General features: G+C 66.2%; 831 protein-coding genes, 21 tRNA genes, 3 rRNA genes, 2 other RNA genes, 13 pseudogenes and 1 riboswitch. Of the genes and pseudogenes, 528 read left to right on the plus strand and 342 right to left on the minus strand.

Annotated features, from left to right (window positions below; translation table 11 throughout):
- The 6 genes from dnaA to CUTER_RS00030 all read left to right on the plus strand — a co-directional run bounded on the left by dnaA (position 1) and on the right by CUTER_RS00030 (position 8041).
- Positions 1–1656 (plus strand): chromosomal replication initiator protein DnaA, encoded by a 1656-nt coding sequence (gene dnaA / locus CUTER_RS00005; protein ID WP_047258706.1) that lies wholly within the window; start codon positions 1–3, stop codon positions 1654–1656.
- 765 nt (positions 1657–2421) lie between these two features.
- Positions 2422–3609, plus strand: a complete 1188-nt coding sequence (gene dnaN, locus CUTER_RS00010) for a DNA polymerase III subunit beta (RefSeq protein WP_047258707.1) — start codon at positions 2422–2424, stop codon at positions 3607–3609.
- Between the two features lie 17 nt (positions 3610–3626).
- Entirely contained in the window at positions 3627–4817 is a 1191-nt protein-coding gene (gene recF / locus CUTER_RS00015; protein ID WP_047258708.1) for a DNA replication/repair protein RecF, read from the plus strand.
- Between the two features lie 10 nt (positions 4818–4827).
- Positions 4828–5457 carry a DciA family protein gene (locus CUTER_RS11995; RefSeq protein ID WP_169747315.1) on the plus strand — a complete coding sequence of 210 codons (630 nt, stop codon included), beginning with the start codon at positions 4828–4830 and terminating at the stop codon, positions 5455–5457.
- 121 nt (positions 5458–5578) lie between these two features.
- Positions 5579–7678: a DNA topoisomerase (ATP-hydrolyzing) subunit B gene (gene gyrB, locus CUTER_RS00025; RefSeq protein ID WP_047258709.1), complete on the plus strand. Its 2100-nt coding sequence runs from the start codon at positions 5579–5581 to the stop codon at positions 7676–7678.
- Between the two features lie 39 nt (positions 7679–7717).
- Positions 7718–8041: a hypothetical protein gene (locus CUTER_RS00030; protein ID WP_236684726.1), complete on the plus strand. Its 324-nt coding sequence runs from the start codon at positions 7718–7720 to the stop codon at positions 8039–8041.
- A gap of 18 nt (positions 8042–8059) precedes the next feature.
- Here the strand turns inward: CUTER_RS00030 and CUTER_RS00035 are convergent, their stop codons facing one another.
- A complete protein-coding gene (locus CUTER_RS00035) occupies positions 8060–8518 on the minus strand; it encodes a DUF3021 domain-containing protein (protein WP_047258710.1) in 459 nt (152 codons plus the stop codon).
- Between the two features lie 2 nt (positions 8519–8520).
- Positions 8521–8988: a LytTR family DNA-binding domain-containing protein gene (locus CUTER_RS00040; RefSeq protein WP_052843947.1), complete on the minus strand. Its 468-nt coding sequence runs from the start codon at positions 8986–8988 to the stop codon at positions 8521–8523.
- A 185-nt stretch (positions 8989–9173) separates the two neighbouring features.
- Here CUTER_RS00040 and CUTER_RS00045 point away from each other — a divergent pair.
- Together CUTER_RS00045 and CUTER_RS11475 are read left to right on the plus strand one after the other, a co-directional pair.
- Positions 9174–9246, plus strand: a tRNA-Ala gene (locus CUTER_RS00045).
- A 405-nt stretch (positions 9247–9651) separates the two neighbouring features.
- A complete protein-coding gene (locus CUTER_RS11475; RefSeq protein ID WP_047258711.1) occupies positions 9652–13524 on the plus strand; it encodes an Ig-like domain-containing protein in 3873 nt (1290 codons plus the stop codon).
- A 149-nt stretch (positions 13525–13673) separates the two neighbouring features.
- On the opposite strand, the gene CUTER_RS00055 is transcribed toward CUTER_RS11475, so the two are convergent.
- From CUTER_RS00055 to CUTER_RS00065, 5 genes are all read right to left on the minus strand, one after another.
- A complete protein-coding gene (locus CUTER_RS00055) occupies positions 13674–15002 on the minus strand; it encodes an ISL3 family transposase (RefSeq protein ID WP_236684704.1) in 1329 nt (442 codons plus the stop codon).
- Positions 15003–15042: 40 nt separating this feature from the next.
- Complete coding sequence (locus CUTER_RS12000) at positions 15043–15369, minus strand: hypothetical protein (protein ID WP_330217684.1); 327 nt, start codon at positions 15367–15369, stop codon at positions 15043–15045.
- Positions 15370–15392: 23 nt separating this feature from the next.
- Positions 15393–15665: a hypothetical protein gene (locus CUTER_RS12005; protein WP_330217685.1), complete on the minus strand. Its 273-nt coding sequence runs from the start codon at positions 15663–15665 to the stop codon at positions 15393–15395.
- Positions 15666–15981: 316 nt separating this feature from the next.
- The gene (locus CUTER_RS12010) at positions 15982–16200 is read right to left on the minus strand and encodes a P-loop NTPase family protein (RefSeq protein ID WP_330217686.1); all 219 of its coding nucleotides are present in this window, start codon (positions 16198–16200) and stop codon (positions 15982–15984) included.
- Between the two features lie 125 nt (positions 16201–16325).
- Complete coding sequence (locus CUTER_RS00065; protein ID WP_047258712.1) at positions 16326–16766, minus strand: DUF6918 family protein; 441 nt, start codon at positions 16764–16766, stop codon at positions 16326–16328.
- A 243-nt stretch (positions 16767–17009) separates the two neighbouring features.
- On the opposite strand from CUTER_RS00065, the gene CUTER_RS00070 reads away from it, so the two are divergent.
- From CUTER_RS00070 to CUTER_RS00100, 7 genes are read left to right on the plus strand one after another with little or no spacing between them, the layout of a single operon-like run.
- Positions 17010–17792: a glycosyltransferase family 2 protein gene (locus CUTER_RS00070; protein WP_047258713.1), complete on the plus strand. Its 783-nt coding sequence runs from the start codon at positions 17010–17012 to the stop codon at positions 17790–17792.
- A gap of 6 nt (positions 17793–17798) precedes the next feature.
- Entirely contained in the window at positions 17799–18758 is a 960-nt protein-coding gene (locus CUTER_RS00075; protein WP_047258714.1) for a polyprenyl synthetase family protein, read from the plus strand.
- Positions 18745–19635: a phytoene/squalene synthase family protein gene (locus CUTER_RS00080; RefSeq protein WP_047258715.1), complete on the plus strand. Its 891-nt coding sequence runs from the start codon at positions 18745–18747 to the stop codon at positions 19633–19635. Before CUTER_RS00075 ends, CUTER_RS00080 begins: the two co-directional genes overlap by 14 nt.
- On the plus strand, positions 19628–21187 hold the full coding sequence (crtI, locus tag CUTER_RS00085; RefSeq protein ID WP_047258716.1) for a phytoene desaturase family protein: 1560 nt from the start codon (positions 19628–19630) through the stop codon (positions 21185–21187). Before CUTER_RS00080 ends, crtI begins: the two co-directional genes overlap by 8 nt.
- The gene (locus CUTER_RS00090; RefSeq protein WP_047258717.1) at positions 21180–21491 is read left to right on the plus strand and encodes a lycopene cyclase domain-containing protein; all 312 of its coding nucleotides are present in this window, start codon (positions 21180–21182) and stop codon (positions 21489–21491) included. Before crtI ends, CUTER_RS00090 begins: the two co-directional genes overlap by 8 nt.
- A complete protein-coding gene (locus CUTER_RS00095) occupies positions 21488–21784 on the plus strand; it encodes a lycopene cyclase domain-containing protein (protein WP_047258718.1) in 297 nt (98 codons plus the stop codon). Before CUTER_RS00090 ends, CUTER_RS00095 begins: the two co-directional genes overlap by 4 nt.
- Positions 21771–22622, plus strand: a complete 852-nt coding sequence (locus CUTER_RS00100) for a prenyltransferase (protein WP_047258719.1) — start codon at positions 21771–21773, stop codon at positions 22620–22622. The genes CUTER_RS00095 and CUTER_RS00100 overlap by 14 nt, the downstream gene beginning before the upstream one ends.
- Before the next feature lie 28 nt (positions 22623–22650).
- Here CUTER_RS00100 and CUTER_RS00105 read toward each other — a convergent pair whose 3' ends face one another.
- On the minus strand, positions 22651–22911 hold the full coding sequence (locus CUTER_RS00105; RefSeq protein ID WP_047258720.1) for a hypothetical protein: 261 nt from the start codon (positions 22909–22911) through the stop codon (positions 22651–22653).
- On the minus strand, positions 22908–23135 hold the full coding sequence (locus CUTER_RS00110; protein ID WP_047258721.1) for a hypothetical protein: 228 nt from the start codon (positions 23133–23135) through the stop codon (positions 22908–22910). Before CUTER_RS00110 ends, CUTER_RS00105 begins: the two co-directional genes overlap by 4 nt.
- Positions 23136–23236: 101 nt before the next feature.
- Between CUTER_RS00110 and gyrA the strand changes: the two genes are divergently transcribed.
- From gyrA to CUTER_RS00130, 4 genes are all read left to right on the plus strand, one after another.
- Positions 23237–25792, plus strand: coding sequence for a DNA gyrase subunit A (gene gyrA / locus CUTER_RS00115; protein ID WP_082121188.1), 2556 nt, complete (start codon positions 23237–23239; stop codon positions 25790–25792).
- A 2-nt stretch (positions 25793–25794) separates the two neighbouring features.
- Positions 25795–26151 carry a DUF3566 domain-containing protein gene (locus tag CUTER_RS00120; protein WP_047258722.1) on the plus strand — a complete coding sequence of 119 codons (357 nt, stop codon included), beginning with the start codon at positions 25795–25797 and terminating at the stop codon, positions 26149–26151.
- A gap of 168 nt (positions 26152–26319) precedes the next feature.
- Positions 26320–26393 (plus strand) — tRNA-Ile (locus CUTER_RS00125).
- A 13-nt stretch (positions 26394–26406) separates the two neighbouring features.
- Positions 26407–26479: transfer RNA gene (locus tag CUTER_RS00130), tRNA-Ala, on the plus strand.
- 110 nt (positions 26480–26589) lie between these two features.
- Here the strand turns inward: CUTER_RS00130 and CUTER_RS00135 are convergent.
- The 3 genes from CUTER_RS00135 to CUTER_RS00145 form a co-directional block, all read right to left on the minus strand.
- Positions 26590–28005, minus strand: coding sequence for an amino acid permease (locus tag CUTER_RS00135; protein WP_047258723.1), 1416 nt, complete (start codon positions 28003–28005; stop codon positions 26590–26592).
- Positions 28006–28085: 80 nt separating this feature from the next.
- Complete coding sequence (locus CUTER_RS00140) at positions 28086–28430, minus strand: ArsR/SmtB family transcription factor (protein ID WP_047258724.1); 345 nt, start codon at positions 28428–28430, stop codon at positions 28086–28088.
- Positions 28431–28499: 69 nt separating this feature from the next.
- Complete coding sequence (locus tag CUTER_RS00145) at positions 28500–29309, minus strand: hypothetical protein (protein WP_052843948.1); 810 nt, start codon at positions 29307–29309, stop codon at positions 28500–28502.
- 268 nt (positions 29310–29577) lie between these two features.
- Here CUTER_RS00145 and CUTER_RS00150 point away from each other — a divergent pair, with 268 nt between their 5' ends.
- From CUTER_RS00150 to CUTER_RS00175, 6 genes are all read left to right on the plus strand, one after another.
- The gene (locus tag CUTER_RS00150) at positions 29578–30591 is read left to right on the plus strand and encodes a methylenetetrahydrofolate reductase (protein ID WP_047258725.1); all 1014 of its coding nucleotides are present in this window, start codon (positions 29578–29580) and stop codon (positions 30589–30591) included.
- Between the two features lie 50 nt (positions 30592–30641).
- Complete coding sequence (gene metE, locus CUTER_RS00155) at positions 30642–32912, plus strand: 5-methyltetrahydropteroyltriglutamate--homocysteine S-methyltransferase (protein WP_047258726.1); 2271 nt, start codon at positions 30642–30644, stop codon at positions 32910–32912.
- A 76-nt stretch (positions 32913–32988) separates the two neighbouring features.
- Positions 32989–34374 (plus strand): glycosyltransferase family 87 protein, encoded by a 1386-nt coding sequence (locus tag CUTER_RS00160; RefSeq protein WP_144412210.1) that lies wholly within the window; start codon positions 32989–32991, stop codon positions 34372–34374.
- 10 nt (positions 34375–34384) lie between these two features.
- Positions 34385–34915: a peptidylprolyl isomerase gene (locus CUTER_RS00165; RefSeq protein WP_047260456.1), complete on the plus strand. Its 531-nt coding sequence runs from the start codon at positions 34385–34387 to the stop codon at positions 34913–34915.
- 170 nt (positions 34916–35085) lie between these two features.
- Entirely contained in the window at positions 35086–35733 is a 648-nt protein-coding gene (locus CUTER_RS00170) for a rhomboid family intramembrane serine protease (RefSeq protein ID WP_082121189.1), read from the plus strand.
- 383 nt (positions 35734–36116) lie between these two features.
- Positions 36117–37697: a hypothetical protein gene (locus CUTER_RS00175; RefSeq protein WP_144412211.1), complete on the plus strand. Its 1581-nt coding sequence runs from the start codon at positions 36117–36119 to the stop codon at positions 37695–37697.
- Between the two features lie 39 nt (positions 37698–37736).
- Here CUTER_RS00175 and crgA read toward each other — a convergent pair whose 3' ends face one another.
- The 8 genes from crgA to CUTER_RS00215 form a co-directional block, all read right to left on the minus strand.
- Positions 37737–38000 (minus strand): cell division protein CrgA, encoded by a 264-nt coding sequence (gene crgA, locus CUTER_RS00180; protein WP_047258730.1) that lies wholly within the window; start codon positions 37998–38000, stop codon positions 37737–37739.
- Positions 38001–38670: 670 nt separating this feature from the next.
- Complete coding sequence (gene pknB, locus CUTER_RS00185; protein ID WP_047258731.1) at positions 38671–40719, minus strand: Stk1 family PASTA domain-containing Ser/Thr kinase; 2049 nt, start codon at positions 40717–40719, stop codon at positions 38671–38673.
- A complete protein-coding gene (locus CUTER_RS00190) occupies positions 40720–42162 on the minus strand; it encodes a protein kinase domain-containing protein (RefSeq protein ID WP_047258732.1) in 1443 nt (480 codons plus the stop codon).
- Positions 42163–43596 carry a penicillin-binding transpeptidase domain-containing protein gene (locus CUTER_RS00195; RefSeq protein WP_047258733.1) on the minus strand — a complete coding sequence of 478 codons (1434 nt, stop codon included), beginning with the start codon at positions 43594–43596 and terminating at the stop codon, positions 42163–42165. It lies immediately after the preceding gene.
- Entirely contained in the window at positions 43597–44913 is a 1317-nt protein-coding gene (locus tag CUTER_RS00200) for an FtsW/RodA/SpoVE family cell cycle protein (protein ID WP_047260457.1), read from the minus strand.
- A 9-nt stretch (positions 44914–44922) separates the two neighbouring features.
- Complete coding sequence (locus CUTER_RS00205; protein ID WP_047258734.1) at positions 44923–46395, minus strand: PP2C family protein-serine/threonine phosphatase; 1473 nt, start codon at positions 46393–46395, stop codon at positions 44923–44925.
- Positions 46392–46856 carry an FHA domain-containing protein FhaB/FipA gene (locus CUTER_RS00210; protein ID WP_047258735.1) on the minus strand — a complete coding sequence of 155 codons (465 nt, stop codon included), beginning with the start codon at positions 46854–46856 and terminating at the stop codon, positions 46392–46394. The genes CUTER_RS00205 and CUTER_RS00210 overlap by 4 nt, the downstream gene beginning before the upstream one ends.
- Positions 46857–46869: 13 nt before the next feature.
- The gene (locus CUTER_RS00215) at positions 46870–47859 is read right to left on the minus strand and encodes a DUF3662 and FHA domain-containing protein (RefSeq protein ID WP_047258736.1); all 990 of its coding nucleotides are present in this window, start codon (positions 47857–47859) and stop codon (positions 46870–46872) included.
- Positions 47860–48050: 191 nt separating this feature from the next.
- Here CUTER_RS00215 and CUTER_RS00220 point away from each other — a divergent pair.
- Positions 48051–48134: transfer RNA gene (locus CUTER_RS00220), tRNA-Leu, on the plus strand.
- Between the two features lie 95 nt (positions 48135–48229).
- Positions 48230–48838, plus strand: a complete 609-nt coding sequence (locus tag CUTER_RS00225; protein WP_052843949.1) for a GNAT family N-acetyltransferase — start codon at positions 48230–48232, stop codon at positions 48836–48838.
- On the opposite strand, the gene CUTER_RS00230 is transcribed toward CUTER_RS00225, so the two are convergent.
- The 7 genes from CUTER_RS00230 to CUTER_RS00260 form a co-directional block, all read right to left on the minus strand.
- A complete protein-coding gene (locus tag CUTER_RS00230; protein ID WP_082121190.1) occupies positions 48835–49683 on the minus strand; it encodes an SDR family oxidoreductase in 849 nt (282 codons plus the stop codon). The two genes, CUTER_RS00225 and CUTER_RS00230, sit on opposite strands and share 4 nt — an antisense overlap.
- Positions 49684–49843: 160 nt before the next feature.
- Positions 49844–51277 (minus strand): ATP-binding protein, encoded by a 1434-nt coding sequence (locus CUTER_RS00235; RefSeq protein ID WP_047258737.1) that lies wholly within the window; start codon positions 51275–51277, stop codon positions 49844–49846.
- A gap of 146 nt (positions 51278–51423) precedes the next feature.
- Complete coding sequence (locus CUTER_RS00240) at positions 51424–53094, minus strand: ABC transporter family substrate-binding protein (RefSeq protein ID WP_047258738.1); 1671 nt, start codon at positions 53092–53094, stop codon at positions 51424–51426.
- A gap of 13 nt (positions 53095–53107) precedes the next feature.
- Positions 53108–55198 carry an ABC transporter ATP-binding protein gene (locus CUTER_RS00245; RefSeq protein ID WP_047258739.1) on the minus strand — a complete coding sequence of 697 codons (2091 nt, stop codon included), beginning with the start codon at positions 55196–55198 and terminating at the stop codon, positions 53108–53110.
- Complete coding sequence (locus CUTER_RS00250) at positions 55195–56088, minus strand: ABC transporter permease (RefSeq protein WP_047258740.1); 894 nt, start codon at positions 56086–56088, stop codon at positions 55195–55197. The genes CUTER_RS00245 and CUTER_RS00250 overlap by 4 nt, the downstream gene beginning before the upstream one ends.
- A 12-nt stretch (positions 56089–56100) precedes the next feature.
- Positions 56101–57084: an ABC transporter permease gene (locus tag CUTER_RS00255; protein WP_047258741.1), complete on the minus strand. Its 984-nt coding sequence runs from the start codon at positions 57082–57084 to the stop codon at positions 56101–56103.
- 119 nt (positions 57085–57203) lie between these two features.
- Entirely contained in the window at positions 57204–58550 is a 1347-nt protein-coding gene (locus CUTER_RS00260) for a M20/M25/M40 family metallo-hydrolase (RefSeq protein WP_144412212.1), read from the minus strand.
- A 109-nt stretch (positions 58551–58659) separates the two neighbouring features.
- On the opposite strand from CUTER_RS00260, the gene CUTER_RS00265 reads away from it, so the two are divergent.
- The 5 genes from CUTER_RS00265 to CUTER_RS00285 are packed head-to-tail and all read left to right on the plus strand — an operon-like array spanning position 58660 to position 66731.
- On the plus strand, positions 58660–61509 hold the full coding sequence (locus CUTER_RS00265; protein WP_052843950.1) for a glycoside hydrolase family 2 TIM barrel-domain containing protein: 2850 nt from the start codon (positions 58660–58662) through the stop codon (positions 61507–61509).
- 35 nt (positions 61510–61544) lie between these two features.
- Positions 61545–62930, plus strand: coding sequence for an MFS transporter (locus tag CUTER_RS00270; RefSeq protein WP_047258743.1), 1386 nt, complete (start codon positions 61545–61547; stop codon positions 62928–62930).
- Positions 62831–64345 (plus strand): succinic semialdehyde dehydrogenase, encoded by a 1515-nt coding sequence (locus tag CUTER_RS00275; protein WP_236684727.1) that lies wholly within the window; start codon positions 62831–62833, stop codon positions 64343–64345. The genes CUTER_RS00270 and CUTER_RS00275 overlap by 100 nt, the downstream gene beginning before the upstream one ends.
- Positions 64346–64371: 26 nt before the next feature.
- Positions 64372–65775, plus strand: coding sequence for an AMP nucleosidase (gene amn / locus CUTER_RS00280; protein ID WP_047258744.1), 1404 nt, complete (start codon positions 64372–64374; stop codon positions 65773–65775).
- A complete protein-coding gene (locus tag CUTER_RS00285) occupies positions 65772–66731 on the plus strand; it encodes a nucleoside hydrolase (RefSeq protein WP_047258745.1) in 960 nt (319 codons plus the stop codon). Before amn ends, CUTER_RS00285 begins: the two co-directional genes overlap by 4 nt.
- On the opposite strand, the gene CUTER_RS00290 is transcribed toward CUTER_RS00285, so the two are convergent.
- Both CUTER_RS00290 and CUTER_RS00295 read right to left on the minus strand, forming a co-directional pair.
- Positions 66728–67936: an alpha-hydroxy acid oxidase gene (locus tag CUTER_RS00290; RefSeq protein WP_052843951.1), complete on the minus strand. Its 1209-nt coding sequence runs from the start codon at positions 67934–67936 to the stop codon at positions 66728–66730. The genes CUTER_RS00285 and CUTER_RS00290 overlap by 4 nt on opposite strands.
- Before the next feature lie 11 nt (positions 67937–67947).
- Positions 67948–69225, minus strand: coding sequence for an MFS transporter (locus tag CUTER_RS00295; protein WP_158408102.1), 1278 nt, complete (start codon positions 69223–69225; stop codon positions 67948–67950).
- Positions 69226–69300: 75 nt separating this feature from the next.
- On the opposite strand from CUTER_RS00295, the gene CUTER_RS00300 reads away from it, so the two are divergent.
- Together CUTER_RS00300 and CUTER_RS00305 are read left to right on the plus strand one after the other, a co-directional pair.
- On the plus strand, positions 69301–69819 hold the full coding sequence (locus CUTER_RS00300) for a gamma carbonic anhydrase family protein (protein WP_047258748.1): 519 nt from the start codon (positions 69301–69303) through the stop codon (positions 69817–69819).
- 65 nt (positions 69820–69884) lie between these two features.
- Positions 69885–70529 (plus strand): hypothetical protein, encoded by a 645-nt coding sequence (locus tag CUTER_RS00305; protein WP_047258749.1) that lies wholly within the window; start codon positions 69885–69887, stop codon positions 70527–70529.
- On the opposite strand, the gene CUTER_RS00310 is transcribed toward CUTER_RS00305, so the two are convergent.
- From CUTER_RS00310 to CUTER_RS00330, 5 genes are all read right to left on the minus strand, one after another.
- Positions 70526–70789 (minus strand): hypothetical protein, encoded by a 264-nt coding sequence (locus tag CUTER_RS00310; RefSeq protein WP_047258750.1) that lies wholly within the window; start codon positions 70787–70789, stop codon positions 70526–70528. The genes CUTER_RS00305 and CUTER_RS00310 overlap by 4 nt on opposite strands.
- Positions 70790–70913: 124 nt before the next feature.
- Positions 70914–71963, minus strand: coding sequence for an App1 family protein (locus tag CUTER_RS00315; RefSeq protein WP_047258751.1), 1050 nt, complete (start codon positions 71961–71963; stop codon positions 70914–70916).
- Between the two features lie 4 nt (positions 71964–71967).
- The gene (locus CUTER_RS00320) at positions 71968–73056 is read right to left on the minus strand and encodes an ROK family protein (protein WP_047258752.1); all 1089 of its coding nucleotides are present in this window, start codon (positions 73054–73056) and stop codon (positions 71968–71970) included.
- A 35-nt stretch (positions 73057–73091) separates the two neighbouring features.
- A complete protein-coding gene (locus CUTER_RS00325; RefSeq protein ID WP_047260462.1) occupies positions 73092–74351 on the minus strand; it encodes an MFS transporter in 1260 nt (419 codons plus the stop codon).
- 11 nt (positions 74352–74362) lie between these two features.
- Positions 74363–75313, minus strand: a complete 951-nt coding sequence (locus tag CUTER_RS00330) for a MinD/ParA family ATP-binding protein (RefSeq protein WP_047258753.1) — start codon at positions 75311–75313, stop codon at positions 74363–74365.
- A gap of 106 nt (positions 75314–75419) precedes the next feature.
- On the opposite strand from CUTER_RS00330, the gene CUTER_RS00335 reads away from it, so the two are divergent.
- Positions 75420–77120 (plus strand): DUF885 domain-containing protein, encoded by a 1701-nt coding sequence (locus CUTER_RS00335; protein ID WP_082121193.1) that lies wholly within the window; start codon positions 75420–75422, stop codon positions 77118–77120.
- The gene (locus tag CUTER_RS00340) at positions 77120–77425 is read left to right on the plus strand and encodes a hypothetical protein (protein ID WP_047258754.1); all 306 of its coding nucleotides are present in this window, start codon (positions 77120–77122) and stop codon (positions 77423–77425) included. Before CUTER_RS00335 ends, CUTER_RS00340 begins: the two co-directional genes overlap by 1 nt.
- Here CUTER_RS00340 and CUTER_RS00345 read toward each other — a convergent pair.
- From CUTER_RS00345 to CUTER_RS00360, 4 genes are read right to left on the minus strand one after another with little or no spacing between them, the layout of a single operon-like run.
- Complete coding sequence (locus CUTER_RS00345; protein ID WP_236684728.1) at positions 77422–78441, minus strand: AbrB family transcriptional regulator; 1020 nt, start codon at positions 78439–78441, stop codon at positions 77422–77424. The two genes, CUTER_RS00340 and CUTER_RS00345, sit on opposite strands and share 4 nt — an antisense overlap.
- Positions 78438–80717 carry an ATP-dependent RNA helicase gene (locus tag CUTER_RS00350; RefSeq protein ID WP_047258756.1) on the minus strand — a complete coding sequence of 760 codons (2280 nt, stop codon included), beginning with the start codon at positions 80715–80717 and terminating at the stop codon, positions 78438–78440. The genes CUTER_RS00345 and CUTER_RS00350 overlap by 4 nt, the downstream gene beginning before the upstream one ends.
- Complete coding sequence (locus CUTER_RS00355; RefSeq protein WP_236684729.1) at positions 80710–81357, minus strand: sugar O-acetyltransferase; 648 nt, start codon at positions 81355–81357, stop codon at positions 80710–80712. The genes CUTER_RS00350 and CUTER_RS00355 overlap by 8 nt, the downstream gene beginning before the upstream one ends.
- Positions 81358–81376: 19 nt before the next feature.
- On the minus strand, positions 81377–82597 hold the full coding sequence (locus CUTER_RS00360) for an HNH endonuclease signature motif containing protein (RefSeq protein WP_047258757.1): 1221 nt from the start codon (positions 82595–82597) through the stop codon (positions 81377–81379).
- 314 nt (positions 82598–82911) lie between these two features.
- On the opposite strand from CUTER_RS00360, the gene CUTER_RS00365 reads away from it, so the two are divergent.
- Genes CUTER_RS00365 through CUTER_RS00385 form a run of 5 tightly spaced genes read left to right on the plus strand, consistent with a single transcriptional unit; the run spans position 82912 to position 85504 of the window.
- On the plus strand, positions 82912–83202 hold the full coding sequence (locus CUTER_RS00365; protein WP_047258758.1) for an RNA-binding S4 domain-containing protein: 291 nt from the start codon (positions 82912–82914) through the stop codon (positions 83200–83202).
- Positions 83202–83996, plus strand: a complete 795-nt coding sequence (locus CUTER_RS00370; protein WP_047258759.1) for a VOC family protein — start codon at positions 83202–83204, stop codon at positions 83994–83996. Before CUTER_RS00365 ends, CUTER_RS00370 begins: the two co-directional genes overlap by 1 nt.
- 16 nt (positions 83997–84012) lie before the next feature.
- On the plus strand, positions 84013–84357 hold the full coding sequence (locus CUTER_RS00375) for a DMT family transporter (RefSeq protein ID WP_236684730.1): 345 nt from the start codon (positions 84013–84015) through the stop codon (positions 84355–84357).
- Positions 84358–84684, plus strand: coding sequence for a DMT family transporter (locus CUTER_RS00380; RefSeq protein ID WP_047258760.1), 327 nt, complete (start codon positions 84358–84360; stop codon positions 84682–84684).
- 19 nt (positions 84685–84703) lie between these two features.
- Positions 84704–85504: a hypothetical protein gene (locus CUTER_RS00385; RefSeq protein ID WP_144412213.1), complete on the plus strand. Its 801-nt coding sequence runs from the start codon at positions 84704–84706 to the stop codon at positions 85502–85504.
- Here the strand turns inward: CUTER_RS00385 and CUTER_RS00390 are convergent.
- Positions 85397–86230, minus strand: coding sequence for an alpha/beta hydrolase (locus tag CUTER_RS00390; protein WP_052843952.1), 834 nt, complete (start codon positions 86228–86230; stop codon positions 85397–85399). The genes CUTER_RS00385 and CUTER_RS00390 overlap by 108 nt on opposite strands.
- A 48-nt stretch (positions 86231–86278) precedes the next feature.
- On the opposite strand from CUTER_RS00390, the gene CUTER_RS00395 reads away from it, so the two are divergent.
- The gene (locus CUTER_RS00395; RefSeq protein ID WP_144412214.1) at positions 86279–86764 is read left to right on the plus strand and encodes a hypothetical protein; all 486 of its coding nucleotides are present in this window, start codon (positions 86279–86281) and stop codon (positions 86762–86764) included.
- Positions 86765–86766: 2 nt separating this feature from the next.
- On the opposite strand, the gene CUTER_RS00400 is transcribed toward CUTER_RS00395, so the two are convergent.
- Positions 86767–88689 (minus strand): M13 family metallopeptidase, encoded by a 1923-nt coding sequence (locus CUTER_RS00400; RefSeq protein ID WP_047258762.1) that lies wholly within the window; start codon positions 88687–88689, stop codon positions 86767–86769.
- 39 nt (positions 88690–88728) lie between these two features.
- Between CUTER_RS00400 and CUTER_RS00405 the strand changes: the two genes are divergently transcribed.
- Positions 88729–89337 carry a hypothetical protein gene (locus tag CUTER_RS00405; protein WP_047258763.1) on the plus strand — a complete coding sequence of 203 codons (609 nt, stop codon included), beginning with the start codon at positions 88729–88731 and terminating at the stop codon, positions 89335–89337.
- Between the two features lie 3 nt (positions 89338–89340).
- Positions 89341–90201 carry a PrsW family intramembrane metalloprotease gene (locus CUTER_RS00410; protein WP_047258764.1) on the plus strand — a complete coding sequence of 287 codons (861 nt, stop codon included), beginning with the start codon at positions 89341–89343 and terminating at the stop codon, positions 90199–90201.
- On the opposite strand, the gene CUTER_RS00415 is transcribed toward CUTER_RS00410, so the two are convergent.
- From CUTER_RS00415 to CUTER_RS00435, 5 genes are read right to left on the minus strand one after another with little or no spacing between them, the layout of a single operon-like run.
- Entirely contained in the window at positions 90198–93527 is a 3330-nt protein-coding gene (locus CUTER_RS00415) for an arabinosyltransferase domain-containing protein (RefSeq protein ID WP_047258765.1), read from the minus strand. The genes CUTER_RS00410 and CUTER_RS00415 overlap by 4 nt on opposite strands.
- 39 nt (positions 93528–93566) lie before the next feature.
- Complete coding sequence (locus CUTER_RS00420; protein ID WP_082121378.1) at positions 93567–95387, minus strand: arabinofuranosyltransferase; 1821 nt, start codon at positions 95385–95387, stop codon at positions 93567–93569.
- 53 nt (positions 95388–95440) lie between these two features.
- On the minus strand, positions 95441–96202 hold the full coding sequence (locus CUTER_RS00425) for a decaprenylphospho-beta-D-erythro-pentofuranosid-2-ulose 2-reductase (RefSeq protein WP_047258767.1): 762 nt from the start codon (positions 96200–96202) through the stop codon (positions 95441–95443).
- 24 nt (positions 96203–96226) lie between these two features.
- Positions 96227–97642, minus strand: a complete 1416-nt coding sequence (locus CUTER_RS00430) for an FAD-binding oxidoreductase (protein ID WP_047258768.1) — start codon at positions 97640–97642, stop codon at positions 96227–96229.
- A gap of 20 nt (positions 97643–97662) precedes the next feature.
- Entirely contained in the window at positions 97663–97911 is a 249-nt protein-coding gene (locus CUTER_RS00435) for a hypothetical protein (protein ID WP_047258769.1), read from the minus strand.
- Between the two features lie 62 nt (positions 97912–97973).
- Here CUTER_RS00435 and CUTER_RS00440 point away from each other — a divergent pair, with 62 nt between their 5' ends.
- Both CUTER_RS00440 and CUTER_RS00445 read left to right on the plus strand, forming a co-directional pair.
- On the plus strand, positions 97974–98396 hold the full coding sequence (locus CUTER_RS00440) for a GtrA family protein (protein WP_201775042.1): 423 nt from the start codon (positions 97974–97976) through the stop codon (positions 98394–98396).
- Positions 98397–98431: 35 nt separating this feature from the next.
- Positions 98432–98875, plus strand: coding sequence for a GtrA family protein (locus tag CUTER_RS00445; RefSeq protein WP_236684731.1), 444 nt, complete (start codon positions 98432–98434; stop codon positions 98873–98875).
- On the opposite strand, the gene CUTER_RS00450 is transcribed toward CUTER_RS00445, so the two are convergent.
- The 5 genes from CUTER_RS00450 to CUTER_RS00470 are packed head-to-tail and all read right to left on the minus strand — an operon-like array spanning position 98850 to position 103853.
- Positions 98850–100691, minus strand: coding sequence for an acyltransferase family protein (locus CUTER_RS00450; protein ID WP_047258771.1), 1842 nt, complete (start codon positions 100689–100691; stop codon positions 98850–98852). The two genes, CUTER_RS00445 and CUTER_RS00450, sit on opposite strands and share 26 nt — an antisense overlap.
- A 39-nt stretch (positions 100692–100730) precedes the next feature.
- Positions 100731–101639, minus strand: coding sequence for a galactofuranosyltransferase GlfT1 (glfT1, locus tag CUTER_RS00455; protein ID WP_047258772.1), 909 nt, complete (start codon positions 101637–101639; stop codon positions 100731–100733).
- Between the two features lie 41 nt (positions 101640–101680).
- The gene (gene wzt / locus CUTER_RS00460; RefSeq protein WP_047258773.1) at positions 101681–102484 is read right to left on the minus strand and encodes a galactan export ABC transporter ATP-binding subunit Wzt/RfbE; all 804 of its coding nucleotides are present in this window, start codon (positions 102482–102484) and stop codon (positions 101681–101683) included.
- 44 nt (positions 102485–102528) lie between these two features.
- Positions 102529–103419 (minus strand): galactan export ABC transporter permease subunit Wzm/RfbD, encoded by an 891-nt coding sequence (wzm, locus tag CUTER_RS00465; RefSeq protein WP_047258774.1) that lies wholly within the window; start codon positions 103417–103419, stop codon positions 102529–102531.
- Between the two features lie 11 nt (positions 103420–103430).
- Positions 103431–103853 carry a hypothetical protein gene (locus CUTER_RS00470; protein WP_047258775.1) on the minus strand — a complete coding sequence of 141 codons (423 nt, stop codon included), beginning with the start codon at positions 103851–103853 and terminating at the stop codon, positions 103431–103433.
- A 101-nt stretch (positions 103854–103954) separates the two neighbouring features.
- Between CUTER_RS00470 and CUTER_RS00475 the strand changes: the two genes are divergently transcribed.
- Positions 103955–105172, plus strand: coding sequence for an aminotransferase class V-fold PLP-dependent enzyme (locus tag CUTER_RS00475; protein WP_047258776.1), 1218 nt, complete (start codon positions 103955–103957; stop codon positions 105170–105172).
- A gap of 7 nt (positions 105173–105179) precedes the next feature.
- Here the strand turns inward: CUTER_RS00475 and CUTER_RS00480 are convergent, their stop codons facing one another.
- The 3 genes from CUTER_RS00480 to CUTER_RS00490 are packed head-to-tail and all read right to left on the minus strand — an operon-like array spanning position 105180 to position 108182.
- Entirely contained in the window at positions 105180–106124 is a 945-nt protein-coding gene (locus CUTER_RS00480) for an NAD(P)H-quinone oxidoreductase (RefSeq protein WP_047258777.1), read from the minus strand.
- Positions 106125–106135: 11 nt separating this feature from the next.
- A complete protein-coding gene (locus CUTER_RS00485; protein ID WP_236684732.1) occupies positions 106136–106795 on the minus strand; it encodes a potassium channel family protein in 660 nt (219 codons plus the stop codon).
- Positions 106788–108182: a TrkH family potassium uptake protein gene (locus CUTER_RS00490; protein ID WP_236684733.1), complete on the minus strand. Its 1395-nt coding sequence runs from the start codon at positions 108180–108182 to the stop codon at positions 106788–106790. The genes CUTER_RS00485 and CUTER_RS00490 overlap by 8 nt, the downstream gene beginning before the upstream one ends.
- A gap of 75 nt (positions 108183–108257) precedes the next feature.
- Between CUTER_RS00490 and CUTER_RS00495 the strand changes: the two genes are divergently transcribed.
- Positions 108258–108342: transfer RNA gene (locus CUTER_RS00495), tRNA-Ser, on the plus strand.
- Positions 108343–108579: 237 nt separating this feature from the next.
- Here the strand turns inward: CUTER_RS00495 and CUTER_RS00500 are convergent.
- The 4 genes from CUTER_RS00500 to CUTER_RS00515 are packed head-to-tail and all read right to left on the minus strand — an operon-like array spanning position 108580 to position 111761.
- Complete coding sequence (locus CUTER_RS00500; RefSeq protein WP_047258780.1) at positions 108580–109599, minus strand: ThiF family adenylyltransferase; 1020 nt, start codon at positions 109597–109599, stop codon at positions 108580–108582.
- Positions 109596–110063, minus strand: a complete 468-nt coding sequence (locus CUTER_RS00505) for a molybdenum cofactor biosynthesis protein MoaE (RefSeq protein ID WP_047258781.1) — start codon at positions 110061–110063, stop codon at positions 109596–109598. The genes CUTER_RS00500 and CUTER_RS00505 overlap by 4 nt, the downstream gene beginning before the upstream one ends.
- On the minus strand, positions 110053–110565 hold the full coding sequence (locus CUTER_RS00510) for a MogA/MoaB family molybdenum cofactor biosynthesis protein (protein WP_047258782.1): 513 nt from the start codon (positions 110563–110565) through the stop codon (positions 110053–110055). Before CUTER_RS00510 ends, CUTER_RS00505 begins: the two co-directional genes overlap by 11 nt.
- Before the next feature lie 17 nt (positions 110566–110582).
- Positions 110583–111761 carry a molybdopterin molybdotransferase MoeA gene (locus CUTER_RS00515; RefSeq protein WP_047258783.1) on the minus strand — a complete coding sequence of 393 codons (1179 nt, stop codon included), beginning with the start codon at positions 111759–111761 and terminating at the stop codon, positions 110583–110585.
- An 84-nt stretch (positions 111762–111845) separates the two neighbouring features.
- On the opposite strand from CUTER_RS00515, the gene CUTER_RS00520 reads away from it, so the two are divergent.
- Positions 111846–112106 carry a MoaD/ThiS family protein gene (locus CUTER_RS00520; protein ID WP_236684734.1) on the plus strand — a complete coding sequence of 87 codons (261 nt, stop codon included), beginning with the start codon at positions 111846–111848 and terminating at the stop codon, positions 112104–112106.
- Here the strand turns inward: CUTER_RS00520 and CUTER_RS00525 are convergent.
- Positions 112103–112477, minus strand: coding sequence for a phage holin family protein (locus CUTER_RS00525; RefSeq protein WP_047258785.1), 375 nt, complete (start codon positions 112475–112477; stop codon positions 112103–112105). The two genes, CUTER_RS00520 and CUTER_RS00525, sit on opposite strands and share 4 nt — an antisense overlap.
- A gap of 3 nt (positions 112478–112480) precedes the next feature.
- The gene (locus CUTER_RS00530; protein ID WP_047258786.1) at positions 112481–113500 is read right to left on the minus strand and encodes a histidinol-phosphate transaminase; all 1020 of its coding nucleotides are present in this window, start codon (positions 113498–113500) and stop codon (positions 112481–112483) included.
- Positions 113501–113583: 83 nt separating this feature from the next.
- On the opposite strand from CUTER_RS00530, the gene CUTER_RS00535 reads away from it, so the two are divergent.
- From CUTER_RS00535 to CUTER_RS00555, 5 genes are all read left to right on the plus strand, one after another.
- Positions 113584–113670: transfer RNA gene (locus CUTER_RS00535), tRNA-Ser, on the plus strand.
- Between the two features lie 214 nt (positions 113671–113884).
- Positions 113885–113960: transfer RNA gene (locus CUTER_RS00540), tRNA-Arg, on the plus strand.
- A 183-nt stretch (positions 113961–114143) separates the two neighbouring features.
- Positions 114144–115727 carry an SLC13 family permease gene (locus CUTER_RS00545; protein ID WP_047258787.1) on the plus strand — a complete coding sequence of 528 codons (1584 nt, stop codon included), beginning with the start codon at positions 114144–114146 and terminating at the stop codon, positions 115725–115727.
- Between the two features lie 9 nt (positions 115728–115736).
- Entirely contained in the window at positions 115737–116462 is a 726-nt protein-coding gene (locus CUTER_RS00550) for a VOC family protein (RefSeq protein ID WP_047258788.1), read from the plus strand.
- A 95-nt stretch (positions 116463–116557) separates the two neighbouring features.
- Positions 116558–116630: transfer RNA gene (locus CUTER_RS00555), tRNA-Arg, on the plus strand.
- 65 nt (positions 116631–116695) lie between these two features.
- On the opposite strand, the gene CUTER_RS00560 is transcribed toward CUTER_RS00555, so the two are convergent.
- Positions 116696–117127: a hypothetical protein gene (locus CUTER_RS00560; RefSeq protein WP_047258789.1), complete on the minus strand. Its 432-nt coding sequence runs from the start codon at positions 117125–117127 to the stop codon at positions 116696–116698.
- A gap of 221 nt (positions 117128–117348) precedes the next feature.
- On the opposite strand from CUTER_RS00560, the gene CUTER_RS00565 reads away from it, so the two are divergent.
- The 4 genes from CUTER_RS00565 to CUTER_RS00580 are packed head-to-tail and all read left to right on the plus strand — an operon-like array spanning position 117349 to position 121212.
- Positions 117349–118191 (plus strand): sugar phosphate isomerase/epimerase family protein, encoded by an 843-nt coding sequence (locus tag CUTER_RS00565; RefSeq protein ID WP_047258790.1) that lies wholly within the window; start codon positions 117349–117351, stop codon positions 118189–118191.
- The gene (locus tag CUTER_RS00570; RefSeq protein WP_047258791.1) at positions 118191–119177 is read left to right on the plus strand and encodes a Gfo/Idh/MocA family protein; all 987 of its coding nucleotides are present in this window, start codon (positions 118191–118193) and stop codon (positions 119175–119177) included. Before CUTER_RS00565 ends, CUTER_RS00570 begins: the two co-directional genes overlap by 1 nt.
- Positions 119178–119197: 20 nt before the next feature.
- The gene (locus CUTER_RS00575) at positions 119198–120361 is read left to right on the plus strand and encodes a Gfo/Idh/MocA family protein (protein WP_047258792.1); all 1164 of its coding nucleotides are present in this window, start codon (positions 119198–119200) and stop codon (positions 120359–120361) included.
- Entirely contained in the window at positions 120361–121212 is an 852-nt protein-coding gene (locus tag CUTER_RS00580; protein WP_047258793.1) for a sugar phosphate isomerase/epimerase family protein, read from the plus strand. The genes CUTER_RS00575 and CUTER_RS00580 overlap by 1 nt, the downstream gene beginning before the upstream one ends.
- Before the next feature lie 66 nt (positions 121213–121278).
- Here the strand turns inward: CUTER_RS00580 and CUTER_RS00585 are convergent, their stop codons facing one another.
- From CUTER_RS00585 to CUTER_RS00595, 3 genes are all read right to left on the minus strand, one after another.
- The gene (locus CUTER_RS00585) at positions 121279–122445 is read right to left on the minus strand and encodes an HNH endonuclease signature motif containing protein (RefSeq protein ID WP_047258794.1); all 1167 of its coding nucleotides are present in this window, start codon (positions 122443–122445) and stop codon (positions 121279–121281) included.
- A 153-nt stretch (positions 122446–122598) separates the two neighbouring features.
- The gene (locus tag CUTER_RS00590; protein WP_236684735.1) at positions 122599–124032 is read right to left on the minus strand and encodes an MFS transporter; all 1434 of its coding nucleotides are present in this window, start codon (positions 124030–124032) and stop codon (positions 122599–122601) included.
- 264 nt (positions 124033–124296) lie between these two features.
- On the minus strand, positions 124297–125325 hold the full coding sequence (locus CUTER_RS00595) for a prephenate dehydrogenase (protein ID WP_047258796.1): 1029 nt from the start codon (positions 125323–125325) through the stop codon (positions 124297–124299).
- A gap of 39 nt (positions 125326–125364) precedes the next feature.
- On the opposite strand from CUTER_RS00595, the gene CUTER_RS00600 reads away from it, so the two are divergent.
- The 6 genes from CUTER_RS00600 (at position 125365) to tgt (ending at position 130870) form a co-directional block, all read left to right on the plus strand.
- Entirely contained in the window at positions 125365–125844 is a 480-nt protein-coding gene (locus CUTER_RS00600) for a tRNA adenosine deaminase-associated protein (RefSeq protein ID WP_047258797.1), read from the plus strand.
- Positions 125845–125894: 50 nt separating this feature from the next.
- Positions 125895–126329 (plus strand): nucleoside deaminase, encoded by a 435-nt coding sequence (locus CUTER_RS00605; protein WP_047260469.1) that lies wholly within the window; start codon positions 125895–125897, stop codon positions 126327–126329.
- A 203-nt stretch (positions 126330–126532) separates the two neighbouring features.
- Positions 126533–126736, plus strand: coding sequence for a CsbD family protein (locus CUTER_RS00610; RefSeq protein WP_047258798.1), 204 nt, complete (start codon positions 126533–126535; stop codon positions 126734–126736).
- Between the two features lie 65 nt (positions 126737–126801).
- Positions 126802–126889, plus strand: a tRNA-Ser gene (locus tag CUTER_RS00615).
- Positions 126890–127004: 115 nt separating this feature from the next.
- The gene (locus tag CUTER_RS00620) at positions 127005–129584 is read left to right on the plus strand and encodes an MMPL family transporter (RefSeq protein WP_082121198.1); all 2580 of its coding nucleotides are present in this window, start codon (positions 127005–127007) and stop codon (positions 129582–129584) included.
- Positions 129584–130870 (plus strand): tRNA guanosine(34) transglycosylase Tgt, encoded by a 1287-nt coding sequence (tgt, locus tag CUTER_RS00625; protein ID WP_047258799.1) that lies wholly within the window; start codon positions 129584–129586, stop codon positions 130868–130870. The genes CUTER_RS00620 and tgt overlap by 1 nt, the downstream gene beginning before the upstream one ends.
- Here the strand turns inward: tgt and CUTER_RS00630 are convergent.
- Entirely contained in the window at positions 130867–131541 is a 675-nt protein-coding gene (locus CUTER_RS00630; RefSeq protein ID WP_047258800.1) for a queuosine precursor transporter, read from the minus strand. The two genes, tgt and CUTER_RS00630, sit on opposite strands and share 4 nt — an antisense overlap.
- 24 nt (positions 131542–131565) lie before the next feature.
- On the opposite strand from CUTER_RS00630, the gene gluQRS reads away from it, so the two are divergent.
- Entirely contained in the window at positions 131566–132540 is a 975-nt protein-coding gene (gene gluQRS, locus CUTER_RS00635) for a tRNA glutamyl-Q(34) synthetase GluQRS (RefSeq protein ID WP_082121199.1), read from the plus strand.
- Here gluQRS and CUTER_RS00640 read toward each other — a convergent pair.
- The gene (locus CUTER_RS00640) at positions 132472–133218 is read right to left on the minus strand and encodes a methyltransferase domain-containing protein (protein WP_330217693.1); all 747 of its coding nucleotides are present in this window, start codon (positions 133216–133218) and stop codon (positions 132472–132474) included. The genes gluQRS and CUTER_RS00640 overlap by 69 nt on opposite strands.
- A 48-nt stretch (positions 133219–133266) precedes the next feature.
- Here CUTER_RS00640 and CUTER_RS00645 point away from each other — a divergent pair, with 48 nt between their 5' ends.
- From CUTER_RS00645 to CUTER_RS00655, 3 genes are read left to right on the plus strand one after another with little or no spacing between them, the layout of a single operon-like run.
- Positions 133267–134337, plus strand: a complete 1071-nt coding sequence (locus tag CUTER_RS00645) for a FecCD family ABC transporter permease (protein WP_047258802.1) — start codon at positions 133267–133269, stop codon at positions 134335–134337.
- A 9-nt stretch (positions 134338–134346) separates the two neighbouring features.
- Entirely contained in the window at positions 134347–135354 is a 1008-nt protein-coding gene (locus tag CUTER_RS00650) for an ABC transporter substrate-binding protein (RefSeq protein ID WP_047258803.1), read from the plus strand.
- Positions 135355–136134 (plus strand): ABC transporter ATP-binding protein, encoded by a 780-nt coding sequence (locus tag CUTER_RS00655; protein WP_047258804.1) that lies wholly within the window; start codon positions 135355–135357, stop codon positions 136132–136134.
- Between the two features lie 227 nt (positions 136135–136361).
- Here CUTER_RS00655 and CUTER_RS00660 read toward each other — a convergent pair.
- Positions 136362–136450: transfer RNA gene (locus tag CUTER_RS00660), tRNA-Ser, on the minus strand.
- A gap of 126 nt (positions 136451–136576) precedes the next feature.
- Between CUTER_RS00660 and ffs the strand changes: the two genes are divergently transcribed.
- From ffs to recR, 6 genes are all read left to right on the plus strand, one after another.
- An RNA gene (gene ffs / locus CUTER_RS11170) (signal recognition particle sRNA small type) lies at positions 136577–136673 on the plus strand.
- A gap of 133 nt (positions 136674–136806) precedes the next feature.
- On the plus strand, positions 136807–138078 hold the full coding sequence (locus CUTER_RS00665; protein WP_047258805.1) for an aminotransferase class I/II-fold pyridoxal phosphate-dependent enzyme: 1272 nt from the start codon (positions 136807–136809) through the stop codon (positions 138076–138078).
- Positions 138078–138638, plus strand: a complete 561-nt coding sequence (locus CUTER_RS11690) for a suppressor of fused domain protein (protein WP_052843953.1) — start codon at positions 138078–138080, stop codon at positions 138636–138638. Before CUTER_RS00665 ends, CUTER_RS11690 begins: the two co-directional genes overlap by 1 nt.
- Before the next feature lie 40 nt (positions 138639–138678).
- Positions 138679–140964: a DNA polymerase III subunits gamma/tau gene (locus tag CUTER_RS00675; RefSeq protein WP_047258806.1), complete on the plus strand. Its 2286-nt coding sequence runs from the start codon at positions 138679–138681 to the stop codon at positions 140962–140964.
- Between the two features lie 55 nt (positions 140965–141019).
- Positions 141020–141343 (plus strand): YbaB/EbfC family nucleoid-associated protein, encoded by a 324-nt coding sequence (locus CUTER_RS00680; RefSeq protein WP_047258807.1) that lies wholly within the window; start codon positions 141020–141022, stop codon positions 141341–141343.
- Between the two features lie 84 nt (positions 141344–141427).
- A complete protein-coding gene (recR, locus tag CUTER_RS00685) occupies positions 141428–142084 on the plus strand; it encodes a recombination mediator RecR (protein ID WP_047260473.1) in 657 nt (218 codons plus the stop codon).
- Between the two features lie 7 nt (positions 142085–142091).
- Here the strand turns inward: recR and CUTER_RS11485 are convergent, their stop codons facing one another.
- The 6 genes from CUTER_RS11485 to CUTER_RS00710 all read right to left on the minus strand — a co-directional run bounded on the left by CUTER_RS11485 (position 142092) and on the right by CUTER_RS00710 (position 148548).
- Positions 142092–142298 (minus strand): hypothetical protein, encoded by a 207-nt coding sequence (locus tag CUTER_RS11485; protein WP_144412216.1) that lies wholly within the window; start codon positions 142296–142298, stop codon positions 142092–142094.
- Between the two features lie 41 nt (positions 142299–142339).
- On the minus strand, positions 142340–143068 hold the full coding sequence (locus tag CUTER_RS00690; protein ID WP_047260474.1) for a type 1 glutamine amidotransferase: 729 nt from the start codon (positions 143066–143068) through the stop codon (positions 142340–142342).
- Positions 143069–143087: 19 nt separating this feature from the next.
- Positions 143088–144368 carry a Mur ligase family protein gene (locus CUTER_RS00695; RefSeq protein WP_047258808.1) on the minus strand — a complete coding sequence of 427 codons (1281 nt, stop codon included), beginning with the start codon at positions 144366–144368 and terminating at the stop codon, positions 143088–143090.
- Between the two features lie 37 nt (positions 144369–144405).
- A complete protein-coding gene (locus CUTER_RS11815) occupies positions 144406–145557 on the minus strand; it encodes a DNA polymerase III subunit epsilon (RefSeq protein WP_052843954.1) in 1152 nt (383 codons plus the stop codon).
- Between the two features lie 10 nt (positions 145558–145567).
- On the minus strand, positions 145568–147406 hold the full coding sequence (gene leuA / locus CUTER_RS00705) for a 2-isopropylmalate synthase (protein ID WP_047258809.1): 1839 nt from the start codon (positions 147404–147406) through the stop codon (positions 145568–145570).
- A gap of 290 nt (positions 147407–147696) precedes the next feature.
- Positions 147697–148548, minus strand: coding sequence for a DMT family transporter (locus CUTER_RS00710; protein WP_047260476.1), 852 nt, complete (start codon positions 148546–148548; stop codon positions 147697–147699).
- Positions 148549–148694: 146 nt separating this feature from the next.
- Between CUTER_RS00710 and CUTER_RS00715 the strand changes: the two genes are divergently transcribed.
- Together CUTER_RS00715 and CUTER_RS00720 are read left to right on the plus strand one after the other, a co-directional pair.
- Positions 148695–149960 carry an aspartate kinase gene (locus CUTER_RS00715; protein WP_047258810.1) on the plus strand — a complete coding sequence of 422 codons (1266 nt, stop codon included), beginning with the start codon at positions 148695–148697 and terminating at the stop codon, positions 149958–149960.
- A gap of 50 nt (positions 149961–150010) precedes the next feature.
- Positions 150011–151042 (plus strand): aspartate-semialdehyde dehydrogenase, encoded by a 1032-nt coding sequence (locus CUTER_RS00720; RefSeq protein ID WP_047258811.1) that lies wholly within the window; start codon positions 150011–150013, stop codon positions 151040–151042.
- A 75-nt stretch (positions 151043–151117) separates the two neighbouring features.
- On the opposite strand, the gene CUTER_RS00725 is transcribed toward CUTER_RS00720, so the two are convergent.
- From CUTER_RS00725 to CUTER_RS00735, 3 genes are all read right to left on the minus strand, one after another.
- Positions 151118–152443: a YkvI family membrane protein gene (locus CUTER_RS00725; RefSeq protein ID WP_047258812.1), complete on the minus strand. Its 1326-nt coding sequence runs from the start codon at positions 152441–152443 to the stop codon at positions 151118–151120.
- Positions 152444–152446: 3 nt separating this feature from the next.
- Complete coding sequence (locus CUTER_RS00730) at positions 152447–153829, minus strand: YkvI family membrane protein (protein WP_047258813.1); 1383 nt, start codon at positions 153827–153829, stop codon at positions 152447–152449.
- A gap of 199 nt (positions 153830–154028) precedes the next feature.
- Entirely contained in the window at positions 154029–154583 is a 555-nt protein-coding gene (locus CUTER_RS00735) for an RNA polymerase sigma factor (protein ID WP_047260477.1), read from the minus strand.
- Positions 154584–154763: 180 nt separating this feature from the next.
- On the opposite strand from CUTER_RS00735, the gene CUTER_RS00740 reads away from it, so the two are divergent.
- Positions 154764–156320 carry a catalase gene (locus CUTER_RS00740; RefSeq protein WP_047258814.1) on the plus strand — a complete coding sequence of 519 codons (1557 nt, stop codon included), beginning with the start codon at positions 154764–154766 and terminating at the stop codon, positions 156318–156320.
- 380 nt (positions 156321–156700) lie between these two features.
- Here the strand turns inward: CUTER_RS00740 and CUTER_RS00745 are convergent, their stop codons facing one another.
- Genes CUTER_RS00745 through CUTER_RS00770 form a run of 6 tightly spaced genes read right to left on the minus strand, consistent with a single transcriptional unit; the run spans position 156701 to position 162633 of the window.
- Positions 156701–157057: a Na+/H+ antiporter subunit G gene (locus tag CUTER_RS00745; RefSeq protein ID WP_047258815.1), complete on the minus strand. Its 357-nt coding sequence runs from the start codon at positions 157055–157057 to the stop codon at positions 156701–156703.
- Positions 157058–157062: 5 nt separating this feature from the next.
- Positions 157063–157335, minus strand: a complete 273-nt coding sequence (locus tag CUTER_RS00750; RefSeq protein ID WP_052843955.1) for a cation:proton antiporter — start codon at positions 157333–157335, stop codon at positions 157063–157065.
- Positions 157332–157748, minus strand: coding sequence for a monovalent cation/H+ antiporter subunit E (locus CUTER_RS00755; RefSeq protein WP_047258816.1), 417 nt, complete (start codon positions 157746–157748; stop codon positions 157332–157334). The genes CUTER_RS00750 and CUTER_RS00755 overlap by 4 nt, the downstream gene beginning before the upstream one ends.
- Before the next feature lie 3 nt (positions 157749–157751).
- Complete coding sequence (locus CUTER_RS00760; RefSeq protein WP_082121200.1) at positions 157752–159290, minus strand: monovalent cation/H+ antiporter subunit D family protein; 1539 nt, start codon at positions 159288–159290, stop codon at positions 157752–157754.
- Entirely contained in the window at positions 159271–159702 is a 432-nt protein-coding gene (locus tag CUTER_RS00765) for a cation:proton antiporter subunit C (protein ID WP_047258817.1), read from the minus strand. The genes CUTER_RS00760 and CUTER_RS00765 overlap by 20 nt, the downstream gene beginning before the upstream one ends.
- Complete coding sequence (locus CUTER_RS00770; RefSeq protein WP_047258818.1) at positions 159703–162633, minus strand: DUF4040 family protein; 2931 nt, start codon at positions 162631–162633, stop codon at positions 159703–159705.
- Between the two features lie 169 nt (positions 162634–162802).
- On the opposite strand from CUTER_RS00770, the gene CUTER_RS00775 reads away from it, so the two are divergent.
- Positions 162803–164257: a hypothetical protein gene (locus CUTER_RS00775; protein ID WP_047258819.1), complete on the plus strand. Its 1455-nt coding sequence runs from the start codon at positions 162803–162805 to the stop codon at positions 164255–164257.
- 50 nt (positions 164258–164307) lie between these two features.
- Here the strand turns inward: CUTER_RS00775 and CUTER_RS00780 are convergent.
- From CUTER_RS00780 to CUTER_RS00790, 3 genes are all read right to left on the minus strand, one after another.
- Positions 164308–164384 (minus strand) — tRNA-Pro (locus tag CUTER_RS00780).
- 93 nt (positions 164385–164477) lie between these two features.
- The gene (locus CUTER_RS00785; protein WP_082121201.1) at positions 164478–165383 is read right to left on the minus strand and encodes a metallophosphoesterase; all 906 of its coding nucleotides are present in this window, start codon (positions 165381–165383) and stop codon (positions 164478–164480) included.
- A gap of 70 nt (positions 165384–165453) precedes the next feature.
- On the minus strand, positions 165454–167859 hold the full coding sequence (locus CUTER_RS00790) for a penicillin-binding protein (RefSeq protein ID WP_052843956.1): 2406 nt from the start codon (positions 167857–167859) through the stop codon (positions 165454–165456).
- Positions 167860–168033: 174 nt separating this feature from the next.
- Between CUTER_RS00790 and CUTER_RS11175 the strand changes: the two genes are divergently transcribed.
- The 4 genes from CUTER_RS11175 (at position 168034) to CUTER_RS00805 (ending at position 169980) form a co-directional block, all read left to right on the plus strand.
- On the plus strand, positions 168034–168402 hold the full coding sequence (locus tag CUTER_RS11175) for a WhiB family transcriptional regulator (protein WP_047258822.1): 369 nt from the start codon (positions 168034–168036) through the stop codon (positions 168400–168402).
- 46 nt (positions 168403–168448) lie between these two features.
- Entirely contained in the window at positions 168449–168604 is a 156-nt protein-coding gene (locus tag CUTER_RS11180; protein ID WP_082121202.1) for a DUF4177 domain-containing protein, read from the plus strand.
- Between the two features lie 3 nt (positions 168605–168607).
- Positions 168608–169096 carry a RidA family protein gene (locus CUTER_RS00800; RefSeq protein ID WP_047258823.1) on the plus strand — a complete coding sequence of 163 codons (489 nt, stop codon included), beginning with the start codon at positions 168608–168610 and terminating at the stop codon, positions 169094–169096.
- A 71-nt stretch (positions 169097–169167) separates the two neighbouring features.
- Positions 169168–169980 carry an MBL fold metallo-hydrolase gene (locus CUTER_RS00805; protein WP_047258824.1) on the plus strand — a complete coding sequence of 271 codons (813 nt, stop codon included), beginning with the start codon at positions 169168–169170 and terminating at the stop codon, positions 169978–169980.
- 73 nt (positions 169981–170053) lie between these two features.
- Here the strand turns inward: CUTER_RS00805 and glxR are convergent, their stop codons facing one another.
- Positions 170054–170737, minus strand: a complete 684-nt coding sequence (gene glxR, locus CUTER_RS00810) for a CRP-like cAMP-activated global transcriptional regulator GlxR (RefSeq protein ID WP_047258825.1) — start codon at positions 170735–170737, stop codon at positions 170054–170056.
- A 233-nt stretch (positions 170738–170970) separates the two neighbouring features.
- Entirely contained in the window at positions 170971–171144 is a 174-nt protein-coding gene (locus CUTER_RS11695) for a hypothetical protein (protein ID WP_158408103.1), read from the minus strand.
- Positions 171145–171211: 67 nt separating this feature from the next.
- Between CUTER_RS11695 and nth the strand changes: the two genes are divergently transcribed.
- The 4 genes from nth to CUTER_RS00830 all read left to right on the plus strand — a co-directional run bounded on the left by nth (position 171212) and on the right by CUTER_RS00830 (position 174637).
- Positions 171212–172021, plus strand: coding sequence for an endonuclease III (gene nth / locus CUTER_RS00815; protein ID WP_047258826.1), 810 nt, complete (start codon positions 171212–171214; stop codon positions 172019–172021).
- A complete protein-coding gene (locus tag CUTER_RS00820; protein WP_047258827.1) occupies positions 172018–172647 on the plus strand; it encodes a TlpA family protein disulfide reductase in 630 nt (209 codons plus the stop codon). Before nth ends, CUTER_RS00820 begins: the two co-directional genes overlap by 4 nt.
- A complete protein-coding gene (locus CUTER_RS00825) occupies positions 172644–173372 on the plus strand; it encodes an NUDIX hydrolase (RefSeq protein WP_052843957.1) in 729 nt (242 codons plus the stop codon). The genes CUTER_RS00820 and CUTER_RS00825 overlap by 4 nt, the downstream gene beginning before the upstream one ends.
- Positions 173373–173449: 77 nt before the next feature.
- Positions 173450–174637 (plus strand): MarP family serine protease, encoded by a 1188-nt coding sequence (locus CUTER_RS00830; RefSeq protein ID WP_047258828.1) that lies wholly within the window; start codon positions 173450–173452, stop codon positions 174635–174637.
- 3 nt (positions 174638–174640) lie between these two features.
- Here CUTER_RS00830 and CUTER_RS00835 read toward each other — a convergent pair whose 3' ends face one another.
- Entirely contained in the window at positions 174641–175441 is an 801-nt protein-coding gene (locus CUTER_RS00835; protein WP_052843958.1) for an alpha/beta fold hydrolase, read from the minus strand.
- A gap of 21 nt (positions 175442–175462) precedes the next feature.
- Positions 175463–176002, minus strand: coding sequence for a phage holin family protein (locus tag CUTER_RS00840; RefSeq protein WP_047258829.1), 540 nt, complete (start codon positions 176000–176002; stop codon positions 175463–175465).
- A 172-nt stretch (positions 176003–176174) separates the two neighbouring features.
- On the opposite strand from CUTER_RS00840, the gene CUTER_RS00845 reads away from it, so the two are divergent.
- Positions 176175–176849, plus strand: a complete 675-nt coding sequence (locus tag CUTER_RS00845) for a hypothetical protein (RefSeq protein WP_047258830.1) — start codon at positions 176175–176177, stop codon at positions 176847–176849.
- Here CUTER_RS00845 and CUTER_RS00850 read toward each other — a convergent pair.
- The gene (locus tag CUTER_RS00850) at positions 176833–177648 is read right to left on the minus strand and encodes an HAD family hydrolase (RefSeq protein WP_047258831.1); all 816 of its coding nucleotides are present in this window, start codon (positions 177646–177648) and stop codon (positions 176833–176835) included. The genes CUTER_RS00845 and CUTER_RS00850 overlap by 17 nt on opposite strands.
- Before the next feature lie 265 nt (positions 177649–177913).
- Here CUTER_RS00850 and ssd point away from each other — a divergent pair, with 265 nt between their 5' ends.
- The 7 genes from ssd to CUTER_RS00885 are packed head-to-tail and all read left to right on the plus strand — an operon-like array spanning position 177914 to position 182501.
- On the plus strand, positions 177914–179113 hold the full coding sequence (ssd, locus tag CUTER_RS00855) for a septum site-determining protein Ssd (RefSeq protein ID WP_144412217.1): 1200 nt from the start codon (positions 177914–177916) through the stop codon (positions 179111–179113).
- Complete coding sequence (locus tag CUTER_RS00860; RefSeq protein ID WP_047258832.1) at positions 179110–180261, plus strand: TadA family conjugal transfer-associated ATPase; 1152 nt, start codon at positions 179110–179112, stop codon at positions 180259–180261. The genes ssd and CUTER_RS00860 overlap by 4 nt, the downstream gene beginning before the upstream one ends.
- Positions 180258–181061 (plus strand): hypothetical protein, encoded by an 804-nt coding sequence (locus CUTER_RS00865; RefSeq protein ID WP_052843960.1) that lies wholly within the window; start codon positions 180258–180260, stop codon positions 181059–181061. The genes CUTER_RS00860 and CUTER_RS00865 overlap by 4 nt, the downstream gene beginning before the upstream one ends.
- Complete coding sequence (locus CUTER_RS00870) at positions 181054–181623, plus strand: type II secretion system F family protein (RefSeq protein WP_052843961.1); 570 nt, start codon at positions 181054–181056, stop codon at positions 181621–181623. The genes CUTER_RS00865 and CUTER_RS00870 overlap by 8 nt, the downstream gene beginning before the upstream one ends.
- A gap of 35 nt (positions 181624–181658) precedes the next feature.
- Positions 181659–181868, plus strand: coding sequence for a DUF4244 domain-containing protein (locus CUTER_RS00875; protein WP_047258833.1), 210 nt, complete (start codon positions 181659–181661; stop codon positions 181866–181868).
- Positions 181843–182178, plus strand: a complete 336-nt coding sequence (locus CUTER_RS00880) for a hypothetical protein (protein WP_047258834.1) — start codon at positions 181843–181845, stop codon at positions 182176–182178. The genes CUTER_RS00875 and CUTER_RS00880 overlap by 26 nt, the downstream gene beginning before the upstream one ends.
- The gene (locus tag CUTER_RS00885) at positions 182175–182501 is read left to right on the plus strand and encodes an Rv3654c family TadE-like protein (protein ID WP_047258835.1); all 327 of its coding nucleotides are present in this window, start codon (positions 182175–182177) and stop codon (positions 182499–182501) included. Before CUTER_RS00880 ends, CUTER_RS00885 begins: the two co-directional genes overlap by 4 nt.
- On the opposite strand, the gene CUTER_RS00890 is transcribed toward CUTER_RS00885, so the two are convergent.
- Positions 182498–184828: a DEAD/DEAH box helicase gene (locus CUTER_RS00890; protein WP_047258836.1), complete on the minus strand. Its 2331-nt coding sequence runs from the start codon at positions 184826–184828 to the stop codon at positions 182498–182500. The genes CUTER_RS00885 and CUTER_RS00890 overlap by 4 nt on opposite strands.
- A 258-nt stretch (positions 184829–185086) precedes the next feature.
- Between CUTER_RS00890 and CUTER_RS00895 the strand changes: the two genes are divergently transcribed.
- A complete protein-coding gene (locus tag CUTER_RS00895; protein WP_047258837.1) occupies positions 185087–185290 on the plus strand; it encodes a cold-shock protein in 204 nt (67 codons plus the stop codon).
- A gap of 46 nt (positions 185291–185336) precedes the next feature.
- Here the strand turns inward: CUTER_RS00895 and CUTER_RS00900 are convergent, their stop codons facing one another.
- Entirely contained in the window at positions 185337–186041 is a 705-nt protein-coding gene (locus CUTER_RS00900) for a DedA family protein (protein ID WP_236684736.1), read from the minus strand.
- Positions 186042–186211: 170 nt separating this feature from the next.
- On the opposite strand from CUTER_RS00900, the gene topA reads away from it, so the two are divergent.
- From topA to CUTER_RS00965, 12 genes and pseudogenes are all read left to right on the plus strand, one after another.
- Complete coding sequence (gene topA / locus CUTER_RS00905) at positions 186212–189148, plus strand: type I DNA topoisomerase (protein WP_047258839.1); 2937 nt, start codon at positions 186212–186214, stop codon at positions 189146–189148.
- 5 nt (positions 189149–189153) lie between these two features.
- Entirely contained in the window at positions 189154–189891 is a 738-nt protein-coding gene (locus CUTER_RS00910; protein ID WP_047258840.1) for a hypothetical protein, read from the plus strand.
- Between the two features lie 71 nt (positions 189892–189962).
- Positions 189963–190718 carry a siderophore-interacting protein gene (locus tag CUTER_RS00915; RefSeq protein ID WP_047258841.1) on the plus strand — a complete coding sequence of 252 codons (756 nt, stop codon included), beginning with the start codon at positions 189963–189965 and terminating at the stop codon, positions 190716–190718.
- Between the two features lie 23 nt (positions 190719–190741).
- Positions 190742–194326, plus strand: a pseudogene (locus CUTER_RS00920) (restriction endonuclease); the annotation flags it as partial.
- 68 nt (positions 194327–194394) lie between these two features.
- A protein-coding gene (locus CUTER_RS00930) for an IS3 family transposase (RefSeq protein ID WP_144412218.1) occupies positions 194395–195620 on the plus strand; the annotation gives its coding sequence in 2 pieces (ribosomal slippage) (positions 194395–194662 and positions 194662–195620; 1227 coding nt in all).
- 903 nt (positions 195621–196523) lie between these two features.
- On the plus strand, positions 196524–199079 hold the full coding sequence (locus CUTER_RS00935; RefSeq protein ID WP_047258844.1) for a DMSO/selenate family reductase complex A subunit: 2556 nt from the start codon (positions 196524–196526) through the stop codon (positions 199077–199079).
- A gap of 5 nt (positions 199080–199084) precedes the next feature.
- Entirely contained in the window at positions 199085–199723 is a 639-nt protein-coding gene (locus CUTER_RS00940) for a DMSO/selenate family reductase complex B subunit (RefSeq protein WP_047258845.1), read from the plus strand.
- Complete coding sequence (locus CUTER_RS00945; protein ID WP_047258846.1) at positions 199723–200715, plus strand: dimethyl sulfoxide reductase anchor subunit family protein; 993 nt, start codon at positions 199723–199725, stop codon at positions 200713–200715. The genes CUTER_RS00940 and CUTER_RS00945 overlap by 1 nt, the downstream gene beginning before the upstream one ends.
- Positions 200716–200722: 7 nt before the next feature.
- The gene (locus CUTER_RS00950; protein WP_052843962.1) at positions 200723–201337 is read left to right on the plus strand and encodes a TorD/DmsD family molecular chaperone; all 615 of its coding nucleotides are present in this window, start codon (positions 200723–200725) and stop codon (positions 201335–201337) included.
- Positions 201330–202298 carry a DUF362 domain-containing protein gene (locus CUTER_RS00955; RefSeq protein WP_047258848.1) on the plus strand — a complete coding sequence of 323 codons (969 nt, stop codon included), beginning with the start codon at positions 201330–201332 and terminating at the stop codon, positions 202296–202298. Before CUTER_RS00950 ends, CUTER_RS00955 begins: the two co-directional genes overlap by 8 nt.
- A gap of 102 nt (positions 202299–202400) precedes the next feature.
- Positions 202401–202622, plus strand: a complete 222-nt coding sequence (locus CUTER_RS11495) for a hypothetical protein (protein WP_144412219.1) — start codon at positions 202401–202403, stop codon at positions 202620–202622.
- 76 nt (positions 202623–202698) lie between these two features.
- Positions 202699–203250, plus strand: coding sequence for a YagU family protein (locus tag CUTER_RS00965; protein ID WP_236684737.1), 552 nt, complete (start codon positions 202699–202701; stop codon positions 203248–203250).
- Positions 203251–203379: 129 nt separating this feature from the next.
- Here CUTER_RS00965 and CUTER_RS00970 read toward each other — a convergent pair whose 3' ends face one another.
- Complete coding sequence (locus tag CUTER_RS00970; RefSeq protein WP_047258851.1) at positions 203380–204906, minus strand: adenylate/guanylate cyclase domain-containing protein; 1527 nt, start codon at positions 204904–204906, stop codon at positions 203380–203382.
- A 48-nt stretch (positions 204907–204954) separates the two neighbouring features.
- Between CUTER_RS00970 and CUTER_RS00975 the strand changes: the two genes are divergently transcribed.
- The 3 genes from CUTER_RS00975 to CUTER_RS00985 all read left to right on the plus strand — a co-directional run bounded on the left by CUTER_RS00975 (position 204955) and on the right by CUTER_RS00985 (position 208052).
- The gene (locus CUTER_RS00975; protein ID WP_047258852.1) at positions 204955–206163 is read left to right on the plus strand and encodes a DNA polymerase III subunit delta'; all 1209 of its coding nucleotides are present in this window, start codon (positions 204955–204957) and stop codon (positions 206161–206163) included.
- Between the two features lie 72 nt (positions 206164–206235).
- Positions 206236–206311 (plus strand) — tRNA-Thr (locus CUTER_RS00980).
- Between the two features lie 31 nt (positions 206312–206342).
- Complete coding sequence (locus CUTER_RS00985; RefSeq protein ID WP_144412220.1) at positions 206343–208052, plus strand: hypothetical protein; 1710 nt, start codon at positions 206343–206345, stop codon at positions 208050–208052.
- On the opposite strand, the gene CUTER_RS00990 is transcribed toward CUTER_RS00985, so the two are convergent.
- Positions 208049–209701, minus strand: coding sequence for an AMP-binding protein (locus CUTER_RS00990; RefSeq protein ID WP_082121203.1), 1653 nt, complete (start codon positions 209699–209701; stop codon positions 208049–208051). The genes CUTER_RS00985 and CUTER_RS00990 overlap by 4 nt on opposite strands.
- 122 nt (positions 209702–209823) lie before the next feature.
- Here CUTER_RS00990 and CUTER_RS00995 point away from each other — a divergent pair, with 122 nt between their 5' ends.
- From CUTER_RS00995 to CUTER_RS01005, 3 genes are read left to right on the plus strand one after another with little or no spacing between them, the layout of a single operon-like run.
- Positions 209824–211857, plus strand: a complete 2034-nt coding sequence (locus CUTER_RS00995) for a glycoside hydrolase family 3 protein (RefSeq protein ID WP_082121204.1) — start codon at positions 209824–209826, stop codon at positions 211855–211857.
- 58 nt (positions 211858–211915) lie between these two features.
- Positions 211916–213010 carry an S-(hydroxymethyl)mycothiol dehydrogenase gene (locus CUTER_RS01000; RefSeq protein ID WP_047258855.1) on the plus strand — a complete coding sequence of 365 codons (1095 nt, stop codon included), beginning with the start codon at positions 211916–211918 and terminating at the stop codon, positions 213008–213010.
- The gene (locus CUTER_RS01005; RefSeq protein ID WP_047258856.1) at positions 213010–213639 is read left to right on the plus strand and encodes an MBL fold metallo-hydrolase; all 630 of its coding nucleotides are present in this window, start codon (positions 213010–213012) and stop codon (positions 213637–213639) included. Before CUTER_RS01000 ends, CUTER_RS01005 begins: the two co-directional genes overlap by 1 nt.
- A gap of 211 nt (positions 213640–213850) precedes the next feature.
- Here CUTER_RS01005 and CUTER_RS01015 read toward each other — a convergent pair whose 3' ends face one another.
- Positions 213851–214828, minus strand: a complete 978-nt coding sequence (locus CUTER_RS01015; RefSeq protein WP_052843963.1) for a serine hydrolase domain-containing protein — start codon at positions 214826–214828, stop codon at positions 213851–213853.
- Positions 214822–215322, minus strand: a complete 501-nt coding sequence (locus CUTER_RS01020; RefSeq protein WP_047258858.1) for a winged helix-turn-helix domain-containing protein — start codon at positions 215320–215322, stop codon at positions 214822–214824. The genes CUTER_RS01015 and CUTER_RS01020 overlap by 7 nt, the downstream gene beginning before the upstream one ends.
- 590 nt (positions 215323–215912) lie before the next feature.
- On the opposite strand from CUTER_RS01020, the gene CUTER_RS01025 reads away from it, so the two are divergent.
- The 3 genes from CUTER_RS01025 (at position 215913) to CUTER_RS01035 (ending at position 219134) form a co-directional block, all read left to right on the plus strand.
- Complete coding sequence (locus CUTER_RS01025) at positions 215913–217178, plus strand: HNH endonuclease signature motif containing protein (RefSeq protein ID WP_047258859.1); 1266 nt, start codon at positions 215913–215915, stop codon at positions 217176–217178.
- A 376-nt stretch (positions 217179–217554) separates the two neighbouring features.
- Positions 217555–218643 carry a type I restriction enzyme HsdR N-terminal domain-containing protein gene (locus tag CUTER_RS01030; protein WP_047258860.1) on the plus strand — a complete coding sequence of 363 codons (1089 nt, stop codon included), beginning with the start codon at positions 217555–217557 and terminating at the stop codon, positions 218641–218643.
- A gap of 143 nt (positions 218644–218786) precedes the next feature.
- Positions 218787–219134, plus strand: coding sequence for a hypothetical protein (locus tag CUTER_RS01035; protein ID WP_047258861.1), 348 nt, complete (start codon positions 218787–218789; stop codon positions 219132–219134).
- 3 nt (positions 219135–219137) lie between these two features.
- On the opposite strand, the gene rfbA is transcribed toward CUTER_RS01035, so the two are convergent.
- The 7 genes from rfbA to CUTER_RS01070 are packed head-to-tail and all read right to left on the minus strand — an operon-like array spanning position 219138 to position 228039.
- Positions 219138–219995, minus strand: a complete 858-nt coding sequence (gene rfbA / locus CUTER_RS01040; RefSeq protein WP_047258862.1) for a glucose-1-phosphate thymidylyltransferase RfbA — start codon at positions 219993–219995, stop codon at positions 219138–219140.
- Positions 219992–221311: a dTDP-4-dehydrorhamnose reductase gene (rfbD, locus tag CUTER_RS01045; RefSeq protein WP_047258863.1), complete on the minus strand. Its 1320-nt coding sequence runs from the start codon at positions 221309–221311 to the stop codon at positions 219992–219994. Before rfbD ends, rfbA begins: the two co-directional genes overlap by 4 nt.
- A 3-nt stretch (positions 221312–221314) precedes the next feature.
- Positions 221315–222304 (minus strand): dTDP-glucose 4,6-dehydratase, encoded by a 990-nt coding sequence (gene rfbB / locus CUTER_RS01050; protein WP_047258864.1) that lies wholly within the window; start codon positions 222302–222304, stop codon positions 221315–221317.
- A gap of 21 nt (positions 222305–222325) precedes the next feature.
- Entirely contained in the window at positions 222326–223537 is a 1212-nt protein-coding gene (locus tag CUTER_RS01055) for a hypothetical protein (protein WP_047258865.1), read from the minus strand.
- A complete protein-coding gene (locus tag CUTER_RS01060; protein WP_047258866.1) occupies positions 223534–224898 on the minus strand; it encodes a M1 family metallopeptidase in 1365 nt (454 codons plus the stop codon). Before CUTER_RS01060 ends, CUTER_RS01055 begins: the two co-directional genes overlap by 4 nt.
- A 12-nt stretch (positions 224899–224910) precedes the next feature.
- On the minus strand, positions 224911–226899 hold the full coding sequence (locus CUTER_RS01065; protein ID WP_047258867.1) for a prolyl oligopeptidase family serine peptidase: 1989 nt from the start codon (positions 226897–226899) through the stop codon (positions 224911–224913).
- A gap of 24 nt (positions 226900–226923) precedes the next feature.
- Complete coding sequence (locus CUTER_RS01070; protein ID WP_047258868.1) at positions 226924–228039, minus strand: alpha/beta hydrolase; 1116 nt, start codon at positions 228037–228039, stop codon at positions 226924–226926.
- A gap of 423 nt (positions 228040–228462) precedes the next feature.
- Between CUTER_RS01070 and lpdA the strand changes: the two genes are divergently transcribed.
- The 8 genes from lpdA to CUTER_RS01110 all read left to right on the plus strand — a co-directional run bounded on the left by lpdA (position 228463) and on the right by CUTER_RS01110 (position 236435).
- Positions 228463–229875 carry a dihydrolipoyl dehydrogenase gene (gene lpdA / locus CUTER_RS01075; protein WP_047258869.1) on the plus strand — a complete coding sequence of 471 codons (1413 nt, stop codon included), beginning with the start codon at positions 228463–228465 and terminating at the stop codon, positions 229873–229875.
- A 332-nt stretch (positions 229876–230207) separates the two neighbouring features.
- A complete protein-coding gene (locus tag CUTER_RS01080; protein WP_047258870.1) occupies positions 230208–230963 on the plus strand; it encodes a succinate dehydrogenase cytochrome b subunit in 756 nt (251 codons plus the stop codon).
- 17 nt (positions 230964–230980) lie between these two features.
- On the plus strand, positions 230981–232975 hold the full coding sequence (locus CUTER_RS01085; RefSeq protein ID WP_047258871.1) for a fumarate reductase/succinate dehydrogenase flavoprotein subunit: 1995 nt from the start codon (positions 230981–230983) through the stop codon (positions 232973–232975).
- Positions 232975–233724, plus strand: coding sequence for a succinate dehydrogenase/fumarate reductase iron-sulfur subunit (locus tag CUTER_RS01090; protein WP_047258872.1), 750 nt, complete (start codon positions 232975–232977; stop codon positions 233722–233724). The genes CUTER_RS01085 and CUTER_RS01090 overlap by 1 nt, the downstream gene beginning before the upstream one ends.
- Before the next feature lie 68 nt (positions 233725–233792).
- Positions 233793–234161, plus strand: coding sequence for a hypothetical protein (locus CUTER_RS01095; RefSeq protein ID WP_047258873.1), 369 nt, complete (start codon positions 233793–233795; stop codon positions 234159–234161).
- Positions 234162–234267: 106 nt separating this feature from the next.
- A complete protein-coding gene (locus tag CUTER_RS01100) occupies positions 234268–235569 on the plus strand; it encodes a DUF445 domain-containing protein (RefSeq protein ID WP_236684738.1) in 1302 nt (433 codons plus the stop codon).
- Between the two features lie 20 nt (positions 235570–235589).
- Positions 235590–236141, plus strand: a complete 552-nt coding sequence (locus CUTER_RS01105) for a CGLAU_01105 family protein (RefSeq protein WP_047258874.1) — start codon at positions 235590–235592, stop codon at positions 236139–236141.
- Complete coding sequence (locus CUTER_RS01110) at positions 236142–236435, plus strand: DUF2516 family protein (protein ID WP_047258875.1); 294 nt, start codon at positions 236142–236144, stop codon at positions 236433–236435.
- Positions 236436–236444: 9 nt separating this feature from the next.
- Here the strand turns inward: CUTER_RS01110 and CUTER_RS01115 are convergent, their stop codons facing one another.
- Genes CUTER_RS01115 through CUTER_RS01125 form a run of 3 tightly spaced genes read right to left on the minus strand, consistent with a single transcriptional unit; the run spans position 236445 to position 238544 of the window.
- A complete protein-coding gene (locus CUTER_RS01115; RefSeq protein WP_047258876.1) occupies positions 236445–237230 on the minus strand; it encodes an LmeA family phospholipid-binding protein in 786 nt (261 codons plus the stop codon).
- Between the two features lie 13 nt (positions 237231–237243).
- On the minus strand, positions 237244–238056 hold the full coding sequence (locus tag CUTER_RS01120) for a methylase (protein ID WP_047258877.1): 813 nt from the start codon (positions 238054–238056) through the stop codon (positions 237244–237246).
- 11 nt (positions 238057–238067) lie between these two features.
- On the minus strand, positions 238068–238544 hold the full coding sequence (locus CUTER_RS01125) for a DUF2505 domain-containing protein (protein ID WP_047258878.1): 477 nt from the start codon (positions 238542–238544) through the stop codon (positions 238068–238070).
- Between the two features lie 24 nt (positions 238545–238568).
- Between CUTER_RS01125 and CUTER_RS01130 the strand changes: the two genes are divergently transcribed.
- Positions 238569–239735 carry a UDP-N-acetylmuramate dehydrogenase gene (locus CUTER_RS01130; protein ID WP_082121205.1) on the plus strand — a complete coding sequence of 389 codons (1167 nt, stop codon included), beginning with the start codon at positions 238569–238571 and terminating at the stop codon, positions 239733–239735.
- Between the two features lie 4 nt (positions 239736–239739).
- Here CUTER_RS01130 and CUTER_RS01135 read toward each other — a convergent pair whose 3' ends face one another.
- Positions 239740–239943, minus strand: coding sequence for a hypothetical protein (locus tag CUTER_RS01135; RefSeq protein WP_047258880.1), 204 nt, complete (start codon positions 239941–239943; stop codon positions 239740–239742).
- Between the two features lie 96 nt (positions 239944–240039).
- Between CUTER_RS01135 and CUTER_RS01140 the strand changes: the two genes are divergently transcribed.
- The gene (locus CUTER_RS01140) at positions 240040–242778 is read left to right on the plus strand and encodes a hypothetical protein (protein WP_047258881.1); all 2739 of its coding nucleotides are present in this window, start codon (positions 240040–240042) and stop codon (positions 242776–242778) included.
- Positions 242779–242782: 4 nt separating this feature from the next.
- Here CUTER_RS01140 and CUTER_RS01145 read toward each other — a convergent pair whose 3' ends face one another.
- On the minus strand, positions 242783–244495 hold the full coding sequence (locus tag CUTER_RS01145) for a long-chain-fatty-acid--CoA ligase (RefSeq protein WP_047258882.1): 1713 nt from the start codon (positions 244493–244495) through the stop codon (positions 242783–242785).
- Between the two features lie 128 nt (positions 244496–244623).
- On the opposite strand from CUTER_RS01145, the gene mshA reads away from it, so the two are divergent.
- Genes mshA through CUTER_RS01165 form a run of 4 tightly spaced genes read left to right on the plus strand, consistent with a single transcriptional unit; the run spans position 244624 to position 248604 of the window.
- Positions 244624–245889 carry a D-inositol-3-phosphate glycosyltransferase gene (gene mshA / locus CUTER_RS01150; RefSeq protein WP_047260489.1) on the plus strand — a complete coding sequence of 422 codons (1266 nt, stop codon included), beginning with the start codon at positions 244624–244626 and terminating at the stop codon, positions 245887–245889.
- Between the two features lie 10 nt (positions 245890–245899).
- A complete protein-coding gene (locus CUTER_RS01155; protein ID WP_047258883.1) occupies positions 245900–246646 on the plus strand; it encodes a phosphoglyceromutase in 747 nt (248 codons plus the stop codon).
- A 27-nt stretch (positions 246647–246673) separates the two neighbouring features.
- On the plus strand, positions 246674–247915 hold the full coding sequence (locus tag CUTER_RS01160) for a sensor histidine kinase (protein ID WP_047258884.1): 1242 nt from the start codon (positions 246674–246676) through the stop codon (positions 247913–247915).
- Entirely contained in the window at positions 247912–248604 is a 693-nt protein-coding gene (locus CUTER_RS01165; protein WP_047258885.1) for a response regulator transcription factor, read from the plus strand. Before CUTER_RS01160 ends, CUTER_RS01165 begins: the two co-directional genes overlap by 4 nt.
- Here CUTER_RS01165 and CUTER_RS01170 read toward each other — a convergent pair.
- Complete coding sequence (locus CUTER_RS01170) at positions 248601–249473, minus strand: hypothetical protein (protein ID WP_236684739.1); 873 nt, start codon at positions 249471–249473, stop codon at positions 248601–248603. The genes CUTER_RS01165 and CUTER_RS01170 overlap by 4 nt on opposite strands.
- A 33-nt stretch (positions 249474–249506) precedes the next feature.
- Between CUTER_RS01170 and CUTER_RS01175 the strand changes: the two genes are divergently transcribed.
- The 5 genes from CUTER_RS01175 (at position 249507) to CUTER_RS11185 (ending at position 252871) form a co-directional block, all read left to right on the plus strand.
- On the plus strand, positions 249507–250439 hold the full coding sequence (locus CUTER_RS01175) for a Ppx/GppA phosphatase family protein (RefSeq protein ID WP_047258887.1): 933 nt from the start codon (positions 249507–249509) through the stop codon (positions 250437–250439).
- A gap of 21 nt (positions 250440–250460) precedes the next feature.
- On the plus strand, positions 250461–251255 hold the full coding sequence (locus tag CUTER_RS01180) for a hypothetical protein (RefSeq protein ID WP_047258888.1): 795 nt from the start codon (positions 250461–250463) through the stop codon (positions 251253–251255).
- Between the two features lie 63 nt (positions 251256–251318).
- The gene (gene proC / locus CUTER_RS01185; protein ID WP_047258889.1) at positions 251319–252125 is read left to right on the plus strand and encodes a pyrroline-5-carboxylate reductase; all 807 of its coding nucleotides are present in this window, start codon (positions 251319–251321) and stop codon (positions 252123–252125) included.
- Positions 252126–252316: 191 nt separating this feature from the next.
- Positions 252317–252508, plus strand: coding sequence for a helix-turn-helix domain-containing protein (locus CUTER_RS01190; RefSeq protein WP_047258890.1), 192 nt, complete (start codon positions 252317–252319; stop codon positions 252506–252508).
- Positions 252509–252769: 261 nt separating this feature from the next.
- The gene (locus CUTER_RS11185) at positions 252770–252871 is read left to right on the plus strand and encodes a 30S ribosomal protein bS22 (RefSeq protein ID WP_003855542.1); all 102 of its coding nucleotides are present in this window, start codon (positions 252770–252772) and stop codon (positions 252869–252871) included.
- 102 nt (positions 252872–252973) lie between these two features.
- Here the strand turns inward: CUTER_RS11185 and CUTER_RS01195 are convergent, their stop codons facing one another.
- Positions 252974–253999, minus strand: coding sequence for an HAD family hydrolase (locus CUTER_RS01195; protein WP_047260490.1), 1026 nt, complete (start codon positions 253997–253999; stop codon positions 252974–252976).
- A gap of 176 nt (positions 254000–254175) precedes the next feature.
- Between CUTER_RS01195 and CUTER_RS01200 the strand changes: the two genes are divergently transcribed.
- From CUTER_RS01200 to CUTER_RS01250, 11 genes are all read left to right on the plus strand, one after another.
- Entirely contained in the window at positions 254176–254466 is a 291-nt protein-coding gene (locus CUTER_RS01200; RefSeq protein WP_047260491.1) for a glutaredoxin family protein, read from the plus strand.
- A gap of 123 nt (positions 254467–254589) precedes the next feature.
- A complete protein-coding gene (locus CUTER_RS01205) occupies positions 254590–255942 on the plus strand; it encodes a glutamyl-tRNA reductase (protein ID WP_047258891.1) in 1353 nt (450 codons plus the stop codon).
- A 22-nt stretch (positions 255943–255964) separates the two neighbouring features.
- Entirely contained in the window at positions 255965–256861 is an 897-nt protein-coding gene (hemC, locus tag CUTER_RS01210) for a hydroxymethylbilane synthase (protein WP_201775043.1), read from the plus strand.
- A 5-nt stretch (positions 256862–256866) separates the two neighbouring features.
- The gene (locus CUTER_RS01215; protein ID WP_047258892.1) at positions 256867–257226 is read left to right on the plus strand and encodes a hypothetical protein; all 360 of its coding nucleotides are present in this window, start codon (positions 256867–256869) and stop codon (positions 257224–257226) included.
- A gap of 170 nt (positions 257227–257396) precedes the next feature.
- Complete coding sequence (locus CUTER_RS01220) at positions 257397–259151, plus strand: bifunctional uroporphyrinogen-III C-methyltransferase/uroporphyrinogen-III synthase (RefSeq protein ID WP_047258893.1); 1755 nt, start codon at positions 257397–257399, stop codon at positions 259149–259151.
- Positions 259152–259232: 81 nt separating this feature from the next.
- Positions 259233–260267: a porphobilinogen synthase gene (gene hemB / locus CUTER_RS01225; RefSeq protein ID WP_047258894.1), complete on the plus strand. Its 1035-nt coding sequence runs from the start codon at positions 259233–259235 to the stop codon at positions 260265–260267.
- On the plus strand, positions 260268–260861 hold the full coding sequence (locus tag CUTER_RS01230; RefSeq protein ID WP_144412221.1) for a hypothetical protein: 594 nt from the start codon (positions 260268–260270) through the stop codon (positions 260859–260861). It abuts the gene before it with no gap.
- Positions 260858–261361 carry a hypothetical protein gene (locus tag CUTER_RS01235; RefSeq protein WP_047258896.1) on the plus strand — a complete coding sequence of 168 codons (504 nt, stop codon included), beginning with the start codon at positions 260858–260860 and terminating at the stop codon, positions 261359–261361. The genes CUTER_RS01230 and CUTER_RS01235 overlap by 4 nt, the downstream gene beginning before the upstream one ends.
- 8 nt (positions 261362–261369) lie before the next feature.
- Positions 261370–263991: a heavy metal translocating P-type ATPase gene (locus CUTER_RS01240; protein ID WP_047258897.1), complete on the plus strand. Its 2622-nt coding sequence runs from the start codon at positions 261370–261372 to the stop codon at positions 263989–263991.
- 32 nt (positions 263992–264023) lie between these two features.
- On the plus strand, positions 264024–265082 hold the full coding sequence (gene hemE, locus CUTER_RS01245; protein ID WP_047258898.1) for a uroporphyrinogen decarboxylase: 1059 nt from the start codon (positions 264024–264026) through the stop codon (positions 265080–265082).
- Positions 265082–266545: a protoporphyrinogen oxidase gene (locus CUTER_RS01250; protein ID WP_047258899.1), complete on the plus strand. Its 1464-nt coding sequence runs from the start codon at positions 265082–265084 to the stop codon at positions 266543–266545. Before hemE ends, CUTER_RS01250 begins: the two co-directional genes overlap by 1 nt.
- Here the strand turns inward: CUTER_RS01250 and CUTER_RS01255 are convergent.
- A complete protein-coding gene (locus tag CUTER_RS01255; RefSeq protein ID WP_047258900.1) occupies positions 266542–267396 on the minus strand; it encodes an NAD(P)-dependent oxidoreductase in 855 nt (284 codons plus the stop codon). The genes CUTER_RS01250 and CUTER_RS01255 overlap by 4 nt on opposite strands.
- A 264-nt stretch (positions 267397–267660) precedes the next feature.
- Positions 267661–268173 carry an FGGY-family carbohydrate kinase gene (locus tag CUTER_RS11190; RefSeq protein ID WP_330217687.1) on the minus strand — a complete coding sequence of 171 codons (513 nt, stop codon included), beginning with the start codon at positions 268171–268173 and terminating at the stop codon, positions 267661–267663.
- A 53-nt stretch (positions 268174–268226) separates the two neighbouring features.
- On the opposite strand from CUTER_RS11190, the gene hemL reads away from it, so the two are divergent.
- The 8 genes from hemL (at position 268227) to CUTER_RS01295 (ending at position 275863) form a co-directional block, all read left to right on the plus strand.
- The gene (gene hemL / locus CUTER_RS01260) at positions 268227–269558 is read left to right on the plus strand and encodes a glutamate-1-semialdehyde 2,1-aminomutase (protein WP_047258901.1); all 1332 of its coding nucleotides are present in this window, start codon (positions 268227–268229) and stop codon (positions 269556–269558) included.
- Between the two features lie 9 nt (positions 269559–269567).
- Positions 269568–270176, plus strand: a complete 609-nt coding sequence (locus tag CUTER_RS01265) for a histidine phosphatase family protein (protein ID WP_047258902.1) — start codon at positions 269568–269570, stop codon at positions 270174–270176.
- Complete coding sequence (locus CUTER_RS01270) at positions 270177–270773, plus strand: TlpA disulfide reductase family protein (protein WP_047258903.1); 597 nt, start codon at positions 270177–270179, stop codon at positions 270771–270773. It abuts the gene before it with no gap.
- The gene (locus CUTER_RS01275) at positions 270773–271585 is read left to right on the plus strand and encodes a cytochrome c biogenesis CcdA family protein (RefSeq protein WP_047258904.1); all 813 of its coding nucleotides are present in this window, start codon (positions 270773–270775) and stop codon (positions 271583–271585) included. The genes CUTER_RS01270 and CUTER_RS01275 overlap by 1 nt, the downstream gene beginning before the upstream one ends.
- An 88-nt stretch (positions 271586–271673) precedes the next feature.
- Positions 271674–273293 (plus strand): cytochrome c biogenesis protein ResB, encoded by a 1620-nt coding sequence (locus CUTER_RS01280; protein ID WP_201775056.1) that lies wholly within the window; start codon positions 271674–271676, stop codon positions 273291–273293.
- 57 nt (positions 273294–273350) lie between these two features.
- A complete protein-coding gene (ccsB, locus tag CUTER_RS01285; RefSeq protein ID WP_047258906.1) occupies positions 273351–274289 on the plus strand; it encodes a c-type cytochrome biogenesis protein CcsB in 939 nt (312 codons plus the stop codon).
- 1 nt (position 274290) lies between these two features.
- Positions 274291–274563 (plus strand): helix-turn-helix domain-containing protein, encoded by a 273-nt coding sequence (locus CUTER_RS01290; RefSeq protein WP_047258907.1) that lies wholly within the window; start codon positions 274291–274293, stop codon positions 274561–274563.
- An 823-nt stretch (positions 274564–275386) separates the two neighbouring features.
- On the plus strand, positions 275387–275863 hold the full coding sequence (locus CUTER_RS01295) for a hypothetical protein (RefSeq protein ID WP_047258908.1): 477 nt from the start codon (positions 275387–275389) through the stop codon (positions 275861–275863).
- Between the two features lie 157 nt (positions 275864–276020).
- Here the strand turns inward: CUTER_RS01295 and CUTER_RS11830 are convergent.
- Positions 276021–276203 (minus strand): annotated as a pseudogene (locus CUTER_RS11830) (ISL3 family transposase); the annotation flags it as partial.
- A 184-nt stretch (positions 276204–276387) separates the two neighbouring features.
- The gene (locus CUTER_RS01300; RefSeq protein WP_047258909.1) at positions 276388–276675 is read right to left on the minus strand and encodes a hypothetical protein; all 288 of its coding nucleotides are present in this window, start codon (positions 276673–276675) and stop codon (positions 276388–276390) included.
- 204 nt (positions 276676–276879) lie between these two features.
- On the opposite strand from CUTER_RS01300, the gene CUTER_RS01305 reads away from it, so the two are divergent.
- Together CUTER_RS01305 and CUTER_RS01310 are read left to right on the plus strand one after the other, a co-directional pair.
- Positions 276880–277167: a DUF4229 domain-containing protein gene (locus CUTER_RS01305; RefSeq protein ID WP_047260493.1), complete on the plus strand. Its 288-nt coding sequence runs from the start codon at positions 276880–276882 to the stop codon at positions 277165–277167.
- 80 nt (positions 277168–277247) lie between these two features.
- Positions 277248–278564: a lactate racemase domain-containing protein gene (locus tag CUTER_RS01310; RefSeq protein WP_052843965.1), complete on the plus strand. Its 1317-nt coding sequence runs from the start codon at positions 277248–277250 to the stop codon at positions 278562–278564.
- A 915-nt stretch (positions 278565–279479) separates the two neighbouring features.
- Here CUTER_RS01310 and CUTER_RS11835 read toward each other — a convergent pair.
- The 3 genes and pseudogenes from CUTER_RS11835 to CUTER_RS01320 form a co-directional block, all read right to left on the minus strand.
- A pseudogene (locus CUTER_RS11835) lies at positions 279480–279643 on the minus strand (ISL3 family transposase); the annotation flags it as partial.
- Between the two features lie 122 nt (positions 279644–279765).
- Positions 279766–280707, minus strand: a complete 942-nt coding sequence (locus CUTER_RS01315; protein ID WP_047258911.1) for an AEC family transporter — start codon at positions 280705–280707, stop codon at positions 279766–279768.
- Between the two features lie 48 nt (positions 280708–280755).
- Entirely contained in the window at positions 280756–281652 is an 897-nt protein-coding gene (locus CUTER_RS01320) for a 1,4-dihydroxy-2-naphthoate polyprenyltransferase (protein ID WP_047258912.1), read from the minus strand.
- A 113-nt stretch (positions 281653–281765) separates the two neighbouring features.
- On the opposite strand from CUTER_RS01320, the gene CUTER_RS01325 reads away from it, so the two are divergent.
- Positions 281766–282644, plus strand: a complete 879-nt coding sequence (locus CUTER_RS01325) for a hypothetical protein (RefSeq protein ID WP_047258913.1) — start codon at positions 281766–281768, stop codon at positions 282642–282644.
- On the opposite strand, the gene menE is transcribed toward CUTER_RS01325, so the two are convergent.
- Positions 282637–283767 (minus strand): o-succinylbenzoate--CoA ligase, encoded by a 1131-nt coding sequence (menE, locus tag CUTER_RS01330; protein ID WP_047258914.1) that lies wholly within the window; start codon positions 283765–283767, stop codon positions 282637–282639. The two genes, CUTER_RS01325 and menE, sit on opposite strands and share 8 nt — an antisense overlap.
- A gap of 90 nt (positions 283768–283857) precedes the next feature.
- On the opposite strand from menE, the gene CUTER_RS01335 reads away from it, so the two are divergent.
- Positions 283858–285039, plus strand: a complete 1182-nt coding sequence (locus tag CUTER_RS01335; RefSeq protein ID WP_047258915.1) for a YkvI family membrane protein — start codon at positions 283858–283860, stop codon at positions 285037–285039.
- Between the two features lie 7 nt (positions 285040–285046).
- On the opposite strand, the gene CUTER_RS01340 is transcribed toward CUTER_RS01335, so the two are convergent.
- Both CUTER_RS01340 and CUTER_RS01345 read right to left on the minus strand, forming a co-directional pair.
- Positions 285047–286003, minus strand: coding sequence for a 1,4-dihydroxy-2-naphthoyl-CoA synthase (locus CUTER_RS01340; RefSeq protein WP_047258916.1), 957 nt, complete (start codon positions 286001–286003; stop codon positions 285047–285049).
- A gap of 179 nt (positions 286004–286182) precedes the next feature.
- Positions 286183–286380: a hypothetical protein gene (locus CUTER_RS01345; RefSeq protein WP_047258917.1), complete on the minus strand. Its 198-nt coding sequence runs from the start codon at positions 286378–286380 to the stop codon at positions 286183–286185.
- Between the two features lie 1380 nt (positions 286381–287760).
- On the opposite strand from CUTER_RS01345, the gene CUTER_RS01350 reads away from it, so the two are divergent.
- From CUTER_RS01350 to CUTER_RS01380, 7 genes are all read left to right on the plus strand, one after another.
- The gene (locus CUTER_RS01350) at positions 287761–289548 is read left to right on the plus strand and encodes a S8 family peptidase (protein WP_236684741.1); all 1788 of its coding nucleotides are present in this window, start codon (positions 287761–287763) and stop codon (positions 289546–289548) included.
- A gap of 156 nt (positions 289549–289704) precedes the next feature.
- The gene (locus tag CUTER_RS01355) at positions 289705–290718 is read left to right on the plus strand and encodes an o-succinylbenzoate synthase (RefSeq protein ID WP_082121209.1); all 1014 of its coding nucleotides are present in this window, start codon (positions 289705–289707) and stop codon (positions 290716–290718) included.
- A gap of 27 nt (positions 290719–290745) precedes the next feature.
- Complete coding sequence (locus CUTER_RS01360) at positions 290746–291318, plus strand: hypothetical protein (RefSeq protein ID WP_047258919.1); 573 nt, start codon at positions 290746–290748, stop codon at positions 291316–291318.
- Between the two features lie 10 nt (positions 291319–291328).
- Positions 291329–293008 (plus strand): 2-succinyl-5-enolpyruvyl-6-hydroxy-3-cyclohexene-1-carboxylic-acid synthase, encoded by a 1680-nt coding sequence (gene menD / locus CUTER_RS01365; protein WP_047258920.1) that lies wholly within the window; start codon positions 291329–291331, stop codon positions 293006–293008.
- A complete protein-coding gene (locus CUTER_RS01370) occupies positions 293005–293508 on the plus strand; it encodes a DUF3592 domain-containing protein (RefSeq protein WP_236684742.1) in 504 nt (167 codons plus the stop codon). Before menD ends, CUTER_RS01370 begins: the two co-directional genes overlap by 4 nt.
- Before the next feature lie 58 nt (positions 293509–293566).
- On the plus strand, positions 293567–294805 hold the full coding sequence (locus CUTER_RS01375; protein WP_047258921.1) for a glycosyltransferase family 4 protein: 1239 nt from the start codon (positions 293567–293569) through the stop codon (positions 294803–294805).
- Between the two features lie 31 nt (positions 294806–294836).
- Positions 294837–295523, plus strand: a complete 687-nt coding sequence (locus CUTER_RS01380; protein ID WP_047258922.1) for a demethylmenaquinone methyltransferase — start codon at positions 294837–294839, stop codon at positions 295521–295523.
- 43 nt (positions 295524–295566) lie between these two features.
- Here the strand turns inward: CUTER_RS01380 and CUTER_RS01385 are convergent, their stop codons facing one another.
- Both CUTER_RS01385 and CUTER_RS01390 read right to left on the minus strand, forming a co-directional pair.
- Positions 295567–295764 (minus strand): hypothetical protein, encoded by a 198-nt coding sequence (locus CUTER_RS01385; protein ID WP_047258923.1) that lies wholly within the window; start codon positions 295762–295764, stop codon positions 295567–295569.
- A 432-nt stretch (positions 295765–296196) separates the two neighbouring features.
- The gene (locus tag CUTER_RS01390; protein WP_407919168.1) at positions 296197–297435 is read right to left on the minus strand and encodes a geranylgeranyl reductase family protein; all 1239 of its coding nucleotides are present in this window, start codon (positions 297433–297435) and stop codon (positions 296197–296199) included.
- Positions 297436–297544: 109 nt separating this feature from the next.
- Between CUTER_RS01390 and CUTER_RS01395 the strand changes: the two genes are divergently transcribed.
- From CUTER_RS01395 to rplA, 9 genes are all read left to right on the plus strand, one after another.
- The gene (locus tag CUTER_RS01395) at positions 297545–298567 is read left to right on the plus strand and encodes a polyprenyl synthetase family protein (RefSeq protein WP_047258925.1); all 1023 of its coding nucleotides are present in this window, start codon (positions 297545–297547) and stop codon (positions 298565–298567) included.
- 113 nt (positions 298568–298680) lie between these two features.
- Positions 298681–298762: transfer RNA gene (locus tag CUTER_RS01400), tRNA-Tyr, on the plus strand.
- Positions 298763–300184: 1422 nt separating this feature from the next.
- A tRNA-Thr gene (locus CUTER_RS01410) sits at positions 300185–300257 on the plus strand.
- Between the two features lie 40 nt (positions 300258–300297).
- Positions 300298–300374 (plus strand) — tRNA-Met (locus tag CUTER_RS01415).
- Between the two features lie 92 nt (positions 300375–300466).
- A tRNA-Trp gene (locus CUTER_RS01420) sits at positions 300467–300539 on the plus strand.
- Between the two features lie 24 nt (positions 300540–300563).
- Entirely contained in the window at positions 300564–300905 is a 342-nt protein-coding gene (gene secE, locus CUTER_RS01425; RefSeq protein WP_047258927.1) for a preprotein translocase subunit SecE, read from the plus strand.
- A 160-nt stretch (positions 300906–301065) separates the two neighbouring features.
- On the plus strand, positions 301066–301896 hold the full coding sequence (gene nusG, locus CUTER_RS01430; RefSeq protein WP_082121211.1) for a transcription termination/antitermination protein NusG: 831 nt from the start codon (positions 301066–301068) through the stop codon (positions 301894–301896).
- A gap of 194 nt (positions 301897–302090) precedes the next feature.
- Positions 302091–302516 (plus strand): 50S ribosomal protein L11, encoded by a 426-nt coding sequence (gene rplK, locus CUTER_RS01435; protein WP_047258929.1) that lies wholly within the window; start codon positions 302091–302093, stop codon positions 302514–302516.
- A gap of 87 nt (positions 302517–302603) precedes the next feature.
- A complete protein-coding gene (gene rplA, locus CUTER_RS01440) occupies positions 302604–303314 on the plus strand; it encodes a 50S ribosomal protein L1 (protein WP_047258930.1) in 711 nt (236 codons plus the stop codon).
- Between the two features lie 104 nt (positions 303315–303418).
- Here rplA and CUTER_RS10955 read toward each other — a convergent pair whose 3' ends face one another.
- Positions 303419–308284, minus strand: a complete 4866-nt coding sequence (locus CUTER_RS10955; RefSeq protein WP_052843967.1) for a GDSL-type esterase/lipase family protein — start codon at positions 308282–308284, stop codon at positions 303419–303421.
- 408 nt (positions 308285–308692) lie between these two features.
- On the opposite strand from CUTER_RS10955, the gene CUTER_RS01450 reads away from it, so the two are divergent.
- The 18 genes from CUTER_RS01450 (at position 308693) to CUTER_RS01535 (ending at position 334243) form a co-directional block, all read left to right on the plus strand.
- On the plus strand, positions 308693–310132 hold the full coding sequence (locus CUTER_RS01450) for a phytoene desaturase family protein (protein WP_047258931.1): 1440 nt from the start codon (positions 308693–308695) through the stop codon (positions 310130–310132).
- Between the two features lie 336 nt (positions 310133–310468).
- On the plus strand, positions 310469–310987 hold the full coding sequence (gene rplJ, locus CUTER_RS01455) for a 50S ribosomal protein L10 (protein WP_047258932.1): 519 nt from the start codon (positions 310469–310471) through the stop codon (positions 310985–310987).
- 97 nt (positions 310988–311084) lie between these two features.
- Entirely contained in the window at positions 311085–311471 is a 387-nt protein-coding gene (gene rplL / locus CUTER_RS01460; protein WP_047258933.1) for a 50S ribosomal protein L7/L12, read from the plus strand.
- A 91-nt stretch (positions 311472–311562) separates the two neighbouring features.
- Complete coding sequence (locus CUTER_RS01465; RefSeq protein WP_052843968.1) at positions 311563–312663, plus strand: DUF3068 domain-containing protein; 1101 nt, start codon at positions 311563–311565, stop codon at positions 312661–312663.
- A gap of 281 nt (positions 312664–312944) precedes the next feature.
- Positions 312945–316448: a DNA-directed RNA polymerase subunit beta gene (rpoB, locus tag CUTER_RS01470; protein ID WP_047258934.1), complete on the plus strand. Its 3504-nt coding sequence runs from the start codon at positions 312945–312947 to the stop codon at positions 316446–316448.
- Positions 316449–316523: 75 nt separating this feature from the next.
- Complete coding sequence (locus tag CUTER_RS01475; RefSeq protein WP_047258935.1) at positions 316524–320564, plus strand: DNA-directed RNA polymerase subunit beta'; 4041 nt, start codon at positions 316524–316526, stop codon at positions 320562–320564.
- 181 nt (positions 320565–320745) lie between these two features.
- Complete coding sequence (locus CUTER_RS01480) at positions 320746–322179, plus strand: MFS transporter (RefSeq protein ID WP_158408106.1); 1434 nt, start codon at positions 320746–320748, stop codon at positions 322177–322179.
- A gap of 33 nt (positions 322180–322212) precedes the next feature.
- Positions 322213–322767 (plus strand): flagellar basal body-associated FliL family protein, encoded by a 555-nt coding sequence (locus CUTER_RS01485; protein ID WP_047258937.1) that lies wholly within the window; start codon positions 322213–322215, stop codon positions 322765–322767.
- A complete protein-coding gene (locus tag CUTER_RS01490) occupies positions 322767–323618 on the plus strand; it encodes a serine hydrolase (protein WP_236684743.1) in 852 nt (283 codons plus the stop codon). Before CUTER_RS01485 ends, CUTER_RS01490 begins: the two co-directional genes overlap by 1 nt.
- Positions 323619–323822: 204 nt before the next feature.
- On the plus strand, positions 323823–324194 hold the full coding sequence (gene rpsL / locus CUTER_RS01495) for a 30S ribosomal protein S12 (protein ID WP_047258939.1): 372 nt from the start codon (positions 323823–323825) through the stop codon (positions 324192–324194).
- A 3-nt stretch (positions 324195–324197) separates the two neighbouring features.
- Entirely contained in the window at positions 324198–324665 is a 468-nt protein-coding gene (rpsG, locus tag CUTER_RS01500) for a 30S ribosomal protein S7 (protein WP_047258940.1), read from the plus strand.
- Positions 324666–324892: 227 nt separating this feature from the next.
- Positions 324893–327022 carry an elongation factor G gene (gene fusA, locus CUTER_RS01505; protein ID WP_047258941.1) on the plus strand — a complete coding sequence of 710 codons (2130 nt, stop codon included), beginning with the start codon at positions 324893–324895 and terminating at the stop codon, positions 327020–327022.
- Between the two features lie 210 nt (positions 327023–327232).
- The gene (locus CUTER_RS01510) at positions 327233–328024 is read left to right on the plus strand and encodes a fumarylacetoacetate hydrolase family protein (protein ID WP_047258942.1); all 792 of its coding nucleotides are present in this window, start codon (positions 327233–327235) and stop codon (positions 328022–328024) included.
- Between the two features lie 134 nt (positions 328025–328158).
- Positions 328159–330417, plus strand: a complete 2259-nt coding sequence (locus tag CUTER_RS01515; RefSeq protein WP_047258943.1) for a sialidase family protein — start codon at positions 328159–328161, stop codon at positions 330415–330417.
- Between the two features lie 244 nt (positions 330418–330661).
- Positions 330662–331852, plus strand: a complete 1191-nt coding sequence (gene tuf / locus CUTER_RS01520; protein WP_047258944.1) for an elongation factor Tu — start codon at positions 330662–330664, stop codon at positions 331850–331852.
- 82 nt (positions 331853–331934) lie between these two features.
- Complete coding sequence (locus tag CUTER_RS10960; RefSeq protein WP_052843971.1) at positions 331935–332651, plus strand: hypothetical protein; 717 nt, start codon at positions 331935–331937, stop codon at positions 332649–332651.
- Between the two features lie 78 nt (positions 332652–332729).
- Entirely contained in the window at positions 332730–333419 is a 690-nt protein-coding gene (locus CUTER_RS01530; RefSeq protein ID WP_144412224.1) for a hypothetical protein, read from the plus strand.
- A complete protein-coding gene (locus CUTER_RS01535) occupies positions 333416–334243 on the plus strand; it encodes a PrsW family intramembrane metalloprotease (protein WP_047258946.1) in 828 nt (275 codons plus the stop codon). The genes CUTER_RS01530 and CUTER_RS01535 overlap by 4 nt, the downstream gene beginning before the upstream one ends.
- A gap of 109 nt (positions 334244–334352) precedes the next feature.
- On the opposite strand, the gene amaP is transcribed toward CUTER_RS01535, so the two are convergent.
- The 6 genes from amaP to CUTER_RS01565 all read right to left on the minus strand — a co-directional run bounded on the left by amaP (position 334353) and on the right by CUTER_RS01565 (position 337782).
- A complete protein-coding gene (gene amaP / locus CUTER_RS10965) occupies positions 334353–334913 on the minus strand; it encodes an alkaline shock response membrane anchor protein AmaP (RefSeq protein ID WP_052843972.1) in 561 nt (186 codons plus the stop codon).
- Positions 334910–335584, minus strand: a complete 675-nt coding sequence (locus CUTER_RS11505; protein WP_052843973.1) for a DUF6286 domain-containing protein — start codon at positions 335582–335584, stop codon at positions 334910–334912. The genes amaP and CUTER_RS11505 overlap by 4 nt, the downstream gene beginning before the upstream one ends.
- Positions 335574–336677 carry an Asp23/Gls24 family envelope stress response protein gene (locus tag CUTER_RS01550; RefSeq protein ID WP_047258947.1) on the minus strand — a complete coding sequence of 368 codons (1104 nt, stop codon included), beginning with the start codon at positions 336675–336677 and terminating at the stop codon, positions 335574–335576. Before CUTER_RS01550 ends, CUTER_RS11505 begins: the two co-directional genes overlap by 11 nt.
- Positions 336674–336871, minus strand: coding sequence for a hypothetical protein (locus CUTER_RS01555; protein ID WP_047258948.1), 198 nt, complete (start codon positions 336869–336871; stop codon positions 336674–336676). The genes CUTER_RS01550 and CUTER_RS01555 overlap by 4 nt, the downstream gene beginning before the upstream one ends.
- Before the next feature lie 41 nt (positions 336872–336912).
- Positions 336913–337212, minus strand: a complete 300-nt coding sequence (locus tag CUTER_RS01560) for a hypothetical protein (RefSeq protein ID WP_052843974.1) — start codon at positions 337210–337212, stop codon at positions 336913–336915.
- 84 nt (positions 337213–337296) lie between these two features.
- Positions 337297–337782 (minus strand): Asp23/Gls24 family envelope stress response protein, encoded by a 486-nt coding sequence (locus tag CUTER_RS01565; protein WP_047258949.1) that lies wholly within the window; start codon positions 337780–337782, stop codon positions 337297–337299.
- Between the two features lie 1912 nt (positions 337783–339694).
- On the opposite strand from CUTER_RS01565, the gene rpsJ reads away from it, so the two are divergent.
- The 12 genes from rpsJ (at position 339695) to CUTER_RS11515 (ending at position 345622) form a co-directional block, all read left to right on the plus strand.
- Positions 339695–340000: a 30S ribosomal protein S10 gene (rpsJ, locus tag CUTER_RS01570; protein WP_003848085.1), complete on the plus strand. Its 306-nt coding sequence runs from the start codon at positions 339695–339697 to the stop codon at positions 339998–340000.
- 41 nt (positions 340001–340041) lie between these two features.
- Positions 340042–340698 (plus strand): 50S ribosomal protein L3, encoded by a 657-nt coding sequence (gene rplC, locus CUTER_RS01575; RefSeq protein WP_047258950.1) that lies wholly within the window; start codon positions 340042–340044, stop codon positions 340696–340698.
- Positions 340698–341354, plus strand: coding sequence for a 50S ribosomal protein L4 (gene rplD, locus CUTER_RS01580; RefSeq protein ID WP_047258951.1), 657 nt, complete (start codon positions 340698–340700; stop codon positions 341352–341354). Before rplC ends, rplD begins: the two co-directional genes overlap by 1 nt.
- Positions 341354–341656: a 50S ribosomal protein L23 gene (rplW, locus tag CUTER_RS01585; protein ID WP_047258952.1), complete on the plus strand. Its 303-nt coding sequence runs from the start codon at positions 341354–341356 to the stop codon at positions 341654–341656. Before rplD ends, rplW begins: the two co-directional genes overlap by 1 nt.
- Before the next feature lie 26 nt (positions 341657–341682).
- Entirely contained in the window at positions 341683–342519 is an 837-nt protein-coding gene (gene rplB, locus CUTER_RS01590) for a 50S ribosomal protein L2 (RefSeq protein ID WP_047258953.1), read from the plus strand.
- Positions 342520–342532: 13 nt separating this feature from the next.
- Positions 342533–342811 carry a 30S ribosomal protein S19 gene (gene rpsS / locus CUTER_RS01595; protein WP_047258954.1) on the plus strand — a complete coding sequence of 93 codons (279 nt, stop codon included), beginning with the start codon at positions 342533–342535 and terminating at the stop codon, positions 342809–342811.
- Between the two features lie 3 nt (positions 342812–342814).
- Positions 342815–343174 carry a 50S ribosomal protein L22 gene (gene rplV / locus CUTER_RS01600; RefSeq protein ID WP_047258955.1) on the plus strand — a complete coding sequence of 120 codons (360 nt, stop codon included), beginning with the start codon at positions 342815–342817 and terminating at the stop codon, positions 343172–343174.
- Entirely contained in the window at positions 343174–343917 is a 744-nt protein-coding gene (rpsC, locus tag CUTER_RS01605) for a 30S ribosomal protein S3 (protein WP_047258956.1), read from the plus strand. The genes rplV and rpsC overlap by 1 nt, the downstream gene beginning before the upstream one ends.
- 5 nt (positions 343918–343922) lie before the next feature.
- The gene (gene rplP / locus CUTER_RS01610; protein ID WP_047258957.1) at positions 343923–344339 is read left to right on the plus strand and encodes a 50S ribosomal protein L16; all 417 of its coding nucleotides are present in this window, start codon (positions 343923–343925) and stop codon (positions 344337–344339) included.
- Complete coding sequence (gene rpmC, locus CUTER_RS01615; RefSeq protein WP_047258958.1) at positions 344339–344569, plus strand: 50S ribosomal protein L29; 231 nt, start codon at positions 344339–344341, stop codon at positions 344567–344569. The genes rplP and rpmC overlap by 1 nt, the downstream gene beginning before the upstream one ends.
- Positions 344569–344850, plus strand: coding sequence for a 30S ribosomal protein S17 (gene rpsQ, locus CUTER_RS01620; protein WP_047258959.1), 282 nt, complete (start codon positions 344569–344571; stop codon positions 344848–344850). Before rpmC ends, rpsQ begins: the two co-directional genes overlap by 1 nt.
- A 154-nt stretch (positions 344851–345004) precedes the next feature.
- The gene (locus tag CUTER_RS11515; protein ID WP_144412226.1) at positions 345005–345622 is read left to right on the plus strand and encodes a hypothetical protein; all 618 of its coding nucleotides are present in this window, start codon (positions 345005–345007) and stop codon (positions 345620–345622) included.
- A 73-nt stretch (positions 345623–345695) separates the two neighbouring features.
- Here the strand turns inward: CUTER_RS11515 and CUTER_RS01630 are convergent, their stop codons facing one another.
- From CUTER_RS01630 to CUTER_RS01645, 4 genes are all read right to left on the minus strand, one after another.
- Positions 345696–347135 (minus strand): ABC-2 family transporter permease, encoded by a 1440-nt coding sequence (locus CUTER_RS01630; RefSeq protein WP_047258961.1) that lies wholly within the window; start codon positions 347133–347135, stop codon positions 345696–345698.
- Positions 347132–347833, minus strand: a complete 702-nt coding sequence (locus CUTER_RS01635) for an ATP-binding cassette domain-containing protein (RefSeq protein ID WP_047258962.1) — start codon at positions 347831–347833, stop codon at positions 347132–347134. The genes CUTER_RS01630 and CUTER_RS01635 overlap by 4 nt, the downstream gene beginning before the upstream one ends.
- A gap of 98 nt (positions 347834–347931) precedes the next feature.
- Positions 347932–348657 (minus strand): LuxR C-terminal-related transcriptional regulator, encoded by a 726-nt coding sequence (locus CUTER_RS01640; protein WP_047258963.1) that lies wholly within the window; start codon positions 348655–348657, stop codon positions 347932–347934.
- Positions 348654–349817 (minus strand): sensor histidine kinase, encoded by a 1164-nt coding sequence (locus CUTER_RS01645; RefSeq protein ID WP_052843975.1) that lies wholly within the window; start codon positions 349815–349817, stop codon positions 348654–348656. The genes CUTER_RS01640 and CUTER_RS01645 overlap by 4 nt, the downstream gene beginning before the upstream one ends.
- 268 nt (positions 349818–350085) lie before the next feature.
- Here CUTER_RS01645 and nirB point away from each other — a divergent pair, with 268 nt between their 5' ends.
- From nirB to CUTER_RS01660, 3 genes are all read left to right on the plus strand, one after another.
- Positions 350086–352632, plus strand: a complete 2547-nt coding sequence (nirB, locus tag CUTER_RS01650; protein WP_047258964.1) for a nitrite reductase large subunit NirB — start codon at positions 350086–350088, stop codon at positions 352630–352632.
- 30 nt (positions 352633–352662) lie between these two features.
- Positions 352663–353025, plus strand: coding sequence for a nitrite reductase (NAD(P)H) small subunit (locus CUTER_RS01655; RefSeq protein WP_047258965.1), 363 nt, complete (start codon positions 352663–352665; stop codon positions 353023–353025).
- A gap of 88 nt (positions 353026–353113) precedes the next feature.
- Positions 353114–353827 (plus strand): LURP-one-related/scramblase family protein, encoded by a 714-nt coding sequence (locus tag CUTER_RS01660; RefSeq protein ID WP_052843976.1) that lies wholly within the window; start codon positions 353114–353116, stop codon positions 353825–353827.
- Here CUTER_RS01660 and CUTER_RS01665 read toward each other — a convergent pair.
- A complete protein-coding gene (locus CUTER_RS01665; RefSeq protein ID WP_052843977.1) occupies positions 353824–355116 on the minus strand; it encodes an amidase family protein in 1293 nt (430 codons plus the stop codon). The genes CUTER_RS01660 and CUTER_RS01665 overlap by 4 nt on opposite strands.
- Positions 355117–355211: 95 nt before the next feature.
- Here CUTER_RS01665 and CUTER_RS01670 point away from each other — a divergent pair, with 95 nt between their 5' ends.
- On the plus strand, positions 355212–356381 hold the full coding sequence (locus CUTER_RS01670) for an NAD(P)-dependent malic enzyme (protein WP_047258966.1): 1170 nt from the start codon (positions 355212–355214) through the stop codon (positions 356379–356381).
- On the opposite strand, the gene CUTER_RS01675 is transcribed toward CUTER_RS01670, so the two are convergent.
- Positions 356374–357108, minus strand: a complete 735-nt coding sequence (locus tag CUTER_RS01675) for a hypothetical protein (protein ID WP_047258967.1) — start codon at positions 357106–357108, stop codon at positions 356374–356376. The two genes, CUTER_RS01670 and CUTER_RS01675, sit on opposite strands and share 8 nt — an antisense overlap.
- Positions 357109–357312: 204 nt before the next feature.
- Between CUTER_RS01675 and CUTER_RS11520 the strand changes: the two are divergent.
- The 4 genes and pseudogenes from CUTER_RS11520 to rplE all read left to right on the plus strand — a co-directional run.
- A pseudogene (locus tag CUTER_RS11520) lies at positions 357313–357494 on the plus strand (transposase); the annotation flags it as partial.
- 482 nt (positions 357495–357976) lie between these two features.
- Positions 357977–358345, plus strand: coding sequence for a 50S ribosomal protein L14 (gene rplN / locus CUTER_RS01680; RefSeq protein WP_047258968.1), 369 nt, complete (start codon positions 357977–357979; stop codon positions 358343–358345).
- 4 nt (positions 358346–358349) lie between these two features.
- Positions 358350–358664, plus strand: coding sequence for a 50S ribosomal protein L24 (gene rplX, locus CUTER_RS01685; protein ID WP_047258969.1), 315 nt, complete (start codon positions 358350–358352; stop codon positions 358662–358664).
- A 2-nt stretch (positions 358665–358666) separates the two neighbouring features.
- Positions 358667–359221 (plus strand): 50S ribosomal protein L5, encoded by a 555-nt coding sequence (gene rplE, locus CUTER_RS01690; protein ID WP_047258970.1) that lies wholly within the window; start codon positions 358667–358669, stop codon positions 359219–359221.
- Positions 359222–359290: 69 nt separating this feature from the next.
- On the opposite strand, the gene CUTER_RS01695 is transcribed toward rplE, so the two are convergent.
- Entirely contained in the window at positions 359291–359953 is a 663-nt protein-coding gene (locus CUTER_RS01695) for a CPBP family glutamic-type intramembrane protease (RefSeq protein WP_082121217.1), read from the minus strand.
- A 107-nt stretch (positions 359954–360060) separates the two neighbouring features.
- Here CUTER_RS01695 and CUTER_RS01700 point away from each other — a divergent pair, with 107 nt between their 5' ends.
- On the plus strand, positions 360061–361500 hold the full coding sequence (locus tag CUTER_RS01700) for a tryptophan-rich sensory protein (protein WP_047258972.1): 1440 nt from the start codon (positions 360061–360063) through the stop codon (positions 361498–361500).
- A 20-nt stretch (positions 361501–361520) separates the two neighbouring features.
- On the opposite strand, the pseudogene CUTER_RS01705 reads toward CUTER_RS01700, so the two are convergent.
- The 5 genes and pseudogenes from CUTER_RS01705 to CUTER_RS01725 form a co-directional block, all read right to left on the minus strand.
- A pseudogene (locus tag CUTER_RS01705) lies at positions 361521–361907 on the minus strand (DUF4143 domain-containing protein); the annotation flags it as partial.
- 108 nt (positions 361908–362015) lie between these two features.
- Entirely contained in the window at positions 362016–363617 is a 1602-nt protein-coding gene (locus CUTER_RS01710) for a GTPase (protein WP_047258974.1), read from the minus strand.
- Positions 363610–365298, minus strand: coding sequence for a dynamin family protein (locus CUTER_RS01715; protein WP_330217688.1), 1689 nt, complete (start codon positions 365296–365298; stop codon positions 363610–363612). Before CUTER_RS01715 ends, CUTER_RS01710 begins: the two co-directional genes overlap by 8 nt.
- Positions 365299–365322: 24 nt before the next feature.
- Positions 365323–365973 carry a response regulator transcription factor gene (locus CUTER_RS01720; protein ID WP_047260505.1) on the minus strand — a complete coding sequence of 217 codons (651 nt, stop codon included), beginning with the start codon at positions 365971–365973 and terminating at the stop codon, positions 365323–365325.
- 3 nt (positions 365974–365976) lie between these two features.
- Entirely contained in the window at positions 365977–366717 is a 741-nt protein-coding gene (locus CUTER_RS01725) for a sensor histidine kinase (RefSeq protein WP_047258976.1), read from the minus strand.
- A gap of 118 nt (positions 366718–366835) precedes the next feature.
- Between CUTER_RS01725 and CUTER_RS01730 the strand changes: the two genes are divergently transcribed.
- From CUTER_RS01730 to CUTER_RS01740, 3 genes are all read left to right on the plus strand, one after another.
- Positions 366836–367537 carry an ABC transporter ATP-binding protein gene (locus CUTER_RS01730; protein ID WP_047258977.1) on the plus strand — a complete coding sequence of 234 codons (702 nt, stop codon included), beginning with the start codon at positions 366836–366838 and terminating at the stop codon, positions 367535–367537.
- Positions 367534–368904 carry an FtsX-like permease family protein gene (locus tag CUTER_RS01735; protein ID WP_047258978.1) on the plus strand — a complete coding sequence of 457 codons (1371 nt, stop codon included), beginning with the start codon at positions 367534–367536 and terminating at the stop codon, positions 368902–368904. The genes CUTER_RS01730 and CUTER_RS01735 overlap by 4 nt, the downstream gene beginning before the upstream one ends.
- A 114-nt stretch (positions 368905–369018) precedes the next feature.
- A complete protein-coding gene (locus CUTER_RS01740) occupies positions 369019–369819 on the plus strand; it encodes a formate/nitrite transporter family protein (protein ID WP_047258979.1) in 801 nt (266 codons plus the stop codon).
- On the opposite strand, the gene CUTER_RS01745 is transcribed toward CUTER_RS01740, so the two are convergent.
- From CUTER_RS01745 to CUTER_RS01755, 5 genes and pseudogenes are all read right to left on the minus strand, one after another.
- The gene (locus CUTER_RS01745; protein WP_047258980.1) at positions 369807–371795 is read right to left on the minus strand and encodes an ABC1 kinase family protein; all 1989 of its coding nucleotides are present in this window, start codon (positions 371793–371795) and stop codon (positions 369807–369809) included. The two genes, CUTER_RS01740 and CUTER_RS01745, sit on opposite strands and share 13 nt — an antisense overlap.
- Before the next feature lie 90 nt (positions 371796–371885).
- Positions 371886–372227, minus strand: coding sequence for a DUF2283 domain-containing protein (locus tag CUTER_RS11205; protein ID WP_082121219.1), 342 nt, complete (start codon positions 372225–372227; stop codon positions 371886–371888).
- A 627-nt stretch (positions 372228–372854) separates the two neighbouring features.
- Positions 372855–373029, minus strand: a pseudogene (locus CUTER_RS11840) (ISL3 family transposase); the annotation flags it as partial.
- A 203-nt stretch (positions 373030–373232) separates the two neighbouring features.
- Positions 373233–374858: an MFS transporter gene (locus CUTER_RS01750; protein ID WP_047258981.1), complete on the minus strand. Its 1626-nt coding sequence runs from the start codon at positions 374856–374858 to the stop codon at positions 373233–373235.
- Positions 374859–374877: 19 nt separating this feature from the next.
- A complete protein-coding gene (locus tag CUTER_RS01755; RefSeq protein WP_047258982.1) occupies positions 374878–376113 on the minus strand; it encodes an amidohydrolase in 1236 nt (411 codons plus the stop codon).
- A 420-nt stretch (positions 376114–376533) separates the two neighbouring features.
- Between CUTER_RS01755 and rpsH the strand changes: the two genes are divergently transcribed.
- Genes rpsH through rplO form a run of 6 tightly spaced genes read left to right on the plus strand, consistent with a single transcriptional unit; the run spans position 376534 to position 379202 of the window.
- Positions 376534–376932, plus strand: coding sequence for a 30S ribosomal protein S8 (rpsH, locus tag CUTER_RS01760; RefSeq protein ID WP_047258983.1), 399 nt, complete (start codon positions 376534–376536; stop codon positions 376930–376932).
- Between the two features lie 15 nt (positions 376933–376947).
- Positions 376948–377484: a 50S ribosomal protein L6 gene (rplF, locus tag CUTER_RS01765; RefSeq protein WP_047258984.1), complete on the plus strand. Its 537-nt coding sequence runs from the start codon at positions 376948–376950 to the stop codon at positions 377482–377484.
- Positions 377485–377486: 2 nt separating this feature from the next.
- Positions 377487–377888 carry a 50S ribosomal protein L18 gene (gene rplR / locus CUTER_RS01770; protein ID WP_047258985.1) on the plus strand — a complete coding sequence of 134 codons (402 nt, stop codon included), beginning with the start codon at positions 377487–377489 and terminating at the stop codon, positions 377886–377888.
- Between the two features lie 37 nt (positions 377889–377925).
- Positions 377926–378555 (plus strand): 30S ribosomal protein S5, encoded by a 630-nt coding sequence (gene rpsE / locus CUTER_RS01775; RefSeq protein ID WP_047258986.1) that lies wholly within the window; start codon positions 377926–377928, stop codon positions 378553–378555.
- Between the two features lie 3 nt (positions 378556–378558).
- Positions 378559–378744 carry a 50S ribosomal protein L30 gene (gene rpmD / locus CUTER_RS01780; protein WP_047258987.1) on the plus strand — a complete coding sequence of 62 codons (186 nt, stop codon included), beginning with the start codon at positions 378559–378561 and terminating at the stop codon, positions 378742–378744.
- Between the two features lie 8 nt (positions 378745–378752).
- A complete protein-coding gene (gene rplO, locus CUTER_RS01785) occupies positions 378753–379202 on the plus strand; it encodes a 50S ribosomal protein L15 (protein WP_047258988.1) in 450 nt (149 codons plus the stop codon).
- Between the two features lie 103 nt (positions 379203–379305).
- On the opposite strand, the gene CUTER_RS01790 is transcribed toward rplO, so the two are convergent.
- Positions 379306–380853, minus strand: coding sequence for an alpha-amylase family glycosyl hydrolase (locus CUTER_RS01790; RefSeq protein ID WP_047258989.1), 1548 nt, complete (start codon positions 380851–380853; stop codon positions 379306–379308).
- 233 nt (positions 380854–381086) lie between these two features.
- Between CUTER_RS01790 and CUTER_RS12015 the strand changes: the two are divergent.
- The 4 genes and pseudogenes from CUTER_RS12015 to CUTER_RS01810 all read left to right on the plus strand — a co-directional run bounded on the left by CUTER_RS12015 (position 381087) and on the right by CUTER_RS01810 (position 385450).
- Positions 381087–382333 (plus strand): annotated as a pseudogene (locus CUTER_RS12015) (extracellular solute-binding protein).
- 24 nt (positions 382334–382357) lie between these two features.
- Positions 382358–383770 carry a carbohydrate ABC transporter permease gene (locus CUTER_RS01800; RefSeq protein WP_082121220.1) on the plus strand — a complete coding sequence of 471 codons (1413 nt, stop codon included), beginning with the start codon at positions 382358–382360 and terminating at the stop codon, positions 383768–383770.
- Entirely contained in the window at positions 383770–384684 is a 915-nt protein-coding gene (locus CUTER_RS01805) for a sugar ABC transporter permease (RefSeq protein WP_082121221.1), read from the plus strand. The genes CUTER_RS01800 and CUTER_RS01805 overlap by 1 nt, the downstream gene beginning before the upstream one ends.
- A gap of 7 nt (positions 384685–384691) precedes the next feature.
- Complete coding sequence (locus CUTER_RS01810) at positions 384692–385450, plus strand: hypothetical protein (RefSeq protein WP_052843978.1); 759 nt, start codon at positions 384692–384694, stop codon at positions 385448–385450.
- Positions 385451–385468: 18 nt separating this feature from the next.
- On the opposite strand, the gene CUTER_RS01815 is transcribed toward CUTER_RS01810, so the two are convergent.
- Positions 385469–386185: an SDR family oxidoreductase gene (locus CUTER_RS01815; RefSeq protein ID WP_047258990.1), complete on the minus strand. Its 717-nt coding sequence runs from the start codon at positions 386183–386185 to the stop codon at positions 385469–385471.
- A 230-nt stretch (positions 386186–386415) separates the two neighbouring features.
- Positions 386416–387561, minus strand: a complete 1146-nt coding sequence (locus tag CUTER_RS01820; protein ID WP_047258991.1) for an ABC transporter ATP-binding protein — start codon at positions 387559–387561, stop codon at positions 386416–386418.
- Between the two features lie 356 nt (positions 387562–387917).
- Between CUTER_RS01820 and secY the strand changes: the two genes are divergently transcribed.
- Positions 387918–389249, plus strand: a complete 1332-nt coding sequence (gene secY / locus CUTER_RS01825; RefSeq protein WP_047258992.1) for a preprotein translocase subunit SecY — start codon at positions 387918–387920, stop codon at positions 389247–389249.
- On the plus strand, positions 389249–389794 hold the full coding sequence (locus CUTER_RS01830; protein ID WP_047258993.1) for an adenylate kinase: 546 nt from the start codon (positions 389249–389251) through the stop codon (positions 389792–389794). The genes secY and CUTER_RS01830 overlap by 1 nt, the downstream gene beginning before the upstream one ends.
- A gap of 82 nt (positions 389795–389876) precedes the next feature.
- Here the strand turns inward: CUTER_RS01830 and CUTER_RS01835 are convergent.
- Positions 389877–391169: pseudogene (locus tag CUTER_RS01835) on the minus strand (ISL3 family transposase).
- Between the two features lie 310 nt (positions 391170–391479).
- On the opposite strand from CUTER_RS01835, the gene CUTER_RS11210 reads away from it, so the two are divergent.
- The 11 genes from CUTER_RS11210 to eccB all read left to right on the plus strand — a co-directional run bounded on the left by CUTER_RS11210 (position 391480) and on the right by eccB (position 399057).
- A complete protein-coding gene (locus CUTER_RS11210) occupies positions 391480–391965 on the plus strand; it encodes a hypothetical protein (RefSeq protein WP_082121222.1) in 486 nt (161 codons plus the stop codon).
- A gap of 16 nt (positions 391966–391981) precedes the next feature.
- Positions 391982–392146: a hypothetical protein gene (locus CUTER_RS11705; RefSeq protein WP_158408107.1), complete on the plus strand. Its 165-nt coding sequence runs from the start codon at positions 391982–391984 to the stop codon at positions 392144–392146.
- Positions 392147–392305: 159 nt separating this feature from the next.
- The gene (map, locus tag CUTER_RS01840) at positions 392306–393103 is read left to right on the plus strand and encodes a type I methionyl aminopeptidase (RefSeq protein WP_047258994.1); all 798 of its coding nucleotides are present in this window, start codon (positions 392306–392308) and stop codon (positions 393101–393103) included.
- A 144-nt stretch (positions 393104–393247) separates the two neighbouring features.
- The gene (infA, locus tag CUTER_RS01845) at positions 393248–393466 is read left to right on the plus strand and encodes a translation initiation factor IF-1 (RefSeq protein WP_047258995.1); all 219 of its coding nucleotides are present in this window, start codon (positions 393248–393250) and stop codon (positions 393464–393466) included.
- A gap of 211 nt (positions 393467–393677) precedes the next feature.
- Positions 393678–394046, plus strand: coding sequence for a 30S ribosomal protein S13 (rpsM, locus tag CUTER_RS01850; RefSeq protein WP_047258996.1), 369 nt, complete (start codon positions 393678–393680; stop codon positions 394044–394046).
- Positions 394047–394050: 4 nt separating this feature from the next.
- The gene (gene rpsK / locus CUTER_RS01855; protein WP_047258997.1) at positions 394051–394452 is read left to right on the plus strand and encodes a 30S ribosomal protein S11; all 402 of its coding nucleotides are present in this window, start codon (positions 394051–394053) and stop codon (positions 394450–394452) included.
- A 22-nt stretch (positions 394453–394474) separates the two neighbouring features.
- The gene (gene rpsD, locus CUTER_RS01860) at positions 394475–395080 is read left to right on the plus strand and encodes a 30S ribosomal protein S4 (RefSeq protein WP_047258998.1); all 606 of its coding nucleotides are present in this window, start codon (positions 394475–394477) and stop codon (positions 395078–395080) included.
- Between the two features lie 121 nt (positions 395081–395201).
- A complete protein-coding gene (locus CUTER_RS01865) occupies positions 395202–396218 on the plus strand; it encodes a DNA-directed RNA polymerase subunit alpha (RefSeq protein ID WP_047258999.1) in 1017 nt (338 codons plus the stop codon).
- A 52-nt stretch (positions 396219–396270) separates the two neighbouring features.
- Entirely contained in the window at positions 396271–396753 is a 483-nt protein-coding gene (gene rplQ / locus CUTER_RS01870; RefSeq protein ID WP_047259000.1) for a 50S ribosomal protein L17, read from the plus strand.
- A 120-nt stretch (positions 396754–396873) separates the two neighbouring features.
- The gene (gene truA, locus CUTER_RS01875) at positions 396874–397737 is read left to right on the plus strand and encodes a tRNA pseudouridine(38-40) synthase TruA (RefSeq protein WP_082121223.1); all 864 of its coding nucleotides are present in this window, start codon (positions 396874–396876) and stop codon (positions 397735–397737) included.
- Between the two features lie 45 nt (positions 397738–397782).
- On the plus strand, positions 397783–399057 hold the full coding sequence (eccB, locus tag CUTER_RS01880; RefSeq protein WP_047259002.1) for a type VII secretion protein EccB: 1275 nt from the start codon (positions 397783–397785) through the stop codon (positions 399055–399057).
- On the opposite strand, the gene CUTER_RS01885 is transcribed toward eccB, so the two are convergent.
- The 3 genes from CUTER_RS01885 to CUTER_RS01895 form a co-directional block, all read right to left on the minus strand.
- Positions 398978–400219, minus strand: a complete 1242-nt coding sequence (locus CUTER_RS01885) for a S8 family serine peptidase (RefSeq protein ID WP_052843980.1) — start codon at positions 400217–400219, stop codon at positions 398978–398980. The two genes, eccB and CUTER_RS01885, sit on opposite strands and share 80 nt — an antisense overlap.
- The gene (eccD, locus tag CUTER_RS01890) at positions 400219–401568 is read right to left on the minus strand and encodes a type VII secretion integral membrane protein EccD (protein ID WP_082121224.1); all 1350 of its coding nucleotides are present in this window, start codon (positions 401566–401568) and stop codon (positions 400219–400221) included. The genes CUTER_RS01885 and eccD overlap by 1 nt, the downstream gene beginning before the upstream one ends.
- Before the next feature lie 1047 nt (positions 401569–402615).
- Positions 402616–403841, minus strand: a protein-coding gene (locus tag CUTER_RS01895) for an IS3 family transposase (protein WP_144412218.1) whose coding sequence is annotated in 2 segments (ribosomal slippage) — positions 402616–403574 and positions 403574–403841 — 1227 coding nt in all. Because the reading frame shifts where the segments join, the coding sequence is not laid out codon by codon here.
- 532 nt (positions 403842–404373) lie between these two features.
- On the opposite strand from CUTER_RS01895, the gene CUTER_RS01905 reads away from it, so the two are divergent.
- The 9 genes and pseudogenes from CUTER_RS01905 to CUTER_RS01940 all read left to right on the plus strand — a co-directional run bounded on the left by CUTER_RS01905 (position 404374) and on the right by CUTER_RS01940 (position 413753).
- Positions 404374–405639: an HNH endonuclease signature motif containing protein gene (locus CUTER_RS01905; RefSeq protein ID WP_047259004.1), complete on the plus strand. Its 1266-nt coding sequence runs from the start codon at positions 404374–404376 to the stop codon at positions 405637–405639.
- A 569-nt stretch (positions 405640–406208) separates the two neighbouring features.
- Positions 406209–409829 (plus strand): type VII secretion protein EccCa, encoded by a 3621-nt coding sequence (gene eccCa, locus CUTER_RS01910; RefSeq protein ID WP_047259005.1) that lies wholly within the window; start codon positions 406209–406211, stop codon positions 409827–409829.
- Between the two features lie 3 nt (positions 409830–409832).
- Entirely contained in the window at positions 409833–410801 is a 969-nt protein-coding gene (locus CUTER_RS01915; protein ID WP_047259006.1) for a type VII secretion-associated protein, read from the plus strand.
- Positions 410802–410904: 103 nt separating this feature from the next.
- On the plus strand, positions 410905–411219 hold the full coding sequence (locus CUTER_RS01920) for a WXG100 family type VII secretion target (RefSeq protein ID WP_047259007.1): 315 nt from the start codon (positions 410905–410907) through the stop codon (positions 411217–411219).
- 32 nt (positions 411220–411251) lie between these two features.
- Positions 411252–411539 carry a WXG100 family type VII secretion target gene (locus tag CUTER_RS01925; protein WP_047259008.1) on the plus strand — a complete coding sequence of 96 codons (288 nt, stop codon included), beginning with the start codon at positions 411252–411254 and terminating at the stop codon, positions 411537–411539.
- A gap of 295 nt (positions 411540–411834) precedes the next feature.
- On the plus strand, positions 411835–412278 hold the full coding sequence (gene rplM, locus CUTER_RS01930) for a 50S ribosomal protein L13 (RefSeq protein ID WP_047259009.1): 444 nt from the start codon (positions 411835–411837) through the stop codon (positions 412276–412278).
- Positions 412278–412823, plus strand: a complete 546-nt coding sequence (gene rpsI, locus CUTER_RS01935) for a 30S ribosomal protein S9 (protein WP_047259010.1) — start codon at positions 412278–412280, stop codon at positions 412821–412823. The genes rplM and rpsI overlap by 1 nt, the downstream gene beginning before the upstream one ends.
- A gap of 251 nt (positions 412824–413074) precedes the next feature.
- Positions 413075–413279: pseudogene (locus CUTER_RS11785) on the plus strand (ISL3 family transposase); the annotation flags it as partial.
- Positions 413280–413471: 192 nt separating this feature from the next.
- The gene (locus CUTER_RS01940) at positions 413472–413753 is read left to right on the plus strand and encodes a transposase (protein ID WP_047259011.1); all 282 of its coding nucleotides are present in this window, start codon (positions 413472–413474) and stop codon (positions 413751–413753) included.
- 36 nt (positions 413754–413789) lie between these two features.
- On the opposite strand, the gene CUTER_RS10975 is transcribed toward CUTER_RS01940, so the two are convergent.
- From CUTER_RS10975 to CUTER_RS11710, 4 genes are all read right to left on the minus strand, one after another.
- Positions 413790–414290, minus strand: a complete 501-nt coding sequence (locus CUTER_RS10975; protein WP_052843981.1) for a helix-turn-helix domain-containing protein — start codon at positions 414288–414290, stop codon at positions 413790–413792.
- 209 nt (positions 414291–414499) lie between these two features.
- A complete protein-coding gene (locus tag CUTER_RS11535) occupies positions 414500–414748 on the minus strand; it encodes a helix-turn-helix domain-containing protein (RefSeq protein ID WP_158408108.1) in 249 nt (82 codons plus the stop codon).
- 367 nt (positions 414749–415115) lie between these two features.
- Positions 415116–415622, minus strand: coding sequence for a helix-turn-helix domain-containing protein (locus tag CUTER_RS10980; protein WP_052843982.1), 507 nt, complete (start codon positions 415620–415622; stop codon positions 415116–415118).
- A 46-nt stretch (positions 415623–415668) separates the two neighbouring features.
- Positions 415669–415833 carry a hypothetical protein gene (locus tag CUTER_RS11710; protein WP_158408109.1) on the minus strand — a complete coding sequence of 55 codons (165 nt, stop codon included), beginning with the start codon at positions 415831–415833 and terminating at the stop codon, positions 415669–415671.
- Positions 415834–415878: 45 nt separating this feature from the next.
- Here CUTER_RS11710 and CUTER_RS01960 point away from each other — a divergent pair.
- Positions 415879–416124, plus strand: a pseudogene (locus tag CUTER_RS01960) (transposase); the annotation flags it as partial.
- A gap of 64 nt (positions 416125–416188) precedes the next feature.
- Here CUTER_RS01960 and CUTER_RS01965 read toward each other — a convergent pair.
- Positions 416189–417319 (minus strand): YeiH family protein, encoded by a 1131-nt coding sequence (locus CUTER_RS01965; protein ID WP_082121226.1) that lies wholly within the window; start codon positions 417317–417319, stop codon positions 416189–416191.
- Between the two features lie 76 nt (positions 417320–417395).
- Here CUTER_RS01965 and CUTER_RS11540 point away from each other — a divergent pair, with 76 nt between their 5' ends.
- The 7 genes from CUTER_RS11540 (at position 417396) to CUTER_RS02000 (ending at position 423966) form a co-directional block, all read left to right on the plus strand.
- Positions 417396–418328: a LysR substrate-binding domain-containing protein gene (locus CUTER_RS11540; protein WP_047259014.1), complete on the plus strand. Its 933-nt coding sequence runs from the start codon at positions 417396–417398 to the stop codon at positions 418326–418328.
- A gap of 35 nt (positions 418329–418363) precedes the next feature.
- Positions 418364–420541, plus strand: a complete 2178-nt coding sequence (locus tag CUTER_RS01975) for a beta-glucosidase family protein (RefSeq protein WP_047259015.1) — start codon at positions 418364–418366, stop codon at positions 420539–420541.
- A 28-nt stretch (positions 420542–420569) separates the two neighbouring features.
- Positions 420570–421088 (plus strand): DUF1707 SHOCT-like domain-containing protein, encoded by a 519-nt coding sequence (locus CUTER_RS01980; RefSeq protein ID WP_052843985.1) that lies wholly within the window; start codon positions 420570–420572, stop codon positions 421086–421088.
- Positions 421089–421127: 39 nt separating this feature from the next.
- A complete protein-coding gene (gene glmM, locus CUTER_RS01985; RefSeq protein WP_047259016.1) occupies positions 421128–422471 on the plus strand; it encodes a phosphoglucosamine mutase in 1344 nt (447 codons plus the stop codon).
- 102 nt (positions 422472–422573) lie between these two features.
- Positions 422574–422888: a hypothetical protein gene (locus CUTER_RS01990; RefSeq protein ID WP_047259017.1), complete on the plus strand. Its 315-nt coding sequence runs from the start codon at positions 422574–422576 to the stop codon at positions 422886–422888.
- Entirely contained in the window at positions 422885–423748 is an 864-nt protein-coding gene (locus CUTER_RS01995; RefSeq protein ID WP_047259018.1) for a hypothetical protein, read from the plus strand. The genes CUTER_RS01990 and CUTER_RS01995 overlap by 4 nt, the downstream gene beginning before the upstream one ends.
- Entirely contained in the window at positions 423745–423966 is a 222-nt protein-coding gene (locus CUTER_RS02000; protein ID WP_144412230.1) for a hypothetical protein, read from the plus strand. The genes CUTER_RS01995 and CUTER_RS02000 overlap by 4 nt, the downstream gene beginning before the upstream one ends.
- Here CUTER_RS02000 and CUTER_RS02005 read toward each other — a convergent pair.
- Positions 423963–424781 (minus strand): dienelactone hydrolase family protein, encoded by an 819-nt coding sequence (locus CUTER_RS02005; RefSeq protein ID WP_047260514.1) that lies wholly within the window; start codon positions 424779–424781, stop codon positions 423963–423965. The two genes, CUTER_RS02000 and CUTER_RS02005, sit on opposite strands and share 4 nt — an antisense overlap.
- Positions 424782–424852: 71 nt before the next feature.
- Between CUTER_RS02005 and glmS the strand changes: the two genes are divergently transcribed.
- From glmS to groL, 10 genes are all read left to right on the plus strand, one after another.
- Entirely contained in the window at positions 424853–426730 is a 1878-nt protein-coding gene (gene glmS, locus CUTER_RS02010; RefSeq protein WP_082121229.1) for a glutamine--fructose-6-phosphate transaminase (isomerizing), read from the plus strand.
- Between the two features lie 20 nt (positions 426731–426750).
- Positions 426751–427866: an alanine racemase gene (alr, locus tag CUTER_RS02015; RefSeq protein ID WP_047259021.1), complete on the plus strand. Its 1116-nt coding sequence runs from the start codon at positions 426751–426753 to the stop codon at positions 427864–427866.
- Positions 427859–428338, plus strand: a complete 480-nt coding sequence (gene tsaE / locus CUTER_RS02020) for a tRNA (adenosine(37)-N6)-threonylcarbamoyltransferase complex ATPase subunit type 1 TsaE (RefSeq protein ID WP_047259022.1) — start codon at positions 427859–427861, stop codon at positions 428336–428338. Before alr ends, tsaE begins: the two co-directional genes overlap by 8 nt.
- Positions 428339–428381: 43 nt before the next feature.
- Positions 428382–429989 carry an aspartate:alanine exchanger family transporter gene (locus tag CUTER_RS02025; protein WP_047259023.1) on the plus strand — a complete coding sequence of 536 codons (1608 nt, stop codon included), beginning with the start codon at positions 428382–428384 and terminating at the stop codon, positions 429987–429989.
- 30 nt (positions 429990–430019) lie between these two features.
- Positions 430020–430508, plus strand: a complete 489-nt coding sequence (locus CUTER_RS02030; RefSeq protein ID WP_047259024.1) for a hypothetical protein — start codon at positions 430020–430022, stop codon at positions 430506–430508.
- Positions 430509–430527: 19 nt separating this feature from the next.
- On the plus strand, positions 430528–431193 hold the full coding sequence (tsaB, locus tag CUTER_RS02035) for a tRNA (adenosine(37)-N6)-threonylcarbamoyltransferase complex dimerization subunit type 1 TsaB (RefSeq protein ID WP_047259025.1): 666 nt from the start codon (positions 430528–430530) through the stop codon (positions 431191–431193).
- Positions 431190–431663: a ribosomal protein S18-alanine N-acetyltransferase gene (gene rimI, locus CUTER_RS02040; RefSeq protein ID WP_082121230.1), complete on the plus strand. Its 474-nt coding sequence runs from the start codon at positions 431190–431192 to the stop codon at positions 431661–431663. Before tsaB ends, rimI begins: the two co-directional genes overlap by 4 nt.
- On the plus strand, positions 431660–432706 hold the full coding sequence (tsaD, locus tag CUTER_RS02045) for a tRNA (adenosine(37)-N6)-threonylcarbamoyltransferase complex transferase subunit TsaD (protein WP_047259026.1): 1047 nt from the start codon (positions 431660–431662) through the stop codon (positions 432704–432706). Before rimI ends, tsaD begins: the two co-directional genes overlap by 4 nt.
- Positions 432707–432817: 111 nt before the next feature.
- Positions 432818–433117: a co-chaperone GroES gene (gene groES, locus CUTER_RS02050; protein ID WP_047259027.1), complete on the plus strand. Its 300-nt coding sequence runs from the start codon at positions 432818–432820 to the stop codon at positions 433115–433117.
- Positions 433118–433156: 39 nt separating this feature from the next.
- A complete protein-coding gene (gene groL / locus CUTER_RS02055) occupies positions 433157–434773 on the plus strand; it encodes a chaperonin GroEL (protein ID WP_047259028.1) in 1617 nt (538 codons plus the stop codon).
- An 84-nt stretch (positions 434774–434857) separates the two neighbouring features.
- Here the strand turns inward: groL and CUTER_RS02060 are convergent, their stop codons facing one another.
- Positions 434858–435151, minus strand: a complete 294-nt coding sequence (locus CUTER_RS02060) for a WhiB family transcriptional regulator (protein ID WP_047259029.1) — start codon at positions 435149–435151, stop codon at positions 434858–434860.
- 300 nt (positions 435152–435451) lie between these two features.
- On the opposite strand from CUTER_RS02060, the gene shbA reads away from it, so the two are divergent.
- Together shbA and CUTER_RS10985 are read left to right on the plus strand one after the other, a co-directional pair.
- On the plus strand, positions 435452–436003 hold the full coding sequence (shbA, locus tag CUTER_RS02065; protein WP_047259030.1) for an RNA polymerase sigma factor ShbA: 552 nt from the start codon (positions 435452–435454) through the stop codon (positions 436001–436003).
- Positions 436004–436066: 63 nt separating this feature from the next.
- Positions 436067–436996 carry a hypothetical protein gene (locus CUTER_RS10985; RefSeq protein WP_052843986.1) on the plus strand — a complete coding sequence of 310 codons (930 nt, stop codon included), beginning with the start codon at positions 436067–436069 and terminating at the stop codon, positions 436994–436996.
- Between the two features lie 4 nt (positions 436997–437000).
- Here CUTER_RS10985 and CUTER_RS02075 read toward each other — a convergent pair whose 3' ends face one another.
- Positions 437001–437372 (minus strand): DUF5319 domain-containing protein, encoded by a 372-nt coding sequence (locus CUTER_RS02075; protein ID WP_047259031.1) that lies wholly within the window; start codon positions 437370–437372, stop codon positions 437001–437003.
- A gap of 108 nt (positions 437373–437480) precedes the next feature.
- Between CUTER_RS02075 and guaB the strand changes: the two genes are divergently transcribed.
- The 7 genes from guaB (at position 437481) to guaA (ending at position 446693) form a co-directional block, all read left to right on the plus strand.
- On the plus strand, positions 437481–439001 hold the full coding sequence (gene guaB, locus CUTER_RS02080) for an IMP dehydrogenase (protein ID WP_047259032.1): 1521 nt from the start codon (positions 437481–437483) through the stop codon (positions 438999–439001).
- Positions 439002–439037: 36 nt separating this feature from the next.
- Positions 439038–440150, plus strand: a complete 1113-nt coding sequence (locus CUTER_RS02085; protein ID WP_047259033.1) for a GuaB3 family IMP dehydrogenase-related protein — start codon at positions 439038–439040, stop codon at positions 440148–440150.
- A 45-nt stretch (positions 440151–440195) separates the two neighbouring features.
- Entirely contained in the window at positions 440196–441374 is a 1179-nt protein-coding gene (locus tag CUTER_RS02090; RefSeq protein ID WP_052843987.1) for a PAS domain-containing protein, read from the plus strand.
- Positions 441375–441643: 269 nt separating this feature from the next.
- Positions 441644–442813, plus strand: coding sequence for a PAS domain-containing protein (locus CUTER_RS02095; protein WP_052843988.1), 1170 nt, complete (start codon positions 441644–441646; stop codon positions 442811–442813).
- Positions 442814–442963: 150 nt separating this feature from the next.
- Positions 442964–444577 carry an N-acetylglucosamine-specific PTS transporter subunit IIBC gene (nagE, locus tag CUTER_RS02100; RefSeq protein WP_047259034.1) on the plus strand — a complete coding sequence of 538 codons (1614 nt, stop codon included), beginning with the start codon at positions 442964–442966 and terminating at the stop codon, positions 444575–444577.
- A 9-nt stretch (positions 444578–444586) separates the two neighbouring features.
- Entirely contained in the window at positions 444587–445066 is a 480-nt protein-coding gene (locus CUTER_RS02105; RefSeq protein ID WP_047259035.1) for a PTS sugar transporter subunit IIA, read from the plus strand.
- A 67-nt stretch (positions 445067–445133) separates the two neighbouring features.
- Positions 445134–446693: a glutamine-hydrolyzing GMP synthase gene (gene guaA, locus CUTER_RS02110; RefSeq protein ID WP_047259036.1), complete on the plus strand. Its 1560-nt coding sequence runs from the start codon at positions 445134–445136 to the stop codon at positions 446691–446693.
- Between the two features lie 16 nt (positions 446694–446709).
- On the opposite strand, the gene CUTER_RS02115 is transcribed toward guaA, so the two are convergent.
- Entirely contained in the window at positions 446710–447876 is a 1167-nt protein-coding gene (locus CUTER_RS02115; protein ID WP_082121231.1) for a PspC domain-containing protein, read from the minus strand.
- Between the two features lie 114 nt (positions 447877–447990).
- Here CUTER_RS02115 and CUTER_RS02120 point away from each other — a divergent pair, with 114 nt between their 5' ends.
- The 4 genes from CUTER_RS02120 to CUTER_RS02135 are packed head-to-tail and all read left to right on the plus strand — an operon-like array spanning position 447991 to position 452136.
- Positions 447991–449190 (plus strand): ATP-binding protein, encoded by a 1200-nt coding sequence (locus tag CUTER_RS02120; protein WP_047259038.1) that lies wholly within the window; start codon positions 447991–447993, stop codon positions 449188–449190.
- A 5-nt stretch (positions 449191–449195) separates the two neighbouring features.
- A complete protein-coding gene (locus CUTER_RS02125; RefSeq protein WP_047259039.1) occupies positions 449196–449855 on the plus strand; it encodes a response regulator in 660 nt (219 codons plus the stop codon).
- Between the two features lie 47 nt (positions 449856–449902).
- Entirely contained in the window at positions 449903–450592 is a 690-nt protein-coding gene (locus CUTER_RS02130) for a hypothetical protein (protein ID WP_047259040.1), read from the plus strand.
- The gene (locus tag CUTER_RS02135) at positions 450589–452136 is read left to right on the plus strand and encodes a Y-family DNA polymerase (protein WP_047259041.1); all 1548 of its coding nucleotides are present in this window, start codon (positions 450589–450591) and stop codon (positions 452134–452136) included. The genes CUTER_RS02130 and CUTER_RS02135 overlap by 4 nt, the downstream gene beginning before the upstream one ends.
- A 6-nt stretch (positions 452137–452142) precedes the next feature.
- Here the strand turns inward: CUTER_RS02135 and CUTER_RS02140 are convergent, their stop codons facing one another.
- From CUTER_RS02140 to CUTER_RS02155, 4 genes are all read right to left on the minus strand, one after another.
- Positions 452143–452754, minus strand: coding sequence for an AMIN-like domain-containing (lipo)protein (locus tag CUTER_RS02140; protein ID WP_047259042.1), 612 nt, complete (start codon positions 452752–452754; stop codon positions 452143–452145).
- A 313-nt stretch (positions 452755–453067) separates the two neighbouring features.
- Positions 453068–453748 (minus strand): methionine ABC transporter permease, encoded by a 681-nt coding sequence (locus CUTER_RS02145; protein WP_047259043.1) that lies wholly within the window; start codon positions 453746–453748, stop codon positions 453068–453070.
- The gene (locus CUTER_RS02150; RefSeq protein ID WP_047259044.1) at positions 453749–454747 is read right to left on the minus strand and encodes a methionine ABC transporter ATP-binding protein; all 999 of its coding nucleotides are present in this window, start codon (positions 454745–454747) and stop codon (positions 453749–453751) included.
- Positions 454744–455604: a MetQ/NlpA family ABC transporter substrate-binding protein gene (locus CUTER_RS02155; RefSeq protein WP_047259045.1), complete on the minus strand. Its 861-nt coding sequence runs from the start codon at positions 455602–455604 to the stop codon at positions 454744–454746. Before CUTER_RS02155 ends, CUTER_RS02150 begins: the two co-directional genes overlap by 4 nt.
- A gap of 163 nt (positions 455605–455767) precedes the next feature.
- Between CUTER_RS02155 and CUTER_RS02160 the strand changes: the two genes are divergently transcribed.
- Positions 455768–458902 carry an error-prone DNA polymerase gene (locus tag CUTER_RS02160; protein WP_047259046.1) on the plus strand — a complete coding sequence of 1045 codons (3135 nt, stop codon included), beginning with the start codon at positions 455768–455770 and terminating at the stop codon, positions 458900–458902.
- Between the two features lie 12 nt (positions 458903–458914).
- On the opposite strand, the gene CUTER_RS02165 is transcribed toward CUTER_RS02160, so the two are convergent.
- Genes CUTER_RS02165 through CUTER_RS02180 form a run of 4 tightly spaced genes read right to left on the minus strand, consistent with a single transcriptional unit; the run spans position 458915 to position 462338 of the window.
- The gene (locus tag CUTER_RS02165; protein WP_047259047.1) at positions 458915–459808 is read right to left on the minus strand and encodes a metal ABC transporter permease; all 894 of its coding nucleotides are present in this window, start codon (positions 459806–459808) and stop codon (positions 458915–458917) included.
- A 3-nt stretch (positions 459809–459811) separates the two neighbouring features.
- On the minus strand, positions 459812–460678 hold the full coding sequence (locus tag CUTER_RS02170) for a metal ABC transporter permease (RefSeq protein ID WP_047259048.1): 867 nt from the start codon (positions 460676–460678) through the stop codon (positions 459812–459814).
- Entirely contained in the window at positions 460678–461382 is a 705-nt protein-coding gene (locus CUTER_RS02175; RefSeq protein ID WP_047259049.1) for a metal ABC transporter ATP-binding protein, read from the minus strand. The genes CUTER_RS02170 and CUTER_RS02175 overlap by 1 nt, the downstream gene beginning before the upstream one ends.
- The gene (locus tag CUTER_RS02180; protein ID WP_201775044.1) at positions 461382–462338 is read right to left on the minus strand and encodes a metal ABC transporter substrate-binding protein; all 957 of its coding nucleotides are present in this window, start codon (positions 462336–462338) and stop codon (positions 461382–461384) included. The genes CUTER_RS02175 and CUTER_RS02180 overlap by 1 nt, the downstream gene beginning before the upstream one ends.
- Positions 462339–462451: 113 nt before the next feature.
- On the opposite strand from CUTER_RS02180, the gene CUTER_RS02185 reads away from it, so the two are divergent.
- The 3 genes from CUTER_RS02185 to CUTER_RS02195 are packed head-to-tail and all read left to right on the plus strand — an operon-like array spanning position 462452 to position 464993.
- Positions 462452–463108: a metal-dependent transcriptional regulator gene (locus CUTER_RS02185; RefSeq protein ID WP_047259050.1), complete on the plus strand. Its 657-nt coding sequence runs from the start codon at positions 462452–462454 to the stop codon at positions 463106–463108.
- Entirely contained in the window at positions 463105–463578 is a 474-nt protein-coding gene (locus tag CUTER_RS02190; protein ID WP_236684747.1) for a PH domain-containing protein, read from the plus strand. Before CUTER_RS02185 ends, CUTER_RS02190 begins: the two co-directional genes overlap by 4 nt.
- On the plus strand, positions 463575–464993 hold the full coding sequence (locus tag CUTER_RS02195; RefSeq protein ID WP_047259051.1) for a PH domain-containing protein: 1419 nt from the start codon (positions 463575–463577) through the stop codon (positions 464991–464993). The genes CUTER_RS02190 and CUTER_RS02195 overlap by 4 nt, the downstream gene beginning before the upstream one ends.
- On the opposite strand, the gene CUTER_RS02200 is transcribed toward CUTER_RS02195, so the two are convergent.
- Positions 464977–465444, minus strand: a complete 468-nt coding sequence (locus tag CUTER_RS02200) for a tRNA (cytidine(34)-2'-O)-methyltransferase (RefSeq protein WP_047259052.1) — start codon at positions 465442–465444, stop codon at positions 464977–464979. The genes CUTER_RS02195 and CUTER_RS02200 overlap by 17 nt on opposite strands.
- A 24-nt stretch (positions 465445–465468) precedes the next feature.
- Between CUTER_RS02200 and CUTER_RS02205 the strand changes: the two genes are divergently transcribed.
- The 3 genes from CUTER_RS02205 (at position 465469) to CUTER_RS02215 (ending at position 467064) form a co-directional block, all read left to right on the plus strand.
- Complete coding sequence (locus CUTER_RS02205) at positions 465469–466305, plus strand: bifunctional methylenetetrahydrofolate dehydrogenase/methenyltetrahydrofolate cyclohydrolase (protein ID WP_047259053.1); 837 nt, start codon at positions 465469–465471, stop codon at positions 466303–466305.
- Positions 466302–466658 (plus strand): DUF3017 domain-containing protein, encoded by a 357-nt coding sequence (locus CUTER_RS02210; protein ID WP_047259054.1) that lies wholly within the window; start codon positions 466302–466304, stop codon positions 466656–466658. The genes CUTER_RS02205 and CUTER_RS02210 overlap by 4 nt, the downstream gene beginning before the upstream one ends.
- Positions 466659–466770: 112 nt before the next feature.
- Positions 466771–467064 (plus strand): hypothetical protein, encoded by a 294-nt coding sequence (locus CUTER_RS02215; RefSeq protein WP_047259055.1) that lies wholly within the window; start codon positions 466771–466773, stop codon positions 467062–467064.
- A 145-nt stretch (positions 467065–467209) separates the two neighbouring features.
- Here CUTER_RS02215 and metX read toward each other — a convergent pair whose 3' ends face one another.
- Both metX and CUTER_RS02225 read right to left on the minus strand, forming a co-directional pair.
- The gene (gene metX / locus CUTER_RS02220) at positions 467210–468355 is read right to left on the minus strand and encodes a homoserine O-acetyltransferase MetX (RefSeq protein ID WP_047259056.1); all 1146 of its coding nucleotides are present in this window, start codon (positions 468353–468355) and stop codon (positions 467210–467212) included.
- Between the two features lie 32 nt (positions 468356–468387).
- The gene (locus CUTER_RS02225; RefSeq protein WP_047259057.1) at positions 468388–469710 is read right to left on the minus strand and encodes an O-acetylhomoserine/O-acetylserine sulfhydrylase; all 1323 of its coding nucleotides are present in this window, start codon (positions 469708–469710) and stop codon (positions 468388–468390) included.
- Positions 469711–469939: 229 nt separating this feature from the next.
- Between CUTER_RS02225 and ppc the strand changes: the two genes are divergently transcribed.
- Positions 469940–472579 carry a phosphoenolpyruvate carboxylase gene (gene ppc / locus CUTER_RS02230; RefSeq protein WP_047259058.1) on the plus strand — a complete coding sequence of 880 codons (2640 nt, stop codon included), beginning with the start codon at positions 469940–469942 and terminating at the stop codon, positions 472577–472579.
- Between the two features lie 39 nt (positions 472580–472618).
- Here ppc and CUTER_RS02235 read toward each other — a convergent pair whose 3' ends face one another.
- Positions 472619–474805, minus strand: a complete 2187-nt coding sequence (locus CUTER_RS02235; RefSeq protein ID WP_047259059.1) for an NADP-dependent isocitrate dehydrogenase — start codon at positions 474803–474805, stop codon at positions 472619–472621.
- 191 nt (positions 474806–474996) lie between these two features.
- Positions 474997–475548 (minus strand): MauE/DoxX family redox-associated membrane protein, encoded by a 552-nt coding sequence (locus tag CUTER_RS02240; protein WP_158408111.1) that lies wholly within the window; start codon positions 475546–475548, stop codon positions 474997–474999.
- A 191-nt stretch (positions 475549–475739) separates the two neighbouring features.
- Here CUTER_RS02240 and CUTER_RS02245 point away from each other — a divergent pair, with 191 nt between their 5' ends.
- The 5 genes from CUTER_RS02245 to CUTER_RS02265 all read left to right on the plus strand — a co-directional run bounded on the left by CUTER_RS02245 (position 475740) and on the right by CUTER_RS02265 (position 480341).
- A complete protein-coding gene (locus CUTER_RS02245) occupies positions 475740–476987 on the plus strand; it encodes an MFS transporter (protein WP_407919173.1) in 1248 nt (415 codons plus the stop codon).
- A gap of 10 nt (positions 476988–476997) precedes the next feature.
- Positions 476998–477888: an exodeoxyribonuclease III gene (locus CUTER_RS02250; protein WP_047259061.1), complete on the plus strand. Its 891-nt coding sequence runs from the start codon at positions 476998–477000 to the stop codon at positions 477886–477888.
- A gap of 51 nt (positions 477889–477939) precedes the next feature.
- On the plus strand, positions 477940–478128 hold the full coding sequence (locus CUTER_RS02255) for a hypothetical protein (RefSeq protein WP_047259062.1): 189 nt from the start codon (positions 477940–477942) through the stop codon (positions 478126–478128).
- Between the two features lie 31 nt (positions 478129–478159).
- On the plus strand, positions 478160–479185 hold the full coding sequence (trpS, locus tag CUTER_RS02260) for a tryptophan--tRNA ligase (RefSeq protein WP_047259063.1): 1026 nt from the start codon (positions 478160–478162) through the stop codon (positions 479183–479185).
- An 82-nt stretch (positions 479186–479267) separates the two neighbouring features.
- Positions 479268–480341: a YhjD/YihY/BrkB family envelope integrity protein gene (locus CUTER_RS02265; protein WP_047259064.1), complete on the plus strand. Its 1074-nt coding sequence runs from the start codon at positions 479268–479270 to the stop codon at positions 480339–480341.
- Positions 480342–480351: 10 nt separating this feature from the next.
- Here CUTER_RS02265 and CUTER_RS02270 read toward each other — a convergent pair whose 3' ends face one another.
- From CUTER_RS02270 to CUTER_RS02285, 4 genes are read right to left on the minus strand one after another with little or no spacing between them, the layout of a single operon-like run.
- Positions 480352–481512, minus strand: coding sequence for a D-alanyl-D-alanine carboxypeptidase family protein (locus CUTER_RS02270; RefSeq protein ID WP_047259065.1), 1161 nt, complete (start codon positions 481510–481512; stop codon positions 480352–480354).
- Between the two features lie 40 nt (positions 481513–481552).
- Positions 481553–482788 carry a hypothetical protein gene (locus CUTER_RS02275; RefSeq protein WP_047259066.1) on the minus strand — a complete coding sequence of 412 codons (1236 nt, stop codon included), beginning with the start codon at positions 482786–482788 and terminating at the stop codon, positions 481553–481555.
- 23 nt (positions 482789–482811) lie between these two features.
- Entirely contained in the window at positions 482812–483756 is a 945-nt protein-coding gene (locus CUTER_RS11235; RefSeq protein ID WP_236684748.1) for a C40 family peptidase, read from the minus strand.
- Complete coding sequence (locus CUTER_RS02285) at positions 483747–484046, minus strand: hypothetical protein (RefSeq protein WP_047259067.1); 300 nt, start codon at positions 484044–484046, stop codon at positions 483747–483749. Before CUTER_RS02285 ends, CUTER_RS11235 begins: the two co-directional genes overlap by 10 nt.
- A 57-nt stretch (positions 484047–484103) precedes the next feature.
- On the opposite strand from CUTER_RS02285, the gene upp reads away from it, so the two are divergent.
- The 4 genes from upp (at position 484104) to CUTER_RS02305 (ending at position 487850) form a co-directional block, all read left to right on the plus strand.
- On the plus strand, positions 484104–484739 hold the full coding sequence (gene upp, locus CUTER_RS02290; protein WP_047259068.1) for a uracil phosphoribosyltransferase: 636 nt from the start codon (positions 484104–484106) through the stop codon (positions 484737–484739).
- A gap of 35 nt (positions 484740–484774) precedes the next feature.
- Positions 484775–485134 carry a helix-turn-helix domain-containing protein gene (locus tag CUTER_RS02295; RefSeq protein ID WP_047259069.1) on the plus strand — a complete coding sequence of 120 codons (360 nt, stop codon included), beginning with the start codon at positions 484775–484777 and terminating at the stop codon, positions 485132–485134.
- 75 nt (positions 485135–485209) lie between these two features.
- On the plus strand, positions 485210–486388 hold the full coding sequence (locus tag CUTER_RS02300) for an amidohydrolase (protein WP_047259070.1): 1179 nt from the start codon (positions 485210–485212) through the stop codon (positions 486386–486388).
- 55 nt (positions 486389–486443) lie between these two features.
- Positions 486444–487850, plus strand: coding sequence for an NAD(P)H-quinone dehydrogenase (locus CUTER_RS02305; RefSeq protein WP_047259071.1), 1407 nt, complete (start codon positions 486444–486446; stop codon positions 487848–487850).
- Here CUTER_RS02305 and CUTER_RS02310 read toward each other — a convergent pair.
- On the minus strand, positions 487847–489160 hold the full coding sequence (locus CUTER_RS02310; protein ID WP_047259072.1) for a short-chain fatty acyl-CoA regulator family protein: 1314 nt from the start codon (positions 489158–489160) through the stop codon (positions 487847–487849). The genes CUTER_RS02305 and CUTER_RS02310 overlap by 4 nt on opposite strands.
- A 172-nt stretch (positions 489161–489332) precedes the next feature.
- On the opposite strand from CUTER_RS02310, the gene prpD reads away from it, so the two are divergent.
- From prpD to CUTER_RS02330, 4 genes are all read left to right on the plus strand, one after another.
- Entirely contained in the window at positions 489333–490835 is a 1503-nt protein-coding gene (gene prpD / locus CUTER_RS02315) for a 2-methylcitrate dehydratase PrpD (protein WP_047259073.1), read from the plus strand.
- Positions 490835–491767: a methylisocitrate lyase gene (prpB, locus tag CUTER_RS02320; protein WP_047259074.1), complete on the plus strand. Its 933-nt coding sequence runs from the start codon at positions 490835–490837 to the stop codon at positions 491765–491767. Before prpD ends, prpB begins: the two co-directional genes overlap by 1 nt.
- Positions 491768–491778: 11 nt before the next feature.
- Complete coding sequence (locus CUTER_RS02325) at positions 491779–492921, plus strand: bifunctional 2-methylcitrate synthase/citrate synthase (RefSeq protein ID WP_047259075.1); 1143 nt, start codon at positions 491779–491781, stop codon at positions 492919–492921.
- Between the two features lie 134 nt (positions 492922–493055).
- Positions 493056–496484, plus strand: a complete 3429-nt coding sequence (locus CUTER_RS02330; protein ID WP_047259076.1) for a pyruvate carboxylase — start codon at positions 493056–493058, stop codon at positions 496482–496484.
- Positions 496485–496487: 3 nt separating this feature from the next.
- Here the strand turns inward: CUTER_RS02330 and CUTER_RS02335 are convergent, their stop codons facing one another.
- From CUTER_RS02335 to CUTER_RS02355, 5 genes are all read right to left on the minus strand, one after another.
- Entirely contained in the window at positions 496488–497591 is a 1104-nt protein-coding gene (locus CUTER_RS02335; RefSeq protein WP_047259077.1) for an HNH endonuclease signature motif containing protein, read from the minus strand.
- Positions 497592–497684: 93 nt separating this feature from the next.
- Complete coding sequence (locus tag CUTER_RS02340) at positions 497685–498914, minus strand: amidohydrolase (RefSeq protein ID WP_047259078.1); 1230 nt, start codon at positions 498912–498914, stop codon at positions 497685–497687.
- Positions 498915–498932: 18 nt separating this feature from the next.
- Positions 498933–500330 carry an MFS transporter gene (locus tag CUTER_RS02345; RefSeq protein ID WP_047259079.1) on the minus strand — a complete coding sequence of 466 codons (1398 nt, stop codon included), beginning with the start codon at positions 500328–500330 and terminating at the stop codon, positions 498933–498935.
- Between the two features lie 55 nt (positions 500331–500385).
- Positions 500386–502143, minus strand: coding sequence for an acetyl/propionyl/methylcrotonyl-CoA carboxylase subunit alpha (locus CUTER_RS02350; protein ID WP_047259080.1), 1758 nt, complete (start codon positions 502141–502143; stop codon positions 500386–500388).
- Between the two features lie 41 nt (positions 502144–502184).
- Complete coding sequence (locus CUTER_RS02355; RefSeq protein ID WP_047259081.1) at positions 502185–503063, minus strand: sulfurtransferase; 879 nt, start codon at positions 503061–503063, stop codon at positions 502185–502187.
- A 196-nt stretch (positions 503064–503259) separates the two neighbouring features.
- Here CUTER_RS02355 and CUTER_RS02360 point away from each other — a divergent pair, with 196 nt between their 5' ends.
- Positions 503260–504315 carry a Cj0069 family protein gene (locus CUTER_RS02360; protein WP_047259082.1) on the plus strand — a complete coding sequence of 352 codons (1056 nt, stop codon included), beginning with the start codon at positions 503260–503262 and terminating at the stop codon, positions 504313–504315.
- Between the two features lie 12 nt (positions 504316–504327).
- Here the strand turns inward: CUTER_RS02360 and CUTER_RS02365 are convergent, their stop codons facing one another.
- Genes CUTER_RS02365 through CUTER_RS02380 form a run of 4 tightly spaced genes read right to left on the minus strand, consistent with a single transcriptional unit; the run spans position 504328 to position 506988 of the window.
- Complete coding sequence (locus CUTER_RS02365) at positions 504328–504744, minus strand: DUF3151 domain-containing protein (protein ID WP_047259083.1); 417 nt, start codon at positions 504742–504744, stop codon at positions 504328–504330.
- A gap of 11 nt (positions 504745–504755) precedes the next feature.
- Positions 504756–505361 carry a Maf family protein gene (locus CUTER_RS02370; protein WP_047259084.1) on the minus strand — a complete coding sequence of 202 codons (606 nt, stop codon included), beginning with the start codon at positions 505359–505361 and terminating at the stop codon, positions 504756–504758.
- Positions 505362–505367: 6 nt separating this feature from the next.
- Positions 505368–505562, minus strand: a complete 195-nt coding sequence (locus CUTER_RS02375) for an acyl-CoA carboxylase subunit epsilon (protein ID WP_047259085.1) — start codon at positions 505560–505562, stop codon at positions 505368–505370.
- Positions 505563–505581: 19 nt separating this feature from the next.
- Positions 505582–506988, minus strand: coding sequence for a carboxyl transferase domain-containing protein (locus tag CUTER_RS02380; RefSeq protein WP_047259086.1), 1407 nt, complete (start codon positions 506986–506988; stop codon positions 505582–505584).
- A 41-nt stretch (positions 506989–507029) separates the two neighbouring features.
- Here CUTER_RS02380 and CUTER_RS02385 point away from each other — a divergent pair, with 41 nt between their 5' ends.
- Genes CUTER_RS02385 through CUTER_RS02405 form a run of 5 tightly spaced genes read left to right on the plus strand, consistent with a single transcriptional unit; the run spans position 507030 to position 510462 of the window.
- On the plus strand, positions 507030–507782 hold the full coding sequence (locus CUTER_RS02385; protein WP_236684749.1) for a biotin--[acetyl-CoA-carboxylase] ligase: 753 nt from the start codon (positions 507030–507032) through the stop codon (positions 507780–507782).
- The gene (locus CUTER_RS02390; protein WP_047259087.1) at positions 507779–508231 is read left to right on the plus strand and encodes a hypothetical protein; all 453 of its coding nucleotides are present in this window, start codon (positions 507779–507781) and stop codon (positions 508229–508231) included. Before CUTER_RS02385 ends, CUTER_RS02390 begins: the two co-directional genes overlap by 4 nt.
- Before the next feature lie 9 nt (positions 508232–508240).
- Positions 508241–509470: a 5-(carboxyamino)imidazole ribonucleotide synthase gene (locus tag CUTER_RS02395; protein WP_269079417.1), complete on the plus strand. Its 1230-nt coding sequence runs from the start codon at positions 508241–508243 to the stop codon at positions 509468–509470.
- Positions 509467–509970: a 5-(carboxyamino)imidazole ribonucleotide mutase gene (gene purE / locus CUTER_RS02400; protein WP_047259089.1), complete on the plus strand. Its 504-nt coding sequence runs from the start codon at positions 509467–509469 to the stop codon at positions 509968–509970. The genes CUTER_RS02395 and purE overlap by 4 nt, the downstream gene beginning before the upstream one ends.
- Positions 509971–509985: 15 nt before the next feature.
- Positions 509986–510462, plus strand: a complete 477-nt coding sequence (locus CUTER_RS02405) for a YdcF family protein (protein ID WP_047259090.1) — start codon at positions 509986–509988, stop codon at positions 510460–510462.
- Here CUTER_RS02405 and CUTER_RS02410 read toward each other — a convergent pair.
- Together CUTER_RS02410 and CUTER_RS02415 are read right to left on the minus strand one after the other, a co-directional pair.
- Complete coding sequence (locus CUTER_RS02410; protein ID WP_047260524.1) at positions 510422–511090, minus strand: TIGR03089 family protein; 669 nt, start codon at positions 511088–511090, stop codon at positions 510422–510424. The two genes, CUTER_RS02405 and CUTER_RS02410, sit on opposite strands and share 41 nt — an antisense overlap.
- Before the next feature lie 31 nt (positions 511091–511121).
- Positions 511122–512651 carry an LCP family protein gene (locus CUTER_RS02415; RefSeq protein WP_052843990.1) on the minus strand — a complete coding sequence of 510 codons (1530 nt, stop codon included), beginning with the start codon at positions 512649–512651 and terminating at the stop codon, positions 511122–511124.
- A gap of 110 nt (positions 512652–512761) precedes the next feature.
- On the opposite strand from CUTER_RS02415, the gene CUTER_RS02420 reads away from it, so the two are divergent.
- From CUTER_RS02420 to CUTER_RS02430, 3 genes are all read left to right on the plus strand, one after another.
- Positions 512762–513628: a glycosyltransferase family 2 protein gene (locus CUTER_RS02420; RefSeq protein ID WP_047259091.1), complete on the plus strand. Its 867-nt coding sequence runs from the start codon at positions 512762–512764 to the stop codon at positions 513626–513628.
- A gap of 118 nt (positions 513629–513746) precedes the next feature.
- Entirely contained in the window at positions 513747–514826 is a 1080-nt protein-coding gene (manB, locus tag CUTER_RS02425) for a mannose-1-phosphate guanylyltransferase (RefSeq protein WP_407919174.1), read from the plus strand.
- Between the two features lie 330 nt (positions 514827–515156).
- Positions 515157–515456 carry a WhiB family transcriptional regulator gene (locus CUTER_RS02430; RefSeq protein ID WP_047259093.1) on the plus strand — a complete coding sequence of 100 codons (300 nt, stop codon included), beginning with the start codon at positions 515157–515159 and terminating at the stop codon, positions 515454–515456.
- A gap of 3 nt (positions 515457–515459) precedes the next feature.
- Here the strand turns inward: CUTER_RS02430 and CUTER_RS02435 are convergent, their stop codons facing one another.
- On the minus strand, positions 515460–515915 hold the full coding sequence (locus CUTER_RS02435; RefSeq protein WP_047259094.1) for a metallopeptidase family protein: 456 nt from the start codon (positions 515913–515915) through the stop codon (positions 515460–515462).
- A gap of 99 nt (positions 515916–516014) precedes the next feature.
- On the opposite strand from CUTER_RS02435, the gene CUTER_RS02440 reads away from it, so the two are divergent.
- The 4 genes from CUTER_RS02440 to manA all read left to right on the plus strand — a co-directional run bounded on the left by CUTER_RS02440 (position 516015) and on the right by manA (position 520184).
- On the plus strand, positions 516015–516479 hold the full coding sequence (locus CUTER_RS02440; protein WP_047259095.1) for a DUF3499 domain-containing protein: 465 nt from the start codon (positions 516015–516017) through the stop codon (positions 516477–516479).
- A gap of 89 nt (positions 516480–516568) precedes the next feature.
- Positions 516569–517945 carry a phosphomannomutase/phosphoglucomutase gene (locus tag CUTER_RS02445; RefSeq protein WP_047259096.1) on the plus strand — a complete coding sequence of 459 codons (1377 nt, stop codon included), beginning with the start codon at positions 516569–516571 and terminating at the stop codon, positions 517943–517945.
- Positions 517946–517952: 7 nt separating this feature from the next.
- Complete coding sequence (locus tag CUTER_RS02450; protein ID WP_047259097.1) at positions 517953–518978, plus strand: hypothetical protein; 1026 nt, start codon at positions 517953–517955, stop codon at positions 518976–518978.
- Positions 518979–518990: 12 nt separating this feature from the next.
- Positions 518991–520184 (plus strand): mannose-6-phosphate isomerase, class I, encoded by a 1194-nt coding sequence (gene manA / locus CUTER_RS02455; protein ID WP_047259098.1) that lies wholly within the window; start codon positions 518991–518993, stop codon positions 520182–520184.
- A gap of 10 nt (positions 520185–520194) precedes the next feature.
- Here the strand turns inward: manA and CUTER_RS02460 are convergent, their stop codons facing one another.
- Positions 520195–520794: a hypothetical protein gene (locus CUTER_RS02460; protein WP_047259099.1), complete on the minus strand. Its 600-nt coding sequence runs from the start codon at positions 520792–520794 to the stop codon at positions 520195–520197.
- 136 nt (positions 520795–520930) lie between these two features.
- On the opposite strand from CUTER_RS02460, the gene CUTER_RS02465 reads away from it, so the two are divergent.
- The 9 genes from CUTER_RS02465 to secA all read left to right on the plus strand — a co-directional run bounded on the left by CUTER_RS02465 (position 520931) and on the right by secA (position 531532).
- Positions 520931–521278, plus strand: coding sequence for a DUF4259 domain-containing protein (locus CUTER_RS02465; protein WP_047259100.1), 348 nt, complete (start codon positions 520931–520933; stop codon positions 521276–521278).
- 59 nt (positions 521279–521337) lie between these two features.
- On the plus strand, positions 521338–522780 hold the full coding sequence (gene ahcY, locus CUTER_RS02470; RefSeq protein ID WP_047259101.1) for an adenosylhomocysteinase: 1443 nt from the start codon (positions 521338–521340) through the stop codon (positions 522778–522780).
- Positions 522780–523397: a dTMP kinase gene (locus CUTER_RS02475; RefSeq protein WP_047259102.1), complete on the plus strand. Its 618-nt coding sequence runs from the start codon at positions 522780–522782 to the stop codon at positions 523395–523397. Before ahcY ends, CUTER_RS02475 begins: the two co-directional genes overlap by 1 nt.
- Before the next feature lie 11 nt (positions 523398–523408).
- Positions 523409–524095, plus strand: a complete 687-nt coding sequence (gene mtrA, locus CUTER_RS02480) for an MtrAB system response regulator MtrA (RefSeq protein WP_047259103.1) — start codon at positions 523409–523411, stop codon at positions 524093–524095.
- A complete protein-coding gene (gene mtrB, locus CUTER_RS02485) occupies positions 524088–525692 on the plus strand; it encodes an MtrAB system histidine kinase MtrB (RefSeq protein WP_236684750.1) in 1605 nt (534 codons plus the stop codon). The genes mtrA and mtrB overlap by 8 nt, the downstream gene beginning before the upstream one ends.
- The gene (locus tag CUTER_RS02490) at positions 525692–527419 is read left to right on the plus strand and encodes an LpqB family beta-propeller domain-containing protein (RefSeq protein ID WP_047259104.1); all 1728 of its coding nucleotides are present in this window, start codon (positions 525692–525694) and stop codon (positions 527417–527419) included. The genes mtrB and CUTER_RS02490 overlap by 1 nt, the downstream gene beginning before the upstream one ends.
- A 12-nt stretch (positions 527420–527431) precedes the next feature.
- Positions 527432–528055 (plus strand): hypothetical protein, encoded by a 624-nt coding sequence (locus tag CUTER_RS02495; protein WP_047259105.1) that lies wholly within the window; start codon positions 527432–527434, stop codon positions 528053–528055.
- A gap of 106 nt (positions 528056–528161) precedes the next feature.
- Complete coding sequence (gene hpf / locus CUTER_RS02500; protein ID WP_047259106.1) at positions 528162–528842, plus strand: ribosome hibernation-promoting factor, HPF/YfiA family; 681 nt, start codon at positions 528162–528164, stop codon at positions 528840–528842.
- Between the two features lie 113 nt (positions 528843–528955).
- Complete coding sequence (gene secA / locus CUTER_RS02505; protein ID WP_047259107.1) at positions 528956–531532, plus strand: preprotein translocase subunit SecA; 2577 nt, start codon at positions 528956–528958, stop codon at positions 531530–531532.
- Positions 531533–531541: 9 nt separating this feature from the next.
- On the opposite strand, the gene CUTER_RS02510 is transcribed toward secA, so the two are convergent.
- Complete coding sequence (locus CUTER_RS02510) at positions 531542–531919, minus strand: hypothetical protein (protein ID WP_047259108.1); 378 nt, start codon at positions 531917–531919, stop codon at positions 531542–531544.
- A 137-nt stretch (positions 531920–532056) separates the two neighbouring features.
- Between CUTER_RS02510 and CUTER_RS02515 the strand changes: the two genes are divergently transcribed.
- Positions 532057–532467, plus strand: coding sequence for an HAD family hydrolase (locus CUTER_RS02515; RefSeq protein ID WP_047259109.1), 411 nt, complete (start codon positions 532057–532059; stop codon positions 532465–532467).
- Positions 532468–532974, plus strand: coding sequence for a DUF6912 family protein (locus CUTER_RS02520; RefSeq protein ID WP_047259110.1), 507 nt, complete (start codon positions 532468–532470; stop codon positions 532972–532974).
- On the opposite strand, the gene rsgA is transcribed toward CUTER_RS02520, so the two are convergent.
- Entirely contained in the window at positions 532971–534002 is a 1032-nt protein-coding gene (rsgA, locus tag CUTER_RS02525; RefSeq protein WP_236684777.1) for a ribosome small subunit-dependent GTPase A, read from the minus strand. The genes CUTER_RS02520 and rsgA overlap by 4 nt on opposite strands.
- 1 nt (position 534003) lies before the next feature.
- Positions 534004–535266, minus strand: coding sequence for a 3-phosphoshikimate 1-carboxyvinyltransferase (gene aroA / locus CUTER_RS02530; RefSeq protein ID WP_047259112.1), 1263 nt, complete (start codon positions 535264–535266; stop codon positions 534004–534006).
- Between the two features lie 74 nt (positions 535267–535340).
- On the opposite strand from aroA, the gene CUTER_RS02535 reads away from it, so the two are divergent.
- The 3 genes from CUTER_RS02535 to CUTER_RS02545 all read left to right on the plus strand — a co-directional run bounded on the left by CUTER_RS02535 (position 535341) and on the right by CUTER_RS02545 (position 536955).
- The gene (locus CUTER_RS02535; RefSeq protein ID WP_047260527.1) at positions 535341–536012 is read left to right on the plus strand and encodes an SOS response-associated peptidase; all 672 of its coding nucleotides are present in this window, start codon (positions 535341–535343) and stop codon (positions 536010–536012) included.
- Positions 536013–536087: 75 nt separating this feature from the next.
- Positions 536088–536687, plus strand: a complete 600-nt coding sequence (locus tag CUTER_RS02540) for a sigma-70 family RNA polymerase sigma factor (protein ID WP_047259113.1) — start codon at positions 536088–536090, stop codon at positions 536685–536687.
- A 19-nt stretch (positions 536688–536706) separates the two neighbouring features.
- Positions 536707–536955, plus strand: a complete 249-nt coding sequence (locus tag CUTER_RS02545; protein ID WP_052843991.1) for a mycothiol system anti-sigma-R factor — start codon at positions 536707–536709, stop codon at positions 536953–536955.
- A gap of 78 nt (positions 536956–537033) precedes the next feature.
- On the opposite strand, the gene CUTER_RS12040 is transcribed toward CUTER_RS02545, so the two are convergent.
- Both CUTER_RS12040 and CUTER_RS02550 read right to left on the minus strand, forming a co-directional pair.
- Positions 537034–537108 carry a 50S ribosomal protein bL37 gene (locus CUTER_RS12040; RefSeq protein WP_407919175.1) on the minus strand — a complete coding sequence of 25 codons (75 nt, stop codon included), beginning with the start codon at positions 537106–537108 and terminating at the stop codon, positions 537034–537036.
- Between the two features lie 110 nt (positions 537109–537218).
- Positions 537219–537482 carry a WhiB family transcriptional regulator gene (locus CUTER_RS02550; protein ID WP_047259114.1) on the minus strand — a complete coding sequence of 88 codons (264 nt, stop codon included), beginning with the start codon at positions 537480–537482 and terminating at the stop codon, positions 537219–537221.
- A gap of 544 nt (positions 537483–538026) precedes the next feature.
- On the opposite strand from CUTER_RS02550, the gene CUTER_RS02555 reads away from it, so the two are divergent.
- Complete coding sequence (locus CUTER_RS02555; RefSeq protein ID WP_047259115.1) at positions 538027–538446, plus strand: hypothetical protein; 420 nt, start codon at positions 538027–538029, stop codon at positions 538444–538446.
- A gap of 18 nt (positions 538447–538464) precedes the next feature.
- Here the strand turns inward: CUTER_RS02555 and CUTER_RS02560 are convergent, their stop codons facing one another.
- Together CUTER_RS02560 and CUTER_RS02565 are read right to left on the minus strand one after the other, a co-directional pair.
- On the minus strand, positions 538465–539724 hold the full coding sequence (locus tag CUTER_RS02560; RefSeq protein WP_047259116.1) for an Rv3212 family protein: 1260 nt from the start codon (positions 539722–539724) through the stop codon (positions 538465–538467).
- Positions 539721–540986 carry a DEAD/DEAH box helicase gene (locus CUTER_RS02565; RefSeq protein WP_047259117.1) on the minus strand — a complete coding sequence of 422 codons (1266 nt, stop codon included), beginning with the start codon at positions 540984–540986 and terminating at the stop codon, positions 539721–539723. Before CUTER_RS02565 ends, CUTER_RS02560 begins: the two co-directional genes overlap by 4 nt.
- Before the next feature lie 79 nt (positions 540987–541065).
- Here CUTER_RS02565 and CUTER_RS02570 point away from each other — a divergent pair, with 79 nt between their 5' ends.
- From CUTER_RS02570 to CUTER_RS02605, 8 genes are read left to right on the plus strand one after another with little or no spacing between them, the layout of a single operon-like run.
- Positions 541066–541290, plus strand: a complete 225-nt coding sequence (locus CUTER_RS02570; protein ID WP_047259118.1) for a DUF3107 domain-containing protein — start codon at positions 541066–541068, stop codon at positions 541288–541290.
- A 10-nt stretch (positions 541291–541300) separates the two neighbouring features.
- Entirely contained in the window at positions 541301–542218 is a 918-nt protein-coding gene (locus tag CUTER_RS02575) for a DUF3152 domain-containing protein (protein ID WP_082121234.1), read from the plus strand.
- On the plus strand, positions 542215–542979 hold the full coding sequence (locus CUTER_RS02580) for a hypothetical protein (RefSeq protein ID WP_052843992.1): 765 nt from the start codon (positions 542215–542217) through the stop codon (positions 542977–542979). Before CUTER_RS02575 ends, CUTER_RS02580 begins: the two co-directional genes overlap by 4 nt.
- A 3-nt stretch (positions 542980–542982) precedes the next feature.
- Complete coding sequence (locus CUTER_RS02585) at positions 542983–546141, plus strand: ATP-dependent DNA helicase (protein WP_082121235.1); 3159 nt, start codon at positions 542983–542985, stop codon at positions 546139–546141.
- Complete coding sequence (locus tag CUTER_RS02590; protein ID WP_047259120.1) at positions 546134–549448, plus strand: ATP-dependent helicase; 3315 nt, start codon at positions 546134–546136, stop codon at positions 549446–549448. Before CUTER_RS02585 ends, CUTER_RS02590 begins: the two co-directional genes overlap by 8 nt.
- Before the next feature lie 50 nt (positions 549449–549498).
- Positions 549499–550572, plus strand: a complete 1074-nt coding sequence (locus CUTER_RS02595; protein ID WP_047259121.1) for a potassium channel family protein — start codon at positions 549499–549501, stop codon at positions 550570–550572.
- Positions 550569–551330, plus strand: coding sequence for an NAD(+) diphosphatase (locus CUTER_RS02600; protein ID WP_052843993.1), 762 nt, complete (start codon positions 550569–550571; stop codon positions 551328–551330). The genes CUTER_RS02595 and CUTER_RS02600 overlap by 4 nt, the downstream gene beginning before the upstream one ends.
- Positions 551327–553369: an ATP-dependent helicase gene (locus CUTER_RS02605; protein ID WP_047259122.1), complete on the plus strand. Its 2043-nt coding sequence runs from the start codon at positions 551327–551329 to the stop codon at positions 553367–553369. The genes CUTER_RS02600 and CUTER_RS02605 overlap by 4 nt, the downstream gene beginning before the upstream one ends.
- On the opposite strand, the gene CUTER_RS02610 is transcribed toward CUTER_RS02605, so the two are convergent.
- On the minus strand, positions 553366–554208 hold the full coding sequence (locus tag CUTER_RS02610) for a hypothetical protein (RefSeq protein ID WP_052843994.1): 843 nt from the start codon (positions 554206–554208) through the stop codon (positions 553366–553368). The genes CUTER_RS02605 and CUTER_RS02610 overlap by 4 nt on opposite strands.
- A gap of 49 nt (positions 554209–554257) precedes the next feature.
- Positions 554258–555670, minus strand: a complete 1413-nt coding sequence (locus CUTER_RS02615; protein ID WP_047259123.1) for a zinc-dependent metalloprotease — start codon at positions 555668–555670, stop codon at positions 554258–554260.
- 82 nt (positions 555671–555752) lie between these two features.
- Here CUTER_RS02615 and CUTER_RS02620 point away from each other — a divergent pair, with 82 nt between their 5' ends.
- On the plus strand, positions 555753–556856 hold the full coding sequence (locus CUTER_RS02620) for a YlbL family protein (RefSeq protein ID WP_047259124.1): 1104 nt from the start codon (positions 555753–555755) through the stop codon (positions 556854–556856).
- A gap of 3 nt (positions 556857–556859) precedes the next feature.
- Here the strand turns inward: CUTER_RS02620 and CUTER_RS11715 are convergent, their stop codons facing one another.
- Both CUTER_RS11715 and CUTER_RS02630 read right to left on the minus strand, forming a co-directional pair.
- A complete protein-coding gene (locus CUTER_RS11715; RefSeq protein WP_047259125.1) occupies positions 556860–557492 on the minus strand; it encodes a hypothetical protein in 633 nt (210 codons plus the stop codon).
- A gap of 10 nt (positions 557493–557502) precedes the next feature.
- Positions 557503–558033: a PPA1309 family protein gene (locus CUTER_RS02630; RefSeq protein ID WP_047259126.1), complete on the minus strand. Its 531-nt coding sequence runs from the start codon at positions 558031–558033 to the stop codon at positions 557503–557505.
- Positions 558034–558126: 93 nt separating this feature from the next.
- Here CUTER_RS02630 and CUTER_RS02635 point away from each other — a divergent pair, with 93 nt between their 5' ends.
- From CUTER_RS02635 to CUTER_RS02645, 3 genes are all read left to right on the plus strand, one after another.
- Positions 558127–561123, plus strand: a complete 2997-nt coding sequence (locus tag CUTER_RS02635) for a UPF0182 family protein (RefSeq protein WP_082121236.1) — start codon at positions 558127–558129, stop codon at positions 561121–561123.
- Between the two features lie 119 nt (positions 561124–561242).
- A tRNA-Met gene (locus CUTER_RS02640) sits at positions 561243–561319 on the plus strand.
- Positions 561320–561599: 280 nt separating this feature from the next.
- The gene (locus tag CUTER_RS02645; RefSeq protein ID WP_047260534.1) at positions 561600–562847 is read left to right on the plus strand and encodes an ATP-binding protein; all 1248 of its coding nucleotides are present in this window, start codon (positions 561600–561602) and stop codon (positions 562845–562847) included.
- Positions 562848–563016: 169 nt separating this feature from the next.
- Here CUTER_RS02645 and CUTER_RS02650 read toward each other — a convergent pair whose 3' ends face one another.
- The 3 genes from CUTER_RS02650 to CUTER_RS02660 all read right to left on the minus strand — a co-directional run bounded on the left by CUTER_RS02650 (position 563017) and on the right by CUTER_RS02660 (position 564938).
- Entirely contained in the window at positions 563017–563538 is a 522-nt protein-coding gene (locus tag CUTER_RS02650; protein ID WP_047259127.1) for a hypothetical protein, read from the minus strand.
- Positions 563539–563712: 174 nt separating this feature from the next.
- A complete protein-coding gene (locus tag CUTER_RS02655; protein WP_047259128.1) occupies positions 563713–563940 on the minus strand; it encodes a hypothetical protein in 228 nt (75 codons plus the stop codon).
- Positions 563941–564125: 185 nt separating this feature from the next.
- Positions 564126–564938, minus strand: coding sequence for a hypothetical protein (locus tag CUTER_RS02660; protein WP_047259129.1), 813 nt, complete (start codon positions 564936–564938; stop codon positions 564126–564128).
- Positions 564939–565672: 734 nt separating this feature from the next.
- Between CUTER_RS02660 and CUTER_RS02665 the strand changes: the two genes are divergently transcribed.
- The 5 genes and pseudogenes from CUTER_RS02665 to nrfD all read left to right on the plus strand — a co-directional run bounded on the left by CUTER_RS02665 (position 565673) and on the right by nrfD (position 573376).
- Positions 565673–567340 (plus strand): multicopper oxidase domain-containing protein, encoded by a 1668-nt coding sequence (locus CUTER_RS02665; RefSeq protein WP_082121237.1) that lies wholly within the window; start codon positions 565673–565675, stop codon positions 567338–567340.
- Between the two features lie 118 nt (positions 567341–567458).
- Positions 567459–567833 carry a DoxX family protein gene (locus tag CUTER_RS02670; protein WP_047259130.1) on the plus strand — a complete coding sequence of 125 codons (375 nt, stop codon included), beginning with the start codon at positions 567459–567461 and terminating at the stop codon, positions 567831–567833.
- Positions 567834–567894: 61 nt separating this feature from the next.
- Positions 567895–571173 (plus strand): annotated as a pseudogene (gene fdnG / locus CUTER_RS02680) (formate dehydrogenase-N subunit alpha).
- An 8-nt stretch (positions 571174–571181) separates the two neighbouring features.
- Positions 571182–572174, plus strand: a complete 993-nt coding sequence (locus tag CUTER_RS02685; RefSeq protein WP_047259132.1) for a 4Fe-4S dicluster domain-containing protein — start codon at positions 571182–571184, stop codon at positions 572172–572174.
- Positions 572171–573376, plus strand: a complete 1206-nt coding sequence (gene nrfD / locus CUTER_RS02690) for an NrfD/PsrC family molybdoenzyme membrane anchor subunit (protein ID WP_144412234.1) — start codon at positions 572171–572173, stop codon at positions 573374–573376. The genes CUTER_RS02685 and nrfD overlap by 4 nt, the downstream gene beginning before the upstream one ends.
- Before the next feature lie 308 nt (positions 573377–573684).
- Here the strand turns inward: nrfD and CUTER_RS02695 are convergent, their stop codons facing one another.
- Both CUTER_RS02695 and CUTER_RS02700 read right to left on the minus strand, forming a co-directional pair.
- The gene (locus CUTER_RS02695) at positions 573685–574410 is read right to left on the minus strand and encodes a response regulator (RefSeq protein WP_047259133.1); all 726 of its coding nucleotides are present in this window, start codon (positions 574408–574410) and stop codon (positions 573685–573687) included.
- Complete coding sequence (locus CUTER_RS02700; RefSeq protein WP_052843997.1) at positions 574407–575546, minus strand: sensor histidine kinase; 1140 nt, start codon at positions 575544–575546, stop codon at positions 574407–574409. The genes CUTER_RS02695 and CUTER_RS02700 overlap by 4 nt, the downstream gene beginning before the upstream one ends.
- Before the next feature lie 86 nt (positions 575547–575632).
- Here CUTER_RS02700 and CUTER_RS02705 point away from each other — a divergent pair, with 86 nt between their 5' ends.
- Both CUTER_RS02705 and CUTER_RS10995 read left to right on the plus strand, forming a co-directional pair.
- Entirely contained in the window at positions 575633–576568 is a 936-nt protein-coding gene (locus CUTER_RS02705; RefSeq protein ID WP_047260538.1) for an ABC transporter ATP-binding protein, read from the plus strand.
- The gene (locus CUTER_RS10995) at positions 576565–578154 is read left to right on the plus strand and encodes an ABC transporter permease (RefSeq protein ID WP_052843998.1); all 1590 of its coding nucleotides are present in this window, start codon (positions 576565–576567) and stop codon (positions 578152–578154) included. Before CUTER_RS02705 ends, CUTER_RS10995 begins: the two co-directional genes overlap by 4 nt.
- A gap of 100 nt (positions 578155–578254) precedes the next feature.
- Here the strand turns inward: CUTER_RS10995 and CUTER_RS02715 are convergent, their stop codons facing one another.
- From CUTER_RS02715 to selD, 5 genes are all read right to left on the minus strand, one after another.
- Positions 578255–579064, minus strand: a complete 810-nt coding sequence (locus CUTER_RS02715) for a carbohydrate ABC transporter permease (RefSeq protein WP_047259134.1) — start codon at positions 579062–579064, stop codon at positions 578255–578257.
- Between the two features lie 6 nt (positions 579065–579070).
- Positions 579071–579961 carry a carbohydrate ABC transporter permease gene (locus tag CUTER_RS02720; RefSeq protein WP_047259135.1) on the minus strand — a complete coding sequence of 297 codons (891 nt, stop codon included), beginning with the start codon at positions 579959–579961 and terminating at the stop codon, positions 579071–579073.
- Between the two features lie 15 nt (positions 579962–579976).
- A complete protein-coding gene (locus CUTER_RS02725) occupies positions 579977–581272 on the minus strand; it encodes an ABC transporter substrate-binding protein (RefSeq protein ID WP_047259136.1) in 1296 nt (431 codons plus the stop codon).
- 30 nt (positions 581273–581302) lie between these two features.
- Positions 581303–582382, minus strand: a complete 1080-nt coding sequence (locus tag CUTER_RS02730; protein WP_047259137.1) for an ABC transporter ATP-binding protein — start codon at positions 582380–582382, stop codon at positions 581303–581305.
- A gap of 150 nt (positions 582383–582532) precedes the next feature.
- Positions 582533–583519 carry a selenide, water dikinase SelD gene (gene selD / locus CUTER_RS02735; RefSeq protein WP_047259138.1) on the minus strand — a complete coding sequence of 329 codons (987 nt, stop codon included), beginning with the start codon at positions 583517–583519 and terminating at the stop codon, positions 582533–582535.
- Between the two features lie 36 nt (positions 583520–583555).
- On the opposite strand from selD, the gene CUTER_RS02740 reads away from it, so the two are divergent.
- The 3 genes from CUTER_RS02740 to selB all read left to right on the plus strand — a co-directional run bounded on the left by CUTER_RS02740 (position 583556) and on the right by selB (position 586774).
- A tRNA-Sec gene (locus tag CUTER_RS02740) sits at positions 583556–583652 on the plus strand.
- Positions 583653–583685: 33 nt separating this feature from the next.
- On the plus strand, positions 583686–584993 hold the full coding sequence (selA, locus tag CUTER_RS02745) for an L-seryl-tRNA(Sec) selenium transferase (RefSeq protein WP_047259139.1): 1308 nt from the start codon (positions 583686–583688) through the stop codon (positions 584991–584993).
- A gap of 5 nt (positions 584994–584998) precedes the next feature.
- A complete protein-coding gene (gene selB / locus CUTER_RS02750) occupies positions 584999–586774 on the plus strand; it encodes a selenocysteine-specific translation elongation factor (RefSeq protein WP_047259140.1) in 1776 nt (591 codons plus the stop codon).
- 60 nt (positions 586775–586834) lie between these two features.
- Here the strand turns inward: selB and fdhD are convergent, their stop codons facing one another.
- The 3 genes from fdhD to CUTER_RS11555 all read right to left on the minus strand — a co-directional run bounded on the left by fdhD (position 586835) and on the right by CUTER_RS11555 (position 588520).
- A complete protein-coding gene (gene fdhD / locus CUTER_RS02755) occupies positions 586835–587668 on the minus strand; it encodes a formate dehydrogenase accessory sulfurtransferase FdhD (RefSeq protein ID WP_047259141.1) in 834 nt (277 codons plus the stop codon).
- A 9-nt stretch (positions 587669–587677) separates the two neighbouring features.
- The gene (locus CUTER_RS02760) at positions 587678–587938 is read right to left on the minus strand and encodes a DUF6457 domain-containing protein (RefSeq protein ID WP_047259142.1); all 261 of its coding nucleotides are present in this window, start codon (positions 587936–587938) and stop codon (positions 587678–587680) included.
- Positions 587939–588277: 339 nt separating this feature from the next.
- Positions 588278–588520 (minus strand): hypothetical protein, encoded by a 243-nt coding sequence (locus tag CUTER_RS11555; RefSeq protein WP_144412235.1) that lies wholly within the window; start codon positions 588518–588520, stop codon positions 588278–588280.
- Positions 588521–588919: 399 nt separating this feature from the next.
- Here CUTER_RS11555 and CUTER_RS02770 point away from each other — a divergent pair, with 399 nt between their 5' ends.
- From CUTER_RS02770 to CUTER_RS02805, 8 genes are read left to right on the plus strand one after another with little or no spacing between them, the layout of a single operon-like run.
- Positions 588920–589222: an urease subunit gamma gene (locus CUTER_RS02770; protein ID WP_047259144.1), complete on the plus strand. Its 303-nt coding sequence runs from the start codon at positions 588920–588922 to the stop codon at positions 589220–589222.
- A gap of 43 nt (positions 589223–589265) precedes the next feature.
- Positions 589266–589676, plus strand: coding sequence for an urease subunit beta (locus tag CUTER_RS02775; protein ID WP_082121238.1), 411 nt, complete (start codon positions 589266–589268; stop codon positions 589674–589676).
- A 9-nt stretch (positions 589677–589685) separates the two neighbouring features.
- On the plus strand, positions 589686–591401 hold the full coding sequence (gene ureC / locus CUTER_RS02780) for an urease subunit alpha (RefSeq protein WP_047259145.1): 1716 nt from the start codon (positions 589686–589688) through the stop codon (positions 591399–591401).
- 10 nt (positions 591402–591411) lie between these two features.
- Positions 591412–591879: an urease accessory protein UreE gene (gene ureE / locus CUTER_RS02785; protein WP_047259146.1), complete on the plus strand. Its 468-nt coding sequence runs from the start codon at positions 591412–591414 to the stop codon at positions 591877–591879.
- The gene (locus tag CUTER_RS02790) at positions 591879–592553 is read left to right on the plus strand and encodes an urease accessory protein UreF (RefSeq protein ID WP_047259147.1); all 675 of its coding nucleotides are present in this window, start codon (positions 591879–591881) and stop codon (positions 592551–592553) included. Before ureE ends, CUTER_RS02790 begins: the two co-directional genes overlap by 1 nt.
- A 17-nt stretch (positions 592554–592570) precedes the next feature.
- Positions 592571–593194 (plus strand): urease accessory protein UreG, encoded by a 624-nt coding sequence (gene ureG, locus CUTER_RS02795; RefSeq protein ID WP_047259148.1) that lies wholly within the window; start codon positions 592571–592573, stop codon positions 593192–593194.
- A complete protein-coding gene (locus CUTER_RS02800) occupies positions 593191–594066 on the plus strand; it encodes an urease accessory protein UreD (protein ID WP_047259149.1) in 876 nt (291 codons plus the stop codon). Before ureG ends, CUTER_RS02800 begins: the two co-directional genes overlap by 4 nt.
- A gap of 40 nt (positions 594067–594106) precedes the next feature.
- Positions 594107–594976: an urea transporter gene (locus CUTER_RS02805; RefSeq protein ID WP_144412236.1), complete on the plus strand. Its 870-nt coding sequence runs from the start codon at positions 594107–594109 to the stop codon at positions 594974–594976.
- On the opposite strand, the gene CUTER_RS02810 is transcribed toward CUTER_RS02805, so the two are convergent.
- From CUTER_RS02810 to CUTER_RS02835, 6 genes are all read right to left on the minus strand, one after another.
- Entirely contained in the window at positions 594973–596757 is a 1785-nt protein-coding gene (locus CUTER_RS02810) for a hypothetical protein (RefSeq protein ID WP_047259151.1), read from the minus strand. The genes CUTER_RS02805 and CUTER_RS02810 overlap by 4 nt on opposite strands.
- Positions 596754–597389 carry a DUF3558 domain-containing protein gene (locus CUTER_RS02815; RefSeq protein ID WP_144412237.1) on the minus strand — a complete coding sequence of 212 codons (636 nt, stop codon included), beginning with the start codon at positions 597387–597389 and terminating at the stop codon, positions 596754–596756. Before CUTER_RS02815 ends, CUTER_RS02810 begins: the two co-directional genes overlap by 4 nt.
- A gap of 212 nt (positions 597390–597601) precedes the next feature.
- Positions 597602–599065: a Re/Si-specific NAD(P)(+) transhydrogenase subunit beta gene (gene pntB, locus CUTER_RS02820; RefSeq protein ID WP_047259153.1), complete on the minus strand. Its 1464-nt coding sequence runs from the start codon at positions 599063–599065 to the stop codon at positions 597602–597604.
- Positions 599066–599068: 3 nt separating this feature from the next.
- Positions 599069–600595 carry a Re/Si-specific NAD(P)(+) transhydrogenase subunit alpha gene (locus CUTER_RS02825; RefSeq protein ID WP_047259154.1) on the minus strand — a complete coding sequence of 509 codons (1527 nt, stop codon included), beginning with the start codon at positions 600593–600595 and terminating at the stop codon, positions 599069–599071.
- A gap of 229 nt (positions 600596–600824) precedes the next feature.
- Entirely contained in the window at positions 600825–601613 is a 789-nt protein-coding gene (gene hisN, locus CUTER_RS02830) for a histidinol-phosphatase (protein ID WP_047259155.1), read from the minus strand.
- 18 nt (positions 601614–601631) lie between these two features.
- Positions 601632–602465: an inositol monophosphatase family protein gene (locus CUTER_RS02835; protein ID WP_236684752.1), complete on the minus strand. Its 834-nt coding sequence runs from the start codon at positions 602463–602465 to the stop codon at positions 601632–601634.
- A gap of 50 nt (positions 602466–602515) precedes the next feature.
- Between CUTER_RS02835 and prfB the strand changes: the two genes are divergently transcribed.
- The 8 genes from prfB (at position 602516) to CUTER_RS02870 (ending at position 608716) form a co-directional block, all read left to right on the plus strand.
- Positions 602516–603616, plus strand: a complete 1101-nt coding sequence (prfB, locus tag CUTER_RS02840) for a peptide chain release factor 2 (protein ID WP_047259157.1) — start codon at positions 602516–602518, stop codon at positions 603614–603616.
- Between the two features lie 27 nt (positions 603617–603643).
- Positions 603644–604318, plus strand: coding sequence for a cell division ATP-binding protein FtsE (locus CUTER_RS02845; RefSeq protein ID WP_236684753.1), 675 nt, complete (start codon positions 603644–603646; stop codon positions 604316–604318).
- Between the two features lie 26 nt (positions 604319–604344).
- Positions 604345–605247: a permease-like cell division protein FtsX gene (ftsX, locus tag CUTER_RS02850; protein WP_047259159.1), complete on the plus strand. Its 903-nt coding sequence runs from the start codon at positions 604345–604347 to the stop codon at positions 605245–605247.
- A gap of 35 nt (positions 605248–605282) precedes the next feature.
- Positions 605283–605771: an SsrA-binding protein SmpB gene (gene smpB, locus CUTER_RS02855; RefSeq protein ID WP_047259160.1), complete on the plus strand. Its 489-nt coding sequence runs from the start codon at positions 605283–605285 to the stop codon at positions 605769–605771.
- Positions 605772–605845: 74 nt separating this feature from the next.
- Positions 605846–606553 (plus strand): SDR family oxidoreductase, encoded by a 708-nt coding sequence (locus tag CUTER_RS02860; protein WP_047259161.1) that lies wholly within the window; start codon positions 605846–605848, stop codon positions 606551–606553.
- Positions 606554–607068: 515 nt separating this feature from the next.
- Complete coding sequence (locus CUTER_RS12020; protein ID WP_330217691.1) at positions 607069–607311, plus strand: phospholipase A2; 243 nt, start codon at positions 607069–607071, stop codon at positions 607309–607311.
- A 16-nt stretch (positions 607312–607327) separates the two neighbouring features.
- On the plus strand, positions 607328–607750 hold the full coding sequence (locus CUTER_RS02865) for a hypothetical protein (RefSeq protein WP_047259162.1): 423 nt from the start codon (positions 607328–607330) through the stop codon (positions 607748–607750).
- A gap of 570 nt (positions 607751–608320) precedes the next feature.
- Positions 608321–608716, plus strand: a complete 396-nt coding sequence (locus CUTER_RS02870; RefSeq protein WP_047259163.1) for a hypothetical protein — start codon at positions 608321–608323, stop codon at positions 608714–608716.
- A 25-nt stretch (positions 608717–608741) separates the two neighbouring features.
- Here the strand turns inward: CUTER_RS02870 and CUTER_RS02875 are convergent, their stop codons facing one another.
- Entirely contained in the window at positions 608742–610070 is a 1329-nt protein-coding gene (locus CUTER_RS02875) for an ISL3 family transposase (protein WP_236684754.1), read from the minus strand.
- Positions 610071–610289: 219 nt separating this feature from the next.
- Between CUTER_RS02875 and CUTER_RS11950 the strand changes: the two genes are divergently transcribed.
- The gene (locus CUTER_RS11950) at positions 610290–610412 is read left to right on the plus strand and encodes a hypothetical protein (protein WP_269079418.1); all 123 of its coding nucleotides are present in this window, start codon (positions 610290–610292) and stop codon (positions 610410–610412) included.
- On the opposite strand, the gene CUTER_RS02880 is transcribed toward CUTER_RS11950, so the two are convergent.
- Together CUTER_RS02880 and CUTER_RS02885 are read right to left on the minus strand one after the other, a co-directional pair.
- A complete protein-coding gene (locus CUTER_RS02880) occupies positions 610409–612784 on the minus strand; it encodes a PfkB family carbohydrate kinase (RefSeq protein WP_082121239.1) in 2376 nt (791 codons plus the stop codon). The genes CUTER_RS11950 and CUTER_RS02880 overlap by 4 nt on opposite strands.
- An 11-nt stretch (positions 612785–612795) precedes the next feature.
- Positions 612796–613662, minus strand: a complete 867-nt coding sequence (locus tag CUTER_RS02885) for a hypothetical protein (protein WP_144412239.1) — start codon at positions 613660–613662, stop codon at positions 612796–612798.
- A 360-nt stretch (positions 613663–614022) separates the two neighbouring features.
- Here CUTER_RS02885 and ssrA point away from each other — a divergent pair.
- Positions 614023–614405: a transfer-messenger RNA gene (gene ssrA, locus CUTER_RS11240) on the plus strand.
- A 997-nt stretch (positions 614406–615402) separates the two neighbouring features.
- On the opposite strand, the gene CUTER_RS02895 is transcribed toward ssrA, so the two are convergent.
- The 4 genes from CUTER_RS02895 to CUTER_RS02910 are packed head-to-tail and all read right to left on the minus strand — an operon-like array spanning position 615403 to position 619390.
- On the minus strand, positions 615403–615690 hold the full coding sequence (locus CUTER_RS02895) for a hypothetical protein (RefSeq protein WP_047259164.1): 288 nt from the start codon (positions 615688–615690) through the stop codon (positions 615403–615405).
- Between the two features lies 1 nt (position 615691).
- Complete coding sequence (locus CUTER_RS11005) at positions 615692–616954, minus strand: VG15 protein (protein ID WP_052844001.1); 1263 nt, start codon at positions 616952–616954, stop codon at positions 615692–615694.
- Positions 616929–618299, minus strand: a complete 1371-nt coding sequence (locus tag CUTER_RS02905; RefSeq protein WP_236684779.1) for a phage portal protein — start codon at positions 618297–618299, stop codon at positions 616929–616931. Before CUTER_RS02905 ends, CUTER_RS11005 begins: the two co-directional genes overlap by 26 nt.
- A gap of 41 nt (positions 618300–618340) precedes the next feature.
- On the minus strand, positions 618341–619390 hold the full coding sequence (locus CUTER_RS02910; protein ID WP_201775045.1) for a hypothetical protein: 1050 nt from the start codon (positions 619388–619390) through the stop codon (positions 618341–618343).
- A gap of 205 nt (positions 619391–619595) precedes the next feature.
- On the opposite strand from CUTER_RS02910, the gene CUTER_RS02915 reads away from it, so the two are divergent.
- Positions 619596–621035: an alpha/beta hydrolase gene (locus CUTER_RS02915; RefSeq protein ID WP_047259166.1), complete on the plus strand. Its 1440-nt coding sequence runs from the start codon at positions 619596–619598 to the stop codon at positions 621033–621035.
- Between the two features lie 16 nt (positions 621036–621051).
- Here the strand turns inward: CUTER_RS02915 and CUTER_RS02920 are convergent, their stop codons facing one another.
- Positions 621052–622545, minus strand: coding sequence for an MFS transporter (locus CUTER_RS02920; RefSeq protein ID WP_047259167.1), 1494 nt, complete (start codon positions 622543–622545; stop codon positions 621052–621054).
- 172 nt (positions 622546–622717) lie between these two features.
- Between CUTER_RS02920 and CUTER_RS02925 the strand changes: the two genes are divergently transcribed.
- From CUTER_RS02925 to CUTER_RS02950, 6 genes are all read left to right on the plus strand, one after another.
- A complete protein-coding gene (locus tag CUTER_RS02925; protein ID WP_144412241.1) occupies positions 622718–623461 on the plus strand; it encodes a hypothetical protein in 744 nt (247 codons plus the stop codon).
- A gap of 77 nt (positions 623462–623538) precedes the next feature.
- Positions 623539–623955 carry a hypothetical protein gene (locus CUTER_RS02930; RefSeq protein WP_047259169.1) on the plus strand — a complete coding sequence of 139 codons (417 nt, stop codon included), beginning with the start codon at positions 623539–623541 and terminating at the stop codon, positions 623953–623955.
- Positions 623956–624132: 177 nt separating this feature from the next.
- Entirely contained in the window at positions 624133–625170 is a 1038-nt protein-coding gene (locus CUTER_RS02935) for a siderophore ABC transporter substrate-binding protein (RefSeq protein WP_047259170.1), read from the plus strand.
- A gap of 92 nt (positions 625171–625262) precedes the next feature.
- Positions 625263–626258, plus strand: coding sequence for an ABC transporter permease (locus tag CUTER_RS02940; protein ID WP_047259171.1), 996 nt, complete (start codon positions 625263–625265; stop codon positions 626256–626258).
- Positions 626251–627297, plus strand: coding sequence for an iron chelate uptake ABC transporter family permease subunit (locus CUTER_RS02945; RefSeq protein WP_047259172.1), 1047 nt, complete (start codon positions 626251–626253; stop codon positions 627295–627297). Before CUTER_RS02940 ends, CUTER_RS02945 begins: the two co-directional genes overlap by 8 nt.
- Complete coding sequence (locus CUTER_RS02950) at positions 627294–628049, plus strand: iron ABC transporter ATP-binding protein (RefSeq protein ID WP_047259173.1); 756 nt, start codon at positions 627294–627296, stop codon at positions 628047–628049. Before CUTER_RS02945 ends, CUTER_RS02950 begins: the two co-directional genes overlap by 4 nt.
- A gap of 49 nt (positions 628050–628098) precedes the next feature.
- Here the strand turns inward: CUTER_RS02950 and CUTER_RS02955 are convergent, their stop codons facing one another.
- Positions 628099–630051 (minus strand): choice-of-anchor I family protein, encoded by a 1953-nt coding sequence (locus CUTER_RS02955; RefSeq protein WP_052844002.1) that lies wholly within the window; start codon positions 630049–630051, stop codon positions 628099–628101.
- Between the two features lie 742 nt (positions 630052–630793).
- On the opposite strand from CUTER_RS02955, the gene CUTER_RS02960 reads away from it, so the two are divergent.
- The 21 genes from CUTER_RS02960 to CUTER_RS03055 all read left to right on the plus strand — a co-directional run bounded on the left by CUTER_RS02960 (position 630794) and on the right by CUTER_RS03055 (position 653365).
- A 16S ribosomal RNA gene (locus CUTER_RS02960) occupies positions 630794–632323 on the plus strand.
- Positions 632324–632754: 431 nt separating this feature from the next.
- Positions 632755–635818: ribosomal RNA gene (locus CUTER_RS02965) — 23S ribosomal RNA — on the plus strand.
- Positions 635819–635953: 135 nt separating this feature from the next.
- A 5S ribosomal RNA gene (gene rrf / locus CUTER_RS02970) occupies positions 635954–636072 on the plus strand.
- The 16S, 23S and 5S rRNA genes sit together here, the layout of an rRNA operon.
- Before the next feature lie 401 nt (positions 636073–636473).
- A complete protein-coding gene (locus CUTER_RS11010) occupies positions 636474–636698 on the plus strand; it encodes a P-loop NTPase family protein (protein WP_052844003.1) in 225 nt (74 codons plus the stop codon).
- Between the two features lie 42 nt (positions 636699–636740).
- A complete protein-coding gene (locus CUTER_RS11015) occupies positions 636741–636923 on the plus strand; it encodes a P-loop NTPase family protein (protein ID WP_144412242.1) in 183 nt (60 codons plus the stop codon).
- A gap of 364 nt (positions 636924–637287) precedes the next feature.
- On the plus strand, positions 637288–637707 hold the full coding sequence (locus CUTER_RS02980) for a hypothetical protein (RefSeq protein ID WP_047259174.1): 420 nt from the start codon (positions 637288–637290) through the stop codon (positions 637705–637707).
- Complete coding sequence (locus CUTER_RS02985; RefSeq protein ID WP_047259175.1) at positions 637707–638069, plus strand: NADH-quinone oxidoreductase subunit A; 363 nt, start codon at positions 637707–637709, stop codon at positions 638067–638069. The genes CUTER_RS02980 and CUTER_RS02985 overlap by 1 nt, the downstream gene beginning before the upstream one ends.
- Positions 638070–638087: 18 nt before the next feature.
- Positions 638088–638657: an NADH-quinone oxidoreductase subunit B gene (locus CUTER_RS02990; protein ID WP_047259176.1), complete on the plus strand. Its 570-nt coding sequence runs from the start codon at positions 638088–638090 to the stop codon at positions 638655–638657.
- Between the two features lie 21 nt (positions 638658–638678).
- Positions 638679–639323: an NADH-quinone oxidoreductase subunit C gene (locus CUTER_RS02995; RefSeq protein WP_047259177.1), complete on the plus strand. Its 645-nt coding sequence runs from the start codon at positions 638679–638681 to the stop codon at positions 639321–639323.
- Entirely contained in the window at positions 639323–640699 is a 1377-nt protein-coding gene (locus tag CUTER_RS03000) for an NADH-quinone oxidoreductase subunit D (protein WP_047259178.1), read from the plus strand. The genes CUTER_RS02995 and CUTER_RS03000 overlap by 1 nt, the downstream gene beginning before the upstream one ends.
- Positions 640696–641412, plus strand: a complete 717-nt coding sequence (locus tag CUTER_RS03005) for an NAD(P)H-dependent oxidoreductase subunit E (RefSeq protein WP_047259179.1) — start codon at positions 640696–640698, stop codon at positions 641410–641412. Before CUTER_RS03000 ends, CUTER_RS03005 begins: the two co-directional genes overlap by 4 nt.
- Positions 641413–641425: 13 nt before the next feature.
- On the plus strand, positions 641426–642730 hold the full coding sequence (nuoF, locus tag CUTER_RS03010; RefSeq protein WP_201775059.1) for an NADH-quinone oxidoreductase subunit NuoF: 1305 nt from the start codon (positions 641426–641428) through the stop codon (positions 642728–642730).
- The gene (locus CUTER_RS03015; protein WP_052844005.1) at positions 642731–644845 is read left to right on the plus strand and encodes a 2Fe-2S iron-sulfur cluster-binding protein; all 2115 of its coding nucleotides are present in this window, start codon (positions 642731–642733) and stop codon (positions 644843–644845) included.
- 4 nt (positions 644846–644849) lie between these two features.
- Positions 644850–646148 (plus strand): NADH-quinone oxidoreductase subunit NuoH, encoded by a 1299-nt coding sequence (gene nuoH / locus CUTER_RS03020; RefSeq protein ID WP_047260549.1) that lies wholly within the window; start codon positions 644850–644852, stop codon positions 646146–646148.
- Positions 646145–646669 (plus strand): NADH-quinone oxidoreductase subunit NuoI, encoded by a 525-nt coding sequence (gene nuoI / locus CUTER_RS03025; RefSeq protein ID WP_047259180.1) that lies wholly within the window; start codon positions 646145–646147, stop codon positions 646667–646669. Before nuoH ends, nuoI begins: the two co-directional genes overlap by 4 nt.
- On the plus strand, positions 646669–647487 hold the full coding sequence (locus tag CUTER_RS03030; protein ID WP_047259181.1) for an NADH-quinone oxidoreductase subunit J: 819 nt from the start codon (positions 646669–646671) through the stop codon (positions 647485–647487). Before nuoI ends, CUTER_RS03030 begins: the two co-directional genes overlap by 1 nt.
- Complete coding sequence (gene nuoK, locus CUTER_RS03035) at positions 647488–647787, plus strand: NADH-quinone oxidoreductase subunit NuoK (RefSeq protein WP_047259182.1); 300 nt, start codon at positions 647488–647490, stop codon at positions 647785–647787. It abuts the gene before it with no gap.
- A 14-nt stretch (positions 647788–647801) separates the two neighbouring features.
- Positions 647802–649679: an NADH-quinone oxidoreductase subunit L gene (gene nuoL, locus CUTER_RS03040; protein WP_047259183.1), complete on the plus strand. Its 1878-nt coding sequence runs from the start codon at positions 647802–647804 to the stop codon at positions 649677–649679.
- Between the two features lie 8 nt (positions 649680–649687).
- The gene (locus CUTER_RS03045) at positions 649688–651190 is read left to right on the plus strand and encodes a complex I subunit 4 family protein (protein ID WP_052844006.1); all 1503 of its coding nucleotides are present in this window, start codon (positions 649688–649690) and stop codon (positions 651188–651190) included.
- On the plus strand, positions 651190–652599 hold the full coding sequence (locus tag CUTER_RS03050) for an NADH-quinone oxidoreductase subunit N (RefSeq protein WP_047259184.1): 1410 nt from the start codon (positions 651190–651192) through the stop codon (positions 652597–652599). The genes CUTER_RS03045 and CUTER_RS03050 overlap by 1 nt, the downstream gene beginning before the upstream one ends.
- A gap of 148 nt (positions 652600–652747) precedes the next feature.
- Positions 652748–653365 carry a hypothetical protein gene (locus tag CUTER_RS03055; protein WP_047259185.1) on the plus strand — a complete coding sequence of 206 codons (618 nt, stop codon included), beginning with the start codon at positions 652748–652750 and terminating at the stop codon, positions 653363–653365.
- Here CUTER_RS03055 and CUTER_RS03060 read toward each other — a convergent pair.
- The 5 genes from CUTER_RS03060 to CUTER_RS03080 all read right to left on the minus strand — a co-directional run bounded on the left by CUTER_RS03060 (position 653351) and on the right by CUTER_RS03080 (position 660118).
- A complete protein-coding gene (locus CUTER_RS03060; RefSeq protein ID WP_047260551.1) occupies positions 653351–653998 on the minus strand; it encodes a DUF3239 domain-containing protein in 648 nt (215 codons plus the stop codon). The genes CUTER_RS03055 and CUTER_RS03060 overlap by 15 nt on opposite strands.
- A gap of 18 nt (positions 653999–654016) precedes the next feature.
- The gene (locus tag CUTER_RS03065; RefSeq protein ID WP_047259186.1) at positions 654017–655651 is read right to left on the minus strand and encodes a DNA repair helicase XPB; all 1635 of its coding nucleotides are present in this window, start codon (positions 655649–655651) and stop codon (positions 654017–654019) included.
- A gap of 45 nt (positions 655652–655696) precedes the next feature.
- On the minus strand, positions 655697–656902 hold the full coding sequence (locus CUTER_RS03070; RefSeq protein ID WP_047259187.1) for an ABC transporter permease: 1206 nt from the start codon (positions 656900–656902) through the stop codon (positions 655697–655699).
- Positions 656899–657780, minus strand: coding sequence for an ABC transporter ATP-binding protein (locus tag CUTER_RS03075; RefSeq protein WP_047259188.1), 882 nt, complete (start codon positions 657778–657780; stop codon positions 656899–656901). The genes CUTER_RS03070 and CUTER_RS03075 overlap by 4 nt, the downstream gene beginning before the upstream one ends.
- A gap of 118 nt (positions 657781–657898) precedes the next feature.
- Positions 657899–660118 carry a helicase-associated domain-containing protein gene (locus CUTER_RS03080; protein WP_047259189.1) on the minus strand — a complete coding sequence of 740 codons (2220 nt, stop codon included), beginning with the start codon at positions 660116–660118 and terminating at the stop codon, positions 657899–657901.
- A gap of 64 nt (positions 660119–660182) precedes the next feature.
- On the opposite strand from CUTER_RS03080, the gene CUTER_RS03085 reads away from it, so the two are divergent.
- Both CUTER_RS03085 and CUTER_RS11560 read left to right on the plus strand, forming a co-directional pair.
- Complete coding sequence (locus CUTER_RS03085; protein WP_047259190.1) at positions 660183–660377, plus strand: hypothetical protein; 195 nt, start codon at positions 660183–660185, stop codon at positions 660375–660377.
- Between the two features lie 370 nt (positions 660378–660747).
- Entirely contained in the window at positions 660748–661008 is a 261-nt protein-coding gene (locus tag CUTER_RS11560) for a hypothetical protein (protein ID WP_144412243.1), read from the plus strand.
- A gap of 979 nt (positions 661009–661987) precedes the next feature.
- On the opposite strand, the gene CUTER_RS03095 is transcribed toward CUTER_RS11560, so the two are convergent.
- Complete coding sequence (locus CUTER_RS03095) at positions 661988–662596, minus strand: transglycosylase family protein (RefSeq protein WP_047259192.1); 609 nt, start codon at positions 662594–662596, stop codon at positions 661988–661990.
- Between the two features lie 435 nt (positions 662597–663031).
- Here CUTER_RS03095 and CUTER_RS03100 point away from each other — a divergent pair, with 435 nt between their 5' ends.
- Positions 663032–663415 (plus strand): cold-shock protein, encoded by a 384-nt coding sequence (locus CUTER_RS03100; protein WP_047259193.1) that lies wholly within the window; start codon positions 663032–663034, stop codon positions 663413–663415.
- Here the strand turns inward: CUTER_RS03100 and CUTER_RS03105 are convergent.
- Positions 663412–663957, minus strand: a complete 546-nt coding sequence (locus tag CUTER_RS03105; RefSeq protein WP_047259194.1) for a DUF2771 domain-containing protein — start codon at positions 663955–663957, stop codon at positions 663412–663414. The two genes, CUTER_RS03100 and CUTER_RS03105, sit on opposite strands and share 4 nt — an antisense overlap.
- A 26-nt stretch (positions 663958–663983) precedes the next feature.
- Positions 663984–664832, minus strand: coding sequence for a glutaminyl-peptide cyclotransferase (locus CUTER_RS03110; protein WP_047259195.1), 849 nt, complete (start codon positions 664830–664832; stop codon positions 663984–663986).
- A 39-nt stretch (positions 664833–664871) separates the two neighbouring features.
- On the opposite strand from CUTER_RS03110, the gene CUTER_RS03115 reads away from it, so the two are divergent.
- Complete coding sequence (locus CUTER_RS03115; protein ID WP_047259196.1) at positions 664872–665600, plus strand: DUF3027 domain-containing protein; 729 nt, start codon at positions 664872–664874, stop codon at positions 665598–665600.
- 9 nt (positions 665601–665609) lie between these two features.
- Here the strand turns inward: CUTER_RS03115 and CUTER_RS03120 are convergent, their stop codons facing one another.
- Positions 665610–666335 carry a hypothetical protein gene (locus CUTER_RS03120; RefSeq protein WP_047259197.1) on the minus strand — a complete coding sequence of 242 codons (726 nt, stop codon included), beginning with the start codon at positions 666333–666335 and terminating at the stop codon, positions 665610–665612.
- Positions 666336–666505: 170 nt separating this feature from the next.
- On the opposite strand from CUTER_RS03120, the gene CUTER_RS03125 reads away from it, so the two are divergent.
- Both CUTER_RS03125 and CUTER_RS03130 read left to right on the plus strand, forming a co-directional pair.
- Positions 666506–667933, plus strand: coding sequence for an NCS2 family permease (locus tag CUTER_RS03125; protein ID WP_047259198.1), 1428 nt, complete (start codon positions 666506–666508; stop codon positions 667931–667933).
- Complete coding sequence (locus CUTER_RS03130; protein WP_047259199.1) at positions 667933–668781, plus strand: TrmH family RNA methyltransferase; 849 nt, start codon at positions 667933–667935, stop codon at positions 668779–668781. Before CUTER_RS03125 ends, CUTER_RS03130 begins: the two co-directional genes overlap by 1 nt.
- Here the strand turns inward: CUTER_RS03130 and CUTER_RS03135 are convergent.
- The 3 genes from CUTER_RS03135 to serC all read right to left on the minus strand — a co-directional run bounded on the left by CUTER_RS03135 (position 668750) and on the right by serC (position 671702).
- Positions 668750–669595 carry a DUF6928 family protein gene (locus CUTER_RS03135; RefSeq protein WP_407919169.1) on the minus strand — a complete coding sequence of 282 codons (846 nt, stop codon included), beginning with the start codon at positions 669593–669595 and terminating at the stop codon, positions 668750–668752. The genes CUTER_RS03130 and CUTER_RS03135 overlap by 32 nt on opposite strands.
- A 21-nt stretch (positions 669596–669616) precedes the next feature.
- Positions 669617–670477 (minus strand): septation protein SepH, encoded by an 861-nt coding sequence (gene sepH, locus CUTER_RS03140; protein WP_047259201.1) that lies wholly within the window; start codon positions 670475–670477, stop codon positions 669617–669619.
- Positions 670478–670571: 94 nt separating this feature from the next.
- Entirely contained in the window at positions 670572–671702 is a 1131-nt protein-coding gene (gene serC / locus CUTER_RS03145) for a phosphoserine transaminase (RefSeq protein WP_047259202.1), read from the minus strand.
- Positions 671703–671983: 281 nt separating this feature from the next.
- Here serC and CUTER_RS03150 point away from each other — a divergent pair, with 281 nt between their 5' ends.
- From CUTER_RS03150 to CUTER_RS03165, 4 genes are all read left to right on the plus strand, one after another.
- A complete protein-coding gene (locus tag CUTER_RS03150; RefSeq protein ID WP_047259203.1) occupies positions 671984–673270 on the plus strand; it encodes a citrate synthase in 1287 nt (428 codons plus the stop codon).
- 135 nt (positions 673271–673405) lie between these two features.
- Entirely contained in the window at positions 673406–673765 is a 360-nt protein-coding gene (locus CUTER_RS03155) for an FKBP-type peptidyl-prolyl cis-trans isomerase (protein ID WP_047259204.1), read from the plus strand.
- A gap of 38 nt (positions 673766–673803) precedes the next feature.
- Positions 673804–674667 carry an aldo/keto reductase gene (locus tag CUTER_RS03160; RefSeq protein WP_047259205.1) on the plus strand — a complete coding sequence of 288 codons (864 nt, stop codon included), beginning with the start codon at positions 673804–673806 and terminating at the stop codon, positions 674665–674667.
- A 20-nt stretch (positions 674668–674687) separates the two neighbouring features.
- Positions 674688–675569: a hypothetical protein gene (locus tag CUTER_RS03165; protein ID WP_201775046.1), complete on the plus strand. Its 882-nt coding sequence runs from the start codon at positions 674688–674690 to the stop codon at positions 675567–675569.
- A gap of 6 nt (positions 675570–675575) precedes the next feature.
- On the opposite strand, the gene CUTER_RS03170 is transcribed toward CUTER_RS03165, so the two are convergent.
- Positions 675576–676355 carry a DUF1906 domain-containing protein gene (locus CUTER_RS03170; protein WP_052844008.1) on the minus strand — a complete coding sequence of 260 codons (780 nt, stop codon included), beginning with the start codon at positions 676353–676355 and terminating at the stop codon, positions 675576–675578.
- Between the two features lie 1263 nt (positions 676356–677618).
- On the opposite strand from CUTER_RS03170, the gene CUTER_RS03175 reads away from it, so the two are divergent.
- Positions 677619–678365: an SDR family NAD(P)-dependent oxidoreductase gene (locus CUTER_RS03175; protein WP_047259206.1), complete on the plus strand. Its 747-nt coding sequence runs from the start codon at positions 677619–677621 to the stop codon at positions 678363–678365.
- A 3-nt stretch (positions 678366–678368) separates the two neighbouring features.
- Here the strand turns inward: CUTER_RS03175 and CUTER_RS03180 are convergent, their stop codons facing one another.
- The 6 genes from CUTER_RS03180 to CUTER_RS03205 form a co-directional block, all read right to left on the minus strand.
- Positions 678369–678644 carry a hypothetical protein gene (locus CUTER_RS03180; RefSeq protein ID WP_047259207.1) on the minus strand — a complete coding sequence of 92 codons (276 nt, stop codon included), beginning with the start codon at positions 678642–678644 and terminating at the stop codon, positions 678369–678371.
- 638 nt (positions 678645–679282) lie between these two features.
- A tRNA-Arg gene (locus CUTER_RS03185) sits at positions 679283–679355 on the minus strand.
- A 78-nt stretch (positions 679356–679433) separates the two neighbouring features.
- Positions 679434–679685: a mycoredoxin gene (locus CUTER_RS03190; RefSeq protein ID WP_047259208.1), complete on the minus strand. Its 252-nt coding sequence runs from the start codon at positions 679683–679685 to the stop codon at positions 679434–679436.
- On the minus strand, positions 679682–680200 hold the full coding sequence (locus tag CUTER_RS03195; RefSeq protein WP_047259209.1) for a dihydrofolate reductase: 519 nt from the start codon (positions 680198–680200) through the stop codon (positions 679682–679684). The genes CUTER_RS03190 and CUTER_RS03195 overlap by 4 nt, the downstream gene beginning before the upstream one ends.
- Complete coding sequence (locus tag CUTER_RS03200) at positions 680200–681003, minus strand: thymidylate synthase (protein WP_047259210.1); 804 nt, start codon at positions 681001–681003, stop codon at positions 680200–680202. The genes CUTER_RS03195 and CUTER_RS03200 overlap by 1 nt, the downstream gene beginning before the upstream one ends.
- A 26-nt stretch (positions 681004–681029) precedes the next feature.
- Positions 681030–681794, minus strand: a complete 765-nt coding sequence (locus CUTER_RS03205) for a 3'(2'),5'-bisphosphate nucleotidase CysQ (RefSeq protein ID WP_047259211.1) — start codon at positions 681792–681794, stop codon at positions 681030–681032.
- A gap of 37 nt (positions 681795–681831) precedes the next feature.
- Here CUTER_RS03205 and CUTER_RS03210 point away from each other — a divergent pair, with 37 nt between their 5' ends.
- A complete protein-coding gene (locus CUTER_RS03210) occupies positions 681832–686655 on the plus strand; it encodes an ATP-dependent helicase (RefSeq protein WP_047259212.1) in 4824 nt (1607 codons plus the stop codon).
- On the opposite strand, the gene CUTER_RS03215 is transcribed toward CUTER_RS03210, so the two are convergent.
- Positions 686652–687305: a LysE family translocator gene (locus tag CUTER_RS03215; protein ID WP_047259213.1), complete on the minus strand. Its 654-nt coding sequence runs from the start codon at positions 687303–687305 to the stop codon at positions 686652–686654. The genes CUTER_RS03210 and CUTER_RS03215 overlap by 4 nt on opposite strands.
- 246 nt (positions 687306–687551) lie before the next feature.
- On the opposite strand from CUTER_RS03215, the gene CUTER_RS03220 reads away from it, so the two are divergent.
- The 9 genes and pseudogenes from CUTER_RS03220 to CUTER_RS03260 all read left to right on the plus strand — a co-directional run bounded on the left by CUTER_RS03220 (position 687552) and on the right by CUTER_RS03260 (position 696013).
- On the plus strand, positions 687552–687791 hold the full coding sequence (locus tag CUTER_RS03220) for a helix-turn-helix transcriptional regulator (protein WP_082121242.1): 240 nt from the start codon (positions 687552–687554) through the stop codon (positions 687789–687791).
- Positions 687788–688966, plus strand: coding sequence for a type II toxin-antitoxin system HipA family toxin (locus CUTER_RS03225; RefSeq protein ID WP_047259214.1), 1179 nt, complete (start codon positions 687788–687790; stop codon positions 688964–688966). Before CUTER_RS03220 ends, CUTER_RS03225 begins: the two co-directional genes overlap by 4 nt.
- 282 nt (positions 688967–689248) lie before the next feature.
- Positions 689249–691336 carry a glucose PTS transporter subunit IIA gene (locus tag CUTER_RS03230; protein ID WP_047259215.1) on the plus strand — a complete coding sequence of 696 codons (2088 nt, stop codon included), beginning with the start codon at positions 689249–689251 and terminating at the stop codon, positions 691334–691336.
- A gap of 32 nt (positions 691337–691368) precedes the next feature.
- Positions 691369–692535, plus strand: a complete 1167-nt coding sequence (locus CUTER_RS03235) for an HPr family phosphocarrier protein (protein ID WP_407919170.1) — start codon at positions 691369–691371, stop codon at positions 692533–692535.
- A 9-nt stretch (positions 692536–692544) separates the two neighbouring features.
- Entirely contained in the window at positions 692545–694233 is a 1689-nt protein-coding gene (gene ptsP, locus CUTER_RS03240; RefSeq protein WP_047259216.1) for a phosphoenolpyruvate--protein phosphotransferase, read from the plus strand.
- A gap of 15 nt (positions 694234–694248) precedes the next feature.
- Positions 694249–695049 (plus strand): DNA-formamidopyrimidine glycosylase family protein, encoded by an 801-nt coding sequence (locus CUTER_RS03245; protein WP_047259217.1) that lies wholly within the window; start codon positions 694249–694251, stop codon positions 695047–695049.
- Positions 695050–695087: 38 nt separating this feature from the next.
- Positions 695088–695354: pseudogene (locus tag CUTER_RS03250) on the plus strand (substrate-binding domain-containing protein); the annotation flags it as partial.
- Positions 695355–695380: 26 nt separating this feature from the next.
- Positions 695381–695641: a sulfurtransferase TusA family protein gene (locus tag CUTER_RS03255; protein WP_047259219.1), complete on the plus strand. Its 261-nt coding sequence runs from the start codon at positions 695381–695383 to the stop codon at positions 695639–695641.
- A 3-nt stretch (positions 695642–695644) separates the two neighbouring features.
- Positions 695645–696013, plus strand: a complete 369-nt coding sequence (locus tag CUTER_RS03260; RefSeq protein ID WP_047259220.1) for a DsrE family protein — start codon at positions 695645–695647, stop codon at positions 696011–696013.
- Positions 696014–696020: 7 nt separating this feature from the next.
- Here the strand turns inward: CUTER_RS03260 and CUTER_RS03265 are convergent, their stop codons facing one another.
- Complete coding sequence (locus CUTER_RS03265) at positions 696021–696611, minus strand: cadmium resistance transporter (protein ID WP_047259221.1); 591 nt, start codon at positions 696609–696611, stop codon at positions 696021–696023.
- A gap of 30 nt (positions 696612–696641) precedes the next feature.
- Positions 696642–697340, minus strand: a complete 699-nt coding sequence (locus tag CUTER_RS03270; RefSeq protein ID WP_082121243.1) for a DedA family protein — start codon at positions 697338–697340, stop codon at positions 696642–696644.
- Between the two features lie 68 nt (positions 697341–697408).
- Here CUTER_RS03270 and CUTER_RS03275 point away from each other — a divergent pair, with 68 nt between their 5' ends.
- Positions 697409–697855, plus strand: a complete 447-nt coding sequence (locus CUTER_RS03275; protein WP_047259222.1) for a YccF domain-containing protein — start codon at positions 697409–697411, stop codon at positions 697853–697855.
- 46 nt (positions 697856–697901) lie between these two features.
- Here the strand turns inward: CUTER_RS03275 and pgi are convergent, their stop codons facing one another.
- Positions 697902–699539, minus strand: a complete 1638-nt coding sequence (pgi, locus tag CUTER_RS03280) for a glucose-6-phosphate isomerase (protein ID WP_047259223.1) — start codon at positions 699537–699539, stop codon at positions 697902–697904.
- A 163-nt stretch (positions 699540–699702) separates the two neighbouring features.
- On the opposite strand from pgi, the gene CUTER_RS03285 reads away from it, so the two are divergent.
- Positions 699703–701181 (plus strand): NAD-dependent succinate-semialdehyde dehydrogenase, encoded by a 1479-nt coding sequence (locus CUTER_RS03285; RefSeq protein WP_047260557.1) that lies wholly within the window; start codon positions 699703–699705, stop codon positions 701179–701181.
- A 17-nt stretch (positions 701182–701198) separates the two neighbouring features.
- Here the strand turns inward: CUTER_RS03285 and CUTER_RS03290 are convergent, their stop codons facing one another.
- Positions 701199–701498: a chorismate mutase gene (locus CUTER_RS03290; protein ID WP_047259224.1), complete on the minus strand. Its 300-nt coding sequence runs from the start codon at positions 701496–701498 to the stop codon at positions 701199–701201.
- A 67-nt stretch (positions 701499–701565) separates the two neighbouring features.
- Here CUTER_RS03290 and CUTER_RS03295 point away from each other — a divergent pair, with 67 nt between their 5' ends.
- Positions 701566–701898, plus strand: a complete 333-nt coding sequence (locus CUTER_RS03295) for an antibiotic biosynthesis monooxygenase family protein (RefSeq protein ID WP_047259225.1) — start codon at positions 701566–701568, stop codon at positions 701896–701898.
- Positions 701899–701965: 67 nt separating this feature from the next.
- A complete protein-coding gene (pcrA, locus tag CUTER_RS03300; protein WP_047259226.1) occupies positions 701966–704332 on the plus strand; it encodes a DNA helicase PcrA in 2367 nt (788 codons plus the stop codon).
- 21 nt (positions 704333–704353) lie between these two features.
- On the opposite strand, the gene CUTER_RS11245 is transcribed toward pcrA, so the two are convergent.
- Both CUTER_RS11245 and CUTER_RS03310 read right to left on the minus strand, forming a co-directional pair.
- Positions 704354–705238 (minus strand): M23 family metallopeptidase, encoded by an 885-nt coding sequence (locus CUTER_RS11245; protein ID WP_047259227.1) that lies wholly within the window; start codon positions 705236–705238, stop codon positions 704354–704356.
- A 239-nt stretch (positions 705239–705477) separates the two neighbouring features.
- Positions 705478–706227 carry a M23 family metallopeptidase gene (locus tag CUTER_RS03310; RefSeq protein ID WP_047259228.1) on the minus strand — a complete coding sequence of 250 codons (750 nt, stop codon included), beginning with the start codon at positions 706225–706227 and terminating at the stop codon, positions 705478–705480.
- Between the two features lie 242 nt (positions 706228–706469).
- Between CUTER_RS03310 and CUTER_RS03315 the strand changes: the two genes are divergently transcribed.
- From CUTER_RS03315 to purH, 3 genes are read left to right on the plus strand one after another with little or no spacing between them, the layout of a single operon-like run.
- On the plus strand, positions 706470–708047 hold the full coding sequence (locus CUTER_RS03315; RefSeq protein WP_047259229.1) for a cell division protein PerM: 1578 nt from the start codon (positions 706470–706472) through the stop codon (positions 708045–708047).
- Between the two features lie 10 nt (positions 708048–708057).
- Positions 708058–708702 carry a phosphoribosylglycinamide formyltransferase gene (gene purN, locus CUTER_RS03320; protein WP_169747317.1) on the plus strand — a complete coding sequence of 215 codons (645 nt, stop codon included), beginning with the start codon at positions 708058–708060 and terminating at the stop codon, positions 708700–708702.
- Positions 708695–710266 (plus strand): bifunctional phosphoribosylaminoimidazolecarboxamide formyltransferase/IMP cyclohydrolase, encoded by a 1572-nt coding sequence (purH, locus tag CUTER_RS03325; RefSeq protein ID WP_047259230.1) that lies wholly within the window; start codon positions 708695–708697, stop codon positions 710264–710266. Before purN ends, purH begins: the two co-directional genes overlap by 8 nt.
- Before the next feature lie 52 nt (positions 710267–710318).
- Here the strand turns inward: purH and CUTER_RS03330 are convergent, their stop codons facing one another.
- From CUTER_RS03330 to rpmB, 6 genes are all read right to left on the minus strand, one after another.
- The gene (locus tag CUTER_RS03330; protein ID WP_047259231.1) at positions 710319–710972 is read right to left on the minus strand and encodes a TetR/AcrR family transcriptional regulator; all 654 of its coding nucleotides are present in this window, start codon (positions 710970–710972) and stop codon (positions 710319–710321) included.
- The gene (locus tag CUTER_RS03335) at positions 710972–711802 is read right to left on the minus strand and encodes a putative nucleotidyltransferase substrate binding domain-containing protein (RefSeq protein WP_047259232.1); all 831 of its coding nucleotides are present in this window, start codon (positions 711800–711802) and stop codon (positions 710972–710974) included. Before CUTER_RS03335 ends, CUTER_RS03330 begins: the two co-directional genes overlap by 1 nt.
- A gap of 136 nt (positions 711803–711938) precedes the next feature.
- Positions 711939–712187 (minus strand): 30S ribosomal protein S18, encoded by a 249-nt coding sequence (gene rpsR / locus CUTER_RS03340; protein WP_047259233.1) that lies wholly within the window; start codon positions 712185–712187, stop codon positions 711939–711941.
- An 18-nt stretch (positions 712188–712205) separates the two neighbouring features.
- Positions 712206–712511 carry a 30S ribosomal protein S14 gene (gene rpsN, locus CUTER_RS03345; protein WP_047259234.1) on the minus strand — a complete coding sequence of 102 codons (306 nt, stop codon included), beginning with the start codon at positions 712509–712511 and terminating at the stop codon, positions 712206–712208.
- A gap of 3 nt (positions 712512–712514) precedes the next feature.
- On the minus strand, positions 712515–712679 hold the full coding sequence (gene rpmG, locus CUTER_RS03350; RefSeq protein ID WP_047259235.1) for a 50S ribosomal protein L33: 165 nt from the start codon (positions 712677–712679) through the stop codon (positions 712515–712517).
- A gap of 3 nt (positions 712680–712682) precedes the next feature.
- Positions 712683–712919, minus strand: coding sequence for a 50S ribosomal protein L28 (rpmB, locus tag CUTER_RS03355; RefSeq protein ID WP_047259236.1), 237 nt, complete (start codon positions 712917–712919; stop codon positions 712683–712685).
- 405 nt (positions 712920–713324) lie between these two features.
- On the opposite strand from rpmB, the gene CUTER_RS03360 reads away from it, so the two are divergent.
- The 7 genes from CUTER_RS03360 (at position 713325) to CUTER_RS03390 (ending at position 718156) form a co-directional block, all read left to right on the plus strand.
- Positions 713325–713597, plus strand: coding sequence for a type B 50S ribosomal protein L31 (locus CUTER_RS03360; protein WP_047259237.1), 273 nt, complete (start codon positions 713325–713327; stop codon positions 713595–713597).
- A gap of 16 nt (positions 713598–713613) precedes the next feature.
- Positions 713614–713787, plus strand: coding sequence for a 50S ribosomal protein L32 (gene rpmF / locus CUTER_RS03365; protein ID WP_047259238.1), 174 nt, complete (start codon positions 713614–713616; stop codon positions 713785–713787).
- 122 nt (positions 713788–713909) lie between these two features.
- A complete protein-coding gene (locus CUTER_RS03370; protein WP_047259239.1) occupies positions 713910–714611 on the plus strand; it encodes a response regulator transcription factor in 702 nt (233 codons plus the stop codon).
- Positions 714608–716053 (plus strand): sensor histidine kinase, encoded by a 1446-nt coding sequence (locus CUTER_RS03375; RefSeq protein WP_082121245.1) that lies wholly within the window; start codon positions 714608–714610, stop codon positions 716051–716053. The genes CUTER_RS03370 and CUTER_RS03375 overlap by 4 nt, the downstream gene beginning before the upstream one ends.
- A gap of 75 nt (positions 716054–716128) precedes the next feature.
- Complete coding sequence (locus CUTER_RS03380) at positions 716129–717301, plus strand: S1C family serine protease (protein WP_082121246.1); 1173 nt, start codon at positions 716129–716131, stop codon at positions 717299–717301.
- Positions 717302–717351: 50 nt separating this feature from the next.
- Entirely contained in the window at positions 717352–717939 is a 588-nt protein-coding gene (locus CUTER_RS03385) for a MogA/MoaB family molybdenum cofactor biosynthesis protein (protein WP_047259240.1), read from the plus strand.
- Positions 717932–718156 (plus strand): hypothetical protein, encoded by a 225-nt coding sequence (locus CUTER_RS03390; protein WP_052844009.1) that lies wholly within the window; start codon positions 717932–717934, stop codon positions 718154–718156. The genes CUTER_RS03385 and CUTER_RS03390 overlap by 8 nt, the downstream gene beginning before the upstream one ends.
- Here the strand turns inward: CUTER_RS03390 and CUTER_RS03395 are convergent.
- On the minus strand, positions 718153–718764 hold the full coding sequence (locus CUTER_RS03395) for an SAF domain-containing protein (RefSeq protein ID WP_047259241.1): 612 nt from the start codon (positions 718762–718764) through the stop codon (positions 718153–718155). The two genes, CUTER_RS03390 and CUTER_RS03395, sit on opposite strands and share 4 nt — an antisense overlap.
- 27 nt (positions 718765–718791) lie before the next feature.
- Entirely contained in the window at positions 718792–719424 is a 633-nt protein-coding gene (locus CUTER_RS03400; protein ID WP_052844010.1) for a 5-formyltetrahydrofolate cyclo-ligase, read from the minus strand.
- Positions 719425–719502: 78 nt separating this feature from the next.
- Here CUTER_RS03400 and CUTER_RS03405 point away from each other — a divergent pair, with 78 nt between their 5' ends.
- Genes CUTER_RS03405 through sepX form a run of 4 tightly spaced genes read left to right on the plus strand, consistent with a single transcriptional unit; the run spans position 719503 to position 723612 of the window.
- Positions 719503–720447 (plus strand): UTP--glucose-1-phosphate uridylyltransferase, encoded by a 945-nt coding sequence (locus CUTER_RS03405; RefSeq protein ID WP_047259242.1) that lies wholly within the window; start codon positions 719503–719505, stop codon positions 720445–720447.
- Between the two features lie 2 nt (positions 720448–720449).
- Positions 720450–721760 (plus strand): molybdotransferase-like divisome protein Glp, encoded by a 1311-nt coding sequence (glp, locus tag CUTER_RS03410; RefSeq protein WP_047259243.1) that lies wholly within the window; start codon positions 720450–720452, stop codon positions 721758–721760.
- 1 nt (position 721761) lies between these two features.
- Positions 721762–722499: a GNAT family N-acetyltransferase gene (locus tag CUTER_RS03415; RefSeq protein WP_047259244.1), complete on the plus strand. Its 738-nt coding sequence runs from the start codon at positions 721762–721764 to the stop codon at positions 722497–722499.
- A 30-nt stretch (positions 722500–722529) separates the two neighbouring features.
- Positions 722530–723612 (plus strand): divisome protein SepX/GlpR, encoded by a 1083-nt coding sequence (gene sepX, locus CUTER_RS03420; RefSeq protein ID WP_047259245.1) that lies wholly within the window; start codon positions 722530–722532, stop codon positions 723610–723612.
- Here the strand turns inward: sepX and CUTER_RS03425 are convergent.
- Positions 723609–724253 carry a DNA-3-methyladenine glycosylase I gene (locus CUTER_RS03425; RefSeq protein ID WP_047259246.1) on the minus strand — a complete coding sequence of 215 codons (645 nt, stop codon included), beginning with the start codon at positions 724251–724253 and terminating at the stop codon, positions 723609–723611. The two genes, sepX and CUTER_RS03425, sit on opposite strands and share 4 nt — an antisense overlap.
- Positions 724254–724255: 2 nt before the next feature.
- A complete protein-coding gene (locus tag CUTER_RS03430) occupies positions 724256–724783 on the minus strand; it encodes a methylated-DNA--[protein]-cysteine S-methyltransferase (RefSeq protein WP_047259247.1) in 528 nt (175 codons plus the stop codon).
- A gap of 55 nt (positions 724784–724838) precedes the next feature.
- Here CUTER_RS03430 and CUTER_RS03435 point away from each other — a divergent pair, with 55 nt between their 5' ends.
- Complete coding sequence (locus tag CUTER_RS03435) at positions 724839–725246, plus strand: DoxX family protein (protein ID WP_047259248.1); 408 nt, start codon at positions 724839–724841, stop codon at positions 725244–725246.
- On the plus strand, positions 725239–725940 hold the full coding sequence (locus CUTER_RS11565; RefSeq protein WP_047259249.1) for a zf-HC2 domain-containing protein: 702 nt from the start codon (positions 725239–725241) through the stop codon (positions 725938–725940). The genes CUTER_RS03435 and CUTER_RS11565 overlap by 8 nt, the downstream gene beginning before the upstream one ends.
- A gap of 39 nt (positions 725941–725979) precedes the next feature.
- Here the strand turns inward: CUTER_RS11565 and CUTER_RS03445 are convergent, their stop codons facing one another.
- A complete protein-coding gene (locus CUTER_RS03445) occupies positions 725980–727548 on the minus strand; it encodes a dolichyl-phosphate-mannose--protein mannosyltransferase (protein ID WP_236684755.1) in 1569 nt (522 codons plus the stop codon).
- Positions 727549–727581: 33 nt separating this feature from the next.
- On the opposite strand from CUTER_RS03445, the gene rsmI reads away from it, so the two are divergent.
- From rsmI to CUTER_RS03485, 8 genes are all read left to right on the plus strand, one after another.
- Positions 727582–728451 carry a 16S rRNA (cytidine(1402)-2'-O)-methyltransferase gene (gene rsmI / locus CUTER_RS11865; RefSeq protein WP_047260564.1) on the plus strand — a complete coding sequence of 290 codons (870 nt, stop codon included), beginning with the start codon at positions 727582–727584 and terminating at the stop codon, positions 728449–728451.
- 163 nt (positions 728452–728614) lie between these two features.
- On the plus strand, positions 728615–730453 hold the full coding sequence (locus CUTER_RS03455; RefSeq protein WP_082121249.1) for a BCCT family transporter: 1839 nt from the start codon (positions 728615–728617) through the stop codon (positions 730451–730453).
- Positions 730454–730557: 104 nt separating this feature from the next.
- Positions 730558–732414, plus strand: coding sequence for a methionine--tRNA ligase (gene metG / locus CUTER_RS03460; protein ID WP_047259250.1), 1857 nt, complete (start codon positions 730558–730560; stop codon positions 732412–732414).
- 31 nt (positions 732415–732445) lie between these two features.
- On the plus strand, positions 732446–733285 hold the full coding sequence (locus tag CUTER_RS03465) for a TatD family hydrolase (protein WP_047259251.1): 840 nt from the start codon (positions 732446–732448) through the stop codon (positions 733283–733285).
- A gap of 1395 nt (positions 733286–734680) precedes the next feature.
- Positions 734681–739249, plus strand: coding sequence for a hypothetical protein (locus CUTER_RS03470; protein ID WP_158408112.1), 4569 nt, complete (start codon positions 734681–734683; stop codon positions 739247–739249).
- Positions 739250–739604: 355 nt separating this feature from the next.
- On the plus strand, positions 739605–740735 hold the full coding sequence (locus CUTER_RS03475; protein ID WP_047259253.1) for a resuscitation-promoting factor: 1131 nt from the start codon (positions 739605–739607) through the stop codon (positions 740733–740735).
- Positions 740736–740757: 22 nt separating this feature from the next.
- Positions 740758–741651, plus strand: a complete 894-nt coding sequence (gene rsmA, locus CUTER_RS03480) for a 16S rRNA (adenine(1518)-N(6)/adenine(1519)-N(6))-dimethyltransferase RsmA (protein ID WP_047259254.1) — start codon at positions 740758–740760, stop codon at positions 741649–741651.
- Positions 741648–742622 carry a 4-(cytidine 5'-diphospho)-2-C-methyl-D-erythritol kinase gene (locus CUTER_RS03485; RefSeq protein WP_047259255.1) on the plus strand — a complete coding sequence of 325 codons (975 nt, stop codon included), beginning with the start codon at positions 741648–741650 and terminating at the stop codon, positions 742620–742622. The genes rsmA and CUTER_RS03485 overlap by 4 nt, the downstream gene beginning before the upstream one ends.
- Here CUTER_RS03485 and CUTER_RS03490 read toward each other — a convergent pair.
- On the minus strand, positions 742619–743896 hold the full coding sequence (locus CUTER_RS03490) for a hypothetical protein (protein WP_047259256.1): 1278 nt from the start codon (positions 743894–743896) through the stop codon (positions 742619–742621). The genes CUTER_RS03485 and CUTER_RS03490 overlap by 4 nt on opposite strands.
- 84 nt (positions 743897–743980) lie before the next feature.
- Between CUTER_RS03490 and CUTER_RS03495 the strand changes: the two genes are divergently transcribed.
- Positions 743981–745801, plus strand: coding sequence for an ABC-F family ATP-binding cassette domain-containing protein (locus CUTER_RS03495; RefSeq protein WP_047259257.1), 1821 nt, complete (start codon positions 743981–743983; stop codon positions 745799–745801).
- Here CUTER_RS03495 and CUTER_RS03500 read toward each other — a convergent pair.
- From CUTER_RS03500 to CUTER_RS03510, 4 genes are all read right to left on the minus strand, one after another.
- A complete protein-coding gene (locus CUTER_RS03500) occupies positions 745798–746481 on the minus strand; it encodes a response regulator (RefSeq protein ID WP_052844011.1) in 684 nt (227 codons plus the stop codon). The genes CUTER_RS03495 and CUTER_RS03500 overlap by 4 nt on opposite strands.
- A gap of 16 nt (positions 746482–746497) precedes the next feature.
- Positions 746498–746632: a hypothetical protein gene (locus tag CUTER_RS11955; protein ID WP_269079419.1), complete on the minus strand. Its 135-nt coding sequence runs from the start codon at positions 746630–746632 to the stop codon at positions 746498–746500.
- Positions 746633–746720: 88 nt separating this feature from the next.
- Positions 746721–747806: a sensor histidine kinase gene (locus tag CUTER_RS03505; RefSeq protein WP_144412247.1), complete on the minus strand. Its 1086-nt coding sequence runs from the start codon at positions 747804–747806 to the stop codon at positions 746721–746723.
- Positions 747807–747881: 75 nt separating this feature from the next.
- Positions 747882–748454, minus strand: a complete 573-nt coding sequence (locus tag CUTER_RS03510) for an Ltp family lipoprotein (RefSeq protein ID WP_144412248.1) — start codon at positions 748452–748454, stop codon at positions 747882–747884.
- Between the two features lie 143 nt (positions 748455–748597).
- On the opposite strand from CUTER_RS03510, the gene CUTER_RS03515 reads away from it, so the two are divergent.
- Together CUTER_RS03515 and ppk2 are read left to right on the plus strand one after the other, a co-directional pair.
- Entirely contained in the window at positions 748598–748921 is a 324-nt protein-coding gene (locus CUTER_RS03515) for a putative quinol monooxygenase (protein ID WP_047260568.1), read from the plus strand.
- Positions 748922–749002: 81 nt separating this feature from the next.
- Positions 749003–749860, plus strand: a complete 858-nt coding sequence (gene ppk2 / locus CUTER_RS03520; protein WP_047259259.1) for a polyphosphate kinase 2 — start codon at positions 749003–749005, stop codon at positions 749858–749860.
- Here the strand turns inward: ppk2 and CUTER_RS03525 are convergent.
- The 3 genes and pseudogenes from CUTER_RS03525 to CUTER_RS03530 form a co-directional block, all read right to left on the minus strand.
- Positions 749857–750657: an HAD family hydrolase gene (locus CUTER_RS03525; protein ID WP_047260569.1), complete on the minus strand. Its 801-nt coding sequence runs from the start codon at positions 750655–750657 to the stop codon at positions 749857–749859. The two genes, ppk2 and CUTER_RS03525, sit on opposite strands and share 4 nt — an antisense overlap.
- Positions 750658–750789: 132 nt before the next feature.
- Positions 750790–751761 (minus strand): annotated as a pseudogene (locus tag CUTER_RS12025) (DUF6882 domain-containing protein); the annotation flags it as partial.
- A gap of 23 nt (positions 751762–751784) precedes the next feature.
- Positions 751785–753029, minus strand: coding sequence for a YibE/F family protein (locus CUTER_RS03530; protein WP_082121250.1), 1245 nt, complete (start codon positions 753027–753029; stop codon positions 751785–751787).
- 53 nt (positions 753030–753082) lie between these two features.
- Between CUTER_RS03530 and CUTER_RS03535 the strand changes: the two genes are divergently transcribed.
- Together CUTER_RS03535 and pulA are read left to right on the plus strand one after the other, a co-directional pair.
- Positions 753083–753739 carry a hypothetical protein gene (locus CUTER_RS03535; protein ID WP_047259260.1) on the plus strand — a complete coding sequence of 219 codons (657 nt, stop codon included), beginning with the start codon at positions 753083–753085 and terminating at the stop codon, positions 753737–753739.
- Positions 753740–753762: 23 nt separating this feature from the next.
- Positions 753763–755499 carry a type I pullulanase gene (gene pulA, locus CUTER_RS03540; RefSeq protein WP_052844012.1) on the plus strand — a complete coding sequence of 579 codons (1737 nt, stop codon included), beginning with the start codon at positions 753763–753765 and terminating at the stop codon, positions 755497–755499.
- Here the strand turns inward: pulA and CUTER_RS03545 are convergent.
- From CUTER_RS03545 to CUTER_RS03555, 3 genes are all read right to left on the minus strand, one after another.
- Positions 755454–756602, minus strand: a complete 1149-nt coding sequence (locus tag CUTER_RS03545; protein ID WP_047259261.1) for a glycosyltransferase family 4 protein — start codon at positions 756600–756602, stop codon at positions 755454–755456. The two genes, pulA and CUTER_RS03545, sit on opposite strands and share 46 nt — an antisense overlap.
- A 13-nt stretch (positions 756603–756615) precedes the next feature.
- Positions 756616–757836 (minus strand): NAD-dependent epimerase/dehydratase family protein, encoded by a 1221-nt coding sequence (locus CUTER_RS03550; protein WP_047260572.1) that lies wholly within the window; start codon positions 757834–757836, stop codon positions 756616–756618.
- Positions 757837–757956: 120 nt separating this feature from the next.
- Positions 757957–758334 (minus strand): hypothetical protein, encoded by a 378-nt coding sequence (locus CUTER_RS03555; RefSeq protein ID WP_047259262.1) that lies wholly within the window; start codon positions 758332–758334, stop codon positions 757957–757959.
- Positions 758335–758505: 171 nt separating this feature from the next.
- On the opposite strand from CUTER_RS03555, the gene CUTER_RS03560 reads away from it, so the two are divergent.
- From CUTER_RS03560 to CUTER_RS11025, 6 genes are all read left to right on the plus strand, one after another.
- On the plus strand, positions 758506–759060 hold the full coding sequence (locus CUTER_RS03560; protein WP_052844013.1) for a hypothetical protein: 555 nt from the start codon (positions 758506–758508) through the stop codon (positions 759058–759060).
- Between the two features lie 3 nt (positions 759061–759063).
- Positions 759064–759744, plus strand: coding sequence for a hypothetical protein (locus CUTER_RS03565; RefSeq protein ID WP_236684757.1), 681 nt, complete (start codon positions 759064–759066; stop codon positions 759742–759744).
- Between the two features lie 33 nt (positions 759745–759777).
- A complete protein-coding gene (locus CUTER_RS03570; RefSeq protein ID WP_052844014.1) occupies positions 759778–760383 on the plus strand; it encodes a hypothetical protein in 606 nt (201 codons plus the stop codon).
- Between the two features lie 142 nt (positions 760384–760525).
- The gene (locus CUTER_RS03575) at positions 760526–761815 is read left to right on the plus strand and encodes an alpha/beta hydrolase (RefSeq protein WP_052844015.1); all 1290 of its coding nucleotides are present in this window, start codon (positions 760526–760528) and stop codon (positions 761813–761815) included.
- A 27-nt stretch (positions 761816–761842) separates the two neighbouring features.
- The gene (locus CUTER_RS03580; protein WP_407919171.1) at positions 761843–762766 is read left to right on the plus strand and encodes a Sir2 family NAD-dependent protein deacetylase; all 924 of its coding nucleotides are present in this window, start codon (positions 761843–761845) and stop codon (positions 762764–762766) included.
- A 111-nt stretch (positions 762767–762877) separates the two neighbouring features.
- Positions 762878–765595 (plus strand): sialidase family protein, encoded by a 2718-nt coding sequence (locus tag CUTER_RS11025; RefSeq protein WP_144412249.1) that lies wholly within the window; start codon positions 762878–762880, stop codon positions 765593–765595.
- A 1395-nt stretch (positions 765596–766990) separates the two neighbouring features.
- On the opposite strand, the gene CUTER_RS03595 is transcribed toward CUTER_RS11025, so the two are convergent.
- Together CUTER_RS03595 and CUTER_RS03600 are read right to left on the minus strand one after the other, a co-directional pair.
- Positions 766991–768622, minus strand: coding sequence for a peptide chain release factor 3 (locus CUTER_RS03595; protein WP_047259264.1), 1632 nt, complete (start codon positions 768620–768622; stop codon positions 766991–766993).
- A 50-nt stretch (positions 768623–768672) separates the two neighbouring features.
- The gene (locus tag CUTER_RS03600; protein ID WP_047259265.1) at positions 768673–769071 is read right to left on the minus strand and encodes a PepSY domain-containing protein; all 399 of its coding nucleotides are present in this window, start codon (positions 769069–769071) and stop codon (positions 768673–768675) included.
- 285 nt (positions 769072–769356) lie between these two features.
- On the opposite strand from CUTER_RS03600, the gene CUTER_RS03605 reads away from it, so the two are divergent.
- Positions 769357–769896 carry an NADPH-dependent FMN reductase gene (locus tag CUTER_RS03605; RefSeq protein ID WP_047259266.1) on the plus strand — a complete coding sequence of 180 codons (540 nt, stop codon included), beginning with the start codon at positions 769357–769359 and terminating at the stop codon, positions 769894–769896.
- Positions 769897–769916: 20 nt separating this feature from the next.
- On the opposite strand, the gene pth (CUTER_RS03610) is transcribed toward CUTER_RS03605, so the two are convergent.
- Complete coding sequence (gene pth, locus CUTER_RS03610) at positions 769917–770549, minus strand: aminoacyl-tRNA hydrolase (protein WP_047259267.1); 633 nt, start codon at positions 770547–770549, stop codon at positions 769917–769919.
- A gap of 137 nt (positions 770550–770686) precedes the next feature.
- Here pth (CUTER_RS03610) and nagB point away from each other — a divergent pair, with 137 nt between their 5' ends.
- Positions 770687–771475, plus strand: a complete 789-nt coding sequence (gene nagB / locus CUTER_RS03615) for a glucosamine-6-phosphate deaminase (RefSeq protein ID WP_047259268.1) — start codon at positions 770687–770689, stop codon at positions 771473–771475.
- Here the strand turns inward: nagB and CUTER_RS03620 are convergent.
- Complete coding sequence (locus tag CUTER_RS03620; protein ID WP_158408113.1) at positions 771472–772215, minus strand: alpha/beta fold hydrolase; 744 nt, start codon at positions 772213–772215, stop codon at positions 771472–771474. The two genes, nagB and CUTER_RS03620, sit on opposite strands and share 4 nt — an antisense overlap.
- A gap of 103 nt (positions 772216–772318) precedes the next feature.
- On the opposite strand from CUTER_RS03620, the gene CUTER_RS03625 reads away from it, so the two are divergent.
- On the plus strand, positions 772319–773245 hold the full coding sequence (locus tag CUTER_RS03625; protein ID WP_047259270.1) for a dihydrodipicolinate synthase family protein: 927 nt from the start codon (positions 772319–772321) through the stop codon (positions 773243–773245).
- Between the two features lie 100 nt (positions 773246–773345).
- On the opposite strand, the gene CUTER_RS03630 is transcribed toward CUTER_RS03625, so the two are convergent.
- The 5 genes from CUTER_RS03630 to glmU form a co-directional block, all read right to left on the minus strand.
- Positions 773346–774173, minus strand: coding sequence for a fumarylacetoacetate hydrolase family protein (locus tag CUTER_RS03630; RefSeq protein ID WP_047259271.1), 828 nt, complete (start codon positions 774171–774173; stop codon positions 773346–773348).
- Between the two features lie 41 nt (positions 774174–774214).
- Complete coding sequence (pth, locus tag CUTER_RS03635; RefSeq protein ID WP_047260579.1) at positions 774215–774778, minus strand: aminoacyl-tRNA hydrolase; 564 nt, start codon at positions 774776–774778, stop codon at positions 774215–774217.
- A 102-nt stretch (positions 774779–774880) separates the two neighbouring features.
- Positions 774881–775531 (minus strand): 50S ribosomal protein L25/general stress protein Ctc, encoded by a 651-nt coding sequence (locus CUTER_RS03640; RefSeq protein ID WP_047259272.1) that lies wholly within the window; start codon positions 775529–775531, stop codon positions 774881–774883.
- A 302-nt stretch (positions 775532–775833) separates the two neighbouring features.
- A complete protein-coding gene (locus CUTER_RS03645; protein WP_047259273.1) occupies positions 775834–776811 on the minus strand; it encodes a ribose-phosphate diphosphokinase in 978 nt (325 codons plus the stop codon).
- A 5-nt stretch (positions 776812–776816) separates the two neighbouring features.
- Positions 776817–778280 carry a bifunctional UDP-N-acetylglucosamine diphosphorylase/glucosamine-1-phosphate N-acetyltransferase GlmU gene (glmU, locus tag CUTER_RS03650; RefSeq protein ID WP_269079420.1) on the minus strand — a complete coding sequence of 488 codons (1464 nt, stop codon included), beginning with the start codon at positions 778278–778280 and terminating at the stop codon, positions 776817–776819.
- Positions 778281–778458: 178 nt separating this feature from the next.
- Between glmU and CUTER_RS03655 the strand changes: the two genes are divergently transcribed.
- The 4 genes from CUTER_RS03655 to CUTER_RS03675 all read left to right on the plus strand — a co-directional run bounded on the left by CUTER_RS03655 (position 778459) and on the right by CUTER_RS03675 (position 785610).
- On the plus strand, positions 778459–780009 hold the full coding sequence (locus CUTER_RS03655; protein WP_047259275.1) for a multicopper oxidase family protein: 1551 nt from the start codon (positions 778459–778461) through the stop codon (positions 780007–780009).
- A gap of 351 nt (positions 780010–780360) precedes the next feature.
- Positions 780361–784020 carry a transcription-repair coupling factor gene (gene mfd, locus CUTER_RS03665; RefSeq protein ID WP_082121252.1) on the plus strand — a complete coding sequence of 1220 codons (3660 nt, stop codon included), beginning with the start codon at positions 780361–780363 and terminating at the stop codon, positions 784018–784020.
- A 40-nt stretch (positions 784021–784060) separates the two neighbouring features.
- Positions 784061–784732, plus strand: coding sequence for a MazG nucleotide pyrophosphohydrolase domain-containing protein (locus CUTER_RS03670; RefSeq protein WP_047259276.1), 672 nt, complete (start codon positions 784061–784063; stop codon positions 784730–784732).
- 62 nt (positions 784733–784794) lie between these two features.
- On the plus strand, positions 784795–785610 hold the full coding sequence (locus tag CUTER_RS03675) for a lytic transglycosylase domain-containing protein (RefSeq protein ID WP_407919176.1): 816 nt from the start codon (positions 784795–784797) through the stop codon (positions 785608–785610).
- On the opposite strand, the gene CUTER_RS03680 is transcribed toward CUTER_RS03675, so the two are convergent.
- The gene (locus CUTER_RS03680) at positions 785607–787550 is read right to left on the minus strand and encodes a metallophosphoesterase family protein (RefSeq protein ID WP_052844017.1); all 1944 of its coding nucleotides are present in this window, start codon (positions 787548–787550) and stop codon (positions 785607–785609) included. The genes CUTER_RS03675 and CUTER_RS03680 overlap by 4 nt on opposite strands.
- A 249-nt stretch (positions 787551–787799) precedes the next feature.
- Here CUTER_RS03680 and eno point away from each other — a divergent pair, with 249 nt between their 5' ends.
- From eno to CUTER_RS03710, 6 genes are all read left to right on the plus strand, one after another.
- On the plus strand, positions 787800–789077 hold the full coding sequence (eno, locus tag CUTER_RS03685) for a phosphopyruvate hydratase (protein WP_047259277.1): 1278 nt from the start codon (positions 787800–787802) through the stop codon (positions 789075–789077).
- A 106-nt stretch (positions 789078–789183) separates the two neighbouring features.
- Positions 789184–789660, plus strand: coding sequence for a septum formation initiator family protein (locus CUTER_RS03690; protein ID WP_047259278.1), 477 nt, complete (start codon positions 789184–789186; stop codon positions 789658–789660).
- Between the two features lie 5 nt (positions 789661–789665).
- Positions 789666–790223 (plus strand): DUF501 domain-containing protein, encoded by a 558-nt coding sequence (locus CUTER_RS03695; RefSeq protein ID WP_047259279.1) that lies wholly within the window; start codon positions 789666–789668, stop codon positions 790221–790223.
- 3 nt (positions 790224–790226) lie between these two features.
- Entirely contained in the window at positions 790227–791150 is a 924-nt protein-coding gene (locus CUTER_RS03700) for a Ppx/GppA phosphatase family protein (RefSeq protein ID WP_047259280.1), read from the plus strand.
- Between the two features lie 10 nt (positions 791151–791160).
- Positions 791161–791234 (plus strand) — tRNA-Leu (locus CUTER_RS03705).
- A 293-nt stretch (positions 791235–791527) separates the two neighbouring features.
- Entirely contained in the window at positions 791528–792349 is an 822-nt protein-coding gene (locus CUTER_RS03710; RefSeq protein ID WP_047259281.1) for a Bax inhibitor-1/YccA family protein, read from the plus strand.
- Positions 792350–792419: 70 nt separating this feature from the next.
- Here CUTER_RS03710 and CUTER_RS03715 read toward each other — a convergent pair whose 3' ends face one another.
- Together CUTER_RS03715 and CUTER_RS11570 are read right to left on the minus strand one after the other, a co-directional pair.
- Entirely contained in the window at positions 792420–793088 is a 669-nt protein-coding gene (locus tag CUTER_RS03715; protein WP_052844018.1) for a DUF1707 SHOCT-like domain-containing protein, read from the minus strand.
- 51 nt (positions 793089–793139) lie between these two features.
- The gene (locus tag CUTER_RS11570; protein ID WP_144412250.1) at positions 793140–793382 is read right to left on the minus strand and encodes a hypothetical protein; all 243 of its coding nucleotides are present in this window, start codon (positions 793380–793382) and stop codon (positions 793140–793142) included.
- Between CUTER_RS11570 and CUTER_RS11720 the strand changes: the two genes are divergently transcribed.
- Positions 793372–793656, plus strand: coding sequence for a hypothetical protein (locus tag CUTER_RS11720; RefSeq protein ID WP_052844019.1), 285 nt, complete (start codon positions 793372–793374; stop codon positions 793654–793656). The genes CUTER_RS11570 and CUTER_RS11720 overlap by 11 nt on opposite strands.
- A gap of 36 nt (positions 793657–793692) precedes the next feature.
- Here the strand turns inward: CUTER_RS11720 and greA are convergent, their stop codons facing one another.
- Both greA and CUTER_RS03735 read right to left on the minus strand, forming a co-directional pair.
- Complete coding sequence (gene greA, locus CUTER_RS03730; protein WP_047259283.1) at positions 793693–794211, minus strand: transcription elongation factor GreA; 519 nt, start codon at positions 794209–794211, stop codon at positions 793693–793695.
- Between the two features lie 80 nt (positions 794212–794291).
- Positions 794292–794750 carry a DUF4307 domain-containing protein gene (locus CUTER_RS03735; protein WP_047259284.1) on the minus strand — a complete coding sequence of 153 codons (459 nt, stop codon included), beginning with the start codon at positions 794748–794750 and terminating at the stop codon, positions 794292–794294.
- Positions 794751–794869: 119 nt separating this feature from the next.
- On the opposite strand from CUTER_RS03735, the gene mca reads away from it, so the two are divergent.
- From mca to CUTER_RS03760, 5 genes are all read left to right on the plus strand, one after another.
- Positions 794870–795736, plus strand: coding sequence for a mycothiol conjugate amidase Mca (gene mca, locus CUTER_RS03740; protein ID WP_047260585.1), 867 nt, complete (start codon positions 794870–794872; stop codon positions 795734–795736).
- 84 nt (positions 795737–795820) lie between these two features.
- The gene (locus CUTER_RS03745; RefSeq protein ID WP_047260586.1) at positions 795821–796096 is read left to right on the plus strand and encodes a hypothetical protein; all 276 of its coding nucleotides are present in this window, start codon (positions 795821–795823) and stop codon (positions 796094–796096) included.
- A gap of 75 nt (positions 796097–796171) precedes the next feature.
- Entirely contained in the window at positions 796172–796951 is a 780-nt protein-coding gene (locus CUTER_RS03750) for an isoprenyl transferase (RefSeq protein WP_047259285.1), read from the plus strand.
- An 85-nt stretch (positions 796952–797036) separates the two neighbouring features.
- A complete protein-coding gene (locus tag CUTER_RS03755; protein ID WP_082121254.1) occupies positions 797037–799106 on the plus strand; it encodes a BCCT family transporter in 2070 nt (689 codons plus the stop codon).
- Positions 799107–799137: 31 nt separating this feature from the next.
- Entirely contained in the window at positions 799138–799656 is a 519-nt protein-coding gene (locus CUTER_RS03760; protein ID WP_047259286.1) for a flavodoxin domain-containing protein, read from the plus strand.
- A gap of 21 nt (positions 799657–799677) precedes the next feature.
- Here CUTER_RS03760 and coaA read toward each other — a convergent pair whose 3' ends face one another.
- Complete coding sequence (coaA, locus tag CUTER_RS03765; protein WP_047260588.1) at positions 799678–800604, minus strand: type I pantothenate kinase; 927 nt, start codon at positions 800602–800604, stop codon at positions 799678–799680.
- Between the two features lie 120 nt (positions 800605–800724).
- Here coaA and glyA point away from each other — a divergent pair, with 120 nt between their 5' ends.
- Positions 800725–802026, plus strand: a complete 1302-nt coding sequence (gene glyA, locus CUTER_RS03770) for a serine hydroxymethyltransferase (RefSeq protein ID WP_047259287.1) — start codon at positions 800725–800727, stop codon at positions 802024–802026.
- A 51-nt stretch (positions 802027–802077) separates the two neighbouring features.
- Positions 802078–803295, plus strand: a complete 1218-nt coding sequence (locus CUTER_RS03775) for an alpha-amylase family glycosyl hydrolase (RefSeq protein ID WP_047259288.1) — start codon at positions 802078–802080, stop codon at positions 803293–803295.
- Here CUTER_RS03775 and CUTER_RS03780 read toward each other — a convergent pair.
- Positions 803292–803912, minus strand: a complete 621-nt coding sequence (locus CUTER_RS03780; protein ID WP_047259289.1) for a GNAT family N-acetyltransferase — start codon at positions 803910–803912, stop codon at positions 803292–803294. The two genes, CUTER_RS03775 and CUTER_RS03780, sit on opposite strands and share 4 nt — an antisense overlap.
- Before the next feature lie 129 nt (positions 803913–804041).
- On the opposite strand from CUTER_RS03780, the gene CUTER_RS03785 reads away from it, so the two are divergent.
- Genes CUTER_RS03785 through rbsD form a run of 6 tightly spaced genes read left to right on the plus strand, consistent with a single transcriptional unit; the run spans position 804042 to position 809749 of the window.
- Positions 804042–805049, plus strand: a complete 1008-nt coding sequence (locus CUTER_RS03785) for a LacI family DNA-binding transcriptional regulator (protein WP_047259290.1) — start codon at positions 804042–804044, stop codon at positions 805047–805049.
- A 5-nt stretch (positions 805050–805054) separates the two neighbouring features.
- The gene (locus CUTER_RS03790) at positions 805055–806563 is read left to right on the plus strand and encodes a sugar ABC transporter ATP-binding protein (protein ID WP_047259291.1); all 1509 of its coding nucleotides are present in this window, start codon (positions 805055–805057) and stop codon (positions 806561–806563) included.
- Between the two features lies 1 nt (position 806564).
- Positions 806565–807524 carry an ABC transporter permease gene (locus tag CUTER_RS03795; RefSeq protein ID WP_047259292.1) on the plus strand — a complete coding sequence of 320 codons (960 nt, stop codon included), beginning with the start codon at positions 806565–806567 and terminating at the stop codon, positions 807522–807524.
- Between the two features lie 11 nt (positions 807525–807535).
- Positions 807536–808456: a substrate-binding domain-containing protein gene (locus CUTER_RS03800; protein ID WP_052844021.1), complete on the plus strand. Its 921-nt coding sequence runs from the start codon at positions 807536–807538 to the stop codon at positions 808454–808456.
- On the plus strand, positions 808453–809370 hold the full coding sequence (locus CUTER_RS03805; RefSeq protein ID WP_047259293.1) for a ribokinase: 918 nt from the start codon (positions 808453–808455) through the stop codon (positions 809368–809370). Before CUTER_RS03800 ends, CUTER_RS03805 begins: the two co-directional genes overlap by 4 nt.
- Positions 809363–809749: a D-ribose pyranase gene (gene rbsD, locus CUTER_RS03810; protein ID WP_047259294.1), complete on the plus strand. Its 387-nt coding sequence runs from the start codon at positions 809363–809365 to the stop codon at positions 809747–809749. The genes CUTER_RS03805 and rbsD overlap by 8 nt, the downstream gene beginning before the upstream one ends.
- Before the next feature lie 14 nt (positions 809750–809763).
- Here the strand turns inward: rbsD and CUTER_RS03815 are convergent, their stop codons facing one another.
- Positions 809764–810138, minus strand: coding sequence for a DUF5997 family protein (locus CUTER_RS03815; protein WP_236684782.1), 375 nt, complete (start codon positions 810136–810138; stop codon positions 809764–809766).
- 63 nt (positions 810139–810201) lie between these two features.
- Between CUTER_RS03815 and CUTER_RS03820 the strand changes: the two genes are divergently transcribed.
- The 4 genes from CUTER_RS03820 (at position 810202) to CUTER_RS03835 (ending at position 813626) form a co-directional block, all read left to right on the plus strand.
- A complete protein-coding gene (locus CUTER_RS03820; protein ID WP_047259296.1) occupies positions 810202–810909 on the plus strand; it encodes a LysR family transcriptional regulator substrate-binding protein in 708 nt (235 codons plus the stop codon).
- Between the two features lie 106 nt (positions 810910–811015).
- On the plus strand, positions 811016–811636 hold the full coding sequence (locus CUTER_RS03825) for an LGFP repeat-containing protein (RefSeq protein ID WP_047259297.1): 621 nt from the start codon (positions 811016–811018) through the stop codon (positions 811634–811636).
- An 88-nt stretch (positions 811637–811724) separates the two neighbouring features.
- The gene (locus CUTER_RS03830) at positions 811725–813032 is read left to right on the plus strand and encodes a PhoH family protein (RefSeq protein WP_047259298.1); all 1308 of its coding nucleotides are present in this window, start codon (positions 811725–811727) and stop codon (positions 813030–813032) included.
- Between the two features lie 54 nt (positions 813033–813086).
- A complete protein-coding gene (locus CUTER_RS03835) occupies positions 813087–813626 on the plus strand; it encodes a GNAT family N-acetyltransferase (protein ID WP_047259299.1) in 540 nt (179 codons plus the stop codon).
- Between the two features lie 25 nt (positions 813627–813651).
- On the opposite strand, the gene CUTER_RS03840 is transcribed toward CUTER_RS03835, so the two are convergent.
- From CUTER_RS03840 to glpX, 5 genes are all read right to left on the minus strand, one after another.
- A complete protein-coding gene (locus CUTER_RS03840) occupies positions 813652–815205 on the minus strand; it encodes an MDR family MFS transporter (RefSeq protein WP_407919172.1) in 1554 nt (517 codons plus the stop codon).
- Positions 815202–815861, minus strand: coding sequence for a TetR/AcrR family transcriptional regulator (locus CUTER_RS11030; RefSeq protein WP_052844023.1), 660 nt, complete (start codon positions 815859–815861; stop codon positions 815202–815204). Before CUTER_RS11030 ends, CUTER_RS03840 begins: the two co-directional genes overlap by 4 nt.
- Positions 815862–815910: 49 nt before the next feature.
- Positions 815911–817551, minus strand: coding sequence for an AMP-binding protein (locus tag CUTER_RS03850; protein WP_330217689.1), 1641 nt, complete (start codon positions 817549–817551; stop codon positions 815911–815913).
- A gap of 120 nt (positions 817552–817671) precedes the next feature.
- On the minus strand, positions 817672–819078 hold the full coding sequence (locus CUTER_RS03855; RefSeq protein WP_047259302.1) for a class II fumarate hydratase: 1407 nt from the start codon (positions 819076–819078) through the stop codon (positions 817672–817674).
- 45 nt (positions 819079–819123) lie between these two features.
- Entirely contained in the window at positions 819124–820143 is a 1020-nt protein-coding gene (gene glpX, locus CUTER_RS03860; protein WP_047259303.1) for a class II fructose-bisphosphatase, read from the minus strand.
- 177 nt (positions 820144–820320) lie between these two features.
- Between glpX and CUTER_RS03865 the strand changes: the two genes are divergently transcribed.
- Positions 820321–820887, plus strand: a complete 567-nt coding sequence (locus CUTER_RS03865) for a DUF4245 domain-containing protein (RefSeq protein ID WP_082121256.1) — start codon at positions 820321–820323, stop codon at positions 820885–820887.
- A 3-nt stretch (positions 820888–820890) separates the two neighbouring features.
- Here CUTER_RS03865 and CUTER_RS03870 read toward each other — a convergent pair whose 3' ends face one another.
- Together CUTER_RS03870 and xseA are read right to left on the minus strand one after the other, a co-directional pair.
- On the minus strand, positions 820891–821151 hold the full coding sequence (locus CUTER_RS03870) for an exodeoxyribonuclease VII small subunit (protein WP_047259305.1): 261 nt from the start codon (positions 821149–821151) through the stop codon (positions 820891–820893).
- A 27-nt stretch (positions 821152–821178) separates the two neighbouring features.
- Entirely contained in the window at positions 821179–822432 is a 1254-nt protein-coding gene (gene xseA / locus CUTER_RS03875) for an exodeoxyribonuclease VII large subunit (protein WP_236684759.1), read from the minus strand.
- A gap of 92 nt (positions 822433–822524) precedes the next feature.
- On the opposite strand from xseA, the gene CUTER_RS03880 reads away from it, so the two are divergent.
- Positions 822525–823481 carry a 4-hydroxy-3-methylbut-2-enyl diphosphate reductase gene (locus CUTER_RS03880; RefSeq protein WP_047259307.1) on the plus strand — a complete coding sequence of 319 codons (957 nt, stop codon included), beginning with the start codon at positions 822525–822527 and terminating at the stop codon, positions 823479–823481.
- On the opposite strand, the gene CUTER_RS03885 is transcribed toward CUTER_RS03880, so the two are convergent.
- The 3 genes from CUTER_RS03885 to CUTER_RS03895 are packed head-to-tail and all read right to left on the minus strand — an operon-like array spanning position 823478 to position 826692.
- A complete protein-coding gene (locus CUTER_RS03885) occupies positions 823478–824143 on the minus strand; it encodes a DUF6542 domain-containing protein (protein ID WP_144412252.1) in 666 nt (221 codons plus the stop codon). The genes CUTER_RS03880 and CUTER_RS03885 overlap by 4 nt on opposite strands.
- Positions 824144–824164: 21 nt before the next feature.
- A complete protein-coding gene (rmuC, locus tag CUTER_RS03890; RefSeq protein ID WP_047259309.1) occupies positions 824165–825274 on the minus strand; it encodes a DNA recombination protein RmuC in 1110 nt (369 codons plus the stop codon).
- 59 nt (positions 825275–825333) lie between these two features.
- A complete protein-coding gene (locus CUTER_RS03895) occupies positions 825334–826692 on the minus strand; it encodes an AI-2E family transporter (protein ID WP_236684760.1) in 1359 nt (452 codons plus the stop codon).
- An 89-nt stretch (positions 826693–826781) separates the two neighbouring features.
- Between CUTER_RS03895 and ychF the strand changes: the two genes are divergently transcribed.
- Positions 826782–827867, plus strand: coding sequence for a redox-regulated ATPase YchF (gene ychF / locus CUTER_RS03900; protein ID WP_047259310.1), 1086 nt, complete (start codon positions 826782–826784; stop codon positions 827865–827867).
- A gap of 81 nt (positions 827868–827948) precedes the next feature.
- Here ychF and CUTER_RS03905 read toward each other — a convergent pair whose 3' ends face one another.
- The 3 genes from CUTER_RS03905 to CUTER_RS03915 form a co-directional block, all read right to left on the minus strand.
- Positions 827949–828602 (minus strand): ASCH domain-containing protein, encoded by a 654-nt coding sequence (locus CUTER_RS03905; protein ID WP_047259311.1) that lies wholly within the window; start codon positions 828600–828602, stop codon positions 827949–827951.
- Positions 828603–828775: 173 nt separating this feature from the next.
- Positions 828776–829186, minus strand: a complete 411-nt coding sequence (locus CUTER_RS03910; protein WP_047259312.1) for a hypothetical protein — start codon at positions 829184–829186, stop codon at positions 828776–828778.
- A gap of 348 nt (positions 829187–829534) precedes the next feature.
- Positions 829535–830905, minus strand: coding sequence for a dicarboxylate/amino acid:cation symporter (locus tag CUTER_RS03915; RefSeq protein WP_047259313.1), 1371 nt, complete (start codon positions 830903–830905; stop codon positions 829535–829537).
- Positions 830906–831126: 221 nt separating this feature from the next.
- On the opposite strand from CUTER_RS03915, the gene CUTER_RS03920 reads away from it, so the two are divergent.
- Positions 831127–832257 carry an esterase-like activity of phytase family protein gene (locus CUTER_RS03920; protein WP_047259314.1) on the plus strand — a complete coding sequence of 377 codons (1131 nt, stop codon included), beginning with the start codon at positions 831127–831129 and terminating at the stop codon, positions 832255–832257.
- A 21-nt stretch (positions 832258–832278) separates the two neighbouring features.
- Here the strand turns inward: CUTER_RS03920 and CUTER_RS03925 are convergent, their stop codons facing one another.
- On the minus strand, positions 832279–833010 hold the full coding sequence (locus CUTER_RS03925) for a hypothetical protein (protein ID WP_047259315.1): 732 nt from the start codon (positions 833008–833010) through the stop codon (positions 832279–832281).
- 127 nt (positions 833011–833137) lie between these two features.
- On the opposite strand from CUTER_RS03925, the gene zupT reads away from it, so the two are divergent.
- On the plus strand, positions 833138–833968 hold the full coding sequence (gene zupT, locus CUTER_RS03930; protein ID WP_047260592.1) for a zinc transporter ZupT: 831 nt from the start codon (positions 833138–833140) through the stop codon (positions 833966–833968).
- 6 nt (positions 833969–833974) lie between these two features.
- On the opposite strand, the gene CUTER_RS03935 is transcribed toward zupT, so the two are convergent.
- Positions 833975–834949 (minus strand): DUF808 domain-containing protein, encoded by a 975-nt coding sequence (locus tag CUTER_RS03935; RefSeq protein WP_047259316.1) that lies wholly within the window; start codon positions 834947–834949, stop codon positions 833975–833977.
- A 123-nt stretch (positions 834950–835072) separates the two neighbouring features.
- Positions 835073–835189, plus strand: a riboswitch (TPP riboswitch).
- Here CUTER_RS03935 and CUTER_RS03940 point away from each other — a divergent pair.
- The 4 genes from CUTER_RS03940 (at position 835187) to CUTER_RS03955 (ending at position 838402) form a co-directional block, all read left to right on the plus strand.
- The gene (locus tag CUTER_RS03940) at positions 835187–835789 is read left to right on the plus strand and encodes an ECF transporter S component (RefSeq protein WP_236684761.1); all 603 of its coding nucleotides are present in this window, start codon (positions 835187–835189) and stop codon (positions 835787–835789) included. It overlaps the preceding riboswitch by 3 nt.
- Positions 835786–837090, plus strand: coding sequence for an ABC transporter ATP-binding protein (locus CUTER_RS03945; protein ID WP_047259317.1), 1305 nt, complete (start codon positions 835786–835788; stop codon positions 837088–837090). The genes CUTER_RS03940 and CUTER_RS03945 overlap by 4 nt, the downstream gene beginning before the upstream one ends.
- Positions 837091–837849, plus strand: coding sequence for an energy-coupling factor transporter transmembrane component T family protein (locus CUTER_RS03950; protein ID WP_047259318.1), 759 nt, complete (start codon positions 837091–837093; stop codon positions 837847–837849).
- 4 nt (positions 837850–837853) lie between these two features.
- Positions 837854–838402 (plus strand): nucleoside/nucleotide kinase family protein, encoded by a 549-nt coding sequence (locus CUTER_RS03955; protein ID WP_047259319.1) that lies wholly within the window; start codon positions 837854–837856, stop codon positions 838400–838402.
- Here the strand turns inward: CUTER_RS03955 and CUTER_RS03960 are convergent.
- Positions 838321–838896, minus strand: a complete 576-nt coding sequence (locus CUTER_RS03960; protein WP_047259320.1) for a DUF402 domain-containing protein — start codon at positions 838894–838896, stop codon at positions 838321–838323. The genes CUTER_RS03955 and CUTER_RS03960 overlap by 82 nt on opposite strands.
- A gap of 9 nt (positions 838897–838905) precedes the next feature.
- A complete protein-coding gene (locus CUTER_RS03965; protein WP_047259321.1) occupies positions 838906–839670 on the minus strand; it encodes an Rv1157c family protein in 765 nt (254 codons plus the stop codon).
- Between the two features lie 220 nt (positions 839671–839890).
- Here CUTER_RS03965 and typA point away from each other — a divergent pair, with 220 nt between their 5' ends.
- The 8 genes from typA (at position 839891) to CUTER_RS04005 (ending at position 848051) form a co-directional block, all read left to right on the plus strand.
- Positions 839891–841819, plus strand: coding sequence for a translational GTPase TypA (gene typA / locus CUTER_RS03970; RefSeq protein ID WP_047259322.1), 1929 nt, complete (start codon positions 839891–839893; stop codon positions 841817–841819).
- Between the two features lie 10 nt (positions 841820–841829).
- Entirely contained in the window at positions 841830–843650 is a 1821-nt protein-coding gene (locus CUTER_RS11035; RefSeq protein ID WP_052844025.1) for an ABC transporter family substrate-binding protein, read from the plus strand.
- On the plus strand, positions 843647–844528 hold the full coding sequence (gene mshB, locus CUTER_RS03980; protein WP_047259323.1) for an N-acetyl-1-D-myo-inositol-2-amino-2-deoxy-alpha-D-glucopyranoside deacetylase: 882 nt from the start codon (positions 843647–843649) through the stop codon (positions 844526–844528). The genes CUTER_RS11035 and mshB overlap by 4 nt, the downstream gene beginning before the upstream one ends.
- Complete coding sequence (locus CUTER_RS03985; protein WP_052844026.1) at positions 844528–844932, plus strand: hypothetical protein; 405 nt, start codon at positions 844528–844530, stop codon at positions 844930–844932. Before mshB ends, CUTER_RS03985 begins: the two co-directional genes overlap by 1 nt.
- Positions 844933–845025: 93 nt before the next feature.
- The gene (gene fdxA, locus CUTER_RS03990) at positions 845026–845349 is read left to right on the plus strand and encodes a ferredoxin (protein WP_047259324.1); all 324 of its coding nucleotides are present in this window, start codon (positions 845026–845028) and stop codon (positions 845347–845349) included.
- Positions 845350–845418: 69 nt separating this feature from the next.
- Complete coding sequence (dapC, locus tag CUTER_RS03995) at positions 845419–846546, plus strand: succinyldiaminopimelate transaminase (RefSeq protein WP_047259325.1); 1128 nt, start codon at positions 845419–845421, stop codon at positions 846544–846546.
- On the plus strand, positions 846547–847410 hold the full coding sequence (locus CUTER_RS04000) for a pseudouridine synthase (RefSeq protein WP_082121257.1): 864 nt from the start codon (positions 846547–846549) through the stop codon (positions 847408–847410).
- 116 nt (positions 847411–847526) lie between these two features.
- Entirely contained in the window at positions 847527–848051 is a 525-nt protein-coding gene (locus tag CUTER_RS04005; protein ID WP_082121396.1) for a GtrA family protein, read from the plus strand.
- A gap of 81 nt (positions 848052–848132) precedes the next feature.
- Here the strand turns inward: CUTER_RS04005 and dapD are convergent, their stop codons facing one another.
- The 3 genes from dapD to CUTER_RS04020 all read right to left on the minus strand — a co-directional run bounded on the left by dapD (position 848133) and on the right by CUTER_RS04020 (position 851614).
- Positions 848133–849104: a 2,3,4,5-tetrahydropyridine-2,6-dicarboxylate N-succinyltransferase gene (gene dapD / locus CUTER_RS04010; RefSeq protein ID WP_047259326.1), complete on the minus strand. Its 972-nt coding sequence runs from the start codon at positions 849102–849104 to the stop codon at positions 848133–848135.
- Positions 849105–849197: 93 nt separating this feature from the next.
- Positions 849198–850610: an amino acid permease gene (locus CUTER_RS04015; RefSeq protein WP_047259327.1), complete on the minus strand. Its 1413-nt coding sequence runs from the start codon at positions 850608–850610 to the stop codon at positions 849198–849200.
- Between the two features lie 80 nt (positions 850611–850690).
- Entirely contained in the window at positions 850691–851614 is a 924-nt protein-coding gene (locus tag CUTER_RS04020; protein WP_047259328.1) for a DapH/DapD/GlmU-related protein, read from the minus strand.
- Positions 851615–851697: 83 nt separating this feature from the next.
- On the opposite strand from CUTER_RS04020, the gene dapE reads away from it, so the two are divergent.
- From dapE to CUTER_RS04040, 5 genes are read left to right on the plus strand one after another with little or no spacing between them, the layout of a single operon-like run.
- The gene (gene dapE, locus CUTER_RS04025) at positions 851698–852783 is read left to right on the plus strand and encodes a succinyl-diaminopimelate desuccinylase (RefSeq protein ID WP_047259329.1); all 1086 of its coding nucleotides are present in this window, start codon (positions 851698–851700) and stop codon (positions 852781–852783) included.
- 44 nt (positions 852784–852827) lie between these two features.
- Positions 852828–853607 carry an LOG family protein gene (locus CUTER_RS04030; protein WP_047259330.1) on the plus strand — a complete coding sequence of 260 codons (780 nt, stop codon included), beginning with the start codon at positions 852828–852830 and terminating at the stop codon, positions 853605–853607.
- A gap of 11 nt (positions 853608–853618) precedes the next feature.
- Positions 853619–853906, plus strand: coding sequence for a DivIVA domain-containing protein (locus CUTER_RS04035; protein WP_047259331.1), 288 nt, complete (start codon positions 853619–853621; stop codon positions 853904–853906).
- Positions 853907–853959: 53 nt separating this feature from the next.
- Complete coding sequence (locus CUTER_RS11260) at positions 853960–854130, plus strand: DUF3117 domain-containing protein (protein ID WP_082121258.1); 171 nt, start codon at positions 853960–853962, stop codon at positions 854128–854130.
- A 28-nt stretch (positions 854131–854158) separates the two neighbouring features.
- Positions 854159–855019 (plus strand): methyltransferase domain-containing protein, encoded by an 861-nt coding sequence (locus CUTER_RS04040; protein ID WP_047259332.1) that lies wholly within the window; start codon positions 854159–854161, stop codon positions 855017–855019.
- A 4-nt stretch (positions 855020–855023) separates the two neighbouring features.
- Here CUTER_RS04040 and CUTER_RS04045 read toward each other — a convergent pair whose 3' ends face one another.
- Together CUTER_RS04045 and glgA are read right to left on the minus strand one after the other, a co-directional pair.
- Positions 855024–856442: a glycoside hydrolase family 32 protein gene (locus CUTER_RS04045; protein ID WP_047259333.1), complete on the minus strand. Its 1419-nt coding sequence runs from the start codon at positions 856440–856442 to the stop codon at positions 855024–855026.
- A gap of 33 nt (positions 856443–856475) precedes the next feature.
- On the minus strand, positions 856476–857654 hold the full coding sequence (glgA, locus tag CUTER_RS04050) for a glycogen synthase (RefSeq protein WP_047259334.1): 1179 nt from the start codon (positions 857652–857654) through the stop codon (positions 856476–856478).
- 148 nt (positions 857655–857802) lie between these two features.
- Between glgA and glgC the strand changes: the two genes are divergently transcribed.
- A complete protein-coding gene (glgC, locus tag CUTER_RS04055; protein WP_047259335.1) occupies positions 857803–859020 on the plus strand; it encodes a glucose-1-phosphate adenylyltransferase in 1218 nt (405 codons plus the stop codon).
- A 138-nt stretch (positions 859021–859158) separates the two neighbouring features.
- Here glgC and CUTER_RS04060 read toward each other — a convergent pair whose 3' ends face one another.
- Complete coding sequence (locus tag CUTER_RS04060; RefSeq protein WP_144412253.1) at positions 859159–859818, minus strand: O-methyltransferase; 660 nt, start codon at positions 859816–859818, stop codon at positions 859159–859161.
- Positions 859819–859918: 100 nt separating this feature from the next.
- Here CUTER_RS04060 and sigE point away from each other — a divergent pair, with 100 nt between their 5' ends.
- From sigE to CUTER_RS04075, 3 genes are read left to right on the plus strand one after another with little or no spacing between them, the layout of a single operon-like run.
- Positions 859919–860533, plus strand: coding sequence for an RNA polymerase sigma factor SigE (sigE, locus tag CUTER_RS04065; RefSeq protein WP_047259336.1), 615 nt, complete (start codon positions 859919–859921; stop codon positions 860531–860533).
- A gap of 22 nt (positions 860534–860555) precedes the next feature.
- Entirely contained in the window at positions 860556–860942 is a 387-nt protein-coding gene (locus CUTER_RS04070; protein ID WP_047260599.1) for an anti-sigma factor, read from the plus strand.
- 55 nt (positions 860943–860997) lie between these two features.
- Positions 860998–861528 (plus strand): Sec-independent protein translocase family protein, encoded by a 531-nt coding sequence (locus CUTER_RS04075; protein WP_047259337.1) that lies wholly within the window; start codon positions 860998–861000, stop codon positions 861526–861528.
- Here CUTER_RS04075 and CUTER_RS04080 read toward each other — a convergent pair.
- Genes CUTER_RS04080 through CUTER_RS04090 form a run of 3 tightly spaced genes read right to left on the minus strand, consistent with a single transcriptional unit; the run spans position 861525 to position 864550 of the window.
- Positions 861525–862661: an Mrp/NBP35 family ATP-binding protein gene (locus tag CUTER_RS04080; protein ID WP_047259338.1), complete on the minus strand. Its 1137-nt coding sequence runs from the start codon at positions 862659–862661 to the stop codon at positions 861525–861527. The genes CUTER_RS04075 and CUTER_RS04080 overlap by 4 nt on opposite strands.
- A gap of 7 nt (positions 862662–862668) precedes the next feature.
- Complete coding sequence (locus CUTER_RS04085; protein ID WP_047259339.1) at positions 862669–863253, minus strand: DUF1003 domain-containing protein; 585 nt, start codon at positions 863251–863253, stop codon at positions 862669–862671.
- Entirely contained in the window at positions 863246–864550 is a 1305-nt protein-coding gene (locus tag CUTER_RS04090) for a magnesium transporter MgtE N-terminal domain-containing protein (RefSeq protein WP_047259340.1), read from the minus strand. The genes CUTER_RS04085 and CUTER_RS04090 overlap by 8 nt, the downstream gene beginning before the upstream one ends.
- Before the next feature lie 111 nt (positions 864551–864661).
- Between CUTER_RS04090 and CUTER_RS04095 the strand changes: the two genes are divergently transcribed.
- Positions 864662–865180 carry a general stress protein gene (locus CUTER_RS04095; RefSeq protein ID WP_047259341.1) on the plus strand — a complete coding sequence of 173 codons (519 nt, stop codon included), beginning with the start codon at positions 864662–864664 and terminating at the stop codon, positions 865178–865180.
- Positions 865181–865220: 40 nt separating this feature from the next.
- Complete coding sequence (locus tag CUTER_RS04100) at positions 865221–865925, plus strand: type 2 periplasmic-binding domain-containing protein (protein ID WP_144412254.1); 705 nt, start codon at positions 865221–865223, stop codon at positions 865923–865925.
- A 68-nt stretch (positions 865926–865993) separates the two neighbouring features.
- Here CUTER_RS04100 and CUTER_RS04105 read toward each other — a convergent pair whose 3' ends face one another.
- From CUTER_RS04105 to CUTER_RS04115, 3 genes are all read right to left on the minus strand, one after another.
- Positions 865994–869734, minus strand: a complete 3741-nt coding sequence (locus CUTER_RS04105; RefSeq protein ID WP_047259343.1) for a multifunctional oxoglutarate decarboxylase/oxoglutarate dehydrogenase thiamine pyrophosphate-binding subunit/dihydrolipoyllysine-residue succinyltransferase subunit — start codon at positions 869732–869734, stop codon at positions 865994–865996.
- Positions 869735–869897: 163 nt separating this feature from the next.
- The gene (locus CUTER_RS04110; protein WP_047259344.1) at positions 869898–873578 is read right to left on the minus strand and encodes an ABC transporter ATP-binding protein; all 3681 of its coding nucleotides are present in this window, start codon (positions 873576–873578) and stop codon (positions 869898–869900) included.
- A 10-nt stretch (positions 873579–873588) separates the two neighbouring features.
- Positions 873589–874533, minus strand: a complete 945-nt coding sequence (locus CUTER_RS04115) for a hypothetical protein (RefSeq protein WP_047259345.1) — start codon at positions 874531–874533, stop codon at positions 873589–873591.
- Positions 874534–874681: 148 nt separating this feature from the next.
- Between CUTER_RS04115 and CUTER_RS04120 the strand changes: the two genes are divergently transcribed.
- The gene (locus CUTER_RS04120) at positions 874682–875515 is read left to right on the plus strand and encodes a hypothetical protein (RefSeq protein WP_047259346.1); all 834 of its coding nucleotides are present in this window, start codon (positions 874682–874684) and stop codon (positions 875513–875515) included.
- Between the two features lie 4 nt (positions 875516–875519).
- Here CUTER_RS04120 and CUTER_RS04125 read toward each other — a convergent pair whose 3' ends face one another.
- Entirely contained in the window at positions 875520–875975 is a 456-nt protein-coding gene (locus CUTER_RS04125) for a hypothetical protein (protein ID WP_047259347.1), read from the minus strand.
- A gap of 112 nt (positions 875976–876087) precedes the next feature.
- Between CUTER_RS04125 and CUTER_RS04130 the strand changes: the two genes are divergently transcribed.
- Positions 876088–877314 carry an MFS transporter gene (locus CUTER_RS04130; RefSeq protein ID WP_047259348.1) on the plus strand — a complete coding sequence of 409 codons (1227 nt, stop codon included), beginning with the start codon at positions 876088–876090 and terminating at the stop codon, positions 877312–877314.
- Positions 877315–877336: 22 nt separating this feature from the next.
- On the opposite strand, the gene CUTER_RS04135 is transcribed toward CUTER_RS04130, so the two are convergent.
- The 4 genes from CUTER_RS04135 to CUTER_RS04150 form a co-directional block, all read right to left on the minus strand.
- On the minus strand, positions 877337–877960 hold the full coding sequence (locus CUTER_RS04135) for a hypothetical protein (protein ID WP_047259349.1): 624 nt from the start codon (positions 877958–877960) through the stop codon (positions 877337–877339).
- 88 nt (positions 877961–878048) lie between these two features.
- On the minus strand, positions 878049–878576 hold the full coding sequence (locus CUTER_RS04140; protein WP_047259350.1) for a hypothetical protein: 528 nt from the start codon (positions 878574–878576) through the stop codon (positions 878049–878051).
- Positions 878577–878658: 82 nt separating this feature from the next.
- Entirely contained in the window at positions 878659–879723 is a 1065-nt protein-coding gene (locus tag CUTER_RS04145; RefSeq protein WP_047260600.1) for a ParA family protein, read from the minus strand.
- A 118-nt stretch (positions 879724–879841) separates the two neighbouring features.
- The gene (locus CUTER_RS04150) at positions 879842–881254 is read right to left on the minus strand and encodes an amino acid permease (protein WP_047259351.1); all 1413 of its coding nucleotides are present in this window, start codon (positions 881252–881254) and stop codon (positions 879842–879844) included.
- 188 nt (positions 881255–881442) lie between these two features.
- Between CUTER_RS04150 and CUTER_RS04155 the strand changes: the two genes are divergently transcribed.
- Positions 881443–883647 (plus strand): DEAD/DEAH box helicase, encoded by a 2205-nt coding sequence (locus tag CUTER_RS04155; RefSeq protein WP_047259352.1) that lies wholly within the window; start codon positions 881443–881445, stop codon positions 883645–883647.
- 103 nt (positions 883648–883750) lie between these two features.
- On the opposite strand, the gene CUTER_RS04160 is transcribed toward CUTER_RS04155, so the two are convergent.
- The 3 genes from CUTER_RS04160 to putP all read right to left on the minus strand — a co-directional run bounded on the left by CUTER_RS04160 (position 883751) and on the right by putP (position 886541).
- Positions 883751–884230 (minus strand): hypothetical protein, encoded by a 480-nt coding sequence (locus tag CUTER_RS04160; RefSeq protein WP_047259353.1) that lies wholly within the window; start codon positions 884228–884230, stop codon positions 883751–883753.
- A gap of 26 nt (positions 884231–884256) precedes the next feature.
- Positions 884257–884967 (minus strand): HNH endonuclease family protein, encoded by a 711-nt coding sequence (locus CUTER_RS04165; protein ID WP_082121397.1) that lies wholly within the window; start codon positions 884965–884967, stop codon positions 884257–884259.
- Positions 884968–885041: 74 nt separating this feature from the next.
- Entirely contained in the window at positions 885042–886541 is a 1500-nt protein-coding gene (putP, locus tag CUTER_RS04170; protein ID WP_047259354.1) for a sodium/proline symporter PutP, read from the minus strand.
- Positions 886542–886680: 139 nt separating this feature from the next.
- Here putP and CUTER_RS04175 point away from each other — a divergent pair, with 139 nt between their 5' ends.
- Genes CUTER_RS04175 through CUTER_RS04190 form a run of 4 tightly spaced genes read left to right on the plus strand, consistent with a single transcriptional unit; the run spans position 886681 to position 894405 of the window.
- Positions 886681–889764 (plus strand): DEAD/DEAH box helicase, encoded by a 3084-nt coding sequence (locus tag CUTER_RS04175; RefSeq protein ID WP_047259355.1) that lies wholly within the window; start codon positions 886681–886683, stop codon positions 889762–889764.
- A gap of 4 nt (positions 889765–889768) precedes the next feature.
- Positions 889769–890590: an SWIM zinc finger family protein gene (locus CUTER_RS04180; RefSeq protein WP_047259356.1), complete on the plus strand. Its 822-nt coding sequence runs from the start codon at positions 889769–889771 to the stop codon at positions 890588–890590.
- Positions 890591–890629: 39 nt separating this feature from the next.
- On the plus strand, positions 890630–891769 hold the full coding sequence (locus tag CUTER_RS04185) for a metallophosphoesterase family protein (RefSeq protein WP_047259357.1): 1140 nt from the start codon (positions 890630–890632) through the stop codon (positions 891767–891769).
- A complete protein-coding gene (locus CUTER_RS04190) occupies positions 891769–894405 on the plus strand; it encodes an AAA family ATPase (RefSeq protein WP_047259358.1) in 2637 nt (878 codons plus the stop codon). Before CUTER_RS04185 ends, CUTER_RS04190 begins: the two co-directional genes overlap by 1 nt.
- Before the next feature lie 103 nt (positions 894406–894508).
- On the opposite strand, the gene CUTER_RS04195 is transcribed toward CUTER_RS04190, so the two are convergent.
- Positions 894509–895027, minus strand: a complete 519-nt coding sequence (locus tag CUTER_RS04195) for a YceI family protein (RefSeq protein WP_047259359.1) — start codon at positions 895025–895027, stop codon at positions 894509–894511.
- A 229-nt stretch (positions 895028–895256) separates the two neighbouring features.
- Between CUTER_RS04195 and CUTER_RS04200 the strand changes: the two genes are divergently transcribed.
- Positions 895257–895766 (plus strand): MarR family winged helix-turn-helix transcriptional regulator, encoded by a 510-nt coding sequence (locus tag CUTER_RS04200; protein ID WP_330217690.1) that lies wholly within the window; start codon positions 895257–895259, stop codon positions 895764–895766.
- Between the two features lie 20 nt (positions 895767–895786).
- On the opposite strand, the gene CUTER_RS04205 is transcribed toward CUTER_RS04200, so the two are convergent.
- The 6 genes from CUTER_RS04205 to CUTER_RS04230 all read right to left on the minus strand — a co-directional run bounded on the left by CUTER_RS04205 (position 895787) and on the right by CUTER_RS04230 (position 900988).
- Positions 895787–896095, minus strand: coding sequence for an ArsR/SmtB family transcription factor (locus tag CUTER_RS04205; RefSeq protein WP_052844146.1), 309 nt, complete (start codon positions 896093–896095; stop codon positions 895787–895789).
- A 54-nt stretch (positions 896096–896149) separates the two neighbouring features.
- Positions 896150–896223 (minus strand) — tRNA-Arg (locus CUTER_RS04210).
- Between the two features lie 70 nt (positions 896224–896293).
- Entirely contained in the window at positions 896294–897877 is a 1584-nt protein-coding gene (locus tag CUTER_RS04215; RefSeq protein WP_052844028.1) for an alpha/beta fold hydrolase, read from the minus strand.
- Positions 897878–897999: 122 nt separating this feature from the next.
- A complete protein-coding gene (locus CUTER_RS04220) occupies positions 898000–898632 on the minus strand; it encodes a LutC/YkgG family protein (RefSeq protein ID WP_047259362.1) in 633 nt (210 codons plus the stop codon).
- Positions 898633–898637: 5 nt separating this feature from the next.
- A complete protein-coding gene (locus CUTER_RS04225) occupies positions 898638–900206 on the minus strand; it encodes a lactate utilization protein B (RefSeq protein ID WP_047259363.1) in 1569 nt (522 codons plus the stop codon).
- Positions 900203–900988: a (Fe-S)-binding protein gene (locus CUTER_RS04230; protein WP_047259364.1), complete on the minus strand. Its 786-nt coding sequence runs from the start codon at positions 900986–900988 to the stop codon at positions 900203–900205. The genes CUTER_RS04225 and CUTER_RS04230 overlap by 4 nt, the downstream gene beginning before the upstream one ends.
- A 271-nt stretch (positions 900989–901259) precedes the next feature.
- On the opposite strand from CUTER_RS04230, the gene CUTER_RS04235 reads away from it, so the two are divergent.
- From CUTER_RS04235 to thrB, 5 genes are all read left to right on the plus strand, one after another.
- Entirely contained in the window at positions 901260–902918 is a 1659-nt protein-coding gene (locus CUTER_RS04235; RefSeq protein WP_047259365.1) for an L-lactate permease, read from the plus strand.
- Between the two features lie 71 nt (positions 902919–902989).
- Entirely contained in the window at positions 902990–904642 is a 1653-nt protein-coding gene (gene argS / locus CUTER_RS04240) for an arginine--tRNA ligase (protein WP_047259366.1), read from the plus strand.
- Positions 904643–904646: 4 nt separating this feature from the next.
- Positions 904647–905975, plus strand: coding sequence for a diaminopimelate decarboxylase (lysA, locus tag CUTER_RS04245; protein ID WP_047259367.1), 1329 nt, complete (start codon positions 904647–904649; stop codon positions 905973–905975).
- A 153-nt stretch (positions 905976–906128) separates the two neighbouring features.
- Positions 906129–907457 carry a homoserine dehydrogenase gene (locus CUTER_RS04250; RefSeq protein ID WP_144412255.1) on the plus strand — a complete coding sequence of 443 codons (1329 nt, stop codon included), beginning with the start codon at positions 906129–906131 and terminating at the stop codon, positions 907455–907457.
- A gap of 13 nt (positions 907458–907470) precedes the next feature.
- Positions 907471–908388, plus strand: coding sequence for a homoserine kinase (thrB, locus tag CUTER_RS04255; RefSeq protein WP_047259369.1), 918 nt, complete (start codon positions 907471–907473; stop codon positions 908386–908388).
- On the opposite strand, the gene CUTER_RS04260 is transcribed toward thrB, so the two are convergent.
- Together CUTER_RS04260 and CUTER_RS04265 are read right to left on the minus strand one after the other, a co-directional pair.
- Positions 908385–909023: a helix-turn-helix transcriptional regulator gene (locus CUTER_RS04260; protein ID WP_047259370.1), complete on the minus strand. Its 639-nt coding sequence runs from the start codon at positions 909021–909023 to the stop codon at positions 908385–908387. The genes thrB and CUTER_RS04260 overlap by 4 nt on opposite strands.
- A gap of 11 nt (positions 909024–909034) precedes the next feature.
- Complete coding sequence (locus CUTER_RS04265; RefSeq protein WP_236684763.1) at positions 909035–910909, minus strand: ATP-binding cassette domain-containing protein; 1875 nt, start codon at positions 910907–910909, stop codon at positions 909035–909037.
- Between the last annotated feature and the right edge of the window lie 7 nt (positions 910910–910916).

Genomic DNA, 910916 nt, shown 5'->3' on the forward strand with positions numbered 1-910916 from the left:
GTGACTGACCACAGCATCGACTACACCACCACGTGGAATGAAGTCGTCGCCGAGATTTTGACACAGGCCAACCGTCCCGAATCCTCGATTCCCACCCTCAACTACGCCCAGCAGGTGTTCCTCAAGCTGGCGAGTCCGATGCTCATCGTCGATGGCTACATGGTGCTGTCCGTCCCCGATAACCACGCCAAGAGCGTCATCGAAAATGAGCTGTCCGCCCACATCACCTCGGTGATGGCACAACGCACCGGGCAGCCGTGCACGCTGGCGGTGACCACCTCGCGGGCGGATTCCACACCTGCCCCCGCCCAGCCAGCACAGACGGCGCATACCGTCCAGGCTCCGCATCCGGCACCGCCAGCGGCGCCAAACTCGCGCCCGGCCAGCCCGCGGCCGACGGATCCGTCGCCGCAGCCAGCGCCGCGTGGTCGAACGCCGCAACCTATCGAAGACCCGATCCCACCCCGGGGTCCCTACCAGCCGGGCGAGCAGCTTCCCATGAACTTGGAAGAGCTCGCTGAGCAGCACCGTAACCAGCAGGAACAGCGTCGTCGCACGGCGCATCCGACGGCCCCCGCGCCGCAGCGCATCCCCCGGGAGAAGCCGGCGCACGACCCGAACCGGGAGACCTCGCTTAACCCGAAGTACACCTTCGAATCCTTCGTCATCGGTTCGTCGAACCGCTTCGCCAACGGCGCCGCCGTCGCCGTCGCGGAGGCCCCCGCCCGGGCTTATAACCCGCTGTTCATCTGGGGTGGGTCCGGCCTGGGCAAGACGCACCTGCTCCACGCCGCCGGCAACTACGCCAAGGAGCTGCAGCCGGGCTTGCGGGTGAAGTACGTCTCCAGCGAGGAGTTCACCAACGACTACATCAACTCGGTGCGAGATGACCGGCAGGAGGCGTTCAAGCGGCGCTACCGCAACCTGGACATTCTCATGGTTGATGACATCCAGTTCCTCGAAGGTAAGGAAGGCACCCAGGAGGAGTTCTTCCATACCTTCAACGCGCTGCACCAGGCTGATAAGCAGATCATTCTCAGCTCGGACCGGCCGCCGAAGGAGCTGACCACGCTGGAGGATCGGCTGCGTACCCGCTTCGAAGGCGGTCTCATCACGGATATTCAGCCGCCGGACTTGGAGACCCGCATCGCCATCCTGGAGAAGAAGGCCGCCGCCGACGGCAACCAGGTCGATCGTCGGGTGCTGGAGATGATCGCCTCCCACTTCGACACCTCCGTGCGTGAGTTGGAGGGCAACCTGTTGCGGGTCACCGCGTATGCATCGCTGGCCAACCTCCCGGTCACCGTGGAGGTTGCGGAGGTGGCGCTGCGCGACCTGCTCTCGGGCGACGACAACGTGGAGATCACCCCGGCGCTCATTAAGGAAGCGGTGGCGGACTACTTCCATCTCGACATCGACACGCTCATTGGTAAGGGTCGCAAGCGCCAGGAGGTGCACCCGCGTCAGCTGGCGATGTACCTGTGCCGGGAGCTCACCGAGTTGTCCCTGCCCAAGATTGGCCAGGAGTTTGGTGGGCGTGACCACACGACGGTCATGTATTCGCACACCAAGATCACCCAGGAGATGACCGAGAACCACGAGACCTACGACGAGGTCCACCATCTCACGCAGATGATCAAAAACCACCGCCGCTAGGTGGTGAGTGCGGCGGGCGCCGGGGGAGCGGCCGCCAGGCGTCTTCGGGCGTCGCCAGGCGTCGAGGCGACCATATCTGACGGGTGGATCCTCCACAATCCTCTCCACATCTGTGTAATTACAGCCTTGTAATTGCGTGATTTTGGACACACTTTTCGCCCGCTCGCGGCCTTTCTACGGCCACTCGCCGCCCTGCCGCCGTGCCTCCGGGAAGCTCCCACCGCCCCGCGCGGCCCGCCTTTTCGCCGCCCGGCACACCGCGCTGACCTGCGACAATAGGCTGTGGATAACCCGGGGCGAACTGTGGATGGGCGGGGGATAAACCAGGAGGGGCTGTGGAGACCGCGACAGGGCCGAAATTTATCCACAGGAAGCGGGAGTTATCCACAAGCTTCCCACAGCCCCGGAACGAATAACATTTTTGGCGATGTCCTGCCCCAACGGCCGTTCTTCCACAAGTTCCACCCCACCTACTGCTATTACCAAATTTCTTGTCATTCACTCCTGATAAAAGACGGGGCGTGGGGACAACCGATCCGGCGCCCGCCGTCCGGGAAGCGGCCGAGCAACGCCACAAAGAGGGCCCGGCGGCCGGCCACGACGGGCCGTCGACGCGGCCAAGGGCCCTTCGCTTCCCGGCGACTAGTGAGGGATGGGCAGTCCGTCGTTGCCCCGGTCCTGCGGTAGGTTGGTTTTTGTAGTTACAAAAGATCGCGCCGCCGGAAGGCGTCTGCGCGGTGGCCGTCAGGGAGGAAGACAACCATCATGGAGTCGCAGTCGGTGTCATTCCGCGTCGCGTACGAAGAGTTTGAAAGTGCCGTGGCGTGGGTTGCCCGGAGCCTGCCGTCGAAGGCGGCGCAACCGGTCCTGCGGGCCATGGTCATCACAGCCGACGCTGCCGGCCTGGAACTCGCCGGCTTCGATTACGAGATTTCCACCCGCACCCGCGTCCCGGCGGAGGTCGATGACGAAGGCTGTTTCGCCGTCGCCGGCCGGCTCATCGCGGACATCGTGAAAAACCTGCCGAAGAAGCCGGTGGAACTCAAGGTCAAGGGATCGAAAGCGCTGCTTAAGTGCGGTTCCGCGCACTTCGAGCTGCCGACGATCCCGCTCGACGACTACCCGAAGCTCCCGGACATGCCTGAGGTGACGGGCACGGTGACGCCGTCGTTGCTGGCGGAGGCCATCGACCAGGTGTCCGCCGCCGCCGGGCGGGATGACACCCTGCCGATGCTCACCGGCATCAACATGAAGATCGACGGTGAGAAGATCCGGCTCGCGGCCACCGACCGTTTCCGGCTGGCGGTGCGCACCCTGGAGTGGGAGCCGTCCTCGCCTGGTGTGTCCGCGGATCTGCTCATCCCGGCGAAGTCCTTGCAGGAAAACGCCGGCGCGCTCAACCCGTCCTCGCCGGACCCCGTGAAGATTTCCGTCGGCACCGGCGAATCCATCGGCGCCGAGGGCCTGTTTGGCCTGCAGATGGACGATCGCCAGACCACCACCCGGATGCTGGACGCGGACTTCCCCAACATCACCCCGCTCATCCCGAAGTCCCACACGGCTATCGCCACGGTGGACATCGCCGAGCTCCAGGACGTCATCCGGCGCGTGTCGCTGGTCACGGATCGCAACGCCCAGATCCGGATGGAGTTCAGCGAGAAGGAGCTGGTGGTCTCTGCCGGTGGCACCGACTCCGCCCACGCCGAAGAGAGCATCCCGGCGGCTTTCGTCGGACGCGACACGTTCCTCACCGCGTTCAATCCGAGCTACCTCAAGGACGGGCTCAAGGCGCTGCGCAGCGATCGGGTGGTGTTCGGTTTCACCGAGCCGTCGCGCCCGGCCATCCTCATCCCGGAACCGGAAGAAATGCCCACGGCCGGCGCCGACGGTAGCTTCCCCAGCCCCGAGACCCACTTCACGTACCTGCTCATGCCGGTGCGCCTTCCCGGTTAGGCCGGCCGGCGAGCACCGTGTACCTCAGCGAGCTAGACCTTCGGGACTTCCGGTCCTGGCCAGAGTTGCACTTAGAGCTCACCCCCGGGGTGACGCTGTTCGTGGGCCGCAACGGTTTCGGCAAGACCAACATCGTTGAGGCCGTGGGTTACCTGGCCCACCTGGGTTCTCACCGGGTGTCCCACGACGCGCCGCTGGTGCGCGCCGGCGCTGCGAGCGCGCGGATCTCCGCGACGACGATCAACCGCGGCCGGGAGCTGAGCTCGCACCTGCTCATCAAACCGCACGCCGCGAACATCGCCCAGATCAACCGCACCCGCTTGAAGTCCCCACGGGAGCTGCTGGGGGTCACGCACTCGGTGCTCTTCGCCCCGGAGGACCTCGCCCTCGTGCGCGGCGAGCCAGTGGAGCGACGCCGCTACCTTGACGCGCTCATCGCTGCCCGCACCCCGCGCCTGGCCGGGGTGAAGGCGGACTACGACCGGGTGCTTAAGCAGCGCGGCGCGTTGCTGAAAACTGCCGGTCAGGCGCTGCGGCGGGGCTACGACGACGCCGACGGCGCCTCGGCTCTGACCACCCTCGACGTGTGGGATGGCCAGCTCGCGGCCCTCGGCGCGCAGGTGACGGCGGCCCGGCTGGCCGTCCTTGCCGAATTATCCGAGGCCCTAAGCGGCGCATACGCGGCGATTGCCCCGGAGTCGCGGGTGGCGTCGGTGCGCTACAAGTCCAGCGTGGAGCAGGCGGTGGTGGAACTGGTCGGCGAGAGTGACGCCATCACCACCGAGGTCATCGAGGCGGCGATGCTCACCGAGCTGGGGCGCAAGCGGGCGAAGGAGATTGATCGCGGGCTGTCGCTCGTCGGCCCGCACCGCGACGATCTGCTGCTCAACCTGGGCGAGCAGCCGGCGAAGGGATTCGCCAGCCACGGGGAGACGTGGTCGTTCGCCCTGGCGCTGCGGCTGGCCGAGTATGAGCTGCTCAAAGGTGCGGCCGGGTCGGATCCGGTGCTGGTGCTCGACGACGTGTTCGCCGAGCTCGACGCGCGTCGGCGCGAGAAGCTGGTGGCCGTCGCCGCCGAGGCCGAGCAGGTGCTCATCACGGCCGCCGTCGGCGATGATGTGCCCGGAAACCTCGGCGACACCGAGGTGACCCGATTCACCGTCGAAACCCGAGACGACGACGATGGTCGCGTCTCCTACCTGGCGTAGGAAGGCAGCAATGAGCGACGAGCCTGAGCCGGTGATCGATCTCGTTGACCTTGCCCGCCACAATCTGGAGACGGTCGCAAAAAAGCGCGGCGTGCGCCTGCCCCAGCAGCCCGGTGGGCGGGTCGTTGTTCCCCGGCGCTCGGTGCCGCGGCCCACGCTCGCCGGGACGACACCGACCGGGACGACACCTACGGTGCCAGGTCTTGACCTGCCAGAACGCGAGCCAGTAAAGAGCCGGCGGGAGTGGATGATGGCCGGCCCGGATGGTCGCCGGCGTCGCCGGCCGTTGGAGGTGCCGCGCTTCGGCACGGTGGTGGGTCGGGAGATCCGCAACCGCGGCTGGGAGAAGGAACTCGCCGAGGGGTGGGTGTCGAGCCGGTGGGAGGAGCTCGTCGGCCCGCAGATCGCGGCGCACACCCGGGTGGAGATGATTAAGGAGGGCACGGTGTTCGTGACGTGTTCGTCGACGTCGTGGGCAACGAACCTCAAGTACATGCAGGCGAAGATCCTGCGCACCATCGCGGAGAAGGTGGGCGACGGGCTCATCACTCAGCTGAAGTTCTACGGCCCGAAGGCGCCCAGCTGGCGCAAGGGGCCGCTGCACGTCAAGGGCCGTGGTCCGCGAGACACGTACGGTTAACGAGCGACCAGGGGAAACGCTGTCAGCCGCGCGGAAAGGCCTCTTACACGCACCGACGGCCACTGTGGGGTGAGAGGGCGGGCGGTGTAGAATGGAGCGGTCTATAACCTAATTTCACGTCATGACCCAAGGGAGTGCCCAGAGCGTGGCTACCACGGAATCACACTACGATGCCTCATCCATCACCATTCTCGAGGGACTGGAGGCCGTTCGTAAACGCCCCGGTATGTACATCGGGTCCACGGGTTCCCGTGGCCTACACCACCTGGTGTGGGAGGTCGTGGACAATTCCGTCGACGAAGCCATGGCCGGCTACGCGGATAAGGTGTCGGTGAGCATCCTGGAGGACGGCGGCATCGAGGTGGTCGATAACGGCCGCGGTATCCCCGTCGATATGCACGCCTCCGGCGCGCCAACCGTCCAGGTGGTCATGACCCAGCTGCACGCGGGCGGCAAGTTCGATTCCGAGTCTTACGCGGTCTCTGGCGGCCTGCACGGCGTGGGTATTTCGGTGGTCAACGCCTTGTCGACGCGCGTGGAAACCCACATTAAGCGCGACGGGAAGCACTGGTACCAGAACTTCAACAACGCGGTCCCCGAGGAGCTGGTGGAGGGCGGCAACGCCCGGGGTACCGGCACGTCCCAGCGGTTCTGGCCGGACCCCGAGATCTTCGAAACGACGGAGTTCGATTTCGACACGATCGCTAAGCGCCTGCAGGAGATGGCGTTTCTTAACAAGGGCCTGACCATTGAGCTGACCGATAAGCGGGTGACGCAGGAGCAGCTCGAACTCGACGCGCTCGCCGAGCAGGGCGACACCGCCGAAATCATCGACGGGGATTCTTTCGACGACACCGCCCTCGAAGGTAGCGCGCCGGCGGAGGCCGACGTCGTCGACCTCGCTGATCGCGCGCCGGCACCGAAGCGGGAAAAGAAGGTGGTGTACCACTACCCGGACGGTTTGGTCGATTACGTCAACCACATCAACAAGGGCAAGACCGTAGTCCACCCGTCGATCATCTCCCTGGAAGCCAAGGGCGAGGAACACGAGGTGGAGATCGCGTTGCAGTGGAACACGAGCTTCAAGGAGTCCGTCCACACCTTCGCGAACACCATTAACACCCACGAGGGCGGCACCCACGAGGAAGGCTTCCGCGCCGCGCTGACCTCCCTGATGAACCGCTACGCCCGGGACCACAAGCTCATCAAGGACAAGGACCCGAACCTCACCGGCGACGACTGCCGCGAGGGCCTGGCCGGCATCATCTCGGTGAAGGTGGCGGACCCGCAGTTCGAAGGCCAGACGAAGACGAAGCTCGGCAACACCGAGATCAAGTCCTTCGTCCAGCGCGCGGTCAACGAGCACCTGTCCTTCTGGTTCGACGCTAACCCGGCGGAGGCCAAGGCGGTCATCAACAAGGCGGTCGCGTCGTCCCAGGCCCGCATCGCGGCGCGCAAGGCCCGCGACCTGGTGCGGCGGAAGTCCGCCACGGACATCGGCGGCCTGCCCGGCAAGCTCGCCGACTGCCGCACGAAGGACCCCAAGCAGGCCGAACTGTTCATCGTGGAGGGTGACTCCGCCGGTGGTTCCGCCAAGCAGGGGCGGGACTCCATGTACCAGGCCATCTTGCCGATCCGCGGCAAGATCCTCAACGTGGAAAAAGCCCGCATGGACAAGGTGCTCAAGAACAACGAGGTCCAGGCGATCATCACCGCCCTGGGCACGGGCATCCACGACGAGTTCGACATCTCCAAGCTGCGCTACCACAAGTTCGTGCTCATGGCCGATGCCGACGTCGACGGCCAGCACATCGCCACCCTCTTGCTGACCCTGGTGTTCCGCTTCATGCCGGAGCTCATCGAGGACGGCCACGTCTACCTCGCCAACCCGCCGCTGTACAAGCTCAAGTGGGCCAAGGGCGAGCCGGGCTACGCCTACTCCGACGCCGAACGCGACCAGCTGCTGGAGGAAGGTCTCAACGCCGGGCGCAAGATCAACACCGACGACGGCATCCAGCGTTACAAGGGCCTCGGCGAGATGAACCCCAGCGAGCTGTGGGAGACCACCCTCAACCCGGAGACGCGTATCTTGCGTAAGGCGGAGCTCATCGACGCCCAGCGGGCCGATGAACTCTTCTCCATCCTCATGGGAGACGACGTCGCCGCCCGCCGATCCTTCATTACCCGCAAGGCCAAGGACGTCCGCTTCCTCGACGTCTAACGCTTCACCGCTGGCTGCGGGAAAGGGGAGGCACTGCTGGTGGGCCGCTACCGGATGGATTACGACTGGCTGTGGGGTAAATGCCGCGACACCGCCACGGTACGGCTGCGCGTGACTGGCGAGGCGGCCCGCGGCGCGGTCGACGCGTTTCTCGCCGCGTTGCCGGCGGACGACGCCGGCGTGCGCGGCCGCGGCGGGTGGGCAGTGCGACGGACGCTATCCGCTCCCGGCGTGGTGGAACTCGAGATCATCTCCGGCGGCCAGGACGTCGCCGACGGCATCTTCTACGGCACCGACGCCGCCTACGAGGCACTGAAGCCCTTCGAGGTTGCCTTGAGCTGGGAGAACCTCGAAGGGCGGTAGCTGCTGGTGCTGCCCGTCCTAGGCCGACGCCGGCGCTTGCCCCTTCTTTGCTAAGGCGTCATTGGCAGCGGCGACGCCCGCCCGGGTCCGCAGCCACATCGCGACCCAGATGACCACATAGATGGCGGCGACCATGAGGATGAGCCCTACGATGGCCCAGCCGCCGGGAATCCACCGCAGATACAGCGCCGGCACGATGACCGTTGACACGATGAGTGCGAAGTGCAGCGCCGTTGACGTGGCGAGCGAGAGCGGGCGCTGGAAGATAACGCCGGACAGCATGTGAACTGCGCCGATAGCGGCGTAAATGGCCCGCTCGATGGCGACGGCCACGTGGATGTTGTCGAATTGATTGAGGAAACTGGCTGTGCCGGGGAGGAATTCCCCACCGGCGAGGGCGGAAAAGACCAGCTCCAACAGCACACCCACGGTGATGCCGATGGTGGCGCCCACTAGGGCCTTGGTGAGAATCTTCATGGCTAATCATTCCTTTCAGTGGTGGTGAGGCCGAGGGCCTTCTTCACAGCGGACAGCGAGCGCCGCGAGACGTAGCACAGCGTCGAATCGCTTAACCGGAGCTGGATGGTGCCCGCCAAGGACAGGTCGAGGCGGGTGACGTGGCGAAGATTGACGATTTCGGATTGGTTGATCTGGACGAAGGGGTGGGCTTCTACCCAGTGGTGCACGTCCTTCAGCCGGGGCTTGATGCGCCACTGCCCGTCAGCGGTGTGGGCGTAGACGTGTTTACCGCGGGTGTGGAAGCGCAGGACGTCCGTAGGGTCAAGGATGGTGGCGTCAGTGCCACGGGTGCCGACCAAGACCGCAGCACCGGGGTGTTCGGCCGCCGCGACGGCCGCGTGGAGGCGTAACGCCTGGCGGGAATCAGGAGAGAAAATATCGACGACGGCCTCCGCAAGCGAGGAGTCGATGTGGGTCGTGATCTTCATGGTGGCCCTCCCGGGAAGCGATGATGTCCTGCTGGTTTTCAGTACACCGGGAGGGAAGCAGCCGAGCAAGCGTGCCGGGCTATGCGGTTCCGGCAGGCGGCTAAGTGGTTGTTTGGCTGGGCCTACGACGCGGCCGGGTGGCGATTTTTCTTTGCCAGCGGCAAGGAGTAGATTCACACATGCGCGGGGCATTAGCTCAGTTGGTAGAGCGTCGCGTTCGCAATGCGAAGGTCAGGGGTTCGATTCCCCTATGCTCCACACGTCGAAGCAGGCCAGCAGCCGTCAGGTTGCTGGCCTGCTTTGCTATGAGCCTTCGAGGCAGCAGGGACCATGGGGCAGGAGTGCGCCAGGGCCGAGAGCGCGACTGTGCGTGCGGAGGCGACCCAGGGTGGATGGGCCAGGAGGCAGCCGAAGGTTGGAACGCCTGGCCAAAGCAGCGAGGCCGGTACGTGACAGGTACCGAATCACTACCCCCGTGTACATTTAGGTTGTTTGAAATAAGTAAATGTTCTAGCAGGGGATTTAGTATGGATTTAATGTAGGGTTCATTTTTTCGGGGGGGGGCGATGTAGCTGAAAATAACCTGAAGATCAAGTGGAAACGGCTTGGAGCCGGGTGTACCGTGGCGCTTGAACTGTCGTTTCCTCGTCAAAGGACTTTCTTATGGCCAAGCACCAGAAGCCGTCTCGTCTCAACCGCAACGCCGCCGCCCTTGCCATGAGCGGCCTCAACGTGCCCCTCCTGTCCCGTCGCCAGATCGCCCTCGGGACCGCCGCCGCCCTCGCCGCCACCGGAACCCTGCAGCTCGTGGGTCCTGAAGGGATGGTGAGCGTGGCCTCGGCCGTGATCGCACCCAACGCGAACCCGGCAGCGCCGCACCTGGGAGAGTTGGGCCAGGTCGGTGGCATGGACAACTGGAATCGTCCCGGTTCCATGTCGACTAAATATCAGGCCGAATATGAAACCGCCTATACGTCGAGAAATAAAAAAGTCAGTTCGAACGTCTCGAATTTCTCGGAGCTTCCGCCTGGCACTCGGTTCTTCCTGGCGAGCGGCGCCCGCTTCTCCTCCCCTCAAGGACTCGCCAATGTGGAGAACAATGTATATGGCCTGAACTGGGAGCAAAACATCGACGGAAGCTGGATCGGCTGGTTTGGTGGCCCGGGCGGCGCCTCGGCGGGAAACGCTCCCCAGGTTGATAAAACTACCGGTGAAGTCGGTCCTATCGGTACGGGTCTGATTCATCCGAAGGACGGTAGTGTTCGAAACATTCCGGTCGTTGTAGTCTTTCCCGATAATTCCTGGAACGTAAGTATTTCCCGGTTCTATGTCGGAGATAAGCAGGATGATCCGAACAAGGGGCAGGTGGATGAAAATATCTCTGACGTTTTAAGTGATCCGGAGCCCGAAAAGCCTAAGGATACGGCTGAGGACCGGGTCAAGGACTTGGTGGTACTCGAAGGTCAACCGATCGAGGTCACCAACCTTGGGACTGGGGCCACTCTGATTGGAACTCCGCCTACCGGGATCTCTCTGGTGGATGAATCGCTGGAGGGGACTCCGCGAGTGGATAATTGGAGCGATACCGTACCACGGGAGACCAGCAAGGAATACGACGTAACCATCAAAACCCCTAACCCGGACGGTTCCTTCAACCACGATCCCGTCAAGATAACTGTTCTGCGGGACACCGATGGCGACAAGGATCCGGATCGCTCGGACAATGACATCGATGGAGATAAGGCTTCCAACGCCGATGAGGATGCGGCCAATACCGATCCTTATAATGACTCGTCCGTTCCTCCGGCACCTACTCTGAATCCGGTCGATGAGGGGGACGAAGTTGTGACCGGTACAGGTATACCCGGAACCACAGTCACAGTAGAGCTGCCCGGTCGTGGATCAGTAGAAGTTGAAGTAGGCGATGGTGGCGAATGGTCTACACCAATCGGCTCTGAGCATCCTGTCAAGGAGGGGGAACAAGTCTCTGTGAGTGTTCCCTATCATGATCCGCAGAGCGTCAATGTCGGAAAGAATGATGATCCTGCCTTGGATCCGGCGGTTCCGACGTCGGTGAATCCGGTGGATGATGGTGATGAGGTCATCACTGGTAAGGGTGAGCCTGGTGTTGAGTTGACGGTGGGCTTCCCGAATGGTGAGTCGGCGACTGTGGTGGTTGCTGATAATGGGACGTGGACGTTGCCGGTGCCGGAGGGGGCGTTGATTCCGGGTGAGTCGGTGACGGTGGAGAGTCCGTTCCGTGATCCGGTGGAGGTCAAGGTGGGGGAGAATGATGATCCTGCCTTGGATCCGGCGGTTCCGACGTCCGTGAATCCGGTGGATGATGGTGATGAGGTCATCACTGGTAAGGGTGAGCCTGGTGTTGAGTTGACGGTGGGCTTCCCGAATGGTGAGTCGGCGACTGTGGTGGTTGCTGATAATGGGACGTGGACGTTGCCGGTGCCGGAGGGGGCGTTGATTCCGGGTGAGTCGGTGACGGTGGAGAGTCCGTTCCGTGATCCGGTGGAGGTCAAGGTGGGGGAGAATGATGATCCTGCCTTGGATCCGGCGGTTCCGACGTCCGTGAATCCGGTGGATGATGGTGATGAGGTCATCACTGGTAAGGGTGAGCCTGGTGTTGAGTTGACGGTGGGCTTCCCGAATGGTGAGTCGGCGACTGTGGTGGTTGCTGATAATGGGACGTGGACGTTGCCGGTGCCGGAGGGGGCGTTGATTCCGGGTGAGTCGGTGACGGTGGAGAGTCCGTTCCGTGATCCGGTGGAGGTCAAGGTGGGGGAGAATGATGATCCTGCCTTGGATCCGGCGGTTCCGACGTCCGTGAATCCGGTGGATGATGGTGATGAGTTCATCACTGGTAAGGGTGAGCCTGGTGTTGAGTTGACGGTGGGCTTCCCGAATGGTGAGTCGGCGACTGTGGTGGTTGCTGATAATGGGACGTGGACGTTGCCGGTGCCGGAGGGGGCGTTGATTCCGGGTGAGTCGGTGACGGTGGAGAGTCCGTTCCGTGATCCGGTCAGCATGACAGTCATCCCGAATACAGCTCTCACTGGAGAACTCCCCGATGGGTTCGAGGCCGATGACATCCCGGACCCAGCGGCCACCGAAGATGCCAAGTACGAAGACTTCTTCGAAACCGGTGGTGAGGTCATTGAGTCCACGGATGAGTCCCTCGGTGGGGTGACGCACACCGATGCTGAGTTCGGTGATTTTGATCCGTTGGCTGGTGAGACTGTCACTGGTGGTGAGGTCATTGAGTCCACGGATGAGTCCCTCGGTGGGGTGACGCACACCGATGCTGAGTTCGGTGATTTTGATCCGCTTGCTGGTGAGACTGAGTCTGGCGGTCCGGTGGAGACTGGTCCGTTGCCTGATGGTTTCGTTGGCGAGGATCTTCCTGATCCGGCAGCTTCGGACGAGGCTGAGTTCGGTGACTTCGTCGAAGACGGCGGCACCGTCGAAACCGGCCCGCTGCCCGACGGATTTGGTGCCGAGCCGAATGACTACCCGAATAACACCGTGGACCTCACCCCGGATGAGCAGGGTGCGTCGTGGGTTGGTGATGAGCCGAACGGTGTTGAGGCCAAGTATCCGGATCTCAACCCGGAGCCGGCCCCGAAGCCCGAACCGAAGCCTGAGCCGAAGCCGGTGGCGGATGAGCAGGGTGCGTCGTGGGTTGGTGATGAGCCGAACGGTGTTGAGGCCAAGTATCCGGATCTCAACCCGGAGCCGGCCCCGAAGCCCGAACCGAAGCCTGAGCCGAAGCCGGTGGCGGATGAGCAGGGTGCGTCGTGGGTTGGTGATGAGCCGAACGGTGTTGAGGCCAAGTATCCGGATCTCAACCCGGAGCCGGCCCCGAAGCCCGAACCGAAGCCTGAACCCAAGCCCGAGCCGAAGCCCGAGCCGGTTGAGGATCCTATCTTCTCTGGGCTGCTGAGTTCCGGGCTGTTCAGTGGGGATACCCTGGCGACCATTGTCGCTGCTATTGGTAACCTCCTCGGCGGTGGTTCAGGTTCGGGTAGCTCGTCGCTTGCCGGTGATGATGCCGATCACACCGCTGGTGTGATCCCGGGTGGTTCGTCTGATGGCGAGCAGGGTGCATCGTCTGCCGGTGGTTCCTCGTTACCGGGGTTGACTCTGCCGGCGTGGGGTTCTAGCCTGCCGGGTGTTCCCGCACCTGCACCTGCACCTGCCCCGGCTGGTGGGAGCTCTTCTGCTGAGCAGTCCAGCGCCCCGGCGCAGGGTTCCAGCGTGCCGGTGGGGTCGTCTGACGCGGGGAATGGCTCGTCCGCTGCTGTGGTTCCGGCTGTGGGTAGCTCGGTGGGTGTGGGGTCGTTGCTGGCCTTGTTGGCTCAGCCGATTCTGCTCGGCACCCAGGCGATCCAGGGTGTGTTCGGTGTGATCTGTGGGTTCTTCGCCCAGTTTGTTGGTGGTTCCGGTAGCACTACCGGGTCTGGCAGCGAGGAGGGTGGTGTGGTTTTCGGTAGCTCCGCGTGGGGCTTCCTCGGCCGCTTCTAACTGCTACCCACCCGGCGGGACGCTAGCGTTTTTGCCGGGTGGGCCACCACGCTAAGAGTTGTGAGGTGCCGGGGCCTTACAACTGCTTACTTTCTTTACTATTTGCCGCGTTGTCCCTGCTTATGGGGCTCTTCGTGTTTGAGTGTGGGTCACAGGCGTAGCCCCCCGGCGATCAACAGCATCCGTAGACGGTAGTTGTCACGGTTGCGAAACCCTCTTGCCAGGCGGCGATGAAGCTCGATCAGCCCATTGATCGCTTCCGTGCCACCATTGTTACTGCGCGCGGTGTCCCAGTACGCCAAAAAGGCATCCTTCCACCTACGCAACGTTCTGCCTAACCGGGCCATCTCCGGTATCGGACATGACGGCAGACTCCGCAACGCTTCACACGCCGCCCGCCGGCCTGCAGCCATATCCGGTTCGTGATACGCCGCCCGCAGGGCATGCGCCGCCTGCCAGGCAATAAACAACTCCTCGTGACGCGGATCGGCGGCGATAGCCGCATCAAAGCGTTGCCACTGACGCTCAGTGAGCCGACGAGGATCACAACGCACAATGGTACGAATGCCGTACAACGGATCTCCGCTTCTGCCGCGATGGCCGGTGATATGTTGCCACAACCTGCGTCGGACATCATCGACAGCAGTGACCGCCAGCTTGACGACATGGAAAGCATCCAACACGGCGGTGGCGTCGTCGAGGGTGTCATCAATGGCTCGCTTGTACCCGGCGAACGGATCCAACGCGGCGATATCCACCCGGGAACGAAAACCCTCCCCTCGTTGCCGTAGCCAGCCAGCGAGCACGCTGGCTGAGCGTCCTGGGACCAGGTCAAGAAGCCTAGCTTTGACCTTGCCGTGGTCATCGCGGCTAAGATCCACCATCCCCGTAAATTCCTTCGGGCCGCGTTTGCTGCGGCATGTGTGGTGCCAGATGTGCTCATCTACTCCTAGTGCGCTGACCCCGTCGAAGCGTGTGGGGTCAGCAGCTAAGGCCTCAAGAGCAGCCTTGACCGGCTTCCATACGGTGGACCAGGCAGTTGATAACTGCCGGGCAAGGGAATTAATGGTGGCGTGCTCCCGGCGTAGTTGTTCTAACGCCCAGGCGACCACGCGCACCGTTATGCGCTGGCGTGGCAGCGCAACCGTGGGATTGTGCTCGACGAAGGTCGTGCGTGCACAGCCGGGTGCGGGGCAGGTATACCGGCGCTTGAGCCAGCAGATCCTCACCGGCCTACCGAAAGAGGGAATGTCTACCAGCGTTACGGGTACCCGCCCATGGGCGGCGCCTGGGCCGTGACAGTCGGGGCACGCCCGTGGTGTGGGATCGGATTCGACCGTGATTTCCCGGTACTCGTCGCGGTCGTGGACGCTAAGGACGTGCACCCCGTCTAGTCCGACGAGGTCGTCGCATCGCTTACAGTAACCGGCGGGGTCGAGGTTGATGGCCTGCTGGGGGTTGGTTGTAGGATCGGACATGGGTCGAGGCCTTCGTTTCAGGATTGGTGAGTGGTATCCCCTATCCTGCTAGGGCCTCGGCCCTTATTGTGTGCACGACACCCACCCCGGGGATGAGACACTCACCCACACTCAAACGCGAAGAGCCGCTTATGGCGTCGACTGTTATGTGGTCCTTCAGATAGTCCCGCAGGTACGGTAGCTCGAAGTCGACGTATCCGTGCCGAACCCCGGCAATAAGCTCGGCCTCTATCAGCCGGCGGCGGTAGGTGCCAGCGTACTGGGCGTCCACGCCCATTCGTCGGGCGATGTCAGCCATCGAGGGCGGCCCGTCGTCGACGGCCATTGCTGCCAAAAACGTGCGGTCGACGAAGGAGGCATCTTGCATCGCCGGCTCGTGGACGAGCTGGCCTAGCCGCCGTCGGGCTTTATCACGCGCTTCCCGGGCTGAAGCCAGGCATGAACCGCTTCGCCGAGTGCATTGAGGTCCCACGTGATGCCAGCGTCCTCGACGGGTTTGCGCAGCGCGTCGTAGACCTTGGTCTCTGAAATATGCCCGAGGTCGATTCGGTTAGCCCGGCGTAGGAAGGTGACCGGGTTGGTGCCCTCGTTGCTAGCTAGGACGGGCTTGATTGCCTGCGGGATACCGGCCATCGCGACGGCAATATTGAGGTTCTCCCGCACGAGGTGCTGGATGGTGGTGGCGAACTCGATGATCTCTTCTCGGCTCTGATGGTGCAGCTCGTCGAGGGTGATAAGCAGGCCCGTCGGTTCCTATCCGAGCTTGTCATTGAGTTGCGCCTGCCAGTGAAGGAAATCCGTCAAAGCGCTGCGTAGCGTCACTTCCGGCTGGTAGCGCTGGACGTTCGTGAAGTGGATTCCGCCGATGGTGGGTACGGTGAGACCGCTGAGGCGCTTCTCATGTGTTTTCAGCCTATCCGCTGCACCGTTTAAAGGCTGTCCAGGAGGCGCTTGGGAAATTCCTTCGTGGCCGTCTCAGCTATGACCCGCCAAGATTGCGCGCGGGCTCCTCCTCGAAGGCGTTGAGGAGGACGGTTTTTCCCACGCCGCGGAGTCCGGTGACAATTGATACGCGCTCGTGAGCCCCGGGTCCGTCGAGGAGGGCAGCTCGAAAATCGGCGATCTCTTCTGCTCGCCCCGCCAGGTAAGGCGGCGTTGCGCCCATGCTGGCGCGGAAGGGATTCGGGATGTAGCTCATGCCGTGGAGCCTGGCAGCTCCTTACTACTCTTTACTATTTGCCGCCTTCGGGCAGGTCAGCGGCCTTGCTAAGGGGTGCCGGTTGAGCCTGAACCGGCCCCCGGCACCCCCGTTGTGGCCGGGTGTTAGGCCAGGTGGCGCTGGATGACCCGGCCGAGTTCGGCGACGTAGGGGCTGACGGTCTTGACGCCCTTGCCGCGGACGGTGCCGTAGATCTTGTCTACGCCGGGGCGGCTGGACTTGGCGACGAGGCCGTCGGCGGTGCTGAGCAGGTCCTCGGCTACCTCTTCGGAGCGGGGTTCGAGGAAGGCGCCGAAGTCGGTTTCGCCGGTGGCCTCGAACTCGTCGAAGCGCGGCTGGAGGTCCGTGAGGAGGTTCGGCAGGGCCTTGTCGATGCCCTTGGAGACGATGTTGCTGTCGACCTTCTGCAGGGTCTTGAGGGCGGTCTTGATGGCCATGCCGGTCAGGCCGGACTGCTCGTCGACGGCCTTGGTTGCCACGGCGTCGAGGTCGGCGACGACGGCGTCGCGGGCAGGCTGGTTGAGAAGCTGAGAAAGATCAGTCATGTCGGCAAGCGTAAACGATAAACGACCACCGCGGTGGTCTCTCCAGCTCACAACTGTCTGGCTAGACGCTGGTACCGCGGTGATCGTTTAGCCGTGTTGCAGCTCTTCCACCACAACAGTCACAAAGGACTCTTGTAACCACAACAGTCACAAACGTAACACGGGGGGAGGGGGCAACGCTACCGTACGGCCGCAGCAACCCAGGCGATAACCACCGATGCGTGACATGCCATACTTATTGATATGGGATCTACCCGACGCCGTTCGATCAGTATCGTCATCCCCTGCTACAACGACGCCGCCCTGCTAGCCCGCGCGCTCGCATCGCTTCAGGCGCAGACCGTCGTGCCCGATGAGATCATCGTCGTCGATAACAATTCCACCGATGACTCCGCCGCCGTCGCCGCGTCCTACCCCGGCGTGCACGTGGTGGCCGAGCCGCGCCAGGGGATCACCCACGCCACGAGGTGCGGGTTCGACGCCGCCACCAGCGACATCCTCGCCCGCACCGACGCCGACATTGTCGCTCCGCCCGATTATGTGGAGCGTCTGCACCGCGCTTGGGACGCCGCCGACGCTGAGCACGCACCCGGGGCGCGCACAGTGGTGGCCGTGACGGGAAGCGCCCGCTTCGACATCGACGGCCCCGTCGGCCACCTGGCGTCGGCCGCCTACCTCGGGGCCTATCGCACGCTGGTGGGCTCGGCGCTGGGCCACACGCCGATGTTCGGCACCAACTACAGTGTGCGTCGAAGCTTCTGGCAGGGGGTGCGCGATCGGGTGGACTTCGACGACGTGGCCGTCCACGAGGACATGCAGCTGTCGTTCATGGTCGCGCCGTCGGAGACGGTGTGGTACCAGGAGGACCTCGTCGTCACGATGGATCCGCGCGCGCTGCGCGGCGCGGGCCAGCTAAGACGACGCTTCCAGCGCGGCTGGCACACGATGATGACGAACTTTCGCACCCAGCCGCCGCACCGGCGCCTCGCCGAACGCGGGCTGATTACCCTGCCAGGCACGAGGTGAGCTGACGTGACCGATCTGCGCCTTTTCGACGAACGCGTGGCGGACTCGATGTCCTTCCTGGAGAAGTGCTTCGACGACGCCGAAGCGTATTCCTTCTCCCCGTATCTCACGCGCGCGATCGCCGCGCTGCGTCGGGTGACGATGGGCGGCAAGCACCTCCGCGCCCGGCTGGTCCACATCGGGGCGGGCGATGTCAGCGGTGAGCAGCGCACCGCGGCGACGATTTTCGCCGGCGCCGTCGACGTCCTCCACGCCGCCTTCCTCATCCACGACGACATCATCGACGACGACCCCCTCCGGCGCGGGCTGCCCACAATCCACCACGAGATCGCGCAGGAGACCGGCTCACCGGCCGTCGGCAACGCCATGGGGATCCTCGCGGGGGACTTAGGGCTCATCGTCACGTTCCAGGCGTTGTGTTCGTCGCACATCGACGACGCCTTAGCTCGACGGGCGTGCACCCTGCTCGCGGGGTTCGCCGCCCAAACCGTCTCCGGCGAGATGCTCGACGTGGCTCACCTGCAGGACGACGACGTCGAAATCGACCGGGTGCGCCTGAGCAATCACCTCAAGACCAGCCTGTACTCCTTCACCGCCCCGCTGCACTTGGGGGCCGTGGCGGCCGGCCGCGATGACCCGGCCACCTTGGCGGCGTTGCGCGCGGTGGCTGACCCGCTGGGGGTGGCCTATCAGGCCGCCGACGACATCGCCGGCGCGGTAGGCACGAGCGAGGCGACGGGCAAGGTGGCCGGGGGCGACCTCGACGCGGGGCGAAAAACCCTGCTCACGATGCGCCTGGAGGACATGACCCTGCCGGAGGCGGTGAAGGAGGTCATCGCGGAAGGAGATCGCTTCCTCGCCGAAGCCCGGCGGGGCTTAAGCGCGCCGGAGCTGTCGCCGCTGACCGTCGCCGGCCTGTCGGACATCATCGACCGCGTGGAGGAGATCGTCCATGCCTACGCCTGATTACCTGCACCGCTACGACCGGATGGCCGACCGCGCGGCGGGAGAAGTCATCGCCGCGTACTCGACGTCGTTCGGGCTATCGACCGCGTTGCTCGCGCCGTCGGTGCGTCGTGACATCCGCAACCTCTACGCCATGGTGCGCATCGCCGACGAGATCGTCGACGGCACCGCCGCCCAGGCCGGCACCGACCCCGCCCGGGACCTCGACGCCTACGAGCGCGCCGTGCTCGGCGCCCCCCGGCGTCGCTTCCACACCGATCCGGTGCTGCACGCCTACGCCAACACCGCCCGTCGGTGCGACTTCGACCCGCACCATGTCCAGGCCTTCTTCGCCTCCATGCGCCGGGACCTCACCGACACCACCTACACAGCGACCACGCTCGATGATTACATCTACGGCTCCGCCGAGGTCATCGGGCTGCTCTGCCTCGCCGCCTTCTACGCCGAACGCCGCCCCGGCCCCGCCGAGTGGGCCCGGCTCGAACACGGCGCCCGCTGCCTGGGAGCGGCCTTTCAAAAGATCAACTTCCTGCGGGATTTCGCCGAGGATTCCCACCAGCTCGGCCGCGCCTATTTTCCCGGCACGGAGGACAAGCTCGATAACCCCGCCAAGGACGCCATCATCGCCGACATCCGCCGGGACCTCGACGCCGCCGACGCCATCATCCCGCTGCTGCCGCGCTCAGCCCGCGCCGGGGTGATGGCGGCCTCGGCGCTGTTTGCCGAGCTCACCACGCTCATCGACGGCGTCGACGCTGCCGAGCTTAGCCGCCGACGCGTGCGCGTGCCTGCCCACCGTAAAGCCCTGCTCATCTCTCGGGCGGTGGCCACCGCATCCGGTTTCCCACAACCACATAGAAGGAACGAACATGACTAAACACGCCGTCGTTATCGGCGCCGGAGTGGCCGGACTCGCCACCGCCGGCCTGCTGGCCCGCCGCGGCTACCGCGTCACCGTGGTGGAGAAGAACCCGGAGCCCGGTGGGCGGGCCGGGGAGCTGTCCGTGGACGGCTTCCGCTTCGAAACCGGACCCTCCTGGTACCTCATGCCCGAGGCCTTCGACCACTTCTTCGAGCTCATGGGCACCTCCACCGCCGCCGAGCTGGACCTGCAACTGCTCGACCCGGGCTACCGCGTCTACCCGCAAGGCGAGGAGCCCGTCGACGTTCCCTACGGCCTCGACGCCGCCTGCGCGCTCTTCGAATCCCTCGAACCCGGCGCCGGCGACGCGCTGCGCGACTACCTCGCCTCCGCCGACGAGGTCTACCAGCTCGCCCTGCGCCGCTTCCTCTACACCACCTTCGCCTCCCCAGCGCCCTTCGCCAACGCGGAGGTCATCTCCCGTGCCCGCCAGTTCGCCCGGTTGCTCACCGAGAGCCTGGATTCCTTCGTCAACCGCCGCTTCGCCGATAACCGGCTGCGCCAGATCCTGCAATACCCCGCGGTGTTCCTCTCCAGCAGGCCGGAACGCGCGCCCAGCATGTACCACCTCATGAGTCACACCGACCTCACCCTCGGCGTGCACTACCCGCAGGGCGGCTTCACCTCCATCGTCACCGCCCTGCACCGCCTCGCGGTGGAGCATGGGGTGAGCATCGAGCTCGGCGTCGAGGTCACCGCGATCACGGTCGATGGGTCACGGGCCACGGGCGTGCGCGTCCTGCGCGACGGTGAGATCGCCGAGATCCCGGCCGACGTCGTCGTCTCCGCCGCGGATCTGCACCACACCGAAACCTCCTTGCTGCCCAAGCACCTGCGTTCCTACCCGGAGAGCTACTTCGCCCGCCGTGACCCCGGCCTCGGCACCGTGCTCGCGCTGCTCGGCGTCGACGGCGAGTTGCCCCAACTGCGCCACCACACCCTGCTGTTCTCCCGCGAGTGGGAGGCCGACTTCGACGTCGTCTACGACGGCCCTCACCCCAGCCGGCCGACGGGCGCGTCGCAATCGCTCTACGTGTGCAAGCCCTCCGCCACCGACGACACCGTGGCCCCAGCCGGCTGCGAGAACCTCTTCGTGCTCATCCCCGTCGCCGCCGACGAATCCCTCGGCCACGGCGACGCCTACCACCCGCAGGCGTCGGCGGCAGTGACGGCGATCGTCGACGCCGCCGTCGAGCAGATCAGCCAGTGGGCGGGTATCCCGGACCTGACCGAGCGCATCGTGGTCAAGCGCAGCCTCGGACCGGCCGACTTCGCCGAACGCTATCACGCCTGGTCAGGCGGGGCTATCGGCCCGGCGCACACGCTGCGCCAATCCGCCTTCCTGCGCGGACGCAACGCTTCGAAGAAGGTCCGCGGCCTCTACTACGCCGGTGGCACCACCGTGCCGGGCGTCGGCGTGCCGATGTGCCTCATCTCCGCAGAGAACATCCTTAAGCGCCTCGACGGCGACGGCTCCGCCGGGCCCCTAGGCAGCGTTCATGGGTAGCCTCTACCTGCTCATTCTCTTGGTCACCCTCGGGTGCATGGTGGCGTGCGACGCCCGCTGGAAGCTCGCCTTCTTCCTCGACGCCCGCCGCGCCGGTCTGCTCAGCGCCGTCGTCGTGGCGCTGCTGCTCGCCTGGGACGTCGCCGGCATCGCCACCGGCACGTTTGCCCGTGGGGACGCGTCGTACATGACCGGGATCCTTCTTGCCCCGGAGATGCCCGTGGAGGAACCGGTCTTTTTGTTCTTCCTCAGCTACCTGCTGCTCAACCTCACCTCGGCGGCGCGGAGGCTGATGACGCGATGACCTACGTGCTTATGTCCCTGCCCTTCCTGGCGCTCGCGGCGGGGCTGTGGTGGCGGCGCCGACGGAGCTACGCGCGCCAATCCGCGGTGACTGCCGTCGTGCTGCTCGTGGTGACGGTGCTGACGATTGTCTTCGACAACCTCATGATCTACGCCGGCAACGTCGCCTACGGCTCAGCGCACAACCTCGGGCTGTACCTGGGGCTCATGCCGGTGGAGGACCTGTTCTATCCGCTGGTCGCCACGCTCATCATCACCGCCTTCTGGAAGGGAGATCGCCATGACAGTGCTTAAGGTCATCGTGGCCTCGTCGCGCCCGATTAGCTGGGTTAATACCGCCTTTCCCTTTGCTGCCGCGTACCTCTTCGCCGGCGGGGGCCTCACGTGGCAGCTCGTGGTGGGGACGGTGTTCTTTCTCATCACTTTTAACATGATCGTCTACGGGGTCAATGATGTTTACGATTATGAATCCGACATACACAACCCCCGTAAGGGCGGCGTAGAGGGCGCGGTCCTTGCGCCTCGTTACCACCGGCCGGTGCTCGTCGCTGCCGCCGCAGCGAACGCCCCCTTCATCGTGGCCCTGCTCCTCGGCGGTACGGCCGCCTCCGCGGGGTGGCTGGCCCTCGCCGTCGCCTCCGCGGTGGCCTACTCCGTGCCTGGCCTGCGCTTCAAGGAACGCCCGGTGCTCGACTCGGCGACCTCCTCGGCGCACTTCACGACGCCGGCGCTCGTCGGGTGGACCATGACCGGCACGCCCGCCACGCCCGGCTTCTGGCTGGCGATCCTCGCCTTCTTCCTGTGGGGCATGGCCTCCCACGCGCTGGGCGCCGTGCAGGACGTGCAGGCAGATCGCGCCGGGGGCTTAAGCTCCATCGCCACCGAACTCGGGGCGCGGACGACGACCCGCGCGGCTGCCGTCGCCTACGCGGTGTCCGCGCTGGTACTGCTGGGGCTGCCGCCGTCGGCGTGGGTCCTCTCGCTCGCCGCCGCCGGCTACGCCCTCAACGCGGGGCGGTTCTGGAACGTCACCGACGCCACCTGTGAGGTGACGCGCCGGGCGTGGGGAGTGTTTTTGTGGCTCAACTACGTTGTCGGGTTCGTGGTCACCATGCTTCTGCTCTTCGCCTAGGCGCAGGCCAGCGCAGGCCTGCGCAGACCTAGGCCCACCGCCGGTACACCCCGGCGCTGACGCGGGCGAAGTCTTCGTTGCGGGCGCTGAGCGGCTCCATTCTGCGGATCGCGTCGGCCAGCTCCCGGGCGGCGGCCGCGGGGGAGAGCTGGACCGCCACCCCGTCGACGCGCGCGCCGGGCACCGCAGCGCACGCCGCGAGCGCGGAGAAGGAGCGGACGTGGACCCCGGCGGTGGCGCAGAACTGATCCGCCACCAGGAGGAGTTGCTCGGTGCTCAGTCGCCTCATGCGTCGCCGCCCGAGGTTCGGGCTCGGCGGATGCGGGCTTCGTGGGCGGCGAAGCCGTCGAGTTCGGCGCGGGCGAGTTCGGTGATCTCGGCGTCGTCGAGCAGCCGGGCGGCGGCGGTGAGGATGGCGCGCACGGCGGCCTCGTGCTTGGACAAGCCTTGCGCGGAGGCGAGCAGGGTGAGGGCTTGTTCTTGATCGTGGCTGAGTCTGAGCGTGAAAGCCATAGTTCAATTGGTATCACAGTGATACCGCCGGATGGGGGTTACGCGGTCTTGGCGGGCTAGAATTGGGGAAATTAACTGTACGCAAGGAAAGGACCAGGCACGTGAGTGACGATAAGCCGGGCTCGGGCATTGGCGGCGGCGACGGCGGCGGGTACGACCGCATTTTCCCCATCGACATCAGCGAGGAGATGCAGACCAGCTACATCGATTACGCCATGAGCGTCATCGTGGGCCGCGCGCTGCCGGAGGTGCGCGACGGCATGAAGCCGGTGCACCGGCGCATCATCTACGCGATGTTCGACTCCGGCTACCGCCCCGAACGCTCCTACATTAAGTCCGCCCGCCCCGTGTCGGACACGATGGGCCAGTTCCACCCGCACGGCGACAGCGCCATCTACGACACCCTCGTGCGCCTGGCCCAGCCGTGGGTGATGCGCTACCCGCTCATCGACGGCCAGGGTAACTTCGGTTCCCGCGGCAACGACGGCCCCGCCGCCATGCGCTACACGGAGTGTCGCCTAACCCCCATCGCCATGGAGATGGTGCGCGATATTCGTCGTAACGCGGTGGACTTCTCCCCGAACTACGACGGCAAGACGCAGGAACCCGATGTGTTGCCGTCGAGGGTGCCGAACCTGCTCATGAACGGTTCCAGCGGCATCGCCGTGGGCATGGCCACCAACATTCCGCCGCACAACCTCACGGAGCTGGCCAACGCCATTTTCTGGATTCTGGACAACCCCGAATCCGGCGAGGAAGAACGCCTTGAGGCGTGCATGAAGTACGTGCTCGGCCCGGACTTCCCGACGGCGGCGCAGATCGTCGGCACCCAGGGCATCCGTGACGCCTACACCACCGGCCGCGGCTCCATCCGCATGCGCGGCGTGGCCACGATGGAGGAGATCGGCACCCGGCAGGCCATCGTTATTACCGAGCTGCCCTACACGGTCAACCCGGATAATTTCATTGCCAACGTCGCCGACCAGGTCACGCACGGCAAGATGGCGGGCATCGCCAAGATCGAGGACGAGTCCTCGGACCGGGTGGGCATGCGCATCGTCGTCACGCTCAAGCGGGACGCCGTCGCCCGCGTCGTGCTCAACAACCTCTACAAGCACTCGCAGCTGGAGACCAACTTCCCGGCGAACATGCTGTCCATCGTCGACGGCGTGCCGCGCACCCTGCGCCTGGACCAGATGCTGACGTTCTACGTCCGCCACCAGATCGAGGTCATCGTCCGGCGCACCCAGTTCCTCCTCGACGAGGCGGAGGAGCGCGCCCATATCCTCCGCGGCCTGGTCAAGGCCCTCGACATGCTCGACGAGGTCATCGCCCTGATTCGTCGTTCGCCCACGGCGGACGAAGCCCGCACCGGGCTCATGCAGCTGCTCGACGTCGACGAGGTCCAGGCCGACGCCATCCTCGCCATGCAGCTGCGTCGCCTCGCCGCCCTGGAGCGGCAGAAGATCATCGACGAACTGGCCAAGATCGAAGAGGAAATCGCCGACTACAAGGACATCCTGGCTCGCCCCGAACGCCAGCGCGCCATCGTCCGCGACGAGCTCGCCGAGATCGTCGACAAGTACGGCGACGAGCGCCTCACCCAGCTCGTGGCCGACACCGGCGAGGTCAACGCCGAAGACCTCATCGCCCGGGAAAACGTGGTGGTCACCATCACCCAGACCGGCTACGCCAAGCGCACCAAGGTCGACGCCTACAAGTCTCAAAAGCGCGGCGGCAAGGGTGTGCGCGGCGCGGAGCTCAAGCAGGACGACGTGGTCAAGAACTTCTTCATCTGCTCCACGCACGACTGGATCCTCTTCTTCACCAACTTCGGCCGCGTCTACCGCCTCAAGGCCTACGAACTCCCCGAGGCGGGCCGCGCCGCCCGCGGCCAGCACGTCGCCAACCTCCTGGAGCTGCAGCCGGAGGAACGCATCGCGCAGGTCATCCAGATCAGCGGTTACGACGACGCCCCCTACCTGGTCCTGGCCACCCGCGGCGGCCGGGTCAAGAAGTCCCGCCTGTCGGACTACGAATCCGCGCGCCACGCCGGCCTCATCGCGATCAACCTCAACGAGGGTGACTCGCTCATCGGCGCCGCTCTCGCCGGCGCGGGCGACGACATCCTGCTGGTCTCTGAGCGCGGCCAGGCCATCCGCTTCACGGCCGACGACGACCAGCTGCGCCCCATGGGACGCGCCACCGCTGGCGTTAAGGGCATGCGCTTCCGCGACGACGACCAGCTGCTGGCCATGACCGTGGTCCACGACGGCGAGTACCTCCTCGTCGCCACCTCTGGCGGCTACGGCAAGCGCACCGCGGTGGAGGAGTATGCCACCCAGGGCCGCGGCGGCATGGGCGTGATGACCTTCAAGTACTCGCCGAAGCGCGGCAAGCTCATCGCCGCGCTCACGGTGGAGGAGGACGACCAGATCTTCGCCATCACGGCGGCCGGCGGTGTGATCCGTACCGAGGTCAACCAAATTCGTCCGTCGTCTCGCGCAACGATGGGCGTTCGCCTGGTTAACTTGGAGGAAGGCAACGAGCTCATCGCCATCGACGTCAACGTTGAAGACGAGGGCGCAGACGAGGCCAAGGCCGTCGCCACCGGTGAAAAGACCCTGGACTCGCTCGATATCGAGAACAAGGAGTAAGGATGACCACTGAAACTGAGGCCAAGGCGCCGCTGCGCCGCTGGCTCATGGTGGCGGAAGTCTCGCCCATGTCCGTCCTCAAGGTCACGTTGGCACTGTCGCTGGTGGCGTTCGTCGCGTGGCTCATCGCGGTCGCCGTGCTGTACGTCGCCTGCGAGGTCGCCGGCGTGTGGGACTCCCTCAATGCGCTCATCGGCGGCATCGGCGGCGACGGGATTGGCTTCGGCTTGGTCATGTCCCTGGCGGTGCTCATGGGTGCGGTGATGGTGGTCATCAACACCCTCTTGGCCCCGGTGCTGGCGTTGGTGTACAACGCGGTGGTCCACTTCGTTGGCGGCGTGGAGTACTCGGCGGAATAGCCGGCGAGGTGTGGTCGGCGCCGCCGTCGCGTCGACTACATCCGCGTCGTGTCTCTGCACGACGCGCCTTTGCACGACGCGTCTTGGCACGACGCGTCTTGGCACGACGCGCTGACCAGCCAGTTTGGCGTGATTCGTCGCGCTCTGTATAGTTACATCTCGTTCCAAGGGCCTATAGCTCAGGCGGTTAGAGCGCTTCGCTGATAACGAAGAGGTCGCAGGTTCGAATCCTGCTAGGCCCACAACTTGGAGCCTGGGGCATTAGCTCAATTGGTAGAGCATCTGCTTTGCAAGCAGAAGGTCAGGAGTTCGATTCTCCTATGCTCCACAGGTTCGCACCGGCCAGTTCATCACGAACTGGCCGGTGTTTTTGTATCAACCGGGTCAGTGATGGCCCCGCGATCGTCGTCGCGGGGCCTGAGCGCTGGTAGGCGGGGATTAGGGCAGCGGGCGGCGGGCCCACGGGGACACCCCGCGCGCCCGAGCGTTGGCAAAGGCCGCCAGGGTGAGCACCACGAACAACGCCGCTGCGGAAAGCAGCTGTACGCGGGCGGCGTCGTCGCTGAGCATGAGCAACGCCAGGCCGGCCAGCACCACGAGTACCGCCCGGGTGAGCCACGGGAACGCCCACATCCGGATGGGCAGCTCATAGCGCTTCGCCAACGCCGGGCGAAGGCGCAGCTGTGAGATGGCGATGAACGTCCACACGATCACCAGGGAGGCGCCCGCCGCGTTGAGCAGGAAGGCCAGCAACCAGCCCGTATCGGCGTAGTTGAGGCCAACCATGACGATGGACAAGGCGATGGACAACCCGATGGCCGTCACCGGCACGCCGCGGCTGTTGACTCGGGTGAGGATACGGGGCGCATCGCCGCGCTCAGCCAAGGAGAAGACCATGCGCGACGACGCGTAAATCTGCGCGTTGAAAGCGGACAGCAGCGCCAACGTGATGACCAACTCCATGAAACCCACCACGCCGGGGACATTCGCCAACGCGAGGACCCGGCTGAAGGGGGAATCGGCGGCCGTCTTCGCCGCCCCCAGGGAGGAGTAGGGCAGCAGGAAGGTGATGACCAAGACCGAGCCCAGGTAGAAGATGGCCACGCGGGTGATCGTTGAGCGCACCGCGTTGACCAGGGAGCGCTGGGGGTCCTCCGACTCGGCTGAGGCGATGGCCACGACCTCGATACCGCCGAAGGCGAAGGCCACCGTGAGCAGACCCGCCGCCAGGCCGCCGAGGCCGTTGGGCAGGAAGCCGTCGGACAGGAAATACTCCGTGCCGACGAAGTGCGTGCCCGGCAGCAGGCCGAGGATGAGCAGGGCGCCGATGATGAGGAAGCCAACCAAGACGGCCACCTTAATGAACGCGAACCAGAACTCGACCTCGCCGAAGGTGCGGACCTTCAACAGGTTCACCGCGCCGAAGATGAGGACGAAGACCAGCGCGGGGATCCACGGCGCGATATTGAACCAGGAGCCGACGAAGCCGGCCGCGCCGGTGATCTCTGCGCCGAGGACGGCGACGGTAGCGACCCAGTAGATCCACCCCTGGACGAAACCCGCCCAGCGGCCGATGCCGTGTTCGGCGTATTCGGAGAAGGAACCGGACGCCGGGATGACCGTGCCCATCTCTCCGAGCATCTGCATAATCATGACGGCGATAGCGCCAGCAATGATGTAAGCCAGCAGGACCGCCGGGCCGGCTACCTGGATGCCGACCCCGGTGCCGAGGAAGAGCCCGGCCCCGATCGTCGAACCAAGGCCCATCATGGTGAGGTGCCGGACCTTGAGGCCGCTGCCTAGTTTGGTCGAAGCCGCTGGCTGGGTGGACGCCGGAGAGACTGTGTTGCTCATACCCGCCCCTTGTGTAGAGGAAAACTGATGTCTTAAAAAAGCTGCGCTATCAGTGTATCCGTCGAGGTGGGGAGCAGCTATTACTGCTGCGGCGAATAACTCAGCAACGCGCTGAGGCGCTCGAAGGTTTCCGGGACCAGGCTATGGGTGACCTCCCGGCCGCACCGGTGTCGGCTCACCACGCCGACGCTGGTGAGCTTCTTGAGGTGGTGGGACACCGTCGATTGGGCGAGGTTGAGCCGCTCGGTGAGTTGGGTGACCGTCGGCGGGGTAGCGCCAGCCTGCGCGATTTCGGAGATGATGAGCAGCCGTGCCGGATCCCCGATGATCTTGAATGTCTGTGCGAGGGCAAGGGCATCGTGGGTGGACAGGGGCTCGTCGACCAGGGAACGGCACGTGGCGTCCAGGACTTGAGATTCCGTCATAACCCCATAGCTTAACTTAGGTCAGGCTAAGTTGGGTAGTTGCCTGGGAAGATTCCTCCCCAGGCGTTCCTACGCTTCCTTGTTCTCCGCCTGGCTTTCCTCCTCGCGGTGCGCCTGCAGCTGCTCGTCGAGGGACTCCAGCAGCTCCTCGTCGCGCTCCGCCGGCTCCTCCGCCAGGTCACCGATCGGCTGCTCAGTGGTGGACGTGTAGACCAGCCGGGACTCCTGCTCCTCCACGCGCGGGGGAGTGGTGGCCGGCTCGTCGCGCCGGTTGCGCTGGACCACGAAGACCACCGCGCCGGCGATGGCGGCAAGCACGGCGAGGATTGCGCCCACGATGCCGAGGCGGCGGCCGGTGCTTCCGCCCTGGCGCTTGCGCTGGGCCTTGCGGGCCTTAGCGGCAGCCTTCTTCGTGGCCTTCTGGGTCGTCTTCTCCGCGGCGGCGGCAACCTTGCGGGAACGCTTCGCGGCGACGGCCGCCAGCGGGGAGAGCTTCTTCAGGCCCTTGGCAACGCCCTTCTCGGCCTCGTCGGAGGCTACGGCCAGGCGCTGCTTCGCTTTGGCGAAGTCGAAAATATCGGCGGATTCCCGCTCCTCGGCGAGGCGATCCTTGGCGCGCTGCAGGCGCACGTGGGCGGCGTGGGTGACCGGGCCGACTCCTTCGCGCAGGCGACGTCGACGGTCCGCCTCCTTGTCACCGAGGCGGTCGGCCTCGCGGCGGGCCAGGTCCTCAAGGTGGGAGCGCAGCTCGGAGATGCGCTCGGCGGACCCGAGCAGGTTATCGTAGTCGCCGCGTTCACGCTTCGACTTGTTGTCCTTGAGCGTGCTACGCAGCTGGTTGGCGAGGGATAGGCCTTGCTTGATGAGCAGCGGGTTCATGGGGGACCTCACGGTTTCGTTGGCGGCAGTTACTCTTCACCCCAGGTTACCGCCGAAAGCTTGCTCATGACCGGCCACCGTCAATCGGCCGTCGTGAGGGGATTTTTATTCACGCGTCTCACAGCCGTTATCCCAGCTAGTGGACAAATTAATGGGATTACTATTGTCAGTCCCTTCGCCGAGGTCACGCACTGTTTTACGTTAGGTCACCAAAGAACGCGGAGCCCCGCTACCTGCCCAAGCACAAGCTTTAAGGAATGGACCTGACATGAGCTTTCGCTCACAGGCCGCTCCGCGTTGGTCCGCCTCGGCACCGGTGGACTCAGGGGAGCCGGCTACACATCACGACACCGTGGACCGCATAGCGCTGTCCTTCGAAATCATCCCACCCCGGTGGGGCAACGAGACCGACGTTGCCGCCCTCGATCACCTCCTCGCCGAGCTGGCGGTCTACTACCCGGACTACGTCTGCGTGACCTCGTCGCAGCGCTCCGGCTGGCTGGACGGCACCGCGGCCCTCATCGAGCGGATCACGGCCACCACCCGGATGCGGCCTGTCGCCCACCTGGCGTGCACCACCGGGCCGGCCGAGGAACTGACCCGCGGCGTGAACCGACTTATCGACGCCGGTGTGCGCGGCATCCTCGCCCTGCGCGGGGACCTGCCGGCCGGGCAGGATCGCCTCCCGGCGGGCTACCTGCCTTATGCGACGGACCTCGTGCGCGTCATCCGCGCCGTCGAGGCCCGGCAGGCAGCGCGCTTCGCGGCCGGGTCCCTGGCGGTCGGCGTCGCCTGTTACCCGCTGGGACACGCGGAGTCCCCCACGCCGGAGCAGGACTTCGACGTGCTGCTCACCAAGCAGCGACTCGGCGCCACCTTCGCCATCACCCAGCTGTTCTTCGACGCCGGTGACTACCTGAGCTTCGTGAGGAAAGCCCGCCTGGCCGGCGTCACCATCCCGCTGATCCCCGGCATCATGCCGATGACCTCCGTCGCCCGCCTGGAACGGATGGGCCGGCTCGCCGGGATCGCCGTCCCCGAGCGGCTGCGTCGCACTCTGAGCGAGGCCGCAGAAATCAGCCCCGCCGCCGAGCACGAGGCCGGGCTTCGCGCCACCGTCGACCTGGCCCGGGCGTGCCTCGCCGGCGGCGCCGGTGGGCTCCACCTCTACACGCACAACGACGCGGAGCTCACCCACGAGCTGCTCGCCCGCATCGGCGTCATGCCGGGCGTGTCCCACTACGACGCTCTCGCTGGCGTCGCACTGCCCACCGCCTGCTAGGCGGGCGAAACACCAGCCATAAAACCACCCCGAGAAATTAAGGAACACCCATGTCTTTTCCTGCCGTCACCATCGAGGGCTACCCGCGCATCGGCGCCCACCGCGAACTGAAGAAGGCCCTGGAGGCCTACTGGTCCGGCGCTATAAATAAGGAGGACTTCGTCGCCGCCGCGCATAGCCTCCGGGTGGCGAACTACGCCCGCCTCGTCGACCTCGGGCTCACCGAGGATTACGCTATCCCCGCCGACGTCGCCTACTACGACCAGGTGCTCGAAACCGCCCTCACCGTGGGGCTTATCCCCGGCGACGTGGACCTCGACGAGGAGTTCGCCCTGTGCCGCGGCACCGCCGAGCGCAGCCCGCTGGAGATGACGAAGTGGTTTGACACCAACTACCACTACCTCGTGCCCGAGGTGGCCGACGCGGAGTTCACGCCCCGCCCGCAGCGCGTCGTCGCCATCGCCGACGAGGCTCGGGCCGCCGGCGTCGCCATCCGCCCCTACCTCGTTGGCCCCGTCACTTTGCTGGCGCTGTCCAAGGCCGCCGACGACGCGGAGCTTACCGACCCCCTCGATCGGCTCGACGACGCCGTCGACGCCTACGCCGCCGTCCTCGCGCAGCTCGCGCAAGCCGGCGTGGAATGGGTGCAGCTCACCGAACCGGCGCTCGTGGCGGACTTGGGCCCCGGCGACGCCGCGCTCGCCGACCACGCCCGCCGCGCCTACACCCGGCTGTTGGCCGCCCCGGTCGGGAAAGCCCGCCCGAACGTGCTGGTCAGCACGCCCTACGGAAGCCTGCGCGCGGGCCTCGATGCCCTCGCGGACGTCGCACCGGAGGCCGTGCACGTGGACCTCGCCCCGGCCACCCTCGCCGCCGATCCCGACTACGCCCGCCGCGTCGGGGCCACCCTATCGCCCGCCACCCGCCTCGTCGCCGGGCTCATCGACGGCCGTAACGTGTGGGCCGCCAACCTCGACGAACGCGCCCGCGTCCTCGACGAACTCGCAACCACCCGCGACGCGGTGAGCGTGTCCACGTCGGTGAGCCTCCAACACGTGCCGCACACCGTTGCCGACGAGCCGGAGCTGCCCGTCGACGTCGCCTGCTGGCTCGCTTTCGCCGACGAAAAGATCACCGAGGCCGTGGGACTGAGCCGGCGCGACGCGGACGCGTTCGCCCGCTCCGCCCGCGCCGTGCGGACCCGCTCCGAATCCCGCCGGACCCACGACGCCGCGGTGGCCGAACGCGTCGCCGCCCTGCCGGCCGGTGAGGTGGCCCGCACCCCGGACTTCGCCGGCCGCCAGGATGCCCAGCAGGCGCTGGGGCTGCCGCCGCTGCCGTCGACGACCATCGGCTCCTTCCCCCAAACCCCGGAGATTCGCGCCGCCCGCGCCGCGCACCGCGCCGGGACGCTGAGCGACGAGGACTACACCGCCGCCCTGCGCGCAGAGATCACGTCGGTGGTCGCCCTGCAGGAGGAGATCGGCCTCGACGTGCTGGTTCACGGCGAACCGGAGCGCAATGACATGGTGCAATACTTCGCGGAGCTGCTCGACGGCTTCGTCACCACCGTCAACGGCTGGGTGCAGTCCTACGGCTCCCGCTGCACCCGCCCGCCGATCGTCATCGGCGACGTCTCCCGCCCCAAGCCGATGACCGTCGAATGGTCCGCCTTCGCCCAGTCGCTCACCTCCCGCCCGGTGAAGGGGATGCTCACCGGCCCGGTCACCATCCTCGCGTGGTCCTTCAACCGCGACGACGTCCCCCTGTCGGTCTCCGCCGACCAGATCGCCCTGGCATTGGCCGATGAAGTCCGCGACCTAGAGGACGCAGGCATCTCCATCATTCAGATCGACGAGCCGGCCCTGCGCGAACTACTGCCCCTGCGAGCCGACGCCCGCCCGGCGTATCTCGACTGGTCCATCCGCGCCTTCCGGCTCGTCTCCCTCGACGCCCGCCCGGAGACCCAGATCCATACCCACCTGTGCTACTCGGAGTTCGGCCAGATCATCGACGCGGTCGCCGCCCTCGACGCCGACGTCACCTCCATCGAAGCGGCCCGGTCCCGGATGGAGCTGCTCGTTGACCTCAACGAAGGCTTCCACTCAGAGATCGGCCCCGGCATCTGGGACATTCATTCACCCCGGGTGCCGAGCGTTGACGAACTCACCGGGCTCATCGAGGCCGCGCTGCGCCACGTGCCTGCCGAGCGGCTGTGGATCAACCCGGACTGCGGGTTGAAGACGCGACGCTACGCGGAAACTATCGAGTCGTTGAAGAACATGATCGCGGCGCGCAGCAAGGTACTTAGTGCCAGCTAGGTAGTGTCACTCAAGGGTTTTCCGGGATTCTGTGCGACAATTGCCACACATTGTTCGGAGTCTGGAAGGTCAGCGAGTGAAACAGCTAGAGGCTAACGGGGTACGTTCCATTCCCGGAGTGATGCTCAGCCGGGCCATCATCCTCTGGGCGGTGCTGTTCGCTTTCTTCCAGCTCATGTTGTGGCCGCGCTACTCAGAGCCGAACGATTGGACGGCGCTGTGGGTGGCCGGTGAGTTCTTCGCCCAAGGGCGGATCGACCAGATCTACGCCTATTACCCGGGGGACTTCTCCCGCATCGCCGATGGGCCCTGGCGGGAGGCGCTCCACAACCTCCACCAGGGGTGGAACGGGCTTTACCTGGAGGGCCACCCCTTCGTCCACGCGCCCATCGTGGCGATCGTCATGGGCCTGGTGACGAAGGTGCTCACCTTCTCCCAGTCCGTCATGCTCCTGCTGTTCCTCAGCTCCTTCATGCTCGTCATCATGATCGCCGCCGCCTACTTCATGTGGATGCGCCGCTCCATCCCGCTGCTGTACCTCATCGTCGCCTCCCTGGTCTTTGTCACCACAGAGCCCGCCCAGTTCAGCCTGTACTACGGCCAGACGTCGCTGCTCATCTACGGCGGTCTCATCCTGGGCGTGGCGATTTCCAAGCGGCATCCCTGGGCGGCCGGCATCCTGCTGGGCCTGGTGAGCATCGTGAAGATCTCGCCGATCGCCATCATCGTCATGCTGTTCCTCTTCCAGGGCCGCCGGAAAGCCGGCGCCGTGGGGTTGGCGTCGACGGCGCTGGGCTTCGGCCTGTCCTACCTCCTCGGCGGGCGTGAGCTGTGGCAGGCCTGGCTGGACACGATGGGCCGGATCGGCAACGAGGCGATCATCTCCTTCACCAACGTCTCCTATACGTCGGTGCGGCTCATTGACCTCCACGATCCGCTCATGCGCGGCGCCACCGTCGTCACCGACCCGCCGATCGTGCTGTCCCTGCTGCCGATGGCCTTCTTCGCCACGCTCGCCGCACTGACCTACCTTGTGGTCGTCGTCCGCCAGGTGCAGGCCTTCCCCATGCTCATCTCCCAGGCCATCATCATCTCGATGATGACCCCGTCCATCGTCTGGTACCACTACTTCGTGGCCCTGCCCGTGGTGGTGCTGGGCATCCTCGTCACCCGCAGCCCCCAGTGGGTGAAGTACCCCCTGGTGTTCTTCGGGGTGTCCATGTTCTATAGCCCCTTCATCGGCTTCGATAACCCCTGGCTGAGCATCGACCGGCCGTACCAGACGGCGCCGCTCATCGTCGGCAGCGTCTTCGTCATCGCGCTGATCGCGCTGTACTACGTCGACGCCCGCTGGGGCATCCAGGAGGACCGTCAGATCGCCCGAATGCGGCCCGACGAGTCCGTAGCGATCGCCCACCGCCGCGCCCCGTTGCTGCATCGCATGTTCAACCTGCCTTCTTAAAAACGGTATGCTGGCCGGCATGAGTATCAAGACCTCGACCGCGACGATGCACACCAATCACGGTGACATCGTCATTGACCTCTACGGCAACCATGCCCCGGTCACCGTCGACAACTTCGTCGGCCTCGCCCAGGGCACCAAGGACTACGCCACGCAGAACGCGCAGGGTGGTACCTCCGGCCCGTTCTACGACGGTGCGATCTTCCACCGCATCATCGATGGCTTCATGATCCAGGGTGGCGACCCGACCGGCACCGGCCGAGGCGGCCCCGGCTACCAGTTCGCGGACGAGTTCCACCCGGAGCTTCGCTTCGACCGCCCCTACCTGCTGGCCATGGCGAATGCCGGCCCGGGCACCAACGGCTCGCAGTTCTTCATTACCGTGGCGCCGACGCCGCACCTCAACAACCACCACACCATCTTCGGTGAGGTCACGGATGAGGCGTCGAAGAAGGTCGTCGACGCTATCGCCGCCGTTCGCACCGGCCGCATGGACCGCCCGGTGGAGGACGTCGTCATCACCTCCATCGATATCGCCTAACCAGCGCTTGTCGACGTCACGTCGATAGCGCCCAGACCCCGCCCCTACCTCGCCCACCGGCAGGTAGGGGCGGGGTCGTCTCTCATACACACGCAGCCGGTGGTATCACGCAGCCGGTGGTATCACGCAGCCGGTAATGCCACCGGCTGCGGGGAAGGAATGGACGAAAAGTGAAGACCTGGTTGACCGCCTGGCGGCGGCGCTGCCCCGTGTCCGCGACCATGGTCGTCGTATGCACGGTCATCTACGCCCTCGCCGCGGTGCAAACGCGCAGCTTCGACGAGCTGTGGAGCGGCCAGCTAGCCGAATCCCTGGTGCTGTGGGCACCGCTGGTCCACGACACACAGTGGGGATGGCTACGGCCGCTGACGATGGCCTTCTTCCACCTCGATCTCACCCACCTGGTGGTCAACATGGTGGTGCTCATCCTGGTGGGTAGTGTTGTCGAGCCGGCTCTGGGCAGCGCCCGCTATGGGCTCGTGTCGCTGAGCGGCACGCTGGGAGCGTCGGCGGCTGTTATGGCGCAGGCGCCGATGACGCCCACCGCCGGCGCCTCCGGGACGCTGTTTTCGCTCATGGTGGTGGCCATTGCGGTCGCCCGTCGACGCCGCAATGGCACCGCCGCGCTCCTGGCACTGTTGGGCGTCAACCTGGGATACACCTTCCTGGACCCGGGAGTCAGCGTGTCCGGTCACCTCGGGGGGCTGCTGGCCGGTGCGATCATGGCGTGGCCGGCGACGTCGTCGAACCGCGCCGCGCGGTGGGGTGGCACCACGGTTCCGGCTTTGATTGCCGCGGCGGCCATCGCCGCGCTGTGAGTTTTTCCTAGGGGATCAGGCGGGGGCCAGCTCGGGGTCAGCGGGGTGCCAGGTTCTCGTCAGGTGCGGGGGAGGGGACTCATTGTGCAGAAGTTATCCACCACTGTGGGAATCGGCGAGATCTCCACAAGTGTTATCCACACTGTGGATAAGGACACGGGTGTAATTACCCGCACGGGCGTACGAATATCAGCCGAATCGAATGGTTCGACCTGGTGAGATAGCGACGGATCGAAACAATAGCCGTCCGGTGGACGATGTCCACAGAGTTTTCCACAGGCTGTGGAGGAGTGGTGCAGAGGTCTGATATCCGGGTGACCCAGCTCTCATCCACAGCGTATTCCACAGCCTGTGGAAAACTTTATGCGGAGGTTGTGGGCACAATGCGAGTGGCTCGCCAGGCCAACGAGACCGAACAGGTTAAAGTGGTTGAGATCACCGCAATAAATTGGGGAAGGACCACGAAGACCCTCATGCAGCACCGCTTCTCACGTCGTCGAACCCTCCTCGCGGCACTGAGCGCCACCGCCGTGTGCGCCACCTCCTGCATCAGCGATCCAACATTCCAGGTAGATGCCCCCATGCCGGGATCCGCAGACGGCCAGGACATGGCCGGGGACCCCAGCGAAATGTGGCACGAAAACCCCGACTCCCTCCGGGTAGAGCTGTGGAAGGACGCCAACACCTCCATCGGCTACCTCCAGCAACGAGGCGGCGGGTTTTTGTCCATCCCCAGCCGCAGCGCGCTGGAAAGCGGCATCGCCTACGACGGCATCACACCGCTGATGTACCAGCTCACCTACGCGCTGAGCATGTTCGACCCGGAGACCCGCGTCCTGGCGGCCCGCGACATCGTCCAGGCCCGCAAACTGGCCACCTCGCCGTCCGTGCGGCCCGCCGGCGACGACGCCCGCGCCACCGAGGAACTCAAAGACGCCTACTCAACCGTGCCTGAGGCACTTACCTACAAACTCCTCGGGTACCCGAGCCAGACCTTCACCGATGACGAGATCGTGGAGGTCGACTCCGACGTCGTCAAGCCCAACTCGGAATTCGACAGCATTGTCGCCAACAGCGGAATCTACTTCCCCACGGATGAGGAAACCAACGGCCGGACCGTCGACGTCTTCGGCCCGGGATCCCACTACGGTACCTTCGAAATCACGGAGGTCATCAGCGGAAACGAAATCGTCGGCCGGCCGCTCGACGAAGCCGAACTGCCCGCCCACCAGAAAGAAAAACTCGACAGCGTCCAGCGCCGCAACGACGACGAGGTCACCATCTTCCTCGGCGGCGTCCTTGCCCCGGACGACCTGCGCAACTTCCGCCGCCCCGAGTGCGGAGCGCAGCGCGCCCGCGACTTCATCTGGGACTTCCTCGAAGACAGCGACTACAAGGTGGAGGTCTACGCCTACCAGGACAACCCGGTCATCCTCGGCAACGGCGGCCTCTTCGGCTTCGTCTTCCACGATGGCACCCACGACATGCCGCTTGCCGAACCCAGCGCCACCACCGACGAGAAAGCGACCACGACCCGCAAAACCGGTGCCGCGAACTTCGACGCCACCCTCAACGGGGAAGAATCCGTAGGCATCAGCAGCGTCGACGTCGGCACAGACACCGATCGCTTCCTCAACATGGAAATCATCTCCGGCGGCTACGCCTACTCCTGGACGAGCAATCACGCCGCCCAGACACCCTTCCACGACATGGGCGCGATGTTGGAAAACGCCGCCGCCACCGCCGGAGACGGGATCTGGGGACACTGCGCGGACATCAACTACCTACGCAAGTCCGACGCCGGCTGGGCCTTCAATTCCTACCGCCACCTGCTCACCCTCGATGTCTTCGCCGAGGAAGCCAAACACAGCCGCGAGGTAGCCACCTCCACACCGGCTAATACCCGACAGGACATCCCCGAGCTCACCCTGCCACTTGCCGAGCTCCCCCAGCCCGGCGTCTAAGGACCAACGCTGCGGCGGCGGCTACGCGGGTTACGCGGGTTAGCGCCAGCCCATCGTCATAAGCAGACCGGCGAGGAACAGACCAAAGCCAATGGCGTAGTTCCAGGCGCCCAGCTCCACCATGGTGGGGATCATGCTTCCCGACAGGTAGAACACGATGATCCACGCCAGGCCCAGAAGCATGAGGCCGAACATGATGATCTTGTACCACATCGGGGTGCCGCCGGTATTGATCTTGACCGGGGTGCGGGACACGCGGCCCGCCGCGACCTGAGCATCCTTCGAAACCTGTGCCTTCGGCATGACCTAACCTCGCTGAACTCGCCGTGTGCAATGCTAGGGGACAACTCTAGCACCTGTCCCGGTCATGAAGCCCGAGACAGGGAAGGCAAGGTGAGCCCTGGACAGGCAGGGCAAGGTGAGCCCGAGACGGGAGGCTGGACGTTTCCTGTGAGCGACTATGCCGGGCATAGTTCGACCGGCGAGATGGGGATCAGTAAAGGTGTTGGCCGGCTACACGTGTAGCCACTATGAGCGCCTGCTTATTGGTGCGGCGGCTGCCCGCCGAACTGCACGTTTCCTGTGAGCGACTATGCCGGGCATAGTTCGACCGGTTTGAATGGGACAGGAATCGGAAGTTTGCCAAGTAGGCCTAGAGCCCAGGGTGAGTTCTCAAGCCGATTCCGAGGTGGGCCGGGCAGTGCTGCACGTTACCTGTGAGCCACTATGCCGTGCATAGTCCTACCGACGAGATGGGCAGCAACAGAGGCGGTGTGCCGGCTACACGTGTAGCCACTATGAGCGCCTGCTTATTGGTGCGGCGGCTGCCCGCCGAGCTGCACGCTACCTGTGAGCCACTATGCCGGGCATAGTGACTAACAAGCAACGAAGGCGCCACGCAGCACCCGCTAGGCCCCGTTTCGGCCCCCGCTGGCAGGCCGACAACGGGGACGAAACGGAAGCCCAGGACCGTCTAGGCGCCGCCCAACCCCTGCGAGTTCGGGTCGATGGCCACGCCGAGGTCGAACTCGCCCTCAGTCACAGAGATCGACGCATCCTTGCGCACCAACGATCCCGCCGCCGGGCGCGAAGCGACGATCATCCCGCTCTGGGTCAGGTCGCCCGTCTTGCGTTTCTCCGCCACGTAGAGCTGGCTCTGGGCGCCTTCCCATCCGGCGGCGCGCAACGTGTCCACGGCCGCGCTCGGCGTCATGCCCGTGATGTCCGGCATCTCCATGAGCATCCCGTTAGACACCCGCACCACGACGGTGGTGCCCACCGGCGCGTTGGTGCCGGCCCCGCCTACCTCGATGACCTCGTCGAAGGGCTCGCGGCCATCCACGGACTCCTTCTGCGGCACGAAGCCTAGGGAGGACAGAGTTTCCACCGCCTCGTCGTAGCTCATGCCCTTCAGCGACGGAACCCGCGTCGTCTCAGCGCCGGTGGACACGGTGATGGACACCTTCTCGCCCTTGGCGATGCGCGCGCCGGCCGGCGGGGACTGGGAGATAATCATCCCCTCCGCCACGGTGTCGGAGGACTCCTCTTCAACCTGCGAGTTGAGCTGCAGGCCGGCCTTGGTGAGCAGCGTCCGGGCCTCGCTCGGGGTGAGCCCCGCCAGGTCGGGAATGTGGGTTTCCTCGCGCCCGACGGATACCGTCAGCCGCACCGTCGCGCCGGGGCGCAGGGCGGAGCCGGCGGCCGGGTTGGAGGAAATGACATGATCCGCGGGGATGTCCGGGCTAGGCTGCTCCTCGAACTCGACGAGCAGCCCCAGTTCCTCTAGCTGATTCGCCGCGTCGTCGCGGTGCACGCCCACCAGGTCGGGGATACGGGTGGCCCCGCGCCCGTCGAGGCGGGAGAAGGGGGCGTCGATGACGCCGGTCATCGCCGCCCAGGTGTAGAGCCCGCCACCGGCCAACAGCACGGCGACGACCGCCGCCAGTACCACCAGCGGGGACCGGGAAGACTTGCGGCGTCGATGCGATCCACCCGCCGGCTCGGCGTACACCGGTTGCGCCGGTTGGCGTGGCGCGGGCGCCGGAGACGCCACCACTGTGGGGGCCGCCGCGGCGGCGATCTCGGCCTCCGTCGGGGCGAACGGCTCCTGCGGGGAGGCCGGCTCCATGGTGGGGGCGACGGTGCGCACGTGGGCGCGAGCCGCCCGGGTGACGGCGCCGCGACGCAGGCGTTCCAGCTCGTCGCGGAACTCGCTGGCGCTCTGGTAGCGATCAGCCGGGTGCTTCGCCATCGCGGTGAGCGTCACCGCGTCGATGTTGACGGACTCGGTGGGGGAGAGCCATTCCGCCGGGATCCGCGCCGACGGCGGGGCGGGATCTTCCTGCACGTGCTGGTAGGCGACGGCGAAGGGCGTCTCGCCCTCGAAGGGGGCGTTGCCGGTCACCGTCTCGTAGAGGACGCAGCCCAGGGCGTAAATGTCGGATCGGGTGTCCGCGGACTTGCCGCGGGCCTGCTCGGGGGACAGGTATTGGGCGGTGCCGATGACGGCCGAGGTCTGGGTCATCGCCGAGGTGGAGTCATCCAAGGCGCGGGCGATGCCGAAGTCCATCACCTTGACCTGCCCGGAGTTGGTCACCATGATGTTGGCGGGCTTGATGTCCCGGTGGACGATGCCGGCGTCGTGGCTGGCCTGCAGCGCGTCGCACACCGGGATGAGCAGCTCGGCAGCCTGCTCCGTCGTCAGCTGACCGGAGTCCCTAATGATCTGGCGCAGGGTGTGACCGTAGATGCGCTCCATGACCATGAAGGGCACGCCCACGCCGTCGATCGGGGTATCGCCGGTGTCGAACACCGCCACAATATTGGGGTGGTTGAGCCGCGCGGAGTTCTGGGCCTCGCGGCGGAAACGCTCGCGGAAGTTATCGTCGCGGGCCATGTCCACCTTGAGCATCTTCACGGCGACGTCCCGGCCGAGCAGCGTATCCTGCGCGCCGTACACGTTGGACATGCCGCCGTTGCCGATGACCTCGCCGAGCAGGTATCGATCAGCAATAAGCGTCATCTAGACACCCCCATCGGGGCCGGCACCTGCGGCTCCAGGCTGGTCGGGAGCGGGCGCGTCGAACCCGCCGCCTGGCGCCGGGGCGTTCGACGGTTCGACAGGCTGGGTGGGCTCCACTCGGGTGGTCAGCGGCGGCGGCCGCAGCGTCGACGGCTCCGTGGGCGTCGGCTCTTCGACTGTGGTCGATGTTTCTTCCTCGAAGGTCGGCTCCTCCTCCTCGACCACCGTGGGGGTGACCCACTCGGTCACGACGGGCTGCTCCGACGTCGTCGTCGAGCTCTGCCCCGAGCGCAGCTGGCCAAACACGCCGGACTGGGACAGCACAAACGCGCCGATGGCCAACGCCACGACGATGATGAGGGACACGAGCAGCCCCAACACGAAGCCGCCGCCCTTGCGCTTGCGGCGACGTGCCGGCGCGGGCGCCGGAGTCACCGGCGGCAAATGTGACATCTGCTGGGCACCGCGATGCGGCGGGATCGCGGCCGGGCGGATCGTCGTCGGCTGGGCAACCTGGCCCAGCATCTGGGTGGCCGCCGTGGGCGTCGGCTCCTGCGCCACCCGGTTCATGGCTGCCGACTTCGGCTGCGGGGGTCGCTCACCGAGGCGCACCGCGGAGATCGCCAAGGCGAACTCGTTGCCGTCGGCGAAGCGCAAGTGCGGTTCCTTGCGCAGGCCTAAGGCGATCAGTTCGCGGGTCTGGGCGCTAACGGTTGTCGGCAGCGCCGGCGGGGCGTTGTTGACGTGGGCGAGCGCCACGGACACCCCGGAATCGCCGCTGAAGGGCCGGTGACCGGCGATCATCTCGTAGCCCACCACGGCGAGGGAATACACGTCCGTCGCCGCGGTGACCTCGTGGCCCTGGGCCTGCTCCGGGGAGACGTACTGGGCCGTGCCAACGACCATTCCGGTGCGGGTCAACGGCACCGCGGCGGCCGCCTTGGCGATGCCGAAGTCCGTGATCTTGACCTGCCCGGTCTGGGTGATAAGCAGGTTGCCGGGCTTGATGTCGCGGTGCACCATGCCCATCCGGTGAATGATGGACAGCCCGTGAGCGGCCTGCTCTAGGACGTCGAGCGCTAAGTCTTCCTCCAACTGGCCCTCACGAGCCAGCAGGTCCGCCAGGGATTCGCCGCGGACGTATTCCATGGCGATGAAGCAGTTCGTGTGGCCGGCCGGGTCGGGGATCTCCCGGTAGTCGTACGTGGCCACCACGTTGTCGGAGGTGATCTTCTCCGCGGCGAGCGCCTCGTTGCGGAAACGCACCAGGAACTCTTCGTTGTGGGAGAACTCCGGGCGCAGGATCTTGATGGCGACCTCGCGGTCGTTGCGCATATCGTCGGCGAGCCACACGGTGGACATGCCACCATGCCCAATAATCCACTGCAGGCGGTAATCGTCGCCGATCAGCTGCTGGAGTTGGTCACGATCGGTCGTAGTCACTTAGGCACCTCCTGCTGGGGCAGCGTAGAGCATGGCGCGCCCGATCGGGGCGGCCACCTGGCCACCCGTCGCGGACGAGCCGTACCCGCCACCGTTTTTCACGACGACGCCCACGGCGACGTCCTTGCTCGGGTCATAGGCTACGTACCACACGTGCGGCGGCAGCCCGTCGCCGTGCTCGGCGGTACCCGTCTTCGACGCGAAGCCATTGCCGTCGTAGCCGGCGGTGCTCCGCTCGGAGGCGAACATGAGCTGCTCGATCGTGGCGGCCTCCTCCGGAGTGACCGCCTCGGCGAGCTCCTTCGGCTTCGTGGTGGACAGCACGCTGAGGTCCTTCTTGGTGATGCGATCCACCAGGTAGGGCTCCATGCGCACGCCGTCGTTGGCGACCGTGGCCGCCATGATCGCCGCCTGCAGCGAGGACATGGTGACGTCGAGCTGGCCGATGGCCGTCTGCCCCGCAGAGGCCAGGTCCGGGACGTCGCCAAGCCCACCGGCCGCCATCGGCAGGCCGAGGTCGTAGCTCTGCCCGACGCCAAAGGCGTCCGCCGCCTGGCGCAGCGGGTCCGCGCCGAGCTCGGTGGCCATTTGCACGAACGCCGTGTTGCACGAGTATTGGAACGCCGTGAGCAGCGTCACCGACTCCTGACCGTTACACGTCTGACCCCCGTAGTTGGTCAGCTGCGTGGTGGTGTTTGCCAGCGTGATCGCCGAGGCGCCGGTCAGCGTGGAATCCGGGGAATACCCATTGCGCAGGCCGGCTGCCGTGGTGATGATCTTGAAGATCGACCCCGGGGGCAGGACGTCCTGCGTCGCCTTGTTGAGCATCGGGTTGGCCGGATCGTTGGTCAGCTCCTGCCAGGCCGTGTCGGCGGTGGCGGAGTTGACGATGGGATTCGGGTCAAAGGAGGGGGTGGACACCATGGCCAGGATCTCGCCCGTCGACGGGCGCAGCGCGACCGCTGAGCCGACGTAGCCGTGGCTGGAGAACTGGTCGAAGGCGACGTGCTGAAGCTCGTTGTCCAGGGTTAGCTCGATGTTCGCGCCTTCCGGCTCGGTGGCCAGGATCGCCAGGGTGCGCCCGGCGGAGACCGAGTCGTCAGTGCCGGACAGCACGCCGTTGAAGCCGTACTCCAACCCACCAGCGCCGTACTGGTCCGACAGGTAGCCGACGATGGGCCCGTACACCACCGGGGAGTTGGGGTAGCCGCGCTGGAAGGTCTCATCACCGGCGGGGGAGGATTCGGCCAGAATGACCCCGTCGGTGGAGATGGTGCCGCGCGGAATCTGCTGGGCGGCGTAGAGCGAGCGGGCGTTCAGACCCGACATGGCGTACTCCTGCTCGCGGAACCCCTGAATGATGGTGACGTTGATGAGCAGAATGAACGTCAACAGCAGCGAGAAAACCGCGCCGTGGCGGATTGACTTATTCACCTAGCGCACCCCCTTGGCGTTGGTCGGCTCGGTAGCCGGGCGTCGGGCGTCGTGAGACATGCGAAGCAGCAAGCCCAGCAGGATGTAGTTCGCCATGAGCGAGGAACCGCCCGCGGACATGAACGGCGTGGTCAGGCCCGTCATCGGCATGATGGCCGTCACGCCGCCGGTGACCACAAACACCTGGATGGTGATGAGCAGCGCCATGCCGGTGGCCAGCAGCTTCCCGAAGGAATCGCGGGTGTCCAGCGCGGTGGCGAAGCCGCGGGTGGCGAACACGGCAAAGAGAATGAGCACCGCGGCCAGCCCGATCAGCCCCAGTTCCTCGCCGATCGCCGCGAGGATGAAGTCCGAGTGAACAACCGGAATGAGCTGCGGGTAGCCGTCGCCCAGACCCGTACCCGTGACGCCGCCCCACGACATACCGAACAGCGACTGCGCCAGCTGGTTACTGATGTCGATGTTGCCGATCGGGTCCATAAACAGATCCACGCGCTGCTGAATCTTGGAAGAAATCAGGTAGATGGCGGTACCACCCAGGGCGACGAGAATCACGCCAATGAGCAGCCACGACACTCGCCCGGTGGCGATGTAGAGCATGCCCAAGATGGTGGCGAAGAGCAGCAGCGCCGGGCCGAAGTCGTTGGAGATAGCCATAATCAAGATGGCCACCGCCCACACCCCCAGGATGGGCGCGAGGTCCCGCAAGCGGGGAAGGTTCAACCCCAGCACGCGGTAACCCGCCACGGTGAACAGGGCGCGCTTCTGCGCCAGTAGGTGGGCGAAGAAGATGATGAGCAAGATCTTGGCGAACTCACCCGGCTGCACCGAAAACGGCCCGATCCAGATCCAGATTCGGGCCTCCACGTTCGGCGGCTGCGGCCACACCAGCGGGATCGCCAGCGCGATGAGCCCCAACAGGCCCAGCAGGTAGGAGTAGCGCCCCAGCGCCTTGTGGTCGCGCACGATGATGAGGGTCAACACCATGAGCACCACGCCCACGAGCGCCCACAGCACCTGGCGTTCGGCCAGTGCTGTCTCTTTCGCCAGGTCAAGGCGGTAGATGATGACCAATCCGATGCCGTTGAGGGTGGCCGCCACGGGCAGCAACAACTGATCCGCGTGCGGGGCGAGGAAACGGATGGCGAGGTGGGCCACGGCGAACACGCCGATGAAGCCACCGATGAGGTAGCCCATTTCGGCGGTGATGTCATTGCCCTGGGTCAGCTCCAGACTGACCAGCATCGTGGCCAGCACGAGCGTGGCCAGCAGCAGGAAGAAGAACTCCGAAAAACGGCTGAAGACTTTAGAGACCAACGAACTCACCTACGCTTTCCGACAGTTGACGCCCGGCTGGGACAGGTCGCCACGGTTCACGGGGTGGGCCGCCGGGTCCGGCGTGGACCCCTCCGGCTTGTTCTCGTCGACGCCGCCGGGACGCTGCTGGCCCGGGTCGACCTCAAGGCACACCGGCAGAGCCGCGTCGGCAAGGCGACCCAGCTGAGCGGTGACGTCGGCGTAGCTACCGGAAGGCAGCGACGTGGCCGCCGCCCGGTCCGGCTGCGGAAGGTCCTCGGCGGTAAACGGTCGGCAATCCTTCTGATCCTTCCCGCCAGCCTCAACGAGGCCGAGGTCGCCCTCCGGCGTCAGGCACGCCTGCTGGACGGGACGGTGCAGGTCGCGACCGAACACGGTGTAGTTGACGCCCTGCTCGACGACGAACTGCCCCTGCTCGTCGGTCGCGACGAAGAAGGAATCGTCGATCTTGGAGTACGCCCACCAACCGGTGGCCGCAAAAGCGGTGAGGACCAGCGCCGCCACCACGGACCACAACCATCGACCGACCTTGGTGCCGCGGGTGGGTTCGTCACTCGCCACGTCGGCGTAGGACTCCACGATGCGCGGGCTCTGGTCGGGTACAGCCGGGGCGATGGCCTCCGGCGTGCGACGGGCGGCGTCGCGCAACGCGGCGGCCCGTCCCGCAGCGGTATCCGGGTGGGTCTTCTCCCCGTCCTCGCCGGTGATGGCACCGCCCATCATCGGGGCGGTGGGAAGGTTCCGGCGGGTGGCGTCGTCCAGGGCGTCGTCGTCCACGACCTCCGCTACCACGACGGTGACGTTGTCCGGGCCGCCGGAGCGCAGGGCCAACTCGACGAGCCGGGCGGCCGCCTGCTCGGGGCCGCCCTCGCCGAGGGCCGCCTCGATAGTGGAGGCGGTCACCGGGTCGGACAGGCCATCCGAACACAGCAGCAGCCGATCCCCGGGGCGCAGGTCCAGCATCGACAGCGTGGGCTCCACGGGAATACCGGTGTAGGCCTTGAGGATGAGGGACTTCTTGGGATGGGAGGAGACATCCGCGGGGTCGAGCTTGCCTTCGTCGACGAGCGATTGCACGAAGGTGTCGTCGATGGTCAGCTGCTCCAGTGAGCCGTCGCGCAGCCGGTAGCCGCGCGAATCGCCGACGTGAATGAGGCCGGCCTCAGCGCCGTTGTGCAGGATGGCCGTCAGCGTCGTCCCCATGCCCTCCGTGGCGGGGTCGCGCCGGACCTGCTCGGCGATGGTCTTGTTGGCGTCGTCAGCAAAGGACCCCAACAACGCGAGCATGTCGTTGTCCTCGGGGTCCCGGTCGAGTTTCTCCAGGTGGCCGACCATGAGCGAAGACGCCACCTCGCCCGCGGCGTGGCCGCCCATGCCGTCGGCGAGGATAAGCAAATGAGGGCCGGCGTAGGCGGAATCCTCGTTGTTTCCGCGCACCAGGCCCTTATCCGAGGCGACGGTGTAATGCAGTCTCAGGGTCACGGCACGAGCCTCACTGTGGTGCTGCCGACCTTGATGTCGGCCCCGACGGCGACGCTCTCCGGCTGGTCAATCCGATAACCATTGAGGTAGGTGCCGTTGCGGGATTCCAGGTCCTCGACGTACCACTCGCCGCCGCGGCGGAAGAGCCGGGCGTGGCGGGCCGAGGCGTAATCGTCGCCCAGGACGAAGTCCACGCTCTGGGCGCGCCCGAGCACGATCGAATCCAGCTGGGTGATGTCCATGTGCGAGCCCGTCAGCGGGCCCTCGACGATGGTGATTTCTCGCGCCTTCTCGTTTCGCCCGACCGGCGGGGCCGGGATCGCCGACGCGGTGTTCGTGCGGCTACGACCGGGGCGAGCCGCTTGGGAGTCGAGACGCATAGCCCACAGCGCCAGGAGGATAAACACCCACAGCAGGATGAGCAGGGCAATGCGTACCAGCGATAGAACCGCTGCGTCCATGAAAACTCCTCAGTTAGCGATTGCCGTGACGGCTGTTGATGCGGACTTCGATGTGCGAGTGCCCCATGGTAATGACATCGCCATCAGCGAGAAGCCAATTGTCGATGGGGGTGTCATTGACTTGGGTGCCATTGGTGGATTGCAGGTCCGCCAGGACGGCGTCCACTCCGTCCCAGGTGATCTCTGCGTGCTGGCGCGACACGCCCGTGTCCGGGAGCCGGAAGTCGGTTTCATTGCTCCGGCCGATGATGTTCGACCCTTCCTTGAGGTGGAAGGTGCGTGAGGAGCCGTCCTGAAGGAGCAGGCTGACGACGCGCTCCGGCTTCGCCGGTTCCTCCGGTTCGACAGCGTCAGCGGCCGTGAACCGGGTGGTGCGGGCGCTGTCAGCGGCCGGGTAGTGGTAGGCATCCCGCACGGTCGGTGCCGCAGGGGGTACGACGGGCGGTACGACGGGCTCGGGAATCGGCGGTACGACGGGCGGCACGACGGGGGCAGGCGGCGCGACCGGCTCAGGCGCGGGCGCGGGGGCCGGCGCGGGTTCGGGCGCCGGCGCCGGGTTCTCCGGCGCGGCCTTGGGGCTGCTGTCTCCGTGGTGGATGCTCTCGAAACCGCTGCGCATGGTGGGGTCCGACCACGTCTTCGAGGTCACCCGAAGCTGGCCCGTGCGCAGCCCGGATTCCTCTGCGATGCGCACGACCGGGTGGCCGGCGTATTCCCATCCTTTGTTACGGCCGAAGCGGTTGAGACGGTCCGCCATTCCGGCGGGCAGGTACTGGTCCTTGGCGAGGTTTTCCAGGTCCCGCGTGGAGACGCCGACGAGGTAGGTGGCCGGGGCGAAGGTGCGTCCGTCGTCCATCGTGACGAGGTTGTCCTCCGCCTCCTGCTTGAGTAGTTCCTCGATCTCGGCCGGGACTACCTTTCCGCCGAAGACGAGCGCGAAGCTGTTGTCCAGACCGCGCTGCAAGGAGCTATCGAGGCGAGCAAATCGATCCATGAATGACACCGCCGTCGCGCCTCCCTTCCTAGGTACCTAACTGTGGACGAGTTCCTTAACGTATCCAGTATAAAGGTTCAACCTGGCAACCTGATAGCTGTTGCTGGTTTTCCGGTGGCCGGCACATGCCGGAAAATGCCCTATGAACAGCGGATTTGCCTTCGATGCGCCGGCGCGTGCTATATTTATCGAGTCGCCCAGCCCGGGTGGCGGAATTGGCAGACGCGCTGGCTTCAGGTGCCAGTGTCCGTAAGGACGTGGGGGTTCAAGTCCCCCCCCGGGCACAAACGAAAGGCCCCGCTCCTCAGTAGAGGAGGGGGCCTTTTTCTTGCGTGTAAACTTATGAGGAGTTACGCCCGCTCGACGCCGAAGGTGGAGCATGTCGAACCCCCGTATCACCATCCGCACCTGCCAAGACGATGACGTAGCCCACGCCGCCTTTCTCCTCGGGCACGCCTTTAAGGACGTGCCGTCGATGAGCGGGGTGGTCGATACCGCCGACCGTCACCATCGGCAACGGGTGCTCGACGACGTGTTCGCGCTGTACATCAACTCCTACTACCGGCGCCGCGGCGTGGTGGACATCGCGGAGCTCGACGGGGTGGTCGTCGGCGCGGCGCTGTGGACCCCGCCGGGCCAGCATATGGGCATCGGTTCGCACCTGCGGCTGCTTCCGCAGTACCTCCGCATCTTCCGGTGGCAGCTGCCGGCGCTGGCGGCGCGCCAGCTTTCCGCGCACGACACCCACCCCAAGGATCCCCACTGGTACCTCTTCGCGATGGGTGTGGACCCGGACATGCAAGGCGCTGGCATCGGCAGCAGCCTGCTCGACCACGGCATCGCCCGCGCCGAGGGCCACGCCATCTACCTGGAGGCAGCCAGCGAACGCGTGCGCGGATTGTACGAGTCCCGGGGATTTCGGGCCTTTGACACCATCGACGCCGGCGTCGGCGAGGAAACCGAGACCGCCATGTGGCGCGACGCCTAGAACCGGACCTTGCCCTGGTAGGTGAGCAGTCCGTTGATGTATCGCGTCAGAAAACCCGGGGAGAAATGGGTGCTGCCAAACAACAGCGCCGCCTTGGCGCCGACGGGATGATGAACCTTCGCCGGGGTTCGACGGCCGCGGGCGACCACGGCGAAGATCTCATCGGCGACGTCCTGGGGAGTGGTGGTGGTCCCCAGCCGCTTCATCCCCACGGTTCGATGGTTCTCGATCAGGGCGGTGTTCGAGTACAGCGGCATGACGTCCGATACCTGGATGCCGTGGCCAGCCCACTCCACCTCCAGGGCCTCGGTGATGCCCCGGACGGCGTACTTGGTTGCCGAGTACACGGCCATGTCGGGAGTTCCGTAGAAGGCGGCGGCGCTGCACACGTTAATGAGGTGAGCGCCGTCGGCCGCCGCCAGGTAGGGGAAGGCGGCACGGCAGCCGAAGAGCACACCGGTGAGATTGACGTCTACCGTGCGGGAATCGGCCTCGTAGCTACCCTGCGTGATGAAGTCGCCGGCATAGAGGACGCCGGCGTTGTTCACGAGCACGTCGATGGATCCGTCGTGCGCGGCGGCGAAGTCGGCGAGGACGGTCTGCCACTGATCGGCGTCGGTGACGTCGAGCTGCCCGGTGGTGATGGTGGGGTAGGCCGGCGCCCACTCCGCGAACTTGTCAGTGCGGATGCCGAACGCGCCGACGTGCCAGCCGGCAGCGGCGAAGGTCTCGGCGATGGCACGACCGAAACCTCCGGCCGCACCGGTGACGACGATTGTCCCCGGTTGTGTCCCCGGGGCCGGTCGTGGGGCTGGGAGAGTGGGGAAGGAAAAGCGGCGGGTCATACCCGCTAACGATAAGACGGTTCGGAGTCGAAGGGAAGAGCTCGCGCCGGGAGGTAACTTCCCACTCAACATAACACCCAACTTCCCACTGTGTGATGTTAAGTGGGAAGCTGGGTGGGAAGCTGGTGCTGCGCCGACGTTGCGCAACGTCGGCGGGCGGCTATGTCGTGAGGCGATAGCGCTGCCGCGGGCTCCGCGACGGCTCCGTGCGCTCGACGACGCCGTCGGCTATCAACTCGTTGAGTGCCTTCTGCACGGCTGTTCGGCTGAGCCCGGTGGCGCCCACCACTTCGGTGGTCGAGACGGAGGCGGCCGTGCGCAGCAGGTTGAGGACGTGATCGCGGGCGGTGACATGCCTTTCGGACGTGGCCACCCGGCGCCGGTAGAACGTGACCGTGAAGCTATCGATGGTGTTACGGAAACTTGGCGGAGGCATGAGGGCGTCGGCGCTGGCCTTGAGCATTACGGCGATTCCCGTGCCCCGGTTCTCCGCCACCACTCCGCCGCCCGGGAGCGGAACATCCTCCAAAAACGTGGAAAGACGATGGTTGCGGCTGGACGTGTTACCGGGTTCGCCGAGGTTGCGCACGGTGACGCCGCCATACAAGCCACCCGGACTGGTGATCTCTAGGCGATCCACAAACATGTTCATCTGCACCGGGCTGCCCTGGGCCATGGGGGAATAGTCGCGGTGCATGAGTGCATTAGTGAGGGCCTCGCGGATGGCGACGGGAGGATAATCCGGCAGGTCGGTTCTGAAGGACTCGCCGATGAGCGCCCCGGTGCGCATGTTTTTCTTGGCGATGGCCACGCCCTGTTCCACGAGCTCCTGAACCGTGCCGGACAAGGTGGCACTATCGAGCAAGCGTTCGCCGGAGACGATGTCGCCTTTGGTGGTCCCCGGAAACAGGGCGAAGGTGACGCTTAGCCGTGGGAAAAACTGCTGCGGATACTCTCCCAGGGCGAGGAGGGCGGCGAGCGTGGGACGGCCGTCGGCGAGGATCTTCAGGCGTTTAAGCGCGGTGTCTGCGCCTTCGGAGAAGGTTTTTGGGCGGCGTTCCCGATGGATCTCCAGGAAGTCACGAAGCAGTTGGTCGTCGAGATCGTCGAGGGTCGCGTCCTCGACTGGTTGATCGTCCCACCGTGGTTGTGTCTTTTCTTCGAGGAGGCGATCGATTTCGTACGCGGTCAGCTGCACATCGCCGTCGCCCACCCGGATGAAGCTGCCGTTATAGCGACCTTTTTCGGTGACGTAACACGGCTTGTCGTGGCTGGCCATGGGTGGCACCTCGACGACGAGCACCTGCTGCTCCTCGAAGGAGTGGATCTCGACGAGGGGTCGAACGGCAGGCGTGAGTTGCGCGCAACGCTGCTCGATGGCGTCGCGGGCCTTCGCGGCGTCGAAGCCGGGCCTCGGGGTGAATCCGTGCTCTTCGTCTAACCCCACCAGGATCACCCCGCCGTCGGAGTTGGAAAAGGCGCTGAGGGTGTCGCGGATGCTCTTGCCAACGCCGCTTTTCACCTCAATGCGCTGCTGCTCGGCCCCGATGTGGCGCAGTGCGTCGATAGTGTCGGAGAGGGTAGCGGCATCCACAAAAGACCTCGAATCTTCGCCGGTGGAGGTAACTTCCCACCGAACATAACACCCAACTTCCCACTGTGTGATGTTAAGTGGGAAGCTGGGTGGGAAGACGCCGAGAGGGACTATGCCCGGCATAGTCCCTCACAGGAAACGGTCAGCTACTTCTTGTAGCCGATGTCCTCCAGCGGCACGATGCTAAAGCCCGGTGCGCCGTAGTTCACCAAGTCTTCCTTCACGGCGATGATCGAGGCGCCGTTAAAGGTCGGGATGAGGCCGTAGTGCTGGAACGCCTCATCCTCCAGCTCGTTGGCGCGCTTGATCTGCTCCTCGGCGGTGGGCAGCTTCTGCAGCTCCTCGATCTTCTTGTCAAACTCCGGGGTACCCGTGTGGGAGAGGTTGAGCTGGGAGTCGGACGCGTACATCTGGCCGAAGTAGGCCACGCCGAAGGGGTCGTTGGACATGAAGCCCATGGGGAAGATGTCGAAGTCACCGGAGGTGAACACCTTGGAGAAGTCGGAGCTCGGGTGGTTCTCGATGACCACGTCGACGCCGATGTTCTTGAGCATCGACTGTACGGCGATGCTCATGGCGTTGCTCACCGGGTCCTCACCGATGACGGTGTAGCGGACCTTGAGCGGCTCGCCGTCCTTGGTGCGGATCGTCTCGCCCTCGGCCAGGGTCCAGCCTGCCTCGTCGAGCAGGGCCTTAGCGGCCTCCGGGTCGAACTTCTCCACGGCGGTGGAGTAGTTGTCCTCGGCGCCCTCCTGGAAGCCGAAGAGAGTGAACGAACCCGGAGGAGTCTCGGTGTAGGGCACACCGTCAAAGACGATCTCCCCGATCTGGTTGCGGTCAATAGCGGTGGCGATGGCCTGGCGGACCTTGATATCGGCCAGGTTCGGGGCCTCCGCGTTGAGGGTGAGCAGGGAGTTGGCGGTACGGGTGGCCATGCGGATATCGATGCCGTCCATGTCACTCACCGCTGCGTAGCGGTCCTTGTTACCGGCGGACGCGGCGTCCAGTTCGCCGTTGCGGAAGGCGTTGAGCTCCGCCTGGTCCTCCATCTGGCGGAACACGCGCTTGTCCAGCTTCGGGGCATCGCCCCACCACTTGTCATTGGGCACGAAGCTGGCCTCGCCCTTGTTGAAGTCCACCTTCTCCACCGTGAACGGGCCGGCACCCCACTCGGGGTGGACCTCGTTGAGGTAGGAGTCGTAGTTCTTCTTCTCCTTGAGCGCGGGGTGGGCGAGCAGCATGAACAGGCCCTCCCACCACGGGTAGGCGCCGTCGAAGGTGACGATGGCCTGCTTGTCGCTGTCGCCGCGGGCGACGGAGGTGATGAGCTCGTAGCCGTCGGTGGAGTTCGGGTTGTAGTCCTCGGACTTACCGTTGTTAATGATCCACGTGGTCTCGAAGGCGGTCCAGTCGATGGGGGTGCCGTCGTTGAAGGTGGCCTTCTCGTTGATGTCGAAGGTGACCACGGTGTTGCCATCCACCTCTTCGGCGGAGTAGCCGGTCAGGTAGTCCGGGTTGGGCTCGTAGTTGCCCTCACCGTCGGAGACAACCGTGACGGGGTTGTACCAATTCCACAGGTAACGGGTGTACTGGGACGCATCCGCGTTGAAGGTGTTCTGCTGCTCGGGGACCTCGACCACGGCGGTGGTGAGCGTGCCGCCGTCCTTGATCTCGTCGCGGGAGGTGGGCTCGATGTCGGAGGCGGCGACATCTTCCGGGTTGACCGCTTCCACCTCGGAGCCGGCGCCACCGCAGGCGGTGAGCAGCAGGGACATGGAGGCGAGCGAGGCGATGAGCGCCTTCTTAGGATCGCGCATGGCAATCACTCCTTTAGTTAGTGGGGGCTGAGGGAAGTTCTGCGTGGTGGCAGGCGAGGCGGTGATCCACGCCGGTTGGTCCTGCGAGCACGGGTACGCGCTCGTTGCAGGCTGCCTGTTCGTCCGGGGACAAACGTTGGTACACCGCGCAGGAGCGCCGGTAAGCGCAGCCCACGGTGGTGTCGATCTCTGCTTGCTGGCCGGGCTCGGCAAGCAAGGCCGTGTTGTTTCGGGTCCGCTCCACGTGCGGGTCGGGCAGCGGGATCGCGGCCAGCAGCGCCTTGGTGTAGGGGTGCGTCGGCGCGTCGAAGAGGGCATCGGTGTCGCCGATCTCCACCAGCCGGCCGCGGTACATGACCGCCGCCCGGTCGGAGATGTGCCGGATGACGGAGAGGTCGTGGGCGACAAAGAGGAAGCTCACGCCCAGGGTGGCCTTGAGCTCGTCGAGCAGGTTGAGGATGCCGGCCTGGATAGAGACGTCGAGCGCCGAGACCGGCTCGTCGAGCACGATGAGCTTCGGCCCGGCCGCGAGCGCGCGGGCCAGGGAGATGCGCTGGCGCTGCCCGCCGGAGAACGCGCCGGGGAAGCGGTCGACGTGCGCCGGGTCCAGCCCCACGGTCTCCATGAGCTCGTGGATGCGGGCGGTGATCGCCGCATTGTCGAGGGAGGCGTCGGAGCCGTCGTAGGTGTTGTACCCCAGGGAGTCCAGCGGTTCTCGCAGGATTTCCGCCACGGTCAGGCGCGGGTTCAACGCGCCCATGGGGTCCTGGAACACGATCTGGATGTCGCGCCGGGCGTCGCGCCGCTGCCGCTTGGTCAGCTCGGCGACGTTGCGCCCACCGAGGATGACCGTGGAGCCCTCCGCTGGGTTGAGGTCCATGATCTGCAGCAGGGTGGTGGTCTTACCGGAACCGGACTCGCCGACGATGGCGAAGCACTCGCCCTCGCGGATGTCGAAGGAGACGTCGTTGACGGCGCGCAGTTCGCCGACCTTGCGCTTGACCAGCGCCCCCTTGGTAATGGGGAAGGTCTTGGTGAGGTGTGCCACCTCAAGCACCGGGGCGAGTTGCTCGCGCGGCAGGCGCTCGACCAACCCCTCCGGGGCCGGCTGCTGGGTGAACAGCGTCTGGCGGCTGACCTGTTCGGTCTTGATGCACGCGGCGGTGTGCCCGGGGCTGACGGTGACGGGCGAGGGCTCGGTCGCCAGGCACTCGTCGGAGGCGATGGGGCAGCGGGGCGCGAACGGGCAGGCGTCCGGCAGGTTGACCAGCAGCGGCGGGGCGCCTTCGATGGTGGTCAGCGGCCCGGCGGCGCGCTTCGCCGCCGACGGGATGGAGCCCAGCAAGCCGACGGTATAGGGCATGCGTGGGTTGTCGAAAAGGTCTATGACCGGGGCGGATTCGACGGGCCGGCCCGCGTACATGACCATCACGTCGTCGGCGGTGCCGGCGACGACGCCGATGTCGTGGGTAATCATGATCGTCGCGGTGCCGAGCTCGCGCTGGACGCGCTCGATGACGTCGAGGATCTGCGCCTGGATGGTGACGTCCAGGGCGGTGGTGGGCTCGTCGGCGATGAGCACGCTGGGATTGTTGGCGATGGCGATGGCGATGACCACACGCTGGCGCATGCCGCCGGAGAACTCGTGGGGGAAGGAACGCAGCCGCTCCTTCGCCCGCGGGATGCCGACGAGGTTAAGCAGGTCGATGGCGCGCTGCTCCGCCTCCTTCTTGCCGACGTTGCCGTGGGCGTTCAGCGCCTCCGTGATCTGGGTGCCGATGTCGAAGACCGGGGTGAGGGCGCTGAGCGGATCCTGGAAGATCATGCCGATGTCCTTGCCGCGGATGGCGGACATCTGTTTGTCGCTCAGCCCCAGCAGCTGCCGGCCGCCGAGCTCCACGGAGCCGGTGACATGGGCGTAGTCGGGCAGCAGGCCCATGACGGCGGTGGCGGTGACGGACTTGCCCGACCCGGATTCGCCGACGATGGCCAGGGATTTGCCCGGGTACAGGTCGAAGCTGACGCCGCGGACGGCGTTGACCGTTCCGGCCTCCGAAGGGAAGGAGACGTCGAGGTCGCGAACGGAAAGGATGGGCGAGGTCATGCGGTACCTCCAGCGCTGGAGTTCGGGTCGAGGGCGTCACGTAGGCCGTCGGAGATGAAAGCCATGGACACGGTCAGCAGGGTGAGGACGGCGGCGGGGGCGAAGAACAACCACGGGGAGGACTCCAGCCCGGAGGCGCCGGTGGACAGCAGGGTGCCCAGGGAGACGTCCGGGGTTTTCACGCCCAGGCCCAGGAAGGACAGGCCGGTCTCGCTCATCACGGCACTCACCACGCCGAGGGTGAGGTTGAGCACCAGCAGGGAGCCGATGTTCGGGATGAGGTGCCGGGTGATGATCTTCCACTGGCTCACGCCCATGTACCTGGCGGCCACGACGAATTCCCGTTCGCGCAGGGAGATGGCCATGGACCACACGATGCGGGCGTAGAACATCCAGCCGAAGGCGATGAGGACGACGGTGAGCACCTTCCAGTCGCCGCCAGAGCCGGCGACGAGCAGGGCGATGAGCAGGAAGGACGGCACGACGAGCAGGAAGTGGATGACCGCCAGGATGGCCTTCTCTGCGCGGCCGCCGAGCAGCGCTGCGCCCGTGCCGACGATCGCCGCGATGATGGTGGTGGCGCCGGAGACTAACACGGCGATGACCAGGGAGCGGCGCAGCCCCTGGATGATCTGGGCGTAGAGGTCATTGCCGGCGGTGTTGGTGCCCAGCCAGTGCTCCGCCGACGGCGGGTCGGACAGAGACATGAAGTCGGGCTCGTCGTAGGACCACGAGGTGGTGTACGGCCCGACGATGGCGGTGATGATGAGCAGCCCGAAGATGACCAGGCCGAGCATCGCCATCTTGTTGCGGCGGAAGCGACGCCAATAAAGGACGGACTTGCGCATCGGGGCGGCGACGGCGTCCTTGGTGAGCTCTTGAGTAGTCATGGCGATGTCTCCTTAGCTGACCTTGACGCGGGGGTCCAGGGCGACAACGAGCAGGTCCGAGAGGATGGCACCGACGGCGGTACACAGTGCGCCGAAGGCGGCGAAGCCGACCGCGCCGTGGATGTCATTCTTGCTGATCGTCTCAATGAAGTAGCGACCCATGCCGTTCCATCCGAAGATGGCCTCCGTCATGATGGCGCCGGTGAAGATGCCGGGGATGGAAAACGCCACCGAGGTAGCCACCGGGATGATGGAGGTGCGCAGCGCGTGACGGCGGATGGCTTCCGCCTTCGTCAGCCCCTTGGCGCGGGCGGTGCGCACGTAGTCCGCGTTGATGTTGTCCAGCAGCATGGAGCGCTGCAGGAAGTGGTAGCTGGCGTAGGAGATGATGACCAGGGAGATGGTGGGAAGCACGAGGTGCTGGCCCAGGTCTAGCAGCCGTGGGAAGAACCCTTCGACGCCGGTCGTTGAGGAGCCGGTGACGTAGAAGATACGCATCCCGGTGGCGCGGTTGATGGTGATGGCGATCCACACGAGCAAAAGCGACGCGACCACAACGTGGGTATTCATCGCCACGATGGAGACGAACTGCCAGGCCCGGTCGGCGCGCTTGTACTGCCGGGACGCGGTGTACACGCCGACGGCGATGCCGATGACCACCGTGAGGATCGTCGACAGGAGCAGCAGCTGCGCGGAGACGAAGATGCGGTAGGAGATTTCCTCGTTGACGCTAGCGCCGGTAGGCGATTGCCCCCAGTCCCAGTGGGTGAGGATGTTGGTGAGCCAGGTCCACCACCGTTCGACGATGGGTACCTTGTCGTTGAGGTTGAGCGGGGTGAGCAGCGCGTCGACGCGTTCCTCGGGGATGGGGGGGCGACGCCCGACGTAGTTGGCCCGGGGGTCGAGGAACGCGCAGGCGAGGAAGTAAGTGATGTTGACGGCGATGAAGATCATCGCCAGCCAGCTGGCCGTTCGGGTGACTAGGTACCTCATCATGGTGCTGCGGTGGCCTCCCAGATTGTAAGACGGCTCTCTACGTGATGGGACGTAGCTTAAGGGCAGATGTGACAATTGTGCTAATAAGTCCGCCCTTAGGGGTGCATATAAAATAAAGGTTATGCACGTGTGGGGAGCTGCAGGAATCGGTGCACCAGGTCCCGGTACGCCCGCACTGTCAGCGCCAAATCCTCCAAGTACAGGTGCTCGTCGTGCGCGTGCAGCTGCCCGTTTGCCCCGGCCAGGTCCCGCCCGCGCGCGTGCAGCGCGAAGCCGTACCCCACCCCGCCGAGCCGGCGTGCGAAACGCAGATCCGAGCCGCCGGTGGCGCACACCGGCACTACCTTCGCCGACGGGGCGAGCTCGGCGTACGTATCGACGATGGCCGCCCACAGCCTCCCCGACGCCGGGGACACCGACCCTGGCTCAGAGAGCAGCCGCTCGATGCGCACCTCCCCGGCCATATCTCCCAGCGCGGCGACGAGCAGCGCGTCCACCTCGTCCTGCGACGTCGACGGCGTCGGCCGGATGTCCATCTCCAGGTAGGCGCTCGACGGCAGTACGTTGATCGCCCCACCGGCGCGCAGCACCGTCTGCGCGATGGTGGTGTGGGAAAACGCGTGCGCGTAGGCGGCGAGGTCCCCGAATACCGCGTAGTCACCCGTGCCGTCGATGAGCGCGTGAGTGGTGTCCTCGTCGAAGGCACACGCCTCCACGAAGCTGCGCCACAGCTCATCGACGCTTGTCGGTACCTCGGCGGCGGCGATCCTTCTGGCCACCTCGCCGATCTTCGCCACCGCGGAGTCCTTGGCGAAGGGCGTAGATCCGTGGCCGGCGTCGCCGGTGACCCACAGGCGTCGCTGCGCCGCACCCTTTTCGCCCACGTTGACCACCACGGCGTCGCTGCCGTCGCGCACCGGCAGGTGAGACCCGCCCGTCTCCGAGAGGCAGTTGCGCCACGAGAACGCGTCCGGGGCGTGTTCGGCGACCCACTGCGCGCCCAGCCCGCCGCGCGCCTCCTCGTCCGCCAGGCCCACGAAGGTGAGCGTGCCGCGGGGGCGCTCGCCCGCCTGCGCCCGGCGGGCGACCTCGCGGGTCACCGCCGCCATCGTCGCCGTGATGAACAGCATGTCCACGCTGCCGCGGCCGTAGAGCTTGCCGTCGATGATCTCCGCGCCGAAGGGGTCGACGGTCCACTTCGTCTCATCGACCGGGACCACGTCGGTGTGCCCGAGCAGCGTGAGTGGTTCCGCGTCCGGGTCGGAACCTTCCACGGTGAACGCGATGGACACCCGGCCCGGGTGCGGCTCGAAGCGCTGCACCGTCGCGCCCGCGCCGTCGAAGAAGCGCTCAAGCGTATCCGCGTTGCGCACCTCATTGCCGGAGTCGGGGACGAACTCGTTGACGCAGGCGTTGCGGATGAGGTCTTGCAGGAGGGCGAGGGTGTCATCGTAGAGCGTTGGCATGGCCGCCATGGTAGGCGGCGACACAACAATTAAAAACGCTCTTATCGGTGCCGTGGGGGTGGTTTAATTGGTGAGGATATTTCCAAAATAAATCCCAGGAGAGTGGCCCATGTCCTCTAATACCCCTGCCATCCACCCCGTGACCTCGCTCGCGCCGGGCACCGGACACCGCGTACCGCCCCGGTCCTACCTGCGCACCGACGCCGACGTCCTGAGCCTCAACGGGCAGTGGAAATTCAAACTCGGCCCCACCGCCGCCGGCCCGGACGCCGACGCCCCGTGGGAGACCATCGAGGTGCCCTCCCACTGGGTGCTCGCCGCCGACGATCGCTACGGCCAGCCCTGGTACACCAACATCGAATACCCCTTCCCCGTGGACCCGCCCTTCGTCCCCGACGACAATCCCACCGCCGACTACCAGCGCAGCTTCCCCTTCTCCCCGCGTCCGGGGCACCGCTACTACCTGCGCACCCAGGGCATCGAGTCACTGGCCATCATCCGGCTCAACGACGCTGAGGTGGGCACCGTCGCCGGCTCTCGCCTCGCCCAGGAGCTCGACATCACCGAGCACCTGCGCGAAGGCGACAACATCCTCGACATTCGCGTTCACCAGTGGAGCGCCCACACCTACCTGGAGGACCAGGATCAGTGGTGGCTGCCGGGCATCTTCCGGGACGTGGAGATCCTCACCCGGCCCGACGGCGGCATCGAAGACGTGTGGGTGCGCGCGGACTTCGACCTCGTCACCGGCCACGGCATCCTCGACGTGGAGCTGCGCACCGAGAACTTCCCCGTCACGCTGAGCGTCCCGGAGCTCGGCGTCACCGAGGAGATAGACGCCCCCACCGCGCGCATCGAGGTCGGTAAGGTGCAGCCCTGGAGCGCCGACGTGCCCCGGCTTTACGACGTCACCCTCGCCAACTCGGCGGAAACGATCACCCTGCGCACCGGCTTCCGCCGCGTGGAGATCCGCGGCGCTCAGTGGCTGGTCAACGGTAAGAAACTGCGCCTGCGCGGGGTGAACCGGCACGAGTTCCACCCCGAGAAGGGCCGCGTGTTCGACGCCGCCGACGCCCGCGCCGGCCTGTGCCTGATGAAGCGCGCCAACATCAACGCCATCCGCTTCTCCCACTACCCGCCGCATCCCGAGCTCGTGGCCATGTGCGACGAGCTCGGCTTCTGGGTCATCGACGAGTGCGACCTGGAAACCCACGGCTTCTGGCTCTGCGACTGGCGCGACAACCCCTCGGACGACCCCCGCTGGCGCGACGCCTACCTGGACCGCGTGGAGCGCTTCGTCGAGCGGGATAAGAATCATCCCTGCATCATCGCCTGGTCGCTGGGCAACGAGTCCGGCACCGGGGCCAACCTCGCCGCGATGAGCGCGTGGATCCACGCCCGCGACCCGCACCGCCCCGTCCACTACGAAGGCGACCACGAAGGCTCCTACACGGACATCGTCTCGCGGATGTACCTGCCCATCGAGGGCATGGAGGACCTGAGCCAGGGCGTCGGGCCGCGCAGCCCCGAGCACCTGGAGTCCGCCGGGCGCTACGCCGCCCTCGCCCAGCGCCCCATGATCCAGTGCGAGTACGCCCACGCCATGGGTAACGGCCCCGGCGCGCTGCGCGAGTACGAGGCCGCCTTTTCGACCCTGCCGCAGTGGCACGGCGGTTTCGTGTGGGAGTGGCGCGACCACGGCCTCGCCCGCGGGGACTTCTACGCCTACGGGTCCGACTTTGACCAGGACTTCTCCGACGGCAGCTTCGTCTGCGACGGCTTGGTGCTCTCCGACGGCACCCCCTCGCCGGGCCTGCACGACCTCGCGGCCATCATCACGCCCATCCCGCTCGAGATCCACCAGCGCCAGCTGACCGTGACCAACCTCCGCCACGACGGGGACACCTCCGACCTGGTTTTCAACGCTGACGGCCTTCCGTTCGACGTCCCGGTCCTGCTCCCGGGCGAGTCGGCCGTCGTCGAGCTGCCTGGGGGCCGGTGGTCTCCCGTGGTTACCGTGGAACTCAAGGAAGACACCGCGTGGGCGCCAGCCGGGCACGTGCTCACCACCGCGCAGGAGCTGGCCGAGGAGCAACCCTCCCCGGTCCCCCGCGGCGCCGAACCCTTGAGTACTGCCACCGCCGCCCGCATCGACGCCGACGGCTTGCTCGCGAGCGCCACCCTCGCCGGCCCACGGCTCACCCTGTATCGAGCACCCACCGAGAACGATCGACTCTCCGGCTTCGGCACCTACCTGGAGGGCAGCGTCGAGGCCACCCGCGGCGCCGGGGTGCCCGGCCCGAGCAACGCCGAACGCTGGCACGCCCAGCGCCTGCATCTGCTGCGTCGCCGGGTCCTGTCCGTCACCCGCACGGACACCGAGATCCTGGCCGTGCACCGCTACGCCCCGCCGTCCAGCGACGCCTGGGTGGACGTCACCCTGCGCTGGCGCGAGGTAGACGGGCAGCTACTGCTCGACGCAGCGGCCGTGCCCAACAGCCGGTGGAAGGACATCTGGGCCCGGTTAGGCCTGGAGTTCACGTTGCCGAATACCGGCCCGCTTCCCGTGCGGTGGTACGGCACCGGGCCGGGGGAGAACTACCCGGACGCGTGCGCGGCGGCGTTCGTCGACGAGTTTGCGGGAGAAGCCAGCGGCCTCATCACCGACTACGCGGTGCCGCAGGAATCCGGCCACCGCGCGGACCTGCGCCGACTCACCCTGCCGGATGTGGAGCTCACCACCTACGGCCCGCGTCCCGGCTTTAGCCTCCGCGCCCACGACGAGCGGACAGTGGCCGCCGCCCGGCACTCCAGCGAGCTGCCCGAGTCCGACACGTGGCACCTCGTGCTCGACGTCGCCCAGCACGGCATCGGCACCCGCTCCTGCGGGCCCGACGTCCTGCCCGCCTACCACCTGCGGCCGCGCTCCGGCGAGTGGCACCTCGGACTGCGCCTCTAAGACCTTTTGTCCCTGATAATGATAAGGAGAATGCTGTGACCGCCCCCAGTCCTGAGCTGAGCAGTCGCGACCGGAAGTACCTCAGGTGGTACAACATCGTCGGCTACGGAACCGGTGACATCGCCGGCAACGTGGTCTACGCGCTGCTCGCCGCGTTCCTCATGATCTTCCTCACCGACGAGATGGGCATGAACCCCGGCATCGTCGGCACACTCATGCTGCTGAGCAAGATCTTCGACGGCGCCAGCGACATAGTCTTCGGCGCCCTCATGGACCGCACCCGTTCCCGCTGGGGCAAGGCCCGGCCGTGGATGCTTTTCGCCTTCTTCGGCTGCGGGCTGACGCTTATCGGCATCTTCGCCATCCCGCCGTCGTTGGGGGCGACCGCGCAGTACGCGTGGTTCTTCATCTGCTACACGCTGCTCAACGCGGTGTTCTACACGGCGAACAACATCGCCTACTCGGCGCTGACCGCCCTGGTCACCCGCAACGCCGACGAGCGCGTGCAGATGGGATCCGCCCGCTTCATCTTCGCCTTCGCCACCAACATGACCATCCAGTACGTGACGCTGAAGTTCGTCGCCGCCCTGGGTGGCGGCCCGGAGGCGTGGCGCAACGCGGCCATCGTCTACGTCATCATCGGCATCATCACCAACACGCTGGCCGTCTTCAGCGTCCGCGAGTTGCCCGAGGAGGAGCTGCCCGACGACGACGGCGCCACCGCCACCGACCCGGTTCCGCTGGGCGAGGGGATTGCGCTGCTGGTGCGTAACAAGTACTACCTGCTCATCCTTTTCCTGTACCTGACGAACCACTTCTACAACGCGTTCATCGGCACCGGCGTCTACTTCATGACGTACATCATGGGCGACGCGGACCTCTTGGCCCAGTTCGGCGTCATGCTTAACTTCCCGCCCATCGTCGCCTTGTTCCTCACCCCGATCCTGGTGACCAAGCTGGGCATGTACCGCCTCAACCTCGGTGCGTTCGCCATCGCCGTGCTCGGCCGAGGGATCGTTATCTACGGCGGCCTGCAGGCGGACCTTACTCTCATGCTCGTTGGCACGATCATCGGCTCCTTCGGCAGCAGCCCCATCAACGGCACGCTCAACGCGCTCATCGCCGAGGCGAGCGACCACACGTATCTCAAGAGCGGCAAGCGCATCGAGGGCCTCATGTACTCCTGCACCTCCTTGGGCGTGAAGCTCGGCGGCGGCCTCGGCACCGCCATGACGGGGTGGCTGCTGCAGTGGTCCGGCTACGACGGCACCGCGCAGACGCAAAAGGACGCCGCCTTGGCCATGATCTCTACGATGTACCTGTGGATTCCTTTCGTGCTCATGTGCATCATCACGATCCTCGTGTTCTTCCTGGACGTGGAGCGGGTCAACGAGAAGCTGCGCCACCAACGACTGATGTAACCCTGGCCACGGCCGACGACACCCGCGACGCCTTCGCCCGCGCCCGCACGGCGCAGGCGGCGTGGCGCGAGTGGCCCGTCGAGCAGCGACGGGCGGTGTTCCTGCGCTACCACGACCTGCTGCTTCGGCGTCAGGATGAGGTCATGGACCTCATCCAGGAGGAGTCCGGCAAGAACCGCCTCAGCGCCCACGAGGAGGTCCTCGATTCGGCGATGACCGCCCGGCACTACGCCAACCGGGCCCGCGCACTGCTTAAGCCGCGCCGGGTCACCGCCACCCTCCCCGGGATCACGCGGGTGTGGGTGCAGCGCGAGCCGGTCGGCGTGGTGGGCATCATCGCGCCGTGGAACTACCCGCTGACCATGGCCGGCTCCGACGCCTTCGCCGCGCTCATGGCCGGCAACGCCGTGGTACTCAAGCCTGCCAGCCACACCCCGCGCACGGCGCTGCTGCTCGCCGAGCTGCTCGGCGAGGCCGGCCTGCCGGAGGATGTGTTTAGTGTGCTGCCGGGCCGCGGCGACGAGGTGGGCGCGGTCATCGTCGAGCACTGCGACTACCTCATGTTCACCGGTTCCACCGCCACCGGCCGCGAGCTGGCAGCCCAGGCTGGGCGTCGGCTCATCGGCTTCTCCGCGGAGCTGGGCGGCAAGAACGCCATGATCGTCGCCGACGACGCCGACATCGCCAAGGCCGCCCGCGGCGCGCTCAATGCCTGTTTCTCCAACGCCGGCCAGCTGTGCATTTCCATCGAACGCATCTACGTCCACGAGTCGGTGGCCGAGGAGTTCACCGCCGAATTTGTGCGCCACGTCAACGCCATGACGGTCGGCCCCGGCCGCGGCTGGGAGGTGGACATGGGCTCGCTCATCTCCGAGGAGCACGCTCAGCGAGTATCCGAGCTGGTCGACGACGCCGTGCGCGAAGGTGCCACCGTGCTCACCGGGGCGACGAGCCTGGGCGGGCGCTTCTACGCGCCCACCGTCCTCGCCGACGTCCCACCGCAGGCGCGGCTGTACCGCGAGGAGGTGTTCGGGCCGGTGGTGTACGTGGAGACGGTCGCCAGCAACGACGACGCCGTCCGCCGCGCTAACGATACTGACTATGGCCTCAACGCCAGCGTGTGGGCCGCCCCCGCCACCGGTCGGGCGTTGGCGAGCCTGCTGCACGCCGGCACCGTCAACATCAACGAGGGCTACGCGGCGGCGTGGATTTCCTTGCACGCCCCGATGGGTGGGTGGAAGCAGTCCGGCGTCGGCCGGCGCCACGGGGACCAGGGGTTACTGAAGTTTACGGAGGCGCGCACCGTCGCCGAGCAGCGGTTCATGCCGGTCGCCGGGCCGTCGCAGCTGTCGCGCGCCCGCTACGCCGAGGTGCTGGCGAAGGCGCTCCGGCTGGGCAAGGGTCTGCTTCCTTAGGCGGGCCTAGCCGTTAGAGTGGGGGCATGAAGCTGTGCGCTGACCCCCGGGGGGCCGTCGACGCCCTCATCGAGCTCTACGACCAGGCCTGCGAGACGGCACGTCGCTGCATCGCCGCCGGCTCTTTCGACGACTACGCCGAGGTGGTGTACCCCAAGCTCACCGTCGATGTGTTGCAGTGGCGCCCCATCGACCGCACGGAACCCTTCGGCTACGTGGACAAGCCCGGGCGCTACGCCTCCGCGGTGTCGCGCCCGGGCATGATGCGCGCCTACCTTATGAACCAGCTGGCCCGGCTGGTGGAGAACTACCCCTGCGACATATATGTGGGGGCGTCGGATATCCCCATCCCGCCGGAGTACATTGCCGGGATCGGCGACGTGTCGGAGGCCCGGCGCGCCGCGGCCGGCGCGGACCTGCCTCGGCCCACACTCGACGACGTGCACGACGCCATCGTCGACGGCGACTGGGACGCCTTCCACGGCGACGAGGCCCCGCTGCTGCACTTCGGGCCGCAGCGTTTCGATATCGCCTGCGCGCGCGTCGCCCATTACACCGGCATCGATATGTCCAGCTGCCAGCGCTACATCCTGTTCACCAACTACGCCATGCACACCACCGAGTTCGTGAAGTTTGCCCTGGCGCAGCTGAAGGACCCCGCCTCGCGCTACACCGGGCTGCGGCTTCCCGTCGGCGAGGCGCTGACCTCGGAGAGCCAGGCGGACATCGAGGACCTCACCCTGGAGTCGCCCTATCAGATGCCCCGCTATGACCTGTGCACCCCCGAGGGCGACGGCATCACGATGATTAACATCGGCGTCGGCCCGTCGAACGCGAAGACCATCACCGATTCCCTGGCGGTGCTGCGCCCGGAGGCGTGGATCATGATCGGCCACTGCGCCGGGCTCGACGGCCGCATGCGCATCGGCGACCTCATCCTCGGCAACGCCTACCAGCGTTACGATCACATCCTCGACGAGCATGTGCCCTACAACATCCCCATCCCCGCGATCCCCGAGGTGCAGCGTGCCCTGGAGAAGGCGGTGGAGTCCATCCACGGCGACTCCAAAGAGATCATGCGCACCGGCACCGTCATTTCCACCGACGACCGGAACTGGGAGTGGCGCACCCCGAAGGACCTGTGGCACTGGCTGCGCGGCTCGACGGCCGTCGCCGTGGACATGGAGTCCTGCACCCTGGCCGCGAACGGCTATCGTTATCGAGTGCCTTATGGGACGCTGCTGTCGGTTTCTGACCTGCCGTTGCACGCGGTGCCGAAGCTTCCCGCCCAGGCGCAAGCCTTTTATCAGTCCAGTAAAGAGGCGCACATGATGTGCGCGGTTCGCGCCATGGAGCAGTTGGCCTCCAACCCGGCGAAGCTGCGCACCCGCAAGCTGCGCCACACGATCGCGGAGGTCCCGTTCAGGTGATTCCGGTCATTATTGACAACGACACGGCGCAGGATGATTGCGTCACCATCCTCGAAGGCCTGCTCGACCCGGCCTGTGACCTGCGGGCCATCACCATGGTGGCCGGTAACGTCGGCTTCGAGCGGCAGGTGGAGAACGCGGCGATGACCGTCGCCGTCGCCGGCAAGCTCGGCGAGGTACCCATCCACCTGGGGGCGTCGAAGCCGCTGACCCGCGAGTGGGAGGGCGCCGAGGACGTTCACGGCGACGGCTCCGGCGGGCTCCACATGGACATTCCGGAGGGCCTCGTCTCCGAGGTCGGGGCCGTCGACGCGCTGTGCGCCGCCGTCGCCGCCGAGCCCGGCGTCATCTCCATCGTGGCCATCGGGCCGCTGACCAACATCGCCCTGGCGGTGCAGCAGGACCCGGACTTCGCCGTCAACGTCAAGTCCCTCTACGTCATGGGTGGGTCCAACAATGGCCGCGGCAACATCACCCCCGCCGCCGAGTTCAACTTCTACGTGGACCCGGAGGCCGCCCAGATCGTGCTCGACGCCGGCTTCGCCGATCTGCGCATTCTCACCTGGGACCCGGTGACCCTGCGCGACGTCACCTTCCCGCGCCCGCGCTACGACGAGCTCTGCCAGCTCGGCACCCCGCTGTCGCGCTTCTTCAAGCACGTGTGCGACGCCACCATCGACTACGACGAGTCCGTCGGCGTCAACGGCTCCACCCACCCGGACTCCGCCACCCTGGCTTGCCTGCTGCACCCGGAGCTGGTGCTGGAACAGGCCCGCTACCGGGTGGACGTGGAATGCGCCTCGGATCTCACCCGCGGCTACTCCGTCATGGCGTGGGACAAGTTCGATTGCGCACCCAACGCCACCGTCTTCGAGCGCGTCGACGGCGAGGCGTACTATGCGCGGCTCAAGGCTCTGCTGGCCACCCCGACCACGCCCAGCGTCGAGCTGTTTTAACGCACCAGCAGCTGCGGTCCTTGCTCGCGCAGCTGCGCCACGGAGGTCACGCCCAGCAGCTGCATGGCGTTGAGGATTTCCTTGCCCAGGATCTCCAGGTAGCGAGCGACGCCCTGCTGCCCGCCGGCCATGAGCGCGTACATGTAGCCGCGGCCGACGAATGCCATATCGGCGCCGGCGGCGATGGCGGTGACGACGTCCGTGCCGGAACGCACCCCGGAATCGAGCAGCAGCGGGAACTCGTCGCCGACCGCGGCCCGCACGGCGCTCACGGTGTCGATGGGGGCCACGGCCCGGTCTAGCTGTCGCCCGCCGTGGTTGGACAACCACACGCCGTCGGCGCCGGCGTCGCGGAAGCGCACCGCGTCCTGCGGGGACACCACGCCTTTGATGACGATGGGCCCGTCGAAGTACTCGCGCAGCACCTCAAGGTCGGCGATGTCCAGCGCCGGGTCAAACATGGAGGCGACGATCTCGTGGATGGTGGCGTCCTGCTTGACGAAGTTCGCCATGGCCGGGGCGTCGGTGGAGATGAGGTCCAGCGCCCAGCGCGGGTGCAGCGCGGACTGCAGTGTCGAGGACGCGGTGAGCTTCGGTGGGATGGACAGCTTGTTGCGTTCGTCGCGGTAGCGCCGCCCGGACACGCGCGTGTCCACGGTGACCACGAGGACGTCGTAGCCGGCCTGGCGGGCGCGGCTGACGAGTTCAAAGGAGGCGTCGCGGTCCTTGCGCATGTACAGCTGGAACCACTTCGACGCCTCCGGGGCGGCCGACGCCACCGCCTCGATGGAGCGGGTTCCCATGGTGGACAGGCCGAAGGGCACGCCCGCGGCCGCGGCGGCGCGCACGCCGGCGTCCTCGCCTTCTTTGCGCATGAGGCTGGTCAACCCGATTGGGCTGATGCCCACCGGCAGCTCGTAGTCCCGGCCGAACACCGTCGTCGCAGCGGAGGCGCCCGCGGTGGAGCCGGTGGTCTGGTGCACCAGCCGGGTGCGGGCGAAGGCCTCCACGTTGCCGGCGACGGCGCGCTCCGTGCCGGCCCCGCCCTCGACGTAGTCGAAGACGAAGCGGGGGGTGCGTCGGCGGGCGAGGCGGTACAGGTCGTCAAAGTTCTGCGCAGCGGCTACCTGCCGGGATTCGGAGGGAAGCTGCGGGAGTTCGAACTCAAGCAGGTCAACGAAGGACTTAATGCGCTGGCGAATCATGGTTGTCAAGGCTACTCGCGGTGGTCTACGCGCGGTCCCCACAGCACGCCCGCCGTACTGAGCAGGCAGGTGCCCACCACGAACGCGACGACGTAGGTGGCGGCCCCGCCCGCGGCGGCGACCAGGGCCGTGGCGATGAGCGGGGTGGGCCCGGCAATGAGCGCGCCGTTGAGCTCGCGGGACAGGGCCACACCCGTGTAACGGTGGGCGGTGGGGAACAGCGACGGGATGAAGGTGGACGTGGCGGCGCTGGTCGACGCCAGGGGGATCGCCGCCAGCAGGACGAGGCCGGCGGTGGCCGCCGCCCAGCTGCCGGTGGAGAGCAGGGCGAAGATCGGCCAGGCCAGGACCGCGCCGGTGAGGGTGCCGACAAGCACCACCGGCCGGGCGCCGTACCGGTCCGTGGCCAGGCCCGCGACCCAGGGGCTGAAGACGGCGACGGCGCTGGCTATCGTCACGGCGGTCAATGCCTCGGTTCGGGTCAGGCCGACGGTGAGCGTCAGGTAGCTCAGCGCGAAGGCGGAGAGGACGTAGTTCGTGACATTGTGGCTGCTCACGGACAAAAATGCGGCCAGGACCTCGCGCGGGGAGCGGCGCAGCACCTCGCCGACGGGCACGCGGGCGGCCTGCTGACCGGCGCGTCGACGCGCCACCGCCTGGCGGTATTCGGGGGTTTCCTCCAGGCGGTTTCGGATGAACAGCGCGAGGAAGAACAAGGCGATGGAGACAAGGAACGGCACCCGCCACGCCCACGTGGTGAGCGCGTCGCCCGCCAGGCTGGAGGTGAGCGTGAAGGCGATCGTCGCGAGCAGCGCGCCGCCGGGCGCGCCGGAGGTGATGATGCTGATGAACAGGCCCCGGCGCTGCGGCGGGGCGTATTCAAACCCGAGGGTGAGGGCGCCGGCCAGTTCGGCCCCGGCGCCGAAGCCCTGCACGAAGCGCAGGAGGATGAGCAGCAGCGGAGCGGCCATGCCGATTGTTTCCGCGGTAGGCAGCACGCCGATGCCGACGGTGGCCACGCCCATGAGCAGCACGGAGAGCAGCATCGCCGGCTTGCGGCCGTAGCGGTCACCGATGTGGGAGATGACGAGCCCGCCGAAGGGGCGGACGACGAACCCGACCGCGAAGGTGGCGAAGGAGAGCAGCGCCGCGGAGGTGGGGATGGCATCGGGGAAGAACAGTGGGCCGATGACCAGGCCGGCGGCGGCGCCGTAGAGGGCGTAGTCGTACCACTCGATGAGGGTGCCTAGGTAGGCGGCCAGCAGGGCGCGGCGGGCGGCGGGGCGCATGGTACCTCCAATCGGGCAGGGTGTCCCACCCATTAAAACATGTGACCATCAAGTGAGACACGCTACCGTGGTGCTATGCGCATCATTTCCTTCAACGGCCACACTCCCACCATCGCGCCCAGCGCCTTCATCGCGCCGGGTGCGGTGCTCATCGGCGACGTCCACGTCGGCGAGAACGCCTCGGTGTTCTACAACTGCGTGCTGCGCGGCGACATCAACCGCATCGAGATCGGCGCCCGGAGCAACGTCCAGGACGGCACGGTCATGCACGTCGAGCGCGACGCCCCGTGCATCCTCGGCGAGGATGTCACCGTCGGCCACCAGGCACTCGTTCACGGGGCCACCGTTCACGACGGCGCCCTCATCGGCATGGGGTCTCGGGTGCTGTCCCGGGCCGTCGTGGGACGCGGGGCTCTCGTGGCTGCCGGCGCGGTGGTGCTGGAGGGCTTCGAGGTCCCGGAGAAAACACTGGTGGCCGGCGTGCCGGCGAAGGTTCGGCGGAACTTGAGCGACGAGGAGTCTTTGGCCTTCATCCCCCATGCGGCGCGCTACGTGGAGGTCGCGGCCGAGCATCGTCGGGTGGTGGGGGAGTAGACCCCTTGCGGACGCCTCCGCCAGTAGGTTAGGCTGCCCTTAATGTAACGACTCGCGGAGGATCCATGACCGTCCACACCTACGCCCACCACCTCGCTTCCCGCATGCTCGCCGGCGACGGCCTGCTGTCCGTCACGGCCTACCGGGTTGACCCGCTCAACACCATGACCTGCTTGTGGCACGGGATGGACAGGACGGGGTCGGTGATCGTTCACTTCGATACCGAGGACGTCTCCGATATTCTCCACGACGACGTTGAGGTCCGCGTCGACGTCGTCAAGAGCTCCCTGGAGGTCTCCGAAGACATCACCGTCGCCAGTCTGCACAGCCTGGGCCGGCTGGAGTGGTTGAGCGTCGACGAGTACACCGCCGTCGCCTGCATTCGCCTCGACAGTGCCCACGTGCACTGGCCGGGCGGCGTCGAGCAGCTCCTCCCGGCGGACATCGACCCGACGGTCACCCTCGTCGACGAGATCGCGGTGGCCGACGAGCTGTACCGCATCGGCCTGGCCAACCTCGTAGCGGTGAGTGAGCACATCGCCCACCAGCCGGGGGTACATAGCAACAACGCCGGGCCCGCACTGGTCTGGCTAGCAGACGCGTGCGAACTCGGCGCGTTGTTGGTGTTGGCGGACGGCCCGGACGTGACCACACTCTTCACGCCCACCGCCGCAATCCAGGACGTGGCCCGGACGTTGGCAAACGCTTAACGAGCAGCGTAGGTGACGCAGTCGCCGGCCTCGGACAGCTCGACGTTAGCGCTCTGGCACATGAGGTTGGTGTTGTGGGCGCAATCGACGCGGTGGCAAGCGCCCACGCGACCCTCGGCGTTCTCCAAGCCGGCCCGCAGGTCCAGGCCGGACTTGGTCTGACAGTTGGAGGCGGCGTCGACGGTGATAGCGCCGGCGGTGCAGCCGGAGTTGTTGAAGGCGCAGGAGGTAGAGGCGCAGGAAGAAATCAGGGTGAGCATGGCGGGTCTCCTAGGAAAGGACTGGGTTGATCTCGTTGGTCATACATGAGAATAAGACCGCCCAAAGAGCCCCGCAAGCAAGTTTGGCTTTACTTATCACCCCAGGTTATCGGCAACATTTCTGTTACGAAAAAGGGTTTTCGCGGTAAAGCTCACGCAGTGCCAACCCATCGGGACCGGAGATTGCCGGGATCCCATCGCGGCCTGAACTCAAGGGTCCGGTCAGCGAAGCCGCAGTACCGTGGGACAAAATGTGCTCCTTCGGCGTGAGCTCCCGGATGGCTACGCCGGCGACGGCGTCGGGGTGCTCGGTGATGAGATCCGAGTACGTCAGCGGGTCGTGCTGGCCGTTATCGCCCACGAGGACCCAGCGAATCTGCGGAAACTCGATGATGAGATTGCGCAGCTGCACCTTTTTGTGGGTGGTGCCGGAGCGGAATAACCCCGTCGGAGTGGGGCCCCAGTCGGTGAGCAGCAGCGGACCGCGGGGCAGTTTGTGCTCGTCGATAAAGCGCACGAGCGTGTCGTAGGTGTTCCACGCCCCCGTGGACAGGTAAAAAACCGGCGCCGTCGGGTGCTCGCGGAGGAGCTCGTCATAAAACTCCTTCATCCCCGTCACCGGTTGGCGGGCGCTGGTACGCCGCACCCACGAGTTGTACGCGGCGTGCGCGGCGCGCGGCAGGTTAGTGACCATAATCGTGTCGTCCACGTCGGAGACGATGCCGATGCTCTCCTCCGGGGACACGATGACCACCTCAGCCACCGCGTCGTCGGCGCCCTCCGCGCTCACGGTGACCTCGTGCCACCCCGGCTCTAGGCCGTGATCGGGCACCAAGATGTCGAAGTAGCCGTTCGAGTTAGTGTGGGTTTCCACGACCTGCTCGCCGACGCGCACCTGCACCGGGTGGTTGCCGACCTGGATGGTGAAGAACTGCCGGTAGCCGCGCTGCGCCTCGTAGGCCACCGTGCGTACCTGCCCGGTGGCGGTACGGGACTCATCGGGGTCGTGCTCGGGGTCGCCCATGAGGACCCGGCCAATGACGTGGAGGCGGTTCGGCGAACCGTAGCCGCAGTACGTATGGATTTCGGGAACCCATCCGGCGGCCTTCTTGCGGCGAACCCCCAAGCTGTTAATTGCGTGTTCTGTATGTCGGACGATGTCGGAAAAACCCATGCATTTAAGGATACGTGGGAATAAGGTGGAGCGGATCCTGTAAAACGCGCTCCAGGGCGACGGCGCGGGCGATGGCCAGCACGATCTCTCGGTGGGTGGGGATCAGGCGCAGTTCGACGTCGTCGTCGCCGCTGCCGAGCTGCGAGCGCACGGTACGCGCGAAGATCCCCGGGGCGTGCGGATCCTCCAGGAAGGCCGACCCGGCGACGACGACCGTCGAGGGCCGCTGCTCGGCGATGAACTCCGCGGCGAGCTCGCCCAGCGCCTGGGCGCGGCGGTCGAGCAGCGCCCGGGAGGCGTCGGTGTGCTGCGCAACAAGTTCCGCGAGGCTGCGCGCCGTGGTCCCGGTGAGCAGGCCGTACGTGGGCAGGATGGAGTCCTCGTCGAGGGTGACGTCGAGCTGGCGCACTCCCGATCCCGTGGACACTGCGGCGCCGATGGAATCGTCCGCGAAGAAGGCCATCGTCGTGGTGGGGGCGTCGGCGAAGGTGACGTTGGTGTTCTGTAGCTCCGAGCCTAAGATCGCGGGCACGGCGGCCGCCACCGTCACCGGTACAGAGAACTGATAACGCAGTCGGGAGGCGATGTCGACGTCGCGCCAGCCGAGCGACGGCGCGTTGATAACCCCGGAATCGGTGACGTGCCCAGGGAAGGTGAAGCCCACGGACGTAAGCTGCCGGGCCAGGCCGGTGGTGAGCCGGTGCAGCCCGGCGATGTAGTGCTCAATGCCGTCGTCGTCGGTCATCCGGGCGGCCGGCAGGTTGAGGTCCAGTTTGCGCAGCGTGCGGCCGAAGGAATCGAAGAGCGCGATGTAGGTGGAATGGGTGCCGACGGCGATACCCGCGTGCATCGACGACGTGTCGCAGATTTGCAGCGGGATGGTGGGCCGGCCCCGCCCCTGAGAGCGGGTGAGGTCGCTGCGTTGGCGGATGAGTCCGGCCTGAAGCAGTGCCGTGACCGCGCGGGTGACCGTCGGCTGGGACAGCCCGGAGAGCTCCATGAGCTCGGCGCGCGTCATGAGCGGCTGGTGGCGCATGAGGTACAGGCACTTAGCCGCGGGTGTGGTCGGCAGGGCGAACGCGGGACCATACATGAGCGTCAGTATAAACCATTCGTAGACAATGCGGTCTACAGGGGCCGGTGTGAGCTGTCTATGGGGCGGGTGTAGTGCCAGAACGACGGCAACCTACTCACCGCCCACACCGTGCCCACCACCGCCGCAACCCCGCCGACGATCGTCGTCCAACCAGCCCCACCCCACTGCGCCGCCCACCCGTGGCCCATGTCCGCCACCTGCGGCCCGCCCACGACGATGATGACGTACACGCCCTGCACCCGGCCCATCATCGACTCCGTCGCCGACTGCTGGACAATGCTGTGGCGCAGCGCCGCCGAGAACATATCGGCCGCCCCCGCAGCCACCAGCATCGCAATGACCACCACCGGCCACCCGGCGAGCACACCGACGCCGGCCAGCGCGATCGTCGCACCCCACGCCACAATCGCGTACACCACCGCCCGGCCCTGCGCCGCCACCCGGGACAACCAGCCCGAAAACAGCCCCCCGAGCACCGCCCCCACCGCGATGGCGGAATAGAGCAGGGAGAGCATCATCGACGACCCGCCGAAGTGCACGTCCGCCATCTCCGGGTACAACGCCCGCGGCATGCCGAACACCATCGCGATAAGGTCCAGGCCCATCGCCGCCAGCAGGATCGGCTGCGTCAGCAGGTAGCTCAGCCCGGAGGCGATGCTGCGCAACCCCGCCCGCTGCGCGTGCCCACCAACCGGCGGCAGCGACGGCAGCGCCACGACGGCCAGCAAGGTGGGCAGCAGCAGGGCCGCGTCGATGGCGTACAACCACTGAAACCCCGTCACCGGGATCAACGCCCCGGCCACGAGGGGGCCGATAATCGCCCCGCCCTGCATGAGGATCATGTTGAGGCTCGTCGCCGCCGGCAGCTGCTCGAAGGGAACGAGCTGCCGGACCACCGCCGTGCGCGTCGGCTGATTCACCGCGAAGAACGCCTGCTGCAGGGCGTAGATCCCCAGTAGCCACCACACCGACGCCGCCCCCGAGGCCGTCACCGTCCAGAAGGCCGCTGCCGCCGCGATCATCCCCACCGTCGTGACCATGAGCACGGACCGCTTGTCGAATGCGTCCGCGATGGACCCGCCGTAGAGCCCGAAGATCACCAGCGGGACCACCCCAAACATGCCGGTCAGGCCCACGTAGCCGGAGGACTGCGTCAGCGCGTAGATCTGCGCCGGCACCGCCACCACCGAGATCTGGGCCCCCAGCTGGGTGAGGATGTTCGCCGACCACAGGCGCCGAAACGCCGGGACCTTGAGCGGCCGAGTATCTGCCAGCGCGTCGCGAAACCCCATGCCCGTGAAGGCTACCCGCTGGCGTGGCGATGCCACGACCCGAAATCGTCCGCCACCAGCGCCGCCAGCTCCAGGTAGGCCTGGTACGTCGGGGCGGTCATGCGCTCAAGATCCACCACCGAGCCCTCCGAAAGGTGCTGGTCGAAGGGGATCGCCTGCTGCGCGCGGGTCCGCGACTGGAAGAAACTCATGAGCCACCCGACGTCGATGGGCGTCTGCCCGGGCCGCGCCGAAGACACCACCACTACCGCGTTGGACGCCAGCTCCTCGTAGCCGTGCAGCGACAACCAATCCAGCGTCGCCGAAGCAGACTGGGCGCCGTCGAGCGCCGGCGAGGTCACCAACACCAACGTGTTGGCCAACGCCAGCACCCCCGACATCGCCGAGTGCATCAGCCCCGTCCCGCAGTCCGTGAGGATGATGTTGTAGTGATGCTGCAGGATGTCGATGGTGCGGCGGTAGTCCCGCTCCGAGAATGCCTCGCTGGCGGCCGGGTCGCGTTCGGAACCAATGACCTCCAGCCGCGACGGCGCCTGCGTCGTGTACGCCCTCACCTGCGGGTAGCGGGAGGTATCCGTCGCCGCCAGCAGGTCCCGCACCGTCGCCTCGCTCGTGGCGCCCGCGCGCTGGGCGAGGGTGCCGAAGTCCGGGTTCGCGTCAACGGCGATGACCCGGTCCCCGCGGACGTGCGCGAACACGGCCCCCAGCGCCAGCGTGGTGGTGGTTTTTCCCACCCCGCCCTTGAGACTCATCACGGCGATGCGGTAGTCGCCCCGAAGCGGTTGCCGCACCCGCTCCAGCAGTGCCGAACGTGCCCTGACCTGTGGCGAGTCGCCCGGATTAAGCCGACCTCCCGTCGCCCGGTGCAGCGCCCGGCGCCACCCAGACTGCGGCGCTGGGCGCACCGGCCGGATGATGGTGGACTGGTCCAACGCCGATTGCTCGGCATACACGTGTGACATGAGATATTCCCCCTGAATAAACCTCTAAGACTCCAGCCTAATCTGACCGACTCCTCGCCGCGATTTAAGTGGAGGCGCCTGCCGTGGCCCGTTAAGATCGGTCGCTATGAGTTCTGAGTTTTCCGCCTCTGACGGCCCGGCGGTGCAGCCGGAGCCCACGGAGGGCGGCCGAGCGCCCTCCCTCATCGACGCCACCTGCGAGGGCTTCGTCTACGACCTGGCCGCGTTGACCCCCTCCAGCGCCACCGCGTGGGGCATCGAGGGGTACGACGATCAGCTTGAGGACTTCTCGCCCGCCTACTTCGACGCCGTCGCCGAACGCATCCGCGACATGATCGCCGACGTCGACGCCCTCAACGACGGCACGGACGACTCCGACGACGAAGACGACTTCGACGAGGTCGACCACGTCACCGCCGCAATCCTCCTCGACCGCCTGGGCGTCGAGGTGGACCTGCACCACCGAGGCGAGTTCCTCGGCCAGCTCAACAACCTGTCCTCCCCGGTGCAGACCATCCGGGACACCCTCGTGCAGATGCCGAAGGACACCCCCGAGCAGCGCGATAACCTGCGTCGACGCCTGTCCCTCGTCGCCACCTCCCTCGCCGGCTACCGGGAGTCCCTGCTTCAGGCGGCGTCGCACGGCAGGATCGCCGCCCACCGGCAGATCGACGTCGTCATCGACCAATGCGAGACGCTGGCCGCCGCCGGCTCCCTCCTGGAGGACCTCGGGCTGGACCCCGACTCCAACGAGGTGGAGTCCGCCAAGGCCGCCTTCGCGGAGTTCGCCGACTGGCTCTCCACCGAGCTGGCCGGCAACGCGCCGCACGACGACGCCGTCGGCCGCGAACGCTACGAGCTGTTCTCCCACTACTTCGTCGGCGACCAAGTGGACCTCGACGAGGCCTACGAGTGGGGGCTGGAGCACCTGAGGGACATCGTCGAGCAGCAGGAGCACATCGCCGCCGAGCTCTACGGCCCCGACTGCGGCGTGCGGGCCGCCTACCGCAAGCTCAACAGCGAAGAGCGCTACACCATCCACGGCACCGACGCCCTCGTCGAGTGGATGCAGGCCACCGCCGACAGCACCATCGAGGCGCTGGGCGCCACCGAATTCCACATCCCCGAACAGCTGCGCAGCTTGCGCGCCCGCATTGACCCGGCCGGCACCGGCGGTATCTTCTACACCCCGCCCACCGACGGCTTCACCCGCCCCGGCCAGATGTGGTGGTCCGTCCCCGCAGGTCAGGACGTGTTCCACACCTGGCAGGAACTGACGACGGTCTTCCACGAGGGCGTGCCCGGCCACCACCTCCAACTCGGCCAGGCCATGCTCGAACCCGACCTCAACCTGTGGCGTCGGCTCGCCTGCTGGAACTCCGGCCACGGCGAAGGCTGGGCGCTCTACGCCGAGTCCCTCATGGACGAACTCGGCTACTTCGACGACCCCGGCATGCGCATGGGCTACCTGGACTCCCAGCGGCTGCGGGCCGCCCGCGTCGTCCTTGATATCGGCGTCCACCTGGGCAAGAAGGTCCCGGAGGGCAACGGGGTGTGGGACGGCTCCTACGCCAAGAGCTTCCTGCGCGATAACTCCGCCATGGACGAGGCGAATCTCGCCTTCGAGATCGACCGCTACCTCGGCTGGCCGGGCCAGGCCCCCTCCTACGCGCTGGGCCAGCGACTGTGGCGCGAGACCCGCGACGCCGCCCTCGCCCAGGGTCAGACCGCCCGCGAGTTCCACGCCAAGGCGCTATCGCTGGGCAGCGTCCCCATGTCGATCCTGCGCTCGGAGGTACTCGGCTAGTGGCCCGCTACCTCCTCGCCGCCTTGGGCCGCCCCTCGCAGGCCGCGCAGCCGCCCGCCGCGTTCGACGCCGAGTTGGCCGCGTCGGGCCGGCTTATCGTCGCCGCCGGCCTGGCGTCGCCCGACGACGCGGTCACCGTCACCCCCGAGGGGCAGCTCGGTGACGGCCCGGCGCAGCCGGCGGGACCTCACGTCCGGCGGTTCGGCATCGTCGACGTCGACAACCGCTCCGCCGCCGAGGCTCTGGCCGTCCGCGCCGCCAGCGCGTGCGGTTGCTCCGTGGAGCTGCGGCTACTGAAGGACTAGCCAGGCCGGCGCAAGATCCGCGGCAGCCACGCGGCGATCATGAGCACCGCGATCAGCCTGATGAGCTGTATCACTACCACGCCCGGGCCAGCTCCGCCTTCCGCGCCGAGCGCCAACACGGTTTCCAACGCGCCGGGCGTGGTGGCCAGGTACGCCTCGAAGTAGCTCATGCCCAACCACGCCGTGAGCACCCCCGCCGTCGCGGCGCAGGCCGCCATGACCGCCGCGATAAACGCGACGATGGCGGGAAGGTGGCGGGCGAAGGAGCGAAGCGCCGAGACGGACAGCGCCCCGCCACACACCCACCCAATGGTGACGAAGGCGGCGGTGCGCAGCGGCGCCGGCGGGGCCAAGGAGACGTCGAAGGCGGCCGACGCCGCCACCGTCAGCAGCAGCGGCGCGAACACGCTCGGCACCGGGATCCGGAGGCACCGGCCCACCGGGTCGCCGAGGACGACAATGAGCGCCAGGATCACCAGGGCCCACCACGGCTGCGCCGCGGCCTCCGCCGTCGCGGCCGACGTCGGCGTCGCCAGCAGTGCCGCGGCCAACGGCAGCGTCACCGACACCACGAGCAGGCGCAGGTACTGTCCGAGGACCACGAATCGGACGTCGGCCTTGAGCTCCGTGGCGATGGCAGGCATGACGCTAGCGCCGCCGGCCAGCATGGACAGCACGGCGCTGGGCAGGGAGATATCCCGGTGCCAGCGGTGCAGCAGGTGCCCGCCCGCCAGGCCAATACCCACGGTCACCGCGGCGACGAACAGGCCCGCTGGCAGCAGCGGGAGAAACTGCGACGCCTCGACGCGCACGAGCGGCAACGCCGCGATGACGCCGATGACCGCCCGGCACAGCCGGTACACGTGCTCGTTGACCACCAGCTCCCGACCGGTGGCGGAGGCGACCACGCCGGCGCCGAGGATGCCTGCCAGGATCCACTCCGCCGGAACCGCCAGCGCGGTGAGGATCAACCCGGCGGCGACGGTGAGCACCCCGGCGAGCGCCCAGCGCGTCACGACACCACCTCCGGCCACGGGTGTTTCGGGTAGCGGCCCCGCATCTCCTTGCGTACCTGCTGGTACGGCCCCGCCCAGAAGCTGGCCAGGTCATCCGTCACGGCGAGCGGGCGGGCGGCAGGGGAGAGCAGGTGGAACTGCACCCGGATCCCGGCGACCAGCGGGGACTCGTCGAGCCCGAAGCAGTCCTGCAGCTTGACGCGCACGACCGGCCGCCCGTCGCCGTACTCGATCCGTGGCCGACGCCCACTGGGCAGCGCAAGCGTATCCGGGGCAAGCTCCTCAAGCCGCGCCGCCTCCGGCCAGGGCAGCAGCCGCTGGAAGATGGGGTAGGGATCAATCTTCGCGATGGGCGTGCCGCCGGCGAGCTGCTGGATCTCCGGCGAAAGATCGACCGGTGCTGATATGTCTGGCCAGGGGGCGCCGAGGGTGGCGTGGAGAAACGCCAACCGGTCTCGCAGCTGCTCGGCACGCTGGGAAAGCGGAAAATCAGCTAGGGTCACCGACCCGGCCAGCGCGTGTGCCGCCTCCTCTCGCGACAGCGCCACCGGCGTGGAGCTGAGCTCGATGGCACCGACGCGACGCACTCGGCGGCCGCGGACGGCACCGTCGCGTACCTCGGCGATCGTGTCCTCGGTCAACCCGACGGCCGCGATCGCCTGCTCCTCGGTCAGCCGGGCGGCCGCCCGGATGCTCGCCCCGGAACCCGAGCGCGAGACCTCGGCAACCGCCAGCCACGCCGCGCCGCCGAGCCCCAGCCCTTCCGGCAGCCGGGCTCGTGTCCCCGAGGCCAGCAGGTAATCCCGCTGGCCCATGTGGCGGGCGACCTGGTTCGGGAAGGCGGCCGCCACCACCTGCCCGGGGCTGACGTCACGGCCCGGCCCCACCAGCTGGGCCAGACGCCGCACCTGCCGCCGGTCTGGCACTGCCCGGGCGAGGTCCCCGCGAGGGGAGTCGCCCAACACCGCGACAATGTCCGCCGCCGGACGGCCGAAACGCAGCAGCGCGGAACCGAGGCGCGGGTCAACGGGCAGCTCGGCCAATCGTCGGCCGTGATCGGTGACACCGCCGTCGGCGTCGACGGCCCCGAGGCGGCGCAGGGTGGCCTCGGCGTCGGTGATTGCGGGCGCCGGCGGTGCGTCGAGCAGCGGGAGCCCCTCCCCGCGTGGGGTGCCCCAGGCCGCCAGCGTCAGCGCCGCATCGGTGAGGTCGGACGTGGCGATCTCGGGGGTGATGTGCGGGGCGAAGTGGTGGTAATCGGACTCGGAGTAGGCGCGGATAACGAGCCCGGGGCCCTCGCGCCCGGCTCGCCCGGCCCGCTGATCTGCCGTCGAGGCCGCCGACGACAGCGTCACCAGGCCCGTCATCGCCCGCGCGGCGTCACGCCGGGGAACCCGGGACAGTCCGGAGTCGACCACCACCCGCACTCCCGGAACCGTCAGCGCCGACTCAGCGACCGCGGTCGAAACCACAATGCGTGGCTGGTCCGACGGCTGCAGCGCCCGATCCTGCTCCCGGGAGGACAGCCGGCCGTGCAGCGGTAACGCCGCCGGCCCTGCCGCTGCGACGACCCGTTCGACCTCCCGCACCCCAGGAACGAAGACGAGCGCCGAGTGTCCCGTTTCGGCCACCGCTGCCCGCGCCGACGCGGCCAGGTGGTCGTAGAACTCCGGGCTTCGCTGCGCCCGGCCGGGATGAGGGCGATAGTCAAAGGTCAGAGGGTGCGTTACCGCCGGCGTGGTGAGGACGGGTGCGCCGCCCAGCACCTGCTGGTAGCGGGCGACGTCGAGCGTGGCGGACATCGCCACCACCACGAGGTCCTCGCGCAGCTGCACCAGTTCGGCAAGCATCGCCAACACCAGATCTGTTTCCAGTTGACGCTCGTGGACCTCGTCGACGATCACCCCGTTCACCCCGGCCAGCTCCGGGTCGCTGAGCAACCGGCGCAACAGCACGCCCGGGGTCATGAAATGAACCTGCGACCCTCGTCGATGTTCGCCTCGGATGCTGTAGCCCACACGGTCACCCAGCTCGCTGCCGTCGAGTTGCGCAAGTCGCCTGGCCGCTGCCCGCACCGCGACCCGCCGCGGGCCGGTGACGAGCACCGTACCGCCGACGGCATTAGCCAGCGCCGGCGGAAGCAGGGTGGTCTTGCCCGTTCCCGGCGGTGCCTCGACCACGAGCGTCGACCCCAGCAGCCCAGGCAGCCGGGCGATGGTGCCGGCGACGGGCAGGCCGGCACCGATGTGATCGAGGTCAAAGGCGCGGCTAGGCATCGAGTTCGTCGCGCTCCAACGGCGAGTCCGGGGTGTTGAGGCGGCGCAGCAACCGCGCCGGAACCCCACCCATCAGGCTGTCATCAGGCACGTCCGAGGTCACCACCGCTCCGGCGGCAATGACGCAGCGGTCGCCAATCGTGACCCCCGGCATGACCGACACCCGGGACCCTAACCAACAATCCTCGCCGATGACGATCGGTAAACCCCGCTCCCAGCCGGCGCGGCGCATCTCTAGATCGTTGACCGGGTGCGTGGCGGTGATGAGCTCGACGTTGGGGCCGATCATCGTGCGCGCCCCCACGGTGACCGGTGCGACGTCGACAATCGTGGCGCCAACGTTGACGTAGCAGCCCTCGCCGAAGGTGACATTGCAGCCGTATTCGAGGTACAGCGGCGCCCACATGTCGGGCACCGCGGAGCCCTCGCTCAGCAGCTCGGCGAGCAAGGCCTGGTGCCGCTGTCCGTCCATGTTGTTGAGCCGGTTGAGCTCGGCGATACGAGGGCGGGTGTAGGCGTGGGCGCGGTCGAATTCCTCGCCGTCAGCGATGTACCACTGCCCGGCGCTCATCCGCTCAAAGGTACGGAAGCCCGGGTCGCGGTAAAACTCGGAGTCCCTATCGATGCGTGGGTCACTCATGGCCATATTGTGCCTGACGCTAGGCGACGCTCACCCCATTACGGCCTAGGAGGTGCTCGGTGAGCACCGGGGCGCTGCGGTGGTGGCTGGTATACAGCGCGTCGCCAACAGCGAAGTAGGTGATGTCCGGGTCCTGCGGGTCCACCCAAATGGTCATCAAACCGTCCGAGACCATGGAATGGCACGCCGAACAGAGCATGATGAGGTTGAGCGTGTCCGTCGGCCCGCCGGCGCTGTGGTCGACGATGTGGTGGGCCTGTAACCAGCGGCGATGCGTGCACCCCGGGGCGGCGCACTGGCCGCCAGTGAGCGTGAGAAGGGCCTTAATCTGGCTGTCGGTGGCGAATCGGGACGGCGAACTCAGCGACGTCGGGTTGCCATGGCGGTCCATCAGGAGGGTGCGTACCTTCGAGTTGATCACGGTCTGGAGGAGAGCGTCGGCCGGGCCTGCGGCCAGGTCATTCTGGGTGCGCAGACGGCCATCGGCATCGGCGACGTACACCACCTCCGCGCCCGGGGCCCGCACCGCGGAGCTCCGCGCGGAACGCACGATGGAGAGCATGTTAAGGAAGGACCCCAGGAGCTTTGTGCCCGGCGGCGGGCCGAAGCGGCTGGCCACGGGCGTTACCGGCTCGTGAGCGGCGAGAGCTGCGTCTATTTCCTCGTCATCCGCGGGTGGGTCGGTGTAGCCGCTCAGCTCGCCGATCTTGAGCGCAGAGAGCAATTCCGCAGCATGGGTGGGGCGCAGCCGTGCGCTGAGCCGAACCCACCCGTCGGGTTCCTTGCTCACAGATACGGATTCCTTCTTCGGTGAGTCCTTGGGAGCGACGCCCGCCAGGGCGTCCTTCAGCTCCGCCGGAGTGAGCGTGACGGCGGCGGCGACGATGGCTTCCTCGTCCTCCTCAGACGTGTCTGCCCCGATATACGACATGAGATAGCGGACTATCGAATAGGTCACTTGTGCGGCATAGAAAGCTCGTGCGAGGATTGGATGACCTCGAAGAAAGGTAGCAATACGGACCTGTTCGTAGGCGGTGGATTCGGCGATGTGATAGGTCCTGACCAGCCATGTCGCCGTCGACGGTGCGCAGTACAAGCGGGATAGGTTCCGGGCATGGAACTCGCCGATTGCCCTGATAAACTGCGCCTTTGAGCGTGTGTGCCGGCGGTGGTGCGTGTCGATAAGAAAGGTGAGGTCGTGAGCGCTGAGGTGTGTGAGCTCGTCGTTGTCCGTGGCCACCGTGATTCCCCCTGGTGAACTGGTGATCGCTTTTGTGTTCGATGTCAGTATAGGTAGAAAAAATGTTCTAGGCAAGGGGTGGGGTGAAAAAACTCGCTGTACGTTTCCTGTGAGTGACTATGCCGTGCATAGTGAGCGCCAGCCGTCGGCGCCGCCGCGCGCCCGGGGAGAGCCGCCCGGCAGCCCGGCAGCGCTGTACGTTTCCTGTGAGTGACTATGCCGTGCATAGTGAGCGCCAGCCGTCGGCGCCGCTGCGCGCCCGGGACCTGCCCAGTAGCCCGGGACCCACCAGGGCGCTCGGTAGAGTAAAGGGCATGGCACAACGCATCGCAGTGTCGGGCGGATCCATCAAGCTCGGCCAATTCATCAAACTTGCCAACCTCGTCGAGACCGGCGGGCAGGCCAAGGAGCTCATCGCAAGCGGTGCGGTGACCGTAGACGGCGCCGTCGAAACCCGCCGCGGCCGAACCCTGCGCGGGGAAGAGGAGGTGTGCGTCGAGGGCCTGAGCGCCGTCGTCGACACCAGCGGCACCGCCGAGGCTGACTACTTCGACGAAGCCACCGCCAACGATGACTTCGACCCCGAGAAGTGGAGGAACCTCTAATGCCCGCCTTCCAAGCCCTCGACGGCATGCCTTACTGGGTGGAGCTGCACACCTCACAACTGGGCAAGGCCCGCTACTTCTACCAGCAGCTCCTGGGCTGGACGATCACCGCGGAACCGGGTGGAAACCTCATCGCCCGCAAAGAGGGGCTCCCGGTGGCCGGGATCGTTCCCGGGGCGGCCTCGAACACCTGGGTGACCTACTTCCTCGCCGACGACCTGGACCAATCGGTGCGCGACGTCGCCACCGCCGGCGGGCGCGTGCTCAGCGACCCGACGCCGACGAGCCTCGGGCGCATCGCCGTCGCCGCCGACGCCACCGGCGGGCTCTTCGGGCTCATCGAACCGGAGGGCGACGAGCGCTTCGTCGCCGCCGGGGAGCCCGGCACCGCCGTGTGGCATGACTACTCCTCGACGTCGAACTACACCGCCGCCGTCGCCTTCTACGAGGAACTCTTCGACTGGGCGACCGCCACCTTCACCGAGGGTGACTACTCCTACACCACCGCTCTCGCCGACGGCGCCGCCTTCGCGGGGCTGCGCGACGCCCACGCCCTGTTCCCCTCCGAGGTACCAAGCTTCTGGCAGTCCTTCCTGGGAGTAGCCGACGTCGCAGAGTGCTGCCGACGCGCCGTCGAACTCGGCGGGGACGTCATCCGAGCGCCCTTCGACGCCGAGTTCGGCCGGTTGGCCATCATCGCCGACCCCGCCGGCGCAACCTTCACCGTGTGCGAGGTGGCACCGCCCGTCGACGAGGCCGAGCTGCGGGAATCGGACGACCTTTTCTCGCTCTAGCGATAAACTATGCCGCGTGATTCTTCGACGCCCCGCCACGTGGCTCGCCGCGGCGATCGCCCTTGAGGTCGTAACCACCCTCACCCTCAAGGCGGCACTCATGCATCCCTGGCTGTACGTGGCCGTCGCGGCGGGCTACGTCGCGACGTTCTTCTGCCTGGACCGCACGCTACGGCTCGGCATGGCAGTGGGCCGCGCCTACGGCATCTGGGGAGCGATCGGCGTGGCGCTGACCGCGGTGCTCTCCGCCGTCTTCTTCGCCGAACCGCTGACCGGGCTCATGGGCGTCGGGATCGTGCTCATCATCGTCGGCGTGCTGCTCATTGAGCTCGGCGGCCCGAAGCCGCAGGAGGTCGCCTAAATGGATTGGCTGCTGCTCGCGCTGGCCATCGCCTCCGAAGTGACCGGCACGATGAGCCTGCGCGTCGCTGCCGGCGGTCGACGCCGACTCTACGCCGTGGTCGCTGTCGCCTACGTCGCGTCGTACGCCTTCCTCAGCGGCGCGCTCGCCTTGGGGATGCCGCTGGGCATGGCGTACGGCGTGTGGACCTCGGTGGGCGTGGTGCTCACGGCGTTGCTGGGCAAAGTTTTCTTCGGCGAAGCGTTGACCTGGGTCATGGGGCTAGGCATCGTGTGCGTCATCGCCGGAGTGATGCTCGTCGATCTGGGTGTGTCGAATCACGGTTAATGCAGTAGAGTGCCCCATCGTGAAAAAGTTGTGCGCTCTCCTCGTCGCCCTGGCCTGCCTCGTCGCGACGCCTGTGGCCCGGGCGGCCACCGCCGACGTTCCTGCCCGTACCCAAGCGGCCATCGTCTTCGAAGATGGACGTACCTCCCTGACCGCGAACGCCCACGAGTCCCGCTCTGGGCTGTCGCTGGTCAAGCTCTACCTCGGCTACTGGGTGCTGCAGCACGGCAGCCTGCACGACAAGGCGAGGGTCTCTGAGATGATCCGGGTCAGCCACGACGGCATCGCCACCGAGCTCGATCGCCGCTACCCGCAAGCCATCCCCAGCGTCATGCGGGATTTCCAGCTTCGGGACTCCTACTACTCCGGGTACTGGGGGTCCTCCACGACCTCGGCCTACGACGTCGCCCGGTTCGTCACTGCGATCCGCTACGAGCCGCTCGCGGCGCCCATCATCGACGGCATGGTCCGCGCCGCTCCCATCGCCGCGGACGGCTACGCGCAGAACTACGGAACGTCGACGATCCCTGGCGCGCAGGGCACCAAGTTCGGCTGGTCCGACGAGCGCACGACCAACGCCACCGTGTCCTTCGGGCCCGGCTGGGTCATCGCCACCCACACGTGGGGCTCGGCGGGGCTTAATACGGCCGACGCCCAGGTGGCGGCCTCCGAGCTCACGGCACCAGTGCCCGAGCCCGTGGCAGAACCGGCGCTAGACGCTGCGGAGGAACTCAGCAGTATCGCGGATACGCTGGCGGGCAACCTCGGGAGTGCTGATGCGGTGACTGGAGACGTACTCGAACTCCTCAGCGGCCGGTAGCTGCGGGCGGGCGGCGATCTCATCGTGGAGCGCCACCTGCAGCATCGTCCGCGGCAGCTCGACGGGCAGGGCGGCGTCGCCACGCACCGCGTCGGGGAGCCCGTCGAGCGAGGCAAGATCGGGGAACGTGAGCACGAGGGCGTCGGCGTGCGGGGCGAGCAGGGCGGCTAGCGCCCCGCCGGAGGAGTAGCCCCACACCGTCACCGAGCTGGCACCCTGCGTCCGGGCGTAGTCGACGGCGCGGACGACCGCGGCGCACATCTCGGGAACGGTGGCGGCCGGCGCGAGCGGGTGATCGACGTCGATGATCGTCGTGCCCGATAGTTCGGCCGCCGCCGCCACCTCAGGCCGCCACTGGAATTCCAGCGCCTCCCCGGAACCGCGCCACCAGCCGCCGGAGTGCAACGACACCGCCCACCGGCCAGTAGGCGAGGAAGGCCGGAAGACCACCGAGCTGAGCTCGGGAAGGTCCTCCACGGTCACGCCTGTGGTAAACGCCACTCCCGGCATCGAGTGGTCCACGGCCGAGCCGAGCAGGAGCATCGACGCGTGCGTGATGCGATCCGGTAGTTTGCCGACGTATCGGTCGGCCGGGTCCGGGTCCCCGTCCCCGCCCTTCCACGGAGGAGCGAAGGAGGGCAGCGGGTACGTGACGTCGAAGTAGTGCAGGAGCTGCTCAAGCTGGAGCTTGGGTGAGAGTTTCTTAGGTTCAGCCGACGAATCCATGCCGCCCAGACTAGCCTGAGAGGCACACTCTGGGAGAGGGAGACAACTATGATGAACCGAGAAGAATTTGCCCGCAAATTCGGCGGAATGACCCATATTATTGACGCCCTCGACATCGTGGGCGAGGACGGCTCGACCGCCATGACCTTCCTGCTTGGCCAGGACCAGGTAGAACGGCTCATCCAACTGCCGGTCAGTTTCCACGAGGAGCCGCCCGAGGAGGCGGCCCTGCTCGCCGAAACCACGTGCGGCTGGGCGGCGAGTGCCATGCACAACCCGGTGGCCGTCGCCGCGCTGATCCGCACCATTCTTGGCGACCGCGAGGTGGGGAAGGTCACCATTGAGGATGCGACGCGCCAGCGCTGCGTCGGCTATGCGCGCATCGACGGCGAGGAGACATCGTTCTTCCTGCGGGTTCCCAACCTGCCCTCCCGGGTGCGCAGCGCCGGCGTCGGCCACACCACGCCCAAGCTGCGCCTCATGCGGGGCGAGTCCGTGCTCGCGAACCTCACCCTGCACGACGCGCTCGGCTAGGGCTACCAGATGGTGACGCGCTCCTCGGGAGCCAGGGCGAAGCGAGAGTCGGCCAGCTGCGGCAAGGCGTCGTAGAACTCGTCGATGTTGGCGGCGATCTGGTTGCACCGGAACTCCGCCGGGGAGTGCGGGTCGATGGCCAGGTACTGCTGCTGCATCTCCGGGCGAATCGCCGTGCGCCACACGCGGGCCCAGGCGAGGAAGAGCCGCTGCATGCCGGTGAATTTAGCCCCGGCGAGCTCCTCGGAACCGCCGTCTACCTCGAAGGGGGCTTCGTCATCCGGCCCGTGGTCAGCCACCCACAACTGGTAGGCGATGACCGCGATCCCGAGACCGCCGAGGTCGCCGATGTTCTCACCGAGGGTGAACTCGCCGTTGACCCCCGGGGACTCGATGCCGGCGTCGACGAGCACCTGCGGCACCAGGCCGCTGAACTGGCCAACCAGGCGATCGGTCAGCTCCGTGAACGCGTCGCGGTCCTCGTCGGTCCACCAGTAGTTGAGGTTGCCGTGGCCGTCGTACTGCGAGCCTTGATCGTCGAAGGCGTGGCCAATCTCGTGGCCGATGACCGCACCGATGGCGCCGAAAAGCTCCGCGGCGTCGAAGGAAGGATCGTAGAACGGTGCCTGGAGGATAGCCGCGGGGAAGGTGATGTCATTGACCACCGGGTTGTAGAAGGCGTTGACGGTCTGCGGCGTGGTGACCCACTCGGTGCGGTCCGCCGGGGCACCGACTTTGCCCAGCTCGTAATTGTGGAGGAACTCGGCGCCGGCGCGGACGTTGGCCACCAAGTCGCTGCCGGCGGGGGAGAACTCCAGTCCCTCGTAGCTGCGCCACGTGTCCGGGTAGCCGATCTTCGGCGCCAGCAGGCTCAGCTTCTCCAGCGCCCGCCGCTTCGTGGTCTCGGTCATCCACGGCAGGGCGCTGATCCGGTGCTCGTAGGCGCGCAGCAGGTAGTCGACGAGCGTGAGCATCTCCTTCTTCGAACTCTCCGGGAAGTGCTCCGCCACGTAGGCCTTGCCCAGCTCTTGGCCCACGAAGGACTCCACCAGCGCCACGCCGCGCTTCCACCGGTCGCGTAGCTGCGTGGCCCCGGAGAGGCGGGTGCCGTAGAACTCGAAGTTCTTCTGGCCGATCTCCTCCGCGAGCACGCTGGCCCGGCTACGCAGGATGTGCCACGTCCCCCACAGCTGCCAATCGGCGAGGCGGTCGTCGGTGAGCAGGCCGGCCAGATGGTCGAGGTAGCTCGGCATCATCACCACGACGGTGCCGGACAGGCCCGCGTGCGCGAGGAGGGTGCGCACCGGCTCGGGCAGCTCCGACAACGCACCTGGGTTGTAGGTCTTGACCGCGTCGCGCGAGGACACCACGTCCCAGTGGCCTGCCGCAATGTCCGTTTCGAGCGCGACGATGCGTCGAGCCGCCACCTCCGGGCGCAGGCCGAACAGGCGCGCCGGGTCCAGGAAGTGCAGCATCTCACCGACGTGACGCTCGTAGGCGGCGAGGGTGTCGGCATGGGTGGCTTCCCGGTAGTAGGCCTCGTCAGGTAGACCCAGCCCAGATTGGACGACGTAGGCAATCGCGTCGACGGAGTTGGAGTCCTTTTCCACCCAGAACGTCACCGGCGCGGTGACCCCGATCCGCTCCAGGCGGCCAAGGTTCTTGACGAACTCCTTCGTGTTGCGCGCGGTGAGCAGCTCAAGGTCCTCGTCGAGGACGCCGATGCCGGCGGCCTCCACCCCGTCGGAGTCCATGAAGGACCTAAACAAGGTGCCCGCCCGGCCAGTGTCCGTGACCACCAGCTCGCGCACCTGCTCCTCCGCGCGATCGCGCAGGTTATGGAAGGTGCCGTCCACGCCGCGGTCGTCGGGGATGATGTGAGACTCAAGCCAGGGGCCGTTGACAAAGCGATAGAGGTCGTTCATACCTCCACACTAAACCCTGGAGACAGTATGGTGGCGGATATGACAACGGTTCTTGAGAGGTCCCACGGACTCACCTACCGGCTCACTCCACGGCGTTCCGGCGGCTACCTTTTGTTCGGCATCGTGGCGTTGATGCTTATTTTGGTCGTTCCCATCATCGTCAAGGCCGTGCTTCCCGGGGCGCCGCAGCCTCGGCCCGTCGTTATCTCCGGCGCCGGCGTCGAATGGGAATCCGCGCAGCTGCGCCTGGACGGCGAGCCTCTCGAATGCGTCACCTCGGAGCTGTCCATGATTAACTTCGGCTTCGACTGCGGCGCCGCGAGCGTCGACTCCATGGTCCTCACCGGGGTGAAGGACATCCAGAAGTCCGCGAAGCGAGCGATGCGCGCAGGCGGGGGCGGGATGATCGACCTCAGCGACGCCCGCACGGTGGAGCACGACGGATCCGTGCTCATCGTGGCGGAAGACGCGACGCTGGCCGGATTTGTCTACCCCGTGCCCGACGTCGGCCCGGACGCCTATTCCTACGCGCAGGTGGAGCTGCACTTCACCGACGAGGAGCTCGAACCCTGGCTGGAGTCCGTCTGGCAGGCCCTCGACGGCACCGACCTCCCCGCCCTCTTCCGCTCCGCGATTAACGAGGCATAGCGCATGAAACTCTTTGCCCGCATCCTCCTCGGCATATCGACCGCCGTCGGAGTGTTGATGATGCTCCTCAACATTGGCGTCAACATAGTCCTGTCCCCGATGGGGTTCGTCGTCGGCCTCGTCTGCGGCCTGCTGTACTCGCTCATCATCATCTTCGCGCTCACGCGCACCCCCCTGTGGCCTCGGATGAAGAGGGGATCGGCGTGGTACTTCGTCATCTCCGCCTTCGCCTGGGGCGGAGGCACCGGCATGATGATTATGCTGCCCACGGCCACCGCGTGGAACGACATGGTGCGGATCTTCGGCTGGGATAACGCCGCCGCCGCATTCAGCGGCGCCTACCCGGAGGAGCCCGCCAAGGCCTTCGGCGTCCTCATGATCCTGCTCGCCTTCCGGCAGCTCAACCGCCCGTGGCACGGAATGCTCGCCGGAATGCTGGTGGGCCTGGGCTTCGAGACGGTGGAGAACTTCGGCTACGGTGCCATGTTCGGCATCCTCGACGCCAATTCGGACCTTCACGGAGCGCTGGCCGGCTGGGGGCTGCGGCTCGTCGTCGGGCCGGCGCTGCACATCGTGTTCACCGGGGTGGTGGGCTGGGGCATCGGCCAGGCCCTCTACCGGGCGGACAAGTCCCTCGGCTGGCGGCTCGGCCAGGTCTTCGGCTGGTTGGCCTTCTCCGTGATGAACCACTTCCTGTGGAACTACGGCACGGAGGATATGGTTCTCGCCATCGTCACCATGATCATCGCCGCCGTGCTGCACTACCCGGTCTTCATCTGGCTGTTCATCACCGCCTGGCGGCAGGCCCGGGCCGACCACGGCTACGCGTACACGGATCGGCCGCTGGTGGCGCTGCCGGCCTAGTCCTCTTCCTCCTCCCAGACGAGCATGGTGCTGTCCTGCCACAGCCCGCCGCGGACCTCGTCGCGGTAATCGACGTGGGCCAGCGCCGGCGCCTGGCCGGTGGAGTCCACGCGCAGCTCGTAGCGGTGGAGAGCACCCCAGTCCTGGTGCCAGTCGTGGTTGAGGTAGCTGGGCACCTGGTACATCCGGTTCACCGCATCCGGGGTGATGAGCGCACCGCCGCCGGCGAAGTCCATGAAGGTGGTCAGCTCCGGCTCATTGACGTGATCCGGGGTGATGCGATACTCCGGGATCTCGGCCACGCCGGCGTAGTGCCGGAAGGAACGCTGGTGCGGGAACTGCAACGCCGTGACCCAGTCGAGCAGGCCCGGGGCGTCGGAGCCTATCACCTCCTCCAGTGGCGCAAGCGTCGGCACCCGCGGCGGGGTGAACGCCAGCCACTGATCCTTATCCGTCGACGTGTCCACCGCCCGCAGCCGCACCGCGTCCGCCTCGGCGGGCAGGGCGTCGAGCGGCAGCCGCAGGTTGCGCCACGCCGGCGCCGGGCCGATGTCGAGCATCTCCCGCTCGCCCAACAGCTCCACGCCGCCCGGCGTACTCCGGCCGTACTCCAGCAGGAAGGTCTGGCCGGGCTGCTCCACGCCGTTGGCGTCGTGGTGGTGGATCCGGCCCGCCACGGAGACGACGATGAGCGGGGCCTGCTCCGAGCGCGTCTCCGGCAGGCGATACCAGTGGCTCGTCGCCGCCGCGGCCGTCGCGGCCTCCGCGCGATAGGACCCGACGACGGGCACAATGCCGGGATCCAGGTTGAACGGCAAGCGGGCGTAGGAGCCGTTGACGCCGACCGTCGCCGCCTTCCGGGCGGTGTCCTGCGCGGGGTGCGCACTGGGGTGGGCGCTGGGGTGGGAGCCGCCGTCGGAGTCCGTCAGCGCCGCCATCTTCGCCTCCATCTTCATCGCCTCAGTGGCGTCCTCGGAGGAGAGATCCGCCGGGATGCCATTGGGAGTGAATCCCTGACTATCGGCGCCGGTGAGGGACTGTGCTAACTCGACGCCTCCCACCGGGGTGAGGAAGGAGGAGTCGGAATCGGTCTCCACCATCACGTCCTGGGCCAGGTAGGCGGTATTGCCGGTTAGGGCCCGGACGTTGCCCAGGCCCACCGAGTACGCCGGAAGTTGATCGACGAAGGCCTTGGCGAAAGACGCGGCGGAAAACCCGGACAGCAGCAGCGCGGCCACGAACACCTGCGCGCTGAGCAGGCCGTTGACGCGGTTCGACGCGGCGGCGGTGCTGTACGACGGGTCCTGGGATCGGCGGCTGTGATAGCGCAGGTGCTGGATGACCGCCACGGCCAGAATCACCAACCCCACCGCCAGGATGCCGTCGGCGAACTCGTAGCCCTTGAGCTGCGGTTTCTTATCCCACCACGGGATGCCGAAGTTGGAGATGTACCACCACGAGTTCCACCCGGTGAAGCTGGTCGCCAGCAGCAGCGTCGTCCCCGCCACCGCGTAGGTGCGCGCGTGAGCCGAGCGCAGCGCGAGCTGGCTGAGCACCACCCCGGCGAGGGCCCCGATGACCGGGGCGATGCCCGCATAAATGCCGAAGTGGTGCGTCCACTTCGTGGGGGTGAACATGAGGAAGAACACGCTCAGCGCGAAGATAACCATGAGGCGGATCGTCGGCCCCGCGGCCACCCCGGGGACCTTCCCGTGGCGGGCCAGGGAGTAGCACACCAGCACCACGCAGCACAGCAGCAGGAACATCGCGGCCCGGCGGGCGAGGGAGCCCTCGGAACCGGCGTAAAACAGGGTGGAATAGCGCAGCCACTCCATCGTCCAGTCCAGCGACGGACCCACCGCGGAACGCACCCTGGTCGATTCGAGCACGGTGCTCAGCGTCTGATCCGCAAACACCGGCACGAACACCGCCAGCCCGGCGGCGAGGAACGGGGACATGATCCCCAGCGTGACGAACCAGCGCGGCGACGTCGACGCGGCGAGCCGCTCGTGCAGCACCGCCACCAGCGACGGCAGTGACACGAGGAAGGCGCCGACGGCCATGAGACCCGTGGGCCCGCACGTCAAGGTCACCGCCGCGGCGACGACGCCCAGCGCGGCAGGCAATAGCCGCCGGGTGAGGATGCAGCGCTCGAAACACATCCAGGTCACTAGCGTGCCGAGCGCGATCACCGGTTCCGGGCGCAGGCCGTTGTTATAGGGGAACCAGAACACGAGGAAGACGAAGCCGGCCGTCCAATGCGCCAGCCGGCGAGACGCCATCCGCGAGCCGAGGTAGGGCAGCACCGAACGGGACAGGATCAGCCAGGTGCCGATGCCGGCCAGCAACGTCGGCAGCCGCATCCACAGCGAGTACGTGGCGACGTCGGCGAGCGCGCCGAGCAGAATGTAGTACGGGCTGCCGAAGGGCGCCTCGGGGGCGCCGTACCAGCGGTAATAGTTCGCCATGTAGCCGGCGTCGGAGGCGTTGCGGGCCATCGTGAGGATGAAGCCGTCGTCGGAGGTGTTCGCCCCGAAGACGTGCCAGAACAACAGCAACCCGACGATGACGGCGTCGAGGGCCGTCACCTGGCGCCACCGCGACGGCACCGCCACCCGCCGGGGGACGTCGATGCGGTCCTGGCGCCACAACGACCACAGGGAGACAAGCGCCAGCAGCGAGGCCACCCACATCGTGATCGTCTTCACCGCGGTGGGCCGGGAGGTGAAACGGGAATCCACGTCCACCTCGACGGCGAGGCCGGCGTCGACGAGCTCCGACGCGGCGTCGTCTTCGAGCTCCGAGTACACTCCCGTCACCTGGGGGCGCAAGTCCTCCTCGACGGTGGTGGTGCGCCCGGCCACCGACACCGTCACGGACGTGTGGGTGATGTCAAGGTCCAGCACGTCGTCTGGTTTAAGGTCGCGGACCTCGCGGGGGCTGAGCTCGGCGACCACCCGGCCCTGAGTGGACACGTTGAGGCCACCGCCGGCGGTGACCTGGACGAAGAGGCCACGGCTCGCCGCCTGCGGCCCGGAAGGCGGGATGGAACCGACGATGAGAGTCTCGTCCTCGCGCAGAGCGCCGACGGCGCCAAGCGGGATGCGCGCCCGCAACGCCTGGGGAGCGCCCGCGACGAGCGGCGCGTTCACCGAGCGGACCGAGGAATCCTGCGGCCAGGACACACTCGACTGCGTGTGCACCACCGGCAGCAGCGGGATCGCGAGGAAGAGGACGAAGGCCAGCAGGCCGGTGACGATCCCGAGGGTGCGCGCGGGGGACGCGGAGGTGTCGGCGGGCGGGCGCGGCGCAACTCGGGAATCCATAAGGCATCAGTGTAAAGGTGCCAGCGGGGGTGGTCGCGCTTAGGCGCGCGCGGTGACCACCACGAACTGATCTACCTCGGTGACGGTCCACAGCTCGGGATCATCGAACACTCGCGGGTTGAACGTGACCGGGTCGTGGCGAACATTGGGTTGATTGGGAAACAGGTTGCGGGCTAGGCCCAGCTGCCACTCGTCGCCGCCGCGCAGCAGGAACACCTGCGGTGGCCGCCACGGGCTCTTCGCCACCTCGGCGGCGAAGGCCGCGGGGGTCATTCCCGGCTCGTGGGAGCGGGCGGCCAGCTGCTCTATGAAGTCATTACGCTGAGAGAACTCGCCCAGCGGGTTCGCGTAATGGCTGGTCATCGCGTTGAAGCCGAGGTAGGGGTAGTAGGAGAGGAAGAGGTTTTCGTCGGTGAGCACCACCGTCTCGGTGGGGGAGTAGCCCGCGGCGCGGATGGCGTCGTCAATGCGCGGGTAGAACTGCACCCGGTTGGGCGCCTTGCGGTCACCGCGCTCACCGTAGCCGTCGGTATCCGAGTAGGCGAGGTCGATGAGGTGCTCCAGGCGCGCCGGGATGGTCTGGGCGTAGCTGAACCCCATGAGCACCAGCGCCACCGACACCGCCACGGCAGCGTTTCTCCCGTCGCCACGAGCCGATACCCACCGCAGCAGCGCCGCCAGCGCCCACACGCCACAGCACGCCACCGTGACCACGACGACGGTGCCGAGCCGGAAGCCGATGAGCGTGGTGCCCACCAGCGGAGCGAGCATGGAGCCCAACTCCCAGAGGTACAACACCGCCAACGCGATGAGGAAGGCGCGGGGTGTGGGCTCGCTGCGGCGCAGAACCAGGTAGCCGATGCCGGCCAGGCACAGCAACCCCACCAGTGTGGGCAGGAAGAACTGCACCGTGAACAGTGTGCCCTCCTCGGGCAAGTACTGCGCGGCGGTCGACTCTGCCACCTCGTCGCCGGTCAGGGTGCGCCACAGGTAGGGTGCCCAGGCGATGAGCGCCAGCAGCAGCGAGCCGAAACCCACCGCCAGCAGGTGTGTCAGCGACACCCGCCACGGCCGGGTGGCCACCGCCATTACGACTACGACGAGTGCCATCACCGCCGGGAAGAGGGTATAAAAGCAGGCCGCGACCCCGAGGAACACCGCCATCGCCGCCGTGGCGAACCACGATCCGCGCACCGCCCGGTCAGTGAGCACGATCGCCGGCGGGACCCCCATGGCGATGATCGCCGCGTAGGGTTCCGGGGCCGAGGCCACGAGGGTGAGCGCGGTCGTCGCCAGCGCCAGGGACGTAGCCAGCGGTAAGGAGCCGGTGAGCCGCTGCCACACCGGGACCAGCAGAGACGCGGCCGACGCCAACGACACGATGGCCCACGGCTGGTACACCGCCCAGCCCGGCATCCCCAGCGCCGCGGCCAGCCGGCCGCCCAGCCAGAACCACCCGATGGGGTAGTAGGAGGGCAGATCGGCGTAGTTCATGTCCTCGTTGTGCCAGGTCACCGCCATGCGGGTGAGGAACTGGGAACGAAACATCTGGTCGATCTGGATGCCGTCGAGGTAGAGCCTCGACGCAGCCAGCGGAATCGCCACCGCCGCAAAAACGAGCCCCGCCGGCGCCAGGTAAGCCACCGCGTAGGTCAGCCACCGCCGTATGCGCCCGGGGGAGGTAGCGCCGTAACGCCACCACAGCAGCAGCCCGGCGGTGACCATGATGAGCAGGAACATCGCCGCGCTGGCCAGCGCCCGCAGCACCATCGACGTGTTGAACGCCGGTAGGCTCACCGCCTTCAGCCCGACCCACCCGACAAACGCGAAGGCCGCAGCTCCTAGGCAGGCGGAGAGCATCCCGAGAAGGGTATGGGAGCGGGACAACGGATCCGGTCGGGTGGGCAACATGGCTAGATCGGCAACCGCTTCATGATCGGCGCGGGAATGTGCTGCAACACTAGGGTGACCAGCTCGAAGATGGGGTGCACGTAGAGGGTCTTCTTGCGGTGCAGGATCGCGTCCACCACGGCCTTACCGACGACGGGCACGTCGACGGTGAACGGGGCCTCCTCGACGTGTGCCGAGAGCTTCGTGCGCACCTGGCCGGGGCGGACGACGAGGACGTTGACGCCGTCGCCCTCCAGGGCCACGCCCAGCTGGGTGAAGAAGCCGTCGACGCCGGCCTTCGCGGAGCCATACGTGAAGTTGGAGCGGCGCACCTTCATGCCGGCCACGGAGCTCATGGCGACGATGGTGCCGTGGCCCTGGCGCTTAAAGTACTGGCCGAGCAGCACGCCAAAGGACACGTAGGCGGTGTAGTTGATGGCGGAGGACGCCACGGCCTTGGCCTGGTCCTGCCAGATTTCCTCCTGATCGCCCATGACGCCGAAGGCGACGATGGCGACGTCCACGTCACCGTGGGCGAAGGCCTGCTCGACGATCTCCGGGTGGGAGGCGGTATCCAGGGCGTCGAAGTCCAGCAGCTCGACGTCCGACGCGCCGGCGTTGATGACCTGCTCGGCGGCGGCTTCGAGGCCGTCCTCCTCGACGCGGCCCGCGAGGGTCACGCGGGCCGGGCCGCGGCTGAGGAACTCCTCAACGATGCCGAGGCCGATCTCCGAGGAGCCGCCCAGGAGCAGAATGTTCTGGGCCTGTCCTACTGCATTAAGCATGGTGATTCTCCTGTGTCGTTCTCGTTAGCGCAGCTCGAGGCGGCGGGACATGTCGGAGGCGAAGACGCCGTTCGGGTCGATCTCGTTGCGGGTGGCCAGCCAGCCGGCCATCTCCGGGTACATGGCGTGGAACTTCTCCGCCGACGTACGAGACTCCTTCGCCAGGTACAGGCGGCCACCGAACTGCATGACCTGTTCGTCGAGCTTGTCGAGGAAGGCGTGCAGGCCCTTGCGGATGGGGAAGTCCACGCACACGTTCCAGCCCGGCATCGGGTAGGACAGCGGGGCGCGGTTACCCTCGCCGAAGAGCTTGAACACGTTAAGCGCGGAGTAGTGGCCGGAGGCCTGGATGTCCTTGATGATCTGCTTGAACGGCTCCACCGCGTCCATCGGCACCACGAACTGGTACTGCAGGAAGCCGGCCGGGCCGTAGCCGCGGTTCCACTCGCCGATGAGGTCCAGCGGCTGGTAGAACTGCGTGAGGTTCTTCACCTTGTTCCGCGCCGGGGCGCCCATGAGGTAGTAGGCCTCGCCGATGGCCTGCAGCGTGAACTTGTTCATGGTGAAGGAGGGGAAGATGTCCGGCACCGTCATCAGCTGCGGGGCGTTGAACTTCAGCGGGTCCTTGGCCAGCTTCGGGGCCAGCTCCTCCAGCTGCGCCAGGGTGGCCAGCGAACCGCGGGAGATCGTGGCACGGCCCAGCTTCGGCTCCGGGGAGATTGCGTCGAACCACGCCGAAGAATAGGTGTAGTTCTTCTCGGAGCCGTCGGAGTGGAACTCGATGGTCTCATCGAGGGTGTCCGTGCGGTCCGTGTCCGCGATGAAGTAGGCCGTCTCCGTCTTCGTCATGCGGATCTTGGCCCGCAGGATAATGCCGGTCAGGCCCATGCCGCCGACGGTGGCCCAGAACAGCGTGCCCTCCGGGTCATCCGGGGAGCCCTCGGGGGTGAGGGTGAGCACGCGGCCGTCGGCCACGAGCAGCTGGATCTCGGTGACGTGGTCGCCGAAGGAGCCCGCCGAGTGGTGGTTCTTGCCGTGAATGTCGGGACCAATCGCACCACCGATGGTGACCTGGCGGGTGCCCGGCAGCACCGGAACCCACAGGCCGAAGGGAAGAGCGGCCTTCATGAGCTGGTCGAGGGTCACGCCGCCGTCGACGTCGACGATGGCGGTATCCGGGTCGATCGAGTGGATCCGGTTAAGCGGCTGCATATCGACGACGAGGCCGCCGCCGTTCTGCGCGGGGTCGCCGTAGGAGCGTCCCATGCCGCGGGCGATGATGCCGCGGCGGGCATGCTCGGGAAGCTCGGAATTACGATCGGCGACGTGCTTAACGGCGGCGATAATGGTCTCCGGGTCGGCGGTCGAGAGCACGTGGGCCGTCGACGGCGCGGTGCGCCCCCAGCCGTACAGGGACTTTTCGGTGGTGTGCAGTTCCATCCTTTCAGTCTACCGCGATGCTACAGATCCATGAGCTCCCGGATCTGCGCCGGCAGATCCTCCTGCGACTCGATAACCGGCCGGCCGGCCTCCTTATGCTGGCGCAACAGCTCATAGACTTCGCCCCGGGTGGCGCTGTCGAGAAAGGGCAGCTCCTGGGCCAGCAGCCGAACCATGAAGTCGCTCAACGGGGCGTCGACGCGGCGGGCGGCTTCGAAAGATCCGTGGCGGAGCTCATCGGGGTCAGGGGTGGGGTTCTTCATCCTCATGGGCCCCAAGGCTAGTCCCGCCGTCGCACGCGTTTACGGCTCACCAGGTAGGGTATAGCCCCATGGCAGGAAGCACCGCGGCACGCTCGTCGCTGAAATCCCAGCTCACCCGGTTTGTTGCCGTAGGTGTCCTCACCGCGGCGATTGATTATTCGCTGACGATGATCCTCATCGGCGTCGGCGCCAACCGGCAGCTGGCCAAGGCCTTCGGTTGGGTGTTCGGCACTATTGCCGCCTACCTGCTCAACTCCAAGTTCACCTTCGGCGCGGCGCTCTCCGGCAGCAAGGCCGCCGCGGTGCTCACCCTCTACGCTTCCACCTTCGCGGTGCAGAACTTCCTGTGGTGGGCCACCGACGTCCCCCTGCAGGCCCTCGGCTTCGACGGGGCCGTGAAGAACACCATCTCCTTCGTCATCGCGCAGGGCGTGGCGACGCTCACCAACTTCTTCATGCAACGCCTGCTCATCTTCCGGCCTAAGGGGTAGCCATCTCTTATTCACTGTCCTCGGCCATCAACGCGTTGGTCGACTCGCGGCGCACCTCGTCGCTGCGGGTTCAGGCCGCGCGCTTTACTATCGCCGGGGTGGGCTCGGCCTTCGTCGACGGGCTCGTGACCTGGCTGCTCCAGGTCGGCTTCGCGGTCGTCGATGGGGTCGCCGCCCGCACCGTCGGCTGGCTGGCGGGCACCCTCATGGCCTACGTCATCAACCGGCGCTGGACCTTCGGGGCGGACAGCTCCAAGCGGCGCTTCTCCGCCACGATGGTGGTCTACGCGCTGACCTACGTGGTCAACATCTCGCTCTACCGGTGGCTGTTTCCCACCTTCAACCACGACCTCGAGTGGGCACAGACGCCGGCGCTGCTCGCCGCCTTCGCGATTTCCCAGGCCGTGGCCACCGTCATCAACTTCGTCGTCCAGCGCCGGGTCATCTTCCGGGCTACACGCCGCAGACGTCGGGGATGACCTTGTCGTGGTTCGTCCACTGCTCGATGGCGTCGGCAATGGCTTCCGCGTAGGCCACCGCGCCGGGTGGAGTGGGGTGGATGTAATCGTCGCGAAGCAGGGAGTAGTCGTCCCGCGCCGCGTGGCACCAGTCGGCGATGTAGACGTTGTCGTGTTCCCGGGCCTCGGCGAGCAGTTCCGCTTCCGCCTCGGGCATGTACCAGCGGTCCCCGTAGGGCAGGACGTAGATGAGCAGCCGGTCGGGGCCGACGGTCTCGCGGATCCTGTCGAGCATGAGCTCGTCGCCCGCCCCGTAGGACGGCCCATTCGTGCCGAAGCCGAGGACCACCACGTCGCCCAGCGTGCCCGCGTCCGCCATGGCTTGCAGGATCGCCAGGCCGTCCTGGTAGTGCCGGCTCACGCCGCCGTCGACGGTGCTGCCCGGGAAGCGTGTGGTCAGCGCGTCGCTGGCGGCGAGCATGACGGAATCGCCGACGGCGGTGATCCGCGCGCCCTCCGGCGTGGGTCGCGGCGGCGTCGTCGGCGCGGCGGCGGTGTGCTGACGCTCCAACTCGGCGAGGTCGCGCTCCAGGGTGCTCGTCGACGGGGCGGTGACCAGCGCAAATCCGACGCCGGCGGCGGTCAGGGCCGCGACGACGGCGGTGGCGACGGGGTGGTGGGCGCGCAGCCAGCGGTACGACGCCCGGTAACCGTGACGCCGCACCGGGTTCTCCACGAGGCGGTACGACGCCTCGGAGAGCACTAGCGTGAGCGGCACCGCCAGCGCGCCGGGCAGCCACGACGGCTGCGGCGGCAGCAGGAAACCGGCTAGGACGACGATGGGCCAGTGCCACAGGTAGATAGAGAAGGAGCGCTGCCCCAGCCATCGCAGGGTGGACACCCGCAGCCACTCGTCGACGACGGTGTCCCCGCGCAGAACCCCCGCCATGGTGATGGCGGTGAGCACCACAGCGAGGAGGATACCGCCCTGGTAGGCGAAGGGGGACTGGTCCGACATCGTCGCCATGAGGACCACCACGCCGAGCAGCGCCAGCCCGGACACCCACTGCCCGGTCCGGCCGCCAGGCACGAAGGAGCGGTAGGTAGGGAAGCTGTCGGCGTCGTCCTCGCTGGCGGTACTTGTCACCCACACGGCCACAAAAGCCCCGATGAGCAGGCCAAAGGCGTGCGTGTCCGTGCCGTAGTACACCCGTGAGGGGTCCGCGCCCGGGGTGGGATCGAACAGGGCGGACATCCACCACGCCGACGCCCCCGCGGCCACCAGCGCCACGAAGCCCAACGCTCCCGAGCGGACCCGAGAGCGCCCGCCCAGGGCGAGCAACCCGATGACCAGCAGCGGCCACAGGACGTAGAACTGCTCCTCGATGGCCAGCGACCAGTAGTGGGCGGTGACCTGCACGCCCGAATCGGCGAAGTAGGACTGCCCCTGGGCGATCTGCACCCAGTTATTGACGAAGAGCGCGGTTCCGAGGAATTGGGTGCGCAGCTTCACCGCCGCGTCGCCGCCGATGAGCCCGGCCGCCACCGTCGTGACGAGCAGCACCGTCACCGCAAGCGGCACAATACGGCGCAGGCGCCGCGTCCAGAACCCCGCCAGGCTGATGGTGCCCGTCACCGCGCGTTCGCGCAGCAGCAGGGCGGTGATGAGGAAGCCGGAGAGGACGAAGAAGACGTCGACGCCCAGGAAGCCGCCCGGCAGCCAGTCGCCGAAGAAGTGGTAGAGCACTACCGCGGTGACGGCGACGCCGCGCAGCCCGTCGAGGCCCGGTACCTGGTTGATCCGGCCGCGGCGCCGGGCAGGGGAGGGGGTGGGCATGGGGCGTCAGTCCTTTACTAGTGGGTCGGTCCCCACGCGCTAGGGGCGACGGAAGTCCTGGTTCCGCCCGCGGCGCAGCAGCGACAACCAGCGGAAGAACTCCCGGGGGCTGCGCCGCTGCAGGAGGAAGAACCACCCGAAGCGCGCAATTTCTTGGAAGATCATAGTCCGATAGCCCGGTTGGCTGAGGACAAAACCACGGTTTCGGTAGGTGAAGAAACGTTTGAACTCGCCCTCGGGGTACTGGGCGTGGGCGCGCCCACCCATGATCGGGTGGAACTCCGAGACCCCCTCCGGGTGAAGGTAGCGGGCCTTGAGCGTGGTGCCGTAACGCAGCTTCGCCCGGGCCATGCGGTTGTGATAATCGACCTCGTCGCCGCGGATGAACAGGCGGTAGTCGGGCACGCCGATGACCTCCATCGCCTTCGTCGAGATCAGCGCCCCGTTGAACAGGGAGGCGTAGGACTCCACGAAGTCCCCCTCGAACTCGTCGACGCTGCGCAGCCAGGACACGCCCTGGCGCACGGGGAAGGCGGTGCGGGACGGGTCGTCGATGGAGCACACCAGCGGCGAAATCTCGTCGAGGCTGCGGGCGACCGCCTCGGCGAGCAGGACCTCCAGCGTGTCGAGGTCCCCGGGGCGGCCGTCGTCGTCGGCGCACCACACCGCGTCGGCCCCCAGCGCCAGCGCGTGCAGGAAACCGTAGGCGAAGCCGCCGGCCCCGCCCAGATTCGTGTGCGACGGCAGGTAGACCCCGCGGTCCCCGGCCAGCTCGTCAAGCAGCGCCGCCACGGCCGGGTCGGCGTCATTGTCGACGACGATGACCCACTGCACCGGCCTGGTCTGTCCCACAACCTGCGTCAGCGAGGCGCGCAGCAGCTCAACGCGCTGGTGAGTGACGATGACGGCGGCGACGGACGCGGTGGACTCAAGCGGCATGCGCCTCATTCTTGCACAGGCGCGCCGGCCGGAGAGCGACCAACGCCGCCCTACTCCTGGCGTGCGCGCTCTTCGGCGTAGCGGCGCACCAGCTCCCGGACGTGGTCGCCGGCCGGCTTGCCCTCGTAGGCCTCCACCACGTCGCCGACCTTCCCGGCGGCGGCGATCTCCCCGTGGTCGATCCACAGGCCCGTCGTGCACAGCTGGGCGAGGAACTCGTTGGAATGGGAGGCAAACACGAGGATGCCGGAGCGTTCCACCATGTCCTGCAGGCGTCGGCGTGCCTTGGCCATGAACGCCGCGTCGACGGCGCCGATACCCTCGTCGAGCAGCAGGATCTCCGGCTCGATAGAGGTCACCACCCCGAGGGCCAGGCGCACGCGCATACCGGTGGAGTACGTGCGCAGCGGCATCGCCAGGTAGTCGCCCAGCTCGGAGAACTCCGCGATGTCGTCGATCTTGCGCCGCATCTGCTTGCGGGACTGGCCGAGGAACAGCCCGCGGATAATGATGTTCTCGTAGCCCGAAATCTCCGGGTCCATGCCCACCCCGAGGTCAAAGACCGGGGCGACGCGGCCCCGCACGTCCGCCACCCCACGGGTGGGTTCGTAGATGCCCGACAGCAGGCGCAGCAGGGTGGACTTACCGGCGCCATTGTGCCCGACCAGACCCACCCGGTCGCCTTCGCGCAGGTGCAGGTTGATGTTGCGCAGCGCCTCCACAACGACGGTGTTCGACGCGTTCTTGCCGATCGCCCCACCAGCGGTGGTGAGCACCGTGTTCTTCAGCGAGCGGGACTTGGCGTCGAAGACGGGGAAGTCCACGCAGGCGTTGTACGTGTCGATGGAGACCATGCGGTGCGGGCCCTTCCTAGGTGCGGCGGACAGTGGTGAGAAGTCTATACCCAGTAACTGACGCGGTAGCGCCACTGGCGCATCACGAGCGCGGCGAGAAGCAGCCCCACCCCGCTGCAGCAGCCGACGACGATCCAGTGAATCGCCTCCGACTCGTGCCCAATCATCGGGGCGCGAACGATGTCGAGATAGTGGTACAGGGGATTGATCTGGGCCAGCTTCGCGCGCTCGGCGACCTGGCCGCCCTGCTCCTCCAGAGTGTAGGTGGTCCACACGATGGGCGTGATGTAGAACAGCAGCTGAATGAGGGATTCCAGCAGCGGGGCGACGTCGCGGAAACGGGTAGCGATGATGCCGAACAGCATCGCCACCCACACCCCGTTGACGATGAACAGAGCCAGCGCCGGGATGGCCAGAAGCAGGTCGACGCCCAGGTCCACCCGCAGCAGCAGCACCAGAAGCACCCAGATGACAAGGTTGTGGGCGAGGAACAGCGTGTGGCGCCACACCAGCCGATAGACGTGGACGCTCAAAGCGCTGGGCAGCTGCTTGATGAGCCCCTCGTTCTCCACGAACACCTTCGCGCCGTCCTGGATACAGCCGGCGATAAAGCCCCACAGGATCAGACCCACCGTGACGTGCGGGAGGAATTCGCGCAGGGAGAGCTGGAAGAGCATGGAGTAGAGCAGCCCCAGCGCCAGCGCCATGACACCGGTGGCGACGGTGATCCACAACGGCCCCAGCGTCGACCGCCGGTAGCGCTGCTTGATGTCCTGCCAGCCGAGCTGCAACCACAACTCGTGGGAGCGCGCGCCCCGGCCCAGATCCGCGAAGGCGGCGCGAAACGTCTGCGAGTTCGACGACGGCACCTCCGAGGCCACTGCGGTCAGGCGCGCCAGGGTGTCATCGAGGGAAGGGTTCTGGTCTTGGTGCACGCTACATCACCCTATCGGGTCGCGGTGGTCGTCGACGATACTCGGGGCGTCGGGCTCGGCTCCGGGCGGGTCGGGTGGAGAGTGAAGAACCAGGCCTGCTCTGAGCCTTCGCAGTCCCCGACGCGCCAGGGCGACTCCGTGCGGAGACGCTGCGACGCCAGCGTGGCGGCCGCCTCGCAGCCGTCGCGGGTCGTGTACGTGCCGATGCGCAGGTCTCCGCCGTCCCCCGGGTGCGCTTGGACAGTGGCCGGCTGCGCCCAGCTGGTGATCGTCGCGGTTTCGGTAGCCGTGACGCTGACCGTGGTCGTGACCTGCTGCGTGACGGTGGCCGTCGCGGGCGCCGACGGCGCCGATGGGATGGTGCAGCCGGTGAGGAGAACCGCGGGGACGACGATCATGGCGGCCAGGGCATGAGGCCGAAGGCGTCGAGGCACGATATGCTCTCCTAACTTGGGGCTCGAACTGAAGAGAACCTACTGGGGTATCCTAAAGAGCAACGTGACCCAGGGCTAGCATTATAGGAGGATGTGCACCGGTGAGCAGGTATGACGTTTTCAGCGTCCGCGGTCTTTACCCGTCATTGAGCGATGGGTGGACGTACCTGAACGCGCACTCCGTTCCACAGATCCCGGAGCGGGTCGCCTCAGGTGTCGCGTTGGCGTTCCGCCGCTCGACGACGATCGTGGAACCCATCGGGCAACGGCCGACGACGAAGGGCGACGGCGTCATCCGGGACGCCAAGGCCGCCGTCGCGGACCTCGTCGGGGTGGACCCCGACTGCGTCGTCCTCGGTCCCTCCCTGCCCGTGCTGCACCTCTACCTGGCGCAGTCCATGCGGCGGATGTGGCGGCATAATTCTTCGGTGGTTCTCAGCCGCATCGACGCGCCGGAGCTGGTCACCCCCTTCGCCTCAGCCACGTCCGACGTGCGCTGGGCCCGCCCCGACCTCGGCACCGGTGAGCTGCCCGAATGGCAGTTCAGCGACCTGGTCGACGGCTCCACCCGCCTCGTGTCCGCCGGCGTGGCTCACCCGGAGCTCGGCACGGTGGTCGACGTCGCCAACGTCGTCGAACGCGTGCGGGAGCGCTCCCGGGCGTGGGTGCTCGTCGACGCCTCCCACCTCGCCCCCTACTACTTCATCGACATCGAAAAGTGGGGCGCGGACATCGTGGGGCTGGACCTTGCGGCCATGGGCGGCCCGCAGATCGCGGCCTTGGCGTTCCGGGACTCCATGATGTTCCGCCGCCTGGAATCCGTCACCCCGCTCGATACGGTCACCGCCGGCACGGCCGACGTTCTCCATTCGACCGTGTCGGCCGGGCTGGCCGGTGGCGTGGTCCCGCTCGTGGACCACTACGCGTCCTTCGTTGACACCCCCGGCACCCGCCGTGAGCGGCTCGAAGTGTCCATGGGGGAGATGTCCGCCTACCTGCGCTCCCTGGGCCAATACCTGTACACGCTGCTGGAGACGCTGCCCACCGTGCACGTCCTCGGCATGACCGGCGAAGCCGCCGCCGGCGCGAACCGGCACCGGCTGCCGCGGCTGTCCTTCGCCATGCCGCGCGTGCCCGCCGAGACTATTCAGCGCCGGCTCGTCGATAACCAGATCATCACCACGCTGACCACCCGCTCCGAGCTGCTCATCGACATGGGCATCGACGAGGTCGACGGCGCGGTCACCGTCGGCCTCGGGCCCTTCAACCGGGCCACCGACCTGGAACACCTCGTGCGGGTGGTGGCCTCCCTGGCCTAGCGCCGGGCTACACGGTGAGCACGATCTTGCCCGTCACCTCGCCGGAATCGAGCAGGTCGTGGGCGCGAGCCGCCTCCGCCATGGGCACGGTGGCGTGCACCAGGGGCCGGACCCGGCCGTCGGCGAGCATGGGCCACACGTTCGCCACCGTCTCCGCGACGATGCGCGCCTTCTCCGCCCGCGGCCGGGAGCGCAGCGTTGTGGCGTGAATCGACTGCCGCCGCGGCATCATCCGCGCCAGGTTCACCGTCGCCTTCGGCCCGGACTGCACGGCGATGACCACCAGCCGGCCACCGACTCGCAGGCAGCGCATATTGTCGTCGAGGTAATCGGCCCCGACCACGTCCAGGATGAGGTCGCAGCTGTCGCGGAGCCGGTCGAGGAAATTCTCCGAGTGGTAGTTGATGAGGATGTCGGCCCCCAAGTCGCGGCAGGTCGCGAGCTTCTCGTCGCTGCCGGCGGTGACCGCCACCGTCGCCCCCAGCGCCTTGGCCACCTGAATAGCCATGGTCCCGATACCGCCCGCGCCGCCGTGGATGAGAACCGTCTCGCCGGCAGTGAGCCCACCCACCATGACTAGGTTGGACCACACCGTCACCGCCGCCTCCACCACGGCGGCCGTCGCCACCGCGTCGAAGCCCTCCGGAACGTCGGTGAGTTGGCCCTCGGGCACCGCCACGTATTCCGCGTAGCCCCCGCCGGCGAGCAGTGCTCCCACCGGCTGGCCGGCGCGCGGACCGTCGACGATGGTGCCGGCGATCTCCAAGCCGAGGGTCTCCGGTTCCCCCTTCGGCGCCGGGTAGCGGCCCTGGGCCTGGACGAGGTCGGCGCGGTTGACACCGGCTGCCGCCACCTTCACCAGGACCTCGCCCTCACCGGGCACGGGGGTCGGGGCGTCTCGCCACTGCAGGGAGCGGGGGTCATCGGGGTTGGTCTGCACGATAGCCTTCATGCCGACCTAACCTAGTTGAGCAGTGAGAACTTCTCCAGGTCCTTCGTAGCGCCGGCGATGGTGATGACGTCGGAGGCCTCGATCGACCCGGCGATGTCCACCGGCTGCCAGATCCCGCGGCGACGCACCGACACCACCTGAACGTGGTGCTGCTGCCACAGCTCCAGCGGATCCGCGATAGCGACGGCGATGTCCGGCGCGGGCATGGCCACGACCGAGTAATCGCGGGCGATCTCCGCAAACTCGTGGATCCGCTCGTTGAGCAGGTGCGCCACCCGTCGACCAGTGTCGTACTCTGGGCGGACGACGTGGTGCACGCCGATGCGCTGCAGGATCCGCTCGTGCTGCCGGTTATCGGCCCGAGCCCAGATGGACGTCACCTCCCGCTCGGCGAGGATGCTGGCGGTGAGGATGGAATCCTCCAGGTGCTGGCCGATCGCCACCACCACCGTCGGCAGCTCGAACACGCCCAACTCCTCGAGGACCGCCTCCGACGTGGAATCCCCGCACGCCACCTCCCGGACGGAGGAGGCGTGGGCCTGCACTACCTTCGGGTCGGAATCGACGCCCAGCACCTCCACTCCCGAGGAGGACAGCTCGTGGGCGAGGGCGGAACCGAAGCGGCCCAACCCAAGCACAGCGACCGGGGTCGATTTGTTTCTCTTAGCCAATGTACGGCCTCTCTTCAGGATAGGAGAAGTGACGATCGGATCGACGCAGCGCCAGCGCGGCGACGAGCGTGAACGGACCCAACCGGCCGACGAGCATCACCACACACAGCATGAGCAGTGAGGGGACGCTGAGGTCGGCGGTGATTCCCGCCGACAAGCCCACCGTGCCGAACGCGGAAATGACCTCGAACGTGACGGCGTCGGCATTCATCGACGGCTCCAACAGGCGAAGCACGATGATGCTCACCACCAGCAGCACCAGGCCCGAGGTGAGCACGGCCAGCGCCTGGCGGACCGCCGCGGCGGGGACGATACGCCGGCCGACGCACGTGTCCCGCCGACCGGCGAATTCCGCCGACACAGCCGCGAGCACCACCGCCAGGGTGGTCACTTTCAAACCGCCCGCGGTACCGGCCGAACCGCCGCCGAAGAACATGAGCACATCGGTGAGCAGCAGGGTAGCCGGGGACGCCTCCCCGTAGTCGATCGCGTTGAACCCTGCCGTGCGCGGGGTGACGGCGGCGAAGAAGGAGTTGAGCGCAAATGCGCCGGGGCCAAGGTCGGCGAAGGTCCAGTGGAACTCAGAGATCGCGAAACCGACCGTGCCCACCGCCAGCAGCAGCAGGGTCATTTGCACCGTGATACTGGTGGTCATCGACCACGGTCGGGATCCCCGGCGCAGAACCTTGCGGGTGATGTCGGCCAGCACCGGATACCCCAGGCCGCCGATGATGACCGATGCCGCAATGGGCAGCAGGATCCAGCCGTCGGAGTGATAGGAGATCAGGTTGTTCGGCGACAGCGAGAACCCGGCGTTGTTGAACGCGGAAATCGCGTGGAATAGGCCCTGCCACACCGCCTCGCCGGCGGACATGTCGTAGGCGACGGCGAAGCGCACCGCCATGACAACGGCCGCCGTTGCCTCGCAGGTCAAGGTGAGGATCACCGCCGCCAAGACGGTGGTGCGGAACCGGCCCGGGGCGAGCATCCGCCCCTCGGCCTCAGCCACCCGGCGCTGCGAGATCTGCAGCCGCCGGGACAGGGCAATGCCCAACAAGGTGGCCAGGGTCATCACACCTAAGCCGCTGGTCTGAATCAGGGTGATGATGACGGCCTCGCCGAAGGTGGAAAAGTGCGAGCCGGTGTCCACGATGGCCAAACCGGTCAGGGACACCGCGGACACGGCGGTGAACAGGGCCGTCACGACGTCGGTGGGGTGGCCGTCGGCGGACGCCAACGGGCAGGCCAACAACGCGGTACCGCCGGCGACAAGCCCGACGATGCCGGTCGCCGCCATCCGCGACGGGGTCAAGGTCCGGGCATCCGCCCGGTGAGCCCAGGAGACGCGGCGCTGAGCTGACGCCCCGGGACGATGCTGGGAAAGCATGGAGACATACTAGCGCCGAGATTTCATCTGTCCATCCTGCCGTGCGCTACAGTAGATGCGAGCTGCGCGCAGCGAGGAGACGTGGCAGAGCGGCCGAATGCACCGGTCTTGAAAACCGGCGAGGGTCACACCTCCGCGGGTTCAAATCCCGCCGTCTCCGCAAAACCGAAAACGCCTGGTCACTGTTGACCAGGCGCTTTCTTTGTTTTCATGGTGTTTTACCTGTTCAGAGCCTATGTCCAGGGTGGACATAGGCGGACGTGTAGGGGCGTAAAGCGAGTCCCGTAAGCGAAAGTTAAGGGAAATCTAACTCTCATCGATGCTCTTACTTCGAGGACGGAAAGCCGGCTATGCGGCGGGACGAAGATCACAGTCGAAAGCGGGTGGGAACTTCGGCTCAGTCTCTGAGGTAGCGCCCGTAGCCGCCGCGGAGGCTGAGCGCATCAATGCCTCGGGAACGCAACGCCGCAGCCGCCTGCACCGAGCGGACCCCGCTAGCGCAGTAAACGACGACCCTCGAATCGGCTGGTGTCCAGCCAGCCAGGACGTCGGCCAGCGGGACGAGCAACGCCCCCGGGATTATGCCCAGCGCGGTCTCCTCCGGCTCCCTAACATCGAGCAGCAGCGATCCGTCTAGGTGATCAATCTCGGGCACGTCGACGGGAGTCTGTCGCGGTGGGTCCTGCCGCAACACGTGCTCAGTGACTGCCGAAGAGGCCACGAGAGGCACATATTCCCACGTCCCGGAAAGGGAATCGAAATACCCCAGCCGGCCGACGAGCGGCGTGCCCACCCCGGACACGATCTTCAGCGCCTCCATCGCCATCGCCGAGCCGACGACCCCCACCACCGGGCCGAGCACCCCGGCCTGCGCGCAGCTGGGGACGGTGCCGGGCGCCGGCGGGGTAGGAAAGAGGTCCTCGTAGATGGGCCCGCGTCCGGCCCAGAACACCGACAACTGCGCCTCGAAGCCAAGGATCGAGGCCCAGACGTGGGGGATGCGCAGACGGGCACACGCGTGGGAGACCACATGGCGGGTATCGAAGTTATCGCTGCCGTCGAGGACGACGTCGCAGCCGTCGAGCAGTTCACGGGAATTGTCCCAGGTCACACGCTCATTGACGACGTCCACCCGAACCTCGGGGTTGAGTTCCCGCATGGTCGCGGCGGCGGAGTCCGCCTTGGACGTTCCCACCCGTGCCGTGGTGTGAATGACTTGGCGGTGCAGGTTGGACAGCTCGACGGCGTCGTCGTCGATGACCCGGATCCGGCCGACCCCGGCCGCCGCGAGGTAGAGCAGGGCCGGTGACCCGAGCCCGCCCGCGCCCACCACCGCCACGTGGGCGGCGGCCAGTGCCTCCTGACCCGCGTGGCCGAAACCGGGCAAGGTCACCTGCCGCACATACCGATTACTCATTCCAATCCCACCCACGTCGACGGCCCATCAAGCAGTTTCTGTTCCTTCCAGATCGGCACCTCCGCCTTGACCTGGTCGGCCAGGGCGGACGCGGCCGCGAAGGCGTCGCCGCGGTGCGCGGACGCAGCAAGCACCACAAACGCGACATCCCCAATCGCCAGCGCTCCCACGCGGTGCGCCGTCCACAGCCGAGTACGCGGATGGCGGCGGCAAACCTCGTCCGCCACCCGTGCGATCTCCACCGCGGCGCTCGGGTGGGCGCTGTACGTCAGCGACTCCACCCGTCGTCCCCCGTCGTGGTCGCGGACCACGCCCTCGAAAGCGACCAGGGCACCCATCGCCTCCGACAGGGTCGCCGCGCGGGCGTCGGCGAGCAGCGGTTCCAGCGGGGCATCGGTCAGGGTGGTCGCCACGACGATGCCCGTCTGCTCGGCGACGTAGCTCGGGTCCTCGTTAGTGCTCATAGGTTCCTTCCAACAGGTCGACGATGGGTACCAGCAGCTCGTCGAGGACCGCGCAGCCGTCCTTCACACCCCCGCGCGAGCCAGGCAGCGTCATGGCGAACGTGTGGCCGGCGACGCCCGCCACCGCCCGGGAGAGCACCGCCGTGGGCACGTGTGCTCGACCAACTTCCCAGAAGGCGTGCACCACCCCGGGAAGGTGGCGCTGAAGGTGCGCGTCGACAGCCTCCACCGTCCGGTCGTCCTCGGTGATCCCCGTACCACCGGAGGTGAGAATGACGCTCGGGCGCGGGTCGCGGGCGAAGGCCTCGTCCACCGCCGCGGCGATGTCCGCATCGGCGACGACGATCGGCTCCGGCGTCGCGAAGCCCTTGCGGCGCAGAAACTCCACCGCCAGCGGGCCGGAGGTGTCCTCGTACACCCCGTGGGCGGCGCGGGTCGACGCGACGATAACCACGCCGGTGCGCCCCGGGCGTGTCCGGTCGGATGCGTGATCGTGAACCATGGTGAATCCTCCTGTGCTCACAGCGGGTAGACGGTGACGACGTCGCCGGGAACCAGCGATGCTGCCGCCGGGATACGGATAAGGCACGTGGCTTCCGCCGATCGAGCCAGCAGGTGCGACGACGCCCCTCGCACCGGCGTGGCGACAACGGTGGCGTCCTCGACATGCAACCGCCCTCGCAGCAACTGCTCCCGGTGGTCCGGCAACCCCGTCACGGCTGTCGACAACCGTGCGGTGATCGGTTCGTCGACGGTACCGACCAGCGGGGCGACGTACAGCCGGAAACTCACCAGCGTGGACAGGGGATTGCCCGGCAGGCACACTACCGGCACGCCGTCGAAGCGCGCCAAGCCTTGAGGCCCGCCCGGTTGCTGGTCGACGTGCCCAAACCACCCCGTGGGCGACAACACTTGCCGGACCACCTCGAACGCCCCGGCCGAAATGCCGCCCGAGGTGACGATGAACGACGGCCGATGGGCGGCCACCGCCGCGCGCACGTCCGCGGCGAGTCGGGTGGGGTCGTCGTCGGTGCGCACGAACCCGGCGACGACGATGCCGTAGCGGGCCGCCAGCGCGGCCAGCATCGGGGCGTTGGAGTCCGGTATGGATGCGCTGCCGGATCCGCCTACCTCGGCGCCACCGGTGACGATGAGCATCGATGCGCGGGCGACGACTTTGACCGTGGCCACGCCCTGGGCCACGAGCACTGCCACCGCTGCCGGGGTGAGCGCACCACCGGCGTGGAGCAGCAGCTCTCCGCTTTGGATATCCGATCCGCGCCGCCGCACGAACTGACCGGTCTGGGTCGCCGGGACCGACACCACGGCACCCTCGGTGACAAAGTCTCCTGGCCGGCATTCTTCCACCGGCACCACAGCCGCCGTGCCTGCCGGCAGTTTCGCCCCTGTCATCACCGGGACGACGTCGCCCTCAATCCCCTCCGGGTACTGCGTCGACGGGTCCGTGCCCGCCGGAATCACCGGCCCCACCCGAAACCGGCCCGGGGTGGCGGCGCATTGCTGCGACGACAGGGCGTAGCCGTCCATCTGGGAATTATCGAAAGCAGGAAGGTCCGACGCGGCGTAGACGTCGTCGGCCAGCACCCGGCCCGCCGCCTCGGTGGTCTTCACTGCCTCCACTCCGAGGGGAAGTAGGAGCCGGCGAGTGGATTCGAGGTGCTCTTCGATCGTCGGCACAGCCCATCCTTTTCCTGTGAGGATCCGTCAACGTCCCTCATGATAGCGTCGAGCGCATATCCGAAAAGGAGGGAGTACACCGACGTGGAGATCCACTACTTCGCCGCTGCCCGCGCTGCCGCCGGCATCCCCGTCGAGCACATCGACACCGCTGCTGGCGCCACCGTCGGCGAGATTCTCGCCGCCCGCGCTGCCGCCCACGACGGCCGCACCCAGGCCGGAATGAGCTTCGGCGACGTGCTCGCCCGCTGCACCTTTCTGCTCGACGGCGCCCGCGTGGAGAGCGATGCCACCGTCGACGGCGCCCACCGCCTCGACGTCCTCCCGCCCTTCGCCGGCGGCTAGGGCTGCCGCGGCGCCGTCAGGGTGCCCGTCGCCGAGCGTGCCACCCCGAGGATCACCGCGCCGACGACCGCCCACCCGAAGCCGTCAATGACCAACCCCAGGCCCACCTGCTGCGCCAACCAACTCGTCGCCACCAGGATGAGACCGTTGATGACCAGCGAAAACAAACCCAGAGTCAGGCAGGTCAGCGGTAAGCCCACCGTGTGTAGAAACGGCCCGACCACGGCGTTGACCAGGCAAAACACCGCAGCAACGCCGAGGAACGTCCACTCGTCGCCCACCAGCGTGATCCCCGGCAGCAGCCACACCACCGCGTACAGCGCAACCGCCACGACGACGACGTCGAGCGCAACACTTACCAATCCTCGCATCGCTTACAGCCCCGCCTCCCGCCACGCGTCGAGCAGCCGCTTCGCTTCCGCCCGCGTGGTCACCGTGATCCGCACTCCCTCCGGGAAGGCGCGGACCAGCACCCCCTGCTGCGCCAACGCGTGAGCGACCGCCGCGGAGTCAACCCCCGGCAACCACACGAAGTTCGCCTGGCTGCGCAGCGCACCCACGGCGTCGGCGACCTCATCGCGCACCGCCACCGTCTCCTCCACCCGGGCCAGGAGCTCCTCGCGGGCCGCCAGAGACGCCAACGCCCCGGCCTGGGCCACGCTGGACACCCCGAAGGGGATGGCCACCTTGTCCAACGCCGCAATGACCTTTTCCGGGCCGAAGGCGTAGCCCACCCGCACCCCGGCCAGCCCATAGGCCTTGGAAAAGGTACGCAGTCCCACCACGTTGGGCCGGTCCATGTAGTCCGTAGCGACCGGGCTGTCCGCGGCCCGGTTGAATTCCACATAAGCTTCGTCCACGGCGACGAGCACATTCTCCGGAACCTGGTCGAGGAAGGCCTCGAACTGAGCCACCGTAATGGTCTGCCCGGAGGGGTTATTGGGGTTGCACACAAAGATCAGTGACGTGCGCTCGGTTATCGCGTCGAGCATCCCCTGAAGATCATGCCCGCCGTCGGCGAGCAGCGGGATCGGGCGGGCCGTCGCGCCGACCACCTGGACGAAAATCGGATACGCCTCGAAGCTGCGCCAGGGGAAGATGACCTCGCTGTCCGGCGTCGAGGTGATCTGTACCAACTGCTGGCACAGGGCAGAGGAGCCGACGCCCACCGCCACCCGAGACGCCGGGAGGCGCAGCTGGGCCGCCAACGCCTCCTTCAATGCTGTTGCCCCCATATCCGGGTAGCGGTTCGCCCCCGCCGCCGCCTCGGCCATCGCGGCCGCCGCCGATGGCAGCGGGGGCGTGGCGACCTCGTTCGACGACAACTTGAGCGCATCCGCGCGCCGCGCGCCGGGAACGTAGGAAGGAAGTGAGTCCAAGTCGTGGCGAATCATGGGGCCATCCTAGCCTGCCGGCCATTTTGGTCCGGGCGAATGAGCGCACTACGATGGGAGCACGGTGCATCCTCGCACCGGATGGAGATGTGCCAGAGTGGCCGATTGGGGCTCCCTGCTAAGGAGTTGACCTTTCACGAGGTCCGCAGGTTCAAATCCTGTCATCTCCGCAAAACCGAAAACGCCTGGTCGTCACTGGCCAGGCGTTTTTCTTTGTTTTCGTGGCGTTTTGGCTGGTCATGGCACTTATCCAAGGTGGACGTAGACGGACGTGCGAGGGCGCAGAGTGTGTCCCGTAAGACAGAGTTAAGCGAAAATGTCCGGCCAGGGCCGGGGCGGGGATTTGGCACTAGCTTCGGGGCGGGTCTAAGCTTCTTGCTCAGCGCGCCCGTAGCTCAACGGATAGAGCATCTGACTACGGATCAGAAGGTTGGGGGTTCGAATCCCTCCGGGCGCACCATTCGATCACCCCCACCTTAAGGTGGGGGTTTCGTCGTATCCTGGGGGTATTTGCGCTGGTCGCGCTGAAAAATCTCACGGGGAGGAGAGGTGGGGGTGGCCTCGACAGCGGAAAAATGTAATCCACGCAATACGATGTGCCAAAGGAGACCCATTCGTACACGCACGAGAAAGCGCGGCAATCATGAGTACCCCAGTGTCCGCTACCAACTTCATCACCGAGGAATACGAAGAGGACAACCTCGACCGCGCCACATGGCATAGGCAAGCGGTTGGCCTCGTCGGTGGCACCATCGTTGCCGCCCTCGCTTACTTCTTCTTCCCCGATAACGCCGCGGACCTCGTTACCCAATCTGCGGGTGCCGACCCCGAAGTTACCTACTCGCAGCACGCCCTGCGCGTCACCGCCGCCGCGACCCTACTCATGGCCGCCTGGTGGATGACCGAGGCCATCCCCCTAGCCGCCACCGCCCTCGTGCCCCTGGCCATCTTCCCGATCATGCAGGTCGCCTCCTTCGGCGAGGTCAGCGCCCCGTACGCATCTTCGACGATCTTCCTCTTCCTGGGCGGCTTCCTCCTGGCTCTGGGCTTACAGAAGTGGAACATCCACCGACGAATGGCACTCGCCGTCGTGCTCTTAGTCGGCACCAGCCCCAAGCGGCTCATCCTTGGCTTCATGCTCGCCACCGGCTTCCTCTCCATGTGGGTGTCCAACACCGCGACCGCCGTCGTCATGCTGCCGATCGGCACCTCCGTGCTCACCCTGACCGCCGAATCCGTCGGAGGATGGCGCAAGCAGAAGAACTTCGCCACCGCGCTCATGCTCGCCATCGCCTACTCGGCGTCGACCGGCTCCCTGGGCACGATCATCGGCACCCCGCCGAACACCCTGCTCGTCGCCTACCTCAAGGAAGCCCACGATCTCCAGGTTGGTTTCGGCCAGTGGATGCTGCTCGGCGTGCCCATCGCCCTGACGCTCACCCTCGCCGCCTGGGGCATCCTCATCACCGTGTTCAAACCCGAGATGAAGGACATCCCCGGCGGCCGGGCCCTCATCCGCGAGGAGATCGCCAAGCTCGGCGCCTGGACCCCGGCCCAGATCATCGTCACCGCAATCTTCGCCCTTGCCGCCCTCGCCTGGGTATTCGTTCCGCTGGCCATCGATTATTTCGGGCTTGAGTTTGAGTACCACGACGCCGTCGTTGGCATCGTCGCCGGCCTGCTCATGTTCGCTATCCCCGCCAATCCCTCCAGCGGTATCCGCATCCTCGACTGGGAAACCGCCAACGAGCTGCCCTGGGACGTTCTGCTGCTCTTCGGCGGTGGCCTGTCCCTGTCCGCGATGTTCTCCACCTCCGGGCTGTCGCTGTGGGTCGGCGAGATCTCCAAGGGCCTCGGTGGCCTGCCGGTGCTCATGCTGATCTTCGTGGTCACTATCCTCATCCTCGTTCTCACCGAGTTCACCTCGAACACGGCCACCGCCGCCACCTTCCTGCCCATCATGGGCGGCGTCGCCACCGGCATCGGCCTTACCGCCGGCGGAAACGAACAGAACGTGCTCCTGCTGACCATCCCCGTCGCCCTCGCCGCCACCTGTGCCTTCATGATGCCCGTCGCCACCCCGCCGAACGCCATCGCCTACGGCTCCGGCTACGTCAAGATCGGTGACATGATTAAGGGCGGCGCCTTCCTCAACATCGTCGCCATCTTCCTCATCACCGCCGCCGTCTACCTCGTCGCGATCCCGGTATTCGGTATCGTCCTCTAGCCTGGAGGCATGAAGCAGCACGCCGAACCGGTCTGGATTGACCTCGCCACCGACGACCCCGACGCCACCGCCGCCTTCTACGGTGGCGTCTTCGCTTGGACCATCGAGGAGCGTGACGGTTACCACCTCGCCTCCGTCGACGGCCTCCCGGTCGCCAGCATCCTCGATACCCGCGAAGACGGCACCGGCGAACCCCTGGCCGACACGGCGTGGGCCGTGGCCCTCAAGGTTGACAACATCGACGCCACGGCCCGACGCGTCACCGACGCCGGCGGCTCGGTGGAGTTCGAACCCATGGACATCCCCGGGTTGGGGCGGATGCTGCACTGCGTGGACACCTCCGGCGCCTACGTCGTTTTCTGGGAGGACACCGGCTTCTCTGGACTGCCGGAGGAGCCCATCGCGGGAGCACCGGCCTGGTTCGAGCTCCTCGCACGGGACTACCCGGCCGCCCGTGCGTTTTACGAGGCGGTGCTCGGGGTCACACTCGACGAGGAGACACCGGGTTACGCCCGCACCTCGGGTTTCGGGATTCGCAACGCCGGCCACCTACCTATCGACGAAGGTAGCGACTGGCGCTTCTATCTCGCCGTCGAGGACTGTGCTGCGGCCTGCGAACAAATCGTGGCGGCCGGCGGTCAGGTGCTCGACGGGCCGACGCTCTCCCCGCTGGGCAGCGTCGCCAGCATCGCGGATAACCGCGGCGCACTCCTGGGATTGCTGCAGCGCGAGTGAGTTCTTAAACCCCCTCTGAGCTAGGGTTTTGCTTACTTTGGTGGAGCCGGTGTAGAGTACCTTTTCGTTGCCAACGCGTACACGATGTTGGGACTGCGCCCGTAGCTCAACGGATAGAGCATCTGACTACGGATCAGAAGGTTGGGGGTTCGAATCCCTCCGGGCGCACAGTAGGAAGTGGCTCTACCTGTGAAGGTGGGGCCACTTTTGGTATGTCCGCGCCCGGTAGTGGCTTACTGCCGGCTGACCGACTCTGCCGCCGGAGCGGAGGCGTCCGCCGCCGTGTCGACCGTGGTTCCCACCGCAAAAAGAACCAGGGCGATGAGTGCGACGAGCGGCCATCTCCGCTGCCGTGGCCGGGGAGGGGTGGCTTCTCCCACCAGCCTGAGGTCTTCCTCCGTCAGGAACTGGTGGAACTTCACCGATTCCGCGAAGGTCGCCCTGGCTTTCCGGTCCTGGTGCTCGCACCACAGCCACCACAGCCCCGGAAGTAGCATCGCCGCTACCTCCAGACCCAGGCCGACCCACGAGCTCGGGTATGGCGGCTGAAAGCTCCCGATGAGGGCTAGCGTTGCGAACGTGATCGAGATCCATACGAGCAGTTTCTTCCACAGTGGGGCGGAGCCCTTGACCCACGCCTCATCATAGGTGTTGGTGCTTGTCATGCAGCTGATTCTATCGGCTGGCGTCTACACCACAGTGACCACCATTCGAACATCAGTTTCCCACACTCCTAGGGGAGGAAATATGGCAACTAGTGGCAATCTCCTACCCGATACCCCCGCCTTTTGGTTAGGCTGATTGGTAATCTTAAATAACGTTGCCGGTGTCTCAGAAAAGGACGCCGCCGGTTGCCTGACCCCTCCCGCAGAAAGGACACCGCTGTATGTGGACCATCACTGGATTCGCTGATGAAATTGCCAATGACCTCGATGAACAGATCTCCCTGCTCAACCAGTTGGGTATCAAGTTCGTAGAGTTCCGCAGCGCCTGGGGCACCAAGGTTTTGGATCTCAGCGACGAGCAGCTCCGCGAAGCCAAGGCCAAGCTCGACGCAGCCGGCATCAAGCTTTCCTCCGTCGGCAGTGACCTCGGCAAGATCTCGATCACCGACCCGTTCGAGGACCACCTTGAGCGCGCCCGCCACGGCGTCGAGGTCGCCAAGTTCTTCGGTGCTCCCTATATCCGGATGTTCTCCTTCTTCATCCCCGAAGGCGAGGATGCCGACAACTACCGCGACGAGGTCCTCTCGCGCACCCGCGCCATGGTCGAGCTCGCCGAAGCCGGCGGGATCACCCTCCTGCACGAAAATGAGAAAGACATCTACGGAGATATCCCGCGCCGCGTTGTCGACCTCATTACCAGCATCGATTCCCCGAACTACCGCGCCATCTTTGACCCGGCCAACTACGTCCAGTGCGGATACCAGCCCGCCGACGAGGCCTACCCGGAAGTCAAGGACTTCATCGACTACATTCACGTCAAGGACGCAACCACCCCCACCGAGGAGGAGCCGCTGGGCATCATCACCCCGGCGGGCGAAGGCGATGGCCAGTTTGTCGACCTCTTTACCAAGTTCAAGGCCGACGGCTACGAGGGCTTCGTCTCCCTGGAGCCGCACCTGGGTGACTTCGACGAGTTCGGCGGCCTGTGCGGCCCCGACCTGTGGACCAAGGCTTACAACGGCCTCGTGACGGTCCTCAACAAGGCGGGTGTGGAGTACAAGTAATGACCACCGCAGCACTCATCGGGTGTGGCGACGTCTCCACCGTTCACTTCGAGGCGCTCCGGGAGATCGACGACATCGAACTCATCGGTGTCTACGACCGCGACCCCGACGCCGCCATCCGCGCCGCCCGCACCTACGGCGGCAGGGTCTACAACTCCTCCGACGCGGTGTTAGCCGCCCAGCCAGACGTCCTCCACATCACCACCCCTCACGACCAGCACACCCACCTGGTCCTGAAGGCCATCGAAGCAGGGGTTCACGTTCTGCAGGAAAAACCCCTCGCCCATTCCATCGCCGAGGGCCAGAAAATCGTCGACGCCGCCGCCGACGCCAGCGTCAAGGTAGGCGTTTGCTTCCAGAACCGGTACAACGTTTCCTCCCAGCAGCTACGACGCCTGCTCGACGACGGCAGCCTCGGAAACATCTACGGCTCCTACTCCTCCGTGGTCTGGACCCGCAACGACGGCTATTACAGCGACAAGCCCTGGCGGGGGCAGAAGGAACGCTCCGGTGGCGGCCTCCTCATGAACCAAGCCATCCATACCCTGGACCTCGTCCAATGGTTCCTGGGCGAAGTGGTGGACGTCAGCGGCAAGGTCTCCACGGATAAGTACGGCGAGATCATCGACGTGGAAGACACCGCCCACGCCTACCTCACCCACGACACCGGCCTTCACACCTCGTTCTACGGCACTCTCACCGCCCCCCGGCATCGCCCCGTTGAGCTCGAGCTTGACTGCGAGAATGCCTACGTCATCCTCCGGGACGGCCTTGAAGTCCAATGGAACGACGGCACCGTAGACCGGTACGAGGAACGGCGCGCCCCCAGCGGCGGGCGGTCCTACTGGGGAGTCAGCCACGAGTTACTCATCAGGGACTTCTACAGCAAACTCGACGATGACGAACCCTTCTGGATCTCGCCAGAAGAAGCCCTCAAGTCCTTGAGCATCGCCCAGGCAATCTACGCATCATCCAACAGCAACTAGAACCCTAAGGAGTTCACACAGTGTCTAAGAAAATCCGGCTAGGAATCATCGGCCTCGGCGCTGAGGGCGGCATGTACGCCACCTTCCTCAACGAGGGGCGCATCGAGAACATGGAAATCGGCGCGATTTGCGACATCCTGCCCGAGAAGAAGGCCGATGCCGACAAGTACGGTGTGCCGTTCTACGAGGACTACAAGGAGATGGTGACCTCGGGCGACGTCGACGCCGTCGTTACCACCGTCCCCCACTACCTCCACCCGGAGATGGGCATCTTCGCCCTCGAGCACGGCATCCACGCCCTGGTCGAGAAGCCGGTCGGCGTCTACACCAAGCAGGCCCGTGAACTCATCGACTTCGCCGCCACCAAGCCGGAACTGAAGTTCGGTGTGTTCTTCAACCAGCGCACCAACCCCCTGTACAAGGACCTCAAGGAACTGCTGGCCTCCGGAGAGCTCGGCCAGCTGCGCCACACCTCCTGGATCATCACCACCTGGTGGCGTCCCCAGGGCTACTACAACCAGTCCGATTGGCGCGCCACCTGGGGCGGCGAGGGCGGCGGCGTCCTCGTTAACCAGGCACCGCACCAGCTCGACCTGTGGCAGTGGATCTGCGGCGCCCCGAAGTCCGTCTTCGCCAAGGCCCAGTACGGCTTCCGCCGTGACATCGCTGTCGAAGACGAGGTCAACGCCCTCGTCGAGTTCGACAACGGCGCTACCGGCACGTTCATCACCTGCACCCACGACATGGTGGGCACCGACCGACTTGAGATCCTGTGCGACAAGGGCAAGGTTGTGGTCGACAACTCCAACACCGTCACCGTGACCCGCCTCAAGGAGAACGAGGAAGTGCTCTCTCGCGGCATGGACATGGAGGCCGTCCGCAAGCTCTTTACCGGCCAGATGGACATGAACGAATACATGACCGTCGAAACCAAGACCTACGAATCGGTCTGGGGTGGCCAGCACTGCGAGGTTATGCGTAACTTCGCGGCGGCCATCAACGGTGAAGAGGAACTGCTCGCCCCGGGCGGCGACGGCATCTTCGGCGTCCGTCTTGCCAACGGCATCCACCTGTCCTCCTGGACCGGCAAGGACGTTGACCTCGAGAACTTCGACGAGGAGACCTACCTCGCTGAACTCAACAAGCGCATTCGCGAAGAAGGTAAGTGGGAGGAGCGTAACTAATGGCTGACATTGGCGTCCAAATGATGATGCTCAAGGACCAGGTGGCCGAACTTGGCATGTACCCGGTGCTTGAGAAGCTCAAGGAGCTCAACATCGCGTCCGTGGAGGTGTCTCAGATCCCCATGGATGAGGAAAACACCGCAGCCCTGGAGCGAGGCATCAAGGAGTTGGGTATCGCCGTCGGCGCGCTGTCGGTGGCCCTCAAGCCTGGCCCCACCGCCACCGGTGACAACCTCGAAGAGCACTACGACAAGATCGTGGCAGACTGTCAGCGCCTGGGCGTGAAGTTCCTGCGCATCGGCATGATGCCCTTCGACGCCATGGTGTCTCGTGAAGCCACCGAGGCATGGGCGGCAGAGGTCGCCCCGTGGGCGGACAAGCTCGCCGCCGATGGCATCATCCTGTGCTACCACAATCACCACGTGGACCTGCATAAGTTTGCCAATGGTGAGCGCATCTTCGACGTGGTTCGCCGCGTTGCCCCGAACCTGCACTTCGAGGTAGACCTCCACTGGGTGCAGCGCGGCGGCATGGCCCCGCTGGACATGCTCGAACAGTACTCGGGCGTGTGCAAGCTCATCCACGTTAAGGACTACCGCGTGACGTCGCTGCCCCAGGAGGCCATCGACCTCATGGTCTCCGGCAAGGTCATGGAGGGCTACGACAAGTTCGTGAACATCATCGAGTTCGCGGAGGTTGGCCAGGGCAATATGAATTGGCCGGATCTGCTCCCGGCCGCCCAGGAGGCAGGTGCGGAGTTCTTCTTCATCGAGCAGGACATGACCTATGGGCGTGATCCCTTCGATTGCATCAAGGACTCCCGCGAGTACTTGACGTCGATCGGCTGGTAGCTACTAGGCTTGACCGGCACGACTGCCAGGCCCCTACCTGAGGGGCCTGGCTTTTTCGTGGGCTTTTTAACGTTCGTGCCGTGCTGTTAGGTCATCGCGGTGCCGCTGAGCGGCTGCTCCTGAGCTGTATCTCGTCATGGGGTGGCGGTTGGGCTCGGGGGTTCGGTTGTGGGGAGAGTCAAACACCAGGTCGGCACCGCGTCGCTCGATGCGGCCGTTTCGTGGTGGAGCGTTGGGGTCGTCGTCGTTCTGCCCGTTGTGTTTGGCGCACAACATGGCGCAGTTGGCGGCGTTAGTATCGCCACCCTGGGCCCAGGCGGTGACATGGTGAGGGTGACATTCGGTGGCGGGCCGGTGGCATCCGGGTACGGCGCAGACCATGGTTTCGGTTTGAGCCATCCGTCGTTGTTTGAGGTTGAAGAACCTATCCGATCGGTAGAGGTTGACCGGTCCGCGTTCAGGGGCATAGAGCATGCTGAGGTGGTAGTCACTGACGCAGCTGTTGACGACTTCGGCACCAGTCATGGTGGTGCCGTCGGTGAGGCCGAAGATGGTGTCGTCGCCTTCGTGATTAAGTAGGTGTGCCCAGTCCGGCAAGGAGATGACGACGAGAGGCACGGCTTTCGCGGGGACGGCCCCACCACCGTGGTGAACGGCGTTGACGAGGGCGTCGGCCAGGGCCTGCTCGCTAGTAAGGGTTGGGTCAGCCTGCTGGAGTTTCTCGGCGTCTGCCCGGAGTACGGCGAGGAGGTCGGCCATGTCTCGTTCGGGCAGGGTGAAGGTGGCGGTGCGCATGCCGGCGGCGTCGGTGGTTTGGCCGCCGCGAAGGGCGCGTCGCTTGCGGGCCTTGTTTTCGGCGTCTTTGGCTTTCCGGTTTCTTTCCCTGACGACGGCGTTGGCTTGGGCGATGATGTCGTCGGTGGTGCCGCGAAGGAGGCACAGTTCTTCGAGGACGTCGAAGCGGGAGCCGTCGTGGAGTTTGCGGGCGGCTTTGTCAATGCCGATAAGGGCGCCGACGGCGAGTTTCCCGTCGGCTGCGGCGTCCCGCGCCCTGCTTTGTTTGGCGCGGTGCTTGGTTCGTCCCCAGAAGGTCTCGGCGGCCTGAGAAAGGAGAAATACCTGGCTGCGGGTAAAGCCTAGGTCGGTGAGGGACGCGCGGGACAATGGTCGCAGCACCTCCAGCAGGCCCATGCCGTGAGTCTGCAAGGTGGCGATCATGTCCAGGAGGTTCATGCCTCGGACTCTAGGGGCCGTCTGCGTTGCGATGGCGGTCGCTGCGAAAAATATCCCGTTTTCTGTGGATAGTGCGGTGTTGTCCACAGGACGGAGAAGACCCCGCTACCGTCGGCGCGGTGGCGGGGTATGATCTGCGCGGTTACCGTTCAGCTAGGCTTGCGTGGCTTCCGCGGCGCGGCGCTCGTTGAGGATGGCGGTGTTCGCCAGCACAACCTTGCGCTTGAGCGGGTAGAGGAAGAAGAGCGCCGCTGCGACGAGGAAAGCACCGATACCCGGGACGAGGTTGACGAGGGCATAGATGGCGTCCAGGGTTTCCTTCGACTGCTGTCCACCGGAGGCGGCGAGAGCAGAGTCGTAACCAACCCAGCCGAGGGAGGCTCCGATGAGGAAGCCAGCGCCGGCCTGGCCGAGCTTGCGGGCCCAAGAGTAGACGGCGTAGATGGTAGCGTCGTCTCGCTGTCCGGTCTTGACTTCCTGGAAGTCGATGATGTCGGTGATGAACGCCCAGATGAGGAAGTTGAAGATGTTGATGCCGAACATTGCGAAGCCGTAGGCGATCATCCACTGAATGGAGTTCAGCTTGAGGAAGTAGGCGGCGACGAGGATAGCGCCGGTGATGATCATCGTGACGATGCCGACCTCGGTCTTACCGAACTTCTTGCCAAGCCAGGGGGCGATAACGATGAGGCTCAGCGACGGCAGGAGAGCGAGGAGGTTCGCCGGGGACTGAAGGCGGCCGTTGTTGTAGTAGGCGAGGAAGAGGTAGCTGAGCATGCCACCGAGGAACATCATCGACAGCAGCAGGAGCAGGGCGGCAACGATGAGGCCAAGCAGGGCCTTGTTGGAAACGACGGAGCCGAGCATCTTGCCGATGCCGACGGGTTCTGCGGCCTTGGTTGCTTCGACGCGTTCCTGAACGTTGATGTAGAGCATCGAGTAGCACAGGACGGCAAGCACGGAGCAGACGATGGCCGAGATGGTCATGGCCTTGCCATTGAGGACGTTGACCCCGGCGGCGTTGGTCGTGTAGACGAACAGCGGCAGCGTGGAGGTGATGACGAGGTTCGCCATGGTGGCGCCGGTGGAACGCCAGGCGGAGAGCTGGGCGCGCTGGTCCGGGTCGGCAGTCATGACGGAGGCCATCGAGCCGTAAGGGATGTTGATAGCCGTGTAGCAGAGGGAGCCCCACAGGAAGTAGGTGGCGCACATCCAGGCGAGCTTGGCACCGTAGGAGTTGAAGTCCGCCACGAAGCTCATGTACATCAGCGCCGAGGCGACGGCGACGGGAATGGCGATCCACTTGATCCAGCGGCGGAACTTGTCGCCGTGCCCCTTGACCGGCAGGCGGTCGATGATGATGCCCATGCCGACGTCGGTGAAGCCGTCCACGATGCGGGCGACCAGGAGCAGGGTACCGACGTGGGCGGGGTTGATGCCGACCACGTTGGTGTAGAACAGCATGAAGAAGGTGGACTGAAGAATGAAGGTGAAGTCGTTACCGAAGTCACCGAACATGTAGCCGATGCGATCGCGCATGCCGAAGGGGCGCGTCACTCGTCCCCCGGCGCTGGTAGAAGCGGTCATGGTACTCCTCATAGAAGGGTTAGCCGCGGTGGGGTGCTACGCCCCTAGCGGCGAAACGTGATACCTAAGTACCTTATTGGTAATCCCAACGTCTGTTAAGGCTTTTCGCAGGCGGGGGGTAGGAAAGAATGTGCAACTGTCGTTATTCAAGGTCAGAGGTGACGCGGGACACGTTTGTGGTAGTGCGTCGAGGGGGTATATGGAGTGACCAATGGCCCCTCAACTACCTGTCGAGGGGCCATAGAGAGGCGTGAGCAGCGAGGACTAGAAAATCTCGATGCGGCCGCCGATGTCTTCAGTCTGGGCGAGCTGGCGGACCCAGTGCGGCCCACCGGGGTGCAGCCGCAGGACGGGGCGGGAGGAAATCTTGACCGGGGAGACGGATTCCTTGCGGGCGCCGGAGCGGGCTTCGAGGCGGGTGCGGGTGCGGTGCCCGAACTCGATGAGCTCAGCGATGTTGGGTTCATCGCTGTCGAGCGCATCCCTGGCCTGGTTGAGTTGGTGAATGAAGTCGTCGAGGGCGACGACGAGGGAGGCGGCGTTGGATTCGCACATGGCGCGCTGGAGCGCGGGGTCGGTCGCCGCGACGCGGGTGGCGTCCTTGAAGGAGCCGGCGGCGAGCGACTGGGCCATGATGCCACCGTGGTCGCCGACGACGGAGAGTGCGGAGGCGATGACGTGAGGCAGGTGGGAGACGCGGGCGACAGCCATGTCGTGGTTGGCGACGCGGGCGGGCACGGCCTCCGCCTTCACGCGTACGATCATGCGGGTGACGTCGCTAAAGAGGTCGATCCACTCCTGAGGGGTGCGTTCCCCGCGTTCCTCGCATTCGGCGGCGTAATCGTAGGTGATGACCCACGCTGCTCGGACGAAGAGGCCTTCCTTGGAGGCGCGCCATCCCGAGAACTGGGTTCCGGCCATGGGGTGGCCGCCGACGTAGCGTCGTTCCAGCCCGTGGCGTCGGATCTCGTCGTAGACGGGTCCCTTAACGGAGACTACGTCGGTAATACCGCAACGGGGTGCTAATTCGACGACTCGGTCGAGGATCCCGCTCACGGCGCCCATGGGGACGGCCAAGACAATGATGGCGGCGTCGTCGTTGGCCTTGCGGAGGGTATCGTCGAGGTCGTCGCTGACGTCGAAACCGGCCTTGCGGGCGCTGCGGGCGCCGGAAGTGGACCGGTTGTAGCCGTACACGGAGTACCCGGCGGCGGCGAGGTCGCGCAGCAGCGAGCCGCCGATGAGGCCGAGGCCGATGATGCAGACGGGGCGGGGAGCGTTAGGGGAAGTCACGCCCCCGATTATGCCTGAGGCGGACTACGCTTTCTTTCTATGCAGGACTACAGCTTTGCGGTGACTGTCACGAGTGTGGACGGTCGGTGGCTTGTTAAGTCGTTTCCGGATGATTTCACCAACCCGAGGACCGCGATCATGGCGGTGCGGTCCCTGCGCGCCGAAGCCGCGGCGTTCGCTTTGCTGTGCGTGGAGGATGAGTACTTCGTTATCGCCCGTCCGGGGCCCAACGGCACGGCGGTCTTCCTCTCGGATGTGACGATGGCCGTCGATGACGACTTTGCTGCTGGCTGGGCGGCGGAGGCCAACTTGGAGGTTCCGGATATCGCTCCGGAGGATCTCGACGACGTCGACCCGCTGCCCGACGGCGACTTCGCCATCCTGGGGGACTTGGGCGTTGGTGAGGAGCTGTTGAGTGTGTTCGTGGATGACCCGGATCTGGCTCCGTCGGAGGCGTTGGAGCGTATCGCCGAGGAGCTGGGCTGTCTCGACGAGCTGAACGACGCAATCGACGGCTAGTGGGGGTGGCGCTTCCCTCGCCGCAGGGCCTGCTTCGGGCTGAGGAGCGGATGCGGCGGGCCCTGGCGGTAGCGCGCACCACCCCGGTGGGTGACATTCCGGTGGGTGCGGTGATTTTCGCCCCGGACGGATCGGAGCTGGCTACGGGCACGAACCGTCGGGAGGCCGACGGGGACCCCACGGCGCATGCGGAGGTGGTGGCGATCCGTCGAGCGGCGCAGACCTACGGTGATGGCTGGCGCCTGACTGGTTGCGAGCTGGTGGTGACGCTGGAGCCGTGCGTCATGTGTGCGGGGGCGGCCGTCGGCGCGCGGGTGGACTCCATTGTTTTCGGAGCGTGGGAACCGCGTACGGGGGCGTGTGGGTCTCTGGTGGACGCCGTGCGGGCGCCGGGGGCCATGCACGTTCCCGAAGTGCGCGGGGGCGTGCTCGGAGCAGAGACTGCTGAGCTGCTGTCGGAGTTCTTTGAGACGTTGCGCTCCTAGCGAGGGAGGCAAGGTTACAGCTTGGTATCGGTTGGGCCAGGCGGTGGCGAGGCCGACGTCCGCGTGGCTACAGTGGGCTTCGCGACTGTTGACGTGACGCACATCAATAGGCGCGTTAAGGGCCAAGGCGCTGGGGTGCATCGTTCGCGGTGTCGCCGGGGTGTCGGGCAGACAACAGGATCGACTACTTCAAGGAGCACAGTATGGGTGACATTCAGAACAAGGTTGACGACTTCGCCGGCAAGGCTAAGGAAGCCGCTGGCGACGTTACGAACAACGAGAGCCTGGAGAACGAGGGCAAGGCCGATCAGACCAAGGCCGACTTCAAGGAGACCCTCTCCAACGCCGCCGACGCCGTGAAGGACAAGGCTAACGAGGTCCTGGGCAAGTTCCAGGACAAGAAGTAAGGCGTCCACCAACATTTAGCAGCGGATTTGGCTGCGGGTGCCGCCACCGCCTAGAGTTTCGAGACGGTGGCGTGTCCGAGCGGCCGAAGGTGCTCGCCTCGAAAGCGAGTGTGGGTAAAACCACCGCGGGTTCAAATCCCGCCGCCACCGCCACGAGAATCGCCGGCCCCTGAAGATCTTAGGGGTCGGCGATTTTTTGAGTCTCATTACTAAGGCTCACTACACTATCTCCGAAGCAGCCGGCACGCGTTAGGGGCGACAGGACACCGTGGCACACATTCTTTTCCACGTAGGGCGATGGTCTTTCCTCAATCGATGGAAGGTCATCGTGGCCTGGCTGATTCTGGTAATCGGCATGGTGACGGCCGCGATGAACCTCATGCGGCCGCTGACCACGGAGTTCGCCATCGCCGGCACGCCGTCCATCGAGGCGATCGACACGCTGGATAAGCACTTCCCTGGTATGGGGGAGTCGATCAATGCAGCGAGCGTCAACCTGGTGTTCCAGGCCCCGGAGGGCCAGACGCTGGACGAGCCGCATAACGCAAAGGCGATTGGCGACGTGGTCAGTTACGTCGACGAGAACCTGGCCGAAAAGCGAGACCTGCGCCGCTTCGGTAACCCATTGGAGGTGTCGCCGAAGCTGCAAGAGGGCGTGGTCGCGATGGAGACGGAGCAGGGGCTGCCGGAGGCGGCGGCCCGCGCCGACGCCGACAATCTGGCCATGGTGTCCGACGATAGGACCATCGCGTACACCACTTTCACGTTCGACGTGGAGTCTGCGCAGTCGGTGACTGAGCAGCACCGCGACGTCGTTTTGAAGGCGATGGAGATCGGCCGGGACCAGGGCCTGCGGGTGGAGGCTGGTGGTCCCGGGTTCGGTGATCCCATCGTCATCAATTCCACCAGTGAGGCCATCGGCCTGGCGGTGGCCTTCGTCATCCTCATGGTGACGTTCGGTTCCCTCGTGGCGGCGATCATGCCGGTGGTGACGGCGGTGGTCGGCGTGGGCCTGGGCATGATGTCCATCCTGGTCATTACACACTGGGTGGATCTCAACAACACGACCCCGGTGCTGTCGGTGATGATCGGCCTGGCGGTAGGTATCGACTACTCCCTGTTCGTGTTGTCGCGTTATCGCACGGAGCGGCAACGGCTCGACGGGCCGAACGCGGCAGGGCTCGCCGTCGGCACGGCCGGGTCTTCGGTGGTCTTCGCCGGAGTGACCGTGTTCGTGGCGCTGGCGGCGTTGGTCATTGCCCGTATCGAATTCCTCACGTGGATGGGTGCGGTGGCGGCCTTGACCGTCGGCCTGGCGGTGCTTGTGTCGCTGACGCTGACCCCGGCGCTGCTCGGTGTCTTCGGGGACCGGGCGTTCGCGGCCAAGGTGCCGGGAGTGGCCGGTAACCGTTCGCTGCGGACGAAGACGTGGCCCGCCCCGGATTCGTGGAAGCATATGCAGGGCGACACGCTGGGACGCAAGTGGGTCAAGCTGGTGCATAAGGCGCCGTCGCTGGTTATCGCCGTGGTCATCCTCGGTTTCGGGGCGTTGACGCTGCCGGTGAAGGACCTGGAGATGGCGTTGCCGTCGGACATGACGTCGAACTATGACACGACGCAGCGCAAGGCGGCGGAGCTCATGGAGGATGGTTTCGGCGCCGGTGTCAACGCGCCGCTGTTGCTCATCGTCGACGCCACGAATGCGGACCCGCAGGCGTCGGCTCTCCAGCCGCTCATTGAGGCCCAGGTGGCCGGGAACCCGGATATGCCGCGGGAGGACGCGGCTCGCTTCGCCACCTTCCTGTACACGGTGGGGCAGGCTAATTCCTTGGCGGATGTCACGCACGCGCAGTTCATCGCCATCAGCGAGGACCAGAATGCGGCGCAGGTGCTGGTGACCCCGGAGTCGGGGCCGGCGGATCAGGAAACGGTGGAGATCGCGAAAGCGCTGCGCACGCTCGCCGAGCAAGTCAGCTCCGCGACGGGTGCGGAGATTGGCCTGACGGGTCTCACGGCCGTGCAGATGGACATCACCGAAGGCCTGAGCGCAGCGATGGGCCCGTACCTGGCGGTGGTGGTCGGCCTGGCCATTATTCTGTTGCTGCTGGTGTTCCGCTCGATCATGGTGCCGGTGGTCGCCGGTCTGGGCTTCCTGCTGTCCGTGGGCGCGTCCTTCGGCATGACGGTGTTGGTGTGGCAGGAGGGCCTGTGGAACCTGGTGCCGACCCCGGCGCCGCTGCTGAGCTTCATGCCGATCTTCCTCATCGGCGTCACCTTCGGCCTGGCCATGGACTACCAGATCTTCCTGGCCACCCGGATGCGTGAGCACTTTATTCACAACGGTGGCCGGTCTATTCCCGGTTCTCCGTATAACGCGGTGGAGGAGTCCATCATCGTGGGCTTCGGCAACTCGGCCCGCGTGGTGACCGCGGCGGCAATCATCATGATCTCCGTGTTCGTGGCCTTTATTAACCAGCCTCTGCCGTTTATCCAGATCTTCGGTTTTTCGCTGGGGCTGTCTGTCCTCTTTGATGCCTTCTTTGTCCGCATGGGCCTGGTCCCGGCGACGATGTTCATCATGGGGCGCGCTACGTGGTGGATGCCGCGCTGGTTGGACCGGATCCTGCCGAACATTGACGTGGAGGGAACCGCCTTGGAGAAGAAGTTTGAGGACGTCGGGCCGGTGCCGCAGGATGGCCCGCCGACGCGGATCCTTCCCGCGGTCCCGGATGCCCCGGCTGCACCGGCGCACGCGGCGTATTCGTTCACGGAGACCGGTTTCACGTATCGCCCCTTCGGGGGGTCTGGTTCTACCCGGGCTCGCCACCGCCTGGAAGAGGAGGAATAATGCAGCACCATGCAGGCGCTGAGGACTTAAGCTTCGAGGTCGGTACGGCTCTGGAGGCCGGGCCGGGCCGGCACGGGCGAAGTGGCGTGATTCACACCCCGCATGGGGATATTGCGACCCCGGCGTTCATCCCGGTCGCCACGAAGGCCACGGTGAAGACGCTGACCCCGGAGCAGATTGCGGCGACGGGGGCGCAGGCGATTCTGTCCAACGCGTACCACTTGTACTTGCAGCCTGGCCACGACATCGTCGACGAGGCGGGCGGCGTGGCCGCTTTCGAGAATTGGGACGGCCCGACGTATACCGACTCCGGCGGATTCCAGGTGATGAGCCTGGGGGTGGGGTTCAAAAAGGTGCTGGCGATGGACACGACGGGTCTGAACGAATCGGATATTCGGGCCAAAGATCGGCAGCGACTGGCTACGGTCGACGAAGACGGGGTGGACTTCAAGTCCATTATCGACGGGTCGATGCACCGTTTTACCCCCGAGGTAAGCATGCAGATCCAGCACGGCCTGGGCGCGGACATTATGTTCGCCTTCGATGAGTTAACGACCCTCGTCGATTCCCGGGCCTATCAGGAGCAGTCGGTGGAGCGAACCCTGCGGTGGGCGCAGCGGTGCCTGGTGGAGCACGACCGCCTGACCCGCGCGCGCGAGGGCAAGGCGAAGCAGTCATTGTGGGGTGTGGTGCAGGGTGCGCAGTACGAGGACCTGCGTCGCCACGCCGCCCGGGAGCTGGTGGCGCTTTCCGACGCTGCGGAGGCTGAGGGGCGGCGCGGTTTTGGCGGCTTCGGCATCGGCGGGGCGATCGAGAAGGAGAACCTGGGGACCATCGTCGGCTGGGCGTGCGACGAGCTGCCGGCGTCGAAGCCGCGGCACCTGTTGGGGATTTCGGAACCCGACGACCTATTCACCGCGGTCGAAGCAGGTGCGGACACGTTCGATTGTGTGGCGCCGACTCGCCTGGCGCGCCGCGGTGGCGTGTACACCCTCGACGGGCGGATGAACCTCACCGCGGCGCGTTTCAAGCGGGACTTCCGGGGCGTCGACGAGGAGTTCGGCGGTTACGTGTCGGAGAACTTCTCCCGCGCCTACCTGCATCATCTGCTCAAGGCCAAGGAGTTCCTGGCGGGCACGCTGTGCACGATTCACAACGTGGCCTTCATGGTGCGGCTGGTGGATAACATCCGTAGCTCCATCGAGGGCGGATATTTCGACGCCTACCGTGAGGAATTCCTGGGCCGCTATTACGCTCACGGCGGCCGCGCTCCGGAGGGCCGCTAGTAGCGTTCGTGTTTCTTCACGGCGGCGACGACGCCGTAGGTGGCGGGCAGGAGCATCGCCTCCAGGAGGGTTTTCCACAGGAAGCCGACGATGACGTAGTTGGCGAAGTCCCCGGCGTTGGTGATACCGATGGCCGGGGCGGCGATGGTGCAAAAGACTAGAGTATCGCCGAATTGTCCGACGACGGTCGAACCGACGAGTCGTGCCCACAGGGAACGCTCGCCGGTGCGGGCTTTGATCTTCACCAGTGCCCAGGCGTTGAGCAGCTGGCCGAGCGCGTAGCCGGCGAGCGACGCGGCGACGATGCGGGGGACCAGCCCAAGGATGAGGGCGAACTCGGCGTTGTTGGGGTAAAAGTCCGCGGCGGGCAGCGCGATGCCGATGTAGAAGCAAATGACCGCGAACACCATGATGCCGAAACCGGTGAGGACGGTGCGTCGGGCGGCGCGAAACCCGTACACCTCGCTGATGAGATCGCCGATGATGTAGCTCACGGGGAAGAGGAAGAAGGCGGCGTCGAGCACCAACGGCCCGATCTGGACCCCCTTCGAGGCGAGGATGTTGGACAAGAGGAAGACGCTGGCGCTCATCGCGACGAGTACGGGGTAGAGCCCGGATCCGGTAGCGACGTGGCGCGGGGCGTCGATGATGGACGTCGTCGAGTCAGCCATGCCGACATCCTAAACTCGGTGGCTATGAATCTCCCAGCTGGGCGCTACGCCCCGTCCCCGAGCGGTGATCTCCACCTCGGCAACCTTCGCACCGCCGCATTGGCTTGGCTGTTCGCGGTGTATTCCGGGCGGCGCTTCGTCTTAAGGGTCGAGGACATTGACGCCGGGCGGTCGTCGTCGGCGGCCGCCGAACGGCAGATGGCGGATCTCAAGGCGATAGGGCTGACCTGGGAGGGGGAGGTGACGTACCAATCGCAGCGCCGGCCACGGTATGAGGGGGTTCTCGCTGAGCTGGCCGCGCGGGGATTAGTGTACGAGTGCTTTTGCAGCCGCCGAGATATCCAGGATGCGGCGCGGGCCCCGCACGCGGTGCCGGGGGTGTACCCGGGAACGTGTCGGGACTTAAGCGAGCCCGAACGGGACCGGCGCCGCCGGCACCTTGCCGACGCCGGCCGGGTGCCCAGCCTCCGGCTGCGTGCGGATGCGTCGAGTTTTAGCGTCCGTGATTTCTACGCCGGGGACTACGTCGGTGAGGTTGACGATTTTGTGCTGCGGCGCGGCGGCAACGTGGGGCAGGCGGGCGACTTCGCCTATAACTTCGCGGTGGTCATTGATGATGCCGACGCGGGCGTGGACCAGGTGGTGCGCGGCGATGACTTGTTGGCCTCCGCGCCTCGTCAGGCGTATCTGGCTTCGCTCCTGGGCGTGCCGGCGCCGGAGTACGTTCACGTTTCGTTGGTGCTCGGGCCCACGGGTGCCCGACTAGCCAAGCGCGACGGCGCCGTCACCCTGCGGGACCTGGGCGACCGGCAGGCGGTCGTGCGGTGGATCTGCGCGACGATTGGCTACCCGGAGGCGGCGACACTGGCCGAGGTGGCCGAGGTTTTTGACCCGCGCCGGGTGCCCCGGCATCCTGTTCAGTTTTGGGGTTTAACGCCGAGTGCCGGTGATGACGAAGGGCCGGATGGGCGCGTGCCCGGGCGCGACGCCCTCCGCTAGGTCAAGCGCGTAGAGGTTGTCGAGGTAGGTGACGGTGACGTCGGTCAGCCCGGCGGCGCGGAAGGATTCCACGTAGACCGCCGGATCGTCGACGAAGACGTTGGGCAGCCGCTGCTGAGTGTCCGCGTTGTAGGCGGTGAGGAAGGCTTCACCGAAGTCGTCGACGTCGGTGATGCCGTTGGGGAAGTGGGCGGCATCGATGGCGACGACGACGCCCCCGGGGCGCAGGAGCCGGGCCCAGGACGCGACGGCGGTGTCGCGCGCGGGTAAGGTCCAGAGGACGAATCGGCTGGTGACGGCGTCGAAGCTGGCATCGGCGAAGGCAGGGGCGGTGGCGTCTCCGAGGAGGTAGGTGGGTTGGTGCTCGGCGGGGCGGGTGGCGGCGACGCGCCGGGCCTCGTCGAGCATGCCGGCAGCGGTGTCGATGCCGGTGACGCGGTGGCCGGCGTCGGCGAGCAGTTGGGCGAGGTAACCGGTTCCGGTGCCGACGTCGAGTACCTGTGCGGACGCTGGCAGGAGAGGTTCGAGGGTGCGCTCGAAGATCTGGCGCCGTTGGGAAGCCGTGGGGTTGGTGACGGTGTAGCGCTGATAGGAGGCGGCACGGTCGGACCAGTAGGCGTCGAGCCGGGATTGGATTGCGGTCATTGAAAAGACTTTCCGAGAGATGGTTTGAGTGATATGATCTTTGCCATATTAATCAATTGATTGATCGAATGGCTGGAGGGTATGGCAGACTCGGCACCTCAACTAGGCCTCGGCGCCGCCCGGCGGCGTGCGTGGGCGCTCGGCGGCGTCCTCATCGTGACGATGATCGTCACCATGTTCGTTGGCATCCTCTTCGGTTCGGTGACCGTCGATCCGAGTGAGGTTATCGCCATCCTGCGCAACCAGCTCCTCCCCGGCGGCGCCGCGGATGCCGGTGGCACGAACACCGCCGTGATCTGGGAGATCCGCACCCCCCGAGTAGTCCTGGGCGCCTTCGCCGGCGCAGGCCTGGCCGTGGCAGGTCTTATCATGCAGGCCCTGGTGCGCAACATGCTTGCCGATCCTTATGTGGTCGGCATCAACTCGGGCGCAAGCTGCGGCGCCGCGGGCGCGATCCTCTTCGGTTTCGGCGCCATGTTTGGCGACTACGCCCTGCAGACGTCGGCGTTTCTCGGCGCGCTGGCTGCCAGTGTGCTCATCTTCGTCGTTGCCCGGGCCGGCGGCACCCTCACCTCGGTGCGCCTGCTCATGGCGGGCGTGGCCGTGGGCTACGCCCTGTCGGCGCTGACGAGCTTCCTTATCTTCGCCTCGGACTCGGCGGAAGGCTCCCGGTCGGTCATGTTCTGGCTGCTCGGATCCCTGGGCTTGGCCGCCTTCAACGGTCCGCTGCTGGTGGTGGCGGTGGTGGTCTGCATCGTCATCCTGTTGGCGGCACGGTGGGCGTCGAAGCTGGACGCGCTGGCGTTGGGTGACGACACCGCGTTGACGCTGGGCATGAACCCGGAGCGGTTCCGGGCGGTGGCGCTGGTGGTGACCTGCCTGCTCATCGGCGTCATCGTGGCCATGGTCGGCTCTATTGGCTTCGTCGGCCTCGTCGTGCCGCACCTGGCCCGGCGCCTGGTCGGCGGTGTTCACCGCTACAGCATCCCCATTTCGGCGCTGCTCGGCGCGGTGCTGCTGCTGTGGGCGGATCTCGGGGCGCGCACCCTCATGTCCCCGGAAGAGATCCCCATCGGCATCATCACCGCCCTGGTGGGCGCCCCATTCCTACTGATCCTCGTCCGGCGGATGTATTCCGGACACAACCACTAAGGAACAACCATGAAGACCCGTGCTCTTGCCATTGGCCTGTGCGCCGCCGTCGGCCTCGTGCTAGTCGGCTGCTCGCCGGACGAGCAGCCCTCGACCTCGACCACCGCCAGCAACGACGCCGCCACCACCGCGGCCGCCGCCCAGGAGGGATCCATCCAGGTCGAGAACTGCGGCCAGACGTTTACCCTCGATTCCCCGGCGCAGCAGGCAACGCTGCTGGCCCCGAACTCGGTGACCACTCTGTCTGCCCTCGGTGTGCTCGACCAGGTAGTGGCCAAGGCCGGCTTCTACCCGCCGGAGTACTTCGACGACGCCACCAATGCCAAGCTTGACGGCATCGAGACCCTCTCGGATCGGCTCGACCCCTCCGGGCACCTGCAGATCTCCCGGGAGCAGGTGATGGCCACTAACCCGGACCTCATCATCGGCTACACCGACCAGATCACCCCGGACACCATGAAGCCGCAGGGCATCCCGGTGGTGACCGAGGAGGCCTACTGCGACGGCATCGAGGGCGACGCCACCTGGGAGGACGTCTACCACCACGTCGAGCTGTACGCGGCGCTCTTCGGCAAGCCGGAGGAAGGTGCAGCCTACATCGAGGAGCTGAAGAAGACCGTCGCCAGCTTCGAGGGTGAGGACAGCGGCAAGACCGTGGCGGTGCTCTACCCGACCGTCGGCGGCGGCGTGACCTACGCCTACGGCACCGGCAGCATGTCCCACCCGGTGGTCACCGGTGCGGGCCTGGAGAATGTCTTCGCTGACACCTCGGAGCGCGTCTTTGAGGTCAGCGCCGAGCAGCTGGTGGACCGCGCCCCGGACGTCATCGTGGCCCTGTACCAGTCGGACAACCCGGACGAGATCATCGACGCCGTGCGCCAGCTGCCCGGCTCTGAGGCCATCCCGGCGGTCCGCGATAACCGCATCATCCCGCTGCTGTTCAACTACGCGGAGCCGCCGACCCCGCTGGCGGTCAAGGGTGTCGAGGTCCTCAAGAACGAGCTCGCGGAGAAGTAAGTGCTCGTCACGCGCGCGCTAGGATTCCGGCGTGGCCAGCATCCCGTGGTCTCCGGCGTGGACGTGGATGTCGCCGCCGGCGAGGTGGTCGGCATCGTCGGCCCGAATGGTTCCGGCAAGACCACCCTCATGCGGCTGCTCTATGGATCCCTCGCCCCGAGTGAAGGGGAGATCAGGATCAACGGCCGCCCGACCGACTCCTACCGTCGCTCCGAGCTCGCCCGGATGCTGTCGGTGGTGGTGCAAGAGCCAGGCACGGAGAACCCCATCAGCGTCGCCGACCTGGTCATGCTCGGGAGGTTGCCCTACCGAACTGGCCGGGAGGAGAACGAGGCCATCGTCGTCGATGCGCTGCGGCGCGTCGGGATGCTCAAGGCGGCGACGACGGACTTCACTCACCTCAGCGGCGGCGAGCGCCAGCGCGTGCTCATCGCTCGCGCCCTCGCCCAGCAGGCGCGGATCATGATCCTTGACGAACCCACTAACCACTTGGACATCCACTTCCAGCACGAGGCCATGCACTTGGTGCGGGCAGTGGTGGGCGACGACGGTGACGGCGTGGGAACGGGCCGGGACCGGGCCGCGATCGTGGTGCTGCACGATCTCAATCTGGCGGCCCGCTACTGTGACCGGGTCTATGTGCTTCACGACGGTGTCGTTGCCGCTCATGGTCGCCCGTCGGAGGTGCTGGTCCCTGAGGTGCTGGAGCCTGTCTACAACATCCGGGTACGCGTGGGCGAGGTCGACGGCGCCCCGAGCCTCGTGTTCTCTCGGCGCTAGGAGGGCGGCGCAGCGGTTGGTCTGCTGCGCTTCGCCCGGGGCGGCCCGTCGGCGCGGGGAGCTGGCCTGAGCAAAGGCTGAAATTTTCCCTTAACTTTCGCTTACGCGACGCACTTTACGCCCTCGCACGTCCGTCTACGTCCACCTTGGATAAGTGCCGTGACCAGCCAAAACACCACGGAAACAAAGAAAAACGCCTGGCCGCGATTGGCCAGGCGTTTTACCCTTGGCGGAGGATGTGGGATTTGAACCCACGAGGGGCGTGAACCCCGCACGCGTTCCAGGCGTGTGACATAGGCCGCTAGTCGAATCCTCCGAGGAAGTACTTTAGCTGATGCCCACAACCGCACCAAAACTGCAGGTAGTGACGGGAAAGTGGCTATCAGGTTGCGTCTTGGTGGCGACAGTTTGCTCTAACCCCCACCCCGTGGGCTACAGTTAGGACAGGATCCCACGCGGCGTCCATCTCGTGAACTCCCCCAGGGCAGGAATGCAGCAAGGGTCAGCGGGCTCTGACGGGTGCGTGGGGTCCCTTTATATGCATGGACTGCTCGCGCCCGGATGCCTGGCGGGACGAGATTCTGTAGGGGGACAGGGTAGGGTAGTGGCGGGTCGTGGCGTAGGCGCCCGGCCGCCCCCACATAGTTCGTCAGCAGAAGGAATGTGAGCACCATGTCGCTTCTCAACCTTGACTCCGACCAGCGTGCGGAACTCGCGGCGAAGGTTCGTCGCGATTACGCCGAGCTGAAGGCCAGCAACCTCGCGTTGGATCTCACTCGCGGTAAGCCGTCGTCCGAGCAGCTCGACATTGGTCGCTCCCTGCTCGCCCTGCCGGGTGAGGAGGATGTCCGCGACGCCGACGGCGTCGACGTGCGCAACTACGGCAACCTCAAGGGCATCCGGGACATCCGTGAGCTGTGGGCCGACCTGCTTGGCGTCTCTGCGGACACGCTTATCGCCGCGGACGCCTCCAGCCTCAACCTGGAGTACGACCTGGTGGCCTTGGCCCACAGCTTCGGCACCCAGGATTCCCCGCGGCCGTGGTCGCAGGAGGAGACCGTGAAGTGGATCTGCCTGGTCCCGGGCTATGACCGCCACTTCACCATCACCGAGGCCTTTGGCTACGAGATGCTCACCGTGCCGTGGCTCGACGAGGGCCCGGACCTCGACGCCATCCGCGAGGCTGTCAAGGACCCGCAGGTCAAGGGCCTGTGGATCGTCCCGATGTTCGCCAACCCCTCCGGCCACACCGTCTCTGCGGACGACGTGCGCGCGCTCGCCGAGATGGACACCGCCGCTGCGGACTTCCGTATCTTCTGGGACAACGCCTACGCGGTGCACACCCTGACCGACGAGTTCCCGGAGATCCTCGACGTGGTCGGCATCGCCGCCGAGGCCGGCAACCCGAACCGTTTCTACCAGTTCTCCTCCACGTCGAAGATCACCTTCGCCGGTGCCGGCGTCGCCTTCCTCAACACCTCTGAGGCGAACCTCGCCTGGTACCTCAAGCACGCCGGCGTGCGCGGCATCGGGCCGAACAAGGTCAACCAGCTCGCCCACGCCCGCTACTTCGGCGACGCGGAGGGCGTGCGGGCGGTCATGCGTAAGCACGCCGCTCTGCTGGCTCCGAAGTTCGCCCGCGTCCTGGACATCCTGGAGGCGAACCTCGGCGAGTACGACGTCGCCCGCTGGACGAAGCCCACGGGCGGGTACTTCATTTCCCTTGACGTCCTGGACGGCACCGCAGCCCGCGTCGTCGAGCTCGCCCGCGAGGCAGGCATCGCCCTGACCCCGGCCGGTTCGTCCTTCCCGCTGCACGACGACCCCAACGATCGCAACATCCGCCTGGCGCCGTCGCTGCCGCCGGTGGAGGAGCTGGAGGCGGCCATGGAGGGCGTGACCGTCTGCGTCCTGCTCGCCGCCCTGGAAAAGCTGGGCGCCTAGTGCGTCCCGACGCCACCGCTGACTGGCTCGGCGGCATCGTCCCCGCGCCCCTCGACGTCCGGGAGGTCGCCGGCATGACGGTCGCCGCAGCCCGGCTGGACGACGGCCGGTCGGTGGCGTCGACGCTCGACTTCGCCGCAATCGATACCGGGCTTCTGCTGGCCGACAACCCGTCGCAGGAGGTGCGCTGCGAGCTCCTGACGTGCGCCCGCGTCCCCGTCGGCGCGGCCGTCGGCGTCGTGCTGGCTACGGGATCGCTGCTGGCCGACGCCGCCGGCAGCCTACCGGCGCGCCCGGGCGTGCTAGTGCCGGGCGTCGGCGAACGCGCCGGTGTCGGTCACTTGGCTGGGGCTACGGTGCGCCACGGGTTGCTCACCGTGCCGCAACTGTGGGGTGGTGACACCCCGCAGGTCTCGGAGGAGGGCCGGCTCACTCTCATGCTTGAGGTGCTCATGATTACCGACGACGAGTACGAGGTCGCCTGCGACCGCGGGGCGGAGGCACTGCTGACCCGGTTGCGTCGCCGCGGGTCCGACCTGGCGAACTGGTACCGCGAGTAGCCCGCTCCGGGGCGCGGGGGCGTGGGTAGGCTAGGTCACCGTGGCACTCTATAGAAAGTACCGGCCGGCCCGCTTCGCGGACGTCGTCGGCCAAGACCAGGTCACCCAGCCGTTGACGAAGGCGCTCGACGCCGGGCGCATCAACCACGCTTACCTGTTCTCGGGACCGCGGGGCTGCGGCAAGACGTCGTCGGCGCGCATCCTCGCCCGGTCGCTCAACTGCGTGGAGGGGCCCACCTCCACCCCGTGTGGCCGGTGCGAGTCCTGCGTGTCCCTCGCGCCGGGCGGACCGGGCAACCTCGACGTCATGGAGCTCGACGCTGCCAGCCACAACGGCGTCGACGACATGCGTGAGTTGCGCGAACGCGCCATCTACGCCCCGGCGGAGTCCCGCTACCGCGTCTTCATCATCGACGAGGCGCACATGATCTCTAACGCGGGATCCAACGCCTTGCTCAAGGTGGTGGAGGAACCACCGGAGCACCTCATCTTCATCTTCGCGACCACCGAGCCGGAGAAGGTCATCGGCACGATCCGCTCGCGCACCCACCACTACCCGTTCAGGTTGGTCGCGCCGCCGGACATGCGGTCGCTCATCGAGCGCATCGTCACCGAGGAACAGGTGGTGGTGGACCCGGCCGTCTACCCCCTCGTCATCCAGGCCGGTGGGGGATCGCCGCGCGACACCCTCTCCATCCTCGACCAGCTACTCGCCGGGGCGGGGGAGGACGGCCTTGACTATGACTCCGCCCTGCCCCTGCTGGGAGTTACTGACCTGACGCTCATCGACGACGCGGTGGGCGCACTCGCCGCGGCCGACGCCGCCGCCCTTTTCGGCATCGTCGGCCGGGTGATCGATTCCGGCCACGAACCGCGCCGCTTTGCCGAGGATCTGCTCGACCGGCTCCGGGATCTCATGATCGTCGCGGCCGTGCCCGACGCTTTCTCGCAGGGCCTCGTCGACGCTCCCGACGACCGCCAGGCGATCCTCGCCGATCAGGCGAAGCGCTTCACCGGCGGGCGTTTGCCCCTGCTTGCGGAAAAGCTCAACGACAGCCTCAAGGACATGCGTGGGGCGACCTCGCAGCGGCTGCTGCTGGAGATCGCGTGCGCCCACATGCTCGTCGACGCCGCCCCGGCCCCCGCCCCGGCGGCGGCCTCCTCTAGGGACGCGGCAGCGGCAGCGGCGGCGGCCGCAGTCGCGGCAGGGTCTCAGGCCCGGACACAAAAGCAGGCGGCCAGCAGCCCCCAAGGCAAGCCCTGGGAGCGTCGGCCGGAGGCACCGAAGGCGGAGCCACAGCCGCAGCACAAGCCGGAGCCCGCGCCGCAGCCCGCGCCGTCACCGCAGCCAAAGCCCAAGGCGGAGCCGAAACTAGCACCCACGCCGAAACCAGCACCCACGCCGGAACCTGCACCCACGCCCGACGGGCCTACCGCCGCGGACGTCGTCGCGGCGTGGGCGGACATTCGACGCGACATCGCCGAGACCAACAAGGTGGCCGCCATCATGCTCGCCGAAGCCAAGGTGCTCGGGGTGAGGGAGGACACCTTGGTGTTGGGGCACAACACCGGGGCGCTGGCCCAGCGCATCAATGCCGAGAGCAACAACAAGGACATTGTCACGGCGGTGTCGAAGCGTTTCGACGTCTCCTGGCAGGTGCGGTGCGTCGTCGGCACCGATCCCGCCGCTGCGGGCTTTGATGGCTCGCCGGCGCCGTCGTCGCCGCGGCAGCCGAGGCGAGTGGGTAACACTGCCGCCGCGCGTGACAATGAAGGCAAGAACAGCGGCGACGCCTCCGACGCCACAACCACAGCACCATCGCCGGGCCAGGGCGCGTCGGCGGGTGACGGTTGGGGAGCGCCCGCGGCTGTGGGGGCAGGCGCCCCTGCTTCCGCGTCAGCTGAGCCTTCGACGGTGGCAGCATCGCCGGCGGCACCCGCGCCGCAGCAGTCGGCTCCAGCGGAACGGCCCACGGCGCCGGCGACGTCGCCTCGGCCCGCCGCGCCCGCCCCGGACGACTGGCGTTCCCGTATCCAACAGGCCAGTGCCCATGCGGCACAGGCTGAGAAGCAGCGCTCTGCATCCACTTTCTCTTCCGGCGCGCCGCTGCCGCCGGAGCCGTCCTTCCCGGAGGACGCGCCACCGGAGGAGATGGGAACCGACCGACCGTCGATGCCCACCCCGCCGGCGCCGTCGCTGTCCCGGGAACAGGAGGAACAGATGATGGCCTCCGAGGCGCAGGAACCCGGGCAGCGAGACCACCGCGACGGCATGCAGGTGGCGGTGGACCTCGTCGAGGCGGAGCTGGGAGCGCGGCGCGTGTAGCGGCCTGCTGGCTACACTGGGCTGGACAACTGACGACACCAACGAAAGGCTTAGCATGACCACTCCGCAGCAGCCGGATATGAATGAACTGCTCGCCCAGGCCGCCGAGATGCAGGCCCAGCTCCAAAAGGCCCAGGAAGAGATCCTGGCCACCACCGTGACCGGCACCGCCGGCGGCGGCCTCGTCGAGGTCACCATGACCGGTGGCGCGGAGCTGCGCGCCGTGCGGATCGACCCGAAGATCGTCGACCCGGAGGACGTCGAGACCCTGCAGGACCTCGTCATCGGCGCGTTCCGCGACGCCCACCAGCGCGCCGGGCAGATCGCGGAGGAGAAGCTCGGCCCCTTCGCCGCCGGCGGGGCGGGCTTCGGCATCTAGCCCGTCCGGGCCGGCGTCTATGATGGTTGGGTTAGTTGCCCAGCCATTAATGTCATCGGCTACGGAAGGTGCGTGGAAAGCGTCGTGTTTGAAGGCCCCCTGCAAGACCTCATAGATGAGTTCTCGCGGCTGCCGGGCATCGGCCCGAAGAGCGCCCAGCGCATCGCCTTCCACCTCATGCGGGTGGAGCCGGACGACATCGATCGGCTCCGCGCCGCGCTCGCCGCGGTCCGCGACGGCGTGACCTTCTGCCGCATTTGCGCCAACATCTCCCGCGAGGACGTGTGCCGCGTGTGCGCCGACTCCGGGCGCGACCGCTCCACCATCTGCGTGGTGGAAGAAGCCAAGGACATTCAGGTTATCGAGCGCACCGGGGAGTACTCGGGCCGCTACCACGTTCTGGGCGGGGCGCTGGACCCGTTGGCCAACGTCGGCCCCAAGGACCTCACCATCGCGCAGCTGTTGCAGCGCATCGGCGGGGTGCTGCCCGATCGGGAGCTAGCGGACTCGACGCCCACCGACCGCCGCTACGACGACGCCCCCGAAATCACCGAGGTCATCGTCGCCACGGACCCGAACACGGAAGGCGAGGCGACGGCGGCCTACCTAGGCAGGCTGCTGCGCGAGTTCCCGGGCCTGACGATCACCCGCTTGGCGTCCGGTATCCCGTTGGGCGGCGACCTAGAATTCGTCGACGAGCTCACCCTGTCCCGCGCGCTCGCGGGGCGTCGAGCGCTGTAGAGCGGCGCTATTGTCCGTCTGGCGCGGTGGGGGACAACAGCTTCGTCACACCCCAGTAGACGAAGGCGAAGGCGAGGGCAATGATGGCCCAAAAGATAAGAAAGTTGACCGCCCATTCCCGAGCCGCTACAGACCGGGAGACTGCATCCGTCGCCACCGCCGGGCATCGCTGTCGAAGCTGGGAACCGAGCGCGGCATCGGGTTGTGGGAGCACAACGGCGATTCCCTAGCCGTCGGCCCGCCGCGCGGTCGCCTTTAGGGCAGTCGCTCGAAGCGCAGCCGGGCGACGGCCGGCAGGTCCAGCGGTTCCAACTCGGCGAGCGCGATCCCCATGGCCTTGGCCAGGAGCAGGTCGGCTAGCTGGGGGTTGCGGGCCAGGACGGGGCCGTGCATGTAGGTGGCGATGACGCTGCCTTGCACGGCGCCTTCCGCGTAGCGCTGGCGTTCGCCGTCGGAGAGGTCGACGGTGGCGGCGTCGTCGGCGTTGCCCACGCCCTGGGTGACCGTGCCGAGCGGCTGCGCGCCGGGGCCGAGGATGGTGGCGCCCATGTGGTTTTCGAAGCCGGTCAACGGTTCGGTGAGCTCGGCGGTGATGCCTTCCCGGGTGGGGGTGGAGCCCAGCTCACCGATGGCCCGGATCTGCATGGAGGCGGTAGTGGCGTCGATGAGGCCGACGCCATCGACGACCCGGTCGGAGGCGCGGAAGGATTCGCCGAGGACCTGCAGGCCAGCGCAAATGGCGAGGACGGGCCGGCCAGCGTCGGCGGCGCGGGTGAGCCCACCGTCGTTGATGAGGTGCTCCGCCGCAAGGATCTGGGCGGTGTCTTCGCCGCCGCCGACGCAGTAGACGTCGAGGGTTTCGGGTACTGCTTCGCCGAGGTGGACGCGGTGGATCTCGGCGTCGATGCCGCGCAAGCGGGCGCGTTGGCGCAGGACGAGGGCGTTGCCGTCGTCGCCGTAGGTGCCTAGGACGTCGGGCAGCATCAGCCCGATGGTGAGACGATCAGCCACGGTAATCCTCCTGCTTGGTCAGGTCTTTCTTGAGGTCACGGAAGGCGGTGTAGTTGGCGAGCACCTCGATGCGCCCCGGGGGGCAGGAGCGGATGGCCTCGATGGTGTCGTGGATCAGCTCGTGGGAGATGTCGGCGTAGGTCAGGCGCACGGCGAGGTCGGTGCCGCGCTCGCCGGCGGCCTTGACCGCTAGGTCGTCGAAGTCCTCGAAGCGGACGTCCCACAGCCAGGACAGGTCCTCGCCGTCGGCGACCTGGCCGTTGACGGCGATGACGAGGCCGTCGGCGGTGCGGTCCACCATGGTCAGCGCCTCCTGCCAGCCGGCCGGGTTCTTGGCCAGCAGCAGGTGGACGCTGCGATCCCCAAGCTGCACGGTGGAGTAGCGCCCGGCGACGTTATCGACCGCCGACGCGGCGGCGATGGCGTCGTCGAGCGGGATGCCGAAGCTGCTCACCGCGGCGGCGATGGCCTGGGTGGCGTTGCCGCGGTTGGCGCGTCCGGGCAGGGTGAGCGTCAGCTCCCGCTCGCCGGCGGGGGTGAGCATGCCGTGGTCGTCGACGGACCAGGTGGGGGTGGGGCGGCGGAACTCGCGGCCGTCAGGCAGTTTCTTCACCGCGTACCAGTCGTCCTCAGTGCGCACGACGTGCCCGCCGGTGCGGGGGCAGGACACCGAGTCACCGAGCCACCCGGCGCCGGCGGACACCCACACCACGTTGGGGGCGTCGTAGGCCACGGAGGTCATGAGCACGTCGTCACAGTTGGCGACAACGAGCATGTCGGGGTGCGCGTCGACGGCGGAGCGCAGGGCGCGTTCCAGCTTGTTGATCTCGCCCACGCGGTCGAGCTGGTCCCTCGACAGGTTGAGAAGGACCAGGACCTGGGGGTTGAGCCGGTCGGCGACCGCGGGAACGTGCAGCTCGTCGACTTCGAGGACGATGGCGTCGGCGTCCTCGCCGGCGAGCAGCGCGGAGATGATGCCGGCGTCCATGTTGTCGCCGCCGTCGTTGGTGGCGACGCGGTACTGCCGGCCGACGGCCGCGGCGAGCATCCGCGTGGTGGTGGACTTGCCGTTCGTGCCCGTGACGAGGGCGGTGGGGCGGGAGCGCCCGAGAGATTCCATGATGGAGGGGTCAATCGCGCTGGCGATGAGGCCGCCGATCATGCCGCCGGCACCACGCCCGGTGGCTCGCGACGCGCGGGTCGCCAGTCCGGCAGCGGTGATCGCGGCGTGAGAACGCAGTCGGCGCAGGGGGCCGGGGAGTTGTCGACTCATAGCCCCTAGCGTAATACGCCGCCGGTGGCGAACGACGTTAAGCGCGCATCGTGGTGAGCGCGTCCAAGAATTCGCGGTCGCTGACCAGTGGGATGCCTTTACGCGCCGCGTGCATGGCCTTGCCGACGAGCTTCTCGCGGGCGTTGCACACCACCAGGGAGGACTCGCGGGTGAGTTTCTCGGAGTAGACGAGCTCGGCGCGCAGGGCCGCCTCGATGATTCGGTCCGGGTCCTCGGCGATCTCGGGGGCGACGACGACCTCCATGCCGGCCTTGAGCCCTTCGGCCGGGTCGTAGACCCCGGGATTGGGGAGGGGACGAGGCGCGTCGACGGCGTCGACCCGCACGCTGGAGCGCTGCAACCCGGCGCGGTCCGCCCGTAGGTCGCCCGGCTCGTACTGCACGAGGCTGTCCGCGTCGCGCGCTAGCTGCTCCAGGTAGAGCTCGATGAGCACGTCGGTGAGCTCGCGGGCGACCTCCGCGGCGTCGCGACGCGCGCGCTCCACGCTCGCCGTCGGGTCGGGGGCATCAAGCCCGTAGTGCCGGGCGACGGCGGCCACCCGAGTATCGGGCAGGGTGACGAGCTGGCGGCGGGCGGTGGCGAGGGTATCGACGATCAGCGCCGGCTCGGGCACATGCCCGACGCGGCGGCGCCGGCGGTGCCGTCCCCTCCCGCGGGAACGGTTGGCTCGGGCGGCGGTGTGCATGGCGATGCGCGCCTCGGAGACGATGAACCCCCACACGCTTGGCGCGTCGTGGGCGATGAGCACCCGCCCGTCGAGCAGCGCGTCGAGGGCCTTGAGGTGCTTGGAGAAGGCGACTGCCTCCGCGATCTCCTCGGCGGTGAGGCCGTGCATGTGCGTCGGGCCCGGGTCGGTGCGGTGCTGGCTGCGCTGCGGGTGCTTGCCCTTCGCCGCCGTCTTCCCGGCCTTGCCGTTCCTGCTACCCTTGCCGCCCTTGCCTCCCGCCGTCGCCTCCGCGGTGCTGTGGGCGGTGCTGTGGGGGGTGCCGGGGTTGAACACGAAGCGTTGGTGTTCGCCGATCTCCCCAGCGTCGGAGAATGTCACCGCGTCGAGGGTAATTAGCCGCGACGTCGCGGGGTGCAGGCCCGACGCGTGCCCGACGACGGCGACGTACGGATATTCCTGCACGCTGGGGTCAGCGGCTGGCTCGACGGCGGTGCTACTCATTACCCCGAGCCTAGTAGCCCTTCGGTTCGTAGCCGGCCGCGGCGCGGTTGACCGCCGAGGTGCACGCCTTGAGCGAGGCGAAGGTGGTGGAGCCGGCGATGCCGACACCCCACACCTTCGCGGTGCCCACCGTGGCGTTGATGTAGCAGGCGGCCTCCGCGTCGTCGCCGGCGGAGCGGGAGTGCTGGGAGTAGTCCTGCACTTCGAGCTCGATACCCAGCTGCTCCAGGGCGTTGGCGTAGGCGGCGATGGGGCCGTTGCCCTCCCCGGAGATGGTGTGGGTGTCACCGCGGTACTCGACGGTGGCGGTGACGCGGGCGTTCGCGCCGTCGGTGCGGGCGTTCTCCACGTCGATTTCCAGCTGCTTGAGGACGTCGTCGCGCTCCAGGTATTCGGCGGCGAAGAGGTCCCACATGGCCGTGGAGTCGACCTCGCCGCCTTCGGAGTCGGTCACGGCCTGGACGACGGAGGAGAACTCCTGCTGCATCGCCCGCGGCATGGCGATGCCATGGTCCGTCTTCATGATGTAGGCCACGCCGCCCTTGCCGGACTGGGAGTTGACGCGGATGACGGCCTCGTAGGTGCGGCCGACGTCCTTCGGGTCGATGGGCAGGTAGGGCACCTCCCACGTGGTTTCGCGCAGCTCTTCCCAGGTGACGTCGGTGCTCGACGCGCCGGGCTTGACGATGGCGGCCAGGGCGTCGAGGCCCTTGTTGACGGCGTCCTGGTGGGAGCCGGAGAAGGCGGTGAAGACCAGGTCGCCGCCGTAGGGGTGGCGCTCCGGGACGCGCAGCTGGTTGCAGTATTCGACGGTGGCGCGGATCTTGTTGATGTCCGAGAAGTCGATCTGCGGGTCCACGCCCTGGGTGAGCATGTTCAGCCCCAGGGTGATGAGGTCCACGTTGCCGGTGCGTTCACCGTTGCCGAACAGGCAGCCTTCGATGCGATCCGCGCCGGCCAGGTAGCCCAGCTCGGCGGCGGCGATGCCCTCGCCGCGGTCGTTGTGCGGGTGCAGGGAGAGGATGATGGAGTCCCGCTTGGCGAAGTTGCGGTGCATCCACTCGATCTGGTCGGCGTAGATGTTCGGGGTAATCATCTCCACCGTCGACGGCAGGTTGATAATCATCGGGTTGTCCGGGGTGGCGCCCATGATGTCGACGACGGCGTCGCACACCTCGAGGGCGAAGTCCCGCTCGGTGCCGGTGAAGGACTCCGGCGAGTACTCCCAGCGCCAGTTGGTATCCGGGTAGTCGGCGGCGATGGTCTTAATGAGCTCAGCAGCGTCGGTGGCCAGCTTCTTGATGGCCGGGCGGTCCTTGCGGAAGACGACGCGACGCTGCAGCTTCGACGTGGAGTTGTAGAAGTGCACGATGACGTTGCTGGCGCCCTCGCAGGCCTCGAAGGTACGGCGAATGAGATGCTCGCGGGCCTGGACGAGGACCTGGATGGTGACGTCCTCGGGAATCATGTTCTTCTCGATGATCTCCCGGACGAAGTCGAAGTCCGTCTGGGAGGCCGACGGGAAGCCGACCTCGATCTCCTTGTAGCCCATCTTCACCAGCAGCTCGAACATGCGGCGCTTGCGCTCGGGGCTCATCGGGTCGATGAGCGCCTGGTTGCCGTCGCGCAGGTCCACGGCGCACCACTGGGGGGCGCGGGTGATCTTCTTATCCGGCCAGGTGCGGTCAGGCAGCTGCACGTCCTCTACCTCTTCGGCGAAGGGCAGGTAGCGGTGGACCGGCATGGCGGAGCCGCGCTGCTTGTTCCAGGCGGGCTGATCCGCTGGTACGGGGCCGGAAGGGGTGGTGATGTCTTGCGGAGCGGAGATAAAGGAGTTGGAAGGGCTCATGGGGATGTCCTTAATGCGTCGGGTCGCGGGAGCCTTAGCCCCGCGGGATTCTCAGCTACAGTTCGCAGCGCCAGTCTATAAAACCTGGTAGCTGCGGCTTTCACGACCGGCAACAAAACCTCCGCGACGGGGTGCCGGTCGTGTTCTGCCAGGTCAGGCCCCGCCGCGGCACAGAAGGAGGCCGCTGTGGCGGCGTGCCGCAATACGCATGGTGCTCACTGTAGTGCGGTGGATCACGATTGTCGATACGAACGGCGAGAAAATGCGGAATACCCCGCCTACTGGTCCCGTTACTCCTGCCGGCGGCTGAGCTGGATAGTCCCGGCCGTCATGGCGCTGATCGCGACAGCCATGACCACCCAGCCGGCCACCGAGTCGATCTGGAAGTGCTCGCGGAGCACGATCATGCCCACCGTCAGCGCCACCAGCGGCGTCGACACGCTCATGGCCGGCAGGGAATGGCGAAGCTCCCCGGAATTAAAGGAGTACTGCTGGACGACGGTCCCTAGCACCGCGCCGGCGATCATCCCATAGGTCTCCCAGGCCACCAGCGCCGCGCCGGGCCCGTGGTGGACGACGACGTCGATGAACGCCTTGGACAGTACCGCCACGTACCCGAAGAGGGCGCCGCAGACGATGCCCAAAGCCAGGGCGCGGCGGGGTCCGTGCAGGTAGGTGGCGATCCAGGTGATTGTGCCAAGGGCCAGGCAGCCGACGATGAACGCCCCCATCCACCGGTCAGCGGGAGGGTCGACGTCGCCGGGAAGCGGCTTGCCCAGGGTGACCACCACCGCCACGCCGGCGGTAAGGATGATCGCCCAGACTGTCTCGTGCCGGGTCATGCGCCGCCGGCTCATTCGGGCGGAGAGGACGAGCGTGAAGAGCAGCGACAGCACCAGGGTTGGCTGCACCACGAGCAGGGTTCCGAAGGCCAGGGCGGTCGCCTCCAGGAGGTAACCCAGGATGGCGGTGGACATGCCCGCCCACCACAAGGGGCTGGTAAGGGCGGTGACGATGGGGGAGTCGCGCAGCGATCCGTTCTGGTTTCCGCGGCGGGAGATGCGGTGGCGCACGACGGTTCCCCACGCGATGACCAACGCCGAAGCGAGGGCGAAGGCGACTGCGAGGACATCATTGTGCACGTCGACCGAGCGTAGTCGGGCCGCGGACAGCCAATCCAATCCATCCCATATGGTGAGATCAATTCGGGTTGCCAGTGAGATATCTATTCCGGCTAAGATATCTACCAATCATCATCCCAACCTAACGCACAGGAAGGTGGCCCCTCGTGGCACTGGTCGTTCAGAAATACGGCGGTTCCTCACTGGAGTCGGCCGAACGAATTCGCGCCGTGGCGGAACGCATCGTCGCCACTAAGAAGGCCGGCAACGACGTCGTCGTCGTGTGCTCGGCCATGGGTGACACCACCGACGAGCTGTTGGACCTCGCCGCCCAGGTCAATCCCGTCCCGCCCGCCCGCGAGATGGACATGCTCCTTACCGCCGGCGAGCGCATCTCCAATGCCCTGGTCGCCATGGCCGTCGCATCCCTCGGCGGTGAGGCCCAGTCTTTCACCGGTTCGCAGGCCGGCGTGTTGACCACGGAGCGCCACGGTAACGCCCGCATCGTCGACGTCACCCCGGGCCGCGTCACCGACGCCCTCGCCCAGGGCAAGATCTGCATCGTCGCCGGTTTCCAGGGCGTCAACAAGGAAACTCGCGACGTCACCACCCTCGGCCGTGGTGGTTCCGACACCACCGCGGTGGCGCTGGCCGCCGCCCTCAAGGCCGACGTGTGCGAGATTTATTCAGACGTCGACGGTGTGTACACCGCGGATCCGCGCATCGTCCCCGATGCGCAGAAGCTCGACAAGCTCAGCTTCGAGGAGATGCTGGAGCTGGCGGCGTCGGGCAGCAAGATTCTGGTGCTGCGCAGCGTCGAATACGCCCGCGCCTGGGGCGTGCCGATGCGCGTCCGTTCGTCTTATAGCAACGACCCCGGCACTCTCGTGGCCGGTTCAATGGAGGATATTCCCGTGGAAGAAGCAGTCCTGACCGGTGTCGCCACCGACCAGTCCGAAGCCAAGATCACCATCCTCGGCGTCAAGGACGTCCCCGGCGAGGCAGCCAAGGTGTTCCGCGCCCTGGCCGACGCCGAGATCAACATCGACATGGTGTTGCAGAACGTCTCCGCCATCGCCGACAACACCACCGACATCACCTTCACCTGCCCCCGCGCCGCCGGCCCGGAGGCCCTGGAGCTGCTCAGCAAGCTCAAGGCCGAGGGCGGCTGGGAGAACGTGCTCTACGACGACCAGATCGGCAAGGTCTCCCTCGTCGGCGCCGGCATGAAGTCCCACCCGGGGGTCACCGCCGACTTCTCCGAGGCCCTGCGTGACAAGAACATCAACATTGAGATGTTCACCACCTCGGAGATCCGTCTCACCGCGGTCATCCGCGAGGCCGACCTCGCCGAGGCCGCCCGCGCCATCCACGACAAGTTCCAGCTCGGTGGCGACGAGGTCGCCACCGTCTACGCCGGCACCGGCCGCTAGCGAACGTAAAAGATCCCACCACCTTTTAGCTTTTAGGAGCCCACTTCACCATGACCACCGTTGCAGTCGTAGGCGCCACCGGCCAGGTCGGCCGCGTCATGCGCGACATCCTCATCGAGCGCAACTTCCCCGTGGACACCGTCCGCTTCTTCTCCTCGCCGCGTTCCGCCGGCACCGAGCTGGACTTCAAGGGCGAGGCAGTCGTCGTCGAGGATCTCACCCAGCAGACCGTTGAGTCCCTCAAGGGCATCGACATCGCCCTGTTCTCCGCCGGCGGTTCGACGTCGCAGCAGTGGGCCCCCGTCTTCGCCGAGGCCGGCGCCAAGGTCGTCGACAACTCCTCCGCCTGGCGCAAGGACCCGGTGGTCCCGCTCATCGTCTCCGAGGTCAACCCGGACGTGGCCGCTGACCTGCCCAAGGGCATCATCGCCAACCCGAACTGCACCACCATGTCCGCCATGCCGGTGATGAGCGTCCTGCACAACGCCGCCGGCCTCAACCAGATGCACGTCTCTTCCTACCAGGCGGTGTCCGGCTCCGGCCTGGCCGGCGTGGAGACCCTCGCCAAGCAGGTCGCCGAGGTGGGCGACCGTAACGTCGAGCTCACCCACGACGGCTCCGTGCTCAGCCCGGAGGACCTCGGCCCCTACGTTGCACCCATCGCGTTCAATGCGGTGCCGTGGGCCGGCAACCTCGTCGACGACGGCTCCTTCGAGACCGACGAGGAGCAGAAGCTGCGCAACGAATCCCGCAAGATCCTGCGCATCCCGGACCTGAAGGTCTCCGCCACCTGCGTGCGCATCCCGGTGTTCACCGGTCACACGATGGTCATCCACGCCCAGTTCGATAACCCGATCACCCCGGAGCAGGCGCAGCAGCTGCTCGCCGACGCCCCGGGCGTGAAGGTCGTCGACGTGCCGACGCCGCTGGCCGCCGCCGGTGTGGACGAGTCCCTGGTCGGGCGCATCCGCCAGGATCAGACCGTCGAGGACAACAAGGGCCTCGTCCTCGTCGTCTCCGGTGACAACCTGCGCAAGGGCGCGGCGCTCAACACCATCCAGATCGCCGAGCTGCTGGTGTAGTCACTAGCACCACCCGGCCCCTCTCCTAAAGACCCCGTGCGCACCGCGCCGGCGGGAGAGGGGCTTTCGTGCTTCTTAGCTTTCCCGGGCGGTGGGTTCGGTGTGCTCGACGTACGTGACCGGGTTGGATACGTCGGTGCGGTCGTAATCGGGGAGATCGTCGTCGGCCTCCAGCTGGTCGTGGATCTCCTCCTCAAGATGCTCCGCCAGCACGGCGTCCTCGATGTTGGAGTCCTTTGTCAGCTTCGCCAGTTCCCGCTCGTTGCGCTTGGAGAAGCGCAGCCGGGGGTCCAGCTTGCGCTGGGTCAAAGCCAGGGCACGGGCGCGACGGCGGCCCTCCGCGCGGAGCTTGGACCCGCCGCGCAGCCACGCCGTCGACAGCACGACGATCATGAGGATGCCCAGGTAGCCCAGGACCGGGTAGAGGTAGGCGACGAGCGACTGGAATCCGACGAAGGACAGCGCGAAGCCGATGAGGCAGGCGGTGATGAACACCGGCCGGTACAGGCTGCGACGCTTGCGGGTCAGCCGCTTGCCGAGGGCGAAGAACATCGCGATGGCGGTATTGAAGATCATGCCGAAGATGACGAAGGTCATCGCGACGCCGAGCGCCGGGTGGATCTCGTTAATGAGCGTGAGCACTGGCATCGCCGTGCCGTTGACGGTCTCCACCTGAAGGAAGAGTGCGATGACGAGCAGCAGGAGCATGAGCAGGTAGAAGAACCCGCCGAGCATACCGCCGTAGCCGGCGGCCTTCGTGTCGACGAAGTTGCCGCCGATGACAATCGCCATGGACACCGAGATCATGACGTTCATGCCGGTGTAGTTGATGGCGGCCAGCCACCAGTTCGGCAGCGCCGCGGAGCGTTCGATCTCCTGGGTGGCGACGTTGAGCTCCGCGATGCTCCACTGCGACGTCATAAGCGTGTACACCGTCACTCCCACGATGAACAGGATGACGAAGGGGGTGATGGCGCCGATGACCGCGGACACCTTATCGACGTCGAGCATGCCGGTGATGAGCACGAGGATAAGCAGGATAAGCGCGCCCGCCCACACGGGCAGCCCGAACTGCTGGTTGAGGTTGGATCCGCCGCCGGCGAACATGACAAAGCCGAAGGAGAACAACGAGACGATGGTCGCGATGTCCAGGATCCAGGCGAGTGCCTGGTTAGAGATGTTGCTCAGCACGTTCATGTGCTCGCGGGCCTGGTAGTAGCTTCCCAACTGCAGCAGTGACACGCCGACGACGATCATGAGCGTCGACGAGAGCAGAACGCCGAGGATGCCCTTCGTGCCGAAGGTGACGAAGTACTGGATGGCTTCTTGCCCCGAGGCGAAGCCGGCGCCGACGATGACGCCGGTGAAGGCCATGGAGATGGCCAAGGCACGTTTGAACATGATCTACCGTTTCTCGTTGCGTTCGGCGGCGTCGGAGGCGTCGTCGTCCACCTCGACGTAGTTCGTGTCGCCCTGCGCGACGGGCTCGGTGTGGGTGACGTAGGTGACGGTGTCGGACTCCTCCTCGCGGTCGTAATCCGGCAGGTCGTCGTCGGCCTCCAGCTTGTCGTAGATCTCCTCCTCGATGGACTCGGTGAACGCCGCATCCTCGATGTTGGAGTCCTTGGTCAGCTTCGCCAGCTCACGCTCGTTGCGCTTGGAAAAGCGCATCCGCGGGTCAAGCTTGCGCTCAGTCAGAGCCAACGCCCGGGCGCGTCGACGCCCCTCGGCGGTGAGCTTGGTGCGGCCACGCAGCCACGCGGCGGAGAGCACGACGATCATGAGGATGCCCATGTAGCCCAGCGCCGGGTACACGTAGGCGACGAGGGACTCGAAGCCGACGAAGGACAGCACGAAGCCGATGAGGCAGGCGACGATGTAGACCGGTCGGTAGAGGCTGCGACGCTTGCGGGTCAGCCGCTTGCCGAGAGCGTAGAACATACCGACAGCGGTGTTGAAGATCATGCCGAAGACCACGAAGGTCATGGCGATACCCAGCGACGGGTGGATGTTGTTGATGAGGGCGAGCACCGGCATGGCGGCGCCGGTGACGGTCTCCACCTGTGCGAACAGCGCCAGCACGAGCAGGAACAGCATGACCAGGAAGAACAACCCGCCAAGCACGCCACCGTAGCCGGCGGCCTTCGTGTCCATCATGTTGCCGCCGATGACGATGGCCATAGAGACCGCGGTCATGACGCACAGGCCGATGTAGTTCAGCGCGGAGATCCACCAGTTCGGCAGGGTGGTGGCGACGTTGTCCACGGCGTAGGCGTGGAGCCCGGCGAAGTCCCATTCCGAGGTGGAGATGGTCCAGATGGTGACAAAAAGGATGAAGATGATGACGAAGGGCGTAATGGCGCCGATGACGGCGGTGACCTTGTCCACGTCAAGCATGCCGGTGATGAGCACGAGGACGAGCATGATGAGGGCGCCCACCCACACGGGTAGCCCGAACTGCTGGTTGAGGTTGGATCCGCCGCCGGCGAACATGACGAAGCCGATGGCGAAGAGGGTCACGATCGTGGAAATATCGAGGATCCAGGCCACCACCTTGTTGGAGATGCGGCCGAGCACACTCATGTGTTCCTGGGCTTGGAAGTAGCTGCCGAGCTGCAGCAGGGCCACGCCGGTGACGATCATGAGGATGGATGCGACGGCCGCGCCGGCGACACCCCACAGGCCGAAGGCGACGAAGAACTGCAGCGCCTCCTGGCCGGAGGCGAAGCCGGCGCCGACGATGATGCCGGTGAAGGCCAGGGCTATTGACAAAGCGCGTTTAAACATATCGGCTAATTTTCCCTATCAGCGACGCTGCCCCGCCACGTACACGAAGAATCTTGGCGTGCGCGCCCTCGGTATGGCGCGGTGGCGACTCGATGGGGACTAGCTTAAGGAAGACAGGCATCGCGAGTATCGAGCACCGTCAAGGGTAATAGGTTGCTCAGGTGCGTTTCAGCTTGGACACCCTTGGCGTGGCATTTTTTCAGCTCTTGGTGGTGGCGATGAGGTCGCGCCGGGCGCGGGCCACGCGGGAGCGGATGGTGCCGATGCGCACGCCGGTGATGGTCGCGGCCTCCTCGTAAGAGTATCCGAGCACTTGGGTGAGGATGAGGGCTTCACGACGCTCAGCAGGCAGCTGGTCGATGAGCGAGCGGGCGTCGATCCACTCGCTCCACTGCGATTGATCGGCTCCGAGGTCGGGGGTCGCGGCGGTGGCGTCTTCGTAGGTGACAGTGCTCGCTCGCGGCCGGGAACGCTCCCGCCGGATGTTGTCCACCCAGGCGCGCCGGGCGAGGGAGAGCAGCCAGGTGCGCGCCGACGAACGCGCGGCGAAACGCGGCAGCGCGCCGAGGACGCGGAGATAGGTGTCCTGGGTGAGGTCGTCGGCGAGCTCGGGGCCGGCGAGGTGGGCGAGGAGACGCCAGACGTCATCGTGGGTGGCGCGGATGAATTCGTCGAGGGCGCGCTTGTCCCCTTTGCCGGCACGCAAGGCGAGTTCGGTGACCCGATCGTGCTGGTGAGGGGAGCTAGTGGACACTTTCGACAGAGTAGCAGTCGGGCTCGGTGAAAAGTAGGCCGTCACGATTGTCAGAAGCGACGTAGGCTTCTTGATGGGCTCACCCTTGCGGGATCCACCGAAGGAAACTACCCTATAAGTGGTACGCAACTAATAGACCAGAGCTATCTTCCAGTCCAGGACACGAGAGGAGAATGCGCGATGGCGAACGTCGACGACATTCTGAACCGCGGGCTCCAAAAGCCCGCCAACCCCAAGAACTCCCAGCGCCACTCCGGCGCCCCGGTGGCCAGCGAGAACCACTCCATCACCCAGGGCAGCCAGGGTGCCGTCATCCTCAATGACATCCACCTGATTGAGAAGCTGGCCCACTTCGACCGCGAGATGGTGCCGGACCGCATCCCGCACGCCAAGGGTCTCGGCGCCTTCGGCGAGCTGCACATCACCGAGGACGTCAGCAAGTACACCAAGGCGGACCTCTTCCAGCCCGGCCGGGTCACCCCGATGGCCGCCCGCTTCTCCACCGTCGCCGGCGAGTCTGGCTCCCCGGACACCTGGCGCGACGTTCACGGCTTCGCCCTGCGCTTCTACACCAACGAGGGCAACTACGACATCGTGGGTAACAACACCCCGGTGTTCTTCCTGCGCGACGCCATCAAGTTCCCCGACTTCATCCACTCCCAGAAGCGCCACCCCGCCACCGGCCTGCGCTCCGCCGAGATGCAGTGGGACTTCTGGACCCGCACCCCGGAAACCACCCACCAGGTCACCTACCTCATGGGCAGCCGCGGCACGCCGCGCTCCGCGCGTGAGATGAACGGCTATGGCTCCCACACCTTCCAGTGGATCAACGCCGAGGGCACCCCGGTGTGGGTCAAGTACCACTTCCTCTCTCAGCAGGGCGTGCACAACTTCACCGACGCCGAGGCCACCAAGGCCGCCGGCGAGACCCCGGACCTGCACCGCCAGGACCTCTACGAGTCCATCGAGGCCGGCGACTTCCCCCGCTGGGACGTCTACGTCCAGATCATGCCGGTTGACGAGGCGGAGAACTACCGCTTCAACCCCTTCGACCTGACCAAGACCTGGTCCAAGAAGGACTACCCGCGCATCAAGGTCGGCTACTTCGAGCTCAACCGCAACCCGGTGAACTTCTTCGCCCAGATCGAGCAGCTGGCGCTCGACCCGAGCAACCTCGTCCCGGGCATCGGCTTCTCCCCGGACAAGATGCTCCAGGGCCGCATCTTCGCCTACGCCGACCAGCAGCGCTACCGCATCGGGCCGAACTACCGCCAGCTGCCGGTCAACCGTCCGGTGTTTGATGTCAACACCTACTCGCAGAACGGCGCCATGAACTACGAGTTCCAGGCCGCCGACCACCCGGTCTCCACGCCGAACGCCACCCAGTACGGCGCCGGCTACCTGGACGACGGCGTCACCTCCAACCACGGTGACACCTTCGGAGCGGCGAACCAGTACGGTGAGGCTTCCGACGCCATGATCGGCGTTGACGCTCACGGCACCGATCTCACCCGTGGCGCCTACATCAAGCACGCGGAGGATGACGACTACATCCAGGCCACCATCCTCTACCGCGACGTCTACAACGACGACGAGAAGGAGGAGCTCGCCAACAACATCGCCGGCGCGATGGCTGGTGTCTCCGCCGAGCTGGAGAAGCGCGTCTACGCCTACTGGGCCAACGTGGACAAGAAGCTCGCCAAGCGCGTCGAGGAGATCTTCACCGCCGCTAAGTAGCGGGGCCTAAGCCCACGACGCCGCCGGCCCCGTTAGAAGCGAGCGAATAGGCGGCGTCGCAGTGGCCGATCACCCAGGGGTCGTGACTGACCACAATGACGCCGGCCCCGGCTGCCGCCGCCTGCCGGAAATCATCAAGGGCATCAGTAATCTAGGGCAGCAGAAAAACCAGCAGGCCCAGCAGACTTAGCAACGAGTGGCTTCCGTTTCCTAGCGTTTGTCGCAGATCATGAGCACGATGTTTCATTGCAGGGTTGCCCGGAGCAGGGTCTTTCGTCTCCTGATCATTAGCTAGAACATTCCCCGATGGTGGCTGCCTGCCCACGACGAAGGCCGAGCCCGCTACGCGGCGGGCCCGGCCTTCAGTCAATGTAGGGTTCTCAGGGGCGCTGGCGCTCGGGGTCGCCTTCGCGTTCGGCGCCTTCCGGGGTGGAATCGACGACGGTGACGCCGTAGACCGCGCGGCCCATGTAGAAAGAGCCGACGGACGCGATGACCCACAGTCCGGCGATAGCGATGATCGCCCGGACGAAGTCATTGGGGTCGAAGCCTCGGGTAGCCCAGTCGTAGATGAGCTTCGCCACGATGAGCACCGGGAGTCCCACACCCACCAGCGGGCCCATGAGATTGACCCGGGTTAGTGCGTCTGGGGCGCGCCACTGAGCGATGGCGGTTACCAGCGCCATAGCCGCCGCGAGCACGACGAGGGCTGCCACGATGATTTCGTACCACGTCATTGCCCTTACCTCCTTCCTCGGGTGACGATGCGGGACATGGACAGCGTCGGCATGACCCCGGCCACGATTGCCGCCAGGATAGCGACCTCGTAGCTGATGAACGTCTCGTTGATGATCGAATAGGTGAGGTAGAACGCCACCATGCCGTAGAACACGAGGTCGGCGACCACGGCGCGGCTGACGACGTCGGAGGTCTTGAGGATCAGCGCCACGCCGGCCACCATGCTCAGCGCCATGACGGCCATCGAGGCGGCGATTATCCAGGAGAAGATGCTCACTTCACTACCCTCCTCGGGCTGGTGTAGTCGTAGTACTCGATGGGCAGCTCCTCGGCGGATCCCTGACCCGGAACCCCGTGGTCGATGCCCGCCACATGCGGGGCGAGACGGACCTCCATGTCGGCCAGGCCCCGGGTGATCTCCGCCGGGTCGTCGCCAAAGGCATCCTGGACCAGGAGGATGCGCGGGTCGCCGGGGCGGGCGGGTTCGCGCAGGCCCAGGGAGAGCGTTGACGGGGTCGCGGTGATGGAGGTGGAGAACCAGAAGATCTCCCAATCGCTGGTCACCCGCAGCGGGTAGCGAACCACCATCGGCGTGAAACCGATGTCGGGGCGCAAGGCCCGGGCTGCCACGGCGAAACCGGCGGCGAAGATCTCCTTAATGAGCCACGCGATGTAGACGATGGCGTGCATGGTTTATCGACCTCCCTGCAGGTGGGTCATGTCGGGGATGCCCACGGCGTCGTCGCCGAGCACCGCCTGGGCGTAGTCATCAACGTTGAGCAGCGAGTCGGTGGCACCGTACACTGCGGCGGACAGCGGCCCAGCGCCGAGGAACATCATCAACGATAGCCCCATGAGCAGCGCCGACGGGGCCAGCAGGCGCCACCGAACGTGCAGATACTCCGGCATGTTCTGCATCGGGCGGCCCCAGAACACCTCACGCCACACGCGCAGCATACTGAGCAGGGCACCGAAGGAAGCCACGATGATGGCGGTGATGACCACGACGGAGCGAGCGTCGGCCGTCGACGCGGCGCCCAGAACCAGCATCACCTTGCCCCACAGGCCGGAGAACGGCGGGAAGCCGACCACGGAGAACGCACCCGCGGCGAAGATCGCGGCGGTCCAGCGGTCTCGTCGCATCAGCCCAGACAGCTGCCGGATTTGCCCGGTGCCGTAGGTCTCCTCGATCGCGCCGGAGTTGAGGACCAGCGCGCCGACGGTAATCATGTGGTGCAGCGTGTACATGAGCCCGGCGGCCAGGGCGGCGCGCGGGTGATCGTCGACGAAAGCCAGCATCACGAGGATGAAGGGCATACCCGTGACCATCTGGTAGGCGAGGACCTTGCGGATGGAGTGCTCGGCCAGGCCGGCGAAGGCGCCGATCATCATGGAGATCACCATGGCGACGACGATGAGCCACGCCCACCGGTCCTCCAGGTCGAAGATGACGGTGTAGATGCGGAAGAGCATGTAGACCGCCACTTTGGTGTGCAGCCCGGAGAACAGGCCCATGACCGCGGCGGAAGAGTTGGGGTACGTGCGCGGCAGCCAGGTGTGCACCGGGAACACCCCTGCCTTGGCCACTAGGGCGATGATGACGATGCCCATTGCTACCGTCGCCGGGCCGTTGCCGGCCGCCACGCCGCGCAGTGCGGCGATATTCACCGCGCCGGTCACGCCGTACACGTAGCCCACGCCGGTGACTAGCAGCGTCGACGCCGCCAGGTTGACCAGGATGAACACGCGGGCGGAGCGGAGACGGTCGCGCCCACCGGTCATGGCGATGAGGCCATAGGACGGCAGCAGCATGACCTCGATCATGACGAAGAAGTTGAAGAGGTCCGCGGTGAGCAATGCGCCGTTGACACCGGTGATGAGGATGAGCGTCAGCGTCGAGTAGAACCGCGACGTGGTCTCCCCGGAGGCGGTGGCGAACCAGTTGGCGGTGGCGGCGACGATCATCGTCGTGACGATCATGACCGCCGAGAAGCGATCACCCGCGAAGGAAATGCCCACCCCGGCGGGGTAGAGGCCGATCGTCTGAGAGATCGCGCCGTGGGTGCTCGTGTAGGCGAACAACCATCCGCCGCCGGCGGCGAGCGCCAGCGGGGTGGCGATGTGCAGCACGTCGCGCAGCCACTTGACCGGGCTGAGGACGGCGAAGGCGGCGAGGAATAGCGGGGCCGCGACGAACAGCGGCAGCATCACGCTAGCTGTTGAGGCTGTCATGGAGCACCTCCTGTCGGATCCGGTCCCGGCCGAGGGTGGAGAAGGGGTCTGCCCATTCGTGCACGTCGGGCGTGCCGTCGGCGATGTCGGGTCCCTCGGGGGAGACGAGCTTGTCATCGGTGTCATCGTCGACGCCGAGCGCCGACGTCGCCAGCAGCAACGTCGTCGTGGCCATCGAGATGACGACCGCGGTGAGGACGAAAGCCTGCGGCAGCGGGTCGCCGGCGACGGCCAGGTCGCGGGTGCCGAAGAAGGTTTCGCCACGCCACGCGCCCACGCCGGTGGCCAGCAGCATCAGGTTCGACGCGTGCCCCAACAGGGACATAGCGAAGATGATCCGCACCAGGCCCCGCTGGAACATGAGATACACCGCGCCCGCGGCGAGCACGGAGATTGTCAGTGCCATAACCATCTACTTCTCCTCCTTCGCGGCGAACATGAGCTTCGGGCTATCCGCCGGGTTGATGGGGCGCGGGAAGTCCTCGTCGGTGTCCTCCGGGAAGTCCTGGCCCATGCCGAGGGTGGAGTCCGGGTCGGGGTGTTCGGCGAGGTAGTTCAGCTCGTGTGCTTCGCCGACGCCCGCGCGCAGGTAGCCGCCCAGGGCGTTGATGGCCATGGTGAGCATGCCCAGCACGCAGAGGTAGATGCCGCCGTCGAAGATGAGCGAGGTGGTCAGGTGTTGCCCCAGCACGTGACCGTGGATGGCGTAGAGGAAACCGCCCTCCAGCAGGCCGAGGAAGCCGGCGCTGATGGCCACCGCGATGCCCACGCCGGTGAGGTAAATCGGGGTGCGCCGGGAGACGACCTTGCCGTCGGAGCCCTGGGACATGTAGGACATGCCGAAGGCCGTCGCCATGACCAGCGCCGCGACGAAGCCGCCGCCCGGGGCGGTGTGCCCGCGGAAGAAGATGAGCACGCTGAGTACGGCGAGCACCGGGGTGGCCAGCTTCAGCGCCTTCTTCAGGGGAAGAGAGTTGAGCTGGGACTGGCCGAAGGGGTTCGGGTGCGTGCCGCGCAGGAAGGGGTAGCGCGGCATGGTGGAGACGAACGCGGCCAGGACCACGGCGGCCATGCCGAGCACGGAGAGCTCGCCCAAGGTGTCGAAGCCACGGAACTCGACGATGATGACTGCGACGATGTTGTTGCCGCCGGCGATGTCGTAGGCGTTGTCGATGTACCACATCGCCAGCTCGGAGCGGTCATGCCGGCCCAGCAGGCCGTATACCGCGGCGAAGACGACGACGCCGGTGGCGACCGCCGCGACGGCGCCGATGATGCTGCGCCGGCGGGGTGCCTTGGGGAAGCTGCGCGGCTGGTGGCGCAGGGCCAGGAAGATGACGATGACGGTGAGCGATTCGACGAGGAACTGCGTCAACGCCACGTCGGGCGCACCCAGCAGCAGCATCTGCAGGCTGATGCCGACGCCCACGGTACCGACGAGCACCGCCGCCGTCAGCCGGGAGCGGGACACCACAAGTCCCGCCACGGAGGCAACGACGACGAGGAACGGCACCAGGTCGAGGTACCAGAAGGAATCCAAACCGTCGGCGCGCGGCGCCAGCGGGATGCCGTCGACGCCCTTCGTGCCGAACAGGGTGACGAACCCGAGCGCAAGGATGAGGCTGATGAGCATCGCCATGTGGCGGGTCGGGTTGAGCGAATCCGCCAGCGAGCCCAGCACCCGGCCTAGGGCGGTCAGCGCGCGCTGGAGGCCGGCGAGGACCCCGTTGCCGTCGAAGGGCAGGAAGGCGCGGCCCTCGAAGGCCGGCCAGTAACGCTTGCGCGCGATCGTCGCCACGACGCCGAGGATGAGCACAAGCACCGAGACGATGAGCGGGGCGGTGATCCCGTGCCACAGAGCGAGGTGGGAGTGGGAGCTGCCCGGGCCGGCCACACTGGCCACGGCGGCGTCGATCGGGGCGTTGAGGCGAGCCAGCAGCAGCGGCACGACCACGGACATCAGCCCCGGCAGGGCGGCGGGCAGCCACAGAGCGACGGGCGCCTCCTTGACGTCCGACATGTCACGCGGGCCGTCGACGAAGGCACCGAAGACGATCTTCGCGGAGTAGATGAAGGTCAGCAGAGCGGCGACACCGGCCGTGATCAGCAACGCCATGCCGGCCGCGCCCCCGAGCTCCTCGAAGGCGGTGAGCATCGACTCCTTGGAGACGAAGCCGAACAACGGCGGGACCGCAGCCATGGACGCGGCGGCGATGACCACCGAGCCGAAGGTGAACGGCATCTTGTCGTACAACTTGCCGAGGCGGCGGATGTCTCGCGAACCGGCCTGGTGATCGACCACGCCGATGAGCATGAACAACGAAGACTTAAACAGCGCGTGGGCGAGCGTGTGCACCAGAGCGGCAGCGATGGCGAAGGGTGTGCCGACGCCGATCGTCGCCACGATCCACCCCAGGTGAGACACCGTGGAATAGGCCGTGAGGTGCTTGAGGTCCGTCTTCTGCACGGCGAAGATCGCCGACATGATGGCCGTTGCCATGCCGACGCAGATGAGCGTCACCTGCCAGGCGGTCACGTCGCTAAACACCGTGGAGAAACGGATCAAGAGGTAGATGCCGGCCTTGACGACGGCCGCCGCATGGAGGAAGGCCGACACCGGGGTGGCGGCGGCCATGGCCTCAGGCAGCCAGAAGTGGAAGGGGAACTGCGCGGCCTTGGTGAAAGCACTCGTTGCTACCAGCAACGCGACCAGCGTGGTCAACCCCGGCCGCTGGCCCCACACGTCCGACGAGAGAATCTCCTGGATGTTGGTGGAGCCGACGCTCGTGGCGGCGATGGCCAACGCGGCCAGCAGCGTCAGGCCGCCGAAGAACGTCAGGATGAGGGTGCGCATCGAGCCTGCCTCGCCGCCGGATCCGGAACGGGCGATGAGCAGGAAGGACGCAATGGAGACGAGCTCCCAGGCGATGAAGAGCACCACCGCGTCATTGGCCAGGACCAGCAGGAGCACGGAGGCGGTAAACGCCGTCATGATCGTGTAGAAACTGGTGTTTCCTTCCTTCTTAGGAAGGTAAGCCGCCGAATAGATGAACACCACCGCGCCGATCACGAGCGCCAGCAGGGCGAAGAACACGCCCAGGCCATCGGCCCGCAAGCTGACCGTCACGTCCCCGCCGGCGCCGATGAGCCCGGAGACCCACACCGCGTCGTAGGTCAGGGGCGTTCCGGACACGATGCCCGGCAGCTCCCGGGCCAGCAGCCCGGCGGCGAGGAGAAGCAGGCCGGCAAGAGGCCAACCCGCAGTTCTGTCCATCATTCGGACGGCCACGGGTGCCAGCGCTACCGCTGCCACCGCGATGAGTACTACCACAAGTAGCGTCATCCGCACATCACATCCGAACTTCGTATTGAAAACGTACAAGATTTTGCAGTAGACCCAAGGTTACACGCCGTATCTCACCCGGAAGTTGGAGACTCACAACCGCCTTAGCGCCGCCTAAGTCAGTGGTGGGAAGGGCCTCGGCGCAACGTCGCTGGTTACTATCACTGCTATGACACGCCGTGCCTCGATCCTCGTCCTGCCGTTGCTGCTCCTCGTGCTGCTTCCAGCCCTCATCAGCGCCGCCGGCACGCACGGCGCCGCCCCGTCCGCTCAAGCCGCCGGCGTGACACCCGCGGCGTCGGCCTCGCTGGAGGAAGCCCGCCGGGCGGTTGGTGAAGCATCCTCGCAGGCCGGGTTCCTGCTCGATGGCACGCAGCAGCTCGTCGACGGCGTCGGCGCCGGCGACGGAAAGGACCTACTGGCCGGGGCCAAAGCGGCGGCGGACGGCTCCGCCGAACTCTCGGCCGGGCTCGTCGAGCTACAAGCAGCAACCGGGCAGCTAGGCTCCGGCGCCGCCGCTGTCGCCACCGGGGTGGAGCACGCCTCCGAGCCGCTCATCGCCATCGGCGTCGTCGTGGGCCAGGTCCGGGGCTCCGTCGACCGAGCCATCACCAACCTGGAAGGCAACCCGAACCCGGAGGCGGCCCGCGCCCGGGAGGAGCTCATCGCCGTGCGCAAACAGCTCGATAACGTGCCTGTGGACTCGGGCGCCGTCGCCGAGCTGGAGAAGCTGCGCACCGGTGCGCGCGACATCGCCAATCAACTCGGCACTCCCGGCTACGCTTATCACGACGGGGTCTACTCCGCCACCGCCGGAGCCCAGGAACTCGCCTCGGGGCTGGCGAAGATCAACGGCCAGCTCGGCGGATCCGAAGACGGGATCGGGGCGCTGTCCGACGGCGCCACGCGCCTGCATTCCCTCGCGCAGCAGACCGATTCCCGCATCGCCGCGGCCGACGAGCAGCTCACCGCCCTCGCCACCGGAGCCGGGGCGGACGCGCCGGCGTCGACGGGCGTAGCCGGCCTGGATACCCGCATCGCCATCCTCATCTCCGCGCTGGTGATGCTGGGTGGCTTCGCCACGGCGCTTACCTTGGTGTTCGGTACCCGCCTGCCGCGCCTGCTCGTGGCCGGCGGCGGGATCCTCGTCAGCGCCACGGCCGGCGAGGCGGCCCTGTTGACCATGGCGACCGGGATCGGTGGGGTGGCGGCCGTCGTCGCGTTCGCCCTCTTTGTGCTCACTGCCCTCGCTGCCGTCGGGCTGACCGGGGTGTTCCACAAGCTCTTCGGCGCGCTATGGGGAACGGCCGTCACCGGGGCGTTCGGCGTGGTGCAGCTCGCCGTCGTGGGCTGGGGGTGGGCCACCATGTCCGTGGGGTCCGGCGCCGCCCCGACGTGGGTGGCCGGGCTGCTCGGGGCGCTGCCGCTGCACTGGGCCACCAGCGCCCAGCTCCTGGCGGGGACGATGCTGGGCGACGGCGCTTTGGTCGCAGCACTGCCCGCCTTCGGTGCGGCGAGCGTCCAATTCGCGGTGGCTGTCGGGGTGCTCGCCACCTTGTCCATCTTCGGCGCGATCCTGGGGTGGCGGCGGGCGGGCCGGGCGCCGCGACCGGCCGCGGTCTAAGAGAATAGAAAAAAGACCCCCTGGCCGAAGCCAGGGGATCTCTCTCAGGGTGGTCGGGATAACAGGATTTGAACCTGCGACCTCCTCGTCCCGAACGAGGCGCGCTACCAAGCTGCGCCATATCCCGGCGACTGCAGCAACCGGCTAACCGGTTCCTTGCGGTACCCGCAATACTGTAGTCCACGCCCCGAGAAAAGGGCAAAACGCCAGCGTGGCGCGGCTAGGCTGCGGAAGAGCTGGCGCGTTCCGTGATGCGCAGCAACGTCGCCGACGGCCGGCAGAACAGGCGGAAGGGCACAAACTTCGACGTACCCAGGCCGTTCGATACGTGCATCCACATCGAGTCGAAGCGGTGTAACCCCTGCACCCGGGCGCGGTCGATGCCGCAGTTGGTCACGATCGCCCGGGAGCCGGGCAGGCAGAGCTGGCCGCCATGGGTATGCCCGGACAGGGACAGCTGGTAGCCGTCGCGCTCGAACAGCGTGAGCACCCGCGGTTCCGGGGAGTGGGTCAGGGCCAGCGACAGGTCGGCGGCGGCGTTGGGCGCGCCGGCGATCGTCGAGTAATCGTCGAGGTCGTGGTGCGGATCGTCGACCCCGGCGATGGCGAGGCGTAAGCCCCCGGCCTTGAACTCCACGCGCTGATGGGTGGCGTCGTGCCAGCCCCGCTCGACGAAGGCCGCCCGCATGTCCCGCCAGGGCAGGGGCTGCTTCGACGGCTTCCGCTTGCGGCCAAAAAGGTAAGGAATCGGGTTGGTCGGCCGCGGCGCCCAGTAGTCATTGGTGCCGAAGACGAAGGCGCCGGGGCGGCTCAGCAGCGGACCCAGCGCGGCGAGAACCGAGGGGACCGCACGGGCGTCGGAGAGATTATCGCCGGTGTTAATGACGAGGTCCGGCTCCAGCGCGTCGAGCGCCGACACCCACGCGATCTTGACGTCCTGGCCGGGGATCATATGCAGATCCGAGACGTGCAGCAGCCGAAACTCGCCGCCGCCGAGCACACCGGGTTCCAGGATGGGCAGCTCCACCTTCTTGAGCTCGAAGTGAGTGAGCTCTCGGTTGCCCCACCAGGCGGTTGCGGCGCCGGCGGCAATCCCGGCGGCGGTGGAGAACAGGGCGGCCCGCACGAGGGACCGGAGGAGACGAGGGGCGGCGAAAGAACTACTCACCCCGGCCAGCCTACCGGCTCGCCGTCGGCTAGCCTACGAGGTCGCCCAGGAGCCCGTTGACCTCGTCGGCGAAGTCCTGAAGCTGGCTCACCGTGTCATCCAGCGAGGCCCCCGGCTGGCCGTTCGGGGCGGTCGTCGGCGCCGTGGAGGTTCCCGAGGTCGGCGTCTCCTCGACGATGGGCGCGGCCGGCGAGCCGTCGGCCAGCTGCAGCTGGACCGCGCCGCCACCCAAGGCGATCGCGCTCACCACGACGCCGCGCGGCAGGCCGTTGCCGAACACGGTGGTGGTTTGGGTGACGGTCAGGCCGGCTTCCGCGAGGCGGGCTCGGGCGACGTCCTCGCTGAGGCCCGACACTCCCGCCAGGGCGGCATTGGTGGTGCCCATGAAGTAGGTGCTCGCGGCCTGCGGCATGTACCCCTGCATAGCCAGCGGGGACTGCATGTGCAGGGTGAAGTAGCTGCGGGCCGGCTCGTCGCCGCCGAACAGGGAGCCCCAGTCGCACTGGTAGACGGGGGAGGTGCACAGCGGGGTGGTGGTGGGGCCGTCGTTGAAGATGTACGGCGCGGCGGCAAAGGTGCTGTTGAAGCCGAGGAACGCCGCGGACATGTGAGACTCGGTGGTGCCGGTCTTGGCGGCGGCGCTGCCGGAGAAGCCCGTCATCTGGGCGGCCTCACGGGCGGTGCCTTGGGCGACGTCCAGCGTCATCGCCTGGCCGAGGGCGCGGGCGAGTTCGGCGTCGAGGACCTGCTCACAGTCGGGCCGTTCGAGCGCGAGTTCCTGGCCCTGGCGATTGGTCACCTTCCGGACCGGGTTGGGTTCGCACCAGCGGCCGTCAGCGCCGAGGGTGGCGCCGACGTTGGACAGCTCCAGCGGGTTGACCGCCGTCGGCCCGAGGGTGAAGGAGCCGAGGTTGTTGTCCTTGAAGTAGTCGGCAATGGACGTGTTTTCGTCGTAGGTCCCGGGCTCGGTGTAGGAGCGTAGGCCCAGCTTGACGGCCATGTCGACGATCGCCGGCACGCCCACCCGTTCCGTGAGGATGATGAAGGTGGTGTTGGGGGAGTGCGCCAACGCCTCGGTGAGGGTCATGCTGGGCTTGTAGACGCCGGCGTTTTCCACGCAGTACATCCCGGGCGGGCAGCCGGCCGCGCCACCGTTGCCGAGGCCCTGGGCGTTGTACCGCGCCGGCACCGGCAGGGTTTCGTTCAGCCCCATGCCGTCTTCTAGGGCGGCAGCGGCCGTAAACACCTTAAACACGGAACCGGCGCCGTTGCCGATGAGCGTGCTCGGTTGCGGCAGGTAGGTTTGCCCAGCCTCAACATCGAGGCCATAGTCCCGCGAGGACGTCATCGCGAGGATGCCCCGCTCATCCGTCGGTTCCACGACGTTGATGACCTCGGCCACCCCCGGCTGCGTCGACGCGACGTAGGTGGCGGCGGTGGAGTGGGCAGCGTCCTGCAGTGCCGGGTCGAGGGTCGTGGTGACGTCGAGGGCGTCGTCGTAGATCTGCTCCTCGGTGAGTCCCTTGGCCTCAAGGTAGTTAATGACATAGTCGCAGAAGAAGCCGCGATTGCCGGCAGTGATGCAGCCGTTGGGCAGCACCGGCGGGTCCTCGCGAACCCCCAGGGGTTCGGCGGCGAAGGCCGTGGCATCGGCCTGGGCCAGGACCCCGTTGTCGACCATGGACTGCAGCACCGTGTTGCGGCGCTCGATGACGGCCTCTTCGTTGGTATAGGGGTTGAGGTACTCCGACGACTGCACCATGCCGGCGAGCATGGCGGCCTGGGGGACGCTCAACTCGGCGGCGGGGATGTCGAAGTAGGTCTGCGCGGCCACCTCAATGCCGTAGGCGTGATTGCCGAAGGGCACCAGGTTGAGGTAGTTGGCGAGGATCTGATCCTTGCTCAGGCGCCGGTCCAGCTCTGAGGCCAAGCGCATCTCCCGCAGCTTGCGGGGAATGGACTGCTCCACGGCGGCCTGCTGCTCCTCTTCGGTGTCCGCGGCCACGTGCAAGAGGTAGTTCTTGACGTACTGCTGATTGAGTGTCGACGCGCCCTGGGAGACGCCGCCGGCGAGGACGTTGGTGACCAGCGCGCGGGCCGTGCCGCGCAGGTCCACGCCGGTGTGCTCGTAGAAGCGGTGGTCCTCAATGGCGACGATGGCGTCCTTCATGGCTTGGGAAATCTTGTCCGCCGGGACCACCTGCCGGTGCTGGCGGTAGAGGTAGACCATGGGCTCCCCGGTGGCGTCGCGAATGGTGGTGACGCCGGGTGCGCGGCCGGCGGTCATCCCCGCGAGCTCGTCCTCGATCGAGCGATTCGTCTGCTTGACCGCGGCGCCGGCGATCCCCGCGACGGGGGCCAGTAACAGGGCCAAGAGAATACCGGCGACGAGGGTGCCGATGAGCAGATGTGCCCAAGCCTTCGAAGAGTTCACCCTCGTTAGCATAGGTGCTCGGCCTGCTCAGTGGAACTAGGTTCTACCCCCTCAAAGTGTGACCTACTAGACACCGACTTGCGGACGTGAAACTATCTACGTAATTGCTTCGTAGGGCTACCGGCGACGGCCGCCCTTAGATGAGTCTGACGCTGCAGCTATGAGGAGTCATCAATGGTTGTTCGAACCCCAGCGCCGAGCAGGCCGGCAGCTTCCGTTCCCGAAGAATTCCGCCGAAACGCCTGGGTAACTCGCGCCAACTGCCGAGGGGGGGACCCGGATGTGCTCTTCGTTCGCGGAGCAGAGCAGCGTGGGGTGGCCGCAACGGTGTGCGCAAAATGCCCGGTCGCCCTTCAATGCCTCGCCGATGCCTTGGATAACCGTATCGAGTTCGGAGTGTGGGGAGGGCTCACTGAGCGCCAGCGACGGGCGTTGCTGCGCGCCAACCCCTCCATCGTTAGCTGGGCCACCTTCCTCGCGGAGGGCGGCCAACCCGTCGAACCGAAGCGGCGCAGCGCCGCCCGTCGTCCCGCAGTGAGCTAGCCGCGTTACTACCCCTGCTCATCCGCCCGTCGTTTAAGGTAGCGGCATGAAGAATTGGGAATACTCCACCGTACCGCTGCTCAGCCACGCCTCTACCCAGATCCTCAACTCCTGGGGTGAAGACGGCTGGGAGCTCGTCTCCGTCGTCCCGGGCCCGAACCCGGATAGCTCCATTGCCTTCCTCAAGCGGGAGTTGAGCTAAGCGATGGCAGCCACCGAAACCCTAGCCGAGCTGGGCATCAGCCTTCCCCCGGTGGCGGCGCCGGTCGCCGCCTACACCCCGGCGCTGCGCGTCGGCAACCAGGTGTGGACCTCCGGCCAGCTGCCCTTCGTTGATGGCCAGTTGCCCGCCACCGGCAAAGTGGGCGCGGATATCTCCGCGGCTAAGGCCGAGGAGTTCGCCCGCATCGCCGCGCTCAATGCCCTGGCAGCTATCGACGCCGTCGCCGGCCTGGACGCCGTGACCCGGGTCCTCAAGGTCGTCGTCTTCGTTGCCTCCGCCGAGGATTTCGTCGATCAACCGCTGGTCGCCAACGGGGCGTCGAACCTCATGACGGACGTCTTCGGCGAGGCCGGAACCCACGCCCGTTCCGCGGTGGGGGTGGCCGTGCTGCCGAAGGACTCCCCGGTGGAGGTGGAGGTCATCGTCGAAGTTGCCGGCGACGGCGCTACCGAGCCGGCGTCTGTGCGATAACCCCGGCTACCGGGGCGTACCAGGAACGATGCCGGTTACATAAAAGGAGGCTGGGCGGTAGGCTAGGGCGTATGCAGTTTCCTGCCTATGCCCAGCTGCGCCCGGTAACCGACTCCGCCAGCGTAGTTCTGTGTGACAACCCGAGCTACGGAGCGCTCGAAGGGACGAACTCCTGGATCATCCGCGCGCCGGAGGATGACGACGCCATCGTCGTCGATCCCGGCCCGGAGGACGAGGGCCACCTAAACGTCCTGTCCGCGCGCGGCCACCGCGTCGCCCTCATCCTGCTCACCCATCGCCATCACGATCACGCCGCGGGCGCGTTGCGCTTCCGGCAGCTCACCGGCGCCCCGGTGCGGGCGATCGACGAGCGTTATTGCATCGGCGGCGAGCCCCTCGTTGACGGCGAGATCATCTCGCTGGAGGACGTCACCCCGGAGCTGCGGGTGGCCCACACCCCGGGTCACACCCAGGATTCGGCGTGCTTCTTCGTCTACACGCGAGAGGCCGGTAACTCCCCGCTGGAGGGGATCATCACCGGTGACACCATCGCGGGGCGCCACACGACGATGATTTCCGAGACCGACGGCGACCTCGGTCGCTACCTGGACACCCTGAGCATGCTGGAGGCCGAGGGCCGCGACGTGCCGCTGCTGCCCGGGCACGGCGAGGAACTGCCGGACCTGTCCGTGATGGCGCGTAAGTACATCGACCGCCGCCACTATCGGCTCCAGCAGATCCAGGAGCAGTGGGAGAAGCACGGCCGGGACATTTCCGTCGACCGGCTGGTGGATGAGATGTACCAGGACGTGGACCCGGTGCTGCGCGACGCCGCGCTGCAATCCACCCGGGTAGCGCTTCGCTATCTCGCTACCCAGGGCTAGCTGTTATACCCCGGTAGGTCGCGATACCGACCTACCGGGCGTGACGGGCGACCTACCGGGTCGCGATACCGACCTACCGGGCCCGGCGGGCGAGGTGCTCCGGGTCGACGATGATGACGGACTTGCCCTCCAGCTTGATCCAATTGCGGTGAGCGAAGGTGGCCAGCGCCTTGTTCACCGTCTCGCGGGAGGCGCCCACCAGCTGGGCGATTTCCTCCTGGGTGAGGTCGTGGTTGACGCGCCACGCGGCACCCTCGCGCACGCCGAAGCGGTTGGCTAGCTGCAGCAGGGTCTTGGCCACGCGGCCGGGCACGTCGGTGAAGATGAGGTCCGCGAGGGCCTCGTTGGTGCGCCGCAGGCGACGGGCGAGGACGCGCAGCAGCTGCTGGGACACCTCGGGGTGGGCGGCGAGCCAGGAACCGAGGACCTCGGAGTCCATGGTGGCGGTATCGACGTCGGTGACGCACACCGCCGAGGAGGTGCGGGGGCCCGGGTCGAAGATGGAGAGTTCGCCGAACATGTCCGACGGGCCCATCACCGTGAGGAGATTCTCCCGGCCGTCCTTGGAGTGCCGGGCGAGCTTCACCTTGCCGGCGGTGATGATGAATAGCCGATCGCCGGGCTCGCCTTCGTCGAAGATCGTGGTCCCGCGGGGATAGCGCGTGGTTTCAAGGCTGTCGATGAGGTTGTTGACAGCGGCGGAATCGACTCCCTGGAAGATGCCTGCGCGGGACAGGATGTTCTGAACGTTATCCATGTACTTCTCCTAAAAACGCTTCGGCGGGCCGTGGTGAGGCCGTAAGGTCGCCGGTCGCGGGGCGACGAAACCTGGGTGTGTAGCGCCGTCCATGGCAGTGACTGAGAGCACACTATATCGCGTGGGCCTCCGGTATGTTGGGAAATGGTCACCCAAAAACAAGTCTGAGACCCGCGCCACAATTCGTGGTTGAACGCCCGTACGAATCCGGCGTGCGCAGCCTACGCCGCGGCTTACGCGGCAGCGTTCGGAGCGCCGGGAGTGCCGTCAGCGCCCGGCGCCTGGTCGGGGTTCGGACTGGGCGTGACCGGCAGCGGGGCGGAGAGCGCTTTGTCTTCCAAATAAGCCATGCCGATGGCGAACAGACCCAGGTACAACGGCACAAAAATCACCGAGAGCGTAGTCATGGCGCTCATCATACGCACCCCGGGGCGCACCCGGATCGCCGCTTAGCGGCCAATATACTGAGAAGACATGTCCTCCTCACGACAATCCGGGTCCTCGCTCACGCCGCAGAAGCGTCCCGTCGTCGGCGCGCACCGCGCCGCCCGAGGCGAAGAAACCGCCCTGGCCCGCACTCGCCGAGCCCGACGGATCAATCGGACCCTGGCGGTTGCCTACCCGGACGCCCACGCTGAGCTGGATTTCCGTACCCCGCTTGAACTACTCGTCGCCACGGTGCTGTCGGCCCAGACCACCGATGTCCGCGTCAACCAGGTCACGCCCCGGCTCTTTGCCACGTACCCGACCGCCGCGGCCTACGCCCGCGCGAACCGGGCGGAACTGGAGGAGATCATTCGCCCCACCGGGTTCTACCGGGCCAAGGCGGGGCACCTCATCGGCTTGGGCACGCAGCTGGAGCAGCGCTTCGACGGCGTCGTCCCGCGCGCCCTGGAGGACCTCATTAGCCTGCCGGGAGTGGGGCGCAAGACGGCCCACGTCGTGCGGGGCAACGCCTTTGACCTTCCGGGGTTGACCGTGGACACCCATTTCCAGCGGCTCGTACACCGGTGGCGGCTCACGGCGGAGAAGGACCCGGTGGCTATCGAGCGCGACCTCGCCGAGATCATCGAGAAGAAGGAGTGGACGCTGTTTTCCCACCGGGTGATCTGGCACGGACGACGGGTCTGCCACGCGAAATCCCCGGCCTGTGGGGTGTGCATGATCGCCGCCGACTGCCCGGCCTACGGCGAATCTGGGCCGACGGAACCGGCGGCGGCCGCGAAGCGGGTTACCAGCCCCGATAGGCGGCACCTGCTGGACATGGCAGGGTGGGAAGCATGACTCGACGCAGCCTCCTGCTCAGCATCGTCGTGGCCGTGATGGCCACCCTCGTGGTCCTGGCCGGCGCCCGGGTGTTGCTGCGCAGCGAGCCCGACGCCACCTCGTCCGCTGAGCCTTCTGCCTCCTCCGCGCTCGACGCACCCGACGTACCCGACGCCGCGCCCGACGCGGACGGGCTGGCGGAGCTAGAGCGCCGACCGGACTGCCGCTCCACCGGGGTGACCGGCATCGAGCTCGACTGCCTCGGCGGTTCCGCCGGCACCGGCGCACAGTCCAACGGGGTCCAATTGGTCAACGTGTGGGCCTGGTGGTGCGCGCCGTGCCGGGCGGAGCTGCCCCATCTCGAAGAATTTGCCCGCCGTCACCCGGAGATCGAGGTCGTCGCCCTCCATTCGGATCCGGACGCCGCGGGCGGCGCCCACCTGCTCAACGAGCTGGGTGTGGACCTGCCCAGCTATCAGGACTCGGAGAAGGCTTTCGTCGCCCAGCACGCGCTGCCGGGCGTGGTTCCGATTAGCGTGCTCGTCGTCGATGGGCAGGGGGTGCAGGTCTATCCCACCTACTTCGAGTCCGTGGAGCAGATCGAGGACACCGTGTCCGCCTCCCTGGAGGCGATCGGCCGATGACTGTCCGCGCACCCTTCGCCCCTTCGCGCGCGCCGGAGTGGCTTCGTCGCTTGAGCGACCGCGTCCCGGCCATGACCCCCGACCTGGCGGGCGTGCTGGGCTACGACGCCGCGCGTGCCGTCGACCCCGCGCTCCCCGCCGCGGCCGTGCTTGCCCTTTTTTCCGGCGACCGGGAGGCGCGCACCCTGCCGTCGGACGCCGGCATCCTGCTCACGCACCGCAACCCCACGATGCGCTCGCACGCCGGCCAAATGGCGTTTCCCGGTGGCCGGGCAGACCCCGACGACGACGATGTGCTGGCGACGGCGCTGCGGGAGGCGAACGAGGAGACCGGGGTGGACGCGTCGACTATCACCCCGCTGGCGGCGTGCGGTCCCGTGGGGGTTCGCCGTAGCCGGCACCGCATCTACCCGGTGGTGGGCTACTGGGAGCGGCCCCACGCGGTTCGCGCCAACTCCCCGGCGGAGGTCGACGACGTCTTCCTCGCCAACCTCCACGAGCTCATCGCCCCGGAGAATCGGCTTATGGTGCAGTGGCCGGCCGGCGCGTACCGGGGACCCGCGTTTCGCTGCGAAGGCTACCTGGTGTGGGGTTTTACCGCCGGGGTGCTCGACGTCCTTATTCGCACCGCCGGGTGGGAACGCCCGTGGGATAGGCACATGGCGCTCGATCTTCCCACGCAACTGGCCACGTCGCGCAACCGAGAGCGCATCCCCGGCAGGTAATGTAACCCCCAAAAGCACTGCCGCCCCTGGCCATCAGCACCGTCTGCGGTGGCGCCGATCGACTAAGGACTACACCCGTGAGCGCAACCCTCATTCTCGACATCGTGCTGGTGATCCTGGCGGTCGCCGCACTGGTTAGCGGTTGGCGTCAAGGGGCCGTGGCGTCGTTGCTGTCGACGGTGGGCATCGCCGCCGGGCTCGTCATCGGCCTGGCGTTGACTCCCCTGCTCGCCGGGCTCAGCGAGGACCCCACCTTCCGGTTGGTGCTGGCACTCGGCTCGGTGGTGGTCTTCGTGGCCATGGGAAACCTCGTCGGCGCGCTGCTCGGGGCGGGGCTACGCGACCGGATGCGGGCCCGGGCCAGCCAGTGGTGGGACTCCGTCATCGGCGCCGGTTTCCAACTCGTGACGACGATGGTCATCGCCTGGATGATCTCCGTGCCGCTGGCCACGGGGTTGGGAGCCCCGGCGGCAACGGTCATCGCCGGATCCACGGTCCTACGCGGCATCGACGCCGCCGTGCCGCACTCGTGGGCCGCCGCCCCGTCGCGGATCGGCGCGGTACTCAGCGAATCGGGCCTGCCGCCGTTCGTGTCGCCCTTCGACATGGCGAAGGCCAGGCAAATCCCGGCACCGGCGCTCGACGTGGGCCGGCCGGGCCTCGTTGAGGAGCTGCGGCCCTCTGTGGTGCAGGTGGTGGGCAACGCCCCGGCGTGCAGCCGCACCCTGCTCGGTTCCGGCTTCGTGACCGAACCGGATTATGTCATCACCAACGCGCACGTTGTCGCCGGGACGGACTCCGTGCAGCTGGATACCATGGTGGGCCGCAAGGACGCGACCGTCGTCTATTTCAACCCCGGCGTGGACATCGCCGTGTTGCACACCCCGGGTCTGGGACTGGCGCCGTTGAGCTGGTCGCCGGAGCAGGCGCAGCGCGGCGACGACGCCCTCGTCCTGGGGTACCCGGATTCGGGGCCGTTTAACGCCGCCCCGGCGCGGGTGGCGGATCTACTGCGCATCTCCGGGCCGGACATCTACGCGGAGAACCAGGTGGAGCGCCAGGCCTACTCGGTGCGAGGCAGCATCCGTGAGGGCAACTCCGGTGGGCCGCTGCTCAACGCCGACGGGCAGGTCATCGGACTGGTCTTCGGCGCGTCGCGGGAAAACACCGACGTCGGTTTCGCCCTCACCGCGCAGGAGGTTCGCGCCCAGGTGGCGGGCGCCACCGCGTTGACGCAGCCCGTCGACGCCCAGCGTTGCGTGTAGCGGCTAGCTAGCGTTGGTGAGCGCCGCCACCAGGGCGTCGACGCACTCGGCGGGACGCTGGATGTGGGGCAGCGCCCCGAGCCCGGTCACTGAGGTCAGGGGCGCCAGTGGGGCGCCGCCGGCGAGTTCGGCGCGGGTGGCGACCCACGCGGTGCGCACCATGTATCCGGCGGTCGTTCCCACCTGCGCGGCCTGCCCGCGTAACTCGCGGGCGCGGCGAAACCCCTCCGACGCCCGAAACTCCGGCGAGCAACGCCGACGCAAGTAACTCACGGCGAGCCGAGCAATGGCCCCGCGAGGCGCCCACCCGGTGAGCCGAATGGCCCCGGCGAGCATCTGGTCGCGTCGCAGCTCTCGTCCTCGCGCCGCCGGGGTGTCGTCGCCTAACCGGATGGCATGCTGCACTAACTCGGGATGGGCGGCGGCCAGCGCGGCGGCGACGACGGCGCCGGCCCCGGAGCCGACGACGCTGGCGCGCTCGTAACCCAGCGTGGGGATGAGCCCGGCGAGGTCGCTGACCAGGGTGTGGATGCCGAACGTGGGCCCGATGGGGGGCTTGTCGGATAGGCCGTATCCCCGCAGGTCTACGGCGAGGGCGTGGTAGCCGGCGTCGGCCAGCGGCGCCAGCACCTCTCGGTAGTCGAACCAGCCCCCGAAGGCGTCGTGGAGAAGCAGAACAAGCCCGTCCGGCTCGGTGGCTGGGCGGGCTTCGGCGACATGGAGCCGCAGCCCCCGGGTGTGGGCGTAGCGATGGCTAAAGGGGCCATCGAGCCGGAGCACCGAGGGGGAGAGCGGCGGAACCATGCAGGGTTGCGGTGGCTTTTGCTAGTTCGAGGCGGCAGGGGCGCTGGTGTACAGCCCCTCGTTCGCTGCGAGGGTGCTGTCCTTGCGGGCCTTGTTCGGCAGGATCTGCTTGGTGTCCTTGAGGGACTGGACGGTCTTCTCCGGCGCCTTGATCTTCTTGATGCGCTGGAAGCCAACCAGTGCCAGCAGGCCGGCGATCACCAGCATGAGGACGAAAACGATGAGGAACGCCGCCCACCGGGCCAGCCAGACGCTCAGCAGCTCGGCCAGGAAGAAGAAAAAGAAGAAAGAGCTGTACAAGGCGATGACGCCGGCGACTGCAAACAGGCCGCCGCCGATGGCACCCTTCTTAACCTCGCCGATGACCTCGGTCTTGGCGAGCTCGATCTCCGAGCGCACCAGCGAGGACATCTGGCTGGTGGCGTTGGACACCAGCTGACCGATGGAGGTCTCGCCGGGCTTGGTCGAATCCACGTCGGACAGCGGAATGGAGTTAACCTTCCCCGAAAAACGCTCCGGGCCGTCCGTGAATAGTCCGTTGTTGTCCTTAGGGGTGCTCAACGTTGGTACCTACCTCATAATTGTTCTTCGACTGTGGATGTAAGTCTACTGCGAGTCTACTGTGTGAGACCTCGGGGCGTCGATGCGGCCCGACGTGCACGCTGCACTAGCGTAGCGTGTCCCGCGCCAGCGTATTCAGGTGCCGGGGCTGGGCCGACCTAGAGTGGGGCCCATGATTTCGACGCCTGTGTTGGCGCAGTTGCGCCGCCGCGGACGGATCGGCGCCTGCGCCGACGCCGCCCACCGAGCGCTCGCCGAGGCGCATCGCAACCGCGCCGTCCTCCATAAAGGCGACGTCATCGCCGCGGAATCCGCCGTGCGGGGGGCGCGATTGTCGGCCCTCATCGACGGCCGGTTCGACGCGCCTGCCGACGCGGAGATCAGCGCCTACTCGCTGCTTGCGCCAGGTGTTGTGGAAGCTCAGGTGGCCGCCTTGCGCCGCGCGCCGGCCGGGGTGTTCGCGCAGCTGGACCTGCGTGCAGGGGGTCCGGGCATCCCGGTGGCCGACGCCGCACGGGTGCAGCGCCTGGCCGCGGTGGTGGCGGCCGAGCGCGTCGACGCCGCCCTCATGCCCGTCGTCCTGTACGCCGAGATCGCCGGGCATGGCGTGTTCGGCCCTCGAAGTGGGGTTGTCGCCCGAGTCGGTGCCCGCCTGGCGGCCGTGGCCACGGGATTCGATCCCAAGGGGATCGCTGTGCCGGAGGTGTACCTCCACCGGCATCGCCAGGAGGTCGACGACGCCCTCGCCGGCTACGCCCGCGGCGATATCGACGGCGCGCTGGAAGTCCTGCTTGCCGCGTGGGAGGCCGGGGCTCAGGCGGCGCAGAGCATCATTTCCGCTGCGTAAACCACACCGCGGCGGCGCCGACGGCGGCCAGGCCGACGGCCACCCCGGCGCCGAGGGTGACCTCCCGGGAGGGACGGCTCACCAGCGGCTTGGGGTGAGCGAACTGTCGGACGGCCCAACCGCGGCGGGCGGCCTCTGCGCGTAGCCCGGCCTCCGGGTTGACGGCCATCGGGTGCCCCACCAATTCGAGGAAGGGGATGTCCGTGGTGGAGTCGGAGTAGGCGTAGCAGGCGGTGAGGTCGTAGCCCCGGGACGTAGCGAGGGCACGGATAGCGTCGGCCTTGGCCGGGCCTTTGAGGTAGTTGATGACCGCCCCGGTGAAGTGGCCGTCGCGGACTTCTAGCTCCGAGGTGAGGAGATCGGCGATGCCTAGCTCGCGGGCGATGGGTTCGACGAGCTGTCGCACCGAGGCGGAGACGATGACGACGTCGTGGCCGGCGGCCCGGTGCTCGTCGATGAGCTCTAGGGCCTCGGCGTAGAGGGCGGGGGAGATGACCTGGTGGTAGGCGTCGTCGATGACGCGGGAGATCTCGCTGGCGTTCCAGCCGGTGACCATGGCGGTGAGGTGATCGAGCTCAGAGTCCATCTTGTCGCTGGACATGCCGCTGCGCATGAAGGCCTTTTTGGTCAGGTAGATCTGGAAGGCCTCGGCGGCGGAGATGTAGCCGTGGTCGAAGAGGACCTTGCCGTAGGCGAAGGCCGAATTCGTTGCGATGATCGTCTTGTCAAGGTCGAAGAACGCTGCGACATGTGAGGCGTCACGCGTGCTATCGCCTGGGTTCCCGGTGGTGGCAGTCATGATGTCTCACATCTTAGAGGAGCCCGTGACCTGCGGGTATGGGCTCGTTGTAGGAAATTTTAAAAAAATCGGCTAGAAGGCTTGCGCTGAGTGGACGGGTGTGTCATAATCGAGGTGCACGATCCCGGAGACGGTTGATCGGCCCCAGCCCATCCCCCCGAGGCTGGGTGACGCCCTGCGGATCCCCCCGAGTCGCGGGGCGTCTTTTATGCCTTCATCACGCCGGGCGCTGTCCACAGGTTCGTGAGGACACATCAGCGCTTCAGTGGGTTATCCACAGCCCGGCGGGCACGTCCTCGCGGAGCGGCTGACCGTGCGCCATGGTGAAGCCATGACCACCCGCCACACCGCGTACCTGCTGCTTATCACCGGTGACGACACCGTCGCCGGCGAAGCCCGCCGCCTCGCCGCCGCCGCGTCCCGGGAGGTAGTCGAGCTCGCCGCCTCGGCCACGTCCGCCGACGTCGCCCGCCACCTCACCCGCGCCGCCGCCGCCTTAATCGACGCCGAGGCGGCGACCCGCCACGCGGACGCCATCGCCGGCGCGCAGTGCCCCGCCTACCTCCTCGGCGTGGACTCCGCACCCCTCGACCTCACCGTGGCCCTCGACTGCCGCGCCCGGGAAGCCTTCGTCCTCCCGCAGGACGCTGAGACCCTGCTAGTGCGGCTAGGGGAGCTGCCCGACACCCCACCGAGTCCGGGTTCGCGCGCCGCACCGCCCCCAGTGCGGGCGGACGTCGTCGCCCTGTGCGGTAGCGCCGGCGGTGCCGGCACGTCGGTGCTGGCTGCGGCGGTGGCCCGACGAGCCGCACACCGGGCGCCGGGCCGGCCGATCACGCTCATCGACGCCGATGCCCGTTCGGGCGGAGTAGATCTGCTGTTGGGGTGCGAAGACGCCGCCGGCCCGCGCTGGCCCGACCTGGCGGGCAGCGCCGTGATCCCGGGGGCGGCAACCATCCGGGCCGAAGATCTCTGGCGCGCCTTGCCCCAGGACGCGTCGGGCGTTGCCCTGCTCACCTCGTCGCGCGGCTTCCTCGCCGACCCGTGGCAGCTCGACGCCGCTGCGGTCACCACCATCACCAGAACCCTGGCGCAGGGCGACGGCCTCGTGGTCGTCGACGGCGGCGAACCCGCGTGGGCGGAGGCGGACGTCACCATCGTCGTGGTCCCGGCCGAGGTCCGCGCCGCGTCGGCGGCTGCTGCAATGTGTGCGCAGTTGCGTGCGGACAAACTCGACCACGGGCTCATCGTGCGCCACCGTGGATGGTCCGGGCTGACCGCGAAGGAGGTTGCCGACGTCGCCCACGCTGAGGTGCTGGCCGAACTGCCGACGATCCCCGGGCTGGCGAAGAGCTGCGAGGTGTCCGGCCTGCCGAAGGTTCTTCCCCGCGCGCTGCGCCAGGCCGCCGACGCCGTCTACGCCGCCGTCGCGGGCAGCGGCGGCCGTCAGGGGTGGCGGTCATGATCTCCCCGGATCTCATGGACAAGCTGCATCGCCGCTACGTGGCCGAGCCCGCCCTGGCCGGCGCGGACGCCGCGACCCTCGCCCGGGTGGTCCGGGAGGAGGCTGGCGTCATCAGCGACGTCGACGTCCTCGATGTCCTCCGGCGCCTGCACGACGACACTCATGGCGCCGGCCCGCTTGAGCGGCTGCTCACCCTGGACGGGGTCACCGACGTCTGCGTCAATTCACCCACCGACGTATGGATCGACCGTGGTCGAGGAATGGAGCGGGCAGCACTGTCCTTCGACGACGACGCCGACGTGCGCCGCCTTGCCTGCCGCCTGGCCGGCCAGTGCGGGCAGCGGCTCGACGACGCCCGCCCCTTCGTTGACGGGCGCCTGCGCCGAGACGACGGCACCGCCATCCGCCTGCACGCCGTACTGAGCCCGCCCGCGCGCACACACACCGCGATCAGCCTGCGCGTGCTGCGGCAAAACCGGACCAGCCTGGCGGAGCTGGCGGAATCCGGCACCTTCCCCCTAGCCCTGGTGGACGCCCTTCGGGAGGTGATCGACGCCCACCGCAGCGTGCTCGTCACCGGCGGGACCGGCAGCGGGAAAACGACGCTGCTCTCCGCCTTGCTGGCCGAGGTTGACCCCAGCGAGCGCATCATCTGCATCGAAGACACCGCGGAGCTAGACCCGGCGCACCCCCACGTCCTGGGGCTGACCACGCGGCGGGCCAACACCGAAAACGCCGGGGCCATCACCATGTCCGAGCTGCTCATTCAGGCTCTGCGCATGCGTCCCGACCGGGTGGTTGTCGGCGAGATCCGCGGCGCCGAAGTGGTGGATCTGCTCGCCGCGCTGAACACGGGCCACCACGGCGGGGCGGGGACGGTCCACGCCAACAGCGCCGCCGAGGTCCCGGCCCGCCTGGAAGCCCTCGCGGCACTCGGCGGGCTGGGGCGAACGGCCTTGCACTCCCAGCTTGCGGCCGCCGTGGATGTCGTGCTCACCATGCGCAAGGACGCCCACGGGCACCGCCGCCGCTACCTCGCCGAGATCGCCACCCTGGCTGGCAACCCGGTCACCGTGCGCGTGGTGTGGCGCCCGGGGCAGGACATCACCGACGAGCTTCGGGCACGTCTGCGCGGTGAGCTGCCATGATGCCACTCATCAGCGTCGTCACCGCCCTGCTGCTACCCGAGCCCCGCCCGGGCCTGCGCCTGCCGCAATCCACCGCCGAGACCGCCGGGACTGCCCGTCGAACCGGGGTCGCCCGCCGCCTTCTGCCTGCCCTGCCGGCAGCCGTCGGGCTGGCGACGCTGGCCTTCCTCGTCATCGGGCGCGTCGGGATCCTCATCGCCGTCGCTCTGGCCGGGGCGACGGGAACCTATCTCCTTCACGCCCATCACCGGCGCCGCCACGCACGGGCGATCGAGGAGGCCACCGAGCGGCTGTTGACCGCAGTCATCGACGAGGCCGAGGCCGGCGCGCTCCTGCCCGCGGCAGTGGCCTCCGCCGCGAAGGAGGCCACTGCCAGCCCGTCGGCGGTGCGGGACGCCTTCGCCGCCGCCGCTGCCTACGCCCACCGGGGCGGGGCCGGATACGACATCCTCCGAGGAAGCGAGGAGGACGCGGTGCGCCAGGTCGGACACCTTTGGGCCCTGTCGGACAGCCTAGGGCTGCCCGCCGCGCAGCTCCTGCACACCGCCCGATCGCGTCTGCGAGCGTCCTTACGCCGGCAATCCCAGGTGCGCGCGGCCCTGCAAGGCCCCCAGTTCAGCGGCCTTGTCCTTGCCGCGCTCCCGGTCGGCGGGCTGGCGCTGGGCACGAGCATGGGCGCTGATTCCCTCAACGTGCTGCTGCGCGACGGCCCGTCGTCGGTGCTGCTCATCGTCGGAGTGGCGCTCGACTGTGCCGGGCTGCTCGCCTGCCACGCCCTCGTAAGAAGGGCAGGTGGTTAACGTGCTGGGACCAGCCATCCTCGCCGCCTTGGCCCTCCTGCTCGGGGCGACCACCCCGGCCACACGGATCACCGCGGAGAACTGCGCCACTCGGCCTAAGGCCCCGCGCGACGGCCCGGTCGCGGCGGATCGTTGCGAACTGGCCGATGACCTCGACCTGCTGGCGACGTGCGTGAGCGCGGGGTTGCCCCTGGCTGCGGCCACCGCGGCCGTCGCCGGGGCAGCCGGGGAGTCGACCGCGGCGGGGTGGAGCCACATCGCCACCCTGCTGTCGTTGGGTACCGACGCGGATCAGGCCTTCGACGTCGCCTCCCACCCCGGGTTTGAGGACGTGGCCCGCCACGTCCGACGGTCCTTACACTCCGGCACCGCCCTGGCGAGCGGCTGCCACGACCTCGCTAAGCGCCTTCGGGCGCAGGCCGAGGACGACGCCACGGCCCGCGCCGAACGCGTCGGAGTGCTCATCGCCCTTCCCCTGACCCTGTGCTTCCTGCCCGCTTTCCTGCTGCTCGGCCTGGCGCCGATGATCCTCAGCCTAGGAACCGACCTGTTCACACCCTAACCATTTCACCCCCGTCGATATAAGGAGGAGTCCTCATGACCATCTATTCCGCCCTCATCACCCACCTGCGCCGGCTTTCTGACCTGTACCGGGACGAACGAGGCATGTCCACCATCGAATACGCCATGGGATCGTTGGCCGCGGCCGCGCTCGCAGCGGTGCTGTTCGTGGTGGTCAACGGCGACGGTGTCACCACCGCCATGGAAGCGATCATCACCGATGCCCTGTCCAACACCCCGAACTAACCCTCGTCGCTGTGCCGGGGACACCGGAAGCGTGACGGTGGAGGCGGCGCTGTCGCTGAGCAGCCTGGTGCTGGTCGCGGCGGGCATCGTCGCCGGGCTCGCCACGGTATCCGCGCAGATCACGGCGGTCGACGCTGCCGGGGCGGCGGCCCGGGCTCACGCCATCGGCGTCGCCTACACCCCGCCGCGTGGTGTCGCCGAGGTCGCCGAGGCCGACGGTGTGGTCACCGCCGTCGTGCGGGTCCCGGCCCCGCTCGGCGAACGGCAGGCCAGCGCGCGCTTCCCCGTCGAGCGGGCGGCCACCCGGTGATTCGCGACGAGCGGGGCAGCGCCTCGGTGGCCACGGCTGGGATCATCGCCGCCCTGGTGTCCCTGGCGCTGGTGGCCGTCGAGCTGGGCGCGGCCCGGGTCGACAGTCACCGAAGTCAGGTGGCGGCAGACCTCGCGGCCGTCGCTGGCGCGACCGCTCACGCCCTCGGCGAGGACGGCTGTGCCGCAGCTCAGGTAACGGCCCAGCTCAACGACGCCGTCGTCGCCGAGTGTGCGGTGGACGGCGGGGACGTCACCGTCACCGCCGAGGTGCACCGCGCCCGCCGCGTCGCCCGGGCGGGGCCGCTGATGGCCGCCAGCTAGGCGGCCGACAGCGTGACCAGTGCGCCGAGCAGCCGCACCGCGGCGGCCTTGTCTAGCGGGCTGTTGCCGTTTCCGCACTTCGGCGACTGCACGCACGACGGGCATCCCGCCTCGCAGGCGCAGGCGCGAACCGCGTCGTAGGTGCTGGCGATCCACTCGGGGAAGCGGGCGAAGCCCTCGTCGGCGAAGCCGGCCCCGCCCGGGTGGCCGTCGTATACGAACACCGTGGGCAGGTTCGTGTCCTGGTGGAGGGCGGTGGACACGCCGCCGATGTCCCATCGGTCACACGTGGCGATGAGCGGCAGCAGGCCGATCGCCGCGTGCTCGGCGGCGTGCAACGCTCCGGGGACCTCCCCGGCGCTGATGCCGGCGGCGTCGAGGACTAGGGGATCGACGGTGTAGGCCACCGCGCGGGTGACCAGTCGGGTCGCTGGCACGTCCAGGGCCACCGTGTCGGCGACGGTGCCGTCGGCGAGTCGCACCTGGTAGCCGGTGGTCCTCGTCGTCACCTCGACGTCGACGTTGGCCACCCACAGCCCGGGTCCGTAGTTGACGAGGCGGTCCTCGGCGGCGGCGTCGGAGAGGATGCGGATGTCCGTGGTGGACAGCGCCCGCGTGCTGTACTCCGGCTGATCGGGGTGGACGAAGGCGACGTGTTCATCGAGGTCGAGCGCGTCGACGACGTAACTTGCGCCCTGATGCAGGTACACCGCCTGCTCGTGCACCTGGCTCAGCGCTCGGGCGGAATCGATGGTGCCGAGCAGCCGGCCATCGGTGACGTCGACGATGGCCACCTCCTCGCCGGACCCGCCGCGCAGGGTGACGGCGGCGTGAGCGTCGTCGCGGCCCGGGGCAGCGAACCAGCCGTGCGGGCGACGTCGCAGCAGGCCGTCGGCGACGAGGTCGTCGACGATGCTTTCAGCCCCCAGCGCGGCGACGTCCTCCGCGCTCAGCGGGGCTTCCACCGCGGCGCAGTACACGTGGCCGCGGGCGATGACGGGATTGTGGGGGTTGAACACCGACTTTTCCACCGGCCGGCCCACGAGCGCCTCGGGGTGGTGGACGAGGTAGGTATCCATGGGATCGTCGCGGGCCACCATGACCACCAGGCAGCCCTGGCCGCGGCGGCCGGCCCGGCCGGCCTGCTGCCAGAAGCTCGCCACGGTTCCGGGGAACCCAGCGGTGACCACGCAGTCGAGCCCGCCGACGTCGATGCCCATCTCCAGGGCGTTGGTGGTGGCTAGGCCCAGCAGGCGGCCGTCGTCGAGGGCGCGTTCCAGGGCGCGCCGGTCCTCAGCGAGGTAGCCGGCGCGGTAGGAGGCGACGCGGGCCCCGATGTCCGCTCGGCCGAGCAGCCCCAGCTCCTCCTGGGTGCGCAGGGCGGTGACCTCGGCGCCGGCCCGGGAGCGGACGAAGGTGAGCACGCGGGCTCCTTCGGCGAGGGCACACGCGGAGATGCCGGCGGCGTCGCTCAGCGCGGAACGGCGTACCGGGGCCCCGTTGTCGCCGGTGACCCCGTCAAGGAACCCGGGCTCCCACAGGGCGACGGTGCGCACCCCGGTGGGGGAGCCGTCGTCGGTGACGGCGGTGACGTCGCGGCCGGTGAGCCGACGGGCAGCGTCGGCCGGGTCGGCGCTGGTGGCCGACGCGAGGATGACGGTGGGGTGCGAGCCGTAGCGGGCGGCGATGCGCAACAGGCGGCGGACGACGAGGGCGACGTGGGCGCCGAAGACGCCGCGGTAGGAGTGGCATTCGTCGATGATGAGGTAGTCGAGGTGGCGCAGCAGCCGGGCCCAGCGTTGGTGGGAGGCGAGGATCGCGGCGTGGACCATGTCGGGGTTGCTGAAGACGAAGCGGGAGCGGTCGCGGATGGTCCGGCGGGCATCGACGGGCGTGTCGCCGTCGTAAGGGGCGGCGAAGACGCCGTCGAGGGCGTCGATTCCGCGGAGGAGATCCTGCACCGCGAGCAATTGATCCGAACCTAACGCTTTGGTCGGAGTGAGATATAGAGCACAGGCGGCAGGGGAGGCGGCCAGGCGGGTGAGGACCGGCAATTGGTAGCCCAGGGACTTACCTGAAGACGTCGATGTCGCCACCACCACGTCGCGCCCCGACCAGGCCAGTTCGGCGGTCTCGCTCTGATGAGTCCACAGCCTCGTGACCTCGCGTTTTTCGAGTTTTTCGCGCAGTTCGGGCAGCACCCACTGCGGCCAGGGTCCGAAGCGTGCGGGGGCGGCCGGGAGGTCGATTCGGTGGGTGAGCGACGCGTCGCCGAGGCGTCGCTGGGCGGCGCCCAGGAGCTCGTCGGCAAGCTGGTTGTCAGTCATCGAAAAAGTACCCCCGCGGGTGTAGTTGGCCGGGTTTCCAGGGTGCGTCGATGATCCTCGACGGGTCAAATCCACCGTCGTGTGAGACACTGGACGTGGTCACAGCATCTGTGCGCAGTTTTTCTTGGGTGCTCGCAAGAGTCATTGACGCGGGCATCAGGTTTCCTCTGGCGAGGGGGCTTGGTGGTTCGGCTGTGACCCGGCTTCCCGAAACTCGGGTTGACGACCAAACCCACAATCCAGAAGAAGGTAAACACAATGGCAACTGGCACCGTGAAGTGGTTCAACGCTGAAAAGGGCTTCGGCTTCATCGCTCCGGACGACGGCTCCTCCGACGTCTTCGTTCACTACTCCGAGATCCAGGGCAACGGCTTCCGCACCCTGGAGGAGAACCAGCCGGTCGAGTTCGAGATCGGCGAGGGCGCCAAGGGCCCGCAGGCCCAGCAGGTCCGCGCCCTCTAAGGACGCCGCCGTCGCACTGCCCTCGGGTTACCCCGGGGGCTTTTTGTTATGCCTGGGAGACGGCGCGGCGCTCGTCGAGCCAGTTGAGCACTACCGCCTGGGCCTTCTGGATGACCACGCCCACCAGCGTGCCGGCCACGATGCCCACGGCCACGCCGATGAGCGGCGAGCCCTGGAAGAGCAGCCCGCCGACGTAGCCGACGCCGATGACGGTTCCGGCCCAGACGAACACGCCGATCGTGTCGTAGATGACGAACACGATCCAGTTGTAGTTCAGGCTGCCGAGCATGAGCGTGAGGGTGAAGCGGGCGTAGGGCACGAAGCGGGCGATGATGATGGTCGCCCCGCCGTAGGCCGACATGGTGCGCTTGATCCAGGACACGGCCCTGCCGGTGCGACTGCCTGGCCTAATCCGGGCCATCCGGCGCTGGAATCGTTGGCCGACGATGTAGCAGGTGTTGTCCCCGATCATCGTGCCGAGGACGGCGGCGGTGAACAGCCACTGCAGGTCGGGGTGCCCGGTGGAGCCGGACCACGCCGCCCCGAGGCTCAAGACCGGCTCCGCGGGGATGGTGGGCATGACCGCGTCGATGAAGCAGACCAGGGACACCAGCGGGAGGAAGACCGGGAGGGTGACGATGGTTTCCACCCAGGCGATGAGCTGGTCGTTCATGTCGATGAGCGGGCTTTCTGGTCGGCGGCGCCGCCGGCCGGGGCAGGTCGCTGCCGTGTCCGCGGCCGGGGCAAACAATCGACCACAGTCTAGTGCTCCTGGCCCCCGATGTGCACGTACCGTGGCACCTCCGCTGGAGGGCAAAGTGATACTGCGTGACGCGGTAGTTGTATATGGTGCATTAGAGTCGCGATACATTGACTCGGTAACGTCCGGGTGCGTCGAAGGAAGGAAGCTGGTCACAACCAATGGCTGCGAACACGGCAGGTGGGAAGACCCTGGTTATTGTCGAGTCGGCGACGAAGGCCAAGAAGATCCAGAAGTACTTGGGCGCCGGTTACGTGGTGGAGGCCTCCGTGGGCCACATCCGCGACCTCCCGCGCGGCGCGGCCGACGTCCCGGCGAAGTACAAGAAGGAACCGTGGGCGCGCCTGGGCGTGGACACCGACGCGGGCTTCAAGCCGCTGTACGTGGTCAGCCCCGACAAGAAAAAGAAGGTCGCGGACCTCAAGGCCAAGCTCAAGCAGAGCGACCAGCTGTTCCTCGCCACCGACCCGGACCGCGAGGGCGAGGCGATCGCCTGGCACCTGCTGGAGGTGCTCAAGCCGAAGGTGCCGGTGCGACGGATGGTGTTCAACGAGATCACCGAGTCCGCCATCCGGGAGGCCGCCAACAACACCCGTGACATCGACACTCACCTCGTGGACGCCCAGGAGACCCGCCGGATCCTCGACCGCCTTTATGGCTACGAGGTCTCCCCGGTGTTGTGGAAGAAGGTCATGCCGCGGCTGTCTGCCGGTCGCGTGCAGTCCGTGGCTACCCGGGTCATCGTCGAGCGTGAACGTGAGCGCATGGCCTTCGTCTCCGCTGGTTATTGGGACGTTTCCGCCCGCTTGGATACGGGAAACAACCAGGCCGATGCGGAGAATCCCCGGGAGTTCGACGCTCGGCTCGTCACCGTCGACGGCCGCCGCGTGGCGCAGGGGCGGGATTTCAACGACCGTGGCGAGCTCATCGCCACCGGGGCGGTCACCGTGGTGGATCAGGCCCTCGCCGAGGCGCTGGCCGATGGCCTGACCGGGACGACGCTGCGCGTGTCCTCGGTGGAGGAGAAGCCGTACTCCCGCAAGCCGCAGGCGCCGTTTATGACGTCGACGCTGCAGCAGGAGGCGGGCCGTCGCCTGCACTACACCTCCGAGCGGACGATGCGCATCGCCCAGCGGCTGTACGAAAACGGCCACATTACCTATATGCGTACGGACTCCACCTCGCTGTCGCAGCAGGGCCTCACCGCGGCCCGCAACGCCGCGCGCGCCCTGTTCGGCGAGGAATACCTTGCCGATTCCCCGCGCCGCTACGACCGCAAGGTGAAGAACTCACAGGAGGCGCACGAGGCGATCCGCCCGGCGGGCGATTCCTTCGCGACCCCCGGCCAGCTCTCGGGGCAGCTCGACGCCGAGGAGTTCAAGCTCTACGAGCTCATCTGGGCCCGCACGGTGGCCTCGCAGATGTCCGACGCGCGTGGCACCTCCATGAAGGTGACGGTGGCTGGCTCCGCCAACCACGATGGGTCTTCGACCCCGGTCGAATTCAGTGCGACGGGCCGGACCATCACCTTCCCCGGCTTCCTGCGTGCCCTGCCGGGCGGCGAACGCTCCGATTCGCCGCGGCTGCCGAGGCTCAGCTCCGGCGACCCGCTTACCGCCGCGTCGTTGAGCGCCGACGGCCACGTCACCAACCCGCCGGCCCGCTACACCGAGGCCAGCCTGGTCAAGAAGATGGAGGACTTGGGCATCGGCAGGCCGTCGACGTACGCCTCGATCATCAAGACCATCCAGGACCGCGGCTACGTGTACTCCCGCGGCAACGCCCTCGTCCCCAGCTGGGTGGCGTTCGCCGTGGTGGGGCTCATGGAGCGCAACTTCACCCCGCTGGTCGATTACGACTTCACCTCCTCCATGGAGGACCAGCTCGACGCCATCGCGGCCGGCCACGAGGACCGCACCGAGTGGCTGACCGGCTTCTACTTCGGCGACGCCGACGCCTCCGACGAGATGGCCGAGGCCATCGCCAAGCACGGCGGGTTGAAGTCCCTCGTCGACGTCAACCTGGAAGCTATCGACGCCCGCCAGGTCAACTCGCGGGTTCTCTTCACCGACGATGAGGGTCGCGACGTCACGGTGCGCGTCGGCCGGTACGGCCCGTACATCGAGCGCATCGTCGGCCGCGGGGCGGACGGCGAGCCCGAGTATCAGCGCGCCAACCTGCCCGAGGCCACCACCCCCGACGAGCTCACCGCGGAGATGGCGGAGAAGCTCTTCGCCACCCCGCAGAGCGGCCGCGAGTTGGGCGTGAACCCGGCCAACGGTCGCGTCATCGTGGCCAGGGAGGGCCGCTTCGGGCCCTACGTCACCGAGATGGTGCGCGACGACGAGCGCGCCACCGCCGAGGCGGAGGCCCTCAAGATAGTGGCCGCCGAACGCGCCGAGGAGGACGCCCAGCGCGCCGCGGAGGGCAAGCGGAAGAAGAACTGGGAGACCAAGACCGCGGAGAAGCAGAAGGAAAAGCGGATCGCGGAGTACGTGGAGGACAAGCTCAAGCCCGGCACCGCGTCGCTGTTCTCGACCATGGATCCGGGGTCGGTCACCCTCGACGAGGCCCTCAAGCTGCTCAGCCTGCCCCGCGAAGTGGGGGTGGACCCGGCCGACGGCGAGGTCATCACCGCCCAGAACGGCCGCTACGGCCCGTACCTTAAGAAGGGCAACGACTCCCGCTCCTTGGGTAGCGAGGAGGAGATCTTCAGCGTCACCCTGGAGCAGGCTCGGCGCATCTACGCCGAACCGAAGCGCCGTGGCCGGGCGGCAGCGAAGCCGCCGCTGAAGCTGCTCGGTAACAACGACGTCTCCGGCAAGCCGATGAGCGTCAAGGATGGCCGCTTCGGCCCCTACGTCACCGACGGCGAAACCAACGCCAGCCTGCGCAAGGGCGACACTCCGGAGACCCTCACCGACGCCCGCGCCAACGAGCTGCTCTCAGAGCGGCGCGCGAAGGAGGCCGCCGACGGCGGCGGCGCGGCGAAGAAAACCACGAAGAAGACCGTGAAGAAGGCGCGGAAGAAGGCCGCGAAGAAGGCGGTCAAGAAGACGACGAAGCGCGTGGTCAAGGCCGGATCCAGGAGGTCGTAGTCGCCATGATGAGCGCCAGTGAGTTCGTCACTCGCTCTCGGGAGGGTGCTGCCGCCCTCACGGCGGCATTGACCCGCCCGGATGCGCGCGTCGAGCGGCTAGTCTTCGCCGCCGCGCACGACGCGGCCGTGACCGCCGAGGTCATCGGCTCGCCCAAGGCTGTCACGGCGGCGTCGGTGCTGCGCCCGGCGGCCTTCGCCGCACTGGCGGTTACCGCCGCCCGGGATATGCTCCGCGTCGGCCGCCGAGGCGGCGAGGCAGTCGCGTTGAGCGTGCTCATGGCCGCAGGAGAAGGCAGCGTCGCCGCGCGCACGGCGTCGTACGCCCTGCTCACCCCGGCGCTGACGGCCCAGGCCGCGCAGCCGAGCCGGTGGCCTGGGCTCCTGCCGAGCGGCGCATCGGCGGGGGTGTCCGCCGTCGTGCTTGCCGCCGGCTGGCGTCGGCACGAGCTGACCCCCACGGCCATCGCCGCCGAGGCCGCGGCCGGCCTGGCTCGGGCGTGGGCGCTCACCGCGGCGAACAACGACGCGCTGCGCGCCGGCGCCGTGCCCGCGAAGGGGATCAGCCACGGGGTGAACATGATCGCCGCCGCCGAGGCCGGCGAGGCCTGTCTCCGCGCGGCGGGAGGTAGCGCCTGGGTCACGCGAGTGGCGTCGGCGTGTTTGTTCAGCGCCCGCGCGTTGGGAGTGGTTCTCGTCACTGATGGGCTCACTAGGGGTGAAGCATCCGAGCAGGAGGTGTAACCTCAGACATCAGACGACGGCGCCTTCTGCTACGCCGCCTAAATAACAGTGTGTAGAGAAAGGCAACGGCGATGAGCCGCGGTATTACCGGCGCGATAGTGAAGGCACTGAGGATCAAGGACCTTACGTGCACCGTGACCGACATCGATGTGGAAGCCCCGGCGCTGCGCGCCATCCGGGTCAGCTGCCCCGAACTTATCGACCGGCATCGGCCTATGGCCGGCGAATTTCTCCACTGCTGGCTGCCCATGCCGGGCCACCCGCGCCGGCAGGTGCTGCGGCCGTATAGCATCACCGACATCGATTACACCGCCGGGGAGTTCACCATCCGCGTGCTGCTGCACCTCCCCGAAGGCCCGGGCACCGCGTGGGCCACTACCGTCGCGGCGGGCGACACCTTCGCCGCCGTCTACCACGGCTCCCGGCCGTTCATTATCCCCACGCCGCTGCCGGAAGAATACGTCCTCGTCGCCGACGCCTCCGGCATCCCCTACGTCAACGCCCTGGCCCCCTTCCTGGCCGAAACCACCCCGGTGAAAGTGTGGTTGCTGGACTTCCAGCCTAGCGACCACGCGATCCCCCTCGCGGACGACGACGACCGCATCACCGTCGAGTGGGTGGGACCCACCCGGGAGGCGCTGCGCACCAAGGCGCAGGCCGCCGACTGGGCCGGGCGCTACCCGGTCATCGTCAGCGAGTCCAAGCTCACCCGCGCCCTGCGCCGGTACCTGCTGCACAACGGGCTGGTGTCCAAGGAATACATCTACGTCCGGCCGTTCTGGGCGGTGGGCCACACCCCGCCGGTGCGACGCCTCGTCACCGTGTAGGCGGCTAGGCCATACTGAGACGTATGGCCACCATCACCGCAGTCATTGAGGAACTCAACCAGCTTCAGTCCCGCGCCCAGCGCGGCATCGCGTTTGAGAAGCTCATGGTGAACTACTTCCGGGTGGACCCCGTCCTCGCCCGGGAGTACACGGACGTGCAGCGCTTCAACGACTGGGCGTACAACGCCGGCCGCGCCGACACCGGCATCGACCTGGTGGCACGCCGGGCGGAGGACGGGCGGTGGGTGGCCATCCAGTGCAAGTTCTACCGGCCGTCGACGTCGCTGTCGAAGCGCCACCTGGACTCCTTCTTCGAGGCCTCCGGGCGCACCTTCACCACCGATACCGGGGTGGAGACCTTCGCGCACCGGATCATTATCTCCACCACGGACAAGTGGTCAAGCAATGCCGAGGCGATGCTGGACTCGCAGACCATCCCCGTGTCCAGGATCGGGCTGTCCGCCATCGCCGAGTCCCGCATCAACTGGGACATCGCCTTCCCCGGTTCGGAGATCTCGGTCGATCTCACGCTCAAAGAGACGTTCAGCCCCCGCCCGCACCAGCAGGCGGCCATCGACGCCGTCCTGCGCGGCTTCGGCTCCCACGACCGCGGAAAGCTGGTCATGGCCTGCGGCACCGGCAAGACGTTTACCGCCTTGCGCCTCGCCGAGCAGGTGGCGGAGGACAACGGCCGGAAGGCGCGGGTGCTGTTCCTCGTGCCGTCGATCAGCCTGCTGTCGCAAACGCTCCGCGAGTGGACCGCCCAGGCGAACGTGGACCTCAAGGCACTCGCCGTGTGCTCAGACAAAAAGGTATCCAAGGCGGCAGAAGACATAGCCGCCTACGACCTTGAAGTTCCGGTCACCACGAACGGCCGAGACCTCGCCGACCGGCTGGGCAAAGGCAAGCGTGCCGCCGGCCTGACCGTCGTGTTCTCCACGTACCAGTCCATCGCCGCCGTGCACGACGCCCAAACCCTCGGCGCGGACCCCTTCGACCTCATCATCTGCGACGAAGCGCACCGCACCACCGGCGTTACCTTAAGCGGGGAGGAACCCTCGGCGTTCGTCGCGGTGCACGACGCTGCCTACATCCGCGGCGCCAAGCGGCTGTACATGACGGCCACGCCCCGGCTGTACGACGAACAGACGAAGAACCAGGCCGCCAACTCCTTCGCCGAGGTAGCCTCCATGGACGACGAGGCCGTCTTCGGGCCCGAGTTTCACCGCCTGGGCTTCGGGGAAGCGGTGGACAAGGGGCTGCTCACGGACTACCGGGTGGTGGTTATGACGGTCGACGAAGCCACGGCCGCGAAGGCGCTGGCACACCTGCCCAAGGGTGGAGAGGCCGACATGACGCTGGATCTGGCCTCGGCCATGATCGGCGCCTGGAACGGCCTGGCCAAGCGGTCCGGGACGGTGCAAGACACCTCGGAAGGTTTCGCCACCACGGACCAGCCGATGCGTCGCACCGTCGCGTTCGCCAAGGACATCGCCACCTCTAAGAAGATTGCGGAGGGCTACCCGCGCCTCATTGAGGCGTTCACTGGTGGCCTTATCTCCCGTGCCGTTACCGACGACGCGATCTCCCTGCACCACGCCGACCTGGCGGTGGAGGCCGCCCACGTCGACGGCAGCATGAACGCCCTGACCCGCAGCAACCTCCTGACCTGGCTCAAAGCCCCTGTGGGGCAGGACACCACCCGAATCCTGAGCAACGCCCGCTGCCTGTCTGAGGGCGTGGACGTGCCCGCGCTCGACTCGATCATCTTCTTCAACCCGCGTAACTCCATGGTGGACGTGGTCCAGTCCGTCGGCCGCGTCATGCGCAAAGCCCCCGGCAAGGACTACGGCTACATCATCCTGCCCGTGGCCGTTCCGCCCAACACGGCGCCGTCGAAGGTGCTGGGGGATAACAAGCGCTTCAAGGTGGTCTGGCAGATCCTCAACTCCCTGCGCGCCCACGACGAGCGCTTCAACGCCATCGTCAATTCGATCGGGGTCAATTCCTCCCGCGGTGACGACGGCCTCTTCACCGCCGACCGCTCCCCGCTCACAGCGCTGAAGGAAAAACTCTCCGTGCACCACGTGGGCGAGGAACCCGACCCCGATCTCGCCGCCGAGCAGCTCCACCTGTTCGCCACGGACAACTGGCACGAGGCGCTCTACACGAAGCTGGTGGACAAGGTCGGCACCCGCACCTACTGGGAGGACTGGGCCGACGACGTCGCCGACATCGCCCAGGCACACATCACCCGCATCACCGCGCTCGTCGACGCGGCGTCGCCCACCCTGCGCCGCGAGTTCGACCGCTTCGTTACCGGCCTGCGCGCCAACCTCAACGACTCCATCACGGAAGCCGAAGCCATCAGCATGCTCTCCCAGCACCTCATCACGGCTCCCGTGTTCGACGCCCTGTTCAGCGAGCACGACTTCGCCACCCACAACCCGGTGGCGCAGGTCATGACCCGCATGGTCGACGCCCTGGCCGACAAGCGCTTAGAGACCGAAACCGAGCAGTTGGAGAAGTTCTACGATTCCGTCCGCGTGCGCGCCAGCGAAGTCACCAGTGCTTCGGGTAAGCAGCAGGTGATTAAGGAACTCTACGAACGCTTCTTCCGCAAAGCGTTTAAGAAACAATCCGAGGCCTTGGGCATTGTCTACACCCCGGTGGAGATCGTGGATTTCATCCTGCGTGCCGCCGACGACGCCGCCCGCGCCCACTTCGGCAAGGGGCTCACGGACGAAGGGGTGTGCATCCTGGACCCCTTCGCGGGAACCTCGACGTTCCTGGTGCGCCTGCTGCAATCCGGGCTCATCGACGCCAAGGATGTCGCGCGCAAGTACGCCCGTGAGCTCTTCGCCACAGAAATCATGCTGCTGGCGTACTACGTTTCTGCGGTCAACATTGAGACCACGTTCAACGCGCTGCGCCACGAAGCAGCCTTGCGTGATGGCGAGCCGGAGCCGGAGTACCAGACGTTCACCAACATCGCCCTGGCGGATACCTTCCAGGTCCACGAAAACGGCGACATCCCAGACCTGGACATCTTCCGGGAGAACAACGCGACCATCGAACGGCAGAAGACTGCGCCCATTAACGTCATCGTCGGCAACCCGCCGTACTCGGCGGGGCAGAAGAACGTCAACGACCTCAATGCGAACCTGAAGTACCCAAGTTTGGATGGGAGGATCGCCGACACCTACGCGGCACTCTCCACGGCGACGAACAAAAACAAGTTGTACGACTCTTACCTGCGTGCCTTCCGCTGGGCGACGGACCGCGTTGGGGAGAAGGGCATTGTGGCGTTCGTGTCCAACGGTGGGTGGATCGACGGCAACACCGGCGACGGGGTGCGGCTGAGCATGCAGGAGGATTTCACCGACCTGTATGTGTACAACCTGCGGGGTAACCAGCGAACAGCTGGTGAGCAATCACGTAAGGAGGGTGGGAAGGTCTTCGGTGCTGGGAGCCGTTCGACGATTGCTATCACCATCGGCATCAAAGACCCCACCACCGCCGGTGAAGAGTGCCGGATCCACTACTGCGACATCGGCGACTATCTCAGCGCTGAAGAGAAACTGTCCAAAGTCGCTTCGGCATCCTTGGGCCGGATTGGGGTTACCCTCGAGTAGTGGACACCTGATAAGGATGGGCCACAGGCCTGTCAGGAAGGATGTCTGTCACTATGGCAACGAGGAAGACCTACACCCCGGAATACCGGCGCGAAGCCGCCCGATTGGTTCTTGATACCGGCCGCCCGATCTCGGTGGTAGCCAAGGAACTCAACATCAACGCCTCCCTGTTGAGCCGGTGGGTGAAGAAAGAACGCCAGCCCAGCGACCCAGCCACACACCAGGCTGAGGTACTCGACGCCGACGAACGCGCAGAACTGCTACGCCTGCGTAAACAGGTCGCCGAGCTCAAGCTTGATAACGAGTTTTTGGGAAAAGCAGCAGCCTTCTTCGCGTCGAAGCAACAAAAGTAGAACGCTTCCAGCTGATGGCGCAGGAGAAGGCCAACTACAGCATCTGCCGCATGGCCAGGCTTTTGCAGGTCTCCCGCTCGGGCTACTACAAGTGGGCGAGCCAGCAAAGGCTCAAAGCTGCCGGTGATGACCCTCGTGACATGCAGCGCGCCGCGCTTGATGCCAGCGTGCTGAGGTCCTGGACCCAGTCCCACCAGACCTACGGAGCACCGCGGATCACCGCTGATCTACGTGGCATGGGCCTGGTGGTGGATAAGAAAACGGTAGCCAAGTCGATGCGCAGGCTGGGCATTGAAGGCATCTCACCGCGATCGTGGACTCCGGCTCGGCGAGTACCCGGTGTAGCACGGCACCAGATCCCAGATCGGGTGGAACGAGTCTTTGACACCGGGGAACTGAATAAGGTGTGGATCTCCGATATCACGTATCTGCGTACCGGGGAGGGTTGGCTGTATCTGTGTGCGGTCCGTGATGGGTGTTCTCGCCGGGTCTTAGGGTGGGCGATGGACGCGCACCAGAGCACTGACCTGGTGGAACGGGCCCTTCGGATGGCGCACACCTTGCGTGGCGAGGTGGCTGAGGGTGTGGTGTTTCACGCTGATCGTGGCACGCAGTTCACCAGTGATCAGCTGTACCGTGTGTGCCAGGAACTCGGGATCGCTCAGTCGGTGGGACGTACTGGGGTGTGTTTTGATAACGCGATGGCTGAATCGTTTTGGGCGACGCTAAAAACGGAGTTCTACCAGCGGCGACGGTGGCGTACCCGGGATCAAGCTCGTCGTGCGGTGGCGGGTTGGATCGAGGGGTTTTACAACCGGCAACGGCGTCATTCGTCGTTGGGTGGTCTCCCACCTGTCAGTTTCGAAAATAATTACCACTTGGAGAAGGAGTCGGCCTCAGGCCGCGCTGCTTAATCGAACTGTCCACGATTTGCGGGCAACCCCATTCGACGCCGGCGTGATTCGTGTGGCGCTCCAGGTTCGTAGAGGTCGCCGTCGATGGCGGGGGAGCCCCCAAGTGATGCACGTGCATCGCTTCTGACTCTGTCTTCGTGTCGGCTCGCTCTGCTCTGGGGCAAGTCCACCACTCCTTGGGGTACCGACGCCGGCACCGTCGCTAGCCGATGCACGTGCATCGTTTCGACCGCAGGCCGCCAGGTCGCCCGACGCTCGCGCGGTTCCCATGGCCCACCCCACCCCCGCCGGCGAATCGCTCTCTGAGGCGATGCACGTGCATCGCCTGCCTCGGGTCAAACTAGGATCAAGCCGATCAATCCCGGGGCCAAATCCCACCGTCGCTGACACTACTCCGGACTTCGCTTTGAAGGGCGTCCCGGCGTCATTGAAATCACATTCGGAATGCCGTCTCTTAAGGCGTCGAGTCGGCCCAGTGACAACCTTATTTCAGAAAACCTGGCCCGCCATCTGGAAAAAATCATCATCCTCCCTGCCAAGCCAATTGCGCCCACGTGTAAAAGGTGTCGAGGGCAACTCAGTGAAACTGTGAAGGCCACACTCCTCCGCCCGGGCTCAACCCCGGTGTTCCCCGGCATCCTTCAAGGTCACGGCCGCTCGTCGGCCGCCGCAAGAGCGCCATCCCCAAGAACACCCATAAGTGACACATCCACATTCCCGGCCGCCCCTAATCGGCCGTTCAATAAAACCAAAAATTAAGTGAGCCTTACCTTAAATCACTCACTATGGCGTAGGCCACCATTCAACGAACTAACCACTCGGGCACGGCTCTGTTTAAATGAAAGGTGATACATGAGATGCCGCCGGGGATGACTCAGCGGCCCGAGACGTGATGGGGTTTTTATGTCACAGACCGTTGACAGCTCACCAATTGTGGAAGGTGGCTCCGGCCTGAGCCGGCGATCATTTCTCAAATGGTCTGGTGTTGCCGCTGGCGCCGCCACGCTCGTGGGATGCGAAGCCCAGGGCCAGAATCCGGCTATGGACGTTCCGGCGGACGCGACGAAGCTGGTGTGGTCGGCGTGCACGGTGAACTGTGGCTCCCGGTGCCCGGTTCGCCTGGAGGTCGCCGACGGCACCATCGTCCGCGTGCTGCCCGATGACACCGGCACTAACGAGCTCGGCTCGCAGAGCGTGCGCGCCTGCGTGCGCGGTAGGTCGATTCGGCACCGCATCTACAACCCGGATCGTCTCAAAAGGCCCCTCAAGCGCAAGGAAGGCACCAAGCGCGGCGAGGGCCAGTGGGAGGAGATCTCCTGGGAGCAGGCGCTCAGCGAGATCGCGGAGAAGATGAAGTCCATCAAGTCCCGCTTTGGCAACGAGGCGTTCTACATCAATTACGGCACCGGGGTGCTGGGGACGACGGTGTCTGCGTCGTGGCCGCCGGACGCCTCGGCCTTCGCCCGCCTGCTCAATTGCTACGGCGGTTACCTGGACCATTACGCGGACTACTCCACGGCCCAGATCACGGCCGCCTACCCCTACTTTTATGGCGCGTGGACGGGATCGAACTCGTTGGACGACGCGAAGAACGCCAAGCTCCAGGTCATGTTCGGCAATAATCCGCTGGAGACGCGCATGTCCGGCGGCGGGTTGACGTTCACCACGCTGCAAACGAAGAAGCACTCCGGCGTGCGAACGATTGTCATTGACCCCCGGTACACAGAGACGGCCATTGATCTCGCCGACGAGTGGGTGGCGTTGCGCCCGGGCACCGACGCTGCGCTCGTCGCCGGCATGATTCACGTCATGGTCGCCGAAGGCCTGCATGACCAGGAATTCCTGGATAAGTATTGCATCGGTTTCGACGAGGATCACATGCCCGAGGGTGCGCCGAAGGACTCGTCGTACCGTTCCTACCTGGAGGGCAAGAAGGACGGGGTGGAAAAGACCCCGGAGTGGGCGGCGGCGATTACGGGCGTGCCGGCGGATAAGATCCGTCGGCTGGCGCGCGAGATCGCCTCGGCCAAGCCGTGCGCCATCACGCAGGGCTGGGGCCCGCAGCGCCACGCGACCGGAGAGAACAGCGCCCGCGCGATCTTCCTGCTCGCCTGCGCCACCGGCAACCCGGGGGTGCCCGGCGGCGGCAACGGTTCCCGCGAGTCCTCTCCGGGCCTGCCGCTGACGAACGTCATGGGCAGCACGACGACGAACCCGTCGATGAAGATCATCCCGGTGGTCAGCTGGGTGGATGCGGTGGACCACGGCGAGCAGATGGACACCTTCAACGCCGGGGTGATGGAGAAGCCGGAAGAGGGCGTGCGGGACTTCAAGGTGCCGGTCGCCGACGACGGCACCCCGACGAACACGAAGCTCGACGTCCCCATCAAGATGGTGTGGCAGTACGGCGGTAACTCCATCGTCAACCAGACCGGGGACAACAACCGCACCGTCGAGGTGCTGCAGGATGAAAGCAAGTGCGAGCTCATCGTCAACTGTGACATCCAGATGACGGTGTCCTGCCGGTACTCCGACTACGTGCTGCCGGGCACGTCGGCGGCGGAGGAGTTCGACATCCACCCGGGTGAAAACGGCGCGCCGATGGCCTATGGCATCGTCTCCAGCCAGGCCATCGAGCCGCTGTACGAGTGCAAGGACATCTACACCATCTGCACGGAGCTCGCCGAGCAGCTCGGTGTGAAGGACGAGTTCACCGACGGCAAGGACCGTGAAGCCTGGCTGCGGGAAACGGTGGAAGCCGCCCGCAAGGAGGACCCGGACCTGCCGGATTATGACACGTGGAAGGAGATGGGCATCTTCCGCAAGCTCGCCGGCCCGGTGGTGAGCATGAAGGAGTTCCGCGAGGACCCGGCGGCCAACCCGCTGCCCACCCCGTCCGGCAAGATCGAGATCTACTCGGATCGCATCGAGAAGATGTCGAAGAAGTGGGTGTTCGACGCCTTCCGTCCCCTGCACAAGGGCGACGAGCTCAAACCCCTGCCGGAGTACGTTGAGGCCCGCGAGATGGTGGAGGACGCCCGGGAGGGCAAGTTCCCCCTGCAGCTCATCGGCCACCACTACAAGGCGCGCACGCACTCCACCTACGGCAACGTGGACTGGTTGAAGGAGGCCCACCACCAGTCGGTGTGGCTCAATCCGGTCGACGCCCGCAAGCGTGGCATCGCCAGCGGCGACGAGGTGTTCATCTACAACGATCGGGGCACGGTGCGGATCCCGGCGAAGGTGACGCCGCGCATCGCGCCGGGCGTGGCGTCGCTGCCGCAGGGCGCGTGGTTCGACCCTCGCCCCGCTAGCGAGGTCACGCCGCCCGCAGGGGCGAATCCGGACCTGCCGGTGGACGTCGGCGGCAATACCAACACGTTGTCCACGTTGCACCCGTCGCCGCTGGGCCGCGGCAACGCGGTGCACACGATCACCGTCGAGATTGAGAAGGCTTAACAGGCATGGCTGAGAACTACATCCAAGAGGGAGCCAACTACGGCTTCTACTTCGACCAAACGGTGTGTAACGGCTGCAAGGCGTGCCAGATCGCGTGCAAGGACAAACACGACCTCCCCGTGGGCATCACGTGGCGCCGGGTGGTGGAGTACGACGGCGGTTCGTGGCAGCTCAGCGGCGACACTTTCGAGCCGAACGTGTTCGCCTACTACACGTCGGTGGCCTGTAACCATTGCGAAAACCCGGTGTGCGTTGAGGTGTGCCCGACGACGGCGATGAGCCGTCGACCGGACGGCACCGTCTACGTGGATCAGGACAAGTGCGTGGGTTGCCGCTACTGCCAGTGGGCGTGCCCCTACGGCGCCCCGCAGCTCAACTCCGAGACGGGGCACATGTCCAAGTGCGACCTGTGCTACGACTACCGCTCCGAGGGCAAGGAGCCGGCCTGCGTGTCGGCCTGCCCGTCGCGGGCCTTGGATTGGGGCCCGATTGAGGAGCTGCGGAAAAAGCACGGCTACGTCGACGCGGTGGCGCCGTTGCCGGACCCGTCGCTGACCCAGCCGCGCCTGGTGATTAACCCGCACCGGGACGCGCAGGGTTGGAACAACGCCACCGGTACGATTGCGAATCCGGAGGAAATCTAATGGTTGTTGCTGAACTTCCGATGATCATCTTCACGGTGGTCGCGCAGACGTCCGTCGGCGCATTCTTGGCCCTCGGCGCTATCCAGCTGGCCGGCGCCGTGAAGAAGATCGAGACTCCGGCGGTGGACCGGATCACCAATGTTGCCCTGTACGCGGTGGGCCCGCTGTTGGTCTTCGGCTTCATCGCTGCCTTCTTCCACCTTGCCGACCCCTTCCACGCGCTCAACACGATGCGGCACCTGCAGACGTCGTGGCTGGCGAGGGAGCTGCTCTTCGGCGTGTTCTTCGGCGGCTTCGGTGCCCTGTTTGCGCTGACCCAGTGGTTCGGGTGGCTGAGCCGGTCGCTGCGCAACGTCCTGGCGGTGCTCGCCGCGCTGAGCGGCGTCGGCCTCGTCTTCGCCATGTCCATGGTGTACTACTCGGTGGAGACCATCCCGGCGTGGCACCATATCTCGGTGCCGGTGTTCTTCTTCGCCACCGCGCTGCTGCTCGGCCCCCTGGCGGTGGCCGTGGTGCTGCTGGCGGTGTGGAACCTCAGCGTGGAGGGCCGCCGGGGTATCTTCGCCCGGATCGCGCGTCGCGGCCAGCAGGATGGCGTCGCCCCCCGCGAGGACCTGCTGCTGCTCACCCGCAAGTCGATCCAGTGGCTGACCGTGGTCGCGGCGGCCGCCGGCGTGGTCATTTTCGTGACCTACCCGCTGTACCTGCTGCACCTGTCCACCGCTGGCCCCACGGCCGCGGCGGTGGCGGACAAGCTCGACGGCTCCTTCCTCTTCTTCCGCCTCGCCCTGCTGGGCGTGGCCATCGTGCTGGCCGGCGGTTTCGCCTTCCTGCGCGCCGGGGTGTCCGAGCAGCCGAATAAGACGCTCACCGTGCTCATCGTGGCAGCATTCGTGCTCGCCTTCGCCGCCGAGATCATGGGCCGCAACCTGCACTACGTGGGCCTGTGGCACGTGGGCATCAACACCTGGCAGATGTATGGCGGGCACTAGGGGCGTGATGGGGCCGGACCTGCTCGACCGTTTCGCGGCGGCGTTCACCGTGTTGGCGCGGCTGCATATCGCGCCGGTGAGCGCCGAGGACCACCAGGCGATCGGCGCGATGATCGACGAGTGGCCGGTCGACGGCGCCGTCGACGAGGGCATTGCGCTCATGCGCGCCTCCGTCGCGGGAGGCGAGGACGTGGCCGCGATCCGCTGGGATCACGACACGCTCTACGGCATCTCCGCCGCGGCGAAGGTGGCGCCCTACGAGTCCGTGCACCGGGGCGAGGACGGCCTAGTCTTCGACGAGCACACCCTCGCCGTCCGGGCGGCTTTCGCCCGCCTCGACGTTCAGGCGCCTCGCCTGCACCTGGAGCCGGACGACCATGTGGGCCTGGAGCTGGACTTTCTCGCCAAGTGCTGCCTGGCGATGCTCGACGCCCTCGACGCCGGTGACACCTCCCGCGCCGAGCACCTCCAGGCCCTGGCACACGCCTTCACCGAGGAGCACCTCGCGGCGTGGGCCCCGCAGATGCTGCGCGACGCTCAGGACGCGGCGACGACGAAGTGGATGCGCGGCCTCATGGCTCTCACCCTCGGAACGGTCGCCGCCTGGCAAGCGCATGGTTGATCTGCCCCGGCTGCTGACCTGGATTCTCGCGCACGATCGCTACCGCGGGTTGGTTATCAGCTGCGGTGAGCCGCCGACGCTGCGCCGCGGGGAACTCGGAGTCGTGTGGGATGGCGACATCGACACCGGCACCCTCGCCCAGCTGCTCGCCTGCGGGATCCCGCGGGTGGAGTTCGCCGCCAATGCGGAGGTGCCAGACGAGCGGATCGAGGCCTGGCAGCGGCTGTTCGACGGCCGCGTGGCGCCCCGCCGACGTCGGCGGCTACCGTCGCTGCTCGGCGGGGGTGTCGTGCTCGACGGCCACGAGATCCCCCTGGCCCGGCGGGCGGTGCTGGGCCTGAGCCTGCATCCGCCCTTTGACCTGGCGGCGGATCACGACGCGCGCAGCGTCGCCGCCCTCGCCCTGCTTGGTGTTACCCCGGAGCAGCTCGCCGACGCCGAGCTCACCGACGCCGAGAACCGCGGCAACCTCCTCGTCGCCTCCGACTGCACCGCGTGCGGGGTGTGCGTGCTGTCCTGCCCGGAAGGTGCGCTGCTCCTGACCCACGAGCACGGCGCGTCGACGCTGCGCCACGACCAGGCGGCGTGCCGCGGCTGCGGGGAGTGTATTGCGCTGTGCCCGGTCTCGGCGCTGAGTTCGCCGGGGCTCCTCACGCTCGCCGACGCCCTCGCCGGCCAGCAGGTTCTCCTGGCTACGGTGGCAACGAGGGTGTGTTCTCGGTGCGGGCAGCGTCACGACGGCGACGGTGAGCTGTGCGAGCTCTGCGCTTTTCGCCGCCGCAACCCCTTCGCGGCGCTGTCACCGGAGCAGATTCGCCCCCGTTCGAACGAATCCGGTCGTGGGCGTCGCCCGGGCTTTCTAGACTCGCAACCAGTCGGGTTTAAGGAGGGCGAGGGATATGAGCCACCCAGCCAGCGCGGTCGTGGCCGTGACGACGACGGGCACCGGCACGAGGCTTGACCGGATCCTGGACGTAGCCGTCGTGCAGCTCGACGCCTTAACCGGCTGGGGGTTACGGCCGGCGACCGGGTGTGGATGCACTTCCCCCAGGGGCGGTTTAGGGTGTCACTGGCCGAAGCGGACCGGCCACAGGCCCAGGGCATTGACCGCGTATATGCCGCGATGGGTTTGGGCGCGCCGGGGCGGGGGAGCACCCATGAGCTGCTGCGCCGCGTCAACGAGCGGGTGGGCCTGCCGGAGGACGCCCCACGACGACGCCTCGTCGCCGTGTTCCGTCACCGCGGGGAGCATGACCTGGCCGATCTCATTCGATCATTGGGCTAGCCAGGGACTCCGCATAAAAGCGTGGTGATATGCGCGAATGGTGTGACGTCCTATGTGTGCATTATTGTTCACGGGCGTGAGTTTCAACACAACACCGCAGGACCGCCAGAACTACGCCGTGGCGGCCATCGTCGGCATCATCGCCGGTATCGTCTCCGCCATCGTCAAGTTTGGCTGGGAGGTGCCGCTGCCGCCGCGCTCCCCGGAGCGCAACGCCACCAACCCGCCCCAGGCCTTCCTGGAGTTCTTCGGCTTCTCGGACACCACCACCCACCTGAGCTACACCTTCAACGGCAACGAAGGCCTGCCGTGGGTATCCTTCCTCATCCACTTCGGCTTCTCTATCTTCTTCGCCGTCATGTACTGCGTCATCGCGGAGCGTTGGCCGAAGATCAAGCTGTGGCAGGGCGTGGCCTTCGGCGTGTTCCTGTGGGTCGCCTTCCACGTGGTGCTCATGCCCGCCATGGGCATCGTCCCGGCGCCGTGGAACCAGCCGTGGGAGGAGCACTTCTCGGAGATCCCGGGCCACGCCATCTGGATGTGGGTCATTGAAATCATCCGTCGTGACCTGCGCAACCGCATCACCGGCGAGCCGGACCCCGAGGTCGAACTCGGCGCACGCCGCTAGGGGCTCAGTGAAGTTAGGGCGCGAAGGGGGATCCGCCCTGGCTGAACACCCAAAACGCCAGGTTCAGTAGGACGACCGGGGCGGCAAGGGAGAGTAGAGCCGCGCACCCCAGCGCGAGTAGCTACCAGTCTATGACCTATCCGCCAACGTCGGCCGGATTGGCCGAGCCAGCTGAGTCATTTCCTGCCGGCCGCGCAGCTCGATGGAGTTGAGCATCACCCAGCGTCGTTGTTCCGCCTCGTTGGCCTGGCGGATGGTGGCGGCGTTGCTTAAGACCCGGTCGGGGGTCTGCTTCGCCCGGTCGGTCAACCTGGCCGCGAGGTTCACCGCGTCGCCAATGACTGTGTATTCGAACCGGTCCGCGCCGCCGATGTTGCCGGCGACGACATGCCCGGCGGCCACGCCGATGCCGGCGTCGAGCTTGAGGTCCTTAATCTCCTCACGCAGTTCGCGGGCGGCGGCCAGTGCCCACGACGTGGCGTCGTTGATGTTGATGGGCGCGCCGAAGATGGCCAGCGCGGCGTCGCCCTGGAATTTGTTGATGATGCCGTGATTGCGATGCACCACGGCCACGACGATCTCGAAGAAGCGGTTGAGTTCCGCCACCACCTCCTTCGGCGTGTGCGATACAGCGAAGGTGGTCGATCCGATGACGTCGACGAAGAGCACCGCGACCATGCGGTCCTCGCCGCCGAGTTCCGGGTTGTCCGCCAGCGCCCGCTCGGCGACCTCGGCGCCAACGTAGCGGCCGAAGATGTCGCGCACCCGTTGGCGTTCCTTGAGCCCGCGAATCATCTCGTTGAAGCCGGACTGGAGCACCCCAAGTTCGGAGCCGTCGTAGATGTCCACCTGAACGCTGGAGTCGCCGCGTCGTACGCGGTTGATGGCGTCCTGAAGCTCCCGGATGGGGTCGGTGACGCTCGACGTGGATAAAGAGGTGCCGACGAAGCCGGTGAGAAGCGTCGTGACGACGAGGGTGGCGATGGCCCCGGCGAGGTCTCCGGGGTCGTCGGTGAAGAACCCGGCGCGGTGGCCGAGGATGATGAACAAGATCCCCAACGCCGGCGCGGCGGAGGTCATGAGCCACGTCAGCCGCAGGCGCCACGCGATCGGCGGGGACATCATCGAGTCCTCGAAGCGCCGGGCGAGCGCCGCGGCGGCGACGGGGCGGACCATGCGTTCGGCCTGCAGATAGGTCAACAGGCAGATCGCCACCGCCGCTAGGGTGATGGAGACGCCGACGACGAGGGCCGTCTCCCACCCGGCCGTGGCCGTGACCGCCACGGCGATGGCGATACCGATGGCCCACACCACCGCGCAGACAATCGCCTGGTACACGGGCAGGCGCATGACGAGGTAACGCACCATGTTCGGATCGTGCTGGTCGGGGGCGCGCTGCCAGTCGAGGACCGGGCGGGACAGCGCCAGCGACGCCGCCACCGCCATGGCGAGGGCGAATCCCACGTAGACCATGCCGATGATGGACACCGCCGGCCAGCCGATGGTGATGTTGTCCAGCCCGGGCAGCGGCAGGATGAAGCGAATGAACACCATGATGAAGATCGCGCCGGTGAGGTTCGAGCTCATGACGAGGGCGGCGTACAGCGGCCACGACGTCCGCATGAGCCAGCGCACGGCCCGCCAGTATCTGTTCATGACGCTCAACTCTATCGCGCCCCACGAGGGCCCACTAGGGTGGAACAGGTGAACTTTCCCACCGTCGCCGAGCAGCTGGCGGACACCCCCACGGTCCGCGATGTCGTCCTGGCTGCGGCCGCCGCCGCCCGTGGCCACGCCGGTGCCGACCCGCACGCCATGACCCACTCCTGGGTGTTCACCGGCCCGCCAGGGTCGGGCCGCTCGGTGGCGGCTATGGCTTTCGCGCAGGCGCTGACGTGCACCACCGACGGCGCGCTGGGGTGCGGCCGGTGCGAGGCCTGCCGCGCCGTGCGCGCCGGAGCACACACCGACGTCACCCGCGTGGTCCCGGAAGGCAACGTCATCTCGGTGGACTACGTGCGCGAGGTCATCATCCCGGCGGCGAATTCCCTGCCGACGGTCGGGGGCTGGCGCATCATCGTCATCGAGGATGCGGACCGCCTCCGGGAAGAGGCGGCCAACGCCCTGCTGAAAACCATCGAGGAGCCCCCGGAGCGCACGGTCATTGTGCTGTGCGCCCCGTCGCGGGCTCCGGAGGATTTCATTCCGACGCTGCGTTCGCGATGCCGACACCTCTATATACCGAGCCCCTCCACACACCGGATTGTGCATTTGCTCGTCGATGAACTCGGCGTCGCCGAGGAGCACGCCCGACTGGCCGCGACGAGCTCCCTGCACCACATCGGCCGGGCCCGGAAACTGGTGACGATGCCGGTGATGCAAAACCGGCGCTCCCAGGCGATTAATCTCGCCGAGATGCTCTTCCACGGCGACCAGGCTTTCCAGGCAGTCAACGGCTTGCTGGCTGCGGCGAAGAAGGAAGTAGACGAGACCTACGCCGAGATCGACGAGCGCGAGCTCGCCAAGCTGGAGAACTCGCTCGGGGTGGGGGCTAAGGGCAAGGGCGCGCAGCGGGCGTCACGCCAGGGAGCGGGTGCGATCACGGACCTGCAGAAGCAGCAGAAGCGACGACGGACCCGCGCGCAGACGGACATCGTGGACCTAGCGCTCGTCGATTTCGCCGGGGTGTTTCGCGACGCGATGATGAAGTCCGCCGGCGCCGACGTGGAGCTCACCCACCCGGATTTTGAGCCGCTGGCCGCCGAATTGGCCGAGAAGGCCTCGTTTGACGCGCTGGTGGAAAGCCAGGAGGCGATCCGGGAATGCCGGGAGCGCATCAAGGGCTTCGTGTCCCCGCAGCTGGCGATGGATGGCATGCTGGGGCGAATCCGTTTGGCGTTGAAGGTCTCCTAGCGCGGTTAAGCTGCGGATTTCTGGCAGCCGGCGGTGGTGCACTAAAGTTACTACCCGGTATTTACGTACCGTGCCTCCTTAGCTCAGTCGGTAGAGCATCTCACTCGTAATGAGAAGGTCGCGAGTTCGATTCTCGCAGGTGGCTCCACTTCTTTTTCCGCGGGCTACAATGCGCCACTATGAGCCATTCCCTCCCCGCGCCTCATCCCCCCAGTCAGAGCATGTCTCCGCGGGGGCTGCTGACCACGGTTGTCGTGGTGGGGGTAGTCATCCGAACATGGGTGATCTCCCGTGGCTGGTTCTATTGGGACGATTTCATCCTCACCGCCGAGGTCCGCTCCCAACCACTGTCCGAGCTGCTGCTGAGCTCCCACGACGGCCATCTCATGCCCGGTTCGTGGCTGTTGCTGTGGGCCATCGACGCTCTTTCCGGGGGCGCGTACAGCTGGCCGGTGGCGGTCGCCGTCCTGGCGGCGCTTACCGCCGCCGCCGCGGCCGCGTTCGGCTACGCGGCCTGGACCATCGCGCCCCGGCACGCCTGGTGGATCACCGGCCTGTACCTCATTAACCCGCTGCTGCTTCCGACGTCGACGTGGCTCGCCGCAGCCGTCAATTCGCTGCCGCTGCAGGCCCTCGCCGCGGTGTGGTTGGCTCACGGGTGGCGCTTTCAGCGGCGTCGACGGGTGGTTGACCTGGTGGTCATCGTCGTCGCCGTGGTCGCCGCGTGCCTGTTCAGCGAGCGGGCGCTGCTGCTCGCCCCGGTGAGCGCGGTGATCGTGCTCCTGTGGGTGGGACCTGGCCGGCGCGGTGGGTGGGCCCCGGTGGTGATTGCTTTCATCGCCCCGGTGGTGGCGTGGCTGGCCATCTATCTGAGCACGGTGGGGGACCCGGTGGAGGTCACGCAGCGCTCCGCATCGCTGGGGGCGATCGTCACCAGCGGGTACTTCAATGGTTTCGCGGCGACGCTCGTCGGCGGCCCGTGGGGGTGGAGCCGGTGGCACCCGGGTCCGCCGTTCGCGGCCGCGTCGGTGCTCGGTGCCGCGCTCGGCGGGGCGGCGGTGGTGGCCCTGGCCGCGTGGGCGTACGCGAAGCGATCCCTGGCGCCCGTCGCGGTTGCCCTGGCCTATCCGTTGCTTCCGCTCGCGGCCCTGTACTGGGTGCGCTCCGGGCAGGGCACGGCGGTGGAGATCGCGTTGACGCTGCGGCACTTCTCCGAGGTGCTGGTCTTGGTGGGGTTGACGGTGGCGGCGGCCATGCGCCGGTCCGGACACCGTGCCGCCGGGCGGCTGCCAGCCTTCACCGGGCCGGCGGTGGCGCTGGCGGTGGCCGGTTCCTCGCTGGTGAGCGTGGTGACGTACACCCTGGTGTGGCAGGATCAGCCGGCGCGTTCCTACTTCGCCACGCTGACTAGCCAGCAGGCGCAGCAGGAGGTGACGCTGCTCGATCAACAGCTGCCGCCGGAGATTCTCACCCCGGTGGCGGAGCCGTACCACTGGCTCTCGTGGCACATTGACGGTGTCTCCGACTACACGCACACCCCGACCGTGATCGATGCGGCCGGTGCTATCGTGCCGGCGGAGCTCATGCCCATGCGGGCGACGGCGCTGGAGCCGGGATGCGTGGCGCCCCGGGTCACGCGCGTGCTCACTCTCGACGGGCCGCTGGTGGAGCGCGACTGGGTGCTGCGGCTCAACGTCCTGGCGGAGGCCGTGGATCAGGTTACCGTGGCGCTGGAGACCAGCGAGGAACCGGTGGTCGTCGACGTGCAGCCGGGCATGCAGCAGGTGCACGTTCGGCTCGTCGGTGGTGGGAACACGGTGCTGGTCGGAGCCGAAAACACCCCGCTGTGCCTGGGGCGCAGCGAGGTGGGGCAGTTGCTTCCGCGTTAGGCCTCGTCGACGAGCATGCGCGGCATCACCTTGCCGGTGGCGTTGCGCGGCAGTTCCTCGACGAAGTGGACGTCGCGGGGGATGGAGTGGTCGGCGAGCTTGTCGGACACCCATTGGCGCACGGCGTCCTCGGTGAGGGCGTTGCCCTCGGGGGAGTCCTCGCGGACGATCCACACGGCGATGCGCTTGAACGTGACCGCGTCGTCGACGCCCTTGGCGGTGAGGTCGGCCACGCCCGGCATGGGCTCGAGGATCTCCTCGACGCTGCGCGGGTAGACGTTCTCGCCGCCGACGATAATCATGTCGTCGATGCGGCCGAGGACGTGCAGGTAGCCATCGTCGTCGATGTATCCGAGGTCACCGATCTCGATGAGGCCCTGGCGCTGAACGATCTCAATCGCCGGGTTGGTGTACCCGGTCAGGGAGGTGGAATTGCGCAGGTGAATCCGGCCCACTTCGCCCTGGGGGAGCTCGTTGCCCTCGGCGTCGAGCACCTTGAGGATGGTGCCGGGGGATACTCGGCCGGCGACGGTCGGGTCGGCGGCGATGGCCTCCGCGGTGGCGGTGGCGGCCAGCGTGAGCTCGGTGGAGCCGTAAATGTTGGCCAAGATGGGGCCGAAGCGCTCGATGGTCTCCTGGACCAGGGCCGGGGTGAGCGCATTGCCGGAGGAAGCCAGGTAACGCAGGCTGCTCGTGTCGAACTTCTCCTGGCCCTCGAGCTGAAGCATCTGCTTGATGAAGATGGGGGAGGAGACCAGCGCGTCGGCGCGGTACTTCTCGATCTGTCGCCAGCAATTCTCCGCGTTGAATACACGCTGGGTGACGATGGTGCAGCGAGCACCGACGGCGACGTTCGTCGCCCCCCAGCCCCAGGTGTGGAACATCGACGCGGTCATCTGGATCGTGTCGCCGGCGCGCATCGGCAGCGTGGTGAGGTAGCCGGAGAGCACGACGGGCAGGCGCGGTTCGGGCCGCACGACGCCCTTCGGCACGCCGGAAGTGCCGGAGGACATGAGCACGATCTTGCCGTGACGGGGCATGAGCGGCAGCGAGATATCGGCGTAGCGCTCCGGGTGGCGCACGATCTGATCCATGGACTCGGTGTCCGCGGGAATCGGGTTATCGGCGTGCGCGATGACGACGGTGAGACCCGGGTAGTTCTCCGGCAGGCGGTCGGCGAACTCGTCGTCGACGAAGAGGACGTTAATGTTGTTTTCCTGTAGGCAGCCCAGGACCTGCTCGGGGGAGGAACCGACGTTGAGGAGGTACATCTCGGCGCCCGCGTAGCCCTTCGCCGCCATGGGCAGGAGGATGCCGCGGCCGTTGCGGGCCATGATGCCCAGCCGGATCGTGTCCAGCTGCAGGCTGAGGAGGTAGCGCGCGATGGTGCGGGACTGGTTGCGCATCTCCCGGTAGGTCAGGGTGCCGTCATCGTCGATGAGGGCGACGCGGTCGGGCGCGCCCTCGTAAGCGGCCTCGACTTCGCGGGCGAAGGAGAACCAGTAGCGGGCGAGGCCGGGGATGAGTCCCGCAGTCGCCTTCACGGGCCCTTTGGGGTCGACAATCCCTGACGTCACCAGGGACTTCGCCAGGGTGGGCAGAGTCGACAGCGTCTTAAGCGTCATCTGCAGCCGGGGTGATAGGGCCATAAGGGCGGGTTCTCCTCAAGTCGGTGAAACTTCTCTGGGTCCGTTATATTACAGACTGGTTACAAATGTTGCACTTCAAAACCATCCGCGCGTTTTGAAAGTGCCGGTTATCCTGGGGATACATGCTACTACCTCCCCGGAAGGATTCACACGTGCAACAGCAGCCACACCTATCAAGCAGGCTTGATAACTACCTCGAGATCGACGGCCTCCGCTTCCGAGACCTCGACCGCGACGGCCAGCTTAGCCCCTACGAAGACTGGCGCCTCAGCCCCGAGGAACGCGCCCGGGACCTCGCAGCCCGGATGACGCCGGAAGAGAAGGCGGGCCTCATGGTCATCGGCTCGCACTACCCCGGGTTCTCCGAGTTCCTGCCCCACAAGAGGAACGGCCAGCTGCTCAATGAGCAGGACCTGTGGCAGGACAAGAACCCCATGACCGGCCAGGACTACCCGGAGCCCTTCCTCCAGACCTCGGGCACCGAGGCCGCCATTCACGAGCGCCACCAGCGCTTCTTTATCGCCCGTGACAACCTCGACCCGCGCGAAATGGCCGAGTGGACCAACGCCGTCCAGGAGGTCGCGGAACGCTCCCGCCTGGGCATCCCCGCCGTCTTTGCGTCGAACCCGCGCAACCATTACGCCCTCGTCCCGGTGTTTGGCTCGTCAGACTCCGCCGGTATCTTCTCCGATTTCCCCAGCGAGCTCGGCCTGGCGGCCCTCGGCGACGCCGCCCGGGTGGAGGAGTTCTCCCGCATCGCGGCCAGCGAGTGGCGGGCCGTCGGCCTGCATAAGGTCTACGGCTATATGGCGGACATCGCCAGCGAGCCCCGGTGGTCGCGCTTCGCCAACACCTTCGGCGAGGACCCGCAGCTCGCGGCGGCGTGCGTGCGCGCGACCGTCGTCGGATTCCAGGAGGGTGGCGTGGCCTGCACCGTCAAGCACTTCCCGGGCGGCGGCGTGCGCGAGGACGGCCACGACCCCCACTTCTCCTGGGGCCAGTCCAACGAGTACCCCACCGAAGGCGCCCTGGCCACCTACCACCTGCCGCCCTTCGCCGCGGCGGTGGACGCCGGCGTGTCGGCCATCATGCCGTACTACGCCAAGCCGCTCAACACCTCCGCCGATCAGCTGGAGCCGCAGCGATGGGTCAGTGAGAACCAGCAGTTCGAGGAGGTGGCCTTCGCGTACAACAAGGCCATCATCACGGATCTGCTGCGGGGCGATCTGGGCCACACCGGCTACGTCAACTCCGATTCCGGGGTCATCGACGCGATGCCGTGGGGCGTGGAGGACCTGAGCAAGCCGGAGCGCTTCGCCCGCGCCATCGCCGCCGGCGTGGACATCTTCTCGGACATGGCCGACCCGAGCGAACTCGTCGCCGCCTACGAGCAGGGCCTGGTGACCGACGAGCAGCTGACGACGGCCTGCGAACGCCTGCTGCGTGAGCCCTTCGAGCTTGGCCTGTTCGACAGCCCCTACGTCGACGAGTCTGCCGCCGACGCTGCCCTGCGTGTCACCTCGCACCTGGCCGCGGCGGAGCGTGCCCAGCGTGACTCGGTCACCCTGCTGCGCAACTCCGACGGGGTGCTGCCCCTGGACCTCGACTCCAACATGAAGGTGTTCGTGTACACCACCGGCCGCACGAAGATCGAGCTCGCCGCGGAGCGCGTGCGCGAACAGGTCGAGGTTCTCTTGCCGTACGCCACAGTGGTGGACACCCCGGAGGAGGCGGACCTCGCGTTCGTCGTGGCCCGCCCGGAGATCAACCTCTTCGAGGATGACAAGGAAGGCGTGTCCCTGTCCGTGGACCCGCGGGACAACGGCGTGGACGTCGACCGCGTGGTGGAGATCGAGAAAGCGGTGCCGACGGTCCTGGCGCTCAACGTCACGAACCCGTGGCTGCTCGCGGAGCTGGAACCGCACGCGGCCGCCCTCGTCGCGACGTTCGAGATCTCCCCGGATCAGCTGCTGCGTTCGCTGGCCGGAGTCGACGGCGGCCCGAAGGGGAAGCTGCCGTTTGCGTTCCCGCGCTCGGCGGAGGTCTTCGAGAACTCCGGGCGCGACGTCCCCGGCGCATTCTGTGGCGAGGACTACCCCTACGTCGATCGCGACGGCGTGGCCTACGGCTTCGGGCACGGGTTGCGCCTGAGCTAGCTGCTTTTTCTCGGTAGGATGGGACGTGACAACAAACGTATCTACGTAAGGAGCTCCCATGCCACAGACCGTCAAGGGCGTCATTGCCCGCGCCAAGGGCGCCGAGGTTGAGCTGACCGACATCGTCATCCCCGACCCCGGCCCCCACGACGTTGTCGTGAAGGTCTTAACCTGCGGCGTGTGCCACACGGACCTGTCCTACCGCGACGGCCACATCGGCGACAACTTCCCCTACCTGCTCGGCCACGAATCCGCCGGCATCGTCGACACCGTCGGCGAGGCCGTCACCCACGTCGCACCCGGCGACCACGTCATCCTCAACTGGCGCGCCGTGTGCGGGCAGTGCCGCGCCTGCCGAAAGGGCGACAGCAAGAACTGCTTCAACACCCACAACGCCTCGACGCCCATGACGCTGCCCGACGGCACCGAGCTCGAAGCCGCCCTTGGCATCGGCTCCTTCGCCGAAAAGACTCTCGTCCACGAGGGCCAGTGCACCAAGGTCAACCCCGACGCCGACCCGGCGGCCGTCGGTCTGCTCGGCTGCGGCATCATGGCCGGCCTCGGCGCCGCCGTCAACACCGGCGACATCCAGATCGGCGACTCCGTGGCCGTCTTCGGCCTCGGTGGGGTCGGCACCGCCGCCGTCGCCGGCGCGCGGCTGGCCGGCGCGACGACGATCATCGCCGTCGACCTCGACGAACGCAAGACCGAGCAGGCCCGCGAATTCGGCGCCACCCACACCATCGTCTCCGACGGGCTATCGCAGGACGACGTCGTCGAACAGGTCCGCGAGCTCACCGGCGGCTTCGGCGCCGACGTCACCATCGACGCCGTCGGCATCCTGCCCACCTTCTACCAGGCCTTCTACTCCCGCGACCACGCCGGCCGCATGGTCATGGTCGGGGTACCCAACCTCACCGACCGCATCGAGCTGCCCGCCATCGACTTCTACTCCCGCGGCGGCTCCCTCAAGCCCGCCTGGTACGGCGACTGCCTGCCCGAACGGGACTTCCCCGCCTACACCCAACTCTTCGCCAACGGCCAGCTCCCGCTGGACAAGTTCGTCTCCGAGCGCATCGGCCTCGACGACGTCGACGCCGCCTTCGACACCATGAAGCGCGGCGACGTCCTGCGATCGGTGGTGGTCCTCTAATGGACTCCCTGCGCATTGACCACGTCGTCACCTCCGGGACCTTCGCCCTCGACGGCGGGCAGTGGGACGTCGATAACAACATCTGGCTCGTCGGCGACGACCACGACGTCATCATCATCGATGCCGCCCACGACGCCGCCCCCATCGTCGACGCCGTCGACGGCCGCAACGTCGCCGCCATCATCTGCACCCATGGCCACAACGACCACGTCACCGTCGCCCCGGAGCTGTCCCAGCGCCTCGACGCCCCGCTGTACCTCCACCCCGGCGACCAGCCCCTGTGGGAGATGACGCACCCCGGCGTCGGCTACGAACCGCTCAAGAACCTGGCGGAGTTCACCATCGGTGGCGCCACCATGCGGGTGCTCAACACCCCCGGGCACTCACCCGGCTCCTGCTGCCTCTACCTGCCCGAAGCCGGCGTGCTCTTCTCCGGCGACACCCTCTTCCAGGGCGGGCCCGGCGCCACGGGACGGTCCTACTCGTCCTTCGACACGATCATCGAATCCATCAAGACCTCCATCCTCACCCTGCCCGCCGAGACGACGGTGCGCACCGGCCATGGCGACCACACCAGCGTCGGCGCGGAGGCCCCGCACCTGGAGGAGTGGATCCGCCGCGGGCACTAGGCGCGCGCAGGAAACCCCAGGCGATGCGCGCGGCGAGCACGACGATGACTGCCCACCACACGGCGAAGTCGTCGTCGGGCTCCCACGGAAGAATCCACAGCACGGGCAGCCAGGTGAAGGATTGCACAGCGGCCGAGGCGGCCGATTCGTGCTTGAGCGCGCCCCACACCAGCCCGCTCATGGCCAGGACGAACACGGCTCCGATAATCATCTACTCCTCCTCCACGCTGGCCAGCCCGTAGGCGATGTCCTCGACGCCCCGGGTGGTGTCGCCGACGACGAACACCGCCTCGTCGTTGTTAGGGATGAGGATGAGCATCGCCGAGTAGCCGCCCGTGCCGCCGTTGTGCCAGAGATGATCAGCCTCCTTCACCCAGGTGTGCTCGTGCTGGCCGTGCCGGAGCAGGAACCGGGCGTACTTCGTCATGTCTCGGCCGGTGGATCGCACCGCGCCGGCGGGGGCGTAACCCGCCGTCTCCCAGGGCGCGGACTCGCGGCCGTCGCCGCTGAGACCCCGGGGTGCGTCGTCGGCGACGGAACCGAACGCCATCGAATAGGACTCGCTCATGCCGGCCGGCGCGAACACGTGGCGTTGGAGCAGCTCCTCCCAGGTCACGCCCTCCTGCTTCGCTAGGAGCTGGCCCAGCAGCGCGTGACCGTAGTTGGAATAGTGCTGCTTTCCGACCTTCTCCGGATCCGGAGCTGGATCCTGGGCGAGGACGTCGTCAGGCATGATGCCCTTATAGGGGTTACCCGGCCGAAGAATCTGCTCGGTGACCAGCTGCGTCCAGGGCACGCCGGCCAACCTTGGCAGCCCGGACGTGTGATTAGCCAGGTCCCCGAAGGTCGTCGCGCTGAGCTCAGGGCTGACGTCCACGAGCGAGCCCACCTCCGTTGCTGGGTTTCCGACCGCGGCCATGATCTGCGCATTCATCGTCTTGGTGACGGAACCGATCTCGAACTCGGTGGCGTCATCCATACCCAACCCGGCCCAAGTGGCGTCGTCGCCCTGGACGCGCACGGCGAAGAGGTGGTGATGGCCCTTGCCGGCGAGATCGTGCAGCTGGGACGCCAGGGCTTGGTCGCCGTGGCGGTCGTTCGAGAGGTGGACGGGGCGCGGGGCGATGACATACGCCGCCGCGAGAAAGAGGGCGATGGTGACGATGGCCAGGGCGATGCGCTTCAACATGGATGCTCCTCCGTCGCGGCGATGATGGCTAGAAGCGGCACGACGCGCGCGGGCTTCACCAAGTATTGGCCGTGGGCGTCCTTCTGCAGCCAGCCGCCGGACTGAAGCGCCCCGAGATGGTGGTAGGCCTGCCCCAGCGAGGTCGCGAGGCCGTCGGCGTGGATCTCGGCAGCCGTGGCCGGCGCGACGAGCAGGCGCTGCAGGATAGCCCCGCGCGCCGGGTGGGCGATGGCGATCAGCCGCTCGATGTGCGGCCGCCAGTCCGCGACGGCCAGGTACTCCGACGGGCGGATCCACTCATAGCTGATGCCGCGGTAGGCGCCGGAGAAGGCGGTGAGGTCGGTGGTTGTGGGGGTTGTTGTGTTTGGGGTTGCTGAGGTTGGGGTTTCGGTGGTTGTTGTGGGGGTGGCCGTGGCTCCGAGCGCTGATGTTTGTTCAAGCCGCTGGACGCGACGTTCCAGAGCTTCGAGGCGGGATTCAAGATCGGAATTCATGATTCCGATATTACGGAATCATGGAGAGTTGGGGGCGGAGGTCGGGGGTCAGGGTGTGGCTCGGGGCGGGCGGGGTGATGCACGTGCATCACTGGGGACGGGATATGCCGGAGGTCCGTATCGGGCGGGAGGGTGGATTGCGTAGGAGGCGTCAGCTTCGGCCGCGTCAGGCTGGAACCCTGGCCGCCGTCAATGGGCTGAAGCGATGCACGTGCATCGCTTGAGAAGCGTCGACGCCCGGGCCGACAGCAAAGAGAGGGCAGGCTCCGGCCATGATGAACACTGAAACGATGCACGTGCATCACTTGGGAAGCGTCGACGCCGCCGCGAACCCGGGCCGACAGCAAAGAAGGGGGGCAGCCCCCAGCCCATGATGAACACCGAAACGATGCACGTGCATCACCCACCACAACCACCACGTTCGAACCAAACGTTCCCACCCAGCAGTAAGGACTAGCCCGCCCAGCTGCACCAACCATGAAACTGTGACCAAAATCGCACCCCTGTACGATAGCAAACACGTTCTACCCGGCTATGATAGGGGCCATCATCACACCACGGGGAAACCACACACGGGGGACACGTAGCTCATGCCCACCACATCACTGATCGACCTCACCGACGCCCGCGACGACGACATCACCAGCATGCTCACCCACGCCCATCGCACCATCACCCGCTCGAAAGCCGCACTGATCGCCGCGATCGCACAGTTCCACGCCCGTGGGCTGGCCGAACACTTCGGCGCCCCGTCGACTGCGACGTGGCTTATCCGCCACTTCCAACTCGCCTCGTCCACCGCCCGGGAGTTAGTCCGTGTCGCGGTGTTCATCACCCAGCACCCTAGGGTTGCTGACGCGTTCTACCTCGGCCGATTGTCCTATTGCGCGGTGCGGTTGCTCATGGCGGTTGTCGATGAGTCCACCACCGAGGATGAAGAAGACGCCATTGTTGCCGCGGCGGAAGGACTAACGATCACTGAGCTACGCGCAGCACTTGCGCCGCTGAGGACACCGCGGGAAGACAAGGTGGAGAAGATCCGTATACGCACCCAGGATGATGGGTGGACGACAGTCAGTATCACGTTGAACCCGGATACGGCTGCGGAGTTTGCGGCGGCGTTGAAAACCGCGGAGTTAAGCAACTACGGCGATACCACCACCAAGGTGGAAGATTCGGACGATCAACCTGGGGATGTAGCCGATCAGATCGCTGGGTTGGATCCGCACGGCACGCACGGTGCGGGGGTGGTGGGTGTGAGTCGGTTTGGTGCTCCTGCCAGGGTGCGGTTGATGGGGGCGTTTAAGGCGGTGGTGCATATTGTGCGTTCCCAGCCGGTGTCGAGGGTGCGTGCCCCGGGCGCGGAGGTGATCTACGTGGTGAGGGAAGATGATGGTGGGGTGCCGCGGGTTGTTAGTGATCCGTCGGCGGTGGCTACGGGTCGGGCGGATAAGTTGTTTAATGCCCGGATGCGTACTTTGTTGGTGGATGGTGTGGGGAATGCGGTGTCGTTGAGTTCGTCGACGCGGTTGGCGACTAATCGGCAGGTCAAAGCGTTGGTGGCGCAGTGGTCGGGGGTGTGTGCTACTCCGGGGTGTGGTCATAGTCGGTGGTTGGAGATGCATCATATTGTGGATTGGGCTCAGGGTGGGCCGACGGATATGTGGAATTTGGTGGTGTTGTGTTCGGCGTGTCATACGTTGGTCACGAATGGGCAGATGCGGATCACGATTGATGATAAGGACCCTTCGCGGTTGCATTTTCGGGCGAGGGGGTCGCATTTTGTGAGTTGTCGGCGTGGTGCGCCGGTGACATTGGAGTCGTTGCTGGCCCGTAAGGCCCCGACCGCGGCGTAAGCCCCGCCTGGGGGTTAGGGCATGGTCTCGGTCGATGCCCGGACCCGGGAGGGTGTGGAAGCTGGATACCGCTTTGATGTCTGATTCGTAGGCCAGGATGAACCCCTACCTGGTGCCCCACAACACTTCGTGGCGGATGAACTTGTGCAGAAGCCGCTCGGTAGCCTTGCGCTTCTGCGCGACGCCGGCGTCATCGGTGGAGAGTGCCTTCTGAGCTGTGTCGCTGGCATGACACTTTGTGAAACCCAAAAGCGCCTCACGTAGCGGTCATGCTAGCTACACTGGGGAAGACATCTTGGCCTTCATCAGTGTCGATACTCGAGACAGTTCGATGAGAAGCCAAGAATCGTGAACCTAGGAGAAGTGAGGTCCCACAGTGAGCATCGATCAAGCGGTCCATGCGCTCGCTGCCAGAGTGCGCGAGTTGAAACCGATCATTGAAACCGAAGAGGCCACGAAGACTGCGTTCATCATCCCATTTATTAGCACAGTGCTTGGGTATGATGTGACGGACCCCCGTGAAGTCATTCCCGAATATACGGCTGATGTTGGGGTTAAGAAAGGAGAGAAGGTCGACTTTGCGATCAAGTCGGGAGATGACTTCAGATTTCTGATTGAGTGTAAAAAGATCGGTGAACCGCTACGGCTGGATCATGCAAATCAGCTCGTACGGTACTTTAATGTCACAGATACTGAGTTTGCAATATTGACGAACGGCGAGGTTTACGAATTCTACGCTCAGCTAGATGCGGTCAATAGGATGGACGAGAAGCCATTTATGACTGTTAATCTCTCCGATATTGACTCGAGGGTATTTCCGCACCTGGAGATGTGTACGAAGAACCGCTTTGATTCTGATACAATTGCCGCTAGTGCGGAACAGCTGAAGTACATATCAGAGATCAGGAAGGTGCTGGCCCAGCAATTCAAAGAGCCGGACCCTGACTGGGTGAAGCTCATTGCCTCACGTGTCACAACTCGGAGGATGACGTCGCAGAACATCGAAGCCTTCACTCAGTTGGTGACTACCGCGCAATCGCAATTCCTGAAGGATGAAGCTAACAGGAGGCTGCGATCTGCACAGGATCTCGACGATGGGGTATCTACGAGGATTTTGCCGCAGGAATCCATGGCGGAAGGTGAGGTTGAGCCTGAGGCTGATGAGGTTAGTTCGATTGTAACGACTGAGGAGGAGATGCAGGCGTTCGGAATAATTAGGGCGATATGCTGTAGTGAGATTCCGGTTGCAGACATTTCGATGAGAGATGCCAAAACGTATTGCGCGATCCTTTATCGAAATAATAATCGCACTCCGATCGCCCGGCTCTATTTCGACCGTCGGGTTCCGAGGATTGTAATATTTGACGCGGAGCGGGTGGAGCACCCAATCGACCTAGAAAGTGTCGACGGTATCTACGAGCATGCGCAGCTACTTCGAGACAGGTGTATCGCATTGCGAGGGTAGAGGTGGGAATTTCCTTCGGAAGGGGATGGCTAATGTTGTATGGTCTTCGATTTTCGTAAATGTAAGGTGTTTGTTGTTCTTTGACGCAAGTTGAGGGCTTCCCTCATCGTCCCAACGCCCAATCCCGCCAAGGAGCCGTTCCAATGCGCCAAACCTTTCCAACCCCCGAACTGCTCCTCGCCGCCGTGTCCGCACTTGTCGCCATCGTTGCGATCGCCACGCACGCCGAAATGGTGGCCTATTGGGCGCTCGTGGCCACAGCGCTCACGGTCGGCGTGCTGATGCTATCGCTGTGCCTCTGGTGCGCGCCACGCCGGGTGGCTACCGGAACAATTCTGCTCGGCGTCGTGCTGACGATAGCCGGCGCCATTTACGGCGCCGCATTCATGCAGCCTACCGAGATCTTCTCCCCGGTGTTGATGCTCCCGCTGGGCATAGTGCTGGTGGTTTCGGGTGGCTTGACGTTGCTGCGGCGGCGATCCGCCCGTTAACAGCTACAGCTCCGCCAGCAGGTACTGCCCATAACCGGACTTGAGCATGGGCTGGGCCAACTCAGCTAATCGACGCCCGTCGATAAAGCCGGCCTCGTAGGCGGCTACCTCGGGGGAGCCGATGACGCGCCCGGTGCGCTTTTGTAGGACCTCGACGTAGCTGGCGGCCTCGGACATGGAATCCACCGTGCCGGTGTCGAGCCATACGTCGCCGCGCTGCATTCGCTGCACGGTGAGCCGGCCTTGGCGCAGGTAGGCGTCGTTGACGGCGGTGATCTCCAGTTCGCCGCGGGCGCTGGGGGTGATGGATTGGGCGATGTCCACTACGGAGTTGTCGTAGAAGTACAGACCAACCACCGCGTAGTTGGACTTCGGACGGGCGGGTTTTTCCTCGATGGAGATGGCGCGGCCGGAGGCGTCGAACTCCACGACGCCGTAGCGCTGCGGGTCGGAGACTTCGTAGGCGAAAACGACGCCGCCGGCGGGGTCGTGGCAGTGCGTCAGGGCGGTGGTGAAGCCGTGGCCGTCGAAGATGTTGTCGCCGAGGACGAGCGCGACGGCGTCGTCGCCGATAAAGTCCTGGCCGATGAGAAATGCCTGCGCTAGGCCTTCGGGGCGGGGCTGCACGGCGTAGTCGAGCATGATGCCGAGCTGTTCACCATCGCCGAGCAGGCGTTGGAAGGCCGGCTGATCCTCGGGGGTGGTGATGATGAGGATGTCGCGGATGCCCGCCTGGATGAGGGTGGTGAGCGGGTAGTAGATCATCGGCTTGTCGTAGACAGGCATGAGCTGCTTCGAGATGCCGCGGGTGATGGGGTACAGCCGGGTGCCGGAGCCGCCGGCGAGGATGATGCCCTTCATCCCAAATACAGCGCCAGGCCGACGCGCCAGCTGGTGGGGGTGAAGCCGGTGGCCTCGATCTTCGCGGTGTCCAGCACCGTGCGCCGTGGTCGGGGAGCCAGCACGGTCCCGGCGGCCGCTTGGGCGGCTTCGTAGTCGGCGGTGGTGACGGGGTGGACTTCGGCCGGGTCGTGGCCGACGGCGATGAACGCGGCCATGGCTACGTCGTCTCGGCCGGCGGCGTCGCCGGTGCCGGTGACGTGGTAGATCCCGTAGTCCTGGCCGGTGTCGAGCAAGTGGATGATCGCCCGGGCGAGGTCGTCGGCGCTAGTGGGTCGCCCAACCTGGTCGTTGACCACGCGCGGGGTGACCCCGCGTTCTGCTAAGCCGGCCATGGCGGAAACGAAGTTCGCCCCGTCGCCGTAGACCCACTGCGTGCGGATGACGTAGTGCTTGGCTGCCACGCGGGCCGCTTCCTCGCCGGCTGCCTTGGCGGCGCCGTAGAAGTTGACCGGGGCGGGGGTGTCGTCCTCGGTGTAGGGGGAGTCCTGGCCGGGGAAGACGTAGTCGGTGGAGACGTGGACGAGGGTGAGGTCGTGGGCGTTGGCCAGCGACGCGAGCCGGGCCGGGGCGGCGGCGTTGACGGCCCAGCAGCGGGTGCGGTCGGACTCGGCGGCGTCGACGTTGTTGTACGCCGCGGCGTTGATGATGGCGCTGTACTGGGCGTAGGGGAAGTCCGCCGGGGGAGAGGCGATGTCGAACTCGGCGTGAGTGAGGTAGTGCCCGCGCTCGCCCAGGTGCTTCCGCAGAGCGCGCCCGAGCTGGCCGTCGGCGCCCGTGACGAGGATCTTCCTGCCCGGTATGGGGGCGCACGTCATCGGGTGGGCGAGGTCTTTGTCGGAGAGGTTGATCGGTTCGAGTGGCCAGTCGATGGTGCGGTAGGAGACGTTGGCGTAGGTGGCGTCGGCGGACCAGTGGTCGTTGACAAGGTAGAGGTATGTGGTGGCGTCGTCGAGAGCCTGGAAGCCGTTGGCGACGCCGCGGGGGACGAAGACAGCCACGTCGGGCGTGATCTCGTAGGTGGCAGTTTCACCGAAGGTGGTCGATCCTTCGCGGAGGTCTAACCAGGCGCCGAAGACGCGGCCGGTGCCGACGGAGACAAGCTTGTCCCAGGGCTCGGCGTGCAGCCCGCGGGTGGTGCCCCGGGTGAGGTTGTAGGAGACGTTCTGTTGGACCGGGGTGAATCCGGGTAGCCAGCCGCGGCGCCAGTTCTCTTTGAACCAGCCGCGGGCGTCGTGGTGCCGTTGCAGGTCAATAAATCGAAGGCCGTCGATCATGTGTTAGTGTCCCTTCTCCGCGTAGGCCTCTTCGGTGGCGGCCTTCGCCGGGCGCCACCACTCTTCGTTGCTCCGGTACCACTCGATCGTCGCGCTGAGTCCGTCGCGCAGATCGGAGCGTGCCGGCGCCCAGCCCAGCTCGGTGCGCAGCTTCGACGAGTCCATCGCGTATCGCTGGTCATGGCCGGGGCGGTCGGCGACGTGCTCGTAACCATCGGCGTCCATGAGCTCGCAGATGAGCTCCATGACCTGCTTATTGCTCACGTGGTCGTCGTCGCCGCCGATGTTGTAGGTGTCGCCAATCCGCCCGCGTTCGAGGATGGTGAGCACGGCCTCGTTGTGGTCGTCGACGTGGATCCAGTCCCGAACCTGGGCGCCGGTGCCGTAGAGCTTCGGCGTGCGGTGGTCGAGGATGTTGGTGATCTGCCGGGGGATGAACTTCTCCACATGCTGGTACGGGCCATAGTTGTTGGAGCAATTGGACAGCGTGACCGGCAGGCCGAAGGAGCGGGACCAGGCGCGCACGAGGTGATCCGCCCCGGCCTTCGACGCCGAGTAGGGGCTCGACGGTCGGTAGGCGGTGTCCTCGGTGAAGCGGGTGTCGCCGTCGATGGGCAGGTCCCCGAACACCTCGTCGGTGGAGACGTGGTGGAAGCGGGTGCCGTGGCGTCGCGCCGCCTCTAGGAGAGTGAAGGTGCCGACGAGGTTGGTCTCGATGAACGGCGACGGGTCACGCAGGGAGTTATCGTTGTGGCTTTCCGCGGCGAAGTGGACGATGGCGTCGGCGCGGCGGACGAGGGTATCGACCACGTCGGCGTCGCAGATATCACCGTGGTGAAACTCGAAGCCAGCCCCCAACCCGTCGAGGTTCGCCCGGTTGCCGGCATAGGTGAGCTTGTCCAGCACGATCACCCGGTAGCCGCGGCGCAGCGCAAGCCGGGTGAAGTTGGCGCCGATGAAACCGGCCCCGCCGGTAACCAGGAGCGTAGTCATGCCCTCGACTATACGGCGGGCTCACGGCCGCTGTACCGCCCGCGCCGCGCACCAGGAGTGCACCCCGGCGCCGAGCAGGGGCCCCAGCGACAACGCAACCGGAACCGACACCGTCACGGGCGCGACGGGGGCGGCCAGCACAATCGCCGCGGCCGCGGTGGCCACCACCCACCCCAGCGAGTAGGCGCGGTGCTGCTCCACCGCCAGGCACGCCGCGCCGGTGAGAAACAGCGTGCCCGTGCACGCCGACGCCACCGTCAGCCCCGCGAGCACCCAGCCGGAGAGCCGGTAGCCCTCACCCAGCAGCCACACCATGAGCTGCGGGCCGATCGCCCCGGCCAGGATCGCGCCGGCGGCACCGACGGCGGCGACGAGGCCCAAGGGGCGGGCCAGCGCGGCGGGGTCGCGCCGGCGGACGAACGCCACGATGAGGGCGGACTGGAAGCGTTGCAGCGGCACGAGGATCGGCGCCCTCGTCAGCGTCACGCCGAGCATGACGGCGCCGAGCACGGCGGGGTCGGTGCGCGACCCGGCCAGCACCGTCGCGAAGGCGGGGAAGCCGACGATGAGCACCGCCGATGCTCCCGAGGCCGTCATGGCATGGCCGCTGCGCCGCAGCAGCAGCCGCGCGTCGGCGTCGAGGGGGCTGCGCACCGCCCGTCGGGCGCGGGTAGACACCGCGAGCACCACCAGCCACGTCGCCGCGCCCATCACCGTTACCAGGTAGAACGCGGCCAGGCCGGCGCCCAGCCGCCACGCCACACACGCCACGAGCAGCCGGGCGGCGGAGTCGAGGGCGACGATGAGGGCGTAGGGGCGCCAGGAGCGTCGGCCGGCGAGCATCCCCAGCGTCAGCGCCTGGAAGGTGTACAGACTCGTGCCGGCCACCAGCAGCGACGACGCCCCCACGTCGAGGGTCACCCCGTTGGTGGCCCTGGACCACGCCGCCAGCGCCGCGCCCACCACGACGACGGCCGAGCCGGCGAGGAGTGCGGACACCCGCCAGGCCGTCGGGCCCGGAACCGTTCGGGCCGCCGGGCGTTCCCGGGCCGCCGCCACCGAGCGTGAGGTCTCGTGGGTGAGGCCGTCGAGCACGCCGGTGAGCGTGAAGAACAACCCCCAGTAGGCCATGAAACGCGCGACGACGGCGGGGTCGAAGGCGCGCCCGGCGACGAGGATGACGCCGAAGCCGGAGAGCGCGGCGATGATCGTCGCCGCCGAGAGCGATTTCACGAGGCCGCAGGGAAGTCCGGCAGGTCGGTGGCGTACACCCACCGCTGCAGCACGTCGTCCACCGCGGCCCGCCCGACCGCGTGATAGCCGGCGTCGGCCACCGCGTAGAGCTCGCGACGCAGGTCAATCGGTTCGACGATGCCGTGCCGGCCGGCGGCGACGTAGGAACGCAGAGCGTGGAAGAACGCGTCGTCGCCAAGCAGCACCCGCAGGGCGTGGACGGTGAGCGCGCCGCGTTTGTACACCCGGTCGTCGAACATGGCGTGCGGGCCCGGATCGGCGAGTAGCAGGTCAGCGGGTTGCGCACGTAGGCCGGCGTAGTGCTGGTAGGCGGAGGACGCGGCGGGGACACCGCGGTGTTCGAACCACAGCCACTCGCAGTAGCAGGCGAAACCCTCGTTGAGCCAGATGTCATTCCACTGGGCCAGGCCTAGCGAATTGCCGAACCATTGGTGAGCCAGCTCGTGGGCGATGAGGCGCTCCCACCGGCCGGCCTCGCGAATGTGGTTGGCGCCGAAGATGGACAGGCCTTGGGCCTCCAGGGGGATGTCGAGATCGTCCTCGGTCACCACCACCGTGTAGGCGGGGAAGGGGTAGCGCCCGAATAGTCCCTCGAAGTACTGAAGCATCTCGGCCTGGTCGCCGAGCTCACGGGCGGCAGCGGCGGCCAGGGACGGCGGGACCCACGCGGCGCAGCGGTCGCCGAGATCCAGGCGCGTGTACTCGCCGATCTGCACCGTCGCCAGGTAGGTGGCCATCCGGTGGCGGGTGCGGTAGTGCCACGTCGACGTCGAGCCGTGACGCTCCCGGGAGACGAGGTCCCCCGGGCACACGACGACGTAGGGGTTATCGGCGGTAACCCGCAGGTCGTAGGTGGCCTTCTCGTCGGGGGTGTCGTCGCACGGAAACCACGTCGGTGCCCCGTTGGGCTGGGAGGCGACGAGCAGGCCGTTGCGCAGCTCCTCCCAGCCGATCTCCCCCCAGGCGGTGCGCCGCGGCTGCGGCTGCCCGCCGTAGCGGATCTCCAGGGTGAACTCGGTGTCCACCGGGACCGCGTCGGCGAAGTGGATGCGCACCTTGCCGCCGCGTTGGGAAAACCGGGTGACGGTGACACGGCGGCCAGCGGAGCCGCGGGCGTCGACGCGCCGTACCGGCAGCGTGCTCACCAGGTCCAGGGTGAGGCTGGCCAGCTCCCGCCACGTGACAATGAGCAGGCGGGCGCGGGCGTCGAGCCGGTTGGGCGCCACGCGGTAGTTGAGGTCGAGGTCATAGTGGCGGACGTGAAACCCCAGGTTGAAGTCGACGCCCGTGTACTCGTCGCGGGTCCCGGGGACGTCGGTGGTGCGCAGCCTGGATGTCATAACGGGCCAATGTTACCCAAGCCGGTCGGCCAGCCATTGATAAATGAGCGACTCGACATGCGCGACCTGCCCATTATCCGCGGCCCCAGCGTGCCCGCCGACGGCGTTCTCGTAATAGTCCACTGGCTGGCCGGCGGCGGAGAGCCGGTGCGCAAACAGGCGCGCGTGGGCGGGGTGCACGCGGTCATCCCGGGTCGACGTCGTCACCAGCGCCGGCGGGTAAGGGCGCTCCGAGGCGTCGACGACGTTGTGCAGAGGTGACCACGTCTCGATGGCGGCGCGGTCGGCGGGGTCCTCAGGGTTGCCGTACTCCGCCATCCACGACGCCCCGGCCGACCACGTGTGGTAGCGCAGCATGTCCGTCAGCGGCACCTGGATCACCGCGGCAGCGAAGGCCTCCGGGTAGCGGGTGAGCGCGCCGGCGGTGAGCAGCCCGCCGTTCGAACCACCCCGAATGCCCAGGGTAGCGGGGGTGGCATAGCCGCGGGCGACGACGTCGCGCAGCACCGCCTCGTGGTCCTCCCACACCTTGTGCCGGTTGCGGCCGGTGACCTGGGAGTGCCAGGCCGGGCCGAACTCACCGCCGCCTCGCAGGTTCGGCTGGACGACAATGCCGCCGCGCTCCAGCCACGCCACGCCCCGCACGCCCGAATACCCGGGTAGGAGCGACACCTCGAAGCCGCCGTAGCCCACGACGAGCGTCGGGCGGGGGCCGTCGTCGAGGCGCCCGGTGACGAAGTACGGCACCCGGGTCCCGTCCGCGGAGACCGCCCAGTGCTGGCGGGTGGTCATGCCGCTGGCGTCGAAGCGCGCTGGGGCCTGCTTGACGAGGGCCGGGGTGGGGCCGGCGGCGAGGTCGAGGCGGTACAGCGCCGGCGGGGTGGTGAAGGAAGAGGCGCTGATCCACACCTCGTCGCCGTCGAGCTGGCTGGCCGACACCACGCTGGCAGTGACGAGCTCAGGCAGGGCCAGGGGCAGCGCCGGGCCGTCGAGCCGACGCAGCGGGTAGGCGAGCAGCCTGGTGGCCACCTCCTCCAGGACCGTGAGCACCAGGTAGTTCTTCGTCAGGGTAAGGCTTTGCAGGGAGGTGTGCGGCGTCGGGGCGAAGATGGTGCGCACGTCGCGGGACCCGGCGAGGAAATCCTCCAGTTCGATCGCCCCGAGCGAGCCGGCGGGCAGGCCGGCGTAGGCGCTGCGCGGGGCGAGCAGCAACCACGGGCCGGTGACGGTGACATCGCAATCCTCCGGCAGCTGAAGGACCACCTGGCCGTCGGCGGTGGATACCGAGGTGACGGTGTCGTAGAAGTTCACCGCGCGGGTGATGACGATCCGGCCGGTCAGCGGGTCGACGTGGCCGCCGATGGCGACGTCGTCGTGGGTGCCGGTGGCGAGGATCTCGGCGTCGTCGACGGCCTCGCCGCGTCGCCAGCGACGCACCTGCGCCGGGTACCCGGAAGCAGTGAGGGAGGATTCGCCCGTGTCAGTGCCGACGATGACGCTGTCCTCGTCGATCCACGAAATGTCCGTCTTGGCCTCAGGCAGGACGAAGCCAGCGTCGACGAACTCCTTGTCCTCGACGTCGAACTCGCGCATGACGGTGGCGTCCGCCCCGCCGCGGGACAGGCGCACGAGGGCGCGGCGCGGCACCGGGCACACGCTGGCGCCCTTGAACACCCAGTCCTCGTGCTCGGCGGCGGCCAGGGCGTCAATATCGAGCAGGACCTCCCACTCCGGTTCCGCGGTGAGATAAGACTCCAAGGTCGTGCGCCGCCACAGGCCGCGGGGGTGAGCCCCGTCGCGCCAGAAGTTGTAGAGCCGATCGCCGCGGCGGGTGACCTCGGGGATCCGATCGTCGGAGTCGAGGACGCGACGCAGCCCGGCCTGCAGATCCGCGCGGGCAACCGCGGCGTCGGTCGCCTGAGACCACGAAGACGCCCAGGCCAAGGCCTCGGGCGTCTGGGTGGACTCGAGTATCGACGGATCAATGGCGTGGCGCGACATGGCGCCAGCTTAACCTACCGGCGGTTAGCCAAACAGGCCCGCCTGGAGGATGGGCCAGGAATCGTACTGGTCCGCGCGCCACGACGGCCAGGAGTGGGTGCCGGTGTTGCGGAAGTTGAAGGTGGCCGGGATGCCCAGCGAGTTGAGCTTCGCCTCAAGCTGGTGGGTGGACGCGTTGGTGGCGAACTCGATGACGCCGCCCTCGATCTGGAGGGTGGAGGAACCCGCGACGGCCGCCTGCGGGCTAGCGCCGTGCTCCATCAGGTAGGACGGGGTGTCGGTGATGCTGGCCAGGCCAGAACCGTTGGAGAAGTACAGGTGCTTGGTCTCGCGCAGGCCCTCGGCGTTGAGCAGGGCGTCGTTGCGCTTGGCGAAGTCCCCGCCGACGGGGCCGAGCATCTGCTCCGGGGTCGCGTCCGCGCGGTCCAGGGTGAGGCCGTGGACCTTGTAGGACGCCGGGTCGGAGGTGCTGTAGAAGCCCGAGAAGCCGGCCACCGCGCTGTAGAAGCCCGGGTTGTGGGCGGCGAGCAGGGCGGCCGAGGTGGCGGACATCGAGAAGCCGACGATGGCGCGGCGATCGTTAGCGCCGATGGCCGGCTCGATGGAACCCGGAAGCTCCTTGGTGAGGAAGGTCTCCCACATCTGGGGGCCGTTGAGCAGGCCGCTGTTCGGCTTCGAGTACCAGTCCAGGTAGTAGGAGAAGGCGCCGTCCATCGGGATGACGACATTGACGCTCTTGCCGGAGTAGAAGTCGATGGTGCCCTTGTAGTCCTCGTCCGGGCGGGACTTGTTGAGGGCCAGCCAGTCATTGTTCTGCTCGGCGCCGCCGGCGCCGTTGAGCAGGTAGATGGTCGGGGCACCGGAGACGCGCTCGCCGGCCTCGTTGGTGGCGGCGACAACGGCGACGGGGATGTCGCGCTGCATCGACTCGGAGTACACGTAGTAGCCATCAACCCGGTCGTCCTGGCCGGCGATGGCGGTCCACTTACGGGTGGCGTCGAAGTCAGAGATGTTGTCAGCGGAGATGAGAACAGCTCCCTTGGCCGGGGCCTCGGGGGTGTCAGCCACGACGTTCGGGGCAAGGCCCACCGTCACGGCGACGGCGAGCGCCGGGATGAGCGAGCGCACGTACTTGTTCATATGTACCTAGGATCCTTCGAATACGGGAGTAGCGGGCCGGGGCCGGAAGCCCAGACCTGAGCTTCTTCTTAGAGCATGCTAGCTGGAAGATGGGTGGTGAGCAACCAAAAACTGTGTCATAATCTTGCGTGCCCGAGCCGGTGGCGTCGCCTACGTGAGGTGACGTTCCCGGCGCTTCTTGATTCCCGATCGAAGGATTATTGACATGGATCTTCTGTCCACCCTCCAGGTTGCCCTCAACGAGGTTCTCGGCGGCTTCGTCCACGAAGGCTCCTCCGTCACCGCCGCCCTGTCCTCCGAGGCGAACCTGTTCTAACAGTGCGGTGGACATCGGGGTGATCACCCCCGAGTGTGTCCCCCGACCAACACCACCCCCGCGCCGCAGTGCGACATGGGGGTGGTGTTTTCCGTATCCTGAGGGGCATGGCTCAAGATCACTTTGATGTAGTAGTACTCGGCGCCGGCCCCGGCGGTTACGTTGCCGCCATCCGCGCGGCCCAGCTTGGGAAGAAGGTGGCCGTCGTCGAAAAGCAGTACTGGGGCGGCGTGTGCCTCAACGTCGGCTGCATTCCCTCCAAGTCGCTGATCCGCAACGCCGAGGTGGCCTACACGTTCAACCACGAGGCCAAGACCTTCGGCATCAAGGGCGAGGTGGAGTTCGACTACGCGGATGCGCACAAGCGCTCCCGGAAGGTCTCCGAGAAGATCGTCGGCGGCATCCACTACCTCATGAAGAAGAACAAGATTACAGAGATCCACGGCCTGGGCTCCTTTAAGGACGCTAAGACCCTGGAAATCACCGAGGGGGACGATGCTGGGAAGGTTGTCACCTTCGATAACTGCATCATCGCCACCGGTTCCGTGGTCAACACCCTGCGGGGGGTGGAGTTCTCGGAGAACGTTGTGTCCTTCGAGGAGCAGATCCTCAACCCGGTGGCCCCGAAGTCGATGGCCATCGTCGGCGCCGGCGCCATCGGCATGGAGTTCGCCTACGTGCTCGCCAACTACGGCGTTAAGGTCACCATCATTGAGTACATGGACCGGGTGCTGCCGAACGAGGACCCGGAGGTCTCCAAGACCATCGCCCGGGCGTACAAGAAGCTCGGCGTGAAGCTGCTGCCGGGCCACGCCACGACGGCGGTGCGCGACAATGGCGACTCCGTGGAGCTTGATTACCAGAAGAAGGGCTCCGATAAGACGGAGACGATCACCGTCGATCGGGTCCTGGTGTCCGTGGGCTTCCGCCCGCGTACCGAAGGCTTTGGCCTGGAGAACACTGGTGTGAAGCTCACCGAGCGCGGCGCCATCGAGATTGATGACTTCATGCGCACCAACGTCGAGGGCATCTACGCCATCGGCGATGTCACCGCTAAGCTGCAGCTCGCCCACGTCGCGGAGGCGCAGGGCGTGGTGGCCGCCGAAACCATCGCCGGCGCCGAGACCGCTCCGCTGGGCGACTACTTGATGATGCCGCGCGCTACCTTCTGCAACCCGCAGGTGGCGTCCTTCGGCTACACCGAGGCGCAGGCGAAGGAGAAGTGGCCGGACCGCGAGATCAAGGTGGCGTCTTTCCCCTTCTCTGCCAACGGCAAGGCAGTCGGCGCCGCGGAGATCGACGGCTTCGTCAAGCTCGTGGCCGACGCCGAGCACGGCGAGCTGCTCGGTGGCCACATGGTCGGCCACGGCGTCGCGGACTTCACCCCGCAGCTCACCCTGGCGCAGAAGTATGACATCACCGCCGGGGAAATCGCCCGCAACGTGCACATCCACCCGACCATGTCGGAGGCGATGAAGGAGGCGGCCCACGGCATCGAGGGCCACATGATTAACCTCTAGCCTGCTCGGGCATCCGGGGGGAGAACCCGTCGAGGCGACGCCGGCTGCGGCCGGGACGCGTCGGCGGGTTGCGCCTTTCCCACCTTCGATTGACACCCCGGTGGGGCGGTGTGGTCTTTGTCACCAAAAAGTGTGAGCAACCTCATATTTTCGGAGGAATCGATGCTATCTGGGGGTAACAACCTATGCACCTGTCATTTCTCTGAGCGAGTTAATTTAGGCTAACCTAAAAGTTCCTGGTCTCGGGGGTGCTAGGCCCCGTCGAGGCCCGGCGTGAGCTGGCCTTAAGCTACAGCGGACCTCTAGAGTGAAAGACAGACACTGGAGGTGCCATGACTGTTAAAGACGTAGACCGTGAAGCAATCCGTCACGGGAAAATTACCGAACAGCCGCTACGTGAGCGGCCGGCCTACCCGACGTGGGCCATGAAACTTGTGATGGCCGTCACCGGCCTCATCTTCGCCTTGTTTGTGGTTTTCCACATGGTGGGCAACCTGAAGGTGTTCCTGCCGGATCACGACGGGGTCCCCGCCATCAACGTGTACGGCGAGTGGCTGCGCTCCCTCGGTGAGCCGCTGCTCCCGCACGAGGGCTTCCTGTGGATCTTCCGCGTGACCCTGCTCACGGCCCTGATCCTTCACGTTCACGGCGCGATCACCCTGCACGCCCGTTCGCGCAAGTCCCGCGGCAAGTTCTCCCGCACGAACCTCATGGGCGGCCTGGACTCCAGCGCCACCCGGTCCATGCTCATCACCGGCGTTCTCCTGCTGGCCTTCGTGATCTTCCACCTGCTGGACCTCACGATGGGCGTGGCGCCGGCGGCCCCGGAGAGCTTCGTTCATGGTGAGATCCAGAACAACATGGTCGCTACCTTCTCGCGCTGGCCGGTGACCATCTTCTATGTCGTCGCCATGCTGGGCCTGTTCATGCACCTGTACCACGGTATTCGCCTCATGGCCTCGGACCTGGGCATCACCGGCCACAAGGGAATGAAGATCTTCGCCTTCCTTGCCGCCGTGATCCCCGCGCTCACCGTGATCGCCAACATCATCATGCCCGTGTCCATCGCACTTGGCGTGCTGAGCTAGGAGACTTGGAAGAAGCAATGAGCAACAACGACAACTTCACCAACCCCCAGTCCTCCGTCGCCGGAGTGACTGTCGGTCGCATTCTTGACAACGCCGAGCCCAAGGGCGTCTCGACCAAGGACATGTGGGAGTACCACAAGGACCACATGAACCTGGTCTCCCCGCTCAACCGCCGCAAGTTCAGCATCCTCGTGGTCGGCACCGGCCTCGCCGCCGGCGCCGCCGCCGCGGCCCTCGGCGAGCTGGGCTACCAGGTGAAGGCCTTCACCTACCACGACGCGCCGCGCCGCGCCCACTCCATCGCCGCACAGGGCGGCGTCAACTCCGCCCGCGGCAAGAAGGTTGACAACGACGGCGCCTACCGCCACGTCAAGGACACCGTCAAGGGCGGCGACTACCGCGGCCGCGAGTCCGACTGCTGGCGCCTGGCCGTCGAGTCGGTCCGCGTCATCGACCACATGGCCGCCATCGGCGCCCCCTTCGCCCGCGAGTACGGCGGCACCCTGGCCACCCGCTCCTTCGGTGGTGTGCAGGTCTCCCGCACCTACTACACCCGCGGCCAGACCGGCCAGCAGCTGCAGCTGTCGACCACCTCGGCCCTGCTGCGTCAGATCCACCTCGGCAACGTGGAGATGTTCACGCATTCCGACATGCAGGAACTCATCGTCACCGAGAAGGACGGCGTGAAGCGGTGCGAGGGCATCGTCACCCGCAACCTCATCACGGGCGAGCTGGAGGCCCACACCGGCCACGCGGTCATCCTCGGCACGGGCGGGTACGGCAACGTCTACCAGATGTCCACGCTGGCGGTGAACTCCAACGCCTCGGCGATCATGCGCGCCTTCGAGCAGGGTGCCTTCTTCGCCTCCCCGGCGTTCGTGCAGTTCCACCCGACCGGCCTGCCGGTCAACTCCACGTGGCAGTCCAAGACCATCCTCATGTCCGAGTCGCTGCGTAACGACGGCCGCATCTGGACCCCGAAGGAAAAGGGCGACGACCGGGACCCGAACACCATCCCGGAGGAGGAGCGCGACTACTTCCTGGAGCGCCGCTACCCGGCCTTCGGCAACCTGGTCCCGCGTGACGTCGCCTCCCGCGCGATCTCCCAGCAGATCAACGCCGGCTTCGGCGTCGGCCCGCTGCACAACTCCGCCTACCTGGACTTCAAGGACGCCTTCCAGCGCCTGGGCGTGGACACGGTGGATTCCCGCTACTCCAACCTCTTCAAGATGTACGAAGAGGCGACCGGCGAGAACCCGCACGACACCCCGATGCGCATCGCCCCGACCTGCCACTTCACCATGGGTGGCCTGTGGACCGACTTCAACGAGATGACGTCCATTGACGGCCTCTTCGCCGCTGGCGAGTGCTCCTGGACCTACCACGGCGCGAACCGCCTGGGCGCGAACTCGCTGCTGTCTGCGTCCGTCGACGGCTGGTTCACCCTGCCGTTCACGGTGCCGAACTACCTGGCGAACCACCTCAACGAGCCGGTGCTCGCCACCGACTCGCCGGAGGCCCTCGCCGCACTGGAGCGCGCCGAGAACCGCGTCACCACGCTGCTGTCCGTTCAGACCGAGGACCCGAAGCCGGCGGAGGACTTCCACCGCGAGCTCGGCGAAATCCTCTACCGCGGCTGTGGCGTGTCCCGCACCGAGGCCGGCCTGACCGAGGCCCTCGACGCGGTGCGCGACCTGCGTCAGCGCTTCTGGAAGGACGTGCGCGTCCCCGGCGGCAATGACTACATGAACCAGGCGCTGGAGTACGCCCTGCGCGTCTCCGACTACATCGAGCTCGCCGAGCTCATGTGCATCGACGCCCTCGACCGCGACGAGTCCTGCGGTGCCCACTACCGCGAGGATCACCTCACCGACGATGGCGAGGCCGAGCGCGACGACGCCACCTGGTGCTTCGTCTCAGCCTGGGAGCGCACTGGCCAGAGCCAGTACACCCGCCACGCTGAGCCCCTTCGTTTCGAATCGATCCCGCTGCAGACAAGGAACTACAAGTAATGAAGCTCACTGTAGAGATCTGGCGCCAGGCCGGACCGAACAACGAGGGCGCCTTCGAAACCGTCTCGGTGGACGACGCCGTCCCGCAGATGTCCGTCCTGGAGCTGCTCGACCACATCAACGCCGGCATCGTGCGCCGCGGCGAGGAGCCGTACGCCTTCGCCTCCGACTGCCGCGAGGGCATCTGCGGCACCTGTGGCCTCATGGTCAACGGCCGTCCCCACGGCCCGCACCAGAACTCCCCGGCCTGCCAGCAGCGTCTCGTCGACTTCAACGACGGTGACACCATCAAGCTGGAGCCGCTGCGCTCCGCCGCCTTCCCGGTCATCAAGGACATGGTCGTCGACCGTTCCGCGCTGGACCGCGTGCTCTACCAGGGTGGCTATGTCTCCATCCAGGCCGGCACCGCCCCGGACGCCGACACCCTGCACCAGGGCCAGAACGAGGCCGAGTTCGCCCTCGACCACGCCGCGTGCATCGGCTGCGGCGCGTGCGTCGCCGCCTGCCCGAACGGTGCGGCCCACCTGTTTACCGGCGCCAAGCTGGTGCACCTGTCGCTCATGCCCCTGGGTAAGGAAGAGCGCGGCAAGCGTGCCCGCCAGATGGTGGACGAGCTGGAGACCAACTTCGGTCACTGCTCGCTGTACGGCGAGTGCGCCGACGTCTGCCCGGCCGGCGTTCCGCTGAGCGCCGTCGGTGCGGTGAACACCGAGCGTGCTCGTGCGGCATTCCGCGGCAAGGACGACTAACCACGGATTAGAATAAGGGGCCAACCGTTGTTGGCCCCTTCCTACATAGAAAGAGAGAACAAGGACCAATGGGCTCCCAGACTTCCACCCCGGCCGCTGAGGCCTCGTACCCCACCTACTCCCGCGGCCACGCGGAGGAAGCCTACATCCAGGGCTATGAACCGGTGTCGCTGCTGGCGTCGCACTCCTCGCTCAACACCACGTCCCTGTGGCTGGGCTTCGGTCTGATCCTGGCCTCGATGGCCGGCTTCTACATGCTCATCACCGGCCTGTCCGCCAACCTGCTGGTGGAGCGCTCCACCGCCTACAACCCGGACGTGCTCACCGTCGCCGGTGGCCTGCTGGCCCTGGCCTGCCTGGTCGGCGGTTTTGGCCTGGTGTACTTCGCTCGCCGGAACTACCGCGCTTACGTCAAGCGCACCGGGCGCCGCAACTAACCTGACCTTTTGCCCGGTGGGAGCCCGCCGCCACTAAGGCCATACATTCCTCGAACCGGGGTCGCGAATGAGTGTCGCGGCCCCGGTTCGCCGTACTCTATGGGGCATGGATGATTTTTCCACCATGCCCGGACCCGACCCGGAGCTCGACGCTCAACGTCGCCGCGCGCTGCGCAACTACAAGGCGTTCGTCACCGGCTTGTTGGGCCTCGCCGCGGTGATCTTCTTTGCCTGCTCCTACTGGCAGGCGCATCCCGGGTCGGCCCTGGGCGTCGCACCGTCGTGGGTGGGCTACGTCCGCGCCGCCGCGGAGGCCGGCATGGTTGGTGGCCTGGCGGATTGGTTCGCCGTCACGGCGCTGTTCCGCCACCCGCTGGGCGTGCCCATCCCGCATACGGCTCTCATCCCGAAGAAGAAGGACCAGCTAGGCGGGGCGCTGAGCGAGTTCGTGGGGGATAACTTCCTCAACCCCCAGCTCATCACGGAAAAGGTGGCCAACGCCGAGGTCCCGGAGAAGATCGGCTCCTGGCTGGTGCAGGACGATCACGCCCAGATCGTGTCCCGGGAGGTGGGGCGCTTCCTTGTGAAGGCGACCCGGGCCGTCGACCCGCTGGAGGCCCAGGCGCTCATCGATACCCACCTGGTGCAGCGCGTCGCCGAGCCGAAATGGGGCCCGCACATCGGGCGCTTCCTCGATAGTCTCATCGCCGACGGTAAGACCGAGCCGATGGTGGACGCCGTCATCGCCTGGTCCCGGCGGCGAATCCGGGGAGCGGAGTCCTCCATCGTGTCGATGATCGACGACCGGATGCCGTCGTGGGCCCCGCAATTCGCCAAGGACCTCGTAGGCGAGCGGGTGTTTAGGGAACTGGTGGCGTTCGTCGAGGAGATCGACCGCAACCCCGACCACGAGGCGCGGCGCACCATTCGGCGCTTCATCGCCCAGCTAGCCACGGACCTCAAGCACGACCCGATGATGATCGCCCGGGTGGAGTCCGTCAAGCGGGACCTCATGGGCTCGGCGGCGGTGAAGGCCGCGCCGGGGCGCATGTGGGAGGTGCTGTCGGCGGCGATCATCGACGCCGCGTCGGACGACAACTCGGCGCTGCGGGTGAAGATCGCTGAGACCTGCCTCGATTGGGGCGAGCGGGTCCACAACGACGCCGAACTGCGCGCGCGGCTGGATCAGCGGATCACCGCGGGCGCGCGCTTCCTCGCGGAGAACTACTCCGGGGAGGTCACCGCCATCATCTCGGAGACGATCGAGGGCTGGGACGCCGCGGAGGCCAGCGACAAGATCGAGGTCATGGTGGGCAAGGACCTGCAGTTTATCCGGCTCAACGGCACCATCGTCGGTGCGTTGGCGGGGCTGCTTATCTACACTGTGAACCAGCTACTGTTCGGATAAATGTGAGGACGTCTTCTGCCATGAGCGATAAGAACAATCTCTTCGACGACATAAAGAACGTCGGCGCCACCCTGGGTTCGGTGGCGTCCGAATTTGCCGGCCGGCTCCGTGAGGAGCGCTCGAATGCCGCCACTGCCGACGAGGCCACGCTGTTGCAGCGTCTGCGCACCGCGGCAGCCGGCGCCCGCGACCGCTTCAATGAGTCCAAGGGCACCGACGGCGTCAAGGCCGCCGCCACCGATTTTGCCACCGAGGCCGAGAGCATCGTCCGGGACCTCGTCGACGCGCTCGGCGCCGCCGCCGGCGGGACCAAGGACTCCGAGGCCTACGCCCAGGCCAGCACGCTGATCTCCGACACCCTGGACAACGCCCGCACTAAGGCGCAAAACCTGGGCCCGAAGAAGACGGGCGACGACGCCGCCGACGGCGAGAAGGACGGCGACGCCACCTCCCGCCTGGAGGACCTCATGACCCGGCTGCGCGGCGACGCCAAGGAGGACGTGAAGACCCAGCCGGACATCATCGACGGCGAGGTCATTTCGGTGGATCCGGACACGGGGGACAGCAAGTAGATGGCGGTAGAGATCTTCCGGGCCTTCGGGCTGCTGCAACTAGGACTTTTTGGGGCTATCGCCGCGGCCGGCGTCATCGGCGCCGCGCTCGCCGCGACGACCCGGCCGGACGCCTTCGAGGCCGCGGACCGGATGGCCAAGTTCCGGTGGGTGGCCATCCTGCTGGGGTCGGCCTTTGTGACGGTTACCCAGTTCCCATTCCTGTCGTGGATCGGGATGGTCGCCATCGGCGTCTACTGGTTCGACGTCCGCCCGCAGCTGCGGGACATTGTCTCCGGCAACTACGACTGGTAACGCCGCCGCTTAGGAATTCCCGGAGGACAGAACCGTCTGCAGGGGGACGTCGGTCCCGGAGGCGGTGACGCGCAGCCCGCCGTCGACGACGGTGAGGTCCTCCAGCAGCGTCAGCGCCGGCCCGGCCTGCTGCTTCGCCCCCTCCTGGAGGGCGCGGGTGATCTCCGTGGTCACCTCGGCCGGCAGATCGAAGCCGAGGATCTCCGCACCGGCGGCTTCGATGGTGGCCTGGTCGCCGACCTTCGCCGGGGTGAGGGACAGCCGCGCGGCGCCCGCGAGGAACTCCACTTCGATGACGTTGCGTTCCGGCTGGGACGTGACCTTGGTGACCATGTTCTCGGGCGTGAGCAGCGGCACGGTCGTGTCCACGTTCTCGGCCAGCGCCTGGCGGATGGCGGCGAGCATGACCTCATCGCTCATGCTGGTGACGACCTGGATATCGCGCGCCACATACGGGGCGGACAGTTCCATGCCGGAAATGTCGATGTCTGCGCCCGGCAGGCCGGTCACCGTCCCGTCGGGGGCGACGGTGAGGGAGTCTGGGGTGGTCATGGCGAAAGAGCGCACGGAGCCGAGGATCGGCGCGGCGATGAGCGGGGCGGAGCCGAAGGAGACCTCCGGTTCGGCGCCGGGCTCGGCGCCGGCGGCGCGGACTTCCTGCTGGTAGGCGCTGCGAACCTCGTTCGCCACATACGTGCGCGCCAGCACCTCACCGGCGACGAGCGCCACGACGAGCAGCACGAGAGTAATGACAAGGAACTTCGCGGCGCGGGCGCCGGCTTTCGTGGCAGACATGGGTGCCATTGTGTCATGGCCGCGGCGCGACATGCTCCCAGGCGATCGTCAGCACGGCGTCGCGGGAGCGGCGTCGGGCGGTGAGCAGGGGCACCCCGTCGGCCACCAGCAGCTCCCGGGTCTTTTCCCACCGCACGCGCGGACCGTACGGCGCCCACCCGGCGGCCTTGTCCCAGGCGGCGTCGGCGGCGCGGAGCAGGTCGTGGATCGCCTCACCGGGGACGTTGCGGTGGATAAGCACCTTGGGCAGGCGTTCGGCGACGTCTGACGGCGCGGCGACGTCGCGCGGGTCCCACGCCAGCGTCAAAGTCTGGGGACCGGCGGCGTCGAGCAGCACCCAGGAGCAGCGCCGCCCCTGTTCGTCGCACGTGCCCTCCACGAACACCCCGCCCGGGGCCAGGCGGGAGGTCACCGCCTCCCAGGCGTTGGGCACCTCCGAGGCATCGTACTGGCGCAGCACGTTGAAGGCGCGCACGAGGTGGGGCCGGTAGCCGGCTAGTTCGAAGCCGCCGAGCTCGAAGCGGACCCCGTCGCGGGGTGGAAGCACCCGCGCGGGGTCGATTTCGAGGCCGACGACGTCCACGTCGGCGCGCAGTGTGCGCAGCCAACGCGCCCATTCCACGGTGGTGGTGTGGGAGGCGCCGTAGCCGACGTCGACGGCCAGGGGGTGCGCGGCGCCGGCGAGCAGCTCCCGGATGCGGGGATGGTGAACGCTCCAGCGGTCGCAGCGGCGCAGGCGGTTGACGCCCGTCGTGCCGCGGGTGATGACACCAATCGGCCGCCCGCGCCCGCCGGAGGCCCGGAGGTTGTGGGCGTGATCGGCCATCGTCGGCGGGGTTAGAGGTTCTCGGAAATCCAGCGGGCGGTGAGGTCGCCTTCGGACTGGAAGAGCTCGGCGAGGGCGTCGGCAACCTTCGGCTCGATGGCCGGACCCATGAACGGGATCTTGACGTTGACCTCGTTGTCGTAGGCGAGGGTGGTGGCGGTGTCGTCCCCGGACAGGGTTGCCTCGCCCGAGAAGTCAACGGGGGTGCCCTTGACGTCGGCGGTGTAGGAGTACGACGTGCCGTCGACGGTGACGACGCGCTTGACCTTGAGCGACTGCGACACCATGGCGCGCACGGCCTCGGGGAGCAGATCGATGGGCAGGACCTCGTACAACGTGGCGGTGTCACCAGAGAACTCGTGGACCTCGCCGGGTTCGGGGGAGAGGTTGGCGACGATGAACTCCCAGTACTCGCGGGAAGCGTAAGCCTGCTGCACCTTGGCCAGGGGCTGCGCAATGGTGACGGTGTTTTCACTACGGGTCGACATAGCACACAGGGTACCGTTAGCGAGGTGGAGCATTCACCTAAGCCTGGACAGTGTGACCCGTCGGCGACGCCGCGCCCGCCGAAAGCCGACTACCAAGCCTCGCTCACCGCGTTTGCGGCGGCAACGCCCGGCGTGACCGTGGAGACGGACACGAGCCTGAGCGCGCTCACGACGCTGCGTATTGGCGGCAGCCCCCGCGCGGTGGTGCGGTGCTCGACGCCGGAGGCGATCGTCGCCGTGTGCCGAGAGCTCGACGCCCGGGGGGAGCCGCTGCTCGTCGTTGGCGGCGGGTCCAACCTCGTGGTCGCCGAGGGGGAGGTGGATCTCACCGTGGTCCTCGTCGCTAACGACGGCATCAGCATCGACGGCGCGCGCGTCGTCGCCGGCGCCGGGGCGGTGTGGGACGACGTGGTGGTCGCCAGCATCAACGCCGGCCTCGGCGGGGTGGAGTGCCTGTCCGGTATTCCCGGTTCCGCGGGGGCGACGCCGGTGCAAAACGTCGGCGCCTACGGGGCGGAGATCGCCGACGTGCTGCGGCGGGTGCAGCTCTATGAACGCGCCACGGGGGAGGTCCGGTGGGTGCCGGCGGCCGAGCTGGAGCTGGCGTACCGCTACTCCAACCTCAAGTTCACGCAGCGCGCGGTGGTGTTGGCGATCGAGCTGGAGCTGACCGAGGACGGCCTGTCCCGGCCGCTGCGCTTCGGCCAATTGGCGGGCGAACCAGGCCAGCGCCGCCTGGCGGCGGAAGTGCGCCGGGAAGTTCTCGCGCTGCGGGCTGCCAAAGGCATGGTCCTCGATGCCGACGACCCCGATACCTTCTCCGCCGGGTCCTTCTTCACGAATCCGGTGGTGCCGGTCGCGGTCGCAGATGCGGTGCAGGAGCGGGTTCGCGCCGAGCGCGGCGACGAGGACGCGGACCGCATGCCGCGGTGGCCGGTGGAGCAGGAGCGGGTGAAACTCTCCGCTGCGTGGCTCATCGAGCGGGCCGGGTTCCCGCGTGGATTCCCCGGAGAGTCGGCGCCCGCGCGGCTGTCCACCAAGCACACCCTGGCCCTGACGAACCGGGGAGCGGCGACGACGCAGGACATCGTCGACCTGGCGCACCGGGTGAGCGACGGGGTCCGGGAGGCCTTCGGTGTGGACCTGGCCCCGGAGCCGGTGTGGGTGGGGGTCGCCTTCGAACGCCCCTAAAGCGTTAGGCCGCCTGGGGCAGCTTCGCCGGCGATTCGCTCGCGCAGGCGGTGACGCACACGGCGGGCCGCTGCGTCAGGGGAAGATAGGCGGCCGCGCTGACGTCGGGCAGCAAGAGTACCTTGATGCCGATCAGGCCGATCGCGATAGCGACGATGGCCGCGGCGATCATCGCACACACCGATCGTGCGAACTCCACGTTGGTCACTACGATCCCGCTCCTTACAACCGTTGGCTTGCTGCCTTCTGATTTGAAAGTCGTTCGCGTCCCGGAGATCGTTACACAACGCTCTACACTGGACCTATGACCTCTGATCACACGCTCCCCACCCCCTTAGAGCTCGACCAACAGTGGTTCGAAGCCCGCAGCGATTTCCACCGCGGCGCGATCGACCTAGCGACCTTCGGATCCCGGATCGCGCAGCTGCGCGCGAAGCTCGCCCCGGTCGCGGAGGGGGACGCCCGAGCCGTCAAGGAGCTCGATTACCGCTTCCGGCTCTCCGCCGTCGTCCCCCTGCTATCGGAGGATCCTGCCGAGGCGCTCGACGAACTCCTCGCCCTGCTCGAGCTGCATCGCAGCGCCCCGAGGAGCTACCCCGCCCACGAGGACGCCGTCCCCGGAAGCGGCGAGCTGGTCGACGGCGACGGCATCCCACTGCCGAACCGCTTCGACGACATGATGACCGGGCTCGGCGCCGTCGTGGCCGCCGACCCCACGGTGAGCCTCACCCGGGTGATGGCCGTAGCCGAGGCGGAGGCGAGCTACTGCCGCGAGCGTGACATCGACGCAGCCACGGTGGCGAAAAACCGGGCCCAGATGTTCTTCGCGCTGGGCCGCTTCGACGAGGCCGACCAGGAACTTCACAGCCTCGCCAAGCTGGGGCTGGTCGATGGCGGCGGTATCGAATTCAACAGGCCCTGGCTCATGGAGCTCCAGCAGCGATTCGACGTGGCTCTGGCCCGCAACGACCTCGATTCGGTGAGGGAACTACTCGAGGCAGCCGACACTACCCCGCTCGCCACCCCTTTACATCCGGCGCTGATGTGGGCGACGGCGGCGATCGTCCTCGCCGAGGAGGACGGGCCGGACGCGACGATGCAGCGAGCGCGCCGCGTGCTTTCCAGCGCCGGGCATGATCAAGGCGCCGAAGCCTTTCTCACCGCGTTGCCCACCGCGTTCGCCGCCGGATGGGGGACGCAGGCGCTCGAGGTGCTCGTCGAGGCGGAGGCGCTCATCGCCTCACCGCGCGAGGTGCTGTGGCCGCTGACCGCCTGCTTCCAGGCGGCCGAGCGCGCCGGGCTGGGTGATTGTCGCATTCCGCGCTTCGACGCCCCGCGGTGGGCCGCCCAGGTGGGCCGGCCGTGCCGGAGCGTAGCCGAGGCGGCCGCGGCGTTCTACGAGACTGTTCGATCCGAGGCCGACGCCGCCGACGCGCGAAACCACAACACCGCTATCAGCGGACTGCTGGCGAAGCGGCTGCGTCCCCTGCCGTTCGCTCCGGCGGCGGAGACGCTTCTCGGCACGGTCGTCGAGGCGATTAGCGCGCGGACCTTCCCGACGCAGCCCGGTGAGGATCAGCTGAGCCGACTGCCCGAGGAGCACGTGCCCTCTCCCTGGACCTACCGGGGGTTCTATGAGCGCGCCGGACACCATAGCGCGGTGAACGCCCTGGAGAAGCAACTCGGCGAGCCCGACGGCGAGGCGCTGCGCCGGTTCTGTGAGGCGGTCGAGGGCGGCGACGACGAGTCCTCCGATCGGGACTTCATGGCGGTGGGGCAGCTGCTGGACCTTTACGACGACCTCAGCGCCGGCTCAGTTGACCTGGGCGGGGAGATCGAGGCGCCGGAGCTGCGCAGCATGATCGAGGTGGAATTGGCATGGCGCGCCGGGGCCTTGGACAGCCTTCGTGCCGCGGAGATCGCCGCCCGGGGCCTGCCGACCATCCTGCAGCTGGACCCGTCGTTCTGCGTTAATCGGGGCACCGCCTTGTACCTCATTATCCTCCGCCTGCTCAAGGATGACCCCGGCGAGCGGTCCGCCACCACGGATCTGCGGCGGTCCCTGCTGACGCTATTGTCCTCGGTGGCCGTCAACGAGCTGGCTAATCCCAACATGTGCTCGGAGCTGTTCGTCCTGTGCGAGGCGCTCATGAAGGAATCGGCGCTGCTGGAAACGGTGGGGCTCATTGAGCACACGAAGGAAAAAGTGGCCCTCCTCCACTTGCGCAAAGACAAGTACGACGAGCGCGGCGACGAAAACCTGGCGCACCTGTTCGTCATGAAGGCTGAAGTGCTGCGCGAGGCCGGCAACTATCTGTGGGCGGCGGTGGAGTACTTCCAGCTCGGAGAACAGATGGAGCAACACTTCGAGAGGTTGACGTCAGGGGAGCCGGTCGACGACCTGGATGCGCTCAGTGCCTTGACGTCGGCTCTGGCGGAGAACTGGGCGGAGATCCTTCGAACCTTCGTGGCGTGGGGCAACCTGGGATCCTTCGGCGAAGAATTGGACGCGATCCTCAAGCGCGTCAAGGAGGTGCACGAAAAGGGCCTCTACAAGGACATCAAACCCCGGGTGCGCGCCAAGCTGGCGGATGCGTGCCTTCGCGTGGCAGTCAGGTTCAGCGACGCGTATGCCGACGCGATACCCGAACGCGTGGCGGACTACCTCGAGGCCGCGCAGGGTTACGTCGACGCCGACCCGGATCCCGACGTGCTCCTGGCGACGGTGCGCACGGCGGCGGAGGTCGTCGACGTGCTGCTGGGCGCCAACCGGATTGAGCAGGCACAGCGCGTGGCGACCTGGGCGGCGTCGCACAGTCCCGCCTCCCGGGAACCGGAAGTCCACGTCACCGCGCTGGTGATGCTGGCGCGGGTGCATTACGCCGAAGGGGAGGCGCAGCGCGCTGGGTTCGTCCTGGAGACGGCGGCCGAGAAGGCCCAGGCCTACGGCCTGACCGGCTGCCTCAAGAGCATCGTCGAGGAGCTGCGGCGCGTCGGGCGCGACGACGAGCGGGCCGCGCAGCTGCTGCGGACGCTGCAGTAGCTAGCTACTTCTGGCCGATCTTCTCCAGCAGCTCTGCCTGCACCTCGCGGCGGGAGATCTTGCCCATGATGTTCGTGGGCAGCTCCTCGAAGTGGTAGAAGGTACGCGGAACCTTGTAGCGGGTGACCCGCTGGCGGGCGAACTCCTTGAGCCCCTCCGGGTCCAGGGCGGCGCCGTCGTTGAGGACGATGCAGGCCACCACGTCCTCGGAGCCGTCGGAGCGCGGGCGGCCGACGACGGCTACGTCCTTGACGTCCGGGTGATCGCGCATGACCGCCTCCACCTCGCCGGGGTAGACGTTGAAGCCGCCGGTAATGATGACTTCCTTGATGCGGGCGACGAGCTTGACGAAGCCATCAGAGTCCATGACGCCGACGTCGCCGGTGCGGAACCAGCCGTCGTGGAACGCCGCCTCGGTAGCTTCCTCGTTGCCGAGGTAGCCGGCGAACACCTGCGGGCCCTTGACGAGGATCTCGCCTTCCTGGCCGTAGGGGCGGGTCTCGTCGAGGTTGTCCGGGTTGGCGATGCGCACCTCGGTGTCCGGGAAGGGGATGCCGATGTAGCCGGCCTTGCGGTTGTTATTCATGGGGGTACCGATGACCACCGGGGAGGTTTCCGTCAGCCCGTAGCCTTCGACGAACATGCCGGAAGTGCTGCTTTCCCACTTGGCGATGATCTCCGGCGGCATGGTCGCCGCGCCGCAGAAGGCGCTGAGCACGGAGTCCAGGGAGATCTTCTTGTTGTTGGCGGTGGCCTCCAGGGTGCGCTCAAACAGCAGGGGCACGCCGGTGAACCACGTGGGGCGACGCGCCTTGAGGGCGGTGAGGATCAGCGGCAGCTTCGGCGACGGCACGATGACCATCTCCCCGCCGACGTAGAAGGAGAGCGTCAGCGCCATCGTCAACCCGTAGGCGTGGAAGAAGGGCAGCGCCGCGAGGATGCGTTCATCGCGCTTGCCGAGGTTTTCCACCCACGCCGCGCCCTGGTGGAGGTTGGCGTAGAGGTTGCCGTGGGTGAGGATGGCGCCCTTGGGGACACCGGTAGTGCCCGAGGTGTACATGATGACCGCGGGGGTATCCGGGGTGATGTCCTCGTAGGTGGTGAGGTCCTCGCCGGAGCCGCCGATGGGGTGGCTGACCAGCGTGGACCAGGGCACGGCCTTCGGCGCCGGGGCGTGCAGCTGGCTGCGGGAGTCCATGATCGACGGGATGGGCAGACGCAGCGCGAGCTGCTTGACCTTGGGCATCGCCTCGATGAGGTTGACGGCGATGATCGCCTCCAGGTCCGTGTCGCCTCGCAGCTTCTCCACCGTGGGGGCGGCCTTGTCCCAGACGATCGCGATCCGGGCGCCGTGGTTGATGAACGGGGCCTTGAGCTCGTGAGCGGTGTAGAGCGGGTTGTGCTCCACCACGGTGGCGCCCAGCTTGAGCACCGCGTAGAAGGCGATAACGTGCTGCGGGCAGTTGGGCATGAGTAGCGCGACCCGGTCGCCGGGGCGCACGCCGAAGGCGCGCAGCCCGGCGGCGGCGGAACGCACCTGGGCGTCGATCTCCGCGTAGGTCAGGGAGCGGCCGAAGAACCACGTGGCGGTGCGGTTGGGGTGGGCGGCGAGATTATCGTCGTACATGGAGGTAAGCGTTGCGTCCCCGTAGTCCAGGGTGTGGGGGGTCCAGTCGGAGTAGCTGGACAGCCAGGGCTTGTTGGCGGATGGGGACATGGGTTGCGCTCACCTTCGTCTTCCAATAGTTTTCTTAACGAACGCTAAAAAGCATAATCGCTCTACGCGCCGATGGTAGATCAACACAGGCGCGAAAGGGGCGCGCTTAGTCGTTTATGATGGCCGCCATGAAGGTCGCAATGATCTCGATGCATACCTCCCCGCTGGAACAGCCGGGGTCGGGCGACGCCGGCGGGATGAACGTCTACGTCCTTAACGTGGCCCGCCAGCTGGCTCGCTCAGGCACCGAAGTGGACGTTTTCACGCGGGCGACCAGGCCCAGCCAGGGCGAGATCGTGGCGGTGGAGCCGGGTTTGCGGGTCATCAACATCGTCGCCGGCCCCTACGAAGGGCTCGACAAGGAAGAATTGCCCACCCAGCTAGCCGCCTTCGCCGGCGGGATCATCGCCTTCGCCCGCTGCCACCACGAGAGCTACGACGTGCTCCACTCGCACTACTGGCTCTCCGGTCAGGTGGGGTGGCTGCTGCGAGACCTGTGGCGAGTGCCGTTAGTACACACCGCGCACACGCTCGCGGCGGTGAAAAACGCCCACCGCTCCCTGGAGGACACTGCTGAGTCGGAAGCCCGCCGGATCTGCGAGCAGCAGATCGTGGATAATGCCGATCTGCTCGTGGTCAACACCGCCGAAGAGACCAACGACCTGGTGGCGCACTACGACGCATCACGGGACCACGTGGCCGTCGTCGCGCCGGGTGCCGACACCGAGCTGTACACCCCGGGCACCGGCCGGACGACGGAGCGCGCCCGTCGCGAGCTAGGCCTGCCGCAGCACGTCAAGGTGGTGGCCTTCGTCGGCCGGATGCAGGAGTTCAAGGGCCCGCAGGTTCTCATCCGGGCCGCCGCGGAATTGTTCCAGCGGCGTCCCCACCGGGATGTGCGGGTGCTCATCTGCGGCGGGGCGTCGGGGGCGACGAGCAGCCGGGCGCACTACGTGGAACTGGCGGCGCAATTGGGGCTCGGCCGGCGCATCCGGTTCATCGACCCGCGCCCGCCAGAGGAGCTGGTGAGCGTCTACCGGGCGGCGGACATTGTGGCGGTGCCCAGCTATAACGAGTCCTTCGGATTGGTGGCCATGGAAGCCCAGGCCACCGGCACGCCGGTGGTGGCGGCGCGGGTGGGCGGCCTGCCTATCGCGGTGAAGGACGAGGTGACCGGGCTGCTCGTCGACGGTCACGATCCGCGGGCTTGGGCCGACGCTTTAGAGGAGCTGCTCGACGACGACGCCCGCCGCATCGCCATGGGTAAGGCTGGCGTCGCCCACGCTCATACCTTTAGTTGGGCCGCTGCCGCCCAGCGGCTCAACGAGGTTTACGCCCGGGCGTGCTCGACGCCACGGAGTGGTTGCCCGGACCGTAAAGCAACCGGCGGGTAGGCTAGTGGCCATGACTAACGGAAAGCTGATTCTGGTCCGTCATGGCCAGAGCGTCTGGAATGAATCCAACCAGTTCACCGGCTGGGTTGACGTCAACCTCACCGCCAAGGGTGAGCAGGAAGCCGTCAACGCCGGCAAGCTGCTCAAGGAAAAGAACGTCCTCCCGGACGTCGTCTACACCTCCCTGCTGCGTCGTGCCATCCGCACCGCCAACATCGCTCTCAACGCCGCTGATCGCCACTGGATCCCCGTCGTGCGCAACTGGCGCCTCAACGAGCGCCACTACGGCAAGCTCCAGGGCCTGAACAAGACCGAGATCCGCGACCAGTTCGGCGAAGAGCAGTTCATGACCTGGCGTCGTTCCTACGGCACCCCGCCGCCGGAGATCGACGCGGACAACGAGTACTCGCAGGTTGGCGACCCGCGCTACTTCAACCTCCCGCAGGTCCCGCTCACCGAGTGCCTGGAGGACGTCGTCAAGCGCTTCGTCCCCTACTTCACCGACAACATCCTGCCGCGCGCGCAGAAGGGCGAGAACGTCATGATCGCCGCGCACGGTAACTCCCTGCGCGCCCTGGTCAAGTACCTGGACAACATCTCGGACGAGGACATCGCCGGGCTCAACATCCCCACCGGCATGCCGCTGGTGTACGAGATCGAGCCCGACGGCACCGTCGTCAACCCGGGCGGCACCTACCTGGACCCGGAGGCCGCCGCTGCCGGCGCCGCCGCCGTCGCCAACCAGGGCCAGAAGTAGCCCCGGCTTAAGCCCGGTTACACATCCGTGGAGATTGTGCTCGGCCTCCTGGCGGGGGTGGTGCTGACGGTGGCAACGCTGCCTTTCGTGACGCGGGTCCGCGATCACATCAAGGCGGCGCGTTCCTCGGCGACGTACGAGGAAAACCAGGTCACCACCCCTGGCCAGATCCTGCACCTGGTGGTGCAGGGCGCGCCGACGGCCGTCGCCGTGCTGCGTCGCAACGGCGATGTGCTCATGTCCAACGCCCGGGCACATGAGATGGCGATCGTTAACGATCGGACCATCAACGCCGACGTGTGGGAGGCGGCTCAGGAGGTCTTCGAGGATCACGATCCCCGGACGATTGAGCTGACGTTTCCCAAACGTCGGACCGGAAACCGGGTGACGGATGTGCGGGCGCACATCAAGCCGCTCACCCTCGTCGATGACCGCTTCCTGGTGGTCTACGGCACCGACGAGTCCGAGTCGGCCCGCATGGAGGCCGCCCGCCGCGACTTCGTCGCCAACGTCTCCCACGAGCTGAAGACCCCGACCGGCGCCATGAGCCTGCTGGCCGAGGCGTTGTTGGACAGCCCGGACGACGTCGAACACGTGGAGTACTTCGGCTCGAAGCTGCTCGATGAGTCCCACCGGATGGGCGAGCTCATCTCGGAGCTCATCGCCCTGTCGAAGCTGCAGGGCGCGGAGCCCCTGCCCGATATGGCGCCGGTTCGGGTGGACGACCTCATCGATGAAGCCATGGCCCGCAACCAGTTCAACGCGGAGGCCGCCGGCATTGAGCTGACGTCCGCGCGGGCGACGGGAATATGGGTGGTCGGCAACAAGTCGTTGCTGGTCACCGCACTGTCAAATCTCATCTCAAACGCGATCAACTACTCGCCAAATTCGATGCCGGTAACTATTTCTCAGCGGGTTGTGGACAATACCATCCAGATCCGGGTGACCGACCGCGGCATTGGAATTTCGCCCGAGAATCAGGAGCGCGTTTTCGAGCGTTTCTACCGCGTGGACAAGGCCCGATCCCGGCAAACCGGAGGTACCGGATTGGGTCTAGCCATCGTCAAGCATGTGGTGGCCAATCACGGCGGTAATATTAGGTTGTGGTCCCGGCCGGACTCTGGATCGACGTTCACCATTGAACTGCCCATCTACGATCCTCGGCCCGTGGATCCACCGGAGACGGAGCAACGCACCGAGGGCGGGGAGACCGCGCTACGCAAGGCCGTAACCAAGGTGACGGCGCTCAGAAAGGATAAGACATCGTGACCACCGTTCTCATCGTTGAAGACGAAGAGTCCTTAGCGGACCCACTGGCATTCTTGCTGCGCAAGGAGGGCTTCGACGTTGTGATCGCCGGCGACGGCCCGAGTGCGCTGAGGGAGTTCGAGCGCGGGACGACGCACATCGTCCTGCTCGACCTCATGCTGCCGGGCATGTCGGGAACGGATGTGGCGAAGAAAATCCGCGCCACGTCGAATGTGCCGATCATCATGGTGACCGCCCGGGATTCGGAGATCGACAAGGTGGTGGGGCTCGAACTCGGCGCCGATGACTACGTCACCAAGCCCTATTCTTCGCGGGAGCTCATCGCCCGGATCCGTGCCGTGCTGCGCCGCGGTGCGAGCGGCGCAACGGAGCAGGCTGAGGACGATTCCCTCATCCTTTCCGGCGGACGCGTCCAACTCGACGTCGGCCGCCACACCGTCACCGTCGACGGCCAGCCGGTCCCCATGCCGCTGAAAGAATTTGACCTGCTGGAATACCTGCTGTCCAACTCCGGTCGGGTGCTCACCCGCGGGCAGTTGATCGACCGCATCTGGGGTTCGGACTACGTGGGCGACACGAAGACCCTCGACGTTCACGTCAAGCGCCTGCGCTCGAAGATCGAGGAGGAGCCCTCCCACCCGCGCCACCTGGTCACCGTGCGCGGGCTTGGCTACAAGTTCGAGGCCTAGCGGCGCGTCGACGCCGGGTGGGCGAGGCCGTGCCCGGCCCGGCGGGTGAGGTGCGCGGCGAGGTAGTCGTAGGCGGCCTCGCCCATGAGCGCGACGAGCTCCGTTTTGTGGCTCACCCACAGGGGCTGCTCGCCGACGTGGCAGGCCGGCGCGGTGGAGCACCACCAGAAGAAGTCCTCCCCGCCGTTGCCCCACGCGCGCCGGTCGTACTCCCCAATAACCGTGCGTAGGACCTCGACACCGTCGGTGCGGGTCTCGTAGGCCTCGTGCCGGCGGATGGGGACCTGCCAGCACACCTCCGGTTTGACGACCGTCAGCTCGCGGCCGTCGGCCACCGCCCACTGGTGTAGGGCGCACCCGATGCCGGTGACCCAACCCCGCCGGTTGGCGAAGATACAGCCGCCGTCGACGACCTTCGTTTTCAGCGCCGGTTCGGGTTCGCCGTCGTCGCCGTCGAGTTCGTCCCACTCCAGCCAGGGCTCGATGTCCATGACCTCGCCGGTGTCGAGGAACTCATCCGTCGACGCCGGTCGAAGCTGCCAGAACTCCGCGGGCATGTCGGCGACGGCGTCGTACAGCTGGTCCCGGTCGGTCTCATCCGTGAGGAAGGCGCCGTGCACGCAGCAGGCGACGTCGGTGAGCCCCTCGACGATGCCCCGGCAGGCCGGGGTGCCGAACTGGCACGCGTAGTAGGACTCCACCCAGGTCAGGTCGACGCTGAAGATGTGCTCCGGGTCCTCCGGGTTGGTGAACTCGAACCATTCCCGCGGGTAGTCCGCCGGCACCTCGTGGCCAGCCAGTATCGACTTACCCGCCGGGGAGGCGGCCGGAAACCCCAAATGTACTGGTTCGTGGTGCGCGTGCTTCACGCCTGTCACCATAGAGCGTCTACCCTGTCAGGTGTGCGTTTAGGTGTGTTGGATGTTGGCAGTAACACGGTCCACCTCGTGGCGGTAGATACCCGCGGTGGGGCGCGCCCGTCGCCGATGAGTGATTGGAAGACCGGACTGCGGCTGGTAGAACAGCTCGACGACGGTGGGGCCATCACCGACAAGGGAATCAAGAAGCTCATCGCCGCCGTGGGGGAGGCGGCCCAGCTGGCGGACCAACTGGGCTGTCAGGAACTCATCCCGTTTGCCACCTCGGCTATCCGCTCGGCGACAAACGGGCCGGAGGTGCTCGACGCCGTCGAGCGCGACACCGGCGTGCGCCTGACGGTGCTCTCCGGCGAAGAGGAGGCGCGGCTGACCTTCCTGGCGGTTCGTCGCTGGTATGGGTGGTCGGCCGGGCGGATCGTCAACATCGACATTGGCGGCGGCTCCCTGGAGTTGACCACCGGCACCGACGAAGAGCCGGACGTGGCCGTGTCCCTTGATCTGGGGGCGGGCCGGCTCACTCACTCGTGGTTCGATACCGACCCGCCGGCACGCAAGAAGATCAACCTCCTGCGCGATTACATCGACGCTGAACTCTACGAGCCGGCCAAGCGCTTCCAGCTCCTAGGCGAGGCCCGGGTGGCGGCGGGAACGTCGAAGACCCTGCGCACCCTGGCCCGGCTCACCGGCGCCGCACCGAGTTCGGCCGGCCCGTTTGTGCAGCGCACCCTCACGGCGGCTGGTCTTCGCCAGCTCATCGCTTTCATCTCCCGAATGACTTCGGCTGACCGGGCTGAGTTGGAGGGGGTAAGCTTGGATCGGTCCCACCAACTAGTGGCCGGCGCTTTAGTTGCCGAGGCAAGTATGCGAGCATTAGGAATAGAAAAACTAGACATTTGCCCGTGGGCATTGCGCGAAGGCGTGATCTTGCGTCGCATCGACAAAGAGTCGGACACTTAAGAGATAAGGACGAGAACCACCATGGCTGACAACAACCAGCTCACGGTCGCAGAAATCCTCGCCCGCGCTAAGCAGGCCAACCCGGATGACGCGCCGACGTCGCGGCGTCGGCGTCGCCGCAGCGTGGACAATGGCGGTGTCTCCGTTGCCGAACTCACCGGTGAGCTAGCCGCGGTGAAGAGCGACCCGGCGCAGGCCCGGCACTCCAACGTGCCGCTGGACTCCCAGGCGCAGGAGGCGGCCGACGACGCCGCGCCGGCCGAGCCGGTAGCGCCCGCCGCGCCGGTGGCCGCCCCGGACGCTGCCCGGCAGTCGCCCTCCAACGATGAGACGACGATTATCGAGAAGGTGCGCCCCGGCGCCCGGGTCGGTGGGTCCACGCCGGTGAGCGCGCAGCCGGTCGAGGAGACCACGCTGCTGCCCAAGGTGGATGACCCCGCCCCGGCCCCGGCCCCGGTCGCCCCGGAGCAGGTGCCCAACCAGGCCGCGGAGAAGGCCGCCGAGGATTCGCTGCCGCTGGCAAACTTCTCCGACCACGAGCGCGTCCTCGACGAGGAAGAAAGCTACAGCGCGGGTGCGGTGCTGGGGCTGATCCTGTTGTGCGTGGTCCTCGGCGCGCTGGTGTTCCTGGGCTTCCACCAGCTGTGGGGTCGGTTCCCCGTGTGGGCGTGCGCCGCTGCCGGCGTGGTGGTGACCCTGGTCATGATTATTGGTGTGAAGGTCATGCGCGCCGGCCGCGCGGGAGCGGCGATGGCGTTGGCCGGTCTGGCCGGTCTGGCCATCACCTTCGGCCCCGCGGTGCTCATCTTCACCTAGCCGTCACCGGGGGATAGCGCGACGGGGTCGATTTACCCGACGTCGTCTGGCACGATGTCTGCCATGAGCACTATCGCAATCATCGGTGCCGGCAGCATTGGGGAGGCCCTCATCGCCGGTTTGATCGGCGCCGGGCGGGACCCGCAGAGCATCATCGCCACGAACCGCACGGTGAGCCGGAACCGATACCTGGCGCAGACCTACGGGGTCCGCACGTCGAACGACAACGAGACGGTTGTCGACGGGGCGGACTTCCTCGTCATCGCCGTGAAACCGGCCCAGGTGGTGCCGCTGCTTGGTGAGCTGTCGGACACCATCGCCCACAACGATTCGACCATCGTTGTCTCTCTCGCCGCCGGGGTGAGCGTCGGCGCCATGGAGGAAGCACTGTCCGCCGGGACCCCGGTGGTGCGCGTCATGCCTAACACGCCCATGCTCGTGGGCAAGGGGGTCAGCGCCTGCGCCGCCGGCCGCTTCGTTACCGATGACCAGATGGATTCCGTCGCGGAGCTGCTGCGGACCGTCGGCGAGGTGGTTCGGGTCAAGGAGAGCGAGATGGATGCCGTGTGCGCCCTGTCTGGCTCCGCGCCGGCGTACTACTTCCTCATGGCGGAGGCCCTCGTGGACGCGGGCGTGAGCCTGGGGCTGAGCCGGGAACTGTCGACCACCCTGGCTAAGTGCGTGGCCAGCGGCGCGGGAGCGCTCGTCGAGCAACACGACGGGGAGCTGTCGGCCCTGCGCGCCGCGGTGTCCTCCCCGGCGGGCACGACGGTGGCGGCGGTGCGCGAACTGGAGGAGTCGGGCCTGCGTGGGGCGATCTACCGGGCGACGGAGGCCTGCGCGAAGCGTTCGGCCGAGCTCGGTAGCTAGGCGCGGCTCGTCCACCCGGGGGCGCGCCGTCTTTTGCGGGTTCTGCCAGGTATTTTCGAAGGCTCGTGAAGAATTGATCCCCGTGAGTCGCACGAGTCACATGGTTAACGCTACAGTTATAGGGGTACGTGCGTGTTGGTCCTGCAGGAGGGGAAGCCTGCAGCGCGCCACGTGGTGAAGGGTAGAGATACATGGCACATGAAGATAAGGGAACGTTCCTGACCGTCGCAGAGGTCGCCGAGATCATGCGCGTCTCCAAGATGACCGTGTACCGCCTCGTTCACGCAGGTGAGCTGCCGGCGGTGCGCGTCGGACGCTCCTTCCGCGTTCATGAAAAGGCCGTCAGCGAGTATCTCGACTCTTCCTACTACGAGGTCGGATAGCCGTCCCCTTATGTGACCTCGGGCAACGGTGATGATGCGGCGAGGTCATTGCCGTGTGTCCAGCTGGTTCGTGCGGACGGGCGGGCCGGTTTTGGTTCCGTGGCGTGGCCCCCGGTATGCTTTTAGCCATTCGTGCCGGCCAAGCCCCCACGCCTGCTCCCGCGCGCGCGGGCTTTGCACGACGCCACGAGTGCACCGTGGCGTTCGTGGGGCGAGACCGGCAGGTATTAGTACGTACTAGAAGCGAAGCGAGGAAACCATATGGGTTCTGTCATCAAGAAGCGTCGTAAGCGCATGTCGAAGAAGAAGCACCGCAAGATGCTTCGCCGTACGCGCGTTCAGCGTCGTAAGCTCGGCAAGTAAATCGAGCACGCTTTTTAAAAAAGGCCCTGTCTCCGCTTTCCCCGCGGCGGCAGGGCCTTAAGCGTCCGAACAACGTCGGCGTCGGCCGGCGTCGACCGGTAGCTAGGGGCGTCGGCGCAGGCGCTCACCGGCACGTGTCACCCGCATACTGGCGAGGGTGACCCCGGCGGCGGCCAGGGCGGGCACGCCGTAGGTCTTCACCGCCCGTCGCACGCTGCGATAGTCGCGGATGATCCAGCCCCGGTTCATCGCCTCGCCGCGGAGCCGCCGGTCCGGGTTGATCGCCACCGCGGTGCCCACCATGGACAGCAGGGGCAGGTCGTTAGCGGAGTCCGAATAGGCGGTGCAGCGGGACAGGTCAAAGCCTTCTAGGGCGGACAGCGCCGCCACCGCGTGGGCTTTGCCGGGGCCGTGGAGGATGTCGCCTACCAGCCGGCCGGTGAACACGCCGTCGACCTGCTCCGGGACGGTGCCGAGGGCGCCGGTGAAGCCGAGGCGCTCGGCGAGGATCTGCGCCAGATGCACCGGCGTGGCGGTGACCAGCCAGACCTGTTGGCCGGCGTCGAGGTGCATTTGGGCGAGCTCACGGGTGCCCGAGTACACCTTGGTAATCATCCGCGAGTCGACGATGTCCCGGCCGAGCTCGACGAGTTCGGCTACGCTGCGGCCCCGGATGAATTCCAACGCCTGGCGGCGGCCGCCCTCGACGTCGGCGGCGTTTTCGGAGCCGGTGAGGCGGTACTTGGCCTGCTTCCAGGTCATGGTGGCCACGTCGGTGGGAGTGAAGAACTTCTTGCGCGCCATGCCCATCCCCAGCTGGACCAGGGAAGAGCCCTGGATGAGCGTGTTGTCCACGTCGAAGAAGGCGGCGGCGCCGTCGTCGACGGGGATGTCCGGGTCCGGGGCGGTCAGCCGCGGCGCGCCGGCGGCGGCCCGGGCGCCATGGACGGTGTCCACGCCGGCGGTGTAGGAGTCGAGGTCCAGCCCGAAGACTTCCTCGACGGCTGCGGCGGCCGCCGCCTCGCCGGCCTCGCGCTGTGGTTGTTCGCCGAGCGGCGGGGCGGCGATGTTTTCGACGAAGTCGCGGACGTTACCCCGGGAGGCGGTCCAGACGGTGAGGAACTCCATGGCGGTGGAGGGCAGCGTCGAACTCAGGGCAGGATCGGGGGGCGATGCGGGGGTCACGGCGGTTTTCTTCAGCCTTTGTCGGGGACTAAGTGACGGGATACTGTCAGCGTAGACTGTCGGGCTTGGCCGTGGTGGCTGGGACCGGCCGGAAGATGCTCTCACGACCGGAGGCGGAGATGGAACAGGTAGGACACACCAGGGTGGTGGAGTTGATGGTGCGGCCGGGGTGCGGTTCCTGCCTGCGGGTCGAGCAGCAGATCCGCCCGATCGTCGCGGACGCCGGGGCGCAGCTGCGGGTGGTTGATGTGACGGCGTCGGCGGGCGGGGAGCTCGCGGTGGAGTTTGGCGACCGGGTGCCCGTCGTAGTCATCGACGGGGAGGAGTTTTCCTGCTGGGAGGTGGACAGCGAGGAGCTCGCCGAGGAGCTTGCGGCCGGCGGCGCGGAGGCGCAACGCAGGCTCACCTAAGAAGCGAAGTGCCGCGGCGGATGTATTAGCGTTGCGGGGGTAGCTTTTCGCTAGATGTACGCTTGCGCGTAGCCTGCTTCCGTTGGAAAAAGTCTTAGAGAGATCATCGCTGGGAGATACACCGTGAGTGTCCTTGTTGTCGGTATGTCACATCGATCGGCGCCCGTTTCGCTTCTGGAGCGCCTGAGCATGGCCGACGACGTCCGCGGCGGTGCCGTCGCCAAGCTAATGGAACGCTCCTCGCTGCAGGAGGCGATGATCGTGTCCACGTGCAACCGCCTTGAGGTGTACACGGTCACCAACGCCTTCCACGCCGGAGTGTCCGACGTGGTGGCGGTTCTCAACGAGATTTCCGGTATTGACCCAGACACGCTGCGTTCCTATCTTTATGTCCGCTATGCCGACGCCGCCGCGGAGCACATGATGGTTGTCACCTCGGGGCTGGACTCCATGGTGGTGGGGGAGCAGCAGATCATCGGCCAGGTGCGCAACGCCTACCGGGAGGCGTCCGGGGCGGGCACCGTCGGGCCGCACCTGCATTCTTTGTCCCAGACCGCGCTGCGCACGGGCAAGCGGGTGCACGCGGAGACCGGGATTGACGACGCCGGCGGGTCGATGGTGACCTTCGCCCTCGACGAGGCGCTGCGCCGCGCCGGGCGGGCGTCGTTCGCGGGCATGCGCGCGCTGGTGCTGGGCGCCGGGGCGATGGCGTCGCTGGCGGCCACCCAGTTGGGCAAGCACGGCGTGGCGGAGCTGGTGGTGGCCAACCGCACTGTGGAGCGGGCGGAGCGCCTGGCCAGCCACGCCCGCGAGGCCGGGGTGGCGGCGCGCGCTATTGCCTTCGCGGATCGCCGGGAGGCGCTCGACGGGGTGGACGTGGTGGTTTCGGCCACCGGGGCGGATGGGTTCACCATCGACGCCGCGGACGTCCCGGCGGAGCGCGGCGGCCGGGGTCTCATCCTGGTCGATCTGTCCCTGCCGCGCGACATCGACGACGCTCTCAGCGAGGTCCCCGGGGTGACTCTGGTCAACATCGAGTCCATGCATCACTCGGTGACCAGCCGAGATTCCACCTCTGAGGCGCACAAGCGGGCGCAGGCCATCGTGTCGGAGGAGCTGCAGGCCTACGCCTCGGAGCAGCGGGTGCGCGACGTCGCGCCGGCGGTGGCTGCGCTGCGGCAGGCGGCGAACAATGTCGCCGAGTCGGAGCTGGGCCGGCTGCGCCCGAAGCTGGACGACGACGCCTTCGCGGAAGTCTCCCGCACCGTTCATCGCGTGGTGGACAAGCTGCTGCACGTGCCCACCGTGCAGGCGAAGAAGCTCGCGGCGGAGTCCGCCACCATCACCTACGAGACGGCCCTGCAGCAGCTCTTCGGCCTGGAACCCACGCCGTCGCCGTCGGTGGCGGTGGCCGCCGATCAGCTTCCCAGCACCGACGCCGATCGCATCATTCCGCCCCACCGCGCACGCGCCTAGGGCTAATTTAAGGAGGATTCCCATGGCCACCTTGTTCATCGGCACCCGCGGCTCGAAGCTAGCGACCACCCAGTCCGGCCACGTCCGCGACGGCCTCGTCGCCGCCGGCTACCCGGCTTCGTTGACCATCGTGACCACCGCCGGGGACGTCAACATGGCACCGGTGGAGCGCATCGGGGTGGGGGTGTTCACCCAGGCGCTGCGCGACAGTCTCGCGACCGGCGGCTGCGACGTCGCCGTTCATTCGCTCAAGGACCTGCCGACGGCGCCCGACGCCCGCTTCCACCTCATCACCCCGGTGCGGGAGGATAACCGGGAGGCGCTCATCGCCCGCGACGGCCTCACCTTGGCGCAGCTGCCCGAGGGCGCGCGCGTGGGGACGTCGGCGCCGCGGCGGGTGTCGCAGCTGCGGGCGTTGCGCCCGGATCTCGACATTCGTCCCCTGCGGGGCAATATCGATACGCGCATGGGCAAGGTCACGAGCGGGGAGCTCGACGCGGTGGTTCTCGCCTACGCGGGGCTGAGCCGCGTCGGGCTGCAGGAGCGCGCCACGGAGGTCTTCGATCACGAGGTGCTGCTACCCGCCCCGGCGCAGGGTGCGCTGGCGGTGGAGTGCCGGGCGGACGACGACCGGGCGCGGGCCGCGATCGACGGGCTGGCCGATCCGGTGGCGGCGGCGCAGGTGCGCGCGGAACGCGCCGTGCTGCGTGAGTTGGAGGCCGGCTGCACCGCGCCGGTGGCGGCGTTCTCGCGCGTCGACGGGGACACGATCACCGTCACCGCGGGCGTGTTCTCCCTGGACGGGTCCCGCCGGCTGCGGGAGTCCGAGTCGGCTTGCGTCGCCGAGGCGGCGGACGCGGGCGTTCGGTTGGCGCGTCGCCTGCTGGCGGGTGGGGCCAACCGAATCATGGCAGGATAGGGCGCATGGCACGGCTCGACATCACTGAGGACCGGGTGCGCGTCCACCTCGATTGGTGGGAGAAGCTGCTCATGCATCGCTCGCACCTGACGATCCCGCTGCGCTCGGTGGCGGAGGTTCAGTTCCTGGCGGACACGGCCCGGGTGGTGGAGGGCATGGTGTTCGAGCAGTCCACCCGCATCCCCGGGGTGACGGTGTCCGGCGTGACGCGGGAGGCCGGTGGGCGGCGCAGTTTCGTGGTGAGTCACCGGGGGCAGCCCGGGATCGAGATCCAGCTGCGGTCGGTGACCTTTGATCGGATCATTGTGTCGTCGTCCGCGGCGGACGAGTATGTCCGCGAACTGGAACGCCGTATTACCACGTAGGATGCGCGAGCGTTTTTCCTTTAGCGGGTTCCTGATTTAAGGTAGTCAATACCATACGCCGGGGTGGCCGTGGTGATAAAGGTCCGTTGAGGAGCGCACGGTGTGTAGGACTTGTCTGGCCCCGGACTGGGTGACGTGTCCATATTTTGCCGAGACTAGAAAAGAACTCCATGACTGAGGCTTCCTCGACTCCCCAGCTGGGGACGATCGTGTTCGTCGGCGCCGGACCGGGAAACCCCGACCTGCTGACCGTGCGGGCGCGGGACGTGCTCGCTAACAACGCCCTCGCCGTCGTTGACGCGGAGGTGCCCGGCAGCATCCGCGAAATCGTCGCCGAGCGGCTTCCCGTTCCCCAGGCGAGCATCGACGCGGCCGAGAAGCTCTACGAGCACCTGTGCGCCACCGCCAAGGAGGCAGGTGCCCGGCGCAAGCCGCCGCGGCCCGAGGAGCCGACGGCCGCGGAGCTGCGCGAGGTAGCGAACGAGTCGACGGCCGCCGTCGTCGACCAGCTCATCGCCGCCAAGCAGTACGTGGAAGCCAACCTCACCAACGACGACGTCGAGGTGGGCGACGGACTCATCATCCGGCTCGTGTCCGGCAACCCCCTGACCCGAGACTCCATCAAGGAGGAGATCACCGCCGTGTCCGCGGCCGGCCTCGAGTTCCAGGTCGTGCCGGGCATGTCCCTGCCGTCGACGGTGCCCTCCTTCGCCGGCATCGCCCTAGGGTCCACGTACACCGAGGCGGAAATCTCCGGCGACGGCACCGACTGGACCCGCCTAGCCGCCGCCCCGCAGCCGCTGGTGTTGCAGGCGAAGGCCGAGGACCTCGCCGCCATCGCCGAGAAACTCCAGGCGGAGGGTATGGAGCCGCGCACCCCGGCGTCCGTGACCGTCAACGGCACCACCCGGCTGCAGCGCACCTACGACACCACGCTGGCGACCCTGCCGAAGATCAAGGCCGAGCTCGACGGGCAGCTCGTTGTCACCCTGGGCACGAGCGTCGACGAACGCAGCAAGTACTCGTGGTGGGAGAACCGCCCGCTGTACGGCTGGCGCGTGCTGGTGCCGCGCTCCAAGGAGCAGGCGGCGCCCATGTCCGCCCGGCTGGCCACCTACGGCGCCATCCCGCAGTCCGTGCCGACCATCTCCGTGGAGGCGCCGCGCAACCCGGCGCAGATGGACCGCGCCATCAAAGGCATCATCGAGGGCCGCTACCAGTGGATCGTCTTCACCTCGGTCAACGCGGTACGCGCCGTGTGGGAGAAGATCGACACCTTGGGCCTCGACGCCCGCTCCTTCGCCGGGGTGCACCTGGCCGCGGTGGGGACCAAGACGGCCGAGGCGATCCGGGAACGAGGACTGACCCCGGAGCTCATGCCGCCGCGCAACCGCCAGAACGCCGCCGGGCTCGTGGACGTGTTCCCCAACTACGTCGCGGAGATCGACCCGGTGTCCCGCGTGCTGCTACCACGGGCGGACATCGCCACCGACGTGCTCGTCGACGGCCTGCATGAGCTGGAGTGGGAGACCGAGGACGTGGTCGCCTACCGGACCGTGCGCGCCTCCCCGCCGCCGGCCGAGACCCGGGACATGATTAAGTCCGGCGGGTTCGACGCGGTGTGTTTCACCTCCGCGTCGACGGTGAAGAACCTCGTCGGCATCGCGGGCAAACCGCACCAGCGCACCATCATCGCGTGCATCGGCCCGATGACGGCGGCCGCCGCGGAGGAGGCCGGCCTGCGGGTCGACGTCGTCCCCGAGATCGCCGACGTCGAGCACCTCGTCGACGCCCTCGCCGACCACGTGGCCGCCCTGCGTGCCGCGGGCCAACTGCCGCCGGCGCGCAAGAAGCGTCGCGCCCGGCGCAAGCCCGCCACCGTCGAGGAGGCCCCGGGAGAAGCCAGCCAGGCCGCGGGAGAATAAGCGCCGGTGCGTGCGGGGTCCTAAGATGGGACGGCATATGCCGTTCCTAGTCTGAGGAAAGTTCGAGGAAAGGACCCCACCGTGGCTGACTCCCGTCAGAACCCCCGCACACCGCTCTCGCCGTACCGCCGCCCCCGCCGCCTGCGCACCACCCCGGCGCTGCGGGCGCTGACGGCCGAGACGCGCCTGCACCCGTCGGACTTCATCCTGCCGATGTTCTTCGCCGACGGGATCAGCGAGCCCCGGGAGATCTCATCGATGCCGGGGGTGTACCAGCACACCCTCGACTCGCTCAAGGCCGCCGTCGCCGAGGCGCGCGAGGCCGGCGTGCTCTGCGTTGACCTCTTCGGCGTTCCCCTCGCAGAAGACAAGGACGCCACCGGTTCCGTCGGCTGGGCCGAGGACGGCGTCCTCAACCGCGCTGTAGCCGCCCTGCGCGAGGAGTTCGGCGACGACGTCATCGTCATGGCCGATACCTGCCTGGACGAGTTCACCGACCACGGCCACTGCGGCGTTGTCGCCGAGGATCGCTTCGGGCGCCTCATGGTGGATAACGACGCGACCCTGGAGCTGTATCAGAAGATGGCCGTGTCCCAGGCCGCGGCCGGTGCCCACGTCGTCAGCCCCTCGGGCATGATGGACGGCCAGGTCCGCGCCATCCGGGAGGCGCTCGACGACGCCGGGTATGCTGACGTCGCCATCATGGCGTACTCGGCGAAGTACGCTTCGGCCTTCTTCGGGCCCTTCCGCGAGGCCGTCGGCTCCAGCCTGAAGGGGGATCGCCGCACGTACCAGCAGGACCCGGCGAACCTCAAGGAGTCGCTGCTGGAAACCCAGCTCGACATCGACGAGGGGGCGGACTTCGTCATGGTCAAGCCGGCCCTGCCGTACCTCGACGTGCTGGCCGCCGTGGCCGAGATGTCCCCGGTGCCCGTGGCTGCCTACCAAGTCTCGGGCGAGTACGCCATGATCGAGGCCGCCTCCCGCAACGGGTGGGTGGACCGGGACCGGGTGATGATGGAGTCCCTGACCTCCATCAAGCGCGCCGGCGCGGAGCAGATCCTTAGCTACTACGCCGTCTCAGCGGCACGGCTGCTGAACTCCGGGGAGTACTAGGTGAGCAGCCCGCACGCCCCAGCGCCCGCGCCGCCGCACGCCTCGGTCGCCGAGCCCGCGCGCCGGCGCCCGGACCACGCCCCGCGCCCTGAGGCCGCAACACTCATGCTGAGGCTGTGGGCGGCTGCGGTGGGTGCCGAACTCATCCACCAGATCATCAGCATCATCAGCGGGTTCCTCGACCCCTCTGAGCTCCTGGCGGCGTCGAAGGAGTCCCTCTCCGATAACCCCCAGTTCGCTGACATGCCGGACGCGATGCTGCGGCTAAGCGTGTACGTCTCCATCGGGCTGCTGGGGTTGCTCAACCTGGCGATCGTCGGCGGGCTCGGCGCCGCGGTCGTGCTCATCAGCCGGCGGGGACGCACCGCGCCGGGGGCGCAGCGTCTACTCATCGTCTTCTCCATCTTCTGGGCGGTGCGCGGCTTGGTGATTCTCACCGCGCAGGCCACCTACCCGGGGTTGCCGGACTGGCTGGTGTTGCTAGATGGCTCGCTGCAGATCATCATCGCCGTGGCCGGGGTACTGGGTATCATCTTCGCCCGGAAGCCGGAGACAGTGTCCTACTTCGACGTGGACCGAGGCGATGAGCGATGAGCATGTTCCCGACGCCGGTCACTGGCGGCGATGACCCTAACCGACGCTGGCGCGACACCACCCCCGACGGGGTGCGCCCGCAGTCGCTCGTGGCCGGCTACGTCCTGGCGCTGGCAGGCGCGGTGCTCATGGTCGTGTCGTCGTTGGTGATGTTCTCGGTCGGTTTCGTCGGCGGTGACGCACCGCTGGAGGTCATTGACAGCTTTGAGCGTAACCAGCGCATCGTTGCCGTCGGCAACCTGGTGCTGGCCGCCGTCGTCGTGTGGTCGGCGTCGGCCACCACCCGGGGGCGCAAGGCCGCGCGCCGGGTGTTGGGCGCCGCTATCTTTTCCGGCGTGTTCCTCAACTTGCTGGGATTCATCGTCACCGTGTCGGGCCTGGCAGCCATCGTCATCGTGGCGCTGCTGGCCTTCGCCGCGGTGGCCGTCACCCGACCGTCGGCTAATAAGTACATCCGCTACTGCGAGGACCAGCGCCTGCGCCGGTCCATGACGAACTAGGCGTCGCTATGAACACTCCCGCTGCCGGGGCCTCGTCCCCGTCCTCCGTCGACGAGACCATCGCCGCCGCCCGCCAGGCCGCCCGCGACGCCGGGCTGGACGTGTCCGACACCCGCAGCCTGCGGTCGGTGTCCAACCGGAACATCTCCTACGCTTTTGACCTGGTGGGGCTTAATTCCGCGCCGGACGTCGCCGACGTGGAGGACGCCCTGGAGGCGCTGCCCGGGGTGCGGGCCCGCATTATCTTCCCGGAGAAGCGGGCGTACATCACCGCGCCGGAGGACGTCGGGCCGTCGAAGCTCACCGGGGTGATGGACCGCTTCGGAATCGCGGCGACGCTCACGGATTCCTCGCTGCGCCGGCGTATCTCCGGTGGCTCGGCACTCGACGCTGAGGACGACGCCGAACGCCTGCGGCGGGTGCCGTGGCAATTGCGCCGGCACCTCGTGGAGGAGGCCCGCGCCGCGGAGGAGGCCCGCCGGGCCGGGTTCCTGCGCGAGTACGACGCCCGCCGCCGCGACACCGTCGAGGGCGCGGACGGCGACGTGCTCTACACGTCGCGGCGCCTGCTGGCCCCGTGGCGCCTTATCCTCGCGATCATCCTCACGGTGCCGGTGATCCTCGTCTCCTACACCACCCACCTGCAGTTCCCCGGCTGGCAGTGGATGGCGCTGGCATGCTCGACGCCGGTGGTGTCCGTGTGCGCGTGGCCGTTTCACCGGGCGTTGGCCGGCGGGGTGCGCCGCGGTATTACCGCGCTCGACGGCGCGAGCGCCCTGGCCATCATCGTGGCGTACCTGTGGTCCGCGGCGATGATGTTTTTCACCCCGGCAGGTGAGATCGGCTGGCAGTCCACCCCGACGTGGTTCGCCTTCAACCACTCCACGATCGACGACGGCGAGCTGTTCCTCGACGTCGCCTGCGTCATGACCGTCGTGCTGCTGGGCGGGCGCCTGCTGACGATGCGGACCCGCACGAGCCTCATCGACGAAATGATCGCCGACCACCCCAAACCCCAGGACGTGGTGACCATCGCCCGGCCCAAGCGCGCCGGGGGAGCCCACGGGCAGTCCACGCGGGTGCCGCTGCAGGAGGTCAACGTCGGCGACGACGTGGTGGTGACCACCGGGCAGGTCATCCCGGTGGATGGGGCGATCATCGGCGGGTCGTGCGCCATCGACCCGGGCCTGGTGGATTCCGGGGTGAAGTCTGGCACCACCGTCAAGGTGGGCGACTACGTCTACGCCGGCGAGCGCAACACCGGTGGGCGGATCAAGGTCCGTGTGGATAAGACGGGGCACCAGACCCGCATGGCGGCCATCCACCGCTGGGTGGAAGAGGCGAATTACCGCCAGAACACCGCGAGTATGCTCTCTACCCGCTCGGCGTCCTACCTCCTGCCCATCGCGCTGGCGGTGGCCGTCGTGGACTTCCTGTTGTGGTACTTGGTGAGCAACAACCTCAACGCCTCGGTGGCTACCGCGCTGGCGGTCCTCGCCGCCATTGCTCCCGTGGCCCTGGCGATCTCGCCGTCGCTGGCGATTCGCCACGGCATCGAGTCCGCGGCCCGCAAGGGCATCATGCTGCGCGACGGGCAGATCGTGCGCTCCTTAAGCAACGTGGACACGGTCATCATCAACCGCCTGGGCACGCTGACCACCAGCGAGATCACGGTGGAAAACGTCGTCGCCGAGCGCGGGGAGAACCCCGAGCTCATCCTCCGGGTGGCGGCGGCGCTGGCGATGGAGTCCGACCACCCGGCGTCGGCCGCCATCGTCAAGGCCGCGCGGGCGTCCCGGGACCGGGAGCTGAGCACCGCAGAGTCGGACATCCCGCACTGGATCAACGCCTCCCGGCTGGCCATCACCGAGGACGGCACCTTCACCGGGATGATCGAGCTGCCCGTCGTTGACGGCGACGGTGACGTCGTCACCCGCCAGGTGGACGCGAAACTGTGGCGCCCGCGTACGATGAGCGACCTCACCGGCCGGCTGGGGGTGGCCGTCGCCTCCGGCGGCACCCCGATGGTGGTCGGCTGGCTGGGCAAGGACCGCGGCGTCATCCTGCTGCACGACACGGTGCGCGAGGACGCCGAGGAGGGCATCGCCAAGGTCGAGAGTCAGGGCGTGGAGACCATCATGATCTCCCGGGACGCCTACCCGGTGTCGCGGTCATTCGCGGACCGCATCGGCATCGACCAGGTCCTCGCCGGCATCGCGCCGGGCGCGAAGCTCAAGGCGGTGCGCATGGCCAACGCGCACGGCGCCTCCGTGGCGATGGTGGGCGACATTTCCGTGCTGCCCACCATGAAGGCGGCGGACGTCGGCATCCTGCTCGGCCCCACCGAGGCGCTCGACCTGGTCAACCGCCGCCACGCCAGCGGTGTGGGCGTCATCATGCTGCCGGAGAGCGTCACCGCGCTGGCGGACCTGCTCGCGCACGTACGACGCATCTGCCGCATCGTCGACGGCAACATCATCATCAGCTGGGTGTACAACGGCCTCGCCGTGGCGGCCGCGATCTCCGGGCTGCTTAACCCGATGGTGGCGACGCTGCTCATGGTGGGGTCCTCGTGGCTCATCGAGCACCGCTCCAACCTGTTGCGCACCTTCGCCGGGTACCGCGGCTAGGCGCCCCGCACGGCGTCGGCCATAATGAGCACATGACTCGACGCCTGCTCACCGACGCCCCGCTGATCGACGCCGCCGCCGGCCGGACCCCGTCGCGCACGCCCGTGTGGTTCATGCGCCAGGCCGGTCGCTCCCTGCCGGAGTACCGCCGCGTCCGCGAAGGCGTGTCCATGCTGGACTCGTGCTTCATGCCGGAGCTGCTGGCCGAGATCACGCTCCAGCCGGTGCGCCGGCACGACGTCGACGCCGCCATCCTCTTCTCCGACATCGTGGTGCCGCTGCGCGCCGCCGGGGTGGCCGTAGAGATCGTCCCCGGCCGCGGCCCGGTGATGGATGCCCCGATCCGCAGCCGCGCGGACGTCGACGCCCTACCCATCCTCGACCACGAGGTGGCAGAGGTGGCCGAGGGCATCGCCGGCATCCTTGGCGAGCTCACCGACACCCAGGCGCTCATCGGCTTCGTGGGCGCGCCGTTCACGCTGGCCAGCTACCTCGTTGAGGGCGGGCCGAGCAAGAACCACGAGCGCACCAAAGCCATGATGCACGCCGAGCCGGACACGTGGCACGCCCTCATGCGCCGCCTGGTGCCCACCATCACCGCCTTCCTGCGTACCCAGGTCACGGCGGGCATCGACGCCATGCAGCTGTTCGACTCCTGGGCCGGCTACCTCACCGAGGCGGACTACCGCGAGCACGTCCTGCCGTACTCCACCGAGATCCTCGCCTCCGTTGCCGGGGAGATCCCCCGCATCCACTTCGGGGTGTCCACCGGGGAGTTGCTCGGCGCCATGAGCGAGGCCGGGCCTGAGGTGATGGGCGTGGACTGGCGGGTGCCGCTCGACGTCGCCGCCCGCCGGATCACTGAAGCCACCGGCCCCCGCGTCCTCCAGGGCAACCTAGACCCGGCGTTGCTCTTCGCCGGCGAGGCCGTGGTGCGCCGCGAGGTCGCCCGCATCAAGGCCGAGGCCGCCCGCGCCATCGCCGCCGGCGACGCCCGCGGCCACATCTTCAACCTCGGCCACGGGGTGCTGCCCACCACCGACGCCGAGGCCATCACCGAAGCCGTCGCCATCATCCACGAGGAGAACTAATGCGCATCGCCATCATCGGAGCCGGCCTGGCCGGGCTCACCACGGCCGTCGAGCTGCGCCGACGGGCGGCCGACGCCCACATCGACGTCTTCGAGGCCACCGACCGCCTCGGCGGGAAGCTGTTCACCGCCGCCTTCGCTTCCGGGCCGACGGACGTCGGCGCCGAGGCGTTCATCGCCCGCCGCGCCGACGCCCGCGAGTTCTTCGACTCCCTCGGCCTGGGTGACTCCGTGGTGTCCCCCTCGGGGCTGCGCTCGCTCATCTACAGCGGCGGGGAGACGAAGCCGCTTCCCGCCGGCGGCATGATGGGCATCCCCAGCACGTCCGCCCCGGTGGCGCACCTGGTGAGCGCTGAGACGTGTGCCCGGATTGACGCGGAAGGCTCGTCTGCGGGCATTGAGTGGCAGGTGGGCCAGGACGTGGCCGTCGGCGAGCTGGTTGCGCAGCGTTACGGCGCTGAGGTGGTGGATCGCTGCGTCTCCGCGCTGCTCGGCGGGGTGTACTCCTGCACCGCCTACGACCTGGGCCTGCGCGCGACCGTGCCGGCGCTCGCCGAATCCCTCGACGCGCTGGCCGAGGCCGGCGAACCAGTCACCCTGTCCGCGGCGGTGGCCCGGCTGGAGGCCGCGCGTGCGGAGCAGATGAAGGCGGCGGCCGCGGCGCGCGCTGCGGCGGAGGCCACGTCGGGGGCGGCGGAAGCGGCGGAAGCGCCGGCGAAGCCCGCGCCCATCTTTGGTGCCTTCCGTGGTGGCTACGCCGAGCTCTACGAGGCGCTGGCCGAGCACTCCGGCGCCGACATCTACGTCGATAGCTTCATTTCCGGCATCACCGGCCAGGCCGGGAAGTGGCAGGTCACCGGCGGTGGGGAGGCTGCGCAGCAGCCCTACGACCTGCTCGTGCTGGCCACCCCGGCACCGACCACCGCCATGCTGCTCAAGCAGGCGGCGCCCGCGGTGGCGGCCGCCTTGGCGCCGGTGAAGCTGGCGGACTCCGTGGTCGTCGCCATGAAGTTCGACTCCGACGCCGGCCTGCCCGACAACTCCGGCGTGCTCATCGCCACCGACGAACCCGGCGTGTACACCAAGGCGTTCACGTTCTCCTCGAAGAAGTGGCCGCACCTAGGCCAGCGCGGCGGGGCGCTCGTGCGCGCCAGCTTCGGGCGCTTCGGCGACACCACGGCGCTGCGCACCGACGAGGACACCCTCGTCGACTGGGCGCTCGACGATCTTAAGACCATCACCGGGTTCGATGGCCGGGCCGCCGGCCTGTCCGAGATCTACACCCAGCGCTGGTTCGGCGGACTGCCGCGCTACGGCGCCGACCACCTCGCCACGGTGGCGACGGTGCGACGCGAACTTGGCGCCGTCCCCGGCCTGGAACTGACCGGCGCGTGGGCCGGCGGGGTGGGCGTGCCGGCCGTCATCGCCGACGCGCGGGCGTGCGCCGCCCGGCTGCTGGGCTAGCTGCGGGTGTCGGCCCGGTAGACGACGACCGAGGAAAAGTCCTCATCGCCGCGGCCCAGCTCCTGCTGCTCACGCAGGGCGGCCAGCGACGCGGCCACGGCCGGGAGCTCGCGCGCGGACGTGTCGAGCATGAGCTGCGCGTCCTTGGCGATGGCGTCAACGGTGAAGTCGCCCGGGGCGGTCTCTCGCTCGCCGAGGATGAAGGGCGTCTTCATGTTCTTCATGAACTCCAGGCCCGTGTAGTTGAGCATGGTGAGCACCTCCTCGGCATCCAAGCCCTCGGACGCGCCGAGGAACAGCGCCTCCTTCACGCCCTGAATGGTCACGGCGAGGGCGAGGTTGGCCAGCAGCTTGCCGGTGGCGGCCTTCGCGGCGGAATCCACCGCCACGAGGCGGTCCAGGTTCGCCTGCGCCCACGGGGTGACCAGCTCCACAATGGCGGCACGACGGGCGTCGTCGGGCGTGCCGACGTAGACGCCGAGGCCGCCCTTGCGCGCCGGGCCGAGCGTGCCGATGACCGGCGTGTGCACGTAGGTGTCACACGCCGCGGCGAACTCGCGGGCGTCAGCAGGGGAGACCGTGGTGGAATCGACCCACGTCACACCGTCGGGGATGAGGCCCGGTTCGACGACCACCTCGCGGACCGTGTTGGGGCCGAAGAGGCTGGTGACGACGATCTCGGCACCGTCGACGGCCGCGGCGGGCGTATCGACCACGGTCGCTCCGGCCTCGGCGAGGCGGGCGGTCTTGTCCTTCGTGCGGTTCCACACCGTCAGCTCATGGCCGGTGTTGATGAGGTGGAGGGCAAGCTCGGTGCCCATGCGGCCGGTTCCTAGAAAAGCAATCTTCATGGGCTCCAGTCTGCCTGCCAGCGGCGGTTTTGGCAGAATCTCGCCTAGGACGGTGAAGGGGGTTGTCATGAGCGATACGTCGCGTCAGGTAGGACTGTCGTCATCAGGGCCACTGCTGGCGTTCACCTCTGCTGAAGCGGTCTGGGTTGGTGAGAGGGCATGATGCCGAGAAAGGGGCATCTTCCTAAGAAAGGCTCAGCATGATTACGACGCACTCGACGTGGCATATGCCTTATGGCGTCGAGTGCGTCGTGACAGTGGTGCTTACCCGCGGGCTTCCCGGTAGGCCTCTAGCACCTGGGGATGATGCTCACCGGAGTAGCAGGTAGTGGGACGTTTCTCCCACTGAGGGAGGTCAGCTCCCCCAGACAACGCCCACGCTGCCTGACGGGCAGCGCCTAATGCCACATACTCGCCGGGTTCAGGAACCTCAATGTCGCTGCCGAGAACGGAAGGTGCAAGGGTTCTCACAGCCAGGGACTTGGCCCCTCCGCCGATGAAGAGTAAGCGCTCGGCCCGGCTGCCGGAGACTTCTTCCAAGAAACTCACCGCATCAGCTAGTGAGCACAGTAAGCCCTCAACGCAGGCGCGGGCGATGTCTTCGCGTCCCACCTTTCTAGTAAGCCCTACTAAGCGGCCGGTTTCGTGAGGGCGATTGGGGGTTCTCTCGCCGTCAAGATAGGGGATAAACACCGCACCGTGCGCGCCCGGAGAAGAAGCAAGCGCGAGCCTCACCGCCGCATCGGCGGGTGCTCCCTGACAACAGGACCCCACCACCCCCTTTCCGCCCGGGGCTGGCGGCGTCGAAGCGTCGCCTAGAATGGCTGACTATGACCGAGCCTTCGAAGAACCTTGCCACCTCGCAGAACACGTCGCGCTCCGCGGAGCTGCTGGCCCGGGCCCAGGCCGTCACCCCCGGAGGGGTGAACTCGCCGGTGCGGGCCTTTGGGTCGGTGGGTGGGCAGACCCGCTTCATTGCGTCGGCTCGCGGCTCCCGGCTGGTGGACGTCGACGGCAATGAGTACGTGGACCTTGTTAATTCCTGGGGGCCCATGCTCATGGGTAACGCCCGGGAGGACGTCGTCGCCGCGGTGACCGCCGCCGCCTCGCAGGGGTTGTCCTTCGGCGCCCCGACGGAAGGCGAGATCGAGCTGGCGGAGGAGATCATCTCGCGGACGTCGGTGGAGCAGGTCCGCCTGGTCAACTCCGGCACGGAGGCCACCATGTCCGCCGTCCGGCTGGCCCGCGGTTTCACCGGTCGGGCGAAGGTGCTCAAGTTTGAGGGCTGCTACCACGGCCACGTTGACGCGTTGCTGGCCTCCGCCGGCTCCGGCGTGGCCACCTTCGCCCTGCCGGACTCGCCGGGGGTGACGGGCGCGCAGGCGGCGGATACGATCGTCGTTCCGTATAACAACCTCGACGCGGTGCGGCGCGCCTTCGCCGAGCACCCGGGTGAGATCGCGTGCATCATCGCTGAGGCGGCGGCCGGCAACATGGGCACCGTCGCCCCGGATGAGGGCTTCAACCAGGCGCTGAAGGACATTGCTCACGCCGACGGTGCCCTGCTCATCCTTGACGAGGTCATGACGGGTTTCCGTACCTCCTACTCCGGCTGGTTCGGGGTGGACGGCGTCGCCGCGGATCTCACCACCTTCGGCAAGGTGGTGTCCGGGGGCCTGCCGGCGGCGGCGTTCGGCGGCCAGCGCGAGATCATGGAGCACCTCGCCCCGCTGGGGCCGGTGTACCAGGCGGGCACCCTGTCCGGTAACCCGGTGGCGGTGGCGTCCGGCCTGGCGTCGCTGCGGGCGGCCAGCGAGGACATCTACCCGACGCTGCACGCCAACGCCGATCGCCTGGCTGGGCTGATCTCTGAGGCGCTGTCTCGGGAGTCGGTGGCGCACCACATCCAGCGGGCGTCGACGATGCTGTCGGTGCGTTTCGCCGAAGGGGCGGGGCACAATTTTGCCGATATGAAGGCGGCGGACACGTTCCGCTACCCGGCGTTCTTCCACGCCCTGCTCGATCACGGCGTGTACGCCGCCCCGAGCGTGTTCGAGACGTGGTTTGTCTCCACCGCGCTCACCGACGATGATTTTGACAAGATTGAGTCCGCTCTCGTCCCCGCAGCTCGCGCGGCTGCGGCGGCCACCCGCACGTCCTAAAGGCAGGCTATGACCACCACCATCGTTCACCTCGTGCGCCACGGCGAGGTCTATAACCCGGAGAACATTCTCTACGGCCGGATGCCGGGCTACCACCTGTCGTCGCGTGGGCGCAGCCAGGCGGCCCGCACGGCGAAGTCCTTTGCCGGCCACGACGTCGCGGCGCTGTTCGCCTCCCCGCTGCTGCGGACCCAGGAGACGGCAGAGCCCATCGCCGAGGTCACGGGTCTGACCCCGCAGCTGCGCGAGGAGGTCATCGAGGCCGGTAACCGCTTCGAGGGCCTGCGGACGAAGGGGTGGCGCTCCCAGTTGTGGAACCCGGTGCGGTGGCCGCTCATGGTGAACCCGACGCAGCCGTCGTGGGGGGAGCCGTACCAGGACATTCTCACCCGGATGAACGTGGCGATCGACGCCGCCCGGGATGCCGCCCGCGGTCATGAGGCCATCATCGTGTCCCACCAGCTGCCCATCGTCATGGTGCAGCGGGCCGCCGTCGGCAAGTCGCTGACCCATAACCCGGCGACGCGTCGCTGCGACCTGGCCAGTGTGACGTCGCTGGTGTTCGCCGACGATGAGCTCATCGACACCGTCTACTCCACCCCGGCGAAGGACATCTAAGTGCGGCGGCTGTTGGTAGCGGTATCCGCGGCCGTGGTGGCGGCGACGTCTGCGGCGTGCTCGTTTGATCCCGACGCGGCGCAGAACGCGGTCGCCACCGGCGGCACCTTCGAGTTCCACACCCCGGGCGGGCAGACCGAGATCTTCTACCCGGTGCAGGAGCGCAAGCCGCTCGCCGGCTTCAGCGGCGAAAGCCTCATGGAGCAGGGCTCGACGATTGACCTCGCGGACTTCGCCGGGCAGGTCGTTGTGCTCAACGCGTGGGGGCAGTGGTGTGCCCCGTGCCGGGCGGAGGTCGACGACCTCCAGCTCGCCCACGAGCAATTGCAGGCCGACGGCGTAGGCACCGTGCTGGGCATCAACGTCCGCGACTACCAGAGGCAGGCCGCGCAGGACTTCGTGGTCGATAACGGCGTGACCTATCCGTCCATCTACGACCCGCCGTTTAAGACCGCCCTTGCTCTCGGCGGCGTGCCCAGCTCCGTCATCCCCACCACCGTCATCCTGGATAAGCAGCACCGCCCGGCCGCGGTGTTCCTCCGGGAGGTCACGAGCGACGAGATCATATCGGCCGTGCAGGAGGTGGCGGGGGAGTAATGACGGATGTGCTGCTGCTGGCCAGCGTGGGCGCGAGCTTCGCCGACGCGGCCGCCTCCGGCCCGCTGCTGGTGGGGATGCTCGCCGCGGCGGCGGCCGGTCTGGTGTCCTTCGCCTCCCCGTGCGTGATTCCCCTCGTGCCGGGATACATGTCGTATCTCACCGGCCTAGTCGGCGGGGAGATGCGCTACGACGCCGAGCACGGCGCCGTCGTGGCGAAGAAGCGTCAAGCGGCGGTGGTGGGCGCCGCCGGGCTCTTCGTCGCCGGGTTCACGGCCGTGTTTGTCCTGGCCACCGTGAGCGTGTTCGGGATGATTAGCGCGCTGGCGCTCAACGCGGAGCTGCTCATGCGCGCCGGCGGGCTGGTCACCATCGTCATGGGGCTGGTCTTTATGGGGATGGTACCGGCGCTGCAGCGCGACACGAGGCTCAGCCCCCGCCGGGTGACCGGATGGGCCGGGGCCCCGCTGCTCGGTGGGGTGTTCGCCCTGGGGTGGACCCCGTGCTTGGGGCCCACCCTCGCCGCGATCATCTCCGTGTCCGCCGGAACAGAAGGCATGACCGCACTGCGCGGGGCGCTGCTCATCGTCGGCTACTGCCTGGGGTTGGGCCTGCCGTTCGTGCTCGTCGCCCTGGGCTCGGCGAAGGCGATGTCGGCGGTAGGGGTGCTGCGCCGGCACTCGCGGGCCATTCAGATCGCCGGGGGCGCGCTCATGGTCGCCGTCGGGGTGCTCCTGGCCACGGGGGTGTGGAACGTGTTCATCAGTTGGACCCGGCAGTGGACCGTCGAGTACGGCATGACCGTCATCTAATGCGGCCAGCGGCCGCGGCGAAAGGAAAAATAGCCTCGTGAAACCAGTCGTGACCTGGCTTAAGAAGCGGTGGCAGTGGCTGACCAGCATGCGCACGGCGCTGGTGCTGCTGTTCATCCTCGCGCTCGCGGCCATCCCCGGCGCACTGCTGCCACAGCGCAGCCTCAACGAGTCCAACGTCGCCGACTACCTGGCGGCCAACGGCCGGGTGGGCAAGGTCTACGACGCGCTGGGGCTGTTCGACGTCTTCTCCGCGCCCTGGTTCGTGGCCATCTACCTGCTGCTCATGGTCTCTCTCATCGGCTGCATCATCCCGCGGTCGGTGGATCACTGGCGGGCGTTTCGCCGCCCGCCCACGCGTGCTCCGAAGTACCTCACCCGGATGCCGCTGCACGCCGAGGGCCACATCGACGCCGGCGAGGAGGAGGTCCTCGCCCGCGCCCGCGCCCAACTCAAGCGGTGGCACGTCGCGGAGTTCTCCCCAGGCGAGGACCGCGCTGGGGCACGGTCGCTGTCCGCGGAGCGCGGCTACGGCCGCGAGCTGGCTAACTTGGTGTTCCACGTGGGCATCGTCGCCCTGCTGCTCACCATGGTGGGTGGGCGCATGGTCTACTACGAAGGCCAGGTCATCAAGGTGACGGACTCGGATTCGCCGACGGCGGTGCCGGTGGAGCAGTCGAAGGAGTTCTGCAACACGTCGACGTCGAACTTCGATTCCTTCCGCGCCGGGCCCACCTTCGACGGCACCGGGCTCACCCCGTTCTGTTTCATCGCCCACAACTTCCACGCGGACTACCTCCCCAGCGGCCAGGCGGAGATGTTCACCTCTGACATTTCTTACGCGGTGGGCGACGAGATCCTCACCGACCCCGACACCTGGCGGGACTACACCCTGCGCGTCAACCGGCCGCTGCGGGTGGCGGGCGACCGGGTCTACCTGCAAGGCCACGGCTTCGCCCCGCAGTTCACCGTGACCTGGCCCAATGGTGAGAGCCGTACCCAGATGATCCAGTGGCAGCCGTCGGACCCCACCTTCTTCCTGTCGTCGGGCATCATGCGCTTTGACCCGCCGGCGGGAATGTACCCGGACCTGCTGGAGCGGCGGAAGCAACAGATCGCCCTGCAGGGGCTGTTCGCCCCCACCGCCGAGTGGGGCGGGGACAACGGCGAGTTGCTCACCTCCGCGTTCCCGGAGATGCGCGACCCGGCGGTGGCCATCGACATCTACCGCGGCGACGCCGGGCTCGATACCGGCCGGGCACAGTCCATCTGGGAGCTCGACCCCTCCCTGCTGCACTCCGGGCAGCTCCAGCGCGTCGAGCGCGTCAACCTGGCCAAGGGGGAGTCCGTCACCCTCGACGACGGGACGACGATCACCTTCGACGGCGCCGCCGAGTTCGCCAACTACCAAATCGCCCGCGACCCCTTCCAGGGCTGGGTGCTGGGGTCGTCGGTGGTGCTGCTCGTGGCGCTGGTCGGCTCCTTAACCATCAAGCGCCGGCGCATCTGGGTGCGGGTGCGCCCCCTCGACGGCGGCGGGTGCGACGTCGAGTTCGGCGGCCTGGCCCGCACCGACCGCGCCGGGTGGGGCGAGGAGTTCCATGAGATCACCCGGGCGGTCATGCAGTGGGCGGACCCGGACGACACCGAACAAGAGTCCCTCGTGGACGCCGACGTCCTCGCGGTGGACCCAGCCCACCGAAAGTAGGTGCTCCGGGCGATCGAGCGTTGGACGCCCCCGACCGCCCGGGTAGTGTCTAGGAACATGCCTGTGGATCAGACCCTGTCCAATTACTCGATCATGGCCTTCCAGACCGCGTTCGTGGTCTACAGCGTCGCCTTGATCGTGTCCCTGTTCTTCTACGGCCGGATGCAGCAGGTCATCGACGCCCGCCGGGAGCAGGCGACGCCGGCGGACGCGTCCGCCGAGCGCCACGAACGCCGGGCACACCAGCTTGCCGGAATGACACAATCCCTGGTCTGGCTGGGCATCATCTTCCACCTGCTCGCTGTGGCGCTTCGCGGCCTGTCCGCCGGCCGCTTCCCCCTGGGCAACCTCTACGAGTACATGCTCATGCTCACGCTGTTCGTGTTCATCGGCGCGGCGACGGCGCTCACCACCCGCAAGTCGTGGCGCACCCTGTGGCCCTGGATGCTCACCCCCATGCTGGCGCTCATGTTCTACGGGGCGACCGTCTTCTACACCGCATCCGCGCCCGTCGTGCCGGCGCTGCAATCGAACTGGCTGCCCATCCACGTCACCACCGTCGTACTCGGCGCGTCGATCGGCATGCTCTCCGGCGTGTTGTCCCTGCTCTACTTGCTGCGGGTGTGGCAGCAGCCGGGGACGGAACGCGGCGTCATTGGCGCGATTATCAAGCCGCTTCCCGGGCCGAAGAACCTCGACGCCCTGGCCTACAAGTCCGCGATCATCACCGTGCCCGTCTTCGGCCTCGGCATCCTCCTCGGCGCGATCTGGGCGGAATCCGCCTGGGGCCGGTTCTGGGGGTGGGACCCGAAGGAAACCATCTCCCTGGTGACGTGGATCCTCTACTGCGCCTACCTGCATGCCCGCGCCACCGCCGGCTGGAAGGCGTGGGGCACGGCGATCATCAACATCGTCGCCCTGGCCACCATGATCTTCAACCTGTTCTTCATCAATATGGTCGTCTCCGGCCTGCACTCCTACGCGGGGCTGAACTAACGTGAGCACGCAGCAGAGCGGACCACGGGCCAAGAGCGGCAAGCCGGCGAGCGACAACCCGGTGCTGCGCGAACTCGGCGCGCAACTGGCCGAGCGCCGCCGCGCCGCCGGCCGGCTTCAGCAAGAGGTCGCCGACGCCGCGGGGGTGTCGCGCTCCACGCTGCACACCATCGAACACGGGGGCGCGGGCGTGCGGTGGGAAAAGGTCGCAGCCGTCGCCGACGCCCTCGGGCTGCGGCTTCGGCTGGAGCCGAAGGACGGCAGCGACGGATAGCTCTCGGCAGGGTTGATCCGCTCCGGCGGTGACGGTGGCTGCGTTCTCAAACGCCAAAAACCGACTCCTCTTACATGAAAGTGGGTGAGGGCACCGCTTAGAGTGCCTTCCCGCTTCATATCCAGGCTCTAGCCAGCTGAGGTGAGAGCGGAATCCTACCCGTCGGACACCCGGTAGGTGGGGCACTTGAACGCTAAATCACAAAACCAGCACAGCGCCGCTCTGTGTGGTCTGTGCTGGGCGTATGCAGAGTATACGATCTGTTTTCCTGAGACGAGTTCTTGTCGCCGGTTTGACAGTGGCTCTCGCGGTCGCGCACACCGGCACCACTCCCGTCGCAGTGGCTTCTGATGTTAATTTAGGCGCTTCAGGTCGATCCGGGATAGTTTCCATCTCGCCCAACATGCCCGATTCTGAACTCGATCGGCTAGTTCAGGCTCTGGAGGGTGTATCAGATGAGTTGAAGTATGCTGATCCGCAGACTACGCCAAACTATGAGGCTAGACTTTCTGAAGAACTCGGAGACTTGCGAGTTCGAATATCGCCCTCATTGGCGGGATCTACTGATCGGGGTTCATGGGTCGAATGTACTGTAGCGCTAGCGAGTATGGTGGCCCAGTATGGGTTCCCGGTAGCAAAAGTCATTAGTTGGGTTAAGCAAGCTCGGAAGCTATGGGGCGGATTTCGAGGAATCCTGAACGCTATTAGGACTGGTGATGCATACCGTGAAATAGGCGAGGATGGAGTCAAATTTTTGGAGATGTTACTTGGGGTTGATAGTATAGTGTCCGCTTGCTTCTAGTTGATTTAAGGAGGGGTGGACATGACTCGTTGGGTTCCCGTCCCCTTTCGGTATGTTTGGTTTGGTCACCTATTTGTTGGGTCCCTTTCGGGGGTTCTCGCATTTCCGGCTATCCTGATTGCTTTCTGGGTTTTTTCGTTGGAAATCCGTCTTGGTTCCCTACTTCTCCTGTGTGTGCTTGGGGTATTCCTTGGGTCAACCCTTACTTCGGTTTTCGATTACTTTTATGCCAGGAGAAAGCGCCACAGTTCGCCGGGTGGCTGGGTTCCTGTGTTGTTCAGCCTTTCGGTGATGACGGTCTCCTATTATCTGTGGTCACTTCTTCTTGTAGGTGAAACCGTTGGTAGGGTCTTGGTTGGTTTTTTGGCCTTTTCTGTAGAGCTTACTTTTGTGGTTTTGTTGAGGTCCTGGGAAGAAGGGATGACGCAGGAGGAGGTCCATCAAGCGTGGGTGAACACTAAGAAGATGACTGAAACATATTTCAGCGATGAAAAATGATGCAAGAAGGACCGGGATGTTATGTATCAGGACTTCAGTGACAGTTCTGCCTCAAGACATGTGTGACACAACCGGCTAGAGAGGGTGTGGCACGTCTATCCGGATCAATTTGGTGACCGGACCCGTACGGCGCGCTGGCCCAGTGGGCTCTTCGTATTTATGGGTGTAGCAGGGGTCCGAACCCTCCCGGCTCCAGCAAGGACCTGGCGATGTAGTAGGTGGGGTTTGAGCCCCCGACCCGATACCTCTCAGGTGCTCAAGCTTGCTGCTGATCGCCTCTGTTGATCGCCCCGGTCGGACCGTTCGAGGATCCCGGATGAGGGAAGTGTGCCAACGCGTCATCCCTGTGCCGGTTTTAGCCTTTGCTGATCGGTTATGCGGTAACTGCCATCATCGAAAGGTCCGACGCCTATCCGGTTGCCGATACGCCCCCTAGCCCGCTACCGCCGAAGGATGGCCCTATACCCTCAACTGGGAAGAGCCACTTTGTGGCTCACTGCCACACACAAGCCACTAAACACCCTCTAGGGTTTCGCGTCGCCTTCCTCCGCATCGTCGTGGTGCTCGCGGCGGCGTCGCTCCTCACGCTCTCGTTCGGCAGCGCGTTCCGCTTCCCGGCGGCGCTTGAATTGTTCCTTCTCCAAAGTCCAAAGGAACTCTTCGTCGTCATCGGGACCCTTGATCTCACGGGCGGGCGGAGCCTGCCGCTGGCCGAAGCTGGCTCGGTTGAGTGAGCCCGACGACGGACCAAACGCCTTCCACAACAGCCACACGGCCACGACGACGAGGATTACAAGCAACACGCGTCCCATAACGTAGGTTCAACCTCCAGAAACGAATACTGCCCCTCAGGATACGGGCGAGCGTGCCGTGGCAGGCAAGCGCTCCTGGCGAAGCACGCGGTGAGTCCGCCGCCGAAGGCAGTAGGGTAGGAGCTTGTGACTGTTTCCCGTGATGATGAGTCCGCACCTGTCGACGCCGCCGAGCCCCGTGCCGATGCTACCCAACGTCCCGAGGTGGACCCGCAGGTTCGACGCCGCGCCAACCGCGCTGTCGCCCTCTACGGCCTGGCCCGGCTGGGGCTATTCGTCGTGCTGACCGTGATCATTCAGGTGGCCTCGCTAGTTATCGGCGCGCCGGTGCCGTTGGTCATGTCGGCGCTGCTCGCGCTCATCGTGGCGTTTCCGCTATCGATGCTGGTCTTTTCCTCGATGCGAGTGGAGGCGACCGCGGCGGTGGCGTTGTGGTCGCAGCAACGTCGGGCGCGAAAGCAGTGGATCCGCCAGGAGCTGGCCCGGCGCTGACCCTCGGTGGGCGGGATGCGGGATGCCCACATCATCCCTAAAATCAAAAAAACAATTGAACGATGGCGTAACGTGTGGGTATGACTTGGTTCAGCATCGAACACCCGCACATCACCCCTGAAGAAATCGACCAAGCGCTCGAGCGCATGGTCGCTGAAAGCGTCGAACGCCTCGGCATCGACCAGCTCACCCGCGTCCTGCTCCTGCCGCCGGACATCACCCGCGCCCACGCCGACGTCGGCCGGATGACCAACGTGCTCTACCACCGCCTTACCGATCAAGGCGCGGAAGTCCACGTCATTCCCACCCTGGGCCAGCACGTCCCCCACACCGTCGAAGACAACCAGTGGATGTTCGGCGACATCCCGGAATCCCATATCCACGCCCACGACTGGAAGGCCGGCGTCGTCAACATTGGCGAGGTCCCCGCCGAGGTGGTCGCTGAGGCCACCGGCGGACTCGTGAACTGGCCCTTCCCGATCGACCTCAACAAGATGCTCATCGGCGAGCGCTGGGACCTCATCATCAACATCGGCCACGTGGTGCCGCACGAGGTGCTCGGCTTCGCCAACCACAACAAGAACTACTTCATCGGGCTAGGCGGCAAACGACTGCTCGGGGCGTCCCACATGGCGTCGGCCGTGTACGGCATCGAAAACAACCTCGGCAACCTGCTCACTCCCACCCGCGCCTGCTTCAACTACGCCGAGGAGCACTTCCTCCAGGACCTGCCGGACGTCTACTTCCAGGTGGTCATGGCCTACAACGACGACGGCGTGCTGGAACACACCGGCGTCTACGTCGGCGACGACCTGGAGACGTACTACGACGCGGCTCGCGCCTCTAAGGAACAAAACATCACTGTCTTCGAGGAGCCGGTGAAGAAGATCGTCGCCTACATGCAGCCCGACGAGTTCCGCGCCACCTGGGTGGCCAACAAGGCCGTGTACCGCACCCGCATGGCGGTGGCCGACGGCGGCGAACTGCTCGTCATCGCCCCCGGCGTCATCCGCTTCGGCGAACAGCCCGAGGTGGACGACCTCATCCGCAAGTACGGCTACCTCTCCCAGGCGGAGACGCTGCGGCTCTACCCGGACGCCGACGACATGCAGGACATTCCGCACGGAACCGCGCACCTGCCGCACGGCTCCTCGGAGGGGCGATTCACCATTCGCTACGCCCCGGGCGGACTGACTCGGGAGGAAGTGGAGTCCGTCGGCTACGAGTACATGGACCTTGAGGAGGCGCTGGCGCGTTATGACCCGGAGACCATGAAGGACGGCATCAACGTCCTCGACGACGGCGAGGAGATCTTCTTCATCTCCACCCCGTCCGCTGGCCTGTGGTCCACGCGGGCGAAGCTGGAGCAACGCGCCGAGCACGAGCAGCACGTATAGCTCTGCCCGGCGGTGGGCCTGCGCCTAGAGCAGGGCGAGAACCGCCAGGGCGCAGACCACCGCTCCGATCGCGGCGACAGTGAGCAACCGCTTGTTCGCCGCCTGAAGGCCGCTGTTGTGGGCTTCCCCGCTCTCGTATATTCAGCCGGGCAAGGCAGGCGCCGCTGAGTACTACCCACATAACCGGCTCTTCACAGTTGAGGGGGTGGCCGGGGAAGTTCGCCGTGGGAGATGGAGGTGATGCGCGTGCATCGCTTGGGGCGGAGGATCCCCGCCGCTGGGTGAGGGTGGGCTGGGTATGCCGTGCATAGTGCTCCACAGCAAACGTTTGGCCTGGTGGCTCGGGGCCAGCCATGGGAGACGGGGGCGATGCGCGTGCATCGCTTGGGGCGGAGGATCCCCGCCGCTGGGTGAGGGTGGGCTGGGTATGCCGTGCATCGTGGTTCACAGCAAACGTTTGGCCTGGTGGCTCGGGGCCAGCCACGGGAGGCGGGGGTGATGCACGTGCATCGCTTGGGGTGGAGGATCCCCGGCGCTGGGTGAGGGTGGGCATGCCGCGCATAGTGGTTTACAGGAAACGGTCCGGCTGGTGGCTCGAGGTGGGCACAGGCTCGGGGGTGATGCACGTGCATCGCTTGGGGCGGAGAATTCCCGGCGTTGGCAGACGTGTGTTGGGTCTGCCGCGCATAGTGGTTCACAGGAAACGTTCGGGCTGGTGGCTCCGGGGCCAGCCGTGAGAGACGGAGGTGATGCACGTGCATCGCTTGGGGCGGAGGATTCCCGGCGTTGGCAGCCGTGGTTGGGTATGCCGCGCATAGTGGCTTACAGCAAACGTTTGGCCTGGTGGCCCGGGGCCAGCCGCGGGAGACAGGGGTGATGCACGTGCATCGCTTGAGGTCGAGAATCCCCAACTCTTCACAGTTGAGGGCGTAGCCGAGGCCGAACCCACCAGCCTCGAACAAACTCCGGGCGAAAGTAGAGCGTGAGGTTAGAAACCCCAGAGCAGTACCACGAAGATGATCCAATCTGGCGGTGATCGCCTCAGTCGAGCCGTTACTCGGGCCTGGGTGATCGAAGAACGGCCAAGGTGTCCGGCTCTTCGTAATGCGTGATGCCGCAACACCCATCCCGCCAAGGCCCTCGACCCGACTCTGGCCACGGGGTTCAACTACCCGGCTACACCCCCAACTGCGAAGCGCCTCTAACGCCCGAAGATTGCGGCGATGATGAGCATCGCCGGCATGGACAGGAAGGTGGAAAGAAACACCGTGTCCCGGGCGATGATCTCGCCACGGCGGTAGGTGGCGGCGTAGTTGTAGATATTCTGCGCCGTCGGCAGAGCGGAGAGGATGACCGCTGCGTAGAGCAGGTCCCCGCCCACCCCGAACGCCAGGCACAGCAGCCACGCCACCACGGGCATGCCCGCCACCTTGAGCGCGGTGGCGGTGATGGCACCGGGTCGGTTATCCGCGTCGCGCAGGACCCCGCCGCCGCTTAAGGAGGCGCCGAAGCTCATGAGGATCATCGGAATGCTCGCCCCGCCGAGGATGGCCGCCGGCTCCATGATGACGTCCGGCACCGGGATGTCCCAGGCTGCCACGGCCAGCCCCAGGAAGGATGCGACCACCACCGGGGAGATAAGCGCGGTGCGTACCGACGCTAGGAAGCGTCGCCACGCCGGAGTGCCGGCGCTGCCGGCGTCGGCGGAGCCCAGAAACGCAAGGATGATGGGGGTGAACACCGCCATCTGCACGATGAGGGTGGGCACCACGTGCGTCGCCTCCCCGAGGGCATAGATGGACACCGGCAGGCCAATGTTCACGGAGTTGTAGTAGCTGGCGGCCGCCGCTCCCATGGACGTGGTGGGTAGATCCTGGCGGAACCCGATCCGTGAGATCACCACGTAGATGACTGAGGTGAGGATCGTCGCCAGGGTGACGATGAGCACTACCGGGGAGGTGAAGTGCCCGGGGTCCGAGGTGGCCACAGAGGAGAAGATGAGCGCGGGAGTGGCCGCGTAGAAGGCCACCTGGTTGAACATGAGCCGGGACTCGCCCTTGCCGATGATGCCGCGCTGGGACAGCAACCATCCGGTGGCAATGACGACGAAGATGATGGCGAACCCTGTAATGACCCCTTGCATAGGTGCTACCTTAGCGGCGCGCGCCGGGGATTGCGCCTCGCCGTCGAGCTAGCTCGCGGCCAGCCCTAGGGTGAAGGCAGTGATCAGCGCCCACAGCAGCATCGCCCGGCCATTGAGTCCGAGCACCGGGATGAGAGCAGGGCCAGTGGCCCCGGAGAGTACCGTGCGCACCGCGGCGGCGCTCAACGCCCCGGCGACGAGCGCGAGCAGCGCCCATGGCGTCACCGCTGCAAGGGCCAGTGAGGCGATAAACGGCACCGCGGTGAGGGCGGCGAACACCCGTCGAGCCCGCCGGTCCCCGAGGCGCACGGCGAGGGTGATCTTGCCGGTGGCGCGGTCAGAGGGGATGTCGCGGATATTGTTCGCGAGGTTCACCGACGCTGAGATGGCCCCGACGGCGACCGCGGCGGCCACGCCCACCCACGTGATCCTCCCGGCTTGGGTGTACTGGGTGCCGAGCACCGCGACGAGGCCGAAGAACACAAACACCGCCACCTCCCCGAGACCCCGGTAGCCGTAGGGGTTCGTGCCTCCGGTGTAGAACCAGGCGCCGAGGATGCACGCCAGGCCCACGAGGATGAACCACCACGCGCTGAGCAGGCTAAGCACAACGCCCGCGACGGCGGCCACCCCGAAGGAGGCGAACGCGGCGAGCTTGACATGCCTCGGCTTGGCCAGGCGGCCGCCGGTGAGCCGGGTGGGGCCGGTGCGGTCCTCGTCGGTGCCGCGGATGCCGTCGGAGTAATCGTTGGCGTAGTTCACCCCGATGATGAGCGCCCACGCCACGACTGCGGCGAGCACGGCGCGCACCGGGAGCCACTGGCCGGCGGCCGCTGCGGCGCCGGTGCCGGCGACGACGGGGGCGAAAGCATTCGCCCACGTGTGGGGGCGAGCCCCCTGAAGCCAGTCGCGGGCGGTTGCGGGATAGCGAGAAGAATCGGCCATGCCAGCTATTGTGGGACACTTCAGTAGTAGATGCCGCCTTGGGGTGGCTAAGCGGCTACAGTGTTGGTGTTTTTTATTCGGGTACGTGGGAAAGGCGGTGAGCCAGGCCGATCATGTGGATACGTTACGTGACCCACCAGGTTCTCACGGCGGTGCCGAACCTGTTGCGCGCCATCCCGCTGATGATCGCCAACCGCTGCTCGACGCGCCGGATTCCGGCCACGAGCCCTGACGCCGTCGTCGTGTCCCTGACCAGCCACGGCTCCCGACTGCGGCACCTATACATGACGGTAGAGTCCGTGGCCCGCGGTAATCAGCGGGCCCCCATCGTGCTGTGGCTGGACCGGAAGGACTTTGAGCGGCCGTGGCCGGCGTCGCTGCGCCGGCTGGTGCGCCGCGGGCTGCAGGTGCGCTGCTCCGACGGCGAGTACGGCCCGCACACGAAGTATTGGAACACCTTTCGCCAGGTCGACGGCACCGGCACCCGCGTGGTGACCGTCGACGATGACATGATCTACCCCGAGTGGTTCCTAGAACGCCTGCTGTTTTTGTCGCAGGTGCGCGGCGATAGCGTGCTCGCTTACCGGGCGCACCGCATCACGTTCTCCAGAGACGGCTTGGCCCCGTACCGGAAGTGGGAGCCGTGCACCTCCCAGGTCCCGTCCGTGTGCCACTTCGCGACCGGGGTGTCCGGGGTGCTCTACCCGGCGACGTTCGTCTCCTACGTGGTCGCCCAAGGCGAGCGCTTCATGGAGCTCACCCCGCGGGCCGACGACGTCTGGTTGCACGCCTGCGCCCTGCGCTCCGGGCACCGGGTACGCCAGGTTCACTCCCGGCCGCGCAACTTCGCGGTCAATCCGCCGGCCCAGCGTGAGGCCTTGGTTCGTTCCAACACGATGGGCGGCGGCAACGACGCCCAGATCGCGCAGGTCTACACCCGTGAGGACATCGCGGCGTTGCGCGCCAGCGCGACAGAGTCCGCGGCTAGCTAAACAGCGCGAGTACTGCCTGCCGGTCGATCTTGCCCGGTCCGGTGGTGGGCAGCGCGTCGACGGCGAGGAGCTCCTTCGGTAGTTGCCATCGGGGCAGGTGGGCAAGGCTGTCGAGAATGTCTTCCCGAGCGGCCGGCCCGGTGTAGGCGGCGACGACGGCCTGGCCGAAGCGGGGATGCGGCACGCCGACGACGCACGCCTGGTGCACCCCGTCGATCGTGAGCAGCTCGCGTTCGAGCACCTCGGGGTGGAGTTTGAGCCCACCGGTGTCGATGATCGCGTCGAGCCGGCCGGTGACGACGAGGCGGCCGTCGGCTAGCTCGCCGCCGTCGGAGGTGGCGAACCAGCCCGGCTCGGCGAAAGCGTCGTGGTCGGGTACGTTGCGGTACCCCGCGGCGATCATCGGCCCGCCGAGGTGGATCCGGCCCTGGCGAACCCGCACCCGCGCGCCGGGGATGGGGGAGCCGTCGTAGACGCAGCCACCGGCGGTTTCGGAAGAACCGTACGTGGTGACCACGGTGATGCCGAGCTGGCCGGCGGCGTCGAGCAGCCGCGGGTTGGTGGCCGCGCCGCCGACGAGGACGGCGTCGAAGACCCGCAGGGCGTCGATGCCGACGAGGGTGTCCATGGCCTTGGCGAGCTGCATCGGCGCCAGTGAGGTGTACGTGCGCTCGCCGGTGGCGCCGGCGCGCTCGGAGGCGCGGGCGAAGGCCGAAATATCGAAGCCGGTAGAAACATCGACGGTGATCGGGTCAATGCCGGCGATCAGCGACCGGACGAGGACCTGCACGCCCGCAATGTGGTGGGCGGGCATGGCCAACACCCACTGGCCCTCACCGCCGAGGCGCTGATGGGTGGCGTCGGCGCTGCTGACGAGGTTAGCCGGGGTGAGCATGGCGCCCTTGGGGGTGCCCGTGGACCCGGAGGTGGCGACGACGAGGGCGACGTCGGCGTCGATGGGCTCGCCGGCGCGTTGGGAGCGGCGCAGCAGCGCGGCGCGGGTCGGGTCGTTGGTGGGGACGGGCAGCCACGTCGCCTCGGCGCTGATGGCTTCTTCGAGGGCGGGCAGGATACCGGCGGGATGATGCGGATCGACGGGGAGGACGCCCAATGCACGGCTCATAAACACTCAGTCTAGTTCGCGGCACCCGCCTCGCCCGATACCTATAGAGCTATTTGTTTCTCTGTCCGGGCGAAACCTATGATCTGAAGAATGCTCAAGGACGTATTACGGGTCGCTTTCGCCTTCGTGGGGATCATCGTCGGCGCCGGCTTCGCCTCTGGCCAGGAGGTCATGCAATACTATGTCGGCTTCGGCGCGCCGGGACTGTTGGCCGTCGCGCTCTCGGCGGTGGTCATGAGCGTCATCGCCATGATTATCCTGCAGCTCGGCTCCTACTTCCGCGCCGCCGAGCACGGCGAGGTCTTCGACCACGTCAGTCACCCGGTGTTCTCCCGGGCGCTGGACATCGGCGTCATCATCACCTTGTTCGCCACCGGCTTCGTCATGTTCGCCGGCGCCGGGTCGAACCTCAACCAGCAGTGGGGGCTGCCCACGTGGGTGGGGGCGGTGGCCATGGTGGTCCTCGTGCTGTTGGCCGGCCTCGTCGACGTCACCGCCGTGACCACCATCATCGGCGCCATCACCCCGTTCATTATCGGCTTCATCATCCTGGCGTCGCTGTACGTCATCGCCTTCGTCGACCACGCGCCCTTCGCGGAGCTCGACGCCTCCGCCCGGGCGATCGGTTCCAGCTTGCCGCACCCTGGGGTTGCGGCCGTGAATTATGTGGGCTTCAACCTCATGGTGGCGGTATCGATGGCGATCGTCATCGGCGGCACGATGTTCAACCCCCGCGTGGCCGGGCGAGGCGGGTTCCTCGGCGGACTCATCTTCTCTGTGTTGCTGGGGATCAGTGCGGTGACGCTCTTTCTCGCCATCGACACCGTCGGTGGCGACGCGCTGCCCATGCTCACCCTCATCGATACGATCCACCCCCTGCTGGGCCAGATCATGGCGGTGGTGATCTTCGGCATGATCTTCAACACGGCCCTGGGCATGTTCTACGCGCTGGCCAAGCGGCTGTCTGCCCGCCGGCCGGCGGCGTTCTACCGTTACTACGCGGCCACGGTCGTCGTCGGGTTTGTCTTGTCCTTCGCCGGTTTCCAGAAGCTCGTCGGCTTCGTCTACCCGATCCTGGGCTACATGGGCCTGCTGCTCATCGCGGTGATGATCGTCGCCTGGGTGCGCCGCTACCGCAAGATCGCCGCCGAGGCGGACCGACGCCTGCGGCTCGTCGACCTGTGGCGAGCTGGGCGCAGCGACGAGTTCCAGGCGGAATCCAACGCGTCGAACCTCGACGACCGCCAGATCCGCGACGCCGTCGACCACTAACGCGGCCCTAGTAGTAGAAGGGGAACTCCTCCCACTGCGGCGCCCGCTTGCCGAGGAAGGCCTCCTTGCCCTCGACGGCTTCGTCCGTCATGTATGCCAGGCGGGTCGCCTCCCCGGCGAAGACCTGCTGGCCCATGAGGCCGTCGTCAGTGAGATTGAACGCGAACTTGAGCATGCGCTGCGCGGTGGGGGACTTGCCGTTGATCTCACGGGCGACGGCGATGGCCTCCGCCTCCAATTCCCCGTGGTCGGCGACGATATTCACCGCGCCCATCCGGTGCATATCCTCCGCCGTGTACGTCCGACCGAGGAAGAAGATCTCCCGGGCGAATTTCTGGCCCACCATCTTCGCCAGGTAGGCGGAACCGTAGCCGGCGTCGAAGGACCCGACGTCGGCGTCGGTCTGCTTGAACCGGGCCTCCTGACGAGAAGCGATGGTGAGATCACACACCACGTGCAGCGAATGCCCGCCCCCGGCCGCCCACCCGTTGACTACGGCGATAACCACCTTGGGCATGGTGCGGATGAGCCGTTGTACTTCCAGGATGTGCAGCCGGCCGCCTTCCACCTTGGCGCGGGCGGCGTCGACGCCGGTGGCGTCCGCGGTAGCGTCGTCGTGGGCGTGCTCGGTGGCGTACTGGTACCCGGAACGGCCGCGGATGCGCTGGTCACCGCCGGAGGAAAACGCCCACCCGCCGTCCTTCGTGCTGGGGCCGTTGCCGGTGATGAGCACCACGCCGACCGTGGGGTCACGACGTGCGTGGTCGAGGGCGGCGTACAACTCGTCGACGGTGTGGGGGCGAAACGCGTTACGCACCTCGGGGCGATCGAAAGCGACGCGGACGATGCCGTCTGCGTGAGAAGTACCCACGTGGCGGTGATAGGTGACGTCGGTGAAGTCCTCGAAGCCCTCCACGAGGCGCCACTGGGTGGGGTCGAAAGGTTGCTCGGTGCTGTAGGCCATAGTGTGAGAGTCTACGGCCGACTCCCGCGGCGGGGCTAGATCCCGCCGTGTGACCAACCCGACGGAAAAAGGCACGGCCTGGTTGAGCTTGGCCGTGCCTTCCGGGTAGTGGGGAGCCTCTACAGAGGCAGCGGTGATCTGACCGCTGTTCCTCTGGGGGCCAAGGCTGAAATGGCCTCCTAAACTGTGCTGGCGCGTGCCTGCTGTTTCTCCTGTTGGATTCGGGCGAAGGCCGCGACAGATGTCATCAGGGTGAGCATGGTGAAGATATGGAAGGAATTCGACTGGAACGCTGGCCGTAATCCGCCTTCGAGATACCAGTTTAAGAATATGCAGAGAATCCACGAAGTCCACGCGAGGATAAGTGCTTTCTTCATTGTATCTTCCTTTTTAGTAGTTGTTGGCAATGTCGATGTTTGTGCGGCGGGCTCGAAAAATGCTGACCCCGGTTGTCGCGTCTGCATCTGGGGGCCGTATTCTCCGTCCCGGCGCCCGTCCGTAGAGGCTGAGCATCTGCCGCTAGGGGTCATGGAAACGGCCTCGCTCGGAGGGGCATCGGTTTTTACCGGCACGGGAATGCTCTCACCGTTGGTTCATTGGGGGTTCAGCGAGGGGCGTGCCGCTCGTCAGCATCACGGCATCCCTGGCCGCGATCTCGATTGAGCGTTTGACCAATTCTGCGCCCTCCTTACCGTCGGGACCCTTTACTGACGTCTTCAGCCTAAGAGCCGTCGTGAGGAGGGGGCAAGGGTATCGGCTCATGTTGACCCGATCGGTTCATGTTTGGTTCTATATGGGGTGAATTTTAAAAAACCCTTGACATTGCCATGGTTGATATGCAACGCGGATTATCTGCACCGTTACGGTCCTGGGTATACGACCCGGCTGCCGGCTCGACGGTGGGGAGGGTCGGGCGCGAGTCGGTCGTAGGTCTCTAGTCATCAGGCCGGCGCCCCCGAGGCTGAAGTGCCGGGACACGGCGCGTAGCGGCCTCGACGTGGGCACCTTGTGTGGCGCCGTCTGCGTGAGGTGTCCAGCTCCGACGGTACGGAAACCGGTGGCGTTGCCCTTATCTCCCTGGATGCTGGCGGTGATGCGACTGCCTCGTCGGAGTGGACGGGATTGATGTCCGCGCCGGCAATGGTTCTGTTCGGTCTGCCACGGTATGGGGGTTGCGCACGGGCGCGTTGCAGTGAAGCTGGTAGATATACTGGCCGCCGGCTGGTGATGATCTGCTGGCTCCGATGTCGATACGCCAGCCCCACGAAGCGTCAGGGGCGGCAGTTTCCGAGGGGGCCTGCTCTCCCAAGCGGACGTCTTCCGGTGGACACGCACGCCGCTGTCGTCGATAGTTGTAGGCGTCAGTGAAGAGAGCCGATGCTGGCTCGTTAGCTCCGTTGGAAAGGCAGAGCTGCAGCCGTGGCCAGTCGATGCGCGCTGAGTCGTCACCTGTGGCCGCGCTAGCGACCATCGTCCCCGGAACATTCACCCCCAAAATAGTGGTTAGTAATACCTTTTGGGTACAAACATGCTCTCGTGTCAACATTAACGCCAGGTTAACGTTTTGGCTAGACAGGGGCGGTCGGATGCGGTTTGGGGGTCAAATATAGATAAGTGTCCGGCTATGTATGGGCGGGCGTGTGCCGGTACTGTTTGAGAGATTTTGAGCAGATGAAAACCGACGAATATATTTTCTCCATCCTGAGAGCCGTTCTCAGCTCTGAGGCAGCCAATCAACAACCTAGAAGGGGATGGTAGTGACGACTTCATACCTATCGAACACACGCAGGGGGCTGGGTGCCGCGCTCCTCGCCACAGCGCTGGCAGCCGGACTCCTGCCCGCGGTTAGCCCGGTGGCCAGCGCACAAGACGCAGCACCAGCAGCGCGACCGGCCCTCAACAGCGCGGTGGACTACACCAAAGATGCCGACCAGTTCCTGGTGACCTTCAACGAGATGGCCACCGTCGATGAAGAGCACAGGATGGGCGTCATCGATGCCATCGTCAAGGAATTTAGCTCCGACGCCTCCTACGTCAGGAAGATGTACGACGGCACCTACGTGGTCGAACTCAACCCGCCGGTACCAGCCAAGCGAGTTCCCGCTCTCAAGGGGGCCCTCGAAGCGAAGGCCGAGATTCACGAGGCGGAAATTGACTCCGTCCAGCAGATATTTGCCATGCCTAATGACCCCAGTTATCCCAACCAGTGGGCGCTTAACCACGAGCATGGCTCCCACGTGGAGCGGGCCTGGGAGCAAGATACCAGCGGCGACGGTACCATCATCGCCGTCGTGGATACCGGCATCACCCCTCACCCGGAACTCGACCACAAGATTCTGCCCGGGTATGACATGATCACCAGCGGCTTCCAGTCCCGCGACAACGACGGCGGCCGCGACGCGAACCCCAACGACGAAGGCGACTGGACCCGCGCCTTCCAATGCGCGGCGAATGACCGCCACGACCGGCCGTCGTCCTGGCACGGCACCCACGTCGCGGGCATCGCCGCGGCAGCGACCAACAACGGCCAAGGCGTGGCCGGCGTGGCCTCCGACGCGCAAATCCTTCCGATCCGCGCACTCGGCGCCTGCGGCGGCCGCCTCTCGGACATCGCGGACGCCATCGCCTGGGCTGCGGGCGCACAGATCGACGGCGCCCCCGTCAACCAAAACGTCGCCGACGTCATCAACCTCTCGCTGGGCGGAGACTCCTTCCGCTGCGCCGAGGGCTACCAAAACGCCATCGACTTCGCGAACAGCCAGGGCGCGACCGTGGTCGTGGCCGCCGGTAACGAAAACCAGGACACGAGGAACGTCCAGCCGGCTAACTGCAACGGCGTCATCGTCGTTGGCGCGACAGGCCCCGAAGGGCACCGCTCGAATTACTCGAACTACGGCCGCGAAGTGGACATCGCCGCACCGGGTGGAAACACGTACCCGCAAGGACGAGGCACGCTGCGACCCAACCGGGAAGCGGGCATCCTGTCCACGGTCAACACCGGCCGGGCTCAGCAGGCCGCTCCGGGGTACGCCTACATGGACGGAACGTCGATGGCCACGCCGCTCGTAGCGGGCATCGTGGCGCTTCTCAAGAGCGCGCAGCCGGGCATCACCAACGACCAGATCCTGCGGGCGCTCCAGCGCACTGCCGACGATTTCACCCGGGAACCGAACGATGAGTGGGGTAACTCGTCGCGCAAGACCCAGCTGCTAGGTGCGGGTGTTGCCAACGCGGAGGCCGCCGTCGCCATGGTGCGCGGTGTGGAGCTTGCGCCGGCACCGGAACCAGAGCCCGCTCCGGAGCCTGAACCGGAGCCCGCTCCGGAGCCTGAACCGGAACCCGAGCCTGAGCCCGAACCCGCACCGGAACCTGCACCCGCACCTGAACCCGCTCCCGAGCCTGCACCGGCTCCTGAGCCGGAGCCTGCTCCCGAACCCAAGCCGGAGCCGGAGAAGCGGAAGAGCTACGGACCGATCCTGGACTACCTGCTCGAACACGGTGGGCTCCGCAAGGACGCGCGACAGCTCATGATCGTGCGCCGCTAGGCGATCTACGCTGAGTGGGGTGGTAGTTGGTCCGAAACTTTAACAATGAGGCCCTAATTTGGGCCCTCACTTTCACAGTGTGGAAACACACACCTCCCCACCAGCGCTGGGGCGGCAACCAGCCCCAGGCAGCCCTCTCCGCCTACCCTGGGCGCGGTGAAGCCAACTATTGACGATGTCCTTGACCGCGCCCACGTCGTGAGCCTTCCTATGCGCACGCGCTTCCGGGGAATCACGCGGCGGGAGGCCATGCTTATCGACGGCCCTGCCGGGTGGGGTGAGTTCTCACCGTTCGTGGAATATCGCCCGCCCGAGGCCGTGCGGTGGCTGCACTCCGGGTTGGAGGCCGCGTACGTCGGCCTGCCTGCGCCAGTGCGCAGCACCGTGGAAATCAACGGAACGGTGCCCGCCGTTGCGCCTTCCGAGGTGGCCGAGGTGCTGGACCGCTTCCCTGGAGTGCGCACCTTCAAGGTCAAGGTCGCCGAGCCGGGTCAGAGCCTGAGCGACGACGTAGCGCGGGTAGCGGCGGTGCGGTCCCTGCGCCCCGACGCTCACATCCGGCTAGACGCCAACATGAACTACACCGTGGAGCAGGCCGTCGAGGTAGCCAAGGCGTGCGGCGACATTGAGTACTTGGAGCAGCCGGTGCCTACGGTGTCGGAGTTAGTCGAGCTGCGGCGTCGCCTGCGCGAAGAAAACATTTCGACCATGGTCGCTGCGGATGAGTCCATCCGCAAGGCCGACGACCCGCTCGTGGTGGCCAGGAGGCAGGCGGCGGATGTCGCCGTCGTGAAGGTTGCGCCCTTGGGAGGAGCGCGCCGGCTTCTCTCGCTGGCTGAACAGCTGCATGGCTACGGCATGTCGGTGACCGTGTCCTCGGAGTTGGGTACGGCGGTCGGCATTAATGCTGGTATCGCCGCGGTGGCGGCGCTGCCGTCGCATTACCGCATCAACGCCGCCGGGCTGGGGACACAGCGGCTGTTTGTCGAGGACGTCGCCGCCCCACGTCCGCTCGTCGACGGCGCCTATTCGGTCGCGGTGAGCGAGCCGGAGCCGGCTCGGCTCGCTTCGCTGCGGGCAGATCCGCAGCGGCGGCAATGGTGGATCGACCGTCTGCGCGCCTGTTGGGAGTTGCTCGACGGATTCCCGCGGGCGGAGCCGCGGGGCTAAGCCCGCGAAGCACTAGGGTGTGAAGGCATGAGTAATCGTTACAACGGTGAAGACGAAACCCAGTTCATAGGCCGCGTCCCCGATCCTCAGCCGCAACAGCCTGCTGCCCGGACGCAGCAGTACTTCCCGGAGGAGAATGCGACGCAGACCTACGGCTACCAGCAGTCCGCCTACGAGCAGCCGGCCTACCAGCCGCAGTACCAGCAGCCGGCTTATGAGCAGCCCGCTTACCAGCCGCAGTACCAGCCGGGCGCCTATTCCAGCGGTGACGACGAGCCCTCGCGTGGTCCTGGCGCGTTGGCGCTGGTGTTGGGCGTGCTGTTGCTCATCATGATTATCGCCGCCGGTGTTTTGTTCCTCATGTGGCGCGGGGCGGCCGCCGAGGCCAATAAGCCCCCGGAGACCACCACGGTGACGGCGCCGCCGTCGACGGTGACCGTCACGGAGACGCCAACGCGTTCGCTTCCTCTCCCCGGCGCGGATGTCATCCCCAGCGAGCTGCCTACCGCGCTGCCCAGCGAGATCCCGGGCGCGTCCGAGGTGGAGGGATTCCTTAATGACCTTTTCGGCGGCAATCAGGAGCCGACGCCCGCACAGTAAGCTAGGGCGCATGGTTGAACACGCACCCTCTTCTCAGTCTTCCGCCCGGCTGGCGCGCGCGGTGGCCACCGAGATCGCCCGCCAGGTCACGGACGTGGTGATCTGCCCGGGGTCGCGTAATTCGCCGTTGTCCATTGCGCTGCTGCGCCAGCCGGGGCTGCGGGTCCATACCCGCGTCGACGAGCGCTCGGCGGCGTTCCTCGCCCTGGGTATCGCGCGGGTGACCCGTCGGCACGTGGCGGTGGTGACGACGTCGGGTACGGCGGCGTCGAACTGCATTCCGGCGATGACCGAGGCCGCGCACTCGCACACCCCCCTGCTGTTGGTGACCGCGGACCGTCCTCGTCGCCTCGTGGGGCGCGGTGCGTCGCAGACGATTGACCAGGTGGGGCTGTGCGGCCCCGTGGCGCCCACCCTCCACGTGGATTCGACCATGGTCGATACTATTCCGGGGTTGCTTAACGAGTGGTGCGAGGGGCGCTACGCGGTTCATCTCAATGTCGCACTCGATAACCCGCTGCTTAGTGAGGAGCTGCTGGCCGAGGATGAGCCCGCGGCCGCTCACAACGAGGGCCCGGCGCGGGTGGCGCAGGTCGACCACGGCGAGGTAGAGCTCGATCTGAGCAAGGACACGCTGGTCATCGCCGGCGATGAGGCCTGGGAGGTGCCAGGCCTAGAAGATGTGCCCACGCTTGCCGAACCCACCGCGCCGGCGCCGTTCCGGCCGGTTCATCCGCTGGCCGCCGGGCTGTTCGCTAAGGGGGAGATCGCCACCGAGGGCTCCAGCGAGTACGCGGACTACGTTGCCCGGACGAAGCCGGAGCAGATCGTCGTCGTGGGTCATCCCACGTTGCATCGGCCGGTCGCTAAGCTCATGGCTGACGAATCGATCACGGTCGTATCGTTGAGTCGAACCGCGCAGGTCACCGACCCGACCGATAATGCCCGCTTCGTTGGCAGCCGCGTCAAGGTGACGGGCGCCCCGCGCAAGCAGTGGCTCAACCTCTGCGACGCGCTGAGTGCCGTCGCCGCCGAGACGGTCCGGGAGGTGCTAGCCGACTCCACTTTCGGGTTCACCGGGCTGCACGTCGCCGCCGGCATCGCGGACGGGCTCGGAGTGGGCGACACGGTGGTGCTGGGGGCGTCGAACCCGGTGCGCGACGCCGCCTACGTCGGGCTGCCCTTCGGCGGTGTCGATACCTACTCGCCGCGCGGCACCGCGGGGATTGATGGGACGGTGTCACAGGCCGTCGGCGTCGCCCTCGCGGTGCAATCCGCCCACCCTTGGGAGCTGCGCGCCCCGCGGACCGTGGCGCTCATGGGGGATGTGACCTTCCTGCACGACGTCGGCGGGCTGCTCATACCGCCGGGGCAGCCGCGGCCGGAGAATCTCACCATCGTGGTGGCCAACGACGACGGCTGTGGCATCTTCGAAACCCTGGAGACGGGGCGCACGGAGTACCGCGAGTACTTCGAGGACGCCTTCGGCACTCCGCACGGGGTGGACATCGCCGCGTTGTGTGCGGCCTACGGCGTCGAACACCGACGGGTCGAGACCCTGCCGGAGCTGCTCATCGCCCTGGAGGATGCTGCGGAACGCTCGCAGGGAGTGCTCGTCATCGAGGCGGTCACGACCCGCCGTACCCGGCGAGAACTCACCGACGCCCTGAGTCGCGGGGTGGGCTTGTGACCGGTGAGGCGGCGTCGCGTCGTCCCAGCCGGGCGACGGTGCGTCGACGGCTGCAGCAGCTCATCCTGGCGCTCACTGCCGCCTCGCTGCTCGGCTGCGGGGCCATGGTAGGCGGAGCGTTCCTCAACGACCGTGCCATCAATGCCCACCCGGGTAGGTCGATGGCCCATGTCACGGGCAGCACGTGGCTGCGCACCACCGTCGAATACGAAGACGACCAGGGCGTCTACCACGCGCCGCCGTCGGGGCTGCTGTATCCCACGGGCCTGTCCAAGGGGCAGAACATCTGGGTGACCTATTCCAAGGACAACCCGGAGCTGGTGAAGGTGGAGGGCCGCGGGTGGCGGCTGAGCATCATTCCAGCGCTGAGCGTGGTGGTCGTGGTACTCATCGTCGCCGGGCTACTATGGGCGGTTGTTGTGCGCGCCACCCGCCCGGTTAGCCGTACCGACGCCCCGTTAGCCGCCGACGGCAGCGGCGCGGAGGTCACCGAGGGTTAGTGCAAATACAACCGAGCCGTAACGCGGCGTTTCCTTCCCGCTGTCAAAGTAGGAGCCTATGCGAGTTGCCATTGTTGCCGAATCTTTTCTTCCCAATGTCAACGGAGTGACCAACTCCGTTCTGCGCGTGCTGGAGCACCTTCGCGAGGAGGGCCACGAGGCCATCGTCATCGCCCCCGGCGCCCGCGATCACCAGGAGGAAGTGCCGGACTACCTGGGATTTCCCATCGTCCGGGTGCCTACGGTCAAGGTGCCGCTCATCGACTCCCTGCCCATCGGCGTGCCCAACGCTACGGTCTATGACACGCTGTCGTCGTTTGAGCCGGACGTGGTGCACCTCGCCAGCCCCTTCGTGCTGGGCGCGTCGGGCGCCTTCGCCTCCCAGCAGCTGGACCTGCCCGCGGTGGCGCTGTACCAGGCCGACGTCGCCGGGTTTGCCACGAAGTACCACCTCGCGCCGCTGGCGGCCGCCGCGTGGGACTGGACCCGCACCATCCACAACCTGTGCCAGCTCACGCTCGCGCCGAGCTCGCTGACCATCGCCGAGCTGGAAGACCACGGCATCAACAACGTGCACCACTGGGGCCGCGGCGTGGACGCCGAGCGCTTCCACCCGTCGAAGCGCAGCGAAACGCTGCGGCGGACCTGGGACCCCACCGGCACCAAGAAGGTGGTGGGGTTCGTCGGCCGCCTCGCGCCGGAGAAGGGTGTACACCGGTTGGTCAGCCTCGCGCACCGGCCGGACATTCAGCTCGTCATCGTCGGCGACGGCCCGTCCATGTCGGATCTGCAGGCCGAGCTTCCCACCGCCATCTTCACCGGCGCCCTCGGCGGCGAGGACCTGGCCCGGGCGTATGCCAGCCTTGATCTCTTCGTCCACGCCGGCGAGTTCGAGACGTTCTGCCAGGCCATCCAGGAGGCCCAGGCCTCCGGGGTGCCCACCATCGGACCGCGCGCCGGCGGGCCCGTCGACCTCATCGAGGAAGGCGTCAACGGCCTGCTGCTCAACGTCTCCACCTTCAGCGCCGACCTGCCCAGCGCCGTCGATTACCTGCTCGACGACTGCCGCCACGACACGCTGCGGGCCAACGCCCGGGCCTCCATCGAGAACAAGACGTGGCGCGCGCTGTGCGAGCAGCTGCTCGGCTACTACGACCAGGCCATCGTCGCGGCGTCGACCGCGCCCCGTAGCCTGCTGTCGCGCGCCGTCGCCCTGCCGGTGCGCGCCGCCCGGAACTTCAACGCGAAGGTACGCGAACTGCCGCGGCGCCACCACCGCGGGGAGGGCGTGGCGTAGCGCAGGCTCGACGCTCGCTACACTCAACCAGGTGGGACGAGCAGACCTGGACAAGCAGCCCTTCGACGTGGCGAAGATGTTCGACGCCGTGGGGCGCAAGTACGACCTGACCAATACCGTCATCTCCTTCGGCCAAGACCGGTACTGGCGCCGACGCACCCGGGAACGCCTGGCGCTGCAGCCGGGGGAGCGGGTCCTCGACGTCGCCGCCGGGACTGCCGTGTCCACCGAGGAGCTGGCGAAGTCCGGCGCGTGGTGCGTGGCCTGCGACTTCTCTCCCGGGATGCTCGCCGCCGGGGCGCATCGTGACGTGCCCAAGGTGGTGGGCGATGGCATGACCCTGCCGTTTGCAGACGAGAGCTTCGACGCCGTCACCATCTCTTACGGATTGCGCAATATCCACGACTTCCGCGCAGCGCTACGCGAGTTCGCCCGGGTGACAAAGCCGGGCGGGAGGCTCACGGTCAACGAGTTCTCCACCCCCGTGGTGCCGGTGTTCGCCACCGCGTACAAGGAGTACCTCATGCGGCTGCTGCCAAAGGTAGCGCGCGTCGTGTCCTCGAACCCGGAGTCCTACGAGTACCTCGCCGAATCCATCCGCGCGTGGCCGGACCAGGAGCAACTGGCGGCGGAGATCAACGCTAACGGCTGGCGGGAAGTCGGCTGGCAGAACCTCACCTTCGGCATTGTCGCCATCCACTCCGCGGTAAAGGCGTAGCCCGTCGTAAGGCAGATAGTCTAAGGCCCGTTAGCAGGAGGGGTTAGGCCGTCGTGGGGTGGGTTGAGTTTAGTTGCTTTCGGTGTTTGACGACGAGTGCGATGGTGACGTAGAAGGCCAGAAGACCGAAGAGGTATACGGCTGTGTCCTTGAGCGCGAGCAGGAGATCGCCGTGAATGTACAGTGCGGTCAAGAGGCACAGCGCCCAGCCTGACCAGGCAAGGATAAGTGGTTTCTCCATGATGGTGGATACTCTCTAACAGTTGTCGGCAACGCCGATGAGTGTGCCACTTACTCCGGCGATGACACCGCCGGCAGGCGCCCGTAGCTTTTCCGGCCACTCCAGCAACGTACTTACCGAAGTAGGTTTTGCTGACAGTTTGAGCCTAAGGCCGAGGATCAAGGACTTCCAAGAGCTTGGGTTGAAGTTGATCCTTGAGTATCAACTTTTGACCCTAAAGGATCAACAATGTGGGAAATCGTTGACAGGAGCTGACGAAAGAGGTGGGAGGGGAAGGTCTTCGTCAGCATGCAAGATTGCTGTTGGCTTTCCATGGGTGCGGTGAGAGGACCCCTCAGCAACGACACCGACTCCCCTGTGACCTGCAAGAGTGGCCGCGCCGGGTGTTGCTGCGGTGAAGACCGCCCTGACGGGAGGGGATCTGCAGCCACGTCAGCCCCACAACGGGGTATCCCGCCGAATGCGTCGCGCCGACCAGCCGGCGGCTCGCCATAGCCGGGCCATGAGGTCCCGGTCCTCGTCTGTGATGAGGTTCGCCATAAGCCGCGCCGCGGCGGGCATGAGCGTTGCGCCTACGGGGCCACGCAGCGCCAGCGGGCCCACCGCGGGCAGGAAACGGGGGTAGGTCAACAGGCGCGCCGCCGAGCGTGCCAGCACGAAGGCCTCCCCGTAATGCTCGCGCAGCGTCTCCGGCCAGCGGCGGGTGAGGTCTTCGGAGTCCGAGATCAGCTCGACGACGAGCCCCGCCATCTCCATGCCGTAGTCGATGCCCTCGCCGTTGAGCGGGTTGACCCCGGCGGCGGCGTCGCCGATGAGTGCCCAGTTCGGTCCCGCGACGCCGGATACCGCCCCGCCCATCGGCAGCAGGGCCGAGGCCACCTGGCTGGGTTCGCCGAGCCCGAACGCGTCGCGCTGCTGCTGAACGTAGGTGCGCAGCACTTTCTTCGTGTTCAGCCGCGCGGGGCGATCAGTGGTGGACAACGCCCCTAGGCCGACGTTGACCCGGCCGTCGCCTAGCGGGAAGAGCCAGCCGTAGCCAGGCTGCAGCTCCCCGGCGTCGTCGCGCAGTTCGACGTGGGAATGCATCCACTCCTCGTCGGCGCGCGTCGACGGTGCGTAGGCGCGCGCGGCGATGCCGTACACCTCGCCGCGGTGCCAGCGCCGCCCTAGCTGCTTGCCGACGGGGGAGCGCACGCCGTCGGCAACGATGACCCAGCGCGCCGATACCTCCCGGTCGCCGACCATCAGCGACGTGATCCGCCCGTCGACGATCGTGGGGTTGTCCACGGGGGCGTCGTCGACGAGCTCGGCGCCACGCTCCGCGGCGGTGCGCGCCAACAGCGCGTCGAACTGCGTGCGCGGCATGGCCGACCCCACGGTTCCGAAAGGGCTGTTAGGCCACGGGGCGGTGACGCTGCCGCCATAACCGTGCAGCTTTAGGCCCCGGTTGCGGTAGCGGGAGGTCACCGTGTCCGCCAACCCGAGGCGGGCCAACTGGGTGATCGCCCGCGGGGTGAGCCCGTCGCCGCAGGTCTTGTCGCGGCCCACCGGGGCGGCGTCGGCGAGCAACACATCCCACCCGGCCGCCACGGCGTAGAGGGCGGCGGCGGAGCCGGCCGGCCCGGCGCCGACGACGACGACATCGTAGCTGCGCTTGAGTGGCGAGTTCATGGCCGCCATTGTCTCACGGGGTGACCCTGGGATGAACCTGGGCAGTGGTTTCGACTACGGTAAAGGGGACTTTAATCGATTTTCCGGTGATTTTTGAGGTGCGCCCACCATGACAGAAAGTCATACCCGCCCGAACGGCCGCGTTAGCGCCGTAGAGTTCGGGGACGCGGAGCTGAATGCGCGACTAACCGCCGGCATGGACGCCGTCGAGGCGCTACTGCGCGCCGAGCTCGGGCAGGGCGAAGACTTCATCGTCGACAAGGTGCTCCACCTCGCCGTCGCCGGGGGCAAACGCTTCCGCCCCCTCATGGCGCTGCTGTCCTCCGAGTTCGGCTCCCGCCCGGGCAGCCCGGAGGTAGTGAAGGCGGCCGTCGTCGTCGAAACCGTGCACCTGGCCACCTTGTACCACGACGACGTCATGGACGAGGCCGACCGTCGCCGGGGAGTGGAATCCGCCAACTCCCGGTGGGACAACTCGGTCGCCATCCTCGCTGGCGACATCCTGCTCGCCCACGCCTCACGGCTCATGAGCGAGCTCGATACCCGCACCGTGCGGCACTTCGCCGAAACGTTCCGCACGCTCGTGACCGGCCAGATGCGAGAGACCATCGGCGCCTCCGCGGGCGGTGACGCCGCCGTCGAGCACTACATGAAGGTCATCACGGAGAAGACGGGCGTGCTCATCGCCTCCGCCGGCTTCCTCGGCGCCCTGCACTCCGGCGCCTCTGAGGAGCACATGGACGCCCTCTACAAGCTCGGCGGGCTCATCGGGATCATCTTCCAGATCGTCGACGACATGATCGACATCTTCTCCGCCGAGGAAGACTCCGGCAAGACCCCCGGCACGGACCTGCGCGAAGGGGTGTTCACCCTGCCCGTGCTGCTCGCACTGGGCGACGACAGTGCTGTGGGCGACGAGTTGCGCGGCCTGCTGACGGGGCCGCTAGCCAACGACGCCGACGTCACCCGCGCTCTGGAGCTGCTGGAGGCCTCCGAGGGGCGTCGAAAGACCCGCGAGGTCATCGAGACCTACGTGGCCCAGGCCAACGAGCAGATCGCTCGCCTGCCGGAGTCGAGCGCCACGACTGCGCTTCGCCAGCTCATGGATTACACCGTGCAGCGGGTGGGATAGCACGTTATTTGTAGCACTTCGACGCCGTTGAGCTGGCGATTTGCGCACCGATAGGGCCAGCGTAGTAAAGTCTTTCACGCACTGAACAACACAAATGTTGCTCAATGTGGTTAGCCAGGTTGCCCGAGCGGCCAAAGGGAGCGGACTGTAAATCCGCCGGCGTTGCCTTCAGAAGTTCGAATCTTCTACCTGGCACAGATTCACCGCCTGCTTTGAGAAATCAAAGCAGGCGGTTTTTGTTGCGCACGGCCACCGAGGGTGAAGTTGGCGGCGGGGCGGTGCGGCTGATTGAGGCGGGGCGTCGTGCATCGCCCCAAGCCTGCGGCTGGCCCCGGGCCACCAGCCCGAACGTTTGCTGTGAACCACTTTGCGTGGCTTACCCACCGTCACCCAGCGCCGGGAATCCTCCGCCCCAAGCGATGCACGTGCATCACCTCCGTCTCTCACGGCTGGCCTCGAGTTGTCAGCCCGACCGTTTGCTGTGAACCACTATGCGCGGCATACCCAACCACGCCCGTCGGCGCCGGGAGTCCTCCGCCCCGAGCGATGCACGTGCATCGTCTCCGTCTCCCACGGTTGGCCCCGGGCCACCAGCCCGAACGTTTGCTGTGAACCACTATGCGCGGCATACCCAACCACGCCCGTCGGCGCCGGGAGTCCTCCACCCCAGGCGATGCACGTGCATCGCCCCTCACCTCCCACGGCTGACCTTAGGCCAACAGCCCGAACGCTTCTCGCGAACCACTATGCGCGGCATACCCGCCGTCATCCAGCGCTGGGAATCCTCCGCCCCGAGCGATGCACGTGCATCGCCTCCATCTCCCGCGGCTGGCCTCGAGTTGTCAGCCCGAACGTTTGCTGTGAACCACTATGCGCGGCATACCCAACCACCCTCACCCAGCGCCGGGGATCCTCCGCCCCGAGCGATGCACGTGCATCGCCCTCGTCTCCCGCAGTTAGCCCCGGGCCGCCAGGCCGACCGTTTGCTGTGAGCCACTATGCGCGGCATACCCGCCGTCATCCAGCGCCGGGAATCCTCAGCCTCAAGCGATGCACGTGCATCGCCTCCATCTCCCACGGCTGGCCCCGGGCCGCCAGGCCGACCGTTTGCTGTGAGCCACTATGCGCGGCATACCCAACGGCGCCTGTCAGCGCCGGGAGTCCTCCACCCCAAGCGATGCACGTGCATCGCCTCCATCTCCCACGGCTGGCCCCGGGTCGCCAGCCCGAACGCTTCTCGCGAACCACTATGCGCGGCATACCCAACCACGCCCGCCGGCGCCGGGAATCCTCCACCCCAAGCGATGCACGTGCATCGCCCCCACCTACCGTGGCTGACCTTAGGCCAACAGCCCGAACGCTTCTCGCGAACCACTATGCGCGGCATACCCAACCACGCCCGTCGACGCCGGGAATCCTCCACCCCGAGCGATGCACGTGCATCGCCCCTCACCTACCGTGGCGAACTTCCGCGGCTACACCCTCAACTGCGAAGGCCCGATCAAGGCGGTGAAAAAGGCCTACAAGCTGGCGATTTGTGCGCTTAAGAAGTCTCGGGTTAACCTGTTCAAGGCTTCAACGGAGCGGCTCGAAAGAAAAGCTTCACATTGAGGTCATGCCCCCTTAGCTCAGTCGGCAGAGCGTCTCCATGGTAAGGAGAAGGTCAACAGTTCGATTCTGTTAGGGGGCTCTGTTACTATCCAGGGTCTTTTCCTCGGTGGTAACGGTGTGGCGGTGTAGCTCAGCTGGTGAGAGCGCGCGACTCATAATCGCGAGGTCGAGAGTTCGAGTCTCTCCACCGCTACCACGGCCGCTGCACGGCGGCCAGACTGCATCGGAAGACCTTATGGTCATCTGGTATGGTTGCCCGTATCGTTCGCAATCGCGGAGGATGCACCAAGGGGCGTGGCGCAATTGGTAGCGCAACGGTCTCCAAAACCGTAGGTTGCAGGTTCGAGTCCTGTCGCCCCTGCAAAACTCTTCTCAAAGGAGTGCTGTGACTGATCAGACGCCGCAGACGAAGGCCACTGGCCGTCATTCGCGCGAGGAATCACGTCCGGCCGGTAAGCGCCAGCTTTCCGGCTCTAGCACCGTTTCCGCCTCCGATGTCAAGGCCAAGGCGGCAGCCTCTACGACCAACTCCGATAGCTACGGCGGGGGAGTGGGCGCCTTCGTTCCCGAGGTTGTTTCCGAGATGCGCAAGGTCATCTGGCCGACCGGCCGAGAAATGGTGACCTACACTCTCGTGGTCTTCTCCTTCCTCATCTTCATGACCGCCCTGGTGTGGGGCGTCGACCAGCTGGCGAACATGGGGATTACCGCCGTCCTCGCCCCCTAGGCTAGGGTGGAAGTCACATACAACATCATCCCGTCAGACCCTCTAGGGTCGGCGGGATAATTTATTGCCCTGCCCGGGGCTTAAGATGGCGACAGTCGGGGCCGAAAGCCTTCAGCGCCCCATCACGTGTCCCTGGGATCAATCGACATTGGGAGAGCATATGAGCGAGGAAAGCACGAACTTCGACGAGCAGGTCGACGCCGCCCACACCGAGGGCGCCATCGAGGTTGAGGAGCAGCCGGTACAGGAAGCCGACCTTGACATCGTGGCGGCCGCCGAAGACTCCGCCAACGAGTCCGACGCCGCGCCGGCGGGTGCCGACGCCGCCGAGGAGACCGACGGCGACGCCGACTACCGTCGCCGCCTGCGCGAGTTCACCCGCGAGCTGAAGAAGCAGTCCGGCCAGTGGTACATCATCCAGACCTATTCCTCCTATGAGAACAAGGTGAAGACCAACCTGGAGATGCGCGCCCAGACCCTTGAGGTGGAGGAGTACATCCACGAGGTCGTCGTCCCGGTCGAGCAGATCGTGGAGATGAAGGACGGCAAGAAGAAGATCGTCAAGCGCAAGCTGCTCCCCGGCTACGTGCTGGTGCGCATGGACATGAATGACCGGGCCTGGTCCGTCGTGCGCGACACCCCCGGTGTGACGAGCTTCGTCGGCAACGAGGGTAACGCCACCGTCGTCCGCCCGCGCGACGTCGCTAAGTTCCTCATGCCGAAGCAGGCGGCCACCGCCGACGGTAGCGCCGCCACCAACGCGGACGGCGAGATGGTCATTGCCATGCCGGAAGAGCAGTCGGCGCCGAAGTTCTCCCACGGCTACCAGGTGGGCGACGCCGTGACGATCCTGTCTGGCGCGTTTGCATCGGTGGCCGCCACGATTTCTGAGATCGACCCCGCCACCGGCAAGATCCAGGCGCTGGTCTCCATCTTCGGCCGCGACACCCCGGTGGAACTCACCCCGGACCAGATCAAGAAGATCGACTAGTTCCTTAAGGAATTTGGGACCGGCGCGAGCGCCGTTCTATGCTAGTTCCTCGTGTGTGCCTATTGTCAGGCGCACACGCTGACTACACGTCTCCCCGGTGGCCTGTGTAAGGCAGGCATCCGGACGGGCCGCGTCCACGGTGTATGAAGCCATGTGCGTGGCGCGACGCCCGGTACCAAGGAAAGAGGAACGCAATGGCAAAGAAGGCTACTGGCCTCATCAAGCTGCAGATCCAGGCCGGCATGGCCACCCCGGCCCCGCCGGTCGGCCCGGCCCTGGGTGCTCACGGCGTCAACATCGTCGAGTTCACCAAGGCCTACAACGCCGCCACCGAATCGATGCGCGGCAACGTCATCCCGGTCGAGATCACGGTCTACGAAGACCGCTCCTTCGACTTCAAGCTGAAGTCCCCGCCGGCCGCCAAGCTGCTGCTCAAGGCCGCTGGCCTGCAGAAGGGCTCCGGCGTTCCGCACACCAACAAGGTTGGTTCCGTGACTTGGGAGCAGTGCAAGGAGATCGCCGAGACCAAGAAGGCTGACCTCAACGCCCGCGACATCGAGGCTGGCGCCCGGATCATCGCCGGCACCGCCCGCTCCATGGGCATCACCGTCGAGAACTAACCCCTCGGCAGCTATCAAAGGTGGCAGGGCCAGCTCCGGCCCCCATGACCACCCCAACTCCACTTCTACGACAAGGAATTGGTCACTATGAGCAAGAAGTCCAAGGCTTACCGCGAAGCCCAGGCCAAGGTTGACAAGAACAACCTGTACCACCCGCTGGACGCCGTCCAGCTGGCGAAGGACACCTCCTCGAAGAACTACGACGCCACGATCGACGTCGCCCTGCGCCTCGGCGTTGACCCGCGCAAGGCTGACCAGCTGGTCCGCGGCACCGTCAACCTGCCGCACGGCACCGGTAAGACCGTGCGCGTCGCCGTGTTCGCCGAGGGCGAGAAGGCCACCGAGGCCGAGGCCGCCGGCGCGGACATCGTCGGCACCGCCGAGCTCGTCGAGCAGATCACTGCCGGCACCATCAACTTCGACGTTGCCATCGCCACCCCGGACCAGATGGCCAAGGTCGGCCGCGTCGCCCGCGTCCTGGGCCCGCGTGGTCTCATGCCGAACCCGAAGACCGGCACCGTCACCACCGACGTGGCGAAGGCTGTCCAGGAGTCCAAGGGCGGCAAGATTGCCTTCCGCGTGGACAAGGCTTCCAACCTGCACGCCATGATCGGCAAGGCGTCCTTCGATGCCGAGAAGCTCGCCGAGAACTACGGTGCGCTGCTCGACGAGGTCCTGCGCCTCAAGCCGTCCTCCTCCAAGGGCATCTACCTGAAGAAGGTCACCGTGGCCTCCACCTCGGGCCCGGGTGTCCCGGTGGACCCGTCGGTTCAGAAGAACTACGCCGTTAAGGCCTAAGCGCTTCTCCGCGTGGCGGCTCTGCTGCCACGCCCTTTCTGCAACGCGCCCCGCTAGCACCTGTTGGCGCCGGCGGGGCGCTGTGCGTGTCCGTGCTCTAGGGATTAGATCCCGAAGAGGCCGCGGATCGCGTCGATAATCATGGTGATCCAGCCGACCACGGTGCGCCCGATGGTCGACGCCACGGAGCTCAGCGACGCGGTCGCGCCGTCGTCATTGTCCGGCTGGGAGCCGGGCTCGTCGTTTGGCTGGTCACCCGGCTTGTTACCCGGCTGCGGGGTGTCCGGAGTGTCGGGCTGGGTGCCCGGCTCGGCGCCGTCGTCTTGCTGCTCACCGGCGCTCGGCGTGGCGAAGCCGGGGGCGTCGCCGGTGGCGGGCTGTCCGTTGCCGCTGTAGTTCAGCCCCCAGATCTCTGAGGCCTTGACGTTCTCCGGCATGAGGCCGATGGTGTCCATGATGAACTTCGCCAGTGCCAGCTGGCCCTTGGCGCGCATGTGCCCGGTGCCGTCGAACCATTCGGCGGTGACCTTCTCAGCACCGTTGATCTCTGCTGCTTCGGCGAGCCACGCGTAGGCGTCCACGAGCGAGGTGTTCTTCTCGGTGGCGAGCTCGCGCAGCGCCTCAGCGTAGGGCTTGGCATCCTCGCTCAGCTGCGGCGGGGTGAGCAGTAGGACCTGCGAGCCAGCAGCCGACGCCTCGTCGATGAGCCCCGCGATCTGCGCCTTGAACGCCGCCGGGTCCTTCTCCACGAGGGCGCCGCCAGCGAGGACATCCGGCGCGATGACGACGACGGCCGGCTTCTGCTCGGCGACGACCGACCGGTAGCGGTCCACCAGCGTGGCCGCGGTGGCGCCGTCGACGCCGGCGTTCTCCACGAACTTCATGCGCAGCATCGGGTCCTTGTTGCCCGACTCCCAGCGCAGCACTTCCTCGATGGCCTGGACGTAGTTCTTGGCGGTCATCTCCGCCATGGTGCCGCGGGTGGTGCCGCCGCCGAGGAACGCCCACATCTGCGGCGTCGTGTTGTGGAACAGGGCACGCAGCTGCGGGGTGACGGACTTGTTGGCCGCCTCGTTGCGGATGCCCGCAATCTCTTGGTCAGTCAGTTCCCGGGAGAAGAACTCGACGTAGTCGACGAACGCGGGGGCGTTCTTCGTGCCCGTCGGAGTGAGGTCCTTGAGCGACCCGCCGACGGAGACGGTGTCGATGCCGAAGAACTTCGGGTCGAAGCGGTAGCCGTTGAGGGACTTGGTGGCCACCTTGGTGCCGTCGACGAAGAGGTCGAAGTCGGCCTGGGAGAAGTTGATGGACACCGTGTGGAAGGCGCCATCGGTGACCTTGAGGTTCGGCACGGTGAAGTAGGCGTACTTGCTGCCGGTCTGGTCCAGGCCGACGCGAATGCCGTTGTTGTGAAGCCCCACAGTGAGCTTCTTCTTGCTGTCCTTATCGGCCATGTTGATGAGCACGTGCTCGGTGGCGGTGTTCAGGCCCGGCTCGGTGCGGAACCGGGTGGTGATGTTCGCCGTCGACGCGCCGGCGAAGGCAGAGATCTTGTCGGATTCCACCTTGGTGGCGGTGCCGTCGAACTTCTTGCCCTTGAGGTCCTGCGCCACGGCCGGCGTGGCCACGCCGCTGGTGCCGAACAGGGTGGTGGTGTCCACCTTGTCCTGCGGCAGGGCGAGGCGGGCGCCGCCGTAGGACGGGGCGGAGGCCGTCTCTCGCTGGGCGAGGCGGGAGCCGTCGTTCAGCAGACCGAGCTGGTAGAGGATGAGCTGGGCCCAGTCGAGGTGGCCCTGCTGGTTCGGGTGGAGCTGGTCGTTCATCATGGCGGGCATGACGAGTGCGCCGTCGGACTGCTCCTCCCACCAGCCGGCGAAGTCGACGATCATGACCTTGTTCTCCGCCGCCAGTTCGCGGCCGGTCTTCACGTACTCGATCAGGCGCTTGTTCTTCACCGGGTCGGTGGTGAAGTTCTGGGTCATGAGCACCGGGATTGCCCCGGAGGCGCGGACCTCGTCGATGGTGGCTTGCAGGTTGGCGCGGTACTTATCGACGGCGACGGCAGACTCGCGGCCGTCGTTCATGCCGAAGGTGATGAACACCACGTCCGCCTTGCGGTCTGCCACCCACGGGCCGGCGTACTTGCGCAGCCCGGGCGGGTTGGCCTGATCGGCGGTGTTCGCCGAGGAGACGCCGGTGTTGAGCACCACGTCGTGGCGACGATCCGCCCCGGCCAACGGGTCGGTGTGCAGGTAGTCCTCGAAGTACTCGGTGAAGCGCTTGAGCCCGTTGGTGTGCACCACGCCGTGGGTGATGGAGTCACCAGTGAACAGCCAGGTCAGCGGCTCGGGCTTTTGCAGCAGCGCGAGCAGGGCCTTGTGGTCGGCCAGCTCAAGGTTCGACGCCTGCACCGCCGCCGGCTGGGCGCCGTAGGTGGCACCCTCCGGGTTGAGCACTAGCTGGTAGGTGCCGGTGAAGGCGCGGGGGATGCCGGTGCCGTCGTCGCCCTCGCTGAACGTCACGGTGAGCGGGTAGGTCTTGCGGTCGGTGTTGCCCACCTTGGGCGTGCCGACGATGGTCATCGTCTTCTCGTCGAAGCGCAGCCCCTCGGGCAGGCCTTCCACCTTGATGGTGTCGGCCAGGGTGGGGTCGTTGCCGCGCAGGGGAAGCACGAGCTTCGCCTCGGCGCCGTCGATGAGGGTGCCGCGAGTGCTCTTCAGCCCCGGCTCGGACTCCAGCTGGTCAGTCACCCAGCTCAGAGTGAAGTTCTGATACCCGATCTGGTCCTTGCCGCCGGTCTGCGGCTCGTAGAGCACGCCGATGGAACCGTCGGGCTGGATCGCCATCGTCGTGTAGCCGGTGCGGGCGGCGCGGAACTGCTTGGACACCGGCCACGTGGCACCGTCGTCGAAGGACAGGGAGATGGTTCCAGGCTGGCGGTTGGCGAAGCCGACCGTGGAGTTGCGGGTGTTGGAGAACACGAGGACCTTGGAGCGCAGCGTGCCCGGGCGTGCCGTCGGGAAGGCGCGCATCACCTGGGCGTTGTTCTGCGGGTCCAGCAGGTCCTTTTGCACCCGGTAGTCTTTCCAGTTTTCGCCGCCGTCGTCGGAGATGGCCACGATGCGGTGCCCGGAGGCGGTGCCGCCGGAGGGGCGGGAGTTGAGCATGAGGCGGCCGTCGGACAGCTCGACGATCTTGTTTTCGTCGTAGGCCCAGTTCCCGCCCTCCGTGGTGGAGGCGAAGTTGCCGGAGTGCCAGGTCTTGCCGTGGTCATCGGAGTAGATGGTCACGGCCGCGTAGTTGTGCCCCTTCTCCTTAAAGGAGCACACGGCCTGCTGCAGGAGGCGGCCCTGGTGCGGGGCGTTGAGCTTCTGCGTGCCGGCGCCGGAGGTGGCGAAGCAGGCGACGAGGTCCTTCGCCTTGTCGCCGAGGGCCTCGGCGGTGATGTCGCGCTCGGTCCAGGTGTGTCCGTTGTCCTTGGATTCGGCCACGCCCAGGTTCATGGTGCTGCGGGCGTCTTCCTTCACCCGGCCGGACTCGTCGAGGTGGTAGGCGGGGGAGCCGTAGTTGAACCCGGCGTCGAAGGAGTGGACGTGGAAGTTGAAGATGGTGCCGGTTTCGTGGTCGACCACGTAGGAGGGGTCGGAGAAGCCCTCTCGGCCAGGGTTCATCTTGCCCTTGGCGATGACGGTCTGCGGCCCCCAGGTGCGGCCATTGTCGGTGGAGCGGCGCTGGACGATCCAGTTCTCGTTGGGGGAGTCACCGCCCTGACGGGCGCCATTCTTCGGCCGGAGGTCGTAGGAGGCGAGGATGTCGCCATTCGACGCCACCGCCAGGGCGGGGATGCGGAAGATATTCTTGCCGTCCGAGGTAGCGATGACGTTGAGGTCGGTGAGCGACGGCGCCAGCGTCGGGTTCGCGTTGCGCGGGGTGAAGCTTTCAGCGGGGTCGAAGTGACCGGTGACGGCGATGGTCACCTTCGCCTTGAGGCTCTGCCCGCCCGCGGTGGTGAGCACGAGCTCCGGGGTGGCCGAGCCGGTCTCGGCGTCCTCCTCGGTGATCGTGTACTTCAGATCCTTCAGCTCCGCTTCCTGCCCGGCCGCGATGGGGGCGAGGTCCTTATCGGCCTTGATGTCTGACGTCGGGTCCACGCTGAGCTTGAGCTCATCGGTGGCGTTGAGGTTGCGCACCTTCGCGGTGATGGCCACCTCGTCATTGGCCTTGTAGCCCTCGTCATCCTTGGGCTTCTCGGCGGTGACCTCGATGATCTGGGCGTCGACCTTCGTGACCTTCACCTGCTCGCCGCGGGTGACATCCAGCGTCTGGGTGGTGCCCTTGTATCCGGTCTCGGCGAACATCTTGTAGGTGATCTCCGGGGTGAAGAAGCCGGCGGCGGCGTCCTCCGCGGTGACGGTGTGGGTGGCGAAGTCGCACGTCTTCTTCTCACCGGGGCGGATGGACTCCCACTTGCAGCCGGCGAAGTTGTCGAGGTTGGACGACTCGGGCTGGAAGGCACGGGCGGTATCGGTGGAGTTCGTGACCTCGAAGTGGAAGCGGATGGTGTCACCGACATCGAAGGGTTTGCCGTCCGGCTTCGGCTTCGCCACCGTGATGGTGATCGGCACCGACGTGACGGCTGGCTCCTCCGGTGCTTCCGTGGTCGCCGGGGTGGAGGTCTCGGCCGGCGCCTCGGTGGTGGGAGTCGGGGGCTCCGGGGCGGGAGCCGGCGCCGGGGTGGGCGCGGGCGCGGGTTCGGGTGCGGGTTCGGGTGCGGGGGCTGGTGCCTCGGCTGCTGGGTTCGCCTCGCCGGCTGGGGCATCGACGGCGGCAGCGGGGGCGGGCTCGGCGGCGCCGGTGGCGTCTTGGGCGGTGGCCAAGGCGGGGGCAACGATCTGCCCGGATCCGGCTAGGAGGGTGACGGTGGCCAGGCTCGCTATCAGCCTGTTCTTCATAGTTTCGACATCAGACATAAGACGAATCCTAAATGTGAGAACGTTTCCACGAGGCGGGATTGTGTGATCCGCCCTCTTAAGGCCAAAGCAGTGAGCCAGATAACGGCCGCCGAGGCTCGACAATCGCGCGTCCGGTGGGGTGTTTCCGCACGTGAGGCGGCCGGAGGCGGCTGACAGGGTGCCATGCGGGGTGGTTCATGCACCCTGCCCGGGCACCGCGTTCGCTCGGGCCTGGTTCCCCCAATTCTGGGGGACAAACGGGTACGAGTGCCGCCGAGGTGTCGTGAAAAACCAGGCGCTCGAGCGTCAAAACCAGTGCCCTTAAGCTTATGAGAGCCCTCTCATTGGTGATTCATCCCCGGCTTACCCGCGCCACGGACACTGGAGGCAAGGAAAAAGAGACGACACCCTGGGAGGTGATGGGTCATGACGGCGTCAGTATCCATAGTCGGCGCAGGGCCCAATGGATTAACCGCCGCGGCACTGCTGGCGCGCCGCGGCATCGACGTCCGCGTGTACGAGCGCCGCTCCACCATCGGCGGAGCCGCCAGCACCGCCGACGTGTTCGGTTCCGGCAGCCGGGTAGACCTCGGCTCCGCGGCGCATCCCTTCGGCGTGGCAAGCCCGGTCTTCGAGGCCTTGAAGCTTGAGGAGTACGGGCTGCGGTGGCGCCACTCTGACGCCGTCATGGCGCACCCGCTCGACGACGGCCCGGCCGCCGTCCTCAGGCGCGGACTGGGCGATACCGCCGACGCTCTCGGGGTCGACGCCGCCGCCTGGAAACGCGTGCACGGGCACGTGCTCAACCACATCGACGACCACCTGGAGAACTTCCTGGGACCGCTGTTGCGGTGGCCCGCCCACCCGGTGAAGATGGCGCGTTTCGGCATCCCCGGGGTTGCCTCGGCGAACTTCCTCAGCCGGCGGCTCTTTCACACCGATGCCGCCCGAGCCCTGTTCGCCGGCTCGGCGGTGCACGCCATCACCCCGCCATCAAAGCCCCTCACCGCGGCCTTTGCCCTCCTCTTCGGCTCACTCGGGATGAGCCGAGGTTGGCCAGTGGCAGAGGGCGGATCCCAAGCCATTTCCGACGCGCTGGCTGCCGTCGCCACTGAGCACGGCGCGTGCATCTACACCGACGCCCCGGTGAATAATCTTGATGATCTCCCGCCGGCCGACGCCACGATCTTGAACCTCACGCCGGCGCGCGCCGTCGCGATCGCCGGCGAACACATGGCCCCTCAGACAGTTCGACGGCTGCGGCGGTGGACGTACGGGCCGGGCACGTTCAAGGTGGACTACCTGCTTAGCGAACCCGTCCCCTGGCGAGACCCCCGGGTGGGCGAGGCGACGACGGTGCACGTCGGCGGCACCGCCGAGGAGATCGACGCTGCTGAACACGCCGTGGTCGCCGGGCGGCTGCCCCGACGCCCGTTCGTCATGGTCTGCCAACAACAAGTAGCCGACCCCAGCCGCGCCGGGACGACGCAGGGCACCATCCTGTGGACCTACGCGCACGTCCCCCATGGCTATGAGCAGGCACATCCAGGTGAGGTGGCCGGGCTCATCGAGGACCAGATCGAGCGCTTCGCCCCCGGCTTCCGCGACCTCATCGTCGATAAGCACGAGACCAGCACCGCCGCGTTGGAACGCTGGAATCCCAACTTCGTCGGCGGCGATATCGCCGGTGGATCCATGAGTGGTCTCAGGGCGCTTCTGCGGCCTGGATTGACGATCAACCCTTACCGCGTGGGCCGCGGGCTCTACCTGGCCTCGGGGGCGACGCCTCCCGGCGCCGGCGTTCACGGAATGGCCGGCGCCTGGGCGGCCCGCACCGCGATGCGCGACCTTGAGAGAGGACGGTAGGGGAGAATTTGGTCCCCTCGGCGGGTATCGACTAGGGTGAGCCGGGAAGTTTGAACGGACGAGGACACGTGTTTCGTCCGAGATCAAGTTTCACCGAAGACCGTCGGTCATCCCAACTTTGGGATTGAAAGCGTTCACTGTCTACCAAACGGAAGACGGATGGGCCGACCCACGCAGGAGACACTTGCTGAATCGTCCGCGCGATTATGCGCGATGTGAAGCCCTGTGCCTGCTGCACGGGGCTTCGTTGCGTTGTTGGGGTCCGCCCCGGCGAGGCTGCGCGAAGTCCCGGCGGATCACCACGATACGACACAAGGGAAAGGAGGCGTTGGAAAGATGGCAAACCCGAAGAATGTTGCAGAGCTCGTTGCTCTGAAGGAGAAGTTCTCCGAGGCTGACTCGCTGTTCCTCACCGAGTACCGCGGCCTGACCGTCTCGCAGCTCCAGGAGCTGCGCGGCGAGCTGGGTTTCGACGTTGAGTACCACGTCGCCAAGAACACCCTCCTCAAGATCGCTGCCGCTGAGCAGGGTATTGAGGGTCTTGACGAGCACCTCACCGGCCCGACCGCCGTCGCCTTCATCAAGGGCGAGGCTGTTGACGCCGCCAAGGTGATGAAGAAGTTCGCCACTGCTAACGACAAGCTCGTTATCAAGGGCGGCTACATGGACGGCAAGGCGCTGTCCGCCGATCAGGTCAAGGCTATCGCCGAGCTGGACAACCGCGAGACCACTCTCGCCAAGCTGGCTGGCGCGATGAAGGGCAATCTGGCAAAGGCCGCCGCCGTGTTCAACGCACCGGCGACGAAGATGGCTCGCCTCGCTGTTGCTCTCCAGGAGAAGCAGGAACAAGCCTAAGGAATCGGCCCCTGCCTGGGGGCCGGCACTCCGCACAATCGAACAAGACAAACTTTGGCCGTCGGCTTCGGCGGCCACCAACTGAAAGGATGCCACCATGGCTAAGCTTTCCAAGGATGAGCTCATCGAGGCTTTCAAGGAAATGACCCTCATCGAGCTCTCTGAGTTCGTGAAGGAATTCGAAGAGGTCTTCGACGTCGAGGCTGCCGCCCCGGTCGCCGTCGCCGCCGCTGGTGCCCCGGGTGCTGACGCCCCGGCCGCCGAGGAGAAGACCGAGTTCGACGTCGTCCTGACCGACGTCGGCGCCAAGAAGATCGGCGTTATTAAGGCCGTCCGCGAGATCGTCTCCGGCCTGGGCCTGAAGGAAGCCAAGGAGCTCGTCGAGTCCGCTCCGAAGGCCATCCTCGAGGGTGCCAACAAGGACGACGCCGAGGCCGCCAAGGCCAAGCTGGAAGAGGCCGGCGCCTCCGTCGAGCTCAAGTAAGCTCGTCGCAGCCTAAAAGCTGCTCTACCGCCCGAACCCCTCGTGGGTCGGGCGGTTTTTGCGTTCCGGCACGGCCGGTAAACTCTCGACCATGCTTCCAAAGTCACGCATCCTCTCCGCGGTCCTGGTTGGGCTGGGCATCGCCTTGCTGGTGGGCGGGCTGGTGGCGCCCATGCTGCTCAAAGCGGATGGACGACTGCCGCTGGACCTGTCCGCCACCACCTGGTCCATCACTGACCAGGAGGCGGTGACATCCGCCAAGTTCGACCCCGCCGGAACCGAGCACACCGGCCCGGTCACCCAGCAGCTCCACATGGAGATCCAGGCGCCGTCGACCCAAGACACGGCGACGGTGCGCATCGGTTCCACGTGGGTGCGTGACGACGCCCCGTCGGCGAAGCAGGGCCTTCTGGAGGCACAGACGTGGAGCTATGTTCTCGACCGGGTGACGGGCGCGCCGGTAAGCGAGGCGACGCTGACCCACACCGTCGGCTTCCCACCGGTGACGGTGCCCATGGAAGGGCACTGGCTGAAGTTTCCTTCCAACGCCCAGCAGACGACGTACGATCTCTTCGACGAGACGCTGCAGCGCGCGTACCCGGCCGTTTTCGTGGACTCGGAGGTCCGCGGGGATAGGACGGTGTATCACTACCGGCAGGAGATTGCACCGACGAGCGTGCATGCGGTGGCGCCGGGGATGTTCACGTCCCGGGAGGTGCCGGTGGCGGATGCTGAAGACTCGGAAGAGGACGCAGAGAACGCCGAGGGCACAGAGGAGGAGACGACGGAAGAGGCCGAGCCGAAGACGGAAACCCTCGAGCTCTACCACGCCGCGACGCGGGACGTGTACGTTGACCAGCTCACGGGCATCGTCGTGGACGCGGACGTGTCCGTGCGGCAGTTCTACGGCCGCAGTCCCCGCGAGGCCGTGCAGACCGCCCTGGACTTTTCTGGTTCCTTGGACGACGCCCGCGCGGCCGAGTTGATGGGCGCGGTGTCGCAGGTGGCCAGCACCTCGGAGGCCCGGTACACACGGTGGGCCACGGTGGGTGTGGGCGCGATCATTCTCGCTTTTGGTCTGCTCGGTGCCTTTGGTCTCGGCGGCTCCCGGCGTCGCACGCTGGATAAAGTCAGCCCTCACACCCCGACGCAATACCTGCCTGAGGGCACGGTACGTACTCCCGAAGCGTAGGTGGTACAGTCTGTTGCCGAGGAACGCCGGACGAGCGCATCGGACGGCTTGAGGTTGCTGTGCCTTTACAGCGGGGCGGATGTGGTATAGGCTATGTCGTTGCGCTGGAGTTGGCCCCCGGTGCCTTGTGGAAGCCTTGTCCAGCTCTAGCGAAACGCGTGACTTGACAAGGTGACTTTTCGCTATCCGGGGGAGCTAGCTCCGTAGCAGACCGAATGCTAACTACCAGCGGCGTTGGTTCCTCGTTTAGCCAGAAGCGGGGATGCCCGGCGTCGCGTGAGGTGCTGGAAGGACCCATCTTGGCAGTCTCCCGCCAGACCAATTCTGTGGCCGAATTTCCCGGAGCTCCGACTCGCTATTCTTTCGCGAAGATTTCGGAGCCCGTTTCCGTACCGGGTCTTCTAGATCTACAGCTCGATTCCTTTGCGTGGCTCGTCGGCGCGCCCGAGTGGCGCGCGAAGCAGCAGCAGGAGCGCGGCCCCGAAGCCGTGATTACCAGCGGCCTTGAGGACATCCTCAAGGAATTGAGCCCGATCCAGGATTATTCCGGGAACATGTCCCTCTCCCTGTCCGAGCCGCGCTTCGAGCCGGTCAAGCACTCCGTGGACGAGTGCAAGGAAAAGGACATGAACTACTCCGCGCAGCTGTATGTGACCGCGGAGTTCATTAACAGCGATACGCAAGAGATCAAGTCCCAGACGGTGTTCATCGGCGACTTCCCGCTGATGACCGACAAGGGCACCTTTATCGTCAACGGCACCGAGCGTGTCGTCGTCTCTCAGCTTGTCCGCTCCCCGGGCGTGTACTTCGATCAGTCGATCGATAAGTCCACCGAGCGTCCTCTGCACGCCGTCAAGGTTATCCCGTCGCGCGGTGCGTGGCTGGAGTTCGACGTTGACAAGCGCGATACCGTCGGCGTGCGCATTGACCGTAAGCGCCGCCAGCCGGTGACGGTGCTGCTCAAGGCCCTCGGCTGGACCGAGGAGCACATCCGGGAGCGCTTCGGCTTCTCCGAGCTCATGATGTCCACCTTGGAGGCGGACGGCGTCGCCAACACGGACGAAGCGCTGCTGGAGATCTACCGCAAGCAGCGCCCGGGCGAGCAGCCGACGCGTGACCTCGCGCAGTCGCTCATCGAGAACTCCTTCTTCCGCGCCAAGCGGTATGACCTGGCCCGCGTCGGCCGCTACAAGGTCAACCGGAAGCTGGGCCTCGGCGGCGACCACGAGGGCGAAACCACCCTCACCGAAGAGGACATTGCCACCACCATCGAGTACCTGGTCCGCCTGCACGCGGGCGAGCGTGAGATGATGTCCCCGGCCGGCGAGACCATCCCGCTGAGCACGGATGACATCGACCACTTCGGTAACCGTCGTCTGCGTACCGTCGGCGAGCTCATCCAGAACCAGGTTCGCGTGGGCCTGTCTCGCATGGAGCGCGTCGTGCGTGAGCGCATGACCACCCAGGATGCGGAGTCGATCACCCCGACGTCGCTCATCAACGTCCGGCCCGTCTCGGCCGCGATCCGCGAGTTCTTCGGCACGTCGCAGCTCTCGCAGTTCATGGACCAGAACAACTCCCTGTCGGGGCTGACCCACAAGCGTCGTCTCTCCGCGCTGGGCCCGGGCGGTCTGTCGCGTGAGCGCGCCGGCATCGAGGTGCGCGACGTTCACCCGTCCCACTACGGCCGCATGTGTCCGATTGAGACCCCGGAAGGCCCGAACATTGGCCTGATCGGTTCGCTGGCGTCCTACGCCCGCGTCAACTCCTTCGGCTTCATCGAGACCCCGTACCGCAAGGTCGTCGACGGTGTCATCACCGATACCGTCGAGTACCTCACCGCCGATGAGGAAGATCGTTACGCGATCGCCCAGGCCTCCGTGGCCAAGGATGCCGACGGGCGCATCGTCGAAGAGCGCGTCGAGGTCCGGCTGAAGGACGGCGACATCGCCGTCACCGACGCCGCCGGCGTGGACTACGTGGACGTCTCCCCGCGGCAGATGGTGTCCGTCGGCACCGCCATGATTCCGTTCCTGGAGCACGACGACGCCAACCGTGCCCTCATGGGTGCGAACATGCAGAAGCAGGCGGTCCCCCTGGTCCGTGCCGAGTCGGCCTACGTCGGCACCGGCATGGAGCAGCGCGCCGCCTACGACGCCGGCGACGTGGTCATCACGCCGAAGGCCGGCGTGGTGGAGACCGTCTCCGCGGACGTCATCACCATCATGGACGACAACGGCCAGCGGGACTCCTACCTGCTGCGCAAGTTCCAGCGCACCAACCAGGGCACCTGCTACAACCAGAAGCCGCTGGTCACCCTGGGCCAGCGGGTCGAGGCCGGCCAGGTTATCGCCGATGGCCCCGGCACGAAGAACGGCGAGATGGCGCTCGGCCGCAACCTGCTCGTCGCGTTCATGCCGTGGGAGGGCCACAACTACGAGGACGCCATCATCCTCAACCAGCGCGTGGTGGAGGAGGACATCCTCACCTCGATTCACATCGAGGAGCACGAGATCGACGCCCGCGACACCAAGCTGGGTCCGGAGCGCATCACCCGTGAAGGCATTCCCAACACCTCCGACGACGTGCTCAAGGACCTCGACGACCGCGGCATCGTCCGCATCGGCGCCGACGTCCGCGACGGCGACATCCTCGTCGGCAAGGTCACCCCGAAGGGCGAGACCGAGCTGACCCCGGAGGAGCGCCTCCTGCGCGCCATCTTCGGCGAGAAGGACGGCGAGGTGCGCGACACCTCCCTGCGCGTGCCGCACGGTGAGACCGGCAAGGTCATCGGCGTGCAGTACTTCTCCCGCGAGGACGACGACGACCTGTCCCCGGGCGTCAACGAGATGGTCCGCGTCTACGTGGCCCAGAAGCGCAAGATCCAGGACGGCGACAAGATGGCCGGCCGCCACGGCAACAAGGGTGTTGTGGGCAAGATCCTCCCGCCAGAGGACATGCCGTTCATGGCCGACGGCACCCCCGTCGACATCATCCTCAACACCCACGGTGTGCCGCGTCGTATGAACATCGGCCAGGTGCTCGAAGTGCACCTCGGCTGGCTCGCCCACGCCGGCTGGACCGTCGACCCGGAGGACCCGAAGAACGCCGAGCTCATCAAGGTGCTCCCGGAGTCCCTCTACGACGTCCCGCCGGAGTCGCTGACCGCCACCCCGGTGTTCGACGGCGCCACCAACGGCGAGCTGTCCGGCCTGCTGGCGAACTCCAAGCCGAACCGCGACGGCGACGTCATGGTGGACGCCAACGGCAAGACCCAGCTGTTCGACGGCCGCTCCGGCGAGCCCTTCGCGTACCCGATCTCGGTCGGTTACATGTACATGCTCAAGCTGCACCACCTGGTGGACGAGAAGATTCACGCTCGCTCCACCGGCCCGTACTCCATGATTACCCAGCAGCCGCTGGGTGGTAAGGCGCAGTTCGGTGGCCAGCGCTTCGGCGAGATGGAGGTGTGGGCCATGCAGGCGTACGGCGCGGCCTACACCCTGCAGGAGCTGCTCACCATCAAGTCTGATGACGTGGTGGGCCGTGTCAAGGTCTACGAAGCCATCGTCAAGGGCGAGAACATCCCGGATCCGGGTATCCCGGAGTCCTTCAAGGTGCTGCTCAAGGAGCTGCAGTCGCTGTGCCTCAACGTGGAGGTTCTGGCCTCTGACGGCACCCCGATGGAGCTGTCCGGGTCCGATGAGGATGACGAGGCCGCGTCGACGCTGGGCATTAACCTGTCCCGCGACGAGCGCGCCGATGCCGACTCCGACATCGCCTAAGACCTACGAAGCAACGAGAAATCCGTATAAGACTGACAATCCCCTCCGCCAACTAGGAGGGGGAAAGGGAGTTACGTGTTCGACGTAAACCTCTTCGACGAGCTTCGCATTGGCCTGGCTACCGCCGACGACATCCGCCGTTGGTCCAAGGGTGAGGTCAAGAAGCCGGAGACGATTAACTACCGCACCCTCAAGCCGGAGAAGGACGGCCTGTTCTGTGAGCGCATCTTCGGCCCCACCCGGGACTGGGAGTGCCAGTGCGGTAAGTACAAGCGCGTGCGATACAAGGGCATCATCTGTGAGCGCTGTGGCGTCGAGGTGACCAAGTCCAAGGTTCGCCGTGAGCGCATGGGCCACATCGAGCTCGCCGCCCCGGTGACCCACATCTGGTACTTCAAGGGTGTTCCGTCCCGCCTGGGTTACCTGCTGGACCTCGCTCCGAAGGACCTGGAGCGCATCATCTACTTCGCCGCCAACATCATCACCAGCGTCGATGACGAGGCCCGCCACGCGGACCTGTCCACGCTGGAAGCGGAGATGCTGCTGGAGAAGAAGGACGTCCAGGAAGACGCGGAATCGGAGATCGCCGAGCGTCAGGTGAACCTGGAGCAGGACCTCGCCGAGCTGGAGGCCGAGGGCGCCAAGGCGGACGTGCGCCGCAAGGTGCAGAACGCCGCGACGAAGGAAATGCAGCACATCCGCGAGCGGGCCGAGCGGGAGATCGACCGCCTGGAGGAGATCTGGCAGACCTTCGTCAAGCTGGCCCCGAAGCAGATGATTATCGACGAGACCATCTACGAGGAGCTCGTCGACCGCTACGAGGATTACTTCACCGGCGGCATGGGCGCGGAGGCTATCCAGACCCTCATCCGCAACTTCGACATCGACGCCGAGGTCGAGGAGCTCACCGAGATCATCAACTCGGGCAAGGGCCAGAAGAAGATCCGTGCGCTCAAGCGCCTCAAGGTCGTCGCCGCGTTCCAGCGTTCCGGCAACGACCCGGCGGCGATGGTGCTCGACGCCATCCCGGTGATCCCGCCGGAGCTGCGCCCGATGGTGCAGCTCGACGGTGGCCGTTTCGCCACCTCCGACCTCAACGACCTGTACCGTCGCGTCATCAACCGCAACAACCGCCTCAAGCGGATGATTGAGCTGGGCGCGCCGGAGATCATCGTCAACAACGAAAAGCGCATGCTGCAGGAGTCTGTGGACGCGCTCTTCGACAACGGCCGCCGCGGCCGCCCGGTCTCCGGTCCGGGCAACCGCCCGCTGAAGTCCCTGTCCGACCTGCTCAAGGGCAAGCAGGGCCGCTTCCGCCAGAACCTGCTGGGTAAGCGCGTGGACTACTCGGGTCGTTCCGTTATTATCGTCGGCCCGCAGCTCAAGCTGCACGAGTGCGGCCTGCCGAAGCTCATGGCCCTGGAGCTGTTCAAGCCCTTCGTCATGAAGCGCCTGGTGGAAAACGACTACGCGCAGAACATCAAGTCCGCCAAGCGCATGGTGGAGCGCCAGCGCCCCGAGGTGTGGGACGTCCTCGAAGAGGCCATCTCCGAGCACCCGGTGCTGCTCAACCGCGCCCCGACGCTGCACCGCCTGGGCATTCAGGCCTTCGAGCCGAAGCTGGTCGAGGGCAAGGCCATCCAGCTGCACCCGCTGGCTTGTGAGGCGTTCAACGCGGACTTCGACGGCGACCAGATGGCCGTCCACCTGCCGCTGTCCGCCGAGGCCCAGGCCGAGGCCCGCATCCTCATGCTGTCCTCGAACAACATCCTGTCCCCGGCCTCCGGCAAGCCGCTGGCTATGCCGCGCCTGGACATGGTCACTGGCCTGTACTTCCTCACCATGGACAAGGCCGAGGATGAGATCGGTGGCCAGGGCGGTTACCGTCCGGAGAAGTGGTCCGTCGCCGAGGGCGAGGAGCACGAGGCCGGCTCGCAGCAGGGTGTGTTCTCCTCCTACGCGGAGGCGATCATGGCCCGCGACCGCGGCGTGCTGGGCCTGCAGGCCCCGATCAAGGTGCGCATCTCTCACCTGCGCCCGCCGGCCGACATCGAGGCGGAGCAGTTCCCCGACGGCTGGCAGCGCGGCCAGGCCTGGACGGCGCGCACCACGCTGGGCCGGATCATGTTCAACGACCTGCTGCCGTGGAACTTCCCGTACCTGGAAGGCGTCATGGTCCGTAAGGGCGGCGGCTCCAAGAAGGTGCTGCTCGGTGACGTCATCTCTGAGCTGACGAACAAGTACCCGATGATCGCGGTGGCGCAGACGCTGGACAAGCTCAAGGACGCCGGTTTCTACTGGGCGACCCGCTCCGGCGTGACCATCACGATGGACGACGTGCTCATCCTTCCGAACAAGATCGAAATCCTCGAATCTTACGAGAAGGAAGCGGAGAACATCGAGCGCAAGTACTGGGACATGGGTGCCCTGACGGAGCGCGAGCGCTACGACCGACTGGTGGAGCTGTGGCAGGACGCCACCAACACCGTGGGTCAGGCGGTGGAGAACCTCTACCCGGATGACAACCCGATTCCGATGATCGTGAAGTCGGGCGCGGCCGGTAACATGCGCCAGATCTGGACCCTGGCCGGCATGAAGGGCATGGTCGTGAACTCCAAGGGTGACTACATCACCCGCCCGATCAAGACCTCCTTCCGCGAGGGCCTGTCGGTTCTGGAGTACTTCAACAACTCGCACGGCTCCCGTAAGGGCCTGGCCGATACCGCGCTGCGTACCGCCGACTCCGGCTACCTCACGCGTCGTCTCGTCGACGTCGCCCAGGACGTCATCGTCCGCGAGGATGACTGCGGCACCCGCCAGGGCGTGCGCGTCCCGGTCTCGGAGCCGGTCCTCGACGCCGCCGGTGAGGTCACCGGCCACCGTCGCCACTCGCTCGTCGAGACGTCCCTGTCGGGCCGCGTCCTCGCCGGCGACCTCAAGGACGACGCGGGGGAGATCCTCCTCGCCGCCGGCACCGACCTCACCGAGGAGCGCATCGACACCCTCGTCGAGCGCGGCATCGCCGAGGTCAAGGTCCGCTCCGTGCTGACCTGCCAGACGTCCACCGGCGTGTGCGCCAAGTGCTACGGCAAGTCCATGGCCTCCGGGCACCTGGTGGACATCGGCGAGGCGGTCGGCATCGTCGCCGCCCAGTCGATTGGCGAGCCCGGTACCCAGCTGACCATGCGTACCTTCCACCAGGGCGGTGTCGGCGGCGACATCACCGGCGGTCTGCCGCGTGTTCAGGAGCTGTTCGAGGCCCGCGTGCCGAAGAACCGCGCCCCGATCGCCTCCGTGGCGGGCACCATCTCGCTCGAGGACGAAGGCAACTTCTGGACCCTGCGCATCACCCCGGACGACGGCGGCGACGATGTTATCTACGAGAAGCTGTCGAAGCGCCAGGGCCTGGCCCAGGTCCGCCGCCCGATGGAGTCCAACCCGCAGGCGATGATCGAGCGTTCGCTCACCGAGGGTGACCACGTGGAGGTGGGCGACCGCCTGCTGCGTGGCGCCGCCGACCCGCACGACGTGCTGGAGGTCCTCGGCCGCCGTGGCGTGGAGAAGCACCTCATCGACGAGGTGCAGGCCGTGTACCGCACCCAGGGTGTGGCCATTCACGACAAGCACATCGAGATCATCATCCGGCAGATGCTGCGCCGCGGCACGGTCATCGACTCCGGTTCCACGGCCTTCCTGCCGGGTACCCTCGTTGACCTGTCCGAGGCGAAGCAGGCGAACGCGTCGGCGCTGGCCGACGGTGGGCAGCCGGCCGAGCTGCGCAGCGAGATCATGGGTATCACCAAGGCCTCGCTGGCGACCGAGTCGTGGCTGTCCGCGGCCTCCTTCCAGGAGACCACGCGCGTGCTCACCGATGCGGCGATCAACAAGCGCTCCGACGCCCTCATGGGCCTGAAGGAGAACGTCATCATCGGTAAGCTCATCCCGGCCGGTACGGGCATTTCCCGCTACCGCAACATCACCGTGAACACGAAGGACTCCTCGACCTTCGATTACTCGCTCGGTGGGGCGTCGGCCATCTATGGCGACGAGGCTGCCGAGGCGGAGTACACGGGCAAGTCGGTGCCGCTGGATGAGGCGTACGACTTCGGCTACTAAGCCGACGCGTTCTGGCTAGCGTCGGTCTGCCCCCTTTAGGTGGCACTAGCGCAGGTATTTCCTGTGCTAGTGCCGCTTTTTTGCGTTCTCCCGGAATATAATTCGGAACATAACCAACTCCTGGTAGAAAGCTGTGTACGCCATGAACGCCACCCCATCCACGACCACTCAACCACCCATAGTGAACGACCGTCACCTGCTCGGAATCGTCCTATCGCTATCCACGTTCTGGCTCTGCGCGCAGACCCTGCTCAACATCGGACAATCAGTGGCCGGCGAGTTGTCCATCAACCCCGGCGTCATGAACATCATCATTTCGCTGGCGTCGCTGGTCTGCGGCATGTTCATCGTCGTGTGGGGCGCGCTGGCCGATCGTTACGGCCGCGTCAAAATCATCATGCTCGGCAACGTCATGGCGATCATCGGCTCCCTGCTCGTAGGCCTTGCCTTCGGGCCGCCGATCATGGCCACCGCCATGCTCATCGGCGGGCGAGTACTCCAGGGCATGTCCACCGCCGCGGTGATGCCGGCGGCCCTCGGCCTTATCAACACCTACTGGGAAGGCCCGGCCAGGGCTAGGGCGCTATCGGTGTTCTCCATGGGTACCTTCGGCGGCATGGCGCTGACCTCCTCGTTCGGCGGCGTGCTCGCCGGCTCGCCGCTGGGGTGGCGGTCCATCTTCATCCTCGCCGTGGCCTTCGCCGTCATTGCGATGCTGCTGCTGCGCGCCGTCCCGGAGTCGGCCCCGCAGGCGGGAACCACGGCGGCGCTGGACCTCGTCGGCACCGCTCTGCTGGCCGTCGCAATGGTGAGCTTCCAGCTGGTACTCACCCAGGGCAGCGCCTGGGGCTGGACGAGCGTTACCACCCTGGCGATGGCGACGGTATTCATCGCGTCGACGGTGGCCTTCGTGTTCCAGGAACGCCGGGCGGACAACCCGCTCATCGACTTCGCCGTGTTCAAGAAGCTCCAATTCACCGGCGCGGTCCTCGCTAACTTCCTGGTGACCTCCTCGGCCGGCATGATTACGGTGTCCCTGTGGGTCCTGCAAGGCGCCGGCAACATGTCCGTGACCACGTCCGGCTACCTCACGTTGGGGTATGCGGCGGTGCTGTTGTCCATGATCCGCGCGGGTGAGAAGATGCTCAACAAGTACGGTCCGCGCCTGCCGATGCTCGTGGGTACGACGTTGGTGGCGCTGTCGGTCATCATGCTCATGGCGACGAACACCATGCAGCTGACGTACGTGGTCATCACTTTCGTGGCATTCTGCATCTATGGTCTCGGGCTGGCGCTCTTTGCCACTCCGGCGACGGCATCCGCCCTCGGCGCCCTCGGGCCCAACGAGGTGGGCGTCGGTTCGGGCATGTTCAAGATGGCGTCGTCGATCGGTTCTGCCATCGGCATCGCGGTGGCGACGACGGTGTTCATGGCGGTGCAGACGTCCGGCTCGACGGTGATTGGTGCGGTCATCGCGTACACCGGCCGGCAGTCGAATCTGGCGGTGCGCCAGGCGGGCACGATGAGCCTCGGCGCGCTCGCAGTGTTTGCCCTGGTAGCTGTCGTGTGCGTCATGTTTACAATCAGGAGCCAAAAATCGCCAAATGTTAAATAAGAGCGCACACGCAGTGTGTTACCTTCAGGATCTATGAGCGAGCAATTGCCTCCCGAGCAGCATCCGCCGACAGGCCAGTGGGCGCCCGTCAACCAGTCCCCCTACTTCGCTCAGCCGGGCCCGGCGCCGTCCGGTGGTCGCTCCGGGGGAATGACGGCGGTCATCGTCCTGCTCGCGGTCCTCATCGCGCTGATCGTGGCAGGCGGTGGCATTGCCGCGGGGTTCCTGCTGGGCCGGCAGCCTAACGAGCAGGGGGAGCCGGTCGAGCTCACGACGGTCATGGAGACCGTCACGGCCGCCAAGCAACCTGCGGACGGAGCGGGCAGGGGACAGGCAAAGCCCGCCCAGCCGAGCAAGTCCTCGTTCAGCTTCTCCGGCCTGGATGTGGCCGGGCCCACCAGTTGGCAGTTCGCCTACCAGGTGAAAGCTGACGTCGAGAGCTACTACCGCAGGAACGGGATCTTTCCTTCCTCGGTGACGTCATACAGCACAGTCACGGGCAAAAACTACACCATGACCTGCGAAGACATTGGTGCTGGCCTGCATTGCTACGGCGGCCGGGACGCGCACGTCTATCTGTACGACTAGTGAGTGGCAGTTATCGAAGCGGCGCGGCGGTGCGCCGTCGAAGCGTGCGTGGGTGGACAGCGTGTGCGGGCGCGGCAGCGTCGCTCGCGATCCTGGCGGCGGGGTGCACGATCCCGTCGGGCGGGTCGGCAAGGACGTCGACGATTACGTCGACCGTCACCGTCGAACCGGCACCTGAGTTGCAGACTGGCGACTGGGCGCGCGCCGTTGACGCGGTGGAGCAGGACACCGGCGCGGTGGTTGCAGTGGCGTGGTCCGACGGGGGCGTCGCCGGGTCTTTGAGTGACGTCACCGCGTGGTCGACGATCAAGGTGCCGCTGTCCATCGCCGCGGCGCGGCTGCACCCGGGTACCCAGCCGAGCATCGACGCGGCCATCATGCGAAGCGATAACGACGCCGCCCGGCAGTTGTGGGAGCACCTCGGCGGCGGGGAGCAGGCGGCGCAGGCCGTCGAGGCTGTGCTGCGGGAGGCCGGCGATCCCACGGAGGTGCAGCCCTTCGTAACCCGGCCGGAGTTCAGCGCCTTCGGGCAAACCCAGTGGGGTTTCGTAGAGCAGGCGCAGTTCGCGTCGCACTTGCCGGAGTTGGAAGCGTCGGACGCGGTGCTGGCGCCGATGCAGGCCATCGACCCGTCGCAGGCCTACGGCCTAGGCCGGCTGCCGGGCGTTGCGTTCAAGGGCGGCTGGGGACCCGACACTCAGGGGCGCTATGTGGTGCGGCAATTCGGGGTGGTCGATGGCAGGGGAGTGGCGATCGCGGCGATGGCTCCGGACGGCACCTACGAGTCGGCGCAGGTGATCCTGGATCGGCTCGCGTCGGAGGTGGTTGCGCCGCAGGTGGGCGTTTGGTAATCGGCGAGTCGTCTGCTAGTCTCGCCGTTACGTCCCACATTCTTGGTGGGAGGCTTCAGCGCCCGGATCTCCGGGTGCTGGGAAACAACCGGACGGGCCCTGGGAAAGAGCCCCAATATTTTTGTGTCTACACCAGATGGTTCGGTTTGTCTTCCACCAACATGTGCCCGAAGTTCTCTTGGGGCTCAAGCGAGAAAGAGAAGTATGCCTACTATTCAGCAGCTGGTCCGCAAGGGCCGTCACGATAAGAAGTCTGCGGTCTCCACCGCGGCTCTGAAGGGTTCGCCGCAGCGTCGTGGCGTGTGCACCCGCGTTTACACCACTACCCCGAAGAAGCCGAACTCGGCTCTTCGTAAGGTCGCCCGTGTTCGCCTGACCTCCGGCATCGAGGTTTCCGCCTACATCCCGGGTGAGGGCCACAACCTGCAGGAGCACTCCATGGTGCTCGTGCGCGGTGGTCGTGTGAAGGACCTTCCGGGTGTCCGCTACAAGATCATCCGCGGCGCGCTCGACGCCCAGGGTGTCAAGGACCGCAAGCAGGCCCGTTCCCGCTACGGCGCCAAGAAGGAGAAGTAATCAATGCGTAAGAATGCAGCTCCGAAGCGCCCCGTCGTCAAGGATCCGGTCTACCAGTCCGAGGTCGTGACCCAGCTCGTCAACAAGGTTCTCCTGGACGGCAAGAAGTCCACCGCCGAGCGCATCGTCTACGGCGCGCTGGAGAAGTGCCGCGAGAAGACCGGCACCGACCCGGTGGGCACCCTGGAGAAGGCCCTGGGCAACATCCGTCCGGACCTGGAGGTCCGCTCCCGCCGCGTCGGTGGCGCCACCTACCAGGTGCCGGTCGAGGTTCGCCCGGCCCGCGCCAACACCCTCGCTCTGCGGTGGCTGGTGACCTTCACCCGCCAGCGTCGTGAGAACACCATGATGGAGCGTCTCGCCAACGAGATCCTCGACGCCTCTAACGGCCTTGGCGCTTCCGTCAAGCGTCGCGAGGACACTCACAAGATGGCTGAGGCCAACCGCGCCTTCGCCCACTACCGCTGGTAGTTGAGAGCGTGAAAACTCGTCAAGCCCGATTGCCAGAGACTTCGGCGATCGGGCTTGCCGAGTATTATCGCCACCTCGCCTGCGCGAAGGGGACGAGCCGGGGCTTCCCGATCGTCGTGCTGCTATGAGTGCGCAGACGTGGCAGAATTAAACAGAACTGTTCGCTTCCACGGCGTTCGCCTAATGACTTTCGGCGGCGTCGACGACCTTAAAGTTGGGGTAATACTGTGGCACAAGAAGTGCTTAAGGATCTGAACAAGGTCCGCAACATCGGCATCATGGCCCACATCGATGCTGGTAAGACCACCACGACCGAGCGCATCCTGTTCTACACGGGTATCAACCGCAAGGTGGGCGAGACCCACGACGGTGCCTCCACCACTGACTGGATGGAGCAGGAGAAGGAACGCGGCATCACCATTACCTCCGCCGCGGTCACCTGCTTCTGGAACGGCAACCAGATCAACATCATCGACACCCCCGGCCACGTCGACTTCACCGTCGAGGTTGAGCGCTCCCTGCGCGTCCTCGACGGCGCCGTCGCCGTGTTCGACGCCAAGGAAGGCGTCGAGCCGCAGTCGGAGCAGGTGTGGCGTCAGGCCACCAAGTACGACGTTCCGCGTATCTGCTTCGTCAACAAGATGGACAAGCTGGGCGCTGACTTCTACTACACCGTCCAGACCATCAAGGACCGCCTGGGTGCGAAGCCGTTGGTCATGCAGCTGCCGATCGGCGCTGAGGACACCTTCGACGGCGTCGTCGACCTGCTGGAGATGAAGGCCATCATGTGGCCGGGCCGCGTCGAGGTGGGTGCCGAGCCGCAGATCCAGGAGATCCCGGCCGAGCTGGCCGAGAAGGCTGAGGAGTACCGCGAGGCTCTCGTCGAGACCGTTGCCGAGTCCGACGAAGCCCTCATGGAGAAGTACTTCGGTGGCGAGGAGCTGACCATCGAGGAGCTCAAGGCCGGCATCCGCAAGATGACCGTTGCCTCTGAGGTCTACCCGGTCTTCTGTGGTACCGCTTACCACAACAAGGGCATCCAGCCGGTGCTGGACGCCGTGGTTGACTTCCTGCCGACCCCGCTGGACATCGGCGAGGTTCACGGCCACGCCGTGGGCGAGGATGGCGCTGAGCTGACCCGTAAGCCGTCCGTCGACGCTCCGTTCTCCGCTCTGGCCTTCAAGATCGCGGTTCACCCGTTCTTCGGCAAGCTGACCTTCGTGCGCGTCTACTCCGGTCGCGTCGAGCCGGGCCAGCAGGTCGCGAACTCCACCAAGGGCAAGCGTGAGCGCGTCGGCAAGCTGTTCCAGATGCACGCCAACAAGGAGAACCCGGTTGAGGAGGCGCTCGCTGGCAACATCTACGCCTTCATCGGCCTGAAGGAGACCACCACTGGTGACACCCTGTGTGACCAGAACGACCAGATCATCCTGGAGTCCATGGACTTCCCGGATCCGGTTATCCAGGTCGCCATCGAGCCGAAGACGAAGTCCGACCAGGAGAAGCTGGGCGTGGCCATCCAGAAGCTCGCCGAGGAGGACCCGACCTTCACCGTCCGCCTCGACGAGGAGTCCGGCCAGACCGTCATCGGCGGCATGGGCGAGCTGCACCTCGATGTGCTCGTTGACCGCATGCGCCGCGAGTTCAAGGTGGAAGCCAACATCGGTAACCCGCAGGTGGCCTACCGCGAGACGATCCGCAAGGCCGTCAAGGACGTGGAGTACACCCACAAGAAGCAGACCGGTGGTTCCGGCCAGTTCGCGAAGGTCATCGTCTCCATCGAGCCGTATGCTCCGGAGCCGGAGACCCTCGAAGAGGGCGAGTCCGCGATCTACAAGTTCGAGAACAACGTCACCGGTGGCCGCGTTCCGAAGGAGTACATCCCCTCCGTCGACGCTGGTATCCAGGACGCCATGCAGTACGGCTACCTCGCTGGCTACCCGCTGGTGAACATCAAGGCCTCCCTTGAGGACGGCGCCTACCACGACGTCGACTCTTCGGAAATGGCGTTCAAGCTCGCCGGTTCCCAGGCCCTCAAGGAGGCCCTGGCCAAGGCGAAGCCGGTGCTGCTGGAGCCGCTCATGGCCGTTGAGGTCATCACGCCGGAGGAGTACATGGGTGACGTCATCGGCGACATCAACTCCCGTCGTGGCCAGATCAACGCCATGGAGGACCGCGCTGGCGCCAAGATCGTCAAGTCCAAGGTTCCGCTGTCCGAGATGTTCGGCTACATCGGTGACCTGCGTTCCCGCACCGCCGGCCGCGCGAACTTCACGATGATCTTCGACTCCTACGCCGAGGTTCCGAAGTCCGTCGCCGACGAGATCATCGCCGAGCGTAACGGCAACGCCAAGTAAGGCTGAAGCTTAAACACATCGCCGGCTGAAGGCCCTCGCCCCTTAAGGGGTGGGGGCCTTTCGCATAATTTGCTGTGGGTCTGGTTGTTCCTGGCTGGGCGTCGCGGTGGTGGGCTACACTGAGGAAAGTGTAAACATCTGATGTCTGACAAGTCAGGCACGTTGGGGCGCGGGAAGCCGTCGCCCCGCCCGAGAAGAAGGGGTACAACCATGAAGATCGCCCGCCTCGCCGTTGACGGCCAGCCGCGCTTCGCCGTCGTCGACGGTGACCAGGCCCAGCTGCTCGCCGCCGACACCATCGATGCCATCGGTGCCGGCGAACTCACCACCACGGGGGAAACCGTGGACATCGCCACCGCCGACCTGCTCGCCCCCGTGGTCCCCACCAAGGTCATCGCCATGAGCGGCACCTACCTCCAAGACCCGGCGGCTGAGTTCCGTCCGGGCGTGGACCGCGAGCCGTTCTTCTTCCTCAAGCCGCCGTCATCGGTCATCGGACCGAAGGCCGCCATCGAGGTTCCTGAGGTGGCGCGCGGCGCTGCCTACGAGGTGGAACTCGGCATCGTCATCGGCACGCGTTGCAAGGGCGCGACCAAGGACAACGCCCTCGACTACGTCCTCGGCTACACCGTGGTCAACGACGCCTCCGCCGGCGCCCTCATGCAAAAGGACGGCCAGTGGGCCCGCGGCAAGGGCCTCGACACGTTCTGCCCCGTCGGCCCCGTGGTGGAGACCGAGATCGCCAACCCCGACGACGTGCTCATCACCGCTTCGGTGGTGCGCGGCGGAGAGACCATCGAGTGCGTCGAGCAGTCGACGTCCACGCTCGTGTGGTCGGTGGCGCAGATCATCGAGTACGTCAGCGAGTTCTACACCCTGGAGCCGGGCGACATCATCGCCACCGGGTGCCCTCCCGGGGTCATCGCCATGGAGGACGGCGACGAGATCCACCTCGCCCTCGACGGCGTCGGCGAGCTCGTCAACCCCGTGCGTTACCTTTAAAACCAGCAAGCCTTCACCCGCCTTAGCGGCAATCGCGACGCCTTCCGTAATGCTCCGGGCAACGCAAAGCAGGCCTGAGCGGGCGGCGGCACCGGCGGGTGGGGAAACCCACGATTCATCAAGGAAACCCGCCAATGTACCTCGATCACCGCGCCGGCGCAGGAGTATTCACTGTCCCCGAGGCTGCCGTTCAACGACACGGCTCCCTACACCTGGATTTCGCCGCGACCGCGGACGCCGAGCTGCTTCGTGCCTCCGGGGCCGATGGCTGGATTACGCTGAGCCTCACTGGTGGGCGGCTCGACGGTGAAATCCACTCGGCGAGCGAGCATCGCAGACTCGATGCCGAGGACGCGGTTGGCCTCAACGATGGAGCCATTCACTCTGTGACGCTCACCGTCAATGACAGTGGAACCCATCTCTTCGTTGACGGCTACGAGGCGTTCTCCGCCACGACGCAACTGTGGTTCCGTGACCTCGGCATCGAGGAATTTACGGTGGATCCCGCAGAGATCATCACGGTGTATCGCGTGGCAGTGCTTGAGCCGGGTTTGACCCCACGGGCAGCAGTGGCGCTGGCCGTCGCGGCGGAACCGTTCGTCGAATTCGCCGCTGCTGAGCTATCAACGCGGGACGTGCAACGATGCTCCACGCTGCGCAAGGGGGCCATCCGCGCCCGCTTCCGGACTCGTGGCCGCGGTCAGCACGGTGTCGCCGTCACGGTGGTCGGTGTGGATGGCGTTATCCGGATGGGAATCGACGACGGGGGAAACCTCTATTATCGCGTCTGGTTAAGCGATGAATTGGTGGTGGAAGCCCTAGCCGAAGGGCGATGGGACGACGGTAATGACCACGACGTCGTGGCCGTCGTCGGCCATGGGGCAGTCGATCTCTACGCGGATGGTTACCAGGTTGTCCACGAACCGGGAATGGCCTTCTTCGCCGACCTGGGGAGCATCTCACAGGTGCTGGCGGGAATGGACGCCGATGGCAGACGGTTGTTCGGCGAAGTTTCAGAAGCTCATATCTTTGATGCGGTGCTCAGCGACCACCAGGTTAAGCGCCTGGCGTCCGTCGAGCCGCTGGAGACCCGGGCGTTGTTCGACACCGGATTGTTGGACTCTGCCAGCTACCGCATCCCTTCGCTGGTGACCTTGGCCTCTGGTGTGGTGGTGGCGGGGGCGGACCAGCGCGTGAGTATCCCGAATGACGCGCCGAATGACATTAATTTCACCATCCGACGCTCCCTCGACGGCGGGCGGACCTGGTTGGACGTACAGACCGTCATCGAGCACCCGGGTAGCGGATTGCTCGGCGCGTCGGCAACGGATTCGGTGCTGGTGCAGGACCGGGACACCGGCCGGTTGTTCTGCGTCCTTGACTTCTTCCCTGGTGGCATCGGCCAGCCCAACGCCGCGCTCGGGAGAGGCTTTGACGATTGTGGACGCCGAATCCTCCACGACGAAGAAGGCATGATCTACCTGCTTAAAGACGACGGTGAGGTGCTCACCGCGGAGGGGAAACCTACCAGCTACCGGGTGGCCTCGGACGGCAATGTCAACCGCGGCGGCAACATCTACTTAGCCGACGGCGTGGACCCCAATCAGACGCTGCTTGCACACCCCACGAGCTACCTTCAGATCATTTACTCCGACGACGACGGCGAGACGTGGTCCGCCCCGCGTGACATCACCGCGGAAGTGAAAGAGGAGTGGATGAGTTTCTGCGGAACCTCACCCGGCAACGGCATACAGCTGTCCCGCGGCGAGCACGCCGGGCGCATCCTCATCCCGCTCTATCACAACAACGAGCACCGGTCCGCCTTCTCGTGTGCTGCTTTGTATACGGACGACGGGGGTCAGACGTGGCATAGGGGCGCATCGACCAACGACGGTCGAAACATCGACGGGCAGGTGGTGAGCTCCCGCGACCTCATCTACGAACCCGCCTTCAGCTACGAGTCGGTATTCGTGGAAGACTCCCAGGGTCGGGTGCACGTGTGGATGCGCAACAACAACGCTGCTGGACGAGTGGCCCACGCCGTATCCGACGACGGCGGGACCAGCTGGGGCCAGGTGGACTTCGTGGACGCCATCCCGGAGATCTTCTCCCAGCCCAACGCCATCGCCGTCGACGTCGACGGCCACCCCGGCATTGTTTTCGCCAACGCCTCCCAGCTGGTGCCCTACCGCGGGCGCGGCGTGCTGCGGCTGAGCCTCGACGACGGGGCCACGTGGCCCCATAACCGGGTGTTCAATCCGAAGCACTACGTCTACCAATGCATGACGCAGCTGCCGAATGGCGACATTGGCTTGTTGTGGGAGCGCGAGCGGCAAGGATTATTCCTCAGTATTGTCCCGCTGACGTGGCTAACGTCGTCGCTGCAGGGATAAATACGGCGTAGCCCAGGCGGCCCATTTAGCGGGGTTGGGTGGAAGTTGCTAGGATGGCCGGGAGCGAATTTTAGGTGAGCACCGTTCGTTTGCTAGCGGACGGATGAAAACCTAGGATCGTATGGCCGGTACAGTTCGTGGCGGGCGATGAGCCTCGGCAGTCGTCGCATTGCCTGTGCCGGTGACGATTTTCAATATGTGGCTACGAAAGTCGTGGCCATGACGAAGTCCAGGAGGATATCCAATGGCAAAGGCGAAGTTCGAGCGCAAGAAGCCGCACGTTAACATCGGCACCATCGGTCACGTCGACCACGGCAAGACCACCACGACGGCCGCCATCACCAAGGTTCTGGCCGACCAGTACCCGGATGAGAACGAGGCCTTTGCGTTCGACGCCATCGATAAGGCGCCGGAGGAGAAGGAGCGTGGCATCACGATCAACATCTCCCACGTCGAGTACAACACCCCGAAGCGCCACTACGCTCACGTCGACGCCCCGGGCCACGCTGACTACATCAAGAACATGATTACCGGTGCTGCCCAGATGGACGGCGCTATTCTCGTCGTCGCCGCCACCGACGGCCCGATGCCGCAGACCCGCGAGCACGTTCTGCTCGCCCGCCAGGTCGGCGTCCCCTACATCCTCGTCGCCCTGAACAAGTGCGACATGGTTGACGATGAGGAAATCATCGAGCTCGTCGAGATGGAGGTCCGCGAGCTGCTGGCCGAGCAGGAGTACGACGAGGACGCCCCGATCGTTCACATCTCTGCTCTGAAGGCTCTTGAGGGCGACGAGAAGTGGACCGAGTCCATCGTCGAGCTCATGCAGGCTTGCGACGACTCCATCCCGGATCCGGAGCGCGCCACCGACCAGCCGTTCCTCATGCCGATCGAGGACATCTTCACCATCACCGGCCGCGGCACCGTCGTCACCGGCCGTGTCGAGCGTGGTCAGCTGAAGGTCAACGAGGATGTCGAGATCATCGGCATCAAGGAAAAGGCCATGTCCACCACCGTCACCGGCATCGAGATGTTCCGCAAGCTGCTCGACTACACCGAGGCTGGCGACAACTGTGGCCTGCTGCTCCGCGGCACCAAGCGCGAAGATGTCGAGCGTGGCCAGGTCGTCATCAAGCCGGGCGCCTACACCCCGCACAAGAAGTTCGAGGGCTCCGTCTACGTCCTGTCCAAGGATGAGGGCGGCCGCCACACCCCGTTCTTCGACAACTACCGTCCGCAGTTCTACTTCCGCACCACCGACGTCACCGGCGTCGTCAAGCTGCCGGAAGGCACCGAGATGGTCATGCCGGGCGACAACGTTGAGATGTCCGTCGAGCTGATCCAGCCGGTCGCCATGGACGAGGGCCTGCGCTTCGCCATCCGCGAGGGCTCCCGCACCGTCGGCGCTGGCCGCGTCACCAAGATCCTGGACTAATTCCTAGCCTAGGTATCGCCGACTAACGCGACGACACCCACTACCACTAGTTGGTAGTGGGTTTTTCGTATGCTTGGTGGCTGTGAAGGACCCCACCCGCATTCCCGGCATCATGGCCGACCTCACCTCCCTCTGGGAGGCGCAACCAGACCTCACCCTGGCCCAGGTGTGGGGGCAGCTGGAGTCCCGGGGTCTTTCCGCGGCGTCCACGGATGAGGACGTCCGCGCCCTGCTGGCGCAGGCCCGGGCCGACTACCCGGTGAACACCGGCGCCGTGCCGACGCGTCCGCTGCACCTTCGCACCGTGGAGCCGCAACGCCAGGTGACACTCACGCCCACAGCCGCAGGCCAGGTTCGGGTCACCGTCCGCGATCCCCGGACGGCCGTCCTGCCCGCAACATGGTTGGCGGCGTCGGTGGTGCGGGGGCGGGTGTCGGGCCCACTTGTCATCGACGGTGGTGAGGGCACTCACCACCGGTTGGGGATCATCACCGGCATACGCGCACTGCCTGCCGTGGACGTTCCGCACGGCGCGTGGATTACCCCGGAGCGTTTTGGCCACGTCCTCGTCGGCGTCGAAGTGAAAGCGCAGGACTCGCACGACTCGGAGCTCGTGCTCATCAGGCGGCGCGAGGCCACCGTCTATCACAGCCACCGCCGCGAAACCGACGTCAGCACGCACCGCTGGCACCGGTTGGCCGCGCTGCGCCTCGGGGAGCCCCTCGTGCTTGAGCTTGCCGGTGGGCGCCGGCTCACACTCGACGGGTACGTGGCCGACTATTTCCTCGTCGACGCCTAGGTGTGAGGTCCCGGCGGCCCGGCAGCCCGGCGGCCCGGCGGCGCCCTGGCGGTGGCGGGCAAGCCTATGCTCAACCTCATGAACACAGGCCCGCTTGAGTGCGCTAACCCTCCCACCGACGAACCCGCCGAGGTCGATCTCCAGCTGTACCGCCACCGGTGGCGGACGGTGGTGAGCTCCTGCGTCGCCATCGCGGCCGTGCTGCTCATCACGCCGGCGCTTATCGACCTGGCCACGGGCCCGCTGCCGAGGACGAGCGCACCGGTGCTCGTCGGCGCCGGGACGCCCGCTGAACGCCCCGTAGAGGTGGACGGGCGCCCGCTGGAGTGTCAGCTCGCGCCGACGCAGGGAATGCACAAGGCATTCAACTGCGATGGCCAAAGGTTGACGCTGCGCGCCGACGCCGTCGAAGTGAGCACCGAGCACGCCCTGCGGCGGATGCATCGTGCTGTGGAGGGCGGTGGAACGATAGCCCAGGATGCACAGCTGCTTAGCGACGGTGAGGCCCGTGTGCTCGTCGACCTGGAGGCGCACCGCGTGTCCTACGCCGCCCCGGCCGACGTCGACGGCACCCGCTACATCCTCTTCGCCTCCTACCCGGTCACCGACGCCACCACCGACCACGAAGTGCTCCTGGACACGCTGTACCGGGAAGTCACCAGCCAGCCGGTGCCCTCTCAGTGGGAGTTCCCGGCACTGGGCGTTTCTCCGCTGGCCGTTTCTACCGGCGATAGCCCCGACGATGCGGACAAGGAGGCCGAGAAATGAAAACCAACAACCTGGTGTGGGCCGTCGTGATCCTAGGCACCATAGCGGTGGGCAGCTCCGTGTGGCTCTACGGACGAATGTCCCCGGTCGCCCTGCTCGTGTCCGTGGTGGTGTCGGCGGTGCTCGGCGGCGGTGTGTGCGGGTTACTCGCGGCGTCGTCGCTGTGGCCTCGCACCGGTGGTGACCGTGCGGCGTGGCTGTGGGCGTCGTTGGCCTGGGGCGGGGGAATCTGCGTAGTGGTGGTCCGTGCGGTGTTCCTCGGGCCCGGGACGCTGGCGGTCAAGGCCGGCTGGGAGCAGGCAGAGTATTCCTTCGGCGGAGCCTGGCCAGAGGAAATCATGAAGACGCTCGGCATCGTGGTGATTGCCTACACCTGCCGGTGCGTCACCCGCCCCTGGCATGTCTTCCTCACCGGTATTTTCATCGGCCTCGGCTTCGAGCTGGTGGAGAACGCCCAATACGCCGTGGGCATGGCGGTGGACAGCCCGGTGTCGGATCTCCGCGGGGCGTTGACCTCGTGGCTTATCCGGCTGCTGTTCGGGTTGTTCGCGCACAGCCTGTACTCGGGCATTATCGGCTGGATCCTCGGGCTGGCGCTCACCGGGGAGCACCGTTCGGCCGGGCGACGGATCGCCATCGCGCTCGCCGGCTTCGGCGCCGGTTTCGGCCTACACTTCGCCTGGAATTACCAGTTCAGCAGTGACGTGGTCAATGGCGTCTGGCTGTTGGGCTGCGCGGTGGTCATGTACGGCACCGTCGTGTGGATCTTCTTCAAGTCTCGACGCCTCGCACGGCGCGAACGGCCACGCCCTGCGCAGGCTTAAGGCGCACACTTAGCACCGCGCACGCACAAGGGCGCCGCCCGGCCCCCAGCGATGGGTGGCGGGCGGCGCCGTGGTGAGACGCGGATCCCCGGCGGGCGGCGTCGGCTACCTAGTGGGACTCGACGGGTGCGAGCTCGATGAGGTAGCGGGTATCGACGTCAATGCCGGGCAGCGCCTCGCGAATGTCGCGCTCCGCGGTGTCGATCTCTCGCGTCAGGCGGTTGAGGTCAACCTGCGGTTCGGCCTGGATGGTCCACACCGCGGTGGGGCGAGCGCGATCGTACTTCGTCGCGGTGCGCACCTTGTTAACACCGCGAGTCTGGCTCAGGCGGTCGGCGACGGCGCTGGCGACCTGCGACGTCGAAATCGTCACGTCGCCGGTGCCTGCGTTCTCCTGCGAGGTCACGCGGTTAAAGCCACGCGGACGGATGTTCGCCAGCAGCCACCACAGACCGAGGACGACGCCGGCCACCGCGAGGGCGATAAGAGCCGTGGGGAACCACGGTGACGCAAAGAAGCGTTCGAGCATCGGCTGGTCATACCAGCGGCCAATCTCGTGGGCGAGGGGGACGTTGAGGCTGAACGCCAACGCCCACACACCCACCGCGAGGACAATCACCCCGACGAGGAAGATGATGACACGGTCAAGGCCGGCAAGGAATCGGGTCATTTCTGGCCTCCCAAGGAATCGGTGGTGACCGGGGACTCGGCCGTCGTGGTGCCAGCGGTTGCCGGCGCGGTGAGTGCGGCGGTATCGGCCGGCTCATCCGGCTGTTCAACGGCGGCCAGGCTCGGCGGCTCTGCCGCCTCGATAGCCACCGCGACCTGGAAGTCCTCGCCGAAGGCGGAGGCGAGGCGATGCGAAATCGCGTCGCGGATGCGCTCCTGCTCGGCCGCGTCCACCGCGGACGACAGGGCCGTCACGGTCACCTTCTTCTTGGAGGCCTTCGAGCGGGCCGACGTGACGCCGGGCACCGCCTTCGCCCGCGCCGTGGCGTAGCGGGCGATGTCCACCGGCCGGACCCACACCGACGCGTCGGTGCCAGCCACCTGGCGGTGGCGCTTCCGGCGCGGGCTGAGGGCGGCAACGAGGAACCACAGCGCCACCGCGATGGCGACGGCCCCAGCGAAGCCGACGGCCGACGGCGACAAGCTCGTCAACCAGCCAGGCAGGTCCAGAACATAGGGGGCGTCCGGCCCCTGCCGGTAGAAGGCCAGGGCCTCGGTGGTGGCAAATACACCCAGGCCTACCAGCAGGAGGCTGAGCAGGATAGCGATCCACCGCACCTGCGGCGAGGCCACAGGTTGCTGGGTGGATGCGGAGGGGTTCTTATCGGACACGTCGAACCTCCTTTGCGGGGGCGACCGTCACGGGCCGCACGCGCAACGGTGTGGCGGTGACCGTCTTCGTCGGCGCGAGCTCGTTGACACTGATCGGGCGCAGCGGCCACTCGCGGGGCGGCTGCGGATGGTAAATCGGCAAGGGTTCCGGGGCGCGCACCGACAGGATGGTCTTGCGCGGTACGCGGATGCTCCGGGCTGTGAGAGCGCGCGGCTCCCGAATGGGCACGAGCGGGTGCTGCCTCGGTACGTCGACGCGCACCGGCGCCGGCGCCTTCGGGTCCCTGACCGGGGTGAGCGGGCGCTCGGGCACCTCGGCGGGGGACCACACCTGCGTCGGGGAGACGACGGGCGAGGTCGTGGTGACGTCCTCCGGGGCGACGATGCCCACCAGCGCGGCCGGCTCGGCGGTCTCGGGGGAGTAGACCTCGATGCCGTCGGCCGTCTCGGGGGAGTAGACCTCCACACCGTCGGCCGTCTCGGGGGAGTAGACCTCGATGCCGTCGGCCGTCTCGGGGGAGTAGACCTCGATGCCGTCGGCCGTCTCGGGGGAGTAGACCTCGATGCCGTCGGCCGTCTCGGGGGAGTAGACCTCGATGCCGTCGGCCGTCTCGGGGGAGTACACGTCGACGGTGTTCGTGGTCACCGGGGAGTAAACCTCCACCGTCGGGGTGATCGTGGCGGGGAGCACCTCCGCGACGAGCGGAGTGACGGCGATGGTGCCGAGCTCCGGGTCGTGCGGGTGCGTACGCACGTCGTCGAGGCTGACGCGACGCGAGGAGGGCACGGTCTGCTCGACGGTGACGTTGATCTGGGTAGCCGTGTAGCCCAGCATCTCCTCCAACCAGCGCTGAATCGTGCGCTGGGCCTGCGCCGCCACGTCGGTGACCGGGGCCGGCCACGACACTGCAAGGTAGGAGTCCACCTGCACGGTCTGCCCTTCCGGCTCTACCCGGAAGTCGCAGCGCGGGTAGCTACGTGTGCCGATGTCGGTCCACGTACTGGTAATCGTCTCGACTCCGGGGACCGCCGCCGCTGCGTTATTGATGACGGTGGTGAAGACCCGGTCCGAGAAGTCGTTGCGTCCGCTCACCCGCGACCACCGCGTCCAGAGAAAATATTGTCGACGATGCTCTTGAGGTCAATGCGGCCTTCAAAGTGGGCGCCGGCGACGCCGCCAATGAGCCCAAAGAGCAGGGCCCAGAGGAATCCGGCGAAGCCGCCGACGGACACTGCGACGGCGACGAGAAGGCCGGCCAAAAGGCCAATGATGGTCATGTTCTGCATGATGTCTCCTGTGAGAGGCTGGCTTAATTCGATATGAGTACTTAGACGGCGTCGGCGATGATGACGTCAACCGCGTAGTCGGTCAGCGGGGCAACCGCGGTGCGGATGCGTTCGCCGAGCTCATGAAGCGGGGCGCCGCCCAGGCTCGCCAGGTCGGCGACGACGTGTACCCGGAGGGTATCGTCGCCCAGGCGCAGGCCGCGGGCACGCTCGCCGGGGTACAGCAGGGAAACTTCGCCGAAGGTACCGGCATACATGTCATGCACGCCTGGCACAGCCAGGACGGACTTGACGATCGCATGGGCGGTGTCGTAGGCGATGGGATCGTTGATGAGACTCACGTCCGGTTCCTCCCGGTTCTACATAGAAAACGGGGCCATCGAAGGCCATTGCCTTAACTATCGATGGCCCCGTCGGGGTATGGGCTACTGGACGCGGGAGGTCAAAGCCTGCTGCTCGGTGGCGGTGAGCTCCTTCTGCTCCGGCTCATCGTTGGACTTGTCGTCCTGCGGCAGGTGAACGTCGGTGACGGACACGTTGACCTCGGTGACCTCAAGGCCGGTCATGCGCTCGATGGAGCGGGTAACGTTGCGACGGATCGCCTCGGCCAGCTCGTGGATGGCAACGCCGTACTGGGCGACGATGGAGATATCGGCGGCAGCCTGGGTCTCGCCAACCTCAACGTTGACGCCCTGCTGGACGTTCTCGGAGGCACCGAAGGTGTCGCGGATCTGGCCCATCATGCGGGCGGCGCCGCCACCGAGAGCGTGCACACCGGAGACCTCGCGAGCGGCGATGCCGGCGATCTTGCCGACGACGACGTTCTCGATGGTGGTGCGGCCGTTGCCCTTTTCGTTCTGCTCGGAGACGGTCGCGGCGGTGGACTCGTTCTTCGCGGTCTTCTCAGCCATGGGATTCCTTTCATTGGGCGCTATGTACGCGTTGTGAATAACGTATTGACGTGCTGAGCACGCACTAGTTCCCAGGTTAACGTGAGCTGACGGGGCTTTGGGTAACAGTTGGGCAACGTTACGGTGGCGATTCGGTGACATGTCTCCGAAATGGGACGCGCGTCCTTTTTGGCTCTTTGCAGTTGGGGGTATAGCCGGGTAGTTGACCCCCATGGCGGGAGTCGGGTCGAGGTCCTTGGCGGGATGGGTGTTGCGGCATCACGCATTACGAAGAGCCGGGCACCTTGGCCGTTCTTCGATCACCCAGGCTCGAGCAACAGCCCGACTGAGGCGATCACCGCCAGATTGGATCATCTTCGTTGTACTGCTCTGGGGTGTTCTAACCTCACGTACTACTTTCGCCCGGAGCTTGTTCGAGGCTGGTGGGTTCAGGCCCCGGCTGCACCTTCAACGGTGAAGAGCTGGGGATACTCCGCCCCAGGCGATGCACGTGCATCACCTCTCGAGCCTGCGCCCGCCCCGGGCCACCAGCCCGACCGTTTCCTGTGAACCACTATGCATGGCAGACCCAACCACGTTTGCCAGCGTCGGGAATTCTCCGCCCCAAACGATGCACGTGCATCGCTTCCGCCTCCCGCGGCTGACCCCGGGCCCCAGGCCAAACGTTTGCTGTGAACCACTATGCGCGGCATACCCACCCTCACCCAGAGACGGGAATCCTCGACCCCAAGCGATGCACGTGCATCGCCTCCGTCTCTCACGGCTGGCCTCGGGCTACTAGGCCCAACGTTTCCTGTGAGCCACTATGCGCGGCAGGCCCAACCACGTTTGCCAGCGCCGGGAATCCTCCGCCCCAAGCGATGCACGTGCATCACCTCCGTCTCTCACGGCTGGCCCCGGGCCACCAGCCCGACCGTTTGCTGCGAACCACTATGCGCGGCAGGCCCAACCGCGCCTGTCGGCGGCGCTTGAAAAGCAGCAGAGCCCCGTCGAATCGCCGGCCCCAAGCGATGCATGTGCATCGTCTCCGTCTCCCGCGGCTGACCTCGAGCCACCAACCCGAACTTTCCCTGCGAAAACCACTATGCACGGCATACTCACCCTCATCCCGCGCCGGGGGTCCTCTGCCCAAGCGATGCACGTGCATCGTCTCCGTCTCCCGCAGCTGCCCTAGGGCCACCAGTCCGAACGTTCGCTGTGAACCACTATGCGCGGCATACCCGCCGTCATCCAGCGCCGGGAATCCTCCACCCCAAGCGATGCACGTGCATCGCCTCCATCTCCCGCAGCGAACTTCCCCGGCTACGCCCTCAACTGTGAAGAGCCCCTTCTTGCGACGGCGTCCATGGGCGCGGTGGAGCGTCGGAGCAAAAGTTTGCCAAAGAGGGCCTCGTCATGGTTTAATACCGGGGTTGCCTCAACATGGCACGAGGTTTTACCAGCTCACCGCAGGTGAGGGACGTAAAGCGGGCGTATCGATGGTGAGGTGAACATGACACCTTCGTTCCGACGAGGTTGCCGTCGCCCTTGGCTTCAAGGGGGAGGGGACGTCGCTGGTGGAAGGCTTCGCAATCGGAGTAGGTCGGCCGACTAGCAGGCGCGGCATCCCGAGCGTGAAGACCGGAGAAGGGGCATGGCAAATAAACAGCGGCAGTATACGTAGGGCCACGCTTAGCACCAACTACTTGGTCCCTTCGCCGTGACGGCTTACGGGCCTTGTACCCCGTCGTCACTGGAGTGGACTGCGGTGACCGTTTATTTGTCGGCGGTGCCCAGCTCCAGGCGTCATGGCAGTGAAGACAACGACAACTGGCGTTGCGCCCGAAGCCCCAAGCTCCGGACAACGTTATAGAGACATGAGAAGCAATCCCCACCGCTCATCGATGTGGGGTAAGCGAGGAAGAGGATAAGCGTGGCGGGACAGAAGATCCGCATTCGGCTGAAGGCCTACGACCATGAGGCGATCGACGCATCCGCGAAGAAGATCGTCGAGACCGTCACCCGCACGGGTGCGCGCGTGGTCGGCCCGGTGCCGTTGCCCACCGAGAAGAACGTATACGCCGTTATTCGTTCTCCCCACAAGTACAAGGACTCTCGCGAGCACTTCGAGATGCGCACTCACAAGCGCCTCATCGACATCCTCGACCCGACGCCGAAGACCGTCGACGCGCTCATGCGCATCGACCTCCCGGCCAGTGTCGACGTGAACATTCAGTAATCACGAGTTTTCGAAAGACTTTGGTAGCGGAGAACTAACACATGAGTGAAAACGAGATCAAGGGCATTCTGGGCAAGAAGCTCGGCATGACCCAGGTCTTCGACGAGGACAACCGGGTTGTTCCGGTCACCGTCGTCGAGGCCGGGCCGTGCGTGGTCACCCAGATTCGTACCCCCGAGACCGATGGCTACAGCGCCATCCAGATCGCCTTCGGCGAGATCGACCCCCGCAAGGTCAAGAAGCCGCAGGCAGGCCACTACAAGAAGGCCGGTGTCACCCCGCGCCGCCACGTCACGGAGATCCGCATGGACGACGTCTCCGCGTACGAGGTTGGCCAGGAGATCAAGGCTGACATCTTCGAAGGCGAGACCTTCGTCGACGTCACCGGCATCACCAAGGGCCACGGCTTCGCCGGCGGCATGAAGCGCCACGGCTTCTCCGGCCAGGGTGCCGCTCACGGTAACCAGGCCTCCCACCGTCGCGTGGGTGGCATCGGTGCCGCCGCGACCCCGGGTCGCATCTTCAAGGGCAAGCGCATGGCTGGCCGCATGGGCGGCAACCGCGTCACCACGCAGAACCTGAAGATCCAGAAGATCGACGCCGAGTCGAACATCATCCTCATCAAGGGCGCCATCCCCGGCGCCAAGGGCGGTCTCGTCACCGTCAAGACCGCAGTGAAGGGCGGTGCACGCGCATAATGACTCTCAACATTGACGTCCTGACCGCTGAGGGCACCACCAACGGCTCCGTGGAGCTGCCGGCCGAGATCTTCGATCGTGAAGCCTCCGTCGCCCTCATGCACCAGGTGGTGAACGCCCAGCTTGCTGCCGCTCGCCAGGGCACCCACTCCACCAAGACCCGCGGCGAGGTCCGCGGTGGTGGCCGCAAGCCGTTCCGCCAGAAGGGCACCGGCCGCGCCCGCCAGGGTTCCATCCGTGCGCCCCACTTCACCGGCGGCGGCGTTGTCCACGGCCCGAAGCCGCGCGACTACTCCCAGCGGACCCCCAAGAAGATGATCAAGGCTGCCCTCTACGGCGCCCTGACCAACCGCGCCCAGAACGAGCGCATTCACGTCATCGAGGAACTGGTCCCCGGCCAGACCCCGTCGACCAAGTCCGCCCGTACTTTCATCGAGCGCATCACCGACCGCAAGAGCGTCCTGCTGGTCGTCGAGCGCGAGGACACCAACGGCCGTCTCAGCGCTAACAACCTGCCGAACGTCCACATCCTCGAGCCGGCTCAGCTCAACGCCTACGACGTCCTCAACGCTGACGACGTTGTCTTCTCGGTGGCCGCTCTGCATGCCTTCGTTAACCGCGCCACCGGTGCGGAGCAGAAGGAGGAGAACAACTAATGGTAGACACTTCTAACCCGCGCGACATCATCATCGCGCCGGTGGTCTCCGAGAAGTCCTACGGACTCATGGAGCAGAACGTGTACACGTTCTTTGTCTCCCCGGACGCCAACAAGACTCAGATCAAGATTGCCATCGAGCAGATCTTCGGCGTGAAGGTCGCCTCCGTGAACACCGTCAACCGTGCCGGCAAGCGCAAGCGCACCCGCACCGGTTACGGCCAGCGCAAGGCCACCAAGCGCGCGTACGTGACGCTTCGCGAGGGCAGCGACTCCATCGACATCTTCGGCGCCGGCGCCTAAGAAAGGTCGAAAGGTAAGGAATAACTATGGCTATTCGCAAGTACAAGCCGACAACTCCGGGTCGCCGTGCCAGCTCCGTCTCCATGTTCGACGAGATCACTCGCTCGACCCCGGAGAAGAGCCTGCTGCGTCCGCTTCCGAAGAAGGGCGGCCGCAACACCCACGGCCACATCACGACTCGCCACCGCGGCGGCGGCCACAAGCGTCGCTACCGCGTCATCGACTTCAAGCGCAACGATAAAGACGGCATCCTGGCCAAGGTCGCTCACATCGAGTACGACCCGAACCGTACCGCCAACATCGCTCTGCTGCACTACTACGACGGCGCGAAGCGTTACATCATCGCACCGAAGGGCCTCAAGCAGGGCATGGTGCTGGAGTCTGGCGCTGGCGCCGACATCAAGGTGGGCAACAACCTGCCGCTGAAGAACATCCCGACCGGTACGACGATCCACGCCGTGGAGCTCAAGCCGGGCGCGGGCGCCAAGCTGGCCCGTTCCGCTGGCACGTCCATCCAGCTGCTCGGTAAGGAGCACAACTACGCGGTTCTGCGTATGCCCTCCACCGAAATCCGCCGCGTGGACATCAACTGCCGCGCCACCATCGGTGAGGTCGGCAACGCCGACCAGATCAACATCCGCTGGGGCAAGGCCGGCCGTATGCGCTGGAAGGGCTGGCGCCCGACCGTCCGTGGTGTCGTCATGAACCCGGTTGACCACCCGCACGGTGGTGGTGAGGGTAAGACCTCCGGTGGTCGCCACCCGGTCAGCCCGTGGGGCCAGAAGGAAGGCCGCACCCGCAACCCGAACCGTTACTCGAACAACATGATCGTGCGCCGTCGTCGCCCGAACAAGAAGCGCTAAGAGGAGGTAAACAATGCCACGCAGCCTTAAGAAGGGCCCGTTCGTCGATGAGCACCTCCTCAACAAGGTGGATGCTCAGAACGAGGCCGGTACCAAGCAGGTCATCAAGACCTGGTCGCGTCGCTCGACCATTCTCCCCGATTTCATCGGTCACACCTTCGCCGTCCACGACGGCCGCAAGCACGTGCCGGTGTTCGTCGATGAGTCCATGGTCGGCCACAAGCTCGGTGAGTTCGCTCCCACCAAGACCTTCAAGGGTCACGTCAAGGATGATAAGAAGGGACGTCGATAAGCGATGAGTGACAACATCACCTCCGCGCACGCGACCGCTCGTTTCGTCCGCGTCACCCCCATGAAGGCGCGCCGCGTCATCGACCTGGTTCGCGGCAAGTCCGTGTCCGAGGCGCTCGCGATCCTGAAGTACGCCCCCCAGGGCGCTGCGAAGCCGGTGGCCAAGGTCGTCGCCTCCGCCGCCGCCAACGCCGAGAACAACTTCGGCCTGGACCCGCGCACCCTGGTCATCTCTGAGGCCTACGCCAACGAGGGGCCGACCATGCGTCGCTTCCAGCCGCGCGCTCAGGGCCGTGCTTTCCAGATCCGCAAGCGCACCAGCCACATCACCGTGGTTGTCGAAGCCAAGGAAGGGGCCAAGTAATGGGCCAGAAGATTCATCCTCACGGCCTCCGACTGGGCATTACCGCCGACTGGAAGACCCACTGGTTCGCCGAGAAGAACTACTCGGAGTACGTCGCTGAGGACATCAAGATCCGCGAGTACCTGTCCAAGGGCCTCGAGCGCGCCGGCATCGCCGACGTCGTCATCGAGCGCACCCGGGACCGCGTGCGGGTGGACATCCACACCGCCCGTCCGGGCATCGTCATCGGCCGCCGCGGCGCCGAGGCTGATCGCATCCGCCGTGGCCTGGAGAAGCTGACGGGCAAGATGGTTGCCCTCAACATCCTCGAGGTCAAGCAGATCGACGCCAACGCCACCCTCGTTGCTCAGTCCATCGCCGAGCAGCTGGTCAACCGCGTTGCCTTCCGTCGCGCTATGCGCAAGGCCATCCAGTCCGCCATGCGCCAGCCGCAGGTCAAGGGCATCAAGGTCGTCTGCTCCGGTCGTCTGGGCGGCGCCGACATGTCCCGCGTCGAGCGCTACCACGAGGGCCGCGTTCCGCTGCACACCCTGCGCGCCGAGATCGACTACGGCGTTGCCGAGGCGGCGACCACCTTCGGTCGCATCGGCATCAAGGTGTGGATCTACAAGGGCGACGTCGTCGGCGGCGTCCGTGAGTCCGAGCTGAACGCACCGTCCGAGCGCGGCGGCCGCGGTCGTAACGACCGTCGTCCGCGCCGCGGCGGCCAGCGTCGTCAGCGCGCTGAGAAGAAGGAGAGCTAACCACCATGCTTATCCCGAAGCGCGTCAAGTACCGTCGCCAGCACCGTCCTACCCGTAGCGGTGTCTCCAAGGGCGGTAACCGCGTGTCCTACGGTGACTACGGCATCCAGGCCCTCGAGCCGGCCTACGTCACCAACCGTCAGATCGAGGCCGCTCGTATTGCGATCAACCGCCACGTCAAGCGCGGCGGCAAGGTCTGGATCAACATCTTCCCGGACCGTCCGCTGACCCAGAAGCCGCTCGGCGTGCGTATGGGTTCCGGTAAGGGCCCGGTTGAGAAGTGGGTGGCTAACGTCAAGCCGGGCCGCATCCTCTTCGAGATGTCTTACCCGAACGAGGCCGTTGCTCTGGAGGCCCTGCGCCGCGCTGGCCAGAAGCTTCCCTGCAAGGTCCGCATCATCAAGAAGGAGGACCAGTTCTAATGGCTACCGGTACCCCCGCATCCGAGTTCCGCGAGCTCAGCAACGAGGACCTGACCGCCCGCCTGGCCGAGGCCAAGGAAGAGCTGTTCAACCTCCGTTTCCAGCTGGCCACCGGCCAGCTGACCAACAACCGTCGTATCGGCGCCGTCAAGCGTGACATCGCCCGCATCCTCACCATCCTGCGTGAGCGCGAGCTGGGCCTGTCCTCCGCCCCGGGAGCTGATCAGTAATGAGCGAGAACAACGTGACTGAAACCAAGCAGCAGGGCGCCCGCAAGGTCCGCATCGGCTACGTCGTTTCTGACAAGATGCAGAAGACGATCGTCGTCGAGCTCGAAGACCGCAAGCGTCACGCCCTCTACGGCAAGATCATGCGGACCAACAAGAAGGTCAAGGCGCACGACGAGAACGAGATCGCCGGCATCGGCGACCGCGTTCGCATCGAGGAGACTCGTCCGCTGTCCAAGGACAAGCACTTCCGCCTCGTCGAGATCATCGAGAAGGCTAAGTAACGCCTCCTAGCTGCTCCTAAGCAGCTATGACGCACAAGCGGCCCCCGCCTGAAGGTTGGGGGCCGCTTTCGTCGTTTCAGTCGCCGCGCATATGAGCAACCTAGGGTTTAGGCTTTAAGGAAAACCAATCGACGTCGCTAGCAGGAGGAAAATTGTGAAGCGTTTTCTTGGCAGTCTCGTCGCATTGTCCGTCCTAGCTGCTGGTTGTTCTGGCCCGGGTGATGCTGGTCTCGATTCAACGCAGCCTGAACCGGGCACCGCAGCGCCCATCAACACAACGACCAACACGCGAACCGTTGAGCCGGCCCCTAGTGATGAACCTCTGACCGCGGAGGAAGCATTTGCCCCAGTTTTCCACAACCCGGCTGCCTACGCCGCAGTGAGCCAGCACGAGTTGTTCGTGCCCGACGGCACGTACTCCTATGCTTTCGCTGATGTCACGGGCGACGGCGTCGCGGAGATGCTGTTGAAGACGGACGGCCATCCTTTCGCCCCCATCAAGGTGCTCGTCGCTGCCGATGGCGGTGTGGTTCCCATCGGTGGCTATGTCGTCGACGGAGCCGCCGAAGCCGGGGGTGGGCGTATGTCTGTCAGGGCATCGCAGACAGGGCGCGGCATCTACCAGATTTCCGGGAACTCGGCGCAGCCTGATTGGAAACATGAGCTGTTTGGCGTGGTCAACGGCAACCTGGAAACGCTGGAAACTCAACCCATCGGCTTTGATGAGGAACTTCCGGATTACGTTCAGATCGCTTGGCTAGATATCCACTAGCCCGGCATCCTCGGCGCGCGCTAGCGGGCCCCACTGGGCGCGCGCCAGGTCAACGCATCTCGCCCGCTCAAACTCAGGCGCGAAGCCGATAGCTTGGGGCGGTCGCCGCCATCGCTACTGCGGTGAGCAGGGTTGCGCATCCGCCGGCCAGCACCCAGAACTGCGGATAGTCGCCCATACGGAACACCCACGCCCACAGCCCACTCCACCCCAGCCAGCTACCTAGCGGGAAGCTGCAGCTCACCAGGCTCCACACCAGCACAATCAACGACACAGCTAGCGACGTACCCACCGATACGCTGGCCAATAGGAAGGTGACCGCCACGATCATGGCCGTGCCGGCGGGGGCGACGATGAGCTGGTACGGGCCGGCGCCTGCGCACACCCCACCAGCAACCACCGCTGCCGCGGTGAAACAGGCGGCGACGGCGGTGGTCACAGGGAGGAGCATCCTCCGGCTGCGGCGGTAGCTCAGTGCTGGCCAGGCCGCGCCGTGGGTGGTCCAGGCGGTGATCCCGGTGATGGTCGCAGCGATCGGGAGTGCGCCTAAAGCCCACATGGTAGAGGACACGGTCGGCCCCCACACCACGCGCACGAGTACGAGAAGCAGGCACATAATCACAGCAAGAAAGACCCACACGCGCCACGGCAGGGCGACGCTCATCGCACGCACAAAGCTGCGGCGAGTCTGCGTCGGCAACCGATCCCGGACCAGGTCCGAACTGTGATTCCGGGAGGGTGCCTGCCCCCCTAACAGGCGTGAGCCGGCGCTGCCCCGGGCTGGCGAGGTGGCCCACACCGACACCACAGCACAGCCCACACCAAGCGCCAAATAGAGCACCAACGGCGCGACGACGGGATAATCCAGCACCGCCTCCCCGGGCAGCGCCAACACGGAGTTCGCGTGGATGGCGAACGTCGGCAAGGTGGGGATAAGCGGCCACGTCCACGGTTGCCAGAACCAGGTGCCGGCGTCGACGGCCGGTTCTGTGGTCAGCGGGGCGGCTACGGACATCGCCAACCCGAGCACGAGCGATGCGATCAGACCCCAACTACCAGCGGGCAGTGACCGGCACAGGGCGACACCCAGCGCGTAACTCGCGACGAACACCACGGATTCGACCGCGGTGAAAACGAGCACTGGCATCGTGAAACCGACAACTGGCACGGCCGCTAGCACATGGCCCAGGACGGCGTAGCCGCTCACCACCAGCAGCCGGGCATATAACTCCAGGCCGGGTCGGCATCGTCGCCACCTAAGCCCGCCGCCTCGCAGCGTTCGTTCGCGTCGATCAGCCAGGGCTGCGCTGGCCAGGGCCAGCGGGACGATAATTCCCACCGGGTAGATATGCAGCGGGGCTAGGGAATCCGAGACCGTCGCCCCGGAAAGGTTAAGCACGCCGGCGAGTAGCCCGACGGCGAGGATGATGAGTGGAAGGTAGAAGGAGAAGCTGCGGTAGCTGCGCAGAAACTCCGCCCGAAGGTAAGCGCCCAGGCCGGGGGAGTGATTCATCGCCGCTCACCCGAAACGAGCCGGAAGAAGGCGGACTCAAGGCCGTCGACGGTGTCCGCGAGGCTGTCCAAGGGTCCCTCGAACACCAGCCGGCCGGAAGCGAGGACGCCGATGTCGTCGACCATGTGCGCGACCTCCCCGAGCTGGTGGGAGGAGATGAGCACAGTTTTGCCCTCGTTGGCCAGGCACCGAATAAGCTCGCGTAGTTCGACGATGCCCTGGGGGTCCAACCCATTTTGAGGTTCGTCCAAGATGAGCAGCGGCGGATCGGTGAGCAGGGCGATCGCGATAGCCAGGCGCACCTTCATACCGGTGGAGAAGGCGCCGGCGCGGGTGCGGCCGGCGTCGAGGCCGACGATGCCGAGAACCTCGTCGATACGTGCCGGATCGGTGCCGGTAATGAGCGCGTGGACGAGGAGGTTACGCCGCGCCGACAGCTGCGGATAGAGCGCGGGGCCGTTGACGGTGGCACCGACGTCACGCAGGTCGACCGGACGGCCGTCGAACTCGATTGTTCCCTGGTAGGGCACAAGGCCAAGGACGGCGTTGAAGAGGGTGGATTTGCCGGCGCCGTTGAGCCCCAGCAGGCCGTAGACGCGGCCCGCGCCCGCGGTGAGATAAAGGTGGTCAAGGACCCGGTGACGGCCATAGCTGCTGCTCACATCGCGAAGCGATAGGCCAAGAGAGGAGGTGTTCATGGTCTCGACGCTAAGGCCGGTGGATTGTGGGCACATCCTTCCCAGGAAGGGATTTCGGGAAAGATCCTCCCTAGGGAGGAGACCCAAAACGGGAAGACCTAGCGCACAAGCCCACGCCGGGCTGCCCAGATCACGAGTCCCACCCGGTCTCGGGTGCCGGTCTTGCCTAAAATGGCCTTGACGTGGGATTTCACTGTGGTTTCTGCGATGAACAGGCGGCGGGCGATGTCCTTGTTGCTCAGCCCCTCGCACACCAAACCCAGGACTTCAGCCTCCCGGGAGGTGAGGTTCGCGACTGGGAGGCCGGCGGCAGGAGGTGGGGCCGGGTGGCGGGGTCGGGCCTGGCGAGGTTGGCGGACCCGGCGCAGAATCATCGGCGTGACCGCCGGATCGAGGAAGCCCTCGCCGGCGGCGACGCGTCGCAGCGCCTGCAGCAACACGGCCGGCTCTGAGTCCTTGAGCAGGAAGCCAGCAGCACCGGCTTCCAGGGCGGTCACCACGAGCTCCTCCTCGCGAAAGGTGGTGAGAACGAGCACGCGAGACAACGCTGCGCTGGTGATCTGTTGCGTGGCGATGACCCCCGCGGCGCGGGAATCGGCGGCGCGAGGATCGACGCCGCGGAGGTTGGTGCCGTGAGGCCCGGCTCCGAGTGGCATGCGTAGGTCCATGATCGTCACGGTGGGACGGTGGGTTCGGACCGCTTCGACGGCCGCGGCGGCGTCGCCCGCTACGGCCAGGACCTCCATGTCCGGCTGGGACCCGATGAGAGCGGCGAAGGCGGCACGGATCATAGGCTGGTCCTCGGCGATGACGACGCTTATCATGGCGTGACCTCGATGCGTAGGCGAAACACCCCGTCGACGATCTCGGCAGTGAGGCTGCCGCCGAGGTCCTCGACGCGCTCAGTGAGACCGGCCAGGCCCCGGCCCCCAGACTGGCCCTCGGATTGGGTGGCACTCGCATCGCCAGCTAGGCCGGATCCGCCTACCGTATTGGTAGCCGTGACGGTGAAGGCGTCGCCCTGCACGGCGACGGTGACCCTGCCGTCGCCGTCGCCGTGCTTGCTGAGGTTGGTCACCGCTTCTTGAACACTGCGCACGAGTACGAGGCGGCGCGCTAAGGGCCAGTCGGCGGCGCGGTCGAGATCCTCCGTGGCAGGGGCGGTGGTGCTCACAGCCGCCGGCACGTGGCTGAGGATCTTCGGTATCTCTCGTGGGTCGGCAGCGGCCGCGTCGGAGTCGCTGGCCAAGGCGTCGATGAGCGCTCGGATGTCAGCCAAGGCGTCCGCAGCGGTTCGGGTTATATCGACGAGGGCCTCGCGGTGGCCAGTGGTTTGCTCGCCGAGGAAGAGCGCAGTTTGGGCCCGCACGGAGATGGCGGTGAGGCCGTGGCCGACGACGTCGTGCAGGTCGCGGGATAGCGCGAGGCGTTCGGCTTGGGCGCGATCCCTATATTCGGTTTCCCGCCGCTCGGCGGCGAGGCGCTGTTGGTTCGGGATGAGGTAGGCGAGCACGATGATGACCGCCGCGGGGGTGCCGAACACGACGATGCGCCACGGGGCGAAGCCAGCGGTGGAGGTAGCTACGAGGACGGCCGGGTTAAGCGTCGCTCCGATCACGCCGAGCAATACGCCGGCGACGGCCCACCGCCGCTGAGGTTCGCGGCGCGAAACCGCCCACAGGCTCAGCGGCGCGGCGAAAAGGACTAGGCTCAGCCCGAGGTTGACCGGGCTGGCGGCGACGAGCGCGGCGTAGGCGGCGAAGGTGGCATACACGGCGACGAACGACAACCGGACGCGGCGGGTGCGCAGCGCGATCGCGCCGGCGATAAGTACGTGGCAGGCGGTGTCAGCCACGTACCAGGGGAGGGGGCCGAACTCGGCGATGCGCAGCGCCGGCATGACACTGATGAGGGCGAAGACGGCTGCGTAGGCGGCGTCGATCCGCGGCGTCGGCGGCACAGCGGTGGTTTCCAGGCGCACCATGATCGACCAGCCTAATCGACGTCAATGGCAGCAGGGGCAGCGGCGGATGCCACCTCGGGGAAACATCAAGTAATACTTAGAGATTTTCCGGAGAAATACCTTAGGATTAAAGGAACAACAGCGTCTAAGGGGCGCGGCGGAGCTCACTCACCAGCCGCGTCCTCATCGTGGCGCACCCGAGATCAGCAGGAGACCAGACGGCGAGTAACACCCGGCGTGCCAGCACGCGGGGCGATCTCGCCTTGACGTGATAGGAAACGATAACCCTATGACAAGACACAGCACCGAGGTCCGCACGGCCGACGTCGTCGTCATCGGATTCGGCATGGTAGGCCACCGCTTCGCCGAGCTCTACGCCGCAGCGAAGCCCGAGGATTCGATCGTCATCATCGGCCGGGAAGACGACCCGGCCTACGACCGCGTCCACTTGTCCAGCTACGTGGGCGCGTGGGACCGCAGCGCCCTGTACCTCGGGCAGCTGCCCGACAACGTCACCTGGATCAAAGGCCGCGCCGACTCCGTCAAACCCGAGGTCAAGGAAGTGGTGCTGCGCGACGGCCGGGTCGTCAAGTACGACGAGCTCGTCTTCGCCACGGGATCACGGCCCTTCATCCCGCGCCTGCCGGGCAACGATAAGCCGCAGGTCCACCAGTACCGCACCCTCGACGACCTCGACGGCCTGCGTGCCGCCGTCGAGGGCGTGGTGGGAACCCACGGTGAGTGCACGGCGGTCGTCATCGGCGGCGGTCTGCTCGGACTAGAGGCGGCCAACGCGCTGCAGCACCTGGGGGCGAAAACGCACGTCGTCGAGATGGCCCCACGGCTCATGCCGCTGCAGGTCGACGACGCCGGCGGTGAGCTGCTCCACGACGCTATCCGCGAGCTCGGCGTGGAGGTGCACGTCGGCGCCGCCTCCCGGGAGATCGTCGACGACCCGGCTCGCGCCGGGGGAGTGATCCTCGACCTGGGTGACAAGGGTGCCATCAACTGCGACCTGGTGGTGTTCTCTGCCGGCATTCGCCCGCGGGACTCCCTCGGCCCCGACGCCGGCCTGGAACTCGGTCCCCGCGGCGGCTTCGCCACCGACCGGCAATGCCGCACGTCCATCGACCACATCTCCGCCATCGGCGAGTGCGCCGCCGTCGACGGCAACACCTACGGCCTCGTCGCCCCTGGCAACACGATGGCCGAGATCGTTGCCATGCGCCTGGCCGGCACCCCGCGGCCGGACTTCGAAGACCCGGATATGTCCACCAAGCTCAAGCTCATGGGCGTCGACGTCGCTTCCTTCGGCGATGCCTTCAACGCCGACGAGGGCCGCAAGGAGCTACACATCCAGGACCCCGTGTCCGGCGTGTATAAGAAGCTCATCCTCGACGCCTCCGGTAAGCGCCTGCTCGGCGGCATCCTCGTCGGCGAGGCGTCGTCGTACTCCATGCTGCGCCCCATGGTGGGCGCAGAGCTGCCCGGGGACCCGGTCTCTCTCATCGCGCCGGAGTCCGGGGCGGGAACGTCGGCCATCGGCGTCGACGCCCTACCCGACGGCGCCCAGATCTGCTCCTGCAACAATGTCTCCAAGGGCCAGGTGCGCGACGCCATTGGCCAGGGCTGTCACTCCGTCGAGACGCTCATGGCCGCCACCCGCGCCGGCACCTCGTGCGGATCCTGCGTGCCGCTGCTCAAGGGAATCCTCGAAGGTGAAGGCATCGAGCAGTCCAAGGCCGTGTGCCCGCACTTCTCGCAGTCCCGCGCCGAGCTCTTCGAGATCGCCCAGGCCACGGGTATCGCCGACTTCGGCGAGTTCATCGACCGCTTCGGCCGTGGCGGCGGCTGCGAGGTGTGCAAGCCGACGCTGGCGAGCATCTTCGCCTCCTTGCGCTCCAGCGATCACGTCCTCGACGGCGAACGCGCCGGGCTGCAGGACACCAACGACCGGATGCTCGGCAACATGCAGAAGAACGGCACCTACTCCGTTATTCCCCGGATGCCCGCCGGCAACGTCACCGCCGAGCAGCTCATCGAGATCGGCAGGATCGCCAACGACTACGGCCTTTACACCAAGATCACCGGCGCGCAACGCCTCGCCCTCTTCGGGGCCCGCACCGAGGACCTGCCGCACATTTGGCGCCGGCTCATCGACGTCGGCATGGAATCCGGCCAGGCCTACGGCAAGTCTCTGCGGGCGGTGAAGTCCTGCGTCGGCACCGACTGGTGCCGCTACGGCCAACAGGATTCCGTTGCTATGGCCGTGCGCCTGGAGATGCGCTATCGGGGCATGCGCTCCCCGCACAAGTTCAAGATGGGCGTGTCCGGCTGCGCCCGCGAGTGCGCCGAGGCCCGCGGCAAGGACATCGGCGTCATCGCCACGGAAAAGGGCTGGAACCTTTACGTCGGCGGCAACGGCGGCGCCACCCCACGCCACGCCGAGCTGCTGGCCGGAGACCTCGACGACGACACGCTGATCCGCTACATCGACCGCTACGTTGGGTTCTACATCCGCACCGCGGACCGCCTCCAGCGCACCGCGGCGTGGCAGACCTCCTTCGATGGCGGGCTCGACCACATCCGCGACGTCGTCGTCGACGACTCCTTGGGAATCGCCGCCGACCTGGAGCGTTTCATGGCAGACCACGTTGAGCATTACACCGACGAATGGGCTGCTACCCTGGCCGACCCCGACAAGGTGGCCCGATTTGTCAGCTTCATCAACGCCCCCGACACCCCGGACCCCACCGTGCAATTCGAGGAGCACCCGCAAGGCGGGCGCAAGGTCCCGCTGATGACCCCGACCGTATCCACCCAGCCGGGCAACTAGGCCTGCCCACCACAAAGAAACGAGGCCACCATGTCACGAACGCGAATCTGCACCACCGCGCAGCTGACTCCCGGGCTGGGGGCGGCGGCGCTGCTTGAGGGCAACCGCCAGGTCGCCCTCTTCCGGCTCCACGCCGCACTCGCGGGCGACGCCGGGACGCCGGGGCCGGACGGCACCCGATACGTCGCGGTGGACAACATCGATCCCTACACCGGCGCGGCGGTGATGTCACGGGGAATCGTCGGCGAGACCGACGGCCGGCCGACCATCGCCTCCCCGCTGCTCAAGCAGAAGTTCTTCCTCGATACCGGCGCTTCCCTCCAAGGCGACGATAAGGCTCTGGCCTGCTACGACGTGAGCATCGACGACGACGTCGTCTACGTCGAAGCCTAAGCGGGCTTCCCCCAATATGCGGGGAACGCTTGGCGCCATCCGGTGAGCCACACCTGCACCCGGTAGTAAGGGCCCTAAGGAGGAATCAATGCCTAACTCTTTCGATTGGGACAAGTACTACCGAGACACCGAGGCGAAGCTGGGAGGACAGCCGGCGCCCGAAGCGGGCCAGGATGACGCGCGTGCGGGGGATACGCGCGCGGGTGCCACGCGCGACGGCTCGCACCTACTCGACCACGACGTGGTCATACTCCAGCAGGTCCGTAGCTTCTTGAAAGACGACTTCGAGATCCACGGCCCCGACGGCGAGGTCATCGGCTACATCCTCACCGAAGGCAGCGCGCTGAGCCGGATGTTTCTCGGCAGCCGGCAGCTCAGCGTCGTCGATGCCCAGCACACGTCAGGCCAGGCGGCCCCCGGCGAGCTGGCTCTTCGGATCACCGATCCCGCCAACTGGGTGCGCGACACGTACGAGGTCTACCTTGCCGACTCCGATCAGCGCCTGGCGGAAATCACCCAGAAGATCGCCTTCCTCAAACGCAAGCTGGCCATCGGCATCGACGGCCACCCGGGCATTGAGTTCCGCGGCGACGTGTTCGGGTACAACGCCGAGGTCGTCGCCGGTGACCGGCAACTGGCCGTCATCCAGCGACAGTGGGCCGGGATGGCCAACCTGTTCTTCGAGAAGCAGAAGTACTGCCTGCGCTTCGCCCCGGGCCTGCCCCGCGAATTGCACGCCGCGATCCTCGGCGCCGCCATCGCTGCCGACCTCATCGCCGCCAAGGCGGACAGAAGGAACTAGGCCACCGAGGCGCGCTCTGCGGGGATCACCTGGTCCATGAGTTGCGCCGCGACGGCGAGGACAATGTCGTCGGCGCCGTGCGGCCCGACTACCTGCACCGATACGGGCAGGCCGTCCGCGGCAACACCCATCGGGACGGCCGCAGCCGGGTGGCCCGTGACGTTGAACAACGCGGTATAGGCCACCGACGGCACCGAGCCCGCCATGCTGCTCAACGCGCCGCGGTGCAGGAAACTGCCTGCCTGTGCTGGCCGCGTCGCCACTGTCGGCAGCATCAGGACGTCGGCGTCGTCGAAGATTCGGTCGATGCGTTCCTTAAGGTCCTTGCCGGTGCGGATCGCCCGCGTGAGGATCGACGCCGGTAGATGCGTGCCCAGGGCGGCGAGGCGACGTGTGCGTGGTTCCGCCAGCTCGGGCCGATCCACGCGGTGAACCTCGTCGCTGAGGCCGCGCAGGAACTGGGGAACAAAGGCGCTCGTGGGGTCCGGAAGTGAGCCGTCGTAGCGGTGGACGCTATGGCCGAGGGCCTGCATGGTGTTAACAGCACCGGCCACGGCGCGGCGGTGGTAGCGGTGAGCGCGCGCCGTCGGCGTGGTGGAGCGGGTCGTCCACGCGACGGTAAGCGCCGAGGCCGTTCGGGGCTGAAGGTCTTTGTCGGCCATGACCGAGAGCACTGACGCGAGGTCATCAACGCTGCGGGCCAGGGCCCCGCCGGTGCCCAGCGTGCACCACAAATCGGGGTAGGGGTCAGTGGGGATGAGGCCGCGACTGGGCTTGAGGGCGACGAGTCCGCAGTGCGCGGCCGGGATGCGCAGGGAGCCGCCGCCGTCGCTGCCGAGCGCCACCGGAACAGCTCCGGCGGCGACCAAGGCGGCCGACCCGCCCGAGGATCCTCCGGGTGTGCGGGACAGGTCGAGCGGGTTGCGGGTGATGCCGCCTGCGTGGGACTCGGTGGCGGGCCAGGCGCCGAACTCGGGCATGCGCGTCGTGCACACGACGACGGCGCCGGCGGCCCGCAGGCGGGTGATCACTTCGCAGTCCGCTGCTGCGGGCGTGGCGTGGGTGGCGGTGCCATACGTGGTGGGCACGCCAGCGATGTCGAATTCTTCTTTTACGGCGATAGGCAGGCCGTGGAGGCGGCCGCGCTGAGCAGCGGGCAGGTGGTCAAGCTCGTCGGCGCGGGCCTGGGCCTGCGCGTAGAGGTCGGTGCCCACGGCGTTGAGGGAGATGTTCGCGCCGCGGATCGTGTCGATGGTGGCGTCGATGGTCGCCCGAACTGAATGTTTCACAGAAGAAACATTAATGGAAAGGTAGGGGCATGGGGCACCAGCACGAGTAAGATGTGTGAGTTGATGCCAGAAAAATCGATGTGAGGTCACCTGTCATGTTCCGCCGCTCCGCCCCGAAATTCATGGTCCTTCCCATGGACGAGATTCTCTCCGCCCACGCCGGCGGTAAGCTCTCCGTCCAATCGGCCCGCCCCATTAACAACTTCCGAGACATGTCGCTCGCGTACACCCCCGGTGTGGCCCAGGTGTGTCGCGCCATCGTCGATACGCCCGAGCTGGCCCGCACCCACACGGGCAATGCCAACACGGTGGCGATCATCTCCGACGGCACCGCGGTGCTCGGCCTGGGCAACATCGGCGCGAAGGCCGCCTTGCCCGTGCTGGAAGGAAAGGCCCAGCTCTTCAACGCCTTCGGCGGGCTCAACGGCGTTCCCATCGCGTTGAACACGACGGACACCGAAGAAATCATCGCCACGATTAAGGCCATGGCCCCGTCCTTCGGTGCCATCAACCTGGAGGACATCTCCGCGCCCCGCTGCTTCGAGATCGAACGCCGCCTGGAAGATGAGCTGGACATCCCCGTCATGCACGATGACCAGCACGGCACCGCCATCGTCATCACCGCAGCGCTGCGCAACGCCGCCCGGGTGCTGAACCGCGAACTGTCCGACCTGCGCGTGGTGGTCTCCGGCGCCGGCGCTGCCGGCGTGGCCACGGTGAAGATGCTGCTCGACGCCGGCGTCACCGACATCGTGGTGCTGGACTCGCGCGGCGTGCTCTCGGAGTCCCGCCAGGGCCTCAACGAGATCAAGCGCAACCTGGTCAAGGTCACCAACCCGCGCGGCGTCGAGGGCCTGCCCATCGACGCTCTCAGCGGCGCCGACGTGTTCATCGGCCTGTCCCGCGGCAAGGTGTCCGAGAAGGAGCTGCAGGTGATGGCGGGTAAGCCGATCCTGTTCTCCCTGGCGAATCCGGATCCGGAAATCGACCAGGAGCTGGCACTGCGCTACGGCGGGGTGGTCGCCACCGGCCGGTCGGACTACCCGAACCAGATCAACAACGTGCTCGCCTTCCCCGGCATCTTCAAGGGTGCGCTCATGGTGGGGGCCACGCACATCACTGATGAGATGAAGCTGGCGGCGTCGAAGGCCATCGCGGACATCGCGGCGCAGGATCTGGACGCGGAGCACATCGTGCCCTCCGCCCTCGACGACCGCGTGTGCCCGGCCGTCGCTTACGCTGTCGCCGACGCGTGGACTAGCTAGCGTCGACGCGCCCGGCCGCGGGAGATGATTGTTCGCGCCGGGCGGGCCACGCTTCCAATACGGCGGCGAGAACGGTAACGCTCAAGCCGGCGAACCCGACCGGCGCCACGCCCCACAGCACGAGACTGTAGAGGAATACGAGCGTTCCGCCGATGCCGCTTAGCACTGCGACGCAGCGCCGCCGGTAGTCAGTGCAGCGAAGCGCGACAACCACCTGCGCGATCGCCACGAACGGCAGGGCCACCATCCCGAAGAACGAGAGGTCGGAGGCGGACGTTCCCGGAACCAACAGCGGGACCTCGCACGCCACCGCGAGGAGGACAAACGCGGCGGCATAAGGCCGCCGGGGTCGGGGGAGGAAAGCGACGACGGCGATCATGATGCTCGCACCGGTCGTGAGCGGCGCGATGAGCAAAGTGGGGTCTAGCCCGGTCCCGTCCCCGGGGTAGAGCCAGATGTTGACGTAGCGCCACCAGCCGACGGCCGCCAGCCCAGAGACGACGGTGAGCGCCCCCTTCAACCCGGGCCGCGTGCTGGCAAGCGCCCCGGTCGCAGCGAGAAGGCCGGCGGCGATGCCCACCGCCCCCATCAGCCCGACGTGCCCGGCGTGCCCGCTAAAGAAGAGCGCTACCAGGATTGTCTGGGTGAGCAGCCCGAGGCCGATGGCGATGCGGCTGAAGCGCCGACGAAACGCAGAAGGGGTGCGATCCTGTGCGGTGGTGGCCATAACTGGCAGTCTGGCACCGCCCAGGCGCTAAGGGAACCCCGGCGGGTGTGGCGGAAGGTGATTGTGGCCGAAGAGAAACATGGCCGTGACCTTCGTTTAAGGCCTCTTCGTAGTTGAGGGTGTAGCCGGGTAGTTGACCCTCGTGGCGGGAGTCGGGTCGAGGTCCTTGGCATGATTGGGCGTTGCGACACCACACATTACGACGAGCCGGACATCTTGCCGTTCTTCGATCACCTGGGCTCGAGTAACGGCTCGACTGAGGCGATCAACGCGAAGTTGGATCATCTTCGTGGCACGGCTCTGGGGTGTTCTAACCTCACGTACTACTTTCGCCCGGAGTTTGTTCGAGGCTGGGGGTTCAGGCCCGGCTACACCCTCAACGGTGAAGACCTGGGAATCTTCCACCTCAAGCGATGCACGTGCATCGCCTCTGTCGCACGTGCATCGTCTCTGTCTACCGCAGCTGGTCCCGGGACCACCAACCCGAACTTTCCTCGCGAAAACCACTTTGCGCGGCATACCCACCCTCACCCGGCGACGGGAATCCTCCAACCCAAGCGATGCACGTGCATCGCCCCCAAGCCTGCGGCGAACTTCCCCGGCTACACCCCCAACGGTGAAGAGCCTGTTTAAGAGACGTCGCGGCGCGTTGGGGATTTTGTGCAGCGTGCGAATCGTGGTTAACTATGGCGGTTGCTTGTGGCTAGGTCGGGCCCGGGTGCTTTTCCGAACCCGATCCCCAAGACAGACCCTTCGTCCCCGCTTCTGCGGGGTTCGTCGACGAGCCACACAGCGCAGCAAAACTGACCACGCGCGGGTCAAGGACGGAAATCTTCCCGCGCATCGATCCAGGTCAAGGAGACCAAGAGTGATTCAGCAGGAATCGCGTCTGAAGGTCGCCGACAACACTGGTGCCCGGGAGATCCTGTGCATCCGTGTCCTCGGCGGTTCTGTGCGACGCTTTGCCGGCATCGGTGACATCATCGTCGCCACCGTGAAGGACGCCGCCCCGGGCGGCAACGTCAAGGAAGGCGACGTGGTGAAGGCCGTCGTCGTGCGCGCCAAGAAGGAAACCCGTCGTCCCGACGGCTCCTACATCGCGTTCGATGAGAACGCCGCCGTCATCATCAAGAACGACAACGAGCCGAAGGGCACCCGCATCTTCGGCCCGGTTGCTCGCGAGCTGCGTGACAAGAAGTTCATGAAGATCGTGTCTCTCGCACCGGAGGTGATCTAACCCTATGAAGGTCCACAAGGGCGATATGGTCCAGGTCATCGCTGGCAAGGACAAGGGTGCTCAGGGCAAGGTCATCAAGGCCTTCCCGAAGCAGGAGAAGGTCCTGGTCGAGGGCGTTAACCGCGTGAAGAAGCACGTTGCTGACTCCTCCCAGGAGCGCGGCGCGTCCACCGGCGGCATCGTCACCCAGGAAGCCCCCATTCACGTCTCCAACGTCATGGTTCTGGATTCCGACGGCAACCCGACCCGCGTTGGCTACCGCTTCGACGAGAACGGCAAGAAGGTCCGTATCTCCAAGCGCAACGGGAAGGACATCTAACCATGGCTGAGAACTACACCCCGCGCCTGAAGACCCGCTACCGCGAGGAGCTGCGCCAGAAGCTGCAGGACGAGTTCGGCTACGAGAACGTCATGCAGATCCCGGGCCTGACCAAGATCGTCGTCAACATGGGCGTCGGCGAGGCTGCTCGCGACTCCAAGGCGATCAACGGTGCCCTCGAGGACCTCACCCTCATCACCGGCCAGAAGCCGCAGCTGCGCCGCGCCAAGAAGTCCATCGCGAACTTCAAGCTGCGCGAAGGCATGCCCATCGGCGCGAAGGTCACCCTCCGCGGCGACCGCATGTGGGAGTTCCTGGACCGCCTGCTCACCGTGGCCCTGCCGCGTATTCGCGACTTCCGCGGCCTGTCCGACCAGCAGTTCGACGGCCACGGCAACTACACCTTCGGCCTCACCGAGCAGACCATGTTCTACGAGATCGACGTGGACAAGGTGGACAAGCCCCGCGGTATGGACATCACCGTGGTGACCACCGCCACCAACGACGAGGAAGGCCGCTTCCTCCTCCGCGCGCTCGGCTTCCCCTACAAGAGCTAGTAGCGACGCGACACCGTTAACGCCCCAGCCTCCTCGAGGCCCGGGGCGTTTTCTTGTGCGTATCCGGTGCTACACCACCGCCGGCAGCAGCACCACCATGAGGGTGGACCAGGTGAGGTGCATGGTCATCGCCGAAACTACACCCCCGGTGCGGCGGACCTCGGCGTGGGCCAGGACACCGACGGCGACGGCAGCCAATGCCAGCACCGGGACCTGCATGGGCAGCGTTCCCACCACGTACAGCCCGACCGCCGTCGGGATCGCCCAGCGCCCCAGGCCGGCGAGGTGCCGCACGACCGTGTTGCGGAAAAACAATTCCTCGGCGGCGCCGTTGATCCAGGTGGTCATCAGCGTGGGCAGTAGGGCAGCGCCGGCGGCATTGGCCAGCAGTGCATCGACGGGCGCGGCCAGCGCCGGAATACGCACCATGACCAGCGCTCCTAGGGCGAAGACCAAGCCCAACGCGGCGCCGAGGCCCACGCCCTGGGCGGCGTGGCGAAATGCAGGTACGACGCTACGTCGTCCCTGCACCAGCCGGCGATCTCCGAACAGCCACCACGCGCCCACGAGCGCCGCGGCCGAGCACGCCGTCGCCAGGTAGAACTGCACCGACGCCGGGCTGGCGTGTGCCGCGGTGGACAGCGAGGTCGTCATCAGTCCCAGCGGAACGCCGACAGCCCAAAACGGCCGGGCGGGCGCGGCAGGTGTGGGGTAGCCACCGTTTCGTGTCATGGCCCCATCTTCGCACAGGTTTGTAGACTGAAGCTGAGATCGACCGGCAGCGATGGCATTCCGCCGGACACCGCACAACGCATCGACCACGACACGAAGGAGCGCTTATGAGTACCGATACCGAATCACGCCTGGGCCTGGTGACGGGGGCTACCGGCTATGTCGGTAGCAACGTCGCCGAGGAGCTGCTCAACCAAGGCTGGGCGGTTAGGGTCCTGTCGCGCAGCCGGGACAACGCGATCGACGAGCCGTGGGGAGAGCGCATCGTCGCCGAGGGCCAACGCGCCGGCGCCGGGGAGGTTGAGGTCGTGGAGGGCGACGCTAACAGCCGCGACGACGTGGCGGCGGCGCTTACCGGCGTTGAGGTTGCCTGGTACTTGCTGCACTCCATGTCGGAGGACGACTTCGTGGCCGAGGAACGCGAGATGGCGACCATTTTCGCCGAGAAAGCCCGCAAGGCCGGGGTCAAGCGGATCGTCTACTTAGGCGGGCTGCACCCCGAGGGCGAGGAACTGTCGGATCACTTGGCGTCGCGGGTCGCGGTCGGGGAGATCCTCATGGGCTCCGGGGTGCCGACGGCTGCCCTGCAGGCCGGCGTGGTTCTGGGTGAGGGCTCCGCGTCGTTTTCCATGCTCCGGCACCTCTCAGAGCGGCTGCCGGGGGCCATCGGTCCGCAGTGGATTCGCAACAAGATCACTCCCATCGCGGTCGATGATGCCGTCTTCTTCCTCACCAAAGCCGCAGACCTGCCGGAGGAGCAGAACCGCACCTTCGACATCGGTGGGCCGGAATCCCTGGAATACGCAGAGATGATGAAGCGCTACGCCCGAGTCCTCGAGCTCGGGCCACGGCCGGTGGTGACCGCGCCGGTGACCACCCCGGGCCTGGCCGCGCACTGGATTTCGCTCATCACTCCGACCAGCGCCACGTTGGCCTCGCCGCTCATCGGCAGCCTGCTGCACGACACGGTGGTGAAGGAGCGAGATCTCGAAGACCTGGTGGGAACGCCCGCCGGCGGGCTCACCGGCTTCGACGAAGCCGTGCGCAACGCCACGAAGGACGTGGATACGCGCCGCTTCTACAAGGTGGGCGGGGCCGTCGGCGGCGCCGTCGCCATCGCGGCGGCAGCGGGGACCGCACTGGTGAAGACCGATAGCCTGTGGTACAAGATGTCGCGTCGGCCGTCGTGGCAGCCCAGCCCGGCGCTATTCCCCATCGTGTGGACGGCCCTGTACACCGATATTGCCGTGATGTCGGCGCTGCACGTGGCTGACGCCATCGAAGCCGGCGACCGGGCGAAGGTGCGCTCCTACGGCGCCGCGCTGGGCACGAACCTCGTGCTCAACGCCGGCTGGTGTGGGCTGTTCTTCCGGGCGCGGCGGCGCTGGCTGTCCGCCGCCGGGGCCGCAGCGCTGGCAGCGAGCTCGATTGACCTGGTGCGCCGCCTGGCGAAGGACGCCCCGGAACGCGGCGTGCTGCTGAGCCCCTACGCTGCCTGGACCAGTTTCGCGACCGTGCTTTCGGCCACCATCGCGAAGCTCAACTAGCCGGCGCGCCGGGTGCGGCTCTAGGCCCCGAGCAAGGCCAGGGGGACGCACGCTACCCCGTCGGCGCGGCGGAAGGCGACGGGCCCGCTGTAGACCACGACGAGGTCAGCGACGTCATCGGCGAACTTGTCCCGGAACCAGGTGAGGTGGCGAACGTCGGCGTCCGTGATGGTGTGGGCGAGTGTGACCTCGAAGGCGAGCAGCCGGCCGTCGAGGTCTTCGAGGATGAGATCAACCTCGTGATCGTCTCCCTGGGTACGCAGATGAGAGACCTCGGCACCTAACGGCTCTGCGGCCGCGCGCACGGTCAACGCGGTCAAGGATTCAAAGAGCGCGCCCATGAGGTGGCTGCCTCGGGGAGAAACAAGGTCTTTCGCCGAGAGCTTCTGAAGGCGCAGCGCCAGGGCGGGGTCGACGAGCTATCCATGCTGGTCAGGCTACCCTCCTTGGCGCATACTGACCCATTTCTAGGGTCTCATACTGACCCATTTCTAGGGGCTCTTGCTGACCCATTTCTAGGGCCGCCGCCCCCGTGCCAGGCTCACCTGCCGGAGGAACTCGCGGTAGTCCTGACGCACCGCCGCCAGCTCGGCGACCACCAGCTCTTCAGCCACTTGGCCCACCTGGCGTCGCAGCGCGCGCCGCGTCCGCGAGCGCACCGCCGAGCCGATCGCGCCCCCAAAGACCGCCGTGATAAGCCCCAGCACGATGCCGCTGAGTACCCCACCGAGGATGAGCAGCGTCGGCACCGGCCACCCCTCGACGTCCGGCACGAGGTCCGTTCCGAGCAGCGGAGTCAATACTCCGGGCACAAGCGCCACGCCGAGGTACCACAGCACTCCGGCGAGCGCCATAACCAGCGCCAGCCACTGCACTACCGCCACCAGCGACCACGCCTTCGACGGTTGGGCGGGCAGCCGGGTGGCCGTCGCCGCGCGGTCCAGGCCGGCAGGTACGGCGTCGACGACGCCCTCCGCCCGGTCGTAGAGCCGGTCCGCCCACGCGCCGGGCAGCCCGTCGGCGGTGGCCTCGGCGTAGGAGCGCACGGCCGAGTTCGCCACCGCGCGCCGGGAGGCGTCGAGCTCCGGCATCGACGAGCGGTGCACTCCCAGCTCGTCAGGCTGCTCCCGTAGGCCAAGCCGGCGCAGCGGGTCGGGACGAAGACGCAGCAGCCACGACGTCACCGGCCACCCGGTGACCTGGCCCAGGCGTTTGCGGTAGGCCGCGGCCGTCGCGGCGGCGATGTCGTCGGCTCCGGAGGCACGCGCCAGCCCGGCGGACAGCTCACGGACGGCAGCGGGCGCAACCTCTTTCGGGGCCGTGGCTTTCGCCCACGGTTCGGTCACCGCGGTGAGGTCGGCCTCGATGCGCCGGGTGTGGGCGTTGCGGGCGCGGGCGACCTCGGCGATGGCGCGGCGCAGTTCGTCGACGCCGGCGTTCGTCGTTGCCGAGGTGGCGATGACGGACACGCGCGGCAGGCCGTCGGCGCGCAACAACCCCGCGAAGTGCTCTGCGACCAGGTTCCGGTCGGCGTCGCGCAGGGTATCGGCCTTATTGATGACCGCCAGGGTGACGGCCGCATGGGCGGCGTGGGGACGGATGAACTCCTCATGGATGACCTTGTCCGCGTACTTCTCCGGGTCCGTCACCCACACCAGGACGTCCACCTGACCGGCCAGCCGGGTCGCGATCTCGCGGTTGGTCGCCGCCACCGAATCAAAGTCCGGCAGGTCCAGCAGGATCAGTGGGCCGGCGCCGTCGGCGAACACGCCGTCGCGCGGCCGGCGATCGACCACCCCCAACCAGTCCAGCAGTGCCTCACTGCCGGCCGGCTGCCATACCGCCGCCAGCGGTGAGCTGGTGGTCGGCCGGCGCGGGGACGACGCGCCGAGGTCCTCACCCACCAGGGCGTTGAACAGCGACGTCTTGCCCGATCCGGTGGCACCGAAGAAGCCGACGACGGTGTGCTCCGCGGACAGGGCTCGGCGGTCTTCGCCCGCCTCGACCACTGCACCGAAGGCGGCCACCTGCTCCGCCGGCAGGTAGGGCACCGCCAGCTCACGGGCACGACTCAGCGCGCCGAGGCGCTCTCCCAGCGGGACAGTCTTGTTAAACATCGCGGTCCTCCAGCAGTGCGTGTGCGTCGGCGAGGCTCGCCGCAGCGGCCTGCCGCAGCTCCTCGGCGGTGGTGCCCAGCCGCAGCGGCTCGACGACGTGGGTGTAGCGCGCCTGCTCCTCGGCGAAGAGCTCGCGCACACGGTTTTCCAGGTCCTCCCGGGCGGCGCGGGCCATGCGGCGCACCGCCTCCTCGCCGAAGACGGTTTCCAGCAGCTTTTGCCCCACGACGGCGGAGCCGCCAGCGATGGCGAACTCGGCGCCGGTCAGCCCGGCCGAGGACGCGAAGACCACGAGCATGAGCGCGACCGTGAGCACGTTGAGCCCCAGCGACAAGAACCGGGCCCGCTGGCGCTTGCCGGCCGCGCTGTCCTGGATATGAGCGACGAGCCCGGCCTGCCACTGGCGCACGAGCTCTGCGGCGCGGGCGGGCAGCTCCGGGGACCCGGCGGCCAGGGCCGCGGCGCCGTCCTCACGTAGGCGGGGTGCTTGGGCACCGAGCAGTGCGACGCTGCGGCGGGCGGCGGTTTCGCCGGCGTCGACGATGACGGTGTGCAGGCCCTGCTCGATCTCGGTGGCGACCTCGCGCACCGGCTCCGGCCGGCCCCCGAAGAACGCTCCGATCTTGTCCACCGCGAGCGAGTACCAACGCTCCAGCGTGCGGGCCGCATCTGAGGTTCCCACGAAGTCCTGCCAGCGGGAGAGGACCTCCGTGCGCAGGAGTTTGCCGTCGCTCGTGGCGTCGATCACCGAGTCCGCCGCGGCGTCGAAGAGCGCGGTGATGGAGGCGTCGAGCTCAGCGGCGAGCGCCTCGTGCTCAGCTCGGGTTTCGGCTAGGCTGTCGACGCGGCGGCTGAGTTGACGAAGGGCTCCGACCGCGGTGCGCCCGGCCGTGGCGCGCCGAGCGGCGGCGTCGGTGGCCAAGCCCTGGAGGTGGGCCTTGAGCTGTTCGGTGCCGGGCAGCAGGCCGGTGAACTCGGCGTCGAAGGCGACGGTGATAAGAGGCGCCTCGCCCAGGCCCGCCTCGGTCATCATCCGACGCAGATCCTGCGGAACGCTGGCCGCTGCAGAGGCGTCGACGCGGTTGAGCACGACGATGACCTCGATGTTGCGGGCGGCGGCGTCGTGGAGGAAATTCCACACCAGCTGGTCGGCGTAGCGCGCCGGGGTGGTGACGAAGACCCACAGGTCAGCCGCGGCCAGCAGCTGCGCGGCGAGCTGACGGTTGCCGGCGTCGATGGAGTCGAAATCGGGGGCGTCGAGCAGCGCCAGGCCAGGTGCGATGGCGGAGGTGGTCACCACGCGCAGCGTCGACGCCTGCGGGTCGGCCGCCGCGCCCACCTCGCGCGCCAAGCCGGGCAGCACGTGCGGGGAGGAGAACCACGCCTCGTTGTCCGGGTGGGTGATGAGCACCGGCTGGCGGGTGGTTGGCCGGGTCACCCCAGAGGTCGTGACGTGGTCGCCGACGACCGAGTTGACGAGGGCGGACTTGCCCGCGCCGGTGGAGCCGCCGACCACGGCGAGCAGCGGGGCATCGAGGTTGTGCAGGCGCGGCAGGAGGTAATCGTCGAGTTGGGCGACCACCGCGCGCGCTTCGTCGGCGGCGTCGGGCGCCAACGGCAGGCGCACGCCGTCGACGCCGTCACGCAGCCGCATGACGTGGTGGAATGTGCGGTTATTCACGCACCTAGTGTAGCCAGGGATAGGTCACATCTGGCCAGTTGTCTCCGTGAGGTAGCGCAGGATGGCCCGGACTCGTCGATTGTCCTCATTCGGCTCCAAGTGCAACTTGGCAAAGATATTGGACACGTGCTTGCTCACCGCCGCCGCAGAGAGAAACAGCCGGCCACAGATCTGGGCATTGGACAGCCCCTGCGCCATGAGGTCTAAGACCTCACGCTCCCGGGGCGTCAACTCCGCCAGCCCGGACCGCCCCGATCGCATGAGCGCCGCAGCCACGTCGGGGTCCACAACCACCCCGCCGCCGGCCACCACCTCGCAACTGGTGAGGAAGTCCAGCACCTGGCTCACCCGGTCTTTGAGCAGGTAGCCGGTGCCCGCCGACGCGGAGGCGTCGAACAGCGCCCGCGCGTACGCCGGGGCGACGTACTGGGACAACACCATGACACCTAAGTGGGGGAAGCGCTCCCGCAGGGTTACCGCGGCGCGTAGCCCGTCGTCGCGCATCCCCGGCGGCATCCGCACGTCGGTGATGACGAGGTCCTCGGTGCCGTCGACGACGGCGAGCAGCTCGTCGGCCGTCGACGCCGTCGCCCGCACCGTGTGGCCACGCTTTTCCACCAATGACCGCACCCCCTCGCGCAGCAAGGCGGAATCATCGGCCACCACTATGGTCATCATCTAGTGACTCCCTTCTGAAGAAATCCCCGGCTGGCCGCGGTCCAGCAGCATCGGAATGCGGGCGGTGACCGTCGTCGGGCCGCCCGCGGGGGAGCGCAGGTCCAGCTGGCCGTCGAAGGCGGCGAGGCGCTGGCGCATGTTCTCTAGCCCGGAACCGAAGTAGGCCCCGCCCGGGCCCTGGTCGACGACGCTGATATTGAGCGTCGCATCACATGTCAACAGCACCGACACCGGCGCGCCGGGGGCGTGTTTCGCCGCGTTCGTCAGTGCCTCCGACGCAAAGAAGTACCCCGATGCCAGCACGGACGGGGACAACTCCGGCAGGGAATGCGGGCAGCGCACCACCACGTGCGGGCCGTACGACGCCGCGATGTCCTCCACCGCCGCGAACAACCCTCGATCCGTCAGCACCTGTGGGTGGATGCCGTGCACGGTGTGGCGCAGTACCCGCAGACCCTCCGACAGCAGCTCGTGCGCTTCTGCGAGGGTGTCGCTGAGCTGCGAGTTGGTGACCTCCAAGGCGTCGAGCCGCGCCTCCCCGATCTTCATGGCGGCCGCGACGAAGTACTGCTGAGCGCCGTCGTGTAAGTCGGCCTCGATGCGCTGGCGCTCCACCTCATACGCGTCGGCCACCGCGCGCCGGGACGCCGTCAGCTCCCGGATGCGCGCCGCTGCTGCCTGCTCGCGGGCGCGGGCGGGCGCCGAGGCGCCGTCGAACCGCCGGGACCAGGGAAACCACATGGCAGGTAGCCTAGCGACGACGCCGGGCCGCGGGGAAGCCTCAGAGGAAAACAGTAGAGCTAGCTCTACCGAAACTCGGGACCCCGGTGGGTGTTCACCGGCGCCGGCACGATGTGAAATGAGGACCATGAGACATCTAGAGATCAACGACATCACCAAGTCCTTCGCCGGGCCGGAGGTGCTGCGCGGCATTTCGCTGTCCATCGCCCCCGGGGAGTCGGTGGCCATCATGGGGCCCTCGGGTTCCGGTAAGTCCACCCTGCTGCACTGCATGTCCGGCGTCCTCGTGCCCGATCGTGGCACCGTCCGCCACGGCGAGGACGTCGTGTCCTCGCTCAACGACACCCACCGCTCACAGCTGCGCCTGCACCGCTTCGGCTTCGTCTTCCAGGACGGCCAGCTCCTGCCGGAGCTTACTGCTCGGGACAATGTGGCCCTCCCGGAGATCCTGCGCGGTAAGCCGCGTCGCGCCGCGCAGAAGGCGGCCAGCGAGATGCTCGCCCGCGTCGGCCTGGGCGAGCTGACCGGGCGTCGGCCCGGCCAGCTTTCCGGCGGGCAGGCGCAACGTGTCGCGATCGCGCGGGCGCTCATGGGCAACCCCGACGTCATCTTCGCCGACGAGCCGACGGGCGCCCTCGACCAAGCCACCGGGCACGAGGTCATGCAGCACATCGTGTCCCTGGTCGGGAGCCTCGGCACCACCTACGTCATGGTCACTCACGACCCCACCGTCGCCGCCTGGTGCTCCAGACGCATCGAGATCCGTGACGGCCTGGTCCACGACGACCGCCAGCTCGCCGGGACGGGGGAGAAGCGATGATCGCCACCTCTACCGCAACCGCACTGGCGGTGGATCTGCACCGCACCTCAAACAAATGGGTCTCTAACCTGGCCCTGTTGGCCATCACCGTGGGCACGTGGCTGTCGGCCACCGTCGCCGGCGGGACGTGGATGTTCTACGAACGCGCTGATAAGACCCTCGGTCTCGACGACGTTGGCCCAGGGCTTGATGCGGAAGGGCTCATGCCCCAGGTGTATCTCACGCTGGCGTTTATCGCCTGCGCCTTCGTCATCCCGCCAATCATCGGCCTGATCTCCCAGTCCGCGGTCCTCGGCGCCGCGGGGCGGGAACGCCGCCTGGCGATCCTGCGCCTGATAGGCCTGTCCAGCGCGGACATCACCCGCATCACGGTGCTGGAAACCCTGTACCAGACCGTCCTAGGACTGGTGCTGGGAACGGCACTGTCCGTGGCGGCGGCGCCAGCGTGGTCGTTTGTCAGCTTCAACGATGATCGCCTCGGCACGTGGGAGATGCTCCTGCCCTGGTGGGGCTATCCCCTGCTGTGGGTAGTGGTCGTGATCCTCTCGGTGTACTCGGCGGTCAACGGGCTCATGCGCGTCGCCATCAGCCCCCTGGGCGTGTCTCGCCGGGAGATCCCCGCCTCGGTGAAGTGGTGGCGGTTCGCGGTCTTCGCCGGCCTGGGAGCCGCATTCTACGTGTACTTCACGCGTCAGGGTCTCAACGACCTCGTCGCCGGCGGGGTAGGGGTGACCGGATTCATGTTCCTGGTCTTTTTCTCCATCCACCTCGTTGCCCCGTGGATCCTGCAAACCGTGGTCCGGCTGCTGCGCCCCGTGCCGGGCAGGGCGGTGTTCATCGCCACCCGGCGGATCGTCGCAGACCCGAAGCAGGCCTGGCGACGGGTCATGGCCATGGCCTTCGTGTCTCTGCTCTTCGGCTACGTGGTGCTCATGCCGCTGACCCCGGTCAACGACTCCTTTGATGCGCAATTCTTCGCCGACGTCATCACGGGCGTGGTCATCACCTTCGGCATCGGACTGCTGTTGGTACTGGTCTCCACGCTGCTCACGCAGGCGTCCGTGGTGTACGAGGAAGCCGAACTCACCCGAGCGTTGGCGCACATGGGAGTACCCCCGTCCCTGCACCGACGGGTCGCCTGGCTCCAGACACTCATCCCGCTGCTCATCATGGCGGTGTCCGCCTTCTTATTTGGCGTGCTCATCTTCACAGCGATGTTCATCGGCGAAGCAGACGTCACTCCGCAGCGCATCGAGGTGTTCGTTGGCGGGTACGCGGCAGCGACGCTGGCCGTCGCCGGAATCACCCTGGCCGTCGACCCGCTGCGCCGCGAGTTGCTCGGCTTGCGGGTCCGGCGCAACGACTAGCGCGAGCGACCGCCTTGGGGGTGGACTTAAGGGGTAGTTCGCGGGCGGGGTTTAAGGTGAAAGGCAGCAATTTGTCAGCCACTTGTCCGACAAAAGTCAAAGGAGCTCTTCGGGATGGCCTTGAACGACATCGCCCACGGCGCGGTCAATAAAAAGACGACGCTGATGAACACTGACCTGCCTCGCTTCGGCGTCCGCGCCATCCTCGCCGGCGTGTATCTCACCCTAGCGACCGGGTTCGCGGCCGTCGGCGGCGGCGCCGTGGAGGCCCTCGCGCCGGGACTCGGCGGCATCATCTTCTCTTTCCTCTTCGGCTTCGGACTGTTCGTCATCGTCATCCTCAACGCTGACCTGGCCACAGGAAACATGATGTTCGGCTGCTACGGCGCCACCACGAAGCAGATCTCCTGGCCCATGGCGCTGAAATTCGCGCTGGTGACCACCTTGTTTAACCTCGTCGGCGCGATCATCGTGGCGCTGTTGCTCGCGGTGTCAGCCAAGTACCAGCACATGGACAACACTCACTTCCTCATGGGACTGGTGGAAGGCAAGCTGGCGAAAAGCTGGTGGGGCGCGATGATTGAAGGCATCGGCGCGAACTTCGTGGTCAACATGGCCATCATCGGCGCGCTGTACGCCAAAGATTTCGCCTCCAAGTTCACGGTCATCGTCCCCACGCTGGCCATCTTCGTGGGGCTAAGCCTGGAGCACGTCATCGCGAACTTCTCGCTCATGAGCATTGCCACCGCCGTGGAGCTTATCGACGGCGGGGCGGCGTTCGACGGCGCGGTGCCCGTCGCCGCCATCGCGTGGAACTGGCTGTGGGTGTGGATCGGCAACTTCATCGGCGGCGGCGTGCTCATCGGCAGCGTCTACGCCTGGCTCAACAAGGGCCCGGAAGTCTACCGGGACTGATTCTTTCCTGGGCGGGTAATGGCCAACAGCGCCACGACGCGCAGGGCGAAGAGCACCCCCACCACCAGCAGCACGTAGCCCAGCAAGGCGGTGGTGCTGAGGTAGCCCACCCATTCGGCGTCGGACTCCTCGAACGCGAGCAGCAGCACTCCGGCGAGCACGAAGGCCGCCGAGAGCAACGCGGTGACCACCTGCTGCACAAGCCCGCCGACGAATCGCCGGTCCTCCGGGTTGGCGAAGATGCTCACCCGGGCGCGGAAGCTGCCATTTTCCAAGGACTCCGTGATGCGTCCGAAGCGCCGCGGAAGCTCCGCCAACACCGGGGCGGAGTCCATGAGGATCTGTTCGCCCATGTCCTTCAAGGACTGCCGCCCCAGGGTGGCCAGCGAGGACATGCTGCCCACGCTGCGGACTTCGGCAACGAGGTCCACGGCGTCGCTGATCTGCGCGACGGTGCCTTCCAAGCCGGCCATCGAGCGGAACATGGCGGCCATCTCCGGGGGGACCCGGAAGCCGTGATCGACCACCAGGCGCAGCAGCATGCTAAACATCTCCGCCGACGAGCGCGACGACCCGCTGCGGAAGTAGACGAGTAACTGGCCGATGTCGGATTGGAGCAGCACCTCGTCGAGGTTGGCGGGACGGCCAAACAGCGCGATGAGCGAATCCGCCAGGAAGCGGGCGTCGCCACGTTCCACCCCCATGAAGAGCATGGCCACTTGGCCGCGGGAGCGGGCGTCGAGCCGGCCGACGACGCCGAAGTCCAGCAGCGCCAGGGTGGGCGTGTCCGTGTTGTTGAGCAGCATGACGTTGCCGGGGTGGATGTCGGCGTGGAACACCCCGTGCGTGAGCGAGACCTCCAGCACCGAGTTCACCAACTTCTTGGCGAGATCCTCGCGCGTCTCGGGCGTGAGGGCGGCGAGCTGCTGCGTGGCTGAGCCGACGGGAGTGCCGTCCAGGTAGTCCATGACCAGCAGTTTCCTGCTGGAGTACTCGGGGTAGACACGGGGGCAGCGGATAGCGCTGCCGCGCAACGCCTCAGCGAGTTGCTGGGTGTTGTGCAGCTCTGTTTCGTAGTCCAGCTCGTCCTTGAGCGAGGCGACAAAACCACGGCCCAGGGAGCCGATCTTGAGGTGCTGACCCCACACCGTGTGCTCCTCTAGCCAGGCGCAGAGCTTCTCGATGATCTCTCCGTCGTCGCTGACCTCTTGAAGAGCACTGGGGCGCTGCACCTTGAGGACCACCTGGCGGCCGTCGACGAGCGTGCCGCGATGCACCTGGGCCACGGACGCCGCCGCCACCGGGGTGGGGTCGACGCTGGCGAATACTTCATCGATCGGGCAGCCCAGCTCCGCGACGACGAGCGGTTCGATGCTGGCCCACTCCTCCGGCTGGACCGAGGAATGCAACAGGGACAACTCCTCGACGAACGCGGCGGGCACCACGTCCTCGCGGGAGGCGATGTTCTGGCCGAGCTTGACGTAGGCGACACCGGCCTCTTCGAGGGAGCGGCGCAGCGCGCGGGCCACGGCCCGATCACTGCCGCCGACGGCGTTCGCATCCCTAGCCAACCCATTCTTGATGAAGATCTTGAGTACCTGGCGGAAACGGCGAGCCCGCCGCTGGTAGGAACGCCACCCGAACACCCAGCTCAGCGCATTGGCCACCCGACCGGAGGGGAGAACGATCTCCAAAAGGGTGAGCAGGGTGGCCCCGAGGCCGAAGACCCAGAGGACGATGACGGTGACCACCAGCGCCGGGGCGATGTTGTTGCCGGCGGCGTTGGAGGACACCCCGATGGAGAGCCGGTCGATGATGAACGGCGCGGTAAACACCATGACCATGGACAAGATGATGGTCCGGGCCCAGCCGATGGGGTGGCCCAAGATCTTGCGGATAGTGGCTGCCAAGGTCAGGGTGAGTAGTACCCCGAGGGGGAAGGCGGCTACCCAGAGGTACCAGTTGTCGGCGGTCATGCTGCCATGCTCCTCGTTAGACGTATGATGAATCGCCTACACCCTACCTGGACCAGCCGACGGCTGCGTGGCACCGGATAGGGGACCGTCTTATGAATGACGTGCTCGCATGAGAACATCCTCACGTAAACCCACTGATGCTGAGAGTATTTCAACCCCGAGAAGGTAGCCTTCGCTGTCAGCGTCAATCGTCACTTGCGTGTGCCCGTTGGGCGTTTCGACCAAGGAAATATGCTGAGCCGACTCTCCTGCTTCGATCTCTTTGCCAAAGGTGAAGTAGGCGGCATCGGCTTCCCTGTCGTGACGGTAATGCGGCTCATCACAGTTGAGGGTGGAGCCGGGGAAGTTCGCCGTGGGAGATGGTGGTGATGCACGTGCATCGCTTCGGGTGGAGGATTCCCGTCGCCGGGTGAGGGTGGGTTTGCCGTGCATAGTGGTTCACAGGAAACGGTCGGGCTGGTGGCCCGGGGTCAGCCGCGGGCTGGGGGCGATGCACGTGCATCGCTTGGGGCGGAGGATTCCCGGCGTTGGCAGCCGTGGTTGGGTCTGCCGTGCATCGTGGTTAACAGCAAACGATCGGGTTCGTGGCCCGGGGTCAGCCGCGGGAGGCAGAAGCGATGCACGTGCATCGCTTGGGGTGGGTGGCCCGGTGGGGTTGGGCTGCTTTTCAATCGCCGCTGACAGGCGTGGTTGGGTATGCCGTACAAAGTGGTTTTCGCGAGGAAAGTTCGGGTTGGTGGTCCCGGGACCAGCTGCGGGAGATGGGTGCGATGCACGTGCATCGCTTGGGGTCGAGGATTCCCGGCGCTGGGTGAGGGTGGTTAAGCCGTGCAAAGTGGTTTTTGCGAGGAAAGTTCGGGTTGGTGGTCCCGGGACCAGCTGTGGGAGGCGGAAGCGATGCACGTACATCGTTTGGGGCGGAGAATTCCCGGCGCTGGGTGAGGGTGGTTATGCCGTGCATAGTGGTTCACAGGAAACGTTTGGCCTGGGGCCCGGGGTCAGCCGCGGGAGGCGAAAGCGATGCACGTGCATCGCCTGGAGTGGAGAATCCCTAGCTCTTCACCGTTGAAGGTGTAGCCGGGGCCTGAACCCACCAGCCCCGAACAAGCTCCGGACGGAAGCAGTGGGTGAGGTTAGAACGCCCCAGAGCCGTGCCACGAAAATGATCCAACCTGGCGGTGATCGCCTCAGTCGAGCCGTTACTCGAGCCCAGGTGATCGAAGAGCGGCAGGATGCCCGGCTCTTCGTAATGTGTGGTGCCGCAACGCCCATCACGCCAAGGACCTCGACCCGACTCTGGCCACGAGGGTCAACTACCCGGCTACACCCTCAACTGCGAAGAGACGATAATGCATGTCTACTCACGCACTGGGGACATGAAAAAAGGGGCACCGATGAGGTGCCCCTTGGCGGCGCTAAGCCAACTCGACGGCCGGTTTAGGCCTTCGGGTGGGCGGCGCGGGCAGCCTTGAGGCGAGCCTTGGCCTCGGTGACGTCGGCCTCGGCGCGCGCGAGGCGCTCCTCGGCGTCGGCGAGCATTTCCTCGGCGAAGGCCACGACCTCGATGTCCTTGGTCTCGGCCTTGTCGGACTTACGCTTACCAGCCGTAGCCGGGACGAACAGGATGATCGACGACAGAGCGATGAGCGCCATGACGACGATGGAGCCCATGGCCAGCATGCCGGCCTCGCGGACGGCCACGTTGTCCTGGTTGCCGGAGAAGGACACGACGTTGCCCAGAACCGTGGAGCCGGAGGTGGACATCGCGGTGAAGATGGACGTCGGGATGGCGGCGCCGAAGGCGGCACCGAGGGAGGAAGCCATCTTGTAGACGCCGGAGCCGGAGCCGGCCTTCTCGTCCGGGAGGGCGCCCAGGGCGGCGTCGGTGGACGGGGTGGCGTAGAACGCCAGGCCCAGGCCGAAGAGGCAGTAGGAGATCACGGTGAGGATCTTGTACGTGCCGGCCATCGTGTTGGTGAACATGAGCAGCACGATGGACACGATGACGATGAGCGCGCCCCAGATCATCGGCTTCTTGGCGCCGAAACGCTGCAGCAGCTTCTCACCGACGCGGATGAAGGCCAGGATGAACACGGCGTAGCCGATGGTGAGGTAGCCGGAGGCCGCGGCGGACATGCCGGTGCCGTCCTGGATGACCCACAGGGAAACCGGGATGAGGCCGGCGGTGGCGTTGATGAGGAAGTTGGAGATCGTCGCACCGGTGAAGACGGTGTTCTTGAACAGGGAGAACTCCACCAGCGGGTTGGCGACGCGGTTCTCCGTGCGGATGAACGCGGTGAGCGAGATGATGGACACCGCCAGCAGCGCCCACGTGATCCAGTTGGTCCAGCCGATGACGGAACCCTGGGTGACGACGAGCAGCAGGGTGAGCACGAACAGCGCCAGGGTGACGATGCCCGGGAAGTCGGTCTTGTTGGCGGTGCCGGCGGCGGGCGCGTCCTCCGGGATCTGGCGCATGAGGGCGATGGAGGCCACCGAGATCAGCGCGCAGATGATGAAGATGGAGCGCCAGCCCAGCGGGGTGGAGGCCATGAAACCACCGAAGATGGCGGCGAGGCCGGAGCCGCCCCAGGAACCCATCGACCAGTAGGAGACCGCGCGCTGGCGGTCCTTACCCTGCCAGTAGGTCTTGAGTAGAGCCATGGTCGACGGCATGATGAACGCCGCGGCCAGGCCCTGGAAGATACGGCCGGTGACGAGCATGGTGTTGGCGATCGCCGGAGCGCCGAAGGCGAGGCCCACGAGCAGCGAGCCGATGATGTTGAAGATGTTGCCGAAGGTGGCGATCTTGACGCGACCCATGCGGTCAGCCAGGCCGCCGGCGACGACGATGAACATGCCCGAGAACAGCGCCGACAGGGAGATGGCGATGTTCATCACGGCCGGCGGGGTGCCGATGTCCGCACCGATGGCCGGACCGATGTTCAGCGTGGTCTGGGCGAAGAGCCAGAAGGTGATGACAGCAAGGACGATACCGAAGAGGGAAGAGTTGTTTCCCTTGAAGGTGGAGGCGCCGGCGGCCGGCGCGGTTGCGGTAGTCACGAGAGTATTTCTGCCTTTGCTACTTAGTCAGCCAAGCGGACGCGGCGACGACGATGGCCTCCAGGCCACGGTCGAGCGTCGGCTGCAGGTCAGGGGCGAATGCGGGGTTGTGGTTGCCGACGGCGTCGGCCGGGTCGACGAAGCCGCCGAGGCCCCAGTAGGAGTAGGGGACACCGAACTCGTCGGCGACCACCGAGAAGTCCTCGGACGCCGGCACCGGGGCCAGGTCCTGGACGCCGTCGTCACCGAAGTAATCCTCGAAGGCCTCGCGCACGACGTCGGTCGGCTCCTCGTGGTTATCGGTGAGCGGGTACTGATCGTAGTAGGTGAACTCCGGCTCCTTCGGGGAGCGGGCGCCTTCGCACTCGGCGCGCACGAGGCGCTCGATGGCGGAGTGCATGTGGGCGGCCACTTCGGTGGAGTAGGCGCGGGTGTTGATGAGCAGCTCCGCGCGGTCCGGGATGATGTTCGACTTGGTGCCGGCGTGGATCGCGCCGACGGTGACGACGGCGGTTTCCCGGGCGGCGACCTCGCGGGCCACGATGGTCTGCAGGCGGGTAACGATCGTCGACGCGAGCACGACCGGGTCCACGCCCAGCTCCGGCATGGAGCCGTGCGAGCCCTTGCCGTACACGACGACCTTGATGGAGGCCGCGGTGGACAGCACCGGGCCGACGGTGGTGCCGAGCACGCCGCCCGGCAGGGAGGCCAGCACGTGCTGGCCGAGGTAGACGTCCGGCTTCGGCATAGCGTCGACGAGGCCGTTGGCCACCATGTCCCGAGCGCCGGCGGCGTTTTCCTCGGCGGGCTGGAAGACGCCGACGAAGGTGCCGGACCAGTCATCCTTGTGCTCGTTGAAGGCCTTGAGCGCGCCGAGCAGGCTCATAAGGTGGAAGTCGTGGCCGCACGCGTGGGAGACGGAGACCTCCTGGTGGGAGTTCTCATCAACGCGCTTCATGGTGGAGGCATATTCCTTGCCGGAGGCTTCCTCAACCGGCAGGGCGTCGATATCGGCGCGCATGGCGACGACGGGGCCGTCGCCGTTTTCAATGGTGGCCACGAGGCCGGTCTTGCCGACACGGGTCACCGCGATGCCGGCGTCGGCGAGCTCACGCTCGATGCGGTCGGCGGTCTCGTATTCCTGAAGGGACAGTTCGGGGTTTTGGTGGAACCAGATGTAGAGCTCCTCCCGCTCCGAGCGGGAGGCGTCGAGACCACTGAGGATGCTCTCGACAGCGGCTTTGTCAATTGCCATGATGTGCCTTTCGTGAACCTGGGGGAACCGGGTGAACTACCTGTCAGTCGGGTAGGAACCTCCGGGTTAGACTGCATATATTGTACTACGGCTACCCAAAATCCTCTATGGTTGCAGATTGTTGCCTGCTTCCGCTGACCAGTGCTGATAAATGCCTGTTTAAGCTTCGATCGGTCTGGATTTGGAGGCTACGTCACCAGGCGCGTAGTGTTGATTGCCGGACTTCTGTCCGAGTACGTGAACATCCAACTTTGTTGTAGGCCCCCCGCCGGCTGGCGGACCGGGTGGTGAGTAGGCGGCGAGCGCCCGAGGCTATTGAGCCCCGGGGAGCGTCAAGTGGCCCGAAGAAGCACCCGGAGAACGCATCACGGTGGGCACCTTCAAGGGAACCGCAACGAGAAAGGTAAACGGTCACTTCATATGACCATGACTGATCCGATCGCCGACATGCTGTCGCGCGTGCGCAACGCGAACCACGCGCACCACGACGCCGTGTCGATGCCGTCCTCGAAGATCAAGGTGAACATCGCCGAGATCCTCAAGCAGGAGGGCTACATCGCTAACTACTCCGTCGACGACGCCAAGGTGGGCAAGACCCTCTCCCTCGACCTGAAGTACGGCCCGTCGCGCAAGTCCGCCATCGCCGGCCTGCGCCGCGTCTCCAAGCCGGGTCTGCGCGTCTACGCCAAGGCCTCCGAGCTGCCCGAGGTCCTCGGCGGCCTCGGCATCGCCATCATTTCCACGTCCCAGGGCCTCCTGACCGACCGTCAGGCGCACGAGAAGGGTGTAGGCGGAGAAGTTCTCGCCTACGTCTGGTAAGGGAGGAATTGATACATGTCTCGAGTAGGTAAGGCTCCCATCGCCGTTCCCAACGGCGTCGAAACCACCATCAACGGCCAGCACGTTGAGGTCAAGGGCCCGAAGGGCACCCTGTCCCTCGACGTCCCGGCTCCGATCTCCGTCGCCGTCGAAGGCAACGAGATCATTGTGAGCACCCCAAACCAGGAGCGTCAGTCTCGCTCCCTGCACGGTCTGTCCCGCTCGCTGGTGAACAACATGGTCATCGGCGTCACCGAGGGCTACACCATCAACATGGAGATCTTCGGCGTGGGCTACCGCGTCCAGCAGAAGGGTACGGACCTGGAGTTCTCCCTCGGCTACTCCCACCCCGTTCTCATCAAGGCTCCGGAAGGCATCACCTTCAAGGTCGATGGCAACACGAAGTTCTCGATCGCGGGTATTGACAAGCAGAAGGTTGGGCAGATCGCCGCTAACATCCGTCGTCTGCGGAAGGACGATCCCTACAAGGGTAAGGGCATCCGCTACGCCGGTGAGCAGGTCCGCCGCAAGGTCGGAAAGACGGGTAAGTAAGCATGAGCAACACCGAGAATTCCAAGCGCAAGCCGGTTGGCAAGGACATTTCCACTCGTCGTCGCGAGGCCCGTGCCCGTCGTCACTTCCGCATCCGCAAGACCCTGCGCGGCACCCCCGAGCGTCCGCGTCTGGTCATCCACCGTTCCTCCCGCCACATGAGCGTTCAGGTCATCGACGACATCGCTGGCCACACCCTCTGCGCTGCCTCCACCATGGAGCCCGAGGTCCGCGCTCTCGAAGGCGACAAGAAGACCAAGGGCGCCAAGGTCGGCCAGCTCATCGCTGAGCGCGCCAAGGCCGCTGGCATTGAGGCCGTCGTCTTCGACCGTGGCGGCTACAAGTACCACGGTCGCGTCGCCGCTCTGGCCGACGCCGCTCGCGAAGGTGGTCTGCAGTTCTAATGGCCATCCAGAACATTTTCAACGGAAGGAATGCGTAATGCCGGGACGTGAACGGCGTGACGGCGGACGCTCCGCCGACGATCAGAAGAACAACAACCGCAACGAGCGCGGTGGCCGCGGTCGTCGCGACAACCGCCAGCAGGACGCCGAGCGCGATAAGTACATCGAGCGCGTCGTCACCATCAACCGCGTCGCCAAGACCGTCAAGGGTGGCCGTCGCATGAGCTTCACCGCCCTCGTCATCGTCGGTGACGGCCAGGGCATGGTGGGCGTCGGCTACGGCAAGGCCCGCGAGGTCCCCGCCGCAATCCAGAAGGGTGCCGAAGAGGCTCGCAAGAACTTCTTCCGCGTCCCGATGGTCGGCGGCACCATCACCCACCCGGTTCAGGGCGAGGCCGCTGCCGGCATCGTGCTGCTCAAGCCGGCCGCTCCCGGTACCGGTGTCATCGCCGGCGGCGCTGCCCGCCCGGTGCTTGAGTGCGCGGGTGTCCAGGACGTTCTGTCGAAGTCCCTCGGCTCCGACAACGCCATCAACGTCGTCCACGCCACCGTGGACGGCCTGAAGCAGCTGGTGCGCCCCGAAGAGGTTGCTGCCCGTCGTGGCAAGAGCCTCGAAGAGGTTGCCCCGGCCCGTATTCTGCGCGCTCGCGCAGGGCAGGAGGCGTAAACCATGGCACTGAAGATTACTCAGGTTAAGGGTCTCGTCGGCTCCAAGCCGAAGCAGCGGGCCACCATGCAGGCCCTGGGCCTCAAGCGAATCCGCCACACCGTGATCAAGCAGGACAACCCGGCCGTCCGCGGCCAGATCCAGGTTGTCCGCCACCTGGTCACCGTCGAAGAAGTGGCAGGGGAGTAGGTAACACCATGAGCGACATCATCAAGCTCCACGATCTGCGCCCGTCCAAGGGTGCCAACAAGCCGAAGCGTCGCGTTGGCCGCGGCGAAGGCGGCAAGGGCGGCAAGACCGCAGGCCGCGGTACCAAGGGCACCAAGGCTCGTCGGCAGGTTTCGGCCGCCTTCGAGGGTGGCCAGATGCCGATCCACATGCGGCTGCCGAAGCTCAAGGGCTTCAAGAACCCGAACAAGGTCGTCTTCCAGGTCGTCAACGTTGAGGACTTCAACGAGGCGTTCCCGAACGGCGGCGACGTCCAGATCGCCGATCTGGTTGCTGCGGGCCTCGTCCGCCCGAAGCAGCCGGTGAAGGTCCTGGGCAACGGTGACCTGACCGTCAAGGTCAACGTCACCGCCACCAAGTTCTCCAAGTCGGCCGTCGAGAAGATCGAGGCCGCCGGCGGCACCGTCACCGAGGCTTAAAGCCCCGGCTGACGCCACCGTCGGAAACACTCACCAGCCCGCCAGTCACAGTTGTCGCTGTGGCCGGCGGGCTGGTGTTTTTCTGCCTTGCCCGCCGGCGGTGTCAGGCAAAAATAGCCGCGCTCAGGGGCGGAAGTTCGACGGCTGCCGCGTCGGCGCCGTCAGCTACGGATCGTGGCGCCTCCCCGACGCTGAAGATCACGGCCCGCCCGGCCGCGTCGACGGCCACGCTCGTGCGCCCGGCGTTGATGGCAACAACACTGTCGCCGCGGCGATACACCACCAGTTTTCCGTCGATGCGCAGCACCTCAACCCCCGGCGTGGCCTGCAACTCCGGCCGGTTCGCGCGCAGGGCGATGAGCTCGCGTACGAGGTGCACGAGCGAGTCCTTGGCAGCTAGGGCGGCGGCCACCGACGGTGCGTCGGGGTCGCGGTCTGCCGGAAGGTAGACATCGGGAGTGCTGTGGTCCCATGCCATCGGGCCCCGGGATCCGGTGCGGGCGTACCCGCCCTCGAGGCTCGGCAGGTCCCGGTAGCGCATCCCGATCTCGTCGCCGTAGTAGATAAAAGGTACCCCCGGCATGGTGAGCAGGAACGTGAAGAACAACCGTCGTTCCGCCTCGGTCAGGCGCGGGGCCAGGCGTGGGGTGTCGTGGTTGCCGCTGATCAGCGCGAAGCTTAAGTGCTCGGGCTGGGAGAGGTAGGCATCGAAGAACACGGCAGCCGTCGTGGGGGAGTCGGCGTTGAAGTAGCTCACGTCGCCGTCGCGGGTGAGCGCGTCCTCGGTGGCGCGGGCGAGCAGGTTGTAGCCGTTGCCGCGCCAGTCCAGGTAGAAGTCCAGGTCGAAGCCCGCCTCCCGGGCTTGCCACGGTTTACCCCATTCGGAAATGAACGCCGCCTGCGGAAAGTCCGGGCGGACACGGTCGAAGATGTCCTGCCAGCAGGCGATGGTAGCTCGCTTGTCCTCGCCGTCGTTCTTGACCAGCGAGTCGGCCATGTCCACCCGGAAACCGTCCACCCCGCGTTCGAGCCAGTAGCGGATGATGGCGGCCATCTCCTCGCGGTTGGCGGTAGGACCCGGCGCGGACGTGGGCTGCTGCCAGGGGCGTCGCCGCTCGCGGTAGCCGAAGTTGAGCGCCGGCTGGGATTTGAAGAAGTTGATGACATAGGTGGCGTCGCGCGGCGTTTCGCCGCCGATGAACGGCATGCCGTCGCCGTTGTCAAAGGCGTGGGAGGTCCAGATGAACCGGTCAGAGTAGGCGTTACGCTCCGGTTGTGCGGAGTCGATGAACCAGCGGTGCTGCTCGGAGGTGTGTCCGGCCACGAGGTCGAACAACACCTTGATGCCGCGGGCGTGGGCTTCGGTGAGCAGTGTGCACAGGTCGGCGTCGGTGCCGTAGCGGGGCGCGAGCTGGTAGTAATCGCGGACGTCGTAGCCGGCGTCTTTAAAAGGGGAGTCGAAGACGGGATTGATCCACATCGCGGTGATGCCGAGCGTGGCGAGGTAGTCCAGGTGAGCGGTGATGCCCGGCAGGTCGCCGATGCCGTCGCCGTTGCTGTCCGCGAAGGACTGGGGATACACCTGGTAGAACACGGCCCGCTCGAGCCAGGAGGGGCGGGGGTAGCGCGGTGAGGTGGGGGTGCTGCACATAGCACTGAGCGTACCGTCGCCGGAACCCCCGAACGGCACACCGGTTCCCCGGAGGATTTCCCGAATGCAAGGACCCCCGGGTAGGGTGACGGCAACAGGTCATGACCACTAACCGACGGTGAGCTAACCAGCCCCTCCCGGGCACGGATGACCAGAGATGTCCGGCGTCGCCGGGCGGGTTGTGACCGACGCACCCTAGACATTCTCAACACCGTGAAGAGAAAGGTGACGTGGTGAAGATCCGCGCTATAAAGACCCTCGCAGCACTGGCCGCCTCCGCGCTGGCGCTGACTGCGTGCTCGAACGACCAGGGGACCGCCGGCTCCGGCGACCCGGCCGCTGCCGGCGGCTCGGCCGAGGCCACCCTGACCGTGTGGACCTCCCAGGAGGACCAGGCCACCGACGACGCCTGGCTGCAGACCGTCCAAAAGGACTTTGAGGAGGCGCACCCCGAGTACACGATTACGTGGAAGAACTCGGTGGTCTCCGCAGCCGATACCGGAGACGTGGTCAAGGCCGACCCGGCCGCGGCGGCCGATGTCTACCTCTTCGCCAATGACCAGCTCGGTGCTTTGCAGGAAGTCGGCGCCGTCGGCGTGCTCTCCGATCCGGGCAAGGCCCAGCTCGACGAGCAGGCCGCCGAAACGATGAAGCAGTCCGTCACCGGCTCCGACGGGGAACCCTACGGCCTGCCCTATGAGCCCAACACCTGGTTCATGTACTACAACACGGACAAGCTCTCCGCCGAGGACGTCACCAGCTTCGACACCATGCTGGATAAGGCGAAGGTCTCCTTCCCATGTCCAACTCGTGGTACCTGCCGGCCTTCTACTCCGCCGCGGGCGCGCAGTTCTTCGGCCCCGACGGCAGCGATGAGGCCGCCGGCATCGACCTCGGCGATAAGGCCGGCGAGGTGACCGCCTACCTCGCCGAGGTTGTCACGAACCCCAACTTCGTCAACGACGCCGACGGCGCCGGCCTCGGCGGGCTCGCCAACGGCACGGTCGACGTCGTGTTCTCCGGCGCGTGGGACGCCAAGGCCGCCCAGGAGGCCCTGGGCGACAAGTTCGGCGTCGCCGCCCTGCCCACCTTTACCCTGGGTGGTGAGCAGCTGCAGATGCAGTCCTTCTCCGGTTCCAAGGCCATCGCCTACAACCCGAACACCAAGAACCCGCGCATCGCGGCCGAGTTCGCCCAGTTCCTCGCCAGCCAGGACTCCCAGCTGATCCACTATGAGAAGAACGGCGTCATCCCCGCCGACCAGCGCCTCGCGAAGGACGCCGCCATCTCCGCCGACCCGGTGGCCGTGGCCCTGCTGTCCACCATCGACAACGCCTCCATCACGCAGCCGACCGTTCCCGCCATGTCCCTGTTCTGGGAGCCGACGGATAACTTCGGCAAGGCACTGACCACCGGCGACGTCACCCCGGACAACGCCGCCGAAAAGACCGAGGCCTGGCAGAAGGCCCTCAACCAGTAACCCCCGCCGAGACGAGTAGGAACCATGACTACGGACGTCGCGCCGCCGCTAGGCGCAGCCACCGAGGCCACCGCGCCACCGGTGCCTAACCAGGACACAGAGCACTGGTACGCACTGCGCCGGGCGTGGCTCGAAGGCGACGGCCTCACCAAGGCGTCCTTCGTGGTACACGGACTCGGCAACCTTGCCCGCAAGCAATTCGTCAAAGGCGGGCTGTGGCTCGCCATCGAGGTCGCCTTCCTCGGCTGGTATCTCACCACCGGACTGAGCTACCTCGCCGCGCTGCCCGGCCTCGGCGGCGACGGCTCCCAGGAGCGCGTCCAGGTCGACGGCTTCTGGGTGTATCAAACCAGTCCGCCCTCCGTCGTCGTCCTGCTGCAAGGCGTGCTGGCCGTCGTCGCGCTCATCGCCTTTTTCTGGTGGGCGACCATCGCCGGGCGCAGCGCCTATAAGGCACAAACCCAGGTGGCGGAGCACGGACGCGCCCGCAGCCTGCGCGGCGACCTCACGGCGCTGACGCACGAGGACGCCCCGTGGCTGCTCATGAGCCTGCCCACCGCGGGCATCGTCGTTTTCACCATCCTGCCGCTGGTGTTCATGATCTCCATGGCCTTCACCAGCTACGACTCCGCTAACGCGCAGTACTTCTCCTGGGTCGGCCTCGACAACTTCGCCACCGTGCTGTCCGATAACGGCGGAGCGGTCAACGGCCGGATCTTCCTCCAGGTCCTCATCTGGACCCTCGTGTGGGCGTTCTTCGCCACCTTCCTCAACTTCTTCCTGGGCATGTTCCTGGCGATGCTCATCAACCGCCGCACCACCCGCGGCAAGGGCTTCTGGCGGGCCGTGTTCTCCCTGTCCATCGCCGTGCCGCAGTTCGTCACCCTGCTCGTGGTGCGCACCATGCTCCAACCCGAGGGCATCATCAACCGGCTGCTGCTCGACGCCGGGCTCATCGACTCCGCCCTGCCCTTCTTCACCGACGTGACCTGGGCGCGGGTGACGGTCATCATCGTCAACCTGTGGATCGGCATTCCCTACACGATCATGCAGATCACCGGCATCCTGCAGAACATCCCCGGCGAGCTCTACGAGGCGGCCCGCATCGACGGTGCCAACGTCTGGCACACGTTCCGCTACATCACCATGCCGTACATGATCTTCGTCATGACCCCGTACCTCATCACGACGTTCACGGCGAATGTCAATAACTTCAACGTCATTTACCTGTTGTCCGGTGGCGGGCCGACGCCCGTCGGCGCCTCCGCCGGCTCGACGGACCTGCTTATCACGTGGCTGTACAAGCTCACCGTGGACCGCGGTGACTTCAACCTCGGCGCCGTCATCGGCATCCTCACCTTCGTGGTGCTTGCCGTCGTGGCGCTCGTGACCTACCGCCGCAGCGGTTCGTACCAGAACGAGGAGGGCTTCCGCTGATGAGCGCTACCACGTCCGCTAAGGCCGCCAAGGCCCCTAAGGCCCCTAAGGCCGCCAAGGCCACGAATCAGGTGGCGCGCCGACGCATTGCCGACATCGTTGTCCACCTTTTCCTCGCCGTTCTGGCCGCCCTGTGGGTGCTGCCCATTATCTGGATTGTTGCGGAGAGCTTCAACGCCAACCCGGCGCCGTACACCACGACATTCTTCCCGACCGACTACAGCCTCGATAACTACATCAAGCTGTTCACGGAGCGCAACGTTCTCAATTTCCCGAGAATGTTCGCCAACACGTTCATCGTGGCCGTTTTCACGATGATTATCAGCGTGTTCTTCGTCCTCAGTGTGTCTTACGCTTTGTCCCGCTTGCGCTTTTCTTTCCGTAAGCCGTACATGAACCTGGCGCTTATTCTGGGCATGTTCCCCGGAATCATGGCCGTGGTGGCCATCTACTTCATCCTCAAAGAGATGGGCCTCACCCAAGGCTGGACTACCAATATCGCGCTCATCATTGTGTATTCCGCCGGAACCGGTATGGGATTCTATGTCATGAAGGGATTCATGGACACCATCCCGATCTCTTTGGATGAGGCCGCGATCCTCGACGGCTGCTCCCAGTGGCAGGTATTCACCAAGATCATCCTGCCTATCTCCAAGCCCATGATCGTCTACCAGGCCATCGTCGGCTTCCTCACCCCGTGGCTGGACTTCGTGCTGGCCAAGGCCATCGCCCGCACGCAGGAGAACTACACCGTCTCCCTGGGGCTGTGGCTCATGCTGGAAAAGGAGTACATCCACTCCTGGTTCGCCCGCTTCGCCGCCGGCGCGGTGTGCGTGGCCATCCCCATCGCTATCCTGTTCATCGTCATGCAGCGCTTCTACCAGTCCTCCATGGAAGGCTCGGTGAAGGGCTAACCGCTACATGAAGGAGGAAAGCGTGGAGCACGCGGCGAAGCGACGCTCCGGTGTTGGGGTGCGGGCGTTGTTGGCCCTCATCGTGGCCGGGGCGGCTGCGCACATCGCCTCCTCGGCGCTGGTCCCGGCGTACGACGCCCGCAGTCTCGCCGCCCCGACAGCCGTAGTGACCGTCGCAGTGGTGGTGGAAGCGCTGTCCTGGGTAGCCTACGCGCCGCTGGCGTTTCTGCTGGCCGAGTGGCTGCGACGCGAGCCCGCACTGGGGTCGGGGTTTATCTGGGCCATGCTCATCGCCGTGGCCGCCGAGGTCCCCTACGACCTGCTCAACGCCGGGGAGTTTAGTGACTTCACCAGCCAGAACCCGGTGTGGGCGGTGGTGGTCATCCTCATCGTGGTGGCCGGGGTGCGCCGGCTCCAGGTTGCCGGGGCATTGCCAGAGCCTGTGCGCATCATAGCCGTCGTGGCTTTCATAGTGGCGGCCGTGGGGTGGCTCGGAATCTTTTCGGTGGGTGTCCGGCTTGGGGTGTTCCCGGCAGGCATCGCCTTGTTCGGCTTCGCTTTGATATTCCGCTACCTGCGCGGCCGGGAAAACACCATGATGCTCAGCGCCGGCGGGATGGGGGCGGCGCTGCTGGTCACCCCAGCGCTGGGGGTGGTGCCGCTACACTTCCGCGACGACGCCGCGCTGCGCACCCAACCGCTTCCTCCCGCCTGGGTGGGGTTGGCCTATCCGGTGGTGTTGGCCCTGGCGACGCTCGTCGCCTGAGTGCGGGGCAGGGAGCTGTTATCCCTGGTCAGCGGGCATGATGTTCATCGTGTCGATGTTGACATGCCCCGGCAGCGACGCCACCCACCGAATCGCCTCGGCAACATCCTCGGCGGTGAGATTGAGCTTGTCCGCGTAGACCTTGCGGGCGCGCTCGGCGTCCCCGTCGAATCGGATGAGGGAGAAGTCCGTCTCCACGCGCCCCGGGTCGATCTCGGTCACTCGCACTCCGGAGCCGCGGGTGATTTCCTCCAACCGGGTCACGCGAGTGAGGGCTTTGAGGGCATGTTTGGCGGCATTGTACCCGGAGCCGCCCTCGTAGGGGTCAAGTGCCGCTTTGGATCCGAGGTTGACGACCAACCCACGAGTGGCGCGCAGCTTGGGCAACAACGCGGTGGTCACCCGCACGGTTCCGAGCACGTTGGTGTCATACATCCAGCGCCACTGATCGAGCGTGGTGTCCTCCAGCGGGTTGAGTCCTTTAGCCCCACCAGCGTTGTTGACCAGCACGTCTACCCGGTCAATCTGCTCACTGAAGGCGGCCACCGAGGCATCGTCGGTGACGTCCAATTCGAAGGCGGTGGCGCCGATGTCGGTAGCGACCTCGCGCAGCCTATCCAACCGGCGGGCGCCGATGATGACCGTGAAGCCGTCGGCGGCCAGCGCCCGCGCGGTGGCGGCCCCAATTCCGCCGGACGCTCCGGTTACTACTGCTGTCTTCTGCGTGTGTGTCATGCCAGTGAGACTACGTGCAGGCCCGGGAGCCTGAGGGGAAAAGAGCACCCATTGTCGTTACCGGAGGTTGCTGGTCGCCATGACGAAGCTCGAGTTTTTGTTCCTCTCCATTATCGTGGCGGGGCTGACGCTGACCCTCGACGGCTTCCTGACGCCGCAGCTTTCTCTGCTGGGCACCGTGTGCGGGCTTCCGTTGGTCATCCGGCGGTCGAGGAAGCAGAACTCGGGAGCTAGTCTGGCAGCCGCACTCTCGTCGCGGGGGAGAAGGCGTGCAGGTGGCCGTCCCGGATGCGGGTGTAAAGCGTCGAGCCGATCTCCGGGGCGGTGTGCGGGGCCACGCGGACGATGATGACGTCCGTGGATTCATCATCCGGGTTGGCATCCGTGCCGGAGCCCAGGTGCCCGCCGCCGACCAGCCGGCCGTAGACGTAGGCGTCGGACCCAAGCTCTTCGACCATGGTGATCTCCACCGGGATGCTGTGGGCGGCCTCCGGGGACTGCGGATCCACGAGGTCCAGCGCCTCCGGGCGGAAACCGATGATGACCGAACCCTCATCGTCGGCGGTGAGCGCCGCCACGGTCGCCGCCGGCAGCTCCACCCGGGCCTTGCCCAGGACGGCGGTGGTGCCGTCGACCGTGAACCGGCCCAAGTTCATCGCCGGGGAACCGATGAATCCGGCGACGAACTCGTTGCCCGGGCGTTCGTAGAGCTCCCGCGGGGTACCCACCTGCTGGAGCACGCCGTCCTTGAGCACGGCGATTCGGTCGCCCATCGTCATGGCCTCAGTCTGGTCGTGGGTGACATACAGCGTGGTGACGTCCAGCTCACGCTGCAGCGCCGCGATCTGGGTGCGGGTCTGTACGCGCAGTTTGGCGTCGAGGTTACTCAAGGGTTCGTCCATGAGGAACACCTCGGGCTTGCGGACGATGGCGCGTCCCATGGCCACGCGCTGGCGCTGACCGCCGGACAGGGCCTTGGGCTTGCGCTCCAGGAAGTCGGTCAGACCCAGGGTGCGGGCGGCTTCCTCGACGCGAGCGTTGATCTCGTCCTTCGGACGACCGGCGATCTTCAGGGCGAAGCCCATGTTCTCCCGGACGGTCATGTGCGGGTAGAGCGCGTAGTTCTGGAACACCATCGCGATGTCCCGGTCCTTCGGCGGGGCGGTCGTGACGTCCTTGTCGCCGATGTGGATACGCCCGGAGTTGACGTCCTCCAGGCCGGCGAGCATCCGCAGTGCAGTGGACTTACCGGAGCCAGACGGGCCCACGAGGACGAGGAATTCGCCGTCGGCGATGTCGAGAGTCAGCGAGTCGACGGAAGGGTGGTCGGCGCCGGGATAGATCCGCGTAGCGGCGTCGAAACGAACAATAGCCATGGTAGTGAGGTGAACCTTTCTTCATCGGCAGGAACGTGCCGAACGATCCGAGTGAAGGATGAACCGTTCCCACGCTACCTTCGAGTGGTCATAACCTGCTCATTGTCGCCGTGGCGGCGGCGAACGGGGGTGGGCGGCAGACGACGGTTGCTGCAACCCACAGCGGGCTCTAAGCGCCACAGAGGTTCAGCAAGGACTTATCGGGCTGGTAGGGTAGCAGGGTCAATAGAGTCACGAGTCCCGGGCAACCCGCGGGACGTGAAATACAACCAAGAACTCTCGCCCACCCGCGGCGGGTAGGGGACGTCGACGCGCGGCCCGCCCGACGATGGTGACGTGGGAGCCAGGAGGCTTGTGTGTCCGCCATTTTGCAGGCTTTGAAGGACGCCGATCTGCGCAAGAAGATCCTCATCACGCTCGCGCTCATCGTGGCGTACCGGATTGGCGCCCAGATCCCGGCACCGGGTGTAGATTACGCCGCGATCCAAGCGCGGCTGACCACCCTCGGCGACGAAGAGGGCAACCTCTTCTCCATCGTCAACCTCTTCTCGGGAGGCGCGCTGCTCCAGCTGTCGATCTTCGCCATCGGCATCATGCCCTACATCACGGCGTCCATCGTGGTGCAGCTGCTCACCGTCGTCATCCCGAAGTTCGAGGAGCTCAAGAAGGAGGGGCAGTCGGGGCAAGCCAAGATGACCCAGTACACCCGCTACCTCACCCTCGCACTGGCGCTCATGCAGTCCTCGGGCATCGTCGCGCTCGCGGACCGGGAGCAGCTGCTCGGCCCGGGCTTCCCGGTGCTGGAGGAAGGCCACACCATCTGGGACCTCATCGTCATCGTGGTGACCATGAGCTCCGGCGCCATGCTCATCATGTGGCTCGGTGAGATCATCACCGAACGCGGCGTGGGCAACGGCATGTCTCTGCTCATCTTCGCCGGCATCGCCACCCGCATCCCCTCCGACGGCGTCAACGTCTTCGCCCAGTCCGGCGGCGTCGTCTTCGGCGTGGTCGTGGCCGCCGTCATCCTCCTGGTCATCGGCGTTGTCTTCGTGGAGCAGGGCCAGCGCCGCATCCCGGTGCAGTACGCCAAGCGCATGGTGGGGCGTCGCCAGTACGGCGGCTCCTCCACCTACCTGCCGCTGAAGGTCAACCAGGCCGGTGTTATCCCCGTCATCTTCGCGTCCTCGCTCATGTACGTGCCGGTCCTCATCACGCAGATCGTGCAGTCCGGCTCGCTCGGCGCGCAGTCCCCGGATAACTGGTGGCAGCGCTACGTCATGAGCTGGTTGCAGGCGCCGTCGTCCTGGCAGTACATCCTCCTGTACTTCGTTCTCATCATCTTCTTCTCCTACTTCTATGTTTCCGTTCAATATGACCCGAACGAGCAGGCGGACAATATGAAGAAGTACGGCGGCTTCATTCCGGGTATCCGCCCGGGCCGTCCCACCGCGCAGTATCTGGCGTTCGTCATGAACCGCCTGCTGTTCGTCGGCGCGATTTACCTGGGTGTCATTGCGGTGCTGCCGAACATCGCCCTTGACCTTGGCGTGGGGGGAGGCCAGGGCGCAAGGATGACGGCCTTCGGCGGTACGGCTATTCTGATTATGGTGTCGGTCGCGTTGACCACGGTCAAGCAGATCGAATCCCAACTTCTGCAAAGCAACTACGAAGGACTCTTGCGATAATGCGTCTCGTACTCCTCGGCCCGCCCGGTGCCGGTAAAGGCACCCAGGCCGCTCTTCTCACCGAAAAGCTCGGCGTTCCGCACATCTCCACGGGTGACCTCTTCCGTGCCAACATCGGCGAGGGAACCCCGCTGGGGCTGGAGGCCAAGGGGTACATCGACGCCGGCAAGCTCGTGCCCACCGACGTCACCGCCCGCATGGTGGAGTCCCGCCTCGACGAGGCCGACGCCGCCGAAGGCTTCCTGCTCGACGGCTTCCCGCGCACGGTGGAGCAGGCCGAGATCCTCACCGAACTGCTCGCCAAGAAGGGCCTCGCGCTCGACGGCGTGGTGAACTTCGAGGTGTCCGAGGACGTGGTGGTTGAGCGCATGCTCGCCCGCGGCCGCGCCGACGACAACGAGGAGACCATCCGCACCCGCCTGCAGGTCTACCGCAACGAGACCGCCCCGCTCATCGACCACTACGGCGACGCCATCATCACCGTGGCCGCCGAGGGCGAGGTTGAGGAGATCAACGCCCGCGTTATGGAGGCGCTGGGCAAGTAAGTCAGAGCGCTTGCCTGAGGGCCGAAAACCTTGTCGAGCAGGTCACATCCTGTTCCACGAGGTTGCGGCCCTTATATTCTCTTCACAATTGAGGGTGTAGTAGGGGTCTGACCCCGCCAGCCTCCAGCAGGCTACGGGCGATGTAGTGCGTGAGGTTGCGAAACCCCAAGGCGGTACCACGTAGGTGTTCCAACCGCCCGTTGATCGCCTCAGCCGGGCCGTTGCTCGAGCCAGGATGATCGAAAAACGCCAGGATGTCCTCCCGCCGCTTCGTCAAAGTCCGGCCAGGACGAGCCACCTCGACCAACCCACGAGGAACCCCCGAAGCGACCGAAGTAATCAGCTCCGCCATGATCTTCTTACCTTCGGCCCGACGCTTAGCCCGGTACGCGGTGATCATCCGCTGATACACACCCCACGTCGCCTCGACTTCGACATGATGATCATCAGCAAACAACCCTTGCAACCGTTGGTACTGCCTGTCGGTGAGCAACCCCACACCAGTATGAAGGGTCCGCCGGTTGTGATACAACGGGTGGTTCTTACGCCCGCGGCCACCATGAAGCTCGACCTGCACGCGACGCCGACAATCATCCAGCGCATCGCCTGCTAACCGGATGACGTGAAACGGATCCATGACTGCCGTGGCGTGAGGGATCTCCTGCTCAGCAGCGGTTTTAAACCCAGTAAAGCCATCCATCGCGATGACCTCCACCCCGTCGCGCCACGCTGGTGGCTGGGATGCAAGCCAAGGCTTTAAAGACCTGCTTGGAGCGCCCTTCGATCATCGCCAACAACCTACTAGGCCCACTACCAGTACTCACCGGGGTTAAATCGATGACAACGGTGACATAGTGGTCGCCGCGGCGGGTGTGGCGCCAGACGTGCTCGTCCACCCCGATCACGGTGACATCATCGAACCGGGCCGGATCATCAAGCAAGACCCGCTTACCTTCGGCTAAAACGGCAGCATTGGCGGTGTTCCAGGACACCGCCAACCGAAGCGGCGATGCGTGACATCGACATATGGTTGACCACCAAGGCTTCCAACGCCCAGCGTAGCGCCCCGCGGGACAGGCGCGAACGAGGCTGACACGCCTGGGTTAAGGTCATGGCGCCATACATGCCCGCAGTTGGTGCACTGGTAGCGGCGTAGTCGGATGTGCAAGGTGCTCGGTCGTCATCCGAAGGGGATGTGAGCGAGCGTGAGGATGATGCTGTCGCGGGCTCGGCCAGGGCATCCGCACCGGTGGCGGCGATCATCGGGATTTGTTGGGCGGCATAGCAGGATCGCTTCCTCGTGGTCGAGGCCGTAAAACGTGGTCAGATCAGGCCGGGTCCAGGTAGCGTAGTCCGTGTCGAGGTCTTTCGTGATGTGTGTGTCGCAACGTTCATCATGCCAAGGACCTCGACCCGCGCCGGCCACGGCACCGACTACGCGGCTACACCCTCAACTGCTAAGGGCGAAAAAGTGATACAACTCACAGAAATATAGGCTCATAACTCTTGTGCGACGTAGGGGGTAAGGTTATGCTTACCTTATCGGCAAAAGCTGATACTGGAACTTCGGATTGAGTGTAGAACCCGGTTGTTCCAGTCTCCGTACTAGCCTTACCTCGGTCGCTCTTTTGAGCTTTTCCTTGTGACTGGGCGTATGGATAGTGTCCTTTATAAGGAGTTCCACCATGAGCATCATCCGTCGTGCAGCCTGCCTTTCAGCGGCTGCAACTATTCTCTGTGGGCTGGCCCCTACGGCGATCGCATTTGCAGATCAGGCGACACCCAACGTCACCCGAGAGAATGCACAGTATTTCTCTTTCTCTTCAAGCCCGGATGGCCGTGATGTCATCGTCAACCTTACTGACGGATACTCTTTCGTGAAGGAAGGTGACAGTGTTAGTGTTGTTGATGACGATGGGAATGTAACGGAGGTTCTTCCGACTGTAGCAACTGACAGTAACGGTGATCCTATTGAATTCTACTACTGGTTTGATGGGGAGAACAAGCTCCATGTAACCAGGACTGAAGTCGGTGGTTACGTGACGTACGGTTGGTGGTCAAAGTGGGGCAAGTGTGTCGCTGGGACGGCTGGCTCCGCACTCGTAGGGTCTGCCGGCGGGCCAGCGGGCACAGTCGGCGGCGCACTGGTCGGCGCTGCAACTTTCTGCTAGGGAAGCGGTGTCAAGTATGAGAACCATCAAGGACCCGCAGACCACTATCAACATATGGATTGGCATTGCGCTAGCCAGCGCGGCACTGGTTGTGGTCATGGGAAAGCCTGCGGTCATTTTCCTTTTGTTTGCGATCGCGGGCCTTGGGCTAGCGGCGAAATCCTACGCGCCGAAGAATTAGACGCTCCCTAGCCTGATCTGACTCCCGCCCCCGAAGCCGTGCGCGGCCGCTGCCCTGAGGCGCCGCCTGGCGTCGGGGGCGTTCGCCGTTGTCCGCCCGGTGTAGCGTGGGCATAGTTGTTGTTTGCTCATAGTTACACTGAGAGGTCTGATATTTAACATGGCGTTTCGCAAGCGTATGAAGAAGGTCCCGGCGAAGACGCCGGGCGAGCTCGACGCCATGGAGGCGGCCGGACGGATCGTCGGTCAGGCACTCGTCGCCGTTCGGCAGGCCGCAAAACCCGGCATGAGTACCGCTGACCTCGACGCCATTGCGGAGGCCGTCATCCGGGATGCCGGCGCGATTCCGACGTTTAAGGGCTACCAAGGGTTCCCGGCGTCGATCTGCGCCTCGGTCAATGAGGTCATCGTCCACGGAATCCCGGATGCGGACACCATTATCCACGAGGGGGACCTCGTGAGCATCGACTGCGGGGCGACGCTCGATGGCTGGGTGGGGGATTCGGCGTGGAGCTTCGGCATCGGCGAGCTTGACGACGCCAGCGATCGGCTCAACCGCGCCACCGAGTGGGTGCTACACGAGGGGCTCAAGGCGATGGTTCCCGGCAATCGCCTCACGGATGTGTCCTTCGCGCTGGAGCAGGCGACCTACGCGGCGGAGGCGCGCTTCGACGTTGATCTGTTCATCGTGGACGGTTACGGCGGGCACGGCATCGGCCGGACCATGCATGAGGACCCGTACTTGGCCAACGAAGGCCGCAAGGGCCGGGGGCCGATCATTCAGGAAGGCTCCGTGTTGGCGATTGAGCCGATGCTGGCCGCCGGCACCGTGGACAACGCGGTGCTGGAGGACGGATGGACGGTGGTCACCACGGATGGCTCCTGGGCGTCGCACTGGGAGCACACCGTCGCTGCGACTGCGGATGGACCGCGCATCCTCACCCCGCGTGACGTTTGATTTTGACTGGTCAGTGGCGTAAGCTGCGTCGAAGGTACACGTGGAATGGAGCTAATGAAGCGTGTATCGCCTACTTGCATTGGTCGAAGATATGGCCTGACCTGCACCCATGGTGGAGATCAGGGGCCAGGATTGAAAGAGGATATGGCAAAAGAAGGTGCAATCGAGGTCGAGGGTCGAATCGTCGAACCTCTGCCGAACGCTAACTTCCGTGTCGAGCTCGACAACGGACACAAGGTGCTTGCCCACATCAGCGGCAAGATGCGCCAGCACTACATCCGCATCCTCCCGGAGGATCGCGTCGTGGTGGAGTTGTCTCCCTACGACCTGACCCGCGGCCGCATCGTCTACCGCTACAAGTAAGATCTGACAGCCTCCTCACCTAGGGTTCGGCGCACAGTGTCGCCGCGTGATGGTCTCGCGCGCGCCGTCGAACCTGATCCACCTTCGGCCACGGTGGCCGAAGCCCCGCGAATCACGACCCACTCCTCCGGTCATCGGCCCGGACAAAGCGTCGCGTGGCGGGGACGGATGGGGAGAAAACCACCGTACCAACCCGAAAGGCACGTACCACATGGCACGTCTTGCTGGTGTTGATCTGCCGCGCAACAAGCGCATGGAGATCGCACTCACCTACATCTATGGCATCGGCCCTGCCCGAGCCAAGGAGCTCCTGGAGCGTACCGGTATTTCCCCGGACCTGCGTACCGACAACCTGACCGATGATCAGGTGTCCGCGCTTCGTGACGTCATCGAGTCCACCTGGAAGGTCGAGGGTGACCTCCGCCGCCAGGTTGCCGCTGACATCCGTCGCAAGATTGAAATTGGTTCCTACCAGGGTCTGCGCCACCGTCGTGGCCTGCCCGTCCGCGGCCAGCGCACCAAGACCAACGCGCGCACGCGTAAGGGACCGAAGAAGACGATCGCAGGAAAGAAGAAGTAACTAGATGCCTCCGAAGAGCCGTGGCGCGCGCCGTACTGGCCGTCGCGTCGTCAAGAAGAATGTGGCCCAGGGCCACGCCTACATCAAGTCCACCTTCAACAACACCATCGTGTCGATCACCGATCCGCACGGTGCCGTGATCTCCTGGGCTTCCTCCGGGCACGTCGGGTTCAAGGGCTCCCGTAAGTCCACCCCGTTCGCCGCTCAGATGGCTGCCGAGAACGCCGCCCGCAAGGCGATGGAGCACGGCATGAAGAAGGTTGACGTTTTCGTGAAGGGCCCGGGCTCGGGCCGTGAGACCGCCATCCGTTCCCTCCAGGCCGCCGGCCTTGAGGTGTCCTCGATCTCGGATGTGACCCCCCAGCCGCACAACGGCTGCCGTCCGCCGAAGCGTCGCCGCGTCTAGGGAAAGGAAAGGTAACTAGAAAATGGCTCGTTATACCGGCCCCGTCACCCGTAAGTCTCGTCGTCTCCGCGTCGACCTCGTCGGCGGAGATATGTCCTTCGAGCGTCGCCCCTACCCCCCGGGGCAGGCTGGCCGCGCTCGCATCAAGGAGTCCGAGTACCTCATCCAGCTGCAGGAGAAGCAGAAGGCTCGCTTCGCCTACGGCGTCATGGAGAAGCAGTTCCGCCGCTACTACCAGGAGGCTAACCGCCTCCCGGGCAAGACCGGCGACAACCTGCTGATCCTGCTGGAGTCCCGTCTGGACAACGTCATCTACCGCGCCGGCCTGGCTCGTACCCGCCGTCAGGCGCGTCAGCTGGTCTCCCACGGTCACTTCACCGTGAACGGCAAGAAGATCGACGTCCCGTCCTTCAAGGTCACGCAGTACGACATCATCGATGTGCGCGAGAAGTCGCGCAAGATGCTGTGGTTCGAAGAGGCCCAGGACCTGCTGGTCGACGCCGTCGTCCCGGCCTGGCTTCAGGTCGTTCCGTCCACCCTGCGCATCCTCGTGCACCAGCTGCCCGAGCGCGCTCAGATCGACGTTCCGCTGCAGGAGCAGCTCATCGTCGAGTTCTACTCGAAGTAAACCCTTCTTTCCCGCACCTGCGCGGCGCCCCGGCGTCGTCGAGTGTGGGGGAGGAATCTTCACTCGCCCCCATCGTTTCCTACCCGGCGTCAGATAGCGGTCGCCGAATAAGGAGAAAAGCATGCTCATTTCCCAGCGTCCCACCCTCACCGAGGAAGTCATCGACCAGGCGCGCTCGAAGTTCACCATCGAGCCGCTGGAGCCGGGCTTCGGCTACACCCTGGGCAACTCGCTGCGTCGCACCCTGCTGTCGTCCATCCCGGGCGCGGCCGTGACCAGCATCAAGATCGACGGTGTCCTCCACGAGTTCACCACGATCAACGGCGTTGCCGAGGACGTCACCGAGATCATCCTCAACGTCAAGGGCCTGGTGCTCTCGTCGGAGTCCGACGAGCCGGTATCCATGTACCTGTCCAAGGAGGGACCGGGTGTGGTTACCGCCGGCGACATTCAGCCGCCGGCCGGCGTGGAGATCCACAACCCCGATCACCACATCGCCACCCTCAATGAGCACGCGAAGATCGACATGGAGCTCATCGTCGAGCGGGGCCGCGGCTACGTGCCGGCCGCCTCCTCGGTGTCCTCCGCCGACCTGGGTCGCATCCCGGTCGACCAGATCTACTCCCCGGTCCTCAAGGTCAGCTACAAGGTTGAGGCCACTCGTGTTGAGGGCCGTACCGACTTTGACCGGCTCATCATCGACGTCGAGACCAAGAACTCCATCACCGCGCGAGATGCCCTGGCTTCCGCCGGCGGCACCCTGGTGGAGCTCTTCGGCCTGGCCCGTGAGCTCAACACCTCTGCCGAGGGCATCGAGATCGGGCCGTCGCCGCAGGAGACCGAGTTCATCGCGGCGTACCAGATGCCGATCGAGGACCTGAACTTCTCCGTCCGCTCCTACAACTGCCTTAAGCGGCAGGAGATCCACACCGTCGGCGCGCTCGCTGAGTGCACTGAGTCCGACCTGCTGGATATCCGCAACTTTGGGCAGAAGTCCATCAACGAGGCGAAGATCAAGCTCGCGCAGCTGGGTCTCACCCTCAAGGACGCGCCGGAGGACTTTGACCCGAGTGAGCTCGAAGGCTATGACGCCGAAACCGGCGGCTACATTGACCCGAGCGCTGAAGATTCCGAGTAAAACGTCTCATCAGCTTTAACGCGCTTAAGCACACGTATACGAGGAGTAACCCATGCCTGCACCTAAGAAGGGCGCCCGTCTCGGCGGCTCCGCGGCTAACCAGAAGCACATTATGTCTAACCTGGCCGCGGCTCTGTTCGAGCACCACGCCATCAAGACCACCGACGCCAAGGCGAAGATGCTGCGTCCCTACGCGGAGAAGCTCGTCACCAAGGCCAAGGGTGGCACGCTGGCCGACCGTCGTAACGCTTTGAAGAAGGTCCAGAACGAGACCGTCATCAAGCACCTCTTCGACGAGCTGGCCCCGAAGTTCGAGAACCGCCAGGGCGGCTACGTCCGGCTCATCAAGCTGGAGAACCGCGCCGGCGACAATGCCCCCATGACCCGCGTTGAGCTGGTCCTGGAGGAGACTGCCGCTGCCGAGGCGACCCGCGCTACCCGCGCCGCCGCCTCCCAGAAGCAGGCCGAGGAAGCCGACGCCGCTGAGGCCGAGAACACCGAGGCCCCCGAGTCCGCCGAGGCCGAGCAGAACTAAGTTCTGCCCCGGGCCCCGCGTGGCTTGTCGCCCCGCCGCACCGGTACCCACCTAACGTGGGCGCCCGCGGCGGGGCGGTTTTATATGCTCAACGACGTCCCACTTAAGAAGGATGCCCCGATGACCGACCAGGACTTAAGGCTTCGCCTTGACATCGCCTACGACGGCACCGACTTCCACGGCTGGGCCGCGCAGAAGGACCCCGCGCTGCGCACCGTCCAGGGGGTGCTGGAGGACGCACTCAGCCTGATCCTGCGCACCCCGGTGCGGCTCACCGTCGCCGGGCGCACCGACGCCGGCGTGCACGCCACCGGCCAGGTCGCGCACGTCGACGTGCCAGCGTCGAGCCTGGCGCAGCGTTCCATCGACGGCGACCCATCGCGCCTGGTGAGACGTTTGGGGCGTTTCCTGCCCGACGACGTTCGCGTCGGCGCCGTCTCAATAGCCCCGGCCGGGTTCGACGCCCGCTTCTCCGCCCTGCGCCGCCACTACGAGTACCGCGTGTGTACCCACCCGGCAGGCGCGCTTCCCACCCGGGCCCGCGATACCGCCTCGTGGCCGCACAGCGTGGATGTTCACGCCATGCAGGATGCCGCCACGGTGCTGCTGGGCCTGCATGACTTCGCCGCGTTTTGCAAGGCCCGCCCCAACGCCACCACGGTGCGTGACCTGCAGGAATTTAGCTGGCGGGTCGACGGCGCTGCGTCAGAGCAGGTGTACGTCGCCACCGTCGTCGCCGATGCCTTCTGCTGGTCCATGGTGCGTTCCCTCGTGGGCGCGTGCCTGAGCGTGGGCCAGGGACGCCGCGACGTCGACTTCGTCGCCGCGCTGCTGGGGCAGGAACAGCGCAGCTCGCAGATCCCCGTCGCCCCGGCGAAGGGGCTCACGCTCACGGGCGTCGATTACCCCGGTGACGATCAGCTCGCCGCCCGCGCCCTGGCCACCCGTGCTCGTCGAGATGCGCCGGGGGCGCCTACCGCCTAGGCTAACTGCCAGCACGTACGTGATCTCTTTGGAGGGGAAGCGATCATGAGTTCGCCGATGCTGCCAACCACCAGGGTGCAGGTATCCGGGCACAAGTTCCTGCGGCGCCGGGTCGAGCACGGCCTCATCTTCGGCGACATCCGCATGATCCACGACCCACTGCGTTCCCGGAGCCGGGCGCTCATTTTCGGGGTGGTGGCGCTGGTGCTGACGATGCTCGGCGCCGGACTGTTCGCGTGGATGAAGCCCGAAGCCCGCCCCGGTGAGGCTCCCATCCTCGCCGACGCGTCCGGGGCGCTGTACGTCCACGTCGACGGCCGCGTGTTCCCCGTGACGAATCTGGCCTCTGCGCGGCTCATCGTCGGTGAGGCCGCCGACCCGGCCCGCGCCGGCGCGGAGTTCTTCGCCGGGATTGAGCACGGACCCCTCGTGGGCATCCCCCTGGCACCGGGGTCGATCGCGGAGGACTTCAGTGCCTTACCCGCCGCTTGGTCGGTCTGCTCGGATGCCGAGCAAGAGGTGGTGGTCGTCGGCCCGGCGGCACCCGCCCCGCCGCGGCTGTCGGGCGACGCGGCCCTGCTCGTCGACGCCGCGGGCACGCAGTGGCTGGTCACCGCCGACGGCCGACGGGAGCTACCCACCGCCGATAGCGCCGATGGCCGGATTCTGCGCCGCAACTTAGGGATCGGCGCCGACACGGCGCTGCTGGCAGTCCCCGAGCAGGTGCTGTCCGGGTGGACCCACCGGCCCGCGTGGGCATTGCCGTCGCCGCTGCCCACGGTGCTCGACGCCGACGGCACGTGGTGGGCCCGCGTCGACGACTCCGTCACCGAACTCACGCCGACCCAGGCGGCCATCCTCCTCGACGCCGGGGCGCCGCGCGAAACCACGACGCGGGCCGCCGCCGCCGGGTTCCGCGACGGCCCGCCGGTGAACCTCCCGGCGACCGTGCCTCAATTGTCCAGCCAGCCCGGATACGTCTGCGCCCTCGGTGACGGCGGGGCCGGGGTGAGCGAGACGCTGCCGCCGAAAACGGTGGTGCCGGGCATCACCGAAGTGTCCGCGGTGGCAGGCATGCCGGGGCAGGCGATAGCGGTGGACACCGGACACGAGCGTCACATCATCGCCCCGACGGGGGTGCGCTACCCCATCTCTGAGGAGGGGTTGGTTGCCCTTGGCGTCGCGTCGGTGGGCAAAGCCCCGTGGTCGGTGGTGGGTTTACTGCCGCCGGGGGCTGAGCTCAGCGCCGATCGTGCCCGGCGGGCGGTACCCCTCGGCGAAGGGGACGCCCCGGACGGCGTCGTGCCCGACGGCCTGTAACCGGACCCCACCCGCCGCGCAGAACCCCGCCAGCGGCAGCGGCGGCGACGAGGATCGCCACCGCGGCGGCAAGCAATCCCTTCCCGCGCCGTTCGACGTCGTCGGGGGCGGGGTGAGGCGGGGACAACCATGCGTGCTGCTGCGACAACGACGCCGGCGTGGTCGGCACGTGCTGGAGGACGGCGGCGGGGTCAACGAACCCGCCCTCGGCCGCGGAGAGCACATGCGCGCGGACCTCGGCGGCGGAGAGCTCGGGATGGAGCTGCCTGAGCAGCGCCACGGTACCGGTGACCACGGGAGCGGCGAAACTCGTGCCCCGGAACTCAATGAGCTCACCGGTGGGCAGTGTCAACGCTCCGGCGAAACCCTCGCCGGTGGGGGACACGGCCGTAGGCACGAACGCCCCGGCGCTGACGTCCGCTCCGGGCAGGGAATAGTCGGCGAGATGGTAGGCGTCTTCCCGGGCGCCGACGGTGAGCACCGTCTCCGCGTGGGCAGGAAGCGCCACCGAGTCGTCGGCGCAGCCGCCCGTCGTGTTTCCCGCCGCCGCGACGACGACCACCCCGGCGGCCTCGGCGGCGGCGAGGGCCTCGTCCAACACCCGCAGGTCCGCCGCCGCGACCTCGGCGGGGCTCAGGCAGGCGACGACGGAGATGTTGATGACGTTTGCGCCCGCCGCCACGGCCTGGTTGATCGCCTCCGCGAGTGTGGCGACCGTGCCGACGGGTTCGCCGATTCCGCCGCGAGCGGCGCTCGTCTGCCGAATCGACAGCACCGTCGCGTCCGGGGCGACGCCGAGGCTACGACCAGCGATGACACCAGCGACGACAGTGCCGTGACCGTCGCAGTCCAGCAGCGGTTGCGGAAAGTCCGGGTCCACCAGGTCCGCCACCGCCTCCAGCGTACCCAGCTCCGGGTGAGCGGCCACCCCGGTGTCGATGACAGCGACCCGGATGCCGGCGCCACTGGCCACCCCGAGATAGTCCCGGCTAACGGCCGGCTCATCCGGTGGCGGGGCCGGCACCGGTTGGGGGCACTCCGGGGGCCGGATGACCTCCTCGGGCGGCGCGTCGGTCGGCGCGTCTTGGGCGATGAGCATGGGAGTCCCGCCCATCGCGAGGCTAAGCATGGCCGTCGCCGCCACGGCGGCGAGGCGCCGCATCAGCCCAGCCCCCGAATGGCTGCGAGCAGACCGGACACCCAGCCGGCCAGCGGCAACACGGCGACGACGGCCACGAGCTCGGCCCGCTCCCACCAGATAGCCGACGTCGGCTCGATCCGCGACACCCTACCGGCCCACAGTGGTGCGGTCACGGTCGCCGCAGCGACGATAGCTCCCAGCACCCACGAATGCCCCGCGGCCGCCACCACGGCCGCCACGAGCGCGACGACGCTGAGACACCACGCCGGAACCGGTGGGCGGAACCTTGCCGCCTGCAGTCCCGTGGCCCCCGCCAGCGCCAACGCCAGCAGTTGAGCCCCCCACCCGCCGACGCTTCCCACCGCCACTACTCCCGCGACCGCGACCACGGCGATACCCACCGCGATCCCGTCGGCGAGGGCGCGTGCCCGGCTCGCGCGGGCGTCGACGTCCGGCTGGTGCAGGTCCGAGACTGACATCTCCTGACCGGCGGTGGGGATCCGCGGCACGGACAACCCGGCCAAGGACGTCGCCATCCCGGGCAGCGCGCTCACGGCGACGATGATCGTCACCAGCGCCGCCGACCCCACCGCGGCCACCGGATCCCCTGGTACCAACAGTCCCGCGCCGGCGACGGCGAACAACCCGCACGTGGTGAGCAGCGCAGCCGTCACCCGATCGCCCGCCACGCCCACGATCCGCATCCCCGCCGTGACCAGCGCGGCGGCCGCCAGCCCGGCGGCGGCGATCCACGCCAGGGAGGTTTTGCTCGCCAGGCCGGACTCCGCCCAGGCCGAGGGATGCCAGAGGTCCTGCCCGCCCACCGCCGAGACAGCCGCCACGGCGGCGAACAGGGCAGCGGGTACGACGAGTTCCCCGCGCCGGCGTTGCCACAACGCGGTGATGACCAGCGTCGTCGCCCCGGCCAGCGCCGCCCACCCGATGCCGACCCACGGCAGGAGGGCACCGGCGGCGGCACACGCGCCAGCCACGCTCGCCGCCGATAACGCGTGGGCCGCGCCCTGACCGGTGGCCTGGGCGACGAGCGCCTCGGCGGCGTCGCGGACAATCGGCGCGTCGACGGGCTCCGCGGGGTGTAGCAGGATGACGTCGCCGTGGTTCACCGACAAGTCCGCTAGCGGCTCCGCCATCGGCAGCGGGGCGCCACCGGGGCTGGATGCCCGCCACGGCCGGGTGACCGTGGGTGCGTCGACGAGCTCAAGCAACTCCGGTAACGCCTCCAGCAGGGAAGACGACGACGGCAGGGACACATCCGCCTCTGAGCGGAAGGCACCAATGTGGACGCGGACGCACACTCTCAGCGTGTGCGCGGACCGCCGGGTTAGCCCGGCGTGGCGTGGAACAGACATTTCTCCCCCTGATCTGCTGTACGGATTATCTTGGCCTAAAACCCGGTTCGTGTCCACAGCTTGAGCGGTCGGCGAGGGCTGGAAACGGCGACAGCTTCAGTGATATGCGGCTGGAGCCATGCGAGGGTCTCGGTTTGAACCGCAGTGATGCAGTGATGATGTGTCGATGTCGTCGACATGTTCCCGGTGGTGGTGCGCCTCAACTGAGAGCACCGAGGTTGCCGTCACCTGGGGATTTTGAAGACTTCTAGCGTGCTTGAGACCTCCTTGGCAATCTGGGCAGACAGAAGGCAGAAGGCGAGCCCTATGAGCACGCTCAGAATCATGTCGCGTCAGGCCTTCGCCCCCGAGCTTTCGACAAGCGCGGGAGTGTTATGCCGTTCGTGGTTCCTTTTTGGTGGACTTGGCTTAGGCGGGGTGCGGCTAGCGGAGGATGAAGCGGGTGGAAACGAGGATGGCTGAGCGATGCACGTGCATCGCTTGAGAGGCGTCGACGGTTGGCCCTGGGCGAGGAGGCTGGCTGGGGCTTTGACGGACCCAGGCCAGAGGGTCGACTGTAGCCAGATGGCCGCAGACGATGCACGTGCATCATAGGGGACGGGATCTGCCGGAGGTTGGTCCTGGGAGGCAAGCTAGGGAGCAGTCCGAGGATGTGGCCGCGTCGAGCTGGAATCCTAGCCGCCGGAGCGGGCGGAAGGGATGCACGTGCATCACCCGGGGGCCGGCAGAGATGCGACGGGACAGGCCACCGGCGAGGAGCTCATTTACAGGTGGCCGGTGAAGCCCGAAACGATGCACGTGCATCACCCGGGAGGCGATTTGCCGGAGGTCTGTATCGGGCGGGAGGGTGGATTGCGTAGGAGGCGTCAGCTGCGGCCGCGTCAGGCTGGAACCCTGGCCGCCGTCAATGGGCTGAAGCGATGCACGTGCATCACTTGAGAGGCATCGGCGCCCGGGCTGACGGTAAAGGGGCAGGCTCCAGCCCATGATGAGCGCCGAAACGATGCACGTGCATCTGGGGTTGCCCGCAAATCGTGGACAGTTCGATTAAGCAGCGCGGCCTGAGGCCGACTCCTTCTCCAAGTGGTAATTATTTTCGAAACTGACAGGTGGGAGACCACCCAACGACGAATGACGCCGTTGCCGGTTGTAAAACCCCTCGATCCAACCCGCCACCGCACGACGAGCTTGATCCCGGGTACGCCACCGTCGCCGCTGGTAGAACTCCGTTTTTAGCGTCGCCCAAAACGATTCAGCCATCGCGTTATCAAAACACACCCCAGTACGTCCCACCGACTGAGCGATCCCGAGTTCCTGGCACACACGGTACAGCTGATCACTGGTGAACTGCGTGCCACGATCAGCGTGAAACACCACACCCTCAGCCACCTCGCCACGCAAGGTGTGCGCCATCCGAAGGGCCCGTTCCACCAGGTCAGTGCTCTGGTGCGCGTCCATCGCCCACCCTAAGACCCGGCGAGAACACCCATCACGGACCGCACACAGATACAGCCAACCCTCCCCGGTACGCAGATACGTGATATCGGAGATCCACACCTTATTCAGTTCCCCGGTGTCAAAGACTCGTTCCACCCGATCTGGGATCTGGTGCCGTGCTACACCGGGTACTCGCCGAGCCGGAGTCCACGATCGCGGTGAGATGCCTTCAATGCCCAGCCTGCGCATCGACTTGGCTACCGTTTTCTTATCCACCACCAGGCCCATGCCACGTAGATCAGCGGTGATCCGCGGTGCTCCGTAGGTCTGGTGGGACTGGGTCCAGGACCTCAGCACGCTGGCATCAAGCGCGGCGCGCTGCATGTCACGAGGGTCATCACCGGCAGCTTTGAGCCTTTGCTGGCTCGCCCACTTGTAGTAGCCCGAGCGGGAGACCTGCAAAAGCCTGGCCATGCGGCAGATGCTGTAGTTGGCCTTCTCCTGCGCCATCAGCTGGAAGCGTTCTACTTTTGTTGCTTCGACGCGAAGAAGGCTGCTGCTTTTCCCAAAAACTCGTTATCAAGCTTGAGCTCGGCGACCTGTTTACGCAGGCGTAGCAGTTCTGCGCGTTCGTCGGCGTCGAGTACCTCAGCCTGGTGTGTGGCTGGGTCGCTGGGCTGGCGTTCTTTCTTCACCCACCGGCTCAACAGGGAGGCGTTGATGTTGAGTTCCTTGGCTACCACCGAGATCGGGCGGCCGGTATCAAGAACCAATCGGGCGGCTTCGCGCCGGTATTCCGGGGTGTAGGTCTTCCTCGTTGCCATAGTGACAGACATCCTTCCTGACAGGCCTGTGGCCCATCCTTATCAGGTGTCCACTACTCGAGGGTAACCCCACATCGTTTTAGAGGCGTCGCAGACGCAGTGGCGAGCCCGGGCCGGCGGCGAATGAGCCAGCTTGCGGCCGGTGGATGAAGTCCGAAAACGATGCACGTGCAGCACCCCGGGTGAAGGCTTCCGGCAGCCAACCCGGGGCGAGCGCACGGCTGTCGTAAACGGCCCGAAGCGATGCACGTGCATCACTTGGGAAGCGTCGACGCCACGGCGAGGCCGGGCCGACAGCAAAGAAGGGGGGGCAGGCTCTAGCCCACGATGAGCACTGAAACGATGCACGTGCATCACCCACCATAACCACCACGTTCGAACCAAACGTTCCCACCCAGCAGTAAGGCCTAGCCCGCCCAGCTGCACCAACAGGCATACTGTGACCAAAATCGCACCCCTGTACGATAGCAAACACGTTCTACCCGGCTATGATAGGAACCATCATCACACCACGGGGAAACCACACACGGGGGACACGTAGCTCATGCCCACCACATCACTGATCGACCTCACCGACGCCCGCGACGACGACATCACCAGCATGCTCACCCACGCCCACCGCACCATCACCCGCTCGAAAGCCGCACTGATCGCCGCGATCGCACAGTTCCACGCCCGTGGGCTGGCCGAACACTTCGGCGCCCCGTCGACTGCGACGTGGCTTATCCGCCACTTCCAACTCGCCTCGTCCACCGCCCGGGAGTTAGTCCGTGTCGCGGTGTTCATCACCCAGCACCCTAGGGTTGCTGACGCGTTCTACCTCGGCCGATTGTCCTATTGCGCGGTGCGGTTGCTCATGGCGGTTGTCGATGAGTCCACCACCGAGGATGAAGAAGACGCCATTGTTGCCGCGGCGGAAGGACTAACGATCACTGAGCTACGCGCAGCACTTGCGCCGCTGAGGACACCGCGGGAAGACAAGGTGGAGAAGATCCGTATACGCACCCAGGATGATGGGTGGACGACAGTCAGTATCACGTTGAACCCGGATACGGCTGCGGAGTTTGCGGCGGCGTTGAAAACCGCGGAGTTAAGCAACTACGGCGATACCACCACCAAGATTGAGGACTCGGACGTTCAACCTGGGGATGTAGCCGATCAGATCGCTGGGTTGGATCCGCACGGCACGCACGGTGCGGGGGTGGTGGGTGTGAGTCGGTTTGGTGCTCCTGCCAGGGTGCGGTTGATGGGGGCGTTTAAGGCGGTGGTGCATATTGTGCGTTCCCAGCCGGTGTCGAGGGTGCGTGCCCCGGGCGCGGAGGTGATCTACGTGGTGAGGGAAGATGATGGTGGGGTGCCGCGGGTTGTTAGTGATCCGTCGGCGGTGGCTACGGGTCGGGCGGATAAGTTGTTTAATGCCCGGATGCGTACTTTGTTGGTGGATGGTGTGGGGAATGCGGTGTCGTTGAGTTCGTCGACGCGGTTGGCGACTAATCGGCAGGTCAAAGCGTTGGTGGCGCAGTGGTCGGGGGTGTGTGCTACTCCGGGGTGTGGGCATAGTCGGTGGTTGGAGATGCATCATATTGTGGACTGGGCTCAGGGTGGGCCGACGGATATGTGGAATTTGGTGGTGTTGTGTTCGGCGTGTCATACGTTGGTCACGAATGGGCAGATGCGGATCACGATTGATGATAAGGACCCTTCGCGGTTGCATTTTCGGGCGAGGGGGTCGCATTTTGTCAGTTGTCGGCGTGGTGCGCCGGTGACATTGGAGTCGTTGCTGGCCCGTAAGGCCCCGACCGCGGCGTAAGCCCCGCCTGGGGGTTAGGCCACGCTTTCTTCCAGCAGCCATGGGAGCCGCGAATCCGCTCGGCCGGGTGTCGATAGGTGGCGTTCTCGTGCCGAGGCCGGCGCTGTGGAGCTTAACAAGACAGTCCACGAAACCATCGGCCGCCTCATCGTGAGAAACCCTGTGACCTGCGGACTGGACTGGTTGTGGCTATTTTAGGGGCTCTTCACAGTTGAGGGTGCAGCCGAGTAGTTGACCCCCTTGGCCGGATCAGGTTGCTTTGCTTAAGAGGGGGACCGGCGTGCCGTTTCGCTTCAATAGCTTTAAGTAAGTAGGACCGAAAAAGCTCCGGAGCCTCATGCAGCGTCGCACGCCAAGGTGACGGGTTCGGGGATGCCACCCGAGGCTCCCTTCACCCCCACCCACCGTTCGTCGTGCCGTGGCGGGAAACGTGGCTTAGAATCCGGTGCATATCCACAGCCATGAATGGCCGACGGGGGTCTGGCCGGCTGTGGCGAACACACTTGAACTGTGGGGAACACACTTGAACTGTGGGGAACACACTTGAACCTCGGGGGAGGACTGCGGCTGTGATCGATGTTGACGACGGCTACATTGTCGAGCCTCGGCGCGCCGGAGAGCGCGAACCGGCGCCACCGAGCCCGACGGGAAACATCCTCATCGACGCGGTCCCGCCGGCGCGTCGGCCGCAGCCGGTGCCCATCGTGCGGATCCTCATGCCGATCGTCATGGTTGCAGCGATGGTGGCCATGGTGGCGGTCATGTTCCTCGGCGGACGTTCCGCCAGCCCCGTCATGCTGGCCGTGCCGCTGATGATGGGCCTGTCCATGCTCATGATGTTTGCGCCTCCGCAGTCGGAAGGGGACGTCGACGAGGTGCGGCGGACCTATCTGCGCCACCTCGGGCAGGTCCGGGAGAAGGCGCTGGCCAATGGCTATAAGCAGCGCATGCACGCCGTGCACCGCCATCCGTTGCCCCAGGACCTGGTGTTCCGGGTCGGCACGGACCGGATGTGGGAGCGTTCCGCCGCGGATAAGGACGCCTGCGAGGTGCGGGTGGGAGTGGGCACGGTGCGCCTGACTACGCCCGTCGACGTGCGCGAGTCCGGCGCGGCCGAGGACCTGGAGCCGGTGTGCGCGATGAGCGTGCGTCGCATCCTCAACTCGGTGTCCGTGGTCCCGGAGATGCCGATGGTGCTCAACCTCAAGGCCTTCGGCCTGTTCGCGGTGAGCGGACCGAGGGCGCGCGGGCTGGTTCGGGCGGTGGTGGCCCAGCTCGTCGTCGCTCTTGGGCCGGAAAGCCTTGGGCTGTCCGTGCAGGGGAGGGGGTGGGAGTGGACGCGGTGGCTGCCGCACTGCGCCGACCCGGCGGCCGCGGATGTGCGCATCGTGCTGCTCGACGACCAGGGCACGGCGTTTGAGGAGTACCTCACGAACGACGCCTGGGACGTGGTCATTGCGATAGCGGATGGAGCTGACCAGCACTCGCTCATGACCAGGGGCATGGAGGAGGGCCTGGCGGTGGTGGTGGACGAGGACGTGACCGCCGTCTCCGAGGACGGCCCCGAGTGCCTGGGCCGGGCGGACTACCTCAGCGTTAAAGAGGCGGCGCTGTTGGCTCGGGCGATGACCCCGTATCGTCGGCCGCGCACGGTCACCGCCCAGCGTGCCGGGGATCTGCTGGCGCTGTTGGGGATCGACGGCGCGGACGCGGTCACTCCGGACCAGCTGTGGCGCGGCAGCCTAGGGACCCAGCGGCGCCTGGTGGTGCCGATCGGGGTCACGGAGAGTCAGAGCCCGCTCAACCTGGATCTCAAGGAGGCGGCGCACGGCGGCATGGGCCCGCACGGGTTGTGTATTGGCGCCACGGGGTCGGGTAAGTCAGAGTTGCTGCGCACGCTGGTTACCGCGTTGGCGGCCACGCACTCGCCAAGGGATCTCAACTTAGTCCTCGTGGATTTTAAGGGCGGGGCGACGTTCCTGGGGTGCGAATCGCTGCCGCACACCGCTGCGGTCATCACGAATCTGCAGGATGAGGCGGTGCTCGTCGAGCGTATGCACGACGCCCTGTCGGGTGAGCTCAATCGCCGCCAGGAGGTGCTGCGTAAGGCGGGTAATTACGCGAACATCACCGAGTACAACGCCGCTGAGGCGACGCCGTTGCCGTCGTTGGTCATCATCGTCGATGAGTTCTCCGAGTTGTTGGGCCAGCACCCGGACTTCGCGGACTTGTTCGTCGCCATCGGGCGGTTGGGCCGTTCCCTCGGCGTGCACTTGCTGCTGGCCTCGCAGCGGCTGGAGGAGGGCAAGTTGCGCGGGTTGGACTCGCACCTGTCCTACCGCATTGGGTTAAAAACCTTCTCTGCGGGGGAGTCTCGGCAGGTCCTCGGGGTGCCGGATGCCTACCACCTGCCGTCGAGGCCCGGTTCCGGGTACCTGCGCACGGATTCCGAGAAGCTCACGCGTTTCCAGGCGGCGTACGTGTCCGGGCCGGTCAGCCGGAGGGTGCGCAGGGAGGACGCCACGTCGCCCGACGGGCCGCGTGGGGTGGAGGAGTTCCGGGGGATTGTCGTCGACGCCCCCGGCGACGCCGACGCCGAGTACGTCACCGATGCGTCCACGACGCTGCTGCGGGTGGTCGTCGACGCCGCCCGCGACGCCGCCCGCGTGCGGGGGCTTAAGGCGCACTGCGTGTGGTTGGATCCGCTGCCCGAGCGCGTCGAGCTCTCCGCGGTGGCCACGGAAGGTGCTGCGGCGCTGAGTGCCACCATCGGCATGATTGACCGGCCGTACCACCAGCGCCAGGACCCGTACACGCTGGACCTCACCACCCGTGGCGGGCATGTGGCCGTCTGCGGGTCGCCTCAGACGGGAAAGTCGATGGCCTTAGTCACCCTCGTCGGCGCGCTGGCGCTGAGTACCACGACCTCGCAGCTGCGGGTGTACCTCATCGACCTAGGTGGCGGCTTCTTGGCGACGTTGACGCGACTGCCGCACGTGGCGGGCTACGCCGGGCGTGGGGAAACGGAGAAGATCCGGCGGATTGTGGACGAGGTGGCGGGGTTTGTCACCTCGGGCCAGGACGGGCACACGCTGTTGGTCATCGACGGCTGGCACGCCATCGCCGCCGCCGGCTCCGACCTGGAGGCGCTGGTGGACCAGGTCACCGCGCTGGCCGCCGACGGCCCGGCCGCCGGCGTGCATCTGGCGATAGCCACACCCCGGTGGACCACCCTGCGCCCCGCCATCCGCGACCTGTTGGGCCATCGCATCGAGCTGCGGGTCGGGGACCCGATGGATTCCATCGTCAACCGCAAGGCCCAGGCCGCGGTGCCGGTCTCACCGGGGCGTGGCGTGACCACGGAGGGGGAGCAGATGCTCGTCGCGTTCACCTCCGCGCAGGACATCGAGCACCTGCGGGTGCGCGCCGAGAACCTAGGCCAGCACCCCGTGCCTAGGTTGAAGCTGCTGCCGACGTCGTTGTCGCTGGCCTCGCTGGAGCCGGCGCCAACGACGCCGGCCGGGGCGGTTGTGTTTGGCGTCGGCGGGCCGATGCTTCAGCCCGGCTATTGGCACCCGGAGGTGGACTCTCACCTGGTCATCGTCGGCGCGGCGGAGTCCGGCAAGTCCACCGCCGTCGCCGCGGTGTTGGCGGGGCTGAGCACCCGGGACCGGGCCGACGTGCGCCTCGTGGTCGTCGACGTCCGGCGGGCGCACCTCGGCCGGGTGGGTGATGAGCTGTTGGCGGCCTACGCGGCGTCGACGGCTGCCGCCGAGGACGCGCTGCGCGACACCGTCATCACCCTGCGCCAACGCCTGCCCGGCGCGGAGCTGGATGCCGCCGCGCTGGCGAGCCGGTCGTGGTGGTCCGGCCCGGAGCTGTTCGTGGTCATCGACGATCTGGAGTTGGTGCCCGAGACGCAGCTGCGGGAGTTGGCGGAGCTGTTGCCGCACGCCCGGGACATTGGGCTGCATGTCGTGGTTGCCCGGAAGTCCGGTGGGGTGGCGCGGGCGTTGTATTCCGGGTTCTTGGCGGCGCTGCGTGACACCCAGCCGGCGGCGTTGGTGCTCTCGGCGGAGCGGGAGGACGGCCCGGTGTTCGGGGTGACCACGTCTTTGCAACCGCCGGGGCGGGCCCGGTTTGTCATCCGCGGCGAGGACCGCGGCCTCTATCAGATAGCGCAGGTATAACGCATGTCCCTTACGGAGGTTTCCCGGCCGACGTTGCACGTCACCGTCTTCGATTCGGCCACGGTGTTCGACGGGGTGGGTCCCGACGACGTCGTGTACCGCTACGACCTGCCCGGCGCCAGCTACGCCGAAGGGTGGGCGCGCGACGCGGTCGTCGAGCAGATCGCCGCCCTGGCCGGCACCCACTGGCCCGAGGTCACCGTCACCATTGATGCTTCCGCCGACGCCGCCGAGCAGCTTAACGAGTGGTTGCTCGACGAGGGGGTGCGGGTTATTGACGCGCTCGGCGTGGGGGAGGACCCGGCGACGGTCGTCGCCCGCGCCGTCGGGGCAGTGGAGGCCGGCGAGGACACCGCCGTGGCGGAGGAAACCCCGGGTGAGCAGCGCCGACGGTGGGTTCTCCTGGCCGCGGCGGTGGCGGCGCTATTCGCGCTCGGGGTGGTGGCGGTGGTGGTGTGGGGGCGTGTGACCGCGCCCGACACCGCCGACAGCGCGGTGGTGAGCTCACCACCGCCGGCGCAGAGCTCGGAGGCCAAGGCAGCCGAACCGCCGGCGTCGCCCTCGCCCTCGCCCTCGGCGGAGCCGACGGAGACGCTCACCCTCGACGCAGTCAAGGTCACCCTGCCGGAGGGCTATCAGCTCGCCGCCGGGGACGCCGGGACCGTCGTGGCCACCGGCCCGGACCCGGACACGCGCCTGCACCTCGTGGTCCAGCCGGCTGGCGGGGCGCCGGAGCAGGTGCTCGACCAGCTGGCCCTCGACGTCGACGCCGACCCGCAACTCATCGCCCCCGAGCGGGCCGCGGAGTCCTTCTCCTACGCGGAGCTGCCCGGCGACGGCTCGCAGGTGGCGTGGCACACGTGGTTTGAGGGCGAGAACCAGCTCGTCGTCGGCTGCCACTACCGCCGCCAGCCCAGCGTCGCCGGCCAGCGGGCGTGCGAGATGGCCCGCGACACACTCACCCATTCATAGATGGAACCCAATCGGCTAACAGCCAGTCGAAGAATAGTGAGGCGCACACCGACACCGCGGCTCACTGTCCACTACCCAGCACACCAGAAAGGTCCTTAATCCGATGAGCCAGTTGTTCAACACCGAAGCCGAGGTCATGATCGCGACGGCCGGCAAGGTCGACGCCGTCAATGCCAACGTGCAAGCCGAACTGTCCCGCATCCGCGGCCGGGTCGCCGACGTGCAGGCCGTGTGGGCCGGCGACGCCCAGCGCAGCTTCGACGACATCATGCAGCGCTACGACGTCAACGCGCACAAGCTCCAGGACGCGCTCACCGCCATCGCCGACAACATCCGCGGCAACGCCCACCACTTCTCCGACGTGGAGGCCTCGCACGCCCAGTCCCTCAACTCCGCCGGCGCCGGGCTGGCGCTGTAGTCACACCCCGATACCTCGAAAGGCACACACTCATGAGCTTCATCAAGTACCAATTCGGCGAGATCGACAGCGTCGCCGGCGACATCCGCACCACCGCCGGGCGCATCGGCTCCGAGCTCGACGCCCTCAAGGCGGACCTGCGTCCCATGGTGGACACGTGGGAAGGCGACTCCTCGGAGGCCTACCAGGCCCGCCAGGCAGAGTGGGACGCGGCCGCGGCCGAGCTCAACATCATCCTGCAGTCCATCACCCAAGCGCTGTCTGAGGGCAACACCGCCATGTCCGACATCAATCAGGCCGCCGCGAGGTCCTGGAACTAACGCTCGCCGCGCGGTAAGGGCGGGGCCGAATCCCCCACACACCGAACAAGCACAACCGCGTCAGGGGCACGACGCATTGCGGGTTGGTCCCACCCGGCTGCCACGGCCACGAACGCCACCTGGACTCAGGTGGCGTTTTGCCATGTCAGCAGGTGGTGGCGTAGGGTTGTTGGCCTGTGTCCACCTGGTTTTTGGATGCGTCGACGGGTCTCCACCGGCCGCCGTCGCCGCAGGTGAGGGTGGGCGCGTGACTAGGCCGGCAGCACCTTCTAGACAGACTTTCAAGGAGTCATGCATGTCTACTTACCACCCGAAGAGCGGTGACATTACCCGTAAGTGGTACGTCATCGACGCGACCGACGTGGTGCTGGGCAAGCTTGCTTCCACCGCAGCTGACCTGCTGCGCGGCAAGCACAAGCCCCAGTTCGCGCCGAACGTGGACACCGGCGATCACGTCATCGTGATCAACGCCGAGAAGATCCACATCTCCTCTAACAAGCGTGATCGCGAGATGCGCTACCGCCACTCCGGCTACCCGGGTGGTCTGAAGTCCATGACCCTGGGTCAGGCTCTCGACACCCGCCCGGAGCGCGTCATCGAGGAAGCCATCAAGGGCATGATGCCGCACAACAAGCTCTCCCGCGCCTCCATCAAGAAGCTGCACGTCTTCGTCGGTGCCGAGCACCCGTACGGTGGCCAGCAGCCCGAGACCTTCGAGTTCAAGCAGGTGACCCAGTAATGACCGACGCCAACATCACCAACGAGGCCGTCGAGGAGAACGTGGCCTCCGCCGAGGACATCGCCGCCGCTCAGGCCGCTGCCGAGGACTTCTCCTACACCATCGGTGACTCCTTCGAGGCTGAGGCCGAGGTCGAAGAGGTCGCCCCGATCGTCCACGAAGGCCCGATCCAGACCGTTGGCCGCCGTAAGCGCGCCATCGCCCGCATCGTGCTCAAGCCGGGCACCGGCGAGATCACCATCAACGGCCGCACCCTGGAGAACTACTTCCCGAACAAGGTCCACCAGCAGGACATCCTGTCCCCGCTGGCGCTGCTTGATCGTGAAGGCCAGTTCGACATCAAGGCCAACATCGGTGGCGGCGGCCCGACCGGCCAGTCCGGTGCCCTGCGCCTGGCCATCGCCCGCGCCCTGAACATCTACAACCCGGCGGATCGCCCGGCCCTGAAGAAGGCTGGCTTCCTGACCCGCGACGCTCGTGCCGTCGAGCGCAAGAAGGCCGGTCTGCACAAGGCCCGCCGCGCCCCGCAGTACTCCAAGCGTTAAGCTTCGCTTCTTCCGCAAGCTGTTCGACGCCGCGCCTCGAGGATTCGTCCTCGGCGCGGCGTCGCTGCGTGTGTTGCCGGTGATAGCTTTGAGGTCATGACTCTTAGCCGGGATGTGATGGTTCGGAACCTGAGGTCTTTTCAGAGCTACTGGTCCCAGGAGATTGCTGACTGGAAGCAGCAGGGCCTGACTGGCGAGGAGCAGAAGAGCGCCCAGCGGTTCTGGATTGATCTGTTCGGCTGCTTTGGCGTCTCGGCGGCGAGGAAGCGGCCCTGCTATGCCTACCAACCAACCTGGACGACCGGTGCCACCGGTGCGGATGCCCTGGCCGAGCCCGCGACAGCATCATCCGCACGCTTGCTCACATCCCCTTTCGGATGGCGACCGAGCACCTTGCACATCCGACTACGCCGCTACCAGTGCACCAACTGCGGGCATGTATGGCACCATGACCTTAACCCAGGTGAAGCGGTCTGGGTTGGTGAGAGGGCATGATGCAACACAGGAGGAAGATCATGGCTACCAGCCCTTATGACCAGGAGACCCGGTGAGGGGTGCACAGTTTTCAGGACCAGGCTGGATCAGAGTCGATGACAATCGACGTACCCACAGCGTGGAGGGCACGTCCCAACAAGAAAGACGACCACCATGGCCACCAAGAAACGCCGCTCACCCGAGGACCTCATCCGGGCGCTGAACACCGCCGATGAACTCGCCGCTACCGGAGCCTCCAGCGGCCAGATCGCCGCCCAACTCGGGGTCTCCGCCGCGCCCTTGTACAACTGGCGTAAAAAGTACCGCGGCATGGACATCGACGCCGCCAAGCAGCTCAAAGCCTTGAAGGAAGAAACCGCCACCCTCAAACGCCTCCTCGCCGACAAAGTCGTCGAAGCCGACGCGCTGAGGGAGATCACCAAGGGAAAATTCTAAATGGTGGTGGTGCTGTGTGTATTGCTTGTGCCGCATTTAGATACTTTCGGGTAGTTCTTTCGGCATGGCCCATAGCTTCCTCCCTTCGTCGGTGAGTCGAATACCGGGGCGGATTTTGATGGCCATGCCTTCATCTTCGGGGGTGCGTGGCACGTAAGCGAAACCAGGCTTGTTATTCAGGCCTTTAACTGCTTTATAATTCGGGTTATAATCAACAACCTGCTGAAAACCGTTAAGTTTATTCAGAAAGGCTCTCAGTTTCAACCTGCCGCCACGTTCCAATGCACTTTGGTCCAGGTTCCACAAGGCTAAAAGCCGAATGTTCTGGTGCAAAGTGGAGTGGTTTGCCTCCGGAATTATATCCCAGGGAAAATGCCTCGAAACATAATCGCTCAATCGTTGTGAAGTCTCGTGCCCACCCTGCTTAGCGAGCTTATGGACATACTGCCGCGAAACCTTGAACGCCCTAGCGATAGCCGCTTGAGACTCACCGGCTTCCATTAGTTGCATCACTAGCTCTGGCGTTAGCCCGCTCATGTCACTCGCACTCCTAGATAACTGTTGCTACAGCGCCTAGTTTACCTAAGATGCAAGCGGGCTGTGATGTCTCAAGACATGTGTGATAGTTTTGTCTCACGACATCAGTGACACAAGCTGAGAGTCATCGATGATCCACCTGGCGTGGGACTTGCGTCGTGCACCGAGATCGGACCGCAATCCAGCCCGGAGGCGTCAAGAGCGCGTCGTTAAGCCGCGGCGTGGTCGTTGATCGCTTCGTCGAGCTTGGTTGGGCTGGTGTGAGGACGCCTGGATTTCGGCTCCAGGATCGCGTTTGGGCCTTCGGATACAGCGCGTGAAGGTAGCCTGTAGAAGGTCTGGCGGGAGATGCCATGGGCAGCGCAGAACGCGCTCACCGCGCCTCGTTCGGCGTCTTCGGGCCACGACGCAATCGCTAAGCGGATCTTCGGATCGATGGGTTCTACGCGTTTGGTCACCCGATCGATCCAAGCCGACGTGTCACACCCTCCCTAGCCGGTTGTGTCACACATGTCTTGAGGCGGAACTGTCACTGAAGTCCTGATACATAACAGGGATAACCACGATGCGGGGCGTTGTCACACTTGATCGACTCCGGCTAGCTTGAAAGCGTATGGGCACCTATTGTAGGTGTTTCTTTGTGAGACTGATCTGTGTATTCGAGTTTATGGTACCTTTTGTTTAGGTGCCCAAATGCGAACTGTCTCAGTGTTACCGCGTGCCCCCGTCACCCCCGTCGGGAAGTGGTAGGCGTTCATCGTCCTTATGTCTCAGGGTATGAATTGTCTTATTGCGGCTGTATAGGGTGTGGCGTTGGTGCCGCATTTAGATACCTTCGGGCAGTTCTTTCGGCATGGCCCATAATTTCCTCCCTTCCGCTGTGAGTCGGATTCCGGGACGGATTTTGATAGCCATGCCTTCGTCTTCCGGTGTGCGTGGCACGTAGGCGAAACCAGGCTTGCTGTTCAAACCTTTAATCGGCGGATAGTTCAGGTTAAAATCAACCACTTGATTGAACACAATTAGCTTATTGAGAAAACGGGATAGCTTGCCAACAGCCTCACCTTTTATAAGTTCATGGTCCATGTTCCAAAAGGCCATAAGCCTGATACTGTTGTGGATGGTTGCGTTCCGCCATTCGGTAGGAACATCCCATGGCATGTTCTCGGCCACGAACTTACTAGGGGTAACGTAAACGTAACCCGCGCCCTTCAGAATCTTGGAAACATACTGTTGGGTTACGCCAAACTCCCTTGCAATAGCTGCTTGGCTTTCACCGCTCTCCAAGAGTTGGATAGCAATATCTGCTGTTAGCCCGCTGTAGCCGCTCATCCCTCCACCGTATCAAACTGGCTCTTCACAATTGAGGCTGGCGGGTTCAGACCCCTACTACACCCTCAACGGTGAAGAGCCTCTTTACTCCGGTGACTGCGGAGACCGCGCGAAGCGCAGCGGCCTTGGTCTCAGCGCCGGCTTCGAGCTCGTCGAGGTACATTCTCACGACCCTATCCCGGGTCTCCTGGTCATAAGGGCTGGTAGCCATGATCTTGCTCCTGTGTTGCATCATGCCCTCTCACCAACCCAGACCGCTTCGGGGGTTCCTCGTGGGTTGGTCGAGGTGGTTCGTCTTGGCCGGACTTTGACGAAGCGGCGGGAGGACATCCTGGCATTTTTCGATCGTCCTGGCTCGAGCAACGGCCCGACTGAGGCGATCAACGGGCGGTTGGAGCACCTGCGTGGTATCGCCTTGGGGTTTCGCAACCTCACGCACTACATCGCCCGTAGCCTGCTGGAGGCTGACGGGTTCAGGCCCGTGCTACACCCTCAATTGTGAAGAGCCGTTTATCTCCCCCGGTGAGGGCTGCACATGGCCCTTATGCGCCTCGGCGCCGCACCGCCTAGAACGTCACGAGCGCTCCGGCGAGGCCGATGAGGGTGACGATGAGGGTGGACGTGGCCGCGAGGATGATGGGCTTGCCGCCGATGGTGCGCAGTTCCTTGAGGTTGACGCCGCATCCGAGCGCGAACATGGCCATGGCCAGCAGCACCGACTGGGCGAACTTCGCCACGCTGTAGGCCACCTCGGGCAGAACGCCGACGTAGCGGTCGATGGAGGCGATGACCACCATGCCGATGAAGCCGGCGACGAAGCCGGGCATGAGGGCGGGCTTGGCCTCGCCGGCGTCGGTGTTGGTGCGGCTGAGGTACGCGCCGAGGCCGATGATGACCACGGCCAGCAGGATGACGCGGGACAGCTTGGTGATGACGGCGATTTTCATCGCCGGCGAGGAGGCGTCGCCGAGGGTGCCGGCGGCGGCCACGACCTGGGCGACCTCGTGGATGCTGGCGCCGGCCCACGCGCCGATAGCCTCTTCGGACAGGCCGAGGGCGGCGCCGAGCGCCGGAATGAGCGGGATCATGGCGGTACCGAAGGCGACGACGAGCGCCAGGCCGGCGGCTACCTGGGCCTTCGAGCCCTTGATGATGGTCTGGGCCCCGGCGATGGCGGCGGCGCCGCAGATGGAGAAGCCGCAGGCGATGAGCATGACGAGTCGGGGCTCGATGCCCATGGCCTTGCCGATGGCGATGGTGGCGACGACGCCGATGCCGACGACGGCCGCGACGGTGAGCAGCATGGGCACGCCGAGGGCGAGGACGTCGGAGACGACGACCTGGAGGCCGAGCAGGACGATGCCGGCTCGCAGCAGGTGCTTGGCGGCGAAGCCCACGCCTTCGTGGCCTCGGGCGAAGACGCCGGTGGTGTTGGCGAGGACGGCCCCAAGCACGATGGCGGCGAGCATGACCGACATGGCGGGGATGAGCCGGTTGATGCCGAGGGCGATACCGGTGCCGGCGACGCAGAGCAGGATTCCGGGGATGAGCCGCAGGACGTGGGCGGCGAATCCGGGCCGGGGCTGCTGGTGGGTTTGCACGACGTTGTCCGCACCGTTATGGGGGATCAGCTCGGTGTCATCGGCGGCAGCGGTGTTGGGATCGGGCATAGCGGGGGTAATGGGTGTATCGGGCATAGGCACGCTTAAAAGTGTGACGATCGATGTAAGCAAAGGGAAGACTCGCTATGCCATAGCGTTATATCATTCCTACATGACTCCTGAGGTGGACCTGCGGATGCTGCGATTAGTGACGCTCATCGAATCAACGGGGTCGCTCACCCTGGCCGCCGCCCAGCTCGGGCTTGCGCAATCCAACGCCTCCCGCTCGCTGGGCCGATGGGAACGCCAGCTGGGCTTTCGCCTGGTGGAACGCTCGCCGCGCGGGTCCGTCTTGAGCGAAAAGGGCAAGCTGCTCGCCGCGTGGGCGCTGCCGGTGCTCGACGGCGTGGACGAGTTCCACCGCGCCGTCACCTCTTTGACCATCGAGGCGGGAAGCCAACTCGTCGTCGGCGCCAGTCAGACCGTCGCCGAGTTCTTAGCCCCCGGGTGGCTCGGCACCTACCACGCAGACCACCCGGAGGTCTCCGTCCAGCTGCGAGCGGCGAACTCTGCCGATACCCTCACCGCGGTGCGGGAATCCCGCGTGGACATTGGCTTCATCGAGTCTCCCGTCGACGTGCCCGATCTCAGCACCCGCGGCGTGGTCACCGACCAGCTGCGGGTCATCGTCGCCCCCACTCACCCGTGGGCTAGGCGCAGCCGCGGGATTTCCGTGGCCGAGCTCGCCGCTGAGCCGCTGGTCATGCGGGAAGCCGGCTCCGGAACCCGCATCGCCTTCGAGCAGGCCATGGCCACCGCCGACGTCAAGGACGTGGCCTCCCCGGCGCTGGAGGTGAGCTCGAACGCCGCGGTCGTCGGCTCGGTGGTCGCCGGCGTCGGCCCGGCGGTGCTCAGCGAGTTTGTCATCGCCCACCCGGTGCGCTCGCAGTCGGTGGTGATCGTCGACGTCGTGGGGCTGACCATCACCCGCACCATCCGCGCCGTGTGGGCCCCAGCGCTCTCGCCGCCGTCGCGGGATTTTCTCCGCACAGCCTTGCGCGCATCTCGCCTCCCCAGGCCTGGTCAGCCTAGTAGATTGAGATAAAGGAATATTTCCGCCGTCGACGCGAAGGAGAACCCATGACCGCGGACACCACCCCGCCTCAACCCTGGATGGACACCACGAAATCGCCGCGGGAGCGCGCGGAGTTACTCGTCGCCGAGATGACGCTGGAGCAGAAAGTAGACCAGCTCGGCGGGGCGATGACCACCATCAACCCCTACAACATCGACATGGCAGACTTCGACGTCGACCAGTTCAATGTCTGGCGCCACGCCGATCCCATCGACGAGCTCAGCATTCCGCGGCTGAACATCACCAACGGCCCCGTCGGCGTGGGCATGGGCGACGGGGTGCCGTCGCCGCCAGCCACGGCCCTGCCCGCCACCCTGGGCCTGGCCGCCACCTTCGATAAGAACCTTGCCCGCCGCTACGGCGCCTTCATGGGTAAGGAGACCCGCGCCCTGGGCCAGCACCTGCTCGAAGCCCCCGGCATGTGCCTGGCGCGCATCACCACCGGCGGGCGCAACTTCGAGTACTTCTCCGAGGATCCGTACCTGTCCGGCGTGATGGGCGCGGAGGTCACCCAGGGCATCCAGTCCAACGGCATCATCGCCGAGGCGAAGCACTACGCGCTCAACGACGAGGAGGAGCAGCGCTTCCGCTACGACGTCCGCGCCGACGAACACGTCATGCGCGAGCTGTACCTCCTGCCCTTTGAGATGACCGTCAAGGACGGCGACGTCGCCTGCATCATGGGCTCCTACCAGCGCATTAACGGCACCTACGGCTGCGAGAACTACTGGCTGCTCACCCAGGTCCTGCGCGAGCAGTGGGGCTTTGAGGGCTATGTGCAATCGGACTTCTGGGCCGTGCGCTCGACGGCGCAGTCGCTCAACGCCGGCCTGGACCACGAGATGCCGGACCACAACTGGATGAACATGGAGTCCATCCAGCACGCCCTGGACCAGCGGATCCTCGAGATGGCCACCATCGACCGCGCGCTGGTGCGCCGCTACACCCAGATGTTCCGCTTCGGGCAGTTCGACGAGGTCTTCGACAAGACCGGCATCGACATCCCGGCTGGCTCCGCCTTCGCCCGCGAGGCCGCCGCCGAGGTCATCGTCCTGCTCAAGAACGAACAGCAGCTGCTGCCGCTTACCCCCCAGGATTCGGGTTCCATCCTCATCGTCGGCATCGATGACTTCGCCAACCAGATCTGCAACTGCGGCGGCGGCTCGTCGCAGGTCATCCCCACCAAGCCGGTCGTCCCGGCCGAGGGCCTGCGCGACGTGCTCGCCGAGCTCGGCGCCGACAACACCGTGGAGGTCTTCACCGTCGCCGATGACATGTCGAACCTTGCCGAGGCCGCCGAGGCCGCGGCGTCGGCCGGCACCGTGCTCATCATGGCCGGCCTGGTCACCACCGAAGGCGCGGACCAGAAGGACATGAACCTGCCGAAGCACCAGAACGAGCTCATCGACGCCCTCGCCGGGGTTAACCCGCGTACCGTCGTCGTGCTCAAGGACGGCGACCCGGTGCTCATGCCCTGGCTGGACAAGGCCCACACCCTCCTGGAGTGCTTCAACCAGGGCCAGGAGGACGGCCACGCCGTCGCCGATGTGCTCTTCGGCAACCACAACCCCGCCGCCAAGCTGCCCATGACCTATCCGGTCAGCGAGGACGACACCTGTTACGCGGGTAACCCGTCGCGCTACCCGGGCGTCGACGAAGGCGCCGGCTACCCCGTCATGCGCTACTCCGAGGGCCTGGAAATGGGCTACCGCTGGTACCAGGCTCAGGACATCACCCCGATGTTCGAGTTCGGCTACGGCCTGAGCTACACCACCTTCGCCCTGAACAACCTCGACGTTGCGGCCGAGGGCGTGCGCAGCGGCGTCGAGGAGACCTGGTCCACCGCCGGGCGCGAGCCGGGCACCGTGGCCGGAACCGTCACCGTGAGCGTGGACGTCACCAACACCGGCGACCGCGCCGGCGCCGAAGTGGTCCAGGTCTACGCCGAGATCCCGGTTGCTGGCCAGCCGCCGCGTCGCCTCGTCGGATTCGACAAGGTTCACGTGAAACCAGGCGAGACCGCCACCGCCGTCGTGAAGCTTGAGCTCAATTCTGCCTCCCACCCCTTCGGCGTGTGGGACGCCAACGCCCAGTCCTTCGCAGTGCGACCCGGCACCTACACCCTGCACGTCGGCACGTCCTCGGCGAACACCCCGTTCAGTGCTACCGTCGAGGTGAAGTAGGCACAACCACTGGAGCGGCCGGAGGGCAATGATGGGCGAGCGTCGTATTGGAACTAACGAGCGCTCCACCGCCATAGAGCGGCTGGGTACGTACTTCGCCGACGGTTACCTCACCGCCGAGGAGTTCGACGAGCGCTCGTCTCGCGCGGCGGTCGCTGTGTGGGACGCGGACCTCGACGCGCTCTTTGCCGACCTGCCTGCCGAACCAGCCACCTCCACAGCCATCGCCGTGGCTGACCCGACGTCGGCTCGCGCCGCCAAGGAGCTGGATTCTCTGCTCGTCAAAGGCAAGATCCTTAAGGCCGTGGATTGCCTCGCTAGCGTGTGCGGCTTCACCCTTCTCATGTTGGGCTTGTTCGTGTACGACTGGACTTGGTTCTGGGTACCGTTCGTCGCGGCCAGCGCGGTGCCGATCGGCGCACGGCTCCTGTTGGGCGTGGGCAAAAGCGAGGAAAAGGTGTACAACGACGTCATTGAAAGGGAACGGAAGGTGCGTGCGGCGCGGCTGGAGCACGCCGCTCAACGACGCCGAGAGCTCGGCGCCTAGTTTCCCGCAGCTCGCACCCGGGCTGGCATAATCAGCCCCATGACTCGACTGTTTGGAACTGACGGCGTTCGCGGCCTGGCGAACAAGACCCTCACCGCCCCGCTGGCGATGCGCCTCGGCGCGGCCGCCGCGGATGTGCTCACCCGCGGCCGGCGGTCCCACAAACGCCGCCCGACCGCGCTCATCGGGCGCGACCCACGAGTCTCCGGAGAGATGCTCGCCGCGGCCATGTCCGCCGGCATGGCGTCCCGCGGCATCGACGTCCTGCGGGTGGGGGTCATGCCCACCCCCGGCCTGGCCTATCTCACCGATTCCTACGGCGCCGACATCGGCGTCATGATCTCCGCCTCCCACAACCCCATGCCGGACAACGGCATTAAGTTCTTCTCCGCCGGCGGGCACAAGCTACCCGACGCCGTGGAGGACGAGATCGAAGCCGCCATGAACTCGCTCACCCCCGAAGGGCCCACTGGCACCGCCATCGGCCGCATTATTGAGGAAGCCCCCGACGGCCGCCAGCGCTACCTCGACCACCTCGCGGCGTCCATGCAGACCAGCCTCAGCGGCATCAAGGTCGTGGTGGACACGGCCAACGGTGCGGCGTCGGCCGTGGCCCCGCTGGCCTACCAGGCCGCCGGCGCCGAGGTCATCCCCATCTTCAACAAGCCCAACACGTACAACATCAACGACAACTGCGGATCCACCCACATGGAGGCCATCCGACGCGCCGTCGTCGAGCACGGCGCCGACCTGGGCCTGGCCCATGACGGCGACGCCGACCGCTGCCTCGCCGTGGACGCCGACGGCAACGTCGTCGACGGTGACCAGATCATGGCCATCCTCGCCGTCGGCTTCAAGGCCGACAACGACCTGCGCCACAACACCCTCGTCACCACGGTGATGAGCAACCTGGGGCTCAAGCTCGCCATGCAGCGCGAGGGCATCAACATCGTCGAGACCAAGGTGGGCGACCGCTACGTCCTCGAAGAGATCAACCGCGGCGGGTTCGCCCTCGGCGGCGAGCAGTCCGGCCACGTCATCATCCCCGAGTTCGGCACTACCGGCGATGGCACCCTCACCGGCCTGCACCTCATGCAGCGCATGGCCAAGACCGGCAAGACCCTGGCGGAACTCGCCAGCGTCATGACCGTGCTTCCCCAGGTGCTCATCAACGTCCCCGTGTCCGACAAGTCCGCCATCCTCGCCAGCGACGCCGTCGCCACCGCGAAGCAGGAGGCCGAGGCGGAACTGGGAGACGCCGGCCGCGTGCTGCTGCGCCCGTCGGGCACCGAAGAGCTCTTCCGCGTCATGGTCGAAGCCGCGGACAAGGAACTCGCCCGCAAGGTCGCCGGGCGCATCGCCGCCGTCGTCACCGCCGTGTAAATAGCCCCATCGGGGCTGGTTAAAGCATGAGGGAACCGAACAGCGACGGTTGCGGTCTAAGGAGTTAGTACCGTTACCGACCCCTTAATAAGGAGTGACCCCATGCCCAGCCATGTCCACGTTGACACCGAGCTAGCACAGCAGCGCCTGCGCGAACTCGCTGAACAGGCTCGCAGCCTAGAGCAGCACCGGCGGGCTCATCCGCCGGAACTGCCCGCCACCAGCGTCGGCGAGGGCTTTGAATTCCTCGGCCGTCGCCTCCAGGCCGGCGTTGAGGCGCTGCACGACGCCGGCGTGCGCCGGCTGCGCGACATCGCTGAAGAACACGAGGCGGCGCTGACGGTGGTGTACCGCCTCGACGAGCAAGACGCGGCGACGTCCGCGCTCCTTCGCCGCGCCGGGGAGCGGTGGGCATGAACGTCGACACACACCTGCCGGTCTTCGACGCCTTCGACGACGCCGTTGCCACCTTCGCCGCGGTAGCCGGGGACGCCTTCCCCGCCCTGGAGCTGCCGATCAACGCCGTGCGCACGGCGTTTTCCACCATCGAGGGACTCGACCCGGAGGTGTTGGTGACAGCGGTGGCCGACGCCACCGGCATCGGCCAAGACGACCTGGCGACGGACCGCTGGCGTGACACCGCCACCACCGTCCTGCCCGGTGTGGCCGAGGGCGTGCTCAGCCAGGGGCTGGTGGACGCTCTGGCGGGCTACGAGAGCGAGCGCGCCCAGGCCCACGACCTGCACGCGAGCGCCACCGACTGCGCGGAGGTTCTCACGGGACTGAACCGCGACTGCACCGAAGCCGTGGTGGAGACCCTCGAGGCGGCGACGGCACTGGTGCGCTCCCTCGCGGGTGTGCTCAGCGCCGTGATCGGCGCGGCGGCCGTCGTCGCACCGCCGCTGGCGGGGCTGCTCAAGGCCGGGATTGAACAAGGCAGCGCGGTGATCGCCAAGACCTTGGAGGTGGGAGTGGGGATCTGCACGGACCGGGACGTTGCCGTGGCCGGCTGTCTGGAGCAGCTGGCGACGATGCTGGAACAACACGGCCAGGCTCCGGCCGCCGCGGCGGCGTCGGTTGCGTCGGCTGCGTCGATGCCGGCGGCCGCGGGGCCGGCGGCCGTGGAGCCTTCCGTGGAGACGCCACCCGGCGCGGTAGCCCCACCGCCACCTACACCTGCACCCGAACCCGCGCCGGCGCCAGCCAGTGAGCCGACGGATACCGCCTCATCTGCTACCTCCGGGGCGGGCACAGCATGGAAGGCGGGCACGTGGTGAGCACCGAGTTTGATGCGTTCTTGCAGGAGTTTCGCCGCCGTACTGGTGAGCGCCTCTTAGAGTTTGAGAAGGTCCTGGCGGTGGCCCAGGCTGACGTCGAGCAGCACACCGAGCGGGCGCTGTCCGAGCTGGCTGCTCAACCGGCCGGGCGTGAGCGTCGCCCCGGGAACCGACCGCGGGGGCGTGGGCGGTCCATTTTGCGCTCGGAGCGCCACTAAGCGATCCGCTCCGCGAGTTCGTCGCGGGTGTAGCTAACGACCTTCTTCGCGCTCGCGTCCGGGTCGGAGAAGTTCGCGTAGGAGTTGTCCTGGGCGAGCTGGTGCAGCAGGAAGCCGGTGAGCAGGCCACGGACGCGTTCCTGCCCGGCGGTCTGCGGCAGCCCGATGCCCACGGTGAGCTTCACCAGCGTGTCTTCCGTGAACCCTTGCTGGTTCATGCCGTCGACCTCGCGGAAGACCACGTCGGAGCCGAAGTGGTGAGCCAGCTTGGCGGGGTTGCCGGCGCCGAAGAGTTCGCCCTTCTGGGAGCCGATAATCAACCCGGGGGCGTCGACGGCCGGGGCGGCGTCGTAGGCCGAGGGGGTGACGACGGCGGGGAAGAGGGCCGCTACGGCTTTCACGCGGTCGTTGTTCGCCGCGGTGAGCACCGCCGCGCCGCCGCCCATGCCGTGCCCGACGACGCCGAGCCGGCCGGGGTTGACGGTGGCGTTGCCGTGGCCGAGCTTGACGCCGGCGAGGATTTGGAGGGTGGAGTCTAGATCGGCGGCGAAACCGGCGTGGTCGGGGGAGAAGCCTCGCTCGGTGTCGGGGGCGCCGACGACGATTCCCCAGCTCGCGAGGTGGCGCAGGGTGGCGTGGTAATTCTTAACGGACTTAAGCCAGTCATGCCCAAAGGCGACCGCGGGTAGCCCGTCGCCCTCGGCGGGGGTGTAGACCTTACCCTCGATCCCGGCGTAGGCGAGGTCGCCGACGAGCACGCGGTGCGGGCCGCGCTTGGACAGTTTCGACAGGGGCTTATTCAAGTTCGGAGACACAGCCACCACGATAGTGGATAAGTCCTGCGATAACTCCCTACAGCCGTGATGCGTCGTTTATTGTGGTGCCCATGTGTGGAATTGTCGGATATGTAGGCCACCGCGAGGCCTTGGATATTGCCCTTGATGCGCTGCGTCGGATGGAGTACCGCGGCTATGACTCGGCGGGCATCGCCGTCGTTGGTGCTGGCCAGGATGGTGAATCGACGCTGACGTCGGTGAAGCGTGCCGGCAAGTTAGCCAATCTGGAAGACAAAATTGCCGAAGTGGGCCGAGAGACGCTGGCGGGAACGACGGCAATTGGCCACACCCGGTGGGCGACGCACGGCCGGCCGACGGATGAAAATGCGCACCCTCATTTATCCTTCGATGGCCGCGCCGCGGTCGTGCATAACGGGATTATTGAGAACTTCGCCCCGCTGCGCGCGGAACTTGAGGCCGCCGGCGTCGAGCTGAAGTCGGAGACGGACTCGGAGGTCGCGCCGCACCTGTTGGCCCTGGCGTACAACGAGGGGGAGACCGCGGGTGACTTCCGGGCGTCGGCGCTGAAGGTACTCAACCGCTTAGAGGGCGCGTTCACCGTGCTGTTCACCCACGCGGACGCGCCGGGGGAGATTGTGGCGGCGCGGCGGTCGACGCCGCTCATCGTCGGCGTCGGCGAGGGCGAGACCTTTCTCGGTTCGGACGTGGCGGCGTTCATCGAGCACACGAAGGACGCGGTGGAGCTGGGCCAGGACACCGTGGTCGTCGTCACCGCCGACGGCTATGAGATCCTCGACTTCGAGGGCAACCCGGCGCAGGGTAAGCCCTTCACCATCGACTGGGATTTGGAGGCCGCGGAGAAGGGCGGGTTTGACTCCTTCATGATGAAGGAGATCCACGAGCAGCCCGCTGCCGTGCGCGATACCCTGGCCGGGCACTACATCGGCGGCCGGGTGGTGCTCGACGAGTCCACCATCTCTGACGCCGAGCTCAAGGCGTTCAACCAGGTGTTCGTCGTGGCCTGCGGTTCGGCCTACCACTCCGGGTTGTTGGCGAAGTACGCCATCGAGCACTGGGTGCGCATCCCGGTGCAGATCGAGGTGGCGAGCGAGTTCCGCTACCGCGACCCGGTGCTCGACGAGCGCACCCTGGTCCTGGCGGTGTCCCAGTCCGGTGAGACCGCGGACACCCTCGAAGCGGTGCGTCACGCGAAGTCCCAGGGCGCGAAGGTGCTGGCGGTGTGCAACACCAACGGCTCCCAGATCCCGCGCGAGTCCGACGCGGTGCTCTACACCCACGCCGGCCCGGAGATCGGCGTGGCGTCGACCAAGGCCTTCTTAGCCCAGGTGGCCGCCAACTACATCGTCGGCCTGGCCCTGGCGCAGGCGAAGGGGACGAAGTATCCCGACGAGATCGCCGAGATTTGGCACACGCTGGAGGAGATCCCAGGCAAGATCGAGCAGCTGCTTTCGGTGGAGGCCGGCACCAAGCACATCGCCGAGACCCTCGGCGCCATCAAGACCATGCTCTTCTTGGGCCGCAACGTGGGCTACCCGGTGGCCTTGGAGGGCGCGCTGAAACTCAAGGAGCTGGCCTACATCCACGCCGAGGGTTTCCCGGCGGGCGAGCTCAAGCACGGCCCGATCGCGCTTATTGAGGATGACCTGCCCGTGGTCGTCGTCGTGCCGTCGCCGCGCGGGGTGAAGGTGTTGCACTCCAAGATCGTGTCCAACATTCAAGAGATCCGGGCCCGCGGGGCGAAGACCATCGTCATCGCGGAAGAAGGCGATACCGCGGTGGAGCCCTACGCGAACTGGCTGCTGCGGCTGCCGCAGACGTCGACGATCATGCAGCCGCTGCTGGCCACCGTTCCCCTGCAGTTCCTGGCGGCGTACATCGCCCGCGAGTGCGGCAACGAGGACATCGACAAGCCGCGCAACCTTGCCAAGTCCGTCACGGTGGAGTAGCGGGCCTAGACTAGGAGGCCATGAGTAGGCCCCAACTGCGTGTCCGCGTCAACCTCGCGGCGATCGCGCACAACACCCGCACCCTGGCCGGGCGGCTCGGCCCCACCACCCGGCTCATGGCCGTGGTCAAGGCCGACGGCTACGGCCACGGCGCCGTGGCCGTGGCGAAGACGATGGCCGACTACGGCGCCGAAGCCTTCGGGGTGGCGACCATCGCCGAGGCCCTGCAGCTGCGCGACGCCGGCATCACCGAACCGATCCTGGCGTGGCTGTGGCAGACAGGCGACGACCTTTCCGACGCCGCGGCCGCCGGCATCGAACTCGCGGTGCCGTCGCCTGAGCACCTTCAGGCGCTCGTCACCTCGGGGCTGGGCCTCGACGTCTGCCTCAAGGTGGAGACGGGGATGCACCGCTCCGGGCTTGACGAATCCCAGTGGGCCGACGCCTTCGCCCTGGCCGCGGCGAACCCGCAGCTGCGGGTCACCGGGCTGATGTCCCATCTGGCCTGTGCCGACGAGCCCGAGCACCCGGCCACCGACGCCCAGGCGGCGGCGTTTCGACGCGCGATCGACGCCGCCCGCGTCGCCGGCCTGGCGGTGCCGCGCAACCACCTGGCGAACTCCGCGGCCACGCTTACCCGCCCGGACCTGCACTTCGAGCAGGTGCGGGTAGGCCTGGCGCTCTACGGCCTCAACCCCATGGCCGCCGGCGTTACCCCCGCCGCAGAGCTGCAGCCCGCCATGACGTGGGAGGCCGACGTGGTGGCGGTGAAGACCGTCCACCCCGGGGACCATGTGAGCTACGGCTGGACCTACGAGGCCCCGGCCGTCGCCCACACGGCCGTCGTCCCGGTGGGATACGCCGACGGGCTGCCGCGGCGCCTGCAAGGCAACGTCGAGGTGACCATTGGGCAGCGCCGGTACCCGCAGGTGGGACGGGTGTGCATGGACCAGATCGTCGTCAACGTGGGCGACAACTCCGACGGCGTGCGCCCCGGGGACACCGCCGTCCTCTTCGGCCCCGGCGGGGCGGGGGTCGACGAGGTGGCCGACGCGCTCGGCACCATTAATTACGAGGCGCTGTGCCTTCCCAAGGGGCGCAGCCAGCGCGTCTACGAGGGAGGCGATCATGCATAACTGGCCCGAGACCGGACGAGTGGAACTGGACACGGCGGCACAGACGCAGGACTTCGGCGAACAACTCGGCCGCAGCTGCCAGGCGGGGGATGTCATCATCCTCGACGGCCCGCTCGGCGCCGGTAAGACCACGCTCACGCAGGGCATCGCCCGGGGCATGAAGGTATCCGGGCGGGTGACGTCGCCGACGTTCGTCATCGCCCGGGAGCACCCGTCGACGGTGGGCGGGCCGGCGCTCATCCACGTGGACGCCTACCGGCTCATCGGCGAGTCCGGGGACCCGGTAGGCGAGCTCGACGCGCTGGACTTGGACACTGATCTCACCGATAGCGTCGTTGTCGCAGAGTGGGGCGGTGGACTCGTGGAATCCATCGCGCACGAGTACCTTGTAGTGACGTTAGATCGCACGACGGCGGTGGCCGAGAATCCCGACTCCGAGCGTCGGATTATGACGTGGGAGCTGCGCCGGTAGCACCAAGTGCGCGCTCCCCGAAAGAAAGTGAGCGCGTGTACCCATGCAAGCATTCCTGGAATTTTTAGCAGCGCAGCCGCTGCTAGCCCTCGGAATAATCCTCACGGTGGGGTTGGCGTTAGGCAAGATCAACGTCGCCGGAGTGTCGCTCGGCGCCGCCGCGGTGCTCTTCGTCGCGCTGGGCTTATCCACCGCGAACCCGGACATCCTCATCCCGGACTTCGTCTACAAGATCGGCCTGGCGATGTTCGTCTACGTCATCGGGCTGTCCGCCGGCCCGGCGTTTTTTAGGGACTTCCGTTCCCGCGGGTGGCAGCAAAACCTGCTCACCGCGGTGGTCATCGTGCTCATGGTGGTGCTGTCTATAGCGCTTGTGCCCATGCTCGGGCTGGAGGCCATGACTGGCGCGGGTACCTTCGCCGGTGCGTTGTCCTCGACGCCGGGCATGGCGGCCATCGTGGAGATGGTCCCGGAGGAGCTGCGCCAGGAGCCCGTCGTCGGCTACTCCCTCGCCTACCCGGGCGGGGTGCTGGGCATGATTATCGTCGGCGCCATCGGCGCGGCGGTGCTCAAGGTCAACCACGAAGACGACGCCCGCGAGGTGGGCCTGCTGCCGGCCGAGCTGGTGTGGAAGGGCGTGCACATCACCAACCCCAAGGCCCACGGCCGGATGGAGCAGCTGCGCGAACTCACCGGCCAGACCATCCTCGTCACCCGCGTCATCAACGACGACGGCACCCACACCCTGGCCCGCCAAGACGGCCCCGTCCGCCCGGGCATGACCCTGCTCGTGCACGGGGAACCGGCGGACCTCGACGCCGCCATCGCCGTCCTCGGCGAGGAAGTACCCCTGGACCTGGCCGAGTCGGACCTGTCCTACTCGCGCATGTCCGTCTCCAACCCGGAGGTCACCGGCGTGCCGCTGCGCGATCTCAAGCTGGCGGAAAAGGGCTTCATGATCGCCCGGGTCCGCCGCGGCGACAACGACATGGTGCCGGGCCCGAACTTCACCCTCAACCTCTCCGACCGGGTGCGGGTGGTCGCCCAGGAACCCGACCTCAAGCAGGCCCGGAGCTTCTTCGGCGACTCGGAACGCGCTCTGGGCAACGTCGACCTGCTGCCCTTCGCCCTCGGCTTGACGTTGGGCTTGCTGCTGGGCGCGATCCCGGTGCCGCTGCCCGGCGGCTCCTCGCTGAGCCTCGGCTTCGGCGGCGGGCCGATCGTCGCCGGTCTCATCCTCGGCGCGGTGGGGCGCACCGGCCGGATGAATTGGCAGATTCCCTTCCACGCGAACATGACCATCAGCACCCTGGGCCTGTCGCTGTTCCTGGCCGGGGTGGGGACGTCGGCCGGCGCCGGTTTCCGCGGCGCCATGCAGGACCCCGCCTCGCTGAAGTACCTGCTCATGGGAATGATCGTCACGCTGGCCGCCGCGCTGGCCTGCGCGCTGGTGGGCATGTGGGTGCTCAAGCTGAAGTGGGATGAGGCGATGGGTGTGGCCGCCGGACTGTCCACGAACCCGGCGGTGTTGAGCTACCTCAACCAGCAGACCGGCACCGAATTGGCCGCCCGCGGCTACGCCACCGTCTACCCGACCGCGATGATCGGCAAGATCATTGCCTCTCAGGTGTTGGTGCTCGCACTCCTGTGATGACGCTGCCGGCGGGTATGGTTGGTCGATATGACCAAGTCTTTGAAAGTTCTGGCAGCCCTCATTATCGCCGGGTTCACCGTGCTCGTGCTGTTCCTCGCCGGGTACCGCAACTGGTACTCCCAGCAGCCGGCCGCCGGCTTCCCGACGGGCGGCATCAGCGCCGCCGTGGAGCGCGCCGACGAGGCCAACCTCACCTTCCTGGGCGTGTCCCATGTTGACCTCTACGGGCCCAACTACCCGCTGGCCGTCACCGTGTGCCCCCGGATGGTGCCCTCGGACATCGCCGCCCAGCTGCAGCTGCCGGGTGCGATCAAGGGCATAGCCAACCCGGATGAGCCGGTGGACATGGAGCACAACTACCTCGTCCTTATCGACCAGCAGGGCAACGCCGTGGCGGACAAGCTCAACCGCGCGGAGGTTGACCTGTGCGGCCTGGCCCAGCAGGCCGTCATTCAGCCCAACCAGGTTATGCAGTTCCAGAAGTCCGAAGAGGGCAACTGGGTTCTCGCCGGTTAACGCCGTTATTGTGTAGGGCGTGATTGCCCTCGCCATTGATACCGCAACCTCCGCCCTCGTCACGGGCGTGTATGACACCGTGACGGGGCGGGCCGTCGACCGCGTCATCGACGGCGCCCGCGGCCACAACGAGCAGCTCATGCCCACCATCGCCGAGCTGCTCGACGCCGCGTCGCTGAGCGTGGCGGACATCGACGCCGTCGTCGTCGGCCAGGGCCCGGGCCCGTTTACCGGCCTGCGGGTGGGCATGGCGTCGGCGGCCGCCCTCGGGCAGGCGCTGCGCGTGCCCGTGTATGGGGTGAGCACCCTCGACGCGCTGGCCCACGGCACCACAGGGCGGGTGCTGGTGGCCACCGACGCCCGCCGCCGCGAGGTGTACTGGGGGCTGTACGACGACGCCCGCCGGGTGCACGGCCCGGAGGTGAGCAAGCCGGGGGAGCTGGCGGCAACCGGCGTTACGTCCGTCATCATCCCGGAGAAGCTGCGCTCGGCGCTGCCGGCGGAGCTCGCGGAGCTGCCGGGCGGGGAACCGACGCTCAGCGCGGCGGCACTCATTGCCGGCGTGGACTATGACGCGACTCCGGCGCCGTTGGAACCGGCGTATCTGCGCCGGCCCGACGCGGTCCCGCCGGCGCCGGCGCCGCGATCCCCCGCGATTCCGGTGGTCCCGGGGATTCCACAATGATTGAGGGCGTGACGCTGCGTGAGCTGGTCGCCTCCGACGCTGACCGGCTCGCCGAGCTGGAAGCGCAGCTCTTCGCCGGCGACGGCCCGTGGAGCGAGCCGGCCCTGCGCGCGGAGATCTCCCACCCCGCCACGGTCTACATCGGCGCGGAGCGCGACGGGACGGTCATCGGGTACGCGGGCCTGGCGCTGCTGGGGCCGGCCTATGACATCGAGTGTGAAGTCCACACCATTGGCGTCGCCCCGGGTGAGCAGGGCAATGGTGTGGGGAAGCTGCTGCTCGACGAGCTGCTGGCGACCGCGGACCGGCTAGCTGCGCCGGTGTTTTTGGAGGTGCGCACCGACAACGCCGCCGCCATTGGGCTGTACGAGGCCCGCGGTTTCGCCCGGATCGGGCTGCGCAAGAATTACTATCGGCCATCCGGGGCGGACGCCCTGGTCATGCGGCGTGAAGGAAGAGGTCAGGCGTGAAGATCCTGGGTATTGAAAGCTCCTGCGACGAAACGGGCGTCGGCATCATCGAGCTGGACTCCTCCGGCGGGATGCGGGTGCTCGCCGACCAGGTGGCGTCCTCGATGACGGAGCACGCCCGCTTCGGCGGCGTCGTCCCGGAGATCGCCTCCCGTGCGCACCTGGAGGCGTTGCCGCAGGTGATGGACGCCGCGCTGGCCGAGGCCGGCATCGACGCCCCGGACGCGGTGGTGGCAACGGTGGGCCCGGGGCTCGCCGGAGCGCTGCTCGTGGGGGCAGCGGCGGCGAAGGCGTACGCCTTCGGCTGGGGAGTGCCGTTCTACGGCGTCAACCACCTGGGCGGGCATGTGGCGGTGGCGAACCTGTCCGGTGAGCCGCTGGGCCACAGCATCGCGCTGTTGGTTTCCGGCGGACACACGCAGATCCTGGAGGTTCACGCGGTGGGCCGGCCCATGCGGGAGCTGGGTTCCACGCTCGACGACGCCGCCGGCGAGGCCTATGACAAGGTTGCCCGGCTGCTGCACCTGGGCTACCCGGGTGGGCCGGTCATTGACCGTCTGGCGGCGCAGGGGGACCCCAAGGCCATCGCCTTCCCGCGGGCGTTGACCAAGGGTGACGCGTTGGCGGGGGAGCATCGCTATGACTTTTCTTTCTCCGGGTTGAAGACGGCCGTCGCCCGCTATGTGGAGGCCGCCGAGCGCGAGGGCCGGGTCATCTCCGTGGAGGACGTGTGCGCGTCGTTCCAGGAGGCGGTGGCGGACGTGCTGACGAAGAAGGCGGTGCTGGCGGCCCGCGACGTCGGCGCGCCGACGATGCTGCTCGGCGGTGGGGTGGCGGCCAATTCCCGGCTGCGGTCGCTGCTGGCGGCGCGGTGCGCCAGCGCAGGCATCGAGCTGAGGGTGCCGCCGCTGCGGCTGTGCACGGACAACGGGGTGATGATCGCGGCGCTGGGCGCGCAGCTCATTCACGAGTCGGCGACGCCGTCGTCGCTGGCGGCGGCCACGACGCCGGGGTTGGCGGTGGAGATCCCGCTGGTGAGCTAGGTCTGGCACCGCCTAGGGTTGAGTGCTGGCACTTGAGGTACTAGAGTGCCAAACAGGTCTCTCCGGTGACGGTGGGCCTCACAGAAACTCACCTTCAAGAAAGGACTCACCATGGCTAACGTCAACATCCGCCCGCTCGAGGACAAGGTCCTGGTTCAGATCGTCGAAGCCGAGACCACCACCGCGTCCGGCCTGGTCATCCCGGACTCCGCCCAGGAGAAGCCGCAGGAGGCGAAGGTTATCGCGGTTGGCCCGGGCAAGCTGGGCGAGGACGGCAACCGTGCCCCCATCGACGTCAAGGAGGGCGACACCGTCGTGTTCTCCAAGTACGGCGGCACCGAGCTGAAGTACAACGGCGAAGAGTTCCTCCTGCTGTCTGCCCGCGACCTGCTCGCGGTCATCGAGAAGTAACCGGACTTTTAGACAGAAGTAAAGGAGGCCTGAGCCTTCATGGCTAAACTCATCGCATTCGATCAGGAAGCCCGCGAGGGCATCCAGCGCGGCGTCGACCAGTTGGCCGACACCGTCAAGGTCACCCTCGGCCCCAAGGGTCGCAACGTGGTCCTGTCCAAGGCCTTCGGCGGCCCCACTGTCACCAACGACGGCGTCACCATCGCCCGGGAAATCGAGCTGGAGGACAAGTTCGAGGACCTCGGCGCGCAGCTCGTGAAGTCCGTGGCGGTGAAGACCAACGACATCGCCGGCGACGGCACCACCACCGCCACCCTGCTCGCCCAGGCCCTCATCTACGAAGGCCTGCGCAACGTGGCCGCCGGCGCCAACCCCATCGAGATCAACCGCGGCATCGAGGCCGGCGTGGAGAAGGTCGTTGAGGAGCTCAAGGCCCGCGCCACCGACGTGTCCTCCGCCACCGAGATCGCCCACGTCGCCACCGTGTCCTCCCGGGACCCGGAGATCGGCGACGTCGTCGCCGGCGCCATGGAGAAGGTCGGCAAGGACGGCGTGCTCACCGTCGAGGAGTCCCAGACCATCGAGTCCTCCGTCGACGTCACCGAAGGCGTGTCCTTCGAGAAGGGCTTCCTCTCGCCCTACTTCGTCACGGACATCGACTCCCAGCAGGCCGTGCTGGAAGACGCCAATGTCCTGCTCGTGCGCAACAAGATCTCCTCGCTGCCCGAGTTCCTGCCGTTGCTGGAGCAGATCGTCGGCACGTCGCGGCCGACGCTCATCGTCGCCGAGGACGTCGACGGCGAGCCGCTGCAGACCCTCGTGGTGAACACCATCCGCGGCGCGCTCAAGGTCGTCGCCGTGAAGTCCCCGTACTTCGGCGAGCGCCGCAAGGCGTTCATGGACGACCTCGCCGTGGTCACCCAGGCCACCGTCGTCGACCCCGAGGTGGGCGTGACCCTCAAGGAAGCCGGCCTGGAGGTTCTGGGTTCGGCCCGCCGCGTCACCGTCACCAAGGACGAGACGGTCATCGTCGACGGCGCCGGTACCGCCGAGGAGGTGGAGGCCCGCCGCGAGCGCATCCGCCGCGACATCGCCACCACCGATTCTTCGTGGGATCGGGAGAAGGCCGAGGAGCGCCTCGCCAAGCTGTCGGGCGGCGTGGCCGTCATCAAGGTTGGCGCCGCCACCGAGACCGAGATGAACGAGCGGAAGCTGCGCGTCGAGGACGCCATCAACGCTGCCCGGGCAGCCGCGCAGGAAGGCGTTATCGCCGGCGGTGGCTCCGTGCTCGTCCAGATCGCCACCGAGCTGAAGGACTACGCCGAGCAGTTCGAGGGCGAGGCCAAGATCGGCGTGCTGTCGCTGTCCCGCGCGCTGACCAAGCCGGCCTACTGGATCGCCGCCAACGCGGGCCTCGACGGCGCAGTCGTCGTCAACCGAGTCGCGTCGATGGCCAACGGTGAGGGCTTCAACGCCGCCACCGGCGAATACGGCAACCTCATCGACGCCGGCATCATCGACCCGGTGAAGGTCACCAACTCCGCCGTGGTCAACGCCGCCTCCGTCGCCCGGATGGTTCTCACCACCGAGGCGAGCGTGGTGGAAAAGCCGCAGGAGGAGTCCGACGCTCAGGGAGTGCACGGACACCACCACTAAGGTTCTTGACACACCGTCAAGCCCCCATCGGCGCGATGCCGGTGGGGGCTTGTGGCGTCGGGGAGTTACGGAACGGTCGGGGCGTTAGGCGCTGTAGCGGCGGCGCCGGGTGCGCAGCATCGTGGCGCGTTCGGATTCCGAGAGCCCGCCCCAGATCCCGTAGGGCTCGGCGACCTTGAGCGCGTGCTCGCGGCAGTTGTCGATGACGGGGCACGTCTGGCAGATGGCCTTCGCGCGGTTCTCGCGCTGGGCGCGGGCGCGGCCGCGCTCGCCGTCGGGGTGATAGAACACGTCGGAGTCCTCACCGCGGCAGGAGCCGTGAAGCTGCCAATCCCAAAAGTCGGCGTTCGGGCCCGGAAGAAGGTGGGGTTGGGACATGGCTGTGAAATCTCCTTCAGAAACTATCTAGCGCCATCGCTCAGCGAGCGGTGCGATACGAAGTGTGCTAGACAGATGTGAACGAAAAGTGACTTGAGTGTTACCTCATCGTGATCTAGCCCGGCGCCGGCGGCGGATACCCGTCGTGAGCTGGGCAATCCGACGAGGTTAAAACTTGGTGAATTTTCAAGAATCCGTGTGGATAGCCTGTGGGCTGATACCCTGTCAGAAACAGCGATACGTTCGGGGCCGTTCCCAGCGCCCCGAGCCGGACCACGAGTACATAGTCAGGGAGGTGCGATGGGCAGTCTTGAGGAGATCGATGCTCTCGTCGTGACCGCCCAACAGGGCGACCGTCGCGCCCTGGAACGCCTGCTCTGCCTGGTCCGCCTGCCCATCCTGCGCTACGCGCGCGCCCGAATGAGCTCGACGGCGGAACCCACCCCGGAGGACGTGGTCCAAGAGGTGTGCCTCGCGCTGGCCACCGGCATAGACAGCTACACCTACACGGGCAAGCCCTTTATGGCCTATGTCTACGGTGTGGCGTCGCACAAGATCGTCGACGCGCGCCGCGCGGCGAGCCGGAACAAGTCCACCCCGGCCGAGGAGATTCCCGATGGGGTAGACACGCGTCCCAACCCGGAAGAATCCGCACTTCACTCGGCGGGATGTAACGAAATGAGACAGCTGCTCGATGGGCTGAGTGATAGGGCCCGAGACATCGTGATTCTGCGGGTCGTTGAGGGTTATTCGGCAGAGGAGACGGCGCGTCTTTTAGGGATGACGGCAGGAGCGGTGAGGGTCGCTCAGCACCGGGCATTGACTAATTTGAAGAAGCGCTTGCAAGGTTGAGTCAGCAGGGAAGATGATGGGGTTGTCATGGGCGTACGAAGTGTAGGGAGGCAGGAACCGACGATGGACAGGAAGAATGAAGAAATCGCACGGTCCGAGGGGCTTCTCAACGCTCTCGGTCAGGGAATCGATCCCACCGGCGGGACTGATCCGCTGGCGGCCATGCTGCTGGAGCTGCGGCGCGAGGCGCATGAGGGCACGGCCCCGCGCCGGGAGACGTCCGTCGTGGTGCCGCTGCGCGCCCGTCGTGGCGCCTGCCGCCGGATCCCCGCCGCCGTCGGCCACGGCCTCATCGGGGCTGCGGCAGCCACCGCGGTTATTGCCCTGGGCGGGCTGACCATGAATTACAGCGGGATGCTCGCCCCGGCGGGCCCGGAGTCCGTGCGGGTTGAGCTGGCCAGCGCGCTCGACGATTTGGAGGCCGCCACCCTCGCCGGGGATGCCGAGGAGGCGCAGGCCCTGCTCAGCCACATCCGTGGCCTGCTCACCGAGATCCGCAGCCCGCTGTCCTGGGAGTGGCCGGACCTCGCGCCGCTGACCAGCGCGCACCCGCCGGCGCAGGAACCCGAGTCGGCGCCCGCCCCGGCCCCGGAGACCACGTCGGAGCCGGAGGCCACGCCCGAGCCGAAGGCCGCTAAGCTGCCTGCGAAGGAACCGGAGCCGACGGTCATCTCCGCCTGGATCGACCCGGGCCAGGTGTTGCTCAGCGACGTGGACCTTTCCCCGCAGCAGCCGATCGGCGTCGAGGTGGAGGAAGACTCCCCGCTGAATACCGAGCGTGCTGCCGACATCATGACGTCGGAATGGGCGGCGGTCCCGTCCACCGTGCTCGCGCCGTCGACGGTGATTACCCCTGTCGAACCGACCGCCGTGGCCCCCGTCGAACCTGCCTCGCCGAGCGCGGCCCCTGTGGCCGCCGATCCGGTGGACGCCGGCACAGCCACCGCTGCCCCCGTGGTGGCCGACGCCTCCGCGGACGCCGGCGCCGAATAACCCGCTAGCGGCCCTCGAGCCCGTCGAGGTAGCCCAGGGCGTAGTCCCAGGGAACGTAGGAGTCGACATCCGGGTTGGCGCTCGGCTCGTGAACGGGAGCGAGTTCGCCGCGCAGCGAGGCGATCATGTTCGCCTCCAGCATCCCCCAGTCGTAGTAGTGGGGGATGTCGCAGTCCTCGCAGAGGAATTGGATCCCCCGCATTCCACGCGGGGTGAGGATGCGCTGACAGTCCCGGACGATGGCCAAGTCCTGCAGCGTCTGGCGCCGTTCCTCGGCGGACAGCGGCTGGACGTCCTCCTCGTCCGCGAGGAACGACGCGGGGTCATTCGGATCGTCGGCGAAGGGGTCGCGGGGCATCAGGGAGTCGAAGTTCACACTGGTCACCCTAGTTGCGTGCCGCGGGCAGTATCAATTCCCTGCCCGGTGCATCCAGGTATTAGGGTGAAGGCACGCGAAGCAGCGCATACAAGGAAGAGGACTTCGATGACTCACGACGTTAATCCATTCGGTGGCGATAACCCGTCCAAGGTGGCACTCACTGGTCTGACCTTTGACGACGTGCTCCTTATCCCGGCCGAGTCCCACATCGTCCCGTCGGAGGTAGACACCTCTGGCCAGTTCACCCGCAATATCCGCCTGGGTATGCCGATCGCCTCCGCGGCCATGGACACGGTGACGGAAGCCCGGATGGCCATCGCCATGGCCCGCCAGGGCGGCATTGGTGTGCTGCACCGCAACCTGTCCACCGAGGACCAGGCCGGCCAGGTGGAGATCGTCAAGCGCTCCGAGTCCGGCATGGTCACGGACCCGGTCACCGCCCGGCCGGACATGACGCTGGCCGAGGTGGACGAGCTGTGCGCCCGTTTCCGCATCTCTGGCCTGCCGGTCATTGATGACAAGGGTGTGCTCGTCGGCATCGTCACCAACCGGGACATGAAGTTCGAGCCGGACTTCTCCCGCCCCGTCGCCGAAGTGATGACCAAGATGCCGCTCGTCGTCGCCTCCGAGGGGGTCACCAAGGACGAGGCGCTCAAGCTGCTCAGCGCGAACAAGGTGGAGAAGCTGCCGATCGTCGACGACGCCGGGAAGCTCACTGGCCTTATTACCGTCAAGGACTTCGTCAAGAGCGAGCAGTTCCCCAACTCCTCGAAGGACGCCTCCGGCCGGCTGCTCGTCGCCGCCGGGGTGGGCACCGGTGAGGAGTCCTACGCTCGGGCCGGTGCGCTCGTCGACGCTGGCGCCGACGTCCTCGTGGTGGACTCCGCCCACGCCCACAACAACCGCGTGCTGGAGATGGTCGCCCGCATCAAGAAGGACTTCGGCGACCGGGTCGACGTCATCGGCGGCAACCTCGCCACCCGCAGTGCGGCGAAGGCCATGCTCGAGGCGGGCGCCGACGGCATCAAGGTCGGCATCGGGCCGGGCTCCATCTGCACCACCCGCGTCGTCGCCGGCGTCGGCGTGCCCCAGATCACCGCCCTGCTGGAGGCCAGCGAGGCCGTCAAGGGCAGCGGCGTGCCGCTCATCGCCGACGGCGGTATGCAGTACTCCGGCGACGTCGCCAAGGCCCTGGCCGCCGGCGCGTCGACGGTCATGCTCGGCTCCATGCTGGCCGGCACCGACGCCACCCCGGGCGAGATCGTCGTCGTCGGTGGCAAGCAGTACAAGCGCTACCGCGGCATGGGCTCCATGGGGGCCATGCAGGGCCGCGGCCTGTCCGGGGAGAAGCGCTCCTACTCCAAGGACCGCTACTTCCAGGCCGACGTCCGCAGCGAGGACAAGCTGGTGCCGGAGGGCATCGAAGGCCGGGTTCCCTACCGCGGCGAAATCAGTGCGCTGTGCCACCAGATCGTCGGCGGCCTGCGCGCCGCGATGGGCTACACCGGCTCCGCCACCATCGAAGAGCTGCAGACCAAGCAGTTCGTTCAGATCACCGCCGCCGGCCTGCGCGAATCTCACCCCCATGACATTCAGCAGACCGTCGAGGCCCCGAACTACCGGTAGTCTCACCCCACTTCACAAGAAGGAAAACCAAGTCCCATGCGTGACTACGTAGAAATCGGCATCGGCCGCGAAGCCCGGAACACGTACCGGCTGAGTGACCTCAACCTCGTGCCCAACCGGCGGACCCGCTCCTCCAAGGACGTGGACGTCACCTGGCACATCGACGCCTACAGCTTCGACATCCCCGTGGCCTCCCACCCGACGGACTCCCTCGCCGGCCCGGAATTCGTCACCGCGATGGCCGCCGCCGGCGGTCTGGCCGTCATCAACGCAGAAGGCCTGTGGGGCCGGCACGCGGACCTCGACGCCGCGCTGAACAGCGTCGTCGAAGCAGCCCGGAAGGACCCCCGGGAGGCCACCCGCCGCCTGCAGGAGCTGCACTCCGCGCCGATCGACACGGAGCTGCTCGCCGACCGCCTCGCCGAGGTGCGGGCTAGCGACGCGACCGTCGCCGTGCGCGTGTCCCCGCAGCACGCCCTCGAACTGGCCCCGGCCCTCATCAAGGCCGGCGCCGAGCTGCTGTTCATCCAGGGCACCATCATCTCCGCGGAGCACGTCGCCAAGGGCGGTAACCCCATCAACCTCAAGGAGTTCATCGGCTCCTTGGACGTCCCCGTCGTCGCCGGCGGCGTGTACGGCTACTCCACCGCCATGCACCTCATGCGGGCCGGTGCGGCCGGAGTCATCGTCGGCGGCGGTGACAACACCTCCCAGGCGGCGCTGGGCATCGACGCCCCCATGGCCACCGCCATCGCCGACGCCAACGCCGCGCGCCGCGAGTACCTCGACGAGACCGGCGGCCGCTACGTGCACATCATCGCCGATGGGGAGCTGGGCCAGTCCGGCGACATCGCCAAGGCCATCGCGTGCGGCGCCGACGCCGTCATGCTCGGCGCGCCGCTGGCTGCCGCCACCGAGGCCGCGACCCCCGGGTTCTACTGGCAGGCTTCCGCGGCCCACCCGCGGTTCCCCCGCGGACAGGTCGACGAACTCTTCGACGAGACCGCCAGCCTGCAGACCATCCTTCACGGACCGTCCTCGGATCCGTGGGGACAGCAGAACTTGGTCGGTGGACTGCGCCGGTCCATGGCAAAGTGTGGGTATACCGATTTGAAGTCTTTCCAGAAGGTCGAGCTTTCGGTGCATTAACGCCGCCTCGGCGGAGCCGACCCCAAAAACAATCGAGGTTTAGTTATGGATGTCACGATAACCCGCGAGCCCAGCGATCTACCCGTTCGTACGGTAGAGGCTGACGATCTCTTCTTCTCCACGACGGACGATAAGGGCGTCATTCTCTCCGTCAATGAGGTGTTCAGCCGGCTGGCCGCCGGCGAGCTGGTGGGCCAGCCGCACAACGTCATCCGGCATCCCGACATGCCAGGTGGGGCGTTCCACCTCATGTGGGCGATGCTGGAGGAGGGCCGGCCCTTCGTGGGTTACGTGCGCAACAAATCCATCGACGACCACACCTACGACGTGCTGGCCACCGTCGTGCCCCTGGCCGACGGCGGGTACCTCTCGGTGCGCATCAGCCCGTCGACGGACTACTTCGCCACCGCCGGGGAGATCTACTACGCCGTCAACGACCTGGAGAACTGGGTCAAGCGGGAGGGGACCAACCGGCGCGAAGCGGCCGCGTTGGGGGCGAAGAAGATCAGGGAGCTGGTGCGCGACAGTGGCTTCAGCAACTACGAGCAGCTCCAGTGGCTCATTCTCCCGGCGGAAGTGGCCGCTCGCGAGGAACGCGGCACCATCCCGGATAGCCCCGTGCTCGACGCGCTCGGCGAGTTCATGGACTTCCAGCAGGAGATCGCCGCCACGGTGGGAACCCTCAAGGCCACCGCCGCTGAGCTGGGGCGCACCGCCACCCAGGATGTCCAGCACCACGTGGACAGCCTCGACCTGCCGGAGGCGGAGCTGCAGCTGCGCACCATCCCGCTGCGTATGTGGATCAACCTCCAGGGCATCATCGACGAGCACGTCGCGGACCTGCACGACCTGCTCGACGCGTTGGATACCAGCTCGGCGCGCACCCGCTTCGACATCGCGTTGGCCCGCCTGCACGCCACCGTCTCCGCGGAGAATCCGAGCCTGCACACGGTCATGCGTGCCGGTGTGGACCGGATGATCGAGACCCATCACCAGTACCAGTCGCTCACCCGTCGGGTGACCCAGAAGGCGCGTTCGGTGGCGTCGCTCATCGCCATCCCGCGCGAGCTCATCGTCGAATGGCTTCAGACCTATGACGCCGCCGAGGTCCGTGATGCCGTCGAGGCCGCCAACCGCCGCGTGGAGACCCTGACCAGCCTCGCCGAGTCCCTGGAGGCGATGACGGCGCCGAGCCTTCAGCGCCTCGATGAGGCCCTGAGCTAGCCGGTACAATACCGGCTGGCATTACCCCCGTTTCCCCCTCGGGCGGGACCTGTCAACGGCCCGTGAACTGGGTGCTCGGAGCATCGAGGCACCCCTATTGCCCTCGGTGCGTGGCGCCGGATAGGTGGCGTGGGCAGGGCTATGGCACAGTGTTTGGACACCGTCATGGACGTAGTCCAAGCGGTTGAAATTTTTTCACTGCCCTGCCAGCCCTCCGGTGCCCGCCGGCGGGCTGCTGACACGTACCGCGAGGAACCTATATGGAAGTAATGATGGCGCGCGACGTCGCCGCCATGCCCGTCCGCCCCGTCGAGGCGGACGATCTCTTTTTCTCCACGACCGACCGCAAGGGCGTCATCGCCTCGGTCAACGACGTGTTCACCCGGCTCGCCGCCGCGGACCTCATCGGCCAGCCGCACAACGCCATCCGGCACCCCGACATGCCGGGCGGGGTGTTCCGCCTCATGTGGGACACCCTGGAACAGGGCCGGCCTTTCGTCGGCTACGTGCGCAACAAGTCCATCGACGACCACACCTACGACGTGCTCGCCACCGTTGTGCCCCTGGCTGATGGCGGCTACCTCTCGGTGCGGATCGCCCCGTCGACGGATTACTTCGCCGCCGCCGGGCATCTCTACTACGCCGTCAACGACCTGGAGTACTGGGTCAAGCAGGAAGGTGCCACCCGGCGCGACGCCGCCACGGAAGGCGCGAAGAAGCTCTCGGAACTGCTCGACGAGCAGGGCTTCGCCAGCTATGAGCAGCTCCAGCAGCTCATCCTGCCGGCCGAGGTGGCCGCCCGCGAGGAACGCGGCACCATCCCGGACAGCCCCGTTCTCGACGCGCTCGGCGAGTTCATGCACTTCCAAGACGAGATCGCGGCGACGGTGGAGACGCTCAAATCTACCGCCGCTGAGTTGGGCCGCACCGCCACCGAAGGGGTGCGCCGCTACGTTGACAACCTCGATGTTCCCGAGGTGGAGCAGCAGCTGCGCGGCATCCCGCTCATGATGTGGATCAACCTCCAGGGCATCCTCGATGACCACGTGGCCGACCTGCAGCAGCTGCTCGACCAGCTCGCTGAGGCCTCCTCGCGCACGCGTTTCGACATCGCGCTGGCCCGCCTGCACGCCACGGTGTCGGTGGAGAACCCGGGCCTGCACGAGGTTATGCGCGCTGGCGTGGATCGGATGCTCCAGACCCATCACCAATACCAGTCGCTGACCCGTCGCGTCACGCGCAGGGCCCGGGCGATGGCGTCGCTCATCGCCATCCCGCGGGAGATCATCGTCGAGTGGCTCACCATCTACGACGCCGCCGAGGTGCGCGACGCCGTCGAGGCCGTCAACCGACGCATTGAAACCCTCACGCGCCTTGCTGAGGCCCTAGAGGCGATGCCGGCGCCGAGCCTGGAACGCCTCGACGCAGCTCTCAGCTAGCCCACAGTTGGGGGACAGCTAGACGGGTGTGCCAAAACATGTAACGTCAGACCTTCGTTCAGGTTATAAAGAATGTAGGAGGGTGCGCGCCCAGCACCTGGACTACAGTGCCCGGGCGGCCCCTAGGTCGAAAGAAAGAAGAACATCGATATGAATTCGGTGATGGGGGCGCTACAACGCCTGGGCAAAGCACTCATGGGGGCAGTGGCGGTCATGCCCGTCGCGGCCATCCTCATGGGCGTCGGCTATTACATCCAGAGCGTGGGCGGCGACGGCAACATCGCCTCCCTCGTCCTGCTGAAATCTGGCGAGGTCATCCTCGGCAACCTCGGCCTCATCTTCGCCGTGGCTATCGCCTTCGGGCTGGCTAAGGACTCCAACGGCGCCGCCGCCCTGTCCGGCTTGATCGGCTTCAGCACCGTCACGCTGCTGCTGTCGCCGGAGCAGGTGGCCGTGTACAAGGGAATGGACCCGGCCACCATCTCGGAGCTGGAGGGCGACGCCGCCCTGCAGTGGGCCTCCCAGGGCTGGGCGGCCGTCGGCCCGGGCAACGTCCTCTTCGGTATCCTCACCGGTGTCCTCGCCGCCTGGGCGTATAACCGCTTCCACACCACCAAGCTGCCGGACTTCCTGGCCTTCTTCTCCGGCCGCCGCCTGGTGCCGATCCTGACGTCGGTGTTCTCCATCGTCTTGTCCGCCATCCTCTACGTGCTGTGGCCGCTCATCTACCGGGTGCTCTTCGGCTTCGGCACGTGGCTGCAAGGCCTCGACGCGGTGGGTGCCGGCCTCTACGGCTTCTTCAACCGCCTGCTCATCCCCACCGGCCTGCACCACGCCCTGAACTCCATCTTCTGGTTCGACGTCATCGGCATCAACGACATCGGCAAGTTCTACGGTGGTCAGGAGACCATCGCCCAGGCCGCCGCCGCGACCGACGCCGCCACCTGCCCGGGCCTGTGGAACGGCCAGACCTGCGAGGTCATCGGCATCATCGGCCAGTACCAGGCCGGCTTCTTCCCGATCATGATGTTCGGCCTGCCGGGTGCGGCACTGGCCATGTACCTGCGCGCGAACACCACCCGCCGCAAGGTCACCGGCTCGCTCATGCTGGCCGCGGCGCTGGCCAGCTTCTTCACCGGCGTCACCGAGCCGCTGGAGTTCTCCTTCATGTTCGCCGCCCCGCTGCTCTACGTGGTCCACGCGCTGCTCACCGGCCTCTCGCTGGCCATCGCGGCGGCCTTCGACTGGACCTCCGGCTTCGGCTTCTCCGCCGGCTTCGTCGACATGGTGCTCAGCGCCTCTAACCCGCTGGCGCACAAGTGGTGGGCGCTGCTCATCATGGGCGTTGCCTTCTTCGCCCTCTACTTCGTTGTCTTCTACTTCCTCATCGGCTGGTTGAACCTTAAGACCCCGGGCCGGGAGGACGAGGAACCGGGCGATACCGCCGCCGACGATGACACCGCCGCCCCCGCCTCGGGCGAGGACCGCTACGCCGTGATGGCCGACAAGATCATCGACGGCCTGGGTGGCCCGGCCAACATCTCCGCCATCGAGCACTGCACCACCCGTTTGCGGGTGCAGACCGTGAGCAACGAGCCCGTCAGCGACGCCGCCCTGCGGGCTGCTGGCGCGCCGGGCGTCATCCGCCCGTCGGCGACCAACGTGCAGGTGGTCGTCGGACCGCAGGTGCAGTTCGTGTACGACGCGGTGGCCGATAAGCTGGCCCACCACGACGTCGCCGTCCTCGGCGAGACCGAAGAGTAGGAGAACTTCATGTTTGGTTTTGGCAAGAAGAAGCAGCAGTCCATCGCCCTCACCGCGCCGTGTGCGGGCCGTGTCGTTGCCCTCGCGCAGGTCAAGGACCCCGCCTTCGCCGAGGGGATGCTGGGTAAGGGTTTTGCCGTCGAGCACACTGAGCTCCCGGACACCGTCGAGATCGTCGCGCCCGTGGCCGGCACGATTAACCACGTGTTCAAGACCGGTCACGCGTTCATCGTCCACTCTGAGTCGGGCCTGGACGTGCTGGTCCACATCGGTTTCGACACCGTCAAGCTCAAGGGCGACGGCTTCGAGATCCTCAAGGCCAAGGGCGATACCGTCGCCGCGGGCGAGCCGGTCGTACGCGTCGAGGCCGCCCGTCTCGCCGCGCAGGGCGTGGACCTGACCACCCCGGTGGTCTTCCCGGACAGCTCGCGGATCGACGAGATCGAGCTGGGTGCCGACGGCGCCACCGCAACACTCCTGGAGGGCTAAACCAAAGCTGACCCGCCCTTAGCAGTGCGGGCGGGTCGGGCGACAAGGCGGCTCTCGGTTAGACTGAATCACCGTGAAGCAGCAAACCCCCCAGCCCGTCCTTGTCGTCGACTTCGGCGCCCAGTACGCACAGCTCATCGCCCGCCGCGTGCGGGAGGCGAACTTGTACTCCGAGGTCATTCCCCACACCGCGTCGTTGGCGGAAATCCAGGCGAAGAACCCGGCCGCCCTCGTCCTCTCTGGTGGCCCGGCATCCGTCTACGCCGATAACGCCCCCAGCATCGACCCCGGGGTGTTCGACCTCGGGGTGCCGATCTTCGGCATCTGTTACGGCTTCCAGACCATGGCCAAGGCCCTCGGCGGCCGCGTAGATGAGACCGGCACCCGCGAATACGGGCGCACGGACATGACCATCTCCGCCGGCGAGCTTCACGACGGCTTCGAGGCCACCCACCAGGTGTGGATGAGCCACGGCGATTCCGTCACGCAGGCCCCGGAGGGCTTCGTGGTGACCGCCTCCACCCCGGGCGCGCCGATCGCCGCCTTCGAGAACGTGGCCAAGAAGATGGCCGGCGTGCAGTACCACCCGGAGGTGCGTCACTCGCCGCACGGCCAGGCGGTGCTGGAACGCTTCCTCACCGAGATTGCCGGGCTGGAGCCCAGCTGGACCCCGGAGAACATCGCCGAACAGCTCATCGAGCAGGTCCGCGAGCAGGTCGGCGACGGCCACGCCATCTGCGGCCTGTCCGGCGGCGTGGACTCCGCGGTCGCCGCCGCCATCGTCCAGCGCGCCATCGGTGACCGCCTCACCTGCGTCTTCGTCGACCACGGCCTGCTTCGTAAGTACGAGCGTGAGCAGGTGGAGAAGGACTTCGTGGCCGCCACCAACGCCCGGCTCATCACCGTCGACGAGTCCGAGGCCTTCCTCGCCAAGCTCGCCGGGGTCACCGAGCCCGAGGCGAAGCGAAAGGCCATCGGCGCCGAGTTCATCCGCGCCTTCGAGCGCGCCGTCGACCAGGCACTCGACGGCCAGGACACCGCCTTCCTTGTTCAAGGCACCCTGTACCCGGATGTCGTCGAGTCCGGCGGCGGCGCCGGCACCGCGAATATCAAGAGCCACCACAACGTCGGCGGCCTGCCCGACGACGTCGAGTTCGAGCTGGTAGAGCCGCTGCGCCTGCTGTTTAAGGACGAGGTCCGCGCCGTCGGCCGCCAGCTGGGCCTGCCGGAGGTCATCGTCGGCCGCCAGCCCTTCCCGGGCCCCGGCCTGGGTATCCGCATCATCGGCGAGGTCACGGCCGAGCGTCTGGACATCCTGCGGGAGGCGGATTACATCGCCCGCGAAGAGCTCAGCAACGCCGGGCTCGACGCCGAGATCTGGCAGTGCCCCGTGGTGCTGCTGGCCGACGTCCGCTCCGTCGGCGTGCAGGGCGACGGCCGCACCTATGGTCACCCCATCGTGCTGCGCCCGGTGACCAGCGAGGACGCGATGACCGCCGACTGGGCTCGCGTGCCCTACGACGTGCTGGAGAAGATCTCCACCCGCATCACCAACGAGGTGGCGGAGATCAACCGAGTGGTGGTGGATGTCACCAGCAAGCCGCCGGGAACCATCGAGTGGGAGTAAGTTTCCGCTTCGGGGGTTAGGCGGCGACGCCGGGGTCGTCGTCGTGGGTGATGACCACCGGCTCCGTGCTGTCGGTGCGCACGACGTCGACGGTGAGGGAGTAGCCGCTGGCGTCGTCGTTGTAGGAGGCGCTGCGGCAGCCGTGCACCTCCTCAGGGGTGCAGGTGACCTCGACCGGTAGCTCCTCCGGGAGGTGGATGCGCACCGGGTGGTTGGTGACCTCAACGGTGACCGTGCGGGAGCGGTCGAGCGGGGCCATGTCGCTGAAATCGAGGGACAGCTCACCGGCGTTGGAATTGTAGTGGTCGGTGTACAGGTCCGCTTCGCTGCCGATGTCGAAGGAGACGTGGAAATCACCGGGGACGTCCGGGATACGGTCGGCGATGTAAGGACCGGCGGACTTGACCGCGACGGTCGCCGCGGCGAGGATCGCCAGGATGCCCACGACGATGCCCACTACCAGCGGCCAGGAACTCTTCTTGGGTGCCTGGGCAGCCTGCTCATTGGCCATGTCGGATAGGGGGTGGGCGGCGGTGTCGGGCATATCCGGCGTCGGTTGGAGCGTGGGATCCAGGGAGATGAACCGGGAGAGGTCCACGGGCTTATCCAGCGTGTCTTCCGGGCTGGTGTAGCCGGGGATGAGACCAGCCGGAGGCTTCGGCGTCATGCTGTGCAGCCCCCACCAGGCGAGAATCAGCAGCGTCGGGCCGATGAGGAACGACAGGTCCACGTGGTAGCTCACGTAATCCCACCCCATCCGGGAGAACGCGAAGGGCACGCTGACCACCACCGCGGGAGGCATGAGGAAGAAAAGGACGATGAGCAGAATCCAGCCGGTGGAGCGTTCGTTGCGCACGGGAGACTGGAGGCGGTCGAGGTCTTCTCGCCGGCGCACGATGCTACCCAGCGGGGTGACTGTGGTGCCCAGTCGTGGGGTGAGTAGCCAGGCCAGCAGGTAGGCCAAGATACCGCCACCGAGCAACAGCGCGGTTAACACGAAGCCGATGCGCAGGACGAGGGGATCGATCTGGTAGCGCACGCCCATGCCTTCGCAGACACCGGCGACGTGGGCATTGCCACCCTGGTCGCTGGGGATGCGCGGCGCGCGGGTGCGCCACATGGTGCTCAACGTGGAGGGTGCCGCGTTCGGAGAGGTACCGGGGGCAGGTGATGATGTGCTCATGACTGTGAGTTAACGCGACGACGGAGGCGATAACCATCCGGATTTTCCAGGATTTTATGAAATCGGGGTAGTCCCTGATGCACCCCGACAGCCCCCCGTGCAACGATGACTGCCATGAACACCCCCTACTACGTTGCGCCGGGGCCCGCCTACCCGACGTTCGTCCGCCCGCGGTCGCCGCGAGTGATAGCGGGAGTGGCGTCGGGCCTGGCCTTGCAGGTGCGCGTTGACGTCACGTACGTGCGGATCGCGCTGGTCCTGGCGTCGGGGCTGTTCGGCTTCGGGGTGATGGCTTACCTGTCCCTCTGGGCGTTTAGTGCCAATGGGCCCTCGGAGCCCGACGCGCGGGAGGCGTTGCGGGCCAGGGTGCCGAATCACCTCGATCTTCGCTGGGAGTGGGTCGTCAACGCCGCCCTGGTCCTTGCTGTTGCGGTGCTCATCGGGACCATGGGAGCGACGAATGGGCTCACCCTGGCCCCTAGGGTGCTCATTGTTCCCGTGCTGGTGGTGGGCCTGGGAACGGCCCTGGCCTGGTTCGCGTACGACCGTGGGGGGCGCAGCCGGTGGGCCATTGCCTCGTGGGTCGCCGGCGTGGGGTTGGTTATCGCCGGGGTGACCGTGGCGGTGGTGCGCTGGCACGTTGGGGGGATGCTCGGCGCGCTCATGGCGGTGCTGTTCACCGCCACCGGGGTGGGCGTGCTGGCCGGCCCGGCGATCATGCGGCTGTGGGAGTCCCAGGCGCAATCGCGGGCGGACGCCGCCGCCGCCGAGCAACGCGCCGCCATCGCGGCTCGCCTGCACGACTCGGTGCTGCAAACCCTGGCGTTGATCCAGAAGCGGGCCGACGACCCGTCGCAGGTTATCCGCCTGGCGAGGGCCCAGGAGCGGGAGCTGCGCGGCTGGCTGTTCGACCCGGCGGAGCACCCCGGGGCCCGGACGGTGTTCGCCGCGCTGGCGGAGGCAGCCGGGGAGGTGGAGGACCTGTTGGGGGTGCGCATCGCCCCGGTGACGGTAGGGGAGGATCGCCAGCTCGACGAGCCCGCCGAGGCCATCGTCCGCGCCGCCCGGGAAGCGATGCTTAACGCCGCCAAGCACGCGCAGGTGGACTCGGTGGATGTCTACGCCGAGCACGTCGGCGGCGTGCTCTCGGTGTTCGTACGCGACCGGGGGGTGGGCTTTGACCTGGCGGCGATGGAGCCGGATCGGCACGGGGTGCGTGAATCAATCATCGCCCGGGTGGAGCGGGTCGGCGGGCAGGCGCGCGTGTTCTCCACGCCGGGCGAGGGCACGGAAGTGGAGCTCACGCTATCCTAAACACCATGGTCCGAGTCTTTTTGGTTGATGACCACAGCGTTTTCCGCGCCGGGGTGCGCGCCGAGCTCGCCGGGAAGGTGGAGATCGTCGGCGATGCGGGAACCGTCGCCGAGGCCATCAGTGGCATCGCCGCGACCCGGCCGGACGTGGTGCTGCTCGACGTCCACATGCCCGACGGCGGCGGCCTTGCGGTCCTGCGCGGCGCGCCGGGGCCGCGCTACCTGGTAGTCAGCGTGTCCGACGCGGCGGAGGACGTCATCACCCTCATCCGCGCCGGGGCCCGGGGCTACGTGACGAAGAGCATCGAAGGCGCCGAGCTGGCACAGGCCATCGAGCGGGTCAACGGCGGCGACGCGTACTTTTCGCCGCGCCTGGCCGGCTTTGTGCTCGACGCCTTCGCCGGCGCCGTCGTGGCGGACCCGGCCGGCGAGCCGCGGAAATGGGAGGCCGACGACGACAGCGAGCTCGTCGACGCCCTCACCCATCGGGAGAACGAGGTGCTACGCCTGCTCGCCCGCGGGTACACCTACCGGGAGATCGGCCAGCGGTTGTTCATTTCGATCAAGACGGTGGAGACGCACGCGTCGAACATTCTCCGTAAGACCCAGCAGTCCAACCGGCACCAGCTCACCCGGTGGGCATATCGCCACGGGTTGAGCGACTAGCTCGCTGGAGTTGACGGCCGTCCGCGGCGGGGTGCATACTTGACCCCATGGCAGGAACGTCCGTTCGAAACGCTGGGGTGGCTAACCTGTCCGGGCTGAGTACGGCGGACAAGGTGAACGCATTGCGCTCCCAGATGCAGGCGATGGTCGGCTCGGCGGCTCTCGCGCCCGTCGGCCCCGCTGCTGCATCGGAATTACCGCAGGATGACGGCCTTGACGTAGGCCTTCCCCTTCCGCTGCCGCGCCGGGCAATCACCGAGGTGAGCGACTGTCCGGCGTTGATCGTCCACCTGCTTGACCGGATCACCCGCGGCGGGGGATATGCGGCGGTCATCGGCTGGCCCGAGTTATCCGTCGCCGGAATCGAACGCCTGCACCAGCTGGTTCTGGTGCCGGATCCGGGCCCGGAGCCCTTAAGCATCGCCGGGGTGTTGGCGGAGGGACTCGACGTGGTGGTGTGGCACACCGCCGGCGAGATCGAACTCAGCCCCACCCGGGCGCGGCCCTTGGCCGCGAAGGCGCGTGCTGGTCAGGCGGCGGTGGTCCTGGTGGGGCCGAAGGTCGCATCCCCGGCGCTACGCGTCGACGCCTCCGTCACCACCTACCGGGGCATCGGCCGCGGCAGCGGGCGCATCACCGGGCTGGACATCGAGGTGGCGGTGCGCAACAAGTCGCAGCGCCGACGGGCGGTGGTCACCCTCGGCGAACGCCCCCGCCTGCAGGCGGTGGGATCGTGACTGCGGCGTCGGCACGGGTGGCGGCGCTGTGGTTTCCGGACTGGCCGGTGCACGCCGCCCGCCTCGACGGCGCGGTGGAGGTGGGCGCCGACGGGCTCGCCGCGGTGGCAGCCGGGCACCGGGTGCGCGTGTGCACGCAGGCGGCCAGGCTGCGCGGGGTGCGCCGCGGGATGAAGATCCGGCAGGCGCAGGCGGTGTGCCCGGAGCTTATCGTGGCCGACGACGACCCGGAACGCGACGGCCGCGTCTTCGCCCCCATGGTCGACGCCCTCGATGACGTGGCGTCCTCCATCGAGGTGCTTCGGCCCGGGCTGGTCATCGTCGACGCCGGGGCGGCGCAGCGCTTCCACGGAGAGGCGGCGCTGGAGATGCTCGTCGACGCGGCGTCGGCCCGGGGCGTGGACACGTTCGTGGGCGTGGCCGGGGAGATAGCCACGGCTGTCATCGCGGCGCGCGTCGGCGCGGTGGTCACCGACTCGCCGGCATTCTTGGCGAATCAGCCGGTGGGGGTACTCGCCGCGGAGGAGGCGCTCGGCTGCGACCAGGCGGTCGTCGACGCGCTGACGCAGCTGGGCGTGCGCACCCTCGGCGAGCTCGCCGGTGTGGACTCGACGGCGATCACTACCCGATTCGGCCTGGCCGGGCAGCGCTGCCACCGGATCGCCCGCGGCGCACCGGACCGCCGGGTGGCCCCGGAGCTGCCCGCCCCGGAGCTGTCGGTCGACTACGTCCCCGAAGACCCCATCAGCCGGGTGGACACGGCGGCGTTCGCTGCCCGGGTGCTCTCTGCCAGGCTCCACGCACGCCTGCACGCTGCCGGGGTGAGCTGCCAGCGCCTGCGGGTGCGGGTGCGCGTGGCCGGCGGGGACATTCTGGAGCGGGTGTGGCGCACCCGGCGGGCCCTGAGCGAGGACGACACCGCCAACCGGGTGCGGTGGCAGCTCGACGGGTGGCTCAGCGGCGGCGGCCGCGGGGAGATCGAGTACCTGGAGCTCACCCCGCTGGAGGTGGCGGAGCCGGAGGAGCGTCGCCTTTTCGGCTCAGGCGGCTCGCGAGAGGCGGCCTACCGGGCGATTTCCCGGGTGCAGTCCGCGCTCGGGGTGGATGCGGTGGTGCAGCCCCGGGTGGTGGGTGGCCGCGGGGTCGCGGAACGTGTGGAATGGGTGCCCTACGGTGAGCGGCGCGACGACGTCCGCCAGGCGTCGTGGTGCGGGCAGATTCCACCGCCGCTGCCGGCCCGGCTCATGGGGCCGGGACACCCGGCGTCGCGGCTGCGGATCGTCGACGCCGACGGTAGCGAGGTCTACGTCACCGCCGAGGCGCTGCTCAGCGGAGAGCCGTACGCCTTGAGCTGGGGAGGAAACCGGTTCGTGCTCCGCTTGTGGGCGGGGCCGTGGCCGGTCGATGAGGCCTGGTGGGACCCGGCGCGGGCGCGACGGGCGGCCCGGATGCAGGTGGTGGCCGAGTCCGCGGAGGGCACGGTGGTGGGGTGGCTCATCGCGTGGGCGGGCGGGCAGTGGCGGGTGGAAGCCGCCTACAGCTAGGCGCCGTTAAGAGGTTTGGACCAGGTCGATGACCAACCGGGTGGGGTGCTCCAGCACCTGCACGGAGTAGGGCACGGCCGCGTTGAGCCCGATGACGAACTGGGCGCGGGAATCCGCGGTGCCGACGTCGATGACCTCGACGATGTTTCCGCTGGTGCCCTCGTCGATGGCGAAGGAGCGGTCCGCGAGGCCGACGCTGCTGCGCTTGGAGACGCCGTCGATGTTGACGTTGAGAGCCGTCGACCCGCGGTAGCCGATCTGGGTGTTGGAGCCCTGCTGGGTGGGGGCGGTGGTGTAGTCCACGAACCAGCCGATGTCGCCGTAGCCGGAGAACTCGAAGACCACGCGGTCGAAGCCGTCGTGCGTGCCGATGCGCACATCCTCGATGACCCGCTGGCCCGGTTCGGCGGGGCGTTGGGTCTTCGGCGAGGAGTTCGCGGCGCCCAGGGGCTGCAGGGCGGAGGTGGTGGGGGAGGACAGCCCGGCGGTCATCGTTTCCTTGTCCATGGCGCTGTTGATCCCGCAGGATGCAACGCCCGCGCCGACGAGGATGAGCCCGGCGATGAGAGCGGGGAGCGCCCCGGCGTGCCCTCGCTCATATTTCCTCGTATGCGTCATGGGGGTAACCGTAGCGACTGCGATCACCGGAAGAAAATGAATAGCGGGTAAACGGCGATATCGTGTCCAGGTTGTTACCGAAATCGCCTTTTCTGGGATCTACCTGGCAGTAGGCTAGTTTCCCGGTTGGAGGAAGGCTCACCCCCGAATCCCTCCTGCTCCGGCTCTCTTCCCGCCCGGCTCTCTTCCCGCCCGGCTCTCTTCCCGCCTCGACTCTCTTCCCGCCCGGCTCTCTTCCCGCCTCGACTCTCTTCCTGCCCCGACTCTCTTCCTGCCCCGGAATCCCGCCCCGCCCCGGCACCGCCGGGGCGGGTTAGCGGCGCATGATCTTCCGAGACAGCCAGTTGCCGAAGAGCTGGGCGAATTGGACGATGATGATGATGACGACGACGGCCGCGTACATGGCCTCCGTGTCGAAGGCCCGGTAGCCGTAGACCATGGCGAAGTCGCCGAGGCCGCCGCCGCCCACGTACCCGGCCATGGCGGACATGTCCACCACGGCGATGAAGATGAACGTGTAGCCCAGCACCAGCGGGCCCAAGGCCTCGGGGATGATGACCGTGCGGATCGTCTGCCACGGGGTGGCGCCCATGGCGCGGGCCGCCTCGATCTTGCCGGGATCCAGCGAGACCAGGTTCTGCTCGACGATGCGCGCCACCGTGAACGTCGCGGCCACCGCCATGACGAAGGTGGCGGCTTCGCGCCCGATCGTCGTGCCGATCGCGGCGAGCGTGATCGGGTACATCATCGCGATGAGGATGATGAAGGGGATGGGGCGCACGAAGTTGATGAGGAAGTTAAGGATCCAGTACGTCGGCGCGTTCTGCAGGATGCCGCCCTTGCGGGTGGTGTAGAGCAGCACGCCGAGGACCAGGCCCAGGATGCCGCCGACAACCATCGTGATGGAGACCATGATGAGGGTGTCCATGATGGCTTCGAGGAAGGTGGGGCCCAAGCGGTCCCAGTCTGCGGCGAGAATCATGGTGTTCGTCATTTAGAGCTCCTCGATCTCGGTGGTGCCCGACAGGGTGCGGTAGAACTCGCTGATGGCGGCGTTGTCGCCGTCGAGCCGCACCGTCACCTTGCCGAAGGACTGATTCTGCAGGGTGGTGATGCCGCCGTGGACGATGGCCACCCCGACCCCGGCGGCGCGGGCCCTGGCCACGGCGTCGAAGAATCCGGAGTGCTCGGTGAGGTTGACGGTGAACAGTCGTCCGGGCTTGCTTCGCAGGTCCTCGGATTCCACCTGGTCCGGGGTGTTGCGCAGGCTCGTCGCCACGAAGCGTTGGGCGACGGGGGTCTGCGGGTGGGAGAAGACGTCGTAGACGCTGCCGTATTCGACGACTCGTCCGGCCTCCATGACGGCCACCTTGTCCGCGATGGAGCGGACGACGTCCATTTCGTGGGTGATGACGACGATGGTCAAGCCGAGCTCGCGGTTGACCTTGCGCAGCAGGTCCAGCACCTCGTGGGTGGTTTCCGGGTCGAGCGCCGAGGTGGCCTCGTCGGCCAGCAGCAGGCGCGGGTTCGTCGCCAGGGCGCGGGCGATGCCGACGCGCTGCTTTTGGCCGCCGGAGAGCTGCTCGGGGTAGTTGCTACCCCGGTCGGATAGGCCAACGAAGTCGAGCAGCTCCGCCACGCGGGCCTTCCGGTCCTTCACGCCGGCGAGCTTGAGCGGGTACTCGATGTTGCCGGCCGCGGTGCGGGAGGAAAACAGGTTGAACTGCTGGAAGATCATGCCGATGTCCCGGCGGATGGTGCGCAGCTGCTTTTCCGACTTGCCGACGACGTCCTCGCCGTCGAGGAGCAGCTGCCCGCCGGTGGCGGTGTCGAGCCCGTTAATAAGGCGCACGAGCGTGGACTTACCGGCACCGGAGTAGCCGATGACGCCGAGGATTTCCCCGGGCTCGACGGTCAGGGTGACGTCGTCGACGGCGCGGACGTCGCCGAAGTGCTTAGAGACGCCGCGAAACTCGATGCGGGTGCCGGTCACTTCTCGGCATCCTCAAGGCGAGCCTGGATCTTCGCCAGCTCCTCCGGGGTGCGGTCGACGGCGACGGCGGTGCCGCCGGAGGACTCCAGGACGGCCTCGGCCACGGCCGGGTCCTTCCACAGCTCGGTGAGCTTGATGAGCGTCGGGTCGGTGGCGCGATCCTCGGTGGTGGCGAAGACGTTGATGTAGGGCTCGGCCTGCTCAGTGTCCGGGTCGTCCTGGAAGATGGCGAGTCCGGCGTCGATGCCGGCGCGCTCCAGGAAGGAGTTGTTGATGACGGCCGGGGTGCCTTCGCCGTAGGCGATGGTGGTCTGGGCGGCGTCGACGGGCGTGACCTCTACCTTGGACTTCGCCTGGTCGATGTCTGCCGGGGACGGGTTAATGAGGCCGTCTTCCTTGAGGGTGACGAGGCCGGCCTGGACGAGGACGTTGATGGCGCGGCCCTGGTTGGTCGGGTCGTTGGGGATGGCGATCTTCTTTCCCTCGATGCCGGCGAGGGAATCGTGGTCCTTCCAGAACAGGGCCAGCGGGTAGATCTCGGTGGCGCCGATGGCCTTGAGGTTGTCCCCGGAGCCGGCGTTGTAGTCGGAGAGGAAGAGGATGTGCTGGAACTTATTGATGTCGATCTCGCCCTGGGCCAACGCCTGGTTGGGGGTGTTGTAATCGGAGAAGGCGACGACCTCAAGGTCGATGCCGTTCTGCTCGGCGAGGTCGGTGAACACGTCCCACTCGCGGAGGTTGGCGTCGGTGGTGCCGATCTTGATGGTGTCGGAATCGTCGTTCGATCCGCAGGCAACGAGCCCGGTGGCGGTCAGGGTGACGGCAAGGGTGCCGGCGAGGACGCGGTGCAGCTTCACGGTGGAGCCTTTCGAGTTGAAAACAGCTAGTCGCGGTCAAGCCCCACGCAGGTGCGAAAAAGAATTCTGGGCGCGGGGTTATTTCTGGCTGGTGGCAAAATAGCACCGCGCGTACCGCTTAGTCTACTTGGAACACGTCTTGCGGTCGAACAGGCGTGTGATTATGGTGAGTGAGGTGAGTGTAACTGGGGGAGCGGGCCTGAGCTGGTCGCGGCTGGAGAGAATCCTCTCCGGCCGCCCCGGCCCCGTGCCGGTGCCGGCAGGTGATGCGGGTCCTCGGCCGCGGCCTGCCACCTCCGTCGGTGGTGGCCGGGCCTTCGCCGAGCTGCACGCCGCCTCCAGCTACAGCTTCCTGCGGGGGGCGAGCTCTCCCGCGGCGATGGTGCAGCGCGCAGCTGAGCTGGGAATAACGGCGCTGTGCCTAGCGGATCGGGACGGGTTTTATGGCGCCGTCCAGACGGCCGAGGCCGCCGCCGCAGCCGGGCTGGCCACCGTCTACGGCGGCGAACTCAGCCTCGAGGGTCGAGTGCTGACCTGCCTGGCCAAGGACGTGGCCGGCTATCAGCGGCTGTCGCACCTGATGGCCGACGCACACATGGCCGGCGGCCGCAAGGGGCGTGTCGTGTATCCGCCGCTCGAACTCATAGCCGACCGAATGGAAGGGCACTGCTTTATCCTTGCCGGTCACGAGTGGGCGGACGACATCCCCCGGCTCGTGGGCTGCGTCGGGGAGGACAACGTCGTCGTGGAATATGCGGTGAGCATGACCCCACAGGACTATGACCATCACCGGCTGCTCGACCGCTTCAACAACATGCGGGCGATCGCCACCGCCCGGCCCACCGCCGCCACCCGCAACGATGCCCGCCTCGCGGCGGCGAAAGCGGCGCTGGCCAGGCGAGAGAGCGTGGACGTGGCGGCCCCGGAGCTGCACCCGATGGGGGCGACGTGGCTGCGTTCCGGGGACCAGCTCGCCGCCGCGTTGCCCGGCCGGGAGCACCTCATCGACGCCGCCGTCGCCCTCGCCGAGGAGTGCGCCTTCAACCTCGACCTCGTGGCCCCGCAGCTGCCCGATTTCCCCGTCCCCGAAGGCCACACGGAGATGAGCTGGCTGCGGGAACTGACGCGTCGGCGCGGAATCGAGCGCTACCGGACCCGCCCGGCCGACGTGCGCGAGCGCGCTGCCGCCCAGATCGACCGGGAGCTGCGGGTCATCGAGCAGCTCAACTTCCCCGGCTACTTCCTCATCGTCAATGACCTGGTGGATTTCTGTCGTCAGTCCAACATCTTGTGCCAGGGGCGCGGCTCCGCGGCGAACTCGGCGGTGTGCTTCAGCCTCGGGATCACCAATGTGGAACCGATCAGCGCGGGGCTGCTGTTCGAGCGCTTCCTCTCGGCCGAGCGCGACGGCCCGCCGGACATCGACGTCGACATCGAATCCGGCCGCCGCGAGGAGGTCATCCAATACGCTTATGAGACCTACGGCCGCCACCGGGCCGCCCAGGTGGCCAACGTCATCACCTACCGTCGCCGCGGCGCGATCCGCGACGCCGCCCGCGCACTCGGACACCCGCCGGGGGCGGAGGATGCGTGGTCGAAAGGGCTCGCCGCGGCCCCGCCCGACGTCACCGCCCTCGCCGAGCAGCTCGAAGGCCAACCCCGCCACCTGGGTATTCACTCCGGTGGCATGGTCATTTGCGATCGGCCCATTGCCGACGTGGTCCCCACCGAGTGGGCGCGCAAGGAACGCCGTTCCGTCATCCAGTGGGATAAGGACGACGCCGCAGCTGCCGGGCTGGTGAAATTCGACCTGCTCGGCCTGGGGATGCTGGAGGCGCTTCACCACATGATCGACCTGGTCCGCGAGCAGCACGGCCGCGAGGTCAACCTCTGGGAGCTGGACCTCGCCGACGCCGAGGTCTACGACATGCTCTGCCGGGCCGATTCGGTAGGCGTGTTCCAGGTGGAGTCCCGTGCGCAGATGGCCACCCTGCCTCGGCTGAAACCGCGGGTCTTTTTCGACCTGGTCGTGGAGGTGGCGCTCGTGCGCCCAGGTCCGATCCAGGGCGGGTCTGTCCACCCCTATATACGGCGGCGTAACGGCGAGGAACCCGTGACCTTCGACCACCCGGTGCTTAAGAAGTCGCTGGGCAAGACGTTGGGGATACCGCTGTTTCAGGAGCAGCTCATGCAGGTGGCAGTCGACGCCGCGGGGTTCAGCGGCGGGGAGGCTGATGCGCTTCGGCGCGCCATGGGCTCGAAGCGTTCCGCGGCGAAGATGGCGGCGTTGCAACGCCGTTTCTTCGACGGGCTGCGCGCCACGCACGGCATCACCGGCGAGGTCGCGGAGAAACTGTGGGCGAAGATCGTTGCGTTCGCGGCCTACGGTTTCCCCGAATCCCATTCCCAGTCCTTCGCCTCCTTGGTGTATTTCTCCGCGTGGTTCAAGCGCTACTACCCGGCCGAGTTCTGCGTGGGCCTGCTGCGCGCCCAGCCGATGGGTTTCTATTCCCCGCAGTCGCTCATCCAGGACGCTCGCCGTCACGGCGTGGAGGTGTTGCCCGTTTGCGTGAACAATTCCGAGGAGCAGGCCTCGGTGCAACAGGGCCGGATTCGGCTGGGGTTGGGCCTCGTCGACGGGTTGGGGCTGCCGGCGGCGGCGCGGGTGGCGGCTCACGCACCGTACACGGCGGTGGAGGACCTGTCGCGGCGCGCCGGGCTCAGCGTCGCGCAGGTTTCGGCGTTGGCTCGGGCGGGAGCCTTGGATTGCTTCGGATTGGACCGCAGGCAGGCGCAGTGGCAGGCCGGAGTGGCCGCCACCGAGAAGGAGGGAATGCTGCCGGGGATGTCGGCGATCGCGGCGCCGTCATTGCCGGGGATGACCGAGCTGGAGCTGTTGTGCGCCGACATCGCGGCCACCGGGGTGACGGTGGACCGGCAGCCGATGGAGCTGCTGCGCGCCCGGCTGGACGAGATGGGGGTGCTGCGCGCCGCGGATCAGCTGTCGGTGGCCGACGGCACCCGCGTCCGGGTGGCGGGGGTGGTCACGCACCGGCAGCGGCCGAAGACCGCCGGTGGGGTGACCTTCTTCGGCCTGGAGGACGAAACGGGGCTGGTCAACCTCGTGGTGCCGGTGGGGTTGTGGCAGCGGCAGAAGGCGGTGGCCCTGTCCGCCCGGGTGCTCATGGTCCGGGGCATTGTGCGCAACGCCAACGGCGCGGCGACGATCACCGCTGACCGGCTCGACGACCTGCCGGTCGGGCGGTGGTTGAGCCGGGGCGCGCGGGACTTCCGCTAGGCGGCTTGTCCGCTAGGCTACGCGGGCGCTGGCGGCCTGCTCCCGGGCGAGGCGTCCGCGGCGGATGCGCAAGAAGACCCGGTAGGTGATGAGCACCGCGGTGAATTGCAGGCCGAAGTAGACGGCCATGCCCGCCGAGGTGGCAGCGTCCACCGCGTAGGCGAGGTAGAACCCGACGACGGCGCCGACCGCGGCGAAGGTGACCGTCGCCACCATCATCTCACCCAGCCGGGTGGCGAAGATGCGGGCGGTGGCCGCGGGGGCAATCATGAGCGAGACGATGAGCAGCGCACCGGCGGCGTTGAAGGCGGCGGTGACGGTGACGGCGACGACGAACATGAACGCCACCGCGAGCGTTCGCTGCGGGATGCCGAGCAGCTGGGCGTGCTCCGCGTCGAAGGTAGCGGCGGTCAACTTCGGGAAGACGGCGTAGAGGAACGCCACGTTAAGCAGGAGGATCGCCAGCATGACATACATGTAGCGCGGCCCGAAGTCGAGGGTGCCGATGATGAGGTGCTCGAAGGAGGCCAGGTTGAGGTCGCCGACGAGGACGACGTGGGTGTCCAGGTGCACCGAGCTAAACGAGGAGGACACGACGATGACACCGATGGCGAACATCGCCGGGAAGATCAGGCCTAGCGGGGCGTCGCCGGAGAGCATCCGGGTCCGGGCCAGCGCCTCGGTGCCGAGAACGACGAGCAGGCCGGCACTTGCTGCCCCGAGCAGGAGCAGGGGCGAATCGAGGTTCCGGGAGAAGAGATAGCCGACGACGATGCCGGGGAAGACGGCGTGGCCGATGCCGTCGATGAGCATCGACTGCTTGCGCAGGACGATGAACACCCCGGGCAGGGCGCAGGCGACGGCGGTGACGATAGCGAGCAGAACCGCTCCGATAACGAAAGGCATAACTTAGGCCACCGCCTGGGCGTGGCGCCGGCGCGGGGACAGCACGAGCGAGGCCACGAGGAAGATAAAGAGGACAACGACAATGACCGGACCAGTGGGCATGGGCCCGTGTTTGATGGACAGGTAGGAGCCGATGGCCGCGGAGATCGCGCCGATGATGCCGGAGAGCGCCACCAGCGCCGCCGTGGACGTCACCCACTGCCGGGCGACGGCCGGCGGGCTGACGACGAAGGCGACCATGAGCACCAGCCCCACCGCCTTGAGCCCGATGACCGTGGCGATGGTGATGGACGCGAACAGCGCCGCGTCGATGATGCGGGAGTTGAGCCCCACCACGCGGGTGAACTCCGGGTCGAAGCTATGCGCCGTGAATTCCTTGAAACACAACACCATGGCGCCGATCGTCAGCGCGCCGACGATGACGCAGGAGTAAACGTCGGCCCTGGTCAGGGAGGACGCGTTGCCGAACAGGTAATCCGAGACGCCACCCTTGTCGGGGAACGGGTTACGGGAGATGTACTGCAACATGAGCATGCCGAGGCCGAAGAAGCTAGACAGCACGACCGCCATGGCCGTGTCCAGCCGGACGAGGCTCACGCGCGGAATGAGGTTGACCAGGTACATGGCGAGGGTGCCGACGAGCACCGCGCCGATGATGAGCGCGACCAGGCTGCGGCCGGAAATGCCGAACATCGTCAGGATGAGGAAGGCACCGAGCACACCCGGAAGGCTGGAGTGGGAAATAACGTCAGAGATCAGGGACTGCCGGCGCAGGTAGGCGAAGCTGCCGAGACAGCCGGCGGTGATCCCGATGGCCATGGAACCCCACAGGGTCATGGCGTAGGTGTGGTCGGTGAACAGTTCCAGCATCACGCGACCTTGATGTCATAGGCGCGTTCCAAGACCTCCGGGTCCAGAGCCTGCGGGCCGGAGGCTACCAGGCGCCCGGCCTTCAAGACGATGGCCCCGTCGCAGATGTCGCGCACCGTGCCGAGGTCGTGGTGGACGAGGACGATGGACTTGTCTTTGAGGTCGCGCAGAACCTTGAGGATGGCGGCTTCGCTGGCGGCGTCGATGCCGGCGAAGGGTTCGTCCATGACGAGCAGGTCCGGCTTCTGTGCCAGGGTGCGGGCCAAGAAGACTCGCTGGCGCTGGCCGCCGGAGAGCTGCCCGATCTGCCGGCGCGCCAGGTCGGCGATGCCGGTGTGTTCCATCGCCTCGTCGGCGATGGCTTTGTGCTTAGCGCCGGGGCGGCGGAACCACCCGAGATCCCCGTACGTGCCCATGAGGACCACGTCGCGCACGGTGATGGGGAAGTCCCAGTCGACGCTGGCGGACTGCGGCATGTAGCCGACGCGACGACGCACGTCGTCGAGGCGGCCGCCGAAGAAGAGGACGTCGCCGGTCGCCGGGGTGAGGCCGAGCATGGCCTTGAGCAACGTGGACTTTCCGGATCCGTTCGGGCCGATGATCCCCGTGACCAAGCCCTCGGGGATGGTGACACTCACGTCGTCGAGGGCACGATTAGTGCCGTAGTCGACGGTCAAATTCCGGCATTCGGCGACGGTGTTCACTACTCGCTCAGCTCCTCAGCGATGGAGGAGGCGTTGTGCTCGAAGACGCCGAGGTAGGTGTCCACCGGGGCCTCGGAGCCGAGGGTGTCGGCGAAGAGCTCGGTGTCGGAGATCTCCACGTCCCAGCCGCGGGACTGGACGGCTTCCTTCAGGGCGGTGATGGCCTGCGGGTTGGCCTGGTTGTCCTGGAAGATGACCTTGACCTTGTTCTCCACGATGTAGTCGGCCAGATCAGAGATCTCGCTGGCGGACTTGGCGGCCTCGGTGGAGACGAAGTCGGTGGCGTGAACCTCGAAGTCGTAGGTGGCGCCGAAGTAGTTGAAGGCGTCGTGGCCGGTGACGAGGATGCGGTTCTTCACGCCGGCGAGGGCCTCCTCGGCCTTCTTGTCGGCCTCGGCGATCTTCGCCTGGTAGGCGTCCGCGTTCTCGGCGTAGGTCTTGGCGTCGTCCGGGTTGATCTCGCTGAGCTTGTTGGCGACCTCGTCGACAACGATGGTCCAGGCATCGGGGGAGTTCCAGATGTGCGGGTCGTGGAGGTTGTCCTCCCACGGCAGCAGCAGGTCCTCGGGGAGCTTGTCACCGACGGCGACCTGCTTGTCGCCGAGGGCTTCGAGCTGGTCGATCATCTGAGCCTCGAGGTGCAGGCCGTTCCACACGACGACGTCCGCGTCCTGAATCTGCTGGATGTCCTGCGTGGAGGGCTGGTAGGTGTGGGGGTCGCCGCCCGGGCCGACCATGGTGATGACCTCGGCGTCGGGGGCGATGTTGGCGACGGCGTCAGCCAGGTAGCCGGTGGTGGCGTACACGGTGAGCTGGTCGTCCTTGGCTGCGCTGGGGGCGTCGGACGCGCCGGAGCTGGCAGAGCTGCTGCCGGTGCTGCTGTTCGTCGAGCATGCGACGAGGGTGCCTGCGGTGACCAGGGCCAACGAGACGGTAGCCGCCTTCTTCAAGAACATGTTCTCTCCTGTTGGATACGAGGATTCAAGATGATGAACAAAGTGTACCCTAACTCACAGGGAAACGTAATACTCCTAGAGTCAACCGGGGCGGGTGCCGTACCCTGGTATTCATGCATGTGAATGATCTATCGGGGCGAGCACAGGATTACCTTAAGGTTTTGTGGGATCTAGAGGAGCTCCACGGAGCACCCACGCCGATGCGTGAGATTACTCACAGGGTGGATCAGAAGGCATCGACGGCGACCGAAGCCATCAAGAGGCTCGACGCCGCCGGCCTCGTTACCCACATCCCCTACACCGGCGTCAGCCTCACCGACGCCGGCCGCGTCCTAGCCGTGCAAATGGTGCGCCGGCACCGCCTCGCCGAATCGCTGCTGGTTACCGTGATGGGCTACACGTGGGACGAGGTGCACGACGACGCTGAGATCCTCGAACACGCCATGAGCGATATCTTCATCGACCGCGTGGACAGCCTGCTTGGCTACCCGACGCGGGACCCACACGGTGACCCCATCCCGCGCGCCGACGGGGTGACGGAGCCGCTCTCTCAGGTCACGCTCGCCGAGGTCGGCCACCAGGAGGTCACCGTCGAGCAGGTCAGCGACCTCGACCCCGAGGTGCTGCGCACGCTCTTCGACGTCGGCGTCGTGCCCGGGGCGCGGGTGGCCGTCCGGTCTCGCGATGGGGACACGTGTAGCCTCGCGGTCAACGGCGCCGACGTCGTCGTCCCCGCACACATTCTTCAGGAGATTCGAGTCATCCCATGAGTTCCGAGCCTCTCGCCGGCATGAATCCCGTGTCACCCAGGTTGGCGCGTATCCGCCTCATCGCCAACTGCTCCTTCTTCGGCGTCCTCGCCGTCGCCGCGGGTGCGTTGGCCTACTTTCATTCCCGGTGGTGGCTCATTGGCGTAGCCGTCTTCGTTCTCCTTATCTGCTGGTTGCTGTGGCTCATTCCCGCCCAGGTGCGGATGATGGGCTGGCAGGAGACCGACCACGAGTTTGTCATCGTCAAGGGCAAAATCTGGCACACGGTGACCGTCGTACCTTATGGGCGCATCCAGTTCGTCGATGTCACCGCCGGGCCGCTGGAGCGCGCCAACGGGCTGAAGACCATCGAGCTGCACACCGCCTCGTCCACCTCTGACTCCGAGCTGCCTGGCCTGCCCGCCGACACCGCCGATGAGCTGCGTCAACGCCTGGCGGAGAAGGCCCGCGAGCGGATGAGTGGGCTATGAGCCACCGCACTCGTGAACACCGCCCCGGGGCCGACGGCTACCGCCGCGTCCACCGCGCCACCCCGCTGCTGGAGCTGTGGACCGTCGTGCTCGGCATCGTCGCCGTCATCATTTTAAACATTGACCGGGAGCTGATCGACGCCGTCCGCTCCTTCTCTCTCGGGTCGATTCCGTGGCGATTCGTCGTCATCGCGCTCGGCAGCGTCGTCGGCTTCTTCCTGCTGGTGTGGCTGGTGTCCTACTTCTGGTGGCGCGCCACGGGGTACCGGATCACCGACGAGGAGATCTCCCTCAAGCATGGCGTCATCGGCAAGCAGGAGCGCACCGCCCGCTTTGATCGGATCCAGGCCGTCGACGTCGTCGAGTCGGTCATCGCCCGGATCTTCCACGTCGCCGCCGTGCGGGTGGAGACCGCCGGGGGTAAGGACTCGGTCATCGAAATCAAGTACCTGAGCAAGCCGGTGGCCGTCGAGCTGCGCGCCGAGGTGCTGGCTCGCGTCCGCGGGGAGGCGGCGCCCGTCGGGCACACGACGGACCTGGCGGAGGTGACGGCGCCGGGGGAGACGCTGCCCGCGCCGCCGGAACGCCACGTCGTGGTCCCAGAGATCCCTGTCGCCCGTAGCCTGGCTGCCGCCGCGTTGAATCCCACGGTCCACATCGCCGCCGTCGCCGGCCTGGGCGTGTGGGTCTCCCCGCTGTCCTTGGCGGCGGCCGTGCCCACCCTGGTGGCCCTGGCCGGCGCCGCGTGGCGGGTCATTGACCGCTCGTATCGGTTCGTGGCCTCGCTGCACGAGGATTCCCTGGACATCTCCTACGGCCTGGCCGATCGCCGCCGGCAAACGATCCGGCTGGGCCGCATCCACGCCGTCCAGATTGACCAGCCGGTGCTGTGGCGGCTCACCGGGTGGTGGCGGGTGCGGGTCTCCGTCGCCGGCTACGGCGGGGAGGACGACCACGCGGCGACGACCACCATTCTGCCGGTCGGCTCCCGCGACCTCGCGATCCGCCTGGCCGCCCTCGTCGGGCCGCTGAGCACCGAAGAGATCGAGGGTTACGCCCGCCCCGAAGGCGCGACGATGCCGACGTTTACCTCTCCCGACGAGGCCGTCTGGGTCAGCCCCATCGACCGCGGCCAGCAGGCCGTCACCCTCATCCCGGGCCGGGCGATCTGCCACACCGGGCGGCTGGGGCGCCGCGTGGCCATGATTGAGCGTTCCCACATCCAGGAACTCACCCTGCACCGCGGCCCGCTGCACGGCGCGCTGGGCCTGGCGAGCGTGCGATTCGACCTAGTCAACGGCCCGGTGAGCATGACGGGGCAGGACCTGCGCTTCGCCGACGCTCAGGCGCTGCTCGACGCCCTGCGCTCGCGCGAGCTGCCCGAGCTCGACGCCGCGCCTACACAGCTCCGCTAAAGCCCAGCTGCCGCCACACCTCGAACATGGCGATGGCCGCCGAGTTGGCGAGGTTGAGCGAACGCCGCGCCGGGATCATGGGGATGCGCACCTGCTGGGTGATCCGCGGGTGAGCGAGGTGCTCGGCGGGCAGGCCGGTCGGCTCGGTGCCGAACAGCAGCGCGTCGCCGGGGCGGAATTCGACCTCGGTGAACCACGTCGTGGCTTGGGTGGTGAAGGCGAAGATCCTCCCGGGCAGAGCCTCGGCGCAGGTGTCGAAATCGGGGTGGATGGTGACGTCCGCGAGGTCGTGGTAATCCAGTCCGGCGCGCTTGAGGTGCTTATCGTCGAAGTTGAATCCCAGCGGCTCCACGAGGTGCAGCTTCGCCCCGGAGCATGCGGCGAGGCGAATGGCGTTACCCGTGTTCGAGGGGATGACAGGGTTGTCAAAGACAATATGCACATCGGTCACGGCCAACAGTTTAGGATGGCGCGTATGACAGCGATCAAATTGGACGGACAACTCTACCGGGACGAGCTTTTCGCGGACCTCAAGAAGCGGGTCGCTGCCCTCAAGCGCGCGCCCGGCCTGGCGACGGTCCTCGTCGGCGATGACCCGGCCTCGCATTCTTACGTGAAAATGAAGCACCGCGACTGCGAGCAGCTGGGCATCACTTCCATCCGCAAGGACCTGCCGGCGGATGTCACCCAGGAGGAGCTCATCGCCGTCATTGAGGAGCTCAACAACGACGACGCCTGCACCGGCTACATCGTCCAGCTGCCCCTGCCGAAGCACCTCGACGAGAACGCGGTCCTGGCCGCCATCGACCCGGATAAGGACGCCGACGGCCTCCACCCGGTCAACCTGGGCAAGCTCGTGCTCAACGAGCCGGCGCCGCTGCCGTGTACCCCCAATGGGGCGATCAGCCTGCTGCGGCGCTTCGGCGTGGAGCTCGACGGCGCCCACGTGGTCGTCGTCGGTCGTGGTGTCACCGTCGGCCGGCCGATTGGGCTCATGCTCACCCGCCGTAGCGAGAACGCCACCGTCACCCTGTGTCACACGGGCACGAAGGACCTCGCCGCGGAGACTCGGCGCGCCGACGTCATCGTCGCCGCCGCCGGCAAAGCCCACATGATTACCGCCGACATGGTCAAGCCGGGTGCCGCGGTGCTCGACGTCGGAGTGTCCCGCGTGGACGGCAAGCTCCTCGGCGACGTCGCCCCTGAGGTGTGGGAGGTCGCTGGCGCGGTGTCCCCGAACCCGGGTGGGGTGGGCCCGCTGACTCGGGCGTTTTTGATGGCGAACGTCGTCGAGCGCGCCGAGCGTTCGTGACGCCTACCCGCCCCCCGCGGGGGCGCCGCCGGGTAGCGCTATCCACGGACAACCCGCACGACGTCGGCAATCGTCCCTCGCCGCTGCCGGCGTGGGTCCAGCGGGTGGGGGTGGCGGCCCTCGTGCTCGCTTTCGTCGCCTCCGGCTGGTGGTCGGTCACCGAGCATTGGCGCCGCTCCGCGTTCACTCTGGGGTTCGCGATGCTGTGGCTGTCGGTGTTGCGCCTGACCTGTGATTCGAAGGTGCTAGGGCTGCTGGCCGTGCGCTCGGTGAAGTTCGACGCCACGTATTGCGCAGGCATCGGCGCGATGCTCGTGTTCCTCGCCGCGTCCGTGGACTCGCTGGGGAGTTGACCCGGTCGGGTTAACTCTTCGGTTACCCCTAGACGCTGGGGCTACGCGGCAGGTAGCGTGTCGAGTAAAGGAAAACCGCTGCCTGAGCAGGGAAAACAAAAGGGATGAAGGGATGCGGCAGTCAATCAGTGGGGGAATCGCTGCGATTCTCGCGGCCGTGGGCGCGCTCGGAATGACGCTGGCGGCAATGCCAACGGTGATGATGGACATGGTGGACATCACCGGCGGGGCTCGGTCCGGGCTGCCCTTGGCTGTCGGCTTCGGGGTGTGCGGTATAACGCTGGTGCTGTTCGTCCTCGTGTGCGCGGTGCGCATGTTCCGGGGATGGGACACGCGGTACGTGATGAGCGCGCTGCAGGCTATGTGCGCGGTGGTGTTCGTGAGCGCGATCGTCACCGTGGTGTAGTTCATCGCCTCGGTCGGCGAGTTTCACATCCTCGGGGTCTTCGGCCTACTCGTCGGGCTGTGCGGCGCGGCCGGGCTGTACCAGGTGGCGGCGCTGACCAAGCGGGAGGCCGGCGATACCACGCAGCCGGCCTAGGCCGGCGGGGCTAAATGATCCACTGGCCTTCGGGGTCCAACCCGAAGCCGTCGGTGGGTTCGGCGCCGTCGTTGGTCTTGGCGATGAACATGCGCAGGATGCGATCGAGCTGGCGGGTCTCGGTGAGGAACGCATCGTGGCCCACGGGGGAGACGATCTTGTATAGCCCGAGAACATTACCCAGGTTGCGGGAGAGGTGCTCTTGCTGGTGGAAGGGGTACAGGATGTCCGTGTCCACGCCGGCGACGAGGGTGGGCACCGTGGAGGAGTACAACGCCTTGTTCAGCCCGCCGCGTCCGCGGCCGGCGTCGTGCCGGTTGAGCGCCTCGGTGAGCACCACGTAGGTGCCGGCGTCGAAGCGTTCGACGAGTTTGCGTCCCTGGTATTCCAGGTAGGACTCCACGGCGAAGCGGTGCGCCGGATCGCGGAATTTCCCGAGCGGGTTCTCGCCCTGCTGGGCGATGGTGCCGAAGCGCTCGTCGAGCTCCATCTCCCCGCGGTAGGTCAGATGCGCGATGCGCCTGGCGGCCGCTAGGCCTTCGAGGGGGCCGTCGCAGATACTGTAATAATCCCCGCCGTGAAAGTCCGGGTCGCGGGTGATCGCGGAGATCTGCGCCGATTGGATGCCGATCTGCCACGCCGACGCCCGCGCGGATACCGCCAGGACGCAGGCGGCGTCGACGAACGTCGGCCAGCTTAGGGTCCACTCCAGCGCCCGCGCCCCGCCCATGGACCCGCCGATGACCGCGCGGACGTGCCCGATGCCGACACTGTGCAGGAAGTCCCGCTCCGCCGCCACCAGGTCGCGGATGGACAGCGCCGGGAAGCGCGAACCCCACGCGGCGCCGTCGGGGTGTGCCGACGCCGGGCCGGTGGAGCCGTAACACCCGCCGAGGGCGTTGGTGCAGATGACGCACCACCGGTTCGTGTCGAGCGCCAGGCCCGGCCCGACGAGCCCGTCCCACCACGTGGTGACGTCGGTGTCCCCGGTCAGGGCGTGCTCGATGAGGATGACGTTGTTGGTGTGCCGGTCGCCGCGGAAGTCGCCGAAGCGCTGGTAGGCGATGTGGGCGTCGGTGAGCGTCGCGCCGGCCTCGGTGCGAAAGTCACCGATGGCGACGACGGCGAGCTCGCCGCTGGGGGCTAAAGCGACCATGTCCTCCTCGTTCTGTTTTTCAGGCTGCGGGGCTAGATGGCGTCGAGGGCCTGGGAGAGGTCGGCGATGATGTCGTCGATGTTCTCGATGCCGACGGACAGGCGGACCGTGGCCTGGGTGATGCCGGCGCGCTTGAGTCCGTCGGCGTCGGACTGGGAGTGCGTGGTGGAGGCCGGGTGAACCACCAGGGAGCGCACGTCGCCGATGTTGGCCAGGTTGGAGTGCAGCTTCAGCGCGTCGATAAACCGCCACGCCGTGGTCTTGTCTTCGGGGTCGCCGTGGACGTCGAAGGTGAGCACGGAGCCGGTGTGCTTAAGGCCGAGCTTCTGCTTGACCGAATACCACGGGGAGGACTCCAGGCCGGCGTAGTTGACGCTGGCCACCTTGTCGTGGTTGTTGAGGAACTCGGCGACCTTGGCGGCGTTGTCGTTGTGGCGCTCGACGCGCAGCGAGAGGGTGTCAAGGCCCTGCAGCGTCACCCACGCGTTGAAGGCGCTTAAGGTGGCGCCGGTGTCGCGCAGCCACCCGGCGCGCGCCTTGAGGGCGTAGGCCGGGGCGCCGAGGTCGGCGTACTTCAGGCCATGGTAGGCGGGGTCCGGGGTAACGAAGTAGGGGAAGACCGGCTCGCCGTCGCGGGTGACGGTCCAGTCGAAGTGACCGCCGTCGACGAGGACGCCGCCCACGCCGGAGCCATTGCCCGTGTAGAACTTCGTCAGCGAGTTGACGACGACGTCCGCGCCGAGCTCCAGCGGCCGGACCACGGCGGCGGTGGCGATGGTGTTATCGATAATGAGCGGCACCTGGTTGGCGTGGGCAACCTCGGCGACCGCCGGGATGTCGAGCACGTCAGCCTGCGGGTTGCCGAAGGTTTCGCCGTAAAAGGCCTTCGTGTTGGGCTGCACGGCCGCCTGCCACGAGGCCGGATCGTCCGGGTTTTCGACGAAGGTCGAGGAAATCCCCAGGCGGTCCAGGGTGATAAGGAAGAGCGTCTCGGTGCCGCCGTAAAGCCGGGGCGAGACGACGATGTGATCCCCGGCCGAGGCGAGCGTGGCGATAGCGGCGATCTCGGCGGCCTGGCCGGAGGCGAAGGCCACGGCGGCGACGCCGCCTTCGAGGGAAGCGATGCGCTCCTCCAGCACCCCGACGGTGGGGTTGGTCAGCCGGGAGTAGATGGGGCCGGCGTCGGAGAGGTTGAAGCGGTTCGCGGCGTGCTCGGCGTCGTTGAACACGTAGGAGGAGGTGAGGTAAATGGGTTGGTTGCGGGACCCGGTGTCCTGGTCGACGTGCTGGCCGGCGTGGATGGAACGGGTTTCGAAGGACCACTCGTTGGCGTGGGAGTTATCGTACTTTGGCATGTGGCCAGATTAAGACCAAGCTGTCTAGGCGGGAAAGGTGCCTGCCGTTATCCCAGGTAGACGGGTGAATAAAAATAGACCGAGCGGTTTGATGGGTGGGAACCGGCTGCTAGTGTCTGGTATTACCAATCGGGCGATTATGGCTCCCCCGGTGCAGGTACGCCGATATACTAACCCCGAGGCGGCGCCGCACGGCGCCCCCGAGGAAACCAAGAAGGAGAGTGAAGCTATGGCCGCACACGTCAGCGAGGACATCCGCCTGATGGGGCGCATCCTTGGCGAAGTTATCGCCCAGCAGGAAGGCGAGCAGGTCCTGGCCCTCGTCGAGAAAACCCGCGAACTGGCCTTCCAGGTCGCCGCGAAGAAGGCCTCCCACGAGGACCTTGTCCGCGTCTTCCGCGATCTGTCGCCGGAGACCATCAACCTGGTTGCCCGCGCGTTTAGCCACTTCGCGTTGATCGCCAACGTCGCCGAAGACCTCGACGACCACTCCACCGAGCCGCCGACCTCCCTGTCCGCCACCTTTGCCAAGCTCACCGAGCTCGACGGCGATCGTGTCGCCCAGGTCGTGCGAGGCAGCCACGTCGTCCCGGTGCTCACCGCGCACCCGACGGAGACCCGCCGTCGCACCATCTTCGACGTCCAAAACCGCATCATGGAGCTGCTGCGCACCTCCCGGCACACCGGCGTCACCGCCGACATTGAGCGCGAACTCACCCTCGAAATGACGCTGCTGTGGCAGACGGCGCTCATCCGCAACGCCCGCCCCAGCCTCTACAACGAGGTCAACGTGGCCCTGCGCTACTATGGGCTGTCCCTGCTCGAGCAGGTCCCCGCGCTCAACCGCGCCATCTCGGAGTCCGTGAAGGACAACTTCGGCACGGACATCGGCGACATCAACATGGTGCGCATGGGCTCCTGGATCGGCGGCGACCACGACGGAAACCCCTTCGTCAATGCCGACACCGTCAGCTACGCCACCAAGGCCGCCGCGCGCACCGCCTTCGACTACTACCTTGAGCAGCTCGACGCCCTCGACCGCCAGCTCAGCCTCTCCCTGCGCTACAGCGCGGTGACCGAGGACCTCACCCAGCTCGCCGAGGACTCCGGCGACAACCGCGAGCTTCGCCTCGACGAGCCGTACCGACGCGCCGTCGCCGGCATCCGCACCCGGGTGGAACAGACGGCGGCCTTCATGCTCGACGACGCCGCCGACCCCGACGCCCGGCCCTACGCCACCCCGCAGGAGCTGCTCGCCGACCTCGACATCATCGACGCCTCCCTGCGCGCCAACAACGACGGTGTCATCGCCGACGACCGCCTCGCCCGCCTGCGTAGCGCCATCGTCACCTTCGGCTTCCACCTCTACACCCTCGACCTGCGCCAAAACTCCGAGGCCTTCGAGGAAATCCTCACCGAGATCTTCGCCCTCAACGGTGTATGCGAGGACTACGCGGGCCTCGACGAGCCGGCTCGCGTCGAACTGCTCGTCGCCGAGCTCGGCCACCGCCGGCCCCTGGTCTCCGAAACGCAGATCAACTCCCTGTCCGAGGTCGCGGCCAAGGAGCTGCGGATCCTGCGCGCCGCCGCCGACGCGGTCGCCAAGTTCGGCCCGCGCAGCGTCAACAACCAGATCATCGCCATGACCAGCCAGGTCAGCGATATCCTCGAGCCGATGGTGCTGCTCAAGCAGTACGAGCTCGACCTCGACATCGTGCCGCTGTTTGAAACCATCGAGGACCTCCAGGCCGGCGCCGCCGTGCTGGATCAGCTCTGGGACGTGCCCGTTTACCGGGAGCACCTGCGCCGGCACGACGACACCCAGGAGGTCATGCTGGGCTACTCCGACTCGAACAAGGACGGCGGCTACCTCCAGGCCAACTGGGCTCTCTACCAGGCCGAATTGGACCTCGCCGGGCTCAGCGAGCGCCGCGGCGTGCGCATCCGGCTCATGCACGGCCGTGGCGGCACCGTCGGCCGCGGTGGCGGCCCGACCTACGACGCCCTCGTCGCCCAGCCGCGCGGCTCCGTCAGCGGCTCCGTGCGCGTCACCGAGCAGGGTGAGGTCGTCTCCGCCTACTACGGCTCGCCGATCACCGCCCGCCGCCACCTTGAAGCCTTCGTCGCCGGGGCGCTGGAGGCCACGCTCCTCGACAGCGCCGACCACCCCGACACCGACGCCGACTACGCCCTCATGGCCGAGCTTTCCGAGCGGTCCGGCCAGGTGTATCGGGAGCTGCTGGGCTCCGAGGGCTTCATCGCGTACTTCACCCAGTCCACCCCGCTGCACGAGATCGGCGAGCTCAACATCGGCTCCCGCCCGGCCTCTCGCAAGCAGACGAAGGCCATCTCGGATCTGCGCGCCATCCCCTGGGTGCTGTCCTGGTCCCAGGCGCGCTCGTCCATCCCGGGTTGGTTCGGCGTGGGTTCGGCCTTCCACGACTGGGCCGGCGACGACGCCGAGCGCTGGGACCGCCTGCGTGCCCTCAACGCCTCGTGGCCGTTCTTCCGCACCATGCTGTCGAACATGGCGCAGGTGATGTCCAAGGTGGAGATGGAGTTCGCCCAGCTGTACTCGCGGCTGGTCGACGACCAGGAGGTCGCCGCCCGCATCTACTCCCGCATCAACGAGGAGTTCGAGCTCACCCGCGACGCCTACCTGCGCATCACCGACAGCGAGAGCGTGGTCGACGATAACCAGAACCAGGCGCGCTCGCTCAAGCGGCGCTACCCCTACCTGCTGCCGCTCAACGCCATCCAGGTGGAGCTGCTGCGCCGCTACCGTCAGGGCGATCACTCGCCGGCGGTGTCCACCACCATTCAGGTGACGATGAACGGCCTGGCCACCGCGCTGCGCAACTCCGGCTAGCGCGGCGTCGCCCCCGCGTAGTGTGCGAACGCGCACTACCTACTTCAGCGAGTCAATGATCTCGTTGAAGGCCGCCACCGGGCGCATGATCGCGGTGGTCTTGGCATCGTCGGGCAGGTAGTAGCCGCCGAGGTCGACGGCCTTACCCTGCTCGGCGACGAGCGCGTCGGCGAACTCCTCGACGCCGGCGGCGAGCTTCTTGGCCACCGGGGCGAATACCTCGGCGAGCTCGGGGTCCTGCTCCTGGGCGGCGAGCGCCTCGGCCCAGAACGTCGCCAGGTAGAGGTGGGAGCCGCGATTGTCGATCTCGCCGGTGGAGCGGGACGGGGACTTGCCTTCGTCGAGCAGCTTCTCCGTGGCGGCGTCGAGCGCGTCGGCGAGCACCCCGGCCTTGGCGTTGCCGTGGGCCTCCTTCTCGTGGCGGAAGGATTCGGCCAGCGCGAGGAATTCGCCGAGGGAATCCCAGCGCAGGTGGTTATCCTCGACGAGCTGCTGGACGTGCTTCGGGGCGGAACCGCCCGCACCGGTCTCGAAAAGGCCGCCGCCGGCCATGAGCGGAACCACCGACAGCATCTTCGCGGAGGTGCCCAGCTCCAGGATGGGGAAGAGGTCGGTGTTGTAGTCGCGCAGCACGTTGCCGGTGACCGAGATGGTGTCCTCGCCGCGGCGGAGGCGCTCCACGGTGACCTTGGTGGCGTCGACGGGGGAGAGGATCTCGATGTCGAGGCCGTCGGTGTCGTGCTCGGCGAGGTAGTTGGTGACCAGGGTGGTGAGGTTGGCGTCGTGGGCGCGCTCCGGGTCAAGCCAGAAGATGGTCTTCATGCCGGACAGGCGGGCGCGGTTGACCGCCAGCTTGACCCAGTCACGGATGGGAGCGTCCTTCGTCTGGCAGGCGCGCCAGATGTCACCGGCCTGAACGTCGTGGGCGAGCAGCACGTCGCCGGCGGAGTTGACCACCTGGACGGTGCCGTTGGCCGGGACCTTGAAGGTCTTGTCGTGGGAGCCGTACTCTTCGGCCTTCTGAGCCATGAGCCCGACGTTGGGAACGGTGCCCATGGTGGTCGGGTCGTAGGCGCCGTGGGCCTTGCAGTCCTCGATGACCGCCTGGTACACCCCGGCGTAGGAGGAATCGGGGATGACGGCGAGGGTGTCCTGGGTCTCGTCGGCCGAGTTCCACATCTTGCCGCCAACGCGGATCATGGCCGGCATGGAGGCGTCGATGATGACGTCCGACGGGACGTGGAGGTTCGTGATGCCCTTGTGGGAGTTGACCATGGCCAGCGCCGGGCCCTCGGCGAGGGTCTTGTCGATGGCGGCCTTGATCTCCTCGCCGTGCTCCAGGCCGTCGAGGCCCGCGAGGATAGCGCCGAGGCCGTTTTCGCCGTTGAGGCCGGCGGCGGAGAGCTCCTCGCCATAGGTGCGGAAGACCTCGTCGAAGTAGGCGCGGACCACGTGGCCGAAGATGATCGGATCCGAGACCTTCATCATGGTGGCCTTGAGGTGTGCGGAGAAGAGCACTCCGGAATCCTTGGCGCGGGCGACCTGCTCGGCAAGGAACGCGTCGAGCGCTGCCGCGGACATAAAGGTGGCGTCGATGACCTCGCCGGCGAGCACCGGCAGGGACTGCTTGAGCACGTCCTCGGAGCCGTCGGCCTTGACCAGCTTGATGGTGAGGGTGTCGGCCTCCGGCATGACGACGGACTTCTCGTTATGGCGGAAGTCGCCGGCGGTCATGGTGGCCACCTCGGTGGCGGAGTCGCTCGACCACTCGCCCATGGAGTGCGGGTGCTTCTTGGCGTAATTCTTCACGGCCTGCGGGGCTCGACGGTCGGAGTTACCTTCGCGCAGGACCGGGTTGACGGCGGATCCCTTGACGGCGTCGTACTTCTCGGCGGCGTCGTCGTATTCGGGCAGGGCGTAACCGGCGGCCTGTAGTTCCTTAATGGCGTTCTTGAGCTGCACGAGCGACGCGGAGATGTTCGGAAGCTTGATAATGTTCGCCTCGGGGGTCTTGGCGAGGTCGCCGAGGGCGGCGAGGTGATCGTCGATGCGCTGGTCGTCGCCGAGCGCCTCCGGGAACTGGGAAATGATGCGTCCCGCCAGGGAAATGTCCCGGGTCTCGACGTCGATGCCGGCGGTGGCGGCGAAGGCCTCCACGATGGGCTTCAACGAGTAAGTCGCGAGCAGGGGTGCTTCGTCGGTACGGGTCCAGATGATCTTGGCCATGGCGGTTAGCTAACTCCTTAAGGCTTAGGTGACGGTCGTCGGGCTCGCTGTGGTTACGAACACTGCGGGAAGCGCGTGACCAGCGGAGCACCTCACCCGGATCTTAGCAAAACGCAACAGGATGCCCGTACTGTTTACCGCTTGGGGGTGGTGGGCGGGTCAGCGCACTAGCCGACGAAGGGTCGGGAACCTTAGCCGAGGTAGGCGGGGGAGTGATCGCGAGAGGGGATCGGAAGCATCGCGCGCTGCTGGCGATGATGCCGGGCGATTATGGCTACCACCGACAGAATTAGCAAGGAGTAAAGAACGGCCTGGAGTTCGTGGTGATCCTTAAACCACCGAGGTAGTTCTCCGAAGTGGAATGAAATGAGCATGGAGGCTAAGATGAGGTTCTTTATGGCAGACCAATAGGTTACCTGGGCGCCTTGCGAGAGGCCCTTTCTGTGTTGACAATTCTTTTTATTGGTCAACCTCGCAAACAAGTGGGTGAGAGCGATAATGATGAAGAAAATGCCGCCTATGAGACAGCTCGCTCGCATTGTCACTGGGGAGAGGAGGGTGACGGCCAACGCTAGCTCGATATAAGGCATGCTAGCTGAAATCGCTCGTGAGAGAAATCGGTTTCTTATTCCGAAGGCTGCGAGGGATTTTTGGTTATCCTCCGGCGAGGAGATGAGCCTTCCGGTGGCGCTGATAGTGAGGATGATCGATGCGATCGCGAGGTAAATCAGTAAGATTGTCATGCGGGAACCCATCGTCCGAGGTGTGGAGTTTTATATCCTGAGCCTATCCTGCTTGACCTGAACCATCAAGGATGAAGTATGTGCTGCTTATCACAAAGTAGAGCAGTGTGCGGCGTCGTCCCGGCGCACCATGCCCGCCACCTAGCGCCCGTGGGCGCAACGTAGTAGCCTCCCCACACGTGCAAAAACGCGTGAAGTATATCGATCAGTCGGCACCCGCGGCCGCAGCGCAGCGCGGCGACGACGCCCCCCGCGTGCCCCGCCAGACTGACATCACCCCGGCTCGGCGGGCGATCGTCGTCGCGGCGATGATGCTCGGCACCTTCGCTATCGGTACCACCGAATTCGTGTCCATGGGCCTACTGCCGCTCATCGCGGATGACTTCGGCATCACCGAGGACAAGGCCAGCTGGATCATCTCGATTTACGCGCTCGGCGTCGTCGTCGGTGCGCCGCTCATTACCGCGTTCACCGGCCACATCCCGCGCCGACGTCTGCTCATCCTGCTCATGGGAGTGCTCGTCGCTGGGCATCTGCTCAGCCTGGCCGCCCCGAACTACCCCACCCTCATGGCCGCCCGCTTCATTGCCGGCTTGCCGCACGGGGCGTACTTCTCGGTGGCGGGGCTGTCGGCGGCGTCGCTGGCCCCGCCGGGGAAGCGTGGGCAGGCGGTGGCGCTCATCGGCATCGGGCTGTCTATTGCCACCATTATTGGTGTTCCCGTCGCGCAGGTGCTGGGCCAGCAGCTGGGGTGGAATGCGGCCTATGCGCTCGTGGCGGTACTCGGTGTGCTCGCCGGCGGGATCCTTGTGCTGCTCATGCCGCACATGACGAAAATGAAGCCCACCAGCGTGCGCACCGAACTCGGCGCCCTGACCTTGGTGCAGGTGTGGGCCACGGTGATTATGGCCACCATCGGCTTCGCGGGCATGTTCTGCGTCTATACCTTTATTACCTGGACCATGACGGAGCAGGCGGGGCTCGACGTCAGCTGGATGTGGCTGGTGCTCATGGCCTACGGCATCGGCAACACCACCGGCGCGTACATCGGTGGCATCCTCAGCGACCGCGGTGTGGACGCCACCATCTTGTTCAGCTTGGTCATGATCGTCGTCGTCCTTATCTCCTTCTACCTACTGAGTTCCTTCGCGGTGCCGGCCACCATCGCCTTCGGCCTCGTGGGCTGCTTCGGCTCCATGCTCACTCCGGCACTGCAGGTCCGGCTCATGGACGTCGCCGGGGACGCGCAAACCCTGGCGTCGAGCCTGAACCAGTCCGCGCTGAACATGGCGAACGCCGCCGGTGCGGCCATCGGCGGGGCCGTCGTCGCTGCGGGACACTCGTACTCTGCGCCGGCGCTGGCGGGCGCGGCGATGGCCGGCGTGTCCATCGTCTTGTGGTTCCCGACGGTGTGGCATCGTCGCCGCCAGGCCCGCTAGAGTAGCCGCCATGATTATCGCGAGCGTCAACGTCAACGGCATCCGCGCGGCCACGAAGGTGCGCCACGAGGACAACCCCGGCATGCTGGCCTGGCTCGCGGACACACCGGCGGACGTCGTCCTGCTCCAGGAGGTTCGCGCCACCGCCGAGCAGGCCGCCGACGCGCTCGCCCCGGCGCTGGCCGACGGCTGGCACCTTGCCGTCGCCCCGGCGGCCGCGAAGGGTCGCGCCGGCGTCGGTATCCTCGCGCGCACTCCGCTGTCGGAGATCAGCATAGGTTTCGGCTCCTTTAGCGACGCCGGACGGCTCATCGAGGCGACGGTGGCGGGCGTGCGGGTGGCGTCGCTCTACCTGCCGTCGGGCTCCGCGGGCACCGAAAAGCAGGACGAAAAGTACCGCTTCCTCGACGAATTCAGCGGCTACCTTGACGCCCAGGCCACTGCCTTCGAGCACATGGTCATCGGCGGCGATTGGAACATCTGCCACCGCACCCAAGACCTGAAGAATTCCCGCACCAACCAGAAGAAGTCCGGCCATCTGCCTGACGAACGTGCCTGGATGGACTCCGTCTTCGGCGCCTTCCCGGACGAGCACGCCCAGGAGAAGAAGGGGCTGGGGGAGTTCTTCGGCGTCGTCGACTACGAACCGCGGCCCGTGCGGGTCGCGACGGACAACCCGCGCTGGTTCGACGTCGCCCGGCGCCTGCACCCCGAGGACGCCGCCTACACCTGGTGGACGTACCGCGGGCAGGCCTTCAACAACGACGCCGGGTGGCGCATCGACATCCAGGCCGCCACCCCGGCGATGTGGCGGCGCGCCCAGCGCACGTGGGTGGATCGGGCCGCCACGGTGGAACAGCGGTGGTCGGATCACGCTCCGCTGCTCGTCGAGTACCGCTGATAGACTAAAAGTTTGATACCAGCTCCAGTCAACCTAAGTGAGGTTTTTAACATGCGCACCGCCATCGCCGCTGTCCTCGGCGTCATCGTCCTGGCCTTGGGGGTGTGGTGGTTAGGCGTGGCCGGTCCCACCGTCGCCGGCATCCTCGCCGCCCTCGTCATCGCGGCAGGCGGCGCCCTGCTCTGCACCGCGCTCGGTATGGGCCTGGACGACTTCTCCAAGACCCATAAGAAGATCTAGCCCCTAGGCCTGCGCGCTACACTTGGCACCCATGAGTGAAAAACAGCGCGTCCTGTCCGGGATCCAGCCGACGGCTGATTCCTACCACCTCGGAAACTACCTCGGAGCGGTCAAGCAGTGGATCGATCTGCAAGACCAGTTCGAGGCTTTCTACTTTATTCCGGACATGCACTCCATCACGGTGGAGCAGAATCCTGAGGAGCTTCGCGCCCGCACCGTCGCTGGCGTCGCTCAGCTCATCGCCCTCGGCATTGACACGGACAAGTCCACGCTGTTCGTCCAGTCCCACGTCCCGCAGCACGCGGAGCTGACCTGGGTGCTCAACTGCTTCACCGGCTTCGGCGAGGCCAGCCGCATGACCCAGTTCAAGGACAAGTCCGCCAAGCAGGGCCAGGACCGCACCACGGTGGGTCTGTTTACGTACCCCGTGCTCATGGCCGCGGACATTTTGCTCTACAAGCCGCAGTGCGTCCCAGTGGGGGAGGACCAGCGCCAGCACCTGGAGCTCACCCGCACTCTGGCGGAGCGCTTCAACTCCCGGTTTGGGGAGACCTTCGTCGTGCCGGAGGCCTTCATTCCGGAAGGCTCCGCGAAGATCTATGATCTGCAGGACCCGACGTCGAAGATGAGCAAGTCGGCAGCCAACCCGAAGGGCATCATCAACCTGCTCGACGACCCGAAGGTGTCCGCCAAGCGCATCAAGTCCGCAGTGACGGACAACGACGGCGAGATCCGCTTCGACCGCGAGGCGAAGCCGGGCGTGTCCAACCTGCTGGCCATCCAGTCCGCGCTGACCGGAACGAGCATCGACGACCTCGTCGCCGGCTACGAGGGCAAGGGCTACGGCCACCTCAAGGTGGATACCGCCGACGCCCTGGAGGCGTTCACCACTCCGCTGCGCGCCCGCTTCGACGAGCTCATGGCCGACCGCGGCGAGTTGGAGCGCATTCTGGCCGCCGGTGCCGCCCGCGCCGCGGAGATCGCCGAACCGTTGGTCGCCGACGTCTACGACAAGGTGGGATTCCTGCGCCCTGCCACCTCGCTGACAAAGCGCTGACGAAACGCTGAGGACCTGGCCCCGTATACTGGTCTGCGCTGCCGTAACGACACACCCAGGAAGGTCAGGTCCGCTAAGCGATATGGCGACTAGAACTAAGCCCGACGCCCGCTACACCGACGACTTCGGCGTCGAGCGGGCAACCGCCGACGAACCCACCGCCATCGACAAGATCCGCAAGAAAGCGCCGGTCATCGACCACCTCATGCGGATGCAGGAGCGCTTCGGCCAGGAGGGCGGCAACCAATACTCGGCGGGAATCACCTACTTCTCCGTCATGGCGATCTTCCCGCTGGCGATGATTACCTTCGCCGCGTTGGCCTTCTTCCTCGCCTCGCGGCCCGACCTGCTCACCGAGATCCAGGACCAAATCTCCGGGTCCCTGCCCGGGGAGATGGGCGCGATGGTCAACACCATCATCGATCAGGCCATCGAACAGCGCGGCGCCGTCGCCGGCATCGGTGGTTTGACCGCGCTGTGGTCCGGCCTGGGCTGGATGACCAACCTGCGCGCCGGGGTGTCGGCGATGTGGCTCATCGACCCGACCGAGGGCGGCAACATCGTGGTCAAGAAGCTCAAGGACCTCGTGGCCCTGCTGGGCCTGCTGCTCGCCTTCTTCATCGCTTTCGCGGTGACGGCGATCGGCTCCTCGGGGATCACCGAGAAGATCCTCGACCTGCTGAGCATCGAATCCTTCCCCGGCATGACGCAGGTGATCTTCGTCCTCGGCCTCGTCATCGGCTACCTGGCGAACTTCCTCGTCTTCGCGTGGATGCTCATGGCATTGCCGCGGCTGAAGGTGCCGCGTCGCTCCGGGCTCATCGCGGCCGCCATCGGCGCGCTCATCTTTGAGGTCATCAAGCAGCTGTCCACCCTCATCTTCGGTGCGCTGCTCGGCAACCCCGCGGGCGCGGTCTTCGGCCCCGTCATCGGGCTGATGCTGGTCTTCTACCTCATTTGGCGGATCGTGATGTACCTCTCCGCGTGGGCGGCGACCACCGAGGAATCCCTCGCCGCCACCCCGACCCCGGCGCCGGAACCCGCCGTCATCCGGGTGCGCAACGAGGTTTCCACCGGCGCGGACCCGAAGGCGTTGCTGGGCATCGGCGCCGCCGTCGGCGCGGGCGTCATCGCCCTGCTGTCGCGCAACAGCTAGGCGTTTTCGGCTAACGGCGCCGGGCGCGGCGGATCGACACCGCCGCCGCCACCGCAAAGGCGCCGACGACGCCGATGACCACGGCGATCCCCACCACCGGGTGGCGCACGGCGGGCAACGCAGCCAGCGGCTCGTCGGTGGTGGCTTCCGGCGCCGACGCGCCGGCCAGCGGTTGCAGCGTCGCCACGCCGGACCCGGCCGGGATGGTGTAGGCCTCGTGCAGCAGCGCCTGCGCCTGTTCCCACGCCCGACCCTGGTCGATGGTGGTATCGAGCACGACGGCGGCGAGCCGTCGGCCGTCGCGGTCCAGGGCGCCGACGAACGTGTGCTTGGCGTCGTCGGTGTAGCCCGTCTTCCCGCCGATGCCGTCCGGATCGTTGAGGAACAGCTTGTTGTCGTTCCACACCTCGAATGCCTCGTACCCGGGCTGTTCGGGATAGTTGACGAACTCGGTCGCGGCAATGCGGGCGAACACCGGGTCTGAGAACGCCGCCCGGAAGATCAGGCCCATGTCATAGGCGGACGTCGACTGCCCTGGGGCGTCGAGCCCGGCGTAGTGCGCCACCCGGGTGGAGCCCGTGCCCAGCTCGGCGGCTAGCGCGTTGACCGCCGCCAGCGTGGCCTCGTCGCCGCCGAGCTCCTGCGCAAGGGCGTGGGCGGCGTCGTTGCCGCTGTTGAGGATAAGCCCGTAGAGCAACTCCTCGACGGTGTAGACCCCGCCCTCGACGAGCCCCACCGCCGAGCCCTCCTGGGCGGCCGACTCGGCCGATACCGTCACCTTCCGGTCCAGCGGCAACTCCCGGATCGCCACCAACGCCACGAGGGCCTTGATAATCGACGCCGGCCGGTACCGGCCGTGCGGATCCTTCATGGCGATGATCTCGCCGGAGTCGACGTCGAACACCAGCCACGCGCTGGCCAGCACCATCTCCGGCACGTCGAAGCCGGCCGGCGCGCTCACCCCGCACGTGGAGGCGATCGGCGCCAGCGGTTCGGGGCTGGGCCGGCCCGGGGCGAGCCGCTCGGAGGTGGTCACCGGCTCGGGCGGCACGAGAGAATGCGGGCAACTATCGGTGTTGGGGGCGGCTGAGCGAGGTGGCGGGGCGTACGGGGTCGTTGTCACCAGCGTCGTCATCACGAGCGCCGAGGCCACCAACGGCAGTGGGTTCATAACCAGCAGAGTGTAGACCCTCTGCTGGTGATGCGTCGCACTAGAACTTGGACAGCCGCTTGATGAGCATGTCCTCGATCTCGCGCCAGCTATCGGCCTTGTCCTGATAGGGCTTCGACGGCCGGTAGCCGGCCGCGTCCGTCGAGCCGAGCATGTACGACAGGTAGTCCTGGAAGCGCGGGTTTGCCAACAGGTAGGAGTTGAGCGAGTCGTCCGCCGCCCAGTCCGCCGCGTCGGCCATGAGCTCGTAGGCGCGGTTCATCTGCTCCGCATCCACCGCGTCCGGGCCTTCGAGGATGTCCTCCGCCAGCCCGGTGAAGGAATAGGCGTTGTCCGGGTGGACGGTGACCTCCAGGTCCCCGCCGGTGGCCAAGGCGTGTACATCCTCCCAGGTGCTCACGCGGGCGAGGTCGTGATCGTCGTGCTCGATGATCCACCGCACCAGGTGCTTGCGGGAGGGGAACGTGGTGATCTGGCCGTAGCGGCCGAGGAACACCGGACGCCCGTCGACGTAGGTGCGCAGGCTGTACACGCTCGTGCCGCGGGCGGTGATCTTGATCGGGTCGATGCCGGCCTCCGCCCACACCGACGTGTCATAAGGATCCGCCTCATCCAGCTTGGCCTGACGCTCCTGCTCGGCCTTCTCGCGGGCGGCCTCGGCGGCGGCCTGGGCCTGGTCGATGCGGGCTTCGGCGTCCGCCAGCTGCTCCGGGCTGTGCGACGGCTCGACGACGCGCACCACCTCGTCGATGCTGGCGAGCACCTCCGCCCAGTTGGACAGCACCGCCCGGCCGACGGCGGTCCACTCCGCGTCGCCATCGGAGCCGCCGTAATGCTCCGCGCCGCGCTGGACGTTGCGCAGCACCGAGTGCGTGGCGAAGAACGTCACCGCGCGCTGCGCCTGGCCGACGTGCGCCAGGGACTCCGTGACCTCGAAGACGCCGGCGGCGGTGGCCACGTTGTCGTAGGAGGCGCGACCGGCCAAGGCGTCGGGGACCCCTACCAGGTCGTAGCGATCCTTCACCCCCGGCACAACCCGGTGGGCGGGCAGGGCGTTAAACGTGGCCCACTGCGGGTGCGACGCGAGGTCGTGCGCCGACGTCGACTCGATGTAGCACAGCAGCTCCGCCGGGGAGGAGAAGCCCAGAATGTGGGTGTCGTCACCGAGAAACGCCTGCCACTGAGAGCCATGCTCGACCCAGGTGGGTGCCCACAGCGTGTAGACATCGCCCTGGTTGAGAGACAGCGAGACGGGAACGATCGAACGAGAGCTCATGGCAGCGAAGTCTACCCAACGCCCTAGCCGGTGGGCCGCCAAAACCCCTTGAACGCCATTCCCATGTTGGACGTGCGCAGGGGACTGATCTCGACGGGGCTACCGGCCTCGACGATCTGCCCATCGCCGATGAACATGGCCACGTGGCCCTCCCAGACGAGGAGGTCGCCGGGAAGCAGCTCGTCCTGGCTGACCTGCCGGCCCACCGTCTGCTCCTGCGCCAGCCGCGGCAGTTCCACCCCGGCCTGCCGATACGCCCACTGGGTCAACCCGGAACAGTCGAAGCCCCCGTTGCCGGTGCCGCCCCAGACATAGGGCGTGCCGAGCTGAGTCAGGGCGGCGTCGACGGCGGCCTGGCCGACGCTGTGCGCCGCCGGCGTCGGGTCGGGTGTTGGTTCGGGTGTTGGTTCGGGTGTTGGCTCGGTGGCCGGCTCCGGCAGGGGAGGCGGCGGCTGCTGGGCCGGCTCCGGCGGCGCCGAAAACGACCCCGCGCGCCCGGCCAGCGGGTCGGGGGCGGCGGTCACCTCGTCGAGCGTGGCGGTCGGCTCGGCGAGGTCGGTTCGTAGCTGTTCGAGGCGCGCCATCACCTCCGATCGCGCCCGGGCGGCGAGCAGCGCCACCCCCACCACGGCGGTGGCTTTGGTCAGTGGTGTCGGCACCGCCGCCTGGCCCAACAGTGCCAGCGCCCCGCGGGTGAACTCCACCGCCGTGGCCCCGATGTCGATGCCGCAGTCGACGATGAGGTCATTCGCCCGGGTGGTGGTCTCGTTGACGGTCTCGCGCTCCGACTGATGCCGGTCGACCTCGTCGATAAGCGACCGGGCGTCGCCGCTCATGTCGCGTGCCAGCGCGGTGAGCGTGTCGGCGATGTCCGACGTCGGCAGTGCGGGCAGCGGCTCGGCCGGCATCGCCGCCGGGGTGTGGGAGACGAGCTCCTCCATGACGCTGCGTAGCGAAATCACGGGCACACCCGCTCACCGTGCGCAGCCAGCCGGCCGGCGAGGGCAACGTCGTGCTCCCGGACGGTGCTGGCGAAAAGGTGCGCGTCGACGGCATGGGCCTCGAGGATGCCCGCCAGCAGCCGCGATCGCAGCGCTACCGCCGTGGAGGCGGCGTCGAGGGCGGCGGCGAAGTCGGTGGTGGGGCCGAGCCCCGGCGGGACCTCGCGCTCCGCGGGAAGGGAGGTGGCCAGGGCGTGGGCGAGGAGATCGTGGGCGGACAGTTGCGTGCGGTCTGGGTCGATCTGGAGGTTGTTCATGCTTTCTTAGACCGCGTCAATCCGGGGAGGGTTCCCGCGGCGGCTAGCATGGAGGTTATGAATATCACAGTCGTCGATCACCCCTTGGCCGCCGCCCGCCTGACGATCCTGCGCGACGAGCGCACCGATAACGCCGCTTTTCGTTCGGCTCTCAACGACCTGGGCGGAATGCTGATCTACGAGGCCTCCCGAAACCTGGCCGTCGAGCAGTTCCCGGTCACCACCCCCGTGGCGGAAGCGACGGGCACGCGCCTGCAGAACCCGCCGATCATCGTCCCCGTCATCCGCGCCGGGCTGGGCATGATCGACCCGGCGCTGTCGATGATTACCGACGCGCAGGTGGGGTTCATCGGCCTGGCCCGCAACGAGAAGACTCACGAGCCGGTCCCGTACCTGGAGGCGCTGCCGGAGGACCTCACGGGGCAGCCGGTGTTCGTCGTCGACCCGATGCTCGCCACCGGCGGTTCGCTGCTGCACGCCATCCGCCTGCTCGCCGAGCGGGGTGCGACGGACATCACCGCGGTGTGCGTCGTCTCCGCACAGCCGGGGGTGGAGGCCCTGGCGGAGTCCGGCCTGCCGGTGCGCCTGGTGACGGCGACGATCGACCCGGAGCTCAACGACGACGCCTACATCGTGCCCGGCCTCGGCGACGCTGGCGACCGCCTCTACGGACCGCGTAACATCGACCTGTAGGTCACGACTTATTCGACGGCTTCAGGGGGGAAGTCTTGGATACCACAGCAATACACTGGCCCAGTTACCGCTCAGAGCTGGCCCGACGGGTGCGCGACACGCGCGTGATGCGGGGGATCAGCCAGCAGCGCCTGGCCCGGCTGGCGGGCCTGTCGCGCAACGCGCTCGGCCAGCTGGAGTCGCCCGACGGCCCGAGCCCGCGGGTGTCCACGCTCTACAAGGTGGCTTTTGCCCTCGACGTCCCGCCGATGGTGATCCTTCCCGCGGTGGGGTTGCCCGTGTTTGGGCAGTGTCCGGTGGAGCGGCCGCCCTACGCGGTGAGCTGGCCCTGCAGCCCGGCGGACGTCGAGCCCTTCGACGCCTCGCTGAAGTGGGGGCTTCACCCGGACGATTAGTGAACAGCTTAGTCTAGTACTACACTTTCCCACAGATTTTCGCCGAGGAAGACTGTGGGAAGGATGGCGCCGGCCATGTCGATCACCGAACACGTGAACGCGTGGCTGCGCGAGCACTACGACGACGTCATCTCCTGGCGGCGGCACATCCACTCCCACCCGGAGCTGTCCGGACACGAACACGCCACCACCGAGTTCCTCGCCGGCATCCTGCGCGCCCACGGGCTTACCCCCCACCTCTTCCCGGGCACCGGGCTCATGGTCGACATCGGCCCCGCCGGCGGCGACCGCTTGGCCTTCCGTGCTGACATCGACGCCCTGCCCATCGTCGAGGCCACCGGCCTAGAGTTCTCCTCCATCCACCACGGCGTGTCCCATTCCTGCGGCCATGACGTCCACACCACCATCGCTCTGGCGCTCGCCTGCGCCCTGGCTGGCGCCGACCTCCCGCAGGGCGTGCGGATCATCTTCCAGCCCGCCGAGGAGGTCATCGAAGGCGGGGCGACGGACGTCATCGCCTGGGGTGCGCTGGAGGGGGTGCGCACTCTCTACGCCGTGCACGTCGAACCGAAGCTGCGAGTGGGCACTGTCGGCGTGCGCACCGGGGCGATCACCTCCGCCACCGACATCGTCGAGATCGAGGTCACCGGCCCTGGCGGGCACACCTCACGCCCGCACCTGTCCGCCGACGTCATCTACGGCCTCGGCACGCTGGTCACCCAGCTGCCGGCCCTGCTGTCGCGACGGGTGGACCCGCGCACCGGCACCGTGCTCGTCTTTGGGCAGATCGAGTCCGGTTTCGCTGCCAACGCCATCCCCCAATCGGGCCGGGTGCGCGGTACCGTGCGCACCTCCGACATCGCGACGTGGCGGGTCATTGAGGGCCTGCTCGACGAGCTCGTCACCGCCACGCTAGCCCCGACCGGGTGTGGCCACGTCTTCCGCTACACCCGCGGTGTTCCCCCCGTGCTCAACGACGACGTCGCCACCGCCCTGCTCGCCGACGCCGGGCGGCGCGTCGACCCGCAGGCCATCATCGAGGCGCCCCAATCCAGCGGCGGGGAGGATTTCTCCTGGTACCTGGAGCATGTTCCCGGCTGCATGGCCCGGCTCGGGTGCTGGTCGGGGGAGGGCGACCGTGGAGATCTGCACCAAGGTGACCTGCTCGTCGACGAGCGTGCCATCGCTGTGGGGGTAAGGCTGTTTGCCTCCGTTGCGGAGGAATACTGCTCCACAGGGTTGGCTAACCGCTAGGCTGGGGGTGCTGACGCGTCCAAACATCCGGCCTGAAAGGTTCTGACGACTTCCCATGAAAAAGCGCATTGTGATCATCGGTGGCGGCCCCGCGGGATACGAAGCGGCGCTGGTGGGAGCGAACCTCGGGGCGGACATCACCCTGGTGGAAAAACAAGGCGTGGGCGGCAGCTCGGTGCTCTACGACTGCGTGCCGTCGAAATCTTTCATTGCGGGCGCGAACATCAAAACCGACCTGCGTCGCGCCGAGGACATGGAACTCAACGCCGGCATCGGCAACACGAGCCTGTCGCTGACCGCGCTTAACGCCCGCGTCGTCGAGCTCGCTAACCGCCAGTCCGCCGACATCCACCAGCAGATGCAACGCGCCGGCGTGAGGGTCATCGACGGCCTCGGCTACTTCGCCGAGGAACAGTCGACGACCACCATTCACCACGTCACCGTGGACCTCACCGAGGGCGGCACTGAAACCCTCGAATGCGACATCGTCCTCGTCGCCACCGGCGCCAGCCCGCGCGTGCTACCTAAGGCGCGGCCCGACGGCGACCGGATCTTCAACTGGCAGCAGGTGTACACCCTCACCGAGTTGCCCGAACACCTCGTGGTCGTCGGATCCGGCGTCACCGGCGCCGAATTCGTCTCCGCCTTCGCCGAGCTCGGCGTCGAGGTCACCATGGTGGCCTCTAGGGATAGGATCCTGCCCCACGACGACGCCGACGCCGCCGACACGCTGGAGCGAGTCCTCGCCGAGCGGGGCGTCAAACTAGAAAAGCACGCGCGCGTCGACGAGGTCGTCAACACCGGCGACGGCGTCATCGTGCGCACCGAGGACGGCCGCGTCATCCACGGCTCCCACGCGCTGATGTCCATCGGCTCTGTCCCCAACACGGCCAACCTCGGCCTCGACAAGCTCGGAGTCGACACGACCCCCAGCGGCCACATCAAGGTCGACCGGGTGTCAAGGACCAACATCTCCTCCATCTACGCCGCCGGCGACTGTTCCGACCTCATGCCGTTGGCCTCCGTCGCCGCCATGCAGGGCCGCGTGGCCATGTACCACGCCCTCGGCGAGGGCGTGTCCCCGATCCGGCTCAAGACCGTCGGCCAGGCCGTCTTCACCCGCCCCGAAATCGCCACCGTCGGCCTCAGTGAGCGGGAGATCGCCGACCGGCAAATCCCCGCCCGGACCATCACGCTGCCGCTGGCGTCGAACCCGCGCGCCAAGATGCGCTCGCTGCGCCACGGTTTCGTCAAGATCTTCTGCCGCCGCGGTTCAGGCATCGTCATCGGCGGCGTCGTCGTCGCGCCCATCGCCTCGGAGCTCATCACCACCATCTCCCTGGCCGTCTCCCGGCAGCTCACCGTCACCGACCTGGCCGAAACCTTCTCCGTCTACCCCTCGATGTCCGGCTCCATCACCGAAGCCGCCCGGCGGCTCATCGGCACCGACGACCTCGCCTAACGCGTAAGGTAACGCTCCTCCCGCGACTCCGCGAAGTCCACCACCACCTCCCGGCCCGCCTGCGGAAACGCCCGCTGCGGGCACCCCGAGCGCGCACACACGGAACACCCCGGACCGATCGGGGTGGCCGCCTCGGGGCTCAAATCCAACCCGTCCGAATACACCAACTGGTGCGCCCGGTCTAGGTCGCACCCCAGCGCCACCGCGAACTCTTTCCGGGGGCGGCCGAACCCGCGCGACGCTCCCGCCACGTAGCGCGCCACCCACAGATACGACCGGCCGTCGGGCATCGACGTCACCTGCCGCGTCACCCGATTCGGAGTCTCGAACGCGCGGTGGATCACCCACAGCGGGCACGTGCCCGAACTGCGCGAAAAATGAAAACTCGTCGCCGACTGATACTTCGAGATATTGCCGGCCCGATCCGTGCGCACGAAGAACAGCGGCACGCCGCGCGAGCCCGGCCTCTGCAGGCTCGACAGTCGCTGGCACGTCGACTCGAAACTGGTCGAAAACCGATACGACAACTTATCCACGTCGTAGCGCGTCTCCTCCGCCTGGTCGAGGAATTCCGTGTACGGCAAGGTCACCGCCGCCGCGAAGTACTGCGCCAACCCCAGCCGCGCGATCGCTTGCGCCTCCGTCGACGCCAAGTCGTCCACCAAACCGTCGAGGCTGCCTCGATGCACCGTCAGCGCGTAATGCAGCGCCATCTCGAAGCACAGCTGCGATTCGCGCAACCCCGTGCGCAGCGTCAGAGTGCGGGTATCGACGTCGAACCGCCGCCGCGGCCCGCTGGTGTCTCCCCGAAAGTTGACCGTCACCCCGGCGTCCCGGTCCAGCCGCTCCGACAACCGCCCCACCCGCAACTGCGGCGAACCCAACGACGCCGCCAACCGCTCGCCGGCGACGTCCAGCTCATGAATGTAGTGCCGCGCCTGGAAGAAGTAGTTCTGGGCCTGCGCGTAGGCGCTCGGCGCCGACGGCTGCGGGGGAGTGCGGATGAGCCGCTGCGCCACCTCCGGGTAGCGGCTGGCGATGTCCGCGAGCTGCTCCGACGGCACCCCCGGCAGCGCCTCCCGCAGCGCGGCGACGGTGCGCGCATCCCGATCCGCCGAAAAATAGGACGCATCGACGTCGAACGCCTCCGATAACGCCAGCAGCACGGCGACGCTCAGCGGGCGCTGGTCGTTTTCTAACTGGTTGAGGTAGCTGGTGGAGATGTTCAGCCGACGCGCCATCTCCGCCTGCGTGAGCCGACTGCCGCGGCGCAGCGTCCGGATTCGTCCCCCCGCGAAGAGCTTGGTCATGGTCTGGCACCCCTATGGAAATCCGGTGTGAACTGGCAAATTTGCTCACTTCGCACATTCGCCGCACTAATGCCACTTAACTATACATCCTTCGCTATGAGGTTGGACACGTTTTCGCGGTTAGGGTGATCTGCAACCGATTCGCCCCGCCCGCAATGCCGAAGGAGCAGCCGTGATCAACCACACCGTGCGCACCCACCCCAGCGCCGAAGACTTCCCCTACGAAGAGCACCTCGCCTACAAAATCGCCCGCGTCGCCGCCGACGACGTCGCCGTCCCCACCGACACCGCCGAGATGATCATCAACCGCATCATCGACAACGCCGCCGTCGCCGTCGCCTCCATCACCCGCCGCCCGCCCACCGTCGCCCGTCGCCAAGCACAGGCCCACCCCGCCGCCGACGGCCGCGGCGCCACCGTCTTCGGCATCCCGGGACGCGTCTCCGCCGAATGGGCGGCCTGGGCCAACGGCACCGCCGTCCGCGAACTCGACTTCCACGACACCTTCCTCGCCGCCGAATACTCCCACCCCGGCGACAACATCCCGCCGATCCTCGCCGTCGCGCAACACGCGAATAAGAAAGGTATCGACCTCCTGCGCGGACTTGCCACCGGCTACGAAATCCAGGTCAACCTCGTGCGCGGCATGAGCCTGCACGCCCACAAGATCGACCACGTCGCGCACCTCGGGCCGTCCGCGGCCGCCGGCATCGGCACGCTCCTCGGCCTCGACGTCGACACCATCTACCAGGCCGTCGGCCAGGCCCTGCACACCACCACCGCCACCCGCCAGTCCCGCAAGGGGCTCATCTCCTCCTGGAAGGCCTACGCGCCCGCCTTCGCGGGGAAGATGGCCATCGAAGCCGTCGACCGCACCATGCGCGGCGAAGGCGCCCCCGCGCCGATCTGGGAAGGCGAAGACGGCGTCATCGCCTGGCTCCTCGCCGGACCCGAGCACACCTACACCATCCCGCTGCCCGCCGACGGTGAGGAAAAACGCGCCATCCTCGACACCTTCACCAAGGAACACTCCGCCGAATACCAGGCGCAGGCCATCATCGACCTCGCCCGCCGCCTGCGCGGACGCATCGGCAACCTCGGTGACATCGAATCCATCGTGCTGCACACGTCGCACCACACGCACTACGTGATCGGTACCGGCGCCGGCGACCCGCAAAAGATGGACCCGACGGCGTCGCGCGAGACCCTCGACCACTCCATCATGTACATCTTCGCCGTCGCGTTGGAGGACGGTAAGTGGCACCACGTCGACTCCTACGCCCCGGAGCGCGCCGCCCGGCCGGAGACCGTCGCACTGTGGCACAAGATCTCCACCGTCGAAGACCCCGAATGGACCCGCCGCTACCTCAGCACCGACCCCGCCGAGAAGGCTTTCGGCGGCCGTGCCGTCATCACCCTGCGCGACGGCACCGTCATCGAGGACGAGATCGCCCTCGCCGACGCCCACCCCGGCGGCGCCCGGCCCTTCGGCCGCGAGCAGTACATCGCCAAGTTCCGCGAGCTGGCCGACGGCGTCGTCACCGCCGCTGAGCAGGACCGCTTCCTGGCCGCCGCCGAGAACCTCGCCGACCTCACCGACCTCACCGAGCTCAACATCGTCGTCTCCGACGACATCCTCGCGCAGGCCCCCGACACCCCGGAAGGACTGTTCTAATGCCCCTGTTCGCCCCCGCCACGACGCCCCACGAACGACGCGTCGCGCTGCGCGACTCGCTAACCGCCGACGCGATCACCACCCTGCCCGGCGCGTTCAACCCCCTGACCGCCCGGCTCATCGAGGACCTTGGCCTGTTCAGCGGCGTGTACGTCTCCGGCGCCGTGCTCGCCAACGACCTCGGCTTGCCCGACATCGGGCTGACCACCCTCACCGAAGTCGCCACCCGCGCTGGGCACATCGCCCGCGCCACGACCCTGCCCGTGCTCGTTGACGCCGACACCGGATTCGGCGAACCGATGTCCGCCGCCCGCACCGTCGCCGAGTTTGAAAGCGCCGGCCTTGCCGGTTGCCATTTCGAAGACCAGGTCAACCCCAAGCGCTGCGGCCACCTCGACGGCAAGGAAGTCGTCCCCACCGAGGTCATGGTGCGCCGCATCGCCGCCGCCGCCACCGAGCGCCGCGACGACGCCTTCGTCATCTGCGCCCGCACGGATGCCGCCGGCATCGAATCCGTCGACGCCGCCATCGCCCGCGCCAAGGCCTACGCCGACGCCGGCGCCGACCTCATCTTCACCGAAGCCCTCTACACCCTCGACGACTTCAAGCGCTTCCGCGACGCCGTCGACACCCCGCTGCTGGCCAACATGACCGAATTCGGAAAAACCGAACTCATCCCCGCCGGCACCCTCGAAGACATCGGCTACAACGCGGTCATCTACCCGGTGACCACCCTGCGCATCGCGATGGGCGCCGTCGAACAAGCCCTCACCGACATCGGCACCACCGGCACCCAGACCGCGTGGCTGGACCGAATGCAGCACCGCTCCCGGCTCTACGAGCTGGTCAACTACGCCGGCTACAACGCCGTCGACTCCGCCCTCTTCACCTACTCGCCCGACACCTACGGGTCCACCTTCGACACCCACTAAGGAGAACAATCATGTCCGACACCAAGATCTACAAGGGCCTCGCCGGCGTCGTCGCAGACTACACCGCCGTGTCCAAAGTCAACCCCGACACCAACTCCCTGCTCTACCGCGGCTACCCCGTCCAGGACCTCGCCGCGAACTGCAGCTTCGAAGAAGTCGCCTACCTCCTGTGGCACGGCGAGCTGCCCACCGCCGAGCAACTCGTCGAATTCAAAAAAGAATGCTGGAACAGCCGCGAGCTCAACCAGCGCACCATCGACGTCGTCATGTCCATGCCCCTGGACTGCCACCCCATGGACGTGCTGCGCTGCGCCATCTCCTTCCTCGGCGCCGACGACGAATACCACTTCACCGAAAGCATCGAGCACATCAAGAAAACCGGACGCGCGCTGCTGTCGAAGATCCCCACCATCGTCGCCCTCGACATCCGCCGCCGCCGCGGCGAAGGCTACATCACCCCGCGCAACGACCTCGGCTTCACCGAAAACTTCCTGTGGATGGTCTTCGGCGACGGTCCCGACTCGCCCCTCAACAAGCCCGGCGACGTCGAATGCTTCGACAAGTCCATGATCCTCTACGCCGAGCACTCCTTCAACGCCTCCACCTTCGCCGCGCGCGTCGTCACCTCCACCCAATCCGACGTCTGGTCCTCCATCGTCGCCGCCATCGGCGCCCTCAAGGGCCCACTCCACGGAGGCGCCAACGAAGCCGTCATGCACACCATGATCGAGATCGACGACCCCGCCCGCGCCGACGACTGGGCCAAAGCCAAGCTCGCCCGCAAGGAACTCGTCATGGGCTTCGGCCACCGCGTCTACAAGAAGGGCGACTCCCGCGTCCCCACCATGGAAGCCGCCTTCAAAAAGCTCGCCTCCGAGCACCCCGGCTCCGAAAAGTGGGTCGAGATGTACGACATCCTCGCCCAAACCATGTACGACAACACCTCCATCAACATCCGGCCGAACCTCGACTTCCCCACCGGCCCCGCCTACTACATCATGGGCTTCGACATCCCCTTCTTCACCCCCATCTTCGTCATGTCTCGCATCACCGGGTGGACCGCCCACATCATCGAGCAATACGAAAACAACTCCCTCATCCGCCCGCTCTCCGCCTACAACGGCCGCGACCAGCGTGAGGTCCCGACAGCCTAACCACCCCAGCCACCCACGATGACCGCCTCACCCACACCCCGGGGTGAGTCGGTCATCAATCGTTAACCTAGAACGAACACCCTCCCAATCCGCCCCCAACGTGTTCTAACTAACACAGAAAGGACCTCGCGCCCGTGACCACCGAGCAACTGCCCTCCTTCCGCAAGGTCCTCGTCGCCAACCGCGGCGAGATTGCGGTACGCGCATTCCGCGCCGCGTACGAAACCGGCGCCACCACCGTCGCGGTCTACCCCCGCGAAGACCGCAACTCCTTCCACCGCCCCTTCGCCGACGAAGCAGTCCGAATCGGCACAGAAGGCGCCCCCGTCAAGGCCTACCTCGACATCTCCGAAATCATCCGCGCCGCGAAACGCTCCGACGCCGACGCCATCTACCCCGGCTACGGCTTCCTCTCCGAACGCGCCGACCTCGCCCGCGCCTGCCGCGACAACGGCATTACCTTTATCGGCCCGACGCCGGAAACCCTCGACCTCACCGGCGATAAATCCGCAGCCGTCGAAGCCGCCAAGGCGGCGGGCCTACCGGTACTGCGCGACTCGGAACCGTCGACGGATCCGGACACGCTCGTCGAATACAGCCAGGATTTCACCTTCCCCATCTTCGTCAAGGCCGTCGCCGGCGGCGGCGGACGCGGTATGCGCTTCGTCGAAACCCCGGAGCAGCTACGCCAGCTCGCTGCCGAGGCTTCCCGCGAGGCGGAGGCCGCTTTCGGCGACGCGCACGTGTACCTGGAGACGGCGGTCATCAACCCGCAGCATATCGAGGTACAGATCCTCGCCGATTCCCAAGGCAACGTCATCCACCTCTACGAACGTGACTGCTCCCTGCAGCGCCGCCACCAGAAGGTCGTCGAGATCGCACCCGCCCAGCACATCCCAGCCGAGCTGCGCGACCGCATCTGCGCCGACGCTGTCCGTTTCTGCCAACACATCAACTACCAGGGCGCCGGTACGGTCGAATTCCTCGTCGACGAGTCCGGCAACCACGTCTTCATCGAGATGAATCCACGCGTTCAAGTGGAGCACACAGTCACCGAGGAAGTCACCGGCGTCGACATCGTCAAGGCCCAGATCCACCTCGCGGCCGGCGCCACCCTGGAGGAGCTTGGGCTGCGGCAGGACAGCATCGGCCTCGTCGGCGCCGCGCTGCAATGCCGCATCACCACCGAAGACCCGAACAATGGCTTCCGCCCCGACTCCGGCGTCATCACCAGCTACCGTTCCCCGGGCGGCGCAGGCGTCCGGCTCGACGGCAGCGTCGCCGTAGGAACCGAAATCACCCCGAATTTCGACTCGCTGCTCGTCAAGATGACGTGCCGCGGTGCCGACTTCCAGCAAGCCGTGCACCGCGCACTGCGCGCACTGAACGAATTCAAGGTCGGCGGCGTGTCGACCAACATCGGGTTCCTCCGCGCACTCCTGCGTGAACCGGAATTCCAGAACGAACGCATTGACACCGGGTTCATCAACGCCCATCCGCACCTGCTCGACGCTCCGTCGGCCTCCGACGCCCACGACCGCATCCTCCATTTCCTGGCCGATGTCACGGTCAACAAACCCAACGGGCCTGCGCCGACGCGTATCCAACCGTGGCGCAAGCTGATGAATGTTGACCTCGACGAGCCCCGTCGCCGCGGCTCCCGTGACGAGCTCCTCGAACTCGGCCCCCAGGGCTACGCCAGCAAGATCCGCGCCCAGCGCGCCCTCGGCGTCACTGACACCACGTTCCGCGACGCCCACCAATCCCTCCTGGCCACACGCGTGCGAACGGACACCCTCATCCACCCGGCGGTCGCCACCAGCCACCTCATGCCGCAACTGTTCTCCGTGGAAGCGTGGGGCGGCGCCACCTACGACGTTGCCATGAGATTCCTCTACGAGGACCCGTGGAAGCGGCTCGACGCGCTGCGCGAAGCGATGCCGAACATCAACATCCAAATGCTGCTGCGGGGCCGTAACACCGTCGGCTACACCCCGTACCCGGAATCGGTCACGAGGGCATTCGTCCAGGAAGCAGCCGATTCCGGCATCGATATCTTCCGCATCTTCGACGCTCTCAACGACGTCTCCCAGATGCGCCCCGCTATCGACGCGGTCTTGGAAACCAACACCACCATCGCCGAAGTCGCGATGGCCTACTCCGGAAACCTCCTCGACCCCCACGAGGACCTCTACACCCTCGACTACTACCTCAAACTGGCCGAGAACATCGTCGACACCGGCGCGCACATTCTTGCCATCAAGGACATGGCCGGCCTCCTGCGACCCGCCGCAGCCGCCAAACTCGTGGCCGCTCTGCGCAAGGAATTCGATCTGCCGATCCACGTCCATACCCACGACACCGCCGGCGGCCAGCTCGCCACCTACCTCGCCGCTGCCGAAGCCGGCGCCGACATCGTCGACGGCGCCTCAGCCCCCCTCGCAGGTACGACATCCCAGCCATCCTTGTCCGCCATCGTCGCCGCCTTCGCCAACACTAACCGCGACACGGGCATTGCCGAAGCTGCCGTTGCCGAGTTGGAACCGTATTGGGAAGGCGTGCGTCAGGTCTACGCGCCCTTCGAGTCTGGCATCCCGGGGCCAACGGGCCGCGTATACCGGCACGAAATCCCGGGCGGGCAATTGTCGAACCTCCGTACGCAGGCGACAGCCCTGGGCCTTGGCGACCGCTTCGAATTGATCGAAGACGCCTACGCTGGCGTGAACGAAATCCTGGGCCGGCCGACGAAGGTAACCCCGTCGTCGAAGGTTGTGGGTGACCTGGCGCTGTCCCTGGTCGGAGCAGGCATTACCCCGGCCGAATTTGCCCAAGATCCGCACAAGTACGACATTCCGGACTCGGTCATCTCCTTCCTCCGAGGCGAATTGGGTACCCCTCCGGGCGGTTGGCCCGAGCTCACCGAGAAGATCCTGGAGGGTCGTGGTCAGGGACACGCACCGATGGTCGATGTGTCGAAGGACGATGAGTCGAAGCTGCGGTCTGCGAACCGCCTCGATCGTCGCGCAACTCTGGATCGGCTCCTGTTCCCGAAGCAAGCCGCTGAGTTTGCCGAGCACCGTCGGCTGTTCGGCGACACGTCGCTGCTCGAGGACCATATCTTCTTCTACGGTCTGCCGGAGGGCGTCGAGACAGTTGTGCGATATGGGGATGCCGAGGACCAGCGGACGCCGATGGTGGTGAGGCTTGATGCCATCGGCGAACCGGACGATAAGGGTATGCGGTCCGTCGTCCTCACCGTCAACGGACAGATCCGGCCTTTGCAGGTTCGTGACCGTAACGTGGAATCCAACGTGGCCGAGGTGGAGAAAGCGAACCCGGCCGAGGCTGGGCACGTGCCGGCACCGTTCGCCGGCGTGGTGACCGTGTCAGTGAAGGCCGGTGACGCGGTGAAGGCCGGTGAACCGGTAGCGACGATTGAGGCTATGAAGATGGAAGCCTCAATTTCGGCCACTATCGATGGCACGGTGGATCGTGTCGCGATTTCGGGTGCGACGAAGGTGGAAGGCGGCGATTTGATCGTCGTCGTGAAGCCGGCGGAGTAGGCGCTAGATCAGGTTCATGGCGCCGCGCTGGTTGGCCGGGTGTTCGCTGAGCCGTGGTGGACCGCCTCCGGGAGGTAGCCACGACACCCTGCCTCGGTGTCTCAATAGCCGGCCTCGGTGTGGCAGGCCGTTGACCCCGTTGTGGTATCCGCAGGCAGTGCACAGATTGACCGGGTTGGTGCCGCCGCCGTGTTGCCACTCGACGAGGTGGTTGATCTGGCTGGTGATGGCCGGTTGGTGGCAGTCGGGCCAGGGGCATACCGGGTTTTCGAGCATCGCGAGGTGGCGTTGTTTGAATTCGGCGAAGCGTCGTGTGTGGTAGAGGTTGATCGGCCCGTCGACGGCGGAGAATAGTCCGACGTAGCCGTGTTCTGCGAGAGTGGCGTTGACGTATTCGGCGCCGGTCATGGTGGTGCCGTCGTCGCAGGCGAGGAGGATGTCGCTGGCGTCGGCGCCGGTTGTTCGTGCTTGTTCTAGGGCGATGGCGTCGTCGAGGCCGATAATGAGGTTGCGCACGTAGGTGATGTCGCCCAGGTCGTGGTCGCCTTCGAGTAGTTCGAGGAAGGCGCGGCCGAGCTGCTCGGTCGACGGGTGGGGGTCGTCGATCAGCGCGAGGGTGCTGGCGAGCAGCCGGCGTCCGGTTTCGAGAGGCACGCTGAGGCTCAGCATTGTGCGGCGTCGTTCATGGTCGTGGCGGAAACGGGCGCGAGGCGCGTCGTCGGTGCCTGGTTCGGCGGCTCGGTTGAGTTCTTCGAGGCGCTGACGGGCGCGGCGCTGGATGGTCGTGTAGTCGCCGTCGATGGCCGCGAGTTCGCGCCGCAGTGGCCAGCGTCGGCTGGGGTCTTTCACTCGGCGCGCGTAGGAGTTGATCATTACCAGCGTGTCCGCGGAGTGCTCGAGGCGGATGGCGTCGGCGAGTGTGTCAGCCTGCTGCCGGGTATTGCGCGTGGCGCCGAGCAGGTCGGCGGCGGTGCGGACCCAGGCGCGGGCGTCGGCGAGGGGGATTCCCGTGAGGTCCGCGAGTTCGCGGGGAACGGCCTCGTGCGCGGCGCGGAGGATGTCCACTCCTCGTCGCTGGAGGGCGTTGATCTCGTCGATGATGCTCACGCCGCTTACGCTATTCGCGGCCGGGGTGGAAAGCGCGCCGACCGCGGGTCGGGGTGTGGATAACCCGCCGGGTCGGCGGGTTGGTGTGGATAACTAGCCGTTATCCTTGGCGAGCCACGGGGTCAGGGCGGCGACGGTGGCCCGGGTGCCGAGGTCGAGGGTGGGGTCGAGCTGCGGCACGAATTGGGGGGAGTGGTTGCCGGGTGCGGTGGCCGGGTCGGGGAATCCGCCGACGATCCAGAAGGTGTAGGGGACGTCGAAGGCGTTGGGCACGTCGGGGAAGTCCTCGGAGCCGGCGAACGGGTCGTAGGAGCCGGTGGCGTCGTCGCCGAGCAGCTCCTTGAAGGATTCCGTGACGCGGTGGGTGACGTCCGGGTCGTTGACGAGCAGCGGGAAGAGGTCGGAGTATTCGAACTGCGGCTCCTGGGCGCGGGCGGCGGTGCACAGGCCGCGGACGATGCGTTCGATGGCGCCGTGGAGCTGCTCTTGGACCTCGGCGGAGTAGCAGCGGGTGTTGAGGTCGAGGACGACTTCGCTGGGGATGATGTTGGACTTCGCGCCGCCGTGGATCGCGCCGACCGTGACGACGGCCATTTCTTGGGGTTTGATTTCCCGCGACACGATGGTTTGCAGGTTCATGATGACGTTCGCGGCGAGCACAATCGGGTCGACGGACTTTTCGGGCATGGAGCCGTGCGATCCGGTACCGCGCAGCGTGACCTTGATGGTGGACGCCGTGGAGAAGGAGACGCCCGCGTTGGTCGCGACCGTGCCCATGGGCAGGACGCCCATGACGTGTTGGCCGAGCATGATGTCCGGGGTGGGCATGGCGTCCGTGATGCCGTGGGCGACGAGGTCTTTGCCACCCTCGGCGGTTTCTTCGGCGGGCTGGAAGACGGCTTCGAAGGTGCCGGACCACAGCTCGCGGTGGGTTGCCAGGAAGCGGACGGTGCTGATCAGCCAGGTGGTGTGGAAGTCGTGGCCGCACATGTGCGCGACGGGTACTTCCGTGCCGGTCCGCTCGGAGACCTGGGTGGCGGTGGAGGCGTAGTCGACGCCGCTGTCTTCTTTGACCGGCAGGGCGTCGAAGTCCGCCCGCATGGCGACGGTGGGGCCGTCACCATTGGTGAGGACGGCGACGACGCCGTGCCCCACACGCTGGCCGGGCACGCCGGCGTCGTCGAGCTCGGCGAGGATGCGCTGCACGGTGCCTTCTTCCTGCATCGACAGCTCCGGGTTCTGGTGGAACCACTTGTAGAGTTCCTCACGGGCAGTGCGCGTGTCGTCGAGGTAGGCGACGGCGGCGCTGTAGAGGCTGGTCATGGGTGTTTCCTTTCGGGTTTAGCGGGTTGATGTTTTCTTTCCGAGCATAGTGAGCACGAGGAGGCAGGCTGCGACGAGGAAGGCGATATTGACGTAGAGGCCGATGCGGGCGGCGTCGAGGGGGTTGCCGGTGGTGGCGATGGCGGTGTAGACGGAGCCGGAGATGGCGACGCCGATGCCGCCGCCGAGGGAGGATGCCATTTTGTAGACGCCGGATCCGGCGCCGGTTTGGTCGGCGGGGAGTTCGGAGAGGGCCATGGAGATGGAGGGGGTGGCGTAGAGGGCGAGGCCGGCGCCGAAGAGTCCGAATCCGATGACGACGAGGACGTAGTAGACGGTGGAGGGCAGGAAGGTGAGGCTCATGAGGACGGTGGCGACGGCGAGGGCACCGGGGCCGGCGGCCATGGTCATTTTTGCGCCGAGTGTGTGGATGGCGTTGACGGAGATTTTGAGGAAGAGGATGAGGACGATGGGGTAGGCGAGGGTGAGGTAGCCGGCGGTGGCGGTGCTGAGGTGGTGGCCTTGTTGGAGGGCCCAGAGGGTGAGGGGGATGATGCCGACGGAGAGGTTGACGAGGAAGTTGGAGATGGTGGCGGCGGTGAATCCGCGGTTGCGGAAGACGCCGAGTCGCACGAGTGGGTTGGGGGAGCGTCGTTCGACGGTGAAGAAGGCGGCGAGGAGGCCGGCGGCGGCGACGGCGGCGAGGATGGTGGCGGTGGAGGCCCAGCCCCAGGTGGAGCCTCGGGTGATGAGGAGTTGGAGGGCGAGGAGTCCGATGGCGAGGGTGATGACGCCGGGGATGTCGAAGCGCTGGTTGGTGGTGGTGTTGGCGCGGGATTCGGGGATGTGCCGGGTGAGGAGGATGGCGGCGAGGGAGAAGGCGGCCGAGAGGAGGAAGGTGCCGCGCCAGCCGACGGCGGAGTTAGCGAGGACGCCGCCGACGATGGAGGCGAGTCCGGAGCCGCCGAAGGTGCCGAACGCCCAGAGGGAGGAGGCGCGTTCGCGGTCGTCGCCATCCCAGTAGGCGCCGAGCAGCGCCATGGAGGAGGGCATGATGGCGCCGATGGACATGCCTTGGAGGATGCGGCCGAGGAGGAAGAGGGGGACGGCGAGGGCTCCGGCGGCGACGGCGAGCAGGAGGCAGCCGATGATGTTGAGGAGGCAGCCGAGGGTGAAGATGCGGACGCGCCCGAGGTTGTCGGCCAGTCCGCCCCAGGCGACGATGAGCATGCCGGACAGGAGGGAGGATAGGGCGATGGCGGTGGTCATCGTCGGCGCGGACATGCCTAGTTCTTCGGCGATGCTGGGGCCGGTGTTGAGGAGGGTCTGGGCGAAGAGCCAGAAGGTGAGCAGGCCGAGGATGAAGCCGGTGAGGGCGCGGTTATCACCGCGGTAGGTTGTGGTGGGACGCGACATGCCTTCGATTATATGTCCTCGGTCACATGTATCGGGCTGTGTTGCGCTTCCTTAACTAGGCGTTGTCGGCGATGGTGAGCAGCCGCTGGTTCTTGCTCACTTGGCTTCCGGGGGCGGCGTCGAGGTTGGTGACGGTGCCGGTTTTGTGCGCGACGACGGGGGTTTCCATCTTCATTGCCTCCAGGACCAGCAGGGTTTCGCCCTCGGTGACGGTGCTGCCTTCGGTGACGTGGCAGGCGACGATGGTCGCTTGCATGGGTGAGGTGACGTCGTCGCTGTGGGCGACGGCGGTGGCGCGGGGGCGACGCCTACTGGCCGGGCGGGTGGTGGCGAGGCCGAATCCGGCGGGTAGGGCAACCTCGACTCGTCGGCCGTCGATTTCGGCGACGAAGCGTTCGCGCCACGGGGCGGAATCGGCGGAATCGGCGGTGTCATCGCCGGTGTAGGCGGTGAGGGTGTTGTCCCAGTCGTCGTCGAGCCAGCGGGTGTGGGTGGCGCCGTTGAGGAAGGCGGGGTCGTCGAGCAAGGCGCGGTGGAAGTCGACGACGGTGGGTAGGCCCTCGATGCGGAATTCGGCAAGGGCACGCCGGGCGCGGGCGATGGCCTGCTCGCGGGTGGCGCCGGTGATGATGAGTTTGGCGAGCAGGGAGTCGAAGTTGCCGTCGACGGTGCTGCCGGGGCGCACACCGGAGTCGACGCGCACGCCGGGGCCGGCGGGCTCGTGGTAGTGGGTGACCTGGCCCGGCGCGGGCAGGAAGCCGAGGGCGGGGTCTTCGCCGTTGATGCGGAATTCCAGGCTGTGGCCGCGGGTGGCGGGAGTGTCGGGGAGGTCGAGGGTCCGGCCTTCGGCGATGCGGATCTGTTCGGCGACGAGGTCGAGGCCGGTGGTTTCCTCGGTGACGGGGTGTTCGACCTGCAGGCGCGTGTTGACCTCCAGGAAGGAGACGAGGCCGTCGGGGGTGACGAGGTATTCGACGGTCCCGGCGCCGACGTAGCCGGCGGCGCGGCAGATGTCGCGCGCGGAGGCGTGGATGCGGTCGCGCTGGGCGTCGGTGAGGAAGGGCGCGGGTGCTTCCTCGACGAGCTTTTGGAAGCGGCGCTGGATGGTGCAGTCGCGGGTGCCGACGACGGCGACGTTGCCGTGGGTGTCGGCGAGGACTTGGGCTTCGACGTGGCGGGCGCGGTCGAGGTAGCGTTCGACGAAGCAGTCGCCGCGGCCGAAGGCGGCGGTGGCCTCGCGGACGGCGGAGGCGAAGAGCTCGGGGATCTCCTCGCGGGAGTGGGCGACCTTCATGCCGCGGCCGCCGCCGCCGTAGGCGGCCTTGATGGCGATGGGCAGGCCGTGGGCGTCGGCGAAGGCGAGGGCGGTGTCGGCGTCGGTGGACGAGGTGGAGGAGCCAGGTGCCATGGGGGCGTCGACGCTGGCGGCGACGCGGCGGGCGGTGACCTTGTCGCCGAGGGCGGCGATGGCCTCCGGGGTGGGACCGATCCAGATGAGGCCGGCGTCGGCGACGCGGCGGGCGGCGTCGGCGTTTTCGGAGAGGAATCCGTAGCCGGGGTGGATGGCGTCGGCGCCGCAGCGCTGGGCGAGGGCGATGATGGCGTCGACGTCGAGGTAGGCGCGCCCCGGCAGGTCGCCGGGCAGGTGGAAGGCTTCGTCGGCGTAGTTGACGAAGGGGGCGTCGGCGTCGGAGCCCGCGTAGACGGCGACGGTGTCGATGCCGAGGTCGCGCGCGGTGCGCATGATGCGCAGGGCGATCTCCCCCCGGTTTGCCACGAGAATTTTAGTGATCGGTGAGACCTGAGTGGTCACGAATCAAGACCTTCCAGCCGGGGTTCGCTAACCGTCACAGACTAGCAAAGCTCGCGTTCGATAGGCGCTTGGACAAGGTTGCCCCATTCGGTCCAGGAGCCGTCGTACACGCGGACGTCGGTAAAGCCGAGGAGGTAGCGCAGGATGAACCAGGTGTGGGCACTGCGGGCGCCGAGGAAGCAGTAGACAATGACCGGCCGGCGGGTGTCGAGCTGGCTGAAGTACGCGGCGGTGTCGGCGGCGCTGAGGAAGTAGGCGTTGGGCTGGGTGGCGTGTTCCCAGGGGATGTTGATCGCGCCGGGGATGTGGCCGGGGCGTTGCATTTCGTAGCTGCCCTTGGCGGTGAAGACGGGGGCGCGGGTGCCGGCGTAGTCGGCGTGGTCGCGGGCGTCGACGATCTGGACGTCGCTGCCGATGGCGCCGCGGACTTCGTGGTAGAAGGCGCGCAGGTCGGCGTCGGCCCGTTCGACGACGGGGTACTCGGTGGGTGGGTACATGGGTAGGTCGAAGGAGGTGTCGCGTTCCTCCGCCATCCAGGCGTCGCGGCCGCCGTCGAGGAGGCGGACGTCGGGGTGGCCGAAGAGCTCGAAGACCCACAGGGTATAGGCGGCCCACCAGTTGGCGGTGTCGCCGTAGATGACGACGGTGTCGTCGCGGGAGATGCCCTTGGCCTTCATGAGCGCGGCGAAGCGTTCGCCGTCGATGAAGTCGCGGGTGACGGGGTCGTTGAGGTCCCGGGCCCAGTCGATGCTCACCGCCCCGGGGATGTGGCCGATGTTGTAAAGCATGGTGTCTTCGTCGGATTCGACGACCCGCAGGCCGGACGTCCCGAGCCGGGCGGACAGCCACGAGGGGGTGACGATTTTGTTCGGGTGGGCGTAGTGGGCTTGATCGGAGGCAGGGTCGGTGGAAAGGCTCACGTCGGTAATCCTTGATGTGTCGCGGCGGTTATCGTTGACTGTACCGGCCGGGGCGCTAATTCATCACGCGAGGGGCTGAATCGTGTTCCGCACCACATCGGGGGTGGAGGTGTTCGACGCGGCGTTGTGGTCGCCTAACCTGGGCATTGCTGATGTGATCGCACATGCACCACACCGACCGAAAGGTAGCAGCTCAATGCACAAAGCAATTGTTGTCTTCGAAGTAGAGGGCGGGTCTGACAAGGGGCCCGACGGCCACCGCAAGGACACCATGCCGATTGTCAACGCCATTATCGACGCCGGCTGGCATTCTGAGGTCGTCTACTACCATCCGGACAACGCCGCGGAGATCTTCGATCGGGTCTCCACCGAGTTCGACGCGTATATTTCCCGCGTCAACCCCGGCACCATCCCCGGCGGCGAGAAGGGCTACTTCGAGCTGCTGACCAAGCTCGCCGACGCCGGCCTGGTGGGCATGTCCACCCCGGCGGACATGATGGCCTACGGCGCCAAGGACGCCCTGGTCAAGCTCAACCAGACCCCGTTGGTCCCGGAGGACACCGCCGCCTACTACGAGGTGGAGCAGTTCCACGAGACGTTCCCGACGTCGCTGTCCTACGGCGAGCGGGTGCTCAAGCAGAATCGTGGTTCCACCGGCGAGGGCATCTGGCGGGTGCGGCTGGCCGACGCCGAGCTGGCCGAGACCGTCACCCCGGGCACCGCCCTGCCGCTCGACACCGCGCTGAAGTGCACCGAGGCCGTGGATAACAAGACCCACGACTACACCCTCGGCGAGTTCATGGACTTCTGCGACCAGTACATTATCGGCGACAACGGCATGCTCGTCGACATGCGTTTCATGCCGCGCATCGTCGAGGGCGAGATCCGCATCCTCCTCGTCGGCCCGGACCCGGTGTTCATCGTGCACAAGAAGCCGGCCGAGGGTGGGGATTCCTTCTCCGCCACCTTGTTCTCCGGGGCGAAGTACACCTACAACAAGCCGGAGGAGTGGCCGGAGCTGCTCGACATGTTCGAAAAGGCGCGCCCGGTCATCGCCGAGAACCTCGGCGAGCAGGGCGACGTGCCGCTGATCTGGACCGCCGACTTCATGCTCGACGACGCCGAGGACGGCTCCGACACCTACGTGCTCGGCGAGATCAACTGCTCCTGCGTGGGCTTCACCTCCGAATTGGACATGGGCATCCAGCAGAAGGTGGCGGCGGAGGCGATCCGCCGCGTCGAGGCGCGCTAGGTACAGCGCTCGCTACAGCAGGGCGTCGACCGCCGCCGGGTCGGCGTCGACGAGCATGTCGCGGCAGCGGTCGTACTCCGCGGTGTCGCCGATCGCCTGCGATGCCTGGGCCAGCGCGGCGATGGCGCGCAGCACACCCTGGTTCGGCTCGTGGCTGGCGGGCACCGGGCCGAAGCCCTTCCACCCGTTGGCGCGCAGGCGATCCAGCGACCGGTGGTACGCGGTGCGGGCGAAGGCGTAGGCGACGATCCGATCCTCGGCGCTGTTGGCTCCGGCGAGCCGGGCCTCGGCGTGCGTCGCCCATGCCAGCGGCGACGCCGGGTACTCGGCGAGGGTCTCGGGGAGGGTCAGGTCGGCGCCGGCGGCCGCGGCCGGGTCGGCGGGCAGGAGGATCGGTTCGGGGGCGAGGAGATTACGTGAGGGGGCCATACGCGCCCACTCTAGCCGTCGTCGGAAGCCGACCAGAAGTCGCTGACGGTGAATCCCAGGGCGTACAGGCCACGGCGGACCACGGGCAGCGACAGCCCGATGACCCCGGAGGGGTCGCCCTCGATGCGGTCGATGAACCAGCCGCCGAGCGCTTCCAGTGTGAACGCGCCCGCGCAGCCGAACGGCTCCCCGGTGGCCGCGTAGGCGTCGATGTCGGCCGCGGTGGCGTCGGCGAAGTGGACCGTCGTGCGGCCGGTGTCGATGAACGACGATCCGCGATATATAAGGCAATGCCCGGTCAGAAGCTCCCCGGCGCGGCCGGCTTGGGCGTGCCAGCGTCGTACCGTCTCCGCGGCGGTGTACGGCTTGCCGTGCAGCTGGCCGTCGATGAGCAGCATGGAGTCGCCGCCGATGATGACGTCGTTGGGGAAGGCCGCCGCCACCGCCGACGCCTTCGCGACGGCGAGTGCCTCGACGACGTCCCGCGGGGAGTCGTACTGCGCTTCGATGGCGCGTTCGTCGACGTCGGCCGGCGCGACGAGTGGGGTGACGCCGGCGGCGGTGAGCACCGCGAGCCGGGAGGGGGATTGGGAGGCGAGAACGATCCTAGGGCGCATCGGCCGTCACCAGGCCCGGTAGGCGTTGGGGTTGAACACGGTGCCGCGCTGGTAGGGCGAGGTAGGCCGGCCCCAGCGGTTGCGGTCGTAGTCGGCGCGGGCACAGGCCTGGTCGCGCAGGCGCGTGAGCACGTCGGTGAGGGCGGCGACCTCGGCGGCGGTGGGGCGCCCGCCGAGGATCTCAAGGGTCAGTTCAGCCATGGTGAGTCCTCCGGCGGGGTTAGAGCGGTAGGTTGCCGTGCTTCTTCGGGCGGGTGGCCACGACCTTGCGGTCGAGCAGGCGCAGGGCCTCGGCGAGGTGATCGCGGGTGTGGGCCGGTTCGATGACCGCGTCGACGACGCCGGTTTCGGCTGCCACGTAGGCGGTGAGGTGCTCCGCAGCCCAGTCGGCGGCGGTGACGGGCAGCAGGGCGGCGGCGGTGTCGGCGTCGTGCGCGGCGATCTGCGCAGTGGGCCACGCGAAGGCGAAGTCGGCGCCGAGGGCCTTCGACCCCAGGGCGAGGAACGCCGGGCCGAGGGCGCTGCGCGTGACGAGGCTGAGCGTGCCGACGGTGGCGTCGGCGAGGGCGAAGGCGAGCTGGGCGACGGCGCGGCCGTGGCCGGGGTCGGCGACACCGGGCGAGTCGACGACGAACACCAGCGGGATATTAAAGGAATCGCAGAAGCGGAGGAAGCGGGCGGCGTTGGTCATCCCGGCCGCGGTGAGGTGTGCGCCGTCGGAGGCGATGACGCCGACGGCCCGCCCCGCGATCCGGGCGAGGAAGGTGCGCAGGCGGTGGCCTTCGGCGCGGAGTTCGAGCAGGCTGGCGGCGTCGACAATGCCGGCGAGGACGTCGGTGACGTCATAGGTGCCGGCCGGGTCGTCGGGCAGCACGGCGTTGAGGGCGGCTTGTGCTTCGGGCGTGGGGCCGGCGGGGTCGTCGGGCCGCGGGGCCTCGGCGAGGTTGTTGACGGGCAGGTAGCCGACGAGGCGGCGGGCGAGGTCGATGCCTTCGGCGTCGGTGCGGCAGTGAAGATCGGCCGTGAGCGCGTCTGCGGCCGTGTTGTCGACGCGGATGACGACGTCGGCGAGCTGCGGCGCCAGCGCCGCCAGCCCGGTGGTGTCCCCAGCGATGAGTGCGATCTGCGGCACCAGGCCGGACGCCTCGGTGGCGGCGCGCAGCAAGCGCCCGTAGGCGGTGAGGGCGGCCAGGCCCTCCACCGCACGGGTGCCGGTGCCGGCGTGCACGGAGATCAGCGGCACCCCGGTCTTGGCGGCGAGCTCGTACACCTTGGCGATCTTGTCGGCCGTGACCTCGCCAACGGCCCCGTCGAAGATGGTGTCGTCGTGGGAATACACGCACACCCGCCGGCCGTCGATGGTGCCGTAGCCGGTGACCACGCCGTCGGTGGCGGGCCGGGTGCGGTCCAGCTTGAAGTCGGTGACCCGGTGGCGGGCGAGGGCGTCCGTTTCGACGAAACTGGCGTCATCGAGCAGCTCGACGACGCGTTCCCGGGCGGTGCGTCGTCCGGCGGCGTGAGCGTCGGCGATGGCCTGCTCGCCGAGCGGGGCGGCCGCCTCGGCGAGGCGTGCCCGCAGGTCGGCCAGCTTGCCGGCGGTCGTGGCGGGGTCGGGTGCGGCAGTCATGCCAGACAGTGTAGGACACGCGGTGTTCTACAGTGGTGAGCGTGATCGATTATCAGCTGCTCCGCGCCGAGCTCACGCCACGGCCCTTCGCCCAGGTGGATTGGGTGGACTCGACGGGGTCCACCAACGCCGACCTGCTGGCCGCCGGCCCGCGAGACGCGGTCGCACTCCTCGCCGGGGAGCAGACCGCCGCCCGCGGCCGGTTGGGGCGCGCGTGGACCAGCCCGGCTGGGGAGCAGCTCGCCGCGTCGCTGTCGCTGGTGGTGCCGGCGGCCGACGCCGGCCGCCTGGGGACGTTGCCGCTAGCCGTGGGCGTGGGCATCGTCGACGCCATCACGGCTTACCTGCCGCAGGCTGGGCTGAAGTGGCCGAACGATGTGTTAGTGTCCGGCCGGAAGCTGTGCGGGGTGCTCGCCGAGGCGGCGGCGGTCGACGGGGGTTTCCACGTCGTCGTCGGCTTCGGCCTCAATACCGCCATGCCCGCCGCCCACCTGCCGGTTCCCCACGCGACGTCGCTGCTCGTGGAGGGCGTCGAGGTCGACCCCACGCGCCTGGCCGTCGACGTGCTCACCGGAGTCGCCGAGCGCCTAGCCCAGTGGCGGGCCGGCGACGCCCGCCTGCTCGCCGACTACCGCGACGCCTGCCTCACCCTGGGCCGCCACGTGCGGGTGGACACCCCGCAGGGCGAGGTAATCGGGGTGGCGCAGGCCGTCGCCGACGACGGTCGCATCGCCATCGACGGGCAGTGGTTCTCCGCCGGGGACGTCACCCACCTGCGCGGGTGGTCGCAGTGAGACTACCGGCCCTGCTCGACGGGGAGTTCGTCCGCCTGGACTACACCGCCCCGGCGTCCGTCATGGTCTTCCCGCTGCTGGAGTTCCTCGCCATCACCGGGGTGGTGTGGATGGCCATCGGCTTCGTTGACAACCCCACGACGATGTCCTTCGACCCGGCGGTGCGCGCCGCCCTCGTCGCGCTGTGGACGGGGCTCGGCACGTGGCGCTTCGCGCTGCCGTTGCTCAGGGCACGCCGCCAGCGGATCATCCTCACCAACCGCCGGCTCATCCTGCGCCCGCCGCGTTTCGGGGCGCGGGCGGACATCATCCCGCTGGCCCAGATCCACTCGGTGCGCAAGCACCGCTCGGGATTGTCCATCGCCGTCTACGGCCTCGACCGACCGCTGTTCGTCCCCGACGTGCCGCGGGCGAAGCGGACTGCCCAGCTCATCGAGTCCCGCGTATAGTAGGCACCCGTGAGAAATGACGCCGCCCACGCCCCCGGAATGCCCGTCGTCGCCGTCGTTGGCGATGGCCAACTAGCCCGCATGATGCAAACGGAGGCGATCGAACTCGGCGCCTCCGTGCGGCTGCTCGCCGGCGCCGACGACGCCTCCGCCGCCCAAGTGTGCGCGGACGTGGCCCTCGGCGACTACCGTGACCTCGCCGACCTGCGCGCCGTCGCCGCCGGCGCCGACGCTGTCACCTTCGACCACGAACACGTGCCCAACGAGCACCTTGACGCCCTCATCGCCGACGGCGTCAATGTGCAGCCGCGCCCCCACGCCCTCATCCACGCCCAGGACAAGCTCGTCCAGCGCACCCGCCTCAGCGAGCTGGGGGTGCCGGTGCCGGATTTCGCGGCCGTGGACAGTGTTGCCGACGCCCTTTCGTTCTTCGAGCGCGTCGACGGCCACGTGTGCCTCAAGGCGCGGCGCGGCGGCTACGACGGCAAGGGCGTGTGGTTCCCCGATACCGCCGAGGAGCTGGCGGACCTCGTCGAGGACCTGCTCGGGCGCGGGGTGCCGCTCATGGCCGAACGCAAGATCGCCTTCGAGCGGGAACTGTCCCTGCTCGTCGCCCGGCGGCCCAGCGGCGAGGTGCGCGCCTGGCCGGTGACCGAGTCCGTGCAAGCCGGCGGGGTGTGCGTCGAGGCCGTCGCCCCGGCGCCGTCGGTAAGCTCGGAGGAAGCCGACTACCTGCTGAGCCTGGCCGCCGCGGTGGCCACCGACCTCGACGTCACGGGGGTGCTCGCCGTGGAGATGTTCGCCTACCGCGACGATGCCGGCCACGCCGCGTTCGCCGTCAACGAGCTGGCCATGCGCCCGCACAACACCGGCCATTGGACGCAGGATGGCTCCGTGACCAGCCAGTTCGAGCAGCACCTGCGAGCGGTGCTCGACCTGCCGCTCGGCGATACCGCCCCCACCGCCGCGGTGACCGTCATGGCAAACACCCTCGGCGCCCCGGAGCAGCCCGACTTAGGCGTCTATGAGCGCTGCCGGCAGGTGTGGCAACGCTACCCGCAGGCCAAGATCCACCTGTACGGTAAGACCTACCGCGCCGGGCGCAAGCTCGGCCACGTCAACCTCAGCGGCGACGACCCGGAGCGCACTCGCGTCGCCGCCCGCCGGGCCGCTGACTTCCTCGTCACCGGCGTCTGGCCGGACGGCTGGACGGACTCTAGCACCAAGGAGCAAGCATGACCCCTCTCGTAGGCCTCATCATGGGATCCGATTCGGACTGGGACACCGTCGCCCCGGCCGCGGAGGTCCTCACCGAATTCGGCGTTCCCTTCGAGGTGGGGGTGGTGTCCGCGCACCGCACCCCGCAGAAGATGCTGTCCTACGCCACCAGCGCCCACGAACGCGGCCTGAAGGTCATCATCGCGTGTGCCGGCGGCGCCGCCCACCTGCCCGGAATGGTCGCGGCGGCCACCCCGCTGCCCGTCATCGGCATCCCCCGGGCGCTCAAGGACCTCGACGGGCTCGACTCCCTGCTGTCCATCGTCCAGATGCCCGGCGGCGTGCCGGTGGCGACGGTGTCCATCGGCGGGGCGAAGAACGCCGGCCTGCTGGCCGTGCGGATCCTCGGCGCCGGCGACGACCGCCTCACCGCCGCGATGGCCAGCTACCAGGCGCGGATGGCCGAGGAGGTCGCCGCCAAGGACGACGCGCTGCGCGAACGCCTCCTCGGCGAACACTAGGACAACCCGCACGGCGTGGATACCGTCGTCGTGCTCGGCTGCCAGGTCGCCGACGGCCAGCCGCGGGCCGTGTTGGAGTCGCGGCTGCGCCGGGCGCTGGGCGTGCTTGAGCAGCACCCGGACCTGCGCGTCGTCGTGAGCGGCCGCGGTGAGGCCGAGGTCATGAGCGACTGGCTCCGCCACCACGGCGTCGACCCCGCCCGGATACTCTGCGAACCCGCGGCCACGGACACGAAGGACAACCTCGACCACGCGGCCCGGCTCGCGACAGGCACGACGCGGTGGATCATCGTCACCAGCGACTTTCACGCTCTCCGGACGCGGCTGTGGGCGCGCCACCTGGGCCTTTCCGCCCGCGTTGTGCCCGCGGCGACGCCCCGTGGCAACCGGGCCAAGCACTACCTGCGAGAAGCGGGCGCGCTGCTCTACACCCTGGCCCGGCTCGCCGCGGCTACAGCAGCCGCTCGGTGGCCTTCTCTGCGGCGGCGATAGCGTCGATGCGCTGCGTCGATGCCGGCGGGACGACCACGACGCAGGACCCGCCGGCGGCTAGCGGGCGCAGGACCCGCTCGGCGAAGTCGGCGTCGTCACGCCACCCGAGGCTGAGCAGGCGCCGCGCCGCGCCGTCTGGGGCGACCACATCGGGCAGTGCCGGGGCGTCACCATAGTAGTAATCGCCGTAGAAGCGCACGATGGGGCCGAAGTCGATCACCCCGGGCGGCAGCGCGAGGCCGGTTTCCTCGACGCCGCGGCCGAAGGGGTCGTCGGTGAGCGCGAGGACGTCGACGCCGGCGTTCGCCCACCGCGCGCAGCCCTCGACGGTGGTGAACACCGCCGCCACCGGGGTGTCGCGGGAGGCGTTAACCGTGTACGGCACCCGGGCGGTCAGCGCGCCGAGGGCGATGACCGCGGCCTGCCAGCTGGGCGGGAGGTCGATGACGACCATCGCGTCGCCGTCGGGGAACAGCTCCAGTTCCTCCAACAGGAGGTTGGCGATCTTCGACGCCCAGTTGTCCAGCGTCTGGGCAGAGAAGTCCATCCGCACCGAGGCGGCGTCGTTGTAGACGGTCAAGCGCGGGGTGGCCGGGTCGGCGGCGAGGAGGTGGGCGAGTAGCTGCATGGCGCCCACTGTATATATCCTGTGGCGTTTTTTAGTTAATGCAGGTGGGCGTGGAGCCGCCGACGCCGATCATCGGGGTGGTCACCGCCATGGGGGCGATGGCCACGGATTCGCCCGCGGTGGGGCCGGTGAAGTTGTCGGCGGTGACGACGATGAGGACGCCGTCGACGCCCTCGGCCTCGGTGATGGGGAGCCCACCCAGGAGCTCGGAGAGTTCCAGCGCCGCCGGGTCGGAGGAGTCGGAGGCGACGATCTGTGAGCTGAAGTACGCCCCCGGGGTGGCGTTGCCCACGGTGGTGACGGTGAGCCCCTGCTCGCCGAGCCAGCCGCCCACTCCGGCGGCGAGTCCGTCGGTGCTGCCGGCGTTGAGGACGTGAACCTCGACGGCGGCGAGTGCGTCGCTGATGGGCTCGTCGGGGGCGAGTTGGTAGCTCGTCTGCGAGGCGGGGGAGGTGGGCTGGCCGGTGGCGCCGCTGCGGAAGAACTCGTGGACGGCGGAGACGTCGACGGTGACCACGGATTCGCCGTTGTCGCCGACGCCGTCGGTGGCGGTGACGGGGATGGTGGCGAAGTGGATGTCGGAGCTGGCCAGGTCGCTGAGCTGGGTGGCGAAGCTCATGAGGTCCCAGCCTTGGTCCAGGGCCACCGATTGGCGGATGGCCTGGGACATGTCGGCGAGGCGCTGCGGGTTGGTGAGGGTGCCGGTGGACAACACGGTGTCCGCCATGGAGGCGAGGACCGCCTGCTGACGGGTCATGCGGTCGAAGTCGCCGTTGGGCAGGCCGTGTCTTTGCCGCACGAAGGCCAGCGCTTCGTAGCCGTCGAGGGTTTGGACGCCGGCGGGGAAGTCGGCGCCGGAGTAGGGGTCGCTGACGGCGGCGTTGAGACAGACTTCCACGCCACCGACGGCGTCGACGAGCGCCGCGAATCCCGACAGCCCCACCTCCGCGTAGTGGTCGATCTGCACGCCGGTGAGGCTGTGGATGGCGTCGAGGAGACCGGAGCGGCCGGCCTGCATCGCCTCGTACTCGGCGCGCACACTGGTGGGGTCGAGGGTGGCGGAGAGTTCGTCGAGCTTGGCGACCCGGTAGCTGTTGTAGACCGCGTTGATCTTGAGGTGGCCGAACTCCGGGTGGTCGATGTACGTGTCGCGGGGGATGGAGACCGCCGTGGCCTGGCCGCCGTTGTCGGGGATGCGCACGACCATGAGGGTGTCGGTGTTTTGCACGGCGATGTCGTCGCCGACGTGGAGCTTTTGGAGTTCCTCCGCGCTGAGGGAGTCACCGTTGGCGGCGGCGCGGGTATCGCGGCCGACGAGGAGGATATCGGTGGCGTTGTCGTCGTCGCCGGGGGCATCGGCGCCGAGGTCAAGCCCGCTGGCGGAGGTGATATCGTTGCCGAGCTTTCCCACTGCCGCGTAGCCAGCGCCGGAGAGCAGGATCACGAGGCTGGAGGCGATAACGAGGGCTGATTTCAGCCCTCGGCCACCGAGTTGGGGGCCGAAGGCGGCGCGGTAGGGCGGGCTCTGAATGGCGCGTACCTGGCGATGCGGGGTTGACACGGGCGCGTGCCTCCAAAACTATCCGGCTGTTCTTACCGAGAAATTGTAGGACACTGCCCGGCGTTTGTGAGTTAACCTCCCTGCCGTGGCGCCGGTAGCATCCGGAGGTTGTGAAGCTTTCAACCCCTGTGACTGTGGTGACCGTGACGTATTCCCCGGGCCGGCACCTGGCGGCGTTTCTCGATTCGCTGGCGGGTGCCTACGCGGGCCCGGTGCGGGTGATCGTGGTGGATAACGGCTCCACCGACGGCGCCCCGGAGGCGGCTGCCGCTGCCGATGACCGGGTGGAGCTGCTCAGCGGGGGCGGCAATGTGGGCTACGGCGCGGCGATGAACGCCGGGGTGCGCCATGCGGGCGCGGGCGCCGGCGACGTCCTCATCCTCGCCAACCCAGACGTCGTTTTCGAGCCGGGGGCCATCGACGCCCTCGTCGAGGTGTTTGAGCGGTACCCGCAGGCGGCGTCGGCAGGGCCAAGGATCGTGGAGGCAGACGGGTCGACGTACCCGTCGGCGCGCCGGGTGCCGTCGGTGGCCACGGGGGTGGGCCATGCGTTGTGGTCGAAGGTGTGGCCCGGCAACCCGTGGACGCGCCGGTACCGGGCGGATGCGGTGATGGACGTCGAACGCGAGGCGGGGTGGCTGTCGGGTTCGTGCCTGGCGGTGCGACGGGAGGCGTTTAGCGCCGTCGGCGGGTTCGACGAACGCTATTTCATGTACCTCGAAGACGTGGATCTGGGGGATCGCTTTGGCCGGGCGGGGTATCTCAACGTCTATACGCCGGCGGCGCGGATCCGGCACGAGCAGGGCCATTCGACGAAGCCTCGGGCGGCGTCGATGGTGCCGGCGCATCATCGCAGCGCCTACCGCTTCCAGGCGGATCGTCACCCGGGGTGGGCGGAGTGGCCGCTGCGAGCGCTGCTGTGGGCGGGGTTGCGGGCCCGGGCGTGGCTGCTGACGCGACCAATTCCCCGTAGGTGATCGGTGAGTTTCCTGTACACGCGTGGGAAATACCCCCGCGGCGGCGTCGACTGCGTAGCTTAGTAGGGGTAGTTCTTCATAATCTACGTCGAAGTGAGGTTGACGAACCATGTCCTCCATGCCGATTGCCGGCAGCACCGACGCGGTCATCCTGGTGGGCGGTCGCGGTACGCGCCTGCGTCCGCTGACCGTGAATACACCGAAGCCGATGTTGCCCACCGCGAACTACCCGTTCCTCAAGCACCTGCTGTCACGCATCAAGGCGGCGGGGATCACCCATGTGGTGCTGGGGACGTCGTTCAAGGCGGAGGTGTTCGAGGAGTATTTCGGTGACGGCTCCGACATGGGTTTGGAGATCGAGTACGTCGTCGAGCAGGAAGCGCTGGGTACGGGCGGCGCGATCCGCAATGTCTACGATCGGCTGCGCGCGGATACGGTGCTGGTGTTTAACGGCGACGTTCTCGGCGATACGGACATCAACGCGGTGTTGACGACGCATCGGGACAAGGACGCGGATCTCACGATGCACCTGGTGCGGGTGCCGGACCCGCGGGCCTATGGCTGCGTGCCGACGGACGCCGACGGCAACGTGGTCGCCTTCCTGGAGAAGACGGAGGATCCGCCGACCGATCAGATCAACGCCGGCTGCTACGTTTTCCGCCGCGAGTTGATCGAGGCTATCCCGGCGGGCCGGGTGGTGTCGGTGGAGCGGGAGACGTTCCCGCAGATCCTGGAGGCTGGCCGGAAGTTCGTCGGCCACGTGGACGCCTCCTATTGGCGCGACATGGGCCGCCCGGATGACTTCGTGCAAGGCTCAGCCGACCTGGTTCGAGGTATCGCGCACTCGCCGTTGCTGGCGGGGCGCACGGGCGAGGCGATCGTCGACGAGTCGGCGGGTGTGGCCGGCGGCGTGTTGCTGCTGGGCGGCACGTGCGTCGGGCGAGGCGCGGAGATCGGCGCCGGGTCGCGCATTGATGGCTCGGTCATCATGGATGGGGTGACGGTGGAGCCGGGCGCGATGATCCGGGATTCCATCATCGCCGCCGGGGCGAAGATCGGCGCTAATGCGCGGATCAGCGATTGCGTTATCGGCGAAGGGGCGAAGATCGGCGCGCGGTGCGAGCTGCGCGACGGGATGCGCGTGTGGCCGGGCGTGGACATCCCGGACACGGGAATCAGGTTCTCCTCGGACTCGTAGTCCTCGCTTCGCAGCGACGCCGTCCCCGGCCCCCACCCTTGTGGCGGGGGCCTTCATTATGTCTACATGTAGTACCCCCGCTAAATGCCCCCGCCCTGAAACTCCAGTGACTGGTGGGACTGAAAGTGACTGTGGCCTGCCACTTTTCTGATAAAAAGCTGAACTTCTCGCGCATAGGTTGACGCCATTTAGTACCCACCGGTTAAATCGCACACAAGTGAGAATCGAGTGCGCCCCAGCTCCCCGGCGCCGGGTCAGGGGAGGGCGATCCTGCGGGCAGCGGGGCCCCACGGGGGACCACTTTCAGTGCATGAGAAAAGGAGAACTGGCGTGGACGACACGGCTAACAACGCCGTTCTCCGTGATGGGACGGTGCTCAACATGGCGCTGGACGAGCTGTTCAGCGCGGTCGAGCAGGACTGGCAAGATCAGGCGCTGTGCGCCCAAACCGACCCGGAGGCCTTCTTTCCCGAAAAGGGCGGATCCACCCGGGAAGCAAAGCGAATCTGCCAGGCCTGCGCGGTGCGTGACGAATGCCTGGAATTCGCCCTGGAGCACGACCAGCGCTTTGGTGTGTGGGGCGGGCTGACCGACCGGGAACGTCGCCGCCTGCGCCGCGACATCGGCTAGCTGCTAGTCCTCGAAGTAGGGGTCCACGTCTCGTGGGCTGAGGTTGAGGTGCTGCGCCACCAACACGCTGAGCACGTGGCGCAGCAGGGTGGCGCGCTCCTCTGGGTTCTCGCAGCGGGCCTCGACCGGCTGCCGAAACACCACCAGCCGGGCGCGCGTCGGCCGGCCTGCCGAGTCAATCCCCGCGGCGAACAGCCGCCCGAGCGGCACCGGACCGTCGGCGACGATGTCGTCGGACAGCACCGTCGACGCCGGGTTGAGCCGCATCCGCGGGATCATGTCCACCGCTAAGTCCAGGTGTGCCAGTTCGTCGCTGAAGCGTTGCACGATCGGCGCGTAGGCGTCGAGCACGGCCATGTCGAAGCGCTCCGAACGCGTCCTCGCCCGCGGAATGGCGTGGGGGAAGATCGGCCCGCGGGGCCCGCGGCCGTGGCGGTCTCGAAAAGCTCTCACATGCACGCCCCTCACCCTAGGCCGGCTCGCTCGCGGGAGCGGTCACGCCACGCCGCGGCCCGGGCGCCGATCGCGGTGTTTGACGCAGGCGTTACAGTAACAGGCGTGGCTCAGTATCGACGTTGTTCCCGACCAGGCTGCGGCAAACCCGCCGTCGCCACCTTGACGTACGCCTATGCCGAGTCGACAGCCGTCGTCGGGCCGCTGGCGGCGGTGAAGGAGCCGCACGCCTGGGACCTGTGCGAACGCCACGCCGGGCGGATCACCGCCCCGCTGGGCTGGGATCTGGTGCGCGTGGAAGACATCGAGATCGACGACGACGAGGACCTCATCGCCCTCGCCGAGGCGGTCCGGGTGGCCGGGCGGGTCACGAGCGGGCTCGTGGACGCGGACTACCCGGCCGGCGCGGACCCCATCGACCGGCCGAACCCGCACACGTTGGCCGACCCGGCCGACCCGCTGACCTCCGAGCACCCGGTGTTGCGCACGAAGCGGGTGGCGGCGGACAACCGTCGGCGCCGCTCCCACCTGCATGTGGTGCGTGAAGATGAGCCGAAAGGCTCAAGTTAGCCCCGCAGTTGCGCTAACCAGGCCGGGCGTGGCGGTAGGCTTCAGGGGCATAACCTAGACCGTTTTCGTTGTGAAAGGCCTGATGCCCCGTGACCGTTTCCCGTACCGCCGAGTCCCTGGCGAGCGTTATCAAGGCGTACGACGTCCGTGGCGTCGTCGGCGACACCATCGACGCCGCCCTCGTGGCCGACATCGGTGCCGCCTACGCCCGCATCCTGCGCGGCGAGGGTGAGACGCAGGTGGCGGTGGGCTACGACATGCGGCCGTCGTCGCCCGAGCTGGCGCGGGCCTTCGCCGAAGGGGTCACCGCCCAGGGGCTCGACGCCGTCCTGCTGGGGCTGACCTCCACGGATGAGCTGTACTACGCCTCCGGGGAGCTCGGCTGCGCCGGCGCGATGTTCACCGCGTCGCACAATCCGGCGAAGTACAACGGCATCAAGCTGTGCCGGGCGGGAGCGAAGCCGGTGAGCCAGGATTCCGGGCTGGCAGAGATCACCCAGGCGCTCATCGACGGTATCGCGGGTTACGACGGCGAACCGGGCACCCTCAGCGAACGCGACGTCCTCGCCGGCTACGGCGCCTACCTGCGCAATCTGGTCGATCTCAGCGCCAACCGCCCGCTCGTGGTGGCGGTCGACGCCGCCAACGGCATGGCGGGGCTGACGATCCCGGCTGTGTTCGACGGCCTGCCGCTGGACATCCGGCCGCTGTATTTCGAGCTCGACGGCACTTTCCCCAACCATGAGGCCAACCCCCTGGACCCGGCGAACCTGGTGGATCTGCAGAAGTTCGTGGTCGCCGAGGGCGCAGACATCGGCCTGGCCTTCGACGGCGACGCGGACCGCTGCTTCGTCATCGACGAGCGCGGCAACCCCGTCTCCCCGTCGGCGATCACCGCCTTGGTCGCGAAGCGGCACCTCGCCGAGCACCCGGGGGCGACGATCATCCACAACCTCATCACGTCAAAGGCGGTGCCCGAGATCATCGCCGAGGAGGGCGGAACGCCGGTGCGCACCCGCGTCGGCCACTCCTTCATCAAGGCCACCATGGCCGAGCGGCAGGCCGTGTTCGGCGGCGAGCACTCCGCCCACTACTACTTCGCCACGTTCTTCAACGCGGACTCCGGCCTCCTGGCGGCCATGCACGTCCTTGCGGCGCTGGGCTCCACGCAGGAGCCGCTGTCGGAGCTGATGGCCTCCTTCGAGCGCTACGAGGCCTCCGGCGAGATCAACTCCACCGTCGCGGACCAGGCGGCCGCCACCCAGGAGGTGCTCGACGCCTTCGCCGACCGCATCGAGTCGACGGACCGCCTCGACGGGGTCACCGTGGAGCTTAAGGGCACGAAGGCGTGGTTCAACCTGCGTGGATCGAACACGGAGCCGCTGCTACGCCTCAACGTCGAAGCCCCGACGCGTAAGGAGGTCGACGCCCTGGTGGCCGACGTCCTCGCCGTCGTGCGGAAGTAGGCCCACCATGACCGGTGGCGAGTACTTCGACGGGTCCCGCTACGACGCGGAAACCGTCCGCTTCTTCGACGTCGCCCACGAGGGCGCCCAGCTGCGCACGGTTGCCGCCGCGGCCGGCGACATCGCGGCGGCGGTGGGCGGCGTGCCGCGCAGCGTGGTCATCCTCGCCCCGGACTACCTCGTGCGAGTTAGTGCCGCGGTGGCGGTGCAGCTGCGTTCGCCGCTGGCGGTGCCGATCGTGGTGGTCGCGCAGCTGCCCGCCTACGTGGGCGCGCTTGACGTCGTCGTGGTCCTCACCGACCGTGGCGACGACCCGGCCGTGGCGCAGGCTCTGCTCACCGCGGCCCGCCGCGGCGCCCGCGTCGTCGTGGCCGGTCCCGCCCGGGGGCCGATGGTAGGAGACATCGCCGACGCCGCCGACGCCGGCACCGTCGTTGCCGTTCCGGCGCTACCGACCGTGTCGGGGACGTCGCCAGCCCGCGCCATCGCCACCGTGCTCGTGGTGTGCGACGCCGTCACCGGCCACGGCGAGCTCGCCGGGGATCGATTGGCCGCCGTCGCCGACGCCGTCGACGCCGACTTGGAGCTGCTGTCCCCACAGCGCGACGCGAGCATCAACCCCGGCCGCCAGCTCGCCGCCGCCACCCGGGGCGGCACGGTCGTGCACACCGCCACCGAGGACGGCGGTCCCATCGCCGCGGCCGTCGCACGTCTCGCCGCCGCCATCTGGAACGCCCAGGGCATGCCGAGCGGCTTCGTCGACGCCGCCGATCTGCCGGCCGCCGCGGAGCGCGCCGGCGTGGGCACGGTGGACGCTCTTTTCCACGATCCCTTTCTTGACGGCCCCCACGATTTGCTACCGTTGACGTTTATTGTGTGGGCGGCTAAAGAGCCCCCGGTGGCCAATTCCTTCGCGGTGCCGGTGCCCGACGGGTGCGTAGCCCAGCCGGTACGAGACGCGGAGACCGCGCTGCGGCTGGTAACCAGAGCCCTCGCCGCACCCACCTATGATCCAGAAGAACTAAGCACGTAAAGGACGACGTTCGTGGAGCTGCTCACCGGGACCATGCGCAACTACCCGTGGGGGTCGAGGACCCTCCTCGCGGACCTCCGCGGCGCCGAGAGCCCATCGCCGAGGCCGGAAGCCGAGCTGTGGTACGGCGCCCACCCGGGTGCCCCGGCGACCGTCGACGGGCGGCCGTTGGGCGAGCTCATCGCCGACGACCCCACGGCGGCCCTCGGCGAGCGCCTCATCGAACGCTTCGGGGCGGAGCTGCCGTTCCTCGTCAAGCTGCTCGCCGCCGGCGAACCGCTGAGCCTGCAGGCCCACCCGTCGCTTCAGCAGGCGCAGGAGGGCTACGCCCGGGAGGACGCCGCGGGCATCGACGTGGCGGCGAGCGACCGCAACTACCGGGACCGCAACCACAAGCCGGAGATCATCGTCGCGCTCACGCCCTTCCGCGCCCTGTCCGGCTTCCGCCCGGTAGCGGCCACCCGTGAGTTCTTCGCCGCGTTGAACTGCCCGGCGCTCAACCACTACGCCCCGATCCTGCAGGGCAGCGACGAAAACGACGACCTGCGGGCCCTGTTCACCACGTGGATCACCATCCCCGCGGCCACTCGCGTCGCGCTCATCACGGAGGTCGTCGCCGCCGCCGAGGCCGCGCTGGCCGGCGCCGAGGATCTGCCGGAGTGGATCGCCCAGGCGCTGCGCGTGGTGGTCGAGCTCAACGACCGCTACCCCGGTGACGTCGGGGTCCTCGGGGCGATGCTGCTCAACGTCATCGAGCTCGCGCCCGGGGAGGCAGCGTTCACCGACGCCGGCCAGCTCCACGCCTACCTGGAGGGCCTCGGGGTGGAGGTCATGGCGAATTCGGACAACGTGCTACGCGGCGGCCTGACCGCCAAGTACGTGGACGTGCCCGAGCTGGTGCGGGTGCTCGATTTCTCCGCCACGCAGGACGTGCGCGTCGGCCGGCGCGACGACGGCACCTACGAGGCGCCGGTGGATGACTTCGTCCTCGCCCGCCACCGCCTCGCCGCGGGGGAGAGCCGGCGCCTGCGCGTCGACGGCGCCCTCATCGCGGTGTGCACCGCGGGTGAGGCTGTGTGCGAGGATGCCGCCGGCGAGCGGCTCACCATCGCCCCGGCCGACGCCGTGTGGGTGCCGGCCGCCGACGGCGACGTCGTGGTCACCGGCGGCGAGCAGGGCGCCGAGGTCTTCGTGACGACGGCCTAGCTGACGGCCCCTACTCGGCGGCGGGCTCGTCGACGCTCGCCGGCTCCTCAGCCGGCGTGGGTGCCGAGGGCTCCGCGGCGCGGGTGGGCTCCACCTGGCTGGTCGGGCTCACCGCGTCCGACGGGATGGTGCTCGGTTCGGTGACGAGCTCGGGCCCGCCGATACCCGGCGTCGGCGTCACCGAACCGGGGGTGGGCTCCGGGGTGCCGTCGTCGGCCGGGGTTACCCCACCCGGCTGGGCCGGCGCCGGCTGGTTCGGCTCCGGCCGGGGCGCGGGGCGAGGCGCAGGGCGGTTGTCCGCGGAGACGAAGCCGGCGATGTTTTCGCTCCGGTTGCCCCATACGCGGCGGTGCCAGGCCTCGGGCTTGGGTTCTGCCAGCGGGGCGTGAGCGCCGGACGTCGCGGGCTGCTCCGGCGCGGCGTCGGTGCTGCTCGTCCGCTCCGCGGCGGTGGCTCGCTCGGACGGCGAGGAGGTGGCGCTGACCAGGGACGCGCCGGCGGGGGAGGGGCTATCGGGAGCGGTGGCCCACCACACGACGGCGGCAATGACAGCAGCCGCGACCAGCCCACCGACTAGGAAGATCGAGGCCTTGGCCTGGTCCTTCTTCATCGTCCGACGCACCTTCTCTCGGGGTCTGGTAACAGTTAGGAAACAACGTATCAGAGGCGCCAGTCGGTTTCCATGCCCGCGCTCAACCCCGCGGGGCGCATACTGAAAAGAAACATACCTACAAGGAGATTGAGGGATGAGCACCTGGGATTCGGCGATCTTCGCCGAGGATGTGAACGAGGACTTCCTCGTCGAGCTGGACGAGCTGAGCGACGACGAGGTGGTGGATGCAGTCCGCGACGCGTGCCTGCTCGCCGGCGACGACCCCACCGAAGAGGAGCGACTCGTCGGTTTGGCGGCCGCGACGATCGCGGCGATCTGGGCGGGCGCGCCGTTTAGCGCCGGCGACGTCGCCGAGGAGCACCGCTTCATCACGGGGCTGTCCGGCACCGTCGACGAGCAGCTGTCCGCCGCGGCGGCCGCGGTGCTGGATCAGGTGGCCGACGAGCACGACGTCGAACAGTTCCTCGAAGCCCTCAGCTAGGGTTGTCCCTTAAGGCCCGTGGCCTGCCCACCGATCATCAAGGAGTTAGTTTTCCCACTATGACCACCCCCTTCGACTACAAGGTTGCCGATCTCTCCCTGCATGAGGCGGGCCGGCATCAGATCCGCCTCGCCGAACACGAGATGCCGGGGTTGATGGCGCTTCGTGAGGAGTTCGCCGACGAGCAGCCGCTCGCCGGCGCGCGCATCGCCGGCTCCATTCACATGACGACGCAGACCGCGGTGCTCATCGAGACCCTCACCGCCCTGGGCGCCGAGGTCCGCTGGGCGTCGTGCAACATCTTCTCCACCGAGGACCCGGCGGCGGCGGCAGTCGTCGTGGGCAAGCACGGCACCCCGGAGAACCCGCAGGGCGTGCCGGTGTTCGCGTGGAAGGGCGAAACCCTGGATGAGTACTGGTGGTGCGTCAATAAGATCTTCTCCTGGGGCGAGGGCGTGTACCCCAACATGATCCTCGACGACGGTGGCGACGCCACCATGGCCGTCATCAAGGGCACCGAGTTCGAAACCGCCGGTGCCGTTCCTGCCACCCCGGAGGGGGCCTCCGACGAGGAGATCGCCTTCTACGGGATGCTGCGCACCGTCCTGGCCGAGCAGCCGGGCAAGTTCACCGCCACCGCGGACAGCGTGCGAGGCGTGACCGAGGAGACCACCACGGGCGTGCACCGGCTGTACCACTTCGCGCAGGCCGGAGTGCTGCCCTTCCCGGCGATGAACGTCAACGACGCCGTCACGAAGAGCAAGTTCGACAACAAGTACGGCACCCGCCACTCCGTCATCGACGGTCTTAACCGCGGCACGGACATGCTCATCGGCGGCAAGCACGCACTGGTGTGCGGCTACGGCGACGTCGGCAAGGGCGTCGCGGAGGCGCTCAAGGGCCAGGGCGCCAACGTCTCTGTTACCGAGGTGGACCCGATCAACGCCCTGCAGGCGATGATGGAAGGCTTCGACGTCGTCACCGTCGACGACTTCATCGCCCAGGCGGACATCGTCATCACCGCTACCGGCAACCGAGACATCATCTCCTTCGAGCAGATGCTGAAGATGAAGGACCACGCGGTGCTCGGCAACATCGGCCACTTCGACAACGAGATCGACATGCACTCGCTGCTGCACCGCGACGACGTCACCCGCACCACCATCAAGCCGCAGGTGGACGAGTTCACCCTGCCCAATGGCCGGTCCATCATCGTGCTCTCCGAGGGTCGCCTGCTCAACCTGGGTAACGCCACCGGCCACCCCAGCTTCGTCATGAGCAACTCGTTTGCCGACCAGACCATCGCGCAGATCGAGTTGTTCACGAAGTCCGAGGAGTACGACAACGAGGTCTACCGGCTGCCCAAGCACCTCGATGAGAAGGTCGCCCGCATCCACGTGGAGGCCCTCGGTGGCCAGCTCACTGAGCTGACCAAGGTGCAGGCGGAGTACATCGGCGTCGACGTTGCCGGCCCCTTCAAGCCCGAGCACTACCGCTACTAATGATCGTCACGGTCGAGGGCATTGACGGCGCCGGCAAGAACACCCTCGTAGAGCGCCTCACAGCACCCCTGGGGGCGCGACGGTTGTCCTTCCCCCGGTATGAGCAGTCCATCCACGCCCAGCTCGCCCAGGAGGCGTTGCACGGCCGGATGGGGGATCTCACCGACTCGGCCTACGCCATGGCGACCCTGTTCGCCCTGGACCGCCACGGCGCCCGGGACCTGCTCGAGGCCTATGTCGGCTCCCCGGAGGTGCTGGTGCTGGACCGCTACGTCGCGTCGAACGCGGCGTACACGTGGGCCCGCACCGGCGACCAAGCGGCCGCCGACTGGGTGGCCGAGTTGGAGTTCTCCCGCCTCGGGCTGCCGGAGCCGGACCTGCAGATCCTGCTGGCCACCGACCCGGTGGAGGCGCGTCGTCGAGCCCGCGGGCGCGAGCAGGCGGACGCCACCCGGGCCCGGGACGCCTACGAGCGCGACGCCGGGCTTCAGGAACGCACCTTCGCCGCCTACCAGGCGCTAGCGCAGCGATCGTGGCATTCGCCCTGGCTGGTCACTGCCGACGCTAACGAGGCACTGGCTACAATGAGAACAACATTGTTTTCCCCCAGCGAGTAGGCAGGATTGTCATGGGCGCAAAGATCCTCGTTGTTGACGACGACCCCGGCATTTCCGAGATGCTAACCATCGTGTTGGAAGCCGAAGGCTTCTCACCCGTCCCGGTCACCGACGGCAACGAGGCCGTACCCGCCTTCCGGGAACACAACCCGGACCTCATCCTCCTCGACCTCATGCTGCCGGGCGTCAACGGCGTCGACATCTGCAAGATGATCCGGCACGAGTCCTCGGTGCCCATCATCATGCTCACCGCCAAGACCGACACGGTGGACGTGGTCCTCGGCCTGGAGTCGGGCGCCGATGACTACATGACCAAGCCGTTCAAGCCGAAGGAACTCATCGCCCGCATCCGGGCGCGGCTGCGCCGGCTGGAAGGCGAGGAGGAGCCCGAGATCATCGAGGTCGGTGACCTGCGCATCGACGTGCCCGCGCACACCGTCAAGCGCGGGCACCAGGAGATCTCGCTCACCCCGCTGGAGTTTGACCTGCTGCTGCAGCTCGCGAGCAAGCCGGGGCAGGTGTTCTCCCGCGAGGAGCTGCTCGAAGCCGTGTGGGGCTACCGGCACGCCTCGGACACCCGGCTGGTCAACGTCCACGTCCAGCGTCTGCGCGCGAAGATCGAGCAGGATCCGGATCAGCCGAAGATTGTCCTGACCGTCCGCGGCGTCGGCTACAAGACCGGAAAGGCCGATGCCTAGCGGCCCTTGGCGGCGCCGCGCCGCAGAGTTCGGCGGTGTCCTCAACTCGCTTCTGCGCCGGATCCAGGACTCCTGGCGGACCTCCATGCAGGTCCGGGTGGTCGGCTCCATCACCGCCGCCACGGCGCTGGTCATGGTCCTGCTCGGCTTCGGGCTGGCCGTCATCTTCGGACAGTCCATGTTTCAGACGCGCATCGACATGGCCAACAATGAGATCGACCGGGCACGCATCGTCATCGAGGAGCGCATCGAGGCCACCGCCTCCAGCGGCTCCATCCAAACGCAGCTCGACGCCGCCCGCGCCGCCCTGGCCCAGGAGCTGCAGACCGGCCGCAACAACAGTGGGCTCTACGACGCGGTGCTCGTCGTGCCCGACCATGACGGGGCGACGGTGTCCTCCCCGGAGGGCTACCACGTGCCGCGGCCGCTGACGGACATGGTGGCCTCCGGGGTGGTGGCCTATCAGTTCATCGATACCGAGCGCGCCGACGGCACCACCTTCGCCTCCCTCCACATCGGCACCCCCACCGCCACGGAGATCCCCGGGTTGCAGCTGTACCTCGTCATGTCGCTGGACGCCGAGGCGCAGACCATGCAAACCGTGGACACCATGCTGGCCTTCGCCGCCTGTGTCATGGTGGCGCTGCTGGGTTCGATCATGTGGTTTATGACCATCCAGATCACCGGCCCGGTGCGCGCCGCCGCCCTCGTGGCGCAGCGCCTGGCCGCTGGCCACTTGCGCGAGCGGATGGAGATCCGCGGCGAGGACGAGATGGCGCGCCTGGCCTTGAGCTTCAATGACATGGCGGACAAACTGTCCACCCAGATCGAGCAGCTGGAGGAGTACGGCGAGCTGCAGCACCAGTTCACCTCCGCGGTGTCACACGAGCTGCGCACCCCCTTGACGTCGATGCGCATGGCCGCCGAAATCCTGGCCGACGAATCCGACGACCTCTCAGCGGCGGGCAAGGTGGCGTCGAAGCGCATGCTGCAGGACCTTGACAGCTTCGAGTCGCTGCTCATCGACCTGCTGGAGATCGCCCGCTTCGACGAGCAGCGCGCCGTCCTCAACGATGAACAGACGGATCTGTCGCAGTGCGTGCGCACGGCGTGGACCCAGTCGCGAACCTTGGCGGCCAACCTGGGAGTGGAGGTGCTCTTTGACCTGCCGGAGGAGCCGGTGTGGTTCAGCGGTGAAGCCACCCGCGTGGAGCGCGTGATCCGCAATCTCGTCAACAACGCCATCGACCACTCGGAAGGCAACCCGGTCACCATCGCCGTGGCGGGCAATGACACCTCCGTGGCGGTGACGGTCACTGACCACGGCGTCGGGCTCAAGGCCGGGGCGGAGGAGTTGGTTTTTGACCGCTTCTGGCGCGCCGACCCCTCGCGCACCCGACACTCCGGCGGCACCGGCCTGGGCCTGGCCATCGCCCTGGAAGACGCCCGCCTGCACGGCGGCACCCTGGAGGTGGCCAGTACCTTCGGGGTGGGCTCGCAGTTCCGCCTGGTGCTGCCGCGCACCCCCAACGCCAAGATCCACACCCCGGCGCTGCCGCTGGCCGCCCCCGAACCCCTTAAGGAGGACACCCCGTGATGCCCGCTCGTCGCCGCGTGCTGCTGCCCGCCGTGTTGACGCTGTCCGCGGTGGGGCTGACCGCCTGCGTGACGGTGCCCACTAACCAGTCGGCGCCGGTGCCGCTGCGCACTTTCGACGCGGCGACGCCGACAGCGCCGACCGCCGGCCCCGCCGCCGGCGCCGACCCGGCGGACATCGTCAAGGGCTTCTACGCGGCGGCCGCGAACCCGGCGGGCAACCACGCCGAGGCCCGGACCTATCTCGCGTCCTCGGTGGCTGAGTCGTGGCGCGCGAGCACACCGACGACCATCGTCGAGCGGATGACCTACACCACGGAGGTGGGCAGCGACTCGGAGATCAGCATCACCGCCACCGGCACCGCGGTGGGCGAGTTGGCGGTCAATGGCGCCTACCACCCGATGTACGAGGCCTACGAGGCCACCTTGGAGCTGGTTCGAGAGCACGGCGAGTGGCGGGTCGCCGCCCTGCCCGATGAGGTGGCCATCGAGCAGACTGAACTGCGCAACCGCTACCAGCCGCACGAGTTGTACTTCTACGACCAGTCCGGCCGCCGCCTCGTGGCGGATCGTCGGTGGGTGTACACGGAGAACCGGGACGTGGACGAAAAGCTCATGAGTATGCTCGTCGGCGGCCCGGCGGCCGGCATCAGCGCGGCCGTGGTTCCCGCCGCGCCGGACCCGGCGGTGTTTGTCGGCCGCCGCAGCGGGGAGTACCTCTTCGAGGGCTTCGGGGCCCTCGACGAGGCATCGGTGCGCGCCTTCGCCGCCCAGGTCGTGTGGACCCTGTCCGCGGCCAACGTCCAGGCCCCCTACCACATCACCATCGACGGGGTGCCGATCACCACGAACGGGGCGGGGCTGACCACCGATGATTTCGTCGACTACAACCCCCGGCTGGCCAACACCCGCAACGCCCGGCTGTTTGTCCTCGCCGGCGGGCAGATCCTCGGCCTCGATGAGAATTCCACTGAGGCGCTGCCCGGGCAGATCGGTGGTATGACGACGCTGGCGTCCGCCGATGTCTCCTCCACCGGCGACCTGGTGGCCGTCGACGGCCAGCCGGGTGCGCAGCGCCTGCTCATGGGCACCGAGGCCGGCCCGGCCGAGGAGATCGAGGCCGCCGAGACCTTCACTGCCCCCAGCTTCGTGTTTTCCGGTGGGCCGGCGTGGACCGTCGCCGACGGTCGCCGCATTATGCGCCTGACTCGTTCCTCCGCGACGGGAAAGATCGTCGTCAACGAGGCCGACGGCCGCGGCATCCCGCTCATCAACGACCCGGGCTCCACCGCCCAGATCGAGGAGTTTCGGATCTCCCCGAGCGGGGCGCGAGTCGCGATGCTCATCGACAATCGCCTGTTCATCGGCGTCATCGGCCAGCTGGAGTCCGGCAACCTGGCGGTCGTCGACGTCTATGAGGCGGCCCACGAGCTGGGCGGGCATATCGACACCCTGGACTGGCTGCCGTCGAACCAGGTGCTGCTCGGCACCTCCCTGCCGGCCCAGCCGGTGTGGCAGGTGGAGATGGACGGCTCGGCGAAATTCGCCTTGTCGACGAACAACATCGCCGCGCCAGTCACGGAGGTGGCTGCGAGCTCGACGTCCATCTTCGCCACCGGCGGCGACCGCCTGCGCAGCATCCCCCGCAACGAGGCCACCGGTAACGGTCTGTGGGTTGAGGTCGACCAGACCCGGGGTTTGCGCGCCGAGCCGATCGTGGCCAACTAGGGCGCGGATGCCATGTGGCGGGCGGTCGGGGAGCTGCTGCTACCCCGCGCCTGCGCCGGCTGCGGTCGGCCGGGGTCGGTACTGTGCGACGCCTGCCGATGGCAGCTGCGCCGCCCTCCGCGCCTGGTGGGCGCCACGCGCGTCGACGTCGGGGTGCCGGTCTACGCCCTGGGCCCCTACGGCGGCGCGCACCGCGGGGTCATCCTCGCGGCGAAGGAGCGCACTAATCTGGCGGTGCGCGACTACGTCGGCGCGGTGATCGGCGCGGCGGTGGCGCACCTGCGCGCGGCCGGCGAGATCAGTTACGACGCGGTGTTGGTTCCGGCGCCGACGCGGCCGCGTTCCCGGCGCACGCGCGGCGGGGACCCGGTGGCGCACTATTGCCGGGCATCCGGGGTGAGAAGCGTCGAGCTGGTGGAGCTGGCGAATGCGATGCCAGACCAGGCGACGCTCGGCGCGGCGGACAGAGTGGACAACGTGGCCGGCCATATCCGACTGCGTCGATTACCCCCGGGGGTGCCACTGGTTCTAGTCGACGATGTACTGACAACGGGTGCCACTCTGGCTGCTACCACCACTACCCTGCAGCGTAGCGGCGCTAATGTCCAGGCCGCCCTCGTTGTGGCGCGCGCCTAACCCCGGCCCGCCGGTCATTCTTGGTTATGACCAGATGTAGAATAGGTGTCACACCGTCACCGTTGTTGGTGGCGACCGACTAGCACCGGAAAGGGGAGTACCGCAGATGACTACTGCCGATACGAACGACACGCTCCGACCCGAGTCCCAGGTGACCATCACCGGCCGCAACGTCGAAGTGCCCGAGCACTTCGCGGAGCGGGTGAACACCAAGTTGGCGAAGATCGAGAAGCTGGACCCCACCCTCACCTTCTTCCACGTCGAACTGCAGCACGAAAATAACCCCTCGCGGGGTGACCGGAAGGATCGGCTGCAGATCACCGCGACGGGCAAGGGCCACGTGGCCCGCGCCGAGGCGAAGGAGGACAGCTTCTACGCCGCCCTGGAAGTCGCGCTGGGCAAGATGGAGCGCTCCCTGCGCAAGGTCAAGGTCCGCCGCGAGATTTCCCGCTCCGGGCACCGCGCCCCCAAGGGAACCGGCGAGTTGGCCGTCGAGCTGCAGGGTGCGCAGGCGCCGAAGCCGCAGGAGGAAGCGCCGGTCGGCCAGTACGACGTTGACCCCTACGAGGGCACCGTCGACGAGATCCTGCCGGGCCAGATCGTGCGCCGCAAGGAGCACGTCGCCCGCCCGATGAGCGTGGACGACGCGCTCAGCGAGATGGAGCTGGTGGGCCACGATTTCTACCTCTTCATCGACCAGGACACCCAGCGTCCCTCGGTGGTGTACCGCCGCCACGCGTACGACTACGGTCTCATCTCGCTCACGGACGAGTCCCCTGTGAGCTAACTGTGTGAATCCACGCACCGCCGGCCTGACACGGTCGGCGGTGTTTTGCTACGCGTACACTGACGTATCTGAAGGTTTTTCCATTATCTCTGCAACGAAAAGGACGAACGACTGTGTTTGGACTCTCCAAGCTGCTGCGCGCGGGCGAAGGACGCACCGTTAAGCGTTTCGAGAAGATGGCCCAGCAGGTGCTCGATCTCGACGACGAATACGCGGCTTTGTCCGACGCCGAACTCAAGGCCAAGACCGACGAGTTTAAGAAGCGCCTCAGCGAGGGGGAGACCCTCAACGACATTCTCCTCGACGCCTTCGCGACGGCCCGCGAGGCGGCATGGCGAGTGCTGGGACAAAAGCATTACCTCGTGCAAGTGATGGGCGGCGCGGCGCTGCACTTCGGTTACGTCGCCGAGATGAAGACCGGCGAGGGCAAGACGCTGACCTCGATCCTGCCGGCCTATCTCAACGCCTTAGAGGGCAAGGGCGTGCACATCGTCACCGTCAACGACTACCTGGCCAAGCGTGACGCCGACATGATGGGCCGTGTGCACCGCTGGCTGGGCCTGAGCGTGGCCGTCATCAACTCCGAGCTGCGCGGCCCGGAGAAGAAGCGGGCGTACGCCGCGGACATCACCTACGGCACGAATAACGAGTTCGGCTTCGATTACCTGCGCGACAACATGGCCCGCAACCTCTCCGATCTCACCCAGCGCGGCCACCACTACGCCATCGTCGACGAGGTGGACTCCATCCTCATCGACGAGGCCCGCACCCCGCTCATCATCTCCGGGCAGGTCGACGGATCCTCGCAGTTCTACTCGGTCTTCGCGCAGCTCGCCCCGCGGATGCGGCCCGACATCCACTACGAAGTGGATCAACGCAAACGCACCGTCGGCGTGCTCGAAGATGGCGTGGCCTTCGTCGAGGACCAGCTGGGCATCGACAACCTCTACGCGCCGGAGCACTCGCAGCTGGTGGGCTATCTCAACAACGCGCTGAAGGCGAAGGAACTCTTCGAACGCGACAAGGATTACATCGTCCGCGACGGAGAGGTACACATCGTCGACGCCTTCACCGGCCGTATCCTCAAGGGTCGCCGCTACAACGAGGGCATGCACCAGGCCATCGAGGCCAAGGAGCAGGTGGAGATCAAGAACGAAAACCAGACCCTGGCGACGGTCACCCTGCAGAACTACTTCCGCATGTACGACAAGCTTGCGGGCATGACCGGCACCGCCGAGACCGAGGCCGCGGAGCTGAACTCCATCTACGGCTTGGACGTGGTGGCCATCCCCACCAATAAGCCCAACATCCGGCAGGACCACTCGGACGTCATCTACAAGACCCAGGAGGCGAAGTTCGCCGCGGTGGTCGATGACATCGTTGAGCACGTGGATAACGGCCAGCCAGTGCTCGTCGGTACCACGTCGGTGGAGCGTTCCGAATACCTCTCCGACCTGCTCAAGAAGCGCGGCGTGGACCATAAGGTTCTTAACGCGAAGTACCACGAGGAGGAGGGCCGCATCGTCGCCTCCGCCGGCCTGCCGGGGGCGGTCACCGTGGCTACCAACATGGCCGGCCGCGGCACGGACATCGTGCTCGGCGGCAACCCCGAGGTGCTGCTCGACGCGCGCCTGCAGGAACGCGGCCTCGACCCGGTGGAGGACGAGGAGCGCTACCAGCAGGCGTGGGACGAAGAGCTGCCGAAGGCGAAGCAGCGCTCCAAGAAGCTCGGCGACCAGGCCCGCGAGGCCGGTGGCCTCTACGTGCTGGGCACGGAACGTCACGAGTCGCGCCGCATCGATAACCAGCTGCGGGGCCGCTCCGGGCGTCAGGGCGACCCCGGCGAGACCCGCTTCTACCTGTCGATGCGCGACGACCTCATGGTGCGCTTCCGCGGCGCGGCCATGGAGCAGATGATGAACCGGCTCAATGTGCCGGACGACGTCCCCATCGAGTCGAAGATGGTGTCCGGCTCCATCAAGGGCGCGCAGTCCCAGGTGGAGGGCCAGAACTTCGAGATGCGCAAGAACGTGCTCAAGTACGACGAGGTCCTCAACGAGCAGCGCAAGGTGGTGTACTCGGAGCGTCGGTCCATTCTCGGCGCCGCAGACATCAAGGACAACATCCAGCAGATGATCGACCACACCCTCGACGCGTACGTCGACGGCGCCACCGCCGAAGGCTACGTGGAGGACTGGGACCTCGACACCCTGTGGAATGCCCTCGACCAGCTCTACGGGCCCAGCTTCGGCTACCAGGAGCTCATCGACGGCTCCGAGTATGGCGCTGCCGGCGAGCTCAGCGCCGCTCAGCTCGCGCAGGCACTTAAGGACGACGCGCACCGCGCCTACGAGGACCTGGAGTCCAGCGTGGCCGCGGTCGGCGGCGAGGAGCAGATGCGCACCATCGAGCGGCAGGTGATCCTGCCGATCATCGACCAGAAGTGGCGCGAGCACCTCTACGAGATGGACTACCTCAAGGAAGGCATCGGCCTGCGCGCGATGGCGCAGCGAGACCCGCTGGTCGAGTACCAGAAGGAGGGCGGGGACCTATTCAACGCGATGAACGACGCCGTGAAGGAAGAGACCGTCCGCCAGCTGTTCCTGCTGCGCAAGCAGTTCCTCAACCGCGCGCAGCCGGCGGTGCCGACGACGGCCGCCCCGCCGACGAATCCGACCACGTCGGCCTAAGCGCCGCGGCTAGAGGATCCGAAACGCCGTGAGCCCGCGGGGCTCGATCGCCCCCGTGAAGGCGATCACCCGGCGTTGACAATGGGCGGTGCCGTAGATCTCCGTGCCGTCGATGTGGAAGGTCGCGACCCGCACCGGTCCGCGCGCGGTGCCGCAGCGGCGGTGCGCGGCTGCCTGCGCCCGGACGGGGCCGGCGATGTCCGCCCGGCGCAGGTGTTCGAGGGGCCGGATGCCGCAGGAGGCGTCCAGGACTAGGGCCACGAGCATCCGGGCGTGTCGGTGATCGGCGGCCGGCAGGCCGGCCGCGGATTCGGCGGGTGCGGGCGGGGTAGGTGGGTCGGGGTAGAAGATTTTGAGGTGCGTGGTGCCGGGCATCGGCATGAGCATGACGAAGGCTCCCTACTGGTGACGCGTCAGGGGCATGCGAGCACGTGGGGGCTAGGTATCATTGTGGCACATCGACGGCCGAGCCGCCGCCGAAGCCAGTCACCCCAAGGCGAAGAAAGTTAGGCAACAGGAAACACATGCGTGGATTGATTGTGGATTACGTGGGCGTGCTCGACGCGCCGGAGGAAGATCAGCCCCGGTGGCGAAAGCTCTTCGCCGCGGTGAAGGAGCAGGACGTCGCCATCGGCATCCTGTCCAATGACCCCGGCGGCCCCGAGGCAGAGCCCATCCGCGAGTGGGAGTACCGCGGCATCGTCGACGCGGTGATTCTCTCTGGCGAGGTGGGGGCGGAGAAGCCGTCTCGGGAGGCGTTTCGCGCCGCGGCCGACGCCCTCGACGTACCGTTGAGTGATTGCGTCATGGTCGATGACAACATCTATAACGTCCGGGGCGCGGTCGAAGCCGGCATGATCGGCATGCTGCACACCGCGTTCGATCGCACCACGGTGGAGGTCCAGTCCGTGTTCAACATCGAGGGCGAGTTCTAGATGCGCGTGTACCTGCCGGCCACCTTCGCCACGCTCGTCGAGCTGCGAGACACCGGGGCGTTCCACGCCCGCAGCGGTTGGGCGTTTGCCGTGACCCCGGCGCTGCAGGAGGCGTACACCTCCGGCGAGCAGGAGGAATTCGAGGAGATCGCGTTCGACGACGCCGCGGAGGCCTCCCTGCGCCTGCTCGCCATCGGAGACGAGGAGACCTTCCCGCACCGTCGGGTCGTGGTGTCCGCGGACGTCGACGACGCGGTCGCCACGCCGGCGCCGGACATGGTGGAGTCCGTCGTGTCACTCAACCCGGCCCAGATCCGCCTGGAGCAGGTCGCGGCGGTCCACGTGGACGTCGCCGAGGCGGAAGACGCCACCCGCCGGGCCGTGGCGGTCATCGACGCCGCCGACTTGGGCGATGCCGACGCCGAGCTGATCGTCGGCGACGCCCAGGACAACTACATGGCGTTTTATGACCCGTCGGAGCTGCCCTTCTTGGTGGAGCTGCTCTAAGGCTTGTCCATTTCCCACTCGTTGTTGGAGCGCAGCGCAGCCAGCAGCGAGCGGACGGCGACGACGCGCCGACCAGTCGCGGAATCCGGGTCGAGGGCGTCGAGCGCGCATTCCGGGTCGGCCGGGGGGCCGGCGTGGGAGCAGCCGCGCGGGCAGTCCTCGATGGCGGCGGCCAGGTCGTCGAAGACGCCAAGGACCGTGTCGGCGTCGACGTGAGCGAGGCCGAAGGAACGGATGCCGGGGGTGTCGATGATCCAGCCCGTGTGCGGCTCCGGCAGGCGCAGCGCCACCGACTGGGTGGAGGTGTGGCGGCCCTTGCCTACCCCGGAGACGGCGCCGGTGGTGCGGGCGGCGTCCGGCACCAGCCTATTGACGAGGGTGGACTTGCCGACCCCGGAGTGTCCGATGAGCGCGGTGACGTGGCCGTCGACGAGCTGGGCGACGGCGTCGAGGCTGTCGGCCACACCAGCGGTGACCACGGTGACCTCAAGGTCAGCGAATTCCTCGGCGAAGGCGGTGGGGTCGGCGAGGTCCGACTTGGTCAGGCAGAGAATGGGCCGGATGTTGCCCACGAAGGCGGCGATGAGGGCTCGCTCGACGAAACCGGCCCGCGGCGGGGGATCGGCGACGGCGGACACGATGAGCAGCTGGTCGGCATTGGCGACGACGATGCGTTCGTAGGGGTCGGTGTCGTCCGCGGTGCGGCGCAGCACGCTCGTGCGCTCGGCGAGCTTGACGATGCGGGCCAGCGTGCCCTCTCGCCCGGAGGTGTCGCCGACCACGCCGACGCGGTCCCCGACCTCGATAGCCGTGCGGCCAAGTTCGCGGGCGCGCATACACACGACGGGGTCCTCGCGGCCGTCGATGACAACTCCCCACCGCCCGCGGTCCTTGGTGACCACCATGCCGAACTCGGCGTCGGCGTGGCGCGGCCGGTCCTTGGTGCGCGGCCGGGAACCTTTGCCGGGGCGGATCTTGACGTCGGACTCGTCGTAGTAGCGACGGCGAGCCCCGCGGCCGGCGTTCACCCTAGCCACGCAGCATCGCATCCCACAGTTGCGCGAAGCCGGGCAAGGTCTTGGCCGTGGTGTCGATGTCGTCCACCTCGACGCCGTCGACCACCAGCCCGATGATGGCGCCGGCGGTGGCCATCCGGTGATCGGCGTAGGAGCGCCACGCGCCGCCGTGCAGCGGCGCCGGGTCGATGGCCAGCCCGTCGTCGAGCTGCGTCACCCGCCCGCCGAGGGCGCCGAGGTCCGCGGCGAGCGCGCCGAGCCGGTCCGTCTCGTGCCCGCGCAGATGCGCGATGCCGGTGAGTCGGGAGGGGCTGGCGGCGACGGCAGCGAGCGCGGCGACGGTGGGGGTCAACTCCCCGATGGCGGACATGTCGAGCTCCACCCCGCGCAGCGTGCCACGGGCGGGGCCGGTGACGCTGAGAGTGCCCTCGACCAGGCGGACGTCGCAGCCCATCGCGGTGAGGATGCCGCGAATAGCGTCGCCGGGCTGGGTGGTGTGCGCCGGCCAACCCGGCACGCTGACCTGCCCGCCGGTGACCGCCGCGGCGGCGAGGAACGGGGTGGCGTTCGACAGGTCGGGCTCGATGACCCAGTCCCGGCCGGCGATTGGGCCCGGGGTGACGCTCCACGCGCCGTCGGTCGCCTCGACGCGGACCCCCGCCTCGGCGAGCATCTCGACGGTCATTGCGATGTGCGGCAGGCTCGGCAGGCTATCGCCGGTGTGGCGGATCGTGAGACCGTGGGCGTAGCGCGCGCCGGAGAGCAACAGCCCGGAGACGAACTGGGAGGAGCCGGAGGCGTCGACGGCCACCTCGCCGCCGTCGACGGCACCGTCGCCGTGGACCGTGAAGGGCAGCGCGTCGCCGCTGACCCGCACTCCGGCCTGGCGCAGCCCGTCGAGGATGGCGGCCATGGGCCGGACGCGGGCCTGCTCGTCACCGTCGAAGAAGACATCACCGACGGCGAGGGCGGCCACGGGCGGGACGAAGCGCATGACGGTGCCGGCCAATCCGCAGTCGATGCGGGCGCCGGTGAGCGTGGCGGAGGGGGTGACCCGGACAGTGGCCCCGTCGACGTCGATGGTCGTGCCCAGGCCGCGCAGGGCGTCGACCATGAGGCGGGTGTCTCGGGAGACGAGCGCTCCGGTGATCGTCGAGGGGCCGTCCGCCAGGGCGGCGAGGATCAGCGCACGGTTGGTGATGGACTTCGAGCCCGGCACCACGCAGCGCGCGCGGACTGGCCGGGGGGCGAAGGGGGCGGGCCACAGCGTCGTCATAGTGGTCCATAATAGACAGCCCCTTATCGGCCTCTGCTTGGCCGGCAGGCCTCGGATGCGGCAGCATGGAGCCCATGTGCGGCCGTTTCGTCTTGTTCACCACGGGGGAGTCTTTGCTGGAGCGGGTCGAGGAGCTGCCCGGAGTAGGCGAGGTCCGCGCCCCGGACGCCACCCCGCCGCCGCGTTATAACATCGCGCCGACGATGCCGGTGGCGCTCGTGCGCGTAGGCGGCGAGCGCGCCCAGCTCGACGCCGCCCGGTGGGCCCTTGTGCCATCGTGGAAGTCGGACGCGTCCGGGCCGCCGCTGTTCAATGCGCGGGCGGAAACCGTGCGGGAGAAGCCGTCGTTTCGGGCGGCCTTCGCCCGTCGACGAGGCGTCATCGTCATGGATGGCTACTACGAGTGGCACGTCGGCGATGACGGCGCCAAGCAGCCATATTTTGTCCACCTGCCGGACGGGGAGCTGTTGTGGGCGGCGGCGTTGTGGGACACCGGCGGCGGCCGGCTGTCGTGCACGATGGTGACCACGGAGTCGAGCGACCCGCTGCGATGGCTGCACCACCGCATGCCGAGGCTGCTCGCGCCGGGCGAGGTTCGTCGCTGGTGCGAGGGCAACGCCGACGACGCCGCGGCGTTATTGCACCCCGCACCGGCGAAGCTGCGTCAGCGGGTGCAGTGGCGCCCGGCCGACGCTGCGGTGGGGCAGGTGCGCAACGACTATCCGGAACTGATCGCGGCCCCTTAAGGGGGTTCGGGGCATTACGGGTAGGGATCCCCGCTGGCCTAGAATAAGGAGAACGTGTCAGCAACCGGAGGTCCTATGACTGATCAGAGCCCCGAGAAGCTTGGGCAGCGTTTCGAGGACGAGGCGTTGCCGCTGCTCGACCAGCTCTACGGCGGCGCCTTGCGTATGACCCGTAACCCGCAGGACGCCGAAGACCTTGTCCAAGAGACTTATCTCAAGGCCTTCAATGCCTTCGGATCCTTCAAGGAGGGCACCAACCTCAAGGCGTGGCTGTACCGCATTATGACGAATGCGTACATCAACCACTACCGCAAGAAGCAGCGCCAGCCGGTGCATACTCCGGCCGAGGAGATCACGGACTACCAGCTGTACACCACCAGTTCCCACGACTCGACGGGGTTGGAGTCCGCGGAGGTCAGGGCGCTAAAGAATCTGCCGGACACGGAGATCGCGGACGCGATGAACCAGCTCAATGACGACTACCGCATGGTGGTCTACTACGCGGACATCGAGGGGCTGGCCTACAAGGAAATCGCGGAGATCATGGATGTGCCCATCGGCACGGTGATGAGCCGGCTGCACCGGGGAAGAAAACAGCTACGCGGGTTGTTGAAGGACGTAGCTAGGGCCCAAGGCATTGGTCTGGGCCATCCGGATATGTCCGACGGTGCGTAGGTAAAGGAGCGGGTCACTCATGAGCGCGTGCGATGGCGGATGCGAGGACATGCAGCGGCTGCTGTGGGAGGTGCTCGCCCCGGGCACCCCGCGGCCTCGATGTGAGGAGCTGCGGGCGCTGATTGCTGCCTGTCCGGAGTGCGTGGAGCAGTTGGCCAGTGAGCAGGAGATCCGGTTGCTCATGCAGCGCTGTTGCGGAGAAGTTCATGCGCCGGTGTACCTCCGGGAGCGCATCACGACTCGGATCCGGATTATTCGAGGGTCGTAGGGGTCTTGTGCGCGATAAAAAATCTCCCCGCCGGGAACGTGGACGTTCCAGCGGGGAGTTTTTGCTGCTCGACGCTTGTTAGGCGTTGGGACGCTTGCCGTGGTTGGCTCCACCCTTGCGACGAGACTTGCGCTTGCGGCCACGCTTGCTCATGGTGCTCTCCTTGTTACGTAAGTTGATCAACTGGAGCCCAACTGTAGTAGCAGGGATCGCCGTGGCCCAAAATAGGGGCGCGAATGACGATCGAAGAAGCCGGTGTTGGGCTAGGCGGGGATGCGCACGCGGCTGGTGCGGGCGCGGCGGTTCGCGCGCTTGAGGGCTCGACGCTCCTCCTCGGAGAGTCCGCCCCAGACGCCGGCGTCCTGGCCGGTTTCCAGCGCCCACTTCAGGCACATGGAGGAGACGGGGCAGCGGTTGCACACCAGCTTGGCCTTGGCGATCTGGGTCAGGGCGGGGCCAGAGTTGCCGACGGGGAAGAACAGCTCCGGGTCTTCGTCGCGGCAAACAGCTTCGTGGCGCCAATCCATGGTACGTGTGTCCTTTCTTAAGTGGTGGCGCGCGGGATGTGGTCGGCGCTACCGATGGGTGCTTCGTGGGTTCTTCGATGTCATGCGCGCACCACCAAACCCGCCTCGTCAGAGGCTGCGCAGGGTAGATGCCACGACTGGGTGGGCGGCGGTGCCCCCCTGGCGACGGTGAGGTGGGTGGTTCCCAGCGCTACCGTTTACGTGGCGTTAACTTTGTGATGGTCCAAAGTTGAGGTCCGATTCAACGGGCCGTCGTTTTTGCTACCCGTGAATAATGACATGTTCGCTCAAGGTTCGCTAGGGGTAGAGCACAAAAAGTGACCAAACTCACAAAAATGAGGACCTATGCGCTACGGTTCAAGGGTGATGGCATCGCCATTGGTGCCGCGTCCGCAGCGTTCTGACCTGGCCTTATTGCCGCTATCCGGGAAGGGTTAAAACCGCCGTTAGGTCAAATCGTTACACCAGAATGTAGGTAGCAAAGGCTAACCTAACCTCCGGCTGGTCGTGAGGGTATCGAGCCAGGTGGATAGACTAAACAACCGTGACTACCTCGCCCCGCCTCGTCCCTGCCCCCCTCAAGGCGGCGGCCATCGCCGCCATCATTCAGGCCCTGTGCGCCTTCGGCTACTCCATCTATCTCATCGGCAAAGACCTCACGACGAGCTCCTCCGAGGCCGTGGTGTCCGACACCGCCGCCGCCCAATGGATCGGAACCGGCACCGCCATCTTCCTCCTCATCGCATTCGGCGCCATGTTCGCGGCGGCCGTCGCGGCCTTGCGGGGCCGAGTCTGGGGCCGTGGCCTCATCATCCTCATGCAGGCGATCCTCCTCGGCTGCGCGTGGTACATGGTCAGCGCGTCGATGTGGCCCTTGGCCATCGTCACCGCGGCGTCGGCGCTGGTGGGCATCGTTGGCACCCTCCATCCCGAATCCATGGGCTACGCCGCTGCCCAGTACTAGCCCAGTACTAGCGCTTCGCTAGCGCGGTGTTCCCAGCACCACGAGCTCACCGCCGCGGCGCTCCACCAGCACGTCCGCGGCGATCGCCACATAGACCTCGCCACTACTGGGCCGGGGTACCGTCGCAGCGTCGGTGACCTCACCGGAAACGGTGTCCACCACCGACAACCCGGTCGCGGTCGGCACCACCACGTGACCGTCGCCGGCCGGGGCGCCGGTCCCGAGGACATCCTCCACCACCAGGCTGGTGCGCAGCGTCACCGGGTCAAAGAGGTAGAGCCGGGAGCCGTCGAACCACGTCATGTGGTGCGGGAGGTCTGCGGTGGCCGGGGCGAGCGCGCGGGCCGGGTCGCTGAGCAACGGGGCGTCGGCGGCGGCGGACCGGGCCAGCTCCGCCCCGGCAAGATCGTAGGAGACGATCTCCGCTGCGCCATCGTGCGGAAGGTACACCGCCGCGGCCTTTTCGCCGACGGCGACCAGCGTCGCGTCGGGCGACGGCAGCGGGATGCTCACGTGGATCTCTGGCTTCCGGGAGTCCTCCGGGGTGACGTCTTGCAATCTCAGCTGGGTCTGCTCCGGGGCGTCGGGGCACACCTCCGTGACCGCCAGCAGCTCGGTACGGGTCAACGCCGAAGTGATGCGGCACGACGCGTGCGGCTGCATCTCCGGCTCCTGCGGCGCTTCGACGTCGCCGTACTCAACGGTGCGCACCAAATCTGAACGCCACAGCTCGACGCGCTGTTCGGAGACGGTTCCCACGCGGTCGTTCGAGCGCACGGCGGCGACGGTGTCCGGGGCAACGGCGCTGCGGGTGGCGGAATACTGCCCGGTCAGCGCGTCGAGGGAGACAACGTCGCCGCAGCCGGCCGGGCCGCGGAAGGTCACCACCACATCTGTCCACGCCTCGCCGAGGGAGCAGATCTCGCGGTCTGACCGGGCGTAGGACCACACCTGCTTACCGTCGGGCGCGAGGGCGCGCACCGCGTGGCGGTCGTGGCTGATGATGAGCCCCTGCGCCACCACGGGGCGGTACACCCCTTCCAGTTCAGCGGCGGGGGCTGTGTAGAGTTCCGTGAGGTTGTCGGGCAGAGTGGCATCCCGCGCCGCGGAGGCGGCCAACGGCGGTGGCGTCGTCGACGCCGGGGAGTGTGCCACGTCGCGCACTGGGGCGCTCAGCCAGGCGGTGGCCACGGCCGTGATTGCGACGAGTGTCAGCGCAGCGGCTGCCGCCACGTCCCCTCGCGTGCGCCGCAACACCGGGACTGCGCGTGGGCTCATCGACCCCGGCGCTTTTCCTTGATGCGGTCTCCGCCGCCGAACACAGCCCGCGGGGGACCGACCCGGTCAGCGGCGCCGGGCGGGAAGCCGATCGCTTCGCGCAGCTCGGGGGAGTTGGAGAACCACTGCGGCGGCTCGGGCAACCCCAGGGACAGTTCGTCGTTGATCGCTTGCCATTTGGGCAGCTCATCGTAGCCGACGAGGGTAACCGCCGTGCCCGACTGCCCTGCCCGGCCGGTGCGGCCGATGCGGTGGACGTAGGTCTTGGGATCGTCCGGGACCTCGTAGTTGATGACGTGGGTGACGTCGGAGACGTCGATGCCGCGAGCCGCCACGTCGGTGGCGACGAGCACCTCAATCTCCTTGGTGCGGAAGGCGTTGAGCGATTTTTCGCGGGCGGGCTGCCCCATATCGCCATGCACGGCGCCGACGGAGTGCCCCAGCTGGGCGAGGTCGCCTACGAGGCGCGCGGCGCTGCGCTTCGTGCGCACGAAGATAATGGTCCGGCCCCGGTCGGGCGCCTGGAGCGTTTTGGCGATCACCGCCACCTTGTCCATTCGGTGGGATTGGAACACCACCTGCTTCGTGGTCTCGTGGGTGCTGGCCTCGCCGGGGTCCTCGGCCCGGATGTGCACCGGCTTGGTCATGAAGGTGCGTGCGAGGATGAGGATCTCGCCCGGCATCGTCGCGGAGAAGAGCATCGTCTGGTGCTGGTGGGTCAGCGACGCCAGCAGTTTCTCGATGTCGGGCAGGAAGCCGAGGTCGAGCATCTCATCGGCCTCGTCGAGCACGAGCACAGCCACTTCGCTGAGCTTGAGATCTCCGCGGCGGCTCAAATCTAGCAGGCGCCCCGGCGTGCCGACGACGACGTCCACGCCGGCCTCAAGCGTCTCGATTTGCTCCTCGTACGGCCGGCCGCCGTAGATGGTGGTGATCCGCACCGGAGTCTGCGACGCCGCGTGGGTGAGATCGTCGGCCACCTGCACGGCCAGCTCCCGCGTTGGCACCACGACGAGGGCGCGAGGGGTGCCGTCAAGCTCAGCGATGTCGGCGTCGTCAAATACCCGGTCAATGAGCGGGATGCCGAAGCCGAGGGTCTTACCCATGCCGGTACGCGCCTGGCCGATGAGGTCCGTACCCTTCAGCGCCAGCGGTAGCGTCAGCTCCTGGATGGCGAAGGGGTGGGTGATGCCGCGTTGCGCCAGTGCGGAACAGATTTCCGCTGCAACGCCTAGTTCGGCGAAGGTATTTTGGGCAGACACAAGTTCTACTCTAGTGGGTGGCGCCTATGATGGTTCCTAACCCCTGGAGAACGAGCAACCCCACGATTGGACTGAACGTATGGATATCAAGATTGGATTTTCCGAGAACCAGCGCGAATTGGTGCTTGACTCGGGAGATGATCGCGATGAGATCGTGGCGCGTATCGGCGGCGCGTTGAAGGACGGTGAGTTCTTCCAGCTAGTCGACAACAAGGGCCGCGCCTACTTCATCAACGCGGAGGAGGTCGCCTACGTCGAGGTTGGTTCCGCTCATCGCCCCGCGGTGGGTTTCGGCGGCGCCTAGGCTGGCGAGGATGCAAAGGATCAGAAGTTTCGTCGACGAATTCGGATGGCGTGCCTACGCCATCCCGGTGCTGACGATCATCACCGTGTGGATCCTCGTTGACATCATCACGTCCCCGGACGCCTCTCTGCAGGCCACGCCGGCGCCGTCGTCGCCCGAGGCCTCGCCGACCGCGATGGTCGGCCCGGATCCCGCGACACTGTCGCCGGCCGACCTCTCTATCTTTGACCTGCCGGAGGGCGGACCCTACGCCGAATCCGGCGACGGCACGTACCGGCCCATCGGTACCCCTGGAGCCGCGGCTGGGGAAGGCCGCGAGAACATCGTCCGCTACGTCATCGAAGTGGAAAATGGGGTGGATACCACCGGTCAGGGTGGGGACGACGCGGTGGCCCGCATGATCGATTCAACGCTGCTTGATCCGCGCGGCTGGACCAACGATCCGCAGTTCCGGCTGGAGCACGTGGCGCCGGACGCGGAACGCACCTTGACCATCAGGCTGGTGAGTTCTAAGACGGTGGCCGACTTGTGTGGCACGACCATTAAGCTGGAGACGTCGTGCCGGATCGAGGACAACGTCTACCTCAACCACTCGCGGTGGGTGCGCGGCGCGGTCCCCTTCGAGGGCAATATCGGCACCTACCAGCAGTATCTCATCAACCATGAGGTGGGTCACGCGCTCGGCTATGAGCAGCACCAGCCCTGCAGCGTCGACGGCGAATTGGCGCCAATCATGATGCAGCAGACCATCAGCCTGAGCAACGACGATCTGGCGAAGATCTCACCCGGGGATGTCTACAGCGCCGACGGTAAGGTGTGCCGCTACAACGGCTGGCCGTACCCGACCGCGACGGCGCCCGCGCCGGGGGTTCCGCAAAGTGCCGCCGAAGCCGTGTCGGTCGCCCCGGTTCCGGAGACGGCCGAATGATCCCGGGACGCGTGCTCACGGCCTTCGGGGCGGCCGACGCCGACGTGGCGGCAGCCACGCCCGCCGGACCGGCCTGGGGCAACGGCGTGCGTATCGGGGACGTGGTCTACTCGGAGGCGACGGCTACCTCCCACTGGTCGGCCACACTGCGCGACAAGATGCAGGTCGACGGTCTGGCGATCGCCAAGCCGGCCCGGGCCACTGACGGACGGTTCGTCGTCGCCGGGTGGATGGCTTCTGGGTACGTCCCAGGGCGCCCGGAGATTCGCCTCGACGAAACAGTGGCGGTGGCGTTGCGCCTGGCAGACGCCTTGCATGGGGTGACCGGTCCGACCGGGGTGGAGCGCACGGACGTTTTCGCCCAGGCGGAGCTCGACGCGTGGGCGTGGGGTGATCGAGAGTTCGGTGCCATCGACGCCCCGGTGCAGGTCGGACACGCCGACCTGCTGGCAACGACGTTATACGACGGGGAAGCGTGCCCCGGCCTCAGCGACATTGTGCCCTTCGCCACCTTGCGTCCGGCGGGAGCCACGGCCGCTTTAGCTATCGCCGATGGGCTCATCGCGACGGCCGACGGTGGAGTCGACGTTGGCGTCCTCGACCGTTTCGCCCACATCCCGCGGCTGGACGAACTGGTGTTGCGCTTCGTGAAGTACCGGGAGCTGGTTAATATTGCCCACCCGCACGGCAAGCCGAATATCCGTTCGAATATTGCGGGGGTGTTGGACACACTGGTGTCGCGGCGTGCTGCCACACTATAGGGCGTGACTCCACGATTAGATAGCCAACCACCCCTCGCAACCGCCACCCCGCGGGTCCGCCTCGTGGGGACCGAGGTTTCGGTATCTGACGGCTCCACGCCCGTCCGTGACTGGCCAGCGGACCTGCCGCTGACGGGGCGGTGGAAGGTTACCGGCCAGTCCGGCTCCGGCGTGAGCAGCTTCTTGATCGACACGGTGGCCAACCGGCTTGCCGCTGGGGCATCGCCGGACGGGGTGCTCGTCGTCGCCACCTCTAAAGAATCTGCGGCGGGACTGCGTTCCGGCATCCACGAGCAGCTCCTCAGCCGGGCCGGCGGCGCCTCCTTCGTCGCCGAGGCGCCCTTAGTCCGCTCGGTGCACTCGCTGGCCTTTTCGCTGCTGCGGCAGGTCAGTGACGAACCGATCCGGCTTATCACCGGCGCGGAGCAGGACGCCATTATCCGCGAGCTGTTGGATATCCATGCCGAACACAAACAGGCTGTCTGGCCGGCGGATGTTCGCCCGGCGCTGCGTTTCCTCGGATTCGCGCGCCAGCTTCGGGACCTGCTGCTTCGGGCCGCCGAGCGCGGCCAATCCCCGGAGGACTTAGAAGAGCTCGGACGGCGCCACGCCCGGCCGCTGTGGACCAGTGCCGGCACTTTTCTCAGGGAATACGAGCAAGTCATGGCGCTCAGTGGGACCCATCGCTACTCGGCCTCGGAGCTGCTGTCCCGGGTCTTGGAGGAGGAATTGCCGCGCGATTGGCATACCGTGGTCGTGGATGATGCCCAGAACTTAGACCCGCACTCCGCGGCACTTATCGAGCGCATCGCCCCGTTGGGCGACGACGGTCTCGTCGTCTACGGAGGCAACAGCGAGCACGCCGTGTTCCGTTTCCGCGGCGCGGATGCCGAGGTCTTCGAGAACATTCCCGGCACGCTCATCGACCTGGGTCCGTCGCGGCGCGACCCCGCGCGCCGGGTTGTGCGGGCCACCTCGGTGAGCGCAGAAAACGCCACGGTGGCGGACGCTGTGCGGCGTGCGCACCTTGAGCAGCGGGTCGCGTGGCGGGACATCGCCGTGATTGTGCGCTCCACCGCCCAGATTGAGGCAGTCCGGCGTACCCTCCTGGCCGCGAAAGTGCCCGTCCACGTTAACCCCACGGACATCGTCTTGTCCGAGCAGCACCTTGTACGGACCATCCTGCTGGGGCTAAAAGCGGTGACTACCGGGCTGACCGATTCCGAGCTGTTGGACGTGCTACTCGGGCCGGTGGGTGGGGCGGACCCGGTGACTCTGCGCCGCCTTATTCGCGGTCTGCGCCGCTTCGCTCCGGCCGCCCGCGGCATGGACACCCTCACCTCCCTGGTGGATAGCACTGACGCGCTGCCGGACTTTGGGAGCACCCTCACCGAGCGTGAGCTGGCGATCCTTAACCGCATGCGCCGGGTGCTCGACGCTACCCGCGCCGCCGTCGACGCTGGCGGCAGCATTGAGGAGGTGCTGTGGGCACTGTGGAACGCCACGGAGCTGGCTACCCGGCTCCAGACCGCGGCTCTACGCGGTGGCGCCACCGGATCCCAGGCGGACCGAGACCTCGACGCGGTGATGGCGCTCTTCGACGTCGCCGGTGACTTCGTGGAACGCCACCCCGGCGGCGCCACCATCGAGGCCTTTGTGCGCCACGTTCGCGAGCAGGAACTGCCCACGGGGGTGCGCGACCGGCGGGTAGCTGGCCCCGATGCCGTCCGGCTGCTGACCGCCCACGGGTCGCTGGGTCGGGAGTTTGACACGGTGGTGGTCGCCGGCGTGCAGGAGGAGACCTGGCCCAGCCTCGGGGAAACAGGTTCCCTCTTCGGCCAGGAGGAGCTGCTCGATCTCCTGGACTCGGACATTGAGCCAGGAACCCCGGTGTCCCACACCGAGGCCCGGCTGCAGGAGGAGCGGCGGCTCTTTCGGGTCGCGACTACCCGGGCGCGCCGGTTTTTGCTCGTGACCTGCGTGCAGAATGTGGAGTCCAACACCCCGCTCGAGGCGTCGCGTTTCATTGAGGAGTTCGCCGCCGCGTGCGAACTTGAGATCGAGGAAATCGGGGAGCCCCCGGCCGGCGCGACGGCCGCCACGGAGGCCGCGAGCGCGACCGACCATGACGACGCTCCGGGCGCCGCTGTGCCGGGGCTGCTCGGCCCGCGGATCCTTGCCCCCAGCTCGCTTATCGCCGAGCTGCGCCGCTGCGTGTGCGACCCACAGGCCCGCGACGACGCCCGCCGGCAAGCGGCCCGGCAGCTCGCTCGACTGGCGGCTGCCGGTGTGCCCGGCGCCCACCCCGACTCCTGGGCAAGCACGACCACCGCGTCGACCGAAGTCCCGCTGCGCGACCTTTCCCGGCCTGCGCGCCTGTCCCCGTCGAAGCTGGAGAAGCTCCTTCAGTGCCCGCTATCCGCGGTGCTGGGCAGCGTGGAGGACGAGGACCACTCGCGGCTGGCCGCAGACCGCGGCACCCTGGCCCACGCTTACTTCGAGGCAGTCGCGAACGGCGTGGACCAGGAACTGGCACGGGGGCTGACCTGCGAGGCCTTCGCAGAGATTCTTGACGAGCCACAGTGGCGGCTCGCGTCGCTCAAGGAAGACTTCGCACAGCTGCTCGGCGCAATCGATGCCTGGCTCGGCGCTGGCGGCGGACGGCTTGAGCTGGTGGGCACCGAGGTTCCGGTGAACGTCATGGTCACCGATGGGGTGGAGATCGCCGGCAGAATTGACCGCCTCGATCGAGACGGCGACGGTGCGGTGCGCATCGTCGACCTGAAAACCGCAGCGTCCCTCCCGACGAAGGACGCGGTGCAGGAGAACCTACAGCTCGCCGCCTATCAACTCGCGCTGAGCCGGGGTGTGCTGCGCCAGGGCCGCGTCGTAGCCGCGGCTGAGGGCGGCGAACCGATCCGGCGTGCCGGTGCCCAACTCCTCTTCCCGGCGCAGCCCGACGCCAAAGGACAACCGGGCCGGCGGGAACAGAGCGCGCTGGAGCCGGAGTTCCTCGCGCACTTTGCCGCCGAGCTTCCCGCGGCGGTAGCGGCTCTGACGGGCCCCGAGCTCGTCGCCCGCGAGGGTGCGCACTGCCAATACTGCCGCATCAGCGCCATCTGCCCCGTCAAGCTCGAAGGACGCGTGATCATCAATGCCTAGCCAGATTTCCCCGCAGCTTCTCTCCCAAGTGCTCTTCGGCGGCGAGCGGGTGCCCACCGATCAGCAGGCCGACGTCATCGCCACGGGCATGGAGCCGCTGCTCGTCGTCGCCGGCGCCGGGGCGGGCAAGACAGAGACCATGGCCACCCGCGTGGTGTGGCTCGTGGCCAACGGGTACGTGGACCCGGACCAGGTCCTTGGCCTGACCTTTACGCGTAAGGCTGCACAACAGCTCGGTCAGCGCTTCCGCAAGCAATTCGGGCTGTTGGCCGGCAGCCCCAAGCTGCGAGACCTCGATCCTTCGGGAGAGCTTGCCCACAAGCTGCAGACCCAACAGCCGACGGCGATGACCTACGACTCCTACGCTAACCAACTGGTCAAGGAGTTCGGCCTGCTCGCGCCCGTCGAGCCGAGCGTGCGCATCATCACCGACGCTGAGCTATACGGCATCGCCCACGAGCTGGTGCGGTCCTTCCGGGGAACCATCAGCGGCGGCAGGTCCCCGGCAACTATCACCGAGCGGCTCATCGAGCTGATGAAGAAATTCAACTCTGAGCTGGTGGACCGCGACGAGGTCGCCGAACTCACGCGAGTGTTCCGGGACACCCTGCTGGAGTCCCCGCTGGCACGAAAGCGGAAGGGTGCTACCCACCTCAAAGATATTGAGAAGTGGATCAAGGCTCAGCAACAACGCCTTGAGCTGCTGCCGCTCGTCGCCGATTTGGAAGCCGAGCTCGCCGCACGCGGGGTGGCCACCTTCGACCAACTCATGGCCTCTGCGGCGCGATTGACGCTTCACCACCCGCGAGTGGCCGAGTCCCAACGCTCCCGCTACCGGGTGGTCATGCTCGACGAGTATCAGGACACGTCGCACACGCAACGCATCCTGCTGTCGCACCTCTTCGGTTCCGCGGGCGCGGCCGGTACCTCGGTGGCCGTCACCGCGGTGGGAGACCCGATGCAGTCCATCTACCGTTTCCGGGGCGCGTCGATGGATAATCTCGCCAAGTTCGTCGAGGACTTCCAGACCCGCGACGCCACCGGTAAGCTGCGTCCGGCCCAGCGCAAGGAGCTCACGACGTCCTGGCGCAATCCCGTGCGGGTGCTCGCCGCCGCAAACACCGTGTCGGAAGGGCTGTTTAGGGATCAACGTCAGCGGCAGTTGGCGGCGGGAGACGGTGCCCTCGGCACAGGGGAGTTCGTCCGCCCCGTCGGGGAGTTGGAAAGCCGCGATGGCGCACCTGATGGCGACGTGTCCTTCCATTTCTTCCCGAGCCGCGAAGCCGAGATCAGCGCCCTCGTCGAGCGTATGGACTCCGAGTATCGGGCCTGCACGGATGCGGGCCGGACATTAAGCGCTGCGGTGCTGGTGCGTAAGAATAGCCACGCCGCCCCGATTTCCGAGGCGCTATCCGAACGCGGCATCCCCAACGAAGTCGTTGGAGTGGCTGGCCTGTTGGCCATCCCGGAGGTCGCCGACCTCGTCGCGTTGGCCACGATGCTCATCCGGCCCGGGCACAACGCAGCCGCGTTGCGCATTCTCGCCGGGCCCCTCGTCGGCCTGGGCACGGCCGATCTACTCGCTGTGCAGCGCCGCGCTCGCAACCTTATCGGACAGCCTGAGCGCGAGCCGGTGGCGGCGGACCCGCTGGAGCGACTGCGCCAGGAGTTGGCCGAGGTCACCGCAGCGCCGCCGGAGCACCTCGCCGGCCTCACCGACGCGGTTGCGGACCTCGGGGAACCCGAGAACTACTCAGAGCAGGGCTATGCGAGGCTCTACGAGCTGTCGGCTCGGCTGCGGCGCCTGCGCACCTACAGCCTCGGCAAGCCGCTGACGGACCTGTTCGCCGACATCGAAGCCGAGTTTGGCCTGCGCACGGAGGTGCTTTCCCGGCCGGGTGTCAACGCGCTGGTTGGCGCCGTTCACCTGGACAAGTTCGCCGAGGTTGTTGGTACTTTCCAAGGCGGCTCGCTTGGTGCATTGCTCGATTATCTTGAGCTCGCCCGGCAGCACGAGGGCGGGTTGGAGTCCGGCGAAATCACCGCTGCCGAGGACCGGGTACAGATTCTCACCATCCACAAGTCCAAAGGCTTGGAGTGGGACGTGCTCGCCGTGGTGCACGCCAACAAGTCCACCTTCAAGGCACAGGGGTCGACGTTTCTCACCCAGCCGGCCCTGGTACCTAGCGAGGACGACCTGCTGGAAGGAGACAACCAGACCGAGTTGAAGAACAGCGGCGAGGCCCTCATCAGCGAGGATCGCATGGACGAGGAGGAAGAAGCCCAACGCTTGTTCTATGTGGCGCTCACCCGCGCCAAGCAGGCGTTGTGGGTCAGCGGTTCCGGGGACCCGAGCAAGAGCGAGCGGACGCGAAAGGACCAGGTGCCGTACGAGCCCTTCGACAACCTCGTCAACCAGCATCCCGACCTTCGTGGCACGTGGCAGCTCACCGCGGATACCGACGGCGACGCTGAGGCCGTCGCTCGCCCGGCGCCGGAGGGCACCTTCCCCGCCTACCGGGTCGACGATGACGTGGCGCGCGGCGCGACCGACGTCTACAAAGCCCTCGCCAGACTCGCTAACGGAGACAACGAGGCCGCAGCCCCGGGCGAGACCTTCGAGTTCTGGGAGCGCGAGGTTGACGCCCTCATTGAGGAACACCGCGCCCTGGCCACCCCAGAGGTCACCGTCTCCCTGCCCGGCGAGCTCACCGCCACCGACCTGGTCTCCCTGCGCACGGATCCGGCCGAGTTCGCCCGGCGTCTGCGCCGCCCGGTGCCGTTCAAACCCAACACGTTCGCCAAGCGGGGCACAGCCTTCCACGAGTGGTTGGAACGCCGCGCCCAGGGCCAAGCGCTGCTCGACGCGGACGAGCTGCCCGGCGTGGGCGATGACCCAGTCAGCGCCGACGAACTCGCCGAACTCAAAGCCACTTTCTTGGGCAGCGAGTGGGCGCAGCGAGTGCCGTCGTTCGTGGAACACCCCTTCGTGCTGTCTCTCGGCCGCCATATGGTCAGGGGCCGGATGGATGCGGTGTTCGCGCAGCCTGACGGCTCGTGGCTGGTGCTCGACTGGAAGACGGGGCAGCAGCCGTCGACGGCCCGGGCGCGCCGGGATGTCGAGATTCAGCTCGCCGTGTATCGGGAGGCGTGGCGGCGCATCGCCGACGACGGCATGCCCGTGGCGGCGGCGTTCTACTATGTGCGTTCCGACCACACCTTCGCACCGTCGACCCTGCCGGACGGGGAAGACCTCGTGCGCCTGCTCGACGAGGCGGGAGACTCCGGCGAGCCGGACGGGCACTAAGGTCTAACGTTGCAAGGTAATCACAGTGAAAAGACACGGATGGCGGGGCAGTGAGAAACAGTTTTAGCGAGCGCTTCCGCGGGGACGTGGAGCTCAACGACCTGCCGGATCACGCCCTGCTGGGGGTTATCAACATTCCCCGGTCGGTGACGGCCAGCCCGTGGGCTCTCATCGCCCGCCGTCTGCTGTACGCCACCATCCTCACGCTGGCGATCACCTTGCTCGTGTACTTCGACGAGGACGGCTACACCGAGCCACTCACCTTCGTGGACGCCTTGTATTACTCCGCGGTTTCGCTATCGACGACCGGTTATGGCGATATCACCCCGGTGACTCAGGAAGCCCGCCTGCTCAACATCTTCGTGGTCACCCCGGCTAGGGTGGCGTTCCTGATCCTCTTGGTCGGTACCACCCTGGCCGTGCTGACCGAGAATTCGCGTAAAACCCTGCAGATCCAACGTTGGAGGAAAACCGTGCGCAATCACACCGTGGTGATCGGCTACGGCACGAAGGGCCGTTCGGCGGTCTCGGCGCTGCTGGCCGATGGCGTGTCCCCAAACACCATCGTGGTCGTGGATACCAATAAGGCTGTGCTCAGCCGGGCCGAACAACAGGGCCTAGTCACGGTCCACGGAACCGGGACCAAGGCGGACGTGCTCAAGATCGCCGGGGTTCCCCGGGCCCGCAGCGTCGTCGTCGCCCCGAGCTCGGATGATACGGCGGTGCTGGTGACACTGTCGGTGCGAGAGATCGCACCGAAGGCGGTGATCGTCGCCTCGGTGCGCGAGTCGGAAAACCAACACCTGCTTGAACAATCCGGCGCGGACTCGGTGGTGATCTCCTCCGAGACCGCCGGGCGCCTGCTGGGGTTGGCTACCGTTACCCCGCGCGTCGTGGAGATGATGGAGGACCTGCTCAGCCCCGACGAGGGCTTTGCCATCGCCGAGCGCATCGTCGGCGAAGACGAGGTGGGCGCGAACCCGCGCCACCTGGCGGACATCGTGCTGGGCGTCGTGAGGTCCGGCGAGTTGTATCGCATCGACTCCCCGGAGGCGGAGACCGTCGAGCCCGGCGACCGGTTGCTCTACATCCGCCGCACGACGGGCAGGAACCTGCCCCGATGACCTCCCGGCAGGTCCTGTTCACCAGCGCGGACGGCCGGGTCCTGTGCGACGGCACCGGCCGGCCCGCCGTGGTCGCCGCCGAGATCGACCGCGCCCGCCTGGTCCGTGTCGATGCGTCGACGTGGGCGGCGCGGATGAGCGATGCCGAGGAAGCCACTTGGTCGCAGCGCGGGCTGACGCTGCGGAACTCCCGCCCGCTGCTCGGCGACCGTCGGGTTGCCAAGGCGCTGGCGGTGCTCGCTCACCGGGACGCCTATCACTTCGACCCGCGAGACGGGTCGAAGCTGGAGTTCGCCAGTGACGGGGCCGTCGCCCGGGGAAGCTCGGGGCGGCTTATCTTCCCCCGTATTGACCCGGCGGTCATCGGCATCGTCGGGCTGCCTGGCGGCGATGAGATCCTGCTGGCCCGCAACCGCCGGCACGATTACTTCTCGCTCATCGCCGGCTACGTGGGTACAGGGGAGTCCCTGGAGGAGGCCTTCATCCGCGAGGTGGGTGAGGAGACGGGCCGGCGGGCCTGCGATCCGACCTATTGGGGCAGCCAGCCGTGGCCGCTGGGTGGGTCCGTCATGGTGGGATTCAGCGCGTGGACCACCGACCGGGAGCCGGCGCTGCCCACCGATGATGAGCTCGCCGAGGTCGCCTGGGTCACTCGGGACACGCTCGAACACTACCCTCTGTCCGCCAAGGGGTCGATCGCCCGCGCGATGATCGACGACTGGGCGGCGGGGAAGCTGACGATAGGTGGGCAGGCATGATCGATCTTGACGCGTTAGACCCGGACCAGCGGGTGGCGGCCACCGCCCCCCGAGGGCCGGTGTGCATCCTGGCCGGCGCGGGAACGGGCAAGACCCGAACCATCACGTACCGTATCGCGCACCTCGTCGACGCCGGCTTTGTCTCCCAACACCAGGTGCTGGCGGTGACGTTCACCCGTCGGGCTGCCGGGGAGATGCGCGAGCGCATTAACCGCCTCGGTATCGGTGGGGTCAATGTTCAGACGTTCAACGCGGCGGCGTCCCATCAGCTTCGTTACTTTTGGCCCCACATCGGCGGTGCGGTGCCGTGGCAGTACCTGTCGAACTCGTGGGAGCTGGTGCGCGACGTCGCCCGCGGGATGAAGCTCAACCCGACCCGAGAGAACATCCGCGACTTGCGCGATGAGATCGACTGGGCCAAGGCGACGCTGCTCACCCCGGACACGTACCCGGCCGCCGTCGACGCGTACCACCGCACCCCGCCGTTTAGTGCGGCAGCGGTGGCCGAGGCCTATCGGAGATACGAGCGTCTCAAATCCACCCCGGAGAAGATCCTGCTGGACTTTTCCGACACCATGCTGCACATGGCCGGGGCGTTGGAGAGTATCCCGGCGGTGGCGGAGGAGTTCCGCTCCCGGTATCGGTGCTTCGTCGTCGACGAGTATCAGGACGTCACCCCCTTGCAGCAGCGTCTGCTGGAGGGCTGGTTGGGAGATCGCGATGACCTCACCGTCGTCGGCGACGCTAACCAGACCATCTTTTCCTTCACCGGCGCCTCCCCGGAGTATCTGCTTAATTTTTCCCGCACCTACCCCAACGCCGCCGTCGTCAAGCTGCAGCGTGACTACCGCTCCACCCCGCAGGTCACGGAGTTGGCGAATGACGTCATCGGCCGGGCCCGGGGCCGGGCGGCAGGAACGCGGTTGTCTTTGCAGGGTATGCGCGCGCCGGGGCCGAATCCGAGTTTCCATGGCTACCCCGACGAGGAGACCGAGGCCCGCGAGGTGGCCAGCCGCGTCCAGCAGCTCATCGACGACGGGGTGCCGGCGCGCGAGATCGCCATCTTGTACCGCATCAACGGCCAGTCGGCCGTCTTCGAGCAGGCCCTCGACGACGCCGGCATCGTCTACCAGGTCCGTGGCGGCGAGCGCTTTTTCGCCCGCCGGGACGTCTCTCAGGCGTTGCGCCACTTGGCCGAGGCGAGCAGGCGAACGGACCTGCCCGACGATCCGGTGGCTATCGCCCGCGCCGCGCTCATCCCGCTGGGGCTCACTCCGGAGCAACCGCAGGGCGTGCAGGCCCGGGAGCGTTGGCAGATGCTCAAGGCGCTGGTGGACCTCGTTGAACAGCTGGTTCGGGACCGACCGGGCATCGACATCCGCGGCGTGGTGGCGGTGTTGGAGCAGCGCCGCAAAGACGGCAACCCACCGAGCGTCGACGGGGTGACCTTGGCCAGCCTCCATGCCTCAAAGGGGTTGGAGTGGGACGCGGTGTTCCTCACCGGCCTGTTCGAGTCGATGGTGCCCTACCGGCAGGCCATCGACGCCGGCGAGGGGCATATCGAGGAGGAGCGTCGACTGTTTTATGTCGGTGTCACCCGCGCCCGGGAGCATCTGTTCCTCTCGTGGTCCCAGGCGCGCCACAGCGGTGGACAGCCTCGTTCCCGGACCCGGTTTCTCGACGGCATCGTGCCCGACGACCAGCCGGCGAACGCCACCGGACGCGCGAAGCGGGCGCGGCGCTGCTCGGTGTGCACCTTGCCGCTCAACTCGCCAGCGGAGCGGGTGCTGGGGCGTCACGAGTCCTGCCCTTCGGGGATGGACGTCGAAGTGTTCAAAGCCCTGCGGGCGTGGCGGGCGGACGTCGCGAAAGCCGACGGGGTGCCTGCGTTTGTGGTCTTCTCCGACGCGACGCTCACCGCCATCGCGGAGGCGATGCCCACGACCATCGAGCAGCTGCTGAGTATCTCGGGCATCGGCCAGGTCAAGGTGCAGCGCTACGGTGAGGATCTGCTGGGGGTGTTGGCACCCTTCGCCTAGCCGCGGGCAGCGTAGCAGGCGGGACAGCCGGGGTGCTCAGCCAGCGTGAAACGCCGCGAGGCGTGCGGCTCGTACGGGGTGACGAGGCAGCAGTCCCCGGCCGCGGGTGCGGGTACGTCTTTGAGGGCCGGGTGTCCGAGACCGAGGAGTCGATGGATGACCCCGGCCGCGGCGGCTGCGGTGGCGGCCACCGCCACAGCGTCGTCGGTGCCTGTCCCATTCTGGGCTGCCTGCCGGTTGAGCAGGTGAAACATGGGATCGCGGCGGACAAAGTGCAGCGCCGCACACAGTGGGCAGGCGCCTTGGCCAGCGAGCCGCAACGGGCCGATGAGGCCGCGGTCGTCGAGCAGAGAGACTGGCACGATGGTGGGGCTGCGGGCGACGATGTCGAGGCAAGCGCGGTCGTCGAGGTGCAGTTGATCCACCAGCACCGTGGGTCGGCGGTGCCCACCGCTGGCAAGCACCTCGGTGAGGGATTCGCGGAACAGCGGGATGCGGACCGAGATTCCGGCGGCGCCGAGCAGCCGGCTCAGGTGGGTGGCCAGCGGGGAGTCGCCGACGATGAGCACAGAGGCGGGGCTGGCATCGCGAAGCACCCCGGCGGCGAGCAGATCGTCGAAGACTTCCGCCGCGTGCGGCCGAGGCAGCCCGGAGGCGTGGAACCATTCGACGGCGGCGTCCCGGGGCGCGGGCCGGTGCCAGGAGCGCAGGCTGCGCGCCAAGGCCTGTGCGCACGGGGTTTCGATGATGCTGGCGCGGGCGGTGTCGAGGCCGATTTGTAAGGTTGTGTCGTCGCGGACGAGGACGCGGGTTCCGGGGGCGAGGAGGAAGGGGCTCACGTTTTATTTGGACCCGGCTTCCCCCTTCGGCGGTTCCCGGGGGCGGCGGTTAGCTGTCGGCGTCGGAAACGCCGGTGTCGTCGGCGTCGTTCGTGCCGTCGTCCTCCCGGCGCAGCATCTCTTCCAGCTTGGCGAATTCTTCAGCGAAGCCGGAATCGCCGGCGTCGTCGAGCAGCCGGTCGATGAAGGACGCCGGGTTGTCCAGGTCCTCCGCCGAGGGCAGCAGATCCGGGTGCTCCCACACGGCGTCGCGCTTGTCGACGCCGACGGCCACGGTGGCGCGGCGCCACAGCTCGACGGCGGCGGCGACCTTCGGGGAGGCGAATTCGATCCCGACCACGGTGGAAAACACCTTATCGGCGCCGCCGCCGGTGTCACGCCGACGGGTCCACGCCTCGGACAGCGCCGCGGCCGAGGGCAGGCGGTCACCGAGCGCCTCGGTGACGACGTATTCGGCCCAGCCTTCCACGAGCGCGAGCAGCGTCTCCAGCCGGGAGACCGCCCCGGCGTTGGTGGAGCTGATGCGCGGAGACAGGTCCATGCCCTGAAGGCGGGCGATGGCGTCCTGGAGGGCCTCCGGGTTGCCCGAGTCCAGGCCTAGGTCCCGCGTTGCTTCCTCGACGTGGGAGTTGTCGATGACCAGACCGACGGCATATTCCTCCACGGAGCTGACGAGGCGTTCGACGAGCCAGGGGACGTGGGTGAACAGGCGCTGGCGGGCGGCTTCGCGCGCGGCGGCGTAGACGAGGACGTCCTGGCCGGGGAGATTGAGCTCCCGCGCCGCGCCCTGGACCGCTTTGGGCAGCAGCGCGATGGTGCCGGTGGGGGTAATGGGCAGGCCGAAGTCGGAGCCGGTGAGGGTTTGGGAGGCTAGATCGCCGAGGGCGTGGCCGAGCTGCATCCCGAAGTTCATCCCGGACATTTGTTGCATCATCCGGTTGAGCCCGCCCATCATGTCCCGGGCTTCCTCCGGCAGGCCGTCGAGCTGCGCGCGGTTCATGTGCTCGGCGACGGGGGAGACCATGCGCTTAAACGCCGGCAGGGTGGCGGTGAGCCAGTCTTCCTCGTTCCAGGCGGCGACGGTACCGGACACGCTGGGCAGGGTGGTGGCCTCGTCGAGCCACAGCTCCGCTAGGCGCACTGATTCTTCGACGGCGGTGCGGTCCTGCGCGCGAATGGTCGACGGGGTGCCGATCTGCTGGCGGGCGATGCGCAGCCCGAGGTCGTAATTCACCGAGCCGCGGCCGTCGGGCGAGTTCATGGACGAGCCCATGCCGGACAGCATCTGGCCGAACTGGCTGAAGATGTCACCGAGGCCACCAGCGCCTCCGGAGCCTCCCGCGCCGGGCATGCTGAACCCGAAGGCGGCGAAGGGATTGTCGCTACCGCCGCGGCCGTGCTGCCGGTCGCGGTCCTGGTCGTCGTCGTCCTGGGAAAAGCCAAATCCGAATCCATTACTCATGCCCACTAATCTACCGTCCGCGGTGGGCCGCGGGCCATGGCGATCTACACGCTGAGAGCGAACGCCGGTACTCTGAGTCCCCGTGAGTAGCCCGGATACCGTCGCCGAGTCCAGCCGCTGGTCGACCATCGCGTGGGGGACGATCCCCGTCGCCCTGCTGCTGGCGCTGGCGTTCCTGCCGCGCATCCCCTTCACCGACGTTTCCCTGGCCGTGCCCTTCGCCGCCCAGGGTCCGGGGCCGGTGTTCGACACTCTCGGGGAGGTCGACGGCGAGCCGGTCGTGGAGATCACTGGCACGCGCCCGGATGACACGGCCGGCGAGATGTACATGACGACGGTGGCGGTGCGGGTGGACATGTCCTTGGCGCAGGCGATCAGCCGGTGGCTGACCACTGACGACACCCTCGTGCCGATCGGGCAGGTGCTGCCGCCGAACAAGACGCCGGAGGAGGTTGACGCGGAGAACAAGGCCGCCTTCGCCCAGTCGGAGGCCGCAGCCAACGCCGCCGCCATGCACTACCTGAATATGCCGACGCAGGTGTACGTGGTGGAGCCGCTGCCCGGCACCCCGGCTGAAGGGACGTTCGAGCCGGGCGACGTCGTCCTCGCCATCAATGGCCAGCGCGTGGACGACCCGGCGATGATGCGTGATCTGGTGGTGGCGCAGCACCCCGGCGACCGGCTCACCGTGGAATTTACTCGCGGATCGCAGCACCGCCGGGCGGAGGTGGTCCTCGGTTCGTCGAAGGAGGATGCGGACCTGGCGCAGCTCGGGGTGTTGCTCGGCGTGCAGCCGGCGTCGGGAGTGTCGGTGTCGTATAACTTGCAGGACGTCGGCGGGCCCTCGGCGGGGATGATGTTCTCGCTGGCGCTCATCGACAAGCTCTCGCCCGGCGAGCTCAACCATGGCCTCAGCGTGGCCGGAACGGGCACGATCGCGGAGGACGGGACGGTCGGGCCGATCGGTGGGATCGTGCACAAGGTGGAGGCCGCCGAGCGGGCGGACGTCGAGCTATTCCTGGCCCCCACCGCCAACTGCGCGGAGGCGGTCAGCCGCGACCCGCACGGTCTCACCGTTGCGGCCGTCGGCACGCTTGACGACGCCGTGGACGCCATGGCGGCCTTCGCCGACGGCCGCGAGGTGCGTACCTGCCAGCAGGTGCTCGACGCCCGTGCGCGCCGGTAGCGCTTAGGCGAGGCCGAGCTCGCGGATGCGGTCGGAGGGTTCGGCGATGTCGGAGGGCAGCATCTGCTGCAGGACCTGGCCGGTGGAGTTGTCGACCACGTAGATCATGGCGTCGGTGCCGAGCACGGTCCAGCCGACGACGAACTCACCGTTGTCCGTAACCACCGTGGAGGTGCGCAGCTCGGTGAGCATTTTGGTGGTGCGGGCCGCCTTCGCGGAGGAATCGCTGAGTTGGAACTGCCCGATGTCGCGGCCTTGGCAATCGACAACGTCCTCCACGGTGGTCTCATTGCACACCTCCATCTTTGCCCACAGGCTGTCCGGGGCCAGGGTGGAGAAACGCTGCCGGGCGGCGGCCACCCCCTCGCCGAGCTCGGCGGGGTCGAGGCTGGGCTCGGCCGTGGCCGTGGTGGTCGAACCGGTGGGAGAGGTGGTGGAGGCGGGCGCGGAGGAACTGGCGGTGGGCGACGTCGAGGTCGTCGTCGTGGACGTCGCTGCCGAGGTGGCCGTCGGGGAGGCCTCGGTGGTGAGGCCGTCGGTATCGCCGGGGGTGCACGCGACCAGCCCACTGGTGAGGGCGATCATCGAGACGGCGGCGGAGCCGAGGCGGCGGGCGCGGCGTGAAGAGGCGATCATAGGGGTCATCTTAAAGCAGGTTGTCGGGATCCTGGTCGAGACCGTAACGCAGCGCCGCGAGTACCCCCGGCGCCACGGTGGGCCCGCCGCGCAGTTCGACGCGGTCCTCGGCGAAGGGGCCGGCGGCCTCAAGCTCCTCCGGCGTGGGGCGAAGCTGCAGCAGTGTCAGTTCGACGCCGGGTTCGCGCAACACCCCGGAGAACAACCGTGCGGGCCGGGGTTGAGCGTCGGCGCCCTCGGCGGAGTCCTTAAACATGATCTCCTGCGCGAGGATGGCGCCCACCACCTGCTGTGGCCAGGCGATGCGGGCACAGTAGTCGACGAGCGCGTCGTGGCCGCCTTCGAGATTCTCCGGTAGGAGGTCCTGGACGACGAGGGTCAGCGGCCGGGTGTCGTCGTCGAGGTCGATGGCGTCGATGAGCAGGCGCGACGGCACGACACCGAAGAGCGTCGGCGGGGCGTCCCAGCCCTCGGCGTGGATGAAGTCCACCGCCTCTCGCATGGCGGCGTTGAGCGCTGGCTGCGTCAGTTCGTTGTCCATGGGCCTACCTCCGTGACTGTTGGGCATACAAATTACCTAGAGTAGAGGCCAACGTGCACTGTTTTCTAACCAACTTGTGAAGGAGTTGAGGTCTTGACGGCCGGATCCTCCCCCTTTAATGCCACGGCGAAAACGCCGTCCCGCTCCTTGAGCGGGGTACTGGCCTTGCTTTCCCTCATTATTGTTGTGCTGCCCATCGTGGTCGGCATCTACACCGACTGGTTGTGGTTCGGCGAGCTCGGGTTCCGCGGTGTGTTCACCGTCACGTACCTCACCCGCATCGTGTTGTTCCTGCTCTTCGGTGTCATCGCTGCGGCGATCGTGTTTGCCGCCGCTTTCCTGGCGTGGCGTTCGCGCCCCGCGGCGTTCAGCGGCTTCGACGCCAATTCGCCAATCATGCAGAACCGTCACGGCATCGAAAAATCGGTGCGGGGTGTGCTCCTCATCATCCCCATCATCGTTGGTGTGGCGACGGGTTTTATGGCCCAAGGCGCCTGGCGGTCCGCATTGCTGTTCATTAACCGCAAGCCCTTCGGCGTCGCGGATCCGCAGTTCGGCCGCGATTACGGCTTCTACGCCTTCACGCTGCCGGCGCTGGAGATCCTGGTCAGCATGTTCGCCATTGTGCTCGTCGTCGCCTTTGTAGTGTCCCTGCTCGGGCACTACTTGCTGGGCAACATTCGCATCGCCAGCCAAGAGGCGGGCGTGCAGGGCTACATCGCCCCGGCTGCCCGGGCGCAGCTCGCGGTCATCGCGGGGCTGTGGATGCTCACTCAGGTGGCGCGATTCTGGCTGGACCGCTACACGCTGCTGTACACCCAGCATGACATCTTCTCCGGTGCCGGCTACACGGAGATCAACGCGGTGCTGCCGGCGAAGATCATCCTCATGGTCATCGCCGTGGTGGTTGCGGGGGCGTTCTTCGCCTCGATGATCGTTAAGGACCTGCGCATCCCCGCCCTGGCGACGGCGCTCATGGTGCTGTCCGCGGTGGTCATTGGCACGGCGTGGCCGCTGGTTGTCGAGCAGTTCTCCGTCCAGCCGAATCGGCAGGCGAAGGAAAACGAGTACATCGCCCGCAACATCGACGCCACCCGTTATGCCTACGGGGTCACGAACGACGAGGTCACCTACCTGCGCGACTGGGGCGCGGGGGAGGAGCCCGACGAGAAGGTGGCCGAGGACCGGCCGACCATCGCCAACCTCCGCTTGCTCGACCCGGACATCGTCGCGCCGACGTTCACCCAGATGCAGCAGCTGCGCAACTTCTACGGCTTCCCGGACACGCTGCAGATGGACCGCTACGAAGTTGACGGCCAGATGCGCGACTTCGTCGTCGCCGCCCGCGAGCTGGACCCGAACGCGCTGCGCGAGAACCAGCTGGACTGGATCAACCGGCACACGGTGTACACCCACGGCAATGGGTTCGTCGCTGCCCGGGCGAATACGGTGGACGAGGCGCCGCAGGAGGCAGGCTCGACGCGCGGCGGGTTCCCCGTGTATACCGTGTCTGACCTGCAGACCATGGCTGCCGCCGAGGAGTCCGAGGCGGAAGAACTAGGCATCAAGGTGGACCAGCCGCGTATTTACTACGGTCCGGTCATCGCCTCTGCGGCGGATGGCGCCGACTACGCCATCGTCGGCAACGACACCGGCGGGGACTACGAGTACGACACGGACAATTCCCAGTTCACCTACGACGGCGCCGGCGGCGTCGGCGTCGGCAATTGGTTCAACCGCTCCGCGTACGCCCTGAAGTACCAGGAGCTCAACTTCCTGCTGTCTGACCGGGTCAATTCCTCCTCGAAGATCCTCTACGACCGGGACCCGCGTGAACGCGTCGAGGAGGTCGCCCCCTGGCTGACCACCGACTCCGAAACCTATCCCGTCGTCGTCGACGGGCGCATCAAGTGGGTTGTCGACGGCTACACGACGCTCTCGCAGCTGCCCTACTCGGAGCAGACCTCCCTGTCCGACGCCACCACCGACTCCCTTAACCAGGACGGCACCACCCAGCGGCTCATCACCGACCAGGTGGGTTACATCCGCAACTCGGTGAAGGCCACCGTCGACGCCTACGACGGCACCGTCACCCTCTACGAGTTCGACACCGAGGATCCCGTCCTCAAGGCGTGGATGGGCGTGTTCCCGGACACCGTGCGCCCTGCCTCCGAGATCTCGGACGAGCTGCGCGAGCACTTCCGCTACCCGATGGACCTCTTCCGCGTCCAGCGCGAGATCCTCGCCGAGTACCACATCGACGACCCGAACGTCTTCTTCAACAACGACGCCTTCTGGTCCGTCCCCGGCGACCCGACCGCCACCGGCGACAGCCAAAACCTGGACCAGCCGCCGTACTACGTGGTGGCCACGGACCCGCAGGACCCGACGCGGTCGAGCTTCCAGCTCATCACCCCCTACCGTGGTCTGCAGCGTGAGTTCCTCGCCGCCCACATGGCGGTGACCTCCGACCCGGACAACTACGGCCAGATCACCGTCCGCGTCCTGCCCACCAACACCCAGACCCAGGGCCCGCGCCAAGCCCAGGACGCGATGATGTCCTCTGACCAGGTGGCGCGCGACCGCACCCTGTGGGAGGGCACCAACACGCTGCAGAACGGCAACCTTCTCACCCTGCCGGTGGGCGGCGGGGAAATCCTCTACGTGGAGCCGATCTACTCGCAGCGCTCCAACCAAGACTCCGCGTTCCCGAAGCTGCTGCGCATGCTCGTGTCCTACAAGGGCCGAGTGGGCTACGCGCCGACGATTGGCGAGGCGCTGGAACAGGTAGGCATCTCCGCGGAGGCCGCTCAGCAGGTGGCCGGCGCAACGGCCACCGACGACGCCGACGCCGGCAAGGTTCCCGACGACGCCAAGGGTGTCGGCGAGGCCACCGATGCCGCCGCTGATGCTGCCGCACCGAGCAAGCCGACGACAGCTGCCGGCTCCGAAGGCGAGGCGATTGCCCGGATCAACGACGCCCTCAACGGCCTGGAACAGGCCCGCGGCGGTAGCCACGAGGAGTACGGCAAGGCGCTCGACGAGCTCGACGCCGCCGTCGCCGAGTACCGTTCCCTCACAGCTAGCTAGAACGGCGTTGCCCTGGGGATTTGGTTCCCCAGGGCGATGGTTGTAGAGTATCTCGATGTCGCCGGGACATGGTGGTAACCACCAATTTACGGCGCGGTGAATTGAAGAAGGTCACCCGACGCGGGGTGGAGCAGCTCGGTAGCTCGCTGGGCTCATAACCCAGAGGTCGCAGGTTCGAATCCTGTCCCCGCTACCAACTTCTTCCGGTCCCCCTCCACTTCGGTGGAGGGGGCTTCGTCATTTTCGGGGCGCACCGGGCGGGGCAGTAGGTCGGCGACGTCCTTGTGGAGGTTTCATAGACGTGGCGTTCGGCGCACTCTTCTCAGTGATGGTTGGTTGCGATCCTGGAGGTGGCCCCGAAAGCTGCCCGATGGGGCAGTAAGTCGGCGCCCGATGGTGCAGTAAGTTGGCGCCCGATGGTGCAGTAAGTTGGCGCCCGATGGTGCAGTAGGCGTTAAAGTGCTATGCTGACCTGCATGGTTTACCTAGAGCGTGCGATCGACCAGCGTCTCGATACGCTTGAGCACATCTTCTCTGCGGTAGCCATCGAGGGCCCGAAGGCGGTGGGCAAGACTGAGACTGCGCGACGTCGAGTACGCAATGTATTTCGGATGGACGTACCCGATGACCGCAGCCGTTTCCTGGCAACCAACCTCGTTGAAGAAACTAGGCGAGGGCCGATTCTTATCGACGAGTGGCAGCTCTTGCCGGAGTCCTGGGACATGGTCAGGCGCGCCGTCGACGATGGCGCCCCGAAAGGCAGCGTCTATCTGACGGGTTCATCCACCCCCGTCGACGGGGTTACTACACATTCCGGAGCCGGCCGAATCGCTAGCGTACGTCTTCGCCCCTTAGGGCTGTGTGAATTAGTCGAGAAGGACGGCGCTGTCTTGCTCAGCGAACTCCTCACTCAGACAGCTCAGCTGCGAGGTGAATCTGACTGGCAGCTCAGCGACTACGTGCGGTCCTTGGCTACCTCAGGTCTGCCTGGGCTTATTGGTCTGACGCCGCCGGCGTCCGACGAATACCTCGCCGCATACATCGAACGGATAGTCGATCGTGAACTTCCCTCACAGGGGTATACCGTTCGGAATAAAGCTGGGCTCAGGGCTTGGTTACGGGCCTACGCGCGAGCGACGGGAACCGACGCTTCGTACAGCGAAATCCTGGCAGCCGCCACACGCGGAGAAGGCAACGCGCCGAGTAAGCGAACAACTGCGCTGTATCGGGAGAAGCTCAGCGAAATCTGGATGTTGGACCCGTTGGAGGCCTGGGAGTCCTCTGTGTACCGCATCCCACGGCAGACGTTTTCGCCGAAGCACTTCCTGGCCGACGCCGCCTTTTCTCTACACCTTTCGAGCATCAGTGCGCGGCACCTCAACAGCGGAAAGCATGCAACCCACCTGGGAAGATTCTTCGAGGCCTACGCCGTTCACAGCCTGCGCGTCGCTGCGAGCGCCTACGGATTGCGTGCTGGACACGTCAGGACCAAGAGCGGAGACCGTGAGGTTGATCTCGTTCTAGAGACGCACGACGGCGGCGTGCTGGCCTTCGAAGTGAAGCTCTCTGCGGTCGTGCGCGACGAGGACGTTCGCCACCTTCTCTGGCTGCGGGAGCTGATTGGCGACGATCTCATCGACATGGCCATCATCAACACGGGCAAGCACGCCTACCGGCGACCTGACGGGGTGGCGGTGATTCCGCTGTCGTTGCTGGCGGTGTGACGAGGTTTGGCCGCGGGCAGCTCCGGGGCTGTCGGCTAGGGGCACGGGGAGTGAGTGTTGCCACCACCGAGTTAGTTCAGCGCACCGGCAGGGGGAAGCGGTCCGGGTAGGTCCCCGCCATCTGGAGGTTAATCACTGCCACATTCGCCCAGCGTTTGTCGTGCCGAGATCACTGGTACTCCACGAGAGTAAAGCCGTCCAAGCTGTCCACACCCGGGCGAACAGCAGTCTCACTGTTGGCTCCAGCCAGATCAGCCCACCAGTCACCCTTGCGCCACACCATCGGAAGGCGGAACACGTCAATGGGAGCGGCCATACCGGACGGGTCGTAGCTAAACGCTAGTTCCACCACCACGAGATCCTTTGCACACGAGACCACCCGGTATCCGGAAGCTCCAGGCAGCGTTTGCGCACGCGCGGTATCGACCGCGCCGCGTTCGTTCAGGCCAAGGAATTCACGGTCTTCCTGCGCCATCGGGACGTTAGCCCACAGTGTCTTGTCAATCTCCTCGCCGACCTCATCACCTTGGGCATACATGGCATAGGTCATCTGGTTAATCGCCGCCATAATCGCCCCCTGCGGGGAATGCGCGTAGCCGCGCGGCACAGCCCGCTTCATCGACGAAGGGCCGGCCTCAGAGTTGACAGACAGATACCGGGCCTTGACGTACTGCAACTGCGTAGTTCCCATGAGGGTCGGATCCTCGCACTGGTCAGCAGCGTCAACGAGCTCACCCTTGGCGGGAAGATCACCCAATGGGTCTATCGGGGTGAACACCGGCCGGCCAAACAGCGGGTCCGCCGAGTACGCCCCCGGGGTAGCGTGCTGGGAATCGATGTCGCCGAGAATGACGTCCGGCCAGCTTCACTGGTTGCCGTCGATCTTCGCTCCCGGAGTGTTGCCTTCGGAAAAACCCCAGTTACCGTCGCCCGCGGCGGGGTCAGTAGTCTCCGGTTGGGCCTGCGTCGTCGTGGTGGTGGCGTTGTCGTCATTGCGGATGCTGCGGAGGATGAAAAACCCGCCGCCGAATATCGCAACAATGGCCAGCGACAAGCATATGATCAGTGCGGTCACGAGATTATTTTTGTTCATGATATGTATTCTCCTAACTCTTCTGTGGCTGTGAGGAGTCCCCTCAGGTGGTCCTGAAGATCCGATGCTCTTCAAGCTTCTGAGGGCTGATGCTCGACTATCGCGAGGAATTAACGCTGGTCATCCTATGGCTTGAATAATGATGATCTCCGGCTAAGGGTCTGAGGGTTGTTCGGGCTGTGGTTCTAGAGCAGGTCCATTGCCCGCTTTTCGTGTTCCTCCTCCGCGAGGTACTTCGCCACGATCGGTTCCGTGAGGTACTCGTGGGTTACCTCGTTGATTATCCGTTGTTGTTCCGTCCTCCAGAGTTGGCCCATTTTCTCCGCTGACATCGGGTAGTTGCCCTGCTTCGACCACAGTGTGTAGAGCTGGATCTTGCGGGCTGCGACTCGGTTGTCCACTTCGTGGTTGAGTTCCATCTGCGTGGGGTAGACGGTGTCCATCGGTAGGCCTAGTTCCTTGTGGGCGTCGATCACGGTGGTCATCATGATCCACAAGTCGTAGGTGTTGCTCATCTCCTCCTTGGCTATCTGCTTCTCGTCCATGTCCCCGAAGAACGTCTCCTTCGGTACCCACGCTGCGAGCGGGATCGTCGGGCCGAAGTACGCCAGTAGTTCCTTGACCGCGCTGGGTTGGTTGTTCTGTGCTTCCAGTGCTGGTAGCAGCATCGACACTGCGAATTGGTGATGGCGGAACTGAAACAGCATCCTCAGTGCTACCCTCCTCATCGTTTCGATCACGTCCGGGTCCGCTGGGTCGAAGTACCCCTCCGGGTTGTACTCCCGTTCCATGAACGGCAGCAGATTCTCGGTCCGGTAGCGGTCGTGAGCTTCCTTCAGTCGATTCAGTCCCTTCCGCGTCGCTTCCCGGTCGTAGGATTGGCCCGTCAGTTTGAAGTACGGCTCCACTACCAGTTCGTCCATTCTCGTCCACATTGCGTCGTGTTCGGTCAGTTCCTGGTCGCTGAACTCCAGTAGCTTCAGGTCGAGTTGCGGCATTATCGGTCTCCTTGGTGGTTGGTCCTCATGGATACGTGCAGAAGCGTTGGTGAGGGGCATGTGCTGGCTTCTGACCGTCAGCTTCGCAGAGCCGCGGTGCACGACCAGGCTCATTTCGAACATGAGCCCCATAGACGGCTGAAAACGCTGGTCAAGAAGTGAAAATCGTCTCTCTGTTCGGCTCTGTAAGGGCGCCTTCTTCACTCCCAGACGCGTCCGATCTGCAGTCCTCACCACCTGGATCCGCCTCGCATTTTGTCTTTCGGTTGGCGCTACGTATCTGCCACTCCGCACCTCGTCTGGCGACAGGACCGGGACGCCTTTCAAGCCAGCCACCAACTCCAAAACCCCCAACGCCGCGTTCCGGTACACTCGGCGGTCGGCGTTTTCGTCCTTCTGTTGTCACGTCCGCGGTCACCGTTTAGCAGCGTGGGTCGTCGGGCTTGGCACGGGGCCAGCCACGCGCAGCGCCGCGCACCTCCGCACAAGGTGCCGCGCGCCGGCAAGGTGGCGGACCTGCAACACCGTGAGGCCACGGCCAGGTGAGGCCATGGCCAGGCGAGGAAGGCGGATCGCCGGACATTTGAACAACGCGTTGAGGCTGGTGACGGCTTGCCCGCACAGGGCTCCCCGCCGCTTCGAGGTCTTGTCGACCCTGCTCATCGTCGCTGCTGGCGGTGTGGATCGTGGCTCAAGGCCCTGGTTCAGCGCCGATCACCCGATGAGGAGTCACTGTGAACCTAGACCGTAGAAGTTTTCTTAAGGCAACGTCCGTGGCGGTAGCCGCAGGTGGGCTGTCGGTGTTCGCCGCCGCCTGCTCGCGAGGCGCTGATGATGCGTCCTCCGCTGCGTCGAGCGCCCCCGCCGGGCCCGAGAACGCCAAGGGCGCCAAAGCCGCTGGTGAGCGTCGTCCGCTGCCGATCCCGGAGCTGCTGGAAGGGCCGAACTTTTCCCTCGAGGCGCGCGAAGGTGAGACGGAAATCCTCGCCGGGAAGTCCACGCCGACGTGGGGATACAACGCGTCGATTCTGGGCCCGACCTTGCTGATGAAGCGTGGCGAGAAGGTCACCATCGATGTGAAGAACTCCCTGCCGGAGATGACGACGGTTCACTGGCACGGGATGCATGTCCCGGCTGAGATGGATGGCGGGCCTCATAGCGCGATTGAGCCGGGCCAGTCCTGGACGGCGTCTTATGAGGTGAAGCAGGAGGCCTGCACCCTGTGGTACCACCCGCACCCGCACGGCAAGACCGGCTTGCATGCTTACCGCGGCCTGGCCGGGTTGATTTACGTCGAGGACGATAACGCCGTTGATCTTCCGAAGGAATACGGCGTCGACGACATTCCGGTGGTCATTCAGGACAAGCGTTTCCATGCCGATGGCTCCCTGGACGAGGAGGACCTGCCGGATCTGGGCCTGCTCGGCGATACGCCGGTGGTCAATGGCATCAATAATCCGCATTTCGCGGCCACGACTAATCGCGTGCGTCTGCGGCTGCTTAACGGTTCGGTGATGCGGCTGTATCGCATTGCGTTGAAGGACGGGTCCTCTTTCCACCAGGTGGCGTCCGACGGCGGGTTGCTGGCCGCCCCGGTTGAGCGCACGGACATCATTTTGTCCCCCGGCGAGCGTGCCGAGATTGTGGTCAATTTGGCGTCGGGCAGTGAGAATATGCTGCAGGCTATTCCTTTCGTGCAGCAGGCCCAGGATTGGCTGGAGGCCCTACCCGGGTTGGGTTTGGATCAGACGCTGGATCTGCTGTCGTTGACTGGCCCAGAGAAGGACGCCGGGGTGGGTACACTCCCGGCGAGCTTGTCGGCGTCGGCGGCCGAGCAGCCGGATGTGACGGGTGCGCCGATGCGTCGCTTTGACCTGTCCTGGTTCCTCATCAACGGCCAGCAGATGGACATGAACCGGATTGACGATGTCATTGACCACGACGGTTGGGAGGTGTGGGAGGTCCAGAACTCGGACGAATGGCCGCATAACTTCCACGTCCACGATGTCCAATTCAAGGTCATTGAGATCGACGAGAACAATCTCGGCGTTCAGCACGAGGGCTGGAAAGACACCGTCATGCTCTTCCCCGGGGTCAAGGCCCGCCTGGCGTTGCGATTTACGGATTACACGTCCGTCGACGTGCCGTACATGTACCACTGCCACCTCATGTTCCATGAGGATCAGGGCATGATGGGTCAGTTCCTCGTCACCGAGCCAGGCGCACAGCTACCGGCGAAGTTCAGCAGTTCTCAGCCCCGGACGGCGCAGGGCGCGCCCCGCTATGAGGGACCGGGAACCCCGGAGCTTCCGAAGGTAGAAAACGAAGACGACGGCGACGGCAGTGACGGTGGCGACTGGTCAGGCGACGACCACGACCACGAGCACCACGACCACCACTAACCGCCAGCCCCTCCATCCCGAATAGCCGCCGGTAGGCGAGGCCCCAGGCGTCGAGCCGGCCTTCCTATCGCGAGTGATGCCTCCGACGCCGAATGGCGGCGGGGGTAGACTCGCCGACATGTCTACCGCACCCAGTCAGCATCGTCGCCTCGCGACCGTGTTCGCCATCGCCGGAACGCTCCACTTCGTCAAGCCGGAAATCTTCGATCAGATCGTCCCGCCGCAGCTCCCGGGGAAGCAGCGGGACTACACTCTCGCCTCCGGGGCGGCGGAGTTGGCGGTGGCCGGCATGCTCGCCGCGCCGAAGACGCGCCGAGCTGGTGGTTTGGCGTCGGTGGCGCTGCTGCTGGCGGTATGGCCGGCGAACTTCTACATGGCGTACCTGTGGCGGGATCGGAAGTGGCCGTGGCAGGTGGTGTCCATCGGGCGGTTGCCCTACCAGATTCCGCTCATTAAGCGGGCATGGTCGGTGTGGAAGGCACCCACGAAGTAAGGCACCCGCCGGGTTCCCCCACGGGTGGCTTCGATGCCCTTCGAAGGTATCGTGGTGGACCATGAGGAAGCCAACTTTGCTGAACTGGCCGGTGTTGCGCCAGTTCGAGGACTTGGACCTCTTTGGCCGTGACAAGAATACGAAGTCACGTAAGAGTGAGGAATTGACGCCGCGGACCCACGAGGCCGATGGTGTCTACAAGTCCGTTTGTCCCTATTGCGCGGTCGGTTGCGGCCAGCGCATTTTTGTTAAGAACAACAAAGTCGTTCAAATTGAGGGGGATCCGGATTCGCCGATCTCCCGCGGCCGGCTCTGCCCTAAAGGCTCGGCAACCGAGCAGATGATTAACGCCCCGGGCCGGCACACGGAGGTGCTGTACCGCGCCCCGCACGCCACGGAGTGGACGCACATGAGCCGCGATAAGGCGGTGGACATGATCGTCGACCGCATCCTCGCCTCCCGGAAGAACGGCTGGCAGGATGTTGACGACCAGGGTCGGGTGCTCAACCGGACGATGGGTTTCGCCGGCCTGGGCGGCGCCGTGCTCGATAACGAGGAAAACTACCTCATTAAGAAACTGTTTACCGCGCTCGGCGCGGTGCAGATCGAGAACGTCGCCCGTATATGACACTCGGCGACTGTTCCCGGTCTGGGAGCATCGTTTGGACGCGGCGGCGCGACCCAGCCGCTGCAGGATATGGCGAACGCTGATTGCGTCGTCATTCAAGGGTCAAACATGGCCGAAAACCACCCGGTGGGATTCCAGTGGGTGATGGAGGCCAAACTGCGTGGCGCGCGGATTATCCACGTCGACCCGCGATTTACGCGTACCTCCGCGGTGTCGGATCGTCATATCCCCATCCGCGTGGGATCGGACGTTGTCCTGCTCGGCGCCTTGATTAACTACATGCTCGTCAACGAGCTGTATTTCCGGGATTATGTGGTGGCCTACACGAACGCCGCCACGCTGGTGAAGGAGGACTACCAGGGGCCGGAGGACCTCGACGGGCTGTTTTCCGGGCTCGATGAAGACACCGGCGAGTATGACAACGCCACGTGGCAGTACCAGCACGCCGGCGACGGCGAGGTGTGGAACTACCGCCGCGATGAGACGCTTGAAGACCCGAACACGGTCTTCCAGATCCTCAAGCGGCACTACTCGCGCTACACCCCGGAGATGGTGGAACGAGCCTGCGGTATCTCCGTCGAGGAGTTCGAATACCTGGCCCGTTCCATCGCGGAGAACTCGGGCCGGGAGCGCACGACGGTGTTTGCCTACGCCCTCGGCTGGACCCAGCACACCCTGGGCCCGCAGGTGATTCGTGCCGCGGCGGTGTTGCAGCTGCTCATGGGCAACATCGGCCGCCCGGGCAGCGGCATCATGGCGCTGCGCGGCCACGCCTCCATTCAGGGGTCAACGGACATCCCGACGCTGTACCACCTCCTGCCCGGCTACGTGCCCATGCCGTCGGTGGCCCACACCTCCTTCGACGAGTGGGTCAACGCCACCGGCGACTACCACGGCAAGGGATTCTAGTCCATGGCCAGGGCATTTAACACCAGCCTGCTCAAGGCCTACTTCGGTGACGCCGCCACGAAGGACAATGACTTCGGCTACCACTGGCTGCCGCGCATCGACGGCAAGCACGGCACTTACCAGACGATGATGAACATGGCCGACGGGTTGGTCGAAGGATATCTGGTCTTCGGTCAGAACCCGGCCGTGAGCTCCATCAACGGCAAGCTGCACCGCAAGGCGTTCCGCACCGCTAAGTGGATGGTGGTCCGGGACAAGGAGATGATCGAGACCGCGAACTTCTGGCGTAACTCTCCGGAACACGAAACCGGCGAGGTCACAGCCGAGGACATCGGCACCGAGGTGTTCTACCTGCCGGCGGCCGCCCACGTGGAAAAGGCCGGCTCCTTCACCCAAACCCAGCGCATGGTGCAGTTCCGCGAGAAGGCCGTCGAACCGCCTGGGGACGCCCAAAGTGAGCTGGACTTCTTCTTCCAGCTGGGCCAACGCCTGCGCGAGCGACTCGCCGGGTCGACGGACCCGCGTGACCGCGCTCTGCTCAACATGACCTGGGACTATGCCAGCGCCGCGGATCCGTTGCGCGCGGACCCGGAGGCGGTGCTCGGTGAGATCAACGGCTACTACCTCACCGGCGAGCGCGCCGGGCAGCCGTTGGACAAGTTCGTGGACATGAAGGACGACGGTTCCACGTCCGGCGGGTGTTGGATCTACGCCGGCGTGTACGCGGGTGGGGTCAACCATGCCGCGAAGCGCACCCCGGCGAAGAGCCCGACGGACCCGGCCCCGGACTGGGGTTGGATCTGGCCGGCGAACCGTCGCGTGCTGTACAACCGTGCGTCGGCGGACCCGCAGGGCAGGCCCTGGTCGGAGCGCAAGAAGTACGTGTGGTGGGATGAGGCTGCCGGGCAGTGGACCTCCACCGGCGACGTGGTGGACTTCCCGGCTACCCTGCGCCCGGACTTCGTTGCCGACCCCGCCGCCCAAGGCGCCGGCGCGCTGTGTGGCACGGACGCGTTCATCATGCAGGACGACGGCAAGGCGTGGCTGTTCGCGCCGAGCGGCGTCGTCGACGGGCCCTTGCCTGCGCACTACGAGGCGCAGGAGTCCCGAGTGGCGAACCCGCTGTACAACGTGCAGTCCTCCCCGTCGCGGGGGTTGTACTCCCGGTCGGATAACCTCCAGACCCCGCCGGTGGGCTCGGATGGTTCGCAGGTGTATCCCTTCACCTTCACCACGTACCGCGTCACCGAGCAGCACGGCGCCGGCGGCAAGTCCCGGTGGGTGCCCTACCTGGCGGAGCTGCAGCCGGAGCAGTTCTGCGAGGTCTCCCCGGAGCTCGCCGAGCTGCGCCGGCTTGAACACGGAGGGTGGGCCACCATCATCACGCCGCGCTCGGCCATCGAGGCCCGGGTGTTGGTCACGGAGCGGATGAAGGCGCGCACCGTTGATGGGAGGCAGTTCCACCAGATCGGCCTGCCGTTCCATTTCGCCAACTACGGCGAGGGCGCGGAGGTCACCGGTGACTCGGCCAATGACCTCATCGGCGTGACCCTGGAGCCGAACGCGTCGATCCAGCAGGCGAAGGTCACGGCCTGCGACATCCAGCCGGGCCGACGCCCGCGTGGTCGGGCGTTGACGCAGTTCGTCGCCGCCTACCGCGAGCGCGCCGGGATCACTGCCGAGACCGGCATGGACCGCGTCCTGGTGCCGGGCGAGCCCGAGCGGGACTTCGACCCCACCGGTGTGCAAGGCGGCCCGTGCGCCGAGGACGACACCACTGCCGAGAAGCCACAAGGAGCGTGAGGAAACTAATGTCGCGACTACTAGAATCCACCGCCCCGGGCTATCGGCTCGACGAGCGCAAGGCGTTTTTCACCGACACGTCCATCTGCATCGGCTGCAAGGCCTGCGAGGTGGCGTGCAAGGAATGGAACCGGGTGCCGCAGGACGGCGATTACCAGATGCTGGGGTCCTCCTACGACAACACCGGCGACCTGGGCGCGAACACGTGGCGCCACGTGGCCTTCGTCGAGCAGTCGAAGGACAAGATCGACGCCGCGCGGGAGTCCACGAAGCAGTTGGTGGGCCTCGGCCTGCCGAGCGTGGGCGCGCCGACGCCGCCCGCGTCCACTCGCACCACCCCGCCGGACACCCCGGATTTCCGCTGGCTCATGGCCTCGGACGTGTGTAAACACTGCACCAACGCCGGCTGCCTCGACGTGTGCCCCACGGGTGCGCTGTTTCGCACCGAGCACGGCACCGTCGTCGTGCAGGACGACGTGTGCAACGGATGCGGTACCTGTGTGGCGGGCTGCCCCTTCGGCGTCATCGAGCGACGCGACTCCGGCGGAGTGTCTGTGCGCACGTCCCGGCACCCGGTGGGGGAGGATTTCACCGTGGGGGAGAAGGCCCCCATGAAGAATCAGGGCGTGGCCCAGAAGTGCACGCTGTGTTACGACCGCATCAAGGTTGGCGACCGGCCGGCCTGCGCCCAGGCCTGCCCGACCACTTCTATTAAGTTCGGCACCCGCAACGAGATGCTGGACGTGGCGCGCCGACGCCTGACCGAGCTGCACGCCCAGGGCATCACCGAAGCCCGGCTGTACGGGGCGAACGAGGACGACGGCGTCGGCGGCACCGGCTCTATCTTCCTGCTGCTCGACGACCCGGAGGTCTACGGCCTGCCGCCGTACCCGGAGGTGCCCACCCGACGCCTGCCCGGGCTGTACACGTCCATGCTCAAGGCCGCGGTGGGCATGGCCGGCGTGTTCACGGCCAGCTTCCTGTTAGGAGGACACAAGTGAGAATCCCGAAAGTGATCCCGGACATCGTCAACCGGGTCACCGGCCGTTGGGCTCCGCCGGGGTCAGATCCGGAGCTGTCCAAGGGCAAGCCTCGCCTGCACCTGGATTACGCGGACCGAGACACCAGGCGTGAGCAGGCGAAGTCTCGTCGCGCGCGGGGTGGGAAGCACGGTGGCCTGGAGCGGCCGATGGTGCCCAAGGCGGTGTTTAGCTCCTACTACGGCCGGCCGATTGTCAAGGCCCCGCCGTGGGGCTGGCCGATCGGCGGCTACCTGTGGCTCGGCGGCATCGCCGGCGGGTCGGGCATGCTTGCCTTCGGCGCGCAGCTCATGGGCAATGAGCGGCTGCGTCGCTCCACGTCCCTCGCCGCGTTTTTCGCCTCCGGCGTGGGGTCGTTGGCGCTGGTTGGTGACCTGGGTCGCCCAGAGCGGATGCTCAACATGTTCCGCGTGTTTAAGGTGACCTCGCCGATGTCCGTCGGCTCCTACATCTTGGCCTCCTTCGCCACGTCTGCGTCCTTCCCGGCCTTAGCGGAGATGGACAAGATCCTTACCGGCTGGGGCGTTCCCCTGCCTTTGCCCGACTGGGTGCGCCGCCTGCTGCACCAGGCTGGGGTGGCGGGAACCCCGCTGGCCGGTACCTTCGGCCCGTTGTTGGCCACGTACACCGGCGTGCTCTTCGCGGACACCTCGGTGCCGGCGTGGAAGCACACGGGTACCCGGCTGCCGATGCTCTTCGGCTCCTCCGCCGCTCTCGCCTCGGGTGGGGTGGCGATGGTCGGTACTCACCCGGAGGACGCGCAACCCGCCCGCATCGTCGCGCTGGTGGGCGCCGGCACCGAGCTGGTGACCATGCACCGCATGAAAGAGGAGATGGATCCCACCGTGCGTCAGGCCTACGAGCTCGACGAGCCGGGGATCCTCCTCGGCATTGCCGAAGCCGCCGTGATCGTCGGTAGCGTCGGGACGTTCACCGCCCAGGTATTGTCCGCTCTGGACAGGGCGCCGAAGGTGAACCGGGTGGTGTCGATCGCCTCCGGGTTGGCGCTGGCGCTGGGCTCTGGATTCACCCGCTTCGGGGTGCTGCACGCGGGGCACAACTCGGCCCACGACCCGCGTTACGTCATCGCTCCGCAACGCGCGGCGATGGATTCCGACCGAGCCGCCGGCCGCGTCGACGAGAACATCACGACCCTGGCTTAGGCCGGGCGCCGCCCGCCCCCCTTCGTTGCACATCGGGAAAAGAATCCCTAGCGAAATGGGGGGGCGGTGTTACCCTCGAAAACAGGCAGTCCCTGTTTTTTCGGGTTGTGTCTTGTCCTCGGATGAGTGGGATGAGGGCAGGTGGCGCGTTCGGGTGGCGGTGGCTGTGTCTCCACGCTGTGTCAGCGTCTACCTAAGGAGGAAGCTGTGTCTCAAGAATCCTGGATGATGGTTGTCATCCTTTTCCTGTTCATCTACTCGGTCATCGTCACCCTGCTGTACCTGCGGCAGTCGAAGATGGTCACCCGCTAAGCACCCGGCGCGTGGGTGAGGAGGTCCGCCCGGTCCACGAGCCCTGCGCGCAGAGCGAAGAGGACGGCGTGGACCCGGTCGCGGCTGTCGGTTTTCATGAGGATGTGCCGGACATGGGTCTTCACCGTGGCCATAGAGATGAACTCCGTGGTGGCGATGTCGTCATTGGAGTACCCCAGGGCGATGAGCCGGAGCAGGCCGCGTTCCCGGTCCGTCAGGCTACCCAGACGTCGGCGATCGGCGTCACTCGGTGCGGGCGGGCGCGCGCTGTCGGTGCTGCGGGCGGCGGCGATGACATGTCGGGTGACTCGCGGCGCTAGTACCGCGTCGCCGGCGTGCACGGTGCGGATGGCGCTGAGTAGTTGTTCCGGCTCGGCGTCTTTCAGCAGGAAGCCACTGGCCCCGGCATCGAGGGCGTCGCAGACGAAGCTGCGGTCGTCGAAGGTCGTGAGCATGATGACCCGGACGTGCGGATCTTCGGCGAGCAGCCGGGCGGTGGCGGTGATGCCGTCCATATCCGGCATCTGGATGTCCATGAGCACCACGTCGGCGGGTGGGGTGGTGGGCGTGGGCGCGTCGGTGAAGAGCTCCGCGCCGTCGCCGGCGCTGAACACCACCGCCATGTCGGGTTGGGAGTCGACGAGCAGCCCGAAGCCGGTGCGTACCAGCAGTTGATCGTCGACGAGCCCGACGCGGATCGGGTCGTTCGTGTGCGCGCTCATCGGGGGATGGTCACCTCCACGGTGAAGGAGTCGGCGGAAGCGTGGTGGCGCAGGGAGCCTCCGTGGGTTCTGGCTCGCTCGGCCATGCCGATGAGCCCATGGCCGCTTCCCGGGGTGGTCGGTGCGCGGTGGGCGAGGGGATTCTCGGCGTTGATGGTGATGGTCTTAGGATCCACAGCGAAGTGGATGTTCCCGCGGCGGGAGCCGTCGGGCCCGCCGGCGTAGCGCAGCATGTTCGTCACCATCTCCTGGGTGATGCGGTAGCAGGTCAGTTGCGTCAATTCCGGCAGGTCGTCGGCGGCGTCGAGCAAGTCGCCGAGGCCGGTGACGCTGAGCGTGAGACCGGTCGCCTCAGCTTCGCTCAGTAGGGTGCCGAGCGCGTCGAGGGTAGGTGCGGCGCGTCGCACCCGCCCAGAGGCATCGTCGTCTGAGCCTTCCTCCCTAAGGACGGTGAGCAGGCCCCGTAGCTGGGTGAGTGCCTGCCGGGATTCCGTCGCGATGGTGCCGAGAGCCTGCGCGGCGACGTCGGGGTGATCGGCGGCGGCGAAGCGGGCTCCGTCGGCCAGGGCGATGACGCCGCTGAGCGCGTGGGCGACGATGTCATGCATCTCCCGGGCGATGCGGGTGCGTTCCAGAACTGCGGCGAGCTCGGCGCGTTCGCGTAGCAGCGCCTTTTCGTTCTGTTGGCGCAGGGCGTCTGTGCCGAGGCGCCAGAAGAACGCCAGGATGATGGCGCCGGCGACGCTGGCGATGGCGATGAAGTAGAAGCTGTGCGGTTCGACGTGCCAGGCCGCGCCGACCGCCCCGGCCCCCAGCCAGCACATCCACAGTGGGTGCAGGCGGCGTGGCGTGGCCGACGCCGCGAGGTAGGCGGCGTAACACGCGGCGGGCGCGAGCATGACGGGCTCCGGCCCGGCGGGGAACACGAGTTGGATGCTCAGGGCTGTGCCGACGATGACGAGTGCCACGACGGGGGCGCGGTGGAAGAACACCAGCGCTGCGACGATGATCCCGAGGACAACGGCGGCGACGGCGTCGGGCAGCACGCGGTAGTGCCATAGGGAGGGCACGGTGGCCGCCGCCACCAGCAGGATCATGACGATCCGCATCGGGGCGCCGATGTGGGTGCTTCGCATGGGTGAAGGCTAACCCAGGCCACGCCCTCGCGAAATCATCCCGCGGGCTGATGTAGTGCTGAGACGACGTTTCTAGCGTGATCGGTATGGCACAGATACCCACTGACACGATCGTCACGCGAGGGCTGACAAAAACCTTCGGCCGCGCCCGCGTGCCCATCGTCACGGACCTCAACCTCGTTGTTCCCCGCGGGGCGGTGTACGGATTCATCGGCCCCAACGGCTCGGGCAAAACCACCACCATGAAGATGCTGTTGGGGTTGGAACAGCCCAGCGGCGGCGAGATCGACCTGTTCGGCACCACCTTGGCCCCGAACACGTGGCGCAGGCTCATCGCCCGCTGCGGCGCCCTCATCGAAAACCCGCCCGGTTACGGTCACCTCACCGGACGGGAGAACCTGCGCATTGTCCAGCATCTTCGAGGCGTGGATGACCGGCGTATCGACGACGTCATGGACCTGGTCCGGCTTCGCGATCACCAGCACAAACTGGTGCGCACCTACTCCTTGGGGATGAAGCAGCGCCTGGGGATCGCCATCGCGCTGGCGCACCACCCGGAGTTAGTGATCCTCGACGAGCCGACTAACGGCCTGGACCCCGCCGGCATCGAGGAGATCCGGCGGCTCATCGCCAGCCTCAGCGAGCGTGGCGTGACCGTCCTCGTGGCCTCCCACCTGCTCGACGAGGTGGAGAAAGTCACCACTCACCTCGGCATCATCGGCGCCGGGAACCTCATCTTCCAAGGCACGCGCGCTGAACTCATGGCGCACACCACCGCCGATACGCTGCTGACCACCCGCACTCCCGTCGACACCGCGGGGCTCAGCGCCTCGACGGGCGTAGAACTCGCCGAGGAGCCATCCGACGGCGGACAGCCGCGTTACCGCGTTTCCGGCGTGGCGGACGTGGGGGCGCTGAACACGCTGCTCGTCAACCGTGGGGTTGAGGTGACCAGCCTGCAGCAGGTCACCCCCAGCCTGGAAGATGTCTTCCTGCGCCTGACCGCGAAGGCGCAGCTATGAGTCAGACCACTTACCCGAGCCGGGCCACGGCGCTGCGCGCCGCACTCATGACGTTGAAGAGGCAGCGGCTGCCGCTGGTCGTGGCCAGCCAGATAGTGGCGGTGGCGGCCCTGGCATTGCCGCAGCTGCTGCGCGACGGCGCGGCCGACGACACGGCTTTCTGGCCCAAGCTCATGCTGGCGATCGGCTTCTCGGCGGCGCTGACCTACCCGATCCTGGTGGCGGTGCTAGCCAGCATCGTCATAGACGTGGAGCACCGGGCATCGAGTTGGAACCTGTGGGCGGGGTTGCTCTTCCCTCCGGGTCGGCTCGCCCGCCTCAAGGCTGTGTTCGCCCTGGTGGCACTCGCCCTGGTGGTAGTAGGGCACGCGCTCGTGGTGCTCGGTTGCGCCGCCACGCGGGGCATCGACACCTCCGCTCAAGACGTGGCCCGGCTAGCGGTGATGATGGTCAATGTGTGGCTGGTGTCAGCGTGCTTGATGTGGGTGCACTTGGCCGTGGCGTTGGTGTTTCGGAGCCAGCTGGGCAATATCGGCCTCGGGATCGTCGGCGCGTTCATCGGGGTGTATTCGCTGCTGACGTCGTCGAAGGTGACCTACCTTCTGCTGTGGGGTTACTACTCGCTGGGCTTGGGCATCAGGATCTCACCGGCCACCGCGGCCTACTCACCGTGGCCGGAGCACCTTCTACGCGTCGGGGTCAGTGCCGTGGTGTTCGCCTTCGGCGCGGTGGTGTTCTGGTGGTGGACCGGCCGGCTGGCGGGTATTCCGGCCACGCCGGCGATCACCACACGTCGACGCCAGTCCGCCTCCACCGTCACCCATGCCGGCACCACCCGGGCGCCGCGGCGTCGAAGCCTGCTCGCCGCGGAGATCATCAAGCTACGCCGCAGCGCCGTGACGCCGATCATCGGGATCATCGTCGTCATGACCGTCGTGACAGGGGCGGTGAACTATGCCAACAACACCGAAGTCCTTTCACCCGGCTGGGATTCCTACATTTCGCAGGTGACTCTGTTCTACGGGCTGATCTTCGCCGGGCTGTGCGCCTCGACGATCACCGCCGCCGTGTGGCGCGGCGAGCACACCACCAACTCGTGGCCCATGATGGCTACCACGCCGGTCACCCCGGCGCGGCTACTCCTGGCGAAGGCGGGGGTGGTGTGGCTGGCCATGGCGGTGGTACAGGTGCTGCTGGCGGTGGCCACGTACGTCGGCGGGGTGATCCTCGGCCTAGGGGGCGCCGCGCCGGTAAGCCTCGTCGTGTCGCTGGTGGCGTCCTTGTTGGCGACGATCCCGCTCATTCTCCTCCAGACGGTGCTCAGCGCCCGGATTGCTAGTTTCGCCATCCCGATTGGCATCGGGTTCGTCGGAATCGTGATGGGCATCCTGCTGAGTCTGAAGGGCGCCGCGGCGGCGACGTTCTGGCCGTACTCTCAGGTCACCCTGGCAATTCTCATGACGTCGACGGCCACACAGCTTCATTTCTCAGCAATGGCCATCGTCGTTGGTGTGGTGGCGTTGAGCGCGGTGGGTATCGGCCTGCTAGCCTTCGGCGCCGGCTGGCTGGTGCGTCGGGTGCGCTGACCGTATGCGGCGAAAAGCGCCGCATACGGGATATACGAATGGCGGGAGCCACCTCGAGGGGTGATTCCCGCCTTCGTGTTAGACCAACGCCGAGCGGATGTTACTTGATGCCGGCGCGCATGAAGGACTGCACGAACTGCTTCTGCAGGGCGATGAAGAAGATGAGCAGCGGCATGACCACGATGAAGGTACCGGCGGTCAGCGAGGCGAAGTCGATACCGGACTCCGGGGCGAGGAAGCGCACGATACCCACCGTCAGCGGGCGGGCGTCGGCGGTGCGGGTGATGACCAGCGGCCACAGGAAGTTATTCCAGTGGAAGGACACCGAGATGAGCGCGAACGCCACGATGGACGGGCGGCACAGCGGGATGTAGACGCTCCACAGGACCTTGAAGCGGCCGAAGCCCTCCATCTCTGCGGCTTCGACGAGCTCCAGCGGCACCGTCTTGAAGCTCTGTCGCAGCAGGAAGATGGCGAACGCCGAGGCCAGGTAGGGAAGCGCGATGCCGGGCAGGGAGTCCACCAGCTTCAGCTCGGCGACGAGCTGGTAGTTCTCGGAGAGCATGATCTCCGGGTAGACCACCAGCTGGGCCAGCACGAGGCTAAACAGCACCCCGGAGCCGGGGAAGTCGAAGCGGGCGAAGGCGTAGGCGGCGAGCACGCCGAACACCACCTGCGAGGAGGTGAGGATGAGCACCAGCAGGATCGAGTTGCGGTAGTAGGTGCCGAAGGGGGCGGCGTTCCACACGTGGATGATGTTGTCTATGGTCCAGCCGTGCGCGAGGTTCCAATCGTTCGGGTCCACGCGGAAGGCCATAACCATGACGAACAGCAGGGGGAACACCCAGATGAAGGCCACAATCCAGGCAATGATGACCGAGATGCGGTTCGCAGTTGTGTTGGTTTCCATGACCGCCTACCTGTAGTGGATTCGCTTGTCGGAGACACGGATCTGGACGATGGCCACGATGAGCAGGACGACCACCAGCAGCACCGTCACCGCCGCGGCGTAGCCGTCGCGGAACTGGCTAAATGCCAGCTTCCAGATGTGGTACAGCAGGAGGTTCGTGGTGTTGTTCGGCCCGCCCTGGGTGAGCACGAACAACAGGTCCACCTGCTTGAAGGCGTTGGCGGTGGCCATGACCGCCACGAACAGCGTGGTCGGCATGAGCATCGGCCAGGTGACGCGGCGGAAGTTGTAGAAGTCGCTCGCGCCTTCGATGAGGGAGGCTTCCTTCAGCTGCGGGTCGATGCTCAACAGGGCCGCGATGTAGAAGAGCACGAACAACCCGGCCTGCTGCCACACCGAGACAATCATGACGGCCGGCATGGCGGTGGCGACGTCGCCGAGCCAGTTGCCCATGAAGTGCCCCAGACCCACGGCCTTGAGCAGCTGGTTGAGCAGGCCGAACGACGGCTGGAAGAAGTACAACCACACCGCGCCGGCGGCCACCACGGGAAGGATGGTCGGGCTGAGCAGCATGGTGCGGGCGAAGGAAGAACCACGGACCACCTTGACCACCAGCAGGGCCAGGCCAAGGGCGACGAAGATGGTAGCCGGGACGGTGACCACGGCGAAGATGAAGTTGTTCCACAGCACCTGGTGGAACACCGAGTCGCTGGCCATCTCCGCGTAGTAGGTGAAGGTGAATTCCCCGCGCTTGTTGAACAGGGACTTCCACACGGACAGGACGAAGGGAAGCAGGGTGAACCCGAAGAGGATCACCATCGCCGGGGCAATGACCGCGTAGGAAAACAGCGCGTCCTTGCGGCTCTTGCCCAGCTGATCAACGGGAGGTTTCGACATGGTGGGCGACCATCCTTACTGGTAGTCGCGCAGGATGCCGTCGATCTGCTCCTGGCCCTGCTTGGTGGCGTCCTCCGCGGAGGTGCCATTCATCGCGGCGGCTAGCGCGTCGGCGATGGCCTGCTCGACGGCGCCTCGACGGTAGGGAGACAGCTCGGCCTGCGCGTACTCCAGCTGCTGGTAGGCGACGTACGCCTGCGGGAAGTCGGCCACGTAGTCCTTGAGGGTCTGAGTCTGCCAGGCGGCGTCACTCGGGGCGACGTAGCCAGAGGCGACGGTCCATTCGGCCTGACGCTGCGGGTCGGTGAGGAACTTGGCGAACTTCACCGCGGCTTCCTTCTGCTTGTCGGAGGCGTCGGCGAGGACGTAGTAGTTGCCGCCGCCGGTGGGGGTGCCGAACTGCTCGTTCTGCTGCAGGATGGACACGCCGAAGTCGAAGTTGGCGTTCTTGCGGATGTTCGACAGCTGGCCGGTGGTGGTCCAGATGATCGACGCGTTACCGGCGGTGAACTCGTTGGGCAGGGTGCCCCAGGCGACGGTGCCCGGCTGCTGGACGCCCTCGTCGGTGAGCTTCTGCAGGAACTTCACGGCCTCGACGGACTTCGGGTCATTGAACTTGACCTCGGTGCCTTCCTCGTTGTCGAGCTTGAGGCCGTTCTGCAGGGTCAGGGCCTGGAAGATCCAGGCGCCATTCGGGTAGTCGGAGGGAAGCTGGACCGCCCAGGTGGTGTCGGACTTCTCCTTGAGCTGCTTGCCCATGGTGACTAGCTCGTCCCAGGTCTGCGGCGGGACCTCGGGGTCCAGGCCGGCCTGCTTGAAGTGGTCCTTGTTCCAGATCTGCACGACGGTGGAGCGCTGGAAGGGGATAGAGGCGACCTTGCCGTCGAGGGTGGAGTTCGCCAGGAAGGCCGGGTGGAAGGAGTTCAGCCACTCGGTGTCGTCGGTCAGCTCACTGATCGGCTGGATGAGGCCCTCGTCGTTCATGGTCTTCAGCTCGGCGGACATGAGCACGGCCGCGGCCGGGGCCTCGCCGCCGTCGATGGCGGCCTTCACCGCGGCGACGGTCTGGTTGTAGTCGCCGGAGTACACCGGGGTGACGTCGATGTCGGGGTTCTCCGCCTCGAAGTCCTCAACGAAGCCGTTGACCACGGCCTCCAGCGGGCCGCCCACGTTAATGGGGTAGTAGAAGTCAAGCCGGGTCTTGCCGTCGGCGGTGGTGTCGCTGGCCCCACCGCAGGCGGTGAGGGAAAGTGCTGCCATACCGGCGGCGAGGGTGACCGCCAGGACGCGCCGTGCCTTGTTAAACAACATGGTTGTGCCTTTTCTCGTTCGTGAAGGGGGTTAGACGGTTTCGGGGGCGAGGAGGGCGCGTTCGTCGGCGTCGAACCAGCGCACGGTCTCCGGGCGGGTGTACAGGGTGATGGTCGACCCGGTCGCCGCCTGCACCGACGGTTCGGCGCGGATGGTCCACGCGGAGCGTTCGACGTTGTCCAGCTCGACGAAGAAGAGCCGGTCCGCGCCGAGCATCTCCTGGTGCATAACCGTGGCAGAGGCGAAGGCGATGAGCCCGTCGCCCGGGGCGAGGCGGATGGTCTCCGGGCGCACTCCCAGCTTCAGGCCGGTCGACGGGGCGTTGGCCGGTGCCGGGAAGGCGTAGTCCTCGCCGTCGGCGACGTTGAGGATGTTCATCGGCGGGGAGCCGATGAAGCGCGCCACGGCCGTCGACGACGGCCAGTTGTACAAGGTCTCCGGCTGGGCGTACTGCTCCACGTATCCCTGGCGCAGAAGCATGACCCGGTCCGCCATGGTCATGGCCTCCACCTGGTCGTGCGTCACGTAGAGCACGGTGAGGTTCATCTCCTGCTGGATGCGGCGCAGCTCTCGGCGCATTTCCGCACGCAGGCGGGCGTCGAGGTTGGACAGCGGCTCATCCATAAGCACGAGGTTGTGCCCGGAGACCAGTGCACGGGCCAGGGCGACGCGCTGACGCTGGCCGCCGGAGAGGGCGGCGGGCTTGCGGTCCAGCAAGGTGTCGAGCTCGACGAGCCTGGAGATCTCGTCGGTGCGCTTGTCCCGCACCGCCGGGTCCACCTTGCGGGCCTTGAGGCCGAACTGGATGTTCTCCCGCACCGTCAGGTGCGGGAAGAGGGCATAGTTCTGGAACACCATGGCCAGCTCGCGTTCGGCGGCTGGCACGGCAGTCACGTCCTTATCCCCGATGATGATGGATCCCTTAGTGGATCCTTCCAGGCCCGCGATGAGTCGCAGCAAGGTGGACTTGCCGCAACCGGAGGGACCTAGGATGGCGACGAACTCTCCGCTCTCAACGTTGAAACTCATTTCCTTGAGAACGTCGTTGGCCGTCTTCTTCTTTGCGTCATAGAACGTCTTGGCGACGCTCTCTACGCGAATCGACGTCATGGAACTTCCTTTCCACAATGAACCCCGCTCAGGGCTGCGAAGTCAACGTAATCCGCGCATATGAACCCCATCTAATATCTAGACAAACTTCCAAGACCAAAATGGCTACCGTCGGTAAACCCGAGGTAGCCAAATCGTTTCGTCGCTCGCTTAAGAAATGGTGATAACCCCCGCGTCGCCGGCGGTGGTCTCGCCGATGACGGGATAGCCCGGGATCTCGCCGACCACGAGCAACCCACCGGAGGTTTGCGCGTCGGCGAGCAGCAGCAGCGTCTCCTCGTCGATGCCCTCGGCGCGCAGGTGCGGGCGCACCCAGTCCAGATTGCGCCGTGAGCCACCGGACACGAACCCGGCCTTGAGGGATTCGACGGCCGCCTCAAGCGTGGGCACCGCCGCGGCGTCGATCCGCGCCGAGACGCCGGAGGCGCGCGCCATCTTGTGCAGGTGGCCCAGCAGCCCGAAGCCGGTGACGTCGGTGGCGGCACGGATGCCGCGCTCGACGGCCGCGGCCGACGCTTCCCGGTTCAACGTGGTCATGAGTTCCACGGCCTCCGGGAAGTTGTCGCCGGTGGCCTTGTGCCGGTTGTTGAGGATGCCCACGCCGATCGGCTTGGTCAGCGTCAGCGGCAGTCCGGCTTCTGCGGCGTCGTTGCGCATGAGGGAGTTCGTGGCGGCCAGGCCGGTGACGGCCATGCCGTAGATGGGTTCCGGCGAGTCGATGGAGTGCCCACCGGTGACGGTGATGCCGGCTTCGGTGGCGGCGTCGAGGCCGCCGTGCAGCACCTCCCGCATGAGTTCGCCAGGCAGCACGTCGCGGGGCCATCCCAGCAGGTTAAGGGCGGTGAGCGGCACTCCGCCCATGGCGTAGACGTCGCTCATGGCGTTGACGGCGGCGATCTTTCCCCACGTGTAGGCGTCGTTGACGACGGGAGTGAAGAAGTCCGCGGTGGAGATTACCGCCCGGTCATTGTCGATTCTGACGGCGGAGGCGTCATCACCGTCGTCGAGGCCGACGATGACGTTGGGGTCGGTGAATCCGACGAGCCCTGCGACGGCCGATTCCAGCTCTCCGGGCGGGATCTTGCACGCGCATCCGCCGCCGTGGGCGTAGTGAGTCATGAGATAGCTATCGGTCATAGGCCCAACCATAGGCCTTTGCTAGTGTTGGTCGGCGGAGGCGTCCGTGCTCCTGGTGGACACCACGGTCTTCAAAACCGATGAGGCCCGAGTATCTCGGCCTGGCGGGTTCGATTCCCGTCCGTCTCCGCCAGCCGTCGCCTTTGACTGGTGGGAAAGGACAGCCGTGACGGACCCACGCCGGCGCATACCGCGCACCGATGACCTGCTTAAACTCCTTGAGGGATCGCCGCTCGCGCCGCACCGGCGCCGCGCTATTGTCGCTGACGCGCAGGCACGGGCCCGGAGAGGGGACCTGGCGCCGGAGGCCGTCGCCGAGGAGGTGCGCGCGGCGGTGGCGTCGACGCGTGCCAGTTCGCTCACCCCCGTCCTCAACGCAACGGGGGTGGTGGTGCACACCAATATCGGCCGGGCCGCGCTGAGCGAGCACGCCCAGCGCGCGATGTGTGAGGCCGCAGCCTATGCCGACGTTGAGCTTGACCTTCTCGCTGGAGAGCGCTCGTCCACCCGGGGCGCCGGCACCCGCCAGGCGCTGCTCGCCGCGTGCCCGGCCGCCGAGGACGCCCTCGTGGTCAACAACGGCGCCGCCGCGTTGCTGCTGGCCACCACCGCGCTGGCCGACGGTGGCGAGGTGGCGATCTCCCGCGGCGAGCTCATCGAAATCGGCGCCGGCTTCCGCCTGCCCGAGCTCATCGAGTCCGCCCGGGTGAGTCTGCGCGAGATCGGTGCCACCAACCGCACCCACGTTCACGACTACATCCGCGCCGCCGAGCGCCCCGACTGCCGGGCGATTCTCAAGGTCCACCCCTCGAACTACCGAGTGGAAGGGTTCACCGCGAGTGTGACCACGGCCCAGTTGCGTGAGGTGGCCGACGCCCACGGCGTGGCGCTCATCGTCGACGCCGGCTCCGGGTTGCTGCGCCCCGACACGGCCCTCCCAGACGAACCTGACCTCGATACCGAACTGCGCGCCGGGGCGGACGTGGTCATCGCCTCCGGGGACAAGCTGCTCGGCGGGCCCCAGGCCGGCATCCTGCTCGGCCGCGCCGAGGTCATCGCCACGCTCAAGAAGCACCCACTGGCCCGGGCGCTGCGCATCGACAAGATCCGGCTGGCCGCCCTGGAGGCCACGCTCAACTTCGACGACGTCCCCGTCGCCGACTACCTGCACGCCGATGAGCACACGCTGCGCGAGCGCGTCGAGGCCGTCGCCGTCACCTTGCGCGCCGGGGGAATGAACTGCGATGTCGTGCCCCACGACGGGCGCGTCGGCGGCGGCGGTGCCCCCGGTCACCCCTTGCCCGGGTGGGCGCTGCGCCTGCCGCAATCCCTGGCGGCACCGCTGCGCACCGGCTCCCCGGCGGTACTACCGCGAGTGCACGACGGCGCCTGCCTCGTGGACCTGCGTTGCGTCCCACCCGCGTCCGACGCGGTGGTGGCCCGCGCCATCCTTGCAGCCGGGAAGGAAGGCTAACTCGGATGTTCGTCGTCGCCACCGCCGGGCACGTAGACCACGGCAAATCGACCCTGGTGAAAAGGCTCACTGGGCAGGAGCCGGACCGGTGGGAGGAGGAAAAGCGCCGCGGCCTGACCATCGACTTAGGCTTCGTGTGGACCACCACCCCGGCGGGGCGCGACGTCGCGTTCGTCGACGTCCCCGGCCACGAGAAGTTTCTCGGCAACATGCTCGCCGGGGTGGGGCCGGTGCCGGCGGTGATGTTCGTCGTCGCCGCGGACGAGGGCTGGCAGGAGCAATCCAGCGACCACCGCGACGCTATCGATGCGTTCGGTATCAGCCACGCCGTGGTGGCCATGACCCGCGCCGACCGGGCCGACGCCCAGCGCCGCGCCGACACCCGGGCCCAGATCGCCGCCGAGCTGGCGGGCACCACGCTGGCCGACGCCCCCGTGGTGGAGGTCTCCGCCCGCACTAGTGAGGGGATCGAGGACCTGCTCGACGCCCTCGACGCCATGCTGGCCGAGCTTGCTGCCCCGGACCCGGATGCCCGCGTCCGGTTGTGGCTGGATCGTTCCTTTTCTATTACCGGTGCCGGCACGGTGGTCACTGGCACACTTACTGACGGCCGGATCGCGGTCGGCGACGAGCTGGACCTTGCCGGCCGACGGGTCACCGTGCGTGGGGTGCAGTCCGAGGAACGCGCCCTATCAGAGGCCACCGGCACTGCCCGCGTGGCGGTGAACCTGCGCGACGTGGCAGCCGATGAGGTCGGCCGCGGCGACGTGCTCACCACCCCCGGCGCCTGGCACGTCACCAGCAGCGTCGACGCCCGCCGCCTCACCGGCGAACCATTCACCCGCGCACCCCGCGAGGTGGCGCTCCACCTCGGGACCGCGGTGGTCACCGCCGGTGTTCGCCCCCTCGGCGACACCCACGTCCGGCTCACCTTTGACCGCGCCTTGCCAGTAGCGGTGGGGGACCGGCTGGTGCTGCGTCGACCCGGAAGCCGGCACGTCTATGCCGGGGTCGCCGTCCTCGACGTCGATCCGCCAGAACTATCGCGCCGAGGAGCCTCTGCCGCCCGCGCCGAGGCTCTGGCCCAGTACCCCCTTACCGGAGACGTTGCCGCGGAGGTGCGCCGCCGCGGCGCCATCCGCCGCTCGGAGCTCGTGCGCTTCGGACTCAACCCTCCGGCCGACCCGCCGAAGGGCGTCGTAGCCTTCGGCGAGTTCTGGGTGCAGGCGAAGCAGGTGCTGCGCTGGCGCGACATCCTCACCGACGCGCTCACCCGGCACCTCGCGGCGAATCCGCTGTCTGCTGGGCTGAGCCGAGGTGCCGCCCTGGGGGCACTCAACCTGCCCGACCCCGCCCTGCTACCCCTGGCGGTCGCCGCGGCGAAACTGACCCACCGCGACGGGATCATCGCCCGCCCGGAGGCCACCGTGGACCTGGGCGCGGCCGAAGCCGGGGTCGCGGAGCTGGAACGACGCCTGCGTGCCGACCCCTTCGCCGCGCCCGAGGCTGACGACCTCGCCCGCCTCGGGCTGGGAACGAAACAACTTGCGGCCGCGGAACGCGCCGGGCGCCTGCTACGCATCGCCGACGGCGTCGTCCTGCTGCCCGATGCCGTCGAGCGTGCCCGGACCATCCTGAGCGGTCTCGATCAGCCATTCACCGCCTCGGTCGCTCGCCGAGCGCTGGGCACGACGCGCCGGGTAGCCATCCCGCTGCTGGAGCTGCTCGACGCTCGCGGGGTCACGCGGCGCGGGGCGGACAACACCCGCGTTGTGCGCTAGGTTCTGTTTTCTCGGTAGGTTGCGAACGTTGTCTGGCGGGACATAACAGCTAACCGCTCGTCACAGTTGAGAGCGCGCCCGCGCAGGCTCCCCGGCGTAGAGGTTGAACCTGTTGGCGGAGGTGAACCCGGCCAGCGACAGCCCGGTCTCGCGGGCGAGGTCGATAGCAAGCGAGGACGGAGCAGATACCGCCACCAGGGCGGAGAATCCTGCCATGACTGCCTTCTGCGCCAGCTCGAATGAGGCCCTCGAACTCATCACGAGGATGAGTTCGGCGGCAGGCAGGCGCCCGTCGAGCAGCAGCCGGCCGATCACCTTATCGGCGGCGTTGTGCCGGCCGATGTCCTCGCGGATGACGATCGGTTCGCCGTCGAGGGTGAAGGCCCCGGCGGCGTGCAGCCCACCGGTGCGGCGGAACTGTTTCTGTTCGGCACGAAGCTTGCCGGGAAGCGTCATCACCACTCGTGGGTCCAGGGTCACTGGTGTGATGGGGTAGGGGACCTTGCCGAGGATGGCCTCCACGGAGGTGGAGCCGCACACCCCGCACGCGGAGGTGGTGGTGCTCAGTCGGATCGCGGTGGCCGGGACGGGTACGCGGAGATCGGCCTCTAAGAGGTTGTAGGTGTTTGCACCGTCGTCGCCGGTCGCGCCGGCGCAGTAGCGCGCTTCGGCAACGTCCTCAGGCCCGGCGACGATGCCCTCGCCGTGGAGGTAGCCGTGCAGAAGTTCCACGTCATGCCCGGGGGTGCGCATAGTGGTGGTGATGGTGCGACCGCCGGCGCGGATCTCCAGGGGCTCTTCCACGGTGACCGTGTCGCCGCGGGTATCGCGTCGCAGCTCGCCGTCGTCGAGGGTGAACTTGTGGACCTTGTAGGAGCGCGAAATCCGACTCACGGGCGGGCCTTAGTCAGCGTCGGGCAGTAGCGCCTTGATGGCGTCGATGCGGGCGCGCACCCCGTCAGCGTCGCCCCCCTGGGCGCCGGCGGCGTAGCCGACGAGGAAGGCGGTCAGCGGAGCAGCGGGGCGTGACGGGCCGTGGTGAGCGATGACCTTGGTGAGCGCCAAGAGGTCGGGCACGAGCTCGGCAACCAGGTCGGGATCGGTGTCCAAAGCGTGTGCGGCGTCGTTAAGCCATTGGTGGGTGGGGGTGAGGTCCTCAGCCATGGGTGCTCCTGGAGAAAAGGCAACGGTGTCGGTTCCAGGGTAACCGGTCGCCGCCCGGTGGTGTTCCCGGGATGGGGGCCGGCGGTGCTCGCGTTCGCGGGGTCGCCCTCGTCATCGTGGGTGTGGTTTAGATCTTCACGGTGGACGGGCTCAGAGCTGCACGCAGGGAGCTGGCCTAAGCGCAAATGAAGACGCCAGCACCCGCACGCGGAGGGTCGTGCGCTGGCGGCTATCGCCTCCGTCGCGCGTCGTTACCGCGCCCTCGTTGTTTTCGCGGGACGTAGGCATCGAGGGGCCGCCACCTCCGAGCGCCAATACCGGCCGCAGGGGGCAGGAATACTAAAGCACCGGTTCGGCAGTCACTCGCTGTCGTGCTGTGGCGCCGGTCGCATCGTGCTGGGGCTTAGGAGCGGGCAGAACCTTGGTGAAAAGCGGCGTGAGGAACACGGCCACGGAAGAAGCCACACCGATAACCGTCGCCTGGGCCACATTCTGGGGGAAGGGGTACAGCGTGAGCGCCACTGCGACGTTCTGGGATCCGAGGCAATACTCCGCACACACGCCCACAGCGCACGCGACCACGGCACATACGACCACGGCGCGCGGCGTCGGACGCCTTCCGGGTGTGGAAGCCTCGCAACAGTGCCACCTCCACGAGCATGAGCAGTGGCAGGGTAGGCGGCAGCTCGCCGGTTTTGATGATCTCCACCAGGAAAAAGGGGCGTGGTGAAGGCGATGAGGTACAGGTAGATAAGAGGTGTCATGGTGCCAGGTATCTCCTTTCGCCGCGATGCTGAAGGGTTACTCACCAGTCCGAGGCGCAGGAGAGCTCGCTGGGTGGGGCGCGGCCGCCGGAAAAACCCGAAAAGCTCCTGCTGAGAGGCCATCCGATGTGTTTGAGTAGGTACCAATAGCGGGACAGGTATATGCTTTTGTGCGCCAACATCGTCCGCCATCAATGAACCGGAGACCACCCCCGCCATGCACCTCAGCCCGAGCGAACAAGAGAAGCTCCTCATTGTCGTCGCTGCCGATCTCGCCCGTCGGCGCCAGAGCCGCGGCCTGGCCCTGAACTACCCGGAGTCCGTCGCGATCATCACTTATGAGCTGATGGAGGGTGCCCGAGATGGCCGCAGCGTCGCCGAGCTCATGAGCTACGGCACCACCATCCTGCGCCGCGAGGACGTTATGGAGGGAGTGGCGGACATGATCGAATCCGTGCAGGTGGAGGCCACCTTCCCCGACGGCACCAAGCTCGTCACCGTCCACAACCCGATCCGCTAACCACCAGCCGTACACCAGCCAAAGAGGAAGGCACCCTGTCGTTATGCGCCCCGGAGAATACATCTTGGCCAGCGAGCCCATCGTCCTCAACGAGGGTCGGGACACCATCGAGATCGAGGTCATCAACCGCGGGGACCGTCCCGTGCAGGTGGGCTCCCACTACCACTTCGCGGAAGCCAACACGGGATTGAGCTTCGACCGCCGAGCCGCCCTGGGGTTCCGCCTCGACATCCCGGCCGGCACTGCCGTGCGCTTCGAGCCGGGCGACGCCCGCACCGTACGGCTGGTCGCGTTAGGCGGCAAGCGCCGCGTTCATGGCTTCCACAACCTGGTCAACGGCTGGTTGGACCCGGCCACCGAGCCGCCCATCGAGCGCCTCAACCTGGAGGACTACGACTTCATCGCTGGCGGCGCGAATACCGCCCGGCCCAACGTCATCGAGAAGAACGCCTAGGAGGGCACCATGAGCTATGAGATTTCCCGCGAGGCCTACGCCGGGCTGTACGGGCCCACTGTCGGGGACTCGGTTCGCCTGGCGGACACGGAGCTGCTGGCCACCATCGAACATGACCACACCGTCTACGGCGAGGAGGCGACCTTCGGCGGCGGCAAGGTCATCCGCGATGGCATGGGACAAAACTCCCGCCACGTGCGCGACGAGCACGTGCCCGACCTGGTCATCACGAACGCCACGGTCATCGACTACACCGGTATCTTCAAAGCCGACATTGCGGTGACCGACGGTTACATCACCCAGATCGGCAAGGCCGGCAACGCGGACATCTCCGACGGGGTGGACATCACCATCGGCGTGGCCACGGACATTATCTCCGGCGAGGGCAAGATCATCACCGCCGGCGGCATCGATACGCACATTCACTTCATCAGCCCCGACCAGGTTCCTACCGCGCTCGCGTCGGGTATTACGACGATGATCGGCGGTGGTACCGGCCCCGGCGAGTCCACCAAGGCCACCACCATCACCCCCGGCGAGTGGAATATCCACAACATGCTCAAGGCGGTGGAGGACTACCCCATGAACATCGCCCTGCTGGCCAAGGGCCACGGGTCGAGGGTCGCGCCGCTCGCAGAGCAGATCCGCGCCGGCGCCGCCGGGCTGAAGGTGCACGAGGACTGGGGTTCCACGCCGTCGTCCATTGACACCGCCCTGAAGGTGGCTGACCAGTTCGACGTTCAGGTCGCCATCCACACCGATACCCTCAACGAGGCCGGCTTCCTGGAGTCCACCGCCAACGCCATCAACGGCCGCGTCATCCACACCTTCCACACCGAGGGCGCCGGCGGCGGCCACGCCCCGGACATCATCCGCCTGGCGGCGCTGCCCAACGTGCTGCCGGCGTCGACGAACCCGACGCTGCCGTACACCCGCAACACCATCGAAGAGCACCTGGACATGCTCATGGTGTGCCACCATCTCAACCCGGACCTGCCGGAGGACGTCGCCTTCGCGGACTCGCGCATCCGTGCAGAAACCATCGCTGCGGAGGACGTCCTGCACGACTTGGGCGTGTTCTCCATCACGTCCTCAGATTCGCAGGCGATGGGCCGCGTCGGCGAGGTCATCACCCGCACCTGGCAGGTGGCGGACTCCATGAAGCGCCAGCGCGGCACCCTCCCGGAGGATGAGGCCATCGTGGGCGATAACTTCCGCATCCGCCGCTACATCGCCAAGTACACCATCAACCCGGCCATCGCCCAGGGCATCGACCAGTGGGTCGGCTCGGTGGAGGTCGGCAAGTTCGCCGACCTGGTCGTGTGGGACCCGGCCCGCTTCGGCGTCAGCCCGGAGATGGTTCTCAAGGGCGGCCAGGTGGTGCTCGCCGCCGTCGGCGACGCCAACGCCTCCATCCCCACCCCGCAGCCGGTCATGTACCGCGAGTCCTTCGGCGCCCACGGCAGCGCGGTCCACGATAGCTCCATCACCTTCATGTCCCAGGCCTCCATCGAGGCCGGGGTGCCCACGAAGCTGGGCCTGCGCAAGAAGGTCCGGGCCGTCCACGGTATCCGCACGCTGAGCAAGGCGGACATGAAGCTCAACGACGCCACGCCCGAGCTGTCCGTGGACCCGGAGACTTACCAGGTGGTCGTCGACGGTGAGCCCATCACCTCGCAGCCCGCCGAGACCGTTCCGCTGGCCCAGCGCTACCGCCTGTTCTAGGAGACCTACCGTGATTATCACCGCCCTCGCCGGCAACACCCAGGAGATGGATCTCGCCGGCTACCACGTAGAGAAGGTGTGGCTGCCCAGTGCGGAACTGGTCAAGCGCATCCAGCGCGTCACCACCGACCACGGCCGGGAGATCGGCATCCGCCTGCCGGCCGGTTCGCCGGACCTGCGCGACGGCGACATCCTCGCCATGGAGGCCGATAACGCCGTCGTCGTCGCTGTGCTTCCCACCGACGTGCTCGTTATCGCCCCGCGCAGCATCACCGAGATGGGCCAGGTGGCGCACGCCCTCGGCAACCGCCACCTCCAGGCACAGTTCTTCGACGCAGACAGTGACTACGCCGCCGAGGTCATGGTGGTGCAGTACGACCACACGGTCGTCGACTACCTCGATCAGCACAGCGTGCCCTACACCCGCCAGGACCGGGTCATGGCCGTGCCCTTCCGCCACGCGGAGCACACCCACTAATGACCGCGCGCACCGGCCTCATGGCCGCCATGCAGCTCATGGATTCGGCGCTGCCCACCGGCGGCTTCGCCCACTCCTTTGGCTTCGAGTCCTATCTGGCCGACGGCCGCATCGGCGACGCCGCTACCTTCGCCACCTGGCTTGAGGCCTACGTGCGCCACCAGCTCACCTACGCCGACGCACTGGCCATCCGCCTCGTCTTCGACGGTGCAGACGTGGTGGAGCTAGACCATGAGCTCACCGCCGCCGCGGTGCCGCAGCAGGTGCGCGACGCCAGCGCCGCCATGGGCAAACGGCTGCTGACCATCTGCCGGCAGAACTACCCGTCGGCCGCGTTGGATTCCTACGGCTCTGCCGTCGACGCCGGAGCGGCGTTCGCCCACCCGGCGCTGGTGTGGGCGCTGTGCGCGCGCGACGTGGGGCTCACCGCGGACGCCGCCATGACACACCACCTGTACGCCACGGCCATCACGCTTACCCAAAACGCGGTACGCGCCGTGCCGCTGGGGCAAAACGCCGGCCAGCGCATCCTGCGCGACGCCCACGGGTGGGTGGACGCCGCCGTCGACGCCGCCCTGAGCCTCGACGCTGCCGACCTGGGATTGGTGGCGCCCGGGCTGGAGCTAGCGCAGCTGCGCCACGCCCGCCTGCATTCCCGCATGTTTATGAGTTAGAGGAGATACTTCACCCCATGAGCACGAACGAACCTGTCATCGTCGGCATCGGCGGCCCCGTCGGCGCTGGAAAGACCCAGCTCATCGAGCGAATCACCCGGGCGCTGGCGGACACCATCGACATGGCCGCCATCACCAACGACATCTACACCATCGAGGACGCGAAGATCCTCGCCCGCAACTCGGTGCTCGCCGAGGACCGCATCATCGGCATCGAGACCGGCGGCTGCCCGCACACCGCCATCCGCGAGGACACCTCGATGAACGAGGCCGCCATCAACGAGCTCAAGGCCCGCCACGGGCACCTCGACCTCATCTTCGTCGAGTCCGGCGGCGATAACCTCTCCGCGACGTTCTCCCCGGAGCTAGTGGACTTCTCCGTCTACATCATCGACGTCGCCCAGGGCGAGAAGATCCCCCGCAAGGCCGGCCAGGGCATGATCAAATCCGACCTCTTCGTTATCAACAAGACGGACCTCGCGCCGTACGTCGGCGCCGACCTGGAGGTGATGAAGCAGGACTCCCGCGGATTCCGCGGCGATAAGCCCTTCGCCCTGACCAACCTCAAGACGGACGAAGGCCTGGACACCGTGCTGGACTGGATCCGCCACGACGTCCTCCTGCTGGACCTGCAATCATGACCTCCCCGGCCACGGGCCGGCTGGAGTTGAGCATCGCCCGGCGCCCGGGGGAGCGCAGCTACGCCGCCGCTCAGTTCCACTCCGGGGCGCTGCGGGTGATGCGCCCGCACTACCTCGACGACTCCGGCCAGGTCACCTACACCATCCTCAACCCCGGCGGAGCCTACCTAGGAGCCGACCGCTACGAAGTGAGCATCGACGTGGCCGACGGGGCGTCGCTCATGCTTACCACCCAGTCCGCCACGAAGGTCTACCGCACCCCGCAGGGCCCGGCAGTGCAGGACATGCAGGTAACGGTGGGCGAGGACGCCATCTTCGAGTATCTCGCCGACCCGCTCATCGTCTACCGCGACGGTTCCTACCGCCAGCGCACCGACATCACCGTCACCGCCACCTCCCGGGTCGCCGTCGCGGAGATCCTCACCCCCGGCTGGTCGCCCACCGGCGAGCCCTTCGCCTACGACGAGCTGCGCCTACGCACCGCCGTCCGGCTGGCCGACGCCCGCCCGGTGGTCATCGACAACCTGCGCATCCTGCCTGACGCCGCCACTGGCACCGACGCTGACCTCGGCGTCATGGAGGGTTTCACCCACGTCGGCCAGCTGCTCCTCATCGGGCCGCGGGTGTACGACGCCGTCGACGAGCTCACCGCGCTTATCGACGCCTGCGGCGCGCCGGTCGGATCCGAACGACCCACCCTGCGCGCCGGGGTAACCCGAGCGGGCATTGCGTGGGCCGATGCCCCGCAGGCGGTCATGATCCGCGCCCTCGGCAGCACGACCGCCGAGCTGGAGGACATGTTGCACCGCGCGGTGGGCATCGCCCGCGCCGCCGACACCGGCCGCGGCCCGGTGCGCCTAAGGAAATTCTGACCATCCACCCCTCATCGACATCACCGTGGGAGACGTGCCCGTGAACTCGATTCGTGCCCTTGCTGCCTCCACCCACCCGCTGACGTGGGTTCCGCGCAGCATCGCCCAGATTTTCTTCCTGCCCTCCTGGCCGACGGGGGTGCTCATCGCCGCCGGGGTGGCAGCCTGGTCGGTGCCGGCGGCAGCATTGCTGATAGTGGCCGCCGCCGTCGCCACGGTTGTGGCAGTAGTGATCGGGCACCGCGCCGAGGCCGCCGACGGCCTCATGGGTTTTAACGGCGCGTTGGTGGGCATCGCCGGATACTCGCTCACCGACACCTTCACCGCGGGGCTGGTCGTGGCGATCGCCGGGGCGGCGCTCAGCGTCTTTCTGTATATATACGCGTCTCGTTGGCTGGCGGCCGTGAGCCTGCCGGCGGCCACCGCACCGTTTTGTGCCCTCGCCTCTGTGGTGGCCCTTGCCGGCCGCGGCGGCGGGGAGGTCACGAGCGTCGGCGTCGGACTGGCCAATAGCTTCGCAGAGGTGGTCCTCGCCGACGGCCTTGCCGCCGGGGTGTTGGTGGCCGCCGGGGTGGCGGTGGGCAGTCCTCGGCTGGCGGCGTGGGGCGTGGCCGGCGCCGTCATCGCATTATCCCTGGAGACCAGTGTCCACGGGTTCGCAGCCGCGGGCACGGGCTTGGCCAGCTACTCCTCGGTGCTCGTGGCCATGGCGATAGGCGGGGTGTTCTGCCCGGAGTGGTCGACGGTGCGTCGAACGCTGGCCGTCGTAGCCGGTGCGCTGCTGGCCGTGGTGGTGACCTGGGGCTTCGCCGGCGTCGGGGTGGCAGCGTTTACCTGGCCCTTCGTGCTAGTCACGTGGGCTGCATGCGGTGTCTACCGGGCGTCGAACGGCGCATCGGTGAGTGCTTAAATCTTGTTGGGGTAGGTGCCGTTCGGATCATCAGGATCCTCAAAGATCCATTCCCCGATAACCCCGGGCAGGACCTTTCGAGGCTCGCCGAGCAGTGCGAGCCTATTGGCGTCTCGCTCGACCTCGGTAATCATGATCTTCGGCGGCTTCGCACGGCGCTTATCGCTACGAGACGGGTTGGCAAAACCGCCGCCCATCACGGGGCTCGACGCCGGGGTGGCGCCACGCGCAGCACCGGCGCCCGGAGAGGCAGGCTCCGCACTGAGAGGTGCTGGTGTGCTCGACCGGGGCGGGGCCTCCGGCGCGACGCGGTAGCCGCGCTCCCCGCCGCGTGGGCCCGTGCCGCCACTGCTGTACCCGTTCGATGACGCCGACCCATTCCACCGGGTGCCCGCCTTCCCATCACTTGGTTGAACGAGGGTGTCCGAGACCAATATTTTCGACCGCGGCGGTTGCGGGCCCATGATATAGCGAGTGGTGGCGGACACCGAGTCCCACCCGCTGCGTACCGGGGAAGCCGCAGCGCGCGCCGTTGTTCCGGTGTCCCCGCCTCGCGTCGGTGCGCCCCATCTAGCAGGGCTCACGGCGGACTGTGCGACGGTGCCTATCGCGGCGGTCGAAGACGGCGTCGACGCCGGGGCATGCGTCAGCGGGGCGGGCGAAGTAATAGTCCCCGCAGTGGTGGGGGCGGTGGTGATGGTCTCGGGATGAATGAGGCCTGGGGAATCCGGCATACCGGCCTGGCGAGCCGCGGCCTGGGTGAGGGCATTGATGCGGCTGACTTGCTCCGGATGAGCATCGGCGTAGCCAAGCAGCGAGTCAACCATGCCGTGCGGGGCGATAAAGCGGGTGCCATCGAAGCCCACCCCGCCGTCGGCGGTGGTCAGCGTCGCCGTGGGGTTAGGCGCGGTGCTCAGCAACGGATCGCTCAGGCTCATCACCCGCGGGGTAATCGCAGCCAATGCAGCCTGGGTAGTAACCGCATTGTGGGCCAGTGCGGCGCGTTCGGCGATTTCAGCCACGGCAGTACCCTCGGGTCCACTTGCGGCCAGGGCCGTCAACTCGGTCTTAAGGGCCTGCACGGTGGCGATGTTGGCCAAACGGGCAGGCTCCAGTTGAGACAGCGTGGACTCGAAATGCCCAGCGTTGGTAGCAATGGTGCGAGTGGCGCGTCCGGAATCCTGCAGCCGGGCCATGATCGCGTCGGAGGTCTGGCCGTAGTTATTGGCACCGATGTATCCCGAGGCCTCGATGAGCCCCTCGGCGATGTTCGATGCGGCCTGGATAATGTTCGCCCATACTCCCATGGCGCCGGAGACGGCGCCGGAATCCGAGGCGCCCAGCGCTGCCAGGAGCGCGTCGAGGCTCACCGCCGGAGTGACGATGACTTCCCCACGGTGCATTCCGGGAGTGCGGGCCAGCCCTCCCGTGCTGAACAGCCCGAGAGCCGCTGCACCGGAGTCCCCGATGTCCGCCCGGCGCAGCACGCGGGCGACGATAGTGTCCTGGTCCTGGTAGGCCCGACGGGTGGTCACCAGATTATCGGCAACGCTTTGCAGCTCCTCAGCGACCAGGCCAAGTACCTCCGCGGCGGAACCAGGGTGGCTATGAAGGCTAAGCCCATGGATGGTGCCGAGCTGATCGTAGCCGGAGGCGGTGGAGTAGGCGGGGCCGATGAGGGCGCTCTGCGCTCCACTTCGTGCTTGGTAGGCGTGCATGGAGTTGGAATCCGTAGCTCGTGCAACAGCGGCGAGGCTATCGGGGTCAATGATGAATTTCATTTCTTTTCCCTTAGTGAGTTGTAGATCTTGTAGAAGGCTCTGGTTGCCATCTGGCAGTAGCCTTCATCCGTCGCGCCCCGGACGAGGCTTCCGGCCCCGACTATGAAAATGCCTCTCCGAGTATCGACGACTATGTCGCATTGTTGATCGAATTTTCGGAATAAGGCGTCTGGGAGATCCTTGAGTGACTGCGATTCAACGCGGTTCGGGTCGTTGAGAAACTGATGGTACGGCGTTGGCCCCGCAGTGAGGCTGAGCATGATTTGCTCGGTCTCAAGGCTGGTCTTTCCAGAAATTTTGACGGAAGGATTACCCGTGCACCCGTCCATGCCGAACCATTTTCCGCCTGAGCGTTTTCCGCGCTTCAGCCCGAGTTCCTCGAGTACCTCCTCGGGTATCTCGTTGCAGGGGTCGATCCATTCCTGTTCCGGGCCGTTCGGGTCGCGGATGGTGAGTTCAACGAAGTCGCCGTTGAGGTAGATGCCCGGCGGTAGTTCCGTGTTGGTGACCTTTGAGTAGGAAGCGTCTTGGCAGCCCACCACCGGCAACAGCGCCAGCAACGTGAGCGCCGCAACGATGCGTCGCCTTCGCCTCGCACGTCCGGTGAGTAAGTGAGTAGGTGGAAGCGTCACGTCTTTGTCCCCCCGATAGTCGATGTGCCCATGCACTCTTAGACGGCGTAGCCGTGGGTACGGTTCCCGAAACCAACGCACCAACCCCCGGCAGCGTTGCACCGGCTACCTCCGCATTATGGCACCGGCGGGGGAGGGTGCGCAGGGTGTGCGCCACACGGGAAAAGAAAAACGACGCACCCGTAACGGTGCGTCGCTGGAACTGTTAGCTCTTAGAGCGCCTCGCTGATCGCCAGGACGGAGGCCTTAGCGTCGCCGAGGAGCATGTCCGTGTTCTCGTTGAAGAACAGCGGGTTTTGCACGCCCGCGTAGCCGGCGCCCATGGAGCGCTTGAACACAATGACCTTCTCGGCTTCCCACACCTTGAGCACCGGCATACCGGCGATGGGGGAGCCGGGCTCGTAGGCGATGGGGTTGACCGTGTCATTAGCGCCGATGACGAGCACGACGTCGATGTCGGCGAAGTCATCGTTGACCTCGTCCATTTCGAGGACGATGTCGTACGGCACCTTCGCTTCGGCGAGGAGCACGTTCATGTGGCCTGGCAGGCGGCCGGCCACGGGGTGGATGCCGAAGGTGACGTCCACACCCTGAGCGCGCAGCCGGGACGTGAGCTCAGCGACGGGGTACTGCGCCTGGGCGACGGCCATGCCGTAACCCGGGGTAATCATGACCTTCTTCGCACCGGCGAGCAGGGCCGCGACCTCCGCCGCGGTGGTCTCGGTGTGGGTGCCGTAGTCGCGGTCGTCGGCCGCGGCGCTGCCGCCGTCGGAGCCGAAACCGCCCAGGATCACGGAGATGAAGGAGCGGTTCATCGCCTTGCACATGATGTAGGACAGGTAGGCACCGGAGGAGCCCACCAGCGCGCCGGTGATGATGAGCAGCGGGTTGGACAGCATGAAGCCGGCGGCCGCCGCGGCCCAGCCCGAGTAGGAGTTGAGCATGGACACCACGACGGGCATGTCGCCGCCGCCGATGGCCGCAACCATGTGCACGCCGAGTGCGAGCGCCAGCACGGTCATGACGATGATGGCGACCCACGCCCACACGCCGTCGCCGCCGGAAACGATGAACACGACCATGAACACCAGCGAGACGACGATGGCCGCCAGGTTGAGCAGGTTGCGACCCGGCAGGGTCAGCGGCGCGCCGGAGATCTTGGCGGACAGCTTGAGGTAGGCGACGATGGAGCCGGTGAAGGTCACGGCGCCGATGAAGATGCCGAGGAACACCTCACCGAGGTGGAAGGCGGCCATCTCCTCGCTCACGCCGTGCGGGGCGAGGAAGGAGTTGAAGCCGATGAGCACCGCGGCCAGGCCGACGAAGCTGTGCAGCAGCGCGATGAGCTCCGGCATGCCGGTCATCTCCACCTTCTTGGCCTTGGGGATGCCGATGGCGGCGCCGATGCCCATGGCCAGGGCGATGAGGATGAGGGTGACCAGCGGGCTGCGGAAGTCACCGGGGTGGGTGGCGGACTGGGTGAGCGCCTTGGCGACGGTGGCCACGAGCGCAAGGCCCATGCCCCACACGCCGAAGCTGTTGCCACGCTGGGCGGTGTCCTGCTTGCTCAGCCCCGCCAGCGCGAGGATGAACAGCAAGGCGGCGATGAGGTAGGCGATGGTGGTGAGCCTATCGACCCACAGGGCGGCGTCGGCCGCGAACGAAAGAGCAGTCATCGTTTAGGCCTCCTTCCGGAACATGTCGAGCATGCGGTGGGTGACAGTGAACCCGCCGAAGATGTTGATGGATGCCACCACGATGGCGATGAAGGACAAGATGGTCACCGCCAGGTTGGCGGAGCCGACCTGCAGCAGCGCACCGACCAGGATGATGCCCGAGATGGCGTTCGTCTCACTCATCAGCGGCGTGTGCAGGGAGTGCGTGACCGCGGTGATGACGTAGAAGCCCACCACGATGGCCAGCAGCAGCACCATGTAGTGGCCCATGACCACCAGGGGGCTGGCCAGCAGCAGCGCGAGGACGAGCGCGCCCGCGATGAGCTTCCACGTGCCGGACTTCGCCGGCTCCTCAGCCGGCTCGGCGGCGGCCGCAGCTGGTTCCGCAGGTGTCGCCGCCGGAGCGGCGGAGACCTTCACTGGCGGCGGGGGCCACAGGATGTCCTTCTGGTGGGCGACGGTGATGCCGCGCACGATTTCGTCGTCGAGGTCGATGACGAGCTCGCCATCCTTGCCCGGGGTCATGAGCTTGAGCAGGTTAACGATGTTCTGCCCATAGAGCTGCGAGGATTGCGACGGCAGGCGGCGGGTGAGCTCGGTGTAGCCGATGATGGTCACCCCGCCTTCGGTGGTGTACACCTCGCCGGGGCGGGTGAGCTCGCAGTTGCCGCCGTTGGCCGCGGCCATGTCGACGATGACGCTGCCGGGCTTCATGGCGGCAACGTCGTCGGCAGTGAGCAGCACCGGGGACTTGCGGCCCGGGATGTTCGCGGTGGTGATGACGATGTCGGCCTTCGCGGACTGCTCGGCGTACAGTTTCGCCGCTGCCTGCGCCTGGTCGGCGGTCATCTCCTTGGCGTAGCCGTCCTCGGACTCCTCGGTCTCGGCAGGGATGGCGACGAACTCGGCGCCCATGGACTCCACCTGCTCGGCGGTCTCAGGGCGCAGGTCGGTGGCCTTAACGATGGCGCCCAGCGAGTTCGCCGTGCCGATGGCAGCCAGTCCGGCCACACCTGCGCCGATGACGTACACGGTGGCGGGCGGGACCTTACCGGCGGCGGTGACCTGGCCGGTGAACAGACGTCCGAAGTGGGCGGCGGCTTCGATGACGGCGCGGTAGCCGCCCACGTTTGCCATGGAGGACAGCACGTCCATCGACTGCGCGCGAGAGATGCGCGGCACGGCGTCCATCGCCAAGGCCGTCAGGTCGCGTTCGGCGAACTCGGCGACGAGGGCGTCGTTGCGGCCCGGAGCGAGACGCGAAATGAGCGTGGCCTGCGGCTTCATGGCGGCTCGACGCTCCTCGGTGGGAGTGTCGACGGTGGTGACGATGTCGGCGGTGGACCAGACATCGTCGACGATGGTGGCGCCGGCAGCTTCGTAGAGGTGATCGGGGAAGGCGGCGTTGTCGCCGGCTCCCCGCTGGACGTGGACATCGTAGCCGAGCTTGATGAGCTTTCCTACGGTGTCCGGAGTGGCTGAGACCAGGGTTTGCCCTGGTGACTCCTCGACGGGAATGCCGATGAGCACGTCAGGCCTCCTTATTAATTCATTGGGTGACTAAACCACTGCGCAGCGACGTGTGCAGTGGATACCTGTCAGCCTATCAATGGTGTTACGTGGCCTCCAAGGAAGCTGCCCACTCAATCCGACAATTATCGGCAACAAAACCCGTTGTCGGCGTTCGCCGACAACGGGAAAGATGAAGCCGACAACCGGGAGGTGAAGCCGACAACGGGAAAGCTGAAGCCCAGGCGACCTATCGATCAGTGAGCGCTGCGAGCGCGGCGTCGTGCAGGCGTCCGTTGCTGGCCACGGCGTCCCCGCCGTGCGGCCCGTCCTCACCGGTCAGGCTGCTAAAACGCCCGCCGGCCTCGGTGACCAGCACGCTCAGGGCGGCCAGGTCCCACAGCGACACCTCCGGCTCAGCGGCGATGTCCACGGAGCCCTCGGCGACGAGGCAGTAGGAGAAGAAGTCGCCGTAGCCACGCAGCCGCCACACGGAGTCGCTCAGGCCGAGGAAGTTCTCGCGCAGACCGCGCTCTGCCCACCCGGAGAGGGAGGAAAAGGACAGCGAGGCGTCGGCCAGCTCACCGACCTCGGAGACGGCGAGTCGCTTCGGCGAACCGCCGGTGAGCACCCGCCAGGCACCGGTGCCGACGGCGGCGTACCACCGTCGACCCAGCGCCGGGGCGGAGACGACGCCGACGACGGGCACCCCGTCGTCGAGCAAGGCAATGAGGGTGGCCCACACCGGCACCCCGCGGACGTAGTTCTTGGTGCCGTCGATGGGGTCGATGACCCACTGACGGCCCTCGAAGGTGGCGTCGCCACCGAACTCCTCGCCGAGGACGGCGTCGAGCGGGCGCTTCTCCTTGAGCAGGGCGCGCAATTGCTCTTCCACGGCCAGGTCGGCCTCCGACACGGGGGTCATGTCTGGTTTGGTGGACACCTTCAGGTCGGTGGCTTCGAATCGCTCGGTGGTGATCGCGTCGGCAGCGTCGGCTAGTTGCAGCGCCAAGGCAAGATCATCGGCAAAGGTTGTCATAGCCCCTCATCCTAGAAGTCACTGAGCGTCCACGGCGGCAAAAGCCGCCGCGATCTCGTCGACGATGGCCGTCGAGCCCGCCACCAACCACGCGGTGCCGCCGGCCTCGACGCGTCGAGCCGCCCCGCCGGCGCCTTCGACGAGCGCCTTGCCCGGCCACCAGTCCCACACCGCGCCGGCGCGCTGGATCCAGGCACCGGCGTGGCCCGTGGCCACCAGCGACAGATCCACGGATCCGGCGCCGAACATCCGCAGCGTGGCGAATTGGCCGGCGACGGCCAGCCAGGTGTCTCGCACCGGGCCGGGGTTCATGGTCCCGGGGTGCAGGTAGGTCACGAGCGACGTCTCGGCCATCCGACGCGGGGTCAGCGGGGCGACGGGCTCACCGTTGACGGTGGTGGGGATGCCGGGACCGCCGAAATAGGTGGTGGCCGGCGTGGGGCGGTGGACGGCGCCGAAGAGTAGCGCGTCGGGGGCCAGGGGGTCGCCCTCGACCAGGGCCAGGGCGGAGCAGTAGTAGCTGAATCCGGAGGTGAAGTTATAGGTGCCGTCGACGGGGTCGATGACCCAGGTTCGGCCGCTGGTCGACGCGCGGGAGGCGCCTTCCTCGCCGAGCAGTCCGTCGCCGGGGCGCAGCGCGGAGAGCACGCCGGCGACGAAGGCCTCGGCGGTGCGATCGGCTTCGGTGACGACATCGGAGATGGAGGTCTTGTAATCGGTGGTCAGGCCCTGAGCTCGCATCCGGTCGGCGAGCTGGCCGGCATCATGGACGAGGGCGCGGGCGAGGTCTTCGTCGCTGTCAGCGGCGTGGGCGGCGGTGAAGGAGTCGATGAGGGCGGTGGCGTCGGTCATGGCTTCCATTGTGCACCTCATCGCACAGGCGGCGGGTAGCATGCTTAGGCATGCGACCCGAGACCAGCTCAAAAATTGCCGACCTTGACGCCACCGTCACCACCATCGAAAAGGTGATGGACCTCGACGAGCTGGATGCCAGGGTGCGCGAGTTGGAGCAGCAGGCGGCGGATCCGTCGTTGTGGGATGATCCCGAGCACGCCCAGGAGGTCACCACCGAATTAGCGAGCGTGCAGGCACGGTTGCGTAAGGTTCGCGAGCTGCGCCAGCGCGTGGAGGACCTGCCGGTGATGTACGAGCTCGGCGAGGAGGAAGGCGACGTTTCCCTGGCCGACGCGGAGCTGGCGGAGCTCACCCAGGCCGTGGAGTCCCTGGAGGTCACCACCATGCTCTCGGGGGAGTACGACGCCCGCGAGGCGGTCATCAACATCCGCTCCGGCGCGGGCGGTGTCGACGCCGCCGACTGGGCCGAGATGCTCATGCGCATGTACATCCGGTGGGCGGAGAAGAGCGGCGCCCGCGTGGACGTGCTGGACACCTCCTACGCGGAGGAGGCGGGCATTAAGTCCGCCACGTTCATCGTCCACGGGGAGTACATGTACGGCACTCTGTCGGTGGAGCAGGGCGCGCACCGGCTCGTGCGCATCAGCCCCTTTGATAACCAGGGGCGGCGCCAGACCTCCTTCGCCGAGGTGGAGGTGCTGCCCGTGGTGGAAAAGACCGACCATATCGAGGTCCCGGACACGGACATTAGGGTGGATGTCTACCGTTCCTCCGGCCCCGGCGGGCAGAGCGTGAACACGACGGACTCGGCGGTGCGGATCACGCACCTGCCCACCGGCATCGTGGTGACCTGCCAGAACGAGAAGTCCCAGATCCAAAACAAGGCCTCCGCCCTGGGAGTGCTTCAGGCCAAGCTCCTAGAGCGCAAGCGCCAGGAGGAGAAGGCGGAGCTCGACGCGCTGGGTGCCGGCGGCAACGCCTCCTGGGGTAACCAGATGCGCTCTTATGTTCTGCACCCCTACCAGATGGTGAAAGACCTGCGGAATAACTACGAGGTGTCGGATCCGCAGAAGGTGCTCGACGGGGACCTGGATGGTTTCCTAGAGGCAGGCATCCGGTGGCGGATGGCCCAGCAGAACGGAGAGTAAAAGGTGCCTGTCATTTCCTTTCAGTCGGTGACGAAGTCCTTTGCGACGTCGACCCGCCCGGCCCTGGACCACATCGATCTCAGCATCGACGCCGGGGAGTTCGTCTTCCTCATCGGCCCTTCGGGCTCGGGGAAGTCGACGCTGCTTAATGTGCTCACCCGCGAGGAGAATATCGATTCCGGGGCGGTGCACTTCGCCGACATGCGCGTCGATGAGCTGCGTGGCGCGCAGGTCGCGCAGCTGCGCCGTCGTATCGGGTATGTGTTCCAGGACTTTAGGCTGCTGCCGCGGCTAAGCGTTTACGACAACGTGGCTTTCGCCCAGAAGGTCATCGGCCGGCCCGCCGCTGACATCACCGCTGCGGTGCCGGAAGCGCTGGCCATGGTGGGCCTGGATGCGAAAGCGAACCGGATGCCCAGCGAGCTGTCCGGTGGCGAACGCCAGCGAGTCGCCATCGCCCGGGCCGTGGTCAACAAGCCGCTGGCGATCCTGGCCGACGAGCCCACCGGCAACCTGGACCCAGACACCGCCGAGGAGATCATGGCCCTCTTCACCCGAATCCACGCCGGCGGCACCACCGTGGTCATGTCCACGCACAATGCCCGGGCAGTGGATCAGCTGCGCCAGCGGGTGGTGGAGCTGCATTACGGCAAGATCGTGCGCGACGACGCCCGCGGTGTCTACTCCACCCGCGGCCGTTAACCCGAGGAAAGGCTGGTCAATTAACGATGACTACCGGTTTTGTGCTCCGCGAGGGCTTGGCAGGCCTGCGCCGTAACCTCACCATGACCGTCGCCCTCATCATCACCACGGCCATCTCCCTGGCCCTGCTGGGGGTTGGCGTGCTGGTGGGGCAGATGACCAGGGACACCAAGGCCATGTACCTGGACCAGGTGGAGGTGCTCGTGCAATTCGATGCCGCCATCTCCGCCGCCGACGCCGCCTGCACCTCACCCGAGTGTGCCGCGGTGCGTGACCGCCTGAGCAGCAATGAGGGCGTGGCGGAGGTCACTTTTAGCAACCAGCAGCAGACGTTCGAGCGTTTCCGGGAGCTGTTCGCCGAGTCCGACCCGGTACTCGTCGAGCAGACCTCGCCCGGCGCCCTGCCCGCGGAACTGCATGTGCGTTTGACTGATCCCACCGACGCCTCCCCGCTGGACGGCGTGGCTGAGATGCCCGGTGTCTTAAGGATCATCGACCAAAGCGACGACGTCCGCGCCGCGACGGGACACCTCGACGCCATCCGCAACGCCGCCTTCGCCCTGGCCGTGCTCCAGGCACTCGCGGCTGTGTTCCTCGTGTCCAACATGGTGGCGTTGTCCGCGTACCACCGGCGCGAGGAGGTGGCGATCATGCGGGTGGTGGGCGCCACCCGCGCCATGACCCACGCCCCCTTTGTCGTCGAGGCAGTGCTGGCCAGCGTCGTCGGCGCGATCCTGGCCACGGTGGGCGTGGTGCTGGGCAACCGCCTCGTTGCCGCCCCCGCGCTGTCCGGTCTCTACGACGCCCGGATCATTGCCCGCGTTACCGAAGCCGACGTGCTCATGGTCATGCCCCTGGTGGGGGTGGTAGGGGTTGTCGTCGCCGGGCTGGCGGCCGCCGGTGCGCTGCGGGCATACGTGCGTTCCTAGGAAAATGAGGCGGCGTCGGGTACTTTTATTGGGTTATGGCGAAGAAGAAAAAGAAGCAGGCCCCCGGCACTATCGCCACCAACCGTAAGGCGCGGCACGACTACAACATCCTCGAAACCTACGAGGCCGGCATCGTGCTCGTAGGCACCGAGATCAAGTCCCTGCGCGAGGGCAAGGCGTCCCTCGTCGAGGCCTTCGCCACCATCGACGACGGCGAGGTGTGGTTGCGCAACCTCCACATCCCCGAATACTCCATGGGGCACTGGACCAACCATTCCCCCCGTCGCACCCGCAAGCTGCTGCTGCACCGCCGGGAGATTGACTCTCTCTACGGCAAGGTCCGCGACGGCAAGCGCACCCTCGTCCCGCTGTCGCTTTACCTCAAGGACGGCCGGCTCAAAGTGGAGTTGGCACTGGCCAGCGGCAAGCAAGACTACGACAAGCGCCAGGCGATCAAGCGCCGCACGGAGGAACGCGAAGTCGTGCGCGAGCTCGGGCGCAAGATCAAGGGCATTAACGCCTAGTACGGCTCCGACGCTGGGGGTCGCGTCTACGCCAACAAGATAGCCACAACAGCGCTAGGGAGAGTGAAGGATCCGTGAAAACGATTCTGGTGACCGGGGCGTCACGAGGCATTGGGCGAGCGATCGCCGAGGAGCTAGGCCGAGACTACCGGATCCTCGTAGGCTCGACGACGCCCGCCGGTGCCGACGAGGTGGTGGCTCAACTGCCGAACGCCGAGGCTTTCGTGGCCGACCTCACCGACGAGCACGCCGTTGCCCGCGCAGTGGCCGACACCGGGCTAGATAAGGAAGGCTCCCTCGACGCGGTAGTGCATTCGGCCGGGGTGCTGGAACGACGCCCAATTGAGCAGTTAACGATGGCGGATTGGCGGGCGTCCTTCGCGATCAACGTCTTTGCCGTCGCGGAGTTGACCCGCCTGCTGCTGCCGGCGCTGCGCTCCACGCGCGGCACCGTGGTGACCATCAATTCCGGATCAGGTCTGCATTCCGGGGTGGGGCAGGCCATCTACGCCGGCACAAAGCACGCCCTCGTGGCGTTCACCGACGCCCTGCGAGAGGAAGAACTGGGCCGCATCCGGGTAACCTCCGTCCACCCGGGGCGAGTGGATACGGACATGCAGCGGCAGCTTCGCCGCGCGGAGGGCTTCGCCGACGCCGACTATGACGGTGCCGCGTGGGCCAAGCCAGCCTCGATCGCGCGCGCGGTGCGCCTGGCTGTAGACATGCCACAAGATGCGACCGTTCCCATGGTGCGGGTCAACCCCTCGGGGCTGGGAAGGTGAAGAATTAACCTAAAGTTGGGTTGATTTTCATTGAAGCTTTAGCTTAGACAGCTCACTGCCTTTACCGCTTCCGTAGAGTGATTTTCAATATCAAGACGGAAGGGGATGGAAGTGTTTAGTGGAAGAGCGCTCTCGATGGCGATGGCTCTAGCTGCGTCAATCGTATTGGGTACGGACTATGTGGCAGCCTAGGAGGTTGGCATGTCGTCCTGGGGGCTGAGAACGATTCAGAAGTCTATACCCTCAATGATGCGGGTGGCCGGCCCATTACTTTCACCTTTGAGAAGATGGGTGACGGCGTCCGCATCGTAGACTTAGAAGGACGGGACCTGGGTCTCAAGATCGTTGTTGACGAACAGTTCGAGATGAGTCTGATGCAGCGAGGGGAAGGGGACTACATCATAGATAATGCCCCCCGGGGTCCTGATGTTCCGCTCGTTGTTCCATATAACAACAATGGTGTGGATATTCCAAACCACTACATCTATGACCCGGATCCGTCGCGTCCAGATAGGATGTTACATGACTACTGCTCATATTCCCCGGATTGGCTGGGTACTGCCGACTTTCGTGGCGCATGCGCCCTTCACGACTTATGCTATCAGGCAGTCAATAACAAGGTTGGGTCACATCACGACTGCAATCTGGCTTTCCTGGCAGACCTAAGGAAAGTGTGTGACGGTCAGACTTATGGGAGGGTCCAATTCCGTAATGCGGCGCGGACTTATTACCGTGTGGTAAATAGTATAAATCCCTAGGGTAGGAAGGCTGGAAGTGGGTATTCATCAGTTTCAGGAAAAATCTTTCTGGTTCAGGTTGGGTGTGGCTTATCCGATAGCGGAGCTGCTGCTTGCTATAATTAGCATCCTGGCCTCTCTGCTTCTTTTTCCGATGCGCTGGGACCTGTACATGTTTCTCATTGCGTTTTCATTCCCGGTGGCGCTGATCTGGAAGTGGATCATTACTCTCTTTCGGTCTCGATTCGCGTGGGTCCACATCGTGCTCGGTGTGGTGATCCTCGTGCTGGAGTACCGGTACCTGTTCTATGCGCCGACCGCTATTGGTGACAAGCTTTTCGTCTCTTTGGCTCTAGGAATTATCTACCCGGCCATCGGGGAAATCCTGCGTGCGGCAGTGCGGAAGCGCTACCCGAAGGGAAAAGAGATAGGAGTCGACAGTCCTTCAATGAACTTGTGAACCCATGGATAAAGTTGAGGGATGGGCCGTAGCAAGGTCTGGCCTCGTCAAGATTGTAATTGGTAGATTCGGCTCTGGTTTTTATCGATGTGTAATGAATGTTATTTGACGAGGGTTGCGATGTAGGGCTGACCTGCTCTGACGTAGATGCCGGCTTATTTAATTTAGAAAAGGGGATAGGCGTGCTTTGTCGCCGGATCTCTAAGGGTTCGTTTTGGGAAAAATTGTTTCCAGCCTATCCGGCATTCGAGGTACTGCTGGCTGTTATAAGCATGCTTGCGTCTCCATTCCTTTTTCCTATGCGTTGGGTAGGTTACGTGCTGGTCATCCCTGTTGCAATTTCGGTGGCGTTAACTTGGAAGTGGGTCATCACCCTCTTTCACCCTTGCTTCGCGTGGGTTCACGTCGTCCTCGGTGTAGTCCTCCTCGTGTGGGAATATCTGAAGCAAGTTTGTGAGGGGCAAGGTGCGCAGCGCCGGTCCTGCATTGCCGCTGCGGAGATCTACTGCGGAGCGGTCGGCAGGCTTAACCCTAACCGACGTCCGAAAATCCGATCTGGAAGGAAATGGTATGTATAAATCGATTTGGCTGTTTTCTCGGTACCCGATATTTGAGCTGATCGCGATAATTATCACAATTTCTCTGACGTCCCATGTTTTGTTCTATAATGTGGATTGGTGCGTCTTCATGTTTAAGTTGGCGATTCCCGTGGTGCTGCTCTGGAAACGGGTCATTACCCTGTTCGGTTCGCGCTTTGCGTGGGTTCATGCCGTTCTCGGGGTGACTATCCTGGTCGTGGAATATTCCTTTTTTATCGACGAACCCTCGTCGATTGGTGACAAGCTACTGGTGCCCCTTGGCTTCGGCATCATCTACGCCGCCGCCGGTGAGATGCTTCGGGCGCTGGTCCGCCGATGGAATTCGCGTCGACAGTGCGCCCGAGCCGATGTACCCGGGGGCGTATAAGCGGCTCTTCGTGTTTGAGTGTGGGTCACAGGCGTAGCCCCCCGGCGATCAACAGCATCCGTAGACGGTAGTTGTCACGGTTGCGAAACCCTCTTGCCAGGCGGCGATGAAGCTCGATCAGCCCATTGATCGCTTCCGTGCCACCATTGTTACTGCGCGCGGTGTCCCAGTACGCCAAAAAGGCATCCTTCCACCTACGCAACGTTCTGCCTAACCGGGCCATCTCCGGTATCGGACATGACGGCAGACTCCGCAACGCTTCACACGCCGCTCGCCGGCCTGCAGCCATGTCCGGTTCGTGATACGCCGCCCGCAGGGCATGCGCCGCCTGCCAGGCAATAAACAACTCCTCGTGACGCGGATCGGCGGCGATAGCCGCATCAAAGCGTTGCCACTGACGCTCAGTGAGCCGACGAGGATCACAACGCACAATGGTACGAATGCCGTACAACGGATCTCCGCTTCTGCCGCGATGGCCGGTGATATGTTGCCACAACCTGCGTCGGACATCATCGACAGCAGTGACCGCCAGCTTGACGACATGGAAAGCATCCAACACGGCGGTGGCGTCGTCGAGGGTGTCATCAATGGCTCGCTTGTACCCGGCGAACGGATCCAACGCGGCGATATCCACCCGGGAACGAAAACCCTCCCCTCGTTGCCGTAGCCAGCCAGCGAGCACGCTGGCTGAGCGTCCTGGGACCAGGTCAAGAAGCCTAGCTTTGACCTTGCCGTGGTCATCGCGGCTAAGATCCACCATCCCCGTAAATTCCTTCGGGCCGCGTTTGCTGCGGCATGTGTGGTGCCAGATGTGCTCATCTACTCCTAGTGCGCTGACCCCGTCGAAGCGTGTGGGGTCAGCAGCTAAGGCCTCAAGAGCAGCCTTGACCGGCTTCCATACGGTGGACCAGGCAGTTGATAACTGCCGGGCAAGGGAATTAATGGTGGCGTGCTCCCGGCGTAGTTGTTCTAACGCCCAGGCGACCACGCGCACCGTTATGCGCTGGCGTGGCAGCGCAACCGTGGGATTGTACTCGACGAAGGTCGTGCGTGCACAGCCGGGTGCGGGGCAGGTATACCGGCGCTTGAGCCAGCAGATCCTCACCGGCCTACCGAAAGAGGGAATGTCTACCAGCGTTACGGGTACCCGCCCATGGGCGGCGCCTGGGCCGTGACAGTCGGGGCACGCCCGTGGTGTGGGATCGGATTCGACCGTGATTTCCCGGTACTCGTCGCGGTCGTGGACGCTAAGGACGTGCACCCCGTCTAGTCCGACGAGGTCGTCGCATCGCTTACAGTAACCGGCGGGGTCACGGTTGATGGCCTGCTGGGGGTTGGTTGTAGGATCGGACATGGGTCGAGGCCTTCGTTTCAGGATTGGTGAGTGGTATCCCCTATCCTGCTAGGGCCTCGGCCCTTATTGTGTGCACGACACCCACCCCGGGATGAGACACTCACCCACACTCAAACGCGAAGAGCCGTATAAGCCTTTGGTGGCATGCCGAGGCCACCTACGGCGGCTTAGCCCGCGTGTCCACCGTCAAACCGGAAGAGCCCGGAATAGTCCCTGCCGGTGCCGTCGGGCCACGCCGGCGGCTGCCACCTGCCGGTGCCGGCGGGCGACGCCGGCGGCTGCCACCTGGTTGTGGCGGCGGGCGACGCCGGCGGCTGCCACCTGGTTGTGGCGGCCGCCTAGCTGACCGGGTAGTGCATCGCCGAGCCCGGACCGAGCGGGATGCCGAGGTAATACCAGGCAAGGAAGAAGAGGAACCAGCCGCTCATCATTGTCAGCGAGTACGGCAGGGCCAGGGACATGAGCGTGCCGACGCCGGCCTTGGAGTAATAGCGCTGCAGGAACGTGAGCGCCAGGGCGAAGTAAGGGCTCATCGGCGTGATGATGTTCGTCGGGGAGTCACCGATGCGGTAGAGCATCTGAGTAACTTCGGGGGCCACGCCCACGTACATCATCATGGGGACCACGATGGGCGCCATGAGTGCCCACTGGGCAGACCCGGACGTGATGAGCAGGTTCAACGATGCGACCATGATGACGAACGCAGCGAAAAGGACCACGGGCGGTAAGTCCCAGCGCTGCAGCAGCTCAGAACCCTTGATGGCGGTCCATTGGCCCAGGTTGGACCACTGGAACCAGGCCAGGAACTGCGACACCGCGAAGAAGAGGACGAACATCGGCACCAAGGTGGTGATCCCCTTGGCCATCATCTCGGGGATGTCACCGGCGGTGCTGATGGAACCGGTGGCCAGCCCGTAGGCCAACCCGATGCCCAGGAACATTAAGGAGATCGGCACCGCGATCGCGGTGATCAGCGGCGACGCCATGGGATCTCCCTCAGCGCCGGCCAGCGGGGACGCCGGAACCAGCAGCAGTGCGAAGTAGACAACGAGCATGCCTATCAGCGCGGCGGCGGCGACCTTCAGACCACGGATCTCAGAGGCGTTGAGCCGCAGCTGTTCCAGGCGTTCTTCATCGGTGTGAGCCGGGGATTCGCCGAAGGAAACCTCGTCGGTGTTGATGTGGTCGTGATCGATGAGCTCGTGTGCCTTGCCGTCGACGAAGAACTCGGTGACGGCGGTGATGATGAGCGACAGCACAATGGCGGAGGGGATGACAAAGTAGATGTTCGCCAGCGGGGTAACAACATAGTCTTGGTCCACGAGCTGCGCGGCGGAGGTGGAAATGCCTGATAGCAGCAGATCCGTGATGTTGAGCACCAGGGAGGCGTTAAAACCGGCGCTGGAGGCGGCGAACGCCACCATCGCGCCGACGATGGGGGAGCGGCCCAGCGCATAGAAGGCCATCGCACCCAGCGGGATGACGATGACATAGACGGCGTCCGACGCCACCGAACCGGTCACTCCGGCCAAGGCGACGGCGAAGGTGAGCGTGCGTGGTCCCGTCTTGGCCACGAGGGCACGGACCGCGGCGGCAAGCATGCCTGAGTACTCAGCGACGGCCACACCCAGCATGGCGATGATGATGACACCCAGCGGCGGGAAGCTGACGAAGTTGGTGACGGCCTCGGTGACCATCTGGGAGAGCCCAGCCGGGGTGAGCAGATTGACGACGTCGACCCGCTCCCCGGTATCCGGGCGGGTGGCGCTCATTCCGGCTAGCGAGCCCAGCCACGAGGCAACCGCTACCGTGCCCGACAGGATGACGAACAGCCAGAAGGGGTGGGGGAGTCGGTTGCCGATGCGTTCGACGGCGCCGAGAAACCCGGGGGCGCGTGAGCACGTCACCGCCGCTGCCCGCGCCGCGGTAGCGCCGATCGACTCCCAATCCAGTTCGGTGACGTTGTCCCTGGTGGCGCCGGCCGCGTCGAGCAACGCGCAGATCACCCCGGCGACGGTATCTCCCGCGCCGATGGTGTCCATCACCTCCGTCGGCACGCCGGGTACGTCGATGTGGCGCTGGCCGGCGCGAATAGCCAGTCCGTCGCTGCCGCGCGTGGTGACGACGACGGGCACCGTATTCACTGCGTCGCCGAAGAAGTCCAACTCCTCCTCGGACAGCTTGAGCACGCTCACCGACGGCAGCAGGCCGCGCAGGCGCCGGCGGTGATCGTCGGTGTCGCTCATCGGGCGGATGTTGGGGTCGAGAAGGACGACGGTGCCCTGCTCAGCAAGGGCCTCAGCGGTGCGCACGTAGCGCGATGCTGCAGGCTCCAGTGCCAACGACAAGGTACCGAAGGCGGCGACACGCGCCGGGTGTGGGCTCGAGGCGTTGAAGCGGTCCGCGGTACCGGCGACATAAAAGCTGTACGATGCCGACCCATCCGTGGCCAGGGTGGTCACCGCCAGCGTCGTCGGCTCAGGTCCGCGCTGGACGTGGCTGACGTCCACGCCATTATCGGCCAGCGTGTTGAGCAGCTGGGCACCAAAGGCGTCGGTAGAGATACGGGAGTGGAAGGCTACCTCGGCGCCCAAGCGGGCGGCGGCGATGGCGGCGTTGAAGGGACCTCCGCCGAGCGCCGGCGTGAGCGCGGCGAGCGGGTCATTGCTGGAAGGGACGAGGTCAACGAGGGCTTCGCCGTAGATGCGGATCATGATCGATAGTCCTAAATGAGCGGGTCGGTGATGCGGATGCCGCGTTCGAGGTGCTCGCAGACAATGCTGGCGCCGATTTCGTGGGAGCGGACGTACGTGGGCGAGGAGCACCCCCACCCGTCGAATGTAGTAACCAGGGTGTTGCCGGTGCCTTCGATGGGTGCAAGTTCCTCGTAGCGGTCCAGGACGGACATCGCCTCTTCGCAGTTGATGGTGCCCTTTTGCACCTCAGCCAGCCGCCAGCCTGCCGCGGCGCCGCACAGCTCAGGCGCGGTGACCACGACATCGCTGGTGTAGTGATCGGTGGCCAGGTTGGAGTGGGCCGACGCTGTGGGTTCACTCGCGTGGGCGAAGATGTCCGGGGTGGGGTCGGCCGCAGCGGTGGTTCCGGTGGTGCTTACCGAGCGATCTGGGCCGGTGATGGTGAACGCGGCAGCTTCAGACGAGCAGGTCAGCGTGTGCGCGTCCGGCGCGGCGCACGCCACCGAGCCCAGATCCACCCAGTCGCCGGTGGCCAGTTCGCTTTTCGCCGGGGGTGCGCCTTCGAGGAAACCCTCGTGGGTGGCCGAGGCGTCCAGGGTGATGATCTTCGAACCCGTGCAGGTCACAGCACCCCGGTTGAAGAAACACTCGCCGCGAGCGCCGTCGGTGGTGTAGACGAACCCGCCTGGATCACCAGTGGCGAGAACGAGGCCGTTCGGGTCTACCTGGTTGAGCCCGGTGACGTCGAGCCCGTGGACGAGGGTGCGCACCTCAGCAGGAGTGGTCGAGGTAGGAGCCGTCGAGGTCACAGTAATAGCGGGGGTACTGCTAGGCGCAGTGTCGTGCTCAGCGGGGTCGCTACAGCCGGTGAGCAGGAGCCCGACTGCGGCAGACACCACGGTGATGCCTACGAGACTGAAATGGCGGTGGGAGGAAGAGGGAAAAGAGTGGATCGTCACGGCGGAGTTCGCCTTTCGTGAGGAGCGAGGATGAGGTTGGTGTTATTCTCGCACACCACAAGCCCTACGAACCTTCATGAACGGTGAGAAATCGAGAGTATGTTCGAATATCTCGGGTGTATCGCTAGCGGGAGGAGAATAGGCCTCCACGAGCGTGGAAGGTGCGGTGTCGAGGGATCGAGTGTGGCCCGCGGATGGGTGGGGCCTTGTCTTTTCTAGGCGCCGGGGTGTAGAGTGAGCACCCTACCGCGGGACGTACCTGGTGTTACGCCCTTTCCTCATCCCGCGGCAGTATCTGGGGCTGATTTTGGTTTCGACTTCGGATATTGAGCCAGGGGAAGCGTGCCGGTGCAGGCTAGAGACCACCGTAAGCGTCGCAGCAACTGATAAGCGCCGAGAAGACCTCTCAGCGTGACTACGCCCTCGCTGCCTAATTAAGCGAGCTTGCGTGTCTGTCAGACCGGGTTCGTCACTGGCCCGGACCCTGGCATCGACTTAGGTGACTTGCTTCCCAGTCGCGTTGGCGGGGCTGGGAGGGACTGCTACCGCTAACTGGGCCCATCATCCGGGGCGGCGTCCGCCCAAGCCGGAGGGTCGAGCAGAGATCCATGCGGACTGCGCACGGAGAAGCCCTGGCGAAGTGCCGGAGGACCGGGGTTCAATTCCCCGCAGCTCCACAAAAGGCATTCCCCTGGTCGTCACTGACCGGGGGTTTTGTCGTATTTATGCTGGTAGAGCTCATGCTTTCATGCCTAGAGCGGCCGCAAGGTGCCGTGAAGTGACTTCACTACGGGAATCTAACGGGAAGGTTTCACGCTTCCCGGCTACCAGGAAGAGCTAGGCACGATGGGAACACGACGCAGCTTCGGGACGCTGCGAAAGAAGGGCAAGCGCTACTAGTGCGAGTACACGGGACCGGATCAACAGTTACACACCCCCGGCAAGTCCTTCACGACGAAAACAGACGCTGAAGGGTGGCTAGCGGCCGAACGTCGCCTAATGGAGCTAGAGCAGTGGACGCCACCGAAGCGCCGTAAGCAGCTCGAAAAGCAAGCCGCCACCACCGTGAGGCAGTGGTTGAACACGTTCCATGAGAACCTAAGCCACCGCACGAAACCGCCGCGCGAGTCCACCGTGCAGCACTACCTGCGCGTGACATCGAACCGGATCACGCAACCTCTAGCGCCCGGCGACCAAAACGAAGACATCACACGCCTAGCTTCCATACGGCTAGTCGACCTCAAGCGCCGTGATGTTTACCGGTGGTGGGATGCCGTACAGCGCACCTACCCTGGCGCGCACGCCGTCAACCATCATGCCTACAAACGCCTTAAGGCCGCATGTGCTGAAGCGGTACGCCGCGAGATGATTAGCGTCAACCCGGTGGACGTCCCAGACGCCGGGCGACGGGTACAGCCTGCGCCGGAGCATCTGACGTGGAATCGGAGGCCGGTACATCAGCGGCCGCTTCATTCGTAGACATAACTTGTTTGCCCCTCCTGGGAGAAAAACACATGGACATGCAAAAACCCCACAGAGCCCGCCAGGGGAATGTGGGGTCAATGCCGTGGCCATACAGGGAATTGCACCCTGGCCTACCCAACTAGGTGGCCTGTTTATGGCATAAGAAAACCCCGAACCACAACAGCGGAACGGGGTTAAGAAACTGTTTCCACATTAGGCGAAGCAGTCCCATGGAGCGCCAACAAAATCAGCAAGCTCAAGGTCTGACTCATTACCAGAGACAAGCCGTACATTTTTACGTACAACGGCGAACAAATGCTCCTGAATATCCTCTGGGAATTGATCATAGACATTTAGGAAGTAGCTCATAATCCCATCAGCTACCTGTCCAGCATGAGCATCGTCACGGCATCCATCGAGCACCAATGAGTCAACATCCGGCCCATTCTCGATAAGATAGTTGAATAGGTCGATTGGGCTGTCGAACTGTGGAATATCCATCTTAATTACCTTTCGGGTAGCCATACGGCAGCGCAGGAACGCCGTTAACAACCTTAAACTTAACAATAATACCCTTATCGCCGACTTTACCAGTAACTTTTACCCGGTAATCATAGTCTGCTTTCCATTCATTCCCCTGCGGATCAGCAACTAATTTCTGTGGAGCTTGCTCGACTGTAATGTCTCCCCCTTCGAGTACATCCCGTATGGCATCGACAATCTCTTGGTCACTCCACGAGGCGGAAAAAGTCGTACCCTTGATGTTGCTGTCATGCCTGTGCCCAAACCTGTTGTCCATGGAATAGTCACCAGGCGACCTCCGCTGAGATGATGCACGCCTGCGCCCCCACGGCGGGGCTGTCCTCCAACCGTAAAGAACATGCCCAGGGATTTGTTGCAGAGGGGGAAGCGGCACCACCACGGAACCGCCCTTGCCTACCTTTGCCAACCTCTCTGTCTTACCCCGGTATTCGGGAACGTTGACCCCAGGAATATCCGGAAACTTTACCTGCGTCTGCAAAATCTTCGAGCGCCGGTCCAAGTAATTCTTCCACTCCCTGTAGGCCTCAGCCTCGCCACCACCGCCCCTAGTGGCCTTCTTCCACGCCTGCTCAAGCTCGCGATTAACGGCAGGCAACGGGGCTTGCTCGCTGACCTCGACCGCTACACAGCGACAATGGTCATGGTAGCGAGTAGATTTCGTCATACCCGCGGTATCTGCAGAATACACCGCACCGCGTGACGCCAGCATCAAGCACCAATTGCACGCTCCCGGTTCAGGCACACGAGCGAACAGTGTCCCTTCAGCAATGTTTGTCTGAATCGTCTCACGAGCAGGCTGCAAAACAAGGCGATTGAGAGCGCCGGAAAGCTTCTTAAACGTCACGGCATTAAACTCAGCGCCGGAGTACTGCTCACCTTTTGCAATAAACTTCTCCCAATCCTTATTACTTAACCGTGTCGCGCTCCGATACGCAGACACCGCCTGTCCATACTCTACCGGTGCCGCAACATCAGGGTACGCAGCACCAGCCAGCGTCTCGTCAAGTGAGCGTTGTAGAAACAAATAGTCTGCCGCAGACCGAGCCGCCTGCTCACCGTAAGCCTGCACAATCGCCGTGAACGGCTCTTCCAACAACTCCCTACGGCGCAAGAAGCCTGTTCCCTCTGTCCGGTCCCACCAAGCAGTGAAGTCCTGCAAGGCCAGCTTTCCCAAGCCTTCAAGGGAACCAACGTAATCACGGCGAATCTGCTGATAATCCATCAGTCAACTCTCCTATCCCCTCGTCTGCGAAGATGGGAGCCTGCTTCGCAGACGTTGCTGACCCCGCCAACATCGCGGCACGGGCATCGACCCGCTGCTGCGCTACCTCGCGTTCCAACAGCCGCTGTTCCTCCGGGGTGAAACCAACACGGTCCCAAATCACCCGAGAATTACCCGGCGCCAAACCCGCCTGCACGGCCTTGACCATCGCGTCCATCGTCGCACCAACCGTTGGTGTGGCCGGGTTACCCCAGCGCGTCCGCGATGCCTCAACATCAGCCACAGGCATACCGTCACGCCCGGCACGCACCAGGCGGGAGACCTGCGACCAGGAGCGGCCAAAAGACTTCTGGCGTCGCTCCGCGCGCTTAACCAGTCGTGCTTCCATCGCGCGGATAGCGTCGGCTGATGTTGCTTGGTCGCCTCGTAGACCGAAGTAGTGTGACGGCAAACCAGCCTCGGCGGCAGCCAGCTGCGCTAGTCCCTCGATTTGGTCAAGGAAAGGGCCCGGCGGCTGCGGGGCGAACTCGCCAAGCTTCGGCTCACGCTCATCATCACCAACCGCGCCCGTCGACCACACGCGCCCTGTGAGAATCTGCCACGGATTCAGAGGGCGACCATCAGGGCCAACGAAATCATCAGCACTCATGCCAATCGCATAACGCTGCGGCGCCGAGAAGAACTCACGGTTGACATCCATCGAAATCAGGGTGCGCACTGCAGCGTCCGCGTATCGGCGCAGTGGCGCAGTCACCTCAGACTTCCCGCCACGGTCACCGATACGAGACCGATTAACGAACGGCACAATCTGAACCGCCCCGAGGTTATTACGCTGACGGCCGACAATCTCCCACGGGGAACCATGACGCTCCCTACGCGCCTTAACCACCTGGTCCGGCAACCACAGGTCAACGCCAACAACCTCACCGTCTTTAACCTCACGGGTTAGTGCCGCGTCGAACAGTCGGGTGCGCGGGTTTAGTAGTCCGGTGGTGTTGTTCGCGTCGTGGCCACGGATAAGCTGCTCCGGCTCCCCCACACCACCACCAGTCACCGAAACAAACCCGATGCCGTAAATCAGTGTGTCGAGGTGAACCTGCCCGGACTCCTCATCCAAAGCATTCGCTTCAAACGCATCAACCAAATCGTCATCGGCGTAGCCGAGGAAGTCCAGGCGTTCCTCGAGCACATCAACTGCTGTGCCAGCCCAGCCGGAGACGGTTTTCAGCATCCGGCCAATATGCTCCGGAGCAGAGATGCTTAGCAGCTTCGCCGAGAACGAACCATCATAGTAGGCAGCGTGCTCACGGTTCGCCACCGAGTGCGCCACAATCTGCGCCAGCATCGAATCCACCAGCGCCTTCTCCTCACGAGAAAAAACATCCGCTACCATACTGTCACCTTCCTCCTAGCCCTTACCGGCTTCACAGGACGCTTCGCCCTCGAATACGTCCGCCCCGTACACGCCAACGTCGCCGCCACCAACGGAGTAATGTCCGCGTCCGGGTTCGACCTGTTCCACGCCCACGCATCACCAAGCTTGCGTTTCCTGGCAGCCGCAGCCGCCAAGTTCAACGACGGCTGATCCAAATGCCGGAAATCATGCGACATCACAGCGTCATACAATTGCGCCGTTGCCGCGGCCATAATGCTCGACCCGATACGCGAGACTTTGATGCCCTCCGCCTCCAATGGGTCAATCAACGACCCAGCCGGCGACAACACATCGATAAGAACCGCGCGGGCTTCCTGCTTCTCCAAAATTGCCTTCAGGCGCGGGATAACCCACTCAGGTGTGCCGCGGCGGTTTTCAATCACATCCGCCCACACATGACCATCAACAGTCATGCCGGCAGCCGCGATAGACGCCGAATCACGCGACGGAGCAATATCAATTGCTAACGCCACCGGCTCCCCATCATCAGACAAATTCGGGTCAGCGCACGCCTGCCAATCCTCCAACGGCAACACACGCGACGTCCGCTCCACATCCCAGACGCCTAAACGCTCACGACGAAACGAATCATCATCCATCGCCGCCCGCTCAGACTGCACAGTTTGCAACGTGATACGCCGGCCCAACGCAGGATTCGCCTGATACCACAAATCCACATCATCAGCATCAATCAGAGCCCTGTCCTCCGACGGCAACACCGACCACTCAGCCCACCACAACGTCGAATCTGTCCCCGCATGAGCCGCATCATGAGTGCGCCGAAACACCTCACCATGCAGATCAGTCGGCGCCGGCGGCGTTCCCATGATGATCTGCTGCGTGTCCTCACCAGCAGCCGAAATCGTCGGCAACAACGCCGACAACGCCTCATCGTTCATCTCCTGCGCCTCCTCCATCACCAAGGTGTCCACGCTGAACCCACGGCCCGACGACTTCGACCTGGCAATGAACTCGCAACTACCGCCATTGACCAGCTTCACATGCTCCTGGCCGTTGACCTTACGGAAGCCGCCAAGGCGGGTGATGATGATCTGGCGTGGTGGCCGAAGGCATCGTTGAAAACCGGGTCGAAGTCGGCAGGTACCGTTCGTAACAATCCTTCTTTTTGTTTCTCTTCCGAGAGACCCTTCACCCCACTGACCAGGGCTGACTCCTATTCAGCCAGACTCCGGTACCTTATCTCCCATGCGTTACCTCCGCCGTCGTCCCGGCACCCGCTCCGCCGCCTCTCAGTTGCTCAGCCTCGTGACCGCTATCTCCACCGCGCTCGGTGGGGACGCCATCGTCGACGCCGCGTCGAGCCTGCTTGTCTCCTCCTCGAACGCCGCAGGCAGCAGCAACGAGCAGCAACGTGGAATTGAACACCGCTCGCTGACCCTGGGTGAGGCACACGTTGAGGGCATGACCGTTCCCGTGCGCGGGCAGGTCGTTCTTCCCGCCGATCACTCCGCGCCCGCACCGCTAGTCATTATTTCCCACCTGCGCGGTCCGAACTGCTCCGATGACACGGTGGCCTATCCGTGCCCGCCGGGAACCACTGAGCGTCGTTTCGATGAAGGCATGGTCTACCTGGGCGAACACCTCGCCGAGCAGGGCTACGCCGTCGTCATCCCGGACCTGTCCGCGGTGTGGTCGGGAGCGGACCTCACCACCCCGTATGACCAGTTGGGCTTGTGGGAGCAGGTCGTCGCCGCGTTGGTCGGGCAGTTGCCCAGCGATTCCGTAGACACCAGCCGCGTCCATGTCGTCGCGCACTCGCGGTCGTCGGCGGTGCCGCAGGTGGTGCGCCGGATGTACCCGGACGCCCAGGTGAAAGTCCTGGCCTACGGGCCCGCCTACGAGGTGATCCCGGGTCTGCCCGCCACCGAGGCCGGCCCGGACGTGGACTACCTTGCGCTCGTCGGTGGTGAGGATCAGGACGTGGGCACGGCGGCGATGCTCTGGCTGGGTGCGCACGCGGGTGAGCAGCGCACGCACACCGCCCGCGCCGTCGAGCTGCCGGGCCTGGGCCATAACTACATCAACCGCACCCTGAGTGCGGCGGGTAAGGATGACCGCACCGGCTGTGACCTCATCGATTGCCCCGACGCCACCGCGCACGAGGAGGCACTGAAGCAGGCAGCCACCTCCTTCTTTGCCGGTGAGCCGGTGAAGGCGCCGTCGCGGGAGTTCGTCGTCCCGGCCGGTGCGCGCTTTATCGCTCCGGATCGTTTCGGTGAAACGTGCACCCCGGAGGATTCGATGAACCCCAACCCTGGACCCAAAGCGTGCCCCATCCCGGACGTCGGCGTGGTTGCGGGTTACGCGGATGTGGCCATCGGCACCCAGTTCCGCGCCGAAGCACACGGCGAGGCGTCGGCGCTCGCCGTGCACCTGGCGCCCTTCGGCAGCAGCGACGTTCCCGCCGACGTCACCGTGGAGGTGGCATTTGCCGACGGCACTTCGTTCACCCACACCATCGGTGCGGATCACCCCGCGCTGGTCAGCCGCGCGGGGGAGTACTCGAACGGGCTGTATTACCCGGCGACGGCCGTCGTCGAGCTGCCGAACCCCGGTACGGTCACCGAGGTGAGCCTGCACGCGAGCCGGGACGTCGTCGTGGCCGGGGCACACCTGGTTCCCTAACCGGCGCTTGCAGGCCCTATGCGGCGTCGGCGGCGTCCGCGCCGTCGAGGTGCATGTCCTTGCCGGCGCCCCGGGGCAACACGAGCAAGGTAGCGGCTAGGGCGATGACCGCCATGATCCACACCGAGCCCATGGCCACCATGCCGGCCTGGCGCTCGGCGATGTTGTGCTGCACGCCCACGAAGGCGATCGCCTCGGGCAGCCAGGCCACGCCGTCGGTGTTGAAGGCGGTGAACATCGCCGTCGGGATGGCCACGCCGAAGGCAGCGCCCAGGGAGGACGCCATCTTGTAGATGCCCGCGCCGGCGCCGGTGTGCTCCGGCGGCAGGGACGTCAGCGCCGCGTCCGTGGACGGGGTCGCGTAGAGCGCGAGGCCCAGGCCATAGACGGTGAACGCAATAATGACGAGGACGACGTAGGTGTGGGTGGTGACGTTGGTCGCCATGAGCAGCGTGATGGCGATGACCACCAGGATCAGCCCGGCGCTCATGGGCGCCTTGGAACCGACCTTCTGCTGCAGTTTCTCGCCCACGCGGATGCACCCGATGAGCGCGACGGCGTAGCCGATAGTGAGGTACCCGGTCTGCTCCGGGGTCATGTCGGCGCCAGACTGGATGACCCACATGGATACGGGGATGAGCCCGGCGGTGGCGTTGGCGAGGAAGTTGGACAGCGTCGCGCCGGTGAACACGAGGTCTTTGAATACGGCAAGGTCAACGATGGGATGATGGGCGCGGCGTTCCGCTCGGAGGAAAAGCCAGAAGACCACCGCGAAGGTGACCGCCAGGGCGACGATGGTGGGGCTGAGCCAGCCGAGGTCTGCGCCCATGGTCACCACGATCTGCAGCGCCACCATGGACAACGCCAGGGTGATAATGCCCGCGTAGTCCGTGTGCGAGGAAACGCCCTTCGCTGGGGCGGATTCGGGAATCCGGCTGATGATGGCGATGGCGACCAGCGACACCGCGATGGATACGTAAAACACTGATACCCACCCCAGCGCGGTGGCGCTGAGCATTCCGGAGAGAAACGCCGCCACGGACGTCCCACCCCAGGAACCGATGGACCACATGCTCACCGCGCGTTGCCGGTCGGCGCCCGACCAGTAGGTGCGCACGAGCGACAAGGTGGCGGGCATGATCGACGCCGCAGCCAGGCCTTGAAGGATGCGCCCGAGCAGCAGCATGACAGCCGGAAGGGTGGCGCCGGCGACGACGATGCACAGCGAACCCGCAATGTTGAGACCGTTGCCGATGATGGCCAGCCGCACTCGACCGAAGCGGTCCGCCATGCCGCCGAGCGCCACGATGAACATCCCGGAGAACAGCGCCGTGATGGCGATGGCCACGTTGAGCAGCGAGGCGGAGATCCCCAGGTCTTCGGCCATGAGAGGGCCGATGTTGAGCGTCGACTGGGCAAACAGCCAGAACGTCAAAACGGAGAGCACCAGCCCGGCGAGGGCGACGTCGTTGCCGCGGTAGTCGGTTTTCTGCGTCGTTAAGTGGGCCATTGTCGTGATGTCCTCCACGGCTTGACGGTCGTTATGCGTGCTCGGCGGGGCGATCCGCCCGCTGAGGTCTTCACCTATGAAAGATTACGCACCCGAGTTGCATCGACGCGACCAAAACAGTGGATTGGGCCCCGCACTGGCGGCATGTCTTCGCCGGTTAGTGTTGATGGGCGTGACGAAAAAACCGCTTTCCTCGCCCTCGCCCACGCCGGCGCGCGCCGTGGGTGCGCTTCTGTTGTCTAGGCCGCTGAGCACCGCCGACCTGCGGGAGCTGCTCGACGAGGCCGGGCTCAACCCGGGCGGCGACGGCACCGCCCTCGCCGTCGAACGAGGCGGTATGCATGTGGGGCTCACGGTGATCGAGCGGTCCCTCGGCGGCGACGGGGTACTACGAAACATTCACCCCATCTCGGCAACCCCGCCGGAGGTGGAGGCGATTGTCGATCACCGTGCCCACGTGGTGATCCTCGCCTTCGGTTCCGCCGACGCCTCCGTGGAGGTGCACGAGCTCCATGCGCAGGTGGTGGCGGCCCTGGCCGACGCGCCTGAGGTGGTGGGCTACGCCATCGACGGGACAACGTGGTCGGCCTCGGCGCTGAGGGACGTGGTGAGTGAGCAGGCGAAGCTGCCCGTGGAATTGTGGGCGCCGGTGTGGGCGTGGGAAGGCGAGGCCGGAACCACCGCCTACTCCTACGGACTGTCCCACTTCGGCGGCTGGGAAGTGCAGGTGGTCGACGCCGCGCTAGGCGTCGAGGAGGCCTACGTTGTCCTGCTTGAGCTGGTACACCGCGTGGTCACCGGGGTGCGGCTCGACGACGGCGCCGTCGTGAACACTCCAAGCGGTGTGACGGCGCGAGTAGAGGCTGCGGCGTGGGTGATCGATCCCACAATGCCGGCGTGGCGTTTGGTGTTCTAAACGGTTGCGAAGTCTCGGTCGATACATCTAAACTCGGTGAAGTCAGCTAGACGACGTATCAACAAAAAGGTGTGAATATGAACTGCCTGACCAGCGCAGCCCTTCGTGTTATCCCGGGCGCCTTCATTCTCAACTCCGGCTACGGCAAGATTAGCGCCGACGCTGAGACCTCCGCGTACCTCCAGGGCTTCGCCGCCACGGCGATCCCGGCCGTGAACAAGATCCCGACCGAGAAGTTCGGCCCGCTGCTCGGTTACTCGGAGACCGCCCTGGGTGCGGCGCTGCTCGCGCCCTTCGTTCCCAACGCGCTGGCCGGCGCTGGCCTCACCGCGTTCTCTGCAGGTCTGCTCTCGATGTACTTCGCTGACCCGGAGAACCGCGAGGAGGACGGCATCCGCCCGTCCAACAAGGGCCTGTCCCTGGCCAAGGACTCCTGGCTGCTCGCCATCGGCCTGGGCCTGCTCGCCGGCGGCCTGACCGGCAAGGGCAAGTAGCTCGCCGGCATCTTTTCGAGCCCACCCCCGTAGTGATGGGGGTGGGCTTTGTCGTGTGCGCTGGCTGGGATGGGGCTGGGTATTGATTATCAAAATATTGCCATGATACAGTTCTGCTTAGCCTACCCTTAGTTAGTTCTGGTGGGCTCTATATCTCTACTGTGAAAGGACATATCGATGGTGAACATGAAGCGCGCTGTCATCGCTCTCCTCGCCGCCACCTCCCTGGGGCTCACGGCCTGCCAGGGCACGGCTGACCAGGCCGGTGACGCCACCTCCTCCGCCACCTCTGCCGCGTCGGAGGCCGCCTCCGACGCCAAGGACACCGCCGCCGGCACCATCGAGGTCGAGGACAACCACGGCGTGCAGACCGTGCCGGCCGACCCCAAGGCCGTCGTCGCGCTCGATAACCGCTCCTTCGAGATCCTCGCTGACTGGGGAGTGGAGCTGGTCGCCGCCCCGAAGAAGCTCATCCCGCCCACCATCGAGGAATACAAGACCGACGACAGCATCGTCGACCTCGGCAACCACCGCGAGCCGGACCTGGAGGCCCTGGCCGCCGCCCAGCCGGACCTCATCGTCTCCGGGCAGCGCTTCCAGAAGTACTACGAGGACCTCGGCAAGCTGGCCCCGGAGGCCGCCATCGTGGAATTCGAGCCGAAGAAGGGCGAGCCGCTCGACGAAGAGCTGCGCCGCCACGCCGAGGGCCTGGGCAAGGTCTTCGGCAAGGAAGCCGAGGCCGAGAAGCTCATCGCTGATTTCGACGCCGCCCTGGAGCGTGCGAAGGCCGCCTACAACGGCGAGGACACCGTCATGGCTGTCAACGTCTCCGGCGGCGACATCGGATTCATTGCCCCCAGCGTCGGCCGCACCTACGGTCCGCTGTTCGACCTGCTGGGTCTCAAGCCCGCCCTGGAGGTTCCGGAAGGCTCCTCCAACCACAAGGGTGACGACATCTCCGTCGAGACCATCGCAGAGTCCAACCCGACGTGGCTGCTCGTCCTTGACCGCGACGCCGGCACCTCCAAGGCGACCGAGGCCGGCTTCAAGAATGCCGAGCAGGTTCTCAAGGAAGCTGAGGCGCTGGCCAACGTCACCGCTGTGAAGGAAGGCAACGTCTACATCGCACCGTCGGACACCTACACCAACGAGTCGATCATCACGTACACCGAGATCCTCAACGCCATCGCCGACCAGTTCGAGGCGGCCAAGTAAGGTTACGGTTATCTAACCCCGTACACTTTGAAGAGGTGAAGCGAGCCAACGCTTCGCCTCTTTTCTTAATGATCGACCATTAAGTGAGAACGATGTCACCTAGCACCCTCACCCTCGCGGAGGACAGGGCCGGGAGAACCCGCGCGCCGCTGATCTCTGCGACCTTCCTCGCCGCCGCCGTCGGCGTCGTCGCGCTCCTCGCGGCTTCTCTCCTCGTAGGGGAGTACTCGCTGCTCAGCGACGGCGGCCGCGAGATGTTCTTCATCACCCGTGTGCCCCGCACCGTTGCCCTCGTGCTGTCCGGCGCGGCGATGGCCATGTCTGGACTGGTCATGCAGATGCTCACTCAGAACCGCTTCGTGGAACCCACCACCACGGGCACCACCGAGTGGGCGGGCCTCGGCCTGCTCATCGTCATGTTCTTCCTGCCCACGGCTAACATCCTTGAGCGCATGATCGGCTCGGTGATCTTCGCCTTCGTGGGAACCATGGTGTTCTTCCTTTTTCTACGTAGCGTGAGCCTGCGTTCGTCGCTCATCGTGCCCATCATCGGCATCATGCTCGGCGCCGTCGTCGGCGCGCTGTCGACCTTCTTCGCCCTTCAAGCCGACATGCTCCAGCAGATCAGCATCTGGTTCGCCGGCTCCTTCACCGCCGTCTACCGGGGCCAATACGAGGTGTTGTGGGTTGTCGCCGTCGTAGTCGTCGCCGTGTTTGTCGTCGCCGATCGGCTCACCGCGGCCGGCCTTGGCGAGGACATCGCCACCAACATCGGCGTCAACTACAACCGGATGGTCATCCTCGGCACCGGCATGATCGCCATCGCCACCGGGGTGGTCACCGTGGTGGTGGGCTCCCTGCCGTTCTTGGGGCTCATCGTTCCCAACATTGTGTCGATGACCCGCGGCGACGACCTCCGCTCCAACCTCCCCTGGGTGGTGCTCACCGGCATCGGCGTCGTCACGGTATGCGACCTCATCGGGCGCACGATCATTTCCCCGTTCGAGATGCCGGTCTCCGTCATCCTCGGCATCGTCGGCGCCGCCGTGTTCATCCTGTTGATTGTGAGGCAGACCCGACGTGGCTAACACAACCTACGACGTCGCCGCGGCCCCCGCCGCCGAATGCCGCTTCGCCGGCGCGTTCCCCACCGCCACCGCCCGTCGACGCTACTGGCTCATCCTCACCATCATCCTCGGGCTATCCGGGCTGTTCGCCCTGGGCCTGTTGGCCTACGACAACCCCATGCCCTTCGGCAGCGAGACCTTCTGGGTCATCGCACAGCGACGCCTCAACTCGGTCTTCGCCATGGTCATCGTGGCCGTCTGCCAGGCCCTAGCCACCGTGGCCTTCCACACCGTGACCAACAACCGGATCATCACCCCGTCCATCATGGGATTCGAGTCCCTGTTCCGAGTCATTAACACCTCGACGGTGTACTTCCTCGGCGCCGCTGGCTTGCTCAACTCCGAAACCCTGTCGATGTTCATCCTCCAGGTCGTGCTCATGGTGGGGTTGTCCCTCGTCCTCTACTCCTGGCTGCTGACAGGCGAGAGCGGAAACATGCATGCCATGCTGCTCGTCGGCATCATCATCGGCGGGGGACTGGGATCGGTCGCCACCTTCATGCAAAGGATGCTCGACCCCAACGAGTTCGACATCCTCACCGCCCGCATGTTCGGCTCCGTCAACAACGTCGAGTCCGACTACTACGTAGTCGCGATCCCCCTGGTCATCGCTGCCTCAGTGGTCATTGTCGTCAACTCGCGCAATCTCAACGCCGTCTCCCTCGGCCGGGAGGCCGCCACCAACCTGGGGCTGAACTACCGATTCCACGCCATCACCATCCTCGTCATGGTGAGCGTGCTCATGGCCGTGTCGACGGCGCTCGTCGGCCCCATGACCTTCCTCGGATTCCTCGTCGCCACCCTCGCGTACCAGTGCGCCGACACCTACGACCACCGATACATCCTGCCCATGGCCGTCGCGATCGGGTTCGTCGTCCTTAGCTCGGCCTACTTCGTCATGAATCACATCTTCTACGCGCAGGGCGTAGTTTCCATCATCATCGAGCTGGTCGGCGGCTCGGTGTTCCTCTTCGTCGTCTTGAGAAAGGGACGCTTGTGATTACCCTGACCAACGTTCGCAAGGAGTACGCCTCCGACGTCGCCATCGGCCCCGTCGACCTGGAAATCCCGGCAGGCGGCATCACCGCCCTCGTCGGGCCGAACGGCGCCGGAAAGTCGACGCTGCTCACCATGATCGGGCGGCTGCTGGCCATCGACGAAGGGGCCATCAAGGTGGCCAACTACGACGTGTCCACCACGAAATCCAAAGACCTCGCCCGCGTCGTGTCCATCCTTAGGCAGGAAAACCACTTCATCACCAAGCTCACGGTGCGCCAACTCGTGGGCTTCGGTCGCTTTCCTTACTGCAAAGGCCGGCTCACCGCGGAGGACGAACGCATCGTCTCGCGCTACATCGACTTCCTCAACCTCCGCGAACTTGAGGGCCGCTACCTCGACCAACTCTCCGGCGGGCAGCGGCAACGCGCCTACGTGGCGATGGTGCTCAGCCAAGAAACGGACTATGTCCTGCTTGACGAGCCGCTCAACAACCTTGACATCGCCCACTCCGTGCAGATGATGCAGCACCTCAGCCGAGCGGCCCGAGAGTTCGGGCGCACGATCATCGTGGTGCTACACGACATCAACTTCGCCGCCCGCTACGCCGACTACATTTGCGCCGTCAAGGACGGCTGCATCGAAGCCTTCGGCACGGTCGCCGAAGTCATGACCGACGACCTCCTTACCGACATTTTCAACACGCCGGTGACCGTCATCGATGGCCCCGACGGGCCCCTGGCCTGCTACCACTAGGCGGGTACCGGGCCTGAGGGTGTGGCGTTGGGGCGCGCCGGGGTGTGCGCTAGAAGCGGACGGAGCTGCCCAGCACCAGCCCAGCCAAATCCGCTGCGGCTGAGGTGACCTCGTCAGTAGCGGTGCCGTCTGTTTCGGTGCCGTCGGTTGCCGGCGTCACGGAGCTACCAACTGCCACCGACGAGCCAAGCTGCGCCGCTGAAGACAGCGGCTCGGCTGGCTTTGAGGTGTCGGGGTTGTCGGGGGTGGTGTCGCCGGGGGTGGGGCGTGCGGCCTCCGCGTCGGCGTCGGCGCCGGTGGCCTCAAACACCGTCGTTGTGCCCGACACCTCATTGCCCACAATGACGAGCGGACGGTTATTGGGGGAGTCCGCCGGGGAAACGTAGTGGATGCCCTCCGGGCCCAGATCGCCCGCCTTGGCCAGCGCGGAGGGGACGGACGCTTCGTCGACGTCCTCCATGGACACTGAGAAATCTCGATTGTTGACGTAGGACACGTACTGTGGCTTTGCCGGGTCGGTGACGTCGTACACCATGACGCCGCCCACCCGCTCGTTGCCGATGAACGCATAGAGGCGGTCATTGAGCCGCGCAACGGTCACCGCCTCCGGCTCCGGGCCCTTATCATCGGAGCGGCTTTCGAGCTTGGTCTCCGCGTGGTCGGTGTTGAAGAAATCCGGGTGGGCTTCCATCTGAATCCGCTCGAAGTCGGTGCCCGAGGTGGAGATGAGGTTGCCTTCGGAGTCGTAGATAGAGAAACCACGGCCGCCGAAGGTGTAGATCTCCGTCAGCTCCCGGGTTCCGTCAGGATTGGTCTTCACCCCCTGCGCCGTGGTGATTTTCAGCCGCCCCAAGGCATCCTTCTTCTGCAGCGCAGGATCCAGATTGGCACCGAGCACGATATCGGTCTCTTCCGGGTCGCCGATGTCTCCGAAGCGAATCTCCTCGGAATAGCCATCCCAATCTCGGGCGTCGCCCTCGTTGGTGGTGATGATGTAGGTCTTGCCGTCGTGCTCAAAAGCGGCAAGGGCGTCAGGAAGCGGCAGCGCCTTCACCGGAGCGGTGCGCAGAGTGACCGCGTCGTCCTTGTCGGAGGGGTCGAAGGCGACCGTCTCGCGATCGATCACGCCGAGGCCAAAAACATCGATGACCTGCGCCTTCTCAATATCAATCACCGCAATGGCGTTGTTTTCCTGCAAGCTAGCGAACGCGAGGTTACCGGAAATCGCAATATACTCCGGCTCAAAATTCTCGGAGGCAAGGAGCTTCTCCTGGGGACCGAAGACCCGGATGTTGTTGTCCTTCCACAGCTCATCAGCGCTGTAGTCATTCCACGCCGTGAAGTCGGCCGTACGAACCGCATCCTGGGTGGGGGAGGTGGGCGTGGGCGGCAGTGCGATGACAGACACCGAACCTTCGGGGTCCACCGAGTAATCTTCGGCCGGCTCGCCTTCGTTAGCAACGAGCGCAAACCGGCCATCGGGAGTGATCTGGACGTTATCCGGCAGAGATCCCACAGTCACGTCGCCGAGGAGGCCGTCCTCAAGGTGCGCGATATCAAAAAACACCGCCTTTCCGGGCAAGGTCTTGTCCTCTGAAGGCTCCGCGGCCGCGACGACGAGTCCATCCTCGCGAACGCTCACCGAATTGACCTCGTGACCGGGAACCGACACGGTGCCTCGAAGCTGAGGGTGAGTGGGATCGGCGACGCTGAGGACGTCGACCGTGCCAGCGTTGGCGTTAACCACCAACACCGACGTGGTGTCCGGGTGATAGGCAACAATCTCTGCGGCTGAAGCATCGAAGACCCCGGAGTCATACGCTCCGATGGGATTGAGCACTACGGTGTCCGTGCCGGAATGGCGAACGGGTTGGTCGACGATGACGGCGTTGGCAGAAGCCGCTGCAACAGTGGTGGTGATGCCGACGGTGGTGGCAAGCACGGGCAGAAGCTTGGCGGAGGGTAGGGCGAGCTTCCAGGGAGCAAGACGGGAGAAAGTCACGAGGACGACACCTTCTGTACGAGAAGTAGGAATACACAGACCGCTCCAGGCCTAGCAGGCGTAGGTAACGCCTAGTTGGCCGGTGGCTGAACGAGTAAAGGTGGCCCGGAGCCGGCGCATGCCCAGTGAGGGGTACCGGAGAACGCGGTCGAGGACGGGGAGGTTCCTAGGCATTGTTGAGGCTGGGTTTTTGACTGAGCATCTCGGCGGTCTGACCAGGGAAAATGATTGGCGTTGGGTGGGCGATTTGGTGAAGTGGGGACGTGTGGCTACAGTAGTGGGAGTCGCCGCGAGAGTTTGCCGACAGGTTACAGAGTGGTGACATGAGCTAGCGAGATTGCTAGCCAGGTAGATCCTGGCCGGGTGGTTCGCTGGTTGTGTTGTGTGAGAACTCAATAGTGTGTCAACTACTTGAATTTTTTGTTGTCACTGTCCAGTATCACTGGCCTGTTGTGGGTTGGTGGTGTGGGTGATGGTTGCTGGTTGTGGTTGCGTGTGCCCGGCACCTTGGTTTCCTGCTGTTGGCGGGGTGGGGTGTTGTGCGTGGGTGATTGATGGCTGGTGATTGTTGCCTTCCCTTTGCTGCTTTGTTGTGGTGGGGGTTGGTTGTTGCGTGGTTGTGGTGGTTTTTCCTCGTCGGATGTGCCTGGCTGCGTGATGTAATCAGTGGTTGTTTTTTGTTCATGTAATTTTTTGGATTTTTTGTCAGTGTTTGGGCTCTTTCGCCTTGAAACATTTGTTTTTTGTGGAGAGTTTGATCCTGGCTCAGGATGAACGCTGGCGGCGTGCTTAACACATGCAAGTCGAACGGAAAGGCCCTGCTTGCAGGGTACTCGAGTGGCGAACGGGTGAGTAACACGTGAGTGATCTGCCTTGTACTTCGGGATAAGCTTGGGAAACTGGGTCTAATACCGGATAGGACCATGCTGTTGGGTGTGGTGGAAAGATGTTTTTTGGTGCAAGATGAGCTCGCGGCCTATCAGCTTGTTGGTGGGGTAATGGCCTACCAAGGCGTCGACGGGTAGCCGGCCTGAGAGGGTGTACGGCCACATTGGGACTGAGATACGGCCCAGACTCCTACGGGAGGCAGCAGTGGGGAATATTGCACAATGGGCGCAAGCCTGATGCAGCGACGCCGCGTGGGGGATGACGGCCTTCGGGTTGTAAACTCCTTTCGCTAGGGACGAAGCCTTTTGGGGTGACGGTACCTGGAGAAGAAGCACCGGCTAACTACGTGCCAGCAGCCGCGGTAATACGTAGGGTGCGAGCGTTGTCCGGAATTACTGGGCGTAAAGAGCTCGTAGGTGGTTTGTCGCGTCACGTGTGAAATTCTGTGGCTTAACCATGGTCGTGCATGTGATACGGGCAATACTTGAGTGCTGTAGGGGAGACTGGAATTCCTGGTGTAGCGGTGAAATGCGCAGATATCAGGAGGAACACCGATGGCGAAGGCAGGTCTCTGGGCAGTTACTGACGCTGAGGAGCGAAAGCATGGGTAGCGAACCGGATTAGATACCCGGGTAGTCCATGCTGTAAACGGTGGGCGCTAGGTGTGAGGATCTTTTCACGATTTTTGTGCCGTAGCTAACGCATTAAGCGCCCCGCCTGGGGAGTACGGCCGCAAGGCTAAAACTCAAAGGAATTGACGGGGGCCCGCACAAGCGGCGGAGCATGTGGATTAATTCGATGCAACGCGAAGAACCTTACCTGGGCTTGACATGCACTGGATCGGCGCAGAGATGTGTTTTCCCTTTGTGGCTGGTGTACAGGTGGTGCATGGTTGTCGTCAGCTCGTGTCGTGAGATGTTGGGTTAAGTCCCGCAACGAGCGCAACCCTTGTCTTATGTTGCCAGCACGTGATGGTGGGGACTCATGAGAGACTGCCGGGGTTAACTCGGAGGAAGGTGGGGATGACGTCAAATCATCATGCCCCTTATGTCCAGGGCTTCACACATGCTACAATGGTCGGTACACTGCGTTGCGATATCGTGAGGTGGAGCTAATCGCGTAAAGCCGGTCGTAGTTCGGATTGGGGTCTGCAACTCGACCCCATGAAGTCGGAGTCGCTAGTAATCGTAGATCAGCAATGCTGCGGTGAATACGTTCCCGGGCCTTGTACACACCGCCCGTCACGTCATGAAAGTTGGTAACACCCGAAGCCCATGGCCTAACCACCGTTTGGTGGGGGGAGTGGTCGAAGGTGGGATCGGCGATTGGGACGAAGTCGTAACAAGGTAGCCGTACCGGAAGGTGCGGCTGGATCACCTCCTTTCTAAGGAGTTTAGTTAATTTTTTTCTCGCCCCTTGAAGGTTGCCTGGTTGGGTGCCTGGGGCGAGGGGTTGGTTGATGGTGTCACTATTGGTGGTGGTGCTGCGCTGGCCTGGTTGTTATTTTTTGGCGTGTGAAGACACGTGACGAGTCATGGTTGGTGGCTTTTCACCCTGGTGGGTGGTGGCAGTGAAAAGTTTTTTTAAGTGGTTGGTGCATTGTTGGGTGTCTGGGACAGCACTGTTGTTCCTTGTAGCATCTTAGTTGGCGGTCATCGCACGGTTGTGTGGTGGTTGTTGTCTGGGGTGTGGTGTTGTGTGAGAACTGTATAGTGGACGCGATATTTTTCGCCCTCATGTGTGTGTGCATGTGGGGGTGGGCAATTTTTTCTGTTTGTTCTTAGTGTTTTTTGCTTGTGTGTGTTGTGTTTGTTCGTTTATGGGCACACGGTGGATGCCTGGGCATGTTGAGCCGATGAAGGACGTGTGAGTCTGCGTTAAGCCTTGGGGAGTTGGCAACTAAGCGTTGATCCGAGGATGTCCGAATGGGGTAACCCTGCACGCGTTGTGGTGTGTAACCGCCAGGTGAATGTATAGTCTGGTTGGGGGTGACGCGGGGAAGTGAAACATCTCAGTACCCGTAGGAAGAGAAAATAATAATGATTCTGCTAGTAGTGGCGAGCGAACGTGGATGAGGCTAAAGCATGTGCGTGTGATACCTGGGTAGGGGTTGCGTGTGTGTTGTTGTGGGGTGTGTGCGTGTGGCGGCTACCTGACGCTGCGCGGTGTGTGCGATGTGAGTGGAAGTGGTCTGGAGTGGCCTGCCGTAGAGGGTGATGAGTCCCGTACATGGTTGCATCGTTATCATGCTGTTGTGCATGTCCCCGAGTAGCAGTGGGCTCGTGGAATCTGCTGTGAATCTGCCGGGACCACCCGGTAAGCCTAAATACTTGACATGACCGATAGTGGATTTAGTACCGTGAGGGAATGGTGAAAAGTACCCCGGGAGGGGAGTGAAATAGTTCCTGAAACCGTGTGTTTACAATCCGTCAGAGCCTTGCTTGTGTGGGGCGATGGCGTGCCTTTTGAAGAATGAGCCTGCGAGTCAGCGGCATGTCGCGAGGTTAACCCGTGTGGGGTAGTCGTAGCGAAAGCGAATCCTAATTGGGTGTTGTAGTGGCATGTTCTGGACCCGAAGCGGGGTGATCTACCCATGGCCAGTGTGAAGCAGCTGTAAGAGGTTGTGGAGGCGCGAACCCACTTAGGTTGAAAACTGAGGGGATGAGTTGTGGGTAGGGGTGAAAGGCTAATCAAACTCCGTGATAGCTGGTTCTCCCCGAAATGCATTTAGGTGCAGCGTTGTGTGTGCTTGCCGGAGGTAGAGCTACTGGTTGGTTGAGCGGGACTACAATCTTAGTGATGTCAGCCAAACTCCGAATGCCGGTGAAGTGTAGCATGGCAGTGAGACTGTGGGGGATAAGCTTCATAGTCGAGAGGGAAACAGCCCAGATCGTCGGCTAAGGCCCCTAAGGGTGTACTAAGTGGAAAAGGATGTGTGATCGCGATGACAGCCAGGAGGTTGGCTTAGAAGCAGCCATCCTTGAAAGAGTGCGTAATAGCTCACTGGTCGAGTGGTTGTGCGCCGACAATGTAGTGGGGCTCAAGTACACCGCCGAAGCCACGGCAACCAACGTTGGTTGGTTGGGTAGGGGAGCGTCGTGCACGTGTGTGAAGCATTACTGTGAGGTGGTGTGGAGTGTGTGCGAGTGAGAATGCAGGCATGAGTAACGAGTGTAAGGTGAGAATCCTTACCGCCGGATGACTAAGGGTTCCTGGGTCAAGTTCGTCTTCCCAGGGTGAGTCGGGGCCTAAGGCGAGGCCGACAGGCGTAGTCGATGGATAACCAGTTGATATTCTGGTACCCGTATATGCGCGACCAATGATGAATCGGTGATACTAACCACCCTGAACACTATCCTGAGTGTCTTCGGATACTTCGGGTGTGTGTGAGGGGTGGGGCCTGAGCTGGTAGTAGTCAAGTGATGGGGTGACGCAGTGTGGTAGCCGCGCCAGGTGTTGGTTTCTGGTGTAAGCGTTCGAGGTTGTGGTGTTGGTGAAATCCGCACCATGTGTTGACTGAGGCGTGATGCGTAGCCCCTTTGGGGTGATGGTGGTGATCTAGTGCTGTCGAGAAAAGCCTCTAGCGATGTGTGTGTACGGCCCGTACCCTAAACCGACACAGGTGGTCAGGTAGAGAATACTAAGGCGGTCGGGTGAACTGTGGTTAAGGAACTCGGCAAATTAGCCCCGTAACTTCGGGAGAAGGGGTGCCACTGCTGGTGAAAGCTGGTGGTGGTCGCAGTGGATAGAGGGAAGCGACTGTTTATCAAAAACATAGGTCTGTGCGAAGACGTGTAAGTTGATGTATACGGACTGACGCCTGCCCGGTGCTGGAAGGTTAAGAGGACCGGTTAGTGCACTTTGGTGTGCGAAGCTGAGAATTTAAGCCCCAGTAAACGGCGGTGGTAACTATAACCATCCTAAGGTAGCGAAATTCCTTGTCGGGTAAGTTCCGACCTGCACGAATGGCGTAACGACTTCCCTGCTGTCTCAACCACAGGCCCGGTGAAATTGCAGTACGAGTAAAGATGCTCGTTTCGCGCGGCAGGACGAAAAGACCCCGGGACCTTTACTATAGCTTGGTATTGGTGTTTGGTTCGGTTTGTGTAGGATAGGTGGGAGACGTAGAAGCTGTCACGCTAGTGGTGGTGGAGTCGTTGTTGAAATACCACTCTGGTCGGATTGGATACCTTAACCTTGGCCCATGATCTGGGTTGGGGACAGTGCCTGGTGGGTAGTTTAACTGGGGCGGTTGCCTCCTAAATGGTAACGGAGGCGCCCAAAGGTTTCCTCAGCTTGGTTGGTAATCAGGTGGTGAGTGTAAGTGCACAAGGGAGCTTGACTGTGAGAGTGACGGCTCGAGCAGGGACGAAAGTCGGGACTAGTGATCCGGCACCTACTTGTGGATGTGGTGTCGCTCAACGGATAAAAGGTACCCCGGGGATAACAGGCTGATCTTCCCCAAGAGTCCATATCGACGGGATGGTTTGGCACCTCGATGTCGGCTCGTCGCATCCTGGGGCTGGAGTAGGTCCCAAGGGTTGGGCTGTTCGCCCATTAAAGCGGCACGCGAGCTGGGTTCAGAACGTCGTGAGACAGTTCGGTCTCTATCCGCCGCGCGCGTGGAAACTTGAAGAAGGCTGTCCCTAGTACGAGAGGACCGGGATGGACGTACCTCTGGTGTGCCAGTTATCTTGCCTTGGGTAGGGCTGGTTGGCTACGTACGGGAGGGATAACCGCTGAAAGCATCTAAGCGGGAAGCCTGTTTTGAGATGAGGTTTCTTTTGAGGTTCCCTAGTGATGATGGGGTTGATAGGCCAGGGTTGTAAGCATTGTGAGGTGTTGAGGCGACTGGTACTAATTGACCGACTATAAACATGATGTGTTTGCCGCAAGCAGAGAGTGTTGCACTATAAGCAGCAAGCAGAAAAATTAGTTGTGTCGCGTTCGTTATGCAGTGTCTGGCACGGCACCAGGCCACCGTTGGGTGGTTGTGTGTTGTGTTGGTGGTTGTGTCGGTGGTTGATGACGGTGAGGAAACGCCCGGTCCCCTTTTCGAACCCGGAAGCTAAGCTCATTCGTGCTGATGGTACTGCACTCGGGAGGGTGTGGGAGAGTAGGTTGCTGCCGATACTTTAACTTCATGATTGGTGGTGGGTGATACCAGCCCTCGTGGCTCCCCGTGTGGGGGTTGGGGGGTTGGTGTTACCCACCACCTTTTTGTTTGCGTGTGCGGGGTTGTTGCGGGTAACCCGTGGTCGCCAGGTTGGTTCCGGCGGAGTGCGGGGGCCCGGGTTGCCGGGGCCCACGTGGTGGGGTTGCCGAGGAGGCCATGGCCTTGGCTACGGGTCGGTGGACGGGCCCGGGGGGTTGCTGTGGGTGGCTACACGCGTAGCCGGTATCGCCGTAGGCTTATGCAACCCGAGGGTGCTCGGCTCGTCTCGCCCTTCGGGCGAGGGTGCGGGCGGGGATAGTGCTGGGGGAGGCGATTCGCTCTCTGGGCACACTGGGAGTGCCGCCTGGCGCGAGCCCTTGTGGATCTTGCCACCCTGGGAGAGCGCGAGCTGGAGGCGCTGCGGCTAGCGAAGATTGGCTATGTGTTCCAGCAACCGCAGCTGCTGGAGGAGCTGTCGCTCATGGACAACGCCACGCTGCCGGCTCGATGGACCGGCCGCCAGGTTAAACTCGATGAGCGCTTTGAGCAGCTGAGGATCGCGCGGGTGGCCGACGCCTATCCTGCGGCTGCCAGCGGCGGATAGCGCCAGCGGGCCGGAATCGCCCGAGCGTTGGTCAATGACCCGGTGGCGCTTTTCGCCGATGAACCGACCGGGGCATTGGATTCCGCGAACGCTCGGGCGGTGATCGAGGTGTTGAGTGGCTTGCACGCTCGAGGGCTGACCATCGTCATGGTCACGCACGATGAGACGGTGGCGGCTGCTGCCGGAAGGATCATCCGGATGCGCGACGGCCGGCTTGAGCACTAGGCTAGGTCGCCGGTTCTCGCCCCCGTTAGGGGGCGAGGGCTCATGTGGGGTTGAGTGAATTTCTGACCTTGTTTTCACTAGCACCGATAGCAGGTGGCCCCCTAGCGGGCGACGTGCTCAACTGGGACTGACGGACCGGATTCGATACGGGTCGGTGCGTTGGGCGGGTGGCAGAGCTGGGGAGACAGGCCGGGGGATCGGTCGGGGCGACGGGCCGGAAAAATGGGAGCCATTTTCGGCTCAATGAACACCACAAGAGGCTGTGTCGGATTTAATTACGCAACACAATCGTTTCATTAAACGTGCTGGTAGGAGGGGGTATTGAGCTGGCTCGGGGGCTGAATGTGGGGTAGATTTTTGTAACATGTCAGTGAACGATCCAGCGCAGCCACCGGCTGCGCTTCGCATTGCGGTGTATTCCGATAGGAAGTCGGTTCGCGGTTCGGTCCACGCGGCGATTGGTACCACGCTCGCCGCCGATCTACCGCCCGTCGAGCTGCGCGACTTTGCTACTGGCCCGGCGCTCATCCGAGCGCTACATAACAACGAAATCGACCTGTGCGTCCTCGACGGCGAGGCCGCACCGCTTGGCGGCATTGGTTTGACGCACCAGATCCGCAACGAGGTTCAGGATCCGCCGCCGGTGCTGCTCATGGTGGCCCGCAAACAAGACGCCTGGCTGGCTACGTGGTCCCGTGCGTCGGCGATCACGCTGCTGCCGCCGGATCCCTTCGAGCTCGCGGAAAAGGCGGCTGAGCTGGTCCGCGGAAGGAAGTTGTCCTGATGACTGCGTACTACATCCCGATTCTGTGCCTGTTGGTTCTGGCCGCGGCGTTCGTCGCGGTGATGATCGTCGCCAGCATCATCATCGGCCCGCATTCGTTTTCCAAGGCGAAGCTCGACGTCTATGAGTGCGGCGTGGAGGCCGTGGATCGGCCGGCGGCCGGCGGAAAGATGAGCTTGAAGTACTTCACCATCGCGATGATGTTCATCATCTTCGATGTGGAGACTATCTTCCTCTTTCCCTGGGCGGTGAGCTTCGACTCGATGGGGTGGTTCATCGTCGTGGAGATGGTCCTGTTCGTGCTGACCCTGCTGGTCGCCTACGTCTACGTGTGGCGTCGCGGTGGATTGACCTGGGAATAAAGGAAGGACGCAACCCAAATGGGTATCGAAGACAAACTCCAAGGCGGCTTCATCACCACCACCACCGAGTCGCTGTTCGGCCTCGCCCGCGAGTGGTCGCTGTGGCCGGCCACCTTCGGCCTGGCGTGCTGCGCCTTCGAGATGATGAGCTACGCGGGGCCGCGCTACGACGCCTCCCGGTGGGGCCAGGAGGTGTTCCGCGCTTCCCCGCGTCAGGCTGACCTGATGATAATCTCCGGCCGCGTCTCACAGAAGATGGCGCCGGTCATGCGCCGAGTGTATGACCAGATGCCGAACCCCAAGTGGGTCATCTCCATGGGAGCGTGTGCCTCCTCGGGTGGCGTGTTCAACAACTACGCGCTGGTCCAGGGTGCTGACCACATCGTGCCGGTGGACATCTACGTCCCGGGCTGCCCGCCCCGGCCGGAGATGCTCATCGACGCGGCGTTCAAGCTGCGCGCGATGATCGCTAAGCAGACCAAGGTCGGCGCCGACGTCCTCGTCGACGAACAGGCCAAGGAAGCCGCTGCCCTGGCCGGCGAGCCGCGCTTCGCGCCGAAGAAACTCCTCAAGATTCGTCCGGTCTAACGCGAAAGAGACCCGAGATTCATGACTGAAAAGAAACTGTTCCCTGAGCGTAAGGGCATGTGGGTAGATGGCACCGGTGACGTCACCGGCTTCCACGGGATGCACCACGCGCCGAAGGGCATTACCCCGGCGCCGCGGCCGCTTCCCGAGCCGGCGGAGACCGTGGTCGCTACGTTGATTGAGTGCATTCCGGGCCTGGCCGACGCCTGCGTGACGATGAGGGACATGCCCACCGTGTACGTGCCCCGCGAGTTGCTCGTCGACGCCCTGCGGGCGCTGCGCGACCAGGAAGACCTGCGCTTCGAGATGTGTAACTCCGTCTCCGGTGTGCACTACCCGGCCGATGCCGACGCTGACCTGCACGCCGTCTACCACCTGCTGTCCGTGACCCACAACCGGCGAATCCGCCTGGAGGTGTGCGTGCCCACCGAGGACCCGCACGTGCCCACGGCGACCGGCATTTATCCGGGCGTGAATTATCACGAGCGGGAGACCTGGGACATGTTCGGCATCATCTTCGACGGCCACCCGTCGCTGACCCGCATCCTCATGCCGGATGACTGGGAGGGCCACCCGCAGCGCAAGGACTACGGCCTCGGCGGCGTCGCCGTCGAGTTCAGTGACACGGACGTCCCGCCGGTGGAGCAGAGGAGGAACTACCGCTAATGAGTACGTCACACGCACACGGCGCGACGCCGACGAGCCCCACCGGTGCGCTGTCGCCGGAGCAGGCGTTCAGCGACGCGTCCATCCCCGAGTACTCCTCGGAGGGCGGGGACTGGGAGGCCATCGTTGACGCCCAGCACGCCGGGCGCGCCGACCGGATGATTATCAACATGGGCCCGGCCCACCCGTCGACCCACGGCGTTATGCGCCTGTGCCTGGAGATGGACGGCGACATCGTCGAGGACCTCCGGCCCGCCATCGGCTACCTACACACCGGCATCGAAAAGACCTGCGAGGCCCGCACCTGGACCCAAGGCTCCGCGATTGTCACCCGCATGGACTACGTGGCCCCGATGTTCAACGAAGCGGCGTACACCTTCGCCGTCGAGGAGATCATGGGTATCGCTGAGCGCATCCCCGAGCGCGCACAGATCCTGCGCGTGCTGGCGATGGAGCTGTGCCGAATCGCCTCGCACCTCGTCGCGCTCGGCACCGGCGGCAACGAGCTGGGCGGATCCACCCTGCTGACCAACGGCCTGCGCGAACGCGAGTACATCCTCAACGTCTTCGAGGCGATGAGCGGCCTGCGCATGAACCACGCCTACATCCGCCCCGGCGGCGTGTCTGGCGATCTCGACGAAGAGGGCATGAAAACCCTCGACGTCTGCCTGGACTGGCTGGAAAAGCGCTTGCCGGACTTCTCCAAGATGCTCGACGATAACCCGATCTTTAAGAAGCGCTTCGTCGACGTCGCCTACCTGGACCAGACCGGTTGCATGGCGCTGGGCATCACCGGCCCGCGCATCAAAGCCGCCGGCCTGCCGCTGGACATGCGCAAACTGGAGCCGCGCTCTGGTTACGACACGTATGACTTCGATATCCCGGTCTGGCACACGAGCGACGCCTACGGCTGCTACCGCATCCGCTACGCGGAGATGATCGAGTCCCTCAAGATCGCCAAGCAGGCCCGGGACCGGCTCTATCAGTGCATGGGTGAGCGTTTCATGATCGACGACCCGAAGCTGGCCCGCCCCGCGCACCTCAAGGTGATGGCCGATGGCCAGGGCAACTCCTACGAGCACGTCCGCGAAATCATGGGCCAGGACATGGAGAAGCTCATCCACCACTTCAAGCTGGTGACCGAGGGCTTCTCGGTGCCGGCCGGCCAGGCGTACGTGGAACTGGAAAGCCCCAAGGGGGTCATCGGCTGCCACGTTGTCTCCGACGGCGGCACCCACCCGTACCGCGTGCACATGCGCGACCCTGGCTTCCACAACATTCAGGCCCTGCCTGTCCTGTGCGAGGGCGGCACGCTCTCGGACGTTGTTGTTGCCATTAGCTCTTTGGACCCCGTTCTGGGAGGCGTAGACCGATGATTGACCACCAGCTGCCCGAAGGCGTCGAGCAGCACTTTCACGCCCATTTCGATGACGAACCCGTGGATATGAACGACACGGCGACGAACATCGACGACGCAACCGTTGCCGAGCTGGAGGAACTCGCCGGGCGCTACCCGAACAAGCAGTCCGCAATGATCCCGATGCTGCACCTGGTGCAGTCCGTGGACGGCCACGTCACCGGCGAAGGCGTGCGCCACATCGCGCGCATTCTGGAGGTCACCGAGGCCCAGGTCCTCGGCGTGGTCACCTTCTACACCATGTTTTACCGGCGCAAGGTCGGCAAGCACCTCGTCGGCGTGTGCACCACCAGCCTGTGCGCCACCATGGGCGGGGACCTCATCTACGACGCGGTGAAGAAGCACGCCGCCGGCAAGGAAGACCTGTTCACGGTGGAGCGCGTCGAGTGCAACGCCGCCTGCGACTTCGCGCCCGTGATGATGCTGAACTGGGAGTTCATGGACAACATGACCCCGCGCAAGGCCGTGGACATCCTCGACCGGCTGGAGGCTGGGCGCGAGGTTCGCTCCACCCGCGGCCCGGAGATCACCTCCTGGCGGGACAACGAACGCGTCCTCGCCGGCTTCTACGACGGCAAGGCCGACGAGGGACCGGCCGCTGGCCAGGCCTCCCTGGCCGGGCTTGACGTCCTGCGCGAATCCACCGCCACCGAGCACGAAGGAAGGCGCTAACGTGGCTATCCCACTGAAAATTACGCCGATTCTCTCGGCAGACTGGGCCGATCCCACCCCCTGGAAATTGGACAGCTACCGCTCTCGCGGCGGCTACCAGGCACTGCGCACCGCCCTAACCATGGAGCCGGCGGAGCTCATCGAGCTCATTAAGAACTCGGGCCTGCGCGGGCGCGGCGGCGCCGGGTTCCCGGTGGGCATGAAGTGGTCCTTCGTCCCGCAGAACAACCCGAAGCCGAAGTACCTCGTCGTCAACGGCGATGAGTCCGAGCCGGGCACCTGCAAGGACATGCCGCTCATCATGGCGACCCCGCACACCCTCGTCGAGGGCGCGCTCATCGCCAGCTACGCCTTCGGCGCCAACAACGCATTCATCTACCTGCGCGGCGAGGTAGTGCACGTCGCCCGCCGCCTCCAGGCGGCGATCGAGGAAGCCTACGCGGCTGGACTCGCCGGCCTCGACGTTCTCGGCACCGGAAAGACACTGCACGTGCAGGTCCATTCCGGCGCTGGCGCCTACATCTGCGGTGAGGAAACGGCGCTGCTGGAGTCCCTGGAAGGCAAGCGCGGCCACCCGCGCCTGCGCCCGCCGTTCCCCGCCGTGGAAGGCCTCTATGCCTCCCCGACGGTCATCAACAACGTGGAGTCCATCAGCTCAGTGCCGCGGATCGTCCGCGAAGGCGCCGAGTGGTACACGGCGATGGGCACGGAAAAGTCCGCTGGTGCGACGCTGTACTCGCTGTCCGGCCACGTTCAGCGGCCCGGCCAGTACGAAGCCGAAATGGGCATCACCCTGCGCGAACTGCTCGATATGGCGGGTGGCATCCGCGCTGGCCATGAGCTGAAGTACTTCACCCCGGGTGGATCTTCCACGCAGATCCTCACCAGCGAGCACCTCGACGTCCCCCTCGACTACGAGGGCGTCATGGCCGCGGGCTCGCTGCTGGGCACCAAGGCCCTGCAAATCTTCGACGAGACGACCTCGGTGGTGCGCACTACCACGCGTTTCATTGAGTTCTACAAGCACGAGTCCTGCGGAAAGTGCACCCCGTGCCGTGAAGGCACGTGGTGGTTGGTCCAGATCCTGCAGCGTCTTGAGCGCGGCGAAGGCCAGCCGGGGGACGTCGACAAGCTGCTCAGCGTGTGCGAGTCCATCTCCGGCAAGAGCTTCTGCGCCCTGGCCGACGGCGCGGTTGCCTGTGTGACGTCGGCGGTGCAGCACTTCCGCGACGAGTTCGAGGCCGGCCTGCACACCCCCGCCTGGGAGCTGTTCCCCTACGAAGCCTCTGCCGTCTTCGGTGAGGAGGAGATGGTTTAAATGACGAGCACTATTAGCCCCGAGCTGGCGCGCCGGGCGGCCGAAAAGGCCCAGGCCCCGGAGATGGTCACCTGCACCATCGACGGCGTAGAAGTCACCGTCGCCAAGGGCACCCTCATCATCCGAGCTGCCGAGGAAGCGGGAATTTCCATCCCGCGCTTCTGCGACCACACCGGCCTCAAGCCGGCCGGCGCGTGCCGGCAGTGCCTGGTGGAGATCCCGGACATGGGCAACGGTCGGGCCATGCCCAAGCCGCAGGCGTCGTGTTCCATGACGGTCATGCCGGGCATGGTGGTCAACACCCAGCACACTTCCGAGAAGGCGGAGCGCTCCCAGCGCGGCGTCATGGAGCTGCTGCTCATCAACCACCCGCTCGACTGCCCGGTCTGTGACAAAGGCGGCGAGTGCCCGCTGCAGAACCAGGCGATGGAGGTCGGCGGCGGCGCGTCGCGCTACGACTTCGCCAAGCGCGAGTTCCCCAAGCCCATTGCGTTGGTGTCGAACGTCCTGCTGGACCGGGAGCGGTGCATCTCGTGCACCCGCTGCACCCGTTTCCAGGCTGAGATCGCCGGTGACCGGTGCATCGTCATGGCCGAACGCGGAGCGCGGCAGCAAGTCTCGGCCGAGAACACCTCCGACGCCGGTTCGTACTTCATGGGAAACACGGTGCAGATCTGCCCCGTGGGCGCGCTGACCAGCGCCGACTACCGCTTCCAGGCGCGTCCCTTCGACCTGGTGTCCACGGAGACCTCGTGTGAGCACTGCGCGTCGGCGTGCCCGCTGCGCGTCGACCACCGCCACGGCACCATCACCCGTCGCCTGGCCGGTGAGCCCGCCCCGGCGCCCGGCGCCTTCATCTGCGATCGGGGTCGCTACGGCTACAAGTACCTCAACGAGCAGCGCGTCACCACGCCGCTGGTCCGCACCGACGACGGTGAATTGGTCGCCGCGTCGTGGACCGAGGCCCTCGCCGCGGCGGCGGCCGGGCTCAGTGGTCGCCGGGTGGGGGTCATCGGCGCCGAGTCCACCACGGTCGAGAACTCGGCTGCCTTCGTCGCCTTCGCCGAACAGATCGGCGCCGGCTTCGACTACCGCCACGACCGCATCGCCACGCGCGAGCACGCGGACTTCGTCGCCTCCCTTGGAACCCCGCTGACCCTGGATGAGATCCTCGCCGCCGACCAGGTTGTCCTGGTTGGCCTCGACCCGGAGGACGAGGCCCCTGGCTTCTTCCTCCGGCTGCGGCACTCGGGCATCCCGGTTGTGGCCGTCACCAGCCACCTGTCCATCGGCACGAAGAAGCTCAACGCCAGCCTCGTCCCGGCCGCACCGGGACAGGAGGCCGCCGCCCTCGATGAGGTGGATATCACCGAGGCGACCGTGATCGTCGTCGGCGATCGCGCCGCCGAAACGCCGGGCCTGCTCACCGCGATCCGCGACCTGGTCGCTGCGCGCGGCTGCTCGCTGGCGTGGGTCCCGGCCACGGTCGGGGCGATGGGCTACCGTGGCGCCGCGCTTGCCGGCACCCGTTCGCTGCTCGCCGATGCGGAAGCGCTCGTCCTGGGTTACGTCGACGATCGTCGCTACGCGCAGTCAATCGGCGGCGGGGAGCAGTTCATCGTTCAGCTCACGCCGACGATGACCCCCGCCAGCGACGCCGCGGACGTCATCCTGCCCGTCGCCTCCGTCGCGGAAAACGACGGGCATTTCGTGGACTGGTTCGGCTCCGCCAAGCCGGTGAACAAGGTCAACGAGGACCGCACCATCATCTCCGAGGCACGCGTGCTCGCTCACCTCGGTCGCCAGGTGACCCCCGGCACCCGGCCCGCGTCCGAGGCTTCGGCCGACGCCGCAGATGCCCGCTACTACGAACCGCTGAGCGTCGAAGGACTGATCGTCGATAGCTGGCGGGAGCTCATGAGCCCCTCCGAAGCGCTGAAATTCACCCAGTACGTCGGCTCCGACGCCCGTCGCGGCGTCGCGAAGGTGGCGCCGGATGACCTGCGCCGCTTCCCGGAGGGCACCGTCACGCTGGCCGGGTGCACCTATCCGGTCATCGCCGAAGAAACCATGGCCCCCGGAGTGATCTGGGTGCCTCGTGGGGAAGGACGATAAGGCCATGAACGAACACGTCGCTGACGCCGCGATCGGGATGTGGCAGGACCCCTGGTGGATCCTGCTCATCAAGACGATCGTCGTCTTCGCACTGCCGCTGATGTTCGCCATCGTCACCGTCTGGTACGAGCGTCGAGCGCTCGCCTTCATGCAGTCCCGCCTGGGGCCGAACATGGCCGGCCCGCTCGGACTGCTCCAGCCGGTGTCTGACGGTGTGAAGACCATTTTCAAGGAAGACTTCATGCCGGCGGGGGTGGACAAGATGGTGTTCACCTTGGCGCCCTTCATCACCGGCGTGGCCGCCTTCACCACCTGGTCGATTATGCCGCTGGGCGGCACGGTGACCATCGCCGGCCACGAGACCCCGATCCAGCTCGGTGACCTGCCGGTGGGCGCGCTGTTCGCCCTCGCCGTCGCCGGGGTGGGCACCTACGGCATCGTGCTGGCCGGCTGGGCGTCGACCTCCCGTTACTCCCTGCTCGGTGGCCTGCGCGCCGCCGCGCAGATGATCTCCTACGAGATCTCGATGGGGCTGGCGGTGGTCACCGTCGTCCTCGTCGCCCACACCATGTCCATGCAGCACATCGTGCTCTCCCAAGGACGCACCCTGACGCTGTTCGGGTTCGAGACCTCCCTGCCCGCCTGGAACGCCCTCATGCTGGCGCCGGCCTTCTTCGTCTTCTGTGTGACGATGCTCGCCGAAGCCAACCGCGCCCCCTTCGACATGCCGGAGTGCGAGTCCGAGCTGGTCGGTGGCTACGGAACGGACTACTCCGGTTTCCGCTTCGCCATGTTCTACCTCGGTGAATACATCAACATGGGCACCCTGTCGGCGCTGTGCACCACCTTCTTCCTTGGTGGCTTCGGCGCCCCCTGGCCGCTTAATGGCACCTTCCTCGACGAAGGCGCGTGGGGCTTCGTTTGGTTCCTGCTCAAGGTCCTGGTCATGCTCTTCTTCTTCATCTGGGTGCGCGGCACCGTCCCGCGTTACCGTTACGACCAGCTCATGGACGTCGGCTGGAAGACGGCGCTGCCGCTGGCGCTGGGCTTCCTCATGGTCGTCGGCATCTACCTCAAGGCCCGCGCCCTGGCGCCGGAGGGTTCCTTCCTGCGCGACGACGCCTGCCACCTGCTGATTATCGCGGCCTACCTAGCCTTCGGCTACGCCTACTTGGCGATCCAGCGCCGGCGCGTCGAAGCGAAGCTCACCCCGTCGTTCACCATGGCCGATGCGGCCACGCTTGATCCCGCGACCTTCCCGCTTCCGCGGCTTGCGGCGGCGACCAGAAAGGATCTCTCATGAGTTTGTTCTCCCGCTGGCGGGGAATGGCCGTCACCTTCGGGGCGATGTTCCGCCCCAAGGAGACGGTGCGCTACCCCAAGGTAGAAAAGACTGATGCCAGCCCGAAGTATCACGGTCGCCACCAGCTCAACCGCTGGGACGACGGCCTGGAAAAGTGCGTCGGCTGCGAGCTGTGTGCGTGGGCGTGCCCCGCGGACGCCATCCGCGTCGAGGCCGCAGACAATACCGAGGAGGCCCGCTACTCGCCGGGCGAACGCTACGGCAAGGTGTACGAGATCAACTACCTGCGCTGCATCTTCTGCGGCATGTGCATCGAGGCCTGCCCGACGAGGGCGCTGACGATGACCAACGAGGTGGAGCTCGCCGACGTCAGCCGAGAGTCCATGATCTACACCAAGGACCGGCTGCTGGCCCCGCTCACCGAGTCGATGGAGGCACCGCCGCACCCGCGCCGCCTGGGCGACAGCGAGCAGGCCTACTTCCTGGGCCTTCCCGTCGTGCCGAGTAAGGAGCAGAACTGATGGCTGTCATTGCTACCGTCGCGGCGTGGGCACTGGCCGCGATTATCGTGGCGCTCGCCGCGGGACTCATCCTGTGCCGGGAGCTGCTGCACTCCGCGCTGTGCATGCTGGGCGTCATGATCGGCCTGGCCGTGTTCTACGCCGTGCTCGCCGCGCCCTTCGTCTTCGCGGTACAGATCGTCGTGTATGCCGGCGCGATCATGGTGATGATTCTGTTCATCGTCATGATGGTCGGCGCCCGCGGGCAGGCCGCAGATGGCGAACCGATTAAGAACCAGCGCGTCGAGGCCGCAATCCTCGCCGCGGTTATCGCCGCGGTGCTCGCCGGCGGCATCGTCCTGGCGACCAAGGACCACGGGCAGCCGGAGGGGCTCGACGCCGTCGTCGACGCCGCCGGCGGCAACATCCAGGCCGTCGGCATGGAACTGTTCACCAAGTACTTCCTCGCCTTCGAGGTGCTCTCTGCACTCCTCATCGTGGCGGCGGTTGGCGCCATGGTGGTCATCTTCCGGGTGCGCCGCCCTGCGCGGCCCACGCAACGCGAGCTGTCCAAGGCGCGCTTCGCCCGCTGGGCGCAGGACGGCACCAACGTCGGCGCCAAGGCCGGCGCCGGCGTGTACGCCACGTCGAACTCCATGGATGTGCCGGCGCTGCTGCCGGACGGCACGGCCTTTGCCGGCTCCGTCGCTGAAGACCTCGTGGCCCGCGGCGAAACCGAGTCCCCGGCCGTGCACCGGGCGCCGACAGAGGCGAACTACGCGGCCCTCGGCCGCAGCGCCGGCGCCACCGACGCCGACGCGAAGGAAAAGGAGCGTTAAATGTCCACCACGTTTTTCCTCGGATTGTCCGCGATTCTGTTCACCCTCGGCGCCTTCTGCTTCCTCGTTCGCCGAAACAGCCTCGTCGTGCTCATGGGCGTGGAGCTCATGCTCAACGCCGCCAACCTGGGCTTTTTGGCAGTGGCCCGCCAGTACGGCTCCATCGAGGGCCAGATCGCGGTGCTCTTCGTTATCGTCATCGCCGCCGCCGAGGTGGTCGTCGGCCTGGCGATTATCGTATCCATCTTCCGTGCGCAGGGCGTGGTCCTCGTCGATGACCAACACGCGCTGAAGGGATAGGTGCTTAAAAACTCATGTCACACACTGTCCTTACCACGCTCGTCATCGCGTTGCCGCTGGCTGGGGCGTTGATCCTCCTCGTAGGCGGCAAGGCCACCAACGCCTTCGGCCACCTGGTGGGCACCGCCGCCTCCCTCGGTTCCTTCGGCGCCGGCCTGGCCCTGCTCGTGGCCCTGCTGGGCATTGACGACCCGGCCGATCGGGTCATCTTTGCTCCGCTGTACAACTGGATGACCATCCCCGGTCTCGACACGCTCGCCGAGCTCCGGGTGGATCCGTTGTCCATCTGCTTCGTCTTGCTCATCACCGGCGTCGGCAGCCTCATCCACATTTACTCGATCGGCTACATGGCGCACGACGCCAACCGGCGAAAGTTCTTCGCCTACCTCAATCTCTTCTTGGCCTCGATGCTCACCCTGGTGCTCGGCTCGTCCTTCCTCATCCTCTTCGTGGGCTGGGAAGGCGTGGGCTTGTGCTCCTATCTCCTCATCGGTTTCTGGGCCCACCGTGACTCGGCGGCCAAGGCCGGCAACAAGGCCTTCATCATGAACCGCGTCGGTGACGTGGGCATGGTCCTCGCCATCGCCTCCATGTTTGCCGCCTTCGGCAGCACGGACTTCGACGCGGTCACCGAGGGCATCGCCCAGTCCGACGCGACCCTGGCCACCCTCATCGGTCTGCTGCTGCTCATGGGCGCGTGCGCGAAGTCGGCGCAGGTTCCGTTCCAGGCATGGCTGCTCGACGCCATGGAAGGCCCGACCCCGGTGTCGGCGCTCATCCACGCCGCGACCATGGTCACCGCCGGTGTGTACCTCATCGTCCGCGCCGGCGCCGTCTACGAGGCCAGTGACGTCGCCTCCACCGCGGTGGTCATCATCGGCACGATCACGCTCCTGGCCGGCGCGTGGATCGGCTGCGCCAAGGACGACATCAAGAAGGTGCTGGCCGGTTCCACGATGAGCCAGATCGGCTACATGGTGCTCGCTGCGGGCATCGGCCCCGTCGCCTACCCGCTGGCGATCTTCCACCTCATCACCCACGGCTTCTTCAAGGCCAACATGTTCCTCGGCGCAGGTTCGGTAATGCACGCCACCGGCGACGACGTCAATATGCGTCACTTCGGTGCGCTGCGCACGGCGATGCCCTGGACGTTCGCCACCTTCGCCGCTGGCTACCTCGCCATCATCGGCGTGCCCGGCTTCGCCGGCTTCTTCTCCAAGGACGCCATCATCGAAGCCGCCTTCGAGCACTCGCTGCTTACCGGCGCGGCCGCGCTCATCGGCGCGGCGATCACCGCGTTCTACATGACTCGACTCATGATGATGACCTTCACCGGCGCGAAGCGTTGGCAGCCGGGCGTTCACCCGCACGAGTCCCCGGCCACCATGGTCATCCCGCTCGTGATCCTGGGTGCGGCCTCCGTCGTCGGCGGCGCCGCGATGGTGCCCTTCATCACCCAGTGGCTCAACCCGGCCGTGGGGGGAGAGGCGCACCCGCTGCACTTCGTCCACATCACCCCGGTGGCCTTGGCCACCCTGGCGGCAGTCGCCCTGGGAGTGGGTGCTGGCTGGTACTTCTTCCGTGGTGATATCGCCGAGCAGCGGCCGGAGCCTGAGAGCCTGCTCGGACGCATCGGGGACAACAATCTGTATGCGGACGCCATCAATCACGCGGGCGTCGTCGTGCCGACGCAGGCCGCGGCAACCGCTGTGTCGGTGGTGGATGACGCCGCCTTCGCGGACGGAGTGCGCGGTGTGGCCGACGGTTTCGCCGGCACCGCGCGTCGCTTCGCCCTTGCCCACAACGGCCTTATTCGCTCCTACGGCTCGACGCTGACCTTCGGCGTTGCGGCCCTCGGCGTGATAGCCCTCATCCTCGCGACGGTGGCCTAGGAGACACTATGCTGACACTTCCTTCGTTTATCCTCACGGTGGCCGTCGTTACCCCGCTGCTCGGCGCGTTGGCCATCGGGGTGTTGTCACCCACGGGGCGCAGCGCCCGCACCGCCGGCATCGTGGTGAGCCTGGTGCCGCTGGCCATCGCGGTGGCGTGCGCGGTCGCCCTGAGCCAAAGCTCGGCGGCGGCGTCGGTGGGCGACTTCCATTTCGTTGACGACCTGCCGTGGATCCCGGCGCTCGGCGCCCGCTATGCGCTCGGCCTGGACGGCATCGGGTTGTCGATGGTGCTGCTCACCGCGGTGCTCACCCCGATCGTTCTCTGCTACTCCGGGGTGACGGACTACCGCTCGGACCAATACTCCGAGTCGACGTTCGTCGCCCTCATCCTCGGCGTGGAGTCCATGAGCCTGCTCGTGTTCTCCGCGACGGACCTGCTGTTGTTCTACCTCGCTTTCGAAGCCACCCTCATCCCGATGTTCTTCCTCATCGGCGGCTTCGGCGGGCGTCGTCGCCTCTACGCGGCGTTGCAATTCCTGCTGTACTCGCTGGCTAGCGGCCTGATTATGCTGGCCGCGATCATTGGCGTGTTCGTCGTGGCCGGCAGCTTCACCTACGCTGATCTCCTCGCCGCGGATATTCCCGCCGAGACCCAGATGTGGCTGTTCACCGGCTTCATGGTGGCGTTCATCACCAAGGCGCCGATGGTGCCGTTGCACACCTGGCTGCCGGAGGCGGCGGCCAACACCACTCCGGGCGGCGCGACGATGATGGTGGCCGTCATGGACAAGATCGGCACCTTCGGCATGATCCGTTTCGCGGTGCTGCTCTTCCCGGCCGCGGCGGTGAAGGCGGCGCCGGTCATGATCGGGCTGGCGGTCCTCAGCGTCATCTGGGGCGCGCTGGCCGCCTGCGCCCAGACGAACCTCGTCAAGCTGGTGGCGTACACCTCGGTGAGCCACTTCGGCTTCATCGTCATGGGCATCTTCGCCTTCACGGACACCACCATGACGTCTGCCGCGCTCTACATGGTCAACCACGGCATCTCCACCGCGGCGCTGTTCATGGTGGTCGGCTACCTCGTGCGTCGCGCCGGTACCTCCGACATTGACGCTTTCGGCGGCGTCCAGCAGGTCGCCCCGCTGCTCGCCGGCTACCTGCTCATCGCCGGCCTGTCGGCGCTATCGCTGCCCGGCCTGGCGACGTTCGTGTCCGAATTCGGCGTCATCGTCGGCACCTGGCCGGTCAACCCGTGGGCGGCGGGCATCTCCGCTATCGCTATGGTCCTGGCCGCGGTCTACATCATGCGCATGGTCAAGACGGTCGTTTCCGGCCCGGCGACCCCGACCACGGCAGCGTTGCCCGAGCTTAGCTCCGCGGAGCGGGTTATCGTGGCGCCGCTGATCGTGCTGCTCATCGTGTTCGGCTTCTACCCGAGCCCGATCGTGAACCTGCTAGACGACGACGCCGTCGCCGTTGTCTCCACCGTCCTCGCAGGAGGTAAGTAATGCTGTCCAGCCCGGCCATTGATTATCTAGCGTTGGCGCCGATACTTATCCTCGCCGCCGGCGCCTGCATCGGCGTGCTTGCTGCGGCGTTCAAACTGCCTCGCGGCGGCCATGTCGCCCTCGCCGTCGTGAGCATCGTGGCGGCGTTGGCGGCGATCATCCACAATGCCGGCTCCGGCCTCGAGGCCGCCCAGGGCCTGCTCACGCTCGACGACGCCGGCTATGTCATGAGCGCCACGCTGCTGCTTTTCGGGCTGCTGGCGGTCATCCTCTACCGCCCGCGCGAGCCCGAAGTGTACCCACTGACCGTGTTCTCGCTGCTGGGCATGATGATCTTCATTCACTCCAGCAACCTGCTCATGCTCTTCGTGGCGCTGGAGGTCTTCTCCCTGCCGCTGTACATCATGTGCTGTCTGGACCGCTACCGGTTGAAGATTTCCCAAGAGGCGGCGCTGAAGTACTTCTTCCTCGGCTGCTTCGCGGCGGCGTTCATGCTCTACAGCATCGTGCTCATCTACGCCGAGACCGGCACCCTGGATTACACCTCTGCCTCCGGCATCGGTGCGATTTTTGTCCTCGTCGGGCTGGTGTTCAAGATGGGCGTGGTGCCCTTCCACGTGTGGGTTCCGGACGTCTACCAGGGCGCGCCGACGCCGGTGACCGCCTTCATGGCCATCGCCACAAAGCTGGCGGCCGTGGCGGCGACCGCCCGGTTCCTCACGCTCGTCGACGCTAAGTTCATCCTGCCGATCCTCCTGGCGCTGGCCATGCTGTCGATGTTCTACGGCGGTATCGTGGCCATCGCCCAGAACGACGTCAAGCGCCTCATCGCGTACTCGTCCATCGGGCATGCCGGTTTCATCCTCACCGCGCTCATCGGCGCGGGTGCGGGACAGTTCACCATCGGCGGGTTCACCTTCTCTGCGGCTACCGCGGCCTGGGTGTATCTCTTGGCCTACGGTTTCGCCACTATCGGCGCCTTCGCGCTGGTTACCAGCGTGCGGGCCCCGCACGGTGCTGAGAATGACGGCGCCGAGGCCAACAGCTTCGCCGCCTGGTCCGGCCTGGGACGTACCAACCCGTGGCTGGCGGCGGCGATGACGGTGTTCTTCCTCTCCTTCGCCGGCATCCCGGCCACCGCCGGTTTCGTTGGCAAGCTGGTGGCGTTCAGCGTGCCGTGGCTGGTGGGCTTCCCGTGGCTCGTCGTGGTGGCACTCGTCGCCTCGGCGGTCGCTGCCTTCGCCTACTTCCGGTTCATTGCGCTGCTCTACTTCGGCACCCCCGGCGCCCGGAGCGTGGCGGTGCCCGCCCCGGCGGGGCTGCTCATCGCGGTGTGCGTGCTCGCCACCGTCGGCCTTGGTCTGTTCCCGGGGTCGCTCGCTTCGTTGATGGCGGCTACCGGCCTGTAGTCTCGCGTCGTCACGCCCTGAAAGGGGGCTGGGTGAGAACCCGGCCCCCTTTGGCTGTGTCCGGCCCACTGAAGGCGGCCGCATGTTAGGCTGAGCGAAGCATAAGCTGTCGCTGGTGGCCGGCTGTCGGCAGCGGAAAGGACTCGACATGCGTCGAAAGGCCTCCAACAAGTTCGCCGCGCTTGCCGCGCTCGTGCTTCTGGCGGTGGTGACGACCGTGGTCATTATCGGCGTCAAGCTACCCACGCCGCGCGCGGGTGACGGGGCAGAGGCGACGACGGGCGCGTCGACCACTGCGAGTGCCTCTGCAGTGACGCCTCCTCCCGCGACGGCGCCTCCCACGGCACCGGGGGACCTTGCAGGGCGCTACAACGGCGTGCTCGACGAGCTTCAGCCGCTCAGTTACGCCCTCGTGGATGCCAGCGGCGACGGGATTCCCGAGCTGTTCCTGCGATCCTTCGACGCCGATAGGGAGATCCTCACCGCCGTCGGTCAGGCCCAGCCCGACGCGGAACTGGTGAAGCAGGAGTTCCCCGGGCCTGAGGCCGGGGCCGCTCCGGTGCTCGCCGCGCCGGACGGGTCGGGTCTCATTAACGGCGCGGACCGCATCTACTTCGACGGCGGCGAGTTCCGCACCGAACCCCAACCGGCAGGTGCCGCCGGGGTGGATATCGTATGGATCCCGGTCGATGACCGCTCGGCCGTATCGGCAATGTTTCCCACCCTGGGCGGGCAGGCGGGAGCTCCGGCGCTAGAGCACCAATAGGTTCATCGGCGTGGCCTTGACCTCGTCGAGGCGGGAGCGCAACTTGTCCAACTGCACCCAGCGCTGCCGCGAGATGCCGGACTTAGCGGCGGCGATGACGTCGCGGTCCGGCGTCGCCCAAGCGATAGGCATGGGGGAGATTTCCTGCCAATGATCGGCGTCGCGCGTGGTGCGGCGCCCGAGAACAGCCGCGCAGGGGACCTGCATCCCCAGCTTCGGCTCCTTGATCCCCGGCAGGTGAGAGATGGTGCGTAGCGCTAAGCCCCAACGAGGAGGCAGCTCCGGGTCCACGTTGGTGTTGACCAGGGCCATGAGCACGCAGTCGCGAGGGTTGACCTCAGCGACGACGGCGGGCACCAGCGGGTAGCGGTCGTATAGCTCCTGGACGGAGGAGAACTTCCGGGCGACGGCGATGCCCGTGGCGACGAACACCACGCCCATACCCACGCCGGCGACCATCACCCACAGCGCCCACGGGGCCCGGTCGGTGAACCACACGTAGGTAGCAATGCCGGCGAGCGCTACGACCACGCCGAGGCCAATGCCGCCGGCACGGACCCGGCGGGTGTCGCGGATCATTTCGTTGTGTTTGCGGGCGTAGGCCTCGTCAACCTCAAACTTCAAGATCTTCACGCCGGTCACTGTACCTGGCTACAGATCGGCGGCGTCCGCGAGACGGTAGGCGTACCCCTGTTCGGCGAGGAAGCGTTGGCGGTGCATGGCGTACTCCGCATCCAGGCTGTCCCGGGAGACAACGGTGTAGAAGTGGGCGTCGCCGCCGGAGGCCTTCGGCCGCAGCAACCGACCGAGGCGCTGGGCCTCCTCCTGCCGGGAACCGAAGGTGCCGGACACCTGGATGGCGACGGCGGCCTCGGGTAAGTCGATGGAGAAATTCGCCACCTTGGACACCACGAGGGTGGTGAGCTCGCCGCGGCGGAAGGCGTCGAACGCCGCCTGTCGCTTGGTGGTGGACGTGGAGCCGTCGACGAGCGGCACCCCGAGGCGGGTAGAGATCTCGCGCAGCTGCTCGACGTACGCGCCGATGATGAGCGTGGGCTCCCCAGCGTGGCGGGCGAGCAGCGTGTCAACCACCCGTAGCTTCGCCACCGAGCAGGCGGCGACCCGGTACCGGTCGCGGGTGGAGGCGGTGGCGTAGACCAGCCGCTCGGCGTCGGTCATGGTGGTGCGGACCTCGACACAGTCGGCGGTGGCGATAAACCCGGCGTTCTCCAGCTCCTTCCACGGGGCGTCGTAGCGCTTCGGCCCGATGAGGGAAAAGACGTCGCTTTCCCGACCGTCCTCACGCACCAGCGTGGCTGTCAGCCCCAGCCGCCGCCGGGATTGCAGATCCGAGGTCATCCGGAACACCGGCGCCGGTAGGAGGTGCACTTCGTCGTAGATGATGAGCCCCCAATCGCGGGAGTCAAAGAGCTCCAGGGCACGGTACTCGCCCTTGGTCTTTCGGGTGACGACCTGATAGGTGGCGATGGTCACCGGCCGGATTTGTTTCTTCTCCCCGGAGTATTCGCCGATCTCCTCCTCGGTGAGGGTGGTGCGCTTGAGCAGTTCGTCGCGCCACTGGCGCCCGGCCACGGTGTTGGTGACGAGGATGAGCGTGGTGGTCTGTGTGCGGGCCATGGCGGCCGCGCCGACGATCGTCTTGCCGGCACCGCACGGCAGGACGACGACGCCCGAGCCGCCGTCGAAGAAACTGTCTGTGGCGTAGCGCTGGTAGTCGCGCAGCTCCCAGTCGATCGTCTCAGTGCTCAACGCGATGGGGTGAGCCTCACCGTCGACATAACCGGCGAGGTCCTCCGCCGGCCAGTGGACCTTCGTCAACTCCTGCTTGAGCCGCCCCCGCTCGGAGGGGAACACGACGACGCTCGTGTCGTCGATGCGTTGGCCCAGCATCGCGGCGATTGTCTTGTGCCGGAGCAGCTCTTCGAGGATGGGGGCGTCCTCGGCGGTGAGCACAAGCCCGTGGGCGGGGTGGGCGAGGATCCGTACTCGCCCGTAGCGGCTCATGGTTTCGGCGACGTCGATGAGCAGCGACTGCGGCACGGGGAAACGGGAGTAGCGTTCGAGCACGTCGACGGCCTGCTCGGCGTCGTACCCCGCGGCGCGGGCGTTCCACAACGCCAGGGCGGTGATGCGGTACGTGTGGACGTGCTCCGGGGCGCGCTCCAGCTCCGCGAAGGGGGCGAGCGCGGCGCGGGCGGCGTCGGCCTCGGGGTGCGCGACCTCCAGTAGGACGGTCTTGTCCGATTGAACGATGAGGGGACCCATGCCGGCCTAGAGTAGTCGGGGCTCTAGACCGCTGCCGCGGCCAGCCTAGGCGGGGCGGGTGCGCAGGGCCTTGAACCAGCCCATCTTGGAGCCGTTATTGAGGATCGACGCCCGGTAGATGCGGGCCACAATGAAGATGACCAGGGCGCACACGGCGGCGTTGATGAGGTACGACGCGGTGAGCTGCCACAGACCGAAGTGACCGGCGGCGTACTGCAGCGGCGCGACAATGATGGACACCGGCGGAACCCAGGCCAGCACCTGCATCCACGTGGCGTCGAGGTACTGCCAGCCAAACATGGGGACGTACATCGTGGCAAAGAGGAAGATCATGATGGGGCCCTGGGTGGATTGAAGATCCTCGGTGCGCTGCACCATCGCCCCGGCAGCGGCGTAGAGAGTGCCGAAGAACACCATCCCGAGGAGGAAGGACACCACCAGCGCCGGCACGATCAACGGATCCAGCTTCAGCCCTTCGGGTAAGTCGATGGAGCTGATTCCCATGGCTGCGGCGGCGAGGAGCACCAGGGTACACACCGTGCCAATGAGGACATTGCCAATGATCTTGCCAGCCAGGAAGTCCATGGGGCGGACGGAGGCGAGGATGATCTCGACGATGCGCGACGCCTTTTCCTCGGCCACGCGGCCGCCGATGTTGGCGGCGAAGAGCACGATCGACATCATGAGGACGAAGGCGGCAACAAGAACGCTGAGCAAGTTGAATAGGTGCTGCGGTGAGAGGCTGTCGAGCCCTTCGGAGCCGTCTTCGGCCGAGACATCGATGGTGGTGATCTCCACCGGAGTCAGCTGCTGGGCAAAGTCTGCCGGGTCGACTCCCAGGCGGGTCAACGCCTTGACCTGGGCATACGACTGGGCGATGGTGTCCACGGTGGAGAGGATGGTCGAGTCCGGGGTGCCGTCGGTAATCAGGGACCAGGCCCCATCATCGGCGGGAATGACGGCGGCGTCGGCATCACCACTGCGCACCGCCTCGGTGGCGGCGGCCTCGTCGGCAACGTCGGTCACGTGCAGCGGGGTGTCGGCGAAGATCTCCGGCGCCGTGGTGACGACGGTGGGGCCGTGGGCCGCATCCTCGGTGAACTTGTCGGCGAAGACATGCCCCGCGATGGTGCCGCCGATGATGACTACCAGCACGATGCCGAGGGTGATGAGGATGCCTCGGTTCTTCAGGGCCTGCTGGATTTCTCGCGTGGCCACGGTGGTGATGGTCGACACGGGGGAGTAGCTCATGAGGAAACAACCTCCTTGAACAGTTCGGTGAGGTCGGGGATGTCTCGTTCGAAGCGGTGGACCGGACCGGCGGCCAGCGCGGCATGCAGGATCTCCTGGTCTCGCTCCTCCGAGTCGGCTTCCAGGATCACCTTCTGGGGGTCCTCGAGCACCAGCGTGGTGCCGGGCGGATACCAGCCGCGCGCCGGGGTGGCCACAGCAAAGCGGACGGGGCCGCGGGTGCGCAGCTCAAGCACCTCGCCTTCGGCCACCATGCGTCCCTTGGTGACGATGCCGACGCGGTGGCACAGCCGCTGCACCAGATCAAGCTGGTGAGAGGAGAACATCACCGGCACGCCGGCGCGAGCGCGTTCGACGAGCATCTCGCTCATCACCGACACCGCCACCGGATCCAGCCCGGAGAACGGCTCATCGAGGATCAACAGCTCCGGATCGTGGATCAAAGCGGCGGCCAATTGGACCCGCTGCTGATTACCGAGGGACAGTTCGGAGAGCTTGTCATTGAGGCGCTCGCCAAGACCGAGCTGCTCCAGCAGCGCGGTCCCGGACTTCTTCGCCGCCGCCGCGGTCAGCCCATGCAGTTTGCCGAGGAAGACCAGCTGGTCGAGGATCTTCTCCTTGGGGTAGAGGCCACGCTCTTCCGGCATGTAGCCGATGCGGCGGCGAACGTCGTCGCTAATCGGGGCGTTGCCGTAGCGTACCTCGCCGGCGTCGGCGCTGAGCACGCCGAGCGCGATGCGCATGGTGGTTGACTTACCAGCGCCATTGGAACCGACGAAACCGTAAATCTCGCCCTCGCGGACGGAAAAGGTCATGGCGTCGAGGGCGCGGTGCTCGCCGAAGAACTTCGTGACGTGATCGATGTACAAGGTGGCCATACAGTTTCTCTCTGTTGAGTCGCGACGGGCCGGGCGTCTCCTGCCGGCGGGAGGCCACCAAGAAACGTAGTGATAATGAACACTTATTTCTTTTGTACCACCGTGGACTGAGGCAGGACTACCGAGCCCGCGCCCACGAGACTCGGTGCACAGGCAACCGGATGACCCGCTTCGACGTTGTCTCGATCGCGTCGACCTGTCCACCGGCCACCGTCACCGGGGTGACCTCTATCGTCGTGCTCACCCCACGGGCGTCGACGACGCCCACCTCCACCGGTCGCCTCGCCCGCGCGGCTGCCGAAAGGGTAGCGGCCACGTCGCCTTCCCGTGCCTGGGCTGGGTCTGCGGTCACGTCGCCCGGTGCGTCGTTGTTGCGGCGCACGTCGGACACCACTCGCTCAATCGCCGCTTCCTCTGGCGCGCAGCGCGGCAACGCCGGACGCTGGGAGCGGGCGAAGACCCGGGTGGGATCGGGCCTAACGTCGATGGTCGCGCCGGAGGAATCCTCGGCGGCCGGATGGAAACCGGCCTTGCGCACGCACTCGAGCACCGCGGCGAGGGGCCGGTGGGCAATAGCCACCGTCGGGGCCACCAGCCGAAGCCCGGCCTCGGACGCCGCCGAGGAGGCCATCACCGCCCCCAGCAGGGCTTCATCGGGGCAGCGCAGGTAGCTCATCGCCGGCCCGCCGCGTAGCGCACCGTGGCGATCCGCGACGTCGTCGATGATGAAGCGCACCGCCTGGGGGACCTCACCCAGGGCGTGATCGGCCAGCCATCCATGGAGGTCAGCGGCGCTTCGCCCCGCGTCGAGCGCTCGGCGCACCGAATCCTCTGTGATCCGGTAGGTCGCGGCCAAGCCCGGCGACTCGATGTCCGCCAGCAACCCCAACTCCTCGGCCACCTCGGTCGGCAACGGGCCCGGGGCAATAACCGTCATGTCCGCCTGCACGATGACCTTCGTCACCTCTGCGGGCAGCGCTCCGGCGACAGCTTCGGCGAGGGCGTCGACGTCGCCGTCGATGACAGCCCGAGCGGCCGACGTGGCGACCCCCAACGAGATCACCCCCAGGCAGCGTGCCTCCGTGAGCAAGGCCGAAATCCCCTCCGCGCCCAGCTCCACCGCGGACAGTGGATAGAGGTAGCGCACCCAGTCCTTCGCCCGCTCGTCGTCCACTGCGCCGCCGGCACGAAGGATAGCGTCGAGCAGCTGACGCCGACGCCCCGGCAATGCGGCGCTTCGCTGCTGCGCCGACAGCAGCCGACCCCCCAGGTAGTGCTGGTGCGGGCTGCGGGCCCACCCCTGGATGAGCCACGACCACTGCTCGGCCAGCGGGGCGTGAACGAAGGAGTCTGTGGCGGCAGTGGGGGCGAGGTAGTTCCCGTCGGCGTCGAGCCCCTCGGGAACGTTGGCCGCCAACCCGGTGGCGAGAAGACCGGCAGCCTCGGCCACGCAAGCGAAGCGAACGACGTCCTCCACGGTGCATCCCACGGCCTTCGCCAGGGTGCTCGGCACCCGAATCCCTAGGCTGCCGTCCTTGTTGAGTGCCACCGGATGCGCTCCGAGATGGTCGAGCAGCCGGGTCACGGCGCGGGTGAACTCCACGCCCTGGGCGGCGCCGTGGGCTTCTGCCGCGCTGAAGTCAACCGGTTCGCCCGGTGCTGGGGCCGAGATTGGAACGTCGGGGGCGTCGTCGCCGCGAACGAGCTGAGCCACAACGCGAGGCAGGCGCACGTGGCTGGCGTCGACGCGTTCGATCAACCCCGCGGCCAGCAGCCGAGGGATGGGCCGCGCCGGGTCGGCGTCGGCGGCGGCGTCGCGCGAATGCCCCACGCCGTCCGCGGAGGCGAGGACGAAGAGCACCCGACGCTCGGCGTCCGTGAGCTCGTTGAGAGCCTGCTTAAGGCCGTCGGAGGCACTGCGATCCAGCAGCGTCCAACCGCGTGGCAGAGCGGGGATTGCCTCGGCGACGACGCGCAGCCCGCCGTCGACCTCGAAGACCAGCCCTCGGTCAATGAGGCGGGAGAGTGCCTTGGGGCCAGGATCGGAAAGATCAGGCCCGCCGCGGGCGCTGAGGTCGGCAAGAATGCGGCCAGAATCCACCGGCGTGAGGGCGGCTCCGGCGTCGACGGCGACTTCGAGGGCAGCGAGTTCAGGCACGCTCGCCTCCTGCATAGCCCGGGCCACCGAGGTTCGCGACAGCAGGCGGGTGGCCAACGACGCTGTGCTCGGCGGGGGTGGAACGAGGGCATCCGGGCGAAGGCGAAGGAGTGCGGTCAGACGTTCGACGGGCAGGGCGTCGAGCCAGCGGGTGAAGTCAGCTGTAGCAGAAGGGGTCATGGTGATAAAAAGTTTAACCCCGTGGCGATGGCTCAACCCTGTGGCGGATGGTTCAATAGGACCCATGGCTAACGTAGAAAAGCACTCGACCTCCACCAACGTAGACTGGCCCACCAATATCCCCGAGGGCTACCACGCCGTCAACGAGGTCTTGGCGCCCACCGTCGGCGCGTCCAGCCCCTTCGGCGATGACCTGCAGCTGCCCATCCCGGCGGAGAAGCTTAACTACGTTCACCCCTACACCCGCATTAACCGCTAGTAGTTCGGCCGCGGGCGCCAATGCCCGCGGATGCTGGAGTGTGAAGCGAGGCCGCGGCGCCTCGTGCGGGTGCGTCTGCTCCGCCGCGCGTGTGCGCGGTGCGACGGGTCGTTGCGAGGCGGTGTGGCCAGCCCCAAAGTAACTTCGAGTCCCGCGCGAGGCCCGTTAATCCTGCTGGCCTTCCTGGTCGTCTTCGCTGGACTCCACTGGGTAGTACATAGTCCCAGAGAAGAAACAGTTACTGGGCTCTTCGTGTTGGAGTGTGGGTGGGTGTCTCACCCCGGGGTGGGTGTTGTGCACGCAAAAAGGGCCGAGGCCCTAGCAGGATAGGGGATACCACTCACCAATCCTGAAACGAAGGCCTCGACCCGTGTCCGATCCTACAACCAACCCCCAGCAGGCCATCAACCGTGACCCCGCCGGTTACTGTAAGCGATGCGACGACCTCGTCGGGCTAGACGCAATGCACGTCCTTAGCGTCCACGACCGCGACGAGTACCGGGAAATCACGGTCGAATCCGATCCCACACCCGGCTGTGCACGCACGACCTTCGTCGAACACATTCCCACGGTCGCGCCGCCATCCCACACCGCCTCAAGCCCTTCTACACCCTCTTTCGCCGGAGTGTAATTCCTGGCGCTAGATTCGAGCCTTGCAAATCGAAAGGTGAGCCGAAAGGATCAGCTGTCGCTCTATCCATTGCCAAGCGGGTAAGGAACATGTAGTGTCCTTAGTAGAGATGCGGTGTAGACAGTCAAGCCCGTTTTTCCACCGCACTGGCCCACTGCCTCACTGAAAGGGAGGTATCGTGTGTTGGCTCTTCATTCCCGGAATAGGGTCCGCCGGAAGGTTTCCATCGGGCGACGGCTTATGCCACTTTTGCTAGTAGCAGGGATGTCCCTAACCTGTTCCGACGCCTTGGCTTCCGTCAGTCCCAGTAGTGACCCGGTCTAAGGTGGTGGTAATAAATGAGAGCGTTTCTTTTATTCCTTGGGTCCTGCGCAGCGGCCCTGTTCATCGTTCTGGTCCCGAGGTTGTTTGATTCGCCCAGTGGAGACGAAATTCTTCTAGCCCTCACGATCTCCATTGTGGCTACTGTGTTGCTATTGGTTGCGCGGGGGCTCGGGAGGAAGGATCGGTCCTTGCTTGAGCGAGACAAGCAAACCGAACAAGGGGGACAGACTCGCCTAGGGAAACAAAATTAGGGAATGCTGTCAAAAACCCGACTTATGGTTTTTCACTATCGGGTGCACGTCTGGAGCGTCGCTTCCCTTAGATATTCCCCCAGGGTGTTATATTTCTCCCGGATTTTGAAAGCGTGGGCGCTGGTGTCTGGGGCAGTATAGCTACGGCGGTTAGCGATGCGTCGTGCAGCGCCTCACATTGAGTTTGGCGAAAAGTCGGCGGTCTCCTGGGAAAATGCCGTGATTATACTTCTCGAAATCCAGCGGTTAACCGCCATCGAGAGTGGAGCCCATGGGAGTGTTCTTGCCCGGGTGCGATCGCTCCCTAGGCCGTACCAGTGCCTAGCTAGCTTGCTTGGAGAGCCCCAAGTGTCGAACCGGAAGACAGGGGGGCTCTTAAAACACAGCGCTCGGCCGCCAGAAGGCTAAAACGTCGGCAGGGAGCTGCCGGCGATCTCCTCAAGGAAGTTCACGGCGGAGTCAATCTCGGCCGGGAGAACCTGGGAGGCCACGGCGTTGGAGGACAGCTGGGTGGGGTTGAAGTCCTCCACGGCGCTGGACAGCTCCGCCACCGGCGCGCCGAGCGGAAGGCTCTGATTGAGAGCGGCCGCCGGGTTCGACGGCGCCGTCGAGGCAGCCGGGGCAGAGGCGGCCGGAGCGACCGGCTGGTTACGCAAGGTCACGCCATAACCGCGCAGGCCCATCTTCGCGGAGCAGGCCGGCCATGCGCCCCAACCCTGCTGGGCGAGAGTGCGCTCGGCGACGATGATCTGCTGCTCGCGGGTGGCCTGGTAGGCGGTGGGGGCGAACTCGCCGCCGCCGAAGGCGTGCCACGTGGTCGGGTGGAACTGCAGGCCACCGTGGTAGCCGTTACCGGTGTTGATGTGCCAGTTGCCGCCGGATTCGCACTGGGCGAGGCTATCCCAGGCGTGGTCCGGTGCAGCGGAGGCCAGCGGGGAGGCAAGCACCGCGAGGGTGGCGCCGGCCGCGGCGGAGGTGGCAGCGATCGTCAGGCGATTGCGGTTGGAGGCCATGGTGTCGGGTTCCTTTCGGTTGTCGTCACCGCGAGGCTGTCTCCTCGCCCCTGTCCGCGTCACGACGGCTCGATTGTCATGTATCAGTGTTGTCACGGTGGCATCGTCCCGGCCCCGGACAGGGAGGTCGGTGTGAGGCGAGGACGGAAGCCCGGTAGCCGGGAGCTTCGCTGCCATGTGACGTTCTTGTAACCAGACTCTAGCGGTTTGTAACGAAATAGTCACGCTCAAGGCACGGAATCATAGCATCTTCCCAGAAAGTCGTGACACGTGTGAACGGCTGAGGCTTGTGGGGCCAAGGAGGTACCCGCGGTGTGGAGCACTGCAGCGAGCGTCGAAGCTCCGTGGGCGACGCTCGCTTTTGGACGGTGTTCGCTGATAAGATGAACTGTTCTCTACATGTGTTGAAGTACCTACAGGAAGTGGTGATTAAGCGTGCCCATCGGAAAGGTCAAGTGGTACGACCCTGCCAAGGGCTTCGGGTTCGTGTCCAACCCGGGCGATGAGGACGTCTACGTAAATAAGGCCGTCCTGCCCAAGGGAGTGGAGGAGCTGGTCCAGGGCCAGCGCCTCGAGTTCGACTTCGCAGCCGGGCGCCGAGGCCCCCAGGCGCTGCGCGTTCGCGTGCTCGACACCCCGCGTCGTCGGCCCAGCAACCGTCGCAAGCCAGAGGAACTGTCCTCCATGCTCTCCGATGTCCTTACCGTCATCGAAACCCAAGTGCAGCCGGCGCTGACCGCCGGGCGATACCCTGAGCGCAAAGAGGCCCGACAGGTGGCGGAGATCCTGCGCGCAGTGGCCAAGGAGCTCGACGTCTAACCGGCCGCCTGCGCGTGCTGGGTCGCCACCGACCACACCGTCGTGACTGGTGTTTCCTCCCCATCCGCGTCCTGGCCGATAAGAACCGACTGGATTTCCACCACCACTAGCCGTCCCGGCTGCTCACCCGCCTGCAACGGGGACTTGGCAGCGACGACGCTGAGGCTGCGGGCGTCATTGGGGCCGTGGTGGATTTCGTCATTAAACGCCGGGTTGTCGTAGATAACCACCGCCGACCAGTCGTGGTCGTAGACGTGCTCGGGGAGGTCGATGGTGACCGTGTCCTCGGGTCCGACTTCTATGACGGCCGGTGTCGTTTCTACCGGCAGCACTCCCGGGGTGGCGAGCAAATAGGGCCGCACCTCGTGGCCGTCGCCATCACCGACGGATACCGTCACCACGGTGTCCTCAGGTAGCGGATCGGGGCGCTGCCGCAGCCACCACTGGCCTAGGACCACCGCGGCGACCACGAGGGTTGCGACGATGACCAGGGTCAGCAACTGAAGCAGGGACTTCTTCTTCGCCTCATTCCGGGTCGCCATAAGGCCTCAGTGTACTGTCCGGGTATTTAAGCCTCGACGAAGCGCACCTCAAACATCATCGGCCACCACTTGCCCGCGAGCAGGAAGCGGTCCGGTCCGACAGCGGCGATGCCATTGAGCACGGCGTCGACGTGATCCGGCGTGGCCGGGTGAGCGTGGGCGCGGGCGGTGAGCTCGGAGGCGTCGATGACCGCCTCCACGTTTCCCGAGGCGCGATCAATACGTAAGATCTCCGAAGTGAGAAACACGTTGGCATAGACGTCGTCGCCCACGCACTCTAACTCGTTGAGCCCGGTGACAGGCGCGCCTGCGAGCCGCACCGCCACCTCATCGCGAACGGCGAAAGTCTCCGGGTCACGCACCTGCAAGGTATCGGTTCCGTCGGACATGACCAACTCGGCAGCGGTGGAACCGGGAGCGCCCCGCGAACACAATCCCCACCCCTCGCCGTCGTAGCGGGCGCTGCCCACCACATCCAAGGAGCGTGCATCCCGGCCCAACGCGGTGCCCGACCGCCACGTCAGCTGCCAGATGGTGTCCCCGTGGCGGGTCAGTCCCTCGCCGAAGAAGCGCGACGGCAGCGGCTGCGCGTCGAGCACCTCGCCGCCCACCGTGCGCCGGTAGATCTCGGAGCTGCCGTACTGCCCGGTGCCCACGAGCACGGTGCCGTCAGGTCCCATCTCCAGGCCCTGGGTGAAGGAACCAGGATCGAAGGGGTACTCAGCGAGGACGTCGACGCGCAAGCGTTCCGGCTGGGCCGGTTGGACCGGCCGCGGTGTCGGATGGCAGCCGACGAGGCACGTCGCCGACGCCATCACCGCCACCACGAGGCTGCCCACGTGGCTGCGGGTGCGGACTGACGATAGGAGGGGCATAGTGCTTCATTGTGCCGGAGATGGCCCATAATAAGTGACGTGACCCGATCAAGAAGACGACGCCAATCCAATCCGGTGCTCAGCGCTCGGGCCGTCGACGTCGCGCGGGAAGCCCTGGAAGATCTGGGGGAAGGCGGGGTAGGCGAGCACATCGCGGTGGCCGCCATCGGGCGAAACGTCGCCACCCACCGCTTCGTCGCCGAGGTACCCGGCTACCCCGGATGGGAATGGAACGCGGTGGTGGCCTGCGCCTCAGGATCGTCCCGCGTCACCATCAATGAGCTCGCGTTGCTGCCCGCACCCGACGGGGCGGCTCTCAAGGCTCCCCAGTGGGTGCCGTATAGCCAGCGCCTGCGGCCCGGCGACCTGGGCCCTGGCGACCTCATGCCGCCGGCGCCGGATGATCCGCGCCTTACCGACGCTGCGGACGCTGAGGAGGCCGTCGTCGTCGACGCTCCCGCGCCGCGCACAACGTTTCTCACCCGGTCAGGGTTGCGCGACGCTGCTCAGCGGTGGCGGACCGGCGACTACGGTCCCACCAGCGAGTTCGCCGAAAAAGCGGCGCTGAGTTGCCGGAGCTGCGCCTTCTACCTGCCGGCGGGGCAGCCGCTAGGCAATCAGTTCGGGGTGTGCGCCAACGAGTATGCTGCCGACGGCCACTTGGTGCACGCCGCCTACGGTTGCGGGGCGCACTCGGAGACGGTCGTCGCCGAGGAGGGAGCCAAGCCCACTGGAACCGCGTTCGACGACGAACGCCCGATCTTCTAGCCGACTGAGCTAGATCGCCTCACACTGCGCCACCGGCTCCGCCACCCGGGTCAGTTGAGCATTGAGCTCCTCGGCGCTGGGCACTGGTGACGCGGGAGGCATGTGCGGAGCGGGCACGACGGTGCCGTACTCCAACCAGGAATCCACCCGGCGCACCCCCGACACGGGGCTCACCAACCACGTCTCGTTCGTGCGCAGCTGCGCCAGCGTGAAGCCGGTCGGGAGGTGGCGGATGGCGATCCCTTCCATCCGTAGCAGGTCCACCAGCTCGTCGAGGATGACCGACGGGGTGGTGTCCGGGTGGCTAGAAATCGCGATCGTGTCGCCGAGTACCACGACGAGTGCCGCGCCGAGGGCGCCGACGATGCCGCCGTCGTGGGCGTGCAGCAACCCTTCGTGGGCGCCGTCGGCGGTCACAACCTGCAGCTGCGTGGACAGCCACGACGCGTCAGCGCCTGGGATATTCGGGCGTTCCCTCTGGTCTTTGAGGGGATTGGCGCTGACAACCAGGCGGGGCGCTTGGGGCACGAGCGGCCGACGCGACACCGAGGCCTCGCCCGTGCGGGCTCGGATGATGGCGCGAACGTCGTCGGCCGCAATGTCCTTCAGATCGCGCAAGAGCAGGTTCATGGTCTGGGTGCTGAGCTGGCCATGGTCACTGACTTGGCTGAGCAGGCGGCGCAGGCCCACTACACGGCCGTTGCGCACAGCAAACGACACGATGAGGTCATTCATGGAAAAACGATCCCGTCACATAGTCTGATGTCTTATCTCCGTCACCATCCTAGCCGGCTGGCGGGCACGACATTGCACAAGGATCTGTCACCTTGTTTTGTGGAAAGTCCCAGCGAGTGTCAAAGTCTAGGGGTCATCACTCACGTACTCAGCAAAGGGGACTGCCCCACATGACTACGGCTCTAGACCGATACTTCCATATCTCCGAGCGGGGATCCTCCATCGGCACGGAGATACGCGCCGGTGTGGTCACGTTCTTCGCGATGGCCTACATCATCCTGCTCAACCCGCTAATCCTCGGCACCGGAGCGGACTCCGCAGGCACCACCCTCGGCGTCAGCCGAGTGGCCGCCGTCACCGCGTTCACCGCCGGCATTCTCACCATCGCCTTCGGGCTTATCGCCAAGTACCCCTTCGGCATCGCGGCGGGCCTGGGCTTGAACACCTTGATCGCCGCCACCGCCGTCGCCGGTGAAGGCTTGACCTGGGAACAGGCCATGGGTCTGGTGGTCATCGAGGGCATCATCATCGTCCTGCTGGCCATCTCCGGATTCCGCACCCTGGTCTTTGAAGCCATCCCGCAGTCGATGAAGGCCGCCATGAGCGTCGGCATCGGCGCCTTCATCGCCATCATCGGCTTCGTCGGCGGCGGCTTCGTCACCCGCGTACCCGATGCCGCGGGCACCACCGTCCCGGTCAGCCTCGGCATCGGCGGCTCCATCGCTACGTGGCCGACCGTTGTGTTCATTGTCGGGCTGCTGCTGTGCGGCGTCCTCGTTGTCCGCAACGTGCCCGGCGGGCTGTTCATCGGCATCGTGACCGCCACCGTGCTGGCCCTTATCATTGAGGCCGTCCTGCACCTGGGTCCGGCCTCCGCGGACAACCCCGGCGGCTGGGGCATGGCTATCCCGGCCGCCCCCGATGGCTTCGGCACCATCCCGGACCTCTCGCTCATCGGCAATGTGGATCCCTTCGGCGCCTTCGTCCAGATCGGCGCAGTGTCTGCCTCCCTGCTCGTGTTCACCCTGCTGCTCGCTAACTTCTTCGACGCCATGGGGACCATGACTGGCCTGGGCACCCAGGCAGGCCTGACCGATGAGACCGGGGTGCTGCCCGATATGAAGAAGGCGCTCATCGTCGAGGGCATCGGGGCCGTGGTCGGCGGCGCGGCGTCGGCGTCGTCGAACACCGTGTACGCGGACTCCGCGGCGGGCATTGGCGACGGTGCACGCACCGGCCTGGCCAACGTCACCACCGGCCTGCTGTTCATCGCGGCGATGTTCTTCACCCCGCTCTATGAGATCGTCCCTCTGGAGGCGGCCAGCCCCGTGCTCGTCATCGTCGGCGCCATGATGATGAGCGGCGTGAGGCAGATCGATTGGAGCAACTTCCACAACGCCCTGCCCGCCTTCCTCACCATCATGGTGATGCCCTTTACCTACTCGATTGCTAACGGCATCGGCGTCGGCTTCATCACCTTCACCCTCATGTACTTCGTCGCCGGCCGGGCGAAGGACATCCACTGGATCATGTGGGTGGTCTCCGCGCTGTTCGTGGTGTTCTTCGCCGCCGACCCGATCATGGCGGCCGTGGGCTAATGCGCATCCGCATCACCGACGCCGCTGACCCGCGGCTCGACGACGTCCGTAATCTCAACGCCTCCGACAACCGTCCCGACCTCCCCGGAGGCAAGGGCCTCGTCATTGCCGAAGGCCCGTTGGTCGTCTCCCGCCTCCTGGCGTCCCGCTTCCCGGTGCGCTGCCTGGTGGGCTTCAAAGCCAAGCTCGACGCCTTCGACGCCGAGTACGGCCTGCCCGAGTCGGTCCCCGTATTCGAAGTCACCCGTGACGTCCTCGCCGAGGTGGCCGGCTTCGACATGCACCGGGGCCTGCTGGCCGCCGCCGACCGCGTTGCAGAGCCCACCGTCGCCGACGTGGTGGCGGGGGCGCGGACCGTCGCGGTGCTCGAAGGCGTGGGCGATCATGAGAACATCGGCGCGCTGTTTCGCAACGCCGCCGGACTCGGCGTCGACGCGGTGCTCTTCGGAGTAGGCTGCGCAGATCCGCTCTACCGCCGCAGCGTGCGAGTGTCCATGGGACACGTCCTGCGCCTGCCCTTCGCCCACTTCGGCGGCACCTTCACCACGTGGCAGAGAGAACTCGACACCCTCCGCGACGCCGGCTTCCGGCTGGTCTCCATGACCCCCTCGGGCACGACGCCGCTGCGTCAGGCCCTCGCCGACGACGCAGGCCGCCCAGTGGACAAGGTGGCTTTCCTCGTGGGTGCCGAGGGTCCGGGCTTAACCGAGCACGCCATGCGCGCCACCGACGTCCGCGCCGCCATCCCCATGGCGGCGAACACGGATTCGCTCAACGTGGCCACCGCCGCCGCGATCGCCTTCTACGAGCGAACCGCTAGCGCAGGAAGTTCCGCGCCAACTGCTTAGCCCGCGACGCTGCCGCTAGCCCGAGCCGCTTAGCGGTCCGGGCCGCCTGCTGGGCGGGCGCCGGCAGACCGGTCGCATCGTGGCCCCGCCCGGCGGCGTCGCCCTCGCGGGAATAGTCATCGTAGGAATCGTTGTCCTGGTTTCGCGGAGCCATGAGCCGGGCCAGCGGGTTTGCCCGCTGCGGCGCCATGATTTTGGGCTCCGGGCGGCCGTCGACGGCGTAGCCGACCACCTGAAGATCCGGGCCCGACGGCGCGATGTCCACCCCTAGCCATTCCCGCTCGGCGGCCCGCGCCAGATCGACCGGCTCAAAGGGCAGGGCGATACCGCCGAGCTGCTCGTGGAGTTCGCCTGCCCAATAGGGGGCTTCGAAGGCGTTCGGCAGGCCGTGATCCTCCACCACGTGGGTGCGGGTACCGCTAAACGCCCGCCGCAGCTCACCGCCGGAGAAGTGCGCGAAGCCCCCAAATCCGGTGTCCTCGTTCATCGCAATGAGGTACACGTCGCGCGCCGGGAGAGAGTCAAGCAGCTGGCGGTTAAAGTCCGACAGGAACGTAATGTCCTCGCGCCACGTCTCGACGACGGTCACCCCCGGGTAACCGGCAATGTAGAACTCCCCGGCGGCAGGAGGAACGGAGCGGTTGAGCGGGAACTGCCCGATCGGGGTGATAGGCCAGGCCGGGTTGAGCTGGGATAAGTACTTGCGTCCGAAGCCGCGATCAGCCTTCGGCTCCTGGCTGAGCACCTCGCCCGGAGCGTCCACGGTCACAAACCACAGGGTCAGGGCAGCCGACGTCGTCTCCACCGCTTTCACACTCTCCTTAGGGTCATTGTTTTATCGATGGGGTCTTTTCGCGTTTGAGCGCACGCCGAGCAGAACGTCCTCCCAGCGCGGTGTCGTCGACTTGCGGGTTCGCCCGCCACCCCGGGACGACGGCGCGGTCGGCTCCGGGGTGGTGGCCAGCTCTTCCCCGTCGAGCTCGCCGTCGTGGGCGGAGCTGGGCTGGTCCTTCGCGCCGGGATCGCTGTTGGCTTTGGCGGGCATGGGCTCGTCGTAGCGCACGCCCCGGCCGATCGAGGTCAACGAGCGCACGGGTTGGACGAAATCCGGGTCGATGAGGTCCGCCGCGACGGCGTTGCGGGCGTGGGCGTGCATCCCGGTGCCGCTGCGCTCCAGGGTCCAGGACGCTTCGTTGTCGCTCAGGCCGGCGTGCCAGGACACCGTCACCACCCAGGGGCCTTGGGGTTGTTTCGTCGCGGTCCAGGTGGCGCTATGAAACGGCAGCCCCCGGGCCCCGAAGGCGGTGGCGAGGGTCTCGGACAGGGTGAGCGTGGCCGGCACGTCTCCGCGGACGGGGTGTGAGGCCTTGGCCAATTCGGCCATCTGCTTGCGTTCCAGCAGCACCGGATGGGCGTAGTTGGCGATCCGGGCCGGTGCGACCCCCATAGATTCGGCGAGTTCCTCCGCGGAGGCGCCGGCGCGGATGCGGGCCTGAATGTCGCGGGGTCGCAGCGGCAGCGTGGAGGAACTCCCCGTCGGCGCGGACGACGACGCGGCGCCGGGTTCGTTGAAAACGCGGCGCAGCGCGGCGCGAACCTCGTCGCTAATGGTGAGAGAAAAACGTTCGCCGGCGTCGTCGGTGAAGACCAGGCAGGAGGCAGTGGAGTCTTCGGCGTTGAGTTGGACGTCCCTCATGCGCGCTGCCTTCCCTGGCCGTGTCTTGTGTGCTCGTTCTCACAGTCTAATGGACGTGAGGCCTCCCGCGGTTGAGGTGCCGCGGGAGAGGTGGCTAGCGGCCGATGCCTTCGCTGAGCAGGTAGTCGATGGCGCCGGTCAGCCGTTGCACGTCGGCGGTATCGATGGCGGGGAAGAGGCCGATGCGCAGCTGGTTTCGGCCCAGCTTACGGTAGGGTTCGACGTCGACAATGCCGTTGTCTCGCAGCGCCTGGGCGATGGCGGCGGCGTCGATGGCGTCATCGAAGTCGATGGTTCCCACCACGAGGGAGCGCTGGGCGGGGTCGGCGACGTACGGGGTGGTCTCCTCCCGCGCCTCGGCCCAGGAGTACAGCGCGTTGGAGTTGGCCGTGGTGCGCCGGACCATGCCGGCCAGGCCGCCCTCGGCGTTCATCCAGGCCACCTGAGCGTCGAGCATGAGCAGCGTGGCCACCGCCGGCGTGTTATAGGTCTGGTTCTTCCGAGAATTATCGACCGCGGTCTGCAGGTCCAAGAACGCGGGGATGAAGCGGCCAGACGCCTTGATCTGAGCGATTCGGTCCAGGGCGGCGGGCGACATCGCCGCCAGCCACAGTCCGCCGTCGGAGGCGAAGCACTTCTGGGGGGAGAAGTAGTACACGTCCGCCTGCGCCATGTCGACGTCCAGGCCGCCCGCGCCCGAGGTGGCGTCGATGGTGACGAGGGCGTGATCGTTGGGCCGCTCGACGCCGACCATGGCGCCGGTGGACGTCTCATTGTGGGCCCAGGCGACGACGTCGGCTTCCGCGTCGGCCAACTCGGCCGGCTTCGGCGCACCACCGGGAGCAGTCTCGACGACGATGGGTTCGGCCAGCCACGGGGCCTTGCGGGAGGCGGCGGCGAACTTGCCGGAGAACTCGCCATAGACGAGGTGGGCGGAGCGATTCTCGATCAGGCCGAAGGTCGCGGCGTCCCAAAAGGCGGTGGCACCGCCGAGGGAGAGCACGATCTCGTAGCCGTCGGGGAGCTGGAAGAGTTCCGCCAGGCCCTCGCGGACGCTCCCAACGACGTTCTTGACGTTGGGCTTTCGGTGAGACGTGCCAATGATGTGGGTGGCGCCGTTAGCGATGGCGTCGATCTGGGCGGGGCGAACCTTCGACGGACCGCAGCCGAAGCGGCCATCGGCGGGCAGCAACTCAGCGGGGATGGTGATCGGGGAAGTGGTCATAAGCGACAGGATAAACCGGTGGATACAGCCACGGGGCGCGCCTCGCTGAACCGGTTGCTTGTGCCATTCCAACGGGTGGGGCAGGCGGGTAGGTAGGCGGGCCGGCGAGGGAACATGGACACGCGTCTGTGGGGGCGGTGGGGGTATGCCACGGAGAGGGCCGCCATGTCGGTCCGGTCACATTTTTTGTTAGGCTGTGTTCTGGTCAACCGTGATAGCGTGGACGTCAACATCATCCGCGAGCGTCACTCGATTTGCATAACACTCCTGAGAGGTTTGACATGGCATCTGACAAGGCAGTCCTTCACTACCCCGGCGGCGAGTTCGAAATGGACATCATGCGGGCCACCGAAGGCAACGACGGCGTCGTCCTGGGCAAGATGCTCAGCGAGACCGGGCTCGTCACCTTCGACCCGGGATATGTGTCCACCGGCTCCACCGAGTCCAAGATCACCTACATCGATGGTGACGCCGGCGTGTTGCGCTACCGCGGGTACGACATCGCTGACCTTGCCGAAAAGGCGACCTTCAACGAGGTTTCTTACCTGCTTATTAACGGTGAACTGCCCAACCAGGAGCAGCTACGCACCTTTAACAGCGAGATTCGCCACCACACCCTGCTCGACGAGGACTTCAAGGCCCAGTTCAACGTCTTCCCGCGCAACGCTCACCCCATGAGCGTGTTGGCATCGTCCGTCAACATTTTGTCGACCTACTACCAGGACCAGCTCAACCCGCTCAACCCGGCGCACGTAGAAAAGGCCATCGTCCGCCTGATGGCGAAGGTGCCCATGCTCGCGGCCTACGCCTACCGCGCGTCCCGAGGCACCCCCTACATGTACCCGGACAACTCCCTCAACGCCCGCGAGAACTTCCTCCGGATGATGTTCGGTTACCCGACCGAGCCCTACGAGGTTGATCCCATCGTCGTCCGGGCGCTGGACAAGCTTCTCATCCTGCACGCCGACCACGAGCAGAACTGCTCCACCTCCACCGTCCGCATGATCGCTTCGGCGCAGGCCAACATGTTCGTCGCCGTCGCCGGCGGCATCAACGCCCTCTCCGGCCCGCTGCACGGCGGCGCGAACCAGGCCGTCCTGGAGATGCTTGAGGACATTCAGGCCAACCACGATGGTGACGCGACCCACTTCATGGAGAAGGTGAAGAACAAGGTCGACGGAGTCCGGCTCATGGGCTTTGGCCACCGCGTGTACAAGAACTACGATCCGCGCGCCGCCATTGTGAAGGACACCGCGCACGAGGTTCTTGAGCACCTCGGCGGTGACGAGCTGCTGGACCTGGCTCTTAAGCTTGAGGAGATCGCACTGGCCGATGAGTACTTCATCGAGCGCAAGCTCTACCCGAACGTGGACTTCTACACCGGCCTCATCTACCGCGCGATGGGCTTCAAGGCGGACTTCTTCACCGTGCTCTTCGCCATCGGCCGGCTCCCGGGCTGGATCGCCCACTACCGCGAGCAGTTGGACATGAACTCCAAGATCAACCGCCCGCGCCAGATCTACACCGGCTTCGCGCACCGCGACTTTGTGCCGCGCGACCAGCGCTAACCTCAGTCAGCGCGTCAGCCGCCTTAGAGGAATTCTGAGCAACCTTCTATACTAGGTTAGTGAATTCCTGTGGGGCGGCTTTGCGTATGCCCACAGGCTGCTAACTGTTGTCGAAATCCCAAGGAGATACTCCCCATGGAAAAGCCGACTATCGAGGTTCCCTCCACCGAGGCGCCCACCACCCTCGAGATCGAAGATCTGGTTGTGGGCACCGGCGAGGAGGCTCGCGCCGGTGGCATGGTTGAGGTCCACTACGTGGGCGTGGACTACGCGACCGGGCAGGAGTTTGACTCCTCTTGGGACCGCGGCCAGTCCATCGAATTCCCGCTCGGCGGCCTCATTGCCGGCTGGCAGGAAGGCATCCCGGGCATGCGCGTCGGCGGTCGTCGTAAGCTCACCATCCCGCCGGAGCTGGCCTACGGCCCGGCCAACGGCGGTCACCCCCTGGCTGGCTTGACGCTCGTCTTCGTCATTGACCTGCTCAACGCCTCCTAGGCGGCGCGTCCGAGGTCACCTCGGGCACAATGGGGGATATGACGACATCCGAGATTCCGGCCCTATCCCTCAATGACGGTTCCACCATGCCCCAGCTGGGGCTGGGGACCTACAAGCTGCAGGGCGACGACGCCCACCGCATCGTCCGCGAAGGCATCGCGCTAGGCTACCGCCACATCGACACCGCCTCCTTCTACGACAATGAAGAGGCCGTCGGCGCCGCCATCGCCGAGGCCATTGCCGCCGGGGACGTCACCCGCGACGAACTGTTCATTTCCACCAAGTTGTGGAACGACCAGCAGGGTGCCGGAAACACCCAGCGCGCTTTCCGCGAGTCCCTGGCCAAGCTCCAGCTGGACTACCTGGACCTCTACCTCATTCACTGGCCGTGGGCGCAGCGCGGGCTGTTCTGTGAGACCTTTGAGACCATGGCCGAGCTCCAGCGAGCCGGCGGCATCCGCAGCCTCGGCGTGTGCAACTTCTACGAAGAAACCCTCGATGAGCTCATCAGCACCACCGGCATCACTCCGGTGCTCAACCAGGTGGAGATGCACGTCGGTTTCTCGCAGGCGCCGCTGCACCGCTACCACGGCGAGCACGGCATCGTCAGCGAGGCGTGGGCGCCGCTAGCCCGCGGCGTCGTCCTGGATGACCCGGTAGTCACCGAGATTGCCCGCCGTCACGACGCCACCCCGGCGCAGGTTGTGCTCGGCTTCCTCATGGCCCAAGGCGTGTCGGTGATCCCCAAGACGGCGTCTTCTCAGCGCCTGGCGGAAAACTTGGCCGCCACCCGCGTGGAACTGGGCGAGGACGACGTCGCCGCCCTGGCCGGCCTGGACGCCCACGGCGACTACGGCCGGCTGTCCAACGATCCGCGGGTGTTCCCGGGCGAGGTCGAGTAGGACCGCTAGTATTCCAACTTGTGTTTCTAGAGTTTCCCTCCCGGCCGGCTAGCCGCCTAGTGTCCGCCGGTGTCATCGCTGCCCTAGCGGTGAGCACCGTACCGCTGGTTCGCGCCGTGGACACCAGCACCACGAGCACCAGCACCACTGCTGAGGCCACGCCCACCGCCGAACCAGCCCGCGAGGGCACAGGCATCGTCGTACCCGCCCCCACCGATGTGGACTACCAGCCGGTGTACGGCAGCCACCAGGCAAGTTTCCTGCGGCTGTCCGACGGCATGCACGTCGGATCCGCCTCAGAGCGGCTGGCCCGCCCCGCGCTGAGCCTGGCGAAGCTCTACATCGCGGAATACGTGCTCAACCACGGCACGACGGAAGAGAAGATCCAGGCAATCGCCATGCTCACGGATTCCTCCGACGCGACCGCGCAGCAGTTGTACCGCACCTACCCGGAGTCCATCGACGAGACAGCCAAGAAATACCAGCTCCACGCCACCCGTGGGGCGGAGAAGTGGGGCTCGTCGACGACGTCCACCTACGACGTCGTCCACTTCATCGCAGCGTTGGCCACCCAGTCACCCATGCACCCGATCCTGGCCGCCATGGCCCTGTCGAAGGACCGCGGTGCGGATGGTTACCCGCAGGATTACGGCACCATCGCCCTCGACGGGGAACTGGGCACGAAGTGGGGATGGTCGGACGATCACACGTTCCATTCCTCGGTGAGCTTTGGTGAGGGGTGGGTAGCCGCCGCGATGATCGCGGGCAGCCCCGATGACCTCACCAACTACGCCGAGGCGCAGCTGGGGGAGCTGGCCACCGAGGCGGAAGCGGCGGCCGAGACCTCCTCAAAGGCGGCTGCGAAAGAGCGCGCCACCAGCACGGCTCTTAAGCCCCGGTAGGTCGTATTAGGCCGGCTGCCACTGCCCCCAATCCTGGGTATAGATGTGGTTGATGTCCACCCGGACATTGTCCACGTCGGTGGCGTTGATTTTCACCTGGTGCAGATTCGCCCGGGGGTGGATCTTTCCCCCGGAGCCCCAGTTGTGCTGCCAGAAGTACTCGCCGATACCGTCGCCGACGAGCCAGTCAATGGTGGGGTAATTGGCGTAGACGCCGAGGCGATAGCCGTTATTCTTCAGGGTCGCCTCGAAGGCGGCGAGGTAGGGGCGTATGAGGGACTCATACTGCGCCTTCGACGGGTTGTCATCGATGGCGATATACAGCGGCTTGCCGGTAGGGCCGCCGGCTAAACGGTGAAACTCCATAGCCTGCGGGGCATGGACGACGACGCCGGCCGCGCCGCGTCGCCAGTCCGCACTCTCCGCACGGCCGAACTGGTAGACGGAAGCGATGGACAGGCCATGGAGGGCGAAGTCTTTCGTTTCCTTGATGGTCAACGGCTTGCCGAGCATCCAGCCTTCCTCACCGGGGCGACGGTGAGAGATGTAGCGGATGGCGCCGTCGTACCCGGCCGCTTTGACCACCGACGCCCGGGGAACGCCGGCGGCGTAGTCGATGAGCTTTCCGAGCACTGTTGGGGTGGCAGCGGTGGATTGCTGCGCTGCCTGTTGTGCGGTGGCGGTGCGGGGGAGCACGACGCCGACGGCAGCTAGCGCACCGGCGGAGGTTGCGGCGGTGCGTAATACCTTGCGCCGCGACAGGGTCGATGAGGGGGACGCAGCCACTGTGGGACTCCTTAGCGCTAGAACTTCAGTCACATTGATTAACAACCGTCACTCTAGTCGCAGATCTTGGGCGGGCAAAGGGTAGGCACGCCGCGCGTTCAGGCTCCAGGAGCTCTTAGCGTTAGAGGCCGTGGGGACGGTGTCTAGCCGCAATTGTGTGCTCCATCGGAGCGCGCGCACGCAAGCGGGTGGGAACCGCCGACAGAAATCGCCACCCGTTCGTTGCGGCGCCAGCGCGTAGACCCGCTCCTAGCCCTCGAACTCTGCTTCCCATCCCTAAATGTGGTGGGAAAGATCTTCCGTCACAAACACGGAATGAACACCGCGAGGGTCACCACGCAGGGCGTCGTCCCGAACTCGAGGGATGGCTTCCATCGGCCCCTGGAACCGCCTTTCGAGCTGGCAGCTCTACGTGCCTCTGCGGTTACCGTGGACTGAAACGATGCGCCCGGCCGCAGGACCGTCGACCCCCATTGCAGTTAAAGAGCGGGGTGGAAACGGTCAACGGCGCTTCATGGCGCACCTATCGGAGCAGATGACGGTCACTGCCAAGAAAGAATCCCAAAAGAACCCCAAAGATGACCGAGGTGATAAGTCCGGGCAAAGATCCATTCATGGCGAACGCGAAGGAAATCAAGAGAAACGCTGCCAGGACGGAAACCCGGAAGATGGATAGGGCTTTATTTCTTCCGTGCTGCTTCATAAGGCATCGCTAAAGATGGAAACAGGTCGAGTCTGCGCCCATGCCGCCAGCCCCGAGGGCGGCACACGAACCTGTGCAAGCTCCAACAATCAAATATGCCACTGGCTTGGTCTCCGGTTGTGGGGTCCGCCTGTGCGAGACCAATTGAGGACGCAAATGGAGAATTCGTTACGGAGATTCTCAGTAGGGTGCGCCTCGGTGCCGTGTTCATGATGCATGTCCTAACGTAGGTCATACGGCAAGAATTTTTCCAATCCCCTAGGCTTTGTTCGAGGTAACCTCCCGGGGCTCTGCGTCACTGTAGGGAAAACTCACTTAAGTTTACCCCTTATAAGGGGTGGTGTCTGATGTCGGTTGATTCGTCAGAGAGCTTGAGGCGAATTTTATGGGGCGCCATCGATGCTGTGGGAGGCGATTCCGATGAAGAGACCCGTCGTCTCATTCACACCCCCCTTAGCTTCTGGAATTAGGGAAGCTTCCAACCTGGCTGAAGAAACCTGCCCTGTTGGCCTAGGCTGGGGTACGGTACAAGCCCACGAACAATGAGAAAAGAGGTCACCATGAGGCTTGACAACAAGGTCGCCATCATCACCGGCGCCGGATCCGGGTTTGGCGCCGCTACCGCTGAGCTCTTCGCCGAGCGCGGAGCGAAGGTCGTCGTCGTAGACATCAATGCTGCCGCCGCCGAGGCCGTCGCCGCGAAAATCACCGAGGCTGGCGGCGAGGCCATTTCCGTGGCCGCCAACGTGGCCGATGAAAAGGACGTCCAGGCCTTTGTTGCATCGGCGGTGGACACCTACGGTCACCTCGACATCCTCTTCAATAACGCCGGCGTCTACGTCCCCGGCACCGTGGAAGAGACCGACCTGGCCGGCTGGGAGAAGTCCGTCGCCGTCAACCTCACCGCCGTGTTCCTCGGCATGAAGTACGCCATGCCGCACCTTAAGGAAACGAAGGGAACGATCATCTCCACCGCCTCCGCTGGCGGCATCATCGGATTCCCTGGCGCCATCGGCTACGCCGCCACCAAGGGCGGTGTCATTTCCCTCACCCGCGGGGCAGCCGTCGATTACGCCCGCGACGGCGTGCGTGTTAATGCCATCGCCCCGGGCACGGGAGTGACCGGCATGACCGAGAAACTGCTGGAAGATCCCACCATCAAGGAAGCCTTCCTCGCCCCGATCCCGGAAGGCCGGCTCGGCGAGCCCAAGGACGTGGCCCACGCGGCGCTGTTCCTCGCCTCGGACTTCTCCAGCTACATCACCGGCCACGTCCTGCCGGTCGACGGCGGGTGGACGATGAGCTAGGGGCTAGGACTTCTTAACATCCGCCACGGCTACGTAGGCCTCGCTCAGCGAGGTGCCCGGGTTGTCCAAGCGGTACTGGCGCACCTCCTGCGGGTCTGGGCGCGTGGAGATTTCCTCCCCCTTTTTGAGCGGCAGTGTGCTCGGAATGGCGCTCAGGCCGAGCCCGGCTGCTGCGACGAAGGCCAGTGCAGCCCACCACATGTGGCCATTGACGACGAGGGTAACTCCACCGACCAGCAGCACGATGACTGCGATCGCTTCGATGATTTTTCGGTTCATTATGTGCTCCTTGATTCGGCTTCTTCAGTTATGTGAAGCACTTTTCCTTGATCTTGAGGAGTTTTGCGGCGGCGATGACATTACCGGCGAGCATACTGGTAATCGCGCCGGTGCAGCCTAGCATGCTCGCTCGTGCGCTCGTCATCGGACTTTTGCTGAGCCAGTCATGTGTTGGTTGAGTAGGCATGGGAGACGTGGGCTGATGCAGGAGTGAGCATAGATGCAGGTAGAATGATCGTGAGAGCGAGAGCAGTCGCTAGATGTGCTCTCGAGGGATTCAAACGCATTGAGTGGTGCTTCCAGAAGTGAGGGGCGATTGTCGTTAACCCCAGGCTAGGGAAGGTAGCAAGCTAAGTCACGCCCGGAGCGAGAAATTGAACCTTTAGGCTCAAAAGTGTCGAAATCTCTTGACGTGGCTCTAGTTCTGTGCTGGGTCTGGCCTTCAACCTCGATGCGGCCGGGCTGTTACGAATACGAGCCTGTGATACCCGTGGTGGGCTTTCTTCTGAATCAGTAATCGAAGTACCCGGCCAGAAACGTTCCCCAAAGACGAAGAAGGCCGGATCTCCTTCGAGGGAATCCGGCCTTTTCACCACATCGGGCCCATAGCTTCAACTATGCCCCGACGGATCACATCGTGCCCCAGGCCAGAATCGAACTGGCGACACCCGCTTTAGGAGAGCGGTGCTCTATCCCCTGAGCTACTGAGGCGAGGACGAACCAAGCATAGCAGCCGGTCCGCACGCTGCCGAAAACCCGCGGGGCGCCTGCGGGAACACCATGCGGGGATCAGGCTTCCTCAAGCTCAGCGATCTTGCGACGCACCGCAGAGGCTTCCGGGTTGGTGGCGTAGGTTCCGTCGGAGTACTTCACCGTCGGCACCACCCGGTTGCCGCCGTTGACGGATTCCACCCAGGCGGCGGCGTCGGCGTCCTGCTCAACGTCGATGACGTCGTAGGCGTGCTCGGTGCGGTCCAGGCGCTTGCGCAGGTTCTTGCAGTAGGGGCACCAGTCAGTGGCGTAAATGGTGACGTGGCTCATCGTGAGGGTGTCCTTTCGTATCGAAGAAAACGATAACGCACGGGCGTGCGGTGCTCGCCGACGGTGAGTCGGGCGGTGTCGTCGGCCAGCCACCCGGAGTCGGCGGTCACGGCCATGCCCGAGGGTAACGCAGGGGCGTAGACGGGGGTGGGCAGCAGCCCGGACAGCTCGGCGTCGACGAGGGTGAGCTCGACGACGTCGAGCCGGTCCGCGACCGCCTCGTAGACCTGACCGCCGCCGATGACCCAAGCGTCGGCCGGCACGTCACCGAGCCCCGCCATCACCGTGGCACCGTTGGACCAGGCGCCGGACGCGCGGGAGGATAACACGATGTTCTCTCTGCCCGGAAGCGGGCGGAAGCGGGGCGGGATGGACTCCCACGTGGCTCGCCCCATGGCCACCGGAGCACCCAGCGTTACCTGCTTGAAGTGAGCGAGATCAGCCGGAATGTGCCAGGGCATGGAGTGCCCATCGCCGATGACCCCGTCCGTCGATTGTGCCCAGATTGCACGCATTACACCGACACTTTCGCGGTGATGGTTGGGTGGGGGTCGTAGCCGAGGACGTTGACGTCGTCGAAGGTGTAATCAAAGAGGCTGGCCGCCTTGGTCAGCTGGAGCTGCGGGTAAGGGCGAGGTTCGCGGGAGAGCTGCTCACGCACCTGCTCGATGTGGTCGTTGTAGATGTGGCAGTCCCCGCCGGTCCAGATGAGTTCGCCCACCTCAAGGCTCGCTTGCTGGGCAAACATGTGAGTGAGCAGCGCGTACGAGGCGATGTTAAACGGCACGCCGAGGAACATGTCCGCGGAGCGCTGGTAGACCTGCATACTCAGCCGTCCATCCACCACGTACAGCTGAAAGAGCAGGTGGCAGGGCAACAGCGCCATCTTGTCGAGCTCGGAGACATTCCACGCGGAGACAACGTTGCGCCGCGAATCCGGGTTGGCGCGCAGCGTGTCCAGCGCCGCGGAGATCTGGTCGATGTGTGCGCCGTTAGGGGTGGGCCAGCTTCGCCACTGCACTCCGTAGACGGGGCCTAGTTCGCCGTCGGCGTCGGCCCATTCGTTCCAAATACGGATGTTGTTGTCCTGCAACCAGCGCACGTTGGACTCACCGCGCAGGAACCACAACAGTTCCCCGATCACTCCGTGGAAATAGACCTTCTTCGTGGTCAACAGGGGAAAAGACGCAGACAGGTCGTAGCGCAACTGGCGGCCGAACACGCTGATGGTGCCGGTGCCCGTGCGGTCACCCTTGGGGCGTCCGGTGGCCAGAATGTCGCGGAGCAGGTCCTCGTAGGGAGTGGCGATGGGGGTCATGCCCGCACACTCTAGCGCGCGGGCGCCTAGCCCAAAAAGGAACCGTGCTCGTCGAGGTATTCCGCGGCGTAACCGAGGATCTCGTCGGCCAACTCCGGCCGGCAGATGAGCAGGTCCGGGATGTAGGTGTCCTCGTTGTTGTAGTGCAGCGGTTCGCCGTTGAGGCGGGAGGCATGCAGCCCAGAGGCGAGGGCGACGCCGACTGGCGCGGCCTGGTCCCATTCGTACTGGCCGCCGGCGTGCACGTAGGCATCATGGTCGCCGAGCAGGACGTGCATGGCCTTCGCGCCGGCGGACCCGGCGCCCTCGATCTCAAAGCCCAGCTTCTCGCCGATGAAGTGGGCCACCTTCGGCGGGCGGTTGCGGGAGACGACGATCTTGCGGGAGAAGGGCCCCTCAACGTGCTTGGCCTCCGAGGAGGAGAACACCACGCCCAGGTCCGGCAGGCCGACGGCGGCGTGGGTGGGGACACCGTTTTCGACGAGGGCGATGTGGACGGCCCAGTCCTGCCGGCCGGTGGCGAATTCCTTGGTGCCGTCGAGCGGATCGACGATCCACACGCGTTCTTTGTTCAGCCGCTCCAGGTTGTCCGCGGCTTCCTCGGAGAGAAAACCGTCCTCCGGGCGGTGCTGGGCGAGGACGCGGGCAATCCAGTTCTGGGCCAGGTCGTCGCCGGCTTCTCCGAGGTCACGCCCGCGGAGCAAGCCCACGCCGCGGACACCCTTGAGAATTTCGCCGGTGCCCTGCGCAATCAGGTCGGTCAGACGGGAGTCGGAATAGGTAGCGCTCATAGGTTGTAGTCTAGCGCTCCCAGTAGAGTTGAGCCGTATGACAACAGACATCTTGGACCGATTTAAGCCACAGGTACGAACGTGGTTCCGGGATGTCTTCGCCGCCCCCACGGACGTGCAGCAACAGGCCTGGCGCGCCATCTCCGCCGGAGACCACGCCTTAGTCGTCGCCCCGACCGGCTCCGGTAAGACACTGGCGGCGTTTTTGTGGTCGCTCAACAGCCTTGTGGAACGCGCTGGGCAGCAACCACTGCCCCTACCGGTGACAGGCGGCACGCCGCCGGACAGCGAGCAGTCAAGGGGAGTGCGGGTGCTCTACATTTCCCCGCTTAAAGCCCTGGGCGTGGACGTGGAACGCAACCTTCGGGCCCCGCTGACCGGCATCACCCGCACCGCCGAGCGCTTGGGGGTAGCGGTCCCGGACATCACCGTCGGGGTGCGTTCCGGAGACACCTCCTCGGCGGAGCGTTCCCGGCAGGTGCGGCGCCCGCCGGATATTCTCATCACCACGCCGGAATCCGCCTACCTCATGCTCACCTCCAAGGCGGCGTCGATCCTGGCGACGGTGGACACCGTCATCATCGACGAAATCCATGCCCTGGCCGGCACAAAGCGGGGTGCGCACCTCGCGTTGAGCCTCGAACGGCTGCACCGGCTCACCCAACCCAACGGGGGATTCCAGCGCATTGGCCTGTCGGCAACGGTGCGGCCGCTGAGCACGGTGGCGAACTTCCTGGGCGGGGACCGGCCGGTGGAGATCATCGCCCCCGCGGCGGCGAAGCAGTGGGAGCTCAGCGTCCGCGTTCCGGTGGCGGACATGGCGGACCTGCCCACTCCGGAGGACGCCTCTACCATCGGCGACGCCATCGTCGACGATCCACTGGGCCTCAGCGGCGACGACGCCCACCCCGTCGACCTGGGCCCGGGTGGTGCCGAGTCCGCCCTGCCACAGCAGAAATCCATTTGGCCGTTCATCGAGCGCCAGCTCTACGAGGAGATTCAACGCAACCGGGCGAGCCTAGTCTTCGTCAACTCCCGGCGAACCGCCGAACGGCTCACGAGTCGGCTCAACGAATTGTGGGCGCTGGAGCACGATCCCGAATCGCTGTCACCACAGCTGCGCCGCGACCCCGCACAGCTGATGAAGTCCACCGACGTCGCCGGCACCGCCCCTCCCGTGCTCGCCCGCGCCCACCACGGCTCCGTGAGCAAAGATGAACGCGCCGCCACGGAGACCATGCTCAAAGAGGGCGCACTGCGGGCCGTGGTGTCCACGTCGTCGCTGGAGTTGGGCATTGACATGGGCGCCATCGACGCGGTCATCCAGGTGGAATCTCCGCCGTCGGTGGCCTCCGGGCTGCAGCGAGTTGGCCGCGCCGGGCACGCCGTCGGCGCCATCTCCCGCGGGGTGTTCTACCCCAAGCACCGCAGTGACCTGGTGCAATCGGCAGTGACGGTCACCCGGATGCGTTCCGGAGAGATCGAGGAGTTAAAGGTCCCCGCCAATCCGCTTGACGTGCTCGTTCAGCACACTGTCGCAGCGGTGGCAGTGGAGGACCTCGACGTCGACGAGTGGTTCGCCACCGTCCGCCGAGCGTGGCCCTACAAAGACCTCGCCCGCGACGTGTTCGACGCCGTCCTCGACCTGGTCAGCGGTGTGTATCCCTCGACCGACTTCGCCGAGCTCAAACCCCGCGTCATCTACGACCGGGCGAGCAATACCTTGTCTGCTCGCCCCGGAGCACAGCGCGTGGCCGTCACCAATGCCGGCACCATCCCGGATCGCGGCATGTTCGGCGTGTTTCTCGCCAGCTCTGACGACTCTGGGCGAGGTCCGCGGCGCGTCGGCGAGCTTGACGAGGAAATGGTCTACGAATCCCGGGTCGGCGACGTGTTCACCCTCGGGGCGTCGAGTTGGCGCATCGAGGACATCACCCGCGACCAGGTGCTCGTCACCCCAGCTCCGGGGCACACCGGGCGATTGCCCTTCTGGTCCGGCGACTCCCTAGGCCGGCCTTACGAACTGGGCCGAGCGCTGGGCGCCTTCCGCCGTGAGGCCCACTCCGTGGCCCACGACGACGCGGCGCTCGCCGAGCTCACTCCCGACCTGGATGAGTACGCCCGCGGCAACCTCGCGACGTTTCTCGTGGAACAAGCCGAGGCCACCGGCGTCGTCCCGGACGAAACGACGCTGGTCCTTGAGCGCTTCCGCGACGAGCTAGGGGATTGGCGCGTCGTGCTGCACACCCCTTTTGGCAAGGGGGTCAACGCCGCGTGGGCGCTGGCGGTGGGGGCCACCGTCGCCGCCCGCACCGGAATGGACGCGCAGGCGGTAGCCGGCGACGACGGCATCGTCTTGCGCCTGCCGGACGCCGACGCCGAACCCGGCGGGGACCTCTTCGTCTTCGACCCCGATGACATCGAGGACATCGTGACCGAGCAGGTAGGCGGCTCTGCCCTGTTCGCCTCCCGCTTCCGGGAATGTGCCGCCCGCGCTCTGCTCCTACCGCGGCGCAACCCCGGTAAGCGCGCCCCGCTGTGGCAGCAGCGGCAGCGGGCTGAGCAGCTCCTCGACGTCGCCCGCAAGTACCCGTCCTTCCCCATCATTTTGGAGACCGTGCGCGAGTGCTTGCGCGACGTGTACGACCTCCCCGCTCTTCGCGAAGTCATGGACCACCTCCAGCATCGACGGGTGCGCATCGCTGAGGTCACCACCGAGCAACCGTCGCCCTTCGCGTCGTCGCTGCTGTTCAATTACACCGGCGCGTTCATGTATGAAGGCGACACCCCGCTGGCGGAAAAACGCGCCGCCGCCCTCGCGCTGGATCCGGCGCTGTTGGCCAAACTGCTGGGCACCGTCGAGCTACGCGACCTGCTCGACGCGGAGGTCATCGCCGAAACGCATGATCGGCTCAACTGGGTGGCCCGTGTCCGCACCCCGGAGGAGGTGGCCGACGCGCTGCGCATCATCGGACCCATCGACGTCGAACGGCTGCCTCATCACTGCGCCGATGGTCTCGCAGCGCTGGGGGAGCGGGCGGTCAGCGTCGTCGAACAGCACCTCGGTGATCGCGTCATGAGAGTGCGCATCGCCGGTCGCGAGCACCTCGCTCAGTCCCTCGACGCCGCCCTGCTCCGCGATGGCCTCGGTGTCCCCGTGCCCCCCGGCATCCCGGCACAGCAAGCCACCATCGTCGACGCCCTCGAACAACTCATCACCCGGTGGGCGCGCACCCGCGGACCGTTCGTGCTGAGAGATCTCGCCGACGCGTTCGGCCTCGGCGCCGGCACCGCGCACAGCGCCCTGACCCAGCTGGCACGCGCCGGGAAGATCGTCGAGGGGCGCTACCGGCAGGGCGTCGACGACGCCGAATACATCGCCGCTGAGGTGCTCACAGTCATCCGGTCGCGCTCGCTGGCCGCGGCGCGGGCCGCCACCAAACCGGTGTCACAATCCACATTCGGGCGCTTTCTCCCCGACTGGCAGCAGGTTGCGCCCGTCGGCGAGCGCCCCCACCTGCGCGGCGCCGACGGGGTGTTCAGCGTCCTCGAACAGCTCGCCGGAGTGCGTCTGCCCGCCAGCGCCTGGGAGACGCTGGTGCTTCCGCAACGGGTGGGGGACTATTCCCCGCTGCACCTCGACGAGCTCACTTCCTCCGGCGAGATTCTCGTCGTCGGTGCCGGCAAGGCCGGGGCCAGCGACCCTTGGATCATGCTTCTGCCCGCCGATTACGCCCCTGAGCTCCTCGACGACGTGCTCGGCGGGCCCGAAGAACCCACCCTCAGCGCAGTGCAGCTAGCTATCGTCGAGGTGCTCGGCCGCGGCGGCGGGTTCCTCTTCGGCGAGCTGCGCGACGACATTGCTGCTTTCGCCCCGGCGACCCCGGACGAACTCCGTGAGGCGATGTGGGGGCTCGTCGACGCCGGCATCATCGCCCCTGACGGCTTCGCGCCCATCCGCGCTCGCCTGGCGGGTGGATCGGGCCGGGCGGCGTCGGGTAGCGCCCACCGTTCGCGTCGACGGCCTGCCCGCTCCCGGTTACGCATGGGGCGCGCCGGGATGAATCGCCCGCAGACCCCACCGGATATGGTGGGCCGATGGTCGCTGGTCCCGCGGGCCAGCACGGACGCCACGACGAGGTCCTTGACCCGCGGCGAGATCTGGCTGGAACGCTACGGTGTGGTCACCCGGGGATCCATCGTGGCCGAGAATGTCCTCGGTGGGTTCGCTTTGGCCTACAAGGTCCTTAGCGGATTCGAGGAGTCGGGCAAGGCCATGCGCGGCTATGTGGTCGAGCAACTTGGCGCCGCGCAATTCTCCACGCCGGCCATCATCGACCGGATGCGCGCCGTGGCTGATAGCGGCGACGTCACGGGCTGGCCGTCCGGGACCCGCGACCCAGACCTGGTGGTCCTTGCGGCCGCCGACCCTGCCAACCCTTACGGTGCCGCCTTGCCGTGGCCGGAGACCGGCGGTTCGGCTCGGGTTTCCCGGGCGGCGGGGGCACTGGTGGTGCTCGTCGACGGGCTGCTTATCGCCCACATCACCCGCGGTGGACGCACGGTGACCACCTTCTTTGATTCCCTGCCCGAGGTGGGGGAGAGCGCCGCCCGCCTATGGGAGCGCGTGGTGGGCGCCGTCGAAGACGTCGTGGGCCGGGGACTGATGAAACCGGTCACCGTGGAGAAGATCGACGCGGTCCCGGCGTTGGAGTCCCCGGCGGTGGCGGATCTGCGGGCGGCGGGCGCGAGCCTGAGCCCTCGGGGCATCCGCATCGGTGGGCGCGCGGCGGCCCCGCGTGGACCGCGGCGCGGCCGCAGCGTCACGGAAGCAATGGAGAGCTTGAACTTCGACGACTAGCCGACGGCCGTGGTCACGCCGTGGACGATCATCCACGCGCCGAGGGCGGCGAATACGACGCCCGTGGCGAGGTCGATGTGCCCGGCATAGCGGTGCATCACCGGTGCGATGCGGCCAATGGCAAGCGCAATGGAGCAGAACCAGGCCAATCCGACGACGAGAACGGTGCCGAAGATGACCCCGATCCACCAGGCGCCGAGCCCGGGTTGAACAAACTGGGAGAACACCGCGGTGAAGAACAACACCGCCTTCGGGTTAGCCAGGTTCGTGCTCACCCCGGCCCGGTACCCCTGGGCGAGGCTCAGGTTGCGCGGGGGCGCTGTTTCCTCGGGCAGTCCCTGCTGGGAGGAGGGAGAGCGCACGTTCCTCACTCCGGAGCGCAAGGAGGAGAAGCCCAGGTATGCGATATAGGCCCCGCCGGCGATTTGCAGCGCACCGAACCATCCCGGTGAGGCGGTCAGTATGGCTCCGACGCCCAGCAGGGACAGCAGTGCCCAGCCGGCGTTGCCGGTCATGATGCCGGCGGCGCAGGCTACTCCGGCGCGCTGCGATTTAAGGGAGGTGCGGAGCACCTGCACCACGTCGGGGCCGGGGGAGGCGATTGCCGCCACCCATACGCCGAGCAAGGTGAGGTAAGAGGACGCGTCCATGAGCGGATAGCGTATCAGCGGGTGCAGCGGTACGGCTTCGCCGGAGGCGACGGCGCCTTGCCCTCAATCGTCAGGCGAGTAACCGGCACGATCGTGCCGGTTATGCCTCTGGTTTGATACTGGCTCGGGCCAGATCTTGGAATTCGGCACGATCGTGCCGGTTTGGTAGCGCTTGCGTGCGCGGCGGGCCTACTATAGCCGATATCGGCACGATCGTGCCGGTTCGTGGAAGGAGGTCCTCAGGCGGTGGAAGCACACGAGGTAGGCGAGTTTGTTCGTAGCCAGCGCATCAAGCAGGGAATGACACAGCTTGACGTGGCGGAGCTGTCCGAAGTTTCGGAGCGCTTTATCCGCGAATTGGAGACCGGTAAGCCGACGGTAAGGCTGGATAAGACCATTGCCGTTCTCGGCGTGTTGGGCTTCGATCTCACCTGTGAGATCCACAACGCGAACTTCAGTAACTCCCTGCGCATGGGGGCCCGGTGACCGTGGTGGCGGATGTCTACGTCGGCGATGTGCTGGCTGCCACGCTTACTGCGCTGGAAGGCGGCATCACGCAGTTTGCCTACACCTCCCACGCATTGGAAAACAATGGGCCTGTTGTTGCCTCCACTCTTCCTCTGAGTGCGGAGCCTGTGTTGACCGCCGGCGGGGCGCTTCCCGCGTTTTTTGCCAATCTTCTGCCGGAAGGGCGCCGGCTATCCACCTTGAAGCGTGCCGCGAAGGCCTCGCTGGATGACGAACTCGCCCTCCTGCTGGCGGTAGGTTCTAACACTGTGGGAAATGTGTCAGTTGTTCCTGCCGGACGCACTCCCGATCCATCAGTGGCACAGATTGACATGACGGCGGACCTGGATTTCACCACTGTTCTCACCGCAGCCGGGGTCAACGATCCCGCCGCTTTGGCCGGTGCTCAGGACAAAGCGTCGGCACGTACGATCGCCGTGCCCGTCGGCGGCGTGTCGCAGAGCTTCATTCTCAAGGTCTCTCCGCCGGAATATCCATTTCTGGTCGAAAATGAAGCAGCGTGTTATGAGATCGCGCGGCGCCTGCCCTCTGCCTGGCTACGGCTCGCAGAGGTCGAAGTCATTCATGACAAATTTGGCAGATCCGGCCTGCTGGTCACCCGTTTCGACCGGGCTGGATCTCACCGATACCCGGTGGAAGATGCTGCTCAGCTGCTCAATCTGCACCCGGGTCAGAAGTACTCGACCACGATGGAAGAGATTGTCAAGGCGGTGTGTGCGGTGGTGGTGTCGCCGACGAGGGCGAAGCGCACGATAGCTCTCATGGTGGCTCTCGCCTGGCTTACCGGAAATGGTGATATGCATGCGAAAAATATCTCGGTCATAGATACTGGCGCGGGCTATGATGTTGCGCCGGTCTACGATATTCCCTCAACTCTCGTCTATGGGGACTCAACTCTTGCGCTTCCGGTCCAGGGCGCCAAAGACAACATCAGCGCGAAGAAATTCCTTGCCTTCACTGACGATATAGGGCTGCCGCGAGCTGTCGGTGAGCGCATTATCGCGCGAGCCCTCACCGTTACGGAGGATGCGGCCGAGATCATCCTCGACTCCGGCCGCTTCGACGCCCGGCGCAGCCGGGATGTTCGCCGGGTGCTGGCGCGCCGGCGGCGCCTGTTCACAACCTCGGCTTAGTGACGGCAATCGCTGCGTCTCTAGCCCCGAACGGGTGGCCTGCTAGGGGCTGGTGGGTTAGCCAGTTAGAGTGCTGGTTAACACCAATTCGTATCCGGATTGTTACTTTGTCGGTATCACCCGTTGCAAAGGCAAGACCTGGAGGAATGACGGTGCATTCCCAACCCGCGGAGCCAGTCTGCGGTGTGGTAGCGCACCCGTTATTCCCTCCGGGTCTTTCGTCTTTTCCGGGCTGGTTATCACCGCGCACGGGACAATTCGCATGATCCAAGGAGGGCAACCGTGGCCACCACCACGAGGACATCCACCGCCCAGGAAATCCTGGACAATCTAGGCGGCGCCGGCAACGTCGCCTCGCTGACCCATTGCGCAACGCGGCTGCGCGTCGAGCTCAACGACGCGTCCAAGGTCAACGAACAGGCCATCGACGCCCTGCCTGAGGTACTAGGCGTCCTGCCGCAGGGTGGTTCCCGCTACCAGATCGTCGTCGGCGGGGCAGTGGAGAGCATCTACAACCAGATTCGGCACCTGCCCGACTGGCACAACCGAGCCGCCGCGCCGAGCGACGAGGAGCTTAAGGAGTCCCTCCGCAACCAGGGCGTGCGAGGCAAGTCCGCCTGGGTAGATAGCTTCTTCGAGTACCTGTCGAACTCCTTCCGGCCGCTGCTTGGCGTGCTGCTGGGTGCGTCGCTCATCATCGCGTTCACCGCCGTGGTGGACATGCTGTCCAAGGTGGGGCTCATCAGCTTCAACCCCGCAGACAAGACCGCCACCTGGGTGTTCGTGGACGCCATGTGGCGCAGCGTGTTCTACTTCCTGCCCATCATGGTGGCGTACAACGCCGCCAAGACGCTCAAGGTAGACCCGTGGGTCGGCGCCGCGATCATGGGTGCGCTCATGACGCCGGAGTTCATCTCCCTGTCGGATACCGAAGCGACGTCGTCGACGGTGTGCACCACTAACGAGGCCCTGGGCACCCAAAGCTGTGTGGCCACCATCTTCGGTCTTCCCATGCAGCTCAACGACTACGCCGGCCAGGTCTTCGTGCCCCTCATGATGGCGGCGGTGCTGGCGCTGGTCTACCACGCGCTGAAGAAGGTGTTCCCCGCAAACTTCCAGATGGTCTTCGTGCCCTTCTTCTCCATCGTCATCATGATCCCGCTCACCGCGTTCCTCATCGGTCCGCTGGGTGTGTGGCTGGGCACCGGCATCGGCACCGGCCTGGCGTGGATGAACGAGCACGCCCCCTTCGTGTTCGCCCTCATCATTCCCATGATTTACCCCTTCCTCGTGCCGCTGGGGCTGCACTGGCCGCTCAACGCCCTCATGCTCGTGAACATTCAGACCCTGGGTTATGACTTCATCCAAGGCCCGATGGGTGCCTGGAACGCCGCCTGCTTCGGTGCGACCGCGGGCGTGCTCATCATCTCGATGCGGGAGCGGGACACCGTCATGCGTCAGACCGCGTCGGGCGCTCTGGCCGCTGGCCTGCTGGGTGGTATCTCCGAGCCGTCGCTCTACGGCATCCACCTGCGGTTTAAGCGCATCTACCCGCGGATGCTGTGTGGCTGCTTCGCCGGTGGTCTCATCATGGCCATTCTCTCCCTGCCGTACCAGGGCGTGACGACGTCCGCGTTCGTGTTCTCCTCGGTGCTGTCCGTGTTCGTCATGGATCCGATGTGGGTGTACGCCGTCGCGTACACCGCCGCCTTTGCGGTGGCGTGCGCCGCGATCGTGCTCACCGACTACCGCACCGCCGAGGAACGCGGCCAGGCTGCGGTCGCCCCGGTCACCCCGGTCGCCCCGGTCACGCCGGTTGCCGAAGCGGAATCGGAGGCCGTACCCGCCGTCGAGCCGACTGCGACGGAGGCTGCTGAGGAGGCCGTCGAGGAGGACGCCGGCGCCGCTCGCGACGTCGTCGAGATCACCGCGCCGCTCGCCGGTGAGGTCGTCGCCGTCGCTGACGTCAACGACGCGGTATTCTCCGCCGAGACCCTCGGTAAGGGCGTGGGCATCACCCCCGCCGGCGGCACGGTCGAGGTCGTCTCGCCGGTTGCCGGCGTGGTGCGCACCGCGCCGGAGTCCGGCCACGCGTTCGGCATCAAGACTGACGACGGAATCGAGATCCTCATCCACATCGGAATTGATACCGTGAATCTGCAGGGTCGAGGATTCGACAGGCTGGTGGCCAAGAAGGATCGCGTTGCGGCCGGGCAGGTGCTCGCCGTCGTGGACTTCGATGCCATCGCCGCCGAGGGGCTCGACACCACCACCATGATGACGGTGACCAACTCGAAGACGTTGGGACAGGTAACGGCTCACCCCGGCCACGCTGAAGTCGGTGACCTCGTCATCACCGTTGACCGCTGACGCCGTCACTGTTTACAGAAAGGGCATCTCTCATGGCTGCGGATATGAAGGTTCTGCGCGTGTTCAACAACAACGTTGTCCTCGCACAGTCGGCTCATGGTGAGGTCATCCTCACCGGCCGCGGCCTAGGGTTTCACACCCGACCGGGGGACACGGTGGACCGGGCGTCGATCGCTCAGACCTACGTGCCCACCGACGGGCGCGACCCGGACCACCTCGGCGCTCTCATCGCCGGTCTTCCCTTCGAGTACCTGGAGCTGTTGACCGCCGCCGGCATGGAGGTTGGCCTCAACGAGGCCACCCTGTCCAGCCCCACCACCATGATGGCGCTGGCGGACCACGTTCACTTCGCCGTGCAACGGTTGCACAGCGGGCTGGCCATCGAGTACCCCTTGCTCGCCGAGGTCACAACTCTCTACCCGGACGAATACCGCATCGCGGTGCAGCTATTGGCGCACCTCAACGACGCGTTCGTCAGCCGTGGTAGCCAGCCACTGCCCGAGGCTGAGGCCATTGCCTTGACGCTGCACCTGGTGACCGCCGGCTTCGCCTCCGGGGATTTGTCCTTCACCTACACCATGACTGGGGTGCTCCAGCAGCTCATCAGCACCGTCGAGGCCAGCCACGGCGTCACCCTGGACACGACGAGCGTTTCGGTGGGCCGCTTCATCACCCACCTTCGCTACCTCTTTGTGCGCATTCGCCAGCGCGAGCAGCTCGACGCCGACCACACGGTCATCGCCGACGCGATTGCTGCGACCCATCCCGAAGCGTTCCATACCGCTCAAACGTTGGCCACTATTTTGGAGTTGCGGCTGGGCGCTACTCTTAGTGGTGACGAAATCGCCTACCTTGCTTTGCACATCGGCCGCATGGTTGAGGCCGTGTGCGTGGCTCATCATCACACCACCCGTCGAAAGGACACCACCATGATTACCCGCACCGCCACCATCGGTTCCTCCGTGGGCCTGCACGCCCGCCCCGCGGCGCTGTTCGTCCAGGCTGTGGAAGACACCGGCTACGAGATCACCATCGCCCTCGACGGCGAAGAGGCCGTGGACGCCGACTCCGTGCTGGAGGTCATGACCCTCGGCGCCGGCCACGGTGACGTGGTCACCCTCGCCTGCGAAGACGAGGCGGCGGCCGGCGCGCTCGACGAGCTCGTCGCCCTGCTCGAGCGCGACCTGGATCAGGAGTAACGGTTCGCGATGACCACCCGTAAAGAACTCGCCGGCATCGGCGTGTCGGCAGGCGCGGCTGTGGCCCCCGTCGTGGTGCTGCAGCCGGCGCCGGGTGTCGACGCGAAGGAACCAGCCAGCGTCGATCCGGCAGCCGACATTGAGCGTGTCCGGCAGGCCATGGCCGCGGTCGCGGACGACCTGCGAGCCCGAGCCGCCGTCGCCAGCGACACCGGCCGTAAGGTTCTCGAGGCGACGGCTCAGCTTGCCACCGATAAGGGCCTGGTCAAGGCCGTGCTCAAGAAGCTCAAGGCCGGGTCCGGAGTGACCGCTGCGGTGCACGACGCCACCGAGGGTTACGCCACGCTCATGGCGAGTCTTGGCGGCTACATGGCGGAGCGGGTCACGGATCTGTACGACATCCGGGACCGCACCATCGCCCAGCTTCGCGGACTGCCCATGCCGGGGGTGCCGGCGCTGTCGGAACCGGCGATCGTGGTCGCTCACGACCTGGCCCCGGCCGATACCGCCGGGCTCAATCCCGCCACCGTCGTCGGCATCATCACCGCCGCCGGGGGTGTGACTAGCCACACCGCCATTCTTGCTGCCCAGTACGGCATCCCTGCCGTGGTGAAGGTTGATGGCGCTCTGGAATTGGCCACCGGTACACCGGTCGCCCTCGACGGCGGCAGCGGGCGCGTCGTCGCGAACCCCACCGACGCCGATATCGAGGAGATCGTCAGCCGGCAGCACCGCCGCGACGAGCTGGTCGCTCGCGCGTCGGGGTCGGGCGCCACCGCCGACGGAACCCCGATCAAGCTGCTCATCAACATCGGCAATGCCGACGACGCTGAGCAGGCAGCGGCCACCGACGCGCAGGGCACGGGACTATTCCGCACCGAATTCGTGTTCCTCAACCGCGCCACGGCACCGACGGTGGCAGAGCAGACCGAGGTGTACACCCGGGTGCTCGCCGCCTTCGGTTCGCAGCGCGTCGTCGTGCGCACCCTCGACGCCGGGGCCGACAAGCCACTAGCGTTCGCCACGCAGGAGCACGAGGACAACCCAGCTCTGGGCATCCGCGGTATTCGCTTGACGACCTCGAAGCCGGAGCTGCTTGCCTCCCAACTCGACGCGCTGGCTGCCGCCTACGAGGCCACCGGCCGGGCCGCCGACCTGCGGATCATGGCGCCGATGATCGCCACCGTGGAGGAGGCCCGCGCCTTCGCCGAGCAGGTCCGTTCCCGCAACCTGCCGTGCGTGGGCGTCATGATCGAGGTTCCGGGTGCTGCGGTGCGAGCCCGGCACTTGCTGCGCGAGGTCGATTTCGCCTCCATTGGCACGAATGATCTCTCGCAGTACACCATGGCCGCCGACCGGATGCAGGGCGAGCTGGCAGTACTGCTCGACGTATGGCAACCGGCCCTGCTGGAACTCATCAAGGCCACCTGCGACGGCGGGCGCAGCGCCGATGCCCCCATCGGCGTGTGCGGGGAGGCCGGCGGTGACCCGTTGCTGGCCCTGGTACTAGTCGGCCTGGGCGTGAGCTCTCTGTCCATGGCTGCTGGCAAGCTTCCGGCAGTTCGGGCCGCGCTGAGCTTGCACGACCTGCCCGCCTGCCAGGCGATGGCCGAGGCAGCGCTTGCTGCTGACACCGCTGCCGGCGCCCGCGAGGCAGTTCTAGCACTGGCTGACCCGGCACTGGTCGCGGCGCTGTAGCCCGGGAGCGACGTCGTGCCCGAGGGCGATTCCGTCTACCAGCTCTCCCGCCGGTTGCAGTTCATGACCGGCCGGGAGGTGGTGGGCACGAGCATTCGGGTGCCCCGCTTCGCCCTGGAACGCTTTGACGGCAAGACCTGCCAGCGGGTGTGGCCCTACGGCAAGCACCTGTTCATGCAGTTCGACGACCGGATCCTGCACACGCACCTCAAAATGGAGGGCACGTGGGGGATGCATCTGGTGGGGGATAGGTGGCGCAAACCCGCTCACACGGCACGCGTTGTCCTTCAGCTCACCGGCGCGCCCCACCCTCGCCCGATCGAGGTGGTGGGGTACTCGCTGGGCTTCGTGCGTGTCTTCGGTGCCGACGGCTACCACAGCGCCATCGCCGACCTGGGGCCGGATATTCTCGCCGACGATTGGGAATCCGAGGGCTTTGCCGAGGCCGTGCGCAGAGTCGAGGCCAGGCCGCGTCGAACCATCGGCCAGGCGTTGCTGGATCAGGGCAACGTGGCTGGATTGGGCAATGAATACCGCGCAGAGATCTGCTTCCTAGCCGGAGTGCGCCCCACCACCGCCGTCGGGGAGGTGGATGTGCCTGGCATCCTGCGATTGGCACGGCGGTTGATCTGGGCTAACCGGCTCTCCCCGGTGCGGGTGACGACGGGGATCAAGCGCGCAGGGGAGACGTCCTACGTGTTCGGCCGCAATCGCAAGCCGTGCCGGCGCTGCCGGACCCCGATCGAGAAGGGGATGCTCGGCGGGGTGGAAGACCTCGAACGAGTGATTTGGTGGTGCCCGGTCTGCCAGCGCTAACGCGCGGGGGAGGGTAACGGTTCCCGACCGACTACCGGGCGCTGCAATTCATGGAGGCGTGCTACCGCGCCGGCATTCGCATTCCCGACGATGTCTCTGTGACCGGCATCGACGGCATTTTCTGGGACCTGCACCATGTGGGGCTGTCCACGGTGCGCCTACCCATCGACCAAGTGGCGGCCCGAGCCGCGCAGGTCATGGGGGAGCGCCTCGAAGAACCACGCCGTCCCATCACCCACGAAACCATCGCTGGGGCTCTGCGGCCGGGAGCGTCGCTGGCCGCCCCCCACCATCCACCCCGGTAGATTCCCCGCGCCTACACTGAGAGGCTATGAGCTCCCACGAGCAGCAGCCCGCCTGGTCTGGTGGTATCGATGCGGACCGTTATTGGGACGCCTCCGGGCTGAGCTGCGCCCAGCTCCTCGTGAGGCTTAATCGTCTATTCGCCACGGAATTGCTCCCCGGCCAAACTTTGCTTTTCCGCGCCACCAGCGAGGCGGTGTTCATGGACATCGAGGCCTGGTGCGGATTGACCGGTCACGAGCTTCTCCACGAGAATCCACCCATTTTTGTTATCAGGAAGAAGGACTAAGCCATGTCAGCAACCGGCAAGTTCTGCGTCAGCATCACCCACGGACCGAGCGATACGGATAAGGCGTCGATGGGATTCCACCTCGCTGCCACCGCAGCGGCGTCCCAGCAGCAGACATTGGTGTTTCTGTCCTGCGATGCGGTCAACCTCGTTGTTCGCGGGGGTGCCGACGACATCCACGAGCCCGGCTTCGCGCCGATGACCGAGCTCATCTCCTCCTTCGTCGAGGCCGGCGGCACCATCTACGCGTGCAAGACGTGCACGGACAAGCGCGGCTACGCTCAGGACGACCTCATTGAGGAGGCCACCATCGTCGGCGGGGTGAAGCTTGTGGAGTTCCTTGCCGACGGCACCCCGTGCGTCAGCTTCTAAAACGACGCTAGAGCCCGAACGCTCCGCCGTGGATGAGAATCGCGCAGCCGAGGACGATGAGGACGAGCGGGAACAGGACCCGCTCCCACCTCTCGAGTGCTTCGTCGATCCCGGGCCGCGTCGCCACGAATTTCGCGGCCGCGACTAACACCGCCACCATGAGCAAGAAGGTGACGCAATACAGCGCGACGGTGCGCGCACCCACGCTGAGAAACACCGGCACGTACACCCCGATGTTGTCGCCGCCATTGGCGAAGGTCACCGCCGCGACGACGAGGGGAGCGACCTTCGTGCCGTCGCCGAGCTCGTCGTCGTCCTCGCCACGCCACGCCTGCCACGCCGCGCGGATCCCCAGCACCAGGGGAATGAGGCCGAAATAGGGGATCGCGGAGGAGGGCAGGGCCCAGTGTGCACCGAGGGTGGCGAGCAGCGCCGCGGCAAGGATGGCGACGAAGCCCACGTATTGGCCGACGGCGATGCGTCGCGTCGTGCCGGGACGGCCCGCCCCGCGGGCGAAGAACAACGCCAACACGACGATGTCGTCAATATTGGTCACGGCAAACAGGCCGATGGCCTGCACAACAGTTGCCAGCATCAGCGCGACCGCCTCAGGAACATCGTCCGGACCCTAGTGGGGATCACGGTGGTGGCGGCCGCCGGACTGGCGTGCCTGTGCGCGGGCTCGGTCGGCGTTGCGCTTGGCGTCCTCGGTGGCCGCCTTACGTCGGCGGGCGCGCAGCAGCAGCCAGACGAAAGCAGCCACCAGGATAAGGGCAATGATGACGTAGACGACGTTGGAGTACTCGCCGACGTACTTCTCCACCAGGGTGTAGGATTCGCCCAGCCACACGCCCAGGGCGATGAGCAGCAGGTTCCAGCCGGCGGAACCCAGCGTGGTCCACAGCGAGAACTTCCAGATCGGCATCCGGTCAATGCCCGCCGGAATGGAGATGAGCGAACGCACGCCCGGGATGAAGCGGCCGAAGAACACCGACGCGGGCCCGTACTTATCGAACCAGTGCAGGGCCTTATCCACGTCCGACGGCTCCACCAGCCACATCCAGTCCGCGATGCGGCGCAGCCGCTCGGCACCTACCGCCGCGCCGACGCCGTACAGCGCGAGAGCACCGACGACGGAGCCGATCGTCGCCCAGATAAAGGTGGCGACGAAGCTGAGCGAGCCCTGGGAGACCGTGAAACCGGCCAGCGGGAGGACCACCTCGGAGGGAATCGGCGGGAAAAGGTTCTCCAAAAGGATGGCGATGCCCACGCCGGGGGCGCCGAGCACCTCCATGAGGTGCACGATCTTGTCAACGATTGCTTCCACGAGCGAGGTGCCTTCCTGTGTTGTTGGGGCGACGTGCGCCAGAAGATCAAACGACTACCTTAGGGGATATGAACCTCCTACTCAACATCATTTGGTTTATTTTCGGCGGGTTCTTCCTCGCTCTCGGCTACGTTCTCTTCGGCATCCTCGCGTGCGTGTTCATCGTCACCATCCCCGCTGGCGTCGCCAGCTTCCGGATGGCCAGTTACGCCATCTGGCCCTTCGGGCGCACCGTCGTCGAACCCGTGGAAGGCGTCGGCAGCTTGTCGACGGTGAGCAACATCATCTGGTTCATCGTCGCCGGGCTGTGGCTGGTCATCGGGCACCTGTCCACCGCCGCGGTGCAGTTCGTGACGATTATCGGCATCCCGCTGGCCATCGCGAACATCAAGATGATTCCGGTGACGTGCTTCCCCTTCGGCCGTCGCGTGGTCAGCAGCGACGCCATCCCCTACGGGTGGCGGCCCATGGTCAACCCCGACGCGCTCCCGCAGGAAATGCGCCCCCGGCGCTAGGCACAGGCCTTAGTAACACCGGGGGCGGTAGCGACAACTTCGCAGGTTAGCGCTTCGAGCGGTACCAGGAGATGAGCTCATCGGTGGAGGAGTCACCAGTATCGGGGGCCACCTCGCCAGCGACGGCCGGGGCCAGGTCATTAGCCTGCTGCTTGCCCAGCTCCACACCCCACTGATCGAAGGAGTTGATGTCCCAGATCACGCCCTGGACGAAGGTGATGTGCTCATACAGGGCAATGAGCGCGCCGAGGGTGAAGGGGGTCAGCTCCTCGGCGAGGATGGTCGTGGTGGGGCGGTTGCCCGGCATGACCTTGTGCGGCGCCAACTCGTCGGACACGCCCTCGGCCTTGATCTCGTCGACCGTCTTGCCGAAGGCCAGGACCTTGGTCTGGGCGAAGAAGTTGCCCATGAGCAGGTCGTGCATGCTGCCCTCGCCGGTGGCGGTGGGCATGTCGCCCTTCGGGCGGGCGAAGCCAATGAAGTCCGCCGGGATGAGCTTGGTGCCCTGGTGGATGAGCTGGAAGAAGGCGTGCTGGCCGTTGGTGCCCGGCTCGCCCCAGTAAATCTCACCGGACTGGGTGGACACGGCGGTGCCGTCGCGGCGCACGGACTTACCGTTGGACTCCATGGTCAGCTGCTGCAGGTAGGCGGCGAAGCGGGCCAGGTCCTGAGAGTAGGGCAGAACCGCGTGGGTCTGGGCGCCGTGGAAGTTGGTGTACCACACGCCGAGCAGGCCCATGAGCACCGGAACATTCTTCTCAAACTCGGTGGTGCGGAAGTGCTCGTCCATCGCGTGGAAGCCCTCAAGCATCTGCATGAACTCATTGCCGCCGATGATCGCCATGAGCGACAGGCCGATAGCGGAGTCCATGGAGTAGCGGCCGCCCACCCACTCCCAGAAGGGGAACATGTTCTTGGTGTCGATGCCGAAGGCAGCCACCTTCTCGGCGTTGGTGGACACCGCCACGAAGTGCTTCGCAACGGCAGACTCGTCGCCGTCGAACTTCTCCAGCAGCCAGCGCTTCGCGGCGTGCGCGTTGGCCAGGGTCTCCTGGGTAGTAAAGGTCTTCGAGGACACCACGAAGAGGGTGGACTCCGGATCGAGGCCGTCGAGCACGCTGATCATGTCCGCCGGGTCCACGTTGGAGACGAATTCGCCGGTGATGCCGGCGGTGGAGTAGCTGCGCAGCGCCTTCGCCGCCATCGCGGGGCCCAGGTCAGAACCGCCGATACCAATGTTGACGATCTTCTTGATGGTGTGCCCGGTGTGGCCCAGCCACTCGCCGGAACGCAGCGCGTGGGTGAAATCACGCATCCGACCAAGGACCTCGTGAACGTCGGCGGCGACGTCCTGTCCGTCTACCTGGAGATCCTCATCAACGGGAATACGCAGGGCGGTGTGCAGCACCGCACGATCCTCGGTGTTGTTGATGTGCTCGCCACCGAACATCGCCGCGCGGCGGCCTTCCACGTCGGCGGCCTTCGCAACCTCGATGAGGGCCGCGAGAACCTCCGCGTCGATGAGGTTCTTCGACAGGTCCACGTGCAGGCCGGCGGCGTCGAACGTCAGCTTCGAGGCGCGCTGCGGGTCCGCGGCGAAAAGCTCGCGGAGGTTGAGGTCCAACTTGGACTCGAACAGGGTGGAAAGGTTCTGCCAGGCGTCGGTCGTGGTGATATCTGCCATGAGAGATACACGCTCCTTTAGGGCTGGTTGTGCGAATAGTCGTATATCCCAATGTAGTCCGAAAGGCTGACAATGGGCCTGGGTTTTACACTGCGTCACCCCAACGAGACCGAAAAGGTGTGAGGTGGGTGACATTTCCTCAGGTCGCCGGTACAACGGGGATATGACCACATCGTCCTCGTCCTTCGACCTTGACTCCCTGCTCACCCGCGTTCCGCGTGGACTGTTCATCGATGGCGATTTCGTTTCAGCTTCCGATGGCGCCACCTTCGACGTCCTTAATCCATCCGATGGCACCGTGCTCGCCGCCGTCGCCTCGGCGAGCCACGACGACGCCCGCCGCGCCCTCGACGTCGCCTGTCGCGCGCACACCGCGTGGGCACGCACCGCCACCCGCAGCCGTTCCGAGATCCTCTACCGCGCCTATGAACTGATCCACGACCACGCAGACGAGCTGGCCTACCTCCAATCCGCGGAGCTCGGCCGGGCTCTCGCCGATTCCTCCGCGGAAGTCACCTACGCCGCGGAGTTCTTCCGCTGGTTTGCCGAGGAGGCCGTGCGGGTGCGCGGGGACTACCGGCCAGCTCCGGGAGGTTCGGGCAGGATCGTGGTCACCCACGAACCCGTCGGCCCCTGTCTGGCGATTACTCCCTGGAACTTCCCGCTGGCGATGGGCGCGCGTAAGATCGCGCCGGCCCTCGCCGCCGGCTGCACCATGGTGCTCAAACCGGCGTCGAAGACCCCACTGACCATGCTCTTTCTCGCGCAGCTGCTGCGCGACGCCGGGCTGCCCGACGGGGTCCTTGCCGTCGTGCCCACCGCCACGTCGGCGGCGGTCTCGGACCTGCTCGACGACGCCCGCCTGCGGAAATTCACCTTCACCGGCTCCACCGCGGTAGGCCAGGAGCTGGCCGCCAAGGCAGCTCGCCACTCGATGAAGACCTCGTTGGAACTGGGCGGAAACGCGCCGTTTATCGTCGCGGAGGACGCTGACGTCGACGCTGCCGCCGAGGCCGTCGCCGTGGCGAAGATGCGCGGCGCGGGGCAGGTGTGCATCGCCGCGAACCGGTTCCTCGTTCACGAATCCATCAAGGATGCCTTCCTTACGCGGGCTATCGAACACCTCAAGAGCTACCGGATCGGCCGCGGCACGGACCCGGAGGCGGACTACGGAGCACTATCCGGGCAGGATCAAGTGGATAAGGTTCGAGAGCTCGTCGACGACGCCCTCGTCCACGGCGGCGTGCGCCACCTGGGCGACAGCTTCCCGGACGGCCTGCCGGAACAGGGGTGTTACTTCCCGGTCACCGTGCTCAGCGACTTCGACGCTGATGCCCGCATCAACGACGAAGAGATCTTCGGCCCCGTCCTCGCCGTGCGCACCTTCGCCGACGACGAGGAGGCGCTTCGGCTCGCCAACGCCACCAGCTACGGGCTGGCCGCCTACGTCTTCTCGGAGAACCTCGCGCACGCGCTCACACTCGCCGAAGGCGTAGAGGCGGGCATGGTGGCCGTCAATAGGGGAGCGCTGAGCGACGCGTCGGCGCCCTTCGGCGGGGTCAAACAATCGGGACTCGGCCGGGAGGGTGGATTCGAAGGCATCCACGAATACTTGGAGCCGAAGTACATCGCGCTGCCCTAGTTAGGGCAGCAGTGGCGTCAGTGGCCGAGGCGGCCGCGTCCCAACCTCAAAAGGATTCCGGCGAGGTTGGGCCCTTCGTCGCCGAGCTCATCACGGAACTGGTTGATGATAGCCACTTCCCGATTGTGGACTAGGCGGGTGCCACCCGAGCCCATGCGGGTCTTGCCGATCGCCTTGGCAACCTCGGTGCGGCGCTTCACCGCGTCGAGGATGACCCGGTTGAGGCGATCGATCTCCAGCCGATACTGCTGGATCTCCGCATCCGATAGCGGATCATCCGTACCCGTTGGCATGCGCACCTCAAAGTCATTGGTCATGCGCTCGATTCTGCCACGACCCCGCCCCGTGGGGGAGAGTCGTGGCCTAAGGCGCTAGGTTGGCACCATGAGCATCGTCAAGATCAACGCCATCACTGTCCCCGAAGGCTCCGGCGACGTCCTGGAGCAACGCTTCGCCGCCCGCAAGCACGCCATCGACTCCCAGCCCGGTTTCGAGGGCTTCCAGCTGCTGCGCCCGGTCAAGGGCGAGGACCGCTACTTTGTGGTCACTCGCTGGGCAGATCAGGCGTCGTACGACGCGTGGTGGGCCGGCGAAGGCCGGGCGGCACACGCCCACGGCTCCGACGGCGCCGACGGTCAGCCCGCCCGCCGGCCGGTGTCGATGAAGGCTGAGTTGCTGGAGTTCGACGTCGTCCTGGACTCCCTCGACCAGTCCTAAACCATTCGAACATCCGTCGCTGGCCCACGGCTTCGTGTGCGGGCTGCGTAGTAGGTTGTTAAGCACTATGGCTACTTCCCACGCAGATCTCATCCAGGGCCTTAATCCCCAGCAGGCGGAGGCGGTCACGCACCTCGGGGCGCCGCTGCTCATCGTGGCGGGCGCCGGCTCGGGAAAGACCGCCGTGCTGACGCGGCGCATTGCCTTTCTCATCGCCACCAACGAAGTGGCGCCGTGGCAGATCCTCGCGATTACCTTTACGAATAAGGCCGCGGCGGAGATGCGGGAGCGGGTGGCGGCGCTCGTCGGTGAGCAGGCGGAACGGATGTGGGTAGCCACCTTCCACTCCGTGTGCGTGCGTATCCTGCGTCAACAAGCCCAGCTGGTCCCGGGCCTGAATACCAATTTCACGATCTACGACGCGGATGACTCCCGCCGGCTTTTGAGCATGATTGCCAAAGAGGCCTCCCTCGACCTCAAGAAGTTCACCCCTCGGGCGTTGGCGAATGGGATTTCCCAGTACAAAAACGAGTTGGTGAGCCCGGCGTCGGCCAGCGAGGCGGCACAGCAGACCCGCAACCCCTATGAGAACACGGTCGCGGAGGTGTATGCCGAGTACCAAAAGCGGCTGCGGGCGGCGAACGCGGTGGACTTCGACGACCTCATCGGCGAGGTCGTGCGGATCTTCCAGGAACATCCGCAGGTGGCGGAGTACTACCGACGGCGGTTCCGGCACGTGCTCATCGACGAGTATCAGGACACCAATCATGCGCAGTACCAATTGGTGCGCACCCTCGTCGGCGACGGCGCCTCGGCCAGCAACCTGTGCGTTGTTGGCGACTCGGATCAGTCCATCTACGCGTTCCGCGGAGCAACCATCCGCAACATTGAGGAATTCGAACGCGACTACCCACACGCGCGCACCATCTTGCTGGAACAAAACTATCGCTCCACCCAGACGATCCTCGACGCCGCGAATGCCGTCATTTCCCAAAACGACGGACGTCGAGAGAAAAACCTGTGGACCGAGCACGGCCAGGGCCACAAGATCGTCGGCTACGTCGCGGATAATGAACACGACGAGGCCCGGTTCATCGCCGAGGAAATCGACCGCCTTACCGATCACGGGCGCAGTTATAACGACATCGCCATCATGTACCGCACAAACAACGCCTCCCGCGCGCTGGAGGATATCTTTCTGCGCACCGGCATCGCCTACAAGGTGGTCGGCGGAACCCGCTTCTACGAACGACGCGAAATCCGTGACATGATCGCCTACCTGCGTATCCTCGACAACCCGGAGGATACGGTGAGCCTGCGTCGTATCGTTAACGTGCCCAAGCGGGCGATCGGTGACAAGGCGCAGGCCGTCGTCGCCCTGCACGCCGACAATCATGGAATCTCCTTCGGCTCGGCACTGCGCGACGCCGCTGCCGGGGAGGTTGCCGGGCTCAACACCCGCGCGCGCAACGCCATCGGCCGCTTCCTCGAGCTCGTCGACGGGCTTCGCCACCGTATGGATTCTCATCGCAACGAAGCCACCGGCATGCCGGATCTGGGCGAGCTCATTGCCGACGTACTTGATACCACGGGGTACCGCGCCGAGCTTGAGGCGTCGAACGATCCGCAGGACGGCGCCCGCCTGGAAAACCTCAACGAGCTGGTGTCGGTCGCGCGCGAGTTTTCCTCCGAAGCCGCTAACCAGATCGCCTACGCGGAGATGGACGGCGGAGAATTCGAGCCGGAGGAAGGAGAGGCACTACCCGGTTCCCTCCAGGCCTTCCTGGAGCGAGTGTCGCTGGTGGCGGATGCGGATCAAATCCCCGAGCACGACCAGGGTGTGGTCACGCTCATGACGCTGCACACCGCGAAGGGCCTGGAGTTCCCCGTGGTGTTCCTCACCGGCTGGGAGGACGGCCAATTCCCCCACCTGCGTTCGCTGGGGGACCCGAAGGAGCTCTCCGAAGAGCGACGCCTGGCGTACGTGGGCATCACCCGCGCCCGGGAACAGCTTTATCTCACTCGGGCGCTGCTGCGCTCATCGTGGGGCTCGGCGGTGACTAATCCAGCTAGCCGTTTCCTCAGCGAGATTCCCGAGCATCTTGTGGAGTGGCGTCGCCTCGAGCCGGAACCTGCAGAGGCAGACGTCTGGGGCACCGCAGCGTGGCCGGGCGGCGGTACGCGCTACGCAGCCGGTGCCGAGCGACAGCGACGCTTCACCCCGCGGCGAGCCGACGTGACCCGGGCACCCCGGGCGGGCGCTGCCCGGTTGTCGCTGTCGGTGGGGGACCGCGTCAACCACGAGAAGTATGGCCTGGGCAAGGTCACCGAGATGTCGGTGGTGGCAGGCAAAGACTTCGCCACGATCGACTTCGGCCGGGCCGGTGTGGTTCGGCTCATGGTGATGCCGAACCTGCCCATGGAGAAGCTCTAGGGCTCGTGGCGGAAACCGAGGCTACGCCTGCAGCGCAGCCTCCATGGAGATGCCCTGCTGCTTAAACCAAGGGACAGGGTCGACGGCGGTGGTGCCATCGGGGCGGATCTCGAAGTGCAGGTGCGGGCCGGTGGAGCGGCCCTCGTTGCCGATGTACGCGATGACCTGGCCGGCTTCGACGCGCTGGCCGACGGAGACGTCCCACTGCGCCATGTGTCCGTAAACGGACTTCTCACCACCGTCGTGCTTGATGACAACCCAGTTGCCGAAGCCGGAGGCGGGCCCGGTGGCGATGACGGTGCCGTCCATGACGGCGCGGATGGGCGTGCCGATGGGGTTGGCGATGTCGATGCCGTAGTGGAAGCGGCCCCAGCGAGGGCCGAACCCGGAGGTGAAACGGCCGGTCGTGGGGAAGACGACGGTCCGGCCGTCGGCGGTCTGACCGATGTTGGCGGGGCGGTCGTTAGCGATGGCGAGGGCCTCGTTCTCCTCGTCGACCTCGTCGCGCTCGATGGTGGCCTCGGACTCGGTGGGGGTCACGCTGCGGTAGTCGGTAGCAGTCTCAGCGGCGCTCGGCGAGGTCTGGTTAGCAGAGCTCGGGGAATCCGAGTACGCACTCGTCGGCGTGGACGGCGAGGAAGGGGCAGAAGGTGCGCCGGGGCCGTCGGCCTGAGAGACGTTGATGGCGGCGGCGATGCCGGCAGCACCGCTGACAAGGTCGTTAGCGGTGATGCCGGAGGGGGATTCGGACGCGGTCTGGAGGTCCTGGGCCGCCTCTGCGACGGCTCCGAGGTCGATGGTGATGTCCTGGGCCGACGCGGCCGCAGGGTTGGTGATGACGCCGAGGCCGACGGCCGTAGCGGCGACGCTACCGGTGAGGCGGCGGGTGGTCAGGGTGCGTTTCATGAAGAGATCAGAATCCTTGCCAGTTACTGGTGTTAATAATGTGGCCAGTGTGGCGACACGTTAAGTGAATCTAGCGTCTCCACCGGCAGATTTCAACAGCTCGAACCCTTCACAAGTGTCTATGAGCGCCCGTGGTGGTGACGGTGTGTGGGCATAGCAAAACCCCTTCTCGCAGGAACTGCGAGAAGGGGGAGATACGAGAGAAGGGGGGAGATACGAGAGAAGGGGAGCGCGGCGGCTTACAGCCCGATGCCGCGCGCGGCGAGCCACGGAGCCGGATCGACGGCGCCCATGCCGGCCGGGTGAATCTCGAAGTGCAGGTGCGGGCCCGTGGAGAAACCGCGGCTACCCATACCGGCGATGAGCTGGCCGGCGGCAACCCGCTGGCCGACACCAACGTTGAGGGTTTCCATGTGTCCGTACACGCTCACCGAACCGTCGTCGTGCAGGATCCGGATCCACTGGCCGTAGCCCTGAGCCGGACCAGAGTCGATGACGGTGCCGTCCATGACCGCGAAGATCGGGGTACCCACGGCGTTAGCGATATCGATGCCGGCGTGCATGGCGCCCCAGCGCATGCCGAAGCCGGAGCTCAAAATGCCGTTGGCAGGTTTGGCCACCTTGCCGCCGGCGAAGCTCGACAGCTGGGCAGCCGGATCGACGCTGGAGAACGCGAGGGAGTGCTCCGTGGCGGCGTCGATGGCCTTGGTCAGCTGCAGGTCCAAGCCGGCGACGGGCTTGTACTCGGCCAGAGCCAGGGTCTGCGGGGCGGAGCTGCCAGCGGGAATGGCGTCGGTCAGGCCGGTGAGCTCGATCTGCGGGGCAACGGTCCCGGCCTGTGCCGGGGTCTCGGCGGTTGCGATAGCGGCGCCGGCGCCGGCCACGGTGGCAGAGGTGATGGCAACAAAGGCAACGCGGCCAGTGGTGGACTGCAGCGTGCTGGACTTGCGATGCTTTCCAGCTACCTGGCACTGGCTGCTCTTGCCCATGAGGTGTGTCCCCTTCTAGCGCGTTAGTGTCACCTGCTCTGTGATGGAGCCGTGACCATCTCGTTATCTACGAAGAGTCACAGTAGTGTCTCGGACGCGTGTGTGCAAGTAATACGAGCACTTTCTTTGCGTCGCCAGAAAACCAGTGTGGACTGACACAACTGAACCCATGACCGGAAGTATCGTAGCGCGCCGGAGCAGGTGCGCAAACCCGTCGGCCCTTCGTGGCACAGTAGTACTCGATGAGCACTAACACCAGCCCCAAATCCCGACTGTCGCGCCGCAGTACCGTCCGCCGGAATCAGGCCCGCGCAGGAGGCGACGCCACCGCCGCCGGCGCCCGCCCCACCACCATCGCGGGCAAGCTCAAGCGTTACCTGCCTGCCGTGGGCCTAGCGGTCGCGGGCCTCCTCATCGCTTTGCTTGTCCTCGTCGGCGCCGTCGCCATCGTCACCCGTCCGACCGCGGCCACCGTCCCGGCGGCCCTCGGCCAGCTATGGCTGCTGGCCCATGCCGTGCCCATCACCGTCGACGGCACGACGGTTGGCGTGCTGCCGCTGACCTTCCCGCTCATCGTCATCGTCGTCATGGCCCAGCGGGTGCGGACCATCGTTCGAGCCAAGGTGAGCGTCGTCGACCTTGCGGTTATCTTCGCTTGCGTCCTGATCCTGCCCTTGGTGCTCAGCATCGCTGCCTGGGCGCTCTTGGATGCTCGTCCGGGTGACTTACCCGTCACGGCGCCGCTATTGGCGATTGTGGTGGGACGAACCCTGCTCATTCACCTCATTGCTGCGGTGTGGGGCGTCGGCGGTCCGCTCACCCGTGCGGTGGCCCAGCGCTACGGTCTACCTGGCGACGTCGTGGACGGCTGGCTCGACGCGACTCGCTTCCTGCGCTGGTTGAGCCTGGCGGGATTGGTGTTTCTTGTTGTCCTTGCTGCCGTGAACTACCAGCAGCAGATCGATGCCTTCCACGCCTACCCGAAGCTGAGCGCCGGGGCGGTTGCCGGCGTGATTGCGGTCACGCTTGCTTACCTACCCAACGCGATCGTCGGTGGGGTCAGCGTTCTGCTCGGAGGGGACGTGACCATCGGTCCGGCGATGGTGTCGCTGTTCGGTATTCATCTGGTGGCGTTGCCGCCGATGCCCCTGTTCGCGCTGATCCCCGCCTCGGTGCCGTCGTTCGCGTCAGTCCTTGCCTTGATCTCTGCACTGGTGGCGGCATGGGTCGCTGCCTCGGTTCGGCCGGGATTCGTGCGCGCTGTCAGCGCGGGAGTCGGCGCGGCAGTCATGTGGATGGCGGTGAGCTACCTCGCCTCTGGGGTGATGGGGGAGTACGGCTGGACCGGCCCCACGTGGTGGCTTGCCCCAGCACTTGCCGGCGCGTGGTGCGGCGGGTTGGCGCTCGCCGCAGCGCTGGGCTTGGTGCTGTCACAGCGGCTGCGAGGACCGGGCACATTTATCGAGCAGCCGACAAATCACGAACCGGCGCCTGAAGCCAGCACTGACACCGACGACGGTGTCGTCGACGGCGTTGAGCAGCCAGCAGAAGAAGCGCCGCAGAAGAACGCGGGCGACGACGCTGACGCCGACGAGGACGCCGAGGAACAGGCTGACGCCACGTCGGTCGAGGCCGGGCCCGCCACCGTCGCCACCGACGACGCCACCGACGAGGACGCCGACGAGCCTGCAAAGGCAGACGCCACCGACGAGGACGCCGACGAGCCTGCAAAGGCAGACGAGGCGGACGAGGACGCGCCGAGGGAACCGGAAGAACCAACGACGGCGGACGAATCCCACGACGATAAGCCCGCCGGCTAAGGTGTAGTGCGTGGTCTCACCGTTGACGTCGAATGATCCGTCCCCAACTGATCCCGCCCAGGTCGCCGGCCAGCCGACGCGCGTCGTCGTCCTAGCCTCCGGTTCGGGCACGCTCCTCCAAGCCATCCTCGACCACCAGGACGAGCGCTATCGCGTCGTCTCGGTCATCGCGGACGTGCCTTGCGAGGCGCTGCAACGCGCCGAGCGGGCCGGTATTCCCGCGCACCGCGTCGCCCTCGGGGAAGACCGTGGGGAATGGAACCGTCGCCTCGCCGATACTGTTGCAGCGGCCGCCCCGGACCTCGTGGTGTCAGCCGGGTTCATGAAGATCCTGGGCCCCGCCTTCCTTGACCGCTTCGAAGGCGTCACGATCAACACCCATCCGGCGTTGCTGCCGTCGTTTCCTGGCGCCCACGCGGTGCGTGACGCCCTTGCCTACGGCGTGAAGGTCACCGGCTCCACGGTGCACTTTGTGGATGGTGGCGTCGACACGGGCCGGATCATCGCCCAGGAAGCAGTGGCGGTTCACGGTAGCGACGATGAGGCCACGCTGCATGAGCGCATCAAATCCGTCGAGCGACGCCTCATTGTGGAGGTGCTGCGCACAGCGGTAGTGGATAAGGACACCAGAAAGGTACACATCGACCATGAGTGACGAGCGCAAGCCCATCAAGCGCGCTTTAGTGAGCGTCTTCGACAAGACCGGTTTGGAGGAATTGGCGTCGGCACTGCACGAGGCCGGCGTCGAGATTGTCTCCACGGGATCGACTGCTCGAGTGATCGCTGAGACCGGCGCCCCCGTGACCGAGGTGTCCCAGCTCACCGGGTTCCCCGAGTGCCTGGAAGGGCGCGTGAAGACGCTGCACCCGCGCGTGCACGCCGGGATTCTCGCCGATACCCGCAAGGCCGATCACCTGAACCAGCTCGCGGAGCTGGGCATCGACGCCTTCGAACTCGTCGTGGTGAACCTGTACCCCTTCGAGGACACCGTGGCGTCCGGGGCCGACTTCGACGCCTGCGTGGAGCAGATCGACATCGGCGGGCCGTCGATGGTTCGCGCCGCCGCGAAGAACCACCCGTCGGTGGCGGTGGTGACGAATCCGGCCGGCTACGCTGACATTGCCAACGCCCTCAAGGAGGGTGGTTTCACCCTGGAGCAGCGTCGTCGGCTGGCCGCTGAGGCCTTCGCCCACACCGCCCGCTACGACGCTGCGGTGTCCGCCTGGTTCGCTGAGCAGCTGGGCACCGAGGCCGACGAGGCCGGCGCAGAGGACGTAGCCGACGCAGAGTTCGCCTCCCGGCCGCTGCGTTACGGCGAGAACCCCCACCAGAGCGCCCACTTGCTGCCCAACGGGGAGCCGGGCATTGCCGCGGCCACCCAGCTGCACGGCAAGGAGATGAGTTACAACAACTACCAGGACGGGGACGCCGCGTGGCGCGCCGCGTGGGACCACGACCGTCCCTGTGTGGCCATCATCAAGCATGCGAACCCGTGCGGTATCGCGGTGTCGGAGGAGTCCATCGCCGACGCTCACCGCAAGGCCCACGCCTGCGACCCGCTCAGCGCCTACGGCGGCGTCATCGCGTCCAACCGGGAAGTGACCGCTGAGATGGCGGACACGGTCAAGGACATCTTCACCGAGGTCATCATCGCCCCGTCCTACACCGACGAGGCGCTGGAGCTGCTCAAGACGAAGAAGAACCTGCGCGTGCTCGTCGCCGAGCGCCCCGAGATGAGCTACGAAACCCGTCAGATCTCCGGCGGCACCCTGGTGCAGGAGCGCGACTCCTTCCAGGCCGAGGGCGACGACCCTGCGAATTGGCGTCTCGTAGCCGGCGAGGCGGCCGACGACGCCCTTCTCGCCGAGTTGGAGTTCGCGTGGCGATCCGTGCGCTGCGTGAAGTCTAACGCCATCCTCATCGCCCGCGACGGCGGCACCGTCGGCGTGGGTATGGGTCAGGTCAACCGCGTGGACTCCGCGAAGCTAGCCGTGGAACGCGCGAACACCCTGGCCGGTGACGTGCGCCGTACTGACGGTGCGGTGGCCGCTTCCGATGCTTTCTTCCCCTTCGCTGACGGCTTCGAGGTTCTCGCCGCCGCCGGCGTCACGGCGGTCGTCCAGCCGGGCGGCTCCATCCGCGATGAAGAGGTCATCGAGGCCGCAAAGAAGGCCGGCGTCACCATGTACCTCACCGGGGCACGCCACTTCGCGCACTAAACGGAGAGCCCACCTCTCAAAAGGGGTGGGCATCGGGGGCTGTCGTGCGTGACTAGGCCAGCAGCGCGAGGGTCCGCTGGACGCGGTCCTCGGGCAGGGGGGCGTGGAGAACGTCGAGCGTGGCATCGGCGACCATGATCGCCGTCGGGTGCAACGTGCCGACGGCGTCGGGGTTGACGCTGCCGTCGTTGCTGCGCATCTCCACCACGGCGAGTGAGAGGTAGAACGGCATGTCGAGGCGAGGATCGTCGACGCCGACGATTTCCTCCGCCAACTGCCGGAAGATCTTCTCCAACTCCTGCCGGGCGGTGTGATACTCGGTGAACTCGGGGGAATTGGCGATGGGCAGCTGGTAGAGCCGGCCCACATTCCACCGGCTAGCCAACAAGGCGTTAGCCTTCGCCGCCACGAGAGCCCACAGCCTCAGCTCCGCGGGCACGTCGGACTCGGCGAGGCGTTCGGCCAGGGTCAGTGCCGGCTCGACGGTGGATTGCAGCAGCGTGAGGAAGATCTCCGTCTTCGACGGGAAGTGGTAGTACAGCGACGCCTGCCGGATCCCGACCGCCTCCGCGATCTGGTGCGTGGAGGTCGTCGCAAAGCCCTGGCGGGTGAACAGCTCACTGGCGGCGTCGAGGATCTCCTCGCGGGCGGTGGAGCCCCGTCGTCGAGTGCTGTTCTTACGGGGGCGTCCTACGGTTCCGGCCACTACTCGGACTCGCTTTCGTCTACGGATACTTCATTGCGGGCGGCGACCATGCTCACGACGGCCGCGAGCGTGCGGGCTGCCTCCCCATAGGCGGAGCGCTGCAGCGCCGGCATGTCAGACCACGCCACCGCCTCATCTGACGTATGAGCCTTCCAGCGTAACAGGGCCAATTCCATGCCGGTACGCCGAGCCCGGAGAAGATCCTCCAGCTCAACGTCCGTGAGCACGCCGCGCGCGACGCCTTCGGAGAGGCGCTCACACGTGCCGACGACGGCCGCGGCCCGCTCACCGGCCGCCCAGCGGGCTAGATCCGCGATCGGCCGCAACAGCGCGGTCTGGGTGCGGATCACCACGGAGTCGTCCGGCCGGCCGTCGGCGGTGTGCATCGCCTCGGGGCGGTGGCGGACCACGTCTGCCCACGCGCTCGTGGGCGCAAACGCGGTGGCCACACCGGCGTCGAGCAGCGCCGGGGCATCGGGGGCGTCGACGCTGCGTCCTCGCCACCCGGTGGCGGCAAGCAGCTCGACGATCTCCCGGTTGCCGGCCGGTGCCGCCAGCCACTCGACGACGGTGGTGGGGGTCGCGTCGCCGCGGGCGAAGGCGCCGGTCACCTGAAGAGGAGCCCCGCTGAGCTCCACGACGGCGGGGCTGCGGACTACGTCACGCACCAGCTTGCTGAGCCAGCAGACCAACTCCGGCGGGTCAAACCGGTGGGCTAGGGCGTTGAGCAGCAGCTCCTGCGACTCCGCTAGAACCCCCTTCGCCGCAGCGAGGGAATCGCAGCGCGGCGCGAGCTCGCCGAGGTCCAAGAGTGATTCGTGCAAAGGCATGCTCCGTAGTCTACAAGCACAACAACAACGCCCCCTCCATCCCATTGCCTGGGAAAAAGGGGGCGGTTGTTTTCTTTTACCGCGTCACACAGTCAGCGGCAAAAGAGCGCTGTTGCGTACCTCGTCGCTGACGAATCTAGCGGCTGGTGAACGGCAGGAGAGCCATCTCGCGGGCGTTCTTCACCGCGGTGGCAACCTGACGCTGCTGCTGCGGGGTCAGGCCCGTGACGCGGCGGGAACGGATCTTGTGGCGATCAGAGATGAACAGACGAAGGGTCTTGATGTCCTTGTAGTCCACCTTCTCAATGCCCTCGGCCTTGAGCGGGTTCTTCTTCGGGCGACGCGACTGCTCGAGACGCGCCTTCTTGTGGTTAGTGCGCTTCATGAATGCAATCTCCCTCGTTTACCAGCTGGACTTACGGACGCCCGGCAGCTCACCGCGGTGAGCCATCTCGCGCATGCGGACACGGGACAGGCCGAACTTACGGAGGTAGCCGCGGGGGCGACCATCGTGGGAGTCGCGGTTGCGCACGCGGGACGGGGAGGCGTCGCGCGGCTGGCGGTTCAGCTCGAACTGCGCGTCGAGGCGATCCTCGTCGGAGGTGTTCGGGTTCTTGATGATGGCCTTGAGCTCAGCGCGACGCTCCGCGTAGCGGGCGACGATTTCCTTGCGCTTCTCGTTCTTGGCGATCTTGGACTTCTTCGCCATAGTTTATCGCTCCTCGCGGAATTCGACGTGCTTGCGGATGACCGGATCGTACTTCTTGAGGGTGATGCGGTCCGGGTTGTTGCGCTTGTTCTTGCGGGTGACGTAGGTGAAACCGGTGCCAGCCGTAGACTTCAGCTTGATGATCGGACGAATATCATTGCGTGCCATGGTTTAGACCTTCTCTCCCCGGGCGCGGATCTTGGCGACGACGGACTCGATGCCGTCGCGGTCGATGACCTTCAGGCCCTTGGCGGACACGGTCAGGGTGATGGTACGGCCCTCAGAGGGCAGGTAGAACCGCTTGCGCTGCACGTTGGGGTTCCAACGACGCGAGTGGCGGCGGTGCGAGTGCGAGACGGTCTTGCCGAACTTCGGCGTGCGTCCCGTGACCTGGCAAATAGCCGACATGGGTGCTTCTTTCTCTCTTGCCGCCCACGTCCGGACAGTGCGGAAGTGCCGCGCCAAGCCGAGGTGTGAGGGGTGGCTCGGGGCGCTGCCGCATCGCCAGTTGACGGGGCGTAAACGTATACTTTCGACAACAGCAAGGGGAAAGCTTACAGGGGCGGCGCTGGAATGCCTAATTCCGCTACGTCGGCCTGGTTTCGTGCGCGGGCGTCGGCCCGCGATTTCGTGGGCGTACGGGGGCTTCTGTATGCTTACCCGAGTTGTCTGCCGCCGCCGCATAGCGGTCGGGTGGCAGGCCCGAATAAGAGTAGCAACCCAACTCGAGCGCGATCGCCCGGCCCGCCGGCCTCTTGCCGGCTAGTGGTGCGGGGGAGACGACTCGTAGTTCAATCCTGAGGGACGCAGTTCATGAAGAAAGACATCCACCCCGACTACCACCCGGTAGTCTTCCAGGACGCCGGCACCGGCTTCAAGTTCCTGACCCGCTCCACCGCCCGCTCCGCGCGGACCATCGAGTGGGAGGACGGTAACGAATACCCGCTCATCGTCGTCGACGTCACCAGCGAGTCTCACCCGTTCTGGACTGGCGCTCAGCGCGTCATGGACACCGCCGGCCGCGTGGAGAAGTTCAACCAGCGCTTCGGTGCCATGGCCCGTCGCAAGAAGAAGACCCAGAAGTAAAGGAGGGTAGAAGACAATGGCAACTCCCAAGTTCAAGATGTCCCGCGCGAACACCCGCATGCGTCGTTCGCAGTGGAAGGCTAACAACGCCGCCCTCCAGGAGGTCACCATCGACGGCAAGACCGTGCGCATCCCGCGCCGCCTGGTCCGCGCCGCCAAGGAAGGCCTCATCGAGGTCGAGCAGTTCTAAGCTCGCAGTGACCCGTCACCGGCTGAGGTGATGGCTCAGATCGCCCCGCTACGTGTCATCGTGGCGGGGCTTTTCGCGACCTTGCGCTGACTGTTTTGATAAGCATCGGGCATAATTCAGCTATGAGGATTTTGGTCGTCGACGATGAACAATCGGTCCGAGAATCGCTGAGACGCTCACTAGGATTTAACGGATACACGGTGACCTTGGCGAAGGACGGGGTCGAGGCCCTGGCGGCCATCAACGATGCCACCCCCGATCTTGTGATCCTGGATGTGCTTATGCCGAAGGTCGACGGCCTGCAAGTCTGTCGCGAATTGCGCAGCACCGGCTTCGAGCGTCCCATCATCATGCTCACCGCGCGCGACGGGATCTCCGACCGAGTAGCCGGCCTTGACGCCGGGGCGGACGATTATCTGCCCAAGCCCTTCGCCCTGGAAGAACTCCTGGCTCGGGTGCGCTCACTGCTGCGCCGCGCTGCCACCGATTCCAGCGTTATGTCCCAAGACGTGGTGGAAGAGTTTGAGTACGAAGGCCTTCGGCTCAACCCCTACACTCGCGAGGTGAGACGCGGCAGGCGGCGCATCGAGCTCACCCGCACGGAGTTTTCGCTGCTTCAGTTCTTTATGCGCTACCCGAGGATTGTTCTGGAACGCCACCGCATCCTGGAAGAGGTGTGGGGGTATGACTTTGCCGGTTCCGGAAACGCTCTGGAGGTTTATATCGGCTACCTGCGCCGCAAAACTGAAGCCGGTGGTGAGGGCCGCCTCATCCACACCGTCCGCGGCGTGGGCTACGTCCTGCGTAAAGGCTCGTCTCGGTGAGACAGCGTTCCTTCTGGCGGCCGCTGTCCCGCTCGGACCTCTCCGACACCTTCCGGCACACGACGAGTGGTTCTCTGTGGTGGCGGATGTCCCTGCTGACCATCCTCATCGTTGTGGTTGCAGCTGGGGCGCAGACGCTCATGATTCTCATGGTGGCCGACGTGGTCCTCACCCGCGCCGTCGACGACGACCTGCGCGACCAGGCCGCCACCACCATGGCCTGGGCAGGGGAGACGAACGACCCCACCATTCTCAACGAGCACCTGAGCCAGTTCCATGTCCACAATCCCGGCTATGAGGTGTCCATCGTGGTGCCGGTCCAGCAGGTCAGCCTGGGCGACGTGGTGGTCCCCGCCACGGGGCAGTGGGAGCAGCTCGGAGAGTTGCGCGCAGCCTTAAGCACCTCGGGAGATAAGCGCGTCATCACCGTCGTCCGCGCCGACGGTTTCATGGTGTCCATGGCACGCGACCTCACGGCGATGAAAACGCTGAGATCCGGCCTGCATTTGGTGCTATTGGTCATATTCTTGCTGGCGGTGGCGTTGGCCTTCGTCGCCGGGTTTATCCTGTCCATCGCCGGGTTGCGCCCCCTGCGCGCCTTTGAACAAGAGGTGGTTAAGCTAACCGAGGACGGGCGCCTGCGGCCCGTGCCGGTGCGGGGCAACAATGAGGTCTCCCAGCTGACGAAGACCTTCAACCGGCTCGTGTATGCGCTCATCGACTCCCAACAGCGCCAAGCCCGGCTCGTGGCCGATGCCGGTCACGAGCTGAAAACCCCGTTGACGTCGATGCGCACGAACATTGAGCTTCTCATGATGGTGTCTCGCTCCCGCGATCCCTCCGTGCTATCGACCCGGGACCGCGAAGAGCTAGAAAACGATGTCATCAGCCAGCTCGAGGAGTTTTCCTCGCTCATTGGCGACCTGGTGGACCTCTCCCGGGTGGAATCCCACCGCGAGGAAGACCAGGGGGACGTGGGGATGGAGGAGATCATCGGCGAGGTCATCAACCGCATCCGACGCCGCCGCCCCGACGTCTCCTTTGTCATCGACACTGAGCCCTGGGTGGTCCACGGCGAAGCCCACTCCCTCAGCCGGGCGCTGACCAATCTGCTCGATAACGCCGCCAAGTGGTCGCCAGCAGGTGGGGACGTCACGCTACAGTTGCGGGCCATCAACGATGAGGAGGCGGAGCTGACCGTGACCGATCACGGTCCCGGGATCAGCGACGTCGACAAGCCACGGGTGTTTGATCGCTTCTACCGATCCCCGGAGGCGCGGGCGATGCCCGGTTCGGGTTTGGGCCTGGCCATCGTCCAGCAGGTCATCCATAACCACGGCGGCGCCATCACGGTGCTCGATGCCGACGGCGGCGGTACCGTCATGCGTGTGGTGCTGCCCGGGCACCTTCCCGGCGCCCACGAAGACATCGACGTACAGTAAACACACAGGTACTACCTGACACGTCAACAGTGCGCTGTCACGGCAGTGTCAGAACGAAAGTGCAAGGTATCAGCCATGACGAGTAATCCCTATACGCAGCAGCCGGGTACGCAGCCCACCACACCTCCTGACACCTCCCAGGAACCGCCGGCTGTCCCCGTGGCCAAGCGCGGCATAGGTACCGCCACCGTCGTTGCCCTCATGATAGGCAGTGGTGTGCTGGGCGGCGGGGTCGTCGCGGGCGCGCTGACCCTGGGTTCTCACACCCCGGAGGAACCCACGACGAACGTTGCCAACAGCCTCACCCAGCCGCCGGCCGACGCGCCGGCGGTGCCCGAAGGAAGCGTGGCCGAGGTGGCCCAAAAGGTCCTGCCGGCGGTGGTATCTATCCAGGTAGTTACCCAAAACGGCGGCGCCGAGGGCTCGGGCTCAATCATCTCACCGGACGGCTTTGTCCTCACCAACCACCACGTCGTGGCCGAGGGTGAGTCCGGGGCGAAGCTTCAGGTGCGCTTCAACGACGGGGCGACGGCACCGGCCACCTACGTCGCCTCCGACCCGGCGACGGACATCGGTGTCATCAAGATCGACGGCGCCAATAACCTACCGACTATTGGATTTGGTGACTCCGATCAGCTCATCGTCGGCCAGGAGGTGGTGGCCGTCGGCGCCCCGCTGGGGCTGTCAGGAACGGTGACCTCCGGCATCGTCTCTGCCTTAGAGCGCCCGGTGCGTGCCTCGCAAGGCGGCGGGGAGTCCTCGCTCATCGACGGCATCCAAACCGATGCCGCTATCAACCCCGGTAACTCCGGCGGCCCGCTGGTGGACATGAACGGCAACCTCGTCGGGATGAACTCGGTTATCGCCTCGCTGACGTCGCGCGCCGGGGGTCAGGCAGGCTCCATCGGCCTGGGCTTTGCCATTCCTGCCAACTTCGCGCAGCGGGTGGCCACCCAGCTCATCGAAGACGGGGAAGCCGTGCAGCCGCGTATCGGGGCGGCCGTCGATGCCCGCTCCCTCACCGACGGCGGCTTGATCGTCGACGTCGAACCCGGCGGCCCGGCCGAAGCCGCTGGTCTGCGCTCCGGCGACCTCATCACGAAGCTTAACGATCGCCACATCGAGTCCTCTGACGCGCTCATCGCCGCCATTCGCTCCCATGACTTCGGGGAGACGGTGGTTCTTGATGTCACCGACCCCGATACCGGCGAGACCCGCCAAGTAGAAGTGACACTCACCACCGAGTAAATTGATCGAGGACGACAGTGGCGACCTGGCACCGAGCAGGAGATGACGGGATGAATCACTCAGTAACGGAGTTGTCGCTCCGGGAGGACGACGGGCGGCTACGTGACCTGGAGGGTCCGGACGCGAACTACCTGCGCACCGCAGAGGAGGAGACCAAGGTTCGCTCCCACCGCCGCGCGCTTGCCGTTGTCATTGCCGATCATTGCCCGCTCGCCGGCCCGGACGCCGAGGCCATGGTGGCCGAGCTGCTGTCCGAGGCCAAGTTCGAGGTCGATGCGGTGGTTCGTGTCGCCTCGAAGAAGTCCCAGATCCGCAAGGCCATCGAGACCGCCGTCGTGGGTGGAGTCGATCTCGTGGTGACCATCGGCGGGGTGGGCGTGGGCCCGAGAGACAAGGCGCCGGAGGCGACCCGCCAGGTTCTCGACCAGATGGTGCCCGGGGTGGCGCAGGCCCTGCGCTCCTCCGGCCAGGCGTGCGGTGCCGTCGACGCCGCCTGTTCCCGCGGTATCTCGGGGATTTCCGGGCAAACCGTCGTCGTCAACCTCGCCGGCTCACGGGCCGCCGTGCGCGACGGCATGGCGACCCTGCCGCCTTTGGTCCACCACCTCATCGACCAACTCGGAAAGTACTGTGTCTGATCCGGTGGATCCGCAGGCGTCGGCCGGCCGGCCGCGGCGCCGTCGCCGGGCGTTTCGCCTCGGTGACGCCCCGGATTACGACCGCACGGCGGACCGTAACGACAATGAGCTCGACGCCGCGCGTCGGCTCAGCGATGACTCGATGATGATCTTCGGCGACCCAGAGCTGGACTTCCTGCTGCAACAGCGACCGCCGCACTACGGCGGCGACAACTAATCGATCACAACGCCCAGCGGGGTGGCCAAGGCTGCCGCCGCCACTGCGTGGGCTTGCTCGGGTGGAAAGGCGATGAGCACGCTGTCCGGGTGCTCTGGATCCGCGAGAACGACCTTTCCGCCGGTGGCGACGATGACCGGCTCCCCGCCGGGTTCCGCACCCGCGGTGACCACGGTGACTCCGTCGCCGTGCCGGAGCAACGCCACCGTCGTCGGATCCGCGAGGCGGACCGGCACCGTCGTGGCCTCCTCCCCAGCAAGCGAGGTCGCCAGCGCCGAGCCGGTGACCCGCGAAGTGGTCACCACCTCGCCGGCTCCCACGGCGGTGACCGTCACCCGCCCGAGGGCGTCCTCGGTGCTGCCCACGGCGCCGTGCGGGACGACGCGGTGGGGCAGGTGCGCCAGCTGAAGGTCGGCCGCCACCAGTTCGTGGCCGACGGGCAGGTCAGCGGCGAATACGACGACGGCGGGGTCCTCGGCGACGTGATCGTGAGCGGCCCACGCCACGGCGCTGAGAAGCAACACGGCCGCTGCGATGCGGTGGAGAAACACCCGACGACGGTAGCCGGGAATGGTCAGGGAGCGGACTGCGCCAAGCAAGGTGGTCATGCCTGGTTAGACGCGTCGGTGCGGCCCTTAGGTTCCCAGGTCGCGGAAAGACACGACGCCGCCCGGGGTGAGGGCTACATCGACGCCGAGGTCATGGGCCTCGACGGCCACCTGGGCGTTCGTTTCACCGTCGAAGAGCACCACCGCGATGAGCGGGCGGTCCGTGCCCGGTACTGATTCGTCCAGGTTGCCGAGGCTAGCTAGGGCACGGTCGTAGTAGCCGCCGCCTTTTCCTAGGCGCACCCCGAAGCTGGTCACCGCGTAGGCCGGGACGAACAGGACGTGGCAGCCGGCCAGCACTTCGTGGCCGCGGGTGGGCCCGGTGGGCTCGGCAATACCCAGGGCACTGGTACGCAGCGAGTCCGGACCAGCGTAGACGGCCCAGCGCATGTGCCCATCGTCACCGGTAACGGGCAGGTAGATCGTCTCGCACCGCGCATCGAGCGCCGGGAGCAGCTCCGCTCCGCCGGGTTCCGTGGCCAGGGGAGCGTAGGCGGCCACCGTGAGGTCAGCGCAACCCCAGCTCGACAACAGTTCGTCAAGGCGAGATACCAGGGCCGCGTTGCTTTGGCGAGTGTGCGCTGCGGTCATGTGCTGTCGACGGTGGCGGTAGTGCCGCCGCGCCTGGCGTTTGGCAGCGATGACTTCCTCAGGGAACATGAGCCAAGAGTATCGACTTTTGGCCATATCGCCTCCGAAAAGGGTCTAGGTGTTGTTTTTCGCGGTAGGGTTTGCTCTATGGAGGACTCATTTACCGACCCCAAGAAGTGCATCCACACCGTGGTCGTCCCCGCGGCCGGTATGGGAACGCGTTTTCTGCCCGCCACCAAGACGGTCCCGAAGGAATTGCTGCCCGTCGTCGATACCCCGGGCATTGAGCTCATCGCCGAAGAAGCCTCGCAGCTCGGCGCCTCCCGGCTCGCCATCATCACCGCGCCGAATAAAGAAGAGGTACTCGCTCACTTTGGCCAGTTCTCCGACCTGGTGAGCACCCTGGAGCAGCGCGGTAAGGACGAGCAGGCATCGAAGGTGCAACGAGCCGCGCAACTCATCACCCCGGTTGCAGTGGTGCAAGAGCGCCCCCTCGGCCTGGGGCACGCGGTGGGCCTGGCCGAAAGCGTGCTGGACCAGAGCGAGGAGGCCTTCGCCGTGATGCTTCCCGATGATCTCGTCTTACCCACCGGCGTCTTGGAGACCATGTGGCGGGTGCGCGAGGAGTTTGGTGGCTCGGTGCTGTGCGCCTTCGATGTCCCGCGCGAGCAGGTCGGTAGTTACGGTGTGTTCGACGTTGAGTCCGTCGGAGACGTCGCCGGTTTCGACGGCCAGGTCATTAAGAAAGTCCTCGGCATGGTGGAGAAGCCGGCGCCGGAGGACGCGCCGTCGACGTTCGTCGCTGCCGGCCGGTATCTCCTCGACCGGGCGATTTTCGATGCGCTGCGCCGCACGAAACCGGGAAAGGGCGGAGAGATCCAGCTGACCGACGCTATCGAATTGCTTATTCGAGAAGGCCACCCGGTGCACGTCGTTGTTCACGAGGGCACCCGCCATGATCTCGGAAATCCGCTCGGGTATATTACTGCCAACGTGGACTTTGGCTTGCATCATCACACATACGGCGCCGGCCTCTATCAGGCGATCAAGAAGATTATGGCGGAGTACGAGCGCGAGAACGGCCTGGCTTAAGGATGCGCAGCGTCGAGGAACAACTCGCGATCGTCACCGACGCGGCGGTCATCCCCGAACCGGTTCGGATGTCCATTGGTGACGCCCTAGGGCTCATGGCCGCCGAGGAAGTCCAGGCCACCGTGCCGGTACCCGGTTTCGCACTGGCCGCCGTCGACGGCTACGCCGTCCGCGCGGTGGACATTGGCGGCGAACGCGCCCTGGGCCGGGGGATCGAGGCCGATCACCCGGACGCCCAGGGGGCCGACCTGACCCCGAGTCAGCCGGTGATGACCTTGCCGGAGCGCTCCCTGCCCGTGGTGGGAGAGGTACCTGCCGGATCGCGTCAGCCCCTGCGACTGCAACCGAAGCAGGCGGTGCGCGTTCACACCGGTGCGCCACTGCCCACCCTTGCCGACGCGGTGTTGCCGCTGGAGTGGAGCGACCGCGGGCGCAAGAGGGTGACCGCCCAACGCCCGGTGCGTTCTGGGGACTTTGTGCGACGCGCCGGGGACGACATGCAGCCGGGCGACGTCGCGGTGGGCGCCGGCACGGTGTTGGGGCCCGCCCAGATCGGTTTGCTTGCTGCCGCCGGGCGTTCGAAGGTGCTCGTGTATCCCCGCCCGCGGGTAGCGGTGCTGTCCTACGGGCACGAGCTCGTTGACATTGACCGTTCCCCTGGGCACGGGCAGGTGTTTGACATTGCCTCCTACGCCGTTGCCGCAGCGGCGAAGGAGGCGGGGGCGGAAGTCAACCACATCGGCATCGCCGCGGGGGAGCCGCGCCGGCTTCGCGAGATCATCGAAACCCAGCTGCAGCGCAGCGAGTTGCTCATCGTCTTGGGCGCTGTTGGCGGTCAGGGCGCGGCGGTTCTACGCGGTCTGCTGGAGGAGTTCGGCGACGTGGACACCACCCGCGTGGCCATGCACCCGGGGTCAGTCCAGGGTTTCGGTCTCTTGGGCCCAGGGCGCATCCCGGCGTTGCTCCTACCGAATAACCCGGTGTCCTCGCTCGTCGCCTTCGAGGTTTTCGGGCGGCCACTTCTGCGCACCTCCCTGGGTAAGAAGACGATTCATCGGCGCCTGGTCCGCGCTCGCTGCATCAACCACGTCAGTTCCATCGAGGGCCGGCGTGGGTATGTTCGTGCCCGGCTCATGCGCGACGCCGAGACTCAGGATTATCTGGTGGAGGGACTCGGCGGCGCCACCGGTGCGCCCGCGCACCTGCTGGCAGGCCTCGCCGAGGCCAACGCCATGATCCGGGTGCCGGAGGCGGTGTCGGAGATCCGTCCGGGAGATATCGTCGACGTGCTCTTCGTGGCGCAGCGCTGGTAGCATGCACGATTTCTTCCACCAAGTCACCCGGCTGCCCGACGCTTCCGGCCCCCGGGATCCACGCCACCCCGGCTGGCCCGAGGCCTCGCCCAAGGTGGCGCTGAACGACGGTCGCTGCCTGCGGTTGCGTCCCTTAACGTGGCGGGATGGCGGCGAGTGGGCGCGCCAGCGGCGGGCGGACGAGTCCTGGCTTCGTCCCGTTGAACCCACCCAGCGCGGCGGCTGGCACCGGGCGCACGAGCGAGACGCCTGGCAGGCTAACTTCTCCTTCCTGCGCACGGCGGCCAAGAAGGGCACGGTTGTCCCCCTGGTCATCGACATCGACGGCCGGTTCGCCGGCCAGGTCACCATCGGCAACATCCAACACGGGGCGCTGAGCGAGGCGTGGATCGGCTACTGGGTCCACTCGCCCTATATGGGTGCCGGGGTGGCGACGGCGGCCTGCGCCCTCGGCGTCGACCACGCCTTCGAACGCATCGGGCTGCACCGCCTGACGGCGACGTACCTGCCCACCAACCCGGCGTCGGGGCGGGTGCTCGCTAAGTGCGGTTTCCATAACGAGGGATTCCTCCGCGCCAACCTGCACATCGACGGACGGTGGCGCGACCACCACTTCGTGGCGTTGCTGGCCGATGAGTATGCGTCGACGTGCGTGGCCCGGCAGATCGAGGCCGGCCGGTGCGCGGCGTGGCACGAAGGCCGCCCCCGCGCGGGGCGCTACACTATTCACGAATCCTAAACTCCCGACACAAAAGGCGGCCCGGAAACCATGTCTAACGGTCTCATTGTGGTGCTCATCATCGCGGTGTGGATTTTCGTCCTGGCCCCCATGGTGCTCAAGGACCAGCGCGCCATCCGCCGTTCCGGGGACGCGCTGGAAGAGACCCGGGTCCTGTACCAGGGAGGAAGCAGCTCGCTGCCCACGCGTCGCGCCCCCAGCGTGTCCTCCGCGGATGTCCACGCCACCCGCCAGGATGACGAGGAGGACTATGAGCTCGTCGAAGCGCGGGACGACGACGCCCCGCTGCTCATCGAGGAGCCGGTCGCTGCTCGCCAGCAGCACGTGGTGGACGGGGAGGTTGTTGAGTCCCTCAGCGCCGACGATGGTGATGACGCCCACGATGAGGAACCTGCCGACGCCGACCTCGACGACGCGGGTACCGCGGCCGAGGACGCCCCAGAGCAAGACTACGAGGCGCAGCACGAGGCGCCTGTCGTGGCCATCGATGCGGTGGACTTCGACGAGACCTACGTCGGGCCGGCCGACCTGCTGCATCCGACAGCCCGAGCCGCCGCGCACAGTGCCACGCCCGTGCCGATGGACCGCGACTGGGACGAATCTGATGGCTACGGCGGTGACGCGGCGCTCTCAGCGGAGGACGTTGCCTTTGCCCGAGCCCGCTCTGGTCGCGGCGGGTGGGATCCCGAGCGGGAGGCGCGGCGCACCGCCCGGCTGTACGCGCGGCGCCAGCGCACCGTCCTCGGGCTCCTCGCGGCCGTGGTCGTCGCCGTGGTTGTCGCCATCGTTGTTGGTGGCTGGGCGTGGGCCGCACCCGCTGGTGTGCTGGGGGTCGCCGTGCTCTACCTGGCCGCGCTGCGCAACCAGGTCCAGCAGGAACGCGAGCTTCGCCGCCGGCGCATTCATCACCTGCGCCGGGCCCGCCTGGGCGTGCGCCAGTCCGGGGTGTCGGTGCAGCGCCGACGCCACGGGGCCGTGATCGTGGAACTCGACGACGACAGCCCCGACTTCGACGTCCTCCCGGTGGCGGAATACACCCGCTCCGCCGGCGCCGACGTCCGCGACCTCCACGAGGCCCGGGCTCGCCGCAACCGCGTCCTCGACGCAGGCTAGTCCGGCCAGATACCTGAGCTGCCGCGGCGATGGGAGCCCACCAGGTGGGTATCGACCACGCCGACGGCCTCCATGAGCGCGAACACCGTGGTGGGTCCGACGAATCGGAAGCCGCGTCGCTTGAGTTCACGGGCCAGGGCGATCGATTCCGGGCTCGTCGACGGCACCTCCGCGGCCGAATGCGGTCGAGGCGTTTCGGCCGGTTGGAAGGACCACACCAGGCCGGCGAGCCCACCGTCGTCCCGCAGCCGCAGCGTCGCCTGGGCGTTGGTTATAGCGGCCTCGATTTTGCGCCGGTTGCGCACAATGGCGGCGTCGGCCATCAACCGTTCCACCTCGGACTCGCCGTAGGCGGCGACCAGGTCGGGGTCGAAGCCGTCGAACGCGCGGCGAAACGCCGGGCGTTTGCGCAAGATGGTCAGCCACGACAGCCCAGCCTGAAAACCCTCCAGGACCAGGCGTTCGTACATGCCGGCCTCGTCGGTGATGGGCATGCCCCATTCGGTGTCGTAGTAGTGGCGCAGCAGATCGTTGCGGGCCGCCCACGCGGGCCGGAGTAAGCCGTCGTCGCCGGGTATCAAGTCGGGTGAGGCGGTGGGATCGTCGGCGGGTTCGTCGGAGCCAAGCAGAAATTCGGTCATAACTAGGTTCGACGTCCGTCCTTCGTGCGCGGTTCCGGGGTCGACGCGAGCACTGCGCGTTCATGTTCGAGCAGCCACAGTTTTGCCGCCGGGCCACCGCGATATCCGCCGGCGCTGCCGTCGGCGCGGATCACGCGGTGGCAGGGAAGAAACAGCGGCACGGGGTTCGTCGCGCACGCGGAGCCGGCTGCCCGGACAGCCCGAGGATTGCCGGCAGCTGCGGCGAGCTCGCCATAGTTCCATGTTTCTGCAAAACCGATACGGCCTAGTGTCTGTTGGGCACGCCACCTAAAGCTCGAGCCGGCACCAGCCAGCGGGACCATAAAGCGCCGACGCACCCCGGCGAAGTACTCCCGCAGCTGGCGGCGGGCCTCGGCGAGCAGCTCGTCGTCCGGGGACGCCACCGCCGTGGCGAAGGCCTCGGGTGGGCGTTCGACGGCGAGGAACGCCACGTAGGCGAGCCCGGGGCCGTCGGCGATGAGCCTGAGGACGCCGATAGGGGAGTCTTCGTCCACGAAGCGCGCGCTCATAACGCCCACCCTACGCGGCCCGAGAAGGCGGAACTGGTGGGGTAGTCTTAGCGCCATGGATAGACCGGCAGTGAGGGATGCGGCGTTGCTGATCGTGCGCGTGGTCATAGGGGTGGTGTTCGTTGCACACGGCTATGACAAGTTCTTCCTCACCGGTCTGACGGAAACGACGGGGCAATTCTCGGCGTGGGGCGTGCCGCAACCGGGGATCTCGGCGATCGTTGCCGGCCTCTCGGAAATGATCGGCGGGGCGCTGCTGGTGGTGGGCCTGCTGTCTACCGTGGTGGCCGGCGCTTTGGCGTTAATGATGGTGGCGGCGGTGTACTTCGTCCACCTCGACGCGGGGTTCTTCGTCGCCCAGGGCGGCGGCGAGTATGCCGCGGTGCTGATGGTGACGCTGCTGGTCATCGTCGTGTTCGGTGCCGGCCGGGCGAGCCTTGACAGGGTTTTGGCGAGTGCTTAGCCACGACGAGATCCAGTCGGCCATCTCCGCCCGCCTCGACGGTGAACCCGCCGGCCTCGACGACGCCGTCATTGACGCACACGTGCAAGCCTGCCCGGAATGCAGCGCCTTTCAGACTCGGGCCGCGCACTTATCGGCGGCGTTGATGTACGTTGAATCGCCGCACGACGGGATGAGCCCGCCGCCCGACCTGGCGGACACCATTCTTGCCGGCGTGGACCCGCAGTGGCGCCGCGGGATGGCGAGCCGGCGGGCCTGGCTGGCCACCGCCCGCGTGGTGCTCGTGGTGCTGGCAGTGCTGTACGCGGTGTGGGCGGTGCGCACCGTGGGGGCCACGGACGGGGTCGCGCCCGTCGGTGCGGATGGGCTCACTCTCGATCCGCAGGCCCACCCGGAGACCGTCCGCGCACTCATAGAAACGGCGGGGTTGCGTTTCTCCCTGGCGGTGGGGTTGGCGATGTGTGCGTGGCGGCCTCAGCTCATTGCCGGGTTCATCGTGATTCCGGCAACCTTGGCGGCGTTCCTCGTTGGCTTTACCGCCCGCGACGTTGTCCTCGGCTGGTTCGCGCCGGGGCAGCTTCTGAGCTTGGTGGTGCTGGTGGTGACGGTCTTCACGCTGGTCGCGGCGTGGGTGGCGGACCAGGGGCTGGTGGTCAGCCAAGCATGGCGGGCGCTGCGATCGGACCCGTTGTAGATCCGAGTTGGTCTCTTTCGACCTCCCCCGAGCTGGTCTTTAAGACCAGCTCGGTAGCCACATAAGCTGCCAGTAGTACCAGTCGGGGACGAGGATGCCGTAGAACAGCGGCAACCAATAGAAGAAGGCCGCCACCACGGACGCGACGTAGACGATGGCGAGGAATGTTCCCGTCGTGAGGACATGACCGGCCAGGTGGCGCGTCCAGGCTCGCGGACGGCCGTGGCCGATGGCGTCCCCGGTGGCCAGGGCCAGCAGCACGATGGTGAACGGGGCCAGCGGCATGGCGTAGAAGAAGTACATCTGGCGGTCGAACGCCGCCAGCCAGGGGAGAAAACCGGCGGCGAAGGCAACGAGGGGGATGACGTAGCGTCGATCCCCCCGCAGCAGGCGCCATGTTGCGAAGCAGAGCACGGGCACGGTGAGCCACCAGATCGGCGGGGTGCCGAAGAGGTAGATCGCGGAGCGGCAGGTGGTGTCGGCGCAGGCGATGTCGGAGGCGGAGGAGTAGAGCACCGGCCGGGTGGCGGCCAGCCATGACCAGGGTTTGGAGTCCCAGGGGTGGGAATTACCCGAGGAGGAGGTCAGGCTGCTGTGAAACTCGAGGACCTGAGCGTGGTAGTAGAACCAGCCGGCGAGGGCGTCCGGTAGATGGTGCAGCCACGAGTTGGCGTCGATGGAGCCGTCGGCGGCGGCGTGGCGGTACACCGAGGTTTCGCTGGCGAACCAGGCGCGGAAGGACCAGGCGTAGAGCAAGATGGGCACGATGACCAGCGAGGCGAAAGCGGGGATGGCGTCGAGCAGCAGTGCGCCGGACGTGGGGCGGCGGACTCCGTAGCGGCGACGCAGCGCCGCGTCGAGGGCGACGGAGAGCAGCCCGAAGAACGCCATGTAGTACAGACCCGACCATTTCACGGACACCGCGAGTCCGAGCATGACGCCGGCGGTGAAGCGCCACCAGCGGACGCCGGCCCGGTAGCCGAGGCCGCAGGTGGCGAGGTACCCGGCGGTGTAGGAGGCATGGATGCGGTGGCGTAGCTGTTCGTGGTCGATGGCGAGGGCCAGCGCTGCGGCGGTGATGAAGAAGACCTGGAAAATGTCGAGCATTCCGAACTTGGCGCCGACGAGCAGGACGCCGTCGCACACCGCCAACAGCCCGGCGATAAAGCCGACCAGCCAGGAGTGGCTGAGCCGGCGGGCAAGTTCCATGACCAGTAGGACCACGCCAACGCCGAAGAGCGCGGTCATGACACGCCAACCGGCGGGCGTGTAGCCGAAGACCATCTCGCCTACAGCCAACAGCTGCTTGCCCAGCGGTGGGTGGACCACCAGCCCGAAGCCGGGGTTGGATTCGATGCCGCCCACGAGGGGGTTGGCGTTGCTGCGTACCATGTCCCAGGCCTGGGGAACGTAGTGTTTTTCGTCGAAGACTGGCGTTCCCTGGGACGTGGGCAAGGTTAGTCCCGATACCCGGCTGATGAGGGCGAGGAGGGCGATCAGTGCGGTCGACCATGCGTCGGCGCGCGTGTACAGGTAGCGACGCGGCGCCGGCGGGCACGCTGGCGCATTGGGGTGCGCGTGGCGCGGGGAAGTGGTCGGGCTGTACACGCTAGGAGAGTCTAGTGTGCCATGCTTTACGGCATGGATACCTGTGCGCGACGAGAGCCCGAGGACCTGCCCCGCGGGGTGATTGTGGCGGCGACGCCGTTGGGCAACATTGGCGACGCGTCGCCGCGGCTGGTTGCCGCGTTGGCCTCGGCGGATGTCATCGCCGCGGAGGATACTCGGCGCACGCGGGCGTTGGCCAGTGCGCTGGGGGTGCAGCTGCGGGCTGAGGTGATCTCGAATTTCGATCACAATGAGCAGTCGCGTGTGGAGCGGCTGCTCGACGCTGCCCGGCACGGCAGTGTCCTGGTGGTGACGGATGCGGGGATGCCGTTGGTGTCCGACCCTGGGCTGTCGCTCGTTAACGCCGCGCACGACGCCGGGGTCGCGGTGACGTGCCTGCCTGGGCCCTCGGCTGTGCCGACGGCCCTGGCGCTGTCGGGGCTCAACGTCGGACATTTCCTTTTTGACGGTTTCGCGCCCCGGAAGGCGGGAGCCCGCCGCAGTTGGTTGGAGTCGCTGATTGGGCAGCCGCGGGCGGTGTGTTTCTTTGAATCGCCGCATCGGTTGGCGGAGACGTTGGCCGCGGCCGCGGAGGTTCTGGGTGATCGACGCGCGGCGGTGTGCCGGGAGTTGACCAAGACGTACGAGGAGGTTCGCCGCGGCAGCCTCGCCGAGCTGGCTGAGTGGGCTGCTGACGGGGTGCGCGGGGAGATCACCGTGGTCATCGAGGGGGCAACGGGCGAGGAAGCAGCGGAGGCCCCGGAGGATCTGGTGGGCGACGTCGAGGAACTCGTCGATCAGGGGATGCGCTTGAAGGACGCGTGCCGGCAGGTGGCGCAGGGGCGTGGGGTGAGCCATAAGCAGTTGTACGAGGCGGTACTTCAAGCGCGGCGTGACCGGTAGGAGGCATTGACAGCATAACGTTATGTTGTCGTGACCTTTGGGGGCTATCCGGGTGCTGCCGGTTGAAACTATGGTCACGAAAAGGTAACGGCGGCTATTTATTGGTGAATACTGACTGAGCTAGAGCTTAAGATAACTTGAGTTGATGGCGTTGGTTGGGACAATGAGCCATATGTCTGCACACGAAACGCCACATCGTCAACCAGATCAGCCAGCGGCACCCGACGCCGCTGGCGAAGACTACCGCTCCGTGCGCGAGGAATTAGACTCCGCGAGCGCAACCAGCCAGCTCGCCGCAATGCTCACCGACGAGAACCTCCTCGCCGGCACCGACGCTGGCCAAGACGCCGACGGCGAGAAGGAACTGCCGGAGCACTCCTACTCGGTCGACTGGTCCGTCGTCGGCCCGGCTGCCGTGCTAGTTGCCGCCGTCGTCATCTGGGGCCTCGCCGCCGCAGAGAGCTTCTCCGCCGCGGCCACCGCCGCGTTCACCTGGGTCCTGGACAGCCTCGGCTGGGCCTTCGTCCTCTTCGGCACGGTGTTCGTCATTTTCGTGTTGTGCGTCGCCTTTAGCCGCTTCGGCTCCATCAAGCTCGGCGCCCAGGACGAAGAACCCGAATTCCGCACCACCTCCTGGGTGGCCATGATGTTCGCCGCGGGCATGGGCATTGGCCTGATGTTCTACGGCGCCTCCGAGCCGCTGTCCTTCTATCGCGACGGCGTACCCGGACACGAACCGAACGAGGTCGGCACCGCGATGGCCACCGCAATGTTCCACTGGACGCTGCACCCGTGGGCCATCTACGCCATCGTCGGACTGGCCATCGGCTATTCCACGTTCCGCGTCGGGCGTCGGCAGCTGATTTCCTCCTCCTTCGTGCCGCTGATCGGGGAGAAGGCGGCGACCGGCGTGCTCGGCAAGCTCATCGACATTCTGTCTATCTTCGCCACCGTTTTCGGCACCGCCTGCTCCCTGGGGTTGGGCGCACTGCAGATCCGCGCCGGCCTGGTCGCTTCGGGCTTCGTCGATAACCCGTCGAACACGACCATCCTCGTCGTCGTGCTCATCCTCACCCTGGCGTTCGTCCTCTCCGCACTGTCCGGCGTGGGCAAGGGCATCCAGTACCTGTCCAACACCAACATGGTGCTGGCCGCCCTTCTCGCCGTGTTCGTCTTCGCCTTTGGCCCCACGATCACCCAGCTCAACCTCATCCCCGGCGCCGTCGGCACCTACCTCTCTCAGTTCTTTGAGATGGCCGGTCGCACCGCCGAAAGCGCCGACGGCAATGCCGCGGAGTGGATCTCCGGCTGGACCATCTTCTACTGGGCCTGGTGGATCTCCTGGTCGCCCTTCGTCGGCATGTTCCTCGCCCGCATTTCCCGAGGACGCACGGTCCGTGAGTTCTGCCTTGGCGTCATGATTGTCCCGAGTGCGCTGTCGACCGTGTGGTTCGCTATCTTCGGTGGCACCGCCATCAGCATGGAGCAAAACGGCACCTCCATCGTCTCTGACTTGGGTACCGAGGCCCAGCTGTTCAACCTCCTGCACAACTTGCCACTGGGCACGATCATGGGCGTGGTCGCCGTCGTCCTGCTCGGTACGTTCTTCATCACATCGGCGGACTCGGCCTCCACCGTCATGGGGTCGATGTCCCAGCGCGGCAAGTCCGACGCCGCCGGCTGGCTGTCCGCCACGTGGGGCGTGCTGGCGGCGCTGGTGGGTTTGACGCTGCTGCTCGGCGGCGGCGATGACGCCCTCAACGCGGTTCAAAACGTCACCATCGTTGCCGCGACGCCCTTCCTGCTCATCGTCGTCTGCCTCATGGTTGCCATCCTTAAGGACTTGCGCAACGACGTCATCTACCTCGATCACCGAGAGCACCAACGTTTCCAACGCCAGCTGGCCATCGAGCGCCGCAAGTACCGGGAGAAGGCGTACCTGGAGGCGCAGAAGCAACGTCGACGCGCGATGCTGCACCGCAAGCCCTCCCGCGAGCGTTAAGGCGCCACCGCCTTTTCAACCCTCGCTACGGAACCCGTCGACGCCCGGTCTCGCCCTGCTACTCAAGTGGGTGCGCGACCGGGCGACCCCGTAGAATGACCGGCATGACTGTGCCTGACACCTCCACCCCCGTACTCGTTTTTGCGGCGTGGCCCTACGCCAACGGCCCGCGCCACATCGGCCACGTGGCCGGCTTCGCGGTCCCGGCGGACGTTTTCGCCCGCTACCAGCGCATGAGCGGTGCGAAGGTCCTCATGGTGTCGGGTACGGACGAGCACGGCACCCCGCTGCTGGTTCAGGCGGACAAGGAAGGGGTGTCCGTCAAGGAGATGGCGGATCGGTACAACCGGCAGATCGTCGAGGACCTCACCGGCTTGGGGCTGTCCTACGACCTGTTCACCCGCACCACGACGCGCAACCACTACGCCGTGGTCCAGGAACTCTTTAAGGGTCTCTACGACAACGGTTACATGATCCGGCAGACCACCCTCGGCGCTATCTCGCCGTCGACGGGGCGAACCCTGCCGGACCGCTACATCGAGGGAACGTGCCCCATCTGCGGGGCCACCGACGCCCGCGGCGACCAGTGCGACACCTGCGGCAACCAGCTCGACCCGGCGGATCTCATCGACCCGCGCTCCAAGATCAACGGGGAAACCCCGAAGTTCATCGAGACGGAGCACTTCCTGCTCGACCTGCCGTCCATCGCTTCCAGCCTGGGCGAGTGGCTTAAGACCCGCACGGACTGGCGCCCCAACGTGCTGAAATTCGCCCTCAACCTGCTCGATGACCTGCGCCCGCGCGCCATGACCCGCGACATCGACTGGGGTATCCCGGTTCCGGTAGAGGGCTGGCAGGACAATAACGCCAAGAAGCTCTACGTGTGGTTTGACGCGGTGATCGGCTACCTCTCTGCCTCTATTGAGTGGGCGCACCGCATCGGCGACGAGGACGCCTGGAAGAACTGGTGGCACAATCCTCAGGCCCCGGCCTACTACTTCATGGGCAAGGACAACATCACCTTCCACGCGCAGATCTGGCCCGCCGAGTTGCTGGGTTACATGGGCAAGGGCGACAAGGGTGGGACGCTGCACAAGTACGGCGAACTCAACCTGCCCACCGAGGTGGTCTCCTCCGAGTTCCTCATGATGAGCGGGTCCAAGTTCTCCTCCTCCAAGGGCGTGGTCATCTACGTCAAGGACTTCCTCGCCGAGTTCGGCCCCGACGCGCTGCGCTACTTCATCGCCGTCGCCGGCCCGGAGAACACGGACACGGACTTCACGTGGGAAGAGTTCGTGCGACGGGTCAACAACGAACTCGCTAACGGCTGGGGAAACCTGGTCAACCGCACCGTGTCCATGGCGTACAAGAACTTCCAGGCGGTACCGACCCCTGGGGAACTCAGCGAGGACGACGTCCGGCTGCTGGACCAGGCGGCCGCCGCGTTCGACGAGGTGGGCGCGTCGCTGGCCAAGGCGAAGTTCAAAAACGGCATCACCGCCGTCATGCAGTTGGTTGGCGAGGCGAATGCCTACATCGCCGCGCAGGAGCCGTGGAAGCTGGCAAAGCTCGACGGCGCCACGGAGCCAGGGTCCCGGCTGGCCACCGTGCTGTGGACCGCGCTGCAGGTGGTCAGCGACTGCAACGTCATGCTCACCCCGTACCTTCCGCACCTCGCGCAGCGGGTGCACGAGACTCTGGGGCGCGACGGCGTCTGGGCGGCCCTGCCGGAGATCCGGGACGTCGTCGACGATTCCCCCGAGCAGCCGGTGGGCGTCGGCGTGCCCGAACAGGGGCAGAGTTACCCGGTCATCACGGGCGACTACGCCTCGCAGGCGGCCACGTGGGCCCGCGTCGACGTCGTGCCTGGAACCACATTGAGCAAGCCGAAGCCGCTGGTGGCCAAGCTGGACCCGGAGCTTGCTGAGACCGGCCCCGAGTGGGCCCCCGTGCACAAGTAACAGCCCGTCGGGGCGGTTAAGGTGTACAGACATGTCGAAGAAGAAGCCCCGCCCCACCCCTGTTCCGGCCCGGACCATCCCTGGCCTCATCGACGCGCATACCCACCTTGCCTCCGCAGGGGCGACGACCGCCGAGGACGTCGCCGCCATGATGGAGCGAGCCGACGCCGCTGGCGTGCGGTGGGTGTGCACGGTAGGCGACGGCTTAGCCGAAGCCCGGCAGGCGCTCGACGCCGCCCGCGGCCATGAGCGTGTTTTCGCCGCGTGTGCGATTCATCCCACCCGCGCCGCAGAGCTGACGGAAGCAGCCCGGGCTGAACTGACCGACATGGCGGCGGATCCCCGCTGCGTGGCGATTGGGGAGACCGGCATCGATACCTACTGGCTGACCCACGCTCCGGACAGCACCGCGCCCCTGGATGTGCAGGAAGAGGCGCTGCGCTGGCACATCGACCTCGCATGTTCGAGTGGTAAGGCGCTGATGATCCACAACCGGGAGGGAGACGAGGAGCTGCTGCGCATACTCGACGACGCCCCGCGCCCTCGAGAGGTCATCCTGCACTGTTTTTCCTCGCCGCTTAACGTCGCGCGAGAGGCGCTGGATCGGGGATACGTGTTGAGCTTTGCGGGCAACGTGACGTTTAAACGCAACGACGAGCTGCGGGCCGCGGCAGCCCTGGCGCCGGTGGGGCAGTGGCTCATTGAGACCGACGCGCCCTACATGACCCCGGAGCCGTTCCGGGGCGCGCGCAACGAACCGTCGCTCATCGGGCATACGGCGGAAGTGGTGGCGCAGGCCCGCGGGATGGCCGTCGAGGAGCTGGCTACGGAGGTCACGGCGACATTCGCGCGGGTGTATCAGGTCGGCTAGACCTGGGCCGCAAACTCGGCCGAGGGGGTAAGATCAGACCTTTTCTATGAGGGTTTGCGTTGCTTTTCGGAAGTGAGTGAAGTCTAAGCTGAGCCGTGGCTGAGGTTGACCTGAATCCAAGCCCATAAACTGTTGTAGGAAAGTTATAATACCCCCAAAATAAGGGGGGGGGGACTGTCTTTGGCTGAAATCAACCTTTCGGTGGATGTCCATTGGTAGCGGGCGTAGAGTCCGCGTTGTCCCACCGTCTAGCAGTCATAGGATTTTCGCATGGGTAAGCACCTCAAGCCCTCCCGCTTCTCTCGCAACGCCGCTCTCTTGGCTATCAATGGCCTCAACACCACGATCCTCTCCCGCCGATCCCTGGCCCTCACCACCGCCACCGCACTCGCGGCCACGGGAACCCTCCAGCTCATCGGCCCAGTGGGGATAGTGGGCACAGCGTCCGCAGCGATATCCCCAGACGCCAACCCGGCTGAACCACTTAGAGGGGAGCTGGGAGAGACTGCGTCCATGGACAACTGGAACCGACCAGATTCGATGTCACTGAAGTATCATGCCGAATATGGAACGACCTACCTCCAGACGAGGCAAAAAAGTTCAAACAAGGTGAAGAACCAAATGCCTCCTGGTACTCGTTATTTCCTGGCCAGCGGTGCCCGGTTTTCGTCTCCTGTAGGTTTGGTCAACACTGAGGGGAACTACTATGGTCTGAACTGGGAGCAGAATAAGAATGATGTCTGGATCGGTTGGTTTGGTGGCGCGAACGGAAATCTAGCAGGTGGTGCGCCCAGGGTTTCTGAATCGACCGGCGAAGTCGGGCCGATCACGAGGGGGCCCATCGTTGTTGATGGGAGCACCCGCAATGTTCCGATTGTCGTTCTCTTCACCGATGGGTCCTGGAATGTAAGCATCGCTAGATTCTATGCAGGAGATGAAGAGTCGGACCCCAATAACGGTGGTGTGGACGACCATATTGCGAATGTCGTCAGCGATCCCGAACCGGAAAAGCCCAAGGATACCGCGGACGACCATATCCAGGACCTAATCGTTCTCGAGGGTAAACCGATCAATGTATCGAACCTGCCAGACGGCTCTACGTTGGCAGGTCTTCCTCCTTCGTGGCTATCAATAACTGAAGGATCTTTGCAGGGGACTCCGGAGCTTGATGACTGGGGTGATGTTCTACCTCGTGAGCTGGAAAGAAAATTCGAAGTTACTGTCGAGTCCCCTAATGGGAATGGGACCGTCAACAGGGATTCAGTCAAGATTACCGTCCAGCGGGACACGGACCGAGACGGTATACCTGATAAAACCGATCCAGACATCGATGGCGACAAGGCATCAAACGACGACGAGGATGCTGCCAATACCAGCCCGTATGACAAGGCTGACGTGCCTCCCGCCCCGACGCTCAACAGTGTTGAGGTAGGCGACGAGGTCATCACAGGCTCAGGAATTCCCGGCACCAATGTGTCCGTTGATATTCCTGGCAGGGGTGTAGTCTCTGTACCTATCGGGGATGGAGGGGAGTGGTCTACTCCTGTTGCGCCGGATCGTCCGCTGCAGCTCGGTGATGTAATTACGGTCAGCGTACCCTATCGGGATCCTGTTAAGGAAACGGTTGGGCCGAATGATGATCCGACGGCGGTGCCTTCGGCGGTGACGGAGATTCATCAGCCGAATGCTGGTGATCAGGTGGTTACTGGTCGTGGTGAGCCGAATACTCCGATTACGGTGGTTGTTCCGGGTCAGGATCCCAAGCAGGTGATTGTTGGGGAGAATGGTTTCTGGACGGTGCCGGTGGAGTCGGCGGATGGTCTGCCTGGTGAGGGTGAGATCGTGGTGTCGCAGATGGGTGCGGATGGTCCGGTGGAGACTCGTAAGGAGATTCTGCCGAATGATGATCCGACGGCGGTGCCTTCGGCGGTGACGGAGATTCATCAGCCGAATGCTGGTGATCAGGTGGTTACTGGTCGTGGTGAGCCGAATACTCCGATTACGGTGGTTGTTCCGGGTCAGGATCCCAAGCAGGTGATTGTTGGGGAGAATGGTTTCTGGACGGTGCCGGTGGAGTCGGCGGATGGTCTGCCTGGTGAGGGTGAGATCGTGGTGTCGCAGATGGGTGCGGATGGTCCGGTGGAGACTCGTAAGGAGATTCTGCCGAATGATGATCCGACGGCGGTGCCTTCGGCGGTGACGGAGATTCATCAGCCGAATGCTGGTGATCAGGTGGTTACTGGTCGTGGTGAGCCGAATACTCCGATTACGGTGGTTGTTCCGGGTCAGGATCCCAAGCAGGTGATTGTTGGGGAGAATGGTTTCTGGACGGTGCCGGTGGAGTCGGCGGATGGTCTGCCTGGTGAGGGTGAGATCGTGGTGTCGCAGATGGGTGCGGATGGTCCGGTGGAGACTCGTAAGGAGATTCTGCCGAATGATGATCCGACGGCGGTGCCTTCGGCGGTGACGGAGATTCATCAGCCGAATGCTGGTGATCAGGTGGTTACTGGTCGTGGTGAGCCGAATACTCCGATTACGGTGGTTGTTCCGGGTCAGGATCCCAAGCAGGTGATTGTTGGGGAGAATGGTTTCTGGACGGTGCCGGTGGAGTCGGCGGATGGTCTGCCTGGTGAGGGTGAGATCGTGGTGTCGCAGATGGGTGCGGATGGTCCGGTGGAGACTCGTAAGGAGATTCTGCCGAATGATGATCCGACGGCGGTGCCTTCGGCGGTGACGGAGATTCATCAGCCGAATGCTGGTGATCAGGTGGTTACTGGTCGTGGTGAGCCGAATACTCCGATTACGGTGGTTGTTCCGGGTCAGGATCCCAAGCAGGTGATTGTTGGGGAGAATGGTTTCTGGACGGTGCCGGTGGAGTCGGCGGATGGTCTGCCTGGTGAGGGTGAGATCGTGGTGTCGCAGATGGGTGCGGATGGTCCGGTGGAGACTCGTAAGGAGATTCTGCCGAATGATGATCCGACGGCGGTGCCTTCGGCGGTGACGGAGATTCATCAGCCGAATGCTGGTGATCAGGTGGTTACTGGTCGTGGTGAGCCGAATACTCCGATTACGGTGGTTGTTCCGGGTCAGGATCCCAAGCAGGTGATTGTTGGGGAGAATGGTTTCTGGACGGTGCCGGTGGAGTCGGCGGATGGTCTGCCTGGTGAGGGTGAGATCGTGGTGTCGCAGATGGGTGCGGATGGTCCGGTGGAGACTCGTAAGGAGATTCTGCCGAATGATGATCCGACGGCGGTGCCTTCGGCGGTGACGGAGATTCATCAGCCGAATGCTGGTGATCAGGTGGTTACTGGTCGTGGTGAGCCGAATACTCCGATTACGGTGGTTGTTCCGGGTCAGGATCCCAAGCAGGTGATTGTTGGGGAGAATGGTTTCTGGACGGTGCCGGTGGAGTCGGCGGATGGTCTGCCTGGTGAGGGTGAGATCGTGGTGTCGCAGATGGGTGCGGATGGTCCGGTGGAGACTCGTAAGGAGATTCTGCCGAATGATGATCCGACGGCGGTGCCTTCGGCGGTGACGGAGATTCATCAGCCGAATGCTGGTGATCAGGTGGTTACTGGTCGTGGTGAGCCGAATACTCCGATTACGGTGGTTGTTCCGGGTCAGGATCCCAAGCAGGTGATTGTTGGGGAGAATGGTTTCTGGACGGTGCCGGTGGAGTCGGCGGATGGTCTGCCTGGTGAGGGTGAGATCGTGGTGTCGCAGATGGGTGCGGATGGTCCGGTGGAGACTCGTAAGGAGATTCTGCCGAATGATGATCCGACGGCGGTGCCTTCGGCGGTGACGGAGATTCATCAGCCGAATGCTGGTGATCAGGTGGTTACTGGTCGTGGTGAGCCGAATACTCCGATTACGGTGGTTGTTCCGGGTCAGGATCCCAAGCAGGTGATTGTTGGGGAGAATGGTTTCTGGACGGTGCCGGTGGAGTCGGCGGATGGTCTGCCTGGTGAGGGTGAGATCGTGGTGTCGCAGATGGGTGCGGATGGTCCGGTGGAGACTCGTAAGGAGATTCTGCCGAATGATGATCCGACGGCGGTGCCTGCAGCACTAACCACAGTTGACCCGGTGGACGATAGTGACGAGTTCATCACTGGTAAGGGTGAGCCTGGTGTTGAGTTGACGGTGGGCTTCCCGAATGGTGAGTCGGCGACTGTGGTGGTTGCTGATAATGGGACGTGGACGTTGCCGGTGCCGGAGGGGGCGTTGATTCCGGGTGAGTCGGTGACGGTGGAGAGTCCGTTCCGTGATCCGGTCAGCATGACAGTCATCCCGAATACAGCTCTCACTGGAGAACTCCCCGATGGGTTCGAGGCCGATGACATCCCGGACCCAGCGGCCACCGAAGATGCCAAGTACGAAGACTTCTTCGAAACCGGTGGTGAGGTCATTGAGTCCACGGATGAGTCTCTCGGTGGGGTGACGCACACTGATGCTGAGTTCGGTGATTTCGATCCGTTGGCTGGTGAGACTGTCACTGGTGGTGAGGTCATTGAGTCCACGGATGAGTCTCTCGGTGGGGTGACGCACACTGATGCTGAGTTCGGTGATTTCGATCCGTTGGCTGGTGAGACTGTCACTGGTGGTGAGGTCATTGAGTCCACGGATGAGTCCCTCGGTGGGGTGACGCACACCGATGCTGAGTTCGGTGATTTCGATCCGTTGGCTGGTGAGACTGGCACTGGTGGTGAGGTCATTGAGTCCACGGATGAGTCCCTCGGTGGGGTGACGCACACCGATGCTGAGTTCGGTGATTTCGATCCGTTGGCTGGTGAGACTGTCACTGGTGGTGAGGTCATTGAGTCCACGGATGAGTCCCTCGGTGGGGTGACGCACACCGATGCTGAGTTCGGTGACTTTGACCCGCTTGCTGGTGAGACTGAGTCTGGCGGTCTGGTGGAGACTGGTCCGTTGCCTGATGGTTTCATTGGCGAGGATCTTCCTGATCCGACGGCTTCGGACGAGGCCGAGTTCGGTGACTTCGTCGAAGACGGCGGCACCGTCGAAACCGGCCCGCTGCCCGACGGATTCGGTGCCGAGCCGAATGACTACCCGAATAACACCGTGGACCTCACCCCGGATGAGCAGGGTGCGTCGTGGGTTGGTGATGAGCCGAACAGTGTTGAGGCCAAGTATCCGGATCTCAACCCGGAGCCGGCTCCTAAGCCCGAGCCCAAGCCTGAGCCGAAGCCTGAGCCGAAGCCGGTGGCGGATGAGCAGGGTGCGTCGTGGGTTGGTGATGAGCCGAACAGTGTTGAGGCCAAGTATCCGGATCTCAACCCGGAGCCGGCCCCGAAGCCCGAACCCAAGCCTGAGCCCAAGCCCGAGCCGAAGCCCGAGCCGGTTGAGGATCCTATCTTCTCTGGGCTGCTGAGTTCCGGGCTGTTCAGTGGGGATACCCTGGCGACCATTGTCGCTGCTATTGGTAACCTCCTCGGCGGTGGTTCAGGTTCGGGTAGCTCGTCGCTTGCCGGTGATGATGCCGATCACACCGCTGGTGTGATCCCGGGTGGTTCGTCTGATGGCGAGCAGGGTGCACCGTCTGCTGGTGGTTCCTCGTTACCGGGGTTGACTCTGCCGGCGTGGGGTTCTAGCTTGCCGGTTGTCCCTGCACCTGCACCTGCCCCGGCTGGTGGGAGCTCTTCTGCTGAGCAGTCCAGTGCCCCGGCGCAGGGTTCCAGCGTGCCGGTGGGGTCGTCTGACGCGGGGAATGCCTCGTCCGCTGCTGTGGTTCCGGCTGTGGGTAGCTCGGTGGGTGTGGGGTCGTTGCTGGCCTTGTTGGCTCAGCCGATTCTGCTCGGCACCCAGGCGATCCAGGGTGTGTTCGGTGTGATCTGTGGGTTCTTCGCCCAGTTTGTTGGTGGTTCCGGTAGCACTACCGGGTCTGGCAGCGAGGAGGGTGGTGTGGTTTTCGGTAGCTCCGCGTGGGGCTTCCTCGGCCGCTTCTAAGCGTTAGCCGGCCTCGCTGCAAAGCTTGCTAGGCCGGCTAACATCCGCCCGTCCTGATCAATAATCGGTTCGGGCGGACTCTTCTTCTGCAAAGGTCTGCTGTGAGATACGCACGGTGATGCGCCACGCCGCCTTCCGCGGCTAGACCTGAGCCCGCCTTCGCCGTCGGCACTGTCGCTCGCGCGGGAATCGAAACCTCACAGTGTGTCCACTGGGGTTGTTGTGACGGGTGTGACTGGGGGGCTATGCAATGATGCTGGTCAATAAAAAACACTTGTCAGCCAGCGGTTGTTACCTTAATGTGATGGCATATCTGTGATGGATTCGCGAGCACGAAAGAAGAGAATCACCTGCCATGGCTAACACGAAGACCCACATCGGCCAGAAGCTGCCCCTCAAGCGCATGGCGGCCGGCAGCGTGGTCGGTGCCCTAGCCGTGGGTGGTGCCGTGGTCACCGTCGCCTACAAGGACGTCACGATTGACTACGACGGTGAATCGATCCAGCTGTCCACCCTGGCTGGTGACGTCGCCGGCGCCCTAGAGCGCGCACAGGTGGATGTCGAGCCCGGCGACGTCGTCTCCCCGGCCCCCGGCACGCCGCTGACCAGTGGTACTCACATCACGATTAACACGCTCAAGCCGGTCGCCCTCGTCATCGACGGCCGCGAGACCCCCGTCGAATCCACCGCTCAGACGGTGGGTGCTCTGTTGGCCGAAAACCCCGCGCTCACTCGCGGTGCCCACGTAGCCGAGGACGTCAACCAGCCGTTGACCGATGGGATGAAGGTCACCGTCACCACTCCGAAGATCGTCGCCATTGACGACGCCGGTTCGGTGACGTTTACCCAGGTGGCAGTGTCCACCGTGAAGGACGCCCTCGCTGCACAAGGGATCACGTTGGGTAAACATGATCGGGTGTCCCCCGCCCTGAACTCGCCGGTGACGGACAACCTGGACATCACGATCGATCGCGTGACCATCGAGGAAACGACGGAGAAGGTGACCGTCGAGTCCCCGGTGGAGTACGTTGACGATCCCGAGGCCGAGGCCGGCACCGAGAGCGTCGTTTCTCAGGGTAAGGACGGCGAGACTGAGGTGCGCACGCGAGTGACCACCGTCAACGGCGTGGAGGAGTCTTCGGAGGTCGTCGAGGAGAAGGTCATCACCAAGCCCACGGTGACTACCATCGCCCGGGGCACGAAGCCGTCGGTGTCCTTGTCCGCTCCTTCCATCGGTAGCGGGTCCGTGTGGGATTCCATCGCTCAGTGCGAGTCCGGCGGTAACTGGGGCATCGACACCGGTAACGGTTACTCCGGCGGCCTGCAATTCGCCCCGTCGACGTGGCTGGGCTACGGCGGTGGGCAGTACGCGCCGACGGCGGCCCAGGCGTCGCGTGAGCAGCAGATCGACATCGCACAGCGCGTGCAGGCCGCCCAGGGCTGGGGTGCGTGGCCGGCCTGCACCGCGAAGCTGGGGATCCGTTAGCTCGTCCGTATAGTTGAGGGCTATGGCAGCCCCGATACACCCGCCCGCCTCGGGCGACAGCCGCGCCTCAGCCCTCCTCGGCCCGGCGGAGATCCGCGAACTCGCCGCCGAGCTGTCCGTGGTGCCGACGAAGAAGCTGGGACAGAACTTCGTCCACGACCCGAACACGGTGCGGCGTATCGTCGCCGCGGCGGATATTTCGGCTGAGGATCACGTCGTCGAGATCGGCCCTGGTCTCGGGTCGCTGACCCTGGCGTTGCTGGATACCGCCGGCCGGGTCACCGCTGTAGAAATCGACGAGCGCCTCGCCGCGCGGCTACCGCGCACCGCCGCCGAACGCGCCCCGCGCTGCGCCGACCGGCTGACCGTGGTCACCGCGAACGCCCTGGAGGTGGGCGCGGCGGATGTGGACCGCCCCACCGCCTTGGTGGCTAACCTGCCGTACAACGTGTCCGTGCCGGTGCTCCTGCACTTCCTTGAGACATTTCCCAGCATCACCCGGGTGCTGGTCATGGTCCAGTCCGAGGTGGCCGATCGCCTGGCCGCCGCGCCCGGCTCCCGCACCTACGGGGTGCCTAGTGTCAAAGCGTCCTTCTACGGCGAGGTTCGCCGCGCCGGCGCCATCGGTAAGCACGTGTTCTGGCCGGAGCCGAACATCGAGTCCGGCCTGGTGCGCATCGACCGCTACCCGGAGGCTCCGTGGTCGGTAGAGGCTCGCGAGCGGGTATTCCCGCTCGTCGACGCCGCGTTTGCCCAGCGACGCAAGACGCTTCGGGCCGCCCTCGGCGGGTACTTCGGGTCCCCGGCTGCCGCTGAAGAAGCGCTCGTCGCGGCCGGGATTGACCCGAAACTCCGCGGTGAAAAGCTCTCCGTTGCCGACTTTGTCCGGCTGGCCGGAGTGGAGGCCACGCGATGAGCCTCGACACGGTGGTGGCGGCCAGCGCCCACGGGAAAGTGAACCTGCACCTGGGAGTGGGCGCGCTGCGCGAGGACGGCTACCACGACTTGGTGACGGTGTTCCAGTCGCTCGACGTCGCGGACACGGTCACGCTGAGTCCAACGGGCGCGGTCGCCAGCACGGACGCGCCGGTAGCGGAGATGACGGTGTCCCAGAGCGTCGTCGGCGAGGTGCCGACGGATGAGACAAATTTGGCGTGGCGCGCAGTAGCCGGCGTGGGGTGGCTTTATCGTCGCCGCCACGGCGAACGTCGTCTGCCAGCCGTGCGCATTGATATTGATAAGCACATTCCCATCGCCGGCGGGATGGCCGGGGGCTCCGCCGACGCGGCGGCCGCCCTCGTCGCGGCTGATGCCTGGTTCGCCCGCTACTACGAGACGACTACCCTCCCGGCGGAGGAGCTCGTGGAGATCGCTAAGCTGCTCGGCGCGGACGTCCCCTTCGTGTTGTCCGGGGGCACGGCGGTGGGCTCCGGACGCGGTGATGAACTGGTGCCCATGCTGTCGCGGGGGAAGTATCACTGGGCGATGATTACCTCGCGGGAGGGGCTGTCGACGCCGACGGTGTTCCGCAAGCTCGACGAGTTGCGCGCAGCCCGGCCGGAAGCGTTAGCACCACAGCTTGACCCGGCGGCGGTGGGGGAGGCGCTCATGAGCGCCGACCCGCAGTCGCTCGCGCGCGCCCTGCACAATGACCTGCAGGCGGCGGCGTTGTCGCTGCGCCCGGATCTGCGGCGGGTGCTGGAGGTCGGGATTGACGAGGGCGCGCTGGCCGGCATCGTCTCCGGATCCGGGCCGACGTGCGCGTTGCTCTGCGAAGACGCTGACACCGCCCGACAGGTGGGCGCCGAGGTGGTTACTCAGCTGCCGGGAACGAAGGCGCTGGCGGTGTCCGGGCCGGCCGGCCCGGCGCAGCTGGTGACGGACTAGGCGCGGCCGGTGGCGACGGCCATCTCCACCGGGGAGAAGTCGAGCTTGTGCTCGAGCGCGATCTCGCCGGAGGTGAGGTCGACGACGACGAGGGTGTTATTCGCCGCGTCGGTGACGTAGGCGTCGGTCCCGGCTACCTTGAGGATCGGGCCCGGCTGCTGCCACTCCTCCTTCTCCCGCCACGGCTCGATGACCTTGATCTTGTTGGTGATCTCGCCGGTCTCCTCATCGATGATGACGAGCTCGCCGTCGTAGGTCAGCACGATGGCTTCGCCCTCAGGGCCGCGCGCCAGGGAGCGGAACCAGTAGGAGGAGCCGAGCTCGACGGTGCGCAGGCTGGCGTCACGGGAGTCGATGAGCACCACCGAGGTGGGGCGCTCGAATTCCGCGTCCTTCTCGGTCTTGTTGTCGCCGAGCACGATGGGGGAGTCCTCCGAGCCGGCGAGGTTGCCGTTGCGCTGGTAGCCGGAGGCCGCAATCTTGGTGAAGGCGCCGTCGCGGTAGACCACGGGGCCGTTGGTGCAGCCGAACACGACGGCCTCGCCGTCGGCGACGGCTTCGCCGTGGACGCCCGGGCAGTTGTCGGTCTCGGCGAGGACGGTGCCGTCGGCCGCGACGTGGCGGATGGTGTGGCGTTCCTCTTCGGTGCCGACGGTGTGCAGCACGGAGCCGTCCTCGAAGGGCACGGCGACGCCGTGGTGGGCCGCGCCGGTGGACAGGGTGGTTGTCTTCGCATCCGGGTTGGCGATCTCGTCAGTGGCGACGATGGTGACATCGCCGGTGGCGTCCGAGAACAGCGCCGTCAGCCCCTCGTGGTGGACGACGTGGCCGGCCTTGGCGGCGTCGTAGGACGTGTCCTTCAGGTGCGGGGCGGACTCGTAGTAGTGGTAGTGGTCCTCGTGCTTGGCGGCTTCGTTGCCGGAGTCATAGACGCGGAACACGTCGGAGTCGGTAACCATGACGTGGCGGCCGTCGCCGGCGTGGTTGAGGCGGTAGAAGCCGGGCTCGTCGACGGCGTCGAGGGCCTCTCCGGAGAGCGAATCGATGGTGGTAATACCGCCCTCGTGGGTGAGGACCACGCGAGGGGTGAGCGAGGACACTTCCTTCTGCTCGGCATCGTGCTCGTGGCCGTCGTGGGAGTGTCCCTCGTGGGCCTTCTCGGCGGCGGTGGTGGTGGTTTCCGAGGTGGCCTCGGTGCGGCTGTCGGGGGACGAGCAGGAGGCCAGGGCGAGGGCGCTCGCGGCCAAGACCGCGGTCATCGTGAAACGTTTCATAAGGGCAAAAGTATACGACTACCAGCTAAATGGCAAATGTTTTCAACTATTGTCCAACATTGGCGGACGGTAGCATCGATGCCTATGGCCAACCTCATCAACCTGGAAAAGGTGTCGAAAAGCTACGGGCTGAAGACTCTGCTCGACGGCGTTAGCCTCGGTGTGCAAACCGGGGACCGCATCGGCGTCGTCGGCCTCAACGGCGGCGGTAAAACCACCTTGCTCGAGGTCCTCACCGGCATCGCGCCGGCCGACTCCGGGCGGGTATCCCACGCCTCGGACCTGCGCATGGCGGTCGTCACCCAACAGGCGAAGCTCGACGACTCCCACACCATCGGCCAGGTGGTGGTGGAGCCCCTAGGACTGGACACCTATGAGTGGGCCTCTAACGCCCGCGTCCGCGACGTCCTCGGCGGCCTGGGCGTGGCCGAGCTGGGCCTAGGCACCGCGGTGGGGGAGCTGTCCGGCGGGGAACGACGCCGCGTCAACCTCGCCGCAGCGCTCGTTCAGGACCTCGACCTCATCGTCCTCGACGAGCCGACGAACCACCTCGACGTGGAAGGCGTCCAATGGCTCGCGGAACACCTGCTCAGCCGCAAGCTGGCACTCATCGTCGTTACCCACGACCGCTGGTTCCTCGACACAGTGGCAACCAAAACCTGGGAGGTCCACGACGGCCGGGTCGACTTCTACGAGGGTGGCTATAACGACTGGACCTTCGCCCGCGCTGAGCGGGCTCGCCAGGCCGACGCCATGGAACAACGGCGCCGCAACCTGGCCCGCAAGGAGCTTGCCTGGCTGCGCCGCGGCGCCCCGGCCCGCACGTCGAAGCCGCGCTATCGCATCGAAGCCGCCGAGGCCCTCATCGCCGATGTCCCCGCCCCCCGCAACAGCGTCGAGTTGCTCGCCTTCTCGCGGCAGCGGCAGGGCAAGGTAGTCGTAGAGCTCGAAGACGCCCGCATCGAGACCGTCGACGGCCGCTGCCTCGTCGATAACCTCACCTGGAGGCTCGCGCCCGGCGAACGCATCGGCCTGGTGGGCGTGAACGGTTCCGGCAAAACGACGCTGCTGCGCGCTATTGCCGGCGCCCACGCGCTCACCGCCGGCACGCGCATCGAGGGTCAAACCGTGCGCCTCGGTTGGCTGCGCCAGGAACTCGATGACCTGGACCCGGACCGGCGCCTCCTGGACGCCGTGGAGGACGTCGCCAGCTACGTTCAGCTGGGCAAGAAGGAGCTCACCGCCTCCCAGCTCGCCGAACGCCTCGGGTTTTCTGCGAAGCGGCAGCGGGATTTCATCCGGGATCTCTCCGGCGGTGAGCGGCGCCGTCTCCAACTGACGAGGGTGCTCATGGCTGAGCCGAACCTGCTGCTGCTCGACGAGCCAACCAACGACCTGGACATCGATACCCTCCAGGAATTGGAATCCTTGCTCGACTCCTGGCCGGGGACGCTCATCGTCATCTCTCACGACCGCTACCTCATCGAACGCATCGCGGACAACGTCTACGCGCTCTTCGGAGACGGCAAGCTCACCCACCTGCCGGCGGGAATTGATGAGTATCTCGCACGCCGCGCCGCGGCCGCCGACGCCGCCTCCGGGCCCATCAACCTCGGTGAAACGAAGCATGCTACGGCGTCGACGCCGGCCGCCGACGGGCAGCCCCGGCTGAGTTCGCAGCAGGAGCGGGAACTGAAGAAGAAGCTCAACGCCGTCGAAAGGAAGATGGCCAAGACGGCCGAGCGCATCGCAACCTTCGAACAGGAGCTAGCCGAGCTGTCCATGAACCCGGATCCGGACATGGGCAAGCTAGCCGACGCTGACCGGGAGCTGCGGGCCGCCCAGGCCGAGCACGAGGAGCTAGAGATGCAGTGGCTGGAGATCGGCGAGCAGCTGGAAGGCTAGGCGCCGGCTCCGCCGAGGAGCATGAGCGTGAGCTGCACGCGGGTCTTCACGCCGAAGCGCTTGAGCAGTGAAGACACGTGCCGCTTCACGGTGGACTCCGAAAAGTGGGTCACTTCCGCGATCTGTGCGTTGGACTTTCCTTCGCACACGAGGCGGAGGACTTCCTCCTCGCGTTCGTTTAGCATGACGCCGTTGATCTTGATCGGCGGCGACGACCGCCGCATAACGGGGCGCTTCGCACCCCGGGCGTTGTGGGCCAGGGTGGCGTCGACGAGCCGGCTGACGCAGTCCGGGGACAAGGCGGTGCCGCCATACATGGCGTCTCGAACCGCGTCGATGATCTCCTTAGGCCGGGAGCTTTTGAGAATATAGCCGGCGCCACCGAGGGCGAGGACTTCGAGCATGGTGGTGTCCGTGTCGAATCCGGTGATCGCGACGAACACCGGAGACTCCTCGGTGCGGCGGATGATCTTGAGTAGCTCGATACCGTTGATATCGGGCATGCGGATGTCTGAGAGAACCAGGTCCACGGAGATCCGGTTGAGCAGATCGATGGCTTCGCGGCCATTACGCGCTTCGGCGACGACCTTGAGATCATCCGTGGTTTCGAAGTAAATCTTGAACGCGCGGATGATCGCAGGGTCGTCGTCGACCAGCAGGATTCGAGTTATCTCGGACACGAGGTAAAGGGTACTACTAGAAGCACCACGCGAGCATCGGGTAGGCCTTGCAGGTGTAGCGGAAGCCGGGCTCGCGGTTGGTGATGTCGGTCAGGCCGACGAAGAGCTGGGACAGGACAACGAGGCTGGTGAGGACTGCGGTGATCTTCATAGGTGGGATGGTATAGCATCACCCAAGAGTTCGCTAGGTGAAAACCTAGAAAAGCATGAGACCTCTGCCACAATTCCTGAGAAAACTCTCAGCAAGGCGCGACGGCGATGAGGGTCCAGCGGTCGTTTTCGCTGGTAGTCGTTATGCTGCCGCGGATGGACTGCATGTGTGCCTGCATGGACCGCAATCCGATGCCGGAGGATCCCAGGTGAGAGACATCCTTGTGACCGACCTCGTTGACCACCGTCAGGATGATCTTCTCTGAATCTTCGGGTTGCTCCACGGTGAGGATGACGGGGGACTTGGGCTGCGCGTACTTGATGATATTGACCACCGCCTCGTGCATCACCTGTCCGAGGGCCCCGGCCTGGACGGCGCTGAGCTGGGTTTTTTCCAACTGGTAGTGGGATCGCACCCGGAATTTGTGGCGAGACAGCAGCCGTACCTGGTTCTGAAACTGCTTCTCGAAGGTGGGACCGGGTTTGTCCCCGGTCAGGCCCGAGGGCGTGTTCAAGGAGGCCAGAAGCGTGCGTGTCTGGGTGATGGCGTTGCGGCCGAGGTCGGCCAGGGTGTCGAGGTCGTCGGCCAGCTCTGGATCCTTCGCGCCCCGGGTCAACGACAGTGCCTCCGCCTGAACGACGAGCGAGGTCAGGGTTGCCGCCACCGAGTCGTGCAAGGACTTAGCCAGCTCCTCCTGCCGGCGTTTTTGTTCCTCTCGCGCGCGTTCCCGAGACTTGACCGTCTTACGGATCCAGATACCCAGCAACAACGCGCCGAGGGTGAGAAGCAGCCAGATGATGGTCGCCTCGGGCTCGAGGGCGATGTCACCATCCTCCGGGTCGTAGATGCCGGCGAATCCGATGAACACCGCGAAGCCCAGCGCCCACCAATAGTTGCAGCGCGCAGCGACGATGGTGAGCAGGAAGGCGCCGTAGAAAATGCCCAAACCATAGCGGTTGCCTACCAACCACATGAGGATGAAGATGGCCGCAGTACTCAGCAGTGCGGCGCGGGGGTTCTGTAGGCCCCAGATCATGCACACCCCCAGCGCGGCGATGAGCAGGACGTAAAACGGTCCTGGGATCGGGGTCGACGTCAGCATTGTGAGGAAGAATAATGCCAGCGCCACCAGCGTTGCCACGACGGTGAGGTTATTTCTCAGTTTCAGCCACACACCGTCGATGCTCTCACATCGTGCCCTAGGCCTGGAACCGTGCGGTGCCTCTTAACACCGCGCGGTGGTGGCTGCCTACAGGTTGTCCACCGCGTACTGCGCCTGCTCGGGCGTGAACTGCTCGCCGTACTCGGACACCAGTTGGTCGTAGACCGCCGCCGGGGACATCGCCATGTCCTCCACGTACGTCTTCGCCTTCTCCAGGGCGTTGGCGTTCCAGTCCGTCTCCACGTTATCGACCGCGTACTGTGCCGCCTCGGCGCTGAACTGTCCGCCATATTCGCTGGTGAGCTGGTCATAGATCCCGGCGTAGGACATGTGCATGGTGTTCGCGTAGACGTCGGCCTGGCGCAGGGCGTTGCGGTGTTCCTGCGGCACGTCAGCGGAAGCCTCATCCTTGGCCGAATCGTCGGCCGCAGCGTCCCCGTCGACGAGCTGAGCGGCGCCGTCGGCGGCGGACTCCGACGAGCCTTCGGTGTCTCCGCCGCCGAAGATGGCCCCGAGGATCCCGAGGCCGAGCACGATGGCCACCAGGATGAGCGCAACCTTGGCGCAGCCGCCGCGCTTCTTCTTTTTCAGCACGTACCCCTCCGGGACGAAGCCCTCCGGCGTGGGCTGGGAGTTGGTGGGTTGTGCAGGAGTGCTCATAGGTTCTCCTTCGCGTTATGAGCGTGATCGACTAGTGAGACTCATTAAACGTGACCGGCCTGACATGAAACTCCCAGCTCGTTCGAAGGTTTCGAATATTGACCTGCCAGGCTTCGGCCGGGGTGGTCGTTAGCATGGGGGTCATGATTCTCATCAACGTGAAATTCCGCCCGCGCCCCGAGTTCATCGAGTCCTTCCCGGAGAAGGTCGCCAAGTTCACCCGCGAGACCCGCCGCGAGGCGGGAAACATCTTCTTCGACTGGTACCGCAGCGTCGACGACCCCAGCGTCTACATCCTCACCGAGGCCTTCCACGACGACGCCGCCGTCGCCCATGTGAACTCCCCGCACTTCAAGGAGGCAGAGGAACTCTTCCCGACCATCCTGCTTGAGACCCCGCAGATCATCAACACCCTCATCCCCGGCAAGACCGAGTGGGATGAGATGGCCGAGTTCCGCGTCGACTAAGAGCCGACTAAGAACTACGACATTGCCCCCATCCGGCGCGCAATTTCTTCTGGTTATAACCCGCGATCTAGGGTCGAGACCATGGCTAAGAAATCCGACGCTCCAGCCCATCGACCCGCCAAGTTGGATAAGCACGCCTACGAGAAGGAACTGAAGAAGCTCCAGGCCCAGCTAGTAGATCTTCAGCAGTGGGTAGTCAACAACGGTGAGCGGGTAGTCATCGTCATGGAGGGCCGCGACGCGGCCGGCAAGGGGTCCGCAATCAGCCGGATCACGCAGTACCTCAACCCGCGATCCTGCCGCGTGGAGGCCCTACCCAAGCCGAACGAGCAGGAAAAGGGCCAGTGGTATTTCCAGCGCTACATCGAGCGCCTGCCGTCCGCCGGGGAGATCGTCATCTTTGACCGCTCCTGGTACAACCGGGCCGGCGTGGAACGCGTCATGGGCTTTTGTACCACCAAGGAGTACCGCCGCTTCCTCGCCCAGGCCCCCATCTTCGAAAGGCTCCTCGTCGAAGACGGCATTCACCTGCGTAAGTACTGGTTCTCCGTGTCCCCGGAGGAGCAATTGCGCCGCTTCCACTCCCGAGTCGATGACCCGCTGCGCCGGTGGAAGCTCTCACCCATGGACGTCGAGTCCATCAACCGGTGGGATGACTACTCCAAGGCCAAGGACGAGATGTTCGTTCACACCGACACGGTGCTGGCCCCTTGGTACACCGTGGAAAGCGAGGACAAAAAGCGCTCCCGCATCAACGTCATCAAGCACATCCTCGACTCGATTCCCTACGAGTCCTCCGAGCCGCTCATTCCCGAGCTGCCCGAACGGACCCAGCAGGGCAGCATCGAGCGGCCGCCGCGCCAGGAATTCCGCTACGTGCCCGATTACGCCGCCACCCTAGAAAAGCGCAAGCACCAGGGCAAGGGCAAGAAGCGCTAGCCCAGCAGCGCGTTGAGCTCGGTGATGACGCCGTGCTCAACGTTCGACGGCGCGATGACGTCGGCGATCGCTTTGATCTCCGGGTGCGCGTTGGCCATCGCGTAGGCGACGCCGGCCGCGCGGAGCAACTCCATGTCGTTGAGGTAGTCGCCGAAGGCGATGGTGTCCTCGGCCGCCACGCCCAGCGTCTGCGCCAGCGACAGCAGTGCGACGCCCTTGTTGGCGTCGGCGGACATGACGTCCACCCAGTGCTTCCCGGAGACCGCCACCGAACACTCGGGCACCGTCTCGCGCAGCACGGGCGCGAGATAGTCCTCCGAGACATGCGGGGTGATGAACGCGAGCTTGATGACCTCGCCGTTAACCACCGAATGCAGATCCTCCACGACCCTCATCGACCGGTGGTAGGTCTGGACCTGCTCACGGATGTAGTCGTCTTCAATGTACAAAACGTAGGCGGCTTCGGGGCGGCACACGACGAGCCAACACTCCAGGCCGGCGGCGACGTCGATGACCCGGTGCGCGGACTCATCCGGCATGGGCGTGGTGGAGATGATCTTCCCGTTGTGGCTCACCGCAGTACCGTTTTCGGCGATAAAGGAGGACACGGCACGAGACCCGGCGGGGCGGTCGTCGAACATCGCCTGCAGGGTCGCCAACTGGCGACCTGACGCGGGGGCGATGGTGACGGACTGCTGAGCGGCGCGCTCAAGCAGCGGCCAGAACTCCGCCGGGATCTTCCCCTCGCCGTCCAGCAACGTGCCATCCATGTCCACGGCCACCAACCGCGGCGGCAGCTCCACCCCGCGGAAGGCGGCGTACCCGGCGCGGGCCGCACCGATAGTCACGCCTTGGGGCACGGGAGTGCGCAGGACCGCGGCGAGTGCCTCAGCGGTGGGGGAGGGCAGGCGCAGCTGCGGGTCGTCGAGCAAGACGACGGCGCGCCGGTCGCCCAGGTCCACCCACACGTGCTGCCACAACCCGGTGATGGGCTTAGCCATGTCGATCAGCCCGAGCTCCTCGGCCAACCGCTCGGGTACTTCCTCGGCTGCGAGCACTGCAATGGCCTGGTCATGGCCGAAGCGCCGCACTGCCTGGCCCGCCCGGCTGGATGCCTCCCAACGGAATACACCGTCGGCAACGGTGGCGAGGATGTCGCAGTGCGGTTCGATCGTGGCGCCGTTCGACGCCGTGAGCCGACCCACCGGATTTCCCGGGACCATGGTGAGCACCGCGTCCGGGAAACGACCGTCGAGTAAAAGCTGATGCTCGACGGCCGGGTAGTGGGCGTCGGCCCGCACCCTGCTTAAGGAAACGCCGACCCCGGCCACGTCCACGATCACTCCATCGCGAAGCACCAGGCGGGTCCCGTCGGAGAGCACCCACTCATCTCCCTCCACGGTGAGCGTCAACCCTCGCACGGTGGCGAAAGAGCGCAGCGCCCGCTCGGCGTCGCGCCCCACTGTTAGGGGAAGCCCGAAGCGCAGCGCGTCGACGACGCTGCCGCGCGCCGGCGGTTCGGTGAGGACCACGACGCTGGTTACGCCGTCGTCGTGCGGGGCCAACAGGGCCGTCGCGCCGTTAAACAAGGTGCGGGCGGCCCGGAGGTGATCCGGCGTAGCCGGACCCGGGGCGGCCAGGTCCTCGCCGCCGGCGTCAACAATGCGCCCGGTCAACCACGTCCATTCGCCATCGGCGATCCGCGCCACCCGGGTGCCGGCGGCCGTACGATTATCCGGCCCGAGGCGCACCTCGACGTCCGCGTCGGGCGTCAAGTCAGCCGTCGGCGGGGCGTTGAACTCCACCGAGGTGATGAGAGGACGGGCGGCATCGACGCCGGCCTGCTCGATGACGCCGTCGGTGGCAAGCTCGGCCACGGTATGCGGAACGGGAAGAACCATGGCCTTAACAATAGCGGTGCCGGCTACCCGCGCTGCGTCGCCTCGCGCCGGCGCGGTGTGACATAGGCGGCAATGACGGTGGTAACCGGAATAGATAGCGCCAACCCCACCGCGCCCACCCCGGAACGCAGCAGCTCGGTCGCCATGATGTCACTAGTGAGGATGCTTCGCAGCGTTCGGCCGGAGATCGACAGCACGAGCAGCAGCGGAAGCGCGGCGGAGGTATAGGACAGCACGAGCGTGTACACCATGGACGCCACGTGGTCCTGGCCCACCTTCATGGCGCGGGCGAAGAGGGTCCACCGGCTCGCCGTCGGGTCCAGCTCCGCCAGCTCGTTGACGGTGGAAGCTTGGGCTACGGTGACGTCGTTGAGGCCGCCGAGGGCGCCGATGACAAACCCGCAGAGCATCAGCCCGGTGATGGTGAGCTCTGGCAGGTAGATCTGGATGAGCAGATTGTCCTCAGAACCCAGGCCGCGCAGGTGGGAGCTGTCGATGGCGTAGCGGCCGGCCAGGGCAGCCAGCCCCATGGCGAGCAAGGTGCCGGACAGCGCGGAGGTCGACTTCCACGAGAACCCATGGACCAGGTAAATGACGAAAAACAACACGGCCGATCCGACCACCAGCGACAGCCGCAGCGGGTCACCACCGCGCAGCAACGCCGGCACCAGGTACCCAAACACGGCGAGCAGCGTCACGGTGAGGCCGACGAGCGAACGCAGACCCCGCATACCGCCGACGGCGACGATCGCCGCCGTGACAATGATGCCCCACACGATAAGCACGGTGTCTCGCTGATAATCCGCAAAGGAATAGGTCACCTGGCCGTTGGCGTCGGCCGCCTCGTAGAGGGAGATCTCCTGGCCCTCGGCGAGGTCCGGCTCCCCCAAACCGCCGGTGGTAACGATGAGCGTGTTCTTTCCGGCGTGCGCGCCCTCGGTCAACTCGACGATCGCCACCGTGCAGTCGGTCGCGCCGGGCGGGTCCGCGGGGACCTGATCGACAATCGTGCCAGCGGCGGGATGCGAGCACGGCCCGGGGCGGGTGGCGGTGACGGTGCCGTCGACCTGCACCCGGGTGTGCGCAGCTACCTGCTCAAACTGGGCGGATACCGCTGGTTGGCGGGAGAAGTCCGGCCACATCATCACAATGGCGACCGCTGTCGCCGCTGCCACCACGGCCAGAAAACCAACCACCAGGCGCCGAGCCCACTGGCTGGGGTCGGGTTGTTCGGTTGGTGGCGAAGTAGTCGCGTGATGCCGTCCCATAGGCAGTAACTGTAGCGCGATGACGGGGCAGGGCAGCGGCTACGATAAGAGCAATGCTGTCCGCCGTCGTCCTCGCCTTCACCGATTCCGTCAACGCGCTGCTCATTGCGGTCATCCTCGCGCTCGGAATCATCCTGCCACGCGGGCACTACCGGTTGGTCACCCCACTGCTCATCGCCGGGGACTGGCTGGGCGTGTATCTGCTGGCCTTGTTGGTCATGGTGGCGTTCGACGGCGCCCAAGGCTTCGTCCACCAGCTCACGTCCGGGCCCTGGCTAGGGATCGTGCTCATCGTCATCGGCGCCCTCGCGGCCATCGGGGCGTGGCGGGCTCGGCCCGGCGGTGACCAACGCCTCGTCGAGCTCATGCTTGCTTACGTCTCCCGCCCAGGCTGGGTGACGGCCGCCGCCGGGTTCGTCCTCGGGGTAGTGCAGTCCGCCACCTCCGCTCCCTTCTACGGCGGGATCGCTATCCTGTCGGCCGGCGACTTCTCCGCACTGACCCGCTACGGCGGCATGGTGTGGTACGCCACGGCCGCGCTGTCCCTGCCGGCGGCGGTCGCGGCGGCGGTCGGGTGGGTGCGCGCGCATCCTGAGTCGCCGGCTGGCCGGCTCATGCTCTACGCCCGGGGGCACGCCACCACGGTGAGCAAACTCGGGGGTTACGCGGTCGCGGTGGTACTAATCAGCATAGGCATTATTCATCTTTGATTATTTCCCAGGAGGTGGGGCGCATGTTAGGTGCTGCGTACCGGCCCGAGGCCACGGACTTCGCGGTGCTGTCTCCCGACGCGTCCAAGGTTGACGTACTGGTCTATCCCGGTCCGACGACCGCGACGCTCACCCAGGACGGTTCGGGGGTGTGGCGCGGCAGCGTCGCCGGCGACCACCATGGCCGGGAGTACCTCTACCGGTTGGAGTTTCCCGGGGGACGCACCCACACCTCCACCGATCCTTGCTCTACCGCCGTCACCGTCAATGGCGCCCGCAGCGTCATCGCGCCTGCGCTGCCCGACGCGCCCCGCCGGGCGGAGCGGGCCGGAAGCCGCGCCGCGAACCAAGACGTCATCTATGAGCTGCACGTCCGTGATCTCACCATCGCGCCGGGCAACGGCATCCGTCACGCCGGGAAATTCCTGGGCCTGTGCGAGCCCGGGACGCGGACCGAATCCGGAGCCCTAAGCGGTATCGACTACATCGCCAGCCTCGGGGTCACCCACGTCCAGCTGCTCCCCGTCTACGATTTCGCCACCGTTGACGAGGCAGGGGACCTCAGCTTCGGCGCGCAGTACAACTGGGGCTACGACCCGGTCCACGTCAACGCCGTCGAGGGCTCATACACCACGGACCCGTCGGCGGCGCTGGAACGCATCCACGAGCTGCGTGCCCTCGTCGACGCCTTCCACGCCCGGGGGATAGGTGTGGTCATGGACGTCGTCTTCAACCACGTCTACGACCTGGCGACCTCCCCGCTGGAGCTCACCGCGCCGGGCTACTATTTCCGCCGCCACGCCGACGGCACGTACACCGACGCCACCTATTGCGGCAACGAGACCGCCTCGGAGCGCTCCGGGATGCGCCAACTCATCGTTGACTCGGTGGTGTACTGGGCGCGGACCGTCGGCTTCGACGGCTTCCGCTTTGACCTCATGGGCATCCACGATGTGGACACGATGCGGGCTGTGCGCCGCGCGCTCGATGAGGTCGACAAGCGCATCATCGTCATCGGCGAGGCGTGGCGCATGGGCAATCACCCCACTGGGGTGATTCCCGCCGATCAGGATCACAGTCACCTCATGCCCCGCGTCGGCACCTTTGACGATTCCTTCCGGGACGCCGTCCGCGGCTCGACGTTCCACCTCGGGGCACCGGGACTGGTGTCCGGGGCGGCCGACGCCGGCCTAACCCAGCGGCTGTGGCAAAGCCTGAGCAACACCCATTCCGTGCTCTATAGCGAATGCCATGACAACCACACCCTCTTCGACGCGCTGTGCGCCGGGCTTCCGCAGGCCCCGCGGGCGGAGATCGTGCGTCGCCACATGCTCGCCACCACGCTGAGTTACCTCGGCGACGGCACGGTGTTCCTCCACGCCGGGCAGGAGGCCTGCCGCACCAAGCAGGGAATCGGTAATTCCTTCCGGAGCCCCGACAGCATCAACGCCTTCGACTACGACCGCGCTGTCGACCCGGACTTCGCCCCGGTCGTCGAGCTCGTTCGCGGGCTCAATCGCCTGCGTGCGGAGGGAATCTTGCGCTTCGGCCGGCGCACCCTCGACGTCCTCGACGGCACGCACCTCGCCTACCATGACGCGGTGACCTCGGTGTTCATCAACTTCGATACGAAGCCGTGGACGGTGGCGATGCCGCAGCGGGCTCGCTTGCTCGTCCACGACCACCAGGTCGACGCCGGGGAGGCGGCCCCGGGTCAGTTCACGGTGCCGGGCCTGTCCGTGTCGATAGCCCGCTGGTAGAAGTCCACCACGGTCTGGGTGGCGGCCCGCCACCCGTGGCGCTCCGCCTCCTGACGAGCCAGGGCGCCCATCTGGCGGCGGCGTTCGGTGTTCTCCAGCAACACGCACAGGCGGTCTGCCCAGGCGTCGTAGTCGTGCGGGTCCACCAGGTAGCCGGTGGCTGCGTCGTCGATGACGAAGGGGATGCCCCCCGCCCGGGCGCCGACCACCGGCACTCCGGAGGCAAAGGACTCCAATGCCACCAGGCCGAGGGTCTCCGTGGTGGAGGGGAAGGCGAAGACGTCCACCGAGGCGAACGCCGCGGCCAGCGCCGCACCTGACTTGTAGCCGGTGAAGGTAGCCCACGAAGGGTCGAACTGCTGCCGCAGATCCTCCAGCCCGGGCCCGGAGCCCACCATGGCGAGACGGGCGTTGGGGATGCGCTCACGCACCCGCTCCATGATGGGCAGCAGGGCGTGGAGGTTCTTCTCCGCAGACATGCGCCCGACGTAGCTGACGAGCGGGTCCTCGGGGTGGCCGTTGGAGAGCTCGGCGCGCATTTCGGCGCTGGCGTTCGACGGGTGGTAGCCGTCGGTGTCCACCGCTTTCGGCCACAGCTCGACGTTGCGGATCCCCACCGCCTTGGCCTTGTCCACCATCGGCCCGGAGGTGCACAGGTTCACCGAGGCCATGTTGTGCAGCCGCCGGATCCACCACGCCACCGGCCGGGAGGACCAGCCGATGCCGAGGGATTCGGTGTATTCCGGCACGTTGGTGTGGAAACTGGCGATGAGCGGGATGTTCCGCTTCACGGCGAGGTGGGCGCCGTACCCCGCCAACCACACTGGGTTAACGGAATGGACGGCGTCCGGCTGGAAGCGGTGCAGGGCCCGGGCCACCCTCCGGGTGGGCACGCCGACGGTGATTTCCGGGTAGATGGGGCGAAGCCGAAGCCCGTTGACACCAATGACCTCGAAACCGGCGTATTCCTTCGGGGTCTTGCCAGGGGCGAAGATCATGACCTCGTGGCCCATCTCCGCGAGCTGGTCGAGGGTCCGGGTCACCCGGGTCACCACCCCGTCGATCTTCGGGAGGAAGACCTCCGTGAACAGCGCGATCCGCATTGTCGTCCCAGGCTTAGCGGGCGTCCGCGGGATCGCCGGCGGCGTTGTCCTTGGTCCACAGGGAGCGGGCCGGGATCTTGTCCAGGTCGGCGCGGTCGGCGTACTTCTTGGCCACCTCTTCGACCTCGTGAAGCAGGCCCTCGGCGAGCGTCGTGGGCTTGAGACCGAGGTCGAGGAAGGTCTCGTTGACGACGTGCAATTCGTTCTCCGCGGACTCCTTGCGCGGGTTCGGAACGAGGGCGACCTCGGCGCCGGAGATCTCGCCGATGAGGTGGGCGAGATCGCGGACGCGGTGGGTCTCAGTCATCTGGTTGAAGATCTTCACGCGCTCGCCGCGGGCGGGTGGGTTCTCCAGCGCGATCTCCACGCAGCGGACCATGTCGCGGATGTGGATGAAGGCGCGGGTCTGGCCGCCGGTGCCGTGCACGGTCAGCGGGTAGCCGACTGCGGACTGCATGAGGAAGCGGTTGAGGACGGTGCCGTAGTCACCGTCGTAGTCGAAGCGGTTGATGAGGCGCTCGTCGCGGGCGGTCTGCTCCGTGGTCGTTCCCCAAATGATGCCTTGGTGCAGGTCAGTGACGCGCAGCTCGTCGTTCTTCGCGTAGTAGGCGAAGAGGTGCTGGTCGAGCACCTTCGTCATGTGGTAGACGGAGCCCGGGTTGGACGGGTAGAGGATCTCCAGCTCGACGGGGTGCGGGTCGACCTTGTTGCCGTCGGCGTCCTCATCCGTCATGACCTGGATATTGAGATAGCCCTCGGGGATCTTCATGCCGGCGGTGCCGTAGCCGTAGACGCCCATGGTGCCCAGGTGGACGACGTGGACGTCCACGCCCGCCTCGACGATGGCGGCCAGCAGGTTATGGGTGGCGTTGACATTGTTGTCCACCGTGTAGCGCTTCGTGGTGGAGTTCTTCATGGAGTAGGGCGCAGCACGCTGCTCGGCGAAGTGCACGACGGCGTCGGGACGCTCGGTGGCGATGAAGTCCAGCAGCGCCGGGTAGTCCTGAGCAACGTCGATGTTGTGGTAGGCGATCTCCTTGCCGGTGACTTCCTGCCACGCGGCGATGCGATCGTCGATGCTGGCGATGGGGGTGAGGGATTCGGCTCCCAGTTCCTCATCGATGGCCCGACGGGAAAGGTTATCGATGATGGTGACTTCGTGTCCCTGGTCGGACAGGTACAGTGACGCCGGCCATCCGCAGAAACCGTCGCCACCTAGAATCGCAACCTTCACGTTCTTCTCCACATCTCGGTCTTGCGACCTAGTCGGTTGATACTTCTTCTGAAAGACTCGATTGGCAATTTTGCCTAGGTGCCAATGTTAGCGAAGTCCTAGGCTGTTTACAGTCCGAGTTCAGGCAGACTCAACGACGAACGCGAGTGTTCCCAGGTCATATTCACCCGGTGCGGGGGTGAGGGTGGAGATCTGCGTGCGCTGGGCCTCGCTGATCGGAATGATCCACCCCTCCGTGGGGTCGACCACCGGAGTTAGGGTAGAAGAACCCATTAATATAGTAACGCGCTGGCGGGGGCCGCGCAACTGTAGGGTCCGCCCGGCGGCGGCCGCGGCGGTGATGGCTCGCCACGCATCGACGTCGACGCTGACGATCACTAACTCCTCCGCGGTGCGACAAAAGGCCTGCGCATCGTGGTAAACGAGGGCCGACGACGGCAGGTCGGGCAACGCCTGAGACGAACCTGAGCGGCGTCGAAAGCGGTCTAAGAGTCCCATGAGAAAAACCTTAGCCGACGGCTCCGGGCCGGAAAGTTGAGCCGAAAGGCTCACAAAGTTGATACTAACGGGTCAAATTCCGGCCCGAAACTTGCCGACAGTGGATTTCACCACTCACAGTGGAGACGTCACCAAGGATTTTCGCCGCGTATCAGAAGGGAAAAGCCCACCATGCGTCGTACCACCTCCGCCCTCGCTTGCTTGGTTTCCGCCACCATCGCCACGACCGGCCTCGTGCTCGTCCCCACCGCCTCCGCTGCCGTTCCGGTGGTCCCGGGCGAGGTCGGCCAGACCTGCTCCGTCGAAGGCCAGGCAGGCCAGTCTCTGCGTATCACCGGCTCTCACTTCGAGGTTGAGGGCACCGCCACCGTCGCCAACTACAACGATGAGAACCTTCCGCTGACCCAAACCATCAAGGAAGGTGCCACCAAGAATTGGAACGTCGGCGGCTCCGTCAACTTTGACCTGCTCAAGCTCTTCCACGTCACCCTCAGCGCCGGCTACCAGTCCTCCCAGACCTGGGAGGTCGGCCAGACCCTCGGCCCGTACCCCGTCAAGCCCGGCCAGACCGGCGTCCTGGAGTACGGCTTCCTCAACCAGACCTTCGAGGGCACCAACCTGCGCTGCACTGGCGGCGTGTGGACGGACACCGGTTCCACCTTCCACGGCACCATCCCGCGCGAGCGCCACATCCGGGTCTCCATGCGCGACAACGCGGAGTTCTAACCTATGCGCCGCGTATACCAGATGGCGGCCGCCGCGCTCATCACCGCCGGACTGGGCCTAGGCACGGCCATGCCGGCCGGCGCCGTGATGGAGGCGGTCAACCAGCAGATGACCCCCGACCAAGACGTCCACCGCAGCACGTTCCTCGACGAGGCATGCAACCCAGCCACCGACGCCAAGCGCCACCCCTGGGAGCAGTGGGTCACGGACGAGTGGGACCGCTACAACGGCACCACCTCCTTTACCAACACCTCCGACCGTGACATCAAGTTCTCCCTTGAGGTCACCGAGGGAGTCAACGAGTCGGTCAAGGCGATGAGCTCGGGAAACACCTGGGATGTGTTCCTCAAGGGCGTGAAGTCCAGCTACGGCATCGTTGAGGTGTCGCAGTGGGCGGTGGGCGACAAGCTCGGGCCCGTCATCGTCAAGCCCGGCGAGACCGTCCGTGCCGACTATGGCGTCCACATGAAGTCCTTCATCGGCCGGGTTCGCACGTGCGACGCCCGCACCGGCAAGTGGAAGTCCGAACCCTACTTCGGCCACTACCACGGCGAGGGCCCCAGCACCCGCTTCGTCGTGTGGCACCGCACCAGCGCCGAAGGCGCCCACAGCTCCAATGTCCAATACGTCCAAGGTCAACGCGAAACCCCGCAGGACTCCGCTGCGGCCACGTTGAACCCCTAAGAGACCACCCCAGGTTAGGAAGTGACACTGATCATGACGACCTTCGCTCGTCGCATGGCCGCTGCCGGCATCGCGGTAGCCACACTTACCCTCGGCGGTGCCATGGTGCCCCAGGCGTCGGCGGACACCGCCAGCGTCGGCGCCACGCCGGACGGTTGGACGCCTGCCCCGAAGCTGCGCCAGGTTCAGCAAGGCCCGCAGCCGGGCACCACGTGCTCTAGGCCCGGCGAGCGCCGCGAGTACGTCGAGCTCGTGGGATCCTACTACGCCGTCGAGGGCGCGCAGTCCACGTCTAACACCTCCGACGTGGTCATCCCGCTGCAGCAAACCCTGAAGGAAAGCCGCTCCCGGAAGTGGACCTGGTCGGCCGCCGTGACCGTCAGCCTCACCAAGGAAATCAAGGAGAAGTACTCCTGGGATTACAGCCGTGAGATGGTGTGGTCCATGGGCCAGCGCGTCGGCCCCTATGATCTCAACCCCGGCGAAAAGGGAACCCTGACCTGGGGCTTCATCATGGACCAGTACACCAGCCAGCCGGTGCGGTGCGCCAATGGTTCATGGCAGGCCTTCGGCCGAGTCAACAGCGGCAGCGCCCCGCGCGAACGCCACGTCGAGGTCACCATCGAGGACATGGCCTAGCGCATACTCGGAAGGCACCGATGCCGCCAACTCATCGTCCGCGATGGGAGGGCGGCATTAGGCTTAACGGGGTACCCACGCGCTGAGGCCCTCATTCGGCCCGCTCGTCATCCATTACCCCACACAAAAGGTTGTGTGCCTCATGGCCATCCGTCTCCTTGCCGTCGGCGTTCGGCGCCGCTCTGCCCTCGTCCTCGCCGCCGCCGTCGCCGCAAGCGCAGCACTTGCTCCCAGCAGCGTCCTAGCAGACACTCCAGAACCGGAGGAGAACACATCCTCGCAGCTCGACGAGTCCACGCGAGGATCCTCCGGCTTCCAGACCTCCAGCGAGGCAGAAAAGACCGCCTCGCTCATCGGACCGGACACGGGCCTATCCGCCTTCGTGTGGACCCCGGAAGGCGAAGACGCGCTCTTTCGCCGCATCGGACAGAGCGAACTGTCCTCCGGTGCGATCCTCGATGCCCTGGTAGGGGCAGAGGAATCCGGCCTGAGCTCCCTGCTCGAAGCGGAACGCCAACCCGTACCCAACCTCCTGCCGACGCGAGACGACATCACCGCCGTGGAATTGGTTTCGCGCACCCCGGAAGCCGGGGGAGTGGAGCGGTGGGTGGTGGCCTCGCCGTCGATGAAACGCAATGTCGAGGTGCAGGTACGCCCCGCCACGGGCGGCCCGGCGCCGGTGCTGACCCTGCTCGACGGCATCAACTCCCAGAGCAACTCCGGCTGGGTGAACCATGGCGCCGTTACCACCGTGTTCGGCGACCAACCCGTCCACCTACTCATGCCCTCCCACGGCGGGGCGTCGATGTACCTGGACTGGGATCACCCGGACCCTAACCAGGGCCAACCCAAATGGGACACCTTCATCACGACCGAGCTGCTGCCGCTGGTGGACGCCACCTTGGCGACGAACGGCAAGCACGCCATCGGCGGGCTGTCCATGGGGGCATCCGGAGCGCTCATGATCGCCAACGCCCACCCCGGTGCCTTCGACGCGGCCTTCGGACTGTCCGGTTGCTACTCCACGACCGATTCCTTAGGCGCGATGACGGCCGCCGCCATCGTCGGCGACGGCGGCGGGGAGCTGGCCAACCTGTGGGGCGATCCTGCCGGCGCCACCGCGGCGCGTTACGACGTCACCGCGGATCCCTCCGGCCTGGCTGACACGCGGGTGTACCTCGCCACGGGAAATGGCGCCTGGCACGACCGGGATCAGCAAGGGTACGCCGGGACCACCGTCGGTACCGTGAGCGCCGGCAGCTTGCTCGAGCGCGGGGCGATGTCCTGCACCCAGGCGCTCGACGCCCGCCTGGGCGAGATCGGGCACCCGGACTACCGGGTGCAGTACTACGACCACGGCCTGCACAACTGGGATCACTTCAACGAGGAAGCCGCCCGCGCCTGGGAGGAGATCAAGGGCGCCCTGATCTAGAGACCCCACCCGCGTAGCGTGGGACGCGTGACGCCTACGACCCAGCAATTGCACGCCAGCGCCCTGCGCTCCATGCTCCGGGTGGTCCACGAAACCACCGAACCCACCGACCCATCCGTGGCGCTAGCGGCGGTGGCCGAGCAATTCCGGCGCGGCGACGTCCTCGTGCTCACCGGGGCCGGCGTGTCCACCGAGTCCGGCATCCCCGATTACCGAGGCCCGGCCGGCTCGCTCACCCGTGGTCGGCCGATGACCTACCAAGAATTTCTTGTCGACCACGCGGCTCTTCGGCGCTACTGGGCGCGGTCCTATGTTGGCTGGACTCGCATGGCAGCGGCCCGGCCAAACCGAGCCCACTACGGGCTCGTCGAAGTGGAACGCGCCGGACTGCTCGCAGGACTGATCACCCAGAACGTCGATGGCCTCCATCACGCTGCGGGCCAGAAGCGCGTCGTCGCCCTGCACGGAGATCTCGCCACCGTCGTGTGCCTGGACTGCGAAGCAAAGGAGCCGCGCTCTCACTTGGGCTTACGCATCGCTGAGGCGAACCCGGGTTATCTCCAAGCCGCCATCGAGCGCGCCGGGCAGGTCAACCCGGACGGTGACATCGACTTGCCCGAGGACGTCGTCGCCGACTACCGGATGGTGGGGTGCCGACGCTGCGGTTCGGTGCGGCTCAAACCCGACGTGGTGTACTTCGGCGAACCGGTGCCGCGGCAGAGAAAGGACGCGATGTCCGCGATGCTCGGCGCCGCCAAGGCGGTGGTGGTGCTGGGCTCGTCGCTGGCGGTGATGAGCGGGTTTCGGCTGGTCATCGCCGCACAGCGAACAGGTATCCCGGTATCGGTCATCAACGGTGGCCCGGGACGCGCCGACGAGCGCGTCGACGTGTTGTGGCGGACGAACGTGGGCGACGCGGTGGATGCTCTACTCGATGAACTTGAGCTCTAGGCAGGCAATCACGCGAGCTTTTTCACGGCTACCCCCAAATCGGGCAGGTATGAGCAAAGACGTGCCCCAAAACCACCCGATCGCATAACCGCAAAGTCGTATAGTTTGCGCATGATCGTACGTCATATGACCCGGCGTGCCGCGACGATGTCGCTGGTCAGCGCCCTGATGGTGATGTCCTCCGGCGCTGCCTTTGTCCCCGTCCACGCTGAGGAATCCGCCGCGGCCGCCACCAGCCAACCGGCCGTCGACCAGCCTGCCGCGACACCGGTGAGCGAAACCCCTATAGCGGCGCCACCCACCGAGGAGCCTGCGGCGACCTCGGCCCCCACCGAGCCCGCCGCCACTCCGGAGGCCACTTCTCCCGCGGAAGAGAATCCCGAAGCGAACGAGCCGGCGGCCGACGCCGAGAAGGACGTCTCCGCCTCCATCAGTGGTTCCGTCGTGGAGACGAAGCCCGGAGCATGGGAACTGGGTGAGACGATCGGATTCACCGTGAGCGTGAAGAACACCACCGACACGCCTCGTGCCATCAAGGTCGTGGAGTCCAACCTGAGCAACTACAACGGCTGCCGATGGGGCAGCGTCGCCCCGGGAGAGACCAAGACCTGCACCGCGTCGCACACAGTGGACGCCACGGACGTTGCGGCCGGGTCGTTTACTCCCAGCGTCACCGTTGACGTCTACGCCAAGCCCTACTACCAGGGACAATCTCAGCGATTGGCGCCGCTGACCGGGCCGGCGGTGAACGTCGTCGTGCCTACCGTCGAGATCACCAAGCTCGCCGTAGCCGATGCTGAAGGTACGACGTACAAACCTGGCCACACGCTGCACCTCGACGCAACGCTGCACAACCCCAGCGGTGGCGAGGTCTCAATCACCGTCGCCGAAGAGTCGGATATTACCGGCACCTGCGCCGCCCCGACCCTGGGAGCGGGGCAAGACACCACGTGCGCGCTGTCCTACGCCGTGACGGCAGAAGACATCGAGCTCGGCGAGGCGGAGCTCACGCTTACCGTGACTGGCGGCGACTACTCGGACACGAAGACTGTCATAGTCCCCGTGCTGGGGAACTGGGCGCCGGCAACCGCATTCGCGCCGCACAACGCAAATCCTGCCAGCCCGGCCCGCCTCACGCCGCTGCAGGTACTCGACGCCCCCACCGGCGAGTACAACATCCGCATCCCGGCGTTGACGACCGCCTCCAACGGAGACGTCCTCGCATCCTACGACCTGCGCCCGAAGAAGGGCGGCAGCAACAACGGCGGCGACGCCCCCAACACGAACTGGATTGTTCAGCGCCGATCCACGGATAACGGCACGACGTGGGGGCCGCGCACGGTCATCGCCCGCGGCGGCTTCGGCGAGGACGGTAAGACCCCCACCGGCTACTCCGACCCCTCCTACGTGGTCGACCACGAAACCGGAACCATCTTCAACTTCCACGTCTATTCCCAGCAGACAGGCGTGGTGGTGAACAACCCGTACTACGAGTACGGCGCCGATGGCCGCATCAACGAAAAGAACCCGAAGACCATGAACTTCAACGTCGCGGTCTCCAAAGACAACGGGCGCAGCTGGACCAAGCGCGTCATCACCGCCGACGTCCTGGGAGAGAAGGGCCGCGAGGTCCAGTCCTGTTTCGCCACCTCCGGCGCCGGCACCCAGAAGATGGCGCAGCCGCACAAGGGGCGCCTCCTGCAGCAGGCTGCCTGCTTTAAGAAGGGCGGTAAGCAGGTGGTTGCGTTGACGATTTACTCCGATGACCACGGTGCGACCTGGCACTCTGGCGAATTCACGTCGCTTACTGCCGATGCTCCGCAGGGTGGCTCTTGGCAGTTCGACGAAAACAAGGTGGTCGAGCTGTCCGACGGCACGCTGCTGCTCAACTCCCGTACCCCGTCAGGTGCGGCGAAGGGCCACCGCATCGTAGCCACCTCCACCGACGGCGGGCAGACCTGGCAGGACTACCGGGTGGACACCGGGGTCATCGACCCGGCCAATAACGCCCAGGTCATCCGGGCGTTCCCCACCGCCCGCCCGGGCACTCTGCGCTCCAAGGTGCTGCTGTTCTCAAACACGAAGAACGTTAAGGACCGCACCAATGGCACCATCTCACTGTCCTACGACGACGGCACAACCTGGCCCGTAGCCAAGGAATTCCGCGCCCAGGGCACCGGGTACACCACCATGACCATCCAGGCCGACGGATCCATCGGAATCCTCTACGAGCCGGACATTTGGAGCAAGGTCGGGTACCAGAACTTCACCCTGTCCTGGCTGGAGCCGAAGCTGGCCACCGAGCCGGCATTCACGTCCGTCGAGGGCTCTATCACCGACGGAGTGGAGGTCTCCTTGAAGCTGGCGATGACCGGAGACGACCCGGCGTTGAAGAACACCGTCACCGTAACCGGGCTGCCGAAGGGACTGAGTTTCAACGCCGAGACCATGACGATTACCGGCCGCACTGCCCTAGGCAACACCGAGCCCAAGGTATTCCCCCTCACCGTGGCGTTCAGTGAGGAAGACGACGGCACCGGCATTCCGCGGGCGGCTAAGGCTGACTACACCCTCACCGTCAACAAGAACGTCGGCGACAGCGTCACGCCCAAGCCCGAAGAACAAAAGCCTGGCGATGGGCAAGCTGCGCCCAGCCCCAAGCCGAACCAGGATTCGGACCAGGGCTCGCAGGGGCAGCAGAAGCCAGACAACACCAATCCGGAGCCGGCTGGGTCCTCGACGGATGCTGCGGGCATCGCCGGGGTGATCGCCAAAGTACTGGGCTTCTTCGGCGACGTGCTGAAGTCCATCTTGTCGATTTTCGGATAGGAGCCGGGTGTGGGGCTGTCGGCGGTCGTTTCGAGATTGCCGGCAGCCTGCAAGCTGAGGTTGAGGGCTGTGGCGAGGTGGCAGCCAGTCGGCTGAGAACCACAAGAGCCGGTTATCGGCTCTTCACAGTTCTCGATGGCACTGAGTGGTTGGCGTACCAGCGCATATTTTGACTGTCATTGGTTCTGTGACTGCTCGCTCGGCGACTTGGCAGGGTAGCCCCGCTCCCAGATGGGGCCCTCCTCGGAGAAGCCGAAAACAAAAACGACGACGCAGAAGAGAATAACCCACACAAACGGAGTTATTAAAGAGAAGCATCCCAATGCGTAATTACGTCGAAAAAACGCCACAACGAGCCCGTAGATGGGAAACACCACTAGGGAAGCAAACCATATCACGGTCAGCGGTTTCGGCGTGACGTCGTTTATCCACAGGGTGCATACCCATAGAAGGAGAAGTAACAGCCACGCAATCTCGGTGTGGTACCGAGGCAGCCTCCGTTTCTTAGCAACCATGGAATCGCGCCACCGCATTTCTCGCGAGGAAGATGTAAGCTTTATCCAACCTGCTATAACCAGACTTATCGAGCATTGTGAGCGCTTGTACGAAAGCTCGGTCGCAGGCGCACACCGGTTCGTCTCGGCTCAGGCAATGGTCGTGGTTTCGGCACGCTAGGTCGGCCAAGTTTTGGGTAGGCCCAAGGCCGTCGCCAATGGATTGGCATGTTCCGCACCAATTCCACCTAGCATCGAGCCTATAAAGACAATGCCTTGACCGCTGGGAGCGGTCTTGAGATAAGCAGGCTATGTCATCACGGTGTTCGACTATGAGTCGATTATATTCGTCGCCAGTGGCGACGAATTCCGCCGATCGGCCATCGATTTCAGCACGCGACTCTGAGAACACCAACGTCTCTGCATCAACGTACCGGTCGAAAAACTCGTCCAACTCCTCGGCGACCGCCCGATCCTCTGCAGAAGTTGACGCTACCGGTGCTTCACCGGTTGTCGCGGACGCGATCCCGGTACCTCCGAACAAGAGACACACGATAAGAATGCCAATCCCCAGCAGTCGTGACACCACAGCCCCCTAGCAACAGCGACGGTACTGAGGATGAGTGTATGCCAGGAGCCGACCGGCCGCCAGCCTTTTGCGCTGATGGTTGGCCCCGTCTATGTCAAGGCGACGTAGGGCGTCCATGGGCGCATGATCGCGGCGTTCCGGGTGTCAGCCGGGGCTGGCGTCGAGACTGGTGTCGAGACGAGGGTGCGAGAACATAGCTGAACTGAGCTCCTGGATCGGTTCGGCGGTGTCCACGCATTCGCCGAGGCCGCTTGTCTTGGCCGGGCGCTGACCAAGCATAGGGATGGCATTCAGGATGCGGTGCGCAGATAACTAATCCGCCACCAGTGGCTCCATGGTGAGATCCGGGTGTTCCTTCTCAATGAAGGCGAGTTTCCATTTGTCGCCGAACAAGGCGATGAGTTCGCCGTCGGTGCGGGTGAAAATTTCCACGCCGCGTTGCTTGCCGAGGGTGGACGCGGAGGCCGCGTCGGTGCGGCGGGCCACCGTGTAGGGGATGGGCTCGGTGATGGTTTCGACGTTGTACTCGACCTCCATCCGGGCCTGCATGACCTCAAACTGCATGGGGCCGACGGCGGCCATGACGGGGGAGGCGTCGCCGCGGGCATCATTGCGCAGGATCTGCACCACGCCCTCGGCATCTAGCTGGTCCAGCGCCTTACGGAATTGCTTGTACTTGCCTAGAGACTTGGCACGCAGAATACGGAAGTGTTCGGGGGCGAATTGCGGCATGGGCGGGAATTGCACCTTGCGCCCGGCGTAGATGGTGTCGCCGGGGGCTAGTGATCCGGCGTTAACGAGGCCGACAATGTCGCCGGGGAAGGCTGTTTCCACCGTTTCGCGGTTGCGGCCGAACACGGTCAACGCGTATTTGGTTGAAAAACTACGCCCGGATTGGGCGTGGGTGACCTGCATTCCACGGTCGAACTCGCCGGAGACAACGCGCATGAACGCCAGCGTGTCCCGGTGGTTCTTGTCCATGCCGGCCTGCACCTTGAAGACGATTCCGGAGAAGGCGGAGTCGAGCTCACGTCGGGAATCCATAGCGGAGGTGGAGGCTTCAACGGCGGCAGGGTCGGCATCCCGCGGGGCAGGGGCGGGGGCGATGGCGCACAGGGTGTCGAGGATCTGGTGAACGCCGAAGTTGAGCATGGCAGAGGCGAAGATGAGCGGGGAGGTCTCGCAGGCTTCGAAGAGCTCCTGGTCGTGCAGGGCGCCGTCAGCGGCTAGTAGCTCCGCCTCTTCGACGGCCGTGTCCCACGCTTCCTCTTCCTTAGCGGCGGCGTCGGCCGGGCTGTAGTGCTCCTCGCCGGCGATGGTGGCGCCGCCGGCGGTGCGCTGGAAGTGGATGTAGTGGTCAACGTCGCCGTCGGCGCTGACGTGCGCCAGGCCGCGGAAGTCTCCGGCGACGCCGACCGGCCAATAAAGAGGGGTGGGCTGCAGGCCGATCTCGGTAACGATCTCGTCGACGAGCTCCAGCGGCTCACGCCCCGCTCGGTCCCACTTGTTCACCACGGTGACGATGGGCAGACCGCGGGCCTTGCACACGCGGAAGAGCTTGAGCGTCTGGGGCTCTAGACCCTTGGCGGCGTCGATAAGCATGACCGCGGCGTCGACGGCCGAGAGCACCCGGTAGGTATCCTCCGAGAAGTCGGAGTGGCCCGGAGTGTCCACCAGGTTAATCATGTACGGGGCGCCGTCGTGGCCCTCGGGCTGATACTCGAATTGCAGCGCGGAAGACGCGATGGAAATGCCGCGGTCCTTTTCCATCTCCATCCAGTCGGAAACGGTGGACTTGCGAGAGCCTTTACCGTGGACCGCGCCGGCCTCGTTAATGACGTGGGCATGGAGAGCGAGGGCTTCGGTGAGGGTGGATTTACCGGCGTCGGGGTGTGCGATGACGGCAAAAGTGCGGCGGCGAGCTGCTTCGGCGACGGTACTCATGACCGTCGATCGTAGCCTGCTCGCCGCCTAAGGCAGCAACTATCACCAGGTTACTGGTCGATCTCCTTGGTAATGATGGCGCCGGTGGTGGCGTCGATGTCGTATTCGTACGTCGTGGTGTTGACGTCGAACTCGATTTCCCAGCTGGGGACGTCGTCCTTATCGGAGTCGAAGTCTGTGCGGTCCCAGTTGGTCACCTGGTCGCGGGTAACACCGGCGTCGTCGAGGGCCGTCTGCTCCGCGTCCTGCTGGGAGATGGCCGGGGTGGCGGCGGTGGCGTTACCGGAGTCCTTGGCGGTCGACGCCGGGGCGCTACTAGCCGGGGCCTCGGTGACGGTAACGGTGGCGGGGGCGGTCGAGTTGGTGGCCGGGGCCGGGGTGTCGGAGCCGCAGGCGACGAGGGCGACGGTCGCGGCGGCCAGGGTGCCGACGAGGGCGATGCGCTTCATGGCGATCCTTTCATCGTTGTTGATCTTTCACCTCCCACTCAATCAGAAAGGTTGTGGACACTTCAAGTTCCCGAGCCGGCATGAGATGCGTAGTTAAGGTGATGACCTGCGTCGATGAGGCTTATCTGAGGGTGAGATGAAGGAAGTGTCATCCCCAGGCGGCTGGTGTGGGGGTAGTGGAGGTGGGGTCGCGGTACCCGCTGGGGCATATCGGTTGCGGGTTATACCTTCCTGCTTTAAAGTGTGACGGGTCAACAAAGCAAGATTGTGAATGAAGGGGACACCATGACCATTGGCATCATCGTCGGTAGCATCCGTAAGGGCCGCCTCGGCAGCGCGGTCGGGCAGTGGCTCGTCGAGCAGACCGCCGGCCGCGAGGCTGACTACAAGCTCATCGAGTTGGCCGACTACAACCTGCCGTTCGGCGATTCCGAAACCCTGCCGCTCATGGCGAACAAGCAGTACGACGACGCCAACGTCCAGAAGTTCTCCGACGTCATCGACGCGTGCGACGGCTTCATCTTCGTCACCCCCGAGTACAACCACTCCGTTCCCGGCCCCTTCAAGAACGCCTTCGACCTGCTGGCCACCGAATGGCAGCACAAGCCCGTCGCTTTCGTCGGCTACGGCGGAAACGAAGGCGTGCGCGCGGTGGAGGCCTGGCGTCTCGTCGTCGCCATCTACGAGATGGTTCAGCTCGGCGCCCAGCTTGGCTTCTCTATCTACACCGACTTCACCGAGGGCGCGCTCACCCCGAACGAGCGCAAGGTCGCGTCGGCCGATGCGCTGCTGACCCAGCTTGAGGGGCTCGTCGCCGCGCACTAGTCAAGCGCTATTCGGTCGTTTTAGCGGGCGTGGACGGTGTTTTGGGCCGCCGCTACGCCGCCGCTGACGATGAGTGTCACCGCCTCGGACGCGAGCTGAATGTTCGGCATTGCGCCCGAGGCGTCCGGCATCATGGGGGAGAGCACCCAATCGGGCACCGAGGTGCCCGCAGGTGGCCGGCCGACGCCGATCCGCACTCGGATATAGTCCCGGGTGCCGAGGTGTTCGGTAATGGACTTCAGTCCGTTGTGCCCGTTTTCGTTGCCCGCCAGCTTGATGCGGACAACTCCGGCGGGCAGATCGAGTTCGTCGTGGACAACGATGAGCTGTTCTGGGGGGAGTGCGTGTTGGCGTAGCAGGGCCGCGGCGGCCTCACCGGAGGAGTTCATATACGTGGTGGACCGGGCGGCCAGGCACGGCTGACCATCGAGGGCGATGCTCGTTGCGAGGGCCGGGACTCCCGGGACGGCGGACAGGGAAGCGTGCCGAGGGGCGAGGAGCTCGTCGACGCACAGGTAGCCGACGTTGTGCCGGGTCGGCGCGTATTTCTTGCCCGGATTGCCCAAACCAAGCACGACCCAGTGCGGGGCAGGCGGCTGCGACACCTCGGGGGTGGTGTGCTCACGGCTAAAGGGACGCAGGAGTGTAGTCATTAGGGTGCTCAGGGCGCTCACGGTTGCTCATTGTGACACACGGCGAATTTGGGGTTAAACCGATGACAGGGCGGCTGTGGGGGACTAGGCTTGAAGTGATCACGTTGTAGGACGTCATATGTCTGAAGGGAACGCTCATGGAAGTTGTCATTTGTCCTGCTCGCCCCGAGCATGAAGAGGTGGGGCGCGTCGCCGCCGATGTCTACGCCCCCTACGTTGCCCGCGGCGGAGTCATCGGCCTGGCCACCGGCTCCACGCCGTTGCCGATGTACCGCGAACTGCGCCGTCGCGTCGAGGCCGGCGAGCTCTCCTTCGCTAACTGCACCGCCTTCCTCCTCGATGAATACGTTGGTCTGCCCCGCGATCATGAGCAGAGCTACTACCAAACCATCCGCCGCGAGCTGACGAACCACATCGATATCGACGATGCCCGGGTGTTCTCGCCGGATGGCACCGCCGACAACCCCGATGAGGCCGGCGTTGCCTACGACAAGGCCATCGCTGAGCACGGCGGCATCGACATCCAGCTGCTCGGCGTCGGCACGAACGGCCACGTGGGCTTCAACGAGCCGGGCTCCTCCTTGGGCTCCGGCACCCGGATGAAGACTCTGCACCCGCAGACCGTCATCGACAATGCCCGTTTCTTCGAAGACGACCCCAACAAGGTGCCGCACCACGTCCTCACCCAGGGCCTGGGCACCATCTCTCGGGCTGGTCACCTGCTTCTGCTGGCCACCGGTGCCGGTAAGGCTGACGCGGTGGCGGCCCTCGTCGAGGGCCCGATCAGCGCGTCCTGCCCGGCGTCGATCCTGCAGTACCACCCGCACGCCACCGTCGTCGTTGACGAGGCTGCGGCGTCGAAGCTGACGCGGCGCGAGTACTACGAATTCGCCTACGAGAACAAGCCGGAGTGGCAGCAGTACTAGGCCGCCAGCCGCGCCGCTAACCAGCGGCGAAGCACCTGGTAGTAGTGCCCCGGGGCGTCGAGCCGCACGCTATGACGCGCCCCGGGGATTACTGCTGTCTCGATGAGGGGATACTCTTCGCGAATCTCTTGTGCCCGGCGTGGACCGATGAGAATATCGTCCCCATCTCCGGTGATGAGCAGCGTGGGGCACGAAAGGGCGCCGACGACGCGTCGCCAGTCTTCTACCCCCACGATCCCGGTCGCGACGAACTCGCGCTGACAGCTGAGCTTGGCCTTAAGCCAACCGTCGGCATCGGCCGGTGAGCAATGCGGGTAGTCGGCGAGCAGTCCCGCACGGGCGGCGGCCGGCGCCGCCGCAATCTCTGCTAGCCGACGGGCGGAGTGCTCGCCGTCAGCCCGGTACCGGGCGGCTTGTTCGGTGGTGAGCCAGGCGGGGTCTTCTACCACGAGGGCGCTGACCAGGTCCGGCCGACGGGCGGCCACCACCGTGGACACCGCTGCGCCCATGGAATGGGCGATGAGAATCACCGGGGCCTGCGGCGCCACCTTGGCCTGAAGGTAGTCCGCCATCTCTTCGATGGGATCGTCAAGATGGTGAATCCGGGGGGAGTCTCCATGGCCGGGAAGATCAATGCCCTGGGTGGGTGCAATGGGGGCGAGTGTATCAATGAGGCTGGTCAGGCACTCGGCGGAGTCGGTGACGCCGTGAGTAACCATCACGGTGGGTGAAGTTTTCATGGGAATTACCCTAGTTCCACCCCCGCCGTACCAACCTGAGGTAGGATGTCTGATGAATGACGGATTGTGTCCCGCCCAGTCACCCGACCTAAGGAGTATCGCCATGACTGAACTGAAGCTTCGCGGAGTTGTCCCGCCCGTCGCCGTCCCGCTCAACGACGACCGCAGCATCGACCACGAGGGCTTCGCCCGCCACATCGACCGCCTCATCAACGCCGGCGTCCACGGTCTCTTCATCCTGGGCTCCTCCGGCGAGGTCGCCTTCTCCACCGTGGCGCGTCGCGAAGAGATCATCAAGACCACCATGGAGACGGTCGCCGGCCGCGTGCCGGTCCTCTGCGGCGTCGTCGACACCCAGACCGACCGGGTCATCGAGCACATCCGCGTCGCGGAGCGCTACGGCGTCGACGGCCTCGTCGCCACCGCCCCCTTCTACGCCCTCGGCGGCGTACCGCAGATTGAGCGTCACTTCCGCGCCCTGCGCGAAGCGACCGACCTGCCGATCTACGCCTACGACATTCCGGTGTGCGTGGGCGTCAAGCTCCCCGTCGACATGCTCGTCCGCCTCGGCCGTGACGGCGTCCTCCAGGGCGTCAAGGACTCCTCCGGCGACGACGTCTCCTTCCGCTTCCTCGTCCTCGAAAACAAGGCTGCCGGCAGCCCCCTGTCCCTGCTGACCGGCCACGAGGTCGTCGTCGACGGCGCCTACCTCGCTGGTGCCGACGGTTCCGTTCCGGGCCTGGCCAACGTCGACGCCGACGGCTACGTCGCCCAGTGGGACGCCTTCGAGGCCGGTGACTGGAAGAAGGTCGCCGAGATCCAGGATCGCCTCGCCCGGCTCATGCACATCGCCCTCGTCCCGCAGGGGATCAGCGGCTTCGGTGCCGGCATTGGTTCCTTCAAGACCGCCTGCCAGCTGCTCGGCTACTTCAAGACCAACCAGATGCCGGAGCCGGTCGAGCGCCTCAGCGGCGACAACGTCGAGCGCGTCGCGGGCGTGCTCCGCGAGGTTGGCCTGCTCGACGCCTAACGTTGACCGCTAGCCAGCTAAACTCTGCAGGCCCCGCGGCCCGCTTCGCTACAACCAGCGCGGCGGGCGCGGGGCCTTTCGCGTTGACACCGAAGGATCTCTACTCCACCACCGTCTTATTGGAGATGCGGCCGAGGCCCTCAATTGCTACTGTGACCACCTCGCCGTCGCGAATATAACGCCGTGGTGAGCGGGCGTGACCCACCCCGCTCGGGGTTCCCGTGACGATGACATCACCCGGGTCCAAGGGATAGAGACGCGAGATGTACTCGATAAGATCGGCGGGCTTAAAAACCAAGTCACCCGTCGACGCGGACTGTACTTCTTCGCCATCCAACCACGTGGTAATTGGCTGACCGAGGTCGAAGGAATCCGACGTGGTTAGCCAGGGCCCAAAGCCGGCGGAGCCTTCTAGGGATTTTCCTTGGTGAAATTGCAGTGTCCGGTATTGCAAGTCCCTGGCTGTGTAATCGTTCATGATGGCGTAGCCGGCGATGTATTCGGAGGCGTCGCTGGCCGACACCCGCCGTGCTCGTTTCCCGATGATTACGGCAAGCTCGCCCTCCCAATCCAGCGCCCCGGCGGCGTATGGCGGCACCACGACGTCGTCAAACGGGCCGGTGAGGGCATCGGCGAACTTGATGAAGATCGTGGGGTAGTCAGGAAGTGCATGTCCCATCTCCAGAATATGGGTAGCGTAATTTAGGCCAACACAAATGACTTTCCGCGGTGCAGGCACGACGGCGGCGAGATCAGTGGGTACGAAGCGGATCAACTCACCGGAGGCAGCGGCGGCTATCGTCGCCCATGCGGGATCCTGAAGCAAATCTCCGACGTTGGAGTAGCCATCAATCACCACTGCTGTGTGCTCCGATTCGATGCGGGCTGCGAAGGTGGATTCACCGGAGCGAAGGGTGGCAAGGCGCATGGAGTATTCCTTCCGGGTTAAGAGAGACGAAGACGGCAACCCTACTGCGAGGCAAGGAAACGTTCGACGGCGTCGGCGGCGTCGGCGCACACGATGGGAAGCTCTGCCGACTCCGCCTTGGAGAACGGCTTGAGCACGAAGGGGGCGGGATCCATGCGTCCCGGCGGGCGGCCAATGCCCATCGCCACCCGGTGATAATCCTTGGTGCCCAGGGACTTCGTGATGGATTTAAGTCCATTGTGGCCGTGGTCGCCGCCGCCGAGGTGCAGGTCAACGACGCCGAAGTCGCGTTCCAGCTCGTCATGCAGTACCACAATGTCGCGCGCCGGCACGCCAAAGTAGTTGGCGAGCGCCTTGGTCGGTCCGCCCGAGAGGTTCATGAATTCCCGCGTGCGGGCGAGGACCACCTTGCGTGGGCCAAGCCGGCCGGCGGGGAGTTCCGCGATCTCGGTGTTGGTCCGCCGATGCACGCTGAGCTGCGCCGGCATAGGCGTAACCCGGCTGAGTAACTCCTCCAGCGCGTCGACGCCGATGTTGTGGCGGGTTCCTTCGTACTTAGGTCCGGGGTTGCCCAGGGCAATCACGAGGATGGGGGAGTCAGTCATGACCGTCATTGTCCCACATGGCGGAGTCCTGGCGCTTAAGGCTCCGGTACGACAAACGCCCCCGTCGTACGACGGAGGCGTTATCGGGTGAAGAGCGAAAGACTAGCTCTCGGCGGACTGGTCAGACTCTTCGGTGGCCTCAACCTCGGAGGGATCGATGCCCTCGGCCTCAGCGTTCTCCTCGCCCTCCTCGGGCACCTCGGCAACCTCTTCCTCGGTGACGTTGATGACGAGGGTCTCGCCCTCGACGATGAGGGTGACGCCGGCCGGCAGCGCCAGTTCGGCGGCGGTGATCTGGGTGCCGGCGGCCAGGCCCTCGATGTTGACGGTGATCTCGTCCGGGATCTTCAGGGCGTCGACCTCGATGAGGACGGTGTCGGCCTCCTGCAGCAGCTGCGCACCCGGGGCAACCTCGCCCTCGGTGACGACCGGGACCTCGACCTCGACCTTTTCGCCGCGCTTGATGCCCAGGAGGTCGATGTGGTCGATCTTGAGGGTCAGGACGTTCTGGTCAACGTGCTTAACCATGGCGAGGTGCTGCTCGCCGTCGACCTCGAGCTCGACGATGGCGTTGACGCCGTCGTTACGGACGATGGCGGTCATTTCGAGCAGGTCAACGTGGAAGTGAACCGGCTCGTCGATGTGGCTGCCGTAGAGGACGCCGGGGAGGCGGCCGGCGCGACGCAGGCGGCGGGAAGCGCCCTTGCCGAACTCGTCGCGGGACTCGGCCTTGATGATCGGGGAATCAGCCATGGGGATCTCCTAGCTAGTAAATCGGGTGTTTGCTAACCGGGCCGGCGGTGCTGGTGCCGAAAATGGCAACAAGCCCGCGACCGGCTCGATCGTCTCCGTCGAGTCATCGCAGGCTTGCTAAGGAAGTCTGTCAATACATCATCGCGTCGATAACGGCCCGCCACGTAGAAGAGGTCCACGCGGGTCAAAGCCCTCGCCGAGACCGCTTCAGGGTATCAGCGAGGGCGATGAGCAGCCAAATCTGACGCCGCCACGTGCCACCGCGTGGCGCCGCGTGGCGCCGCGTGGCGCCACGCGAACAGCTAGGCCTGGCCCTCGAAGAGGGTGGTCACCGAGCCGTTTTCGAAGATCTCGTTGATGGTGCGCGCCAGCAGCGGGGCGATAGACAGCACCGTGAGGTTCTCCCAGCCCTCGGTGGACTGCGGCAAGGTGTCGGTGGTGATGACCTCGATGGCGCCGCACTCGGAGAGGCGCTGGCGGGCCGGGTCGGAGAATACGCCGTGGGTACAGGCGATGACGACGTCCTTGGCGCCGGCATCCTTGAGCACGGACACCGCGCCGGCGATGGTTCCGCCGGTGTCGATCATGTCATCGAGCAGCACGCAGTTCTTGCCTTCGACGTTGCCCACCACGCGGTTGGCCTTAACGACGTTGGCCTCGTCGACGCTGCGGGTCTTGTGGACGAAGGCCATGGGGGCGTCGCCGAGGATGTTGGCCCACTTTTCGGCCACCTTGACGCGGCCGGCGTCGGGCGAGACCACGACGATGTCGTTGATGTCGTACTTGTTCTGGATGTAGTCCGTCAGGATCGGCATGGCGTGCATGTGATCGACGGGGCCGTCGAAGAAGCCCTGGATCTGGTCCGTGTGCAGGTCGACGGAAACGATGCGGTCAGCGCCGGCGGCGGTGAGCAGGTCCGCGATGAGGCGGGCGGAGATGGGCTCGCGGCCGCGGTGCTTCTTGTCCTGACGGGCGTAGGGGTAGAAGGGCATGATGGCGGTGATTCGCTTCGCGGAACCACGCTTGAGCGCGTCGATCATGATGAGCTGCTCCATGATCGCCTTGTTCAACTGCCCGGCGTGCGACTGCAAGACGAAGCAGTCAGCGCCGCGGACGGACTCGTCAAAGCGGACGAAGATCTCGCCGTTGGCGAAGTCACGGGCCGTGGTGGGAACCAGGTCGATGCCCAGTTCTCGGGCGACGGCTTCTCCGAGCTCCGGATGCGCGCGGCCGCTGAACAGCATCATGTTCTTGCGGCTCTCGCTCAGTATTCCGGTCATTAGTCTTATTTGCCTTCCTTCTCGCGTGCGCGCTTGGCGGCCTCAGCGGCCGGGGTGCCAGGACGCTTCTGTTCGACCCATCCTTCGATGATGCGCTGGTGGCCTTCCTTGATCGCCAACGCTCCAGCCGGGATATCGTCGAGAACAACTGTACCGGCACCCGTGTAGGCGCCATCACCGACGGTCACCGGGGCCACGAACATGGTGTCCGAACCGGTTCGGACGTGGTCGCCGATGGCGGTGCGGTGCTTGTTGACCCCGTCGTAATTGACGAAGACGCTCGACGCGCCGATGTTGGATTCCACGCCCACGGTGGCGTCGCCAATGTAGGTCAGGTGCGGCACCTTGGAACCGTCGCCAATCTGGGCGTTCTTCGATTCCACGAAGGCGCCGAGCTTGCCGCGCTCCCCGAGGACGGTGCCGGGGCGGATGTACGTAAACGGCCCGACGGTGGCGTCGGCAAGAATGGTCGAGCCTTCGCCGTGGGTGCGGATAACGCTCGCGCGCTCGCCAATCGTCATATCAGTGAGCGTGGAATCGGGCCCGATTACAGCGCCCGAGCCAACGTTGGTAGACCCCCACAATTGGGTGTTCGGATGGATGGTGACGTCCTCGCCGACGGTGACATCCACGCCAATCCACGTGCTCTCCGGGTCGATGATCGTCGCCCCGCCCAGCATGGCGGCCTCCACCAGCCGGCGGTTGAGCTCGCGCCCGGCCTCGGCCAACTGGACCCGGTTGTTCACGCCGGCCAGCTCACCCGGGTCCGAGGCAACGTGCGCGGCGACGGTGTGTCCGTCGGCGCGGGCGATGCCCAGTACGTCGGTGATGTACAGCTCGCCCTGGGCGTTATCCGTATCCAGCCGGGTCAGCGCGTCGCGCAGCACGGCGGAGTCGAAAGCGAACACCCCGGAGTTGACCTCGGAGATGGCACGCTCGGCGTCGGAGGCGTCCTTATGCTCCACGATGGCCGTGACCTCGCCGGCTTCGTTGCGCACGATGCGCCCGTAGCCGGTGGGATCATCCACGACGAGCGACAGCACGGTCACCGCCGCGCCGGCAAGGGCGTGGGCGTCGACGAGCGCCGCCAGGGTCTCCGGGCGGAGCAGGGGCACGTCACCGTTGGTGACGACGACCGTTCCCTCGTAGTCGCCGAGCGGCGCCAAGCCGCAGGACACGGCGTGGCCGGTGCCGTTTTGCTCCTCCTGCACGGCCACCACAATCGGGCGCCCCAGGTTCTCGGAGACGCGCTCTACTTCCGGAATGACCTGGTCTCGCTGATGGCCAACCACGGCCACGATCTGCTCTGGAGCGATCCCCTCAGCCGCGTGGAGGGCATGGCCAAGCAGGGTGCGACCGCCGATGCTGTGCAACGTTTTCTGCGTAGCGGACTTCATCCGCGTGCCGGCGCCGGCCGCGAGGACGATGACCGCGCACGGGGCGGGCGACGGGTGGGTGCTGGGTGCCACGAAAAGCTCCTTCATCTGCCGTGATGCATAAACGGTAGAGCCAGCATATCGCCGACCGGGGCCACCGGTCCGTTTCAACCCGCCCCGGGACGCCCCCGCCATGCGAGCAGGCGGACGACAGCCTGGGCGTACGCTGGCAGGCAACCGAATACAGAATGTCAGAACAGGAGTAGGGCCGATGAGCAACGTTTCGAGGCGGGTTTTCCTGCGAGGTGCGGTTCTCACGATGGGCGCCGCGATGCTGGGAGCGGGCGCAGCGGCCTGTTCCTCCGTCGATCAGCCCACGCCGCGCGGCTACGACGGCGACCCGCGGCCGCTGCCCATCCCCCCGCTGGACGACGGGCAGTTACGCGACGGCACTCGGCACTTCGATCTCACCACCCAAGCCGGGACGTCCGAGATCCTCCCGGGGGTTACCACCGCCACGTGGGGCTTCAACGGCCCCCTGCTCGGGCCGACGCTGCACCTTCGACGCGGGGAGACGACGCACGTCGACATCCACAATGAGCTCGACGAGATGACCACAATCCACTGGCACGGCATGAAGATCCCGGCCGCGGCCGATGGCGGTCCCCATTCACCCATCGAACCGGGTGACACGTGGGCGCCCGAATGGCGCATCGACCAGCCCGCGGCGACCCTGTGGTACCACCCGCACCCGCACGGCCGCACAGGGTTGCAGTGCTACCAGGGACTGGCCGGCATGGTCATTGTCGACGACGACGTCTCCACCGCGGTGGACGTGCCCCGGCAGTACGGCGTGGACGACATCCCGGTGGTCATCATGGACGCGAAGTTCACCGAGGACGGGCAGCTGGATAAGGAATTCGACCCGGACCTGGGCCTCATGGGCGATACACCGGTGGTCAACGGCATCACCAACGCCGCCTTCGACGCCACGACGCGCCGGGTGCGCCTGCGCATCATCAACGGCGCCAACATGCGCTTTTATAACCTGCGTTTCTCCAACGAGCGCCCCTTTTTCGTCGTGGCCACCGACTCCGGCTTGCTCGCGGAGCCACTGGAGGTCGACGCCGTCGTCATGGGCCCGGGGGAACGCGTGGAAGTAGTCGTAGACCTGGAACCGGACACGGACGTGACGCTGGAATCCACCCCGCTGGCCAGCAACTTCGGTATCCCTGCCGACCTAGAGAATGCGCCCGACTTCGGCTTCGCGCATTCCTTCGAGCTGTTGACTATTCACGGCCCCAGCGCCGACGCGCCCGAGCCTTCGGCCCTGCCAGCGCAGCTGGACCCGTCGGCCGCCGCGGTTCCCGACGTCACCGCAGCTCCCCGCCGGGAATTCCGTCTGGACACCTTCAAGATCAACGACCAGCTCATGGACATGAGACGCGTCGACGTCGTCATTGACCACGACGGTCCCGAGGTGTGGACGGTTACTAACGACAATTCGGACTGGCCGCATAACTTCCACATTCACAACAGCCGCTTCAGGGTTCTTGAGATCACCGGCGACGCCACGGAAGAGGTGGCTACCTACGGCTGGAAGGACACCGTGGCGCTGCCACCGAAGTCCACCGCCACCTTGGCCGTGGAGTTCGGCTACTACCCGGATCCTCACGTTCCTTACATGTTCCACTGCCACATGCTGTGGCATGAGGATAACGGCATGATGGGCCAGTTCGTGGTGGTGGAACCCGGAGACAAGCCGGACCTGCGCATCCCCGAGGGTGCGATTAACCTCCACCCGCCGGGACACCAGGCATAAATGGCCGTTCGCCGTAGCTAAAGCAGGCCTTCAGCCAGGGGAGGTGAGAGCTTCCCTGCAAGGACTCGAACCTTGAATGACGGTACCAAAAACCGTAGTGTTGCCAATTACACCACAGGGAATCGTTCGACTCCGTAGCTTAGCGCACCGGGGGCGCTGGTCCTCAATCGCCACTCACGAAATCGCCACTAGCGGGCGTCGAACCGTCTTTCGCGCTCTCTGTGTTCGAATAAGCCACGCACGGTTTTCGCGGTCGTGTCGGTCCTGGTCGGTAAGGTATGGCCCGTACCCGATGATCGTGTGACGCCCGTGAAGAGTCGTCACGGTTAGGACGCTGCCTTGCCCACTCCCATGCTTGCTGGACTGCTCACAGCTATCGCCGACGAACCCAAAATTAAAGGCTTGCTGGCGAGCGTTGGCGAACCCACCCTGCATCTCACCGCCATCACCCAGGCACGCCCGTGGGCACTCGCGGCGATGGCGAAGAAGGTGCCGGTGCTCGTGGTGACGGCGACAGGTAGGGAAGCCGAAGACCTCGCAGCCGAACTCACGGCCATGCTCGGGGAGAAGGTCGCGTTGTTCCCCTCGTGGGAGACGCTGCCGCACGAGCGGCTGTCTCCGGGCGCGGACATCGTCGGACGGCGAGCTCAGGTGCTCAACCACCTGGCGGACTACCGCGTTGTCGTCACCCCGGCGCGCGCCTGGTGCCAACCGGTCCTCGCCCAGGCCGACGGGCGCACCCCCATTTCTTTACAGGTGGGCGAGGAGTTCGACCTATCGGCGCTGGCTGCCGACCTTATCCACCGCGCGTACTCGCACGTCGACATGGTGGCCAAACGCGGCGAGTTCGCCGTCCGCGGCGGCATCTTGGATATTTTCCCTACCACGTCGGATTACCCGGTGCGCGTGGAGTTCTGGGGCGATGAGATTACGGACATCCGGCAGTTCTCCGTGGCGGACCAGCGGGCCATCCCGGAGACGGACGTTTCTATGGTGGAGGTTTACCCGGCGCGCGAGCTCCTTATCGATGAGTCCGTCGCGGCCCGGGCTGCCGCGCTCATGGTCAAACACCCCGGCAACCCCGCCCTGGTGGAGCTGTTGTCGAAGCTCTCGGAGCAGGTCTACGCCGACGGTATGGAAGCGCTCATTCCGGCGTTGACCGACTCGGCGCTCATCACCGTCGATCAACTCATGCCGGCGGGGACGCACACCGTCGTCGTCGACCCGGAGAAGATCCGCCGGCGCATCGAAGACCTCATCTCTACCGATGAGGAATTCCTCGCCGCCGGGTGGGAGGCGGCGGCCATGGGTGCCCATGGTCCGCTCGCCGCCGAGGGGTTGGACCTTGATGCGTCGTCGTACCGCTCCTTCGAATCCCTCGAAGCCGGCCGGAAGGGCCCGTGGTGGACCCTCGCCGCACCGGGCATGATGAACACGGATGAGGCCAGCACCCTGCCGCTCGATTTCCAACCGGGGCCCGCACCTCGCGGCGACCTCAAGGACATCGCGGTCATGATGGCCACCCTCAGAGCACACGTTGCCGACGGCGGCAGGGGTGTGTTCATCGCGCCGACGCAGGCGGCCATCAAGCGCATGGTTGAGCGCTTCCGGGAGAACGGCATTTCCGCGCACGTAGCAACCCCGGGCTGGCAACCCCGCCCTGGGGAAGTGACGCTGTACCAGGCGCTGTCCCACGCCGGGTTGATGTTCCCCGCCATCAAGCTGGTCACCATCACCGAGACGGATCTCACCGGCAACCGCGTCGGTGACATTGCGGGGGCGAAGCGTCGTCCAGCCAAAAGGCGCAACCGGGTGGACCCCCTGGCGTTGAAGACGGGGGACTACGTGGTGCATGAGACCCACGGCATCGGCAAATTCCTCAAGATGGCCGAGCGCACCATCCACACCGGGGATGACACGTCCCGGCGCGAATACATCGTGCTTGAGTACGCCCCCAGCAAGCGGGGCCAGCCTGCAGACCAGCTGTGGGTGCCCATGGAGTCGCTGGACCTCTTGAGTAAGTACACCGGCGGGGAGGCGCCTTCGCTGTCGAAGATGGGCGGCTCCGACTGGAAGAACACCAAGAAGAAGGCCCGGGCCGCCGTCCGCGAGATCGCGGGCGAGCTGGTGCAGCTTTATGCGCAGCGACAGTCCGCGCCGGGCCACCAGTTCGCCCCCGACACCCCGTGGCAGGCGGAGATGGAGGACAACTTCCCCTACGTTGAGACCGAAGACCAGATGACCGCCATCGAGGCCGTCAAGGCGGACATGGAGGCGGCTACCCCGATGGACCGGGTCATCGTCGGTGACGTCGGCTACGGCAAGACCGAGGTGGCGGTTCGTGCGGCGTTCAAGGCGGTTCAGGACGGCACCCAGGTGGCGGTGTTGGCGCCGACGACGTTGCTCGCCCAGCAGCACTTCCGGACGTTTTCGCAGCGAATGGACGGTTTTGGCGTCAATCTCAAGGAGCTTTCTCGGTTCACCACAGCGAAGGAATCCAAGGAGATCCTCGCCGGGTTGGCCGACGGTTCCGTCGACATCGTCATCGGTACGCACCGCCTCCTACAGACCGGTGTGCACTGGAAGAACCTGGGACTGATCATCGTCGATGAGGAACAGCGCTTTGGTGTGGAACATAAGGAGCACATTAAGGCGATGAAGGCCAGCGTCGACGTGCTCACGATGTCAGCCACACCCATCCCTCGAACCCTGGAAATGAGCTTGTCCGGCATCCGGGAAATGACCACCATGCTCACCCCGCCGGAGGACCGCTACCCGGTGCTGACCTACGTCGGCGCCTACGAGGAAAAGCAGGTCGCGGCCGCCATCCGGCGCGAGCTGCTGCGCGACGGGCAGGTCTTCTTTGTTCACAACAAGGTGGCAGACATCGAAAAGCGGGCACGGGAGATCCGCGACCTCGTGCCGGAGGCGCGCGTCGTCGTCGCCCACGGACAGATGGGTGAGGAGCTGTTGGAAAAGACGGTCCAGGGTTTTTGGGACCGGGAGTACGACGTGCTTGTGTGCACCACCATCGTGGAGACCGGCCTCGATATCGCCAACGCCAACACGCTCATCGTCGAAAATGCCCACCACATGGGCCTGAGCCAGCTGCATCAGCTGCGCGGGCGGGTGGGACGCTCCCGCGAGCGCGCCTATGCCTACTTCTTGTATCCGAAGGGTGTGACGCTCACGGAAACCTCCTACGACCGATTGGCGACCATCGCGCAGAATAACGACCTCGGCGCCGGCATGGCCGTGGCCATGAAAGACCTGGAGATGCGCGGCGCGGGCAACGTCCTCGGCGCGCAGCAATCCGGCCACATCGCCGGCGTCGGCTTCGACCTCTACGTCCGCCTGGTGGGCGAGGCCGTCGACGCCTATAAGGCGCTGGCCAAGGGCGAGGTGGTTGATGCTACCGACCAAGGCCCGAAGGAGATCCGCGTCGACCTGCCGGTGGATGCTCACATCCCCGAGGCGTACATCAACGCCGAACGGCTGCGCCTGGAGATTTACCGGAAGATCGCCGAGGCCAAGCAGGAGTCCGATCTCACCGCGGTGAGTGAGGAAATGACGGACCGGTACGGGCCGATCCCCGAGGAGGTGCAGCGCCTGTTGGCTATGGCCAGGCTGCGTTTTTCCGCCCGGGCCGCCGGGGTGGGTGACATCCAGGTGCAGGGAACTCGGCTGAAGCTCCATCCAGTGGTGCTGGCCGATTCCAAGCAGATCCGGCTCAAGCGAATCGTCGCCGGCGCCACGTACCGGGCTGCCGCCCAGGCGATTCAGGTTCCCCTGCCGCGCGCCGGTCGCGGGGCGGGCGCCCCCATGCTCCGCGACCTGGACCTGGTGCAGTGGGTGGCGGATTTCCTGTCCGACCTCTTTGATGTGCCGGAGATCAGCGTCACCGGGCTCGCGCGCCCGCCTAGGGAGTCGGCCGCGTCGAAGGGCGGGGCTAGGCCGTTGGATTCGACGACGCCGCGTCGACGCCGCCGAACCATTACTATCCGGGAGTAAGAGTGCACCTCGGGGCGTCGATCCTCCTAGACTTGCTGGCATGACGATTCTGCTGCTCGATGCCCGATGGCCGACGATGATGCCGATCGCCGCCCGTGGCCGGATCCTACGGCCGGTCTCGTTCTCGATGGAGGTCCCCGTGTCCCTCCGGTGGAACGTGGACGACGTCGTCGACGGTGATGACCCTCACGGGGTGGGAACCTTCATCACCTGCAACGAGGAAGTTGCGCAACGGGTGTATGACGACGCCGCAGAAGCAGGGCAGTACCGCGAGATCGTCCGCTCGCCAAGCCTCGACGACCCGCTGCTTCAAGCCCGCGCCATCATGAGTCGGGCGCGGAGCGTCGGCCAGTGGGAGGCTAGGCAGACGCACGAGTCACTGTTGCCTTTCCTCGTTGAGGAGACGGGCGAGTTCGCCGAAGCGGTGCGCAACGACGCCAGTGACGCCACCTTGGTTAAGGAGCTGGGGGATATCTTCCTCCAGGTGCTTTTCCACGCGGAGATCGCGGACCGGCGCTCCGCGTTTGATCTGGATGACGTCGCCGCTTCCTTCATCGCGAAGATGCGTTCCCGGGCACCGTACCTCTTCGATGGCAGCACCAGCATGGTCGATGCGCTCACTCAGGACGAACTGTGGCAGGCCGGCAAGTTGCAGGAATCCGGCGAGAGCCTCGATGACGAGACCGGTGAACGCGAGTGGGGCGATAGCTGAAAGTTTCCTGGAGTAGTGGGTAGCCGTGATGGTGATTGGCTACCGGGCCGGTACGATGGCCCATCGTGATTAACGGCAACTCAACCTACGGCGGCGCCCGCCGATCGCCCGGCTGCGGCTGCGGCATCGTCCTGGCGGTCGTGTTAGTTGTCGTGCTCATCGTCACCATCGTGGGGTGGGCGCTGTCGCTGGGGACAGCCGGCTCCCCGACGTCGCGGGTGAGGATCCCCGACGACGTCCCTCCGGCCGCCGGCGAACCGGTGCCTGCCATCGACGTCCACTCTCCGGGGCGAACCTCGGACAAACTGGGGTTCTGGGCGGATCCCATTTCGCAGTCCACGGGCATCCCGGCGCCGGCGGTGCGCGCCTACGGCAACGCCACGCTCATCGCCAACGAGGCGTGGCCCGGCTGCAACCTCACCTGGAACACGCTAGCCGGCATCGGCTGGGTGGAGACCCGCCACGGCACCTACACCGGTTCCCTCTTTGGCCGGGGCGCGATCGGCGAGGACGGGGTGGTCACGCCGCCGATCATCGGCATCGCCCTCGATGGCACGAACGGGACCGCGGAGATTCGCGACACCGACGGTGGGAAGTTCGACGGTGACACGCACTACGACCGCGCCGTCGGGCCGATGCAATTCATTCCGGACTCGTGGTACCGCTACGGGCTCGACGCCTCCGGCGACGGCTACGCCGATCCCCACCACATCGACGACGCCGCCCTGGGCGCCGCTAAGCACCTGTGCGACCAGGGACGGGACCTGTCCACCCCGGAAGGGTGGACGCGGGCGATCCACTCCTACAACAAGTCGAATGAATACCTCATCGACGTGCGTAACGCCGCCGCCAACTATGCCGTGGGCCAATCCGCCTAATCAGCCAGCGTGAACACGTCCAGCTTCTCCGGCTTCGCGCCCGGGGTGGTGCCGTCGAAGATCCAGGAGGTCACTTCTCCGGTGGCGGTGTCGAAGGACGTGAAGACGGAGTAGTCGTTAGAGGCCACGAAGGGGGCGTCCTGGGAGGAGTCGGCAAGCGACTTCAGCGGATTCTCCGTCGGGGTGATGGCCTCCAGACCCGCCGGGTTACCCTGCTCAAGGACGTTTTCCGGGGTCCACGGCGCCGGCGGCTGATTGCGCTTTCCGTCCTTATTGCTGCCGTCGGTGGACAGCGGGCCGTAGAAGCCGTAGGAGTTACCGACGTTGGAGGTCTCCAGGAAGTTGACCCCATTGTCGGACTGGAAGCGGTTCCACAGGTGAGAGTGGCCGTTGAAGACTAGGTCCACGGGGGAGTCCTTGGCGTCGACGAGCGGCAGCAGGGAGGTCAGCAGGATGTTGCCTTCCTCCGGGTAGTCGTAGCGGTAGCCGATGACCTTGCCGGCGTCGTCCTTCTCCTCGGTGACAACCGGGTTTCCGAAGTGGGGCATGACGTTCTTGCCGTTGGACACCGGGGACTCGTGGAGCATGACGATGACGTGTTCAGCGGCCGACGTCTCCTTACTGGTCAGTTCCTTCTTCAACCAGTCGTACTGCTGCGAGCCGACGGCGATGTCCTCAAAGACGAAGTCACCGTAGCCCCGCTCCAGTGGCTTGCCGATGGAGGCGGCGGCGTCCTGGTAGCGGGAGTGCTTCTCCCGCTTGGCGGGATCCGGCTCGGCGTCCTCCGAGCGCCAGATACGGGTGGAATACAGCGAGATCAGGCGGGTGTTGCCGATGGTGGTGGCGTAATACTTCTCGCCGCCGGGCGCGGATTCGGGCAAGGAGAAGATCTCCTCGTAGGACGTGGTGGAAAAGGAGTTGTCCTCGATCCACTTGTCCTTGACCTCCGGTGAGTTGCCCGGGTTGACCTCCTGGGCGACCTTCTCGTACTCGGCCTCGGCGACCTTCCGCGGCACCGGATTGTTGAAGACGCTGTCCAGCGAGGTTTGCCCGTCGATACGTCCCATGACCTCGTGATTACCGATGACCGGGTAGGAGTGGGCGTTTTGGAGGATCTCGCCGCCGTGGTAGGTCTCGCCATTGGTGGCGGTGTAGTTGGCGTTGCCCTGCATGCCCTCGAAGTAGGCGAGGCCGCGGGAATCGTCGAACCACTCGGAGGCGCGATCGGGAACGTTAATGAGGTCACCGGCGACGAGGGCGACGTCAATGCCGCCGATGGTCTCCACCGCCCACTGAAGGTTGGCGGGGGAGTGGTCCTTCTGCTGGTGGTCCGAGGTGAGCAGCATGGTGAGGTCCTCGTCGGAGGTGTATTCATCGTTGGCGGTGAACACCTCGGACAAGGCGACGTCGTCGCCGTCGATGGACACGACGCGGTACGGGGTGTCGTCGGTCTTGTCCAGACCGGTGACGGTTGCCTCGTGGCGGAATACGTCGCGGGCGACGATGCCCTCGCTCTCCGCCGGTGGGGATTCAACGAAAGACTTTGCGTCCTCAAACATGCGAGACAGCTTCATCGTGTCGGCGGCGAAGACATTGACACCGTCGACGCCTGCGTCCACGGCCTTTCGGGCAGCGGCGGCGTCAAGGGCGTCGATGTCGCCGGTGAGGACGGCGTGCGCGGCGCCCTCGGTTTCGGTGAACCAGGCGACGTTGACCTGCTGATCGCCGGGAAGCTGGAGGAAGGGGTCCGTCAGCAGGCCCTCGGTGCGCCCGGAGACCGGGGCAACGGTGGCGGTGGAGGTGGGAGACTCGGCGGCGGAGGAGGACTCCGACGCGCCAGATGACGAGGCGGCGGTGGCGGCGATGTTAGCGCCGGCGCAGGACACGAGGGGCAAACTGAGCAGGGTAACGGTGGTGAGAGCAAGACCGCGGCGGGACATGTGCGAAATCCTTTTTCTTCATGCGTGTGGTGTGAGTCACGGCTGGCGTGCACTGCGGGATTTTATTGCCTGCTCGCGGGGTCTGCAGCGCGAGCGGTGCTGGTCACATCCCCATCGGCCGCGCGTGGAAGCGTGGGCATTGTGGGGACTTTTCTGGAACAATGACTAGCGGAACCTCAACGCGTCGCGCTAGGCAGGAGGCGTTGAGTGCCCTGTTCACTGAATTTATGTTTTAGGAGGCCCTCGAAAGTGGCTGACATCATTCACGTTATTGCCCGCGAGATCATGGATTCCCGCGGTAACCCGACCGTCGAGGCCGAGGTGTTCCTCGACGACGGTGCCCGCGGTGTCGCCGGCGTCCCCTCCGGTGCGTCCACCGGCGTTCACGAGGCCCACGAGCTGCGCGACGGTGGCGACCGCTACCTCGGCAAGGGCGTGCTCAAGGCCGTCGAGAACGTCAACGAGGTCATCGCCGACGAGCTCGCTGGCTTCGAGGCCGATGATCAGCGCCTCATCGACCAGGCCATGATCGCCCTCGACGGCACCGACAACAAGTCCAAGCTCGGCGCGAACGCCATCCTCGGCGTGTCCATCGCCGCTGCCAAGGCCGCCGCCGAGTCCGCTGGTCTGCCGCTGTACCGCTACATCGGTGGCCCGAACGCCCACGTCCTGCCGGTGCCGATGATGAACATCGTCAACGGTGGCGCCCACGCCGACTCCGGCGTTGACGTCCAGGAGTTCATGATCGCCCCGATCGGCTTCGAGTCCTTCGCTGAGGCCCTGCGCGCCGGCGCCGAGGTGTACCACTCCCTGAAGAAGGTCATCAAGGACAAGGGCCTGTCCACCGGCCTGGGCGACGAGGGCGGCTTCGCCCCGTCCGTCGGCTCCACCAAGGAAGCCCTCGACCTCATCGTTGAGGCCATCAAGGCCGCCGGCTTCGAGCCGGGCAAGGACGTGGCCCTGGCCCTCGACGTTGCTTCCTCCGAGTTCTTCGAGGACGGCGTCTACAAGTTCGAGGGCGGCGAGCACACCGCCGAGGAGATGGCCAAGGTCTACTCCGAGCTCATCGCCGAGTACCCGATCGTCTCCATCGAGGACCCGCTGCAGGAGGATGACTGGGAGGGCTACACCGCCCTGACCGCCGCCATCGGCGACAAGGTCCAGATCGTGGGCGACGACTTCTTCGTCACCAACCCGAAGCGTCTCGCCGAGGGCATCGAGAAGAAGGCCGCCAACGCCCTGCTGGTCAAGGTCAACCAGATCGGTACCCTCACCGAGACCTTCGACGCTGTGGACCTCGCTCACCGCAACGGCTACCGCTGCATGATGTCTCACCGCTCCGGCGAGACCGAGGACACCACCATTGCCGATCTCGCCGTCGCCCTCGGCTGCGGCCAGATCAAGACCGGTGCCCCGGCCCGCTCCGAGCGCGTCGCGAAGTACAACCAGCTGCTGCGCATCGAGCAGGAGCTAGGCGACGCCGCCGTCTACGCCGGCCGTTCCGCCTTCCCGCGCTTCCAGGCCTAAGTAGCACCCGTACCTAAGGTCCGGCTCGGCCCCGCACTGTCACTGGTGTGGGGCCGTTGTCGTGTCCGCCTAAGGGGAGTTGGGCGTGGAGTAGAATCGGGCTTCTATGGCACAGCGACAGCGCTCGCGCACCCGCGTCCCCGTGGCGCATCGGCGCGACTCCCCCCAGCTTCCCCGGTTGAAGAATCTCGGCCCGCGGGTTCGCAAGATCGACGCCCGCCTTGGCCTCGCGATGGGCTTGGCGGCCCTGGCACTCATGGCGATGCTGGTCGCCCCGGTGCGCAATTATCTCGATGGCCGGGCGGAGATCGCCCGGCTGACAGAATCCATCGAGCTCAAACAGCGCCAAAAAGCCAGCCTCCAGGCCGAGCTGGAGCGCTACAGCGATGAGGCCTATATCCGCCAGGAGGCGCGTCGTCGCCTTGGTTTCATCGAACCTGGAGAGGTCGCCTTCCGCATCGTCGATCCCCGCATGACCCCGCAGGAGCAGGTCACCACCTCCTCGACCGATGAGGCGATCCAGCCGGAGTGGTACCAGGTGTTGTGGCGATCCGTGGCCGAACCGGAACGCCCGGTACAGTAATCGCCATGACTGTTGCCGAAGAGGACCTGGGTATTGTCACCGAGCAGCTCGGTCGCCGCCCCCGCGGCGTCCTGGACATCGCGTATCGGACGCCGGATGGCCAGCCCGGCGTCGTGAAGACCGCGCCCCGGCTCGACGACGGTACCCCCTTTCCCACCTTGTATTACCTCACGGACCCGCGCCTGACGGCCGAGGCCTCCCGCCTGGAGGTGGCGCAGGTGATGAAGTGGATGGAGGCCCGCCTCGGCAGCGACGACGCGCTGCGCGCCGACTATGAGCGGGCACACGAGTACTACCTCGCCGAACGCAACGCCATCGAGGACCTCGGCACGGACTTCTCCGGCGGCGGGATGCCCGACCGGGTGAAATGCCTGCATGTGCTCATCGCCTACGCCCTGGCTGAGGGTCCGGGCCGGATCCGGCTGGGGGACGAGGCGGTGGCGATCGCCGCCGAGCACGGCGATCTGCGTGGCAGCGCGATCCCGCAGGAGTGGCCGACCCCGGAGGATCTGGGCATCATCGTCGACGCCGACGGCTCCGCCCGGTTGGCTAAGGAGGGCTAGATCATGACGCGAGTGGCAGCGGTAGATTGCGGCACGAATGCGCTTCGCTTACTCATCTCCGATGACGGTCGGGAGGTCGTGCGCCTCAATGAGATCGTCCGCCTGGGAGAGGGCGTGGATGCCACGGGGCGCATCTCTCAGGCAGCGTTGGACCGAACCCGGGCAGTGTTGACTCGCTACGCGGAGATCATTCGCTTCGAAGGTGTCACGGCCGTGCGGATGGTGGCGACCTCGGCCACCCGAGACGCCGAGAACAAGGAAGACTTCTTCGCGATGACCGAGGAGGTACTCGGCGTACGCGCCGAGGTAATCTCCGGGCAGGAAGAAGCGGAGCTCTCCTTCCGCGGGGCGATCCTAGACCTTGAACGTTCCCGTGGGCCCTTCTGCGTCATTGACTTGGGCGGCGGTTCGACGGAGTTCGTCGTCGGCGGGGCAGACGGGGAGATCTATGGCGCGAAGAGCGTGCAGATGGGCTGTGTTCGGCTTACCGAGCGCATCATGCGCTCGGACCCGCCGACGGACACCGAAGTGGAGATCGCGGAAGAGTACGTCGCGGAACGGATCAGCGAGGTCCTCGCGGAGGTTCCGGTGGATAAGGCCCGAACCTTCGTCGGGGTGGCGGGAACGTTTACGACATTGTCCGCCCTCGCGCAAGGGTTGGAGACCTATGACCCGGCGGAGATTCACTGCTCGGAGCTGCGATTCGACGCTTTGCGCGTGATTACCCGGGAGCTCGTCGGGTCCTCGTCCGCGCAGCGGGCCTCGCACCCGGTCATTCACCCGGGACGAGCCGACGTCATCGCTGGTGGTGCCGTGGCGGTGGAGGGGATCATCAACATGGTGGAGCGGCTGGAAACGGCGTCCTCCATCGTCATTTCTGAGAAAGACATTCTTGACGGTATAGTGTCCATCCTGGCTGCGTCCTAGCGGCGCGAGGGCCCCTATAGCCCAATTGGCAGAGGCAGTCGACTTAAAATCGATTCAGTGTGGGTTCGAATCCCACTGGGGGCACGAGGGAAGAGGGGGCGCTGGGGGAAGAGGTGACGGATCAACGCCGCCGCCCCCGGAGCTCGGTGGGGGCGGCGGCGTCGAACGCATAAGACCAGAGATGTCTGACAGTCCTTAAGGCCTCACTCTCCTTGCCTGTGGTTGGCGACCGTTCTCTTAGATCATAGGTTAGGCTGCCCTAAAGTTGCAAGGGGTCCGGCCAAAAAGTTTCCGTCGGGTAGGGAACAACGACCCGGGCCGGTACGTTGATCCTTAATAGAACGACAATATATCTGTGCAAGAGAGGTGTTCGGCACGTGCGAAGCAACAACCCGGTTCTGACCAAGCTGCGTCCGCAGCAAGCAAGCGGCGGCTACTATCAGGGAGGCCACCAGGGCCTCGATGGCTTCGGCGGCTACGGCCAGCCCGCGCCGTCCGCTGCCCAGGCTGAGCGGCCCATGACGGTGGACGATGTGGTGACCAAGACCGGCATGACGCTGGCCGTCATCGTCGTCTTCGCCCTTATCAACTTCGGTCTCGCCAAGGCCGGCATGGTGGGCTTGGCCGTGGGACTCACGGCCGTTGGCGGCATCGGCGGCTTCATTACCGTGCTGATCGCCACGTTGGGTGGCAAGTCCGGCCCGGTGTCTACGCTCATTTACGCGGCCTTCGAAGGCCTGCTCGTTGGCGGTATCTCGTTGCTGCTCTCCGGCTGGCTGGTGGGTGGCGCTAACGCGGGTGCGCTGATCGGGCAGGCGGTGCTCGGCACCCTCGGCGTGTTCCTGGGCATGCTCTTCGTCTACAAGACCGGCGCCATTAAGGTCACCCCGAAGTTCACCCGCTTCCTTATGGGCGCGCTCATCGGCGTCGTCGTGCTGTCGCTGGGCAACATGCTGCTCGCCATGTTCACGGACGCTAACCCGCTGCGCGACGGCGGCATCCTCGCCATCATCTTCTCCCTGGTCTGCATCGCTCTCGCTGCGCTGAGCTTCCTGCAGGACTTCGACGCCGCTGACCGGCTCATCCGGGCCGGCGCCCCGGCCTCGATGGCCTGGTCCGTCGCCCTCGGCCTGGCTGTGACCCTGGTGTGGCTCTACACCGAGATCCTGCGCTTCTTGAGCTACTTCACCCAGCGCTAAACCGAACTCCAGTCTGATAAGACCGAACCGGCCCGCACCACTGGCGCAGGCCGGTTTTTGCTTGGCTTTGCTAGTTCTTCGCGGGCCGGGAGGTGCGAGGAACCCTCACCACACTCACTCCGCCCATGAACGCCAGCCCGCGGACGGTGACGCTGGGTGCATCCTCCGGAAGATCCGACTGCGCTAACGTCACGCCGGGGGCGTCTTCGGTTCCAAAGCCGCCCATGAACGGGATGCCAACGGCCTTGACCCGCACGTCCTCGGGGACCCGAACCTCGATGCCGCCCATGAAGGCCACGGCCGTGATCGTCGTGTTCTGTGAGCTGAGCCGGGCGCGGGACAGATCTACCTCGGTGCCGCCCATGAAGGCCACCGATAAGTGTTGGGAAGCAGCGAGCCAATCACCGGAGAGCTCCGTGCCGCCCATGACTCCCAGGCTGATGGCGGAACCCCCGGATTCGTTGGTCACCATCGAGCTGGCGCTGCGGGTGGCCGGGCGCCTCGTGCCCCACACGGCGGGCGGGGCGGTAGGCGACGGCGGGTGCGGCTCCAGCAGGTCGGCTGTGAGCGGGACCAGGTCCCGGCGCACGCGGGCGTCTCGGGCGGCGGTGGCTCGCTCGTCAAATTCGGCGAAGGTGAGCTGGCCTAGGCTCATGGCCTGCCCGAGCTGCTCGATGACGTGTTCTCTTTCGGCGTCGCTGACCCGAATATCAAGGTGGCGGTCGTGATCCTCGCTCATGAGTATCACGATAGACCCTCCCGGGCCGGCGTGAGTTCCCTTAACCTCGGGCTAGCTGCTCACAACCTGACCGTCGATCATGACGGTGGAAAAAACCAGCTCGGAGCCGTTATCGACGGGAACTGAGAGCACCACCGTCACCTCTTTGCCTTGTAGCGTGCCGGTGCCCTCTGCCTGCTCGTCGTCCCACGAGTCCCACACGATATCCGTGAGTTGAACCGTGGGCGAGGAGCAATCAGCGCTCAGCGTCGTCGGGCGGTGTTCAGGCGCGCCGACGCAGTCGATGACCAGCACCGTGCCGGCCCGCGTGCGCGATGCAGACGGCGAGGCGGTGCTCGACGGCGTCGCCGGGCGTAAAGAGGATGCGGAGGGCGACGCGGACGGCGTCGGGGTGGGCGAGGCGGATCCCGCCGACGACGTGGCCGGCATCGACGACGCGGACGCCGCGCTCATCGCGTCGTCCGGCGTCGGGGAGCCTGCCGGAGTGGGCTCGCGAGTGGCGGGGTTCGAACACGACACTAGCGCCGCCGCCAACCCCACGACGAACACGGCGCGAGGCGCCCACTGAACGGATGACTTCATGTGCAACGTTCCTACGCCGTGCCTAGGCGCGCGGCGTCGAGGCCTTCTGCGAGTCGTAGGGGGCCGCGGAGACGATCGTCACGGAGATGGTGCGGCCGTTGGGGGCGGTGTACTCCCGGGTCTCGCCCTCGGAGGCTCCCAGCACGGCGGCGCCGAGCGGTGACTGCTCGGAGTAGGTCTCCAGATCCTTGTTGTCGGTGGAGGCGGCGCGGGTGCCGATGAGGAAGGTCTCCTTCATGGACTCATCACCGTTGTAGTAGACGTGGACGACGGACCCCACGTGGGCCACGCCCTCAACGTGGACGGAGCGCTCCGTGGTGGAGTTCTGGAGCACCTCGGAGATCTGCTTAATGCGGGCCTCTTCCTGGTCCTGCTGCTCGCGGGCCGCGTCATAACCCGCGTTCTCCTTGAGGTCGCCTTCCTCGCGTCGCTCGTTAATCTCGGCGGCGATGACCGGGCGGTTATCGATGAGAGCCTGGAGCTCCTGCTCCAGCTTCGCCTTCATCTCCGGGGTGATGTACTGCTTCTGAACGTCTGCCATGATCGGGCTGACCCTTTCCCTATCCGTGATTATCGACGACGCTTCCGGGGCCGTCGTGACTTAGATGCCCCCGGATAGTATCAGAACGTGTTCACCGCCTGGTCGGGTTCCATGAACGGCGCCATGGCGGTGGAGCAGCCGTAGAGTTGGCCGGCGACGGGCAGCTCCCGGGTGGGGATGTCAGCCGCGATTCGCTGGTGGGCCTCGCCCCCGGCCGGCAGGAGGATTTCCCGGCGTCCGACCTCGGCCATCTCGTAGTCCATCGCGGTGACGATGCAGTAGGCGGGCTCGTTGACGTCGCGTCGCTCGATGTCCACCCATACCCGCAGCGTGGCGTCGTCGACCCGCTCGTGGGCCACGTAGGTGGCGCTGATCGGCTTGGTGGCGCTGGCGTACACGAGCCGGCCGATGAAGGCGACGAGCGAGATCGCCAGGATGGCCAGTAGTATTGCGAAAACCTTCCCGCTGAGTTGGTTGCGCTTCTGCGGCGACGTGTCGCGGCCGTAGCGGGACGCTGGGCGGGTGAAGGAAGAGCTCATGACTGTCTAGACTATTCCACCTCGCACAGTCGGGGGAGTACGGCCGACGGTTAGGACGACGGCCGGCTACGCGTAAGATGAATTGCGTATACGGCAACAAGTTGAGGGAGTAGATGACAGTGTCCGCGTTCCGTCTTATGGCGATTCACGCCCACCCGGACGACGAAGCGTCGAAGGGCGCCGCCACCATGGCCAAGTACGTCGCCGAGGGCAACGAGGTGCTCGTGGTGACCTGCACCGGCGGCGAACGGGGCGATATCCTCAACCCAGCGATGGATCGCCCGGGGGTTAAGGACCGCCTCAACGAGCTACGCCGGGAGGAAATGGCTCGCTCGGCCGCCGCCCTCGGAGTGGAGCATGAATGGCTGGGGTACGTCGACTCCGGGCTGCCCCAGGGAGACCCGCTCCCGCCGCTACCGGATGGCTGTTTCGCGTTGGAAGACTCGCAGGAGGTGGCCGACCACCTCATCGGCGTGATCCGGCGGGCCAAACCACACGTCATCATCACCTACGACGAAAACGGTGGCTACCCTCACCCGGATCACCTCAAAGTCCACGAGGTCTCCGTCCTGGCCTGGGAGCGCGCCGGCGACGCCGCGTACCGCCCCGACCTGGGTGAGCCGTGGGAACCGAAGAAGCTTTATTACTCCCACGGTTTCGTCCGCCAGCGGATGCTCCTGCTGCACAATCAGCTCCTCGAATCCGGCCTGAGCAGCCCGTACGGGCCCATGCTTCAGCGGTGGTCGGAGAACAAGGCGGACATCATGGCGCGGGTGACCACCCAGATCCACTGCGCGGACTACTTCGGGCACCGGGAGGCAGCGCTCATCGCCCACGCCACCCAGATCGACCCGGCCGGCGCCTTCCTGGCGAGCCCCGTCGAGGTCCAGCAGCGCCTCTGGCCCACCGAGGAGTTCGAGCTCGCCGCCACCCGAGTGTCCACCACCTTGCCGGAGGATGACCTCTTCGCTGGGTTGGCGCATTAAGCTAGCTCGCGGGATAATCACCGGCACGCTTCGGCGAAGGAGAAGACCTTGACTGTTAACGACCTTGTTCTTGACGGCTACCTTCTGGTGGCGCAGGGAATCACCGGACCGGCGGCCCCGACTGACGGTCCGCTGGGCGCCGAGTTCGGCAAGGCGTCCCCGATCGGTTTGTTCGTCCTTGTGGTCCTCGCCGTCGCCGTGATTTGCCTGGGGTGGGCCTTCCACCGCCGGCACTCTCGTTTCCGCCGCCGTCGGCTCTTCGCTGAGGCGCGGGGGATCGACCCCTTCGACAAGGAGGCGGTGGACGCCGCCATGGCCGAAGCCGGCGTGAAGGATCTGCGCAAGGACACCTTTTTCTAGATCTCAGCGCCGGTCGCGGCCGGAAATCTGCCCAGGTGGGCCGAGCGCCGGTGTGTCCATGCGTGCCAGGCTAAAATGCCCAATGTGAAACTCCTGCCGCGTCTTCTCTACCCGCTGTACGAACAGCGCTTGCTCAAAGAAGTTGCCGGGCTGCCGCAACCCAAGCACATCGCGGTCATCGTCGACGGCAACCGTCGGTGGGCCCGCGCGGCTGGCTTTGCCGACGTCTCCCACGGTCACCGTATCGGTGCCAAAAAGGTCGCCGAGCTCGTGTCCTGGTGCAAGGACACCGACGTTGAGGTCATCACCGTCTACCTGCTGTCGACGGAAAACCTGTCCCGCTCCAGCGAAGAAATCGAGCTGCTTTTCGAGATCATCTCCGGCGTGGTGAGCGAATTGGCCAATGGCGACACCGATTGCCGAGTGCGGTTGGTGGGTCATCTGCACCTGCTTCCCGGTGACATCGCGGAGAGTATGCAGCGGGAGGCCGCCAAGACGTGCGACAACGACGGCATTACCGTCAACGTCGCCGTCGGCTACGGCGGGCGTCAAGAAATCGTCGACGCCGCCCGGGACGTGATCCGGGAGGCGACGGCGCGCGGCGTCGAACTGGCGAAGCTTGCCGACGCCATCACGGTGGAATCCATCTCCACCCACCTGTACACCTCGGGCCAACCGGACCCGGATCTGGTGATCCGCACCTCCGGCGAGCAGCGGCTGAGCGGGTTCCTGCTGTGGCAGGCGGCGTACTCGGAGATCTGGTTTACCGACACGTTCTGGCCGGCCTTCCGTCGCATTGATCTGCTGCGGGCGCTGCGGGATTATTCCAAGCGATCGCGGCGGTTCGGCAAGTAGCTCGCGCGTTCTCAAGGTGACAGTTCGCCCCAAGTGTGAAAAGGTGATGTGTCTTCAAGACCTCGCTATGGGAAGGACTGACTCGATGAGTGACCCTCACTCCTCGTCCGCAACCGGGCAGGAGCCGCAACGGCCCCACGCCCGTTCGAAAAACGAAAAGGAAGAGCTGGGGCTCGACCCGGCCGCGGCGTCGCTTACCGATGACGACACCTTAGTGCTGCGCCGGCATCATCGGCCCTACACCGCCGAGCGGCTACGCAAGGTGGTCACCGGGCAGCGCTCCATCCACCCGGGCCTGGTGCCCGGCATCAGCGTCGACGACACCGATCGCGAATACCGCACCAATAAGCCCGTTTTCGCCATCGCGCTCGGCCTGAGCCTCGCCGTCATTATCTGGGCGTTTATCAACCCCACCCAGGTGAATTCGGTGGGCATCGGCCTGCAAACCTGGGTAGTGAGCAATCTTGGCTGGCTCTTCACGGTCACCATCGTGGGCCTGGCTGTCTTCATGCTCGTCATCGGCTACGGGCCGACCGGCCGTATCCGGCTGGGCGCAGATGACTCCGAACCGGAATTCTCGACGGGCACGTGGATCTCCATGCTCTTCGCCGCCGGCCTAGGCATCGGCTTGATCTTCTATGGCCCCATGGAGCCGCTCATCCACTTCCGCACCATCCCGCCGGCCTACCAGGGCATCGAGGCGGGGTCGACGGACGCGTTGGGCGCCGCGGTGGCCCAGGCGATTCTTCACCAGGCGTCCTTCCCGTGGGTGATCTATTCCTTCGTCGGTGGCGCCATCGCCTACTCCGCCTACCGGCGCGGCCGGCTGCCGCTGATCTCGGCAATCTTCGAGCCGGTGTTCCCCGACGCTCCCAACCACCCGGTGGGCCGCATCATTGACGTCTTCGCCGTGATCGTGACCTTGTTTGGTACCGCACTGTCTCTGGGCATCGGCGCGCTCCAGGTGCGCACGGGAATGAGCCTGCTCACCGGCCAGCCGCTGGAGGGCAACGGCGCCGTCGCTGTCATCATCAGCGTGCTCACCGTCGTGTTCACCTTCTCCGCCGTGTCGGGCGTGAAGACGGGTATTCGCATCCTGAGCAACACCAACATGGGCCTCGTTATTTTCATGGCGCTATTCGTGGTGGCGTTTGGCCCGACGGTGTTCCTCTTGGACCTCGTTCCTACGTCGTTCATGACCTTCGTCAAGACCATTCCGGATTACTTCGCCGTGTCCCCCTCCCAGGGACAGGAAGAGGCGGAGTTTGTCACGGCGTGGACGATTCTGTACTGGGCGTGGTGGACGTCCTGGTCCCCGTTCGTGGGCATGTTCATCGCCAAGATCTCCCAGGGGCGCAGCCTGCGCGAGTACGTCACCGCCACCATCTTCGCCCCGGCGCTGATCTCTGCGCTGTGGTACATCTTCTTCGGCGGCACCGCGATGTGGATGGATCTTAAGGACAAGGCCATCGAGATCGTCGGCTCCGGCGAGAACGTCATGTTTGACCTGTTCGCGAACATGCCGTTGTCCCTCGTCATGCAGACGGTGACGCTGCTGGCGATCATCATTTTCTTCACCACGGCGGGCGACTCCACCACGAACGTGCTGGGTTCCATGTCGCAAAACGGCCGCGCCGTGCCCTCCAACTCGGTCACGATTATTTGGGGCGCCACCCTGGGTCTGCTCGCACTGTCCCTGCTCATCGCCGGCGGCCAGGACGCACTTTCGGGCCTGCAGGCCATCACCGTCTCCGGCTCGGTGCCCTTCGTCCTCATTATCTGGGGCATCGCCTATTGCTGGGGCCGGGAGCTGAAGAACGACCCAGTGCTCATCCGACGCACCTACGCGCGGGAGGCCATTCGCAAGGGCGTGATCCGCGGCATCGACGAACACGGGGACGACTTTGTCTTCGGCGTCGACCGCGTGCGCGGCTACCAGGGCGCCGGAGCGGACTTCGACTCCGAAGATCAGAGCCTCACGGATTGGTACACCGAGCACTCGACCGCGACTGTCGTCGAACGCCGGGAGCTGGCCCACGCAGAAAGCGAACTTAAGTCCTCGGAGGACGCGGGAGTCGAGGAGTCGCTGCGGCAGGACCGGGGTAGCGTAGGGGAGGCCGGCTTGGCCGGAAACGCTGAGACAACAGAGAAGTAACGACGCCTTCACGCAAAGGACCGGTTTCGCGATGACCCACATCCTCTACGCCTCCGCCTACGGCTCTTCCCGGATGTATGCCGAGGAGCTGGCGCGACGGTTGAATACGACCGCGGTCGCTATGACTGAGGTGGCACCCGAGGATTTGGCTGGGTCAGACCCGGTCATCACCGTGTCCTACACCCACGGCCCGTCGTTGCCGGCAGCGTCGTTTTTCACTCAGCATCACCTGCCTCAGCGACCGCTCGCCGCGTGTGCCGTGGGCATGTCGCTGGTGTCCGCGGCGCGCGAACGCGACCAGATGAAATCCATGCTGGGGGAGCAGGCGGCGAACGTCGAGCGCTTCTATCTGCCCGGGCGGCTGGCCTATTCCGAGATTTCGCCCGCTCACCGCAAGGTGATGTTCGGCGTCGTTAACGCGCTCAAGCTCAAACCGCGCAAGTCAGACAATGACCGCAACCTGATCCAGGATTATGGACAGGATGTCGACCGCATCGATTTCGCGGAGCTCGACCCCGTCGTCGCGTGGGCGCGCGCCCACGGCGCCTAGCCACAGTGAGGCAGGCCCGGGTTAGAGCTTGCGCATCCGCACGCCCTCGACGAGATGGTCCTCGCCCTTGCGGAGCACGAGGGAGGCCCGGACCTTGGTGGGAAGGATGTTTTCGACCAGGTTGGGGAGGTTGATGGACTGCCACACCTCCCGGGCGGTGGCCTCGGCCTCCTCATCTTTCAGGTTCGCGTAGTGGGCGAAGTGCGCGCCGGGCCGGCGGAAGGCGGTGGAGCGCAGCTTGAGGAAGCGCTCGATGTACCACTTTTCGATGTGGTCGATGTGGGCGTCGACGTAGATAGAGAAGTCGAAGAGGTCGCTGACCATGAGCGTCGGCCCAGTCTGGAGCACATTGAGGCCCTCGACAATGAGGATGTCCGGGCTGCGTACCACGTGCCGCTCGTCGGGCACGATGTCGTAGGAGATATGGGAGTACACCGGCGCGGTGACCTCCGGCCGGCCGGACTTGACGTCGGTGACGAAGCGCAGCAGGGCCCGCCGGTCGTAGGATTCGGGGAATCCTTTGCGGTTGAGCAGCTGGCGGCGGTTGAGTTCCGCGGTGGGGTAAAGGAAGCCGTCGGTGGTGATGAGATCTACCCGAGGGTGAGAATCCCACCGTTGGAGCAGCACCTGAAGGAGTCGAGCGGTGGTGGATTTTCCTACCGCCACCGACCCGGCGATGCCGATGATGAAGGGTACGTGGCCGGGATCTTCGTCGAGGAAGGTCTCCGTGGCTTCGATGAGTTTCTGCCGGGCGGATACCCGGAGGTGAATGAGCCTGGAGAGAGTGAGATAAATGTCGGACACCTCGGCGAGATCGACGTTTTCGCCGACGCCGCGCAGCGCCACCACTTCTTCCTCGGTGAGCACCTGGGGCATGGAGGAACGAAGCCCCTGCCACTCCGCTCGGGTGAAGGCCACGTACGGGGTCGAGTCTCTGGAGCGCGCCATGGCCACCATTGTGACACCGAAGGGGGCAATCAATATAACGGGGGCTGTGGGGACCCAAAAACCCTGTACTATCGTGGTGTTGTTATCGCCATCACACACTGAAAAGGGGTGCCCCAGACCATGACCGCAGCCGATGCACAGAACTTACTCAACCTGCCGTTGGCGGATGTGGATCCGGACGTCGCCGAGGCCATTGCCGCGGAGCTGCACCGTCAGCGCACGACCCTGGAAATGATCGCCTCCGAGAACTTCGTTCCTCGCGCCGTGCTCCAAGCACAGGGGTCGGTGCTGACCAACAAGTACGCCGAAGGCTACCCGGGGCGCCGCTACTACGGCGGGTGTGAGCACGTCGACGTCGTGGAGAACCTGGCCATTGAGCGCGCTAAGGCGCTGTTCGGGGCCGAGTTCGTCAACGTCCAGCCGCACTCCGGTGCTCAGGCCAACGCTGCGGTCCTGCACGCGCTCATCAAGCCGGGCGACAAGATTATGGGCCTGTCCCTGGCCCACGGCGGTCACCTCACCCACGGCATGAAGATCAACTTCTCCGGCCGGCTGTACGACGTGGTGGCTTACGAGGTGGACCCGGTGACGATGCGCATCGACATGGACCAGGTCCGCGAGATCGCGTTGCGCGAGCAGCCGAAGGTCATCATCGCCGGCTGGTCGGCCTACCCGCGCACCCTCGATTTCGCGGCGTTCAGGTCCATCGCCGACGAGGTGGGGGCCTACCTGTGGGTGGACATGGCGCACTTCGCGGGTCTGGTGGCTACGGGGTTGCACCCTTCGCCCATCCCGTTCGCCGACGTGGTGACCACCACCATTCACAAGACCATCGGCGGGCCGCGTTCCGGAATGATCTTCGCCAAGGAGGAGTACGCGAAGAAGCTCAACTCGGCTGTCTTCCCGGGCCAGCAAGGCGGGCCGCTCATGCACGTCATCGCGGCCAAGGCCGTGGCCTTGAAGATCGCGGCTAGCGAGGCCTTCAAGGAGCGTCAGCAGCGGGTCCTGGAGGGCGCGCAGATCCTCGCCGAGCGTTTGGTAGCCGAGGACACCCGCGCCGCCGGCGTCGACGTGCTCACTGGCGGTACCGATGTTCACCTGGTCCTGGCTGATCTGCGCAACTCGGAGATGGACGGCCAGCAGGCTGAGGATTTGCTGCACTCCGTGGGGATTACCGTCAACCGCAACGCGGTTCCCAACGATCCGCGTCCGCCGGCCGTGTCCTCCGGCCTGCGCATCGGCACGCCGGCGCTGGCCACCCGCGGCTTCGACGCGGCGGCGTTTACCGAGGTATCGGACATCATCGGCACCGCCCTGGCGGCGGGCAGCGCGGCTAACGTCGCTGAGCTGCGCGCCCGCGTCGAGGCGCTGGCGGAGCGTTTCCCCCTCTACACCGGTTTGGAGGAGTGGAAGCTGGCGTAGGCGCCACCGTGTAGACTCGGAAACTTCACCCTTGCAGAAAGGATCGTTGAAGTGAGTGTGAAATCTGAGTCTATTTTCTGGCACGTCTATCCGCTCTCCGCGTGCGGCGCGCAGATCCACGGGGAGCACGACCCGGCCGACCGCTTGCGCGCCATGCTGCCGTGGGTCGAGGAGGCGGCGGAGCTCGGCTGTTCGGCGTTGCTGCTCGCCCCGATTTTCCAATCGACGGCTCACGGCTATGACACGCTCGATCACTTCCGCATCGACGACCGTCTCGGTGGAGCGGATCCGGCTGAGGCGGACGCCGTCTTCGGCGAGCTCGTAGAGGCCTGTCGCGAGCGCGGCCTCGATATCTGGCTGGATGGCGTGTTTAACCATGTGGGCGTTCAGCATCCCTTGGTTGAGGAGGGGTCACCGCTCATCGCCCGCGACGATGAAGGCCAGCCGCTCGGTTGGGAAGGCGACGGCACGCTGGCGTTGCTCGATCATTCCCGCCCGGAGACGGAAGACCTGGTCGTGGACGTCATGTGCCACTGGCTGGAACGCGGGATCACCGGGTGGCGTCTCGACGTCGCGTACGCCGTGCCCTCGGAGTTCTGGTCCCGGGTGGTCACCCGGGTGCGTGAGCGTTTCCCCGAGGCCGGCTTCCTCGGCGAGATGATCCACGGAGACTACGTCGAGGCTGCCGCGGCCGGGCAGTTGGACACGATGACCCAGTACGAGGTGTGGAAGGCCGTGTGGTCCTCCCTGCAGAATGAGAATTTCTGGGAGCTTGACCACGCGCTGGGCCGCCATGCAGAGTTCCAGGCGCGGATGTACGAGCACGGCAAGCCGGGCCTGCAGACCTTCATCGGCAACCACGACGTGGAGCGCGTGTGCAGCCTCGTCGGTGCGGAGAAGGCCGGCCTGGCCGCGGTCGCGCTGCTCACCCTGCCGGGCATCCCGAGCATCTACTACGGTGACGAGCGGGGAGCCGAGGGACGTAAGGGCGAGGGCGTCGACGCCGACGCCGCCCTGCGGCCGAGCTTCGACGAGCTGCCCGAACCGGGCGAGTTGACGCAGCTCTACCGCCGGCTTATCGGGCTGCGCGGCGAGCACGGCTGGATCGCCGAGGGCGACCTGGAGGTCGTCGAGAAGTCCGACGAGGCGATCGCCTACGTGGTGCGCGCCCGCGGGGAGCAGGCCCACGAGCTGGCGGTGAACCTATCCGTGGCCGACGGCTCCCACGCCGCTATTCACATCGACGGCGCTGAGGCGCTGGTCTTCTAGTCGCCCAGGCGCCTTCCGGGGCGCGGCCGGAACTTGTGTGTTCTCCGGAGCGCCCGGCGCTGGCGCGCTCCTCGCAGCGCGTCGAGGGGGCCGCGCAGCCGCGGGCCGGCATTGTCCGGGGCCAGCACCTTTTCGAAGGCGAGCGCCCCGATGCTTTCGGGGTCAACGGTGGTGTCGAACAGTGGCGTGTACCCGAGGCTGCGGTAGAGTGCGACGGCCTCCGGCTGGCGGGGCCCGGTGCTCAGGTAGGCGTTGCGGTATCCGCGCTCGATGATGGCTTCCTCTAACGCTGCCATGATCCGGCGGGAGAGTCCCTGCCGGCGGTGCTGTGAGGAGGTCCATACGCGCTTGATTTCCGCGGTGGTGGGGTCCAGGTACATGAAAGCACCGCCGGCGATGGCGCGGCCGTCTCGGACGATGAGCACAAGCTCCCCGTAGGGAGGGGTGAATAGCAGCGGGGGGTAGAGCTCAAGCTCCGGAGGGGTATTGGCCGGCTGGTCGAAGCCGCCGTAGTCGGCGTAGCGGGCGGCATAGAAGTCGGAGAGTTCTGTTACCAGCGGGGCGGCAAGAGGGGAATCGAGCCGGGCGCGAACGAGGCGGTCGTGGACATCGGACATGGTGTCTCAGCGTACCCCGCGATTGGGGGAGCGGCGTTGCTCGGGGTTTTGGGCGCTGGTTATACTCTCTCGCATCATCGTGCAAACGTTTGCACGCAGGAGTGAAGGGCCCGAAAGGAGAGTGACGCGGTGGCGCACCAACCCCATTCCCGGTCCCGAGTCACCCTCAAAGACGTAGCCCGGGAGGCGGGAGTGTCCGTATCCACCGCGTCACGGGCGCTGGCCGGAAACCCCGTCATCACGGCGTCGACGCGCGAGCACGTCGTCGCCACCGCCGGCACGCTCGGGTACCGCCCCAACGCCCAAGCCCGCGCGCTCAAAGGTGCCCGGACGAACACCCTCGGGGTCATCGTGCCGACGCTGGCCAATCACTACTTCGCCACGATGGTCACCGCCATCGAACACGCCGCCTCTCAGCAACGCCAACTCACCATCGTCGTCAGTAACCGGGAGGATCCCGCCGAGCTCGCCAACGCCCTGGAGATCCTGCGTTCCCAACGCGTCGACGGCATCATTTGCGTGCCTCACGAAGGCGCCCGCGCCGCCATCGAAGAGGCAGCTGACACCCCCATGGTGCTCATCGACCGGGAGGTGGATGCCGCGATACCCACCATCGTCTCGGAGGCGGCGGCCGCTATCGACGAGGCCGTCGGCGCCCTCGCCCCCCACGGGCGCCTCGGTTACGTGGCCGGCCCGGCCTCCACGTCCACGGGGCGTCGTCGAACCGCAGCCTTCCACGAGGCCTGCCGGCGCCGCGGGATCACCGACGCCGCCACCTATACCGGCGGATATACCCGCGAATCTGGCCGCGCCGGAGCGGACGCCCTCCTTGATGCGGGAGCCACGGCCCTGCTCGCCGGCGACTCCATGATGACCATCGGCGCCCTCGACGCCTGCCACCGCCGCGGCGTAACACTCGGCGAGGACGTCCTGCTCGTGGGCTTCGACCGCCACCCGGTCTTTGAACTCCAACCGGTGCCCGTAGCGGTTATTGACCAGGACGTCGAGGCCATGGCCACCCGCGCGTGGGCGCTGCTCGACGCCCTCATTGACGGCCAGCCGCCACCTGCCGGTGTCATCCGAACACCGGCACTTCTTGTCCCCCGACCATCCATGAACCCCCTGATAAGGAGGTGACGCACATGACGGCCCCACTCATTGAACTCCGGCACGTGTCGAAGTCCTTCGGACCCGTCACCGTCATCGACGACGTGACCCTCGCCGTCCACCCCGGCACCGTCCATGCTCTCCTTGGCGAAAACGGCGCAGGAAAATCCACGCTCATCAAGATGATGGCTGGCGTGCATCAGCCTGATTCCGGCGACGTGCTCGTCGACGGCCAACCGGTGACGCTGGCCACCACGAAGGCCGCCGAGGCCTGCGGCATCGCCACCATCTACCAGGAACTCAACCTCGTGCCCACCCTGTCTGTAGCGGAGAACATCCTGCTCGGGCGCACTCCCCGGCGCGCCGGGCTCGTCAACCGCCGCGAGCTGAACCGCCAGGCCCGCCAGGCGCTGGATCGGGTGGGCCTCGACGTCGCCCTCGACCGCCCTGTCGGCGAGCTCGGCCTCGCCCAACAGCAACTAGTAGAGATCGCCAAGGCGCTGAGCCAGGACGCCCGCGTGCTCATCCTCGACGAACCCACCGCCACCCTCACCGCCCGGGAAGTTGACCAGCTCTTCACGGTCGTCGAGGAGCTCAAGGCGAAAGGCGTCGGAATGGTCTTCATCTCGCATCACCTCGATGAGATCTCCCGTATCGCCGATACCGTCTCCGTGCTGCGCGACGGCGCCTTCGTCGCCGAAGTCCCGGCCAGCACCAGCGAGGATGAGTTCGTCCGGCTCATGGTGGGACGAGAGCTCACCGAGCAGTATCCCGCCCGCGAGGTCACCATCGGCGAACCGCTGCTCAGCGTTCGCGGACTGAGCTCCGACGCCCTCCAAGACGTCAGCTTCCAGGTGCGTGCCGGCGAAGTGGTGGGACTTGCCGGGTTGGTGGGCGCCGGGCGCACGGAGGTCATCCGCGCGCTCGCCGGGGCAGATTCGTACACGTCCGGGGAGGTGAGCGTCGGCGGGCAGGTGCTGCGTCCCGGCCGGATCGACGCCGCCATCGACGCCGGCATCGGCCACGTTCCCGAGGACCGGAAAAACCAAGGGCTTATCGTCGACGCCTCGGTGGGCAGCAACATCGGCTTGGCGACGCTGCGGAGCACCGCGAAGGGGCCTCTGGCCGACCTTGCCGGGCAACGGAGACGCGCCACCGAGGTGGCCGAGCGCCTGCGGGTCCGCATGGCCGGGATCGATCAACCCATCCGCCACCTGTCGGGAGGCAACCAACAAAAGGCCGTCTTCGGGCGGTGGGTGCTGGCCGGATCCTCGGTCCTGCTGCTCGACGAGCCGACCCGCGGCGTCGACGTCGGCGCCAAGGTAGAGATCTATTCCATCATCAACGACGTGGTCGCTGCCGGCGGCGCGGTGCTCATGGCTTCCTCCGACCTACCTGAGGTCCTCGGAATGTCCGACCGCATCCTCGTCATGTCCGGCGGCACCATCGCCGGCGAACTTCCTCCCACCGCCACCCAGGACGAGGTCATGGCGCTCGCCGTGAGCCACACCTCTACCGACGACCACAAAGGACACCGGAACTAACGTGACTACCTCAGCTTCGACCTCTCACCGCCTTTCTGGCTGGCTCCTCAACAACGGGGCGCTGGTGGGCCTGCTCATCCTGTGCGCGGGGCTATCGTTGGCCACTCCGCACTTCATCTCCGCGGACAACCTGCTCAACGTCGGTGTCCAGGCGGCCACGGTGGCCATCATCGCCTTCGGCATGACCTTCGTCATCGTCACCGGTGGCATTGATCTCTCCGTTGGTGCGGTCGCCGCCCTCGGCGGCATGGTCACCGCCTACTTCTGGGCGGACCTTGGCCTGCCCGGCTGGGTGACGGTCCTGCTCGGCCTGGCTACCGGCCTGGTGTGCGGGATGGTCGCCGGTGCGGCCATCGCCGTCGGCAAGCTGCCGGCCTTCATCGCCACCCTGGCCATGATGTCCATCACCCGCGGGCTGACGCTCGTGCTCTCCCAGGGCTCGCCGGTGGCCAGCCCGCCGGCGGCGAACTGGATGGGTGAGGACATCGGCGTTATGCCCATGCCCATCGTCATGATGGCGCTGGCCGGCCTGGTGTGCTGGTTCATCCTTTCCCGCACGGTGCTTGGCCGTTCCATGTACGCCCTCGGCGGAAACCTCGAGGCGGCCCGGCTCTCCGGCATCCCGGTGCGACGGGTGCTCCTCTCCACCTACGCGCTGTGTGGCGTCTTCGCGGCCCTCGCCGGCTTGGTGATGACTGCCCGGCTGTCTTCGGCGCAGCCCAACGCCGGTACCGGCTACGAGCTCGACGCCATCGCCGCGGTTGTCATCGGCGGTGCGTCGCTGGCCGGCGGCCGGGGTGGCGCCTGGGGCACCCTCGTCGGGGCGATCCTGCTCGCCGTCATTCGCAACGGGCTCAATCTGCTCAACGTCAGCTCCTTCTGGCAGCAGATCGTGATCGGCATCGTCATCGCCCTCGCCGTAGGCTTCGACGTCATCCGCAACAAGACCATCTCGCAGTAGGGGAGCAGTTCATGAACCACACCGTGCGCACGTTGTGCGCGGCCGCAGTAGCGTGCCTGCTCGCGGGTGGCGTCGCCGGGTGCGCCGCTGCCGAGGAGGATACCGTCACTCTGGCGCTGTCGACCCAGACCAATCCCTTCTTCGTGCAGGTGCGTGACGGCGCCTTAGAGCGCGCCGCCGAACTCGGGGTTGACCTTGGGGTGCAAGACGCCGGGGACGACGCCCTCAAGCAGGCGGATCAGCTTAACACCGCCGTCGCCACCGACGCCGACGTCGTGCTGGTCAACCCCGTCGACTCGGACGCGGTCGGCAACTCCGTCGAAGCGCTCAACGATGCCGGTATCCCGGTGGTGGCGCTTGACCGCACCGCCAATTCGGGCCGGCTGACCAGCTATGTCGCCTCGGACAACGTCTCTGGCGGACGCCAAGCCGCCGACGCGCTCGCCGAGGCCATCGGCGGTCGTGGCAAGGTCATCGTCTTGCAGGGCATCCCGGGTAGCTCGTCATCGCGCGACCGAGGCCAGGGTTTCCGAGAGCGCATCGCCGAGTACCCGGACATTGAGATCGTCGCCCAGCAAACCGCCGGGTTCGACCGCACTAAGGGGCTCGACGTCGCCACCAACCTCCTGCAGGCCAACCCGGACGTCGTCGGTATCTTCGCCGAGAACGACGAGATGGCCCTCGGCGCCATCGAGGCCGTCGGGGCGCGGGCCGGTAAGGAGGTGTCCATCGTGGGCTTCGATGGCACGTCGGAAGGCCTGGCCGCCGTCGACGCGGGGACCATGACCGCCACGATCGCCCAGCAACCCCGCGAGCTGGGGGCGGTGGCCGTGGAGCAGGCTCAGGCGTTGCTCCGCGGCGATACAGTGGCAGAGGTAGTGCCCGTGCCGGTTGTGAGCGTGACCAAGAAGAACGTAGGAGAATATCTATGAGTGACCAGATCGTCGTCGTCGGATCCATCAACGCGGATCTGACCACCCGCGTTGCCCGGCATCCGCACCCGGGGGAGACCCTCATCGGCTCTGGTGGCGACTTCAGCGCCGGCGGCAAGGGGGCCAACCAGGCGGTGGCGGCCGCGTTGCTCGGCGCCGACGTTGCCATGGTGGCCGCCGTCGGTCAGGACCCGCAATCGGTGGCCGCGATGCGCCACATCACCACGTCCGGTATCGACGCCTCGGCGATTGCCGAGCGATCCGAGGAACCGACCGGGTTGGCAGTCATCACCGTCAGCGACGACGGGGAGAACACGATCATCGTCGTCCCCGGCGCGAACGCCACCGTGACGAAGGAGTACGTCACCGAGCATTCCGAGCTCATCGCCGATGCCGGGATCGTGCTGCTGCAGGGCGAGATCCCCGCCGACGGCTTCGACGCCGCCGTCGACCTGGCCACCGGTCGGGTTGTCATCAACCTGGCTCCGGTGGTGCCCGTGGGCCGGGAGCAGCTGCTCAAGGCGGACCCGCTGCTGGCCAACGAACACGAAGCGGAGCTCGTGCTGCGCCAGCTGGGCGCCTCCTATGACTCCACCGAACCGGCAGATCTGGCCCGGGCGCTGCGCGACGCGGGCTTCGCCTCTGTGGTGCTGACCCTGGGCTCGGCCGGGGCGCTCGTCGCCGATGCCGAAGGTGAGCATGCGATCGCCACGCCCACTGTTACCGCGGTCGATACGACGGGCTGCGGCGACGCCTTCGCCGGGGCGCTCGTGGCCCGGCTGGCTGACGGCGACGGCCTCGTCGAGGCCAGCCACTACGCCGCCCGGGTGGGTGCTTTCGCCGCCACCCGCGCCGGCGCCCAGGCCTCCTATCCCACCGCCGACGACGCCCTGCCGGAGGTGGCACGTGCTTAAGTCCGGGATCCTCAACGCCCAACTCGCCCACGCCCTGGCCCGCCTGGGGCACACGGACACCATCGTCATTGCGGATTGCGGATTGCCCGTCCCCGAAGGGGTCGAGCTAGTGGATCTGGCGTTGGTATTCGGGGTGCCGACCTTTGAGCAGGTCTGGCACGCGGTGACCGATGCGCTGGAAATCGAGGCGGTCACGATCGCCGACGCCACGCCAGCGGAGGTGAGGGCGCTGTTGCCCGCGGAGCTGAGCGAGGTGATCGAGGTCGACCACGAGCAGCTCAAGGCCGAGGTCGCCCGGGCTCGGGTGGTGGTGCGCTCCGGCTCCACCACTGCCTACTCCAACGTCATCCTGCGCTGTGGGGTGCCGTTCGGTTCTTAGCTCCTGCCTGGCCGCTAGGTGTTCTTTTCGGCGGCTGTGTCCTTGGCCTGCGCCTTGTCCTTGGCTTGCGCCTGCTCGGCGCGGTGGTCGGCGAAGGACTTCCGGGCCGCGGCCAGCCACTCCGGCTGGTTCGCGAGCAGCTCCTTGATCTCGGCGGTGGTCAGCGCGTGATCGATCTCGGAGGCCTTGAGCGAGGTCATGGAGATCCCCAGTTTCTGCGCCACCACCTGGCGCGGGTGCGGCCCGGTGCGTCGCAGTTCCTGGAGCCACTCCGGCGGGTTGTTCAGCAGGTCGCGCAGCTGGCGGTGGGTGAGCGCGTTATCCTGAAACTCCTGCGGCGCGGCGGGTAGGTGAATACCCAGCTTCTTGGCCGCGGTCACCGACTTCATGGCGGTGCCGGACGGGGCGAGATGGTTCGTGTCAGTCACGCAGACCACGGTAGCATTGCCCCCATGCTGACCCTAGGGTTCGTCACCGGTGTGGAGCCCGATCGGTGGCTGCGGAAATACACTGAGTTCACCGACCACGGCGGGCTTGACGCGCACAGTATGCGCGACCCCGTGGCGGCCCTGCACGACGGGCGGTGCGACGTTGCCCTGGTCCGCCTGCCGGACTCGCGGGTCGACGAGCGCTTTCACGTCGTCGAGCTGTACACCGAGGCCCCTGGCGTGGCGGTGCCCAAGGACTCCGTGTTTGCCGAGTTCGGCACCAAGCTCTCCGCCGCCATCCCGGCCGCGGAGCTTAGCGACGAGATCGTCAACTACCGCATCCCCACGTCAGGCTTCGTCGACGTCGACGAGGTCGCTGACGCGCTGCAGATCGTGGCGGCCAACGTCGGCATCGCCATCGCGCCGCGCCCCCTCCTTAAGGCCCTGAGCCGCAAGCAGGTCGTGCCGCTGGGGTTGAACGATCCCACCGTGGCGCTGACGCGCATTGCCGTCGTGTTCGCCAAGCAGCGCGACGCCGACGATATTCAGGATTTCATCGGCATTGTTCGCGGCCGCACGGCGCAGTCGTCCCGGCAGGCCGCGCCGAAGAAATCGGCCGCCGAGAAGGCGGCGGCGAAGCAGGCGCGACGTGCCGCGGCCGGGAAGAAGCCGCAGCCACGCCGGGGGTCGCGTGCTCGAACGCAAGGTCATACGCGCCGTAAAAAACGTTAACGGAACCGTGGCAACCGGCGTTTAGGCTGTGGACACTTCGACGTAACCTGGCATAGTGAAGGGCATCGAATATACGACTACCTATTAGGAAAGCTGGTTGTCCATCATGACTTCTTCCCTGTCTCGTCGCCTTCTTGCCGGCGCCGCTGCGCTGAGCCTGGGCTTCGGCCTCGTCGCCTGTAACGACGCCGACACCGCTGCCTCCAACGCCAAGGGCGCGGCCAGCACCGCCGCGTCCGAAGCTAAGGAGGCCGCCAGCGAGGCCAAGGACGCGGCGAAGGAGGCCGCCACGGAGGCGAAGGACGCCGCGTCCAAGGCTAAGGACGCCGCCAAGGACGCCGCCGGCGTTGATACCCCCATTACCCTGTCCGACGGCACGAGCATCCAGGTTCCGGCCGATTTCGCCACCGCCTTGGGCAACGAGGCTGAGTTCAAGGGGGCGCCGGCCAGCGTCGAGCAGTCCGGCGACGCGTGGGTGGCCACCTACCCGAATACCGATCACGGCATCCTCGTCTACTCCGCCTCGACGGGCGCGGTTCCGGTGATCGGCCAGATCCTGCAAACGTGGACCGCTGAGGGCGGCGTGGATTCCGCCCTTGGTTTGCCGACCGCCCCGGAGGAGGGCGACATGGAGTCCGGGTGGCACCAGACCTTCGCCAACGGCACCATCGATTGGCTGCCGCAGGGCGACGGCTCCTACACCGCCGACATTGCCCTGAACCAGTAACCTGCTGTTCATCTGACACCAATGTGAGCTCTACCTTCGCCTCTTATCGTCAGTGGTGGACCCCCAACGGCGATGAGAGGCGATTGTGATGCCAGAGGATACCCAGATCAGGACCTACGTCGTAGACACGTCGGTGCTCCTGTCCGACCCCTGGGCCTTAAGGAAGTTTGCGGAACACGAGGTGGTGCTGCCCCTCGTGGTGGTCACGGAACTGGAGGGGAAACGGCATCACCCCGAGCTTGGCTGGTTCGCCCGCCAAGCTCTTCGCTTTTTGGAGGACCTTCGCCGGCGCCACGGCCGCCTCGATCAGCCGGTGCCCGTGACCGACGACGGGGGCACGCTCCGCGTCGAGCTCAACCACCAGGATCAGTCCTCGCTGCCCCCGGTGTTCCGGGGCGCTTCCGGGGATCAGCGGATCCTGGCCTGCGCCTACAACCTGCACCAGGAAGGCAAAGACACCATCCTCGTGACCAAGGACGTTCCGCTGCGGGTCAAGGCCGGCGCCATCGGCCTGGCAGCGGACGAGTACCGGGCGCAAGACGTTGTCCTCACCGGGTACTCCGGGATGGCGGACGTCGCCGTCACCGCCGAGGAGGTCTCTGAGCTGTACCGCGACGGCCTGGTCAACCTCGGCGCCCGCGTGGCGGATCTGCCCATCCACTGCGGGTTGAAGATTTCCGGCCCGTCGGGCCAGTCGGCGCTGGGGCGGGTCGTCACCCGCGGCAACGTCCAGCTGGTCCCCGGCGATCAGCAGGCCTTCGGCCTGACGGGGCGCTCCGCTGAGCAGCGCATCGCGCTGGATCTGCTCATGGATAGCGACATCGGGATAGTCTCCGTCGGCGGGCGCGCCGGCACCGGCAAGTCCGCCCTCGCGCTCTGCGCCGGATTGGAGGCGGTGCTGGAGCGGCAGGAACACCGGCGCATCGTCGTGTTTCGCCCGCTCTACGCTGTCGGCGGGCAGGACCTCGGCTACCTTCCCGGTAGTGAAAACGAAAAGATGGCCCCGTGGGCGCAGGCGGTGTATGACACCCTCGACGGCCTCGTGTCGCGCAACGTCATGGAGGAGATCGAGGACCGTGATCTCCTCGAAGTCCTGCCGCTGACACACATTCGCGGCCGCAGCCTGCACGACGCCTTCGTCATCGTCGACGAGGCACAATCACTGGAGCGCAACGTCTTACTCACCGTGCTCTCTCGCCTCGGGCGGGGCTCGCGGGTGGTGCTTACCCACGACGTCGCGCAGCGCGACAACCTGCGGGTAGGCCGGCACGACGGCATCCAGGCGGTCATCGAGAAACTCAAAGGCCGCAGCCTCTTCGCGCATGTGACGCTGCAGCGCTCGGAGCGTTCGGCGATTGCCGAGTTGGTCACCGAGCTTCTCGAAGACGGGAACTAGGCGGCGTCGGCGCCCACTTGCATGAGCGCTGGGGTCGGCCCCACAATTGGGGCTATGTCTCACCAGAGCTTTGCACTGAGGCCGATCCGGCCCGAGGACTACCCGCAGGTCCGAGAGATCTACGAACTCGGTCTCCAGGGCGGCCACGCCACCTACGAGACGCAGGCGCCGACCTGGGAACAGTTCGCGGCAAAGAAGATCCTGGAGACCGTCTTCGTCGCCGTCGAGGCCGAGGATGACTCGAAGGTTATCGGCTGGGTGTCCGCAGCGCCCGCGTCGTCGCGCTCCGTGTTTCACGGGGTGGTGGAGGATTCCATCTACATCCACCCCGACGGGCAGGGCCGCGGGGTGGCCGGCGCGCTGCTCGACAAACTCATCGAAACCTGCCAGGAACTGCACAAATGGGCTATCCATTCGTGGATCTTCCCGGAGAACACCGGGTCCATCGGGCTGCACGAGTCCCGCGGATTCACCAAGGTGGGCACGTACTCGCACCTGGCGAAGATGACCTACGGCGAATTGGCCGGCACATGGCGAGACACTGCCGTGTATGAAAAGCTGCTGCCCAAGCCGGACGAGCGGCGCCGCCCCTGATGCGCACGTACTAGTCGCGCACGTACTAGTCGATGGTGTCCTTGAGGCGCTCGCGGCGGATGGGCAGCAGGAGCGCGGTCGCGAGCAGGGTGAGCGGCACCATGAGCAACAAGATGGGCGTGAGGCCGTCGTTGTAGGAGACGAGGACCGCGTCGCGCAGCGGAGCGGGAAGGGCGGCGACGGCGCCCGGGGTGAGCCGATCGAAGGTACCTTCCGCCACCAGAGCCTGCGCCTCGGCGCCCAGCTGTGCCAGTGCCGCCGGCAGGCGGACGCCGAGTTCCGCCTGCATGTTGTGGATGAACAGCGAGCCGACGAGCGACGCGCCCATCGTTGAGCCGATCTGGCGGAAGAAGTTGTTCGACGCCGTGGCGATGCCCACCTGCCGGATGGGGAAGGAGTTTTGGACGATGAGCACCAACACCTGCATGACCATCCCCAGGCCAAAACCGAAGACGAAGAACATCCAGCCCATGGCGGACAGGGAGGTCTCGACCGTCATCCGGGAGAATAGCCACAGCCCGGCGGATGTGATGAGCATGCCGATGATCGGGTAGATCTTGTAGTTTCCCGTGCGGGCGATGACGAAGCCGATCGTCGTCGACGTGCCCAGCAGGCCGATCATCATCGGCACCATCATGAGCCCGGCGGTGGTGGGCGATAGCCCGTGAACCATCTGCAGGTACGTCGGCAGGTAGGCGAGCACGCCCGTCATGGCCAGGCCGAGGATCGTGCCGGAAGCGGTGGTGAGCACCATGTTGCGGCTGCGGAACAGGCCCATGGGGATGAGCGGATCCGCGGAGTGTAATTCCACCCAGATGAACGCCAGCCCGGCAACAACACCCAGGATCGCCAGGCCGATGATCGGCGCGGAGGCCCACTCGTACTGGCTTCCACCCCACGTCGTGACGAGGACGACGCTGGTCGTGCCCACCGCCATGAGGGCTGTGCCGAGCCAATCGAAACGCGCCCAGGCGATTTCACCGGTACGCAGCCGCAGCACGAGGGTCGCCACGGTCATGGCCAGCACGCCCAGCGGAATGTTCATCCACAATCCCCAGCGCCAGCCGGGGCCATCGGTGAACCAGCCACCGGCCACCGGCCCGAGGACGGAACTAAAGCCGAACACGGCGCCCATCAGCCCCATGAACTTGCCGCGTTCCCGCGCGGTGGTGACCTCGGCGATGATGGATTGAGAGTTAATCATCATGCTGCCGGCGCCGAACCCTTGAATAGCCCGGCCGATGACCAGCATGAGCATGGAATCCGCGAAGCCACCGATGGTGGACCCGAGCACGAACAGGCCGATGGAGCCGATGTAGAGCCATTTGCGCCCCAGGGCGTCGCCGAGCTTGCCAGAGACCGGCATGGCAATGGTCATCGTCACCATAAAGGCGGAGATAACCCAGCTCATGTGGCTCACGCCGCCCAGTTCGCCAACGATGGTGGGAAGCGCCGTCGAAAAGATGACCTGGCCCATGGAGCTCATGAGCATGGTGGTCATGAGGGCACCGAAGATCCATGCCCGGTTGGTGGAGGGCGCGTCGGCTGCCGTGGGGGTAGAGGCTGGGCGGGAAGTCACCAAGAAAGTCCTTTCGCGAGGGTGCTCAGATGCTGGACGGATTCGCGCCAGGCGGCGGCGAGTTCGGTTGGGGCGGCGGCGTGCGTTGCCGGTCGGGCGGCGGCGACGAGGATCGCCTCGCGGACCAGGGCCACGACGACCACCGCCTCGTCTTCCACAGCCAGCTCTAGGCAGCGACGGTCGCCGGGGTGGGCGTCGAAGTGTTCCACCGCGACGCCGCGCAAAAACGCCCCAAGTTCGCGGAAGCGCTGGTAGAAGATGAGTGCGAGGGAGGGCTCGCGGTGGAGGATGGTGGCGCGCCGGGCCCGGACGCGGGGCAGGAAGTCGGGATCCTCGGCGGCGTCGTGCCGGCATTGGTCGGCGATGACCCCGGCGAGGGCGTCGAGCATCGCTACCGGGAGGTTGTCAGAGGCGTTCTCGACGAGCTCGGCGACGCGCCCGTCGTCCAGCCGCAGCGGCAGGGTCCCGAGAATGGCCTCATCCTTGGAATCCATGTGATTGAAGAAGGTTCGACGGCTGACGCCGGCGTCGGCGCAGATGTCATCCACGGTCACCTCGGCGAAGGTCCGCTCGGCGACGAGGCGCGTCGCCGAGTCGATGAGTGCCCGCCGTGTTCGGGCGCGTTTAGGGCTTTCGCCCCCTGAGTTGTCCACCATGACATATCACCATAAGGCAGTGGATGCACTCAGTGCAATTTTGCAGGGCTTAGCGCAGTAGCCGGCGAAGAATCTTCCCGGTCGCGGATTTCGGGATCGAGGCGCAGAACTCCACCTCGCGTACCTTCTTGTAGGGGGCCACCCGATCCGCCACGAATGCCATGACCTCTTGTTCAGTCAGCGTGGCACCGGAGCGGCGCACCACGAAGGCCTTCGGTACCTCCTCACCGTCGCCTCGGCGCACTCCGACGCACGCCGCGTCCTGGATGTCCGGGTGTTCGAGGAGCAGCGCCTCGATCTCGGCCGGCGGCACCTGGTAGCCCTTGTACTTGATGAGTTCCTTGATCCGATCAACGATGAACAGGTTGCCCTCGGCATCCACCTGCGCCATGTCGCCCGTGCGCAACCACCCGTCGACGAAGGCCGCCGCGGTCGCCTCCGGGTTGTTGACATAGCCGCGCATCACCTGCGGGCCGCGTACCTGCAGCTCGCCGGGGGTGCTGCGACCGGAAGTCGGCAGCGGAATCTCTGGCTCCCCGGGCACGCCAACGTCGACGAGGCGGAACTCGGTGTTCGGGGCGGCCGGGCCGATGGACTCCAGCGGCCGGGAGTGGTCCATCCGGGCGTGCGTGACGGGGGAGGACTCCGTCATACCGAAACCCTGCGCCATGACGCACCCCAAGCGGTCGCGCACCGCGGCGGCGAGCTCCTCCTGCAACGGCGCAGCCCCCGACAGGACCACCTCAAGGCTGGACAGGTCGAAGCGGTCCACCATCGGGTGTTTGGCCAGGGCCACGGCTATCGGCGGGGCGATGAAGGCGAAGTTGATGCGATGCTTCTCGATGAGATACAAAAACGCCGTCAGGTCGAAAGAGGCAAAGGTGACCTGGGTGATGCGCCGATAGAGCATGTGAATGAGCATCGTCGACATCCCGTAGATGTGGAAGAACGGCAACGCCGTCGCCACCGGGTGCTCCCGGGTGAAGGTGTCTCCCAACGCCACCGTCGCCTGGAGCACGTTCGCCACGAGATTGCGGTGGGTGAGCACCACGGCCTTAGGCCGACCCGTCGTCCCCGACGAGAAGGGCAGCACAGCCACGTCCTCGGGGGAGATGGACACCTCGGGGGCCGAGTGGCGTTCGGCCACCAGCGCGCTGAGGCCGTGGGCGCCGGTCAGCCCCACGATATTCTCGTCGCTAAGTCCGGCTTGCCCGGCGCCGACAGCACCAGCCCACCCGATCGAGGAGGTGGTGAGCAGCATCGCCGCCCCGGACTCCCGGATCTGATAAGCGACGTCCTCAGCGGTGGCTAGGGTGCCGATAGTGGTCACCACGGCCCCGAGGCGCAGCACTGCGAAGAACGCCACCGCGAAGGTGGTGGAATTGGGACAATGCAGGGCGACGACGTCACCTCGGCGCACTCCGCGGCGATGCAACGCCCCCGCGCAGTACTCCACCTGCTCGGCTAGCTCGGCGAAGGTGATCGTGGAACCGGAATCGATAATCGCCGGCCGGTGGGCATCGGCTGGATCCACACTGCCGAACACGAACTCGGTGACGCTGAGATCCGGGATCGTGATGTCGGGGTAGGGACTACCTAGGGGCATCAGCCACCTCCTTAAGGGGGTCGTCGCCGCCGCGTCGCTGGCGCACCCAGCCGCGGCGGCGGGGTCATAGCGAGCTTTAAGCATACAAAGCCACCCGGCGCGTCCAGCCGGCCACGGTGGCCAAAGGCGACGCCCCCGGCCACCGGCCCGGAGGCGGTGACAGGGGGCGTCTTAAGGCGCGCAGGACGAGGCCTGGAGCGCGTCCTAGATGTCGGAGCGGTCGAGGTTCGTCATCTTCAAGACGTCGAGGCGAGCGTCGAGCTCCTCCTCGGTGAGCTTCTCCCCGTCGACGAAGCCGAGGTCGATGACGGCTTCGCGGACGGTGATCTTCTCGTGCAGCGCGTGCTTGGCGGCCTTGGCGGCGTTTTCGTAGCCGATGGCCGAGTTCAGCGGCGTGACGATGGAGGTCGAGGACTCGGCGAACTTCTTCATCCGCTCCTCATTGGCGGTGATGCCGTCGACGCACTTCTCGGCGAAGACGCGGGAGATGTTCGCCAGCAAACGAGCCGACTCCAGCACGTTGCGAGCCATCACCGGGATGAAGACGTTGAGCTCGAAGTGGCCCTGGGAGCCGCCGAAGGCGACCGCGGCGTCGTTGCCGATCACCTGGGCGGCGACCATGGTGGCGGCCTCGCACAGGACCGGGTTAACCTTGCCCGGCATGATCGACGAACCCGGCTGCAGGTCCTTGAGGTGGATCTCGGCGAGGCCGGTCAGCGGGCCGGAACCCATGAGACGGATGTCGTTGGCGATCTTGAACAGGGAGACCGCGACGGAACGCATGGCGCCCGAGAACTCGACGAGCGCGTCCCGGTTGGCCTGGGCCTCGAAGTGGTTCTTCGCCTCGGACAGCGCATCCAGGCCGGTGAGCTTCTTCAGCTCCTCGGTGACCAGGCCACCGAAGTCCGCGGAGGTGTTCAGACCGGTGCCGGTGGCGGTGCCGCCGATGGCCAGCTCACCGAGGTGAGCGACGGTGGCCTCGACGCGCTCGATGCCGAGCTCGATCTGGCGGGCGTAGCCGCTGAACTCCTGGCCGAGGGTGACCGGGGTGGCGTCCATGAGGTGCGTGCGGCCGGACTTGACGACCTCACGGAACTCCACAGCCTTCTTCTGCAGGGACTCCTGGAGGACCTTCAGACCCGGCAGGAGATCCATGACCGCGGCCTCGGTGGCGGCGACGTGGGTGGCGGTCGGGAAGGTGTCGTTGGAGGACTGTCCCATGTTGACGTGGTCATTCGGGTGCACCTCGACGCCCGCTGCGGCGCAGAGGGAGGCAATGACCTCGTTGGTGTTCATGTTCGACGAGGTGCCGGAGCCGGTCTGGAAGACGTCGATCGGGAAGGCGTCGTTGACCTCGCCGTCGGCCACCTTCTTGGCGGCGGCGATGATCGCGTCGGCCTTCTCCGCATCGAGAACGCCCTTGTCCTTGTTGACCTGGGCGCACGCTGCCTTGAGCAGACCGAGCGCGCGGATCTGCGTGGCCTCAAGGCCACGGCCGGAGATCGGGAAGTTCTCCACGGCGCGCTGGGTCTGGGCCCGCCACAGGGCCTCCTTCGGGACCTTGACTTCGCCCATGGTGTCGTGCTCGATGCGGAATTCCTGCTCAGTCATTAAAACTCCTTGAGTGTTGATCGATGAGGACAATCCTGGCGCGGACTAGCGGCGAGTCGGGTCAAGGTAGTCGACGGACGAGAAGGCTGCCAACCGCGTGAGATTGTGCACGGACTCCACGTTACGCACAGTGCCCGACTTAGAGCGCATCACGATGGAACGAGTCACCGCTTGATCGTCACGGTAGGACACGCCACGGACCATATCGCCGTTGGTGACACCGGTGGCGGCGAAGTAGCAATTCTCGGAACGTACCAGGTCATTGGTGGTCAACACCGCGTCAAGGTCGAGGCCTTCCGCCCGAGCGCGCGCCGCCTGCTCGTCGGAAATCGGCGCGAGCTTGCCGAGAATCTCACCACCCATGCACTTCATCGCACAGGCCGCAACGACGCCTTCGGGGGTACCGCCGATACCCATGGCGATGTCTACCGAGTTGACGATGTCCGGCTGGGCGGCCGCCACGGCACCGGCGACGTCGCCGTCCATAATGAGGCGCACCTTCGCGCCGGCCTCCCGGATGCGGCGGATGAGATCCTTGTGCCGCGGGCGGTCAAGAACGCTGACGATAACCTCGTCCGGGTCCAGTCCCTTGGCCTTCGCCACCGCCCGGATGTTGTGCTCTACCGGCGCCTCAATGTCGATGTGGCCCTTCGCCTCCGGGCCGACGGCGATCTTGTCCATGTAAAACACCGTCGACGGGTCATACATGGAGCCGCGCTCGGCGGCGGCGATAACGGAAATAGCGTTGGGGCGGCCCTCGGCAACCAGGCGGGTGCCGTCGATCGGGTCAACGGCGATGTCGACGCCGGCGCCCTGGCCGTTACCGACCTCTTCACCGTTGAAGAGCATCGGGGCTTCGTCCTTCTCACCCTCGCCGATGACGACAATTCCCTGCATATTGACGGAGTTGATGAGGTGGCGCATGGCCTGCACCGCGGCGCCGTCGGCGGCGAGCTTATCGCCGCGGCCGACCCAGCGACCCGAGGCGAGAGCGGCGGACTCGGTCACTCGGACCAACTCCATCGCCAGGTTGCGATCCGGAACGTCGAACTTCTTTTCAGACATGGGGATATTCCCTCCAGGCACGGTTGAACTTCTTGGTCTTTGTCTCACGTGAGGGAATTCATGGTCTATCCCACACGTATTATCCATTGTGGCACTATTCGCGCACGTCGGGGTGGAAATCTCCCCGAAGATGGGGGACTGTTCAATCACGACGACGGGCGTGCGATACTCAAGTGCGTGGCTCAAGACAAGAAACCGCGCATCTTCACCGGTGGCCGGGACATGGCGATATCGATGGTTATCATCGTGGTGCTCATGGTGGCCGTCGTCCTCCCGACCGGGCTGTGCAGCTTCGAACCGGGTGCCCCCGAGGGCGGACCGGTTGTGAAGGTCGACGAGGAGACGTTCCTCGCCATGGAGGCGCAGGCTCTGTCGTATCCGGTCGTCATCCCGGCGGTGCCGGAAGGCTGGACCGCGAACTCCGCGCGGCGCAGCGCCGTGGGGCAGACCCCGGCGCCCGTCGTCGGCTACCTCACCGACGACGGCGGCTACCTTCAGCTCACCCAGACCTCCGTCCCGCTCGACGAAGCCGTGTCCGCCTACGACGGCGAGCTGCGCTCGCCGGCCGGCACCGTTGACGTCGCCGGAACCACCGTCACCCACTACACGTCCGACTATCGCGGCGTGCGCGACCTATGGGCCTTCGAGACCAAGGGGGCCACGAACCTCATCAGCGGCGTGGCCACCGAGGACGCCGTACGGCAACTCGTGGACGCCACCCTCAATGGCACCCCGGCGGCCTAGGGCCTACTCCTGCTCGTGGGGGCGGGATTGCTCCAACGCCGCCTCGACGCGCTGGGCGGCGCCGTCGAGGTAGTCCTCGCACCGCTTCGCCAGCGCCTCCCCGCGTTCCCAGAACTTCAGCGACTCATCCAGGCTCATCTGGCCTAATTCGAGGATCCGCACGGTCTCTACCAGCTCCGAACGAGCCTGCTCGTAGGTGAGTTCCGCGACGGGGGTGACGGCGCTGTCTTTAGCGACGCCGGTTCCGAAGGTGTTATCAGACATGGGTGCTCCTTACACGTCGAGTAGTAGCTAATTGGCGGGGGTGGTGGACATGGTGGCGGCGGTGATCGAGCCGTCGGAAACGCGAATACGCAGTTGGGAACCGGGATCCGTCTGGGCAATCGTGGTGACTACCTGCGGCTCGGAGCCATCCCGGGGAAGAACCTGCACGACGGAATAGCCGCGAGCCAGGGTGGCGGCCGGGCCCAGAGCGGATACCTGGCCGCGCAAACCGGCGACGATGGATGATTGCTGCGCCAGGTACGTCGACACGCAGCGGCGTGCCCGCTCCCGCAGCTGGGTCACCTCGTCGCGGCCGGCGGTGATGGGGCGGAGGGGATCGGCCAACACCGGCCGTGAGCGCAAGGCCGCGAGGCCGTGGCGTTCCCGATCCACCCAGGTCCGCAGCGCCTGCGACATCCTTACCTGAGCCTCACGCACGAGCGCACGCTCCTCGGCAGCGTCGGGGACAACGCGCTTGGCGGCGTCGGTGGGGGTGGCGGCCCGCAGGTCTGCCACGTTATCGAGGATGGGATTATCCGGCTCGTGGCCGATGGCAGAGACCACCGGGGTCCGGGCTTCCGCCACAGCTCGCTGCAGAGCCTCCTCCGAGAACGGCAGGAGATCCTCCACCGACCCGCCGCCGCGGGCGATGATAATGACGTCAACCTCGGGGTCCTCATCGAGCGTGCGCAGTGCGTCGATGACCTGAGGAACAGCCGACGGGCCCTGCACAGCGGTGTTAATGACCCGGAAGGTCACGTGCTCCCAGCGATCCTTAGCCACCTGGAGGACGTCTTGCTCTGCGTGGGAGCCGCGGCCGGTGATGAGGCCGACCGTGGTGGGCAGCACGGGCAGCCGTCGCTTGCGGGCAGGGTCAAACAGCCCCTCGGCGGCCAGCGTGCGCCGCAGCGCCTCAATGCGGGCCAGTAGTTCGCCGACGCCTACCTGCCGGATCTGCAACACTCGCAGGGAAAAGGAGCCGCGCCCGGTGTAGTAAGACGGCTTGCCGAGGATGACGACGCGGTCTCCGTCTTTCGGCAAAGCCGGCATGGAGCGCAGCAGCTCCGTGGGGCAAGTCAGCTGAACCGACTGCTCGACCTCGGTGTCGCGCAGCACCAGGTAGGAGAATTTCCACGTGTTTTTGATGTTGACTTGGGTGAGCTGACCCTCCACCCACAGCCCGCCGAGCCGGTTGATCCAGCCTTCGATCTTGGCGTTGATGTCGCGAACCGGCACCGCGCTTTCCGCGGTGTTGGTGACGCGCAGATCGTGTTCTGCCACGAGCATGCCCCTTCTGATGGTGGACGGTGACGTTTTCAAGGCTTGGGTAACCAGCCTATTGTTTCAGACTGACATTCGTTACCCTAGGTTCCATGTCGATTGATGAAAAGAAGGTCCTTCTAGCGTCGCCACGTGGCTATTGCGCCGGCGTTGACCGCGCCGTGGAGACCGTGGAGAAGGCCCTGGAGAAGTACGGGGCCCCGATTTACGTGCGCAAGGAAATTGTCCACAACAAGTACGTCGTGGAAACCCTGGCTGCGAAGGGCGTCATTTTCGTCGACGAGGCCGACGAGGTTCCCGAAGGAGCGCACCTCGTCTTCTCCGCCCACGGGGTATCCCCGGCGGTGCGAGATCTCGCGGACTCTCGAAACCTCCTCACCATCGACGCGTCCTGCCCGTTGGTCACCAAGGTGCACCGCGAGGCCGTGCGATTCGACCGCGACGGCTACCACATCCTCCTCGTCGGCCACGAGGGGCACGAAGAGGTGGAAGGCACCGGCGGGGAAGCGCCCGAGGTCACCCACCTGGTAGATAACATCGACTCCGTCGCGCAGCTCCCCGATTTCCTCGATGACGAGAAGCTCGTGTGGCTATCGCAGACGACACTCAGCGTGGACGAGACCATGGCCATCGTGAACAAGCTGAAGCAGCGGTTCCCGCATCTTCAGGACCCGCCTTCGGACGACATCTGTTACGCCACCCAGAACCGGCAGGGTGCCATCCGGGAGATCGCACCCAACGCGGACCTCGTCATCGTCGTCGGCTCCCAGAACTCGTCCAACTCGAAGAGGCTCGTGGAGGTGGCGTTGGACTACGGGGCGCGCGACGCCCATCTCGTGGATTACGCCACGCAGATCGACGAAGCGTGGCTGGCCGGCGTGAAGTGCGTCGGTGTGACCTCCGGGGCCTCCGTGCCGGAGATTCTGGTCCGGGAGGTCCTGGACTACCTCGATGACCGCGGCTACTCCAGCGTGGAGGAAGTCACCACTACCGTCGAGACCGTCAACTTCGCGCTGCCGCGGGACCTGCGCCCCAGCCGTCGGCGTTAGCGCTGCGAGCGGCGCCGCGAGTGCGATCGACGCGAGCTATCTGACGAACGGCCGCGTGCGTAGTCGGCTGCTTGGTGGGCCTGGGCGCTGCGCTGCCGAGCGCGCTGGAGGATTTCCTCGACGCTGGCCTGCTCATTGCGGCTACGCGCCGCCCGGGACAGCGTTTGCGTGCGGCTCGTCGCAGCAGTTGCCCGGCGGCGGGCGGTGCGGGAACGGCGTGCGTCGAGCTCAGCGCGCCTTTTGAGCAGGTACACCCGCCCGATTCCGATAGTCACGACCAGCAAAGTCAGGGCCAACAGCCACGGGAAATTGGTGGTAATCGGGATGACCGCGGACAACAATTCGCTCACCGAGATGCCGAAGGGGTCCCCGGCAGACATCCGCTCGGCGACGACGAGCCCGGCGCCGAAAATTCCGACACCGAACACTGCGGGAACCACCGCGCACGTAATGAAGATACCCCGCGGACGAACCATGAGGGTGGCCCCCACCGCGGCGAGTGAGTAGGGCAGAAGAAAGCCGTAGCCGACCGCTTTGAGAGCCAGGCTCACGAGGACCCCGGTTACGGCGCCGGCAATGATGATGGACACCGACGACTGAAGGGAGAAACCATCAAAGCTAGAGGGGGTATTGGCCCTTGGATGTTGGTTCGCGGTGGTCACGTCAAAAGAGTCTACCGGGTGCTAACGCGTAGACCAGTCATGCTGGTTGCCTTCGTCCCCAAAGGCTGATTGCGAACGGGGATAGGTAGAGATCGGCTCAATAGTGTCCGCCTCGTGGCGGTTCGCGGTGACCTCTAATTCGGACAGACGCCGGGCGGTGACCATGACGCGGGAATCAAGCGATCCGAGGGTGGAGTTATACGCAGACACGGTCTTTTCCAGCTGGCGGCCGACCTTAGCGTAGTGATCGTGGAACGTGTAGAGCCGCTGATACAGTTCCCGGCCGAGGCGTTGGATTGTCCGCGCCCGTTCGGAGACGTCCTCGTGCTGCCAGCTCAGCGCCACGGTGCGAAGGAGCGCGAAGAGAGATGTGGGCGTGGCGATGACGACGTTGCGTCCCATCGCGTAGTCGAGCAATTCGGGTTCCACCGATAGCGCCGCGTCAAGAAAAGGATCCGCAGGTACGAAGCACACCACGAATTCAGGGGTGGGGGAGAACGCGTCCTGGTAGCTCTTGGATGCTAATTGGGTGACGTGGGTGCGAAGGAGGTGGGCATGGCGCCGCATGAACGCCGCCTGCTCCTCGGGGGACTGCGTATCCATGGCATCGAGATAGGCGCTGAAGGGTACTTTCGCGTCGACGATGATCTGCCGGCCGCCGGTGAGGTGCACGACGAGGTCGGGGCGCAGGACCTGCTCCCCGACGCGCACGGACACCTGGGTAGAGAAATCGCAGTGCTGAAGCATGCCGCCGAGCTCGACGACCCGTTGCAGCTGCATCTCGCCCCACCGGCCTCGGATTTGCGGGGCCCGCAGCGCGGTGACGAGCTTGTCCGTCCGGTCATTCAAGCGCGTTGACGTCCGTGTGACCGCCTGCATCTGGGCGGTCAGGGACGACAGCGCAGCGGCGCGATCAGTCTCCAAAGCCTGTAATTGCAGCCCCAGTTGCGACACAGCGGAGCGCAGCGGCGCCATCTGTTCGACGAACCTGTCCTCGCTCAGCCCGCCGGGCAGCTGCGGCTGACCGGCGCCTACCGGCGTGGACTGTTCCGGCTGCTGGCCGCGCGCCAGCCAGCCGAGGACGACGCCGATGAGAAGCCCGATGACGAGAGTGACCACAAGGGAAGCCATGGGAGGAACTATGGCACACGTCTTCGACACGACCCCGCTCGGGATGTAGAACACATGTTCTAATCTTGGGTGGTCGGGGCTTTACCGTCGGATCCCAGGCGTCGAGCCGCGTCAAGAAGTGCCGCGTCCGCGTCATCGTTGACCACGGCCGATTCTCGCCAATGGCGGCGCAGCGCACGGCCCTTGATCTCCGCCAAGCGAGCAATTTCCGCGCCCTCCGGGGTGATGTGCTCAAGCTCCTCGGCCGTCTTCTCGCCCGCGTGCAACGTCATGATGTCGATGAGGTAGCGAAGCACAACCGCGATCACGGCAACAATGGGAACCGACAGAAACGCCCCGAGGATGCCCATCAGTCCGCCACCCACCACCACCGAGATAAGAACAATGACCGGGTGCAGATCCATTGCCCGCGACTGCAACAACGGGCTGAGAATATTGCCCTCCAGTTGCTGCACCGCGATGACCAGCAGCAACACCAGCAACGCCTCCTGGAATCCCAGGGACACGAGAGCGACGAGGACTGACAACGCGCCCGCCGAAATCGCGCCGATATAGGGGATAAAGCCAGCCAGGAAGGTAATAATCATCAAGGAGAAGGCCATCGGCACGCCGATGAGCCACAGGCCCACACCGATGAACAGGGCGTCGACCGCAGACACCACCGCTTGAGCGCGAATGTAGCCGCCGAGGGTCACCCACGCCCGGGTGAGCAGCTCCGTGAGATGCCAACCCACCCGACGCCCGGTCAGGTGCCGCAGCCAGGGCAGGAAGCGGTGGCCGTCCTTGAGGAAGAACACCACCAAGACGAGAATCATGAACATTTGAATGACGAGGGACGTCGCCGTGCTGATCCCAGAGATGACCCCACCGGCAATGCTCCCGGCCTGCCCCTGCAACCAGGCGATAGCGTCGTTGAGGGTGTTGGACACCGTCTCGGAGTGGAGGTTAAGCGGCGGCCCCTGCGCCCACACCTGGAGAAACTGGATGCCCTCATACGCCTGGATATAAAGGATCCGAGACTGATTAATGAGGTCAGGCGCCACGAACGCGATGATGGCACCGACCACGCCGAAAAACGCCAGCACCGACAGCACGGCAGCCGCGGCATCGGGGAAATGCAACCGGGTACGCAAAAAACTCGTCAAGGGCGCGAGTACCGTGCAGATAATCAGAGCGAGGATGACGGGCAAAATGCCCACCCAGAGATTCTGGACCACGATCCACAGAACGTAACCGGCAGCCGCGATCACGAAGAGGCGAAGAGCCCACCACGCCGTGGCCTTGATCGAGGTAGCCGCAACGACACCCCGGTCCACCTGATCCTCCGCGCCGGGCCAAGAATCCGCAGGCGCGGGGTCCGCCTGCTGGACGCTGGCTTCCGGTGGGTTGTCAGCCGCATCAACAATCTTGTCAGTCACGTCTGACATCTTGCCCCATGAAGGCTAGAACCTTCTAGGCGAGACCGGGCGGTGGGCAGCGCGTGGCGGCTGCGATAGGATCAGGCGACGTGAGCCTTACTCTTGGAATCGTCGGCCTGCCCAACGTGGGCAAGTCCACCCTCTTTAACGCCCTTACCCGCAACGATGTCTTGGCGGCGAATTATCCCTTCGCCACCATCGAGCCCAACATTGGGCTGGTGGAGCTGCCCGACGAGCGTTTGAACAGGCTGGCCGAGATCTTTGGTTCCGAGCGGATCCTCCCGGCCACCGTCTCCTTCGTGGACATCGCCGGCATCGTCAAGGGCGCCTCCCAGGGCGAAGGCATGGGTAACGCCTTTTTGGCCAACATCCGCGAGGCCGACGCCATCTGCCAGGTCGTGCGCGCGTTCTCCGATGACAACGTCATCCACGTCGACGGGCGCGTCGACCCGGCCACGGACATTGACACGATCAACGCCGAGCTCATCCTCGCCGACCTGCAGACCCTGGAAAAGGCCCTGCCGCGCCTGGAGAAGGAAGCCCGCAAGAACAAGGAACTCGCCGCTACCGTTGACGAGGCCAAGAAGGCCCAGGCGCTGCTCGAAGACTCCGTCACCCTTTTCGCAGCGAGCAAGAACGGCGACATCGATCTGGCTCTGCTGCGGGACCTGCATCTCATGACCGCCAAGCCCTTCCTCTACGTCTTTAACTCCGACGAGGCGGTGCTCACCGACGACGCCCGCAAGGCCGAACTGCGCGAACTGGTTGCGCCTGCCGAGGCCGTGTTCCTCGATGCGCAGACCGAAACCGAGCTGCTGGAGCTCGACGACGACGAGGCGCAAGAGCTGCTGGAATCCGTTGGACAGCTGGAACCCGGACTCACCACCTTGGCCAAGGCAGGCTTCGCCACGCTCGGCTTGCAGACGTACCTCACGGCCGGGCCGAAGGAATCCCGTGCGTGGACCATCCACCAGGGCGATACCGCCCCGCAAGCCGCCGGCGTCATCCACTCAGACTTTGAGAAGGGCTTCATCAAGGCGGAAATCGTCGCCTTCGACGACCTTGATGCGGCCGGCTCCATGGCCGAAGCGAAGGCCGCCGGCAAGGTCCGCCAGGAGGGCAAAGACTACGTCATGGCCGACGGCGACGTGGTCGAGTTCAAGTTCAACGTGTAAGGGTGAGGGGTCGCTGTTTTTACGCTAGGGCGTAGTTAGAGCCTTGTGGCAAGCCGGGCATCCGGCTGGGTAAGCGTCAGTTCAGCAGAGTCGAAACGTGACGATGTCGAGTTCCTCATCGGCGCCCAGTCCGGGGTAGTGGTGATCGAGGGCGGCGTTGAGCTCGGCCAGGTCGTGGAAACCGTCGGCCCGCGCGATAGCGTCCGTCAACGCTGAGCGCTGGCTGGCCTCCACCGCGGTGACGACAGCGGGAAGGCGGGTGACAGAGCCGTCGGCATGATCGAATTCGATGACTGCCGGACCGACGTGAAAAGGATCGTCGACACGGATGGTCTGCTGCTTCGTCTTGGCCGCCACGGAGTCGAGGTAGCCCTCCCACATGTTGATGCGCTGCGGGCCGTCGTAGGGCGGCTCCGGTTCGACGTCGCTTACCGGGCACGGGTATAGCCCGGCCGCATCGCGCAGCACACAGACGGCGTTGGGGGAGCGCCGCCGGAGCTCATCGCGGATGCGGGCAGGTGGGGCGACAACATCGCCGTACGGTGAGCGTAGGACGACGCACGCAGCAGGCGGGTCATCAGGAACGGTGGCTGGTAGTTCGGTGTGGCCGAACTGGATCCTGTTGGAGGACGTGAGCACCGCGACGGTAGTGGCGTCGCTGTCGCTGTTGCTGTCGTGGACGGCGGCGTGGCGCCGGGCGTCGGCGACGAAGCGGCGGAGAGTAGGGGTAAGCATAGGCCTTTAAGACTATCGCGCCGGGGCGGGAAGCCGGGGTGGGAAGCCGGGGCGGGGGAGTGCTTGCACGAAAGTGTGAACATCTGCCGGCTTAAGACTTTAAATATTAAAAGTCCCGCGCTCACACCAGGTGGTGGGAGCGCGGGTTGCACTAGCCGCGACGGTGAGGTGACTTACTCAGCCTCGTCAACGTTCGGGGTGGAGACCTCGGCGGGCTTCTCGTCAGCCGGCTTCTCGTCGGAAGCAGCCTCCTCGGCGGGCTTGTTCTCGGTGCCCTCGGCCTCGGTGGAAGCGCCCTCGGAGTCGGTGCCCTCGACCTCGGTGGAAGCGCCCTCGTCCTCGGTGCCCTCGACGACGACGTCCTCGGTGCCCGCAGCCTCGGAGGAGGAGCCAGCCGGGGTCTCAGCCTCGGAGGAGCCGGCCGGGATCTCGGTGTCGGAGGAGGAGGTCTCGCCGTTCTCCTCGGCCTTCTGAATCTGGGAGGACAGCTGCTGAACGCCCTCGTCCTTGGAGAGTTCGATGCCGCCGGTAATGATGCTGGCGATGACGCCCAGGGCGGTGATGATAGCGGTGACGGTAGCCATGGTGACTGCCTTTCTAGGTAAGCGGTGTGTGTTCCCGGGAGTGCCCGGCCTGACAAGAAACACAGTGCATCGTCTCAGGGGTCTTGTGCAACTCTCAGGTTCAAACTTGATCCTGCCGGGTCAAATTTTTGTGGTGGTCGTCACATTTAATGGCGTCCGTCGTAGGAATATCGTGGGAAGTGGCTGGTCAGCCAGTTATTTGGACCTCTCGTCAACGTTGCTGGCGATTTGACAACGGCTTTCAACAATGTTCATTGTTATATGCTTGTGTGCTTAAGCTGAGAGATAGTAAAGAAAGCCCTGCACAATGCTGTGCAGGGCTTCAGCTTGGTCGGTTGGCCGTGAGGCTTAGGCCGTGGCGTCGACGGTGGCCGTCGTCTTGGTGCCGGAGGACTCGGAGGCGCCAGCGTTCCACAGGGAGTCGTCGAGGATCCCGTTGCGCTTGGCCACCACGGTCGCAATGATGTTCTGGCCCGTGACGTTGACGGCGGTGCGGCCCATGTCGATGATCGGCTCCGTGGCCAGCAGCAGGCCGACGCCCGCCAGCGGAAGGCCGAGCGTGGAGAGCATGAGGGTCAGCATGACCGTCGCTCCCGTCGTGCCGGCGGTGGCCGCAGAACCGAGAACGGCGACGATGATGATGAGCAGGTAGTGGCTGAACGTGAGTGGGACGTCATAGAACTGGGCCACGAAGATCGCTGCGATAGCCGGGTAGATGGAGGCGCAGCCGTCCATCTTCGAGGTAGCGGCCAGAGGCATGACGAAGGACGCGTATTCGCGGGGCACGCCCATCTTCTCTTCGGCGATCTGCTGGTTGACTGGCATGACACCCATCGAGGAACGGGTGAAGAACCCAAGGTTCGTCACCGGCCAGACGCGGCGATAGTACTCCAGGACCGGGATGCGGGCGAAGGCGAGGACGAGCGGATAGAGCACGAAGATGACCAAAGCGAGGCCGACGTAGATGGCGAGCACGAACTTGCCCAGGGATCCCAGGGCCTCCCACCCGTAGGTGGAGACGGCCTTGCCGATGAGGGCGGCGGTGCCGATCGGGGCGAGCCGGATGATCCACCACAGCATGACCTGGATGATCTTCAGTAGCGAGTCGGCGAACTTGAGGAAGGGCTCGGCGTCCTTGCCGGCCTTCACCGCCGCAATGCCGATGGCCAGGGAGAACACGAGGATCTGGAGGACGTTGAAGGAAACGCTAATGGAGTCTTCGGCACGGAGGGTGGCCCCGAGGCCGAGGAAGTTGGCGGGGACGACGGAGTTGATAAAGCCCATCCAGGAACCCATGGTGGAGGGTTCGGCGGCGGTGGCGGCGTCGACGCTCGTGCCCACGCCGGGCTTGAGGATCGTCGCGACCAGGATGCCGAAGACCACCGAGACGAAGGCGGTGATGGCAAACCACGCCAGCGTGGAGATGGCGAGCTTGGCGGCGTTGGTCACCTGCCGCAGGTTGGCGACTGACGTAACGACCGCGGTGAAGATGAGCGGCGGGATAAGCAGCTTGAGCAGCTGTACGTAGGTATTGCCGACCCACAGCAGCAGGGTCGTCAGCCAGCTGGTGGTGTCTTCCGGCAGGGCGGCGTCGAGGCGGCGTGCGAGGAAGCCGAGGGCGAGGCCAATAATGAGTCCGATGACTACCTGGACGCCGAAGTTGGTGCTCCAGGCGGGCAGCCGACGCTTCCGGGCGCTAGGGGTGGGGGAAAGAGTCATGTTGTTCTCCGTGTGTGGCGTTCCCGACGTCGCACGGCGACGCGGACGGGCGCCAATTGGTAAGACCATTGAAGTGAGTTGGAACCCTGAAATGATGTCATGAAGTGCCTTGGAAAAGCAAGACGCCTTGTTCTGCCCTCACTGAACAGATCGGTCTATGACGGCAGCGGGTCCGCGTCGTTACCTGGCACCGCCACCTGCTGGGATCTATCATTGCTGCTATGAAGCCCTTGATTGCCAGTGCCGTCGCCCTGAGCGCGCTGAGTATTTCCAGCATTCTTTCTCCCGTCCTCGATCCGATCAGTGACCTGTTCACGGCCTCCAGCGGAGAAGGCGACCGCGTCGACGTGCAGTCCTCCATCGACGTGATTCCCGGGATGATGACCTACCGCGGTTATCAGAATCTTGCCGATGCGGCCGTCAATCCTTATAACAAGGACGTCATCGCGCAACGTCCCGTCGGCGGCCTGTCCGGTATTGACCGCGCCGGGGATCTCTACCTGGCGATTAGCGATGATAAGAACGACGCGCGAGCCTACGCGATGACCGTGACCGGCGAGCAGGTCACCATCGAGGACGTTATTGCCCTGCGCGATGCTGAGGGCAAGCAGCTCAACGACGTCGACCCCGAGGGTATCCGCATGCTGCCCAACGGCACGTTCTTGTGGTCGGATGAAGGCTGGGCCAAGGAGGGGCGCTTCGAGTCTCCTCGCATTATCCACGCGGACCGCGACGGCACCTACCTCCGGGAGTTCGAGGTGCCCGCCTACCATGCCCCCAACGCCGAGGGCACCCGGGGTATTCACCACAACAACGGCCCCGAGGCCCTCGGTCTGACCAACGACGGCCGAGCGGTGACCGTCAACGAGAACGCGCTTGCTCAGGACGGCCCCCGTAACACCGAGGAGGCAGGTTCGCGCACGCGAGTCACGTTCTACAACATCGGTACCGGCAAGGCGGACAGCGAGTACGTCCTCGACATCGGACCGCTGTACCCCGGAGCCACCGACCGGGGCATCTCCTCGATCGTCGGATCCGAAGACGGCTCCCTGTTTGTGCTGGAACGCGGCTTCGTGCCCGGTAAGGGCAATAGCGCGGAGATTTATCGCCTCAACTTCGACGGTGCCACCGACGTGCTCGGCAAGGAAGCGCTCGACGGCAGCGAAACCCCCGTCACCAAGAAGATGGTCTTTGACTTCGCGGGCAACGACGAACACCCGGAGAACGTCGAGGGCATGGTGTGGGGCGTGCCGGAGGCCTTCGGCGAAGAGGACCCGCAGCTGCTGGTCGTCTCTGACGACAACTTCAACGCGCCGTCGCAGCGCACCCTCCTGCACCGCCTGAGCTTCTAAGAGCCCCGGCGGGGACGGGCGCTACTCCAACCCGGCCTTCACCGCTGGGATCATGACCGTGGGCAACTGCTCCACGTCCTTAGCCGGCGTCTGCTCTGCCTGGGGTAGCACCGCTGGCCCCTCGGCGGAGAGGTTGGTGATCGGGGCGGAGCGTACCTCGGGGTCGATGTCTAAGATCGCATCGCGGTGCGCGACGAACGCGCGGGCTACCAGCTTGCGGCTACTCACCGCCTCGTGGAGGGCGGCCGGAGGGCGGGCGAGACCGCCGATCAGCTGGCCGTCGTACACCGCCACCACACGCTGGCCGACCACTCCCAGCTCGACGAGGACCTGACACGGCTGGAGCAGCTCCACCGCTAAGTCCATGTCTAAGGGCTGTCCCTGGCGGAGAACTTCCGCCCCGTCGGGAACTGTCCCCACTGGCACCGCGAACATCGCCGGCGGGAGGAGCAACGCCCCCGTGAGCTGCCCAGAGGTGGCGTCCATGCTGGTCAGCCGGGCCTGGCACTGGGGAAGCAGGCCTGAGCGAAACACCCGATCGACGTCGAAGTATCTCTCCTTGTCTTGGTTGGCGACAAGCCCCAGGTAACCCGTCGGCCCTGTTACTAACCACCCCTCGGGGTGATCGGCCAGCGTGACCTCCACGTCCCAGTTGGGCAGGGCCCACGCTGCGGCGTGATTAATCCGAGTCAGCGGCAGGTGCTTCGCCGTGAACGCGGCGCTGGGGACGAGCGGGTAGGTCGAAAGTTGCATAGACCCTAGATTAGACACCGTCGGCCACGGCGGGCGATGCGGGCCACGGCCATGATAAATTGATGCCCGTGAATAAGACAGGCCTTCTTCGATGGTTCCGCTTAGCGCCGACGAAGGGGATGAATCGATGACCGAGATCGCCGGGTATGCCCCGGAGGCGGTCGCCCTGGCGGCCACCCTCACCCTGCTGGCCGGCCTGGCCACGAGCATCGGCGGGATGATCGGTGTCGCCGCGCGCACCCCGGGCCCGAAGTTCCTCGCCGGGGCCCTCGGGTGCTCCGCCGGGGTGATGCTGTACGTGTCCTTTGTCGAGATCCTCCCCAAAGCGCAGGAGTACCTCGGCGAGGCACTGGGGGCGAAGGCCGGCGCCTGGGCGGCGGTGGGAGCATTCTTCCTCGGGATAGCCATCATCGCGGTCATTGACTTCTTCGTGCCCGAGGACATCAACCCCCACGAGCCGGCCAATGCGACGAAACCAGCCAGCGGCGCGCTCCTCGCTCAGCGCTCCCACCTTATGAAGGCGGGGGTGATGACGGCAGTAGCGCTCGGCCTGCATAACTTCCCCGAGGGTTTCGCGACGTTCGTCTCCGGGCTGGAGGACCTCTCGGTCGCGCTCCCGGTCGTCGTCGCCATCGCCATCCACAACATCCCGGAGGGTGTGGCCGTCGCGGTCCCCATCCGGGAGGCCACCGGCTCGCGCCGGGCGGGGTTGCGGTGGGCTACCTTATCCGGCCTGGCCGAGCCTGCCGGCGCCTTGCTGGGCTTCCTCGTGTTGCTGCCGTTTATGTCCCCGGCCACGATGGGCGTCGCGTTCGCCGCCGTCGCTGGGGTGATGGTGTTCATCTCCCTAGACGAGCTGCTGCCCACGGCGGAGAAGACCGGCGAACACCATGTGGCCATCTACGGGCTCGTCGCCGGTATGGCCGTCATGGCGCTGTCGCTGCTGCTGTTTATCTAGCCAGCTCTAGTGCTTGCTGGCGGCACCCGCCGCCCGGTTGGCGATGTGCTCCGGGGTGGCCTTGTGTCCCGGGATGAGGGCTTCCACGCCCTCGACGACGCCGTAGGCCACGAAGCCCCAGGCCAAACCAAAGATGAGGGAGCCGACCGTGTTGGCCAGCCACCCCAGCGCACCGCCGCCCAGGTGGTGCGCCCAGTGCTCAAAGTTGTGGATGAGGTCATAGGGCCACGACCACACCAGCTCGGCGAGCCCGGCGACGACGATGTGGCCGCCAACCCACAGCATGGCGAAGGTGCCGACCACGGAGATCGTGCCCAAGATGATTGGCATCGCGCGGACCAGTCCGCGCCCGAGGGCCTCGCCCCGGCCGCGCTTAATCATGCCGACGCCGATGTCGTCGAGCTTGACGAGCAACGCCACCGCGCCGTACACGCCCAGCGTGATGACGATGCCCACCGCGATAAGCACGCCGAGGCGCATCCAGAAGCTCTGATCGAGCACCGAATTCAAGGAAATAACCATGATCTCGGCGGACAGGATCAGGTCCGTGGTAATGGCGGCCTTAACGAGCTTGTCCTCGGCCTCCGGGCCGGAATCCCGGGCCGGCTCTTCGTGGGAACCGTGCCCCAGGACGGCCCCGAGAACCTTGTGCGCGCCCTCGTAACACAGGTAGGTGCCGCCGAGCATGAGCAGCGGCGTGAGGGCCCACGGCGCCAGCCAGCTCAGCAGCATCGCGATCGGCAGGATGATGACCAGCTTATTAATGAGGGAACCCTTGGTGATGCGCCAGATCATGGGCAGTTCCCGCTTCGGCGAGCTGCCTTCCAGGAACCCGGGGGTGACCGCGGCGTCATCGATGACCACACCCGCGGACTTCATGGTGGTTTTACCGGTCAGGGCGGCGACGTCGTCAATGCTTGCGGCGGCATTGCGGGCGATCAACGCCACGTCGTCGAGAAGGGCTAGCAGGCCACCGGCCATAAGAAGAACCTTTCGTTGGGGGGAATTGTTGTCCTAAAATCGGACCATCGACAGACTTTAGCCGGTTATCGCGCCGGGTGCGTGATGCGCTAAAATTGTCGGAAGTTGAGCGCCTCCATCATCACGCTCAGCCACGGGTGCCCACCGCTGTGGGCTGAGATTCCTGCGAACGAAGACGCAGGGGAACCGTTGAACCTGATCCGGGTAATTCCGGCGCTAGGAAGGAAAGTAAATACCGTGAATTCGTCATGGCGTGTCATTGATATCGTCACCACGGCCGTGCTCGGCATCGCCGTCGGAATGCTGTTCTGGGTATGGAACATCGTCGGCTACGCCGGCTTCACCGCACTTGATACCCTCACCCCGGGCCTGGGTGGGCTCGTCGCCGGCACCTGGCTTATCGGCGGCGTCCTCGGCGGGCTGATCATCCGCAAGCCGGGCGCGGCGGTTGCCGTCGAACTCATCGCCGCCATGGTCTCCGCGCTTTTGGGTAACCAGTGGGGAATCGGAACCGTCTACTCCGGCATCGCCCAGGGCTTGGGCGCCGAACTCATCTTCGCAGTTTTCGCCTATCGACGCTTCGGCCTCGTCCCGGCCCTGCTCGCCGGCGCGTCGTCAGGCGTGGGCGCCTTTTTGCTTGAGCTCATCACCTCGGCGAATCTGGCCAAGTCGCTCGGCTTCAATGTGATCTATCTCAGCTGCCTCATCATCTCCGGGGTGCTTCTGGCCGGCCTCGGCGGGTACTACCTGGTTCGCGCCTTGGCCGGCACCGGGGTGCTCGACCGCTTCGGCCCGGGTCGCGACCTGCGCGCGTCTGCACTGGGGTCGTCGGACCTGTGAGCGCGGTTCGCCTGCGCGGCGTCGGCTACCGGCACGCCGCCCGCCCCGACGATGCCCTCAGCGGGGTCGACCTCGACGTCAGCCCCGGCGACATCGTCCTTATCACCGGAGACAGCGGAGCCGGCAAGTCGACGCTCCTGGCGGCCATCGCTGGGTTGTTGGGCGATGCCGCCGACGGTACCCTGCGCGGAACCATCAGCGTTGACGGGACCGTCGGCATGGTGTTGCAAGACCCCGACTCCCAGGTCATCGCCTCCCGCGTGGGCGACGACGTCGCCTTCGGCGCCGAGAACCTCGCCGTGGAGCGCGACGAGATCTGGCGCCGGGTTGAGCGCGCCCTCACCCTGGTCGGCCTGGACCTGCCCCTGAATCACCCCACCGAGCTGCTCTCCGGCGGGCAAAAGCAACGACTCGCCCTGGCCGGAGTCTTGGCCATGGGTGCCGGCGTGCTCCTGCTCGACGAGCCCACGGCCAATCTCGACCCGGTTGGCCGAGAACAGATCGTGACCGCAGTGGGGGACATCGCCCGAGCTACCGGCGCCGCCGTCATCATTGCGGAACACCGGCCGCACCACTGGCTGCGCCTCAACCCCACCTTGTACAGGCTCACCCCCGGTGGCCTCGACGCGCTCGATGCCCTCCCACCGTTGCCCGCGGTCGCCTCCGCCCACCCCGAGTACGCCACCAACGCCGCCGCGGTATGGACTAAAGACCTCGTCACCCCGGCGGGACGCCCGGGCACCATCCTCATCCCGGGGGGAGCCTCCACCGTCATCATGGGTCCGAACGGAGCCGGGAAGTCGACCCTCGCGGTCACCATGGGCGGTCTGCAGGCCCCCATCTCCGGCACTGTCGACTACGCCGAGAGCATCCGACGAGGATTAACGGGACCGGCACATCGATGGCCGTCGAGCAAGCTAGCCCGCCGGCTCGGCTTCGTCTTCCAAGACCCGGAACACCACTTCTCGCTGCGCACGGTGCGCGACGAGCTTGCGGCATCCGGCGCGTCGGCGCGCAGCGTCGTCGAGTGGCTTGATCGACTGCGTCTCACCCACGTCGCCAGCGCTAACCCCTTCACCCTCTCCGGCGGGGAGAAGCGTCGCCTGTCCGTTGCCACGGCCCTCATTAACGCCCCCGAGCTGATCATCCTCGACGAGCCGACCTTCGGCCAAGACGACGCCGGACTCGTCGAGTTGCTCGCCCTCATCCGCGAGATCAACCGCGCCGGCCGCACGGTCGTATCCATCACCCACGATGAGCTGTATCGAACCGCTCTCGGCGATAAGGAGGTGACCCTCTAAGTGAACGTCCTGGAAGGCGTGAATCCGGTGGCGAAGGTCATCGCCCTGGTGGTGCTCACCACGCCGCTCATGTTGTCCGTGGACGCCGTGTCCGCCGGCATCGTGCTCGCCGCCACCGTCCTAGCTGCGCCACTGTGTGGCGTCGGACTGCTGCGGCTAGCGCGCCGGGGAGCTCCGATTATGGTGGCTGCCGCGTTGGCCAGCGTGTCCATGGCGCTGTTCGGCGCCCCCGACGGCCACGTCTACCTCCACCTGGGACTCTTCCACGTCACGGACAATTCTCTCTCCCTGGCGGTGGCCATTTTCGTCCGCGTGCTCGCCATCGGCCTGCCGGTCGTGGTGTTGAGCGCGCATATCGACGCAACTGAACTGGGCGATGGGCTCGCGCAGATCCTGCACCTCCCGCACCGCTTCGTCATCGCCACCGTCGCCGGAGTGCGGCTGATTGGGCTGCTGCGTAGCGATCTCGCGTCGATCCGCATGGCGCGGCGGGCCAGAGGCCTTGCCGACGATACGGGGCTGAAGTACTGGCTGACGGTGTCCTTCGGGGTGTTGGTGTCGGCGTTGCGGCGTTCCGCGAAGCTGGCGACGGCGATGGAGGCCCGCGGCTTTGGCCGAGGCACCACCCGCACGTGGGCGCGGCCGTCACGGCTGCGGACGCGGGACGTCACACTCATGGTCGTCGCGTCGGTGATCGGATTCGGCAGCGTGGCCGTTGCGGTGGCCGTCGGCGCGGCGCGGTTTTTGGGGGTGAGCTAGCGGTATGCGCAGCTTCGTGCTCGTCGACGGCCGATCCGGCGCCGGCAAAACCACGTACGCACAGCGGCTCTCCGAGGCCACCGGGATACCCGTCGTGCACCTTGAGGACTTTTACCCCGGGTGGTCGGGGCTACGGCAGGCCTCGCAGATGGTCGCCGATGACGTCTTGCACCCCACCCACCCCGGCTTCCGGCGCTGGGATTGGGACGCTAACCGGCCGGGGGAGTGGGTCGAGTTGGACCCCGCATCGGACTACATCATCGAGGGCGTCGGCGCGCTGACCCAACGCAACATCGACGCCGCCCGCGCCCTCGGAGAGGTGCGCACCGTGCGGCTAGTTGCCGAGGAACAGACCCGCAAGCGCCGGGCCTTAACGCGCGATCCTTACTACCGCGACTACTGGGAGCAGTGGGCGCAGCAGGAGCGTGCTTTCTTCGCCGCCGAGGGGCGGGTGCCTGCCGACGACATCGTCTACGTCTCCGCCGGCGACGAGGGCGAGGTTGAGCCGCCAGCCGGCATGAGCGCCGGGGCGTCGGCCCAGAAGAGTTCGTAGCCCTGCTCGGCGAGCCACGCGAGAGCGTCGCCGCCGTACCGGGCAATGCCGGCGATGGCGGTGACGGTGGCCGACATGGCTCGGTGGGTGTCCGTGGCGCTGAGGTATCCGGCGGCACACGCCGCGGCCAATTCGTCGAGGTCGAGGACCTCTGCGGCGGCGTCGGCGTGGGTGACGATGTCGACGTACAGATCCCGCGTGCGCCACACGGACGCGTCGCCGCGCGTGTCGCGGGTGACGTCGGCGACGTCGATGTAGAGCTCCTGGGACTGCTCAACGCCGGGCCGGAAGTGGAAGATATTCACGCGCAGGCTCAAGGCCGGGATGAGCCAGGATTCGAGGTAGCCGAAGCGCGGGTGGTCAGCCCCGCGGGCCATATACAGGCCCCAGTCCGTCTCTACAAAGCGCTCAACCACCCGCGTGAAACCTTTGGGGTCCACATTGGTGAGCGCAGAAACGTCGAAGGTTTCCTGCTTGACGGGGTGGAGATCCACGCTGCGGGCCTAGCGGGCGTTGATGACGCCGGCGGTGGGCAGGAAGGTGCAGCTCCCCTCGGTGGTGGCCACCGTCCCCTTGAGCACCGCCACCACCACGCCCTCGCCGGTGTCTGCCACGCCGGAGATAGTGGCCGGGCCCTGCGGGTTGATGCCGTGCTCGCCTAGCGGGGTCTCCCCGAACGCAAGAGTGTCGAGGTTGAGCCAGGTCACCGTCATGCCGCCCTGCTCGGCGGCGGCCGGGGCGGTACCCAGGGCGGTAAAGAGGAAGGCAGTCTGGTTCGCGCCAGCACCGGGGGCGGGCAACTCCGACGGTCCGGGAACGGCCAACGCGGTGCCCGTCGCCGTCTGGGTGCCGCCGATGCATTTACCCGACACCGTCGGCCACGCGAACTGGGCGATCTCCGGAGCCACGGCCGGGTCCAAAAGCTCAGGGGAGCCTTCCCCGGTTGCGGCCTCGCCGGTGCCGACGGCCAGGCCGGCGCGCAGCGTCTCGGAGATCTCGGCGGGCAGCCACGGCTGGGCGGCGAGCTGGTTGACCCGCTCCTCCACGAGGGGAGTGGGGCGGCCCAGCTCATCGAGGTAGGCGGTCTGGCTGAAGATCGGCCCAGAGGAACCCAGGGCGATGTCACCGAGCAGCGACTGGTCAGCGACGGCGTGGAGCGAAGAGGCGGCGATGATCCCCGCCCCAGCGATGATGGCGGCGGCCACGGCGCGGGGACGGACGCCCGAACCGGAGCGGGTGGGAATAGCGTGCTTGGGAGATCGTGCCACGGTGCGTCAGCGCCCTTCGTCTCACAGGTGCGAAGAAGTCTTCGCCTACCTTTTTCTGCGTCTTTATTGATGTTAAGTGTAGCCCCGGCGCGGCCGCGGCGGGCAAGCCGGTCTCGCCTGAGACCAAGAACGACCGAAGTGAGCGTGCACGAAGACCACCGACCGAGTAGTGTGTAGCGACGGCGCAGCACCCGCCTGCACTTTCCCCAAGCCGAGGAGCATGACCCCAGTGACCCCAATTCACCCTGAGTTCCGCAACGTTGCCATCGTCGCCCACGTTGACCACGGCAAGACCACGCTCGTCAACGCCATGCTGGAACAGTCCGGCGCCTTCGGCGACCACGGTGACGTCACCGACCGCGTCATGGACTCCGGTGACCTGGAGAAGGAAAAGGGCATCACGATCCTGGCGAAGAACACGTCCATCCGCCGCAAGGGCAAGGGTAAGGACGGCGCTGACCTGGTCATCAACGTCATCGACACCCCGGGCCACGCCGACTTCGGCGGCGAGGTAGAGCGCGGCCTGTCCATGGTCGACGGCGTGGTGCTGCTCGTCGACGCGTCCGAGGGACCGCTCCCGCAGACCCGATTCGTGCTCTCTAAGGCCCTGGAAGCCAAGATGCCGGTCATCATCTGCGTGAACAAGACGGACCGTCCCGACGCCCGCATCGACGAAGTGGTCGAGGAATCCCAGGACCTGCTGCTGGAGCTCGCTAGCGCCTTGGAGGACCCGGAGGCCGCCGAGGCGGCCGAGCAGCTGCTGGAGCTTCCGGTGCTGTACGCCTCCGGCCGCGAGGGCAAGGCCTCCACCGAGAACCCCGGCAACGCCAACGTCCCCGACGCCGCTGACCTGCAGGACCTCTTCGACGTCATCTACGACGTGCTGCCGGAGCCGTCGGCGGACATCGAGGCCCCCCTGCAGGCCCACGTTACGAACCTGGACTCCTCCTCCTTCCTGGGCCGCATCGCGCTCATCCGCGTGCACAAGGGCACGATCAAGAAGGGCCAGCAGGTCGCGTGGTTGCACTACGACGCCGAGGGCGAGCTGCACGTCAAGAACGTCCGGGTGGCCGAGCTGCTCATCACCGAAGGCGTGGAGCGCAACCCCTCCGATAACCCGGTGGTCGCCGGCGACATCGCCGCCATCTCAGGCATTGACGAGATCATGATCGGTGACACCCTCTGCGACCCGGAGCACGTGGACCCGCTGCCGCGCATCACCGTTGACGAGCCGGCGATCTCCATGACCATTGGCGTCAATACCTCGCCCATGGCCGGCCGCGGCGGCGGCAGCAAGCTCACCGCCCGCATGATTAAGGCGCGCCTGGACCAGGAGCTCATCGGTAACGTCTCCATCCGCGTGCTGCCGACCGAGCGCCCCGACGCCTGGGAGGTTCAGGGCCGCGGCGAGATGGCGTTGACCGTCCTCATCGAGACCATGCGCCGGGAGGGCTTCGAGCTCACTGTCGGCAAGCCGCAGGTGGTGACTCAGACCGTCGACGGGGCGATCTACGAGCCCTATGACCACATGGTGATTGACACCCCGGCCGAGTACCAGGGCAACGTCACCCAGCTCATGGCCGCCCGCAAGGGCCAGATGACGGCGATGAGCAACGCCGCCGGCGGCTGGATCCGGATGGAGTACGACGTGCCGGCACGTGGCCTCATCGGTTTCCGCACGACCTTCCTCACCCAGACCTCCGGCGCGGGTATCGCCAACTCCTACTCGATCGAGCACCGCCCCTGGGCCGGCGAGATCAAGGACCGCCCGTCGGGCTCGCTCGTGGCCGACCGCAGCGGCGCCGTCACCGCCTACGCGCTGACCCAGCTGGCGGATCGTGGCACCTTCTTCGTGGAACCGGGCGATGAGGTCTACGAAGGAACCGTCATCGGCGCGAACAACCGCGACGAGGACATGGACGTCAATATCACCAAGGAGAAGAAGCTGACCAACATGCGCTCGGCCACCGCCGACGCGACGGTCACCCTCAACAAGGCCAAGACGCTCTCCCTCGACGAAGCCGTTGAGTTCTGCGGCAACGACGAGTGCGTCGAGATCGGCCCGGACGTCATGCGCGTGCGCAAGATCATCCTCAACGCCACCGAGCGCGGGCGTGCTCGCTCCCGGGAGAAGGCCCTCAACAAGTAACCTAGGTGGGGTGCTAGACACCCACCTGGTTTCCCCGCCCCGCCGGCTCGCGCTCGCTGCGACGTCGGTGCTATGCGCGGGACTGCTTGCCGCCTGCGTAGCAAACCCGGGTCCGCCGCCGCTGGTTGACCCGACGGATCCGACGCTGTCGTCGGCGCCGCAGCCGGAGGAAACCCGCGCCCCGGAGCCCGCACCTACCACCCGCAGCGAGATCAGCGTCGGCGTGGAGGGGTTGCGCGGCGGGCTGAACCCGCACCTGCTCTCGGACACGAACCCCACCGTCGACGCTATCGCCGACCTCACGTTGCCCTCCGCCTTCATCGACGGCGACATGAACGACGACCTGCTCGTTGACGCAGAGTCGATGGCCCCCGCGGAGGCCAAGAAAGCCGCCGAGCCGAACGTGGAGACGGAAGTCACCGGTGACGGCCCTGCGGCGGCACCGGTTCAGCAAGTGCTGCGCTACCGCATCCACCCGGAGGCCCAATGGTCCGACGGCACGCCCATTACCGGCGCGGACTTCATCTACCTGTGGAAAGCGAAGACCCACGCGCCCGGGGTGATCAACGCCGCCCCCTATGAGGCGATCAGCGCCATCCGAACGAGTAACGGCGGCCGCGCCGTGGAGGTGGACCTCACTAGCCCGGTTATCGAGTGGGAGTCGCTCTTTTCTCACCTGTTGCCCAGCCACCTCGCGGCCCCGGAGGCAACCGACTTCGCGGCGGTGTTCTATAACTCCCTGCCCGCGGCGGGGGGCCGCTACCTCGTTGACGCCGTCGATCGCTCCCGCGGCATCATTACCTTGCATCGCAATGACCGGTTCTGGGGCGCCGATCCCGCCCACATCGAGATTCTGCACCTGCATACCGTGACCGGGCCGATGCACGCCGCGGATCTGCTGCGCAGCGGCCAGACCGCGATGATGGACCTCATCCCGCAGGAGACCACCATCACCGCGGTGCAGCTGCTCCCAGGCATGCAGTCGCAGATCCTCACCGGTCCCCGGCAGTTGCGCATCGACCTCAATACCGAATCTGCGGCCTTCCGCAGCGTCGACGCCCGGGCGGCTTTCACGCGGCTCGTCGACGTTCCACTGCTGGCCCAGCAGGCAACCGGCCGGCGCTCCTACCTGGCGATTCCCGATCACCCGCCGGCCACCCAGATTCCCGGTTTCGACGGCGACGCGCCCACCCAGCTCAGTGCCGAGAACAACTGGGGCGCCGACGGGGGCACCGCCGGCAGCCGGTGGATGTCGAGCACCGCCCCCACGTCGTCGAGCACGGCGGCGTCTCCGCTGGCGCAGGGGCCGGCCCTGACCATCGGCTACGACGGCGCCGACGCCACCGCCTCCGCTGCCGCGCGAACGCTTAAGGACCTGCTGGCTCGTCACGGAATCGACGCAAACACCGTGGTCACCGACCTTTCGCGGGCAACCTCGCACCAACTGCCCGACGGCGAGCTCGACATGTTGGTGTACCAGGCCTACAACGACGGCACCATCGCGGCAGCCGCCTCCCAGCTGAGCTGCCCTGACGAGGAATCGCGCGCGTGGGCGGCGAACCTCACCGGCTACTGCACCCCGGAGACCGAGGACCTGGTAGCCAGAATGCTCGGCGGCGCCTACGGCCCGCAACGAGCGAACGCCCTTGCCGACGAGATTCACCGCGAGCAGCACCTGAGCATCCCCATCGTCTACGAAACCCGGATCCTGGCCCGGGGAGACGGTATCGTGGTGCCCGCTCTAGGCGGCGAAGCTGCCGCCAGCGACCAACCCCAGCCGGCCGACTTGTCCACCGCCGCGACGTGGACCCTGAAAGGAGAACACCGATGACCCGCGACCTCGCAGGCTACCGAGTCCTCGCAGTGCACGCCCACCCCGATGACGAATCCTTGTGGACGGGAGGCGCCCTGGCCTCCCTCGCGCAGCGGGGCGCCGACGTCACCGTCGTGACCTGCACTCTCGGGGAGGAGGGTGAGGTCATCGGGGAGACGTACCAAGAGTTGGTGGCCGATCACGGCGACCAGCTCGGCGGGTTCCGCATCGGCGAGCTCCGTGAGGCCCTGGGGCACCTCGGCGTCCACGGCATCCACCTGGGAGCGCCGGGTCGCTACCGAGATTCCGGGATGGCGGGCTCCCCGGCGCACGCCAACCCTCGGGCGTTCGTCAATAACACGGACCGCGCCGTCGAGGACTTGGTGGAGGTGCTCGCGCAGTACCGCCCGCACGTCCTTATCACCTACGGCCCGGACGGCGGATATGGGCACCCGGACCATATCCAGGCGCACCGCATCTCCCACCTCGCCGCTGAGCAGGTGCCCGTCGGCCGGATCCTGTGGGCGGTGACCGAGCGCGCCGAGCTGACCGCGGGGCTGGCCGCGCTGAGGACGATCCCGGCTGGTTGGCGCCGCGCCGACGACGAGATCGCTTCCGTTGACGGCTCGGACGTGGCGGTGGACCTCGATGACCAGGCCTACTACGCCAAGGCCGAAGCCATGCGCGCCCACGCCACCCAGTTGTGGTTAGCCGACGGCCGCAGCTCCCACACCAACCCTCACCCGGCGGACGCCGACTCCGCCGCGGGGCTGGTCACCTTTGCTCTGTCTAACCTCATCGCCCAGCCGCTCATGTGTCGCGAGCACTATCAGGTGGGCTCCGGCCCGGCCTACAGTTCTCCGTCGGCATGTCTGCTGGAGGGACTGGAACGCTAGTGGCGTGGCGCGTTCGCCGGCACCCCGCCTCCCGGTCGGTGGTGAGAGATAGTTTCAGCCGATCCGAGGCGGTGGCCGCGCTTGCCTGGCTGGCCGGTTTCGCCGCCGTCGCCGCCGTCATCGAAGCGTTCTATCTGTCGGCGTCGGTTCGGATTATGGGCGCGGATATAGCGCTGCCCTGGCCGCTGGTGGCCGCGCCGTGGTTCAACGCGGTGCTGGTCAAGACGGCGAAGCTGTGGTCGCAGCGGACGGTAGTGGCGCTGGTACCCATTGTGGTGTGGGCGGCGGCGCTGGGCGTGGCGTGGCAGCCGGCGGCAGCGTTGTTAACGACGTGGTGGCCGTTGGCCGTGCTCGCGGCGCTGGGCGTCCTCGGCGGGCTGAGGCCGTTGGTACGCGGCCGATAGCCTACTATGATCCGAGACGTGTTGCGGCGGCGCGAGAAAGACCCGCACTAGACAACCGCGAGACTTCAAACACCAAGGAGCTTGGAAAACCCGATGACTTACACGATCGCTCAGCCGTGCGTCGATGTCCTCGACCGCGGATGCGTTGAGGAATGCCCGGTCGACTGCATTTACGAGGGCAAGCGGATGCTCTACATCCACCCCGACGAGTGCGTCGACTGCGGCGCCTGCGAGCCGGCTTGCCCCACGGAGGCCATCTTCTACGAGGACGACGTCCCCGAGGAATGGTGGGACTACAACGAGGCTAACGCCGGCTTCTTCGACGATCTCGGTTCCCCGGGCGGGGCGACCAAGCTGGGGCCGCAGGACTTCGACCACCCCATGATCGCCGCCCTGCCACCACAAAACCAGGACTAGCGTCGCGTCGGAGCAGCGACCGCCGAGGGCCGACGGCCCAGCGATGGCCCTGGGGTAGGGTAGGGGCCTATGGCTCGAACACCGCTGGGGCAGCGACTGCCCGACTTCCCTTGGGATTCCCTCGCCGAGGCCAAAGCCACGGCCGCCGCCCACCCGGACGGCATCGTTAACCTCTCGGTTGGCGGCCCCGTCGACGAGGTGGCGCCGTCCATCCAACTCGCGCTCGCCAGCACGGCGCAGGAGTCCAACTACCCGACGACGGCGGGTTTGCCCGAATTGCGCGAGGACATCGTCGCCTGGCTGAACCGCCGCTACGGGGTGGCCGGCCTCAGCGAATCCTCCGTGCTGCCGGTGATCGGAACCAAGGAAGCGATCGCCTGGCTACCGACCTTGCTGGGATGCTCGGGCACGGTCGTCATCCCCGAGGTCGCGTACCCCACCTACGAGGTCGGCGCCCTGCTCGCCGGCTGCACGGTGGTGCGCGCCGATTCCCCCGAAGACTGGCCGGACGACGCCGACATTGACCTCGTCTTCATCAACTCGCCGGCCAACCCAACCGGAACGGTGCTGGGGGTGGAGCAGTTGCGCGCTGTCGTGGCCGCCGCCCGGTCCCGGTCGGCGATCGTCGCCGCCGACGAGTGCTACATCGGCCTCGGTTGGGAGGACGAACACCCGCCGGTCTCCCTGCTCGACGACGCGGTGACCGACGGCGACACCACGAACCTGCTGGCCCTGCACTCGCTCTCGAAGTCGTCGAACCTCGCCGGCTACCGCGCCGGGTTTATCGCCGGCGACGACGCCCTCATCGCCGAGCTGCTCGAGGTGCGCAAGCACGCCGGTCTCATGGTTCCCGGGCCCATCCAGCACGCCTTTAGGGCCGCCCTCAACGACGACGACCAGGAACAGCTGCAACGGCTGCGCTACGCCCGCCGCCGCGCAGCATTGCTGCCGGCGTTGCTCCGGGCCGGCTTCCGCGTCGACGGCTCCGAGGCTGGGCTCTACCTGTGGGCAACCCGTGGCGAGGATTGCCGCGCCACGGTCGACTGGCTTGCCGAGCTGGGAATCCTCGTAGCGCCCGGCGACTTTTATGGCCCCGCCGGCCACCAGCACATCCGCATGGCTCTCACGGGAACCGACGAGCGCATCGCCGCCGCCGTCGAGCGCCTGTCCGCAGTGGCCGACACTTCGGCGTCCTAGGTGAATCCCACCGGGCGTCCGCCCGCCCGCGACGGCATCCCCGCCCGCAAGGTCGTCCTCTCCGGTGAGGTCCCGGCTGGGCGATTCTGGGCTGCCCGCGCCGGCGATTCTCCCTTTGCCCCAGGCACTGAGTTGACCCCCGGCACCGCACTGCCGAGGCCCATACCGGCCTGGACTTTTCCGCCGACACCGCCGGAGCCGGCAATCCCCTTTCACTACCAGGTCCGCTACCGCGACGAACAGCTGGTTGTGGTGGATAAGCCGCATTTTCTGCCCACCACCGGCAATGGCCGCATCCAACGAGAGACGGTCCAGACCCGGCTGTGCCAGGAGTTCGGCGACGACGCGGTGGTCTGCCACCGGCTTGACCGGCTCACTGCCGGTCTGGTGCTCTGCTCCCTCGACCCCGCCTCCCGCGGTGCCTACCAACAGCTATTCGCCCGCCGGGAGGTACACAAAACCTACCTAGCGCGCGTCGACGCGGACGTGGGCGCTACCGACTGGCAGGAGGTGCGGCTGCGGATGAACAAACCCCGAGGTGCCAGGCAAGTCCAGGTGGGTGAGGGTACTGAGACCCGGACACTGTGGCGAGGACTCGGCGACAGTGTCGTCGAACTGCGCCCAATGACGGGGTATACCCATCAGCTGCGGGTGGTGTGTGCGGAGCTGGGGATGCCCATCGCCGGTGATGACACCTACCCGGTCAACCGAGGCCGCGACCTGTGGGATTTCTCCACGCCCCTGCACCTGCTAGCCACCACGCTGGCCTTCCGCGACCCGATCACAGGGCAGGACCGAAAATTTATCAGCGAACGGCATTTGCCCGATAAGCTGAACGGGTTAATCGAAGAGAAAGTTCGTTGATGACTCACCACGATTCGCAGCAGGCCACCCCGGCCAGCCACGCCACGTCAACCGGCACCGGCAGCGCTGCCAGTACTGCGGTACGCCAGACCACCGGCGCCCGGCTTATGGACGGCATGCGCCAGTTCATCATGTTCGGCCTCGTCGGCGGTTCGGGGACTATCGTCAACCTCATCGTTGTCTACCTGACCACGAAGCTCTCCGGTTGGCTGGCCGGCATTAGCGTGCACGACGTCTTCGTCAACCTCTTCGGCACCCAGTGGAACATCCGCTGGTACCACGTCTTCACCCTCATCGCGTTCCTCGTGGCCAACACCTGGAACTACCAACTCAACCGAGTCTGGACCTTCCGAGGAATCTCCAAGCGCAGTTGGTTGCGGGGCTACTTCCCCTTCTTGACCAGCGGGTTGGTGTCCCTTGTGGTGACCCAGATCGTCACCACGTTCCTCATGAACCAGACCTCGCCCATCGCCCTACCGGCGGAGATTCTCGATGACTCGACGGGCTTGCGGACGATGTTCTACTGGGCGTCCGCCATCGCCATCGTGGTGGCCATGCCCATCAACTTCGGGATCAACAAGCTGTGGGCTTTCGGGCGCCCGCGCACGACGGCCATCGTCGAGGACGTCGCCCCCCACTAGCCTCACCCAACATGGCTCGTTACTGGCTCGGCGAGCCGCGGCGCGGTGTCGGGCGCGGCGCGAAGTGGGGTGTGCTGCGGGCTAGTTGGCGTGCAGTGCCGCGTTGAGGGTGACGGCCTCCGCCTTCCACGGAGTGGCCTCCACCGCGCCGGAGACGGAATTGCGGCGGTAGAGCACCCCGGACGCGCCCGAGAGCGCGGCGGCCTTGATGGTGTCGCCATGGGAAACACCGGCGGCCTCAGCGACCACGCCCAGCACGGTCACCTTCGTGCCCGCGGTGACGTAAAGTCCCGCCTCGACGACGCAGTCGTCGCCAAGGGAGATCCCCACACCCGAGTTGGCGCCGAGCAGGCAGCGCTTGCCCAGCGAAATGGTTTCCTTGCCGCCGCCGGACAGGGTGCCCATGATGGAGGCGCCGCCGCCGACGTCGGTGCCGTCGTCCACGATGACGCCCGCGGAGATCCGGCCCTCGACCATGGAGTGGCCCAGCGTGCCGGCGTTGAAGTTGACGAAGCCTTCGTGCATGACCGTCGTACCTTCCGCGAGGTGGGCGCCGAGGCGCACCCGGTCCGCGTCGCCGATGCGCACGCCGGTGGGTACCACGTAGTCCACCATCCGCGGGAACTTGTCCACGGAGTAGACGATGACCGGACCGCGGGAGGCCAGGCGGCCGCGCGTCATCTGGAAGTCCGCCACGGCGCAGGGGCCGTAGTTGGTCCACACCACGTTGGCGAGCAGTCCGAAGATGCCCTCCAGGTTTTGTCCGTGCGGGCGGACGAGGCGGTGGGAGAGCAGGTGCAGGCGCAGGTAGGCGTCGTAGGTGTCGACCGGGGCGGCGTCGAGGTCCGCAATAGAGGTCTCGACGGCGATGCGGGCCACCCCACGCTCCTCGTCGGGGCCGACGAGCTCAGCGAACTGCTGCGGAGCCTCGTCGAGTCGGACGGTTCCGGTCTCGCTCACCGACGCATTCAACGCAGGGGAGGGGTACCAGACGTCGAGAACGGTGCCGTTGTGGGTGACGGTGGCGAGGCCGCGCGCGTAAGCAGTGGTCATGGCGAAGGACTGTCTCCTTTTTGACGAGAAAAGAAATCGGGTCACGGTTATGGCTAGACAGTCTAGCCCGCCCGGCCTCGCCAGCGCCCAGGACTACGCCGTCGACGCCGCGTGCCTGGTGGCCGCCCCACGGGTGAGGAAGGACAGGCCCACGAGCACGAGGGCGACGATCGACACCGACACGATCTGGGCCCGGGCGGCGGCGTCGAAGGCCATGAGCACGACGAGCAGCAGGAGACCGATGACCGTCGTCCAGCCCACCACCTTGGCGGCCGGCACCTCGACGGTGGAAATCTCCCCGGAGGCCTTGAGCTGCGGATGCAGCTTAATGAAGCTCAAGGTGGTGAGCACCCAGATGACGAGCAGGCAGCCGCCGACAGCGTTGAGCAGGAACTCCAACAGGCCAGCCGGGTTCCAATACTGCAAGCCCACGGAAATGAAGGCGAAGACCATCGACAGGACAACCGAGTTGATGGGCACGTTGCGGCTCGACGTCGTGCGGAAGATGGCCGGGGCATCGCGCTGTTCAGCCAGGTTGTGAACCAGGCGGGAAGTGGCGTAGATCTGAGCGTTGAACGCCGACAGGAGGGCCAGGACAATGACGGCCTCCATGAAGGTCACCACGCCCGGGATGTTCGCCATGGACAGCACCCGCGTGAAGGGGGACTCGGCGGCAGATTCGGCCCCCGAGATGGTGGAGTAGGGAAGCAACAGGATGATGACGGTGACAGAGCCCAGGTAGAACAGGGAAATCCGGGTAATCACGGAGCGGACCGCGGTGGCCACGGACTCGGCCGGGTTCTCCGACTCGGCGGCGGCAATGGTGACCAGCTCGATGCCGCCGAAGGCGAAGGCCACGGCCAAAAGACCAGCGGCGATGCCGGGGATACCGTTCGGCGCGAAGCCGGATTCGGTGATGTTGCGCAGCCCCACGAATTCCGTGTCAGGCAGCAGGCCCAGCCACAACGCGATGCCGACGATGAGGAAGGCGATGATCACGGCCACCTTGACGAAGGCGAACCAGAATTCAAACTCGCCGAAGCCTCGGACGGCGGCGAAGTTGACGACGGCGAAGAAGGTCACCGCGATGAGCGCGGGGATCCAGGGTGCCACCCCGAACCAATTGCCCAGGATCGCGGCCGCCCCCGTCATTTCCGCGCCCATCACCATGGTGAGCATGAACCAGTACAGCCAGCCCTGGACGAAGCCCGCCCAGTGGCCGAAGGCCTGGCGGGCGTAGGTGGAGAAGCTGCCCGACGACGGACGAGCAGCGGCCATCTCGCCGAGCATGGCCATGACCATGACCACGAGGACACCGGCGATGACGTAGGCCACGAGGACCGCGGGGCCGGCGGCCTGAATGCCCACGCCGGTTCCCAGGAAAAGGCCAGCGCCAATCGCTGAGCCCAGGCCCATCATGGTCAGGTGCCGGGCCTTGAGGCCGCGGCCCAGGGTGGTATTAGCTGCGTCGCTGGCGGCTACAGACGACGAGGTCGGTGTGTTCATAGACCGAAACTGTAACCTGTTTCCGCTCTGCCCTCGGGATGTGGGGTCGGAAAACTTAAGGGTGGGGTGCTTTGCCGGGGCTAGTGCCAGCGAACCGTGGGCACGTCGTAGCCGGCTTCGTTGGCGACAGTCCAGCGGGATTCGCCGCTGAGCCGGGCGCCGGTGATAGTGACATTGAGGGCGACGTCGAAGAGCTCGCTGTCGCGGTCAATGACGATGCCGGGGCCGATGGTGCACTCATCGCCCATCGAAATACCCGACAGTCCCGCGCCGATGCCGAAGGTGCAGCTCTTACCCACGCGCAGCGGATCCCGAAGACCATTGCCGCGCCTATTGCTGACCACAACCGCCGAGAGGCCGATGTCGGTGTTCTCACCCACGACAACCCCGGAGGTCAAGCGTCCCTCAATCCGGGCGGCGCCGGTGGTGCCCGCGTTATAGGACACGTAGCCCTCCCGCAGCACCCGAGTTCCGGGGCTGAGGTAGGCGCCGAGGCGCACCCGCTCGGCCTCCGAGATGCTCACCCCAGAGGGCACGACGTAATCCACCATGCGGGGCAGCTTCTCGATGCCGTAGACGTGAATCAGCCCGCGGGAGCGGAGGTTCGTGCGCAAATATTCAAAGTTATCCGGCAGGCATGGTCCCTTGTTGGTCCACACGACGGTGGACAGCAGCTTCAACGCGCCGTCGAGGTTGATCTCCAACGGCTTGAGCAGGCGGTGCGAGAGCAGGTGCAGCCGCAGGTAAACGTCGTGGGCGTCGACCGGGGAGGCGTTGATATCGGAGATGGTGGTGCGCACCGCCACCTGCTCGACCATGCGATCGGAATCCATGGTGACCAACTTGAGGTAGCTCGGCGGGATGTCCGCCGCGCCGAGCCGGGTGGTCCCGGAAACCAGGTCGTCGGAGTGGACGAGTTCGGGGGAGGGATACCACGTGTCGAGGATTGTGCCGTCGATGGCAATATTGGCGATGCCGATCGCCTGAGCTCCGATGCGTGTCATTTCTCTTATCATAGGGCGTCTTGCCGCTTTCGCAGGTTTCCATAGCCCGTGTTGGATTTCTTCGGCGTGTAGCGTGGTCAGCCATGAGCGCCCTCGACCTCACGGCGGATCCCATCGACCTCACCGCCGCCCTCATCGACATCGAAAGCCCCTCCCACCACGAGCGCGTTATTGCCGACGCCATCGAGGCATCCCTGCAGGCCATCGACGGCGTCGACATCCGTCGGATCGGCAATACCCTCATGGCGCGCACCCACCGTGGATTGCCGACCAGGGTCATCCTGGCCGGCCACATTGACACTGTGCCCATCGCCGGAAACGTCCCGCATCGGCTGGCGGGAGACACCTTGCACGGTTGCGGCGCCGTGGACATGAAAAGCGGACTCGCCGTTTATCTCCACGCCTTCGCCACCCTGGCCAACTCCCCGGAGCTTCGCAGAGACCTCACCCTCATCTGCTACGAGGGGGAAGAGGTCGCGTCCGAGTACAACGGGTTAGGGTTCATCGAGCGCGAGGCTCCGGAATGGCTCGCCGGCGACGTCGCCCTGCTGGGTGAGCCCTCCGGCGCCGTCATCGAGGCGGGCTGTCAAGGCTCCATTCGTGCCATCGTCACCGCCCGGGGCACGCGCGCGCACTCGGCCCGCGCGTGGCTGGGTGACAATGCGGTTCACCGCCTAAGCGCTGTGGTGGCCCGGGTGGCCGCCTACCAGCCGCGCCGGGTAACCATCGACGGCTGTGAGTACCGCGAGGGGCTCAACGTCGTACGCCTTGGGGCCGGTGTTGCCAACAACACCATCCCCGACGAAGCCACCGCCACCATCAACTTCCGTTTTGCTCCGGATCGCAGCGTCGACGAGGCACTCAGCCACCTCAACGAGGTGCTGGCCATCGACGACGAACTCATCAGCGTAGAGATCGACGATGCGGTGCCAGGGGCCTTGCCCGGCCTGAGCCAGCCCGCGGCCGCCGGACTCGTGGCCGCGACCGGCGGTCGATTCCGAGCAAAGTTCGGATGGACGGATGTCGCTCGGTTTTCTACCCTGGGGATTCCCGCGGTGAACTATGGCCCCGGAGACCCCGGCTATGCCCATAAGATTGATGAGCAGTGTCCGGTGTCCGACATCGACGACGTGTTCCGCGCGTTGCGTGGCTATCTCACCGAGGCTTAATGCCGCTGTGGCACCCCTGACCCGCCCCGAGAAGAAAGTACCCCATGGCCCCCACTCACTTCCTGGACTCAGAGAAGCAGCGTCTGCTTCGCGGACCCGTACTCGTACGATCAGAGGGGCAAGCACAAGGGTCCACCTATGACCAGCGGCTACTGGAATTGGGCTCGGACCATGATTGGCAACACGCCGACCCGTGGCGGATCCTGCGCATCCAGAGCGAGTTCGTCTCCGGCTTCGACGCCCTGTCCGACCTCCCCAAGGCCGTCACCGTGTTCGGCTCGGCCCGGTTGGGTGAAAAAACGCCGGAATACGCCCTCGGCCGCCAGCTCGGTGCGGCACTCCACGCAGCCGGCTACGCGGTTCTTACAGGCGGTGGCCCCGGGCTGATGGAGGCGGCAAACCGGGGCTGCTCCGAAGCCGGCGGCCTGTCCGTCGGCCTGGGTATCGAACTGCCCCACGAGCAGCACCTCAACGAGTGGGTGGATCTGGGGATTAACTTCCGGTACTTCTTTGCCCGGAAAACCATGTTCCTTAAGTACTCCCAGGCCTTCGTGACACTTCCGGGCGGGTTCGGCACCATGGACGAGCTCTTCGAGGTGCTGTGCATGGTGCAAACGGGGAAGGTGACGAATTTCCCCATCGTGCTCCTCGGAAGCGAGTTCTTCGGCGGGCTCGTGGACTGGATGAAAGACCAGCTTGCCGCCCGCGGGCTCATCGGCGCCGGGGACACGGACCTCTTCCTGGTGACCGACTCCGTTGAAGAAGCCGTGGACTTCATCGTCGCCAGCCACGAGCACATGACTGACGGCCGGCTCAAAGACTAGGAGAGCCCGTCGTGCTGTCGTGGATCGTGCTTTTTGTCGTCCTAGCTTGCCTGACCGTGATCGGGACCTACGTCTTCGGACTCATCTTTGGCCGCGGGGAGATGCTGCCCCCGATCGACGACCCGGACACCCTCCAGGCCGCCAACGTGGCGGCGATCGACGCGAAGCAGCCCGAGCGCATCCGTTTCGAACTCAGCTTCCGGGGTTACCGCCCGGAGCAGGTCGATGCCGTGATCGCCGAACTCACCGAGCGCCTGCGCCAGGCGCAAGGCGGGGAAAGCGCGTCAAAAAAAGACTAATATGGGCGGGGCTAGGTTATAATTTTTCCCTCTTAAGAAGGAGCTAGTCCACCATGGCAGCAATGAAGCCGCGCACCGGCAGTGGCCCGATGGAGGCAGTCGAAGAAAACCGCAAGATCGTGGTTCGCATCCCCGCCGACGGCGGCGGTCGTCTCGTTATCGAGATGAACAGCGAGGAGGCCGCTGAGCTGGGACAGCTGCTCATCGAGGCCGCGGGGGCGTAGCTCGCCGGCACTGCGTTAGGCTGGGCACATGCTTTCAGACATCATCGATGTGCTCGCTGACCCCGCCGACGGATCGCGTCTCACGCTCGTCGACGAGGGAACGCGCCTCACCTCCGAAACCGGCCACAGCTACGACGTCGCCCGCCAAGGCTACGTCACGCTGCTCAGCGGCGCCGGTTCGAAACACCAGGGGGACTCCGCCGAGATGGTGTCCGCCCGCGAGACCTTCCTCGCCGCTGGGCATTTCGCCCCCTTCGTGGAGGCGGTGTCCTCGGCTGCACTCGATGCGATTGAAGAAGCGGGGATCGCCGATGACGCGACCGCCACGGTCCTCGAAGTCGGTGCCGGCACCGGATACTACCTGTCACATACCCTCGACACCCTGGGGCACGCCCGGGGTGTCGGGCTTGATCTGTCGACGGCAGCGGCGAAACACCTGGCCAAGGCGCATCCTCGCATCGGGTCCGTCGTGGCGGACGTGTGGCAGGGCATCCCGCTACAGGATCACTCGATGGACCTCATCTCCGTGGTGTTCGCCCCGCGCAATCCCCACGAATTCGCCCGCCTGCTCACCGAGAAAGGCCAGGTTGTGGTCCTCACGCCCGCGCCGGGCCACCTCGACGAACTGCGGGAGCCGCTGGGCATTCTCAAGGTAGAGGACAACAAGCTAGAACGCATGATTGATCAGGCCTCGGGTCTGCTTCAGCTCGTCGACGCCCCGCAGGCCATCGAATTTGCCATGGACCTCGACCGGGCCGCGATCGCCGCTCAGGTGGGCATGAGCCCCTCGGCGCGTCACGTGGTGGACCTCGCCGAGCGAGTGGCGCAACTCCCGGAGGAGATGACGGTCACGGCTCGGGCGAACCTCACCCGGCTGTGCCGCTGCTAAAGCCTTAGTCGAGGTTTAGCGGCCGGTAGTTGTAGGACTGCTCGATGCTGGCCCCGCCGGTGGCCCGAACTGATAGTGCCGGCACTCCGGAACCCTTGATGTACACCCGGGAGGCCAGCGCGGCCTCTCCGCCGTCGGTGAACACTTCCACGGTGGAATGGTCAACGAAGATGGACATGGAGTGGGTGTCATCCTCACACACGGCCATGGAGACAGCTCCGCGGTCCGAGTGATAGGGATTCATGGACCGGTCTACGGCGATCTCCGCACCCGAGTGGGTCACTCGCGCGGCCACCGCACCGTCGGCGTCGAGGATGTCGACGCTGACGCAGCCTCCCTCGGGAATGGCCATGAGCCCCACCCAGGCGCGTGCCCGCTGCGAAGCAGACACCGCGTCGAGGATGCCCGGGTAAGGGGTCTGGAAGATGCGTCCTCCCTGCAGAGTAAGCACGCGGGGAAGGGACAAGACGTTGGCCCAGTTGCTCTGGCGCAATGACAGATGCTTCTCGGGCGAATCGGCTCGGCCGTCATGGTTGAGCAACCCGAAGATGACGCCCGTGGCGTAGGGGTCTGCCACGTCCGGTGTCTGTGGCGTGTAGTACGTGTTGCGGGGACGAACGAAGTCATAGCCCCCATCGATGGGTGTGAAGCCGGTGATCACGGTGAACGTGGACCCGTCGAGGGTACCCACGAGGTAGCCGGACATTTCTTCGTCGTCGCCTTCCACCGTGATGAGCAAGACGTCATAGATTTCGTCATCGACTTCGTCCCGGAGCCGCAGGATGCGCGGAGCTACCAGGTGAGTGGTCGAGTGTAGACCGTGGTCGCCGGCAAAGGTCAAGGCGCCGACCAAGGTCCAGTCGCGGGAATCTGCGGAGGACAGGATCACCGGTGTGGGGTTATCTTCCTCCCCGGTGACCGCGAGCATGAGCCAGCCCTCGTGGCCGGCGTCGCGGTCGTGGTTGGACTCCCACCCGCGCACGACGCAGGGGGAGCGGAAGTCTCTGAGTCCGGCAGAGTCCCCCACGACGGTGCCGAAGCGTTGAACGTGGGGGTCTACCGCGGATCCATCGTCGCTGACCTCGATGCTCTGGTCGAGGTCAGCGAGGTGCGCGAGCTGCACCGAGCTGCCCGCCGCTGTCACGGACGTGAAATAGAGATCCACGCCGCCGTGGTGGGCGAGCACAGAGCCGGCCCGCAGGCCGATCTCCCCGCCGGCAGGCGCGAGCGCGTCGTCGCAGACCGCCCAACTGAACGGGCCATCGTCCGAATACACGTGGCCCCACCGGGAGCCAGCCCCCACGGAGGGCTGGAACTGGTAGAACACGTGCCACGTGTCGTCGTCCTTAATGACGCCCGCGGGGGCGTTGAGGATTCCGGTCTCGGCGGTGACGTGGAGTTCTGGGCGGTGCTGAACGGGCATATTTCGCGCTTTCGGTCGGGGATAAGGGCCAGGTTAGAGCAGCGAACGGTAAACGTCGACCGTCTGCTGGGCGATGGTCTCCCAGGAGAACTTCTCGACGGCGCGGGTACGGCCCGCCTGACCAAAGGCAGCCGCCCGCTGACGATCCGCCACCATAGCGTTCACGGCCTCGGCAAGGTTGGCCTCGAAGGTAGCGACATCGGCCTCGTCGTAGTGGACCAGCGTGCCGGTCTCACCGTCGACGACAACCTCCGGGATACCGCCGACGTCGGAGGCGACGACCGCGGTGGAGCACGCCATGGCTTCCAGGTTGACGATGCCCAGCGGCTCGTAGATCGACGGGCAGACGAAGACGTCGGCAGCCGTGTAGATCTCCTTGATCTGCTCACCCTTGAGGTGATCCTGGACCCAGAACACACCGTCGCGGGTGGTCTTCAACTCATCGACCAGCGCGGCGGTGCGGGCACCGATCTCCGGGGTGTCCGGCGCGCCCGCGCACAGCACGAGCTGAATATCCTTGTCGAAGCTCCGAGCGGCCTTAACGAGGTGCTCCACGCCCTTCTGCCGAGTGATGCGGCCAACGAAGGCAGCGATCGGGCGATCCGGGTCCACGCCCAGCCCGGTGAGATAGGAGTTCGGGTTGTCTCCGAACGTCGGCTGCGGAGTCCACAGCTCAGTGTCGATGCCGTTGAGGACGATGTGGATCTTATCGGCGTCGATGCGCGGGTAGGCGTCGAGGATAGCGTCCTTCATGCCCGCCGACACGGCGATGACAGCGTCCGCGTACTCCATCGCGTTCTTCTCCGACCAGGAGGAGACGTCATAGCCGCCACCGAGCTGCTCGCGCTTCCAGGGACGGTGCGGTTCCAGGGAGTGAGCGGTGGCGATGTGCGGGATGCCGTGCAGCTTCGCTGCGAGGTGGCCGCCCAGCCCGGCGTACCAGGTGTGTGAGTGAGCAACATCGAGGCCGGCGGCGGCGTGGGCCATCCGCAGGCCGGTGGACAGGGTCTTGATGGCACCGTTGGCGTCGGCCAAAGCCGGGTCGACGCCGTGGACGTAGGTATCAGCCTCATCGCGAGGTGCGCCCATGCAGTGAACATCGACGTCAACGCCGTCGATGTTGCGCATGAACCGGGTCAGCTCCGTAACGTGGACGCCTGCGCCGCCGTAGACCTCCGGCGGATACTCTCGTGTCATAATTCCGACTCTCATAGTTGTAGAGCGTAATCTGCTTTTGCTCGCTGCGCAGGCTGCTTGAGATACAACTCCGGGGGTAACCGGGTGAGGTAAACCAGCTGCCCGCTAACCCATTAGCCGAAAATTGCTGCAAACGAGTTCATTCCGGAATAGGTTGGTAGATGTGAAGAATCAGCCGAATGTCCTTGCCTTAGTTCTCGCCGGCGGCGAGGGTAAGCGCCTGTTCCCCTTGACCGAGGATCGCGCCAAGCCCGCTGTGCCGTTCGGTGGCAGCTACCGTCTCATCGATTTTGTCCTGTCCAACCTGGTCAACGGTGGTTTTAACAAGATCGCCGTGCTGACGCAGTACAAGTCTCACTCGCTCGACCGCCACATCTCGCAGGCCTGGACCTTCTCCGGTCCGACCAACGGCTATGTTGCGTCCGTCCCGGCCCAGCAGCGTCGCGGTAAGCGCTGGTACAACGGCTCTGCCGACGCCATCGTCCAGTCCCTCAACCTCATCTACGACGAGCAGCCCGACTACGTCATCGTGTTCGGCGCCGACCACGTCTACCGGATGGACCCCTCGCAGATGCTGGCGGACCACATCGCTTCCGGCAAGTCCTGCACCGTTGCGGGCATTCGCGTCCCGCGTGAGGAAGCCACCGCGTTCGGTTGCATTCAGGCAACTGACGACGGCTCCATCACCGAATTCCTGGAGAAGCCGGCGGATCCCCCGGGTACCCCCGACGACCCGAACATGACCTACGCGTCCATGGGCAATTACATCTTCACGGCCGACGCGCTGGTGGATGCCCTCCTCAAGGACGAGCAGGACGAAGAGTCCGAGCACGACATGGGTGGCAACATCATTCCGTTCTTCGTCTCGAAGGACGACGCCCATGTCTACGACTTCTCCGCCAACCTGGTTCCGGGCGCCACCGAGCGTGACCGCGGTTACTGGCGCGACGTTGGTACCATCGACTCCTACTATGAGGCCCACATGGACCTCATCTCGGTGCTGCCGGTGTTCAACCTGTACAACCAGAACTGGCCGATCCACAGCAACAACGACGCGAACCTGCCTCCGGCCAAGTTCGTCCAGGGCGGCATCGCTGCCTCCTCGATGGTGGCCCCGGGCTCCATCGTGTCCGGTGGTACGGTGCGTAACTCCGTGCTGGCGAACGACGTTTACATCGACGAGGGTGCGACGGTCGAGGGTTCCGTGCTTCTGCCGGGCGTGCGAGTTGGTAAGGGCGCCGTGGTTCGCCACGCGATCCTCGACAAGAACGTCGTGGTTCGCGACGGCGAATACGTCGGTGTGGATGCCGAGCGCGATGCGCAGCGCTTCAAGGTCTCCGCGGGCGGCGTTGTCGTCGTCGGGAAGAACAAGGAAGTCTAGGCACAACCGAGCGGCTTAACGGCCCCCGGTCTCCCACAGCGGGGACGGGGGCCGTTGTCGTGCGCGAGTCGACGCGTCTGAGCCTGCGCTGGGCCTGCGCCAGGCCGGCATCGAGCCGGCACCGACGGGCTAGCAGCGCTAGTCGGGGAGGCGGGTGACGATGGTGAGGCCTCCGTCCACCGGCAGGCGGGAGACCGTCACGTCGCTGCGTTCGAGCAGGTCCTCGTCGACCTGGCGAACACAGAGGGTATCGCGGTCGCGGCGGGTGGGGTCGGCGATGGTGCCGTCGAGCAGCGAGCGCGCGATGAGGAGGCTGCCGCCAGGGGTGAGCAGTGGGAGGGCGGCCTTGACCGCCGCCGGCAAATCCAGGGGGGCGACGTCGAGGTAGACGAGGTGATAGGAGTTGGCAGCGAGCCGGCCCATAACGTCGACCGGCCGCGAGGGGAGAAAACGCGCCCGAGAGGGGGCGTAGCCGGCACGGCGGAAGGCAGTCTTAGCGCTCTGGTGGTGTTCGGCTTCGACGTCGATGCACGTGATGGACTGGCGCTGTCCCAGCCCGGCGAGGGTGTAAAGGCCGGCGACCGCTGAGGCCGGAGTCACGAGCACCGCTCCGGACGACGACTGGTTGGCCCCGCCGGCAGCGAAAGTGGTGAGCAGCTGCCCGGTGAACACGCCCGGGGTCGCGATGGCAAACTCCTCGGCGGCTTCACGGGCGGCGTCGAGGTCCGCGTCGCCGGGGGCCGTCGAGGCGATGTAGTCGACCTGTGCGGCCACAGCCGCGGGAAACGTCTCTGTCACGCCCGCCAGTCTAGGCGATATGCAATCGTTACGGACCCAACAGTCTGGTGCCAGGGTTCTTTAACGAGGTCTTCGGCAAGCCGAGGCACAATTATGTCTCATGGACTCAGCTTCCTCCACTACCTCAAGCCCTGGCCGTCTCAGTGGGACAGCCGCCTTCGACGCTGGCGTCGACGGGATGCCGAGCTGGGCAGAGATCGTAGCGGAGCACGCCGATAGCGTGTACCGGCTGGCCTACCGGCTCACCGGCAACCTCCACGATGCCGAGGACCTCACCCAGGAGACCTTCATGCGGGTCTTTCGGTCCCTGAACAACTACCGGGCAGGCACTTTCGAGGGCTGGATCCATCGCATCACCACCAACTTGTTCCTCGACCTGGTGCGTCACCGCTCCACCATCCGCATGGAGGCCCTGCCGGAGGACTATGAGCGGGTCGCTGGAACGGACATGACGCCGGAGCAGCGCTTCGACGTCTCCCGTTTGGACCCGGCGCTGCAAGCCGCGCTCGACGGCCTGAGTACGGACTTCCGGCTTCCCGTAGTGCTGTGCGACGTGGTGGGAATGTCCTACGAGGAAATTGCAGATACGCTGGGGCTGAAGATGGGCACGGTACGGTCCCGGATCCACCGAGGCCGCTCGCAACTACGCGCCACGCTGGAGAAAGCCGCCGAAAGTTGTGCGGATACCAAAATGCTCATCCCGGTGTCCAGCTAGGAGGAGAGGGGAGGAGATGACGATGAGCGACGAGCATGGCCTCATGCACATCGCGCGCCAGACCGAGAAGTTCATCTCCGTCGAGCACCTGTCCCACGAGGCCGTTGCGGCGCTCGTCGACAAGGAATTAGGCCCGGCCGCCGCCCGGCGTGCGCACGGACACCTCGCCCGGTGTGCCGAGTGTCGCCGAGAGGTGGTGGCACAAGCCCGGGCAGCGCAGCTGTTGCGGGTATCGAACGCCGACGCGCAGGTGAAGGCGCCGCAGGAGCTCATGGAGCGCCTCCAGGGAATCGCTAAGACGCAGCCCGGTGCCGCAGAAGACGCTGTTCGGCCGCCGGCACACGAGCGGCTCGACGTGGTGTGTGACGCCTTGCGGGCAGTGTGGCGGGCCCGGATCAAGCGCGGGTAGCGGGACGACGCCGGCGAATCAAGCGGGCCGACGAACGGCTCGCTAAGGTGTATGTGTGTTTGACAATATCGGCTGGGGCGAGATCCTCGTCCTCATCGTGCTCGCGGTCATCATCATCGGACCGGAGCGCCTCCCGGAGGTTCTCAAAGACATCCGGGCGGCGGTCTATGCGGCTCGCCGCGGCATCGCCAACGCCCGTGCGGAGCTCGACGGCATGGGCGCCGAGTTCGACAGCCTCCGGGAGCCGATCTCTCAAGCAGCGGAGTGGGGCCGCCTCGGGCCCAAGCGTGCCATCGCCAAGGCCCTCTTCGAGGGCGACGAGTCCACGCTGGACGATTTCGATCCGAAGCAGATCCTCGCCGCCTCCGGAGTGGACCCCACCAAGGAAAGCCCCGCCCAGGCCGCTCGACGCCTGCGACGCCAGGCCGACGCCATCGAGAAGGCGGGAGAGAAAGCCGAAGAACCTCCCGCTCCTAAGCCGTCGAAGGGCAGCCAGCCGCGCAAACCCCCGGTTCGCCAGGCCCCGCCGAAGCCCACCGGCGATTACGGCGCCGGCACCGGCTTCTCCTGGGCGGATATCACCTAGTTCTGGGTACGGACCCCGAGTCCGAGATGCTTTCCGGCGAGCGAGTCGCGACGCACCGCGAGGGCGTCGGCGATACCCCGGATGGCCTGCGATGCGGGAGAATCCGGGCGGGCAAGGACGGCCGGCGTCCCCTCATCGCCGTGCACGCGCACCGAGGGGTCGAGGGGAACCTGGCCGAGCAGTGGGACCGGCCCGCCGGTCAGCGTGCTGAGGCGCTCGGCGACGCGTTCGCCGCCGCCGGAACCGAAAACGTCGAGGACGGTACCGTCTTCGAGCACCATCGCGGACATGTTCTCCACCACGCCGAAAACTCGCTGCCGGGTTTGCTGGGCAATGGAGCCGGCGCGCTCGGCGACCTCGGCGGCCGCCGCCTGCGGGGTGGTGACGATGAGAAGCTCAGCATTGGGCACCAGCTGGGCCACGGACAGGGCGACATCGCCGGTGCCCGGGGGCAGGTCGAGCAGGAGCACGTCGAGGTCTCCCCAGAATACGTCGCCGAGGAATTGCTGAATCGCGCGATGCAGCATCGGACCACGCCACACGACGGGGGCATTGCCGTCGATGAAGTGGCCGATGGAGATGTGCTTAATTCCGTGGCTGACCGGCGGGAGAATCATGTCGTCGACGGCGGTGGGGCGTTGATCGGAACCTAGCAGGCCGGGGACCGAGTGGCCGTAAATGTCGGCGTCGAGGACGCCGACCTTGAGGCCCCTGTCAGCCAGTGCGGCGGCGAGGTTGACCGTCATGGAGGACTTACCGACCCCGCCCTTGCCGGAGGCGATGGCGTATACGCGCGTCCGCGAGTCCGGCTGAGCGAAGGGAATGATCGGTTCGTCGACGTCGCCTCGCAGCTGCTGCCGCAGCGTCCGGCGCTGGTCGTCGCTCATCACATCCATGGCGACGGTGACCGTGCCGATGCCTTCGATCTCCTCCAACACGAGGCGGGTGTTCGCCTCGATGGTGTTGCGCATGGGGCAGCCGGCGACGGTGAGGTAGAGCTCCACGGAGACGTCGTTGCCGGTGATGCTGACAGACTTCACCATCCCCAGCTCGGTGATGGGTTTACCGATCTCGGGGTCGTCGACCCGGGCGAGAGCGGCGCGGACTTGTGATTCGGAAATAGCCATAACCATTCCGATCCTAGCGATGGGGCCGATCCCGGTCACTATGAAGCTCACCCTGAATTGGGTCGTGGAGGTCGCGCGCGGAGCGGTTCTCGTCGGCGGCGGCGTCGTCGAGCTTCGCCTCGATGCGTTCCATGAGCGTGCGCATGTCCTCCAGCTCGCGGCGAAGGTAGTCGCGGGTCACGGTGTCTCCGAGGGCGAGCCGTACGTGGGCGATTTCCCGAGCCAGGAACTCGGTGTCCGCCTTCGTGAGCTCGTCGCGGCGCCTATCAGCGGCCAGGGTCACCCGGTCACGATCCTCCTGCCGGTTCTGGGCCAGCAGAATCAGGGGTGCAGCGTAGGCCGCTTGGGTCGAAAACGCCAGGTTCAGCAGGATGAAGGGGTAGGGGTCCCAGCTCCACGCCAGACCCCCGATGTTCAACCCGATCCAGACGATGACGATGAGGGTCTGCCACAGCAGGTAACGTCCGGTGCCGAAGAAACGTGCGACGCGCTCGGCGTAGGCGCCGACGGTTTCGTCGTCGATCGCGATGAGGCGCTTGCGGCGAGCGCTGACCGGGGTATCAAGAGCCGAGCGGGAAGGCTGCAGGGAATCAGCCACGGGTCACCTCCTGGGTGGGGGCCAAGTCGGCGTCGGGACGGATGCCGGTTTCGCGCCAGTCCTCGGGCAAGAGATGATCGAGGAGGTCATCGACCGCGACGGCGCCCAGCAGGTGGCTATCGGCGTCTAGCACCGGTCCGCACACGAGGTTGTAGGTGGCGAAGTAACGGGCGGCGGTCTCCTCAGAGTCATTGGCGTAAAGCGGCGGCAGGTCAGGATCAAGGATGCCGCCAATGAGCGCGCTCGGCGGCTCTCGCAGCAGCTTCTGAAGATGGACGCTGCCCAAATACGTGCCCGTCGGGGTGGCGGTGGGCGGACGAACCACAAAGATCAACGACGCCAGGGAGGTGGGAATATCGGGATCGCGGGCCAACGCCAAGGCTTCGGCGACGGTCGTCTGCGGGGTGAGCACGAGCGGCTCCGGGTTCATCATGGCGCCGACAGTGTTGTCCTCGAACGCCATGAGGCGGCGCACCGGTGCGGACTCCTCCGGTTCCATGAGCTCCAGCAGCACCTCGGCCTTAGTATCGGGAAGCTCCTGGAGAATGTCCGCCGCGTCGTCGGGGTCCATCTCTTCGAGAATGTCCGCGGCGCGTTCGATGTCGAGGGCCTCCAGCAGCTCCGCCTGGTAGTCGTCGGGCAGCTCGGCCATGACGTCGGCCAGACGCTCGTCGTCAAGCTCGCGGGCAATCTGGTTGCGTCTGACCGGCGAGAGCTCGTGAATGAAGCTGGCGATGTCCGCCGGGCGCATGTCGTCGAAGGCCGCGATGGTCTCTGCCAGCGGGGACGACGCCCCGACGCCGGAGGCGGACACACCGCCGATGTGCTTCCACGGGATGGTGGTCAGCTGCGGCGAACGGCCGAACTTGGGCCGGGTAGCGAACACCGCTGCCGAAGAGATCACCCAGTCCCGGGTGCGGGTTCGTTCCAATTCAATGTCGGCGATCTCGACGGCTTTGCCCTGCAGGTGCGGATAATCAGGATCGTCCGTGACCACCTTGGAGCCGACGAGGTCGCCCAGGATCGTTAATTCCGCAGTCCGAGTCTGGAACGTGCGCATCGACACGGTACCGGTGACCAGCGTGATATCGCTCGGTTCGATGGCGGCAATCCGCAGCATGGGCACGAAGATGCGACGCTTGTTGAACAGCTCCACCACCAGTCCCAACGCCCGCGAGACACCAGCCGGGCGGATACTGACCACCACGTCGCGGACCCGACCGATCACCGCAAAATCAGGACCCCGGACCTGCAGACCGGCGAGTCGGCCCGCGTAGACGCGATTGACAGCACTCATAACACTTCATCCTAGTGTGTGCGATAACGGGAACACTCTGGCAGTATCAGCCGTGTGCGTGCGAAGGTAAAACCTAATCTTCAACGCCGCTTAAGAAAGGAAAACATAACAATGAGCACTGTTCAGAAGGACCCCCGACGAGAACTTCGCCGCCGCCCTTCCGGCTGGCCAGTCGCCAGCTTCGGCACCTACCTGGAGGCGCAGTCGGCCGTCGACGCCCTGTCGGACCACGAGTTTCCCGTCCACTCGCTGACCATCGTCGGCGTCGACCTCATGGAAGTAGAACAGGTCACCGGCCGCCTGACCTGGGGAAAGGTTATCCTTGGCGGGCTTGCCTCCGGCGCGTGGATGGGCCTGTTTTTCGGCCTGCTTTTCGGCATATTGTCCGTCGGCCCGATGATCGTGGGCCTGCTGTGGGGCATCGCCATCGGCGCAATCTTCGGCGTCATCTTCGCGGCGGTGTCCTACGGGCTGACTGGCGGAGCGAGGGACTTTACCTCCCAGACCGCGATCGTGGCCGGGCGTTACGACATCCTCGCCGATCCTGAGCACGCGGAGCGCGCGCGTGACTTCCTCGCCGCTCGCCAGGGCGGGGCCGCCGGCGAACCGGCACCGGCCGACGAGGACTAACCGGGCAACCACGGCTTCGAGGTAGCATAAAGAACCTATGATGAGCTTCTCCCCGCTCCGGCTAGTCGGGCTGGCCGTGGTCGCCGCTGCGTGCGTGAGCGTGTCCGCCTGCCTAGACGCCGGCGGCACGCCGGAGATCGTGGTGGGAGTAGCCGCCGGACAACCCGATCAAGCCGTGCTCGGCGAGTTGATTGCCCGGCAACTAGCCGGTCGAGACGCCGCCACGGTGCGCGTCGACGCCGTCGAGGCGGCCGGGGGAGAAGACATGATCGACCACTTATCCGCCGGGACGATCGATGTGGCCGTCATCTGCACCGGCGAGACTCTCGCGCAGCTCAACCCGCAGGCCGCCAGCACGGCGGCAGCTAACCTTCACAATTCGGTAGCGGCGGAGAACCGGCCCGGCCCGGTGGAGCTGACCTATGACGCGACGCTCGCGTCGCTTCCTGGAGGCATCGGGGTGACCGATAGCGTCGGCGGTGAGGGATGCCGCAGCGCCGACGGCCCATTGCCGAATAACGTTCTGCCGGTATTCCGCAGCTCCCGCATCGATCGTGACCTGTGGTGGTCGCTCGATCTCCTCGCCGAGCGCCTGGACACCGTCACCCTCCAGAAGCTGTCCGCCGCCGTCGACGCGGGAGCCTCACCGGCACAGGTCGCCGATGAGTTCTACCGAGCCGCGCTCGTCGACGAAGCCTTCGAAGAGCAAGCCCGCGAGTTCGCTGAACATCCCCGCTGGCTCTAACCCCGTGGCGCGTGGCGTCTAACGCCACGCGGGCTTCCTATTCACCCGTGGCGTCTAACGCCACGGGGTTAGTCGGCGAAGGCTTCCTTGAGCAGCTGCTCTTGCTCAGCCTGGTGCACCTTGGAGATGCCTGTCGCGGTGGAGGACTGGGCGCGGCGGGACACCCGCTTGAGGCGGGGCAGCTCCGGTAGGAACTCCTGAATGCGCTCGTTGACGAACGGCCAGGCACCCTGGTTGGCCGGCTCATCCTGGACGTAGCGGATCTCTTCAAGGTTCGGGAAGGAATCGAACGCGTCCCGCAGCCGGTTGAACGGCAGCGGGTGGATCATCTCCAAGCGAACGATCGCAATGTCCTCGCGGCCGAGTGCGGCACGCTTCTTCTCCAGCTCGTAGTAGATCTTGCCCGAGCACAGCAGCAGTGTCGTGACCTTTTCGACGTCGCCGACCGCCTTGCCGGTGTAGTCCACCAGGCGCGGGTCGTTGATAACCGAGTGGAACTTCTTCACATCCGTGAATTCCGACGGATGGGACACGGCGTCCTTGTTTCGCAGCATCGACTTCGGGGTGAAAACGATGAGCGGGCGACGCATCGTACCCAGTGCGTGGCGGCGCAGCAGGTGGAAGTAGTTCGCCGGGACCGTCGGCTGGGCGACGGTGTAGGATCCTTCGGCTGCCAATTGGAGGAAGCGTTCGATGCGGGCGGAGGAGTGGTCCGGCCCCTGGCCTTCGTAACCGTGGGGGAGCAGCAGAATCAGGTTGGAAAGCTGACCCCATTTCGCCTCGCCGGAGGAAATGTACTCATCGATGATCGTCTGGGCGCCGTTGGCGAAGTCGCCGAACTGTGCCTCCCAGGCGACGACGGCATCAAGGTTGCCCACCGAATAGCCGTACTCGAAGCCCATGCCCGCGTACTCGGTGAGCGCCGAGTTGTACACCATGAACTTGCCGCCGTTGCCGGTCTCCTGGGCCACCTCGTGCAGCGGGTTGTACTCGGCTCCGGTCTCCGGGTCGAAGGCGACCGCGTGGCGCTGAGTGAAGGTGCCGCGGCGCGTGTCCTCACCGGCCAGGCGGACGAGCTTGCCCTCCGCTGCCAGGGAGCCGAAGGCGAGCAACTCTGCCCACGCCCAGTCGATACCGCCCTTGCGGACTGCCTCGGCGCGCTTCTTCGCCACCGGCTTGACACGCTTGTGATAGGCGAATCCCTCCGGCGGGTTGGCATAAGCCTGCCCGATAGCGTCCAAGGTAGCAATGGACACGGACGTGTCGAGGCCTGTCGATAGCTCCTGCGAACCGGCGATGCCGGTCTGCTTCTCAGCCGTGGCCTTGCCGGCCTCCTTGACGTCTTGGAATACGGACTCCATCTGGTCATGGAAGTCGCGCTCGGCGGCCTCGGCGTCCGACTGGGACAGATCGTGACGGCCGACGAGCTCCTCGGTGTACTTGGCGCGAACCGATTTGCGGTTGTTGATGAGCTCGTAGAGTTCCGGCTGCGTCATCGTCGGGTCGTCGGCCTCGTTGTGGCCGCGTCGACGGTAGGCAATCAAGTCGATGAAGACATCCTTGCCGAAACGCCGGCGGTACTCAGTCGCCAACTGAGCAACCCACACGACCGCCTCGGGATCGTCGCCATTGACATGGAACACCGGCGCGTCGAAGCCCTTGGCCAGGTCCGTGGCGTAATAGGTAGACCGTCCCGAATCAGGGGTGGTGGTGAAGCCCACCTGGTTGTTGACGACTACGTGGATGGTGCCACCCACGGCGTAACCACGAAGCTTCGACAGGTTGATGGTCTCCTGGACCACGCCGAGGCCGGCGAAGGAGGCGTCGCCGTGCAGCATGAGCGGCACCACGGTGTAGCCGTCCTGGCCCTTATCGATGAGGTCTTGCTTCGCGCGGGCCAGCCCCACCATGACCGGATCCACAGCCTCCAGGTGCGACGGGTTAGCAGTCAAGGTGACCTTGATCTCACCGTCGCCGAACATCTGCAGATGCTGACCTTCAGCGCCGAGGTGGTACTTCACGTCGCCCGAACCGCCGGTCTGGCCACCGACCATTCGGCCTTCGAACTCGTTGAAGATGTCGCTCAGCGGCTTGCCAACGATGTTGAACAGGACGTTGAGGCGGCCGCGGTGCGGCATGCCGATGACCACTTCGTCGAGGCCCTGCCCAGCGGCGGTATCGATGACTGCGTCCATGAGCGGGATGAGGCTTTCGGCGCCTTCGAGGGAGAAGCGCTTTTGACCCACGTACTTTGTTTGCAGGAAGTTCTCGAAGGCATCGGCGGCGTTGAGCTTTTGCAGGATGTACTTCTGCTCCGGGTTCGTCGGCTTGGGCATTCCGGCCTCCAGCCGATCCCGCAGCCACTCGCGCTCATCCCGGTCCAGGATGTGGGTGTACTCCGTGCCCACCTTCTGGGTGTAGGCATTGCGCAGCACCTTCATAACCTCGCGGAGGGTCATGGTCTCGCGGCCGGCGAAACCACCGACGTTGAAGGAACGATCCAGGTCCCACAGCGTCAGCCCGTGGGTCGCCAGGTCCAGGTCGCGGTGATCCGGGATAGGCAGACCCGGCTGCTGCCAGCGCAGCGGATTCGAGTCCGCGATGAGGTGTCCGCGAGAACGGTAGGCCTCGATGAGTTGGGCCACCCGAGTGTTCTTGTCGATACCGGTGTTGGGCAGATCCTGCGCCCAGCGCATAGGAGCGTAGGGAATCTCAAGGGAGTCGAAGATGTGATCCCAGAACTTGTTATCAACGAGCAGTTGAGAGATGGTGCGCAGGAACTCACCGGATTCCGCGCCCTGAATCACGCGGTGATCGTAGGTCGAGGTCAGCGTGAGTAGCCGGCCGATGCCCATCTCTGCCAGCCGGTCGGGGGAGGCGCCGGCGAACTCCGCCGGGTAGTCCATGGAGCCAACGCCCACGATGGTGCCTTGGCCCTTAGTTAGGCGGGGGATGGAGTGCCGGGTACCGATGCCGCCCGGGTTCGTTAGCGACAGGGTCACCCCCTGGTAGTCTTCCAGCCCTAGTTTGCCCAGCCGAGCGCGGTCGACGATGTCCTCGTAGCCGGTGAGGAACTCCTTGAAGGACTTGTTCTCGCACTCCTTGATGGCAGCGACGACGAGCGCCCGCGAGCCGTCCTTCTGCGGCAAGTCGATAGCAAGGCCCAGGTTGATGTGCTCGGGTGTGACCTTGTGCGGCTTACCCTTGTCATCAAGCTCGTAAGAGGCGTTCATATCCGGGTGGTTGAGCGTTGCCCGGATAAGCGCGTAGCCGATGATGTGGGTGAAGGAGACCTTGCCGCCCGTGGTGCGCTTGAGGTGCTCGTTGATCATCGAGCGGTTCTCCCACATCAGCTTCACCGGCATGTCGCGCACGGTGGTGGCGGTGGGGATTTCCAGCGACTCATCCATGTTTTTCGCGATGGCCTTAAACATGCCCTTGATGAGCGCCGAACCCGGCTTCGGGGCGTCCTTCGCCAGATCCATGGGGGAAGGCTTGGCCTTCCGGGCGGGTTTCTCGGCCTTCTTCGCCTTCTCCTCAGCTACCTGCTGAGCCTCGTGAGGCTGCGAGGCGGTCGAGGGTGCGGAGGGAGCAGAGGCTGGCTTAGCTGACGTCTTCGCGGATTCTGGCTTCTGTACCGGGGTGGTTGTAGTGGTGCCCGCGGGCTTGGAAGCGACGGAGTTCGGAGCTCCCTCGGCCTCGAAGAGCTCCCGCCACTCCGGCCCGACCGAGGAGGGGTCCTTCTTGAACTGCTGATACATATCGTCCACCAGCCATTGGTTTTGACCGAAAGAGTTGACGCTGCTCACGAGTACTGTTCTCCTAAAAAATATGCGTATCGGTATCGAACTCGATTAGCGGCCACCCACCCTAGCGCAATATTCATGCGCGGGACCGGGAGAGCCCGATTCGGGGCTAGGGAGGCTACCCCCGTCGTGCGGGCAAAGGTGGGAGCTTGAATCACCCCGCATTCTACGGTGCTTCCGTGTTAAGCTCCCACATCTCGGCGTAAAGACCACCCCTATTTAGGAGAGTGTCGTGGTCGCCCTGTTCCACCACTCGGCCCCGGTCGAGCACGACGATGTGATCTGCTCTCGGGGCTACCGCCAGCCGGTGTGCGACAATAACCGTGGTACGGGACTTATTCCCACACAGTCGATCGTGCTGCGCTGCCCGATCCGCGGCGTCGAGGAAGGTGGCCTCCGTCGTCGGATCGAGCGACGCCGTCGCCTCATCGAGCAACAACACCAAGGGGCGGGACAGCTCCGCCCGGGCGAGGGCCACTATCTGACGCTGACCAGACGATAACCCCCGACCGCGTTCACCAATGTGGGCGTTAAACCCACCCGCTATGCCGGCGATGATCGATAGGGCGCCGATGCGGCGAACGGCATCTTCCACCTCGCCATCCGTCGCTCCCGGCGTGCCGTAGCGAATGTTGTCCGCCACCGAACCAATGAATAGGTGCGCGTCCTGCGGCACCTGGACCATCGCCCGACGCCACACGGGAAGGCGGAAGTCACGTACGTCGACGCCGCTCGCCGTGACCCGACCTTCGTTCGGATCATAGAAACGGGCCAGAAGCTTGATGATCGTGGACTTCCCGGCGCCGGTGGGCCCCACGATGACGGTGGTGCTATGGGGTGGAAGCGCGACACTGAGCCCCTGCGCCACGGGGTGATCAGTCTCGGGGTAGGCAAAGGTCACCTCCTCTAGCGCGAGGGAATGACTTGCCGCATGAGCATCCACGCGGTCGCCCTCGTCGCGGACGTCGGACTCCTGAGAGAGCAGGTCAGTGATCCGGTCAAAGGACACCCGGGCGCGCTGCCACGAGTCGAACACCATTCCGAGCGTTTGCAGCGGACCGAACATCTGCGTGAGATACATCAAGAAGGCAACAAGCACACCGGGTGAGAGCGCGCCCTCGGCAACACGCGCAGCCCCAAAACCGACGATCAAGGCCGACGTGAGTTGAGAGATTGCCTGAATGCCCGGGAAGTACAACGCGGCTGCCACTTGTGCCCGAAGTCGCAGGCGGCGGTAGCGCAAAGAGGAGCCTTTCAGATCCTCGAGCATGGTCGACGTTGCGTCGTGCATTTGGGTGACGCGCAGCGCACTGATCGCCTCCTGGAAGGTGGCGTTGACGTGACTGATTTCCTCCCGAGCAGCGCGGTAAAGCCGCCGGGAGACAGAGCGGAATACGACGGTGATGACGCCGATGACCGGGATCGCTATCCCAGCGAGAGCGGCGAGCGCGACGTCGGTGTAGACGAGCATCCCCAACACACCGACGAGGGTTCCGAGCGCGACGACCATTTGCGCCAAGCCCGTTTGTAGAAACACTGAGAGCTGGTCGATATCCGTGGTCATCCGGGTCATAATGGCTCCGCCTCGGCGAGCCTCGAAGTAACTCATCGACAGGCTGTTGAGGTGCTGGAAGCTGCGCACACGCAGTGCGTAGAGGAGCCTTTCCCCGCATCGAGCGGTGATGACGGTCTGAGCTCGGAGGGACCCCCAGGCCACGGCGACGACGAGTAGTCCGATCCCCGCCACTGCAACAAGAGTGGCGTTGTCCTGGGCGACCACGCCACGGTCGATGGCAGCGCTCATGAGCCTAGGAAAGACCAGCCCCGCGACGACTCCGACAACCATGAGAGCCGCGGCCGCGGCAATCAATCGCGATACCGGTGCGAGCAGATGGGTGATTCGGAACCGCGATCCCTCCACGACCACGGAGGCCGGGGAGATCCCGGGTTCCTCATCAGCCGGTGGTAGCTGAGAAACCCGCTCAAGCAACTCCGGCGTTGAGGCAATATCGCGCATGGGCCCGCCGCGGCCGTAGGACGGGGTAGAGGCGTTGAAGTGCTCCGTTTTAGTGGTGTCCACCGCTGGCCACAGCAGCTCTCTGCTCGGTTCGGCGTGGTGCTCGTCCAAGGTGAGGTCGCTGGGCTTGGGGCGCATGATTGCCTGGAATTCCTCGGTTTCGGCAATCTCGGAATACGTACCTGTGAGCTCTATTCGGCCTCGGTCGATGATGGCGACCCGGTCAGCAAGAGCCAGCGTGGAACGCCGGTGCGCGATAACGAGGACCGCCATGGTGCCGAGGTCCTCACGCAAGGAGTCGATAAGCAGATGCTCCGTGCGGGCGTCGAGGGCGCTGGTGGCGTCGTCAACGATGAGGACTCGTGGCCGTCTAAGGAGCGCTCGGGCGAGGGCGATGCGCTGGCGTTGCCCGCCGGAGAGTGTCAAGCCCTGCTCGCCGACGACGCTGTCGTAACCGCTCGGGAAAGCGGTGATGAAGTCGTGGGCCTGGGCGAGTGTGGCCGCGGTGATGATCTCTTCTTCGGAAACGGTATCCGGAGCACCCAGCCGGATATTGTCCCGGATGGACGCGTTGAGAAGGAAGGCGTCGTCGAAGACGCAGCACACGGCGGACCGGAGATCTCTCTTGCGCAGCTGGGGGTATGGGATCTCCTCGCCTGCGCCAGTCAGGGCGATACTGCCGCTGGTGGGCGCGTAGAAGCCTCCAACAAGCTCGGTGAGCAGGGTCTTGCCGGAGCCAGGAGGACCGATGAGGGCGGTGACTTCGCCAGGTTTCAGCGTCAATGACGCCCCGGCGAGGGTGCTCCCGTAGTAAACGTCGCGAATCTCAAGACCGAGCGGGCCCGTCGGCACTACCGCCGGGTGCTCGGGTTCCTCCTGTTCTGGGCGAAGATCGAGGACCTCGTCAATGCGCACTACCGAGCTCATCCCCAATTGAACATTGACCGCTATGAGTGTCAGGGCGGAGACCGATTGGGCCAGGGTCGTGAGGTAGGCGGCGGAAGCGAAATAATCACCGATGGAGATGAAGCCACGCTGAGCCAACACGGCGCCGACGACGATGGTGATGACCAGCGCAAGACGGGGCAGCTCCGTCAAAGCCGGCTGATAGCGGGCGGTGAGTTTCGCCGAGCGCAGTTTGACCGCGTACAGCGCCCGGCTCAGGGCATCGAGTCGAGCTACTTCACGGTCTTCCTGGGCGAAGGCCTTGACGATGCGGACCCCCGTGACGTTTTGTTCGACGTGCGTGGCGACTTCCGCGGACGCCTGCTGCGCGGTCCAGGTGGCAGCGAAGAGGGTGCGGCCGGACCTCCGAGCGAGAAGCACCAGGATTGGGATGATGGCCAAGGAAATTGCTGTGAGCAACGGGGATGTTCCCAGCAGGAAACCGGTGACGAGGATGATCTGGAGCAGCCTCGACAGGCCGATGGGGCTCTTGATGAGCACCGTATGGACGCCGCCGAGGTCGCTGATCGCCCGGGATACCACCTGCCCGGTCACCAGGCGGTCCTGGCCGGGGCCGTCGAGGCGTTGGAGGTTCGCGAGCAAGTCAACTCGGAGGGTGTGCTGCACGCTTAAGGCGAGAGCCCCTGAACTTACTTTCCGGAGGGCCTGGAATGCGAAAGAGACAACCGCCGCGATGACGATCGTGGCGATTGTGTGGCGAAGCGCTTCCGGGGTGTGAGCCGTGGCCGTGTCGATGGCCTTACCCGTGAGCGCTGGAATCGTCGTACTTGCTACGACGGTGATGACGGCGGAGACCACGCACAGAGCAGTCAGCGCCTTGTGTGCTGCGAGCGAACGATAAAGAAGTCTGGTTCCGCGTCCCACCGGGGTCTCGCTAGTGCTTCATGGCTTCGATAGCGAGGGCGTCGAGTTCCTCATCCTCGCTGGGTTCTTCGTCTTTCTTCTTGAAACCAAGCCGGGGAATGAGGTCGCCTAGCCGGGTGGATAGAGCGGTGGCCGCAGACTTTACGCGCTCTACCGCGCTACGGCCCTCTTCTTCGGACTTCTTTTCCTCCTGCGGCGGTAGGGCGGTGGCGAATGTGGCCGGGGTGGCGCCCATGGCGTCCCTGACGTTGGAGATGATGCCCTTTGCCAGGCGTCGATTGACGACGGCGCCGGCGATTGCACCAATACCCAAAGGCATGAGTTTGCCAATCCAGCCGGTCATGAACCGCTTGGTGACCCGCTTCAGAACCAGTTTGGTCAGGCGATTATTGATAGGTGCGAGGGTCGGCCCGGAGAGCTTCCCGAGGGCGCGCAGGGACGCGGTGGTTCCCTTGGCGGACTGGCTGGCCAGGTCCCCGACCAGCGCCTCAACGAGGGCATTGCCCTCGGAGCCGAGGAGAGCGAGGAGCACGAGGGCGCGGCGACGCTCCGGGTCGCGAACATCCACGCCACGCAGAGCTGCGCTGGCGACCGTGTAGAAGGCGGCGCCGTCGAGGAACACTAACGATTCGCCGGCGACGGCCGCGGATCCCGTGACAAAGCCGATGCCGGGAAGAGCCGAGGCGGCACCTACGCTCGCGCCGGAGCCGGAGGACAATCGCGTGAAATGCTTGTCCAGGCGGGCCTGAATGTCGGCCGGGGCGTCTTCGGGGTGCCGGCGGCGAAGCGCCGTGAGGTAGGACTCGATGGTCGACGTCTGGAGTTCGATGGCGCGGTCGAGCGCATTGATGAAGGTACGCCCCACGGTGCCCAGGTTGTCATCGAGCTTCTTCATGTCGGAGCTGAGCTCGGCGCCCAGGTTGGTGGCGAGGTCCTCGGACTGGTTCGTCGTCATGGTTAGGTTGCCGACCTTTCTGCTCGGTGTTGATGTGTTCGCATTTTAAGCGGTGGGGGCCCGGGGTCGGTAATTTAGTTAGACTAAAAACGGTTGCCCGCCTGGGCAGTCACTCCCTAGTCACGTCCCGTGGAAGGACACAGTGATCATGAGCTTCTTTGAGGACATCGCAACGGCCTTGGATGCCGAGGGAATCGAGTCCCGCGTCCATGATGACACCATGTTTGTGCCGATCACTTCCGACCTGGAGATCCAGTTCGTGGAGATCGACCCCGTCATCCCCGCCGCCAATGTCTACATCGCTGCCGCCGACGTCGACGTCGACGACGAAGAATTCGAGGCACGCCTCGTCTCGGTTGTGTTTTCTGTGTCGGATGCTGTGTCCACGGTGGCCAGCTACGTTGCGGAGGATCAAGTGGTCACGGTGCTCGAAGACCTCTTGGAGGGAACCGACGAGCGCATCGCCGACCTCGAATTCTTCCAAGACGCGTTTGACCCCAACCTGGTTCGTGCTGAGGTCGGAGACAACTCCGAACTGCGGGTGGTCGTTGAGGTCATCGATGGCGTGCCCACCGCCAGAGTTCAGTTCGTGGTGGAACTGGGCGGCTACGAGGACGCTCTGGACGAGATCATCGGGGAGCTGTGGGAATCCGATGCGGATGACGTCCTTAGCGAAGAAGACCGCCAGCGCCTCTTCGCGGACGTGCTGTTCGAGCCCACGGAGGAGTACCTGGGTTTGGGGGAATTTGTCGACTTCGACAAGCTCTTCGACGTGCTGTCGCTGGCAGCAGACCAGGCGGCGGACTGGGAGGAGCAATTGGACTCCTTCGATGATGAGGACTTCCCGGAACCGGAGATCTACGACATCTTCGGAGAAGATGACCTGGATGACGAGGACGTAGACGACGACTTCGACGATCTGGACGACGATCTCGACGTACTCGGTGAGCCGGACGGCCCCCTGGCGGAGGACGATCGTTAAAGCTCTACGCGGCGGCGTGATAGCCGACGAAGAGGGACGCCGGAGAGCGCACCGGCCGGTAGGCAGCGTCGACTAACCACACATACGTCGCCGCGCATCGACTACCGACGTCGTGCACGGCACCGAGTTCGCGCTCTCCCACCAACTCTGCCATCCATGCGTCGGACCGTGCACGGGGCACGGGCAGTCCCGATGGTTGGGTTATTCGGATCGTCACGAGGTAGACGGGGGTGCGGGTCTCGCCGTAGCCGAGAAGGCGGGCCCGGACTTTGGGGCCCACCCGGTACCGAGAAACGGCGGCGGTGAAGCCGCCCCGTCCAGCCGGGTGAGGCAGGGTAACGGTGGGTGGCCGCCAGGTGGCGGTAGGACGGGCGAGCGAGCGAGGGTGAACGACGGCGGCATGGAGGGCTTCGAGTGCGCGGCGGCGGGATTCGGTGCGGGACTCTTTAGTGGTGAACATGTCTCAGACGTTAGAACATGATTCGAACACGAAGCTTAGGCGAATAGAATAAGCGTTCTATTGCGGGGGTGGTTAATGCCTGGCGAGCGGCAGGGATAAGGTGGAGCCCGTCATGCCTCCACATCGCTTTCACCCCCGGAATTCCGATCGCGTCAGCCTGCCCCGAGAGATCTGGATCCTCGTAGCGGCGGCGTTTCTCATCGCCCTTGGCTACGGCCTCATCGCCCCCATTCTCCCGCAGTTCATCCTCACCTTCGACGTTTCGATGGCGGCGGCAGGCATGGTCGTCGCCATCTTTTCGGCGTCGCGACTGCTGTTCGCCCCGGTATCGGGAACCCTCATTGATCGCCTGGGGTCCCGGCGGGTATACCTCACCGGTCTCGTGATCGTCGCAGTGACCACCGGATCAATCTCCTTGGTCACCGAATACTGGCACATCCTTGCCTTGCGAGCAGTAGCGGGCATCGGATCGACAATGTTCACTGTCTCGGCGATGGGCTTGATCGTTCGTATCGCCCCCGCGAATGCGAGAGGCCAGGCGTCGGCGGCCTACGGTTCGGCCTTCCTCATCGGAAACGTCATCGGACCCATTGCTGGAGCTGCGATGAGTTTCCTCGGCATGCGCTGGCCATTCGTCATCTACGGCGCGGGGGTGGCGCTGGCTGCCGTCGTCGTCTGGTGGCAGATGCCCAGAACTGCACCGACAAAGCAGTCGGACACCACCGCAGCACCCCCACAGCAGCCACCGCTGCGCCTCGGCGAGGCCTGGCGCGACTCCGCCTTCCGGGCAGTGGTGGTGTCCAACGTGGCACACGGATGGAACAACATGGGGGTCCGGGTATCAGTGTTGCCGTTGTTCGCCGCTGCCGTGTTCGCCGACGGGGCAGCCCTCGCCGGACTCGCGATGGCCGCTTTTGCACTTGGAAACGCGGTGGTCCTGCAATTCTCCGGAAAGATGGCCGACTCCTACGGGCGAAAGCCCCTCATCGTTGCCGGATTGGCCGGAACGGCGGCGCTCATGGGGGTGATGGGCTTCGCAGACACCGGGGCGACCTTGCTCCTCGCCTCCTTGCTGGCTGGGGCAGCGGCAGGGCTACTCAACCCTGCACAGCAGGCGGTGCTCGCCGACGTTATCGGCGCCGATCGACCTGGCGGAAAGGTGCTTTCCGCTTATCAAATGTCGATGGATGCGGGCCAGATCCTGGGGCCGGTACTGGTGGGGGCGTTGGCTGACCGCTTCGGTTTTGCTCTCGCCTTCGCGGTTAGCGCACTAGTCGCCCTTGCCGGACTCGCCGCGTGGTCGCGCGGTAGAGAAACACTGACCCGTAGAGGGCAGTAGCTGGGTCCGGCGCAGTGCGGCGCTACAGCGGGAAGGAGTGACCCTCAATCTGGATCTCGGTAGCACCTTCCGGGATGATGAACGCGCCGTAGTGCTGCGCCTTCGTGCCAGGGTCGACAGGCTTGCCCCAGGACTCGTAGCCGTCTACCTCACGGCAATCGAGAGCGGCCACGGCGGGTAGAACCTGTCCCTGGGCATCGACATAGTCGGGGCCGTAGAGCGTGGCGAAGGGTGCGGAGTCGGGATTGTCGATCCGCTCCGCCTCTTGCTCCACCCACAGCTGGACATACTGGGCACCAGTGAGGTCATCGAGCTTCTCGCCGGGGGTGTATTCGCCGGCAGCGCATTCCCCACCCAGTTGGAGATTCTGAACAGTGATGAAAATGTCGTTTTCCGGCAGCGAGGAAATCTCGATCCGGTCGCTGTAATTGGTGCCGGGCGCGGCCGCGGCGGAGTCGCTCTTCGCCGGGGCGGATTCGGCCGAGCTAACGGCGGAACCCTGGCTGCCGGCGCCCGGGGTTTCGATCGCAGGGGCGTCGGTGGCCGAGCTGTCCGAACCGGCATCGTTCGAGGGAAGCAGGGAACAGCCGGAGAGCGCGAAGGCGGCGACGGTGCCGAGGGCGGCAAGGGCACGGATACGGGTCATGGGTCATCCTTTCCACTAGAAAGTAGACAAAGTCTACCGTCAATGACCCGCTCACGGTTCTCTGCCGCCGTCGCTGCGGGTGTGCTGCCTACCCCTCGACCTTGAAGGAACGGCCCTCGACGTGGACCTCGGTGATGCCCTCCGGCACGATGAAGGCCCCGTACATGCGGGATTTATTACCAGGGTAGACAGGATCTCCCCAAGGCTCATGACCGTCAACTTCCTGGCAGTCAAAGGCAGGTTCGGAGGTGCTTGTGAAGCCCTCGGCGTCCACATAGTCGGGGAACAGGAGCGACCCATAAGGGAAGGGGCCGGGGTTGTCCAGGCGCTCGACATCGATCTCCGCCCAGAGCTGGAGATACTGCTTGCCCTCGAGATCGTCCACCTCTTCGCCGGGATTCGCGCCGCCGTTAGCACACTCGCCGCCGAGCTTGATGTCCTGGACAGTCACGAAGATGTCGTTATCCGGCATCTTTGACATTTCGAAACGCTCGCCGAGTTTCCCGGCGTTGCCGTTCTTGCCCTCGGACTGGTCAGCGGACGTAGTGCTTTGGGCCTGTGAGTCCGCAGCGGGAGCCGCGGCGTCGTCGCTCGGCCCGGAGCAGCCAGCCAACACCAGGCTGGCTGCAACACCGGCAGCAGGCAGAAGCCGTCGAAGAGTTATGAAATAGTCCTTTTCTTTCGGGGCGCTGGAACAATTACTCAGCAGGATAGAGGCGGTTGAACACCATCTCCGCAACGTTGTCGATCTTCTCCGCGTAGCCATCGCGCTGATTGAGCTGGGAGCCAACCACGCGGTCTGCGTAACCCAAGCCGCGGATGGGGGAGTGGACGTCCTGCGCGGTAGCCGGCATGGAATGCATGTGAGGAACTGGGCCGAGCAGGTAGGAGTCCTGATCGGGCTGCCCGAGGCTGGCGGCGATACGTCGAGCCTCGTCGTTGAAACGGCCACGGAAGCGCTCAAATGCTCCGATGAACTGCTCCTGGCCGCCGGACGAGCGGCGGATGTACTCCAAGGTCGTGTATCCGAGGTAGGACAGGCTGTGGCCGTTATGCCCGCGCAGGCGCAGGGGCGCGGATTTTTCCTCCACGTCCATCGCATATTCCCGCCACCGCGTCAGGGCGGCTTCAGACATCTCGCTATAGGAGGACACCCACTGCTCGAACCATCGCGCCAGGTTGCCGAAGGCGTGGAAGCTGAACAAGTCGGTGGAGGTAGGGGTGACGAAGGCATCGCACCCGAGAAGCACGGTGCGGTTAAAGGGGCCCAGGCTGGGGCCGACGTCGAAGAACACAACGTCGTAGCGGTTCTGTTCCTCCATGGCAGTGACCAATTGCCCCACCCAGTGAACACGCCGGAAATCGGCGGTATTACGCCCGAGGGCATTCTGCCAGGCGGCGCTCATGTCGTCTTCGATCTGGGACAGGTTGGGATGACCGGGGAGCAGGTCGACGCCGAAGCGTTCGGCACGCAGCACCGGAACCCGAGCATCGATGGACGTCTCGCCTTCGCGCAGCGGGATGAAGGTGCCGAAGATAGTCTTGACCAGGGATTCCGGGACGTGTCCGCGGCCGTCAAGGTCGGGTCCGTACAGTTTCTCTGTCTGCTCGTCGGACAGCATGAGCTGCGTGGCGTTACATTGCGGGTCGCAGTCGATATAGAGCACTCGTTTGCCGCGCCGGGCAAACTCGTGGGCGACGTTGGTCGATAGGGTGGTCTTTCCCACCCCGCCTTTGTTGTTGAAGAAGCTCAGTGTTTTGATGCTCATCATCGCCGCCCGTGGGATCGGTTTTCTCTTAGTTATCGACTAGGAATTATACAACCATGGCTCAGCACCGCACCCTCTTTGACGTGGGGGATTCACGGTGCTGAGCGGGCCGTTAGTGCTTCAGCTCAATGGCCGAGTAGTCCACGGGGGCGATGACCTTCGGCCGCCCGGTAGCGAAGTACAAGACCGTCATGACGGCCAGGAAGCCGACGCCGACGGCGAGAGCCACGTGGTACTCCTCCAGCCAGACCATGATCGCGAAGGTGAAGCCAATGAAGGCGATGGCGAAGTACTGACCGAAGGGGTAGAAGGGCACTGGGAACTTCAGCGACGCCACCTCCTCGGCGGACATCTGGCGCCGCGAGGCAACCTGGGCAAGGAGGATCATCAACCACACATACACAGTGGCGAAGGTGGCCAGCGCGGCGACGATCTCGAAGACGCGCTCGGGCAGCACGGCATTGAGGATCACGCCAGCGATGAGGACGACGAGCATGATGACCGTCGTCATAATCGGCACTCCAGACGAGGAGACGCGGCCCATGATCTTCGGCGCCAGGTTTTCCTTGGCGAGACCGGTCAGTACGCGGCCAGCGCCGAACAGGTCCGCGTTGATGGCGGACAGCGCGGCGGTGATGACCACGAGGTTGAGCAGTGCCGCGGCCCAGCTCACACCGAGGGTCTCAAAGATCTGGACGAAAGGCGACGCCTCGCCGGTAATCGCGGACCACGGGTTAAGCATGAGAATGACGAGGATGGCGAGCACGTAAAACAGCAAGATACGCACGGGCACGGTGTTGACGGCCTGCGGAACGGAACGGTCCGGGTCGTCGGCCTCAGTGCCGGCCACGCCGATGATCTCGGTTCCGCCGAATGCGAAGAGAACGAGGATGAAGGATGCCACCATTCCCTCGATGCCGTTGGGGAAGAAGCCGCCGTCGTTGATGAGGTTGCCCGGGCCCGTCGGGGTGCCCTCGGTGGACAGCCCGAATGCCAACACAGCAGCACCGCCGACGATCATCGCCACCACCGCGGTGACCTTGATGATCGTGAAGACAAATTCCAGCTCGCCGAACCATCGGACGCTAGCCAGGTTGGCTGCACCCACAATGCACAACGTCGCCGCCACCCAGATCCACTGCGGGGCGTCGGGGAACCAAAAGCCCATGTAGATAGCGATGGCGGTGAGGTCTGCGATGCAGACGATGAGCATCTCGAAAGCGAACATCCAGCCGGTAATGTAGCCACCCCAGCCACCGAGGTGGGCGCGGGTGTACACAGCGAAGGAGCCGCGAACCGGGTGGTGCACACTCATCTCGCCGAGCGCACGGAGCATGAAGTACACGACGGCGCCGCCGAAGAGGTAGACCAGCAGGACCGACGGACCAGCGGCCTGAATGGCGCCCGCCGAACCGTAGAACAGGCCAGTGCCGATGGCGGAGCCGAGGGCGATGAAGTGGATGTGGCGGTGCTTCAGCCCGGCGGTGCGGGGGCGTTCAGGAGCCGCGCTAGCAGTGTGAGACATGAGAAGACGACGTCTTTCTACGAAGGTTTATGTCAGGCACCTTAGTGTAGGCGGTTAGATGCCTGGGCGAAAGTAGGAAATGAGATGAAGGTGCGCCCTATGGGATGTGCGGTGGCAGGCTGAAGGGTCAGCGGGTAAAGCGGAAGGAATAGGCAAAAGGGGGCGACTCAGCGTAGGCTAGTCGGGCAATGAGCATGACCGATGAAAACGCCACCGGCGGCGTCAACGAGCCGGAGACCATCACGTCGGAATCTCAGAACAACCCGCAAGGTGACGCAGCACAGGCTGCGCCCGCGGTCGAGGCCCCTGAGGCCATCGACGGCGTAGGCCAGAGCACCGGGGACGCGGAATCTTCTGAGGCAACCGGCTCCGCCGCGGAATCCACTGAGAATGTGGCGCCGGCGGACAACGCAGAACACACTGAGACCTCGGAAGAAAGCGTCGACGCAGAAGACGCAGCCGACCCCGAAAACGAAGAGGAGGACAAGCCCGGCTTCGACGCGCTCGGTCTGAGCGACGACGTCCTCCGCGCCGTCAAGAAGGTGGGATACGAGACCCCGTCGCCGATCCAGGCGGAGACCATCCCGGTCCTGATGGAGGGTCGAGACGTCGTCGGCCTGGCCCAGACCGGTACTGGTAAAACAGCCGCCTTCGCGTTGCCGATCCTCGCGCGTATCGACGTCGCGGACCGCTCCCCCCAAGCCCTCGTGCTGGCGCCGACGCGCGAGCTGGCGCTCCAGGTTGCCGACTCCTTCCAGTCCTTCTCTGATTACCTTGGTGACATCCACGTCCTGCCGATCTACGGCGGACAGGCCTACGGCATTCAGCTTTCGGGCTTGCGTCGCGGCGCCCACATCATCGTCGGCACCCCGGGTCGTGTCATCGACCACCTGGATAAGGGTTCGCTAGACATCTCCAACCTCCGTTTCCTCGTTCTTGACGAGGCCGATGAGATGCTCAACATGGGCTTCCAGGAGGACGTCGAACGCATCCTGGAGGACACCCCGGCTGAGAAGCAGGTTGCGCTGTTCTCCGCGACGATGCCCAACGGCATCCGTCGGATCTCCCGGCAGTACCTCGACGATCCCGTTGAGGTCACTGTCAAGGCGGAAACCCGCACCAACACCAACATCACCCAGCGCTACCTCTTCACCGCGCATCGCAACAAGCTCGACGCCATCACCCGGATCCTCGAAGTCACCGAGTTTGAGGCCATGATCGTCTTCGTCCGTACGAAGCACGAGACCGAGGAGATCGCCGAGAAGCTGCGCGCCCGCGGGTTCTCCGCGGCCGCCATTAACGGCGACATCGCGCAGCAGCAGCGCGAGCGCACCGTGGACCAGCTCAAGGACGGCCGCCTGGACATCCTGGTGGCCACCGACGTCGCCGCGCGCGGCCTGGACGTCGAACGCATCAGCCATGTGTTGAACTACGACATCCCGCACGACACCGAGAGCTACGTCCACCGTATCGGCCGCACCGGCCGTGCCGGCCGCTCTGGTGAGGCGATCCTCTTCGTCACCCCGCGCGAGCGTCGGATGCTGCGTTCCATCGAACGCGTGACGAATGCCACCATCGAGGAGATGGAGCTGCCCACGGTCGACGAGGTCAACGAATCCCGCAAGGAGAAGTTCTCCGACCAGATCACCGAGGCCCTGGAGTCCGACCAGCTCGACGTCTTCCGTTCCCTGGTTAAGCGCTACTCGGAGGATAAGGACGTGCCCATGGTGGACGTCGCCGCCGCGCTCGCAGCCCAGGCCCAGTCTGGTGACTTCCTCATGAAGGAGCCGCCGCCCGAGAAGCGTGGCCGCGGCCGTGACCGTTTCGATCGTGACGAGCGTCGCGGTCGGGGTCGCTTCGATGACGACGATCGCCGCGGCCGGGGCCGCAGCGAGCGCCGTTCGGACGACGACTTCGATACCTACCGCCTGGCAGTCGGCAAGCGTCAGCACGTCGGTCCGGCGGCCGTGGTTGGTGCCTTGGCCAACGAAGGTGGTCTGAGCCGCCACGACATCGGTCGCATCTCCATCGCTGTCGATCACACCCTCGTCGGACTGCCGAAGAACCTCGACCGGTCCGTGCTGGACCGCCTACAGGACACCCGCATTTCCGGTGTGAAGATCGACATCGAGCGCGATCATTCCGGCCACGGAGGCTTCGGCGGTGATCGCCGCGGCGGCCGTGGCGATCGTCGTGGTGGTTGGCGGGATCGTGATGATCGTGGTGATCGTCGCGGTGGCCGTGATGACCGTCGTGGTGGTTGGCGGGATCGTGATGATCGTGGTGATCGTCGCGGTGGCCGTGATGACCGTCGTGGCGGCTGGCGGGATCGTGATGATCGTGGTGATCGTCGCGGTGGCCGTGGCGATCGTCGTGGCGGCTGGCGCGACTAAGCAACGCCGGGCACGAACGCTTAAGGCCCCGGGATCGGATGTTACGTCCGCCCCGGGGCCTTTCCCGTGTGCGCACCCGTAGCCGAGGGTGCGAGATGTGGATTTAGAGGTACATCAGCACCAGGACAACGACCCACAGCAGGTTGAAGATCCCGGCAAACATGGCCTGCTGGCCCTTTTCCTTGACGTAGTTGACCGGGGCGACGTCGAGCTGCTCAGCTACGCCCGGCCCCTGTCGATCCGCACTCAGCGCCTCGACCGTCTTCGCCTGACGCGGGATGATGAGCAGGAAGAGCACGCCCCAGGCGGCGGCGGAGACGACCAACGCCACATGGAAGTGCCACTGGCTCTTATACGTCGGCCAGTCGGTGAAGAGCATCGTTGCCCCGATCAGCGGGACCACCGCGGAGAGGTAGCCGTAGAGCTTGGTGATTCCGTGCAGCAGGCTGGTGATGGCGTCGGCGCGGTCGTCACCCTTGGAGGCTTGGAGCGCGTTCTTGCCGAAGAGGGACGAGCTCACCATGACGGGGCCGAGGAAAATCACGGCGGTAGCTACGTGCAGGATGGTCAAGAGTGTGGTCATCGGTGTCTTCACTTTCGTCGTGCTGGTCACACATCGGTGGTCTTACGGGTGAATACCCTATCGAAGAACTCCGAAGACAGGGGTGTTGAGGCTCGGCTGCCGCGACGCCACCCACCCACACGCCACCAGTCATCAGGGCATTGGCGCAGCATGGCGCGGGCATCACTGCTCGGCAAGGCCAGCTGGTAGGCGTCGACGACGGCTCCCACCCGGCGGGCGTACCAGCATCGATTCCGGCGTGCCGATGGTAGCCAGCTTGCGGGCAGCTGATCGGACTTATCCTGATTGGCCTCGGCAGAAGTGACGACGAGGTTGAGCGGGTCGTTGGCGAAACGACGGCGGGTCTGCGCATCCCACTGCCACGCACCCAGATCCCAGGCGGCAGCGAGAGGAACGATGTGGTCGATCTCGGTGTCATCCGCCAGCATGAGACGGCCCGTGTACGGGTCGACGGCCTGACCGAACGAGCGGCATCCGTCGTGGTGATATACGGCCGTCATCGCCAGCTCACGAGTGGAACAGGGCCCGACCCTGGCCCAACCCCCGAAGGCGTCCCGGTCGTAGCCTGGCTGATTGGGGCGGGAGGCAAGCCTGGCGGTATCAGCAAGCGAGTAAGACACTCGTGGCAGGTTGGGACTGACGCGCGGGAACAACCAGGGAAGGCCCCAGGAGAGGGAGTAGGCGAGCGTCGCCGCCGCGAGCAGGCCTACATATATACGGAATAGTCGTCGCCTCATGTCTCTTTGAGACGCCATCACCCCGCAGTCTGGTTCCCTCTTGGGAAGGTTTCGGCCGCGGGGATGGATAAGAACTAGAGCTGGCGGGCGGCGTCGAACTCCTCGGTGACCGACGCCGACGGTGCCGGCGTCAGCAGGGAAACCACGACGATGAGCAGAACCGCGACCGCCACGCCCGGCACCATCTCGTACATCACTGAGCTGAGTCCGGCTACCGACCAGGCGACGGCCGTCACCGCGCCGCCGACCATGCCGGCGAGGGCGCCAGCGGTGGTGAGACGGCGCCAATACAAGGAGATGACCACCAGGGGACCAAACGCGGAACCGAATCCGGCCCAGGCGAAGGCAACAAGGCCGAGGATCGAGTCATTGGGATGTACCGACAGGGCGAGGGCCACGATTGCCACCAGGACAACTGCGGCCCGAGAAAGCGTCATGAGTGAGGCGTCGGATGGCTTCTTCTTCGTTAGAAGCCGGTAGAGGTCTTCCACGAGGGAGGAGGACACGACCAGCAGCTGGGAGGACATCGTCGACATAATTGCTGCGAGCACGGCAGTGAGGATGAGCCCGGCGATGAGCGGGTGGAACAGAATCCGGGCCATGTCTAAGAAGATCGTCTCGAAGTTCTCCTGGTCCGTCACCGAGATGGCGTCGTTTTGCGCGAAGAATGCCGTCGCGGCCATGGCGACGAAGACCGCGCCCAACATCGACAGCGCCATCCACGAGATACCCCACAGGCGGCCGCGGCGAGCGTCGCCGGGGGAACGCAGGGCGAAAAAACGAATAAGGACGTGTGGCTGACCGAAATAGCCGAGGCCCCAGGCAAGGTTGCCGATGATGACGGCCGCGGACACTCCGGCGAACATGTTGAAGTACGTGGGGTTTCCCTCCGGGTGCGGGCCGTACGGGTGCGTCGTCGCCCAGGTGACAAGATCCGCTGGAGAGTCCAAGGCGGCAATCGCCATGAGTGGAACCACGACGAGTGCAGAAAACATGAGCAAGCCCTGCACAACGTCCGTGTAGGACACCGCGAGGAAGCCGCCGAAGAATGTGTACGCGATGGTGACGGCGGCGACGATGAGCATGCCGGTGAGGTAGCTACCGTCGAAGGTGGCCTCGAAGTACCTGCCGCCGGCAACCATGCCGGAGGCCACGTAGAAGACGAAGAAGAAAATGATGATGAGCGACGCCGTGATCCGCAATAGGTGGCTACGGTCCTGGAGGCGGTTCTCGAAGAAGCTAGGCATCGTGATTGAATTGCCGGCCACCTCGGAGTAGGCACGTAGCCGCGGGGCCACCCAGGTCCAGTTGGCCCAGGCGCCAGCGGTCAAACCGATGGCGATCCAGGCCTCCGACAGCCCGGTGACAAAGAGCGCTCCAGGAAGGCCCATGAGCAACCACCCCGACATGTCCGAGGCGCCGGCTGAGAGGGCGGCGACGAAGGGCGGTAAGCCCCGGCCCGCGATGGTGTAATCCGAGTAGGCCCGCGTCTTCGAGTACCCCCAGAGCCCGATGCCAAGCATGGCGGCGAGGTAGAGGACGATCGCGGCGATAAACCAGGCCGATTCCTGCATGAAGCCTCCTTAAAGTGAAGTCCTACTATCGTAGTTCACCGCCTGTCCGGCGCCCACGGGGGCAGGGGAAACGTTGGATTTATCGCCATTGTCGGGCATAGGCGTTGCCATGAGCGCAGACAATGGTACAAATGTTCGTATGGCCTCGCATCTACTCCACGGACTCTGGTTAGCAGACCTAGGTCTCTGCCTGTGGGTAGAGCAGGTCGACGGTCACCGCATCGTCCTGCCCTCCGCGGTCCCGGACGGAACTTTCCCCCCGGCCGTGGAAGGCCTGCTCCGGGATTCCATGTTCCGGCACCGAACGAGCGTCAAACTGCAGACCCCCAAGGGCCGCGATGTAGAGCTGGCATTGCCGGTGGCCGCAATTGCCCCGGAACGCGCCATTGAATGGCTAGGGCTATTGGCTTACCTCGACGGGGAGCATCCAGCCGCTACTCGGGAACAACGGAACTCCCTCGCTCCCGATCTGCGGTGGCTGATCCGCATGTATGTGGGGATGAAGATTTTCGCCCAGGCAGGACGGGTGACCATCCGACTGCACTACGCGGACCGAGCATGGTATCCCCAGTGGCAGTTGGCGACCGGTATGGGTGAACGCGGCTGGGTAGCCGAGATGATCAATGCCGCGCCGGGAATCCTCACCGCGAATAACCACAGTTTGGCGGAAGACCTCACGACTGACCTGGTTCACTGGGTCACGAACTCGTTGCTGACTGATCTTCACTCGGCCCCCCGCCCCTACCCGTGGCACGACTTCGCCGAGGCCCTCATGACGAGTTCCGCCTTGCGCCGCGGCGGGCCCGGGCTCTTGCGTGCGATCAACGACTGGAGGGCATCGGTCGCCGCGGTGGATGTGCAGCTGCTCTTCGTCGTCGAACAGCCGCCGGCCGATAACGAGGAGATGACCGATCCCGCCGATGCCACCTGGCCGGTCCGAGCCCTCGTGCGTTCCGGCACGGGTTCGCCGCAGCCGATCCATCTTTCCGAGCTCGACGCCGCCTCGAAGGACACCCTGCGCCGCAAGTACATGACCGCCACTGCGGTGACCAGCCTCGTCGACTATTTGAGCCATCCCATGGACGAGTCCAGCTACGAGCGCCGAGGCCATCAGTTTGAAGGTGATTGGGACACCTACCTTTCCACGGACGACGTCGTGACGTTCATCTCCAAAGACGCCGAGAAGCTGCGCGAGCTGGGATTCATCGTCATGCTGCCCAAGGCCTGGAGTGTCGCCGACACGAAGGCCTCACTGTCGACGCGGCGAGCGGTCGACGACGCCGCTGGCCCATCGCTTCTCGGCTTCGATCAGCTCATGGACTACAACTGGCGGATGTCGGTGGGCGACGTCGAGCTCACCGACGCAGAGATGGCTGAGCTCGTGGCGTCGAAGTCGGGGTTGATTCGTCTGCGTGGGCAATGGGTGCTTGCCGACGCCGCGGCCATCCGGCGCGTCAGCTCCTACATGTCCGAGCTGGAAACGCGTTCCACTAAACGGATCACCGAGGAAATCACCAACCTGCGGATGAACGCCGAACTGCTCAAGTCCCTCGGCTCCGACGAATGGGAGGAGCGCCTCGCTGAAGCAGAGCGCCTGGAGGCCGAGCTCGCAGAGAAGAACTCGGCCCTCGGCACGCTGCCGCTCAGCGAACTGCGAAGACTCGCGGTGGAATCGACGGCTGATGATCCCATCGAGTTCACCGGTACCAGCTGGCACAATGCCTTGCTCGGCGGGCCAACGACGCCAGCCCCCGAGCGCATCGCCATACCCGACACCGTCCACGCCGAGCTGCGCGAATACCAGCGACGTGGCGTCGACTGGCTGTACTGGATGGCGCGTAACAAACTGGGCGCCGTCCTCGCCGACGATATGGGCCTCGGTAAGACGCTGCAGCTGCTCGCCCTGGTGGCCGTCGAAAAGGACCGTGGCGAGCTCACGGGGCCGACGCTCGTCGTCGCCCCCACCTCCGTCGTCGGAAACTGGGCGAAAGAAGCGAGCCGGTTCGTCCCGTCGCTGCGGGTCCACGTGCACCACGGTCCCCACCGCCTCCACGGTGTGTCCCTCGCCCGAGCCATGGCCGAGGCAGATGTCGTTATTGTCTCCTATGGTGTGGTGACCCGTGATCACCGCGAACTGGGCGCGACGCTGTTTCACCGCGTCGTTCTCGACGAGGCCCAGGCGATCAAGAACTCCGGAACTAAGTCCTCACGGGCCGTCAGATCGCTGCCTTCGGGTCATCGAGTGGCCCTCACCGGCACCCCGGTGGAGAACCGGCTCAGCGAGATGCGCTCCATTCTTGACTTCGTCAACCCTGGGGTTCTCGGCTCGGCGAGTTTCTTTAGGAACCACTTCGCGAAAGCGATCGAACGCGAGGAGGACGGGGAGATGGCGGACCGGTTACGGCAGCTCATCGCGCCGTTCATTCTGCGCCGGCTCAAGACGGATACGACGATCATCGATGACCTCCCGGAAAAGAACGAGACCATACTGCGGGTAGAGATGACCCCGGAGCAGGCCGCGCTTTACCAGGCGCTCACCGATAATGTTGCCCAGGAGATCGAAGAACGCGAAGGTATGCAGCGCCGCGGCCTGGTTCTGGCCACCATCACCCGAATCAAGCAGATCTGCAACCACCCGGCGCACTTCCTGGGGGATGGGTCCCCAGTTACGATCCGTGGGCGCCACCGATCCGGGAAGGTTCGCGCGTTGATGACGCTGTTGGACAAGGCCGTCCGCACCGACCAACGCATGCTCATCTTCACTCAGTACCGCGTGTTCGGCGAGATCCTGCAGCCTTTTCTCACCGAGCGTTTAGGACACCCGGTTCCCTTCCTCCACGGCGGGACAACCAAGACCGCTCGCGACGCCATGGTGGACGAGTTTCAGCGCCCAGGCGGGCCGCGCGCCATGATTCTCTCCCTCAAAGCCGGCGGCACTGGGCTGAACCTCACCGCCGCGTCGATGGTGGTGCATATGGACCGCTGGTGGAACCCGGCCGTGGAGAACCAGGCAACCGACCGGGCCTTCCGCATCGGTCAGGGCAAGGACGTCGAAGTGTACAAGATGATCACCGTCGGCACGATGGAAGAATCCATTCAAGATATCCTCGACGGCAAGACCAAGCTTGCCGGGGCGGTTATCACTGAAGGAGAAGGGTGGATCACGGAACTCGATCCGGACCAGTTGGCGCAACTGATTAGCTACCGCGGCCGGGAGGAATAGGCTGATGTCTAAGAAACAACCCGATAGGACAGCCCGGCCGCGGGTCGGCAATGTTATTTACGCCAACTTCGGCGCGAAAACCCGGGTCCGCGACGCTTCAGAGCTGCCTCAACGGCCCGCACCAGAGCAGCATGGCCTGGCAGGATTGCGGCTCATGCAAGCGGTTCTTAGCAGAAGCGATCAAGGCCGCATCGCCCGCGGGCGCGACTACGCCGCCGCCGGGCACGTCGTGGATCTCAAGTTCCTCCCAGGGGCCATCCACGGCCGCGTAGCAGGATCTCAAAATGACCCCTTCCTCACGTCCATCATCCTGCCTTATCGTTCCAAGGAGCAGCTTGCTGAGGTCTCGGAGTTGCTGGCCTCCGCTCCGAGCGGGCTGAGCCGGGCGCGCCGGGGCATCATTAGCGACGATATTCTCAACCTGCTGCTCTGGGCCGACGCTCACGACGCCCGTTTCGGCTGTGACTGCCCGGATCCGGTCACGGCGTGCAAGCACATTGTGGCAGTGGCCGAATGCGTCGCCGCAAAGATGGACTCCGATCCTTCCATCATTTTCACCCTGCGCGGTCTGACGCTCGACGGGGTCGAAAAAGACGTGGTTGAGCGCTCCGAGGAGGTAGCCCGTGGGATGGTGGAGTCCCCGGCCGGGGACTTCTGGGCCGGTGGTCCGCTGCCTGACTTGCCTCAGCCGAAGAAGGAGTCCACCTTGTCTACCAGCGACTTAACGCTGCTGCACAAGGCTATGAGGCACGTCTCCTATACGAGTATTGACGAGCTGCGAGCCGTCTCCGATGTCGAAGATATGTTCGATCATTTGACGCGTTAGCTAGGTAAGGTGTCATGGCTCGATGCTAGGACTGTGATTATGACAGAAATAACCTTTATCCATACCTCTGACCTGCAGATGGGGATGCGGCATCGGCGGCTGGGCGAGGAGCAGGGGGTCTTTGATAACTCCCGGCTCCGGGCCATCGACAAGCTGGGCCACCTGGCCCGGGAGCAGGGCGCGGCCTTCATCGTCGTCGCCGGGGATGTATTCGACGCCAATTCTCTGGACCGGAAGGTCACCTCTAGAGTGACGGACGCTCTCTCCGCGCTAGAAGTGCCGGTCTATCTTCTCCCCGGCAACCATGATCCACTGGTAGCAGGAAACATCTTTAAGCACACCGAGCCGCTGGCTAATGTGCACGTCATCCGCGACAGCGTTCCCCAGACGGTGGCCGACGGCGTGGAACTTGTCGGCGCCCCGCTGCTAACGAAACACTCCGCCGTTGACCTGGTACGGGAGGCACTTGAGCCACTGACACCGTCGGCAACGATCCGCATCGCGGTCGGCCACGGCGCAGTGGAGGCTTTCGGCGACGCTAGCCACCCCAATCTCATCGATCTCGGGTACGTCGAAGAGCGCATCGCGGACGGCACCATCGATTACCTTGCGCTCGGCGATACGCATTCAACCCGGCAGCTCGGCGAGAGCGGGAGAACATGGTACTCCGGAGCGCCGGAGACCACGGATTTCCGGGACGATTCCACCGCAGGTGGTGGCGAGTCGGACTCCGGGAATGCTCTGGTGGTGACCCTAACCTCCGGGGTGGATGGGCGACACGCCACCGTAGTCAAGCACCGCATTGGGGAATGGACCTTTGACGCTTTAGCGGCCGAGCTTAACTCCCGAGCGGACGTTGATGCCTGGCTGTCGCGGTTACGGGCTTACCCGGCCAAGAACTACACCATGATTAAATACTCCCTCACCGGTGTGCTGAGTTTGCGCGACCGGGAGTACCTGGATGCGGAGATGGGTGCACTCGCCCCGTCCTTCGCCAGCTTCTACGAACGTGTCCGCCTGCACAATCTCCTCACCCAACCGACGCCGGAGGAACTCGATGCCCTTGCGGTCGGCGCCGTCACGCGCGCGGCGGTGACAGAGCTGGCCAGTGACGACGATCCGGTGGCCCATGACGCCCTCAACCTCATGTATCGGCTCATGAAGGAGGTCGAGCGCTAATGCGCATCCACTCGCTGACCATCGATAACTTCCGTAACATCGACCACCTTGAGATTCGTGATTTGCCCGAGCGCGGCGTGACTATCATTCATGGCGACAATGAGCAGGGCAAGTCCAGCATCCTCGAAGCCCTGAGCCTGCTCCTCACCGTGAAGCACACCTCCACGAAAAAGGAGATTAAGGCCGTCCAGCCGGTCGGGCGTGACGTGCCCGTCGGTATCTCCGCCCGGATCCACGTCGGCCCCTATGAGCTCACCATCGCAAAGCGATACGTCAACTCGAAATCGTGCGAGCTCACTGTGCATCAGCCGCGCATCGAAAACCTCTCTGGGGGACAGGCCGAGCAGCGTTTCGAGGACATCGTCTCGCAGCATCTGGACAGGGATCTGTGGGACACCTTGTTCATGCAGCAGGGGGATCAACTCGCCGCAATCGACGCTCTGGGGCTCACCGCGGTGAGCACCTTCCTGGAGGATGCTCACGGCGGCGACGGCGGAGTGTCCGAAGCCTCGGCGCTGATGGCGGCAGTCGACAATGAATATGACACCTATTTCACCAAACAGGGACGGTACAAAAAGCAGATCACGGACCTCCAGAAGGAGCTGGCGCTAAGGGAACGCCTCTTCGCGGAGGCGGCAGACGCGGAGGCCAGGCTCTCTCGGTGGGTCGCCGATCATACGCGCACAGAACGAGAGCTGCGCGATTGTGCCCGCGCTTTGCCGAAGGTAGAGGAGGAATTGCGAAAGGCGACGCTCAACCGAGAGCAGGCGGAGAAGCTCCAAGCAAGCCTCGACCGGGCTGCCTTGGCTAGTTCGACGCTCCGCCTGGACTGCGAGCGGGCCGAGCAGGCCGCGACCACCCGAACAGCGCTTCGTGATGCCTTGGCGACGGCCACCCGCGAGCTAACCCGCCTACAAGGCGAACATGCTGTGGCGACGACGGCTGCGACGGAAGAAGCAAAAAAGGTCGATGAGGCTCTCACCCAGCGGCAGGCGGCGCGATTGGCCTTACGCAACGCACAAGGCCAGCTTGACGCTGCACGGAGCCTAGAACGAACGGTGGCGGACCGTGCCCGGAAGACCGAGCTGACCGAACTGCTCGCTGAACTGGATCAACTCGACGCCCGTGTGGCTCAGGCCACCGCTGCCTTGGCCGCAGAGCCGGTGACCGCGGCTCATGTCCGCGCCGGGGAGGCAGCCGAGAACGAGGTGCGCATCGCTCGACGCATTGCGGAAAGCCGAGCCTCCCACCTGATTCTCAACGCCGCGGAACCAACCACGGTGACCGTCGACGGCGCGGAGATTTCCGTCGACGGGCCGTCGGAGATTCCCCTCAAGGACGGGACCACCCTGGTCATCGGCGACGTCACAGGGACGTATCACACCGGTGAGAGGGATAACTCCCCATTCGAGGAGGTGCGGCGAGCCGAGGAGGAGCTAGGTGAGGTGCTCGCCCGCTACGGGGTGACGGACGTCGACGAGCTGCGACAGCGTCACCGTGAGGATGAAGACGCCGCGCACGCAGCCGAGCAGCTACGAGAGCAACGTCGGAACCTGCTGGCCGGTCATCATCCAGCAGATCTTCGTGCCGAGCTCCAGGCGCTTTCGAGCAGGTTGGCTCAGCAGGAGGATGACGCCGACGCGCCGGAAACTGTCGATGCATCGACGGCGGCCGCCGCCGTCGTCACCGCGGAGGCAGCCCTCAAACTCGCGCAGGAAGCTGAGGAACTGGCCGATAGCCGCGTTGCGGGGCTAAGCGAACGTCCCTGCCGCGATGCCTTAACGAAGCTCGATATTCTGCTTGAACAGGCGAGTGCGACCCGGGAAAGCGTGGCCGGTGAGTTGACTGCCGCGGAGGAAGAAACGACATCCGAAGAGCTGACTCAGGCGGCTGACGCGGCACGGACGAAAGTGACTGAGGCCGAAGCTGCCGAGGCGCAGGCCCGCCAGCTGCTCGACGAGGCGCAGATCGATGCCAAGCGAGCCGCCGAGGAGGCAGCCGCCGCCAAGCTCCATTCCTTAACTCAGCGAAAGCACAATGCAGCCGTAGAGAAGAGCCGCTTGGAAGGGTCGATCGAGCTGGCGGCCGGAACGGCGGAGCGACTCGCCGACGCCGAGGCTCAGAAGGCCAATGCGCAGGAGGCACTAGACCGGGAGATTCACAAGGCGAAGGTCGCCCAGCGGTTGAAGGAGACCCTTCAGCGCTACCACAACGAGGCACGGGACGCCTACGAGCGGCCCTTCGCGGAGGCGTTGGCCGGATACGCCCGCGCTGTCTTCGGGCCGTCCGTGTCCTTCGACTTCGACAACAAGCTCGGCGTCCAGCGCCGCATTGTAGGTGACCAGGCCATCGATATCGACAGCCTTTCCAGAGGGGCGAAGGAACAGCTCGCCCTCATGACCCGCTTCGCGATTGCAGATATGGTGAGCGCGTCGGAGGACGGTCAGCCCATGCCCGTCATCATCGATGACGCACTGGGGTCGACGGACCCCGAGCGACTGGACGTGATGGCCCAGCTGTTCAAGAAAGTGGGGCAGCGCTCGCAGGTGATTGTCCTGACGTGTTTTCGGCAACGCTACGATGCCATCGTGCCGGCCGCTGACTATTCGATGTCGGCTCTCAAGAGCACCGACTAACCTGCGGCACAACGACGCCCACCGTCGGTGACCCGTTGAACGGATGACCTGCGGTGGGCGTCGTAACAGTGAGAAGGCCGGCGGTTGTCGTCGGCCAAGGGACTTACGCCTTGATGGCGGAGCCTTCGATCTCGATGGTGATGTTCTCGGAGACGAGGACGCCACCGGAGTTCAGCGGGGCCTGGAAATCAACGCCGAAGTCCTTGCGGTTGATCTTCGTGGTGGCCTCGAAACCGACGCGGGTGTTGCCCCAGGGGTCAACCTCGGAGCCGGCGACCTCCACGTCGAGGGTGACCGGCTTGGTGGTCTCCTTGATGGTGAGGTTGCCCTCGACCTTGCCGGCGACCAGATCGACGTTGGTGGCCTCGAAGGTCATCTCCGGGTACTTTTCAACGTCGAAGAAGTCCTCACCCTTCACGTGGCCGTCGCGGTCAGCGTTACGGGTGTTGATGGAATCCGTCTTGATAACAACCTTGATGGTGGAGTCGTTATCGGCGATGGTGACGTCGGCGGTCCACTCGTCGAAGGAGCCGCGGACCTTGGTGATCATCGCGTGGCGGGCAATGAAGCCAACGGTGGTGTGGGTCGGGTCCAGGGTGTAGGTGCCGTTGAAGTCGGTCATGGAAGTCTCCTCAGATAGTTGCTGTCGATTACCAATTAAGGGTTTGCCTAGCAATGACGGGGAGGCGCTGCGGCCTTCGTTGTTGCTGGTACCCATGGTACACGGTTCTGTAGACGTGTCAACTAATCTGGCTGATTTAATTTCAGTGATGCCGAAAGTCCAGCGTGTGGGGTTATTTCACTCCGGTCAGGATTGGGTTTTTCAGTCCGGTGTCGCTAGGATCCTCGTTGTGACTAGTGAACCTCGATGGCTGAACGACGAAGAGCAGAGCCTCTGGCGCCTCATGCTGGCTGCCTCCCGGAAGGTTGATCGGGTTATGGATGACACGCTGCAGGCTGGGAGTGAACTCTCCACCTCTGAATTCTCCGTGCTCGTATGCCTCTCCGAGGCCGGTGACTGCCAGCTCAGGCTGCGTGATCTCTGCGTCAAGCTCGACTGGGACCGTTCCCGCACCTCCCACCAGATCACGCGTATGGAGCGTCGCGGCCTGGTCCTGAAGCGTAAGAGTGAGGGCGACGCCCGGGGCGTCGTCGTCACCCTGACTGATGACGGCATGCGCCGACTCAAGGCGGCGGCTCCCGAACATGTGGAGTCGGTTCGTCGAGTGGCGTTTGACCACATGACCGAAGAGCAAGCGCGCGTCATGCGCAGCTACTGCGAGGCCGTCTTGGCGGTGAGTAACGTCCCCGGTGCCGAAGGGTTCGCCGGCCGTCTGTGCTCCGACGTTCCGTTGGACTAGGGGGAACTCCGGCCGCGCGACTACTCGTGTATTCCTCCGATGTGGTGGAGGAGGGTGTGCGCCTCCGAGTTGGCTACGGAGTAGAACGTTTGCCTGCCGTCGCGTTCCGCAGTGAGGATACCGCTCTGCTGCATGAGCTTGAGTGCGGCGGAGGTGGTGGCGGTGCGTAACCCGGTGAGTTCTGCCAGTTCGGATACGCTAGCGCTCCCCGGGCCCAGATAATGCATGGTCAGCAGGAGGCGTAGCCGGGTGGGATCGCCCAACACCTTAAAGAGGGGGGACCACGTATCTGCGAGCGCAAGCAGATTTTCGGGAACCGATCGACTCATAATCATTCAGTGTAATAGTTCCACCTAGCGCCCAGGATATGGGCAATAAAAAAGTGTCCCCGACAGGATTCGAACCTGCGACCCCTGGTACCGGAAACCAGTGCTCTAATCCTCTGAGCTACGGAGACATTGTGACTAAGTCACAAGAGGGAAGTGTAACACCTTCAACCCGGATGCCCAATTCCCCACGTCGGCCGCCTACTCGACGGCCACCACCAGCGGATCAACCCCCGGGAGGCGGTCGACGGTGACTTCTTCGCCGCGAAGATAGCGCACCACCACGTCGTCCACCGCGGCGTTGTGCAAGCCCACGTGACCGTGACCCGGGCCGTCGACGGTCACAACGTGAGCCCCCATGGCCTCGGCGAGCTCCTCGTGGCGAGAGTACAACGTCTGAGGATCACGGGTACCCGAGATCTGCAGGGGACGATCCGTGAGGCGGGACCCATCAAGCGTCGGGAGAGCTGCGACCGGCTCGATGCCGGCGCACAGGGAGCCCGAACCGTACCCCAGGTGAATGATGTCCCGGGGGTCTACCGTATAGCGGGTGGCCCACTGCAAAGCGGGGATGAGCAGCGGGTTACCGCCTGAGACGTTTTCGTTGCACACCACCATCTGCTGCATTCCGGACGCGTTCACCTGCGCCTTGATGATCTCCTTCAGCTGTTCCTCGGTCGGAGCCCCGGCCTCCTCCGGCGACTGCGGGTCGGCTATCTGCTTCGCGAAGCCGTCCCACAGCTCGGGACGTGGCAGAACCAACCAGAGCAGCTGATACGTGGGGGAGGTGAGGTGGCCCGGCTGGCCCTCACTGAGCCCCGCCGAAAGCCGGTCGATCACCGTCGTGATGTGAGCACGCAGGGTCGCCGTCTCGGTGGCGATATCGGCCGCGGAAGACCCCGCAATCTCGGGCCCCGAGGAGCCAAAGACCTCCGCGATGTCTTCGTCGGTGGCCGGCGGCGGTGTCGTCGACGGGTGGATGCCGGACTCCTGCGCGACCACGTCCGACCAGCGTTGGAAGGCCGCGAGCGGGGTTGTGCCCAGGCCGTAGCGGTCATCGTTATCGGCAAAGAAGGCGAACATGTCCTCGATTGCGTAGGCGTAGCCTCGACGCTGTTCGACGAAGAGCTGGCTCCAGGCCGTCGACGGCGCCATCGCCGAATCGAGAACTACCCGGCCGGTGTGCTCCGGGTAGCGAGAGGCATAGACGCTGGCGAGGTAGGTGCCGTAGGACAGGCCAAGTAGGGAGATCGTGTCTTCTCCCAAAGCGCGACGCACGGACTCCCAGTCATCGGCGGTCTGCGACGTGGTGAGCACGTCCGTCAGGCCCGGATGCTGATGATCGCACGTAGCTTTCGCCAATGCCCCGTCGCCGCGGGCGGCAATGGCCTCAGCATCCGCGGGCGGGACGGTGCAATCGACCGGTGTGGACCCAGCCAGCCCGCGAGGTTGGACGGCAATGAGATCCCACTCCGCCCGCAGCTCTGCAGGGAAGTGGAAGGTGGAATCGTTACCGAAGAATGAGTAGGCGTCGCCGCCGGGTCCACCCGGGTTGCCGAAAAGAGCGCCCCGTCGTTGCGCCGGATCGCTCGCCGGCACCCGGAGGAACCCCACCGAAATCTTCTCCCCGTCGGGCCGGGCGTGATCGAGCGGCACCTCGACGCGCCCGCACTCGGCGGTGGGCTCAGTGACCTGAGGCGGGCACTCCTCCCAAACGACGCTCGTGGGCGCCGGTTCGGCCACCGCGGGGGTGACCATGATGCCCGCGCTGGTGACTGCGGCCATCAGGAAACCTGCTGCGCGTGGGCGGGAGGCGGGGGTAACCATAGAGAGTCCTTTCATAAAAATGCGGCGCTGCCAACACTTGGGAGCAAGGTTAGCAGCGCCGCTGTAGCGGGATCGGGAATCTACCCACGGACCACCACGACGATGAGGTCGCGGGGACCGTGAACGCCCTCCACGCGGGAGAGCTCGATGTCGGACGTGGCGGAAGGACCGGAAATCATGGTGGTCGGGTGTGCCGGGGACATCCGAGCGATCATCTCGGGCACGCGATGGACCACGGTGTCCTCCCGGACGATGCACACGTGACGGTCGGGGACGAGCGACAGAGCGCGCCGCCCGCACAGGGGGCCAGACTCAAGCACAATAGTGCCGGTCTCAGCGCAGGAGACCAGGGAGTCGGTGACCACCGCGTCGACGGCGTCGAGCGCGCGGGGATCGGCGGCTTCGTCGTCCGGGCGTGCCTGGCCCTCGAAGTCGGCGAAGAGCTCCGCCTCGAGGCCCGGGGCATAGACGACGTCTTTTGCCTCGCGCTCGTTTAGGACGGCAACGAGGGAGGAAGCCAAGTCGGCGGCGGTGGTGACGTGGACGTCCGCCTTGTAGTCGATGAGGCGATCCACGAGCATCTCGTGCAGCTCGGCGGCGTTGAGGTCGCCGCCGCGGTGATAATCGCGGGGGATCTCGACGGAGGCGGGGGTCCCGGACAGCTTCTGCGCGTTACGGATACGCGCCAGGATTTCCTGCTTTGCGCTAGACATTGCCTTTACTTCTCCTCAGACGGTTCGGACGCGGCGGCATCGGCGGACAGCGCGTTGGTGGGCAAGCCGGTACGACGAGCGTCCTCGAGCAGCGCCTTGGCCTCGTCGGAGGCGAACCACTGCCGGAAAGACTGCTTCGGCGGAATGGCGGTGTTGCGCCCGGCGGACCAGCCACTGACCGGCGGGGGCAGCACCTCGATGGTCTTGTTGAAACCGCCCAACACCCGGCCCAGGGCCACCAAGTGGGTCACCCTGTTCCACATTCCCGGGTTCTTCCACAGCCAGGCGACGGGGCGCATCATCCAGGCCTCCGGCTTCGGAGAGAACTTCTTGACCTTCTGGTGGCGCATCTCCAGCAAGATGTCCGTGATGGGGATCTTAACGGGGCACACCTCATCGCAACGGCCACACAGGGAGGACGCGAACGGCAGGGAGGCGGTGACGTCGTGGACCGAGTCCATGCCCGCCAGCTGCGGGGTGAGGATGGCGCCAATCGGTCCCGGGTAGACGGAGCCGTAGGCGTGGCCGCCCGCACGCTCGTACACCGGGCAGGAGTTCAGGCACGCCGAGCAGCGGATGCACTTGAGCGCTTCGCGACCAACAGGGTTGGACAGAACCGCGGTGCGGCCGTTGTCCAGCAAGATGATGTGGAAGTTCTTCGGACCGTCGCCCTCAGTGACCCCGGACCAGAATGAGGTGTACGGGTTCATCCGCTCACCGGTGGAGGAACGCGGCAGCAACTGCAGGAACACTTCGAGGTCCTGCCAGGTAGGCAGGAGCTTCTCAATGCCCATGACCGTGATGAGGGTCTCGGCCATGGTGAGGTTCATGCGGCCGTTGCCCTCGGACTCGACGATGGTCACCGTGCCCGTTTCGGCGATGCCGAAGTTCGCGCCGGAGATCGCCACCTTGGCGTTCATGAACTTGTTGCGCAGGTACACGCGGGAGGCCTCGGCCAGCTCCGGCGGATTGGCCGGCAAGGTCTCGTCGGTGTGCGGCATCTTCCGAACGAAGATATCGCGGATTTCCGCGCGGTTGCGGTGGATAGCCGGGACCAGGATGTGGGAGGGGTAGTCCTCGCCTAGCTGGACGATAAGCTCCGCGAGGTCCGTCTCGATCGCGGTGATGCCGTTGGCCTCAAAGTTCTCGTTAAGCGCAATCTCCTGGGTGGCCATCGACTTAATCTTGATGACCTCTGTCTCCCCGGTGGCCTTGACCAGATCGAGAGCGATTTGGTTCGCCTCGGCGGCGTCGCGCGCCCAGTGGACGTGCCCACCGCGGGCGGTGACGGCGGCCTCGAACTGCTCCAGCAGCTCCGGCATGCGGGCGGCCACGCTGCGCTTAATGGCAGAGCCCGCCTCGCGCAGGGCCTCCCAGTCGTCGAGCTCCGAGACGACACGAGCACGCTTGGCTCGGATGGTGGTCGTTGCGTGGTTGAGGTTTCGACGCTGGGTGGCGTTATTCAATTCCTCATGCGCGGACTTGGTGAAGGAGTTCTTGTTAAAGCGCAGGTTGGAATGGGTGTGATCGGCGTGCGGCGGGAGCGTCGGGGTGCCGAGGTTGACGGGGCTCACAGGGAAACCTCCTTGGAGTACGCGGCCGAAACCGGGGACCACGGGTGCTCCTTCGTGGAGGCCAGGATCTCGGCGAGGTGGATGGCGCGGACGCCAGTCTTCTGGCGGGACAGGGCGCCGGCGATATTCATCAGGCACGAGGAGTCGCCGCCGGTGACGTACTCAACCTGGGCATCCTTAATGTGGCGAACCTTGTCCGAGACCATGGCGGACGACATCTCTGCGTTCTTGATGGCGAAGGTGCCGCCGAAGCCGCAGCATTCTTCAACATTGTCCAGGGGGACAAGATCAATGCCCTCTACCTGCTCCAGCAGCCGGAAGGGGCGGTCACCGAGCTTGAGCATGCGGCGGCCGTGGCAGGAGGAATGGTAAGTGACCTTGTGGGGGAAGAACGCACCCACGTTGGTGACACCGGCAATGTCGACGAGGAATTCGGAAATGTCATAAGACTTGGTGGCTACCTCGGCCGCGCCGCGGGCAACGGCGGGGGAGGCGTAGCGCTCGGCGACGTGGAGGTTGTGCTTGCGCACGGAGGTGATGCACGAACCGGAGGGGGCGACGATGGCGTCAATCGACGGGTCGTTGAAGGCGTCGACGTACGACGAAACGATGCCGGCCGCCTCCTTCTGATAGCCGGAGTTGGTGTGCATCTGTCCGCAGCAGGTCTGGCCCTCCGGGAAGATCACCTCGTGGCCCAAACGGGACAGGATCAACGCCGTGGCCTTCGACGCGTCCGGGAATAGTGCATCACCGATACACGTGGAGAACAACGCGACTTTCATGAAACTCCTTCATGGAGAGAACTGGTCTTGTTGGAAATCATACCTGTGGTCTAATGGGGGGAAACACGACGTCACGCCCTATTTTTAGGAACAAAAATGTTTCCTAAATGGGGTGCTGGTGGGGCGGGGAATCACGCTCTCCCGCCCCACCAGGGGCCACCCCCGAGGCGGGGGATTGCCAGAAAGTATGAGCCCGGCTGACAGCTGGCTTAGAATGCCCGACGTAAGGGCGCCCGCCCTCCGCCACCACCTCGGGTGTGAAAGGAACTTCGTGGACAACCACACATTCTTCGCTGCGACGGACGCCGTCGCCGGCTCCGTGGCGCTCAGCGCCCTCGCCGGCATCGTTCCCCTCGCCGCTTTCTTCGTTTTTCTTATGGGCTTCAAGCTCAAGGCGCACACGTCGGCCCTGCTCTCGGTCGTCGTTGCCCTCATCGTTGCCATTGCTGCGTTCGGCATGCCCGTCGGCCTGTCCCTGCTGTCCTTGACCCAGGGCGTCGCCTTCGGCCTGTTCCCCATCGTCTTCATCATCTGGATGGCCGTCTGGATCTACGACCTCACCGTGAAGTCCTCCCGCTTTGAGGACATGCGCGTCATCTTCTCCAAGATCGGCCGCGGCGACAAGCGCGTCCAAGCCATGCTCATCGGTTTCGCCTTCGGCGGCCTCCTCGAGGCCCTCGCCGGATTCGGCGCGCCCATCGCCATCGTCATCTCCATGCTGGTGGCCATCGGCATCGAGCCGCTCAAGGCCGTCATCGTGACTTTCGTCGCCAACGCTGCCCCGGTCGCCTTCGGCGCCATGGCCATCCCCGTGACCACCGCCGGCGGGCTTACCAGCCTGGACCCGACCGTCGTCGCCGCCATGGCCGGCCGCCAGCTCTCCGTCATGGCCTTCGTGGTCCCCTTCGTTCTCTGCCTCATCATGGACGGCGTCCGCGGCATCAAACAGTGCTGGCCGATGGCTATCGTCCTGGGCACCACTTTCGGTGGCGGGCAGTTCCTTGCCTCCAACTTCTTCGCCTACGAGCTCACCGACGTCGTCGCCTGCCTCATCTCGCTGATCTGCGGCATCGGTTTCCTCACCGTGTGGGGTCCGAAGACGCCGGCCGAGCAGGCCTCCGCCATCGACGCGGACTCGCTCACCCTGTCCGGCAGGGACGCCTCCCTCGCCCTGTTCCCCTACATCCTCATCGTCGTGGTCTTCGCTATCACGAAGCTGTGGCGTATCGGGGTGGACATCCCCGCAGCGCTGTCCTCCACGGACCTCAAGATCCAGTGGCCTGGACTGTACGGGAAGCTCGTCAACGAGCAGGGCGAACCCATCACCAGCACCATCTTCAACTTCAACTGGCTGTCCAACCCCGGCACCATTTTGTTCTTCTGCGGCGTGATCACCGTGATCGTCTACGTCGCAATGTCCACCAAGGACCGCCCCTTGAGCGCTGGCGCCGGCTTCGCAGAGCTGTTCATCGGCCTCAACCGCATGAAGCTGTCCTACCTCACGATCGCCGCCGTCATGGGCCTGGCCTACGTCATGAACTTCTCCGGCCAGACCGCCGCCATCGGCGCCCTGCTGGCGGGCACCGGCGCCATCTTCCCGCTGTTGTCTCCGATGCTCGGCTGGCTGGGCACCGCCGTCACCGGCTCCGCCACCAGCTCCAACGCCCTCTTCGCCCAGATGCAATCCCAGACTGCGCAGGCCATCGGCGTGGAACAGCACCTGCTCGTTGCGGCGAACTCCGCCGGCGCCGTCGCGGGCAAGATGGTCTGCCCCCAGACCGTTGCCCTCGCTGCGGCCAGTGCGAAGCTCGACGGCGGCGAGGCCAAGATCACCGCCGAAGCCTTCAAGTACTCCGTGGGCCTGCTGGCGCTCATGTGCCTGTTGGTGTTCCTCCAGTCCACCTCCGTCCTCGGTTGGATGGTCGTCTAAGAAAACCGCCAGCCCGCTAGGGCCACCTCTGCGAGGTCAGCACGGCATCAGGTCGCTAGAATCTGTGAGCTATGACGCCAGCTGACCTCGCTTCGCTAATCAAGGACACCGCCGCTGCGGCGCTGACCAGCCACGACCTCGACGCCTCCGTCCTGCCCGAGGCCGTCACCGTCGAGCGCCCCCGTAACCCGGAGCACGGCGACTACGCGACGAACCTCGCCCTCCAGGTGGCCAAGAAGGCTGGCACCAACCCGCGTGAACTCGCCGGCTGGCTCGCCGAGGGACTAGCCGCCCACGCAGCCATCGACGAGTGCACCGTAGCCGGCCCTGGGTTTATCAACATCCGCCTCGGTGCCGCCGCCCAGGGCAGCATCGTCTCGACCATCCTCGCCCAGGGCGGCGGTTTCGGCGGCAGCGACCTCTACGCGGGGGAGAAGATCAACCTCGAATTCGTGTCCGCGAACCCGACCGGCCCCATCCACCTCGGTGGCACCCGATGGGCCGCGGTCGGCGACTCCCTCGGACGCGTCCTCACCGCCCTCGGTGCCGACGTCACCCGCGAGTATTACTTCAACGATCACGGCAACCAGATCAACAACTTCTCCGCCTCCCTCGTGGCGGCCGCCAAGGGTCAACCCGTGCCAGAAAATGGCTACGCCGGCGCCTACATCGACGACATCGCCGCCCGCATCCAGGAGCTGGACCACAGCGCGCTCGATGGCACCGACGAACAGGTCCAGGAGAACTTCCGCCGGCTCGGCGTGGAGATGATGTTCGCCCACATCAAGGACTCTCTCCACGAATTCGGGGTGGACTTCGACGTCTACTTCCACGAAAACTCCCTCTTCGAGTCCGGCGCCGTCGACCAGGCCGTCGCCACCCTCAAAGCCAACGGCAGCCTCTACGAGGCCGACGGTGCATGGTGGCTGCGCTCCACCGACTACGGCGACGACAAGGACCGCGTGGTCATCAAGTCCGACGGCAACGCCGCCTACATCGCCGGTGACATTGCGTACGTGGCCAACAAGTTCGACCGAGGCCACGACCTCGCCATCTACATGCTCGGGGCCGACCACCACGGCTACATCGCCCGCCTCAAGGCGGCCGCCGCCGCCCTCGGGTACAACGCCGACCAGGTTGAGGTGCTCATCGGCCAGATGGTTAACCTCCTGCGCGACGGCAAGGCCGTAAAGATGTCCAAGCGCGCCGGCACCGTGGTTACCCTCGATGACCTGGTAGAAGCCATCGGCGTCGACGCCGCCCGCTACTCTCTCGTGCGTTCTTCCGTGGACTCCTCGCTCGACATCGACCTCGGCCTGTGGGCGTCGCAGTCCTCGGATAATCCCGTGTACTACGTGCAATACGGCCACGCCCGGCTCTGCTCCATCGACCGCAAGGCCATCGACGCCGGAGTAAGCTCCGCCGACGCCGACCTGGCGCTGCTCACCACCGACCGAGAAGGCGACCTCATTCGCACCCTCGGAGACTTCCCGGCCGTGGTGCGGACCGCCGGAGAACTACGCGAACCCCACCGCATCGCCCGCTACGCCGAAGACCTTGCCGGGGTCTTCCACCGCTTCTACGACACGTGCCAGATCCTGCCCAAGGCCGGCGACGACGCCCAGCCCATCCACGCCGCCCGCCTGGCCCTCGCTCAAGCGACCCGCCAGACCCTGGCCAACGCACTGGGGCTCGTCGGCGTCACCGCCCCGGAGCGGATGTAGGCCTATGAACTGCTTCAACGAACTACCGGCCCACGTGTGGCCGCGTAACGCCCAGCGCCAGGACGACGGCGTGGTCACCATCGCCGGCGTGGCCCTGCCCCAGCTGGCTGAAGACTATGCCACGCCCGTCATGGTCATCGACGAGGACGATTTCCGCAGCCGCTGCCGTGACATGGCCCGCGCCTTCGGACGACCCGAATTCGTCCACTACGCCTCCAAGTCCCTGCTTACCCGCACCATCGCCCGCTGGGTGGACGAGGAAGGCCTCAGCCTCGATGTAGCCAGCGAATTCGAGCTCGATATCGCCCTGCGGGCCGACTTCCCGGCCGAGCGGATCACCGCTCACGGCAACAACAAGTCCGACCGTTTCCTTCGCGACTGCGTCCGTCACCAAGTCGGCCAGGTTGTCCTCGACCACCCCGACGAAATCGTCACCCTCGACTCATTGGCGCGCCGCTACAACGTCGTCCAGCCGGTGCTCGTTCGGGTGACCCCCGGCGTCGAAGCGCACACCAACGAGATGATCGCCACCGCCCACGAGGATCAAAAGTTCGGCTTCTCCGTCGCCTCGGGCGCGGCGTGGGATGCAGTGCGCGCCGCCCACAACGCCGAGAACCTCGACCTCGTCGGCCTCCACTGCCACATCGGCTCGCAAGTCTTCGACGCCGACGGCTTCAAGCTTGCCGCCGAACGCGTCCTCGCCCTGTACTCGCGACTCCACTCCGAGGCGGGAGTCACCCTGCCCAAGCTGGACCTCGGTGGCGGGTACGGTATTGCCTACGTCGACGACCAGAGCCCGCTCGACATCGACGCCCTGGCTGCGTCGCTGCTGGCAGCCGTCGACAAGACCGCAGCAGAGCTGGGCATCGAGCCGCCCATCGTGCTCGCCGAGCCCGGGCGTGCGATATCCGGCCCAGCCGCGGTAACCGTCTATACCGTCGGCGCGGTGAAGGACACCCAGGTCGGTCCGCATTCCTGGCGACGCTACGTCGCCGTCGACGGTGGGATGAGTGACAACATTCGGCCCGCGCTCTACGACGCCGAATACGACGGCCGCCTCGTCAATCGCTTCACCGAAGGCGAGGAGCTGCCGTCGCGGATTGTCGGTTCCCACTGCGAATCCGGCGACGTGCTCATCAACCACATCGACCTTCCCGATGACGTCCAGGCGGGGGACTACTTCGCCATGCCCGGCACCGGTGCCTACTGCCAGCCCATGTCGTCGAACTACAACGCCCAGCCCAAGCCGGCCATCGTCAGCGTTCGCGGGGGCCGTGCCACGCTCATGTTGCGGCGCGAAACCGTCGACGATTTCCTAGCCAGGGAAGCGTAGCTCCGTCCCGGCCGCAGCGCCCAGCCATTTATATTCAACGCCGACCACGCATGGATGACCCCTCGCTACGGGGCCGTGCTGGTCGGCGTTTAGACTATCGGACATACCGTCAGTGAGGTCCCCAAAGGGACAAGAGGAGAACCGAGAATCACTATGAGCACCAGCTTTAACCCCGGTAAAGGCGAAGGACAGCCCGTCGGCGTAGCCGTGTTGGGCATGGGTACCGTCGGCACCGACGTGATTCGCCTCATGCAGGAAAATGCCGACGCTTTCGAGGCCCGCATCGGCGGGCCGCTGGCCCTTAAGGGCGTCGCGGTGTCCGACCTCGACAAACCACGGCCCGGCGTAGACCCGGCATTGCTCACCGACGACGCCCACGCGCTCGTCGAACGTGACGACGTCGACATCGTCGTCGAAGTCATCGGCGGCATCGACTACCCGCGCGAACTGGTACTCAAAGCCTTGAAGGCCGGCAAGTCCGTCGTGACCGCCAACAAGGCCCTCGTTGCCGCCCACGCTGATGAACTCGCTGCCGCTGCCGACGAGCAAAACGTCGACCTCTACTTCGAGGCCGCCGTCGCCGCCGCCATCCCGGTCGTCGGCATGTTGCGCCGCTCCCTGGCGGGTGACCAGATCAACCGAATCTTCGGCATCGTCAACGGCACCACCAACTTCATCCTCGACGCCATGGCGACCACCGGCGCCTCCTACGAAGACGCCCTCGCCGAGGCGACCCGCCTTGGTTACGCCGAAGCCGACCCCACCGCCGATGTGGAAGGCCACGACGCCGCCTCCAAGGCCGCCATCCTCGCCTCCCTCGGCTTCCATAGCCGCGTCAAGTTCAACGACGTCCACTGCGAAGGCATCACCCAGATCAGCGCCGACGACATCACCGCCGCCGCTAAGGCTGGCTACACCATCAAGCTGCTGGCCATCTGCGAACGCCTCACCAACGAGGACGGCTCCGAGCAGGTCTCCGCCCGGGTCCACCCCACCCTCATCCCGAGCTCGCACCCGCTGGCCTCCGTGTCCAAGTCCTTCAACGCCATCTACGTTGACGCAGAAGCCGCCGGCTCCCTCATGTTCTACGGCAACGGCGCCGGCGGAGCGCCCACCGCCTCCGCGGTCCTAGGCGACCTCGTGGGGGCAGCCCGGAACAAGGTCCACGGTGGCCGCGCCCCGGGCGAGAACACCTACGCCAACCTGCCGGTTGCCGACTTCGGTGACGTCCCCACCCGCTACCACATCGACATGCAAGTCAAGGACCGGGTCGGCGTCCTGGCCGATTTGGCAACCCGTTTCGCCGACGCCGGCATCTCCCTGCGCACCGTCCGCCAGGAAGAGGTAGAGCGCCACGAACACGCCCGCCTCATTCTCGTCACCCACCAGGCTCCCGAATCCGCGCTCGCTGGCATGGTTGAGCGGCTCTCCGAGCTCGACGACGTACAGCAGGTCACCTCCGTCATCCGACTCGACGGCTAAAGGCAGGCATCCCATGGCAATCGATCTCGTCGTTGGCACCCAGACCACCGTCCGGGTGCCCGGTTCCTCGGCCAACCTCGGCCCCGGGTTCGACACCTTAGGACTCGCCCTCGGCATTTACGACACCGTCACCGTTGAGGTGACCTCCTCCGGTCTTGAAATCGAGATCTACGGTGAAGGCGCCGACGACCTCCCGCGCGACGGCTCCCACCTCGTCGTCCGCGCCATCCACGCCGGCCTCGCCGCCGCCGGAGTGCAAGCCCCCGGTCTGCGAGTGAGGTGCGAAAACACCATCCCTCAGTCGCGCGGTCTCGGGTCCTCCGCAGCTGCTGCCGCCGCCGGCGTTGTTGCCGCCAACGCCCTAGCTGGCAAGCCGCTCAACAACGACCAACTGGTGCAGCTAGCGTCCACCTTCGAAGGACACCCCGATAACGCCGCCGCCAGCGTACTCGGCGGAGCCGTGGTCTCCTGGACGGACATCCCCGTCGACGGTCACAGCCAGCCCACCTACCGTGCCGTAGGAATCGGGGTCCACCCCGACATTCGGGCGACCGCCCTCGTCCCGAACTTCCACGCCTCCACCCACGCCGTGCGCAAGGTGCTGCCGGAACAGGTGACACACCTCGACGCCCGCTTCAATGTCTCCCGCGTCGCCGTGATGACCGTCGCACTGCAACACCACCCAGAGCTCCTGCTCGAAGGCACCCGTGACCGGCTCCACCAGCCGTACCGAGCCGACGTCCTCCCCGTCACCGCGGAGTGGGTCAACCGGCTGCGTAATCGCGGCTACGCCGCCTACCTCTCCGGAGCGGGGCCGACCTGCATGGTGCTGCACACCCAGCCCATCGATGAACGAGTCCTCGACGCCGCCCGCGAAGACGGCCTCCGCGTCATCGAACTGCCCGTCGCCGGGCCGGTCGAAGCTAGCTAGGACCCAGGGCCTAGCACGACCCGGCACTCGGGGCCGTCGAGGTAAGTCTGTAGCGTCACGCTGCGTTCCGAACCGGCGATCGCCTCGATGAATCCGGCGTGCACCGAGCAGATCACCGGCGACGGGGCCGCCCCACCAGGAGTAACGAAGGGGCAGGCCCGCAACGTCACCGCATCGCCGTCGTCGGTGGCCAGCGGCGACGAGGGATCGAAGCCCATCCGGCGCAGCAGGTCCCACAGCCGCTCGGAGGAGTCCTCGGGCGCGACGTTCTGCGCCCAACGGCGACCCAGGTCCCGCGCCTGTTGCGGAGTTAATCCGGCGACCTCCGTCAGCAGGTTGACCAGGTCCACGTATTCGTTGGTGACGATGCGGCCGTCGGGCACACAGGCACGGAAGAGCAACGACGGGCGGCCACGGCCACTGATCGGGGCGGTGACGACGTCGACCGCACCTCGCTCAATCAATTCGTCGAGGTGCCCGCGGACGGTGTTGACATGCATCCCTAAAGCCTGCGCAATATCCGTCGCCTTCGACCCGCCGGGATACTCGTGCAGAGTCCGCAGTACCAGTCGCTGTTTCGGGCTGAGACGCAGCGACGTGGGAAACAGGTCAGCGGTCGGACGAGGGGGAGCCATAACAACCCTCCTTAATGGATCGAGGTCGGGTGGGGGTGCACTGCGATGGCGCGCGCCTTGGTGAAGCAGTCCACGCGGGTGCCCGGCTCCAGACCCAACTCCACGACCGCCGCCGCCGTAACGGGGACGACCAGGCGCGCGCCCGACGCCAGGCGCACCGAGGCCTTCGCCGACGTCACATCCACGGCGGAAATCGTCTCCACGGTCCCGGGCCACACGTTGCAGACCGAGCTCGGCGGCTGGACGCCGGGAGGCTGAACGGCGGTGCCCGCCGGGTCCAGGGTCACCACCACGTGGTCGCCGGGCCGGAGTCGGTGTTCGGCTGGGGAAGCCTTCCCCGTGACGCGAAGACCGCCACAGGTGGCCGTAATGATACGCCCATTGACCGCGTCGACCAAGCCCTCCAGTCGGTTCAGGCCGGTCAGAGCAGCCACAAAATCGGTGGGAGGAACCGCCAGAAGCTGCAAGGTCGCTCCCGCCGCGACGACACCGCCTGACTCCAGGACGACCAGGCGGTCCGCCATCCCGGCGACGTCGAGTCCGTCGTGGGTAACCAAGACAGTGGTGCGGTGCGCGGAGGCCGCCGACAGGACGCGGCGCCACCGGACAGCGGATTCGACGTCCACGGCCGCCAGGGGCTCGTCGAGCACCAGCACCGACGGACGCGCGGCCAAGGCCCGTACCAGCGCCACCTGGGCTGCCTGCCCGCCGGATAGTGCCAGCGTTGGGGCGTCGTGAAGTCGACCGAGCCCGGCGGCCTCGAGCAAGGCGCGAGTCCGACTCGCGTCCCCGGTGACCAAGGTGATCGCCGAGGACACCGTGCCGATCGGCGGCAACCCGGGACGCTGGGTGAGAAGGACCACGCCGCGTCGGTGCGCGGGTAGGCCGTCCACCCGCCGTCCGCCGACACTGACCTGCGTATCCGGGGCCAGCAGCCGGCCCGCCATGAGTCCCATCAGGGTGCTCTTGCCCGACCCATTAGGCCCCACAACCGCGGATATCCGCCTGGCCGGAAACTCCGTGCGAACCCCCGCCGACGTGATGACCACGTCCTCGGCGGCCACCGGACGGGTCAGCTCCGACAAGGCCTCGGCGTCCATTTCCTCAAGTGGGAGGGGCCGTGAGGGGGGTAAACGCCGCCACATAGCCGGCAGCGCCGAGACCACGAGCGTTATCGTGGCCAGCAGCAGCAGCACCGCAGACAGGGCATAGGCGACGTCCCGGTCAGACTCCCGCTCCACGTAGATCGCCAGAGCCATCGTGCGCGTCACCCCGGGCATAGACCCCGCGAAGGTGATCGTGGTACCGAACTCCCCGAGGGAGCGGGCGAAAGCGAGCCCGGCGCCGGTGGCCAGCGCGGGGGCGATCGTCGGCACCGTAATGCGGCTGGTGACCCGCCACGGGCTCATGCCGATGCTCGCCGCCGAGGCCGTCACCTCCCGGTCCACCTGCCGCAGGGCCGAGTCGACAGCCACGACGACGAAAGGCAGGGCCACGAAAACATGCGCCGCCACCACCCCGGGAAAGGCAAAAGCTATACGGATGCCGGCGGCCTCGAGCAGGCCCGACAACGCGCCCCGGTTGCCCAGCAGGGCTGATAACGCCAAGCCGCCCACCACCGGCGGCATAGCCAAGGGAAGCAATACCAGCACCCGGGCGAGCATGGCCCCGCGGCGGTAGCTGTGCAACGCCAGTGCCAGCGGTGTGCCCAACACGACCACGATCACGGAAGAACACACCGCGGCCAACAGCGTCAACCGCAACAGTTCCGTGACGTCATCGCGAACCAGGATCCGACCCAACCTGCCCCACGGCACCCGGGTTCCCAGGGCCACCAGGGGAGCAACCAGGTAGGCCAGGGCTAGCGCCGCCAACGTCGTGATCACGACGGGG

This window comes from Corynebacterium uterequi, assembly GCF_001021065.1.
Taxonomy (GTDB): domain Bacteria; phylum Actinomycetota; class Actinomycetes; order Mycobacteriales; family Mycobacteriaceae; genus Corynebacterium; species Corynebacterium uterequi.

Excerpts from the sequence above, each read along its gene's own strand:
- CUTER_RS00760 (WP_082121200.1), bottom strand. The coding sequence starts at position 159,290 with ATGACAGCCTCAACAGCTAGCGTGATGCTGCCGCTGTTCGTCGCGGCC.
- CUTER_RS00945 (WP_047258846.1), top strand. The coding sequence starts at position 199,723 with ATGGTTGTTGCTGAACTTCCGATGATCATCTTCACGGTGGTCGCGCAG.
- CUTER_RS02180 (WP_201775044.1), bottom strand. The coding sequence starts at position 462,338 with ATGTTCTTGAAGAAGGCGGCTACCGTCTCGTTGGCCCTGGTCACCGCA.
- CUTER_RS01905 (WP_047259004.1), top strand. The coding sequence starts at position 404,374 with ATGCCCACCACATCACTGATCGACCTCACCGACGCCCGCGACGACGAC.
- CUTER_RS02770 (WP_047259144.1), top strand. The coding sequence starts at position 588,920 with ATGCACCTCAGCCCGAGCGAACAAGAGAAGCTCCTCATTGTCGTCGCT.
- CUTER_RS02215 (WP_047259055.1), top strand. The coding sequence starts at position 466,771 with ATGCGGCAGTCAATCAGTGGGGGAATCGCTGCGATTCTCGCGGCCGTG.
- dapC (WP_047259325.1), top strand. The coding sequence starts at position 845,419 with ATGGCTCGAACACCGCTGGGGCAGCGACTGCCCGACTTCCCTTGGGAT.
- CUTER_RS01645 (WP_052843975.1), bottom strand. The coding sequence starts at position 349,817 with ATGGTGCGCCTGGAAACCACCGCTGTGCCGCCGACGCCGCGGATCGAC.
- pknB (WP_047258731.1), bottom strand. The coding sequence starts at position 40,719 with ATGACGCTTATTGCTGATCGATACCTGCTCGGCGAGGTCATCGGCAAC.
- glmM (WP_047259016.1), top strand. The coding sequence starts at position 421,128 with ATGACTCGACTGTTTGGAACTGACGGCGTTCGCGGCCTGGCGAACAAG.
- CUTER_RS01745 (WP_047258980.1), bottom strand. The coding sequence starts at position 371,795 with ATGACCGCCGACAACTGGTACCTCTGGGTAGCCGCCTTCCCCCTCGGG.
- CUTER_RS03570 (WP_052844014.1), top strand. The coding sequence starts at position 759,778 with ATGACGACCTTCGCTCGTCGCATGGCCGCTGCCGGCATCGCGGTAGCC.
- rsmA (WP_047259254.1), top strand. The coding sequence starts at position 740,758 with ATGGCAGCCCCGATACACCCGCCCGCCTCGGGCGACAGCCGCGCCTCA.
- CUTER_RS02240 (WP_158408111.1), bottom strand. The coding sequence starts at position 475,548 with ATGACAATCTTACTGATTTACCTCGCGATCGCATCGATCATCCTCACT.
- CUTER_RS03315 (WP_047259229.1), top strand. The coding sequence starts at position 706,470 with ATGAGCACTAACACCAGCCCCAAATCCCGACTGTCGCGCCGCAGTACC.
- CUTER_RS02730 (WP_047259137.1), bottom strand. The coding sequence starts at position 582,382 with ATGACGTCGATTCGCGTAGAGAGCGTCGCCAAGACGTTCTATGACGCA.
- hisN (WP_047259155.1), bottom strand. The coding sequence starts at position 601,613 with ATGACAACCTTTGCCGATGATCTTGCCTTGGCGCTGCAACTAGCCGAC.
- CUTER_RS03555 (WP_047259262.1), bottom strand. The coding sequence starts at position 758,334 with ATGGGACTCTTAGACCGCTTTCGACGCCGCTCAGGTTCGTCTCAGGCG.
- nth (WP_047258826.1), top strand. The coding sequence starts at position 171,212 with ATGTCCTCCTCACGACAATCCGGGTCCTCGCTCACGCCGCAGAAGCGT.
- hpf (WP_047259106.1), top strand. The coding sequence starts at position 528,162 with ATGACTACTGCCGATACGAACGACACGCTCCGACCCGAGTCCCAGGTG.
- CUTER_RS02375 (WP_047259085.1), bottom strand. The coding sequence starts at position 505,562 with ATGGCTGAACTGACCCTTGAGATCCTCGGCGGGCGCCCCACCGCCGCC.
- CUTER_RS03125 (WP_047259198.1), top strand. The coding sequence starts at position 666,506 with ATGACTACGGCTCTAGACCGATACTTCCATATCTCCGAGCGGGGATCC.
- CUTER_RS03285 (WP_047260557.1), top strand. The coding sequence starts at position 699,703 with ATGACCACATCGTCCTCGTCCTTCGACCTTGACTCCCTGCTCACCCGC.
- CUTER_RS00990 (WP_082121203.1), bottom strand. The coding sequence starts at position 209,701 with ATGGCCCTATCACCCCGGCTGCAGATGACGCTTAAGACGCTGTCGACT.
- CUTER_RS02590 (WP_047259120.1), top strand. The coding sequence starts at position 546,134 with ATGCCTAGCCAGATTTCCCCGCAGCTTCTCTCCCAAGTGCTCTTCGGC.
- CUTER_RS02535 (WP_047260527.1), top strand. The coding sequence starts at position 535,341 with ATGTGCGGCCGTTTCGTCTTGTTCACCACGGGGGAGTCTTTGCTGGAG.
- CUTER_RS01465 (WP_052843968.1), top strand. The coding sequence starts at position 311,563 with ATGCTTCCAAAGTCACGCATCCTCTCCGCGGTCCTGGTTGGGCTGGGC.
- CUTER_RS03290 (WP_047259224.1), bottom strand. The coding sequence starts at position 701,498 with ATGACCAATGACTTTGAGGTGCGCATGCCAACGGGTACGGATGATCCG.
- CUTER_RS04220 (WP_047259362.1), bottom strand. The coding sequence starts at position 898,632 with ATGTCTAGCGCAAAGCAGGAAATCCTGGCGCGTATCCGTAACGCGCAG.
- CUTER_RS00135 (WP_047258723.1), bottom strand. The coding sequence starts at position 28,005 with ATGAGCAACACAGTCTCTCCGGCGTCCACCCAGCCAGCGGCTTCGACC.
- CUTER_RS01535 (WP_047258946.1), top strand. The coding sequence starts at position 333,416 with ATGAAAACCAACAACCTGGTGTGGGCCGTCGTGATCCTAGGCACCATA.
- CUTER_RS01940 (WP_047259011.1), top strand. The coding sequence starts at position 413,472 with ATGGCCACCAAGAAACGCCGCTCACCCGAGGACCTCATCCGGGCGCTG.
- CUTER_RS03625 (WP_047259270.1), top strand. The coding sequence starts at position 772,319 with ATGACTGAACTGAAGCTTCGCGGAGTTGTCCCGCCCGTCGCCGTCCCG.
- CUTER_RS02985 (WP_047259175.1), top strand. The coding sequence starts at position 637,707 with ATGACTGCGTACTACATCCCGATTCTGTGCCTGTTGGTTCTGGCCGCG.
- CUTER_RS03760 (WP_047259286.1), top strand. The coding sequence starts at position 799,138 with ATGACCCACATCCTCTACGCCTCCGCCTACGGCTCTTCCCGGATGTAT.
- CUTER_RS01340 (WP_047258916.1), bottom strand. The coding sequence starts at position 286,003 with ATGGCCTACAGCACCGAGCAACCTTTCGACCCCACCCAGTGGCGCCTC.
- CUTER_RS02365 (WP_047259083.1), bottom strand. The coding sequence starts at position 504,744 with ATGGCCCCCTCACGTAATCTCCTCGCCCCCGAACCGATCCTCCTGCCC.
- CUTER_RS03880 (WP_047259307.1), top strand. The coding sequence starts at position 822,525 with ATGTCGATTGATGAAAAGAAGGTCCTTCTAGCGTCGCCACGTGGCTAT.
- CUTER_RS01725 (WP_047258976.1), bottom strand. The coding sequence starts at position 366,717 with ATGTGGTTTCCCTGGTCCCGGCGGTTCGACGGCGCCTCGGCGCCCGCC.
- rpsD (WP_047258998.1), top strand. The coding sequence starts at position 394,475 with ATGGCTCGTTATACCGGCCCCGTCACCCGTAAGTCTCGTCGTCTCCGC.
- CUTER_RS03700 (WP_047259280.1), top strand. The coding sequence starts at position 790,227 with ATGACGCGAGTGGCAGCGGTAGATTGCGGCACGAATGCGCTTCGCTTA.
- CUTER_RS00065 (WP_047258712.1), bottom strand. The coding sequence starts at position 16,766 with ATGACTGATCTTTCTCAGCTTCTCAACCAGCCTGCCCGCGACGCCGTC.
- CUTER_RS02990 (WP_047259176.1), top strand. The coding sequence starts at position 638,088 with ATGGGTATCGAAGACAAACTCCAAGGCGGCTTCATCACCACCACCACC.
- CUTER_RS02515 (WP_047259109.1), top strand. The coding sequence starts at position 532,057 with ATGCGTGGATTGATTGTGGATTACGTGGGCGTGCTCGACGCGCCGGAG.
- CUTER_RS01105 (WP_047258874.1), top strand. The coding sequence starts at position 235,590 with ATGAGCGATAAGAACAATCTCTTCGACGACATAAAGAACGTCGGCGCC.
- CUTER_RS02030 (WP_047259024.1), top strand. The coding sequence starts at position 430,020 with ATGACCAAGTCTTTGAAAGTTCTGGCAGCCCTCATTATCGCCGGGTTC.
- CUTER_RS02265 (WP_047259064.1), top strand. The coding sequence starts at position 479,268 with ATGGCGACTAGAACTAAGCCCGACGCCCGCTACACCGACGACTTCGGC.
- hemC (WP_201775043.1), top strand. The coding sequence starts at position 255,965 with ATGGCCACCTTGTTCATCGGCACCCGCGGCTCGAAGCTAGCGACCACC.
- rpmF (WP_047259238.1), top strand. The coding sequence starts at position 713,614 with ATGGCAACTCCCAAGTTCAAGATGTCCCGCGCGAACACCCGCATGCGT.
- CUTER_RS01325 (WP_047258913.1), top strand. The coding sequence starts at position 281,766 with ATGTGGATACGTTACGTGACCCACCAGGTTCTCACGGCGGTGCCGAAC.
- mfd (WP_082121252.1), top strand. The coding sequence starts at position 780,361 with ATGCTTGCTGGACTGCTCACAGCTATCGCCGACGAACCCAAAATTAAA.
- CUTER_RS03835 (WP_047259299.1), top strand. The coding sequence starts at position 813,087 with ATGTCTCACCAGAGCTTTGCACTGAGGCCGATCCGGCCCGAGGACTAC.
- CUTER_RS04195 (WP_047259359.1), bottom strand. The coding sequence starts at position 895,027 with ATGACCGACTTCAACGGCACCTACACCCTGGACCCGACCCACACCACC.
- rplX (WP_047258969.1), top strand. The coding sequence starts at position 358,350 with ATGAAGGTCCACAAGGGCGATATGGTCCAGGTCATCGCTGGCAAGGAC.
- CUTER_RS02305 (WP_047259071.1), top strand. The coding sequence starts at position 486,444 with ATGAAAAAGCGCATTGTGATCATCGGTGGCGGCCCCGCGGGATACGAA.
- CUTER_RS00950 (WP_052843962.1), top strand. The coding sequence starts at position 200,723 with ATGGGGCCGGACCTGCTCGACCGTTTCGCGGCGGCGTTCACCGTGTTG.
- pcrA (WP_047259226.1), top strand. The coding sequence starts at position 701,966 with ATGGCTACTTCCCACGCAGATCTCATCCAGGGCCTTAATCCCCAGCAG.
- CUTER_RS00725 (WP_047258812.1), bottom strand. The coding sequence starts at position 152,443 with ATGTTCAAACGTGCCTTGGCCATCTCCATGGCCTTCACCGGCGTCATC.
- CUTER_RS11185 (WP_003855542.1), top strand. The coding sequence starts at position 252,770 with ATGGGTTCTGTCATCAAGAAGCGTCGTAAGCGCATGTCGAAGAAGAAG.
- CUTER_RS01920 (WP_047259007.1), top strand. The coding sequence starts at position 410,905 with ATGAGCCAGTTGTTCAACACCGAAGCCGAGGTCATGATCGCGACGGCC.
- CUTER_RS02235 (WP_047259059.1), bottom strand. The coding sequence starts at position 474,805 with ATGGCCAAGATCATCTGGACCCGTACCGACGAAGCACCCCTGCTCGCG.
- CUTER_RS11695 (WP_158408103.1), bottom strand. The coding sequence starts at position 171,144 with ATGACTACGCTCTCGGTGATTTTTGTGCCGTTGTACCTGGGTCTGTTC.
- lysA (WP_047259367.1), top strand. The coding sequence starts at position 904,647 with ATGAACTGCTTCAACGAACTACCGGCCCACGTGTGGCCGCGTAACGCC.
- CUTER_RS00680 (WP_047258807.1), top strand. The coding sequence starts at position 141,020 with ATGACCACTCCGCAGCAGCCGGATATGAATGAACTGCTCGCCCAGGCC.
- CUTER_RS11180 (WP_082121202.1), top strand. The coding sequence starts at position 168,449 with ATGAAGAATTGGGAATACTCCACCGTACCGCTGCTCAGCCACGCCTCT.
- CUTER_RS01300 (WP_047258909.1), bottom strand. The coding sequence starts at position 276,675 with ATGGGACGCGTGTTGCTTGTAATCCTCGTCGTCGTGGCCGTGTGGCTG.
- CUTER_RS01085 (WP_047258871.1), top strand. The coding sequence starts at position 230,981 with ATGAGCAACAACGACAACTTCACCAACCCCCAGTCCTCCGTCGCCGGA.
- CUTER_RS01735 (WP_047258978.1), top strand. The coding sequence starts at position 367,534 with ATGATCGCCACCTCTACCGCAACCGCACTGGCGGTGGATCTGCACCGC.
- CUTER_RS02205 (WP_047259053.1), top strand. The coding sequence starts at position 465,469 with ATGACAGCGATCAAATTGGACGGACAACTCTACCGGGACGAGCTTTTC.
- CUTER_RS11005 (WP_052844001.1), bottom strand. The coding sequence starts at position 616,954 with ATGGATTATCAGCAGATTCGCCGTGATTACGTTGGTTCCCTTGAAGGC.
- putP (WP_047259354.1), bottom strand. The coding sequence starts at position 886,541 with ATGCAGGAATCGGCCTGGTTTATCGCCGCGATCGTCCTCTACCTCGCC.
- CUTER_RS01315 (WP_047258911.1), bottom strand. The coding sequence starts at position 280,707 with ATGCAAGGGGTCATTACAGGGTTCGCCATCATCTTCGTCGTCATTGCC.
- CUTER_RS00890 (WP_047258836.1), bottom strand. The coding sequence starts at position 184,828 with ATGACTGACAACCAGCTTGCCGACGAGCTCCTGGGCGCCGCCCAGCGA.
- CUTER_RS04045 (WP_047259333.1), bottom strand. The coding sequence starts at position 856,442 with ATGCCCGTTCAGCACCGCCCAGAACTCCACGTCACCGCCGAGACCGGA.
- mtrB (WP_236684750.1), top strand. The coding sequence starts at position 524,088 with ATGCCTAGCGGCCCTTGGCGGCGCCGCGCCGCAGAGTTCGGCGGTGTC.
- rpmC (WP_047258958.1), top strand. The coding sequence starts at position 344,339 with ATGGCTACCGGTACCCCCGCATCCGAGTTCCGCGAGCTCAGCAACGAG.
- CUTER_RS00035 (WP_047258710.1), bottom strand. The coding sequence starts at position 8,518 with ATGAAGATTCTCACCAAGGCCCTAGTGGGCGCCACCATCGGCATCACC.
- CUTER_RS00775 (WP_047258819.1), top strand. The coding sequence starts at position 162,803 with ATGACACGCCGTGCCTCGATCCTCGTCCTGCCGTTGCTGCTCCTCGTG.
- gluQRS (WP_082121199.1), top strand. The coding sequence starts at position 131,566 with ATGAATCTCCCAGCTGGGCGCTACGCCCCGTCCCCGAGCGGTGATCTC.
- CUTER_RS03055 (WP_047259185.1), top strand. The coding sequence starts at position 652,748 with ATGCGTCGAAAGGCCTCCAACAAGTTCGCCGCGCTTGCCGCGCTCGTG.
- CUTER_RS00105 (WP_047258720.1), bottom strand. The coding sequence starts at position 22,911 with ATGAGGCGACTGAGCACCGAGCAACTCCTCCTGGTGGCGGATCAGTTC.
- CUTER_RS03465 (WP_047259251.1), top strand. The coding sequence starts at position 732,446 with ATGTCGAAGAAGAAGCCCCGCCCCACCCCTGTTCCGGCCCGGACCATC.
- CUTER_RS03640 (WP_047259272.1), bottom strand. The coding sequence starts at position 775,531 with ATGGCTGATTCCCCGATCATCAAGGCCGAGTCCCGCGACGAGTTCGGC.
- CUTER_RS03415 (WP_047259244.1), top strand. The coding sequence starts at position 721,762 with ATGCACGATTTCTTCCACCAAGTCACCCGGCTGCCCGACGCTTCCGGC.
- rplL (WP_047258933.1), top strand. The coding sequence starts at position 311,085 with ATGGCTAAGCTTTCCAAGGATGAGCTCATCGAGGCTTTCAAGGAAATG.
- CUTER_RS11175 (WP_047258822.1), top strand. The coding sequence starts at position 168,034 with ATGGTTGTTCGAACCCCAGCGCCGAGCAGGCCGGCAGCTTCCGTTCCC.
- CUTER_RS03085 (WP_047259190.1), top strand. The coding sequence starts at position 660,183 with ATGGCTAACGTAGAAAAGCACTCGACCTCCACCAACGTAGACTGGCCC.
- CUTER_RS00510 (WP_047258782.1), bottom strand. The coding sequence starts at position 110,565 with ATGGTTCACGATCACGCATCCGACCGGACACGCCCGGGGCGCACCGGC.
- CUTER_RS00230 (WP_082121190.1), bottom strand. The coding sequence starts at position 49,683 with ATGACCCGCCGCTTTTCCTTCCCCACTCTCCCAGCCCCACGACCGGCC.
- CUTER_RS00550 (WP_047258788.1), top strand. The coding sequence starts at position 115,737 with ATGAAGCAGCACGCCGAACCGGTCTGGATTGACCTCGCCACCGACGAC.
- rpsR (WP_047259233.1), bottom strand. The coding sequence starts at position 712,187 with ATGAAGCGCACTAACCACAAGAAGGCGCGTCTCGAGCAGTCGCGTCGC.
- CUTER_RS03400 (WP_052844010.1), bottom strand. The coding sequence starts at position 719,424 with ATGTTCCCTGAGGAAGTCATCGCTGCCAAACGCCAGGCGCGGCGGCAC.
- CUTER_RS03935 (WP_047259316.1), bottom strand. The coding sequence starts at position 834,949 with ATGGCCGGTGGCCTGCTAGCCCTTCTCGACGACGTGGCGTTGATCGCC.
- CUTER_RS00110 (WP_047258721.1), bottom strand. The coding sequence starts at position 23,135 with ATGGCTTTCACGCTCAGACTCAGCCACGATCAAGAACAAGCCCTCACC.
- CUTER_RS04020 (WP_047259328.1), bottom strand. The coding sequence starts at position 851,614 with ATGACACGCATCGGAGCTCAGGCGATCGGCATCGCCAATATTGCCATC.
- CUTER_RS01555 (WP_047258948.1), bottom strand. The coding sequence starts at position 336,871 with ATGCAGAACATGACCATCATTGGCCTTTTGGCCGGCCTTCTCGTCGCC.
- CUTER_RS00600 (WP_047258797.1), top strand. The coding sequence starts at position 125,365 with ATGCAGGACTACAGCTTTGCGGTGACTGTCACGAGTGTGGACGGTCGG.
- CUTER_RS01060 (WP_047258866.1), bottom strand. The coding sequence starts at position 224,898 with ATGACATCCAGGCTGCGCACCACCGACGTCCCCGGGACCCGCGACGAG.
- CUTER_RS00430 (WP_047258768.1), bottom strand. The coding sequence starts at position 97,642 with ATGGAACTGCACACCACCGAAAAGTCCCTGTACGGCTGGGGGCGCACC.
- pgi (WP_047259223.1), bottom strand. The coding sequence starts at position 699,539 with ATGGCAGATATCACCACGACCGACGCCTGGCAGAACCTTTCCACCCTG.
- CUTER_RS03425 (WP_047259246.1), bottom strand. The coding sequence starts at position 724,253 with ATGACCGAATTTCTGCTTGGCTCCGACGAACCCGCCGACGATCCCACC.
- rpmB (WP_047259236.1), bottom strand. The coding sequence starts at position 712,919 with ATGTCGGCTATTTGCCAGGTCACGGGACGCACGCCGAAGTTCGGCAAG.
- CUTER_RS00300 (WP_047258748.1), top strand. The coding sequence starts at position 69,301 with ATGCGCATCATTTCCTTCAACGGCCACACTCCCACCATCGCGCCCAGC.
- glyA (WP_047259287.1), top strand. The coding sequence starts at position 800,725 with ATGACCGCAGCCGATGCACAGAACTTACTCAACCTGCCGTTGGCGGAT.
- CUTER_RS02145 (WP_047259043.1), bottom strand. The coding sequence starts at position 453,748 with ATGACGAACACCATGATTCTCGCCGCAGACTGGGACCGCTTGGGCCCC.
- CUTER_RS01980 (WP_052843985.1), top strand. The coding sequence starts at position 420,570 with ATGATGGGCGAGCGTCGTATTGGAACTAACGAGCGCTCCACCGCCATA.
- CUTER_RS03955 (WP_047259319.1), top strand. The coding sequence starts at position 837,854 with ATGCGCAGCTTCGTGCTCGTCGACGGCCGATCCGGCGCCGGCAAAACC.
- CUTER_RS01035 (WP_047258861.1), top strand. The coding sequence starts at position 218,787 with ATGCGCCAAACCTTTCCAACCCCCGAACTGCTCCTCGCCGCCGTGTCC.
- CUTER_RS02475 (WP_047259102.1), top strand. The coding sequence starts at position 522,780 with ATGATCGTCACGGTCGAGGGCATTGACGGCGCCGGCAAGAACACCCTC.
- rplC (WP_047258950.1), top strand. The coding sequence starts at position 340,042 with ATGAGTGAAAACGAGATCAAGGGCATTCTGGGCAAGAAGCTCGGCATG.
- CUTER_RS00395 (WP_144412214.1), top strand. The coding sequence starts at position 86,279 with ATGATGAACCGAGAAGAATTTGCCCGCAAATTCGGCGGAATGACCCAT.
- CUTER_RS01235 (WP_047258896.1), top strand. The coding sequence starts at position 260,858 with ATGAGCATGTTCCCGACGCCGGTCACTGGCGGCGATGACCCTAACCGA.
- rpsK (WP_047258997.1), top strand. The coding sequence starts at position 394,051 with ATGCCTCCGAAGAGCCGTGGCGCGCGCCGTACTGGCCGTCGCGTCGTC.
- CUTER_RS04250 (WP_144412255.1), top strand. The coding sequence starts at position 906,129 with ATGAGCACCAGCTTTAACCCCGGTAAAGGCGAAGGACAGCCCGTCGGC.
- pth (WP_047259267.1), bottom strand. The coding sequence starts at position 770,549 with ATGACTACACTCCTGCGTCCCTTTAGCCGTGAGCACACCACCCCCGAG.
- rfbB (WP_047258864.1), bottom strand. The coding sequence starts at position 222,304 with ATGACTACGCTCCTGGTTACCGGCGGGGCCGGTTTCATCGGCGCCAAC.
- CUTER_RS01390 (WP_407919168.1), bottom strand. The coding sequence starts at position 297,435 with ATGAACTCGCCACTCAAGCGCAGCTACGATGTCGTCGTCGTCGGCGCC.
- CUTER_RS01090 (WP_047258872.1), top strand. The coding sequence starts at position 232,975 with ATGAAGCTCACTGTAGAGATCTGGCGCCAGGCCGGACCGAACAACGAG.
- CUTER_RS00610 (WP_047258798.1), top strand. The coding sequence starts at position 126,533 with ATGGGTGACATTCAGAACAAGGTTGACGACTTCGCCGGCAAGGCTAAG.
- metX (WP_047259056.1), bottom strand. The coding sequence starts at position 468,355 with ATGGTCGCTTTAGCCCCCAGCGGCGAGCTCGCCGTCGTCGCCATCGGT.
- greA (WP_047259283.1), bottom strand. The coding sequence starts at position 794,211 with ATGGCAGACGTTCAGAAGCAGTACATCACCCCGGAGATGAAGGCGAAG.
- CUTER_RS04130 (WP_047259348.1), top strand. The coding sequence starts at position 876,088 with ATGCCTCCACATCGCTTTCACCCCCGGAATTCCGATCGCGTCAGCCTG.
- aroA (WP_047259112.1), bottom strand. The coding sequence starts at position 535,266 with ATGACGACGCTGTGGCCCGCCCCCTTCGCCCCCCGGCCAGTCCGCGCG.
- CUTER_RS00530 (WP_047258786.1), bottom strand. The coding sequence starts at position 113,500 with ATGATTCGCCACGACTTGGACTCACTTCCTTCCTACGTTCCCGGCGCG.
- CUTER_RS03105 (WP_047259194.1), bottom strand. The coding sequence starts at position 663,957 with ATGGCGACCCGGAATGAGGCGAAGAAGAAGTCCCTGCTTCAGTTGCTG.
- CUTER_RS01095 (WP_047258873.1), top strand. The coding sequence starts at position 233,793 with ATGGGCTCCCAGACTTCCACCCCGGCCGCTGAGGCCTCGTACCCCACC.
- CUTER_RS00380 (WP_047258760.1), top strand. The coding sequence starts at position 84,358 with ATGGATTGGCTGCTGCTCGCGCTGGCCATCGCCTCCGAAGTGACCGGC.
- glfT1 (WP_047258772.1), bottom strand. The coding sequence starts at position 101,639 with ATGAGGCGCATGCCGCTTGAGTCCACCGCGTCCGTCGCCGCCGTCATC.
- CUTER_RS01925 (WP_047259008.1), top strand. The coding sequence starts at position 411,252 with ATGAGCTTCATCAAGTACCAATTCGGCGAGATCGACAGCGTCGCCGGC.
- CUTER_RS01675 (WP_047258967.1), bottom strand. The coding sequence starts at position 357,108 with ATGGCCACCACCGCACAGGATCGCACCCCTTCTGCGTTTCGTCGGCGC.
- CUTER_RS03075 (WP_047259188.1), bottom strand. The coding sequence starts at position 657,780 with ATGGCCACCTTGTACATCGATCACGTCACGAAGTTCTTCGGCGAGCAC.
- alr (WP_047259021.1), top strand. The coding sequence starts at position 426,751 with ATGAGTAGGCCCCAACTGCGTGTCCGCGTCAACCTCGCGGCGATCGCG.
- CUTER_RS03215 (WP_047259213.1), bottom strand. The coding sequence starts at position 687,305 with ATGGACGCGTCCTCTTACCTCACCTTGCTCGGCGTATGGGTGGCGGCA.
- rplF (WP_047258984.1), top strand. The coding sequence starts at position 376,948 with ATGTCTCGAGTAGGTAAGGCTCCCATCGCCGTTCCCAACGGCGTCGAA.
- CUTER_RS00070 (WP_047258713.1), top strand. The coding sequence starts at position 17,010 with ATGGGATCTACCCGACGCCGTTCGATCAGTATCGTCATCCCCTGCTAC.
- CUTER_RS01110 (WP_047258875.1), top strand. The coding sequence starts at position 236,142 with ATGGCGGTAGAGATCTTCCGGGCCTTCGGGCTGCTGCAACTAGGACTT.
- CUTER_RS03275 (WP_047259222.1), top strand. The coding sequence starts at position 697,409 with ATGAACCTCCTACTCAACATCATTTGGTTTATTTTCGGCGGGTTCTTC.
- CUTER_RS02255 (WP_047259062.1), top strand. The coding sequence starts at position 477,940 with ATGCGCACCGCCATCGCCGCTGTCCTCGGCGTCATCGTCCTGGCCTTG.
- CUTER_RS00770 (WP_047258818.1), bottom strand. The coding sequence starts at position 162,633 with ATGACGCTACTTGTGGTAGTACTCATCGCGGTGGCAGCGGTAGCGCTG.
- rplE (WP_047258970.1), top strand. The coding sequence starts at position 358,667 with ATGGCTGAGAACTACACCCCGCGCCTGAAGACCCGCTACCGCGAGGAG.
- CUTER_RS03630 (WP_047259271.1), bottom strand. The coding sequence starts at position 774,173 with ATGCGCCTTGCCACCCTTCGCTCCGGTGAATCCACCTTCGCAGCCCGC.
- rplQ (WP_047259000.1), top strand. The coding sequence starts at position 396,271 with ATGCCTGCACCTAAGAAGGGCGCCCGTCTCGGCGGCTCCGCGGCTAAC.
- CUTER_RS01005 (WP_047258856.1), top strand. The coding sequence starts at position 213,010 with ATGGACTCCCTGCGCATTGACCACGTCGTCACCTCCGGGACCTTCGCC.
- CUTER_RS00325 (WP_047260462.1), bottom strand. The coding sequence starts at position 74,351 with ATGGGGTTTCGCGACGCGCTGGCAGATACTCGGCCGCTCAAGGTCCCG.
- CUTER_RS01000 (WP_047258855.1), top strand. The coding sequence starts at position 211,916 with ATGCCACAGACCGTCAAGGGCGTCATTGCCCGCGCCAAGGGCGCCGAG.
- crgA (WP_047258730.1), bottom strand. The coding sequence starts at position 38,000 with ATGCCGAAGGCACAGGTTTCGAAGGATGCTCAGGTCGCGGCGGGCCGC.
- ureC (WP_047259145.1), top strand. The coding sequence starts at position 589,686 with ATGAGCTATGAGATTTCCCGCGAGGCCTACGCCGGGCTGTACGGGCCC.
- CUTER_RS00425 (WP_047258767.1), bottom strand. The coding sequence starts at position 96,202 with ATGCTTAATGCAGTAGGACAGGCCCAGAACATTCTGCTCCTGGGCGGC.
- ahcY (WP_047259101.1), top strand. The coding sequence starts at position 521,338 with ATGACCACCCCCTTCGACTACAAGGTTGCCGATCTCTCCCTGCATGAG.
- amn (WP_047258744.1), top strand. The coding sequence starts at position 64,372 with ATGAAGCTGTGCGCTGACCCCCGGGGGGCCGTCGACGCCCTCATCGAG.
- CUTER_RS00310 (WP_047258750.1), bottom strand. The coding sequence starts at position 70,789 with ATGCTCACCCTGATTTCTTCCTGCGCCTCTACCTCCTGCGCCTTCAAC.
- CUTER_RS04260 (WP_047259370.1), bottom strand. The coding sequence starts at position 909,023 with ATGGCTCCCCCTCGTCCGACCGCTGACCTGTTTCCCACGTCGCTGCGT.
- CUTER_RS02125 (WP_047259039.1), top strand. The coding sequence starts at position 449,196 with ATGGTCCGAGTCTTTTTGGTTGATGACCACAGCGTTTTCCGCGCCGGG.
- metG (WP_047259250.1), top strand. The coding sequence starts at position 730,558 with ATGACTGTGCCTGACACCTCCACCCCCGTACTCGTTTTTGCGGCGTGG.
- CUTER_RS03545 (WP_047259261.1), bottom strand. The coding sequence starts at position 756,602 with ATGCGGATCGCGCTGTTCACGGAGGTCTTCCTCCCGAAGATCGACGGG.
- nirB (WP_047258964.1), top strand. The coding sequence starts at position 350,086 with ATGACAAGACACAGCACCGAGGTCCGCACGGCCGACGTCGTCGTCATC.
- CUTER_RS01100 (WP_236684738.1), top strand. The coding sequence starts at position 234,268 with ATGGATGATTTTTCCACCATGCCCGGACCCGACCCGGAGCTCGACGCT.
- CUTER_RS02410 (WP_047260524.1), bottom strand. The coding sequence starts at position 511,090 with ATGCAGCTACTCGCCCACCTCCTCGCCGCCGACCCGGCCACCCCGCGC.
- CUTER_RS03560 (WP_052844013.1), top strand. The coding sequence starts at position 758,506 with ATGCGTCGTACCACCTCCGCCCTCGCTTGCTTGGTTTCCGCCACCATC.
- CUTER_RS03385 (WP_047259240.1), top strand. The coding sequence starts at position 717,352 with ATGAATCACTCAGTAACGGAGTTGTCGCTCCGGGAGGACGACGGGCGG.
- purH (WP_047259230.1), top strand. The coding sequence starts at position 708,695 with ATGAGTGACGAGCGCAAGCCCATCAAGCGCGCTTTAGTGAGCGTCTTC.
- CUTER_RS02715 (WP_047259134.1), bottom strand. The coding sequence starts at position 579,064 with ATGGAAACCAACACAACTGCGAACCGCATCTCGGTCATCATTGCCTGG.
- CUTER_RS04070 (WP_047260599.1), top strand. The coding sequence starts at position 860,556 with ATGAGCGACGAGCATGGCCTCATGCACATCGCGCGCCAGACCGAGAAG.
- CUTER_RS02340 (WP_047259078.1), bottom strand. The coding sequence starts at position 498,914 with ATGACCAGCCTCTACAGCGCCGCCGTCGCCTACCTCGACGACACGCGC.
- CUTER_RS00835 (WP_052843958.1), bottom strand. The coding sequence starts at position 175,441 with ATGGTTCCGCCGCTCTCCCCCTCGGTGCTCCGGCTCGATGGCCCCTTT.
- CUTER_RS03255 (WP_047259219.1), top strand. The coding sequence starts at position 695,381 with ATGAGCTCCCACGAGCAGCAGCCCGCCTGGTCTGGTGGTATCGATGCG.
- CUTER_RS02160 (WP_047259046.1), top strand. The coding sequence starts at position 455,768 with ATGGTGAGTGAGGTGAGTGTAACTGGGGGAGCGGGCCTGAGCTGGTCG.
- CUTER_RS02185 (WP_047259050.1), top strand. The coding sequence starts at position 462,452 with ATGCATGTGAATGATCTATCGGGGCGAGCACAGGATTACCTTAAGGTT.
- prfB (WP_047259157.1), top strand. The coding sequence starts at position 602,516 with ATGCGACCCGAGACCAGCTCAAAAATTGCCGACCTTGACGCCACCGTC.
- CUTER_RS03490 (WP_047259256.1), bottom strand. The coding sequence starts at position 743,896 with ATGAAACGTTTCACGATGACCGCGGTCTTGGCCGCGAGCGCCCTCGCC.
- CUTER_RS01375 (WP_047258921.1), top strand. The coding sequence starts at position 293,567 with ATGCGAGTTGCCATTGTTGCCGAATCTTTTCTTCCCAATGTCAACGGA.
- dnaN (WP_047258707.1), top strand. The coding sequence starts at position 2,422 with ATGGAGTCGCAGTCGGTGTCATTCCGCGTCGCGTACGAAGAGTTTGAA.
- CUTER_RS03915 (WP_047259313.1), bottom strand. The coding sequence starts at position 830,905 with ATGACTCTTTCCCCCACCCCTAGCGCCCGGAAGCGTCGGCTGCCCGCC.
- CUTER_RS01195 (WP_047260490.1), bottom strand. The coding sequence starts at position 253,999 with ATGGAGTTCCTCACCGTCTGGACCGCCTCCCGGGGTAACGTCCGCGAC.
- CUTER_RS00295 (WP_158408102.1), bottom strand. The coding sequence starts at position 69,225 with ATGCGCCCCGCCGCCCGCCGCGCCCTGCTGGCCGCCTACCTAGGCACC.
- CUTER_RS03535 (WP_047259260.1), top strand. The coding sequence starts at position 753,083 with ATGCTGTCCGCCGTCGTCCTCGCCTTCACCGATTCCGTCAACGCGCTG.
- trpS (WP_047259063.1), top strand. The coding sequence starts at position 478,160 with ATGAGTGAAAAACAGCGCGTCCTGTCCGGGATCCAGCCGACGGCTGAT.
- CUTER_RS00090 (WP_047258717.1), top strand. The coding sequence starts at position 21,180 with ATGGGTAGCCTCTACCTGCTCATTCTCTTGGTCACCCTCGGGTGCATG.
- CUTER_RS00860 (WP_047258832.1), top strand. The coding sequence starts at position 179,110 with ATGATCTCCCCGGATCTCATGGACAAGCTGCATCGCCGCTACGTGGCC.
- pth (WP_047260579.1), bottom strand. The coding sequence starts at position 774,778 with ATGACTGACTCCCCCATCCTCGTGATTGCCCTGGGCAACCCCGGACCT.
- CUTER_RS02025 (WP_047259023.1), top strand. The coding sequence starts at position 428,382 with ATGCAAGCATTCCTGGAATTTTTAGCAGCGCAGCCGCTGCTAGCCCTC.
- CUTER_RS01810 (WP_052843978.1), top strand. The coding sequence starts at position 384,692 with ATGAAGGAGGAAAGCGTGGAGCACGCGGCGAAGCGACGCTCCGGTGTT.
- rpsN (WP_047259234.1), bottom strand. The coding sequence starts at position 712,511 with ATGGCGAAGAAGTCCAAGATCGCCAAGAACGAGAAGCGCAAGGAAATC.
- CUTER_RS03645 (WP_047259273.1), bottom strand. The coding sequence starts at position 776,811 with ATGACCGGAATACTGAGCGAGAGCCGCAAGAACATGATGCTGTTCAGC.
- manB (WP_407919174.1), top strand. The coding sequence starts at position 513,747 with ATGCCGATTGCCGGCAGCACCGACGCGGTCATCCTGGTGGGCGGTCGC.
- CUTER_RS00100 (WP_047258719.1), top strand. The coding sequence starts at position 21,771 with ATGACAGTGCTTAAGGTCATCGTGGCCTCGTCGCGCCCGATTAGCTGG.
- CUTER_RS03080 (WP_047259189.1), bottom strand. The coding sequence starts at position 660,118 with ATGACCCCTTCTGCTACAGCTGACTTCACCCGCTGGCTCGACGCCCTG.
- CUTER_RS10995 (WP_052843998.1), top strand. The coding sequence starts at position 576,565 with ATGAGTCAGACCACTTACCCGAGCCGGGCCACGGCGCTGCGCGCCGCA.
- CUTER_RS00845 (WP_047258830.1), top strand. The coding sequence starts at position 176,175 with ATGATTTCGACGCCTGTGTTGGCGCAGTTGCGCCGCCGCGGACGGATC.
- CUTER_RS01265 (WP_047258902.1), top strand. The coding sequence starts at position 269,568 with ATGACCACCACCATCGTTCACCTCGTGCGCCACGGCGAGGTCTATAAC.
- CUTER_RS02655 (WP_047259128.1), bottom strand. The coding sequence starts at position 563,940 with ATGAACAAAAATAATCTCGTGACCGCACTGATCATATGCTTGTCGCTG.
- CUTER_RS00995 (WP_082121204.1), top strand. The coding sequence starts at position 209,824 with ATGCTACTACCTCCCCGGAAGGATTCACACGTGCAACAGCAGCCACAC.
- CUTER_RS01990 (WP_047259017.1), top strand. The coding sequence starts at position 422,574 with ATGCCCAGCCATGTCCACGTTGACACCGAGCTAGCACAGCAGCGCCTG.
- CUTER_RS03295 (WP_047259225.1), top strand. The coding sequence starts at position 701,566 with ATGAGCATCGTCAAGATCAACGCCATCACTGTCCCCGAAGGCTCCGGC.
- leuA (WP_047258809.1), bottom strand. The coding sequence starts at position 147,406 with ATGAGCCCTTCCAACTCCTTTATCTCCGCTCCGCAAGACATCACCACC.
- CUTER_RS00825 (WP_052843957.1), top strand. The coding sequence starts at position 172,644 with ATGACTGTCCGCGCACCCTTCGCCCCTTCGCGCGCGCCGGAGTGGCTT.
- rplJ (WP_047258932.1), top strand. The coding sequence starts at position 310,469 with ATGGCAAACCCGAAGAATGTTGCAGAGCTCGTTGCTCTGAAGGAGAAG.
- CUTER_RS03530 (WP_082121250.1), bottom strand. The coding sequence starts at position 753,029 with ATGGGACGGCATCACGCGACTACTTCGCCACCAACCGAACAACCCGAC.
- CUTER_RS00525 (WP_047258785.1), bottom strand. The coding sequence starts at position 112,477 with ATGCGAGGATTGGTAAGTGTTGCGCTCGACGTCGTCGTCGTGGCGGTT.
- CUTER_RS03790 (WP_047259291.1), top strand. The coding sequence starts at position 805,055 with ATGACGGCCCCACTCATTGAACTCCGGCACGTGTCGAAGTCCTTCGGA.
- thrB (WP_047259369.1), top strand. The coding sequence starts at position 907,471 with ATGGCAATCGATCTCGTCGTTGGCACCCAGACCACCGTCCGGGTGCCC.
- amaP (WP_052843972.1), bottom strand. The coding sequence starts at position 334,913 with ATGACCCGATTCCTTGCCGGCCTTGACCGTGTCATCATCTTCCTCGTC.
- CUTER_RS03910 (WP_047259312.1), bottom strand. The coding sequence starts at position 829,186 with ATGGCTACCGTCACCGCTATCATCACCGCCCTGGGCGTCATCGCCAGC.
- CUTER_RS04150 (WP_047259351.1), bottom strand. The coding sequence starts at position 881,254 with ATGTCTCACACTGCTAGCGCGGCTCCTGAACGCCCCCGCACCGCCGGG.
- CUTER_RS02250 (WP_047259061.1), top strand. The coding sequence starts at position 476,998 with ATGATTATCGCGAGCGTCAACGTCAACGGCATCCGCGCGGCCACGAAG.
- glxR (WP_047258825.1), bottom strand. The coding sequence starts at position 170,737 with ATGGATAACGTTCAGAACATCCTGTCCCGCGCAGGCATCTTCCAGGGA.
- CUTER_RS03360 (WP_047259237.1), top strand. The coding sequence starts at position 713,325 with ATGAAGAAAGACATCCACCCCGACTACCACCCGGTAGTCTTCCAGGAC.
- CUTER_RS00335 (WP_082121193.1), top strand. The coding sequence starts at position 75,420 with ATGAGTTCTGAGTTTTCCGCCTCTGACGGCCCGGCGGTGCAGCCGGAG.
- CUTER_RS03155 (WP_047259204.1), top strand. The coding sequence starts at position 673,406 with ATGGAAAAGCCGACTATCGAGGTTCCCTCCACCGAGGCGCCCACCACC.
- CUTER_RS01155 (WP_047258883.1), top strand. The coding sequence starts at position 245,900 with ATGACTAACGGAAAGCTGATTCTGGTCCGTCATGGCCAGAGCGTCTGG.
- CUTER_RS03030 (WP_047259181.1), top strand. The coding sequence starts at position 646,669 with ATGGCTGTCATTGCTACCGTCGCGGCGTGGGCACTGGCCGCGATTATC.
- CUTER_RS03655 (WP_047259275.1), top strand. The coding sequence starts at position 778,459 with ATGAGCAACGTTTCGAGGCGGGTTTTCCTGCGAGGTGCGGTTCTCACG.
- CUTER_RS03005 (WP_047259179.1), top strand. The coding sequence starts at position 640,696 with ATGATTGACCACCAGCTGCCCGAAGGCGTCGAGCAGCACTTTCACGCC.
- rplW (WP_047258952.1), top strand. The coding sequence starts at position 341,354 with ATGGTAGACACTTCTAACCCGCGCGACATCATCATCGCGCCGGTGGTC.
- CUTER_RS03800 (WP_052844021.1), top strand. The coding sequence starts at position 807,536 with ATGAACCACACCGTGCGCACGTTGTGCGCGGCCGCAGTAGCGTGCCTG.
- CUTER_RS03380 (WP_082121246.1), top strand. The coding sequence starts at position 716,129 with ATGACGAGTAATCCCTATACGCAGCAGCCGGGTACGCAGCCCACCACA.
- CUTER_RS00915 (WP_047258841.1), top strand. The coding sequence starts at position 189,963 with ATGAGCCGCGGTATTACCGGCGCGATAGTGAAGGCACTGAGGATCAAG.
- CUTER_RS00440 (WP_201775042.1), top strand. The coding sequence starts at position 97,974 with ATGGCAGGAAGCACCGCGGCACGCTCGTCGCTGAAATCCCAGCTCACC.
- crtI (WP_047258716.1), top strand. The coding sequence starts at position 19,628 with ATGACTAAACACGCCGTCGTTATCGGCGCCGGAGTGGCCGGACTCGCC.
- CUTER_RS04090 (WP_047259340.1), bottom strand. The coding sequence starts at position 864,550 with ATGAGTGCTGTCAATCGCGTCTACGCGGGCCGACTCGCCGGTCTGCAG.
- CUTER_RS02085 (WP_047259033.1), top strand. The coding sequence starts at position 439,038 with ATGCGTGACTACGTAGAAATCGGCATCGGCCGCGAAGCCCGGAACACG.
- CUTER_RS11710 (WP_158408109.1), bottom strand. The coding sequence starts at position 415,833 with ATGGCTACCAGCCCTTATGACCAGGAGACCCGGGATAGGGTCGTGAGA.
- CUTER_RS01670 (WP_047258966.1), top strand. The coding sequence starts at position 355,212 with ATGTTCCGCCGCTCCGCCCCGAAATTCATGGTCCTTCCCATGGACGAG.
- CUTER_RS00745 (WP_047258815.1), bottom strand. The coding sequence starts at position 157,057 with ATGACGTGGTACGAAATCATCGTGGCAGCCCTCGTCGTGCTCGCGGCG.
- CUTER_RS02670 (WP_047259130.1), top strand. The coding sequence starts at position 567,459 with ATGTCTACCGCACCCAGTCAGCATCGTCGCCTCGCGACCGTGTTCGCC.
- CUTER_RS02775 (WP_082121238.1), top strand. The coding sequence starts at position 589,266 with ATGCGCCCCGGAGAATACATCTTGGCCAGCGAGCCCATCGTCCTCAAC.
- CUTER_RS02875 (WP_236684754.1), bottom strand. The coding sequence starts at position 610,070 with ATGTCCGATCCTACAACCAACCCCCAGCAGGCCATCAACCGTGACCCC.
- CUTER_RS10985 (WP_052843986.1), top strand. The coding sequence starts at position 436,067 with ATGGACAGGAAGAATGAAGAAATCGCACGGTCCGAGGGGCTTCTCAAC.
- CUTER_RS03805 (WP_047259293.1), top strand. The coding sequence starts at position 808,453 with ATGAGTGACCAGATCGTCGTCGTCGGATCCATCAACGCGGATCTGACC.
- sepX (WP_047259245.1), top strand. The coding sequence starts at position 722,530 with ATGTCTAACGGTCTCATTGTGGTGCTCATCATCGCGGTGTGGATTTTC.
- CUTER_RS00805 (WP_047258824.1), top strand. The coding sequence starts at position 169,168 with ATGCAGTTTCCTGCCTATGCCCAGCTGCGCCCGGTAACCGACTCCGCC.
- rpsE (WP_047258986.1), top strand. The coding sequence starts at position 377,926 with ATGCCGGGACGTGAACGGCGTGACGGCGGACGCTCCGCCGACGATCAG.
- CUTER_RS02685 (WP_047259132.1), top strand. The coding sequence starts at position 571,182 with ATGTCGCGACTACTAGAATCCACCGCCCCGGGCTATCGGCTCGACGAG.
- tsaE (WP_047259022.1), top strand. The coding sequence starts at position 427,859 with ATGCATAACTGGCCCGAGACCGGACGAGTGGAACTGGACACGGCGGCA.
- CUTER_RS00320 (WP_047258752.1), bottom strand. The coding sequence starts at position 73,056 with ATGTATGGTCCCGCGTTCGCCCTGCCGACCACACCCGCGGCTAAGTGC.
- mshB (WP_047259323.1), top strand. The coding sequence starts at position 843,647 with ATGACCCGCGACCTCGCAGGCTACCGAGTCCTCGCAGTGCACGCCCAC.
- CUTER_RS04030 (WP_047259330.1), top strand. The coding sequence starts at position 852,828 with ATGGCCCCCACTCACTTCCTGGACTCAGAGAAGCAGCGTCTGCTTCGC.
- CUTER_RS10980 (WP_052843982.1), bottom strand. The coding sequence starts at position 415,622 with ATGAGCGGCTACAGCGGGCTAACAGCAGATATTGCTATCCAACTCTTG.
- argS (WP_047259366.1), top strand. The coding sequence starts at position 902,990 with ATGACGCCAGCTGACCTCGCTTCGCTAATCAAGGACACCGCCGCTGCG.
- CUTER_RS02560 (WP_047259116.1), bottom strand. The coding sequence starts at position 539,724 with ATGAGCCCACGCGCAGTCCCGGTGTTGCGGCGCACGCGAGGGGACGTG.
- rfbD (WP_047258863.1), bottom strand. The coding sequence starts at position 221,311 with ATGATCGACGGCCTTCGATTTATTGACCTGCAACGGCACCACGACGCC.
- ftsX (WP_047259159.1), top strand. The coding sequence starts at position 604,345 with ATGACTACCGGTTTTGTGCTCCGCGAGGGCTTGGCAGGCCTGCGCCGT.
- CUTER_RS01280 (WP_201775056.1), top strand. The coding sequence starts at position 271,674 with ATGCGCACGGCGCTGGTGCTGCTGTTCATCCTCGCGCTCGCGGCCATC.
- CUTER_RS01140 (WP_047258881.1), top strand. The coding sequence starts at position 240,040 with ATGACCTCTGATCACACGCTCCCCACCCCCTTAGAGCTCGACCAACAG.
- CUTER_RS01180 (WP_047258888.1), top strand. The coding sequence starts at position 250,461 with ATGGCTGACAACAACCAGCTCACGGTCGCAGAAATCCTCGCCCGCGCT.
- lpdA (WP_047258869.1), top strand. The coding sequence starts at position 228,463 with ATGGCTCAAGATCACTTTGATGTAGTAGTACTCGGCGCCGGCCCCGGC.
- CUTER_RS02615 (WP_047259123.1), bottom strand. The coding sequence starts at position 555,670 with ATGAGTAATGGATTCGGATTTGGCTTTTCCCAGGACGACGACGACCAG.
- zupT (WP_047260592.1), top strand. The coding sequence starts at position 833,138 with ATGACCGAGATCGCCGGGTATGCCCCGGAGGCGGTCGCCCTGGCGGCC.
- CUTER_RS00955 (WP_047258848.1), top strand. The coding sequence starts at position 201,330 with ATGGTTGATCTGCCCCGGCTGCTGACCTGGATTCTCGCGCACGATCGC.
- CUTER_RS02095 (WP_052843988.1), top strand. The coding sequence starts at position 441,644 with ATGATGGCGCGCGACGTCGCCGCCATGCCCGTCCGCCCCGTCGAGGCG.
- CUTER_RS03370 (WP_047259239.1), top strand. The coding sequence starts at position 713,910 with ATGAGGATTTTGGTCGTCGACGATGAACAATCGGTCCGAGAATCGCTG.
- CUTER_RS00765 (WP_047258817.1), bottom strand. The coding sequence starts at position 159,702 with ATGGTTATGGCACTGACAATCTCCGTGCTCGCCGCGGGCGCGGTGTAT.
- CUTER_RS02190 (WP_236684747.1), top strand. The coding sequence starts at position 463,105 with ATGAGTTCCGAGCCTCTCGCCGGCATGAATCCCGTGTCACCCAGGTTG.
- nusG (WP_082121211.1), top strand. The coding sequence starts at position 301,066 with ATGAGCGAGGAAAGCACGAACTTCGACGAGCAGGTCGACGCCGCCCAC.
- CUTER_RS02115 (WP_082121231.1), bottom strand. The coding sequence starts at position 447,876 with ATGAGCACATCATCACCTGCCCCCGGTACCTCTCCGAACGCGGCACCC.
- CUTER_RS00590 (WP_236684735.1), bottom strand. The coding sequence starts at position 124,032 with ATGACCGCTTCTACCAGCGCCGGGGGACGAGTGACGCGCCCCTTCGGC.
- groL (WP_047259028.1), top strand. The coding sequence starts at position 433,157 with ATGGCTAAACTCATCGCATTCGATCAGGAAGCCCGCGAGGGCATCCAG.
- CUTER_RS12000 (WP_330217684.1), bottom strand. The coding sequence starts at position 15,369 with ATGCAAGATGCCTCCTTCGTCGACCGCACGTTTTTGGCAGCAATGGCC.
- CUTER_RS02810 (WP_047259151.1), bottom strand. The coding sequence starts at position 596,757 with ATGAAATTCATCATTGACCCCGATAGCCTCGCCGCTGTTGCACGAGCT.
- CUTER_RS11030 (WP_052844023.1), bottom strand. The coding sequence starts at position 815,861 with ATGGTGGACAACTCAGGGGGCGAAAGCCCTAAACGCGCCCGAACACGG.
- CUTER_RS03175 (WP_047259206.1), top strand. The coding sequence starts at position 677,619 with ATGAGGCTTGACAACAAGGTCGCCATCATCACCGGCGCCGGATCCGGG.
- CUTER_RS00985 (WP_144412220.1), top strand. The coding sequence starts at position 206,343 with ATGAGCCATTCCCTCCCCGCGCCTCATCCCCCCAGTCAGAGCATGTCT.
- CUTER_RS00265 (WP_052843950.1), top strand. The coding sequence starts at position 58,660 with ATGTCCTCTAATACCCCTGCCATCCACCCCGTGACCTCGCTCGCGCCG.
- CUTER_RS01630 (WP_047258961.1), bottom strand. The coding sequence starts at position 347,135 with ATGAATCACTCCCCCGGCCTGGGCGCTTACCTTCGGGCGGAGTTTCTG.
- CUTER_RS00585 (WP_047258794.1), bottom strand. The coding sequence starts at position 122,445 with ATGAACCTCCTGGACATGATCGCCACCTTGCAGACTCACGGCATGGGC.
- CUTER_RS01485 (WP_047258937.1), top strand. The coding sequence starts at position 322,213 with ATGAGCGAGCAATTGCCTCCCGAGCAGCATCCGCCGACAGGCCAGTGG.
- CUTER_RS03430 (WP_047259247.1), bottom strand. The coding sequence starts at position 724,783 with ATGAGCGCGCGCTTCGTGGACGAAGACTCCCCTATCGGCGTCCTCAGG.
- groES (WP_047259027.1), top strand. The coding sequence starts at position 432,818 with ATGGCTAACGTCAACATCCGCCCGCTCGAGGACAAGGTCCTGGTTCAG.
- CUTER_RS02605 (WP_047259122.1), top strand. The coding sequence starts at position 551,327 with ATGATCGATCTTGACGCGTTAGACCCGGACCAGCGGGTGGCGGCCACC.
- CUTER_RS02880 (WP_082121239.1), bottom strand. The coding sequence starts at position 612,784 with ATGATCCGCATCTACGGCGAAGCCCTCGTTGACCTCGTCCCTTCCAGC.
- CUTER_RS02090 (WP_052843987.1), top strand. The coding sequence starts at position 440,196 with ATGGATGTCACGATAACCCGCGAGCCCAGCGATCTACCCGTTCGTACG.
- CUTER_RS03690 (WP_047259278.1), top strand. The coding sequence starts at position 789,184 with ATGGCACAGCGACAGCGCTCGCGCACCCGCGTCCCCGTGGCGCATCGG.
- CUTER_RS01830 (WP_047258993.1), top strand. The coding sequence starts at position 389,249 with ATGCGTCTCGTACTCCTCGGCCCGCCCGGTGCCGGTAAAGGCACCCAG.
- CUTER_RS00665 (WP_047258805.1), top strand. The coding sequence starts at position 136,807 with ATGTCGCTTCTCAACCTTGACTCCGACCAGCGTGCGGAACTCGCGGCG.
- glp (WP_047259243.1), top strand. The coding sequence starts at position 720,450 with ATGCGCAGCGTCGAGGAACAACTCGCGATCGTCACCGACGCGGCGGTC.
- CUTER_RS00800 (WP_047258823.1), top strand. The coding sequence starts at position 168,608 with ATGGCAGCCACCGAAACCCTAGCCGAGCTGGGCATCAGCCTTCCCCCG.
- dapE (WP_047259329.1), top strand. The coding sequence starts at position 851,698 with ATGAGCGCCCTCGACCTCACGGCGGATCCCATCGACCTCACCGCCGCC.
- CUTER_RS02140 (WP_047259042.1), bottom strand. The coding sequence starts at position 452,754 with ATGACGCATACGAGGAAATATGAGCGAGGGCACGCCGGGGCGCTCCCC.
- CUTER_RS04095 (WP_047259341.1), top strand. The coding sequence starts at position 864,662 with ATGAGCACTGTTCAGAAGGACCCCCGACGAGAACTTCGCCGCCGCCCT.
- CUTER_RS03045 (WP_052844006.1), top strand. The coding sequence starts at position 649,688 with ATGCTGACACTTCCTTCGTTTATCCTCACGGTGGCCGTCGTTACCCCG.
- CUTER_RS02570 (WP_047259118.1), top strand. The coding sequence starts at position 541,066 with ATGGATATCAAGATTGGATTTTCCGAGAACCAGCGCGAATTGGTGCTT.
- nagE (WP_047259034.1), top strand. The coding sequence starts at position 442,964 with ATGAATTCGGTGATGGGGGCGCTACAACGCCTGGGCAAAGCACTCATG.
- CUTER_RS01320 (WP_047258912.1), bottom strand. The coding sequence starts at position 281,652 with ATGGCCGATTCTTCTCGCTATCCCGCAACCGCCCGCGACTGGCTTCAG.
- CUTER_RS02930 (WP_047259169.1), top strand. The coding sequence starts at position 623,539 with ATGAACTGCCTGACCAGCGCAGCCCTTCGTGTTATCCCGGGCGCCTTC.
- CUTER_RS01360 (WP_047258919.1), top strand. The coding sequence starts at position 290,746 with ATGAGTAATCGTTACAACGGTGAAGACGAAACCCAGTTCATAGGCCGC.
- ppk2 (WP_047259259.1), top strand. The coding sequence starts at position 749,003 with ATGGCTAAGAAATCCGACGCTCCAGCCCATCGACCCGCCAAGTTGGAT.
- CUTER_RS01820 (WP_047258991.1), bottom strand. The coding sequence starts at position 387,561 with ATGGCTATTGTTCGTTTCGACGCCGCTACGCGGATCTATCCCGGCGCC.
- CUTER_RS03735 (WP_047259284.1), bottom strand. The coding sequence starts at position 794,750 with ATGAGCTCTTCCTTCACCCGCCCAGCGTCCCGCTACGGCCGCGACACG.
- CUTER_RS01655 (WP_047258965.1), top strand. The coding sequence starts at position 352,663 with ATGTCACGAACGCGAATCTGCACCACCGCGCAGCTGACTCCCGGGCTG.
- topA (WP_047258839.1), top strand. The coding sequence starts at position 186,212 with ATGGCTGCGAACACGGCAGGTGGGAAGACCCTGGTTATTGTCGAGTCG.
- CUTER_RS01020 (WP_047258858.1), bottom strand. The coding sequence starts at position 215,322 with ATGAATTCCGATCTTGAATCCCGCCTCGAAGCTCTGGAACGTCGCGTC.
- CUTER_RS04190 (WP_047259358.1), top strand. The coding sequence starts at position 891,769 with ATGCGCATCCACTCGCTGACCATCGATAACTTCCGTAACATCGACCAC.
- CUTER_RS11715 (WP_047259125.1), bottom strand. The coding sequence starts at position 557,492 with ATGATCGCCTCTTCACGCCGCGCCCGCCGCCTCGGCTCCGCCGCCGTC.
- rsmI (WP_047260564.1), top strand. The coding sequence starts at position 727,582 with ATGGATACCTGTGCGCGACGAGAGCCCGAGGACCTGCCCCGCGGGGTG.
- CUTER_RS04160 (WP_047259353.1), bottom strand. The coding sequence starts at position 884,230 with ATGACCACACTCTTGACCATCCTGCACGTAGCTACCGCCGTGATTTTC.
- CUTER_RS03780 (WP_047259289.1), bottom strand. The coding sequence starts at position 803,912 with ATGTCCGATGTCCACGACCGCCTCGTTCGCGCCCGGCTCGATTCCCCT.
- CUTER_RS02650 (WP_047259127.1), bottom strand. The coding sequence starts at position 563,538 with ATGGGAACTACGCAGTTGCAGTACGTCAAGGCCCGGTATCTGTCTGTC.
- CUTER_RS01125 (WP_047258878.1), bottom strand. The coding sequence starts at position 238,544 with ATGTCGACCCGTAGTGAAAACACCGTCACCATTGCGCAGCCCCTGGCC.
- CUTER_RS02915 (WP_047259166.1), top strand. The coding sequence starts at position 619,596 with ATGCGTTACCTCCGCCGTCGTCCCGGCACCCGCTCCGCCGCCTCTCAG.
- CUTER_RS11260 (WP_082121258.1), top strand. The coding sequence starts at position 853,960 with ATGGCAGCAATGAAGCCGCGCACCGGCAGTGGCCCGATGGAGGCAGTC.
- CUTER_RS01145 (WP_047258882.1), bottom strand. The coding sequence starts at position 244,495 with ATGTCCCCATCCGCCAACAAGCCCTGGCTGTCCAGCTACTCCGACTGG.
- CUTER_RS00245 (WP_047258739.1), bottom strand. The coding sequence starts at position 55,198 with ATGACCTCGCCCATCCTTTCCGTTCGCGACCTCGACGTCTCCTTCCCT.
- proC (WP_047258889.1), top strand. The coding sequence starts at position 251,319 with ATGAGCACTATCGCAATCATCGGTGCCGGCAGCATTGGGGAGGCCCTC.
- smpB (WP_047259160.1), top strand. The coding sequence starts at position 605,283 with ATGGCGAAGAAGAAAAAGAAGCAGGCCCCCGGCACTATCGCCACCAAC.
- CUTER_RS00755 (WP_047258816.1), bottom strand. The coding sequence starts at position 157,748 with ATGCACGCCATCGTCTACATCGCGTGGCTCATTAAGGAGATCTTCGCC.
- CUTER_RS01720 (WP_047260505.1), bottom strand. The coding sequence starts at position 365,973 with ATGACCATAGTGGTGGCCGATGATTCCGCCTTGCTGCGCGAGGGGGTG.
- CUTER_RS01450 (WP_047258931.1), top strand. The coding sequence starts at position 308,693 with ATGACGGCGTCAGTATCCATAGTCGGCGCAGGGCCCAATGGATTAACC.
- CUTER_RS02835 (WP_236684752.1), bottom strand. The coding sequence starts at position 602,465 with ATGACCGACGCCACCGCCCTCATCGACTCCTTCACCGCCGCCCACGCC.
- truA (WP_082121223.1), top strand. The coding sequence starts at position 396,874 with ATGACCGACCAGGACTTAAGGCTTCGCCTTGACATCGCCTACGACGGC.
- CUTER_RS01695 (WP_082121217.1), bottom strand. The coding sequence starts at position 359,953 with ATGACACGAAACGGTGGCTACCCCACACCTGCCGCGCCCGCCCGGCCG.
- CUTER_RS02380 (WP_047259086.1), bottom strand. The coding sequence starts at position 506,988 with ATGACTGCCGCACCCGACCCCGCCACGACCGCCGGCAAGCTGGCCGAC.
- CUTER_RS00315 (WP_047258751.1), bottom strand. The coding sequence starts at position 71,963 with ATGGGTTTTTCCGACATCGTCCGACATACAGAACACGCAATTAACAGC.
- CUTER_RS00880 (WP_047258834.1), top strand. The coding sequence starts at position 181,843 with ATGCCCTGTCCAACACCCCGAACTAACCCTCGTCGCTGTGCCGGGGAC.
- CUTER_RS03495 (WP_047259257.1), top strand. The coding sequence starts at position 743,981 with ATGGCCAACCTCATCAACCTGGAAAAGGTGTCGAAAAGCTACGGGCTG.
- CUTER_RS00305 (WP_047258749.1), top strand. The coding sequence starts at position 69,885 with ATGACCGTCCACACCTACGCCCACCACCTCGCTTCCCGCATGCTCGCC.
- ccsB (WP_047258906.1), top strand. The coding sequence starts at position 273,351 with ATGCCTGTGGATCAGACCCTGTCCAATTACTCGATCATGGCCTTCCAG.
- CUTER_RS01790 (WP_047258989.1), bottom strand. The coding sequence starts at position 380,853 with ATGTGCAGCACCCCCACCTCACCGCGCTACCCCCGCCCCTCCTGGCTC.
- CUTER_RS01250 (WP_047258899.1), top strand. The coding sequence starts at position 265,082 with ATGCGCATCGCCATCATCGGAGCCGGCCTGGCCGGGCTCACCACGGCC.
- CUTER_RS04175 (WP_047259355.1), top strand. The coding sequence starts at position 886,681 with ATGGCCTCGCATCTACTCCACGGACTCTGGTTAGCAGACCTAGGTCTC.
- CUTER_RS00645 (WP_047258802.1), top strand. The coding sequence starts at position 133,267 with ATGGCAGACTCGGCACCTCAACTAGGCCTCGGCGCCGCCCGGCGGCGT.
- CUTER_RS00355 (WP_236684729.1), bottom strand. The coding sequence starts at position 81,357 with ATGAGTGACCCACGCATCGATAGGGACTCCGAGTTTTACCGCGACCCG.
- CUTER_RS01080 (WP_047258870.1), top strand. The coding sequence starts at position 230,208 with ATGACTGTTAAAGACGTAGACCGTGAAGCAATCCGTCACGGGAAAATT.
- tgt (WP_047258799.1), top strand. The coding sequence starts at position 129,584 with ATGCAGCACCATGCAGGCGCTGAGGACTTAAGCTTCGAGGTCGGTACG.
- CUTER_RS11720 (WP_052844019.1), top strand. The coding sequence starts at position 793,372 with ATGACCAGCACCGTGCCGGCCCGCGTGCGCGATGCAGACGGCGAGGCG.
- CUTER_RS02905 (WP_236684779.1), bottom strand. The coding sequence starts at position 618,299 with ATGCTGGCGCAGATTGTGGCGCACTCGGTGGCGAACCGTGAGCACGCT.
- infA (WP_047258995.1), top strand. The coding sequence starts at position 393,248 with ATGGCAAAAGAAGGTGCAATCGAGGTCGAGGGTCGAATCGTCGAACCT.
- CUTER_RS00410 (WP_047258764.1), top strand. The coding sequence starts at position 89,341 with ATGAAACTCTTTGCCCGCATCCTCCTCGGCATATCGACCGCCGTCGGA.
- CUTER_RS02170 (WP_047259048.1), bottom strand. The coding sequence starts at position 460,678 with ATGCTGGAACTGTTCACCGACCACACCTACGCCATGACCCTGTGGGGT.
- CUTER_RS01395 (WP_047258925.1), top strand. The coding sequence starts at position 297,545 with ATGACAGAAAGTCATACCCGCCCGAACGGCCGCGTTAGCGCCGTAGAG.
- CUTER_RS03850 (WP_330217689.1), bottom strand. The coding sequence starts at position 817,551 with ATGCTTAAAGCTCGCTATGACCCCGCCGCCGCGGCTGGGTGCGCCAGC.
- CUTER_RS03605 (WP_047259266.1), top strand. The coding sequence starts at position 769,357 with ATGACCATTGGCATCATCGTCGGTAGCATCCGTAAGGGCCGCCTCGGC.
- CUTER_RS00145 (WP_052843948.1), bottom strand. The coding sequence starts at position 29,309 with ATGAACCCGCTGCTCATCAAGCAAGGCCTATCCCTCGCCAACCAGCTG.
- CUTER_RS10975 (WP_052843981.1), bottom strand. The coding sequence starts at position 414,290 with ATGAGCGGGCTAACGCCAGAGCTAGTGATGCAACTAATGGAAGCCGGT.
- CUTER_RS00935 (WP_047258844.1), top strand. The coding sequence starts at position 196,524 with ATGTCACAGACCGTTGACAGCTCACCAATTGTGGAAGGTGGCTCCGGC.
- CUTER_RS00565 (WP_047258790.1), top strand. The coding sequence starts at position 117,349 with ATGTGGACCATCACTGGATTCGCTGATGAAATTGCCAATGACCTCGAT.
- nuoI (WP_047259180.1), top strand. The coding sequence starts at position 646,145 with ATGAGTTTGTTCTCCCGCTGGCGGGGAATGGCCGTCACCTTCGGGGCG.
- CUTER_RS02450 (WP_047259097.1), top strand. The coding sequence starts at position 517,953 with ATGACCGGTGGCGAGTACTTCGACGGGTCCCGCTACGACGCGGAAACC.
- CUTER_RS03050 (WP_047259184.1), top strand. The coding sequence starts at position 651,190 with ATGCTGTCCAGCCCGGCCATTGATTATCTAGCGTTGGCGCCGATACTT.
- CUTER_RS02695 (WP_047259133.1), bottom strand. The coding sequence starts at position 574,410 with ATGAGCGCGCACACGAACGACCCGATCCGCGTCGGGCTCGTCGACGAT.
- CUTER_RS02165 (WP_047259047.1), bottom strand. The coding sequence starts at position 459,808 with ATGCCTTTCGTTATCGGAGCGGTTCTGCTCGCTATCGTCACCGCCGTC.
- CUTER_RS02130 (WP_047259040.1), top strand. The coding sequence starts at position 449,903 with ATGGCAGGAACGTCCGTTCGAAACGCTGGGGTGGCTAACCTGTCCGGG.
- purE (WP_047259089.1), top strand. The coding sequence starts at position 509,467 with ATGACCCCTCTCGTAGGCCTCATCATGGGATCCGATTCGGACTGGGAC.
- CUTER_RS03260 (WP_047259220.1), top strand. The coding sequence starts at position 695,645 with ATGTCAGCAACCGGCAAGTTCTGCGTCAGCATCACCCACGGACCGAGC.
- sigE (WP_047259336.1), top strand. The coding sequence starts at position 859,919 with ATGGACTCAGCTTCCTCCACTACCTCAAGCCCTGGCCGTCTCAGTGGG.
- CUTER_RS03190 (WP_047259208.1), bottom strand. The coding sequence starts at position 679,685 with ATGAGCCACGTCACCATTTACGCCACTGACTGGTGCCCCTACTGCAAG.
- tuf (WP_047258944.1), top strand. The coding sequence starts at position 330,662 with ATGGCAAAGGCGAAGTTCGAGCGCAAGAAGCCGCACGTTAACATCGGC.
- glpX (WP_047259303.1), bottom strand. The coding sequence starts at position 820,143 with ATGTCTGAAAAGAAGTTCGACGTTCCGGATCGCAACCTGGCGATGGAG.
- CUTER_RS02325 (WP_047259075.1), top strand. The coding sequence starts at position 491,779 with ATGTCCGACACCAAGATCTACAAGGGCCTCGCCGGCGTCGTCGCAGAC.
- CUTER_RS04205 (WP_052844146.1), bottom strand. The coding sequence starts at position 896,095 with ATGAGTCGATCGGTTCCCGAAAATCTGCTTGCGCTCGCAGATACGTGG.
- CUTER_RS03905 (WP_047259311.1), bottom strand. The coding sequence starts at position 828,602 with ATGCTTACCCCTACTCTCCGCCGCTTCGTCGCCGACGCCCGGCGCCAC.
- rplP (WP_047258957.1), top strand. The coding sequence starts at position 343,923 with ATGCTTATCCCGAAGCGCGTCAAGTACCGTCGCCAGCACCGTCCTACC.
- CUTER_RS03925 (WP_047259315.1), bottom strand. The coding sequence starts at position 833,010 with ATGCAACTTTCGACCTACCCGCTCGTCCCCAGCGCCGCGTTCACGGCG.
- CUTER_RS00505 (WP_047258781.1), bottom strand. The coding sequence starts at position 110,063 with ATGAGCACTAACGAGGACCCGAGCTACGTCGCCGAGCAGACGGGCATC.
- CUTER_RS02545 (WP_052843991.1), top strand. The coding sequence starts at position 536,707 with ATGAGCGCGTGCGATGGCGGATGCGAGGACATGCAGCGGCTGCTGTGG.
- ureG (WP_047259148.1), top strand. The coding sequence starts at position 592,571 with ATGAGCACGAACGAACCTGTCATCGTCGGCATCGGCGGCCCCGTCGGC.
- guaB (WP_047259032.1), top strand. The coding sequence starts at position 437,481 with ATGACTCACGACGTTAATCCATTCGGTGGCGATAACCCGTCCAAGGTG.
- CUTER_RS00095 (WP_047258718.1), top strand. The coding sequence starts at position 21,488 with ATGACCTACGTGCTTATGTCCCTGCCCTTCCTGGCGCTCGCGGCGGGG.
- CUTER_RS01015 (WP_052843963.1), bottom strand. The coding sequence starts at position 214,828 with ATGTTGAAGCGCATCGCCCTGGCCATCGTCACCATCGCCCTCTTTCTC.
- ppc (WP_047259058.1), top strand. The coding sequence starts at position 469,940 with ATGGCCGCACACGTCAGCGAGGACATCCGCCTGATGGGGCGCATCCTT.
- CUTER_RS00875 (WP_047258833.1), top strand. The coding sequence starts at position 181,659 with ATGACCATCTATTCCGCCCTCATCACCCACCTGCGCCGGCTTTCTGAC.
- CUTER_RS02120 (WP_047259038.1), top strand. The coding sequence starts at position 447,991 with ATGAACACCCCCTACTACGTTGCGCCGGGGCCCGCCTACCCGACGTTC.
- CUTER_RS02105 (WP_047259035.1), top strand. The coding sequence starts at position 444,587 with ATGTTTGGTTTTGGCAAGAAGAAGCAGCAGTCCATCGCCCTCACCGCG.
- CUTER_RS02940 (WP_047259171.1), top strand. The coding sequence starts at position 625,263 with ATGTCACCTAGCACCCTCACCCTCGCGGAGGACAGGGCCGGGAGAACC.
- CUTER_RS01215 (WP_047258892.1), top strand. The coding sequence starts at position 256,867 with ATGGCACGGCTCGACATCACTGAGGACCGGGTGCGCGTCCACCTCGAT.
- CUTER_RS02630 (WP_047259126.1), bottom strand. The coding sequence starts at position 558,033 with ATGGACAACGAACTGACGCAGCCAGCGCTCAACGCCGCCATGCGAGAG.
- CUTER_RS01345 (WP_047258917.1), bottom strand. The coding sequence starts at position 286,380 with ATGAAGAAAGCACTTATCCTCGCGTGGACTTCGTGGATTCTCTGCATA.
- CUTER_RS02225 (WP_047259057.1), bottom strand. The coding sequence starts at position 469,710 with ATGCCAAAGTACGATAACTCCCACGCCAACGAGTGGTCCTTCGAAACC.
- CUTER_RS01640 (WP_047258963.1), bottom strand. The coding sequence starts at position 348,657 with ATGATAAGCGTCGTCATCGCCGAGGACCAGCCTATGATCCGTGCCGCC.
- CUTER_RS03455 (WP_082121249.1), top strand. The coding sequence starts at position 728,615 with ATGAGCCATATGTCTGCACACGAAACGCCACATCGTCAACCAGATCAG.
- shbA (WP_047259030.1), top strand. The coding sequence starts at position 435,452 with ATGGGCAGTCTTGAGGAGATCGATGCTCTCGTCGTGACCGCCCAACAG.
- CUTER_RS00120 (WP_047258722.1), top strand. The coding sequence starts at position 25,795 with ATGACCACTGAAACTGAGGCCAAGGCGCCGCTGCGCCGCTGGCTCATG.
- glgA (WP_047259334.1), bottom strand. The coding sequence starts at position 857,654 with ATGAGAGTCGGAATTATGACACGAGAGTATCCGCCGGAGGTCTACGGC.
- rplD (WP_047258951.1), top strand. The coding sequence starts at position 340,698 with ATGACTCTCAACATTGACGTCCTGACCGCTGAGGGCACCACCAACGGC.
- CUTER_RS02310 (WP_047259072.1), bottom strand. The coding sequence starts at position 489,160 with ATGACCAAGCTCTTCGCGGGGGGACGAATCCGGACGCTGCGCCGCGGC.
- CUTER_RS01530 (WP_144412224.1), top strand. The coding sequence starts at position 332,730 with ATGAACACAGGCCCGCTTGAGTGCGCTAACCCTCCCACCGACGAACCC.
- CUTER_RS00940 (WP_047258845.1), top strand. The coding sequence starts at position 199,085 with ATGGCTGAGAACTACATCCAAGAGGGAGCCAACTACGGCTTCTACTTC.
- CUTER_RS00400 (WP_047258762.1), bottom strand. The coding sequence starts at position 88,689 with ATGAACGACCTCTATCGCTTTGTCAACGGCCCCTGGCTTGAGTCTCAC.
- CUTER_RS04125 (WP_047259347.1), bottom strand. The coding sequence starts at position 875,975 with ATGTTCACCACTAAAGAGTCCCGCACCGAATCCCGCCGCCGCGCACTC.
- CUTER_RS02300 (WP_047259070.1), top strand. The coding sequence starts at position 485,210 with ATGTCGATCACCGAACACGTGAACGCGTGGCTGCGCGAGCACTACGAC.
- CUTER_RS01660 (WP_052843976.1), top strand. The coding sequence starts at position 353,114 with ATGCCTAACTCTTTCGATTGGGACAAGTACTACCGAGACACCGAGGCG.
- CUTER_RS01190 (WP_047258890.1), top strand. The coding sequence starts at position 252,317 with ATGGCACATGAAGATAAGGGAACGTTCCTGACCGTCGCAGAGGTCGCC.
- CUTER_RS01275 (WP_047258904.1), top strand. The coding sequence starts at position 270,773 with ATGACGGATGTGCTGCTGCTGGCCAGCGTGGGCGCGAGCTTCGCCGAC.
- CUTER_RS03750 (WP_047259285.1), top strand. The coding sequence starts at position 796,172 with ATGCCCAATGTGAAACTCCTGCCGCGTCTTCTCTACCCGCTGTACGAA.
- CUTER_RS01815 (WP_047258990.1), bottom strand. The coding sequence starts at position 386,185 with ATGACACACACGCAGAAGACAGCAGTAGTAACCGGAGCGTCCGGCGGA.
- CUTER_RS04120 (WP_047259346.1), top strand. The coding sequence starts at position 874,682 with ATGAGCTTCTTTGAGGACATCGCAACGGCCTTGGATGCCGAGGGAATC.
- coaA (WP_047260588.1), bottom strand. The coding sequence starts at position 800,604 with ATGGCGCGCTCCAGAGACTCGACCCCGTACGTGGCCTTCACCCGAGCG.
- CUTER_RS00415 (WP_047258765.1), bottom strand. The coding sequence starts at position 93,527 with ATGGATTCCCGAGTTGCGCCGCGCCCGCCCGCCGACACCTCCGCGTCC.
- CUTER_RS03600 (WP_047259265.1), bottom strand. The coding sequence starts at position 769,071 with ATGAAGCGCATCGCCCTCGTCGGCACCCTGGCCGCCGCGACCGTCGCC.
- CUTER_RS02195 (WP_047259051.1), top strand. The coding sequence starts at position 463,575 with ATGAGCCACCGCACTCGTGAACACCGCCCCGGGGCCGACGGCTACCGC.
- menE (WP_047258914.1), bottom strand. The coding sequence starts at position 283,767 with ATGAGCCGTGCATTGGGCGTCCTCCCCGTCGATCCGCATCATCCCGCC.
- CUTER_RS03205 (WP_047259211.1), bottom strand. The coding sequence starts at position 681,794 with ATGAGCGCTACCTATTCCGACTCCCGTCTGACCGACCTGATTGCGCAG.
- CUTER_RS03395 (WP_047259241.1), bottom strand. The coding sequence starts at position 718,764 with ATGACCACCTTGCTTGGCGCAGTCCGCTCCCTGACCATTCCCGGCTAC.
- CUTER_RS00545 (WP_047258787.1), top strand. The coding sequence starts at position 114,144 with ATGAGTACCCCAGTGTCCGCTACCAACTTCATCACCGAGGAATACGAA.
- CUTER_RS02345 (WP_047259079.1), bottom strand. The coding sequence starts at position 500,330 with ATGTCGCGTCCCACCACAACCTACCGCGGTGATAACCGCGCCCTCACC.
- CUTER_RS04100 (WP_144412254.1), top strand. The coding sequence starts at position 865,221 with ATGAGCTTCTCCCCGCTCCGGCTAGTCGGGCTGGCCGTGGTCGCCGCT.
- CUTER_RS03515 (WP_047260568.1), top strand. The coding sequence starts at position 748,598 with ATGATTCTCATCAACGTGAAATTCCGCCCGCGCCCCGAGTTCATCGAG.
- CUTER_RS00390 (WP_052843952.1), bottom strand. The coding sequence starts at position 86,230 with ATGGATTCGTCGGCTGAACCTAAGAAACTCTCACCCAAGCTCCAGCTT.
- CUTER_RS11475 (WP_047258711.1), top strand. The coding sequence starts at position 9,652 with ATGGCCAAGCACCAGAAGCCGTCTCGTCTCAACCGCAACGCCGCCGCC.
- CUTER_RS02660 (WP_047259129.1), bottom strand. The coding sequence starts at position 564,938 with ATGCCGCAACTCGACCTGAAGCTACTGGAGTTCAGCGACCAGGAACTG.
- CUTER_RS03575 (WP_052844015.1), top strand. The coding sequence starts at position 760,526 with ATGGCCATCCGTCTCCTTGCCGTCGGCGTTCGGCGCCGCTCTGCCCTC.
- CUTER_RS00370 (WP_047258759.1), top strand. The coding sequence starts at position 83,202 with ATGCCCGCCTTCCAAGCCCTCGACGGCATGCCTTACTGGGTGGAGCTG.
- CUTER_RS00260 (WP_144412212.1), bottom strand. The coding sequence starts at position 58,550 with ATGCCAACGCTCTACGATGACACCCTCGCCCTCCTGCAAGACCTCATC.
- nagB (WP_047259268.1), top strand. The coding sequence starts at position 770,687 with ATGGAAGTTGTCATTTGTCCTGCTCGCCCCGAGCATGAAGAGGTGGGG.
- CUTER_RS00055 (WP_236684704.1), bottom strand. The coding sequence starts at position 15,002 with ATGTCCGATCCTACAACCAACCCCCAGCAGGCCATCAACCTCGACCCC.
- CUTER_RS02460 (WP_047259099.1), bottom strand. The coding sequence starts at position 520,794 with ATGAAGAAGGACCAGGCCAAGGCCTCGATCTTCCTAGTCGGTGGGCTG.
- nuoH (WP_047260549.1), top strand. The coding sequence starts at position 644,850 with ATGAACGAACACGTCGCTGACGCCGCGATCGGGATGTGGCAGGACCCC.
- CUTER_RS11210 (WP_082121222.1), top strand. The coding sequence starts at position 391,480 with ATGAGCATCATCCGTCGTGCAGCCTGCCTTTCAGCGGCTGCAACTATT.
- CUTER_RS12010 (WP_330217686.1), bottom strand. The coding sequence starts at position 16,200 with ATGAGCTACATCCCGAATCCCTTCCGCGCCAGCATGGGCGCAACGCCG.
- rmuC (WP_047259309.1), bottom strand. The coding sequence starts at position 825,274 with ATGGCTTCCCTTGTGGTCACTCTCGTCATCGGGCTTCTCATCGGCGTC.
- CUTER_RS04230 (WP_047259364.1), bottom strand. The coding sequence starts at position 900,988 with ATGAAAGTCGCGTTGTTCTCCACGTGTATCGGTGATGCACTATTCCCG.
- CUTER_RS02575 (WP_082121234.1), top strand. The coding sequence starts at position 541,301 with ATGCAAAGGATCAGAAGTTTCGTCGACGAATTCGGATGGCGTGCCTAC.
- rplM (WP_047259009.1), top strand. The coding sequence starts at position 411,835 with ATGTCTACTTACCACCCGAAGAGCGGTGACATTACCCGTAAGTGGTAC.
- CUTER_RS00480 (WP_047258777.1), bottom strand. The coding sequence starts at position 106,124 with ATGAAGGCTATCGTGCAGACCAACCCCGATGACCCCCGCTCCCTGCAG.
- rpsG (WP_047258940.1), top strand. The coding sequence starts at position 324,198 with ATGCGTAAGAATGCAGCTCCGAAGCGCCCCGTCGTCAAGGATCCGGTC.
- ptsP (WP_047259216.1), top strand. The coding sequence starts at position 692,545 with ATGACCACCCGTAAAGAACTCGCCGGCATCGGCGTGTCGGCAGGCGCG.
- CUTER_RS01755 (WP_047258982.1), bottom strand. The coding sequence starts at position 376,113 with ATGGCAATTGACAAAGCCGCTGTCGAGAGCATCCTCAGTGGTCTCGAC.
- rfbA (WP_047258862.1), bottom strand. The coding sequence starts at position 219,995 with ATGAAGGGCATCATCCTCGCCGGCGGCTCCGGCACCCGGCTGTACCCC.
- CUTER_RS02360 (WP_047259082.1), top strand. The coding sequence starts at position 503,260 with ATGCACAAAGCAATTGTTGTCTTCGAAGTAGAGGGCGGGTCTGACAAG.
- CUTER_RS02510 (WP_047259108.1), bottom strand. The coding sequence starts at position 531,919 with ATGCTCATGCCGATGCCCGGCACCACGCACCTCAAAATCTTCTACCCC.
- CUTER_RS02645 (WP_047260534.1), top strand. The coding sequence starts at position 561,600 with ATGGTTTACCTAGAGCGTGCGATCGACCAGCGTCTCGATACGCTTGAG.
- rpsL (WP_047258939.1), top strand. The coding sequence starts at position 323,823 with ATGCCTACTATTCAGCAGCTGGTCCGCAAGGGCCGTCACGATAAGAAG.
- CUTER_RS03475 (WP_047259253.1), top strand. The coding sequence starts at position 739,605 with ATGGCTAACACGAAGACCCACATCGGCCAGAAGCTGCCCCTCAAGCGC.
- CUTER_RS01865 (WP_047258999.1), top strand. The coding sequence starts at position 395,202 with ATGCTCATTTCCCAGCGTCCCACCCTCACCGAGGAAGTCATCGACCAG.
- CUTER_RS03830 (WP_047259298.1), top strand. The coding sequence starts at position 811,725 with ATGCCAGAGGATACCCAGATCAGGACCTACGTCGTAGACACGTCGGTG.
- CUTER_RS11025 (WP_144412249.1), top strand. The coding sequence starts at position 762,878 with ATGATCGTACGTCATATGACCCGGCGTGCCGCGACGATGTCGCTGGTC.
- CUTER_RS00580 (WP_047258793.1), top strand. The coding sequence starts at position 120,361 with ATGGCTGACATTGGCGTCCAAATGATGATGCTCAAGGACCAGGTGGCC.
- CUTER_RS00225 (WP_052843949.1), top strand. The coding sequence starts at position 48,230 with ATGTCGAACCCCCGTATCACCATCCGCACCTGCCAAGACGATGACGTA.
- nuoK (WP_047259182.1), top strand. The coding sequence starts at position 647,488 with ATGTCCACCACGTTTTTCCTCGGATTGTCCGCGATTCTGTTCACCCTC.
- CUTER_RS03815 (WP_236684782.1), bottom strand. The coding sequence starts at position 810,138 with ATGAAGTCGGTGACCGCGGCCAAGAAGCTGGGTATTCACCTACCCGCC.
- CUTER_RS01740 (WP_047258979.1), top strand. The coding sequence starts at position 369,019 with ATGGCCTTGAACGACATCGCCCACGGCGCGGTCAATAAAAAGACGACG.
- CUTER_RS00605 (WP_047260469.1), top strand. The coding sequence starts at position 125,895 with ATGCGGCGGGCCCTGGCGGTAGCGCGCACCACCCCGGTGGGTGACATT.
- CUTER_RS02490 (WP_047259104.1), top strand. The coding sequence starts at position 525,692 with ATGCCCGCTCGTCGCCGCGTGCTGCTGCCCGCCGTGTTGACGCTGTCC.
- CUTER_RS01065 (WP_047258867.1), bottom strand. The coding sequence starts at position 226,899 with ATGTCGCGCCACGCCATTGATCCGTCGATACTCGAGTCCACCCAGACG.
- mshA (WP_047260489.1), top strand. The coding sequence starts at position 244,624 with ATGAAGGTCGCAATGATCTCGATGCATACCTCCCCGCTGGAACAGCCG.
- CUTER_RS00730 (WP_047258813.1), bottom strand. The coding sequence starts at position 153,829 with ATGTTTAAACGCGCTTTGTCAATAGCCCTGGCCTTCACCGGCATCATC.
- CUTER_RS01240 (WP_047258897.1), top strand. The coding sequence starts at position 261,370 with ATGAACACTCCCGCTGCCGGGGCCTCGTCCCCGTCCTCCGTCGACGAG.
- CUTER_RS03210 (WP_047259212.1), top strand. The coding sequence starts at position 681,832 with ATGACAACAGACATCTTGGACCGATTTAAGCCACAGGTACGAACGTGG.
- CUTER_RS00630 (WP_047258800.1), bottom strand. The coding sequence starts at position 131,541 with ATGGCTGACTCGACGACGTCCATCATCGACGCCCCGCGCCACGTCGCT.
- CUTER_RS11205 (WP_082121219.1), bottom strand. The coding sequence starts at position 372,227 with ATGCACGGCAAACCCACCCTCACCCGGCGACGGGAATCCTCCACCCGA.
- CUTER_RS00140 (WP_047258724.1), bottom strand. The coding sequence starts at position 28,430 with ATGACGGAATCTCAAGTCCTGGACGCCACGTGCCGTTCCCTGGTCGAC.
- rpsQ (WP_047258959.1), top strand. The coding sequence starts at position 344,569 with ATGAGCGAGAACAACGTGACTGAAACCAAGCAGCAGGGCGCCCGCAAG.
- CUTER_RS04180 (WP_047259356.1), top strand. The coding sequence starts at position 889,769 with ATGTCTAAGAAACAACCCGATAGGACAGCCCGGCCGCGGGTCGGCAAT.
- rpsI (WP_047259010.1), top strand. The coding sequence starts at position 412,278 with ATGACCGACGCCAACATCACCAACGAGGCCGTCGAGGAGAACGTGGCC.
- CUTER_RS00910 (WP_047258840.1), top strand. The coding sequence starts at position 189,154 with ATGATGAGCGCCAGTGAGTTCGTCACTCGCTCTCGGGAGGGTGCTGCC.
- sepH (WP_047259201.1), bottom strand. The coding sequence starts at position 670,477 with ATGAGGGACGTCCAACTCAACGCCGAAGACTCCACTGCCTCCTGCCTG.
- serC (WP_047259202.1), bottom strand. The coding sequence starts at position 671,702 with ATGACCACTTCCCCGATCACCATCCCCGCTGAGTTGCTGCCCGCCGAT.
- rpsC (WP_047258956.1), top strand. The coding sequence starts at position 343,174 with ATGGGCCAGAAGATTCATCCTCACGGCCTCCGACTGGGCATTACCGCC.
- CUTER_RS03150 (WP_047259203.1), top strand. The coding sequence starts at position 671,984 with ATGGCATCTGACAAGGCAGTCCTTCACTACCCCGGCGGCGAGTTCGAA.
- CUTER_RS00490 (WP_236684733.1), bottom strand. The coding sequence starts at position 108,182 with ATGCTTTCCCAGCATCGTCCCGGGGCGTCAGCTCAGCGCCGCGTCTCC.
- CUTER_RS02800 (WP_047259149.1), top strand. The coding sequence starts at position 593,191 with ATGACCTCCCCGGCCACGGGCCGGCTGGAGTTGAGCATCGCCCGGCGC.
- CUTER_RS11815 (WP_052843954.1), bottom strand. The coding sequence starts at position 145,557 with ATGAGTAGCACCGCCGTCGAGCCAGCCGCTGACCCCAGCGTGCAGGAA.
- CUTER_RS03435 (WP_047259248.1), top strand. The coding sequence starts at position 724,839 with ATGGATAGACCGGCAGTGAGGGATGCGGCGTTGCTGATCGTGCGCGTG.
- CUTER_RS11245 (WP_047259227.1), bottom strand. The coding sequence starts at position 705,238 with ATGAAACGCACCCTGACCACCCGCCGCCTCACCGGTAGCGTCGCCGCT.
- CUTER_RS02540 (WP_047259113.1), top strand. The coding sequence starts at position 536,088 with ATGACTGATCAGAGCCCCGAGAAGCTTGGGCAGCGTTTCGAGGACGAG.
- CUTER_RS02270 (WP_047259065.1), bottom strand. The coding sequence starts at position 481,512 with ATGAACCCACTGCCGTTGGTGGCCTCGGCGCTCGTGATGACGACGCTG.
- CUTER_RS00435 (WP_047258769.1), bottom strand. The coding sequence starts at position 97,911 with ATGAGGATGAAGAACCCCACCCCTGACCCCGATGAGCTCCGCCACGGA.
- CUTER_RS03485 (WP_047259255.1), top strand. The coding sequence starts at position 741,648 with ATGAGCCTCGACACGGTGGTGGCGGCCAGCGCCCACGGGAAAGTGAAC.
- CUTER_RS00740 (WP_047258814.1), top strand. The coding sequence starts at position 154,764 with ATGGCGAACGTCGACGACATTCTGAACCGCGGGCTCCAAAAGCCCGCC.
- nuoL (WP_047259183.1), top strand. The coding sequence starts at position 647,802 with ATGTCACACACTGTCCTTACCACGCTCGTCATCGCGTTGCCGCTGGCT.
- CUTER_RS02465 (WP_047259100.1), top strand. The coding sequence starts at position 520,931 with ATGAGCACCTGGGATTCGGCGATCTTCGCCGAGGATGTGAACGAGGAC.
- rplK (WP_047258929.1), top strand. The coding sequence starts at position 302,091 with ATGGCAAAGAAGGCTACTGGCCTCATCAAGCTGCAGATCCAGGCCGGC.
- CUTER_RS02725 (WP_047259136.1), bottom strand. The coding sequence starts at position 581,272 with ATGTTGTTTAACAAGGCACGGCGCGTCCTGGCGGTCACCCTCGCCGCC.
- CUTER_RS01710 (WP_047258974.1), bottom strand. The coding sequence starts at position 363,617 with ATGTTTAACAAGACTGTCCCGCTGGGAGAGCGCCTCGGCGCGCTGAGT.
- CUTER_RS03620 (WP_158408113.1), bottom strand. The coding sequence starts at position 772,215 with ATGAAAACTTCACCCACCGTGATGGTTACTCACGGCGTCACCGACTCC.
- CUTER_RS01730 (WP_047258977.1), top strand. The coding sequence starts at position 366,836 with ATGAGGACCATGAGACATCTAGAGATCAACGACATCACCAAGTCCTTC.
- CUTER_RS03920 (WP_047259314.1), top strand. The coding sequence starts at position 831,127 with ATGAAGCCCTTGATTGCCAGTGCCGTCGCCCTGAGCGCGCTGAGTATT.
- CUTER_RS03670 (WP_047259276.1), top strand. The coding sequence starts at position 784,061 with ATGACGATTCTGCTGCTCGATGCCCGATGGCCGACGATGATGCCGATC.
- CUTER_RS00405 (WP_047258763.1), top strand. The coding sequence starts at position 88,729 with ATGACAACGGTTCTTGAGAGGTCCCACGGACTCACCTACCGGCTCACT.
- gyrB (WP_047258709.1), top strand. The coding sequence starts at position 5,579 with ATGACCCAAGGGAGTGCCCAGAGCGTGGCTACCACGGAATCACACTAC.
- fdxA (WP_047259324.1), top strand. The coding sequence starts at position 845,026 with ATGACTTACACGATCGCTCAGCCGTGCGTCGATGTCCTCGACCGCGGA.
- CUTER_RS03820 (WP_047259296.1), top strand. The coding sequence starts at position 810,202 with ATGCTGACCCTAGGGTTCGTCACCGGTGTGGAGCCCGATCGGTGGCTG.
- CUTER_RS03180 (WP_047259207.1), bottom strand. The coding sequence starts at position 678,644 with ATGAACCGAAAAATCATCGAAGCGATCGCAGTCATCGTGCTGCTGGTC.
- pntB (WP_047259153.1), bottom strand. The coding sequence starts at position 599,065 with ATGACTGCTCTTTCGTTCGCGGCCGACGCCGCCCTGTGGGTCGATAGG.
- CUTER_RS04135 (WP_047259349.1), bottom strand. The coding sequence starts at position 877,960 with ATGACCCGTATCCGTGCCCTTGCCGCCCTCGGCACCGTCGCCGCCTTC.
- CUTER_RS04040 (WP_047259332.1), top strand. The coding sequence starts at position 854,159 with ATGCTTTCAGACATCATCGATGTGCTCGCTGACCCCGCCGACGGATCG.
- rpmG (WP_047259235.1), bottom strand. The coding sequence starts at position 712,679 with ATGGCACGCAATGATATTCGTCCGATCATCAAGCTGAAGTCTACGGCT.
- CUTER_RS00695 (WP_047258808.1), bottom strand. The coding sequence starts at position 144,368 with ATGAGTCGACAACTCCCCGGCCCCCTGCGCCGACTGCGTTCTCACGCC.
- CUTER_RS11995 (WP_169747315.1), top strand. The coding sequence starts at position 4,828 with ATGAGCGACGAGCCTGAGCCGGTGATCGATCTCGTTGACCTTGCCCGC.
- CUTER_RS00720 (WP_047258811.1), top strand. The coding sequence starts at position 150,011 with ATGACCACCGTTGCAGTCGTAGGCGCCACCGGCCAGGTCGGCCGCGTC.
- CUTER_RS00290 (WP_052843951.1), bottom strand. The coding sequence starts at position 67,936 with ATGATTCGCCAGCGCATTAAGTCCTTCGTTGACCTGCTTGAGTTCGAA.
- CUTER_RS03070 (WP_047259187.1), bottom strand. The coding sequence starts at position 656,902 with ATGAGCTACTCCCCCGTGTCGACCATCACCACCGTGGCCACGCGAGAA.
- CUTER_RS02060 (WP_047259029.1), bottom strand. The coding sequence starts at position 435,151 with ATGTCCCAACCCCACCTTCTTCCGGGCCCGAACGCCGACTTTTGGGAT.
- CUTER_RS03195 (WP_047259209.1), bottom strand. The coding sequence starts at position 680,200 with ATGCGTGCAATCTGGGCACAATCGACGGACGGGGTCATCGGCGATGGG.
- CUTER_RS03595 (WP_047259264.1), bottom strand. The coding sequence starts at position 768,622 with ATGAGTACCGTCGCCGAAGCAGCTCGCCGCCGCACTTTTGCCGTCATC.
- hemE (WP_047258898.1), top strand. The coding sequence starts at position 264,024 with ATGACTCGACGCCTGCTCACCGACGCCCCGCTGATCGACGCCGCCGCC.
- CUTER_RS04215 (WP_052844028.1), bottom strand. The coding sequence starts at position 897,877 with ATGGCCGCAGTCACCAGCGCGGGCATCATGGTCACCCCCGCGGTGGCC.
- CUTER_RS03825 (WP_047259297.1), top strand. The coding sequence starts at position 811,016 with ATGACTTCTTCCCTGTCTCGTCGCCTTCTTGCCGGCGCCGCTGCGCTG.
- selD (WP_047259138.1), bottom strand. The coding sequence starts at position 583,519 with ATGACCGATAGCTATCTCATGACTCACTACGCCCACGGCGGCGGATGC.
- CUTER_RS00365 (WP_047258758.1), top strand. The coding sequence starts at position 82,912 with ATGGCACAACGCATCGCAGTGTCGGGCGGATCCATCAAGCTCGGCCAA.
- CUTER_RS03095 (WP_047259192.1), bottom strand. The coding sequence starts at position 662,596 with ATGGCCTCCAACCGCAATCGCCTGACGATCGCTGCCACCTCCGCCGCG.
- CUTER_RS01885 (WP_052843980.1), bottom strand. The coding sequence starts at position 400,219 with ATGCGGCGCCTCGCCGCCGTGGCGGCGACGGCCATGCTTAGCCTCGCG.
- CUTER_RS03335 (WP_047259232.1), bottom strand. The coding sequence starts at position 711,802 with ATGCCTTTGCACGAATCACTCTTGGACCTCGGCGAGCTCGCGCCGCGC.
- CUTER_RS00040 (WP_052843947.1), bottom strand. The coding sequence starts at position 8,988 with ATGAAGATCACGACCCACATCGACTCCTCGCTTGCGGAGGCCGTCGTC.
- CUTER_RS01915 (WP_047259006.1), top strand. The coding sequence starts at position 409,833 with ATGTCCCTTACGGAGGTTTCCCGGCCGACGTTGCACGTCACCGTCTTC.
- rpsS (WP_047258954.1), top strand. The coding sequence starts at position 342,533 with ATGCCACGCAGCCTTAAGAAGGGCCCGTTCGTCGATGAGCACCTCCTC.
- CUTER_RS03755 (WP_082121254.1), top strand. The coding sequence starts at position 797,037 with ATGAGTGACCCTCACTCCTCGTCCGCAACCGGGCAGGAGCCGCAACGG.
- CUTER_RS02870 (WP_047259163.1), top strand. The coding sequence starts at position 608,321 with ATGTATAAATCGATTTGGCTGTTTTCTCGGTACCCGATATTTGAGCTG.
- pulA (WP_052844012.1), top strand. The coding sequence starts at position 753,763 with ATGTTAGGTGCTGCGTACCGGCCCGAGGCCACGGACTTCGCGGTGCTG.
- CUTER_RS02760 (WP_047259142.1), bottom strand. The coding sequence starts at position 587,938 with ATGGCTGAGGACCTCACCCCCACCCACCAATGGCTTAACGACGCCGCA.
- CUTER_RS00210 (WP_047258735.1), bottom strand. The coding sequence starts at position 46,856 with ATGGACGCAGCGGTTCTATCGCTGGTACGCATTGCCCTGCTCATCCTG.
- eccD (WP_082121224.1), bottom strand. The coding sequence starts at position 401,568 with ATGTCTGTTCCACGCCACGCCGGGCTAACCCGGCGGTCCGCGCACACG.
- CUTER_RS03110 (WP_047259195.1), bottom strand. The coding sequence starts at position 664,832 with ATGCCCCTCCTATCGTCAGTCCGCACCCGCAGCCACGTGGGCAGCCTC.
- CUTER_RS00330 (WP_047258753.1), bottom strand. The coding sequence starts at position 75,313 with ATGTCACACGTGTATGCCGAGCAATCGGCGTTGGACCAGTCCACCATC.
- CUTER_RS01295 (WP_047258908.1), top strand. The coding sequence starts at position 275,387 with ATGACTCGTTGGGTTCCCGTCCCCTTTCGGTATGTTTGGTTTGGTCAC.
- CUTER_RS00850 (WP_047258831.1), bottom strand. The coding sequence starts at position 177,648 with ATGACTGCCACCACCGGGAACCCAGGCGATAGCACGCGTGACGCCTCA.
- CUTER_RS03405 (WP_047259242.1), top strand. The coding sequence starts at position 719,503 with ATGGAGGACTCATTTACCGACCCCAAGAAGTGCATCCACACCGTGGTC.
- CUTER_RS01965 (WP_082121226.1), bottom strand. The coding sequence starts at position 417,319 with ATGCCCGATACACCCATTACCCCCGCTATGCCCGATCCCAACACCGCT.
- CUTER_RS03000 (WP_047259178.1), top strand. The coding sequence starts at position 639,323 with ATGAGTACGTCACACGCACACGGCGCGACGCCGACGAGCCCCACCGGT.
- dapD (WP_047259326.1), bottom strand. The coding sequence starts at position 849,104 with ATGACCACTGCTTACGCGCGCGGCCTCGCCACCGTCACCCACAACGGC.
- CUTER_RS11955 (WP_269079419.1), bottom strand. The coding sequence starts at position 746,632 with ATGAAGATCACCGCAGTCCTCACCAGCCTCGTTGTCCTGTCCCAGCTC.
- CUTER_RS00895 (WP_047258837.1), top strand. The coding sequence starts at position 185,087 with ATGGCAACTGGCACCGTGAAGTGGTTCAACGCTGAAAAGGGCTTCGGC.
- CUTER_RS00570 (WP_047258791.1), top strand. The coding sequence starts at position 118,191 with ATGACCACCGCAGCACTCATCGGGTGTGGCGACGTCTCCACCGTTCAC.
- CUTER_RS00350 (WP_047258756.1), bottom strand. The coding sequence starts at position 80,717 with ATGCCTAGCCGCGCCTTTGACCTCGATCACATCGGTGCCGGCCTGCCC.
- CUTER_RS12020 (WP_330217691.1), top strand. The coding sequence starts at position 607,069 with ATGTTACATGACTACTGCTCATATTCCCCGGATTGGCTGGGTACTGCC.
- CUTER_RS02700 (WP_052843997.1), bottom strand. The coding sequence starts at position 575,546 with ATGCGAAGCACCCACATCGGCGCCCCGATGCGGATCGTCATGATCCTG.
- CUTER_RS02285 (WP_047259067.1), bottom strand. The coding sequence starts at position 484,046 with ATGAACAACCTCCAGATCGACCCAGACCGCACGCAACTGTCCGCCCAC.
- CUTER_RS03200 (WP_047259210.1), bottom strand. The coding sequence starts at position 681,003 with ATGACCCCCATCGCCACTCCCTACGAGGACCTGCTCCGCGACATTCTG.
- CUTER_RS03510 (WP_144412248.1), bottom strand. The coding sequence starts at position 748,454 with ATGAGCACTCCTGCACAACCCACCAACTCCCAGCCCACGCCGGAGGGC.
- CUTER_RS02790 (WP_047259147.1), top strand. The coding sequence starts at position 591,879 with ATGACCGCGCGCACCGGCCTCATGGCCGCCATGCAGCTCATGGATTCG.
- rplO (WP_047258988.1), top strand. The coding sequence starts at position 378,753 with ATGAGCGACATCATCAAGCTCCACGATCTGCGCCCGTCCAAGGGTGCC.
- CUTER_RS04165 (WP_082121397.1), bottom strand. The coding sequence starts at position 884,967 with ATGAGGCGACGACTATTCCGTATATATGTAGGCCTGCTCGCGGCGGCG.
- CUTER_RS01200 (WP_047260491.1), top strand. The coding sequence starts at position 254,176 with ATGGAACAGGTAGGACACACCAGGGTGGTGGAGTTGATGGTGCGGCCG.
- CUTER_RS02550 (WP_047259114.1), bottom strand. The coding sequence starts at position 537,482 with ATGGATTGGCGCCACGAAGCTGTTTGCCGCGACGAAGACCCGGAGCTG.
- rpmD (WP_047258987.1), top strand. The coding sequence starts at position 378,559 with ATGGCACTGAAGATTACTCAGGTTAAGGGTCTCGTCGGCTCCAAGCCG.
- prpB (WP_047259074.1), top strand. The coding sequence starts at position 490,835 with ATGCCCCTGTTCGCCCCCGCCACGACGCCCCACGAACGACGCGTCGCG.
- map (WP_047258994.1), top strand. The coding sequence starts at position 392,306 with ATGGCGTTTCGCAAGCGTATGAAGAAGGTCCCGGCGAAGACGCCGGGC.
- CUTER_RS01255 (WP_047258900.1), bottom strand. The coding sequence starts at position 267,396 with ATGAAGATTGCTTTTCTAGGAACCGGCCGCATGGGCACCGAGCTTGCC.
- CUTER_RS03120 (WP_047259197.1), bottom strand. The coding sequence starts at position 666,335 with ATGAATGACCTCATCGTGTCGTTTGCTGTGCGCAACGGCCGTGTAGTG.
- CUTER_RS03065 (WP_047259186.1), bottom strand. The coding sequence starts at position 655,651 with ATGGGTCCCCTCATCGTTCAATCGGACAAGACCGTCCTACTGGAGGTC.
- CUTER_RS01510 (WP_047258942.1), top strand. The coding sequence starts at position 327,233 with ATGAAGATCGCCCGCCTCGCCGTTGACGGCCAGCCGCGCTTCGCCGTC.
- CUTER_RS03870 (WP_047259305.1), bottom strand. The coding sequence starts at position 821,151 with ATGTCTGATAACACCTTCGGAACCGGCGTCGCTAAAGACAGCGCCGTC.
- CUTER_RS00150 (WP_047258725.1), top strand. The coding sequence starts at position 29,578 with ATGAGCTTTCGCTCACAGGCCGCTCCGCGTTGGTCCGCCTCGGCACCG.
- CUTER_RS03130 (WP_047259199.1), top strand. The coding sequence starts at position 667,933 with ATGCGCATCCGCATCACCGACGCCGCTGACCCGCGGCTCGACGACGTC.
- CUTER_RS03715 (WP_052844018.1), bottom strand. The coding sequence starts at position 793,088 with ATGAGCGAGGATCACGACCGCCACCTTGATATTCGGGTCAGCGACGCC.
- CUTER_RS01635 (WP_047258962.1), bottom strand. The coding sequence starts at position 347,833 with ATGAACACCTCCTCTCTTGGCCTATCGCTTCGCGATGTGAGCAGCAGC.
- CUTER_RS00820 (WP_047258827.1), top strand. The coding sequence starts at position 172,018 with ATGACTCGACGCAGCCTCCTGCTCAGCATCGTCGTGGCCGTGATGGCC.
- CUTER_RS04185 (WP_047259357.1), top strand. The coding sequence starts at position 890,630 with ATGACAGAAATAACCTTTATCCATACCTCTGACCTGCAGATGGGGATG.
- CUTER_RS02980 (WP_047259174.1), top strand. The coding sequence starts at position 637,288 with ATGTCAGTGAACGATCCAGCGCAGCCACCGGCTGCGCTTCGCATTGCG.
- rplR (WP_047258985.1), top strand. The coding sequence starts at position 377,487 with ATGAGCAACACCGAGAATTCCAAGCGCAAGCCGGTTGGCAAGGACATT.
- CUTER_RS03565 (WP_236684757.1), top strand. The coding sequence starts at position 759,064 with ATGCGCCGCGTATACCAGATGGCGGCCGCCGCGCTCATCACCGCCGGA.
- CUTER_RS00175 (WP_144412211.1), top strand. The coding sequence starts at position 36,117 with ATGCGAGTGGCTCGCCAGGCCAACGAGACCGAACAGGTTAAAGTGGTT.
- CUTER_RS03160 (WP_047259205.1), top strand. The coding sequence starts at position 673,804 with ATGACGACATCCGAGATTCCGGCCCTATCCCTCAATGACGGTTCCACC.
- CUTER_RS00450 (WP_047258771.1), bottom strand. The coding sequence starts at position 100,691 with ATGCCCACCCCCTCCCCTGCCCGGCGCCGCGGCCGGATCAACCAGGTA.
- rplB (WP_047258953.1), top strand. The coding sequence starts at position 341,683 with ATGGCTATTCGCAAGTACAAGCCGACAACTCCGGGTCGCCGTGCCAGC.
- CUTER_RS01335 (WP_047258915.1), top strand. The coding sequence starts at position 283,858 with ATGCTCAAGGACGTATTACGGGTCGCTTTCGCCTTCGTGGGGATCATC.
- CUTER_RS01995 (WP_047259018.1), top strand. The coding sequence starts at position 422,885 with ATGAACGTCGACACACACCTGCCGGTCTTCGACGCCTTCGACGACGCC.
- CUTER_RS02895 (WP_047259164.1), bottom strand. The coding sequence starts at position 615,690 with ATGGATATTCCACAGTTCGACAGCCCAATCGACCTATTCAACTATCTT.
- CUTER_RS11705 (WP_158408107.1), top strand. The coding sequence starts at position 391,982 with ATGAGAACCATCAAGGACCCGCAGACCACTATCAACATATGGATTGGC.
- CUTER_RS01805 (WP_082121221.1), top strand. The coding sequence starts at position 383,770 with ATGAGCGCTACCACGTCCGCTAAGGCCGCCAAGGCCCCTAAGGCCCCT.
- rpsM (WP_047258996.1), top strand. The coding sequence starts at position 393,678 with ATGGCACGTCTTGCTGGTGTTGATCTGCCGCGCAACAAGCGCATGGAG.
- CUTER_RS04080 (WP_047259338.1), bottom strand. The coding sequence starts at position 862,661 with ATGGTTATGGCTATTTCCGAATCACAAGTCCGCGCCGCTCTCGCCCGG.
- CUTER_RS00690 (WP_047260474.1), bottom strand. The coding sequence starts at position 143,068 with ATGCTGCCCGACGTCCTAGGCACCTACGGCGACGACGGCAACGCCCTC.
- menD (WP_047258920.1), top strand. The coding sequence starts at position 291,329 with ATGGTTGAACACGCACCCTCTTCTCAGTCTTCCGCCCGGCTGGCGCGC.
- glmS (WP_082121229.1), top strand. The coding sequence starts at position 424,853 with ATGTGTGGAATTGTCGGATATGTAGGCCACCGCGAGGCCTTGGATATT.
- CUTER_RS02370 (WP_047259084.1), bottom strand. The coding sequence starts at position 505,361 with ATGCGCCCTAGGATCGTTCTCGCCTCCCAATCCCCCTCCCGGCTCGCG.
- CUTER_RS02600 (WP_052843993.1), top strand. The coding sequence starts at position 550,569 with ATGACCTCCCGGCAGGTCCTGTTCACCAGCGCGGACGGCCGGGTCCTG.
- CUTER_RS01385 (WP_047258923.1), bottom strand. The coding sequence starts at position 295,764 with ATGGAGAAACCACTTATCCTTGCCTGGTCAGGCTGGGCGCTGTGCCTC.
- rpsH (WP_047258983.1), top strand. The coding sequence starts at position 376,534 with ATGACCATGACTGATCCGATCGCCGACATGCTGTCGCGCGTGCGCAAC.
- CUTER_RS01515 (WP_047258943.1), top strand. The coding sequence starts at position 328,159 with ATGTACCTCGATCACCGCGCCGGCGCAGGAGTATTCACTGTCCCCGAG.
- CUTER_RS00865 (WP_052843960.1), top strand. The coding sequence starts at position 180,258 with ATGATGCCACTCATCAGCGTCGTCACCGCCCTGCTGCTACCCGAGCCC.
- rplA (WP_047258930.1), top strand. The coding sequence starts at position 302,604 with ATGAGCAAGAAGTCCAAGGCTTACCGCGAAGCCCAGGCCAAGGTTGAC.
- CUTER_RS01565 (WP_047258949.1), bottom strand. The coding sequence starts at position 337,782 with ATGGCTGAGAAGACCGCGAAGAACGAGTCCACCGCCGCGACCGTCTCC.
- CUTER_RS02495 (WP_047259105.1), top strand. The coding sequence starts at position 527,432 with ATGTGGCGGGCGGTCGGGGAGCTGCTGCTACCCCGCGCCTGCGCCGGC.
- CUTER_RS01115 (WP_047258876.1), bottom strand. The coding sequence starts at position 237,230 with ATGTCTGCCACGAAAGCCGGCGCCCGCGCCGCGAAGTTCCTTGTCATT.
- CUTER_RS00250 (WP_047258740.1), bottom strand. The coding sequence starts at position 56,088 with ATGACTACTCAAGAGCTCACCAAGGACGCCGTCGCCGCCCCGATGCGC.
- CUTER_RS00970 (WP_047258851.1), bottom strand. The coding sequence starts at position 204,906 with ATGAACAGATACTGGCGGGCCGTGCGCTGGCTCATGCGGACGTCGTGG.
- CUTER_RS03310 (WP_047259228.1), bottom strand. The coding sequence starts at position 706,227 with ATGGGCAAGAGCAGCCAGTGCCAGGTAGCTGGAAAGCATCGCAAGTCC.
- hemL (WP_047258901.1), top strand. The coding sequence starts at position 268,227 with ATGACCGAGCCTTCGAAGAACCTTGCCACCTCGCAGAACACGTCGCGC.
- CUTER_RS02720 (WP_047259135.1), bottom strand. The coding sequence starts at position 579,961 with ATGTCGAAACCTCCCGTTGATCAGCTGGGCAAGAGCCGCAAGGACGCG.
- CUTER_RS01025 (WP_047258859.1), top strand. The coding sequence starts at position 215,913 with ATGCCCACCACATCACTGATCGACCTCACCGACGCCCGCGACGACGAC.
- CUTER_RS04005 (WP_082121396.1), top strand. The coding sequence starts at position 847,527 with ATGCGCCAGTTCATCATGTTCGGCCTCGTCGGCGGTTCGGGGACTATC.
- CUTER_RS02920 (WP_047259167.1), bottom strand. The coding sequence starts at position 622,545 with ATGGCCCACTTAACGACGCAGAAAACCGACTACCGCGGCAACGACGTC.
- CUTER_RS00650 (WP_047258803.1), top strand. The coding sequence starts at position 134,347 with ATGAAGACCCGTGCTCTTGCCATTGGCCTGTGCGCCGCCGTCGGCCTC.
- CUTER_RS02705 (WP_047260538.1), top strand. The coding sequence starts at position 575,633 with ATGGCACAGATACCCACTGACACGATCGTCACGCGAGGGCTGACAAAA.
- CUTER_RS00420 (WP_082121378.1), bottom strand. The coding sequence starts at position 95,387 with ATGCTCTCCGCCTGCCTAGGAGCTGCGGCCTTCGCGTTTGTCGGGTGG.
- selB (WP_047259140.1), top strand. The coding sequence starts at position 584,999 with ATGTTCGTCGTCGCCACCGCCGGGCACGTAGACCACGGCAAATCGACC.
- CUTER_RS01220 (WP_047258893.1), top strand. The coding sequence starts at position 257,397 with ATGACTGAGGCTTCCTCGACTCCCCAGCTGGGGACGATCGTGTTCGTC.
- CUTER_RS01800 (WP_082121220.1), top strand. The coding sequence starts at position 382,358 with ATGACTACGGACGTCGCGCCGCCGCTAGGCGCAGCCACCGAGGCCACC.
- CUTER_RS03015 (WP_052844005.1), top strand. The coding sequence starts at position 642,731 with ATGACGAGCACTATTAGCCCCGAGCTGGCGCGCCGGGCGGCCGAAAAG.
- CUTER_RS02995 (WP_047259177.1), top strand. The coding sequence starts at position 638,679 with ATGACTGAAAAGAAACTGTTCCCTGAGCGTAAGGGCATGTGGGTAGAT.
- CUTER_RS01975 (WP_047259015.1), top strand. The coding sequence starts at position 418,364 with ATGACCGCGGACACCACCCCGCCTCAACCCTGGATGGACACCACGAAA.
- CUTER_RS03235 (WP_407919170.1), top strand. The coding sequence starts at position 691,369 with ATGGCTGCGGATATGAAGGTTCTGCGCGTGTTCAACAACAACGTTGTC.
- CUTER_RS02935 (WP_047259170.1), top strand. The coding sequence starts at position 624,133 with ATGGTGAACATGAAGCGCGCTGTCATCGCTCTCCTCGCCGCCACCTCC.
- rplV (WP_047258955.1), top strand. The coding sequence starts at position 342,815 with ATGAGTGACAACATCACCTCCGCGCACGCGACCGCTCGTTTCGTCCGC.
- CUTER_RS02275 (WP_047259066.1), bottom strand. The coding sequence starts at position 482,788 with ATGAGCTCTCGTTCGATCGTTCCCGTCTCGCTGTCTCTCAACCAGGGC.
- CUTER_RS02520 (WP_047259110.1), top strand. The coding sequence starts at position 532,468 with ATGCGCGTGTACCTGCCGGCCACCTTCGCCACGCTCGTCGAGCTGCGA.
- CUTER_RS02580 (WP_052843992.1), top strand. The coding sequence starts at position 542,215 with ATGATCCCGGGACGCGTGCTCACGGCCTTCGGGGCGGCCGACGCCGAC.
- CUTER_RS01310 (WP_052843965.1), top strand. The coding sequence starts at position 277,248 with ATGACTTGGTTCAGCATCGAACACCCGCACATCACCCCTGAAGAAATC.
- CUTER_RS03695 (WP_047259279.1), top strand. The coding sequence starts at position 789,666 with ATGACTGTTGCCGAAGAGGACCTGGGTATTGTCACCGAGCAGCTCGGT.
- CUTER_RS11540 (WP_047259014.1), top strand. The coding sequence starts at position 417,396 with ATGACTCCTGAGGTGGACCTGCGGATGCTGCGATTAGTGACGCTCATC.
- CUTER_RS00080 (WP_047258715.1), top strand. The coding sequence starts at position 18,745 with ATGCCTACGCCTGATTACCTGCACCGCTACGACCGGATGGCCGACCGC.
- rimI (WP_082121230.1), top strand. The coding sequence starts at position 431,190 with ATGATTGAGGGCGTGACGCTGCGTGAGCTGGTCGCCTCCGACGCTGAC.
- metE (WP_047258726.1), top strand. The coding sequence starts at position 30,642 with ATGTCTTTTCCTGCCGTCACCATCGAGGGCTACCCGCGCATCGGCGCC.
- CUTER_RS03680 (WP_052844017.1), bottom strand. The coding sequence starts at position 787,550 with ATGTCCCGCCGCGGTCTTGCTCTCACCACCGTTACCCTGCTCAGTTTG.
- upp (WP_047259068.1), top strand. The coding sequence starts at position 484,104 with ATGAATATCACAGTCGTCGATCACCCCTTGGCCGCCGCCCGCCTGACG.
- CUTER_RS04155 (WP_047259352.1), top strand. The coding sequence starts at position 881,443 with ATGAGCATGACCGATGAAAACGCCACCGGCGGCGTCAACGAGCCGGAG.
- CUTER_RS00255 (WP_047258741.1), bottom strand. The coding sequence starts at position 57,084 with ATGATGAGGTACCTAGTCACCCGAACGGCCAGCTGGCTGGCGATGATC.
- wzt (WP_047258773.1), bottom strand. The coding sequence starts at position 102,484 with ATGGTCTCCATCGACACGTACAACGCCTGCGTGGACTTCCCCGTCTTC.
- typA (WP_047259322.1), top strand. The coding sequence starts at position 839,891 with ATGACCCCAGTGACCCCAATTCACCCTGAGTTCCGCAACGTTGCCATC.
- CUTER_RS10955 (WP_052843967.1), bottom strand. The coding sequence starts at position 308,284 with ATGTCTGATGTCGAAACTATGAAGAACAGGCTGATAGCGAGCCTGGCC.
- CUTER_RS00500 (WP_047258780.1), bottom strand. The coding sequence starts at position 109,599 with ATGAGTAATCGGTATGTGCGGCAGGTGACCTTGCCCGGTTTCGGCCAC.
- CUTER_RS00240 (WP_047258738.1), bottom strand. The coding sequence starts at position 53,094 with ATGCGCGATCCTAAGAAGGCGCTCATCGCCTCGCTCGCCTCCATGTCC.
- CUTER_RS01070 (WP_047258868.1), bottom strand. The coding sequence starts at position 228,039 with ATGAACAAGTACGTGCGCTCGCTCATCCCGGCGCTCGCCGTCGCCGTG.
- CUTER_RS03855 (WP_047259302.1), bottom strand. The coding sequence starts at position 819,078 with ATGACTGAGCAGGAATTCCGCATCGAGCACGACACCATGGGCGAAGTC.
- CUTER_RS04015 (WP_047259327.1), bottom strand. The coding sequence starts at position 850,610 with ATGAACACACCGACCTCGTCGTCTGTAGCCGCCAGCGACGCAGCTAAT.
- mtrA (WP_047259103.1), top strand. The coding sequence starts at position 523,409 with ATGGGCGCAAAGATCCTCGTTGTTGACGACGACCCCGGCATTTCCGAG.
- eccB (WP_047259002.1), top strand. The coding sequence starts at position 397,783 with ATGAGTTCGCCGATGCTGCCAACCACCAGGGTGCAGGTATCCGGGCAC.
- CUTER_RS04115 (WP_047259345.1), bottom strand. The coding sequence starts at position 874,533 with ATGACGACGAACCAGTCCGAGGACCTCGCCACCAACCTGGGCGCCGAG.
- CUTER_RS00560 (WP_047258789.1), bottom strand. The coding sequence starts at position 117,127 with ATGACAAGCACCAACACCTATGATGAGGCGTGGGTCAAGGGCTCCGCC.
- CUTER_RS01120 (WP_047258877.1), bottom strand. The coding sequence starts at position 238,056 with ATGGCCGATCACGCCCACAACCTCCGGGCCTCCGGCGGGCGCGGGCGG.
- CUTER_RS01700 (WP_047258972.1), top strand. The coding sequence starts at position 360,061 with ATGAGTACCGATACCGAATCACGCCTGGGCCTGGTGACGGGGGCTACC.